This window comes from Pseudomonas sp. R4-84, assembly GCF_054130985.1.
The window spans coordinates 4,559,024-5,481,769 of record NZ_CP096390.1; the positions used below are offsets into that span (position 1 = coordinate 4,559,024).

The 922,746-nt window shown below is 60.7% G+C and carries 756 protein-coding genes, 12 tRNA genes, 7 rRNA genes, 1 other RNA gene, 9 pseudogenes and 1 riboswitch (2 of these 786 only partly in view); of the genes and pseudogenes, 370 read left to right on the top strand and 415 right to left on the bottom strand.

What is annotated here, in order from left to right:
- The 4 genes from doeA to ehuR all read right to left on the bottom strand — a co-directional run.
- A protein-coding gene (doeA, locus tag M1D68_RS20790; protein ID WP_434560543.1) for an ectoine hydrolase DoeA crosses the window boundary here: on the bottom strand, positions 1-1,070 show its 5' portion. It extends 121 nt beyond the left edge of the window; 1,070 of the gene's 1,191 nt are visible here — the first part of the coding sequence; it begins with the start codon at positions 1,068-1,070; the stop codon falls past the left edge of the window.
- Positions 1,071-1,109: 39 nt separating this feature from the next.
- Positions 1,110-2,102 carry an ectoine utilization protein EutC gene (gene eutC, locus M1D68_RS20795; protein ID WP_434675884.1) on the bottom strand — a complete coding sequence of 331 codons (993 nt, stop codon included), beginning with the start codon at positions 2,100-2,102 and terminating at the stop codon, positions 1,110-1,112.
- A gap of 21 nt (positions 2,103-2,123) precedes the next feature.
- Positions 2,124-3,095 carry a hydroxyectoine utilization dehydratase EutB gene (gene eutB, locus M1D68_RS20800; RefSeq protein WP_457968162.1) on the bottom strand — a complete coding sequence of 324 codons (972 nt, stop codon included), beginning with the start codon at positions 3,093-3,095 and terminating at the stop codon, positions 2,124-2,126.
- A 307-nt stretch (positions 3,096-3,402) separates the two neighbouring features.
- Positions 3,403-4,797: a MocR-like ectoine utilization transcription factor EhuR gene (gene ehuR / locus M1D68_RS20805; protein ID WP_420765447.1), complete on the bottom strand. Its 1,395-nt coding sequence runs from the start codon at positions 4,795-4,797 to the stop codon at positions 3,403-3,405.
- Between the two features lie 290 nt (positions 4,798-5,087).
- Between ehuR and ehuB the strand changes: the two genes are divergently transcribed.
- From ehuB to ehuA, 4 genes are all read left to right on the top strand, one after another.
- Entirely contained in the window at positions 5,088-5,945 is an 858-nt protein-coding gene (ehuB, locus tag M1D68_RS20810; protein ID WP_457968163.1) for an ectoine/hydroxyectoine ABC transporter substrate-binding protein EhuB, read from the top strand.
- Between the two features lie 73 nt (positions 5,946-6,018).
- Entirely contained in the window at positions 6,019-6,678 is a 660-nt protein-coding gene (gene ehuC / locus M1D68_RS20815) for an ectoine/hydroxyectoine ABC transporter permease subunit EhuC (RefSeq protein ID WP_045156852.1), read from the top strand.
- Positions 6,675-7,331 carry an ectoine/hydroxyectoine ABC transporter permease subunit EhuD gene (gene ehuD / locus M1D68_RS20820; RefSeq protein ID WP_457968165.1) on the top strand — a complete coding sequence of 219 codons (657 nt, stop codon included), beginning with the start codon at positions 6,675-6,677 and terminating at the stop codon, positions 7,329-7,331. The genes ehuC and ehuD overlap by 4 nt, the downstream gene beginning before the upstream one ends.
- Entirely contained in the window at positions 7,331-8,200 is an 870-nt protein-coding gene (gene ehuA, locus M1D68_RS20825) for an ectoine/hydroxyectoine ABC transporter ATP-binding protein EhuA (protein ID WP_420765450.1), read from the top strand. The genes ehuD and ehuA overlap by 1 nt, the downstream gene beginning before the upstream one ends.
- A gap of 231 nt (positions 8,201-8,431) precedes the next feature.
- On the opposite strand, the gene M1D68_RS20830 is transcribed toward ehuA, so the two are convergent.
- On the bottom strand, positions 8,432-9,166 hold the full coding sequence (locus M1D68_RS20830) for an OmpA family protein (RefSeq protein ID WP_420765451.1): 735 nt from the start codon (positions 9,164-9,166) through the stop codon (positions 8,432-8,434).
- A 152-nt stretch (positions 9,167-9,318) separates the two neighbouring features.
- Complete coding sequence (locus tag M1D68_RS20835) at positions 9,319-10,494, bottom strand: aspartate aminotransferase family protein (RefSeq protein WP_434560551.1); 1,176 nt, start codon at positions 10,492-10,494, stop codon at positions 9,319-9,321.
- 98 nt (positions 10,495-10,592) lie between these two features.
- Between M1D68_RS20835 and M1D68_RS20840 the strand changes: the two genes are divergently transcribed.
- The 6 genes from M1D68_RS20840 (at position 10,593) to M1D68_RS20865 (ending at position 15,747) form a co-directional block, all read left to right on the top strand.
- On the top strand, positions 10,593-11,501 hold the full coding sequence (locus M1D68_RS20840; RefSeq protein WP_420765453.1) for a LysR family transcriptional regulator: 909 nt from the start codon (positions 10,593-10,595) through the stop codon (positions 11,499-11,501).
- 103 nt (positions 11,502-11,604) lie between these two features.
- Positions 11,605-12,204 (top strand): hypothetical protein, encoded by a 600-nt coding sequence (locus M1D68_RS20845; protein ID WP_434560555.1) that lies wholly within the window; start codon positions 11,605-11,607, stop codon positions 12,202-12,204.
- Positions 12,197-12,946, top strand: a complete 750-nt coding sequence (locus tag M1D68_RS20850; RefSeq protein WP_434607682.1) for a hypothetical protein — start codon at positions 12,197-12,199, stop codon at positions 12,944-12,946. The genes M1D68_RS20845 and M1D68_RS20850 overlap by 8 nt, the downstream gene beginning before the upstream one ends.
- Before the next feature lie 141 nt (positions 12,947-13,087).
- On the top strand, positions 13,088-14,101 hold the full coding sequence (locus tag M1D68_RS20855) for a sensor domain-containing diguanylate cyclase (RefSeq protein WP_434564149.1): 1,014 nt from the start codon (positions 13,088-13,090) through the stop codon (positions 14,099-14,101).
- Positions 14,102-14,177: 76 nt separating this feature from the next.
- Positions 14,178-14,921: a DUF72 domain-containing protein gene (locus M1D68_RS20860; RefSeq protein WP_457968169.1), complete on the top strand. Its 744-nt coding sequence runs from the start codon at positions 14,178-14,180 to the stop codon at positions 14,919-14,921.
- A 121-nt stretch (positions 14,922-15,042) separates the two neighbouring features.
- On the top strand, positions 15,043-15,747 hold the full coding sequence (locus tag M1D68_RS20865) for a hypothetical protein (protein ID WP_457968171.1): 705 nt from the start codon (positions 15,043-15,045) through the stop codon (positions 15,745-15,747).
- 191 nt (positions 15,748-15,938) lie between these two features.
- Here M1D68_RS20865 and cyoE read toward each other — a convergent pair whose 3' ends face one another.
- From cyoE to hmpA, 7 genes are all read right to left on the bottom strand, one after another.
- Positions 15,939-16,826, bottom strand: coding sequence for a heme o synthase (cyoE, locus tag M1D68_RS20870; protein ID WP_434607686.1), 888 nt, complete (start codon positions 16,824-16,826; stop codon positions 15,939-15,941).
- 11 nt (positions 16,827-16,837) lie between these two features.
- On the bottom strand, positions 16,838-17,173 hold the full coding sequence (gene cyoD, locus M1D68_RS20875; protein ID WP_039591596.1) for a cytochrome o ubiquinol oxidase subunit IV: 336 nt from the start codon (positions 17,171-17,173) through the stop codon (positions 16,838-16,840).
- Complete coding sequence (locus M1D68_RS20880) at positions 17,174-17,800, bottom strand: cytochrome o ubiquinol oxidase subunit III (RefSeq protein ID WP_039591598.1); 627 nt, start codon at positions 17,798-17,800, stop codon at positions 17,174-17,176. It lies immediately after the preceding gene.
- A gap of 3 nt (positions 17,801-17,803) precedes the next feature.
- Positions 17,804-19,834, bottom strand: a complete 2,031-nt coding sequence (gene cyoB, locus M1D68_RS20885; protein ID WP_420765459.1) for a cytochrome o ubiquinol oxidase subunit I — start codon at positions 19,832-19,834, stop codon at positions 17,804-17,806.
- A 3-nt stretch (positions 19,835-19,837) separates the two neighbouring features.
- Complete coding sequence (gene cyoA / locus M1D68_RS20890) at positions 19,838-20,785, bottom strand: ubiquinol oxidase subunit II (RefSeq protein WP_420765460.1); 948 nt, start codon at positions 20,783-20,785, stop codon at positions 19,838-19,840.
- A 787-nt stretch (positions 20,786-21,572) separates the two neighbouring features.
- Entirely contained in the window at positions 21,573-22,082 is a 510-nt protein-coding gene (locus M1D68_RS20895; RefSeq protein WP_420765461.1) for a disulfide bond formation protein B, read from the bottom strand.
- A gap of 275 nt (positions 22,083-22,357) precedes the next feature.
- Positions 22,358-23,539, bottom strand: a complete 1,182-nt coding sequence (hmpA, locus tag M1D68_RS20900) for an NO-inducible flavohemoprotein (protein WP_434560567.1) — start codon at positions 23,537-23,539, stop codon at positions 22,358-22,360.
- A gap of 151 nt (positions 23,540-23,690) precedes the next feature.
- Here hmpA and norR point away from each other — a divergent pair, with 151 nt between their 5' ends.
- The 5 genes from norR to M1D68_RS20925 all read left to right on the top strand — a co-directional run bounded on the left by norR (position 23,691) and on the right by M1D68_RS20925 (position 28,737).
- A complete protein-coding gene (norR, locus tag M1D68_RS20905) occupies positions 23,691-25,244 on the top strand; it encodes a nitric oxide reductase transcriptional regulator NorR (RefSeq protein ID WP_434560569.1) in 1,554 nt (517 codons plus the stop codon).
- Between the two features lie 134 nt (positions 25,245-25,378).
- The gene (locus M1D68_RS20910; protein WP_420765465.1) at positions 25,379-26,281 is read left to right on the top strand and encodes a chemotaxis protein CheV; all 903 of its coding nucleotides are present in this window, start codon (positions 25,379-25,381) and stop codon (positions 26,279-26,281) included.
- Positions 26,282-26,414: 133 nt separating this feature from the next.
- Complete coding sequence (locus M1D68_RS20915) at positions 26,415-26,741, top strand: hypothetical protein (protein WP_420765466.1); 327 nt, start codon at positions 26,415-26,417, stop codon at positions 26,739-26,741.
- Positions 26,742-26,817: 76 nt separating this feature from the next.
- Positions 26,818-27,564: a YkgJ family cysteine cluster protein gene (locus M1D68_RS20920; protein ID WP_457968175.1), complete on the top strand. Its 747-nt coding sequence runs from the start codon at positions 26,818-26,820 to the stop codon at positions 27,562-27,564.
- 201 nt (positions 27,565-27,765) lie between these two features.
- On the top strand, positions 27,766-28,737 hold the full coding sequence (locus tag M1D68_RS20925) for a 2-hydroxyacid dehydrogenase (protein WP_420765468.1): 972 nt from the start codon (positions 27,766-27,768) through the stop codon (positions 28,735-28,737).
- 44 nt (positions 28,738-28,781) lie between these two features.
- Here M1D68_RS20925 and M1D68_RS20930 read toward each other — a convergent pair whose 3' ends face one another.
- Positions 28,782-29,684, bottom strand: coding sequence for a DMT family transporter (locus tag M1D68_RS20930; protein ID WP_420765469.1), 903 nt, complete (start codon positions 29,682-29,684; stop codon positions 28,782-28,784).
- Between the two features lie 136 nt (positions 29,685-29,820).
- On the opposite strand from M1D68_RS20930, the gene M1D68_RS20935 reads away from it, so the two are divergent.
- Complete coding sequence (locus M1D68_RS20935; protein ID WP_420765470.1) at positions 29,821-30,696, top strand: AraC family transcriptional regulator; 876 nt, start codon at positions 29,821-29,823, stop codon at positions 30,694-30,696.
- 61 nt (positions 30,697-30,757) lie between these two features.
- Here M1D68_RS20935 and M1D68_RS20940 read toward each other — a convergent pair whose 3' ends face one another.
- On the bottom strand, positions 30,758-31,168 hold the full coding sequence (locus M1D68_RS20940) for an HPF/RaiA family ribosome-associated protein (RefSeq protein ID WP_039591615.1): 411 nt from the start codon (positions 31,166-31,168) through the stop codon (positions 30,758-30,760).
- Positions 31,169-31,675: 507 nt separating this feature from the next.
- On the opposite strand from M1D68_RS20940, the gene M1D68_RS20945 reads away from it, so the two are divergent.
- Entirely contained in the window at positions 31,676-31,993 is a 318-nt protein-coding gene (locus M1D68_RS20945) for a DUF3509 domain-containing protein (protein ID WP_420765471.1), read from the top strand.
- Here the strand turns inward: M1D68_RS20945 and M1D68_RS20950 are convergent.
- Complete coding sequence (locus M1D68_RS20950) at positions 31,990-32,490, bottom strand: phosphate-starvation-inducible protein PsiE (protein WP_434560577.1); 501 nt, start codon at positions 32,488-32,490, stop codon at positions 31,990-31,992. The two genes, M1D68_RS20945 and M1D68_RS20950, sit on opposite strands and share 4 nt — an antisense overlap.
- Before the next feature lie 291 nt (positions 32,491-32,781).
- On the opposite strand from M1D68_RS20950, the gene M1D68_RS20955 reads away from it, so the two are divergent.
- Positions 32,782-33,042 carry a YebG family protein gene (locus tag M1D68_RS20955; RefSeq protein WP_003205410.1) on the top strand — a complete coding sequence of 87 codons (261 nt, stop codon included), beginning with the start codon at positions 32,782-32,784 and terminating at the stop codon, positions 33,040-33,042.
- A gap of 76 nt (positions 33,043-33,118) precedes the next feature.
- Here the strand turns inward: M1D68_RS20955 and M1D68_RS20960 are convergent, their stop codons facing one another.
- Complete coding sequence (locus tag M1D68_RS20960) at positions 33,119-34,138, bottom strand: Glu/Leu/Phe/Val dehydrogenase dimerization domain-containing protein (protein ID WP_457968180.1); 1,020 nt, start codon at positions 34,136-34,138, stop codon at positions 33,119-33,121.
- 185 nt (positions 34,139-34,323) lie between these two features.
- On the opposite strand from M1D68_RS20960, the gene M1D68_RS20965 reads away from it, so the two are divergent.
- A complete protein-coding gene (locus M1D68_RS20965) occupies positions 34,324-35,127 on the top strand; it encodes a SirB1 family protein (protein WP_457968181.1) in 804 nt (267 codons plus the stop codon).
- Positions 35,128-35,252: 125 nt separating this feature from the next.
- On the opposite strand, the gene maiA is transcribed toward M1D68_RS20965, so the two are convergent.
- From maiA to hmgA, 3 genes are read right to left on the bottom strand one after another with little or no spacing between them, the layout of a single operon-like run.
- Positions 35,253-35,891 carry a maleylacetoacetate isomerase gene (maiA, locus tag M1D68_RS20970; protein WP_457968183.1) on the bottom strand — a complete coding sequence of 213 codons (639 nt, stop codon included), beginning with the start codon at positions 35,889-35,891 and terminating at the stop codon, positions 35,253-35,255.
- Between the two features lie 9 nt (positions 35,892-35,900).
- Positions 35,901-37,205: a fumarylacetoacetase gene (fahA, locus tag M1D68_RS20975; RefSeq protein WP_457968185.1), complete on the bottom strand. Its 1,305-nt coding sequence runs from the start codon at positions 37,203-37,205 to the stop codon at positions 35,901-35,903.
- 3 nt (positions 37,206-37,208) lie between these two features.
- On the bottom strand, positions 37,209-38,513 hold the full coding sequence (gene hmgA / locus M1D68_RS20980) for a homogentisate 1,2-dioxygenase (protein ID WP_457968187.1): 1,305 nt from the start codon (positions 38,511-38,513) through the stop codon (positions 37,209-37,211).
- Positions 38,514-38,664: 151 nt separating this feature from the next.
- Here hmgA and M1D68_RS20985 point away from each other — a divergent pair, with 151 nt between their 5' ends.
- Complete coding sequence (locus M1D68_RS20985; protein ID WP_434675870.1) at positions 38,665-39,486, top strand: IclR family transcriptional regulator; 822 nt, start codon at positions 38,665-38,667, stop codon at positions 39,484-39,486.
- Here the strand turns inward: M1D68_RS20985 and M1D68_RS20990 are convergent.
- From M1D68_RS20990 to M1D68_RS21005, 4 genes are all read right to left on the bottom strand, one after another.
- On the bottom strand, positions 39,451-40,152 hold the full coding sequence (locus M1D68_RS20990) for a hypothetical protein (protein WP_457968189.1): 702 nt from the start codon (positions 40,150-40,152) through the stop codon (positions 39,451-39,453). The two genes, M1D68_RS20985 and M1D68_RS20990, sit on opposite strands and share 36 nt — an antisense overlap.
- 174 nt (positions 40,153-40,326) lie before the next feature.
- Entirely contained in the window at positions 40,327-42,879 is a 2,553-nt protein-coding gene (locus tag M1D68_RS20995) for a LuxR C-terminal-related transcriptional regulator (RefSeq protein WP_457968191.1), read from the bottom strand.
- A gap of 145 nt (positions 42,880-43,024) precedes the next feature.
- Positions 43,025-44,392, bottom strand: a complete 1,368-nt coding sequence (locus tag M1D68_RS21000) for a DUF1329 domain-containing protein (RefSeq protein WP_420765481.1) — start codon at positions 44,390-44,392, stop codon at positions 43,025-43,027.
- Positions 44,393-44,414: 22 nt separating this feature from the next.
- On the bottom strand, positions 44,415-46,208 hold the full coding sequence (locus tag M1D68_RS21005; protein WP_420765482.1) for a DUF1302 domain-containing protein: 1,794 nt from the start codon (positions 46,206-46,208) through the stop codon (positions 44,415-44,417).
- Positions 46,209-46,950: 742 nt separating this feature from the next.
- On the opposite strand from M1D68_RS21005, the gene M1D68_RS21010 reads away from it, so the two are divergent.
- On the top strand, positions 46,951-47,715 hold the full coding sequence (locus M1D68_RS21010) for an N-acetylmuramoyl-L-alanine amidase (protein WP_434560595.1): 765 nt from the start codon (positions 46,951-46,953) through the stop codon (positions 47,713-47,715).
- Between the two features lie 42 nt (positions 47,716-47,757).
- Here the strand turns inward: M1D68_RS21010 and M1D68_RS21015 are convergent, their stop codons facing one another.
- From M1D68_RS21015 to M1D68_RS21030, 4 genes are all read right to left on the bottom strand, one after another.
- Positions 47,758-48,669: an SDR family oxidoreductase gene (locus M1D68_RS21015; RefSeq protein ID WP_420765484.1), complete on the bottom strand. Its 912-nt coding sequence runs from the start codon at positions 48,667-48,669 to the stop codon at positions 47,758-47,760.
- Positions 48,670-48,817: 148 nt separating this feature from the next.
- Positions 48,818-49,720 (bottom strand): alpha/beta fold hydrolase, encoded by a 903-nt coding sequence (locus M1D68_RS21020; RefSeq protein ID WP_457968194.1) that lies wholly within the window; start codon positions 49,718-49,720, stop codon positions 48,818-48,820.
- Positions 49,720-50,502 carry a class II aldolase/adducin family protein gene (locus tag M1D68_RS21025; RefSeq protein WP_457968196.1) on the bottom strand — a complete coding sequence of 261 codons (783 nt, stop codon included), beginning with the start codon at positions 50,500-50,502 and terminating at the stop codon, positions 49,720-49,722. The genes M1D68_RS21020 and M1D68_RS21025 overlap by 1 nt, the downstream gene beginning before the upstream one ends.
- A 132-nt stretch (positions 50,503-50,634) precedes the next feature.
- Complete coding sequence (locus M1D68_RS21030; protein WP_420765487.1) at positions 50,635-51,093, bottom strand: flavodoxin; 459 nt, start codon at positions 51,091-51,093, stop codon at positions 50,635-50,637.
- Positions 51,094-51,247: 154 nt separating this feature from the next.
- Between M1D68_RS21030 and M1D68_RS21035 the strand changes: the two genes are divergently transcribed.
- Together M1D68_RS21035 and M1D68_RS21040 are read left to right on the top strand one after the other, a co-directional pair.
- A complete protein-coding gene (locus M1D68_RS21035) occupies positions 51,248-51,721 on the top strand; it encodes a PAS domain-containing protein (RefSeq protein WP_434560601.1) in 474 nt (157 codons plus the stop codon).
- Positions 51,722-51,770: 49 nt separating this feature from the next.
- Positions 51,771-52,376, top strand: a complete 606-nt coding sequence (locus M1D68_RS21040) for a hypothetical protein (protein ID WP_420765489.1) — start codon at positions 51,771-51,773, stop codon at positions 52,374-52,376.
- A gap of 7 nt (positions 52,377-52,383) precedes the next feature.
- On the opposite strand, the gene M1D68_RS21045 is transcribed toward M1D68_RS21040, so the two are convergent.
- A complete protein-coding gene (locus M1D68_RS21045; RefSeq protein ID WP_445570878.1) occupies positions 52,384-53,343 on the bottom strand; it encodes a MerR family transcriptional regulator in 960 nt (319 codons plus the stop codon).
- 346 nt (positions 53,344-53,689) lie between these two features.
- Here M1D68_RS21045 and folM point away from each other — a divergent pair, with 346 nt between their 5' ends.
- The 6 genes from folM to M1D68_RS21075 all read left to right on the top strand — a co-directional run bounded on the left by folM (position 53,690) and on the right by M1D68_RS21075 (position 57,510).
- Positions 53,690-54,394, top strand: coding sequence for a dihydromonapterin reductase (folM, locus tag M1D68_RS21050; protein WP_420765491.1), 705 nt, complete (start codon positions 53,690-53,692; stop codon positions 54,392-54,394).
- A 21-nt stretch (positions 54,395-54,415) separates the two neighbouring features.
- Positions 54,416-54,973, top strand: coding sequence for a GTP cyclohydrolase I FolE (gene folE / locus M1D68_RS21055; RefSeq protein WP_434560605.1), 558 nt, complete (start codon positions 54,416-54,418; stop codon positions 54,971-54,973).
- Positions 54,974-55,354: a dihydroneopterin triphosphate 2'-epimerase gene (folX, locus tag M1D68_RS21060; protein WP_420765493.1), complete on the top strand. Its 381-nt coding sequence runs from the start codon at positions 54,974-54,976 to the stop codon at positions 55,352-55,354. It begins immediately after the preceding gene.
- 97 nt (positions 55,355-55,451) lie between these two features.
- Positions 55,452-55,748 (top strand): DUF1244 domain-containing protein, encoded by a 297-nt coding sequence (locus M1D68_RS21065; RefSeq protein WP_420765494.1) that lies wholly within the window; start codon positions 55,452-55,454, stop codon positions 55,746-55,748.
- The gene (locus M1D68_RS21070; protein WP_420765495.1) at positions 55,741-56,079 is read left to right on the top strand and encodes a HopJ type III effector protein; all 339 of its coding nucleotides are present in this window, start codon (positions 55,741-55,743) and stop codon (positions 56,077-56,079) included. Before M1D68_RS21065 ends, M1D68_RS21070 begins: the two co-directional genes overlap by 8 nt.
- A 180-nt stretch (positions 56,080-56,259) precedes the next feature.
- Positions 56,260-57,510: a 2-aminoadipate transaminase gene (locus tag M1D68_RS21075; RefSeq protein ID WP_457968200.1), complete on the top strand. Its 1,251-nt coding sequence runs from the start codon at positions 56,260-56,262 to the stop codon at positions 57,508-57,510.
- 195 nt (positions 57,511-57,705) lie between these two features.
- On the opposite strand, the gene trxB is transcribed toward M1D68_RS21075, so the two are convergent.
- Positions 57,706-58,668, bottom strand: coding sequence for a thioredoxin-disulfide reductase (trxB, locus tag M1D68_RS21080; protein WP_457968202.1), 963 nt, complete (start codon positions 58,666-58,668; stop codon positions 57,706-57,708).
- Positions 58,669-58,980: 312 nt separating this feature from the next.
- Here trxB and cysZ point away from each other — a divergent pair, with 312 nt between their 5' ends.
- The gene (cysZ, locus tag M1D68_RS21085) at positions 58,981-59,736 is read left to right on the top strand and encodes a sulfate transporter CysZ (protein ID WP_457968204.1); all 756 of its coding nucleotides are present in this window, start codon (positions 58,981-58,983) and stop codon (positions 59,734-59,736) included.
- A 64-nt stretch (positions 59,737-59,800) separates the two neighbouring features.
- Positions 59,801-60,976 (top strand): glycosyltransferase family 4 protein, encoded by a 1,176-nt coding sequence (locus M1D68_RS21090; RefSeq protein ID WP_434560613.1) that lies wholly within the window; start codon positions 59,801-59,803, stop codon positions 60,974-60,976.
- Positions 60,977-61,031: 55 nt separating this feature from the next.
- Here M1D68_RS21090 and M1D68_RS21095 read toward each other — a convergent pair whose 3' ends face one another.
- From M1D68_RS21095 to M1D68_RS21105, 3 genes are all read right to left on the bottom strand, one after another.
- A complete protein-coding gene (locus M1D68_RS21095; protein ID WP_457968206.1) occupies positions 61,032-62,135 on the bottom strand; it encodes an NADH:flavin oxidoreductase in 1,104 nt (367 codons plus the stop codon).
- Positions 62,136-62,324: 189 nt separating this feature from the next.
- Positions 62,325-62,807, bottom strand: a complete 483-nt coding sequence (locus tag M1D68_RS21100; protein WP_445570882.1) for a glutathione peroxidase — start codon at positions 62,805-62,807, stop codon at positions 62,325-62,327.
- A gap of 122 nt (positions 62,808-62,929) precedes the next feature.
- Positions 62,930-63,415 carry an FKBP-type peptidyl-prolyl cis-trans isomerase gene (locus M1D68_RS21105; protein WP_265066092.1) on the bottom strand — a complete coding sequence of 162 codons (486 nt, stop codon included), beginning with the start codon at positions 63,413-63,415 and terminating at the stop codon, positions 62,930-62,932.
- On the opposite strand from M1D68_RS21105, the gene M1D68_RS21110 reads away from it, so the two are divergent.
- From M1D68_RS21110 to M1D68_RS21120, 3 genes are all read left to right on the top strand, one after another.
- Positions 63,384-63,722, top strand: a complete 339-nt coding sequence (locus M1D68_RS21110) for a DUF3565 domain-containing protein (RefSeq protein ID WP_420765502.1) — start codon at positions 63,384-63,386, stop codon at positions 63,720-63,722. The two genes, M1D68_RS21105 and M1D68_RS21110, sit on opposite strands and share 32 nt — an antisense overlap.
- Before the next feature lie 89 nt (positions 63,723-63,811).
- Positions 63,812-65,911, top strand: a complete 2,100-nt coding sequence (pta, locus tag M1D68_RS21115; RefSeq protein WP_420765503.1) for a phosphate acetyltransferase — start codon at positions 63,812-63,814, stop codon at positions 65,909-65,911.
- Positions 65,912-66,820 carry an acyltransferase gene (locus M1D68_RS21120; RefSeq protein WP_457968218.1) on the top strand — a complete coding sequence of 303 codons (909 nt, stop codon included), beginning with the start codon at positions 65,912-65,914 and terminating at the stop codon, positions 66,818-66,820. It abuts the gene before it with no gap.
- A gap of 170 nt (positions 66,821-66,990) precedes the next feature.
- On the opposite strand, the gene cysN is transcribed toward M1D68_RS21120, so the two are convergent.
- The 3 genes from cysN to M1D68_RS21135 all read right to left on the bottom strand — a co-directional run bounded on the left by cysN (position 66,991) and on the right by M1D68_RS21135 (position 70,782).
- Positions 66,991-68,889: a sulfate adenylyltransferase subunit CysN gene (cysN, locus tag M1D68_RS21125; protein ID WP_420765505.1), complete on the bottom strand. Its 1,899-nt coding sequence runs from the start codon at positions 68,887-68,889 to the stop codon at positions 66,991-66,993.
- A 9-nt stretch (positions 68,890-68,898) separates the two neighbouring features.
- On the bottom strand, positions 68,899-69,816 hold the full coding sequence (cysD, locus tag M1D68_RS21130) for a sulfate adenylyltransferase subunit CysD (protein WP_030139871.1): 918 nt from the start codon (positions 69,814-69,816) through the stop codon (positions 68,899-68,901).
- Between the two features lie 207 nt (positions 69,817-70,023).
- On the bottom strand, positions 70,024-70,782 hold the full coding sequence (locus tag M1D68_RS21135; RefSeq protein WP_434560621.1) for a Nif3-like dinuclear metal center hexameric protein: 759 nt from the start codon (positions 70,780-70,782) through the stop codon (positions 70,024-70,026).
- A gap of 104 nt (positions 70,783-70,886) precedes the next feature.
- Here M1D68_RS21135 and algW point away from each other — a divergent pair, with 104 nt between their 5' ends.
- From algW to M1D68_RS21150, 3 genes are all read left to right on the top strand, one after another.
- Positions 70,887-72,047: a Do family serine endopeptidase AlgW gene (gene algW, locus M1D68_RS21140; RefSeq protein WP_420765507.1), complete on the top strand. Its 1,161-nt coding sequence runs from the start codon at positions 70,887-70,889 to the stop codon at positions 72,045-72,047.
- A gap of 158 nt (positions 72,048-72,205) precedes the next feature.
- Complete coding sequence (locus M1D68_RS21145; RefSeq protein WP_457970805.1) at positions 72,206-72,484, top strand: hypothetical protein; 279 nt, start codon at positions 72,206-72,208, stop codon at positions 72,482-72,484.
- A 120-nt stretch (positions 72,485-72,604) separates the two neighbouring features.
- On the top strand, positions 72,605-73,324 hold the full coding sequence (locus M1D68_RS21150) for a DUF4198 domain-containing protein (protein WP_420765508.1): 720 nt from the start codon (positions 72,605-72,607) through the stop codon (positions 73,322-73,324).
- Between the two features lie 204 nt (positions 73,325-73,528).
- Here the strand turns inward: M1D68_RS21150 and hisC are convergent, their stop codons facing one another.
- From hisC to M1D68_RS21200, 10 genes are all read right to left on the bottom strand, one after another.
- Entirely contained in the window at positions 73,529-74,581 is a 1,053-nt protein-coding gene (gene hisC, locus M1D68_RS21155; protein ID WP_420765509.1) for a histidinol-phosphate transaminase, read from the bottom strand.
- A gap of 1 nt (position 74,582) precedes the next feature.
- Positions 74,583-75,908: a histidinol dehydrogenase gene (hisD, locus tag M1D68_RS21160; RefSeq protein WP_457968222.1), complete on the bottom strand. Its 1,326-nt coding sequence runs from the start codon at positions 75,906-75,908 to the stop codon at positions 74,583-74,585.
- Positions 75,909-76,031: 123 nt separating this feature from the next.
- Entirely contained in the window at positions 76,032-76,667 is a 636-nt protein-coding gene (hisG, locus tag M1D68_RS21165) for an ATP phosphoribosyltransferase (RefSeq protein ID WP_047699553.1), read from the bottom strand.
- Positions 76,668-76,794: 127 nt separating this feature from the next.
- Positions 76,795-78,060, bottom strand: a complete 1,266-nt coding sequence (gene murA / locus M1D68_RS21170; RefSeq protein WP_144922830.1) for a UDP-N-acetylglucosamine 1-carboxyvinyltransferase — start codon at positions 78,058-78,060, stop codon at positions 76,795-76,797.
- Between the two features lie 22 nt (positions 78,061-78,082).
- Positions 78,083-78,322, bottom strand: a complete 240-nt coding sequence (locus M1D68_RS21175; RefSeq protein ID WP_003221710.1) for a BolA family protein — start codon at positions 78,320-78,322, stop codon at positions 78,083-78,085.
- Positions 78,323-78,436: 114 nt separating this feature from the next.
- Positions 78,437-78,742: an STAS domain-containing protein gene (locus tag M1D68_RS21180; protein ID WP_434560631.1), complete on the bottom strand. Its 306-nt coding sequence runs from the start codon at positions 78,740-78,742 to the stop codon at positions 78,437-78,439.
- A gap of 8 nt (positions 78,743-78,750) precedes the next feature.
- Positions 78,751-79,404, bottom strand: a complete 654-nt coding sequence (locus M1D68_RS21185; protein WP_420765511.1) for an MlaC/ttg2D family ABC transporter substrate-binding protein — start codon at positions 79,402-79,404, stop codon at positions 78,751-78,753.
- Between the two features lie 11 nt (positions 79,405-79,415).
- On the bottom strand, positions 79,416-79,883 hold the full coding sequence (gene mlaD, locus M1D68_RS21190) for an outer membrane lipid asymmetry maintenance protein MlaD (RefSeq protein WP_420765512.1): 468 nt from the start codon (positions 79,881-79,883) through the stop codon (positions 79,416-79,418).
- Positions 79,883-80,680, bottom strand: a complete 798-nt coding sequence (gene mlaE, locus M1D68_RS21195) for a lipid asymmetry maintenance ABC transporter permease subunit MlaE (protein ID WP_420765513.1) — start codon at positions 80,678-80,680, stop codon at positions 79,883-79,885. The genes mlaD and mlaE overlap by 1 nt, the downstream gene beginning before the upstream one ends.
- Positions 80,680-81,489, bottom strand: a complete 810-nt coding sequence (locus M1D68_RS21200; RefSeq protein WP_420765514.1) for an ATP-binding cassette domain-containing protein — start codon at positions 81,487-81,489, stop codon at positions 80,680-80,682. The genes mlaE and M1D68_RS21200 overlap by 1 nt, the downstream gene beginning before the upstream one ends.
- A 272-nt stretch (positions 81,490-81,761) precedes the next feature.
- Between M1D68_RS21200 and M1D68_RS21205 the strand changes: the two genes are divergently transcribed.
- The 10 genes from M1D68_RS21205 (at position 81,762) to M1D68_RS21250 (ending at position 88,804) form a co-directional block, all read left to right on the top strand.
- On the top strand, positions 81,762-82,736 hold the full coding sequence (locus tag M1D68_RS21205) for a KpsF/GutQ family sugar-phosphate isomerase (RefSeq protein WP_420765515.1): 975 nt from the start codon (positions 81,762-81,764) through the stop codon (positions 82,734-82,736).
- Entirely contained in the window at positions 82,736-83,260 is a 525-nt protein-coding gene (locus tag M1D68_RS21210) for a KdsC family phosphatase (protein WP_039592232.1), read from the top strand. The genes M1D68_RS21205 and M1D68_RS21210 overlap by 1 nt, the downstream gene beginning before the upstream one ends.
- Before the next feature lie 7 nt (positions 83,261-83,267).
- On the top strand, positions 83,268-83,840 hold the full coding sequence (gene lptC, locus M1D68_RS21215; protein ID WP_420765516.1) for an LPS export ABC transporter periplasmic protein LptC: 573 nt from the start codon (positions 83,268-83,270) through the stop codon (positions 83,838-83,840).
- Complete coding sequence (gene lptA / locus M1D68_RS21220) at positions 83,827-84,375, top strand: lipopolysaccharide transport periplasmic protein LptA (RefSeq protein WP_420765517.1); 549 nt, start codon at positions 83,827-83,829, stop codon at positions 84,373-84,375. The genes lptC and lptA overlap by 14 nt, the downstream gene beginning before the upstream one ends.
- Positions 84,375-85,100: an LPS export ABC transporter ATP-binding protein gene (gene lptB, locus M1D68_RS21225; protein WP_047228667.1), complete on the top strand. Its 726-nt coding sequence runs from the start codon at positions 84,375-84,377 to the stop codon at positions 85,098-85,100. The genes lptA and lptB overlap by 1 nt, the downstream gene beginning before the upstream one ends.
- A gap of 195 nt (positions 85,101-85,295) precedes the next feature.
- Positions 85,296-86,792 carry an RNA polymerase factor sigma-54 gene (locus M1D68_RS21230; protein ID WP_434560635.1) on the top strand — a complete coding sequence of 499 codons (1,497 nt, stop codon included), beginning with the start codon at positions 85,296-85,298 and terminating at the stop codon, positions 86,790-86,792.
- A gap of 75 nt (positions 86,793-86,867) precedes the next feature.
- Complete coding sequence (gene hpf, locus M1D68_RS21235; RefSeq protein WP_090281780.1) at positions 86,868-87,176, top strand: ribosome hibernation-promoting factor, HPF/YfiA family; 309 nt, start codon at positions 86,868-86,870, stop codon at positions 87,174-87,176.
- Between the two features lie 12 nt (positions 87,177-87,188).
- Complete coding sequence (gene ptsN / locus M1D68_RS21240; protein ID WP_420765519.1) at positions 87,189-87,653, top strand: PTS IIA-like nitrogen regulatory protein PtsN; 465 nt, start codon at positions 87,189-87,191, stop codon at positions 87,651-87,653.
- 2 nt (positions 87,654-87,655) lie between these two features.
- Positions 87,656-88,513 (top strand): RNase adapter RapZ, encoded by an 858-nt coding sequence (rapZ, locus tag M1D68_RS21245; RefSeq protein ID WP_420765520.1) that lies wholly within the window; start codon positions 87,656-87,658, stop codon positions 88,511-88,513.
- Positions 88,514-88,528: 15 nt separating this feature from the next.
- A complete protein-coding gene (locus tag M1D68_RS21250) occupies positions 88,529-88,804 on the top strand; it encodes an HPr family phosphocarrier protein (RefSeq protein ID WP_434560639.1) in 276 nt (91 codons plus the stop codon).
- A gap of 212 nt (positions 88,805-89,016) precedes the next feature.
- Here the strand turns inward: M1D68_RS21250 and pmbA are convergent, their stop codons facing one another.
- On the bottom strand, positions 89,017-90,363 hold the full coding sequence (gene pmbA / locus M1D68_RS21255) for a metalloprotease PmbA (RefSeq protein ID WP_420765522.1): 1,347 nt from the start codon (positions 90,361-90,363) through the stop codon (positions 89,017-89,019).
- A gap of 153 nt (positions 90,364-90,516) precedes the next feature.
- On the opposite strand from pmbA, the gene yjgA reads away from it, so the two are divergent.
- Positions 90,517-91,041: a ribosome biogenesis factor YjgA gene (gene yjgA / locus M1D68_RS21260; protein WP_420765523.1), complete on the top strand. Its 525-nt coding sequence runs from the start codon at positions 90,517-90,519 to the stop codon at positions 91,039-91,041.
- A gap of 171 nt (positions 91,042-91,212) precedes the next feature.
- Here yjgA and tldD read toward each other — a convergent pair whose 3' ends face one another.
- The 8 genes from tldD to mreB all read right to left on the bottom strand — a co-directional run bounded on the left by tldD (position 91,213) and on the right by mreB (position 102,456).
- Positions 91,213-92,655, bottom strand: a complete 1,443-nt coding sequence (tldD, locus tag M1D68_RS21265; RefSeq protein WP_457968229.1) for a metalloprotease TldD — start codon at positions 92,653-92,655, stop codon at positions 91,213-91,215.
- A 5-nt stretch (positions 92,656-92,660) separates the two neighbouring features.
- Complete coding sequence (locus M1D68_RS21270) at positions 92,661-93,524, bottom strand: carbon-nitrogen hydrolase family protein (protein ID WP_457968231.1); 864 nt, start codon at positions 93,522-93,524, stop codon at positions 92,661-92,663.
- A gap of 76 nt (positions 93,525-93,600) precedes the next feature.
- Positions 93,601-97,404, bottom strand: a complete 3,804-nt coding sequence (locus M1D68_RS21275; protein WP_457968233.1) for a YhdP family protein — start codon at positions 97,402-97,404, stop codon at positions 93,601-93,603.
- Between the two features lie 60 nt (positions 97,405-97,464).
- Positions 97,465-98,922: a ribonuclease G gene (gene rng / locus M1D68_RS21280; protein ID WP_420765526.1), complete on the bottom strand. Its 1,458-nt coding sequence runs from the start codon at positions 98,920-98,922 to the stop codon at positions 97,465-97,467.
- A 56-nt stretch (positions 98,923-98,978) separates the two neighbouring features.
- Positions 98,979-99,575, bottom strand: coding sequence for a Maf family protein (locus M1D68_RS21285; RefSeq protein WP_457968235.1), 597 nt, complete (start codon positions 99,573-99,575; stop codon positions 98,979-98,981).
- A 98-nt stretch (positions 99,576-99,673) separates the two neighbouring features.
- Positions 99,674-100,162, bottom strand: coding sequence for a rod shape-determining protein MreD (gene mreD, locus M1D68_RS21290; RefSeq protein ID WP_249876151.1), 489 nt, complete (start codon positions 100,160-100,162; stop codon positions 99,674-99,676).
- Entirely contained in the window at positions 100,159-101,247 is a 1,089-nt protein-coding gene (mreC, locus tag M1D68_RS21295) for a rod shape-determining protein MreC (protein WP_434560647.1), read from the bottom strand. Before mreC ends, mreD begins: the two co-directional genes overlap by 4 nt.
- 171 nt (positions 101,248-101,418) lie before the next feature.
- Positions 101,419-102,456, bottom strand: coding sequence for a rod shape-determining protein MreB (gene mreB / locus M1D68_RS21300; RefSeq protein WP_002555108.1), 1,038 nt, complete (start codon positions 102,454-102,456; stop codon positions 101,419-101,421).
- 214 nt (positions 102,457-102,670) lie between these two features.
- On the opposite strand from mreB, the gene gatC reads away from it, so the two are divergent.
- The 6 genes from gatC (at position 102,671) to M1D68_RS21330 (ending at position 108,036) form a co-directional block, all read left to right on the top strand.
- On the top strand, positions 102,671-102,958 hold the full coding sequence (gene gatC / locus M1D68_RS21305) for an Asp-tRNA(Asn)/Glu-tRNA(Gln) amidotransferase subunit GatC (RefSeq protein WP_039592252.1): 288 nt from the start codon (positions 102,671-102,673) through the stop codon (positions 102,956-102,958).
- 16 nt (positions 102,959-102,974) lie between these two features.
- Positions 102,975-104,426, top strand: coding sequence for an Asp-tRNA(Asn)/Glu-tRNA(Gln) amidotransferase subunit GatA (gene gatA, locus M1D68_RS21310; RefSeq protein WP_420765528.1), 1,452 nt, complete (start codon positions 102,975-102,977; stop codon positions 104,424-104,426).
- 149 nt (positions 104,427-104,575) lie between these two features.
- Positions 104,576-106,021 (top strand): Asp-tRNA(Asn)/Glu-tRNA(Gln) amidotransferase subunit GatB, encoded by a 1,446-nt coding sequence (gene gatB, locus M1D68_RS21315; protein WP_434560651.1) that lies wholly within the window; start codon positions 104,576-104,578, stop codon positions 106,019-106,021.
- Between the two features lie 149 nt (positions 106,022-106,170).
- Entirely contained in the window at positions 106,171-106,548 is a 378-nt protein-coding gene (locus tag M1D68_RS21320) for a septal ring lytic transglycosylase RlpA family protein (protein WP_420765529.1), read from the top strand.
- 49 nt (positions 106,549-106,597) lie between these two features.
- The gene (locus M1D68_RS21325) at positions 106,598-107,659 is read left to right on the top strand and encodes a calcium/sodium antiporter (protein WP_457970780.1); all 1,062 of its coding nucleotides are present in this window, start codon (positions 106,598-106,600) and stop codon (positions 107,657-107,659) included.
- Complete coding sequence (locus tag M1D68_RS21330; RefSeq protein WP_457968245.1) at positions 107,656-108,036, top strand: carboxymuconolactone decarboxylase family protein; 381 nt, start codon at positions 107,656-107,658, stop codon at positions 108,034-108,036. The genes M1D68_RS21325 and M1D68_RS21330 overlap by 4 nt, the downstream gene beginning before the upstream one ends.
- A 117-nt stretch (positions 108,037-108,153) precedes the next feature.
- Here the strand turns inward: M1D68_RS21330 and M1D68_RS21335 are convergent, their stop codons facing one another.
- The 5 genes from M1D68_RS21335 to kdgD form a co-directional block, all read right to left on the bottom strand.
- Entirely contained in the window at positions 108,154-109,095 is a 942-nt protein-coding gene (locus M1D68_RS21335; RefSeq protein ID WP_434607773.1) for an AEC family transporter, read from the bottom strand.
- Between the two features lie 181 nt (positions 109,096-109,276).
- Positions 109,277-110,830 (bottom strand): galactarate dehydratase, encoded by a 1,554-nt coding sequence (gene garD, locus M1D68_RS21340; protein WP_420765532.1) that lies wholly within the window; start codon positions 110,828-110,830, stop codon positions 109,277-109,279.
- 12 nt (positions 110,831-110,842) lie between these two features.
- Complete coding sequence (locus M1D68_RS21345) at positions 110,843-112,207, bottom strand: MFS transporter (protein WP_434560659.1); 1,365 nt, start codon at positions 112,205-112,207, stop codon at positions 110,843-110,845.
- A gap of 85 nt (positions 112,208-112,292) precedes the next feature.
- Positions 112,293-113,738 (bottom strand): aldehyde dehydrogenase family protein, encoded by a 1,446-nt coding sequence (locus M1D68_RS21350; protein WP_434560661.1) that lies wholly within the window; start codon positions 113,736-113,738, stop codon positions 112,293-112,295.
- 128 nt (positions 113,739-113,866) lie between these two features.
- Positions 113,867-114,778, bottom strand: a complete 912-nt coding sequence (kdgD, locus tag M1D68_RS21355; protein ID WP_186613371.1) for a 5-dehydro-4-deoxyglucarate dehydratase — start codon at positions 114,776-114,778, stop codon at positions 113,867-113,869.
- Between the two features lie 365 nt (positions 114,779-115,143).
- On the opposite strand from kdgD, the gene M1D68_RS21360 reads away from it, so the two are divergent.
- Positions 115,144-115,482, top strand: coding sequence for a hypothetical protein (locus tag M1D68_RS21360; RefSeq protein WP_457968248.1), 339 nt, complete (start codon positions 115,144-115,146; stop codon positions 115,480-115,482).
- 213 nt (positions 115,483-115,695) lie between these two features.
- Here the strand turns inward: M1D68_RS21360 and M1D68_RS21365 are convergent, their stop codons facing one another.
- The 4 genes from M1D68_RS21365 to M1D68_RS21380 form a co-directional block, all read right to left on the bottom strand.
- A complete protein-coding gene (locus M1D68_RS21365; RefSeq protein ID WP_420765536.1) occupies positions 115,696-116,442 on the bottom strand; it encodes a FadR/GntR family transcriptional regulator in 747 nt (248 codons plus the stop codon).
- 256 nt (positions 116,443-116,698) lie between these two features.
- On the bottom strand, positions 116,699-118,426 hold the full coding sequence (locus M1D68_RS21370) for an ABC transporter ATP-binding protein/permease (RefSeq protein ID WP_457968251.1): 1,728 nt from the start codon (positions 118,424-118,426) through the stop codon (positions 116,699-116,701).
- Positions 118,427-118,516: 90 nt separating this feature from the next.
- Positions 118,517-119,077 carry a response regulator transcription factor gene (locus M1D68_RS21375; RefSeq protein WP_003177957.1) on the bottom strand — a complete coding sequence of 187 codons (561 nt, stop codon included), beginning with the start codon at positions 119,075-119,077 and terminating at the stop codon, positions 118,517-118,519.
- Positions 119,070-120,332, bottom strand: coding sequence for an ATP-binding protein (locus M1D68_RS21380; RefSeq protein ID WP_420765538.1), 1,263 nt, complete (start codon positions 120,330-120,332; stop codon positions 119,070-119,072). The genes M1D68_RS21375 and M1D68_RS21380 overlap by 8 nt, the downstream gene beginning before the upstream one ends.
- Positions 120,333-120,675: 343 nt before the next feature.
- Here M1D68_RS21380 and M1D68_RS21385 point away from each other — a divergent pair, with 343 nt between their 5' ends.
- The 10 genes from M1D68_RS21385 to M1D68_RS21430 all read left to right on the top strand — a co-directional run bounded on the left by M1D68_RS21385 (position 120,676) and on the right by M1D68_RS21430 (position 134,722).
- Entirely contained in the window at positions 120,676-121,392 is a 717-nt protein-coding gene (locus tag M1D68_RS21385) for an SIMPL domain-containing protein (RefSeq protein ID WP_434607781.1), read from the top strand.
- A 697-nt stretch (positions 121,393-122,089) separates the two neighbouring features.
- A complete protein-coding gene (locus tag M1D68_RS21390; RefSeq protein WP_457968253.1) occupies positions 122,090-123,691 on the top strand; it encodes an ABC transporter substrate-binding protein in 1,602 nt (533 codons plus the stop codon).
- 255 nt (positions 123,692-123,946) lie between these two features.
- Complete coding sequence (locus tag M1D68_RS21395; protein WP_420765543.1) at positions 123,947-125,572, top strand: ABC transporter substrate-binding protein; 1,626 nt, start codon at positions 123,947-123,949, stop codon at positions 125,570-125,572.
- A 300-nt stretch (positions 125,573-125,872) separates the two neighbouring features.
- Complete coding sequence (locus M1D68_RS21400; RefSeq protein ID WP_457968255.1) at positions 125,873-127,474, top strand: ABC transporter substrate-binding protein; 1,602 nt, start codon at positions 125,873-125,875, stop codon at positions 127,472-127,474.
- Positions 127,475-127,646: 172 nt separating this feature from the next.
- Complete coding sequence (locus tag M1D68_RS21405; protein ID WP_434560673.1) at positions 127,647-129,083, top strand: OprD family porin; 1,437 nt, start codon at positions 127,647-127,649, stop codon at positions 129,081-129,083.
- 75 nt (positions 129,084-129,158) lie between these two features.
- Positions 129,159-130,754 (top strand): ABC transporter substrate-binding protein, encoded by a 1,596-nt coding sequence (locus M1D68_RS21410; RefSeq protein WP_420765546.1) that lies wholly within the window; start codon positions 129,159-129,161, stop codon positions 130,752-130,754.
- Between the two features lie 76 nt (positions 130,755-130,830).
- Entirely contained in the window at positions 130,831-131,841 is a 1,011-nt protein-coding gene (locus M1D68_RS21415) for an ABC transporter permease subunit (protein ID WP_063322947.1), read from the top strand.
- A gap of 10 nt (positions 131,842-131,851) precedes the next feature.
- Positions 131,852-132,763 (top strand): ABC transporter permease subunit, encoded by a 912-nt coding sequence (locus M1D68_RS21420; protein WP_186706009.1) that lies wholly within the window; start codon positions 131,852-131,854, stop codon positions 132,761-132,763.
- Positions 132,764-132,773: 10 nt separating this feature from the next.
- The gene (locus tag M1D68_RS21425) at positions 132,774-133,742 is read left to right on the top strand and encodes an ABC transporter ATP-binding protein (RefSeq protein ID WP_420765548.1); all 969 of its coding nucleotides are present in this window, start codon (positions 132,774-132,776) and stop codon (positions 133,740-133,742) included.
- Positions 133,742-134,722 carry a peptide ABC transporter ATP-binding protein gene (locus tag M1D68_RS21430; RefSeq protein WP_030139820.1) on the top strand — a complete coding sequence of 327 codons (981 nt, stop codon included), beginning with the start codon at positions 133,742-133,744 and terminating at the stop codon, positions 134,720-134,722. Before M1D68_RS21425 ends, M1D68_RS21430 begins: the two co-directional genes overlap by 1 nt.
- Positions 134,723-134,914: 192 nt before the next feature.
- Here M1D68_RS21430 and M1D68_RS21435 read toward each other — a convergent pair whose 3' ends face one another.
- On the bottom strand, positions 134,915-135,166 hold the full coding sequence (locus M1D68_RS21435) for a hypothetical protein (RefSeq protein WP_420765549.1): 252 nt from the start codon (positions 135,164-135,166) through the stop codon (positions 134,915-134,917).
- 372 nt (positions 135,167-135,538) lie between these two features.
- A complete protein-coding gene (locus M1D68_RS21440) occupies positions 135,539-137,122 on the bottom strand; it encodes a peptide chain release factor 3 (protein ID WP_457968258.1) in 1,584 nt (527 codons plus the stop codon).
- 333 nt (positions 137,123-137,455) lie between these two features.
- On the opposite strand from M1D68_RS21440, the gene M1D68_RS21445 reads away from it, so the two are divergent.
- From M1D68_RS21445 to M1D68_RS21465, 5 genes are all read left to right on the top strand, one after another.
- A complete protein-coding gene (locus tag M1D68_RS21445) occupies positions 137,456-138,172 on the top strand; it encodes an ABC transporter permease (RefSeq protein WP_420765551.1) in 717 nt (238 codons plus the stop codon).
- 24 nt (positions 138,173-138,196) lie between these two features.
- Positions 138,197-139,099 carry a glycine betaine ABC transporter substrate-binding protein gene (locus tag M1D68_RS21450; RefSeq protein ID WP_457968260.1) on the top strand — a complete coding sequence of 301 codons (903 nt, stop codon included), beginning with the start codon at positions 138,197-138,199 and terminating at the stop codon, positions 139,097-139,099.
- Between the two features lie 15 nt (positions 139,100-139,114).
- Positions 139,115-139,768 (top strand): ABC transporter permease, encoded by a 654-nt coding sequence (locus M1D68_RS21455; RefSeq protein ID WP_420765553.1) that lies wholly within the window; start codon positions 139,115-139,117, stop codon positions 139,766-139,768.
- On the top strand, positions 139,765-140,922 hold the full coding sequence (locus M1D68_RS21460) for an osmoprotectant ABC transporter ATP-binding protein OsmV (RefSeq protein ID WP_434560687.1): 1,158 nt from the start codon (positions 139,765-139,767) through the stop codon (positions 140,920-140,922). Before M1D68_RS21455 ends, M1D68_RS21460 begins: the two co-directional genes overlap by 4 nt.
- A 512-nt stretch (positions 140,923-141,434) precedes the next feature.
- The gene (locus M1D68_RS21465; RefSeq protein ID WP_420765555.1) at positions 141,435-142,598 is read left to right on the top strand and encodes a type III PLP-dependent enzyme; all 1,164 of its coding nucleotides are present in this window, start codon (positions 141,435-141,437) and stop codon (positions 142,596-142,598) included.
- Positions 142,599-142,642: 44 nt separating this feature from the next.
- Here the strand turns inward: M1D68_RS21465 and M1D68_RS21470 are convergent, their stop codons facing one another.
- From M1D68_RS21470 to M1D68_RS21485, 4 genes are all read right to left on the bottom strand, one after another.
- Positions 142,643-143,521: a hypothetical protein gene (locus tag M1D68_RS21470; protein WP_457968262.1), complete on the bottom strand. Its 879-nt coding sequence runs from the start codon at positions 143,519-143,521 to the stop codon at positions 142,643-142,645.
- 78 nt (positions 143,522-143,599) lie between these two features.
- Positions 143,600-145,837 (bottom strand): alpha-xenorhabdolysin family binary toxin subunit A, encoded by a 2,238-nt coding sequence (locus M1D68_RS21475; RefSeq protein ID WP_457968264.1) that lies wholly within the window; start codon positions 145,835-145,837, stop codon positions 143,600-143,602.
- 235 nt (positions 145,838-146,072) lie between these two features.
- Positions 146,073-146,783, bottom strand: coding sequence for a tetratricopeptide repeat protein (locus M1D68_RS21480; RefSeq protein WP_457970782.1), 711 nt, complete (start codon positions 146,781-146,783; stop codon positions 146,073-146,075).
- Positions 146,784-146,840: 57 nt separating this feature from the next.
- Positions 146,841-147,521: a Fe2+-dependent dioxygenase gene (locus tag M1D68_RS21485; protein WP_457968265.1), complete on the bottom strand. Its 681-nt coding sequence runs from the start codon at positions 147,519-147,521 to the stop codon at positions 146,841-146,843.
- Positions 147,522-147,728: 207 nt separating this feature from the next.
- Between M1D68_RS21485 and M1D68_RS21490 the strand changes: the two genes are divergently transcribed.
- Entirely contained in the window at positions 147,729-150,047 is a 2,319-nt protein-coding gene (locus M1D68_RS21490; protein WP_457968266.1) for a TonB-dependent receptor, read from the top strand.
- Between the two features lie 217 nt (positions 150,048-150,264).
- Positions 150,265-152,790 (top strand): PepSY domain-containing protein, encoded by a 2,526-nt coding sequence (locus M1D68_RS21495; protein WP_457968268.1) that lies wholly within the window; start codon positions 150,265-150,267, stop codon positions 152,788-152,790.
- 145 nt (positions 152,791-152,935) lie between these two features.
- Here the strand turns inward: M1D68_RS21495 and M1D68_RS21500 are convergent, their stop codons facing one another.
- The 4 genes from M1D68_RS21500 to ptsP (M1D68_RS21515) all read right to left on the bottom strand — a co-directional run bounded on the left by M1D68_RS21500 (position 152,936) and on the right by ptsP (M1D68_RS21515) (position 160,239).
- Positions 152,936-154,477, bottom strand: coding sequence for an alkaline phosphatase D family protein (locus tag M1D68_RS21500; RefSeq protein WP_457968270.1), 1,542 nt, complete (start codon positions 154,475-154,477; stop codon positions 152,936-152,938).
- A gap of 197 nt (positions 154,478-154,674) precedes the next feature.
- Positions 154,675-156,420 carry a PTS fructose-like transporter subunit IIB gene (locus tag M1D68_RS21505; protein ID WP_434560701.1) on the bottom strand — a complete coding sequence of 582 codons (1,746 nt, stop codon included), beginning with the start codon at positions 156,418-156,420 and terminating at the stop codon, positions 154,675-154,677.
- A 13-nt stretch (positions 156,421-156,433) separates the two neighbouring features.
- Complete coding sequence (gene pfkB / locus M1D68_RS21510) at positions 156,434-157,375, bottom strand: 1-phosphofructokinase (RefSeq protein ID WP_434560703.1); 942 nt, start codon at positions 157,373-157,375, stop codon at positions 156,434-156,436.
- Complete coding sequence (gene ptsP, locus M1D68_RS21515; protein ID WP_420765564.1) at positions 157,375-160,239, bottom strand: phosphoenolpyruvate--protein phosphotransferase; 2,865 nt, start codon at positions 160,237-160,239, stop codon at positions 157,375-157,377. The genes pfkB and ptsP (M1D68_RS21515) overlap by 1 nt, the downstream gene beginning before the upstream one ends.
- A gap of 286 nt (positions 160,240-160,525) precedes the next feature.
- Between ptsP (M1D68_RS21515) and cra the strand changes: the two genes are divergently transcribed.
- Both cra and M1D68_RS21525 read left to right on the top strand, forming a co-directional pair.
- A complete protein-coding gene (cra, locus tag M1D68_RS21520; protein ID WP_434607825.1) occupies positions 160,526-161,521 on the top strand; it encodes a catabolite repressor/activator in 996 nt (331 codons plus the stop codon).
- Positions 161,522-161,537: 16 nt separating this feature from the next.
- Positions 161,538-162,314: a TatD family hydrolase gene (locus M1D68_RS21525; RefSeq protein WP_457968273.1), complete on the top strand. Its 777-nt coding sequence runs from the start codon at positions 161,538-161,540 to the stop codon at positions 162,312-162,314.
- 133 nt (positions 162,315-162,447) lie between these two features.
- Here the strand turns inward: M1D68_RS21525 and M1D68_RS21530 are convergent, their stop codons facing one another.
- The 5 genes and pseudogenes from M1D68_RS21530 to M1D68_RS21550 form a co-directional block, all read right to left on the bottom strand.
- Entirely contained in the window at positions 162,448-163,377 is a 930-nt protein-coding gene (locus M1D68_RS21530; protein ID WP_434628602.1) for a methyl-accepting chemotaxis protein, read from the bottom strand.
- Positions 163,354-164,445: pseudogene (locus M1D68_RS21535) on the bottom strand (methyl-accepting chemotaxis protein); the annotation flags it as partial. The gene M1D68_RS21530 and the pseudogene M1D68_RS21535, both read right to left, overlap by 24 nt.
- A gap of 329 nt (positions 164,446-164,774) precedes the next feature.
- The gene (gene ampE, locus M1D68_RS21540) at positions 164,775-165,611 is read right to left on the bottom strand and encodes a regulatory signaling modulator protein AmpE (protein ID WP_434560711.1); all 837 of its coding nucleotides are present in this window, start codon (positions 165,609-165,611) and stop codon (positions 164,775-164,777) included.
- Positions 165,608-166,168 carry a 1,6-anhydro-N-acetylmuramyl-L-alanine amidase AmpD gene (gene ampD, locus M1D68_RS21545; protein WP_434560713.1) on the bottom strand — a complete coding sequence of 187 codons (561 nt, stop codon included), beginning with the start codon at positions 166,166-166,168 and terminating at the stop codon, positions 165,608-165,610. The genes ampE and ampD overlap by 4 nt, the downstream gene beginning before the upstream one ends.
- Positions 166,169-166,231: 63 nt before the next feature.
- Positions 166,232-168,442 carry a DUF1631 domain-containing protein gene (locus M1D68_RS21550; RefSeq protein WP_420765569.1) on the bottom strand — a complete coding sequence of 737 codons (2,211 nt, stop codon included), beginning with the start codon at positions 168,440-168,442 and terminating at the stop codon, positions 166,232-166,234.
- Between the two features lie 233 nt (positions 168,443-168,675).
- Between M1D68_RS21550 and nadC the strand changes: the two genes are divergently transcribed.
- A complete protein-coding gene (nadC, locus tag M1D68_RS21555; RefSeq protein ID WP_420765570.1) occupies positions 168,676-169,524 on the top strand; it encodes a carboxylating nicotinate-nucleotide diphosphorylase in 849 nt (282 codons plus the stop codon).
- Positions 169,525-169,562: 38 nt separating this feature from the next.
- Here the strand turns inward: nadC and M1D68_RS21560 are convergent, their stop codons facing one another.
- The 17 genes from M1D68_RS21560 to rlmE all read right to left on the bottom strand — a co-directional run bounded on the left by M1D68_RS21560 (position 169,563) and on the right by rlmE (position 185,540).
- The gene (locus M1D68_RS21560; protein ID WP_420765571.1) at positions 169,563-169,868 is read right to left on the bottom strand and encodes a DUF6388 family protein; all 306 of its coding nucleotides are present in this window, start codon (positions 169,866-169,868) and stop codon (positions 169,563-169,565) included.
- Positions 169,869-170,003: 135 nt separating this feature from the next.
- A tRNA-Thr gene (locus tag M1D68_RS21565) sits at positions 170,004-170,076 on the bottom strand.
- A gap of 127 nt (positions 170,077-170,203) precedes the next feature.
- Positions 170,204-172,309 (bottom strand): polyribonucleotide nucleotidyltransferase, encoded by a 2,106-nt coding sequence (pnp, locus tag M1D68_RS21570; protein WP_420765572.1) that lies wholly within the window; start codon positions 172,307-172,309, stop codon positions 170,204-170,206.
- A 194-nt stretch (positions 172,310-172,503) separates the two neighbouring features.
- Positions 172,504-172,773: a 30S ribosomal protein S15 gene (rpsO, locus tag M1D68_RS21575; RefSeq protein ID WP_011332409.1), complete on the bottom strand. Its 270-nt coding sequence runs from the start codon at positions 172,771-172,773 to the stop codon at positions 172,504-172,506.
- A gap of 143 nt (positions 172,774-172,916) precedes the next feature.
- The gene (gene truB / locus M1D68_RS21580; protein WP_420765573.1) at positions 172,917-173,834 is read right to left on the bottom strand and encodes a tRNA pseudouridine(55) synthase TruB; all 918 of its coding nucleotides are present in this window, start codon (positions 173,832-173,834) and stop codon (positions 172,917-172,919) included.
- A gap of 3 nt (positions 173,835-173,837) precedes the next feature.
- Positions 173,838-174,239 carry a 30S ribosome-binding factor RbfA gene (gene rbfA, locus M1D68_RS21585; protein ID WP_181287552.1) on the bottom strand — a complete coding sequence of 134 codons (402 nt, stop codon included), beginning with the start codon at positions 174,237-174,239 and terminating at the stop codon, positions 173,838-173,840.
- A 159-nt stretch (positions 174,240-174,398) separates the two neighbouring features.
- Complete coding sequence (gene infB, locus M1D68_RS21590) at positions 174,399-176,918, bottom strand: translation initiation factor IF-2 (RefSeq protein ID WP_434560715.1); 2,520 nt, start codon at positions 176,916-176,918, stop codon at positions 174,399-174,401.
- Positions 176,919-176,945: 27 nt separating this feature from the next.
- A complete protein-coding gene (nusA, locus tag M1D68_RS21595; protein WP_420765576.1) occupies positions 176,946-178,427 on the bottom strand; it encodes a transcription termination factor NusA in 1,482 nt (493 codons plus the stop codon).
- A 59-nt stretch (positions 178,428-178,486) separates the two neighbouring features.
- On the bottom strand, positions 178,487-178,945 hold the full coding sequence (gene rimP, locus M1D68_RS21600; protein WP_420765577.1) for a ribosome maturation factor RimP: 459 nt from the start codon (positions 178,943-178,945) through the stop codon (positions 178,487-178,489).
- A 136-nt stretch (positions 178,946-179,081) separates the two neighbouring features.
- Positions 179,082-179,158 (bottom strand) — tRNA-Met (locus M1D68_RS21605).
- 97 nt (positions 179,159-179,255) lie between these two features.
- A tRNA-Leu gene (locus tag M1D68_RS21610) sits at positions 179,256-179,341 on the bottom strand.
- Between the two features lie 21 nt (positions 179,342-179,362).
- Positions 179,363-179,746: a preprotein translocase subunit SecG gene (secG, locus tag M1D68_RS21615; protein WP_420765658.1), complete on the bottom strand. Its 384-nt coding sequence runs from the start codon at positions 179,744-179,746 to the stop codon at positions 179,363-179,365.
- 4 nt (positions 179,747-179,750) lie between these two features.
- Positions 179,751-180,506, bottom strand: coding sequence for a triose-phosphate isomerase (gene tpiA / locus M1D68_RS21620; RefSeq protein WP_420765578.1), 756 nt, complete (start codon positions 180,504-180,506; stop codon positions 179,751-179,753).
- Positions 180,507-180,572: 66 nt separating this feature from the next.
- Positions 180,573-181,910 (bottom strand): phosphoglucosamine mutase, encoded by a 1,338-nt coding sequence (gene glmM, locus M1D68_RS21625; RefSeq protein ID WP_457968279.1) that lies wholly within the window; start codon positions 181,908-181,910, stop codon positions 180,573-180,575.
- A 16-nt stretch (positions 181,911-181,926) separates the two neighbouring features.
- Positions 181,927-182,778, bottom strand: coding sequence for a dihydropteroate synthase (gene folP / locus M1D68_RS21630; RefSeq protein WP_434607838.1), 852 nt, complete (start codon positions 182,776-182,778; stop codon positions 181,927-181,929).
- A gap of 8 nt (positions 182,779-182,786) precedes the next feature.
- Positions 182,787-184,697, bottom strand: a complete 1,911-nt coding sequence (gene ftsH, locus M1D68_RS21635; protein ID WP_420765581.1) for an ATP-dependent zinc metalloprotease FtsH — start codon at positions 184,695-184,697, stop codon at positions 182,787-182,789.
- Between the two features lie 192 nt (positions 184,698-184,889).
- Positions 184,890-185,540 carry a 23S rRNA (uridine(2552)-2'-O)-methyltransferase RlmE gene (gene rlmE / locus M1D68_RS21640; RefSeq protein ID WP_039592319.1) on the bottom strand — a complete coding sequence of 217 codons (651 nt, stop codon included), beginning with the start codon at positions 185,538-185,540 and terminating at the stop codon, positions 184,890-184,892.
- Between the two features lie 107 nt (positions 185,541-185,647).
- Between rlmE and M1D68_RS21645 the strand changes: the two genes are divergently transcribed.
- On the top strand, positions 185,648-185,956 hold the full coding sequence (locus tag M1D68_RS21645) for a YhbY family RNA-binding protein (RefSeq protein WP_181287543.1): 309 nt from the start codon (positions 185,648-185,650) through the stop codon (positions 185,954-185,956).
- Positions 185,957-185,966: 10 nt separating this feature from the next.
- On the opposite strand, the gene M1D68_RS21650 is transcribed toward M1D68_RS21645, so the two are convergent.
- From M1D68_RS21650 to grpE, 8 genes are all read right to left on the bottom strand, one after another.
- Entirely contained in the window at positions 185,967-186,371 is a 405-nt protein-coding gene (locus tag M1D68_RS21650; protein WP_420765582.1) for an MFS transporter, read from the bottom strand.
- A 28-nt stretch (positions 186,372-186,399) separates the two neighbouring features.
- Positions 186,400-186,876 carry a transcription elongation factor GreA gene (gene greA / locus M1D68_RS21655; RefSeq protein ID WP_420765659.1) on the bottom strand — a complete coding sequence of 159 codons (477 nt, stop codon included), beginning with the start codon at positions 186,874-186,876 and terminating at the stop codon, positions 186,400-186,402.
- A 2-nt stretch (positions 186,877-186,878) separates the two neighbouring features.
- Complete coding sequence (gene carB / locus M1D68_RS21660; RefSeq protein ID WP_420765583.1) at positions 186,879-190,100, bottom strand: carbamoyl-phosphate synthase large subunit; 3,222 nt, start codon at positions 190,098-190,100, stop codon at positions 186,879-186,881.
- Positions 190,101-190,205: 105 nt separating this feature from the next.
- The gene (carA, locus tag M1D68_RS21665; RefSeq protein ID WP_434648983.1) at positions 190,206-191,342 is read right to left on the bottom strand and encodes a glutamine-hydrolyzing carbamoyl-phosphate synthase small subunit; all 1,137 of its coding nucleotides are present in this window, start codon (positions 191,340-191,342) and stop codon (positions 190,206-190,208) included.
- A 255-nt stretch (positions 191,343-191,597) separates the two neighbouring features.
- Positions 191,598-192,404, bottom strand: coding sequence for a 4-hydroxy-tetrahydrodipicolinate reductase (dapB, locus tag M1D68_RS21670; RefSeq protein WP_457968282.1), 807 nt, complete (start codon positions 192,402-192,404; stop codon positions 191,598-191,600).
- Positions 192,405-192,413: 9 nt separating this feature from the next.
- The gene (dnaJ, locus tag M1D68_RS21675; protein ID WP_420765586.1) at positions 192,414-193,538 is read right to left on the bottom strand and encodes a molecular chaperone DnaJ; all 1,125 of its coding nucleotides are present in this window, start codon (positions 193,536-193,538) and stop codon (positions 192,414-192,416) included.
- Positions 193,539-193,828: 290 nt separating this feature from the next.
- On the bottom strand, positions 193,829-195,745 hold the full coding sequence (gene dnaK / locus M1D68_RS21680; RefSeq protein WP_420765587.1) for a molecular chaperone DnaK: 1,917 nt from the start codon (positions 195,743-195,745) through the stop codon (positions 193,829-193,831).
- A 101-nt stretch (positions 195,746-195,846) separates the two neighbouring features.
- A complete protein-coding gene (gene grpE, locus M1D68_RS21685) occupies positions 195,847-196,413 on the bottom strand; it encodes a nucleotide exchange factor GrpE (RefSeq protein WP_039592327.1) in 567 nt (188 codons plus the stop codon).
- A 241-nt stretch (positions 196,414-196,654) separates the two neighbouring features.
- Between grpE and recN the strand changes: the two genes are divergently transcribed.
- Complete coding sequence (gene recN / locus M1D68_RS21690; protein ID WP_457968285.1) at positions 196,655-198,328, top strand: DNA repair protein RecN; 1,674 nt, start codon at positions 196,655-196,657, stop codon at positions 198,326-198,328.
- A gap of 77 nt (positions 198,329-198,405) precedes the next feature.
- Here the strand turns inward: recN and fur are convergent, their stop codons facing one another.
- The gene (gene fur, locus M1D68_RS21695) at positions 198,406-198,810 is read right to left on the bottom strand and encodes a ferric iron uptake transcriptional regulator (RefSeq protein WP_420765589.1); all 405 of its coding nucleotides are present in this window, start codon (positions 198,808-198,810) and stop codon (positions 198,406-198,408) included.
- 97 nt (positions 198,811-198,907) lie between these two features.
- On the opposite strand from fur, the gene bamE reads away from it, so the two are divergent.
- On the top strand, positions 198,908-199,435 hold the full coding sequence (gene bamE / locus M1D68_RS21700) for an outer membrane protein assembly factor BamE (protein ID WP_039592330.1): 528 nt from the start codon (positions 198,908-198,910) through the stop codon (positions 199,433-199,435).
- A 61-nt stretch (positions 199,436-199,496) separates the two neighbouring features.
- Here the strand turns inward: bamE and M1D68_RS21705 are convergent, their stop codons facing one another.
- The 3 genes from M1D68_RS21705 to M1D68_RS21715 are packed head-to-tail and all read right to left on the bottom strand — an operon-like array spanning position 199,497 to position 201,647.
- Positions 199,497-199,796: an RnfH family protein gene (locus M1D68_RS21705; RefSeq protein ID WP_457968287.1), complete on the bottom strand. Its 300-nt coding sequence runs from the start codon at positions 199,794-199,796 to the stop codon at positions 199,497-199,499.
- Positions 199,793-200,236 carry a type II toxin-antitoxin system RatA family toxin gene (locus tag M1D68_RS21710; protein ID WP_420765592.1) on the bottom strand — a complete coding sequence of 148 codons (444 nt, stop codon included), beginning with the start codon at positions 200,234-200,236 and terminating at the stop codon, positions 199,793-199,795. Before M1D68_RS21710 ends, M1D68_RS21705 begins: the two co-directional genes overlap by 4 nt.
- A gap of 7 nt (positions 200,237-200,243) precedes the next feature.
- Complete coding sequence (locus tag M1D68_RS21715) at positions 200,244-201,647, bottom strand: sodium-dependent transporter (RefSeq protein WP_434627872.1); 1,404 nt, start codon at positions 201,645-201,647, stop codon at positions 200,244-200,246.
- Positions 201,648-201,765: 118 nt separating this feature from the next.
- Between M1D68_RS21715 and smpB the strand changes: the two genes are divergently transcribed.
- Positions 201,766-202,248 carry an SsrA-binding protein SmpB gene (smpB, locus tag M1D68_RS21720; RefSeq protein WP_434560725.1) on the top strand — a complete coding sequence of 161 codons (483 nt, stop codon included), beginning with the start codon at positions 201,766-201,768 and terminating at the stop codon, positions 202,246-202,248.
- Between the two features lie 120 nt (positions 202,249-202,368).
- On the opposite strand, the gene M1D68_RS21725 is transcribed toward smpB, so the two are convergent.
- Positions 202,369-203,136 (bottom strand): FCD domain-containing protein, encoded by a 768-nt coding sequence (locus M1D68_RS21725; protein ID WP_420765594.1) that lies wholly within the window; start codon positions 203,134-203,136, stop codon positions 202,369-202,371.
- A gap of 264 nt (positions 203,137-203,400) precedes the next feature.
- Between M1D68_RS21725 and M1D68_RS21730 the strand changes: the two genes are divergently transcribed.
- From M1D68_RS21730 to M1D68_RS21780, 11 genes are all read left to right on the top strand, one after another.
- Positions 203,401-205,095 carry a lactate permease LctP family transporter gene (locus M1D68_RS21730; RefSeq protein ID WP_457968288.1) on the top strand — a complete coding sequence of 565 codons (1,695 nt, stop codon included), beginning with the start codon at positions 203,401-203,403 and terminating at the stop codon, positions 205,093-205,095.
- A 149-nt stretch (positions 205,096-205,244) separates the two neighbouring features.
- The gene (locus tag M1D68_RS21735; RefSeq protein WP_457968289.1) at positions 205,245-206,069 is read left to right on the top strand and encodes a (Fe-S)-binding protein; all 825 of its coding nucleotides are present in this window, start codon (positions 205,245-205,247) and stop codon (positions 206,067-206,069) included.
- Positions 206,066-207,523, top strand: a complete 1,458-nt coding sequence (locus M1D68_RS21740) for a LutB/LldF family L-lactate oxidation iron-sulfur protein (RefSeq protein WP_457968291.1) — start codon at positions 206,066-206,068, stop codon at positions 207,521-207,523. Before M1D68_RS21735 ends, M1D68_RS21740 begins: the two co-directional genes overlap by 4 nt.
- Complete coding sequence (locus M1D68_RS21745) at positions 207,520-208,191, top strand: LutC/YkgG family protein (protein WP_457968293.1); 672 nt, start codon at positions 207,520-207,522, stop codon at positions 208,189-208,191. The genes M1D68_RS21740 and M1D68_RS21745 overlap by 4 nt, the downstream gene beginning before the upstream one ends.
- A complete protein-coding gene (locus M1D68_RS21750; RefSeq protein WP_457968294.1) occupies positions 208,188-210,998 on the top strand; it encodes an FAD-binding and (Fe-S)-binding domain-containing protein in 2,811 nt (936 codons plus the stop codon). Before M1D68_RS21745 ends, M1D68_RS21750 begins: the two co-directional genes overlap by 4 nt.
- 128 nt (positions 210,999-211,126) lie before the next feature.
- On the top strand, positions 211,127-211,408 hold the full coding sequence (locus M1D68_RS21755) for a hypothetical protein (protein ID WP_420765600.1): 282 nt from the start codon (positions 211,127-211,129) through the stop codon (positions 211,406-211,408).
- 95 nt (positions 211,409-211,503) lie between these two features.
- Positions 211,504-211,897, top strand: a transfer-messenger RNA (tmRNA) gene (ssrA, locus tag M1D68_RS21760).
- A 187-nt stretch (positions 211,898-212,084) separates the two neighbouring features.
- Positions 212,085-213,341: an integrase domain-containing protein gene (locus M1D68_RS21765; RefSeq protein ID WP_457968295.1), complete on the top strand. Its 1,257-nt coding sequence runs from the start codon at positions 212,085-212,087 to the stop codon at positions 213,339-213,341.
- A gap of 949 nt (positions 213,342-214,290) precedes the next feature.
- Complete coding sequence (locus tag M1D68_RS21770) at positions 214,291-215,271, top strand: integrase domain-containing protein (RefSeq protein WP_457968296.1); 981 nt, start codon at positions 214,291-214,293, stop codon at positions 215,269-215,271.
- The gene (locus M1D68_RS21775) at positions 215,268-215,543 is read left to right on the top strand and encodes a hypothetical protein (protein ID WP_457968298.1); all 276 of its coding nucleotides are present in this window, start codon (positions 215,268-215,270) and stop codon (positions 215,541-215,543) included. The genes M1D68_RS21770 and M1D68_RS21775 overlap by 4 nt, the downstream gene beginning before the upstream one ends.
- Positions 215,544-215,808: 265 nt before the next feature.
- Positions 215,809-217,461: a DUF6119 family protein gene (locus tag M1D68_RS21780; RefSeq protein WP_239692738.1), complete on the top strand. Its 1,653-nt coding sequence runs from the start codon at positions 215,809-215,811 to the stop codon at positions 217,459-217,461.
- A gap of 198 nt (positions 217,462-217,659) precedes the next feature.
- On the opposite strand, the gene M1D68_RS21785 is transcribed toward M1D68_RS21780, so the two are convergent.
- The 9 genes and pseudogenes from M1D68_RS21785 to M1D68_RS21825 form a co-directional block, all read right to left on the bottom strand.
- Complete coding sequence (locus M1D68_RS21785; RefSeq protein WP_457968300.1) at positions 217,660-219,054, bottom strand: N-6 DNA methylase; 1,395 nt, start codon at positions 219,052-219,054, stop codon at positions 217,660-217,662.
- A 5-nt stretch (positions 219,055-219,059) separates the two neighbouring features.
- A complete protein-coding gene (locus M1D68_RS21790; protein ID WP_457968302.1) occupies positions 219,060-219,515 on the bottom strand; it encodes a restriction endonuclease subunit S in 456 nt (151 codons plus the stop codon).
- Positions 219,516-219,612: 97 nt separating this feature from the next.
- Complete coding sequence (locus tag M1D68_RS21795) at positions 219,613-219,825, bottom strand: hypothetical protein (protein WP_457968303.1); 213 nt, start codon at positions 219,823-219,825, stop codon at positions 219,613-219,615.
- A 279-nt stretch (positions 219,826-220,104) separates the two neighbouring features.
- Positions 220,105-223,293, bottom strand: coding sequence for a type I restriction endonuclease subunit R (locus M1D68_RS21800; protein WP_457968305.1), 3,189 nt, complete (start codon positions 223,291-223,293; stop codon positions 220,105-220,107).
- A gap of 278 nt (positions 223,294-223,571) precedes the next feature.
- The gene (locus M1D68_RS21805; RefSeq protein ID WP_457968307.1) at positions 223,572-224,522 is read right to left on the bottom strand and encodes a GIY-YIG nuclease family protein; all 951 of its coding nucleotides are present in this window, start codon (positions 224,520-224,522) and stop codon (positions 223,572-223,574) included.
- A complete protein-coding gene (locus tag M1D68_RS21810) occupies positions 224,519-225,856 on the bottom strand; it encodes a restriction endonuclease subunit S (protein WP_457968309.1) in 1,338 nt (445 codons plus the stop codon). The genes M1D68_RS21805 and M1D68_RS21810 overlap by 4 nt, the downstream gene beginning before the upstream one ends.
- Positions 225,853-227,772: a type I restriction-modification system subunit M gene (locus M1D68_RS21815; RefSeq protein ID WP_457968310.1), complete on the bottom strand. Its 1,920-nt coding sequence runs from the start codon at positions 227,770-227,772 to the stop codon at positions 225,853-225,855. The genes M1D68_RS21810 and M1D68_RS21815 overlap by 4 nt, the downstream gene beginning before the upstream one ends.
- Before the next feature lie 82 nt (positions 227,773-227,854).
- A pseudogene (locus M1D68_RS21820) lies at positions 227,855-227,989 on the bottom strand (IS5/IS1182 family transposase); the annotation flags it as partial.
- Between the two features lie 288 nt (positions 227,990-228,277).
- Positions 228,278-229,162 carry a LysR substrate-binding domain-containing protein gene (locus M1D68_RS21825; protein ID WP_457968312.1) on the bottom strand — a complete coding sequence of 295 codons (885 nt, stop codon included), beginning with the start codon at positions 229,160-229,162 and terminating at the stop codon, positions 228,278-228,280.
- Between the two features lie 111 nt (positions 229,163-229,273).
- On the opposite strand from M1D68_RS21825, the gene phnD reads away from it, so the two are divergent.
- From phnD to M1D68_RS21895, 14 genes and pseudogenes are all read left to right on the top strand, one after another.
- A complete protein-coding gene (phnD, locus tag M1D68_RS21830) occupies positions 229,274-230,140 on the top strand; it encodes a phosphonate ABC transporter substrate-binding protein (protein WP_434560773.1) in 867 nt (288 codons plus the stop codon).
- Positions 230,137-230,934 (top strand): phosphonate ABC transporter ATP-binding protein, encoded by a 798-nt coding sequence (phnC, locus tag M1D68_RS21835; RefSeq protein ID WP_434560775.1) that lies wholly within the window; start codon positions 230,137-230,139, stop codon positions 230,932-230,934. Before phnD ends, phnC begins: the two co-directional genes overlap by 4 nt.
- Before the next feature lies 1 nt (position 230,935).
- Entirely contained in the window at positions 230,936-231,754 is an 819-nt protein-coding gene (phnE, locus tag M1D68_RS21840; RefSeq protein ID WP_457968315.1) for a phosphonate ABC transporter, permease protein PhnE, read from the top strand.
- A gap of 205 nt (positions 231,755-231,959) precedes the next feature.
- Complete coding sequence (gene psrA, locus M1D68_RS21845; RefSeq protein ID WP_457968317.1) at positions 231,960-233,051, top strand: iron-containing alcohol dehydrogenase PsrA; 1,092 nt, start codon at positions 231,960-231,962, stop codon at positions 233,049-233,051.
- 114 nt (positions 233,052-233,165) lie between these two features.
- Positions 233,166-234,461, top strand: a complete 1,296-nt coding sequence (locus tag M1D68_RS21850) for an MFS transporter (RefSeq protein ID WP_434560779.1) — start codon at positions 233,166-233,168, stop codon at positions 234,459-234,461.
- Positions 234,462-234,502: 41 nt separating this feature from the next.
- On the top strand, positions 234,503-235,375 hold the full coding sequence (locus M1D68_RS21855) for a LysR substrate-binding domain-containing protein (RefSeq protein WP_420765623.1): 873 nt from the start codon (positions 234,503-234,505) through the stop codon (positions 235,373-235,375).
- Positions 235,376-235,453: 78 nt separating this feature from the next.
- Positions 235,454-236,281, top strand: coding sequence for a phosphonoacetaldehyde hydrolase (gene phnX / locus M1D68_RS21860; RefSeq protein ID WP_434560780.1), 828 nt, complete (start codon positions 235,454-235,456; stop codon positions 236,279-236,281).
- A gap of 185 nt (positions 236,282-236,466) precedes the next feature.
- Positions 236,467-237,069, top strand: a complete 603-nt coding sequence (locus M1D68_RS21865) for a TetR/AcrR family transcriptional regulator (RefSeq protein ID WP_420765625.1) — start codon at positions 236,467-236,469, stop codon at positions 237,067-237,069.
- A 318-nt stretch (positions 237,070-237,387) separates the two neighbouring features.
- The gene (locus M1D68_RS21870) at positions 237,388-238,071 is read left to right on the top strand and encodes a type 1 glutamine amidotransferase domain-containing protein (protein ID WP_457968320.1); all 684 of its coding nucleotides are present in this window, start codon (positions 237,388-237,390) and stop codon (positions 238,069-238,071) included.
- 93 nt (positions 238,072-238,164) lie between these two features.
- A complete protein-coding gene (locus M1D68_RS21875; RefSeq protein WP_434560783.1) occupies positions 238,165-239,634 on the top strand; it encodes an NAD-dependent succinate-semialdehyde dehydrogenase in 1,470 nt (489 codons plus the stop codon).
- A 35-nt stretch (positions 239,635-239,669) separates the two neighbouring features.
- Positions 239,670-240,827: an alkene reductase gene (locus M1D68_RS21880; protein ID WP_457968322.1), complete on the top strand. Its 1,158-nt coding sequence runs from the start codon at positions 239,670-239,672 to the stop codon at positions 240,825-240,827.
- Positions 240,824-241,564 (top strand): SDR family oxidoreductase, encoded by a 741-nt coding sequence (locus tag M1D68_RS21885; RefSeq protein ID WP_434560787.1) that lies wholly within the window; start codon positions 240,824-240,826, stop codon positions 241,562-241,564. The genes M1D68_RS21880 and M1D68_RS21885 overlap by 4 nt, the downstream gene beginning before the upstream one ends.
- A gap of 473 nt (positions 241,565-242,037) precedes the next feature.
- Positions 242,038-242,916: pseudogene (locus M1D68_RS21890) on the top strand (methyl-accepting chemotaxis protein); the annotation flags it as partial.
- Between the two features lie 201 nt (positions 242,917-243,117).
- Complete coding sequence (locus M1D68_RS21895) at positions 243,118-243,822, top strand: methyl-accepting chemotaxis protein (RefSeq protein ID WP_420765661.1); 705 nt, start codon at positions 243,118-243,120, stop codon at positions 243,820-243,822.
- 53 nt (positions 243,823-243,875) lie between these two features.
- On the opposite strand, the gene M1D68_RS21900 is transcribed toward M1D68_RS21895, so the two are convergent.
- The 6 genes from M1D68_RS21900 to M1D68_RS21925 all read right to left on the bottom strand — a co-directional run bounded on the left by M1D68_RS21900 (position 243,876) and on the right by M1D68_RS21925 (position 248,808).
- Entirely contained in the window at positions 243,876-244,295 is a 420-nt protein-coding gene (locus tag M1D68_RS21900; RefSeq protein ID WP_434560789.1) for a type II toxin-antitoxin system VapC family toxin, read from the bottom strand.
- On the bottom strand, positions 244,292-244,537 hold the full coding sequence (locus M1D68_RS21905) for a FitA-like ribbon-helix-helix domain-containing protein (protein WP_039592371.1): 246 nt from the start codon (positions 244,535-244,537) through the stop codon (positions 244,292-244,294). The genes M1D68_RS21900 and M1D68_RS21905 overlap by 4 nt, the downstream gene beginning before the upstream one ends.
- 71 nt (positions 244,538-244,608) lie before the next feature.
- The gene (locus M1D68_RS21910) at positions 244,609-244,977 is read right to left on the bottom strand and encodes a glyoxalase superfamily protein (protein ID WP_434560793.1); all 369 of its coding nucleotides are present in this window, start codon (positions 244,975-244,977) and stop codon (positions 244,609-244,611) included.
- A 131-nt stretch (positions 244,978-245,108) separates the two neighbouring features.
- On the bottom strand, positions 245,109-246,575 hold the full coding sequence (locus tag M1D68_RS21915; protein ID WP_434560795.1) for an N-acyl-D-amino-acid deacylase family protein: 1,467 nt from the start codon (positions 246,573-246,575) through the stop codon (positions 245,109-245,111).
- A gap of 1 nt (position 246,576) precedes the next feature.
- Positions 246,577-247,437 carry a MurR/RpiR family transcriptional regulator gene (locus M1D68_RS21920; RefSeq protein ID WP_434607900.1) on the bottom strand — a complete coding sequence of 287 codons (861 nt, stop codon included), beginning with the start codon at positions 247,435-247,437 and terminating at the stop codon, positions 246,577-246,579.
- A 21-nt stretch (positions 247,438-247,458) separates the two neighbouring features.
- Positions 247,459-248,808: a GntT/GntP/DsdX family permease gene (locus M1D68_RS21925; protein WP_420765634.1), complete on the bottom strand. Its 1,350-nt coding sequence runs from the start codon at positions 248,806-248,808 to the stop codon at positions 247,459-247,461.
- 273 nt (positions 248,809-249,081) lie between these two features.
- On the opposite strand from M1D68_RS21925, the gene M1D68_RS21930 reads away from it, so the two are divergent.
- On the top strand, positions 249,082-250,527 hold the full coding sequence (locus M1D68_RS21930; protein ID WP_457968325.1) for a SulP family inorganic anion transporter: 1,446 nt from the start codon (positions 249,082-249,084) through the stop codon (positions 250,525-250,527).
- A gap of 120 nt (positions 250,528-250,647) precedes the next feature.
- Here M1D68_RS21930 and M1D68_RS21935 read toward each other — a convergent pair whose 3' ends face one another.
- Both M1D68_RS21935 and M1D68_RS21940 read right to left on the bottom strand, forming a co-directional pair.
- Complete coding sequence (locus M1D68_RS21935) at positions 250,648-251,574, bottom strand: LysR substrate-binding domain-containing protein (RefSeq protein ID WP_434560799.1); 927 nt, start codon at positions 251,572-251,574, stop codon at positions 250,648-250,650.
- Positions 251,575-251,616: 42 nt separating this feature from the next.
- A complete protein-coding gene (locus M1D68_RS21940) occupies positions 251,617-252,207 on the bottom strand; it encodes an NAD(P)H-dependent oxidoreductase (RefSeq protein WP_457968327.1) in 591 nt (196 codons plus the stop codon).
- 198 nt (positions 252,208-252,405) lie between these two features.
- On the opposite strand from M1D68_RS21940, the gene M1D68_RS21945 reads away from it, so the two are divergent.
- Positions 252,406-252,720, top strand: a complete 315-nt coding sequence (locus M1D68_RS21945; protein ID WP_457968329.1) for a putative quinol monooxygenase — start codon at positions 252,406-252,408, stop codon at positions 252,718-252,720.
- Here the strand turns inward: M1D68_RS21945 and M1D68_RS21950 are convergent.
- On the bottom strand, positions 252,710-253,474 hold the full coding sequence (locus M1D68_RS21950; RefSeq protein WP_434560801.1) for a sulfite exporter TauE/SafE family protein: 765 nt from the start codon (positions 253,472-253,474) through the stop codon (positions 252,710-252,712). The two genes, M1D68_RS21945 and M1D68_RS21950, sit on opposite strands and share 11 nt — an antisense overlap.
- Before the next feature lie 213 nt (positions 253,475-253,687).
- On the opposite strand from M1D68_RS21950, the gene M1D68_RS21955 reads away from it, so the two are divergent.
- The gene (locus M1D68_RS21955; RefSeq protein WP_457968331.1) at positions 253,688-254,569 is read left to right on the top strand and encodes a LysR family transcriptional regulator; all 882 of its coding nucleotides are present in this window, start codon (positions 253,688-253,690) and stop codon (positions 254,567-254,569) included.
- 98 nt (positions 254,570-254,667) lie between these two features.
- Positions 254,668-255,012 (top strand): cupin domain-containing protein, encoded by a 345-nt coding sequence (locus tag M1D68_RS21960; protein ID WP_003177747.1) that lies wholly within the window; start codon positions 254,668-254,670, stop codon positions 255,010-255,012.
- A gap of 118 nt (positions 255,013-255,130) precedes the next feature.
- On the opposite strand, the gene mmsB is transcribed toward M1D68_RS21960, so the two are convergent.
- Positions 255,131-256,018 carry a 3-hydroxyisobutyrate dehydrogenase gene (mmsB, locus tag M1D68_RS21965; RefSeq protein WP_434560805.1) on the bottom strand — a complete coding sequence of 296 codons (888 nt, stop codon included), beginning with the start codon at positions 256,016-256,018 and terminating at the stop codon, positions 255,131-255,133.
- Between the two features lie 10 nt (positions 256,019-256,028).
- The gene (locus M1D68_RS21970; protein ID WP_434607913.1) at positions 256,029-257,555 is read right to left on the bottom strand and encodes a CoA-acylating methylmalonate-semialdehyde dehydrogenase; all 1,527 of its coding nucleotides are present in this window, start codon (positions 257,553-257,555) and stop codon (positions 256,029-256,031) included.
- 141 nt (positions 257,556-257,696) lie between these two features.
- On the opposite strand from M1D68_RS21970, the gene M1D68_RS21975 reads away from it, so the two are divergent.
- A complete protein-coding gene (locus M1D68_RS21975; RefSeq protein WP_434564152.1) occupies positions 257,697-258,644 on the top strand; it encodes a LysR family transcriptional regulator in 948 nt (315 codons plus the stop codon).
- On the opposite strand, the gene M1D68_RS21980 is transcribed toward M1D68_RS21975, so the two are convergent.
- The 13 genes from M1D68_RS21980 to M1D68_RS22040 all read right to left on the bottom strand — a co-directional run bounded on the left by M1D68_RS21980 (position 258,641) and on the right by M1D68_RS22040 (position 279,251).
- Positions 258,641-259,144, bottom strand: coding sequence for an OmpA family protein (locus M1D68_RS21980; RefSeq protein WP_420765644.1), 504 nt, complete (start codon positions 259,142-259,144; stop codon positions 258,641-258,643). The two genes, M1D68_RS21975 and M1D68_RS21980, sit on opposite strands and share 4 nt — an antisense overlap.
- 4 nt (positions 259,145-259,148) lie before the next feature.
- Positions 259,149-260,417, bottom strand: a complete 1,269-nt coding sequence (locus tag M1D68_RS21985) for a diguanylate cyclase domain-containing protein (protein WP_420765645.1) — start codon at positions 260,415-260,417, stop codon at positions 259,149-259,151.
- The gene (locus M1D68_RS21990) at positions 260,414-260,989 is read right to left on the bottom strand and encodes a YfiR family protein (RefSeq protein ID WP_434560807.1); all 576 of its coding nucleotides are present in this window, start codon (positions 260,987-260,989) and stop codon (positions 260,414-260,416) included. The genes M1D68_RS21985 and M1D68_RS21990 overlap by 4 nt, the downstream gene beginning before the upstream one ends.
- A gap of 146 nt (positions 260,990-261,135) precedes the next feature.
- A complete protein-coding gene (recD, locus tag M1D68_RS21995) occupies positions 261,136-263,223 on the bottom strand; it encodes an exodeoxyribonuclease V subunit alpha (protein WP_457968334.1) in 2,088 nt (695 codons plus the stop codon).
- The gene (recB, locus tag M1D68_RS22000) at positions 263,220-266,909 is read right to left on the bottom strand and encodes an exodeoxyribonuclease V subunit beta (protein ID WP_457968335.1); all 3,690 of its coding nucleotides are present in this window, start codon (positions 266,907-266,909) and stop codon (positions 263,220-263,222) included. The genes recD and recB overlap by 4 nt, the downstream gene beginning before the upstream one ends.
- Positions 266,906-270,358, bottom strand: a complete 3,453-nt coding sequence (gene recC, locus M1D68_RS22005) for an exodeoxyribonuclease V subunit gamma (RefSeq protein WP_457968337.1) — start codon at positions 270,356-270,358, stop codon at positions 266,906-266,908. Before recC ends, recB begins: the two co-directional genes overlap by 4 nt.
- Before the next feature lie 155 nt (positions 270,359-270,513).
- Positions 270,514-270,629, bottom strand: a 5S ribosomal RNA gene (gene rrf / locus M1D68_RS22010).
- A 154-nt stretch (positions 270,630-270,783) separates the two neighbouring features.
- A 23S ribosomal RNA gene (locus M1D68_RS22015) occupies positions 270,784-273,675 on the bottom strand.
- Between the two features lie 250 nt (positions 273,676-273,925).
- A tRNA-Ala gene (locus tag M1D68_RS22020) sits at positions 273,926-274,001 on the bottom strand.
- Positions 274,002-274,028: 27 nt separating this feature from the next.
- Positions 274,029-274,105, bottom strand: a tRNA-Ile gene (locus tag M1D68_RS22025).
- 65 nt (positions 274,106-274,170) lie between these two features.
- Positions 274,171-275,709, bottom strand: a 16S ribosomal RNA gene (locus tag M1D68_RS22030).
- The 16S, 23S and 5S rRNA genes sit together here with 2 tRNA genes alongside, the layout of an rRNA operon.
- A 636-nt stretch (positions 275,710-276,345) precedes the next feature.
- Complete coding sequence (locus tag M1D68_RS22035) at positions 276,346-277,839, bottom strand: CoA-acylating methylmalonate-semialdehyde dehydrogenase (protein ID WP_457968339.1); 1,494 nt, start codon at positions 277,837-277,839, stop codon at positions 276,346-276,348.
- Positions 277,840-277,901: 62 nt separating this feature from the next.
- On the bottom strand, positions 277,902-279,251 hold the full coding sequence (locus tag M1D68_RS22040; protein WP_457968341.1) for an aminotransferase class III-fold pyridoxal phosphate-dependent enzyme: 1,350 nt from the start codon (positions 279,249-279,251) through the stop codon (positions 277,902-277,904).
- A gap of 122 nt (positions 279,252-279,373) precedes the next feature.
- Here M1D68_RS22040 and M1D68_RS22045 point away from each other — a divergent pair, with 122 nt between their 5' ends.
- The 5 genes from M1D68_RS22045 to M1D68_RS22065 all read left to right on the top strand — a co-directional run bounded on the left by M1D68_RS22045 (position 279,374) and on the right by M1D68_RS22065 (position 284,279).
- Positions 279,374-280,294 (top strand): LysR family transcriptional regulator, encoded by a 921-nt coding sequence (locus tag M1D68_RS22045; protein WP_420766310.1) that lies wholly within the window; start codon positions 279,374-279,376, stop codon positions 280,292-280,294.
- A 104-nt stretch (positions 280,295-280,398) separates the two neighbouring features.
- Positions 280,399-281,061 (top strand): TetR/AcrR family transcriptional regulator, encoded by a 663-nt coding sequence (locus tag M1D68_RS22050; protein WP_420766309.1) that lies wholly within the window; start codon positions 280,399-280,401, stop codon positions 281,059-281,061.
- A gap of 6 nt (positions 281,062-281,067) precedes the next feature.
- Positions 281,068-281,661, top strand: a complete 594-nt coding sequence (locus M1D68_RS22055) for an IMPACT family protein (RefSeq protein WP_420766308.1) — start codon at positions 281,068-281,070, stop codon at positions 281,659-281,661.
- A 423-nt stretch (positions 281,662-282,084) separates the two neighbouring features.
- Entirely contained in the window at positions 282,085-282,771 is a 687-nt protein-coding gene (locus M1D68_RS22060; RefSeq protein WP_457968344.1) for an SDR family oxidoreductase, read from the top strand.
- A gap of 149 nt (positions 282,772-282,920) precedes the next feature.
- Positions 282,921-284,279, top strand: a complete 1,359-nt coding sequence (locus M1D68_RS22065; RefSeq protein ID WP_420766306.1) for an 8-oxoguanine deaminase — start codon at positions 282,921-282,923, stop codon at positions 284,277-284,279.
- Positions 284,280-284,339: 60 nt separating this feature from the next.
- On the opposite strand, the gene M1D68_RS22070 is transcribed toward M1D68_RS22065, so the two are convergent.
- Entirely contained in the window at positions 284,340-285,431 is a 1,092-nt protein-coding gene (locus tag M1D68_RS22070; RefSeq protein ID WP_420766305.1) for a calcium:cation antiporter, read from the bottom strand.
- Positions 285,432-285,595: 164 nt separating this feature from the next.
- Between M1D68_RS22070 and M1D68_RS22075 the strand changes: the two genes are divergently transcribed.
- Positions 285,596-286,549 (top strand): adenosine deaminase, encoded by a 954-nt coding sequence (locus M1D68_RS22075; RefSeq protein ID WP_420766304.1) that lies wholly within the window; start codon positions 285,596-285,598, stop codon positions 286,547-286,549.
- A gap of 116 nt (positions 286,550-286,665) precedes the next feature.
- Here M1D68_RS22075 and M1D68_RS22080 read toward each other — a convergent pair whose 3' ends face one another.
- Entirely contained in the window at positions 286,666-288,048 is a 1,383-nt protein-coding gene (locus tag M1D68_RS22080) for an MFS transporter (protein ID WP_420766303.1), read from the bottom strand.
- Positions 288,049-288,133: 85 nt separating this feature from the next.
- Positions 288,134-288,868: an ArsR/SmtB family transcription factor gene (locus tag M1D68_RS22085; protein WP_420766302.1), complete on the bottom strand. Its 735-nt coding sequence runs from the start codon at positions 288,866-288,868 to the stop codon at positions 288,134-288,136.
- Positions 288,869-289,225: 357 nt separating this feature from the next.
- Here M1D68_RS22085 and M1D68_RS22090 point away from each other — a divergent pair, with 357 nt between their 5' ends.
- The gene (locus M1D68_RS22090; protein ID WP_434649045.1) at positions 289,226-290,239 is read left to right on the top strand and encodes a zinc-binding alcohol dehydrogenase family protein; all 1,014 of its coding nucleotides are present in this window, start codon (positions 289,226-289,228) and stop codon (positions 290,237-290,239) included.
- Positions 290,240-290,392: 153 nt separating this feature from the next.
- The gene (locus M1D68_RS22095; protein WP_420766300.1) at positions 290,393-290,563 is read left to right on the top strand and encodes a hypothetical protein; all 171 of its coding nucleotides are present in this window, start codon (positions 290,393-290,395) and stop codon (positions 290,561-290,563) included.
- Between the two features lies 1 nt (position 290,564).
- On the opposite strand, the gene M1D68_RS22100 is transcribed toward M1D68_RS22095, so the two are convergent.
- Both M1D68_RS22100 and M1D68_RS22105 read right to left on the bottom strand, forming a co-directional pair.
- Positions 290,565-291,767 (bottom strand): multidrug effflux MFS transporter, encoded by a 1,203-nt coding sequence (locus M1D68_RS22100; RefSeq protein WP_420766299.1) that lies wholly within the window; start codon positions 291,765-291,767, stop codon positions 290,565-290,567.
- A 93-nt stretch (positions 291,768-291,860) separates the two neighbouring features.
- Positions 291,861-292,058 carry a heavy-metal-associated domain-containing protein gene (locus tag M1D68_RS22105; protein WP_420766298.1) on the bottom strand — a complete coding sequence of 66 codons (198 nt, stop codon included), beginning with the start codon at positions 292,056-292,058 and terminating at the stop codon, positions 291,861-291,863.
- Between the two features lie 147 nt (positions 292,059-292,205).
- Between M1D68_RS22105 and M1D68_RS22110 the strand changes: the two genes are divergently transcribed.
- From M1D68_RS22110 to cueR, 3 genes are all read left to right on the top strand, one after another.
- Positions 292,206-292,589: a hypothetical protein gene (locus M1D68_RS22110; protein ID WP_434560831.1), complete on the top strand. Its 384-nt coding sequence runs from the start codon at positions 292,206-292,208 to the stop codon at positions 292,587-292,589.
- A gap of 127 nt (positions 292,590-292,716) precedes the next feature.
- On the top strand, positions 292,717-295,110 hold the full coding sequence (locus M1D68_RS22115) for a heavy metal translocating P-type ATPase (RefSeq protein ID WP_457968348.1): 2,394 nt from the start codon (positions 292,717-292,719) through the stop codon (positions 295,108-295,110).
- Positions 295,107-295,508 carry a Cu(I)-responsive transcriptional regulator gene (gene cueR, locus M1D68_RS22120; RefSeq protein ID WP_434649053.1) on the top strand — a complete coding sequence of 134 codons (402 nt, stop codon included), beginning with the start codon at positions 295,107-295,109 and terminating at the stop codon, positions 295,506-295,508. The genes M1D68_RS22115 and cueR overlap by 4 nt, the downstream gene beginning before the upstream one ends.
- Positions 295,509-295,567: 59 nt before the next feature.
- On the opposite strand, the gene M1D68_RS22125 is transcribed toward cueR, so the two are convergent.
- Both M1D68_RS22125 and M1D68_RS22130 read right to left on the bottom strand, forming a co-directional pair.
- Positions 295,568-296,461 (bottom strand): PA4780 family RIO1-like protein kinase, encoded by an 894-nt coding sequence (locus tag M1D68_RS22125; RefSeq protein ID WP_039593547.1) that lies wholly within the window; start codon positions 296,459-296,461, stop codon positions 295,568-295,570.
- Positions 296,462-296,670: 209 nt separating this feature from the next.
- Complete coding sequence (locus M1D68_RS22130; RefSeq protein ID WP_457968351.1) at positions 296,671-297,462, bottom strand: AraC family transcriptional regulator; 792 nt, start codon at positions 297,460-297,462, stop codon at positions 296,671-296,673.
- A gap of 79 nt (positions 297,463-297,541) precedes the next feature.
- Here M1D68_RS22130 and M1D68_RS22135 point away from each other — a divergent pair, with 79 nt between their 5' ends.
- A complete protein-coding gene (locus M1D68_RS22135; RefSeq protein ID WP_457968353.1) occupies positions 297,542-298,570 on the top strand; it encodes a bile acid:sodium symporter family protein in 1,029 nt (342 codons plus the stop codon).
- Here the strand turns inward: M1D68_RS22135 and M1D68_RS22140 are convergent.
- On the bottom strand, positions 298,557-299,834 hold the full coding sequence (locus M1D68_RS22140; protein ID WP_457968355.1) for an acetyl-CoA C-acetyltransferase: 1,278 nt from the start codon (positions 299,832-299,834) through the stop codon (positions 298,557-298,559). The two genes, M1D68_RS22135 and M1D68_RS22140, sit on opposite strands and share 14 nt — an antisense overlap.
- A 144-nt stretch (positions 299,835-299,978) precedes the next feature.
- Here M1D68_RS22140 and M1D68_RS22145 point away from each other — a divergent pair, with 144 nt between their 5' ends.
- The gene (locus tag M1D68_RS22145) at positions 299,979-301,331 is read left to right on the top strand and encodes a 3-oxoacyl-ACP reductase (protein WP_434649055.1); all 1,353 of its coding nucleotides are present in this window, start codon (positions 299,979-299,981) and stop codon (positions 301,329-301,331) included.
- 2 nt (positions 301,332-301,333) lie between these two features.
- Positions 301,334-302,188, top strand: coding sequence for a MaoC family dehydratase (locus tag M1D68_RS22150; RefSeq protein ID WP_434560843.1), 855 nt, complete (start codon positions 301,334-301,336; stop codon positions 302,186-302,188).
- Positions 302,189-302,219: 31 nt separating this feature from the next.
- On the opposite strand, the gene M1D68_RS22155 is transcribed toward M1D68_RS22150, so the two are convergent.
- From M1D68_RS22155 to M1D68_RS22170, 4 genes are read right to left on the bottom strand one after another with little or no spacing between them, the layout of a single operon-like run.
- The gene (locus tag M1D68_RS22155) at positions 302,220-302,777 is read right to left on the bottom strand and encodes a DUF4136 domain-containing protein (RefSeq protein ID WP_434649059.1); all 558 of its coding nucleotides are present in this window, start codon (positions 302,775-302,777) and stop codon (positions 302,220-302,222) included.
- A 21-nt stretch (positions 302,778-302,798) separates the two neighbouring features.
- Positions 302,799-303,407 (bottom strand): DUF4136 domain-containing protein, encoded by a 609-nt coding sequence (locus M1D68_RS22160; RefSeq protein ID WP_434701481.1) that lies wholly within the window; start codon positions 303,405-303,407, stop codon positions 302,799-302,801.
- Positions 303,408-303,432: 25 nt separating this feature from the next.
- Positions 303,433-304,182, bottom strand: a complete 750-nt coding sequence (locus M1D68_RS22165; protein ID WP_434607957.1) for a methyltransferase — start codon at positions 304,180-304,182, stop codon at positions 303,433-303,435.
- Positions 304,179-304,484 carry a MazG-like family protein gene (locus M1D68_RS22170; protein ID WP_420766286.1) on the bottom strand — a complete coding sequence of 102 codons (306 nt, stop codon included), beginning with the start codon at positions 304,482-304,484 and terminating at the stop codon, positions 304,179-304,181. Before M1D68_RS22170 ends, M1D68_RS22165 begins: the two co-directional genes overlap by 4 nt.
- 164 nt (positions 304,485-304,648) lie before the next feature.
- Between M1D68_RS22170 and M1D68_RS22175 the strand changes: the two genes are divergently transcribed.
- Positions 304,649-304,942 (top strand): hypothetical protein, encoded by a 294-nt coding sequence (locus M1D68_RS22175; RefSeq protein ID WP_420766285.1) that lies wholly within the window; start codon positions 304,649-304,651, stop codon positions 304,940-304,942.
- Between the two features lie 70 nt (positions 304,943-305,012).
- On the top strand, positions 305,013-306,362 hold the full coding sequence (locus tag M1D68_RS22180) for an MATE family efflux transporter (protein ID WP_420766284.1): 1,350 nt from the start codon (positions 305,013-305,015) through the stop codon (positions 306,360-306,362).
- A gap of 9 nt (positions 306,363-306,371) precedes the next feature.
- Here M1D68_RS22180 and M1D68_RS22185 read toward each other — a convergent pair whose 3' ends face one another.
- The 6 genes from M1D68_RS22185 to M1D68_RS22210 form a co-directional block, all read right to left on the bottom strand.
- A complete protein-coding gene (locus tag M1D68_RS22185) occupies positions 306,372-307,163 on the bottom strand; it encodes a DUF4123 domain-containing protein (protein WP_457968358.1) in 792 nt (263 codons plus the stop codon).
- Entirely contained in the window at positions 307,160-308,470 is a 1,311-nt protein-coding gene (locus M1D68_RS22190) for a type VI secretion system Vgr family protein (protein ID WP_457968359.1), read from the bottom strand. Before M1D68_RS22190 ends, M1D68_RS22185 begins: the two co-directional genes overlap by 4 nt.
- 303 nt (positions 308,471-308,773) lie before the next feature.
- Positions 308,774-310,687, bottom strand: coding sequence for an arginine decarboxylase (speA, locus tag M1D68_RS22195; RefSeq protein WP_039593533.1), 1,914 nt, complete (start codon positions 310,685-310,687; stop codon positions 308,774-308,776).
- Positions 310,688-310,896: 209 nt separating this feature from the next.
- Positions 310,897-311,268, bottom strand: coding sequence for a translation initiation factor Sui1 (locus M1D68_RS22200; RefSeq protein WP_420766281.1), 372 nt, complete (start codon positions 311,266-311,268; stop codon positions 310,897-310,899).
- 169 nt (positions 311,269-311,437) lie between these two features.
- Positions 311,438-311,995, bottom strand: coding sequence for an NUDIX hydrolase (locus M1D68_RS22205; RefSeq protein ID WP_434560855.1), 558 nt, complete (start codon positions 311,993-311,995; stop codon positions 311,438-311,440).
- A gap of 3 nt (positions 311,996-311,998) precedes the next feature.
- The gene (locus M1D68_RS22210; RefSeq protein WP_420766279.1) at positions 311,999-313,066 is read right to left on the bottom strand and encodes a DUF2333 family protein; all 1,068 of its coding nucleotides are present in this window, start codon (positions 313,064-313,066) and stop codon (positions 311,999-312,001) included.
- Positions 313,067-313,484: 418 nt separating this feature from the next.
- Between M1D68_RS22210 and M1D68_RS22215 the strand changes: the two genes are divergently transcribed.
- From M1D68_RS22215 to accC, 5 genes are all read left to right on the top strand, one after another.
- Complete coding sequence (locus tag M1D68_RS22215) at positions 313,485-315,155, top strand: diguanylate cyclase (RefSeq protein WP_420766278.1); 1,671 nt, start codon at positions 313,485-313,487, stop codon at positions 315,153-315,155.
- Between the two features lie 1,104 nt (positions 315,156-316,259).
- The gene (locus M1D68_RS22220) at positions 316,260-317,153 is read left to right on the top strand and encodes a methyl-accepting chemotaxis protein (protein ID WP_434611671.1); all 894 of its coding nucleotides are present in this window, start codon (positions 316,260-316,262) and stop codon (positions 317,151-317,153) included.
- Positions 317,154-317,502: 349 nt separating this feature from the next.
- Positions 317,503-317,955, top strand: coding sequence for a type II 3-dehydroquinate dehydratase (gene aroQ, locus M1D68_RS22225; RefSeq protein WP_457968361.1), 453 nt, complete (start codon positions 317,503-317,505; stop codon positions 317,953-317,955).
- Between the two features lie 48 nt (positions 317,956-318,003).
- Positions 318,004-318,468 carry an acetyl-CoA carboxylase biotin carboxyl carrier protein gene (gene accB / locus M1D68_RS22230; protein WP_434560857.1) on the top strand — a complete coding sequence of 155 codons (465 nt, stop codon included), beginning with the start codon at positions 318,004-318,006 and terminating at the stop codon, positions 318,466-318,468.
- 17 nt (positions 318,469-318,485) lie between these two features.
- Positions 318,486-319,841, top strand: coding sequence for an acetyl-CoA carboxylase biotin carboxylase subunit (accC, locus tag M1D68_RS22235; RefSeq protein ID WP_420766275.1), 1,356 nt, complete (start codon positions 318,486-318,488; stop codon positions 319,839-319,841).
- 79 nt (positions 319,842-319,920) lie between these two features.
- Here accC and M1D68_RS22240 read toward each other — a convergent pair whose 3' ends face one another.
- A complete protein-coding gene (locus tag M1D68_RS22240; protein WP_457968363.1) occupies positions 319,921-323,898 on the bottom strand; it encodes a dermonecrotic toxin domain-containing protein in 3,978 nt (1,325 codons plus the stop codon).
- A gap of 191 nt (positions 323,899-324,089) precedes the next feature.
- On the opposite strand from M1D68_RS22240, the gene prmA reads away from it, so the two are divergent.
- The 8 genes from prmA to M1D68_RS22280 all read left to right on the top strand — a co-directional run bounded on the left by prmA (position 324,090) and on the right by M1D68_RS22280 (position 334,407).
- A complete protein-coding gene (gene prmA, locus M1D68_RS22245) occupies positions 324,090-324,968 on the top strand; it encodes a 50S ribosomal protein L11 methyltransferase (protein WP_420766273.1) in 879 nt (292 codons plus the stop codon).
- Positions 324,969-324,998: 30 nt separating this feature from the next.
- Positions 324,999-326,222 carry a DUF3426 domain-containing protein gene (locus tag M1D68_RS22250; protein WP_434607976.1) on the top strand — a complete coding sequence of 408 codons (1,224 nt, stop codon included), beginning with the start codon at positions 324,999-325,001 and terminating at the stop codon, positions 326,220-326,222.
- 184 nt (positions 326,223-326,406) lie between these two features.
- Positions 326,407-327,414 (top strand): tRNA dihydrouridine synthase DusB, encoded by a 1,008-nt coding sequence (gene dusB / locus M1D68_RS22255; protein WP_434560863.1) that lies wholly within the window; start codon positions 326,407-326,409, stop codon positions 327,412-327,414.
- Positions 327,411-327,731 carry a DNA-binding transcriptional regulator Fis gene (gene fis / locus M1D68_RS22260; RefSeq protein ID WP_007921650.1) on the top strand — a complete coding sequence of 107 codons (321 nt, stop codon included), beginning with the start codon at positions 327,411-327,413 and terminating at the stop codon, positions 327,729-327,731. The genes dusB and fis overlap by 4 nt, the downstream gene beginning before the upstream one ends.
- Before the next feature lie 83 nt (positions 327,732-327,814).
- Positions 327,815-329,422: a bifunctional phosphoribosylaminoimidazolecarboxamide formyltransferase/IMP cyclohydrolase gene (gene purH, locus M1D68_RS22265; RefSeq protein WP_420766270.1), complete on the top strand. Its 1,608-nt coding sequence runs from the start codon at positions 327,815-327,817 to the stop codon at positions 329,420-329,422.
- A 156-nt stretch (positions 329,423-329,578) separates the two neighbouring features.
- Positions 329,579-330,874 (top strand): phosphoribosylamine--glycine ligase, encoded by a 1,296-nt coding sequence (gene purD / locus M1D68_RS22270; RefSeq protein ID WP_434560865.1) that lies wholly within the window; start codon positions 329,579-329,581, stop codon positions 330,872-330,874.
- Positions 330,875-330,973: 99 nt separating this feature from the next.
- Positions 330,974-333,748 carry a response regulator gene (locus M1D68_RS22275; RefSeq protein ID WP_457968367.1) on the top strand — a complete coding sequence of 925 codons (2,775 nt, stop codon included), beginning with the start codon at positions 330,974-330,976 and terminating at the stop codon, positions 333,746-333,748.
- Positions 333,749-333,810: 62 nt separating this feature from the next.
- Positions 333,811-334,407, top strand: coding sequence for a MarC family protein (locus M1D68_RS22280; RefSeq protein WP_230148745.1), 597 nt, complete (start codon positions 333,811-333,813; stop codon positions 334,405-334,407).
- A gap of 18 nt (positions 334,408-334,425) precedes the next feature.
- Here the strand turns inward: M1D68_RS22280 and M1D68_RS22285 are convergent, their stop codons facing one another.
- Positions 334,426-335,250 (bottom strand): hypothetical protein, encoded by an 825-nt coding sequence (locus tag M1D68_RS22285; RefSeq protein WP_457968369.1) that lies wholly within the window; start codon positions 335,248-335,250, stop codon positions 334,426-334,428.
- Positions 335,251-335,472: 222 nt separating this feature from the next.
- On the opposite strand from M1D68_RS22285, the gene M1D68_RS22290 reads away from it, so the two are divergent.
- On the top strand, positions 335,473-336,135 hold the full coding sequence (locus tag M1D68_RS22290; protein ID WP_457968371.1) for a hypothetical protein: 663 nt from the start codon (positions 335,473-335,475) through the stop codon (positions 336,133-336,135).
- Between the two features lie 100 nt (positions 336,136-336,235).
- On the opposite strand, the gene M1D68_RS22295 is transcribed toward M1D68_RS22290, so the two are convergent.
- The 5 genes from M1D68_RS22295 to cobG all read right to left on the bottom strand — a co-directional run bounded on the left by M1D68_RS22295 (position 336,236) and on the right by cobG (position 348,014).
- Entirely contained in the window at positions 336,236-343,309 is a 7,074-nt protein-coding gene (locus M1D68_RS22295) for a TcdA/TcdB pore-forming domain-containing protein (RefSeq protein WP_457968372.1), read from the bottom strand.
- Between the two features lie 338 nt (positions 343,310-343,647).
- Positions 343,648-345,348: a precorrin-3B C(17)-methyltransferase gene (gene cobJ, locus M1D68_RS22300; RefSeq protein ID WP_457968373.1), complete on the bottom strand. Its 1,701-nt coding sequence runs from the start codon at positions 345,346-345,348 to the stop codon at positions 343,648-343,650.
- Complete coding sequence (locus M1D68_RS22305; protein ID WP_457970785.1) at positions 345,345-346,076, bottom strand: precorrin-2 C(20)-methyltransferase; 732 nt, start codon at positions 346,074-346,076, stop codon at positions 345,345-345,347. Before M1D68_RS22305 ends, cobJ begins: the two co-directional genes overlap by 4 nt.
- The gene (locus M1D68_RS22310) at positions 346,076-346,702 is read right to left on the bottom strand and encodes a precorrin-8X methylmutase (protein ID WP_434560877.1); all 627 of its coding nucleotides are present in this window, start codon (positions 346,700-346,702) and stop codon (positions 346,076-346,078) included. The genes M1D68_RS22305 and M1D68_RS22310 overlap by 1 nt, the downstream gene beginning before the upstream one ends.
- Positions 346,695-348,014, bottom strand: a complete 1,320-nt coding sequence (cobG, locus tag M1D68_RS22315; RefSeq protein ID WP_457968375.1) for a precorrin-3B synthase — start codon at positions 348,012-348,014, stop codon at positions 346,695-346,697. Before cobG ends, M1D68_RS22310 begins: the two co-directional genes overlap by 8 nt.
- Positions 348,015-348,374: 360 nt before the next feature.
- Here cobG and cbiE point away from each other — a divergent pair, with 360 nt between their 5' ends.
- From cbiE to M1D68_RS22365, 10 genes are all read left to right on the top strand, one after another.
- Entirely contained in the window at positions 348,375-349,586 is a 1,212-nt protein-coding gene (gene cbiE / locus M1D68_RS22320) for a precorrin-6y C5,15-methyltransferase (decarboxylating) subunit CbiE (RefSeq protein WP_457968377.1), read from the top strand.
- A complete protein-coding gene (locus M1D68_RS22325; RefSeq protein ID WP_420766259.1) occupies positions 349,579-350,676 on the top strand; it encodes a cobalt-precorrin-5B (C(1))-methyltransferase in 1,098 nt (365 codons plus the stop codon). Before cbiE ends, M1D68_RS22325 begins: the two co-directional genes overlap by 8 nt.
- A gap of 11 nt (positions 350,677-350,687) precedes the next feature.
- Positions 350,688-351,410 carry a cobalt-precorrin-6A reductase gene (locus M1D68_RS22330; protein WP_434564155.1) on the top strand — a complete coding sequence of 241 codons (723 nt, stop codon included), beginning with the start codon at positions 350,688-350,690 and terminating at the stop codon, positions 351,408-351,410.
- Between the two features lie 173 nt (positions 351,411-351,583).
- The gene (locus M1D68_RS22335) at positions 351,584-351,982 is read left to right on the top strand and encodes a DUF2946 domain-containing protein (RefSeq protein ID WP_420766258.1); all 399 of its coding nucleotides are present in this window, start codon (positions 351,584-351,586) and stop codon (positions 351,980-351,982) included.
- Positions 351,983-352,027: 45 nt separating this feature from the next.
- Positions 352,028-352,507, top strand: coding sequence for a copper chaperone PCu(A)C (locus tag M1D68_RS22340; protein ID WP_434560885.1), 480 nt, complete (start codon positions 352,028-352,030; stop codon positions 352,505-352,507).
- A gap of 12 nt (positions 352,508-352,519) precedes the next feature.
- Positions 352,520-352,960, top strand: a complete 441-nt coding sequence (locus M1D68_RS22345) for a DUF2946 domain-containing protein (protein WP_434560887.1) — start codon at positions 352,520-352,522, stop codon at positions 352,958-352,960.
- Between the two features lie 242 nt (positions 352,961-353,202).
- Positions 353,203-354,582 carry a PepSY-associated TM helix domain-containing protein gene (locus M1D68_RS22350; protein WP_457968380.1) on the top strand — a complete coding sequence of 460 codons (1,380 nt, stop codon included), beginning with the start codon at positions 353,203-353,205 and terminating at the stop codon, positions 354,580-354,582.
- 202 nt (positions 354,583-354,784) lie between these two features.
- A complete protein-coding gene (locus M1D68_RS22355) occupies positions 354,785-355,573 on the top strand; it encodes an ABC transporter ATP-binding protein (RefSeq protein WP_457968382.1) in 789 nt (262 codons plus the stop codon).
- Entirely contained in the window at positions 355,570-356,517 is a 948-nt protein-coding gene (locus tag M1D68_RS22360; protein WP_457968384.1) for an ABC transporter substrate-binding protein, read from the top strand. Before M1D68_RS22355 ends, M1D68_RS22360 begins: the two co-directional genes overlap by 4 nt.
- Positions 356,514-357,524, top strand: coding sequence for a FecCD family ABC transporter permease (locus M1D68_RS22365; RefSeq protein WP_457968385.1), 1,011 nt, complete (start codon positions 356,514-356,516; stop codon positions 357,522-357,524). Before M1D68_RS22360 ends, M1D68_RS22365 begins: the two co-directional genes overlap by 4 nt.
- On the opposite strand, the gene M1D68_RS22370 is transcribed toward M1D68_RS22365, so the two are convergent.
- A complete protein-coding gene (locus tag M1D68_RS22370; protein WP_457968387.1) occupies positions 357,499-359,034 on the bottom strand; it encodes a class I SAM-dependent methyltransferase in 1,536 nt (511 codons plus the stop codon). The genes M1D68_RS22365 and M1D68_RS22370 overlap by 26 nt on opposite strands.
- A gap of 270 nt (positions 359,035-359,304) precedes the next feature.
- On the opposite strand from M1D68_RS22370, the gene urtA reads away from it, so the two are divergent.
- From urtA to ureC, 11 genes are all read left to right on the top strand, one after another.
- Positions 359,305-360,570, top strand: a complete 1,266-nt coding sequence (gene urtA, locus M1D68_RS22375) for an urea ABC transporter substrate-binding protein (RefSeq protein ID WP_420766250.1) — start codon at positions 359,305-359,307, stop codon at positions 360,568-360,570.
- A 162-nt stretch (positions 360,571-360,732) separates the two neighbouring features.
- On the top strand, positions 360,733-362,235 hold the full coding sequence (gene urtB / locus M1D68_RS22380; protein ID WP_457968389.1) for an urea ABC transporter permease subunit UrtB: 1,503 nt from the start codon (positions 360,733-360,735) through the stop codon (positions 362,233-362,235).
- Positions 362,235-363,314 (top strand): urea ABC transporter permease subunit UrtC, encoded by a 1,080-nt coding sequence (gene urtC, locus M1D68_RS22385; RefSeq protein ID WP_457968390.1) that lies wholly within the window; start codon positions 362,235-362,237, stop codon positions 363,312-363,314. Before urtB ends, urtC begins: the two co-directional genes overlap by 1 nt.
- Positions 363,311-364,183 carry an urea ABC transporter ATP-binding protein UrtD gene (gene urtD, locus M1D68_RS22390; protein WP_420766247.1) on the top strand — a complete coding sequence of 291 codons (873 nt, stop codon included), beginning with the start codon at positions 363,311-363,313 and terminating at the stop codon, positions 364,181-364,183. Before urtC ends, urtD begins: the two co-directional genes overlap by 4 nt.
- A 135-nt stretch (positions 364,184-364,318) precedes the next feature.
- On the top strand, positions 364,319-365,017 hold the full coding sequence (gene urtE / locus M1D68_RS22395; protein WP_457968392.1) for an urea ABC transporter ATP-binding subunit UrtE: 699 nt from the start codon (positions 364,319-364,321) through the stop codon (positions 365,015-365,017).
- Positions 365,018-365,048: 31 nt separating this feature from the next.
- Positions 365,049-365,891 (top strand): urease accessory protein UreD, encoded by an 843-nt coding sequence (locus M1D68_RS22400; RefSeq protein ID WP_457968394.1) that lies wholly within the window; start codon positions 365,049-365,051, stop codon positions 365,889-365,891.
- Positions 365,892-366,045: 154 nt separating this feature from the next.
- Positions 366,046-366,348 carry an urease subunit gamma gene (gene ureA, locus M1D68_RS22405; RefSeq protein WP_420766244.1) on the top strand — a complete coding sequence of 101 codons (303 nt, stop codon included), beginning with the start codon at positions 366,046-366,048 and terminating at the stop codon, positions 366,346-366,348.
- A gap of 9 nt (positions 366,349-366,357) precedes the next feature.
- Positions 366,358-366,891 (top strand): GNAT family N-acetyltransferase, encoded by a 534-nt coding sequence (locus tag M1D68_RS22410; RefSeq protein ID WP_420766243.1) that lies wholly within the window; start codon positions 366,358-366,360, stop codon positions 366,889-366,891.
- 6 nt (positions 366,892-366,897) lie between these two features.
- Positions 366,898-367,431 (top strand): N-acetyltransferase family protein, encoded by a 534-nt coding sequence (locus M1D68_RS22415; RefSeq protein WP_457968396.1) that lies wholly within the window; start codon positions 366,898-366,900, stop codon positions 367,429-367,431.
- Positions 367,428-367,733, top strand: coding sequence for an urease subunit beta (locus tag M1D68_RS22420; RefSeq protein WP_420766241.1), 306 nt, complete (start codon positions 367,428-367,430; stop codon positions 367,731-367,733). The genes M1D68_RS22415 and M1D68_RS22420 overlap by 4 nt, the downstream gene beginning before the upstream one ends.
- Positions 367,734-367,875: 142 nt before the next feature.
- Positions 367,876-369,576, top strand: a complete 1,701-nt coding sequence (gene ureC, locus M1D68_RS22425) for an urease subunit alpha (protein ID WP_457968398.1) — start codon at positions 367,876-367,878, stop codon at positions 369,574-369,576.
- 46 nt (positions 369,577-369,622) lie between these two features.
- Here ureC and M1D68_RS22430 read toward each other — a convergent pair whose 3' ends face one another.
- The 4 genes from M1D68_RS22430 to M1D68_RS22445 form a co-directional block, all read right to left on the bottom strand.
- The gene (locus M1D68_RS22430; protein ID WP_457968400.1) at positions 369,623-374,680 is read right to left on the bottom strand and encodes an NEL-type E3 ubiquitin ligase domain-containing protein; all 5,058 of its coding nucleotides are present in this window, start codon (positions 374,678-374,680) and stop codon (positions 369,623-369,625) included.
- A gap of 143 nt (positions 374,681-374,823) precedes the next feature.
- Complete coding sequence (locus M1D68_RS22435; RefSeq protein WP_457968401.1) at positions 374,824-379,875, bottom strand: NEL-type E3 ubiquitin ligase domain-containing protein; 5,052 nt, start codon at positions 379,873-379,875, stop codon at positions 374,824-374,826.
- 102 nt (positions 379,876-379,977) lie between these two features.
- Complete coding sequence (locus M1D68_RS22440; protein ID WP_420766237.1) at positions 379,978-380,277, bottom strand: chaperone modulator CbpM; 300 nt, start codon at positions 380,275-380,277, stop codon at positions 379,978-379,980.
- Between the two features lie 222 nt (positions 380,278-380,499).
- Positions 380,500-381,438: a DnaJ C-terminal domain-containing protein gene (locus M1D68_RS22445; RefSeq protein ID WP_457968403.1), complete on the bottom strand. Its 939-nt coding sequence runs from the start codon at positions 381,436-381,438 to the stop codon at positions 380,500-380,502.
- A gap of 296 nt (positions 381,439-381,734) precedes the next feature.
- On the opposite strand from M1D68_RS22445, the gene M1D68_RS22450 reads away from it, so the two are divergent.
- Positions 381,735-383,009 (top strand): Hsp70 family protein, encoded by a 1,275-nt coding sequence (locus tag M1D68_RS22450; RefSeq protein ID WP_434608031.1) that lies wholly within the window; start codon positions 381,735-381,737, stop codon positions 383,007-383,009.
- Positions 383,010-383,129: 120 nt separating this feature from the next.
- Here the strand turns inward: M1D68_RS22450 and M1D68_RS22455 are convergent, their stop codons facing one another.
- The 4 genes from M1D68_RS22455 to M1D68_RS22470 all read right to left on the bottom strand — a co-directional run bounded on the left by M1D68_RS22455 (position 383,130) and on the right by M1D68_RS22470 (position 386,309).
- Complete coding sequence (locus M1D68_RS22455) at positions 383,130-384,143, bottom strand: AI-2E family transporter (protein WP_420766234.1); 1,014 nt, start codon at positions 384,141-384,143, stop codon at positions 383,130-383,132.
- A 110-nt stretch (positions 384,144-384,253) separates the two neighbouring features.
- Positions 384,254-384,526: a PsiF family protein gene (locus M1D68_RS22460; protein WP_457968405.1), complete on the bottom strand. Its 273-nt coding sequence runs from the start codon at positions 384,524-384,526 to the stop codon at positions 384,254-384,256.
- Positions 384,527-384,677: 151 nt separating this feature from the next.
- Positions 384,678-385,568, bottom strand: a complete 891-nt coding sequence (locus M1D68_RS22465) for an alpha/beta fold hydrolase (protein WP_457968407.1) — start codon at positions 385,566-385,568, stop codon at positions 384,678-384,680.
- Between the two features lie 102 nt (positions 385,569-385,670).
- Positions 385,671-386,309 (bottom strand): FMN-dependent NADH-azoreductase, encoded by a 639-nt coding sequence (locus M1D68_RS22470; RefSeq protein WP_457968409.1) that lies wholly within the window; start codon positions 386,307-386,309, stop codon positions 385,671-385,673.
- 130 nt (positions 386,310-386,439) lie between these two features.
- Here M1D68_RS22470 and M1D68_RS22475 point away from each other — a divergent pair, with 130 nt between their 5' ends.
- Both M1D68_RS22475 and M1D68_RS22480 read left to right on the top strand, forming a co-directional pair.
- A complete protein-coding gene (locus M1D68_RS22475; RefSeq protein WP_457968410.1) occupies positions 386,440-387,381 on the top strand; it encodes a LysR substrate-binding domain-containing protein in 942 nt (313 codons plus the stop codon).
- Positions 387,382-387,437: 56 nt separating this feature from the next.
- Positions 387,438-387,968, top strand: a complete 531-nt coding sequence (locus tag M1D68_RS22480; RefSeq protein ID WP_420766229.1) for a ferritin-like domain-containing protein — start codon at positions 387,438-387,440, stop codon at positions 387,966-387,968.
- 116 nt (positions 387,969-388,084) lie between these two features.
- Here M1D68_RS22480 and M1D68_RS22485 read toward each other — a convergent pair whose 3' ends face one another.
- The gene (locus tag M1D68_RS22485) at positions 388,085-390,160 is read right to left on the bottom strand and encodes an AsmA family protein (RefSeq protein ID WP_434649092.1); all 2,076 of its coding nucleotides are present in this window, start codon (positions 390,158-390,160) and stop codon (positions 388,085-388,087) included.
- 390 nt (positions 390,161-390,550) lie between these two features.
- On the opposite strand from M1D68_RS22485, the gene M1D68_RS22490 reads away from it, so the two are divergent.
- From M1D68_RS22490 to M1D68_RS22530, 9 genes are all read left to right on the top strand, one after another.
- On the top strand, positions 390,551-391,102 hold the full coding sequence (locus M1D68_RS22490) for a hypothetical protein (protein ID WP_457968413.1): 552 nt from the start codon (positions 390,551-390,553) through the stop codon (positions 391,100-391,102).
- A gap of 152 nt (positions 391,103-391,254) precedes the next feature.
- The gene (locus M1D68_RS22495) at positions 391,255-391,887 is read left to right on the top strand and encodes a TetR family transcriptional regulator (protein WP_039592574.1); all 633 of its coding nucleotides are present in this window, start codon (positions 391,255-391,257) and stop codon (positions 391,885-391,887) included.
- A gap of 357 nt (positions 391,888-392,244) precedes the next feature.
- Positions 392,245-393,657 carry a PAAR domain-containing protein gene (locus tag M1D68_RS22500; RefSeq protein WP_457968415.1) on the top strand — a complete coding sequence of 471 codons (1,413 nt, stop codon included), beginning with the start codon at positions 392,245-392,247 and terminating at the stop codon, positions 393,655-393,657.
- Positions 393,654-394,040 carry a hypothetical protein gene (locus tag M1D68_RS22505; protein ID WP_457968417.1) on the top strand — a complete coding sequence of 129 codons (387 nt, stop codon included), beginning with the start codon at positions 393,654-393,656 and terminating at the stop codon, positions 394,038-394,040. The genes M1D68_RS22500 and M1D68_RS22505 overlap by 4 nt, the downstream gene beginning before the upstream one ends.
- Positions 394,041-394,407: 367 nt before the next feature.
- Positions 394,408-394,908, top strand: coding sequence for an urease accessory protein UreE (gene ureE / locus M1D68_RS22510; protein ID WP_420766224.1), 501 nt, complete (start codon positions 394,408-394,410; stop codon positions 394,906-394,908).
- A complete protein-coding gene (locus tag M1D68_RS22515; protein ID WP_457968419.1) occupies positions 394,905-395,579 on the top strand; it encodes an urease accessory protein UreF in 675 nt (224 codons plus the stop codon). The genes ureE and M1D68_RS22515 overlap by 4 nt, the downstream gene beginning before the upstream one ends.
- A gap of 9 nt (positions 395,580-395,588) precedes the next feature.
- Positions 395,589-396,203 (top strand): urease accessory protein UreG, encoded by a 615-nt coding sequence (gene ureG / locus M1D68_RS22520; protein ID WP_420766222.1) that lies wholly within the window; start codon positions 395,589-395,591, stop codon positions 396,201-396,203.
- A gap of 30 nt (positions 396,204-396,233) precedes the next feature.
- Entirely contained in the window at positions 396,234-396,806 is a 573-nt protein-coding gene (locus tag M1D68_RS22525; RefSeq protein WP_457968420.1) for a HupE/UreJ family protein, read from the top strand.
- A 181-nt stretch (positions 396,807-396,987) separates the two neighbouring features.
- Positions 396,988-398,121: an AGE family epimerase/isomerase gene (locus M1D68_RS22530; protein WP_457968422.1), complete on the top strand. Its 1,134-nt coding sequence runs from the start codon at positions 396,988-396,990 to the stop codon at positions 398,119-398,121.
- A gap of 72 nt (positions 398,122-398,193) precedes the next feature.
- Here the strand turns inward: M1D68_RS22530 and M1D68_RS22535 are convergent, their stop codons facing one another.
- The 8 genes from M1D68_RS22535 to amaB form a co-directional block, all read right to left on the bottom strand.
- A complete protein-coding gene (locus M1D68_RS22535) occupies positions 398,194-398,958 on the bottom strand; it encodes an SDR family oxidoreductase (protein ID WP_434608057.1) in 765 nt (254 codons plus the stop codon).
- Between the two features lie 848 nt (positions 398,959-399,806).
- Positions 399,807-400,523, bottom strand: coding sequence for an ABC transporter ATP-binding protein (locus M1D68_RS22540; RefSeq protein WP_053117959.1), 717 nt, complete (start codon positions 400,521-400,523; stop codon positions 399,807-399,809).
- Positions 400,520-401,392: an ABC transporter ATP-binding protein gene (locus M1D68_RS22545; protein WP_420766217.1), complete on the bottom strand. Its 873-nt coding sequence runs from the start codon at positions 401,390-401,392 to the stop codon at positions 400,520-400,522. The genes M1D68_RS22540 and M1D68_RS22545 overlap by 4 nt, the downstream gene beginning before the upstream one ends.
- Positions 401,389-402,669 carry a high-affinity branched-chain amino acid ABC transporter permease LivM gene (gene livM / locus M1D68_RS22550; protein WP_434560944.1) on the bottom strand — a complete coding sequence of 427 codons (1,281 nt, stop codon included), beginning with the start codon at positions 402,667-402,669 and terminating at the stop codon, positions 401,389-401,391. Before livM ends, M1D68_RS22545 begins: the two co-directional genes overlap by 4 nt.
- Before the next feature lie 2 nt (positions 402,670-402,671).
- Positions 402,672-403,586, bottom strand: coding sequence for an ABC transporter permease subunit (locus M1D68_RS22555; protein WP_420766215.1), 915 nt, complete (start codon positions 403,584-403,586; stop codon positions 402,672-402,674).
- A gap of 191 nt (positions 403,587-403,777) precedes the next feature.
- A complete protein-coding gene (locus M1D68_RS22560) occupies positions 403,778-404,914 on the bottom strand; it encodes an ABC transporter substrate-binding protein (protein ID WP_420766214.1) in 1,137 nt (378 codons plus the stop codon).
- A gap of 370 nt (positions 404,915-405,284) precedes the next feature.
- On the bottom strand, positions 405,285-406,568 hold the full coding sequence (gene amaA / locus M1D68_RS22565) for an L-pipecolate oxidase (protein WP_457968425.1): 1,284 nt from the start codon (positions 406,566-406,568) through the stop codon (positions 405,285-405,287).
- 146 nt (positions 406,569-406,714) lie between these two features.
- Entirely contained in the window at positions 406,715-408,205 is a 1,491-nt protein-coding gene (gene amaB, locus M1D68_RS22570; protein WP_457968426.1) for an L-piperidine-6-carboxylate dehydrogenase, read from the bottom strand.
- A gap of 191 nt (positions 408,206-408,396) precedes the next feature.
- Here amaB and M1D68_RS22575 point away from each other — a divergent pair, with 191 nt between their 5' ends.
- From M1D68_RS22575 to nadE, 3 genes are all read left to right on the top strand, one after another.
- Positions 408,397-409,308 carry a LysR family transcriptional regulator gene (locus tag M1D68_RS22575; protein ID WP_420766211.1) on the top strand — a complete coding sequence of 304 codons (912 nt, stop codon included), beginning with the start codon at positions 408,397-408,399 and terminating at the stop codon, positions 409,306-409,308.
- Positions 409,309-409,444: 136 nt separating this feature from the next.
- Positions 409,445-410,671 (top strand): nicotinate phosphoribosyltransferase, encoded by a 1,227-nt coding sequence (gene pncB, locus M1D68_RS22580; protein ID WP_420766210.1) that lies wholly within the window; start codon positions 409,445-409,447, stop codon positions 410,669-410,671.
- A 4-nt stretch (positions 410,672-410,675) separates the two neighbouring features.
- Positions 410,676-411,503, top strand: coding sequence for an ammonia-dependent NAD(+) synthetase (gene nadE, locus M1D68_RS22585; protein WP_420766209.1), 828 nt, complete (start codon positions 410,676-410,678; stop codon positions 411,501-411,503).
- Between the two features lie 111 nt (positions 411,504-411,614).
- Here nadE and azu read toward each other — a convergent pair whose 3' ends face one another.
- Complete coding sequence (gene azu, locus M1D68_RS22590; protein ID WP_434560950.1) at positions 411,615-412,061, bottom strand: azurin; 447 nt, start codon at positions 412,059-412,061, stop codon at positions 411,615-411,617.
- Positions 412,062-412,400: 339 nt separating this feature from the next.
- Here azu and M1D68_RS22595 point away from each other — a divergent pair, with 339 nt between their 5' ends.
- Together M1D68_RS22595 and M1D68_RS22600 are read left to right on the top strand one after the other, a co-directional pair.
- On the top strand, positions 412,401-412,988 hold the full coding sequence (locus M1D68_RS22595) for an LOG family protein (protein ID WP_434560952.1): 588 nt from the start codon (positions 412,401-412,403) through the stop codon (positions 412,986-412,988).
- 68 nt (positions 412,989-413,056) lie between these two features.
- Entirely contained in the window at positions 413,057-413,242 is a 186-nt protein-coding gene (locus M1D68_RS22600) for a hypothetical protein (protein ID WP_457968428.1), read from the top strand.
- Between the two features lie 121 nt (positions 413,243-413,363).
- Here the strand turns inward: M1D68_RS22600 and M1D68_RS22605 are convergent, their stop codons facing one another.
- From M1D68_RS22605 to rnr, 13 genes are all read right to left on the bottom strand, one after another.
- Positions 413,364-414,257: a transglutaminase family protein gene (locus M1D68_RS22605; protein WP_420766205.1), complete on the bottom strand. Its 894-nt coding sequence runs from the start codon at positions 414,255-414,257 to the stop codon at positions 413,364-413,366.
- Complete coding sequence (locus M1D68_RS22610) at positions 414,257-416,743, bottom strand: circularly permuted type 2 ATP-grasp protein (protein ID WP_457968430.1); 2,487 nt, start codon at positions 416,741-416,743, stop codon at positions 414,257-414,259. Before M1D68_RS22610 ends, M1D68_RS22605 begins: the two co-directional genes overlap by 1 nt.
- A gap of 141 nt (positions 416,744-416,884) precedes the next feature.
- Positions 416,885-420,178 carry a transglutaminase family protein gene (locus M1D68_RS22615; RefSeq protein ID WP_457968432.1) on the bottom strand — a complete coding sequence of 1,098 codons (3,294 nt, stop codon included), beginning with the start codon at positions 420,176-420,178 and terminating at the stop codon, positions 416,885-416,887.
- Positions 420,179-420,353: 175 nt separating this feature from the next.
- Positions 420,354-420,815, bottom strand: coding sequence for a hypothetical protein (locus tag M1D68_RS22620; RefSeq protein WP_420766202.1), 462 nt, complete (start codon positions 420,813-420,815; stop codon positions 420,354-420,356).
- Positions 420,812-421,738 carry an NAD synthetase gene (locus M1D68_RS22625; protein WP_420766201.1) on the bottom strand — a complete coding sequence of 309 codons (927 nt, stop codon included), beginning with the start codon at positions 421,736-421,738 and terminating at the stop codon, positions 420,812-420,814. Before M1D68_RS22625 ends, M1D68_RS22620 begins: the two co-directional genes overlap by 4 nt.
- A 300-nt stretch (positions 421,739-422,038) precedes the next feature.
- Positions 422,039-424,339 carry a YgiQ family radical SAM protein gene (locus tag M1D68_RS22630; protein ID WP_420766200.1) on the bottom strand — a complete coding sequence of 767 codons (2,301 nt, stop codon included), beginning with the start codon at positions 424,337-424,339 and terminating at the stop codon, positions 422,039-422,041.
- A 203-nt stretch (positions 424,340-424,542) separates the two neighbouring features.
- Positions 424,543-425,940: a replicative DNA helicase gene (gene dnaB / locus M1D68_RS22635; RefSeq protein WP_420766199.1), complete on the bottom strand. Its 1,398-nt coding sequence runs from the start codon at positions 425,938-425,940 to the stop codon at positions 424,543-424,545.
- A gap of 118 nt (positions 425,941-426,058) precedes the next feature.
- Positions 426,059-426,505, bottom strand: coding sequence for a 50S ribosomal protein L9 (rplI, locus tag M1D68_RS22640; protein ID WP_003186385.1), 447 nt, complete (start codon positions 426,503-426,505; stop codon positions 426,059-426,061).
- 18 nt (positions 426,506-426,523) lie between these two features.
- Entirely contained in the window at positions 426,524-427,417 is an 894-nt protein-coding gene (locus M1D68_RS22645) for a YybS family protein (protein WP_420766198.1), read from the bottom strand.
- A 36-nt stretch (positions 427,418-427,453) separates the two neighbouring features.
- Positions 427,454-427,684, bottom strand: a complete 231-nt coding sequence (gene rpsR / locus M1D68_RS22650) for a 30S ribosomal protein S18 (protein WP_002551829.1) — start codon at positions 427,682-427,684, stop codon at positions 427,454-427,456.
- Between the two features lie 28 nt (positions 427,685-427,712).
- Positions 427,713-428,141: a 30S ribosomal protein S6 gene (gene rpsF / locus M1D68_RS22655; protein ID WP_420766197.1), complete on the bottom strand. Its 429-nt coding sequence runs from the start codon at positions 428,139-428,141 to the stop codon at positions 427,713-427,715.
- Positions 428,142-428,444: 303 nt separating this feature from the next.
- Positions 428,445-429,206 carry a 23S rRNA (guanosine(2251)-2'-O)-methyltransferase RlmB gene (gene rlmB, locus M1D68_RS22660; protein WP_420766196.1) on the bottom strand — a complete coding sequence of 254 codons (762 nt, stop codon included), beginning with the start codon at positions 429,204-429,206 and terminating at the stop codon, positions 428,445-428,447.
- Positions 429,203-431,821, bottom strand: a complete 2,619-nt coding sequence (rnr, locus tag M1D68_RS22665; RefSeq protein WP_434560964.1) for a ribonuclease R — start codon at positions 431,819-431,821, stop codon at positions 429,203-429,205. Before rnr ends, rlmB begins: the two co-directional genes overlap by 4 nt.
- 226 nt (positions 431,822-432,047) lie before the next feature.
- Between rnr and M1D68_RS22670 the strand changes: the two genes are divergently transcribed.
- From M1D68_RS22670 to M1D68_RS22685, 4 genes are all read left to right on the top strand, one after another.
- Positions 432,048-432,134 (top strand) — tRNA-Leu (locus tag M1D68_RS22670).
- 175 nt (positions 432,135-432,309) lie between these two features.
- A tRNA-Leu gene (locus M1D68_RS22675) sits at positions 432,310-432,396 on the top strand.
- A gap of 164 nt (positions 432,397-432,560) precedes the next feature.
- Positions 432,561-433,571 (top strand): extracellular solute-binding protein, encoded by a 1,011-nt coding sequence (locus M1D68_RS22680; protein WP_420766194.1) that lies wholly within the window; start codon positions 432,561-432,563, stop codon positions 433,569-433,571.
- Positions 433,571-435,136 (top strand): ABC transporter permease, encoded by a 1,566-nt coding sequence (locus tag M1D68_RS22685; RefSeq protein ID WP_434675792.1) that lies wholly within the window; start codon positions 433,571-433,573, stop codon positions 435,134-435,136. The genes M1D68_RS22680 and M1D68_RS22685 overlap by 1 nt, the downstream gene beginning before the upstream one ends.
- A 115-nt stretch (positions 435,137-435,251) precedes the next feature.
- Here M1D68_RS22685 and M1D68_RS22690 read toward each other — a convergent pair whose 3' ends face one another.
- The 13 genes and pseudogenes from M1D68_RS22690 to M1D68_RS22750 all read right to left on the bottom strand — a co-directional run bounded on the left by M1D68_RS22690 (position 435,252) and on the right by M1D68_RS22750 (position 450,262).
- Entirely contained in the window at positions 435,252-436,136 is an 885-nt protein-coding gene (locus M1D68_RS22690; RefSeq protein ID WP_434564156.1) for a methyl-accepting chemotaxis protein, read from the bottom strand.
- 21 nt (positions 436,137-436,157) lie between these two features.
- Positions 436,158-436,850, bottom strand: a pseudogene (locus tag M1D68_RS22695) (methyl-accepting chemotaxis protein); the annotation flags it as partial.
- Positions 436,851-437,336: 486 nt separating this feature from the next.
- Positions 437,337-438,629 carry an adenylosuccinate synthase gene (locus M1D68_RS22700; protein WP_003186407.1) on the bottom strand — a complete coding sequence of 431 codons (1,293 nt, stop codon included), beginning with the start codon at positions 438,627-438,629 and terminating at the stop codon, positions 437,337-437,339.
- 55 nt (positions 438,630-438,684) lie between these two features.
- Positions 438,685-439,872 carry an ATP phosphoribosyltransferase regulatory subunit gene (locus M1D68_RS22705; RefSeq protein WP_457968437.1) on the bottom strand — a complete coding sequence of 396 codons (1,188 nt, stop codon included), beginning with the start codon at positions 439,870-439,872 and terminating at the stop codon, positions 438,685-438,687.
- A 323-nt stretch (positions 439,873-440,195) separates the two neighbouring features.
- On the bottom strand, positions 440,196-441,065 hold the full coding sequence (gene hflC, locus M1D68_RS22710) for a protease modulator HflC (protein WP_420766191.1): 870 nt from the start codon (positions 441,063-441,065) through the stop codon (positions 440,196-440,198).
- Positions 441,065-442,240, bottom strand: coding sequence for an FtsH protease activity modulator HflK (hflK, locus tag M1D68_RS22715; protein ID WP_420766190.1), 1,176 nt, complete (start codon positions 442,238-442,240; stop codon positions 441,065-441,067). The genes hflC and hflK overlap by 1 nt, the downstream gene beginning before the upstream one ends.
- An 85-nt stretch (positions 442,241-442,325) precedes the next feature.
- Positions 442,326-443,627: a ribosome rescue GTPase HflX gene (gene hflX / locus M1D68_RS22720; RefSeq protein WP_420766189.1), complete on the bottom strand. Its 1,302-nt coding sequence runs from the start codon at positions 443,625-443,627 to the stop codon at positions 442,326-442,328.
- Positions 443,628-443,639: 12 nt separating this feature from the next.
- Positions 443,640-443,900 (bottom strand): RNA chaperone Hfq, encoded by a 261-nt coding sequence (hfq, locus tag M1D68_RS22725; RefSeq protein ID WP_003186419.1) that lies wholly within the window; start codon positions 443,898-443,900, stop codon positions 443,640-443,642.
- 92 nt (positions 443,901-443,992) lie between these two features.
- Positions 443,993-444,964, bottom strand: coding sequence for a tRNA (adenosine(37)-N6)-dimethylallyltransferase MiaA (gene miaA / locus M1D68_RS22730; protein WP_420766188.1), 972 nt, complete (start codon positions 444,962-444,964; stop codon positions 443,993-443,995).
- Entirely contained in the window at positions 444,964-446,877 is a 1,914-nt protein-coding gene (gene mutL, locus M1D68_RS22735) for a DNA mismatch repair endonuclease MutL (protein ID WP_457968440.1), read from the bottom strand. The genes miaA and mutL overlap by 1 nt, the downstream gene beginning before the upstream one ends.
- A complete protein-coding gene (locus M1D68_RS22740; RefSeq protein WP_434560970.1) occupies positions 446,874-448,304 on the bottom strand; it encodes an N-acetylmuramoyl-L-alanine amidase in 1,431 nt (476 codons plus the stop codon). Before M1D68_RS22740 ends, mutL begins: the two co-directional genes overlap by 4 nt.
- Positions 448,305-448,775, bottom strand: a complete 471-nt coding sequence (gene tsaE / locus M1D68_RS22745; RefSeq protein ID WP_305482479.1) for a tRNA (adenosine(37)-N6)-threonylcarbamoyltransferase complex ATPase subunit type 1 TsaE — start codon at positions 448,773-448,775, stop codon at positions 448,305-448,307.
- The gene (locus M1D68_RS22750; protein ID WP_457968441.1) at positions 448,763-450,262 is read right to left on the bottom strand and encodes an NAD(P)H-hydrate dehydratase; all 1,500 of its coding nucleotides are present in this window, start codon (positions 450,260-450,262) and stop codon (positions 448,763-448,765) included. Before M1D68_RS22750 ends, tsaE begins: the two co-directional genes overlap by 13 nt.
- Before the next feature lie 63 nt (positions 450,263-450,325).
- Between M1D68_RS22750 and queG the strand changes: the two genes are divergently transcribed.
- Positions 450,326-451,405, top strand: coding sequence for a tRNA epoxyqueuosine(34) reductase QueG (gene queG / locus M1D68_RS22755; protein WP_420766183.1), 1,080 nt, complete (start codon positions 450,326-450,328; stop codon positions 451,403-451,405).
- On the opposite strand, the gene M1D68_RS22760 is transcribed toward queG, so the two are convergent.
- Positions 451,387-451,998 (bottom strand): trimeric intracellular cation channel family protein, encoded by a 612-nt coding sequence (locus M1D68_RS22760; RefSeq protein ID WP_420766182.1) that lies wholly within the window; start codon positions 451,996-451,998, stop codon positions 451,387-451,389. The two genes, queG and M1D68_RS22760, sit on opposite strands and share 19 nt — an antisense overlap.
- 248 nt (positions 451,999-452,246) lie before the next feature.
- On the bottom strand, positions 452,247-452,789 hold the full coding sequence (gene orn / locus M1D68_RS22765; RefSeq protein ID WP_420766315.1) for an oligoribonuclease: 543 nt from the start codon (positions 452,787-452,789) through the stop codon (positions 452,247-452,249).
- Positions 452,790-452,907: 118 nt separating this feature from the next.
- Between orn and rsgA the strand changes: the two genes are divergently transcribed.
- Positions 452,908-453,939: a small ribosomal subunit biogenesis GTPase RsgA gene (gene rsgA, locus M1D68_RS22770; protein WP_053117887.1), complete on the top strand. Its 1,032-nt coding sequence runs from the start codon at positions 452,908-452,910 to the stop codon at positions 453,937-453,939.
- A gap of 80 nt (positions 453,940-454,019) precedes the next feature.
- Here rsgA and motB read toward each other — a convergent pair whose 3' ends face one another.
- Both motB and motA read right to left on the bottom strand, forming a co-directional pair.
- Entirely contained in the window at positions 454,020-455,078 is a 1,059-nt protein-coding gene (gene motB / locus M1D68_RS22775) for a flagellar motor protein MotB (RefSeq protein ID WP_420766181.1), read from the bottom strand.
- 162 nt (positions 455,079-455,240) lie between these two features.
- On the bottom strand, positions 455,241-456,092 hold the full coding sequence (gene motA / locus M1D68_RS22780; protein WP_198797221.1) for a flagellar motor stator protein MotA: 852 nt from the start codon (positions 456,090-456,092) through the stop codon (positions 455,241-455,243).
- Positions 456,093-456,258: 166 nt separating this feature from the next.
- Between motA and M1D68_RS22785 the strand changes: the two genes are divergently transcribed.
- The 4 genes from M1D68_RS22785 to M1D68_RS22800 all read left to right on the top strand — a co-directional run bounded on the left by M1D68_RS22785 (position 456,259) and on the right by M1D68_RS22800 (position 461,424).
- Positions 456,259-457,797: an HDOD domain-containing protein gene (locus M1D68_RS22785; RefSeq protein ID WP_457968444.1), complete on the top strand. Its 1,539-nt coding sequence runs from the start codon at positions 456,259-456,261 to the stop codon at positions 457,795-457,797.
- 42 nt (positions 457,798-457,839) lie between these two features.
- The gene (locus tag M1D68_RS22790) at positions 457,840-458,655 is read left to right on the top strand and encodes a rhodanese-like domain-containing protein (RefSeq protein ID WP_420766179.1); all 816 of its coding nucleotides are present in this window, start codon (positions 457,840-457,842) and stop codon (positions 458,653-458,655) included.
- Between the two features lie 17 nt (positions 458,656-458,672).
- Entirely contained in the window at positions 458,673-459,533 is an 861-nt protein-coding gene (gene asd / locus M1D68_RS22795) for an archaetidylserine decarboxylase (RefSeq protein WP_457968446.1), read from the top strand.
- A gap of 130 nt (positions 459,534-459,663) precedes the next feature.
- Entirely contained in the window at positions 459,664-461,424 is a 1,761-nt protein-coding gene (locus tag M1D68_RS22800) for a molecular chaperone (protein ID WP_434560978.1), read from the top strand.
- A gap of 170 nt (positions 461,425-461,594) precedes the next feature.
- Here M1D68_RS22800 and serB read toward each other — a convergent pair whose 3' ends face one another.
- On the bottom strand, positions 461,595-462,809 hold the full coding sequence (gene serB, locus M1D68_RS22805) for a phosphoserine phosphatase SerB (RefSeq protein ID WP_420766176.1): 1,215 nt from the start codon (positions 462,807-462,809) through the stop codon (positions 461,595-461,597).
- Positions 462,810-462,942: 133 nt separating this feature from the next.
- On the opposite strand from serB, the gene M1D68_RS22810 reads away from it, so the two are divergent.
- Positions 462,943-464,457, top strand: a complete 1,515-nt coding sequence (locus tag M1D68_RS22810; RefSeq protein WP_434560980.1) for an AhpA/YtjB family protein — start codon at positions 462,943-462,945, stop codon at positions 464,455-464,457.
- Between the two features lie 236 nt (positions 464,458-464,693).
- On the opposite strand, the gene M1D68_RS22815 is transcribed toward M1D68_RS22810, so the two are convergent.
- The 8 genes from M1D68_RS22815 to M1D68_RS22850 form a co-directional block, all read right to left on the bottom strand.
- Entirely contained in the window at positions 464,694-465,398 is a 705-nt protein-coding gene (locus M1D68_RS22815; RefSeq protein ID WP_420766174.1) for a PqiC family protein, read from the bottom strand.
- A 179-nt stretch (positions 465,399-465,577) separates the two neighbouring features.
- The gene (gene parC, locus M1D68_RS22820) at positions 465,578-467,842 is read right to left on the bottom strand and encodes a DNA topoisomerase IV subunit A (protein ID WP_420766173.1); all 2,265 of its coding nucleotides are present in this window, start codon (positions 467,840-467,842) and stop codon (positions 465,578-465,580) included.
- A 99-nt stretch (positions 467,843-467,941) separates the two neighbouring features.
- Positions 467,942-468,928, bottom strand: a complete 987-nt coding sequence (locus tag M1D68_RS22825) for an esterase-like activity of phytase family protein (RefSeq protein ID WP_457968450.1) — start codon at positions 468,926-468,928, stop codon at positions 467,942-467,944.
- The gene (parE, locus tag M1D68_RS22830) at positions 468,928-470,832 is read right to left on the bottom strand and encodes a DNA topoisomerase IV subunit B (RefSeq protein ID WP_420766171.1); all 1,905 of its coding nucleotides are present in this window, start codon (positions 470,830-470,832) and stop codon (positions 468,928-468,930) included. The genes M1D68_RS22825 and parE overlap by 1 nt, the downstream gene beginning before the upstream one ends.
- Before the next feature lie 42 nt (positions 470,833-470,874).
- Positions 470,875-471,483, bottom strand: coding sequence for a YqiA/YcfP family alpha/beta fold hydrolase (locus M1D68_RS22835; protein WP_420766170.1), 609 nt, complete (start codon positions 471,481-471,483; stop codon positions 470,875-470,877).
- A 1,338-nt stretch (positions 471,484-472,821) separates the two neighbouring features.
- The gene (gene cpdA, locus M1D68_RS22840) at positions 472,822-473,637 is read right to left on the bottom strand and encodes a 3',5'-cyclic-AMP phosphodiesterase (RefSeq protein WP_420766169.1); all 816 of its coding nucleotides are present in this window, start codon (positions 473,635-473,637) and stop codon (positions 472,822-472,824) included.
- 99 nt (positions 473,638-473,736) lie between these two features.
- The gene (locus M1D68_RS22845) at positions 473,737-474,189 is read right to left on the bottom strand and encodes a DUF1249 domain-containing protein (RefSeq protein WP_003186471.1); all 453 of its coding nucleotides are present in this window, start codon (positions 474,187-474,189) and stop codon (positions 473,737-473,739) included.
- Complete coding sequence (locus M1D68_RS22850; RefSeq protein ID WP_420766168.1) at positions 474,180-474,797, bottom strand: NUDIX domain-containing protein; 618 nt, start codon at positions 474,795-474,797, stop codon at positions 474,180-474,182. Before M1D68_RS22850 ends, M1D68_RS22845 begins: the two co-directional genes overlap by 10 nt.
- A 214-nt stretch (positions 474,798-475,011) precedes the next feature.
- On the opposite strand from M1D68_RS22850, the gene M1D68_RS22855 reads away from it, so the two are divergent.
- Positions 475,012-475,758 carry a DUF3298 domain-containing protein gene (locus tag M1D68_RS22855; protein ID WP_420766167.1) on the top strand — a complete coding sequence of 249 codons (747 nt, stop codon included), beginning with the start codon at positions 475,012-475,014 and terminating at the stop codon, positions 475,756-475,758.
- On the opposite strand, the gene cytX is transcribed toward M1D68_RS22855, so the two are convergent.
- Entirely contained in the window at positions 475,727-477,019 is a 1,293-nt protein-coding gene (cytX, locus tag M1D68_RS22860) for a putative hydroxymethylpyrimidine transporter CytX (protein ID WP_434560986.1), read from the bottom strand. The two genes, M1D68_RS22855 and cytX, sit on opposite strands and share 32 nt — an antisense overlap.
- Before the next feature lie 171 nt (positions 477,020-477,190).
- On the bottom strand, positions 477,191-479,080 hold the full coding sequence (gene thiC / locus M1D68_RS22865; protein WP_420766165.1) for a phosphomethylpyrimidine synthase ThiC: 1,890 nt from the start codon (positions 479,078-479,080) through the stop codon (positions 477,191-477,193).
- Between the two features lie 175 nt (positions 479,081-479,255).
- Positions 479,256-479,361, bottom strand: a riboswitch (TPP riboswitch).
- Between the two features lie 157 nt (positions 479,362-479,518).
- On the opposite strand from thiC, the gene M1D68_RS22870 reads away from it, so the two are divergent.
- Positions 479,519-480,958: a TolC family outer membrane protein gene (locus M1D68_RS22870; protein ID WP_434564157.1), complete on the top strand. Its 1,440-nt coding sequence runs from the start codon at positions 479,519-479,521 to the stop codon at positions 480,956-480,958.
- Between the two features lie 156 nt (positions 480,959-481,114).
- Here the strand turns inward: M1D68_RS22870 and waaA are convergent, their stop codons facing one another.
- Together waaA and M1D68_RS22880 are read right to left on the bottom strand one after the other, a co-directional pair.
- A complete protein-coding gene (gene waaA, locus M1D68_RS22875) occupies positions 481,115-482,389 on the bottom strand; it encodes a lipid IV(A) 3-deoxy-D-manno-octulosonic acid transferase (RefSeq protein ID WP_445570961.1) in 1,275 nt (424 codons plus the stop codon).
- 22 nt (positions 482,390-482,411) lie between these two features.
- Entirely contained in the window at positions 482,412-483,302 is an 891-nt protein-coding gene (locus M1D68_RS22880) for a LysR family transcriptional regulator (RefSeq protein WP_434675783.1), read from the bottom strand.
- 103 nt (positions 483,303-483,405) lie between these two features.
- On the opposite strand from M1D68_RS22880, the gene M1D68_RS22885 reads away from it, so the two are divergent.
- From M1D68_RS22885 to M1D68_RS22900, 4 genes are all read left to right on the top strand, one after another.
- Positions 483,406-483,738, top strand: a complete 333-nt coding sequence (locus M1D68_RS22885; protein ID WP_109752132.1) for a DMT family transporter — start codon at positions 483,406-483,408, stop codon at positions 483,736-483,738.
- A gap of 109 nt (positions 483,739-483,847) precedes the next feature.
- Entirely contained in the window at positions 483,848-485,023 is a 1,176-nt protein-coding gene (locus M1D68_RS22890) for an NAD(P)/FAD-dependent oxidoreductase (protein ID WP_457968455.1), read from the top strand.
- A complete protein-coding gene (locus M1D68_RS22895) occupies positions 485,020-485,832 on the top strand; it encodes an aldo/keto reductase (protein WP_457968457.1) in 813 nt (270 codons plus the stop codon). The genes M1D68_RS22890 and M1D68_RS22895 overlap by 4 nt, the downstream gene beginning before the upstream one ends.
- 34 nt (positions 485,833-485,866) lie before the next feature.
- Positions 485,867-486,832, top strand: coding sequence for a metal ABC transporter ATPase (locus tag M1D68_RS22900; RefSeq protein WP_420766160.1), 966 nt, complete (start codon positions 485,867-485,869; stop codon positions 486,830-486,832).
- 88 nt (positions 486,833-486,920) lie between these two features.
- Here M1D68_RS22900 and hldE read toward each other — a convergent pair whose 3' ends face one another.
- The 4 genes from hldE to M1D68_RS22920 form a co-directional block, all read right to left on the bottom strand.
- Positions 486,921-488,342, bottom strand: coding sequence for a bifunctional D-glycero-beta-D-manno-heptose-7-phosphate kinase/D-glycero-beta-D-manno-heptose 1-phosphate adenylyltransferase HldE (hldE, locus tag M1D68_RS22905; protein ID WP_420766159.1), 1,422 nt, complete (start codon positions 488,340-488,342; stop codon positions 486,921-486,923).
- A gap of 84 nt (positions 488,343-488,426) precedes the next feature.
- Complete coding sequence (cysC, locus tag M1D68_RS22910; protein WP_457968460.1) at positions 488,427-489,053, bottom strand: adenylyl-sulfate kinase; 627 nt, start codon at positions 489,051-489,053, stop codon at positions 488,427-488,429.
- 51 nt (positions 489,054-489,104) lie between these two features.
- Positions 489,105-490,910 (bottom strand): lipid A export permease/ATP-binding protein MsbA, encoded by a 1,806-nt coding sequence (gene msbA / locus M1D68_RS22915; protein ID WP_420766157.1) that lies wholly within the window; start codon positions 490,908-490,910, stop codon positions 489,105-489,107.
- 15 nt (positions 490,911-490,925) lie between these two features.
- Complete coding sequence (locus M1D68_RS22920) at positions 490,926-492,098, bottom strand: O-antigen ligase family protein (RefSeq protein WP_457968462.1); 1,173 nt, start codon at positions 492,096-492,098, stop codon at positions 490,926-490,928.
- 107 nt (positions 492,099-492,205) lie between these two features.
- Between M1D68_RS22920 and M1D68_RS22925 the strand changes: the two genes are divergently transcribed.
- Complete coding sequence (locus M1D68_RS22925) at positions 492,206-492,811, top strand: BUD32 family EKC/KEOPS complex subunit (protein ID WP_420766313.1); 606 nt, start codon at positions 492,206-492,208, stop codon at positions 492,809-492,811.
- Here the strand turns inward: M1D68_RS22925 and M1D68_RS22930 are convergent.
- The 15 genes from M1D68_RS22930 to glnE form a co-directional block, all read right to left on the bottom strand.
- Entirely contained in the window at positions 492,797-493,900 is a 1,104-nt protein-coding gene (locus M1D68_RS22930; RefSeq protein ID WP_457968463.1) for a glycosyltransferase, read from the bottom strand. The genes M1D68_RS22925 and M1D68_RS22930 overlap by 15 nt on opposite strands.
- A gap of 48 nt (positions 493,901-493,948) precedes the next feature.
- On the bottom strand, positions 493,949-494,713 hold the full coding sequence (locus M1D68_RS22935) for a glycosyltransferase family 2 protein (RefSeq protein ID WP_420766154.1): 765 nt from the start codon (positions 494,711-494,713) through the stop codon (positions 493,949-493,951).
- A gap of 56 nt (positions 494,714-494,769) precedes the next feature.
- The gene (locus tag M1D68_RS22940; protein ID WP_434561000.1) at positions 494,770-495,726 is read right to left on the bottom strand and encodes a glycosyltransferase family protein; all 957 of its coding nucleotides are present in this window, start codon (positions 495,724-495,726) and stop codon (positions 494,770-494,772) included.
- A gap of 63 nt (positions 495,727-495,789) precedes the next feature.
- Positions 495,790-497,193 carry a PIG-L family deacetylase gene (locus M1D68_RS22945; RefSeq protein WP_457968465.1) on the bottom strand — a complete coding sequence of 468 codons (1,404 nt, stop codon included), beginning with the start codon at positions 497,191-497,193 and terminating at the stop codon, positions 495,790-495,792.
- A gap of 8 nt (positions 497,194-497,201) precedes the next feature.
- Positions 497,202-498,098 (bottom strand): antimicrobial resistance protein Mig-14, encoded by an 897-nt coding sequence (locus M1D68_RS22950; protein WP_420766151.1) that lies wholly within the window; start codon positions 498,096-498,098, stop codon positions 497,202-497,204.
- Positions 498,098-499,228, bottom strand: a complete 1,131-nt coding sequence (locus M1D68_RS22955) for a glycosyltransferase (RefSeq protein ID WP_457968467.1) — start codon at positions 499,226-499,228, stop codon at positions 498,098-498,100. The genes M1D68_RS22950 and M1D68_RS22955 overlap by 1 nt, the downstream gene beginning before the upstream one ends.
- Positions 499,212-500,969 carry a carbamoyltransferase family protein gene (locus M1D68_RS22960; protein WP_420766149.1) on the bottom strand — a complete coding sequence of 586 codons (1,758 nt, stop codon included), beginning with the start codon at positions 500,967-500,969 and terminating at the stop codon, positions 499,212-499,214. Before M1D68_RS22960 ends, M1D68_RS22955 begins: the two co-directional genes overlap by 17 nt.
- A gap of 291 nt (positions 500,970-501,260) precedes the next feature.
- The gene (locus tag M1D68_RS22965) at positions 501,261-502,721 is read right to left on the bottom strand and encodes a lipopolysaccharide kinase InaA family protein (protein WP_457968470.1); all 1,461 of its coding nucleotides are present in this window, start codon (positions 502,719-502,721) and stop codon (positions 501,261-501,263) included.
- Complete coding sequence (locus M1D68_RS22970) at positions 502,721-503,473, bottom strand: lipopolysaccharide kinase InaA family protein (protein WP_420766147.1); 753 nt, start codon at positions 503,471-503,473, stop codon at positions 502,721-502,723. The genes M1D68_RS22965 and M1D68_RS22970 overlap by 1 nt, the downstream gene beginning before the upstream one ends.
- Complete coding sequence (locus M1D68_RS22975) at positions 503,470-504,204, bottom strand: lipopolysaccharide kinase InaA family protein (RefSeq protein WP_434561006.1); 735 nt, start codon at positions 504,202-504,204, stop codon at positions 503,470-503,472. The genes M1D68_RS22970 and M1D68_RS22975 overlap by 4 nt, the downstream gene beginning before the upstream one ends.
- Positions 504,204-505,010 carry a lipopolysaccharide core heptose(I) kinase RfaP gene (gene rfaP, locus M1D68_RS22980; protein ID WP_420766145.1) on the bottom strand — a complete coding sequence of 269 codons (807 nt, stop codon included), beginning with the start codon at positions 505,008-505,010 and terminating at the stop codon, positions 504,204-504,206. The genes M1D68_RS22975 and rfaP overlap by 1 nt, the downstream gene beginning before the upstream one ends.
- Entirely contained in the window at positions 505,010-506,131 is a 1,122-nt protein-coding gene (locus tag M1D68_RS22985; protein ID WP_457968472.1) for a glycosyltransferase family 4 protein, read from the bottom strand. The genes rfaP and M1D68_RS22985 overlap by 1 nt, the downstream gene beginning before the upstream one ends.
- Positions 506,131-507,189 carry a lipopolysaccharide heptosyltransferase I gene (gene waaC / locus M1D68_RS22990; RefSeq protein WP_420766143.1) on the bottom strand — a complete coding sequence of 353 codons (1,059 nt, stop codon included), beginning with the start codon at positions 507,187-507,189 and terminating at the stop codon, positions 506,131-506,133. Before waaC ends, M1D68_RS22985 begins: the two co-directional genes overlap by 1 nt.
- A gap of 1 nt (position 507,190) precedes the next feature.
- A complete protein-coding gene (waaF, locus tag M1D68_RS22995) occupies positions 507,191-508,225 on the bottom strand; it encodes a lipopolysaccharide heptosyltransferase II (protein ID WP_434561014.1) in 1,035 nt (344 codons plus the stop codon).
- Positions 508,226-509,973: 1,748 nt separating this feature from the next.
- Positions 509,974-512,913 (bottom strand): bifunctional [glutamate--ammonia ligase]-adenylyl-L-tyrosine phosphorylase/[glutamate--ammonia-ligase] adenylyltransferase, encoded by a 2,940-nt coding sequence (gene glnE, locus M1D68_RS23000; protein WP_420766141.1) that lies wholly within the window; start codon positions 512,911-512,913, stop codon positions 509,974-509,976.
- Positions 512,914-513,295: 382 nt separating this feature from the next.
- On the opposite strand from glnE, the gene aceE reads away from it, so the two are divergent.
- From aceE to msrA, 5 genes are all read left to right on the top strand, one after another.
- Positions 513,296-515,941, top strand: a complete 2,646-nt coding sequence (gene aceE / locus M1D68_RS23005; RefSeq protein ID WP_420766140.1) for a pyruvate dehydrogenase (acetyl-transferring), homodimeric type — start codon at positions 513,296-513,298, stop codon at positions 515,939-515,941.
- A gap of 11 nt (positions 515,942-515,952) precedes the next feature.
- Positions 515,953-517,599, top strand: a complete 1,647-nt coding sequence (gene aceF, locus M1D68_RS23010; protein ID WP_457968476.1) for a dihydrolipoyllysine-residue acetyltransferase — start codon at positions 515,953-515,955, stop codon at positions 517,597-517,599.
- A 294-nt stretch (positions 517,600-517,893) separates the two neighbouring features.
- Positions 517,894-519,285 carry an alkaline phosphatase D family protein gene (locus M1D68_RS23015; RefSeq protein WP_434608148.1) on the top strand — a complete coding sequence of 464 codons (1,392 nt, stop codon included), beginning with the start codon at positions 517,894-517,896 and terminating at the stop codon, positions 519,283-519,285.
- Positions 519,286-519,478: 193 nt separating this feature from the next.
- Positions 519,479-522,172 (top strand): EAL domain-containing protein, encoded by a 2,694-nt coding sequence (locus M1D68_RS23020; protein WP_420766137.1) that lies wholly within the window; start codon positions 519,479-519,481, stop codon positions 522,170-522,172.
- Positions 522,173-522,256: 84 nt separating this feature from the next.
- On the top strand, positions 522,257-522,904 hold the full coding sequence (gene msrA, locus M1D68_RS23025) for a peptide-methionine (S)-S-oxide reductase MsrA (RefSeq protein ID WP_420766136.1): 648 nt from the start codon (positions 522,257-522,259) through the stop codon (positions 522,902-522,904).
- A 151-nt stretch (positions 522,905-523,055) separates the two neighbouring features.
- Here the strand turns inward: msrA and M1D68_RS23030 are convergent, their stop codons facing one another.
- On the bottom strand, positions 523,056-523,895 hold the full coding sequence (locus M1D68_RS23030; protein ID WP_420766135.1) for a 23S rRNA (adenine(2030)-N(6))-methyltransferase RlmJ: 840 nt from the start codon (positions 523,893-523,895) through the stop codon (positions 523,056-523,058).
- A gap of 127 nt (positions 523,896-524,022) precedes the next feature.
- Positions 524,023-526,059 carry a type VI secretion system Vgr family protein gene (locus tag M1D68_RS23035; RefSeq protein WP_457968478.1) on the bottom strand — a complete coding sequence of 679 codons (2,037 nt, stop codon included), beginning with the start codon at positions 526,057-526,059 and terminating at the stop codon, positions 524,023-524,025.
- Positions 526,060-526,321: 262 nt separating this feature from the next.
- Between M1D68_RS23035 and M1D68_RS23040 the strand changes: the two genes are divergently transcribed.
- Positions 526,322-526,822, top strand: a complete 501-nt coding sequence (locus tag M1D68_RS23040) for a DUF2165 family protein (RefSeq protein ID WP_434675772.1) — start codon at positions 526,322-526,324, stop codon at positions 526,820-526,822.
- A gap of 72 nt (positions 526,823-526,894) precedes the next feature.
- Here M1D68_RS23040 and putP read toward each other — a convergent pair whose 3' ends face one another.
- On the bottom strand, positions 526,895-528,379 hold the full coding sequence (gene putP / locus M1D68_RS23045) for a sodium/proline symporter PutP (protein ID WP_420766132.1): 1,485 nt from the start codon (positions 528,377-528,379) through the stop codon (positions 526,895-526,897).
- Between the two features lie 475 nt (positions 528,380-528,854).
- Here putP and putA point away from each other — a divergent pair, with 475 nt between their 5' ends.
- Together putA and M1D68_RS23055 are read left to right on the top strand one after the other, a co-directional pair.
- Entirely contained in the window at positions 528,855-532,808 is a 3,954-nt protein-coding gene (gene putA / locus M1D68_RS23050) for a trifunctional transcriptional regulator/proline dehydrogenase/L-glutamate gamma-semialdehyde dehydrogenase (RefSeq protein WP_457968480.1), read from the top strand.
- 246 nt (positions 532,809-533,054) lie between these two features.
- Positions 533,055-534,857: an acyl-CoA dehydrogenase gene (locus M1D68_RS23055; RefSeq protein ID WP_457968482.1), complete on the top strand. Its 1,803-nt coding sequence runs from the start codon at positions 533,055-533,057 to the stop codon at positions 534,855-534,857.
- 217 nt (positions 534,858-535,074) lie between these two features.
- Here M1D68_RS23055 and M1D68_RS23060 read toward each other — a convergent pair whose 3' ends face one another.
- Both M1D68_RS23060 and M1D68_RS23065 read right to left on the bottom strand, forming a co-directional pair.
- Positions 535,075-535,377 (bottom strand): cell division protein ZapA, encoded by a 303-nt coding sequence (locus M1D68_RS23060; RefSeq protein WP_457968484.1) that lies wholly within the window; start codon positions 535,375-535,377, stop codon positions 535,075-535,077.
- Positions 535,374-535,604, bottom strand: coding sequence for a hypothetical protein (locus M1D68_RS23065; protein ID WP_457968486.1), 231 nt, complete (start codon positions 535,602-535,604; stop codon positions 535,374-535,376). The genes M1D68_RS23060 and M1D68_RS23065 overlap by 4 nt, the downstream gene beginning before the upstream one ends.
- 324 nt (positions 535,605-535,928) lie before the next feature.
- Here M1D68_RS23065 and M1D68_RS23070 point away from each other — a divergent pair.
- The 5 genes and pseudogenes from M1D68_RS23070 to selO all read left to right on the top strand — a co-directional run.
- Positions 535,929-536,585: pseudogene (locus M1D68_RS23070) on the top strand (MCP four helix bundle domain-containing protein); the annotation flags it as partial.
- A 303-nt stretch (positions 536,586-536,888) separates the two neighbouring features.
- Positions 536,889-537,488: pseudogene (locus tag M1D68_RS23075) on the top strand (methyl-accepting chemotaxis protein); the annotation flags it as partial.
- A gap of 221 nt (positions 537,489-537,709) precedes the next feature.
- Positions 537,710-539,452 carry a potassium/proton antiporter gene (locus M1D68_RS23080; RefSeq protein WP_420767093.1) on the top strand — a complete coding sequence of 581 codons (1,743 nt, stop codon included), beginning with the start codon at positions 537,710-537,712 and terminating at the stop codon, positions 539,450-539,452.
- 34 nt (positions 539,453-539,486) lie between these two features.
- On the top strand, positions 539,487-542,849 hold the full coding sequence (gene mscK, locus M1D68_RS23085) for a mechanosensitive channel MscK (protein WP_420767092.1): 3,363 nt from the start codon (positions 539,487-539,489) through the stop codon (positions 542,847-542,849).
- 37 nt (positions 542,850-542,886) lie between these two features.
- The gene (selO, locus tag M1D68_RS23090; RefSeq protein ID WP_457968488.1) at positions 542,887-544,350 is read left to right on the top strand and encodes a protein adenylyltransferase SelO; all 1,464 of its coding nucleotides are present in this window, start codon (positions 542,887-542,889) and stop codon (positions 544,348-544,350) included.
- Positions 544,351-544,544: 194 nt separating this feature from the next.
- On the opposite strand, the gene M1D68_RS23095 is transcribed toward selO, so the two are convergent.
- Entirely contained in the window at positions 544,545-544,811 is a 267-nt protein-coding gene (locus tag M1D68_RS23095) for a hypothetical protein (protein WP_420767090.1), read from the bottom strand.
- Between the two features lie 92 nt (positions 544,812-544,903).
- Positions 544,904-545,809, bottom strand: coding sequence for a LysR family transcriptional regulator (locus M1D68_RS23100; protein WP_457970787.1), 906 nt, complete (start codon positions 545,807-545,809; stop codon positions 544,904-544,906).
- A gap of 203 nt (positions 545,810-546,012) precedes the next feature.
- Between M1D68_RS23100 and ycaC the strand changes: the two genes are divergently transcribed.
- Together ycaC and trxC are read left to right on the top strand one after the other, a co-directional pair.
- Positions 546,013-546,639, top strand: coding sequence for an isochorismate family cysteine hydrolase YcaC (ycaC, locus tag M1D68_RS23105; protein WP_457968490.1), 627 nt, complete (start codon positions 546,013-546,015; stop codon positions 546,637-546,639).
- A 168-nt stretch (positions 546,640-546,807) separates the two neighbouring features.
- Positions 546,808-547,230 (top strand): thioredoxin TrxC, encoded by a 423-nt coding sequence (gene trxC, locus M1D68_RS23110; protein WP_420767088.1) that lies wholly within the window; start codon positions 546,808-546,810, stop codon positions 547,228-547,230.
- Between the two features lies 1 nt (position 547,231).
- Here trxC and M1D68_RS23115 read toward each other — a convergent pair whose 3' ends face one another.
- Positions 547,232-548,002, bottom strand: coding sequence for a ParA family protein (locus M1D68_RS23115; RefSeq protein WP_434561032.1), 771 nt, complete (start codon positions 548,000-548,002; stop codon positions 547,232-547,234).
- Positions 548,003-548,357: 355 nt separating this feature from the next.
- Here M1D68_RS23115 and M1D68_RS23120 point away from each other — a divergent pair, with 355 nt between their 5' ends.
- From M1D68_RS23120 to M1D68_RS23230, 23 genes are all read left to right on the top strand, one after another.
- Positions 548,358-549,077, top strand: coding sequence for a beta-ketoacyl synthase chain length factor (locus tag M1D68_RS23120; RefSeq protein WP_420767086.1), 720 nt, complete (start codon positions 548,358-548,360; stop codon positions 549,075-549,077).
- Positions 549,053-549,862, top strand: coding sequence for a lysophospholipid acyltransferase family protein (locus tag M1D68_RS23125; protein ID WP_420767085.1), 810 nt, complete (start codon positions 549,053-549,055; stop codon positions 549,860-549,862). Before M1D68_RS23120 ends, M1D68_RS23125 begins: the two co-directional genes overlap by 25 nt.
- Positions 549,843-550,100: a phosphopantetheine-binding protein gene (locus M1D68_RS23130; RefSeq protein ID WP_420767084.1), complete on the top strand. Its 258-nt coding sequence runs from the start codon at positions 549,843-549,845 to the stop codon at positions 550,098-550,100. The genes M1D68_RS23125 and M1D68_RS23130 overlap by 20 nt, the downstream gene beginning before the upstream one ends.
- Before the next feature lie 8 nt (positions 550,101-550,108).
- Positions 550,109-550,363 (top strand): acyl carrier protein, encoded by a 255-nt coding sequence (locus M1D68_RS23135; protein ID WP_264427453.1) that lies wholly within the window; start codon positions 550,109-550,111, stop codon positions 550,361-550,363.
- The gene (locus tag M1D68_RS23140; RefSeq protein ID WP_457968493.1) at positions 550,360-550,905 is read left to right on the top strand and encodes a hypothetical protein; all 546 of its coding nucleotides are present in this window, start codon (positions 550,360-550,362) and stop codon (positions 550,903-550,905) included. Before M1D68_RS23135 ends, M1D68_RS23140 begins: the two co-directional genes overlap by 4 nt.
- Complete coding sequence (locus M1D68_RS23145) at positions 550,902-552,584, top strand: AMP-binding protein (RefSeq protein ID WP_434675769.1); 1,683 nt, start codon at positions 550,902-550,904, stop codon at positions 552,582-552,584. Before M1D68_RS23140 ends, M1D68_RS23145 begins: the two co-directional genes overlap by 4 nt.
- A 158-nt stretch (positions 552,585-552,742) precedes the next feature.
- Complete coding sequence (locus M1D68_RS23150) at positions 552,743-553,477, top strand: glycosyltransferase family 2 protein (protein ID WP_457968495.1); 735 nt, start codon at positions 552,743-552,745, stop codon at positions 553,475-553,477.
- A complete protein-coding gene (locus M1D68_RS23155) occupies positions 553,474-554,412 on the top strand; it encodes an LpxL/LpxP family acyltransferase (protein ID WP_434649193.1) in 939 nt (312 codons plus the stop codon). Before M1D68_RS23150 ends, M1D68_RS23155 begins: the two co-directional genes overlap by 4 nt.
- Complete coding sequence (locus M1D68_RS23160) at positions 554,393-555,937, top strand: HAL/PAL/TAL family ammonia-lyase (RefSeq protein ID WP_420767079.1); 1,545 nt, start codon at positions 554,393-554,395, stop codon at positions 555,935-555,937. The genes M1D68_RS23155 and M1D68_RS23160 overlap by 20 nt, the downstream gene beginning before the upstream one ends.
- A complete protein-coding gene (locus tag M1D68_RS23165) occupies positions 555,930-556,355 on the top strand; it encodes an acyl-CoA thioesterase (protein ID WP_030140957.1) in 426 nt (141 codons plus the stop codon). Before M1D68_RS23160 ends, M1D68_RS23165 begins: the two co-directional genes overlap by 8 nt.
- Positions 556,352-556,945 carry an outer membrane lipoprotein carrier protein LolA gene (locus M1D68_RS23170; protein ID WP_434649195.1) on the top strand — a complete coding sequence of 198 codons (594 nt, stop codon included), beginning with the start codon at positions 556,352-556,354 and terminating at the stop codon, positions 556,943-556,945. The genes M1D68_RS23165 and M1D68_RS23170 overlap by 4 nt, the downstream gene beginning before the upstream one ends.
- Positions 556,929-559,268, top strand: coding sequence for an MMPL family transporter (locus M1D68_RS23175; protein WP_457968498.1), 2,340 nt, complete (start codon positions 556,929-556,931; stop codon positions 559,266-559,268). Before M1D68_RS23170 ends, M1D68_RS23175 begins: the two co-directional genes overlap by 17 nt.
- Complete coding sequence (locus M1D68_RS23180) at positions 559,265-560,422, top strand: sodium:proton antiporter (RefSeq protein WP_457968500.1); 1,158 nt, start codon at positions 559,265-559,267, stop codon at positions 560,420-560,422. The genes M1D68_RS23175 and M1D68_RS23180 overlap by 4 nt, the downstream gene beginning before the upstream one ends.
- Positions 560,409-561,656 (top strand): NAD(P)/FAD-dependent oxidoreductase, encoded by a 1,248-nt coding sequence (locus M1D68_RS23185; protein WP_434561048.1) that lies wholly within the window; start codon positions 560,409-560,411, stop codon positions 561,654-561,656. The genes M1D68_RS23180 and M1D68_RS23185 overlap by 14 nt, the downstream gene beginning before the upstream one ends.
- 10 nt (positions 561,657-561,666) lie before the next feature.
- The gene (locus tag M1D68_RS23190; protein WP_420767073.1) at positions 561,667-562,395 is read left to right on the top strand and encodes a class I SAM-dependent methyltransferase; all 729 of its coding nucleotides are present in this window, start codon (positions 561,667-561,669) and stop codon (positions 562,393-562,395) included.
- Positions 562,392-562,874, top strand: a complete 483-nt coding sequence (locus tag M1D68_RS23195; RefSeq protein ID WP_457968502.1) for a DUF3261 domain-containing protein — start codon at positions 562,392-562,394, stop codon at positions 562,872-562,874. The genes M1D68_RS23190 and M1D68_RS23195 overlap by 4 nt, the downstream gene beginning before the upstream one ends.
- Entirely contained in the window at positions 562,871-564,067 is a 1,197-nt protein-coding gene (locus tag M1D68_RS23200) for a beta-ketoacyl-[acyl-carrier-protein] synthase family protein (RefSeq protein ID WP_434608185.1), read from the top strand. Before M1D68_RS23195 ends, M1D68_RS23200 begins: the two co-directional genes overlap by 4 nt.
- Positions 564,064-564,531: a hotdog family protein gene (locus tag M1D68_RS23205; RefSeq protein WP_434561052.1), complete on the top strand. Its 468-nt coding sequence runs from the start codon at positions 564,064-564,066 to the stop codon at positions 564,529-564,531. The genes M1D68_RS23200 and M1D68_RS23205 overlap by 4 nt, the downstream gene beginning before the upstream one ends.
- Positions 564,528-565,256 (top strand): 3-oxoacyl-ACP reductase FabG, encoded by a 729-nt coding sequence (gene fabG, locus M1D68_RS23210; RefSeq protein WP_434561054.1) that lies wholly within the window; start codon positions 564,528-564,530, stop codon positions 565,254-565,256. The genes M1D68_RS23205 and fabG overlap by 4 nt, the downstream gene beginning before the upstream one ends.
- Entirely contained in the window at positions 565,256-566,482 is a 1,227-nt protein-coding gene (locus M1D68_RS23215; RefSeq protein ID WP_457968504.1) for a beta-ketoacyl-ACP synthase, read from the top strand. The genes fabG and M1D68_RS23215 overlap by 1 nt, the downstream gene beginning before the upstream one ends.
- Positions 566,483-566,514: 32 nt before the next feature.
- On the top strand, positions 566,515-566,961 hold the full coding sequence (locus tag M1D68_RS23220; RefSeq protein WP_434561056.1) for an excinuclease: 447 nt from the start codon (positions 566,515-566,517) through the stop codon (positions 566,959-566,961).
- Positions 566,962-567,504: 543 nt separating this feature from the next.
- Complete coding sequence (locus tag M1D68_RS23225; protein ID WP_457968506.1) at positions 567,505-568,485, top strand: alpha/beta fold hydrolase; 981 nt, start codon at positions 567,505-567,507, stop codon at positions 568,483-568,485.
- A 114-nt stretch (positions 568,486-568,599) separates the two neighbouring features.
- Positions 568,600-572,670, top strand: a complete 4,071-nt coding sequence (locus M1D68_RS23230) for a dermonecrotic toxin domain-containing protein (RefSeq protein WP_457968508.1) — start codon at positions 568,600-568,602, stop codon at positions 572,668-572,670.
- Positions 572,671-572,720: 50 nt separating this feature from the next.
- Here the strand turns inward: M1D68_RS23230 and M1D68_RS23235 are convergent, their stop codons facing one another.
- Positions 572,721-573,623 (bottom strand): LysR family transcriptional regulator, encoded by a 903-nt coding sequence (locus M1D68_RS23235; RefSeq protein ID WP_420767060.1) that lies wholly within the window; start codon positions 573,621-573,623, stop codon positions 572,721-572,723.
- A 138-nt stretch (positions 573,624-573,761) separates the two neighbouring features.
- Here M1D68_RS23235 and M1D68_RS23240 point away from each other — a divergent pair, with 138 nt between their 5' ends.
- On the top strand, positions 573,762-575,033 hold the full coding sequence (locus M1D68_RS23240; RefSeq protein WP_457970788.1) for an MFS transporter: 1,272 nt from the start codon (positions 573,762-573,764) through the stop codon (positions 575,031-575,033).
- A gap of 49 nt (positions 575,034-575,082) precedes the next feature.
- Here the strand turns inward: M1D68_RS23240 and hemE are convergent, their stop codons facing one another.
- From hemE to M1D68_RS23295, 11 genes are all read right to left on the bottom strand, one after another.
- Complete coding sequence (hemE, locus tag M1D68_RS23245; protein WP_434561064.1) at positions 575,083-576,150, bottom strand: uroporphyrinogen decarboxylase; 1,068 nt, start codon at positions 576,148-576,150, stop codon at positions 575,083-575,085.
- A 267-nt stretch (positions 576,151-576,417) separates the two neighbouring features.
- Positions 576,418-577,836, bottom strand: a complete 1,419-nt coding sequence (locus M1D68_RS23250; RefSeq protein ID WP_003196992.1) for an FAD-dependent oxidoreductase — start codon at positions 577,834-577,836, stop codon at positions 576,418-576,420.
- Between the two features lie 33 nt (positions 577,837-577,869).
- Complete coding sequence (gltB, locus tag M1D68_RS23255) at positions 577,870-582,318, bottom strand: glutamate synthase large subunit (protein ID WP_457968510.1); 4,449 nt, start codon at positions 582,316-582,318, stop codon at positions 577,870-577,872.
- A gap of 350 nt (positions 582,319-582,668) precedes the next feature.
- On the bottom strand, positions 582,669-584,252 hold the full coding sequence (locus M1D68_RS23260) for an AAA family ATPase (RefSeq protein ID WP_434561068.1): 1,584 nt from the start codon (positions 584,250-584,252) through the stop codon (positions 582,669-582,671).
- Between the two features lie 10 nt (positions 584,253-584,262).
- Positions 584,263-585,363: a 3-dehydroquinate synthase gene (gene aroB / locus M1D68_RS23265; protein ID WP_420767044.1), complete on the bottom strand. Its 1,101-nt coding sequence runs from the start codon at positions 585,361-585,363 to the stop codon at positions 584,263-584,265.
- Between the two features lie 147 nt (positions 585,364-585,510).
- Entirely contained in the window at positions 585,511-586,029 is a 519-nt protein-coding gene (gene aroK / locus M1D68_RS23270; protein WP_420767043.1) for a shikimate kinase AroK, read from the bottom strand.
- A gap of 4 nt (positions 586,030-586,033) precedes the next feature.
- Entirely contained in the window at positions 586,034-588,106 is a 2,073-nt protein-coding gene (gene pilQ, locus M1D68_RS23275) for a type IV pilus secretin PilQ (RefSeq protein WP_457968512.1), read from the bottom strand.
- A 13-nt stretch (positions 588,107-588,119) separates the two neighbouring features.
- A complete protein-coding gene (locus M1D68_RS23280; RefSeq protein ID WP_420767099.1) occupies positions 588,120-588,644 on the bottom strand; it encodes a pilus assembly protein PilP in 525 nt (174 codons plus the stop codon).
- Entirely contained in the window at positions 588,644-589,267 is a 624-nt protein-coding gene (gene pilO, locus M1D68_RS23285) for a type 4a pilus biogenesis protein PilO (RefSeq protein ID WP_434608201.1), read from the bottom strand. The genes M1D68_RS23280 and pilO overlap by 1 nt, the downstream gene beginning before the upstream one ends.
- Positions 589,264-589,830, bottom strand: coding sequence for a PilN domain-containing protein (locus M1D68_RS23290; protein WP_434608203.1), 567 nt, complete (start codon positions 589,828-589,830; stop codon positions 589,264-589,266). Before M1D68_RS23290 ends, pilO begins: the two co-directional genes overlap by 4 nt.
- Positions 589,830-590,894 carry a pilus assembly protein PilM gene (locus M1D68_RS23295; protein WP_434608205.1) on the bottom strand — a complete coding sequence of 355 codons (1,065 nt, stop codon included), beginning with the start codon at positions 590,892-590,894 and terminating at the stop codon, positions 589,830-589,832. Before M1D68_RS23295 ends, M1D68_RS23290 begins: the two co-directional genes overlap by 1 nt.
- 207 nt (positions 590,895-591,101) lie before the next feature.
- Between M1D68_RS23295 and M1D68_RS23300 the strand changes: the two genes are divergently transcribed.
- The gene (locus tag M1D68_RS23300) at positions 591,102-593,546 is read left to right on the top strand and encodes a penicillin-binding protein 1A (protein WP_434564161.1); all 2,445 of its coding nucleotides are present in this window, start codon (positions 591,102-591,104) and stop codon (positions 593,544-593,546) included.
- 662 nt (positions 593,547-594,208) lie between these two features.
- Here M1D68_RS23300 and M1D68_RS23305 read toward each other — a convergent pair.
- The 3 genes from M1D68_RS23305 to rpmE all read right to left on the bottom strand — a co-directional run bounded on the left by M1D68_RS23305 (position 594,209) and on the right by rpmE (position 596,711).
- Positions 594,209-595,477 (bottom strand): malic enzyme-like NAD(P)-binding protein, encoded by a 1,269-nt coding sequence (locus M1D68_RS23305; protein WP_420767038.1) that lies wholly within the window; start codon positions 595,475-595,477, stop codon positions 594,209-594,211.
- Between the two features lie 185 nt (positions 595,478-595,662).
- Positions 595,663-596,445 (bottom strand): thermonuclease family protein, encoded by a 783-nt coding sequence (locus M1D68_RS23310; RefSeq protein ID WP_420767037.1) that lies wholly within the window; start codon positions 596,443-596,445, stop codon positions 595,663-595,665.
- Positions 596,446-596,486: 41 nt separating this feature from the next.
- A complete protein-coding gene (rpmE, locus tag M1D68_RS23315) occupies positions 596,487-596,711 on the bottom strand; it encodes a 50S ribosomal protein L31 (protein ID WP_305497356.1) in 225 nt (74 codons plus the stop codon).
- A gap of 272 nt (positions 596,712-596,983) precedes the next feature.
- Between rpmE and M1D68_RS23320 the strand changes: the two genes are divergently transcribed.
- The 10 genes from M1D68_RS23320 (at position 596,984) to M1D68_RS23365 (ending at position 609,958) form a co-directional block, all read left to right on the top strand.
- A complete protein-coding gene (locus M1D68_RS23320; RefSeq protein WP_457968516.1) occupies positions 596,984-599,203 on the top strand; it encodes a primosomal protein N' in 2,220 nt (739 codons plus the stop codon).
- A gap of 209 nt (positions 599,204-599,412) precedes the next feature.
- A complete protein-coding gene (gene argS, locus M1D68_RS23325; RefSeq protein ID WP_420767035.1) occupies positions 599,413-601,149 on the top strand; it encodes an arginine--tRNA ligase in 1,737 nt (578 codons plus the stop codon).
- Position 601,150: 1 nt separating this feature from the next.
- Positions 601,151-601,855, top strand: coding sequence for an SPOR domain-containing protein (locus M1D68_RS23330; protein ID WP_420767034.1), 705 nt, complete (start codon positions 601,151-601,153; stop codon positions 601,853-601,855).
- 258 nt (positions 601,856-602,113) lie between these two features.
- Positions 602,114-602,644 (top strand): ATP-dependent protease subunit HslV, encoded by a 531-nt coding sequence (hslV, locus tag M1D68_RS23335; protein ID WP_007968352.1) that lies wholly within the window; start codon positions 602,114-602,116, stop codon positions 602,642-602,644.
- A gap of 43 nt (positions 602,645-602,687) precedes the next feature.
- Positions 602,688-604,025, top strand: coding sequence for an ATP-dependent protease ATPase subunit HslU (gene hslU, locus M1D68_RS23340; protein WP_039592417.1), 1,338 nt, complete (start codon positions 602,688-602,690; stop codon positions 604,023-604,025).
- 167 nt (positions 604,026-604,192) lie between these two features.
- A complete protein-coding gene (locus M1D68_RS23345) occupies positions 604,193-604,570 on the top strand; it encodes a gamma-butyrobetaine hydroxylase family protein (protein WP_420767033.1) in 378 nt (125 codons plus the stop codon).
- Positions 604,571-604,848: 278 nt separating this feature from the next.
- Entirely contained in the window at positions 604,849-606,528 is a 1,680-nt protein-coding gene (phaC, locus tag M1D68_RS23350) for a class II poly(R)-hydroxyalkanoic acid synthase (RefSeq protein WP_434561082.1), read from the top strand.
- A gap of 100 nt (positions 606,529-606,628) precedes the next feature.
- On the top strand, positions 606,629-607,486 hold the full coding sequence (gene phaZ / locus M1D68_RS23355) for a poly(3-hydroxyalkanoate) depolymerase (protein ID WP_039592414.1): 858 nt from the start codon (positions 606,629-606,631) through the stop codon (positions 607,484-607,486).
- 111 nt (positions 607,487-607,597) lie between these two features.
- A complete protein-coding gene (phaC, locus tag M1D68_RS23360) occupies positions 607,598-609,280 on the top strand; it encodes a class II poly(R)-hydroxyalkanoic acid synthase (RefSeq protein WP_420767031.1) in 1,683 nt (560 codons plus the stop codon).
- A gap of 57 nt (positions 609,281-609,337) precedes the next feature.
- Positions 609,338-609,958 carry a TetR/AcrR family transcriptional regulator gene (locus tag M1D68_RS23365; RefSeq protein WP_457968525.1) on the top strand — a complete coding sequence of 207 codons (621 nt, stop codon included), beginning with the start codon at positions 609,338-609,340 and terminating at the stop codon, positions 609,956-609,958.
- Positions 609,959-610,143: 185 nt separating this feature from the next.
- On the opposite strand, the gene M1D68_RS23370 is transcribed toward M1D68_RS23365, so the two are convergent.
- From M1D68_RS23370 to M1D68_RS23380, 3 genes are all read right to left on the bottom strand, one after another.
- Positions 610,144-611,061 carry a phasin family protein gene (locus M1D68_RS23370; RefSeq protein ID WP_420767097.1) on the bottom strand — a complete coding sequence of 306 codons (918 nt, stop codon included), beginning with the start codon at positions 611,059-611,061 and terminating at the stop codon, positions 610,144-610,146.
- A gap of 10 nt (positions 611,062-611,071) precedes the next feature.
- Entirely contained in the window at positions 611,072-611,494 is a 423-nt protein-coding gene (locus M1D68_RS23375; protein WP_457968527.1) for a phasin family protein, read from the bottom strand.
- Between the two features lie 258 nt (positions 611,495-611,752).
- Positions 611,753-612,028 (bottom strand): polyhydroxyalkanoic acid system family protein, encoded by a 276-nt coding sequence (locus tag M1D68_RS23380; protein WP_420767028.1) that lies wholly within the window; start codon positions 612,026-612,028, stop codon positions 611,753-611,755.
- A 154-nt stretch (positions 612,029-612,182) separates the two neighbouring features.
- Between M1D68_RS23380 and ubiE the strand changes: the two genes are divergently transcribed.
- From ubiE to M1D68_RS23430, 10 genes and pseudogenes are all read left to right on the top strand, one after another.
- Positions 612,183-612,953, top strand: a complete 771-nt coding sequence (ubiE, locus tag M1D68_RS23385) for a bifunctional demethylmenaquinone methyltransferase/2-methoxy-6-polyprenyl-1,4-benzoquinol methylase UbiE (protein WP_420767027.1) — start codon at positions 612,183-612,185, stop codon at positions 612,951-612,953.
- Positions 612,953-613,577 (top strand): annotated as a pseudogene (locus tag M1D68_RS23390) (ubiquinone biosynthesis accessory factor UbiJ). The gene ubiE and the pseudogene M1D68_RS23390 overlap by 1 nt, the downstream one beginning before the upstream one ends.
- Positions 613,574-615,178, top strand: coding sequence for a ubiquinone biosynthesis regulatory protein kinase UbiB (ubiB, locus tag M1D68_RS23395; protein WP_420767026.1), 1,605 nt, complete (start codon positions 613,574-613,576; stop codon positions 615,176-615,178). The pseudogene M1D68_RS23390 and the gene ubiB overlap by 4 nt, the downstream one beginning before the upstream one ends.
- Positions 615,179-615,303: 125 nt before the next feature.
- On the top strand, positions 615,304-615,702 hold the full coding sequence (gene hisI, locus M1D68_RS23400; protein WP_003196931.1) for a phosphoribosyl-AMP cyclohydrolase: 399 nt from the start codon (positions 615,304-615,306) through the stop codon (positions 615,700-615,702).
- On the top strand, positions 615,695-616,027 hold the full coding sequence (locus M1D68_RS23405; protein ID WP_047699744.1) for a phosphoribosyl-ATP diphosphatase: 333 nt from the start codon (positions 615,695-615,697) through the stop codon (positions 616,025-616,027). Before hisI ends, M1D68_RS23405 begins: the two co-directional genes overlap by 8 nt.
- Before the next feature lie 24 nt (positions 616,028-616,051).
- Positions 616,052-616,339, top strand: coding sequence for a twin-arginine translocase TatA/TatE family subunit (locus M1D68_RS23410; protein ID WP_420767024.1), 288 nt, complete (start codon positions 616,052-616,054; stop codon positions 616,337-616,339).
- Between the two features lie 10 nt (positions 616,340-616,349).
- Complete coding sequence (tatB, locus tag M1D68_RS23415; RefSeq protein ID WP_420767023.1) at positions 616,350-616,763, top strand: Sec-independent protein translocase protein TatB; 414 nt, start codon at positions 616,350-616,352, stop codon at positions 616,761-616,763.
- On the top strand, positions 616,760-617,554 hold the full coding sequence (tatC, locus tag M1D68_RS23420) for a twin-arginine translocase subunit TatC (protein ID WP_420767022.1): 795 nt from the start codon (positions 616,760-616,762) through the stop codon (positions 617,552-617,554). The genes tatB and tatC overlap by 4 nt, the downstream gene beginning before the upstream one ends.
- The gene (locus M1D68_RS23425) at positions 617,551-618,258 is read left to right on the top strand and encodes a 16S rRNA (uracil(1498)-N(3))-methyltransferase (protein WP_420767021.1); all 708 of its coding nucleotides are present in this window, start codon (positions 617,551-617,553) and stop codon (positions 618,256-618,258) included. The genes tatC and M1D68_RS23425 overlap by 4 nt, the downstream gene beginning before the upstream one ends.
- A gap of 120 nt (positions 618,259-618,378) precedes the next feature.
- Positions 618,379-620,295 (top strand): methyl-accepting chemotaxis protein, encoded by a 1,917-nt coding sequence (locus M1D68_RS23430; protein ID WP_434561092.1) that lies wholly within the window; start codon positions 618,379-618,381, stop codon positions 620,293-620,295.
- Between the two features lie 871 nt (positions 620,296-621,166).
- Here the strand turns inward: M1D68_RS23430 and mdoH are convergent.
- From mdoH to hutC, 17 genes are all read right to left on the bottom strand, one after another.
- Positions 621,167-623,737 carry a glucans biosynthesis glucosyltransferase MdoH gene (gene mdoH / locus M1D68_RS23435; RefSeq protein WP_457968531.1) on the bottom strand — a complete coding sequence of 857 codons (2,571 nt, stop codon included), beginning with the start codon at positions 623,735-623,737 and terminating at the stop codon, positions 621,167-621,169.
- The gene (locus M1D68_RS23440) at positions 623,730-625,472 is read right to left on the bottom strand and encodes a glucan biosynthesis protein (RefSeq protein ID WP_420767017.1); all 1,743 of its coding nucleotides are present in this window, start codon (positions 625,470-625,472) and stop codon (positions 623,730-623,732) included. Before M1D68_RS23440 ends, mdoH begins: the two co-directional genes overlap by 8 nt.
- A gap of 350 nt (positions 625,473-625,822) precedes the next feature.
- Positions 625,823-626,260 carry a D-aminoacyl-tRNA deacylase gene (dtd, locus tag M1D68_RS23445; RefSeq protein WP_457968533.1) on the bottom strand — a complete coding sequence of 146 codons (438 nt, stop codon included), beginning with the start codon at positions 626,258-626,260 and terminating at the stop codon, positions 625,823-625,825.
- Positions 626,257-627,228 (bottom strand): prolyl aminopeptidase, encoded by a 972-nt coding sequence (gene pip / locus M1D68_RS23450; RefSeq protein WP_003196909.1) that lies wholly within the window; start codon positions 627,226-627,228, stop codon positions 626,257-626,259. Before pip ends, dtd begins: the two co-directional genes overlap by 4 nt.
- 104 nt (positions 627,229-627,332) lie before the next feature.
- Positions 627,333-628,220: an alpha/beta hydrolase gene (locus M1D68_RS23455; RefSeq protein WP_457970791.1), complete on the bottom strand. Its 888-nt coding sequence runs from the start codon at positions 628,218-628,220 to the stop codon at positions 627,333-627,335.
- Positions 628,221-628,271: 51 nt separating this feature from the next.
- Positions 628,272-629,219: a choline ABC transporter substrate-binding protein gene (locus M1D68_RS23460; protein WP_434675759.1), complete on the bottom strand. Its 948-nt coding sequence runs from the start codon at positions 629,217-629,219 to the stop codon at positions 628,272-628,274.
- Between the two features lie 294 nt (positions 629,220-629,513).
- On the bottom strand, positions 629,514-630,317 hold the full coding sequence (hutG, locus tag M1D68_RS23465; RefSeq protein WP_434649236.1) for an N-formylglutamate deformylase: 804 nt from the start codon (positions 630,315-630,317) through the stop codon (positions 629,514-629,516).
- Between the two features lie 11 nt (positions 630,318-630,328).
- Entirely contained in the window at positions 630,329-631,531 is a 1,203-nt protein-coding gene (gene hutI / locus M1D68_RS23470) for an imidazolonepropionase (protein WP_434649238.1), read from the bottom strand.
- 125 nt (positions 631,532-631,656) lie between these two features.
- Positions 631,657-633,189 (bottom strand): histidine ammonia-lyase, encoded by a 1,533-nt coding sequence (gene hutH, locus M1D68_RS23475; RefSeq protein ID WP_420767012.1) that lies wholly within the window; start codon positions 633,187-633,189, stop codon positions 631,657-631,659.
- Between the two features lie 130 nt (positions 633,190-633,319).
- The gene (hutH, locus tag M1D68_RS23480; protein ID WP_457968537.1) at positions 633,320-634,843 is read right to left on the bottom strand and encodes a histidine ammonia-lyase; all 1,524 of its coding nucleotides are present in this window, start codon (positions 634,841-634,843) and stop codon (positions 633,320-633,322) included.
- 210 nt (positions 634,844-635,053) lie between these two features.
- Complete coding sequence (locus tag M1D68_RS23485) at positions 635,054-635,884, bottom strand: quaternary amine ABC transporter ATP-binding protein (RefSeq protein WP_434649244.1); 831 nt, start codon at positions 635,882-635,884, stop codon at positions 635,054-635,056.
- Positions 635,881-636,732: an ABC transporter permease gene (locus M1D68_RS23490; protein WP_420767009.1), complete on the bottom strand. Its 852-nt coding sequence runs from the start codon at positions 636,730-636,732 to the stop codon at positions 635,881-635,883. The genes M1D68_RS23485 and M1D68_RS23490 overlap by 4 nt, the downstream gene beginning before the upstream one ends.
- Before the next feature lie 71 nt (positions 636,733-636,803).
- Complete coding sequence (locus M1D68_RS23495; RefSeq protein WP_434627985.1) at positions 636,804-637,772, bottom strand: ABC transporter substrate-binding protein; 969 nt, start codon at positions 637,770-637,772, stop codon at positions 636,804-636,806.
- Positions 637,773-637,842: 70 nt separating this feature from the next.
- Positions 637,843-639,309, bottom strand: a complete 1,467-nt coding sequence (locus M1D68_RS23500) for a purine-cytosine permease family protein (protein WP_420767007.1) — start codon at positions 639,307-639,309, stop codon at positions 637,843-637,845.
- 83 nt (positions 639,310-639,392) lie between these two features.
- Positions 639,393-641,081, bottom strand: coding sequence for a urocanate hydratase (hutU, locus tag M1D68_RS23505; protein WP_420767006.1), 1,689 nt, complete (start codon positions 641,079-641,081; stop codon positions 639,393-639,395).
- Between the two features lie 345 nt (positions 641,082-641,426).
- Positions 641,427-641,996, bottom strand: a complete 570-nt coding sequence (locus M1D68_RS23510) for a HutD/Ves family protein (protein WP_434608237.1) — start codon at positions 641,994-641,996, stop codon at positions 641,427-641,429.
- Positions 641,993-642,703 carry a histidine utilization repressor gene (gene hutC, locus M1D68_RS23515; protein ID WP_305501386.1) on the bottom strand — a complete coding sequence of 237 codons (711 nt, stop codon included), beginning with the start codon at positions 642,701-642,703 and terminating at the stop codon, positions 641,993-641,995. Before hutC ends, M1D68_RS23510 begins: the two co-directional genes overlap by 4 nt.
- A gap of 145 nt (positions 642,704-642,848) precedes the next feature.
- Between hutC and M1D68_RS23520 the strand changes: the two genes are divergently transcribed.
- A complete protein-coding gene (locus M1D68_RS23520) occupies positions 642,849-644,213 on the top strand; it encodes a formimidoylglutamate deiminase (protein ID WP_434561114.1) in 1,365 nt (454 codons plus the stop codon).
- A gap of 116 nt (positions 644,214-644,329) precedes the next feature.
- Here the strand turns inward: M1D68_RS23520 and M1D68_RS23525 are convergent, their stop codons facing one another.
- Positions 644,330-644,899: a lipocalin family protein gene (locus M1D68_RS23525; RefSeq protein ID WP_420767003.1), complete on the bottom strand. Its 570-nt coding sequence runs from the start codon at positions 644,897-644,899 to the stop codon at positions 644,330-644,332.
- A 43-nt stretch (positions 644,900-644,942) separates the two neighbouring features.
- Entirely contained in the window at positions 644,943-645,197 is a 255-nt protein-coding gene (locus M1D68_RS23530; RefSeq protein WP_003186715.1) for a hypothetical protein, read from the bottom strand.
- A gap of 285 nt (positions 645,198-645,482) precedes the next feature.
- Between M1D68_RS23530 and M1D68_RS23535 the strand changes: the two genes are divergently transcribed.
- Positions 645,483-647,375 carry a methyl-accepting chemotaxis protein gene (locus M1D68_RS23535; protein WP_434561116.1) on the top strand — a complete coding sequence of 631 codons (1,893 nt, stop codon included), beginning with the start codon at positions 645,483-645,485 and terminating at the stop codon, positions 647,373-647,375.
- Between the two features lie 92 nt (positions 647,376-647,467).
- Here M1D68_RS23535 and M1D68_RS23540 read toward each other — a convergent pair whose 3' ends face one another.
- The 5 genes from M1D68_RS23540 to M1D68_RS23560 form a co-directional block, all read right to left on the bottom strand.
- Entirely contained in the window at positions 647,468-648,064 is a 597-nt protein-coding gene (locus M1D68_RS23540) for a DUF924 family protein (RefSeq protein ID WP_434649291.1), read from the bottom strand.
- A gap of 3 nt (positions 648,065-648,067) precedes the next feature.
- Complete coding sequence (locus tag M1D68_RS23545; protein ID WP_420767001.1) at positions 648,068-649,078, bottom strand: class 1 fructose-bisphosphatase; 1,011 nt, start codon at positions 649,076-649,078, stop codon at positions 648,068-648,070.
- A gap of 248 nt (positions 649,079-649,326) precedes the next feature.
- Positions 649,327-650,697: a DUF3999 domain-containing protein gene (locus tag M1D68_RS23550; protein WP_457968546.1), complete on the bottom strand. Its 1,371-nt coding sequence runs from the start codon at positions 650,695-650,697 to the stop codon at positions 649,327-649,329.
- Positions 650,694-654,317: a DUF2339 domain-containing protein gene (locus M1D68_RS23555; RefSeq protein WP_457968548.1), complete on the bottom strand. Its 3,624-nt coding sequence runs from the start codon at positions 654,315-654,317 to the stop codon at positions 650,694-650,696. The genes M1D68_RS23550 and M1D68_RS23555 overlap by 4 nt, the downstream gene beginning before the upstream one ends.
- A 290-nt stretch (positions 654,318-654,607) precedes the next feature.
- Complete coding sequence (locus tag M1D68_RS23560; protein ID WP_420766322.1) at positions 654,608-657,058, bottom strand: glycogen/starch/alpha-glucan phosphorylase; 2,451 nt, start codon at positions 657,056-657,058, stop codon at positions 654,608-654,610.
- 254 nt (positions 657,059-657,312) lie between these two features.
- On the opposite strand from M1D68_RS23560, the gene M1D68_RS23565 reads away from it, so the two are divergent.
- Positions 657,313-657,750, top strand: a complete 438-nt coding sequence (locus tag M1D68_RS23565) for a YkgJ family cysteine cluster protein (RefSeq protein ID WP_024778075.1) — start codon at positions 657,313-657,315, stop codon at positions 657,748-657,750.
- A 219-nt stretch (positions 657,751-657,969) separates the two neighbouring features.
- Here M1D68_RS23565 and typA read toward each other — a convergent pair whose 3' ends face one another.
- Positions 657,970-659,790, bottom strand: a complete 1,821-nt coding sequence (gene typA / locus M1D68_RS23570; RefSeq protein ID WP_420766323.1) for a translational GTPase TypA — start codon at positions 659,788-659,790, stop codon at positions 657,970-657,972.
- Between the two features lie 134 nt (positions 659,791-659,924).
- A complete protein-coding gene (gene thiI / locus M1D68_RS23575) occupies positions 659,925-661,379 on the bottom strand; it encodes a tRNA uracil 4-sulfurtransferase ThiI (RefSeq protein WP_420766324.1) in 1,455 nt (484 codons plus the stop codon).
- A 328-nt stretch (positions 661,380-661,707) separates the two neighbouring features.
- Between thiI and glnA the strand changes: the two genes are divergently transcribed.
- From glnA to ntrC, 6 genes are all read left to right on the top strand, one after another.
- Positions 661,708-663,114: a type I glutamate--ammonia ligase gene (gene glnA / locus M1D68_RS23580; RefSeq protein ID WP_014336114.1), complete on the top strand. Its 1,407-nt coding sequence runs from the start codon at positions 661,708-661,710 to the stop codon at positions 663,112-663,114.
- 121 nt (positions 663,115-663,235) lie between these two features.
- The gene (locus tag M1D68_RS23585) at positions 663,236-663,793 is read left to right on the top strand and encodes a chorismate mutase (protein ID WP_457968551.1); all 558 of its coding nucleotides are present in this window, start codon (positions 663,236-663,238) and stop codon (positions 663,791-663,793) included.
- A gap of 135 nt (positions 663,794-663,928) precedes the next feature.
- On the top strand, positions 663,929-664,447 hold the full coding sequence (locus M1D68_RS23590; RefSeq protein WP_457968553.1) for a DUF4124 domain-containing protein: 519 nt from the start codon (positions 663,929-663,931) through the stop codon (positions 664,445-664,447).
- Positions 664,444-665,070, top strand: coding sequence for a DUF4124 domain-containing protein (locus tag M1D68_RS23595; protein ID WP_457968555.1), 627 nt, complete (start codon positions 664,444-664,446; stop codon positions 665,068-665,070). Before M1D68_RS23590 ends, M1D68_RS23595 begins: the two co-directional genes overlap by 4 nt.
- A 254-nt stretch (positions 665,071-665,324) precedes the next feature.
- Entirely contained in the window at positions 665,325-666,410 is a 1,086-nt protein-coding gene (glnL, locus tag M1D68_RS23600; protein ID WP_420766327.1) for a nitrogen regulation protein NR(II), read from the top strand.
- Entirely contained in the window at positions 666,407-667,843 is a 1,437-nt protein-coding gene (gene ntrC / locus M1D68_RS23605; RefSeq protein ID WP_420766328.1) for a nitrogen regulation protein NR(I), read from the top strand. The genes glnL and ntrC overlap by 4 nt, the downstream gene beginning before the upstream one ends.
- Positions 667,844-668,349: 506 nt before the next feature.
- On the opposite strand, the gene M1D68_RS23610 is transcribed toward ntrC, so the two are convergent.
- Positions 668,350-668,790, bottom strand: a complete 441-nt coding sequence (locus M1D68_RS23610) for a hypothetical protein (protein WP_457968558.1) — start codon at positions 668,788-668,790, stop codon at positions 668,350-668,352.
- Between M1D68_RS23610 and trmL the strand changes: the two genes are divergently transcribed.
- Complete coding sequence (gene trmL / locus M1D68_RS23615; protein WP_457968560.1) at positions 668,789-669,244, top strand: tRNA (uridine(34)/cytosine(34)/5-carboxymethylaminomethyluridine(34)-2'-O)-methyltransferase TrmL; 456 nt, start codon at positions 668,789-668,791, stop codon at positions 669,242-669,244. The two genes, M1D68_RS23610 and trmL, sit on opposite strands and share 2 nt — an antisense overlap.
- A gap of 145 nt (positions 669,245-669,389) precedes the next feature.
- Here the strand turns inward: trmL and secB are convergent, their stop codons facing one another.
- Genes secB through M1D68_RS23630 form a run of 3 tightly spaced genes read right to left on the bottom strand, consistent with a single transcriptional unit; the run spans position 669,390 to position 670,580 of the window.
- Complete coding sequence (gene secB / locus M1D68_RS23620) at positions 669,390-669,872, bottom strand: protein-export chaperone SecB (RefSeq protein WP_420766331.1); 483 nt, start codon at positions 669,870-669,872, stop codon at positions 669,390-669,392.
- Between the two features lie 38 nt (positions 669,873-669,910).
- The gene (gene grxC / locus M1D68_RS23625) at positions 669,911-670,165 is read right to left on the bottom strand and encodes a glutaredoxin 3 (protein ID WP_434608259.1); all 255 of its coding nucleotides are present in this window, start codon (positions 670,163-670,165) and stop codon (positions 669,911-669,913) included.
- Position 670,166: 1 nt separating this feature from the next.
- The gene (locus M1D68_RS23630) at positions 670,167-670,580 is read right to left on the bottom strand and encodes a rhodanese-like domain-containing protein (protein WP_420766332.1); all 414 of its coding nucleotides are present in this window, start codon (positions 670,578-670,580) and stop codon (positions 670,167-670,169) included.
- Between the two features lie 152 nt (positions 670,581-670,732).
- Here M1D68_RS23630 and gpmI point away from each other — a divergent pair, with 152 nt between their 5' ends.
- The 4 genes from gpmI (at position 670,733) to M1D68_RS23650 (ending at position 675,957) form a co-directional block, all read left to right on the top strand.
- Positions 670,733-672,262, top strand: coding sequence for a 2,3-bisphosphoglycerate-independent phosphoglycerate mutase (gene gpmI / locus M1D68_RS23635; RefSeq protein WP_420766333.1), 1,530 nt, complete (start codon positions 670,733-670,735; stop codon positions 672,260-672,262).
- Positions 672,263-672,534: 272 nt separating this feature from the next.
- The gene (locus M1D68_RS23640) at positions 672,535-673,827 is read left to right on the top strand and encodes a murein hydrolase activator EnvC family protein (protein ID WP_457968563.1); all 1,293 of its coding nucleotides are present in this window, start codon (positions 672,535-672,537) and stop codon (positions 673,825-673,827) included.
- A 32-nt stretch (positions 673,828-673,859) separates the two neighbouring features.
- Complete coding sequence (locus tag M1D68_RS23645) at positions 673,860-675,176, top strand: S41 family peptidase (protein ID WP_457968565.1); 1,317 nt, start codon at positions 673,860-673,862, stop codon at positions 675,174-675,176.
- A gap of 1 nt (position 675,177) precedes the next feature.
- Positions 675,178-675,957: a divergent polysaccharide deacetylase family protein gene (locus M1D68_RS23650; RefSeq protein ID WP_434608269.1), complete on the top strand. Its 780-nt coding sequence runs from the start codon at positions 675,178-675,180 to the stop codon at positions 675,955-675,957.
- Between the two features lie 140 nt (positions 675,958-676,097).
- Here M1D68_RS23650 and M1D68_RS23655 read toward each other — a convergent pair whose 3' ends face one another.
- Positions 676,098-676,853, bottom strand: a complete 756-nt coding sequence (locus tag M1D68_RS23655; protein ID WP_457968567.1) for a substrate-binding periplasmic protein — start codon at positions 676,851-676,853, stop codon at positions 676,098-676,100.
- Between the two features lie 212 nt (positions 676,854-677,065).
- Between M1D68_RS23655 and M1D68_RS23660 the strand changes: the two genes are divergently transcribed.
- Positions 677,066-678,565, top strand: a complete 1,500-nt coding sequence (locus M1D68_RS23660) for a trypsin-like serine peptidase (protein ID WP_457968569.1) — start codon at positions 677,066-677,068, stop codon at positions 678,563-678,565.
- A 30-nt stretch (positions 678,566-678,595) separates the two neighbouring features.
- On the opposite strand, the gene hisF is transcribed toward M1D68_RS23660, so the two are convergent.
- The 6 genes from hisF to M1D68_RS23690 form a co-directional block, all read right to left on the bottom strand.
- Positions 678,596-679,366 carry an imidazole glycerol phosphate synthase subunit HisF gene (gene hisF, locus M1D68_RS23665; RefSeq protein ID WP_420766339.1) on the bottom strand — a complete coding sequence of 257 codons (771 nt, stop codon included), beginning with the start codon at positions 679,364-679,366 and terminating at the stop codon, positions 678,596-678,598.
- A 9-nt stretch (positions 679,367-679,375) separates the two neighbouring features.
- Complete coding sequence (gene hisA / locus M1D68_RS23670) at positions 679,376-680,113, bottom strand: 1-(5-phosphoribosyl)-5-[(5-phosphoribosylamino)methylideneamino]imidazole-4-carboxamide isomerase (protein ID WP_434561136.1); 738 nt, start codon at positions 680,111-680,113, stop codon at positions 679,376-679,378.
- 42 nt (positions 680,114-680,155) lie between these two features.
- Positions 680,156-680,410, bottom strand: coding sequence for a DUF2164 domain-containing protein (locus M1D68_RS23675; protein ID WP_030141479.1), 255 nt, complete (start codon positions 680,408-680,410; stop codon positions 680,156-680,158).
- The gene (gene hisH, locus M1D68_RS23680) at positions 680,410-681,048 is read right to left on the bottom strand and encodes an imidazole glycerol phosphate synthase subunit HisH (RefSeq protein ID WP_457968571.1); all 639 of its coding nucleotides are present in this window, start codon (positions 681,046-681,048) and stop codon (positions 680,410-680,412) included. Before hisH ends, M1D68_RS23675 begins: the two co-directional genes overlap by 1 nt.
- Positions 681,048-681,641, bottom strand: a complete 594-nt coding sequence (gene hisB, locus M1D68_RS23685) for an imidazoleglycerol-phosphate dehydratase HisB (protein ID WP_024778052.1) — start codon at positions 681,639-681,641, stop codon at positions 681,048-681,050. The genes hisH and hisB overlap by 1 nt, the downstream gene beginning before the upstream one ends.
- A gap of 279 nt (positions 681,642-681,920) precedes the next feature.
- Positions 681,921-683,582: an OFA family MFS transporter gene (locus M1D68_RS23690; RefSeq protein ID WP_434561140.1), complete on the bottom strand. Its 1,662-nt coding sequence runs from the start codon at positions 683,580-683,582 to the stop codon at positions 681,921-681,923.
- 260 nt (positions 683,583-683,842) lie between these two features.
- On the opposite strand from M1D68_RS23690, the gene panM reads away from it, so the two are divergent.
- From panM to M1D68_RS23740, 10 genes are all read left to right on the top strand, one after another.
- The gene (gene panM, locus M1D68_RS23695; RefSeq protein ID WP_457968573.1) at positions 683,843-684,241 is read left to right on the top strand and encodes an aspartate 1-decarboxylase autocleavage activator PanM; all 399 of its coding nucleotides are present in this window, start codon (positions 683,843-683,845) and stop codon (positions 684,239-684,241) included.
- Positions 684,242-684,491: 250 nt separating this feature from the next.
- Positions 684,492-686,717, top strand: coding sequence for an AsmA family protein (locus M1D68_RS23700; RefSeq protein ID WP_434608282.1), 2,226 nt, complete (start codon positions 684,492-684,494; stop codon positions 686,715-686,717).
- Positions 686,714-687,781 (top strand): A/G-specific adenine glycosylase, encoded by a 1,068-nt coding sequence (mutY, locus tag M1D68_RS23705; protein WP_420766344.1) that lies wholly within the window; start codon positions 686,714-686,716, stop codon positions 687,779-687,781. Before M1D68_RS23700 ends, mutY begins: the two co-directional genes overlap by 4 nt.
- Entirely contained in the window at positions 687,778-688,050 is a 273-nt protein-coding gene (locus M1D68_RS23710; protein WP_039592693.1) for an oxidative damage protection protein, read from the top strand. The genes mutY and M1D68_RS23710 overlap by 4 nt, the downstream gene beginning before the upstream one ends.
- A 102-nt stretch (positions 688,051-688,152) precedes the next feature.
- Positions 688,153-688,228 (top strand) — tRNA-Phe (locus M1D68_RS23715).
- A gap of 116 nt (positions 688,229-688,344) precedes the next feature.
- Positions 688,345-688,674 (top strand): DHCW motif cupin fold protein, encoded by a 330-nt coding sequence (locus tag M1D68_RS23720; RefSeq protein ID WP_420766345.1) that lies wholly within the window; start codon positions 688,345-688,347, stop codon positions 688,672-688,674.
- Between the two features lie 61 nt (positions 688,675-688,735).
- Positions 688,736-689,143 (top strand): hypothetical protein, encoded by a 408-nt coding sequence (locus M1D68_RS23725; protein WP_420766346.1) that lies wholly within the window; start codon positions 688,736-688,738, stop codon positions 689,141-689,143.
- Between the two features lie 213 nt (positions 689,144-689,356).
- Positions 689,357-689,965 carry a biliverdin-producing heme oxygenase gene (locus M1D68_RS23730; RefSeq protein WP_457968575.1) on the top strand — a complete coding sequence of 203 codons (609 nt, stop codon included), beginning with the start codon at positions 689,357-689,359 and terminating at the stop codon, positions 689,963-689,965.
- Complete coding sequence (locus M1D68_RS23735; protein ID WP_457968577.1) at positions 689,962-692,196, top strand: ATP-binding protein; 2,235 nt, start codon at positions 689,962-689,964, stop codon at positions 692,194-692,196. The genes M1D68_RS23730 and M1D68_RS23735 overlap by 4 nt, the downstream gene beginning before the upstream one ends.
- Positions 692,197-692,236: 40 nt before the next feature.
- Entirely contained in the window at positions 692,237-692,683 is a 447-nt protein-coding gene (locus M1D68_RS23740; protein WP_420766349.1) for a hypothetical protein, read from the top strand.
- A gap of 8 nt (positions 692,684-692,691) precedes the next feature.
- Here M1D68_RS23740 and M1D68_RS23745 read toward each other — a convergent pair whose 3' ends face one another.
- Positions 692,692-693,129, bottom strand: coding sequence for a carboxypeptidase regulatory-like domain-containing protein (locus M1D68_RS23745; RefSeq protein ID WP_457968579.1), 438 nt, complete (start codon positions 693,127-693,129; stop codon positions 692,692-692,694).
- Between the two features lie 379 nt (positions 693,130-693,508).
- On the opposite strand from M1D68_RS23745, the gene M1D68_RS23750 reads away from it, so the two are divergent.
- The 12 genes from M1D68_RS23750 (at position 693,509) to M1D68_RS23805 (ending at position 703,507) form a co-directional block, all read left to right on the top strand.
- Positions 693,509-694,282, top strand: coding sequence for an ABC transporter ATP-binding protein (locus tag M1D68_RS23750; RefSeq protein WP_420766351.1), 774 nt, complete (start codon positions 693,509-693,511; stop codon positions 694,280-694,282).
- Positions 694,283-694,295: 13 nt separating this feature from the next.
- Entirely contained in the window at positions 694,296-695,048 is a 753-nt protein-coding gene (locus M1D68_RS23755; RefSeq protein WP_434561154.1) for an ABC transporter substrate-binding protein, read from the top strand.
- A 78-nt stretch (positions 695,049-695,126) separates the two neighbouring features.
- Positions 695,127-695,822: an ABC transporter permease gene (locus tag M1D68_RS23760; protein ID WP_420766353.1), complete on the top strand. Its 696-nt coding sequence runs from the start codon at positions 695,127-695,129 to the stop codon at positions 695,820-695,822.
- Complete coding sequence (locus M1D68_RS23765) at positions 695,819-696,508, top strand: ABC transporter permease (RefSeq protein ID WP_420766354.1); 690 nt, start codon at positions 695,819-695,821, stop codon at positions 696,506-696,508. The genes M1D68_RS23760 and M1D68_RS23765 overlap by 4 nt, the downstream gene beginning before the upstream one ends.
- A complete protein-coding gene (locus M1D68_RS23770) occupies positions 696,489-697,718 on the top strand; it encodes a methyltransferase (RefSeq protein ID WP_457968582.1) in 1,230 nt (409 codons plus the stop codon). The genes M1D68_RS23765 and M1D68_RS23770 overlap by 20 nt, the downstream gene beginning before the upstream one ends.
- A 421-nt stretch (positions 697,719-698,139) precedes the next feature.
- Positions 698,140-698,215: transfer RNA gene (locus tag M1D68_RS23775), tRNA-Thr, on the top strand.
- A 172-nt stretch (positions 698,216-698,387) separates the two neighbouring features.
- Positions 698,388-699,722: a tyrosine-type recombinase/integrase gene (locus M1D68_RS23780; protein ID WP_457968584.1), complete on the top strand. Its 1,335-nt coding sequence runs from the start codon at positions 698,388-698,390 to the stop codon at positions 699,720-699,722.
- A gap of 1 nt (position 699,723) precedes the next feature.
- Complete coding sequence (locus tag M1D68_RS23785; RefSeq protein WP_457968586.1) at positions 699,724-700,053, top strand: hypothetical protein; 330 nt, start codon at positions 699,724-699,726, stop codon at positions 700,051-700,053.
- An 896-nt stretch (positions 700,054-700,949) separates the two neighbouring features.
- Positions 700,950-701,930 carry an integrase domain-containing protein gene (locus M1D68_RS23790; protein ID WP_457968587.1) on the top strand — a complete coding sequence of 327 codons (981 nt, stop codon included), beginning with the start codon at positions 700,950-700,952 and terminating at the stop codon, positions 701,928-701,930.
- Positions 701,927-702,202 (top strand): hypothetical protein, encoded by a 276-nt coding sequence (locus M1D68_RS23795; RefSeq protein WP_457968589.1) that lies wholly within the window; start codon positions 701,927-701,929, stop codon positions 702,200-702,202. The genes M1D68_RS23790 and M1D68_RS23795 overlap by 4 nt, the downstream gene beginning before the upstream one ends.
- Before the next feature lie 127 nt (positions 702,203-702,329).
- Positions 702,330-702,608, top strand: a complete 279-nt coding sequence (locus M1D68_RS23800; protein ID WP_457968591.1) for a hypothetical protein — start codon at positions 702,330-702,332, stop codon at positions 702,606-702,608.
- Positions 702,608-703,507 (top strand): TIR domain-containing protein, encoded by a 900-nt coding sequence (locus M1D68_RS23805; RefSeq protein ID WP_457968593.1) that lies wholly within the window; start codon positions 702,608-702,610, stop codon positions 703,505-703,507. Before M1D68_RS23800 ends, M1D68_RS23805 begins: the two co-directional genes overlap by 1 nt.
- Before the next feature lie 115 nt (positions 703,508-703,622).
- On the opposite strand, the gene M1D68_RS23810 is transcribed toward M1D68_RS23805, so the two are convergent.
- From M1D68_RS23810 to M1D68_RS23830, 5 genes are all read right to left on the bottom strand, one after another.
- Positions 703,623-705,719, bottom strand: coding sequence for a hypothetical protein (locus tag M1D68_RS23810; RefSeq protein WP_457968595.1), 2,097 nt, complete (start codon positions 705,717-705,719; stop codon positions 703,623-703,625).
- Positions 705,716-706,165 (bottom strand): hypothetical protein, encoded by a 450-nt coding sequence (locus M1D68_RS23815; RefSeq protein WP_457968597.1) that lies wholly within the window; start codon positions 706,163-706,165, stop codon positions 705,716-705,718. The genes M1D68_RS23810 and M1D68_RS23815 overlap by 4 nt, the downstream gene beginning before the upstream one ends.
- Before the next feature lie 6 nt (positions 706,166-706,171).
- The gene (locus M1D68_RS23820; protein WP_457968599.1) at positions 706,172-707,095 is read right to left on the bottom strand and encodes a hypothetical protein; all 924 of its coding nucleotides are present in this window, start codon (positions 707,093-707,095) and stop codon (positions 706,172-706,174) included.
- Positions 707,096-707,543: 448 nt separating this feature from the next.
- On the bottom strand, positions 707,544-707,834 hold the full coding sequence (locus tag M1D68_RS23825) for a type II toxin-antitoxin system RelE family toxin (protein ID WP_434561156.1): 291 nt from the start codon (positions 707,832-707,834) through the stop codon (positions 707,544-707,546).
- Positions 707,824-708,063: a type II toxin-antitoxin system RelB/DinJ family antitoxin gene (locus tag M1D68_RS23830; protein ID WP_027911784.1), complete on the bottom strand. Its 240-nt coding sequence runs from the start codon at positions 708,061-708,063 to the stop codon at positions 707,824-707,826. Before M1D68_RS23830 ends, M1D68_RS23825 begins: the two co-directional genes overlap by 11 nt.
- A gap of 329 nt (positions 708,064-708,392) precedes the next feature.
- Between M1D68_RS23830 and M1D68_RS23835 the strand changes: the two are divergent.
- Positions 708,393-708,672: pseudogene (locus M1D68_RS23835) on the top strand (DUF3077 domain-containing protein).
- Between the two features lie 109 nt (positions 708,673-708,781).
- Here M1D68_RS23835 and M1D68_RS23840 read toward each other — a convergent pair.
- Complete coding sequence (locus tag M1D68_RS23840) at positions 708,782-709,528, bottom strand: SDR family oxidoreductase (RefSeq protein WP_457968601.1); 747 nt, start codon at positions 709,526-709,528, stop codon at positions 708,782-708,784.
- 98 nt (positions 709,529-709,626) lie between these two features.
- Here M1D68_RS23840 and M1D68_RS23845 point away from each other — a divergent pair, with 98 nt between their 5' ends.
- Both M1D68_RS23845 and M1D68_RS23850 read left to right on the top strand, forming a co-directional pair.
- Positions 709,627-710,583 carry a LysR family transcriptional regulator gene (locus M1D68_RS23845; protein ID WP_457970793.1) on the top strand — a complete coding sequence of 319 codons (957 nt, stop codon included), beginning with the start codon at positions 709,627-709,629 and terminating at the stop codon, positions 710,581-710,583.
- 184 nt (positions 710,584-710,767) lie between these two features.
- The gene (locus tag M1D68_RS23850) at positions 710,768-712,375 is read left to right on the top strand and encodes a methyl-accepting chemotaxis protein (protein WP_434608319.1); all 1,608 of its coding nucleotides are present in this window, start codon (positions 710,768-710,770) and stop codon (positions 712,373-712,375) included.
- A gap of 4 nt (positions 712,376-712,379) precedes the next feature.
- Here the strand turns inward: M1D68_RS23850 and M1D68_RS23855 are convergent, their stop codons facing one another.
- Both M1D68_RS23855 and M1D68_RS23860 read right to left on the bottom strand, forming a co-directional pair.
- Positions 712,380-713,057 carry an RES family NAD+ phosphorylase gene (locus M1D68_RS23855; protein ID WP_457968603.1) on the bottom strand — a complete coding sequence of 226 codons (678 nt, stop codon included), beginning with the start codon at positions 713,055-713,057 and terminating at the stop codon, positions 712,380-712,382.
- On the bottom strand, positions 713,057-713,467 hold the full coding sequence (locus M1D68_RS23860; protein ID WP_434561166.1) for an MbcA/ParS/Xre antitoxin family protein: 411 nt from the start codon (positions 713,465-713,467) through the stop codon (positions 713,057-713,059). Before M1D68_RS23860 ends, M1D68_RS23855 begins: the two co-directional genes overlap by 1 nt.
- 334 nt (positions 713,468-713,801) lie before the next feature.
- Here M1D68_RS23860 and M1D68_RS23865 point away from each other — a divergent pair, with 334 nt between their 5' ends.
- A complete protein-coding gene (locus M1D68_RS23865) occupies positions 713,802-714,725 on the top strand; it encodes a LysR family transcriptional regulator (RefSeq protein ID WP_434675742.1) in 924 nt (307 codons plus the stop codon).
- On the opposite strand, the gene M1D68_RS23870 is transcribed toward M1D68_RS23865, so the two are convergent.
- The 4 genes from M1D68_RS23870 to M1D68_RS23885 are packed head-to-tail and all read right to left on the bottom strand — an operon-like array spanning position 714,642 to position 716,845.
- Entirely contained in the window at positions 714,642-714,959 is a 318-nt protein-coding gene (locus tag M1D68_RS23870) for an AzlD domain-containing protein (RefSeq protein ID WP_434649266.1), read from the bottom strand. The two genes, M1D68_RS23865 and M1D68_RS23870, sit on opposite strands and share 84 nt — an antisense overlap.
- Positions 714,938-715,651 carry an AzlC family ABC transporter permease gene (locus M1D68_RS23875; RefSeq protein WP_420766403.1) on the bottom strand — a complete coding sequence of 238 codons (714 nt, stop codon included), beginning with the start codon at positions 715,649-715,651 and terminating at the stop codon, positions 714,938-714,940. The genes M1D68_RS23870 and M1D68_RS23875 overlap by 22 nt, the downstream gene beginning before the upstream one ends.
- Positions 715,648-716,085, bottom strand: coding sequence for a GNAT family N-acetyltransferase (locus tag M1D68_RS23880; protein ID WP_420766507.1), 438 nt, complete (start codon positions 716,083-716,085; stop codon positions 715,648-715,650). The genes M1D68_RS23875 and M1D68_RS23880 overlap by 4 nt, the downstream gene beginning before the upstream one ends.
- A 13-nt stretch (positions 716,086-716,098) precedes the next feature.
- Entirely contained in the window at positions 716,099-716,845 is a 747-nt protein-coding gene (locus M1D68_RS23885) for a 2OG-Fe dioxygenase family protein (protein WP_420766404.1), read from the bottom strand.
- A gap of 399 nt (positions 716,846-717,244) precedes the next feature.
- Between M1D68_RS23885 and M1D68_RS23890 the strand changes: the two genes are divergently transcribed.
- The gene (locus M1D68_RS23890; RefSeq protein ID WP_457968607.1) at positions 717,245-718,003 is read left to right on the top strand and encodes a DUF4123 domain-containing protein; all 759 of its coding nucleotides are present in this window, start codon (positions 717,245-717,247) and stop codon (positions 718,001-718,003) included.
- A 70-nt stretch (positions 718,004-718,073) separates the two neighbouring features.
- On the opposite strand, the gene M1D68_RS23895 is transcribed toward M1D68_RS23890, so the two are convergent.
- The 5 genes from M1D68_RS23895 to M1D68_RS23915 all read right to left on the bottom strand — a co-directional run bounded on the left by M1D68_RS23895 (position 718,074) and on the right by M1D68_RS23915 (position 725,352).
- Positions 718,074-719,360 carry an OprD family porin gene (locus M1D68_RS23895; RefSeq protein ID WP_434561172.1) on the bottom strand — a complete coding sequence of 429 codons (1,287 nt, stop codon included), beginning with the start codon at positions 719,358-719,360 and terminating at the stop codon, positions 718,074-718,076.
- A gap of 395 nt (positions 719,361-719,755) precedes the next feature.
- A complete protein-coding gene (locus M1D68_RS23900; protein WP_420766407.1) occupies positions 719,756-719,956 on the bottom strand; it encodes a hypothetical protein in 201 nt (66 codons plus the stop codon).
- Positions 719,957-720,199: 243 nt separating this feature from the next.
- Positions 720,200-721,306 (bottom strand): agmatine deiminase, encoded by a 1,107-nt coding sequence (gene aguA / locus M1D68_RS23905; RefSeq protein WP_457968609.1) that lies wholly within the window; start codon positions 721,304-721,306, stop codon positions 720,200-720,202.
- Between the two features lie 3 nt (positions 721,307-721,309).
- Entirely contained in the window at positions 721,310-722,188 is an 879-nt protein-coding gene (aguB, locus tag M1D68_RS23910) for an N-carbamoylputrescine amidase (protein ID WP_420766409.1), read from the bottom strand.
- 251 nt (positions 722,189-722,439) lie between these two features.
- Positions 722,440-725,352 (bottom strand): aminotransferase, encoded by a 2,913-nt coding sequence (locus M1D68_RS23915; protein WP_457968611.1) that lies wholly within the window; start codon positions 725,350-725,352, stop codon positions 722,440-722,442.
- 198 nt (positions 725,353-725,550) lie between these two features.
- Between M1D68_RS23915 and rfbB the strand changes: the two genes are divergently transcribed.
- From rfbB to M1D68_RS23950, 7 genes are read left to right on the top strand one after another with little or no spacing between them, the layout of a single operon-like run.
- The gene (rfbB, locus tag M1D68_RS23920; protein WP_434561178.1) at positions 725,551-726,633 is read left to right on the top strand and encodes a dTDP-glucose 4,6-dehydratase; all 1,083 of its coding nucleotides are present in this window, start codon (positions 725,551-725,553) and stop codon (positions 726,631-726,633) included.
- Positions 726,630-727,505: a glucose-1-phosphate thymidylyltransferase RfbA gene (rfbA, locus tag M1D68_RS23925; protein ID WP_420766412.1), complete on the top strand. Its 876-nt coding sequence runs from the start codon at positions 726,630-726,632 to the stop codon at positions 727,503-727,505. The genes rfbB and rfbA overlap by 4 nt, the downstream gene beginning before the upstream one ends.
- The gene (gene rfbC, locus M1D68_RS23930; protein ID WP_434649260.1) at positions 727,502-728,047 is read left to right on the top strand and encodes a dTDP-4-dehydrorhamnose 3,5-epimerase; all 546 of its coding nucleotides are present in this window, start codon (positions 727,502-727,504) and stop codon (positions 728,045-728,047) included. The genes rfbA and rfbC overlap by 4 nt, the downstream gene beginning before the upstream one ends.
- Positions 728,044-728,925, top strand: a complete 882-nt coding sequence (rfbD, locus tag M1D68_RS23935; RefSeq protein WP_457968613.1) for a dTDP-4-dehydrorhamnose reductase — start codon at positions 728,044-728,046, stop codon at positions 728,923-728,925. The genes rfbC and rfbD overlap by 4 nt, the downstream gene beginning before the upstream one ends.
- Positions 728,926-728,960: 35 nt before the next feature.
- Complete coding sequence (locus M1D68_RS23940) at positions 728,961-730,769, top strand: sensor histidine kinase (RefSeq protein ID WP_420766415.1); 1,809 nt, start codon at positions 728,961-728,963, stop codon at positions 730,767-730,769.
- Entirely contained in the window at positions 730,766-732,157 is a 1,392-nt protein-coding gene (locus M1D68_RS23945) for a sigma-54-dependent transcriptional regulator (protein ID WP_420766416.1), read from the top strand. Before M1D68_RS23940 ends, M1D68_RS23945 begins: the two co-directional genes overlap by 4 nt.
- Positions 732,158-732,189: 32 nt before the next feature.
- Positions 732,190-732,645 (top strand): thioesterase domain-containing protein, encoded by a 456-nt coding sequence (locus tag M1D68_RS23950; protein WP_434561184.1) that lies wholly within the window; start codon positions 732,190-732,192, stop codon positions 732,643-732,645.
- Positions 732,646-732,713: 68 nt separating this feature from the next.
- Here M1D68_RS23950 and cysQ read toward each other — a convergent pair whose 3' ends face one another.
- On the bottom strand, positions 732,714-733,541 hold the full coding sequence (cysQ, locus tag M1D68_RS23955; RefSeq protein ID WP_457968615.1) for a 3'(2'),5'-bisphosphate nucleotidase CysQ: 828 nt from the start codon (positions 733,539-733,541) through the stop codon (positions 732,714-732,716).
- Complete coding sequence (gene nudE, locus M1D68_RS23960) at positions 733,538-734,104, bottom strand: ADP compounds hydrolase NudE (RefSeq protein WP_434561188.1); 567 nt, start codon at positions 734,102-734,104, stop codon at positions 733,538-733,540. Before nudE ends, cysQ begins: the two co-directional genes overlap by 4 nt.
- A gap of 89 nt (positions 734,105-734,193) precedes the next feature.
- Here nudE and yrfG point away from each other — a divergent pair, with 89 nt between their 5' ends.
- On the top strand, positions 734,194-734,856 hold the full coding sequence (yrfG, locus tag M1D68_RS23965; protein ID WP_457968617.1) for a GMP/IMP nucleotidase: 663 nt from the start codon (positions 734,194-734,196) through the stop codon (positions 734,854-734,856).
- 111 nt (positions 734,857-734,967) lie between these two features.
- On the opposite strand, the gene lysM is transcribed toward yrfG, so the two are convergent.
- Positions 734,968-735,408, bottom strand: a complete 441-nt coding sequence (gene lysM / locus M1D68_RS23970; protein WP_457968619.1) for a peptidoglycan-binding protein LysM — start codon at positions 735,406-735,408, stop codon at positions 734,968-734,970.
- 135 nt (positions 735,409-735,543) lie between these two features.
- Between lysM and M1D68_RS23975 the strand changes: the two genes are divergently transcribed.
- From M1D68_RS23975 to M1D68_RS23990, 4 genes are all read left to right on the top strand, one after another.
- Entirely contained in the window at positions 735,544-736,431 is an 888-nt protein-coding gene (locus M1D68_RS23975) for a LysR family transcriptional regulator (protein WP_457968621.1), read from the top strand.
- A 93-nt stretch (positions 736,432-736,524) separates the two neighbouring features.
- Entirely contained in the window at positions 736,525-737,364 is an 840-nt protein-coding gene (gene fdhD / locus M1D68_RS23980; protein WP_420766423.1) for a formate dehydrogenase accessory sulfurtransferase FdhD, read from the top strand.
- Positions 737,361-739,709, top strand: coding sequence for an FdhF/YdeP family oxidoreductase (locus M1D68_RS23985; RefSeq protein ID WP_434561194.1), 2,349 nt, complete (start codon positions 737,361-737,363; stop codon positions 739,707-739,709). The genes fdhD and M1D68_RS23985 overlap by 4 nt, the downstream gene beginning before the upstream one ends.
- A 237-nt stretch (positions 739,710-739,946) precedes the next feature.
- Positions 739,947-740,429, top strand: a complete 483-nt coding sequence (locus M1D68_RS23990) for a glycine zipper domain-containing protein (protein ID WP_434561196.1) — start codon at positions 739,947-739,949, stop codon at positions 740,427-740,429.
- Positions 740,430-740,501: 72 nt separating this feature from the next.
- Here the strand turns inward: M1D68_RS23990 and M1D68_RS23995 are convergent, their stop codons facing one another.
- From M1D68_RS23995 to M1D68_RS24025, 7 genes are all read right to left on the bottom strand, one after another.
- The gene (locus tag M1D68_RS23995) at positions 740,502-740,921 is read right to left on the bottom strand and encodes an acyl-CoA thioesterase (RefSeq protein ID WP_420766426.1); all 420 of its coding nucleotides are present in this window, start codon (positions 740,919-740,921) and stop codon (positions 740,502-740,504) included.
- A 46-nt stretch (positions 740,922-740,967) separates the two neighbouring features.
- Positions 740,968-742,194, bottom strand: a complete 1,227-nt coding sequence (locus M1D68_RS24000; RefSeq protein WP_434561198.1) for a 3-hydroxyacyl-CoA dehydrogenase — start codon at positions 742,192-742,194, stop codon at positions 740,968-740,970.
- A 481-nt stretch (positions 742,195-742,675) separates the two neighbouring features.
- Positions 742,676-742,930, bottom strand: coding sequence for a colicin E3-like toxin immunity protein (locus M1D68_RS24005; RefSeq protein WP_445571019.1), 255 nt, complete (start codon positions 742,928-742,930; stop codon positions 742,676-742,678).
- 7 nt (positions 742,931-742,937) lie between these two features.
- Complete coding sequence (locus M1D68_RS24010) at positions 742,938-744,173, bottom strand: colicin E3/pyocin S6 family cytotoxin (protein ID WP_457968624.1); 1,236 nt, start codon at positions 744,171-744,173, stop codon at positions 742,938-742,940.
- Positions 744,174-744,403: 230 nt separating this feature from the next.
- Positions 744,404-745,948: a phosphoenolpyruvate carboxykinase gene (locus M1D68_RS24015; protein WP_420766430.1), complete on the bottom strand. Its 1,545-nt coding sequence runs from the start codon at positions 745,946-745,948 to the stop codon at positions 744,404-744,406.
- Between the two features lie 178 nt (positions 745,949-746,126).
- Positions 746,127-747,029, bottom strand: coding sequence for an Hsp33 family molecular chaperone HslO (hslO, locus tag M1D68_RS24020; protein WP_420766431.1), 903 nt, complete (start codon positions 747,027-747,029; stop codon positions 746,127-746,129).
- Between the two features lie 240 nt (positions 747,030-747,269).
- Positions 747,270-747,674 carry an RNA-binding S4 domain-containing protein gene (locus tag M1D68_RS24025; protein WP_420766432.1) on the bottom strand — a complete coding sequence of 135 codons (405 nt, stop codon included), beginning with the start codon at positions 747,672-747,674 and terminating at the stop codon, positions 747,270-747,272.
- 235 nt (positions 747,675-747,909) lie between these two features.
- Between M1D68_RS24025 and rimB the strand changes: the two genes are divergently transcribed.
- Together rimB and rimK are read left to right on the top strand one after the other, a co-directional pair.
- Positions 747,910-748,392, top strand: coding sequence for a retropepsin-like aspartic endopeptidase RimB (rimB, locus tag M1D68_RS24030; RefSeq protein WP_039592641.1), 483 nt, complete (start codon positions 747,910-747,912; stop codon positions 748,390-748,392).
- A complete protein-coding gene (rimK, locus tag M1D68_RS24035) occupies positions 748,389-749,294 on the top strand; it encodes a 30S ribosomal protein S6--L-glutamate ligase (protein WP_215003541.1) in 906 nt (301 codons plus the stop codon). The genes rimB and rimK overlap by 4 nt, the downstream gene beginning before the upstream one ends.
- A gap of 130 nt (positions 749,295-749,424) precedes the next feature.
- Here the strand turns inward: rimK and M1D68_RS24040 are convergent, their stop codons facing one another.
- Together M1D68_RS24040 and ompR are read right to left on the bottom strand one after the other, a co-directional pair.
- Positions 749,425-750,738 (bottom strand): ATP-binding protein, encoded by a 1,314-nt coding sequence (locus tag M1D68_RS24040; RefSeq protein ID WP_039592640.1) that lies wholly within the window; start codon positions 750,736-750,738, stop codon positions 749,425-749,427.
- Between the two features lie 111 nt (positions 750,739-750,849).
- A complete protein-coding gene (gene ompR, locus M1D68_RS24045; RefSeq protein ID WP_003196691.1) occupies positions 750,850-751,590 on the bottom strand; it encodes an osmolarity response regulator transcription factor OmpR in 741 nt (246 codons plus the stop codon).
- 355 nt (positions 751,591-751,945) lie between these two features.
- On the opposite strand from ompR, the gene M1D68_RS24050 reads away from it, so the two are divergent.
- The 7 genes from M1D68_RS24050 to tauD all read left to right on the top strand — a co-directional run bounded on the left by M1D68_RS24050 (position 751,946) and on the right by tauD (position 760,208).
- Entirely contained in the window at positions 751,946-754,270 is a 2,325-nt protein-coding gene (locus tag M1D68_RS24050) for a Tex family protein (protein ID WP_457968628.1), read from the top strand.
- Complete coding sequence (locus M1D68_RS24055) at positions 754,270-754,653, top strand: PaaI family thioesterase (protein WP_420766434.1); 384 nt, start codon at positions 754,270-754,272, stop codon at positions 754,651-754,653. The genes M1D68_RS24050 and M1D68_RS24055 overlap by 1 nt, the downstream gene beginning before the upstream one ends.
- Positions 754,654-754,922: 269 nt before the next feature.
- A complete protein-coding gene (gene gshA, locus M1D68_RS24060; RefSeq protein WP_420766435.1) occupies positions 754,923-756,506 on the top strand; it encodes a glutamate--cysteine ligase in 1,584 nt (527 codons plus the stop codon).
- Positions 756,507-756,689: 183 nt separating this feature from the next.
- Entirely contained in the window at positions 756,690-757,667 is a 978-nt protein-coding gene (tauA, locus tag M1D68_RS24065; protein WP_420766436.1) for a taurine ABC transporter substrate-binding protein, read from the top strand.
- 19 nt (positions 757,668-757,686) lie between these two features.
- Entirely contained in the window at positions 757,687-758,481 is a 795-nt protein-coding gene (tauB, locus tag M1D68_RS24070) for a taurine ABC transporter ATP-binding subunit (RefSeq protein ID WP_434608368.1), read from the top strand.
- Positions 758,478-759,317, top strand: coding sequence for a taurine ABC transporter permease TauC (gene tauC / locus M1D68_RS24075; protein ID WP_457968631.1), 840 nt, complete (start codon positions 758,478-758,480; stop codon positions 759,315-759,317). The genes tauB and tauC overlap by 4 nt, the downstream gene beginning before the upstream one ends.
- Before the next feature lie 48 nt (positions 759,318-759,365).
- A complete protein-coding gene (tauD, locus tag M1D68_RS24080) occupies positions 759,366-760,208 on the top strand; it encodes a taurine dioxygenase (RefSeq protein ID WP_420766439.1) in 843 nt (280 codons plus the stop codon).
- 186 nt (positions 760,209-760,394) lie between these two features.
- Here tauD and mgrA read toward each other — a convergent pair whose 3' ends face one another.
- Both mgrA and M1D68_RS24090 read right to left on the bottom strand, forming a co-directional pair.
- Positions 760,395-761,432 carry an L-glyceraldehyde 3-phosphate reductase gene (mgrA, locus tag M1D68_RS24085; RefSeq protein ID WP_434561220.1) on the bottom strand — a complete coding sequence of 346 codons (1,038 nt, stop codon included), beginning with the start codon at positions 761,430-761,432 and terminating at the stop codon, positions 760,395-760,397.
- A gap of 206 nt (positions 761,433-761,638) precedes the next feature.
- A complete protein-coding gene (locus M1D68_RS24090; RefSeq protein WP_434561222.1) occupies positions 761,639-762,529 on the bottom strand; it encodes a LysR family transcriptional regulator in 891 nt (296 codons plus the stop codon).
- Between the two features lie 125 nt (positions 762,530-762,654).
- On the opposite strand from M1D68_RS24090, the gene M1D68_RS24095 reads away from it, so the two are divergent.
- A complete protein-coding gene (locus M1D68_RS24095) occupies positions 762,655-763,395 on the top strand; it encodes an SDR family oxidoreductase (RefSeq protein ID WP_457968634.1) in 741 nt (246 codons plus the stop codon).
- 160 nt (positions 763,396-763,555) lie between these two features.
- On the opposite strand, the gene betT is transcribed toward M1D68_RS24095, so the two are convergent.
- Positions 763,556-765,517, bottom strand: a complete 1,962-nt coding sequence (gene betT / locus M1D68_RS24100; protein WP_457970795.1) for a choline transporter BetT — start codon at positions 765,515-765,517, stop codon at positions 763,556-763,558.
- Positions 765,518-765,906: 389 nt separating this feature from the next.
- On the opposite strand from betT, the gene M1D68_RS24105 reads away from it, so the two are divergent.
- The 12 genes from M1D68_RS24105 to M1D68_RS24160 all read left to right on the top strand — a co-directional run bounded on the left by M1D68_RS24105 (position 765,907) and on the right by M1D68_RS24160 (position 777,904).
- The gene (locus M1D68_RS24105; RefSeq protein WP_457968635.1) at positions 765,907-766,899 is read left to right on the top strand and encodes a D-cysteine desulfhydrase; all 993 of its coding nucleotides are present in this window, start codon (positions 765,907-765,909) and stop codon (positions 766,897-766,899) included.
- A gap of 203 nt (positions 766,900-767,102) precedes the next feature.
- Positions 767,103-767,903, top strand: a complete 801-nt coding sequence (gene tcyJ, locus M1D68_RS24110; RefSeq protein ID WP_457968637.1) for a cystine ABC transporter substrate-binding protein — start codon at positions 767,103-767,105, stop codon at positions 767,901-767,903.
- The gene (gene tcyL / locus M1D68_RS24115) at positions 767,903-768,568 is read left to right on the top strand and encodes a cystine ABC transporter permease (protein WP_420766445.1); all 666 of its coding nucleotides are present in this window, start codon (positions 767,903-767,905) and stop codon (positions 768,566-768,568) included. Before tcyJ ends, tcyL begins: the two co-directional genes overlap by 1 nt.
- Before the next feature lie 3 nt (positions 768,569-768,571).
- The gene (gene tcyN, locus M1D68_RS24120) at positions 768,572-769,333 is read left to right on the top strand and encodes an L-cystine ABC transporter ATP-binding protein TcyN (protein ID WP_420766446.1); all 762 of its coding nucleotides are present in this window, start codon (positions 768,572-768,574) and stop codon (positions 769,331-769,333) included.
- A 437-nt stretch (positions 769,334-769,770) separates the two neighbouring features.
- Positions 769,771-770,532 carry a hypothetical protein gene (locus M1D68_RS24125; RefSeq protein WP_457968640.1) on the top strand — a complete coding sequence of 254 codons (762 nt, stop codon included), beginning with the start codon at positions 769,771-769,773 and terminating at the stop codon, positions 770,530-770,532.
- Positions 770,533-770,781: 249 nt separating this feature from the next.
- On the top strand, positions 770,782-772,023 hold the full coding sequence (locus M1D68_RS24130; protein ID WP_457968641.1) for an SfnB family sulfur acquisition oxidoreductase: 1,242 nt from the start codon (positions 770,782-770,784) through the stop codon (positions 772,021-772,023).
- A gap of 23 nt (positions 772,024-772,046) precedes the next feature.
- Entirely contained in the window at positions 772,047-773,240 is a 1,194-nt protein-coding gene (locus M1D68_RS24135) for an SfnB family sulfur acquisition oxidoreductase (RefSeq protein WP_457968643.1), read from the top strand.
- Entirely contained in the window at positions 773,240-774,616 is a 1,377-nt protein-coding gene (locus M1D68_RS24140; RefSeq protein WP_457968645.1) for an LLM class flavin-dependent oxidoreductase, read from the top strand. Before M1D68_RS24135 ends, M1D68_RS24140 begins: the two co-directional genes overlap by 1 nt.
- A 21-nt stretch (positions 774,617-774,637) precedes the next feature.
- A complete protein-coding gene (locus tag M1D68_RS24145) occupies positions 774,638-775,447 on the top strand; it encodes a MetQ/NlpA family ABC transporter substrate-binding protein (protein ID WP_420766451.1) in 810 nt (269 codons plus the stop codon).
- A gap of 2 nt (positions 775,448-775,449) precedes the next feature.
- Positions 775,450-776,574: a methionine ABC transporter ATP-binding protein gene (locus tag M1D68_RS24150; RefSeq protein WP_457968647.1), complete on the top strand. Its 1,125-nt coding sequence runs from the start codon at positions 775,450-775,452 to the stop codon at positions 776,572-776,574.
- On the top strand, positions 776,564-777,208 hold the full coding sequence (locus M1D68_RS24155; protein WP_434561238.1) for a methionine ABC transporter permease: 645 nt from the start codon (positions 776,564-776,566) through the stop codon (positions 777,206-777,208). The genes M1D68_RS24150 and M1D68_RS24155 overlap by 11 nt, the downstream gene beginning before the upstream one ends.
- 69 nt (positions 777,209-777,277) lie before the next feature.
- Positions 777,278-777,904, top strand: coding sequence for a class I SAM-dependent methyltransferase (locus M1D68_RS24160; RefSeq protein WP_434561240.1), 627 nt, complete (start codon positions 777,278-777,280; stop codon positions 777,902-777,904).
- Between the two features lie 185 nt (positions 777,905-778,089).
- Here M1D68_RS24160 and M1D68_RS24165 read toward each other — a convergent pair whose 3' ends face one another.
- A complete protein-coding gene (locus tag M1D68_RS24165; protein WP_434561242.1) occupies positions 778,090-778,656 on the bottom strand; it encodes a transporter substrate-binding domain-containing protein in 567 nt (188 codons plus the stop codon).
- Positions 778,657-778,787: 131 nt separating this feature from the next.
- On the opposite strand from M1D68_RS24165, the gene M1D68_RS24170 reads away from it, so the two are divergent.
- Entirely contained in the window at positions 778,788-779,213 is a 426-nt protein-coding gene (locus tag M1D68_RS24170) for a DUF4399 domain-containing protein (RefSeq protein WP_420766456.1), read from the top strand.
- Positions 779,214-779,400: 187 nt separating this feature from the next.
- Here M1D68_RS24170 and serA read toward each other — a convergent pair whose 3' ends face one another.
- Entirely contained in the window at positions 779,401-780,630 is a 1,230-nt protein-coding gene (serA, locus tag M1D68_RS24175; RefSeq protein ID WP_039592617.1) for a phosphoglycerate dehydrogenase, read from the bottom strand.
- Positions 780,631-780,834: 204 nt separating this feature from the next.
- On the opposite strand from serA, the gene M1D68_RS24180 reads away from it, so the two are divergent.
- From M1D68_RS24180 to M1D68_RS24195, 4 genes are all read left to right on the top strand, one after another.
- Positions 780,835-782,229 (top strand): FAD-binding oxidoreductase, encoded by a 1,395-nt coding sequence (locus M1D68_RS24180; RefSeq protein ID WP_457968650.1) that lies wholly within the window; start codon positions 780,835-780,837, stop codon positions 782,227-782,229.
- 42 nt (positions 782,230-782,271) lie between these two features.
- Positions 782,272-782,937, top strand: a complete 666-nt coding sequence (locus M1D68_RS24185; RefSeq protein ID WP_420766458.1) for a fumarylacetoacetate hydrolase family protein — start codon at positions 782,272-782,274, stop codon at positions 782,935-782,937.
- 231 nt (positions 782,938-783,168) lie between these two features.
- Positions 783,169-784,095, top strand: coding sequence for an SdiA-regulated domain-containing protein (locus tag M1D68_RS24190; protein ID WP_457968652.1), 927 nt, complete (start codon positions 783,169-783,171; stop codon positions 784,093-784,095).
- Between the two features lie 120 nt (positions 784,096-784,215).
- Positions 784,216-785,130: an SdiA-regulated domain-containing protein gene (locus M1D68_RS24195; protein WP_434701415.1), complete on the top strand. Its 915-nt coding sequence runs from the start codon at positions 784,216-784,218 to the stop codon at positions 785,128-785,130.
- A 50-nt stretch (positions 785,131-785,180) separates the two neighbouring features.
- On the opposite strand, the gene rpiA is transcribed toward M1D68_RS24195, so the two are convergent.
- A complete protein-coding gene (gene rpiA, locus M1D68_RS24200; protein ID WP_181290264.1) occupies positions 785,181-785,855 on the bottom strand; it encodes a ribose-5-phosphate isomerase RpiA in 675 nt (224 codons plus the stop codon).
- Between the two features lie 252 nt (positions 785,856-786,107).
- Between rpiA and ilvA the strand changes: the two genes are divergently transcribed.
- From ilvA to M1D68_RS24220, 4 genes are read left to right on the top strand one after another with little or no spacing between them, the layout of a single operon-like run.
- A complete protein-coding gene (gene ilvA, locus M1D68_RS24205; RefSeq protein ID WP_420766461.1) occupies positions 786,108-787,622 on the top strand; it encodes a threonine ammonia-lyase, biosynthetic in 1,515 nt (504 codons plus the stop codon).
- 37 nt (positions 787,623-787,659) lie between these two features.
- Entirely contained in the window at positions 787,660-788,073 is a 414-nt protein-coding gene (locus tag M1D68_RS24210; RefSeq protein WP_420766462.1) for a DUF2269 family protein, read from the top strand.
- Between the two features lie 15 nt (positions 788,074-788,088).
- Positions 788,089-789,345 carry an SDR family oxidoreductase gene (locus M1D68_RS24215; protein ID WP_457968655.1) on the top strand — a complete coding sequence of 419 codons (1,257 nt, stop codon included), beginning with the start codon at positions 788,089-788,091 and terminating at the stop codon, positions 789,343-789,345.
- Positions 789,342-789,809, top strand: a complete 468-nt coding sequence (locus M1D68_RS24220; protein ID WP_420766464.1) for a DUF2269 family protein — start codon at positions 789,342-789,344, stop codon at positions 789,807-789,809. Before M1D68_RS24215 ends, M1D68_RS24220 begins: the two co-directional genes overlap by 4 nt.
- 38 nt (positions 789,810-789,847) lie before the next feature.
- On the opposite strand, the gene M1D68_RS24225 is transcribed toward M1D68_RS24220, so the two are convergent.
- The gene (locus M1D68_RS24225) at positions 789,848-790,504 is read right to left on the bottom strand and encodes a histidinol-phosphatase (protein ID WP_420766465.1); all 657 of its coding nucleotides are present in this window, start codon (positions 790,502-790,504) and stop codon (positions 789,848-789,850) included.
- A gap of 143 nt (positions 790,505-790,647) precedes the next feature.
- Between M1D68_RS24225 and M1D68_RS24230 the strand changes: the two genes are divergently transcribed.
- Both M1D68_RS24230 and ptsP (M1D68_RS24235) read left to right on the top strand, forming a co-directional pair.
- Positions 790,648-791,127, top strand: a complete 480-nt coding sequence (locus M1D68_RS24230; RefSeq protein ID WP_003186867.1) for an RNA pyrophosphohydrolase — start codon at positions 790,648-790,650, stop codon at positions 791,125-791,127.
- Between the two features lie 22 nt (positions 791,128-791,149).
- Entirely contained in the window at positions 791,150-793,429 is a 2,280-nt protein-coding gene (gene ptsP, locus M1D68_RS24235; protein ID WP_420766466.1) for a phosphoenolpyruvate--protein phosphotransferase, read from the top strand.
- 122 nt (positions 793,430-793,551) lie between these two features.
- On the opposite strand, the gene M1D68_RS24240 is transcribed toward ptsP (M1D68_RS24235), so the two are convergent.
- Positions 793,552-794,298 (bottom strand): NRDE family protein, encoded by a 747-nt coding sequence (locus tag M1D68_RS24240; protein WP_457968658.1) that lies wholly within the window; start codon positions 794,296-794,298, stop codon positions 793,552-793,554.
- 266 nt (positions 794,299-794,564) lie between these two features.
- Between M1D68_RS24240 and M1D68_RS24245 the strand changes: the two genes are divergently transcribed.
- The 3 genes from M1D68_RS24245 (at position 794,565) to M1D68_RS24255 (ending at position 797,246) form a co-directional block, all read left to right on the top strand.
- A complete protein-coding gene (locus tag M1D68_RS24245; protein ID WP_420766509.1) occupies positions 794,565-795,347 on the top strand; it encodes a sulfite exporter TauE/SafE family protein in 783 nt (260 codons plus the stop codon).
- A gap of 68 nt (positions 795,348-795,415) precedes the next feature.
- Entirely contained in the window at positions 795,416-796,225 is an 810-nt protein-coding gene (gene lgt / locus M1D68_RS24250) for a prolipoprotein diacylglyceryl transferase (RefSeq protein ID WP_434561254.1), read from the top strand.
- Between the two features lie 49 nt (positions 796,226-796,274).
- A complete protein-coding gene (locus tag M1D68_RS24255; RefSeq protein ID WP_420766469.1) occupies positions 796,275-797,246 on the top strand; it encodes a thymidylate synthase in 972 nt (323 codons plus the stop codon).
- Between the two features lie 123 nt (positions 797,247-797,369).
- Here the strand turns inward: M1D68_RS24255 and cadR are convergent, their stop codons facing one another.
- Complete coding sequence (gene cadR, locus M1D68_RS24260) at positions 797,370-797,816, bottom strand: Cd(II)/Pb(II)-responsive transcriptional regulator (protein WP_420766470.1); 447 nt, start codon at positions 797,814-797,816, stop codon at positions 797,370-797,372.
- Positions 797,817-797,901: 85 nt separating this feature from the next.
- On the opposite strand from cadR, the gene M1D68_RS24265 reads away from it, so the two are divergent.
- A complete protein-coding gene (locus M1D68_RS24265; protein WP_457968660.1) occupies positions 797,902-800,121 on the top strand; it encodes a heavy metal translocating P-type ATPase in 2,220 nt (739 codons plus the stop codon).
- A 187-nt stretch (positions 800,122-800,308) separates the two neighbouring features.
- Here the strand turns inward: M1D68_RS24265 and M1D68_RS24270 are convergent, their stop codons facing one another.
- Genes M1D68_RS24270 through M1D68_RS24280 form a run of 3 tightly spaced genes read right to left on the bottom strand, consistent with a single transcriptional unit; the run spans position 800,309 to position 805,517 of the window.
- Positions 800,309-803,356 (bottom strand): efflux RND transporter permease subunit, encoded by a 3,048-nt coding sequence (locus M1D68_RS24270; RefSeq protein ID WP_457968662.1) that lies wholly within the window; start codon positions 803,354-803,356, stop codon positions 800,309-800,311.
- Positions 803,353-804,417 carry an efflux RND transporter periplasmic adaptor subunit gene (locus tag M1D68_RS24275; protein ID WP_434675716.1) on the bottom strand — a complete coding sequence of 355 codons (1,065 nt, stop codon included), beginning with the start codon at positions 804,415-804,417 and terminating at the stop codon, positions 803,353-803,355. The genes M1D68_RS24270 and M1D68_RS24275 overlap by 4 nt, the downstream gene beginning before the upstream one ends.
- The gene (locus M1D68_RS24280) at positions 804,414-805,517 is read right to left on the bottom strand and encodes an efflux RND transporter periplasmic adaptor subunit (protein WP_457968664.1); all 1,104 of its coding nucleotides are present in this window, start codon (positions 805,515-805,517) and stop codon (positions 804,414-804,416) included. Before M1D68_RS24280 ends, M1D68_RS24275 begins: the two co-directional genes overlap by 4 nt.
- A 120-nt stretch (positions 805,518-805,637) precedes the next feature.
- Between M1D68_RS24280 and M1D68_RS24285 the strand changes: the two genes are divergently transcribed.
- Positions 805,638-806,798 (top strand): AAA family ATPase, encoded by a 1,161-nt coding sequence (locus tag M1D68_RS24285; RefSeq protein WP_457968666.1) that lies wholly within the window; start codon positions 805,638-805,640, stop codon positions 806,796-806,798.
- Positions 806,799-806,944: 146 nt separating this feature from the next.
- Here M1D68_RS24285 and M1D68_RS24290 read toward each other — a convergent pair whose 3' ends face one another.
- The 14 genes from M1D68_RS24290 to M1D68_RS24355 all read right to left on the bottom strand — a co-directional run bounded on the left by M1D68_RS24290 (position 806,945) and on the right by M1D68_RS24355 (position 824,114).
- A complete protein-coding gene (locus tag M1D68_RS24290; RefSeq protein ID WP_457968668.1) occupies positions 806,945-807,826 on the bottom strand; it encodes a transporter substrate-binding domain-containing protein in 882 nt (293 codons plus the stop codon).
- Positions 807,823-808,605, bottom strand: a complete 783-nt coding sequence (locus tag M1D68_RS24295) for an amino acid ABC transporter ATP-binding protein (RefSeq protein ID WP_420766477.1) — start codon at positions 808,603-808,605, stop codon at positions 807,823-807,825. The genes M1D68_RS24290 and M1D68_RS24295 overlap by 4 nt, the downstream gene beginning before the upstream one ends.
- Positions 808,602-809,261: an amino acid ABC transporter permease gene (locus M1D68_RS24300; RefSeq protein ID WP_457968670.1), complete on the bottom strand. Its 660-nt coding sequence runs from the start codon at positions 809,259-809,261 to the stop codon at positions 808,602-808,604. The genes M1D68_RS24295 and M1D68_RS24300 overlap by 4 nt, the downstream gene beginning before the upstream one ends.
- Positions 809,242-809,907, bottom strand: coding sequence for an amino acid ABC transporter permease (locus M1D68_RS24305; RefSeq protein WP_420766479.1), 666 nt, complete (start codon positions 809,905-809,907; stop codon positions 809,242-809,244). Before M1D68_RS24305 ends, M1D68_RS24300 begins: the two co-directional genes overlap by 20 nt.
- A gap of 110 nt (positions 809,908-810,017) precedes the next feature.
- Positions 810,018-810,314 carry a hypothetical protein gene (locus M1D68_RS24310; protein WP_457970807.1) on the bottom strand — a complete coding sequence of 99 codons (297 nt, stop codon included), beginning with the start codon at positions 810,312-810,314 and terminating at the stop codon, positions 810,018-810,020.
- Positions 810,315-810,480: 166 nt separating this feature from the next.
- Positions 810,481-811,263: a MetQ/NlpA family ABC transporter substrate-binding protein gene (locus M1D68_RS24315; RefSeq protein ID WP_420766480.1), complete on the bottom strand. Its 783-nt coding sequence runs from the start codon at positions 811,261-811,263 to the stop codon at positions 810,481-810,483.
- Positions 811,264-811,480: 217 nt separating this feature from the next.
- Positions 811,481-812,416, bottom strand: a complete 936-nt coding sequence (locus M1D68_RS24320; RefSeq protein WP_457968672.1) for a sigma 54-interacting transcriptional regulator — start codon at positions 812,414-812,416, stop codon at positions 811,481-811,483.
- A gap of 46 nt (positions 812,417-812,462) precedes the next feature.
- Positions 812,463-813,044: an alpha/beta hydrolase gene (locus tag M1D68_RS24325; protein ID WP_420766482.1), complete on the bottom strand. Its 582-nt coding sequence runs from the start codon at positions 813,042-813,044 to the stop codon at positions 812,463-812,465.
- 213 nt (positions 813,045-813,257) lie between these two features.
- A complete protein-coding gene (locus M1D68_RS24330; protein ID WP_420766483.1) occupies positions 813,258-813,503 on the bottom strand; it encodes a DUF2789 domain-containing protein in 246 nt (81 codons plus the stop codon).
- A gap of 116 nt (positions 813,504-813,619) precedes the next feature.
- A complete protein-coding gene (locus tag M1D68_RS24335; RefSeq protein WP_434649330.1) occupies positions 813,620-814,555 on the bottom strand; it encodes a sulfotransferase family protein in 936 nt (311 codons plus the stop codon).
- Entirely contained in the window at positions 814,543-815,328 is a 786-nt protein-coding gene (locus M1D68_RS24340; protein WP_457968675.1) for an aspartyl/asparaginyl beta-hydroxylase domain-containing protein, read from the bottom strand. Before M1D68_RS24340 ends, M1D68_RS24335 begins: the two co-directional genes overlap by 13 nt.
- 12 nt (positions 815,329-815,340) lie before the next feature.
- Complete coding sequence (locus tag M1D68_RS24345; protein WP_420766486.1) at positions 815,341-816,855, bottom strand: TolC family protein; 1,515 nt, start codon at positions 816,853-816,855, stop codon at positions 815,341-815,343.
- Positions 816,856-816,895: 40 nt separating this feature from the next.
- A complete protein-coding gene (locus tag M1D68_RS24350; protein ID WP_457968677.1) occupies positions 816,896-823,216 on the bottom strand; it encodes an Ig-like domain-containing protein in 6,321 nt (2,106 codons plus the stop codon).
- Positions 823,217-823,268: 52 nt separating this feature from the next.
- Positions 823,269-824,114 carry a sulfotransferase family protein gene (locus M1D68_RS24355; RefSeq protein ID WP_457968679.1) on the bottom strand — a complete coding sequence of 282 codons (846 nt, stop codon included), beginning with the start codon at positions 824,112-824,114 and terminating at the stop codon, positions 823,269-823,271.
- A gap of 301 nt (positions 824,115-824,415) precedes the next feature.
- Here M1D68_RS24355 and M1D68_RS24360 point away from each other — a divergent pair, with 301 nt between their 5' ends.
- Together M1D68_RS24360 and M1D68_RS24365 are read left to right on the top strand one after the other, a co-directional pair.
- Positions 824,416-825,003 carry a phage tail protein gene (locus tag M1D68_RS24360; protein WP_434561280.1) on the top strand — a complete coding sequence of 196 codons (588 nt, stop codon included), beginning with the start codon at positions 824,416-824,418 and terminating at the stop codon, positions 825,001-825,003.
- A 46-nt stretch (positions 825,004-825,049) separates the two neighbouring features.
- A complete protein-coding gene (locus M1D68_RS24365) occupies positions 825,050-825,361 on the top strand; it encodes a DUF6916 family protein (protein WP_434561282.1) in 312 nt (103 codons plus the stop codon).
- 32 nt (positions 825,362-825,393) lie between these two features.
- Here the strand turns inward: M1D68_RS24365 and M1D68_RS24370 are convergent, their stop codons facing one another.
- The 11 genes from M1D68_RS24370 to M1D68_RS24420 all read right to left on the bottom strand — a co-directional run bounded on the left by M1D68_RS24370 (position 825,394) and on the right by M1D68_RS24420 (position 839,630).
- Positions 825,394-825,885 (bottom strand): GNAT family N-acetyltransferase, encoded by a 492-nt coding sequence (locus tag M1D68_RS24370; RefSeq protein ID WP_457968681.1) that lies wholly within the window; start codon positions 825,883-825,885, stop codon positions 825,394-825,396.
- Positions 825,886-825,894: 9 nt separating this feature from the next.
- Positions 825,895-827,991: an efflux RND transporter periplasmic adaptor subunit gene (locus M1D68_RS24375; protein WP_434649338.1), complete on the bottom strand. Its 2,097-nt coding sequence runs from the start codon at positions 827,989-827,991 to the stop codon at positions 825,895-825,897.
- Position 827,992: 1 nt separating this feature from the next.
- Positions 827,993-829,312, bottom strand: coding sequence for an efflux RND transporter periplasmic adaptor subunit (locus M1D68_RS24380; protein WP_434561288.1), 1,320 nt, complete (start codon positions 829,310-829,312; stop codon positions 827,993-827,995).
- A complete protein-coding gene (locus M1D68_RS24385; RefSeq protein WP_420766493.1) occupies positions 829,309-830,085 on the bottom strand; it encodes an efflux RND transporter periplasmic adaptor subunit in 777 nt (258 codons plus the stop codon). The genes M1D68_RS24380 and M1D68_RS24385 overlap by 4 nt, the downstream gene beginning before the upstream one ends.
- Before the next feature lie 611 nt (positions 830,086-830,696).
- Positions 830,697-831,563 (bottom strand): ABC transporter permease, encoded by an 867-nt coding sequence (locus tag M1D68_RS24390; protein WP_457968683.1) that lies wholly within the window; start codon positions 831,561-831,563, stop codon positions 830,697-830,699.
- A gap of 12 nt (positions 831,564-831,575) precedes the next feature.
- Positions 831,576-832,436 (bottom strand): ABC transporter ATP-binding protein, encoded by an 861-nt coding sequence (locus tag M1D68_RS24395; RefSeq protein ID WP_434649344.1) that lies wholly within the window; start codon positions 832,434-832,436, stop codon positions 831,576-831,578.
- Between the two features lie 5 nt (positions 832,437-832,441).
- Positions 832,442-833,467 (bottom strand): ABC transporter substrate-binding protein, encoded by a 1,026-nt coding sequence (locus M1D68_RS24400; RefSeq protein ID WP_457968685.1) that lies wholly within the window; start codon positions 833,465-833,467, stop codon positions 832,442-832,444.
- A gap of 37 nt (positions 833,468-833,504) precedes the next feature.
- A complete protein-coding gene (locus M1D68_RS24405) occupies positions 833,505-834,407 on the bottom strand; it encodes a TauD/TfdA dioxygenase family protein (protein WP_457968687.1) in 903 nt (300 codons plus the stop codon).
- A gap of 322 nt (positions 834,408-834,729) precedes the next feature.
- Complete coding sequence (locus M1D68_RS24410; protein WP_434561294.1) at positions 834,730-836,097, bottom strand: HlyD family type I secretion periplasmic adaptor subunit; 1,368 nt, start codon at positions 836,095-836,097, stop codon at positions 834,730-834,732.
- Positions 836,087-838,243: a type I secretion system permease/ATPase gene (locus M1D68_RS24415; RefSeq protein WP_457968689.1), complete on the bottom strand. Its 2,157-nt coding sequence runs from the start codon at positions 838,241-838,243 to the stop codon at positions 836,087-836,089. Before M1D68_RS24415 ends, M1D68_RS24410 begins: the two co-directional genes overlap by 11 nt.
- Positions 838,244-838,280: 37 nt before the next feature.
- Entirely contained in the window at positions 838,281-839,630 is a 1,350-nt protein-coding gene (locus M1D68_RS24420) for a TolC family outer membrane protein (RefSeq protein ID WP_420766500.1), read from the bottom strand.
- A 362-nt stretch (positions 839,631-839,992) separates the two neighbouring features.
- On the opposite strand from M1D68_RS24420, the gene M1D68_RS24425 reads away from it, so the two are divergent.
- Positions 839,993-852,148, top strand: a complete 12,156-nt coding sequence (locus M1D68_RS24425; RefSeq protein WP_457968691.1) for a retention module-containing protein — start codon at positions 839,993-839,995, stop codon at positions 852,146-852,148.
- Positions 852,149-852,268: 120 nt separating this feature from the next.
- A complete protein-coding gene (locus M1D68_RS24430; RefSeq protein ID WP_014335964.1) occupies positions 852,269-852,607 on the top strand; it encodes a hypothetical protein in 339 nt (112 codons plus the stop codon).
- Between the two features lie 1,345 nt (positions 852,608-853,952).
- Here M1D68_RS24430 and lapD read toward each other — a convergent pair.
- The gene (lapD, locus tag M1D68_RS24435) at positions 853,953-855,899 is read right to left on the bottom strand and encodes a cyclic di-GMP receptor LapD (RefSeq protein ID WP_457968693.1); all 1,947 of its coding nucleotides are present in this window, start codon (positions 855,897-855,899) and stop codon (positions 853,953-853,955) included.
- A gap of 14 nt (positions 855,900-855,913) precedes the next feature.
- Complete coding sequence (gene lapG / locus M1D68_RS24440) at positions 855,914-856,534, bottom strand: cysteine protease LapG (protein ID WP_420767780.1); 621 nt, start codon at positions 856,532-856,534, stop codon at positions 855,914-855,916.
- A gap of 270 nt (positions 856,535-856,804) precedes the next feature.
- Between lapG and M1D68_RS24445 the strand changes: the two genes are divergently transcribed.
- The 5 genes from M1D68_RS24445 to M1D68_RS24465 all read left to right on the top strand — a co-directional run bounded on the left by M1D68_RS24445 (position 856,805) and on the right by M1D68_RS24465 (position 863,820).
- The gene (locus M1D68_RS24445) at positions 856,805-857,485 is read left to right on the top strand and encodes a GntR family transcriptional regulator (RefSeq protein ID WP_434561302.1); all 681 of its coding nucleotides are present in this window, start codon (positions 856,805-856,807) and stop codon (positions 857,483-857,485) included.
- A gap of 697 nt (positions 857,486-858,182) precedes the next feature.
- Complete coding sequence (locus tag M1D68_RS24450) at positions 858,183-858,959, top strand: DUF3050 domain-containing protein (protein ID WP_420767774.1); 777 nt, start codon at positions 858,183-858,185, stop codon at positions 858,957-858,959.
- Positions 858,956-859,888, top strand: a complete 933-nt coding sequence (locus M1D68_RS24455) for a diiron oxygenase (protein WP_434608441.1) — start codon at positions 858,956-858,958, stop codon at positions 859,886-859,888. The genes M1D68_RS24450 and M1D68_RS24455 overlap by 4 nt, the downstream gene beginning before the upstream one ends.
- A gap of 10 nt (positions 859,889-859,898) precedes the next feature.
- Complete coding sequence (locus M1D68_RS24460) at positions 859,899-863,324, top strand: amino acid adenylation domain-containing protein (RefSeq protein ID WP_457968695.1); 3,426 nt, start codon at positions 859,899-859,901, stop codon at positions 863,322-863,324.
- Positions 863,325-863,355: 31 nt separating this feature from the next.
- Positions 863,356-863,820, top strand: a complete 465-nt coding sequence (locus M1D68_RS24465) for an SRPBCC family protein (protein WP_457968697.1) — start codon at positions 863,356-863,358, stop codon at positions 863,818-863,820.
- A gap of 196 nt (positions 863,821-864,016) precedes the next feature.
- Here the strand turns inward: M1D68_RS24465 and M1D68_RS24470 are convergent, their stop codons facing one another.
- Positions 864,017-865,897 (bottom strand): methyl-accepting chemotaxis protein, encoded by a 1,881-nt coding sequence (locus M1D68_RS24470; protein ID WP_457968699.1) that lies wholly within the window; start codon positions 865,895-865,897, stop codon positions 864,017-864,019.
- A 265-nt stretch (positions 865,898-866,162) separates the two neighbouring features.
- On the opposite strand from M1D68_RS24470, the gene M1D68_RS24475 reads away from it, so the two are divergent.
- The 3 genes from M1D68_RS24475 to M1D68_RS24485 all read left to right on the top strand — a co-directional run bounded on the left by M1D68_RS24475 (position 866,163) and on the right by M1D68_RS24485 (position 870,242).
- On the top strand, positions 866,163-866,663 hold the full coding sequence (locus tag M1D68_RS24475; RefSeq protein ID WP_420767769.1) for a sigma-70 family RNA polymerase sigma factor: 501 nt from the start codon (positions 866,163-866,165) through the stop codon (positions 866,661-866,663).
- The gene (locus tag M1D68_RS24480) at positions 866,653-867,651 is read left to right on the top strand and encodes a FecR domain-containing protein (protein WP_434675696.1); all 999 of its coding nucleotides are present in this window, start codon (positions 866,653-866,655) and stop codon (positions 867,649-867,651) included. Before M1D68_RS24475 ends, M1D68_RS24480 begins: the two co-directional genes overlap by 11 nt.
- Before the next feature lie 86 nt (positions 867,652-867,737).
- Positions 867,738-870,242: a TonB-dependent siderophore receptor gene (locus M1D68_RS24485; RefSeq protein ID WP_457968701.1), complete on the top strand. Its 2,505-nt coding sequence runs from the start codon at positions 867,738-867,740 to the stop codon at positions 870,240-870,242.
- 146 nt (positions 870,243-870,388) lie between these two features.
- On the opposite strand, the gene M1D68_RS24490 is transcribed toward M1D68_RS24485, so the two are convergent.
- Complete coding sequence (locus M1D68_RS24490; RefSeq protein ID WP_457968703.1) at positions 870,389-871,462, bottom strand: fatty acid desaturase; 1,074 nt, start codon at positions 871,460-871,462, stop codon at positions 870,389-870,391.
- 100 nt (positions 871,463-871,562) lie between these two features.
- Here M1D68_RS24490 and M1D68_RS24495 point away from each other — a divergent pair, with 100 nt between their 5' ends.
- The gene (locus M1D68_RS24495; RefSeq protein WP_434561316.1) at positions 871,563-872,567 is read left to right on the top strand and encodes an AraC family transcriptional regulator; all 1,005 of its coding nucleotides are present in this window, start codon (positions 871,563-871,565) and stop codon (positions 872,565-872,567) included.
- Positions 872,568-872,766: 199 nt separating this feature from the next.
- Here the strand turns inward: M1D68_RS24495 and M1D68_RS24500 are convergent, their stop codons facing one another.
- On the bottom strand, positions 872,767-873,453 hold the full coding sequence (locus tag M1D68_RS24500) for a Crp/Fnr family transcriptional regulator (protein WP_434561318.1): 687 nt from the start codon (positions 873,451-873,453) through the stop codon (positions 872,767-872,769).
- Positions 873,454-873,540: 87 nt separating this feature from the next.
- Between M1D68_RS24500 and M1D68_RS24505 the strand changes: the two genes are divergently transcribed.
- Complete coding sequence (locus M1D68_RS24505) at positions 873,541-874,065, top strand: Mpo1 family 2-hydroxy fatty acid dioxygenase (protein WP_457968705.1); 525 nt, start codon at positions 873,541-873,543, stop codon at positions 874,063-874,065.
- Positions 874,066-874,124: 59 nt separating this feature from the next.
- Here M1D68_RS24505 and M1D68_RS24510 read toward each other — a convergent pair whose 3' ends face one another.
- The 9 genes from M1D68_RS24510 to dibA all read right to left on the bottom strand — a co-directional run bounded on the left by M1D68_RS24510 (position 874,125) and on the right by dibA (position 884,922).
- The gene (locus M1D68_RS24510) at positions 874,125-876,317 is read right to left on the bottom strand and encodes a GMC oxidoreductase (RefSeq protein WP_434649364.1); all 2,193 of its coding nucleotides are present in this window, start codon (positions 876,315-876,317) and stop codon (positions 874,125-874,127) included.
- Positions 876,314-876,826 (bottom strand): sorbitol dehydrogenase, encoded by a 513-nt coding sequence (locus M1D68_RS24515; protein ID WP_457968707.1) that lies wholly within the window; start codon positions 876,824-876,826, stop codon positions 876,314-876,316. Before M1D68_RS24515 ends, M1D68_RS24510 begins: the two co-directional genes overlap by 4 nt.
- On the bottom strand, positions 876,823-878,184 hold the full coding sequence (locus tag M1D68_RS24520; RefSeq protein WP_457968709.1) for a cytochrome C: 1,362 nt from the start codon (positions 878,182-878,184) through the stop codon (positions 876,823-876,825). The genes M1D68_RS24515 and M1D68_RS24520 overlap by 4 nt, the downstream gene beginning before the upstream one ends.
- Before the next feature lie 270 nt (positions 878,185-878,454).
- Complete coding sequence (locus tag M1D68_RS24525; RefSeq protein WP_181290574.1) at positions 878,455-879,444, bottom strand: sulfate/molybdate ABC transporter ATP-binding protein; 990 nt, start codon at positions 879,442-879,444, stop codon at positions 878,455-878,457.
- 3 nt (positions 879,445-879,447) lie between these two features.
- A complete protein-coding gene (cysW, locus tag M1D68_RS24530; protein ID WP_420767760.1) occupies positions 879,448-880,317 on the bottom strand; it encodes a sulfate ABC transporter permease subunit CysW in 870 nt (289 codons plus the stop codon).
- A 13-nt stretch (positions 880,318-880,330) separates the two neighbouring features.
- On the bottom strand, positions 880,331-881,149 hold the full coding sequence (gene cysT, locus M1D68_RS24535) for a sulfate ABC transporter permease subunit CysT (protein ID WP_434608463.1): 819 nt from the start codon (positions 881,147-881,149) through the stop codon (positions 880,331-880,333).
- A 147-nt stretch (positions 881,150-881,296) separates the two neighbouring features.
- The gene (locus M1D68_RS24540; RefSeq protein ID WP_434561330.1) at positions 881,297-882,310 is read right to left on the bottom strand and encodes a sulfate ABC transporter substrate-binding protein; all 1,014 of its coding nucleotides are present in this window, start codon (positions 882,308-882,310) and stop codon (positions 881,297-881,299) included.
- Positions 882,311-882,437: 127 nt separating this feature from the next.
- Positions 882,438-882,620, bottom strand: coding sequence for a sulfur starvation response protein OscA (gene oscA / locus M1D68_RS24545; RefSeq protein WP_030138496.1), 183 nt, complete (start codon positions 882,618-882,620; stop codon positions 882,438-882,440).
- A gap of 394 nt (positions 882,621-883,014) precedes the next feature.
- Positions 883,015-884,922 carry a phosphodiesterase DibA gene (gene dibA / locus M1D68_RS24550; protein WP_457968712.1) on the bottom strand — a complete coding sequence of 636 codons (1,908 nt, stop codon included), beginning with the start codon at positions 884,920-884,922 and terminating at the stop codon, positions 883,015-883,017.
- A gap of 145 nt (positions 884,923-885,067) precedes the next feature.
- Here dibA and desA point away from each other — a divergent pair, with 145 nt between their 5' ends.
- Together desA and M1D68_RS24560 are read left to right on the top strand one after the other, a co-directional pair.
- Positions 885,068-886,252 carry a delta-9 fatty acid desaturase DesA gene (desA, locus tag M1D68_RS24555; protein WP_420767752.1) on the top strand — a complete coding sequence of 395 codons (1,185 nt, stop codon included), beginning with the start codon at positions 885,068-885,070 and terminating at the stop codon, positions 886,250-886,252.
- Between the two features lie 309 nt (positions 886,253-886,561).
- Positions 886,562-887,551: a GGDEF domain-containing protein gene (locus M1D68_RS24560; RefSeq protein WP_420767751.1), complete on the top strand. Its 990-nt coding sequence runs from the start codon at positions 886,562-886,564 to the stop codon at positions 887,549-887,551.
- Between the two features lie 41 nt (positions 887,552-887,592).
- Here M1D68_RS24560 and M1D68_RS24565 read toward each other — a convergent pair whose 3' ends face one another.
- The 3 genes from M1D68_RS24565 to gabD form a co-directional block, all read right to left on the bottom strand.
- Positions 887,593-888,807, bottom strand: coding sequence for an HDOD domain-containing protein (locus tag M1D68_RS24565; RefSeq protein ID WP_457968714.1), 1,215 nt, complete (start codon positions 888,805-888,807; stop codon positions 887,593-887,595).
- Positions 888,808-888,955: 148 nt separating this feature from the next.
- Positions 888,956-890,233, bottom strand: a complete 1,278-nt coding sequence (gene gabT, locus M1D68_RS24570; protein WP_420767749.1) for a 4-aminobutyrate--2-oxoglutarate transaminase — start codon at positions 890,231-890,233, stop codon at positions 888,956-888,958.
- Between the two features lie 171 nt (positions 890,234-890,404).
- Positions 890,405-891,847 (bottom strand): NADP-dependent succinate-semialdehyde dehydrogenase, encoded by a 1,443-nt coding sequence (gene gabD / locus M1D68_RS24575; protein ID WP_420767748.1) that lies wholly within the window; start codon positions 891,845-891,847, stop codon positions 890,405-890,407.
- A 350-nt stretch (positions 891,848-892,197) separates the two neighbouring features.
- Between gabD and M1D68_RS24580 the strand changes: the two genes are divergently transcribed.
- Positions 892,198-892,274: transfer RNA gene (locus M1D68_RS24580), tRNA-Arg, on the top strand.
- 103 nt (positions 892,275-892,377) lie between these two features.
- Here M1D68_RS24580 and M1D68_RS24585 read toward each other — a convergent pair.
- The 6 genes and pseudogenes from M1D68_RS24585 to M1D68_RS24610 form a co-directional block, all read right to left on the bottom strand.
- Positions 892,378-892,995, bottom strand: coding sequence for a hypothetical protein (locus M1D68_RS24585; RefSeq protein ID WP_457968716.1), 618 nt, complete (start codon positions 892,993-892,995; stop codon positions 892,378-892,380).
- Positions 892,992-893,564, bottom strand: a complete 573-nt coding sequence (locus M1D68_RS24590; RefSeq protein ID WP_434651198.1) for an RNA polymerase sigma factor — start codon at positions 893,562-893,564, stop codon at positions 892,992-892,994. The genes M1D68_RS24585 and M1D68_RS24590 overlap by 4 nt, the downstream gene beginning before the upstream one ends.
- Positions 893,565-893,741: 177 nt before the next feature.
- Positions 893,742-895,419: pseudogene (locus M1D68_RS24595) on the bottom strand (vWA domain-containing protein).
- Positions 895,420-895,670: 251 nt separating this feature from the next.
- Positions 895,671-896,984, bottom strand: coding sequence for an MFS transporter (locus tag M1D68_RS24600; protein ID WP_420767745.1), 1,314 nt, complete (start codon positions 896,982-896,984; stop codon positions 895,671-895,673).
- A 37-nt stretch (positions 896,985-897,021) separates the two neighbouring features.
- On the bottom strand, positions 897,022-897,195 hold the full coding sequence (locus M1D68_RS24605) for a hypothetical protein (RefSeq protein WP_420767744.1): 174 nt from the start codon (positions 897,193-897,195) through the stop codon (positions 897,022-897,024).
- 133 nt (positions 897,196-897,328) lie between these two features.
- Entirely contained in the window at positions 897,329-897,886 is a 558-nt protein-coding gene (locus M1D68_RS24610) for a YbhB/YbcL family Raf kinase inhibitor-like protein (RefSeq protein ID WP_420767743.1), read from the bottom strand.
- A gap of 140 nt (positions 897,887-898,026) precedes the next feature.
- On the opposite strand from M1D68_RS24610, the gene M1D68_RS24615 reads away from it, so the two are divergent.
- Positions 898,027-899,559, top strand: coding sequence for an FAD-dependent oxidoreductase (locus M1D68_RS24615; RefSeq protein WP_457968718.1), 1,533 nt, complete (start codon positions 898,027-898,029; stop codon positions 899,557-899,559).
- Positions 899,560-899,629: 70 nt separating this feature from the next.
- Here M1D68_RS24615 and pgaD read toward each other — a convergent pair whose 3' ends face one another.
- The 14 genes from pgaD to M1D68_RS24685 form a co-directional block, all read right to left on the bottom strand.
- Positions 899,630-900,133 carry a poly-beta-1,6-N-acetyl-D-glucosamine biosynthesis protein PgaD gene (gene pgaD / locus M1D68_RS24620; RefSeq protein WP_420767741.1) on the bottom strand — a complete coding sequence of 168 codons (504 nt, stop codon included), beginning with the start codon at positions 900,131-900,133 and terminating at the stop codon, positions 899,630-899,632.
- Positions 900,130-901,485 (bottom strand): poly-beta-1,6-N-acetyl-D-glucosamine synthase, encoded by a 1,356-nt coding sequence (gene pgaC, locus M1D68_RS24625; protein ID WP_420767740.1) that lies wholly within the window; start codon positions 901,483-901,485, stop codon positions 900,130-900,132. Before pgaC ends, pgaD begins: the two co-directional genes overlap by 4 nt.
- 1 nt (position 901,486) lies before the next feature.
- Complete coding sequence (gene pgaB, locus M1D68_RS24630; RefSeq protein WP_457968720.1) at positions 901,487-903,484, bottom strand: poly-beta-1,6-N-acetyl-D-glucosamine N-deacetylase PgaB; 1,998 nt, start codon at positions 903,482-903,484, stop codon at positions 901,487-901,489.
- A gap of 12 nt (positions 903,485-903,496) precedes the next feature.
- Positions 903,497-905,980, bottom strand: a complete 2,484-nt coding sequence (gene pgaA, locus M1D68_RS24635) for a poly-beta-1,6 N-acetyl-D-glucosamine export porin PgaA (protein WP_457968722.1) — start codon at positions 905,978-905,980, stop codon at positions 903,497-903,499.
- Positions 905,981-906,228: 248 nt separating this feature from the next.
- Positions 906,229-907,734 carry a YdgA family protein gene (locus M1D68_RS24640; protein WP_420767778.1) on the bottom strand — a complete coding sequence of 502 codons (1,506 nt, stop codon included), beginning with the start codon at positions 907,732-907,734 and terminating at the stop codon, positions 906,229-906,231.
- Positions 907,735-907,893: 159 nt separating this feature from the next.
- A complete protein-coding gene (locus M1D68_RS24645; protein WP_420767737.1) occupies positions 907,894-908,529 on the bottom strand; it encodes an NADH:ubiquinone oxidoreductase subunit N in 636 nt (211 codons plus the stop codon).
- A 181-nt stretch (positions 908,530-908,710) separates the two neighbouring features.
- A 5S ribosomal RNA gene (gene rrf / locus M1D68_RS24650) occupies positions 908,711-908,826 on the bottom strand.
- A 107-nt stretch (positions 908,827-908,933) separates the two neighbouring features.
- A 5S ribosomal RNA gene (rrf, locus tag M1D68_RS24655) occupies positions 908,934-909,049 on the bottom strand.
- Between the two features lie 155 nt (positions 909,050-909,204).
- Positions 909,205-912,096 (bottom strand): 23S ribosomal RNA (locus tag M1D68_RS24660).
- A gap of 241 nt (positions 912,097-912,337) precedes the next feature.
- Positions 912,338-912,413 (bottom strand) — tRNA-Ala (locus tag M1D68_RS24665).
- A gap of 10 nt (positions 912,414-912,423) precedes the next feature.
- Positions 912,424-912,500 (bottom strand) — tRNA-Ile (locus tag M1D68_RS24670).
- Between the two features lie 123 nt (positions 912,501-912,623).
- Positions 912,624-914,162: ribosomal RNA gene (locus M1D68_RS24675) — 16S ribosomal RNA — on the bottom strand.
- A 615-nt stretch (positions 914,163-914,777) separates the two neighbouring features.
- Complete coding sequence (locus M1D68_RS24680) at positions 914,778-915,998, bottom strand: CaiB/BaiF CoA transferase family protein (protein WP_457968724.1); 1,221 nt, start codon at positions 915,996-915,998, stop codon at positions 914,778-914,780.
- A gap of 13 nt (positions 915,999-916,011) precedes the next feature.
- A complete protein-coding gene (locus tag M1D68_RS24685) occupies positions 916,012-917,193 on the bottom strand; it encodes an acyl-CoA dehydrogenase (protein ID WP_039593369.1) in 1,182 nt (393 codons plus the stop codon).
- Between the two features lie 155 nt (positions 917,194-917,348).
- Here M1D68_RS24685 and M1D68_RS24690 point away from each other — a divergent pair, with 155 nt between their 5' ends.
- From M1D68_RS24690 to M1D68_RS24710, 5 genes are all read left to right on the top strand, one after another.
- A complete protein-coding gene (locus M1D68_RS24690) occupies positions 917,349-918,245 on the top strand; it encodes a LysR family transcriptional regulator (RefSeq protein WP_457968726.1) in 897 nt (298 codons plus the stop codon).
- Positions 918,246-918,681: 436 nt separating this feature from the next.
- Positions 918,682-919,803, top strand: a complete 1,122-nt coding sequence (locus M1D68_RS24695) for a Re/Si-specific NAD(P)(+) transhydrogenase subunit alpha (RefSeq protein ID WP_457968728.1) — start codon at positions 918,682-918,684, stop codon at positions 919,801-919,803.
- Between the two features lie 15 nt (positions 919,804-919,818).
- Complete coding sequence (locus tag M1D68_RS24700) at positions 919,819-920,142, top strand: NAD(P) transhydrogenase subunit alpha part 2 (protein ID WP_003187010.1); 324 nt, start codon at positions 919,819-919,821, stop codon at positions 920,140-920,142.
- Positions 920,142-921,578 carry an NAD(P)(+) transhydrogenase (Re/Si-specific) subunit beta gene (locus M1D68_RS24705; protein WP_434561362.1) on the top strand — a complete coding sequence of 479 codons (1,437 nt, stop codon included), beginning with the start codon at positions 920,142-920,144 and terminating at the stop codon, positions 921,576-921,578. The genes M1D68_RS24700 and M1D68_RS24705 overlap by 1 nt, the downstream gene beginning before the upstream one ends.
- Before the next feature lie 196 nt (positions 921,579-921,774).
- On the top strand, positions 921,775-922,746 hold the 5' portion of the coding sequence (locus M1D68_RS24710) for an acetyl-CoA hydrolase/transferase family protein (protein ID WP_420765934.1). Its footprint extends 522 nt past the window's final position; only the first 972 of its 1,494 coding nucleotides appear in the window; it begins with the start codon at positions 921,775-921,777; the stop codon falls past the right edge of the window.

The following is a 922,746-nucleotide window of genomic DNA, read 5'->3' on the forward strand; positions in this document are numbered from 1 at the left end:
TGAAACGTCATGCCCGGTTGCAACACGCTGTTGTCGCCGGGACGCAGGCTCATGGTGCGCTCGCCCCAATCCGGCGGATAACTGATGCCGATGGGGTAGCCGCAACGGCTGTCCTTGTGGATGCCAAACTTCTCCAGCACCTTGAAAAACGCCACGGCGATGTCGCCCGTGGTGTTGCCCGGCTTGGCTGCGTCCAGGCCGGCGGCGATGCCCTCGACCACGGCTTTTTCACCGTCGAGGAAATGTTGCGGCGGCTTGCCCAGGTAAATGGTGCGCGACAGCGGGCAGTGGTAACGCTTGTAGCAACCGGCGATTTCAAAGAAGGTGCCGGCGCCCTTTTCGAACGGCGAATCGTCCCAGGTCAGGTGCGGCGCGCTGGCGTCGGCGCCGGTGGGCAGCAGCGGCACGATGGCCGGGTAGTCGCCGCCATGGCCGTCGGCACCGAGGATGCCGCTGCTGTAGATCTCGGCCACCAGTTCGTTCTTGCGCATGCCCGGCTCGATCCGTTCCAGGATCCGCCCATGCATGTTCTCGACGATGCGCGCGGCGATGCGCATGTAGGCGATTTCCTGAGGCGACTTGACGGCGCGCTGCCAGTTCACCAACCCCGCCGCATCCACCAGCGTCGCGTCGGGCAGATGCTTTTGCAGGGACAGGTAGGCGGCGGCGCTGAAGTAGTAGTTGTCCATCTCCACGCCGATGTTCAGGGCGCCCCAGCCACGGGCGATGATCACCTCGCGGGACAGATAGTCCATGGGGTGGCGCTCGCGGGACTGCACGTAGATGTCCGGGTAACCGACGATGTTGTCGGCCTGCATGAACACCGTGCGCCTGGCACCGTTGGCATCCTGGCCGCGACCGAACCACACGGGCTCGCCGTCCAGCGCCAGCAGCACGCACTGATGCACATAGAACGACCAACCGTCATAGCCGGTGAGCCAGGCCATGTTCGACGGATCGGTGACCAGCAACAGCTCCAGACCTTGGGCCTGCATGGCCGCGCGAACCTTTGCCAGGCGCTGGGCGTATTCCTCCCGCTGGAACGGAAGATTGACGACTATCTCTGACATCCACCTGCCCTCTGTTGAATGACTCATGAACAAAATGATCTAGCGACCGAACGCAAAGCCCTTGCCCGCCACCCGCGCCCGCTCGGACGCCAGGTTGGCGATGGCGGTGTCCTGGGCGCCGGTGCCGGTGAGATCGCACAGCGTCACTTGCGCGGCATCGGAGCGCCCCAGCCGTTGCCCCGCCAGCACTTGTCCCAGCTCTGTCAACGCCAGCTCATCGCGAACGGTGCCGGCGGCCAAGGCGTGGTGCAGCTCGCCGAGCACGCGGGTCTGGCTCAGGCGATCGGCGACATAGCAATCGACGGCCGCCAACGCTTGCGGGGAGATTTCGTTTTTGTGTTCGGCGTCCGAGCCCATCGCTGTGATGTGCAGGCCGGGATGCAAATGACGGGCTTCGATCAACGGCTCGCGACTGGGGGTGCAGGTGATGGCGATGTCCACGCCTTCCAGGGCGGCGTCAATGGCGTCGCACGGCGTGACGGCAAGCCCGGTGTCACGCGCCAGCGCAAGGCCGAACGCCTGGGCTTTTTGTGCATCACGCGCCCAGATCCGCACCTCGTCGATGGGCCTCACCAGCCGCAACGCCTGAAGCTGCAACGCCGCCTGTTCACCCGCACCGATCAGCGCCACGCTGCGGCTGTCCTCGCGGGACAGACAACGCGCCGCCACCGCCCCAGCCGCCGCCGTACGGACGGCGGTGAGGTAACCGTTGTCCAACAGCAGCGCTTCCAGCAGGCCGGTGCGCGCCGAAAGCAGCATCATCATGCCGTTCAGGCTGGGCAGGCCGAGCTTGGGGTTGTCGAAAAAGCCCGGGCTGACCTTGATGGCGAAGCGTTCAAGGCCTGGCAGGTAAGCGGTCTTCACATCCACCTCGCCGTTGTGCTCGGGAATGTCCAGCCGCAGGATCGGCGGCATCGCCACGGCGGCGGTGGCCAGCAGCACAAAAGCCTGCTCGACGGCGTCGACGCTGGCCAGGTCGAGGGCCACGCAGCTGCGCAGGTCAGCTTCGCTCAATAGGGTGACTTCACTCATGGCAGGCTCCGTTAAATGGGATCAGGCGTTGGCGCCAGCGATGACGCGGGCATGTTGTTCGGTGTCGACGTTGCGCCCGCTGACCACCAGGACAATGGGTCCACGCGGCTCGACCAGGCCGTCGAGCAGCGCCGCGATGCCCACCACCGCGGCGCCTTCGAGCACCAGGCGTTCATGGTGATAGGCGTGACGGATGGCATGGGCGATGGACGCTTCCGAGAGCAGGTGCAGGTCATCGATCAACTGCCGGGTCATGGCGAAGGTGTAGCGGTTGTCCAGCCCGATACCGCCGCCGAGGGAATCGGCCAGGGTCGACAGTTCTTCGACATCCACGGGCTGCCCAGCGGCAAGGCTGGCGTGCATCGCCGCGCCTCGGGCCATGCTGATGCCGTGGACCTGGGTCGCTGGATTGGCGCTTTTGAGGGCCAGGGCAACGCCGGCGAACAGACCGCCGCCGGACAATGGAACGAGGACCTGGGCCACGTCCGGTTGCTGTTCCAGGATTTCCAGGCCGAGGGTGCCTTGGCCGGCGATGATCGCCGGGTGATCGAAGGGCGGCAGGAAGGTCGCGCCCTGCTCGTTCGCGATGCGCTCGGCTTCGCGCTGGGCATCGTCCTGGGACTGACCGACGATGCAGACCTCGGCGCCGAGGTCACGAATCGCTTGCACCTTGTTGGATGGCACCAGGTGAGACAGGCAAACAATCGCCCGCACGCCTTGTTGCGACGCGGCGTGCGCCAGCGCCCGGCCGTGATTGCCAGTCGACGCCGTGACCACGCCGCGCGCCTTCTGCTCGACGCTGAGCTGCGCCACCGCATTGCTCGCCCCGCGCAACTTGAAGCTGCCGGTGATTTGCAGGGCTTCCAGCTTGAGGAATACGGGCACGCCCATTAGTCGCGACAGGCTAGGGGAATGCTCCATGGGCGTGCGCCTGACCTGCGACTCGATGCGCTGGCGAGCGAGGTAAATGTCCTGAAGCTGCAACCCTGTCATGACCGCGTCCCGAGCAGATGTGTTGGGCGCAGTCTAAGAGGGCAGGATTGTGGTGATGAATGTACTAGGGCAATTTAGTTTGCATTCACTATCGACCAAAAGAGATGACCACAATCCTCAAAGAACACCTCGCTCCCTGTGGCGAGGGAGCTTGCTCCCGCTGGTCTGCGCAGCAGACCCAACTCCTTTCAACCAGACGCACCTGCAGGCGTTTAACTGTTTTTACGACTGCTTCGCAGCCGAGCGGGAGCAAGCTCCCTCGCCACAAAGGCACCTGCAACTTTGGGGTAAGCCCACCGCTTGCCCATCAAAAATCATGAATCTGCGGATACTGGTTGAAGATCTCCCGCATGCCGATCAACGCATGGCGCATTTCTTCATCGCTGCATTCGGCGCCGACGCACACCCGCACCGCGCGCGGCCTGGGGGTGCCGCGTACGGTGAACGGATCGGGGGACGTGACGGCGATGTGCTTGTGGCGCAACGCCCGCACCAGGCTGTCCACTTCCCAGTGCGGCGGGATGCCGATCCAGGCATTCAAGGCATGAGGATGCTGGGCCAATACATGCTCACCCATGTATTCGGTGACCATCGCCTGGCGTCCGGCCAACAGGCGCCGTTGAAGATGCAGCAGCGAATCGGCGCGGCCGTCGCGGATCCAGCGGGCGGCGATTTCCGAGACCATCGGCGTGGCCATCCAACTGTTGACGCGCAGAATGCTTTCGGTGCGCAGCGCCAGGCGCTTGGGCACCACCAGATAACCGATCCGCAACCCCGTGAGCACGGACTTGGTCATGCTCGTGCAATAGAACGACAGCTCCGGCAGGTAGTGGCTGATGGGCGGCGCGCGGCGTTCGTCCAGCAGCGGACCGTACACATCGTCTTCGATGATATGCACGCCAAACCGTCGGGCGATCTCGGCGATTTCCCGGCGGCGGGCGTCGGGCATCAGGCTGGTGGTGGGGTTGTTCAAGTTTGGCGTGCACACCAGGGCGGTGATGCGCTCGTTGCTGCACATGTCCTCGAAGTGTTCGGGATCGATGCCATGGCGGTCAGTGTCCAGACCCTTGAGGGTAAAGCCCAGCACCTGGGAGTTGCCGATCACGCCGTGGTCGGTCAGCCCTTCGCAGAGCACCACATCGTCGGGCCCGGCGAGGGATGCCAGGGCGAGAAAAATGCCATGGGCGGCGCCATTGGTGATCAGCACATCGTTGCGATCGACCTTCAGGCCTTGGCGCCCGATCCATTGCACCGCCGCTTCGCGATGGGATTCAAAACCGGCTATCGGACGAAACGCATGGATCCAGGGCTGGTCTTCTTCGGTGCTCAGCTCGGCGCAGGTGTCGCGCCAGAACTGGTCGTGCTCGCGGGTGTGGAGAATGCGCGTGATGGAAAAATCCACCAGCGCCCGCTCGGGGCTGTCGAGTATGTAAGTGGCGACCCGGTCGCTCATGCGCCGCGAGACGAAACTGCCGCGCCCTACTTCGCAACGTACCAGCCCTTGGCGCTCCAATTCTTTGTAGGCATTGGTGACGGTCTGCACGCTGATGCCCATGGCGTCGGCTACCTGCCGTTGCGGCGGCAGGCGCTGGTCGTTGGCCAAGGCGCCCTGTTCGATGTCATCGGCGATCGCCTGCACCAGGATCTTGTATTTGGATTCACCGCTGCGGGCGAGGTCCAGGGCTGACTTCCATTTATCCATAACGGCTGCGACCGGCGTGAGAACGGGTGCGCACAGCATTGCGCGGCCATCGCGCCAAAGCAATTGTCCTAGTGCAATACAATCCGCGCCGGGGCTTTTGTATGCTCGGTCCAAGGTCATCGTCCAGGCGGGTTCATTACCCCGACAAAAAGCCGGATCGACCTGTACCGGCGCCGCTACCGATTCCAGGCCTCGCCCGGATCCGCCGCCGTACGCTTTGCTCTTGTCACACTGCCTCCTAACACAGAACCGTCCGCTGGCGGATCCACAAGAAACAGGAGATTTTATCGATGAGCAATTTTCTTCCCGGCACCTGCGCACCCTTGCGTCGGATCTTGTTGACCTGTGCCGCGTTGGGCCTGGCCAGCAGCGTCCAGGCGGCCACCCTGGACACCATCAAAAGCGACAGCAGCATCCGCATCGGCTACGCCAACGAAACCCCGTTTGCCTTCACCGAAACCGACGGCACCGTCACGGGTGAGTCGCCGGAGATCGCCAAGATCATTTTCGCCAGGATGGGCATCAAGCAGGTCAATGGCGTGCTCACCGAATGGGGCTCGCTGATCCCTGGGCTGCGCGCGGGTCGCTTCGATGTGATTGCCGCCGGCATGTACATCACCCCGGCACGCTGCAAGCAAGTGTTGTTCACCGATCCGCAATACCAGCTGCCCGATGCCTTGCTGGTGGCCAAGGGCAACCCGAAAAAACTTCACAGTTATGAAGACATCGCCAAGCAACCGGATGTGAAGCTGGCAATCATGGCCGGCACGGTGAACCTGGCGTACGCTCGTGATTCCGGGGTCAAGGATGAACAGATTCTCCAGGTGCCCGACACCACCGCGCAATTGCAAGCCGTACGCGCCGGTCGCGCCGACGCCGCTGTCGGCACCCAACTGACCATGAAAGGCCTGGCCGCCAAGGGCGGTGACAAGGTCGAGGCGATGACTGAATTCAAGGACGACCCGTCCCACATCGGCTATGGCGCCCTGGCCTTCCGTCCCGAAGACAAGGACCTGCGCGACGCGGTCAACGCCGAGCTGAAAAAATGGCTCGGGTCGGAAGAACACCTCAAGGCCGTCGCGCCGTTCGGTTTCGACAAATCCAACGTCACCAGCAAGACCGCGGCCGAGCTCTGCGCTCAGCCCTAATGGCACGCCGAAACGGGCATGACGCGCGGTGCGTGATGCCTGTTCCCTGCTTCATCGGACATCGGGTTGAACCATGGGCGAATTACTTCCGTTATTGATTCAAGGGGCCTGGGTCACACTCCAGGTGACTTTCTTCGGCTCGCTGCTGGCGATTGTCGCGGCGGTACTCGCAGCCCTCGGACGGCTGTCGCCGTGGCGCGCGTTGCGCTGGTTTTCCATCACCTACATCGAAGTGTTCCGAGGCACGTCGCTGCTGGTGCAATTGTTCTGGCTGTTCTTCGTGCTGCCGCTGCCGCCGTTCAACATCGAGCTGAGCCCCTACGCCGTGGCGATTGTCGGCCTGGGCCTGCACATTGGCGCGTACGGGGCCGAGGTGATGCGCGGCGCCATCAGCTCAGTCGCCAAGGGCCAATACGAGGCCTGCACGGCGCTGAACTTCAGCGGTTTCACGCGCTTCAAGCGAATCATCCTGCCCCAGGCGTTGCTGGCGGCCATTCCACCCGGCACCAATTTGTTGATCGAGTTGCTGAAGAACACGTCGCTGGTATCGCTGATCACCTTGTCGGACCTGAGTTTCCGGGCGCGCCAGTTGGATCAGGCAACGTTCCAGACCCTGGAGATCTTCAGCCTGGCGCTGGTGATGTATTTCATCCTCGCCCAGGCCATCAACTTCGGCATGCGCAACATCGAGCGGCGGCTGAGCCGGGGCCGGATGCGTGGAGGTCTGTCATGACACTGTTCGACTGGTCTTACGCCGCGCAAATCCTCCCGGACCTGCTGCGCGCCTCCCTCAACACCGTGGGCATCACCTTGATCGGCTTTGTGATTGCAATCGTGCTGGGGCTGTTCCTTGCGATTGGCCGGCGCAGCCGCCGATTCTGGCTGTCGTGGCCGGCCACGGCGGTGATCGAATTCATCCGCAGCACGCCGTTGCTGATCCAGGTGTACTTCCTCTACTACGTGCTGCCCAACTACGGCCTGAGCCTGACGGCCATGCAGGTTGGCATCGTGGGCATCGGCCTGCACTACGCCTGCTACATTGCCGAGGTCTATCGCAGCGGCCTCGACGCGGTGCCTCGGGCGCAGTGGGAAGCGGTGACAGCATTGAACATCGCGCCATACGACGCGTACCGCAACATCATCCTGCCCCAGGCATTGCGCCCCATCGTGCCGCCGCTGGGCAACTACTTTGTGGCAATGCTCAAGGACACGCCGGTGCTGTCGGCGATCACCGTGGTGGAAATCATGCAGCAGGCCAAGAATATCGGCTCCGAGCACTTCCGCTACCTGGAACCGATCACCCTGGTCGGCCTGTTCTTCCTCGCCCTGAGCCTCGCCTTGGCTTATCTGGTATGGCGCTTTGAAACGCGCATGGAGCTACGCTAATGACTTTACCTCTGTCCACGCCCACCGATCTGTCCCGGCGCAGCACGCTGGCATCGCAGCAGGAGGCCCCGGCCATGAACGTCCCGACACCGTCCCGGCCAATTGTGAGTTTCCAGGACGTGACCAAAAGCTACGGCAGCTTCACAGTGCTCGACCATTTGAACCTGGATGTCGCGCCCGGTGAAAAAGTCGCGATCATCGGCCCCAGTGGTTCCGGCAAATCGACGCTGTTGCGGGTGTTGATGACCCTGGAGGGTATCGACCAGGGCCAGATCCGCATCGAGGATGATTCGCTGACTCACATGCCCAACCGCAACGGCGTGCTGGTGCCCGCGAACGACCGACACATCCGCCGGGTGCGCGGCAAGATCGGCATGGTATTCCAGAGCTTCAACCTGTTTCCCCACATGACCGCGCTGCAGAACGTCATCGAGGCGCCCGTGCAAGTGCTGGGCATGAACCCGAAAGAAGCCCGCGAGCGTGCCGCCGACCTGCTGGAGCTGGTGGGCCTGGGCAACAAGCTAGACCATTACCCGTCGCAGCTGTCTGGCGGCCAGCAACAGCGGGTAGCGATTGCCCGGGCGCTGGCGATGCGGCCCAAGGTGATGCTGTTTGACGAAGTGACCTCTGCGCTGGATCCGGAGCTGTGCGGCGAAGTCTTGAACGTTATCCGCAAACTCGGCGCCGAACACAACCTGACGATGCTGATGGTGACTCACCAGATGGGCTTTGCCCGGGAGTTCGCAGACCGGGTGTGCTTCTTCTACAAGGGCCAGATTCACGAACAGGGCACCCCGGCGCAGATTTTCGAAAACCCGCAGCAGGAGCGTACGTGTGCGTTCTTGAGTGCGGTGAAAGAGGCGAATTGACCCCTAATTACTCAAGTGAACACCTCCGTGGCGAGGGAGCTTGCTCCCGCTGGACTGCGCAGCAGGCCCAAATCAGCGAACACGGTGTGTCAGGAGAATCAAGGCGAATGATCTCAGGACCGCTTCGCAGCCCAGCGGGAGCAAGCTCCCTCGCCACAAAAGCCCAAACGCCAGTCGCAAAAAAGAGGGATCCCATTTTTCGGGGTCCCCCTTTCGTTTACAGCCCAGCGATCAAGGATACTGCTGGTAAGTCTGCCCCTGCTGCTCCGGCGCCTGGTACTGCTGTCCCGGAATAGCCTTGAGGTTGACCTCGACGCGACGGTTCTGCGCACGGCCGTTGACGTCGCTGTTGCTCGCCACCGGGTTGTCCGGGCCGGCGCCACGGGCCGAGAGGTTGGCACCGCTCACGCCCTGGGACGTCAGGTAGGTCGCCACGCTCTGGGCACGGCGCTGGGACAGGTCCATGTTGTGCTGACGGCTGCCAGTACTGTCGGTGTAGCCGACGATTTCGATCTGGTTCTGGTTGAATTCCTTGAGGGAGTTGGCCAGGTTGTTCAGCGGCTGGTAGAAACTGGAGGCGATGTTCGCCGAGTCGGTGGCGAAGGTGATGTTGCCCGGCATGATCAGCTTGATCTGGTCGCCCTGGCGCTGCACCTCAACGCCGGTATTGGCCATGCTCGCACGCAGCTTCTTCTCCTGCTGGTCGGCGTAGTAGCCGTAGCCGGCCGCCGAGGCGCCAACCACCGCAGCGCCGATCAACGCACCCTTGCCCCGGTTATCGTGACCGATGGCCGCACCGGCCAGTGCCCCGGCCAGCGCACCGAGGCCACCGTACTTGGCGGTTTTGCTCATGCCCGACGAGTCGGTAGAGGCCTGGCCCTGATTGTCATAGGGGTTGGGCGACGCACAGCCGGACAACAGGGCCACGGCGGTAGCGACAACGATCAAGCGACGCGAGGTGAACATGAAGATGCTCCTGGGATTTTCAGTCTGGTTGCCAAAGTGTAGGCAATCGACTCTGGCGGGCGTTGGAACGCGGCAATCGTTAAAAATTCCGTCCCGTTGCGCTGCGTTTCGCCCTGACTGAACAACACCCGCCGTCGCCCGACCTTGGGCATTCACTCCTGCGCAAGGCTGCGGCTCACACCCCTGGCGATCATCTCCACCTCCCGCCCGTCAATCGTCAGCGGCGGCAACAGACGGATGGTCTTGCCCCGGGTGACGTTGATCAGCAGGCCATGGTCCCGGGCAGCACGAAGGGTCAGGTCACGGACCGGTTGCTTGAGTTCGATGCCGATCATCAACCCTTGGCCTCGGACCTCCAACACGTTCGGGTTATCCGCCAACTCAGCCCGCAACCGGCTGAGCAACTGTGCGCCCTGACGCCCGGCGTTCACCACCAGGCCTTGCTCCTCAATGATGTCCAGCACCGTGCAACCCACACGGCAGGCCAGGGGATTGCCGCCAAACGTACTCCCATGACTGCCGGGCGTGAACAGCTCGGCGGCTTTGCCCCGGGCCAGGCAGGCACCGATGGGGACGCCATTGCCCAAGCCTTTGGCAAGAGTCATGACGTCCGGCACGATGCCTTCGTGCTGGAACGCAAACCATTGGCCGGTGCGGCCGATGCCGGTCTGGATCTCGTCGAGCATCAGCAACCAGGCGCGCCGGCTGCACAGGTCCCGCAGCGCCCGCAGGTAACCCGGCGGCGCGACTTGCACGCCACTTTCCCCTTGGATCGGCTCCACCAGAATCGCGACGATACGCTCGCCATGGGTCTGCTGGATTTTTTCCAACGCCGCGAGATCGCCAAACGGCACCTTGATGAAATCCCCCGGCAACCGATTGAATCCCAGCCGCACCGATGGGCCGTCGCTGGCGGACATCGTGCCCAGCGTGCGCCCATGGAAGGCGTTGTCCATGACCACCACCAGCGGCTGCTCGACGCCTTTGTGCCAGCCGTGCAGACGCGCCAGTTTCAGTGCGGTTTCGTTGGCCTCGGCTCCGGAGTTGTTGAAAAATGCCCGGTCCATTCCCGACAACTGCGTGAGTTTGCCGGCCAACCGTTGTTGCCAGTCGATGCTGTACAGGTTGGAGGTGTGCAGCAACAGGCCGGCCTGCTCACTGATAGCCGCCACCAGCCGGGGATGGGAGTGCCCGACGTTGGTCACCGCCACACCCGCCACCGCATCGAGGTACTCGCGGCCGTCCTGGTCCCACAGGCGGGTCCCCAGGCCATGGGTGAAACTCAGTGCCAGAGGTTGGTAAGTGCTCATCAGGCAAGCGGCGGTCATGACATCTAGCTCCATCGGGTGGTTTTTTCCAGTATGGTTAGCCACCCTCGATGGATAAACGCTGCTTCACTTCAATCATTTATAAGCCGAGCTTGATAATGGACTTGTTCCAGGCAATGACTGTTTACGTAAAAGTCGTGGAGACGGGCAGCCTGACAGCGGCAGCCCTGGCGTGCGAAATGTCCACCACCATGGTAGGCAATCATCTTCGTGCGCTGGAACAACGCCTCGGCGTGCGCCTGATCAATCGTACGACTCGTCGTCAACGCTTGACGGAATTCGGCTCAGCCTATTACCAACGTTGCCTGGAGGTGCTCGGGCTGGTCGCCGACTCAGAGCGCCTGGCGGAACAGACCCAAGGCGACCCCACCGGCACCTTGCGCATCACCGCGCCGCTGACCTTCGGCACGGAGCGCCTGGCGCCAGCACTGGCCGAGTTCAGCCAGCGCTACCCACAGGTCAAGCTCGATGTGGTACTGACCAACCAGCGCCTCGATCTGCTCGACCATGGCTTCGATGTCGCCATCCGACTGGGGCTCCCCGATCCGAAGCTGATCGCCCGCCCCTTGGTGGACTACACCCTGACCATCTGCGCGTCTCCCGTTTACCTCGCTCGGCGAGGCACACCGCGCAAGCCCGACGATTTGCGACACCATGATTGCCTGTCGTTTGCCTATTCCGCCGGCGATGAATGGCGCTTCGCCCAGGAACACTGGCCAATCAACGGCCCGGAAGGCGAAGTCAAAATCCCGGTGACCGGCCCGATGCTGATCAATAGCTCTTCGGGCCTGCACCGTGCCGCGCTGGCCGGCATGGGCGTGGTAATGCTGCCCGACGCGCTGGTGGCAAAGGATCTGCAGGAAGGGCATCTGGTGGCGCTGCTCCAGGACTATCAACTGCCTCATCGCCCGATGAGCCTGATGTACGCCCAGGATCGCTACCGTTTGCCGAAGCTGCGCAGTTTTGTCGAGTTTGCCCTGGAGTACTGGGCGAGGCCCGTCGGATAGAGAAATTTGCCTTTTAAGGCTACTATTGTAGAAGTAGCTTTTAAAGGCTACTTTTTAGATTCTAACGACTGAGCACATTCAATCAATGAAGCCAGAAGCGGTATTGACCGGTGACCTGATTCACTCGCAGAGCGCAGGGAATACCCTTGCGTACATCGCACGCCTGGAAAAGGTGTTGGGACAGCAGGAAAAACGCTACCAAGCGAAAGCGGACATTTTTAGAGGTGACGGTTTTCAACTTTTGATGAGCCAGCCCGAACAAGCTTTCCACTGTGCCATCGCCTTGCGAGCCGCCTTGATCGAGGCCAGCCCCGAAGGCGAGCGTTGGGATGCGCGCATCGCCGTGGGCATTGGCTCGGCACGCAAATCGCAAACCTATGGTGAAGCTTTCGTCCTTTCCGGCCAAGGGCTCGATAGCATGAAAAAAAATACGCTGGCCGTGTTCTGCAATCACCAGGAATTCCAAGAGCGCGCAGGATTGGTAACAGAGTTCGTTGCAGCCGTACTGGAGGAATGGACAGTGGTCGAAGCCCAGACCTATGCGCTGCACCTGATAGAGGAAACCAACCAACAAACCATCGCCCACAGCCTAGGCAAGTCCCGGGTCACCATCAACAAAGCTCTGCAGCGCGCCCAAGCGCGTTTACTGGACAAATACCTGGCAAGCACCAGCCGGTGGATCAAGGAGCTGGGCAGTGATTGAATCGTCAAGATTGCTCGTAATCCTGTTATTCGCGCATGTGCTTCTGGACTTCTGGATATCCGGTTATTTCACATCAAAAACCTCCGCCAGCCGTACCCGACAAATCGCCTGCAACCTGATCATGCTAGGTATCTATTTCGCAGTTTTTTCCCTGCTGCTGATACTGGCGGGGCAAACCGGTGCTTTAGCCACTAAAGCCGGATTGTTGATGGCAACCGCCAAACTGATTACCCTCATCTTTATTCATGACCCTACCAAATCACCGCTATGGGCTCTGCTTGCCCGACAAACTGTTCTAGTTGCCAGCCTGGCCACGATCTGCCTGCTCTCTGACAGCAGTGCTGCGAGTGTTCAAGGCGCTCTGGCAAAACTAATGACCACGACAAATCTTACGGTTGGCCTCGCCTATCTCGCGATGCTACGACCCGCTTCAGCATTGATTGGCACAGTACTCAGTCCATGGATTAAAGAAATCGACACTGTAGGCTCCTTGACCAACGCAGGGACATTGATCGGCTATCTGGAGCGATTACTCATATTGACATTTGTCTTGCTGGAGCAATGGGAGGCCGTCGGTTTTCTTCTCACCGCAAAAAGCATCCTTCGCTTCAATGAAATCCAGAATGCCAAAGTACGGTCCATCAGCGAATACGTATTATTAGGCACCCTACTCAGCTTTACCTTGAGCATAGGAACAGGGCTGCTCGTCATGAATGCATTAAAGTTGATCGCCGACCAGTAGCCTGAAAAGGCTACTTCTTGATTTGTAGCCTTAAGGCGCTACTTCAGATGCACCATGTCACCCCTAGTGACCCCTAAGCCCATCGGCTACTCTTCACCCTCGGAGAGCATTTTGATATCAGGGCTGATTGAGGGAACAATGATGGACGACGCCTCGAAGATCGATTTGCTGCGGTTCGATTTGTCCGATCTGGACGAAAGCGTGCTGCACACCATCATGGAACTGGTCAGCGATGGCATCTGGGACTGGAACGCCAATACCGGGTTCGTTTATCGCAACCCCGGTTGGTACACCATGCTCGGCTACTCGCCTCATTCGCTGAGCAACACCGTGTTGACTTGGGAGAGCGTGATCCATCCGCAGGATTACCCCCAGGTGATGTCACTGTTCGATGACTACCTTCAACAACGCTCGGCAAAATACCAAGCCGAATACCGCTGTCGCACGCATGACGGCTCGTATATCTGGATCGAAGACCGCGGCTACGTCATCGCTCGCAACCCCGACGGCAGCGTGGCCCGAATGATCGGCGCCCATCGCAGCATCGACGACAAGAAGCGTCTGTTCGAGCAACTTGAACGGCGCAACAAATCCCTGGAAGCGGTCATCGAAGAGCGCACCCGTGAGTTGTCGCGGGTCAACCATCAATTGCAGATCCAACTCGACGAAAACCGCAGGCTCGCCGAAACCGACGCATTGACCCTGGTCGCTAATCGGTATCGCCTGGAGCAGACGCTGCCTCAGGCTTGCGAACGCGCCCAGCGCTTTCGCGAACCGTTGTCGCTGATCGCCATGGACATCGACGATTTCAAGGACATCAACGATCGATACGGCCATGCATTCGGTGATGCGGCGCTGGTGCAAGTGGTGCAGGCGGTCAAGCGTTGTGAGCGCGACAGCGACCTGTTGGTGCGTTGGGGTGGCGATGAATTCATCATGATTTTGCCAAATACATCCTTGGCCGATGCGGTCTTGATGGCCGAAACCATACGCCGCGGCCTGTCCGACCTGCTCCCGGTAGGGGATTTCCAGATCACCATGAGTTTTGGTGTGGTGCAGCGGATCGAAGACGAAACCCAAGAGGTATTGATGGATCGGGCGGACCAGGCGCTGTATCGCTCGAAGATGGCCGGCAAGAACGTGATATGCGACTGACCTCTGCTTGCGAAGAATGAATCCATGAGGCGTTTGTTGCGGTCATAGCTTTGTCCCCGCAATCAGGCCTCCCGCATTGGCAACTCGACTCTCACGCTCTTCAATCCTTTTCCTGGGCTGCGCGGGCTGGTCATTGCCCAGGGCGCAATGGCCGTCCTTTCCCGATGAAGGCACCCATCTGCAGCGCTACAGCGCACGCTTTCCAGCCGTGGAGATCAACAGTTCGTTCTATCGCCCGCACCGCCCCGCCACGTATGCAAAATGGGCGGACAGCGTGGCCGCAGAATTTCGCTTCTCGGTGAAAATGCCAAAGCAGATCACTCACGAACGACGCTTGGTCGATTGCGAGGGGCTTGTGGAAGAATTCCTCGGGCAGTGCTCGCAACTGGGGGAAAAACTCGGCTGCCTGCTGATTCAACTGCCACCTTCGCTGGCCTTTGACGACGCCCAGGCCGAGACCTTCTTCAAGGTTTTGCGTGATCGTTACCAAGGCGATGCGGTGCTTGAACCTCGACACCCGAGCTGGCTCGCACCACCCGCCATGGCGATGTTGCAGACCCAGCGAATCGGTCGCGTGGCCGCCGATCCCTCGCCGCTGCCGGGGGGCGACCAACCGGCGGGGTGGCCCGGCATTCGTTATTACCGTATGCACGGCTCGCCGAAGATTTATTACACCCCTTACGATGATGTCCGGCTCAAGCAAATCGCCCAAGCCTTGAAAGCCGCCCCGGACACACCGACCTGGTGCATATTCGATAACACGGCCAGCGGCGCAGCGACCCCGGACGCGTTGCGGTTGATGGCGCTGTTGCGCGGATGAAATGCGTACCGGCGACCGGTCCGACCGTGACAACACCGCCCGCGTCCAATAGATTAGGCGGCCGGAAAAAAGCTCAACCCCTTTCTCGCCATATCCCGCTAACAGAAGTAGTGAAATTTCAATGTCCGATTCCAATACCGCTGAATCCGTAATCACCCTGTCGTCCAAAGCGGAATACGAAAACTCCATCAATCTTTCACAGCATCTGCCCCAGGCCAAAACCATCAGCGAGATGGTCCTGGATGCGTTCCAATCGAACCGCGAAAGCGACCAGATCCGCGAACTGCGCACCGCCATCCGCCAGGCTCACGACGCGTTCGATGACGACAAGGCCTACGAACTGATGGGCCAGCTCAAGCAACTCAAGGACGCCGAAGCTGCGGATTTTGCTGCTTTGGAAGACCTGAGCAGCCGCTTCCCCATCAGCCGCATTCTCTCCAGCTACAAGGATGATGTGGATTTCCAGGAACTGGTCTACGGCCTGGCCTTGAAAGTGCTGAACCAGACCCACCAGGCGATCAGCAACCCAAGCGGTAGCAAAGGCAAGGCCTCGCGGCCCAAGAAGGAAGCCGAGGTGTTCGTCATCAGCAAGGACGGCATCAGCGTCACCCTGCCCCTGCGCACCCCGCGCTCCAAGCCGAACGTCGACCGCGAGGCCTTCGAGTTCCTGGGTTTCAGCTTTGTTGGTGAAGGCGACGAAGCCGAACTGGAAAGCGAGACCTTCCTGGACAATGACGGCACCGAACAACCGGTCACCCGCAAAAGCATCGTCACCGCCCTGCAACAGCAAAAGGCATTCGACGGCTACAGCATCGCCCAGCAATAAAATAAGCCCGCGTCGAGTCGAGTCCCTTGTGGGAGCGAGCCTGCTCGCGAATGTGGTGGATCATTTGAGGTGATGTTGGCTGAACGGGCGCATTCGCGAGCAGGCTCGCTCCCACAGAAGTCCCAAGTAACACCCAAGAAAAAGCCCCGCACTTCTCTCGAAGGCGGGGCTTTTTTTACTGCCTCTGTCGCTTAAGGCGCGTAAGTCAGCAACAACTCACTCGGCACCTTGAAATCCAGGGACATCATCACGCTCAGGGCAGTGATGGTGAAGATCGAGAACACGAACAGCTTGCGTGCCCAGACCGTGTCATCCACCGCCTTGTAGCCGGTCCAGGCCATGTACAGCCAGTACATGCCCATGGCAGCGGCGACGGCGAGGTAGCTCATGCCGGCGTAGCCGCTGAAGGTCAGCATCAAGGTCGCCACGAGGAAGGCCAGGATGTAGAGCAGGATGTGTTTCTTGGCCACCTGGATACCGCGCTTGACCGGCAATACCGGAATCGAGGCCGCCAGGTAATCATTGAAGCGGAAGATCGCGATGGCATAGGAATGCGGCATCTGCCACAGGCTGAACATCACCAGCAGCGTCACCGCCGCCATGTCGAAGCTGTTGCTGACCGCGACATAACCGATCACCGGCGGCATCGCCCCCGACAGACTGCCCACCAGCGTGCCGTGAACCGACTTGCGCTTGAGGTACAGGCTGTAGAGGCCGACGTAGATGACAAAGCCGATCACCGCGAATAACGCCGCCAGCGGGTTGGCGACCCAGTACAGCAGCGCCACGCCGGCCACACCCAGCACCGTGGCAAACGCCAGGGCCAGTTGCACCGGAATCAGGCCTTGGACCAGCGCCCGGTTCTTGGTGCGTTCCATCTTGATGTCGATGTCACGGTCGATGCAGTTGTTGAACACGCAACCGGACGCCACCACCAGGGAAGTGCCGATCATCGCCGCCAGGAAGATGGCCAGATCGACATGCCCCTTCGAGGCCAGGAAAAACCCGCCCGCCACAGAAAGCACGTTACCGAAAATGATCCCCGGCTTGGTGATTTGGATAAAGTGCTTCAGTGACATCCGGACTTTCCTCAGTGCGCCATCATGTTGGTGTGGATGCTGAACATGATCCACAGCGACAAGCCGACCAGCAGTACGATCACCAGCGCAGCGAAGACAAACGCAATCACGTTGTTACGCTGGGCGGCCGAACGGTCCAGGTGCAGGAAGTACACCAGGTGGACCAATACTTGGACCACGGCGAAGATCAGAATGATCCAAAGCGTCAGGCTCTTGGGCAGCGATGGGTACATCACCAGGCCGAACGGAATGACGGTCAGGATCACCGACAGGATGAAACCGATGGCGTAGGACTTGACGCTGCCGTGGCCGGCGTCGTGGCCATCATGGGAATGAGCGTTAGCCATTTACAGGGTCCCCATCAGATAAACAACGGTGAATACGCAGATCCACACCACGTCCAGGAAGTGCCAGAACAGGCTCAGGCAGCTCAGGCGCGTCTTGTTGGTGGCGGTCAGGCCGTTTTTCTGGACCTGGTACATCATGATCGCCATCCAGATCAGACCGCTGGTCACGTGCAGACCGTGGGTGCCGACCAGGGTGAAGAACCCGGACAGGAAACCGCTGCGGCTCGGGCCGTAGCCTTCGGCGATCAGGATATGGAACTCATTGATCTCCATGGCGATAAAGCCGGCGCCCAGCAGGAAGGTCATCGCCAACCAGCCCAGGACCTGGGTTTTCTTGCCCTTGTACAACGCCAGCATGGCGAAGCCGTAGGTGATCGAACTGAACAGCAGCAGCGCGGTTTCGCCCAGTACATAAGGCAGTTCGAAGATGTCGTGGCCCGACGGGCCACCGGCGACGTTGTTAACCAGCACCGCGTACACCGCGAAGATCGACGCAAACAGAATGCAGTCGGTCATCAGGTAGAGCCAGAAACCGAATACGGTCATCTCGCCCGAGTCGTGGTGATGGTCATCGTGCCCATGGTCATGACCATGGGCGTGTCCAACATTGGTCACTAAGTTCGACATGGTTTAAGCCTGTTCCAACGAGGTTTCAACACGGGTGGCGGTGGCAGGGACTTTCCCGGCCGCGACCAGACGCTTGTGCTGCTCGGCTTCGATGCGTTCGATGACATCCACCGGCACCATGTAGCCCTGATCGTCACGGGCGGCATGGATGGCGAAATACACCACGGTGCCGACCAGGCTGGCGATGGCCAGCCACCAGATGTGCCAGATCATCGCGAAACCGAACACGGTCAACAGCCCGCCCATGACCACACCGGTGGCGGTGTTGTTGGGCATGTGGATCGGCGAGTACTTGGCCGGAGCCTGGTACGCGGTGCCGTTTTCCTTGGCTTCGGTGAACGGGTCGATGACGTCCGCTTTCGGCAGCACGGCAAAGTTGTAGAACGGCGGTGGCGAAGAAGTCGACCATTCCAGGGTATGGGCATTCCACGGGTCACCGTGTTCGCACATGTTTTCCGGCTTCTTGCGGTCACGCACGCTGACGTACAACTGGATCAGTTGGCAGGCGATACCCACGGCAATCATCACCGCGCCGAACATGGCGACGTACAGGTACGGCACCCACTCAGGGTTGGTGGTGGCGTTCAGGCGACGGGTCATGCCCATGAAGCCCAGTGCATAGAGCGGCATGAACGCGACGAAGAAGCCCGAGATCCAGAACCAGAACGCTGCCTTGCCCCAGCCTTCGTGCAGCTTGAAGCCGAACGCTTTCGGGAAATAGAACGCAAAGCCCGCGATGTAGCCGAACACGGCGCCGCCGATGATCACGTTATGGAAGTGCGCGATCACGAACAGGCTGTTGTGCAGCACAAAGTCAGCACCCGGAATGGCCAGCAGTACGCCGGTCATACCGCCGATGGCGAAGGTCACCATGAAGCCCAGAGTCCACAGCACATGGCTGGTGAAACGCAGGCGGCCCTGGTAGATGGTGAACAGCCAGTTGAACAGCTTCACACCCGTCGGGATCGAGATCAGCATAGTCGCCAGGCCGAAGAAGGCGTTGACGCTTGCACCCGAACCCATGGTGAAGAAGTGGTGCAGCCAGACCATGAAGCCCAGTACCGAGATCGCGCCCGAAGCGTAGATCATCGAGTGGTGGCCAAACAGTTTCTTGCCGGAGAAGGTCGAGATAACTTCGGAGAAGATACCGAACGCCGGCAGGATCAGGATGTACACCTCAGGGTGACCCCAAGCCCAGAACAGGTTGACGTACATCATCGGATTTCCACCCAGTTCATTGGTGAAAATGTGGAAATCCATGTAGCGGTCAAGCGTCAGCAGAGCCAGTGTAGCGGTGAGGATCGGGAACGAAGCGACGATCAGCACGTTGGCCCAGGTGCAGGTCCAGGTGAAGATCGGCATGTCCATCAGCTTCATGCCAGGGGTACGCATCTTCAGCACGGTGGCCAGGAAGTTGACCCCTGTCAGCGTTGTCCCCAACCCGGATAGCTGTAGCGCCCAGATGTAGTAGTCCACCCCCACGCCCGGACTGTATTGCAGCCCCGACAACGGCGGATAGGCAACCCAACCGGTCTTGGCGAATTCGCCGACACCCAGGGAAACGTTGATCAGCACGACGCCGGAAACCAGCAGCCAGAAGCTCAAGGAGTTCAGGAACGGATAGGCAACGTCACGGGCGCCGATCTGCAGCGGCACTGCGAGGTTCATCAGGCCGGTGAAGAATGGCATCGCCATGAAAATGATCATGATCACACCGTGGGCGGTGAAGATCTGGTCATAGTGTTCAGGCGGCAGGTAGCCGGGCGAGCCCTCGGTGGCCATGGCCAACTGGGTACGCATCATGATCGCGTCGGCAAAACCGCGCAGCAACATGACCATGGCGACGATGATGTACATCACGCCGATCTTCTTGTGGTCGACCGAGGTCAACCATTCAGTCCACAGGTACGTCCACTTCTTGAAATAAGTGATACCCGCAAACAGCGCCAGGCCACCGAGCCCGATGATGGCGAGGGTCACCATGACAATCGGCTCGTGGAACGGTATCGCTTCCCAACTTAATTTACCAAACATCGTTTACTCCTCTGCCCCGGCAGCTGAATGCGAGCTCATGTCCATCCCTTCCATGTTGTGGGCCACTTCCTTCTCTTTCTTCTCGTGATGCATCGGCTTGCCCGGATTCATCCCTTCATACTTATCGATGATGGTCTGGAACAGGTTCGGCGTGACCGACGAGTAGAGTTCGACTGGGTTGTTCTGGCTCGGCTTGGAAAGGGCTTCGTATTCAGCTTTTTCAAGCTGTTTAGGTGCCTTCTTCACTTCGTTTACCCAGGCGTCGAATTCTTCCTGGGTGGTGGCGGTCGCCTTGAACTTCATGCCGGTGAAACCCGCGCCGCTGTAGTTGGCGGAGATACCTTCAAGTTCGGTGTTCTGGTTGGCGATCAGGTGCAGCTTGGTCTGCATGCCGGCCATCGCGTAGATCTGGCCGCCCAGGCCCGGGATGAAGAACGAGTTCATCACGGTGTCGGAGGTGACCTTGAAGTTGATCGGCGTGTGGGCCGGGAACACGATCTTGTTGACCGTGGCGATACCTTGTTCCGGATAGATGAACAGCCACTTCCAGTCCATCGAGACCACTTCAATGGTGATTGGCTTGACGTCGGAATCCAGCGGACGGTACGGGTCCAGTGCGTGGGTCGACTTGTAGGTGATGTAACCCAGGGCAATGATGATCAATACCGGAATGGTCCACACCGCGACTTCGATCTTGGTCGAGTGGGACCATTTCGGGGTGTAGGTGGCACTGGTGTTGGACGCGCGGTATTTCCAGGCGAACAAGAACGTCATGACGATAACCGGCACAACGACCAGCAACATCAGCAGCGTGGCGGTGATGATCAGGTTTCGTTCATCCAGGCCGACCTGGCCCTTGGGATCGAGCAGGGTCATGTTGCAGCCTCCCAGCAGCAACGTGCCGAGCAGCGGCAACAAGCCTAGTAATCGGGGGTACCTGTTTTTACTCATCTCACGACCTCTAAAGCAGCTTGCGCAATGCAGTTGGGTTTTGATCGCCAACACTTCACCCTGCCAAGGGTTGGCATTTTCTTGGATTGAATAAGGGCTGCCCGTCGAACGTCAGCGGCTGTTCGACACATCCCGGGCCAGCAGTGAGTTCTTATTCGTTGGTCAAAGGCCTAGTTCTCAAGCCCAATTCCATTTGGTGCGGGTAGTTGGAGGCACCGACACCTGGGGTCGCATGGGGCGCTGGCGCCCTTCGACCACTCTCGTGCTCAAGCCTGAGCCGGGTCGGAAAATCGGTGCGGGCGATTGTAGTGAGCTGCGGCGTTGGAGACCATGTCTTAACCCGAAATAATTTTTATCCGATCCGGCAACAATCTATCGCCGATATTGCAACGGGCCAGCATGTTATCGAAATACATTCTCAACAAGAACCCCAAAAAACGTAAGGCTACTACGCCCGATTTAGACAGCTGCGTACGTTTTCGCCGGGCTTGCATGACCCGTCAGCGCCCGTTTTACGGGGCCTAGGCGTCACGGCGCTTCGCTGTTAAAAATGCCTGCTTGGAAGATGACAATATTGCGGTCGGGGAGGATAACAGGCCGTTTTTTGTTACAGGTTGCAGCGTCAATTCACCGCTTTAAAGGAACGCAGAGGCACGATGTGTGACAACGTGTCGCACATCGTCGCAGGGCATTCCTGCTTCGGATCAAGGCGGGTCCCAGACGGCGCCGAAATGAAAAACGCCCCGGGTCTTGGTAAAAAAAACCGGGGCGTCTGTGCAGATCGACTCTAGCGTAGGGCTTTGCGATTACGGGACACCAGCAAGGGCACCAGCACGGCGGTCAACACGAATGCCACCAACGCCCACTGCGCCAGCGACAATCCCAGGACAGGGGGATACGGCGTGGAGCAGAAACCATCAACCTGAAAACCCAGCGGGAAGATCTTCGCCAGTGGCAGGTCATCGACAATCGGCTGCAAGACGTCGACGCCACAACTGACCGCCGGAAAGAACTGCGTGTAGACGTGATGCCCCGCCACGCCCGCGCCGGCCAACGCACACAGCACGACCAACCCTTCGAAAATCGTCAGGCTGCGGCGGGTGCGCATGGCCGCACCGATGAAGGCAAAGAGGGCGATCAGCAACAACGCATAGCGCTGCAGGATGCATAGTGGGCATGGCGCCTCACCCAGCACGACCTGCATATACAGCGCGCCGCCGATCAGTGCGAGGCAGATCACCCCCAGCAACACCAGGTAGCGCCGCTCACGGCCCAGGCGCATCATTTGTTCACTCATTGCGTTTCCCTTCATCTGCATGGATCGACGCGCCGCATGACTGTGCTCGGCGCGTTGTCGGATGGCCGAAGTCTACACGCAGATAGTGAACGAGCGGCAGCCGGCAGCATCGAGGGAATAAACAGGAAGGGGGTTAAGCGCGGATTAATTCCAATGGCGCGTCGGCAGAGCTACCGCTATCGCGAGCAGGCTCGCTCCCACAATGTTCATCGCGGCGACACAATTTTGTGCGCGCCACAAATTCCCTATGGGAGCGAGCTTGCTCGCGATAAAGGCTATTCCAAAGCCGCCGCCGGCCCGAAGAACTCGTAGCGGCTTTGCTCCGCCGGCACGCCCAAGGCCTTGAGATGGCGCTTGATCGCCGCCATGAAACCTTTCGGTCCAAGGAAATAGACGTCCAGGTCACGCTGTTCCGGCAGCCATTGCGCCAGTTGATCCTGGCTCAACAGCCCCACCTTGTCAGCCGCAGGGCTCGTGCCGTCATGCTCGTCGTAGCAATAGAAGCGCTTGAGTTGCGGATGCCGCCCGGCCAGGTCGTCGATCCAGTCGCGGAAGGCATGTACACGGCCGTTGCGCGCGCAATGGATGAAATGCACCGGGCGTTCGGTTTGCAATGCCGCCTGCAACATCGCCAGGGTCGGAGTGATGCCAACGCCCCCGCTGATCAGCACCAAAGGCTTGTCGCTGTCGGTGAGGTAGAAGTCTCCGGACGGCGGAAACAGCTGAATGCCGCTGCCGACCGGGAAATGGTCGTGCAGGTAGTTGGACACCCGGCCACCCGCCTCGCGCTTGACGCTGATGCGGTACCGGCCATTGTCAGCAAGCGCCGACAAGGAATAGTTGCGGCGTACTTCCTCGCCATCCAGGAGCAGCTTCATGCCGATGTACTGGCCTGGCTCCGCTTGCAGGATGGGCCCCTTGTCTGCCGGCTCGAAGTAGAACGAAGTGATTTCCGCGCTCTCCTGTACCTTGTCGACCAGGATAAACGCCCGCTCACCGCGCCAGCCACCCGGTGCCGCGGCCTTCTGGTCATACAGGCCTGCTTCGGCACCGATCAGGATATCGGCCAATTGGTTATAGGCGGCGCCCCATGCCGAAATCACTTCAGGCGTGGCGATTTCTTCGCCCAGCACCTCGGCAATCGCCCGCAGCAGGCAGGCGCCGACAATCGGGTAATGCTCGGGTTGAATCTGCAAGGCGACATGCTTATTGACGATTTTCGCCACCAGGTCGCCCAGTTGGTCGAGCTGATCGATATGCCGGGCGTACATCAGCACGCCATTGGCCAGCGCCCGAGGCTGGTCGCCGCTGGCTTGGTGAGCCTGATTGAACAGTGGGCGCACTTGTGGATATTCGGACAACATCATGCGGTAGAAATGAGTGATGAGCGCTTCCCCGCCGCTCTCGAGCAACGGAACGGTGGAACGAATGATGGCGCGCTGTTCTTGACTCAGCATGGGTAAAACCCCTCACGTGACATAGATAACTGATATCTTGCTTATCACATTCCATGCCAGAAAATTTATTCTTGTTTTTCAGTAAGTTGAAAACAACATAGTCATAAAGACACGGCAGCGTTTATAGTCATTACGACCAGATGGAGTCATTATGACCGCGACCTCCCTGCTAACGTCACTGCTGCCACTGGTGGCAGACCTCTCCCGCGAGCTGCCGGAGGGCGAGCGCTACCGCCGCTTGCTCGGCGCCCTGCGCGCCCTGCTGCCGTGCGATGCCGCCGCGCTGTTGCGCCTGGATGGGGATTGCCTCGTGCCGCTGGCGGTGGATGGCTTGAGTACCGATACGCTGGGGCGCCGGTTCCGCATCAGCGAACACCCCCGCTTCGAGGCATTGCTAGGCAATCCGCTACCCACTCGCTTTGCAACCGACAGCGACCTGCCCGACCCTTACGATGGGCTGGTCGAAGGCTTGGACGAGCATCTGGAAGTGCATGACTGCATGGGTTGCCCGCTGTTCGTCGATGAGCAGCCCTGGGGCTTGCTGACGCTGGACTCGCTGGACCCGGAACGCTTTGAGCCTATCGACCTGAGCGCCTTGCAAGCCTTCGCCAGCCTCGCCGCGGCCACGGTCAGCGCTGCCGAACGTATCGAGCGGCTGGCCTTGAAGGCTGAAGACGAGCATCACCGCGCCGAGGTCTATCGTCAGGCGAGCGGCCAGCAGCATCGCGACATGGTCGGCCAAAGCAAGGCCCACAAACGCCTGGTGGAGGAAATCAAGCTCGTGGGTGGCAGCGACCTGACGGTGCTGATCACCGGCGAAACCGGGGTCGGCAAGGAATTGGTCGCCCAAGCCATTCACGCCGCCTCCAACCGTGCCGACCAGCCGATGATCAGCCTCAATTGCGCCGCCCTTCCGGATACCTTGGTGGAGAGCGAGCTGTTTGGCCATGTACGCGGTGCTTTCACCGGTGCCACCAACGACCGTCGGGGCAAGTTCGAACTGGCCGATGGCGGCACGTTGTTCCTCGATGAGGTGGGCGAGCTGTCCTTGACTGTCCAGGCAAAATTATTGCGCGTCCTGCAAAGTGGGCAGTTGCAGCGCCTGGGCTCGGACAAGGAACACCGCGTCGACGTGCGTCTGATCGCGGCCACCAATCGCGACCTCGCCGAAGAAGTGCGCAACGGCCGTTACCGGGCCGATTTCTATCATCGACTGAGTGTGTACCCGCTACAGGTGCCCGCGCTGCGCGACCGCGGACGCGACGTGCTGCTTCTTGCCGGTTTTTTCCTCGAGCAGAACCGTTCACGCATGGGCCTGGGCAGCCTGCGCTTGACCAGCGACGCCCAAGCCGCACTCCTGGCCTACGATTGGCCTGGCAACGTGCGCGAGCTGGAACACCTGATCGGTCGCAGCGCGTTGAAAGCTTTGGGCAACCATCCGGTACGACCGAAAATCCTCAGCTTGAGCGCCAATGACCTTGACTTGCCCCATGCCGCGCCGGAAGACCTTCCTACCGCCCGCCCGGCATCCACTTGCACGGTGCCGGTGACAGGGGATTTACGCCAGGCTACGGAGAACTACCAGCGGCAGATGATCAACGCCTGCCTGGAACGCCATCAGCATAACTGGGCCAGCGCGGCCCGTGAGCTGGGCCTGGACCGGGCCAATCTGGGACGAATGGCGAAGCGGCTGGGCTTGAAGTAGCGACACGCCCGCCCTGGTAATCGGCCATCTATGGCTTTCGCCCTAAAGCCTGCCCTCAACACGTCGATAACCCGTTATCAAAAGCTGTCTTGGCGATGTTCGCGCTCGCCCCACCTTTTCAACAGAAGGTTTTTATGTCCTCCAACAAAGCCCGCGCAGATTCTCTTTCGCTTCTGCTCTTTACCTTGCGCAGCGGCAAGCTGATGGCGATCAACCTGCTCAAGGTCAGTGAAATCATTCCCTGTCCGCCCCTGACCAAGCTGCCGGAGTCGCATCCGCACGTCAAAGGCATCGCCACGCTGCGCGGGGCATCGTTGTCGGTGATCGACCTGAGCCGTGCCATTGGCGAGCGGCCGCTCGAAGACCCGGACGGCGGCTGTCTGATCGTGACGGACGTCAGCCGCTCCAAACAAGGGCTGCACGTACAGGCGGTGAGCAAGATCGTCCATTGCCTGACGACAGACATCAAGCCACCGCCCTACGGCTCTGGCGGCGTACGGGCGTTCATTACCGGCGTGACCTCGGTGGATGGCACCTTGGTGCAGGTGTTGGATATCGAAAAAGTCATCCACGGCATCGCCCCGGCGCAAATCGAGACAGCGCCGACCGAGCTGAGCATGGAAGACGCCGAAGTGCTCGGCGATGCTCGAATTCTGGTGGTCGACGACAGCCAGGTCGCGCTGCAACAATCGGTGCATACCCTGCGCAACCTGGGCCTGCAATGCCACACCGCACGCAGCGCCAAGGAAGCCATTGACTGCCTGCTGGAACTGCAAGGCACCGCGCAGGAAATCAACCTGATCGTTTCGGATATCGAGATGTCGGAGATGGATGGCTACGCCCTCACCCGGACCCTGCGCGAAACGCCCGATTTCGCGCATATCTACGTGCTGCTGCACACGTCGCTCGACAGCGCGATGAACAGCGAAAAAGCCCGGCTGGCCGGCGCCAACGGCGTACTCACCAAGTTCTCTTCGCCCGAACTGACCAAGTGCCTGATCACGGCGGCCAAGGCCGTTGCCGAACAAGGTCGTTGATTTCACCGGCGCCGATCGCAGGTTTCGTTGTCGCTTTTAGGCACAACGAGACCGCGATCAGCCTCGATAACAGCCCTCTCTTGCAACCTCAGGCATACTCCTGTTTTGGCATCCCAGTACAAGGATTTTCCTGATGAAAGCCCCTACCCTGATTCTTCTCGCCCTGGCCGCGGTGTCTTCGCAGGTTCATGCATCGAGCTCCGATGCCTGGGCCGCCTACGACAAAAAAGTGCTCGCCAGCTGCGTCAAGGCCAGTGGATTGAAGAACGCCGAACCGGTCGGCACCGCCGCTCAATTCGACGACCGGGTCGGCTACACCGCGCTGTTGCTGCAAGGCCAGTACCCTCAGAAACACATGAACGGCGCCACCGGCACCGAGCTGTGCCTTTACCGCAAGAAAACCAAGACCGCGGTCGTGACCGAATGGGACTCGATCCGTCCGGCCGGTCCTGCCCGGTGACTGGCGCATAATTTGCTACGCAGGGCTCAGCCGGCGTTTTTCCGACGCCTTCCAGCCTTCCCCATTCGGTCAGTCAATGAACACAACGTTTTCCTGTGTAGGGTGTGGTAAATGCTGCACCGGTCACCACGTCTCCCTGACGCTCGACGAGGCGCGGATGTGGGCCAATGATGGCGGCCAGGTGATCGTCCTGGCCGAGGCCTTCCTGCCCAATGGCCTCGGCTTGCCGGTGGCTCAACGCGAACATGCCGAACGCCGTTCCACCGTCGTGCGCAGTGGCACGAGCGAAGCCCTGGTGGCGATCACCTTCGCCGCTTATAACGCTGGCCCCTGCCATAACCTGGACGCCGACAATCTTTGCCGTATCTACGAACGCCGCCCCCTGGTGTGTCGTATCTATCCCATGGAAATCAACCCGCATATCTCGCTCAATCCCGCCGCCAAGGATTGCCCGCCGGAGTCGTGGGAAACGGGCCCGAAGTTAATCATCGGTGGGGAGCTGGTTGACCAGGAACTGGCCGGGCTGATCGCTCGTTCACGCCAGGCCGATCGTGACGAAATCGGCACCAAGGCGCGCATATGCGCGTCCCTGGGCATCCACACCACTGCGCTGAAAGGCGACGGGTTTACCGCGTATCTGCCGGACATGGCGGCCTTTGCCGCCGCTATCGACCAGGCCCGTTTGCAGCCACTGGAGCAGCAAGCCGAGTGGCAGTTCCACTTGTCGGGAGATGATATCGCCAGCCAGGTCACGGCCAGTGGCGCAAGCGTGGTCACCGAGGCACCGGTCAATTACGCCTTCATTTCCCTGCGGGCCGCCTGATTTCGTAGAGACTACCAGTGGGAGCGAGCTTGCTTGCGATGGCGATATCTTTGCCAAGCTCTCGGTGCCTGATGCACCGCGTATCGCGAGCAAGCTCGCCCCCATAAAGGACTTGCGCTGCTGCGATTACTCTCCGCCTCTCGCCTAACCCGCGCCAAGAATGTTAGCGTGCTTGGTATCCCATGCAGAGAGCCTTGCACGATGAAAAAAACCGTACTTGCCTTCAGCCGTATCACGCCTCCCATGATCGAGCGCCTGCGACAGGACTTCGACGTGATCGTGCCCAACCCATCGAACGGCGACATCAACGCGCAGTTCAACGAAGCCCTGCCCCACGTCCACGGACTGATCGGTGTCGGTCGCAAGCTTGGCCGCGAGCAACTGCAGAACGCGACGAAACTGGAAGTGGTTTCCAGCGTGTCGGTGGGTTACGACAATTATGACCTGGCGTATTTCAACGAACGCGGGATCATGCTCACCAATACCCCCGACGTGCTCACTGAAAGCACGGCCGACCTGGCCTTCGCCCTGCTGATGAGCAGCGCCCGCCGCGTCGCTGAACTGGACGCCTGGACCAAGGCCGGACAGTGGCAGGCGTCAGTCGGGCCGCAGCTGTTCGGCAGCGACGTGCACGGCAAGACTCTGGGCATCGTCGGCATGGGCAACATTGGCGCGGCCATCGCCCGGCGTGGTCGACTGGGCTTCAACATGCCAATCCTGTACAGCGGGAACAGCCGCAAGGTTGATCTGGAAAATCAGCTGGGCGCACAATTCCGCTCCCTGGACCAGTTGCTGGCCGAAGCGGACTTCGTCTGCCTCGTGGTGCCCTTGAGCGAGAAGACCCGTCACCTGATAGGCCAACGCGAGCTGGCCCTGATGAAACCGAGCGCTATCCTGGTCAACATCTCCCGGGGCCCCGTGGTGGACGAGCCGGCGTTGATCGAAGCCTTGCAGAACAACCGCATTCGCGGCGCCGGGCTGGATGTCTATGAAAAAGAGCCACTGGCCGCTTCGCCGCTGTTCCAGTTGAAGAATGCGGTGACTTTGCCCCATATCGGCTCGGCCACTCACGAAACCCGCGAGGCCATGGCCAATCTCGCTGTGGAAAACTTGCGCAGCGCCTTGATGGGCGATCGACCGGCGAACCTGGTCAACCCGCAAGTCTGGAAATAAACACACTCCCAGGCCCGCCCCAGCGGGCCTGCATCCTTGCCCGCTCAGCGGGCACCCAAGGCAACCTTCATAGCGACCGGGCGCACTTTGCGAAACACCAGCACATTGCCCAGCATCACGAACAGCAGCCCAACCAGCGCTGGCGCCGTCCATTGATAGCCTTCGGCGAATGCCGAGACGTTCAGCGCCACCACCGGGAACAGGACCGTGCAATACGCTGCTCGCTCTGGCCCCATGCGGCCGACCAAGGTCAGGTAGGCGGTAAAACCGATGACCGAGCCCGGGATCACCAGGTACAGCAGCGAGCCGACATATCGCACGTTCCATTCCATGTCGAATGGTATGCCGTTGAACAGGCACCATACCGCCAGCATCGTCGCCCCATACGCCATGCCCCATGCATTGGTGGTCAACGGCTTGAGGCCGGCCTTCTGTTGCAGGCTCGAAAGCATGTTGCCCGCCGAGAAACACAAGGTGCCCAGCAGCGCCAACCCCAACCCTAGCAACGTCTGCGGGCTTGCGCTGTGGCCAGCCAGTTCCGGCCAGAACAGCAGCCCCAACCCCAACAATCCCAAGGCTCCGCCCAGCAAGACATTACGGGCGATCCGCTGGCCGAAGAACACCCGGGCATTCAGAGCGTTCCAGAGGGTTGCGGTGGAGAACACCACGGCGATCAGCCCACTGGGAATCCACTGGCTCGCGGTGAGGAAACACATGAAGTTGACGCAGAACAGGCACAGCCCCTGCGCAACGCAAATCAGGTGGCCGCGCCGGTTCATCACTTGCAGGCGCCGGCTGAGCAACAGCATTACAAACAGGATCAGCGCTGCAAGACCGAAGCGGTAGACAATCGACACAGGGATGGCAACGACGCCTAGCTGCAACTTCAGGGCGATCCAGGTAGTGCCCCATATGAGCACGGTGAGCAGATACAACGAAAGGTTCATGACGGTAACTCCTGGCATTGGCCTCCAGTGTCATGCCGACACCTGCCCCGCGCTTGCGCAAACTTGCGGTTTTTAGCGGTGACGGGCTGGCACTGGGCTTTCGACAGAGTAGGATGCAAGCGTTGGAGAACCGATCATGGCCACGCTGCAAACCCTACAAGTCTTCCAAGCCCTCAACAGCTCGCCCAATGCTCGCCTCGAGCACAGCGCCGAGCTCGGTGACGGCATGGCGGCTGCCTTGTGGAGCAATCATCACGACGCCCGGGATTACGAGGCGCCGACTCACCATACCCTGTCATGCTACATCGCCGGTGGCACCGGTACGTTTCGTCGCGAGCGGCCCGATACCACCGGGGCGCCGGGCAAGCTCTGCGTCTTGCCGGCCGGGCATGAGTCGGCTTGGGTCATCAATGGCGATATCCGTCTTGCCCATCTGTATTTCAGTTCCGAACAATTTGCCGTCGGTTGCGTCACTTTGCTCGACCGCGAACCCCGGCAGGTGCAGTTGCACGAGGCGACCTTCCTTGACGACCCACAGCAAGCGCGGCGCTTTCATCAGTTGATCAGCCTGAACTGGGAAGAGCCCGCCGAACGCCTGCTCTGCACCAGCCTGGCCCACGACCTGCTCGGTCATCTGCTGCTCAGCCAGGTCAGCCCGCGCCAGGGGCTGCGCTTGAAGGGAGGGTTGGCGCCTCATCAACGGCGTCTGCTGGTGGACTACATCGACAGTCATCTGGGCGAGGCCGTCAGCCTTGGGCAACTGGCAGCCCTGTGTGCCTTGTCCGAATACCATTTCGCCAGGATGTTTCGCGAGAGCTTCGGGCTCCCGCCCCATCAGTATCTGCTGGCGCGGCGCCTTTCACGGGCGCGACACCTGCTGCGCACCACCCCACAGCCGTTGGGCGACGTGGCGCTGGCCTGCGGATTCGCCAGCGCGAGTCATTTCGCCAATCGCTTTCGCCAGTCCCTGGGCGCGACGCCCGGAGAATATCGGCAGGCATTTTTGCGCTGAACGTAAACGGGCCTGCGATTGCAGGCCCGTTTTCAGTCAGACGTCTCGATAGACGGAAGGATCAGCCGTTGAGCGCGGCTCGTTCGTTTTCCAGGAATTCTTCCTCCAGCATTGCATCGGCCAGGGCAATCGATTCTGTCTGGCCATTACTGGCGCCACGCTTGCCGCGTAATTTTCCGAACAGATGCTCCAGCTTATGTTCCAGCTTGGTGGCAGCACCTTCGATGGCAAGTTCCAGCGATTCAGCCTTGTGTGTCACCGAAATTGGCTGATGGCCTTTTGGCCGGGCTTCAAGCTGGCATCGCAAATCGTGGGGACCAGGCTTGTCGCCGTTCTCATCCCCCAAATGAACCTCGACCCGTGTCAGGTCTTCTTCGTAACGTTCGAGCGTGCTTTCAATGGTAGTACGTACCCACTCCTCCAGTCGGATGCTGCTTTGAATATGGTTATCGCTGTTGACTTGGATTTGCATAGTTCATCCCTTATTTCGGCTAGCTCGCCAGGGGCCCATCGACGTTAGCGCAACGGCCCCTTGAATACAGAGTCGGGCTGGCAGCGGAACAATTCAAGCCCCAAAAAAAGATAAATATTCATTTGCAAATAAAGCCGGACAATCGCCAGAAGCGCTGTTAATGTCGGGAGTTGCCTCGCCCCGTATCCCTCCCGACAATCCTCTCTTTAGCCTGCACCGCAAGGGAACATCCGCCCCTAGTTGCCCTGAAAAGGGCTACGCCCAGACCTGCATCGCAGAGCATTCGCCCGCCCGCCCCCCGGCTCATTGGTCCGAAGTTATTCCGGCATGCGCCTTGCAAACTTCATGGCGGAGCTGCCGCCGGCGGGGATCTACCGATCCATCGCCCGCCCGGCCCCTCGATTGCTGGATGAACACGAACATGGAATGGCCGACGGTCCGGTGTTGCGAACTAATCCCGATCAAGGCCGGTCAACAACTGCACGTTCAATCAGGCGGTGACGCATCATGGACAATCCTTTTCAGATCATTACGGACGCCTTCGCGCCGCAATACCAAATCAACTTGAGCATCCAGGGCCTGGATGGCAGCATCATGCTGACCCTGTCCAAGGGCGGGCGCATCGTCGCCAAGCGCATGATCAGCGCCCAGCAACGCAACGATCCGGAACGGCTTCGACGCCTGGTGCAAAGCATCCAGTTCGGCATTGCCATCGAACAGGGCCATAGCGCCGTAGCGATTCTCGAGGCCATGACCGGCGGCGACAACATCAAGGTGCCACCACCGCAATCACAAGGCCCGGCACCCTCCGCTGTCGGCGTTTAGATCTCGCCTTTCTCAACCTCCGAATGCTCGCTGGAACCCGCACCGATCTTGCGGTGCGGATGTTCGATCTTTACCGACGGAAACTGCGACGAGGCGTAGCGCACCACCAGAATCGCAAACGCCAGCAACAAAATGCCGCCGCACAGGTAGATGATTCCCAGGTCCGGCGGGCTGTGGTGGGAGACGTTGGAAATCAACAGCCGCGTCAGCGCGGTGATTGCCACGTAGATCAGGAAACGCACCGGCATGTGGTTGGTCTTGAAGTAAATCCCGACCATTGCCCCCAGTTCCAGATAGATGAACAACAGCAAGATATCGTCGATCTTGATGTGCCCCACCTCGATCATCTGCATAAACTCCATCACCGCCGCCCAGGCGGTCACCGCACCGATGGCGAACAACGCCAGGTAATGGAACGTCTCGACGAACAGGTTGCCCAGGGATTCGGCCAGTTGATGCACGTTCTGGCGCAGGTTCTCGGCCCAGTTGATTTTCACGATGTAGTTTCCTTAGGTCGACTCGACCGGATGATGCGGGATGGACGTGACGGTTTTCTGCATGCAGAAAAAAGGCCATTGTCAGAGATGAGATGGCGATGGGCTGGTATTCGACACGTGCCGACCTGAATCGGCCATGCCGAGCACCAACATGGCGTGCGCGACAAGTCTGGAAACCGGTCTACATTAAAAAGCCACTACCCAAAGGGAAAGGATTCGCTTATTCTTTGCCCTGTATATAAATACAGTAGTCACACAGACAAACCAATGTGAAGGCATGTGAGGTGGTGAATGGCCGTCGAAGTGGTATACCGCAGCAGCCGAGATCTGGAGCGCTTGTTCATGGATAAAGCCGAAGCTGACCGTCATGACAAAATGCTGGAGCTCGCTGAATTGCTGGCCGAGGTGTTGCAAAAAGCCGTTCCATCGCTGAGCGAGCAACAGGTGGAGGAAGCAGGAATCTACATGGCGAAGAATCGCGATGTATTCGCCAAGGCATTCAAGAGCCAGCCGGACGCCCTGTCCGAATTGCTCAATCCGTCGGACGAATGAACCAACAGATCGCAGCCTTCGGCAGCGCGTGCATTAGATATTCCATGCACACGCTGTCGAAGGCTGCGATCTTTTTTTATCGGTACAACAAACGCTCCGCCAATTCGTCGGCCACTCGGGCCGGCGAGCGTTTTTCCGCCTGGGCGTGGGCGTAGACTTCCGTGAGCCGCGCACCGATCTTCGACAGGTGCGCGGTGATGGTTGGCAATTCTTCACCGCGGTGCTTCAGGGCGACGTAGATCAGGCCGCCTGAGTTGATGACGTAGTCCGGGGCATAAAGGATCCCGCGCCTTTCCAACTGATCAGCGACTTGCAGATTGCTCAATTGATTATGAGCCGAGCCCGCCACCGCCGAGCAGCGCAGTTGCGCCACGCTGTGGCTGTTCAACACGCCGCCGAGACCGCAGGGCGCCAGGATGTCGCAAGGGGTACTGAGCAAGGCATCGTTGGCAATGGGGTGGGCGCCCAATTGTTCCATTGCCAATTGGACCTTGCCGGGATCGATGTCGCTGACCAGCAATTCCGCGCCCGCTGCGTGCAGTTGTTCGGCCAGGGCATAACCGACATTGCCCAGGCCCTGAATGGCAACCCGCAGGCTCTCCAGGTTATCGCTGCCCAGGCGGGCCATGGCCGTGGCACGGATGCCGGCGAAAACGCCCATCGCCGCGTGGGGCACCGGGTCTCCCGCGGCGGTGGTGCTGGTGACATGACGGGTCTGCTGGGCAATACAATCCATGTCGGCCACGGACGTGCCGCTGTCGATGGCGGTGATGTAGCGTCCGTCCAACTGCTCGATGCAGCGCCCGAAGGCTTCGAACAGTGCGGCCCGGCTGTCGACATGCGCCGGACGCATGATGACCGCCACTCCCCCACCCACCGGCAAACCAGCCAAGGCGGCTTTATAGCTCATGCCTTGGGCCAGGCGCACCGCATCCGCCACGGCACTTTCGTCGTCGGGGTAGGAAAGATAACGACAGCCACCCAGGGCAGGCCCCGGACGGCTGCAATGAATGGCAATCACCGCCTTCAACCCGGTTGCCGGGTCTACGCTCAAGTGCAGCGATTCAAGGCGGGAGCTTTGCATGAGAGCAAACATCGACAGGCTCCCGAATCACTTTTGTCTGTTTCGCCAGTATAGGCGCGCGGTCGAAATTTGCTGGAGCACGCCGGAATAAGCCCAAGTGTCGCGCAGCTTTTTAGGCATAACCTGTTACTGCGTATTTGCGAGACTGGACGAAAAGCCACGGCAGAGCTAAAACGAGGCATAGTCCGGAGACTGTGATGAAGCCGCGCCAAGCCTTTTTTGACTGTCTGCACCGTTCCCCACCGGCGTTATTCGAAGCCGCGCTATGGATTGCCGCCGAACACGATCGAGAAGTGGACGTACCGGCGTTGCTGCAGATGTTTCAGGAGCTGCAACGGCACGTCAGCCATGGCCTGCCCATGCTGCCGGCCAGCGAACTGGGCCAACCGTTGCTTCGACGCCTCAATGACCTGGGTTTCGCACAGGACGACTCCGCCCCGCTACGCCCTCGCGCGGCGTTGCTGGACAAGGTCCTGGCGCGCAAGCACGGCCAGCCGCTAGCCCTGGGCCTGATAGCCTTGGAACTGGCTCGCGGCTTGGAAATCCCGCTGGCGGGCGTCAACTTTCCCGGCCACTTCCTGTTGCGGGTGCCCGGCGCCGATCATCTGCTCGACCCATGCGGTGGACGTCGGTTGTACCCCAACGATTGCCGGGAATTACTGCAACGCCAATATGGCCCGAACCTGCAGCTCAAGGCTGAACATCTGGTCAATGCCCAGCCGATGCAAATGCTGCAACGGTTGTCGCGCAACCTGCGGCAATTGCATCTGGCCAATGATGATTACATTGCGGCACTGATCGACGCCGAACGCGTCTTGGAAATGGGCAACGCCAACGCCGCCGACTACCTGGCGCGCGCCAGCCTCTATCAACGGCTCGACTGCCCCAACGCCGAACGTTTTGACCTTGAGCATGCCTTGATGCTCAGTGAAGATCCAATTCAACGGCTGCGCTTGACCGAGCGACTGGGGCATCTGCCGCCCAATTCGATTGTGCATTGAACGGGTTTTTTGAATCTTGATGATTGTTGTATCGCCATCGCCAGCTCCAACGAAGGGCTTGGGTCTGGCGCGCCCTGTGTGGCAGCGAGCTTGCTCGCGACGGCGATAGGCCGACTTATGCCAAATCAGGCAGGGGTATCGGGCTGGTTCGCCGGATGCGCCCGCTTAAAGGCCTCATGCCCAGCCGCCAACGCCGCGACACGGCGGATTCGCGGGTAGGCTTGCAATGAAACATTGAACCGCTCGGCGGCGTACAGCTGCGGGATCAGGTACACATCCGCCACGCCAGGCAATTCGCCGAAACAGTAGCCGTTGTCACCAATCAATTGCTCCACCGCCGTCAGCCCCTGGCTGATCCAGTCCGCGATCCACTCAGTCACCTGCGTTTCATCGTGTCCCCATTTGCGCAGCTTGTTGAGCACGCTGACGTTGTGCAGGGGATGGATATCGCAACCGATCAGCGCCGCGACGCCACGTTCATGGGCGCGGGTCGCAAGGTCGCCGCTGAACAGCGGCACCTGTGGATAACGTTCCTCCAGGTATTCGATGATGGCCGGCGATTGCACCAGCAGCGCCCCCTCATCGGTGCGCAGCGCCGGTACCCGCCCCTGTGGATTGATTGCCAGGTACGCCGGCTGGCGATGCTCGCCCCCCGGCGCGGCGATCAGGTTGACGGGCAGGGCCTGGTAATCCAGGCCCTTGAGCGCCATGGCAATACGCACCCGGTAGGACGAAGTGGAACGGTAATACGTATAGAGCTCCATTCCCATGCCTCACCGTGCCGACAGGATCTTGCCGCGGCACTCGCCGAAGCCGATGGACGCGACGCCCTCGCGGCTGCAACGGGCGCGCAGGATGATTTCATCGCCATCTTCCAGGAACTTGCGGACTTCGCCAGATGCCAGTTCGATCGGCTTCTTCCCGCCCTCGGTGATTTCCAGCAGGCTGCCAAACTGACCGCTTTGCGGTCCCGACAGCGTACCCGAGCCAAACAGATCGCCCGCTTGCAACTGGCAGCCGTTGACGCTGTGGTGCGCAACCATTTGCGCCACCGTCCAGTACATGTATTGGGTATTGCTCAGGGTCAGTCGATGAGCCGGCAGCTTCTGCTCACGCATGGCTTCGGTCAGCAGCAGCACTTCCAACTCGATGTCGAACGCCCCTTCGGCCTGGTCACGTTTGTCCAGCAAGTACGGCAACGGTTGCGGATCGCCCTCCGGACGCGTTGGCTGCGGACGGCGGAACGGTTCGAGGGCTTCGGCGGTCACGACCCATGGCGAGACACTGGTCAGGAAGCTCTTCGACAGGAACGGCCCCAGCGGTTGGTATTCCCAGGCCTGGATATCCCGGGCCGACCAATCGTTGAGCAGGCAGAAACCGGCAATGTGCTCGGCCGCGTCGCCGATGGCGATCGGCTCGCCAAGGTCGTTGCCTTTGCCGATCCAGATCCCCAGTTCCAGCTCGTAGTCCAACCGCGCGCAGGGGCCGAACGTTGGCTCGGCCTGCCCAGCCGGCAAGGTCTGGCCCTTCGGGCGGCGTACATCGGTGCCCGACGGCCGGACCGTCGAGGCACGTCCGTGGTAACCGATGGGAACGTATTTGTAGTTAGGCAGCAGCGGATTGTCCGGCCGGAATAGCTTGCCGACATTTTGCGCGTGCTCAATGCCGACGTAGAAATCCGTGTAGTCGTTGATTTTCGCCGGCAGGTGCATCTGGCAGTTCGCTGCCAGTGGCAGCAGCTTTTCACCCTGGGCCACGATCTCGTCCCGCCGAGGGCTGCCCTCGCGCAGCAACTCCAGCAACTGTTCACGCAAGGCAACGCGTGCGCCACGGCCGAGGTCGAAGAACGCATTCAACTGGCCGTCTTCCATCGCCAGGATGGCTTCGCCCGCAGCGCCGTCGAACAGGCCTGCTTGCAGCGCCGCCTGCAAGTCGAAAATCCGATCGCCGATGGCAACGCCGCTGCGCGGGGATTCGCCAGCCGGACTGAAAATACCCAGCGGCAAGTTCTGCAAGGGAAAGTCGGCATGGCCGTTGGCGGAGTCGACCCAGCTACGGGTGGATGAAACGTGAGTCATGGATTATCTCCGGGTCGGGTCAAAGGTGACCGGCAACGAGGCCCAGCAGGCATCGTAGTCCGTTTGCAATTGTGGGCAGTCCAAGGCGAAACGGCTCGGGCGCAGCACTTGGCTGGTCTCGAACATGAACGCCATGGTGTTGTCGATTTTTGCCGGTTTGAGTTCGGCATTGATGGCCTTGGTGCAAGTTTCGCCGTCGGGACCATGGGCGCTCATGCAGCTGTGCAGCGACGCGCCTCCCGGCAGGAAACCTTCAGCCTTGGCATCGTAGGCGCCCTGGATCAGCCCCATGAATTCATTCATGAGATTGCGGTGGAACCAAGGTGGACGGAAGGTATTCTCGGCCACCATCCAGCGCGGCGGGAAAATCACGAAATCGAGATTTGCCAAGCCATGGACGCTGGTGGGCGACGTCAGCACGGTAAAAATCGACGGGTCCGGATGGTCGAAGCTGACCGTGCCGATAGTGTTGAAACGGCGCAGGTCATATTTATATGGCACGTTGTTGCCATGCCAGGCCACCACGTCCAACGGGGAATGGTCCAGTTCGCAGGTCCACAGCTCCCCGAGAAATTTCTGGATCAACGTAGTGGGTCGGGCGAGATTTTCGTATTGAGCGACCGGCGACAGGAAATCCCTCGGGTTAGCCAGGCCATTGCTGCCGATGGGCCCCAGGTCCGGCAGGCGCAACGGCGCACCATGGTTTTCGGCGATATAACCGCGAGCCTGGGCGTCGAGCAATTCGATGCGGAATTTCAAGCCACGGGGCAACACGGCGATTTCCAAGGGCGCCAGTTCCAGCACGCCCAACTCGGTGGCAATCCGCAACCGCCCTGATTGCGGCACGACCAGCCATTCGCCGTCGGCATTGAAGAAAACCCGCTCCATGGAACGGTTGGCCCGGTAGTGATAAATACTGATGCCAGCCGGTTTGTCCGCGCCAGCGTTGGCGGCCATGCGCACCAGGCCATCAATGAAATCGGTCGGTTCGCCGGGAATTTCGAGGGGGCTCCAGCGCAGGCGATTCGGCGTGACCTCGCCCAGCGGGCCGCCGGCCAGCTGATGTTCCAACCTGGTAAAGGCCGGATGGTTGGCCGATGGCCGGATGCGGTACATCCAGGTTCGCCGCGCTTCGCTGCGGGCCATGGTGAAGGCGGTACCGGAAAACAATTCGGCATACAGCCCGTACGGCGCTTTTTGCGGCGAGTTCTGGCCAACCGGCAAGGCGCCAGGCAGCGCTTCGCTGGAAAATTCGTTACCGAAGCCAGACTGATAAAGCACGTCCGACGGCGTGGAATCGAGGTTCATGGAGCCTCCTGAGATGCGGCCCGTCACTCAATGAAAAACTTGAGGCGTACCGGGTTGTTTTTATCGTAATCCAATTACGCACAACGTAATTTGCTCGGCGACGACCGTCAAGCTATAAAGACGCCCATTCGCCCTACGGACCCGAACCTCCATGGAAAACCCGCCCGGCAACGGTAAACAGAAAGTCCGCTCCGCTGAGGTCGGCACCGATATCCTCAAGGCCTTGGCCGAGCTGTCGCCGTCCACGTCGCTGTCGCGCCTGGCCGAACACGTGCAAATGCCCGCCAGCAAGGTCCATCGCTATCTTCAGGCGTTGATCGCCAGCGGATTTGCCGAACAGAACACAGCCACCAATCACTACGGCCTGGGTCGCGAGGCCTTGCGCGTGGGCTTGGCGGCGTTGAATGGCATGGATGTATTGCAGGTGGCAGCCCTGCCCTTGGCCGAGTTGCGCGATGACTTGAACGAAACCTGTTTCCTGGCGGTATGGGGTAACCACGGTGCAACGGTGGTGCGGATCGAGCCCGCCGTGCGGGCCGTGACCGTGGTGACGCAACTGGGCTCGGTACTCCCTTTGCTCAGCTCATCCACCGGGCTGGTTTTCAGCGCCTATCTGCCGGAGCGCGAGACCATCGAGTTGCGCGACCAGGAAGTACGCGCCACCCACGGCCATGTCCTGGCCGACGAGCAGGCCTATGCAACGCTGTGCGAACACATCCGCAATCGTGGCCTGCATCATGTGCATGGTTTGCTGATGCCCGGAGTGGATGCGTTGTCCGCACCCGTGTTCAACGCCATGGGCGACGTCGCGGCGGTGATCACGATTGTCGGCCCGACATCGCTGTTCCACGCCGATGAGAACGGCCCGGCGGCGCAGCGCCTGTTGGCGGCGACCCGGGCCGTAAGCTGGCGAATGGGCTACGAGGGCGCCCCGGGATCAGCCCAGCAAGTGCGGCACGATCCGGATCAGTAGGTCGTTGAGGTGGCCAGTGGTCAGCTGCGGATGAGCGTGCCCGGCTTCCCCGCTGAAGGCCACCGTGTACACGGCCTGATGGTCGCCCTTGGCATGAAAGGGAATATTGTCATCATCGAAGTGAGCCAAGAGATAGTCCGCCAACTTCTGCGATGAGGTTATCACCCGGCCGCCAAGACCGTCGGGCGCAAAACCGGTGACATAGGTTTCATTCAGGTCGATGCCTGGCAGGTGGTCCTTCAGGATCGACTCAAGGTCCGCAACGGCGAGTGACTTCAGGCCAGGCCGGGATAGATCCATCGACGGACCGTCAGTCAGGCTGGAGACGATATCGATGACGATCCTCTCAAAGCCGATCACGTCCAATCCCTTGATCCGATCCTCAGCGGCGAAAGAATAACGCTTGCTGAAGACTTCACTAACACCTTGGGTGTAGTGAGGGGCAAGTTGTTTTTCAACGCAAGCCAGCGCTTCATCAAACAAGGTGACGGAAGAAACCACCTCGGCGCCAGAAACATCAGTCAGCGTGTTCAAATAACTGTTGTGGGGATTGACTTCCAGCCCTTCCAGGGCCTCTCCCAATAACACCTGCACAGCGAAGTCCACTCGCGTTTTCTTGAGGGCGACAAGCCTTTGCGAATGTGAAGCAAACAATGGAGCGTACATAAAACTTCCTTGTTCTGTATCGAATCAAACTTCCCGTTCGATTCTTGAATTGACGACACTCGTTACAGTGCCGGGGCAGCTGAACTTCAGTCGAACCAACTTCAGCCCGGAACTTATACACCAACACGCCTCGACCTTTCCCCGATGACATGTAAGCGGGCGTAAGTTGTTTATTTAACTCATCACGCCCAAGACCTTGGCTTTGGCGACAGCTTGTGTACGTCGTTGCACGCCCAACTTGCTGTGGATGCGACGCGAATGGGTTTTTACTGTGTGCAATGAGATGAACAGTTGTTCGGCGATCTGTTGGTTAGAATAACCCTGTGCAATTAACTCGAGCACTTCCAACTCACGGTGGCTGAGCACGGTTTCCTCGGGCACCGTGGGTGGCGGTTCGAGTTGTTCACCGGATTGGGCGGCGCGCACCAGATCCGGTTGACGCAGGCACAGCTCGCGCAAGGCTTGTTGCGCCCGCCAGCAGGCAACCCGCTCAAGCCCTTCTTGCATGAGAGCACGCGCCTGGGAGCGATCGGCCGACAGCCAGACGACTTCCGCCAATACCAGTACCAGTTCGGTCTCCAACCCATGCATTTCGCAACGTTGCGCCTGGGCGATCATTTCCCGGAGCCGGGCCTGTGGTTCCTGCGCCCGGTGCAGATAGACTTCGGTCAGCACCAGCAAGTATTCGAGGCGCGGAATCAACTCCAGGGTCGCTGGCGGCGCGTGCTTGGCCTGCGGTCCGCGAAAATGCCGCAACACTCGGGTCAAGACTTCATGGGCCAGTTCCGGGCGCCCCTGCTGCAGCCAGAATTGACAGCTGACTTGCAGCAGTACACCACGGTATACCGTCTCGGGAATGTGCCGCTGTTGCATGATCCGTTCGGCGTCGCGAAGCTGCATGAAGGCTTCGCCATAGTCGCCCTGGTTAGCGGCCAGGCTTGCCTTGCCGAGAAAGCCATAAAGTACTTGCTTGTCCTGGCTGCGCAAGCCGGCTTCGAGCCCTGCCTGAAAATGCTCGCCAGCCTGCTCCTCAAGCCCCATGCGCAACGCCAGGCGTCCCCGCCGCAAGGCGATACGTCCCAGCAACGCAGAGAAATCCTGCCCTGGTTTATCGAGCAACGCCTGAACAGCGCCCAACAAGTGGTCGGCCCGGTGAGGCGCGCCGCGCTGCTCCAGGATTTGCGCGTGGTCCAACTCCAATAGCCCTTCGAACACCAGCGAGCCCCCGGCGCGCGCGACACATAGCGCCTGGCGATTGATCGCCTGCGCCAGCGCCAATTCACCTTGAAGCAGCGCCTGTTGTGTCTGGCCAATCAGGCACAGCACCTTGAGGGCCCAAGCCTCCGGGTCCAGGCCGGCCTGGGCCTGGAAAAAATGTTCGCGCGCCTGTTCGCCGTCTCCGCGCAAGTGCAACAACCAACCACGCAAGACCTGCCAGCGGGCAATCAGCTCTCGCTGCTGACAAGCCAGGGGTTGGGGCAGGAACCTGGTCAGCTGTTCGATACAGCCTTCAGCCTGGTCGAAGCGTCCGGCGAAGAGCAAGGCGGTCGTGATCACCCCGACCGATTGCGCGGTTCCGAGCGACAGCGCTTCGCCCTGCTGCTCATGCAGGGCTAGCAGCAATTGGGCATTGCTGCCTTGCAGGACATGTTCGAAATGCAAGTGTTGCAGGAGACTGACGGCGGTCTCGAATTCCCCGGCTTGCATGGCCTGTTCGAATGCCATCGGCCAGTCCTGCTCGGCCGCAAACCACTGGCAGGCTCGTCGATGCCAGGAGCGGCCTTGTGGCCAGGGCTCCTCACGCACCAATCGCGCCAGGGGCGGGAAAATCCGCAGCCAGTCCGATGACTGCTCCCAGGGTTCGATAAAGCATCCCAGGTCCAGCAGCAACGGAAGGCATTCGGCGCCCACCGTATCGCCGAAAAGATGGGCGCAAAGCTGCCCGTTGAAGCGCGGCAGGTGCGCCAGCACGCGCCAGGCCTGGGCCAACTCCGGGGTCAACGTACCGAACAGTTCGTATTCAAGGTAATCCAGCAAAGTGCCGGGCCGCCCCGGCGTTGCGTGCCGGCGTGCCCATTCACAGCGTTCGAGCAAAGTGATGCGCACGCCGGCACACCAGCCGCCGCTACGCTGTATCACTTCCCGGGCCGTGCGCGCTGCCAGCGGGCCGGGCAGATGCGCCATCAGTTGCTGGATATCGTCGCAAGAAAACGCGAGGGCCGGGGCGTCGACTTCATACAATTCGTCATCGAGCAACAAGCGTGGCCAGTTGCAATGGGGACGACGGCGTCCATTCAACCACAGGTGCAATGCCGGGCTGCTGGTGCTCAACAAACGGTCAAGCAACAGGTCCAGCTCAGGATTGGGCGTGCGGCAATAATCGTCCAGGAACAGCCACGTCGGGATTTGCAAACGCGCCAGATGAGCCAACAGGCTTGTCTCATCCGTCACCGGCAGCCCGAGGGCTTGCGCCAGGCATTCGCACAGTTGCGCGGCGTCCATCACCGCGCCCGCCAAGGGTAGCCAATGCAAGCGGCACCCCGCGGGCGCTTGCAGGAAACACTCGGCGAACAATGCGCTCTTGCCACTTCCCGCCGGTGCGCAAAGCAGTTTTACCCGCGCCTCGGAAGCCAACAGGGGCTCGCTCAACGACCTGCGCGGCACGTGTGTCGAAGACAGGCGAGGCAGCAGCCCTGGACGGTCCGGACACGGGGTCATGGCGGTCATTGCGAGGTCCCTTTTATTGTTGTTCCTTCACCCTAGACCGGTGTCGACCACCTTAGGAGAAGTATTCAGCGCGCTGATTGGCGGCCATAAAAAAAAGACCGGCAACTCGGTTGCCGGTCTTCCTTTCGCTGTCCCGCCAGTAGGCTTACCGGACCCCACTCGAACGCAACGCCGCCGGGGTATAGTCAGCCGCCCGAGCCTCGAACCCATATACGTAGGCGTGTTTCTCTTCGTTCTTCATGCCCAGCGCGATGTAGCGGCCGGCGATGATGTCGTAGAGCGCCTCAAGGGTGTAGCCCGGGTTCTGATGGTCGTAGTAGAACTGCGCATGCCCCTCTGCCACGCGCCACAACTGGCCGCGACCGTCGTAATGGTCCACCAGCGCCGCTTGCCAGCTGTCCTCGTCGATGTACATGTGACGCTTGGCGTAGATATGCCGCTCGCTGGGCTTGACCGTCCCGACCACTTCCCACACCCGGTGCAATTCGTAGCGGGTCAGGTCCTGGTTGATGTGGCCGGCCTTGATCACGTCATCGTACTTGAGGCTTGGCGAATCGAGCTTGTAGCTGTTGTACGGGATGTACATTTCCTTCTTGCCGATCAGCTTCCAGTCGTAGCGGTCCGGCGCGCCGGAGAACAGGTCGAAGTTGTCGGAGGTGCGCAAGCCGTCGGCGGCCGTCCCCGGGCCGTCATAGGCCACCTGCGGGGCACGTCGCACCCGGCGCTGGCCGGCGTTGTAGATCCACGCCAGGCGCGGTTCCTTCACCTGGTCGAGCGTCTCGTGTACCAGCAGCACGTTACCGGCCAGGCGCGCCGGCGCCGTGACCTCCTGCTTGAAGTAGGTCAACACGTTGCTGGCTTTTTCCGGGTCGGCGTCCTTGATCAGGAACGGCACGGCGATCTCTTCTTCGAAGCGGATCGGCGTGAAGCTGCCGTTGGTCTGGGGCGTGGCCTGGGTGATGACGCGCCGCAGGTTACCGCCGTGGTACCGGGTGATGTGGTTCCACAGCACTTCCACGCCGTTTTTCGGGATCGGAAACGCGTAATACCGGTTGCCGGTGAAATTGGCCAGGCCGTTGCCGTCGTTGATGGCGTTCACATTGAGCGCGCTGCGCTTGGCCGCCTCATAGATCTCCGGCGGCAGGCCGACACTGCGATGTGTCGGGTAGACCGGGATCTTGTAGGTTTCCGGGTAGCGCTTGAACATCGCGACCTGGCCGTCGGACAGCTTGTCTTTGTATTTGTCCACGGTCGCGGCGGTGATGGTGAACAGTGGTTTTTCATTGGCGAACGGATCGGCCAGGAAGCCTTTGCTGTCCACGGCGCCAGCGTTTTTCGGAATGCCGCCGGTCCAGGCCGGGATCGAGCCGTCAGCGTTGCCGGCCTTTTCCGCGCCCAGAGGCGTAAGGCTGGTGCCCAGCTTGTTCGCTTCCTCCGGCGAGACCGCCGCCATCACGTTCACGGCCAGCAGGCTCAGGGCCAGGGCACCGCATTGCAGGATCGTCTTGCGCATTGGGTTTTCCTTGTCAGCCAGATCAGAAGTTCACGCCGAAGCTCAGCGCGAGGAAGTCGCGGTCTTCGAGAACGTTGTAATCGCCGCCGAAGAAGTCGGTGTAACTCAGACTGGCGGTGTAGGTATTGCGGTAATCGGCATCGACGCCGACGCTGACGGCCTTGGCGCCTTCGTTGAACAGGCCGTTGGGCCCATAGCCGGCCACATCGTGGGACCAGGACACGTTGGGCTTGAAGTTGACCCCGCCGATGACGTTGGAGTAGTCGAGAATCGCCCGAGCGCGGTAGCCCCAGGACGTCGACGTGACGAATCCATCGGTGTCACCGTTGAAGCCGTACTGGCCATAGACCGAGTCGCGGCCGTAACGCAGCTCGTCTTTCGACTCGAGACCACCGACATGCACGACCGCCGCCTCGCCTACCACGGTCAGGCGATCGGCGCCCAATACCTGGTCGAAGAAGTGGGTCAGGGTGCTCTGGAGCTGGGTGACTTCCTTGCGGCGGTAGCCGGTGTTGTCGGCGCCCGGCGAGGTGGCGATGGGGGATGCGGCGCCACCGGCGATCGGGTTGACCAAGGCGAGCGTCAGGTCATTGGTGTTGACCTGCACCGGTGCATTGGGGCGATAGCTGATCTCGCCGGTCCACGCAGTGCCTGTCGGCAGCGTGGTGGAGAAGCTCGCCCCGTACAGGCGGATGTCTTCAGGGTATTCAAGATAATACCCACCGCGACCCAGCATTACGCTTTGTGCCAGTCCCGCGCCGCTGCCCGGAGCAATCCCCTCGGCTATCGCAATCATGCCGGGCAGCGCGGACAACGTGGACAGTCCGGCCGTAGTGGTGCCCACGGTAGGCGTACGACTGTGGTAATTCATGAAATACAGGCCGTACTCGGTGTCATCGCCGAGCCAGCGCAACGCCGTCCCCCACTGGCCGGAATCCCGCGCATCGCGGTCACCGCCGCGGGGAATCACAACCCCTTCGCTGGTCACCTGGATGCCCTGGCCAAATGCCTCGGTCAGCGGTACGAACGGCGCAATCGCCGGGCTGCCTACGGTGTAACCAGTGGTGCATCCATCCGCCACCACATCGTTGCCGAAGAACGTACCGCAGTTATCGACGACCGTCTGGTCCCACTCTATCTGGTAGAAACCTTCGACAGTGAGCTTGTCCGTCAACCCCTGGGACGCAAACAGCATGTTCACCGGGATCAAGCCTTCCTTGATCTCCGCGCCCGGACGACGGAACGCAGACACGTCCACCGGGTTGATGCTGTTGATGGAGTTACCGATGAAGGTACTTTCACCCCAGCTGACCACCTGCCTGCCGGCGCGCACGGTGCCGGGCAAATCGGCGATGGAATAGTTGTGATAGACAAAGGCATCGAGAATCTGCGCGCCCGATGACTTGGCGCCTTCTTTGCGATTGCTGTCGCTGATGTCCTTGAACTCCCGGTTTTCGTCCTTGAGTTCGAAGTCGTACCAGTACTTGCCGCGCACGAACACACCGGTGTCGCCGTACTTGAGTTCCAGGTCGTGCAAGCCCTTGAAGATTTTCGAGAAGGTCTCGCCTTTCTTGAAGTTAAGTCGCCCATCGTCACCGGTGGAGGATTGCCCCCTCCCCCCGTTGACCGTACCGACCAGATCCTTGTCGGCATCGCGCATGCCCCAGCTCGCGCCGACGGACAGAGAGGAGTCGAACTGCCCCTCGATCTCGCCAATGTTGAAAGAAACGGCCTGCGCCTGGGCACAGCAACCCAAGGCCACCGCGACGGCCAGCGCCTGCGGCTTGAAGATGGCGCGCATTGTTATTGTTGTCATGCGTCTTCCCCGGTGAGTGACAGAGCCTTCACCCTACTGCCGCCGGCATTGGGCGATAAGCGCACCAAGGGGGTATTCGCGCTGTACCCCAAAAGGATTACTGCCCGTGCGGGAACGGCTTATGCGGCAAGCATGAACGGACTGGATGATGGGTCATCAATGCCGCGCATGACCAACATGGTGCTCGCAACTGTTGCGCGCACTGCAACAGTGCATGTCCGTAACCGGACTGTTTCCTACAGCCTGCGCCTACTATGCTGGCCGGGCTTGCAGGACAACGGGCCCGCAAGCACAAGTCGCCTGGCGTCCCCCGCGCCTGACGCACCGTCATTCGGATGGATTGCGCATCAATCCATCGTCCCCGTGTACAACTGACGTTGATTTGTAGCTCCTTTCCAACGTCATGCTTAGGCCGCTGCTTTTGCAGCGGCCTTTTTTATTTGTAGGTTATTTTTCTCGATAAAAACTTCTCGATTCCTACAACACTTAGGTAATCCCTCAGCTGCCGAGTTTATTTAATTAGCCATTATCAATTTTCGCGACGGGACGCCAGGAATAGCTATTTCGGCCATTCAAACTCTTCCTATCTATCTAACCCTCACTGCCATTAAAAAATCCTCAACCACCTAGCGCCAGTTCCTACAACAAACCGAGAACCCAACTACGCGCACATAAAAATTTCACTGTTACGCTGAAGTCAATCGCGGCACTTCGCTTCGATTTTCATCAGTGGATTATTGATATGCAGATAAACAATACAAGTTATCGCTCAAGAAAAGGTTTTAATAGCCGCATTCGTTTTCTGGTCTTCCATTACACAGCCGGCAACTTCGCCTCTTCCATCACCGCACTGACCGGTCCTTCGGTCAGTGCTCATTACCTTATCCCCGACTTTGCCGACCCCACTTACTTGAAGGCTGGCTTCAAAGAGCCACAGATCTTCAACCTTGTAGACGAAAACCAGCGGGCCTGGCATGCCGGTGTGAGCAGTTGGGGCAACCGCAGCAATTTGAATGACACTTCGATTGGCGTTGAAATTGTCAACCTGGCCACCGACAACCAAGGCCAATTTACCTTTCCGCCCTATAAGGCCCAGCAAATCGAGGCCATCGAGTATTTGGCATCCGACATTCTCAAGCGATATCCGGACATCAGCCCGGTCAACGTGGTGGCGCATTCGGACATCGCTGCGGGGCGAAAAAGCGACCCGGGCCCGATGTTTCCTTGGCGCGCGCTGTATCTCAAGGGAATTGGGGCTTGGTTTGACGATTGCACCCAGAAAACTTACATGCAGGCATACCAAACCCAGGGAATCCCGCTTCGCGAACAATTGCTGGGATTATTCAGGAGGTATGGCTATGACACGTCGGCGGCCACCACAACCGTAGGCTTTCAACGACTCGTACGCGCCTTCCAACTGCACTTCCGCCCGGCCAAGTATGACGGTGTGATGGACATCGAGACCGCCGCGAACCTGGCTGCCCTGGTGAAGAAATACTTCCCCTGAACCGGTCACCGCTGCTGACGGCAACCGGTCCGGGCGATGGGTTTAAACGGCGTAACGCTGCAGGTTAGCCATCATCTCTTTCAAGGCTTCGAGGTTGTCATTCGGGTGAACAGCATCCTGGAAGTCGCAGATCTGCTGCCAGTGGGCGGCGACGTCTTGCGGCGAGAAACCTTCGCGCGGGTCGAACCCCGCGCCGAGGCTGCGCTCCCAGCGCACCTTGCCCATCCAGCCGCCGCCCACTTCGAACAATCCGGAGGTTTCCTGACAGGCTTCACTGGCCAGGTACACCACCAGTGGGCTGACCAGTTCAGGCTTGAGTTGCTCGAACACTTGCGGCGGGATCAGGCCTTCGGTCATGCGGGTGCCGCCGGTGGGAGCGATGGCATTGACCAGGATGTTGTTCTTGCGACCTTCGATGGCCAGGGTGCGAGTCAGGCCATAGAGACCAAGCTTGGCCATGCCGTAATTGGACTGGCCAAAGTTGCCGTAGATGCCAGACGTGGAAGCCGTGAAGATTACCCGGCCATAATTCTGCTCGCGCAAATGCGGCCAGGCCGCACGAGTGACTTTGTAAGCGCCTTCGACATGAACGCGATACACCAGGTCCCAATCGGCATCGTCCATTTTGTGAAAAGTCTTGTCTCGCAGGATACCGGCGTTGTTGACGACAACATCAACCCTGCCGAACACGTCGAGGGCGTTCTGTACTAGCTTGTCGCCATCGGTAACCGAATCGTGATTGGCTTCGGCAACGCCGCCGGCTTCACGAATTTCACTGACCACCCGATCCGCCGCCGAAGCGTTGGCTCCCTCCCCCTGCGCCGAACCGCCAAGATCGTTGACCAGCACTTTTGCGCCATGCCTGGCGAACAACAGCGCATGGGCGCGACCCAGGCCGCCACCGGCTCCGGTGACGATCACGACTTTATCTTCGAAGCGCACAGAATCATTCATGGGCAGAACTCCAACAGGCCGATAGGACATTGCCACGAGTCTCCTGTACAAGCCGACCAGTCACAATCAACAAGGGAGAAAGTGAATAGCAGCCGATAAGGTGCAGGGATGATGCCCCGGTTGCGCTACGTCGCCCTGAAGGCAAGCGTCAGGAACACGCCAGTTGCCGGGAAGGCGCAGCGATGGCTTCACGAAACGCGAGGTAATGCTTGAGCACCTGTACAGGCGCCTCGGTGTGGGGGTAGTGACCAATATCGGGCAACAACACTGTGTCGGGGTTGGGAACCAGGGCTTGGTAGCGCGCCACCATATGCGCGCCGGAAATGGGATCGAACGCCCCATCGATCACCCGCATGGGCACCTCGCCGCGCTGCATCGCCTTGACCCAGCGATCACGCTGCACGCGCCGCTCCGGGATATAGGCAATGAGTTTGTGCATGATCCGTGGCCCGCGATGGGTTTCGACCTGGCTCCAGTAATCATCCAGTTCACTCTCGGTGGGAGCAGTCCAAGGGCCGAAGATCCGTCGGAAACTTTTGACCAGGCCATCCCTGGAAAACGCCCGGCCGATCAGCCAACCCAGAGGGCTGAGCAACAGTTTTTGCATCAGCACCGGACGATGGGTTTCCGGGAATAAACCGCCATTGAGAAAGGTGCAACTGGCGACATTGGCGCGTGCCTCGCCATGCCGGGCGATGAGCTCCTGCGCCACACTGTCGCCGTAGTCATGGGCCAGTATATGGATCGCTTGCGTCACATTCAGGTGGGCCAGCAATGCCTGTTGCAGATCGGCCTGTTCGAGCAGGCTGTAGACATGGTCCACCGGCTTGGCGGAGTCACCAAAACCGAGCATGTCGCAGGCAATCACCCGATAACGTTGTGCCAGCGGCTGCCAAAGGTAGTGCCAATCCCAGCTTGCGGTAGGGAACCCGTGGATTAGCAGCAATGGCTCGCCGTGCCCCGCAGTCCAGTAACGGATAGCGTGGCCACGAAACATGAACGTCTGGCCGCGCTGGCGCCAGATACGCAAGGGGATCTGGACCATGGGCATCAGCTCTTATAACTCGGATCTTGCAGGTCGAGTTTGCGCAGGAGCGCCGGCCAGGCCAACGCGCCTCCCATGCCCTGGCCGCTCTTGGTCACGCCGGCCACCATCGCACGGGCACCGGCCAGCACCTGCGGCTCGATGGCAATCAGCTCGGCGCCGCCGGTCTGGGCAAGGACCTGGATTTCGCAGGCTCGCTGGAAAATGAACATCATCAGGAACGTATCGGCAATCGTCCCGCCGCAGGTCAGCAGGCCATGGTTGTGCAACATCAGGAAGTTGTTCTCACCGAGGTCAGCTTGCAGGCGGACTTTTTCCTCAGGATTCAAAGCCACCCCTTCATAAGGGTGGTACGCCAGGCTCGACAATACGAACAACGACTGCTGGCTGATCGGGAGCACTCCTTGCTTCTGCGCCGACACCGCGACGCCGGCGGCGGTGTGGGTGTGCAGCACACACGCCACGTCGTGCCGCACCTCGTGAATCGCGCTGTGGATGGTATAGCCCGCGGGGTTGATCTCGTAGGGGCTGTCCATCAGCTTGTTGCCAGCCTGATCGATCTTGACCAGGTTCGAGGCGGTGATTTCCTGGAACATCAAGCCGTACGGATTGATCAGAAACTCTTCCGTGCCAGGCACCTTCGCAGAGACATGGGTGAAGATCAGGTCGTCCCAGCCATGCAGCGCGATCAGCCGATAACAGGCCGCCAGATCGACTCGGGTTTGCCATTCGGCTGCACTGACCTGATCCTTGATGCTGGCTGCCGATTGAAGGGACGCTACGCTCACGGCTATGACCTCTCTCTGGCTTCTTGTTATAAGAAAACGTCCACTTCTTCGTGGACAAGAAAACCAGTCTAGTCAGCTCCAGCGAGGGCGGTAGTTGCATTGGCAGCCAGCTTACTGGCCGAGCGGGTCACATCAGGCCGGCTTCAATTTGCCGATCAACTCCTTCAGCCAGGGTTCGGCATCCGACTCAGGCGTAACGCTTTCACTGGCATCCAAGCGCAACATAGGCAGTACTTGCTGCACGCCCAGCTCGGCGAACAATTCACACATCTGCTCGCCGCCGCCGCAGAACGTGTCGCCATAACTGGCATCACCCAGGCCGATGACAGCGCCAGGCAAGCCGCGGAACGATGCGGGCAGCTGGTCGCGAATCATTGAGTACAGCGGCATCAGGTTGTCCGGCAGCTCACCCATGCCCGTTGTCGACGTTACGGCCAGCAACGCTTGTGGTCCGAAGGACAGGATATCCGCCAAGGTTGCCCGCGGATTAAGGAAGGTTTCGAAATCGGCATCACGCAACATTGTTTCGGCGTGGCGGGCAACTTCTTCGGCCGTGCCGTATACGGAGCCGGAAAGAATCGCGACTTTCATCAATCTGATCCTGAAGCTGAATAGAAGACCGGAATAGTAACAGGCTGCGGGTGAAAGCTGCGATTGACTCTCAACACCAGATAATGGCAAATAGACATCGCTGGACGTTCTTTTTTATAAAGCGTTTATTCGGCTGCTCAACAGGGAAGGTTTCATGATCAACGCTCATCTGATGCAATTGGTGATCAACGCTTCGAACGACGGGATCGTCATCGCCGAGAAGGAAGGCGAAGACAACATACTGATCTACGTGAACCCTGCATTCGAGCGGCTGACTGGCTATAGCAGTGACGAAATCCTCTACCAGGACTGCCGTTTTTTGCAGTCGGGTGATCGCGACCAGCCTTCCCTCGAATTCATTCGCACGACGTTGAAGCAAGGCGGCTCCTGCCGGCAGATCCTGCGCAACTACCGTAAGGACGGCACACCGTTCTGGAACGAGTTGTCGCTGTCCACGGTGAAAAACGAGGCTGACGGCCACACCTATTTCGTCGGTGTGCAAAAAGACGTAACGGCCCAAGTGAAGGCTCAACAGCGCATTACCCAACTGGAAGCGGAGTTGGCTGAAGCACGGGAAACCGTCGCGCGCCTCCATGCGACGAATGGCGAAAACAAAACCGCGAATTAGCGGTCAGTCACTACAATCACCGGTGAAAGTAATTTTTTTCGAGCACCTTATGCAGCGCGACGCCCTTCTCACCCAGGATGAGCTGGATTTCATCCGGACCATGCAGCACAACCCGCAGTTGAACGAGCGGGATGTCACGTCGAGCTTGCTGGTAAACGGTGGGTCGCAGATCCGTGATCTGCTGACACGCCTGGCGGCGAACGAACAGGTCACGCTGCAGGCCAATTTCGAAAATCAACAGATGACCTTTCCGTTACAACTGGTCGAAGATGAATTCCACGCGATGCACCTTCGCCTGGGTGTGCCGAGCATCTATGAAGAGGGGCCGAAGGTGCGCCCGTGGCGCTTGACGCTCGATGAGCCGGTCGCCCTGGAGAACGCCAAGGGCCAGCCGGGGCCCTTATGGGTGCACGAGGTCTCTTGCAAAGGCGTATTGCTGGAAATACGCAATCGCACCAAGCCGCCCAAGCAATTCGCCCTGTGGTTCAGCCCGTCTGGCTATGAAAGGATTTCTCTTCGCGGGACTTTCGAACGGGAAACAGAGCAAGGCATGTATGCCTATCACCTGGCCCAGCATGACCAGGACGAAACCGAGCGCCTGCGCCAATACATCCTGCAACAGCACCGCCTGACCCATCCGGCGATGCACTTCTAAACGCGGTTCACGTATCCAGGTTACCCGCCAGGAACTGATGCAAGCGCTGCCCCATCACCGAACCCTCATTTCCCAGACAAGCGATCGGCGATCCCGCCAGGCTTTCCTGTGCCAGGTCGGAGGCTTCGCCGGCCAGCAACAGGGGACAATCCAGGCCCATCGCCAATTTGGTCAGCCGCCTGGGCAATTCGGCGGCCGGTGCATGATTGGAGACCAGCACCAACGCCAACGGCCGGATCTTCTGGCAAACCAGCGTCAGTTCATCAAAGGGCTGCCCGACGGTCATGACCCGCACGCCCACCTCTGCCTTGGAAACGAACAGCGCTGTTACCAGCAACTCCAACTCCCGGCATTGACCAGCAACGGCACTGACCAGCACTCGCCGCGAGGTTGCCTCACGCTTGAGCAAGAGACGGTGCATGACCCGCGAACGCAAGAAACCGTCGAAGAACAGCCATTCGCTGGTATGCCCGAACTCATGCTGGCGATGCAGCAGGTCTCGCCAGAGCGGCATCAGAATGTCCTGGAATACCACGGGCTCGGCGTAACTCGAGAAAATCTTTCCGTAGACACGATCCAGTTCGATGTCGTCAAAATTGCCGACCGCATCCGACACCTGCTGCTGCCAATCGCTGTAATCGGCACGAACCAGATCGGGTGAAATAAACTTGGAGACTGGCCGTACCGATTCGGTTTTCGCAAGGATCTTACCCACCTTGCTCACGGCGACCCCGCGCTCGATCCAGGCGAGAATGCTCCGCACCTTTTCGATATCGATCAAAGAATACAAGCGATGCCCGCTTTCGGTGCGTGTGGGCTGGATCAGGCCGTAGCGACGCTCCCATGCACGCAAGGTCACCGGGTTGACCCCCGTCAACCGGGCGACTTCCCGAATCGGAAGCAAATCCTCGCGGGTCGAAGCGACAGATGCCTGAGAAGGGTGGTTTTCCTCGACTATCGCGCTCATTTGCCTGGATTTCCCAGCTGGAAAATTGGATCCCAGTTTACCCCTTTCCTGCCATAGGCTGACAAGGACAAACACGTCCGCCCTGCGGATTCGTTGTTTATTGCTCGAAAGGAACAATGCTCGCGCACCCTGCTACCAGGCGCAGCCCAACGCCCACGGGGCGTTTTTCCCATAGCCCTCGTTACAAAGCGAAACAAAATGTCTGGGTCCCCGGTCAAGGGAACCGGTCTCGAAATCGTTAACCCCCTGACAGCGCCCCAGCGCTGGATTCGTCTTTACGCATAGGAGGCGCCGGCCGTCGCTGTTATAGTTTTTGCTTGTGCCGCGAACCGAGCCGAACCGTCCCATGTCCACCGCCCCGATCCTGATCACCGGCGCAGCCCAACGCGTCGGCCTGCACTGCGCCCGACGTTTATTGGAGGACGGGCAGCCGGTCATAGCCACTTACCGCACCGAACGCCCGGGCGTGCAGACGCTGCGGGACCTGGGGGCCACGGTGCTGTTTGCCGACCTTGCCAGCGAACCGGGAATCCTGGCGTTCATCGATCTGCTCAAGCAGCACACCGACCAGTTGCGAGCCATCGTGCACAACGCCTCGGCCTGGCTGGCAGAGACGCCGGATAGCGAAGCCACCGCGTTCAACGCCATGTTTGGCGTCCATATGCTCGCGCCTTACTTGATCAACCTGCATTGCGCCGAGCTTCTGCGTCGTTCGGTCCCAGCGGATATCGTGCACATCAGCGATGACGTGACACGCAAAGGCAGCAGCAAGCACATCGCCTATTGCGCCACCAAGGCCGGCCTCGAAAGTCTGACACTGTCATTTGCGGCGAAGTATGCACCGGCCATCAAAGTCAACGGTATCGCCCCGGCCCTGCTACTGTTCAATCCCGGCGACGACCCAACCTATCGTGCCAAGGCCCTGGCCAAGTCCGCGCTGGGTATCGAGCCCGGCAGCGAAGTCATGTACCAGAGTTTGCGTTATCTGCTGGATAACTCATATGTCACCGGCACGACCCTGACGGTAAATGGCGGGAGGCACATCAAATAGTCACGGTTCGAGGAAGTATCCATGGCGCTTTCGCCCCAGCATTACCGTGAGATCCTGATCGGCCTGGGCGAAGACCCGGAGCGCGAAGGCCTGCTGGATACTCCGGTGCGCGCGGCCAAGGCCATGCAGTACCTGTGTCATGGCTACGAGCAAAGCGTCGAGCAGATCGTCAACGGCGCTCTGTTTGCTTCCGACAGCGATGAAATGGTGATCGTCGCCGACATCGAGCTTTATTCACTGTGCGAACATCACCTGCTGCCCTTCATCGGCAAGGCCCATGTGGCTTATATTCCAACGGGCAAGGTCCTGGGGCTGTCGAAGGTCGCCCGGCTGGTGGACATGTTCGCCCGCCGCCTGCAAATCCAGGAGAATCTCACCCGGCAAATTGCCGACGCCGTGCAGGAGGTCACCCAGGCTGCCGGCGTTGCGGTGGTGATCGAAGCCCAACACATGTGCATGATGATGCGCGGTGTGGAAAAACAGAACTCGACCATGAACACCTCGGTGATGCTCGGTGCCTTTCGCGAATCCAGCACCACGCGTCAGGAGTTTCTGCAATTGATTCGACGGAGCCAATAAATGCCTCAACTTCAACCCGCCATGGCGCGTATCAAGGTCAAGGACCTGCGCCTGCGTACGTTCATCGGCATCAATGAGGATGAAATCCTCAACAAGCAGGATGTGCTGATCAACCTGACCATCCTCTACGCGGCTCAAGAGGCCGTGCGCGACAACGACATCGACCACGCCCTGAACTACCGCACCATTACCAAGGCAGTCATTGCCCATGTGGAAGGCAATCGCTTCGCCCTGCTCGAACGCCTCACCCAGGAGTTGCTGGACCTGGTCATGGCGAACGAGTCGGTGCTGTACGCCGAGGTCGAAGTCGACAAGCCACACGCGTTGCGCTTCGCCGAGTCCGTATCGATCACGCTCGCAGCAAGCAGGGCTACTCCGTAGCCGCCAACAGTCTCAAGCTGTAACCTTCAAGCCTGAACGCCGCAAACCAACTAGCAGCTTGAAGCTCGCCGCTTGAAGCTGTCTCGCAGAGACCCTCATGAACGACCAACAACGCCTCGAACTTGAAGCCGCCGCTTTCCGCCGGCTGGTTGCCCACCTCGACAGCCGCAAGGATGTGCAGAACATCGACCTGATGAACCTCGCCGGTTTCTGCCGCAACTGCCTGTCCAAGTGGTACAAGGCCGCCGCCGATGAGCGCCAGGTCGAGGTCAGCCTCGATGATGCGCGCGAAGTTGTCTACGGCATGCCCTATGCCGAATGGAAAGCCCAATACCAGAAAGAAGCCAATGCCGAGCAGCAAGCGGCGTTTGCCAAAGGAAACCCCGATGCTTGACCTGAACACTTTCCGCGCCAGCCTCGAGAGCGGTGAGCATGTCTTTGCCGACACCCTGGCGTTCATTGCCGAAGGCTACGACTACCAGCCCCAGGCCTTCGACAACGGTGGCGTGAAGAACGCGGCCGGGCAGAACGAAGGCTCCTGCAAGACGTTGGGCCTGGCACTGCTTGAAGGCTTGAGCGACAAAGAGGCGCTCCTGGCATTCGGCGAGCACTACCGTTCGGTACTGAACACGCCCGAAGGCAGCGACCACGGCAATATCCGCGCGCTGATAGCCCACGGGTTGGCGGGGGTGAAGTTCGAAGCCCAGCCATTGCAACGCCGCTGATTCACCCGCTGTCGTAGCGAGGGAGCTTGTTCCCTCGCTACGGGGAATACGTCTCAAGTTAAATGGCACCTCACCACATCCCGACTTTTATGATTGACCCGGCGACTTTATTTCGTTTGCCGGGCACTGCTTCTCGCGGCTTAGATAAGGCAAATCCTTTCTTCTTCCGAGCCGTCATCCATGAGCCGCGACAGCATCAGCCAATCGATTTCCTTCGTTCACCCCGTCAGTCTCAGCCACGGGAAAAATGCCGAGGTCTGGGATTGCGACGCCAAGCGCTATATTGATTTCGTGGGTGGCATTGGCGTGTTGAATCTGGGCCATTGTCATCCTCGCATCGTCGAGGCGATCCGCGAGCAAGCCACCCGCCTGACGCACTACGCCTTCAATGCCGCGCCCCACGCGCCTTACGTCCAATTGATGGAGCGCCTGGCCGCATTCATCCCGGTCGGTTATCCGGTGAGCGGCATGCTGACCAACAGCGGCGCCGAAGCGGCTGAAAATGCCTTGAAGATCGTGCGCGGCGCCACGGGACGCACTGCCGTGATTGCTTTCGACGGCGGCTTCCATGGGCGAACCCTCGCCACCCTCAATCTCAACGGCAAGGTCGCGCCGTACAAACAGAAAGTCGGCGTACTGCCCGGACCGGTCTATCACCTGCCCTACCCCAGCCACGACAATGGCGTGACGTGCGCCGAAGCGCTGAAAGCCATGGACAGGCTGTTCAGCGTCGAGATCGATGTAAACGACGTGGCCTGTTTCATCGTCGAGCCGGTGCAGGGCGAAGCCGGTTTCCTGGCGATGGACGTGGCGTTCGCCCAGGCGTTGCGGCAGTTCTGCGACGACAAGGGCATCGTGCTGATCGTCGATGAGATCCAGTCCGGTTTCGGCCGCACCGGCCAGCGCTTCGCGTTCTCGCGACTGGGGATCGACCCGGACCTGATCCTGCTGGGCAAAAGCATCGCTGGCGGTGTCCCTCTGGGGGCGGTGGTAGGGCGCAAGTCGCTGATGGATAACCTGCCAAAGGGTGGGCTCGGTGGGACCTATTCTGGCAACCCCATCGCCTGCGCCGCCGCGCTGGCAACGCTGGATGAAATGACTGACGCCAATCTCCACGCGTGGGGCGCACAACAGGAAGAAGCGATCGTCAGCCGCTACGAGTCGTGGCGCCGCCGTGGGCTGTCGCCGTACCTGGGCCGCCTGACCGGCGTCGGCGCCATGCGCGGGATCGAACTGGCCCACGCCGATGGCACCCCGGCCCCGGCACAACTGACACAACTGCTGGCCCTGGCACGTGAGTCGGGCCTGCTGCTGATGCCCAGTGGTAAATCGCGGCACATCATCCGGCTGCTGGCGCCGTTGACGACCGAAGCGGCGGTGCTGGAAGAGGGCTTGGACATCCTGGAGACGTGCCTGGCGGAACTGGCCTGATCAAGGTTTTCCTGACCACACATAACCTTGTGGGAGCGAGCCTGCTCGCGATCGCGGTATATCAGTCAACATCGACATTGACTGGTCTGACGCCATCGCGAGCAAGCTCGCTCCCACAGAAACCGCCCATGAAGTTGCGTTAAATACCAAGCACAAAAAAACCGGCCGAAGCCGGTTTTTTTAATGCCCGATGAATCAGAACGAAACGTTCTGCAGGCCGTCCAGGTAACGTTCGGTGTCCAGAGCCGCCATGCAACCAGCGCCAGCCGAGGTGATGGCCTGGCGGTAGACGTGGTCGGCCACGTCGCCGGCGGCGAAGATACCTTCGACGCTGGTGGCGGTAGCGTTGCCGTCGCGGCCACCCTTGACGACCAGGTAGCCGTCCTTGAGCTCCAGCTGGCCTTCGAACAACGAAGTATTCGGCGTGTGGCCGATGGCGATGAATACGCCGTCAACCTTGATTTCTTCGAAGCTGCCATTGTTGTTCTTCAAGCGCGCGCCGGTCACGCCCATGTTGTCACCCAACACTTCGTCCAGGGTCGCGTTGAGCTTGAGGATGATCTTGCCTTCGGCGACGCGGGCGTTGAGCTTGTCGATCAAAATCTTCTCGGCGCGGAAGGTTTCGCGACGGTGAACCAGGGTGACCGTGCTGGCGATGTTGGCCAGGTACAGCGCTTCCTCGACCGCGGTGTTGCCGCCGCCGACCACCGCCACGGGTTTGTTGCGGTAGAAGAAACCGTCGCAGGTAGCGCAGGCCGAAACGCCTTTGCCCATGAACGTTTCTTCCGACGGCAGGCCCAGGTAACGAGCGCTGGCGCCGGTGGCGATGATCAGGGCGTCGCAAGTGTAGGTCGCGCTGTCGCCGGTCAAGGTGTATGGCTTGGCGGCGAAATCCACGGCATTGATGTGGTCGAAGACGATCTCGGTCTCGAAGCGCTCGGCGTGTTCTTTCATGCGCTCCATCAAGGCCGGGCCGGTCAGGCCGTGGACGTCGCCTGGCCAGTTGTCGACTTCGGTGGTGGTGGTCAATTGACCGCCGGCTTGCATGCCGGTGATCAACAACGGCTTGAGGTTGGCACGTGCCGCATAAACCGCGGCGCTGTAACCGGCAGGGCCGGAACCGAGAATAATCACACGCGAATGACGGACTTCAGACATGACCTGCTCCTGTTGACCGGACCCTGCGGCCCGGAACGCCGGCTGAGCGGCGGGAATAAAAAAAGACTGTTGATGCACTTGGGGAAGGCTTGGGTTCGACAGTCCTGTAAAAAGAATGGGTGCAGCGTATCGAGGGACCGAAGATTAAGGAAATACGGTTTAACAATCCAGCTCATAGGTGAGCTCTATCCGCCGCGACGTCGCCGATAGCGACAAACCTGCGCTAAACCTTTGTTACACGCCGTGTCGCGACTTTCCCGCACAAGGCAAAGTCGGTAAGGTCGGGCGCGTCCACTACCCTTGGAGCCACCTATGCCCGCCCCCGTCCTGTCCGGCCCGCAATATTTGCGCGAAGGGCTCAAATTGGTCCTGAGCCCCAGCCTGCGCCTTTTTGTTCTGCTGCCGCTGGCTGTCAACCTGCTGCTGTTCGTCGGGCTGATCTACCTCGCCGGCCACCAGTTCAGCTTGTGGGTCGACACGCTGATGCCGTCGCTGCCGGATTGGCTGAGTTTCCTGAGCTATGTCCTGTGGCCTCTGTTCGTCGTCCTTGTGGTGCTGATGGTGTTTTTCACTTTCACCATGCTTGCCAACATCATCGCGGCGCCTTTCAACGGTTTTCTCGCCGAGAAGGTCGAAGTGGTAGTGCGCGGCACGGATGATTTCCCAGCGTTCAGTTGGGGCGAGTTGGTCGCCATGGTCCCGCGCACCCTGGCTCGAGAGGCGCGCAAGCTCGGTTATTTTCTGCCCCGGGCCCTGGGGCTGTTCGTGCTGTCGTTCATCCCGGTGGTCAATCTGGTGGCCGCGCCACTGTGGTTGCTGTTCGGGATCTGGATGATGGCGATCCAGTACATCGACTACCCGGCGGACAACCATAAGCTGGGCTGGAACGAAATGCTCGCCTGGCTGCGGGAAAAGCGCTGGCAGAGCCTGGGTTTTGGCGGCAGCGTGTACCTGGTGCTGCTGATTCCCTTCGTGAACATTCTGATGATGCCGGCGGCGGTGGCCGGGGCGACGTTGTTCTGGGTGCGGGAGCAAGGCGCCGAGACGGCGCTGGCGCGTCAGGGCTGACCCGGTCACGAATCCGTCATCCTGACGTCACACTGGCGAAACGGCCCCGGTCGACACTGGGGCCATGACCACACTCCTGCACGTTACGCTCGTCACCGAAACCTTTGCGCCGGAAATCAATGGCGTAGCCAATACCCTGGGTCGTCTTCATGACGGTTTGCGCGCCCGCGGGCATCGGGTAGAACTGATTCGCCCTCGCCAGGCGGGAGACCTGGGTCTGACCAGTGATGACCAATTGCTGCTGTGCCGGGGCTGGCCATTGCCGGGGTATCCGGGTTTGCAGTGGGGACAGGCTTCGATGCACAAGCTGTTGCGGCGCTGGAAGCGTCATCGCCCGGACGTGTTGTATATCGCCACCGAAGGGCCGCTGGGCTTGTCTGCGTTGCGTGCCGCGCGGCGCCTGGGTATTTCGGTGGTCAGTGGCTTCCATACCAACTTCCAGCAATACACCCAGCAATACGGCCTCGGCCTGCTGAGCCGTGGGCTCACGCATTACTTGCGCTGGTTCCATAACCGCTCAAGCCTGACGCTGGTGCCCAGCGTCAGCCAGCGCCTGGAACTGGAACGCCGGCATTTCGAACGCGTGGCATTGTTGTCCCGTGGCGTGGATAGCCATTTGTTTCATCCGGCCAAACGCTCAGCCGCCTTGCGCAAGAGCTGGGGCCTGGATGATGACGCTATCGCGGTGCTTCATGTGGGACGCCTGGCGCCGGAGAAAAACCTGGCGCTGCTCAAACGCAGTTTCGACACCCTGCGCAGTGCTTTTGCGACACGGCAAATCAAACTGGTGATCGTTGGAGACGGCCCACAGCGGCTCGCTCTCGAGCAACAACTGCCCGAGGCGATATTCTGCGGGGCGCAACGAGGCGAAGCGCTGGCCGCCCATTACGCGTCCGGGGATGTGTTTGTCTTTCCGAGCCTGACCGAAACCTTCGGCAACGTTGTGCTGGAAGCACTGGCATCCGGGCTGGGCGTGGTGGCCTACGACCAGGCCGCGGCGGCGCAGCACATCCGTCATGGCTATAACGGCGTATTGGCGATGCCTGGGGATGAAGAGGCATTTTGCGACGCGGCGCGTTGGCTGCTGGAAGAGCCAGAGGCCTTGCGTTGCGTGAGGCTCAACGCGCGCCAGCATGCCAGCCGCCAGGGCTGGGGGGCGGTGATCGAGCAGTTCGAGGCGTTATTGCGAAGCGCTTGTGTCGGCGAGCAGGTGCTGCCTGCTGCGCCGACTGTGCGTTGATATCCGATGATGCCGAGGCAGCCATCGCGAGCCTGCTCGCGAAGGCAGACGCCGCTTACACCAAGGTCATCAACGCCTCGCGACTGAACGGCAGGATGTCCTGCTCACGCCCGTCACGCACTTTCTGCGCCCAGTCGGGATCCACCAGCAGAGCACGGCCCACCGCCACCAGGTCGAACTCTTCCTTGTTCAGGCGCTCCAGCAGGTTTTCCAGGCTGGCCGGTTGGGCAACCTTGTCGGTATTGACCATGAACTGCAGGAACTCGCCGTCCAGGCCGACACTGCCGACGGTAATCGTTGGCTTGCCGGTGAGCTTGCGGGTCCAGCCGGCCAGGTTCAGGTCCGAACCGTCGAACTCAGGCTCCCAGAACCGACGCGTGGAGCAATGGAAAATATCCACGCCGGCATCGGCCAACGGCTTGAGGAACGCTTCCAGCGCCTCAGGCGTCTGCACCAGGCGCGCGGTGTAGTCCTGCTGCTTCCATTGAGAAAATCGGAAAATGATCGGAAAATCTTCGCCCACCGCAGCGCGAACGGCGCGGATCAGCTCGATGGCGAAGCGCGAACGGTTGGCCAGGTCGCCGCCGTAACCGTCCGTGCGCTGGTTGCTGCCTTCCCAGAAAAACTGATCCACCAGATAGCCGTGGGCGCCGTGGATCTCGACGCCGTCCATGCCGATACCCTTGGCATTTTTTGCCGCTTGGGCGAAGGCGGCGATGACTTCGTCGATGTCTGCCTGGGTCATGCCGTGAACCACGACCTGGCCATCCTTGAGCTTTTCAGTCGGGCCATAGCCTGGTACGGCGCCGTCCGGCTCGGTACCGAGGCGTCGGACATTGCCTACGTGCCACAGTTGCGGAACGATCTTGCCGCCTTCGGCGTGCACGGCATCGACTACTTTCTTCCAACCCGCCAGCGCGGCGTCACCGTAGAAATGCGGTACGTTCGGGTAGCCATTGGACGCCTTGTGACCGACCGTCGTGCCCTCGGTGATGATCAGGCCAACCCCGGCCGCCGCGCGACGACGGTAGTACTCGATCACCTTGCTGTTCGGTACGCCGCCCGGCGAAAAGGAACGGGTCATCGGCGCCATCACGACCCGGGTCGGCAGCTGGAACGTGCCGAGCTGAAAGGGTTTGAACAGGGCTTGTACAGGCATGGGGCACTCCACGGGATCGGTCACGGTTCATATATGACGACGATAATATGAAGCTGAAGCAGAGCTGGGTAGCACTATTGATTGGAGTGATTAAGGATCAGAAGGGAGCCGAGAGAACGCTTTTGTTTTGAGGCCCGCAATACGTGGCGAGGGAATGTATCCTCTCGCCACAAAGGTTCGCCTGACGGTTTAGCTCAGGGCTTTTTCGATCGCCTGGATCACCGCAGGATCATCGGGCGGCGTGCGCGGCGAGAAACGCGCCAGCACCCGGCCGTCCTTGCCGAGCAGGAATTTTTCGAAGTTCCACGTAATGTCTCCAGGGAACTCGGCGCCCTCGCCCGCCAGCAGACGATAGAGCTGATGACGTTCTTGACCGTTCACTTCCAGCTTGCTGGACAGCGGGAACGTCACGCCATAGTTGAGGCTGCAGAATTCCTGGATTTGCTGATCGGTTCCAGGCTCCTGTCCGGCGAACTGGTTGCAGGGCAGGCCCAGCACACTGAAGCCCTTGTCCTTGTACTGCTGGTAGAGATTTTCCAGCGCCGCGTATTGAGGCGTCAGGCCACATTTGGAGGCAACGTTGACCACCAGCACGACTTGCCCTTTGAACGGTGCCAGAGGAAGCTCCTGACCATCCAGGGTTGTCAGTTTAAGGTCGTGGAAAGCACTCATGACGAAACTCCAGGTTTGCAGATCTTTTCGATACAGCCATGGGTGATGCTAACAGCAAGCGACTAAAAAGGCGCCGTATGGCGCCTTTCCAGTTCACTGTTTCCTTGAACGTAGCGCAGGAATCAGTGGTGATGGCCGCCTTCGCCATGGACGTGGCCATGGGCAACTTCTTCTTGGCTGGCGTCACGGATATCGACGATCTTGACTTGGAAGTTCAAGCGCTGGCCGGCCAACGGGTGGTTGCCGTCAACGGTGACGTCATCGCCGTCCAGGTCGCGAATGGTGACGATCTGCATCTGGCCATCCGGCGCCGAAGCGTGGAACTGCATGCCGACTTCCAGCTCATCCACACCTTCGAACATGCTGCGGCTCAGGGTGCTGACCAGTTCGGCGGAGTACTCGCCGTAGGCGTCTTCCGGCTCGACGGTCACGTTCAGCTCGTCGCCGGTGGTTTTGCCTTCGAGGGCTTTTTCCAGGCCCTGGATGATGTTGCCTGCACCATGCAGGTAGACCAGCGGAGCGCCGCCGGCAGAGCTGTCGATGACCTCACCAGCGTCGTTGGTCAGGGTATAGTCGATGGAGACAGCCTTATTGGCGGCGATCAGCATGGGGCGAGACCTTTTGCATAAGAATGAAGAACGGACAAGTCTAAACAAGGATTTGCCCGAAAGCGAACGGAACCCGGACAAACGGGCTAGCTCGAACAGACCAACGGTCACGGGTTTCCGCCAGGATGAGGACGGACACTGGGTCGTCGAGCTGTCTTGCGGCCACACCCAGCACCTGCGCCACCAGCCACCGTGGCAATCCCGGGCCTGGGTACTGGACCCGGCGCAACGTATTGAAAAAATCGGCCAGCCCTTTGCTTGCGGCTGGTGCGCTCAAGGCCCGGTTAGCGATAACCTTGGCGACTGAATTGTGGGTAGATGACCAGTCATAGGTCGCGCCCTGGTGCCCTGTTTCGCAAATACAGGGCACTGGCCATGCACCCTTAGAGAATCCGCATGCAAACTTTTTTTATCGCACCCACCGATTTTGGCGTGGGCCTGACCTCCATCAGCCTCGGGCTGGTGCGTACCCTGGAACGGGCCGGGCTCAAAGTCGGCTTTTTCAAACCCATTGCCCAGCCTCATCCTGGCGATACCGGCCCGGAACGCTCCACCGAACTGGTGGCCCGCACCCACGGCCTCAAACCGCCGCAACCGCTGGGCCTGGCTCATGTGGAGCGCATGCTCGGCGATGGCCAGCTCGATGAGCTGCTGGAAGAAATCATCACCCTCTATCAGCAGGCCGCCGTCGGCAAGGACGTACTGGTCGTCGAGGGCATGGTCCCGACCCGCAGCGCGAGCTACGCCGCCCGGGTCAACCTGCACCTGGCCAAGAGCCTGGACGCCGAAGTGATCCTGGTGTCGGCGCCGGAAAACGAAGTGCTGACGGAGCTTTCCGGTCGCGTCGAGTTGCAGGCACAACTGTTTGGCGGCCCCAAGGACCCGAAAGTCCTCGGCGTGATCTTGAACAAGGTTCGCACCGACGAAAGCATGGAGGCGTTCACCGCGCGCCTGAAGGAACATTCGCCGTTGCTGCGCAGCGGCGACTTCCGCCTGCTCGGCTGCATCCCGTTTCGCCCCGAGCTCAACGCCCCGCGTACCCGCGACGTGGCCGACCTGATGGGCGCGCAGGTGCTCAATGCCGGCGACTACGAAACGCGGCGCATGAGCAACATCATCATTTGCGCCCGCACCATGCGCAACACCGTGGAACTGCTCAAGCCCGGCGTACTGGTGGTGACCCCTGGTGATCGCGACGACATCATCCTCGCCGTGAGCCTGGCGGCGATCAATGGCGTACCGCTGGCCGGCCTGCTGCTGACCAGCGACACCCTGCCCGACCCACGCATCATGGACCTTTGCCGCGGTGCGTTGCAGGCCGGGTTGCCAGTGCTGTCGGTGAGCACCGGCTCGTACGACACCGCCAATCTGCTCAACGGCTTGAACAAGGAAATCCCCATCGATGACCGCGAACGCGCGGAAATAATCACCGATTTTGTCGCCAGCCACCTGGACGCCCGATGGCTGCACCAGCGCTGCGGCACGCCACGGGAGATGCGCCTGTCACCGGCGGTGTTCCGCTATCAACTGATCCAGCGCGCCCAGGCTGCCAACAAACGCATCGTATTGCCGGAAGGCAGCGAACCGCTGACAGTGCAAGCCGCCGCCATTTGCCAGGCGCGGGGCATCGCCCGCTGCGTGTTGCTGGCAAAACCGGCCGACGTCGAGGCCGTGGCCCGCGCCCAGGGTATCGAACTGCCGCCGGGGCTGGAGATTCTCGACCCGGATGTGATTCGCGAGCGTTACGTCGAGCCCATGGTGCGGCTGCGCAAGAGCAAAAGCCTGAACGCTCCCATGGCCGAGCAGCAACTGGAAGACACCGTGGTGATCGGCACCATGATGCTGGCGCTCGATGAAGTGGACGGGCTCGTCTCCGGCGTCATCCACTCCACCGCCAACACCATCCGCCCGGCGTTGCAATTGATCAAGACCGCGCCGGGCTGTTCGCTCGTGTCGTCGGTATTCTTCATGCTGTTTCCCGAGGAAGTGCTGGTGTATGGCGATTGCGTGATGAACCCGCACCCAAGCGCTGCGGAACTGGCCGAGATCGCCTTGCAAAGCGCCGACTCCGCCGCGGCGTTCGGCATCACGCCACGGGTCGCGATGCTCAGCTATTCCAGCGGTGAGTCGGCCAGCGGCGAAGAAGTGGAAAAGGTCCGCGAAGCAACGCTGCTGGCCCATGAGGCGCAACAGGGGCTGTTGATCGACGGCCCGCTGCAATACGATGCCGCCGCCAACGAAGCCGTGGCACGGCAACTGGCGCCCAACAGCCAGGTCGCAGGTCGGGCCACCGTGTTCATTTTCCCGGACCTCAATACCGGCAATACCACCCACAAGGCCGTGCAGCGCAGCGCCGATTGCGTCAGCCTCGGGCCAATGCTGCAAGGTCTGCGCAAGCCCGTGAATGACTTGCCGCGTGGCGCCCAGGTCGATGACATCGTCTACACCATCGCCTTGACCGCGATTCAAGCCGCCAACCGACCTCTGGATATTTAAATGCTGGATTTCCTGCCTCCCCCTGTACGGGGCGTGATCGCCTCGCTGCTGTTGGCGTTGAACACCATCGCCTGCTGCACGCCGCTGTTCATCGTGGCGATCTTCAAACTGTTGCTGCCCTTCCCCGCTGCCCAGCGTTTTACCGACTGGCTGATGAGCCATATCCACGAAGCCTGGATCAGCAACAACAAGGCCTGGATGAACCTGTTGCGCCGTACCCGCTGGCATATCAGCGGGCTGGAAGGCCTGGACTACCAACACTCATATCTGGTCACCAGCAATCATCAAAGCTGGGTCGACATCATGGTGTTGCAGTACGTCCTGAACCGACGCATCCGACCGTTGAAGTTTTTCCTCAAGCAAGAGCTGATCTGGGTGCCGGTGATTGGCCTGGCCTGGTGGGCACTGGGCTTCCCGTTCATGAAGCGTTACTCCAAGGCTTACCTGGAAAAACATCCGGAAAAGAAAGGCAAGGATCTGGAAACCACCCGCAGCACCTGTGCGAAATACCGCAACAACCCGGTGGGTATTTTCAATTTCGTTGAGGGCACGCGCTTCACCGAAAGCAAGCATGCCCAGCAGCAATCACAGTTTCGCTACCTGCTCAAGCCCAAGGCCGGCGGCATCGCGTTTGTGCTCGATGCGATGGGCGAACAATTGGAGTCGATCATCAACGTGACGATTCATTATCCGGGCGGCCGCCCGGGGTATTGGGATTTGCTCTGCGGCAACGTTGGCGAGGTGGTGGTGCACTTCCAGGAGCTGAAGATACCGCCGCAGTTCATTGGCAAAAGCTACGACCAGGACGGGGAATATCGCCTGGAGTTCCAGGGTTGGATCAACCAGCTGTGGCAGGACAAGGATGCGCTGCTTGAGCAGATGCATCGGGAATATCCCAACAAGTCTTGAGCTGGCTGCACCGGCCTCATCGCGAGCAAGCTCGCTCCCACAATGGTCACTGCTGAGGCAAATACCTGTGGGAGCGAGCTTGCTCGCGATGGCGTCCCTCCAGACAACAAAAAAGCCCGCCGATGATCACTCATCGGCGGGCTTTTACTTGCCGCTTGCAGCTGTTTCCCTTAGATCGCGCCACGCTTGCGCAGCAGATCCAGCACTTGCTTGACGCTTTCTTCCAACGTCAACGACTGGGTGTCGATCACCAGGTCGGCATCCAGCGGCACGTCGTATGGGAACGACTCGCCCGGAATGTTATCGCCGGCAGCCGCGTACAGCCCTTGTGGATCACGCTGGGCACATACCGTTGGCGAGGCCTGGACGTAGACGGTCACCAGGCGCTCGCGGCCGATCAAGTCCTTGGCCTGTTCACGGCCTTCGGCACTCGGCGCGACGAACGCAGCCAGGGTCAGCAGGCCGGCTTCGTTGAACTGACGGGCGACGTGAGCCGCACGACGCCAGTTCTCGGTACGTCCGGCACGGTCTTGCGGCAGCCCCTTGTTCAGGTCGTGGCGCAGGTTCTGGCCATCGAGTACAAACACCGCACGGCCCATGTCGAACAGCTTGCGCTCCACCGCATAGGCCAACGTGCTCTTGCCCGCGCCCGACAGGCCGCTGAACAGCACCGTGGCCGGCTGCTGGCCGAAGCGCTGGGTACGTTCTTCCACCGACACATGGGCCAGTTTGCCGTGGTGCGTGCTGCTGCCGTGGGCCAGCGGCTGGGCCACGATCATGCCCGCGCCCACGGTGCCGTTGGTCAAACGGTCGATGACGATGAACGCGCCAGTGGTGCGGTTGCTCTCGTAACCGTCCAAGGCGATCGGCGCATCGAGGGCGATCTTCACCTTGCCGATTTCGTTGAGTTGCAACGCGCTGGCCGGACCTTCCTCGAGGGTGTTCACATCGACTTTGTTGACGATGCTGGCAATCGAACCGGGCACGTAGCTCGTGGCGCGCTTGATGTCGTATTTCTTGCCCGGGAGCATCGGCTCCTCGGCCATCCACACCAGCATCGCTTCGAAGCTGTCGGTGACCGGCGGGACGTTGTCGGCATGCACCAGCAGGTCGCCACGGGAGATATCAATCTCGTCTTCCATGGTCAGCGTGACAGCCTGACCCGGGCCGGCGTGCTCCAGCTCGCCTTCGAAGGTGACGATGGATTTCACGCGGCTGCTCTTGCCGGAAGGCAGCACCACCACTTCGTCGCCCTTGTGCACGATGCCGCTGGCGAGGGTGCCGGCGAAACCGCGGAAGTTCAGGTTCGGACGGTTGACGTACTGCACCGGGAAACGCAGGTCGGTGAAGTTGCGATCGCCCGCCACTTCCACGGTCTCGAGGATTTCCATCAGCGACTGGCCGGTGTACCACGGCGAGCGCTCGGACTTGTTCACCACGTTGTCGCCCTTGAGGGCCGACATCGGCACGAAGTGCATGCTGGTGGGCTTCATCTTCAAGCCTTCGGCGAACTTGAGGTAGTCGGCCTTGATCGACTCGAACACGCCCTGGTCGAAGTCCTTGAGGTCCATCTTGTTGATGGCCACGACGATGTGCTTGATGCCTAGCAACGAGGCGATGAAGCTGTGGCGACGGGTCTGGGTCTGCACGCCGTAGCGGGCATCTACCAGGATGATCGCCAGGTCACAGGTGGAAGCACCGGTGGCCATGTTGCGGGTGTACTGCTCATGGCCGGGGGTGTCGGCGATGATGAATTTGCGCTTGGCGGTGGAGAAATAGCGGTAGGCGACATCAATGGTGATGCCTTGCTCGCGCTCGGCCTGCAGACCATCGACCAGCAACGCCAGGTCGATATCGTCACCGGTGGTGCCGACTTTCTTCGAGTCACGGGTAATGGCTTCCAGGTGATCTTCATAGATCATCTTGGAGTCGTGCAGCAGGCGCCCGATCAGGGTGCTCTTGCCGTCATCGACGTTACCGCAGGTCAAAAAGCGCAGCAGCTCTTTACGCTCGTGCTGGCCCAGGTAGGCGAGGATGTCCTCGCTGATCAAATCAGATGCGTGCGACATGACAACCCCTTAGAAATAACCCTGACGTTTTTTATCTTCCATCGAGCCTGCGCCATCGTGGTCGATGACCCGGCCCTGGCGCTCGGAAGTTCGCGTCAGGAGCATTTCCTGGATGATGTCCGTCAGGCTCTCGGCCTCGGACTCTACCGCGCCCGTCAACGGGTAGCAGCCAAGGGTACGGAAACGTACTTTCTTCTTGACGATTCGGGCTTTGTCTTCGTCGGACAGGTGCTCGAGGATGCGCTCGTCATCGATCATGATCAGCGTGCCGTTCTTCTCGATCACTTCACGCTCGGCGGCGAAGTACAGCGGCACGATCGGGATGCCTTCGAGGTAGATGTACTGCCAGATGTCCAGCTCGGTCCAGTTCGACAATGGGAAGACGCGGATCGACTCGCCTTTGTTGACCTTGCCGTTGTAGACGTTCCACAGCTCCGGGCGCTGGTTCTTCGGGTCCCAGCGGTGCTTGCTGTCGCGGAACGAGTAGACGCGCTCCTTGGCGCGGGACTTCTCTTCATCACGACGGGCGCCACCGAAGGCTGCGTCGAAACCATGCTTGTCGAGCGCCTGTTTCAGGCCCTCGGTCTTCATGATGTCGGTGTGCTTGGCGCTGCCGTGGGTAAACGGGTTGATGTTCTGCGCCACGCCGTCCGGGTTGATATGGGTGATCAGGTCCAAGCCGAGCTCTTCGACCATGCGGTCGCGGAACTTGTACATTTCCTGGAATTTCCACCGGGTGTCGACGTGCATCACCGGAAACGGCAGCTTGCCGGGGAAGAACGCCTTGCGTGCCAGGTGCAGCATCACGGCGGAGTCTTTACCGATGGAGTACAGCATCACCGGGTTATCGAACTCGGCGGCCACCTCGCGGATGATGTGGATGCTTTCCGCCTCCAGCTGTTTCAGATGCGTCAGTTTGTCGACCATGGCTACTCACGAAAGCTTTCTTATGAACGGCCAGCGGGCCGTGTTCGAGCGGGGAATCCTAGCACAGCGACCTCTTCTAATCAGGGCGCCAACTAGATCGAAACAGCATATGGATATGCCCGGTGGTTCGGGCCTCGCATTTGCTTTTCTGTGGGGGCGAGCAAGCTCGCTCCCACAGGGATAAGCGCCCACAGCGTTTATAGGCAGTCAGATCGGATTCGGGCAGTCGATGAAGATGTGTTCCAGCGCAAAACGCCGCGCCAGGTAGTCGCCCAGCGCCTGGACGCCGTAGCGCTCGGTCGCATGATGCCCGGCGGCGATGAAGCTGATGCCGTTTTCTCGCGCGCTGTGGAAGGTCTGCTCGGACGCCTCGCCACTGAGGTACAGATCGACGCCGGCCAGTACCGCCTGGTCGATGTAACCCTGGCCGCCACCGGTACACCAGCCGACTCGGCGGATCATCTGCTCCCCTTCTATCAGCAACGGCTCGCGGCCCATGACTTCCTGGACCTTGCGGGCGAAATCCCGAGGCGTCATCGGTTCGGACAGAGAACCCACGAGGCCGACGATCTTTGGATTATCCGGATCCAGCGGCCCTTCGACGGTGATGTCCAATTGCCGGGCAAGTTGTACGTTGTTGCCGACTTCGGCATGCAAGTCCAGGGGCAAGTGATAGGCCAGCAGGCTGATATCGTGCTTGAGCAAGGTTCTCAGGCGCCGCTGCTTCATCCCGGTGATGCAGGGATTCTCGCCCTTCCAGAAATAGCCGTGATGCACCAGGACCAGGTCGGCCTCGGCCTCCACGGCAGCATCGAGCAACGCCTGGCTGGCCGTCACGCCGCTGACGATACGCATCACCTGCGGGGCGCCTTCGACCTGCAAGCCGTTGGGGCAATAATCGGCGATCCGGCTGCTTGCCAGGTAACGGTCCGCTTCTTCTACCAGGGTGTTCAGGGCGACGGCCATGAAAAGACTCCTAAATATCCCGTCCAGAGGCGCGCGCGGCCTCGTATAATGCGCGACATTATGGGCGGTCCCATCCCGCCTGCAACCTTTGTAGGACGTGCTTAATGTTCAAGGCGCTGCGTTTTTCCGGCTGGCCGCTGTTGGCCGGCGTGCTTGTCGCTTTATTGATTATCCAGCGCTACCCGGAATGGGTCGGGCTGCCAAGCCTCGACGTCAACCTGCAACAAGCGCCCCAAGCCAAGGCGCCGCAGCAGGGGCCGGTGTCCTATGCCGACGCGGTCACCCTGGCGGCGCCGGCGGTGGTGAACCTGTACACCACCAAAGTCATCAACAAGCCCAACCACCCGCTTTTTGAAGACCCGCAATTCCGGCGTTTTTTCGGCGACAACTCGCCCAAGCAGAAGCGCATGGAGTCGAGCCTGGGCTCGGGTGTGATCATGAGCCCGGAAGGTTATATCCTGACCAACAACCACGTCACCAGCGGTGCCGACCAGATCGTGGTAGCACTCAAGGACGGCCGTGAAACCCTGGCCCGGGTGATCGGCAGCGATCCGGAAACCGACCTCGCGGTACTGAAGATCGATCTGAAGAACCTCCCCGCGATCACCATCGGCCGTTCCGACAGCATCCGCATCGGCGACGTGACCCTGGCAATCGGCAACCCGTTCGGCGTTGGCCAGACCGTGACCATGGGCATCATCAGCGCCACCGGCCGAAACCAACTGGGCCTGAACAACTACGAAGACTTCATCCAGACCGACGCTGCCATCAACCCTGGCAACTCCGGTGGCGCCCTGGTGGATGCCAACGGCAATCTCACCGGGATCAACACGGCGATCTTTTCCAAATCCGGTGGCAGCCAGGGCATCGGTTTTGCCATTCCGGTGAAGCTGGCCATGGAGGTAATGAAGTCCATCATCGAACACGGCCAGGTGATTCGTGGCTGGCTGGGCATCGAGGTCCAACCGCTGACCCAGGAACTGGCGGAGTCGTTCGGCTTGTCCGGGCGACCCGGCATCGTGGTGGCGGGCATCTTCCGCGACGGTCCGGCGCAGAAGGCAGGCCTGCAACTGGGTGATGTCATCCTGAGCATCGACGGCGAACCGGCCGGCGATGGCCGGCGCTCGATGAACCAGGTGGCGCGGATCAAACCCACCGACAAGGTCACGATTCAGGTCATGCGCAACGGCAAGGAACTCAAGCTCACGGCTGAGATTGGCCTGCGCCCGCCACCCGCGCCGGTGGTGCTTAAAGAAGAACAGTAAGCACGCCACTTTGGCGAGATTACTTGGCGAGGGGATTTATCCCCTCGCCACATCTTCTCGATATCCAGCGACCACAACCACACCTGAAATTACAGATAGCATAAATTCTCATTAGTAGTGTTATATTGTTTCAATGCTAACAATTGGAACAACATAACATGTCATCTCTGAAACGGATTTCCGTTGCCAGCCTCACCCTGGGGTTGCTCGGCGATCCGGCTTTTGCCGAAGAAATCCAGCCCCTGGAACTGGACGCCATCAATGTGCACCTGGCCAGCCATTACAAGCAGGGGGAACTCTGGGGATTCGCTTCCGAAGCGCGCCCGTTGAATGCCGACGGCCACACGGTGAACCGTCGTTACCGTGAGCGAGACAACAATTGGCACGACAGCATTACTCAACTTGAAGTACGGGGGATGTTCGACCTCGGGGCCTGAACCTGAACAATATTTTCGACGAAAAATACTACGAACGCTCCTACAGCAATTACTGGGTCACGCCCGGTGATCCACGCAACTTCACTGTCAGCCTCACCCTCGATCTATAAGGAAGTCAGCATGAAATACCCCAAGACCTTCACCCTGCTCGGCCTGCTCCTGGCCACCCAGGCTTCGGCCCATGGCCTGTGGACAGAACAGCGACGCGGCAACATCGAAGTGATCTACGGTCACGGCGCCGAGGACAACGCCTTCAAGGCGAAGAAAATCAGTGGCGCCTGGGCCTACGACCTGGGCGGCAACATGATCCCCGTCACCGTGGAGCGCCTGCCGGACCACGCTCGCCTGCAACCCCTCAAGCCGCCGGCCGTGCTGGCCGTCGCCCTGGACAACGGCATGTGGTCACAGACCGCCGACAAGAAGTGGATCAACGAAGGCCGCAGCAAGGTCCCCGGGGCGATCGAATCGACCCAGACCTTCAAGTACAGCCTGGCGATCTATGAGCCGGGAGCGAAGCTGCCGAAACTGGATCAGATCAAGTTCGTCATCGTACCGGAAGTCGACCCACTGACCGTCGGCCCCGGCCAGCCTTTGCCGGTGCGAGTGCTGATCGATGGCAAACCTGCCGCTGGCGTGAAACTGGTAGGCGACTATCGCAGCGCGCCAGGTACTGTCACCACGCAAACCGACGCCGAGGGACGGGCCAAGGTACCGGTACGTAATGAAGGGTTGAATGTCATTGCCGCGCAGATGGAAATCCCGCTCAAGGACAATAAGGATGTCGCGACGCGCGGCGTGTTTACGTCGCTGACGTTCCTTGGTGAGCCGCATCACGAGTAAGCGCTGAAATTGTGGGAGCTGATCTGGCCACTATCGCGAGCAAGCTCGCTCCCACAAAGGATTTCAGTGTCGCTGATCGTTAGGACGCCCTGAAATCAATGTGGGAGCGAGCTTGCTCGCGATGGCGTTGGGTCAGTCATCCAGGCGTTAACTGACACACAGCCTTCGCGAGCAAGCCCGCTCCCACAGGATCCATGCAGGGCTTTAGAGCTCGCCTAGGCCGTCGATCAGCGCCTGGTTCTGCTCCGGCGTACCGATGCTGATCCGCAGGAACTGCGCGATGCGCTCCTGCTTGAAGTGCCGCACGATCACGCCCTGCTCACGCAGTTTCGCCGCCAACCCCGCTGCGTCGTACCGGGGGTGACGAGCGAAAATGAAGTTGGCCGCCGATGGCAGCACTTCAAAGCCCCTGGCCTCCAGTTTGGCCACCACCCACTCGCGGTGCTCGATCACCAACCGGCAGGTTCGGTCGAAATACTCGCGATCGTCGAACGCCGCCGCGCCACCGACATTTGCCAGACGATCCAACGGATAGGAGTTGAAGCTGTTCTTGATCCGCTCCAACGCTTCGATCAGATCCGGATGCCCCACCGCCAGGCCCACTCGCAATCCCGCCAACGAGCGAGACTTGGACAGCGTCTGCGTAACCAGCAGGTTCGGATACCGATCCACCAGGCTGATGGCCGTTTCGCCACCAAAGTCGATGTAAGCCTCGTCGACGACCACCACCGAATCCGGGCTGCCCTTGAGGATCTGCTCGACCGCGTCAAGCGCCAGCAGGCAGCCGGTCGGCGCGTTCGGGTTGGGGAAGATGATCCCGCCGTTCGGCTTGGCGTAATCCGTCGGGTCGATCCGGAACTGTTCATCCAGCGGCACCGCGTCGAACTCGATGCCGTACAGCCCGCAATAGACCGGGTAGAAGCTGTAGCTGATGTCCGGGAACAACACCGGTTGGTTGTGCTGAAGCAGACCGTGGAAGATGTGCGCCAGCACCTCGTCCGAACCGTTACCCAGGAACACTTGGTTGGTTTGCACACCGTAATACCGGGCGACGGCGCTTTTCAGCAAATCGCTATTGGGGTCCGGATACAGGCGCAGGTTGTCATTGAGTTCGGTCTGCATCGCCGCGAGGGCCTTGGGCGATGGGCCATAGGGATTCTCGTTGGTGTTGAGCTTGACCAGGCGGGTCAGCTTCGGCTGTTCGCCTGGCACATACGGCACCAGGTCCTTGACGAACGGGCTCCAGAATCTACTCATTTCAGTTCCCCTTCCGTTCGTCTTTGATGCGGTATTCGGCGCTGCGGGCGTGGGCGCTCAGCGATTCGCCACGGGCCAGCACCGACGCGGTCTTGCCCAGTTCGGACGCGCCCTGCTCCGAGCAGAAAATGATCGAGGAGCGTTTCTGGAAGTCATAAACCCCCAGCGGCGACGAGAAGCGCGCGGTGCCGGAGGTCGGCAGTACATGGTTCGGTCCGGCGCAATAGTCGCCCAGCGCCTCGGAGGTGTGACGGCCCATGAAGATCGCGCCGGCATGGCGGATCTTCGGCAGCCAAGCCTGGGGATCGGCAACCGACAGTTCCAAGTGCTCCGGCGCGATGCGGTTGGCGACTTCGATGGCCTGTTCCATGTCATCGACCTTGATCAGGGCACCTCGGCCATTGATGGAGGTGTTGATGATCTCGGCGCGGTCCATGGTCGGCAGCAACTTGTCGATGCTGGCGGCCACTTTGTCGAGAAATTCGGCGTCCGGGCTGACCAGGATGGCCTGGGCATCTTCGTCATGCTCGGCCTGGGAAAACAGGTCCATGGCGATCCAGTCCGGATCGGTCTGACCGTCGCACACCACGAGGATTTCCGAAGGGCCAGCAATCATGTCGATGCCGACCTGACCAAACACGTGGCGCTTGGCAGTGGCGACATAGATGTTGCCCGGACCGACTACCTTGTCGACCCGCGGCACGCTTTGCGTGCCATAGGCCAACGCGGCCACGGCCTGGGCACCGCCGATGGTGAACACCCGGTCCACGCCGGCAATGCAGGCGGCAGCCAGCACCAGTTCGTTGATTTCGCCGCGCGGGGTCGGGACAACCATGACCACTTCAGTCACGCCGGCGACCTTGGCCGGGATCGCGTTCATCAGCACCGAGGACGGATAGGACGCTTTGCCACCCGGCACGTACAAGCCGGCGCGGTCCAGCGGCGTGACCTTCTGGCCCAGCACCGTGCCGTCGGCCTCGGTGTAGCTCCACGAATCCTGTTTCTGCCGCTCGTGATAACTGCGTACCCGGGACGCGGCTTTTTCCAAGGCTTCGCGCTGGGCCACGGTGATTCGGGTCAAGGCCAGTTCCAGACGCTCGCGCGGCAGGATCAGGTCGGCCATCGACGCCACTTGCAGGCCGTCGAACTTCTGTGTGAATTCCACCAAGGCATCGTCGCCACGCTCGCGCACGGCCTTGATGATGTCCAGCACCCGCTGGTTGACCGAGTCGTCGGACACACTCTCCCAGCTCAGCAGATGATCCAGATGATGTGCGAAATCCGGGTCGGCAGCGTTGAGTCGGCGAATGGAGGTGGGAGCGGTCATAGCGAGGGCCTCATTAATGGCAAATGCTCAGGCGCCCTAAGCTACCAGTCCATTCGCGGGGGCACCTGAGAAAATTGGCTATGACGCGGATAGACGGGCGCGACTCAAGGTCGCGCAGGTGAATCAGCCGCGGTGTCGCGATTCCACTGCCTTGCGCAGGGTATCGATCAAAGCCTGGATACGGGCGTGCTGCATTTTCATCGAAGCCTTGTTGACGATCAGCCGGGAGGTGATGTCGGCGATGAAATCCTGGGGTTCCAGGCCGTTGGCGCGCAGGGTGTTGCCCGTGTCGACCACGTCGATGATCTTGTCCGCCAGGCCGATCAACGGCGCCAGCTCCATCGAGCCGTAGAGTTTGATGATGTCGACCTGGCGGCCTTGTTCGGCGTAGTAGCGCTTGGCAACGTTGACGAACTTGGTCGCGACCCGCAGGCGCCCTTTGGGCTCGGGCGCGCCGACCTTGCCAGCGGTCATCAGCTTGCAGCGAGCGATGCGCAGGTCCAGCGGCTCGTACAAACCCTGGCCGCCGTATTCCATCAGCACGTCCTTGCCGGCAACGCCCAGGTCGGCGGCGCCATGCTCCACGTACGTCGGCACATCGGTGGCGCGCACGATCAACAAGCGCACGTCGGCCTGGGTCGTGGGGATGATCAGCTTGCGGCTCTTGTCCGGATTCTCGGTCGGCACAATGCCCGCTTCAGCCAGAAGCGGCAGGGTGTCGTCAAGGATGCGGCCCTTGGACAGTGCGATGGTCAACATGGGAAACGTCAGTCCTTATCAAGGTACTCATGCCCGGTCGCAAGCGGCGCCGGACATACATCGAGGGCGCAACCACCCTCGATTTTGAAACGAAATCCTGGCACATCCTTGTGCCATGCAGCCGGAACTAGCCCGGCACGCGACGGATCTTGGCGCCGAGCATCTGCAGTTTCTCTTCGATGCACTCGTAGCCACGGTCGATGTGGTAGATGCGGTCGATCAGGGTATCGCCCTCGGCGATCAGGGCCGAGATCACCAGGCTGGCCGAGGCCCGCAGGTCGGTTGCCATGACCGGCGCGCCCTTGAGTTTCTCGGCGCCGGTGACGATGGCGGTGTTGCCTTCGACCTGGATCTTGGCGCCCATGCGGTGCAGCTCATAGACGTGCATGAAGCGGTTTTCGAAGATCGTCTCGATCACCGCGCCCGTGCCTTCGGCAATGGCGTTGAGGGAGATGAACTGCGCCTGCATGTCGGTCGGGAACGCTGGGTATGGAGCGGTCCGCACGTTGACGGCTTTCGGCCGCTTGCCGTGCATGTTCACTTCGATCCAGTCTTCGCCGCAGGTGACTTCGGCGCCAGCTTCCTTGAGTTTTTCCAGCACAGCTTCAAGGATGGTCGGATCGGTGTCCTTGACCTTGACACGGCCACCGGTGACGGCGGCGGCAACCAGGTATGTGCCCGTTTCAATACGGTCCGGCATCACTTTGTAAGTGGCCGAGTGCAGGCGCTCGACGCCATCGATGGTGATGGTGTCGGTGCCAGCGCCGCTGATCTTGGCGCCCATGGCGATCAGGAAGTTCGCCAGGTCCACCACCTCGGGCTCGCGAGCGGCGTTTTGCAGCACGCTGCGGCCCTTGGCCAATGCGGCGGCCATCATGATGTTCTCGGTCCCGGTCACGCTGACGGTATCGAAGAAGAAATGCGCGCCACGCAGGCCCCCTTCAGGGGCCTTGGCCTTGATGTAGCCGCCCTCGACATCGATCACCGCGCCCATGGCCTCCAGGCCACGGATGTGCAGGTCCACCGGACGCGAACCGATGGCGCAACCGCCAGGCAACGCCACTTCGGCCTCACCGAAACGGGCGACCATCGGGCCGAGCACCAGGATCGAGGCACGCATGGTCTTGACCAGCTCGTACGGCGCGACCAGGGTCTTGATGGTACGTGGGTCGATTTCGACGGCGAGTTTCTCGTCGATCACAGGTTCGATGCCCATGCGGCCGAACAGCTCGATCATCGTGGTGATGTCGTGCAGGTGCGGCAGGTTGGCCACGGTCACAGGGCCATCGCACAGCAGCGTCGCGGCCAGGATCGGCAGCGCGGAGTTCTTTGCTCCGGAAATACGGATTTCGCCATCGAGGCGAACGCCGCCGGTAATAATCAATTTATCCATAAGAATCTCGACGCCCTTGGGCTCAGGTGCGCTCGGCCCAGGCCGCGCGGCTGAAAAATTTCATAGTGACCGCGTGGATGCTGCCATCGGCGATCCATGGGTTCAAATGGGCATAGATGCTCTGCTGACGCTTCACCGGGCTCAACGCCGCCAGTTCATCGCTGATCACGTTCAGCTGGAAATTGCAGCCTTCGCCTTCAACTTCCACCTGCGTACCAGGCAGCTTTCCTTCAAGGAAGCTCTTCACTTCTACAGCCTGCATGCTCAACCTCAATCGGCGCCCTGTGCGCACGGGTCGCACATCATACAAAAAAGCCCCGCGCCTGCGAACCCCGCGAAGCAGGACTCTGACGGGGGGCTTTTACGAAGTTGTGAATCAGGGGTGCTCCAACAGCTCGGTCAATTCGCTGACCTGGGCTATTTCGCGCATGTCCTCAGGCATCCCACGGATGCTCCACGTCTTGCCGGCGGCCTTGGCGTCGCGCATGAAGCACAGCAAGAGGGACAGGCCGACGCTGCTGGACTTCTCCACCGCCGAGCAGTCAATGACCAACTCGGCGGCCTTGGCGGATTGGATCAACGCCTGGCCCTGCTTGCGCAAACCCGGGCCGGTGCGGTAATCCAGCACGCCACTGAGCAGCAACTCGCCAGACTCGCCCAGGCGAACGGCCGACTCACTCACCGACGCATTCATTGTTGCTGCTTCTCTTGGGCATCTTCGGCAACTTCCTTCGCCTTGGCGACTTCACCCGCCCAACCGTCGATGGTCTTGTTCAGGTCGTTGCCGTTGCGCTGCATCGCATCGGCGAATTGATCGCGGAACAACTTGCCGATGTTGATGCCGTTGATGATCACGTTGCGTACTTTCCACTCGCCGCTGATTTTCTCGAGCGTGTAGGACACCGGATATACGGCGCCGTTATTGCCCTTGACCGTCATGCCGACGCTGGTGCGATCACCTGACTCATCCTTGGCCGGATCGACCGTGATGCCCTGGTTGTTGTACTCGAGCAAGGCGTTGCCATAGAACTGGAACAGGCTGCGCTTGAAGTTTTCCTGGAAGCGGGTCATCTGCTCGGGCGTAGCCTTGCGCGAGTATTTGACGGTCATGATGCTCTTGGAAATGCCATCGGCATCTACGACCGGCCCGACGATACGGTTCAGGGATTCATAGAACGCACCCGGGTCCTGCTTGTACTTTTCCTTATTGGCAGAGAGATCCGCCAGAAGTTGATCCGTGGTGGTCTTGATGATGTCGTGCGCCGAAGGCGCCGCCACGGCATTGCCCATCAGCGGCAGGGCCGCCAGCAAGACCAGCAGGCTGCGTCGCAGGATAGAGATCATTCAATAGCTCCTCATTTGGCGTCTTTGTTCACGGTATTGAGCAGGAATTTACCGATCAGGTCCTCGAGCACCAGGGACGACTGTGTATCGTGGATGGTCCCACCGTCCTTGAGCAAGGCATCTTCCCCACCCACGCTGATACCGATGTATTTCTCGCCCAACAGCCCAGCCGTGAGAATCGATGCAGTGGAGTCAGTCGGCAGGTTATCCACCCGCTTTTCCAGTTGCAGCGTCACCCGACCGGTGAAACTGTCGCGGTCCAGATCGATTGCCGTGACCTTGCCGATGGTGACACCGGCCATGGTTACCTTGGCTCTGACCGTCAAACCGGCGATATTGTCAAAATAAGCATAAAGTTTATAAGTATCGGTGCTCGCGGTCGGCGCCAGTCCACTGACTCGCAGGGCCAGCAGCAGCAAAGCCAGGATGCCAGCCAGCAAGAAAAGGCCGACACCGATTTCCAGGGTGCGGTTTTGCATCAGAAATCTCCAAACATCAAGGCGGTCAGAATAAAGTCAAGGCCCAGGACGGCCAACGAGGCATAGACCACGGTCTTGGTTGTGGCACGGCTGATCCCCTCTGACGTGGGCTCACAGTCATAACCTTGGAACACGGCGATCCAGGTGACCACGAAAGCGAATACGGCACTCTTGATCACACCGTTGAGCACATCGTCGAGAAAGTCGACGCTGTTCTGCATGTTGGACCAGTAGGAACCTTCATAGACCCCCAGCCAATCGACGGCCACCCAGGAGCCTCCCCAGATTCCCACGACACTGAAGATCATCGCCAGCACCGGCAGCGAGATGAAGCCGGCCCACAGGCGCGGGGCAATGATGTACTTGAGCGGATCGACACCAATCATTTCCAGGCTGGACAACTGCTCGGTGGACTTCATGTTGCCGATTTCAGCGGTCAACGCCGACCCGGCACGCCCAGCGAACAGCAGCGCCGTCACCACGGGCCCGAGCTCGCGCAACAAGGTCAGCGCGACCATTTGCCCGACCGCTTGCTCCGATCCATAACTGGACAGGATGCTGAAGCCCTGGAGCGCCAGTACCATGCCAATGAAGATGCCCGAGACGACGATGATCACCAGGGACATCACCCCCACCGAATGCAATTGCTTGACCAGCAGGCCAAAACCGCCTCCGGTCGAATTGCGTCCGAGCAGTGCGTGCATCAGGAACAGCGTGGAACGCCCCAGCACGGCCAGCACGTCGATGCCGGAACGGCCGAACAGGCGAATTCTTTCTATTAATGATTTCTTGCGCATCAGCGCTTCCCCAGCAGATCGGTACGGTAATCCGTGGCCGGAAAATGAAACGCCACCGGACCGTCCGGGTCACCTTTCATGAATTGGCGAATGCGTGGGTTGTCCGAATCCTTCAATTCCTTGGGAGTACCCTGCCCCAGCACCTGGCCATCGCCAACGACATAGATGTAGTCGGCGATGCTCGCGGTTTCGGCCAGGTCGTGGGACACCACGATGCTGGTGATGCCCAGGGCGTCATTGAGCAGGCGGATCAACCGCACGAGCACGCCCATGGCAATGGGGTCCTGGCCAACAAAGGGCTCGTCGTACATGAGGATTTTTGGATCGAGGGCGATGGCCCGCGCCAACGCCACGCGACGCTTCATGCCACCGGACAGTTCATCCGGCATCAAATCCAGAGCCCCGCGCAGCCCGACGGCCTGCAGCTTGAGCAAAACGATGTCGCGGATCATTTCGTCCGGCAGTTCGGTATGGACCCGCAGGGGAAACGCCACGTTCTCGAACACATCGAGGTCGGTAAACAGCGCGCCGCTCTGGAACAGCACCCCCATATGCTTGCGCGCATCGAACAGATCGCTGCGCGACAACTTTGGAAGGTTCTGGCCATTGACCCAGACTTCGCCGGCGCTAGGGCGCAGTTGTGCCCCCATCAGCCGCAGCAGCGTGGTCTTTCCGCACCCGGAAGGCCCCATGATGCCGGTCACCTTGCCGCGCGGGATGCGAATATCGATGTCATTGAAAATGCTGCGCGTCCCTCGCTTGAAGGACAGTCCCTTCAGCTCGACCGCGTAGGCGTTGTCGGCACTCATCTAAACTCCTTGCGATGCAGCCTCATATCCGAATGCCCAGGCCAGCCGACAAATGCCGGTACCGCCGGGCACACGAACCGGCGGCGAACTATATCACTGCAAGCGTCAGGCGCCCAAGGCCAACCCCCCGCCCGTTAAGCCTGGCTTAAGGTAAAACACCACATTTTATGTCCAGCCTTGCAACCGTTCGAACAAAGCGTGACGAACTAACGTGAGGGAATCGTTCATTACCGCTATAATCGCCGCCTTTTCATCGGGCTATACGATCTGACATGAGCCAATCCAGCGACCTGATTCAATCGGCACAACGTACCATCCGCCTCGAGCTCGAAGCCGTACAAGGCTTACTGGCCCACATCGACGCTGATTTCGTACGTGCCTGCGAGATGATTCTGGCCAGCAAGGGCCGCGTGGTCGTGGTCGGCATGGGTAAGTCCGGCCACATCGGCAACAAGATCGCCGCCACGCTGGCGAGCACGGGCACGACGGCATTTTTTGTCCACCCGGCCGAAGCCAGCCACGGCGACATGGGCATGATTACCCGGGACGACGTCATCCTGGCCCTGTCCAACTCCGGCTCGACCAATGAAATCCTCACGTTGCTGCCGCTGATCAAGCGCCTGGGCATCCAGATGATCAGCATCACCGGCAACCCGGACTCCCCGTTGGCCAAGGCCGCCGAGGTGAACCTCAATGTCCATGTCGAGCACGAAGCCTGCCCGCTGAACCTGGCCCCGACCTCCTCCACCACCGCGGCACTGGTCATGGGCGATGCCCTGGCCGTGGCCCTGCTGGAAGCCCGGGGCTTCACGGCGGAGGATTTCGCCTTTTCCCATCCCGGTGGCGCGCTGGGCCGTCGCCTGCTGCTGAAAGTCGAAAACGTGATGCACGCCGGAGAAGAGCTGCCGCAGGTGCAACGCGGCACGCTGCTCAAAGATGCGCTGATGGAAATGACCCGCAAGGGCCTGGGAATGACCGTGATCCTCGAAGCCGACGGCAAGCTCGCCGGGATTTTCACAGACGGCGACCTGCGCCGCACCCTCGACCGCGCGATCGACATTCGCAACGCAACCATCGACGAAGTCATGACGCTGCACGGCAAGACCGCCCGCGCCGACATGCTGGCTGCCGAAGCCCTTAAAATCATGGAAGACCACAGGATAAACGCACTGGTGGTAGTGGATGACGAAGACCGCCCGATCGGCGCCTTCAACCTGTCCGACCTGCTGCGTGCTGGAGTAATGTAATGACGACCGACCTGCTGCAACGGGGCAAGACCATCAAGCTCGCCGTATTCGACGTCGACGGTGTACTCACCGACGGCCGCCTTTATTTCCTCGAAGACGGCAGCGAATTCAAGACCTTCAACACACTCGACGGCCAAGGCATCAAGATGCTGATGGCCTCGGGCGTGCAAACGGCCATTATCAGCGGCCGCAAGACCCCGGTGGTCGAACGGCGGGCGAAGAACCTGGGCATCCCCCACCTTTACCAGGGCCGCGAAGACAAACTGGTGGTTCTGGACGAGCTCCTTGGCCAACTCAATCTAAGCTATGAACAGGTCGCCTACCTGGGCGACGATCTGCCGGACCTGCCGGTCATCCGTCGGGTCGGCCTGGGCATGGCAGTGGCCAACGCAGCGGCGTTCGTGCGCGAGCACGCCCATGGCGTCACCACGGCAAGGGGCGGCGAAGGTGCAGCCCGTGAATTCTGTGAACTGATCCTGCGTGCCCAGGGCCACCTCGAAGCGGCCAACGCCGCATACTTGTGAGCCATTTATGCTAAGCAAGAAGATTCGCACCATTCTGGTATTCAGCTGCATCGCCGCGATTTTCGCTGCGGTGGGCTATTGGAACATCAGCCCGGAACGCTTCCTTGACCAACCCGCGGCCAAGGTCGAGGAAAATGACATCGACTGGTATGCGACCAATACGCATACCCTGCAATACCTGCCGGACGGAAAGGTGCAGTACGAGATGACGGCCGACAAGGTCGATCATGTAAAGGCCAGCGACGTCACGCTGGTGACCAAACCGGACCTGAACATGTTCCGGGGTACCGAATTTCCATGGCACGTGCAGAGCGAACGGGCCGAGGTCAATCCCGGCGGCACCGAAGTCGAACTGATCGACTCGGTGCGCATCGCCCGGACCGATGAAAAGAACCGTACGACCATCATCACCAGCAGTCGCATGACGGTCTTCCCGCAGCGAGAATATGCGCAGACCGAGCAACCCGTTAGAATCGACGGCGCTGGCGGCGTGTCGACCGGCGTGGGAATGAAGGCGTATTTGAAGGAAAGCAGGATACACCTGCTATCGAAAGTAAGAGGACAGTATGAAGCTCGCTAAAACCCTCCCTATTTTGCTCAGTCTGGGCGCTGCACTGGGAAGCGCGAGCGCCTGGGCCCTTCCCAACGACCGCGACCAGCCTATCCGCATCCAGGCCGACGACGCGCAACTGGACGACAAGAACGGTGTCGCCACCTATAAGGGTGACGTGATCATTACCCAGGGCTCGATGAAGGTGACCGGCAATACCGTCACCATCACCCGGACCCAGTCCGGCGACATCGACGTAGTGACATCCGTGGGCAACCTGGCGTACTTCGAACAGTTGCAGACCGCAGGCGACACCAAGCCTGTGCAGGGTTACGGGGTCACCATCCAGTATCACGCCGCCCAGGACCGCGTTGTATTGATCGACCGCGCCAAGGTCGTCGACAAGGACAACAACGTGACCCAAGGCGAGAAGATCGTCTACGACACGGTCAAGAAGCTGGCCAGCGCCGGCCGTGCCACTGGCAGCAAGGTGACCGAACAGCGTCCGCGGATCGACATGGTGATCCAGCCGAAAAAGAAAACCGACGAGCAGAAGGCGCAGTAATGGCAACTCTGAAAGCCCAGCACCTGGCCAAGAGCTACAAGAGCCGCCAGGTTGTGCGCGATGTCAGCCTGTCCATCGACAGCGGCCAGATCGTTGGCTTGCTCGGCCCCAACGGCGCGGGCAAGACAACCTGTTTCTACATGATCGTCGGGCTGGTTCAGGCCGACCAGGGCCGCGTACTGATCGACGACCTGGATGTCAGCCACCAGCCGATGCACGGCCGGGCGAAAGCCGGTATCGGTTATCTGCCGCAAGAAGCGTCGATCTTCCGCAAACTGTCGGTGGCCGACAACATCATGGCCATCCTCGAGACCCGCAAGGAGCTCGACAAGGCCGGCCGCCGCCAGGAATTGGAGAGCCTGCTGCAGGAATTCCATATCAGCCACATTCGCGACAACCTGGGCATGAGCCTGTCCGGCGGCGAACGTCGTCGCGTGGAAATTGCCCGCGCCCTGGCTACCGCGCCGAAATTCATTCTGCTCGACGAACCCTTCGCCGGCGTAGACCCGATTTCGGTGGGCGACATCAAGCAGATCATCCATCATCTCAAGGCCAAGGGGATCGGCGTGCTGATCACCGACCACAACGTGCGCGAGACACTGGACATCTGCGAGACCGCCTATATCGTCAACGACGGCCAGTTGATCGCCGAGGGCGACTCGGCCACCATCCTGGCCAACGAGCTGGTCAAGGAAGTGTATCTGGGCCACGAGTTCCGCCTTTAAGCCACGAAGCCTCAGGCGAAGGCCTGGGTGGCGCCGAATGTCCGATGACGACCCGTGGGGCACTCTCAATTAATTGAAGACGCCCCCTAGGCAAACACTTCAGTTTCAGGCATATAATTTGCTTAAGTTTGGCGCTCCGGCGCCCTGTAGTGGATGGCGCATGTGCGCCGGCAAATAAGGTGTTAAGCCCCTGCCATGAAACCATCGCTAGTCTTGAGAATGGGCCAGCAGCTGACGATGACACCGCAGCTGCAACAGGCCATCCGCCTGCTTCAATTGTCGACCCTGGACCTGCAACAGGAAATCCAAGAGGCCCTGGAATCCAATCCGATGCTCGAACGCCAGGAAGAGGGCGACGACTTCGACAACACCGATCCACTGGCCGACAATGTCGAGCAGAAAACCACCCCGGAAATCCAGGAACCAACCTACCAACAGGAAGCCGCCCCCACGGTGGACAACCTTGAGGATGGCGAATGGAACGAGCGCATTCCCAACGACCTGCCCGTGGACACGGCTTGGGAAGACGTCTATCAGACCAGCGCCAGCAGCCTGCCGAGCGGCGATGACGACGAATGGGATTTCACTACCCGCACGTCCGCCGGCGAGAGCTTGCAGAGTCATCTGCTCTGGCAATTGAACCTGGCGCCGATGTCCGATACCGATCGCCTGATCGCCGTGACCCTGATCGATTGCATCAACAACCAGGGTTACCTGGACGAGACGCTGGAAGAAATTCTCGAAGCCTTCGACCCCGAGCTCGACATCGAGCTGGACGAGATCGAAGCCGTCTTGCATCGCATCCAGCAGTTCGAACCCGCCGGCATCGGTGCTCGCAACCTGGGCGAATGCCTGTTGCTGCAGCTGCGCCAATTGCCCGCCAAAACCCCGTGGCTGGCCGAAGCCAAGCGCCTGGTGACCGATTACATCGACCTTTTGGGCGGACGCGACTACAGCCAACTGATGCGTCGCATGAAGCTCAAGGAAGATGAACTGCGCCAGGTCATCGAGCTGGTGCAAAGCCTCAACCCGCGTCCTGGCTCACAGATCGAATCCACCGAGCCCGAATACGTCGTCCCCGACGTAATCGTGCGCAAGCACAACGATCGCTGGCTGGTGGAGCTCAACCAGGAGTCGATGCCCAAGCTGCGCGTCAACGCCCAGTACGCAGGTTTCGTCAAACGCGCCGACACCAGCGCCGACAACACCTTCATGCGCAACCAGTTGCAGGAAGCGCGCTGGTTCATCAAGAGCCTGCAGAGCCGCAACGAAACCCTGATGAAAGTCGCCACCCAGATCGTCGAGCATCAGCGCGGCTTCCTGGAATATGGCGACGAAGCGATGAAGCCGTTGGTCCTGCATGACATTGCCGAGGCGGTGGGCATGCACGAATCGACGATTTCACGGGTGACCACCCAGAAATTCATGCATACCCCTCGGGGCATCTATGAATTGAAATACTTTTTCTCCAGCCACGTCAGCACCTCCGAAGGCGGCGAATGCTCGTCCACGGCCATCCGCGCGATCATCAAAAAACTGGTCGCTGCGGAAAATCAGAAAAAGCCGTTGAGTGACAGCAAGATCGCTGGTTTACTGGAGGCACAAGGCATTCAGGTGGCCCGCCGTACCGTCGCCAAATACCGCGAATCCCTGGGGATCGCACCTTCGAGCGAACGCAAGCGGTTGATGTAACAGGCCACGCCACAGCGTTCCAGTGGCAGGCACCCAGCCTGCCGCTTTATGCACTGGCAACGAAGGAGAAGCTGTATGCAAGTCAACATCAGTGGACACCAACTGGAAGTGACCGAACCCCTGCGCACCTACATCGGCGAAAAACTCGACCGATTGGAGAGGCATTTCGACAAAATCACCAACGTGCAAGTCATTCTGAACGTCGAAAAGCTGAAGCAGAAGATCGAAGCCACACTGCATATTCCCGGCGGAGAAGTGGTTGCCAATGCGGAGCATGATGACATGTATGCCGCGATTGACCTGCTGACCGACAAGCTGGATCGCCAACTCAAAAAGCATAAGGAAAAGACCCAGAGCCTCCTCCAGGGCGCAACCGGTCGTTAACCCCCCCAATCCATGATCCGACTAGAAACCATCCTGACCCCCGGCCGTTCCCAGGTGAACGCGCCGGGTGGCAGTAAGAAGAAAGCCCTCGAACAAATTGCCAACCTGATCCACCGCGAAGTGCCGGATCTGGAAATGCAGGACGTCTTCGAGGCCCTTATCGCCCGTGAAAAACTAGGCTCCACCGGTTTTGGCAACGGCATCGCCATTCCACATTGCCGCCTCAAAGGCTGTACGTCGCCCATCAGCGCGCTACTGCACCTTGAAGCGCCCATAGATTTTGACGCCATCGACGGCGCCCCGGTCGACCTGCTGTTCGTATTGCTGGTTCCGGAAGCGGCGACCGATGCGCACCTTGAGCTGCTGCGCCAGATCGCCAGCATGCTGGACCGCAAGGAAGTGCGCGAAAGACTGCGCAGCGCAACGAGTAACGACGCTTTGTATCAGGTTGTCCTGGACGAGCAGAACGGTCATTAAACATGCGCATGATCATCGTCAGTGGCCGCTCCGGCTCCGGTAAAAGTACCGCCCTCAATGTGCTCGAGGACAGCGGCTACTACTGCATCGACAACTTGCCGGCAGGCCTGCTTCCGGAGTTGGCCGAGCGCGCCCTGATCCACACCGAACTGGCGCAACCGCTGGTCGCCGTGTCGGTCGATGCCCGTAACCTGCCCAGCCACTTGTCGCGCTTCCCCGAACTGCTCGAGGAAGTGCGCAGCCGCCATATCCAATGCGATGTGCTCTACCTGGATGCCGACGAAGAAACCTTGCTCAAGCGTTTCTCCGAAACTCGCCGGCGCCATCCACTGAGCAATGCGAGCCGCTCCCTGGCCGAAGCGATCCATGACGAAAGCCAACTGCTCGGGCCCATCGCGGACCTGGCGGACCTCAAGCTCAACACCACGAACCTGAACCTGTATCAACTGCGCGACACCCTCAAGTTGCGCCTGCTGAACCAGCCAGAACCGGGTACGGCCTTTCTCGTCGAATCGTTCGGTTTCAAACGCGGAATGCCGGTAGATGCCGACCTGGTGTTCGATGTCCGCTGTTTGCCCAACCCTTATTGGAAACCGGAACTGCGCGAGCAGTCCGGGCTGGACCAACCGGTAATCGACTACTTGGCTGCCCAGCCGGATGTCGAAGAGATGTACCAGGACATTTCCAGCTACCTGCTTAAATGGCTGCCCCGCTTTGCCGCTAGCAACCGCGCCTACGTCACGATCGCCATTGGCTGTACGGGTGGCCATCACCGCTCCGTCTACCTGACCGAACGCCTGGGTCAGCTCCTGCAACAATCCCTGAAGAACGTCCAGGTTCGCCACCGCGACCTCAGCTAAAGGATTCACACCGCGATGCCTGCTCGTGAAATTGAAATCATCAACAAGCTGGGTTTGCATGCCCGAGCGTCGGCGAAATTCGTAGGTGTGGCGGGTCAGTTTCCTGAGACCACGATCCGGGTCGGGCGCACGCCTGAGAGTACCGTCGATGGTAAAAGCATCATGGCGATGATGATGCTCGCCGCTGGCAAGGGCACCAAGATCCACTTGAGCACCGAGGGCGAACAGGCCCAGGAGGCGATGGATGCCTTGGTGACGCTGATCAACAACTATTTCGACGAGGGGGAATAACTCCTCCGGACCCAAGGCCATTTCGTCGCGAGGGAGCTTGCTCCCGCTCGGCCGGGCTGGCGCTCCAGTGCGCAGCGGCCGCGAGATGTTGGGGCCGCTGCGCGGCGGAACAAGCTCCCTCGCCACAAAAACGGACTTGCCATGAGCTCTAATCGACACAAAAAAGGCGCGTCATCCCCATGATTGACGCGCCTTTTTTGTGGCCTTGAGTATCAGCTACCCGCCACGGTCATCCGCTCGATCAACACCGAGCCCGTGCGGATGTTGCTGCGCAGCTCCAAATCATTCCCCACCGCCACGATCTGCTTGAACATGTCACGCATGTTTCCGGCGATGGTGACTTCCTGAACCGGGAACTGGATCTCGCCATTCTCGACCCAGAAACCCGCCGCGCCACGGGAATAATCACCGGTCACCATGTTCAGCCCATGGCCCATCAACTCCGTTACCAACAGCCCCCGGCCCATGCGCCGAAGCAATGCCGCCTGGTCTTCTTCGCCATGGGTAACGAAAAGGTTATGCACACCGCCAGCGTTGGCGGTGCTCGGCATGCCGAGTTTGCGGCCCGAATAGGTACCAAGGATGTAGGACACCAGCTCGCCGTTTTCCACGAACGGCTTGGCGTAAGTGGCCAGGCCATCGCCGTCGAATGCCGAGCTGCCCATGGCCTGCATCAGGTGCGGACGCTCGTCAATGGTCATCCACTCCGGGAACAGCTTCTGCCCCAGCGCGCCTTCCAGGAACGACGACTTGCGGTACAAGTTGCCGCCAGACACCGCCGACAGGAAGCTGCCAAACAGACCACCGGCCAGCTCGGCAGAAAACAGCACCGGCACCTCACAGGTCGGCACCGGCCGCGCGCCCAAGCGGCTGGCTGCCCGTTGTGCGGCTTTCTGGCCGATGCTCACCGGGTCCGCCAGCAACGTGCCCTGGCGACTGACGTCATACCAGTAGTCGCGCTGCATCTGCCCGTCCGCCTCGGCGATCATCACACAACTGAGGCTGTGACGGGTCGAAGCGTAACCGCCGATAAAGCCATGGCTGTTGCCATAAACCCGGCAACCCTGGTGCGTATTGAGCGTCGTACCGTCGGCATTCTTGATCCTGCGGTCGGCATCGAATGCCGCCGCCTCACAGCGCAGCGCCTGTTCGATGGCTTGCTCGGGCGTTATGTCCCAGGCGTGGAACAGATCGAAATCCTTCAGTTCCTTGCACATAAGGGCGGCATCGGCCAACCCCGAGGCGTCATCCTCGGACGTGTGCTTGGCGATCGCCAGCGCCGCGGCCACCGTTTCGCGAATGGCGTCGGGCCCGCTGGCCGAAGTGCTGGCCGATCCCTTGCGCTGGCCTACGTACAAGGTAATGCCGAAACCCTGGTCCCGATTGAACTCAACGGTTTCCACTTCGCGTTGGCGCACCGAAGTCGACAATCCCTGCTCCAGCGATACCGCCACCTCACAGGCGCTGGCACCTTGTCGCTTGGCTTCGGCGAGAATCTGCTCGACTTGCTCCTGCAGTGCCGGCAATGCCTGCGGACCGACGCTCTGAACTGCACTCATGGTGTTCTCCACTCAAATTCTGCTTTCGGTATCGGGTTTGCACGCAAACTGCCTGCGCTGTTTTTCGTACAAACCCTTGGCCTTCTAGCGACCGGGCCGGACAAGCGGCCCCCGACTGGTTATCATGGCGGCGTTTCTTTGCGGACTGCCACCATGGTTGATTCTTACGACGACTCCCTCTACGAGGGTGAAAAAAGCAAATCCCAGGTCAAACGCGAGCTGCATGCTCTGGTTGACCTCGGCGAGCGCCTGACAACACTCAAGCCTGACTTGCTGGCCAAACTGCCGTTGACCGACGCCTTGCGCCGGGCCCTGGCCGATGCGCCCAAGCACACCGCGAATATCGCGCGTAAACGGCACCTGCAGTTCATCGGCAAACTGATGCGCGACCAGGACACTGACGCGATCCTGGTTTTGCTCGACCAGCTCGATGCCTCCACCCGGCAGTACAACGAGCGCTTCCACAACCTGGAACGCTGGCGTGATCGCTTGATCGCTGGCGATGACGGCACCTTGGAAAAATTCGTCATCGACTACCCGGAGGCCGATCGCCAGCAACTGCGCTCCCTGATCCGTCAGGCCCAGCACGAACTGGCGCACAACAAGCCGCCGGCCTCGAGCCGTAAAATCTTCAAATACATCCGTGAGCTGGACGAGACTCAACGCGGCCTGCGCTGATCGCCACCCGCTTCACTTCCCTCCAAGGGTGATTGTTACAGTGACGAGGGAGCTTGCTCCCGCTCGGCCGGGCTTGCGCTCCAGTGCGTAGCGACCGCATCGGGGCTGCTGTGTAGCCCAGCGGGAGCAAGCTCCCTCGCCACGATGACTCACCCAAGCCCTCGACGACTTTCATGCGCCCGTGCCACCCACGGTGATCGCATCGATCTTCAAGGTCGGCTGGCCGACACCCACCGGCACCGACTGGCCGTCTTTGCCACACGTGCCCACGCCACTGTCCAGCGACAGGTCATTACCGACCATCGACACTTTGCTCATCGCCTCCGGCCCGTTGCCGATCAGGGTCGCGCCCTTGACCGGCGCGGTGATCTTGCCGTCTTCAATGAGGTAGGCCTCGCTGGTGGAAAACACGAACTTGCCGCTGGTGATGTCCACCTGGCCGCCGCCGAGGTTGGCGCAATAGATGCCTTTTTTCACCGAGGCGATGATTTCCGCCGGATCGCTCTGGCCTCCCAGCATGTAGGTATTGGTCATGCGCGGCATCGGAAGGTGCGCGTAGGATTCGCGACGACCATTGCCGGTGCGAGCGACGCCCATCAGGCGAGCATTGAGCTTGTCCTGCATGTAGCCCTTGAGCACGCCGTTTTCGATCAAGGTGGTGCACTCGGTCGGGGTGCCTTCGTCATCGACGCTCAGGGAGCCCCGACGCCCGGCCAATGTACCGTCGTCGACGATCGTGCAGAGTTTCGAGGCGACCATTTCACCCATGCGACCACTGTAGGCAGAGCTGCCCTTGCGGTTGAAATCGCCTTCCAGGCCGTGGCCGACCGCTTCATGCAGCAGCACGCCGGACCAGCCGGAGCCCAGCACCACCGGCAACGTGCCGGCCGGGGCCGGAATCGCTTCCAGATTGACCAGCGCCTGGCGCAGGGCTTCGCGGGCGTAGCCCATGGCGCGGTCTTCGCTGAGGAAATAACGATAGTCGGTGCGCCCGCCGCCGCCATGACCGCCGCGCTCACGCCGGCCGTTCTGCTCGACGATCACGCTGACATTGAACCGCACCAGGGGCCGGACGTCCGCCGCCAGGCCACCATCGGTGGATGCCACCAGGATTCGCTCCCAGACGCCCGCCATGCTCACCGACACCTGCTGGATCCGTGGATCGAGGGCGCGAGTGGCAACGTCGATGCGTTTGAGCAGCTCGACTTTCTCGGCGCGACTCATGACCTCCAACGGATTATCCGGCGCATACAGCTGCGCCACGTCCTGGCTGTTGAACGCCTGGACCGTGCCGTTTTGCCCGGCACGCGAGATCGAACGAGCGGCACGGGCCGCGGCGCCGAGGGCTTCGAGGGTGATGGCGTTGCTGTAGGCAAAACCGGTCTTTTCACCGGACTGGGCCCGTACGCCGACGCCCTGGTCAAGGTTGAAACTGCCTTCCTTGACGATGCCGTCTTCCAACGACCAGGACTCGGAAATCTGCCCCTGGAAATACAGGTCGGCGGCATCGATGCCCGGGCCGGCCAGGTCACCCAGCACGCCTTGCAGGCTTTCGAGGGTCACGCCACCGGGGGCTAAAAGGTGTTCACTGACTGAGGACAACAACCCGCTCATATGTTTTACGCCTTGAATTCGTCGTCTTGGGCAGGTCGCTGTCGGGCGCCCTGCGAGAAAAAGCGCCGATGGCTCGCCACCGGCATGCGCGCCCGGATGGACGCCTGTTCGCTGCTGTCGCGCTCGGCCAGCAGCACCGCCTCGCCTTGATCCTGTTGCGCCAGCACCCGCCCCCATGGGTCGATAATTGCAGCGTGGCCGAAGGTTTCCCTTGGCCCCGGATGCGTCCCGCCTTGGGCTGCCGCCAGCAGGTAGCACTGGGTCTCAATGGCTCGGGCGCGAATCAATACGTCCCAATGGGCGGCGCCGGTTACTGCTGTAAAGGCCGAAGGCGCGGTGATCAACTCAGCCCCGGCCGCTCGCAACTCGCTGTAGAGCTCCGGGAAACGCAAGTCGTAACAGACCGTCAGGCCCACCCGGCCCACGGGAGTATCGGCGACCACCACGTTGCGACCATAAGCATAGTCATCGGATTCGCGGTAGCGCCCACGATTGTCCGCCACGTCCACGTCAAACAGGTGCAGCTTGTCGTAACGCGCCACGATCTGGCCCTGGTCGTCCACCAGCAACGAACAGGCATGAGCCCTGGCTTCGGGCTCGCCCTCCGGCGGTAATGGCAGCGTGCCGGCGACAATCCATAACCTGAGGTCGCGAGCGACCTGTTTCAACCAAGGCAGGATCGGTCCCTGACCAAAGGCTTCGGCGCGACCGATGTCGGCAACGTCCCGCCGCCCCATGGCGGCGAAGTTTTCCGGCAGCACCGCCAGCCTCGCACCGCCAGCCGCTGCCTGTTCCAACAGCACACGGGCGCGGGCCAGGTTGGCGAGGACATCGCTTTGGCTGACCATTTGAATCACGGCGACTGGCATGCTGTCTCCCTCATTTCGTGCATCATCCCCTTGTGGGAGCGAGCTTGCTCGCTCCCACAAGGGCTAGCGTTACTCGTCAGAACGGCTTGTCGAAGCTGATCTTCGGCTCTTTCCACGGCCCCTTGACGTCGTATCTTACGCTGGCGAAACGCGCTACGCGGTCACCGATCAGTTTGTCGATCAAAAACAATGCCCCACCCACCGCCGGGGCGCCGACAATCAGCGCGGCGATGGGCAGGTTGTTGGTCACCGGCAACGTCACCAGCAGCTTGGCGTCGACCCGGTCAGTGACCATGTCCAGCGTTCCGTTCAGTTCCAGGTTGCTCGAAGGTCCCGTCAAGGCGATGGGCTCACGCGTTACATAGACGCCATTGCTCGCCACCAGCAAGCCCTTGACCCGGTCATAGCTCAGCCCCTTGCCAAACAGGTCGGAGAAATCCAGGCGCAGGCGGCGGCCGATGGAGTTGAAGTTCAACAGGCCGAATACCCGCAACGCCTGCGCGCTGCCTTCGACCTCGACGAACTGCCCCTTGGTAAGCGACGCATCGAGACTTCCGGAGAAGCGCTTGGTGGCCACCCAGGCGGGCGAACCAGGCCAACGGCCGTCAACGTCCAGGCGAAACTCCTGGCTGGTCACGCTGGGGGCGAATCCCCAGCCTTTCAGCACATCGGCCAGGTTCTTGCCCTTGATCCGCCCCTTGTACCAACTGCTGGTCGAGCCCGGCGCACCTTCCCAAGCGCCATTGCCATTGAGGACCATGCCCTTGAGGCCCATGTCCAGATCGTTCAACGCAATACCTTTACCGGTTGGACGCACCTTCAACGACCAGGCGCCGATCAGATCAGGCCCTTGGAACAACTGGTCGATGGCGATATCCAGGGCCGGTATCTTGCTCGGATCAACCGAAGCCAGCGGATCCGGGGCGTTTTCGTCGGCCTGCACCGTCGGGTCGGCAGTGGGCAGGCGCACGTAGTCCAGCTTGATACCGATGGGGGCGGCCTTTGCGTCCGGCACGTTGACGCTGCCCTTGGCCTGCTGGCTGTCGAGCCGCATGGCCCAGGCGTCCGGCTTGCGGTCCAGTTGCACCGATGCCTGGTCCAGCGTCGTGCCCATCGCCGTGAGTTTGCCTACTTTCAGGTCGACACCGCTGAGCACTTGCCGGGCGCTGCCGCCCGGGTCCTGGCCGGCGTATTTGCCCAACAAATCCTGCCAGGGACCCACGTCCAGCTCCGATAGCGTGCCTCGCAGGCGCAGCCCCTTGGCTCCCGGCAGCACTGCGTCGCCCCCGCCCAGGAGCAATTCGCCACGGCCATCGGCCGTTTTTCCGCTCGGGGCGGCATAAGTGAAGCTGGCCAGGTCGCCATAATTGGCCCAGTAACGCCGCTCCGGCCCCTGCAATGTCATACGGAACACGGTGTCGCGCCCGGCATCAGCCGCCATGCCGAAGGGCGCCGGCAGATCCACCGCGACGCCCTTGAGATTGGAATTGATCGACAGCTGGCTGTCGGCGCCGTCGAGGATCACTTGCAACTGGTAAGGAATCACGCCGGAGACGGGCAACGGCTGGGTCACGCTCAGCCAGTCGGTGAGTTTCTTCACCTCAACCCGTCCGGACGCCGTGACACGCGTATTGAGCGCGCCGGTGCGGCCCTCGGCGAATATCTGCGCGGTCACGGGTCGGTCGAATGCCTGGGCCGCAATGTTCTTGCCGCTCAGCCCCTTGCTGCTGTCGAAGCGGAAATCCCCTTTGAGCTGAGTCAATTCCAAGGCCGGCTCGCTGAGTTTGAGCCGAGCCTTGTCCGTTGAGAAATCCACGAGGATCTTCGGTTGCTCGCCTTTCACGAGCGGGATATCGAGCTTTACGCTGCCGCGCAGGTCGCCCTCGCCTTCCCAGCCGGCGAATGTTTCGGCCGTGCCGATGGGCGCGGTCTGGAGGATCTTCAACCCGTCGCCGAGCCCTCCGGCAAACCCACCGTCGAGCAGCAAATGAGAGTTTTGCCCGGTCGGCACGTGGGGAATGTTCACCGAAACGTCTTTTACCTGGGTGCCCAGCAGTTGCCCCTGGCTGGCGAAGATGCGTACGCCGCTGTCCTCGACAAACACATCGCCGCTGACCTTACTGACCGAAGGCCAGCCGGGCTGGAACGCCAGCTCAGCGTCATGCACCTTGAAAAACAGGCTGATGCTGCGAGCCGCATCCTCGGCGCCTTTGTTCAGCGAGCCTTGATACTGAAAGAAGCCCTCATCCACCGCGCCTTTGACAATTGCGGTGCGCAGCCACTCGTCCAGCGCCGGACTGAGAACGGCCGGCAGGTACTTGCCGGTGTAGCGCCCATCACCGTCCACCAGGCCGACCCGCAGGTCCATGTAATCTTCCTGGCTGTGATCGAAATGCAGGCGAATCAGGAAATCCCCGGCAATCCGGCCCTCCTCACCCAGCACCTTCAGGTAAGGCGCGATCAAGGTGAACCCTTGCTTGTCCAACTTCCAGGTCAGCCGTGCGTTGGCCTGCAAGTACTGCCAGGGCTTGGTGAAGATCGGGTCCAGGTGCAGGGAGAAATCCTTGCTGTCCATGCGCAGTTCGCCGCCGCCGAGGTCGCCGCTCAGGCTGCCCGAAACATTACGTGCCGCCGGGGCCCCGTGATAGGCGTTGAAACCCACCGTGTCGAGGTTGGTGGCGAAGCTGACTTTTTGATCACCGGTATTGTGTGGCCGGTAGTCGAGCAAGACGTTGCGCAAGCCACCGGTCACCTTGAGTCGGTCGATGGCGGTGGCGACGCCTTCCGGCAATGGCGCCAGGGCATTGAGTAGCGGCGTGAGCGGCGTCAAGTCGAGACGATCGGCCTGCACGTGCCAGCGTTCCTCGGCCTTGTCGGAGGCGTCGGTCTGCTGCAGCTGCAGGCGCGACTCCCAGCGGGTGTCACCCAGGCTCATCGCCAGAGTGTCGAAGGTTGCGATAAATCCTTGGCTGCTGCGCTGGAAATAGCCGTTGAGGGCCAGGTTATGGATCTGCACGGGCTTGCGGTCGGCATAGGCGCCCTGGAGCTGCGGCGCGTTCAAGCGCACGGCCGCGCTTTGCACCGTGCCCGCGCCCCAGCTGAGCCAGAACTCGCCCCCCGCCTTGATTTCGGAAAAATTCCATTGCCGGGTCAGGCGTTTAGGCAGCCATTGGGACCAATCGCTTTGCGGCAGGCTCAGGTAGGCATCGGCCACGCCATTTTTCCAATCGCTGGCGCGGATGCGGGTACGCAGGTTGATCGCCACGGGCTGGCCGTCGGGCAGGGTCAGCCGAGCGTCCAGGCGCTGGCGGGAGACACCGGTGCGCAGGCTCAAGCCAACGTAGGTGAGGCTCAGGGGCGGATGGTCCAGTGGCTGCAACGTGACTTGGCTGTCGAGCACCGACAGCTTCGAGACCATTTGCATGCGGTTCAACAGTTGCTGCGGATCGAGTGGCTGGTCGTCCCGTACCGGCAGGCCTTCCAGGGCCCATTTCCCGTCGGCGCCTTCCTTGAGGCTGATCTTCAGGCCGCTGATTTCCAGATGGGCGATGCGCACCTGGCGGGCCACCAGGCTGTCCCACACCGCGGGCACGGCGCGCACATGATCCAGGTGCAGGGCATTGGGGCCGTCGCCGACCACTACATCGCGCGCGGCGAAGATGGGGGCCAGGGCGTTCCAGCCGCCTTCGAGGCTACCGACGTGCACCGGCATGCCGAGCGCTTCGCCGGCACGGGCCTCGACCTCGCTACGGTATTCAGCCACCAGCGGGACCAACTCCCGGCCGAGGCTCACGTACAAGGCCAGCACGACCAGCAGCAGCGCACACAGGCCAAGCCCCCAGCGTGTCAATGTGCCCAACAGGCGTGTCAGACGCTCCATGTCAGCAGCCCCCCTTGGCAAAGGCATTCTCGCCGCGGCCTCGCCACTGCGCATGCCACGTCAGAGCAACACCACGTCGTATTGTTCCTGCGAATACATGGTCTCCACCTGGAAACGGATCGTGCGGCCGATAAAGGTTTCCAGCTCCGCGACGTTGCCCGACTCTTCATCGAGCAACCGGTCCACCACTTTCTGGTTCGCCAACACTCTATAGCCAGTGGCCTGGTAGGCGCGCGCTTCCCGGAGGATTTCCCGGAAGATTTCGTAACACACGGTTTCCGGGGTCTTGAGCTTGCCCCGGCCCTGGCAACTGCTGCATGGTTCGCACAGCACTTGTTCAAGACTTTCGCGGGTGCGCTTGCGGGTCATCTGCACCAGGCCCAGTTCGGTGATGCCGATGATGTTGGTCTTGGCGTGATCGCGCTCCAGCTGTTTTTCCAGGGTGCGCAGCACCTGGCGCTGGTGCTCTTCGTCTTCCATGTCGATGAAATCGATGATGATGATCCCGCCGAGGTTGCGCAGGCGCAATTGCCGGGCAATGGCCGTGGCCGCTTCAAGATTGGTCTTGAAGATGGTTTCCTCGAGATTACGATGGCCGACAAAGGCACCGGTGTTGACGTCGATGGTGCTCATCGCCTCGGCCGGATCGACCACCAGATAACCGCCGGACTTGAGCGGCACCTTGCGTTCAAGGGCGCGCTGGATCTCATCTTCGACGCCGTACAGGTCGAAAATCGGCCGCTCGCCAGGGTAGTGCTCCAGGCGGTCGGCGATTTCCGGCATCAGCTCGGCGACGAACTGGGTGGTTTTCTGGAAGGTTTCCCGGGAATCGATGCGGATCTTCTCGATCTTCGGGCTGACCAGGTCACGCAGGGTTCGCAACGCCAGGCCCAGATCTTCGTAGATCACGCTGGGAGTGGCGATGGTCTTGATCTGCGCGGCGATCTGGTCCCAGAGCCTGCGCAGGTAGCGGATATCCATGAGGATCTCATCGGCCCCGGCGCCTTCGGCGGCCGTACGCAGGATGAAGCCGCCGGCTTCCTTGATGCCTTCTTTTTCCACGCAGTCACTGACCACTTTTTTGAGGCGCTCACGCTCGGCTTCGTCTTCGATCTTCAGGGATATGCCGACGTGGGCGGTGCGCGGCATATACACCAGGTAGCGCGACGGAATCGACAGCTGGGTGGTCAGGCGCGCTCCCTTGGAGCCGATGGGGTCCTTGGTGACCTGCACCACCAGGCTCTGGCCCTCATGGACCAGCGCACTGATGCTTTCTACCGCCGGCCCTTCGCGCATGGAAATTTCCGAGGCGTGGATGAACGCCGCGCGGTCCAGGCCGATGTCGACGAAGGCTGCCTGCATGCCCGGCAAAACCCGCACCACCTTGCCCTTGTAAATATTGCCGACGATGCCACGCTTTTGCGTGCGCTCGACGTGAACTTCTTGCAGGACACCGTTTTCAACCACCGCCACGCGCGACTCCATCGGCGTGATGTTGATCAGAATCTCTTCACTCATGGCAGGGTCTCGTTCAGGCATATTCACGATTATGGCCGCATCTAGTCAGACGGCGCTCAACGCGCGCTCAAGGTTTGCCAACAGGGTATGCCGAAATGGCCGAGCAATTCTGCGGTTTCGCAGAGCGGCAGGCCGACCACGGCCGAATAACTGCCCTCAAGCCCGGCGACGAACACCGCGCCCAGCCCTTGGATACCATAGCTGCCGGTTTTGTCTCGCGGTTCGCCGCTGGCCCAATAGGCGAGCGCTTCCTGTTCCGTGATCAGGCGAAAGCGCACGCGGCTGCGAACCACCCGGGATTCGCAGCGTTCGGCATCCAGCACGGCAATGGCAGTCAATACCTCATGATCGCGCCCGGACAGGCCCATGAGCATCGACACGGCGTCGGCCTGATCCTGAGGCTTGCCGAGAATTCGTCCATCCAGCACCACGGCGGTGTCCGCGCCGAGCACGCAGCCATCGATGTCATTTGATAGGGCACGTCGTCCAGCATCGGCCTTGCCACGCGCCAAGCGCTCTACATAGGCCGATGGGGTTTCGTGATCGTGGGGAGTTTCGTCGATGACCGCACCGATGGCGGTAAATGGCACCCCGATCTGCGTGAGCAATTCACGCCGGCGCGGCGACCCTGAGGCGAGGTAAAGCGGTTTCATCAAGACATCTCCCTTATAGGCGACCGGCTTTTGTGGCGAGGGAGCTCCCTCGCCACAGGGATGTAAGTCATCAAAAAAGTGTAGATATCCTGACCGAATCAGTTGATTTTGAAACGCAGCCGCAAGCCGCGCAAACCGAAACTTATCCACGGCCAGAGCAATGCGCTGACCAGGGCCGGCAAGACCAGCGCCAGGGTCGGCTGGCGATTACCGGTCAAGGCGCTGAGCCATAATTGCACCAGTTGCGCCAAGCCGAAGATCACCAGGATCACCAAGCACTGTTGCCACATCGGGAACATGCGCAGGCGTTGTTGCAACGACAGCACCAGGAATGTGATCAAGGTCAGGATCAGCGCGTTCTGACCCAGCAACGTGCCATAGAGCACATCTTCGGCCAGCCCCAGGCACCAGGCCGTGACCATGCCGACCTTGTGCGGCAAGGCCAGGGCCCAGAAGGCCAGCAGCAAGGCCAGCCACAGCGGGCGCAGGATCTCCATGAACTGCGGCAGCGGGGAAACGCTGAGCAACAGGCCGATGGCAAAGGTCAGCCAGACCATCCAGCCATTACCGGATCGAGTACTGCTCATTCTTCACGTGCTCCCCTGGTGGCGGGCGTGGCGGCAGGCGCTGGGGCCGGTGGCTTGGTCGCGGGCCGGGCGGGTTGGACCGCCGGCTGCTGGGCTGCGGCCGGTCGGGCGGGAGCCGCGGCGTGTGCGGCCGGAGCTGTTGTTGCCGGGGCCGTCGCAGCCTGGGGCTTGGGCACAGTGGCTGGTACAGGTGCGGGCGCGGGCGCAGGTGTGGCCGGAGCAGGCGATTCGCCGCTCTGCTGGTCCTGGGCCTCCTGGGCCACGGCGGCATCGTTGGCGCGCTCTTCAGGCGTGCGGTTGTCGCTGAATACCAGCAGCAGGTAGCGGCTGCGGTTCAACGCAGCCGTCGGCACCGCACGCACGATCGCGAACGGCTGGCCAGAGTCATGAATGACTTCCTTGACCGTCGCCACGGGATAACCAGCCGGAAACCGCTGGCCGAGGCCGGAACTGACCAGCAGGTCGCCTTCCTTGATGTCGGCGGTATCGGCCACATGGCGAAGTTCGAGGCGCTCGGGGTTGCCGGTGCCGCTTGCGATTGCCCGCAAGCCGTTGCGATTGACCTGCACCGGGATACTGTGGGTGGTATCGGTCAGCAACAGCACACGAGACGTATAAGGCATTAATTCCACCACCTGCCCCATCAGGCCACGGGCATCGAGCACCGGCTGGCCGAGGACCACGCCGTCGCGCTCGCCCTTGTTGATAATGATGCGGTGGGTGAACGGGTTGGGGTCCATGCCGATCAGCTCGGCCACTTCGACTTTCTCATTGACCAGCGCCGAGGAGTTGAGCAACTCGCGCAGCCGCACGTTCTGCTCGGTGAGGGCCGCCAGCTTCTGCATGCGTCCCTGCAGCAGCAGGTTTTCAGTCTTGAGTTTTTCGTTCTCGGCGACCAGTTCGGTCCGGCTGCCAAACTGGCTGGCCACACCCTGCCACAACCGTTGCGGCAGGTCGGTGATCCAGTAGGACTCCATCAACACCAGCGACATCTGGCTGCGCACTGGCTTGAGCAGCGTGAAGCGGGCATCCACCACCATCAGCGCAACCGACAGCACGGTCAACACCAGCAGGCGTACACCCAATGAGGGGCCTTTGGCAAAAAGCGGTTTAATAAGCCGCTCCTCCCAGGCAAACGTTGTCTTTATTCATACGGTATCGAACCGGCCTGGATACGAATGACAGAAGATAAACGCCAACGGGCAGCACTGCAAAGTGCCGCCCGAGCGCAAACAACATAGACCACTGCGCCAGATTTATTCGCTGGAGAGCAGATCCATGGTGTGCTTGTCCATCATTTCCAGCGCACGGCCACCACCGCGGGCAACGCACGTCAGCGGGTCTTCGGCAACGATCACCGGCAGGCCGGTTTCCTGGGCCAGCAGTTTGTCGAGGTCACGCAACAGCGCGCCACCACCGGTCAGCACCAGGCCGCGCTCGGCGATGTCCGAGGCCAGCTCCGGCGGCGATTGCTCCAGGGCGCTCTTGACGGCCTGGACGATGGTTGCCAGCGACTCTTGCAGCGCTTCGAGCACTTCGTTGGAGTTGAGCGTGAACGCGCGTGGAACGCCTTCGGCCAGGTTGCGACCGCGAACATCGACTTCGCGCACTTCACCGCCCGGGTAGGCCGTGCCGATTTCCTGCTTGATGCGCTCGGCGGTGGATTCGCCGATCAGGCTGCCGTAGTTGCGACGTACGTAGGTGATGATCGCTTCGTCGAAACGGTCGCCGCCCACACGCACGGATTCGGCGTAGACCACACCGTTGAGGGAGATCAAGGCGATTTCAGTGGTACCACCACCGATATCGACGACCATCGAACCACGGGCTTCTTCCACGGGCAGGCCGGCACCGATGGCTGCGGCCATTGGCTCTTCAATCAGGAATACTTCGCGAGCACCGGCACCCAGGGCCGATTCACGGATGGCGCGACGCTCCACCTGGGTGGACTTGCAGGGCACGCAGATCAGCACACGAGGGCTGGGCTGCAGAAAACTGTTTTCGTGAACCTTGTTGATGAAGTACTGCAGCATCTTTTCGCAGACGCTGAAGTCGGCGATCACGCCGTCCTTCATGGGGCGAATGGCTGCAATGTTGCCCGGTGTACGGCCCAGCATGCGCTTGGCTTCCGTACCGACAGCCACGACACTTTTCTGGTTACCGTGGGTGCGGATGGCCACGACCGAGGGTTCATTCAGGACGATACCGCGCTCGCGCACGTAAATAAGGGTGTTGGCAGTGCCCAGGTCGATGGAGAGATCGCTGGAAAACATGCCACGCAGTTTCTTGAACATGGGAAAGGGACCCTAGGCAACGCGTGGGTAAAAAAGTGCGGCAAACTCTAACAACGACAGGGATTTTGGGCAAGGCGCCAATATGTTAAATTGGCCGCTTTTCTGTGCACCAAACCCTACAATCGCGGCCGTAGCGCCGTAGAAATGCGGTAGTGTTCCGACAATCTAACACACGGACAGACTGCGTCCGTTTTGTTTTCCACTGGAGAATCCCATGGCGCTTGAACGCTCCGACGTGGAAAAAATCGCTCATCTGGCCTGCCTGGGCCTCAATGAAGCCGATCTTCCACACATCACTTCTGCCCTGAACAGCATCCTCGGGCTGGTCGACGAAATGCAGGCGGTCGATACCGACGGTATCGAGCCGCTGGCCCACCCACTGGAAGCCAGCCAGCGCCTGCGCGCCGACGTCGTCACCGAGTCCAATAACCGCGAGGCCTACCAGTCCATCGCGCCAGCGGTCGAAAACGGCCTGTACCTGGTTCCGAAAGTCATCGACTAAAGGGAAAGAGCCTCTCATGCATCAGATGACCCTGGCCGAGATCGCCCGCGGACTCGCCGACAAAAAGTTTTCCTCCGAAGAGCTGACCAAGGCCCTGCTGGCGCGCATCGCCCAGCTCGATCCGCAGCTCAACAGCTTCATCAGCCTCACCGAAGAACTGGCCCTGAGCCAGGCCAAGGCCGCCGACGCCCGTCGCGCCAAGGGTGAGAACGGCGCCCTGCTTGGCGCGCCGATTGCCCACAAGGACCTGTTTTGCACACAGGGCATCCGCACCAGCTGCGGCTCGAAGATGCTCGACAATTTCAAGGCCCCGTACGATGCCACCGTGGTCGCCAAGCTGGCCGCCGCCGGCACCGTGACCCTGGGCAAGACCAACATGGACGAGTTCGCCATGGGCTCGGCCAACGAGTCGAGCCATTACGGCGCGGTGAAAAACCCGTGGAACCTTGAACACGTACCGGGCGGCTCGTCCGGTGGTTCCGCCGCCGCCGTGGCCGCGCGCCTGTTGCCGGCCGCCACCGCCACCGACACCGGTGGCTCGATTCGCCAGCCAGCTGCGTTCACCAACCTCACCGGCCTGAAACCGACCTACGGCCGCGTCTCGCGCTGGGGCATGATTGCCTACGCCTCCAGCCTCGACCAGGGTGGCCCGCTGGCCCGCACCGCCGAAGACTGCGCGATCCTGCTCCAAGGCATGGCCGGCTTCGACCCGAACGATTCCACCAGCATCGATGAACCGGTGCCGGACTACAGCGCCAGCCTCAACGGTTCGCTGCAAGGCCTGCGCATCGGCGTGCCGAAGGAATATTTCGGCGCCGGCCTCGACCCGCGCATCGCCGATCTGATTCAAAACAGCATCAAGGAGCTGGAAAAGCTCGGCGCGGTCATCAAGCAAATCAGCCTGCCGAACATGCAGCACGCGATCCCTGCGTATTACGTGATCGCCCCGGCGGAAGCGTCCTCGAACCTGTCGCGCTTCGACGGCGTGCGCTTCGGCTATCGCTGCGAGAACCCGCAAAACCTGGTCGACCTGTACAAGCGCTCCCGTGGCGAAGGCTTCGGCGCCGAAGTGCAGCGCCGGATCATGGTTGGCGCCTACGCGCTGTCCGCCGGCTACTACGATGCCTACTACCTAAAGGCGCAGAAAATCCGCCGCCTGGTCAAGAACGACTTCATGGCCGCCTTCAACGAGGTCGATATCATCCTCGGCCCAACCACGCCGAACCCGGCCTGGAAGCTCGGCGCCAAGAACAGCGACCCGGTCGCCGAGTACCTGGAAGACGTCTACACCATCACCGCCAACCTCGCCGGCTTGCCGGGCCTGTCCATGCCGGCCGGCTTCGTCGATGGCCTGCCGGTGGGCGTGCAGTTGCTCGCGCCGTATTTCCAGGAAGGCCGCCTGCTCAACGTGGCGCACCAGTACCAGTTAAACACTGACTGGCACACCCGCACCCCTCAGGGGTTTTGAAACTGCTGCGCTCGGTAATGCTGCGTTGAAAACTGGCTCAAAATGCTCATTGACTAAAGTCAACTCCGCTTTCTCGCCAGTTTTCGCCTTGCCTTACCTTCGCTCGCGACGTTTCAAAATCCCCTGATAAGACTTCTGAGGAGAAACACATGCAATGGGAAGTCGTGATCGGGCTGGAGATTCATACCCAGCTCACCACCCGGTCGAAAATCTTTTCCGGTAGCTCGACCACCTTCGGTTCCGAGCCCAACACCCAGGCCAGCCTGGTTGACCTGGGCATGCCCGGCGTATTGCCGGTGCTCAACGCCGAAGCGGTGCGCATGGCGGTGATGTTCGGCCTGGCGATTGACGCCGAGATCGGCCAGCACAACGTGTTCGCCCGCAAGAACTACTTCTACCCGGACCTGCCCAAGGGCTACCAGATCAGCCAGATGGAGCTGCCGATCGTCGGCAAGGGCCACTTGGACATCGCCCTGGAAGACGGCACGGTCAAGCGCGTCGGCATCACCCGCGCGCACCTGGAAGAAGACGCCGGCAAGAGCCTGCACGAAGAATTCAACGGTGCTACCGGCATCGACCTGAACCGCGCCGGCACGCCGCTGCTGGAAATCGTCTCAGAGCCGGACATGCGCAGCGCCAAGGAAGCCGTGGCCTACGTCAAGGCGATCCACGCACTGGTGCGCTACCTGGGCATCTGCGACGGCAACATGGCCGAAGGCTCGCTGCGCTGCGACTGCAACGTGTCGATCCGTCCGAAAGGCCAGGCCGAGTTCGGCACCCGCTGCGAGATCAAGAACGTCAACTCGTTCCGCTTCATCGAAAAGGCGATCAACAGCGAGATCCAACGCCAGATCGAACTGATCGAGGACGGCGGCAAGGTCATCCAGCAGACCCGCCTGTACGACCCGAACAAGGACGAGACCCGTCCGATGCGCAGCAAGGAAGAAGCCAACGACTACCGTTACTTCCCCGACCCGGACCTGCTGCCGGTGGTCATCGAGCATTCGTTCCTCGATGAAGTACGCGCCACCCTGCCGGAACTGCCGCCACAGAAACGCGAGCGCTTCCAGGCGCAGTTCGGGCTGTCGAGCTATGACGCCAACGTCCTGGCCACCAGCCGCGAACAGGCCGACTACTTCGAGAAAGTCGTGAGCATCGGCGGCGACGCCAAGCTGGCGGCCAACTGGGTGATGGTCGAGTTGGGCAGCCTGTTGAACAAGCAGGGCCTGGAAATCGACGAGTCGCCGGTTTCGGCCGAGCAACTGGGCGGCATGCTGTTGCGGATCAAGGACAACACCATTTCCGGCAAGATTGCCAAAATGGTATTCGAAGCCATGGCCAATGGTGAGGGCAGCGCAGACGAAATCATCGACAAGCGCGGCTTGAAGCAGGTCACCGACACCGGTGCGATCAGCGCCGTGCTCGATGAAGTGCTCGCGGCCAACGCCGAGCAGGTCGAGCAATACCGTGCGGCGGACGAAGCCAAGCGCGGCAAGATGTTCGGCTTCTTCGTCGGCCAGGCCATGAAAGCTTCCAAGGGCAAGGCCAACCCGCAGCAAGTCAACGAACTGCTGAAAAGCAAGCTCGAGGGCTGATTGCCATGGAGCCAGTCTTTGAATCTGGCTCAACCCCCTGTGGGAGCGGGCTTGCTCGCGATAGCGGTATGACAGTCAACCTAGATGTTGAATGTGATGGCCCCATCGCGAGCAAGCTCGCTCCCACATTTGTATTTGGAACCTCTCAGATGAAGCGTCTCCTCGGCGCCTGCGCCCTGCTGTCCCTGCTGGCCGGTTGCGCCAGCCAGAGCGGGACGGTCGATCCACACGGCTACGACCAGACCGGCGTCGCCTCCTATTACGGCTCCAGGCACCATGGCAAGCGTACCGCCAGCGGCGAGCGCTTCGACCAGCACGGCCTGACCGCCGCGCATCGCCAGTTGCCATTCGGCACCCGGGTGAAAGTCACCAACCTGAAAAACAACGACAGCGTTGTGGTCCGTATCAACGATCGTGGCCCGTATACCCGTGGGCGCCTGATCGATGTGTCCCGCGCCGCGGCCGAACAATTGGGCATGCTGCGCAGCGGTACCGCGCGTGTGCGTGTGCAAGCCCTCGACGACTGATAGACGGAGCCCGGCCATTTCCCTGATCAATGCTTTACCGCTGCTCAGCCTGATCGAACTGTGTGGCGCCCTGCTGTTGCTGATCGCCGGCGCCGAGTTGCTGGTGCGTGCCGCCGTGGGGCTGGCGGCACGCTTGCAGGTGCGGCCGCTGATTATCGGCCTGACCGTCGTCGCATTCGGCAGCAGCGCACCGCAAATGGCTGTCAGCCTGCAAGCGACCCTGGCACAGAACGCTGACATCGCCGTGGGGAGTGTGATCGGCAGCAGTACCTTCAACATCCTCGTCACCCTCGGGCTGTCGGCGTTGATCATTCCGCTGCGCGTCTCGCGTCAATTGGTGCGCTTGGACATCCCGCTGATGATCGGCGCCAGCCTGCTGGTGTTCGTGCTGGCCTGGAACGAAGAACTGACCCGACTCGACGGCGTCCTGCTGCTGGTAGCCCTGGCGGTGTACCTGGGCCTGTTGCTGCGCCAGTCCCGGCACTCCGCCCGACCACATCCGCTGGGAGGCGCAATTGCCCATGGTTCGTGGCCCAAGAGCCTGGTGATGATCGTTTCGGGCCTGGCGATGCTGGTCTTCGCCGGGCACCTGTTATTGGGCGCGGCGGTGGAAGTGGCGACCGACCTGGGGTTGTCCGAGCGCATCATCGGCCTGACCATCGTTGCCGTGAGCACCTCGCTGCCGGAGCTCGCCACTTCGTTGATCGCCGCCCTTCGGGGTCAACGGGACATCGCGGTAGGCAACGTAATCGGCAGCAACCTGTTCAACCTTCTGGGTGTATTGGGCGTGACCGCCCTCGCCGCGCCTTCTCCGCTCTCGGTCTCGCCCAATGCCCTGGCCTTCGACCTGCCGGTGATGCTTGGCGTCGCGGTGCTGTGCCTGCCGGTGTTCTATTCCGGCTATCGCGTCACCCGTGCCGAAGGGCTGCTGTTCCTGGGCTTGTACACGGCGTACGGGCTGCATGTGGTGTCGTTCACCACCGGCATGCCATTGGCCGGCCAGCTAGAACGACTGATGTTGTTCTATGTGCTGCCGGCCCTGCTCGCGTTTCTGCTGTTCACTTCCTTGCGCGCCTGGCGCCGCCAACACCACAAGAGGGATTTGCCATGACCGACAATCCAAAGACCGGCCTCGATATGCGTCGCAAAGTGATGGGCGATGCGTTCGTCGACCGCGCCCTGGGCAGCGCCACCGAATTCACCCAGCCGCTGCAGGATTTCGTGAACGAACATGCCTGGGGCAGCGTCTGGAGCCGCGAAGGCCTGCCGCTGAAGACCCGCAGCCTGATCACCCTCGCCGCCCTCACCGCCCTCAAGTGCCCGCAGGAACTCAAGGGCCACGTGCGTGGCGCGCTGAACAATGGCTGCACGGTAGAAGAAATTCGCGAAGCGTTGCTGCATTGCGCGGTGTACGCGGGCGTGCCAGCGGCGATCGATGCGTTTCGGGCGGCGCAGGAAGTGATCGATAGTTATCGCAAGCCTGAGTGACCCTGGGATCGCTATCGCGAGCAAGCTCGCTCCCACAGGGATCGCGGCACAACCACAAGCCAATGTGGGAGCGAGCTTGCTCGCGATTGGCCCTCAAGAACAGCGCAAAATCGAGGGTTAGATCCACCCACCCCACTGCAACACAAAGATCCCCAGGTTGGTGGTAATCGCCGCCATCAAAGTGGTGATGACGATGATCGCCGCCGCCAGCTCGTGGTTGCCATTCGCAGCGCGGGCCATGACGTAGCTGGCGGCGGCGGTGGGGCTGCCGAAGTACAGGAACAGGATCCCCAGTTCCGCCCCGCGAAAACCCCACAACCATGCGCCCAGAGTAGTCACCAACGGCAAGCCGACCATCTTCACCAGGCTCGAACTCAGGGCCATCTTGCCGCTCTTGCGCAAGGCCGCCAGGGACAGCGTGCCGCCGATGCAGATCAGCGCCAGGGGCAAGGTCATTTGGGACAGATACTTGGCCGACGTCTCGAACCAGTTCGGCAGGCCGATCCGCCAATAGGCGAACGGCGCGGCGGCAAGCACGCTGATGATCAGCGGGTTGCTGATCACGCTCTTGCAGATGCTCCAGGGGTCGGACTTGATCACCGGGCTGTAGACCGCCAGGACGATGGTCGACAGGGTGTTGTAGAACAGGATCACCAGCGCCGCCAGAATCGCCCCCAGGGAAATCCCATAGTCGCCATACATGCTCGCGGCCAATGCCAGGCCGATCACGCCGTTGTTGCCACGAAACGCGCCCTGGGTGTAGATCCCGCGATCCTCCCGCGGGCAACGCCAGATCGCCCAGCCCCAGGCCATGGCGAAACTCACCAGGGTGGCAATCGAGAAATAGATCAGCAGGTCTGGCTGCAAAGCCGCGTGCAAATCAGCGTGCAGAATGCCAAGGAACAACAGCGCCGGCATGGTGACGTTAAACACCAGCGACGAGGCGATGTGGATGAAGTTGTCGTTGATCCAGCCGATGCGCTTGAGCAGCGTCCCCAGAAACAGCATGGCGAACACCGGCGCGGTGACGTTCAGGGTTTCGAGGAAAATTGCCAGCATGCCGAGGACCTTGAGAAGGAGGTGTCGTTAGGTGGCTAATGATAAGCCACTCACGACGTTGGCGTCTGGTCGAGCCTCTTCGCGAGCAGGCTCGCTCCCACATTGGATCTCCAGCGATAACAGAATCCACATTCACCCCCACATCCCTGTGGGAGCGAGCCTGCTCGCGATCAGCGCCGGATCAGGTAATCGGCGCCGGGTTGAACAAGGTAATGTCGTTGAACAACTTGTGCCGCTCGGCCCAGGTCTGTTTCTTGCCGCTGGCCACGTCCAGGTAGTAGTGGAACAGCTCCCAGCCCAACTCTTCGATGGTCGCGCGCCCGGTGGCGATGCGGCCGGCGTCGATGTCGATCAGGTCCGGCCAGCGCTGGGCCAGTTCGGTACGGGTCGAGACCTTCACCACCGGCGCCATGGCCAAGCCGTACGGGGTGCCCCGACCGGTAGTGAACACGTGCAGGTTCATCCCCGCCGCCAGTTGCAGCGTGCCGCAGACAAAGTCGCTGGCCGGCGTGGCGCAGAAGATCAGGCCCTTTTGCTTGAAGCGCTCACCCGGGCCAAGCACGCCGCTGATTGCGCTGCTGCCGGATTTGACGATCGAGCCCAAGGACTTCTCGACGATGTTCGACAACCCACCCTTCTTGTTGCCCGGCGTGGTGTTGGCGCTGCGATCGGCCTCGCCCTTGGCCAGGTAACGGTCGTACCAGTCCATTTCGCGCACCAGTTCCTGGGCGACTTCCTGGGTTTGCGCCCGGGAGGTCAGCAGGTAGATCGCATCGCGCACTTCGGTGACTTCAGAGAACATCACCGTCGCACCGGCCCGCAGCAACAGGTCCGAGGCGTAGCCCAGGGCCGGGTTGGCGGTGATGCCGGAGAACGCATCGCTGCCGCCGCACTGCATGCCCAGGATCAGCTCCGAGGCGGGCACGGTTTCGCGGCGACGCTGGTCGAGTTTCTTCAGGCGCGTCTCGGCCAACTCCATGATCTGCTCGATCATCTCGGTAAAGCCGTGGCTGGAATCCTGCAAGCGATACAACCATGGCTCGCTGAGGTCCACCGAGCTATCGCCTTCGTGCATCACCTGCCCGGCCTGCAATTTCTCGCAGCCCAGGCTGATCACCAGCGCCTCGCCACCCAGGTTCGGGTTGCGCGCCAGGTTGCGCACGGTGCGGATCGGGATGTAGGCGTCGGTGGCGGTGATCGCCACACCGCAGCCATAGCTGTGGGTCAGCGCCACCACGTCATCAACGTTCGGGTACTTGGGCAGCAGCTCTTCCTTGATGCGCTTGACCGCATGGTCCAGCACCCCGGTGACGCACTGCACCGTGGTGGTGATGCCCAGGATGTTGCGCGTGCCGACGGTGCCGTCGGCGTTGCGGTAGCCCTCGAAGGTGTAGCCTTCCAGTGGCGCATCCGCCGCCGGCACATCGGTGGACAGCGGCAGGCTGTCCAAGGGTGGCGCGGTGGGCATGCGCAATTGGTCTTCCTTGACCCAGCTGCCACGAGGGATCGGTTGCAGCGCGTAGCCAATGACCTGGCCGTAGCGAATCACCTCGCCACCCTCGGGAATGTCCACCAGGGTGACCTTGTGGCTCTGTGGCACGAAGTCCACGGTGACCAGGCCGTCCGGGAACTCGGTCCCGGCGGGTACGCCCTGGTCGTTGACAACAATCACCACGTTGTCCCGCTCGTGCAGGCGGATGTAACGGGGCGAATCGGCATGTTCAATCAGATTCATGGACGCCATTCCTCAGGATTTGGCTTCAGACAGGCTGGATAGGTCGGCTTCCCTGGCCGTGGGCTCCTTGAGCACCACACGCTTGATCGGGCCCACGATGACCAGATAGCTGAACACCGCCACCAACGCATTGCAACCGACGAACACCAGGGCCCACTTGAACGAACCGGTGGCGCTGATGATGTAGCCGATGACGATTGGCGTGGTAATCGACGCCAGGTTGCCGAAGGTGTTGAACAGGCCACCGCTCAAGCCGGCGATCTGTTTTGGCGACGTGTCGGACACCACGGCCCAACCCAATGCGCCCACGCCCTTGCCGAAGAATGCCAGGGCCATGAAGCCCACCACCATCCATTCGATATCGACGTAGTTGCACGCCACGATGCTGCTGGACACCAGCAGCCCGGCGATGATTGGCGCCTTGCGGGCGAAGGTCAGCGAATGGCCCTTGCGCAGCAGGTAGTCGGAAATCACCCCGCCGAGGACGCCACCAATGAAACCGCAAATGGCCGGCAAGGACGCGATGAAACCGGCCTTGAGGATGGTCATGCCGCGCTCCTGCACCAGGTACACCGGGAACCAGGTCAGGAAGAAATAGGTGATGCCGTTGATGCAGTACTGGCCCAGGTACACGCCGAGCATCATGCGGTTGGTCAGCAGTTGGCGAATGTAATCCCACTTCGGACCGTCGGCTTTCTTTTCCTTGCCCTTGTCCTGGTCCATGTCGACCATCGCGCCATTGGAAGCGATGTGGTTGAACTCGGCCTCGTTGATCATCGGGTGCTGGCGCGGGCTGTAGATGACCTTCAGCCAGACGAGCGAGAACACGATGCCGATCACGCCCATGACGATGAACACGTGCTGCCAGCCGAAGCGGTAGACGATCCAGCCCATCAGCGGCGCGAACAATACGGTGGCGAAATACTGCGCCGAGTTGAAGATCGCCGAGGCGGTGCCACGTTCGGCGGTGGGAAACCAGGCCGCGACGATACGGGCGTTGCCCGGGAAAGAAGGCGCTTCGGCCAGCCCGACCAGAAAGCGCAGCATGAACAGCGCAACCACCGCCGTGGACATGCCGAACTCACCGACGTAGCCCTGGAGCACGGTGAACAGCGACCAGGTGAAAATGCTCAGTGCATAGATTTTCTTCGACCCGAAACGGTCGAGCAGCCAGCCGCCAGGAATCTGCCCGGCCACGTAGGCCCAGCCGAAAGCGGAGAAGATGTAACCGAGGGTGACGGCGTCGATGCCGAGGTCTTTTTGCAGGCTGGAACCAGCGATGGCGATGGTGGCGCGGTCGGCATAGTTGATCGTCGTCACCAAAAACAGCATGAGCAGGATCAAATAGCGGACGTGCGTCGGCTTGGTCTCTTGCATGTAATCTACTTCCACTATTTATTTTTATGCGGGAAATCAAATTGTACGGTCGGCGCCAGAGCCCGGCGCCGGCCGGTCTTGCGTATTACGAGCCGATGTAGGAGGTCTTCACCACGGTGTAGAACTCTTGCGCGTAGCGACCTTGCTCGCGCGAACCGTAGGACGAACCTTTGCGCCCACCGAACGGAACATGGTAATCCACGCCGGCGGTCGGCAGGTTGACCATCACCATGCCTGCTTGGGAGTGGCGCTTGAAGTGGTTGGCATACTTCAACGACGTGGTGGCGATACCGGCCGACAAGCCGAACTCGGTGTCGTTGGCCATCGCCAGCGCCGCCTCGTAGTCAGCCACGCGCACGACGTTGGCCACCGGGCCGAAGATCTCTTCGCGGCTGATGCGCATCGAAGCCTCGCTGTCGGCGAACAGGGTCGGCGCCAGGAAGTAACCTTCGGTGTCGCAAGTCACTACACCACCACCGCTGACCAGCCGCGCACCTTCGCTCTGGCCGATGTCGATGTACTTCAAGTCCTGGTTGAGCTGGGCTTCGGAAACGACCGGGCCGATGTCGGTGCCAGCCTTCAGCGCGTGACCGACCTTGATCGATTGCATGCGCTCGGCCATGGCCGCAACGAACTTGTCGTGGATACCGGCAGTGACGATCAGTCGGCTCGATGCCGTGCAACGCTGGCCGGTGGAGTAGAACGCGCTCTGCACCGCCAATTCGACCGCCTGCTTGAGGTCGGCGTCGTCGAGGATGATCTGCGGGTTCTTACCGCCCATTTCCAGCTGGACCTTGGCTTGGCGCGCCACGCAGTTGACCGCGATCTGCCGGCCGACGCCCACGGAACCGGTGAAGCTGATGCCATCGACTTTCGGGCTGTTGACCAGAATGTCACCGACCACACGGCCGCTGCCCATCACCAGGTTGAACGCACCGGCCGGGAAACCGGCACGGGAAATGATCTCGGCCAGGGCCCAGGCGCAGCCCGGCACCAGCTCGGCGGGCTTGATCACCACGCAGTTGCCGTAGGCCAGGGCCGGGGCAATTTTCCACGCAGGGATGGCGATCGGGAAGTTCCACGGAGTGATCAGACCAACCACGCCGAGGGCTTCGCGGGTCACTTCGACGTTGACGCCCGGGCGCACCGACGGCACGTAGTCGCCCGACAGGCGCAGGCATTCACCGGCGAAGAATTTGAAAATGTTGCCGGCGCGGGTTACTTCGCCGATGGCTTCGGGCAGGGTCTTACCCTCTTCCCGGGCCAGCAGTTGGCCAAGCTCTTCGCGACGGGCGAGAATTTCGCTGCCGACTTTGTCCAGCGCATCGTGACGGGCCTGGATGCCCGAGGTCGACCAGGCCGGGAACGCGGCACGGGCGGCTTCGATGGCGGCGTTGACTTGCGCTGCGTCAGCCTTGGCGTATTCACCGATGACGTCGGACAAGTCAGACGGGTTGATGTTGGTGCAATAGTCAGCACCGGCCACCCACTCACCGTTGATGTAGTTATCGAAACGCTTTGCATCTGCCACGGAGCTTCTCCTCTCACAAAAGCTGTCTAGGAACGCAGGGCGTCCCTGGCTGCGTTTCCACGCGCACGTGGAAACGATCAAGCCTTACGCAAAAAGCCGCTGATTGCTCAGCGGCCTTGTCGGGTCTGTTACTGCTTGCCTTGCTTGTCGATCAGCGCGGCCAGGGCTTCGTACTCTTCTGGCAGCAGGTCGGTCAGCGGCGTGCGCACTGGGCCCGCGTCATAACCAACGATCTTCGCGCCGGCCTTGACGATGCTCACCGCGTAACCCGCCTTGCGGTTGCGGATGTCCAGGTATGGCAGGAAGAAGTCGTCGATGATCTTGCCGACAGTCTCGTGATCTTCGCGGGCAATGGCGTGGTAGAAGTCCATCGCGGTTTTCGGGATGAAGTTGAACACCGCCGAGGAGTAGACCGGCACGCCCAGGGCCTTGTAGGCCGCGGCGTAGACTTCAGCGGTCGGCAGGCCGCCCAGGTAGCTGAAACGGTCGCCGAGGCGACGACGGATCGACACCATCAGTTCGATGTCGCCCAGGCCGTCCTTGTAGCCGATCAGGTTCGGGCAGCGCTCGGCCAGTTGTTCCAGCTGGGTCGCGTTCAGGCGGCAGACGTTGCGGTTGTACACCACCACGCCGATCTTCACCGATTTGCACACGGCTTCAACGTGGGCGGCAACGCCGTCCTGGCTGGCTTCGGTCAGGTAGTGCGGCAGCAGCAACAGACCCTTGGCGCCCAGGCGCTCGGCTTCCTGAGCGTATTCGATAGCCTGGCGGGTGGCACCGCCGACGCCGGCGAGGATTGGCACGCTGGTGGCGCAGGTATCGACGGCAGTCTTGATGACTTGCGAATACTCGCTGGCGGCCAGGGAGAAGAATTCACCGGTGCCGCCCGCCGCGAACAATGCAGAGGCGCCGTACGGGGCCAGCCACTCGAGGCGCTTGATGTAGCTGTCGCGATTGAAATCGCCATTGGCAGTGAAATCGGTAACCGGGAACGACAGCAGGCCCGACGAGAGGATGGACTTCAGTTCTTGTGGATTCATTATTCGAACACCCTGGACGCAAATGTTGTGTTGTGGAAATGGTTCAGCTTCATGTGAAGTTGTAGGTCATCGTACAACTTAAAATGTGGGCGTCAACTGTATTTCGTCTTTTGTCGGGAAGCGGGCAACGGGTGTTTGGCGGAAAGCCTTGTAGAACGGGGCTTTGGGTGATGGGAGACGGATGAAACTTGTGGACTGAGAACCGGAACCGCTTGTCGCCACTGTCAACTCTGCCAGTAGGCGCCGTTGCGGCATGGGGGCATAACCCAGGCATGGCCGTGCAAAGCTCGGCCGTGATCCTTTTCATAAACTGTAAGTGAGTCGCCCGTACGTGACGATCAGGGCCGCCTCACAGGAGTGACATCATGGAGACGTATGCAAAGCCCACGCTCGAGGAATTTCCAGACAAAGACGCAGTGACGATCAACCTGTCAAAGACAGAGACGTTAACCGTGAAAATTCCGGATGCAGATTTCCGCAAGTACTCGAACGCCACGCTGACTCTGACTCTAACGCGTCCTGTAGGAGCGTTTACACCTTTGACTGGCGAGGAAGGTACCCCACGCACGAATGTGAAAGTGGATCTAACTCGCGCCGACTTGGAAGCTTTCGAAGGCGAATCGGTTGAGCTTCGTTACGAAGTGACTTATGAGAGCGGCGGGGATGACAAATCCGACCCGCTAATGTTGCGGATCAAGGCATAGGACTGCGCATCTACTCTTTATCGAACGGTGCACAGACGTAAAGCTGGCCACCACTACCCTGTGGCGAGGGAGCTTTCCCGTTCGACTGCGAAGCAGTCGCCAACCTGTAGAAGGACGGATCGCTCAAAGAGCTGAGGGCGCCGCTTCGCAGCCCAGCGGGAGCAAGCTCCCTCGCCACAACAGCATCCTCGGCGCCCGAGCAATGAGCGACTTTCAGCCCTGCGCCTGCGCCTCTTCATGGGCCTGGCGCAGCCGCTCACGACTGTTGGTCAAATGCAAGCGCATGGCCGCACGGGCCGCATCGGAATCCTGGCGAGCGATGGCCTCGTAGATTTCCTCGTGCTCGCGACTCAGTCGATCCATGTAGTGCTGTTGGTCGTCATGGGCCAGGCGCGCCGAGTTCAGCCGGGTGCGCGGGATGATGCTGGTGCCCAGGTGGGTCATGATGTCCGTGAAGTAGCGGTTGCCGGTAGACAGGGCGATTTCCAGGTGGAAGGCGAAGTCCGAGGCCACCGCGTCGCTGGCGTGGGCCGCGCTTTCGTTCAAGGCATCGAGCGCCGCCCGCATCGCCGACAGTTGCTCATCGCTGCGGCGCTGCGCCGCGAGCCCGGCGGATTCCACTTCCAGGCTGATGCGCAACTCCAGGATCGCCAGCACATCGCGCAGCGTGACCACCGTCGCCGGGTCGATGCGAAAGCCGCTCGGGCTGGGCGTGTCCAGCACGAAGGTGCCGATGCCATGGCGGGTTTCAACCTGGCCGGCCGCCTGCAAACGGGAAATTGCCTCGCGCACCACCGTGCGGCTGACGCCATGGGCCTCCATGATCGCCGACTCGGTGGGCAACTTATCGCCACGCTTGAGCAGGCCGTCGCGAATCTGCTCGGTCAGCACCGTCACCAGCTCCTGCGCCAGGCTGCGGCGCTTGCGGGGAAGGCGTGGGACGTTGATCGGGTTTTCCATGGTGTGTCTCTATCTGACAGGCGGCTAAGTATGCATCATAGCGCAACGTGGTTGTACGATCACCGTGCTCACTGGTGGGCCTTTTCAAAGGTTACTGCCATGCATCGCTGTGGCGAGGGGATTTATCCCCGCTGGGCTGCGTAACAGCCCCCTTGGTCTATTGGCAGACTCAATATCGAGACCGTTGATTTGAAAGGGGCGCTTCGCGCCCAGAGGGGATAAATCCCCTCGCCACAACAGCGTTTGACAATGACAATCAAGCGGTCACAGCCTGCTCCACCAGTTGGCCATTTTCGATACGCACATGTCGCGGATGGAAACGTTTCAAGCTGCTTCGGTGCCCGACACTGACAATGCTCAGGCCTGGCAACTGGTCGATCAGCGCCTGGTACAACGTCGCCTCGTCTTCTTCATCCATCGCCGAAGTCGCTTCGTCCATGTACAACCACAGTGGCGCGTAAAGCAACGCCCGGGCAAAGGCCAGGCGTTGTTGCTCGCCGGGCGAGAGCATGCGCTGCCAGTGGTTGCTTTCATCCAACCGCGCCACCAGGTGCGGCAGGCGACAGGTTTCGAGCACCTGTGCATAACGTTCGTTGGGGTAGACATCGCCCGCCTGTGGGTAACTCAGCACTTCCCGCAGGCTGCCAATCGGCAAGTAGGGCTTTTGCGGCAGGAACAGATAACGCGCCGAGGGCAGGAGAATGCTGCCATGCCCCGCAGGCCACAGATGCCCCATCGCCCGCAGCAACGTTGACTTGCCGCTGCCGGAGCGACCACTGAGCATCACCCGCTCGCCCGGCTCCACGCTCAGCTCGCCATGGGTCAGCAGATGCCGGCCATCGTTCAGGTCCAGCCCGAGATCGCGGACCTTCAGCTCGTTGCCCTGGCTCTGTACATCAATGGCCGGCACGCGCTCTTCGTTGTCGCTCATCGCCTGGCGGAAACTCAGCAGACGGTCACAGGTGGCGCGCCACGCGGCGAGGTTGGCGTAGGCGGTAATGAACCAACTGAAATTCTCCTGCACGTTACCGAACGCCGAGTTGATCTGCATGAGCTCGCCCAGTTGGATCTTGCCCGCGAAATAACGCGGCGCGGCGACGATGAATGGGAAAATGATTGCGATCTGGCCGTAGCCGGACGTAAAGAATGTCAGGCGCTTGGACACCCGCATGATGTCCCAGAAGTTGTGCCAGACCAGGCCGAAACGACCACTCAAGCGACGATTCTCATTAGGCTCGCCGCCATAGAGCGCGATGCTCTCGGCGTTCTCGCGCACCCGCACCATGGAGAAACGCAGGTCGGCTTCGAAGCGCTGCTGGTTGTTGTTCAGACCGATCAGGCGACGGCCGATCAGGTGCGTCAGCCAACTGCCCACCGCCGCATAGACCAACGCGCACCAGAACATATAGCCAGGGATGGTGTAGCCGAACACCTCGATGCTGCCAGACACGCCCCACAGGATAATCGAGAACGACACCAGGCTGACCACCGTGCGAAGCAGCCCCAGGCCCAGCTCCAGCGTGTTGCTGGTAAAACTGTTGAGGTCTTCGGAGATCCGCTGGTCGGGGTTGTCCGTGTAGCCACCCTGCTCCAGCCGGTAGTAGTTCTTGTTGTTGAGCCAGCGGGCGAAATGCTGCTCGGTGAGCCAGGCCCGCCAGCGGATGGTGAGCATTTGCGTGAGGTACAAGCGGTACACCGCGCCCAGGATCGCTACCGCCGCGATGCCGCAGAAGTACAGGATCAACCGCCAGAATGCCACGGTGTCCTTTTCTTGCAGGGCGTTGTAGAAATCCCTGTACCAACTGTTGACCCACACCGAAATCGCCACGCTGAACAACGACAGCGCGATCACGGCGATCAATAGCGTCCAGGCCTTGCCCTTCTCCTCACTGCGCCAGTATGGCGTGGTCATCTGCCAGACACGGCGCAAAAAATGGCCGCGCACCGCGTCATTGACCGCGGAATATTCAGCGTTCTGATTCATGGTTAAGGCTCAATAAAGGAATAACTCGGGCCGATGATAGAGCAACGGCCCGATCTGTCGCGAGAGGGACAGCATTCGTTCAGCGCAGGTTCAGCGACGCACCGGACGCTTCTGCAATTTGCGCTGCAAGGTCCGCCGGTGCATGCCCAAGGCACGAGCCGTGGCGGAAATATTGCCTTCGTGCTCGGTCAGCACCCGCTGGATGTGTTCCCATTGCAGGCGATCCACCGACATGGGGTTTTCCGGCACCAGGGTATCGAGGTCGGCGTGCTCGGACAGCAGCGCCGCCAGCACATCGTCGGCATCCGCCGGTTTGCACAGGTAGTTGCACGCACCGCGCTTGATGGCCTCGACCGCGGTGGCAATGCTCGAATAACCGGTGAGGATCACCACGCGCATCTCCGGGTCCAGCTCCAGCAGCTTGGGCAGCAGCACCAGGCCGGAGTCGCCGTCCATTTTCAGGTCGAGGGCGGCGTAGTCCGGCAGGTCGGCCTGGGCGATGGTCAGGCCCTCTTCGGCGGAACCGGCGGTGCTGACCCGAAAACCGCGACGGGACATGGCCCGGGCCATGACGCGGGTAAAGGTGGCGTCGTCATCCACCAGCAGCAGGTGCGGCAGTTCTTCGCCGTCGACTTGGATCTCGTCACTCATATTCGTCTCCTCGGTCGGCATGGGGCAGGCGCAGCTCGGTGAGCGTACCGCCTTCCTCATGGGGGTAGAGTTTCACCGAGCCGCCGGCGCGTGTCACGCTGGCCTTGCTCAAAAACAGGCCCAGGCCGAAACCCTTGCCCTTGGTGGTGAAAAACGGTTTGCCGATCTGCTCGGCAATCGCCAGCGGCACACCGGCGCCGTGATCGCGAATACAGATCGTCAGTTCATAGGCGTCCCAGTCCAGCACCACTTCCAAGTTTTCCGGGCAGGCGTCGGCGGCATTGTTCAGCAGGTTCAGCAAGGCCTGGGTCAAGTCCGGCGGCGGCGCCATGCGCGGCACCGTGCCCTTGCCCAGGCACTGGAAGCGATAACTGGCTTCGGGGCGCATCAGGTGCCAACGGTTCAGGGCATCGTCGAGCCAGAACGTGACCGCCTGCATGTCGATGTCCAGCCGGCGGTTGGCCTCGGCGGCGCGCACCAGGTATTGCAGGGTTTCCTTGCAGAGCTTGACCTGGTCTTGCAGCACACTGAGGTCTTCTTGCAACGCCGGGTCTTTATGGTCCTGGCGCATTTCCTTGAGCAGCACGCTCATGGTCGCCAGCGGCGTGCCCAGTTCATGGGCAGCGCCGGCGGCCTGGGTCGCCACGGCCAGCAGTTGCTCGTCCCGCAGGCCTTCTTCACGACGGATCGCCCGCAACTCTTCCTGGCGACGCAATTCTTCGGCCATGCGCGCGGCAAAAAAGGTGATGACCGCAGCCGCCAGGGCGAAGCTCAGCCACATGCCATAGATCTGCAGGTTTTCCCGGGCGATGGGGAAGGTTTCCAGCGGATAGAAGCGCGCCAGCAACAAGGTGTACAGCGCCAGGGCGATGCCGGACAGGATCAGCGAAAAACGCCACGGCAGTGTCACGGCGGCGATGGTCAGCGGCACCAGGTAATAAGAGACGAAAGGATTGGTGGACCCGCCGGAGAAATACAGCAGCGCGCTGTGGATAAACAGGTCGCAGGCCAGTTGCACAGCGTATTCAAGTTCGGTCACTGGCCATGAGGTGCGCAGGCGAATCGCAGTCAACGCGCAAAGTACGCTGGAAAAGACCAGCGTGATTGCCAGTTGCAGCCAAGGCAGCGGCAGCAGGTCGAACCAATAGGCAAGCCCCACCGAGCCGGCCTGGGCTGCGAGGACCAGAATGCGGATAAACGTCAGGCGCCATAGGTTCTGGCGCGAAGCGGAAGTCATTTGCAAAGGGGCGAGCATGAGCTCTCCTGATGAGCGCTCCAGGCGGATCGCATGGAGTATAACCAAGGCAGGGCTTGCAGCGGCGGATATGCGGCAAAGCGCCACAGCTTTGGACGCTACATAGCCCCCTGTGGCGAGGGAGCTTGCTCCCGCTGGACCGGTCCGACGCTTCGGGCGCAGCAGGCCCAAAAGATTACGACTGCTGCGCAGCCGAGCGGGAGCAAGCTCCCTCGCCACGAAAAGCCACTGGGCCGCAATCTGTATAGAAGTTGTAACTGTGCGAACCGCACCATAAACGCTAGAGTCTTATCGTTCACGCAGGCCCGGAACCTACCCCTGCGCATCATCCCAAGGAGCTTTCATGCACACGTTCAGTCGCCCCGCCGCCCTCCTCGCCCTCAGCCTCGGCACCGTCGCCAGCCTGCCGGCCGTGGCCGCCGATGAGCTTCATTACAACCAGATTTCCCTGCGCGCCGAAGCCAGCCAGGAAGTGGCCCGCGACCTGATGATCGTCACCCTCTACACCGAGGAACAGAACACCGACCCAGCCAAACTCGCGGCCACCGTCAGCACCACACTGAACAAAGCCATTGGCCAGGCCAAGCAGGTCAAGGACATCAACTTGCGCCAAGGCAGCCGCAACAGCTACCCGGTCTACGATAACAAGGGCCAGAAGATCACCGGCTGGCGCGAACGCGCCGAGCTGCGCCTGGAAAGCGCCGACTTCGCCGCCCTGTCCAAACTCACCGGCGAATTGCTCACCGACATGAAAATGGCCGGCATGGACTTCGCCATCGCCACCGCCACCCGCCAGACCAGCGAAGACGCCCTGCTCAAGGACGCCGTCAACGCCTTCAAGGCCCGCGCCCAACTCGCCACCGAAGCCTTGGGCGGCAAGGGTTACAAGATCGTCAACCTGAACTTCAACACCAACGGTTATCCACAACCGTACATGCGCCCGCAGATGATGATGAAAGCGGCGTCCATGGATGCCGAGTCGGTCACGCCGGAAGTGGAAGCAGGCACCAGCAAAGTGACGATGACGGCGGATGGGGTTGTTGAGGTGTTGATGCAGTGATGATCGGCGGTGGTTCAGTTAATTTTACTGACTGAACCACCGAAGCCGAGCGACAAAAACTCCGTGGCGAGGGAGCTTGCTCCCGCTGGGCTGCGCAGCGGCCCCAAACCAGACACCTAGGTGTATCAGATGGATGCAGTCGCTGCTGTTGGGGCCGCTTCGCGCCCCAGCGGGAGCAAGCTCCCTCGCCACAGGTTTGGTGGTCGGCGGGACATAGGCATATTGCTTCGACCTCTGCTGGAGTCTTCTCGGAACGGAGTCGCACAATAGTTTTGACATTTCCAAAAGCAGCACGAGAGAACTGTCCACGTTTTATGGAACGTGGACAGCGAAAGATTAGGCATCCTTGAAAAGTCAAAATGTTTTTCTCAGGCATGAAATGTACAGCCTTCACACCTGGGCCTTCAGGTGACCTTCGCGAACAAACCCACACACAACTGATCGGGTACATCCGTGAAAAGATAGGCAGGCTACAGGGCCGCCTTCGCGAGCAGGCTCGCTCCCGCAAATGGATTGGGTATGACCGGGAGAGCCAGGTCGACTACCAGTTCAGCTTTGCTCCCACAGACCTGACAGGTGTACGACCCGGGAGAAACGCTATACCCAAACCCTACGGTCCCCCTCACTTTTCGATATTTCCAACACCCCCACCCGCAACGCTACTCTCCTGAAAACCTCACCGCCCCCAAGGGATTTCATGGACAGAACCACCTTCAAGCCCCTCCTGCTCGCGCTGGCCCTGATCAGCAGCGCCCCAATGGCCCAAGCCGCCACCACCCTGGTCTACTGCTCCGAAGCCAGCCCCGCCGGCTTCGACCCAAGCCAATACACCAGCGGCACCGACTTCGATGCCTCGGCCGAAACCGTCTTCAACCGCCTCACCCAGTTCAAGCGCGGCGGCACCGAGGTCGAGCCCGGTTTGGCGACCAGTTGGGACGTGTCCCCCGATGGCCTGGCCTACACCTTCCACCTACGCGAGGGTGTGAAATTTCATACCACCGACTTCTTCACCCCGAGCCGCGACTTCAACGCCGACGACGTGCTGTTCACTTTCCAGCGTCTGCTCGACTCACAACACCCGTTCCGCCAGGCCTACCCCACCGAATCGCCGTACTTCACCGACATGGGCCTGAACACCACGATCAAGAGCGTCGAGAAGGTCGACGAGCACACCGTGCGTTTCAGCCTGAACAACGTCGATGCGGCATTCGTGCAGAACCTGGCGATGAGTTTTGCCTCGGTGCAATCCGCCGAATACGCGACGCAGCTGTTGAAGGAAGGCAAGGCCGGCGACCTGAACCAGAAACCCGTCGGCACCGGGCCGTTCGTGTTCAAGCGCTACCAGAAGGATTCGCAGATCCGCTACGTCGCCAACACCGCGTACTGGAAACCCGAGGACGTGAAGCTCGACAATCTGATTTTTTCCATCACCCCGGACGCCGCCGTGCGCCTGCAAAAGCTCAAGCGCGGCGAATGCCAGGTCAGCGGTTATCCGCGCCCGGCCGATATCGAAGTGATGGAGCAAGACCCGAACCTGCAGGTGCTCAAGCAGCCCGGCTTCAACCTGGGCTTCCTGGCCTACAACGTGACGCACCCGCCGCTGGACCAGCTCAAGGTCCGTCAGGCGCTGGACATGGCCATCGACAAGCCAGCGATCATCAAAGCCGTGTACCAGAGCGCTGGGCAACTGGCGCAAAACGCCTTGCCACCGGCCCAATGGTCGTTCGACCCTGCGATCCAGGACGCGCCCCATGACGTGACCAAGGCCAAGGCGCTCCTCAAGGAAGCCGGGGTTGCGCCCGGTACAACCATTGATTTATGGGCGATGACGGTGCAGCGCGCCTCCAACCCCAACGCGCGGATGTCGGCGCAAATGATCCAGCAGGATTGGGCCAAGATCGGTATCAAGGCGAACATCGTCAGCTACGAATGGGGCGAATACATCAAGCGCGCCAAGAACGGCGAGCATGACGCAATGATCTATGGCTGGACCGGCGACAACGGTGATCCGGACAACTGGCTCGGCGTGCTTTATAGCTGCGCGGCGGTCAAGGGCAGCAACTACGCCAAGTGGTGCGACCCGGCCTATGACCGGTTGATCCAGCAGGCCAAGGTCGCGACCGACCGGCAAAAACGGATCGAGCTGTACCAGCAGGCGCAGAAAATCCTCAAGCAGCAGGTGCCCATCACACCCATTGCCAACTCAACGGTGTTCCAGCCGATACGCAAGGAAGTGGTGGATTTCAAACTCAGCCCGTTTGGCCTGACACCTTTCTACGGCGTGGGTTTGAACAAGTAAAACCCGCCCCATGGCGGTGCGCAGCAGCCCTGCGCCGCACCGCCAGCGGGCGCCTTTTGCCCCAAAAAAACCTGCGCAAACGATCAAATGCGTCAAAAGTTACAAAGATGCGACATTAAGGTACGTTCGTGCCACTGTTTCAGAGTTGAAACCGCTCTAGATCTTGCATTGGGTATGGGGCCTGCATAAGTATCCGCAGGACGACTCACGAGGTCGCCCTCAAATCCAAAAATGACAACAAATCATGAGGCCAACATGCTTAAACACGCGGTCATTCCGTTTTTAGTCGGTGCAGGCTTGTTAGCCAGCGCTCCTTTCGCTTCCGCCGCGACTAACCTGGTGTTCTGCTCCGAAGGCAGCCCGGCCGGTTTCGACCCCGGTCAGTACACCACCGGAACCGACTTCGATGCCTCTGCAGAAACCATGTTCAACCGCCTGACCCAGTTTGAGCGCGGCGGCACCGCCGTGATTCCTGGCCTGGCCACCAAGTGGGACATCTCCGAAGACGGCCTCACCTATACGTTCCACCTGCGTGAAGGCGTCAAGTTCCACACCACCCCGTATTTCAAGCCGACCCGTGAATTCAATGCCGACGACGTGCTGTTCACGTTCAATCGGATGATCAACAAGGACGACCCGTTCCGTAAGGCGTACCCAACCGAATTCCCGTACTTCACCGACATGGGGATGGACACCAACATCACCAAGATCGATAAAGTCGACGACCACACCGTCAAGTTCACCCTCAAAGATGTCGACGCCGCGTTCATCCAGAACATGGCCATGAGCTTCGCCTCGATCCAGTCCGCCGAATATGGCGCCCAACTGCTCAAGGAAGGCAAGGCCCCGGACATCAACCAGAAGCCGGTCGGCACCGGCCCGTTCGTGTTCAAGAGCTACCAGAAAGATTCCAACATCCGCTACACCGGCAACAAGGAATACTGGAAGCCTGAAGACGTGAAGATCGACAACCTGATCTTCGCCATCACCACCGACCCGTCGGTGCGTATCCAGAAGTTGAAGAAGAACGAGTGCCAGATCACTCTCTTCCCACGCCCGGCCGACCTCCAGGCCCTGAAGGACGACAAAGCGCTGAAGATGCCTGACCAGGCGGGTTTCAACCTGGGTTATGTAGCTTACAACGTGATGGACAAGGTCAAAGGCGACGACAAGCCCAACCCACTGGCTGACCTGCGAGTTCGTCAAGCCTTGGACATGGCTGTGAACAAGCAACAGATCATCGACTCTGTGTACCAAGGAGCGGGCCAGCTGGCGGTCAACGCCATGCCACCGACCCAGTGGTCCTACGACACCACCATCAAGGATGCCAAATACGACCCAGAGAAAGCCAAGGCGCTGCTCAAGGAAGCCGGCGTCAAGGAAGGCACGGAGATCGTTCTGTGGGCCATGCCGGTTCAGCGTCCGTACAACCCGAACGCCAAACTGATGGCGGAAATGCTGCAGAATGACTGGTCCAAGATCGGCCTGAAGGTCAAGATCACCAGCTACGAATGGGGCGAGTACATCAAGCGTTCCAAAGGCGGCGAGAACCAGGCCATGATCATTGGCTGGAGCGGTGACAACGGTGACCCGGACAACTGGCTCAACGTGCTGTTCGGCTGCGACTCGCTGCAAGGCAACAACTTTTCCAAATGGTGTGACAAGAAGTTCGACGGCCTCGTGAAAGAAGCCAAGCGCACCACCGACCAGGCCAAGCGCACCGACCTCTACAAACAGGCACAACACGTCCTCAAGGATGCTGTGCCGATGACACCTATCGCTCACTCGACGGTGTATCAACCCATGCGCGCCAACGTGCAGGACTTCAAGATCAGCCCATTTGGCTTGAACTCCTTCTACGGCGTCAGCGTCAGCAAATAACGATAGGCAACGGCGGCGCTTTCAACGTCGCCGTTGTGCTATCCGCCAAGACCCAAGGAAACCGCCTGCCTTTGGAAGCACCGCACACAGCGGTAGCCGAGAGGGCATCGCCTTTTCCCACATGTCTTTCAGGCGTTACGCATTTACCGCCTCGCCCACGACTCATACCGTCGGGCTACCGGTTTGCTAATGCTGTGGCATCGCTGTTTTACGCAATGGAATGAGCCCAGTGCCCCGGACCTGTCCCCGAAGAAGGACGCCGGTTCGCTGACAAACACCCCGAACGAAAGAGGGAGCGTCATGCGCCAAACCTTGGTTTTATCCGCATTGCTGGGCACCGGCCTGCTGGCCGCCACATCCGCAGCCCAGGCCGCCGGCGGCAGCCTGGTGTTCTGTTCCGAAGGCAGCCCCGCCGGTTTCGACACCGCGCAATACACCACCGCCACTGATAACGACGCCGCCGAGCCGCTGTACAACCGCCTGGCCGAGTTTGAAAAAGGCGCGACCAATGTCGTCCCGGGCCTGGCAACAAGCTGGGACATTTCCGAAGACGGCTTGAAGTACACCTTCCACCTGCGCGAAGGGGTGAAGTTTCATACCACCGATTACTTCAAGCCGACCCGGGATTTCAACGCCGACGACGTGCTGTTCACCTTCAACCGCATGCTTGACCCGCAGCATCCGTTCCGCAAGGCCTACCCCACTGAGTTCCCGTACTTCAACGGCATGAGCCTGAACAAGAACATCGCCAAGGTAGAAAAGACCGGGCCGCTGACGGTAGTCATGACGCTGAACAGCGTCGACGCCGCGTTCATCCAGAACATCGCTATGAGCTTCGCCTCGATCCTGTCGGCTGAATATGCCGACCAGTTGCTCAAGGGCGGCAAGCCGAGCGATATCAACCAAAAGCCGATCGGCACCGGGCCGTTCGAGTTCAAGAGCTACCAGAAAGACTCCAACATTCGCTACGTCGCCAACGACAAGTACTGGGCACCGGAGCGGGTGAAGCTGAAAAACCTGATCTTCTCCATCAACACCGATGCGTCGGTGCGGGTGCAGAAACTCAAGGCCAACGAATGCCAGGTCACGCTGCATCCGCGTCCTGCCGACGTGCCCGCCTTGAAGAACGATCCCAAGCTGCAGTTGATCGAGAAGCCCGGCTTCAACCTCGGCTACATCGCTTATAACACTCGCCACAAACCCTTCGACCAGGTCGAAGTGCGCCGTGCGCTGGACATGGCGGTGAACAAGCAAGGGATTCTCAACGCGGTGTACCAGGGCGCGGGGCAACTGGCGCAGAACGCCATGCCACCGACCCAATGGTCCTACGACGAGACCATCAAGGACACGCCTTACAACCCGGAAAAAGCCAAAGAGCTGCTCAAGGCCGCCGGAGTCAAGGAAGGCACCGAAATCACCCTCTGGGCCATGCCCGTGCAACGCCCGTACAACCCCAACGCCAAGCTGATGGCCGAGATGCTCCAGGCCGACTGGGCGAAGATCGGCCTGAAAGTGAAGATCGTCAGCTATGAATGGGGCGAGTACATCAAGCGCACCAAGAACGGCGAGCACGACATCAGCCTGATCGGCTGGACCGGCGACAACGGTGACCCGGACAACTGGCTGGGCACGCTGTACAGCTGTGACGCCATTGGTGGCAACAACTACTCCATGTGGTGTGACCAGGATTACGACAAGCTGATCAAGCAGGCCAAGATCGTCACCGACCGCGAAAAGCGCACCGTGCTCTACAAACAGGCCCAGCAGTTGCTCAAGCAGCAAGTGCCGATCACCCCTGTTGCCCACTCGACGGTCAACCAGCCGCTGAGCGCCAAAGTCGAAGGGTTCAAAGTCAGCCCCTTCGGTCGCAACGTCTTCTCGGGCGTCAGCCTGAACCCATAACCGTATCGCCGCACAGCGAGGGCTTCCCTGGAAGCCCTCACGCAGACGTCTTGCCGTAATTCGCCGATCCGGCGCCAGGCAAACGTTTGCACGCTGCAAATGAGCTGTAAACCAAATAGCCGTATCACCAAAAAAGAACGGCATAAAAAAGAAAGAAAAAGGAGCGTTACCGATGAAACTGAGCAGCACCGCGATACTGGCCTTGGCCATCAGCAGCATCACCGCGACGGCCTATGCAGAGTCCCAGAGCCAGGCTGTTACGCCGGTGACGGTCAAGACCAGCAGCGCTCAATCCGAAGCCAAGGGCTTTATTGAAGGGCAAAAGCTTGAGGGCAGTACCCGTAACTGGTACTCCAACGAACAACTCAAGCGTGGCGCAAAATTCTCGTATCAGAAGAACGGCGCCCTGGCTCCAACTGATCGCCGCATCAACTGGATGCAAGGCACCATCATCAAGTACAACTCGGGCTTCACCGAGGGCACTGTTGGCTTCAGTACCGAAGTGGCTGCCTACAACGCTATCGCGCTGGAGCGCGACCGCAAGAATCTGGCATCGGCCAATGGTGGCGCTCCAGAGCCAGGACGAGGCGGCCGCGGAAACAACCGTACCCTGACTGAGAGTGGCGGCGATGCTGTCGACCAGTGGAGCAAGCTGGGCCTGGCCAACGTCAAGGCCCGTGTCTCGAACACAACCCTGACTGCAGGTCGCCAGAATTTCAGCAGCCCGATGGTCGATGTGATCGGCAACCGTGCCCTGCCTTCGAGCTTCGAAGGTGTGAGCCTGCACAGCGAAGAGCTGGAGAACCTGTCTTTCGATATCGGCACCTTCGATCGCAACTCGCCTCGTACCGAACAGAGCCAGCGCAAGTTCCGCTCCGAATACGGTAACTCCTCGGCTGAAGCCGACCATGTAAATACCGCCGGTATCACTTACCAGCCGCTCGCCAGCCTGACCACCAGCCTGTGGGGCACCCAGGCCGAAGACCTGTGGAACCAGTACTACTTCGGCGCCAGCCACGTGCTTGGCGACAGCTCGGTACTGAGCCTGACCACTGGCCTGAACTACTATAAGACCGTCGATTCGGGTTCTGCCCTGCTGGGCGATATCGACAACGATACTTACTCGCTGTCGTTCGGCCTGACTCACCAGGCTCATACCGTGACCTTCTCGTACCAGGAAATCAATGGCGACGAGTACTTCGACTACCTGCACGAAACCAACGGCATCTACCTGGCCAACTCTCTGCTGTCGGACTTCAACGGCCCGAACGAGAAATCCTTCCAGATCGCCTATGGCTTGAACATGGCCGAGTACGGCGTGCCGGGCCTGAAGTTCAACGTCTACCAAGCCCGCGGCTGGGGTATCGATGGCACTCACTACACCGGTAACAAAGGCGTAGTTGGCAAGGGTTACGACGGCGTCCAGGCCATGGACGGTGAACATCACTACGAGTACGGCATCGGTGCTTCCTACGCCGTGCAGAGCGGTCCGTTGAAGGCCACCGCGATTCGTGCGACCTACACCGCTCACCGCGCCAGCGAGAACCAGGCCGACGGCAGCATCAACGAATTCCGTCTGGTCACCACCATCCCGTTCAACATTCTCTAAACTGCCACCGGGCGGTCGACTCACAAGGTCGCCCGCCCGGTCTTTTGCCAATTACCCGATTGCAGAGGATTGACGATGAACATGAACCCCCTACGCGCCGCCATCGCCGCCGCGCTGCTGAGTGTCGCCGTTGGCGCCACGGCCAAACCCCTTGTGGTTTGCACAGAAGCCAGTCCGGAAGGCTTCGACATGGTCCAGTACACGACTGCAGTCACCGCCGATGCCGTGGCGGAAACCATTTTCAATCGCCTGGCTGATTTCAAGCCCGGCACCACCGAAGTGATTCCGGCCTTGGCCGAGTCCTGGGACATCAGCGACGATGGCCTGACGTACACCTTCCACCTGCGCAAGGGCGTCAAGTTCCACACCACCGATTACTTCAAGCCGACCCGCGACATGAACGCCGACGACGTGGTCTGGAGCTTTCAGCGCCAGCTGGACCCGAATCATCCGTGGCATAAACTGTCGAGCGTGGGCTTCCCGTACTTTGAAAGCATGGGCTTCAAGGAGCTGCTGAAAAACGTCGAGAAAGTCGACGAGCACACGGTCAAGTTCACCTTGACCCGCCGCGAAGCGCCGTTCCTGGCCGACATCGCCATGGCGTTCTCTTCGATCTACCCGGCCGAATACGCCGACCAGTTGCTCAAGGCCAACAAGGCCGGCGACCTCAACAGCAAGCCGATCGGCACCGGCCCATTCGTGTTCCAGCGCTACAGCAAGGATGCCCAGGTTCGCTTCAAGGCCAACCCGGACTACTTCCGTGGCAAGCCACCGGCCGATGCGCTGGTATTGGCCATCGCCACCGACAACAACGTGCGCATGCAGAAACTCAAGACCAACGAATGTCAGATCGCGCTGTACCCAAAACCCGATGACATCCCCAGCATCAAGAAAGACCCGAACCTGAAGGTCACCGAGCTGGACGCGATGACCGTTTCCTACACCGCGCTGAACACCAGCAAGAAGTACATGAGCGACGTGCGTGTACGCAAGGCCATCGACCTGGCCTTCGACAAGGAAGCCTACGTCAACGCCCTGTTCGGCAAGGGCAACGCCACCGTGGCGGTTAACCCGTACCCGCCGACACTGCTGGGCTTCAATCACGAACTGAAGAACCCGACCCGCGACCTCGACAAGGCCCGCCAGTTGCTCAAGGAAGCCGGCGTGCCGGAAGGCACCGTGTTTACCTTGTTCACCCGCAACGGCGGCGGCCCGACCAACCCCAACCCGATGCTCGGCGCGCAAATGATGCAGGCCGACCTGGCGAAAGTCGGGATCAAGGTCGACATCCGCGTGATGGAGTGGGGCGAAATGCTCAAGCGCGCGAAAAACGGCGAGCACGACATGGTGTCCGCCGGATGGGCGGGCGACAACGGCGACCCGGATAACTTCCTGACGCCTATGCTCAGTTGCGAAGCCGCCAAGAACGGCGAAAACTACGCGCGCTGGTGCAACGAGAAATTCCAGGCGCTGCTCGACCAGGCACGCGCCACAGTGAACCCCGAGGAGCGCGCCAGGCTCTATGAACAGGCCCAGGTGATCTTCAACCAGGACCAGCCATGGATCAGCATGGCCCACACCCGCATGTTCACGGCAATGCGCAAGAACGTAGAGGGCTACGTGATTAGCCCGCTCACCACCAACAACTTCGCCACCACCCAGGTGAAGTAGATAAGAAAACGCCCTTCGACGCTTGACCCCAAGCCTCGAAGGGCACGCCTAACCGGCTGATGAGGTACACCTGAAGATGTTTAGTTTTATTGCCCGCCGACTGGGATTATTGATCCCCACGTTCTTCGGCATCACCTTGCTGACCTTCGCGTTGATTCGCATGATCCCCGGCGACCCCGTGGAAGTGATGATGGGCGAACGTCGGGTCGATCCCGAAATGCATGCACAGGCAATGGAACGCCTTGGCCTCAACAAACCGCTGTATGCCCAATACCTGGACTACATCGGCAAACTGGCCCAGGGCGATCTCGGCGAATCGCTGCGTACCCGTGAAAGCGTATGGACCGAGTTCAGCTCCCTGTTCCCCGCGACCCTGGAACTGTCCATGGCCGCCCTGTTGTTCGCCGGTATCCTGGGCCTGCTGGCTGGGGTGATCGCGGCACTCAAGCGAGGATCCCTATTCGACCATGGGGTGATGGGCGTCTCCCTCGCGGGATACTCGATGCCGATCTTCTGGTGGGGCCTGATCCTGATCATGTTCTTCTCGGTGTCCCTTGGCTGGACGCCGGTGTCGGGGCGGATCGACCTGCTCTACGACATCGAGCCGAAAACCGGCTTCATGCTGATCGACACGCTGCTGGCCGACGAGCCGGGCGCGTTCCTCGATGCGCTGCATCACCTGATCCTGCCGGCGATCGTGCTGGGCACCATTCCGCTGGCGGTGATCGCCCGCATGACCCGCTCTTCGATGCTCGAAGTGCTGCGCGAAGACTACATCCGCACCGCCAAGGCCAAGGGCCTGTCGCCGTCGCGCGTGGTGTTCGTGCATGGCCTGCGCAACGCGCTGATCCCGGTGCTGACCGTGGTCGGCCTGCAAGTCGGCACGCTGCTGGCCGGCGCGGTCCTGACCGAAACGATCTTCTCCTGGCCGGGCATCGGCAAGTGGTTGATCGAAGCCATCGGCGCCCGGGACTATCCCGTGGTGCAGAACGGCATCCTGTTAATCGCCTGCCTGGTGATTCTGGTCAACTTCGTCGTGGACATCCTCTACGGCTTTGCCAACCCACGTATCCGTCACCAGCGCTGAGATCAAGACCATGAGTACTCCAACTACCGCGGTAGCAGTCGATCAAAGCCTGCTGTACCCGTCCCCTTACAAAGAATTCTGGCAAGCGTTTTCCCGCAACAAGGGCGCCGTCGCCGGGCTGATGTTCATGATCCTGATCGTGTTCTGCGCGATCTTCGCTCCGTGGGTCGCGCCTCATGACCCGAGCGAGCAATACCGTGACTTCCTGCTGACGCCACCGGCCTGGCTGGAAGGTGGGCAGATGCAGTTCCTGCTGGGCACCGACGAACTGGGCCGCGACCTGCTGTCGCGCCTGATCCAGGGCTCGCGCCTGTCGCTGCTGATCGGCTTGTCGTCGGTGGTGATGTCGTTGATCCCGGGCATCCTGCTGGGGCTGTTCGCCGGGTTCTTCCCGCGCATCCTCGGCCCGACCATCATGCGTCTGATGGACATCATGCTCGCCCTGCCGTCCTTGCTGCTGGCCGTGGCGATCGTCGCCATCCTCGGCCCAGGCCTGATCAACACCGTGATCGCCATCGCCATCGTCTCGCTGCCATCCTACGTGCGCCTGACCCGCGCCGCCGTGATGGGCGAACTGAACCGCGACTACGTGACCGCCGCCCGCCTGGCCGGTGCCGGCCTGCCGCGCCTGATGTTCATCACCGTGCTGCCCAACTGCATGGCACCGCTGATCGTCCAGGCGACGCTGAGCTTTTCCTCGGCGATCCTCGACGCCGCCGCCCTGGGCTTCCTCGGCCTCGGCGTGCAGCCGCCAACCCCTGAATGGGGCACCATGCTGGCCTCGGCCCGCGACTACATCGAACGCGCCTGGTGGGTCGTGAGCCTGCCTGGCTTGACCATTTTGCTCAGCGTGCTGGCAATCAACCTGATGGGCGACGGGCTGCGCGATGCGCTGGACCCGAAACTCAAGAATGCCGCCTGAGGAGATTCCCATGTCACTGCTAGAAATCAAGAATCTCAACGTCCGCTTCGGCGACGCCACCGCCGTGCCGGTGGTCGACGGCCTGGACCTGAGCGTGGACAAAGGCGAAGTCCTGGCGATCGTCGGCGAATCGGGCTCGGGTAAATCCGTGACCATGATGGCGCTGATGGGCCTGATCGAGCACCCCGGCATCGTCACCGCCGACGCGCTGAACTTCGACGGCAAGAACATGCTCAAGCTGAGCAACCGCCAGCGTCGGCAGATCGTCGGCAAGGACCTGGCGATGGTGTTCCAGGACCCGATGACCGCGCTCAATCCCAGCTACACCGTCGGTTTCCAGATCGAAGAAGTGCTGCGCCTGCACCTGAAGATGTCCGGCAAAGCCGCCCGCAAGCGCGCCATCGAACTGCTGGAAAAAGTTGAAATTCCCGGCGCCGCGAGCCGCATGGACGCGTACCCGCACCAACTGTCCGGCGGCATGAGCCAGCGCGTGGCGATTGCCATGGCGATTGCCGGCGAGCCGAAGTTGTTGATTGCCGATGAACCGACCACCGCCCTGGACGTGACCATCCAGGCGCAGATCATGGACCTGCTGCTGGCCCTGCAAAAAGAGCAGAACATGGGCCTGGTGCTGATCACCCACGACCTCGCCGTCGTGGCTGAAACCGCCCAGCGCGTGTGCGTGATGTACGCCGGCCAAGCCGTGGAAGTGGGCAAGGTGCCTCAGTTGTTCGACATTCCCGCCCACCCATACAGCGAAGCGCTGCTGGCGGCGATTCCAGAACACAGCATGGGCGCCGAGCGCCTGGCGACCTTGCCGGGTATCGTTCCCGGTCGCTATGACCGTCCGCAAGGCTGCCTGCTGTCGCCGCGCTGCCCGTATGTGCGCGACAACTGTCGCCAGGAGCGCCCTGCTCTCGATCCGAAAACCAACAGCCTCGCCCGCTGCTTCTACCCGTTGAACCAGGAGGTGGCGTGATGGCCGTCGTACTTACCGCCCGTGACCTGACCCGTCATTACGAAGTGTCCCGTGGCATGTTCAAGGGCCATGCGACTGTGCGCGCCCTCAACGGGGTGTCGTTCGAACTGGAGGCCGGCAAGACCCTGGCCGTGGTGGGCGAATCCGGTTGCGGCAAATCCACCCTCGCCCGGGCTCTGACGCTGATCGAAGAGCCGTCCGCGGGCTCCTTGAAAATCGCCGGTCAGGAAGTGGCCGGCGCCAACAAGGCCGAACGCAAGCAACTGCGTAAAGACGTGCAGATGGTGTTCCAGAGCCCGTATGCGTCCCTCAACCCGCGGCAGAAAATCGGTGATCAACTGGCCGAGCCGTTGCTGATCAACACCAACCTGTCGGCCACCGAGCGGCGTGAGAAAGTCCAGGCGATGATGAAGCAGGTGGGCTTGCGTCCCGAGCATTACCAGCGCTACCCGCACATGTTCTCCGGCGGCCAGCGCCAGCGCATCGCCCTGGCCCGCGCCATGATGCTGCAACCCAAGGTGCTGGTGGCGGACGAACCGACCTCGGCGCTGGACGTATCGATCCAGGCCCAGGTGCTGAACCTGTTCATGGACCTGCAACAGGAATTCAACACCGCCTACGTGTTCATTTCCCACAACCTGGCGGTGGTGCAGCACGTCGCCGATGACGTGATGGTGATGTACCTCGGCCGCCCAGTGGAAATGGGCCCCAACGAGTCCATCTACAGCCGCCCGCTGCACCCGTACACCCAGGCGCTGCTGTCGGCCACCCCGACCATCCACCCGGACCCGAACAAGCCGAAGATCAAGATCGTCGGCGAACTGCCCAACCCGTTGAACCCGCCGTCCGGCTGCGCCTTCCACAAGCGCTGCCCGTACGCGACCGAGCGCTGCAAGACCGAAGAACCGGCGTTGCGGCCGTTGGATAACCGGTTGGTGGCGTGTCACTACGCCGAGCGGTTCCTCGACGGCGCGGCGTGAGACTAAAAGGCTAAAAGGCAGCAAAGCACTTAAGGCAGAAAAGCACTTGTGGCGAGGGAGCTTGCTCCCGCTGGACTGCGCAGCAGTCCCAAAAAGGGCCGCTACGCGCCCCAGCGGGAGCAAGCTCCCTCGCCACGGGCAATAAAAAAACCTCCAGTCCGACCAGGGCTGGAGGTTTTTTATGTCGGATATCTACGTCTGGCTATCGCCCTCTGCATCTTCATCGCTATCCGGTGTATCGATTGGCGAACCATCATCATCCTCGCCATCGTCCGGATCGCCTGCGTCCGCATCGGTCGCGGCCAGCATCATCTCGCCTTGCACCACCGAACCACTCGAGGCGTGTTTCTCATGCTCGTCGCACTCGGCCCACGCAGCCGTTGAGCCGAGGGAAAGCACCACCAAAACTTTCAGCAAAAACATCATGCGCAGCAGCTTATTCATAGCCCAATTCCTTCTTTATCCGGATACAGCAGAGCCCGATGGCGCTTAAGGGAAGCTAATTTTGAACAAAGTAGCTCACAAGATAGGACGCTCCGAAACAGCTAGAAATGCCGCCATCGTAAAGACAAGTTTTGAATAAACCTTATTACAAAAGGTGCTGATCGCCGTTTCCCATTGCCTGGGTTTGGGTGATCAAGAATGGAGAAGTTGCACAAAAACAGTGTGGGTGGCTTGGAGATCAAGGGCGGGCACAAAACCAATGTGGGAGCGAGCCTGCTCGCGATGACGCCGGCACATCCTGAAAAGATGCCGGCTGACCACCGCTATCGCGAGCAAGCTCGCTCCCACAGGTTTCGGTATCTAGCTCAGCGCTTAGTGATGCTCCCGCGTCGCGCGGAATTTCACATCCGGCCAGCGCTCTTCCATCAGCGCCAGGTTGACCCGTGTTGGCGCCAGGTAGGTCAAGTGCCCACCACCATCCAGCGCAAGGTTTTCCACGGCCTTGTTGGAGAACTCCTCGAGCTTTTTCTTATCGCCGCATTCGACCCAACGGGCGGAGTAAACGGTGATCGGCTCGTAGGAGCACTCGACCTTGTATTCCTCTTTCAGGCGGCTGGCGACGACGTCGAACTGCAGCACGCCGACGGCGCCGAGGATGATGTCGTTGCTGCGCTCCGGGAAGAACACCTGGGTGGCGCCTTCTTCGGCCAATTGCTGCAAACCTTGGCGCAACTGCTTGGACTTGAGCGGGTCCTTCAGGCGCACGCGGCGGAACAGTTCCGGGGCGAAGTGCGGGATGCCGGTGAAGCCCAGGACTTCGCCTTCGGTGAAGGTGTCGCCGATCTGGATGGTGCCGTGGTTGTGCAGGCCGATGATGTCACCGGCGAAGGCTTCTTCCAATTGCTCGCGTTCCGAGGAGAAGAAGGTCAAGGCATCGCCGATACGCACGTCCTTGCCGGTGCGCACGTGGCGCATCTTCATGCCTTTTTCGTATTTGCCGGAGCAGATACGCATGAAGGCAATGCGGTCGCGGTGCTTGGGGTCCATGTTCGCCTGGATCTTGAACACGAAGCCTGCGAACTTCTCTTCCACCGGCTCCACGGTGCGCTCATTGGCAACGCGCGGCAGCGGGCGCGGGGCCCAGTCGACCACGGCGTCGAGCACATGGTCGACGCCGAAGTTGCCCAGGGCGGTCCCGAAGAACACCGGGGTCAGTTGCCCATCGATGAATTCCTGCTGGTTGAACTCATGGCAGGCGCCCTGCACCAGCTCCAGTTGCTCGACGAAACGCTCGTACTCATCGCCCAGGTGCGCGCGGGCTTCGTCGGAGTCGAGCTTCTGGATGATCTTGGTTTCGGTGCGTTCATGGCCGTGGCCTGGGGTGTAGACGATGATGTAGTCGTCGGCCAGGTGGTACACGCCCTTGAAGTCGCGATAGCAACCGATCGGCCAGGTGATCGGCGCGGCCTTGATCTTGAGGACGGCTTCGATCTCGTCGAGCAATTCGATCGGGTCGCGGATGTCGCGGTCGAGTTTGTTGATGAAGCTCACGATCGGCGTGTCACGCAGACGGCAAACGTCCATCAGCGCGATGGTCCGTGGCTCGACGCCCTTACCGCCGTCGAGAACCATCAAGGCCGAGTCCACCGCGGTCAGGGTGCGGTAGGTGTCTTCTGAGAAGTCTTCGTGGCCCGGGGTGTCGAGCAGGTTGATCATGTGATCGCGATACGGGAACTGCATGACCGACGTGGTAATGGAGATACCCCGCTGCTTTTCCATCTCCATCCAGTCAGAGGTGGCATGGCGGTCGGACTTGCGGGATTTCACCGTGCCGGCCACCGCAATCGCCTTGCCCATCAGCAAGAGCTTTTCGGTGATGGTGGTCTTACCGGCATCGGGGTGGGAAATAATGGCGAAAGTGCGGCGTTTCGCGACTTCGGCGGCCTGTTTGGTCATGGGAAATCGCCTGGCAGGTGATTCAAAAAAGGGCGGCGATTATAGCTCAACTTGGGCCAGGAACCGAACCGTTGAGCACATCGAGGGTGGCCAAATGCTGCCCAGCATGGGAACCTTTTGCCGCGTGGAGCCGTCCACAACCCTGATATGAGCAACCGTCGGGGCCTGCAAAATCAGCAAGTTAGCCTGACGAGGCTGCGCCCATGGCTCGCTTCGACGGTCCTTTGACCCGCCTCGAAAAGAGCTGCTTCTCGCGAACGTTTTCCCGGCATCCCATGATGGTTTGCCGCCCGAGCAAAGCGTGCGCCGACTAAAAGAAAAAGGAGTCCGCCTGTGGCTATCCGCTATGGCAAAGGGCTGACAGGGGCTGCGTTCGTCGTCGCACTCCTGGCCCTGTTGGTCCACTGGATTGGCATCGATACGATCCAACGCTACCGCGACGATCTGCTGTTTTACCTGCAAGCGCACCTGATGCTTGTATTGGCATCCATGTTGGCGGCCCTGATAGTCGGCATCCCAGCCGGCATACTCCTCAGCCGCCCCGGCATGGTCGGGCGTGCCGAACGCTTCATGCAAGTGTTCAACATCGGCAACACCGTGCCCCCCCTGGCCGTATTGGCCATCGCCCTAGGCGTCCTGGGCATCGGCAACGGGCCCGCCATCTTCGCCCTCTTCCTCGCCTCACTATTGCCCATCGTGCGCAACACCTATGAAGGCCTGAAAAACGTTCAAGGTTCCCTCAAGGAAGCCGCTATCGGCATCGGCATGACTGCGCGCCAGGTGTTGTGGAAAGTCGAATTGCCCAACGCCGTGCCAATCATAGTCGGCGGGGTGCGCGTGGCCCTGGCGATCAACGTCGGCACCGCGCCCCTGGCGTTCCTGATCGGCGCCAACAGCCTTGGCAGCCTGATCTTCCCCGGCATCGCCTTGAACAACCAGCCGCAATTGCTGCTCGGCGCAGCCTGCACCGCCCTGCTCGCTTTGCTGCTCGACGGGCTGGTGACACTGGCCAGCCGCCTCTGGCTGGAACGCGGTCTACGACCGTCCTGAGCCTGGCTGGATAAAGGAAACGTTATGAAGAAGATGAGCTTGATTCTGGGCTGCCTGCTGCTGTTCGCAGGGTTTGCCCAAGCGGCTGAAAAACCGCTGATCCGCCTCGGCGCCCGGGTATTCACCGAGCAGACATTGCTGGCGGAAATCACCGCGCAATACCTGCGTGACAAAGGTTACGACGCGCAAGTCACCGGCGGCCTGGGAAGCAACCTGGCCCGTAGCGCCCAGGAATCCGGGCAATTGGATTTGCTTTGGGAGTACACCGGCGTGTCGTTGGTGGCCTACAACCATGTCACCGAAAAACTCGACAGCGCCCAATCCTACGCTCGAGTGAAAGAACTCGACGCGAAAAAAGGCCTGGTCTGGCTTGCTCCGTCGAAATTCAGCAACACCTACGCCTTGGCCCTTCCTGAAAAAGTCGCGAAGAAGTACCCGCAGATCAATTCCATCAGCCAGTTGAACGCCGTGTTGCAGGCCGAGGCCGACGAGAACCATCTGGTGGCCCTGGACACCGAGTTCGCCAACCGCTCCGACGGTCTGGCCGGCATGGTCGAGCAGTACGGCATGAACCTGACCCGCAGGAACATCCGCCAGATGGACGCGGGCCTGGTCTACACGGCGCTGCGCAACAGCCAGGTTTTCGCCGGTTTGGTGTACACCACCGACGGGCGCCTGAATGCCTTCAAACTGAAGCTGCTGGAAGACGACAAGCATTACTTCCCCGACTACACCGCCGCGCCGGTGGTACGCCAGGCATTCCTTGACGCGCTCCCTCAACTGGCTGCGCAACTCAAGCCCCTGGCCGAACTGTTCGACGACGAAACCATGCGCCAGCTCAATGCCCGCGTGGACGTGGATCATGAAAGCCCTTCCGCCGTTGCCGCCGATTTCCTGCGTCAGCATTCGCTGCTCTCAACCCAATGACCTGGAGGAAAAGCCATGGATTTTCTTGACGCCTTTTCCCATCTGGACTGGCCGCTGGTGCTGCACCTGACCTGGCAGCACATCACCCTGGTGGGCATCGCCGTGACCCTGGCAATCGTGATCGGCGTGCCGCTGGGCATTTTCATGACCCGCTTCCCGGCGCTCGCCGGCCCGTTGCAGGCCAGCGCCACGGTGCTGCTGACGATTCCGTCGATTGCCCTGTTCGGGCTGCTGCTGCCGTTCTATTCCAAGTTCGGCCAAGGCCTGGGGCCGATGCCGGCGATCACCGCGGTGTTTCTTTATTCACTGTTGCCGATCATGCGCAACACCTACCTGGCCCTGACCGGGGTCGAACCCGGTATTCGCGAAGCCGCCCGCGGCATCGGCATGACCTTCGGCCAGCGCCTGCGCATGGTCGAACTGCCCATCGCCGTGCCGGTGATCCTGGCTGGCGTGCGCACCGCCGTGGTCATGAACATCGGCGTCATGACCATCGCCGCCACCATCGGCGCCGGTGGCCTGGGCGTGCTCATCCTCGCCTCCATCAGCCGCAGCGATATGTCGATGCTGATCGTCGGCGCCTTGCTGGTCAGCCTCCTGGCCATCTTCGCCGACCTGCTTTTGCAATGGCTGCAACGCTCGTTGACTCCGAAAGGATTACTGAAATGATCGAATTACAAAACCTCAGCAAAACCTTCAAGAGCAACGGCAAGGATGTGAAAGCCGTGGACTCGGTGAACCTGACCGTCAATGAAGGCGAGATCTGCGTGTTCCTCGGGCCGTCGGGCTGTGGCAAGAGCACCACGCTGAAAATGATCAACCGGCTGATCCCGCCGACCTCGGGCAAGGTCTTGATCAATGGCGAAGACACCACCGGCCTGGACGAGGTGACCCTGCGCCGCAATATTGGCTACGTGATCCAGCAGATCGGTCTGTTCCCGAACATGACCATCGAGGAAAACATCACCGTCGTCCCACGCCTGCTGGGCTGGGACAAGCAGAAATGCCACGACCGCGCCCGCGAATTGATGAGCATGATCAAGCTTGAACCCAAGCAATACCTGCACCGATACCCGCGCGAATTGTCCGGCGGCCAGCAACAACGGATCGGTGTCATCCGCGCCCTGGCGGCCGATGCGCCGCTGTTGCTGATGGACGAGCCCTTCGGCGCGGTCGACCCGATCAACCGCGAGATGATCCAGAACGAGTTCTTCGAGATGCAGCGGGCGCTGAACAAGACCGTGATCATGGTCAGCCACGACATCGACGAGGCCATCAAGCTGGGGGACAAGATCGCGATCTTCCGCGCCGGTAAATTGATCCAGTGCGATCACCCGGACACGCTGCTGGCACATCCCGCCGATGAGTTCGTCAGCAATTTCGTCGGTCAGGACAGCACGCTCAAGCGCCTGCTATTGGTCAAGGCCGAAGACGCTGCGGACAACGCCCCCTCGGTCAGCCCCGAAACCCCGGTGGCCGAGGCGTTGGAACTGATGGACGAACATGACCGGCGCTACGTGGTGGTCACCTGTGCCGAGAATAAGGCCCTGGGGTATGTAAGACGCCGCGACCTGTACCGTCAGACCGGAACCTGCGGCCAATACCTGCGGGAATTCAATGCCACCGCCGCCTACGACGAACATCTGCGGATCCTGTTGTCACGCATGTACGAGTTCAATCGCTCGTGGCTGCCGGTGATGGACGCCGAGCGGGTGTTCCTCGGCGAAGTGACGCAGGAATCGATTGCCGAGTATTTGAGTTCCGGTAAGTCCCGTGGGGGCAAGACCAGTATTGTCTCGCCGGCGGAGGCTGCGTCCTCCTGATCGATCACCGCAGCCTTTAGCTGGCTTTTGTGGCGAGGGAGCTTGCTCCCGCTTGACCGGGCTGGCGCTCCAGTGCGAAGCGCTCATCGCTTCTTTGGTGCCGCTGCGCGCCCCAGCGGGAGCAAGCTCCCTCGCCACAAAGGCAAAAGCCATATTGAGCAAGCTCGAAAACCGATCGAGGGGAACGTCAATCTGTCACGCAGGTCGGTTACATCATGAGCTGTCGACCACCGCACGACGGATGCGTGCAAAAACGCGACATTTTTAGTTGATCTCAGGTCCCTCACGCCCTAAAGTTCGCGCCGAACGTCCATGCTGGAAACGATCCATCCGGCTCAAGTACTGACGACGAGACAGCAAGGCCAAGGGAATCAAGCGTCCCATGGCCTTTTTGCTTTCGGCGACATGCCTTGGGAAGTAGGCGAACCAAAGTGGGGATACGGAGGACGTTCGCGGGGGCAGCTTGCCCTCAAACCCATTGATTCTGATGTTTGCCAGTAGGAGTCCCAAGTATGTCGATCCAGGTCGAAGATTATTTCGCGCGCGAAACCTTTCAGAAAATGAAGGCGTTCGCCGACAAGCAGGAAACCCCGTTCGTGGTGATCGACACCGCGATGATCGCCCAGGCCTATGACGACCTGCGCGCCGGTTTCGAATTCGCCAAGGTCTACTATGCGGTCAAGGCCAACCCGGCGGTGGAAATCATCGACCTGCTCAAGGAAAAAGGCTCGAACTTCGACATCGCCTCGATCTACGAGCTGGACAAGGTCCTGAGCCGTGGCGTCGGCCCGGAGCAGATCAGCTACGGCAACACCATCAAGAAATCCCGAGACATCCGCTACTTCTATGACAAGGGCGTGCGCCTGTACGCCACTGACTCCGAAGCCGACCTGCGCAACATCGCCAAGGCCGCGCCGGGCTCCAAGGTCTATGTGCGGATCCTCACTGAAGGCTCGACCACCGCTGACTGGCCATTGTCGCGCAAGTTCGGCTGCCAGACCGACATGGCCATGGACCTGCTGATCCTCGCCCGCGACCTGGGCCTGGTGCCGTACGGCATCTCGTTCCACGTTGGCTCGCAACAGCGCGACATCAGCGTCTGGGACGCGGCCATCGCCAAGGTCAAGGTGATCTTCGAGCGCCTGAAGGAAGAAGACGGCATCGTCTTGAAGCTGATCAACATGGGCGGCGGCTTCCCGGCCAACTACATCACTCGTACCAACAGCCTGGAAACCTACGCCGAGGAAATCATCCGTTTCCTCAAGGAAGACTTCGGTGACGACCTGCCGGAAATCATCCTGGAGCCGGGCCGTTCGTTGATTGCAAACGCCGGTATCCTGGTCAGCGAAGTGGTGCTGGTGGCGCGCAAGTCCCGTACCGCCGTCGAGCGCTGGGTGTACACGGACGTGGGCAAGTTCTCCGGCCTGATCGAAACCATGGACGAAGCCATCAAGTTCCCGATCTGGACCGAGAAAAAAGGCGAGATGGAAGAAGTAGTGATCGCCGGCCCGACCTGTGACAGCGCCGACATCATGTATGAGAACTACAAGTACGGCTTGCCGTTGAACCTGGCAATCGGTGATCGCCTGTATTGGTTGTCGACCGGCGCCTATACCACCAGCTACAGCGCGGTGGAGTTCAATGGGTTTCCGCCGTTGAAGTCGTTTTACGTGTAACCCCGACGGCTAAAGAGAAGGTCCATGCAATCATGGACCTTTTTTTATTTTCGCAGCCAGGTTTCAAAATCCTTCAACTCAGTCAAGCAATGGTCGAGCGTCGTTATCGCCGTATCCAATTTCAAATTCAGCTCTCCCAAGGTACGCGAGGGAATCGCTCGGTCGAGTTCCTCCACTACGCTGTGCATCCGCTGGAACAGCGCTTGGGCCAGCAAGCTCATGTGTGAATTCAAATTGACGAAAGCACCGGACAAGGATGCGATATCAGCCTTGTACTCCGCAGCCCTGACCGAGGCATCCGGGGAGGAATAAACAATGTCCCAGGGCGGTGTGGTATCGACCTCTTGGAACAACGCCTGCGCTAGCGTCGGTTGAGCATGACAATGGCAGGACCGTTGATCCATGGCGCTGGTAAATACCGCGTTCACACCAAACGACTCATTGTTCAGCTCGGTGAACTTGAACGCCAGCTGTCTGATTGAGCTCCTGACGGTAATGAAGCGAGCGTAAAACTCATGGACCAGGTCCCCGATGTTCTTCGGTGGCCTTATCGTCCAGCGCTCGGAACGGGAAAAACTGAACTGTCGAAAATCCAGATCGGCGAGCAGCTGCCGCCTTGAGGTCTGCGCCGTGATATCCAGCGCCTCCTGGATGAAAGATCTCAGTTCCTCCGTATGGGCGCCGCAGGACACCCTGATTGCATTAACGTCTTGCTCCAATGCCAAAAGATACTTCGCATGGAAGTACGCATTGTTCAAACGTGTATCCACAGCCAATGTAGCAGGCTGATGGCCGGCTATGCGACGTCGCTCCAAGACGACCGGAATCTTGTCAAAGACCGAGCGCAGCGTATCGAGAAAATATATGCGGCGATCTAGAGTCCTGCGCTGAGTCTCGGTAAAACTACTTTGTAATGAGTTCATGATATGCCTTGATGATGGCGGCCTATCGGGCCGCCAACGTTCTATCAATTAACATTCTTGGCTCACGCCGAAACCACCTCAGATCAGCCATTGGCCGGAAAGGGGGTGCAGATATTGAATGACGCCGGGAACAGTGGAGAGAACCTTCTGGATATCTTCTTCAATAGACGGCGATTCTTCACGAGCAAAAACCTTTGCGAACCTCTCATAGGCGCCAGCGATGTTTGCGAACTCCTTGACATAGTCCAAGCGAAAACCATCCAAGCTATCCAGGCTTTTGACCAACTCTATTTTCCCTCGTATGACGGCGATGTCCTTGTCCTGCACGTCGATATCGATACGCAGCTGACGGACTCTTTCCTTGAGCGTGTTGTAACCAGCAACCATACTCAGATAGGAAATCGTTTCGCCAATACCAGTGACCAGTTTTTTCAGTGTGTCCATCGCCAGCAGTGCGACTTGTACCTGAGGTGGCGCCATTCCCATCGCCGCCAAGCTTTCCACTGTCAGCTGCGCCTCCTGGCCAATTTTTTCGACGCCATTTTTCCTGATCGTCTCTATCGCTTCGGAAACTGACTTGGCCTGCTCATCCAGCTCGACACGCTTGGCTTGCGCATTAGCTTTTTGCTCCTCTGCATAGGCTCGATCTTGTTCCAGTACAAGCACCCATTCTTTCGATGCCGACCTGTCATAGTGAGTGCTCAGGCTCAGCTGGATTCCACCCAATTCCTTGGCCTCTAGACTGATCAATTTATTTAACTTATCAACTTCAAATTCAATCTCCGAGCGAAAATCCTCCTTATCTTCCTCATCAAATCGGTCCATTTTAGCTTTATAGGTTTCAAGTTTTTTTGCCGTTTGCTCCAGATTGAAAATTGTCGTCTGCGCGCGTTTGCGAAGTTCTGCCGTCTCGACATTTGCTACGGATGCCAAACCCGTCATTGTTGCTACCACATCGGGCAAATAATTGTGAAACTCTAAAAGTAACTGCGCCTGCGTCCTAGAGCTCTGCATGCCCTCGTTAGAGCCTAACAATGCACTGACATTCAGTTGTGGGTAATACGATTCATTCGACATATAGGACATTCTCGCCATCCTTGGTTTAATTAAGTTACCGGCCTGATATTCCTTCTCGGCCTCATCAAAAATCGCCAGCAGCGCATCGGAACGGTGTTGAATCTCATTCTCCCAAGGCGAAACCACCAGCTCGATCTGGGTAATGAACATTCTCAGCCTGACGGCGTTTTCTATTTTTTCGACATGTTCCGATGACGATTCTATAAAGTTGCTTAGCGAGTTCCACACCAACATGAGGTTGCGCGTCGCCGCCTCCGCCTCAATCGTTACAGCACTTAGGTTTTGAAGATCCCCTCGCACACGATTCAATGAAGCTAGCGTCTGACTTTTACTCGACAGCTTCTGAATATCGCCATCCTGTTCGTTCTTTAACCGATTTCGTTCTTTGCGCAACTCTTCAGCCTTGACGCCCTGATAGATACCCATTATCAATCCGCCGATATTCAAGGTCGCGGCGGCGCGAATCGCCTCTTTAACCATATCGGCATACTGCTGATTAAGCTCGTCAATACTAGCGGCACGCTGATCAATTTCTTTCTGAATGACTTCAATATCCTGCTTATAGGTATTGTCGCTGACAGCTTTCAATCGCAACTTGACCGCCGGCAGCACGGTCTCGCGCATATCGATGCCAAACTTATCAAGCTCGAGCCTCACTCCTTCGGCATTCTTATGATTTTTTTGGACTTCGAACAACATCTCCTTAAGAAAACCTTGTATCTCCTCAATGTCCCCCTTTTCTACCGTCAGGTCCGGGAGATCGGGCAGCGTGCGCATAAGCTCGAAATACTCTTCGACTGTTTTGATTTTATGCTTCTTCAAATAGTCCGAAGCGTCAAGATACTCATACACAGCAATTATTCGCTTGCCGTATTTGGTGAATGTATCCGAGAAGTTTCTCAGTTGATTGCCCGTCTGCATGATACGCTCACGCAAAGGTGACCAACGTTTGGCATGATCATACGTGATGGCGAATGTCCTCTGAAAGTCAACCGCCTTGAGCCCCGGTCCGCCCACGTCACCCGCGCCATAATTCAAATACACTTCCACATCTTGTAAACGAACAGGAAGCGATAAACCCAGCACTTCATATTTTTTCAGGCTAATGATCTGTTCCTTGGTTAGCTGTATTCCCGGTTGCCTGTTATTTCCTCCGCCCTCACCGAAAGACGCTTTCACAAACACCTCAGGCGCCTCCGCGGCCGCCTTGACTATCCTGTCATCCAACTCGATTTCCATCTTTAACTTCCTGTCATTAGACTATCCAGTGTTATTGCGCACACTTATAAAAGCGCGCAAAAAGACTCTAGGATATATCTGCGACACGCCACAACACCTCAAGTATTAACAAACAAGACAGCCGAGCGCGCCGAAGCGCAAAACTGTCGGCCCGACAAATCCTGAAGTTATAAAACTCGAAATATGTTTATGGACAACACTATTTAGAAAGACATAGGGTTAGCGGCAGGCTCAATTACGAATTGTTGGTGTCCGTCACTTGAAAAAGCCGCTGCCGATAAGCACGGGCCATGGCACGAACTTCCGGATGCAGAGCATCTCGCAACGCCTCACTGCTCACGCGAAGGAAACTCACATTTCCACCCGCCAGCGCCTCGCGCAGCCAAGTCAGGGACTCGTCGATGCGACCTTCTTGCGCCAGCACCGCCGCATGGCTGAACTGGCCTCGGAAATCTCCAGCTTCGGCCGAACGCCGATACCACTCGGCCGCCGCAACTGGATCCGCCGGGCAACAGCGCCCGTCCTCCAGATAACGCCCCAGCAGGTTCATTGACTTGGCGTGGCCCAATTCTGCGGCGCGGCGGTACAGGGCCAACGCCTGCGGCTGATCTTCAGTAACCCCACGCCCGGTCGCCAACAGGTTGGCGTAGTTGTACATCGCCCAATCCAGCCCTGCCTCGGCGGCCTGTCGATAATGGGCGGCAGCGACTGCAGGATCGGCAACACAGCCCCAACCATGCTCATGGCAACGGCCCAGCATGTTGCGCGCCATCAAGTGCCCGCGTTGGGCGGCGATGTCGAACCAGCGCAGGGCCAGGGGTTTGTCCTGTTCGATGCCCTGGCCATCCAACAGAATTTGCCCAAGCAACGCCTGGGCCTCCAGCACGCCAGCGCCAGCAGCGATGAGAATCGCCTGGGCCGCGCGCGCCGGGCTGTCCTTGAGCATGGCTTTGAGGCTTTCGCCGTCGAGCACCTCTTCTCGGCGCAGACGAAAATCCGCCACTTACACCTCGACCCAGCGGCGCAACAGGTTGTGATAGGTGCCGGTCAGGCGGATCAACGAAGGGTGGTCGGGTACGTCCCGGGTCAATTGCTGGATCGCGCCGTCCATCTCGAACAGCAGTGCCCGCTGGCTGTCTTCGCGCACCAGGCTTTGTGTCCAGAAAAACGAGGCGTAGCGCGCGCCCCGGGTAACGGCGTTGACCTTGTGCAGGCTGGTCCCCGGATACAACACCATGTCGCCGGCCGGCAGCTTGACCCGCTGGGTGCCGTAGGTGTCCTGGATTTCCAGCTCACCGCCGTCGTAGTCCTGCGGGTCGCTGAAGAACAGCGTCGCCGACAGGTCGGTGCGCACCCGCTCGGCACTGCCCTTGGGCTGGCGCACGGCATTGTCGATGTGGAAATCGAAGCTGCCGCCAGCGCTGTAGCAGTTCACCAATGGCGGGAACACCTTGTGCGGCAGGGCCGCCGACATGAACAACGGGTTTTTCCACAGCCGTTCAAGCATGGCCGCGCCGATTTCCTTGGCCAGGGGATGGCCCTCGGGCAGTTGCAGGTTGTGCTTGGCCTTGGCCGATTGATAACCGGCGGTGACCTTGCCGTCCTCCCATTCGGCCTGCTCCAGCGCTTCACGAATACGCTGCGCTTCTTCGGCGCTAAACACACCGGGGATTTGCAACAACATGGCATTCGGACCTGTGGATAGAGGGGCGCCAATGGTAGTGATTCTTATTGGCTGCGCACAACCCCGCACAACGCACCACTCGACGGAAACCGTAAGGGCAAATTGTAAAGAATGTAAATTCCTCTCAAATAGCAATATTTCGCAATTGATACAAATACCTGTTTCCCCTATATTCCGCGGCCTCAAACCTTGGGGAAGGCACTGTTCATGTCGCGTCAACAACTACAATCACCGGCCCATTCACCTCGTTTACTGGCTTCCGCCATCGGCGTCGCGCTCAGTGCTACCTCCGTGGCGCAGATGGCCCAGGCGGCAGAAAATACCGAAGAAAAAGCCCCGCGCAATGCCATTTCCCTGGATGCCACCAGTATCACCGGCGAAGCCCAGGACACGACGTCCTATCAGGTCGAGAAAGCCTCGTCCTCGAAATACACCGCGCCGCTGGTCGACACGCCACGCTCGGTGACGGTCATCCCCCAGCAAGTACTCAAGGACACCGGCGCTCTCAACATGCAAGACGCGCTGCGCACCGTGCCCGGCATTACTTTCGGCGCGGGTGAAGGCGGCAACCCCCAGGGCGACCGCCCCTTCATCCGTGGCTTCGATGTCCAGGGCGACACTTACCTGGATAACGTGCGTGACACCGGTTCCCAGAGCCGGGAGATCTTCGCGGTCGAGTCCATCGAGGTCAGCAAGGGCCCCAACTCCGCCATCGGTGGCCGTGGCGCCGCCGGCGGCACCATCAACCTGGTGAGCAAGAAAGCGCATCTGGGCGACTCCTTCGACGGCGGTTTCACCTGGGGTTCGGACCAGACCCAGCGCTACACACTGGACGGCAATTACCAGTTCAGCGACAGCGCCGCCGGCCGTCTCAACCTGATGAGCCATGAAAGCAACGTCGCCGGTCGTGACAAGGTCAACTACGACCGCTGGGGCGTCGCGCCATCGCTGGCGTTCGGCCTGGGCACCGATACCCGGGTCAACCTCGATTACTACCACCTGGAAAGCAACGACCTGCCGGATTCGGGCATTCCCTACACCGTGCCCGCCTCGGGTCGTACGGCCGATCGCACCAAGGCCAACCCCGACAAGCCCTACGCCGGCGGCGACAGCAGTAACTTCTACGGCCTCACCGACCGCGACTTCCGCAAGACTCGCGTCGACACGGCGACCATCGCCATCGAGCACGACCTGAGCGATGCACTGACGGTCAAGAACACCCTGCGCCACGGCTCCAGCATGCAGGACTACATCCTGACCCAGCCCGACGACAGCAAGGGCAACGTCAACAATGGTACGGTCTGGCGCCGGGCCAACACTCGCGTCAGCAATGTCGACACCACCACCAACCAGACCGATCTGTTTGGCGATTTTTACGTCGCAGGATTCAAGAACAGCTTCTCCACAGGCATCGAACTGAGCCGCGAAACCGGCGAGAAATCCTCGTACAACGTCAACACCGACACCGTGCCGGGCACCGCCGCCGCGAACACCAACTGCACCCCGGCGACAGTCGGCTCGCCAAGCGGGAACAACTGCACGTCGCTGTCCAATCCAAACCCGAACGATCCCTGGAACGGCGCGATTTCCCGCAACTACGCCGGCACCGACACCACCAGCGTCACCCGTGCGCTTTACGTGTTCGACACTTTGGAGCTGTCACCGCAATGGTTGGTGAACATGGGCTTGCGTTACGACCACTTCGACACGAAATACAAAACCTACAATGCCGTCGGCACCACCACTTCCAAGGGTGATGACACCAGCGAGTTCGTTACCGGCCAGTTCGGCCTGGTCTGGAAACCGGCGGACAACGGCAGCATCTATGCTTCCTACGCCACCTCGGCCACGCCGCCGGGCAACACGGTCGGCGAAGGTCAGGAAGGCAACCCGCTGGGTGGCACGCCGGACCGCAGCGGCAACCTGCTCGCCAGCGACATGGAGCCGGAAACCACCAAGAACTACGAAATCGGCACCAAGTGGGACTTGCTCGACAGTCGCCTGTCACTGACGGCCGCGATCTTCCGCACCGAGAAGGAAAACGCCCGGGTCCAGGTCGACACCACCACCTATGAAAACGCCGGCAAGACCCGCGTCGACGGCCTCGAACTGTCCGCCAGCGGCAAGCTCACGGAAAAGTGGCAAGTGTTCGCCGGCTATAGCTACCTGGACAGCGAACAGGTCGATGGCGGGCCGTTGAGTGTTACCGATGGCAATCAATTGCCCAACACACCGAAGAACAGCGCCAGCGTCTGGACCACCTATGCCCTCACGCCAAAGCTGACCATCGGTGGCGGTGCCTTTTATGTGGACGATGTATTTGGCAGCGTGGCGAATACTACGATGGTCGATTCCTACGTGCGTTACGACGCCATGGCCAGCTACAAGGTCAGCAAAAACCTGGACCTGCAACTCAACGTGCAGAACCTGACGGACGAGACCTACTACGACAAGGCTTTCTCGACCCACTTCGCCAACCAGGCGGCCGGGCGCACCGCGTTGTTGAGTACCAATTTCCACTTCTAAAAGTGAAAAAACCCGATGTCGATGGTCAGGCAATGTACTTGTGGGGCTAGCTCGCTCCCACGGGACTGAGCCCCCGGCCATTACGGACCGGCACCGGGCAAAAAGCCCCGCTCATGCAAATGATCGGGGCTTTCAGGTGTGTTTATGAATGGTTCTCGATAACACACGGCATAATGCACGCCGTGACAAACAGTATTGAACGAACAAGGCGGGCGACGTGTTGAAGAAAACCCTGTTCCAGTTGCACTGGTTCTTTGGCATCAGTGCCGGGCTGGTCCTGGCATTGATGGGCATTACCGGTGCGATGGTGTCGTTCCAGGACGAGATCCTGCGCGCGCTGAACCCACAGGTGCTGACGGTTGAAAAGCAACCGGCCGGCGTATTGCCGCCTGCCGAACTGGTGGAACAGATCGAAGCCGCGTCCGGCAAGACCGTCAGCATGCTCTGGGTAGAGACCGACAGCGGCAACGCCGCACGGGCGGTTTTCACCGCCCCGCCCGGGGAAAAGCGTGGCCCGATGCGCTACTTCAATCCCTACAACGCGCAATTCATGGGGGATGTGGTGGGGCAGGACTTCTTTGGTCTGATGCTCCGTCTGCACCGCGTCCTCACCCTGGACGACGTAGGCCGGCAGATCACCGGCGCGTGCACGCTGATCCTGGTGTTTTTCTGCCTGTCCGGGCTTTACCTGCGCTGGCCGCGCCAATGGAAAAACTGGCGCGCCTGGCTGACCCTCGATTGGGCAAAAAAAGGCCGCAGTTTCAATTGGGACCTGCACTCCGTCGCGGGCACCTGGTGCCTGGTGTTCTACCTGCTGGCCGCCTTGACCGGGCTGACCTGGTCCTACGAGTGGTACAACAAAGGCGTTACCCGCCTGCTTTCCGATTCGCCCAAGGATGAGCGCGTGCGCAAGCGCGGCCCCGCACCCGGTGGCCCGGCGCCGATCGCCGACTACCGCGCCATGTGGAGCAGCATCTACAGCGCCGCCGGCCCCGACCTGTCCGCCTATAACGTGCGCATGCCGCCGGTAGCGGGACAACCGGCGACCGTGTTCTACCTGCTGAAAAACTCCCCCCATGACCGGGCGCTGAACCAGCTTATCCTCGACCCGGCCACCGGCGTCGTCAGCCGTCACAGCCGCTACAGCGACAAAAGCTTCAAGGCGCAATTGCTGACCAGCATCTACGCCCTCCATGTCGGCAGCTACTTCGGCCTGGTCGGCCGGATCCTGGTGACCGTCGCCGCGCTGGCCATGCCGCTGTTTTTCATCACTGGCTGGCTGTTGTATCTCGATCGTCGACGCAAGAAGCGCCAGGTCCAAAAGGCCCGCCAGGCGCTGACCCAAACCCCTGGTGACGCCCCGGCGTGGCTGATCGGTTTCGCCAGCCAGAGCGGTTTCGCCGAGCAACTGGCCTGGCAGACCGCCGGCCAGCTCCAGGCCGCCGGCCTGCCGGTGAAGGTCCGGCCATTGGCCGGCGTCAGCGAGCAGGATTTGAACAGCTCCACTCGCGCCTTGTTCGTGGTCAGTACCTTCGGCGATGGCGAAGGCCCCGACAGTGTCCGGGGTTTCGAGCGCAAGGTGTTGGGCCAGCCGCTGAGCCTGGAACGCTTGCAATATTCGGTGCTGGGCCTGGGCGACCGCCAATATGAAAACTTCTGCGGCTTCGCCCGCCGCCTGCATGCCTGGCTGGCGGAACACGGCGGCAAGACACTGTTCGCGCCGGTGGAAGTGGACAGCGGCGATCCTTACGCCTTGCGCCACTGGCAACAACAGCTGGCGGAACTCACCGGCCAGGCCCCGGCGGACACCTGGCAGGCGCCGAGTTTCGAGCATTGGACGTTGAACCAACGCACCCTGCTCAACCCCGACAGCTGCGGGTCTGGCGTATACCTGCTGGGCCTCACCGCACCGGGGCCGAGCAGTTGGCTGGCCGGTGACCTGGTGGAAATCCTGCCGCGCAATGATCCATGGGCCATTGAACATTTCCTCGATGGGCTGGGCATCGCCGGTATTGCTCGGGTACACGTCGACGGCTTGCAGCAGACACTCGAACAAGCCCTGGCGACACGCCAGTTGCCGGAAAACCGCGCCCATCTGGTCGGCCTGCACGCCCAGGCACTGGTGGAGGCGTTGGCACCGCTGGGAATGCGCGAATACTCCATCGCATCGATCCCCGCCGATGGCGTGCTGGAACTGATCGTGCGCCAGGAGCGCCGCGCCGATGGCAGCCTGGGCGTCGGCTCCGGCTGGCTGACCGAACATGCGCCGCTGGGCAGCCCAATCAGCTTGCGGGTAAGACGCAACAGCAGCTTTCATCTGCCACCCCAAGGCGTACCGATGATCCTGCTGGGCAACGGAACCGGCCTGGCCGGCCTGCGCAGTTTGCTCAAGGCCCGTGTTGCCGAGGGCATGCAACGCAACTGGCTGCTGTTTGGCGAACGCAACCGCGAACACGATTTCCATTGTCGCGATGAGCTTCAGGAATGGGTCACCTCCGGCGATCTGGAGCGACTGGACCTTGCCTTCTCCCGAGACCAGGACAAGAAAATCTACGTCCAGGATCGCCTGCTGGAATCGGCGGCATTGCTCAAGCAATGGCTGGCCGACGGCGCGGTGATCTATGTCTGCGGCAGCCTGCAAGGCATGGCGTCAGGGGTGGATCACGTGCTCAACCTGGTGCTGGGGCGTGAGGAAGTGGAGAAGCTGATCGAGCAAGGGCGGTATCGGCGGGATGTGTACTGACGGAACGCTTATCCAGAATTGAATCGAATCCCCAGTGGGAGCGAGCTTGCTCGCGATAGCGGATGGTCAGTCAACGCTTTCTTGATCGACACACCGCCATCGCGAGCGAGCTCGCTCCCACACTGGATGCAGTGCGCTTCAGAACTCACACCGGCTGCAACTTCTTCTCGAACACCGCCAGCCCTTCCAGGTCCCTTAGCACCACGCTCATCTCCCCGCTCTGCCCGTCGATGTTCACCTCGCCAAAGAACTGATAGCCGGCAAACGGCGAGGTGTTCTGGGCCGGAGGGGCTTTCTGGAACACCACTTCAGGGCCGAAGGTCTTGTCCAGGGCGTTGGGCCCGAAGCTGCCGGCGTTCAATGGGCCGGCGACGAACTCCCAGAAGGGTTCGAAATCCTGGAACGCGGCGTGTTCGGGATGGTAGTGGTGGGCGGCGCAATAGTGGACGTCGGCGGTGAGCCAGACGTAGTTGCGCACCTGATGCTTGCGCAGATAACCGAGCAATTCGGCGATCTCCACTTCGCGCCCCTGGGCCTCGCCCGGGTCACCGTTGGCGACCGCTTCCCAACGCGCAACGCCGGGGCTGACCTCGCCATCCGGCACGCCCAGGCCGATGGGCATGTCAGCAGCGATGACTTTCCACTGGGCACCGGATTGCTTCAATTCGCGCTTGAGCCAGTCCAACTGCTCCCGCCCGAGGAACGGTTTGGCCGCACCGAGGTTCGCGTCATTGGCTTGTCGATAGCTGCGCATGTCCAGCACAAATACATCCAGCATCGGCCCGTAACCGAGCTTGCGGTAGATGCGCCCTCCCCCATCGGCCTTCTGCAGGCGCATCGGCGCGTATTCCAACCAGGCCTGTCGCGCACGACCGACCAGGCTGTGGATATCCTTGGTCTGGTAGCGCTCGTCCAATTGCTTGCCCGGCGACCAGTTGTTGACCACTTCGTGATCATCCCACTGCCAGATCTGCGGCACTTCGGCGTTGAAACGGCGGACGTTTTCATCCATCAGGTTGTAGCGGTAGTTACCGCGATATTCATCCAGGGTCTCGGCGACCTTGCTCTTGGCTTCGGTGGTCAGGTTGCGCCAGATGCGCCCGCCCTCTGTGGTGATCTGCGCCGGCACCGGGCCGTCGGCATAGATGGTGTCGCCGCTGTGGATGAAGAAATCCGGCAGGCGCAGGCGCATGGCCTCATAGATGCGCATGCCGCCGATGTCCGGATTGATACCAAAACCCTGGCCGACGGTGTCGCCGCTCCAGACAAAACGGATGTTGCGCTTGAACTGCGGCGCGCTGCGCAGGTGGCCGAGCCACGGCTCGCTGGCCACACCGCTCTGGGCGTCTTGGAAATGCACGCGGTAGAAAATCGCCTGGTCGGGTGGCAAGCCGGTGAGCTCGACCCGAGCGGTGAAATCGCTGCGGCTATCGGCCAGCGCCGAGACGAAGCGCCGGGGGTTGGGGAACTGACTGCGGGTGTCCCACTCCACCACCATCCTCGCCGGGCGGTCGCTGCGGCTCCAGATCATCGCGCGATCACCTTGCAAGTCGCCCGACTGCACACCTTCGGTCAACACGGGCCGGTCCTTGACCGAAGCGATCACGGCCGGGGCCAGCCCGGGCAGCAACAAGCCCGCGCCAACGACTTGCATCACACGGCGGCGGCCCAGGTCGAATTCGCTCATGGTGTTCTCCCCAAATGGGAAAACTTAAGCATGGCTGTGTGAAGTGGGTGTGACAGGGATTTTCCGGACATCAATGACCTTTGTGGGAGCGAGCCTGCTCGCGAAGCGGTGTGTCAGACAACAAACTCATCGACTGACACACCGCATTCGCGAGCAGGCTCGCTCCCACAAGGGGAAAGTTACTGTCTCAAAAGCGATCAGGCCTTCGCCGGCTCCAACGCCATTTCCACCACTTCCGGTCGCTTGAGCAGCGCATACGCCACTGCCGTCACCAAACTCCCCGCCACGATCGCCAGCAGGTACAAAAGCGCGTGGTTGATGGCGTTGGGGATCAGCATCACGAACAGCCCGCCGTGAGGCGCCATGAGTTTGCAGCCGAAGTACATCGACAGCGCACCGGTCAGCGCGCCGCCGGCAATGCTGGCCGGGATCACCCGCAGTGGATCCTTGGCAGCGAACGGGATCGCGCCTTCGGAGATGAAGCACAGCCCCAGCACCAGCGCTGCCTTACCGGCCTCACGCTCGGTCTTGGCGAACTTGCGGCGGGCTATGAACGTGGCGATGCCCAGCCCAATCGGCGGCACCATGCCGGCGGCCATAGTCGCGGCCATGGGTGCATAACTTTGCGAAGCCAGCAGTCCCACGGAAAACGCGTAGGCGGCTTTGTTGATCGGCCCACCGAGGTCCACGCACATCATCGCCCCCAGCAGCACGCCCAGCAAAAGCGCGTTGGTGGTGCCCATGCTGTCGAGGAAATGGGTCAGACCCTCAAGCATGCCCGCCACCGGTTTGCCGACGATGTAGATCATCACCAGGCCGGTGAACAGGCTCGCCAGCAACGGAATGATCAGGATCGGCTTGAGCGCTTCAAGGCTCTGGGGCAGGCGCGCGTAACGGTTGATCGCCTTGGCCGCATACCCGGCGAGGAAACCGGCGATGATGCCGCCGATGAATCCAGCGCCCAGGGTGCTGGCCAGCATCCCGCCGATCATCCCTGGCGCCAGGCCAGGTCGGTCAGCAATCGAATAGGCGATGTAGCCCGCCAGCAGCGGCACCATCAATTTGAATGCGGTGTCGCCGCCAATCTGCATCAGCGCTGCTGCGAGAGTGCCAGGTTCCTTGAAGGCCTCGATGCCGAATACGAACGACAAAGCGATCATCAAGCCACCCGCTACCACCATCGGCAGCATGAACGAAACACCCGTCAGCAAGTGTTTATAGACACCGCTTTTTTCCGCCTTCGCCGGGCCCGTGGAAGCACCACTCGCTGCGCTTTCCTGGACGCCTTCGGCCAAGGCTTTTTTCAGCGTGGCTTCGGCTTGTTTCAACGCAATGCCGGTGCCGCAGCGATAGATTTTCTTACCGGCGAAACGCTCGGTGGCGACCTCGATATCGGTCGCCAGCAACACCACATCGGCCTCGGCAATCGCCTCGGGGCTGAGCGGGTTGCGGGCACCCACCGAGCCCTGGGTTTCGATCTTCAGGTCATAACCCAAGCGTGCCGCTGCCTGTTGCAAGGCTTCAGCGGCCATGAAGGTATGGGCGACGCCGGTCGGGCACGCGGTGATGGCCACCAGGCGCGGGGCGCGTTCGGTCGATGGCGCAGGTTCTTCGGCGAGCACCTCGGCCTCGCCCAGCACTTGGGCCTCTTCGGCGCCGCGACGTAGCACCGCGTCAACGTCCTGCAGGGCGAGGGCCGGGGTGCTGCGAAACACCCGCTTGCCAACGAATCGCGACAGGTCCACCGGGCCGCTGGCAACCAGCAATACCCATTCGGCCGCTTCGAGGGTCGCCGCCGACAACTGGCGTTCCGGGTGGGCCGCGTCATGGACTTCGACACTGGTGCTCCAACCTTGGCGCTGGGCCGCCGCATCCAGCAGGCGGGCGCACAACACGCTGGTGACCATGCCGTTCGGGCAAGCCGTCACAATGGCTAATTTCATCTTGCGAACCCTCTTATTGTTCTGTCAGGGGGCGCACGCGCACGCCCTGTTCAAGCGACGCCAGCAACGCGGTGTCGTGGATGCCGAACCCGATCTGGGTGACCGCCATGGCGGCGATGGCCGTGGCGGTGCGCAGGGTCTGCTCCGGTGCGTGGGCAGCGAGCAATCCATGCAGCATGCCGGCCAACAGCGAATCGCCGGCGCCCACGGTGCTGGCGACAGTGACCTTGGGCGGCGAGGCATGCAGGGCCGAACCAACGCTGAACCAATTCACACCGTCGGCGCCGTGGGAAATCACCACATGTTCCACGCCTTGGGCATGCAACCGCTGAGCCGCTTGTGCCTGGGCGACCTCGGTCACCACGTCGCAACCCAGCGCATCGGCCAGCTCCTCGGTATTGGGCTTGATCAGCCATGGCCCCGCCGCCAGGGCGACGCGCAACGCTTCGCCGCTGGTGTCGAGGGCGACATTCAGGCCGAGCTGTTTGAGCCGCATGATCAGCGCCTGCAACCATTGCGCACTGACGCCTCGGGGCATGCTGCCGGCAACCACTACGGCATCGTGGCCTGGGGCTATCTGCTCGAGACGTTCCAGCAACGCTTGTTGCGCGGCTTCATCGACCATCGGGCCAGGACCGTTGAGGTCAGTGATGCGTCCGTCCTGTTCGGCCAGCTTGATGTTGCTGCGGGTTTCGCCGGGGACGCGAATAAAAGCGTCGACGAAGCCACGCTGGATAAACAGCGTCTCGAACACTTGGGCGTTGTCTTCACCCAGGAAACCACTGACGGTCAGGGTGTGGCCGAGGTCCGCCAGCACCTGCGCCACGTTCACGCCCTTGCCGGCGGCGTGGGCGTGCATGGCGTCGCTGCGGTTGACCTGGCCCGGTTCCAGGCGCGCCAACTCCACCGTGAGGTCGAGCGCCGGGTTAAGGGTCAGGGTAAGAATCTTCGCCATTACAGCGCCTCCACTAATGCGCGCACGTCATCGGCGCTGCCCACGGCCAATGCCGCTTGGGCCAGGGTTTGTACTTGTGCCAGGCTCAATTCGCGGACTCGTGCCTTGACCTCCGCGATGCTGCGGGCCGAGACACTCAACTCGTCCACGCCCAGGCCCACCAACACCGGCACCGCCAGCGGATCGGCCGCCAGCTCGCCGCACACACCGACCCATTTGCCATGGGCATGGGCGGCGCGCACGGTGATGTCGATCAGTTGCAATACCGCCGGGTGCAAGCCATCGGCCTGGGCCGACAGGGTCGGGTGACCACGGTCGATCGCCAGGGTGTATTGCGTCAGGTCGTTGGTGCCGACGCTGAAGAAATCGACTTCCTTGGCGAGTACCGGCGCCAGCAGCGCGGCGGACGGCACTTCGATCATGATGCCCAATTGCAAATCCGCCACGGGGATCTCGCGACGCAGACGCTCGGTCATGTCCCGTGCCTGGCGCCACTCGTCGATGCTGCCGACCATGGGGAACATGATCCGCAGCGGACGGTTGTCCGCCGAGCGCAACAGAGCGCGCAGTTGCGCTTCCATGACGTGGGGGCGCTGCAAGGTCAGGCGGATGCCGCGCACGCCGAGGAAGGGGTTTTCTTCCTTCGCGATCGGCCAATAAGGCAACGGCTTATCGCCGCCGACGTCGAGGGTGCGCACCACCAGCGGCCGACCGGCCAGGCCATCGAGCACCTTGCGGTATTCGGCTTCCTGGGTCGCTTCGTCCGGGGCCTCGGTGTGGGCCATGAAGATAAGCTCGGTGCGCAACAGGCCGATGCCTTCGGCGCCCTGCTCCACCGCGCTGGTGACGCCGGCGCTTTCGCCGATGTTGGCGAATACTTCAACGGCATGACCGTCGCGGGTCAGCGCCGGTTGGTGGCGCTGTTCGGCGGCGACTTTCAGGCGCTGCTCACGGGTGTCGCGCTCTTCAGCGGCCCGTTGCAGGGTCGCGGCGTCCGGGTCGACATGCAGCCGACCACGCTGCCCGTCCAGCAGCAAGGACGTGCCCGGCGCCAACAGCAACACCGCCGCGCCTGCGCCCACCAAGGCCGGAATGCCCAGGGCGCGGGCGACAATGGCACTGTGGGCGGTGGCGCCGCCGCGTGCGGTGAGGATCCCCGCCACGCGGGCCGGGTCCAGGCGCGCGACGTCGGAGGGGCCGACTTCGTCCATCACCAGGATGTAGGGTTGATCCGGTTCAGCCGGGGTCTCGATGCCGCACAACTGCGCCAGCACCCGACGGCCAACATCCCGCAGATCGGCGGCGCGCTCGGCAAGCAAGGCATCCTGCAGGGCTTCCTGTTCCTTCGCGGCGGCTTCGATCACGCCCATCCACGCTGCTTGCGCGCTCTCGCCCAGCTTCAGGCGGGTGTCGACTTCGTCGGTCAGTTCCGGGTCGTCGAGCATTTCCTGATGGGTGATGAAAATCTCGCGGATGGCCTTGGCCTTGGCGCGCTCGATCAAGCCCTCGATGTCCCGACGTACCTGGCCTAGGGCGTTTTGTAGACGCTCGCGCTCGATCGCCGGGGACTCGCCACGCAGTGGATAATCGATGTCTTGCTGCACTTGGATATGCGCCGGGCCGATGGCAATGCCCGGCGCGGCGGCGACGGCCTGGATCAGGCTGCCGGATTCCGGCGCGAGCAGCACGGTGGCAACTTCGGCAATGGTGGTTTCTCGCGGCGCGCTCGGTGGCGGCAGCGGTTCGACCTCTTCGCCGAGACCTTCTTCGACGGCTGCGAGCAACGCCGGCAACGCGTCGGCGGCAATGCTGGGTTCGGCAATGAACTCCAGGACCTGACCGCGACGGGCGCCCAGACTCAGCAGTTTGCTCAGACTCTTCACCGATACGGCGCTGTCCTGGCCGTCGACGATGCGCACGCGGATCTCGCCTTCGAAACTTTTCGCCAGCTGGGCAAGGATTTTCGCTGGGCGCGCGTGCAGGCCGTGGGCATTCGCCAGTCCGATGCGCGCGCTGGGCCAGTCGGCGGGCAGTTCGCCCCCCAGCACTTCCAGGACCTTGCGGCTGCTGGTAGCGCGGCCCAATTCGTGGCCGCGACCTTCGATCAGCAATGCGCAAAGCCTTTCCAGCAACGCCTGGTGGGCCTCGCCGAGGCTGGCCAGGCAGAACAACCCGCTCAGGGGTTGGCCCAGATAACGAATGGGTTTGTCGGGCGTGACGAAGGCCAGGCCCGGGCGCTTGACGGTCTGTTCGCTGTGCAGCCACCAGAGCCCATCGCCGAGAGGCAACGCTTCGACCTGCTGCAGCACGCCGGCGAAGCCGTTGCTCACGCAATCGGCCTGGCGTAACAAACGGGCGCCGCGCCACACCAGTTCTTCGAAATCATCGGCCGACACGCCTAGGCCGATCATCTGCGCATCCAGCGCCAGCTCCTGCGGCGCGCCTTGCAGCAGTTTCAGCAAGGCTTCGGCGCTGCCGGCGCGACGCAATGCCTGGCCCAGATCGGTCTCGCCGAGGGCGCGGGTCAGCAGTTGCAGCAGGCGCAGGTGCTCGTCGGATTTGGCGGCGATGCCGATCGCCAGGTAAACGATCTGGCCATCGCCCCAGTCCACGCCTTCGGGAAATTGAAGCAAGCGCACGCCGGTGGAATACACCAGGTCGCGGGTCTGCGGTGTACCGTGGGGGATGGCAATACCTTGGCCAAGAAAGGTCGAGCCCTGGGCCTCGCGGGCCTGCAATCCGGCAAGATAACCCTCGGCTACCAGGCCATCGGCCACCAGTTTGTCAGCGAGCAGTTGCAGCGCGGCGTCTTTATCCACAGCCACCTGGGCCATGGATATCTGCTCTAGAGTGAGCTCGAGCATGCTTTCTCCTTTTTGGCGTCCGGTTGGCGCCAGGTATTGTTTTGAATGAATCAGCTTAGCGTTGCAAACGGCTTGCGGCGGTGTCGCGGCAGTGCGACCGAAAACCCTGAAGCCCTGAAAATACGCTTGCTGAAACGTTTAATCTAGAAAGATTGGCACGTTACTCGATAATCTCCCATCCTTGAAGTGCAACTTGTCGAAAGCGTCCGGGGGTGACCATCGATCCGAATCGGGTAGGATGAGCCTTCATTGTCGGGGCAAACTCGAAAAAACAAGGAAAACCGGGTTGAAACTCAGTGATATCGCCCAGCTCGCCGGTGTGTCCGTGACCACCGCCAGCTACGTCATCAACGGCAAGGCCGAACAACAACGCATCAGCAACGCGACCGTCGAACGGGTGCGGGCGGTGGTCCAAGAGCATGGCTTCACGCCCAACCCACAGGCCGCCGGACTGCGCAGCCGGCATACCCGCACGTTGGGGTTCATCCTGCCCGACCTGGAGAACCCCAGTTACGCGCGTATCGCCAAGCTGCTGGAACAAGGTGCCCGCGCCCGAGGTTACCAGTTGCTGATCGCCAGCTCCGATGATGCGCCTGACAGCGAGCGCCAGTTGCTGCAACTGTTCCGCGCCCGACGCTGCGATGCGCTGATCGTTGCCAGTTGCCTGCCCGCCGAAGACGATAGCTACCGCCAATTGCAGGCCAAGGGCATCCCGATCATCGCCATCGACCGGGTGATGGAACCGGCGCAGTTCTGCTCGGTAATCAGCGACGACCGCCAGGCCAGCCTGCAACTGACACGAAGCCTGCTGGAAACGAATCCACGGCAGATCGCGCTGATCAGCGCCCGCCCCGAACTGAGCATCAGCCAGGAGCGGACCGCCGGTTTCCGCGAGGCGCTGGCCGGGTTCGAAGGCCAGGTGCTGATCGAGCACGGCGAGTCGTTCAGCCGTGAATGCGGTCGTCAGTTGATGGACGACATGCTCGCGCGCCTGGGCCATCTCCCCGATGCGCTGATCACCACCTCTTATGTACTGCTGCAAGGGGTGTTCGATGCCCTGCATGATTTTCCGCTCAAGGCGCGTCCCCTGCGCCTGGGCACCTTTGGCGACACGCAACTGTTGGATTTCCTGCCGCTGCCGGTCAACGCCATGTCCCAGCAGCATCAACTGATCGCCGACAAAGCCTTGGAACTGGCGCTGGCGGCCATCGAAAACGATGTCTATCAACCCGGTGTCCAGGCAATTGCGCGCACGTTCAAGCAGCGCATTCACCAGGGCTGAGGTTCAGGGTGCGGATATGCAGTTGATCGACACGCACACTCATCTGGACTTCCCGGATTTCGACGCGGATCGCCCGGCGCTGCTGGCCGAAAGCCGCGCCTTGGGTGTCCGGGAAATAGTGGTGCTGGGCGTATATCGGGACAACTGGCAGCGCGTCTGGGACCTGGTCCAAAGCGACCCGCACCTGCATGCCGCGCTGGGCCTGCACCCGGTGTTTCTCGACGAGCATCGCGGCGAAGACCTGGCGCAGTTGCGCGAATGGCTGGAGCGCCTGGCCGGGCATCGGCAGTTGTGCGCGGTGGGGGAAATCGGCCTGGACTATTACGTCCAGACCCTGGACCGCGATCGCCAGCAAACGCTGTTCGAGGCGCAGCTGGAACTGGCCCGGGATTTCGAACTGCCGGCGCTGATCCATGTACGTCGCAGCCACGCCGCCGTGATCGCGACGCTCAAACGCATCTGCCCGGCCCGTGCGGGCATCATCCATGCCTTTGCCGGCAGCTTCGAAGAGGCTCGCGAATACATCAAGCTCGGTTTCAAGCTCGGCCTCGGCGGCGCGGCCACGTGGCCCCAGGCCCTGCGCATGCACCGGGTGCTGCCGAAACTGCCGCTGGATGCGGTGGTGCTGGAGACCGACTCACCGGACATGGCGCCGTCGATGTTTCCCGGGCAACGCAACAGCCCGGCGCATTTGCCGGCGATTTGCGAGGCGTTGGCGGGCATCATGGCGGTGACGCCTGAACGACTGGCCGAGGCCAGCACGGCAAACGCCCGGCAGCTATTCCAGTGGTGATCCTTGTGGGAGCGAGCTTGCTCGCGATAGCGGTGATCCAGGCAACCTTTCATTGGCTGACACTCCGCCATCGCGAGCAAGCTCGCTCCCACACAGGCTCGCTCCCACATTGGGCCTGTGGTGAGGCAGGAGATCACACCCGAAACGCATTGATCAGTTGCTTGAGCCGCACCACTTGGGAGGACAGTTCGCGGCTGGCGTCTTCGGTCTGGTGAGCCCCTTCGGCGGTGCGTTCGCCGGCGCGGTTGATCTCGACGATGTTCTGGTCGATGTCATGGGCGACGGCGGTCTGCTGCTCCACCGCAGCGGCGATCTGCTGGTTCTGGTCGACGATCATGCCAACGGCGCCAAGAATGTTTTCCAGCGCCTGCTGGACCTTCTCCGACTGGCCAACCGTGCCGCTGGCCATCTCATGGCTGGTGCCCATCGCCTTGACGGCGGCACCGACGCCGCCGTGCAGGCGGCTGATCATCGCTTCGATTTCTTCGGTCGACTGCTGGGTCCGCTTGGCCAGGGTTCGCACCTCGTCGGCCACCACCGCAAATCCGCGCCCTTGCTCGCCGGCACGGGCGGCTTCGATAGCGGCGTTGAGGGCCAGCAGGTTGGTTTGCTCGGCAATGCTCTTGATCACATCGAGGACGCGGCTGATGGCCTGGCTGTCGGTCGCCAGTTGATTGATCACCTGCACCGACTGGTCGATTTCGCTGGCGAGCCGGGCGATGCTGCCCTGCTGGGATTCCACCAAGCCTCGTCCACTGAGGGTTTCATCATTCACGCTATGGGCGCTGCTGACCGCCGCCGCAGCGCTGCGGGCGACTTCCTGGGCAGTGGCGGACATCTGGTTCATCGCCGTGGCGACCAGTTCGATCTGGCTGCGCTGGCCGGCCACGGCCTGGTTGCTCTGGGCCGATACCGTTTCCACCTGCCCGGCCTGGCGCTCGACCTCGGCGACGGTGTGGCCGACCTGTTCGATCAAGTCATGGATCTTCGCCACGGTGCCATTGAACACCTCGCCCAACTCTCCCAGCTCATCCTTGCTGCGGGCGACGAAACTGACTGTCATATCCCCCGCCGCGACTTTGTCCATCATCGCCCCCAGGTGCTTGAGCGTCGTGCGTGTCGAGGCGTAGAAACCGGCGTACAGATAGAAAATCAACAGGAACACCGCTGCGAGCGCCACCGCCTGTAGCACCATGTGGCTGCGGTTCTGCTCCAGGCGGTGCTGCAATTGCACACCGAGAAAGCCCAACGTCGCCTCGTTCAACCGATAGGTCTGCTCCATCAGGCCGCTGACCTGATCGAAGAATGCCGGCCATGGCGCATCGAGGGTGTCCGCCATGACGACCTGGTTTTCAATCAGCTCGGCCGCTTGCTTGAGGGTGCTCTTGCTGCCACCGGCCTGATCGGCGAGTGCTTGTCCGACGGCCTTGCTCGAGCCCAGCGCGTCCTGCAGTTTCAGCTCATATTCGCCCTGGAGCTTCTCGATTTGCACCAGCAACTCATCGAACCGGGTACTCGACGCGGAATTGAGGAAACCCAACCCCAACGAAGAAGCGCCCAAGGCACGGCCCTCGCCCAAAATCTGAGTGACCCTGGGCGTCAGGCCGACGATCAGCTCGCTGAGCTGGCGGATGTCGGCCTGGTTGTCACGGCTCAGGCCGGCCTGACTGGCGATGATCTGGCCGAATATTTGTGCATTGTTGAGCAGATTGCCGATCAACGCGCTTTTGCTCTGCAGCGAGCTTTCGGCTTGTTGGGCCTTGAAAGCGGCGATCATTTCGTCGCGCTTGGTATCGAAGGCACTGACGTGCTCGGGCTCCATCGCCATGGCCGTCATGCCTTGCAACCGGGCGAGCACCTTGTGCTCGAGCGCGGCGATCTTCGCGTCCACGTCGCCAGCCTTGCCCGACTGGCCCAGGCTGGCATTGATCTGCACCAGGTCGTTCAGCGTCTCCAGGTCACGCCGCAGCGCCAGGCTGCTGCCCAGCAAATCCAGGCTTTGCAGCTCCACTTGCGTGCCCTGGAACTCGCGGTAGGAATCACGCACCAGAAAGAAATTGGTCACCAGCATCGGCAGTAGGAACAGGACACTGATCAGGCTGAACTTCATGCCGAAGCTCAGGCGATTCATCAGGGCGACGGCGGGCCAGAGCAAACTCTTCACAAGGGAAGTCTCCCGGTAGTTTTTATTGTTATGAGCTGCGCACGCAGACAGCACAAAGCCACTATTCGGACGCTGTTCCTGTATAGCCTAATTCGGCAGGGAGATTTGTAACTTAAGGTTAACGAGGGCACACGATCCAGTGGCGAGGGAGTTCGCTCCCGCAGGCCTGTGCGGTAGGCCCCGTGGGGTTTGCGCAGAGGGGATCGTTTTTATCCTGGTTTACGACTGCTGCGCAGCCGAGCGGGAGCAAGCTCCCTCGCCACGACAGCTTAGCGTTACGAACTTGCTGGGTTCGATCAGGCCAACACCGTCCATAATGCGAACCCGGCATACCAGAGCAACGCAGCGCGCAGCAGCAATTCCCAAAGTCGATCCAGGCTGTTGATGCCGTCCGGCCCGGCGACCGGCGTGGGAATCTCGCCGGCGACCAAGCCGACTTTGTCGATGAGGTCGGCGGCGCTGATGTTCCAGTTCAACAGTTCATGCAGCATGACCCGACTGACCGCGACGAAGTTGCCCACCAGGGCGAAGCTCGCCGCCAGCAATCGCACCGGTACCCAGTCGAAGGCGTGGCGCAGTTGCGCTGCACGCTCGGCCACACCCGGGTTCTGGCTGTGCTCGGCGGCCAACGCCAACAATCGATAACTCAGGGCGGCCACGGGTCCCAGCAGGAAGTACCAGAAGATCACCGCGAAAAAACTCTGGTAAGCCTGCCATAGCAAATGCCCCTGGACCCGTTCGAGCAACTGCTCACCGTCATCGGCATCGATGTTCAGGTCACGCTTGGCCACATGGGTGGCCGCTTGCAGGTCTTCACGTCGCCAGGCATCGCGAAACGGCCCGAGATCAGCCAACAGATCGCCGCGCCCCAGGCTGTAGATGACCACCAACAGGTGAATCGGCAGCGCCAGCAAACCATAGGCCACCGGCTCCAGCACCCAGAGTAGCAACGCCAGCAGCGAAACCGGCAGCAGAACCATCACCACCAGCACCAGCCAGGGCCGGTTGCCCCAGCGCGGACTCGCTTCAAGCTTGTTCAGCTCGCCCAGCCAGCCGCCGTCACGCTGGACCCGCTGGCGCAAGGCCGAGAACTTCTCGATCCAGACCGCCAGCAGCAACACCAGAAAACTCATTGTCCTTCCCCTTCTGTCAGGGCCGCGCGGTAACGCGCCCAGTCGAATGCCGGCCCCGGATCGGTCTTGCGCCCCGGCGCGATGTCGCTGTGCCCGCAGATGCGCTGCACCGTGATCGCCGAAAACGCTTTTTGCAGCTGCCGGGTCAAGTCCACCAAGGCGACATATTGCCCGTCGGTGAACGGTAGGTCATCGGTGCCTTCAAGCTCGATGCCTATGGAAAAATCGTTACACGTCTCCCGCCCTTCGAAACACGAAACACCAGCGTGCCAGGCACGATCAAGACAAGAGACAAACTGGGTCACGGTGCCGTCACGTTCGATCAGAAAATGCGCGGACACGCGCAGGTCCGCGATACCCGCAAAATAGGGATGTTCCGTGACATCCAGGCGATTCTGGAAAAATTCCTGCACTTTGCCCGTGGCGAACTGTGCCGGTGGCAAGCTGATGTTGTGGATGACCAGCAGGGAGATCTCGCCCTCGGGGCGCGCATTGAAGTTGGGCGAAGGGCAATGACGCACGCCATCGCACCAACCGCTCGCGGAGTCCAGCTGCATACAGGTTCCTTCGATGAGACGGTGAAGGCCGTCAGTATGCCGCGATCGGCCCCGGCTGCGCGATCACTTGCCGCGATTGAGCTGGCGCAGGTTGCCCAGCACGGATTCCAGCGCCCTGTCGAACAACAGGGTATCGTCCAGCAACCGCGCCGCCCCACGGCGGAACTCCAAGGCCAGGCTGGTGCGGCTGTGCTCAAGGACCTTGAGGCCGGTACGGTTGACGAAGACATACTTGCCAGTGGCCTGGATGATCGCTGCGAGTTTGCAACGAAGATTGTTGTCTTCGTCTTCCTGGAATTCGACCCAACTTCCCAGGCGCAGTTGATCGACCTGGAGCAGGCCCACGTCATCGGCAGGCAAGCGTACGGTCGGTTCGTCCGTCGCGGTTACCGGCGCAGCCCGCAGGACGATGGGTTCCACCACCTCGACCAGCACCGGCGAATCCGCCGGCTGTGCCTGCTCCGTTGCCTGGCCCAGCCGTTGGAGAGCCTGGACATGGAGCACTTCCAGTTCGCTGAAGAATTCGCTGGTGGCGAACGGATCGAACGCCGAACGGCTCAAGCCGTCGCGCAGGGCCTTGAGCAGCTCCGGCACCATCGCCAGCAAGCGCAGGCCGGCGTCGGGTTCTTCGTGATGCTGGACGCTCCACACCAACTGCTCGAGGGTCAGCACGTCGGCCTGCCATTCAGCTGATTGCTCGCCATGTTTGAAGCCGGTCAGCAACAACACCTGGCTCCACGCCTGCTGGACGAAATCCACCACAGCCTGGGGCAAGACCTTGCCCAGCATGATGTGGTTCAGCGCCCCTTCGACCCGCTGTCGGGCCAGTTCGGCCTTGGCCCGCCCTTCTTCAGCGTCGCGAATGCGTTGCTCCAGCAGTTCGCTGCGACGACGTTCATCGCTGGTGAACGCCAGGAAGTCCGCCAGCACTTCGGAAAATATCGCCGGGTCGTCAACGAAGTCGTTCAACAAACGCTGCACGACTTGCTCGATGCGCAGGTAAAGACTGTCGCGCTGATGATCGTCGCAATCGCCCCAACCCATCGCAGCGGCAGCAATTTCGTTGAGCAGCCGGCGGGCCGGATGATTGCCTCGGCTGAAGAAACTCTTGTCCTGTACCGCGACCTTGAGCATCGGAATCTGCAGTCGACCGATCAGCGCCTTGAGGGAGTCCGGCAGGTTCTGGTCGTCGAGAATGAACTCGAACATCATCGCGATCAGGTTGATCACGTCTTCGTCGGCGCCGTCGACGACCCGGGACTTGCCACTCTTGACGCTGACACGCGTCAGCAACTGTTCGAGCTGGCTGCGCAGGTCGAACTCGTCCTGCACCGTGGGCGAGGGAACGTACTGCTGCAAATGAGACAACAATCGCAGCAGGTCCCGTTTCGAAATCGGCTGGGCTGGGGCGCTGGCTTCCAAGGTTGGCGCGACGCTGCCCCGTACCTGCACCAGCAATTTCTGCAACGCGGCGAAGACCTCCTGGACGCTGTCGTCGACGTCATCGGCCCTTGGCCTGGCGGCGCCATCGACGTTGGGTTGGGCGACTTCCTCGACACGATCCGATGCCCGTCGCGACGGTGAGATCTTGAGGTCCGGCAAGACGCCCGTCGCGGCGAGCAATTGATTGGCCTGCGCATAGAACTGGTCGCATTCGCTGAGCACATAACGCTCGAACAGCTTGAGCAGGATCAGCTTGACCTTGATCCCCACGCCCAGGTTGCGTCCAGCCTGAAGGAAATGCCCGCACAATAAACCTGGGCTTAACGGGTTCAACTGGTTCGTCAATGGCCGGTCCAGCAACACACTGAGCCGCGCCGTGAGTTGGTCGAGCGACACGCCGTCGCGGCTGATCACTCGGGCGACCATGGTTTCCACCGCCAGGCGGCGCTCCAGCTCGTCATGGTTTGGCTGGGCCGGTATGGCGCCCACCACGGGCGCCAGGGTCGCCTGGGTAAGGTCGTACTGGGCGAGACTGACAAAAGCCTCGAAAAACTGTTCGATGAATTCACGCTCGATGCTTTTGCGTTTCAAACGCAAGTCGCGCATGGCTTCGAAGTAGAGGTTCTGCTCGAGATCATTGCGCGCCCGGTCGGCCATTTCGAACAACGTGTCATCGGCGTTATCGAACAAGCCCTGCAGACCCACGCGCAACTGCTGCGCGGCCTTGTCGCGAACCTGGAGCAGAATGACCGGCAGCCGGGCGAGCGGCGAACGATTCGCCTGGTCGGTAGGCACTTTATGCAAAGGCACTACATTCCCGTCGTTATGCATCCTGGACTCCTGAAACGGCATTCTTCGGCTCGCGACGTCAAACTCATGACGTCAAACGAAAGGCGGATTATCCGGTAAAAAGAGCCCGCCACACCAGAGGACTCTGTGAACAGGCTCAAAGAGATCGCAATAAATGACCGGCATTTCGGGTAAATGTTGCGTGGACGCGACCAAATGCAAGCCAACAGGTGCCAAGCGGATATAATCCGGCCACTTTGTTCGTGGAGCCTGTTATGCCGAATCTACATCTCGCCGACCTGACCGCCGAAATCGAAGCCAATGTGCGCCGCGCGCTGTTGGAAGACATCGGCAGCGGCGACATCACCGCGCAACTGATCCCCGCCGAACGCCTGGCCAAGGCCACCATCATCACCCGTGAAGCAGCGATCATCAGCGGCACGGCCTGGGTGGATGCGGTGTTCCGGCAGTTGGACCCACGTGTCGCGGTGCATTGGCAAGTACATGACGGCGACCGCGTGAGCCCTGACCAAGCCCTGTTCCACCTCGAAGGCCCGGCCCGCTCACTGCTGACGGGCGAACGCAGCGCGCTGAATTTCCTGCAGTTGCTATCGGGCGTTGCCACCCGGGCTCGCTACCTGGCCGACTTCGTCGCCGATACCCAGGTCAAGCTGCTGGACACTCGCAAAACGTTGCCTGGGCTACGTCTGGCCCAGAAGTACGCCGTGACCTGCGGTGGCTGTCACAACCACCGCATCGGCCTGTACGACGCGTTCCTGATCAAGGAAAACCACATTGCCGCTTGCGGCGGGATTGCCCAGGCCATCAGCGCCGCCCAGCAGATCGCACCGGGTAAACCGGTGGAAGTCGAAGTCGAAAGCCTGGCGGAATTGAAAGAAGCGCTGGCGGCAGGTGCCGACATCATCATGCTCGACGAACTGAGCCTGGACGACATGCGCGAAGCGGTGCGTCTGAACGGCGGCAAGGCCAAGCTGGAAGCCAGCGGCGGCATCAACGAGAGCACGTTGCGCCCGATTGCCGAGACCGGAGTGGATTACATCTCTATCGGTGCGATGACCAAGGATGTGAAGGCCGTGGATTTGTCGATGCGCTTGAGCCTCTGACAACGAAAAACGCCAGCCTCAAAAGGCTGGCGTTTTCTTCAGACCACCAGATTGTTCATCTCGCAGTATTCATCCCATTCCACACCCAACACCTCGGCAGCCTCCTTGTGCAAGGCAAGGCGCTGCGCCTCGAACTCTTCAGGCGTGCTGGTGTATTTGAGTGTCAACTCCCAAGGCTGCAGCCCCTGGGCTTCGGCCTCGTCTTCGAACGCCCATTGGATCTGGTCTTTCTGATCATCGGCGGGTAGGTCCTTGATCTCATCCCGCAGCTGCGGCGTTTCGTTCAAGTACTTTTCCAGGGCTTCTTGGTGTCTGGCTTCTTGACTCAATTCTTTAACGGTCATGGCGTTCTCGCTGATCTGGGAATGGAAGATGGATCTGGATCATCAAGGATCTCTCTGACGCAGGAAGCCGTTGGAAGCCCGGTTTACCTGGCCTTCAGAACCATTCGGGGGATCATCTGAAAACAAGTGTGACTTTGCCCGAGACAGGAATCGAACCTGCGACCTTCGCGTTACGAGTGCGCTGCTCTACCGACTGAGCTACACGGGCGTGGGGCTAAACCTAGCATTGAGCCAGAGGGCAGGCAACCCGCGGCAAAAATGATTTTTGCGCGCACAGCAAAACGCCCCGAACCAGTCGGGGCGTTTGCTTGTTCAGCGGCTAAGCGAGGGAGTGATTAGACGCCCGATGCCTTGGCTGCCGCGACGTCCTTGATGGACAGCTTGATACGGCCGCGGTTGTCCACGTCCAGTACCAGCACTTCCACTTCCTGGCCTTCTTTCAGGATGTCGGTCACTTTCTCGACACGAGCATCGCTCAGCATGGAGATGTGAACCAGGCCGTCCTTGCCCGGCAGGATGTTGACGAACGCGCCGAAGTCGACGATGCGCTCAACCTTGCCGACGTAGATCTTGCCGATCTCGGCTTCGGCGGTGATGCCCAGGACGCGCTGGCGTGCTGCTTCCGCCGCTTCCTTGGTTTCGCCGAAGATCTTGATCGAACCGTCGTCTTCGATGTCGATCGAGGCCTTGGTTTCTTCACAGATCGCACGGATGGTCGCGCCGCCTTTACCGATGACATCACGGATTTTGTCGGTGTCGATTTTCATCGCGATCATGGTCGGAGCGTTTTCCGACAGCTCGGTGCGGGACTGACCGATGATCTGGTTCATCTGGCCGAGGATGTTCAGGCGCGCTTCCAGGGCTTGGCCCAGGGCGATTTCCATGATCTCTTCGGTGATGCCTTTGATCTTGATGTCCATCTGCAGTGCGGTGACGCCTTTGGCGGTACCGGCCACTTTGAAGTCCATGTCGCCCAGGTGGTCTTCGTCACCCAGGATGTCGGTCAGGACAGCGAACTTCTCGCCTTCTTTAACCAGACCCATGGCGATGCCGGCAACCGGAGCCTTCATCGGCACACCAGCGTCCATCAGGGCCAGGGAAGCGCCGCAGACCGAAGCCATCGAGCTCGAGCCGTTGGATTCGGTAATTTCCGATACCACGCGGATGGTGTACGGGAACACGTCAGCGGCTGGCAGCATGGCCTGGACCGAACGACGGGCCAGACGGCCGTGGCCGATTTCGCGACGACCGGCGCCACCCATGCGACCACACTCGCCCACCGAGAACGGAGGGAAGTTGTAGTGCAGCATGAACGGGTCTTTCTTTTCGCCTTCCAGGGTGTCCAGCAGTTGTGCGTCACGGGCGGTGCCCAGTGTTGCAACGACCAGTGCCTGGGTCTCGCCACGGGTGAACAGTGCCGAACCGTGGGTCTTCGGCAGAACGCCGACTTCGATGTTCAGCGGACGTACGGTGCGGGTGTCGCGACCATCGATACGCGGCTTGCCGTTGACGATGTTTTCGCGAACGGTGCGGTATTCGATTTCACCGAACGCAGCCTTCACGTCGCTGGCCGATGGCTGGCCTTCTTCGCCGGAGAACTTGGCGACGACCTGGTCACGCAGCTCGCCCAGACGCGCATAACGGTCGGCCTTGATGGTGATGGTGTAGGCCTGGGAAATCGCGTCGCCGAACTCGGCACGGATCGCGCCCAGCAGCTCGGTGGCTTCTGGCTGTGGCGCCCAGGTCCAGGTTGGCTTGGCGGCTTCGGCGGCCAGTTCCTTGACGGCGTTGATCACCACTTGGAACTCGTCGTGGGCGAACAGCACGGCGCCCAGCATCTGGTCTTCGGTCAGTTCTTTGGCTTCGGATTCAACCATCAGCACGGCTTCGGAAGTACCGGCCACGACCATGTCCAGGCTCGATGCCTTCAACTGCTCGTAGGTCGGGTTCAGCAGGTAGCCGGTGCTTTCGTGGAAGGCGACGCGGGCAGCGCCGATCGGGCCATCGAAAGGAATGCCGGAGATGGCCAGGGCAGCCGAGGTACCAATCATCGCAGCGATGTCCGGATCGGTCTTCTTGCTGGTGGACACGACGGTGCAGACGACCTGCACTTCGTTCATGAAGCCTTCTGGGAAAAGCGGACGGATCGGACGGTCGATCAGTCGGGAAGTCAGGGTTTCTTTCTCGGAAGGACGGCCTTCGCGCTTGAAGAAACCGCCAGGGATCTTACCGGCTGCGTAAGTCTTTTCCTGGTAGTGGACAGACAGAGGGAAGAAGCCCTTGCCTGGATCGGCTTGCTTGGCGCCGACAACGGTCACCAATACGCTGACGTCGTCGTCAACGGTGACCAGCACTGCGCCGGAGGCCTGACGGGCGATACGGCCGGTCTCGAGGGTAACGGTCGACTGACCGAACTGGAATTTTTTGATTACCGGGTTCACGGTGTCCTACCTTCTTTGTGGCTCTTGGGGGAACTTGTCTTCTTGCGAAATTCTTGGGCAATGACGGGAATCGGCCCGGCGACTGTCCAGGGTAAAACGTGCATCCAGATAAAACTTGAGGCTGGGAGCCTGCCATGCGCCAAAGGGAAACCCCTGACGTACGACAGACCACCAACCTCTAGCGCAATCGCTGATTAGCGACGCAGACCCAGGCGAGCGATCAGAGCGCTGTAACGGCTCACGTCCTTGCCTTTCAGGTAGTCCAGCAGTTTACGGCGCTGGTTTACCATGCGGATCAGACCACGACGGGAGTGGTGATCTTTACCGTTGGCCTTGAAGTGACCTTGCAGTTTGTTGATGTTGGCGGTCAGCAGTGCAACTTGCACTTCTGGCGAACCAGTGTCACCAACAGCTTGCTGGTAGTCAGCTACGATTTGAGCTTTTTCTTGAACGTCGAGAGCCATGAGGCAATCCTTTTAGTCAGGAAACTGTTTCAATGAAACAGCTTCAACAGGCCAGGGACAAATCCCTGTATCTATAAATGAGTAGTGACCGTGCCTGTTAACAGCCACACTCGCCAGCCTGTTGTTACGCAGGCTGGTTCCGGTCATTCCGACCGAATCAATCGACGTGGCGCAATGCGCCCGTCTTCGCTCACTTCACCGATACCGATGAAGCGACCATTGTGATCCTGTACCCGAACCATGCCGAACTTCGGCGCATCCGGGGCACGTACTGGCTGGCCGTTGAGCCAGTAGAACGCACTGTGTTCAGAGAACTGCAGCAGCGGCCAGTCGAGCAAACCGCTGTCCGACGGCATCAGGAAACGGTCGACCGCTTCATTCCCGCCTTCGGCATGCACGGCTTCGAGCTCTTCCAACGTGACCGTCTGGGCTAACGTGAAAGGCCCGGCCTGGGTCCGTCGCAATTCTGCCACGTACGCGCCACAGCCGAGTTGCTCGCCGATATCCTCCACCAGGGTACGGATATAGGTGCCTTTGCTGCAATCCACGGCTAGCCGTGCAGTATTACCGTCAAAGGCCAGCAATTCCAAGCGCGCAATAGTAACAGAACGCGGTTCACGCTCCACTACTTCACCTGCACGGGCCAGTTTGTACAACGGCTGTCCATCGCGCTTGAGGGCAGAGTACATCGGCGGTATCTGACTGATTTGCCCGCGAAACTTCGGCAAGACCGCCTCGATATCCGTCTGACCAACGGTCACCGGGCGTTCCAGCAAAACCTCACCTTCGGCGTCCGCCGTGGTGGTGGTCTTGCCCAACTGCGCCAGGGTTTCATAACCCTTGTCGGAATCGAGCAGGTACTGGGAGAACTTGGTCGCCTCGCCGAAACACAGGGGCAGCACGCCAGTAGCCAGCGGATCGAGACTACCGGTGTGGCCAGCCTTCTCGGCGTTGAGCAACCAGCGAACCTTCTGCAGGGCTGCGTTGGAGGTGAATCCCAACGGTTTGTCGAGCAGAATGATACCGCTGACATTACGACGGATACGTTTGACCTGAGCCACCGGTTACTCCTTGGTGTCTTCGGGTTCAGCCGCAGCCGGGTGCTGGCTGTCTTCAGCCACGGCGCGCTCGATCAGCGCTGACAGATGCGCGCCTCGCACGACGCTTTCGTCGTAGTGGAAGTGCAACTGCGGAACGCTGCGCAGCTTCATCTCCCGGGCCAACTGCATGCGCAGGAAGCCGGCGGCCGAGTTGAGCACCTTGATGCTCTGGGCGATTTCTTCGGCGCTGTCCTGGCCCATCACGGTGATGAAAATCTTGGCATGACCGACGTCACGGCTGACTTCCACTGCGGTAATGGTGACCAGGCCGACGCGCGGGTCCTTGACTTCGCGACGGATCAGTTGGGCCAGCTCGCGCTGCATCTGATCGCCGATTCGTTGGGTACGGCTGTATTCTTTTGCCATGTCTTGTTACCTGTTACTGCCCCACGGTGAAACCCGCGAGGTCTGAAAGCGGCAAACGCCCGGCCTGGCAAAAGCCAGACCGGGCGTTGCGTTTAGAGTCCGCCTGCACGGCAGCGCATGTTCATGCGGCTGCCCGATGCGGCTCTTGAAGTGCGCGAGTCAGAGGCTGCGAGCAACCTGGACCTTCTCGAAGACTTCGATCTTGTCGCCAACCTTGACGTCGTTGTAGCTCTTGACGCCAATACCGCACTCCATGCCGGCACGCACTTCGGAAGCGTCATCCTTGAAGCGGCGCAGGGATTCCAGCTCGCCTTCGAAGATAACGATGTCTTCACGCAATACACGGATAGGACGGTTACGGTGAACGACACCTTCGATCACCATGCAACCGGCGATCGCACCGAACTTCGGCGAACGGAACACATCGCGAACTTCGGCCACGCCCAGGATGTTCTCCCGCACGTCGCTGCCCAACATACCGGTCAACGCTTTCTTGACGTCTTCGATGATGTCGTAGATCACGTTGTAGTAACGCATATCCAGGCCTTCCTGCTCGACGATCTTGCGAGCACCGGCATCGGCACGCACGTTGAAGCCAAACAGTACAGCGTTGGAGGCGAGTGCCAGGTTGGCGTCGGATTCGGTGATACCACCGACACCGCCACCGACCACGCGCACTTGCACTTCGTCGTTACCCAGGCCGTTCAGAGCGCCCTGCAAAGCTTCCAGCGAGCCACGGACGTCGGATTTGAGGACGATGTTGAGCGTCTTCTTCTCTTCCTGGCCCATGTTCTCGAAGATGTTCTCCAGCTTGCCGGCGTGAGCACGGGCCAGCTTGACTTCGCGGAACTTGCCTTGACGGAACAGCGCGACTTCACGGGCTTTCTTCTCGTCAGCCACAACGCTCATTTCGTCGCCAGCGTCCGGAGTCCCGTCCAGGCCGAGGATCTCGACCGGGATAGCCGGACCGGCTTCCTTGATTGGCTTGCCGTTCTCGTCGAGCATGGCGCGCACGCGGCCATAGTTCGAACCGACCAGCACCATGTCGCCTTGGCGCAGGGTACCGTCCTGGACGAGCACGGTCGCCACCGGGCCGCGGCCCTTGTCGAGGCGCGATTCAACCACCACGCCACGGCCTGGAGCCGAAGGCGTAGCGGTCAATTCCAGAACCTCGGCCTGCAACAGGACAGCTTCGAGCAGTTCGTCGACGCCAGTACCCATCTTCGCGGAAACCGGGACGAATGGAGTGTCGCCACCCCACTCTTCAGAGGTCACGCCGTGAACCGACAGTTCGCTGCGGATGCGATCGAGATCAGCGCCCGGCTTGTCGATCTTGTTCACTGCAACCACCAGCGGCACGCCAGCTGCCTGGGCATGCTGAACAGCTTCGATGGTTTGCGGCATGACGCCGTCGTCCGCCGCGACCACCAGGATCACGATGTCGGTGGCCTTGGCACCACGGGCACGCATCGCGGTAAACGCGGCGTGACCCGGGGTGTCGAGGAACGTCACCATGCCGCGGTCGGTTTCAACGTGGTAGGCGCCGATGTGCTGGGTAATACCGCCAGCCTCGCCCGCCGCAACCTTGGCGCGACGAATGTAGTCGAGCAGCGACGTCTTACCATGGTCAACGTGACCCATGACGGTCACGACCGGCGCGCGGGCGACCGCTTCACCTTCGAACTTCAGCGACTCGGCCAGGGAATCTTCCAGGGCGGTGTCGCTGACCAGGGTCACTTTGTGGCCCAGTTCTTCGGCGACCAGCTGGGCAGTTTCCTGATCCAGTACCTGGTTGATGGTGGCCGGGGTACCCAGCTTGAACATGAACTTGATGATTTCAGCAGCCTTGACCGACATCTGCTGGGCCAGGTCGCCCACAGTGATGGTCTCGCCGATCTTCACTTCGCGCACGACAGGGCCGGTAGGGCTCTGGAAACCGTGGGCGTTGCGTTTCTTCAGCTTGGCCTTGCCGCGACCGCCGCGACGGAAGCCATCGCTTTCTTCGTCGGTAGTACGAGGCGCAACGCGTGGAGCCGGCGCCTTTTCCTTGACCGAAGCACGATGAGGAGCATTCTTGCGCTCGCCATCGTTACCGCCACGACGGTTGTCGTCGGCACGTGGCTTGTCGGGACGACGCTGCTCATCGCGCTTGCGAGTGTCGGCCGGAGCCGGCGCTGGTGCCGCGACCGGTGCGGCTTCACGCACAGGCTCGGCTACCGGGGCCGCAGCCTCGACAGCTTCGACTGGAGCGGGTTGCGCAGCAGCAGGCTGGCGACGCGCTTCTTCTTCAGCGCGACGCTTGGCTTCTTCTTCAGCCTTCTGGCGAGCAGCATTTTCCACTGCACGACGTTCTTCCAGTTCGCGTTTGCGCTCGGCTTCGATTTCTTCCGGGCTGCGCTGTACGAAGACTTTCTTCTTGCGTACTTCAACGCTGATGCTTTTGCTACCGGCAACACGCAGGGTGCTGGTGGTTTTACGCTGCAGTGTGATCTTGCGCGGTTCTTCCACTTTCGCCTTGTGACTGCTCTTCAAGTGAGTCAGCAGGGACTGCTTCTCACTGTCGGTCACATGTTCCTCGGCGGCGGTGTGCGGCAGACCTGCCTCACGCATCTGCTGCAACAGGCGCTCTACCGGTGTTTTGACCTCATCGGCCAGTTGTTTCACCGTGACTTGCGTCATGCACTTCTCTCCTCAGGCCGCGCCTAATTACTCGAACCAGTGGGCTCGGGCGGCCATGATCAACTTGCCGGCACGATCATCGTCAATGCCGTCGATGTCGAGCAGGTCGTCAATAGACTGCTCGGCCAGGTCTTCGCGGGTAATTACGCCGCGCACCGCCAGTTCCATCGCCAAATCCTTGTCCATGCCCTCAAGCGAGAGCAGGTCTTCGGCCGGATGGGCGTCTGCCAGCTTTTCCTCAGTAGCGATGGCTTTGGTCAACAAACGATCCTTGGCCCGAGCGCGAAGCTCGTTGACGATTTCCTCGTCAAAGCCGTCGATGTTGAGCATTTCTTCCACCGGTACGTAGGCAATCTCTTCCAGGCTGGTAAAGCCCTCATCCACCAGCACCTGCGCCAGCTCTTCATCGACTTCAAGCTCTTCGATGAAGTTGCGCAGGATGTCGCCGGTTTCAGCTTGCTGCTTAGCCTGGATGTCCGATTCGGTCATCACGTTCAGGGTCCAGCCAGTCAATTGGCTGGCCAGACGCACGTTCTGACCACCGCGACCGATGGCCTGAGCGAGATTGTCTGCGCCAACGGCGATGTCCATGGCGTGGGCATCTTCGTCGACGATAATTGCCGCCACTTCAGCAGGCGACATGGCATTGATCACGAACTGAGCCGGGTTGTCGTCCCAGAGGACGATGTCCACACGCTCGCCGCCCAACTCGCCGGATACGGCCTGAACACGCGAACCACGCATGCCGATGCAGGCACCTTGCGGGTCGATGCGCTTGTCCTTGGAGCGGACCGCGATCTTGGCGCGCGAACCCGGATCACGGGACGCGGCCATGACTTCGATCAGACCTTCAGCAATTTCCGGCACTTCGATGCGGAACAGCTCGATCAGCATTTCCGGCGCGGTACGCGACAGGATCAGCTGCGGGCCCCGGTTCTCGGTGCGGATTTCCTTGAGCAGCGCGCGCAAACGCACGCCGACCCGGAAGGTTTCGCGAGAAATGATGTCTTCACGGGCCAGCAACGCTTCGGCGTTGTTGCCCAGGTCGACGATCACGTTGTCGCGTGTCACTTTTTTCACGGTGCCGGAGATGATTTCTCCCAGGCGCTCGCGATAAGCGTCAACAACTTGTGCGCGCTCGGCTTCGCGAACTTTCTGCACAATGACCTGCTTGGCAGTCTGTGCAGCGATGCGACCGAACTCGATGGATTCGATTTTTTCTTCGACGACATCGCCGACCTTGGCGCCCGGGTGCGTTTCCGCGACCTTGCTCGGCCAGGTTTCGATAGCCGGATCGTCCAGGTCCTCTTCCTCGACTACCGTCCAGCGACGGAAAGTCTCGTAGGCACCGGTGTGGCGATTGATTTCCACACGCAGATCAACTTCGTCTTCGAACCGCTTCTTGGTAGCAGTGGCCAGGGCCAGCTCCAGCGCTTCAAAAATAACGTTAGCCGGTACGCCCTTTTCATTGGATACCGACTCAACAACCAGCAGTACTTCTTTGCTCATCGTACGCCTCGCCTTTCGCAAGCCATTGGATCCGCGGGATCCGCAGTATCTGGCACGTATCAGTCAAAACTGGGAATAATGTTGGCCTTGTCGATCATATCGATCGGCAACAGGAATTCGTGTTCGTCTACTTGAACCACGACGTCCTGCTCTTCTACACCGCGTAGAAGGCCTTGGAAGTTGCGTCGACCTTCGAAAGGCGAGCGCAGCCTGATTTTCACTTGTTCACCGGCAAACAAAGCGAACTGCTCAAGGGTGAACAGAGGGCGCTCCATGCCAGGCGAGGAAACTTCAAGGGTGTATTCGGATGTGATTGGATCTTCAACATCCAGCACACCGCTGATCTGACGGCTGACAATGGCGCAATCGTCCACCAGCACACCGCCTTCTTTATCAATATAAACGCGCAACATTGAGTGGCGACCTTGAGCCGAAAACTCAATACCCCAGCATTCATAGCCTAGGGCCACGACCACCGGGGCCAACAAGGCCTGCAACTCTTCTAGCTTGCTCGACACCTGAACCCCCTCGTGCATGTAGTGCATGCTGTGCAAAATAAAAAATGGGCGAAACGCCCATCCTTGAAACGCCGTTGAACAGCGGCGTTGTAAAGTGTCCAGCTAACAAAAAGCCCCTTGGAAGGGGCCCTGAAACTGGTTGCGGGAGCCGGATTTGAACCGACGACCTTCGGGTTATGAGCCCGACGAGCTACCAGGCTGCTCCATCCCGCGACAAAGCTGGGGCGGAAGTATACGACCGATCCCTTATAGGGTCAATGTAACCCTTCCACCTACAAGAAAGCCCGCAATAGCGGGCTCTCCTGATAATTGGTACCGAGAAGGGGACTCGAACCCCTACACCCTATGGGCACAACCACCTCAAGGTTGCGTGTCTACCAATTCCACCACCTCGGCAATACAGCGTTTGAAACTTTCTTACTTCTGCTCTTGAGCTGGAGGCACGTCAGTCGCCGAGTTGGCTGACTTTTGCTCTTGAAGCACCGGGACATCATCAGAAACCGGTTGTTGCTTTGGCGCTTCCAACACCGCTGGGTTTGGCAAACCTACCTGAGTCAGCTCATGAGCCTTCTCTTTAGCAAAGTAACCTAACCCTAAGCTGGTTATGAAGAAACCGGCGGCGAGTATAGCAGTAAACTTACTAAGAAAGGTAGAGGAACCTTGGCTTCCGAATACAGTATTTGAAGCACCTGCACCAAAAGACGCACCAGCATCCGCACCTTTACCCTGCTGCAGCAATACGAGAGCGACAACACCCAGCGCGCCCAGCAGATGAAAAACGACTACGACTGTTTCCAGCATTTTTTCAGTTTCCCGCGGCGCGACAGATCGCACCGAACTCATCTGCATTCAGGGACGCTCCACCAATGAGCCCCCCATCGATATCCGGCATGCCGAACAGTTCGACCGCATTGGCCGCCTTCACGCTGCCGCCGTAGAGAAGCCGCACACCTCGTGCCACTTCAGAATTTTCTGCCGCCAGCTGCGCGCGGATGGCGGCGTGCACATCCTGCGCCTGCTGCGGCGAAGCCGTCAGTCCGGTACCAATGGCCCAGACAGGCTCGTAAGCGATGACCGCCTTGGCAAAGGCTCCGACACCCAGGTCCTCGATAATGCTACCCAGTTGGCGCCCTACCACTTCAAGCGTCTGCCCGGATTCACGCTGTTCCAGGGTCTCCCCTACGCACAGCACCGGAACAAGGCCACAGGCCTGGGCCGCAGCAAACTTGCGGATCAGGGCTTTATCCTGCTCGCCCATGATCATGCGGCGCTCGGAGTGCCCTACCAGAACCAGCGAACAACCTGCATCAACGAGCTGGCTCGGTGCAATCTCACCGGTCAACGCGCCTTGCATCGATTCCACCGCAGAGTTCTGCGCACCGATCGAAATCGACTTGCCTTTCAAGCCATCAACCACTTGGTTGATATACAGGCAAGGCGGGAATACCGCGACATCAACACCGCTTGGCAAGGCCAGACTACGAAGGCCTTTGATCAGCTCAGCGACGCTGGCGCGGGTACCGTGCATCTTCCAGTTACCAGCTACCATAGGGCGACGCATGCTGTACCTCGTCGGTCAAAGTGGGCGCAGATGTTACCCAACCGTTTCATGACTGGCAAGCCGAATTCAGGCAGAAACTTCAGTAACGAGTTTTGCCAACTCTTCGGCATAACCACGGACCTGTGCTTCATCCTCGCCTTCGACCATTACACGCACCAAAGGCTCTGTCCCTGACTTGCGCAACAATACCCTTCCGCGCCCAGCCATCGCCTGGGTCACTCGCTCGCTGGCTTGCTTGACCATCGTGTGTTCGAGTGGATTCACACCGCCACCGAAACGTACGTTGATCAATACCTGCGGACACTTGCGCAACGCCTGGCGCGACTGGGCGAGCCCTTCGTTGCGCGCCTTGAGCGCCATCAGCACCTGCAACGCGGCAATGATCGCATCACCGGTGGTGGTATGGTCGAAGCAAACGATGTGTCCCGAGTTCTCGCCACCAATCACCCAACTGCGCTCCAGCAGCTCGGAAATCACGTAGCGGTCGCCCACATTGGCGCGCACGAAGGGAATATCCAGGTCAGCCAGGGCCAGCTCAAGTCCGAGGTTGCTCATCAATGTCCCGACAACACCACCTTGCAGCTTGCCCCGACCGTGCAAATCACGAGCAATAATGAACAGCAGCTCATCACCGTCGACAACCGTACCGGTGTGGTCGACCATCAGCACTCGGTCGCCATCACCGTCAAAGGCGATACCGAGATCCGCATGCTCAGCCAGTACAGCCGCCTGCAATGCCTCGGTGTGGGTCGAACCGCAGTTATGGTTGATGTTCAGCCCGTTAGGCTGGGCAGAAAGCACCACCACCTCGGCGCCCAGCTCTCGAAAAACGCTCGGTGCGACTTTGTAGGTTGCTCCATGGGCACAATCGACAACGATCTTCAGCCCCGAAAAACTGGTACCGGTTGGAACACTGCCTTTGCAGAATTCGATGTAGCGGCCCGATGCGTCGTTGATCCGGGATACCTTGCCGATCTTGCCCGACTCAACCACCGTCATGGGCGCGTCCAGCAACTCTTCAATCATCAGTTCGATTTCGTCCGGCAGCTTGGTGCCCTTGCCGGAGAAGAATTTAATGCCGTTGTCGTCATGAGGGTTATGCGACGCACTGATCACAATGCCAGCCTGCGCCTGGAATGTACGCGTCAGGTAGGCGATGGCAGGTGTAGGCATCGGCCCGAGCAGCATGACATCGGCACCAGCGGAGGTCAGGCCGGCCTCAAGGGCCGATTCGAACATGTAACCGGATATGCGCGTGTCCTTTCCGACCAGGACCTTGCAGGCCCCCATCTTTCGGAACGCCATGCCGGCAGCCCAGCCAAGCTTGAGCATGAAATCGGGGGTAATGGGGTATTCGCCGACCCGACCACGGATACCGTCGGTGCCAAAGTATTTTTTGCTCATAAGTGCTCCATCATTCTTATTCGGCTGAATCCACCGCGGCGATCATCCGCACGACATCCATTGTTTCGATCACATCATGCACCCGTAATATACGCGCGCCTTTCGTAATGGCCAGGGCCGCCAGGGCGAGACCTCCATAGAGGCGCTCTCCTACCGGACGCCCCAGGGCGTTGCCTATCATGCTCTTTCGCGAAACCCCAACCAATAAGGGTCGCCCAAGGGCATGCAAGGCTTCCATATGTTTGAACAGGCTTAGATTGTGGGCCACTGTCTTCGCAAAACCGAATCCAGGGTCAAGGATAATGCGCTCGGCGGGAATGCCCACGGCAGCGCACTGGTTCATGCGCTCCGCCAGGAACTCGCCCACCTCCTTGGTCACGTCGTCATAATGCGGGTCGTCCTGCATGGTTCCAGGCTCGCCCAGCATATGCATCAGGCAAACCGGCAGGCCCGTGGCGGCGGCCGCATCCAGAGCGCCATCTCGACGCAAGGAGCGAACATCATTGATAAGCCCCGCCCCCAAGCGCGCCGCCTCCCGCATGACTGCCGGCGTGGACGTATCGACTGAGATGACGACATCGAGCTCGCGATGGATGCGCTCGACAATCGGCGCCACTCGCTCCAGCTCTTCCGTAGGCGAAACCGCCCGCGCACCGGGACGAGTGGACTCTCCGCCAACATCGATCAACGTCGCGCCAGCGCAGACCATGGCTTGCGCATGTCGCAACGCAGCGTCGAGCTGACTGAAGCGCCCACCATCGGAAAAGGAATCTGGAGTGACATTGAGGATGCCCATGACATGCACACGGGCCAAATCAAGAACCCGGTTGCCGCAAGGCAACCGGGTCGAGGACTGAACAGAAGTCATTTCAAGCCTTAAACGTCGGCAGCCGGGCCGCCGATGGGTGTTTCCGGGCGCTCGCCCTGCACCGCCGGAGGCGTACCTGAGGCACCCGTGCCACCGGACCAATCCCGAGGCTCACGTGGCGTGCGGCCTGCCATGATGTCGTCGATCTGCTCGGCATCGATGGTTTCATATTTCATCAAGGCATCAGCCATCGCATCCAGCTTGTCGCGATTGTCCGTGAGGATCTGCTTCGCCGTGCCGTAGCAGTGGTCGATGATGCTGCGAACTTCAGTGTCAATGAGCTTGGCAGTCTCACCGGAGAAGCTTGCATGTTGACCACCGCCACCGCGGCCAAGGAACACTTCGCCTTCTTCCTCGGCATACATCAGCGGCCCGAGCTTCTCGGACAAGCCCCACTTGGTCACCATGTTTCGCGCAATCTGGCTGGCACGCATGATGTCGTTTGACGCACCAGTCGTCACGCCATCGAAACCCAACGTCATCTCTTCAGCGATACGACCGCCGTACAGCGAACAGATCTGGCTGATCAAGGCACGCTTGGAGAGGCTGTAGCGGTCTTCTTCCGGCAGGAACATCGTCACACCCAGCGCGCGACCGCGCGGGATGATCGAAACCTTGTAAACCGGATCATGCTCAGGCACTACTCGACCGACGATAGCGTGACCCGCCTCGTGGTAAGCCGTGTTCTGTTTTTCCTTTTCCGACATGACCATCGATTTGCGCTCGGCGCCCATCATGATCTTGTCCTTGGCCAATTCGAACTCTTTCATTTCAACGACGCGCTTGCCGGAACGGGCCGCGAACAACGACGCTTCGTTTACCAGGTTCGCCAGATCCGCACCGGAGAAACCCGGCGTACCGCGGGCGATGACCGCTGGAGCGACATCGTCACCCATTGGCACCTTGCGCATGTGGACCTTCAGGATCTGCTCGCGACCGCGGATGTCTGGCAGCCCCACCACGACTTGGCGGTCGAAACGACCTGGACGCAACAGCGCGGGGTCAAGCACGTCAGGACGGTTGGTGGCGGCAATCACGATGATGCCATCGTTCATTTCAAAACCGTCCATCTCCACCAGCAACTGGTTGAGGGTTTGCTCACGTTCGTCGTGACCACCACCCATACCAGCACCACGGTGACGACCGACCGCGTCGATTTCGTCGATGAAGATGATGCACGGGGCGTGTTTCTTGGCTTGTTCGAACATGTCACGAACACGGCTGGCGCCCACGCCGACGAACATTTCGACAAAGTCGGAGCCGGAAATCGTGAAGAACGGCACTTTCGCTTCGCCGGCAATCGCCTTGGCCAACAGCGTTTTACCTGTCCCCGGCGGGCCAACCATCAGCACGCCACGTGGGATGCGGCCACCCAGGCGTTGGAACTTGCCCGGATCGCGCAGAAACTCGACCAGCTCACCCACTTCTTCCTTGGCCTCATCGCAACCCGCGACGTCGGCAAGGGTGGTCTTGACCTGATCTTCGGACAACAGCCGCGCCTTGCTCTTGCCGAAGCTCATCGGCCCGCCCTTGCCTCCGGCTCCACCCTGCATCTGGCGCATGAAGAACATGAACACCGCAATGATCACAAGGATAGGGAAGCTGGCGACCAGAAGCTGGGTCCAGATGCTTTGCTGCTCGGGCTGCTTGCCTTCGATCACGACATGATTGTCCACCAAGTCGCCGATCAGGCCGTTGTCCTGGATAGCCGGACGAATGGTCTTGAAAGTGTCGCCATCGGCGCGCTTGCCGGTAATCACATAGCCATCAACGGCTACGCGCTCGACCTTGCCTTCCTTGACCTGCTGGAGGAAGTCGGAATAGTTGAGGGTCTGCGGCTCGTTAGGGCTGGAGAAGTTGTTCATCACGGTCACAAGGACAGCAGCGATGATCAACCACAGGATCAGATTCTTTGCCATATCGTTCAATTAACTACCCTCTGAAGCAAGCTCCGCTACTGGCGCGCGCTTCGCATGATATTCACCGGCCTAACTTACTACATTACCTGCGACTTGGCAGGCGCCGTCTGTAACCCTTTGTGAAACTTTGACTCGCGTAATTTTCGTTACCTGCCATTTTCAAGGCGAGACAAAAAAAACTATCGCCCCTGATTAAAGACGCTCATCACTGGCAGCGCCTTCAATCCCGCGGAACCCACGCGCCAGCAGGTACTGCTCGCGAGAACGGTCACGGGACGACAACGGCTTGCGCATCTGCACTTTGTCGAACAGCTTGCGGATACCCTTATGGTACTCATCGAAGCCCTCACCCTGGAAAACCTTGATCAGGAAATCACCACCCGGACGCAGAACCCGCCCAGCCAGATCCAGGGCCAGCTCGCTCAGAAACATCGCACGAGGCATGTCGACAGCCGCTAATCCACTCATATTGGGGGCCATATCGGAAATCACAAGGTCGACTTCGGTATTTCCGACGGCCTCCAGGATTTTCGCCAACACCGCGTCTTCCGTGAAGTCGCCCTGGATGAAGGTGACATCGGGGATGCCGTCCATTTCCAGGATATCGGAAGCGATCAGCCGCCCCTGGCCGCCAATCAGACGACTGGTTACTTGCGACCAGCCTCCCGGCGCTGCGCCGAGATCGATCACGGTCATGCCAGGACGAATCAGGCGATCTTTTTCCTGGATCTCCAGCAATTTATAGCTGGCGCGCGAACGATAGCCGTCTTTTTGCGCCATTTTGACGTACGGGTCGTTGAAATGTTCTTTGAGCCAGTTCTGGCTAGTCTTGGAACGGGCCACGGGCCACCTCTAAAAAATAAATCGCGTCGTGATTAACTGGGCGGTCCCGGACTCGCTCGGGTAAACTGGCCGCCGCTTTTTACAAGATCAGACGCAGGGGTCAGATTATGCCGCTCACTCAAGAGCAGAAGAAACAATACAAATCCATTGGCCACCATCTGAAACCGGTTTTGACTGTGGCTGACAACGGTTTGACTGAGGGTGTGCTCGCCGAACTGGAACGCGCCTTGGGCGATCACGAGCTGATCAAGATCAAGCTCAACATCCTCGACCGCGAAGCCCGCCTGGCTGCCGTTGCCGAACTGTGTAAAGTCGGAAAGGCAGACCTCGTGCAGGTCATCGGCAAGATGGCGCTGATTTACCGCAAGAACTTCAGCGTCAACAAGCAATTGTCGAACGTTCACCGCTTCAAGTGATACCAAAGGGTCAAGGGTGTGCTTCGCACACCCTGCCGCTCCAGCCGGGGACCGGTTGCAACACTAGCACCAATCCGGAAAAGCCCAGTATCAGATAACTGAATACCTGCCACTGCGTTGCACTTGGCCAACCGAGACGCACCGCCAGGAACATCCCGCATGCGTACAACGACATGAGCAGCAATTGCCCACGAATGTCGCGCCATAGACTGACAAAACCCTCAGCCTGAACCAACACCAGTGCCTGAAACAGCACGCACGCTGCGGAAAATCCCACCAGCAGCGCCGTCAGCATGCTCGCGATTTCATCGATAAGCAGCGGCGCCAGGCCAATTTTGCCCAGTACCGGCAGCAGACCGATGTGCAGCAACCAGACGCCGCCCACCCACAACATCTGGGCGAGCTGCCAGATCATGGCGCCCGCTCGCAGCGGGCGCCTTCGTTCAGATATGACGGACTTCGACAATCTCATACTCGATGACACCGCCAGGCGTCTTCACGGCAACCACGTCACCCTCTTCCTTGGCAATCAAGGCACGGGCGATAGGGGAACCGACTGAAATCTTGCCGAGCTTGATGTCCGCCTCGTCCTCGCCAACGATCTGGTAAGTGACGCTTTCATCAGTCTCGACGTTGGCGATTTCCACGGTGGTGCCGAAAATCACTTTGCCAGTGTGCGGGATCGTGGTGACATCGATAATCACCGCGTTCTGCATACGGCCTTCGATGTCACGGATACGCGCCTCGACCATGCCCTGCTCTTCACGGGCAGCGTGGTATTCGGCGTTTTCCTTCAGGTCGCCCAGCTCACGGGCCTCACCGATGGCCTGGCTCAAGCGAGGACGCTCGACCTTGGTCAGGTGAGCGTGCTCTTCTTCCAGGGCGCGAGCGCCCTGAACGGTCATGGGGTACTTGGTTATGCTCATGCCTTCAATCCTGCATGTAGATCCTGCAAGCGACGTACGGTCTTCTCAGGGCCGAACTTGAGCGCTTCGCAGATCGCTTCGCCGGCAGCAATGGTCGTGGTGCAGTAGATCTTATGCTGCAGCGCATTGCGACGAATGGAATAGGAATCAGCGATCGACTGGCGACCTTCGGTGGTGTTGATGATCAGCGTGACTTCGTCATTCTTGATCATGTCGACCACGTGCGGACGGCCCTCGGTCACCTTGTTCACGCGGCGCACTTTCAGGCCTGCTGCTTCGATCAGCTTGGCAGTACCGGCAGTGGCGACCACTTCGAAGCCCAAGTTGATCAGATCACGGGCCACGCCTGCAACCAGTGGCTTGTCGTCATCACGCACACTGATGAACGCCGTGCCACCCGTCGGCAACACTTCGCTGGCGCCCATCTGGGCCTTGGCGAAAGCCTCACCGAAAGTATCGCCCACGCCCATGACTTCACCGGTGGATTTCATTTCCGGGCCGAGGATCGGGTCAACACCCGGGAACTTGGCGAACGGGAACACCGCTTCTTTCACGCTGTAGAAGTTCGGGATGATTTCCTTGGTAAAGCCCAGCTCTTGCAGGGTTTTGCCAGCCATGACCCGTGCAGCGATCATTGCCAGGGAAACACCGATGCACTTGGAAACGAACGGCACGGTCCGGGAAGCGCGCGGGTTGACTTCGATGACATAGATGTCTTCGCCCTGCAGGGCCAGTTGCACGTTCATCAGGCCGATGACGCCCAGCTCCAAGGCCATTTTCTTGACCTGTTCGCGCATCTCGTCCTGGATGTGCGCCGGCAGCGAGTAAGGCGGCAACGAGCAAGCGGAGTCACCGGAGTGAACACCGGCCTGTTCGATGTGCTGCATGATCGCGCCGATCACCACATCCTTGCCGTCGCTGACCGCATCCACGTCCATCTCGATGGCGCAGTTGAGGAAGTGGTCAAGCAATACCGGGCTGTCGTTGGACACCTGGACCGCTTCGCGCAGGTAACGCTTGAGTTCGTCTTCCTGGTAGACGATTTCCATCGCGCGACCGCCCAGTACATAGGACGGACGAACAACCAACGGGTAGCCGATCTTCGCGGCGGCGCGAATGGCTTCGTCTTCGCTGCGCACGGTGGCGTTTGGCGGCTGGCGCAGGTTCAGGCGCTCGACCATCTGCTGGAAGCGCTCGCGGTCTTCCGCGCGGTCGATGGCATCCGGGCTGGTACCGATGATCGGCACGCCAGCGGCTTCAAGGGCACGAGCCAGTTTCAGCGGGGTCTGGCCGCCGTACTGGACGATCACGCCCTTTGGCTTCTCGACGCGGACGATTTCCAGCACGTCTTCCAGGGTGACAGGCTCGAAGTACAGACGATCGGACGTGTCGTAATCAGTGGACACGGTTTCCGGGTTGCAGTTGACCATGATGGTCTCGTAACCGTCGTCGCGCAGGGCCAGTGCCGCGTGTACACAGCAGTAGTCGAATTCGATGCCCTGGCCGATCCGGTTGGGGCCGCCACCCAGGATCATGATCTTGTCACGGCTCGACGGCGCGGCTTCGCACTCTTCTTCGTACGTGGAATACAGGTAGGCGGTATCGGTGGCGAACTCAGCGGCGCAGGTGTCGACGCGCTTGTAGACCGGGAAAACCTCCAGCTTGTGACGATGGGCGCGAAGGCTCTTGTCGGTCACGCCCAGCAACTTGGCGAGGCGCTGGTCGGAGAAGCCTTTGCGTTTGAGGCGCAGCATCGTGTCGCGGTCAATGCTGGACATGCCCAGGGTCTTGACCTTCTCTTCTTCCTTGATCAGATCTTCGATCTGCACCAGGAACCAAGGATCGATCATGTTCATGCCGAAAATCTGCTCGACGGTCATGCCGGCGCGGAAGGCATCGGCCACGTACCAGATACGCTCGGCGCCCGGCACGGTCAGCTCGCGCTTGAGCTCGCTCATGCTTTCCGGGTTGCTCAGGTCCAGCTTCGGATCGAGGCCGCAAACACCCACTTCTAGGCCGCGAAGGGCTTTCTGCAGGGATTCCTGGAAGGTCCGGCCGATGGCCATGACTTCACCGACCGACTTCATCTGGGTGGTCAGGCGAGCGTCGGCCTTGGCGAACTTCTCGAAGGCGAAGCGTGGCAGCTTGGTCACGACGTAGTCGATGGACGGCTCGAAGGACGCCGGTGTCTTGCCGCCGGTGATGTCGTTCGAAAGCTCGTCCAGGGTGTAGCCCACGGCTAGCTTGGCGGCGACCTTGGCGATCGGGAAACCGGTGGCCTTGGAGGCCAACGCCGAGGAACGGGACACCCGCGGGTTCATCTCGATGACCACCATGCGACCAGTGTTCGGGCAGATGCCGAACTGGACGTTGGAACCGCCGGTTTCCACGCCGATCTCGCGCAATACCGCCAGGGAGGCGTTACGCAGGATCTGGTATTCCTTGTCTGTCAGGGTCTGGGCCGGCGCAACGGTGATCGAATCACCGGTGTGCACACCCATCGGGTCGAAGTTCTCGATGGAGCAGACGATGATGCAGTTGTCCTTTTTGTCGCGGACAACTTCCATTTCATATTCTTTCCAACCGATCAGGGATTCGTCGATCAGCAATTCCTTGGTCGGCGACAAATCGAGACCACGGGCGCAGATTTCTTCGAATTCTTCACGGTTGTAGGCGATGCCACCACCGGTGCCGCCCATGGTGAAGGACGGACGGATGATGCACGGGAAACCAAGGCGCTCCAGGACCGCGTTGGCTTCTTCCATGCTGTGGGCGATACCCGAGCGCGGACAGTCCAGGCCGATGGATTTCATCGCCTTGTCGAAACGCGAACGGTCCTCGGCCTTGTCGATGGTGTCGGCGTTGGCGCCGATCATTTCCACACCGAATTTCTCCAGGACGCCTTCGCGCTCCAGCTCAAGGGCGCAGTTCAGCGCGGTCTGGCCGCCCATGGTAGGCAGCAGAGCGTCCGGGCGCTCCTTCTCGATGATCTTGGCAACGGTTTGCCACTTGATCGGTTCGATGTAGGTGGCGTCGGCCATGGCCGGGTCGGTCATGATGGTGGCCGGGTTGGAGTTCACCAGGATGACGCGATAGCCCTCTTCGCGCAGGGCTTTGCAGGCCTGGGCGCCGGAGTAGTCGAATTCGCAGGCCTGGCCGATCACGATCGGGCCAGCGCCGAGAATCAGGATGCTTTTTATGTCTGTACGTTTTGGCATGGGTTTGTCACTCAAATCCGCAGGTCAGTCGGCTAGGCCGTCGAACAATCTTTGAAGCGCCCGAGGGGGCCGCCGTTTTCGGGGCCGCCCTTGGGCTTCACGCGGTCAGCGTCGCTTGGCCATCTCGTTGATGAAGCGATCGAACAGCGGCGCCACGTCGTTCGGGCCCGGGCTCGCTTCTGGGTGGCCCTGGAAGCTGAACGCGCTCTTGTCGGTACGCTCGATACCTTGCAGCGTGCCATCGAACAGCGACTTGTGAATCGCGCGCACGTTGGCCGGCAGGGTCGCTTCGTCGACGGCAAAACCGTGGTTCTGGCTGGTGATCATGACGACGCCGGTGTCCAGGTCCTGGACCGGGTGGTTTGCACCATGATGGCCATGACCCATTTTGACGGTCTTGGCACCCGAGGCCAGGGCAAGCAATTGGTGACCGAGGCAGATACCGAATACCGGAATCTCGGTTTCCAGCACATCCTTGATCGCCTGGATGGCGTAGTCGCAAGGCTCCGGGTCACCCGGGCCGTTGGACAGGAACACGCCATCAGGCTTGAGCGCCAGGACGTCAGCCGCCGGGGTTTGTGCTGGCACTACCGTCACGCGGCAGCCACGTGCGACCAGCATGCGCAGGATGTTCAACTTGACGCCGTAGTCGTACGCGACCACGTGGTACGGCAGCTCGGAGGCTTCGATCGTCGCGTGGTTGTCGGTTTTCAGATCCCAGACCGAGGAGCGCCACTCATATTGCTTCTGGGTGCTGACGACCTTCGCCAGGTCCATGCCCTTGAGGCCTGGAAACCCCTGGGCGGCGGCGATGGCCGCCTCTTCGGAAATGTTGTCGCCGGCCATGATGCAGCCGTTCTGCGCGCCTTTTTCCCGAAGGATGCGGGTCAGGCGGCGGGTATCGATACCGGCAATCGCCACGACATTGTTGGCTTTCAGGTAGTCGGAGAGGGACATCGTGTTACGCCAGTTGCTCGCTACCAGCGGCAAGTCGCGGATGACCAGGCCAGCGGACCAGACACGATCGGACTCAGCGTCTTCCGGCGTGGTGCCAGTGTTGCCGATGTGCGGATAGGTCAAGGTAACGATTTGTTGGGCGTAGGAAGGATCGGTAAGAATTTCCTGATAGCCGGTCATTGCGGTGTTGAACACCACCTCACCAACGGTCTGACCGTCGGCTCCAATGGCTTCGCCGCGAAAAATGCTGCCATCAGCAAGGGCGAGTATGGCTGGCTTAGTCAAGAAGACCTCCCGTAAATAAAGCCTGAAAGGGCGATCGCAGGTTGTAAAAAAGCGGAGTGACGTATGGACACGTCACCCCGCTTGTTCACTGAATTATTCTGCGCGCTTTTAGTGGACACACTAAAGCTGTAGCTTACAGAAAAAGGCTTTTTTGGTCCACCGCTAATGAGCCTGAAAGGCAGGGGAATGCGACAGGTCGTCGCGAAGCGGCGTAAAACGGGGCTCAGTATAACCTGAACCCCGTCTTCAGAGACATCAACGCAGGTCGAGAACATCCTGCATGTCGTACAAACCAGGCTCACGACCATCCAACCAAAGCGCGGCACGCACAGCGCCCTTGGCGAAGGTCATCCGGCTCGATGCCTTGTGGGTAATTTCCAGACGCTCGCCCTCAGTCGCGAACAGCACGGTGTGATCACCCACCACATCGCCGCCACGCACGGTCGCGAAACCGATGGTGTCTCTGTCCCGAGCACCGGTATGCCCCTGGCGCCCGTACAGGGCCACTTCCTGCAAATCGCGACCCAGCGCATCGGCAATCACTTCACCCATGCGCAACGCGGTGCCCGAAGGCGCATCGATCTTGTGCCGGTGATGTGCCTCGATGATTTCGATATCCGCATCGTCGCCCAACACTCGAGCAGTCAAGTCCAGCAACTTCAGCGACAGATTCACGCCGACGCTGAAGTTCGCCGCAAATACAATCGGGATGTCCTTGCCTGCGTCGGCCAGCAATTGCTTTTGCGCGGCATCCAGGCCGGTCGTGCCGATCACCATGGCCTTGCCAGCCTTGCGGCAGATGGCAAGGTTCTTGAGCATCACTTCCGGAAGGGTGAAATCGATCAGGACGTCAAACTCGTCGAGCACCTTTTCCAGCCCACCGGACATTGGCACGCCGATACGCCCAAGCGAGGCCAACTCGCCAGCATCGGCGCCTACCAGCGTACTGTCGGGCCTCACGATGGCAGCGGTCAGGCCCGAAAGCGGCGAGCGTTGCTGCACCGCCTCGACCAGCGCCTTGCCCATGCGCCCCGCGGCGCCCATCACAGCAATACGTCGCATGCCCACTCCTTACAGGTCGCCGAAGAAGCGCTTCACGCCTTCGAACCAGCCAGTGGTTTTTGGGGAGTGGCTATTGTCATCCGCCAACGAGCTGCGGAACTCTTCCAACAGTTCCCGCTGACGCCGGCTCAGGTTGACCGGTGTCTCTACCGCAACGCGGCACATCAGGTCACCCGCACCACCGCCACGCACCGGCGCCACGCCCTTGCCGCGAATCCGGAATTGCTTGCCGGTTTGCGTCCCCTCAGGAATCTTCAGCTTGACGCGACCATCGAGGGTCGGGATTTCCAGCTCGCCACCCAGCGCCGCATCGACGAAGCTGATAGGCACTTCGCAGAACAAGTGCTTGCCGTCACGCTGGAAGATCGCGTGTTCGCGCACGTTGATGACCACATACAAATCGCCAGTCGGACCACCCTGGGCACCTGCCTCGCCTTCGCCAGACAGGCGGATACGGTCGCCCGTGTCGACACCGGCCGGCACTTTCACCGACAGCGTCTTGTACTCTTCGACACGCCCTTCGCCATGGCAGGCATCGCACGGATCGGAAATGATCTTGCCTTGGCCATGGCAGCGCGGACAGGTCTGCTGGACCGAGAAGAAGCCTTGCTGCATGCGAACCTGGCCGATACCGCCACAGGTAGGGCACGTGACTGGCGAGGAACCCTTCTTGGCACCCGAGCCGTCGCATGGCTTGCAATTGACCAGCGTCGGAACACGGATATTGACCGTGGTCCCCCGCACCGCCTCCTCGAGGCTCAGCTCCAGCGTGTAGCGCAGGTCACTGCCTCGCTGGGCGCCACCACGGGCACCGCCACGGCCGCCACCGAAGAAATCACTGAACACATCGCCGAAAATATCGGAGAAGTTCTGTCCGCCGAAACCGGCACCGCCGCCACCCATGCTAGGGTCGACGCCGGCATGGCCGTACTGGTCGTAAGCCGCGCGCTTGCTGGAATCGGACAGGACTTCATAGGCCTCGTTGGCCTCCTTGAACATCTCTTCCGAAGCCTTGTCGCCGGGATTACGGTCCGGGTGGTGTTTCATCGCCAGGCGACGATAGGCCTTCTTCAGCTCTGCTTCGCTGGCCCCCCGCTCAACACCCAATACTTCGTAAAAATCACGTTTTGCCATTAGTCTTTGCACTCTTATAGGACGTTCGGCAAACCTCTCCTGAACCTCGCCAAACTCGTTGGGCCTCCATACAGGCCCGAACCCAACTCACGTCGATTCAACGATCCTGGTCTCGGTGCATATCGCTCGGAAAGCAGGAGCATTCCCGAACCCACCGTCAGCACCCGAGCTTTGTCGCATGCTGCAAAAATTCGCTGCCTCCAGACACGCCAACGCGGGAGCAAGCTCCCGCGCGGCGACATCCTACCAGCCACCGCACAAAAGCAGTCAACCGGCCGACCAACAAGCGATTACTTGTTGTCTTTCACTTCTTCGAACTCAGCGTCGACGACATCGTCGGTTTTCTCGGCCGACTCGCCTTGCGGCGCTGCGCCTTCAGCGGGCTGGGCCTGCTCGGCATACATCTTCTGAGCCACTGGCGCGGAGACTTTCGACAACTCTTCGATCTTCGCTTCGATGGCCGCCTTGTCGTCGCCTTTGACGGCAGCTTCAAGAGCAACTACAGCCGCTTCGATCGCCGTTTTTTCTTCGGCGGTCACTTTGTCACCGGCGTCGGCGATCATCTTGCGAGTCGAGTGCACCAAGGCATCGCCCTGGTTACGCGCGCTTGCCAGCTCTTCGAACTTGCGGTCTTCCTCGGCGTTGACTTCAGCATCGCGAACCATCTGCTGAATTTCTTCTTCGGACAGGCCGGAGTTGGCCTTGATCACGATCGACTGGGTCTTGCCGGTGGCCTTGTCTTTCGCGCCGACGTGCAGGATGCCGTTGGCGTCGATGTCGAAGGTCACTTCGATCTGTGGCACGCCACGTGGAGCCGGTGGAATCTCGGCCAGGTCGAACTTGCCCAACGACTTGTTCTGGGCGGCTTGCTTGCGCTCGCCTTGCAGCACGTGGATGGTCACGGCGCTCTGGTTGTCATCGGCAGTCGAGAACACCTGGGATTTCTTGGTAGGAATCGTGGTGTTTTTCTCGATCAGCGCAGTCATCACGCCGCCCATGGTTTCGATACCCAGGGTCAGCGGGCTGACGTCGAGCAGCAGAACGTCCTTCACGTCACCAGCCAGAACGGCGCCCTGGATGGCGGCACCCATGGCAACGGCTTCGTCAGGGTTCACATCCTTACGAGCTTCCTTACCGAAGAAATCGGTTACCAGCTTCTGCACCAGCGGCATACGGGTCTGGCCGCCGACCAGGATCACGTCGTTGATCGAACCCACGTCGATACCGGCGTCTTTCATCGCAATGCGGCAAGGCTCGATGGTGCGCTGAACCAGGTCTTCAACCAGCGCTTCGAGCTTGGCGCGGGAAATCTTCACGTTCAGGTGCTTCGGACCGGTGGCGTCTGCGGTGATGTACGGCAGGTTCACGTCGGTCGACTGGCTCGAGGACAGTTCGATCTTGGCTTTTTCAGCGGCTTCTTTGAGGCGCTGCATGGCCAGCGGGTCACCCTTGAGGTTCATGCCGCTTTCTTTCTTGAACTCATCGACGAGGTAGTCGATCAGGCGGATGTCGAAGTCTTCACCACCGAGGAACGTGTCGCCGTTGGTCGCCAGCACTTCGAACTGGTGCTCGCCGTCGACTTCAGCGATCTCGATCACGGAAACGTCGAAGGTACCGCCACCCAGGTCGTAAACGATCACGGTGTGATCGCCCTTGGCCTTGTCCATGCCGTAGGCCAGAGCGGCCGCGGTGGGTTCGTTGATGATGCGTTTTACGTCCAGGCCCGCGATGCGGCCGGCGTCTTTGGTCGCCTGACGCTGGCTGTCGTTGAAGTAAGCAGGGACAGTGATAACCGCCTCGGTCACTGCTTCGCCGAGGTAATCTTCGGCGGTTTTCTTCATTTTCTTCAGGATTTCAGCCGAGATCTGTGGCGGCGCCATTTTCTGGCCGTTCACTTCAACCCAGGCGTCGCCGTTGTCAGCCTTGGCGATCTTGTAAGGCACCATCTTGATGTCTTTCTGAACGACTTCTTCGTCGAACTTGCGACCGATCAGACGCTTCACCGCGTACAGGGTGTTATGTGGATTGGTCACAGCCTGGCGCTTGGCGGACTGACCCACCAGGATTTCGCCATCGTTGGCGTACGCGATGATCGACGGCGTGGTGCGCGCGCCTTCAGCGTTTTCAATAACCTTGGCCTTGCCGTTTTCCAGCACGGAGACGCACGAGTTGGTGGTCCCCAGGTCGATACCGATAATTTTGCCCATCTTGACTCTCCCGGAACTTGGATTTTGTTGCCGCAGCATTAGTGGTTAACTGCGGTAGCACTTAAACGCTTGACTTCTTAATGGGGCCGTTTCGCCCGATTTCAAGCCTGCTCATCAATAGAAGGCGAAACCGGCGCTGGCGCCTTGCTGACCACAACCATGGCCGGGCGCAGCAGACGACCGTTGAGCAGATAGCCCTTCTGGAACACTTTCAGCACGCTGTTTGGCTCGACGTCTGCACTTTCCTGCATCGCCATGGCCTGATGGTGCTCGGCGTTGAAGGGTTCACCGTGAGGATCGATCGCTTCAAGCTGGTAACGCTTGAGCGTGTCCTGGAACATTTTCAGGGTCAGCTCGATGCCTTCACGCATTGGACGGATGTTCTCGTCGTCCGGGTTGGACAGCTCCAGACCCCGCTCCAGGCTGTCGATGATCGGCAGCAGGTCGCCAGCAAAACGTTCCAGGGCGAATTTATGAGCCTTTTCCACATCCTGCTCGGCACGACGGCGGACGTTCTGCAGATCGGCTGCTACACGCAACGCCTGATCCTGCGCACCGGCCAGTTGCTCTTCGAGCACTTGTACACGTGCCGCCAGGTCTTCACCCGAATCCTGGGGAGCCTGATTGGCGTCTAGATTTTGGGTGTCCTGCGTCTGTTCGTCAGCCATAGATTTCTCCTTTCAATTTCGTCCGCGAGCTCGACTCGCGCTTCTGCCCCGGTATATGGGGCCGGGTTTTCCAGCTTCAAGGGCCATCTGACGAATTAACCCTACAAAAGGCAGCAGCATAATCATTCCTCGCAGCACTAAGGAATCTGTTGGTCCAAGCAAATCGAGCTAAGCGCAGGCATTGTCAGCGCGAAACAAAACACTGTATAAATAACCAGACCTAATGCCTGGGAGCGGCCTTATGCTGGTGCACCTGTCCGTACACAACTACGCCATCGTCGAACATCTCGACCTCGAACTCGATCGAGGCATGAGCGTGATTACCGGTGAAACCGGTGCCGGCAAATCGATCATGCTCGACGCCCTGGGACTGACACTTGGCGACCGCGCTGATAGCGGCGTGGTACGTCCCGGTGCGGAAAAGGCCGACATCCTGGCGACATTCGACCTCGTCGACATCCCCGAAGCCAGCGCCTGGCTGGCCGAGCGCGACCTGGACACCGATGGGCTGTGCATCCTGCGCCGGGTCATCACCGCCGAAGGCCGCTCCCGAGGCTATATCAACGGCACCCCTTGCCCCCTCGGCGACCTCAAGGCACTCGGCGAACTGCTGATCGATATTCACAGCCAGCATGAACACCAATCGCTGCTCAAGACCGACACACATCGTCGCTTGCTCGACGAGTACGCGGGTGCCACCGACCTGGCCCGCCAGGTTCAATTGGCCGCCCAACGCTGGCGACAGACCCGGCAGGAACTGGATCGACTTTCCAACTCAGGCGATGAACAACGGGCCCGCCACCAACTGTTGAGCTACCAGCTTGAAGAGCTGGAAAACCTGGCCCTGGGCGAAAACGAGCTGGAGGAACTTGAGCAGGAGCACAAGAACCTGACCAATGCCGAGGCACTCCTCGGTGTCTGTCGGCAAGTGGTCGAGCAATGCAGCGAAAGTGATTCCGGCAATGTGCTCAGTGCGCTGACCGCAAGCATCAACCGACTTTCCAGCGTCAGCAATGCCGTGGGAGCCCTGGGCGAAGCGAGCAACCTGCTGACCAGCGCCCAGATCCAGGTCGAAGAAGCCGTCGGGGAGTTGAACCGTTTCCTTGATCATTTCGATGCCGACCCGGCACGCCTCCAGTTTCTGGAAGAGCGCCTGGACACTATCTATACGCTGGCGCGCAAGCATCGCGTCCAGCCAACCGATGTCGTCGAACTGCAGCAACGGCTGCTGGAGGAACTGGAAAGCCTGAACGCCAATGATGAATCCATCGAGCGGCTCGGGGATGAACTGGCGTCCTTTGCGCGCCATTACCAGGAAAAGGCCAAGGAGCTCAGCGAATTGCGCCGACAAGCCGCGACGGGCTTGGCGAGCGCGGTAGAACAGGAGATCCAGCGCCTGGGCATGCCAGGGGGCCGATTCACCATCGAACTGCACCCTAACGGCGGTGATGATCTTCAGCCTAACGGGCTGGAGCAAGTGGAACTGCTGGTCAGCGCCAACCCCGGGCAACCCCTTAAGGCATTGGCAAAAGTGGCTTCCGGCGGCGAGCTGTCGCGTATCAGCCTGGCCATCCAGGTGATCACAGCGCAGACATCGCGGGTGCCAACGCTGGTGTTCGACGAGGTGGATGTCGGCATTGGCGGCCCTACGGCGGAAATTGTCGGCCAGTTGCTGCGCAGATTGGGCGAGCGTGGACAGGTCCTAACGGTCACTCACCTGCCCCAGGTTGCCGCCCAGGGACACCAACATCTATTTGTCCACAAGGTGCGCGGCGAAGACGCCACTCGTACCGCAGTGTCCAAACTCAACAAGAATGAACGCGTGGAAGAAGTCGCTCGGATGCTTGGAGGAATAGACCTGACCAAGGAATCCTTGGCCCACGCTAAAAAAATGGTGGTTGCGACAAAAACCTGACAGAGGCCGTTGAAAGAAAGAAGGCGACCCGAGGGTCGCCTTCTTTTGTTCTGAGGGCCTGAGCCCACGTCACAAGCTTATTTGCGCTTGCGCACATGCAGGACGAGATGGTGATCGATCAGCTCGAAGCCATACTCCTCAGCAATAGCCTTTTGCAGTTGCTCGATTTCAGGGCTGATGAATTCGATGACTTCACGGGTCTCAACATCCACCATATGGTCATGGTGCTCCCCGTCAGCCAATTCAAAGACAGCATGACCGCCATCGAAGTTATGACGAGCGACCAGCCCGGCAGCTTCGAATTGAGTCAGGACACGGTAGACCGTGGCCAGACCGACATCCTCGCCAGCTTCCATGAGCGCCTTATAGACGTCTTCGGCACTCATGTGGCGCTGCTCGGCAGAGTCGAGCATTTGCAGAATCTTGACCCTTGGGAGGGTCACTTTGAGGCCGGCTTTGCGTAGTTCGCTATTTTCAACCATGGTCAGCTTTCTCGCGATGCTGCTTCGCAGCTTCTCTTAATGCGGGTATGATCGGTGTTTACGTTGTCCCAGCCAAGATAGTGGAAGTCGCCCACCGATGCAAAACACCAAGCTCTTGCTAACCAGTTTCACCTTCGTGGGACTGCTCGCACTCGCCGGTTGTTCATTCCCCGGGGTTTACAAAATCGACATCCAGCAGGGCAATGTCGTCACGCAGGACATGATAGACCAGTTACGCCCGGGAATGACCCGCCGGCAAGTACGGTTTATCATGGGCAACCCTCTGTTGACCGACACGTTTCATGCCGATCGCTGGGATTACCTGTACAGCTTGCAGCCAGGCGGCGGCGAGCGGCAGCAGGAACGCATCAGCGTTATTTTCAATGCCAATGATCAACTCGTCAGCTTGTCGGGAGATTTCATGCCCGGCGTGAGCCGCGACGAGGCCATCATGGGCAAGGATAGCGGCACCACGGTCACCGACCCGACCCAGAACACCGAACAGCCGAAACCGGAAAAACCGGCCAAGCCAGGTTCGCTGCTGGATCAGATCCAGAAGGACGTGGACAACGTCGAGACCGTACCTGTCCCGACGCCAGAACCTCTGGACACCTCGCCGCAATAAATCGCGACAATAAAAAACCCGGCATGCCGGGTTTTTATTGCCTGCAATACAAGCCAGTTTTTTACTCAGTTCGACGAGCCTGGGCTGCCTTGGCCGCCCGCAGGCGACGAATTTCCTTGGGGTCAGCCAACAATGGTCGGTAAATCTCAAGCCGGTCGGCTGGCTGCACCAGCTGCCGGTCCGGATCAGCAACCACCCGACCAAAAATCCCGATCGGACTCGTCGTAAAATCCAGCTCCGGAAAATCCGCAGCGATACCCGACGCCATCAGGGCAGCACGAACAGACGTCCCTTCCTTGACGGCGAATCGTCGCAATACCTGACGATCGACACCGGCATACACCACTTCTATCTCAATCAACGCTTGAGCTCGGCATTCTGCTTGGCACGCTGGCAAAAAGCGTCGACCAGGGTGTTGGCCGCCTGATTGAACAACGGGCCTAACGTCGCCCGCACCAGCGGCCCGGCGTAATCGAACGACAGGTCCAGGCTGATCTTGCAGGCTTTCTCACCCAGCGCCTTGAACACCCAGACGCCATGGAGCTGATTGAAAGGCCCTTCCTCAAGGTTCATCTCGATGGACTGGCCCGGCACCAAGGTGTTACGAGTGACAAAGTGCTGGCTCAACCCGCCCTTGGCGACATTGAGGCTCGCGCGCATATGGGTTTCGGAGCTTTCGAGCACCTCGGCGGACGAGCACCAGGGCAGGAATTGCGGGTAACTCGCCACGTCGTTGACCAAGTCGTACAGCGCCTGGGCCGGATAGGGCAGGAGGGCCGAGCGTTGAATATGTGTCGTCATGTAAGCGTCACTTCCACAGCTGGGTGGCAAACACTACAAGAATGCCAATGGGCGCCACATAGCGCATCAAGAACAGACTCAAGGCGAACAATACAGGACTGCGTAGCGACAGCTCATCGCGCACGGCTTCACGCCCCATGATCCACCCTGCAAACACCACGAAACACAAACCGCCCAAGGGCAACATGATCCGCGACGTGAAAAAATCAATCACACCGAAGAAATCCAACCCTCCGGTTGCTCCCCACTGATAGAGGTGGAACAGGTCGCCTTCGTTCACGAAAAACTTTGCCTGCTTCCATATATTGAAGGAAAAAACCGTACCCAGCCCCACGAACCAGCAAGTGAAAGCCAGCCAGAAAGTCACCCAGGCACGACTGAGGCGAGTCCGCTCAACCAGATAAGCCACCATCGGCTCTAGCAAGGAAATGGCCGAACTCCAGGCGGCAATCGCCACCAGGACAAAAAACACCACGCCCATCACTTGGCCGAACGCCATGCTGCCGAAGGCAAATGGCAGGCTGACGAACATCAGCCCCGGCCCCTCGCTAGGGTTCAGGCCGGCAGCGAAGACAATCGGAAACAATGCCACCCCAGCCAACAACGACACGAAGGTGTCCAGCAGCGCAACGCCGACGACTGTCTTGGTGAGGGAGGCGCTCTTGGGCATGTAGGCGCCGTAGATCATGATCGAACCGACCCCCACGCTCAGAGAGAAAAAAGCGTGCCCCATGGCCGGCAACAGTCCATCCATGACTTTTTCTGGCTGGAAATCGAACATGAAATGCACGCCCTCCATGAAGTGCCCCGTGGTCATGCTGTAGCCCAGCAGCACCAGGATCATCACGAACAGCAGCGGCATCATGATTCGCAGGCTGCGCTCAAGCCCCGCGACGACACCACGGGCAATCACGACGGCGGAAAGCACCATGAACAGCGTGTGCCAGAGCGTCAGCCTCCAGGGATCGGCGATCACGCTCCCAAAGTAGGCGCCAACCTGATCGGGCGTTGCGTTCTGGAAGTCGCCGCGCCCCATGTCGATGATGTAGTCCAGCGACCAGCCACCGACCACGCTATAGAACGACAGGATCAGCAGCGCCGTGATCATCCCTGCGAATGCGCCCCAGGACCACTTCGACGAATGCCCCGCCTCCACCGCCAGCACTTTCAGGGCATTGGCCGGACTTTGCCGGGCGCGACGACCGATCAGCGTCTCAGCCAACATAACCGGCGCACCGATCAGCGCGATGCACGCCAGGAACATCAGCACGAAGGCGCCGCCGCCATAGACACCGACCATGTACGGAAACTTCCAGATACTACCCAGCCCGACGGCCGAACCGGTCGCGGCGAATATGAAGACCCAGCGGCTAGCCCAACTGCCGTGGACAGAAACCTTGTCTGTCGACATCGTGATCACGCCCAAGCGTTCAAAAAAGAGGCCGCATTGTCCGGGATTCATGCAACCTGCTCAAGCACACAGGTTCACCGTAGCCGACACGCACGCAACTGCCTATAATGCCGCCCCTATGGCTAAACAGAAGAAACACCCCACAGGGACCATCGCGCAAAACAAAAAGGCGCGACACGATTACTTCATCGAACAACGTTTCGAGGCTGGCATGGTCCTGGCCGGTTGGGAAGTAAAGAGCTTGCGTGCCGGCAAGGCGCAACTGGTCGACAGTTATGTCTTGCTCAAGGACGGCGAAGCGTGGCTGCTGGGTAGTCATATCACGCCGCTGACCACCGCCAGCACCCACGTCATCGCCGACCCTGTGCGCTCGCGCAAGCTGCTGCTCAACAAGCGCGAGCTGGAGAAGCTCTTCGCTTCCGTGCAGCAGAAGGGTTATGCCTGCGTCTGTACATCGCTGTACTGGAGCAAGCACCTGATCAAGTGCGAGATCGCGCTGGGCAAGGGCAAGAAGGAATACGACAAGCGTGATACCGAACGCGAGCGCGATGCCGGTCGCGAATTGCAACGTGCGGTGCGCAACAAGGGCAAGGAAGAGTAGCCAGCCCGGAGCGACCGTGGGTGCGTGCTTGATTGCGATAGCGTCGTCACATCGACTGTAGATGTGTCAAATAGACCGCTATCGCGAGCAAGTTCGCTCCCAAAAGGTCCGCTAGCTCGATCAGATGCCCTTGCGCCGCTCCGCTCGCGCCACCCGCTGCACTTCCTGACGCACCTCTTCCAAGACTTCCTGCACGTACAAGATGTGTCGGCTGGACACTTCCCGCGCCAACTCGGCGTGCCCGTCCATGATGGCTTGATAAAGCTCCCGATGCTGGCTGATCAGCATGTCGCGCGTCTCGCTGCGCTGCTTGTACATGCCGCCGATATTGGTCACCACATTGCGCTTGAGCAGGTCGAACAATCCACGGATCGTATGCAGTAAGACAGCGTTATGGCTGGCCTCGGCGATCGCCAGGTGAAAACGCGCATCTGCCGCGCCCTCCTCTGCCCGGCTCACGTCCTCGTGGCGCGAATAACAATCCTGCAACGCTTCAAAGGCTGTCGTCAGCCGCTCCCGATCGACCTCCGTGGCCCGAAGTGCTGCGTAATAAGCGCAGGACGCTTCCAGGGTATGCCGGAACTCAAGGAGGTCGCGCTGCGCTTCGGGGTTGCTTTCCAAGAGGTGCAGCAGCGGATCACTGAACGTCGAGCCCAGCGACTCCACTACATAGTTGCCGCCGCCCTGGCGACTGATCAGCAAGCCTTTGGCCGTCAGTTTCTGGATCGCTTCACGCAACGAAGGACGTGACACGCCGAACTGCTCGGCCAGGGTCCGCTCGGCCGGCAACCGCTCGCCGGATTTCAACGTGCCCTCAAGGATCATGCCTTCAAGCCGCTCGACAATATCGTCAGACAAACGGCGCTGACGAATCTGATCAAACCCCATAACTCGACTCTCCACGGACCCGACAGCTCGCCGGGCTCTCTATTCTGGCCCATCCGAGCCCCTTCCACACCTATCAAAAACCACGGATGCCGACGGGGCGGATGCCATCGACTGCGTGTTATGCGACGAAAGTTTCCGGGCGACAAATTGACACATGACAACCAAGGCTTTTACCCTAGCCGACAGCGCTTGTAAATTGGTATTACCAATTATCCAAAGCCGCTGACCAGTGCCTGACCAAAAACAATTAGGGGCTCACCCAATATGCAAACCTGGCAACAGCTTTACAGTCCGCTCGGCAGCCTAGGCCTGTCCGCACTCGCGGCCGTCATTCCCATCGTATTTTTCTTCCTCGCCCTGGCGGTGTTTCGCCTCAAGGGGCACGTGGCCGGCAGCATCACCCTGGCGCTGGCGATCGCGGTCGCGATTTTTGCATTCCAGATGCCGGCGGACATGGCGTTCGCGGCGGCGGGTTATGGTTTTGCGTATGGGTTGTGGCCTATCGCCTGGATCATCGTTGCCGCGGTATTTCTCTACAAGCTGACCGTCAAGAGCGGCCAGTTCGAAGTGATCCGCAGCTCGGTGCTGTCGATCACCGACGACCAGCGCCTTCAGGTGCTGCTGATCGGCTTCTGCTTTGGCGCCTTTCTGGAAGGTGCCGCCGGCTTCGGCGCGCCCGTCGCGATTACCGCCGCATTGCTGGTGGGCCTGGGCTTCAACCCACTCTATGCCGCGGGCCTGTGCCTGATCGCCAATACCGCCCCGGTGGCATTCGGCGCGCTGGGCATCCCGATAATCGTGGCAGGCCAAGTCACCGGCATCGATGCGTTCAAGATCGGCGCTATGACCGGCCGACAGCTGCCATTGCTGTCGCTGTTCGTGCCGTTCTGGCTGGTATTCATGATGGATGGCCTGCGCGGCGTGCGAGAAACCTGGCCGGCGGCACTGGTGGCGGGCTTGAGTTTCGCCATCACTCAGTACCTCACCTCGAACTTCATCGGGCCGGAACTGCCAGACATCACCTCGGCCCTGGCCAGCCTGGTCTCGCTGACGTTGTTCCTGAAAATCTGGCAGCCCAAGCGCACCGCAGGCGCCCAGATCGCCGGCGCAACGTCCAGCGCAGCCATCACCGCCAGCGCCGGTGGTTTCGGCCAGCCTCGCAGCACCGTGGCGTCGCCCTACAGCCTGAGAGAAATCATCAAGGCGTGGTCGCCTTTTCTGATCCTCACCGTGCTGGTGACGATCTGGACGCTGAAGCCATTCAAAGCAATGTTCGCCCCTGGCGGCTCGATGTACGGTTGGGTGTTCAACTTCGCGATCCCGCACCTGGACCAGTTGGTGATCAAGTCCGCGCCAATCGTGGTCAACCCGACCGCCATTCCGGCGGTGTTCAAGCTCGATCCGATTTCGGCGACCGGCACAGCGATTTTCTTCTCCGCGTTGATCTCGATGCTGGTGTTGAAAATCGATTTCAGAACTGGTCTTACCACTTTTAAAGAGACGCTTTTTGAGTTGCGCTGGCCGATCCTGTCCATCGGCATGGTGCTGGCCTTCGCCTTCGTCACCAATTTCTCGGGGATGTCGTCGACCATGGCCCTGGTATTGGCCGGCACTGGCGCAGCGTTCCCGTTCTTCTCGCCGTTCCTCGGTTGGCTGGGCGTGTTCCTGACCGGCTCCGATACCTCGTCCAACGCGCTGTTCGGTTCGCTGCAAGCGACCACCGCGCACCAGATCGGCGTCAACGACACCTTGCTGGTGGCGGCCAATACCAGCGGCGGCGTGACCGGCAAGATGATTTCGCCACAATCGATTGCCGTGGCGTGCGCAGCGACCGGGCTGGTTGGCAAAGAATCCGATCTGTTCCGTTTCACCCTGAAACACAGCCTATTCTTTGCAACGATCGTTGGCCTGATCACGCTGGCCCAGGCCTACTGGTTCACCGGCATGCTGGTTCACTGAGTACTACACGAAGCACTGAAAAAACCGACGCCGAACCGTAATCGTCGTCCGCTATTCACAACCGGGTCTGCAAGGCTGCTGAAAGATTTCCCCTCTATATTCAGCAGCCTCAGCAGACGGATAACCGGGACCACCCGGAGACACGCCTGATGAGCGAGCTTTTTTATAACGCCGTGCCGAACGCGACCCGTGTCGCCCCGCCATTGCCCGAGCCCCGGCAGTACCCCAGCGAGAAACCTGCTCGGGTCTACCTCTTCGGGACATGCGTGGTCGACCTGTTCTACCCCGAAGCCGGGATGGATGCGATTCATCTCCTTGAGCGCGAAGGAATCCGGGTGGATTACCCACAGGGCCAGACCTGCTGTGGGCAACCGGCCTACACGTCGGGTTACACCGAACAGGCGCGGACAGTGGCGCGGGCGCAATTGGCGTTATTCGCCGAGGATTACCCGGTGGTCGTGCCGTCGGGCTCATGTGCCGGCATGCTGCGCGAGCATTACGCCGACCTGTTCAAGGACGAGCCGCAAATGCTCAAGCAGGTCCAGGAGCTGGCCGCCAGGACCTATGAATTGGCGGAGTTCCTGCTGTTCGTTTGCAAGGTGCAATTGAACGACAGTGGCACGCCAGTGAAGGTGGCGCTGCATACGTCCTGCTCGGCACGACGGGAAATGAACACCCACCTGCATGGCCGTGCGTTGTTGGCGCAGCTGCGCAATGTGGAGCGAGTCGACCACAGCCATGAGAGTGAATGCTGTGGTTTTGGTGGGACGTTCAGCGTTCGCATGCCGGATATTTCCGGCGCGATGGTGGCCGACAAGACCCGAGCGCTGAAGGAATCCGGCGCGCACCAGGTCGTCAGCGCCGACTGCGGGTGCTTGATGAACATCAACGGCGCCTTGGAAAAACAGCAGGAAGCGTTGCGCGGCCAACACTTGGCAAGCTTCCTCTGGCAGCGAACCGGAGGTGCCGCATGAGCACGCCGACGCTGATTCCGACCGTTGAGGTGCAGGAAGATTTTCGCGCCCGCGCCCACAAGGCTCTGGACGACACGCAACTGCGAAACAACTTTCGCAGCGCGATGGATTCACTGATGACAAAACGGGCGACGTCTTTCAGCGATGCCCACGAAAGAGAACATTTGCGAGTGCTCGGCAACGCTGTCCGGGCCCGCGCGTTATCCAAGCTGCCCGACCTGCTCGAGCAACTTGAAAGCAACCTGACCCGCAACGGTGTGAAAGTGCACTGGGCGGAAACGGTGGACGAAGCCAACGGCATCGTTCTTTCGATCATCCGCGCTCACGAGGCGCGGCAAGTGATCAAGGGCAAATCGATGGTCAGCGAAGAGATGGAGATGAACCATTTCCTCGAGGCTCGGGACATTGAGTGTCTCGAATCCGACATGGGGGAATACATCGTCCAGCTCGACCACGAGAAGCCTTCCCACATCATTATGCCGGCGATCCACAAGAATGCCGGTCAGGTCGCGTCCTTGTTCCACGACAAACTTGGCGTGGAATACACCAAGGACGTTGACCAACTCATTCAGATCGGTCGCAAGGTCTTGCGGCAGAAATTTTTCGAAGCCGACATCGGCGTTTCGGGCGTCAACTTTGCCGTCGCCGAAACCGGCACGTTGCTGCTGGTGGAAAACGAAGGCAACGGGCGGATGTCCACTACGGTGCCGCCGGTGCACATTGCCGTGACCGGCATCGAAAAAGTCGTGGAAAACCTGCGGGACGTCGTTCCGCTGCTTTCGCTGCTGACCCGCTCGGCCCTGGGCCAGCCGATCACCACCTACGTCAACATGATCTCCGGGCCACGCAAGGCCGATGAGTTGGACGGGCCTCAGGAAGTCCACCTGGTCCTGCTGGATAACGGTCGCAGCCAGGCATTTGCCGACAGCGAACTGCGCCAGACCCTGAATTGCATCCGCTGCGGCGCCTGTATGAATCATTGCCCGGTCTACACCCGAATTGGCGGGCATGCCTACGGTGAGGTCTACCCGGGGCCTATCGGAAAAATCATCACGCCGCACATGGTCGGATTGGCGAAGGTGCCCGATCACCCGAGCGCCTCCTCGTTGTGCGGCGCCTGTGGCGAAGTGTGTCCGGTGAAGATTCCGATCCCGGCCCTGTTGCGGCGGCTGCGAGAGGAAAACGTCAAGGCACCGGATAGCCCTAACCCGGTGATGCGCGGCCAGGGCAGCAAATACTCGGGCAAGGAACGGTTCATCTGGAATGCCTGGGCCCGGCTCAACAGCTCGCCACGGCTGTACCGGTTGTTCGCGTTCTTCGCCACGCGCCTGCGCGCCCTGACACCGCAGAACGTCGGGCCTTGGACCCAGAACCACAGCGCCCCGAAACCCGCCGCCCGCTCGCTGCATGACCTGGCCCGCGACCACCTGAACCCGCAGGAAGACCGCCGATGAGCGCCAAGGAAAATATCCTCGCCAAACTGCGTAAAAGCCTCATAGGCACAACTCCGGTTGCCGACAACTATGACGTCGAATTGGTGACGCAGACCTACCACTACGCACCCGAAGAACGCATCCCGCAATTGCGCAAGCTGATGGAGGCGGTACACACCGAGATCCACCTGACCTCTGGTGACAACTGGCCGGCGCTGCTGGCGCAACTGCTGCGGGACCGCCAACTGCCGAGCCTGCTGATCGCCCCGACGACGCCTCACGGGCAAAAAATCGCACAGTTCTGGGCGAACAATCCGGACCTGCCTGCTCTTAAGTCCTACGATCGGCCTATGGAAGAATGGAAAGCCGAACTGTTCAACGAAACCCCCGCCAGCCTGACCGGCACCCTGGGCGCCATCGCCGCGACCGGCAGCCTGATTTTGTGGCCGACGCGGGAAGAACCGCGACTGATGAGCCTCGTCCCACCGGTGCATTTCGCCTTGCTCAAGGCCAGCGAGATCCGCGACAACTTCTATGAAGTGCAACAGGAATTCGAGTGGGCCCAGGGCATGCCCACCAACGCCCTGCTGGTATCGGGTCCGTCGAAAACCGCCGACATCGAGCAAGTCCTGGCCTATGGCGCCCATGGCCCGAAGGATCTGGTGGTGCTGATTCTGGAGGACCAATGACACTTCCGGCCCCTTTCCTGCGCGATGTCCTACAGCTGATCCCGCAGCAGCGACGTTTCGACGACCCGCTGTCGACCTTGGCGTTCGGCACCGACGCCAGTTTCTATCGGCTGGTTCCGAAACTGGTGGTACGCGTCGAGTCCGAAGACGAAGTGATTGCTCTGCTGAAACTGGCCCAGCGTGATCGCGTTCCCGTCACCTTCCGCGCGGCCGGCACCAGCCTGTCCGGCCAGGCCATCAGCGACTCGGTGCTGATTGTGTTGGGGGATAACTGGAACGGTCGCGAGATTCGCCAGCAGGGCACGCAGATTCGTTTGCAACCCGGCGTGATCGGCGCCCAGGCCAACGCCTGGCTCGCCCCGTTCGGACGCAAGATCGGCCCGGACCCAGCGTCGATCAACGCCTGCAAGATCGGTGGCATCGTCGCCAACAACGCCAGCGGCATGTGCTGCGGCACCGCACAGAATACCTATCACACCCTGGCCGGCATCCGCCTGGTCCTGGCCGACGGCACGCGCCTGGACACCGAAGACGCCACCAGCGTGGCGGCCTTCCGGACGAGCCACGGTGAACTGTTGGAACGACTGGCGACCCTCGGCCGCGAGACCCGCGCCAACACGGAACTGGCCGCCCGAATTCGCCACAAATACCGTCTGAAAAATACCACCGGCCTGTCGCTCAACGCCTTGGTGGATTTCGACGAGCCTGTGGATATCTTGAGCCACCTTCTGGTGGGCTCCGAAGGCACCCTCGGCTTCATCAGCGCGGTGACCTACAACACCGTCATCGATCACCCGAACAAAGCGTCAGCGCTGATCGTATTCCCGGACGTGGAAACCTGCTGCAACGCCGTCACCGTGTTGAAAAGCCAGCCGGTTTCCGCCGTCGAGCTGCTGGACCGCCGCAGCCTGCGTTCGGTACAGGACAAACCCGGCATGCCGGATTTCGTACAGCATTTGTCGAACAATGCCTGCGCCCTGCTGATCGAATCCCGCGCGGCTTCGTCATCGCTGCTGCAAGAACAGCTGGCACGGATCATGGCCTCATTGGCCGGCTTCCCGGTAGAAAAGCAGGTCGACTTCACCGAAGACCCACGGGAAAACGCTCGCCTCTGGGCGATCCGCAAGGACACCTTCCCCGCCGTGGGCGCGGTTCGCAAGACCGGGACCACTGTGATCATTGAAGACGTGACGTTCCCGGTCGAACAACTGGCTATCGGCGTGAATCGCCTGATCGCGCTGTTCGACAAACATCACTACGACGAAGCGATCCTTTTCGGACACGCGCTGGAGGGCAATCTGCACTTCGTCTTCACCCAGGGCTTCAACAATACCGAAGAAGTCGCACGGTACCAGGCGTTCATGGATGACGTGGCGCACCTGGTGGCGGTGGAGTTTGGCGGCTCACTGAAAGCCGAGCACGGCACCGGCCGCAACATGGCGCCGTTCGTCGAGCTGGAATGGGGCAGCGACGCCTATCAACTGATGTGGCAACTCAAACGCCTGCTCGACCCCAGCGGCATTCTCAACCCGGATGTGGTGCTCAGCGAAGACCCACAGATTCATCTCAAGCACCTCAAACCCTTGCCAGCCGCCGATGAGATTGTGGACAAGTGCATCGAATGCGGCTTCTGCGAGCCGGTGTGTCCGTCCAAGGACCTGACCCTGAGCCCGCGCCAGCGCATCGTGATCTGGCGGGACATCCAGGCGAAAAAACGCGATGGCATGGACACTTCGCAGCTCGAAGCGGCCTATCAATACCAGGGCATCGACACCTGCGCCGCCACCGGGCTGTGCGCCCAACGCTGCCCTGTAGGCATCAATACCGGCGAACTGGTTAAAAAGCTCCGCGGACGCGACGCGACGCGTACGAAAACCGCCGACTGGCTTGCGAGTAATTTCACAACCGCATTGCAAGGGGCGCGCTTTACCCTGCATGTTGCCAATGGTGCGCGGATGCTCTTGGGGGCGCCGAGGCTGGCGCGTTTGTCCGCAGGACTGACACGCTTGTCCAAAGGCCAGGTCCCACAGTGGACCCACGCCATGCCGCAGCCGGAAAGGGCCATTCGATTCAGTCCCGCCGTGTCGGACGAACGACCCAGAGTGGTTTATCTGGCGGCCTGCGTGTCGCGAGTCATGGGACCTGCGGCAGGGGACAAGGAACAAATGTCGCTGCATGACAAGACTCGTGGCCTGTTGGAAAAGGCCGGCTATCAAGTTGTCATCCCGGACAATGTGGACAGCCTTTGCTGCGGCCAGCCCTTTGCGTCCAAAGGTTACGCCGACCAAGCCGAGCAGAAACGCCAGGAACTGATCGGCGCGTTGCTGCAGGCCAGCCGGGGCGGGCTCGACCCGATCTACTGCGACACCAGCCCTTGCACCCTGCGCCTGGTCCAGGACTTGGGCGACGTACGCCTGGATCTCTACGACCCGGTGCGCTTCATTCGCACGCACTTGATGGATCGCCTCGACTTCATGCCACAGGAGGCGCCTATCGCAGTGCATGTCACGTGTAGCACCCAACACCTCGGTGAAAGCCAGGCGTTGATTGACCTGGCGCGCAGGTGCAGCAAAAACGTGGTCATACCTGAAGGCATCCATTGCTGCGGTTTTGCCGGTGACAAAGGTTTCACCACGCCGGAACTGAACGCCCACTCATTACGCACCTTGAAGGACGCGGTACAACATTGCAGCGAGGGAATCTCCACCAGCCGGACCTGTGAGATCGGTCTTACGCAGCATGGCGCAATCGACTACCACGGCCTGGTCTACCTGGTTGATCGAGTGACCCGTGCCAAGGTGACGTGAAGAAAAATAGAACCCTTGAGCGAGACGGTAGTCCACAGAACAAGCCCCGAAGATCGGGGCTTTCCCTCCATTCGGTCATCCGTCCTGACGGCCAGCCAAGTCTGGATCCTCAGTTCAAGGAGATAGCTATGAAGCGTTCTGCACTGTTAGGTCTGTTCGTTACCGCCTCAATGTTGGCAACCGGTTCGTTCGCAGCAAGTAAGCCGGACAGCCAGTGTGACACCAATATCCAAACCATCGAGAACGCCAAGACGCAGTATCAGTCTTCACCCGACTTACAGGGCCGTGTGGAAACCAGCGTGGCGAAGGCAAAGGCGCTCAAGGCTGAAGGGAAAGTTGACGATTGTGTCGCCGAAACCGATCGGACCATCCTGGAAATTAGAAAAACCTCTGACGGCACCAACAAGTGATCGATGAGCAGGCCAACCTTCGGGTTGGCCTGCTCGCTCGATTGGCGTACACTACGCAGGCCTGTCGCTCCAGAGATTCACGGAGTGCCAGGTTCGGGGCCGTTTAGGATTCGACGCCGGTTGCGAAACTTTAGGTGCATGCCGAGTTGGTAACAGAACTCGTAAATCCACTGTTGCAACTTCCTATAGTTGCCAATGACGAAACCTACGGGGAATACGCTCTCGCTGCGTAAGCAGCCTTAGCCCTTCCCTTCTGGTACCTTCGGGTCCAGCAATCACCAGGGGATGTCCGTAAACCCAAAGTGATTGTCATATAGAACGGAATCGCCGTGCAGTACGTTGTGGACGAAGCGGCTAAAACTTACACAACTCGCCCAAAGCACCCTGCCCGTCGGGTCGCTGCGGGTTAACTCAATAGACACGGCTAAGCATGTAGTACCGACAGCGGAGTACTGGCGGACGGGGGTTCAAATCCCCCCGGCTCCACCAAATGATCAAACAAAGACGTCCACGGACGTCTTTTTTTGTGCCTGCGATTCAGTAAATACGCGGCCTCCAGCGCTTTTGCGGTCTTTTGAGAGTTTTTGAGTTCCAACCGTTTGGGTATTCCAGGCGGTATTCCACCTCATCCGGTGCTAATCTTTGGAATACCGAATCAGTGCCTGAGGAGAATCTCATGCCTGCTCAAAACCTCCGTCTCTCCGATCGACAACTCAAGGGAGTCAAACCCGCGTCCAAGGATTATGTCCTCACAGACGGTGACGGTTTGCAGCTCCGAGTACGCAGCAACGGCTCGTTGCTCTGGAATTTCAACTACCGCGAACCGGTGACCAAGAAGCGCATCAACATTGGCTTCGGGACCTATCCCGAACTGTCACTGGCGAATGCGCGAAAGATGGCAGTTGATGCCCGCGAGCTGCTCGCCCAAGGCATCGATCCGAAGGTGCAACGCAATACGTTGAATGAAGCCAAGCGCGCAGAAACGGAACACACCTTTGAGAACGTGGCCACCGCCTGGTTCGAGCTTAAGAAGGACTCGGTCACCCCGGCCTACGCCGAGGACATTTGGCGGTCGCTCACGCTGCACGTGTTCCCCGATTTGAAGACGACACCACTCACGAAAATCACCGCGCCGATGGTAATCGCATTGCTTCGTCCAATCGAAGCGAAAGGCAGCCTGGAGACGGTGAAGCGCCTTAGCCAGCGACTAAACGAGATCATGACCTACGGCGTAAATTCCGGCCTGATCTTCGCCAACCCGCTCAGCGGCATCAGGGCAGTCTTCAAGAAGCCCAAGAAAGAGAATATGGCTGCGCTTCCACCAGAAGAGCTCCCCGAGCTCATGCTGGAGATCGCGAACGCCAGCATCAAACGCACCACCCGCTGCTTGATCGAATGGCAGTTGCATACGATGACTCGCCCCGCCGAGGCGGCGACCACTCGCTGGGCAGACATCGACTTTGAAAGGCGTGTCTGGACGATCCCACCGGAGCGGATGAAGAAGCGCCGCCCACACAGCATCCCGTTGAGTGATCACGCCGTCGCGTTGTTGGAGTCATTGAAGACTCACAGCGGCCATCGCGAATACGTCTTCCCGGCAGACAGAAACCCGCGAACCCACGCCAATAGCCAGACCGCCAACATGGCGTTAAAACGTATGGGCTTCCAAGATCGGTTAGTCAGCCACGGCATGCGCTCGATGGCCAGCACCATCTTGAATGAGCATGGCTGGGACCCGGAGCTTATTGAGGTCGCACTGGCGCACGTCGACAAGGATGAGGTGCGGAGCGCCTACAATCGGGCCGACTACATCGAACGCAGGCGACCGATGATGGCTTGGTGGAGTGAGTACATCCAGAAAGCCGCCACCGGTAGCCTGCTCGCGTCTGCATACGGTCAAGTCAAAGACAAGAACGTGGTACCGATACGCTAGCGCTATGCAGGCGCAATAACGGCAGCAACAACTGAGCGTTCAAGATTCAGGGCAAGCAGCCTCGCTTATCCGCTTCTAAGGGCGGGTCCATCCAAATAGGGCTGCAAAGCCGCCCTGTTTGGATGGACCTTACTTTGAAGAGCTAAAAGCGACCACGTTGTCCAGGATTTACCACGGAATTCCACCGGTGGATAACCATTCTTCAAGTCCAAAGTGACGCTGAATTTCGAACCTTGACCGGGTTTATCCACAGGCGTAGAACTGGCCGTGCAAGCGCTGTCGATGACAGCAACCCAGGTGGCCCGAACCTTGAAGGTCACGCCGCTTTCGCGGTGGTTCAGCCCAAAAGGCGATTCGCGTCCGGCAGCTCGCCCGGTCACCTCCCCGGTGATGGATGCCTACTTCAGATCATGGCCCTCGTGCGCCAGACGACGCTTCCTACTTCGCTGCCCTGCAGCAACCTATCCGCTTGGCCGAATCTTGCGCCAACCTGCGCCCGTCTCTTTCTCCTGGAAAGAGACGGGCGCTCCCACCACTGCTGCAGCCCATATAGAACGGGGCTTTGCCGCAACCCTCCTCGTGACAATCGGCGTGACAAACGCTGATGTCACCAGCAACAGCGATGTAGATGATGGCGCCGCAGACCAGGAAATGGACTGCACCTGACTGACAGTCAGGCATGCCCCGGTCATCGCATTACTGCTTCCACCCGGCTCAGGATCTCGCGGCACCGGTCTCGTCAGCCAGTGCAGCCTCCACCCGCCCACCGGTATCGGTGCTCAGGAGGCCAGATCATGAGATGCCCTTGCTCCCGGTCGTAAGGAGCCGCCAGTCCCGCGTAGTGGACACCCCCCACAGGTCGCAGGGGCCTTGATCCCTGATAACACTCAGCATTCTTGGCGGGAAGACGTGGGGCGAGGACGGGAGAACGAAAAGTGAGGTGACCGACATGGCATTAGTGGGTAGGCGCGATGGTCGTAATTTCGGTTACGGCAGGCAGTTGAGCTATGCAGGACCGCAGGCGCTGAAAGATATGTTCGGCTGTGGCCACTACGGCACGGTTAAAGCGCACTGTGATCGGTGGCTGGCATTCGTGAAGTGGTGCCACTCCGAACAGGGGCCCGGTATCAATGATGCGCGGCAGATTGATCGGAAGGTGTTGGCCGACTATGCGGCGTATCTACGCGACGTGGTTGGGCGCGGTGACCTCGCCGTCAGTACCGCACAAAACCGGCTATCCAGCGTTAACAGGACCATGGCGGCGCTTCGCGGTGATCAGTACGTGAAGTTACCAAGCCCGAGCAAGGCGTTGGGTATGCAGCGCACCAGGGTTCGCCAGTCAGTGCCGCAAGGGCAGGATCGCGCGCAGGTGCAGCAGATTGTCGATGTGCTTTGTAATCGTGAACAGCTACGCGCGGGGGCGATGATTCAGATGGCACGTGCCACTGGGATGCGGTTGCGCGAAACAATATTGGCTGATTTGCCCAGATTGATCCGTGAGGCTGACAGGCTCGGCAAGATCATTATCCAGGAGGGCACGAAAGGCGGCCGAGGTGGTGCATCTGCCCCACGATGGATTGCAGTGGATCAACATATTCGGGATGCACTGAGGTTTGCGGCAAAGGTGTCGCCGAAAGGTAGCCGTAACATGATCGCGCCAAGCGAGAGCTATGCGAACGTGTTGCAACGAGTAGCCGGGGCATCGCGGGACGTCCTGCATAAAAACGCCCTGAAAGGATTTCATGAGTTGCGCGCGGCGTATGCCTGTGAGCGCTACGAGCAGATTACCCAGCATCCTGCACCGATTAATGGTGGTCATTGCTATGCCATCGATCCGCGCCTCGACCGTGAGGCTCGCATACAGATCAGCTATGAGCTAGGGCATGGCCGGATTGAGGTAGTCGCTGCCTACATCGGGGGACGGGTATGACCAAGGCGTTTGATATGGAGGTGTTCTTGGCTGCCGCGCTGACTGGGTCTCACGCGACGCGGCAGCGACACTTGCGCCAAGCGAAGATTATCCAGGCTGCAATCGTACAGCGATGGCAGCGCGAGTCGCCTTGGGAATGGAAACGGAAGCATCTAGCTTGGTTTCTCAAACATAGCCTGAAACATCGCGGTGAGGGCACACGATATTACTATCTGCTCACTGTTCGACTGATCAGTCGACGCCTAGAAACGTCATGGGTTTTCGATCTTTGAAAAGAAATAGGGCCTCCGCTGCGAGCGGCGGCCAGAATCGGCCAGGAGCCGTCACCGAGATGCGTGGATGAAGCGATTTAAGTTCTGCTCCGAAGGTCAAACTAGCTTTAACTTCGCTAGGAAGGCCAAGCCAATACTGACTGAATGGATACTCGACACGGAATTGAACAGTCGCGACGTAGATTGGACAGCTTGATGGCCTATTGCTACGCTAAATTGGTTCTCTGACATTGGCTGACACACAAGGAATAGTGCTTTGCCTAACGTGGAAAAAGTCAGGACGTTATCAATTCGGCTCCTACGCGAGGAGTTTGATATTGCGGAGGCGTTCAAGGACGAGTATTCGCCCGGTACTGGAAGAGTCCAGCTCAGGCGTAGCGACTGGCCGTTAGTGGAAGGTGGCGAGCTGTTTGTGGGCCAACTATTCACGAGCCGTCCAAGCTGGCTCGGGTTCTTGGAAGAGCAAGCTGGGCCTCAGCCTGAGAACCTGATTGCTAGCGGTGCCGGAGGCGTCCTGTTTTTGCCTACAGATGACCGCATTTTCGCCATCTGCTTCGGGCATATTCATTTTGCTCTTAATGACGAAGCATTCGAACGCCAGTTTGGCCTTAAGGTCACGCTTAACTCAGTGCCGCGTGATGGACTGCGGACGCTGGACCTGGCGACACCAGATGCCGTCACATTCCAGAAGCGAGTGCAGGCTAGCAAAGACAGTGATTTGCAGGACTTTGGAGTAGATGTTCTAAGAGACCTCGCGCGTGTAGCGGGTGGTACTCCCAGTGATGTGTCCTTCGCAAGATTTGCAGCCGGCCGTGACACTCTTTCGATTACGTGCAAACTAACGTCAGAGACTCTGGCGGATAAGTGCGAGCAGGTACTGGCTGTCTATCGAAGCGATACGTACAAGCAGCGATTCCCGTGGATCGACAACATGCAGGTTGTGCGGATAAAGGAGACTCTCGCTACCCTCGACGGCCACTTGTTCGAGGCAATTAACTCATTGCGAGCAGGGGATGAGAGTGAGCTCCATATGGCCCCCCCAGAGATTGTTGACTATGAGGAAGGCTGTCTCCTTCATTACAACGGCTTCGGCAGCAGTGGTACAGATTTTCACAGCCTGTCGATCGAAGACTATGTGGCGGAACTAAATCGCTGTGAGTTCGATGGTACGATTGATGACATCCGCGAGCGCCACTACATCAAAGCCAAGGCCCCAGATGCTGAGGTGTTCAAGGAGCAGTGGCGGGTATACCACTGCTTTACCTTCGAAACCAACCTCAGAGCGGATGATGAGGATCGCAGCTATGTGCTTTTCGCTGGGCACTGGTACAGCGTAGACCGCAATTTCAAACGACAGGTCGAAGCTCGTTTCCAGGCTATCCCTCGGGTAGATATCATAGGGCCGACCGAGTGTCGGAATGAGCGAGAGCTCATTGCAAATCTCGTTGAGCATCGTGAAGACCTACTATGCCTGGATCAGGTAAAAATCAATCCGCTGGGGGTACGCTATGCCAACATCGAACCGTGCGATTTTCTGTCCAGCGATAAACAGTTTATCCATCTGAAGGACGGCCACTCTTCGGGGCCAATAAGCCACCTTTGGTCACAAGGTGTGGTGAGCGCGGAGGCGCTTGTGAGCGATGCAGATTTTCGCAAGAAGCTTCGCAGCGTAGTGCGAGAGCTTCGTAACGAGGCTGTACGCCTCTTGCCTGCAATCAATGGTCGGGTCGTCCGAGCCGACTACACCGTCGTCTATGGCGTAATGCGCAAACCCTACAAGAATGGTGAACTCGATCTGCCTTTTTTCAGCAAGGTGAGTCTTCAGGCAGCCGTGGACCGCATTGATCAGCTCGATATTCCCGTCGCGCTGGAGATCATAGCCAAACCTGCCAACGAGCAAGACGAAGGAGAAGAGTAGAGATAGGGTAGAGCAGCAGGTCTGCAGGGCAAGCACACCGCGACAGATCCGCAATTGCTCTCTTCAGATTATTACCTGAAACCAAAGTTTCAAGTTGCTTGCTATAAATTGCCACTTTAAACCCACGGCAAACGTCGGGCCAGTAAAGTTCTCCTCGGCTCAACCACCGCGCTGCAAGCCAGAAACCCACGATTTAAACTAATCAATATTGTCCCGACTCAACAGCAATCTCATCTCTTGCTGCAATAGGCTTAGTTCGAACTGCAATTTCTCTTGTCGCTCCAATAGTGTAGCCATAGACTCTACTTCCTCTACAGCAGGAGGGGCAACATATCTAGAAACCGTCAAATTCCAGTCACTCCCTTCCAAATCCTTAACAGGAACGCAACAAGCAAGACCATTAATATTTTTTCGCTCTGCATACAATCTTGAAACTTTTTCTATCGCATCTTTCCCCAGACGATTCAGGCGTTGACTTCTCGAAAAAAAACTTGATCCATCAATAAATAGTACATCACTGAAGACCGAAGACTTCCTCATTATCAAGATATTCGCCGGTACGGCAGTACCATAAAATGACATTGGAGGAATTGAAATAATGGCATCCAGATTATTCTCTAACAGCATCTTCCTTCTGATCTCCCTCTCTACTCCCCCTCTGAATAAAACCCCCATAGGCACAACCATTGCTGCTCGACCATTCTCATTCAAACTGAAAAGGACATTCTGGATAAATGCAAAATCCGCATTAGCTTGAGGAGGCAACCCATAGCGCAGAAAGTCAACGGATCTTTCGCCATCCCAATGACGAAGCGAAAAAGGCGGATTTGCAAGAGCCAAGTCAAACCTTCCGTAAATTTTCTCTTCATAATCCATACGGGCTAGCGCATCACAAACTTCTATACTATCCACACTAACTCCGTGGACATAAGCATTTGCCATTGCTATAAAAGCTGTCTCAGCAGACCTTTCCTGCCCTAAAACATACAGCCAATTCCTTTCCGATGACTCCTTGACTTTATTGATAGCGCCTATCAAAAACTCTCCGGAGCCACATACCGGGTCATATAGCTTTTCTCCACTTTTAGGATCGAGAAGCTGGACCATCAAACTTACTATTCCGTCAGGAGTAAAGAAATACCCTCCCTTATTAGAATTTCGCTCAGCCAACTCTACCAAAAACCACTCAAAAAATGCGGCCAACCCACCTTCGTGATTACACTCATCAAAAGAAAAACACCTAAACTCATCCCAGAGCCTAACCAACTCACTCCTCTCCGACATATCAGAGCTGAGGACAGGATGTATTTCACCCCAAATATTTAGAATGGAGTCTGAGAAAAACGAACTTGATTTACTCTCAACTATCCGCGCAATAACCGATGCCAACGACTCCACATCGCTCAACTCATCCATATCTGAGTCTTTAACCAAGCCCTCTTTCGCTTGAATACTCCGTTCCTCATCAAGCGCTTTTTTGCAGACCATAAAGAGCAGCAAAACCTTTACTGCATCCAGATCCGTTCCGCTCAAGCGCATACGCTCAATACTTTCCAGCACAAACGCTTTCAAACCAAAAAACGAAATACCCATACCTATCAGTCTCCACCCAATATTTCGTGCGCAGCACTTGCCACCATATTCTCTCCATTAAAAATCAACTTACGCAACGTATCCCTCTGCGCACACCAATTATGATAAATATCAACGATTTGCTTTTGCCTTTTCGGGCTTGGAACTGGCACCGATATTTCAAGTAAATTCTTAACACTTATATTGGGTATGCTTGCGGAGGTTCGTATGGACTCAAGTAAAACACTACCCTTAGCTGAATTAAAAAACCAATGGAGGTAATCCAAACTCACCCCTCCATCCAGCCTCGGGCGAATTATGGCGACTTGGTTTGTTGTGGTGACATTACCGCTCTCCCCTCTAAACACCATGGCTTCAGTTCGCATACCTCTCAGCGGCAATAGCAAATCTCCGACCAGGAGCTTAACCTTCAATTTAGAGGGCTCGATATCAGCATAAGGGAGGGAATTTATATCATTCATTTCCCCCTCCCGGACGTCCTTTATCTGAATCAACCTAACGCCGCTTTCGGGGCTGTCTGTCTCCGCCCGCTCCCGAAAAGTCTGACCTAATGAGACATCAGCGATGTGAGAGAGTATTTTTTTCGCCACCATTGATTAACTTCCCATGTTCAAATTTTTTTATATCTACTTGCAGGTTTCTAATTTCACTGCCATCAGAATGTACCTGCCACGAACGATTGAAGCCGACCTCGATATTGGGGCTGAGAGCAAGGTAGACCACAAGGGAAAGATACGTCGGGGGTGCTAATTTCAATCGTTTTCGTTTCATTCTATCTCCTTGCGTGTCTGCCAATAGTCAATTCGATCCGTTGCAATCGCAGAATGCAATCATACTGCAGTCGACTTGGAGGCCATGCTAAGGGAATGCCAGTGAGCCGTCAATGCAGTATTGATGCATTCTGCATTTTTGTACGCAAAAAGGTCAGCATGAAGAGACAAGCCTTACGAGATGAAATGCACCCTACCTAATCCAGAGGGGCGTCCAGCGATTCGACAGCAAATAGCTTTCAAAGCCGCTTGCCCCTCAAGGTTGAGGACTAGCCGATCTCTACTTACTCGGCCTCGCTAGGTCAAAGAGCTCTGCCCCAGGATCTTTCTTTAACAGCTCGTACACCACCGTCAGGAACACCTCGCGTGTCGATTCATCGCTGAGCAGCTTGGTCGCCATACTAGTGTGGCTGCTCATGGCGGCAGCGATGGCAGAGATGGCTTTTGAAGGCAGGTCCGCCTTCATGGTCTGTTCCATCGTGTTGTTCTGCACTTGGGCCATCACCACGCGGTCAGCGCGCAGCTTCTCGGAAACGTGCACCGCGAAGGCCACCTGGTCAGTGTCGGTAATGTCCTTGCCGAAGGAGTTGTTGAGCTTCTCAATCAGCTCGGCAAGGTATTTTTTCTCGCGGTCGCGGGCGTCGCGCAGGCCGTTATCGGTCATACCATAGAGACCAGGTGTTTCACCCAGCACGGCGACGCCACTGAGGTTGCTGCCCTTCTTGATCTTGTAGTGGCTGAGCTTGAGGTCACCCAGATCCACCTGTTCGGCAGTGATGCCTTTGAGCCGTTTACGCAGCAGACGTGCATAGCTGGCAAAGGCCTCCAGGCTGGGGTCGCCGAAGTCGATCAACTGGGCGATGTACTCATAGCTGCGAACGAATTTGGTCAGGCTCTCGCTGAAGATCATCAGCTCGTCCCGCGCCTTGCAGTACTCCGCACGCTGCACGTCGGCGTACTCCATGTCATTGTCGCAGCCCTCGTCATGGGCCTTCTCCCAGGCTTTTTCCCACTGGTCGATGGCATCGTTGAGCGTCTTCAACTTTCCGTTGAAGCGGTCGGTGGCTGACTGAGTAAGCGAGAACAGCTTCTGGTGCGTCACCTTCGGATCGACGATGGCATCACCGAAAGCCTCCACCTCAGCCTGCTCATAGATGAACATGCCATCCAAGCGCTGCTTGATGTCATAGACGATGTTCGGATCCTGGATGTCCGCCACCTGGGCATCACGATAGAAGGTCTTGAATGACGCTAGTATCTCGTCGGCCTTGTTAGCGAAGTCGATGACGAACGTCTTGTCCTTCCCGGGGAAGGTACGGTTCAGACGCGAGAGGGTCTGCACGGCCTCCACACCGGATATTTTTTTGTCCAGGTACATGGCAACCAGCTTGGGCTGGTCGAAGCCGGTCTGGTACTTGTTGGCGACGATCATCACCCGGTAGTCCAGAGTGTCGAACACCTTGCGCATATCGCGGCCATGCAGGCCGGGGTTCAGGTTGGTTTCACTGAATTGGTGATCCTTGGGCAGGCTGGCCGCTTCCACATCCGTATTAGGCACCTCACCTGAGAAGGCCACCATCGCCAGCACGTTGTCATAGCCCTTGCGCTTGCAGTAGTCCTCCAGCGCCAGGTGGTACTTCACCGCTGCAGCACGCGAGCTGGTCACCACCATGGCCTTGGCCTGGCCACCGAGCAGGTGCGCGACGTTCTTGCGGAAGTGCTCGACGATCAGCTCGACCTTCTGTCCCACATTCACCGGGTTTAGCGACAGCCATTTGGCCAGTTTGCGCCCGGCGCTCTTCTCGTCCACGCGCTTGTCATCGACCATCTCGCTGCCAATTTTGAACGCCACCTCGTAGCTGGTGTAGTTCTTCAGCACATCGAGGATGAAGCCTTCGTCGATCGCCTGCTGCATGGTGTAGAGGTGGAACGGTGCCGGCGGGTTGTCGGTGCTGACGGGCTGCGCCGGATTGCGCGGGCGGCCGAACAGGCTCAGCGTCGAATGCTTGGGCGTGGCGGTGAAGGCGAAGTAGCTGGCATTGCCTGGGCGCGAGCGCGAGCTCTGCCACACGGACAACCGCTCCGCCTTGGAGAGTTTTTCCCACTCCGCCTCGCTCTGCCCGGTCAGTACATAGCGTAGGTCATCCGCCGTGCTGCCCCCGGTGGAGCTGTGCGCCTCGTCGATGATGATAGCGAAACGCCGATCGCGCAGGCTCTGCTCGCCGAGGATGGCCTTCTGCGCATAGGGGAACGTCTGTAGGGTACAGACGATAATCGGCACACCATCGAGCATGGCCTTGGCCAACTGCTGGCTCTTGGGCAGATTCGACTGTTGGCGGTCTATGGCGCATACCACGCCGGCCTGGTGCTCGATCTGCTGGATGGCATCCTGCAACTGCTGGTCCAGCACTTGGCGGTCGGTCACCACTATCACACTGTGGAAATACGGCTCACCATCCGGACGGCGCACACGAATCAGCGAATGCGCGGTCCAGGCGATGGTATTGGTCTTGCCCGAGCCGGCGCTGTGCTGGATCAGGTACGGTTGCCCTGCCCCTTCTACCCGCACCGCGTCGATCATCCTGGTCACGCCTTCCCACTGATGGAAGCGCGGGAAGATCAGGCCCTCCTTGAAGTAGGTTTTGCCGTTGACGTCCTGGGCCTCCTTACGCTCCTGCAGCACGAAGCGGTGGAAGATGTGCAGCCAGTTGTCCTTTTGCAGCACCCGCTCCCAGAAGTAGCTCACCGGGTAGCTACCGTTGTCACCCGGTGGGTTGCCGGCGGCGCCATCGTTGCCCCGGTTGAATGGCAGGAAGAAGGTCGAGTCGCCGGCCAGCTTGGAGGTCATGCGTATGTCGCTATCGCTCATGGCGAAATGCACCACCGCACCACGCTTGAAAGTGAGCAGCGGCTCCAGGCCACCGCTCTTGCGCTCAGGTCGGCGGTCCATGCAGTACTGCTGCATGGCGGCGTCAACTGACTGGGTGAAGTCGGTCTTCAACTCCACCGTGGCAACCGGAATGCCGTTGATGAAGAATGCCAGATCGATCTCGTCGGCTTTGTCCAACGAGTAACGCAGCTGCGGCACTACACGCAGACGGTTCGCCGCATAGCGGACAGTCACCGTGTCGTTGCGCTCATCTTCGGGCAGCGTCTGGCTCATGGCTAAGGTTCCGCCGCCGGCCACGGCAAAGCCGTAACGCAGCACATTCACGGTGCCGCCTTCGACCTTGTTCTCCAGTTGCCTGACCAGTCGGTCCAGCACCAAATCGCGCGCGCCTACACCATTCATTGCTAGGATCTTAGCCATAGCCTGCGGCTGACTGTCCTCCAGCCAACCCAGCACATCGTCAGGGACTAGCGCCCGCCCTTGGTCATAGTCTGCAGACTTACCCACCAGCCAGCCGGCAGTTTCAAGCTGCTCGACGATATGGCGTTCCAATTCACACTCGTGGTGGATATGACTCATCGTTTCGTCCTTCAACGTCGCGGCCTTCCCTGGGAACGGCCCATCAAATAATGCTTATCGAGCGAAGCCTGTGATACAGCTGTGGCACACCCACTCGCCGCCGTCGTAGATGCCGCTAATCATGCCGGCACGCTGATAGCACGCCGTTCTTGCTCCACGTAGAGGAACAGCAGGTCTAAGCATCCTGTCCTTGGGCAAGATGGGAAGTATCGCGCAGCGGAAGGTCAATCGTGCCGATGTTCCCGCAGCTCAGGTTCAACCGCTGCGGCTGCTCGATCTTATTCACTAAGCAACTCATTATCGGGCTTTATTCCAATATCACTCAGTTGGCGGTCCTGCCAGGCGGCATAAGTTTCGCCACTACCCTCGACCAACCAAGAGGTTCGACCACTGGCTGCACGACCATACACAACTGCTGCTGCGGCACTTGGGCTGCTGAAGGCATAGTCGTCCTTGAACATTAGGTACTCACTTCCGTCACTGATCATGACACCGTCACTCACTAACTGCTGGTAAAGGTTACGATAGTTGTGATCCGCCGTTCCTACCCACTGAGCTCGAGCTCGAGACCCTTTCAATACAAAGAAATCACCATCAACCTCTTGCGCTTGCGCGCGCTCCTTGCTCTTTGGGAGTTGTAATGCAAAACGTGGGGACTGACTAATCGGTTGCTCGACTGGTGCCGTAACAAGCTTGGAGGGTTTGATCAGCTCGCGCAGAAATTCGAAGCCCAGCACAGGAAGCACGATGCGGATCTGTTCGAGAAAAAACGCCATGTCAGCACGATCCGACTCAGGCAAGTTGGTGTAGCTATGCGCTGTGCCATTGCCTACTACACAACGACCAGCTTGACTGGCGATCTGGATAAGTTGGCTCTCCAAGTATTTAGCATGAGCCTTGGTCAGGTTCTGGTCCTTGCTGGTAATCAGACACACACGCTCCCAGAAGTCCTTGCCACCCTGCTCTTGCGGACGGTTATGTTGCTTCAGACGCTGGGCCACATCATCAGACTCCCCGATATACACCCGCGTACGCAGGCTGTCGTCCGGGTCGGGGCCGACAAGAAAGTACACGCCGGTGCGTGCGCATTCGGGACGCTGCACCAGCTCGGCCAATTTGGAGCGTGGGCCCGTCAGCACATGGCCGGTCCAGTTCATTATCTCGGCGGTGAGCAGGCCGTTGGGCGTGCCATCCACCAGAAATAGACGCAGGCTGCGGCCCTGGCTCATACGGTCTCCCTCAGGTCGATCTGGCCTGTGACAGCCGCGGTGATTAGGGCTGAGCGGCGCTCTTTCAGCAGTTTGATGCTACGCTCGGTTTTTTCACGCAGATGTTCTATCCGCGTCGTAGCTGCCAAGACCCGGCTGATGATTTCAACCTGTTCATCCGCGTCGGGAACTGCGACAAGCAAGTCCAGAATGACAGACTGGGCAATATTGACCATGGATGAGCTAGCCCCAGTGGCCTCAATCTCCACGGCTCTGCGCCCATACACAGTGACTAACGCGGCAAGAAAGTCCGGCGTTACACGTTCACTGCATCCAACCCGGTAGAGCTTGTCGCACAGCATAAGGTACGGGTAGTCATGAGGAACGACAGCACAACTGCCGACTAGCTCCCGAGTGTTAGCGCGTGAGATCAAAACATCGCCTGCCCTCAGGCTGAGCTCTGGCCGTGGCTCCATTTGGGTAGGTAGCGCTTTGCTTTCTTCGGGGCGGAATACGCCGCCATTCACACAACCTACCTTCACAACGCCCCATTCCCCCTCTTCTGGAATACGAGCTTCGCACTCGGGACTCCACCCTTGGCCAATACTGCTTATCAGCCGTTTGAGGGGGAGCATTTTCCAATGCTCGGGCACCTCTCCCAGCCACTCAACACCTGAGTCTTTCATCCTAACGTTGGGGTCGAGGCCCTTGGTGACGGCATGGGTGATCAGGGCTTGGCGCTTTTCGGACAGCAGTTCGATAAAGCGGGTTTTCTTTTCAATCAGCGCATCGATGCGGACGGTTTCGTGGTCAAGGTGAGTAATTATTGCCGCTTGCTCCGATAGCTCCTGGGGGCACGGAATTAATAGGTTACGGATCTTATCGCCGCTTATGTTTGGCTGACCTGCACCAGTAGCCAGACCTACTAGCTCAGTCCGAAATCCCTCAAACCAATTACGCAGGAAGGAAGTCAGCACACTCTCACTAGGGTGAATGGCGAAGCATGCCTGATTCAAGGTGGCCTCAACCCCTAGTACACCAAGCCGTCCAACTGTCGCGCCATACATAGCGATCACCAGCGAGCCTGCCGGATGGAGCTTCAGCGCCGAGTTGTTTTTGAGCGCATCATGAGTGACGCGTTTCTCGGTAGTAAACACGGCGTTCTCCCTGAGCTCTCCGGTTGTAACCCAAGGGAGTCCCTCAGTAGAGTACTCATTCTCACTAGAAGGCGTAGTGCCACTACCGTAGCCTGAAATCCAATAAAGAAGCTTCTTCGTGACCCAATGATCCGGCACCCGCCCCAACCACTCCACCCCGGAGTCCTTATAAGCCGGATAAGGCTTGTAATGGCTCATGCTGTTACCTCCCCCAACAACGCGGCGATCTCGGCCTCTACGGCCTTGAGGTCAGCATCGATCTCGGCCAACGCACGCGGCGGCTGGTAGACGTAGAAGTAACGGTTGAAGTTGATCTCGTAGCCGACGATGCCGACCTGGCCGTCCTTCGCATCCGTCTTGCCGGTATCGATCCAGGCATCCGGCACATGGGGCAGCACTTCGCGGGCGAAGTAGCCGGCGATGCTCTGGCTGAGCGGTACGTTTTCAAACTCGCGCAGGTCGGAGTCGGCCTGCAGATTGCCCTTGTCGTCCAGCACCGGCTGAGCATTGGCGTCGCGCTCACCGAAGCAGGCCAATGCGGCTTTCAACGCGCCCTTGCCGAGCTTCTTGATACCGGCGGCCTGGAGAAAGGCCGCCAGGCTGTCGAATTCACCCTGCACGCCGGCAAAGGCTTCATTCTTATCAGCGCCCTTGGTGCTCTGATAGGCGGCGAGCTTGTCCGGGGTGGCCGAGAAGCGCAGGCGCAGTGGGCGCTCGACGGTGATGCGGCGGTAGCCAAAGTCCGTGTTGGCGAAGATCTTCGAATTCGGGCCCTCCTCAAACGCGTCGTGAAGCTTGGCGACTTCGGCGATCTGCTTGTCCGACAGGTATTTTCGCTTGCTGCCCAGGCTCTTGCGCATCGGCGCGTGCATGGCAGTGGCGTCAATCAACTGCACTTTGCCCTTGCGGAGGGCGTCCTTGTGGTTGGACAACACCCAGATATATGTGCCAATACCGGTGTTGTAGAACAGATCTGTCGGCAGGGCGATGATTGCCTCCAGCCAGTCGTTCTCCAGAATCCAGCGGCGAATCTCCGACTCGCCCGAACCAGCGCCACCGTTGAACAGCGGCGAGCCGGACAGCACGATGCCGATGCGGCTGCCGCCCAACTCAAGCGGTTTGCGCTTGGACAGCAGGTGCATGAGGAACAGCAGCGAACCATCACCCACGCGCGGCAGGCCGGCGCCGAAGCGGCCGGCGAAACCTTGCTGGCTGTGCTCGGCCTGCACCTGCTTCTGGACGTTCTCCCACTTCACGCCGAACGGCGGGTTGGCCAGGCAGTAGTCGAACTGCTCATGGCGCAGGTGATCGTCGGATAGGGTGTTGCCGAGCTTGATGTTACGGGTGTCGTAGCCCTGGATCAGCTTGTCCGCCACAGAGATGGCGTAGGTTTCCGGGTTTAGCTCCTGGGCGTAGGGCACCAGGCGGGCATTGGGGTTCCACTCGTAGACCTGCTCGATGGCCGAAGACAGAAAGCCGCCCGTGCCGGCGGCGCAGTCGTAAACGGTGCGCACCACACCATCGCCGTTGAGTGCCTGATGATCCGGCGCAAACACCAGGGTGGTGGCCAGGCGCACCACATCGCGCGGGGTAAAGTACTGCCCGGCATCATCGTTGGATGACTCGGCAAACTTGCGGATCAGGTGCTCGAAGACTAGCCCCATTTCGTGATTGCTAATCTTGTCCGGGTGCAAATCGACTGCTGCAAACTTCTGCGTAACCAGGTACAGCAGGTTGGCTTTCTCCAGCTTCTCCAGCCACCGGTCAAAGGCGAAATGCTCGAACACCTGGCGGGCGTTGGCGGAGAACTTGGCGATGTAGTCTTCCAGGTTGGCGCGGGTGCTGGTGGAGCCCACGCTGTCCAGGGAAAACTGCGAGACGTTGTAGAAGGTTGCGCCAGCCGTCGTCGGCAAGATCAGGTCCATGTCCACGCCACTGGCCTTCATCGCCTCATACTGGCTGCGTACCTTGCCGCGGGTGGGTTCCAACACACATTCCAGACGACGCAGCACGGTGAACGGAAGGATGATGCGGCCGTACTCGGAGGGCTTGAAGGCTCCCAGAAGCAGATCTGCGATATTCCAGATGAAGGGGGCCAGGGTCTGCTGGTTCACGCGCACGTTCCTTACACAGAAGCAGGGAGGGCGTGCTCGCCGCATCCCTGTGAGGTATATGTGATCAATGCCACACCTTAACCGGTTGGATAGCTTCGAGCCAGTATCGAAATACGGCTAAGGTGCTGATTTCATTCATCTCGGCCAGGAAACGCTCACGGCACGTTTGCTTACGCTTACAGACGTACTCCAAATCTGAAAAGCTCACCCGACTCACCGGGTGGCTACTATTGAGAGTTAATGGAGGGCAACTCGGCACCTACCGTCCTCTCGCGTCATCAACGCGATCCTTGCGTTATTCCAAACGGTATTCCAAGTACATCTTCAAACAAAAAATACCCTTCTAAATCAGTTTACTGGGTAATCAATTCAGCTCACCCCGGCTCATTAAAGACCTCCACGGACGTCTTTTTTTGTGCTTCAGATCCAGTAAATACGCGGCCTCCAGCGCCATAGCACTTCACGCAGATCGTGCATTCACCAACTATCCGCCTCAGGTGACGAGTCACTGAGCTCCGTCAGGACGTTTGAGCCGGGCCTGGTTTGCACAGGCCAGGAACGTCTCGATGACCTGGCTGCGGCGTTCGGCGAGGCAGTAAAGGTACGTCTCTGTATGCACCGGATCCCCTTCGATACAAATGGCTTTGAGGTTTGCACCTGGGATGTACTCGGCCTCGGACACAACACCCAGGCCGATTCCCCTGGCGACTGCTTCCCGTAGTGCCTCTCGACTACCGATCTCCATGACCATACGCGGCGTCACGTCCCGTTCGGCCAGCGCCCGCTCAAATGCCAGGCGTGTCGTCGAGCCTTGCTCGCGGCGTAACATCGGCTGCCCCTGTAGTTCTTCCAGGCGTACGACATCGCGCTGTGCCAGCGGATGCTGGTGATGAGCAAACACGATTACCCGGTGCCGGGCATAGAGCGTGGAGTGGAACGACGGATCTTCATGCAGGCCTGCGAGGACTCCGATGTCTGTCACGTAGTTTTCCAAGTCCGCCAACACCGAGGCCGAGTTGCCCACCCGGATCGACAGCTCTACCTGGGGGAACTCGCGACGATAAGCATCGACCATTTCGATGACGTGAAACGGGCCAACCGCCCCCAGTCGCAACTGTCCCCTGACCATTGTCCCGGAGTCACGCAATAAGCCATGCGCTTCGGCTTCAAGGGCCATCAACTGCTGGGCGATAGGCAGCAGTTGGCGGCCAACCGTCGACAGCTCGGCGCGGCGCCCACGGCGGTGGAACAACTCCAGGTTATGCAAGCGCTCCAACGCCTGTATCTGCGTGGTGACCGTCGGTTGGCTAAGCCCAAGTGATCGTGCCCCCGCGCTGAAGCTCCCCTGACGGGCCACAGCCAGAAACGCGCGCAGCTTACTGTTCGACATCCATAGACTCCCTCAATACTTTTTCGTGTAAACCAATATTGAATCGATGGCATGACGGTCACATTACAAAAATAAGGTAAGCGGCATACCCAACCACGACTCGGATATGCCATGAAAATTCTTCGTAAGCTGTTTTGCGCTGCCAGTGTGTCCCTACCGCTGCTGATCAGCAGTGAAGTATCTGCCGAGACGGCGCTGAGGATCGGCCTGATTCCATCCGAAGATTCTCAATCGATGATCGAGAGCAGCCAACAGGTGCTCGACCAGTTGCAGGCGAAGTTGGGCATGCCCGTCAAGCCGTTCGTGGCCACCGACTACAACGGTGTGATCGAGGCGTTGCGCTCCAAGAAGCTGGATGTTGCTTACCTTGGGCCATTTTCCTACGTGCTTGCCAGCCAGGTGGCCGACGTGGAAGCGTTCGCCGTGGCAGTCACTAAAAAAACCGGCAAAAGTGCCTATCGCAGCCTGATCGTGGCCCGCTCCGACAGCGGCCTGAAGTCGCTGGCCGACCTGAAGGGGCATACGTTTGCTTTCGTCGATCCAAGTTCGACGTCCGGTCACCTCTTTCCCAAAGCTGGTATCGAGAAGGCTGGTTATCAGCCGGACAAGCTGTTTTCCCGCGTGATTTTTTCTGGCTCGCACGATGCGAGCATCCTGGCCGTGGCCAATGGCAAGGTGGACGCTGCCGCTGTGGCTGACCGCATTCTGGCGACCGCCACGACGCAGGGTGAAGTTAAACCGGACGAGTTGCGCGTCGTCTGGAGCTCGTCGGATATTCCCGAGTCACCGATGGTGTGGCGCAAGGATCTGGACCCGGCGCTGAAGCAGAAGCTGGCGGCTGCACTGGCCGAGGTCAAGGATATCCCCTGGGGCGATCAGGGCATGCTCAACGGTTTTCAACCCACCCGCGACGGCGCGTACGACGTGGTCCGAGAGACCGCCAAGGTACTCGATCTCGACCTGAGCAAAATGAAATGATCAGGGTTCATCAACTCACCAAGCACTACGGGGACAACCCCGTGCTCAGAGGCATCGACCTGCAGATCGGAGCCGGTGAGTTCGTCGTCGTGCTTGGGCAATCAGGTGCTGGAAAATCCACGCTGCTGCGTTGCATGAATCGGCTGGCCCAGGCAGATGGTGGCGAGCTTCACATCGCTGGGGTCGACGCGATGCAGTCACGTGACGAGCGCGCCCTGCGTCGTCAGGTGGCGATGATCTTCCAGCATCACAACGTGGTACCGCGCCTCTCGGTGTTGAAAAACGTACTCACTGGACGCCTGGGATCGCTGTCGACACTGGCCTCGGTACTCCAGCTGTTCAGTCGAGCCGACGTGGAATTAGCGCAACAATGTCTGCGCCGAGTAGAGCTGCTGCACAAAGCTGACGCGCGCACCGACTCGCTGTCGGGTGGGCAAATGCAAAGGGTCGGGATCGCACGCGCACTCGCCCAGCAACCCAAGGTAATTCTCGCTGACGAGCCCGTTGCCAGTCTTGATCCAAAGACGGCGCGGCTGGTCATGCAGTACCTGCGCGATGCCAGTCGCGAACTCGGTATTACCGTGGTGTGCAACCTGCACCAAGTCGATTTCGCAAGAGAGTTTGGCGACCGAATCATCGGCCTTGCCCATGGTCGCCTCGTTTATGACGGTGACGCGAGCGGTCTCGATCAACCCACGCTAAATCGTATCTATCCAGCGACAGGCGCGGATGACAATGCGACGGACATTGAATGCTCCTCGCCGCTGCGTTACAGCAATAGCTTGGGAGGCTGACATGCGCACTGAAAATTACCGCTGGATGGTTAAAACGCCGGACAGCCTTCGCGGCTGGGCTTCAACAGCCTCGCTGGTACTGATATTGATGGTCGTTTTGCACTGGAGTGCCAATGGCGCTCAGCTCAGTTGGGGGGAGTTGGCGGCCGGCCTTCCGCAAATCGGCGATTTCCTGTCTCGGTCAGTGCCACCCAACCTGGATATCTTGCCCAAGTTGATAGCGCCGGCTCTGGAGACCTTGCAGATCGCAATCTGGGGCACGCTCCTGGGTATCCTCTTCGCCGTGCCGCTGGCCTTTCTCGCTGCACGTAATCTGCAAAGCAACCGCTGGCTGTATCAAGGAACCCGACAAGCGCTCAACGTCATTCGCAGTATCAACGAGCTGATCCTCGCGCTGGTCTTTGTCTCCGCTGTGGGCTTGGGACCCTTTCCCGGCGTACTGGCGCTTGCCCTCCATGGCATTGGCATGCTCGGCAAGTTTTTCGCCGAGAGCATCGAAGAGATTGATCAGGGCCCTCTGGAAGCACTTCGAGCCACGGGCGCGCGACCGCTGCAGGTGATTGTGTTCGGGGTCATACCGCAAGTCATCACAGCCTGGATCGCCGTGATCCTCTATCGCTTCGAGGTCAACCTACGCTCGGCGACCGTGCTGGGCATGGTCGGTGCTGGTGGTCTCGGATTCGAGCTGGTGAGCAGCATCAAGCTGTTCAAATACCAGGAGACTGCCACCTGCATCATTGTGATCACGGTCATGGTAATCGCCGCCGACATGGTTTCGAACCGCTTGCGAGCCTCGATTCAGCAGGGCGGCAGACACTAGCCCATCACGCTCGTCGCCGCGTTTCAGCGGGCGATCACGCCCCTTTTACCCGACCTGATCCAGCGGAGTATCCCAGGTGGTCACGCACACCCATTCAACGCCTGTAAGTATCGGCCTGGCCGATGCAGAACTCGTATCAATCGATTTGAGCTCATGTAATGCGCCAGCGAACATGGCCGCACCTTCCAATAACAAGGGGAACGTCATGCCTTCCCACTTCCATAATCCGGTCGCCACTTACTTTGGCGGCGGTAGCTTGAGCCAGATCACTGCACTCACCGAGGGCCAGACGGTCGCCTTGGTGACTTTCCCGGAAGCCCGTGGCCTGGGCGTGATCGACAAGATCCAGGCGCTGCTGGGTGAGCGTCTTATTCATATCGTGGAAGATGTGCAGCCCAACCCGGATGTCTCGCAGTTGAGCGCCACTTACGAGCGTTTCTGGGCGCAGGCCGGAGGTTGTGAAACCGTGTTGGCGGTGGGAGGGGGCAGTGCGATCGATACCGCCAAGGCTCTGATCGTCGGTACGGCATCAGGGCGTTTCGATGAACTGCTGACTTTGCTGGGCAGTGGCAAGCCCTTTACGCCGGCGCGCTGCAAGGCGCTCATTGCAGCACCTACAACAGCCGGTACTGGCAGCGAAGTGACGCCATGGGCAACGATCTGGGATTCAGGCCAGCAAAAGAAGTACTCACTGCATCTGGAGTGCACCTGGCCCAAAGCGGCGATCATTGACCCGGACCTGATGCTCACTGTGCCGGCAGGTGTGACGGTATCCACCGGCCTTGATGCCCTGTCACATGCGCTGGAGTCGATCTGGAACGTCAACGCCAACCCGATCTCCGACACTTTTGCGACCTCTGCCATCGAAGACATCCTGGACTGCCTGCCTCGCTTGCGCCAGGACCTGTCCAGCCGCGAGCTTCGTTCGCGAATGGCGTTGGCAGCCCTGAAAGCGGGCCTGGCATTTTCCAACACCAAGACCGCGCTGGCCCATTCCATTTCCTACGAGATGACGCTGCGTCATGGCTTGCCGCACGGCATCGCCTGCTCCTTTACGCTGCCACACGTACTGGGGCTGGCGTGGGGCCGCGACGCCGCTCGGGACCAGACGCTACAGCGTGTCTTTGGAACTGACCTGGCCGAGGCCCAGGAGCGCTTGCGCAGCTTTCTCCATCACCTGGACGTGAAGACCGAGTTCACCGACTACGGGGTGACGGAGGTCGAGGCGCAGGAGATGATCCTTTCTGCCATGCAGGGCGCCCGCGGCAAGAATTTCATCGGCTCGCGGGCTGCCTGATACGTCGCTTACCCAAACGAGGGCGACTGATTAGGCCGCCTATTTCCTGTTGCACCGAATAAGAGTGCCGTTCTTCGACCACCTGGTTGAAGGCGTAACAAAAAGGAAAACATGATGAATCGTGAGCATGCTCTGTCTGGTCTCGCTGTGTCCGCAGCCCCATCCTTTCGCTTGGCTCAGTGGCGAATGCTGCTGGCGGCGATGTTCTGCTACCTGTTTTTCTACACCGGTCGGCAAACGTTCGGCTTCGCAATTCCCGGCATGCAGGCTGAGTTCGGCCTGAGCAAGGAGACCCTGGGCTGGGTTTCTGCGGCGATGCTGTGGGCTTACGCCATCGGCCAAGCTATCAATGGAAACCTGGCGGACAAGTTCGGCGGGCGCCGCATCATGACGCTGGGGGCTGTCCTCTCCTGCGCCGCCAATTGGGTGACCAGCTTCGCCAGCGGCATCGTCAGCCTCATCCTACCGTGGGGCGTCAATGGCTACTTTCAGGCGCTTGGCTGGGCGCCAGGTAGCCGTCTGCTGTCCAATTGGTGGGGAGTGTCGGAGCGCGGCAAGGTATATGGGTTCTACGTGTTCGCGGCAGGTTGTGCCTCGATTCTGTCCTATGTCACATCGGTGGTCGTGCTGGAAGTGCTAGAGCTCGAATGGCGCTGGATTTTCCGTCTGCCAGTGCTGCTCATGCTGGCCGGCGGTATCCTGTTTTACTTCATCGCCCGGGAGCGCCCGCAAGACATGGGGTTCGAGCCGCTTACCGACACCGGCGTGGCAAACGCCGATGACAAGGGACAAGAAGCCTCGGATGAAGTCGAGACCTCGGCTCAGCGCTACAAAGCAGTCCTGAAGAATACGCGTCTGATCATCGCCGCCGTTTCTCTCGGGTTTCAGAATGCGGCGCGGTATGGCTTGATCGTCTGGGTGCCGGTGCATTTCCTGGGTGCCGACTGGAAAAGCGGCGACAGCTGGATCGATCCGAAATGGATCACCGTCGCGCTGCCGGTTGGGATGGCGGTAGGTGCGCTCAGCAACGGTTGGGTGTCCGACAAGTTATTCGGCTCCAAGCGCTACCTGGCGATCATGTTGTACATGTTCCTCGGCGCAGCCACCAGCCTATGGATGTGGAGCCTGCCGGCACATAGCACCGTCGGCTTGATCGCCCTGTTCCTCTGCGGTTTTTTCGTCTACGGCCCCGCCTCCAGCTTCTGGGCGCTGTGCCCCGATCTGGTTGGCGCCAAGCGCGCAGGCACCGCCACCGGCATCATGAATTTCTCCTCTTACCTGTTCGCCGGCCTGGCTGAGCCATTGATCGGCAGCATGCTGGACAGCACGGGCAACACGTCATTGATATTCGTAGTCGTCGCTTCTGCCTGTATCTGCAGTGCAATGGTCGCATTGTTCGTACGGCGCTGACCTAGGCTTAACCAGCGGAACTCACGAAATCGGTAATCGCCATGTATCAGTACCACAAATGGCTTCGCTCCTTTCACGCAGTCGCTCGCAATGGCAGCTTCACGCTTGCTGCTGAGTATCTGAGCGTGGGACAGCCGACTGTCAGCGAGCAGGTGAGCGCGTTGGAGAACATGTTCTCCGTCGAGCTCTTCCATCGTCGCGGGCGTTCCATCGAGATGACGGCTGCCGGTCGCCAACTCTATGCGATCACCCAGGGCCTGTTCGGTCAGGAGGATGAAGCCGTGCAATTGCTGCAGAGCTTCCGCCAACGAAAGGCAGGTTTGTTGAGGCTCGGCGCAGTTTCGCCGCCCATCGCCATGAGCCTGACGTACGCGTTGATGCAGCAGTACCCGGATGTGGAGTTGGAAACGTCTTTTTCCTCCGAACGGGAAACACTGGATCGGCTTTACAACTTCGACATCGATGTGGCGATCCTGGCGCTCTCGGAGTTCGATCATCGCCTGCACACACAGTTATATCGGCGTTACCCGATTGTCGGCGTGGTCCGCGAGGATCATCCATGGGCAGGACTGGAACAGGTTCGGATCGAACAGATTCGCGGCGAGCGGGTGGTTTTGCGCGAGCAGGCTTCACGTACCCGGCAGTTGGTGGAAGAGGCCTGTCATCGAGCCGGCATCGAGCTCGACTGCGCCATGCAGCTCAACAGCCGCGAAGCGATCGTGCATGCCATCGCTCAGGGCATAGGTATCGGTTTCGTCTCGGCGGTGGAATACGCGGAAACGCCCGGTACCCGGCCGGTCACCTTTGTCGATCATCCGTTTCACATCGAATATCACCTGTGCTGCCTGGGCATTCGTCGTAACCGACCAATGATTGTCGAGCTGTTCGAAAACTGCACACCGCCACCGACCTGAATGCCATCGATTTCATCACTCAGCCTGCCCATTCAATGGGGGGGCAGGACTTTTTCACTCGTCATTTGGAGATGCACCATGAACTACAACCAACCGACACAACTGCAAGCGGCCATTCTCGACTGGGCAGGTACCGTCGTTGACTTTGGCTCCTTCGCGCCGACGCAGATCTTTGTCGAGGCGTTCGGCGAGTTCGGGGTCGAGGTGTCCCTTGAAGAGGCACGCGGTCCGATGGGGATGGGCAAGTGGGATCACATCCGAACCCTGTGCGACATGCCCGCGGTTGCCGAGCGCTACCGCGCAAAATTTGGCCGTACGCCTACGGATGCGGACGTCACGGCGATTTATGAGCGCTTCATGCCGCTGCAGATCGACAAGATCGGCCTTCATTCGGCATTGATTCCGGGCGCGCTGGAGGCCATCACGGTGTTGCGTGATAAGGGTTTGAAGATCGGCACCTGCTCGGGCTACCCGGCGGTGGTGATGGAGAAAGTTGTGGAGCTGGCTCGCCGCAACGGTTATGAACCTGATCACGTCGTGGCCACCGATGAAGTGCCCAATGGCCGCCCTTATCCGGCACAGTCCCTGGCCAACGTCATCGCACTGGGTATCAGTGATGTCGCGGCCTGTGTGAAAGTCGATGACACCTGGCCAGGCATTTTGGAAGGTCGCAGCGCCGGCATGTGGACGGTCGCACTGACCTGCTCGGGCAATGCTCTAGGGATGACCTACGAGCAATACAAGAGCATGCCTGGGGATAAGCTGGATCAGGAGCGCAACCGCATCGGTCGCATGTTCGAGGGTTCGCGCCCGCACTATTTGATCGACACCATCGCCGAGTTGCCGGCAGTGATCGATGACATCAATGCACGCCTGTCGAGAGGCGAAATGCCTCAAAACACCTGAGTTCCCGGGTACCGGGCAGCTGGCATCGTCAATTGCCCTATCAGGCGCGCCTGACCCTGGCGCAGCCCAACAAAAAAGACGCCCAAAAGGCGTCTTTTTTGTGCCTGCCATTTCATAACCCACGAAGCAGCGGCATTCATCTCCTACTAGTAGACCGATCGACTAGAAACGATTAGCATCGCCCCATGAATACTCTAAAAATCCGCGAAACATCCGACGTCCGCCAAGGCATCCTTGATGTGGGCCAAAGAATCATGGCCGCCAAAGGTTATACCGCGGTGGGTCTGAACGAGATCCTGGCGACTGCCGGTGTGCCGAAGGGCTCGTTCTATCACTACTTTGGCTCCAAGGACGCGTTTGGCGAGGCCCTGCTTGAGAACTATTTCGAGACTTATCTCGACGATATCGACCGGACCCTCGCCCAGCCGGGCCTGACGATGGCGCAGCGTCTGCTGGACTATTTCCGCATCTGGCAGGACACCCAGTCCTTTCATGATTGCCAGGGCAAGTGCCTGGCGGTGAAGCTGGGCGTGGAAGTCGCTGACCTTTCCGAGGCCATGCGTGCGGTGCTTAACCGCGGTACGTCAGGAATCATCGATCGCCTGGCGAGTGGGATCGAGTCCGGCTTGGCCGAGGGCTCATTGACCATCAGCGGTACTCCCCACGAGGTTGCGCAGAGCCTCTATCAACTTTGGGTCGGCGCTAGCGTCATGGTGAAGATCACCAAGAGCGTCCAACCCTTCGAGACGGCGATGTCCACGACTCGCCAGCTTCTCAACCTGTCCTGATACACCGGCATGAGCGGTGTAGCGCCCGTCACGGCGTCGCACTGCTCGCGTCATCCCTCGCCGCTTTTTCCCCGACGTTTCTGCGATGCTTCCTACGCTCACTTGCAGCCCCTGAACAGCACCCGTAAAAAATTTCAAAAAGTTACTAGACGACCGGTCTAATTTGAAATACCGTAGCAGCACGTTCACCTCTGGGAACAAAGAACTACAGCCTTAGCCAGTCAACCAATGATCGTTCGCCGCCAACCAACTAGACGACCGGTCTAATTTAACGATTTGTCGTGACCTCACGACCCAACTGAAAAAAGGAAGCACAAAATGAAAATTCTCATGGTTCTGACCTCACACGACACCCTTGGCGATACCGGCCGCAAAACCGGTTTTTGGCTCGAAGAGCTGGCAGCGCCTTATTACACCTTCCTGGGCGCCAACGCCGAGATCGTCCTGGCGTCCCCAGCGGGTGGCCAGCCACCGCTCGATCCGAAGAGCAACGAGCCGTCCTTCCAGACAGACCTGACCCGCCGCTTCGAAACCGATGCCGTAGCCAAAGCGCTGCTCGCCAACACCGTGCGCCTGGACAGCGTATCGCCTGCCGATTTCGATGCGGTTTTCTACCCAGGCGGCCACGGCCCGCTGTGGGATCTGGCAGAAGACCCGGTCTCGATCCAGTTGATCGAGTCCTTCATCGCCGCCGGCAAGCCCGCTGCCTTGGTGTGCCATGCCCCGGGCGTCCTGCGCCATGTAAAGAAGGCTGACGGCACACCCTTGGTCGAAGGCAAGCAAGTTGCCGGTTTCACCAATTCCGAAGAAGAGGCAGTCGGCCTGACCCACGTCGTGCCCTTCCTGGTCGAGGACATGCTCAAGGCCAAGGGTGGCCTGTACTCGAAAGGCCCGGACTGGGCCTCCTACGTGGTTCGCGACGGCCTGCTGATCACCGGCCAGAACCCCGGCTCGTCCAGCGAAGCCGCGAAGGTCCTGACAGAGCTGCTGAACAACGCCTGATCAAGCCTTGGGCGGGAGACGCCGCAGGTCTCCCGCACTCTACGACATCCCCCGACGCCATCGGCAAAAGCCCTCACATTCCTGGAGACACCCATGACTGCGTTCAACTTGCAGCAGATCAAAGACGCTGGCTGGCTGAAAGAAGCCAACTATATCGACGGCCTGTGGGTGGCAGCGGATGACGCCAGCCACTTCGCGGTAAACGACCCAGCCACCGAGAGCCAGATCGGCCAGATCCCTTGGAGCGGCGCTGTTGAAACACGCCGCGCCATCGACGCCGCACAGGCAGCGTTCGCATCCTGGTCACTGACCACCGCGGCAGAGCGCGCCATTCTGCTCAATCGCATGGCGCAGTTGGTACGCGACAACCTCGACATCCTCGCCAGCATGCTGACGCTCGAACAAGGCAAGCCGCTGGCCGAAGCGCGCAACGAAATGAAACTGGGCGCCGACTACATTCAGTGGTTTGCCGAAGAGGCGCGGCGCATCAATGGCGAGATCATTCCCTCGCCTTGGAAAGACCGGCAGATCCTGGTCACCCGCGAGCCCGTCGGCGTGGTGGGAGCGATCTCGCCGTGGAACTTCCCCTTCTCCATGCTCTCGCGCAAAGTCGCTCCGGCGCTGGCGGCCGGCTGCACCATCGTCATCAAACCATCCGAATTCACGCCGTTCTCCGGCCTGCTCTATGGTGTGTTGGCGCAGCAAGCGGGCATCCCCGCCGGTGTGGTCAATGTCGTCACAGGCGACGGTGCCGCGGTGGGCGGCGAACTGTCCGCCAACCCGTTGGTGCGCAAGATCACCTTCACCGGTTCCACCCGCGTCGGCAAGCTGCTGTACAAGCAATCCGCCGACAGCATGAAGAAATTGTCGATGGAGTTGGGCGGCAACGCACCGACGATCATTTTCGACGACGCCGACCTCGACCTGGCCGTCGAAAATGCCATCGCCGGAAAATTTCGCAACAGTGGCCAGACGTGCGTATGCACCAACCGCTTCTATGTCCAGGACGGTATCTATGACGAGTTCGCTAAGCGCCTGACGGCACGGGTCCGGCAGCTGAAAATCGGCAACGGCTTCGATGAGGGCGTCGAGCAAGGCCCGCTGATCAACCAGGCCGCCGTCAGCAAGGTCGATGCGCACGTGCGAGACGCCCAAGCCAAAGGCGGTCGGGTATTGCTGGGTGGCAAACGCCATGCGCTCGGCGCGACGTTTTATGAGCCCACCGTGATCGCTGACGCCACAGCCGACATGCTCATCGCCCAGGAAGAGACCTTCGGCCCCGTGGCAGCGCTGTTCCGCTTCAGCACCGAACAAGAAGGCATCGACGCCGCCAACGCCTCCGAGTTCGGCCTGGCCGCGTACTTCTTTACCCGCGACCTGGCGCGCACCTTCCGCGTCTCCCGCGCCTTGCAGAGCGGCATGATTGGCATCAACGCCGGGGTCATCACCACCGTCGAAGCGCCCTTCGGCGGGGTCAAGGATAGCGGTATCGGCCGCGAGGGCTCGACTCATGGCTTGGATGAATACCTCAACCTCAAATACCTCAGCCTCGGTGGTTTGTAAGCCCACCCGACATTGACGCGACAAGGAATCGAATCATGGAACATCGCTCGTTGTTCGAGCCCACCTCGTTGGGCTCCATCACGCTGAAGAACCGCATCGTCATGCCGCCACTCACCCGCCAACGCAGCGGACAGCCCGGCGACATTCCCACGGCCCTGATGGCTCGCTACTACCAACAACGGGCCAGCGCCGGCCTGATCATCAGCGAAGGCACCCAGATCGAGCCTCGGGGCAAAGGTTATGCCTGGACGCCAGGCATCTACAGCCAGGCGCAGATCGATGGCTGGCGCACCGTGACCGACGCCGTGCATGCCAAGGGCGGGGTGATTTTCGCCCAGCTTTGGCACGTTGGACGGGTGTCCCACAACGCACTGCAGCCCGACAACGCCGCCCCCATCGCGCCGTCGCCGATCCAGGCGCAAAAGGCCAAGGCCTTCATCGAAACCGGCCCTGGCACCGGTACTCTGGTGGAACCGTCCATGCCTCGGGAATTGAGCGTCGCCGAGATCAAGACGCTGGTCGAACTCTATGCCCAGGCCGCGCGCAATGCCCTGAGCGCCGGCTTCGATGGCATTGAAATCCACTCGGCCAATGGCTATCTGGTCAATCAGTTCATCTCGACCCATGCCAACCAGCGCACCGATGAATACGGCGGCTCGCTGCACAACCGCCTGCGCTTCTTGCGCGAAGTGGTGCAAGCCGTCAGCGCCGTGGTCGGGCCCGAACGCGTCGGGGTGCGCTTCACGCCGCTGTTCACCAGCACCGACGAAGACCGGGTGTACATCGGCTTTGTCGAAGAAGATCCGCACCAGACCTACATCGAGGCCATCAAGGTGCTTGAGCAAGCAGGCGTAGGCTACCTCTCGATCGCCGAAGCCGACTGGCCGAATGCGCCGGACCTGCCCGACGCGTTTCGTCGCGAGGTCAGACGCACGTTCAGCGGTCGCATCATCTATGCCGGTTTGTACACCGCGGATCGCGCGGCACGCCTGGTCGAAGCGGGCCTGGCCGACCTGGTTGCGTTCGGTCGTCCCTTCATTGCCAACCCCGACTTGCCTGAGCGCATCGCCAACGGCTGGCCGCTGAACACCTTGAACGCCGCTGGGCTGTATGGCGGCAACGAGCAAGGGTTCACCGACTACCCGCGGTACAGCCCCTCCACATCTGACGTAAAAGAAGAGGTATTGGCATGAACGAAGGAATCGAAGGCAAAGTCGTCCTGATCACCGGCGGCAGCACCGGCATCGGCGCCGAAGTCGCTCGCCTGCTGGCCGCACGCGGCGCCAAGGTGGCAGTGGCCGCACGTCGGACTGACAAACTGGAGGCCGTGGTGGCCGGGATCGCTCGCCAGGGTGGCGCGGCCAAAGCCTACACCCTCGACGTCACCGACAAACGCCAGGTCGAGGCCGTGGTCGCCGCGGTCGTGACCGACTTCGGCAAGCTCGACGTGCTGATCAACAACGCCGGACTGATGCCGATTCGCCCCATGGCAGAGGTCAACACCGATGAATGGGACGCCATGATCGACGTCAATCTCAAGGGCACGCTCTACGGTATCGCAGCGGCGCTGCCACGTTTCCTCGCGCAGGAAAGCGGACACATCATCAACCTGAGCTCCGTGGCTGGAGTAAAAGTCTTTGCACCCGGTGGAACGGTGTACTCGGGAACGAAGTTCGCCGTCAGCGCCATTTCCGAAGGCTTGCGCCAGGAAGTAGGCGACAAGGTTCGCGTGACGTCCATCGCACCCGGCGCGGTGGACAGCGACCTCAAGCACAGCACCTTCGGCACAGCCAAAGACACCGTGCTGGACTTCTATAAGAAAGCAATCCCGGCTGCCTCGGTAGCTCGTGCCATCGCTTTCGCGATCGAGCAGCCGAACGATGTGGACATCAACGAAATCGTGCTCCGTCCGACTCAACAGGAATTTTGACAATAGGGAAAGACAAAAGGGGACTTGACCGTAGAGGACTTCAGGTGCGGATCGTCCACCGATACTCGGGACATACGTAGCCGCATCGAATGAATTTTTCTTCACCCCGGGTCTTCATGTGATCCGTTACAGTCCCCTCGCTCATTCAAGAAACTAAGGTTTTAGCCCGCTCTCCCGCGGGCTTTTTTTTGCCTGTCATTCCTCATCCCGACAAAAAAACTTTCAGATTCAGGACCAGCCGCCGATACAGCTCCGTTAAACGTTTTTGCTGGCTCTTAACAACAACAATCTTCCAGCCAACCGACGATCAAGCAGCGCAACGTTCCTGGAGGAATTTGATGAATAGCTGGTTTGGCAACATTAGCGTCAACATGAAACTGGGCCTGGGCTTCGGCCTGGTGCTGGTACTGACTTGTCTCCTGGCCCTGACCAGTTGGACCAGCCTGGGTGGCTTGATAGACCGCAGCAACTGGATGAGCGACATCACCCAGCTCAACGCTGGCCTGACCAAGCTGCGCGTCACTCGCCTGCAATACATGCTGACCAACGGCGACGAGACCGCCGCGCAAAATGTACAGACCACCCTTGATGGTTTCCTGGCGCAGCAGAACGCGCTGCTCAACAGTTTCAAAAGCCCTGCAAACGTCAAACTGCTCAAAGAGCAGAATGCGACCATCAACGCCTATCAAGTGTCGCTGAACAAAATGCGCAGCGCCTACCGTACCGGCAACACCGCCCGTGAGGTCATGGGCGCAAACGCCGAGACGGCCTACAAGCTGATCGAAGCAATCGATTCGGACGTCAAGCAGATGGCCCTCAGCGATGAACGCTTTGAGCAGTTCCAGGCCATTACCCAGACCAAGCAGGCGTTCATGCTGGCTCGTTATGAAGTGCGCGGCTATACCGCCAACCCCAACGCCGATACCGAACGCAAGGCCTTCGCCCAACTGGATGCCGCCATCGCGTCGCTCAAGCCGCTCGATGAATACTTCGCCAGTACCCGCCAAGGTGAGCTGCGCCAGCTTGAGTCGACCCTGGTCCAATACCGCAGCGCCGTACAGGCTTTCAAATTGGCCACGGCCGATGTTGTACAGGCACGCAAGGAAATGACTGACCAAGGCGCGGCCATCGTCTCCCTGAGCGAGCAGCTGTACCAGATCCAACTCGACCGTCGCGACGCAGAAAGCGCCCAAGCCCGCACGCTGCAACTGGTCAGCACCTTGCTGGCCCTGTTGGTGGGCGTCATTGCCGCCGTGGTCATCACTCGCCAGATCACTCGCCCGCTGCGTGAAACGCTCGCCGTGGTAGAGCGCATCGCCGGCGGCGACCTATCGCAGAACGTTATCGTTACCCGTCGCGATGAACTCGGCGTCTTGCAACAAGGCATCGCCCGCATGGGCGTGACCTTGCGCGACCTCATCAGCGGCATCCGCGATGGCGTGACGCAGATCGCCAGCGCCGCCGAAGAGCTGTCGGCCGTCACCGAGCAGACCAGCGCCGGGGTCAACAGCCAGAAAGTCGAGACCGACCAGGTCGCGACCGCCATGCATGAGATGACCGCCACGGTCCAGGAAGTCGCCCGCAACGCCGAAGAAGCGTCCCAAGCCGCGGCCGCCGCCGACGGTGAAGCCCGTGATGGCGACCAGGTGGTCAACGAAGCCATCGCTCAGATCGAACGCCTGGCCAGTGAAGTGGTGCGCTCTACCGATGCGATGACCGTTCTGCAGCAGGAAAGCGACAAGATCGGCGCGGTGATGGACGTCATCAAGGCCGTCGCCGAGCAGACCAACTTGCTGGCGCTCAACGCCGCCATCGAAGCGGCCCGCGCCGGTGAAGCCGGTCGTGGCTTCGCAGTCGTCGCCGACGAAGTCCGTGGCCTGGCCCAACGCACGCAGAAATCCACCGAAGAAATCGAAGGCCTGGTGGCCGGCCTGCAGAACGGCACCCAGCAAGTGGCCGCCGTGATGAACAACAGCCGCAACCTCACCGACAGCAGCGTGGCACTGACCCGCAAGGCCGGCGTGTCACTGGAGAACATCACCCGCACGGTGTCGAACATCCAGTCGATGAACCAGCAGATCGCGGCCGCCGCCGAGCAACAGAGCGCCGTGGCCGAAGAGATCAGCCGCAGCATCATCAACGTGCGCGATGTCTCCGAACAAACCGCCGCCGCCAGCGAAGAGACCGCAGCGTCCAGTGTTGAACTGGCGCGGTTGGGCGGTCAGTTGCAGCAGATGGTCAGTCATTTCAGGGTTTGATTACGCAAACGCCCGCTTCCAATGGAAACGGGCGTCTTGCCTACCGATGCAGCTCAAGCGTTCCAGGGGTTGATCACCTCAATCCCCGGAAACTCGAAGTCTCTTATGTTGCGTGTGGCAATCGGCGCGCCGTGAGACCGGCAAATAGCCGCAATTTGCGCATCGGCCATACCCGCCGCCTTACCCTTGGCCTCACACGACGCAACAAGCGTTGCGTACTCAACAGCCGCATGGGCATCAAAAGATAAAATCCTGCCTGCAAAATCCTCTTCAAAAATTGCCATCGCATGGGATTCGAGCTTCTGCTTTCGCTTGCCGAAGGGCAGCCTGGCTATACCATGAAGAATTTCCGCTACCGTGATAGCGCAGATGACCAGATCCATCGCTGGCTGTGAATCGACCCAAGTCAGAACTTTTGTATCCGGCTCAACGCGCATGAATTCGGAAATCACATTGGTATCGAGGATTATCATTCGGAGAAATCCACCGCCTTTGCTTTTTCGTCACGGGACGGTAGGTCAAGCTCAACGCCCCCCAGGGCCCGGAACCTGTTTCGAATACGACTTCCCAATCCTCCCGCAGAATTAACCGTGGCCAGTGCGCGCCCCAGGATAAGACGAGCCTCTTCCTCCATTGAATGACCATTGTGAGCCGCAGCGATACGCAGTTGCTCTTTTATTTGATCATCTAGATTTCGAATCGTGATACTAGCCATAACGCCACCGCAATCAATGAAATCATTGACTGCAAGATTAGTCGACGAGTCGTCGAATTGTCCAGCCGCCGTTACACACTGATCGCGTTCGTAAAGACCAACCGATTCCCAAACGGATCCATCACGGTCATGTCCTGGCTACCCCACGGCATGGCCTGGATCTGTGGGTGGGCGTAGCGGTATTGCTTGGCGATCAGTTGCTGCTGGAAGACTTCCAGTTCATCAGTCTCGATTCGCAACGCCGAGCCCGGCGTGCAATCGCCATGGTGCTCGGACAGGTGCAGCACGCAGTCACCACGGGAGACTTGCAGGTACAACGGAAAGTCGTCACCGAAGCGGTGTTGCCAGTCGACGGTAAAGCCCAGGAAGTCGACATAGAACGCCAACGCCTTGGTTTCATCGAAGATCCGCAGGATCGGAGTGGTTTTACCGAAGCTCATGGGTTGCTCCCTGGCTGAAAAGACCCAGTTTAGATGGGTTGACTCCAATGCTTCGGCCTGTGATTGGGCTTCTTTAGTGTCGTAGTGCCATTATTGTGGCGTCAATTAATGCAACTGCTTGCCTTTGAATGCTATCGGGAGCAGTGAAATCCGTGGCGCAGGTCGCCTTCACGCGCCAGGAAACGTCCTTCTCTTTTGCCATTCGCTTGCCCTTTGCAATAACTCAAGACGCCGTTGACCCACACGCCGTCAATGCCTTCCGCCGCCCGTTGCGGTTCGTTGAAGTCCGCGACGTCGCGGATGGTCTGTGGATTGAACAACACCAGGTCCGCCCAATGTCCTTCACGTATTTCGCCCCGCTCCTTCAGGCCGAAGCGCGCGGCTGAAAGCCCTGTCATCTTGTGGACGGCGGTATGCAGCGGAAAAAGCCCGATGTCTCGACTGAAATGTCCCAAGACTCGAGGGAAAGCGCCCCACAGCCGTGGGTGCGGAAAGGGGTCTTCGGGCAGGCCATCAGAGCCGACCATGGACAAAGGGTGCGCGAGGATTCGTCTTACATCGCTTTCATCCATGCCGTAATACACCGCACCTGCCGGTTGTAGGCGACTCGCCGCTTCCAGGAGCGACACGTCCCATTCGGCGGCGATGTCTGCCAGGTCTCGACCGCCCATGGGCGGATGCGGTGTCGACCAGGTGATGGTGATGCGGTGGGCATCGGTCACCTGTTTGAGGTCCAGTGTCGAAGAGCTCGCCGCATAGGGATAGCAGTCACAACCGACTGGGTGGGTTTTCGCCGCGTTTTCCAACGCCGCGAGCACTTGTGGACTACGTCCCCAGTTACCGGCGCCGGCACATTTTAGGTGGGAAATAATGACCGGGCTCTGGGCATGACGACCTATCTGGAACGCCTCGTCCATGGCTTCCAGCACCGGCTCGAATTCGCTGCGCAGATGGGTGGTGTAGACCGCGCCGAACGCCGCCAACTCTTCGGTCAATTGCATGACCTCGTCAGTGGATGCGCAGAACGCGTTGGCATAGGCCAGGCCGGTGGACAGGCCCAGCGCACCGTCCTCCAGGCTTTCACGCAGTTGCTGACGCATGGCGGCGATTTCTCCTGCGCTGGCGGTGCGCAGCAAGTCGTCCAGATGATTGCTGCGCAGCGCCGTGTGCCCGACCAAGGCGGCTACGTTGACCGCTGGTGTCGCCGCCTCCACCGCCGAACGATAATCAGCGAAGCGTGGGTAGGCAAACGCCTGGGCGGTGCCGAGCAGGTTCATCGGGTCCGGCGGATCGCCCTGAAGGCGAACCGGCGACGCGCTGATGCCGCAGTTGCCGACGATCACCGTGGTCACGCCCTGGCTGAGCTTGGGCAGCATTTGCGGTTGGCGGATGACCACCGTGTCGTCGTGGGTGTGCACGTCGATGAATCCTGGCGCCAGCACGCGGCCAGCGGCGTCGATTTCGTCAACCGCCCGGGTGTCGCCCAGATCGCCGATGCGCTCGATGCGACCCGCGCGAATCGCCACGTCGGCGTTATAGCCAGGCTTGTCGTGACCATCGATCACCAAGGCGTTGCGGATGAGTGTGTCGTACAGCATGTCAGTCTCCCAGCGGCAGGCGATCATCGCCGCCACGGTAATCGTCCAGGGCAAGCTTGACCCGCCGCAGGCGCTCTTGATTGTCTTGCGGATGAGCCAGCGCCAGTTCAGTGGCGAGCACATCGATGGCCAGCAGCATGCCGTAGCGCGCCGCCGTGGGTTTGTAGATGAACGAGGTTTCGGCGCCTTGCAGCGGCAGCACCACGTCGGCCAGGCGGGCCAGTGGCGAGTCGGCACGGGTGATGGCCAAGATCGGAGCACCGTAGCTGCGGGCCAGTTCAACCGCGCTCAACAACTCCGGCGTGATACCAGTCAGTGAACAGGCAATGACCAAGTGTTGATCGCTCAGCGAAGTGGCGGTGATGCGCATCATCACCGGGTCGCGGCAGGCGGCGATCGAGTAGCCGAAACGCACCAGGCGCACCTGTAATTCTTCGCCACACAGCGCCGACCAGCCACCGAGGCCGAACGCATGGACCATTCGTGCCTTGCCGATCATCCGTACCGCATCGCCGAACTGCGGCTCTTCGAACGCTGCCAAGTGCTGGCGCAACGTCGATTCGATGTCCCCAACGATCTGTCCATAAAACGCCGATTGCTCGGGCGCGCCGGCGGGGTCGAGGAAGCGACTGCCGACGCCACTGGCCTGGGCCAGCTGCAGGCGCAGGTCTCGCAGATCGCGGCAACCGACGGTACGGGCAAAGCGCGACAACGTGGCGCTGCTGACCTCCGCGCGCTGGGCCAACTCTTCCAGGCTGGCGGAGGCGGCAAATCCTACGTCGTCGAGCATCAGCCGGGCGATTCTTCCTTCGCCGGCGCTGAAAGAATCCTGACGGGAGCGGATCTGGTAGAGGATGTCCATGACGGTTCCTTGCAATGGCGGTCAGAGCACGCGGGCAAGCCCAAGGGTCAAGGCGAACGCGACCAGGGATATCAATGTCTCGAGCACGGTCCAGGTCTTGAACGTTTGCGTGACGGTCATATTGAAGTATTCCTTGATCAGCCAGAAGCCGCCGTCATTGACGTGGGAAAAGATAACCGACCCAGCTCCGGTCGCCAGCACCAGTAACTCGGGATGGGGATAACCCAGGCCAATCGCCACGGGCGCGACAATGCCCGACGCCGTCGTCATCGCCACCGTGGCCGACCCCGTTGCAACACGCATCAATGCGGCGAACAGCCACCCCATCACCAGGGGCGACAATTGAAACTCCTGGGCCAGGCCGACGATTTGCTGAGTGACCCCGGCATCCACCAAAATCCTGTTCAAACCACCGCCCGCCCCCACCAGCAAGGTGATGCTGGCCGTCGGCGCCAGGCATTCGTTGGTGAACCTGAGGATCGATTCGCGGCTGAAGCCTTGGGCGAGGCCGAGGGTCCAGAAGCTGAGGATGGTCGCCAGCAGCAGGGCGATCACCGAGTTGCCGATAAACAACAGAAACTGATTGAAACCGCTCCCCGGCGTGGAGATCAGGTTGGCCCAGCCGCCAATCAGCATCAGGATCACCGGCAACAGAATCGTCCCCAGCGTTATGCCGAAGCCAGGCAGATTGGCCCGTGGCTCCCGATCGAGAAATTGGCGCTCCAGCGGGTTTTCAGCGGGCAGTTGGATGCGCGGTACGATGAACTTGGCGTACAGAGGTCCGGCGATGATCGCAGTGGGAATGCCGACCAGGATCGCGTACAGCAAGGTCTGCCCCACCGACGCCTGGAACGCCTGCACCGCCAGCATCGCCGCCGGGTGCGGCGGCACCAGCGCATGGACCACCGAAAGCCCGGCGACCATGGGCAGCCCCACCATCAGAATCGACACGCCCACGCGTCGGGCGATGGTAAAGGCGATAGGCACCAACAGCACAAAACCGACTTCGAAAAACAGCGGCAAACCGACCAGGAATGCGATGCAGACCATTGCCCAATGGGCATTGCGCTCGCCGAATCGTTCGATCAACGTCTGCGCCATCCGCTCCGCGCCGCCGGACTCGGCCATCATCTTGCCGAGCATCGTGCCAAGGGCCACCACCAGCGCGATGTGCCCCAGCGTCTTGCCGACACCCGCCTCGTACGCCCCCACCACACCCGAGGGCGGCATCCCGGCCAGCAACGCCAGGCCGATGGAAACCAGGGTAATCACGATGAACGGATTGAGCCGGTAGCGCGCAATCAGGACGATCAGTGCAATGATGGCAATGGCCGCGTAGACCAATAGCCAATAACCGAAAGCAGGTGCCATGCGTTACTCCTCGAATGGGGTCACGTCGATGTGTTGTGAAAGTCATAAATCATTTCGACGGGAAATCTTCAAACCCACTGAAAGTAATTTTCGCGCACAGACAAAAAATGTCGCTGATGGACATCGCGACAGGGCGACGATGAAAATTCAGCGCAAGATTTTCATCGCCCACAGACGACTGGCCGCCCTGCACTCAATTCCGTACCATCCGCACCTGTCTTCACACCGCTTCCCCGGCAGCCGACCGTCCACCGGCGCCCAGTCAGGTAAACCATGAAACCAGCACGCCTTCGCGCCGACGCCCTCGCCGGCCTCACGACTTCTTTCGCCTTGCTCCCCGAATGCATCGCCTTCGCCCTGGTGGCCCACCTCAACCCACTGATGGGGCTGTACGGCGCGTTCATCATTTGCACGCTGACCGCGTTGTTCGGTGGTCGGCCCGGGATGGTGTCGGGCGCGGCGGGGTCGATGGCGGTGGTGATCGTCGCGCTGGTGGTACGGCACGGCGTGCAATACCTGTTGGCGACCGTGCTGCTGGGCGGGTTGATCATGATGGCGTTTGGGCTGCTGCGACTGGGCAAGCTGGTGCGCATGGTGCCGCATCCGGTGATGCTGGGGTTCGTCAATGGCCTGGCAATTGTCATCGCTTTGGCGCAACTGGAGCATTTCAAGCGCGACGGCGCCTGGCTCAGTGGCCCCCCGCTCTACCTGATGGTCGGCCTGGTGGCGCTGACGATGGCCATCGTCTACCTGCTGCCGCGCCTGACCCGCAGCGTGCCGCCCGCCCTGGTGGCGATCCTCGGCGTTGGCCTGGCGGTCTATCTGCTTGGCTTGCCTACCCGGACGCTGGGCGACATGGCGCACATTGCAGGCGGCTTGCCGGTTTTCGCCCTGCCGGACATTCCCTGGAATCTCGAAACCCTGCTGATCGTCGCGCCCTACGCCTTCATCATGGCGATGGTAGGCTTGTTGGAAACCTTGCTGACCCTGAACCTGACCGACGAAATCACCGAGAGCCGCGGTTATCCTGACCGTGAATGCGTGGCGCTGGGCGCGGCCAACATGGCCTCCGGGTTATTCGGCGGCATGGGCGGTTGCGCCATGATCGGCCAGACGATGATCAACCTCAGCTCGGGCGGCCGCGGGCGGATATCGGGCGTCGTGGCCGGGGTGATGGTGTTGCTGTTCGTGTTGTTCCTGTCGCCGCTGATCGAGCGCATTCCGCTGGCGGCGCTGGTGGGCGTGATGTTCGTGGTGTCGCAGCAGACATTCGCCTGGGCCTCGTTGCGAGTGGTCAACAAGGTACCGGCGAACGATGTGCTGGTGATCATCGCGGTGACCGTCATCACGGTATTCACCGATCTGGCCGTCGCCGTGCTCTGCGGGATTATCATCGCGGCGCTCAACTTCGCCTGGCAACAAGCCCGGGAGCTGTATGCCGACGCACAACTGGAAGCGGACGGCAGCAAGCTCTATCGCGTGCACGGCACCTTGTTCTTCGCCTCGACGACGCCGTTTCTCAACCAGTTCGACCCGGCCAACGACCCTGATCTCGTTACCCTTGACTGTCGTCACCTGAGTTTCGTCGACTACTCGGCCATCGCCGCGCTGATGACCCTGCGCGAGCGCTACAGCAAGGCCGGCAAGCACCTGCGGGTGTTTCATCTGTCCGAGCGTTGCAAGCAAATGCTCAAGCGCGCGGATGTGCACCACGATTGACAGGACCCCGGCACAAAACTTGTGGGAGCGAGCTTGCTCGCGACAGCGTTGGGCCAGCCATATCAATGCTGACTGACCCGGCGCCATCGCGAGCAAGCTCGCTCCCACAGGTTCCACGCTTTAATTAACGATCTGGTCGGCTCTCTTGGGACTCGAAGCGTACCCGGCGAGCTTGCCTTGGATGAAGTCCAGGAAGCACTGGATGCGCAGGGCCAGTTGGGAGTTGCGGTAGTACACCGCATTGATCGGCTGGCGATAACCGCTGTTGGCATCGGCGAGCAACACCTTGAGCCGACCGGCGCGGATGTCGTCCCGGGTCATGAAGTCCGAGAGGCAGGCAATGCCCTGCCCTTGCAGCGCCAGGTGACGCACCGTTTCGCCGCTGGACGCACTGATGGCCGGCTGGATCGGCCAGCGATCGCCGTGGATGTGACGCAGTGGCCACTGGTTGAGCCCGTCGTTCTGGGCAAACCCCAAAAGCGAATGTTCCGCCAGCTCGGCAACGCTTGAGGGCGTCCCCCGCCGCTTCAAGTAAGCCGGACTGGCAAGAATGTGCAACGGGCTGCAACCCAGTGAGCGGGCATGGAGCGTCGAATCCGTGAGCGTACCGATACGAATGGCGACGTCCGTGCTTTGTTCGAGCAAATCGATGATCAAGTCGTTGCTGTTGAGCTCCAGCTGGATATCCGGATACAGCGTGCGGAACTCTTCGATGTGGGGGACGATGGCGTGGAGCATGAACGGCGATGCCGCGTTGATCCGCAAGCGCCCGGCGGGGGTCTTATGGCGAGACGACAGCCGCTCTTCCAGCTCATCCATCTGGTCGAGAATGCCCTTGGCCTGCTCGAAGAAGTACTTGCCCTCCTCAGTCAGGTCCATGCGCCGCGTGGTGCGGTTGATCAACGTGGTGTCGAGCTTGGCTTCCAGGCGCGACAAGGTGCGACTGACCGCCGAGGGTGTCTGCCCGACTTGCTCGGCGGCGGCGGAGATCGACCCGCATTCGATCACGCAGACGAAGATCTGCAACTCGTCGGATCTGGCTTTCACAGGTGTCCTCTCGCTTTCAGGCAAGTCCCGATAGTAGCCCGATTACCGCGAAAGGCCGAACACCTCGATCAGATGCCGCTCATACCGCGCCACATCTTCTTCGATGTTCGGGCGCTTCATCACGTCCACGCACAGGAAGGTCGGCAGAGCGGTCATGCCCAGGAATTGATTGGCCTTGTGGAACGGGAAATACACCGCGTCCACGCCCTTGGCTTCGAAGAAATCCGTCGGGTCGTCGAAGGCTTGCTGCGGGGCGTTCCAGGTCAGCGACAACATGTATTGCTTGCCCTTTACCAAACCACCGCTGCCGTATTTTTGCGACGCATCGGAACGAGTCCGGCCGTCACTGGCATAGAGGCTACCGTGGCCTTCGGTAAAGACTTCGTCGATGTATTTCTTCACGGTCCACGGAGCGCCCATCCACCAGCCGGGCATCTGATAAATGATTACGTCGGCCCAGAGAAACTTGGCGACTTCTTCCTTGATGTCGTAGCCACCGTCGATGAAGGTGGTTTTCACATCAAGGCCGCCTCGGTCCAGGACGCTGAGCGCGGTGTCGTGAAGGGTGGCGTTGTAGCGACCGTCGGAATGGGCGAATTGCTTACCGCCGTTGAGCAACAGGACTTTTTTCATTGCAAGCCTCATCGATTCCAGGCGTGGCCGCTGGGCCGGCGCTCACTGGAAGATTAAAAAGATGGCGGCAGAGTACCGATGAGACTCGCGTGGAATAAGCACCCGAACGGCAAAACTGTTTTGATCCATATGCACGAATCGCTGCCCGATTGTTGCCTTAAACTCTTACAGTCCTTTAATCCTGGAGCCCGAGCCCTGATGAGTGAATTGCACGGTTTCATCCTGCATGCCAAGACCCGACCGGAAAAAGCCGAAGCCTTCGAAGCCTTGTTCCGCGCTTACGTCGACCCGAGTCGGGCCGAGCCCGGCTGCATCGAGTACCACATGTTGCGGGACCAGCAGGACCCGACGTTGTTCATCTTCTATGAAATCTGGGCATCCCAGGCCGATCTGGATGTGCACTCGAACCTGCCGCATATGAAGCAATTTTTCGAACAACGTATGGATTACCTGGAACGAGACTTCGAGATTCGTCGCGTCGACATGCTCAGCCCCTCTTCGGCTAACCGCTGATCAAAAGATGGCCGCCGAGCACGCCGAGGCCGATGAAAAACACCCGCTTGAACAGCACGGCGCTGAGCCGCTGGCGCAACCATTGCCCCAACCACATCCCCAGCAACGCCGGTATCAGCGCCAGCAGCGACGCGCTCAACTCGCCGCCGCCCAAGGCGCCTCGCCACAACAGCCCGGCCGCCAAGGCCAATGTTGAAACGGTAAATGACAAGCCCAGGGCTTGGACCAGCTCATCTCGGTTCAAGCCCAACGCCTGGAGATAAGGCACCGCTGGAATCACGAACACGCCAGTGGCCGAAGTGATCACACCGGTGAGCAAGCCGCAAAGCGGAGCAAGCCAGCCTTCTTGCCCGACACCGACCCGCAACGTCGGTAGAAACAAGCCGCTCAACGCGTAAACCATCAGCGCGGCGCCCAGTCCCTTTATTGCCCATGCCCCGCCCACCATGCCGATCCACAACGTACCGAATCCGGTGCCGATGAAAATCGCCAGCAGCAGCGGCCACAGCCGCCGTATGAGCGCGCGCAAATGCCCGCCAAACGTCAACTGCCAGACATTGGTCAGTGTCGCCGGAATGATCAACAGCGCTGCAGCCTGCATCGGGGCCATAGCCAGCCCGAGCAAGCCCATGGCGATGGTCGGCAGGCCGAGACCGATCACCCCCTTGACGGTACCGGCCAGCAGGAAGGTGCCAATGACCAGCAGCGAAAGGGCCGGACCGAGGTTCTGGTAGAAAGCGAAGAGTGTGTCCATAGGGCTATCGTGCGCCCCGGGCCTTGGTTTTGAAATGTGCCATATACTGAGGGTGCCTCTCTTCCTGCAAGAGGCTGGTAACTTTGGCGATGCTACTGGCGCCATCGCGAGCAAGCTCGCTCCCCTAAGGGATTGCGTTCGAAACTGTGGGAGCGAGCTTGCTCGCGATGACGATAAACCCGGCACCGCAACACTGAGACAGGATCCCCGGCCATGCACCTCGACTTCACCGACCTGCGCCTCTACCTGAACGTCCTCGACGCTGGCAACATCACCGCCGGCGCGGCCCGCAGCCATTTGTCCCTGGCTGCGGCCAGTGCGCGAATCCGTGCCATGGAGGCGTCCCTGGGCATCGACCTGCTTGAACGCGGGCGACGCGGCGTCACCCCGACGCCGGCCGGCAAGGCACTGGCCGAACATGCGCGGATCCTGCTGCAACATGCCGAACGCCTCCAGCAGGATCTGGCCGAATACGCCCGAGGCGCGAAAGGCCGGGTGCGGCTGCTCTGCAACACCAGCGCCATGACCGAGTACCTGCCCGAATTGCTCGCCGGCTTTCTCAAGGCCCATCCCAATCTCGACATCGACCTGCAGGAGTTGCCCAGCTCCCGGATCACCCATGCGCTGCGCCAGGGCACAGCGGACCTGGGTATCGTTTCCGACGCGGTGAACACCGATGACCTTCAGGCCAGGCCATTTCGCGACGACCCGCTGGTATTGATCCTACCGACCGGACATTCGCTGGCTGACGGCCGAGCCGTGCGTTTCAGCGAGACCCTCAATCACGACTATATCGGCCTGAACGCCTCCAGCGCCTTGGCGATCCACTTGGAAGAACAGGCCCTGCACATCGGCTCACGCATGCAGATCCGCATTCGCGCCGACAGTTTCGATGGGGTGATTCGCATGGTGGCCCACGGCGCTGGCATCGCTATCGTGCCAAAGGCTGCCATCGACCGGCGACCGTCCGAGCCCGCGTATCGGTGCGTCCCGTTGCAAGAGACCTGGACCCGACGAGCGCTGCTGCTCTGCGCCCGTAACTTCGAAGGTTTGCCGCCCTATGCCAAAGCCCTGGCTCAGCATTTGGCCGAATAATGCGCGCTTCTGGACAGCCCGGTGTCGAGCACAGGCATCTGCCCAGTCCTGCTCCGCGCTAGGGTGCAGCTTCTTTTTTGCCCCTTTTCGGAGCTCACATGACCGCCCCCATCACCGTCCTGCGCGACACCCATCCGCTGCCCGTACTCGATGCCTGCAAATGGGAAAAACTCGAAGGCGATCCGCACACCGTCAACCTCAATGCTTACACCAGCGAAGACGGCAGCAAGATCATGGGCACCTGGATTTGCACGCCCGGCAAATGGCGTGTGGACTATGTGAAGTGGGAGTACTGCCATTTCCAGGAAGGCTATTGCGTGATCACCCCGGACGGCATGGCGCCGATCCATCTGCGCGCCGGTGACATTTTTGTCGTCGAGCCGGGCATGAAAGGCACTTGGGAAGTGGTGGAGACCGTGCGTAAGTATTTCGTCTTTGCCTGACGTAAAAAAGCCGAGAGACCACCCGACGCGGTCGCTCGGCAAATAACTTCCAGAATGCATCACCCTGTGGCGAGGTGATTTATCCCCTCGCCACAAAAACTTCAGAGCGCCTCAAGTTTTACTGCGGCTTGCGATAGCTGTTAACAATCGCCGAGAAATCCTGGCCGCCCTCGCCCCGCTGGCTCATCGCCTGATATAGCTGCTGCGCCACCGCGCCCAATATCACCGGCTGACGGGCTTGGCGCGCGGCTTCGGTGGCCAGGCCCAAGTCCTTGAGCATCAAGTCCGCGCCGAAACCGCCGGTATAACCGCGCGCCGCTGGTGCCGTTTCGATCACGCCCGGCCATGGGTTGTAGGTATCCGAACTCCAGCACCGCCCGGTCGAGCTGTTGATGATGCCGGCCAGCACCTGGGTGTCGATCCCCAAGGCATCGCCCAGCGCCATGGCCTCGCTGACACCCACCATGGAAATCCCCAGCAGCAGGTTGTTGCAGATCTTGGCGATCTGCCCGGTGCCGACTTCGCCGCAGTGCACGATGTTGCGGCCCATTTGCGCCAGCACCGGTTGCAGGGTGGCGAACAGCTCGTCCGTAGCCCCAACCATGAAGGTCAACGTGCCCGCCGCCGCGCCGCCAGTACCGCCCGAGACGGGCGCATCGGCCATCGCCACTCCTTGCTTCGCAGCGGCGGCCGCCACGTCACGAGCGGTCTGCGGATCGATGGTGCTGCAATCAACGGCCGGCGTACCAGCGGCGATGCCGGCAAGCACGCCGTCCTCACCCAGCCAGACACTGCGTACATGGGCGGCGGCCGGCAGCATGGTAATCACCAGCGCCGCACCCTGGGCCGCATCGCGGGGCGAGGCGCTGATCGTGCCGCCCAGCGCCGCCAGTTCGGCCAGCACCGTCTGGTTCAGGTCGAACAGGTTCAGCGAATGGCCGGCCTTGAGCAGGTTGCGCGCCATGGGGGCGCCCATGTTACCCAGGCCGATAAATGCGATGTTCATGTCCGGCTCCTTAACGCAGATTGATGGTGGTGTTCACACCGTCATTGACGCTGTCGTCATCGAACCAACGCGCGGTAACGGTCTTGGTCTGAGTGTAGAACTGCACCACCTGTTTGCCGTAAGGGCCAAGGTCGCCAAGCTTCGAACCACGGGAACCGGTGAAGCTGAAGAACGGTACCGGCACCGGGATCGGAATGTTGATGCCCACTTGGCCGACGTCGATTTCGCTCTGGAACTTGCGCGCCGCCGCTCCGCTCTGGGTGAACAGGCCGGTGCCGTTGCCGAATGGGTTGGCGTTGACCAGGGCAATGGCCTGATCCAGGGTGTCGACTTCCAGCACCACCAGCACCGGGCCGAAGATTTCTTCGGTGTAGATGCGCATGTCGGTGGTCACGCCGGAAAACAGGGTCGGGCCGACAAAGTTGCCCTGCTCGAAACCCGGCACGCTGATTTCCCGTCCGTCGAGCTCCAGCTTCGCGCCTTCCTTCACGCCGCTTTCGATCAATTCAAGGATCCGCGCCTTGGCTCGCTTGGAAATCACCGGGCCGACATCAGTGCCCGGCTCGCTGCCTGCGTTGACCTTGAGCTTCTGCGCCAGCGCCTTCAGCTCCGGCAACCATTGCTTGGCCGCGCCCACCATCACCACGACGGAGGTGGCCATGCAACGCTGGCCCGCCGCGCCGAAACCGGCGCCGACCAGAGCGTTGAGGGTTTGCTCGCGATTGGCATCGGGCAACACCACCGCATGGTTCTTCGCGCCCATCATCGATTGCACGCGCTTGCCATGACGGCCCGCCAAGTCATAGACGTGGGTGCCTACCGCTGTGGAGCCGACGAAGGAAACGGCCTTGATGTCCTTGTGGGTACAAAGCGCATCCACCACGTCCTTGCCGCCGTGCACCACATTGAGAACGCCTGCCGGTACGCCGGCCTCGATGGCCAGTTCCACCAGCAGCATGGTCGACAACGGATCCTGTTCGGACGGCTTGAGCACGAATGTATTGCCGCAGGCGATGGCCATCGGAAACATCCACAACGGGATCATCGCCGGAAAGTTGAACGGCGTGATTCCCGCGCATACCCCGATCGGCTGGCGCAGTGTGTAGGTGTCCACCCCCCCGGCGACGTTCTCGGCGAACTCGCCCATCTGCAGGGTGCCGATGGAACAAGCGTGCTCGACCACTTCAAGGCCACGGAAAATATCGCCTTCGGCATCCGCGATGGTCTTGCCTTGTTCGGCGCTCAGCACCGCGGCGATGCGCTTGGAATGCTCGCGAATCAGGGCCTGGAGCTTGAGCATGATGCGCATCCGCGCACCGATGGGCGTCAGTTTCCAGGTCTGGAAGGCACGCTGGGCAGCGGCGATGGCTGCATCGACTTCCGAGGCCGTGGCAAACGGGACCTTCGCCAGCACCTGTTGGGTAGCCGGGTTGACGATGTCGTGCCATTCGTTGGATCGGGATTCAACCCACTCGCCATCGATCAACAATTTGACGGTATGCAGGGCAGTGTCGCTGGGCGTGAGGGAAACGTTCATGCTGGCCTCCGGGATTGTTCTTATATAGAGAGCGCTGGTTCAGCTAAGACCAAGACGCACGAGCACGCTTGGTGATGAGACGGTTTATGGAGTATAGATGTGCAAACTTCTAATAAGAACGCACATAAAAACCGGTCCATCATGCAAAAAAACATCACCTCCCTCGGTTCGCTGAACTGGGACGACCTCAAGTTTTTCCTCGAAGTGGCCCGTACCCGCAAGGCCAGCACTGCCGCCAAGCGCCTGGCGGTCGACTACACCACCGTGTCGCGACGCATCAGCTCGCTGGAAGCTTCATTGGGTACGCTGCTGTTCGAAAAATCCCGGACCAATGGTTTTGTTCTGACGGCCGAAGGCCAGCGGTTGCTGGGCTACGCCGAATCGATCGAAAGCACGCTGCACATGGCTTGCGAACAGGTGTCTGGCTCCGGCGTCGCGCTGTCCGGCCATGTGCGCATGGGTTGCACCGAAGGCTTCGGCAGCTTTTTCATCACGCCGCAATTGAGCCACTTCGTCGATGCGTACCCGGCGATTTCAGTGGACATCCTGCCGCTGCCGCACTTCATCAGCCTCTCCAAGCGCGAAGCCGACATTGTCATCGCCCTCGAGCGCCCTGAACATGGCCCGTATGTCTGCTGCAAGCTGTGTGATTACCGGCTGCAGCTCTACGCAACCCAGCACTACCTGGACAACCATCCGCCCATCCACCATCCGGCGGATCTGGGCAAGCATTCGTTCATCAGTTATGTCGACGACCTGGCATTCAGCTCCGAGCTGCTGTACCTGGCCAATGTCTTGCCCGGCGCGCACGCACATCTGCGCAGCACCAGCGTGATCGCGCAGTTCGTCGCTGCGCAGCAAGGTCGGTCGCTGGCAATCCTGCCGTGCTTCCTCGCGGCCCAGGACTCACGCCTGTTGCCGGTGCTGCCAGACGAAATCACCGTTACGCGGCAGTTCTGGATGTACTGCCGGGAGGACCTGCGCAAGCTCAAGCGGATTACGTTGCTGTGGGATTACATCAGGGATGTGACTGAGCAGAACCGGCCGTTGCTGATGGGCAACAGCCGGGAGATGGTTTTTGCCGACTAATCGGCGATGACCACGATGGCAACGCGGCGGTTTTCGGTGCGGCCGCTGGCGGTGTCATTGGACGCGACGGGCTGGCTGCTGCCGAGGCCGCGCGACTGGACGTTCTCTTCGCGCATGCCCACGCCGATCAATACTTTACCGACGCTGTCGGCCCGACGTATCGACAGTTGTTCGTTATAGGCTTGGGAGCCTGATGCGTCGGTGTGACCATCGATGCGAACTCGCTCGATACCCGCGCCCAGCAGCGCCTTGCCAATGCGCTCGACAATTTCGGTGCTGGCTGGATTGAGGGTTTCCACATCGCTGCCAAACAGCACTTTGCCTGAGAGGCCGAAGGCCCAGCCCTCCTCCGTCAACTTGAAACCCTGCTCCTTGAGGACGGCGATTTGCGCTGGGGTCAGGCCCTTTTGCGGGGCGGTCTGACACCCGGCGAGGGTAAATACGGTGATCAATAAAAATGCTGCGAACCGCAGCAGAGAAAAACGAGCATTCGAAAGCATGCATTCAGCTCCTGGTTTGAAGTTCCGCGACCGGGTGCTCCGCACCCGCCGTGTGTTGACCGCCTCGGGCGAGGCGTTTGGCCTGGTACATCGCCGCATCGGCGGCGCTGAGCAGCGCACCGGGCGTTGCCCCATGCTCGGGGTAAACGGCAATGCCGATACTGAGGGAGGTCAACACCGAGGCATTACCTGGCAACTGGATCGGCATTTCCATGCTGGCGATGATTTTTTCGGCGATTCGCTCGGCATCCTCGATCTTGTGCAACGGCGTCAGCAGCACCGCGAATTCGTCGCCGCCCAGGCGTGCCACAAGGTCATCTTCTCGTAACTGAGCCCGCACCCGGGTCGCGACGGCAGTCAACACCGCGTCGCCGGCGGCGTGGCCGAAGTTGTCATTGATGCCTTTGAAGCGATCGCTGTCCAGATACAGGACGGCCACTTGCTCGTCGAGCTTGCTGGCATTGCGCAAGGCGCGGATCAATCGACCTTCGAAAAATGCCCGGTTCGGCAACCCGGTCAGGCTGTCGTGGCTGGCCTGGTGAGCCAAGGTCTCGTTTTCACTTTGCAGGTGGGTCTGCCAGGACTCGAGTTCAGCGAGCAATCCATTGAAGTCATTTCCCAGGTTATCCAGCTCGGCGATGTCGGCCGGCGGAACCCTTCGGTCCAGGGCTCGCTCGCAGCGCGCGGCGTGGGCGACCTCAGCCAAGCTGCGCAACGGTCCAGTGATCGCCCGCAACTGACGTCGCGCCAGATACAGCGCGACCCAGGCACTGACCGCCGTACACACGATGATTCCCGCCAGGCCGCTGAGCAGAAAACGCAACAGACTGCCGCCATGCCCCGCCAGCAGGATCCTGCCGATATTTTGCCCTTGGTGGACGATGGGAAGGCTGATGGGTTTTTCCAGGAATGCCTTGGCGATGTGCATTTCCAGCTCTGAAAGAAGTCCGGTCTCCGGCCGCTGCCAGCGCGCTAACAAGCGGCCCTGCTCGTTGAATACCTGCGCATCGGCCACCTCTTCGGTGGTGGCGATCAAGGCCAGCGCTTCGGTGGCGGCGGCCTCGTCATCGAACACCACTGCCGCTTCCACGGTGTAGTTGATCGAACGGGCGATGAGGTGCAGGTTGTGATCGGCGTAGACACGCAAGGCAAGCACGCCCAGCAATGTAAGGGAAACACTGGCCATGGCGATCGCCACCAGCGCGACGATCAAATGACCGCGACCGATGACCGACCCCAACGTGGGACGAATTCGTGGTTTTGACGAACTCATGGGGCGGCAGGCCTGCGGCGTGATAGTTGGAGGACACTGGGATGGATGCGCACGCCACTACGGGCGACCGAGTCGAGATTGACCTCGAACGACACTTGCTCATCACCGACCCGCAGGCAAAACAGACTGCCCACGGTGCATTCATCCCCGCCCTCGCTGATGCTCAACACAGGTTGGCCAATCAGCGAAGCAAACAGACGGGAGCGTTCAGCAGTGCTCAGATTGCCGATATAGACGGCGTTGCAGTCAGCGGTGATGCTCGGATAATCAGCCAGCACACGCTGCACGGTCACGGGGCGACCGGTCGCCTGGGTGGTGCCTTTGACGAGGTCATCGGTATATTGGGTGGGGCCGACGATACACAGTTGCAGTTGCGTTGGCTCGACCGGCCACCGCGCATAACTGAGAATGCCTAATACAACCTGGGTGACCGCCTCGGCTCGCTGGTCGGCTCGAGTAACAGCCGGCGGGTCCTGGGCAATGACCGCAGGCGACAGCAGCCACAAAAGAAAGGCAAGCAAATAATGCCTGCAATCCTTGCTGCGCACCGCCTCCCGTCCCACCGCCGTCATGAATGATCTCTCGTTGTAGATAAGAGCCGGAACGATAGCACAGTGTCAAAAAGCCAGCGAGACAGTGTCCTACAAAGAGTTCCGACAAAAAACAGGCATTAGCGCAAGCAACGCACTGGCACACCAAAACCGATCATTGCGTCACCTTACTCCCATTCCAACATCAAGCCGCTCAAGCGCTTGACCTTGCGTTGCACCGCCTCTTCGAAAATTCCCGCGCGTGGCTCTATCAGACTGAACCATTGTTTGGCCCGGGTGATAGCGGTGTACACCAATTCTTTGGTCAGTACAGGATTCAGTGCATCCGGAAGGATCAACGCCGTGTGAGTGAACTCCGAGCCTTGGGATTTATGCACGGTCATGGCGTATACGGTTTCCACATCGTTCAATCGGCTGGGCAGCACAAAACGCACGCCACCTCGGCCGTCGTTACGAGGAAATGCAACCCGCAGCACCTGTTTTCCGGCATCCGGTCCGTCACGCTCAGGCAACCTGAGGGCAATGCCGATATCGCCATTCATCAATCCCAACCCGTAATCATTGCGCGTCATCAATACCGGACGCCCCTCATACCAAAGCTGGTCATTGTCGATCAGCCGCGCCTTGAGCAGCGCGGCAGTGATCCGTTGGTTCAACCCTTCGACACCCCACGGGCCTCTGCGCACCGCGCAAAGCAACTGGAATTCGTCAAACGCCGACAAGACCTCCCGAGCCCAATCATTCCAGCAATCGTCTTCCAGCGGACGGGAGGCCGCCGGACGCCGTTGCCGCAAGACGTTCAGATAATGCCGATATCCCTGCGGCCCGGAGGCTTGGCCATCCAGCAGCAAACGTTCCAGCGCAGTATCGTGTTCGCCTTTCAACGCCAACGTGGACAGATCGGGGTATTGGCCCTTGCGCAATAGGTTCCGCGCCTGCTCCGGCTGTTGTCCATTGACCAGGCGGGCCAACTGGCCAATCCCACTGCCCTCGCCGAAACGCCGGGAATGCCTGAGCATGACCACTTGCTGGGCGAGGGGGTGAGTACCTTCGTGGTCCGGCTTCAGGTCACTTGTCATCAGGTTTTCGCCGCTGACGGATTCGAGCCACGCCAGAGTCTGTGGGCTATACCAACCCTCTTCGGCATCGCGGCACAAATCGCCAAGCACCGCGCCGGCTTCGACCGAAGCCAACTGGTCCTTGTCCCCCAGCAATACCAAACGCGCATGGGACGGCAGCGCATCCAATAGATTGGCCATCATCTCCAGATCAATCATCGAAGCCTCATCGACGACCAGCACGTCCAGTGGCAGGCGATTGCCTGCATGATGACGAAAATGACGGGTACCGGGACGACTGCCCAGCAGGCGATGGACCGTGGTGACTTCGCAGGGAATGCGTTCACGCACGGCATCGGTGACGTCCAGCGTGCGAACCTGTTGGCTGATGGACTCGGTCAGGCGTGCCGCCGCCTTGCCGGTGGGCGCGGCCAGACGAATGCGCAGCGGCTTACCTGCTTCGACAGCGGGTGCCTGCAACAAGGCGAGCAGACGCACGACCGTGGTGGTCTTGCCGGTGCCGGGGCCGCCCGTGACGATACTGAACGCGCTTCGGGTCGCGAGCGCGCAGGCCAGTTTCTGCCAGTCGACCGGCCCCGTCGCGCTGGCCGGACCAAACAGCCCGGCCAGGCGCTCATCCAAGTCATCAGGCACCGCTCCGTGGTCGGCCAGCCGTTGACGCAACGCATCGTCGATTCGTCGCTCGTAGCCCCAGTAGCGACGCAGATAAAGACGTTTTCCGGCGAGTACCAGCGGCCGTTGTCGTGCCTGCTCACGCTCGTCGCCTGCCAGGGCGACCAGCGGGCTGGAAGCCAGTACTTTGCACCAGTCGGCACCATCGAGTGTCTGCAAAACCTGCGACGGCAATAGCATCACGCCGGGCTGCAGGTCTCCCTCCGGTGGCAAGGACAACGCAAAATCCGGCTCCTTGAGTGTTTCGAACAGATCCAGGCAGACATGCCCGTGCCCCAATTGATGGCTGGCAAGGGCCGCGGCAAGCAACACCAGCGGGTCGTCTTCTGGGCACAGTTCATGGAGGAAAGCCACGAATGCCCTGTCCAAGGCTCGCAGCCAACCGCGCTCCACCCAGCGAGTCAGCAACAGCAACAGGTCGTCCACGTCGCTCAAGGGCGCCAAATCCACCAGGCTCTCGTCGTCGGAATGCTTGGGAAGCAGGTCCGCAAAAGAACGACTCATAACAGTTCTCCCTGCACCCAAGCCGGCTCCGCCTTGGGCTCGGGCATTCCTTGGAACAGGCGATCCAGTTGCTCTATCAAGGCGCGCGCAGGCTTGGTGAAGTAGACACCCTGGCTGGCAGCGCGTGTGCCACGAAGGAATATATACAGCGCGCCGCCGACATGCTTGTCGTAGTCATAGTGGGGCAAGCGCGCCTTGAGCTGGCGGTGCAAGGCCAACAAGTACAGCACGTATTGCAAGTCGTAGCGGTTATCCAGGATCGATTGCTCCATGGCTTGCATGGTGTAGGCGGCGTCGTCCAATCCCAGCCAGTTGGACTTGTAATCGGCCACATAATATCGACCGTCGTGCTCGAAGGTCAGGTCTATGAAACCCTTGAACATGCCATTGAGCAATACCGGTTCCGCAGCGACACGAGCCACGCCGTCATGGGTGAATCGGCAAACCAGATCATCGAGCTTGAGCACATCGACCTTGTGGCTGGCGAACCAGAATTCCATTTCCACTTGGAACCGGGTCAAGTCTTCCAGCACCACCGGCGCTTGGCCGCCGCCAATACACAGAGGCGTTTTGATCAGGTGCAACAACCAGTCGCCAAGGGTTTTGATCCAGCCATTCCAACCCCGGCGGTTGCAGCGTCGGGCAATGGCATCCTCAATGATGGCTGGCGCCGTCGGGAATCCTTCGCCGGCAGCCCACTCCAGGAGCCCATGCAGGAAGGTACCGGGGTTGGGGCCACGGGGAAAACGGTGGATGTCACCGCCCGCAGCCGCAACTTCCCGCGGGGCGTCTGGGTCGAGTCGCTCATCATCGAACAGTTTCTGGGCTTGGGGATTTTCCGGTGCGGTGTCACCGCCCACGTTGAGGCTGTCGCCGAAACGCAACGCACTGTAGGAAGCAATCCACCAGTTCTCGCTGGCTTTGCGCAACGGAATCAAGGGTTCAAGCAATACCGCGTCGTTGCGTGCGGGTCGGTAGTGCTCGTCGCTGGGCTGGGGCATATCCAGGCAGCTCACCGCCTGGCTGCCTTGCCGCAGGTCTTCCAACCAACGTCTGAGCTCTACCGACTCGTTCAACGGCGCACCACCACCCAACAGATAGCCCAGGGCAGACAAATGTAGAATCGAGCGGTTATTACTGCCGCGCTTGAGATCGGCGACACCCAGCCAGCAGGCGTGCTGGGCACGGGTAAGTGCCACGTACAAAAGACGCAGATCCTCTGCCAGACGCTCGTCATCGGCCTTGGCGATCAATTGCGGGGTCGGGGCGAGACTGATCTGCGCCTGGCCGCGCTCATCGTGGTAATGCAGCGGAAGTCGACTGCCATCCACCGGCTTCGTCGAGCATATGAACGGGAGGAACACCAGGGGGTATTCGAGTCCCTTGGACTTATGGATCGTCACTACCTTGACCAACTGCTCGTCGCTTTCGAGGCGAAGGATCTGCTCTTCTCCCGCCTGCCCGGTCATGGCCAGATGCTCGGCCAGGTAACGAATCATGGCTTGCTCGCCATCCAGCTCGACGGCGGCCTGCTGCAACAACTCACAAAGGTGCAGCAGGTTGGTCAGCACCCGCTCGCCGTCATCACGTGCCATCAGGGACTGAGGCAATTTGAAGTCGTGCAACAAGCGCCTCAGCATCGGCAGCACACCTTGCGCGCGCCAGACCATCCGATAGCCCCGGAACTGCATCACACGGCTTTCCCACGCCAACTCATCCTGGTTCAGGCGCTCAAGCTCTGTGAGCGGCAGGTTCAACGTAGTGCTGGCCAGGGCTGTGCGCAGCAGTCGCTCCACATCCGGCTCGGCACATGCCTTGAGCCAGGTCAGCAAATCCCTTCCTTCCTGGGAAGCAAATACCGAGTCCTTGTCTGATAGATAGACACTGCGCACGCCTCGTGCGGACAACTCGCCGCGCACGGCCTGCGCTTCCTTGCCATCGCGCACGAGAATGGCGATGTCGGCCGGCAGAAGACCACGAAGCATTTCCCCATCATGGAAAAAGCCATCGCGCCCCGACTGTCCGCCGTTGAGCAGCGCAGTGATTTCGCTGGCGCAGGCTGCAGCCATCTGCTGCCGATACACCGCTCCGGAAACTGGCTGGTCAGAGACCAGGTGCCAAACATTAAGGGCAGCGACAGTCTGCCCCGAAACCCGCAAGCTCTCTTTGCGCCCTTGGGACTCGACGGGCAGGAACGGCACGGGATTGTCACCCGATGGCTCGCGGAACAGGAAAGCCCCTCGCCCCTGCTGACGCGCCTCGGCATGTTGGAAAACCTGATTCACCGCGCCGACCATGGCATGGCTGGAGCGGAAGTTTGTCCCCAGCGTATGCAACCGGCCAGCGGTGGCTTCCCTGGCGCGCAGGTAGGTATAGATATCGGCGCCGCGAAACGCATAAATGGCCTGCTTCGGATCACCGATCAGGAACAGCCCGCTTTGCGGATTGTTGTCTTCAATGCGATAGATGCTTTCGAAGATTCGGTACTGGATCGGATCGGTGTCTTGGAATTCATCGATCAGCGCCACTGGGAACTGCTCGCGAATCAGGCTAGCCAGCCGCTCCCCGCCTACAGCCTGCAACGCCGCGTCCAGGCGCAGCAGCATGTCGTCGAAACCCATTTCAGCCCGGCGCCGTTTCTCCGCTTCGAAGCGTGTCCCGACCCATTGCGCGGCATGCTGCAACACCGCCGCGTCCGGGGTGGGCAGGGCGTCCAGGCTGGCCTTGAGGCCCGACATCGCATCCAGCCCGGGATGACTGGGCACATCGCCTTTCCAGGCCTCGGCCATGCCCTCGGGCGTCAGCCGTGTGAAGCCGGTGCCAATGTCCAGCAGCTCGAGACTTTCGTCCTCGACCCAGGCCGTGATCTTCTGGAACCAGGGTTCGAAATAGCGAGCCTGCATCTTGCGTCCGTCGACGCTTTTATTGGCAACGCCCTGCTGGCAGATTTCCAACAACTCCACGGCCCATTGTCGCCAAGGAGCCTTGAGGTCGAGCAATGCCGCGCTGCGTTCCTGAAGGGATGCGACGATCAGCTCGGCCGGCTCCATCCCCTGCGCCTCACCTCGAGAACTGGAAAACAAACCCCTTACCCGGGGCAGCAGGGCGGCAGGCCCGCCCCAGTGAGCCCGCACCCAGTGCAGCGCTTCACCTTGCATCGAATAGCAGAACAGGCGCCAGTAGTCGCGCAGCACCTCTGCGAGCAACTCGCTGTGATCGGTTTCCAGGGTTTGCGTAAACAGGCTGCCACTGTCGAAGGCATGCTCGCGAAGCATTCGCTGACACCAGCTATGGATAGTCGAAACGGCCGCTTCGTCCATCCATTGCGCGGCTATATCGAGCCGGTTCGCGCAGGCTGCCCATTGCCCTTCCCCGAACTCATCACGCAACGAGGCAATCAACGAGTCCGGGGCGGGAATCTCATCGCGAAAAAAACGCGCCGCTTCCGCCAGGCGCGTACGGATACGCTCCCGCAGTTCCTTGGTCGCGGCATCGGTGAAGGTCACTACCAGAATCTGCGGAGGAAGCAGCTCGCGGTCAAACCGCGTCTGCGGGTCGCCATGCCCTAACACCAGGCGCAAATACAACGCCGAAATGGTAAAGGTTTTCCCGGTACCGGCACTGGCCTCGATCAATTGACTGCCACGTAGCGGGAAGGCCAGGGCCAAGGGAGTTTTCCGGCTCATGGATGTACGTCCTCGCTCACCAGTGAGCGCCAAGGCGCTTCGAGTAGCGGCCGATAAAGCGCATCACACCAGTCGGGAAATGTTTCGTCAGCGACCAGCGCATTGAAGTCGGGGTATTGCCGTGCCAGGGCAGGGCTTTCCCGGCGCTCCCCCTCAAACGTCAGCCCGTCACCTTCGTAGGCTTTGCGAGCCGCCGCCAGGGCTTTCTCCGGGTCGCTTTGGTCGAGCCAGGCGAACGCGGTCTTCACCGCGATTGGCAAGGGTTGGCGCATACCAGCCCGCCAGGCTTGCAGCAGGTCGCCAAGGACCTGGCGCGCTACGGTTTCGTCAAAAGGGGCGAGCAGCAAGCTGTCATCACTGGCGACCAACGCCGTAGTCATCGAAAGCCCACTGGCGCAGGCTACAAGATGGTTGACCCAGACCCGTATCAGTCGATGCCATTTGCGGGTCTTGGTAGATCCGATGCTGTTGGGGATAGCGGTAATGGCGAGGACCGAGCCATCGCCTCGCTGATGCAGGCCGCTAAGCCATCCTTCTACGCTGACATCGTGTATACGAAGGCTGACGGGGACGGCGCTGGTCAGTGGAGTGGGCCATGAAGACAGGAGCTGCTGGTAGCGCTGCAGCAGGTCAGGCAACGGCTCGATCAACTCGCGCTGCAGGCTTTCACCGAAACCCGCCATGGGCAGCAGGCCGCTGTTCTGTAACCGCTTGGCGTGCGCCGCCAACGCCAGGTCCGATTGGTCGAGGCGAACAAGGGCGGCCTCGAGCAGGCTGTCGCTCAAGCTGTAGCGCTGCAGGGCATCGAGAACGAAAGGTTCGTCATCGGCCAGGGGGGCTTCGAAAGTCTCGAAGAACACCTTGAGTCGCTGGCTGAAGAAATGACGAACAGGTTTGCGCAGAAAATCCTGCAACTGAGCGATCCCCAATGGCTCTTCCTGGGCATAGGGCTCCAACATTGCAGGCATCGCGCTGTGTTCATGGGCCTCGTGAAGCGAACGCCATTCACCGGCATAGCTGAACAGCCCGTCACCCTGATAAAAGTACCGGGCGCTGAACGGCTGCAAAGGATGCTCCTGAGTCAACGCCTCGAGTAGACCCTCGTCACCATTTGCCAACCGCCACCCACTGGCAAGATGATCACGCAACTGGCCGATCAAGACCGATGCCGGCCGATCGCTGTTGTCACGAATACTGCGACCGACCCAACTGATGTAGAGCTTTTCCCGGGCAGAAAGCAGCGCTTCCAAAAGTAGGTACCGATCGTCCTCGCGCCGGGAACGATCGCCTGGGCGGTAATCGCTGCCCATGAGATCGAAATCCAGCGGTGGTTGAGCTCGTGGATAGTCGCCGTCATTCATTCCCAGCAAACAAACCAGCTTGAAGGGTATCGCTCGCATCGGCATCAACGTACAAAAATTGACCGCTCCGGCGAGGAAACGTTGGGACAACTTCCCCTGATCCAGTCCGGTCAGCCAGGCTTCCCTGACAACCGTCAAAGGAAGCTCATCCTCCAGCCCGACCGAATCGCAGGTTTCCAGCCAGGTTTCACGCAGGTCCTCGAGTTGGGCCAGCAGATAATCGTCGTGCTCGTTGCTTGCCAGGAAGAACAATTGCATCAAGTCATGCAGACGCGCCCCCCATTCCTTGGGAGAGGTTGGCTGGCTCAGCTCCCGGTGAGCAACTTCCAGCGCATCCAGCAAAGCCACCAGCGGACCGATCAAAGCCGCATCGAGGCCACCGATTTCGTCATAGGGCTCGATGCCCTCGTAAGCCTCTGAATCGCCAACCGCATACCCCAGCAACATGCGACGCAGGCCGAAACGCCAGCTGTTCTGCTCAAGCTCTGCGGGCAAACCTAAACTGGCGCGATGCCGGGCATTCATCCCCCAGCGAATGCCTGCTCCCTCAATCCAGCGGTGCAGTGTCGGCAAGTCGGCCTCATTGATGCCAAACCGCTCGCGCAACGCTGGCACGTCCAGCAGATCGAGAATCTCGCTGACCGGAAACCGACTATCCGGGAGCCTGAGCAAATGCTCGACGGCGATGAGCAAAGGGTCACGGCCACGCTGGCCCTGATCTGTCAGGGTGAAGGGGATGAAACGAGGGTCACTCCGATCAAGCTGGCCAAACACGGCGCGGATATGCGGCGCATAACTGTCGATATCCGGGACCATGACGATGATATCCCGGGGACGCAGGGACGAATCCTTGCTGAAGTGCGCAAGCAATTGATCATGAAGGATCTCAACTTCACGCTGGGCACTGTGGGCCACATGGAAACGGATCGACTCGTCTTGTTGCGTATCGACTGAAGGCCAGTGTTGCCGGGTTTCATCCAAGGGGCGCAATTCCAGGATATCGTCCTGCAACTGACTAAGGAGGGTCGTGGGATTACCGTCGCTGAACAGATCGATACGCCCTTCGCGAAATACCGAGCGATAGGTGTTTGGATCATCGTAGCTGTCGAGAAGGTTGATGTAGTCGCGCCCTTGCTTTCCCCAGGCAGCCAACAGCGGATGTGCATGCTGATGCAAAGTCTGCGAATCCAGGACATTTGGCATGCCGCTTTTTCGTGCCTGCCGTTTGTATTGGTGACGAAGCAGGTCCTTGTCGGCGACGATGTCCGCCCAATGGTAACGACAGGGGTTGTGAACACACAGCAAAACCTGGCTGAACCGTGAAAGACCGGCCAGGGCCTCAAGCGCTTGGGCTGGCAGTGAAGAAATACCGAACACGATTACGCGAGCCGGTAGGCCTTCGGGAGCGGCTTCAAGACGATTGATGCGCTCAAGATAGCGCTGGTGAACGCCGGCACGGCTTTGAGCCATGCCCTCTTCACCCACATCCAACAGCAGCGCTCGCCACAGCTCCGCTTGCCAGCAATTTGCCGGCGCGAGCGGCTTTGTTTCACCACGCACGCTCCTTGTCTGGTGCCGTCCCTGCGCCCAGTCTTCAAGCCAGTCGGCTCGGTACACCTGATACTGGTCGAAAAGATCAGCCAGACGCTCGGACAATTGGTAGCGCTTACGTAAATCAGTGTCGTCAGACAGGAAACGTCGCAACGGTTCGAAATGAGGCTGTTCAATCAGCTGCGGCAGGAGACGCATCAGCCTCCATGTGAGCGGCGCCTTATCCAGTAAGGATTTAGCCGGAATTTCATCACGGCCAAGCACCATTCGATAGAGCTGCCACATGAAACTGCCGGGCAGCTGCACCTCGATGGCAGCCGCAATTCCGCAGCCGCCACTGTCATCGTCTTCAGGATCTTCAGCCAGTGCCAGCTTCAGCCATTGGGCGATGCCGTTGCTTTGAACGAGGGCGATTTCATTTTCAAGAGGGCCTAGCGGATAGCGTCGCATCAGGCTGATAACCAGGCTGCGCAACTCATCAAGGCGATTCCCATGGACCACCATGAAAGCAGGGCTGAGGGACGTCGCGTCCGGCATAAAGGCATCCTTGAAAAGTGCAAAAGCTAGGGCAGAACCTTAGCACTGTCGGTGGGCTGTGGCAGCCGGGAGCTGTCCGCGCTTATCGTAAGAACTTTCCTGCGGGCAAAACAAAACCCCTACCTGCGTCAGCAGATAGGGGTTTCGGAATTTAATCTTGACGATGACCTACTCTCACATGGGGAAACCCCACACTACCATCGGCGATGCATCGTTTCACTTCTGAGTTCGGGATGGGATCAGGTGGTTCCAATGCTCTATGGTCGTCAAGAAATTCGGTAGCCAGCGCGTGCCTTGCGGTCACGTTCCAGCGAATGGGTATGTGATAGCGTGTTGCTTGTGAGTATCTCGAACTTTCGGTTCGTTTCGTCTTCACAACACCGCAATCTGGCCTCTTTCGAGTCTACAAATTGCTTGGGTGTTATATGGTCAAGCCTCACGGGCAATTAGTACAGGTTAGCTCAACGCCTCACAGCGCTTACACACCCTGCCTATCAACGTCGTAGTCTTCGACGGCCCTTCAGGGAGCTCAAGGCTCCAGTGAGATCTCATCTTGAGGCAAGTTTCCCGCTTAGATGCTTTCAGCGGTTATCTTTTCCGAACATAGCTACCCGGCAATGCCACTGGCGTGACAACCGGAACACCAGAGGTTCGTCCACTCCGGTCCTCTCGTACTAGGAGCAGCCCCTCTCAAATCTCAAACGTCCACGGCAGATAGGGACCGAACTGTCTCACGACGTTCTAAACCCAGCTCGCGTACCACTTTAAATGGCGAACAGCCATACCCTTGGGACCGGCTTCAGCCCCAGGATGTGATGAGCCGACATCGAGGTGCCAAACACCGCCGTCGATATGAACTCTTGGGCGGTATCAGCCTGTTATCCCCGGAGTACCTTTTATCCGTTGAGCGATGGCCCTTCCATACAGAACCACCGGATCACTAAGACCTACTTTCGTACCTGCTCGACGTGTCTGTCTCGCAGTCAAGCGCGCTTTTGCCTTTATACTCTACGACCGATTTCCGACCGGTCTGAGCGCACCTTCGTACTCCTCCGTTACTCTTTAGGAGGAGACCGCCCCAGTCAAACTACCCACCATACACTGTCCTCGATCCGGATAACGGACCTGAGTTAGAACCTCAAAGTTGCCAGGGTGGTATTTCAAGGATGGCTCCACGCAGACTGGCGTCCACGCTTCAAAGCCTCCCACCTATCCTACACAAGCAAATTCAAAGTCCAGTGCAAAGCTATAGTAAAGGTTCACGGGGTCTTTCCGTCTAGCCGCGGATACACTGCATCTTCACAGCGATTTCAATTTCACTGAGTCTCGGGTGGAGACAGCGCCGCCATCGTTACGCCATTCGTGCAGGTCGGAACTTACCCGACAAGGAATTTCGCTACCTTAGGACCGTTATAGTTACGGCCGCCGTTTACCGGGGCTTCGATCAAGAGCTTCGCGTTAGCTAACCCCATCAATTAACCTTCCGGCACCGGGCAGGCGTCACACCCTATACGTCCACTTTCGTGTTTGCAGAGTGCTGTGTTTTTAATAAACAGTCGCAGCGGCCTGGTATCTTCGACCGGCGTGGGCTTACGCAGCAAGTGCTTCACCCTCACCGGCGCACCTTCTCCCGAAGTTACGGTGCCATTTTGCCTAGTTCCTTCACCCGAGTTCTCTCAAGCGCCTTGGTATTCTCTACCCAACCACCTGTGTCGGTTTGGGGTACGGTTCCTGGTTACCTGAAGCTTAGAAGCTTTTCTTGGAAGCATGGCATCAACCACTTCGTCACCCAAAGGGTAACTCGTCATCAGCTCTCGGCCTTGAGATCCCGGATTTACCTAAGATCTCAGCCTACCACCTTAAACTTGGACAACCAACGCCAAGCTGGCCTAGCCTTCTCCGTCCCTCCATCGCAATAACCAGAAGTACAGGAATATTAACCTGTTTTCCATCGACTACGCTTTTCAGCCTCGCCTTAGGGACCGACTAACCCTGCGTCGATTAACGTTGCGCAGGAAACCTTGGTCTTTCGGCGTGGGTGTTTTTCACACCCATTGTCGTTACTCATGTCAGCATTCGCACTTCTGATACCTCCAGCAAGCTTCTCAACTCACCTTCACAGGCTTACAGAACGCTCCTCTACCGCATCACTTACGTGATACCCGTAGCTTCGGTGTATGGTTTGAGCCCCGTTACATCTTCCGCGCAGGCCGACTCGACTAGTGAGCTATTACGCTTTCTTTAAAGGGTGGCTGCTTCTAAGCCAACCTCCTAGCTGTCTAAGCCTTCCCACATCGTTTCCCACTTAACCATAACTTTGGGACCTTAGCTGACGGTCTGGGTTGTTTCCCTTTTCACGACGGACGTTAGCACCCGCCGTGTGTCTCCCATGCTCGGCACTTGTAGGTATTCGGAGTTTGCATCGGTTTGGTAAGTCGGGATGACCCCCTAGCCGAAACAGTGCTCTACCCCCTACAGTGATACATGAGGCGCTACCTAAATAGCTTTCGAGGAGAACCAGCTATCTCCGAGCTTGATTAGCCTTTCACTCCGATCCACAGGTCATCCGCTAACTTTTCAACGGTAGTCGGTTCGGTCCTCCAGTCAGTGTTACCTAACCTTCAACCTGCCCATGGATAGATCGCCCGGTTTCGGGTCTATTCCCAGCGACTAGACGCCCTATTAAGACTCGCTTTCGCTACGCCTCCCCTATTCGGTTAAGCTCGCCACTGAAAATAAGTCGCTGACCCATTATACAAAAGGTACGCAGTCACCCAACAAAGTGGGCTCCCACTGCTTGTACGCATACGGTTTCAGGATCTATTTCACTCCCCTCTCCGGGGTTCTTTTCGCCTTTCCCTCACGGTACTAGTTCACTATCGGTCAGTCAGTAGTATTTAGCCTTGGAGGATGGTCCCCCCATATTCAGACAAAGTTTCTCGTGCTCCGTCCTACTCGATTTCACTTCTAAGATCCTTTCGCGTACAGGGCTATCACCCACTATGGCCGCACTTTCCAGAGCGTTCCGCTAAAATCAAAGAAGCTTAAGGGCTAGTCCCCGTTCGCTCGCCACTACTAAGGGAATCTCGGTTGATTTCTTTTCCTCAGGGTACTTAGATGTTTCAGTTCCCCTGGTTCGCTTCTTGCACCTATGTATTCAGTACAAGATAACCATCTTATGATGGCTGGGTTCCCCCATTCAGACATCTCCGGATCACAGTCTGTTTGCCGACTCCCCGAAGCTTTTCGCAGGCTACCACGTCTTTCATCGCCTCTGACTGCCAAGGCATCCACCGTATGCGCTTCTTCACTTGACCATATAACCCCAAGCAATCTGGTTATACTGTGAAGACGACATTCGCCGAAAATTCGATCTGGCTCTAAGAGCCACTCACAAATTTTACCTTAGCCTGATCCGTTACCAGTGAAAGTAACGTTCAGTCTATCTTTCTATCACATACCCAAATTTTTAAAGAACGATCTAATCAAAAGACTAGAAATCAACATTCATCACCCAGCGGGTGGAATGCTCATTTCTAAGCTTTAAACGTTGGAACCAATCTGTAATGGTGGAGCCAAGCGGGATCGAACCGCTGACCTCCTGCGTGCAAGGCAGGCGCTCTCCCAGCTGAGCTATGGCCCCGTATCGCTACAGGGTACACCATGAAATTGGTGGGTCTGGGCAGATTCGAACTGCCGACCTCACCCTTATCAGGGGTGCGCTCTAACCAACTGAGCTACAGACCCAATCGTCTTCTTCAATGAATCAAGCAATTCGTGTGGGAGCTCATGGAGCCGCTGCTGTCGTCGATTAAGGAGGTGATCCAGCCGCAGGTTCCCCTACGGCTACCTTGTTACGACTTCACCCCAGTCATGAATCACACCGTGGTAACCGTCCTCCCGAAGGTTAGACTAGCTACTTCTGGTGCAACCCACTCCCATGGTGTGACGGGCGGTGTGTACAAGGCCCGGGAACGTATTCACCGCGACATTCTGATTCGCGATTACTAGCGATTCCGACTTCACGCAGTCGAGTTGCAGACTGCGATCCGGACTACGATCGGTTTTGTGGGATTAGCTCCACCTCGCGGCTTGGCAACCCTCTGTACCGACCATTGTAGCACGTGTGTAGCCCAGGCCGTAAGGGCCATGATGACTTGACGTCATCCCCACCTTCCTCCGGTTTGTCACCGGCAGTCTCCTTAGAGTGCCCACCATAACGTGCTGGTAACTAAGGACAAGGGTTGCGCTCGTTACGGGACTTAACCCAACATCTCACGACACGAGCTGACGACAGCCATGCAGCACCTGTCTCAATGCTCCCGAAGGCACCAATCCATCTCTGGAAAGTTCATTGGATGTCAAGGCCTGGTAAGGTTCTTCGCGTTGCTTCGAATTAAACCACATGCTCCACCGCTTGTGCGGGCCCCCGTCAATTCATTTGAGTTTTAACCTTGCGGCCGTACTCCCCAGGCGGTCAACTTAATGCGTTAGCTGCGCCACTAAGAGCTCAAGGCCCCCAACGGCTAGTTGACATCGTTTACGGCGTGGACTACCAGGGTATCTAATCCTGTTTGCTCCCCACGCTTTCGCACCTCAGTGTCAGTATCAGTCCAGGTGGTCGCCTTCGCCACTGGTGTTCCTTCCTATATCTACGCATTTCACCGCTACACAGGAAATTCCACCACCCTCTACCATACTCTAGCTCGACAGTTTTGAATGCAGTTCCCAGGTTGAGCCCGGGGATTTCACATCCAACTTAACGAACCACCTACGCGCGCTTTACGCCCAGTAATTCCGATTAACGCTTGCACCCTCTGTATTACCGCGGCTGCTGGCACAGAGTTAGCCGGTGCTTATTCTGTCGGTAACGTCAAAACACTAACGTATTAGGTTAATGCCCTTCCTCCCAACTTAAAGTGCTTTACAATCCGAAGACCTTCTTCACACACGCGGCATGGCTGGATCAGGCTTTCGCCCATTGTCCAATATTCCCCACTGCTGCCTCCCGTAGGAGTCTGGACCGTGTCTCAGTTCCAGTGTGACTGATCATCCTCTCAGACCAGTTACGGATCGTCGCCTTGGTGAGCCATTACCTCACCAACTAGCTAATCCGACCTAGGCTCATCTGATAGCGCAAGGCCCGAAGGTCCCCTGCTTTCTCCCGTAGGACGTATGCGGTATTAGCGTCCGTTTCCGAGCGTTATCCCCCACTACCAGGCAGATTCCTAGGCATTACTCACCCGTCCGCCGCTCGCCACCAGGTACAAGTACCCGTGCTGCCGCTCGACTTGCATGTGTTAGGCCTGCCGCCAGCGTTCAATCTGAGCCATGATCAAACTCTTCAGTTCAAACATCTTTGGGTTTTGAGAAAACCCTAAACTTGGCTCAGCAATCGTTGGTTACATCTTTGATTTCTCGCGGAGTAACTTGTGATGCTGATAATCTGTTGACTAGCAGTCTGACTCCACAAGCACCCACACGAATTGCTTGATTCAGTTGTTAAAGAGCGGTGGGTTGAGCCTTTCGTCTCAACCGAGGCGCGCATTCTACAGCGCCCCGTGTATCTGTCAAGCGGTTATTTTAAGAAGTTTTCAAAGTTTCGCTTGGAAATCCTTAACAACTTCAACCACTTGCGCTTTCGATCTCTCGTTAGCGGGAGGCGAATTCTACAGCGTTACTCGCTGCTGTCAACACCTCTTTTTTACCGCTTTCGACCGAGAAGATCGAACCGTCGATAGCGCCCAACAAACCGGCCTACCCACTCCTTCCGCGCCTCGATGAACTGAAGCGACGCACTTATCGAAACTCGGTTAACTCATTGAAACTCAAGGAGTTTTCCGTTTCGACTGCGCCGGAAGTGGGGCGAATTATAGACATCCAGAATTTGCCGTCAACCCTTTATTTTCATAATTCTGTCATATCAGTCAGAAACCCCGGAAATACAGAGGCCTACGCCCAGGGGCGCCGGCCTCTTTACTTACAGATTACAAACTGGGAAATGCAAACTGCGAAGCCTCATGGCTGGCACGCTGCGGCCAGCGTTGGGTAATGGCCTTGCGACGGGTATAAAAACGCACCCCGTCCGGACCATAGGCATGCAAGTCACCAAAAAGTGAACGCTTCCAACCACCGAAGCTGTGATAGGCGACAGGCACTGGCAATGGAACATTGACGCCGACCATGCCAACTTCAATCTCATCGCAAAACAACCGCGCCGCTTCGCCGTCACGGGTAAAGATGCAGGTGCCGTTGCCATATTCGTGATCGTTGATCAGTTGCATCGCCTCTTCCAAGCTGTTGACCCGGACGATACACAGCACCGGCCCGAAGATTTCTTCCTTGTAGATGCGCATCTCAGGCGTCACGCGGTCAAACAGGCAACCGCCCAGGAAAAAGCCTTCCTCGTGCCCCGCAACGCTCAAGCCACGACCATCGACAATCAATGATGCCCCCGCCGACACGCCCTCCTCTATATACCCACTGACCTTGTCGCGGTGCTGGCCGGTAACAAGCGGCCCCATGTCCAATCCGCAAGAAGTCCCCGCACCGATCTTCAGTGCCTTGACCTGCGGCACCAACTTGGCCACCAGGGCATCCGCTACTTGATCGCCGACACATACCGCCACCGAAATCGCCATGCAGCGCTCACCGCACGAACCGTACGCCGCGCCCATCAAGGCGCTGACTGCGTTGTCCAGATCTGCATCCGGCATCAGCACCGCATGGTTCTTCGCACCACCCAGCGCCTGGACGCGCTTACCTCGACGAGTACCTTCGGCATAGATGTATTCAGCGATCGGTGTCGACCCGACAAAACTCAGCGCTTTTACCTCCGGCGCCTCGATCAAAGCATCCACCGCCGCCTTGTCGCCATGGACTACGCTCAATACACCTTTGGGCAAACCGGCTTCCAGCAAAAGCTGGGCGATCAGCAGTGTCGAACTCGGATCGCGCTCCGACGGCTTGAGAATGAAACAATTCCCACAGACGATAGCCAGCGGGTACATCCACAACGGCACCATTGCCGGGAAATTGAACGGCGTGATACCCGCCACGACACCTAAAGGCTGGAAATCTGACCAAGCATCAATATTCGGCCCTACATTGCGACTGTATTCGCCCTTCAGGATTTCCGGCGCCGCACAGGCAAACTCAACGTTTTCGATACCCCGCTTGAGTTCCCCCGCCGCGTCCTCCAGGGTCTTGCCGTGTTCTTCGCTGATCAACTGGGCGATGCGCGACTCGTTCTGCTCCAGCAGCTGCTTGAAACGGAACATTACTTGGGCGCGCTTCGCCGCCGGCGTGTTGCGCCAGGCCGGGAAAGCGGCCTTGGCGCCATCGATCGCCCGCTGGACAGTTGCGCGATCCGCCAGCGGTACTTGATGGATTGCCTGGCCGGTGGACGGGTTGAACACATCGGCTGTACGGGCGTTATCGCTCAACAGTTCGCCATTGATCAAATGCGGGATGAGGCTCATGGGGACTCCAGGAAATTGATCACCAGACGCCCATTAACGAGCGTCTCTCTATATAGAAGAAATCAGTCGATGTTGTTCAGCACTTCACCAACTGCGTCGAACAGGCGATCCAGGTCCTGCGGCTTGCTGTTGAACGTCGGTCCGAACTGCAAGGTATCGCCGCCAAAGCGCACATAGAACCCAGCCTTCCACAGTGCCATTCCCGCCTCGAAAGGACGCACGATAGCGTCGCCGTCACGGGGGGCGATCTGGATCGCCCCGGCCAAGCCAAAGTTGCGAATATCGATAACGCTTTTCGAGCCTTTCAAGCCATGCAATGCGGTCTCGAAATGCGGCGCCACCTCGGCCACACCCTGCACCAGATTCTCTTTTTGTAGCAGGTCCAACGCCGCCAGTCCCGCCGCGCACGCCACTGGGTGCGCCGAGTACGTATAGCCATGGGGAAATTCCACGGCATATTCAGGTGTCGGCTGGCTCATGAACGTCTGGTAGATTTCGCTACTGGCAATGACCGCCCCCATCGGAATTGCACCGTTGGTGACTTGCTTGGCGATGCACATCACGTCCGGAGTCACGCCAAAGCTGTCGGCACCAAACATCGCGCCGGTACGACCGAACCCGGTGATCACTTCGTCAAACACCAGCAAGATGTTGTGCTGGTCGCAGATTTCCCGCAGACGCTTCAGGTATCCCTCTGGCGGCACCAGCACACCGGCGGACCCAGCCATCGGCTCGACAAACACGGCGGCGATATTGGAAGCGTCGTGCAGCTCGATCAACTTCAACAGCTCATCGGCCAAGGCGATCCCGCCCTCCTTGGGCATGCCGCGGGAATAGGCGTTACTGGCCAGCAAGGTATGGGGCAAATGATCAACATCCATCATGGCTTGGCCGAACAATTTGCGGTTGCCGCTGACCCCGCCCAGGCTGGTGCCGGCAATATTCACACCGTGATAACCGCGGGCACGACCGATCATCTTGGTCTTGGTGGCCTGCCCCTTGAGGCGCCAATAAGCGCGAACCATCTTCACTGCGGTATCGGCGCACTCGGAACCTGAGTCGGTGAAGAACACATGGTTGAGGTTGCCCGGGGTCAGGTTGGTGATCTTTTCCGCCAATTGGAACGACAGCGGATGTCCATACTGGAATCCCGGCGAGTAATCGAGCGTGCCCAGTTGCTTGGCGACCGCTTCCTGGATCTCCTTGCGGGTGTGCCCGGCGCCGCATGTCCACAATCCCGACAGCGAATCGTAGACCTTGCGTCCCTTGTCATCGGTCAGCCAGCTACCTTCGGCGGCGACGATCAGGCGAGGGTCGCGTTGGAAATTGCGATTGGCCGTATAAGGCATCCAATGAGCGTCCAGCTTGAGCTGGCTGGCCAGGGAACCGACAGCGTGTTCGGGCATGTTCATCGACAAAACCTCGCAAGACATAAACGGTATGAAATCAGGAGCGTTCTTGCGACTACGTTGCCACGGCGATAAAGTCGGTGAAACCCAGCTTTTCTAACCTTCAGTCAGCGGATTACTAAACTATGAGCATGCGTCGTTCCGATCCGCTGGCCCAGGTCAGCGACTTCGATATCCGCTTGCTGCGCATTTTCCGCAGCGTGGTGGAATGCGGTGGTTTTTCTGCCGCCGAAACGGTCCTCGGGATCGGCCGCTCGGCTATCAGCCAGCAGATGAATGATCTTGAACAACGCCTAGGGCTGCGCTTGTGCCAGCGTGGCCGCGCGGGCTTTTCCCTGACTGAAGAAGGTCGCGAGGTCTATCAGTCGGCGCTGCAACTATTGAGTGCGCTGGAAAGTTTCCGTACCGAGGTCAACGGCCTCCATCAACATTTACGCGGCGAATTGATCATTGGCCTGACGGACAACCTTGTCACCCTGCCGCATATGCGTATCACCCACGCCTTGGCCCAGTTGAAAGAACGCGGGCCAGACGTGCAAATCCAGATTCGCATGATCGCACCCAACGAAGTCGAGCAAGGCGTACTCGACGGTCGCCTTCACGTCGGCGTGGTCCCCCAGGCCAGCGCCCTTTCGGGTCTTGAATACCAACCGCTCTACAGCGAACGCTCGCTGCTGTATTGCGCGGTCGGTCATCCACTGTTTTACGTGGACGACCAGCAACTCGAAGACGCTCGCCTCAATACCCAGGACGCCATCGCGCCAACCTTTCGCTTGCCGGCCGACATCCAGGCCCATTACCAGGCACTGAACTGCACGGCCAGCGCATCGGACCGCGAAGGCATGGCGTTTCTGATTCTCACGGGTCGTTATATCGGTTATCTACCGGATCACTACGCCAATCTCTGGGTACAACAAGGTCGCCTACGCGCGCTCAAACCCTTCGCGCGTTTCTACGACCTGAGCCTGGCATCAGTCACGCGCAAGGGGCGTCGCCCTCATTTGGTGCTGGAAAACTTCCTCGAAAATCTCGCGGCAACACGCTGAATTTCTTCAACGTGCCGCTTTTATAGCCGCAGCACTTGTCTGATCCGCGCCGGTGCGCTATGAACGCATTTGCCCGCACCCACAGACCCAGCCCGGAAACGTCCATGACTTTTGAAGTTCCCGCCCATGGCGGCAAGCCTACCGGCCGCATTCGTCAACAGAACGAAGAGACCATCCTCAGGGCCGCCGAGGATGAGTTCGCCCGTCACGGTTTCAAGGGCACCAGCATGAATACGATTGCCTTGAAGGCTGGATTGCCCAAGGCCAACCTGCACTACTATTTCACCAATAAGCTCGGGCTCTACGTGGCGGTATTGAGCAACATCATCGAGTTATGGGACAGCACGTTCAATTCCCTGACGGCCGAAGACGATCCGGCGCAGGCATTGACCCGCTACATTCGCGCCAAGATGGAGTTCTCGCGGCGCCAACCTCAGGCATCGCGGATCTTCGCCATGGAAGTGATCAGTGGCGGCGAGTGCCTGAGCGAATATTTCAACCAGGACTATCAGGCCTGGTTCAAGGGCCGAGCGGCTGTTTTCCAGGCTTGGATCGATGCAGGAAAAATGGACCCGGTCGATCCGGTGCATCTCATCTTCCTGCTATGGGGCAGCACCCAGCATTATGCCGACTTTGCTACCCAGATCTGCCGCGTGACCGGTCGCAGCAAGCTGACCAAGCAAGACATGATCGACGCCGGCGACAACTTGATCCGTATCATTCTAAAAGGCTGCGGCCTGACACCTGACCTCTCATACAGATCCTAGGACTACATGCCTTATACCCTCGCCGGCTTTTGTGAGTACCGTGAAGAAATCCGCAAAAGCCGTTTCATTACCCTTGCCGCCGCCATCAACAGCCCTGCCGAGGCCCAGGCCTTTATCGAACAGCACAGCGACCTGGCCGCCACGCACAATTGCTGGGCCTGGAAATTCGGCAACCAGTACCGCAGCAGCGACGATGGCGAACCAGGCGGTACCGCCGGACGTCCGATCCTGGCAGCCATCCAGGCCCAAGCCTGCGATCAGGTGGTGGTGCTGGTGATCCGCTGGTACGGCGGAATCCAGCTGGGGACCGGTGGGTTGGCGCGGGCGTACGGCGGCGGTGCAAACAAATGCCTGCAAAACGCCGAGAAGATTGAATTGATCAGCCGCGTGGGGCTGCGCTGCGTTTGCGGATTCGCGGAACTGGCCCTGGTGAAACTGCGCACAACCGAATGCGGGGGTTTGGTGAACGCCGAGCATTTCACCGCCGATGGTGTAGAGCTTCAATTGGCGGTGGGCGAAGAACACATTGAAACGCTGCAGGCACGGCTGGCCGACCTGAGTCGCGGGCACATACGCCTGGAGCGTGAGACCGCCGTGTGACGGCAAAACGCGGATTTGCCCACACGCGCTGTGCACCCGCTTGTGGATAACCTGGGCGTACCACGCTGTAACCCTTCTGTCATGCGGCTTTCGTGGATTTGTACATTTTTCGTACAGGGGCATCCAGACTTCAGAGATCCGTCAGCAAAACAATCACTTGCGGCGCTTTATCACCTTTAGAAGAAAGCCGCACGGGGCTTATTCCCGACCTTGGAGCTTGCGCACAATTACTGTGGAACAAGCTGTGGATAACCCGTTCATGGGTCCAGCAGCCTCAGTAACGGCATGGACCGCAGCCGCTTGATCAATTTTTAATCAATCGATACGGTGATACAAACCCGACGCGTTGCGTCACGAGTTGAAACAACGGCTCGGGCAACGTTGTCCATTAAATCCATGGCCTTTTCTTTCAAGGATGCCTTCATGAATTCGGCGAAAAATGCATTGATCATCGGTGCTTCCAGGGGCTTGGGCCTGGGTTTGGTAAAGACGTTGCTCAGCGACGGCTGGAACGTCACTGCTACCGTGCGCAACCCGCAGCACGCGGACGCCTTGAAAGCGCTGGGTCCGGTGCGAATCGAAAGGCTCGACATGGACGACCAGCAAGCCGTCATCGCCTTGAGCCAGCAACTCAAGGGCGAAATCTTCGACCTGCTGTTCGTCAACGCCGGCGTAAAGGGCCCGGCCAATCAGAACCCTGGCGGCGCAACGCTGGCGGAGGTGGGCCAATTGTTCTTCACCAACGCAGTGGCACCGATCAATCTGGCCCAGCGCTTCGTCGGGCAGATTCGCGAACGTAGCGGCGTGCTGGCTTTCATGAGCTCCGTACTGGGCAGCGTGACCATGCCCGACGCGCCGGAACTGGCGTTGTACAAGGCAAGCAAAGCCGCCCTCAACTCAATGACCAACAGTTTCGTCAGTCAATTGGGCGAGCAGTCGCTGACCGTACTGTCCCTGCATCCGGGCTGGGTGAAGACCGACATGGGCGGTGAAGGTGCCGAGATAGACGTCCCGACCAGTACCCGTGGGCTGATCGACCAGGTCTATGCCTTCACCGGCAAGGGCGGGCATCACTTCGTCAATTACAGGGGCGAGACGATTCCCTGGTAAACGCCACCCATTACGTCGCCGGGTACTGGATATGTGCCGAACAACCTGAGTAAACTCCGACCCGCGCCCTCCCATGGCGCCCCTGGATCAGCAGACAGGGCATCACTGAGCTGGCTAACCTGAACCCACTTTCAGAGGAGCCGGCCATCATGCCTGCGACCCGTACCTGGTTAAAAAATCCCCTCGCCGTCTTCACGGCCAACGGCCTCGATGCCCGTGGCGGTCTCGTCCTGCAGGACGGTGCGATCGTCGAACTGCTGGGCCTCGGCCAGCAACCTCGCCAGCCCTGCGACCTAGTCTTTGACGCCCGCGATCATGTAATCCTGCCTGGGCTGATCAATACTCATCACCACTTCTATCAGACCCTCACCCGCGCCTGGGCACCGGTAGTCAACCAGCCGCTATTCCCTTGGTTGAAAACCCTCTATCCCGTATGGGCACGACTGACGCCGGAAAAACTCGCCCTGGCAAGCAAGGTGGCGCTGGCTGAACTGCTGCTGTCAGGCTGCACGACGGCGGCCGATCATCATTATCTGTTCCCGCAAGGTCTGGAAAATGCGATCGATGTGCAGGTTCAAAGCGTTCGCGAGCTGGGCATGCGCGCAATGCTGACTCGCGGTTCCATGAGCCTGGGCGAAGCCGACGGTGGCTTGCCGCCGCAACAGACCGTCCAGCAGGGCCAGGTGATTCTCGACGACAGCCAGCGATTGATTGCCCGCTATCACCAACGAGGCGATGGCGCGCAGATCCAGATTGCCTTGGCGCCGTGCTCGCCGTTTTCAGTCACGCCCGAGATCATGAGCGCCAGCGCCGAACTTGCGGAAAAACTCGACGTACGCCTGCACACGCACCTGGCCGAGACCCTCGACGAAGAAGATTTCTGCCTGCAACGCTTCGGCCTGCGCACCGTCGATTACCTGGACAGCGTCGGCTGGCTGGGCCCGCGCACCTGGCTGGCCCATGGCATTCATTTCAATCCGGACGAAATCGTCCGTCTCGGCGCCGCCGGCACCGGTATCTGTCATTGCCCCAGCTCGAACATGCGCCTGGCCTCGGGGATCTGTCCGACGCTTGAACTCACTGCCGCCGGCGCCCCGCTGGGCCTGGGGGTTGACGGCTCAGCCTCCAACGATGCCTCGAACATGATCCTGGAAGCCCGCCAAGCGCTCTACATCCAGCGCCTGCGCTACGGCGCACAAGCGATCACACCGGAACGGGTACTGGGCTGGGCGACCCGGGGTTCGGCGCAATTGCTGGGGCGCAGCGACATCGGTGAATTGGCGGTGGGCAAGCAGGCTGACCTGGCGCTATTCAAACTTGATGAGTTGCGCTTTTCCGGCAGCCACGACCCGATCTCGGCACTGCTGCTGTGCGGTGCCGATCGGGCGGATCGAGTGATGGTTGCAGGCGAGTGGCGTGTGATCGACGGACAGATCGAAGGCCTCGACCTGAAAGGGTTGATTGCCGATCACAGCCAGGCCGCGCGGGAGCTGATTGCTGCATCGTGACCCAATCAAAGGACGAATGTGGGAGCGAGTTTGCTCGCTTCCTACAAGGACTCTGACAAGCTAAAGGCCCAGCAACGACAACATCACAAACGTCGCAAACAACACAAAATGGGTCATCCCCTCGATGGCGTTGGTTTCGCCATCGTTGAGGTTGATGGCGCTGACGATCAGGGTGATGAAAATCATCACCGTCTGCACCGGCGTCATCGCCATCTGGAAAGGTTGCCCGGTGTAGAGCGCCATCGCTTCCATCACCGGCACGGTCAGGATCACGGTGGACAACGACGCCCCCAGCGCGATGTTGACCACCGACTGCATGCGATTGGCCAGGGCTGCGCGCAGGGCCGTGAGGATCTCCGGCGCAGCGGAGATGGCCGCCACCAGGATTGCCGTGACCACTGGCGGCGCGCCGGAGCCCTCCAGCCCCAGGTCGATGGCTTTGGACATGACTTCTGCCAGCGCACCGATTACCACTACGCCGAACACCAATGCGCCGATGGAAAATGCCAGGCTGATGGGTTTCGGCTCGGTTTCCACGGGCTCTTTCCTGCGGCGCTTTTGCGGGTAGCTGTAGCTGAAAAAATAGCTGTGGGGTCCCACCTGCATCCGTAGGAACAAGGTATACAACACGACCATCGCGCCGATGGTGAACGCCGAATAATGTTTCCAGTTTTCCTGTGGAATGAACTCCGGCACCACCATCGACACGCCCATGGCGGTGAGAATCATCACGCTGTAGGTGCGCGCCGAGTCATCGTTATAGACCTGCTCGCCATGCTTGAGCCCCCCCATCAAAGCCGCGAGCCCGAGAATGCCGTTGATGTCGAGCATGACCGCAGAATAAATCGTGTCTCGTACCAGGGTGGGTGATGCCTCGTTACTCATCATGATCGCCAGGATCACGACTTCCACCAGCACCGCCGACAAGGTCAGGATCATGGTGCCGTAGGGATCGCCAACCTTTTCCGCCAACAGTTCCGCGTGATGAGCAACGCGCATGGACGCAGAAACAATAAAACCGATCAGCACCAACCCACTCGCCAGCGCCACGGCCTGCCCGCTGCCCAGAAACCAATGTTCCAGCGGGTAGGCGACGAAGGCGGCGAGCAGGGCCAACAACAGCAGTTTTTCTTGCTTGATCAACGAGAACATCGTGGGCCTGGCAATGGACGGGTCATGAGCTACTAGACTGTGACGGGCCGGGAACGTTTCGTGCGGATGCGGCCTGCGCAGTGGATCACCCGGTCAGGTTTTACCAGACATCGGCGCCTACCCCTGTAGAATGCCCGCCATCGATTCGCTGATGAGAAAAAGACATGTACGACTGGCTGAACGCCTTGCCCAAGGCTGAACTGCACCTGCACCTGGAAGGCTCGCTGGAGCCCGAGTTGCTGTTTGCCCTGGCCGAACGCAACAAGATCGCCCTGCCATGGAACGACGTTGACACCCTGCGCCAGGCCTACGCCTTCAACAACCTGCAGGAATTTCTCGACCTGTACTACCAAGGCGCCGACGTGCTGCGCACCTCCCAGGATTTCTATGACCTGACCTGGGCCTACCTGCTGCGTTGCAAGGCGCAGAACGTGATCCACACCGAACCGTTCTTCGATCCCCAGACCCACACCGATCGCGGCATTCCATTCGAAGTGGTGCTCAACGGCATCGCCGCCGCCCTCAAGGACGGCGAACAGCAACTGGGCATCACCAGCGGCCTGATCCTGAGTTTCCTGCGCCACCTGAGCGAAGAACAGGCCGAGCAGACCCTCGACCAGGCGCTGCCTTTCCGTGACGCGTTCGTGGCCGTCGGCCTCGACAGCTCGGAGATGGGCCATCCACCAAGCAAATTCCAGCGGGTGTTCGACCGCGCGCGAAACGAAGGTTTCCTGACCGTCGCCCACGCTGGCGAGGAAGGTCCGCCCGAGTACATCTGGGAAGCCTTGGACCTGCTGAAGATCCAGCGCATCGACCACGGCGTTCGGGCAATCGAAGATGAACGGCTGATGCAGCGAATCATCGACGAGCAAATCCCGCTGACGGTGTGCCCGTTGTCCAACACCAAGCTCTGCGTGTTCGACGACATGTCGCAGCACAACATCCTCGATATGCTCGAACGCGGCGTGAAGGTAACGGTGAACTCCGATGACCCGGCGTATTTCGGCGGCTACGTCACCGAAAACTTCCATGCGCTGCATACGCATTTGGGCATGACTCAAGACCAGGCCAAGCGCTTGGCGCAAAACAGCCTGGATGCGCGACTTGTAAAACCTTAAGCCCGTCTCAACGCCTGTGGAAGCGAGCTTGCTCGCGATGGCGGTCGATCATTCAACATTGATGTTGGCTGACCCGGCGCTATCGCGAGCAAGCTCGCTCCCACAGGAGACTGTGTTCAGTCAGCGACATTCGCTTCGCTCAACTCCTCCAGCGTTTTGCCCCGCGTCTCCATTCCGTACAACCAGACCACACCCGCCGCCACCGCAAAGCACAGCGCGCCCAGGGCAAACACACCGCCTTGCCCGGTGATCGGAAATACCAACCCTGTTATCAAGGGGCCAAGCAGCGAACCGATGCGTCCGACCGCCGAGGCAAAGCCCGATCCCGTGGCTCTCGCGGAGGTGGGGTAAAGCTCCGGTGTATAGGTGTAAAGCACCGCCCACATGCCGAACAGGAAGAACTGCATCAACAGTCCGGTGCTTATCAGCAGGCCCACGTTGCCGCCGAACACCGCGCTCTGGCCATACAGAAATGCCATGACCCCGCCGCCCAGCAGCGTGATGATGCACACCGGCTTGCGCCCCCAACGTTCCACCAGCCAGGCCGCCATCAGGAAACCGGGGATCCCGCCCAGGGAAATCAGAACCGTGTAGTAGACCGACTGCGTCACCGCAAAACCCGATTGCTGCAACAAGGCGCTGAGCCAGGAGGTCAGCCCGTAGAACCCGAGCAGGGCGAAGAACCAGACGCTCCAGATCATCACCGTGCGTTGGCGGTACAACGGTGACCAAATCTGCGCCAGGGCCGAGAAAAAGTTGCCAGGCACGGTCGCCAGCCTCGGCAGGCGAATGGGCTCGGGCAAATCGTGCGTGCCCAGCGAGGCGCGGACTTTGTCTTCGATCCGCTTGAGCACGGCATCCGCTTCATCGCCCCGGCCAGCCTGCTCCAGCCAACGCGGCGATTCGGGAATGAAAAAACGAATCACCAGGACGAAGACCGCCGGCACCGCCAATACCAGGAAAATGTCACGCCAGCCGATCACCGGCAGGAGGAAATACGACAACACGCCCGCCGCCACAAAGCCCAGCGGCCAGAAGCCGTCCATCAAGGCGATGTAGCGTCCACGGCGCTTCGCTGGAATAAGCTCCGAAAGCATCGACTGGGCGATTGGAAACTCCATGCCCATGCCGACGCCCAACAGGACACGAAACAACGTCAATGTCTCGATGTCCTGGGCGGTGGAACACAGGTAACTGGCCACCCCCCACAGTACGATGCTCCACTGGAACACCGGCTTTCGCCCAAACCGATCGGCCAACATGCCCGACAGCGAGGCGCCCACCACCATGCCAAAAAAGCTCGAGCTGGCCAGCAGCCCTGCCTGGGCCGAACTCAGGCCGAACTCGGTTTTGATCGACCCCAGCAAGAACGTCATCATGGCCAGGTCCATGGAGTCGAAGAAAAACGCCAAGGCGATGATGATGAATATGACCCGGTGATAGCCGCTGATGGGCAATCGCTCCAGTCGTTCCGCGGCACTGTAAACGTGAGTGTCCATTGCATTCCCCAATCCGAAAGAACCCCAGACCGAGTGTGCGCGAACCTCACAGGCGACTATTGCTGATAGCGACCTGCCGACAGCCCTAGAGCGCCATTTCCAAGGTGTCCTGCCTGGCGAACCGATGGATTTCCTGCTGGCCGAGGGTGGTCACCTGCAGGGCCCTCGAGTCATTTGGAAGGCTCAGCCAACCCGATTGCATGAACAACTGCAGCAACGCAGCCCCCAGCGCGCCACCCAAGTGTGGGCGCCGCTCACTCCAATCGGGGCAGGGGCAAGCAATGCGCGCGTTGCGATGAGCCAGTGCCTGGATGAACAGGCCACGCCCGGCCAACTGGTTCGCGCCCTTGTGCGTGACGATTACCCGCTGCTCAACCTGTTCAAGCCATCCGGCATCCAACAATCGCTGATACAGATCCGCCGCCAGGGTACCGCCCAGATGATCATCGCAAAGCCTGGCGCGCATCAGCGAAGCCGGTGCCGTCGGCGCCTTGGTTGGCATGAGGCCGCGTTTGAAAACTTCTGGAACCTGTCGCGGCGTGCTGGCAAGGGTCGCACTCGCCAACGCCTCGACGGCGGCACCGATCTCGGGGGCCGCCAGGCGAAAAAAACGCTTGCGGCCGCGGACTTCGACTTTCAACAGACCGCCCGTGGATAACCGCCCCAGGTGGGCGTTGGCCGAAGAGGGCGAAAGCCCGGCCAGCAAAGCCAATTCATCGGCCTGTCGGGCCGTACCATCCATCAACGCCCACATCATCGCGCTACGCTTTGGGTCGGCCAGCAGCGTGGCAATCTGGCTGATGCAAGGTGCATGTTCCATGTATTCACTCCCTGTTGAATCGTCTGTCTACTGCTTTGGGGCATATTGACCCGTAAGAAGGTGCCGCCCAAAGCGGCTGACCGCCTGGAAGACCGGCATGCCCGTGCGGACTTCGCTTGCCGTCGTGCCCGTTTCAACGCTGACACAGGCGGCCGCTAGTATAAGCGTGCGGATCAAGGTTTCCTGTCCTCCAGAAACCTTTGGAGGCGATTGTGCGTGAGGGAAAAATCTCTATTTGCCCGCGACTAATGGTCATTATCAAAAAAACACTGAAAGAGCCTGTTGGTTTAGCCGCTTTTACCCCGCCCCCAAATCGCCAAACATGGGCGCCATCGTCCCTGCTTACGGAGCCGCTTCATGAAAGCCATCGCCTATTACCAATCACTGCCCATCAGCGATCCTCGCGCGCTGCAAGACGTCGAGCTGCCGGAGCCGGTGGCCGGCCCGAGAGATTTGCTGGTAGAGGTCAAGGCCATCTCGGTCAACCCCGTCGATACCAAGGTTCGCCAGAACGTGCAGCCAGAAGGCGGTGCCGGCAAGGTATTGGGCTGGGACGTGGCTGGAGTCGTCAAGGCCGTGGGCAGCGAAGTCACGCTGTTCAAGGCTGGTGACAAGGTGTTCTACGCCGGATCCATCGCCAGGGCCGGTGGCAACAGCGAAATGCATGTGGTGGATGAGCGTATCGTCGGCCACATGCCCAAGACCCTCGGTTTCGCCGAAGCCGCCGCGCTGCCGCTCACGGCGATCACCGCCTGGGAACTACTGTTCGACCGGCTGCAGATAAAAGAAGGCCAGGATGACCAGGGCCAGACCCTGCTGATTGTCGGCGCCGCCGGGGGCGTGGGTTCGATCCTGACGCAACTGGCCAGCCAGCTCACCGGCCTCAAGGTCATCGGTACCGCGTCCCGACCGCAGACAGTGGATTGGGTGCGTGACCTGGGTGCCGACCTGGTGGTCGATCACAGCCAGCCGCTGAGCGAAGTCCTCAAGCAGGCAGGCCAGGCTCAAGTGACCCACGTGGCCAGCCTGACCCAGACCGACCAGCACCTGGATCAATTGGTCGAAGCCTTGGCGCCCCAAGGCAAGCTGGCCCTCATCGACGACCCGAAATCCTTGGACGTGACCAAGCTCAAGCGCAAGAGCCTGTCGTTGCATTGGGAGTTCATGTACACCCGTTCCCTGTTCGAGACAGCCGACATGCTTGAACAGCACAAGCTGCTCAATCGCGTGGCGGGATTGATCGACGCCGGCACCTTGAAAACAACGGTGGGCGAACATTTCGGCGTGATCAATGCAGAGAACCTGCGCCGAGCCCACGCATTGCTTGAAAGTGGGAAGGCCAAGGGTAAGATCGTGCTTGAAGGATTCTGATGCCGGGCAGTCGCCCGTGGCGAGGGAGCTTGCTCCCTCGCCACAAAAGCCTGCACCGTCAGTCCGACAATTGACCGTTGTCACAACTGCGCTCGCAATCGGGTCTACACTCGAGGCCTTTGCAACGCAATCTTTTACACGAGGAGGTCAGCAATGAAGATCCTGATAAAAGAGGTGGCAAAATCCCAATGGCAAGTGCGCCTTGACCAGCATGTCGTGACCTTTCGCTCCGAAGCCGAAGCCCAGGCTTTCGCGAACACCCTGCAAGCGCGCATTCGAGCGCCCCATCACTTTCCCGAACATCAGCAGCGCGCGGCCGGTTGAATCAGCTTCGCTGACTCGCCTGGGCAAGCGCCAAAGCGTTTTGCAGACGACGGGTCAGCATTGCCGCGCCGACCACCAACAATCCACAAAGGCTGATGACGATCGCCATCGGCACCGCCGTGCCGTCATGTAGCGCTGCCACCAACGCGGCGGCACCCGCAGCGACGGAAAACTGCAGGCATCCCAACATGGCCGAGGCGCTCCCCGCCCGGGCACCCTGCCCGTTCATTGCGCAAGCCGACGCATTGGGGATGATGCAACCCAGACTGGCGATGCAGATAAAGAGCGGGATCAACAACGGCCACAACCGCTCCGGCTGGAAGGCGCTGATGGCCAACAAACTCAGCCCGGCAATCCAATAGACCCAGACCGCGCGGGCCAGCAGGAAGGCCGGACCGCGTTTGGACAACAGCCTGGCATTGACTTGCGCCACCAGGATGAAGCCCGCCGCGTTGGTACCAAACAGCCAGCCGAAGTGCTCAGCGGGCACGCCGTAGAGCTTGATGAAAACGAACGGCGAACCGGCGATGTAGGCAAACATCCCGGCAATCGCGATGCCGCCTGTCAAGGCATGACCAAGGAAAACAGAGTCCTTGAGAAGCCGACCGTATTGGCGCAATGCCCCGGACAACGGTTGCCGTGGCACATGCTCAGGCAGGCTTTCCGGCAACCACAAGGCAACCGCCGTCGCCGCAAGCGCACTGAACAACGTCAACCCAATGAAAATGGATTGCCAACCGTAAACGTTCACCAGCAGGCCGCCGAGCATCGGCGCGAGGATCGGCGCCAGGCCCATTACCAGCATCAACTGCGAAAACACCTTGGCCGAGCCCACTGCGTCGCATTTGTCGCTGACCACCGCCCGGGAAATCACCATTCCCGCGCATCCGCCCAAGGCCTGCACGAAGCGGGCGCCGATCAGCCATTCGAGGCTTGGCGCGTAGGCGCAGGCCAGGGATGCCACGGTGAACAAGCCGACCCCCGCCAGCAGCGGGATACGCCGTCCGAAGCGATCCGCCACCGGCCCGTAGGCCAGTTGGCCGAGGGACAGCCCGAGGAAATAAGCCGCCAGGGTCAGTTGGATGTGTTTTTCATCGGTGCCAAAAGCGATTGCCATCGCCGGGAACGCCGGCAGATAAAAATCGATCGCCAAGGGACCGAAAGCGCTCAAGGCGCCAAGAATCAGAATGGTACGGAGGTTCATCAGGCGTCCAGATCAGCGTCAGTCGGCAGCCCGACAGTTTAGCCGGGCTGAGCGCTCTTGAACATTCCGATAGGTCGCTAACGATTCAGAATCTCAGGCGGGACTGGCTTCGTAGCCCTCCTCCCTTATCGCATCGATCACCGTCTTCTGCGGCAACGTGCTTTGGACCTGGACGGTCCCAGCCCCCAGATCCACTTGCACCTGCGCGGTTGGATCCTGAGCCTGCACAGCCTGGGTAACGGCCTTTACGCAATGACCGCAAGACATTCCTCGAACATTGAAGATTTGCATGAATTGACTCCTTGGGATTGGAATTGCCCACAGTTTCAAGCTTGCCATCATGGCAAGGTCAAGTTTTGGCAAAAACTGCCGGGCTGGCAATCGGCGTCCTGCTCGGCCAAGCTGCACCTATCAGGATTTCATACCGGAGGTTCAGCCATGCGCTGGTCAGCGTTCAGCCTGTTTTGCATGCTCGGTCTTTCAGCAGTGGCCCCCCAGGCATCGGCTGTTGGCGAAGACTATGGTGTGCTGATCATTTCTCGTGAGCGCCTGGAAGTGCCGACCAGTTGCGAAATCGGCATTTACATCGAGGATCAGCTCTCGGCCAGGCTATTCCAAGAGCAAAGCACCTCCTTCAATCTGCCGCCCGGTCGGTTTTCCTTGCGCCTGAAACTGCTGCCTGGCCAGGCCGCGGGTTGCGCCCCGGGCATGCTCGCTCCGGGATCGCAGGACATCACGCTCAAGGCCGGCGACATTCTGAAATACCGAATCGCAGCGAATGGGGAAGGCATGTACCTCAAGCAGGCTGACCTCGGATACTGACGTTGCCCCTAACATGGGGGAGCGAACTTGCTCCCACAGTGCAACGTGCAAGCTTTTGCATTGGCGCTTGACCTTGCCAACATGGCAAGGTTGATCCTGTGGCCGTCCACTACAGGGAGCCTGCCCCATGCCTGAACCCACTATTTTCGATCTGCCGATCTGCGGCATGACCTGCGCCAGCTGCGCCGGGCGAGTCGAGCGAGCGTTGCGCAAGGTGACCGGTGCCAGTGCCGTCAGCGTCAACCTGGCGACGGAACAGGCGCGGGTCCAGGCGCCAGAAGGAAGCCTGCCCGCCTTGATGGAGGCAGTCGAACAAGCAGGTTACGGCGTTCCCGTGCAGACCCTGGAATTGAGCATCGAAGGCATGACCTGCGCCTCTTGCGTTGCACGGGTCGAGCGAGCATTGAGCAAAGTCGCTGGCGTGCATCGCGCCAGCGTGAACTTGGCCAATGAGCGGGCTCACCTCGAATTGCTGGGCCAGATCGACCCGCAAACGCTCCTCGAAGCGGTCAAGCGCGCCGGCTATGACGCCAGTGTCTGGCAGGTGGAACAACCGCGAAAAAACCAGGGCGATCGACTGAACCGCGAGCGGCTGGCACTGATACTGGCAATTCTGCTGTCCCTGCCCTTGGTATTGCCGATGATGTTGCAGCCCTTCGGCGTGAGCTGGATGCTGCCAGCCTGGCTGCAGTTCGCGTTGGCGACACCCGTCCAATTCATCTTCGGTGCACGTTTCTACGTCGCGGCTTTTAAAGCTGTCCGCGCCGGGGCCGGGAATATGGACCTATTGGTCGCCCTGGGCACCAGCGCCGGTTATGGCCTGAGTCTCTACGAATGGGCGATTGCCCAGCCCGGGAGCATGCCGCACTTGTACTTCGAGGCCTCGGCCGTGGTGATTGCCCTGGTATTGCTCGGCAAATATTTGGAAAGCCGTGCCAAACGACAAACCGCCAGCGCCATCCGCGCCCTCGAAGCCCTGCGACCGGAGCGGGCTGTTCAGGTGATCGACGGCGAGGAACGGGATGTTGCCATCAACGCGCTGCGCTTGAATGACTGGGTGTTGGTCAAGCCTGGCGAGCGATTCCCGGTGGACGGCGAAGTGATCGAAGGCCAGAGCCATGCCGACGAGGCACTGATCAGTGGCGAAAGCCTGCCCGTGCCCAAGCAACCCGGTGACAAGGTCACCGGTGGCGCGATCAATGGCGAAGGTCGTTTGCTGGTGCGCACCCAGGCCCTTGGCGCAGAGACGGTCCTGGCGCGCATCATTCGCCTGGTGGAAGACGCCCAGGCGGCCAAGGCCCCCATCCAGAAGCTGGTGGACAGAGTCAGCCAGGTCTTCGTGCCGGTTGTGTTGCTTTTGGCTCTTGCGACATTGGCGGGCTGGTGGCTCTACGGAGCGCCGCTGGAGACAGCACTGATCAACGCCGTCGCCGTGCTGGTGATCGCCTGCCCCTGTGCCCTGGGCCTGGCGACGCCGACAGCGATCATGGCCGGCACCGGCGTCGCCGCGCGCCACGGCATCTTGATCAAGGACGCCGAGGCGCTGGAGCGCGCCCATGACGTGGACACAGTGGTGTTCGACAAAACCGGAACCTTGACGTCCGGCGCGCCGCGCATTGCTCACTTGGCGGCGCTCGAAGGTGAAGAAAATGCGCTGCTGAGAATGGCCGGCGCCCTGCAACGGGGCAGCGAGCATCCGCTGGCCAAAGCAGTGCTGGACGCCTGCGCCGAGCGCGGCTTGAACGTACCGGACATCAGCGATAGCCAGTCGCTTACCGGGCGCGGCATCGCCGGCAGCCTTGACGGGCACCGCCTGGCGCTGGGCAATCGGCGCTTGCTGGAAGAGCTCGGGCCAGACCCCGAGTCGCTGGCCGAGGCGGCGCAGGCCTGGGAAACCGAAGGTCGGACGTTGTCCTGGCTGATCGATCAAGGCTCGACACCCCGCGTCCTCGGCCTGTTTGCCTTCGGCGACACATTCAAGCCGGGGGCCTTGGCGGCGGTGGAGGCCTTGAACCAGCGTCATATCACCATCCATCTGCTCACCGGCGATAACCGAGGCAGCGCTCGGGTTGTGGCCCAGGCGCTGGGAATCAACAACGTCCACGCCGAAGTATTGCCGGCCGACAAATCCGCCATCGTCGAGCGACTGAGGGGCCATTCGGTGGTGGCGATGGTTGGCGACGGCATCAACGACGCCCCGGCCCTGGCCGCAGCCGACATTGGCATCGCCATGGGCGGCGGCACCGACGTGGCGATGCACGCCGCCGGCATCACGCTGATGCGCGGCGACCCTCGCCTGGTGCCGGCGGCGCTGGATATCAGCCGCAAGACCTACGCAAAGATCCGCCAGAACCTGTTCTGGGCCTTCGTCTATAACCTGGTCGGGATTCCCCTGGCCGCGTTCGGCTTGCTCAACCCGGTGCTGGCCGGCGCGGCCATGGCGCTGTCGAGCGTCAGCGTGGTCAGCAATGCATTGCTGTTGAAGTTCTGGACACCCGCAGATCTGGAGGACAAGCGATGAACATCGGCCAAGCGGCCCGCCAGAGTGGGCTTAGCGCGAAGATGATCCGGTATTACGAATCCATTGGCTTGCTCAAGGCGGCCCATCGCACGGACAGCGGCTACCGGATCTACGGCACCGATGATTTGCACACGTTGGCTTTCATCAAGCGCTCTCGGGACCTGGGGTTTTCCCTGGAAGAAGTCGGCAAACTGTTGACGCTGTGGCAGGACCGCCAACGTGCCAGTGCCGACGTGAAGACCCTGGCCAAGCAACACATCGATGAACTGAACCAGAAAATCCGTGAACTCGCGGAGCTGCGCGATACCCTCCAGGACTTGGTGGAACACTGCCAGGGCGATCACCGGCCCGACTGCCCTATCCTCAAGGAGCTGGAATCGGGGTGTTGCAAGAAGTGATGCCCTATACCGAACACAAATAAAAAACCCGGCCTGGGCCGGGTTTCTGGGACAACCGATCACTGCATCCAAGGCGGAGGCGGCTCCTCGGTCTTGCCTGGCGGCGCATCGTCGGCGGCGCGCACAGCTTGGCGTCGTTCTTCGTCCAGGCGCGCGGCCTCGATCTCGCGCATGATCCCGCCAACATCCGCCAGCTCTTCGGGCTCGTCGAACTCACCGGTCAACACACTGCCCGGGTGCAACGTGCCGGCTTCATAAAGCGCCCACATTTCCTTGGCGTACCGGGTGCGTTTCAGCTCCGGAGCGAAACGGCCGAAGTAGGACGCCATGTTGCCGACATCCCGCTCCAACATGCTGAAGGCGTGGTTGTTGCCAGCGGCGTCCACCGCTTGCGGCAGATCGATGATGACCGGGCCTGTCGGCGTGAGCAGCACGTTGAACTCCGACAGGTCGCCGTGCACCAGGCCGGTACACAGCATCAGTACGATCTGAGAAATCAGATAGGCGTGATATTCGCGTGCCTGGTCCGGCTCCAGCACGACATCGTTCAGGCGTGGCGCGGCATCGCCATACTCGTCGGCCACCAGTTCCATCAGCAGCACGCCTTCAAGGAAGTCGTACGGCTTGGGCACTCGCACACCGGCGTTGGCCAACCGGAACAACGCAGCCACTTCGGCGTTCTGCCAAGCGTCTTCAGTTTCCTTGCGCCCGAACTTCGAACCTTTTGCCATGGCACGGGCCTGACGACTGTTACGGACCTTGCGACCTTCCTGGTATTCGGCCGCCTGGCGAAAACTTCGCTTGTTCGCCTCCTTGTAGACCTTGGCGCAACGCAGCTCATTGCCGCAGCGCACCACATAAACAGCTGCTTCTTTGCCACTCATGAGTGGGCGCAGCACCTCGTCGACCAGACCGTCCTCGATCAGGGGTTCAATGCGTTTTGGAGTCTTCATCAGCTTTTATTCTGGGTCCTTTATTACCAAACACGCGAATGACAGGTCGTTATACGGCAATCCTCCCTTCACGGGGAGGGGTTCCGACCTATGAACCCTGAATGCACACACTGTGCCGGATCAGATCAACCGCGCAAGATCATAGCCGAGACCCGGCCCGTCGCAGGTCATTGGATAAGCAAGTATTTGCGACAAGAACTGACAAGGGCTCAATGCGTGAACAGTTCGCCCGGGGTGAAACCGAACAATCCCTTGAATGCCGCGATGAAAGCGGACGTCGACTCATATCCGCAAGACAGCGCCGCGCTGGTCACACTGTCGCCTTTCTCCAGCGACCCCAAGGAGGACAACAGCCGCATGCGTTGGCGCCACGCGCGAAAGTTGAGGCCGGTTTCACGTAGAAACAAACGGGTCAGGGTCTTTTCGGATGTGCCCAGTCGCTCGGCCCAGGCTTGCAGGGTGACGCAGGATTCGGGCTGTTCGATCAACTCGTTGCACAGCTCCAGCAGGCGGGCATGCAGTGGCAGCGGCAGGGAAAAACCCACTTCCGGCAATGCCGCCAACTGGTCCAGCAGCACTTGCACCAGCCGCGACTCCTGAGTATCGCCTTGCGGGTAGGCGGCGGGAAATTGGCAGAAGACCTTGATCAGCTCTCGCGCCAAGGGCGTGACCTCCAGCACCCGGCAACGCCCATCGGCCCACGGGCAAGCCTGGCGATGCACATAAAGGCTGCGCATTTCCGCACGGGTGGATGTCACGACGTGATGTTCGAGGTCGGCCGGGATCCAGATGCCCCGTTGCGGCGGCGCGAAGAAACTGCCCTCGGCGGTATGAACGCCGAGCACACCGCTGATGGCATAGGAAAACTGCACCCAATCGTGTCGATGCACCTGGGTCCATGAACCCGCATCCAGGCTTTCGACCCGAGCATAAAGTGGCCGAGGCAGTTCCGTCAGGTCGGGAATGCGCCGTTCAAGCTGCTGCTGTCCGTTAGTCGGCATTGATTGGCCTTATATCGCAAGACGACTGTTCAGGCCGACGTTAGGCTAAGTCGACTTCTCATACAACTTGCGGTGCCCTATGCACATCCTCAGACACCTCAAACGCCTGGTGACCGACTGGTTCCTGTGCGGCATGTTGCTTGCCACCTTGTTGGCGTATTTCTTTCCCGGATTCGGCGCCACGGGCGGCGCGATGCATGCGGAGTGGGTGGTCAACATCGGCATCTTCGTGGTGTTTTTCCTCCATGGGATCAACTTGTCCGGGGAGCAGGTCCGCCACGGCTTGAAGAACGTCCGGCTGCATTTGATGGTGCAGGGTTTTACCTTCGTCGTGTTTCCCTTGATCTGGCTGATCGGTGATTGGTCATTGGGCAGCCATGTGCCGTCGCTATTGATGCTGGGGTTCTTTTACCTGTGCGCCCTGCCCTCGACCATCTCCTCGTCGGTGGCCCTCACAGGCAGCGCGGGCGGCAACGTGCCGGCGGCGATTCTCAACGCCAGCCTGTCCAGCGTGCTCGGGATTTTCCTGACGCCACTGCTGGTCAGCCTGGTGGTCGGCAGCGGTGCCGGTGGCATCGACCTGGGCTCGACCCTTCTCGATCTGTGTCTGATGTTGCTGCTGCCATTGGTGCTTGGGCAATTCCTGCGGCGCTGGCTGGCCGGTTTCTTCGCCCGATACAAGCGCTATACCAGCATCATCGACAAATTGGTCATCCTGCTGCTGGTGTACGCCGCGTTCTGCAATTCGATGGTTTCCGGGATCTGGCGACAACAAGGCAATGGCGTGCTTGTCAGCGCGGTGCTCGGCAGCGCCGTACTGCTGGCCATCATCCTGTGGATGACCACCCGCACCGCCCGCGCTCTGCGGTTCAGCAACGCCGATGAAATCGCTGCAGTGTTCTGCGCGAGCAAAAAATCCCTGGCCGCCGGGGTGCCGATGGCGGCGTTGATCTTCGGCAACGATCCCGGCCTGGGGCTGATTCTGCTGCCGATCATGATCTATCACCCCATGCAACTGATCGTCTGTTCGATCCTCGCCGAACGCTACGCCAGCCGCCAGCGAGCCCAGGCTGCGCCCACGCGCGAGGCGATGGTCAGCGCTCGATGATCGCCGTCACACCTTGGCCGGCCGCCGCGCAGATGGAAATCAGGCCCCGGCCCTTCCCGGCCGCGTCCAGCAGTTTGGCCAGGTTGGCGACGATACGGCCGCCAGTCGCGGCGAATGGATGCCCGGCGGCCAATGAGCTGCCTTTCACATTCAATCGGCTGCGGTCGAGGGCGCCCAGCGGCGTGTCGAGGCCCAGCCGGGACTTGCAGTAATCCGGGTCCTCCCAGGCCTTCAACGTACACAAGACCTGGGCCGCGAACGCCTCGTGGATTTCGTAGTAGTCGAAATCCTGCAACGTCAGGCCGTTGCGTGCCAACAAGCGCGGCACCGCATAGACCGGCGCCATCAGCAGGCCTTCAGCGCCGTTGACGAAATCCACCGCTGCCGTTTCACCGTCACGCAGGTAGGCCAGGATTGGCAGTCCGCGGGCGTTCGCCCACTCTTCGCTGCCCAACAATACCAGCGAGGCACCATCGGTCAGCGGCGTGGAATTGCCTGCGGTCAGCGTGCCTTTGGAGCTTTTTTCAAAGGCCGGCTTGAGGGACGCGAGCTTGTCCAGGGTCAGGTCCGGGCGCAGGTTGTTGTCGCGGGTCAGGCCCAGGAACGGCGTCATCAAATCGTTATGCCAGCCTTCGGCATAGGAAGCGGCCATTTTCTGATGACTTTCCAGGGCCAGACGGTCCTGCTCGTCTCGTGGAATCTGCCAGGTCTGCGCCATCAACTCGCAATGCTCGCCCATGCTCAGGCCCGTGCGCGGTTCGTTGATGCGCGGCAGGTCGGGAACCAAGTGTTGGGGACGCAGTTGCAGAAAAGCCTTGATCTTATCGGCGGTGGTCTTGGAGCGATTGGCTTGCAGCAGGATCCTGCGCAGCCCCTCATTGACGCCGATGGGCGCGTCGGAGGTAGTGTCCACGCCGCCGGCGATGGCGCTGTCGATCTGGCCCAGGGCGATTTTGTTCGCCACCAGCAGCACGGTCTCAAGCCCCGTGCCGCACGCCTGTTGCACGTCATAGGCCGGGGTGCTGGGTGCCAGCCGTGAGCCGAGCACGCATTCGCGAGTCAGGTTCATGTCCCGGGAAAACTTGAGCACCGCCCCCGCGGCCATTTCCCCGATGTGAGCACCGTGCAGGTTGTAGCGCTCGATCAAACCTTCAAGCGCAGCCGTCAGCATCGCCTGGTTGCTGGCGGTGGCATAGGGCCCGTTGGAGCGGGCGAACGGAATGCGGTTACCACCGATGATCGCGACGCGGCGTAGCTGTGCCATGAAGAACTCCCCTGTATGCGCGAATGTGTGAAATTGGCCTGCGGTAACGTGCCCAGCCACAAGCTTAGGCTTTATCCGGGCGATCGAACGACCAATTGCCAAACATGGTCCACACTTGGAACCTCATCAGCCGGAGTGTGTTCCATGTCAGACCGTTACATAGACTTCGCCAACTCGCCCATTGGCCTGCGTCTGGTTGGCGCTCTGGGCTTGCCCTCCCCGGTGCGCCTGGAACGCTGGCAGGCCGGGCGGCTGCGGCCTATCGAGGGCGCCTTGCTGTTGGGCGGTGGCCCCCTGACCGAACAGGTCGCCACGTTCGCCAAGCGCTTGACCGACGCGATTTTCATCTACGGTGGCGAACCGACGCTGGCGACCGAATGGATCCCCGGCCACGGCCCGAAAATCAAGGCGGTGGTGTACGACGCCAGCCATCTGGTGCAGGTCGAGCAGCTCAAGCAGTTGCGCGAATTCTTCCAGCCCCTCATGAAAAACCTCGACCACAGCGCCCATGTCGTCATCCTCGGTCGCGCCCCGGAAAGCCTCGACGACCCGTTTGCCGCCAGTGCGCAACGGGCGCTGGAAGGCTTCAGCCGCTCCCTGGCCAAGGAATTGCGCCATGGCGGGACGCTGCAGTTGCTTTATGTCGGTGACGGCGCCGAAGCGCAGTTGGAGGGGGCTCTGCGGTTTTTCCTGTCGCCCAAGAGTGCCTACGTTTCCGGGCAGGTTATCCGCCTCAAGGTCTGCCAGACCCAGGTCCAGGATTGGACGCGACCGCTCACCGGGCTCAAGGCGCTGGTAACCGGCGCCGCCCGTGGCATCGGCGCGTCCATCGCCGAAACCCTGGCCCGTGACGGCGCCGATGTGATCCTGCTCGATGTCCCGCAAGCCAAGGCCGACCTGGACGCCCTGGCCGCGCGCCTGAGTGGGCGCAGCGTGACGCTGGACATCTGCGCCGAAGATGCCGCCGCGCAGTTGATCGAACACCTGCCCGACGGCGTCGACATCGTGGTGCACAACGCCGGCATCACCCGGGACAAGACCCTCGCCAACATGACGCCCGAGTTCTGGGACGCGGTGCTGGCGGTCAACCTCAACGCGCCGCAGGTGCTGACCAAGGCCCTGCTCGACAGCGGCACCCTGCGGGACAATGGCCGGATCGTGTTGCTTGCCTCCATCAGCGGCATCGCCGGCAATCGCGGCCAGACCAACTATGCCGCGAGCAAGGCCGGGCTGATCGGCCTCGCCCAAGCCTGGGCGCCTGGCCTGGAGGCGCGGGGAATCAGCATCAACGCGGTGGCACCGGGCTTTATCGAGACACGCATGACCGCCGACATTCCCTTCGCCCTGCGTGAAGCCGGGCGCCGCATGAGTTCGCTGGGCCAGGGCGGCTTGCCCCAGGACGTCGCCGAAGCCGTGGCCTGGCTGGCACAACCAGGCACCGGCGCCGTAACCGGGCAGGCGCTGCGCGTGTGCGGGCAAAGCTTGTTGGGGGCGTGACCATGACGATCCAATGGCAGGAAATAAACACCGCCCCTTCGATGTCAGGGCTCTACGCCAAGGCCGCGACTCGCCGCAAGATCACCGGCACGGTCCTGCCTGACGTCGGGCTGCGCCAAGTGATCCAGGTCGACCAAAAGAACCTGGCGGCCTATCGCAAAGTGTGTGGTTTCAGCGAAAGCGGACTATTGCCGCCGACCTATCCACACGTGCTGGCGTTCGCCTTACAGATGCAATTGCTGACCGCCCGGGATTTCCCGTTCCCATTGCTGGGCTTGATCCACCTGAACAACCGCATCCGCGTGCTGCGGCCCATGGGCGGTGTCAGCCAGGTGCGGGCGAGCGTTAACGTCGAGAACCTGCAGCCTCATGCCAAGGGGGCGGTATTCGATCTGGTGACCCGTATCGAAGATCAGTTGGGCCCCTTGTGGCAGGCCCAAAGCCAGATGCTCTGCAAAGGCGTCCAGCTTGACGGCGCATTGGCCGAGGACTCATCCGAGGACAGCCCCGAGTTGACGCAAGTGACACGCTGGACCGCACCCGTGGATATTGGCCGGCAATACGCCAAGGTGTCAGGCGACTACAACCCGATCCACCTGAGCGGCGCCAGCGCCCGGTTGTTCGGCTTCCCCACTGCCATCGCCCATGGTCTGTGGAACAAGGCAAGGACGTTGGCGGCGCTCGATGATCATTTGCCCGAAGCCAATATTGAAATCGACGTAACGTTCAAGAAGCCAGTGCGCCTGCCCAGCGAGGTGACATTGCTGGCGAGCGCGGCCGGTTCCAGCGGGCAATTGCGATTGGTGGGGGCTGGTGAGCTGGAGCATATGCTGGGAATTTGGCAGCCGGTTGCTTGAAAGTATTCCACCCAACCTATGGGTCAACCAATCAACGCGGTGGGTAGTTGGACAGGATCCGCCCCACCGTCTCGCGCACCTTCGCGCTGCGATCCATCGGGTTGGGTGAATCACTGAGCAATTGCTCGTCGCTGCCACGCCAGACGAGCTTGCCATCCTTGCCGTCGAGCAGGTCGATCTGCACGGTGGCGACCTTGTAGCTGAGGTTACGGGTTTCGTTGTACATCGGTCCGCCCCAATAACCATTCCATGGGCCGCCCCAACCGCCGCCATAGTTGGTCGTCACCTGTTGCTGGCGATCCTCGACGATCAGGTAGGCCTGGACCTGCACATCGCCCCGCGCGCCGCCCGTAGCCGGACGCAGGCCACGCTGGTCGAGTTGATCGGCGACCGCCTGGCGGATGCGCTGTTCGGTCAGGTCGCTCTTGATGCGCGGATCGTCCGGGCGATATTGCAACGCCGGCTCCTTCCAGCTCCAGCTGCGGTAGGCCGCGAAGTCGCGGCTGGTGTCGAAATCATGATTGACCTGGTTGGAAGCGCAGGCGCTGAGCAACAGGGCAAGGGCAAGCGGGACAAGACGGCGAAACATGGTTTTTCTCCGTTGTTTGAATCAACTGGGAGGATAGGCCGACATGGCCTTTTCCACCGCGTCACGAATGGCATCGGTGCGCTCGCTCTGATTGCCGCGCTGGCTGGTCTCGGCGCTGGCGCTCCACACGGGCTGGCCATTGCGGGCGTCGAACAGATCGACCCGAACCACCACGACCTGCTCCTGATAGGTGCGCACCACGGGAATAGTGTTGTACATGCCATAACCCGGCCCGTAGCGGTTGTAGCCGCCGTAATAGCCCGCGTCATAGTCGTCCCGGACCTGCCGCAGCCGGGTTTCCAGGCGCAGGTCGGCACTGACGAAGAGGTCCGCCGGGCGATTGTCATGCAGCGGACGCAGCCCGCGTTGGTCCAACGCTGCGCTTACCGCTTCGGCCACCTGGGCCGAATCCGCCCAGGCAGTACCCGGCGGCAACCGACCGTTGAGCCAGGCCCAACTGCGATAGCGGCCATAGTCACGGGGCGGCGCCGGATAGGCGCTGCGATCGAACACTTTGGCGGCCTCGGGCGGCGCCGGCGGCAACGGATTGGAAGTCGCGACATACGGATTGTCGCTCTGGCAGGCTGCCAGCCCGAGGCATAACACCAATAATCCTGAACGACCTTTCATTTCGCTCTCCGACTGTTCTTTCGGATCAGAGGGGACGACAGACCCAATGCAGGTAGCGTCCCAACCCGGCAAACGCTGGGTGGCGCCGGTGGGCCAGTTCCATTTCCAGCAATTGCGCGAGCTCTACGCGGCCCTGGAATTGCACCGGCATGTAGTCATGAAAAACCCGCACGCCACTTTGAATTTCGACCTGCCACAGGTCTTCAAGTTGCGCCGCCAATTGGCGAGGATCAAGGGGTTGTTGCGGGGTCAGGCTCTGTTTTTCACCGGCCAGGTCGTTTTTGCGCAACTTGCGGAAATGCCCTTTGAGCAAGTTTCGATAAACCAGCGCGTCGCGGTTGTAGAACGCCAACGACAACCAGCCGCCAGACGCCGTCAGTTGATGCAGAACCGGCAGGATCGCGTGGGGCTCGGCCAGCCACTCCAGCACCGCGTGACACAGCACCAGATCGTACGGTTCGGTGAGCTGGCCGAGCAGGTCCTGCCACGGCGCCTGAATGAACGTTGCGTCCTGGCCGGCCTCGGCAAACCGCTGACGGGCACCCTCAAGCATGGGCTCGGCCGGTTCAGCCAAGGTGACCTGGTGACCACGCTCGGCCAGCCACAGTGACATGTGCCCCAGGCCCGCGCCAACATCCAGAATACGCAACGGGCGGTCAGGCAAGGCTTCAAGCAAATCGGCCTGGAGCACCGCCAGGCGGATCGCCCCCTTGGCGCCGCCGTAGATTTTTTCCGCGAAACGCGTGGCGAGCTGGTCGAAATGACGGTCACTCATGGGGCGAACCGCCGCTCGCTGTCGGCCAATTTGCCGCGCACCACGGCGTCCATATCCAAGCCCAACTCGCTGCACAGCAGCAACAGGTACAACACAATGTCACCGACTTCCTGCCCGGCGTGGGCCAGTTTATCCGCGGGCAGCTGGCGCGACTGGTCCTCGGTCAGCCATTGGAAAATCTCGACCAGCTCGGCCATCTCGACGCTGGCGGCCATGGCGAGGTTCTTCGGGCTGTGGAATTGCCGCCAATCGTTACGGTCACGAATGGCATGCAGGCGTTCGGTCAGTTCAACAAGGTTCATCGGGTTCTCCTGAATGCGCATAGCTTCGGGGCGATGACGAGGGAAGGCAAGCGTCTCGGTACGAAGCGGTGAATTGCTCCATAATCGAACGATCGCAGCCGCCACAACTCCTACAGTCAGGAGCCGACGGCTCGATTCCGATTCCTCTCCATCAGGATGCAAACATGCAGGTAGAAAGTTTCTTCGAATGGCTCGGCCAGGCGCTCGGTTCGGTGATCCGTTTCATCGTCGACCTGCTCAGCGGGCTGTTCAACACCTTGGCCAATGCCGGTGGCAATTTTGTCGATGGCCTGTCCCGCACGCTTGGCATGGACACCTCGATCATCAGCATCGTCGCACTGATCCTCGGGCTGATGCTGCTGTATTCGGCGATCCGCGCCTTTATGCGGGCCTCGATTGTCATGGGCATTATCTGGCTGGTATTGGGGTTGTGGTTGCTGAGCTGGATCATTCACTGAAGACAAACAGGGCGACATCAGGAACGAACGCTGCGATAACGCTACAATCGCGCTCCATCAAGGAGCCACCATGTCCAACCTGATCGCCGACTGGCGCGACCGCCTCACCCACCGTCGGGTATGGGCGCTGGCCGCGCCAATGATTCTCTCGAATATATCCGTACCGCTGGTAGCACTGGTGGACAGTACCGTCATCGGCCACTTGCCCCATGCCCATCAGTTGGGCGCGGTGGCGGTCGGGGCGAGTCTGTACACGGTGCTGGCCTGGGCCATGGGGTTCCTGCGCATGGGCTCAACCGGGTTCGCCGCCCAGGCAGCCGGGCGTGGCGATGGCGCTGCGCTGCGGCAGGTCTTGCTGCAAGGACTCTTGCTGGCGTTGGGGCTGTCGGTGGTGCTCGGGGCGGTCGGGGTTCCGTTGAGCGACGTGGCATTGCACTTCATGCAGCCCTCGGCCGAGCTCGACCAATTGACCCGGGATTTCTTCCACACCCGGCTTTTCGGCTTGCCGGCGGCGCTGGCCAGTTACGCGCTGGTGGGCTGGTTCCTTGGCGCCCAGAACGCCCGCGCACCGTTGACGATCCTGTTGGTCACCAACCTGGTGAACATCGCCTTGAACCTGTGGTTCGTGATCGGCCTGGATTGGGGCGTGACGGGTTCGGCACGCGCCTCGGTCATTGCCGAGTGGGCGGGCGCGCTGGTGGGCCTGGCCCTGGCCCGAAGGACGCTGCGCGCCTGGCCAGGGCGGATCGCCTGGGCCGCCCTGAGCCTGTGGCAGAGCTGGCGACCGCTGCTGGCGGTAAACCGGGACATTTTCATCCGCAGCCTGGTGCTGCAATCGGTGTTTTTCCTGATCACCGTGCAAGGCGCGCGGCTGGGGGACGCGACGGTGGCGGCCAATGCGCTGCTGCTCAATGGCCTGCTGCTTACCGCCCATGCCCTGGATGGCCTGGCCCATGCGGTGGAAGCGCTGTGCGGCCACGCCATTGGCGCTCGCGACCGCCTGGCCCTGCGCCGTTCGCTGGTGGTCGCCTGCGGTTGGTCCTTGATCGCGAGCGTCGGGTTCGCACTGCTGTTTCTGCTGGCCGGACATTTGTTCATCGACATGCAGACCGACATTGCCGACGTGCGCGACACCGCTTACCGCTACCTGCCTTACCTGGCAACGCTGCCATTGATTGCCGTGTGGAGCTATCTGCTCGATGGCCTATTCATCGGCGCCACCCGCGCCCGGGAAATGCGCAACGGCATGCTCCTGACCCTGTTGCTGGTGTTGCCGCTGGCCTGGGCGCTGCAAGGACTCGGCAACCACGGACTGTGGATCACCTTCCTGTTGTTCATGACGGTGCGCAGCCTGACGCTCGGGACGGTCGCCTGGCTCTTGCACCGTCGGGGCGGCTGGGTCGATGCCGAAACTCGATGATGTTCAGCCCTATTTGCCTTGCCAGAGGCGTCGCAAATGATCGAGACGTTCTCGCTGGGAACCACCAGGCAGCCCCGGCACGGGCTCGGCATCGGGGTATTGCAAGCGCAGCCATAACCAGCCGTCGAGAACGGCCTGCTCGCTGAACCCCAGCTTGCGCCCCTGTTGCACGTAGTCCCAGAGCACCCAATAGTCATGGCCGGTGGAGCGAGACCATCGCCAGACGTGACGTTCCAGGAAGCACTCCTGCAATTTGACCTGTTGCCTGTCGCTGAGGCCATGCTCGTTTTCCAGCGCAGGCACCGCAAGCCTGGGATTGGAGAGCTGTTGCCACCCCTGGCACCCCATCGTCCGATCGGACCAGGTGCCACCGAACCAGCGCAACAGGCTGATCGGTCCCAGCCAGCAACTGAGCTCCCGGGGATCGCAGGCATCGAAGAAATAGCTGGCGGTGTGCGGGTTGTAATAACTCAGGAAGGCCTTGTAATGCAGGCCCAGCGTCACCGTCAGCATGCGCCGCAAATGTACCAGCAAGGACTCGGCTGGCGTCGAGGTCACCAACAGCAACCCGGGCCAGGATCGAGCGTCCAGATGGCACAGGCTGGCCAGCGCAGGCGATTGCCTAAGATCCACCAACAGCGGGCCGTGTGATCTCGCTCCGTCGAACTCGGTTCCCTCGAACAGGGCAAAACGCGGCACCTCGGCAAACTGCTCCTTCAGGCGCTGTGCGGCCTCGGGCGCGTCCGGAACGTCTAACAGCAGCCATTGGGGAGCGGGACCCGGCAACGTGGCCACATTCATGGCGCCGCGCCCGCGCCCTGTCCCATCACCATGCGACAGGTACATACCGGCTGCGCACAAGGGCTGAAACGCCCCCCGCCTGGCAAAAGGCACAGCAAGACCAGTGGCTCACCATCCTTGATTGCGGACAACAAGGATGAATCGACTCCAGAAGCCCCGGGAATTTCCCCGGCAGGCGCGGTGGGAGAAGGCGCCTGCGTTGACTGCGCGCCGGGGGCGCCACCCAGGAATGCGCTGACCAGGGGACGGTCCGGGTCGCCCTCGATAAAACTCACCAGAACCTCGGTGCCCTCGGCAATCGTCCCCACGCCACGCGCCGCAAGCTCGGGTGCCAAGGGCAGCCAGCAATGACTGGGGATGGCGCCCTCTCCCTGATAGGCCCAGTCGAACTGCACCGCCACTCGCCCGGCCACTCGCGGCTCATCCACTTCCACGACCCAGCCGCGTTGCCTGCTCACCATGACAGGCTTGTCCGGCGCCCTGTCCACCAAGAAGGGCATCCCCCAGGGAATGGCCTGGAAAAGATTGCCATAACCGCCCGCATGACCGTGGTGTTCAACCTGCGTCAATAACCAGCCCTGGTTCCACTTTCCATGAGGATGGCCCTTCAGCGACAGGATCTGGCCGGCGTGCAAGTGCATCAGATCGCTACGGCCCTGGGCAACCAACGCTCCGTGGATATCCGCCTTCACCGTGAACGCACGCACTGCGCGGGCCCGCCCTTCAACACTGTACAAAGCCTTGTCCATCGTCGGAACGTTGCCCGCCGTATCCGCAAAAACCAGGCATTGCCCGTCCCGGGTGTGATCGAAATGAAAGTGGATACCCGCCTGGGCGCACATTCGTTGTAGGAAATGCAGGTCGGATTCGCGGTACTGGGTATACAGATCCAACGAAGGATAAGCGTTGCTCAGATCCAGGCACAGGCTGCGGCCGTTGATACCATGCCCGCCCAGGACCTGGCGGATGATCTGTGGCACCGAGCAGGCATTGAAGACCCGTTGACTGAAACGCTGCGCAAGGCTCGCCAGCTTCGGCCCGATGCGTACCCGGCAGCTCTCGCCATGGCGGTGGACGATTTCGTGAAGTCGCCCGTGGATGCCTTGATCCTTGGTTCCGAAGCTCAGCCAGACGTTGCGGTACAGCAACCCGGCCATGTCCAGGGCCATGTCGCTGACCGACAGCTCCACTTCGAAAACGAAGGGTTCGCTGATGGCTTCATTGCCTGTTAAGGCTACGACGACGAAAGGTTCGGACAGACCGGCTATCTCCAGACGAAAAGGTAGCTCGCAGGCTGGATCGGACATCGGCGTTTTCTCTACAGGAGGGGCGACCGGGCATTCTCGCCGACAGCAGAGGACGAGTAGAGGGCTCAAGGACTATTTAGGAAAGGGACTACATGAAATTAGGACGCCGTCAGCTAAACGGCATCAATAGGCCAATAAACGCTGCGCACGGGTTTGCAATGCAGATACAACGTGGCGAGGGTAGCTTGCTCCCGCTGGACGCATCTGGCCCCATTCGGGACCATTGCGCGCCAGCGGGAGCGAGCTACCCTCGCCACGATGAATCGCTCTAGCCTGCAACAGCGGCCCCGCAAGGGGCCACCGTCAGGAAGAAAGGTAGGACGAACGCGTCAGCCCCAGTCGCAGCGCATCCAGGAACTGAGTGCGCTCGGCCGCCGTGATCCGGGCGCTGGCGCACTTGTCACGGTAGTGAGTCATCAACTCCTCCGGCGACAGGTGCACATAGCGCAACATGTCTTCGATGGTGTCGTGGGTTTCGATACCGGCGTGGTACACGCTGCCATCGGCGTTCTGGTAGATGTTCACCGAGTCGGTGTCACCAAACAGGTTGTGCATGTCACCCAGGATTTCCTGGTAGGCACCCACCAGGAAAATACCCAACAAATAATCCTCGCCTGGATTGAGCGAGTGGACCGGCAGGCTGGTCTCGATGCTCTGCTCGTCGACGTACTGCTTGATCTTGCCATCGGAGTCGCAGGTCAGGTCTTGCAGCACGGCACGGCGCAGTGGCTCTTCGTCGAGGCGATGCAGCGGCAGGATCGGCAATACCTGGCCGATCGCCCAGGTGTCCGGCAGGCTCTGGAAGACAGAGAAGTTGCAGATGTACTTGTCGGCCAGCTTGTCGTTGAGCTCGTCCAACACCTGGCGGTGCGAACGCTGGCGGGCCTTCAGCGAGTTGTGCAGGCGACGGCACACCGCGAAGTAGCACTGCTCGGCCAAAGCTTTTTCCGCCAGGGTCAGCTTGCCATCGGCGTATTGGGCTGCCACGTCACTCATGTAATGGGTGGCTCGCCAGTAAGTCTCGGTGACCATCTCGATATCGGTCGGGCCCAGCAGGTCCACCAGCCACTGCACGGTTTCCGGCAGGCTTTCCTTGTTCTCGATGACCGGGACGTCATCGTGGTGTTTCTCGACATCGGTCACTTGCACCACCAACATGGCGTGGTGCGCGGTCAGCGAACGACCGCTTTCGGAAAAGATGTGCGGATGCGGCAGGCTCTGGGCATCGCAGAACTCCTTGAGCATGCCCACCACGACACCGGCGTAATCGTCCATGTCGTAGTTGATGGAGCTGGCGTTGCGCGAGTGCGTGCCGTCGTAGTCCACGCCCAGGCCGCCGCCGACGTCGATGTGATCCACCGGCAGCCCAAGGTTGCGCAGCTCGCCGTAATAACGGATCGCTTCCTTGAAGCCATGCTGGTAGTCCGCCAGGTTGGCGATCTGCGAACCCATGTGGAAGTGCAGCAGGCGGATGCCCTGGTCCAGGCCCGCGCCACGGAAGCGCTCGACCACCGACAACAGCTGCGCGGCCGACAAGCCGAACTTGGATTTTTCGCCACCGGTGTCGGCCCACTTGCTCGACGCCAGGGACGACAGGCGAACCCGCAGGCCGACCTGTGGCTTGACCTTGAGCGACGCGGCTTCTTCGATCACCAGGCCGACTTCGGATTCTTTCTCGATCACGATGAAAACGTTATGGCCCAGCTTCTGGCCCATCAGCGCCAGGCGGATGAACTCGCGGTCCTTGTAGCCGTTGCAGACGATGGTCCCGCCCTTCGGCGCCAGGGCCAGCACCGCCAGCAGCTCGGGCTTGGAGCCGGCTTCCAGGCCGATCGACACGTTCTGTGTCGCGATAATGTTTTCGATCACCGCTTCCTGCTGGTTCACCTTGATGGGGTAAAGCGCGGTGTACTGGCTCTGGTATTCCAGGCGCGCGATGTTGCTGTCGAACGCGCCGGTGAGCTGACGCACCCGGTCTTGCAGGATGTCGGGGAAGCGCACCAGCAAGGGCAGCGAAAGGCCGCTCTGGCGCAACTGGTCGACTTGCTCGTACAAATCGATGGGCGAACTGTCGGGGCCGTTCGGACGGACTTCGACGCGACCGGCTTCATTGATCGCGAAATACCCGGCCCCCCAATGGCGAATCCCGTAAACACTGCGGCTGTCCGCAACTGTCCATTGGCTGCCATCGTCTTTGCGTGTGCGTCGTACGGACATCGAAGTCCCCTATAAAGAAGTCAAAATGCACCCACCCGGTCGCAGGCTGGCGCAGTGTAGAGAATGGAAATGACGATTTGCCTGTAAGCACGGTAGACCCTGCCCGCAGCGCTGAGTTTAGAACCCGTTCAGAACAGGCTCTGTGAAAACCATGTGGGCGACCCCGAACCGGGGTTCGGATCAAGCCGGGGTGGTCTTCACAGAGGCTGCTAGCCGCCGGATTTCTTTGCCTTGAAACCGTGTTTGGTGAGTTCCGCCAACAGCAGCTCGACGTGATCGCCCTGGATCTCGATGACGCCGTCCTTCAACGCGCCACCCGTGCCACAGCGTTTTTTCAACGTCGTCGCCAGTTCTTTGAGGGCGTCTTCGGCCAGCGGCACACCGGTAATGGTCGTCACCGTCTTGCCGCCGCGACCTTTGCTTTCGCGGCGCACGCGAGCGATACCGTCCCCTTCGGGGATGATTGTCTGTTTGCAGATGCAGGCATCCACCGGTTGGCGGCAATCGGGGCAATGACGACCGGCGTCGGTAGAAAATACCAGGCCACCCAGGGCGGCGAAGGATGCGGCTTTTTTGGCCACCGGCAATCCTCTTCGGAGGACAAAGACTGGTCAAGGGGGGAAAGCCTCGACCGCGAAGCCCCACTCAGGCAGGGGCAGCGCAACTGGGCCGAACGATGTCGGCCAAGCTTGAAAAGTCGCGCAGTGTAACGGCAAAAAGGCGACTTGCTAAGGGCCAATCGGCGCCAATTTAGAGCTTCTTTGCGACACCGGCTTCGCAGGCGCGCAAATAGCGCCCAAGAGCCGCCAGGGAGTCCGGGCAATAAGGCTTGTGGCGGATTTCATCGAGCACCTGCTCGACGGGCAGAAAACGCGCCTCCAGCACTTCTTCGGGCTGCAGCACCAACGGACCATCCCACACGGCCGAGAACGCCGAGCACCACAGGCGGCTGCCGGTGTCTTCGAAATAGAAATGGTCGTGGGCGACCAGCTCCACGCCGCTGACACCGAGCTCTTCGGCAAGCTCGCGGGCCGCCGACTCGGCGTAGCTCTCGTGCGCCTGCACCATGCCGCCGGCCGCGACATCCCAGTAACCGGGATAGATGGCTTTGCTCAGCGTCCGCCGATGGACACACAACTCCCCGGCCGAATTGAACAACATGATATAGGTGCCCCGCCCGATCAGGCCGCGCTCGCGCAGATCCGAGCGCACCAGGCTGCCGAGCAGGTTGTCATGCTCGTCGACCCAAGCGATGAGCTCGGCATCCGAAGCCGCTCGGTGAGCCGCCTCCCGGGTGCTTTCGTCCATCGATCAGCCCTGGTTCAGCAACTGACGCAGGTCGATGACCGCCGCATTGGCGCGGGAAATATAGTTGGCCATGACCAGCGAGTGGTTCGCCAATACACCGAAACCGCTGCCATTGAGGATCATCGGGCTCCAGACCGGCTCTTGCGAGGCTTCCAGCTCACGAATGATCTGCCGCACGCTGACCGTGGCGTTCTTCTTGGCCAACACGTCGGCGAAGTCCACCTCGATGGCGCGCAGCAAATGAGACAGCGCCCAGGCCTGACCACGGGCTTCGTAGAACACGTTATCGATTTGCAGCCATGGGGTTTCAACCACTTCTTCGTCGACCTGCGGCACTTGGCCGGGCGCGGGGATTTCGGTTTTCAGCGACGTGTTGAGCTTGACCCGGCCGACGCTGGCGGACAGCCGCTGGGACAACGACCCCAGGCGAGTGCCGACATCGCCCAGCCAGTTGTTCAGGTTGTCGGCGCGGGCATAGAACAATGCGCTCTTCTGGCCTGGATCGGAGAGGCGCGCCTGGTAACGACTCAAGGAATTGATGCCTTCCTGGTACTCCGACTCACTGGAGGGCAGCACCCAGCTGCGGTTGTCGAAGTTGAAGCGCGGCTCGGCCTTGGCGAGGTCCGCATCTTCGGCGGACTGTGACTGCGAGCGGGCGAAATCCTTGCGCAAGGCGCGGCTCAGGTCGCGAACCTGCACCAGCACGCCGTATTCCCAACTCGGCATGTTGTCCATCCACAGGCCCGGCGGGAAGCGGTCATTGGAAATGTAGCCACCCTGCTTGGTCAGCAAGGTTCCGGCCACGGTCTTGAGGGTTTCGACGGTGGTGTAGCCGACCACCATTTGCCTGCCGTCCTTCTCGGCCGCCGCCTGGGCGTTCTGCTGCACGGGAAACAGCGCCGGCTCCTGGCTCCAATACCAACCCACCGCAATGGTCACCAGCAGATACAAACCAATGAGCGTGGCCAGTGCCCGGCTGAAAAACAGCCCGCCCAGGTAGCTGCGGGTGTCCGATTTCGGCTCGGCGGCGCGTTCAGGCGCGCTGCCCGCGCGGTTTTTCCAGTCCAGCATGGCGATGTTCCTTCAATCACTTGAGTTCACGGTTCGACCACAACCTTACATCAACGTGCCTTGGCCGGCATCCGTCGTTGGGCTTATAGGACAATTACCGCCACCAGACCAGGAGCCACCTAAGGGTTTCCCTTAACCCTGCCAGTCATGATTTGGTAGCGAGCTGACTCGATATCAGCGAATCGAATCGTGCTTGCGCACCCAACGAAGCAACTGGACAAACAGTCCAAAAAAGCCCCGAAAGCCTTTATTCTCGGCCCCCGGTGCATGACAGGCCGCCAATCGAAGACCGTCCGGTCGAAAACTGAATCGCATCTCTTGGCAGTTTATTGACGTACGACACTCATGTAAGGGAAAAGAGGTGCTAGCATAGAGCCACCAGTCGACCTCAGCATGCCCCCTAACTAGTAGTCAGGATATGACCGAGTCAGAAGACCCCAGCCGTGAGCGCCTCAAGCACCACTTTGCCCAGCGGGTAATTCATCAGGCTCGCCAGATCCTTGAGATATGGCAGCGCCTGCAACGCAGCGAGTGGTCGAGTAACGACCTGTCTGAGCTCAGCGAAGCCAATCTGCGCCTGCTGCGCTTTGCCGAGCGTTTCGAACAGCCCGAGCATTGCCAGCTTGCCCACGGCATCAGCCAGTCGCTGCAAGCGGTGGATGCCAATCGCGGCCGCCTGAGCAGCCAGTTGATCAGCGACATCAACCGTTTGATGCAACGCCTGTCCCGCACCGGCCTGCGCCACGGCGATCAACTCGAGCAGACCTTCCTGCCGCCGCTGCGCAAGCCCATCTACGTGATGCTGCAAGACCATGACCGCGCGGAACGGCTGGCCAAGCAGTTGGAATTCTTTGGCCTCAGCGCCCATGCGTTGAACAGTATCGCCGCGTTCCGCTCCGCGATGGTCGAGCGCCTGCCCGCGGCGATCGTCATGGACGTGGATTTCAGCGGCCCTGGCGTGGGCCTGACGTTAGCGGCCCAAGCCCAGGAAGGCCTCGACCAGGCCATCCCGCTGCTCTTTTTCAGCCTGCTTGAAACCGATACGCCCACCCGCCTGGCGGCGGTGCGCGCCGGCGGCCAGGAATTTCTAACCGGCACGCTCGAGGCGTCGAGCCTGCTGGAAAAAATCGAAGTGCTGACCTGCGTCGCCCAGTACGAGCCCTATAAAGTGCTGATCATCGATGACTCCCGCGCCCAGGCCTTGCACACCGAACGGCTGCTGAACAGCGCCGGCATCATCACCCGGACGTTGATCGAGCCGATCCAGGCAATGGCCGAGCTGGCGGACTTCCAGCCCGACCTGATCATTCTCGATATGTACATGCCCGCTTGCACCGGCACGGAACTGGCCAAGGTAATTCGCCACAACGACCGTTATGTCAGCGTGCCGATCATTTACCTGTCCGCCGAAGACGACCTGGATAAGCAGCTCGACGCCATGAGCGAAGGCGGCGACGACTTCCTGACCAAGCCGATCAAACCCCGGCACCTGATCACCACCGTGCGCAACCGCGCGGCCCGGGCGCGCAATCTCAAGGCGCGAATGGTGCGCGACAGCCTCACCGGCCTCTACAACCACACCCATATCCTGCAATTGCTCGAGGATTGCAGTTTTCGCGCCCGCCGCGAAGGCAAGCCCTTGAGTTTCGCCATGCTGGACATCGATCATTTCAAGCGGGTCAATGACAGTCACGGCCACCCCATGGGGGACCGAGTGATCAAGAGCCTGGCGCTGTTTCTCAAGCAGCGCCTGCGCAAGACCGATTTCATCGGGCGCTATGGCGGCGAAGAGTTCGCTATCGTCATGCCCGACACCGATATTGATGCAGCCTGCCAGGTGCTGGACGAAATCCGCCAACGCTTCGCCGAAATCCATTACCCGGCCCAACCCCAGGACCTGTGGTGCACCTTCAGCGCCGGCGTGGTGGAAATGAGCGAAGCGTCCGACAGCCTGATGATGGCCAGCCAGGCGGACGAAGCGCTGTACCGCGCCAAGCATGCCGGACGCAACCGGGTACAGAGCGCCAGACAATCAAAGCAAAGTGCCACCTTTTCATCGGATTCCACTGATTCGGTCATAAACGTGTAACGCAAACGCAATAACTTCAGGCACTTCGATTCTGCCCCCGGTAGACCCTTGATGCGCCTGAAGCTGCTGACCAATCTCAACACCCTTCTCTTAGTTGCCGTATGCCTTGGCCTTGGCGCGACCCTTTGGTGGTCGCAGATTGCCTTGGAGCGACCCTACCTGTTGATGGAACGCTACCTCGGCCTGTCGCGGCAGTTCCAGAGCGAAGTGGCGCGCAACATCGAGGACTACCTGGCCAGCGGCGACGCCCTGCGCCTCAGCGCGGCCACCCAAGCACTGGAAGGCCTGCAAAAGGAGCTGGACCAGTTCCCACCGGACCTGGCCAAGACCCTGCGCCCAAGCCTGTCCAACCTCGACAACTTCAGCAGGACCGACCTGCTGGCCGCCGGCAAGCTGGCCGGCGACCCACAGGCCCTGTTGTTGCAGGCCGAACGGGAACTGAGCGCCAGTCTCGATCGACTCGCCCAGTACGCCAGTGGCGCCCCGGCCTACTCACCTCCATTGTTCGCCGCTTCACAGCACCTGGGTCGGTTGTCCCTTACCCGTGACAAATTGGTCAGCAGCGGTCGCAGCGAACTGGCCGCCGATGTCGAGCGGGAACTGGCAGGCATCCGTGTGCAAGCAGAACGCCTCGAGAGCCTGCCTCTGCTGGGCGTAACCGCCAGCAGCGAATCGGGTAGCGATGACTTTGCCGCGCTGATGGGCCTGCAAACCCAGGAAAAAACTGTCAGCGAGGACGCCGGCATCGGTCTCAAGCGTGAGCTCAACAGCCTGCTCGGCCGCTACCCTGCGGAATTGACCCGCACTCGGGAGCTGATCCAAAAGCGCACCGAACTGAGCCGCGCCACCCACCTGAAAATCGCTGATGCACAGACGGCCATCGACACCCTGGAACCGGCGGTACGTGCCCAGCATGGGCAGATTCAGAGGGAGGTTCGCTTGATCCAGGGCGTGATGATCGGCCTGATCCTGCTGATCGCGCTGCTCATCGACACCTTGCAACGGCGCCTGGCCCGCACCTTGACGCACCTGGCGCCGGCCCTGTCCACCTGGGCCGAAGGCGACTTCAGCCGGGGCATCCACATGGGCGCCAGCAACCGTGAAATGCAAGACATCGAGGCGTCCCTCAATCGCCTGCGCGCTTATCTCGTGGACCTGGTGGGCACCATTCGGGTGAACGCCGAACAGGTCGCTGGCAGTAGCCGTGCCCTGGCCGAGTTGAGCGGCGAACTGCACAGTGGCGCCGAGGACCAGGCCGGCGACACCGCATTGATCCGTGATTCGCTCGGCGAACTGGAGGCGACCATCCAGCAAGTGGCTGGCGATGCCAGCCAGGCCGCGCAGGCCAGTCGCAGCGCCGGTAACGCCGTGGAACATGGCCAGCAAGTCATCGGCTTGAGTCTCGCCGGCCTCCATGCGTTGGTGGGCGAAGTGCAAGGCAATGCGCAAATGATCGAACAACTGGCCGAGGAGTCGGCAACCATTGGTGGCGTATTGACGGTCATTCGCTCGATTGCCGACCAGACCAACCTGCTTGCCCTCAACGCCGCCATCGAAGCCGCCCGCGCCGGGGAAATGGGCCGGGGCTTTGCGGTGGTGGCTGAAGAAGTCCGTTCCCTGGCCCAACGCACCGCTGGCGCCACCTCGGAAATCCAGGCGCTGATCGCCCGCTTGCAACTGGCCGCGCGCCAATCAGTGGACGGCATGCGCGCCCAGGTTGAACACGCCGAGGCCACCGCCAGCCAGGCCCAGGCGGCTGACGGCGCCTTGGATGAAATCGTCGCAGCCATCCAGACCATCGCCGATACCGCCGTGCGAATCGCCGATGTCACGGCTCAGCAAAGCGGCGCTGTCAGCGAAATCCGCGACCACAGCGAGCGCATTCACCAACTGGGCGGGGATAACCTGCTGCGCATCGGCCAGGGTCGCGAGCAAGGCGACAACCTCCTGGTGCTCGGCGGGCGGTTGCACACCGCAGTCCAGGCATTTCGGGTATGACCTCAGCAAACACCACAAACCCATTGTGGGAGCAAGCCTGCTCGCAATAGCGGTGGCTCAGTTTGCATGGGTATTGAATGTGCCGGCGTCATCGCGAGCAGGCTCGCTCCCACATTTATTGGGTATGGCCCAAGGAAGATGCTCACCGCACATCCCCCTGTGGGAGCGAGCCTGCTCGCGATAGCGGTGGGTCAGTTCAACCGAATGACCGGATGATGAAGCTCAGTCAAAAACTTCGCGTAAACATCGGTCAACGTGCTGGCTATTGCCGAGAACTGGACAGTCATAAAGGCTTTGCGGCATAGTCTCCGGGTTCTGACACCTGCTCACAGATAACAAGGAACAGCAGATGGCGACCCTATTGGTCCTGCACGGACCCAACCTGAACCTGCTTGGCACCCGTGAACCGGGCGTTTATGGCGCCTTGACGCTAGCCCAGATCAACCAGGACCTGGAACAGCGGGCCCGGGACGCCGGCCATCATTTGCTTTATCTGCAAAGCAATGCCGAATACGAGTTGATCGACCGCATCCATGCCGCGCGTGGCGAAGGCGTGGACTTCATTTTGATCAATCCAGCAGCTTTTACACATACAAGCGTCGCATTACGTGACGCGCTGCTGGCGGTGAGCATCCCATTCATCGAAGTGCATTTGTCCAACGTGCACAAACGCGAACCTTTCCGCCATCACTCCTACTTCTCCGATGTAGCGGTGGGAGTGATCTGCGGCCTTGGCGCCAGCGGTTACCGACTGGCCCTGGAGGCCGCCCTAGAGCAGCTTGAAAAACAGGCAACAGCTTGAACAACAAGCGTTAAACGCCCCTGACCGACCCTTGGGAGTTGATGATTCATGGATATCCGTAAAGTTAAGAAACTGATCGAGTTGCTGGAAGAGTCCGGCATCGACGAGCTCGAGATCAAGGAAGGCGAAGAGTCCGTACGCATCAGCCGTCACAGCAAGACCCCGGCCCAGCAGTTCTACGCACCTGCACCGATGCAGGCTCCAGCCGCTGCGCCTGCTCCCGCAGCAGCTCCGGCCGCCGCCGCAGCGCCAGCCGCACCTGCCGCGCCAGCGCTGAACGGCACCGTTGCCCGCTCGCCAATGGTGGGCACGTTCTATCGCAAGTCTTCCCCAACCTCGCCTTCCTTCGTTGAAGTTGGCCAGACCGTGAAGAAAGGCGACACCCTGTGCATCGTCGAAGCCATGAAGATGATGAACCACATCGAAGCTGAAACCAGCGGTGTGATCGAAGCCATCCTCGTTGAAGACGGCCAGCCGGTTGAGTACGACCAACCGCTGTTCACCATCGTTTGAACCGCGGAGAGCCTTTGATGACTGCGAAGTTGGAAAAAGTTCTGATCGCTAACCGCGGTGAGATCGCCCTGCGGATTCTGCGTGCCTGCAAAGAGATGGGCATCAAGACCGTCGCCGTTTACTCCAAGGCCGACAAAGAACTGATGCACCTGGGCCTGGCGGACGAATCCGTCTGCATCGGTCCCGCGTCGGCTGCGCACTCTTACCTGCACATCCCGGCGATTATCGCCGCCGCCGAAGTGACCGGCGCCACCGCCATTCACCCTGGCTACGGCTTCCTGGCGGAAAACGCCGACTTCGCCGAACAGGTCGAAAACTCCGGTTTTGCCTTCATCGGCCCGAAAGCCGAGACCATCCGCCTGATGGGCGACAAGGTTTCCGCCAAGCACGCCATGATCGCCGCAGGCGTACCCACCGTTCCGGGTTCCGACGGCCCGCTGCCTGAAGACGAAGAAACCGCTTTGCGCATCGGCCGCGAAGTCGGCTACCCGGTGATCATCAAAGCCGCCGGCGGCGGCGGTGGTCGCGGCATGCGCGTGGTTCACAAGGAAGAAGACCTGATTTCCTCGGCAAAACTGACCCGCTCCGAAGCAGGCGCGGCGTTCGGCAACCCGATGGTCTATCTGGAAAAATTCCTGACCAACCCACGCCACGTCGAAGTGCAAGTTCTGTCCGACGGCCAGGGCCAGGCCATCCATCTGGGCGACCGCGATTGCTCGCTGCAGCGTCGTCACCAGAAGGTCCTCGAAGAGGCACCGGCACCGGGCATCGACGAGCAGGCTCGCCAGGAAGTCCTGGCTCGCTGCGTCAAGGCTTGCATCGACATCGGCTACCGTGGCGCCGGCACCTTCGAGTTCCTGTACGAAAACGGTCGTTTCTACTTCATCGAAATGAACACCCGTGTTCAGGTGGAGCACCCGGTTTCGGAGATGGTCACCGGTATCGACATCGTCAAGGAGATGCTCAGCATCGCCGCCGGCAACAAACTGTCGTTCACTCAAGATGACGTCGTTATTCGCGGCCACTCGCTGGAGTGCCGGATCAACGCTGAAGATCCGAAGACCTTCATGCCGAGCCCAGGCACGGTCAAGCATTTCCACGCACCAGGTGGCAACGGCGTTCGCGTCGATTCGCACCTGTACAGCGGTTATGCGGTTCCGCCGAACTACGACTCGCTGATCGGCAAGCTGATCACCTACGGGGCGACCCGTGAAGAAGCCATGGCGCGCATGCGCAATGCGCTGGATGAAATCGTGGTGGACGGGATCAAGACCAACATCCCGCTGCACCGCGATCTCGTCCGCGACGAGGGTTTCTGTGAGGGTGGCGTCAACATTCATTACCTGGAACACAAGCTGGGCAACCAGCACTGATGCTCCAAGGGATGTGAAAAGACCCCGGTCCGTTTGGCCCGGGGTCTTTTTTTGCCCATCGTCGGGCTAGAAGACCCACTCAGTTCAGGCTCACCATCGAGAACCTGTTCATCGCAAGTTGCGCCGTTGTCGCCGGCCTGCCCTGGCGGGTGCGGACGGCACCGTTGGCGTTTGCCATCAAAGGTTCGCTGCGCGTGCGCGTCATGAATCTACGCGCACGTATCGATACCGGATCGGTACTGTACTTGGCCCGTGACAGCACTGGGACGTAATAACGCTCGACTTGGGTCTGCGACATCTTGAAGACCGTAGTGATGCCGCTCTTGAGGTTCAGCGATACACCATAGGTATTACCGAAGCAGGAAGAATACGACCAGAAGTCCCAGGTTGGCTCAAGACCTTTGCGCCGCATCACGGTCCTGACCGGCTCGCCAATGTCCAGACCCGTCAACCAGTCCCCACCTACAAGCGTGACGCGGATATCCTTTGCGGATCCGCCAAGGCGCCGCAACAGAGCCTCGACACCTTCCTCTATGAGCCTGCCAATATTGTGATCGAAATGAATGACCGCCCCCACTCGGGTAACGGGGTTATATAACGAAGCGATCACGCATGTCTGGGCGTTGAGCGAGAACAGATACCCGTCAGCCGTCGCCTCATTGAAGCGTGCTACTACGGCCTCGCCCTGCAACGCGCCTCTTGTCACGTCAGGATCGACGCGCCCCGGGAACGCCTCCCGTAGATCGTCGACTCGCCCCAGGTTACGCACGCCATCATTACCCCCTCTCAAGCCAACGCTGTTATGCGTCCACTTGCCATTCGTCATCCTGCGTATGGGCATGTTGTATAGCGCGCCGGGACGACTGGCATCCACCAGGCATAGACCGCCAAAGTAAGCGTCCTCCTTTACCTGGAAGTACCGGCCCCGGCTGCGTATGTAATAGGTACTTCGTGGCTGCGATGCGCTGGGCGGACTGCGGTAGGTGCCGTAGAAAATCCCCTCCTCGCTCACCCATTGCAGATTTTCAGGCGTTGCGTCGACCGCCTGCCTTGGCTTCAAACGGATGGGCTGGACCAGCGGCCCGGTATCCTTGTTCACAGCGGATACCGCAGCGCCTTTCAGACGTTGCGCCGACAACGACAACGGCTTGGCCGCACGCTTGAGACTCATCACCGAACGGCGCAGCAATGCAGCCATGCCGGTCACCCCTGGCACCGCCAGCAGCGCGCCCCAGGAAACCTCCAGCCAATGCTCGAGAGCCTCCTGGGTATCGCCCTGCCTATGCGCCTCGATTGCCTGCTTGGAGCTGAGGCCGATAAATACGATATCCAACAGCAGGGCAAACGGCGGGAAGACCATGCACACCGGCGCAGCCGCAAAGAGCAGCCCTTTCTGAATCTGCTGCGTGATGGCCTCTGCACGACGGGTGGTGACATCTTCCACGTCGGCGATAGCCCGCTCGATACAGGCATCGAACTCAGCGTCGATATCGACCACACGGCTGAATTCACGCAGGGTATCGACGCGCGTGGTACCTGCCCCCAATGCCCGCAACGATTGTTCGACGGAACCGCGCGCGATCAATGCCACCCGCTCCACGACATAATCGTGCAGTTGCGCCGCGGTGCGCCCGGTGAAGGCCAGGTAGTTGCGAAAACGGATGCCGTCCGGGGCATCGGGCGTGTACAGCCAGTAGGAGCCCTTCGGTTCGAAGTAGGCGAAAACGTAGACGCCCAACACGACATGACCGTTGACCGTAAACTTGAACACACCTTCACGCGTGACCGCCGTCGCTGGATAGATAGGGCCGCCAGCCGGTCTCCTGTCGCTCAGCAACGTGACTTGCCGCGTGAGCCAGTTGAACGCGTCGGTGCTCAACACTGACCGGCCATACGCGATACGTAGGTCGCGATCCATCTTCGCCAGCAGCATGTAGCGACAGGCATCACGACGCTTCTGGTATTGCGGGTCATTGGCATCGAGAAACCTGGCACGGATTTCCTTGGCGTATTTTTCGCCCAGGTAGGCCCCACGAACATAAAGCGCCAGGTCGGCGCTGCGGACCTGGCCCAAATCCTGTCCAACGGACGAGCGCACACCTTGTTCCGGGTTGTCGATCCCAGCGTTGTCGTCGTACCCATAAATCGCGAGTTCCAGCAGGCTGGCTACCCTCCTGTCACTTCCCAGCCCCGGGAAGTAGTCGATAAGAACCGTCTCCGGATCCACCGGTTCTCGTACGCCCTTGCTGCGCATATACGGAGCAATCGCTTGCGTGACGGTACGCTTGGCAAAGTCGACAAAAAGTTCATAACCCGCCAACTGCTCATCGAAGACCTGCTGATGGACCAGGGACTCTTGCTTCAAGCCACTGATGCTTCGCCGCGATTCAAGTGGCAAGGCCGAGTACCAGCGAGGCGAGTCGTGCCATTCCACCTGCTGCAGATTGTGGTTCAGCCCTGTCAGGACAGCCTGCTCAAGACAATGCCTGAGGCCTTTTTGCGTCCCTCTGGGGTCCCTGCTCAAATCCCATGTGGTCGGCTTTTGCCTCACGCCGACAAAATATTCCCGAGCGCTGTCACGTTCAACCGGGGAGATCTGCTGCAACAGGTATTCACGACCCGTTTCGCTCGCAATCCAGCTACCGATCTCGGCGCTCACGGCCCGAAGCGAAGGCAGGGCGATCCACTCCTGCCCATCGGGCTTACCAGGGGCATACAGCAGGGGGGCGCTGACTTGTCCCTGTGCATCGTCGTGGTAGAACAGCAGCAGATCGGCGCATCGGAACGAATTGGGCAGTTCGACATTGGTAACCTGCAATCCACCCACGCCTTGTCCAGCAAATGAGCTGTTCAGCAAGGTGTAGAGCTCGTCGTGGCTGGACACCGTGACTAGGCCCGCGCACCGCGCGACAAATGCGCTGTGTCGCAATCGCGCCATGAACCAATCGAGCAGGGCGTCCTTGAGGTCCGCGCGGTTGTACCGACTCGACAATGCAGAAAAGTAACCGGCAGGTGCGTCCAGGCTCGACAACATCTGCCCCACGAATGCCGAGGCAAGGGGCTCGTTGCGCAGCATGCCGCCATTCTCCACCAGGCGCACCGTCACCGCATCGGGCCTGACCGGCCCCGCCGCCACCAGTTCACTCAGGTTATAGGTTCGCACAGGCTGGCCAATGACCGCTCGCCACTGCAGCTGCACGCGAACCCTGTCAGGTTCGACTTCCATGTCCAGCTCGCGCCTGATGTAGCCTTGGGCCTGGCGCCGAGCGAACGCTTCCAGGGAGCCCAAGCCGTCGAGCAATTCATCGACCATTGCCTGGGTTTGCCCAGCATGTTCGCTCAACGCCTCCAACCGTTTACGGTCGGCTGCACCCAACCCCCGTAGCCAATCAGGCAATTGCGCACGCATTATCGCTTCCAATGCCCGTCGCTCCCGAGGGGTCGCCAGCGCATTCGCTTTCCCCATGTGGCGCCAGGATTGTTGCAGCTCCTCTATCCTTGCGCGCAGTTGCTCGACATCCAACCCAACCAACCTTTGCGGTTGAAGGATGGCGTCGATTGCCGCCACATGCTCGTTGAGTTTTTCCTGGACGATGCTTTCGAGCGCAGCATCGTGTCCGGCCATTTTCCAATGGCGCCGAAGATAGTCCTCGTAATGGTTGAGGATGGTCGAAGCGGTCCCTTCGAGGACCTGCTCGAGGATATCCCGACGTTCAGCCGAGAACCCCAGGTCAGCCCCCCCTTCCCAGCGATAAGGCGCATCCTGATGCTCGTCATAAACCGCGGGCGACGGGTCGATCTTGCGTTGCAACACCGCGTCGAGCAGCGTGCCAATGAAGTCTGAATCGATGTTGCCATGACGATAATGGGTACGCAGCCCGACCAGCAGATAAACTTCCAGCTCCTCCAGAAAAGTATTCTGGGCCTGCATCTTTGCCTCGATAACAGTCTGCCAGCCCGTCAGCTTTTCCAGAATCGCCTGGGCAGATGCCTCTTTCCGGTCAGATAACGACGTCGCGCCATCCCTGTCTTGTTGCCACTCGGCCATGTCGTCCATGCACATCCTTCCCTGTTGTGTGGATGCGCACCTTATCCGCCCTGCGGCAGGCCGATGTCATACATATATATATCGAAACACCAACCGGGCCCGTCCAGGCCTCGCTTATCCACTTTGGGAGCGACCTGGCGTACACTGCGCGCCTTTGCAGCCTCCTGCTGCCCCCTATCGATTTTTCAAAGGTACCCGCCATGCCTTGGCTGCAAGTACGCCTGGCCATCAGCCCGGAACAAGCCGAAACCTACGAAGACGCCTTTCTTGAAGTAGGTGCCGTATCGGTGACTTTCATGGACGCCGAAGACCAGCCGATCTTCGAGCCTGAGCTCAACACCACCCCGCTGTGGTCCCACACCCACCTGCTGGCGCTGTTCGAAGGCGGCACCGAGGCGGCCAGCGTGCTCGCCCATTTGGAGCTGCTCACCGGCGGCCCGTTGCCCGAACATCACAGCGAAGTGATTGAAGACCAGGATTGGGAACGCAGTTGGATGGACAACTTCCAACCCATGCGTTTCGGCCAGCGCCTGTGGATCGTGCCGAGCTGGCATGCAGCGCCGGAACCGGACGCGGTGAACCTGCTGCTGGACCCGGGCCTGGCCTTCGGTACTGGCACTCATCCCACCACCGCGCTGTGCCTGGAATGGCTCGACGGCCAGGACCTGGACGGCTGCAATGTGCTCGACTTCGGCTGCGGCTCGGGGATCCTGGCCATCGCCGCCCTGCTGCTGGGTGCCAAGGAAGCGGTCGGCACCGACATCGATGTCCAGGCCCTGGAAGCCTCCCGCGACAACGCCGGGCGCAACAACATCGACGAAGCGCTGTTCCCGCTGTACTTGCCCGAGGATCTGCCGAAAGTACAGGCCGACGTGCTGGTGGCGAACATTCTTGCCGGCCCGCTGGTGTCCCTGGCGCCGCAATTGTCGAGTCTGGTCAAACCGGGCGGACGCCTGGCATTGTCGGGCATCCTCGCCGAACAGGGTGAAGAAGTCGCTGCCGCTTATGCCGCGGATTTCAACCTGGACCCGATCGCCAATCGCGATGGCTGGGTGCGCATCACTGGACGTCGGCGCTAGAATGACCGCCTGTATCGACCGGATTGCCGCATGACCGACAGCTTCGTCACTCAGTGCCCGCATTGCCACACCAGTTTTCGCGTCAGCCATGCTCAATTGAGCGTGGCACGCGGGGTGGTTCGTTGCGGCTCGTGCCTGCAAGTGTTCAATGCCGCGAAGCAATTGCTGGAGCAACGCGCCACCAAGGACGTCGCTACTGCTCCAGCTTCCCCGGCAAAACCCGTGGTCGAAGCGCCACGGGCGATCAGCCAGAAACAATGGACTGCCGCCGAACTGGATCTCGATGACCTGGACAAGGAACTGGCTCGTCTGGAACGGCGCGACAAACGCGCACCCGACACCTTCGGACGGCGCCGCGAAGACAACCTGAGCGCACTGCGCGAGCATCCTTCGAGCGACCAGGAGCCCTGGGCTGACAGCCTGTACAGCGAATCTACCGCCGAGCGCGCCGAGACCGCCATCCAGCCCCCTCTCGAACCGTTCGAACCCCATGAACCGGCCCGCCCGCCGCGAACCGAGCCATCCTTGTCCCTGGCCCTCGAGCCGCTGGAACCGGACGATGAGCCCGTCGCCCCGCTGAGCCTGGCGCCGGACGAGGAGACCGACGAGCACCTGGAGCGACTGTCCGCCACGGACGACCTGGACGACGAGCCGGAGCCGCTGGCGACACCGCGCAAGAAACGTGATCGCCAGGAGCCCGGCATACGCGCCGAAGCCCTCCAGGACCTGGACGACGACCCGCTGCAACTTGATTGGCGCAAACGCCGCTCGCCCTGGGGCCGGCGCTTGCTTTGGGGTTTGCTGGTGCTGCTCGCCGCCGCAGCCCTGGGCGGTCAGTACATCGCCTATCACTTCGAGGAATTGGCTCGCCAGGACCAGTACCGCCCGTGGTTCCTGCAAATCTGCCCGGCCATCGGCTGCGACGTCCCCTCCAAGGTCGACATCGCCAAGATCAAGAGCAGCAACCTGGTGGTGCGCAGCCATCCAGAGTTCAGCGCAGCCCTGGTGGTGGATGCGATCATCTACAACCGCGCGCCCTTCTCCCAGCCCTTCCCACTGCTGGAGCTGCGCTTTGCCGACCTCAACGGCCACCTGATCGCCAGTCGCCGTTTCAAGCCAGGTGAGTATTTGGGCGGAGATCTCGAAGGCCGGGGGGAAATGCCGCCGCAGACGCCGATCCATATCGCCCTGGACATCCTCGATCCGGGACCGAAGGCGGTGAACTACAGCCTGAGCTTCCATTCGCCCGAATGAAGGCTGCAGGGTCGATCGATTGACGACGGCATTCTGACTCGCCCGACCCGGACCAAACCGCTGGCGATAACGGAATAGCTGTTCAGATTTTATCCAATTCGACCTTTATCCAGTCATCGAGAGCGGGTATCATGCCAACCCTTTTTCGAAGTCTCATGATCCGGCCCCACTTCAGGGAACTCCTATGTCGGCGGTACGCATCGGCCCATATACATTGCAGAACGGTCTGGTCCTGGCCCCTATGGCGGGCGTCACCGACCAGCCCTTCCGTCAGTTGTGCAAACGATTGGGCGCAGGACTCGTGGTTTCGGAAATGGTCACCAGCGACATGAGTTTGTGGAACACCCGCAAATCGCGCCTGCGCATGATCCACGAAGGTGATCCCGAGCCGCGCTCGGTACAGATCGCCGGTGGTGATGCACAGATGTTGGCGGAAGCGGCCCGAGCCAACGTAGAGCTGGGGGCGCAGATTATCGACATCAACATGGGCTGCCCGGCGAAGAAGGTCTGCAACAAGGCCGCAGGCTCGGCACTGTTGAAAGACGAAGCGCTGGTCACCGAGATCCTGCAGGCGGTTGTCGCCGCGGTCGATGTGCCGGTGACCCTGAAGATCCGCACCGGATGGGACCGGGAGAACAAGAACGGCCTGACGGTGGCGAAGATCGCCGAACAGGCAGGTATCACGGCGCTTGCGGTCCATGGCCGCACCCGTGCCGACCTGTACACCGGCGAAGCCGAGTACGACACCATAGCCGCGATCAAGCAGGCGGTGTCCATTCCGGTCTTCGCCAATGGCGATGTCGACTCGCCCGAGAAGGCCCGGTACGTGCTGGACGCGACCGGTGCCGACGGCCTGTTGATCGGCCGGGCCGCCCAGGGGCGGCCATGGATTTTTCGTGAAATCGAACATTACCTGCGCACGGGAGAAAAGCTCGCTGCGCCGCAGTTGTCCGAGGTGGAACGTATTCTGCTAGAGCATCTGGCCGCGCTGCATGCCTTCTACGGAGAAGTCATGGGCGTACGCATCGCTCGCAAGCATGTGGGCTGGTATCTCGCAACCCTGCCGGGCGCCAGGGAGTTTCGCGCCCGTTTCAATCGTTTGGATGGTACGCAAGCACAATGCGCCGACGTTCAGGCGTTTTTCGCCGAACGTTACAAGAGCCTGACAGGGGACGAAGGGGTGGCCGCATGACGATGATGACCGAGACTTTAGTGAGTGGAACAGCACCCGTGAGCGACAACGTGAATTTGAAACAGCACCTCAATACGCCCAGCGAAGAAGGCCAGACCCTTCGCGGGAGCGTCGAGAAGGCGCTGCACAATTATTTCGCCCACCTTGAGGGCGCTGCCGTCACGGATGTGTACAACCTGGTGCTCTCCGAAGTCGAGGCGCCTCTGCTCGAAAGCGTGATGAACTACGTCAAGGGCAACCAGACCAAGGCCAGCGAGCTGCTGGGCTTGAATCGCGGAACCCTGCGCAAGAAACTCAAGCAGTACGATCTACTTTAAGCATTCAATCAAACCAGAAAGGCGCCCGCGTAAAAAACGGTCGCCTTTTTTGCTGACTTCCCTTGCTTTTGATGGAACCTGAAATGACCGACCAGACCACCCGCCTGCCGATCCGCCGCGCCTTGATCAGCGTCTCCGACAAGACCGGGATCCTTGAATTCGCCCGCGAGCTGCAACAGTTGGGCGTCGAGATCCTCTCCACCGGCGGGACCTTCAAGTTGCTGCAGGACAACGGCGTCGCCGCGGTGGAAGTCGCTGACTACACCGGTTTCGCGGAAATGATGGACGGTCGCGTCAAGACCCTGCACCCGAAAATCCACGGCGGGATCCTGGGCCGTCGCGGCATCGACGACGCCATCATGAACGAACACGGCATCAAGCCGATCGACCTGGTAGCGGTCAACCTCTACCCGTTCGAAGCCACCATCAACAAGCCCGGCTGCGACCTGCCGACCGCCATCGAGAACATCGACATCGGCGGCCCGACCATGGTCCGCTCGGCGGCCAAGAACCATAAAGACGTGGCGATCGTGGTCAACGCCAGCGACTACGCCAGCGTGCTGGAAAATCTCAAGGCCGGTGGCCTGACCTACGCCCAGCGTTTCGACCTGATGCTCAAGGCCTTCGAACACACCGCGGCCTACGACGGCATGATCGCCAACTACATGGGCACCGTGAACCAGGCGGCCGAAACCCTGGGCACCGAAGGCCGCAGCGAATTCCCGCGCACCTTCAACACCCAATTCGTCAAGGCCCAGGAAATGCGCTACGGCGAGAACCCGCACCAGAGCGCGGCGTTCTACGTGGAAGCCAAGCCTGCCGAAGTCGGCATCGCCACCGCCACCCAGTTGCAAGGCAAGGAACTTTCCTTCAACAACGTAGCCGATACCGACGCCGCGCTGGAATGCGTGAAGAGCTTCGTCAAGCCAGCCTGCGTAATCGTCAAGCACGCCAACCCGTGCGGCGTGGCGGTGAGCCCGGACGCCGAGGGCGGCATCCGCCAGGCCTACGAGCTGGCCTACGCCACCGACACCGAGTCGGCCTTCGGCGGCATCATCGCCTTCAACCGTGAACTGGACGCCGAGACCGCCAAGGCCATCGTCGAGCGCCAGTTCGTCGAGGTGATCATTGCCCCCTCCGTCAGCGAAGAAGCCCGCGCTATCGTTGCCGCCAAGGCCAACGTGCGCCTGCTGGCCTGCGGCCAATGGTCGGCCGACCGGGCGCCGGCCTGGGACTACAAGCGCGTCAACGGCGGCCTGCTGGTCCAGAGCCGCGATATCGGCATGATCGGCAGTGAAGACCTGAAGGTCGTGACCCAGCGCGCCCCGAGCGAGCAGGAAATCAACGACCTGATCTTCGCCTGGAAAGTCGCCAAGTACGTCAAATCCAACGCCATCGTCTACGCCAAGAACCGCCAGACTATCGGCGTCGGCGCCGGTCAGATGAGCCGCGTGAACTCGGCTCGCATCGCCGCCATCAAGGCTGAACACGCTGGTTTGCAGGTCCAGGGCGCGGTCATGGCCTCCGATGCGTTCTTCCCGTTCCGTGATGGCATCGACAATGCGGCCAAGGTCGGCATCACCGCGGTGATCCAGCCGGGTGGTTCGATGCGTGATGCAGAAGTGATTGCTGCCGCCGACGAGGCAGGGATTGCAATGGTGTTCACCGGCATGCGCCACTTCCGTCACTGATACACCGACCCACTGTGGGAGCGAGCTTGCTCGCGATAGCGCCGGTTCAGTCAGCATTGACGTCCGCTGACGCACCGCCATCGCGAGCAAGCTCGCTCCCACAGAAAGGCAGCTTTAACGCTGCATCCAGAATCAGCGTCATCGAGGTTTTTTGAAATGAATGTTTTGATCATTGGCAGCGGTGGCCGTGAACACGCCCTGGCCTGGAAAGTGGCTCAGGATCCGCGCGTGCAGAAGGTCTTTGTCGCTCCGGGCAATGCCGGCACCGCCATCGAAGCCAAGTGCGAGAACGTCGCCATCGACGTGCTGGCCCTGGAGCAACTGGCCGATTTCGCCGAGAAAAATGTCTCGCTGACCATCGTCGGTCCGGAAGTACCACTGGTTGCCGGTGTAGTCGATCTGTTCCGCTCCCGTGGCCTGGACTGCTTCGGCCCGACTGCCGGCGCCGCGCAGCTGGAAGGTTCGAAAGCGTTCACCAAGGATTTCCTGGCGCGCCACAAGATCCCAACTGCCGACTACCAGAACTTCACCGAAATCGAACCGGCATTGGCTTACCTGCGCGAAAAAGGCGCACCGATCGTGATCAAGGCCGATGGCCTGGCCGCTGGTAAAGGCGTGATCGTGGCCATGACCCTGAGCGAGGCCGAAGAAGCCGTACGCGACATGCTCGCTGGCAACGCCTTCGGTGACGCCGGTTCCCGTGTGGTAATCGAAGAATTCCTCGACGGCGAGGAAGCCAGCTTCATCGTCATGGTCGATGGCAAGAACGTCCTGCCCATGGCCACCAGCCAGGACCACAAGCGCGTCGGCGATGGCGACAGCGGCCCGAACACCGGCGGCATGGGTGCCTACTCCCCCGCGCCAGTGGTCACCGCCGACGTTCACCAGCGCGTGATGGACCAGGTCATCTGGCCAACCGTGCGTGGCATGGCCGAGGAAGGCAACGTCTACACCGGTTTCCTCTATGCTGGCCTGATGATCGACAAGGCTGGTAACCCAAAAGTCATCGAATTCAACTGCCGTTTCGGCGATCCTGAGACCCAGCCGGTCATGCTGCGCCTGCAATCGAGCCTGGTGCTGCTGGTCGAGGCCGCTCTGGCCCAAGCGCTGGACAAGGTTGAAGCCCAATGGGATCCACGTCCGAGCGTTGGCATCGTGCTGGCGGCCGGTGGTTACCCGGGCGACTACGCCAAGGGCAGCGCCATCAAGGGCCTGGAAGCCGCCGCCCAGTTGGAAGGTAAGGTTTTCCACGCAGGTACGGCATTGAAGGACGGCCAGGTCGTGACGGCTGGTGGTCGAGTGTTGTGCGCCACTGCCATGGGTGCCAGCGTCGACGCCGCTCAGCAGCAAGCCTACAAGCTTGCCGCGCAGATTGATTGGGAAGGCTGTTTCTACCGCAAGGACATTGGCTACCGTGCCATTGCACGCGAGCGTGGCGAAAACCTGGAATAATCCGGTCATTCAGACAGGCAAGGGTCCAGAGCTCTTGCCTGTCTGCTCGGGCGCCGCGCATAGTTATCATCTGGCATCAACCTACGAAGGGATTTCGCCGTGCGCTGGCTCAGGATTGCCATAAGCTTGACCGTTACCCTGCTGACGCTGCTCTGCGTGTTCCCGGCACAGGCTGCGCCCGGCAGCGGCTGGGCGGTATTGCTCGACGAACAGGGCGACCTGAAGCTGAGCGACATCCGCTCTGCCCGCTATACCAACCAGTTCAGCCCCATTGACCTGGATCACCTCAAGGCAGCCGAGCCGGGGGGAGCCCTGTGGCTGCGCTTCCGGCTTTCCCCCGACAGGCATGAACAGATCCTGCGGGTCTTCGCGCCCGATCTGTCGCGCCTGAATCTTTATGTGCTGGATGGCGACACTCTGGTCAGCCAACAAGTCACCGGCAACGCCATGCCGCATACCGAACCTACGGTGCCCAGCAGCGATTTCATGCTGCCCTTGCCGCGCAGCGATAAATCGCTGGACGTCTACCTGAGACTGGCATCGCGCTACGAACTGCGCCCCTATGTCACGTTGCAGCCGGCGGTCCTGGCGGCGGCCAACCAGAACCAGACGCTGGTCTATGGGCTGTTGTTCGGCTGTATCGCCATGCTGATCCTGCACAACCTCACCCGCTACGCTTATACCCGATCGCGCAGTTGCCTGTGGCTGGCCGCCTGCGAAGGGCTGCTGATGCTCAGCCTGGTACTGCTGCTGAACCTCGCTGGGGCCTGGCTGCCTGACTGGCCGGCGATCCAGACGCCGGGTGCCTATCTGGCCTTGTTGCTGACCGCGCCCTGCGGCTTGATGTTCGCCTATCGTTATTTCGCCCCAATGGGACCGCATCCATTGGACCGGCTGCTGCTGGGCGAAATTGTCTTCATCATGCTCTGCAGCCTGTTGCTGTTATTCGTCAACACGCTGCCCCTCAATATCATGACTTATGCGCTGGTGGCCCTGGCCGGCCTGAGCATGCTGTTCGTCAGCGCCTGGCACTGGCAGAAGGGCTACCGCCCGGCGCGGCTTTTCGTCGCCGCCATGGTGGTGTTCAACCTGGGTACGCTGATCATTCTTCCAGCCCTGCAAGGGCTGACCGAAGTCGCGCCCCAAGGGCTGATCGTCACCTTGCTGGTCATTATCTGCGTCAGCGGCCTGCTGATGAGCGTCGCGTTGGGCGAACGCCAGCGATCGATCAATGAAAACCGTTTCAGCCTGAGCCGCGACCTGGCGGCGAGCAATGCCGAGATCAACGCCAAGGCCGAGTTCCTGGCCAAGATCAGCCACGAGATCCGCACACCGATGAATGGCGTGCTGGGCATGACCGAGCTATTGCTGGGCACGCCGCTCTCCGTCAAACAGCGCGACTACGTGCAGACGATCCACAGCGCCGGCAATGAACTGCTTACCCTGATCAACGAGATTCTCGACATTTCCCGTCTCGAATCCGGGCAAATCGAGCTGGATGACGTGCAGTTCGATCTCAATGCACTGATCGAGGACTGCCTGAGCATCTTCCGCGCCAAGGCCGAACAGCAGAATGTCGAGCTGATCAGCTTCATCCAGCCCCAAGTGCCTCGGGTCATCAGCGGCGATCCTACACGGCTGCGTCAGGCGCTGTTGAGCCTGCTGGAAAATGCCTTGAAGAAAACCGATGAAGGCGAGGTCCTGATCGTTGTCGCCCTCGACGAGCGCAGCAGTCAACCGCGCCTGCGAATCGCGGTACAGGACAGCGGCTCGCCCATGGATGCCGAAGAACGCGAAACGCTGATGCATGCCGAGCTGCACAGCAAGAACGTCCTATCGGCCACGCGCCTGGGCGGCAACCTGGGGCTGGTCATCGCTCGCCAGTTGATCATGCTGATGAATGGCGAATTCGGCATCAAGAGTGGCAGCAGCCAAGGCAGCACCTTGTGGCTGACCTTGCCGCTGGACCCAGACCGCCTGGAACATCCGACCGCCGACCTCGATGGCCCGCTACAGGGCGCGCGGGTCTTGGTGGTCGATGACAACGACACCTGCCGCAAGGTGCTCGTGCAGCAATGCAGCGCTTGGGGCCTGAACGTCAGCGCCGTACCGTCGGGCAAGGAAGCCCTCGCGCTGCTGCGCACCAAGGCGCACCTGCGCGACTACTTCGACGTGGTGCTGCTGGACCAGAACATGCCTGGCATGACCGGCATGCAACTGGCCGCCAAGATCAAGGAAGACCCAAGCCTCAACCACGATATCCTGCTGATCATGCTGACCGGCATCAGCAACGCGCCCAGCAAGATCGTGGCGCGCAACAGCGGTGTCAAGCGCATCCTCGCCAAACCCGTGGCAGGTTACACGCTCAAGACCACCCTGGCGGACGAACTGAACCAGCGTAATAAAGGCCAGGCGCCGAATGTCCCGGTCAACGCCGGTCTGCCACTCCCAGTGAAAGTCCCCAGCGATTTCCGCATCCTGGTGGCAGAAGACAACACCATCTCCACCAAGGTCATTCGCGGCATGCTCGGCAAGCTCAATCTGCAACCCGACACCGCCAGCAACGGCGAAGAAGCGCTCAAGGCGATGAAAGAGCAACGCTACGACCTGGTGCTGATGGACTGTGAGATGCCCATTCTCGATGGGTTCTCCGCCACCCAACAGCTACGCGCCTGGGAAGTCGGAAACCAGCGCACCCGCACGCCAGTGGTGGCGCTCACCGCGCATATCCTCGCCGAACACAAGGAGCGCGCTCGCCAGGCGGGCATGGACGGGCACATGGCCAAGCCGGTGGAACTGTCGCAGTTGCGTGAGCTGATCGAACACTGGGTGGCCCAGCGCGATCAGCAAAACAATACAGCGCATACGTCCTGAGCCGACAGGCGTCAAATCGCCTGATAGACTCCCGTCGTCTTCCTCTGTCACGAGCCTTGACCATGCTCCATGTGCTGTTCAGCGTTTACCTGAAAATGTTGGTGCTCTACAGCCCCTTTTTCGTGCTGTCGTGTTTTATCAGCCTGACACGCGGCTATTCCCGCAAGGAACAGCGTCGCCTGGCCTGGAAAGTCGCGACCGCAACGCTGGTTTCCAGCGTGTTGCTGTATTTGTTTGGCAGGGTGATCTTCAGCGTGTTCGGCATCACGGTGGATGCGTTCCGTATCGGCGCTGGCAGCGTCTTGTTCATTTCGGCCTTGGGCATGGCCCAGGGCAAGTCGGCGGTACAAACCGATAATGTTCAGCAGGACGTGACCATCGTCCCGCTGACCATTCCGTTGACCGTCGGCCCCGGCACCATCGGCGCCCTGCTGGTGATGGGCGTAAGCCAGCCGCACTGGGACGACAAGCTCATGGCGATCATCAGCATCGCCCTGGCCAGCTTCACCGTCGGCGTGGTGCTCTACCTGTCCAGCCGCATCGAGCGGATCCTCGGCGACCAGGGCTTGCAGATTGTCAGCCGGCTGATGGGGTTGTTTGTCTGTGCGCTGGCGGCCCAGATCATTTTCACCGGGGTGAGAGGCTATCTGGTGCCGTGACCTTGGCCGAGAGAGGAATTAGCTGCTCTTGCGGCGGCTGAAGCGTTTACTCAGAACTTCCCTGCGATGCTTGCCCAAATACCCTTCAATATCGTTCCTGAGTGCCTCGTAACGTTCCGGATTGAAGGTCACGAACGATTTGCCCCGGAAGATATCCCGTGCCGACGCACGCCAGTTCACGAAAAGAACGCCACCGTTACTTGAGGAGCCGGTCTGTTTTATCGAACTGGAGGATGCGATGAGAATACCGTTGGGTAACTGCTCACAAGGAAGGACAGACAGGCGCGCACCATCGGCGGATTTGACTTGGGTGTTGAATAGGTCAATGGTCTCCTTGTCCTGCTTCAAACCATCAATTGTCGTACTGACCACCGCACCAAGTACCGTTGCCGCCGGTAGGCTGGCTTTCACGCCATCGATAACTCCTTTGACGATGTCGCTGATGACATTGTCCATATCCACCTGTAGCGAATTTTCGGAATAGCGCGAGTAGCCGTCATCGGCCACAAAGCAGCCAAGATCCTGCAAGCATCGAATGAAAGCCTCATACCAGCCATGAGTATTCTTGCCGCCAGGCACTTCATAGTTGGCCTCCATGATTGAAATGGTGATCAAGTTCTCCATGATCGCCATGTTATTGAGCGACATATTATTGCCATAACCCAAAAGTGCATCCCCGAGCATCAAGGCATCCATTTCCTTGTTGGGATTATCCTGCACTGTCTGCATAACGGACCTGCGCGTACGCCGCCCGGTATCAACCAACGCCTTCCGCCTATTGATGCGAGCACTCACCAATTCCAAACTTTGCGCAACGCTAACGACACTATCAAACTTTTCCATACTACTTTCCTTATTTAATGACTGACCGCTCCTGCGGACAAAAAACAATCTAAACCACGCACAACCAAACTCACAACCCAAAAGCAGATACGATATATGTCGCACCACCCCACCACCGCCAAAAACATATTTAGACGACAACTATCATTCCTACCTTTATAAACACTCTGCGATAGTAGCCCTTCAACTAATCCACCCTCTCTAATGAAGGAAATTTTTGTCATGGCCGACAAATCATTAACCGGACTCGTAACGGGCCCGAATCTGTTCTCCTATATCGGGGCACTTTCCCTACAAGACCACGACGACATTGCAGACTGCACCAATATAGCCACCCTATCGGCCGACCTCGGCTATCTCCGTCACGCCAACCCCCGCGATTGGTTTGGCGAATATGTCAACACACTGAATTTTCTCGGCTGGGGGCTTTATGACGGGTCTATCTTCGAAAGCACACAACACTCTTTATCCGGTTCCGTGGCAGAGTTCCTGGTACGAAGCGCCGACGCCATGCGTGATTCACGGCAAGCGAATGCGATGATCGATACATTGGACACCTTCAAAGCCAACGATCCGGCCCTGTTATCGTTCGATACGGAAACGCTCCAGGGCGAGTCATTTCAAATCGCCCCGGCTCGATACGACTCACAAGGCAACCTGCATATCGCTCTGTTTAAGCTCGAACTGAGCGTAAATGTAAAAAGAAGCAGTTTTTTGTTCTGGAACTGGGAAAACCGCACTGCCCGAGTGATCCAACGCAAAGCGTACTTGAGACTTGACAGAAGCAGGCTGGACACACGAAGGGAATCAATCCGGAAGAAACTTGACGAGCAACTCATGAGACGATTTGCCCTACGAAGCAATAGCCGCATAAGCGGCCAGTAACGGAACTCAAGGGGGCGCTATCCGTTGAGCGTCCATTAAAAAGGGCTGCTAATGGATCACATCCGCAGCCCTTCTTCTTACCGCTCGATTTAGCCAGGGATCAACCCGCCAAATCGGCTTCCCTCGCCGCCGATGTTTCCAGTAACTCCTTTAGCGTGATGCTCTGGCTACCCGACAAAGCGCCCACCTGCGTCACCCATGTCGAAACGGCATAGTAACGAGCCCCGTCGAAACTGAACCGCACATTGCCACGCAAGCTGACATCGGTGGCAAACACCTCACGACAAATCACACTGCGTCCGCTGTTCGGATCAAAAATCACCAGGTGTTCATCGACAATGCTCAACTGTAGTTGCTCAGGCTCCTTGAGGTCCCAGACCAACGTGCCGGGAACGGTAGCCTTGTCGGACAATGAAGGCCGGCAGTCAAGGATGATCGACTGGACTTGCCACCAGATGGACGGTGGAAGTCGGTAAGTCACCGCACCTTCGCCCATGCGCAGGACCAAGGTTGTGACATCGTCTGGAAGCAGCGCGGGCAGATCATCAATCTTCGTTTCGGCGCTCTGGACAACCAGCACCTCGCCCTCACGCTGAACATAGCTGAGCGGTCCCGCATCCCCTTCGCGGGGGTATGTCAGCAGTTTCCCATCCTTGTTTTCGCGAAGTAATACGTTGGTCTGGTGCTGGGTTCCAAGCACCTCGAACCCCTGCGCGAAGGCAACCCTGGGCACGCGGATCATGCGCCCGGTATCGGCGACGAACCACGCCAGGCCATCAGGCACTTCCACCGTCAACAGGGCGCTATGGGAGACGGACCTCGCCAATCGCTCAAGCGCTTCTTGCTCTTGCCCGCCCTGGGTGACCACCCACTCACGGGTGACTCCGGTGAGCAAAGCGTGTCCAGGATCTCGCAGCATGATCACCAGGCCCTCCTCGGTGACACCACGCAATCCCGGTCCGTCGACCGTCAGGTTGACGAACCTCCAGGGCGCCCACTCACGTTTCGCAGGAGCCAACACGTCAGCCTGGAGCAACTGCGAACCTTGACCGAACGCGCGCTCCACCTGTTCATGATCGATCAGGGCCTGGCGAAGGACCTCGCCATTGGACATATCGAACAACCAGGCCGCCTCGCCATCCGGGGTGACGTTCAAAAGACGAAGGACGGTCGCGTGCTCCGGTTTAGCCAGCAGCAGCCTGTTGTCGATATACCAGGCGTACAACCTCGTCTTGCCGTCGGGAGCCACCAGCCCCAGAAGGTCGAAACGATCTTTGTTTTGCTTGCGGGCGAGTGACTCCAGGGCAGGCCACCAATGCTGTTGTTTCTGCGGCGGCGCCTTGAACCAATGTTCGTTTATGCCCCCAAACCCAAAGTCTCCCTGGCGGGTCAGGTTGAAGAACAAGCCGTCGGTCCTCATGGCCGCGTATCCGTTGTCCATGGCAACAAAATCCTCGACGAACCCTCTCTGCCGCCATTTATCGGACCAAACTGCCTTGCCATCGACAAGGGTGCGCTGCCGACGACATACCGTCCGGTATTTGCGGTCGAAAATCATGAATGCATCGATTTCGTCTGCCAGGCTCAACAGGGTCAGCTCGGTCCCGTCCTTGATCGTGTCACGCCAGCCGCGGTAATGCTTGGGTGGCGGCACGGGACGAATGATCAGGTTATCGCCCCAGCGCACCCACGCCATATCCCTGTCTGCATCGTTCAGCTTCCAGCAGATCGATACAAAGGGCGCCGGTTGCCAGGTGACAGTTTCGAAAGTGTGCATCCCTCCAAACGTTGACGAGTATTCAAAACCATCCGCAAGCACTAGCGACCAGTCGCGAAGGGTTTCGCTGCTCCCTAGAAGTGCTTCCAGATGGGGGTCCAAACCTCGTGTGATCGAAGTCAGCAGCAGTCTCTCATCCTGGATGACGTAAGCCAGAACATCGATGCTGCGATCCTTGCGGGTAATCTGCTGCACGATATGGATGATCCCCTGTGCGTCTGCCTCGACACTCTTGATCACCGCCTTTACGCTTATTGAACCCCACAACCAATAGTGTCGGCTCAACAGCCCTGTCTTAGCGTCGACTTGCCAGATCCTCACATCCTTCGTGTCATAGAACCAGGCATAACCATTTACCACCGCCCCAAGCGATGTCGGTTCGTCACCTATGATTTCATCGCGGATGTAGAGGAAACGGTCCTCTTTCGAGTCGTACCAAGCCGTAACGTGTCGCGGGGGTTTCGGGTCTTCGAACGGAATCAGGTATTGACGAACCGGCGTGTACGGTGCCGTCAGCCGGTGCTGTTGGTTCAAGGCCTTGAAATGTTCCTGCAGTGCCTGCTGGCCCTGGCACTCCGGCACCACCTCCAGGACAACATTGAGTTGGCGAGAGCCTCGGTCTACCTGGAACACTTTTCCTTGGGCGGTCCGCAACAAAACCTCATGGCGTCCAGTTGCAGTGAATGTCACCTCAACGTCACCAATGGACAGACGTTCCGTGGATGGAAACTTGATATCGCTTTCCTCGGCCCAGGGAGCGTCCAGTATCCAGGTCGAATGACCTGATTGCGTTGTACCGAGAGCCAGCTTCACACCGGGGTTGATCAGCACCGCACACCGCTTGCCGGCGCCCTGGATGCGATAAGTGATCAATTTGTGCCAGATCGGCGGAAGCTCGGGGATCACCAGCGAACGATCGGTATCATCCAGCACTACATCGATCGTGGTTGAACTATAGTCCGGCTCGAAAAGACGATGGAGGATGTAGTCACTGGGGAACGAATAGAAGGAAAAAAGGAACAGCCATTCGCCGTTCGCCTTTCTTTTCTCCAGGCGTCGCGCCGTGTCGAAACCGGTGTCATGGCGCCAGTTCGCAAAGGGCAGAGCCTTGTATTCGTAGCGGTAACAGGTCTGCGGAATGCACGGCAAGACGATGGCTTGGCCGGCGGGCGGCGTGAAGCTGACTCGAGACGGCAAGTCCAGTTCCCCGCGGATATCGATTGGCTGGCCGCGGTCGGTCGAAAACGATGGCACGCCAAAATGATCGTACAAGGGATACAGCTTGGGACTGCCAAGGTTCAGGGTTCCATCGGCCAGATTCACGGCGTCGATGATCAGCGACGGGCGTGGCTTCCAGGCGCCATGAGCCGCATCGAGCCGATAGGCGTTCAAATGGGCTTTTGCCACCTCATCGAAAAACAACCCGACCTGCTTGGCTTCCTCGGCAATAATGGCAAACCCTTGGGCCAGTGCGGCGACTCCGACGCCCAGCCCCGCCAGCAACACGGAAGCGCTGCCGAGGAACGCCCCGGTCGTGGCGCCAGCCATCAGCGCTCCCGCCGACAATGCAAGGCCGCCCGAATCGAAAGCCAGTTGGGTGCCAAACTGCGCGCGTTCAACATCGTTATGCGCAGTCGCTAATTGGTAGATGTCGAACCCGACATTCGCCAGTTGCAGCAACCCCCCCGTCGCTTCGCTCACAGTGGCGCCCACGGAGGCCTTGACCACCGGCGCGACGGTGCTAGCGATCAGTTTCTCCTCATCCAACGCGTTACGAACCAGGCCGACCAGCCCGGCGACGTCGGCCACAGTGCCATGGGCCATTTGCGCGTAATTGACATAGGCATGCAATCGCACCGCCAGGGTGAGGGGACGGTCGGCCCCTTCCCGTCCCCTCAGCGCGTTCATCAACGCCTGTATGGCGAAACCGGCGTTCAACGTATGAACGCCGCCCACCGCATGGGCATCGTCCGTGGCGGTGGGCTGGTTGGCCAACGTCGAGAAACGTTCCGAAAGGTGGTTTTTTATTCGCAGGAGACGATGGTCATCGGTCTTGACCTGTACCGGATGCCCTGGATCGGCCGGATCGACCATGGTTATCCGGTACGTCCCGTCCGGATCACCCTCCAGAGTGTCGAACAGCGGTACGAGGCTTGAGGCAGACTCACTCGTCTGTTGCAAACGCGTTGTCGCTTCAGCGATCTGTTGCGCCCACCAATGGCCATCCAAGGCCAGCAAGCAACTGCCAAGTCGCGGATTGTCCTGGAGCGATTGTCCCCGGGCGCTGGCGATCCGCGTCCTGACAGAGCGTTGCGACTGGCCTCGTAAGGCGTCGGGTAGCAACAACTGCGAAACCCGTACCGTATTGGGTAATACCTCCTTTGCCACCCGGCTACCATCCAGCTCGATCAAGTCAAACGAAGGATGAGTCTCTTCGCCATATGCGCCGTACTGGGCGGCCATCCCCTGGGTGATAAAAAACTCTTCCAGCGCCTTCGTAAAACCCGTGGCGTCCTGATAATCGAACACGCCAAAATTCGGATCGTAGAAGTGGTAGGTTTCGTGTCCGCCTTCGATAGTCTTTGCGGCAAGCATGACGTGATTATCTGAATTGAGCATCAATGTACTGGCCGTCTTGCTCTGCAGAATATGCACGACCTCACCCAGATCAGCGCGTTCGAGGGCATTACCCACGTTGTCCACTTTCATCTCACGCAACGATTCCAGGCTGCTCATGAAATCAGGCGAGTCCCCCTCGTCAGATGCCGCGATCGCCAGCTCGAATCGATTACACAGGGTCCGAATGGCATCCGCCCCCTGAGAAAAAGCAGCCGCCATGGCCAGGGACAATGGGTAGCAACGCCCAGCTACGCGATCACCCGGGCCCTGGAACAGTAGGTCCTGTGGTACGGACCTGAAAGCGTTCGGGTCAACGGCAAACAGAACAGTGTTCAACCGCCTGACTATCTGGCTCCGGTATTCATGCATCGCCGCCTGCTGGACGCGCTCTACGTATTGACCCCACTGACGTAACGTCAACGGCTTTTCGAGCAGGGACCTCCTCAGCCCCAACGCGGTTTCGTCATGCCGGGGAGCACCGTTCACCGCACTTTCAATCCCTGCCAGGAACGCCGGGGCCTGATGCGCATATAACGCGCGCTCGATTGCTGTGTAACGGTTCAGGGTTCCGGGTTTCTTGAAATCATTGAGCAGGTTTTCCAACTGCGGGCGAGCCGCGTCGAAACTGGCATTGTCCAGCCTCTTCAAACCGATCAATGCCCCAATCTGAAGGCGTTGCAGCGGTCCCAACTGGAGAACGTCAAGATGCCCGCCAGCCATCTCGTTCAAGAGTTGCCCAATGGATAACGGTTGCACCCGCTGTTCGCGCGGTGGCGCTGGCATGAGTTTTCCGTTGCTTTGGGCACGAATGGATTGGCGGTCATCGAACCCCAGGGGAATGACCTCATCGAATACCACCTCACCGGTGTGGCCCTGACTCATCGCGGTGATGAAGGGCTCACCCAACTCATCGGCGAGTGGCTGTAGCACGTCGGTGGAGAGCACATGGCGCCCCTCGATCAACGGCCAGCCTTCCTCGAACTCGATACTGTACGGCTTGAGCAGTTCCGCCAGGTTCGCGGCGTAGCGGGCTTGCATCCGGCCTTCGGTCCAGCGAGCTTTTTCGGCTGCGAACCAGGCGTCCATGTCTTCGGTGTTTTCCTTCCATGAATGGTCCTGCTCTTCCTCCGTATTGTTGTTGAAGCCCGTCTTCAACCGAATGGATTTGCGTAGCGCTTGAGCCCCATGTGGCGTGAGAAACCTGCTCCCATACTCCATCAGCCCCGCCCGCACAGCGCCCGGCCCCGTCAGGAATATCGAACCCTGGGCATGGGGACGTAAACCGTCACTGAAATAGTCCATTATTGCCACGCGAAGCCTCAAGGCATGGCTATCTTCAATGCTGACCTTTTCCTCGACGATATCGAATTCAACCTTGAGGACTCGCTCCGCAAGATTCAAGATGCGGTTGGCCTCATGGAAATCGATATTATTTTTGCGGGCTTCGCGCTCAACAGCGAGCAGTGCCTGATGATGAATCTCGAAGCGCTCGATAATGGCATTGACCGCAGCCGACCCCGGATGGCTGATAATCAAGGCATTGGATTCCCCCCCTTCGATTTGGGCCAGGCGCAAACTGTCGGCACGCGCGCTGCCATCCGTGAACGGAGCAAACACTTGCTTCAACGACGGGGTAGTTTTTGCAAATTGTTCCAACGCCCCGCGATACTCTTCAGGGATGGCGGCGGTGTAGTCCTTGTATCGATCGGCCAGCGCCTGGCGACCCGGCATCCAATCGGGATTATTGTTGAGCAACAACTGCAACGCACCCAGCCGTGGTTGCTTCTCCAGACGGTTGATATCAACGCCCGCCACGCCTTGGACAAAGGGCGGCAAGAAGTCCACATCGCTGTAGATACCACCTTCGTCATGCACCACCAGCATCCGCACAATGTCCGAGGCTGCCGCGAGGTTACCGCGCAAGGACATTTCACGATGATAAAATTCCCCCAGACGAGGGAAAGCCTGAAGCTCACGGACGTCGCGCAGTTGCATGCCTTCGTCGCTCAAACCGTGCATGACTTGAGCGTTCTTATTCTTCAGTGCGCGCAGAACACTTTCATCGCGGTCATATCCGCGAACCAACAAGTCTATGCGTGCTTCGTCCGCACGCTTACCCCGTTTGATAGCTCGGTCAATGTGCATTGACATCTGGCGCTTCAACGCCGTCACTCTCATCTCGTAGCGAGTGGCCAGATCATCGCCAGACGCCGCCGACTGCTCTTCGCCACCCCATGTATCAGCCTTCGCCGCCTCAACGATAATTCGCGTAGTTTCGTGTACCAATAGCCCATCCGGGTCATGCCAGACATTCACGGTGAAATCTTTGGGCATTACCTGTTTCCACAGGCGAAGGTAATCCAGCTGAATATCGCCCAAGCCTCCGCCAAGCCAAACAAAATGCAGTTTTCGTGGCACTTCGCTGACGGGTTGTTTCATTAACTCAATACGGTTGGACAGGCGCGTTTCGTAACTTTCTACCCTGCGGTGACTACGCCTCAGGCCCATATCCTCGCTGGCCGGGTCCGAAGACGATTCTGACGCACGCCTACGCCTGCTTTGCCCCTGAAGCGACTCCAAGGTTCTTTTCAGCAACGCCAAAGGCGTCAGCATTTCAGGCGTATCTCGCGTTTTGACACAGCTGTCATAGTATCTAAGCGCTGCGTCGTATCCTTCGGTACCTGTATAAGGCGTCAATATTCGCTCTAGCGCATCGCGCGCCACCAACTTGTCGAAAGTGGCGTAATCCCTCACGGGTGAATCCTTGAATCGTTTCATAAAACGGCAATTCCATTTGATATAACAGCCCGACGGGGCGGGCATTGTTTTAATCGAGCACTTCCCTGCACTCGCGCATACTTTTAAAAAACAACAGAACAGTTCACATTTGACGACACAAACATAACCGTCACCCGGGCGAACCTCAACCAGTCGCTCCGTCAATCATCATTCAAGATAAAACCATTAAAAAGTTACATTTCACCGCGAGGCAGCCGAATACCGTCAAACAAGACCTGACAACTAACCTGAACTAACTCGCCTCAACGAATCGGTCGAGACTCAAAAAAAAGGAGGGTAACTTAAAGACAGCGACCCGAACGGGCCGCCAGATTACTTCAGAGCGGTTTATCGCCGTACCACCGTGGGGTGTAGACCCAGTTCCCACCCTCGGCACGAGGGAAGACACAGGTCGTGGAAGAACCCACAAGCACCATCGTGCGCATGTCGACCTGCTCCGGGGTCAACTGCCCCAGTGTCGTAACACGCAATGTCTGGCCGGGACGGCCTATGTCGCGCCCCAAGACCACCGGAGTATCCGGTGCGCGGTGTTCTGCCACGATCTCAAGCGCACGGCCCAGTTGCCATGGGCGAGAACGGGAAATCGGATTGTAGAACGCCAGGGCCAGGTCGGCTTCCGCCGCCAGGGCCAGGCGCTTCTCGATAATCGACCAGGGCTTGAGATTGTCCGACAGCGACATCACGCAGAAATCGTGCCCCAGCGGCGCGCCGGCCTGGGCGGCGGTGGCCAGGGAGGCCGACACGCCCGGCAGGATTTGCAAGTCGACGTTATGCCAGCCCGGGTCACTGGATTCATGCAACGCTTCGAGCACCGCCGCCGCCATGGCGAATACGCCAGGGTCGCCCGAAGACACCACCACCACCGATCGCCCCTGGGCAGCCAGTTCAAAGGCGTGCCGGGCGCGCTGCATCTCTTCACGATTGTCGGTGCAATGCTGCACCTGGTCGGCACGGAAAGGGCCGGCCATGCGCACATAGGTTTCATACCCCAGCACGTCGGTGGCGCGGTCAAGTTCGGCGCGCACGGCCGGCACCATCAGCTCGGCCGCGCCAGGGCCAAGACCGATCACCGCCAGACGTCCGCGCGCGCGGCCGATCCGTTGCGGATCGACGGGTTGTGCGGCCACGGCAATGGCGACATTACCCGTGGTCTGAATCGATACCGGCTGCCCCAAGGCACCGGCCAGCCACTGCGCGACGCTGCCGTCGGGCGCGGTGAATCGCAGCGGTACGCCCAAGGCCGAGGCGGCTTGCTGCAATTGCGGGCGCGCCATGTCGCTGTCCGCCGCCAACAGGCAGGCCAGTGACTGCACTGCAAGCCCCGCCTGGGCCAGCGCTTGGACAATGGCGGTGGAATCGTCTGGCGCGCCGGCGCTCACCGCGATCACGACGTTGCGCGGATAGATGCGCAACTCGTCCGCCGCCGGCACGCCCGCGGCACTGTCGACACGAATCGCCAGCCGCGCCTGTGCATCCTGTGGCAACTGCGCCTGGTCCAGCCACGGCGCCGAGCCCTCGATCCGCACCGGCTCACCGGCCAACAGGTCGGACACGAAGCGCTTGCCTTGCTCCAGGTCGCCAAGGCTGTAGCCGCCTGGCGGATTAAGCAGGCATGTGCCGAAACGCAATTCGCCGCTGGTGGTGATGGCCGGCGCGACTTGGAGCGCCCCGGCAATCTCGCGGGCCATGACGTTCACGCCCCCCAGGCCGCCCAGTAACGGCACCACGGCGCTGCCATCCTCGGCCACCGCGAGCACCGGCGGCTCGACGCCCTTCTCCAGCAACAGCGGCGCCAGCGTGCGGATGACAATGCCAGCCGCGCATAGCGCGATGATCGGCGAATCCTCTTGATAGAGCTGGCGCAACGTCGCGCCAAACTCGGCGTATGGCCGATCGCTGCCCTCGACCCGGCCCGCCAGCCCATGGATCAAAGCCTCGGGATAACGTTGCTGGATTCGCCGGGCCGTTGCCAGGCTGCCGGTGCCGAGAATGACAATGGCAGGAGCTTTTGCCGTCATCCCTGCCACCGTTCGCCAGGGACGATGATCAGCGAGAAATACGGCGAGGACATCGGCTCGACTTCATCCAGCGGGACGATTTTCTGGTTGGCCATGGTAGCTCGCTCCACATACAACGCCCGCCCATCCAGACCCAGCTCCTGCAACACCTGTCGAACCTTGGGGAAGTTGCGTCCCAGCTTCATGATGACCGCCGCGTCGGCGTCGGCCAGCCGGCGCTTGAGTTCCCCGTGGGGCAATACCCCCGAAAGCACCGACAAGCTCTGGTTGCGATAGACCAGCGGCGCACCGAGCACCGAGGCACCACCGAGCATCGAGCACACACCGGGGATGACTTCGGCGACATAACGCTCGGCCAGCCGATCGTGCAGGTACATGTAGGAGCCGTAGAAGAACGGGTCGCCCTCGCAGATGACCGCCACGTCGCGACCGGCATCCAGGTGTACGGCCAACTGTTCGGCGGCGGTGTCGTAGAAGTCGGCGATCACCTCTTCATAGGACAGCGGCGCTGGCAGCACCTCGGTGGTGATTGGATAGACCAGCGGCAGCAACGTTTGCGCGTCCTGCAAATGCGCCTCGATGATGCCGAAAGCGTTGCCCTTCTTGCCCTTGGCGACGAAGTACGCCACCACGGGCGATTCGCGCAGCAGGCGCAAGGCTTTGACTGTGATCAGTTCGGGGTCACCGGGCCCTACGCCGAGGCCGATCAGGCGTCCTGGCTGCTGCATCATTCCACCTCCGTGGCGAGGGCGTTGACGGCGGCGGCGGCCATGGCGCTGCCGCCGAGCCGCCCTTGCATGATCACGAACGGCACGCCCCGGCTGTTGGCCGCCAGCGCCGCCTTGGATTCGGCGGCGCCGACAAACCCCACCGGAAAGCCGAGGATCAGGGCCGGTTTTGGCGCCCCGGCGTCGAGCATTTCCAGCAGGTAGAAGAGTGCCGTTGGAGCATTGCCGATGACCACGACGCTGCCTTCCAGGTGTGGGCGCCACAGCTCAAGGGCCGCCGCCGAGCGGGTGTTGCCCAGGTCCAGGGCCAACGCCGGCACGCGCTCGTCGCGCAAGGTGCAGATCACCGGATTGTTGGCCGGCAGGCGAGCCCGCGTCACGCCCTCGGAAACCATCCGCGCGTCGCACAGGATCGGCGCGCCGGCCGCCAGCGCCTGGCGACCGGCCGTGCCCGCGCCCTCGGAAAACTGCAGGCCATCGACCGCCTCGACCATGCCGCAAGCGTGGATCACCCGCACCGCGAGTTTTTCCAGATCGGCCGGTATGCGCGCCAGGTTGGCCTCGGCGCGGATGATCGCGAAGGAGTTGCGATAGATCTCCTGACCGTCGCGGATGTAATCAAGCATCAAGGGGGCTCCGGGGATGAGCGTCGAGCCAGTGGTCGAGCGCTTCGATAGTCAGATTGTGCGCCTGCAACGCGCCGAAACCCGGCAGCGTCGCATCGCGAAAATACAGGTCATAACGACCGGGGGCGACCGCTAGCAAGGTGACGGGCGCGATATGGGCCGCCGCGCAGGAACGCGGGCAACCGGATAAATGAATGTTCAGCGCCTGGCCACGGCGGTGCAGCCGCTCCGCCAATTGGTGAGCGTCGGCCTTGGTGTCGGCCATGGCCTTGGCGCAGCCACTGGACCCGGTGCACGCGATGAGCTGCGCCAGGGGCTGATCGCCCGAAACCAACAGGCCCAGCGCCTGAAGCCGCGCCAGTACACCGGCGGCGTTATCGGCGCGAACGTTAGGCAGCAACAGGCTTTGCCAAGGGGTGAAACGAAGGCTGCCGTCGCCCTTCTCCCGCGCCAGCCGCGCCGCGCCGCGCAGCATGGCGGCATCGAGCCGGCCCAGGGGAGCCGCGGCGCCAACGAAAACGCCCTCGTCATGCTGGGGATGAATACCGATGTGCAGGCCATCGGTCGAAGCAACCCGCCGCCAATCCGGGCAGGGTTGCAGCGGTACCCGGCGGGCCAAAAGCGTGACGAATTCATCCGCGGAGAATTCAGCCAGCAACTCACGCATGCGGTTCTGGTCGGGGCGGGCCAGGTCGAGGAACAGCTCAAGTACCGCCACCACCAAGGCGTGCCCTTGGGCCAGGGGTACCCGTCCCGCCGGCTCGTCCAGCGGGACGCCAGCGAAGCCGAAGGCCAGCCAGGGCTCACCATCGCGTACCAGCGCCGACAACCACAGGTCGTGGTGATGTTCCAACATCGCCAGTGCTTCTGCACCGTCCAGTTGCACGGCGAACTTGGCCGACAGTTCATGGAAACGTTCGTGGGTTTGCAACGTAGTGAGGATCTGTTCGGCCAAGGGGCGAGTGTCGATGAGCATCCGCCGATCGATGCCGGCCGAGGGGCTGAGCATGAGATTGCGCACGTCATCGCCGGCCGGATTGCGAGGGCCAAGCCCAGCAGCCAGCAAAGACTCGATCAGCGCGTCGCGCTCGGGGCCGATCCCACGAACTTGCAGGTTGGCTCGGTTGGTCGCCTCGATCACACCGCCGGCGAACCGCTCGGCCACCAATGCCACGGCCTCGGCCTGGTCCGCCTGGATCGAACCGCCATCGAGCTTGATCCGACAGATCCCACCGTCCAGCGCCTGGACGACACGCAGCAACCCGGGGCAACCCGAGGGGCGTATGACGTGGCGGGACGGACGTTCGTTCAAGTTATAACCGGCAAGTAGGAGCGCCGCATCGGCGAAAGGCCGCCATTATGCCTGCTTTGCCTGGGGTCATGAAAAGCTTGCTGGTCGGATTGCCGATCGTGCATACACAAATCCTGTATCCATCACAAATCCCACTGTGGGAGCAATGCTGTTCAGTAAAGGCGAACACTGTGGGAGCGAGCTTGCTCGCGATAGCGGTGTGCCTGAAAGAATGAGTGTTGAATGTGACGCCGGCATCGCGAGCAGGCTCGCTCCCACAAGGGATGGTCCACGCCTGATCCGCCAGGCGCGGTATGATGGCGGCCCGGTTCGCGGACGCAACCAGTGCGCCGAACAACCCCATTTATTCGAGGAACAGAGATGACCCCCTGGCTGACCGTAGTGGGCATCGGTGAAGATGGCTTCAAGGGCCTGGGCCGAACGGCTCGCCATGCATTGCTGCGGGCGCCGCGGATTCTGGGCAGCGCTCGTCAGTTGGAACTGTTGCCACTGTGTATTCGCGGCGAAAGGGAGCTATGGCCCAGCCCGTTCTCCCTGGAGCCGCTGCTGGCTCGAAAGGGCGAAGCAGTGTGCGTGCTGGCCAGCGGCGATCCGATGTTCTATGGCGTGGGCGCCAGCCTGGCGAAACAAGTGCCGGGTGATCAGATGCTGGTCATCCCCGCGCCGTCCTCTTGTTCGCTGGCGGCGGCGCGCATGGGCTGGCCGCTGCAGGACGTGGTCACGCTGTCGCTGGTGGCGCGCCCCCTGGCGGTGCTCAATGGGTATTTATCCACAGGCGTCAGGCTGTTGCTGCTGAGCAATGATCGCCACAGCCCCGGCGCCGTGGCGACGTTGCTGCGCGAGCGCGGCTTCGGCCCGAGCGCCATGACTGTGCTGGAGCATCTCGGCGGTGCGGCAGAACGCCGGATCGACGGTTGCGCCGCGCAATGGTCCGATGAAACCGTCGGCGACCTGAACCTGATCGCCATCGAATGCCGGGCCGAACCATCGACACAGCGCCTGTCACGCCTGGCCGGTTTGCCGGACACCGCGTTCGAACATGACGGCCAATTGACCAAGCGCGACGTGCGCGCCATCACCCTCGCCCGCCTCGCCCCCACGCCCGGTGAATTGCTGTGGGACGTCGGTGCCGGGAGCGGCTCCATCGGCATCGAATGGATGCGCACCCACCCCAGTTGCCGGGCCCTGGCCATCGAAGCCGACGAGGGCCGCCAAGGCTTGATCGAACGCAACCGCGACACTCTCGGCGTGCCGGGCCTGCAATTGATTCGCGGCAGCGCCCCGCAAGCGTTGGAAAACCTGGAGCGGCCGGACGCGGTGTTCATCGGCGGCGGCGTCACCCGCGAAGGCGTACTTGACACCTGCTGGGCCCACCTCAAGCCCGGCGGGCGGCTCGTCGCCAACGCCGTGACCCTGCAGAGCGAAATGACCCTCATGTGCTGGCGCGAACGCCATGGCGGTGAGCTGACTCGCATCCACATTGCCCAGGCGCAGCCGTTGGGTGAGTTCGACACCTGGCGCCAGGCGCTGCCGATTACCTTGCTGGACCTGACGAAGCCCCTCGATGCGTGACGAAACCGCCGAACAACCCGCCCCCCTGCGTAGCGGCCTGACCACCGGCAGCTGCGCCACCGCCACCAGCCTGGCGGCGGCCCGTTTGTTGTTGCGCGGCACCGAGGCCGACGCCGTGGAAATCGTCTTGCCCAAGGGCAAGCAGGTGCAGATGCGCCTGGAGTTCTGCCGATTGACCGAGCAAGGCGCCGAGGCCGGGACGATCAAGGACGCTGGCGATGACCCGGACGTGACCCATGGCGCCCTGCTGTTTTCCCAAGTGCGCTTGGTAGCCGAACCCGGCGTGCGCTTCGTCGCCGGTCGCGGCGTGGGCACGGTGACGCGACCGGGGCTGGTGCTGGGCGTCGGTGAGCCGGCAATCAACCCGGTGCCACGCCAGATGATCAACGATCACCTGGGCCGGCTGGCCGAGGAAAGCGGCTACGCCGGTGGCTTCGAAGTCACGGTCAATGTCGAGGGTGGCGAAGCCTTGGCGCTGAAAACCATGAACCCGCGACTGGGCATTCTCGGCGGCCTGTCGATCCTTGGCACCAGCGGCATCGTCCGGCCCTTTTCCTGCGCGGCCTACATCGCCTCGATCCACCAGGGCATCGATGTGGCGAAAACCAACGGCTACCTGCACATCGCCGCCTGCACCGGCAACGCCAGCGAAGACACCATGCGCCGGGTCTATAACCTGCCGGAAATCGCCCTGATCGAAATGGGCGATTTCGTCGGCGCCGTGCTCAAGCATGTGCGCAAGGTACCGGTGGAAAAACTCAGCCTCTGCGGCGGCTTTGGCAAGATCAGCAAACTTGCCGCCGGCCACATGGACCTGCACAGCCGCCATTCGAGCATCGACCTGCCACAACTGGCCGAATGGGCCGCCGCCATCGGCGCCGATGAGGTTTTGCAACAGGGCATCCGGCAAGCCAATACCAGCCAGCAAGCCCTGGCAATGGCCAGCGCCGCCGGCATCGCCCTCGGCGATGCAGTGTGCGAGCACGCGCTGGCGTTCGCCCGCAGCGTGGTGCCGGCCCAGGTCCAGGTCGAAGTCTTCGCCATCGACCGTCAGGGTGGGATCGTCGGTCACGCGGGAGCCTTGTCATGAAGAGCCTTGAAATGAAACGCATCCTGCTCCTCGGTGGCGTCACCGAAGCCCTGGCCATCGCCCGCACGCTTGGCCCCCAGCACATCTACAGCTTGGCCGGCATCGGCCGCATCCCCACCGACCTGACCTGCCAGGTGCGCGTCGGCGGCTATGGCGGCGCCGCAGGATTGGCGCAATTCATCCGCGCCGAGGGCATCGACGTGCTGTTGGATGCAACTCACCCCTACGCCGCCCAAATCAGCCACAACGCCGCCCATGCGGCCCACGCCTGTGCCATCCCCTGCTGGGCCCTGCGCCGTCCGGCCTGGCTGCCCCGGGCCGGCGATGACTGGCGCGAAGTCGCCGACTGGGCCGAACTGATCCAGGCCCTGCGCCCCTTCCACCGGCCTCTGTTCACCCTTGGCCGAGAGCCGCTGCAACACATGCATGAAATCCCGCCAGAGCAATTCTGGACCTTGAGGGCGTTGGACGTTTACCCCGGCAATGAGCGCTGCGAAGTGATTGGAGCCCGGGGGCCGTTTCATATCGAGGGCGAGCGTGAGCTGTTCGAACGGCGGCGGATCGATGTGCTGGTGAGCAAGAACAGCGGCAGCACCGCGACTGAACCGAAGCTGGACGTGGCGCGGGAGCGAGGAGTGCCGGTATTGGTACTGAAGCGGCCAATGTTGCCGGAGGTGGATCGGGAGTTTGGGACGGCGGATGAGGTGTTGCAGGGGCTGCGGCAGTTGGCCTGACAGAAACCTGCACAGTCCTACAAGCCTGTCCTGTCAGTACCACTCATCTGAAAATATTTTGCTACTGTTACTCACAAGCCCTGCGACCCTACACCGCACGTGGCTTTTTTACTTCTGCCTCCCGATCAGGCTAAATACCGGCCACCTGATCGCCCAACCGAGCGGATTGCCCCATGTCCCGACAACGGCTTGCATTTGCCTGGATCGCCTGCTTCGCAGTGCTGTTCAACATGCTCGCCATGCCGCTTTCCAATGGCAGCGGTACGACCGCCGACACGCCAACCGAACAATTGCTCTGGGGCAGTTTCTGCTCTTCCGGCGGAACAAAAATGGTGGCGATTTCCCTGGGTAAGTTCGAACAGGGAACGCCGCGACAGGATCCTCACTCGACCATGCAGCATTGCTGGTGCTGCTCAGGCCCGGCGCCGTTGGTGGCGATTGCCGGGCACGCCCCGCAGTTGTATCTGGATGCGCAACTGGCCCATCGCAATGTCGTCCATTCGAAGCTCGACAGCCCCACGCCACGCCAACAATGGCCCAGTCTAAATCCCCGCGCCTCGCCTCTGGCCTGATTCTTCCGCACCCACCTGCGCCCTGAATCGTTCCGGAGAATTGCCATGTTGAACAGACTCATCCTGCTGGTCGCCCTGCTGCTTCCCGTTGGCTTCGCCCAAGCTCACCAGTACAAGGCCGGGGAGCTTGAGATCGCCCACCCGTGGTCCCAGGAATTGCCGCCCAATGCGCCGACCGTCGCCGGCTACTTCATTATCCACAACAGCGGCAGGTCCGAGGATAAACTGCTCAGTGTCGACTCACCCATCGCCGGCAAGGCCGAGCTCCATGAACATGTGATGCAAAACGACTTGATGAAAATGCAACCGGTGGACGGCATAGTTATCGCTCCAGGCGCAACGGTGACCTTCGCACCGATGGCGTACCACGTGATGCTGCTGGACCTGAAGGACCGTAGCCTGCTCAGCGACGGCAAACGTTTCCCCATGACCTTGCATTTCGAAAAGGCCGGGGATGTCACGGTGAACGTCACGGTGCAGAAAAAAGCCCCCGACGGCACCCAAACGCACATGCACGCCCAATAGACATAGCCGCCCATGCAACTTCGTCGCGCCAGCCTTTCCATGCACCGCCGTCAGCCATTGAGCCTGACCCGCGGTAGCTGGATCAGCCTGTTCGCCATGCTGATGATATTTATCGGCCCGCTGGTTTCCCAGTCGATGCCGATGGATCAGCGCATGTCCATGTCCACGCCTGTATCCATAGGCATGGACATGGAGATGGGCATGGACATGTCGGCGCACGAAGCGCCAGCAGATGACGATTGCCCGCCCCAGAGCGACCATCATGCGCTGTGGGAGAAATGCGGTTATTGCAGCCTGCTGTTCAACTGCCCCGCGTTGCCTGGCGGCCACACGTTCACCGTCTTCGCCACACCGTTTACCCGCACCTACACGAGCCCTTTCCCGCGCCTGGGCCATGCCCGACCGGCGCTCTTCCCTGGCGCCCGCACCCGCGCACCGCCCCTCGACGCGTAAGCCTGACGCTTGCTCACCCGCATGCGGGACAGCCCAAGGCTGTCCTGCATGCGGGTATGAGCGCCTGACAGCTTGGCCGAAGCAAACATAAAAAACTGTGGGAGCGAGCCTGCTCGCGAAAGTGATGTGTCATTCACATCATTGTTGGCTGGTCCGCTTTCGCGAGCAGGCTCGCTCCCACATGGATTGCATCGTTCAGCCCCCATTTGAAGAACCGAATTTGCCCTGCGGAGCGCTTTGCAATGAGCCTACCGAAACCGAACTTCTACAACCTGGCCTGGCGCTGGCATTTTTATGCCGGGCTGTTCGTGGCGCCGTTCATGGTCATGCTGGCCCTGACCGGCATCATTTACCTGTTCAAGCCGCAACTCGACCCATTGATGTACGGCAACCTGTTGAACGTACCGGCCGGGCATCACACCCTGGCAGCCGACGATCTGCTCAAGCAGGTCCGCCAGGCCTACCCCGAAGGCCAGGTCACGCAGTACCTGCCACCGGTCAGCGCCGAACGCAGCGCGCAATTCGTGGTGATCGACAAGGGCCACGAGCTGAACGTCTTCATCGACCCCTTCCGTGGCAACGTACTCGGCGAGCAGGATGCAAAAAACAATTTGCAAGCCATGGCCCGGGCGATCCATGGCGAGTTGCTGATCGGCACGGTGGGTGACCGCTTGGTGGAAATGGCCGCCGGCTGGGGCGTGGTGCTGGTGGTTTCCGGCCTGTACCTGTGGTGGCCGCGCGGGCAGTCGTCGGCCGGCGTCCTCTGGCCGCGCTGGAGCGCGCGCGGGCGGGTGTTCTGGCGTGACCTGCACGTCGTCGTCGGCTTCTGGGGCGCCGCGTTCCTGCTGGTGATGTTGCTCAGCGGCATGACCTGGACCGGCTTCTGGGGCAAGCAATACGCGGACCTCTGGAACCGCTTCCCGGCGGCGATGTGGAATGACGTGCCCAAGTCCGACGTCGAAGCCGGCAGCCTCAACAACGCTCACCGCCAGACCGTGCCATGGGCCATGGAGAACACGCCGATGCCGATGTCCGGCGACCATGCCGAACACATGGCCCACGGCGGCATGCACGAAGGCCCCGCCGCGCCAACCGTCAGCCTGCAGGCGGTGCAGGACATCGCCGCCGAACGCCAGGTCGAGCCCGGCTACAGCATCACTTTCCCAACGACCGCCTCGGGCGTGTTCACCATCGCCGTGTTCGCCGATGACCCGCGCAACGACGCGACTCTGCACGTGGACCAATACACCGGCAAGGTCCTGGCCGATGTGCGCTGGGAACATTACAGCGTCGTGGCCCGCGCCACCGAAACCGGCGTGATGCTGCACGAAGGCAAGATGTTCGGCCCGCTGAACCAGATCCTTGTGCTGCTGGTTTGCCTGATGATCCTGCTCAGCGCCGTGAGCGGCGTGGTGATCTGGTGGAAGCGCCGGCCCCTGGGCAAGTTCGGCGTCCCGCCGCTGCGCCACGACCTGCCGACGTGGAAGACCGGGGTGTTCATCATGCTGGCCCTGGCGGTGGTGTTCCCGCTGGTGGGGGTTTCGCTGGTGGTGGTGTGGTTGCTGGACCGGCTCCTCACACGCTTGAATCGTCAACCTGAGATCGTCTCATCTTCAAGCTGAAGACCGCGCGTTAACGAAAAGCGGCGCGAAACCTCTACAATCGCGCCCGCTTCCCAAAGGATGAATACCTTCCCCTGTAGGAGCGAGCCTGCTCGCGATCGCAATCGGTCAGTCGCATCTTAATCGGCTGACCCACCGCGATCGCGAGCAGGCTCGCTCCCACAATGGACTGGGGTTGCGAGCCAATAACTTGAGTGAACGCATGACCTCCCTGACCCTTTCCAATCTCGCCTGGACGCCCCTGGGCCATGGCCATTGCCATCACCAGTTCCAGCTGCGTGACGCCACGTTGCAGGTGGCGGCCGGGGAGTTTGTCGGATTGATCGGCCCCAATGGCAGCGGCAAGACCAGCCTGTTGCGCTGCGCCTATCGCTTCAGCCGGCCGGAACAGGGGGAGGTCAGACTCGAGCATCACAACCTCTGGCAACAATCCTCGCGCTGGTGCGCACAGCGCATCGCCGTGGTGCTGCAAGAGTTTCCCGACGCCTTTGGCCTGACCGTGGAAGAAGTGGTCGCCATGGGCCGCACGCCCCACAAGGGCCTGTTCGACGGCGACAACGAAGAAGACCGCAGATGGGTGCTCCAGGCGTTGCAATCGGCGGGGCTCGAAGGCTTTGGCGATCATGCCTTCGCCACGTTGTCGGGCGGGGAAAAACAGCGGGTGATCCTTGCTCGCGCCCTGGCCCAACAACCGCAGTTGTTGATCCTCGACGAACCGACCAATCACCTCGACCCCCACTATCAGTTGCAATTGCTCCAACTGATCAAGGGCCTGGGCATCGGCACCCTCGCCAGCCTCCACGACCTCAACCTGGCGGCCGCCTTCTGCGATCGCCTGTACGTGATCGAACATGGGCGCATCGTCGCCAGCGGCACGCCCAGGGATGTCCTCACCGCCGAGCTGTTGCGCGAGGTGTTCGGCGTCGAAGCCCTGGTGGACGAACATCCCCTGTCCGGCTACCCACGAATCACTTGGATAACCCAACCATGACCTTGCGCTTGCTGCTGTTGCTACCCCTGCTGCTGGGCAGTGCCCATGCCCTGGCCGAAGCCACCCGCTACCCCTTGACGATCCAGAGCTGCAATCGCCAGGTGGTGTTCAACGAGGCCCCTCGCCACGCCGTCAGCCATGACATCAACATGACGCAGATGATGCTCGCTTTGGGCCTCAAGCCGCGCATGGTCGGCTACAGCGGCATCAGCGGTTGGAAATCGGTGACACCCGAGATGGCGAAGATCCTCGAGGGCCTGCCGGAACTGGCCGCCAAATACCCCTCGGTGGAAACCCTGCTCGATGCCAACGTCGATTTCTTCTTCGCCGGCTGGGACTACGGCATGCGCGTGGGCGGCGACCTGACCCCGCAAACCCTGCAACCACTGGGCATCAACGTGTACGAGTTGACCGAATCCTGCGCCTTCGTGATGAAACGTCCGCCGGCTTCCCTGGAAGACACCTACAACGACCTGCGCAACCTGGGGAAAATTTTCGACGTGCAGGACCGCGCCGATGCGCTGATCGCCACGATGCAGGCCCAGGTGGCCGAGGTGCGCAAGCATCTTCCAACCCAAAGACCGCGCGTGTTCCTGTATGACAGCGGCGAAGATCGCGCCATGACGTCTGGGCGCCTGGGCATGCCCCAGGCCCTGATCGACGCTGCCGGCGGACGCAACATCCTCGATGACGTGGAAACCAGTTGGACCCGGGTGAACTGGGAGAACGTGGTGGAGCGCAACCCCCAGGTCATCGTGATCGTCGACTATGGCGAAGTCAGTGCCGAGCAGAAGCAGCAGTTCTTGCTGGCGAACCCGGCCCTGCAATCGGTGGATGCGATCAAGCACCGGCGCTTCATCGTGATCCCCTACGTGCAGGCCACCCCGGGCATCGATAACGTGCTGGCGGTGCAAACCCTGGCGCGGGGTTTCCACGGCCAATGAACGATCGTCGCTACGCCGCCCTGCTGATGATTCTCGGCGCGCTGTTGCTGGTGTCGTGCGTGGTGTCCCTGGGCTTCGGGCCGGCGCGCGTGCCGGTGGCCGTGGTCTGGGACCTGTTGCTGCACAAGGCCTTCGGTGTCGGCGAGGTGTATTGGACGCCCGGCCAGGAACATATCGTCTGGCTGATACGCGTCCCGCGCCTGCTGCTCGGAGCCCTGGTGGGCGCGGGGCTGGCGTTGATCGGCGCGGTGCTGCAAGCGGTCACGCGCAACCCACTGGCCGATCCGCATCTGCTGGGCGTCACCTCCGGCGCGACCCTGGGTGCGGTGATCGTGGTGTTGCATGTCGGTGAAATCATCGGCCTGCTGACCCTGCCCCTCGCCGCGTTCATCGGTGCATTGCTGAGCATGTTGCTGGTGCTGGCCATCGCTGCCCGCCAGGGTCGCCTGGAGAGCGATCGGCTATTGCTGTGTGGCGTGGCGGTGTCCTTCGTGATGATGGCGGCGGCCAACCTGCTGTTATTCCTCGGTGATCATCGCGCCAGTTCGGCGGTGATGTTCTGGATGCTCGGTGGCCTGGGCCTGGCGCGCTGGGAACTGCTGGCCATGCCAGCCGCCAGCGTGCTGTTGGGGCTGGTGTTGCTGCTGGGCATGGCCCGGCCCTTGAACGCGCTGATGGCCGGCGAGCAGACCGCCGTGACCCTGGGCCTGAACGCGGCGAAGGTGCGGCTGTGGATTTTCCTGATCGCGTCCTTGATGACCGGCGTGCTGGTGTCCATCAGCGGCTCGATCGGCTTTGTCGGGTTGATGGTGCCGCACATCGCCAGGCGCCTGGTGGGCGCCGAGCACCGTCGGTTGTTGCCTGCCTGCGTGCTGCTCGGCAGCCTGTTCCTGGTGTGGGTGGACGTGGCGGCCCGCACGCTGATCGCGCCGGAGGATTTGCCGATTGGGGTCGCTACCGCGGCCATCGGCGGGCTTTTCTTCATTGGCTTGATGCGCCGTCGTTGAAAAGATGCTTCTTTTTGTACACGCCGAACAGCTCGGTCCCCAGCCCTCCATGACGAAAATGCTCAAGCTCCGCTCGGACCATATCAATGACCAGCGCCCGATCTTGCGCTTGTTCAAGATTGAAATTTCCACTGTAGGCCAGATTGACCATTCGCCAGAGGAAGCAGTTGGTACGGTAAACATCCACAGGCTTGAGCCAGCGTTCAAGCAGCGCGGTAATGTCCTCGCTTCGAATCCCCTCGAAACACCCAATCGAGTGGTCCTTGTCTGGAATGACTGCATCGACGACCTGGGTATCGGCATTTAACCGATAACGCGCCGGCAACGCTGAGAACGCCGCATCAGCAGCGACTATCGCGTCGGGCCACAAGCGATTGCCATTACGTCCCACCGCCTCCCCGACACTCCAGAACTCGCCGTCATTTTTCAAACTGCGGGAGATAAAGAACATGACCTTTTCCAGCTCTACCAAATGATGCAATGCCGAAACACAAATAATGACATCCCACTGCTCACCGGTAGGCACCAGGTTGTTCGCATCCGCCACGATCAAGTCGAGGCTGATGCCTGGCGGAAACTGCTTTGCAGCGATCTGCAGCAGGTCCTCATTGATATCCAACAGCGACCACTGCACCCCTTCGGGAATAGCCGCCGACAGGCCCGCCTCTATCCGCGCGGCGCCACTGCAGATCGACAAGACTTTTATTTCCCCACGATCCCTGACTTTCTGGCGCAGCCTCGCTTGGAAATCAGGCGGAGTTTGCGGGACATTCGCCCTCAGGAGACGAGTCGCATAGGAGTAGGCTGCCTCACCTTCGAACGGTTCGAGGATCACAACATCAGCCTGCGCACCACGCTCTGGCGCAGGGGCCATTCCATCCAATCGGCGCACGTTGCGAGCAACGCCCATTGCATTAGCACGCTGTTGTTCCTGCACTTTGGAGTAGAACTCGTTCCGGTAGACGCTACTGAAATGCGCTATCTCGTTTTTCATGCGCATTGAATGATGTGTCTTCGCCAGAAGGGCCTTCATCTCCTCCTCCCTGGCGATGCACAAGTCAGATATCGCTAGCCAGTCGGCGGTAGGATCGTTCTGCGCACCTGGCCCGCACTCTATCAAGAGACGGCCACGTTTGCCGGCCAACCAAGCCAGATCCAGCGTTACCGTCCTGCATTCCGACGGTGTAGGCCCTCCTTCAAAATGAAACATGCCAAGTGGACATTCGGCTTGGGCCCCATCATCCAAAAAAACAAAGGCACAGGTGAGCCCATCCAAACTGATGCTGGGCAGGGCAGCCGAAAAGCGAACGTATAACCTTGAATCAGAAGACACCCTCAGCGTGCTACTTCGAAGGCGTTCACCAGCGGTGAGAATCAGCGAATACCTTCCTTCCCTCAAATGCGTCACATGCATCCATCGGGGATGCTCAGCCCGTCTGACTTCAGGCAGCACGTCAAAAACAGCCGTCTCGTCCAAAAGAAAATGGTTCGCAACGCCAGCGTCATTCAAACGGATTCCCCTACTTCAGAATGGCAGAAGCGTCAGCATAGTCGGGCAGTTGAAAATTTCACCTTGAGTCAACTCCGATCCACGCCCCAATGCGGAGCGGCACATTGCACCAACACCCGCGATACGGTCACTGATGGTGCATTGTCATTTTCCTGCCTCGCCGCCATCCCCGCGTTTCAACGCCTTTCTCCAACTGGGCACACCCCTTGCAAAAGCGCTTCCAGCGTTTGCATCTGCCCTTAAAAATCATAAGTCCACGGAGATCGCACAATGAAGCGTCGTAGCTTGATCAAGGCTTTTACACTCTCGGCAAGCATTGCCGCGATGGGCATGACCTGGACCGTCCAGGCCGCCGAGACCATCAAGGTTGGCATCCTGCATTCGCTGTCCGGGACCATGGCGATCTCCGAGACGTCCCTCAAGGACATGGCGTTGATGACCATCGACGAGATCAACGCCAAGGGTGGGGTCAACGGCAAGAAGCTCGAAGCGGTGGTCGTGGACCCGGCGTCGAACTGGCCGCTGTTCGCCGAAAAGGGCCGGCAATTGCTGACCCAGGACAAGGTCGCCGTGGTGTTCGGCTGCTGGACCTCGGTGTCGCGTAAATCCGTGTTGCCGGTGTTCGAAGAGCTCAATGGCCTGCTGTTCTACCCTGTGCAATACGAAGGCGAAGAAATGTCGCCGAACGTCTTCTACACCGGCGCGGCGCCGAACCAGCAGGCGATTCCGGCGGTGGAATACCTGATGAGCGAAGAAGGCGGCAGCGCCAAGCGCTACTTCCTGCTGGGCACCGACTACGTCTACCCGCGCACCACCAACAAGATCCTGCGCTCGTTCCTGCACTCCAAAGGCGTGGCGGACAAGGACATCGAAGAGGTCTACACCCCATTCGGCCACAGCGATTACCAGACCATCGTGGCCAACATCAAAAAATTCTCGGCCGGCGGCAAGACTGCCGTTATTTCCACCGTCAACGGCGACTCCAACGTGCCGTTCTACAAGGAGCTGGCGAACCAGGGCCTGAAGGCCACCGACGTACCGGTCGTGGCGTTCTCGGTGGGCGAGGAAGAACTGCGCGGCATCGACACCAAACCCTTGATCGGCAACCTGGCGGCGTGGAACTACTTCGAGTCCGTGGATAACCCGGCGAACAAGAAGTTCGTCGACTCCTGGAAAGCCTACGCCAAGGCCAAGAACTTGCCGGGTGCCGACAAAGCCGTGACCAACGACCCGATGGAAGCCACCTACGTCGGCATCCACATGTGGGCCCAAGCGGTGGAAAAAGCCAAGTCCACCGACGTCGACAAAGTCCGCGAAGCCCTGGCCGGCCAGACCTTTGCCGCACCGTCGGGCTACACCCTGACCATGGACAAGACCAACCATCACCTGCACAAGCCCGTGATGATCGGCGAGATCCAGGCCGACGGTCAGTTCAACGTGGTCTGGCAGACCGAAGGGCCGATCCGCGCGCAACCGTGGAGCCCGTTCATCGCCGGCAACGACAAGAAGCCTGACTACGCGGTGAAGAGCAACTGAGCCCATGGGAGTCGGCCCTGATCCCCGGGCCGACACACACCCCTTGTGGGAGCGAGCCTGCTCGCGATAGCGGCGGATCAGCCAGAAGACATGTGACTGACACACCGCTATCGCGAGCAAGCTCGCTCCCACAAAGAAAGAAGTTTGCGCAAGGCCTAGCATATGCCCACCGCCCTTTACCGCCTCATCCTCGCCCTGGCCCTGCTGTTGCCACTGGGCGCCCATGCCGGCGACGCCGAAGACTTCGTCGCCGCCAACCCGACCCAGCAGGCCAAGCTCCTGGAAACCTGGGCCGCGCAGCCGGAGCCTGAGCGTGTCGAACTGATCAACGCCTTGCAGCAAGGCCAGTTGACCGTCGATGGCCAACCCAGGACCCTGCGCCTGAACAACCGCTTGCGAGGGCTGATCGAAACCGCCCTGGCCAGCCATCAACTGCTCGCCGTCGATGCCGGCGTGCGCCTGGCTGCCGCGCAACAGCTGCAAAAAAGCGCCCGCCCGGCGCAACTGGCGTTCCTTGATCGGCAACTGGCCGGCGAGCAGGACGAAGATGTCCACGCCGCCCTGAGCCTGGCCCTGGCGAATTTGCAACTGGTGGACACCAACCCCGCCGTGCGCCTGGCGGCCGTGCGACTGCTGGGGGAAACCGGCGATCCGCTGGCCCGCACTCGCCTCGAAAACCTGCTCGAACCCGGTGTCGAAACCGATGCCGCCGTGCGCACCGCCGCCGAAACCAGCCTCGGCCAGGTCAAGCGCAAACTCCTGATCGGCGAGCTGCTGGGCCAGGCGTTCAGCGGCATGTCCCTGGGCTCGATCCTGCTGCTGGCCGCCCTTGGCCTGGCGATCACCTTTGGCTTGCTGGGGGTGATCAACATGGCCCACGGCGAGATGCTCATGCTCGGCGCCTATTCCACTTATGTGGTGCAGATGCTGTTCCAGCGCTTCGCCCCGAACGCCATCGAGTTCTATCCGCTGATCGCCTTGCCGGTGGCGTTTTTCATCACCGCCGCCATCGGCATGGCCCTGGAACGCACGGTGATCCGCCACCTCTACGGACGGCCCCTGGAAACCCTGCTCGCCACCTGGGGCATCAGCCTGATGCTGATCCAGCTGGTGCGCCTGGTGTTCGGCGCGCAGAACGTGGAAGTCGCCAACCCGGCCTGGCTGTCGGGCGGGATCCAGGTGCTGCCGAACCTGGTGCTGCCGTACAACCGCATCGTGATTATTGCTTTCGCGCTGTTCGTGGTGGTGCTGACCTGGTTGCTGCTGAACAAGACGCGCCTGGGCCTGAACGTGCGCGCCGTGACCCAGAACCGCAACATGGCCGCGTGCTGCGGCGTGCCCACCGGGCGGGTGGACATGCTCGCCTTCGGTCTCGGCTCGGGCATCGCCGGGCTCGGTGGCGTTGCCCTGAGCCAGATCGGCAACGTCGGCCCGGACCTGGGCCAGAGCTACATCATCGACTCGTTCCTGGTGGTAGTGCTCGGCGGCGTCGGCCAGTTGGCCGGCAGTGTGTTCGCCGCGTTCGGCCTGGGCATCGCCAACAAGATCCTCGAACCGCAGATCGGCGCCGTGCTCGGCAAGATCCTGATCCTCGCGCTGATCATTTTGTTCATTCAGAAGCGTCCGCAAGGCCTCTTCGCGCTTAAAGGACGGGTAATCGACTGATGAACCAGCCCCTGATGCTTACGGCCACGCAGAAGGCCGGACCCAAAGTCACCCTCGCCGTCGGCGCGGTGATCCTCGCCGTGCTGCTGAGCCTGCCAGTGTTGTCGCTGTTGGCGGTGGATAACCCGCTGCATGTCTCGGCATACACCCTGACCCTGGTGGGCAAGATCCTCTGCTACGCCATTGTCGCCCTGGCGCTGGACCTGGTCTGGGGCTACGCCGGCTTGCTCTCCCTGGGCCACGGCCTGTTCTTCGCGCTGGGCGGCTACGCCATGGGCATGTACCTGATGCGCCAGGCCGCCGGCGATGGCGTGCCGGCGTTCATGACGTTCCTGTCGTGGACCGAGCTGCCCTGGTACTGGGCCGGCACCGACAGCTTCCTCTGGGCGATGTGCCTGGTGGTGCTGGCGCCGGGCTTGCTGGCGCTGGTGTTCGGTTTCTTCGCCTTCCGCTCGCGGATCAAGGGCGTGTATTTCTCGATCATGACCCAGGCCCTGACCTTCGCCGGGATGTTGCTGTTTTTCCGCAACGAGACCGGGTTTGGCGGCAACAACGGCTTCACCAATTTCCGTTCGATCCTGGGCTTTGGCATCACCGAGCCGGGCACCCGCGCGGTGCTGTTTTTTGCCACAGTGCTGCTGTTGGTGACGAGCCTGTTCATCGGCTGGCGCCTGGCTCGCAGCAAGTTCGGCCGGGTGCTGACCGCCCTGCGCGACGCGGAAAACCGCCTGATGTTCTGCGGCTACGATCCCCGTGGCTTTAAGCTGTTCGTCTGGGTGCTGAGCGCGGTGTTGTGTGGCCTGGCCGGGGCGCTGTACGTGCCGCAGGTGGGGATCATCAACCCCAGCGAAATGTCGCCGACCAACTCCATCGAGGCCGCCGTGTGGGTGGCCCTCGGCGGGCGCGGCACGCTGATCGGGCCGTTGCTGGGCGCCGGCGTGGTCAACGGCATGAAGAGCTGGTTCACCGTGGCGTTTCCGGAATATTGGCTGTTCTTCCTCGGTGCCCTGTTCATCGTCGTGACCTTGTATCTACCCAAAGGCGTTATCGGGCTGTTGAAGAAAAGGGGCGAACAATGAAAATCACACCGACAGCGGATTTCATGCTCGAACCGATTATTGAACCCCCTCTCGATGCCAATCGGGACCAAGGCAGCAGCCGCGACGCCATCGGCCTCGGCCGGGCCGCCGGCGTAGGCCTGAACACCCGCCACGGCACCATCCTGACCCTGGAAGACATCAGCGTCAGCTTCGACGGTTTCAAGGCGCTGAACGACCTGAACCTGTACATCGGCGTCGGCGAACTGCGCTGCATCATCGGCCCCAACGGCGCCGGCAAGACCACGTTGATGGATGTCATCACCGGCAAGACCCGTCCCAGCCACGGCAAGGCCTGGTTCGGCGAAACCCTTGACCTGACGACCATGAGCGAAGTCGAGATTGCCCAGGCCGGCATCGGGCGCAAGTTCCAGAAGCCGACGGTGTTCGAAGCCCTGAGCGTGTTCGAGAACCTGGAACTGGCGCTCAAGACCGACAAATCGGTGTGGGCCAGCCTGCGGGCGAAGCTGACCGGCGAGCAACGCGACCGCATCAGCGAAGTGCTCGAGACGATCCGCCTCGCCCCTTCGGTCAACCGCGCCGCCGGCCTGCTGTCCCACGGCCAGAAGCAGTTCCTGGAGATCGGCATGCTGCTGGTGCAGGACCCGCAACTGCTGCTGCTTGACGAGCCGGTGGCGGGCATGACCGACGCCGAAACCGACTTCACCGCCGAGCTGTTCAAATCCCTGGCGGGCAAGCATTCACTGATGGTGGTGGAGCACGACATGGGCTTCGTCGGCGCGATTGCCGACCACGTCACCGTGCTGCACCAGGGCAGCGTGCTGGCCGAAGGGTCGCTGGAACAGGTGCAGGCCGATGAGCGGGTGATCGAGGTGTATCTCGGTCGCTGAGGCGAAAGCAATTGGCTTTTATGTGGGAGCGAGCTTGCTCGCGATAGCGGTGGATCAGCTGGAATGCAATGTAACTGACCCACCGCTATCGCGAGCAAGCTCGCTCCCACAAGGGACCTGAGGAGAATCTGGAAAATGCTGCAAGTCGACAAGCTGCACCAATACTACGGCGGTAGCCACATCCTGCGCGGCCTGTCGTTCGACGTGAAGGTCGGCGAGGTGACGTGCCTTCTCGGTCGCAACGGCGTGGGCAAGACCACCCTGCTCAAATGCTTGATGGGCCTGCTGCCGGCCAAGGAAGGCGTGGTGAATTGGGAAGGCAAGGCCATCACCGCGTTCAAGCCGCACCAGCGGGTGCACGCCGGCATCGCCTACGTGCCCCAGGGCCGGGAGATTTTCGGGCGCCTGACGGTAGAAGAAAACCTGCTGATGGGCCTGTCGCGCTTTCCCGGTTCGGAGGCCAAGGAAGTGCCGGCCTTCATCTACGAATTGTTCCCGGTGCTGCTGCAGATGAAACAACGCCGTGGCGGTGATCTGTCCGGCGGCCAGCAACAGCAGCTCGCCATTGGCCGGGCCCTGGCCAGCCGGCCGCGACTGCTGATTCTCGACGAGCCCACCGAAGGCATCCAGCCGTCGGTGATCAAGGAAATCGGCGCGGTGATCAAGAAACTCGCGGCCCGGGGCGACATGGCGATTTTGCTGGTGGAGCAGTTCTACGACTTCGCCGCCGAGCTGGCTGATCAGTACCTGGTGATGTCCCGGGGCGAGATCGTGCAGCAGGGCCGTGGAGAAAATATGGAAGCCGAGGGTGTGCGCGGATTGGTTACGATCTAGTCTGTAGCGTCCCGACGACAATCAGAAAATCATGAATCTACCTGTATCGCCATCCGCCCTGTTCACCCCCAGCTGGCACGCCGAGCTGGACTTGGGCTATGCCCGATTCGGTGATTGCACGCGCCCGGTCCAGCGCCGGCACAAAGGCCCGTTGCGGGTGCAGAAGCACTTGTACGCCGAAGGTCCCGAGGTGTGCCAGCACATCATCGTCCACCCGCCCGGCGGCATTGCCGGTGGGGATCGGTTGGACATTTCGGCCCAGGTCGGCCAGGGCGCCTGGGCGCAATTGACCAGCCCCGGCGCGGCCAAGTGGTACCGCGCCGCCGGCCCGGCGTACCAGCAACTGAGCCTGAGCGTGGCCCCTGGCGCGACCCTGGAATGGCTCCCTCAGGAAACCATCGTCTTCAGCGCGGCCCAGGCCGAACTCAGCACGAACATCGATCTGCAAGGCGACGCCCGCTTGTTCTACTGGGACATCGTTGCCCTCGGTCGGCCGGCCAGCGGCGAGCGGTTCGACGTGGGACACTTTCAGTCGTGGCTGGACATCCGCCGCGACGGCCAGTTGCTCTGGCACGAGCGTCAGCGCATCGCCGGTGGCGATGGGTTGCTCGACTCCCCCATCGGCCTGGGCGGCGACCCGGTGTTTGCCACCTTGCTGGTGACCGGCGAGGTCGACAGCGAGCTGCTGGAGCGCTGCCGCTCCCTGGACCATGCCGTGCGTGGCGACCTGACCCAACTGCCCGGCCTGGTCGTGGCACGCTGCCTGGCGAGCGAGGCATTGTTGGCGCGGGGGTGGTTGATTGAGTTGTGGCGGCTCCTGCGCCCGGCGTTGCTTGGTCGAGAGGCTGTGCCACCTAGAATTTGGAGCACCTGAAATTGCTTTTACCTGTGGGAGCGAGCTTGCTCGCGATAGCGGTGTATCAGCCAACCATTATGTTGAATGTTCGATTGCCATCGCGAGCAAGCTCGCTCCCACAAGGGATCGGTGTTTACTGCGAAAAAAATTGTCTGCCCCTTATGGATTGCACATGGACCTGACCCCACGCGAAAAAGACAAGCTGCTGATCTTCACCGCCGGCCTCGTCGCCGAGCGGCGACTGGCCCGGGGCTTGAAGCTCAATTACCCAGAGGCCATGGCCTACATTTCCGCCGCGTTGCTCGAAGGCGCCCGCGACGGCCAGACCGTGGCCGAGCTCATGCACTACGGCACCACCTTGCTGAGCCGCGAGCAGGTGATGGAAGGCATCCCGCAAATGATCCCGGAAATCCAGGTAGAGGCGACGTTTCCCGACGGCACCAAACTGGTCACCGTCCACCAACCCATCGTCTGAGGCAACGGCATGACTTATCAGATCCGAGACGCCCAGCACCGCGACCTGCCGGCGATCCGCGACATCTACAACGATGCCGTGCTCAACACCACGGCGATCTGGAACGAGCAACCCGTGGACCTGGGCAATCGCCAGGCCTGGTTCAGTGCCCGGCGCTCCCAGGGCTACCCGGTACGGGTGGTCATCGATGCCGAGGACAACGTGCTTGGGTATGCCTCGTTCGGCGACTGGCGGCCGTTCGACGGCTTCCGCCACACCGTCGAGCATTCGGTGTACGTCTGCCGGGACCAGCGCGGCAAGGGTCTTGGCCCTGTGCTGATGAGCGACCTGATCGAGCGCGCCCGGGCCTGCGGCAAGCACGTCATGGTCGCCGCTATCGAGAGCGGCAACGCGGCGTCGATTCGCCTCCATGAGCGGGCGGGTTTCGTCACCACCGGGCAGATGCCCCAGGTGGGCACCAAGTTCGGCCGTTGGCTGGACCTGACCTTCATGCAGTTGGTCCTCGACCCCGGGGCGCCACCGCCCGCCATGGACAAGGAGTAATACCGAATGAACGCCGCCCAGTTGCGTCGAATCCACGCTGAAAGCTTTGCGCATTATCGCCAGGGCCTGGTCGACCTGTTGCTCGACGCCGTGGGTCATGGCGCCAGCGTGGGGTTCATGGCCGACCTGGATGCCGCCCAGGCCAGGGCTTATTTCGATGAAGTCCAGGCCAGCCTCAATCAGGGTCACCTGCTGTTGTGGGTGGTGGTCAAGGATGAACAGGTACAGGCCAGCGTCCAGCTCGCCCTGTGCCAGAAGCCCAACGGCCTCAACCGCGCCGAAGTACAAAAACTGCTGGTGCGCGGCGACGCTCGTCGCAGGGGCCTGGGCCAGCAATTGATGAGCGCCCTGGAGCTCGGCGCCCGTCAGCACAAGCGTGGGCTGCTGTACCTCGACACCGAGGCCGGTTCCGAAGCCGAGGCGTTCTACCGCGCCATGGGCTACACCCGCGTCGGAGAACTGCCCGACTACTGCCAGAGCCCGGACGGGACCTACACCCCGACCGCCATCTACTACAAGACTTTGGGACAACCGCAATGATTCCAGGCCAATACCAGGTTCAGCCCGGCGATATCGAGCTCAACGCCGGCCGCCGCACCGTGACGCTGAAGGTCGCCAACAGCGGCGACCGGCCGATCCAGGTCGGGTCGCATTTTCATTTTTTCGAGACCAACGACGCCCTGGCCTTCGACCGCGCCGCCAGCCGTGGCATGCGCCTGAACATACCGGCCGGCACCGCCGTGCGCTTCGAGCCGGGTCAGAGCCGAGAGGTGGAACTGGTGGACCTGGCCGGGCATCGCCGGGTGTTCGGGTTTGCCGGGCGGATCATGGGCGACCTTTAGGTCATGCGGTGTCTGCTCTGGCCCCATCGCGAGCAAGCTCGCTCCCACAGGGGACCGCGATCAAACTGTGGGAGCGAGCTTGCTCGCGATGAGTGAGCGCAGCGAACGGCTTCAACATTCAATTGAATCTCAAGGCAAGCACATGAAAATCTCCCGCCAAGCCTACGCCGACATGTTCGGCCCCACCGTCGGCGACAAGGTCCGCCTGGCCGACACCGAGCTGTGGATCGAGGTGGAAAAGGATTTCACCACCTACGGCGAAGAGGTGAAATTCGGCGGCGGCAAGGTGATTCGCGATGGCATGGGCCAGAGCCAGCTGTTGGCTGCCGAGGTCGTCGACACGCTGATCACCAACGCGCTGATCATCGACCACTGGGGCATCGTCAAGGCTGATGTCGGCCTCAAGGAGGGACGCATCGCGGCCATCGGCAAGGCCGGCAACCCGGACATCCAGCCCGACGTCACCATCGCCATCGGCGCCAGCACCGAAGTGATTGCCGGCGAAGGCATGATCCTCACCGCTGGTGGCATCGACACCCACATCCACTTCATCTGCCCGCAGCAGATCGAAGAAGCCTTGATGAGCGGCGTCACCACCATGATCGGCGGCGGCACGGGCCCGGCCACCGGAACCAACGCCACCACCTGCACCTCCGGGCCGTGGCACCTGGCGCGCATGCTTCAGGCCGCCGACGCCTTCCCAATGAACATGGGTTTCACCGGCAAGGGCAACGCCAGCCTGCCGGAGCCGCTGGTCGAACAGGTCAAGGCCGGCGCCATCGGCCTGAAGCTGCACGAAGACTGGGGCACCACCCCGGCGGCCATCGACAACTGCCTCAGCGTGGCCGACCAGTACGACGTGCAGGTCGCGATCCACACCGACACCCTCAACGAGTCCGGTTTCGTCGAGACCACCCTGGCCGCGTTCAAGGGCCGCACCATCCACACCTACCACACCGAAGGCGCCGGTGGCGGTCACGCGCCGGACATCATCAAGGCCTGCGGTTTCCCCAACGTGCTGCCCAGCTCCACCAACCCGACCCGGCCGTTCACCCGCAACACCATCGACGAACACTTGGACATGCTGATGGTCTGCCACCACCTGGACCCGAGCATTGCCGAGGACGTGGCGTTCGCCGAAAGCCGTATCCGACGCGAGACCATCGCCGCCGAAGACATCCTCCACGACCTCGGCGCTTTCTCCATGATCAGCTCCGACAGCCAGGCCATGGGCCGCGTTGGCGAAGTGATCACGCGCACCTGGCAGACCGCGGACAAGATGAAAAAGCAACGCGGCGCCCTGTCCGGCGACGGCGAAGGCAACGACAACTTCCGCATCAAGCGCTACATCGCCAAGTACACCATCAACCCGGCGATTATTCACGGCATCAGCCATGAAGTGGGCTCCATCGAAGTGGGCAAGTGGGCCGACCTGGTGCTGTGGCGCCCGGCATTCTTCGGCGTCAAGCCGACGCTCATTCTCAAGGGCGGAGCGATTGCCGCCAGCCTGATGGGGGACGCCAACGCCTCGATCCCGACGCCGCAGCCGGTGCATTACCGGCCGATGTTCGCCAGCTACGGCGGCTCGCGACACGCCACCAGCCTGACGTTCATCAGCCAGGCCGCCGCCGAGGCCGGGCTGCCGGAACAGCTTGGGCTCAAGAAAAAAATCGCCGTGGTCAAAGGCTGCCGCGACGTGCAGAAGACAGACCTGATCCACAACGACTACCTGCCTAGTATCAACGTCGACCCGCAGACCTATCAGGTCAAGGCCGACGGCGTGCTGCTGTGGTGTGAACCGGCCGACGTGTTGCCGATGGCGCAGCGCTATTTCCTGTTCTGAACAGAGCCGGCGGCGAGAAGGCAAGTGCCCTCGCCGCCGGTTCGCCTTACAGGTCTGTACTCTCCTGGGGCGAATCCAGTTCATCCTGGGTCAACGACTGGATCAGCTCCGCTTCCTTGAACCTTTGCTGCAAGTCCAGCGCCTCGGTTCGACTGTTGTAGTCCGCTTCCTCCAGGGTTCCGTCCGCTTTCTGCTCATCCAGCGCCAGCAGATCCTCAGTGAGGGCGTCGGTCAATGCCTGGAAGTCTGCCGCGTGTTGCTGCTTCAAATAGTCGATCCAGAAATCACGGCCCACCAGTGACTGCATTTGTTCGGGCGAGTCGTCCAGGGACAACACCTCGGCGGCCGCGGCATCAAGCATGGCGCTGGAGACGTTGCCCAGGCTGGTGAAGCGTCCACCTTTCGGTTGCCCCGGCAATTCCAGCCGGTCCCGGAGCCCCGCACGATAGGCCAACCGGACCTCGACTTCCTCGATCTGCCTGATCAACTCGGTCTTTTGCGCGGCGGTGAGTTCTTCACGAGCATTGATGGCAGCACGACGCCCCTGGATGTCCCGCAGCGCTATACGCTCCACTTCATCCAGCCGGAACAATCCCTTGGCCAGGCGAATCAGCGTGGCAGCCTCATCCCCTTCCACCGGCAACGCCTTGGCGTTGTGGATCATCAATTTGATTTCCAGATTGCTGAACGACAACGAAGCACGATCTTCACAGGCCGGCTCTCCAGCCAATTCAAAAAGCTCACGACGCAAGTCAGTGGAATCCCGGGCAGCCTCCAGCATTTGCCAGACGCGGGCCTGCAGGTCCGAATAGTTCTCGGTGTCCTGGTAGGACCCGATCAATCGACTCAATAGCTGAAAGAACTCCCCGGATTGCGGCTCCGCCTGGAGGCTTCGCCACAGGTCTTTTCTATCCTGCTGTTGTTCAGGCGGCAGATCACGCAACCATGGCCGCACACCTGTGCGCCCACCCACCGGAGCGTTGGCCGCCAGCTGGAGTGTTCCTTGCATTCGCGGGGCGGTCCATTCGGGATGGGCCTGATGAAGATTCGCCCAATACTCACGCAGGCGCTGCCTGGTCGCCTCGCCCATCGGATTGCCCTGGATAAAGGTCACGCCATTGAGCCGGGCCATGGCGTGGGCCTGGTCGGCGGGCGGATCGATCACGTGTGCCGGCACTTCGGTCAGTTGGTTGGCGCGCAAGTCCAGTTCCTCCAGCGGCTGTTCCAGCAGGCCCGTGGGCCAAGTGTCGATCCTGGTGTTTCGAAGCGACAGCTCCGTCAGGGCCGGCATGGTGCTGAAGTCCGGCAAACGACCCAGTGGATTGTCGTTGAGGGTAAGGAATTCCATGGCGGGCAGGCCGGCCAGGATCTCAACGCCACGCGGCGTCAGGCCGATCTGGTTCGATGCCAGCGTGAGGTTGCTCAGACGGGGCATTGCCGCCAACGCCTCCGGCACTTCGGTCAGGTTGTTATAGCTCATGTCCAGCCAACGAACGGCAGGAAAACGCGTGAGGAAACCGTTGCAGGCTTGTTGCGACAAACCCATGTTATTAAGTTTCAGGAAGGTCACGTGGCTGAAATCAGCCGACAGTTGCGGCAACGACCTCATATGCATCCAGCTCAAATCAAGCTCATACCCGACACGCCGGCCGTCGACCACGATGATGGCCCGGGACTGGCGCCTCCAACATTTACGGATACGATCGGCGGTGTTTTGCTTGACTCGTCGCCATGACGCCGCTAAGTCGTCGTTCCCTTCATCCGTCTCGGTGGAAGCGACCCAACGGTCCAGCTCGTCGCGCAACGTACGGTACTCGGTTTCAAGGCGACCGATCTCCACGGTCGCTCTGTCGCCCAGTTCCCGCACGAAGGCCCGGGCTTCCTGGGACGAATAATCGGGAAACAACTCTCGCACCCGTCTTTCAGGCGACCGGCCCAGGCGCAGCCATTCCAGCGGCCCGCCCAATGGATAGCCGTATCTGCCCGAGGCCAGGCGCATTGGCGACACGAGCAACGGTTTGACTGCCGGCATCTTCAAGACCTTTGCCAATGAACCCCGGCTCACCGGCGCCGCGCCGATAGCCGTCTTCAGCAACGCGCCATGATGAATCGAGGGGCGGCCCATGGCCTGGCGTTCGGCATCCGGCAGCGCATGCTGCAAGGCCGCATAGAGGCTGCCCTCGCTGCTCAGGTCGTTGCCGCTGTCGTCATGGGCTTGATAGAGATCGTCACGCTTGACCACGATCTTGACCTGCGTCGAGTCCGACGGCCCGACACTGTCGATCAATCTGCCCGAGGTGAAATCCTCCCTCAGTTCGATGCGTACCGTATCGCTCCAACCCGCCAGGGTCTTGAGGGTCGCCAGCGCCAGGCGGGGTGTATCCGCCGTGGCCAGGCTCTCTTGGTATAACCCTTCGTAGGCCCGGTTCAAGCGGATCGCCCGCTGGAAGTGACGCAGCTCTTCGGCGATGCGCAGCGGGATGGGTTTGGTCTGGGTCGCATCGGTGTAATCCCATCCGGCCATTTGCCGCGTTTCGCCGGGACTGGCGTGGGCCATTATCTGCTCGATGGCGGCCGCCGGAACCGAAGGAAAACGGGATTGGATCAGCTTGACCCGCGGGTCTTTCGACACATCGCCCTTGGCGTAGTGATCATGGATCAGTTGGTTTTTCTCGCGCACCGCCACTTCAAGGAGATTCTTGCGAAACTGTTGGATCCGGGCGTTCATCTCGGTTTTCGCGATGGCCGGGCGCGTGCCGGCCAACAGATCATTGCCCGTCGCATCCACGGCCTCGATCAGGTTCCTGGGGAATGAAGATGAATCCACTTCCGTATCGCTGACGATGACTTCACGGACCATGGACGTTCCATCCGTTGGGTGAGCGTATTCCCACAGGGACTTGCCCGCGCTGTCGATCACCTTCAGCTTCAAGTTTTCTGGCCATGGGCCGTAACCCGTGAGCAAGTGCAGCTGCGTCATCGAATCGGCTTTCTCATAGATCAGCGGATCTTCGCTTTGCATGTGCAGCAGGAAAGCATCGACCTTGCGAGCGATGTCGAAGCGCTTGATCGTGTCGTCGAGCAACACCGGCACCGGCTCGCCCTCGGCGTGCATGCGCCGCAGCGCGTCCTCGCTGGTGCCACTGGCGGTACGAATGTGCTCGAGCTCGGCATCGCTGAAATCCTTGACGCGGTGGCCGAGCCGGCGCATCAGGGTCGCACCGTCCCAGCTTCGCGGCTGTTCCAACTCATGGTTCCAGGCACCGCTGCCGTTGTTTGTCAGCTCAGGCTGATAGGCATCCGGTCGGGAAGGATGGCGAATGCGATAACGTTGGGTGGCCGGGTCTTGCTGGACTTCGTAGTGACTGTCGTCCAATGGCAAGACGTCGCGACCGTTGACGCGGTGCAAGCCCAAGGCATCGGGTTGCGAATTCGCGGGCGGCTCCAGATCGCTCTGGTAAGGCGCCAGGTCGGGTCGCCAGAGCCGTCTTTCGCCAGTCGGCGAAGTGACGGGCGCCAGTTGATCCACCGTAGCCGATGGCATGATGCGCGGGAGCACTTTGGCGCCTGCCACCATGAACGCGGCGTTGAGCGCCAGGCTGGAAACGTGCGCCCATATTTCCTTGGTTTCCCCCTGCTCGAACGCCTCGATGCCTTCGAACGCCTCGTACAGCATCTGCAACGCCCACACCGCCATCATCACCTGGCCGAGCCCGGGAACAACGAACGCCGCCATGTTGAGCACATCGATGACCGTGCTTTCCCAACTTTCCAGGCGCGCCTGACGCGCCTTCTTGTCTTCATCCCCTGTAGGAACTGCCGCGACCCGTGCGTCTTGGTAAATCTTGCGGACCTGATTCACCCGTAGCGTCTCCCACAAGAAACCCTTGAGGTCGGACGCGCTCATCGGCAGCCTGGGCAGGTTCGACTTGAGGGGGAAGTCGCCTTTGGCATCGGTTTGCGAAGAGGGTTTGAAGAGACGGTTGAAACGCTCGAAGAAATGCCCTTGCTCATGCAACGGCACGAAGCGGCTGAAGAAGCGCCGGTAGTCGAGGTTGTGGAGGCGGCGACGCAGTTCGACCATGAATTCGTAGCTGGAGGCGTATTCCTTCACCGGGTGCTCGGGGTCGTCCGGGATATACGCCACGACCCGCTCCAACCGGGTACTGCGGTCGCGCTCTGGCCCGATCAGCAAAGGCCCGACAAGCTCGACGTCAAGGACCGTCAACGTCGCGAAGGTCACCGCGCGGCCGTCCAGCTCGGCCGAGGGCTGCCCACCCACTACCCGCTGCAACATTCGGTAGGTGTCCTGCCGGATGTCCGCCTTGGCGTGGGCGATCTCGGTACTGATCGTGAGGAGTTGCTTGTGATGCTCGCGCAACTGTTCATCCAACCGTTCGCGGGCCTGGCGGTCGTTCGGTTCCAGGATCGTCGTGAGGTGTTCCCGATACTTGCGTCCCAGGTCGAGCTTGCGGCATAGCTTGATGAACGCCTCGGGGGCAATGGGCAATGCTCCCGCGCGCACGGATTCCAGGGTATGACTCAAGGTGCCATCGGCGGACACCGGCGTGGTGGTGATGAGATGGCAGTCATCGCAATCGAGTTTGTGTTCTTCTTCGGGTTCAAAATTCGCCAGCGCGACGTCCAATAACGAACCGCCCCGGTATTGGTAAGTGTCGTAGCCCTCGCCCGTCAGTCGATGGAGCAAGTTGATGCCCAAGTCGGTACGCGTCTTGACCGCGAACTTGCGGGCAAAATAAACCTCCCGGACATTGAGCGTACGCCTGAAGGTTGTCTGGATGGCCTGGCTGAGCAAGGGTTCGGCGAAGGTGCGTATGTCCTGGACCTTGCCCAGCGCGAAGTCGACCTGGTTGAAAATTGCGCAGTATCGCTCGTGAATGCTTTTTAGGTTGGCCCTGGTCTGGTGGGTCGTCTTCACGTACCAGTCTGGAAGCTCCAGGTCATGATCGCTCAGCGCCTTCTGGCGCTGCGCGGTGGCTTTCATGTAGCAGGAGGAAATGCGACTTCTGAGCAGATCGTCGTGCTCGCCGTGTTTCGAAGCGGGTGAAGTCGTGGCGCTTTTTGCAACGGTAGGCTCTGGCATATCGGGTCATCCTTGAGGTTGGAAAACCCGAGCCTAACCATTGCTCGCTCCGTGAATGCGGTAACTATTTATCGCTTTCATCACAGGACATGACAAACAAACCCACCGCGGCCTCACCCCCGCTCCGGACCCAAGAATCCGCGTTACAGATCAGTACTTTGCACCTGCGCGTCCAGCTCTTCCTCGGTCAATGACTGGATCAGCTCCGCTTCCTTGACGCTGTGCTGCAGGCCCAGTGCCTCGGACTTGGTCCCATAGTCAGCCTCCTCCAGGGTTCCGGCCGCCTTGGCCTCATCCAATGCAAGCTGGTCGGTGATAAGGGTGTCGGTCAGCGCCTGGAACGCGGCTTCATGCTGCTGTTTCAAAAAGTCGATCCAGAATTCACGCTCCAGCAGCGATTGCACCTGCCGAGGTGAATCGTCCAGGGCCAGGACCTGGGTAGCGGCTGCATCCAGCATGTCCTGGGTGACGTTGCCCAGGTGGACAAAACGCCCGCCTTTCGGCTGCCCCGGTAACGCCAGCCGATCCCTCAGCCCCACCCGGTAGGCGAGGCGCACTTCGACTTCCTCTATCTCTGCCAGGTGCCGGGCCTTCTGCTCGGCCGACAGGTCCCGGCGGGCCGTGATGGCGTCACGCCGTCGCTGAATGTCCTCCAGAGCGATGCGCTCCACTTCATCGATGCGAAACAATCCCTTGGCCAATTTGATCAACGTCCCGGCCTCAGCCTCGCCATTGGCCGTGGCCTTGGCGTCGTGAATCATCAATCTGATTTCCAGGTAGCTGAACGATAACGCTGCGCGGTCCTCACACGCCGGAGCCCCCGCCAGTTCGAACAACTCACGACGCAGGTCGGTGGAAGCCTCGGCGGCTTCCAGCATTTGCCAGACACGCGACTGCAGGTCCGAGTAGCTTTCTTCGCCTTGATAGGAGGTGGCCAGGCGATTCAACAGCTCGAAGAACTCACCCGATTGCGGTTCACTCGCCAGGCTTTGCCACAACGCGCGTTTGTTGGGTAATTGGCTGTCGGGCAAATTCTGCACCCACTGCTGCACATTGGCCGCCGTTCCCACCGCGACATGACCAAACGCCCCGTGTTGACGCAACGTTATCCACTCGGGATGCTCACGCCACAGGTCCGCCCAGTAATCATGCAGGCGCTGCTGGGTCGCTGCGTTCAATGGATTGCCTTGGAGGAAAGTCACGCCGTTGACGCGGGCCGTGGCAAGGACGTCAGCCGCCGCCGGGTTGAGCAGCGCCTCCGGAACGTCGGTCAACTGGTTGTCGCGTAAATCGACGAACTCCAGCGGCAAGCCGTGCAGGCCGGCGGGCCAGGTGTCGATTCCGGTGCCCTTGAGGCCCAGGCCGCGCAAATCGGACATTCGACTGAAATCCGGCAGCTGCCCCACGGGGTTGTTTTCCAGATTGAGGACCTTCAGTCGGGTAAGACCCTGCAGGACTTCAACACAACGAGGGGTCAGGGTAATGGTGTTGTCTTTGAGCAGCAGCTTGGTCAGGCCATCCATTGCCCCCAAGGCCGCGGGAATTTGGGCCAGGCGGTTGTCAGTCATGTCCAGCCAGCGAAGAGAGGAAAAACCGGAAAGAAAACCTTCGCAGGCCTGTTGTGACAGGTCCATGCCTGCCATTTTCAGCGAGGCCACGTGGCTGAAATCCGCCGACAGCTCCGGCAGGTAACCGACTGTCAGCCGGCCCAGATCGAGCTGATAGCCCGCCGCGCGGCCATCCGCGGCTGTCACCACGGCGGTCTGGCGCCTCCAGCAACGCTTGATCTGATCGGCCACCCCGCGCTTGCGCACGGGTGGCACCTGCTCCATGCGGTCGCCCGAATAAATCCAACTGGTCGTATTGGCCCAACGGTCGAGGTCCCGATCCAGCATCTCCAGCTCGATCTTGCGTCGCTTGAGCTCCGCCACGGCGCCGTCGCCCAATGAAGCCAGCAACGCCCGGACCTGTTCGTTCGTATGGTTGGGGTACAACTCCAGGACGCGACTTTCCACCGAACGCCCCAGCCCCAACAAGGCTCGCAGCCCGCTCAGCGGGTATCCCACCGCGCCCGACGCCAGGCGCATCGGTGAGCGGAACGATGGCTTGATGGCGGGCAAGTTCAAGGTTCGCGCCAACGAATTGCGCGGCAATGGCGCTTTCCCGAGGGCCTTTTCCAGCAGGCCGCCCTGGTGGATCGAAGGGCGCCCCATGGCCTGGCGCTCGGCGTCCGGCAGGGCGTGTTGCAACGCGTCGAAGACGCTGCCCCAATGGCTCAATTCATTGCCCCGGTCATCAAGGGCCTGGTAGCGAGCACCGTCCCTGACCACGATCTTGGTCTGCGCCGCCTCCAGCGGCCCGATGCTGTCGACCAAGGCGCCGCCCGCATGATCGTCTCGCAGTTCGATACGCACCGTGTCGCTCCAGCCGGGCAGGGTCTTGAGCGTTGCCAGCGCCAATCGGGGCGTGTCCGCGGTCGCCAACGCAGGCTGGTACAGGCCTTCATAGGCCCGGTTCAAACGCACCGTTCGCTGACAATGACGCAGTTCCTCGGCGATGCGCAGCGGAATCGGCTTGGTCTGGGTGGGATCGGCGTCATTCCACGCGGCCATCTGCTGAAGCTCCGCACGGTTGGCATCGGTGATCATCTGCTCGATGGCCGCGGCCGGCACCGATGGGAAGCGGGATTTGATCAACGCCACCCGAGGGTCGACTGGCTCTTGGCTCCTGGCGTAGTAATCATTGAGCAGCTGGACTTTTTCACGCCGCGCCACTTCCGCGAGGTTGTTCCTGAGCTGGCGAATCCGAGCATCCATGTTCGTTTTCGCTATCGCCGGACGGGTGTCGGCCAGCAGATCCTTCCCGGTCGCGTCCACCGCCTCGATCAGATTCTTCAGCACCGAAGAGGTACGCACCTTTGCCTCGGGAATGATCACATCACTCACCGGAGCCGAGCCCTGGGATGGACGAACATACCGCCAGAGCGTCTTGCCCGCCCCGTCCACCACCTTCAATCTCAGCCCGCTTGGCCAGGGGCCATAACCGGCAAGCAAGTGCAACTGCGTCACTGGATCGGCTTCGTCCTGTCGCAGCGAATCCTCGCTTTGCAGCTGCCCGATAAAATTGTCGACTTGTCGCGCCAAGTCAAAGCGCTTGACCGTATCGGCCAGCAATGCGGGCATCGGCTCGCCTTCCACATGCATGCGTCGCAACACGTCCTCGCTGGTGCCACTGGCGATGCGGATCTGCTCCAGTTCGCTGTCGCTGAAATCCTCGACCCGATGGCCCAGCCTGCGCATCAGGGTTGTGCCTTTCCAACCCTGTGGTCTTTCGAGTTCATGGTTCCAGGCGCCGCTGCCGTTGTGCGTCAGCTTGGGCTGGTAGGCATCCGGCCGGGAAGGATGACGGATGCGATAGCGGTGGGTAATCGGGTCCTGTTGTACTTCGTAGTGGTGCCCGTCCAATGGCAGGACCTTGCGGCCACTGACCTCGTACAGCCCTAGACTGTCCGGGACGGCGCCGACGAGTGGGCGCAAAGGACTGCGGTACGGCGTGAGATCAGGGTTCCAGAGTCGCGACTCCCCGCTGGCCCGTTCAACCGCTTCCAACCGATCCACCCTGGCCGATGCCTGGATCTTCGGCAACACTTTGGCGCCTGCGACGATAAACGCGATATTGAGCGCCACGCTGGAAAAGTGCGCCCACATCTCCTGGGTTTCCCCTTGCTCGAACGCCTCGATACCTTCGAACGCTTCTTCGAACATCTGCACGGCCGCCACGGTCAGCATCAGTGGCCCTAACGCAGGCACCACGAATGCCAATTGGTTAAGCACGTCGATCACCGTGTTCGTCCAACTCTCCAGGCGCGCCAGGCGGGCGGCTTTGTCTTCATCGGCGGTGGGCACCGCCACCGTTCGCGCGTCCATCTCGATTTTCTGCAATTGCTCGCGGCGCAAGGCTTCCCACAGCGAGCCGGTGATGGGCGATGCGGCCATGCGCAAATTCTTCAACGAGGGCTTGAGCGGATAGTCCGATTGGGTATCGGCCTCGGGAGAGGGTTGGTACAACTGGTCGAACTGCTTGAAAAAATGCCCTTGCTGGCTCAGCGGTACGAAACGGCTGAAAAACTGTCGGTAGGCGATGCCATGGAGGCGCCGACGCAGTTCCACCATGAACTCGGTGCTGGACGGATACTCCTTGAGAGGATGCTCGGGATCGCCCGGTAGATACGCCACCACACGCTCCAGGCGCCGGGTATTTTCCCGGTCGGGCCCCATCAGTACCGGGCCGACCAGTTCGGTGTCGAAGATTTTCAGCGAAGTGAACGTCACCGGTCGCCCGTCGAGCATGGCGCCGTCCTGATCGCCGACCACTTGCCGCAGCATCAGGTACGTGTCACGGCTGATGTCGGCCTTGGCCCAGGCGACTTCGACACTCAGCGCCAACGACTGACGGTGGTGGTCGCGCATTTGCTGGTCCAGACGGCGGCGGGCGTCTTCGTCAGCGGGTCGAGCGATGGCACGAATGTGCTGCTGGTAGCGGCGCCCCAGGTCCAGCTTGCGGCATAGTCTGGCAAAGGCGTGCGGAGCGATTAACGCCCCCGCCCGAACGGCCTCCAGCGTAGGCGCAGGCGTACCGCTGGCGGTCAGCGCCGTGGTGGTGATGACATGGCAGCCATCGCAATCGAGCTTTTGCTCTTCGTCGGGTTCGAAGTTCGCCAGTGCCGTTTCCAGCAGCGAAGCACCTCGGTACTCGTAGGTATCCCAGGCCTCGCCCGTCAGGCGGTGAAGCAGCGTGCTGCCCAGGTCCTTGCGTGTCTTGCTGGCGTACTGGCGGGCGTAATAAACCTTCTCCACATCCAGGGTTCGCTTGAATTCCTGCTGGATGGCCTGGGTCAGCAACGGCTTGGCAAAGGCGCGGATATCCTCGATGCGGCCCAAGCTGTTGTCGATCAGGTTCAGGCTGGCGCGGTAGCGCGCATGCTGGTCCTTGAGGCGGGTCCGGGTTTCGTGGGAGGTCTTGGGGTACCAGGCCGGGAGTTTCAGGTCGTGGTCGCTCAACGCCTGCTGGCGCCGCATGACGGCCCCGATGTACCAATCGGGAACGCGCTGCCTGAGCAGGTCGACATGGACGCCGCGATTTTCAGGCAGCGGCGTCATGCCGGGGTCGCTAACGGCAGAAATAGGTAATGGCATTCGGATCATCCTTGATGGTGGAAAACCCGAGCCTACCCAGCGCGTCACTGACGAGTGCGGTAACTATTTATCGTTTTTTTCCGCCAGGGACCCCGCGCGTGCCTACTCCACCCAACGGCCCAGTTGCTGGCGCAGCCGACGGTTCTCGGATCGCAACTGCTGGACCTCCTCCAACAGATCCAGCGCCAGCGCGACACCTTCCCATTCCAGTTCCAACTCACGGCGCAGCTTGGCGGCCCGGCGGGCCAGGACCAGTTCGTAATCGGTGAAACGCCAATCGGTCGGGGCCGCGCCGTGGGGCTCGAGGATGCCGTGCTCGACGATTTCAATCACGTGGACATCCGCCAACGCAGCGGCTTCACAGAATTCCATCAGGTTCAGTTCGATGATCGGGTCGTTCATGGTCTGCTTCTCCCAATGCTTCAACTGTCGAGTCTAGCCAGGATTGTGAAAACCCGGTTTTGTGGCGAGGGAGCTTGCTCCCGCTCGGCTGCGCAGCAGTCGTAAAACCTGCCTACCGGTTTTTCCTGGCGCACCGTGTCGAATGGTTTTGGGGCTGCTTCGCAGCCCAGCGGGAGCAAGCTCCCTCGCCACGGAGTGCGTTGCCAGGCCTGTGGTTACCGGTCAGAAGTGCTCCCGAGGATCGAACGCAGCTTTCTTCGCCAACTCGGCCCACAACGCCTTGACCGATTCATCGCTGGCCTTGGGCATCACGGCCTTGAGCTGCACGAACAGGTAGCCGCGCTCGCCGGCCTTGTTGCGCAGGCCATGGCCCTTGGCGCGCATGCGCTGGCCGTTCTGGCTGCCGGCCGGGACCTTGAGGTTGATCTTGCCGGTGAGGGTCGGCACCGCGACCTCGGTCCCCAGCGCCAATTCCCATGGCGCCAGGGGCAAGGTGATGATCAGGTCTTGGCCTTCGACGTCGAACTTGGGGTGCGGCGCGAAACGAATGGTCAGGTACAAGTCCCCATTGGCGCCACCACCGATTCCCGGCGCGCCCTGGCCCTTGAGGCGGATACGCTCGCCATCGGTCACCCCCAGCGGGATCTTCACGTTCAGGCTCTTGCTGGTATTGCTCACGTGCTGGCCCGCCGCGTTGTATTGCTGCACCTGGAAACTGACCTTCTTCGACTCGTTCGACAGGGTTTCTTCCAGGAAGATCGGTAATTCCATTTCCACGTCTTGCCCCCGACGGCCGGCGCTGCGACCCGATTGACGGCCACCGAAACCCGGCCCGCGATTGCCAAAGATCGAACTGAAGAAGTCCGAGAAGTCACCCGTATCCTGGCCACCAAAACCGCCACGGCTCTGCCAACCCGGCGGTCCCTGGAATGGCTGTCCGTGCTGACCATAACGGCGCAGGTCGTCGTACTCGGCACGCTTGTCGGCGCTTTTCAACGCCTCATAGGCTTCGGAGACGTCCTTGAACTTGGTTTCGGCGTCCTTCTCTTTGCTCACGTCCGGGTGGTACTTGCGCGCCAACTTTCGATAGGCAGCCTTGATCGTGGCATCGTCGGCCGTCGGCTCGACACCCAGGATCTTGTAATAGTCTTTGAAGTCCATCTTAAGCATCACCATCCGTTATCGATGTCGCACCGCCACGCACGGCATGCCCGGATGACCGGACAGCGGGTTGACCAGCCTCAAGATTGGGACCGGGCGGCGCATCAGAAGTTTATCGGCAGCGGGTGGCGGTTCTTGTGTCCGCCCGATGGCTGCCAGGCTCATGCCAGCAAGTTTGGGGGTGTGACGTCGTCTTTCAAGGCCCGTGTTTGCGAATTAGCGGATAACCGGCCTTCGAATCCGCGCCGCACTGGCATACACTGCGCGGCCGTTTTTTCGACCGGAATCTGAAAGACATGAAAAACGCATCCCCGGCCCGTGCCTGCGGCATCGACTTCGGCACGTCCAACTCCACTGTCGGCTGGCTGCGCCCCGGCATGGAAACGTTGATCGCGCTGGAGGACGACAAGATCACCTTGCCCTCGGTGGTCTTTTTCAATCAGGAAGAGCGCCGTCCGGTGTACGGTCGCCTGGCGCTGCACGAATACCTGGAAGGCTACGAAGGCCGTCTGATGCGTTCGCTCAAGAGCCTGCTGGGTTCCAAGCTGATCAAGCACGACACCAGCGTGCTGGGCACGGCGATGCCGTTCAAGGACCTGCTGGGGCTGTTCATCGGCCAGTTGAAGAAACGCGCCGAAGCCACTGCCGGTCGAGAATTCGAAGAAGTGGTGCTGGGCCGCCCGGTGTTTTTTGTCGATGACGACGAAATGGCCGACCAGGAAGCCGAGAACACCTTGGTCGATGTGGCACGGGCCATCGGTTTCAAGGAAGTGTCGTTCCAGTACGAGCCCATCGCGGCGGCTTTCGACTATGAATCGACCATCGAGAAAGAAGAGCTGGTGCTGATCGTCGACATCGGCGGTGGTACGTCGGACTTCTCCCTGGTGCGCCTGTCGCCCGAGCGTCGTACCCACGATAACCGTCACGCCGACATCCTCGCGACCGGTGGCGTGCACATCGGCGGCACCGACTTCGACAAGCAACTCAGCCTGCAAGGCCTGATGCCGCTTTTCGGCTACGGCAGCCGCATGAAAAGCGGCGCCTACATGCCCACCAGCCACCACATGAACCTGGCGACCTGGCACACGATCAACGCGGTGTATTCGCAGAAATCCACCCTGGCCCTGGGCAGCATGCGCTACGACATCGAAGACACCGCGGGCATCGACCGGCTGTTCAAACTGATCGAACAGCGCGCCGGGCACTGGCTGGCGATGGAAGTGGAAGAGACCAAGATTCACCTGACCCACGCCGACCAGCGCCATGTGGCCCTGGACCGGATCGAACCGGGCCTGAGCGTCGATCTGAGCCGGGCCTTGTTCGAGTCGGCCATCGACGGCTTGCTTGAGCGGGTACGCGGCAGCGTCACGCAGTTGCTCAACGATGCCAACGTGCGGGTTGATCAGGTCGATACGGTGTTCTTCACCGGCGGCTCCAGCGGCATCCCGGCGCTGCGCAACAGCGTCTCGGCGATGCTTCCCCAGGCGCGGCATGTGGAAGGCAATATCTTTGGCAGTATCGGCAGTGGATTGGCGATCGAGGCGATGAAGCGGTATGGGAGTCAGGCCTGATTCAGGACCGAGGCGCCCCCTTCGCGAGCAGGCTCGCTCCCACAGTTTGACCGAATGCGATCGAACTGTGGGAGCGAGCCTGCTCGCGAAAGCGGTAGATCAATCGATACAACGGTCGGATCAAACCATCCCCACCTGCTTCAACTCGCTCTTGAGATACGCATAGTAGATAGGCCCCGCCACCACCCCCGGCAGGCCGAATGCCGCTTCGAACACCAGCATCGCCATGAGCAATTCCCACGACTTGGCGCTGATCTGTCCGCCGACGATACGGGCGTTGAGGAAGTATTCGAGCTTGTGGATCACGATCAGGTAACCCAGCGCGGCCACCGCCACCCAGATCGACAATGACAGGGCGACCACAGTGATCAGGGTGTTGGACATCAGGTTGCCGATCACCGGCAACAGCCCCAGCAGGAACGTCATCACGATCAGGGTCTTGGTCAGGGGTAGCTGGATGCCGAACAGCGGCAGCACCACCGCCAGGAAAATCCCGGTGAAGAACGTATTGAGCAGGGAAATCTTGATCTGGGCGAAGACGATGTTGCGAAAGGCCTTGACCAGCAGGTTCAGGCGATCGAACAGCGCAGCGGCCAGGGGCTTGCGCTTGGTCAGGTCGGGGATGCGCTGCAGGGCGACGATGGCGCCGAGCACCATGCCGATCAACAGCGTCACGAACATGTGGGCCGCGTCCTTGCCCACCAGCTGCAGGTCGCTCAAGTGCTTGCTCACCCAATCACCGATCGCCACCCGGAACTCGGCGGCGCTGGCCGGCAGGTAGGCATCGATGAACGGCGGCAGTTGCCCACGGGCGCGATCGACCACGGTCATGAACTTGTCCAGGGAGGCCCCGGGATTTTCCGCTTCGTGCAGCAGGAAACTGAAGGCGCCGGCAAAGATCAGGGTCAGCACACTGACCACCAACGTGCCGAGCAATGCCACCGCCAACCAGCGGGCACGCCGGCCTTCGATCAATCGTTGCAACTGCGGAGTGAGCATGTTGACCAGCTCGAACACCAGCAACCCGGCCAACAGGCTCGGCAACAGGCGCAGCGGCAACACCAGCAACAGCCCACCAAAAATGATCACCCAACTGATCACCAACAACACATGACGCTGAGAAAACGTTGGCATACAGCCCCAGGACAAAACGGCATGAAAGGATCGGCAGTCTGCCAGCGATCCGCTGGCAGCACTAGGGATTGTATCGGCCGATTTGGCCCAGGGCTCAGAAGATCCGGCGCTTATTTTTTCTTCAGGCACTCACTCATGAACGCCTTGCGAGCGTCACCCTTCAACGCCTGCTCGGTGGCAGTGGCATTGCAGCTTTTCATGCGGTCCTGTGGGGTCGCCTTGAGGCAGTTGCTCATGAAGGTCTTGCGTTCGTCACCCTTGAGGGCCTTGGCGGTGGCGTCGGCGTTGCAGGTGGTCATCTTGGTTTGTTGGGCCGTGGCGGCGAACCCCTGGGAACACAGCAGCAAACCCATCATCAACAAAGGGACACGGAGCATCTTCATGGTGTTTCTCCTGGTTGCCGCACGAGGGTGTGGCGATGGGGTGCAGTGTAGACAAAGCCTGTTACACCTTCATCTGTTCGATTTCCCGAGCATGAACTACCAGTGTCTGGAGCATGTCGGCAACGAACGATAACGCGCGACGCCCTGCGTCCTACAAGCCTGCCGCCTTCAACCGCTCGGCATGCTCGACAAACAACCGGATCGGCTCCGCCCCCCTGCCCACCAGCCCCAGCGACTGATTGACGATGTCGAAATGGTCCAGCGGGTAGTCATCCCGGATCACCGTGCCCAGGTGCGAACTGCAGCGCCCGACCATACCATCGCACTGCCCGGCTTCGCGCACGAAGGTGCGGGCGAACAACCGGCAGCTTCGATTGGTGCCATCGAAGAGGTTGCGACCCTTGTCGGTCTTGCCCGGCTGCAACGTCCCCGACCAGGAGTAGTAACGCACGCCATTGACCTCTTCCGGCCCGTGCCCGCCCCAGGTTTGGGGCAGCCCCTGTGGATAACGTTCGTTGAACAGCGCCACCCCGGCAGTGGTGAGCGAAGCATGGGATGCCTTGAGGTCGGCTGGCAGCCGTGGCCCGTGATAACCGGTGTCCAGCAGGCTCATGATCGCGTTGATCAGCCGCAGCAAGGCACTGAGCACCCGGCCCTTGGCGCTGTCGGCCGGGTAATGGGTTTGCAGGTAATCGGCTAGCTCGGAACCGTGGTTGGTACCGGCCACCGAAGAGACCGACGCCACCAGGTCCGGGCGTTTGGCCGCGGCGTAGCGGGCAGTGAGGGCGCCCTGGCTGTGGCCGATCAGGTTGACCTTTTGCGCGCCGGTTTGCCGCAGCACTTCCTCAATCCGGGCCAACAGCTGCTCGCCGCGAACCTCGGATGAATGCAAGGGCGAGACCTTCACAGGAATCACCACGGCCCCGCCCCGGCGCAATGCCTCTGCGATGCCATACCAGTACGGATACAACACCAGGCGAATGAAACCGAGCATGCCCGGGACCAGCACCAAGGGGTAGCGAGTGGCACAGCGTTGCGACATGGCGACATCCTTGCGATCAAGAGGTGGTCAGCATCAGTACCGATGATGACCAGTCTATGACACCCGAGGCACTTCAGCCCGATCGCGGCAAGACCCAGGTCCTCAAAAGGTTCGGGCGAGCGCCAGCAAGCGCTGCTCGGCCTCGGCATAGGAACGCGCGAAGCTGTGCTCGGCGGACTCTTCGCCTTCGGCCGCCACCACCGTCACGTCGTTGATACCGATGAAGCCCAGCACCGCCCGCAGCCAGGTGTCGGCGTGGTTCATGGCCTCCAATTGGCCACCAGGGCCGAAGCCGAAATCACCTCGGCTGGTCACGATCAGCGCCTTTTTGCCCGACACCAGCGGCTCGTACTGGGAAACACCGTTGTCGAGGCTGTGGTTGAACGTCACGCCGATGCGTACGATCTGGTCGACCCAGGCTTTCACGCCGCTGGGCACGCCAAAATTGTGCATGGGTGCCGAGATTACCAAGCGATCGTGGGCTTGCAATTCGGCAACCAGCGCATCGCTCAGCGCCAGGTCGGCCTGCATGGTCAATGGCCGCGCCTGGGGCTCGGAGTAAAACGCCGCCGCAATAAAGGCTTCGTTGACCGCAGGGATGGCGGCGCGGCCCACCTCGCGGCGAGTCGGTTGGCAAAGTGGATTGGCGGCCTGCCACGCCACTATGAATGCCTCCGTCAGACGTCGGGAATGGGAACGCTCACCGCGTGGGCTACCCTGTACGACAAGAATGCTGCTCATCTGTAACTCCTTCTAATTCGACTACAATCGGAACGGCCTGTGGCTTTAAGATTGGAGCCCGGTCGCCCTTGATCGCAAATGAGCGTTAGTTCATCCGGATGAGTTGTTTTCATCCATACGGAGATTTCCAATGTTTGCCACCCTGCCCCTCAATGCCTTGCGAGCCTTCGAGGCGGCTGCACGCCTGCTCAGTTTCAAGGCGGCGGCCGAAGAGCTGGCGGTCACCCCGACAGCGATTTCCCACCAGATCCGCTCCCTGGAAACCTGGCTGGGGGCGCAGTTGTTCGAACGCTTGCCGCGCCGGGTACGCCTCACCGACGCGGGACAGCGGCTGTTCCACAGCTTGCACGGGGCATTGCTGGAAGTTGCACAAAGCGTCGACAGCCTGCGCCCGCAACGCAGCACCACGCACCTGACGATATCCACCACGGCGGCGTTTGCCGCCCTGTGGCTGGTGCCGCGCCTGGGGCGGTTTTACGCGCGCCATCCGAACATCAACGTACGCCTGGACACCCATTGCGAAGTCATCGACTTGCTTCAGGACGCCAGCGTCGATCTGGTGGTGCGCTACAGCCTGGACGGCTACTCGAACCTCTATGGCATGTGCCTGTTCGAAGAGAGCTTCGGCGTGTATGGCTCGCCGGAACAAGTCGCGCTGGCCACCCGGCAGCCGCCGACACTGATCAGCGTGCGCTGGCATAACGCCAAGCTGTACGCCCACGGTTGGGACGCCTGGTGCGCCCAGGCGGGGGAAAGCTGGATGACCCGGCAACCTTGCATACGTGAATACGATGAAGAGCACTACGCCCTGCAAGCGGCCATCGCCGGCCAGGGCCTGGTATTGGCGAGCAATATCCTGGCTTCGCAAAGCGTCGCCAGCGGGTTGCTGGTGGGTTATCGCCCCAAGGTCCAAGTCAGCGGTGCCGGCTACAGCGCGCTTTGCGTGCCGGGACGAGAGCGGCACCCGCCCGTGCGGGATTTTTTCCAATGGGTGGAGGAGGAAGCACGCTTGTCCGGGCACGCCTTGAAAAATCCGGTAAAACTTTTCCAGGATCGCATCACTCAGAACTAGAGCGATCGCGCCAGCAGAGCGTGACGCCTAACCGGATCAGCCTCCAGGAGAACGAGATGAGCGACATGCACTTATCCGACGTCACGACCCTGCGCGAACGTGCGCGCCAGAACGTCCAGAACGGCGCGGTCACCGAAGGCTACAACGCCGATCGACAGGAAATCATCCGCCTGCTCAACGAAGCATTGGCCACCGAACTGGTCTGCACACTGCGCTACAAGCGTCACTATTTCATGGCCACCGGCCTGAAGGCCGGTGTCGCGGCGAGTGAGTTTCTCGAACACGCCAACCAGGAATCCGAGCACGCCGACAGGCTCGCCGAACGCATCGTGCAACTGGGTGGCGAACCGGAATTCAACCCCGACCTGTTGACCCGGCATTCCCACGCCCAGTACGTGGCAGGCAATACGCTCAAGGAAATGGTGTTCGAAGACTTGGTCGCCGAACGTATCGCCATCGACAGCTATCGGGAAATCGTCCAATACATCGGCGAAAAAGACCCAACCACTCGGCGCATCTTCGAAGACATCCTGGCCCAGGAAGAAGAGCACGCTGATGACATGGCCGATATCCTGGCCGATCTCTGATACGCCTTTCGCGAGCAGGCTCGCACCCACAGGGGATCGCGTTTTTCTTTTGAAGAAACTCGATCGAAGGCGGGAGCGAGCCTGATCGCGGTGAGGCCGATAGCATCACTACTCGGCTACCGGGTAGGCTTGACCGTGACCGGCGCCTTGCCCGCCTTCATCTGTTCAAGCAACGGCGCGCACTGGTTCGGCTCGCCACCGCTGGGCGCGACCAGGGCCAACAGCCCCGCCGCCGGTGCGGCGATGACACCCAGGGCAACCATCCCGGCACCGCGCAACATCAGTGGCACGGCCTTGACGCCGGCGGCAGGGTTGGCAAACGTGCCCCGCACGTACAGCGGCGAGCGTAGAGAAATCAACCGCCAGCCCTTGGACTCGGGCGTGACGGTCAGGTCCAGTTGTTCGGTGGCCATGTTCGCCGTACCGTCGATATAGATAATCGCGTTCTCGGTGTCGAACACGAACAGGCGCGTGGTCGCCAGGCCGGTCTTGATATCGAAGTCAGCCGCTGCGCAATTGATCTTCACTTCCTTGTCGCCAAAGATTTTTCCCACCACGTAATTGCCGACGTTGAGCCCCGCCAGTTCCATCAGCTCGCGGCTGATGGCGCCGTCGTTGATGAGCATCTTCAGGGTGCCATTGGAGGTGCCCAGCAACGCCGCCACCGAATTGCCGCGCCCGGAAATATCCGCGTCGCCATTGAGTTCACCAAAACTGGTCTTCATTGGCTCGAATCCCGGGAACAACTGCTTGAGCTTGAAGCCCCGCGCAGTCAATTTCGCCTGGCCTTCGAGGGGCTGGGTGTGGCCGTTGAGGCGGATCTGCGCATCGAGCCGGCCACCGGCGACGCCAAAGCGCAGGGGCTCCAGGCTCAGTTGGCCGTCGTTGAGCACCAGGTGCGTGTAGAGATCGGTGAACGGCAACTGCTCGCTGTGAACGATACGCTTGCCGGTGAACTCCACGTCGGCGTCCATCGCACTCCAGCGTTCGGTGCGGAACTCCTCCACCGGCAACACCTTGTCGGACGGTTGTTTGCTGGCGCCGCCACGGGCTTTTTGTTCGGCATTGGAGTCCGCGCCGATCAACGGCGCCAAATCACTGAACAACAACTGGTCGGACACCAGCGCACCGCTGAGTTTCGGCCGGGGCTGGCTGGCGACATAGGCCAGGTTACCGTGGATGTCACTGTCGCCAATCTTGCCGTTGAACGCCTCGTAGCGAAACTGTGCGCCGTCCGGCTCGTGGAGCTTGGCGATCAATCGGCCGTCCGTGGAATACGGTGGCGAATCCGGCAGGGTCACGCCCGTCAGCGGATAAAGATTGGCCAGGCTGTTGCCGGACAGTTTCAAACGCAGGTCAAGGGCGCCGAGGTTCTTTGGGTCGGTCAGGGTGCCGGCCAGTTCGACGCGGGTGTCGGCGATCTTCGCCTGGGCCTGCAATGGAAAAGGTTGTGCCGCATCCTGCAACGCCAGCAGGCCGCCGACCTTGCCGGATCCGCTGAGACCCTGCCCGTGATATTGCCCGTCGACCTTGAAGGCAAAGGCATAGTCTTGTGGTGACGAGCCCTGTTCCCGGGTTCTTTTCGCGGTTTTTTCCCCGACGATATCACTGAAGGGAATGGGCTTGCCCAACGGGTCGACCAGCACGTCGAGCCGGGTCTTGAGCGTCTGGTCGTCGAGCGTGACATGCCCCTTGTCAAAACCGATGGCGCCGATGTCCACCACCCAACTGGACGGCTCGGCGTCCGGGTCCTTTGGATCGAACTGGAAAGTCCAATTGGCCCGTCCATCGGCCAGGCGCTGCAGGCTGGCGTCGGGGCCGGTCAGGTCGATACGCGGGATGGCCACCCGCCGCGCCAGCAACGCCAGGGGCGAGATACGCAACTCGACGCGCTTGAGCGTGACCATCTGCGGGAGCTTCGACCAATCCGGGTTGCCCAGGGTCAGGTCTTCGGCGACCACATGCGGCCATGGCAGCCATGCCCGCCAGCCGCCCTCGCCGGGTTCGCGCCGCCAGATCACCGCCAGGTTGCCATTGATTGCGAATGGGCGATGCAGCTCTTCGGAAACCTTGGCATTGAGCGCAGGCTTGATGCGGTTCCAATCGAAGAACGCGATGAACAGCACCAGCACGGTCAGCAGGACAACGAGGCAGGCAAAGCCCCAGGCGAAGATTTTTGAGGTGCGCGTCATGCACAAGGCTCCTGAGGCAGATGGACGTCCGGACCGCGACGTCTGGGGCAGCACGAACCTGTAGCCGGCTCGTTGCGATGATCGTTGGACAGGCAAAACGGCCAACAGGTTTACCACCAAGGGTGACGAACGGCACTAAAAAAACACGCACGAACCTGACCGACTCGTCAGCTACCTGTTACCGCCCCCGCACATCTGCGGGGCGCGAGTGAGTACAAACTACCCACTTCAGGGCAAAACTGCTGCCCTGAAACCCCCGTTCTAGAGCCTTTGCACGGAACAATCAATTCTGTTGATTATTACCATTGTCTTTATGAACTTTTATATCGACTTATCGAGAGTAGCATTGCCCTCGTACCCACTTTTCAGCCCTCCCGAGGAGCAACGATCATGAAACGCCAAATACTGATGAGCCTTTCCCTTTCACTGCTGGCCTCTACCGCTTTCGCCCTGCCAGCTTCCGAACAAGCCACTCCACAGGTCAAGGACAGCCACTCTGTCTACAGCCAAACCGTCGCCGAAGGTGGCCGTGACCGCCTGGAAGAAAAAGGCCTGGTTGAAGGTGGCTCGGACCGTACACCACAAGGCCAGACCTTGGCTGCCGATGGCTCCGACCGTACTCCACAAGGCCAGACCTTGGCTGCCGATGGCTCCGACCGTACTCCACAAGGCCAGACCTTGGCTGCCGATGGTTCCGACCGTACTCCACTGGGCGAATTCCTGGCCGCTGACGGTTCCGACCGCACCCCACTGGGCGAATCCCTGGCCGCTGACGGTTCCGACCGCACCCCACAAGGCCAGACCCTGGCTGCCGATGGTTCCGACCGCACTCCACAAGGCCAGACCTTGGCTGCCGATGGTTCCGGTCGCACTCCACAAGGCCAACTCCTTGCTGCGGACGGCGGCGATCGCGTCATCAAACGCCGCGGCGAAGTGAGCTGAGCCCATGGTGGTTATGAAAAAAGCCCGATTCCTTGAATCGGGCTTTTGATTTTCCAGCACCTCGTTTTCCCCGATTACCTCCTACCGTTCGACGACGGCAAAGCCGATTTGCTAGAGTGCGTCGCTCCCATGACTCGGAAGTCAGTCCTGCGATGCTGCCCCGCGCCGAACAGAAACAACAGACCCGAAACGCCCTGATGGACGCAGCCCGCCACTTGATGGAATGTGGCAGGGGGTTCGGCAGCCTGAGCCTGCGTGAAGTGGCCAAGACGGCAGGCATCGTACCGACCGGGTTCTACCGACACTTCCAGGACATGGACCAATTGGGCCTGGCGCTCGTCAGCGAAGTCGGCCAGACCTTTCGCGAAACCATACGACTGGTACGTCACAACGAGTTCGTCATGGGCGGCATCATCGACGCGTCAGTGCGGATTTTTCTCGACGTGGTTCATGCCAACCGATCCCAGTTCCTGTTCCTGGCTCGCGAGCAATACGGTGGATCGCAGCCGGTCCGACAAGCCATCGCGAGGCTGCGTGAAGACATCAGCTCGGACCTGGCCGCCGACCTGGCGCTAATGCCGAAACTCCAGCACCTGGACCTCGCCGGGCTCAACGTAATGGCCGATCTCATCGTCAAGAGTGTCTTCGCCACCTTGCCGGACATCATCGACCCGCCCGCCGAAGCCCTGCCCGAGCACCTCACGCCCCAGGCGAAGATTACCCAGCAACTGCGGTTCATCTTCATTGGCCTCAAGCATTGGCGTGGATTGGGCAGTACCGAATAGCGCCTGATGTTTCCTTAGTGGGAAGGCGCTTGCTCGCGATGGCGGAGTCTCAGTCCCCTGATTGCTTACCTGACACACCGCCTCCCGAAAAACCACGGGACAGATGTTCCGTGATGTAGGAAAAGGCGCATCCGAGCCTGCGAACTTTCCTATTCGCTGCAAATGCCACCCGCGCCGGAATTGCGCTCAATCAGCGGCTCATCGTCTTATTCATCGCTTCCGAGAACTGTCAACGCGCCCTTGCGTAAGACGGACTGGTATAGGAGCCATGAAAATGAACGCAGAAGATTTTTTGCCCACGGTAGAGCCAGCCGTGGGCCGCCGTGCGCGCCGGAATGAAATGAAGGAGAACAGCCAATGAACAGGGGTTATTTCATTGGCCGGGGCGACAAGACCACGTGTGGTGGTGAAGTGCTGGATGGCGATGGTAGGGTCAATATGTTCGGCCTGCTGCACGCCCGCGAAGGGGACCGGGTTTCGTGTGGAAAGGACGGAAAAATCTATCAGATCAGGGGCGGCATAGCGCACATGGTCAGCCATGGCAAGCGAATGGCCGGCACGTTGGATAGTCACAGTACCTGCCCCTGCAAAGCGCAACTGATCCCCTCGGTATCCTGGGCCACTTATGAAGGTGCGAATTCTGCACCGCAAGCCAACCGAGCCGCTCAGCCGGCTCCACAGTCCGCGACCGCGACCCACGCACCAAGTGCTTCACGCCAATCGTTTCTCGCCCCGTCAATCAGCCCGCCGCCCCGCGCATCCACCCGCGTAGAACCCCTGGAGCCGGGCTTCTACGTTGTGCCCAGAAGCGTGACCCGCGAAGCGCTGGAGGCGATGCTGTTCCAATCACCCGACCCGGCGGTGATGCGCAAATTCCGCGCGCTCAATCCTTATCGCGATGTGGTCAAGGCCGGTTCGATGATCGTGCTGAGCGATCCGAACAATCATCAATGCACCCGCGAAGAGGCGCTGTTGATGGAAACAGCAATATGGATCAACGATGCCCTTGAGCCGCTAAGCGCGGACGAGGCCGACTTCATGGCCCGGCATCGAGATGAAATCGAGACCTTCTTCGCCCAAGGCTCGACTGCCATCGGTGTTGGTGAGGCCATCTTCGCCAAAAATCTGGAGGACGTTAAAACCGTTCTGCGGGATATCGAGGCGTTGCATCAACGTACTTTCCGGCGCGATGGGCACTTACGGTCGTCGGTTTTTTTTGCAGAGCGCAAACAACTGCTCTCTAGGCTCGACACTCATCTGACCACCCTGACGCGAAAGGGCACCGGGCTTCCAGATCATCCAAACTTGAAAAGCGCCTTGGGCATCTCCAGTCGCAGTTTGGTCCACCGTTGGACCAAGGCTGGTGGCGCAGGTCAGATTCCAGGTTATGCGACACATATTGAGGGTGTCTCCAAAGCGGCCAAAATCATCAAGTACGGGGGGTGGATTGGCCCGATTATTGGAGGTGGAGCTTCGTATATGAAGGTCCAGGATGTTTGCACGGCAGACAGTGCGCAGGCTTGTAAGAAAGTTAAGTTCGCTGAGACTGGCAGCTTCGCTGGTGGCGTGGCAGGTGGTGTAGCAGCAGGCGCCGCCCTGACTGGGCCTGTGGTTGGAGCGATCTGTATCGGGTTAAGTGTGCCGACAGGAGGGTTGGCAATGGTGGGGTGCGGTCTTCTGGTGGTCGGAACGGGGTCGCTTGCGGGGGGTGTCCTTGGAGGAATACTGGGTGAAAAAACAGGCGAACTTATCTATGAGGCTGCCCAATGACTGTGAGCGTCTCTGAAAAATTATTTATGGTCGTCGGGATAATTGATTTGGGAGGAATTTTCATTTGGATTGGAATGTGTCTGTACTTGGCTTACAAAAAAATAGACCTAATATTGGATCACTTGAAAAATTGTTCAGCCGTCATGACGATCGCATCACTGCGCCATGGTGGTCCTTGGGGAAAATTGATGCTGGTAGGCGGTATTTCCGGACTCATCACCTTTCCCAATTTCTACCTCAAAAGAGGCGGACTTAATGTCGAAGACATAAATAGTTTTCCCGCGAGCCTTAAGCGCAAGCTAGTAGCACTGCAGTGGTGTGTTATCGCACTTCTATCGGTAATGATTGCTCTTGCCATGCTCGTTAAGTTTGGTCTCGCTTAGTCTTCCTGTCCCATAGCTCGACCTGTGTCTTGTGATTCAACTCTGATCGCGATGGTCAGCAAATCATATGGCAGAAAGGCACTGTCAGGCTTGAACTAGGCAGCGCTTTCGTGTGGGAGCGAGCTTGCTCGCGATGGGGGCAGGTCAGGCAACACTGATGTCGGCTGGTCTACCGCTATCGCGAGCAAGCTCGCTTCCACAGTGCGCCGTGCAAGCTACAAAATGGTGCGCAACACCACCAAGCGCACCATAACGACACGCAATCCGCCCCATCCTGAAACGCCATCCCCAGGTATTTCCTACACCATCTTCGATTGGCAAGCCCCTTGCTCTAAACACAGCAATGTTCATTGCTGGAAGCACTCCGATGCTGGTGATTCACCGCAGAATCGACACACAACCAGGCTGGGACGCCGAGTTGCACCTGACCTTCGACGCACGCAGCAAAAGCCGCCTGCGCTGTTTCAGTGCCGAAGGCGAGGACGTGGGGCTGTTCCTCGAACGAGGCCAGCCACCGCTGTACGATGGCGAATGCCTGCAGGCCGAGGACGGGCGCATCGTGCGTGTCTGCGCGCGTCCCGAGCAGTTGCTGCATGTCACCTGCGCCAATGCGTTCGAGCTGACCCGCGCGGCCTACCACTTGGGTAATCGCCACGTGGCCCTGCAAGTAGGCGATGGCTGGCTGCGCTTGCTGGATGACTACGTGCTCAAGGCGATGCTCGAACAGTTGGGCGCCAGCGCCGAATCCATCGAAGCCCCATTCCAGCCAGAACACGGCGCCTACGGCGGCGGCCACCATCATTCCCGGCACGGCGATGAAGATTTCAACTACGCGCCGCGCCTGCACCAGTTTGGTGTGCGCACATGAACCCGGCCTGGGCGCTGCTGCGCCTGGCCAGTCCGCAACTGCCGATTGGCGGCTACAGCTATTCCCAGGGATTGGAAATGGCGGTGGATAACGGCCAGGTTCGGACGCCCGACGACGCACGCCAATGGCTCAGCGACCAGATGCTGCTGAACCTGGCGCGCTTCGAAGCGCCTCTGCTGCGGGCCCATTGCACAGCCGCCGCGGCTGACGATTGGGACGGGCTGCGGCAACTTTGCGAGCAACACCGCGCCAGCCGGGAAACCCGCGAGCTGTTTCAGGAAAGCCGGCAGATGGGTTACTCGTTGCAGCAGCTGCTCGCCGGCCTGCCGGAACTCGACAGTGCGGCCCGCGACTTTCTGCAGCAGCGCGACGAACCCCACCTGGCGCTGGGCTGGGCCTTGGCGGCGCGCGCCTGGAACATCAGCCCGCAGGACGCCCTCGCCGCCTGGTTGTGGAGCTGGCTGGAAAACCAATTGGCGGTGCTGATGAAAACCCTGCCCCTGGGTCAACAAGCCGCCCAGCGCCTGACGAGCGAGTTGCTGCCGGTGCTGCAACAAGCCCAGCACATCGCCTCGAACATCGATCCCGATCATTACGGCAGCGCCGCGTTTGGCCTGTCCCTGGCGTGCATGGCTCATGAGCGCCAGTACAGCCGCCTGTTTCGTTCCTAGGAGACACACATGAACACACAACCTCTGCGCGTGGGTATCGGCGGCCCGGTGGGCTCCGGCAAGACCGCGCTCACGCTTGCCCTGTGCCTGGCCCTGCGCGAGCGCTACAACCTCGCGGTGGTCACCAACGACATCTATACCCGCGAGGACGCCGACTTCCTGGTGCGCAACGAAGCCCTGGCGCCGGAACGGATCATTGGCGTCGAAACCGGCGGCTGCCCACACACGGCGATCCGTGAAGACGCGTCGATCAACCTGGAAGCAGTGGACCAGTTGAACCGGCGTTTCCCAGGCCTGGACCTGATCCTGGTGGAGTCCGGCGGTGACAACCTGTCGGCTACCTTCAGCCCCGAACTGTCAGACCTGACCATCTACGTCATCGACGTTTCGGCGGGCGACAAGCTGCCGCGCAAAGGCGGGCCGGGTATCTGCAAGTCCGATTTGCTGGTGATCAACAAAATCGACCTGGCGCCACTGGTCGGCGCATCCCTGGAAATGATGAACAGCGATACCCAGCGGATGCGCAACGGCAAGCCGTTCGTCTTCAGCAACCAGAAGACCGGCCAGGGCCTGGACGACATCATTGCCTTCATCGAGCGCCAAGGCCTGTTGACGGCCGCGTGATCTTTCCCATTCCAACAAGGAAGCTTCTCCATGACATGCAAACGTATCTGCGGCGCCCTCGCCCTGCTATTGACCCCGGCGCTGGCCTTCGCCCACCCCGGCCACGGCAATAATGGCCTGATCGCCGGGCTGGGCCACCCGATCGGCGGGCTCGATCATTTGCTGGCGATGCTCGCGGTCGGTTTGTGGGCCGCACAACAACAAGGCGCTGCGCGTTGGGCACTGCCGTGTACCTTCGTCGGCGCAATGCTGCTTGGCGGCGTGCTGGGTTTTGAAGGCCTGCACCTTCCGGCGCTGGAAAGCGGGATCGCCGCCTCGGTACTCGCCCTGGGCCTGGCGGTGGCACTGGCCGTGCGTCCACCGCTGGGCCTGGCTGTCGCTGCGACTGCGGTGTTTGCGCTGTTCCATGGCGTGGCCCATGGCTTGGAGCTGCCGGACATGTCCAGCCCCTGGGCTTACGCCGTAGGCTTTGTCGCAGCGACAGCGGCGTTGCACGGCGCAGGTTTTGCGCTGGTGCGGGTGTTGCCGCGAGCGGCGGCGCCATTGGTGCGGTTGGCCGGGGCGGCTTCGGCGGCGGCCGGGGTTTGGCTGTTGGCGGGTTGATTCTCTAGCGCCCAGCCGGCCCTCATCGCGAGCAAGCTCGCTCCCCCACTTTGATCGGTGTACGCCCCGCCCTGTGGGAGCGAGCTTGCTCGCGATGACGGACTTACAGGCGTCATCTCTCTGGAGTCGGTCACTCTGCTACCATGTCGCGCATTCGCCCCCGCCGTGACGACGTCCGCCAATGCCTGATGCTTCCCGCCCCGCTCCCCAGCCTGAATTGACCGCCCTGTTCGCCACGGTGCGCCAGCATTTTCACGACGTGATCGTGACGATGTGGCAGGGCCCGGGCTGGAATGCCGAACTGGCGTTGCCCTATGAATCCCTCGACAGCCAGCACCAGCCGCTGCCGCCCCAGCGTTACCGGGCCATGGCCTGTGCGCGGCAGCTGTATGTGTTCGCCAGCCTGATCGGTGAGGTGCCGCAGGCCGAGGAGCGCGCCGCCGCGTTGTTCCGCTCATTGCAGCGGCATTTCCACGACGCCGAACATGGCGGCTGGTTCTACAGCATCGACCCGCAGGGCGCGCCGCTGGACATGGGCAAAGACCTTTATACCCACGCGTTTATCCTGTTCGCCTGCGCCCATTACTGGGGCAAGGTTCGCGAGCCGTTGGTGGAATCGACGTTGAACGCCGCGCTGGAAGTGATCAGCCGGCGCTTCGCCACCGGGGACGGTCTCTACGAAGCCAGCCTGGGGCGTGACTGGTCGACCTGCCAATCCGGCCCGTTGCAGAATCCGCTGATGCACCTGGCCGAAGCGTTCCTGGCAACCCTCTCGGTTCGCGACGATGCCACCGTGCGCCAGGCGTTGCTGAGCCTTTGCGATGGGATGTACCGGCACTTCGTGGACCCGGAACAGAAGGCCATGATGGAGAAACCACTCAAGGCTGTGGATAACTGGTTCGAGCCAGGCCATCAATTCGAATGGTATTTCCTGCTGGCCTCATCGCCCTTGTTGCGTGGTGGCAAGCTGCACACGGCGCTAGAGCACAGCTTTGGTTTTACCGAGCGACAAGGTGTCGATCCGGACTCCAGCGCGGTACGCGCGATGCTGAGCCTGGCGCCGCAATCGACCCCACGCGACGCCACTCAACGCATCTGGGCCCAAGCGGAATACCTGCGGGCATTGACGTTGCGCCCGGGAAGCGACAATGCCTTGCTGCGTCAACTGCAAGCGCTGCAGCAGCATTTCCTGCATCCCCGGGGCTGGAATGAATGTCTTGACGCCGACGGCATCGTCAGCCGCCGGGACATGCCTTCGACCACCCCTTATCATCTTCTGACCTGCTACCGCGGTCTGGCCGACTACCTGGCGTAACACTTTTCGTGGCGAGGGAGCTTGCACCCTCGCCACAACAGCTCATCGATTCCAGCTCAATAAGGCCAGCGGTCAGGCCTTGTTGCGTTCGATGGCGAACCCGGCCCAGGTCTGGCTCACCGGCATCAGTTCGAGGCTGTTGATGTTGATGTGCGCCGGGGTGTTGAGCACCCAGAAAATGGTGTCAGCGATGTCCTGCGGTTGGATCGGCTCGGCGCCGGCGTAGGTCGCGTCGTAGCGCGCCTGGTCGCCACCAAAACGCACCAGCGAGAACTCGCTCTCGCACAGCCCCGGCTCGATGTTGCTCACCCGCACACCCGTGCCTTGCAAGTCGCAACGCAGGTTCAGGGAGAACTGTTTGACGAACGCCTTGCTCGCGCCATAAACATGGCTGCCTGGATACGGGTAATTACCGGCAATGGAACCCAGGTTGATGATGCCAGCGCCACGACCATGGGCGATCAGGCGCGGCAGCAGCAGGCGCGTGCTGTAGATCAGACCTTTCACATTGGTGTCGACCATGGTGTCCCAATCATCAAGGTCGCACTTGGGCGCCGGATCGACGCCCAAGGCCAGGCCGGCATTGTTGATCAGCCCGCGCAGCGTGGCAAAGGATGGCGGAAGGTTGCCGATGGCCTCTTCCATGGCCTTGCGATCACGCACATCCAGCACCAGGCCATGGACCTCGGTCTGCTTCGACAGCTCGGCACAAAGGGCATCGAGGCGTTCTTCACGACGGCCGGTCAGCACCAGCTTCCAACCGGCCTCGGCGAAACGACGGGCACAGGCTTCACCAAAACCGGACGTCGCGCCAGTGATAAACAGGGTGTCAGACATCGTGTTCTCCTTGCTTGGGCTTCAAACAGCCATTGAATGGAAATCGGCCCACAGCATGCCCGGGCTGGCCCGCCAGGGGCAAGGCTTGATCAACGCTTTAATCCTGCGATTGCTCAAAAAACAAACAATGAGCGTCAGGCCTTGTCCAGCAAGGGCCGCAGCGGGTTGCCCGCACCTTATCCACAGGTAGGTCCACAATAAACGGGGGCAAGTGAAAAACCGGTAACCCTTTGTGCACAAGGCTTTGCACGGGTTTTGGAATATTTTTTCGCTTGACCTGGCAAGTCAGGTTGTGCAGATCAGGTTATCTGCTATAAGGCGGCGCTTGATGTCGCGATGGCTCCAAGCCATCAATCACGCCGCTGAGCGCCGTCTTTCCAGAGTTTAGTCACAGACTTATCCACAGGCTTGCCCCCAGACTTTCGAGCCCATTTCCACCCACATAAAACTGTTGACAACAGCCGCTCCCCTTTTACCAAAAATGCCTGATCAAAAAACGATCACAGGCCTGAAAGGCACGTATTCAAAGGCTTACAGCCAGCTACTCCCACGTTACCCACAGCCAGTTCCACAGCAAACGGGGACAAGTCAAAACCGTGACAAAACAACTGTTTGCGGCGACTTTATGTCGCGGTTTCACAGAGGGTCAGGATTGTTGTCCACAATTCTGAAAAACATACAAAGCCCCTGTGGGAGCGAGCCTGCTCGCGAAGGCGAAGTGTCAGATACATGGATGTCGACTGATCCACCGCTTTCGCGAGCAGGCTCGCTCCCACAGAGGCCGAAGGTGAATTGGGGAAATAAAAAAACCGGCGATCCCTCGCCGGTTCCTCATTGCAGCAACCGCCTCAATGGCCGCCAAGATACGCGTTACGCACCTCTTCGTTGGCGAGCAGTTCCTTGCCGGTACCGGTCAGGCGGATTTCGCCGTTGACCATGACATAGGCCCGGTCCGACAACTTGAGCGCGTGGTTGGCGTTCTGTTCCACCAGGAAAATAGTCATCCCGGTGGAAGCCAATTCACGCAGGGTGGCGAAGATCTGTTTCACCACGATCGGCGCCAGCCCCAGGCTCGGCTCATCGAGCAGCAACAACTTCGGCCGGCTCATCAGTGCCCGGGCAATGGCGAGCATTTGTTGCTCGCCGCCGGACATGGTCATGGCGCGCTGGTTGCGCCGCTCCTTGAGCCGGGGAAACAGCTCGAACATGCGCTGCATGTCTTCGCTGGCATATTTGTCGCCAATGGGGATGGTGCCCATCAGCAGGTTTTCCTCGACGGTCATGTCCGGGAATACCCGCCGTCCTTCCGGCGATTGGGCGATACCGTTGGAGGCGATGTAGTGCGACGACTTGTGGGTGATGTCCACGCCTTGGTAGATGATCTGCCCGCCCGCAGCGCGGGGCTGGCCGAAGATCGACATCAGCAGCGTGGATTTTCCGGCGCCGTTGGAGCCGATCAAGCTCACGGTTTCGCCTTCACCAATGTGCATCGAGACTTTCTTCAGGGCCTGGATCGGCCCGTAAAATACGTCCAGTTCCTTGAGTTCGAGGATAGGTCCACTCATACCAGCTCCTCTTCGTCGGCGCCCAGGTAGGCCGCGATCACCTTCGGATCGTTGCGAATCGCCTCGGGACCACCCTCGGCGATCACGTTGCCGTGGTCCAGCACCACGATGTGGTCGGAAATACTCATCACCATGCCCATGTCGTGTTCGATCAGCACCACGGTCAAATCATGCTCGTCGCGCAGCAGCCGAATCATTGCGCTCAGCGCTTCGGTTTCCTGGGGGTTGAGGCCGGCGGCCGGTTCGTCGAGGCAGATGATCTGCGGACGCGTGCACATGGCCCGGGCGATTTCCAGGCGGCGCTGCTGGCCGTAGGAAAGCTCGCCGGCCAGGCGGTTGGCGCAATCCACCAAGTCCACGACTTCCAGCCAATAGAAGGCATGGTCCAGGGCGTCGCTTTCAGCTTTGCGATAGCCCTTGGTGTTGAGGATGCCTGCGATCAGGCTGCGGTTGACCCACATGTGCTGGGCCACCAGCAGGTTTTCCAGTACCGACATTTCCTTGAACAGGCGAATGTTCTGGAAGGTGCGCGCCAGGCCGGCGCGGTTCACCAGGTGGGTGCCGCCGAACATCTTGTAGTACAGCCGGCTGGCGAAGGATTTCGGCGAGACAAAATCAGTAGGACGAAACGCCTCGCCCAACAGCTTGATCACGTTGGTCTGTTCGCCGCGTACGTTGAGTTCGATCTTGCCGCCCGAGGCCTTGTAGAAGCCGGTCAGGCAGTTGAACACGGTGGTCTTGCCCGCGCCGTTGGGGCCGATCAGGGCGAAGATCGAATTGCGCTCGACCTGCAGGCTCACGTCGCTGAGGGCTTTGATGCCACCAAACTGCATCATCAGGTTTTCGACTTTGAGTACGACTTCGCTCATGGCGCTACCCCCTTGCGCGGCGTCACGCCGGTACGGCTGATACGAATCAGGCCGCGCGGGCGCCAGATCATCATCAGCACCATCAACACGCCGAACAGCAGCACCCGGTATTCAGAGAAACTGCGCAGAAGCTCCGGTGCCACGGTGAGCACGAATGCCGCGATCACTACACCCACCGTCGATCCCATGCCACCCAGCACGACGATGGCCAGAATCAGCGCCGACTCGAAGAAGGTGAACGAGGATGGGTTGACGAAGCCCTGATAGCTGGCGAAAAACACACCCGCCAGGCCCGCGGTGGAGGCACCGATGGTGAAGGCCGAGAGCTTGACCAGCACATGGTTCAGGCCCATGGAGCGGCAGGCAATTTCATCTTCGCGCAAGGCTTCCCAGGCGCGACCGACCGGCATGCGGGTCAGGCGATGCTTGATATACAGCACCAACAGGACGGTGATGAACAGCACGATGTAAATGAACAGGAATTTGACGTTGGGGTTGTAGTCGATGCCGAAGAACTCATGGAACGGCACCCCACCGTCCTTCGCTCGCCTGCCAAATTCCAGGCCCATGAAGGTCGGGGAAGGCACCGGCATGCCATTCGGTCCGCCAGTGAACGACAGCCAGTTATTGAGCACCAACCGGATGATTTCGCCAAACCCCAGGGTCACGATGGCCAGGTAGTCACCGTGCATTCGCAACACCGGGAAGCCCAATATGCACCCGGCCATCGCCGCTGCGATGGCGGCCAGCGGCAACACGGTCCAGAAACCCAGCCCCAGGTATTGGTAGCCCAGCGCCAGCCCATAGGCACCGATGGCGTAGAACGCCACATAACCCAGGTCGAGCAGCCCGGCCAGGCCGACCACGATGTTCAGGCCCAGGCCCAGCAGCACGTAGATCAGCCCGAGGATGACCACCGTCAGCACGTACTTGTTGGCGAAGAATGGAAACACGATGGCGATCACGATCAGCGCCGGGATGATCCAGCGCAGGCGCGACTTGTAGTCCGGAGGCAGCACATGCACGCCGGAGCCGGTGCTCTCGAAACCCTGGAGAATCTTGAGCCCCTTGGGGGTTTGCAGGAACAGGCTCAGGGCAAAGCGCCCGACCATCACGATCGCCACCAGCCAGCCGACGCGGGCCGGCTGCAGGTTGAAACTGTAGCCATCGAGCACCACGCCGACGATCGGCCCGAACACAATCAGCGAGATCAGGCCGGCCAGGATCGCGTCGATGACGCTCTGTTTGATATCAAGCGGTTTATTGGCAGCAGACATACTTACACCTTCGCCACGAGTGGGCGACCCAACAGGCCTTGGGGACGGAAGATCAGAATCAGCACCAGCAGCGAGAAACTGAACACGTCTTTGTAGTCGGAGTTGATCAGACCGGAGAACAGCGACTCGGAAATCCCGAGGATGATCCCGCCGAGCATCGCCCCAGGCAGGGAGCCGATGCCGCCGAGTACCGCCGCGGTGAACGCCTTGATGCCGATGATGAAGCCGGCATAGAAGTCGAAGGTGCCGTAGTTCATGGTGATCAGCACACCGGCCAGGGCCGCCATGGCTGCACCGATGATGAACACGTAGGAAATCACCCGGTCGGTGTTGATCCCCAGGATCGAGGCCATCTTGCGGTCTTGCTGGGTGGCGCGGCACATGCGTCCGAGCTTGGTGTACTTGATGATGTAGGTCAGCAGCGCCATGCCGGCGAACGCGGCGATCAGAATGAAGATCTTGGTGTAGGTGAGCTGCACGAAACCGGTACCGATGTCGACGCGCATGGCGCCTTCAAGCAGTGTCGGAACACCCTGTTGGCGGGCGCCCTGGCTGATCTGTGCGTAGTTTTGCAGGATCAGCGAAATGCCGATGGCACTGATCAGCGGTGCCAGCCGGGTTGAGTTGCGCAGGGGTTTGTAGGCGACGCGTTCGATGACCCAGCCGTAGACCCCGGTGACCACGACCGTGAACACAAGGGTGCCAAGGATCATCAGCGGAAAGGATTCGATACCGAAGTAAGCCAGCAGAGCCAGACTGATTGCCGCGAGGTAAGCGGAAATCATGTAAACCTCGCCGTGGGCGAAGTTGATCATGCCGATGATGCCGTAGACCATTGTGTAGCCGATGGCGATCAGACCATAGACCGACCCGAGGGTCAGGCCATTGATCAGTTGCTGCAGGAAAATACCATCCATAACGCAATCTCACGCAGTGAGACAGCACATCCCGGGGACGCGACGACGGGTTCGAAGCCCAGCGCCCAAAAATGTGCGGCTCGTAGAAAAAAACAGACGGGCCGTTGGCTATTGCCAATCAGGACAGGGTGAGCACAGTCTCCGTGGCGAGGGAGCTTGCTCCCTCGCCACAGGCTAGTCATCCCTTCAAATTACTTCTGTTTTTCCAACTGGTGGTATTTGCCATCCTTGTCCCACTGGTAGACCACGTAGTCGGAGACTTTCAGGTCACCCTTGGAATCCCAGGTTTTTTCGCCCATGACGGTTTTCACCGGGTTGGCTTTCAGCCACTTGGCAGCGTCTTCGCCCTTGTTGGACTTGGCGCCGTTGAAGCCGGCGGCCAAGGCCTGGACCGACGCATAGGCGTACAACGTGTAGCCTTCAGGCTCGACGCCCTGGGCACGGAAAGCGTCCACTACGGCCTTGCTGTCGGGCAGCAGGCGTGGGTCGGCGCCAAAGGTCATGTACACGCCATCGACGTATTGCGCGCCGCCAGCGGTGGTGACCAGTTCGTCGGTGACGATGCCGTCATCGGACATGAATTTCACGTCCTTGAGGCCTTGTTCGCGCAGCTGGCGAACCAACGGGCCGGCTTCCGGATGCAGGCCGCCGAAGTAGACCACGTCGGCACCGGCCGAACGGATCTTGGTGACCACGGCGCTGAAGTCTTTTTCACCACGGGTCAGGCCTTCGTACAACACCGGGGTCACACCACGCTTGGCCAGTTGTGCCTTGGTGGCATCCGCCAGGCCTTGGCCGTAGGTGTCCTTGTCGTGCAGCACGACGACTTTCTTGCCCTTGAGGACATCGACGATGTAGTCGCCGGCCACGATGCCTTGCTGGTCGTCACGACCGCACATGCGGAACATCGCGCTCAGGCCACGCTCGGTCACGGCCGGGTTGGTGGAGCCAGGGGTCATGGCGATGACGCCGGCTTCGTCATAGACCTCGGAAGCCGGGATGGTGTTGGACGAGCAGAAGTGCCCGACCACACCGATGACCTTGTCCTGGTCAACCAGACGGTTGGCCACGGCCACGGCTTGCTTGGGTTCGCAGGCGTCGTCGCCGGCTACCAGTACGATTTTCTCGCCGTTGACGCCACCCGCTTTGTTGATGACATCGGCCGCTGCCTGCGCACCTTTCATGTATTGCTCGCCAAACGCAGCGTTGGCACCGGTCATCGGCCCCGCCACACCGAATTTCACATCAGCTTGAGCAAACGCAGAAACACCCAGCGCAGTTGCCACTGCGAGGGCCAGAAAGCCTTTCTTGTAAAACGTCTGGGACATGAGGTGGTGCTCCAAGGTTTTTTTTAGTTGGCACTGCGACTTCACTTCACTGAAAAGCTCAGAGCAAGGGCCGTGCCATCGGTTTTTTATTCTTAAAAAAGTCGCTGCTTTATTGTTATTTCGACTGTTTCGGGCCCTTTTTCACAGGGCGTGCAACCGTCTAAACCGCACGAGGTGCAACCTGATTTAAAAGTAGGTAAAACCCTCCATGAGCCATCATTGCAACCGCCGCATGAAACGGCGTGCAACCACTGTGTAACAACCTACGTCACCGAACTGCACACTGTCGGTGCGCGGCTGCTACAACCCGCACCATAACAGGCTAGACGTTGAACTAAAAAACGCCGCCATCCGAAACACTTTTCAACAATCAGATGACGATGCGCAAGCACTGGCCCGCGTGGTACAGCGAAAAGCCCGCTTCATACAGGCAGCTGCGCAGGCCGACACCCGCCAAAGGCTGCATCGGCGCGAAGGGGATCGGCAGCGCCTTGGCATCGCCGTGGCACAGGTAATCGGCAAATGCCTTGCCCACCACAGTGCCGGTGGTCACGCCCCGCCCGTTGTAACCGGTCACTGCCACCAGGCCGGGGGCCGGTTCGAACAGACGCATCAAATGATCAGGCGTGAAAGCGATGCAACCGGTCCAGGTGCATTCCCATTCCACCGGCTTCAGGTAAGGGAAATAGTGCTGCTGCACCCGGTCAGCCCAGGCCTTGAGGAACCAGGCTGGCTTGCGGTTACCATTGCCCAGGCTGCCCAGCAGCAGGCGACCGTCCTTGTCCCGGCGAATGCTGCTCAACACCTGGCGGGTATCCCAAGAGCCCTGCCCGCCCGGCAGGATGCGTCGGGCCGCCTCGTCGTCCAGCGGGACCGAGGCCACCTGGTAGTAATAACCGGGGAAAAAATTGCGCCGCAATTCGGTCCAGTCGCCCTCGGTATAGGCGTTGGAGGCGATCACGACTTGCTCGGCCAGCACCGAGCCCTGGGCGGTCTGAACCGACCAACGCTGGCCTTGGCGCTCCAACCGCGTCACCGGCGAATGGTCGAACATCTGGGCGCCAAGATCCTTGGCGGCTTTGGCCAATCCACTGGCATAGGCCATCGGATTGAGCGTGCCGGCCCGGCGATCGAGCAACGCCGCGGCGATCTTGTCGGTGCCGGTGGCATCGACACAGGCTTGGCCGGTGAGCAGCTCAACCGGCGCGCCACGGCGCTTCCATTGTTCTTCGCGGCTGCGCAGGTCCGCCTCGCCCCGGGCGTTATGGGCCATGTGCAAGGTACCTTCGCGGCGCAGCTGGCAATCGATGGCGTACTTGTCGACAAGGCTGAACACCAACGCCGGCGCAGCGCCCAGCATACGGTTGAGCTGGCTGCCCACTGCCGCGCCAAACCCAGCCTCGATCTCGTCCGGCGGGATCCACAGACCGGCATTCACCAGCCCAACGTTACGCCCCGATCCGCCATGCCCGGCCCGATGAGCTTCAAGCACCGCGACACGCTTGCCTTGCTCCAGCAAATGCACCGCCGCCGACAGGCCGGTAAAACCTGCGCCGATGACGCAGACGTCCACCTTGATCTCGCCAGTGAGCGTAGTGTTTTCAGGCCTTTGCGGCGTCAGTTTTTCCCACAGACATTCTTCGCGTAACGGCATTGCCAGACTCCAACAGAAACCCAACAAACACACAATTCAATGTAGGAGCGAGCCTGCTCGCGATGGCGGCGAATCAGTCACATCAGAAGTGATTGGCACACCGCTATCGCGAGCAGACTCGCTCCCACAGGGACACTTGACCGGTCTCAGTCGAACGTAATCCCCTGCGCCAACGGCAACTCCAGCGAGTAATTCACGGTGTTTGTCTGACGGCGCATGTAGGCGCGCCATGCATCGGAGCCGGATTCGCGACCGCCGCCGGTTTCCTTTTCGCCACCGAAGGCGCCGCCGATTTCCGCGCCGCTCGGGCCGATGTTGACGTTGGCGATGCCGCAGTCGCTGCCCACCGCCGACATGAATTGCTCGGCTTCACGCACGTCGGTGGTGAAAATGCAGGAGGACAGGCCCTGGGGCACGGAGTTGTTCAAGTCCAGCGCTTCAGCGAAATCCTTGTAGCCGACCACATAAAGAATCGGTGCGAACGTTTCATGGCGCACCACGTCGCTTTGCTCCGGCATCTCGACGATGGCGGGCGAAACGTAATAGGCATTCGGGAACTGGTCTTCGAGCTGGCGCTTGCCGCCAAACACCCGCCCGCCTTCGCTCAGGGCCTGCTCCAGTGCGTCCTGCATGTTCTCGAAGCTTTGCTTGTCGATCAGCGGGCCCACCAGATTGCCTTCCAACGGATGACCGATGCGCACTTTCGAGTAAGCAGCCTTGAGCCGGGTGACGATTTCTTCCTTCACCGACTCATGGGCGATCAGCCGGCGCAAGGTAGTGCAGCGCTGGCCGGCGGTGCCGACGGCGCTGAACAGGATCGCGCGCACCGCCATGTCCAGGTCGGCGCTCGGGGCCAGAATCATGGCGTTGTTACCGCCCAATTCGAGAATGCTGCGGGCGAAGCGCGCCGCGACTTTCGGCGCCACTTCACGCCCCATGCGGGTGCTGCCTGTGGCGCTGATCAACGCCACGCGCGGGTCGTCCACCAAGGCTTCGCCGGCATCGCGACCGCCGATGATCACCTGGCTCAGGTACGGTGGCGCGTCGCTGAAGTTCTTCAGTACGCGCTCGAACAAGGCCTGGCACGCCAGGGCGGTCAGCGGAGTCTTTTCCGAAGGCTTCCAGATCACCGGGTTGCCGCAGACCAGGGCCAACGTGGTGTTCCAGGCCCAGACTGCAACAGGGAAGTTGAAGGCGCTGATTACGCCGACCACGCCCAGCGGGTGCCAGGTCTCGCGCATGTGATGGCCGGGGCGCTCCGACGCGATGGTCAGGCCGTAAAGCTGGCGGGACAGGCCGACGGCGAAATCGCAGATGTCGATCATCTCTTGCACTTCGCCCAGGCCTTCCTGGGTGATTTTGCCGGCTTCCCAGGACACCAGTTCACCGAGGTCGGCCTTGTATTCACGCAACAGATCGCCGAACTGGCGCACCAGCTCGCCACGACGGGGGGCCGGCACCTTGCGCCACAGGTCAAAGGCATGCTCGGCCCGGCTGACCTGCTGCTCGACCTCGGCGGCGCCTCCCCAGTTCACCGCGCCGATGCGACTGCCATCGATGGGCGAATGCACTGGCTGTGTGCCGTTCTGGTACAAGGCCGGGTCGACACCCAGACGATCAAGCAATGCAGCAACCATGGGTAAATTCCTCAAGCGAAAGACAATGGGTTGGCAGCCGGACGAACACGGCTGATCAGACCTGTAGTTGTAGCTGGCCCGAGACTTGCCAACAAACGACCTTTAAGCGAGATATCATTCCGTTTATTCATGCTGCCACTTAAGCAGACTCTTCAGCACAAAAGCAGAGCGAAAAAAAATAAGGCTCCATCATGCTCAATAAACGCTATTTGCCGTCGATCACCGCGCTGCAGTGCTTCGAAGCGGTGACCCGTCACCTGAGCTTCACCCGCGCCGCCGAAGAATTGAACCTGACCCAGAGCGCCGTCAGCAAACAGGTCGCGCAGTTGGAAGAGTTGCTCCAGCACTTGCTGTTCCGTCGCGTGCGTCGACGCCTGCAATTGACTCCCGCAGGGGATTTGTACCTGGGGGAAGTACGAAAAATCCTCACCCAAGTTGAGATGTCCACTCATTACCTGCGTTCCTACGGTGGTGACACCGAAGTCCTGCGCGTGTCTACGCCACCAACGTTCGGTGCGCGCTGGCTGGTCCCACGGCTCAAGGGCTGGCGCCTGCGCCATCCCAGCATTCATCTGGACCTGTGCAGCGAGCAAGAGGCCGATGACTTACAGCAAGGTCGCAGTGACCTGGCGTTCTATTTTGGCCAAGCCTCACGACCCGGAACTGAATCCTTGAAACTGTTCGGCGAAGAACTGGTGCCAGTCTGCGCTCCGGGCAGCCTGCCGGACCAGCCTTTCACCGACCCGACGCAACTGACCGATCTGGTCCTGCTGCAAAACGCCTCGCGCCCACAGGCTTGGCACGACTGGTTCGAAGACCTGGGTTATCACACCGAACACAGCTACCACGGGCCGCGCTTCGAAACCTTCTATATGTGCATCCGCGCAGCCCAGGTCGGCTGCGGCGTGGCCCTGCTGCCCAGGTTCCTGGTGGAAGAAGAGCTGGCCGACGGCAAGCTGGTCATTCCCTGGCAGCATGCGATGCCCAGCACCAATGCCTATTATCTGGCTTATCCGGAACATTCGGCGGAAGTGCCCAAGGTGCGGATGTTCGTGGAGTGGATGTTGGAGCAGATCGACGGTGCTGATATTGCGCAACAATAAGAGGGCTCCTCGCCACAAAGGCGTGTGAGGCAAAAAACACTGGCAAAACCCACCACGGTTATGCGCCACTAGCCCTTTCACTACGAACTGCCGTACGCCGCTGCCCGCCGCAGCCACCTGTCTGGAGATTCACGTTATGAGCGAGAGTGTATTTGCCGATCGCATCGTGCAGAACCTGCTCGACACCGACTTCTACAAGCTGACGATGATGCAGGCGGTGCTGCATAACTACCCCAACGTCGAAGTGGAGTGGGAGTTCCGTTGCCGCAACAGCGAAGACCTGCGGCCCTACCTGGCGGAGATCCGCTTCCAGATCGAACGCTTGGCCGAGCTGAGCCTGAGCGCCGACCAGTTGGGTTTTCTCGAACGCATCTGCTTCTTGAAACCGGATTTCCTGCGCTTTCTGGGCCTGTTCCGTTTCAACCTGCGCTATGTGCACACGGGCATCGAAAACGGCGAGCTGTTTATCCGCCTGCGCGGGCCATGGCTGCACGTCATCCTGTTCGAAGTGCCTTTGCTGGCCATTGTCAGCGAAGTGCGCAACCGCTATCGTTACCGTGAAATCGTTCTGGAACAGGCGCGGGAACAGCTTTATCGCAAGTTCGACTGGCTGAACGCCAATGCCAGTGCCGAGGAATTGTCCGAACTGCAAGTGGCCGATTTCGGCACCCGCCGTCGGTTCTCCTACCGAACCCAGGAAGAAGTGGTCAACGTGCTCAAGCACGACTTCCCGGGACGCTTCGTCGGCACCAGCAACGTGCATCTGTCCCGTGAACTGGACATGAAACCCTTGGGCACCATGGCCCATGAGTGGATCATGGCTCACCAGCAACTGGGCCCAAGGCTGATCGACAGTCAGATCGCCGCGCTCGACTGCTGGGTGCGCGAATACCGAGGGCTGCTGGGCATCGCGCTGACCGATTGCATCACCATGGACGCCTTCCTCAAGGATTTCGATCTGTTCTTCGCCAAGCTGTTTGACGGCTTGCGCCATGATTCGGGTGACCCGGTCATCTGGGCCGAGAAAGCCATTGCCCACTATCACAAGCTGGGTATCGACCCGATGAGCAAGACCCTGGTGTTCTCCGACAGCCTGACATTGCCAAAATGCCTGGAGATTTTCCGCGCCTTGCGTGGTCGCATTAATGTGAGCTTTGGTATCGGGACCAACCTGACCTGTGACATTCCAGGCGTGGAGCCCATGAGCATCGTGCTTAAAATGATCAGTTGTGACGGGCAACCCGTGGCCAAGATTTCAGACGAGCCCGGTAAGACCCACTGCAAGGACCCGAATTTCGTCGCCTATATGCGACATGTTTTCCAAGTACCTGCCGCCCTTTCTGGCACATCAAGCAAGGAGTGAATTCATGCAAGCCGTACAGCGTGAGATTGCTGAACAGCTCAAGGTCCAACCGCCATTTGCCGATGACGCCGCCCTCAAGGCCGAAATCGCTCGTCGGGTGAGCTTCATCCAGGACTGCCTCGTCAACTCCGGGCTCAAGAGCCTGGTACTGGGCATCAGCGGCGGGGTCGACTCGTTGACCGCCGGCCTGTTGGCCCAGCGTGCCGTGCGCGAGTTGCGGGAAAAAACCGGCAATGCGGCGTACAAGTTCGTTGCCGTGCGCTTACCGTACGAGACCCAGTTCGACGAACACGAAGCCCAGGCCTGTGTCGATTTCATCGAGCCTGACGAGCGCCATACCGTCAATATCGGCCCGGCGGTCAAGGCATTGGCCAAGGAAGTCCTCGCGTTCGAGGGCAAGGCGCCGGGCTCGCGGGATTTCGTGTTGGGCAATACCAAGGCGCGGATGCGCATGGTGGCGCAATACACCATCGCCGGCGCAGAACAGGGCATGGTGATCGGCACCGATCATGCGGCCGAAGCGGTGATGGGGTTCTTCACCAAGTTCGGTGACGGCGCCTGCGACCTGGCGCCGCTGAGCGGGCTGGTGAAAAACCAGGTCCGGGCCATCGCCCGCGACTTTGGCGCGCCGGAATCGCTGGTGGAAAAAGTCCCCACCGCCGACCTGGAAGACCTGTCGCCTGGCAAGCCGGACGAAGCGGCCCACGGCGTGACCTACGCCGAGATCGACGCGTTCCTGCATGGCCAACCGATTCGCGAAGAAGCGGCGAAGATTATTTGCGACACCTACCGCAAGACCGAGCACAAGCGAGTGATGCCGTACGCTCCTTGACCACCATTTGGTGGACAGCCCCATGTAGGAGCAAGCTTGCTCCCACAAAGGTTTTTGCCTGGTATAAAAAAAGCGCCCTGCACGGGGGCGCTTTTTTCTGCCTGAAATTTGTTACTTCAGGGTAACCGTGCCTTTCATCATCGAGATGTGGCCCGGGAACGAGCAGAAGAAACCGTACTTCTCGGCAGCGTCCAGCTTAGAGACATCGAAAGTCACCGAGTCGGTTTCCTTGGCGCCGATAACCTTGGTGTGCGCGATAACGCGGGCGTCACCCTCCTTGAGATAGTTCTTGTCGATACCGGCGCCCAGGCCATCGGTGGCGATCGGCTGCATGTCGGCCTCTTTGCTCAGCACCCAGTTATGACCCATCACGTTTTTCGGCAGGTTACCCGAGTGAGTCAGCTCAACGGTGAACGTCTTGCAGCTCTTATCGATTTCGATGGCCTTGGTGCTGAAGGTCATCTGGTCGGTGGAATCGATGGTGGTCTTGCACTCCGCTGCCATCAGTTGGCTGCTGGCCAGCGTCAACAGGGATACTGCTACAAGTTTGGCGAACATCATGAATCTCCAAAGCATGGTTAACGAAATCCGTCAGAGGGGAAGATTGCCTGATTTTCTGGCAAGTTCCTATGACCTGAGTCAAAGATTGTATACAACTTAAGACTATCAGCCTGATGGACAGAATCAACCGGCCAGAAGTATGACGCACCTCTAAGATCTGTCCCATCAACCCTGGAGTGCTGGTCATGAACCTCAACAGCCTGTTATGCAGCTTGCTCGCCGCCTACGCCTGCGGTGCCAGTGGCACCTATGAAAAACCTCGCCGCGAGGTTTAATTCTTTGCGCAACAAAGGGCAGGCTTTACTCTGGTCCGGTCATCGAATCGCGGAGTGAAGCATGTCCATAGCGTCTGTTTGTGTATTTTGCGGCGCCAGCACCGGCAGCCACCCGGCCTATCTGGAAGCGGCCCGGGCCCTGGGCCGTGCTTTGGCCGAACGAAAACTCACCTTGGTCTACGGCGGCGGCGCGGTCGGTCTTATGGGTGTCGTTGCCGATGCAGCCCTCGCCGCTGGCGGCGAAGTGATTGGCATCATCCCGCAAAGTTTGAAAGACAAGGAAATCGGTCACAGCGGCCTGACGCGCCTTGAAGTGGTAGACGGCATGCACGCGCGCAAGGCCCGCATGGCTGAGCTCAGCGACGCCTTCATCGCCTTGCCCGGCGGGCTCGGCACCCTGGAGGAACTGTTCGAAGTCTGGACCTGGGGTCAGCTCGGTTATCACGGCAAGCCGCTGGGGCTGCTGGAAGTGAACGGTTTCTACAGCAAGCTCACCGGCTTCCTCGATCATATCGTCGGCGAAGGCTTCGTCCGCGCGCCGCATCGTGACATGCTGCAGGTAAGCGAATCTGCGCACACACTGCTCGATGCGCTGGACGAATGGCAACCGTCCGTGCAGCCAAAGTGGGCCGAACAAAAACCAAGCTAACGGCTCGGTCCCGATACAGGGCAGAATACGCGCCGCTCAACCTCACCTTCGACCCCAGAGGATCGCCCATGGCTAAACCCAATTATTCCTTCGCCAAACGTCAAAGAGACCTGGCCAAGGAGCAGAAGAAAGAGGAAAAGCTCCAGCGCAAGAAGGCTTCGGCTGAAGAAGCGGCCCTGAACCCGGACAGCGACGGCGACGTGGCGGCAGAACACGATGTGGACGTGCCGAAAGACCAGGCACCCGACGCCTGAATTCAGCGTTCCGCCGATGCCCTGTGGAAGCGAGCTTGCTCGCGATGACGGTTTGCCTGGCCCTTCCATGCTGGCTGAACCGCCGCTTTGGCGAGAAGGCTCGCTCCCACGATGGATCTTCTTATGACTCCAGCGGCATCACCGTCACCCGAACATCCGGATCATGGGTACCGCCCCCCAGGATCACCCCGCGCAGCGGCGACACATCGGAAAAATCCCGCCCCCAGGCCAAGGTGATGTGTTCCAGCGCCGGCTGCACGTTGTTGGTCGGGTCGAAGTCCACCCAGCCCAGCACCGGGCAGAACACCGAGACCCAGGCGTGTGACGCATCGGCCCCGATCAGCCGGGCCTGGCCGGGCGGTGGCTGGGTCAGCAGGTAGCCACTGACATACCGCGCCGCCAACCCGCGGGAACGCACGCAGGCCAACATCAGATGGGCGAAATCCTGACAGACACCCCGGCGTCGCTCCAGCACTTCTACCAGCGGTGTCGCGACCTGGGTGGCCTCGGCATCGAAGGTGAACTCCTCGAAGATTTTTTCCATCAGCGCCCGCACACCGACCATCAACGGTCGGCCGGCCGGGAAACAGCTCTCGGAAAACTCGACGAAGCTGCGCTTGAGATGCACGTAGGGTGATTCGAAACGGTAGCGGCACGCGTCCATCCATTGTGCCGTCAGGGGCCGGCCGCTGTAGGTCAAGGCGTTACCGGTCGACTCCCAGGCCGGCGACAGGTTGAAATCCAGCGCGGGCCGCGCGAGCACCTCGACGCTCAGCCGGGCGTTGACCAGCAGCTCATCGTGAGGCCGCTCGAAAGCCAGGCGGGTCAGCGGGTTGCCGAATACATCGTGTTCGTCACGGCGGGTCGTCGGCTCCGGGCTGATGGACAGCTGTTGCTCGGTACAGCGCTGCCATTCGCAGTGTCTCGGCCATAGATGAGCCAGTTGCTGCGCGAGGGACACCGGGCTGTCGTAGTGATAATGGGTGTCGTGGAGGATCTGGTAACGGGCACTCATCAGACGGATACCGTGCGTTGGCTGACATCGTCAACGTGGGCGAAGTGTCGCAAGGCCAGGCGATCGGAGACCTGGGCGCTGACGTCGGCGACTTCCTGTAACAGATCGGCCAGGCCATCGACCGCCGCGCGCAAGCTGGACTCACCGAACAGCGGATTCTCCAGGCACCGCAAGTCGAACCGCGAAAGGCGCGCCACCAACTCCGGCAGGGCGGTTTCTCTCGGCGCGGCAAAATCATCGTTCAAGCGCTTGAGGGTGCGCGCCACCAGTTTCAATTGGAAAAGCACCGCATGGGGGTTCTGTTCGTCCAGCAACAACAGGTCGAGCACCGGAATCAACTGCGCCACCGCCAGGTAGCGTGAGCGGTACGTGATACTGCTGTTGCCCAATTCCAACAACCATTCCAGCCCGGCCTGATCGAATACCGCCTCGCCCCGCAGGAACGCCGCCAGGCTGCTGCTGAGAAATTGCAAGCGCTCCAGGCGTCGGCCGATCATGAGAAAACGCCAACCCTCGTCGCGCGTCATGTCGTCCAGGGCGAACCCCGACAATGCGGCCAGGGACATCACCAGGCGGTTGAGGAAATCCAACAGCTCGCCGAAATCCGGCTCGCTGGTTTCCAGCTCCATGGCTTCACGCTGCAACTCCACCAGTGCCTGCCAGTTCTCCCGCGACAGCTTGCCGCGCACCTGCGAGGCCGCCCACTGCAAGCGCTGCAGGTTGGAGCGCAGGCTGAACGACCAGCCATCCCCCAGGACCGCAGCCAGCAAGCGCTCGGGCAATGCCCCCTCCTCAGGCAACAACATCAGGCTTTCGCCCAGAGACACCGCCGATTGCAAGGCCTGGGGGTCATCGCCATCGACGTACCGCGCCAACATGATCCGCAAAAGACGCGCACTGTCATCGCAACGCTCGCAGTAGCGACCGAACCAGAACAGGTTTTCCACCACCCGGGAGGGCAGGTACGGATCACGCCGCACCAGGTCGTGAACACCCACGGTACGCTGGGCCTTCCATTGCTCGCCGCCGGGTGCCTGCTCTCCAAGCACCCAGGTGTCCTTGCTGGCACCGCCGCGCTGCATCGATACCACTTCGGCATCGGCCTCGGCGGCCACTCGGGCCAGGCCGCCGGACAAGACCCGATAATCGTCTTTTCCCGCTACGGCATACACGCGCATGCCGATCGCCCGGGGCTGGAGCTGACCGTGTTCGGCCTGCCACACCGGAGCCTGGGACAGTTGCGCCAACTCTTGCGCGACATACGCATAGGGCCGCGCCTGCATGCGCGCCGCCAGCTGGCCGCGCTGCTCCTCGTTCAGATCGCGGCCGAACACCGGTGCGAAACTCTGGGAAGGAAACGCCGGCTTGATCAACAACTGGGGCAATTTCTCCAGCGCCTGGGCCAGCACCGGCGGCTCGCCGCACCACCACGTAGCGATGGAGGGCAGCAGCAGTTCTTCGCCGAACAGATACTGGTTGATCCGCGGCAGGAAGCCCAGCAGACCTGGCGACTCCAGCACGCCACTGCCCAGGGCATTGGCCACCAGTACCCGGCCCTGGCGCACCGCGTCCAGCAATCCGGGTACGCCAAGGGCCGAATCGGTGCGTAACTCCAGGGGGTCGCAGAAATCGTCGTCGAGCCGACGCATGATCGCGTGAACCCGGCGCAGGCCGCTGAGGGTCTTGAGGTACACCGTGGCGTCCCGAACGGTCAGGTCACCGCCCTCCACAAGGGGATAGCCGAGTTGGCGCGCCAGGTAGAGATGTTCGAAATAGCTTTCGTTGAATCGTCCCGGCGTGAGCAATACCACCAGCGGCGGCTCGCCATCGCTGGGGGCCTGTCGCGCCAGGGTTTCCTGCAAGGTGCGGAAGAAACCGGACAGATGCCGCACCTTCAGGTCGCGATAGAGATCGGGAAAGGCACGAGAGACGATCATGCGGTTTTCCAGCGCATAACCCGCCCCTGAGGGCGCCTGGGTCCGATCGGCGGTGACCCACCAGCGGCCGTCGGGCGCACGCGCCAGATCCACGGCATACAAGTGCAGGAAATCACCGTCCGGCGGAGCGATGCCCTGGCAAGGCCAGAGGAAATTGTTGTGTCCGAAGACCAGCTCCGCTGGCAGCAGCCCTTCACTGATCAGCCGCTGCGGTCCGTACAGGTCGGCCAGTACCGCATTGAGCAAACGCGCGCGCTGGGCAATGCCGGCCGACAACTGCTTCCATTCCTGGGCGTCGATGACGTGGGGCAGAAGGTCCAGCTCCCACGGCCGGTCGGCGCCCTTAGGGTCGGCATAGACGTTATAGGTGACACCGTTTTCCTGGATCTGCCTTGCCAGCAGTGCCTGGCGCTGGACCAATTGGCCCGGCGTGCTGCGCTGCAACTGGTCGAACAGCCGTTGCCAGTGCGCACGCACCGCGCCGCTGCCGTCCAGCAGTTCGTGATAGGTGCCCGTCGTCAGCGGGTAACGGTCAAGCAGGTCAGGCATGGAAAGCTCGGCAGGACAGCGATGATAGGTGAGACTAGCGCAAGCGCATGACGCCCGGATAGGTGTGTTTGTGTTGGATCCGACCTGGGTTTTCAGAGTGAAATCGTGGCGAGGGGATTTATCCCCCGCCACAAGGTCCAGCTAGCTTTTTGAGGTCCGGTGAAAGCGTCGCAGATCGAGCGTGAAGGGAAACTCGTCATCCACCGCCAGGCTGGGTATCGGCAATTTTCCGGGCGTATGTCCGATACGGAAGAATCGCGCCATCCGCCGGCTCTCCGCTTCGTTGGCGTTGACAGGCAGGCTGTCATAGTTGCGCCCGCCCGGATGCGCCACGTGGTATTGGCAGCCGCCCAGGGAGCGCTGCATCCAGGTGTCGAGCACATCGAAGACCAACGGCGCATGGACCGGGATGGTCGGCTGCAAGCAGTTGAACGGTTGCCACGCACGGAAACGTACCCCGGCGACAAACTCCCCCACCCGGCCGGTGGGCTGCAACGGCACCGGCACGCCATTGCAGGTCAGCAGGTAACGTTGTGGCGCCAGCCCCGTAAGCTTGATCTGCAACCGCTCCAGGGACGAGTCCACATAACGCACCGTGCCGCCCGCCGAGCCCTCTTCCCCCAGCACATGCCAAGGCTCCAGCGCCTGGCGCAACTGCAGCTCGACACCGTTGACTGCGTAGTCGCCCACTTTGGGAAAGCGAAACTCCAGGTGCGCGGCGAACCACTCGGCACGCAGCGGGTAGCCGGCGCCATTCAACTCTTCGATGACCTCGGCAAAATCCTGCTCGATGAAGTGCGGCAGCAGGAAACGATCATGCAGCTCGGTGCCCCAGCGCGCCAGTTTGGCCGGTGCATAGGGCTCGCGCCAGAACCGCGCCACCAACGCCCGCAACAGCAATTGCTGGGTCAGGCTCATGCGCGCGTGGGGCGGCATTTCGAAAGCGCGCAGCTCCAGCAAGCCGAGCCGTCCGGTGGCGCCGTCCGGCGAATAGAGCTTGTCGATGCAAAACTCGGCGCGATGGGTGTTGCCGGTGACGTCGATCAGCAGGTTGCGCAGCAGCCGATCCACCAACCACGGCGGGCATTCGTCGCCGGGCTGTGGCATTTGCGCGAAGGCTATTTCCAGCTCATACAACGCATCGTTGCGCGCCTCGTCCACGCGCGGTGCCTGGGATGTCGGGCCGATGAACAATCCGGAAAACAGGTAGGACAATGACGGGTGGTTGTGCCAGTAGCTGATCAGGCTGCGCAGCAAGTCCGGGCGCCGCAGGAACGGTGAATCTGCCGGTGTCGCGCCGCCCAGTACGAAATGGTTACCGCCACCGGTACCGGTGTGCCGGCCATCGATCAGGAATTTCTCGGTGGTCAGCCGGTTCAGTCGCGCTTGCTCGTAAAGAAACTCGGTGCGCTCGACCAATTCTTCCCAAGTTGCCGAAGGCTGCACGTTGACCTCGATGACACCTGGGTCTGGCGTGATACGAAAATTGCTCAGGCGCGGATCGCTCGGTGGCTCGTAGCCCTCCAACAAAACAGGGCAACCCAGTTCCTGCGCCGTCGCTTCGATGGCGCTGACCAACTCCAGGTAATCCTCGACCCGCTCCAGCGGTGGCATGAACAGGTACAGCCGCCCTTCCCTGGCCTCTGCGCAGAAGGCGGTGCGGGTCAGCCAATCGGCCGATTCGTCGACCTTTGGCACGCGCTCCTGTTCCAGCGCCGGCTCGCCGTGATGCTTCAACTGCTCGGTGTCGGGTAGCTCGGGCAAATCCTGGTTCGGGTCGGTGGGGTGGATGAACGGATATTCGGCCGCCGTCACCCACGGCTGAGACATCAGCGGCAGGCGGTAGCCCAGTGGCGAATCCCCCGGCACCAGCCGGCAATGATCGTCGCGCAGGTACCAGCGCCCGCTTTGCCATTGGTCGCCCTTGGCGGTGCGTGCCAGCGGCAGGACCTGACCGATCACCTTGCCCAGCCCCTGGCTGAAGACCTTGCGCAATCGCGCCCGCTCCAACGGGTCTTCCAGACGGGAATCCTCAGCCGTCACGTTCGAAGGCAACGAGCCTTCGCGCCAGAGATAATGGAAATTATCCTCGTAGGCGGGAAACACGAATTGCGTGGGAATTTTCAAGCGTTCAGCGACACTCGCCAGAAAACGCCCAGCCAATTCGCCATCGGCGCCGTAGTCTTTTTTCTCGTCGGCAATCAACGCGCTGTCGTGCCAGATCGGCACCCCGTCACGCCGCCAATAGCAGTTGAGCGACCAACGCGGCAATTGCTCGCCGGGGTACCACTTGCCCTGGCCGAAATGCACCAGCCCCTGCGGCGCGTAATGTTCGCGCATGCGCTGGAACAATTCGGCGCTGAGGCGGCGCTTGTCCGGTCCAAGCGCCGCGGTGTTCCACTCGGCGCCGTCCGGGTCATCGATGGAAACGAAGGTCGGCTCACCGCCCATGGTCAGGCGCACGTCACCTTCCTGCAGGTCCGCATCGATCTGCCGACCCAACGCCTGGATCGCCAGCCATTGTTCTTCGGTGTAGGGTTTGGTGACCCGTGGCGCTTCCCAGATTCGCTCGACGGACATCTCGTGGCTGAACTCACACTCGCACGGTTCCACCAGGCCACTGATGGGCGCCGCCGAGGACGGATCAGGACTACACGCCAACGGGATATGCCCTTCGCCGGCGAACAACCCGGACGTGGCATCGAGGCCGATCCATCCGGCGCCGGGCAGGTACACTTCGCACCAGGCATGCAGGTCGGTGAAATCCACTTCCGTACCGGACGGGCCGTCGAGGCTTTTCACATCGGCGGTCAGCTGGATCAAGTAACCGGAGACAAAACGCGCCGCCAGGCCCAAGTGACGCAACAGCTGCACCAGCAGCCAGGCCGAGTCGCGACAGGAGCCGGACGCGTGCTCCAACGTATGCTCCGGCGTCTGCACGCCCGGCTCCATGCGGATCAGGTAGTTGATGTCTTCGCTCAGGCGCTGGTTGAGCGCCACCAGAAAGTCCACCGCTGGCAATGGCGTGCGGTCGACGCTGTCCAGATACGCCTTGAATTTAGGCGTCAGCGGAAGCTTTTCCAGGTAGGGCATCAGCTCGTGTTTTTCGTCAGCCGCATAGGTGAACGGGATTTTCTCGGCGTAAGGCTCGAGGAAAAAATCGAACGGATTGAACACCGCCATCTCGGCGACCAGATCGACCTCCACCCGCAGCTCATCTGTCTTTTCCGGGAACACCAGCCGCGCGAGGTAATTGCCCTGGGGATCCTGCTGCCAATTGATGAAATGCTGATCGGGGGAAACCTTCAGCGCGTACGAAAGAATGCGCGTGCGGCTATGGGCCGCCGGACGCAGGCGAACGATCTGTGGACCGAGTTCGACAGCGCGCTCGTAGCGATAGTGTGTGACATGGTGCAAAGCGACATGGATCGACACGGCGTGCCTCCTGCGGAGCCTGGGCGTTATCGAAAGCGGCGCAAGACTTATGCCATGCAGGCAGGCCGGACACTTTCAACCTCTACTCAGGGCAGTAGAGCACTAAAACCGCGCGATGCCTGTATTGATCTGCGAAGGCCGCACATAAATGCGGCGCAGAGGGTAGCGAATCGACTCAGCGGCGCGGGCGCGAGGCCTTGGCGGACTGGATGATGCGTTCGCGTTGGTGACGGATTTCGATGAGTTCGCTGCGCATTTCCCGGTGGCGTTTGCTATTGAGCAGCAATAGCCCCAGTAGCGGCAACAGCACTGCAAACACGTAAACACCTTGGTGCGGTCCATAAGCGAACGTCGGCAGCACCGCCGCCAGGCAAGCGAGGAAATAACCCGCCACGCACCAGATCGCCCAGGCGCGCCCGCGTGCGATCATGAGATTGCCCAAGACCAGGACACTCACTAGAGCCAAAGTGCCGAGACCAACGTAGTTGCTCCTGACGGAAGGCTCCAAGGCACGCCAATAAGTACCTGCGCACAAAACGAGCAGCGTAGACCCGGAAAAGCAGCCCAGAAAGATCGCCCCCATGAACACCGGAAAATAACGGGCGAGGAACTGCCTCAGTGATCCGCCGCCGATCATTCCGTGAACTCCTCATACAGCCCGACGGCAACAGTCTTCACGGCGCCATCACCGGTATAACTGCCGATGATCCCCAAAGCGCCGCCGAGAGAATCCTTTATCTGAGTCAGCGTGGCATGCCTGATTTCAGCGGAGGAATAACGCTTGGGCAAGGCGCCCGCTCGTTGCTGCAGTTTAAGCAGCTTGGCGGTAAGACTCGGATCTTTCAGGGTCAACAATTCCTTTGTCAGTTTGCTGCGCTCCTGACGACTCAGGCCTTTGAGCAACTGATACCAGCTCTTCCCGGTGCCCGCTGCTTTGCTGGCCTTTAGCAGCCGAACAGTCGTGAGAGCCGAGCCACCGACGCCGACAAGGGAAACACCGTCAAGAATGGGGCTTACGATGTTGTACCAATCGGCGTCGTTCATCTCATCGTTGCCAGTAGGATTGGTCAACTCATTCGCCACCCGCATCCCGCCTATGACGCATTGCGCGGTACTGGCCGTCGCGGCAGCGGCGCCCAGCGCAACGACAAAGGCACTGGCCCCCGCCGTAAACGGCACAGCGACGCTCCCACTGAACACCACCACCCAACCGATGACAGCGGCGACACAGGAAAAACCGGCATTCATCGACTCAGTTCCGAGCTTTGACTCACGCGGGCTGCTTTTTACCTGATCGATGAATTGCTGCGGGGCGATGTACTTCTTGGCCTCGCGCAAGATGATTCGCTTGGGCGCGATGCTGCAAATCGGCTTGAATTCGCGCAGCGTCACTACGTTGTACTCGGAATCGATGTACACCACGCCCGCCCCGGCAATGTTGGGGTCGGCATCGATGGCGGCGAACAGACGTGGCAGGTTGACCTGGCTTTCAATGCGTTTGCGGGCCATGAACTGGGAGAAGTTCAGGTCCATGCCGATGCCCGTTGTAGCGCTGCTCATATGAATCGTCCTTGAAAATCGATGGATTTAATTCTTTCCACGCTGAACCCCTGTGGCGAGGGAGCTTGCTCCCGCTCGGCGGCGAAGCCGTCGTAAACCGGAGGCCACGGTCTGCCTGGGAACACTGCATGGGATTGTTGGGGCCGCTTCGCAGCCCAGCGGGAGCAAGCTCCTTCGCCACAAAAAGCTATGCATCCGCCGTCACGCCGTTGGCGGTCGCCACGATAACAAACAGCCAGCACGCCCGCTAGAAAGCAAAACGCCAGCATTTAAGCTGGCGTTTTACGAGGTGGCGGATGATCAGCGCGGCACGACAGGCTTGCGCGCCGGCTTGGGCCCCTTGCCCTTGGCCGCGTCCTTGCGCTCCTTGGCGGCCTTCTGGTTGCGGGCGAACGCGGCGGCCTTGGCCTGCTCGCGCTTGTCCCAGGCATTGCCGCCATCACTGGCGCGCGGAGGCAGGCCGGTGTGCTGGGTCAGGATCTTCGTGGTTTCCTTGCCCACTTTGTGGCTGCCAGCCGGCGTCGAGTTCTTGCGACGAGCGCTCTGGTAGCTGTCGGTCGAAGGCTGATGCAGCGGGATCAACTGATGCTTGCCCGGCCCGATCAGGTCGGCGCGGCCCATGCGGGTCAGCGCCTCGCGCAGCATCGGCCAGCCTTTCGGGTCGTGATAGCGCAGGAAGGCCTTGTGCAGACGGCGCTGGTCCTCGCTCTTGACGATGGTCACCGCGTCGCTCTTGTAGGTCACCTTGCGCAACGGGTTCTTGCCCGAGTGATACATGGCGGTGGCCGTGGCCATCGGCGACGGATAGAACGCCTGCACCTGGTCGGCGCGGAAGCCGTTGCCCTTGAGCCAAAGCGCCAGGTTCATCATGTCTTCGTCGGTGGTGCCTGGGTGGGCGGCAATGAAGTATGGAATCAGGTACTGCTCTTTCCCCGCTTCCTTGGTGTACTTCTCGAACATCCGCTTGAACTTGTCATAGCTGCCGATGCCCGGCTTCATCATCTGGTTGAGCGGGCCTTCCTCGGTATGCTCCGGGGCGATCTTCAGGTAACCGCCGACGTGGTGCGTCACCAGCTCCTTGACGTATTCCGGCGACTCGACCGCCAGGTCGTAACGCAGGCCGGAGGCAATCAGGATCTTCTTCACCCCAGGCAAGGCCCGGGCGCTGCGGTACAGCTGGATCAGCGAAGAATGGTCGGTGTTCAGGTTCGGGCAGATGCCGGGGAACACGCAGGACGGCTTGCGGCACGCGGATTCGATTTCCGGGCTCTTGCAGGCGATGCGGTACATGTTCGCGGTCGGGCCGCCGAGGTCGGAGATGACACCGGTGAAGCCTGGAACCTTGTCGCGGATCTCTTCGATCTCGCGAATGATCGACTCTTCGGAACGGTTCTGGATAATCCGCCCTTCGTGCTCGGTGATCGAGCAGAAGGTGCAGCCACCAAAGCAGCCGCGCATGATGTTCACCGAGAAACGGATCATCTCGTAGGCCGGGATTTTCTCCTTGCCGTACGCTGGATGAGGAACACGTGCGTAAGGCATGCCAAACACGTAATCCATTTCTTCGGTGGTCATCGGAATGGGCGGCGGATTGAACCAGACGTCGACTTCGCCGTGCTTCTGCACCAGCGCACGGGCGTTCCCCGGGTTGGTTTCCAGGTGCAACACACGGTTGGCGTGGGCGTAGAGCACCGCGTCGCCACGGACCTTTTCCACCGACGGCAGGCGGATCACGGTCTTGTCGCGGGTCATCTTCGGGCTCGCCAGGATCTGCACAACCTTGGCTTCGCTCGGGTCCTCAACCGGCCCCTTCTCTTGCTCGATGGCGCAAGCAGCGGTGTCCTGGGTATTCACGTACGGGTTGATGATCTTGTCGATCTTGCCCGGACGGTCGATGCGCGTGGAATCGACTTCATACCAGCCTTGCGGCGTGTCACGGCGGATGAAGGCGGTGCCGCGCACATCGGTGATGTCTTCGATCTTGTGGCCGTAGGACAGGCGCTGGGCGACTTCGACGATCGCTCGCTCGGCGTTGCCGTAGAGCAGGATGTCGGCGCAGGCGTCGATCAGGATCGAGTTGCGCACCCGGTCCTGCCAATAATCGTAGTGAGCAATGCGGCGCAGGGACGCTTCGATACCGCCCAGCACAATGGGTACGTGCTTATAGGCTTCCTTGCAGCGCTGGCTATAGACCAGACTCGCACGGTCCGGCCGCTTGCCCGCCAGGCCACCTGGGGTGTAGGCGTCATCGGAACGGATTTTCTTGTCGGCGGTGTAGCGGTTGATCATCGAGTCCATGTTGCCGGCCGCGACACCGAAAAACAGATTAGGCTCGCCGAGCTTCATGAAATCGTCTTTGGACTGCCAGTTCGGCTGCGCAATGATACCGACACGAAAGCCCTGGGCTTCCAGCAAACGACCAATGATCGCCATGCCGAACGACGGGTGATCGACGTAGGCATCACCGGTCACGATGATGATGTCGCACGAATCCCAGCCGAGCTGATCCATCTCCTCCCTGCTCATGGGCAGGAACGGCGCCGGGCCGAAACATTCGGCCCAGTACTTGGGATAGTCAAATAACGGCTTGGCTGCTTGCATGTCGATGACCGGTATAAAGGATGAAAAATCGCGGGCGCGGAATATAGCACAAAAAATAACCAATTGTGGCGAGGGAGCTTGCTCCCGTCCGGCTGCGCAGCAGCCGGATATCCCACACAGCTCGATTACAAGTACAACTGGGTCTGCTTCGCGGCCCAGCGGGAGCAAGCTCCCTCGCCACAAAGGCTGATCAAGAGAACAGGTTATTCGTCATCATCAAAATTGTAGCTACCCGGCGCCAGGTTTTCGAAGCGTGTGTATTTGCCGATGAAGGCCAGGCGAACAAAGCCGATCGGGCCGTTCCGCTGCTTGCCGATGATGATTTCGGCGATACCCTTGTGCTCGGTCTCCGGGTGATACACCTCGTCACGGTAGACGAACATGATCACGTCGGCGTCCTGCTCGATCGCTCCGGATTCCCGCAAGTCGGAGTTCACCGGGCGTTTGTTCGGACGCTGTTCCAGCGAGCGGTTCAACTGGGACAGGGCCACCACCGGGCAGTTGAATTCCTTGGCCAGGGCCTTGAGGGAACGGGAGATCTCGGAAATCTCGTTGGTCCGGTTGTCACCGCTGGACCCGGGGATCTGCATCAATTGCAGGTAGTCGATCATGATCAGCGCGATGTCGCCGTGCTCACGCACCAGGCGGCGGGTCCGGGCGCGCATTTCCGATGGGCTGATCCCCGCCGTGTCGTCGATGAACAGCTTGCGATCGTTGAGCAGGTTGACCGCCGAGGTCAGGCGCGGCCAATCGTCGTCTTCCAGCTGGCCGGAACGGACCTTGGTCTGGTCGATACGCCCCAGGGACGAGAGCATACGCATGATCAGCGATTCGCCTGGCATCTCGAGGGAATACACCAGCACCGCTTTGTCGCTGCGCAGCACGGCGTTTTCCACCAGGTTCATCGCAAAGGTCGTCTTACCCATGGACGGACGGCCGGCGACGATGATCAGGTCGGACGGCTGCAGGCCGCTGGTCTTCTCGTCGAGGTCGGTGTAGCCAGTGGACAAACCGGTAATGGCGTTGTCGGTGTTGAACAAGGTGTCGATGCGGTCGATGGCCTTGGTCAACAGGTCGTTGACGCTCACCGGGCCGCCGGTTTTCGGTCGTGCCTCGGCGATCTGGAAGATCTGCCGCTCGGCTTCGTCGAGGATCTCGGCGGCGGTGCGTCCTTCCGGGTTGAACGCGCTGTCGGCGATCTCGGTGCTGATGCCGATCAGCTGACGCAAGGTTGCCCGCTCGCGCACGATCTGTGCGTACGCCTTGATGTTGGCGACCGACGGTGTGTTTTTCGCCAGTTCGCCCAGGTAACCGAGGCCGCCGACTTGGGACGTCTGCCCTTCCTTGTCCAATTGCTCGGCCAGGGTCACGACGTCGATCGGCATGTTCTGGTCGGCCAGCCTGGCGATCGCGCGGAAAATCAGGCGGTGGTCATGCCGGTAGAAATCGCCGTCGGAAACTTGATCGAGCACACGCTCCCAGGCGTTGTTGTCCAGCATCAGGCCACCGAGCACGGCCTGTTCGGCCTCGATGGAATGCGGAGGCACCTTCAGGGCAGCGGTTTGCAGATCATATTGCTCGGGGGCGGTGATTTCGTTCATGGCCACGTCTGGTTATGAAATTCAGCAATTGCAGAAAGACAAAGGGCACGACCCTGTAGACAGGATCGTGCCCGATGTTACCGGCAAGCACCCGAGGGTGCCAGCCGACAGGTGTTGCTTAGGCTGCTACCACGACAACGCGTACGGTGGCTTCAACTTCGGCGTGCAGGTGCACGGCTACGTCGAATTCGCCTACGTTGCGGATGGTGCCGTTCGGCAGACGAACTTCGCTTTTCGCAACTTCAACGCCGGAGGCGGTCAGTGCGTCAGCGATGTCGTGAGTACCGATCGAACCGAACAGCTTGCCTTCGTCGCCAGCGGTGGCAGTGATGGTCACTTCCAGCTCGGCCAGTTGGGCAGCACGGCTTTCAGCCGATGCCTTACGGTCTGCGGCGGCTTTTTCCAGCTCGGCGCGACGCTCTTCGAACGCAGCCAGGTTGGCAGCGGTCGCAGCGGTGGCCTTGCCGAAAGGCAGCAGGTAGTTACGACCGTAGCCGGCCTTAACGTTTACTTTGTCGCCCAGGTTGCCCAGGTTGGCGATTTTTTCCAGAAGGATCAGTTGCATGTGAAAATCCTCTAACTTTTAACCTTCACCGTTCGCGTTGTCGGCGTCTTTCGGCGCCATACGACCGCGAAAATCAATCAGGCTGTCGACGATGGCCAGGACCACCAGCAACGGATAGATCAGCTGCATGAACAGCAGCAACGTGACGTACAACCCCACCAGCCAGAATCTGGCCAGTCGCTTTTGCGCCACCAGCCCGTGAATCAGGGACAGGGCGGCAAAGACCAGCGGTACACTGCACAACGGCGTGAGCATTGCCATCTGCGGACCGAAGTTCGGCCCCAGAAGCATGCCCGCCAACAGCAACATCGCCAGCCCAAGCGGGAAACGGATGGCGCGAAACTCGCGACCAAAACCACCCGGGTTGTACAACAACGCCTGCCAGTAGCGCCCGATAACCAGGCTCAGCACACTGACGATCTGCAACAATGCCGCAATCAGTCCGGTCAGGACGGGGGCGATCAGGGACGCGAAACGCGCCTGCTCTTCTACCGACATCCGTTGGTAGAGATCACCGAGTGCCTCGGGCAGGATTTTTATCAAAGCCTGCGACAGCATCTCGATCTGGGGCGCAAAAGCCACCCCGAGCACCACTGAAAACACCACACCTATCGCTATGCTGACCAGCAGCACGCGGTTCCAGGATTCGCTGGCGCGCAACACCAACGCCAGCGCCGAAGACCCCAGCAGCACCATGACTGCACGCGGGTCCGCGGAATACATCCACCAGAGCAAGGCTGGCAGAAGTCCCAGAGCAAGAACGCCCAAGGCGTCCCTCAATCCGCGCCGCAGGAGTACAAGACTCCCGGCGGCAGCACCCAACCAGTACAACAACGGCAATGCCGCACATCCAGCCACTACCAGAGTGGCCTGCATACGTCCCCGCATGATGAAGTCAGCTAAGGCGCGCATGCATTCAATCCCTTACTACTTGTCGACTGCCCGGTCTCAGCGGCCGTGGCTGTCGGTGTAGGCCAGCAGGGCCAGGAAGCGGGCGCGCTTGATAGCGGTGGCCAGCTGACGCTGATAACGAGCTTTGGTACCGGTGATACGGCTTGGAACGATTTTGCCGGTCTCGGATACGTAGGCTTTCAGAGTGTTGAGATCTTTGTAATCGATCTCTTTCACGTCTTCAGCGGTGAAGCGGCAGAATTTACGACGACGGAAGAAACGTGCCATGTGATTGGCTCCTTAAAAGGTCCGTGGATTACTCGTCAGCGTTATCGCTGTTGTCGCTGTCGCTATCGCTGTCATCGCCTTCGGCGCTGTCAGAATGCTCAGGACGGTCGCGACGCTCACGGCGCTCACTGCGGTTTTCTTCAGCCTTGAGCATCTCGGATTGGCCAGTGATGGCTTCTTCGCGACGGATGACCAGGTTACGGATCACTGCATCGTTGTAGCGGAAGTTGTCTTCCAGCTCGGCCAGGGCCTTGCCGGTGCACTCAACGTTCAGCATCACGTAGTGAGCCTTGTGAACATTGTTGATTGCGTAGGCCAGTTGACGACGGCCCCAATCTTCCAGACGGTGGATTTTGCCGCCGTCTTCTTCGATCAGCTTGGTGTAACGCTCAACCATGCCGCCGACTTGCTCGCTTTGATCCGGGTGGACCAAAAAGATGATTTCGTAATGACGCATGAATGCTCCTTACGGGTTGTAGCCTGCCGCTCAAAAACGGTCAGACAAGGAGTGAATGACACTTATGGACTTGAGGACGCTAGACACATAAGTGCCTGCCATCACAGCAAGGGGCGCAATTGTAGAGAAGGGTCGAGGGCGGCGCAAGGCAATTGGTGATTATTTGAACAACCGCATTTGCCCCTTACACAAAACCAATGTGGGAGCGAGCTTGCTCGCGATAGCGGTATCTCATTCAACATAGATGCCGAATGTCAGACCGCTTTCGCGAGCAGGCTCGCTCCCACAGAGGTTACTGCAAGATCAGTTTTTTTTGGCGGCCGACTTGGCTCCACGCTGGCGCTGGGCCTCGAACAGGCACACACCGGTGGCGACCGAGACATTGAGGCTGCTGACGCTGCCGGCCATCGGCAGCTTGACCAGGTAATCGCAATGCTCGCGGGTCAGACGGCGCATGCCCTTTCCTTCGGCGCCCATGATCAGGATGGTAGGGCCGGTCAAGTCCTGGTCATAAATACTGACCTCGGCCTCGCCCGCAGTGCCGACAACCCACAAGCCGCGCTGCTGGAGCTTTTCCAGGGTGCGCGCCAGGTTGGTCACTGCCACCAACGGGATAACTTCCGCAGCGCCACAAGCGACCTTGCGCACGACCGGCGTCAATGTCGCGGACTTGTCCTTGGGCACGATCACCGCCAACGCACCGGCGGCGTCCGCCGAACGCAGGCAGGCGCCGAGGTTGTGCGGGTCGGTCACGCCATCCAGTACCAGCAACAACGGCGCGCCTTCGGTGCGATCGAGCAGCTCGTCGAGCATCGCCTCGCCCCATACCTGACTCGGGCTGACCTCGGCCACGACGCCTTGATGCACCCCTTCGACCCAGGCGTCCATCTCGCGCCGCTCGGCCTGACCGACCGCAACGCGGTTTTCGCCGGCCAGCTCGACCAAGGTCTGGACCCGCGGGTCGCTACGACCTTCCGCCAACCAGATCTGCTTGACCCGCTTGGGGTGGTGACGCAACAACGCCTCCACGGCATGCACGCCGTAGATTTTTTCCAACTGACTCATGATTTGGCCTTGGGTTTACGCGCCCCGCCACTCTTGGCAGGGGCCGAGCCTGCTTTCGGCGGGCCTTTACGGTGTTTGCTCGGCTTGCTGCTCGCCTTCTCCGGAGCCGACCGGCCGGCCTTGCCCCCGGACGCCGCTTTACCGCCGCTCTTGGCTTCGGCCAGCAAGGCCTGTTTCATTTCGCGACTCTTACGCAATTCGGCGTTTTTCGCCGCCGCATCGCTCGGACGATAGGCTTCGCCGGCCTTTTCCTTGGCCGGACCGCGACGTCCGGATTTGGACGGTGCGGGCTCGGCGGCGGTCTTGGCGGCAGGCGCTGTGGTTTCGGCGCCACGCTTCTTGCGGCCGATCGGTGCACTGATGGTTTTTTCCGCCATCTCGAAGTCGATCTTGCGTTCATCCAGGTCGACGCGCATCACCCGTACTTCGACGGTATCGCCAAGACGGAAGCTGCGGCCGGTGCGTTCGCCGGCCAGGCGGTGATGCACAGGGTCGAAGTGGTAGTAGTCACCCGGCAGCGCGGTGACATGCACCAGGCCTTCGACGTAGATATCGGTCAACTCGACGAACAGGCCAAACCCGGTCACGGCGGTGATCACGCCCGGGAACGACTCGCCAACGCGATCCTTCATGTACTCGCACTTGAGCCAGTTCACCACGTCGCGAGTCGCTTCGTCGGCGCGCCGCTCACTCATCGAGCACTGCTCGCCGAGTTGCTCCAGAGCCGCTTCGTCGTACGGGTAGATACGCGCCTTCGGAATGGTCATCGCACCGGCACGCTTGACGTGCGGGGTGTTCATCTTCGAATGGATCACGCTGCGGATGGCCCGGTGCGTGAGCAGATCGGGATAGCGACGGATCGGCGACGTGAAGTGGGTGTACGCCTCGTAGTTGAGGCCGAAGTGGCCCTGGTTATCGGCGCTGTACACCGCTTGGCTCAAAGAACGCAGCATCACAGTCTGGATCAGGTGGAAGTCCGGACGATCCTTGATACTCGCCAGCAGGGCTTGGTAATCCTTCGGCGTCGGACCTTCCTTGCCTTTGTGTAGGGACAAGCCAAGCTCACCGAGGAAGGCCCGCAATTTTTCCAGGCGCTCCGGCGGCGGGCCGTCGTGGACCCGGTACAAGGCAGGGATTTCATGCTTCTTCAGGAACTCGGCGGTAGCGACGTTGGCCGCCAGCATGCATTCCTCGATCAGCTTGTGGGCATCGTTGCGCACGGTCGGCCGGATTTCGGCGATCTTGCGCTCGGTACCGAAGATAATCCGGGTTTCCTGGGTTTCGAAATCGATCGCGCCCCGTACGTGACGCGCCGCCAGCAATACCTTGTACAGCGAATAGAGCTGCTTGAGGTGCGGCAGCACATCCGTGTATTCACCACGAAGCTTGCGCGACTCGGCCAGCTTCGGCGTTTCCAGCATCGCGCTGACCTTGTTGTAGGTCAGGCGCGCGTGGGAATGGATCACGGCTTCATAAAAGCAGTAGTCAGTCATCTCGCCGGCTTTGGAGATGGTCATCTCGCAAACCATGGCCAGGCGATCGACATGGGGGTTGAGCGAGCACAAGCCGTTGGACAGTTGCTCTGGCAACATCGGCACGACGCGCTCGGGGAAATACACCGAGTTGCCGCGCACCTGGGCTTCAGCGTCCAGCGCCGAGCCGAGCTTCACGTAGCTGGAAACGTCGGCAATGGCCACATACAACTTCCAGCCGCCGGAGAACAGGCGCAACTTGCCGGGCCGGGCTTCGCAGTAGACCGCATCGTCGAAGTCCCGGGCGTCTTCACCGTCGATGGTGACGAACGGCAGGTGACGCAGGTCGATGCGCTTTTCCTTGTCCTTCTCTTCGACCTCCGGCTTGAGCTTGGCGGCCTCTTTCAGAACCGCTTCAGGCCAGACGTGAGGAATGTCGTAGGTGCGCAGGGCAACGTCGATTTCCATGCCCGGCGCCATGTAGTTGCCGACCACTTCCACCACATCGCCCTGAGGCTGAAAGCGCGGGGTTGGCCAGTGAGTGATCTTCACCTCGACGAACTGCCCGATCTGCGCGTTGGCGTTGCGACCTGGGGTGACCAGCACTTCCTGCTGGATCTTCGGGTTGTCGGCGACGACGAAGCCGATGCCACCTTCCTCGAAATAACGCCCCACGATGGTTTCGTGCGCACGGGACACCACTTCGACGATCACGCCTTCACGGCGCCCGCGCCGGTCCAGGCCGGACACCCGGGCCAGCGCACGGTCGCCATCGAACACCAGGCGCATCTGCGCCGGGCTCATGAACAGATCGTCGCTGCCATCGTCGGGGATCAGGAAACCGAAACCGTCGCGGTGACCGGCGATACGGCCCAGGATCAGGTCGAGCTTGTCGACCGGAGCATAGGTGCCACGCCGGGTGTATATCAGTTGAGCATCGCGCTCCATGGCACGCAGACGGCGGCGCAGGGCTTCGAGCTGGTCCTCGGTGGTCAGGCCGAACTCTTCGACCAGCTGCTCACGGCTAGCAGGCGAACCCCGATCGGCGAGATGCGCCAGGATCAGTTCGCGGCTAGGAATAGGGTTTTCATATTTTTCCGCTTCACGAGCGGCCTCGGGATCGAGGGACTGCCAATCGGCCATTAGAGAGTTTTCACCTTGTCTATATGCGGGTTAGTTTGGCATAGGCGTAATGAAACGGGAAATTTCAAGCAGCAGATGCCTTTTCTAAAGTCTTTCGACAGGCCTTTGAAGCCCCTGATTGCACCGCTCGTGAAATTTAGCGTTTTTTTTGTTCCTGGGGGTTTACAGTTAAAAACACGCTCCGTATAGTGCGCGCCATCGACGACGCACTCACGTTGCCGATATTGCCCAGATGGTGAAATTGGTAGACACGCCAGCTTCAGGTGCTGGTGACCGCAAGGTCGTGGAAGTTCGAGTCTTCTTCTGGGCACCAATTTCGAGCAGCAGGTCAACGGCCTGCCAGCCTCACAAAAACCCGCGAAAGCGGGTTTTTGCGTTTCAGGCCCCTGGAATGTGTTTGGCAATTATCAAAATAAAAACAGGGGTTTACAGATCAAAACGCGCTCCGTATAGTGCGCCACATCAACAGCGGCAACGCTGCAGATGCTGCCCAGATGGTGAAATTGGTAGACACGCCAGCTTCAGGTGCTGGTGACCGCAAGGTCGTGGAAGTTCGAGTCTTCTTCTGGGCACCAAATTCAAGCTTCAAGGTTATACGCCTTGAACCTCACAGAAACCCGCGAAAGCGGGTTTTTGCGTTTCCGGCACCCGAAAACTCCCTCGCCACAACGCACATGAGAAACAATATCGTTTATCATTGTTACAAGTTTTTGCTACACGACAGTGAGGAACCCCGCGAATGATGTTTCGAACCACCCTGCGCCGCGCCCTGACCTGCACCCTGCTCGGCCTGACCCTCGCAACACCCCTCACCCAAGCCGCCGACAAAATTGAACTGACACTCTATAACGGCCAACACAAAGAAGTCGGCGATGAACTGGCCAAGGCCTTCGAAGCCAAGACTGGTATCCACGTCAACGTTCGCAAGGGCAGCAGCAACCAGCTCGCCAGCCAAGTCGTCGAGGAAGGCGACCGCTCCCCGGCCGATGTGATCTATACCGAAGAATCGCCGCCGCTGAACAAACTTGGTGAACAAGGTCTGCTGGCGAAGATCGACGATGCGACCCTCAACGTGCTTCCCAAGGATTATGTCGCCAGCAACGGCTCCTGGATGGGCGTGACCGCTCGCGTTCGCGTGGTTGCCTATAACCCCAAACTGATCGATGAAAAGGACCTCCCGAAAACCGTCCTCGATTTCGCCCAGCCACAATGGCAAGGCAAGGTCGGCTTCGTACCGACCAGCGGCGCATTCCAGGAACAAGCCGTTGCGATCATCAAATTGCACGGCAAGGAAGCCGCCGAAGAATGGCTCACCGGGCTACGTGCGTTCGGCAAGGTCTACAGCAACAACATGGTCGCCCTCAAAGCCGTGGAGAACGGTGAAGTGGCGACGGTCCTGGTGAACAATTACTACTGGTTCGCCCTGCAGCGGGAGAAGGGACAGCTGGATTCCAAGCTGCATTACTTCACTGGCGGCGATGCCGGTGGCCTGGTCACCGTCTCCAGCGCCGCGGCACTGAAATCCAGCAAACACCCCAAGGAGGCCCAACAGTTGCTTGCCTATATGGCCAGCGAGGAGGGGCAGCGGGTGATTACCCAGACGTCCGCCGAATATCCTCTGCACAAGGGCATGACGTCGGATCGCGGCCTCAAGCCGTTCAATGAACTGGAGCCGCCAAAAGTGACGCCCGCCGACCTGGGTAACGCCGAAGAAGCATTGGAGCTGGAACGTGAAGTCGGCTTGAACTGATGACGTCGTCGCTGAGCGCCTCTCCTCCAGCCGGGGTCTACGTGCCCCGGCGCAAGCGCCCCTCGATCGGGTTGCTGCTGCCCGTGCTGCTGCTCGTTTTGCTGAGCCTGCTGCCACTGCTCTACGTCGTCACCAAGACCTGGCAGGCCGGCTGGACCGAGGCACTGCATCTGTTGTGGCGGCCCTATGTATTCGGCTTGCTGCGCAACACCTTGGCGTTGATGGCCGGCGTCACGCTGGCCTGCGGCATCGTCGGCCTGTCCCTGGCCTGGCTGCTGGAACGCAGCAACCTGCCGGGGCGTCGTATCTGGGGCGTTGTCTTGTGCCTGCCGTTCGCCGTGCCGGCGTTTGTCAGCAGCTTCACCTGGGTATCCCTCAGTGCGCAATTCGAGGGATTGGGCGGGGCAATCCTGGTGATGACCCTGTCCAAATACCCACTGATTTTCCTCCCCGTGGCCGCAACGCTGCGCAACCTCGACCCGTCCCTCGAAGAGTCTGCCCGCACCCTGGGGCAAAATCGCTGGGGCGTGTTCTTTCGCGTCACGCTCCCGCTGCTCTGGCCTTCGCTGCTGGCCGGTTCGTTGCTGATTGCCCTGCACATGCTGGTGGAGTTCGGCGCACTGTCAATCATCGGGCTGCAGACCTTCACCACAGCCATCTATCAACAATTCGAGCTGGAATTCAGCAACGCCAATGCCGCCATGTTGTCGGCGGTATTGCTGACGCTGTGCCTGGTCCTGTTGTGGCTGGAACTGCGGGTGCGCGGCAAGGGGCGCCATGTGCGCACCGGGCAAGGCGCGGCACGCCAGGCCGAACAAGTACGCCTGGGCCGGTGGATGCTTTGCGGTCAACTGTATTGCCTGGCGTTGGCGATCATCGGCAGCGGTATCCCGCTGGGAATGCTGGCGTATTGGCTGGCCGTGGGCACTTCCGCGGCATTCCCGGCGGGCGAGATCGGCGAAGCGCTGCTGTCGTCCCTGGCGCTTTCGCTGGGCGGCGCCGCCCTCTGCCTCGTATTGGCGGTACCGGTGGGCCTGCTGGTGGTGCGCCACAAGGGGCGGCTGGCGATTTGGGCCGAGCGCCTGCCCTACTTGCTGCACGCGCTGCCGGGCCTGGTCATCGCCCTGAGCCTGGTGTATTTCGCCCTGCACTACGTGCCCGCGCTGTACCAGACTTCCGGCCTGCTGCTGATTGCCTATGCGCTGCTGTTCCTGCCGCTGGCCCAAGCACCGGTGCGTACGGCGCTGAACAAGGCCGCCCCACAACTGGAAGAAGCGGCGCGGACGTTGGGGGCTTCGTCGCTCGGTGCGTTTTGTCGGGTGACCCTGCCGATCATCTTCCCGGCCCTGGGCGCGGCGTTCGCCCTGGTGTTCCTGGATGCGATGAAGGAATTGACCGCGACGCTGTTGCTGAGCCCGACCGGACTCAATACGTTGGCGACGGCGGTCTGGGCACATACGTCGAATGTGGAATTCGCAGCGGCGGCGCCCTATGCGGCGCTGTTGATTCTGGTGTCGGGGTTGCCAGTCTATTTGCTGACGACGCGGATGTATCTGAGTCGCTGAGTCCACTTTCGCAAGCAGGCTCGCCCCCACAAAGTTGGTGTGGACACCCGTTTTGTAAACGGCAATAAACCTGTGGGAGCGAGCCCGCTCGCGAAGGGCCCGCCACAACCTCGAATCAAGCCCTGAACTGACCCAGGCTGGCCTTCAACTGCGCCGCCAGTTTATCCAGCACCTTGCCGCTGGCCGTGGTCTCGACCACCGCCTGGGCAGCCTTCTCGGCCTGGGCGTGGATGGTCTCAACCCGGCCGCGTACCGCTTGCGCGCCCTGGGCTTGATGCGCGGCTGCTTGAGTCGCCAGGCCGATGGCCGCGTGAACCTGCTCGACCGACGCCTGCACCGACTGCTGCAGCCGCGCGCTGTCACGCAACACTGACAGACCTTCATTGGCCTGCCGTCCCGCTTGGCCGATGGCCGCCACGGCTTCGCGCGCGCCTTGTTGCAAGGCCACGATGTGCGCCTGGATATCGCCCGTCGAGCTCTGGGTCTTGCTTGCCAGCGCCCGCACTTCATCCGCCACCACCGCGAAGCCGCGTCCGGTCTCCCCGGCGCGCGCCGCCTCGATGGCCGCGTTCAGGGCCAACAGGTTGGTTTGCTCGGCAATACCATGGATCACCGTCAACACGACTTCGATCTGCTCGCTCTGCTGGGCCAGCCGTTCGATGACTTTCGCCCCCGTGTCGACCTGCCCGGCCAACGCTTCGATCAAGCCGCCGACCTTGGCTGACGTGCGGGTGGTTTCATCGGTGGCCTGACGGATCTCAGCTACCTGTTGCAAGGCCGCCTGCATCGCCTGGCTTTCCGATTGAGCCTCATCGGCCATCTGCGACAGCGCACGCAGGCTCTCGGCCACTTCATCGCGCTGCATGCCGGCCGCCGCGTCGGCGCCCGAGTTGCGCAGCGTCATCGCGCCGATCTCCTGACCGGTACGCTGGGCCACATCGCCCGCCTCGCGCACGATGGGTTGCAATTTATCCACAAAGCGGTTGACCGCCGAAGCCATGTCGCCGATTTCGTCTTTGCTGTTGATTTGCACGCGCTTGGTCAGGTCACCCTCGCCCGCCGCCAGATCGTTCATCGCGGCGATCAACAACTTCAAGCGATTGACCACCCGACGCCCCAGCACCACGGCCAACAACACCAACACGCCCAACCCTACCAACGCCAGGCCCAGGCCGATGCGCCAACGCAAGGTCCCGGCGGCTTCTTGAACCGTGACGGCGGTATTGGTCTGCATATCGGTGGCGGTGGCCTGCGCCGAGCCCAGGCGGCCACGCATGGCTGCGGCACTGTCGGCAGCCGCGCCCTTGAGGCTGTCGCCCACCAATTGATCGCTGCTGGCAATCAGCGCGGAGAAGCGCTGGTCGAGCGCCTTGAGGTCGGTTTCCACCGAGGCGGTGGAAACGCCCATCAGCACCTTGCCGATCTCGACGCCATTGGGGTTGATCGACGCTTCGAGGTAATAAACCGATGGATCGTTCTTCGCCGCATCCAATACTTTATCCAGCGCCCGATCGCCCTTGCCCTTTTCCAGCAGGGCCTTATTGATCGGATTTTCCCGGTTCAGGTAGCGAGTCAGGTGTTCCCCTGCGGCGTCGTCATAGATGACGAACAGTACATTGGGATTGCGCTGGGCCCGACGGGCGAATTCGGACAGGGTGGGCACGTCGCTGTCCCACATTGCCCGGGGCGCGACCGAGGCCAGAAGCTGCGCCATATCATTGGCGGAATCCCTCAGGTCTTTTTCCAGGGTCGCACGCAGTTGAGCCTGCTCTTCCTTCAGACGGGAAGACAACCCCGCGGTCAATCGCTGGCGGGTACTGGTGGATAAGCTGTCCAGGCTGGAGGTGACTTCTCGCCCAGCCTGCTCCAACTCACCCGCCAGTTTCTGGCTGTCAACGCCCAGGCGCGCGCCCAGGTCGGACTCAAGCGCGGTGACCGTGCTTCGGGTCAGCGCAACGGCCACCAGCACCTGCACCAAAAGGGCGATACCGAGGGTAACGAAAACAGGCCGCAGCAAACGGCTTTGTAACAGTGAGAGAACGGCCGACACGTGAAATCCCTCTACCAAACGCCATTAATTTGATGGCACGCCTGGAAGCGGTGCCTTAATTAAGATGCTTAGCAAGTGTCATGCCGCCCGACAGGCAGAAACGACAAAGGGCTCCATAAGGAGCCCTTTGCTTGTTACATCAACGACTTATCAGGCAAATGGATGACGCAGAACGATGGTTTCGTTGCGGTCCGGCCCCGTCGAAATAATGTCGATCGGCGCGCCGACCAACTCTTCGACGCGCTTGATGTAGTTGCGCGCGGCCACTGGCAGCTCTTCCAGGGTCTTGGCACCCACGGTGGACTCGGTCCAGCCTGGCATCTGCTCGTAAACCGGCTCCAGGCCGATGTAGCTGTCGGCGTCGGTCGGTGCGTCGATGACAGCGCCGTCCTGGTTCTTGTAACCCACGCAGATGTTGATGGTTTCCAGGCCGTCCAACACGTCCAGCTTGGTCAGGCAAAGGCCCGAGATGCTGTTGACGTCGATGGCGCGACGCAGGATGACGGCGTCGAACCAGCCGCAACGACGGGCACGACCGGTGGTTGCACCGAACTCGTGGCCACGCTTGGCCAGGAACGCACCGACGTCGTCGAACAGCTCAGTCGGGAACGGCCCCGAACCGACGCGGGTGGTGTAGGCCTTGGTGATGCCCAGGATGTAGTCCAGGTACATCGGGCCAAAACCCGAACCGGTGGCGATGCCGCCAGCGGTGGTGTTGGAGCTGGTGACGTACGGATAGGTGCCGTGGTCGATGTCCAGCAGCGAGCCCTGGGCACCTTCGAACATGATGTCCTTGCCGGCGCGGCGCAGCTCGTGCAGCTCGGCGGTGACGTCGAGCATCATCGGCTTGAGCAACTCGGCGTATTCCATGCACTCGTCCAGGGTCTTCTGGAAGTCGATGGCCGGCTCTTTGTAGTAATTGACCAGCACGAAGTTGTGGTAATCCAGCAACTCGCCCAGCTTGGCGGCGAAACGCTCACGGTGGAAGAGGTCACCGATCCGCAGGCCACGACGGGCCACCTTGTCTTCATAGGCCGGGCCGATGCCGCGGCCGGTGGTGCCGATTTTCAGCTCGCCACGGGCCTTTTCACGGGCCTGGTCCAGCGCAACGTGATAGGACAGGATCAGCGGGCAGGACGGGCTGATGCGCAGGCGCTCGCGCACCGGTACGCCTTTCTCTTCCAGCTTGATGATTTCCCGCAGCAGGGCGTCGGGCGCCACCACCACACCGTTGCCGATCAAGCACTGCACGCCTTCGCGCAGCACGCCCGATGGAATCAGGTGCAGAACGGTTTTTTCACCGTCGATCACCAGGGTGTGACCGGCGTTGTGGCCACCTTGGTAGCGCACTACGGCGGCAGCATGTTCGGTCAGCAGATCAACGATCTTGCCTTTGCCCTCATCACCCCACTGGGTGCCCAGGACTACGACATTCTTACCCATAACACTTGTCCTCATTCGCGCAAACTTGGTGCCGGCTCCAGGCCGGCAGGAAAACTCAAGAAGCCAGCGGCAATACTTGCCAAAGCCCGTTCTGCTGAATCAATTGCCGGTCGCAGTCCGCTTCACGGGCGGCGGCCAAAGGTTGCCCAGGCAAGGCCTGGACGACACGCTGACCCTCACTGCGCAACTGGCAGACCACCTGCCAGAGTGCCGCATCCGTACTGTCAGGCATCCAGATACCGCCGGACGGTAACTCGATTTCAGCACGCCCCAGGGTCACCAGGGTTTTCAAATCGGTAGAGAAGCCGGTCGCCGGACGGGCGCGACCGAAGTCGGCGCCGATGTCGTCGTAGCGACCGCCCTGGGCGATGGACTGACCAACGCCCGGTACAAACACTGCGAACACCACGCCAGTGTGATAGTGATAGCCGCGCAGCTCACCCAGGTCGAAATACAGCGGCAACTCAGGGAAACGCACCGACAGACGCTCGGCAATCGCCAACAGGTCGTCCAGCGCCGCCAACACCGGTGCCGGCGCGCCGGCCAAGCGTTCGCGGGCCGCGCCCAGCACTTCACGGCCGCCGCAAAGATCCACCAATGCCCGCAACATGCCGGACAGGTCGCTCGGCAGCCCTTCGGTCAGGCTGATGACTTCATCGATGGCCTTGCGCTGCAAGGCGTCGAACAACCGCTGCTCCACTTCACCGGACAAACCGGCCGCACGGGCCAGGCCACGGTAGATGCCGACATGGCCCAAGTCCATGTGGACATCCGGCACGTCGGCCAGTTGCAGCATGGCCAACATCAGGCTGATGACTTCCACGTCACTGACCGGGCTGGCGTCGCCATAGAGTTCGGCGCCCAACTGGATCGGGCTGCGCGAAGACGACAAGGCACGCGGCTGGGCATGCAGGACACTGCCGGCGTAGCACAGACGGCTCGGGCCTTCGCGGCGCAAGGTGTGGGCATCGATGCGTGCCACTTGTGGCGTGATGTCGGCCCGAAAGCCCATCTGCCGGCCCGATTGCGGGTCGATAACCTTGAAGGTGCGCAAATCCAGGTCCTGGCCCGCACCGGTCAGCAGGGATTCCAGGTACTCGATATGCGGGGTAACGACGAACTCGTAACCCCAACTCTGGAACAGATCCAACACCTGCCGACGCGCTACTTCGATACGCGCGGCTTCCGGTGGCAGTACTTCTTCGATGCCATCTGGCAGCAGCCAGCGGTCTACCGTTGCCATTACGCCATTCCCCTATGGTCCGGGCGGCCAGCTTTCGGGCTGGCCTTGAGTGAAGCAGAAAATGCCCGCGTCATGCGAAAAACCGCAAACAACGCGCAAGGGCGACGTGACGAATGGCCCTGGATCGGCCTCGCCAAGCACTTTCCTCGAAAAACCTGTCGGGTCATTCAACCCGACGCCTGCACCGTATAAACCACAATCGAACGCGCAGACGCAAAAAAGCCGGGAATTTCCCGGCTGCCGCATCATACACACGTTTTCCCAAAGGATCACCCCGCCCGACGTTTTAGCCGCCGGGCGGAGTGCTTCAGGTCAACGTCGCATCAAGGCTTGGCCTTTTCCAGGTAATGGAAAAAGTCACTGCTTGGGTCCAGGACCATGACGTCGGATTTGTTCGCGAAGCTTTCACGGTAGGCACGCAGGCTACGGTAGAACGCGTAGAACTCCTGGTCCTGGCCATAGGCCTTGGCGTAGATCGCAGCGGCCTGGGCATCACCATCACCACGGACCTCTTCCGATTCACGATAGGCTTCGGCCAGCAGCACGCGGCGTTGACGATCGGCGTCGGCACGGATGCCTTCGGCCAGCTCGTTACCCTTTGCACGGTGCTCGCGGGCTTCACGCTCACGCTCGGTACTCATGCGCTCGAACACGCTGCGGTTCACTTCCTTCGGCAGGTCGATGGCCTTGACACGCACGTCGACCACTTCGATACCCAGCTCTTTTTCCGCCATCGCGTTCAGCGAGCGGGTAATGTCTGCCATGAGCGCGTCGCGCTCACCGGACACCACTTCGTGCAGGGTACGTTTACCGAACTGGTCACGCAGGCCCGACTCCAGGCGACGGGACAAACGTTCGTCGGCGATCTGCTTGAGACCAGAGGTCGCGGTGTAGAAGCGCTCGGCATCCTTCACGCGCCACTTGGCGTAGGCATCGACCATCACGGCTTTCTTTTCCAGCGTCAGGAAGCGCTGCGTCGGTGCGTCCAACGTCATCAGGCGCGCATCGAACTTGCGCACCTTGTTAACGTACGGCACCTTCACATGCAGCCCTGGCTGGACATCAGCCTGGACCACGCGACCGAATTGCAGCAACACCGCGCGCTCGGTCTGAGCCACGATATAGAAGCAGTTCCAGGCAGCGATCGCCACGACGACGCCGACAATAAGGGCGATCAGCGATTTATTGCTCATCAGCGACTCTCCCTGGTACGTGCTTGCTGTTGCTGCAGGTCCGCCGCCGCGCGGGCATTGGCTTCATTGCTGGCGGCTGCCGCCGCGCCGGTTGGCGGTGTGCCGGTGTTGCGACCACTCTCGACCATCTTGTCCAGCGGCAGGTACAGCAGATTGCTCTGGCCGTCCTTGTTGCCGGTAACGAGGACCTTGCTGGTGTTGCTGAAGACTTCCTGCATGGTGTCCAGGTACAGGCGCTGGCGCGTGACTTCAGGCGCCTTGCGATACTCGGCTACCAGTTTGGTGAAGCGATCAGCCTCACCCTTGGCGCGGGAAACCACTTCGTCGCGATAACCGTTGGCATCTTCGATGATGCGCTGGGCCTGACCACGGGCTTCCGGCACAACGCCGTTGGCATAGGTTTCGGCCTGGTTGCGCGAGCGTTGCTCGTCCTCACGGGCGCGGATCACGTCGTCAAAGGCTTCCTGCACTTCGCGCGGTGCCGCTGCGCTCTGGACGTTGACCTGGGTGACCGTGATACCGGTGCGATAGGTATCGAGGAACCGTTGCAGGCGCTCCTTGATTTCGCTGGCCATCAGCTCACGACCTTCGGTCAGCACCTGGTCCATGGCGGTGGAACCCACCACGTGGCGCAGGGCGCTTTCAGTCGCGTGTTGCAGGCTGATCTCCGGCTGGTCGACGTTGAGCACGAAGTCCTGCAGGTTGGTGATCTTGTACTGCACGGTCAGCGGCACTTCGACGATGTTCTCGTCTTCGGTCAGCATCTGGCCCTGCTTGGAGTAGGCACGCTCGCGCGTGACGTTTTCCATGTACTTCTGGTCGATCGGCGGGAAATAGATGTTCAGGCCCGGGCCGACGGTTTCGTAGTATTTGCCGAAGCGCAGCACCACGGCCTGCTCCTGCTCGTCCACGACATACACCGCGCTGTACAGCCAGACAGCCGCGAGCACGACAAGGCCGATGCCGAGCAGGCCGAAACCGCCGCCCTTGCCCGGACGGCTGCCGCCATCGTCACCGCGTTTCCTACCACCACCGAACAAACCGTTCAGGCTGTCCTGCAGCTTGCGGAAGGCCTCGTCGAGATCCGGTGGTCCCTTGCGGTCGCCGTTGTTACGACGCTTGCCGCCCCAGGGATCCTGGTTATTCGAGTTGCCACCCGGCTCATTCCAAGCCATAGCGCTCTCCATCTGATAAAGCAAAGACGCACCCACGGCGCGCCGGCCAATGCTACAGAATGCCTGACACAGCTTTCTCAGGCTTTTATTGCAAAGTGTGTTGCTCGATGAATTCCATCGGCTGGAGCCCTTCTCGACTGACCAGCCGGTTCAGTTCCGACCGAGGCAGGCGAACGGCCAGCAGGCAGATGCCTTCTTCGTCGTGTTCTTCTTTCTGCACCGCCCCTAACTCGAAAAACTGCGCACGCAGCCGGGCAAAACGCTGCGGCAGCTTCAAGGTGCCCACAAACAGGTCATCGCCCAGCAGTTCCGCCACGGCCTGCTTGAGCAGGTCCAGGCCACTGCCATCACGGGCCGAAAGCCAGACCCGCTGCGGCTTTCCGTCAGCATCGCGCTGGATCTGCGGCTCCACGCCTTCGAGCAAATCGAGTTTGTTGTATACCTCGAGGATCGGCAAGTCCTGGGCCCCGATCTCTCCCAGCACCACCATGACCTGTTCGATCTGCAGCATCCGGTCCGGTTCGGCGGCATCGATCACGTGCAGCAGCAGGTCGGAGTTGCTCGACTCTTCGAGCGTAGCCCGGAAAGCCTCGACCAGCTTATGCGGCAAATGCCGGATGAAACCCACGGTATCGGCCAGCACGATGGGCCCGAGGTCGCTCAGGTCGAGCCGACGCAAGGTCGGGTCGAGCGTGGCGAACAACTGGTCGGCGGCATAGACATCGGATTGGGTGACGTTGTTGAACAGGGTTGATTTGCCGGCGTTGGTATAACCCACCAGTGAAACCGTCGGGATGTCGGCCCGCTTGCGGCCGCGCCGCGATTGCTCGCGCTGGCTGCGGACTTTCTCCAGCCGCCCTTTGATCTGGCGCAGGCGAACCCGCAGCAGGCGCCGGTCGGTTTCCAGCTGGGTTTCACCCGGGCCCCGCAGGCCGATACCGCCTTTCTGGCGCTCAAGGTGAGTCCAGCCGCGGACCAGCCGCGTGCTCATGTGCTCAAGCTGGGCCAGTTCGACCTGGAGCTTGCCTTCATGGGTACGCGCGCGTTGGGCGAAGATATCGAGAATCAGCCCGGTGCGGTCGATCACGCGGCACTCGAAGACACGTTCGAGGTTGCGTTCCTGACTGGGCGTGAGGATGTGATTGAAAATCACCAGATCGATGTGCTCGGCTTTGACCAGGTCGCGCAACTCCTCGACCTTGCCACTGCCGATCAGGAATTTGGCGGTTGGCCGATGACGCGGCACGTTGAAAAACGCGACGGTCTCGGCGCCGGCCGAAATTGCCAATTCCTGAAACTCCTGCGGATCTTCGCGCGCCTCAGGGTCCTGTCCTTCCAAGTGAACGAGAATGGTCCGCTCACCACCACCGTGGCGCTCAAAGAACAAAGGAGGCTCCTATCAAGCGTTACCCGGCTCAGCGTCACCGCCTTCGGATTCGGTTGCGCTAGGCAGACGAATCGGACGAACCGGCACCACTGTCGAGATAGCGTGTTTGTAGACCATCTGGCTGACGGTGTTCTTCAGCAGGATGACGAACTGGTCGAACGACTCGATCGTGCCTTGCAGTTTGATCCCGTTGACCAGATAGATGGACACCCCAACTTTCTCTTTACGTAAAGTGTTCAAGTAAGGGTCTTGTAGCGAATGCCCTTTTGACATGTGCCGCACTCCTTTAAGGATCAATTATAAAAATCGGAATTCAGATGGCTTGGGCCGTCACACCCCCAAGGATAGACGGCAATTGCAAGGACTCAGCTCAATATGGAGATGGTCCCGAGGTATTTCAAGGCGCGTGGCAGATTGTCGCAATCGAGGCTGTCAAGCCAATGCAAGTCAGTCCAGCTGCGCAGCCAGGTGAACTGGCGTTTCGCCAATTGGCGCGTGGCAATGATTCCACGCTCGCGCATCTCGGCTGACGTCAGCTTGCCGTCCAGGTAGTCCCAGACTTGTCGATAACCCACCGCACGTATAGACGGCAACCCGGCATGCAGGTCACTTCGCTCACGCAGGGCTACGACCTCGTCTATGAATCCCTGTTCCAACATTAATGTGAATCTTTGTTCAATTCGCCGATGCAGCACTTGCCGGTTCGCCGGAGCGATGGCCAGATTCGCGACAGTATAGGGCAATTGTTGCAGTCCCGAAGCGGCTGCTTCAGTACTTTGCGCAGATTGTCGCTGCCGCAGGGCCGTCATGCTCTGGCCGCTCACCCGATAAACCTCCAGGGCCCGGCTGAGCCGCTGCGGGTCGTTGGGGTGAATGCGCGCCGCCGATTCAGGATCGATCACCGCCAATTGTTCGTGAAGCGCTTGCCAGCCAAGGCGCGCAGCCTCTTCTTCGATCTGCGCGCGCACCTCGGGATCGGCCGCCGGCATGTCCGCCAGGCCATCGACCAGGGCTTTGTAGTACAGCATCGTACCGCCCACCAGCAGCGGAATCTTGCCTCGCGCAGTGATCTCGGCCATGGCCTGGAGCGCATCACGCCGAAAATCAGCCGCCGAATAGGCTTCGGCCGGGTCGAGGATGTCGATCAGCCGATGGGGATATTCAGCCAGCAACGCTTTCGACGGTTTGGCGGTGCCGATGTCCATGCCCCGGTAGACCAGCGCCGAATCGACGCTGATCAACTCGCAGGGCAAGACCTTGGTCAGTTCGATGGCCAGGTCGGTCTTGCCGGCGGCCGTCGGCCCCATCAGGAAAATCGCGGGTGGCAACTGGCTCATCAACGACCGCGCAGGAACAGTTTGTCCAGGTCGTCCAGGCCCAGTTGGGTCCAGGTCGGCCGGCCATGGTTGCATTGACCGCTGCGTTCGGTGTTTTCCATGTCCCGCAACAGGCCGTTCATTTCCGGCAAGGCCAGGCGCCGGTTGGCGCGGATCGCGCCGTGGCAGGCCATGGTGCCGAGCAATTCGTTCAAGTGCGCCTGGATCCGGTCGCTGGTGCCATATTCCATCAGGTCCGCCAGCACGTCGCTGACCAGGCGATTGGCCTCGGCCTGTTTCAACAAGGCCGGGATCTGCCGGATCGCCAGGGTTTCCGGGCCCAGGCGCTGTAGCTCGAAGCCCAGGCGCTGGAACCAGCTCATGTGCTCTTCAGCGCAATCGGCTTCGCGCTGGCTGACGGCCAGGGATTCGGGAACCAACAACGGTTGGCCGCTCAAGCCTTCGCTGGCCATGGCGATCTTCAATCGCTCGTACATGATCCGCTCGTGAGCGGCGTGCATATCCACCAGGACCAGGCCCTGGGCGTTTTCGGAAAGGATGTAGATGCCTTTTAGCTGGGCCAGGGCATAACCCAACGGCGGTATATCTCCCTGACCGTCGGGCAATGTCGCCGCAGCGGTTTCAGGCAGAGGCTTGAAGAACTCGCGATACGCGGCCTGGGCCTCGGCTGCCGGCACATTGGATTGTGGGCGCGGCGTGTATTGATACTGATAACCGCTGCCAGCGCCGCTTCCGCCTGTGGCGTAGGCTGGTTGGGGCTGGGGTTGCTCCAGCAGGGCATGGGCCGCCAGGCGCATTTCCCCCTGGGGGCCAAACTCGCCTGCCTCCAGCCCGGTCGGCCGGACCATGCCGGCCACGGCCGCCGGGGCCGCCAACTGATCTTCCGGCCGAACATCGCCCAGGGCTCGATGCAACGTGCCATAGAGGAAATCGTGGACCATGCGTCCATCACGGAAACGCACTTCGTGCTTGGTCGGGTGGACGTTGACGTCCACCACCGATGGGTCGACTTCGAAGAACAGCACGAAGGTGGGATGCCGACCATTGAACAGCACATCGCGGTAGGCCTGGCGCACCGCATGGGCCACCAATTTGTCGCGCACCGCACGGCCGTTCACGTAGAAATATTGCAGGTCCGCCTGGCTGCGGGAAAACGTTGGCAAGCCGACCCAACCCCACAGGTGCAAGCCATTGCGCTCCACCTCGATGGGCAAGGCCTGCTCCAGAAAACCCGCGCCACACACCGCGCCCACACGCCGGGCGCGAGCCGCATCATCGTTGGCCTCGTGCAGGCTGAGGATGGTCTTGCCGTTGTGGCGCAGGTGAAACGCCACGTCAAAACGTGCCAGGGCCAGGCGCTTGATGACTTCCTGCAAATGATCGAATTCGGTTTTCTCGGCCTTGAGGAACTTGCGCCGGGCCGGAGTATTGAAGAACAAGTCCCGTACTTCAACCGACGTGCCCACCGGATGAGCGGCGGGTTGCACATGGGAAGCCATGTCGCGGCCTTCGGTCTCGACCTGCCAGGCCTGATCGGCGTTTCGGGTGCGGGACGTGAGCGTCAGGCGCGACACCGAACTGATGGACGCCAGCGCCTCTCCACGAAACCCCAGGCTCATGACCCGTTCGAGGTCTTCCAGGTCACGAATCTTGCTGGTCGCGTGACGCGCCAGGGCCAGCGGCAGGTCATCGGCGGGAATGCCGCGACCGTCGTCGCGCACCCGCAACAGCTTGACCCCGCCCTGCTCGACATCGACGTCAATGCGCTTGGCCCCGGAGTCGAGACTGTTTTCCAGCAGCTCCTTGATGACCGACGCGGGGCGCTCGACCACTTCGCCGGCGGCGATCTGGTTCGCCAGCCGAGGGCTGAGCAGTTCGATGCGGGCGGTGCTGTCGATCACGTCATCGCTCATTGCTTGGCCGCCACTTCGTTGCCAGGAATGGTCAGGGTCTGCCCGATCTTCAGCTCGTCACTTTGCAGATTGTTGGCGCTGCGCAAGGTCGCGGGCGACACCTGGTAGCGCACGGCGATCATCGCTAGGGTTTCGCCCGGGTTGACTCGATGGTCGCGCGGGCCCTGGGCGATCTTGCCCGAATCGCGCAGCCAGGCGATGTAGGTGCCGGGCGGTGGATTCTGCTGGAAGAACTGCCGCACGCCACTGCTGATGGATCGGGCCAAGGCCTGCTGGTGGCTTGACGACGACAGCTTAGAGGCTTCGTTGGCGTTGGAAATGAACCCGGTTTCCACCAGGATCGACGGGATGTCCGGCGACTTGAGCACCATGAACCCGGCCTGCTCGACCCGCTGCTTGTGCAATGGCGTGACGCGGCCGATGTTGCTCAGCACTTTTTGGCCGACGTTCAGGCTGGAGGTCAACGAGGCGGTCATCGACAAGTCCAGCAACACACCGGCGAGCATCCGGTCCTTGTCGTCGAGGCTGACGTTGCCAGCACCGCCGATCAGGTCGGAACGGTTTTCACTGTCGGCCAGCCAGCGGGCGGTCTCGGAAGTGGCACCACGGTCGGACAAGGCAAATACCGAGGCGCCAAATGCAGCCTTGGAGGGTGCGGCGTCGGCATGGATCGAGACGAACAGGTCCGCGCCCTTCTTGCGGGCGATTTCCGTGCGTCCGCGCAGGGGAATGAAATAGTCGCCCGTGCGGGTCAGTTCGGCGCGGAAGCCTTTCATGCCGTTGACCTGGCGTTGCAGTTCGCGGGCGATGGACAGCACCACGTCCTTCTCACGCTGCCCGCGCGAACCCGAGGCGCCAGGGTCTTCGCCACCGTGGCCGGCGTCGATGACCACAATGATGTCGCGTTTGCCGGCCGGGGCCGGTGGCAGCTTGATCGCGGGTTCAGTGGGCGTGACCGGCACGGCGGGCACCGTGGCGACTTTGGTCGGCGGCGGCGGTGTCGGCGCGGCATCGGCCGGGTTATCGAACAGGTCCACCACCAGCCGGTTGCCGTACTGGGCGTTGGGCGCCAGGGTGAAGCTCTTCGGGGTCACCGCTTGTTTCAGGTCGACGACCACCCGCAGGTCGGTCGGCGTACGCTGGGCCGAGCGCATGGCGGTAATCGGAGTGTTGGCGGTGGGCACGTTCAGCGGCGCGCCCAAGGACGCGCCATTGATGTCGATCACCAGGCGATCCGGGGCGGTCAGGGTGAATACGCTGTGCTGCACCGGGCCTGTCAGGTCGAACACCAGCCGGGTATTGTCCGGCGCCCGCCAGAGGCGAACGCTGTTGACCTTTGTCTCAGCCACAGCATCGACGGCCAGTGCCGTAAGCAACAGTCCTACGACAGCAACCACCGCGCGAAAGCGCATACCAAACCCCATCATTTAATTAGTTTCCAAAGCCAAGGCGGCACACCACGACTCGCCACGCGAGCCTTGCGGTGTCAGTTTCAGCGAACGCCCGCCATTCTGCGCGCCAATGGTAATGGTCAGGTCCGGCTTTGGCAAAAAGCCTGCACCTTTCTGGGGCCATTCGATCAGGCACAAGGCGTCATCTTCGAAGTAATCACGGATGCCGAGGAACTCCAGCTCTTCGGGATCGACCAGCCGATACAGATCGAAATGAAACGCTCGGATGTCGCCGATCTCGTAGGGCTCGACCAGGGTGAAAGTAGGGCTCTTGACTGAGCCGACGTGCCCGAGACCACGGATGATGCCACGGGACAAGGTGGTTTTTCCCGCGCCGAGGTCGCCCTCGAGAAAGATCAAGCCATGCCCTGCGGTGATTTGCGCGATACGCGCGCCAAATTGTGTCATGGCTTGTTCGTCCGCCACGTACAGGGTTACTTCAGACACGGTGAATGCTCCTCCAACAACTGACGAATGGCCGGGATCAGATCGGTCGCCGCCAATCCCCGGCCCGAGCGACCGCACTGGACGCCCGCGCTGGCATGCAGCCAGACCGCCAGGCATGCGGCCTCGAACGCTTCCAGCCCCTGGGCCAGCAACGCGCCGACGACCCCGGCGAGCACATCCCCCAGGCCGGCGGTGCCCATGGCCGGGTGGCCTTGGGTACAAACCGCCAGGCGGCCGTCCGGGCTGGCGATCAAGCTGCCGGCCCCCTTGAGGATCACGGTAGCTGTGTATTTCTGGCTCAACGCGTGGGCCGCCGCCGAGCGGTCGGCCTGCACCTGAGCCGTGGATATCCCCAGCAATCGCGCCGCCTCGCCCGGATGCGGGGTAATGACGCAATGTTCGGGCAGGCTGACCGCGCCAAGGCTCAACAGATTCAGGGCATCGGCGTCCCACACCTGGGGCAGCGCAGCATTGGCCGCCGCCGACAGCAGGCTGCGTCCCCAGGCAGCCTGGCCCAAGCCCGGGCCGACCACCAGGACGTTGGCCTGCTTGAGCAAGCCCATCAATTGATTGGCCGAATGAGTGCCCTGCACCATCACCTCAGGCAAACGGACCAGCGCCGAGGCGACGTGCTCGCTGCGGGTGGCCATCGAAACCATGCCCGCGCCGCAGCGCAGCGCACTTTCGGCGCTCATCTGGATCGCGCCGCCGAAACCCCGGTCGCCGCCGATCAACAGCACGTGACCGAACTTGCCTTTGTGGGACGTGGGCGGGCGAGGCGTCAGGCGCGGCAGATTAACAGGCAGGAGCAGGCGGGCACTGGAAGGCGCCGACTCAACAATGTCAGGGTCGGCGTGCAGGTCGTTGAACACCAACTCACCGACTCGATCCGCCGCATCTCCGGTGAACAAGCCAAGCTTCAAGCCGATGAACGTCACGGTCAGGTCAGCCGCCACGGCGGTCCCGAGCACTCGGCCGGTGTCCGCACACAGCCCCGACGGTATATCCACCGCCGCGACCGGCAAACCGCTGACATTGATCGTATCGATCGCCCGGATATAAGGCTCGCGCACTTCGCCGGTGGTCCCGGTGCCGAGCAGCGCGTCGAGCAGCACTCCCCGCAGCTCGCTATCGTCCGACCAAGGCTCCACCGGCACACCCACGGCCACGGCCTCTGCATGGGCATTGGCGGCATCACCCAACAGGCGCCGGGGCTCGCCCACGGCCAGGACCCGTACCGACCAACCGGCTCGGCGAGCCAGGGCAGCGACCAGGTAGCCATCGCCGGCGTTGTTGCCATGCCCGGCCAGCACGGTCAATTCAGTGCTTTGCGGCCAACGTCGCACGATTGCTCGCCACGTGGCGCGGGCGGCACGCTGCATCAGTTCGAAGCCGCTGGTGCCTGCCGCGATCAGCTGTGCATCCAAGGCCCGGACCTGCGCGGCGCTGTACAGCGCGTCGGGAAAATCATCTTTAGTCTGCGGCATGCGTCTTCGGGCTCCGATGTCTGGCAGAATTATACGCATCTCAGCTCCGGTTTCTCTCGCCTCATGCCTGCCATTCCCACAGACCTTGCCACCCTCGCCCAATCCATCAAGGAATGGGGTCGCGAGCTGGGCTTCCAGCAGGTCGGCATCAGCGGCCTGGATCTGGCCGAGCATGAACAACATCTGCAACGCTGGCTCGAGGCCGGCTACCACGGCGAAATGGACTACATGGGCGCCCATGGCAGCAAACGCTCGCACCCAGAAGAACTGGTGCCCGGCACGCTGCGGGTGGTGTCGCTACGCATGGATTACCTGGCGGGCGACACCCAAATGGCCCAATTACTTGGCGAACCGGAAAAAGCCTACGTTTCGCGTTATGCGTTGGGCCGCGATTACCACAAATTGATCCGTAAGCGCGTGCAGCAACTGGCGGAAAAAATCCAAGAGGCCATCGGCCCCTTCGGCTATCGCGCCTTCGTCGACAGCGCGCCGGTGCTGGAAAAAGCCATTGCCGAACAGGCCGGCCTGGGTTGGATCGGCAAGAACACCCTGGTCCTGAACCGCAAGGCCGGCAGTTATTTTTTCCTGAGCGAGCTTTTTGTCGACCTGCCTTTACCGGTGGACCCGCCCCACGGCACCGAGCATTGTGGGAAATGCACCGCTTGCCTGGACATCTGTCCGACCAATGCCTTCGTCGGCCCTTATGTACTGGATGCCCGACGGTGCATTTCATACCTCACTATCGAGTTGAAGAACGCCATTCCGGAGGATCTGCGGCCCTTGATCGGCAACCGGGTGTTCGGTTGCGATGACTGCCAGATCGTTTGTCCATGGAACCGCTTCGCCCGGCCATCCGGCGAAAGCGACTTCAAGCCACGGCACAACCTGGACAACGCCGGGCTGGCGGAGCTGTTCATGTGGGACGAGGAAAAATTCCTCAGCAGTACCGAAGGTTCACCGTTGCGCCGTGCTGGGTACGAACGTTGGCTGCGCAATCTGGCGGTGGGCCTGGGCAACGCGCCGTCAACGATTCCCGTGCTGCAAGCGCTGGAGGCGCGGCGCGATTATCCGTCGGAACTGGTGCGCGAACACGTGGAATGGGCGCTGCGCCAGCACGCCACGCGTCAGACTTCGTCGTTGTAGACGAATTTAGGCATTTCCCAGTGAAAACGAATCGCCAGGAGCCGCAGCAGAAAACCGCCAAACAATGTGATGAGGATCGACTGCTCGCTGGGCAATTGCAGGTAGACGCATAACAAATAGCACCATGCGGCGGCAAACGAGACGCTGGCGTAGAGCTCGCGACGGAAGATCAGCGGAATATCGTTACAGAAGATATCCCGCAGGATGCCGCCAAATACCCCCGTGATCACGCCGCTCACCGAGGCGACCAACATGCCATGGCCCATTTCCAGCGCAGTCATGCAGCCAATCAGCGTAAATGCCACCAACCCCACGGCATCGAGCACCAAAAATAGCGAGCGCAGGTGACGCATCCAGCGCGCCAGGAACACCGTGAGCATCGCAGCCGCGGTGGTGAGCACCAGGTATTCCGGATGCTTGACCCATGTGAGCGGGTAGTGACCGAGCAACACGTCGCGCACCGAGCCACCACCCAGCGCCGTGATGCAGGCGATCAGCACCACACCAAACCAGTCCATGCCACGCCGCCCGGCGGATAGCGCGCCGGTCATGGCTTCGGCGGTAATGGCGATCAGATACAGCATCAGCAACATGGTGGCGGTCCTTGCGGGAAGGCGCGCAGTCTAGCCAGTTTGGGCGGGCACCAAAAGAGGGCAAGATCCTCCGGCTGCCGGAGCGTGGCGAGGGGATTTATCCCCGCTGGGCTGCAAAGCAGCCCCAAATACAACCAACACCGACCGGCCTGACACAACCATACATCAGGTCAAGGGGCTGCTCCGCAGCCCAACGGGGATAAATCCCCTCGCCACAAAAGCTTGCCCGCCAATCGCTTGGGGTTGGCTCAGAACTTTATGAAGTGCTTGCGGTAATGCTTCAGCTCGGCGATGGATTCGCGGATGTCGTCCAGGGCCAGGTGCGTACTGCCTTTCTGGAAACTGTCGCGCACTTCGGGAGCCCAGCGAGCGGCTAGTTCCTTGAGCGTGGAGACGTCAAGGTTGCGGTAATGGAAATAGCTTTCCAGGGATTTCATGTGGGTGTACAGGAAGCGACGGTCCTGGCAGATGCTGTTGCCGCAGATCGGCGACTTGCCCCTCGGCACCCATTGCTCGAGGAAAGCGATGGTCTGGGCTTCAGCCTCGGCCATGCTGATCTTGCTCTCGCGCACCCGTTGGGTCAGGCCCGAGCCGCCGTGTTGGCGGGTGTTCCACTCGTCCATGCCGGCCAGGATCTCGTCACTGTGATGGATCGCGATCACCGGCCCTTCGGCCAAGGTATTGAGATCGCTGTCGGTGACGATGGTGGCCATTTCGATGATGACGTCGGTGTCAGGGTTCAGACCGGTCATTTCCAGGTCGATCCAGATCAGGTTCTGCGGGTTTTGCAGGTTTTGCATGGGGGAGCTCCTCGGCTTAGCTGCGCAGTTTAGCTTAGGCAGCCCCTTGGGCGTGCTAAACTCGCCGCCGTTTTAAACCAATCGATGTATTTCTTCATACGGAACACCCATGGCCAAACGCCAACTCAATCGTCGTCAGAACTGGCGCATCGAAAAGATCCAGGGCGAGCGTGCCGCCCGTGCCGCCAAGCGCGAATCCAGCGCTGTCGAAGCCTTGGAAGGCGGCGACCTGGGCCCCGAGCAGACCGGCCTGGTGATCGCTCACTTCGGTGTGCAGGTCGAGGTCGAGGCCCAGGAAGGCGAACTGGCCGGCCAGGTGTTCCGCTGCCACCTGCGCGCCAACCTGCCAGCGCTGGTGACCGGCGACCAAGTGGTCTGGCGTGCCGGCAACCAGGGCATCGGCGTGATCGTCGCGCAACTGCCCCGGCACACCGAGCTGTGCCGTCCCGACAGCCGGGGCCAACTCAAGCCAGTGGCCGCCAACGTCGACATGATCGTCATCGTGTTCGCTCCGTTGCCCGAGCCCCACGCCAACCTGATCGACCGTTACCTGGTAGCGGCCGAACACGCCGGCATCCGTCCGCTGCTGCTGCTCAACAAGTTCGACCTGATCGATGAGCACAACGCCCCGGCGCTGAACGCACTGCTGTCGGTCTATCGGGACCTGGGTTACCCAGTGTTGGAGGTCTCGGCCCATCACGGCAACGGCATGGAACAATTGCAGCGGCAACTGGACGGACGCATCAGCGTGTTCGTCGGCCAGTCCGGCGTCGGCAAGTCTTCGTTGGTCAACAGCCTGCTGCCGGAGGTCGAGACCCGCGTCGGGCCGTTGTCCGAGCTGTCCGGCCAGGGCACGCACACCACAACCACCGCGCGGCTGTTCCACTTTCCCGGCGGCGGCGAACTGATCGACTCGCCGGGCATCCGCGAATTCGGCCTGGGCCACGTCAGCCGGGCGGATGTCGAAGCCGGCTTCATCGAATTCAACGAGCTGATCGGCACCTGCCGCTTCCGCGACTGCAAGCATGATCGCGAACCCGGGTGCGCCTTGCTCAAGGCACTGGAAGAAGGCCGCGTGCACCAGCAACGAATGAACAGTTACCGCTCGATCATTGCCAGCCTGCCGGAGAGCAGTTACTGACAGCTGATCACTATGGTGACGAGTCTCAAGTAAACCGATACCCACAAAAAAGCCGACAATGATGTCGGCTTTTTTGTGGATCACTGCGCCGGCGGCTCGGCCGGTTTCGGTGCGGCGTCGTCGAACAGGTTCAGGCGTTCGCGCAACTCGTGGGCCGGCACCGGCTGCTGGTCCGCCGGCAAGGCGTTCGGATCGACCGCTGCACCTGGCGCGGCCGGTGGCACCGACACTTCACCTGGCGCGCCCTCGCCTTGGGCCGAACCGGGCACCGAATCGGGCACCGAATCGTCTGCTTGTGAACCCTCGATGGCTTTTTGGGCCTTCTTGGTCAACACCACGATATCGATACGCCGGTTGACCGGATTGAAAGGGTCTTGGCGATCGAACAGTGCCGAAGACGCATAACCGACCACCCGCGCCACTTGCTCATCCGGATAGCTGCCCGCCACCAGGGCGCGACGTGCCGCGTTGGCGCGGTTGGCCGAGAGTTCCCAGTTACCGAAATCGCCTTTGCCCACGTACGGCTTGGCATCGGTATGGCCGCTGATACTGATCTTGTTCGGCACCGCCTTGATGGTGTCGGCCATGGCCAGCAGGATGTCTTCGAAATACGGCTTGAGCCGCGCGCTGCCAGAGTCGAACATCGGCCGGTTATCGGCGTCCATGATCTGGATGCGCAGGCCGTTCGGCGTGATCTCGAACAGGATCTGGTCCTTGAACTTCTGCAATTCGGGATTTTCTTCGACCTTGTTCTGCAACTCTTGCAGGAGCAATTCCAGGCGCTCGCGCTCGACCTGCTCGGCCATGCCCTCGGCCTCATTGGCGTCGACGGTCGCCTTGTCGGGCTGGGGCTGGGATTTGACCTCGGGGTTGAGGGTATTTTCCGGTGCCAGGACAGGCGAGCCGCCCAGATCGATGATGTACGGCGTGCCGCTCTCGGAAAAACCCACCGGGTCCTTGAAGTAACCGGCGATCGCGATCTTCTGTTCCGGCGTCGCCGTGGACAGCAGCCACAGCACCAGGAAGAACGCCATCATCGCCGTGGCAAAGTCAGCGAAAGCGATTTTCCAGGCGCCGCCGTGATGCCCGCCAGCTATGCGCTTGACGCGCTTGACGATGATCGGTTGGTTATTCTCCATAACGAGTGCTCTGCTTCACAAATACTGTTCCATTTTGACGGTGCCTGTTGCTGCCATACTGTGTTGCCGCTCCTCGCCATAGCGGGCTATGACTCGTCGCGGCGCCTTGTCTGGCAGCAACAGTCACTCGCCAAAAAAGGAACGTATCTGCAAAGCAGAGCACTATCGACCGCGAACCGCTTGTTCCAGCTCGGCAAAGCTTGGACGGTGCGCCGGATACAGGACCTTGCGGCCGAACTCCACCGCCAGGGACGGTGGCATGCCCGAGGCCGAGGCCACCAGGGAAGCCTTGATGGCTTCATAGACATTGAGTTCTTCCTTGGCGTCATGGGCCAGGGAGTGGGCCAGCGGGCCGAAGAAACCGTACGCGGCCAAAATACCGAAGAAGGTACCCACCAGTGCCGCACCCACGTGCAGGCCGATGGAAGCCTGGTCGCCTTCACCCAGGGACGCCATGGTCACCACGATACCCAATACCGCCGCAACGATACCGAAGCCGGGCATGCCGTCGGCGATGCCGTTGACTGCGTGGGATGGGTGCTCCAGGTCTTCCTTGAGGCTGTACAGCTCCATGTCGAACAAGCCTTCCAGCTCATGGGGCGCCATGTTGCCGGACGACATGATGCGCAGGTAATCGCAGATGAACGCGGTCATGCGCTCGTCTTTCAGCACCGAAGGGTACTTGGCGAAGATCGGGCTGGCGGCGGCGTCTTCGATGTCGCCCTCGATCGCCATCATGCCTTCGCGGCGACTCTTGTTGAGGATCTCGTAGACCAGCCCCAGCACCTCAAGATAGAAGGTATGGCTGAAGCGCGAGCCGAACATGCTCAAGGATTTCTTGAGCACATGCATGGTCATATAGCCAGGGTTCGCCTGGAGGAATGCGCCAAGAGCCGCACCGCCGATGATCATCACCTCGAACGGTTGGATCAGCGCAGCGATCTTGCCATGGGAAAGCACGTATCCGCCGAGCACGCTCGCGAACACGACAATGATGCCGATAATTTTAGCCATAGGTAGAAAGTACTTATTTAAGTCGGGTTCAAGGTCATATTCGGAAGCTGAAAAATCTCTTCTTCTACTTATCGGCAAAACTGCGCCAGACTATAGCCAGTTCCGGCGAAAAGCCAATTTGCCCCGTTCCGGGCGTAGATACCTCATGCGAAGATCACGTCCAACCATGGCTAACGAAACGAACGTTCCAACTCCAAGACCGACCACGATCGAAGGCTGGGTAAAGCTGCTCGAAGGCGTCCATTTGCCGGTGCCCCAGGCCAGTCATGACCTGGTCTGCAAGGCCATTTCCGACAGCCGCCGCTCGTTGCGCGACATCGCCGAATTGATGCAGGACAGCCCCGCGCTGGCCCTGAGCGTCATCCGCGAAGCCAACCATCACACCCACGGCAGCCTGGCGGAGCCGGCTGAAAACCTCGAAGTGGCGATCAACCGCCTCGGCCTCAAGCGCACCGAGGAATTGCTCGCGCGCCTGCCTTCGCTACCGGCGCACCAGATACCGGTCGCCCTGCGCCAGTTGCAATTGATCAGCCAGCACGCCACACAACAGGCCAATGGTTTTTTCGCCAGCCGCCTGGCGCGGCTGTGGCAGGACATCCACTGGGGCAGCCTGTTGTTCCTGTCGCCGCTCTGGCCCTTGGCCCTGACCCATCCACGCCTGCTGGCGGAATGGGAGCTGCGGGTCGTCCATAAACGCCAGCCGGCCAGACAGGTCGAGCGCGAACTGTTCGGCGTCAGCCTGCTGAACATCTGCCTCGCGCTGGTGGAGGCGTGGCGCCTGCCCATCTGGGTGGCGCAAGGCTATCGCCTGCTGCTGAATGAACGCCGCGAACTGATGAAAGTGCTGCGCATCGCCCGCGACAGCGAACATCCGCTACGCCAGCAGAATCGCCTGGACGACGACCCGACGCTGCGGCGCTGGCTCAATCAACCCGCCAATACAGTGCTGCTGGCCAATGGTCTGGCACTGTCGGCGCAAGAGGCCTGGGAAAGCCCGCACAGCGCTCGCTGGCAATACCTCACCAGCCTGTATCTGCAGATGCAGATGGACGAACTTCAGCAGCAACTGCACCAACAAGCCGCCAACAGTGCTCGCCAGCACACCATGCCGGACCTCTGGCACCCCGCCGTGGCACTGGTCTGGCCCCCGGGCAGCCGCCGCGTGCATCCCGGCTTGTTGCCCGCCGCCCCGCCCAGCGCCCAGGACCTGTCCCAATGGCGCAAGCAATGCGCCGCGCTGCTGGTGGAACCGAGCCCTTTCAGCAACGCCATGCACCTGACCACTTCGGCGCGAGATACCCTGGTGGCGTGCGGCATGCGCCGGGTGATGATTTTAATGCCCGATCGCAGCCAGACCAGCGTTCGTGTGCATCAGACCGCCGGCCTGCCCAAGGAAGCGGCGGCGATGAGCTTCTCCATCAGCCAAAGCAAGGTCTTGCAGCGACTACTGGCTCAACAGGCCCAGGTTCGCCTGACTCCAGAGAACAACGCCCAGTTCTCCGCCTTGCTGCCTCCGGGCCTTCGCGCCCTGTTCCGAGGCGAGCACCTGCTGTTGCGCTCACTGACGTGTAATGGACGGGTGATCATGCTAGTGGTCGCGGACCAGGGTGGCGGTCCGTTCTCGGACGTGACCGTTCAGGCTTTCGGCAAAACCGTGCAATGCATCGAAAGGGCCCTGCACAGCTTTACCAACCGTGGCCGCTGAACTTGCTACAATCCTTTCCCTTTGCGCCCCAGGAGACCTCACATGCCTGACTTCTCTGGCTTGCCGCTGGTAATCGAGCCCAACGAGCTCTTGCCGCGCCTCGATGCTCCCAATCTGATTCTGGTGGACCTGACCAGCGCGGCGCGCTACAGCACCGGCCATATTCCTGGCGCGCGCTTCGTCGATCCCAAACGCACGCAACTGGGCCAGCCCCCGGCGCCGGGACTGTTGCCGGCGAAGGCCGACCTGGAAACGCTGTTCGGCGAACTCGGGCATAACCCTGGCGCGGTCTATGTGGTGTATGACGACGAAGGCGGCGGCTGGGCCGGGCGTTTTATCTGGCTGCTCGACGTGATCGGGCACTCCAACTACCACTATCTCGACGGCGGGCTGTTGTCCTGGCTGGACCAGGGCCTGCCGGTGTCGATCGACACCCCGGCGCCGGCCGCCGGCGATGTCAGCCTGGTGCTGCACGACGAACCCACCGCCACTCGCGAGTACCTGCAAAGCCGTCTTGGCTCGAAAGACCTGGCGATCTGGGATGCGCGCGGCCCGCTGGAATATTCCGGTGAAAAAGTCGTGGCGGCCCGGGGCGGACACATCCCCGGCGCGGTCAATTTCGAATGGACGGCCGGCATGGATCCTGCGCGCAGCCTGCGCATCCGCAAGGACATGCCGCAGATTCTCGAACAGCTGGGCATCACGCCCGATAAAGAAGTCATCACCCACTGCCAGACCCACCACCGCTCTGGCTTCACCTATCTGGTGGCTAAGGCGCTCGGTTATCCGCGGGTCAAGGGCTATGCCGGTTCATGGGGCGAATGGGGCAATCATCCCGACACGCCCATCGAGCTTTGAAGATTTAAGGACAGTTAATGAAAAACCGCTTGTTCATCCTCTCCCAATACCTGCTGCCGCACCACCTGCTGTCGCGGCTGGCCGGCTGCATCGCCGAGTGTCGCGTTCGCTGGTTCAAGAACGCCTTCACGGCCTGGTTCGCCAAGCGTTACCAGGTGGACATGTCCCAGGCGCTGGTGGAAGACCTCACCGCCTATGAACACTTCAACGCGTTTTTCACCCGCGCATTGAAAGACGGTGCTCGTCCCCTGGACGAAACGCCCGGCGCGATCCTCAGCCCCGCCGACGGCGCCGTCAGCCAACTCGGCCCGATCGAGCATGGCCGGGTGTTCCAGGCCAAGGGCCATAGTTTCAGCGTGCTGGAACTGCTGGGCGGGGATGAGGCCAACGCGGCGCCATTCATGGGCGGCGACTTCGCCACCATCTACCTGTCGCCCAAGGACTACCACCGCGTACACATGCCGCTGGCCGGCACCCTGCGGGAAATGGTCTACATCCCAGGACGGATTTTCTCGGTCAACCAGACCACCGCCGAAAACGTCCCGGAGCTGTTCGCCCGCAACGAACGCGTCGCGTGCATTTTCGACACCGAGCGCGGGCCGATGGCCGTGGTGCTGGTGGGCGCGATGATCGTCGCCTCCATCGAAACCGTCTGGGCCGGCCTGGTGACACCGCCCAAGCGCGAATTGAAGACTTTCCGCTACGATGAGGCCGCTCGCGCGCCGATCCACCTGGAAAAAGGCGCCGAACTGGGCCGGTTCAAGTTGGGTTCAACCGCTATCGTGCTGTTTGGACCAGACCAGGTGAAATGGGCCGAAGACCTCGTGGCGGGCTCGCCGGTGCAGATGGGCCAGGCCCTGGCACTGCCGAACGCCTGATCCAAAAGCTCACCCAGTGGGAGCAAACTCGCTCCCACTGGGTATCCGACAATCACAGAGCACCTCTTTCGCCTACAGCTGCTAGAGTTGGAAACATCCTTTTCATTTCCCGCCGGAGCCCGTCCACGGCATGAATGAGACCAGCCCTCTCCAGCTACTGCGCGTCCTGACACCGACCCAGTCGCGCCTGTCTTTCTGCGATGCCGCGCCACGCGACCTCAAGCGTTGGATCGCCAATCTGCCCAAGGCCAACATCGGCGAAACCGCTCGCCTGCTGTACCAGGCACTCGGCGAGCTGAACCAACTGCTGACCCCCAGCGATAATCGCCTGCAACTGCTGGAGCTGCTGCGACCAGAGGTTTATTACGTCTGCAAGCACCTTGAGCGGCACTTCCTGCAGCAGGCCATCGTGCTGGATGAGCGATCGCGCAAAATCGTCAACCTGTGCCAGGCCCTGCAAGCCCACCTGGCGATGGGCTACAAACAGATCGTCGGGCGTATCTCGTCGAAATTTTCCAAGGACCGGGCGCGCCTGCTGGCTACCGCAGCGCAACGGGCAGTCCACGCGCTCAATAGCACGTTGCTACGCTCCAGCCAGTTGTACAGCCCTGTGCCCGAGGGGCTCTGGCTCGATCTGCATCAGCTGTACCGGATCGCTTGCCAGCATAAACTGCAGCACCTGGCCGTCAGCGATGAACTGGCCAGCCAGGTTCACCAACTGAACGTCGAGCAAACCTACGTCGTCGCGCTATTGCTGGGCGCCTCGCGCAGCAACCAATTGCGCCAGAGCCAGATTGCCCGATTGGCCGAAGTGCTCGAACCCTGGAGCCAAGGGGTCAAGCTGGACCCGGCCGTGACCGCCTCCAGCCTGTTCGCGGTCGCGCCGCAGCTGGATGTCGGTCCGCGCTACCGCTCGAAATTCCGGGCGGAACAGCAACCCACGCTGCTGGGTTTCGACCCACAGCCGCTGGTGCGTGCCATTACCACCCACTTGGCGCAACCGGTCGAGTCGACATTGACGGTACCGGCCGGCATGAGCGCCGACACCTTGCATCATCTGCAAGCCGCCTGGGGCGAAGCTGCCGAGCGCAGTTTCCAGCGCACCGAGGGCAACGGCACACTGACCCTGTGCGTGGGCATGAGCGCCTTGCATTATTACCTTGGCGGCGAACGCTCATTCAGTGAAATCCTGAAGAACCCGGCCACCCGCAAGGCCCGCTTCGAGGCGTCGCCCACCCGGAAAAACGATACCTGGGACCAAGCCTTCGACGCAGCGCCCAGCGGTGACAGTGAGCTTTTGCCCTACGAAGAAATCGAATACCCGGTCAATCCGGCCGATGATGACGCCGCAAGCTCCGACAACCAGCACCATTTCCCCACCTACGACTTGCCGATCATCAACCACAGCCCGGGAGGTTACTGCCTTGGCTGGCCGAAGGAGGTGCCGGAACAACTACAGGCTGGGGAAATGGTGGGTATCCGGGACGCCAACGACCAGAGCTGGAGCATCGCCGTGGTGCGCTGGATTCGCCAGGTGCGCAATGGCGCCATGCAGATGGGGATCGAACTGGTCGCGCCCCATGCCCAGCCGTGCGGCCTGCAATTGCTTCGAGAGCAAAACGAGCAAGGGCACTATCTGCGCGGGCTGCTGCTTCCGGAGATCAGCGCCATCGACTTGCCCCCCACCGTAATCGCCCCGCGCCTGCCTTTCCAGGAAGGCCAGCAGGTGTTGATCAACACCAATGGCGAGGAACGGCGCGCTGGGCTCGATCGACGAGTGACCAGCACCCACAGTTTCAACCAGTTCGCTTATCGCCAGGACGAATCAGCGGCGAACGGGGGTGACGGCACGCAAGAGGGGGATTTCGATTCGTTGTGGAAGTCGCTCTAAGGAACAACAACTATTCCGTGGCGAGGGAGCTTGCTCCCGCTGGGCCGCGAAGCGGCCCCGAAACCTGACACCCAGGCGTTTCAGGTGGGCCGTATTGGGCCTGCTGCGCAGGCCAGCGGGAGCAAGCTCCCTCGCCACGGGTATGCGAAATCCAACGATCGGCGAATTGCTCAAACCTGCCCGTCGCGATCCCGGAAGCCCAACAGGTACAACACCCCATCCAACCCCAAGGTCGAAATCGCCTGCCGGGCCGATTGCTTGACCAGCGGCTTGGCCCGGAACGCCACGCCCAGGCCGGCGATGGCCAGCATCGGCAGGTCGTTGGCTCCGTCGCCCACGGCAATGGTCTGCTCCAGGCGAAGGCCTTCTTTTTCGGCCAATTCGCGCAGCAGGTCCGCCTTGCGCTGGGCATCGACGATCGGCTCGACGGCCACGCCGGTGACCTTGCCGTCCACCACTTCCAGTTCATTGGCGAACACGTAGTCGATGCCGAGCTTGGCCTGCAACTGCTTGGCGAAATAGGTGAAGCCGCCGGACAGGATGGCGGTTTTGTAGCCCAGGCGCTTGAGTTCGGCGAACAGGGTTTCGGCGCCCTCCGTCAGCCGCAGTGAGGCGCCGATGGAATCGAGCACGCTGACGTCCAGGCCCTTGAGCAGCGCCAGGCGTTCTTTGAAACTGGCACGAAAATCCAGCTCGCCGGCCATGGCCCGCTCGGTGATCGCCGAGACCTTATCGCCCACGCCAGCCGCCTTGGCCAATTCGTCGATGACTTCGGCTTCGATCAACGTCGAATCCATGTCGAACACCGCCAGGCGACGGTTGCGGCGGAACAGCGAATCTTCCTGGAACGCGATGTCGACGTTCAGCTCCTGGGCCACGCTGAGGAATTCGGCCCGCAGCGCCTGGGGATCGGCCGGTTCGCCGCGCACGGAAAACTCGATGCAGCCCTTGCCCTGGTCAGCCGGAGTATCGAGCGGCATACGCCCGGAGAGTCGGTCGATATGGTCGATGTTCAGCCCGTATTGGGCGGTGATCGAACTGACCCGTTGCAACTGCTCGGCGGTCACCTTGCGGGTCAACAGCGTCACGATGTGGCGCTTCTTGCCCTGGCCGGCTACCCAATGCTGGTAATCAGCTTCGGATACCGGGGTGAAACGCACCTGCTGGTCAAGCTTGTAGGCCGTGAACAGGATGTCCTTGAGCACCGACTTGCTTTGTTCGGCGTCCGGAATTTCAACCAGGATGCCGAACGACAGCGTGTCATGGATCACCGCCTGACCGATGTCGAGAATGGTCACACCACCCTGGGCCAGAACGCCGGTAATGGCCGCAGTCAGACCCGGACGGTCGCTGCCAGTGATGTTTATCAGGACAATTTCGCGCAAGGCGCACCCCCGCAGGTGGAAAAAAACCGCATTCTACCCACATTCAGTGACCATCGGGCACCGCCAGTGCTTTGCCGGCCATGGGCCTGTCGCTATACTGCGCGTCAATTTCACGGACAAAGAGCCGAGCTCAGTGAACCGGCCCACGCCAGTCAAAACCGACAACTTCTTCCTGCTGATCTTCCGTGCATTGCGCCATCGCCGCGTGCCGATTGCATTGCGCATCGCCAGCCATAACGTGATCCTGGTCGCCCTGGCCCTGGTCATCTATGCCTGCGTGATGGGCCTGCAATTCAAGCAGGCCATGCATGAGCAGGCGGACGCCCTGGGTGAAAGCCTGACCACCCAGACCGCCACCTCCGCCACCGAGTTGCTGGTGTCCAACGACATCCTCAGCCTCAACGTGCTGCTCAACAACCTGACCAAGAACAAACTGGTCGCCCACGCCGCCATCTACAGCGTGGACAACCGCATCCTCGCGGAGGCCGGCCAGCGCCCTAAACCTGGCCTGCTGGGCGAGACCGGCGGCATGTACCAGAGCAAGATCACTTTCCAGGATGTGACGGCCGGGCAACTGCGCATCAGCCTGGACATGGACCAGTTCCAGCAACCGATGACCATCAGCCTGCAAAGCATGGGCATTCTCAGCGCGATCCTGCTGGCGCTTGCCCTGGCCTTGAGCCTGCGCCTGGGACGGCACATCTCCACGCCGTTGTTGCAATTGCGCGTCTGGCTGCGGGACATCGATGAACACACGCCGGCGACCCAGCGCCAGGATGAGATCGGCGACCTGGCTCGGCAACTACACGCCAGCTTCGCGCCGGAACCTGAGCCGGTGCCGGAGCCTGAAGACATCGACTACGTCGACGAGGACGATGCCGAGCCGGGCTTCGAGGTGCGCAACCTGCGTGACCCGGGCTTTGACGAAAGCGCACCGATGCCCGCCTCCCGCCCTGCGCCGCGCCATGTGGTGCGCACGGTCGAAGACGAGGAAGACGACGACGCCTTTGCCGATTTGCGCGACGACGCGGTGACCGGCGCTCCTCAACCGGCTGCCCGCCCCGCCTCGAACGTGCCCCAGCACAGCGCCGTGCTGGCCGTTCAACTGGGTGCCCAGGATCAGCTGCGCCGCCTGCCCCAGGCGCGCCTGAAGGAGCTGCTCGAACGCTATCGCGACTGCCTTGACCAAGCCGCATCGCTTTATCAAGGCGAACTGCATACCCTCAATGACGGCAGTACGCTGATGCTCTTCCATGCCGAAGACAGCGGCGACGACTACCTGACCAACGCCATTTGCTGCGGTGAACTGCTGCGCGCGCTGGGTCATCAATTGCAAATCGAAGTCGCCGACAGCGGCATCACCCTGCAATTGCAGTTGGGCTTGACCTTGGGCGACGGCCTGTTCGGCCTGAGCCAGATCGACCTGCTGCTCACCGAAACCGCCCAGGACGCATTGGCCCTCTCCCAGCACAGCCGCAACTTGTTGCTGGTGGAGCGCAAGATCAACGATGACGCCCTGATCCGCCAACGCACCCGCATCCGCCCCATCGCCAGCCCGGAAGGCGCTTGCTGTGTGGAACGATTGATGGAGCCATATCCATCGATGCTGGAGCGGCAACTGGCGCGCATGCATGAGCGTCAGGCCTGAGGTCTCGGCCCTGAAATAATAAAACCCGCAGATGAGTAATCGTCTGCGGGTTTTTTGTTGCCTTCGCTGGCCCTATCGCGAGCAAGCTCGCTCCCACAGGGATCTTCATACGACCGTAGGTCCCCTGTGGGAGCGAGCTTGCTCGCGATGAGGCCAGCACAGACACCAGATATTCCAACCGGCAGAAACAACAAAGCCCGCATCAACGCGGGCTTTGTCTGGCAGTCATCAAATCGTCAGAACCGGAACACTTCCATGTCCGTACGAATCGGCAGAGCCATGGGAATCTTGTCCTTTTCCTTTTCCACCGGCTTGGCCGGAGCGGGCGCCGCCTTGCGCGGGACTTCCGCGATAGGGGGTTGGTTGGCCAGGGGCTTGAGCGACACGGACAGTTGCTCGGCCAGGCGCTGCAAAAGCACGCCTTGAGCCTGGACCTGCGCCGCGGTGGTACCTGCATGCTGCTCCTGCAGGTGCACGATACGGTTTTCGCGAACCGTGCCGCGACGATCGATCAGCCGCCACTGGGCATCCAGTACCGCAGGTTGGGATTTGCCTGAGTCCAGACGGGTAATCGACAACAAGACCTGTACGTCCGGAGTGAACCCCTGGGTAGCGGGGGCCAGTACCACGCGCTGGCTGTCCAGGTGTCCGGCCACCTGACGCAGCAATAATTGATCGATGTCCGAAGACAGGCTGCCGGCCCAACGACCATCGGTGGCGGCTTGCAGGCTGCCGTCCGGTTGACGTTGCAACAAGGTTTCACGCTGCAGGTAGTCAGCGATCAGAACCGGGCCAAGCAGTACGGCCATGCCCGTGCTTTGTGCAGGTTGGGCCGGGGTACCGCTGTCCAGTTGGTACAGCGACACCGGCTGGTTCATGCTGCAGCCCGCCAGGCCAAGCAGGCCGGCGAGCCACAAAATAGGAAGGCGCAGAGCAGTCATCGTCTCGTCCAGGTGGCGGCCACAAGGCTTACCACAGTGAAAAATACTCGGTCATTATTGAAGAACGCTCGGCCACGCCGGCGCTTGAAAGGGCCTATCATCCGTGAATATGCGTCCCGACTCCAGCGCCAAAGCACCGATCCGCGGCTTTTAATCGCGGACCGAGCCCTCTAGCACGCTCAATTGAGGTTTTCGACGAGCAGTGCATCCACCCGCTGAAAACCTCTCGGAAGCTTGTTGCCCCGCCGACCACGTTCACCTTTGTAATGCTCAAGATCGTCCGCTTTCAATGAAAGCGTACGCTTTCCAGCCTGCAGCACAAGCGTGGCACCCTCCGGTATCACTGCAATATCCGTGACATATTCCTCGCGACTCGCCACCCGTTCGCCGGAAATACCGATAATCTTGTTGCCCTTGCCTTTACCGAGCTGTGGCAGATCGCTGATCTTGAACACCAGCAACCGGCCCTCTGTCGTCACCGACGCCAGCCAATTGCTCTCGCGGTCGATGACTGGGCGAGGCGCGATGACTTTGGCGTTGTTCGGCAGGCTCAACAGCGCCTTGCCCGCCTTGTTCTTGGCTTGCAGATCCTCACCCTTGACGACGAACCCGTACCCGGCGTCCGACGCGATAACGTACAGCCCGTCATCATCAGGCATCAGCACACATTCAAAAGTTGCACCCGGTGGTGGCGTCAGACGACCGGTCAGCGGTTCGCCCTGTCCACGGGCCGATGGCAAGGTGTGGGCCGGGACCGAATAACTACGCCCGGTGGAGTCGATGAACACCGCAAACTGGTTCGAACGCCCCGGCGCCAAGGCCTTGAAGCCATCCCCGGCCTTGTAGGAAAGCCCGGCGGCGTCAATATCATGCCCCTTGGCCGAGCGCACCCAGCCTTTTTCAGAGAGCACGACGGTAACCTTCTCGTTCGGCAGCAGGTCGTGCTCGCTCAACGCCTTGGCTTCGGCGCGCTCGACGATCGGCGAGCGACGGTCGTCGCCGTAGGTTTCGGCGTCCTTCAGCAGCTCGGTGCGCACCAGCTTCTTGAGCTTGGCTTCGCTGCCCAGCAAGGCTTGCAGCTTGGCTTGTTCCTTGAGCAGTTCGTCCTGCTCGGCACGCAGCTTCATCTCTTCCAGGCGCGCCAACTGGCGCAGGCGAGTGTCGAGGATGTAGTCGGCCTGGATTTCGCTCAGCGCAAAACGCTCGATCAGCTTGGCCTTGGGGTGCTCCTCGGTCCGGATGATGTGGATCACTTCGTCCAGGTTGAGGTAGGCAATCAGCAAACCGTCCAACAGGTGGAGGCGGCGCTCGACCTTGTCCAGGCGGAATTGCAGGCGCCGGCGCACGGTCTTGACCCGGAATTCGAGCCACTCCACCAGCAACGCCCGCAGGTTCTTGAGCTGCGGCTTGCCGTCCAGGCCGATGATGTTGATGTTGACCCGGTAGCTAGACTCCAGGTCGGTGCTGGCGAACAGGTGCTGCATCAGCGCTTCGTGGTCGACCCGGCTGTTGACCGGGATGATCACGATGCGGCATGGGTTCTCGTGGTCGGATTCGTCACGCAGGTCGGCCACCTGGGGCGCTTTCGACGGTTTTGCCTGCATCATCGCGGCAATCTGCTCCAACACCTTGGCCCCGGAGACCTGATGGGGCAGCGCCGTGACGATGATGTCGCCGTCTTCGATGTGATAAACGGCCCGCATGCGCACCGAACCACGACCGGTTTCATAGATTTTCAGCAGATCGGCGCGGGGCGTGATGATTTCCGCTTCGGTCGGATAATCCGGCCCCTGGATATGCTCGCAGAGCTGCTCCACCGTGGCCTTCGGCTCGTCCAGCAAACGCACGCACGCAGTGGCCACTTCCCGCAGGTTATGCGGGGGCACGTCGGTGGCCATGCCGACGGCGATGCCGGTGGTGCCGTTGAGGAGGATATTCGGTAAACGCGCCGGTAACACCAGGGGTTCGTCGAGGGTGCCGTCGAAGTTAGGGCCCCAGTCCGCGGTGCCCTGGCCCAGTTCGCTGAGCAGCACCTCGGAATAGCGCGACAACCGCGCCTCGGTGTAGCGCATGGCCGCGAAGGACTTGGGATCATCCGGCGCACCCCAGTTGCCCTGCCCGTCCACCAGCGTGTAGCGATAGCTGAACGGCTGGGCCATCAGCACCATCGCTTCGTAGCAGGCCGAGTCGCCGTGGGGGTGGAACTTACCGAGCACGTCACCGACGGTACGGGCCGATTTCTTGTGCTTGGAGTCAGCATCCAGCCCCAATTCGCTCATGGCGTAGACGATCCGCCGTTGAACCGGTTTCAGGCCATCGCCGATGTGCGGCAAGGCGCGGTCCATGATCACGTACATGGAGTAATTGAGGTAGGCGTTTTCGGTGAAGTCAGCCAGCGACCGGCGTTCTACGCCGTCCAAGCTGTCTGCAAGAATATCGCTCATGCGGGCCTCATCAGTTCGTTGTCTGGCGCAACGGCGCATTGCCGTCGCGCAGGATAAATTCAAATGCTTGGAGGGCGCTGGTGCCCGGCGATTGCCGGGTCATGGCGAGGCGCCCCAGCCGCTGTCCGGCGCGGCGAAGCGCCAGATCACCGGCCGCCGCTCGCCATCGGCACGGGCTCCATCGTTGTTGTCCAGGCCAATCCACGCGCCGGTGGCGTCCACCACCAGCGCTTCGGCCAGTCCGTAGGGCTGGGAAAAACGACGAGCGTCCTGCAAGGCCTCGGCTGCGAACGACCAGCAGCGCTCGACCTCGGCCGTCCGCGCATCCCGCCGGCATATCTGGAAGGCGTTGCGCTCCAGGGTAAACAGCTTGCCGTTGAACAATGACAGATCGGCAAAATCCCGTGAAACCGCCTTGGCCTTGGGGAATTGAGGCGGCTGCATCTGCTGCCCCGCTTCGCTAAGCAACACACAATTGCCGTCGCAGTCCCAGACAGTTTGCTGGCGCTTGATCAACAGCAGGCCGCGCCGTTCACGCTCGGCCGCCAGCCAGATGTGATCCCCGGCCGGGTTGACCGCAAGGCCTTCGAACAGCGAATTGAAATGCAACAACATGCCACTGCCCCGGGCTTGACGAATCATCGTCGGGGCGACTTTCAACCACGATGCAGCGCCTGTCGGCGGGATTTGCAGGACGGCGGCATGGGACTCGCTGACCACATAGCGATTGCCTGCGCTGTCGCAACTGATGCCTTCAAAATCCAATTCGCCACCGCGCAGGAACGACGCCGCCCATGTGCGGGACCTCAAGCCCCACGGCAAACCGCTGTCCGGCACCATCGGCACCTCGATCTCGACCACTTCGGCCGCCCAGACTGGCGCATCGACCGGCTGGAGGCGATAGATCCGGTCATCGTCGCGATCGGACACAGTCCACATTTCGTTGCCACACAGGGCCAGCCCAGACAAATTGCCGCCGCGCATGCCTTCGACGACATGCTCGGACAACAACGTGAGCTCCGGCGCCGGCTCGGCCACTACCCCCCCCGCCCACAGCAACAGCGCCAGGGCGAAACCCTTGCGCATCAGGCCAGGACCTCAGCCAGGTCACCCTTGGATTCGAGCCAGGTCTTGCGGTCGCCTGCACGTTTTTTCGCCAGCAGCATGTCCATGATTTCCGACGTTGCCGCGAAGTCGTCCAGGGTCAACTGCACCAGGCGACGGGTGTTCGGGTCCATGGTGGTTTCACGCAGCTGCGGCGGGTTCATCTCGCCCAGGCCTTTGAATCGGGTGACCTGCGGCTTGCCGCGTTTCTTCTCGGCGACCAGGCGGTCGAGAATGCCGTCGCGCTCCGCTTCGTCCAGGGCGTAGTAGATTTCCTTGCCCAAGTCGATGCGGTACAGCGGCGGCATCGCCACATAGACGTGGCCGGCATCCACCAGCGGGCGGAAATGCTGGACGAACAAGGCGCAGAGCAACGTGGCGATGTGCAGGCCGTCAGAGTCGGCGTCGGCAAGGATGCAGATCTTGCCGTAGCGCAGCTGGCTCATGTCCTCGGCGCCGGGGTCGACGCCAATGGCCACCGCGATGTTATGCACTTCCTGGCTGGCCAGCACTTCGCTGCCGTCCACTTCCCAGGTGTTGAGGATCTTGCCCCGCAGCGGCAGGATCGCCTGGAACTCCTTGTCCCGCGCCTGCTTGGCCGAACCACCGGCGGAGTCACCTTCCACCAGGAACAACTCGGAGCGCATCGGATCCTGCCCGGCGCAATCGGCGAGCTTGCCCGGCAACGCCGGTCCTTGGGTGATGCGCTTGCGCTCGACTTTCTTGCTGGCCTTGAGACGACGGCCGGCGTTGTTGATCGCCAGCTCCGCCAGGGCCAGGCCGGTTTCCGGGTTGGCGTTGAGCCAGAGGCTGAACGCGTCCTTGACCACGCCGGAAACGAAGGCGGCCGCCTCACGGGACGACAGGCGTTCCTTGGTCTGGCCGGAGAATTGCGGCTCCTGCATCTTCATCGACAGGACGAAGGCGATGCGCTCCCAGACGTCTTCCGGCGCCAGCTTCACGCCACGGGGCAGCAAGTTGCGGAACTCGCAGAACTCGCGCATCGCGTCGAGCAAGCCTTGGCGCAAGCCGTTGACGTGCGTGCCGCCCTGGGCCGTCGGAATCAGGTTGACGTAACTTTCCTGAACGCTTTCGCCACCTTCGGGCAGCCACAACAACGCCCAATCCACGGCTTCCTTGTTACCGGCCAGGCTGCCGCAGAACGGCTCGGTGGGCAGGCATTCGAAACCGTTGACCGCGTCCACCAGGTAGGAACGCAGGCCGTCTTCGTAATGCCATTCGACCTTCTCGCCGGTGGCCTTGTCTTCGAAACTGACCAACAGCCCCGGGCACAAGACAGCCTTGGCCTTGAGCACGTGCTTGAGGCGGGTGACGGAGAACTTCGGCGAATCGAAATACTTCGGGTCCGGGGCGAAATACACGCTGGTCCCGGTGTTGCGCTTACCGACAGTGCCGACCACTTCCAGCTCGGTGGCCTTGTAGCCGTCGGCGAAGGTCATCTGGTATTCATTGCCGTCACGCTTGACCCGCACCCGCACCTGGGTCGACAAGGCGTTGACCACGGAAATACCCACCCCGTGCAGACCGCCGGAGAACTGGTAGTTCTTGTTGGAAAACTTGCCGCCGGCGTGGAGCTTGGTGAGGATCAGCTCGACGCCCGACACGCCCTCTTCAGGGTGAATGTCCACAGGCATGCCGCGACCGTCATCGCTGACTTCCAGCGAGTGATCGGCGTGCAGGATGACCTGCACCGACTTCGCATGCCCAGCCAAGGCTTCGTCGACGCTGTTGTCGATGACTTCCTGGGCGAGGTGGTTCGGCCGACTGGTGTCGGTGTACATGCCGGGGCGCTTGCGCACCGGGTCGAGGCCCGAGAGGACTTCGATGGCGTCTGCGTTATAAGAGCTAGCGCTGGGAGTGGCCATGGGGTCTCGTCGTCAGTGTTCAATGAAAAAGGGGGCGATGGCTCACAGCGACGTGAAGTCGATCGCCTGATACAAATCGGCGCCAATGCCGGCAAAACTCAACAACGCCGGCAACTGTCGGGCAAACCCCTGAAAACTGTGGTCACCGCCGGCCTGGATGCGCAAGGCACAGGCCCGGTAATATTGCTGGGCGTGGCGATAATCCAGCGTTTCGTCACCGGTTTGCAACCATACCTGAAAGCGCTGCGGATCCCGGGGCGCCGGCACTTCCAGCTCGGCCAGGGCCGTGACGTGGTCGTGGGTCAACTCCCAGGTTTCGTCGGTGTACAAATTCTTCTGCGTTCCCAGGTACCCGTCGAACATCCGATGCGGGCTCACGGCAGGATTGACCAACAGGGCCTTGAGCCCGTGGCGCTCGGCCAAGTGAGTCGCATAGTAGCCGCCGAGCGAGCTGCCGACCAGCAGCGGCCGGCCCAGTTCTGCAATCGCCTGCTCCATCTGCTCCATCGCTTGGCGAGGGTGGTGATGCAAGGCAGGCACCCGCAATTGGTCGCTGAGGCCAAGGCGAGCCATCACGTCGACCAATTGACAGGCTTTGGTCGACGCCGGGGCGCTGTTGAAGCCATGGATATAAAGGATCGAACCCGACATTGCCGACTCCCTGGGTGCTGGGCAAAGGCCGGAGTTTACAGGGAGTTTGTGGGGGTTTGGGGTGATTTCGATAACACTTCGCCTTAGTGGCGAGGGAGCTTGCTCCCGCTGGGCTACGCAGTAGCCCCAAACCGGTAATGCCCCATCTGACTGACAGAACGCTGTGCCTGGTCTGGGGCCTGCTCCGCAGGCCAGCGGGAGCAAGCTCCCTCGCCACGGGGGCTTTGTCAGCCTTGAATCCTCATAGCCTCGGCTCGACGAAGGTTTTTGGTCGTTTATAAGATCAGCGTCCACCGCCGATTGCTGTGGGAGCCGAGCTTGCTCGCGATGGCGGTGGGTCAGCTTGCATCCATGTTGTATGTGCCGCCGTCTTCGCGAGCAGGCTCGCTCCCACAGGGGAAACGCGGTCCCACCGAGAGCCAGGCCGGCCCTAAGGCCGCCTCGGCTTGGCTTTTGATCTAGGGGCCCCGTTAACCACGATGGCCGAACGCAGGCATTGTGGAGTGGGCATCCCGGCATGGATGCCGGGATAGCCGCGCTGGACCATGGATGGTCCTTCGCGGCGGGCCCACGGAGCAATGCCGGAGTGAGGGCATGCCGAGCCTTGGCGAGGCACCGAGTGGTGGGGCCAAGCCTTTTTTGCTTACTTTTTTTGGTGTTTGAAAAAAGTGAGCCGCCGTAAGGGCGGAACCATAAGCCGCTATTACCGCAGAAATGGATATGTACCCGGTCAACAAGGCCGACTGTCAGGCCGCCATCGCGAGCAAGCTCGCTCCCACACAGGTTTTTGGTCGTTTATAAGATCAGTGTCCACCGCCGATTGCTGTGGGAGCCGAGCTTGCTCGCGATGGCGGTGGGTCAGCTTGCATCCATATTGTATGTGCCGCCGTCTTCGCGAGCAGGCTCGCTCCCACAGGGGAAACGCGGTCCCACCGAGAGCCAGGCCGGCCCTAAGGCCGCCTCGGCTTGGCTTTTGATCTAGGGGCCCCGCTAACCATGATGGCCGAACGCAGGCATTGTGGAGTGGGCATCCCGGCATGGATGCCGGGATAGCCGCGCTGGACCATGGATGGTCCTTCGCGGCGGGCCCACGGAGCAATGCCGGAGTGAGGGCATGCCGAGCCTTGGCGAGGCACCGAGTGGTGGGGCCAAGCCTTTTTTGCTTACTTTTTTTGGCGTTTGAAAAAAAGTGAGCCGCCGTAAGGGCGGAACCCAAGTCGCCGTTACCGCAGAAATGGATATGTACTCCGTCAAGCCGCCAACGCGAGCAGGCTCGCTCCCACAATTGGATCGGAGTACAGCAGTGAGAAATGGGCAGGCTGTCAGGCCGCCTCGTCCTCAATATCCGTTGGAGCCATAGTCCGGAGTGAAAGCAAACCCAACCACCCGCTCTACCCCCGTCTCCAACCGCCCATCCGGCAATAGCCGCAACCACCGATACCCCGGCGCCTGCGAGCCCACCGCAAAATCCTCGCTGCCCGGTTCGAATTGAATACAGGTCGAAGGAGAAGCCAACAAACGAACCCCCTCGCGCACCTCGTCAATCTCCTGATGCACATGCCCCCACAACACCGCTCGCACCTGGGGAAAGCGATCCAGTACCGCAAACAAAGCCTCGGGATTACGCAACCCGATCGGTTCCATCCACGCGCACCCAATCGACACCGGATGGTGGTGCAGACACACCAGATGATGCCGCTCCGGCGCTTCGCTCAAGGCATTGGCCAACAGAATCAATTGCTCCTCGGCCAAGAAACCCGGCACCGAACCTGGCACGGCGGAATCGAGCATCGTTACCCGCCAGTTTCCGATGTCCACCACCGGATCGAGCAACGTACTCTTGACCGCCGCCTCAAGCATCACCTGCGGCTCATCATGGTTGCCGGGAATCCACCGCGTCGGCGCATCGATACGCGCTGTCAGTTGTCGAAACGACTCGTAGGATTGCAACGTGCCGTCCTGGGACAGGTCGCCGGTGGCGAGCATCAGGTCGATGGCCGGCTGTTGCTTGAGCACCAAATCGATGACCGACCGCAAGCTGTCACGGGTGTTCATGCCCAGCAACGATGCATCGGCATCGGCGAACAAATGGCTGTCAGACAGTTGGACCAACAGCACCGCATCGGCCGTGGTCAAGCTGGATACGCTCGGCAAATCGCTCTCTCCCAGGCGCAATCACGCCGTTGCATGAAGCGGCAATTATGCTGGGGGATGATCGAAAGGGGAAACCCGCGAACCGGAACCGGTTCACAACTACCGTACGACTTCGAACTCGTGGCCCAGCGCCAGGCAATGACTCAGCCATTCCCCCAGGAACAGGTTCAACTGGGCTTTTTCATCTGGCTGGTGCATCGACGCATTGGGATAAGGATAGATCCCGCGAAAGCGTCGTGCATGTTCGGCGCTGACGACTTCGGCCATGCGCGCATCGTGATAGACCTGCACTTCCAACTGCGGCACCGGCAGCCAGGGCAAGCTGTGTTCCTGGCGCACCTGCAAAGTAGTGGTGTAAGGACAGGTTTGCAGCACTTCCAGGGCCAATACACCCAGCATCTGGTCGCCGTGGGTTACGGCGATGCGGCGCGGTGCCGGATCGTTGCGCATGTCCGGCAACAAGCGCATCAGGCGGGCGTAGTTGGCCTCGCAGGCGGCCTGCAACCCCACCAGATCGACGCGATAACGATCGCGCAACTTGTTCAGGACCATAGCCCCCTCACTTCATCACGGTTCAAGGCCAGCCATTGCAAGGCAATGATGCTGGCCGCGTTGCAAATTCGCCCGTCGCGCACCGCTTGAAGGGCATCTTCAAAAGCCCAGGCCTTCACGCGGATATCTTCAGCCTCTTCCAGCAGGCCATGCAGGCCGCCCGCCCCCGAGCTGTCGCAACGCCCCAAAAAAAGATGCACGTACTCGTCACTGCCGCCCGGCGATGGGAAATATTGAGTCATCGGCCAGAGCGCGGCGAAGACAAGCCCAGCTTCCTCCTGCGCCTCACGATGAGCAACTTCTTCCGGCTGCTCGTCCTTGTCGATCAGGCCGGCCACCAGTTCCACCAGCCAGGGATTGGCAGTCTTGCCCATGGCACCGACGCGGAACTGTTCGATAAGCACCACCTCATCGCGCTGTGGGTCGTAGGGCAGCACGCACACCGCGTCATGGCGAACGAACAGCTCGCGGCTGATTTCGCGGCTCATGCCACCGGCGAACAATTCGTGGCGCAGGTGCACGCGATCAAGTTTGTAGAAACCCTTGAAGCAATTTTCACGCTTGACGATCTCCACGGCGCTCGGTGTGGCGTTGGCGAAATCAGTCATGACAATCCTCGTGTGCGGTGATCCAGTACGAGGTTCCAACCTCGGCTTCGCGCCATCCTAACGCGCCCGTACCGTTTGATGCAGCCCCTTTCCGGTCATCGGGATAGACGGCTGCCTTTAAAATTACTCTAATGAGCTTAGTGGCGAACTGATTGCCCTGCCGACAGTCGAAGCGGGTAACTTTTTGCCTTTCCCTGTTCCACGAAGGACGCCCATGTCGCTTTTTAGAATCGCTTCCCTGGCCGCCATCGCCCTGACCCTGGGTGCTTGCCAAAGCCTCTTCCAACCCAATTACCGAGCGCCCCTGGAGACGACTCGCGATGCGTCGGAGCAATTGCAGCCCGGTTGCGCCAGTGCCGACTGCCCGCTGGTGAACATCGACACCCTGCGCTTTCCCGCCGAGCCGGCCCTGGACGGCATCATCGAAAAACGCCTGTTGCAAATGACCCGCACCAGCCCGGACGCCCCTGCGGCTCCGACGCTGGCCGCCTATCGCGAGCAGTTCCTGCGCAGCGCCGCACCTCGCAACAGCAGCTATTTGCAGGCCAAGGTACGCGAGCAGCATGACGGCTTGGTGATTATCGAATTGTCCAGCTATCTGGACACTGGCGGCGCCCATGGCACGCCGGGTCGCGGTTTCATCAACTATTCGCGCCAGCAGCACAAAGTGCTGACGCTGTCGGACATGCTGCTGCCGGGCCAGGAGGAAGCCTTTTGGAAAGCCGCGCAAGTGGCTCACAACAGCTGGCTGATCAGTACCAAGCTGGATCAGGAACCCGAGTTCCTGAAACAGTGGTCCTTCCAGAAAACCCCACACATTGCGCTGACCTACGGCGGGGTGATCCTCAAGTACGAAGTGAGCACCATCGCGCCGTACGCCCTGGGCCACATCGAATTGAAGATCGCCTACCCACGCCTCAACGGCATCCTCAAGCCCGAGCTGTTTCCCGGCCGTAGCTGAAGGCCCGGCCCAGCAACAGTTGCAGCAACCCTGCCAGGATCAACGATGGCAGGGTTGCACCGATGTCCGGGTAGAAGTTGGCCAGCAGGTGATAAGTGCTCACCCCACCCAACCAGGCCAACAGGGCCGGCCAGCGCAACGCGGCTGACACCACTTGGCTGCTGCGCTTGCGCAGGATGAAGTGGTCCACCAGCACCACGCCGAACAGCGGCGCGAACACCGAGCCGATCAGCAACAGGAAGTTCTGATACTGCGCCAACGGCGCGAAGCAGGCGATCAAGGTGCAGATGACGCCAATCGCCAAGGCCAGGTGCTCGACTTTCAACCCTGACAGCATGCCGCTGGACACCGCCGCCGAGTGGATGTCGGCGAAGGCGTTTTCCGACTCGTCCAACAGAATCAGCAGCAGTGGGATGCCCAGTCCGGCGCCGGCCAGGGCCAGCAGCAATGCGTTGACTTCGCCGCTCGGCGCGAATGCCAGAGTGTAGGCGACGCCCAGGCTCATCAGCCAGAAGTTACCGATGAAGAAGCCCACGGCCGTACCGCCGAAGACATTCTTGGCGCGCTTGCCGAAACGCGAGTAATCGGCGATCAGCGGCAACCACGACAACGGCATCGCAATGGCGATGTCGAACCCCACCGCCAGCGGCATCGAGCCGTCGCCCGCCTGGGCCCAGAGTGCCGCCAGGTCAGCCTTGGCGAACAGGTTCCAAGTCAGCCAGATGCACGCGGCCAACAACAGCCAGATGCCCCATTTACGCAGGACCTTACGCACAAAGGTCAGCGGCCCGCTGACGGCAAGCAGGGTCGCCAGGGCGCCGAAGAACAGCGTCCACAGCAGTGGGTTGGAGCCCAGGCTGCCTTCGCTGAAGGCCCGGGCACCGAGCAGGCTGGCGGCGTCGCGCATGACGATGATTTCGAACGACCCCCAACCGATCAGCTGCAGCAGGTTCAATACCGCCGGCACGCTCGCGCCCTTGCCGCCAAGGCTGAGCTTGAGCGCGGCCATGGCCGACAGGCCAGTGTCGCTGCCGATCACCCCGACCGCCGCCAGCAGCAGGACGCCCACCAGCGTGCCGAGGAAAATCGCCAGCAACGAACCGCTCAGGCCCAGGCCCGGCGCGAGCAGGGCGCCGACCTGCAAGACCATCAGGCCGATGCCGAGAGAGAACCACAAAGAAAACAGATCGCGAGCGCCGAAGACGCGTTTGTCCAGAGGCACGGCGGCGTCTGGGGAGTAGGTGCTGGGTTGGATGTTCAAGGGTTGTTATCTCAGAGGGATATTTTGTTGTTCTGTGATGGCTTTCGCGAGCAGGCTCGCTCCCACAATGGACCTGCGGTGAACACAAGTTTTGTGAACGACCGAGTTCCACTGTGGGAGCGAGCCTGCTCGCGAAGGCGGCAGTAAAGTCACCACCGCCCCCAGCTCAAATCACACTTTCTTGTAAAGCTGACTACCTTCCTGCTTGAACCGCTCCGCCTGCTCGGCCATCCCCTGGGCGACTTCGACGTCCACCGCTTCAATGCGCTGGTTCGCCGCGTACTCACGCACTTCCTGGGTGATTTTCATCGAGCAGAATTTCGGCCCGCACATCGAGCAGAAATGCGCCACCTTGGCCGAGTCCTTCGGCAGGGTTTCATCGTGGTACGAACGGGCGGTGTCCGGGTCCAGGCCGAGGTTGAACTGGTCTTCCCAGCGGAACTCGAAACGCGCCTTGCTCAAGGCGTTGTCGCGGATCTGCGCGCCCGGGTGGCCCTTGGCAAGGTCGGCGGCGTGGGCGGCGATCTTGTACGTGATGATCCCGGTCTTCACGTCATCCTTGTTCGGCAAGCCGAGGTGCTCCTTCGGCGTGACGTAGCAAAGCATGGCGCAACCGAACCAGCCGATCATCGCCGCACCGATACCGGACGTGATGTGGTCGTAGCCCGGCGCGATGTCGGTGGTCAGCGGGCCGAGGGTGTAGAACGGCGCCTCGTCGCAGCACTCGAGCTGCTTGTCCATGTTCTCTTTGATCAACTGCATCGGCACATGGCCGGGGCCTTCGATCATGCACTGGACGTCGTGCTTCCAGGCGATCTTGGTCAGCTCGCCAAGGGTTTCCAGCTCGCCGAACTGCGCTTCATCGTTGGCGTCGGCAATCGAGCCCGGACGCAGGCCATCGCCCAGCGAGAAGCTGACGTCGTAGGCCTTCATGATTTCGCAGATGTCTTCGAAGTGGGTGTAGAGGAAGTTTTCCTTGTGATGCGCCAGGCACCACTTGGCCATGATCGAACCGCCACGGCTGACGATACCGGTGACGCGCTTGGCGGTCATCGGCACATAGCGCAGCAACACGCCCGCGTGGATGGTGAAGTAGTCGACGCCCTGCTCGGCCTGCTCGATCAGCGTGTCGCGGAACAGTTCCCAGGTCAGGTCTTCGGCCACGCCGCCGACCTTTTCCAGGGCCTGGTAGATTGGCACGGTGCCGATGGGCACGGGCGAATTGCGGATGATCCATTCGCGGGTTTCATGGATGTGCTTGCCGGTGGACAGGTCCATGACCGTGTCCGATCCCCAGCGGATGCCCCAGGTCAGCTTCGCCACTTCTTCTTCGATGGACGAACCCAGGGCACTGTTGCCGATGTTGCCGTTGATCTTCACCAGGAAGTTACGGCCGATGATCATCGGTTCCAGTTCAGTGTGGTTGATGTTGGCTGGGATGATCGCGCGACCACGGGCGATTTCGTCCCGCACGAACTCCGGGGTAATGACTTTCGGCACGCTGGCGCCGAAGCTGTGGCCGGCGTGTTGCTGGTCAAGCAGGCCGGCGGCGCGGGCCACTTCCAGCTTCATGTTCTCGCGGATGGCGACGTATTCCATCTCGGCGGTGATGATGCCTTTGCGCGCATAGTGCATCTGGCTGACGTTGGCGCCCGGCTTGGCGCGACGCGGGTTGTTCACGTGGGCGAAGCGCAGTTGGGTCAGCTCGGGGTCGGCCAGGCGCTCCTGGCCGAAGTTGGAACTCAGGCCCGCCAGGCGCTCGGTGTCGCCACGGGCTTCGATCCAAGGCGAACGCACGTCGGCCAGGCCTTTGCGCACGTCGATAACCACATTCGGGTCGGTGTAGGGGCCCGAGGTGTCGTAGACCACTACCGGCGCGTTGATTTCGCCGCCGAAGTCGGTGGGGGTCACGTCGAGGCTGATTTCGCGCATGGGCACGCGGATATCCGGGCGGCTGCCCTGGACGTAGATTTTTTGCGAGCGGGTAAAGGGCTGAACCGATTGCTGATCGACCTGGGCCGATTCACTGAGGTTGGTCGCGTTTTTTGATTTTGTCGTCATCACGGGCTCTCCAGACACACATCCAGGCAGTGGATTTTTGTCGGAGCGAACCTGTAACGAATGGACGCGCCCCTGCACGACAGTGCGGACGCTGTGCTTGCTGCTCGAGCCTGTTCGAAAATCGGAAATCGATTGTCGAACAACATCCCGGACGAAGCACAAGAGGACTCGCCGGGTGACGAGAAATCTTGTTCCCTACGCAGGCGCTAACCTGATCAGGTTCAACGGGATCCGAAATTATTCGATCTCAGCCTCATAGCAAGGCACCCCGACAAGAACCCGGCCAGTCTAGACACAACCGGCGCAGAACGCCATCGCCTGGGCAAAAGCCGTGATGAATGGCGCAAATACAGGATTGTTGCCGTGCGTACGCACAACTACACTCGCTACGCCGCGCGCCTGTTATGCGCATTCAATTTGAACGTAAGGGATCGCCTCATGCTGCGCAAACTCTCACTGGCCCTGGCCGTGTCTTGTGCGTCCAATGGAATGGCCTGGGCCGCCGAAGCGCCTTTATCCACCAAGACCGATCTGGTCAGCGTGTACCAGGAAGCGGTGGACAACAACGCCGACCTGGCCGCCGCTCGTGCCCAGTATGGTGCTCAGAAAGAAGTGGTGCCCCAGGCCCGCGCCGGGCTGCTGCCCAACCTCTCGGCCGGCGCCGACCTGAACAACACCCGTACCGAGCTCGACCAACCGGCGATGACCGCCAACCGCAGCTCAACGGTTTACCAGGCCACCTTGTCGCAGCCGATCTTCCGCGCCGACCGCTGGTTCCAGCTGCAAGCGGCCAAATCGGTCAATGAGCAAGCATCGCTGCAGCTGTCCGCTACCGAGCAGAACCTGATCCTGCAAAGCGCTGAAGCCTATTTCAACGTGCTGCGCAGCCAGGACAACCTGGCCTCGACCAAGGCCGAGGAAGCCGCGTTCAAGCGTCAGCTCGACCAGTCCAACGAACGTTTCGACGTCGGCCTGTCGGACAAGACCGACGTGCTGCAATCCCAGGCCAGCTACGACACCGCCCGGGCCAATCGGATCATCGCCCAGCGTCAGGTCGAAGATGCCTTCGAGGCGCTGATCACCCTGACCAACCGCCAGTACAATTCGATCCAGGGCGTCGTTCATACCCTGCCGATCCTGCCGCCGGCGCCCAACGACGCCAAGGCCTGGGTCGACACCGCCGCCAGGCAGAACCTCAACCTGCTGGCCAGCAATTATGCCGTTGATGCCGCCGAAGACACCGTGCGCCAGCGCAAGGCCGGACACGCGCCGACCCTCGATGCAATCGCCCAGTACCGCAAAGGTGACAACGACGGCCTCGGCTTCACCAACCCAAGCCCCACCGGCCAGCGCTACGGTGGCGACGCCGAGCAACGCACCATTGGCCTGCAATTGAGCATTCCGATCTACAGCGGCGGGCTGACCAGCTCCCAGGTTCGCGAGTCCTACTCGCAACTCACCCAGACCGAGCAGCAGCGCGAAGGCCTGCGCCGGCAGGTGGTGGAAAACACCCGCAACCTGCATCGCGCGGTGAACACCGATGTGGAGCAGGTCCAGGCCCGGCGCCAGTCGATCATCTCGAACCAGAGCGCGGTGGACGCCACGGAGATCGGCTACCAGGTGGGCACTCGCAACATCGTCGATGTACTCGACGCCCAGCGCCAGCTGTATACCTCGGTGCGCGACTACAACAACGCCCGCTATGACTACATCCTGGACAACCTGCGCCTCAAGCAAGCCGCCGGGACCTTGAGCCCGGAAGACCTGCAAGCCCTGTCCCGCTACCTCAAGCCCGACTACAACCCGGACAAGGACTTCCTGCCGCCAGACCTGGCACAAGCGGCGGCACAACAGTTGCGCTCGCGGCCGGCGCAGTAGTACACCTGCGACAAATCCCCTGTGGCGAGGGAGCTTGCTCCCGCTGGCCTGCGAAGCAGGCCCAAACCAGTCGCCGCGCTCTGCCGGCCAGAACCGCAGCGCTGATCCTACGACTGCTTCGCAGCCGAGCGGGAGCAAGCTCCCTCGCCACAGAGCTCAGTCGAGCAAGCGCCCCAACCCATCCAACAACCGCTGCAACGCGCCCTGGTTGCGACGCATCACCGCCAACCCCGACTCGGCCATGCGCTGGGCATCCCGGGGCAGTTCGAACAGACGCTGCACGGCCAGGGCCAGGCCGTGGGCATCTTCCACTTCCGCCAAGGCTCCGGCCGCGCGCAGTTGGGCGGCAATTTCAAGGAAGTTGAACAGGTGCGGCCCGCTGAGCACCGGTTTTGCCAGCGCCGCCGGCTCCAGCAGGTTGTGCCCGCCGTTGGGTACCAGACTGCCGCCGACAAACGCACTGTCGGCTAGCGCATAGAGAAACAGCAGTTCACCCATCGTGTCGCCCAGCAGCACCGAAGTTTGTGCGTCGACCGGTCGGGCACTGGAGCGCCGGACCGTGGCGAAGCCCTCACGCTCGCACAGTTGCGCCACCGCATCGAACCGTTCCGGATGACGCGGCACCAAAATCAGCAACGCATCCGGGTAGCTGTCGAGCAACCGACGATGGGCGGCCAGCACCACTTCGTCCTCACCCTCATGGGTACTGGCGGCGATCCACACCGGGCGCTCCACCGCTTGCCATTGACGGCGCAAGGCACTGGCGCTTTCCAGCAGTTGCGGGTCGATGGTCAGGTCGAACTTGATGGAGCCGGTCACTTCAACGGTTTCCGCCCTGGCACCGAGTTGACGAAAGCGCTCTGCCTCGGCTTCGGTCTGCACGGCAAACAGGCCCATCTCAGCAAGCATCGGCCGGGTCAGCTTGGGAAAACGGGCATAACCGCGCGCCGAACGCTCCGACAGCCGCGCGTTGGCCAACGCCACGGGGATACCGCGCAGGGCGCATTGATGGATGTGGTTGGGCCACAGTTCGGTTTCCATGATCACCGCCAGTTTCGGCCGGACCTGGTCGAGAAAACGCTTGGCCGCGCACGGCAGGTCATAAGGCAGGTAGCAATGCTGGATGCGCGGCTCATCGGCGAACAACGCCTTGATCCGCTCCGAACCGGTGGGCGTCATGCACGTCACCGTGATCGGCAGTTGTGGGTAGCGTTGCAACAACGCGCGAATCATCGGCGCAGCGGCAATGCTCTCGCCCACTGACACCGCGTGAACCCAGATGCCGCCCGGCGCCATCGTCGGCAAGCCCCACGAGAAACGCTCGCCGATACGCCGCGCATACGCCGGTGCCTTACGAGCCCGCAGCCACAGCCGAATCGCCACCAGTGGCAGCCCCAGATAAAACAATGCGCTATAGAGAGTTCTGTTCATGGCGGCGGAGTTTATCGGTTTTTCAGCCGAGCGCCTGCAACTGCACGGCAAAACGTTCCGCCAGCCAACGGGCCGCCGGGCCCAGGGGTTCGTCGCGGCGCCAGACCAGCTCCACCACCAGGGCCGGCGGGGTCCATTCACTGTTGAGCTCGACCATGTCCCCCAGGTACGCCGGGTACTGCACGACGTGCCGCGGCAGCCAGGCCCAGCCCAGCCCACTTCTCAACCACTCGGCCAGCACGTAGAAGCTGTCGGCCCGCCAGACTTGCGGGCTGGCCTGCTCGCTGCCGGGATAGACGCTGGATTGGGTCGCCATCAGCAATTGCCGGTGCCGGGCCATCTCCAGGCAGGTCACGTAATCATGGCTCGCCAAGGGATGCCCCCGGCCGCACACCGTGACCATCTCGACGCTACCCAATACCCGGCGCTCCAGCGCCTCGGGAATCTGATCGTGATAAAACAACAACCCGAGATCGGCGCGACGCTCCACCAGCTTGCGCGCCACATCGCCCTGGGCGGCGCTGGCCAGTTGCACTTCTAGGGTGGGAAACCGTTCGGCCAGCGCCGCCAGGCTGTCGATAACGGGCTGATAGGGCATGGCCTCGTCCTGGGCCAGGCGTAGCGATGCCTCCTGCCCGCGCATCAAGGCCAAGGCCCGACCGTTGAGGCGCTCGCATTGGCGTAACACTTCCCGGGCCTCCTCAAGCAGCGCCACGCCCGCATCGGTGAGTTTGGGCTGGCGACCACTGCTGCGCTCGAACAGGCTCACACCCAGGTCCTCTTCCAGCATGGCAATCGCACTGCTGACAGCCGACTGTGCCTTGCGCTGATCCCGGGCCACCGCGGAAAACGACCGCTTCTCGGCGACACCGACGAACAGTCGCAATTGCTCCAGATTCCATTGAACATTCATCGCTCATCCTATCTCTATCGCAGATAGGTAATGACTTTACCCCATTTGGCCATTCCCTAGAATGGGCCCATCGAACGACGCAACGACTCGAGAGGAATCGCTCATGAACGCCTATTACTACCTCGCCATCGCCATCTGCGCCGAAGTGATCGCCACCGTATCGATGAAAGCGATCAAGGGCTTGAGCACGCCCCTGCCCTTGTTGTTGGTCATCGCCGGCTATGGCACTGCGTTCTGGATGCTGACGCTGGTGGTGCGCACCGTTCCAGTGGGGGTGGCCTATGCGGTCTGGGCCGGCTTGGGGATCGTGATGGTCAGCGTCGCGGCGCTGTTTATCTATGGGCAGAAACTGGACGTGCCGGCGATGCTGGGGATGGCGTTGATTGTGTTGGGGGTGGTGGTGATCCAGTTGTTTTCCAAGACTGCAGGACATTGAAGCAGCGCAGCTCCAAGCCTCAAGCTGCAAGCACAAGCGATACCCTCTCGCTTGTAACTTGCAGCTCGAAGCTTGAAACTTGCCGCTTAATTTCCTCCGAGGTCGCTGCATGCCATCCGTTATTTCCACCGACATCCTCATTGTCGGCGCCGGAGTCGCCGGCCTCTGGCTGAATGCGCGCTTGCGCCGCCAGGGGTTTTCAACCGTGCTGGTGGAAAGCGCCAGCCTTGGCGGCGGGCAGAGCGTCAAATCCCAGGGCATCATCCATGGCGGCGCCAAGTATGCGTTGCACGGAGCCCTGACTGGCGCCTCGGAAGCCATTGCCGACATGCCGCGCCGTTGGCGCGAGGCCCTCAAGGGCGACGGTGAGCTGGACCTGTCGGGGGTACGCATGTTGTCCGACGCCCATTACCTCTGGTCCCCAGGCACCCTGGCCGGCAACCTTACGAGCTTTTTCGCCAGCAAGGCCGTGCGCGGGCGCGTCGACCAGGTCAAGGGCGAGCAACTGCCGCCAGCCCTGCAAGACAAGCGTTTCAAAGGCAAGGTCTACCGCCTGGCCGAGTTGGTGGTGGATGTTCCCAGCCTGATCGCGCGCCTGGCAGACCTGGCCGGCGACAGCCTGCTGGCCGGGCAGCAGGTCGAACCGCTGCACGAGGAAGGCCAACTTGTCGGGCTGAAGGTCGACGGTCGCGAAATCCGCGCTCAGCGCATCGTCCTCAGTGCCGGCGGCGGCACCGCCGACCTGCTCCGCGCCCTGGGCCTCGACCAGCCGGCCATGCAGACCCGGCCGTTGCACATGGTCCTGGCGAAGGGCCCCAGCCTCAAGCCGCTTTACGCCCATTGCCTGGGTGGCGGGCCGAAGCCCCGGGTGACTGTGACCACCCATCCGGCCGCCGATGGCCAATGGGTCTGGTACCTGGGAGGCGATCTTGCCGAGGGGGATGCCGTCGCCCGCGAGCCCGCTGCGCAGATCGCCGTGGCCCAGAAAGAGCTCGGCCAGTTGCTGCCGTGGATCGACCTGAGCACCGCACAATGGGCCACGTTGCGGGTCGCCCGCGCCGAGCCGCTGCAATCGGGCCTGACCCGCCCGGATAACGCCTTTGTCGCCGAACAGGGTTGCCTGCTGGTGGGCTGGCCGACCAAGCTCGCCTTGGCCCCGGACTTCTCCGACCGGGTGATCGCCGCGCTGCAACGCGATGGTATCCAGCCCAGCCATACCGCCCCGCTGCCGGACCTGCCCAAGCCGCCCATGGGCGTTCCCGCCTGGGAGCAACTGCTGCCATGAGCCAGCCGACACTCCACGATCTGCGTCGCCCGCTGGGCAAAAACGGCCCGTTGGTTTCGCCCCTGGGCCTGGGCACGGTCAAGCTGGGCCGCGACCAGGGCGTCAAGTACCCCAGCGGTTTCCAGATTCCGGATGACACCGAAGCGCGCATGCTGCTCAAGCTGGCGCGCGACCTGGGCATCAACCTGATCGACACCGCGCCTGCCTATGGCCGCAGCGAGGAACGCCTCGGGCCGCTGTTGCGCGGCCAGCGTCACGACTGGGTGATCGTCAGCAAAGTCGGCGAGGAATTCAGCAATGGCGAGTCCCGTCATGACTTCAGCGCTGCTCATACGCGGCTCTCGGTTGAGCGCAGCCTCCAGCGCCTGGAAACGGACTACATCGACCTGGTACTGGTGCATTCGGACGGCAATGACCTGGCGATCCTCGACGACAGCGAGGTCTACCCGACCCTGGCGGCGCTCAAGCGCGAGGGCAAGATCGGCGGCTTCGGATTCTCTGGCAAGACCGTCGACGGTGGCTTGAAAGCTCTGGAGCAAGGTGATTGCGCGATGGTCACCTACAATCTGAACGAACGAAGCGAAAAGGCGGTCATTGAGTACGCGGCCGAGCACGGCAAGGCGATCCTGGTGAAAAAAGCCCTGGCCAGCGGTCATGCCTGCCTGAGCCCCGGTGAGGACCCGGTTCGCGCCAGCTTTGAACTGTTGTTTGGGCATCCCGGGGTTGCCAGTGCTATTGTCGGCACCATCAATCCGCTGCACCTCGCCCACAACGTTGCGACCGTAGCCAAGGTCCTACGCAGAAACTGACGCCGCCCTACGCGGCCTTAAGGAAGGAGCCGACATGCCGCGTACGCTCATCAGAAAAAATCCAAGTAACTTCAAGACTCTGCCCCTTTCCGTCGAAGCGACTCCCGAAGGCCTGACTTACCAGAGCGTGGGAATGCCGCTCAATTTTGCCCAGACCTTGCAGCGGCGGCGTCCCGTGGCTGTGGACGATGCCGAGCGTTTCTCCGTGGAGCTTGCGAACCTGGGCGTCTCGGTGCGCCTGACCCTGCACTGGCAGAACCGCGAGTATTGGGTATTGGTGCGTCAGCGTCGCCAGGATCGCGGCGACGTGGTGCTCAAGCTGATCTCCGGCTATGTACCGGCCCATGAGCTGAACCTGCCGCTGCTTACCGCCATCAACGAAATAGCCGAAGAATGCCTTTTGGAAACACCTGAAGGTTGGCTCGGCGGGCGCTTCAACGACACCTGGCTCCCGGCGCCTTATTCGAGCGCACTGCATTATCGCGAAGCCTTGCCGTTTCGCCTGGCTCCGCTGTCCGGCTCGGCCCGGCCGGTGCGCTGCGCCAATCTGCAACTGATCGAACGACCACGGGCCTACGTGCATCTGCCGACGGCCTCCCTGCAATTGATTTATGACTTGCGCCTGGACGTGCCCAAGGAAGCCAAGTCACTGAGCCTGTTTCATGTCGATGAGCGTCTGGAGGGCGACCAATTGGTGGCGCGCCTGGACCGCAAGCGACCCGATCTTTACCTGATGCCGCTGCAGGACGGACAACCGCTGCCCGAACTGTATACGTTGAAGAAAGATCAGCTGCTTGCGGCCAGCACCCGTGGCTTATACCTGGCGGAGAGCTTCGCCCGGCAGGACGGTTGGCTGGTGCGTGACGAGCGGATTCGCTGGAAGGACTGGCTACGCCAGCAAGGGCTGACGCCACCGGGCAAGGAGTCCGGGCTGACCCGGCTCAAGGGCAAGGCGCGGCAGCTGCTCAAGAAAATCGTCCCGAGCAAGGTGGCTCGTTAGGCCTGACGCCGATTTTTCTGACCGGACAACGAACCCTTGTGGGAGCGAGCGTGCTCGCACCCACAAGTGCTGCGCTTTGTCAGATAAATCAGTTATTGCGGATCTTTTCCACAATCGCCGTCGTCGAGCTGTTTTCCACCAGCCCCAGCACCTTCACCGTGCCCCCATAGGCGGAAACGATGTCGGCACCCACGACCTGGTCGATACCGTAGTCGCCGCCCTTGACCAGCACATCCGGCTTGACCTGGCGCAACAGGTTTTCCGGCGTGCCTTCGCTGAAGCTGATCACCCAATCCACCGCGCCAAGGCCGGCCAGGACCGCCATGCGGCGGTCGACGCTGTTGATCGGCCGGCCCGGCCCTTTCAAGCGGCTCACGGAAGCATCGTCATTGACCGCGACGATCAAGCGATCACCCTGGGCCCGGGCCTGCTCGAGGTAGGTCACATGGCCAGCATGGAGAATGTCGAAACAACCGTTGGTGAAAACGATTTTCTCTTTATGGGCGCGCGCGTCATCGACAGCCAGCAATAGTTGCTCCAGCCCCAGCACACCGCGCTCCGATCCCTCTTCGCGCTGGATCGCGCGCCGCAGTTCCGGGGCGCTGATCGCCGCCGTACCCAGCTTGCCGACGACAATGCCCGCCGCCAGGTTCGCCAGGGCAACCGCGTGGGGCAGTTCCTCGCCGGCGGCAATCGCCGCGGCCAGGGTGGAGATCACCGTGTCACCGGCGCCCGTCACGTCAAATACTTCGCGGGCACGGGCCGGAAGGTGCAGGGCCGGATGATCGGGACGCAGCAGGGTCATGCCGTGCTCGCCGCGGGTAACCAGCAACGCCCCCAGATCCAGGTCGTGCATCAGCTGTGCGCCCTTGCTCACCAGTTCGTGCTCATCGGCGCAACCACCGACGATGGCTTCGAACTCGCTGAGGTTAGGGGTAATCAGGCTCGCGCCACGGTAGATGGAAAAATCCTTGCCCTTGGGGTCGGCCAGCACGGGAATACCGCGGGCACGGGCAGCCTGGATCAGCACTTGATGGTTCTTCAACGCGCCCTTGCCGTAGTCCGACAACACCAGGACCTTGATACCGTCGAGCAGGTTGTCGACCTCGGCGCCCAGGGACAGCGGGTCGGTGGCGAACGGTTCTTCGAAGTCGATGCGCAGCAGTTGCTGGTGACGACTGATGACCCGCAGCTTGACGATGGTCGGCTGGTGCGCGATGCGCTGGAAGATCGCCCGCACGCCAGCGCCTTCCAGGCTGTTGGCCAGGCTCTCTGCCGCTTCATCGTCACCGGTCACGCCGACCAGGGAAGCCGGGGCGCCGAGGGCGGCGATGTTCAGGGCAACGTTGGCGGCACCGCCGGGACGGTCCTCGATGTGCTCGACCCTGACCACCGGTACCGGCGCCTCGGGGGAAATCCGTGATGTACCGCCATGCCAATAGCGGTCGAGCATGACATCGCCGACCACCAATACAGGGGCTTGATCGAATCGCGGCATGGACAACTTCATGGAACATCCCACATACAAAATGAACAGGGGCGCGATATTAGCACAGGGTTGGGGGAGGCTCGTCCATGGCGGTGACCGGAAGTATCAAGCCGCGCTTTCATTGTTTTCACACAGCAATGCCATCATCTGCGCGCAGGCCTGGGCCAGCTCCATCTCGCTCGTATCGATTTCGCATTCGGCCGCCAGCGGCGCCTCGTAAGGACTATCGAGACCGGTGAAATGCTTGATCCGCCCGGCGAGGGCTTCGCGGTACAGCCCCTTGGGGTCGCGCTCGGCACACACGTCGAACGGCGTACTGACGTAGACTTCGATGAAGTCATTTTGGGAAAAGAGCCGTCGTGCCGCGTCTCGATCGGCCCGAAACGGCGAAATCGCCGCGACGATGACAATCAGCCCTGCTTCGACCATCAAGCGCGCCACTTCGGCTATTCGCCGCACGTTTTCCTTTCGGGAGCCGGCATCCATCCCAAGGTCACTGCAAAGCCCCCTGCGCAGGTTGTCGCCGTCCAGCAAAGCGGTATGCAGGCCTTGCTGGTGAAGGCGAACTTCCAGAGCATTGGCCAAGGTCGACTTTCCAGCCCCCGACAGCCCGGTCAACCAGAAACAGCGAGGCCGCTGGATCTTGATGGCCGCCCGGTCCGAGGGCGAAAGTGTCAGCGGGCCCGGCTGAGCCTGCGATTGTTGCTTTGATGCCCTTGTTGTCTCATCCATGTCGAGCATTCCATCGTCGTCATGCACCAGAGCATAGCCTTGGCCTCGTATTCAGGCGATGTCCTGGGTGGGAACATCCAAGCCCATGGCATGAAGACGCGCGTAATAGCCATTTTGCGCGAGCAGTTCGCCATGGGTGCCGCGTTCGACGATGCGCCCCTGGTCCATGACCAGGATCATGTCGGCCTTTTCGATGGTCGACAGCCGATGCGCGATGACCAACGTCGTACGGCCTTTCATGACCTGGTCCAGCGCGGCTTGGATATGCCGCTCGGACTCGGTGTCCAGTGCCGAGGTGGCCTCATCGAGGATCAACAGCGGCGCGTTTTTCAACAATGCCCGGGCAATCGCCAGCCGTTGGCGCTGGCCACCGGACAACAGCACGCCGTTTTCGCCGACCTCGGTGTCCAGGCCGTGGGGAAGCTGCGCGATGAAGTCCATCGCGTAGGCGTCCTGGGCGGCTTTTTCGATGTCGGCCCGCGGCGCGCCGGCCAGGTCGCCGTAGGCGATATTGTTGGCCACCGTATCGTTGAACAACGTGACGTGCTGGGTCACCTGGGCCACATGCCGGCGCAGGTTGCGCAGTCGATAATCTTCGATTTCCACGTCATCGAGCAGGATCTGACCGACTTCGTGGTGATAGAAACGCGGGATCAGGCTGGCCAGGGTCGACTTGCCGCTGCCCGACCGCCCTACCAGGGCGATCATCTGCCCAGGGTCAGCGGTGAAGCTGATGTCCTTGAGCACTTCCCGATCGGCGCCAGGGTAGGTAAAGCTCAGGTTGCGCACATCGAGACGGCCGCTCACGCGCTCCTGCTCGACCGTGCCTTTATCCACTTCGGGCTCGACGTCCAGTTGCTCGAAGATGCTTTCGGCGCCCGCCACGCCCTTCTGGATCGTGGAGCTGACTTCCGAGAGTTGGCGAATCGGCTTGGGCAGCAGGCCCGCCGCGGTGATGTAGGCCACCAGATCGCCCGCTGTCGCGTCACCGCGCAGGAACAGTACCAGGAACATCAGCGCGGCCATGGCGGTGTAAATCACCAATTGCAGCATCGGCGTGTAGACCGCGCCGGTGCGGGTCATGCGCAGTTGTTTGTCGGTATTGCCTTGGCTGGCGCTGGCAAAACGCTGTTCTTCATAGGCCTCGCCACCGAAGCTGCGCACCACCCGATAACCCTGGATGGTCTCGGAGGCGACGTGGGTCACGTCGCCCATGGCCACCTGGATCTTCTTGCTTTGCTTGCGGAATTTCTTGCTGGTGCTGCTGACCATCACTGCAATCAATGGCAGGATCGCCAGCATCACCAAGGTCAGTTTCCAGTTCATCCACACAAGGTACGCGAAGAGGAACACCACGGTGAGGCCTTCGCGAATCACCACCTTGATGGCGTCCGTGGCAGCACCGGTGACCATGGTCACGTTGAAGGTGATCCGGGAAATCAGATGACCGGAATTGTGGGTGTCGAAATAGCGGTTGGGCAGGACCAGCAGCTTGTTGAACAACTCGACCCGCAGATCATGCACCAGCCCCAGCGAGACCTTGGCCAGGTAATAGTTGCCCAGGAACGACCCCAGGCCCTGCCAGGCAGCGATCAGGATGATCAGCAGCGGCACGGCCATCAGCAGCTTCAAATCCTTGAGATACGGCACGCTGGGAAACAGTACCGCATCGGGATTGCTCAACCCGTCGACAAAATATTTGAGTATCCCGGCCAGCATGGGCTGGGTGGACGCAAATATCACGAAGCCCACGATACTCAGCAGGAAAATGCCCAAGTAGGGTTTGACGTATCCCAGCAGCCGGAAATAGATTTTCAGGCTGGAATCCTGTTCCGCTTTAGGCGGTGCGTCACTCATCGTCGAGCTCACTGGTTAGGAAGAGCGCGGGATTTTATCACAGCCATCGGGATTGGCCCGCGCCCAGGTCAAAAGGCTGGCCATGCCGACCGGCAGCCAAGTGATGAACCACTCGGCGCGCGGGGTGCCCGTCAGGCTCGCCGCGTCGAACTGCATCGCCAGGAACGAAAACACCCACATGCCCAGCACGCCTCGGCCCAGCAGGGTGTCACGGGCACGCCAGGCCTCGCGCAGCACCGCGAACCAGACCACACACCATATCAACATTCCGGGCAGGCCCAACTGAATGGCAACGTGGGTGAACAGGTTATGCGAGTGGTCGAACAAACGGCCACCGACAGGAACCCGGTAGTCGCCTGCCAATCCCAGACCACCCCAGGGATGCTCGGAAATAATCTGCAGGCTGGACGCAAAAATTTCCGGACGATAGGAAGCTCCGCGGGCCATCACCAAGGGTTCCAGCAACCAGAAAGTCACCATCGCCAGCACCAGCGCCGCGGCGGCAATCAAACGAGTACGCGAGTCCCGGCAGTAAAGCGGCATGGCCAGTACGCTGAGCAACAAGGCCACGGCCGCGCCGCGACTCTGGCTCATGACCACGAACAAGCCCAGCAGAGCCAAGGCCACGGCACACACAGCTTGCAGCCCGATACGACGCGGCACCCAATGCAGCATCCAGATCGCCGCGAGGCCAATCACGTAGCCACCCAGGATCGGATGGGACAACTCGCCCAGCCCCTCGAGACGCGCCACCCAGCGCTGGTTCTCGATGCCATAGAAATGAATCATTGCCATCAAGGCCGTCAGGGCTAGCCCAACACCGCCCCACTGCATGATACGGATCACCCGCTCAGGTCGACCGTCAGCGAAAATCGGGAAGAACATCAGGAATATCAGGATGTATAACAACCGCTTGGCTTCGCGCACGGGCTCCGGCGACTCGGCCCAGAACAGGGTGATCAATGCCCACGCCATCAATGCCAGCAACGCCGTGTAGATCAAGCGCTGGGCGCGCCATAACTCCACCAGCCTGTGCCGCGCGGGCCAGGCGAACAGGATCGCGGGCAACCAGACGAATGCGATCATTCCTTGTTGATAAACCTTGTTGGCGGGTGCCAGTGCGATCGCCAGCAAAAACCATGACAAGCCAAAGGCCATCCATACCTGCGCCCAACGTGTTGCTTGCATCCAAAGCTCCTAATCGATGTACCAGCCAAACCGGCATGGTTAAAACAAAAACTTTTGGGCATCATGGCCCGCCACGGCACCGGTTCTTTCAACAAGGTTTCCCTACGATGCAATCCTCACGGCTTCCCCAAGCCGCTTTGAATCAATTGATTGAAGGCGCCAGCATTCTGGAGGCCGACAGCTACGGCCCAAAAGTCTATCTGTTGCAGGATGGAAACATCCTCAAACTGTTTCGCCGCAAGCGGCTATTTTCGTCGGCCCTGTTGAGGCCCTATTCGACGCGATTCATCAAAAACGCGGCCCGCTTGCAAGAACTCGGCGTACCGACTCTCGAAGTGCTTGCCTACTACAAACTGCAAAAGCCCGGCATGACCGCCGTACTGTATCGGCCGCTTCCGGGAAAAACCCTGCGCCAATTGTCGAATCAGGAGAGCTTCAGCTGGCAACAACGCCTCCCGGACCTGATCGAACTGATCCGCAGCCTCCACGCCCGTGGTGTCTATTTTCGTTCGTTGCACTTGGGCAATATCGTCGTCACTCCGGAAAACACCCTGGGGCTGATCGATGTCGCCGACATGCGCTTCCTGCGCTCTCCATTGCCGCGCTATCTGGCGCGCCGCAACTTGCAGCATTTCGCTCGTTATATTGCGCGGGAAAACCTGAACGGGAGCTTTCCGATGCAAGCGCTGGAAAACGCCCTACTGCCTGCCTGAGATCAATTCCCGGGCGGTCCGGCAGAAACTCGCCCATGCCTCGTCAGGCGCCAATGCCTGGTATTGCGCCGCCGCGACGGCTTCGGCCGAAGCCTCTGAAGCCCGCGTGATCGCCTCGCCCCAGGCACTCTCATCGCCGGCAGGCGCATACCAACCGGCATCGGCCAGCTGTTCGCGGAACACCGCCAGGTCACTGGCCAGCACCGGAACGCCGGCCAGGATCGCCTCCTGGAGAATCAGGCCAAGGCCCTCTTCAAAGGAGGGGACCAGCACCCAGTCGAACGCTCTATAGAGCTTCGCCACGTCTCCCAGATGCCCCGCAAGCAATACCTTGTCGACCAGGTCCGGCTGGTCGATACGCGCCTGCAGTGCTTCCCGTGCAGGCCCTTCGCCGACGATCACCAAGCGCCAGTCAGGCTGCGCGACGGCCGCCAGGGCAAAGGCATCGAGCAAACTGGCGAAGCCCTTCTTGTCCACCAGCCGCCCCACGGCGCCGAATATGCGGGGGCCCGCCAAAGGCAAGTGCATCCGGGCACGAGCCTCTTCACGTGGCAGGAGGCAGGCCTGGAATCCAGCCGGATCGAATGCACTGCGCAACGCAGTGACCGGCAACCCCAGCGCTTCCTGCAGCGATGCCGCCAATGTCTGCGACACCGCAGCCAGGGCCAGGCGCGAGGGCGCAAAGCCGCGCAGCAGATCCCGGCCCACGGCATTGAGCCGTGTCGCCCCGTGGAATATCACCACCACATGGATGTGCGGCATGTCCTTCAATACTGGCAACAGGGTACGAGCCACACCGAGGCCGTCGAGCAGGACCACTTGGGCAGCGCTGTCGAGCAGCGCCTGGCGAAAACGGCTGTGCATCCAGGGCCTGAACAGGCGCCAGAAGTGCCGCCCCTTGAGTTTCGCCGAGGTCAGGTTCCATTCACGCGCCGGACCCACGCCCTCCAGGCACGCAGATTCCGAGCCCTGCAAGAGCCATGTCCTGACAGGCATCGCCGGGTCGATTTGTGAAAGTATCTGGCGATGGACCTTATGCACCGAAGCGAATGGCGAACCGCCTGCCCACATAACATTAATAATGCTCATCGAGCAGCAAACCTTTGATCGCGGACCCGAACTCGTGCTTCGAGAAACTCAATAATTGATAAGCCAGCCAACACAGACTCCGAGCAAAAGGATCAGAAAGAGCTTGATTTGCTCACGGCGCCTGCGACGCGCCTTGCGCTGGCGTTCGACAGGTACTTCGACATGGACACCGAATCCAGTGTGTAAAACAGCATCCCCTTCGAGGGTGACCGCGGTCAAGTTCAGTTGAGCGTAACGAAGCGACAGGGCCTTTTCGCCACCAAAACCGGCAAACGGGGCGCACAACTGGTATTCCTTCAAACGGCGCAGGCCAGGATTGAGGGAAAAACTCTGCCATTCAGGCTTGTCGGATATCAGTGGATAGCACGGCACGCCGCCGATCAGCTGACGCTCGCCCAAGCGAATGTAGGGACTGTGGACACACAGGTCGTAGACATAATTGCGCAGCCATACCTGGAGAATCTCGGGCCGCAGTTGCAGGACCGTCAGAGAGTCCTCCACGAACCCCGGGCGGTAGAACTCCCAGTCATCCTCGCAGTGGAAGATATACGCTGTCTTGACGTGTCCGTAGGCCAGATCGATCGACGCCAGCTGCCCCAGCTTCGGCCGATTGATGAAAACCGTGCAGTGCGCCTTCCAATGGGCAGGAAGGACCTCATGCACCCCATCGTCGCCCGCATCTTCGGTAATGAACACTTCGCGGATAGGCGCAGTATTGAAACGGTCGAAACTCTCGAGCGTCCGCTTGAGCAGGTCGAGCCGGCCGCAACTGGTGACCACCAGGGTGATGTCACTATCGTCGGAAAACTGCACTGAAATACCATTTAGTCAAATGCCACCCAGGTCGTTGGATGGCATCGCGGTTTTTGTTAAATACCCAGTTTCTGGCGCAAGGACTCTAGCAGACTCAACGGTTCGCGCGGTCGCAGCGGAGGTTCCAGCGCTTCCACGATTTTTTGTCCGATACGCGCGAAGCTGAACTGCTCCAATGCCAGCCTGTGGCCGTTGCGGGCGATACTTTGCGCCAGTTCGGGCTCCGCGCGCAGCCGGGAAAGTTTTTCCTGAAGTTGCGGGATGTCCCGATACAACACCACGTTATGCATGTCCTGCAACCCCAGCGCCCGCGCTTCCTCGGCGCCTTGATCATAGGCCAGCAGCACACAACCGCAGGCCATCGCCTCGAAATTCTTGATCATGTACTCGCCCATGCCCACATCGGCACTGACGAAGAAGCGGATCCGATTGAGAGTTTCGCAATACTCTTCGCCGGACTTGGTACGGGTGACGACCAGCGGCTCGACGCGCGCCAGCTCGTCCAGCAATGCCTTGCGCCCGCTATAGGCGACGCTGTTGGTACTGCCGACAAACGCCAGCTCGATGTCCCGCTCGCGCTGCTGGTCTTGCAACAGCGATTGATCATAGCCCTTGGGTACGAAAACCGCATCGAACCCTTCGGCACGCAAGCGTTCGGTCACCATGAACCCGGAGCTGATGACCCGCACCCACGGCAGGCGTCGGTAATGAGCGCTGAACTTGCCGGTGTATTTGCACGGGATGTAGTTCTGGTAGGCATCATGCTCCAGGATCACCAGGTTGGGGATCGTGCGGATGAACCCCGCCTGGCGGATTTCCTGCTTGAAGCGCAGGAAAAATACAATCCGGTCGTAGCGGGAGACGTCCACGTGTCTCCGGAAGTAGCCTCGCAGGTTGCGTTGCTCCTGGCTGTCGAGCCAGCGCAGGTCGCACTCGCAATGGGCGGCGACACCTTCATAGAGCCGATCCAGGATGGCCCGTTGTTCTTTCTGCACCAGAAACAGAACTTTCATCGTCTTCCTTGCGGCACCGAACGACTTGATAGATAACCGGAGGCCTTGTAGCCCCCTGGGCCCTTAAAGCCGCCAGAACAGTTCATGACGGCGTACAGCCTTGCGAAAGAATTCATTCTCGCCATAGGGCGACTCCCGGCGCCCGGCCAACAGACGCTGGATACCACGACGCAATCGACGCTTGAACGGAGCAGGCGGCTGCAGGTCATGCATCATGCCCAGCGCCATGGCCTTGTCACGTTGCCCGGCCAGGGTCAGGCCCAGGCTGAACGGATGCATCGGCCGGGCCGGGTCGAAATGGGGCGGCAACGCGACGCCCATGCCGGTATCACCCATGGGCCAACGATCGTTGTCGTGCAGGTGGTTGGCGTATCCCAGCAGCACGGAGGGCTGCCACTCCAGTCCTTCCAGCGCCTGCAAGACAGCCTGGTGGGCACAAAGATGATCGGGATGCGGATCGAGCGTCGGGTGAGGCAGCACAATCACTTCGGGACGCGCCTTGAGCAGCACTTCGCGCAAGTCCGCCAGCAGGTTGTTCCAGGTCGGCGCGCCATCTGCATCGCCGGGCAAGGCAAACGGGTTCAGTTGGCGAAACAGCCGGGTATCGCTCAGTTCCGCCTCGCGGGAGCCCTGGGGTTGGCCGGGCGCGGCTTGCATCGCCGCCAGTTGCAGGCAGAAATACCCCAGTTGCACGCAGTGTTCCTGCGGCACACCGGCCCAACGCGGCACGGCGAGGCTGTCCCAGGCGCGCAATCGGCCCTTGAGCCGGGCAGCTTCGGCACGTCCCAGGCCCATGCGCTGGTAATGTTGTGCTTCGATTTCCCCGGCCGTCAGGGTGACGATCCAGGCCTCTTCGGCCTGGCTGTAGAGTCCGTAAGCGGCCAGTTCCGCATCGTCGGCGTGGGGCGCGATAACCATCAGCCGCGGACGCTGTAGCTCCATCGGCGCAAACGACCACAGCATCGGCTCGCCCGACAAGCGACAAAAGCGTCCGCGCAAGCGCAATTCACCCCGGGACAGCACCGCGCCCTGCTCACTGAGGTTGAGGTAGCGCAGGCCGTTGACTCCACGCTCGAATGTTTGTCGGTCCGCCGCTTCACCGCCCGACAACTCGACGCTCGGATCGAAGAAACGCCCCAGCCAGGTGCTCTTGATCCGCAAGGCCAGGACCAGAGTCGCGCCGTCATCGAGAATCACACCTTCATCCAGGCGCAGTCGCCCGGCATTGAGGTGAACCTTCGGTTGCTGCGTGAAGGGGGGGAAATCGTACTGGTAGTCATCCTTGGGCGAATAGAACAGATGATCGGCGAACCACGCCTCGTGGGCTACCCAGCCCAACAGCGCCAGCACCAGCGGCAGCCACCAGGCCACCCAAACGCCTATCAGCCCCAATACGACAAGGGCGCACAACAGCCCCACGCGCTTGTTGCGACGATGGCGCTTGAGCAGTTGTTGTTTTCGATTCATCGGCGGGTTCATACGCTGAATACCGGCACGGGGTTGCACCAGCGATCCTTGTATTCGCGATCCGCCCGGCCAAAGGAAAACCGCAACGGCTTGCCAGCGGCCCGGGCGTGCTCCCAGGCGCCTTGCGTATTGAGGAAGCTCAAGACGCTGCCCGGGCTGAATTCGCGAGTCTGCGGGTCGACGCCGCCATTGATGTATTCGACGCTGATCCATTCAGGCGCTTCGACGCGATAGACCAGTTGGATGGCGATGGGCGCATCGTTGAGAAAAATCACCGAGCCGATCAGCAGCTCGCGCAGCAGCTCGACCACCTCGCCCATGCGCTCGGCACCGGTGGCGGGAAAACCCCAGCGACGCTGGAACAGATCACAGTAGATCGACGCCAACTCGGTACTGGAAAACTCGCCGACCGGCCGCACCTGCCCGCCGGCTTCCTCCAGAAGACGCAATTCACGGCGCTGGTTGTAGCGGAACTTCTTGGACAGTTCTTCCGGCAGGCGAGCCATGGCCAGCTGCTCTTTCTGCAGTTTCAAACCGCTGAAGCGACCTTCATTGAGCGCCGACAGATACCGTCCTCGATGACGCAACGGTGCCTGGGTGTCGGGCGCGGCCGGCAGGATCAACTCGGCATTGCCCAGGTCGAACAGGCCTTTTTTTCCGCTGCGCTTGAGCACGTCCTTCGACAGCGCCAGATCGCGGCCCCAGGTCGGAATTGCCGCCTTCAGCTCGCCGCCCTGCTCGAATGCCAGGTAACGCACGGGAATCCCAGCCAGGGCGGCCAGGCGCTCCACGACCAGGGGGTGTGTCGCCACACTGCCGCCAAAACGTTGCCACGCCTGGGCGTAGCTCGAGGCATCCGTGGTGGTCCAGCCGCGCTCTCGCCAGCCTTGGAATCGGTTGAGCATCAGTTCCTCGGCGCCAGTTCAGTCACTTGGGGCAAGCGCCAGAATGCCTCGCGTACGGCGCGATCGGAGAAACATTCGCGCAAGCGCTCCAGCATCAACTCGGCGCATTGGCGCCGCTGCAATTCGTCCATCGCAGCCAGGTGTTGCAGACCTTGGGCCATGTGCTCGGCGTCACCGAGCGGGAACAGGATACCGACGCCCTCGACGACCTCCTTTGCGCCACCGCAGGCCGTGGCCAGCAACGGCACGCCGGCAGCCATGGCTTCGAGCAGCACCATGCCGAACGGCTCGTGATCGGAGCTCAGCGCAAACGCGTCGAAGGCACGGAAATAACGACGGGCCTCTGGCACCTGGCCGAGAAACAGCACGCGGTCGGCAATGCCCAACTCTCGCGCCAGAGCCTTGAGGTCCTGTTCCAGGCGCCCCTTGCCCAGAATCGCCAGTTGGCTGTGGCTTGGCAGGTACGCCAGCGCAGCGCCAAAACCGCGAAGCAGGGTGGCCTGGTCCTTGTCCGGATGCAGGCGTCCGACGTTGCCGACAATCCAGGCGTTCGCTTCCAGCCCAAGGGTTTGTCGCGCCTGCTCCCGGGAAACCTGGCTGGCCTGCAAGGCCTCCAGATCGATACGGTTGTAGAGGGTCTGGATCCTGCCGACCGGCCATTTCGGCAGGCAGCGACGCATGTCGTCGCGCACGGCGTCGGACACCCCGAGCAAGCTCAGGCGCTTGCGAAAAACCTGGGCGAACAACCGGCGGGTACGCCGTTGATAATCGCCAAAGGCATGGTGCACGCCGATCACCGGCAACCCAGTGCCGAGCAGGGCGATGTAGATCGGCTTGAACCGGTGCGCGATGCAGAAACTGAAATTGCGCGAGGCGGCGATCTTGCGCAGATCGCCGATGGCACCCAGCTTCAGGCCGCGAATGGCACTGGAGCTGTACTCCATGAACAACACCTCGTCCGAGGCACAGGCAGCGGCAACCTCGGCGTCCGCCGAGCCGGTGAGAAACACCGTGGTCACACGATAACCGGTTCCGGCGAACAGACTGGCGTACTGACGGGCGCAGTCCAGGAACGGCCCGTCATAACCGTGGCAGAACTGCAGCACATGTCGCTCAGCCGAGCGTGTCATAAGCGTCCACGCCGTCCTTGACCACCAGGATGTCCTCCATGATCAGGTATTGCAGGTCGGAACCATAGAACATGTTCAGCGCGTCGGTGGGCGAGCAGATCATGGGTTCGCCGCGACGGTTGAGTGAGGTATTCAGCGACACGCCATTGCCGGTCAGGACTTCCAGGGCTTTCATCATGTCGTAGTAACGCGGGTTGTATTCACGCTTGAGCACTTGGGCCCGGGAGGTGCCGTCTTCATGGACCACTTCCGGCACGCGGGTTTTCCATTCCTCAGCCACTTCGAACGTGAAGGTCATGAACGGTGCCGGGTGGTCGACCTTGATCATCTGCGGCGCAACGGTGTCGAGCATCGACGGGCAGAAAGGCCTCCAGCGTTCGCGGAACTTGATCTGTTCGTTGATGCGGTCGGCCACGCCGCTGGCGCTTGGGCAACCGATGATCGAACGACCGCCCAAGGCCCGCGGGCCAAACTCCATGCGGCCCTGGAACCAGGCCACCGGGTTGCCGTCGACCATGATCTTGGCGATGCGCTCAGGGGTGTTGTCGATCTTGCGCCACGCCGGCTTGCTCGGGTGACGGGCGCAGGCGGCGATCACATCTTCGTTGCTATAGGCTGGGCCGAGGTAGACGTGTTCCATCTTCTCCACCGGCACGCCACGGGCGTGGGACACATAAGCCGCCGCGCCCACCGCCGTACCGGCGTCGCCGGAAGCCGGTTGCACGAACAGCTCCTTGACGTCATCGCGGGCGATGATTTTCTGGTTCAGTTTGACGTTCAATGCGCAGCCGCCGGCGAACGCCAGCTTGCCGGTTTCCTTGAGCACGTCGCCCAGGTAGTGATCGATCATTTGCAGCGCAAGCTTCTCGAACAGCGCTTGCATGCTGGCCGCGTAGTGAATGTACGGCTCGTCGGCGATGTCGCCTTCGCGTTTCGGACCGAGCCACTCGATCAGCTTTGGCGAGAAGTAGAAACCCTTGCCTTTCTCTTTATAGCGGCGCAGGCCGATCACGTTGGCGTAATCGGTATTGATCACCAATTGGCCGTTTTCGAACGAGGCCAGGCGCGAGAAATCATATTTGCTGGCGTCGCCGTAGGGCGCCATGCCCATGACCTTGAATTCGCCATCAAGCATCTCGAAGCCGAGGAACTCGGTGATCGCGCCGTACAGGCCACCCAGGGAGTCCGGGTCGTAGAATTCCTTGATCTTGTGGATCTTGCCGTTTTCGCCATAGCCGAAGAAGGTCGTGGCGTATTCGCCCTTGCCGTCGATGCCGAGGATGGCGGTTTTTTCCTGGAAGCCCGAGCAGTGATAGGCACTGGAGGCATGGGCCAGGTGGTGCTCGACCGGCTCGATCTTGATTTTTTTCGGGTCGAAACCCAGTTGTTCCAGGCACCAGACGATCTTGCGGCGATAACGTTTGTAGCGACGATTGCCCATCAGAATCGCATCGAGGGCACGGTCCGGGGCGTACCAGTAGCGCTTGGCGTAGTGCCAGCGCGCCTCGCCGAACAGGCTGATCGGGGCAAAGGGTATCGCCACCACGTCAACGTCGGACGGCTTGATGCCGGCTTGCTCCAGGCAGAACTTCGCCGACTCGTAGGGCATGCGGTTCTTTGCATGTTTATCGCGTACGAAGCGCTCTTCCTCGGCCGCCGCGATCAGCTTGCCGTCGATGTACAGCGCTGCGGAAGGATCATGGCTAAGGGCGCCGGACAGGCCAAGAATCGTCAATGCCACAGGGGTCTAGCCTCTTATGTCTGCATACGGGCGACAAGCGCCGCGAAAAAATGATGTGCCACGCATCAAGGGTACGGGGCAGCTAAAGGGCGGGATTATAGCTTAAAAGCGATCTTAAGCCTCTAGCGGAGTCGTAGGGTTTACACGGTCCGTGGCGAGGGAGCTTGCTCCCGCTCGGCGGCGCAGCCGTCACAGGAACTGCGAATCGTTTTTTCCTGGTACTGCGCGTTGAATGGCGTCGGGGCTGCTGCGCAGCCCAGCGGGAGCAAGCTCCCTCGCCATGGTGAGCGGTTAGACGATAGCCGACGTGTTATCGACTGCCTTCGGCAACCGCTGATCGATCACCCGATACAGCGCACTTCCCTCAGGCCAATTACGCATGAACCGTGCGCGATCCCGGGCGTAGGCTTGGGCGAAGCTGGCCTGGGTCCGGTGTTGGCACATGGAATCAAGGTCGATCAATGCCCAGCGGTCGTCTTGCCAGAACAGGTTGTGTCCTTTGAAGTCACCGTGGCTGATACGCTCGCGGATCAGGTCGGCGAACAAGTGATCCAGCGCCAACAGCTCGGACTCAGGGGCTTCGCCGCTTTCCACATGCGGGGCGAAGCGTTCGATGATGTCCGGGCCAGACAGGTGTTCAGTGACCAGATAGGCGCCACGACGCAACCACAGGAAACGCTTTTCCAGCAACGCCAGTGGCTTGGGCGTGGCGATGCCGAGGAAGGCCAGCCGATGGCCTTCGCGCCAGGAATGCCAGGCTCGGCTCGGGCGCCAGAAGCGCTTGAGCCAGTGGGCGAAGCCCTTGATGTTGTAGCGTTTGATTACCAGGGTGCGACCGTTCGATTCGACCTTACCGACACTGGCGGCACCACCGGTCTTGTACAAGTGACCCTGGTCAAGCAACGCATCGGCATGCTCCAGCACCGGGACCATGGCCGTTTCTTCATCGCGACGAATAGCCCGCAGGCCGAACGGCCCGCGCTGCACGCTGAACAAGCTGCATTCGCGCCCGACCTTTTCAAGGAAATCTTTCAGCCGCCAGGCCTGGACCTTGTCGATCTGTTTTTGCAGCGCTTCCATCGGCAGGGCGTGTTCGGCGTTACTCAACAGGTAATGCACCAGCAACTCTTCATTGAACGGCTCGATGGATTTTGGAAGCTGGGCGAAAAACACCCCCAGGTTTTCCAAGACCTTTTGCCGCGACAATGGCTGGCCGGGGGTTTCGGCGCGAATGCCGGCCCCGTCGATGAGATAGAGCTTGTCGCCATGGCGCAGCAGATTGTCCAGGTGCAGATCTTCTTGCCACAGGCCCTTGCCGTGCAGCTGCGCAATAGCGCCCAGCGCCTCGGCCAGCACCGCCGTTTGTTCGTCCGCCAGCATGGGGAGATGTTCGACCTGCTTCCAGGCATCGCCAAGACTCTCGGCGCCTTCCAGCAGCTCGAACAGCAGCCAGCCACCCTCGCCTTCTTTTAAGCCATCGGCCAGCAGCAATGGGGTCGTCAGCCCCTGTTCCGCGAGGAGGCGAACACCTTGCAGCTCTCGTTGGAAATGCCGCGGCGCCTTGCTGCCCACCAGTAACTTGGCCAGCACCGGCCGGCCGCGCCAGATACCGGCGCCGACGTAACGCTGCCCAGGCAGCACCCGCAACAGTGACAACAGTTGCAATTGCGCCGGGCCAGCGGCATCCGCCAGCTCCAGGCTCAGGGGCAGGCTTGGGCTGCGGCCAGCGCCTTTCAATTCCGACAAATGCATCAGCGGGTCTCCTTATGAGTGCGTCGAGCGCTCAGGCGGGCCAACCATCGATCGACCAGCGCACCGTCAAGCGGTTGGTCCAGATAGGTAGACAGCAGCTGACGCACATCCTCTTCACTCCAGGCCCGGGCCCGGCGCAGCAACGGCTCCAGGTCCTTGACCCGGTCACGCTGCCCGAACAGCAGCGGACGGGTCTTTTCCAGGTCGATCAACTGTGCCTGGTGACCGCCGGCAGTGGCCTGCAGAAAAATATGCTTGGGATAGAAACAGCCATGCACCTGATGCATGTCGTGCAGTCGCCGCGCCAGGTGACCACAGGCCTGAACGATGGTGGTGCGTTGCACGGTCGTCAGGGACGGCCAGCGCTCCAGGAGCGAATCCAGGTCATCCCAGCCGTCCAAGGCGCGGGTCAACAGAATCGCCCGAACCTCGCCGTCCACTTTCCGCCGCCCGTAGAAGACCGCTTGCAACGCTGGGATACCCAACTGGCGATACCGGCTGATGTTGCGAAACTCCCGGGAAAAACTGGGTTCGCCAAAAGGGTGCGATAGCGTCCGGGTCAGGTAATTGCTCTGGCGCTTGAGGTAATAACCCTGCCCCTCGAGCTCCAGCCGGAACACACTGCTCCAGCCATCGCCCGCCGTATTGGGCTCGTCCACTGCGTCCAGCTTGCGCAACCAGAGGGCTTCGAAGCTGTCCAGGCCATGGCGCTCCAGCAAGGCCCGGTCTTCGGCGGCCAGGAAATCGGTCATTCACGCCCCTCGAAAAATCTCACCACGTGGCGAATACGTTTCTTGTCGCACGCATCGAGCCGGTCGCGCTGGCGATATTGCAGGTAAAAACGCAGGCGCTGGGTGGCCGACAAATGATATTTGGCGACTTTGTCCAGGCATGCCAGGTCTTTGGTGATCCGGTACTTGAGCCAGAAGCCGCGCCAGAAGTCACCGTTCGGGCAGTCGATCAGGAACAGACGCGCCCGGTCGTCGATCAGCAGGTTGCGCCATTTCAAGTCGTTATGGGTGAAACGGTGATCGTGCATGGTCCGGGTATAACCGGCGAGCTGCCGGCTCACGCCATCGACCCAGGCGCGATCGTCGAGCCGCGAATCGTGCCGCTCGGCCAGGGCTGAAAGGTCTTCGGTGCGCGGCAATTCGCGGGTGATCATCGCGCCGCGATCATAGGCCGCACCCCGTCGTTCCAGCCCCCAGGCGACAATTTCCGCTGTGGGAATTCCCCACTTGGCGAAACGCTTGAGGTTCTGCCATTCCGACTTGACCCGTGGCTTGCCCAGATAACGACGCAAGCCCTTGCCGGCGCCGGTATAGCGCTTGACGTAATAATTCACGCCGTTGCGCTGTACGCGGATCACCTCTGACAGTGGATCGCGGGTCAGGCGCTCGCCCTGGAGGGCGAACACCGCGTCGAGGCTGCCGAAATCCTGTGCCAGCTCAGCGTAGGCGGGTTCCAAATTCCAACCCGACATCAGAGCGCATCCCCGTACCGCTGTTTGCGCTCATACAGTTTCTTGGCCTTGCCTTCGAGCCAGGCCAGCAACGCAGCCTCTTGCGCCAGGATCTGGCGCAGCGGCTGCTGGAAATAGCCCTTGAGAAAACGCAGCTTGTCGCGCCGGGTCAAGCCAATGTCCAGCGCGGAGAAATACAGCGCCGCCAAGTCTTTGTTACGCCAGCGCGTGGTGATAGCCGGACGGGTCTGGGCGCGGTGCAGGTCGATCACCGAGAGTTTGAAATCCTCGGGCGTCACCGGTTTGTCGGTGTGCAGCAGGAAGTGGCAGATGTAGCAGTCGCGATGGTTGACCCCAGCGCGGTGCATCATGCCGGTCATGCGCGCCACTTCGGCGATCAGTGCTCGCTTTAGCCGGGGCTGCGGAGGCTGCTTGACCCAGTCGAGGCTGAAGTCTTCAAGGCTTATGGTAGGCGCCAGCTCCTCGGTAACAATAAAGGAATGCTGGTCCGCCGGATTGTTGCCCTTCTCTCCATAGGCAACGGCGGTCATGGTTGGCACGCCGACTTCCTGCAGCCGTTGGATGGCCTTCCATTCCTGGCCCGCGCCCAGCACCGGCAGCTTGGCGGTGAGCAGGTTCTTGAAAATCTCGCCCCAGCCGATGCCACGATGGATCTTCACGAAAAAACCACGACCCTCTACCTCCGTGCGCAGGGTGCGCCGGGCTTCGAGCTCACGGTAGACCTCGCCCTGGAGCGCTTCGACTTCGACGAACGCATCGCGCCCGGCCCAAAGGCTCTTGAACGGTTCGGCCAGCATCAATTTCATTAAGCGTGCTCCGCCAATATCACATCGGCCGCGTGCTGCGGCATGCTGTAGAGGTCGGCCGTCTCGGCGAAGGCCAGACCATTGCGGCTCCAGGCCGCCCTCGCTTGCGGATCACTAAGCATCCGGCCCAGATATTCGGTCAACTGCGCCTGTTCGAACGGCTCATCCAGCACCAGGCCGCTGTCGGCCTCGGCGATGTAGTGAGCGTACCCGCACACCGCGCTGACCAGCACCGGCAACCCGGCCACCAGCGCTTCGAGCAGTACCGTGCCGGTGTTTTCGTTGTAAGCCGGGTGAATTAACAGGTCGGCACCGAGCAGGAAACGCGGGATATCGCTGCGACCCTTGAGGAACCGCACATTATCGCCCAGACCCAGCGCAGCGCTCTGCATCTGGAATACCTTGGGGTCGTCCTGGCCGATTACAAACAGCCGAGTGCGTTTTTTCAATTGCGTGGGCAGCGCGGCCAGGGCCTTGAGGCTGCGGTCGACGCCCTTGGTCTTGAACCCGGAGCCGATCTGCACCAACAACAAATCGTCGTCGGCCAGCTCGAATTCGGCTCGGAACGCCGCCCGGATCCCATCGGCATCGGCGGGCCGACGACGGTCGTGGGCAATGCCCGGCGGCAGCAGGTGAAAGCGCTCCAGCGGCGTGTCGTAGTGCTTGATGAACAGCGGCTGCTGGACTTCGGAAATCATCAGGACTTCGGTCTTGGCGTCCTTGGCGAACACGGCCCGCTCGTACTCGGCAAAATGCCGGTAGCGCCCCCAGCGTCGGTACAGCGAATTGCGCAGGTTCTGCGCCTTGTCTTCGAAGCAGCCGTCGGCGGCGTAGTACACGTCCAGGCCGGGCATTTTGTTGAAGCCGATCAACCGGTCCACCGGGCGCTTGGCCAGGTCGGCCTCCATCCACGCGCTGAGTTTCTCGTTGCGGCGGTGATTGAACAGCGCCTTGACCGGCGCCACCAGCACTTCGAAGCCGGGCGGGACGTCACCTTCCCAAATCAGCGTGTAGACGCGGATCTGGTGACCGCGTCGCTGACACTCCAAGGCGATGCGCATGAAGTCACGCTGCAGGCCGCCGAAGGGGAAATATTTGTAAAGGACAAAAGCCAATTGCATCAGCGCGGCTCCTCAGCCAATAACGTGCTCAGGTGGCTGGCAACACGCTCGGGATTCAGACGCGTGAAGCACAGGGGCTGCTCGCGTTTCAGGTCGAACCGCCGGGCATCTTCGGCGGTCGGTGGGTAAGTGCATTGTTTCTGCATGCACGGCGCGCAAGGAAAATCACTGGCGAGATGAATCTGGCCCTTGCCATAGGCGCCGGTCAGCACGGGATTGGTCGGACCGAGCAGCGAGATGGTCGGCACATCCAGAGCGGCGGCCAGATGCCCGAGGCCCGTATCCACGGCCACGCAGGCCTGTGCACCGGCGAGCACCTTGCCCATGCCGCCCAGGTTCAATTTCGGCAGCACCAAGGCATTGCGCAGCCCGTTGGCGATGCGCTCGGCCCGAGCCTTCTCGGCCGGGTTGCCCCACGGCAGTTTCACCACCACGCCGAATTGCCCCATGCGCTCGGTGAGCTGACGCCAGTAGAGCTCAGGCCAATGTTTGGATTCCCACGTCGTGCCATGCAGGAACACCACGTAGGGGTATGGGCGCGGCAATTCAACCAGTCGGTCGATGTCCAGGCCATAGCTGCCCTGGGTTTGCGGCAAGTCATAGCCCAGCGCCAAGGCGAACAGTTGACGTACACGCTCCACCGCATGCTGACCACGAGCGACCGCCAGGCGACGCGAATAGAAGCGCGCCGCGAGCGGTTCACGCGCCGAATCCTTATCCAGCCCAGCCACCGGTGCCTTGACGTAGCGGGTCAGCCAGGCACTTTTCAGCAGGCCTTGGGCATCGATCACCAAATCATATTTTTCGGCGCGAATGCTCTGCTTGAAGCGTCGCCATTCACCGCTTTTGAGGGTTTGCCAGAGGTTCTTGCGCCAGCGCCGGATCGCCACCGGGATGACCTTGCCCACGGCCGGATGCCAGGTAGGGATTTCGGCGAAACCCTCTTCCACCACCCAGTCGAATGTGATGCCAGGAATTGCCCGCGTCGCATCGGTCAGCGCTGGCAACGTGTGGACCACATCCCCCAGCGAAGAGGTCTTGATCAACAATACCCGCAAGTTACCGGACCTCCACGGGAGTGCCCTGCAAACGCTCCAGGGCCTCGTTCACCGCCGGCGGCATGAGCTGGCGCAGGCAGTTGTAATGGCCGAAGCGGCAGGTACGGTCGAAGCATGGACTGCACTCGATGCCCAGGCGCACGACTTCGACCTGATCGGCCAACGGCGGAGTAAAACCCGGCGAAGTCGAGCCGTAGACCGCCACCAACGGACGGTTCAGCGCGGCCGCGACGTGCATCAAGCCGGAGTCATTGGACACCACCGAATCGGCGCAGGATAACAGGTCAATCGCCTCGGCCAGGGACGTGTCGCCGCTGAGGTTGACCGACTCTTCCCGCAGGCCCGGAATCAGCCGTGAACGGATGTCTTCGCCCACCGAGTGATCGTTTTTCGAACCGAACAGCCAGACTTGCCAGCCTTCACGGATCTTCGCCTCGGCAACCTGGGCGTAATGCTCCGCCGGCCAGCGCTTGGACTCACCGAACTCGGCGCCCGGGCACAGGGCCAATACCGGGCGATCCAGGGTCAGACCGAACTTGGCCAGGGCCGTTTCGCGCGTTACCGGATCGATTTGCAGGCTCGGCCGCGGATACGGCTTGGGCAATTCGGCCCCCGGCTCGTAGGCCAGGGCCATGAAGCGCTCGATCATCAATGGATAACGATCTTTGTCCAGCGTGCGCACGTCATTGAGCAAGCCATAGCGAAACTCGCCGCGCCAGCCTGTGCGCTTGGGAATGCCGGCAAAGAACGGCACCAGCGCCGATTTCAGCGAATTGGGCAACAGGATCGCCTGGTCGTAGTGGCCGACCAGGGATTTGCCGATGCGCCGGCGAGTCGCCAGCTCCAGCACGCCATGGCCGAGCGGAAAGCTCAAGGCCTTGCGCACCTCGGGCATGCGCTCAAGGATCGGACGACTCCATTCAGGGGCCAGAACGTCGATTTCGCACTGCGGGTGACGCAGCTTCAGACACTGGAACAGTGTCTGGGCCATCACCATGTCACCGACCCAACTGGGCCCAACGATCAGAATATTCATGTGCTTTCCAAAAACGATACGGGGAGGCCTACGCCTCCCCGCCTCGAGAATCACTGTGGCTTAGGTCGTTGCCTGTGGCCTTAATCTACAACACACCGCCAATCAACTGTGGGAGCGAGCCCGCTCGCGATGGGGCCAGCACATCCAACATCGATGTCGCCTGACCTACCGCTATCGCGAGCAGGCTCGCTCCCACAAGGGTTGCGCACAAGTATCCAATACCGTGCGGCACCGCCAATCAACTGTGGGAGCGAGCCTGCTCGCGATGGGGCCAGCACATCCAACATCGATGTCGCCTGACCCACCGCTATCGCGAGCAAGCTCGCTCCCACAGGGGTTGCGCATAAGTATCCAATACCGTGCAGCACCGCCAATCAACTGTGGGAGCGAGCTTGCTCGCGATGGGGCCAGCACATCCAACGTCGATGTTGTCTGACCTACCGCTATCGCGAGCAAGCTCGCTCCCACAAGGGCTCCGCATAAATATCCAACACCGTGCGGCACCGCCAATCAACTGTGGGAGCGCACAAGTATCCAATACCGTGCAGCACCGCCAATCAACTGTGGGTGCAAGCTTGCTCGCGATGGGGTCAGCACATCCAACGTCGATGTCGCCTGACCTACCGCTATCGCGAGCAAGCTCGCTCCCACAGGGGTTGTGCACAAGTATCCAATACCGTGCAGCACCGCCAATCAACTGTGGGAGCGAGCCCGCTCGCGATGGGGCCAGCACATCCAACATCAATGTCGCCTGACCCACCGCTATCGCGAGCAAGCTCGCTCCCACAGGGGTTGTGCACAAGTATCCAATACCGTGCGGCACCGCCAATCAACTGTGGGAGCGAGCCCGCTCGCGATGGGGCCAGCACATCCAACGTCGATGTTGTCTGACCTACCGCTATCGCGAGCAGGCTCGCTCCCACAGGGGTTGCGCACAAGTATCCAATACCGTGCAGCACCGCCAATCAACTGTGGGAGCGAGCCCGCTCGCGATGGGGCCAGCACATCCAACATCGATGTCGCCTGACCTACCGCTATCGCGAGCAGGCTCGCTCCCACAGGGGTTGCGCACAAGTATCCAATACCGTGCGGCACCGCCAATCAACTGTGGGAGCAAGCTTGCTCGCGATGGGGCCAGCACATCCAACGTCGATGTTGTCTGACCTACCGCTATCGCGAGCAAGCTCGCTCCCACAGGGGTTGTGCACAAGTATCCAATACCGTGCGGCACCGCCAATCAACTGTGGGTGCAAGCTTGCTCGCGATGGGGCCAGCACATCCAACATCGATGTCGCCTGACCTACCGCTATCGCGAGCAGGCTCGCTCCCACGGGGTTCCGCGTAAGTATCCAATACCGTGCAGCACCGCCAATCAACTGTGGGTGCAAGCTTGCTCGCGATGGGGTCAGCACATCCAACATCGATGTCGCCTGACCTACCGCTATCGCGAGCAGGCTCGCTCCCACAAGGGTTGCGCATAAGTATCCAATACCGTGCGGCACCGCCAATCAACTGTGGGAGCGAGCCCGCTCGCGATGGGGCCAGCACATCCAACGTCGATGTCGCCTGACCTACCGCTATCGCGAGCAAGCTCGCTCCCACAGGGGTTCCGCATAAGTATCCAATACCGTGCGGCACCGCCAATCAACTGTGGGAGCGAGCTTGCTCGCGATGGGGCCAGCACATCCAACGTCGATGTCGCCTGACACACCGCTATCGCGAGCAGGCTCGCTCCTACATTCAATCCTTCAACTCAGCCCCAGCTCTCGCCAGATCCGCATCACCTGTCGACGCTCATCCACGAACTGGTCGCCTGCAATCACCCCAGTGTCTTTCTGCAAGGCCTGGCGGTGGGCGGCGGAGCGGTAGGCCTTGTAGGCTTCGCGCAACAGCGTGGCATCCTCGGCAGGCATCAATCCGACCTCCTGCAATCCGTCCAGGATGCGGATGTTATCGGTGTAGCGCACCAGTGAAGGGTACGCCTCGGACCAGGCCAGGGCCGCGTATTGCACCATAAATTCAATATCGACGATACCTCCGGCGTCCTGCTTGAGGTCAAAGGGCGCCGTGGCTTCGAAGGCATTCGGCGCGGTCCCGGCGGCGGTGGCCTTGCTGCCAAGGTTGTCGCGCATCTTGGCGCGCATCTCGCTGACTTCCTGGCGCAGCGTCGGCAAATCACGGGTGCGTCCCAACACCTGGGCGCGGACTTTTTCGAACGCCTGGCCGACGTCCTGGCTGCCCACCAGCACTCGCGCACGCACCAACGCCTGATGCTCCCAGGTCCAGGCTTCGTTTTCCTGATAGCGGGCAAACGCCCCCAGGGAACTGACCAGCAAGCCCGACGCCCCGGACGGCCGCAGACGCATGTCCACTTCATACAACTGCCCGGAGTTCGTCTGGGCCGTCAACAAGTGAATGATCCGCTGGCCAAGCCGGGTGAAGAATTGAGCACCGTCGATGGGTTTCGGGCCGTCGGTTTCAGCCTGCGGGTCGCCATCGTGGATGAACACCAGGTCCAGGTCGGAACCATGCCCCAATTCCAGGCCACCGACTTTCCCATAACCGACAATGATGAACCCCGGATCGCACGGGCTCCCATCGGTGCGCAACGGTACGCCATGCTTGGCGACTGTCTGGCGCCAGGCCAGGGCCAGCACCTGCTCGAGGATCGCTTCGGCCAGCCACGTCAGGTAGTCGCTGACTTTCATCAACGGCAGGCTGCCGGCGATTTCCGAGGCAGCGACGCGCAGGCGGTGGGCCAGTTTGAAATGCCGCAAGGCTTCCATCTGTTGTTCGAGATCGTCCTCGGGGATGCGCGTCAGCCGCTCGCGCAATTCCGCCGCCAGCTCAGGCGCCAACGGCGGCTTGAACAAACGGCCTTCGTTGAGCAATTCATCGAGCAACAGCGGAAAACGGGTGATCTGCTCGGCAATCCATGGGCTCGCCGCACACAACGTCAGCAAACGCCGCAACGCGCCAGGGTTCTCGGTCAGCAGCACCAGATAAGCCGAACGGCGGGCCACGGCTTCAACCAATGGCAATACCCGTTCCAGCACCAGGTCCGGATTGGCGTGCTCCACCGCCTGAGCCAACAGGCGCGGTATGAACGCATCCAGGCGCTCGCGCCCCAAACGTTGCATCGCGCGCAATTGCGGGCTGGCGCGCAAGGCAGCCAAGGCCCTCAGCGCCTTGGACGCATCGGTGAAACCGCCCGCCTCCAACTGGCGACACGCCGCTTCCTCATCCTGGCTGTCTTCCCACAGCGGCAGCCATTCTCCACCCACCGCGACTTCGCCTTCGCTGCCCTCTTCTTCGTCCGGATCGGCGATGACCTGGCCGAAATGCCATGCCACGCGCCCACGCCAATGCATCAGCTGTTCGTGGAACGCCGACCAGTCGGCGAAGCCCAGCATGAACGCAATGCGCGCCTGATCCTGCGCAGTGTCCGGCAGCATCTGCGTCTGGCGGTCGGCAATGGCCTGGATCGCATGTTCGGTGTAACGCAGGAACTCATAACCCTGGCGCAACTCGTCGATCACCTTGGACGGCAGGTAGCCCTGGCCCTCCAATGTGCCAAGCACCTTCAACAACGGTCGTTGCTGCAAGCTCAGGTCGCGACCGCCATGGATCAACTGGAACGCCTGGGCGATGAATTCCACCTCGCGGATGCCGCCCGAACCCAGCTTGATGTTGTCGGCCATGCCCTTGCGCCGCACCTCCTGCTGGATCAACTGCTTCATGGTGCGCAACGCTTCGATGGCGGAAAAATCCAGGTAACGGCGATAGACGAACGGGCGCAGCATGTCGAGCAGTTGCGCGCCGGCCACCTGGTCGCCCGCCACCACCCGCGCCTTGATCATCGCGTAGCGTTCCCAGTCGCGCCCCTGATCCTGGTAATACTGCTCCAGGGCATTGAAGCTCAGCACCAGCGCGCCGGCCGAGCCATAGGGACGCAGACGCATGTCGACACGAAACACAAAGCCATCGACGGTCATCGGATCGAGGGCCTTGATCAGGCGCTGGCCAAGGCGGATGAAAAATTCCTGGTTATCCAGCGGCCGCTTCGCGCCGACGGTTTCGCCGCCTTCGGGATAGGCGAAGATAAGGTCGATGTCCGACGACAGGTTCAGCTCGACGGCGCCTAGCTTGCCCATGCCCAGGATGACCATCTGCTGCGGCTCGCCACTGCGCCGGCCGGTGGGTATGCCCAATTGCTGGCTCAGGCGTTGGTACAACCATCGATAGGCCTGGTCGATGCAGGTGTCGGCCATGTCCGAGAGATCGCGACAGGTCTGGACCAGGTCCGCCTGGCGGGTCAGGTCACGCCAAATGATGCGCACCTGCTGGCGGGTGCGCTGGCGACGCAGCACGCGACCCAACTCATCTTCGGTTTCGGCGGCCTGGACGGCGGCGCCGATCTGCGCGCACATTTCACCGGGGGCCAGGCTGCGGTCCAGCTCGCCGCTGTGCACCAGCTCCAAGAGCATCGACGGGTCTCGTACACTTTGCTCGATGACAAAGTCGCTGGCCGCGACGACGCGATTGAACTCGGCCCAGCGCTGCGGCGTCCAGGCAGAGAGCCCATGGTCGTCGTCCAGAGTGGCAACCGCCGCGCGGAACGACTGCTCGGCCCGACTGACCAATGACTGGAGAATCGCCGGTATTTCGGCAAGCGAGGGCAGGCTCATGGTCTATCCTTGATCGGCGCGGGAAAGGCTGGATGTAGTGTTTTTTCGAATGCCACTACCTGATCGACTGTCGAACAAAGATGATAAATAGCTGATTTTCTGGTTTTATTGGCAGCCGGCATCAAGTTTTTACCTGTTCGAGTTGGCTAATGACCAACAGTAACGATTATTCTCACAACGAAACGAGGGGCCATAAGCCGCTCATGTGTAGTTTTACTACTCGTCTATACATTCGAAAGGCTGAAACGGCCAACGATTTGTAGTAAAACTACACGCCGCCGAGACAACCTTCGGCAATCCAAGAATTTATATCGTCTGCCCACAAGGCCAGTCGCAAACTCAGGCAACCGATTCTGGTAGCCTTTCCGCCCTGGAGCAAGCCATGCAAGACCTCGATCCCGTCGAAACCCAGGAATGGCTGGACGCCCTGGAATCGGTTCTCGACAAAGAAGGCGAAGACCGTGCTCATTATCTGATGACCCGTATGGGTGAACTCGCAACCCGCAGCGGTTCGCAACTGCCCTACGCCATCACCACGCCATACCGCAACACGATCCCTGTCACCCACGAAGCACGCATGCCTGGCGACCTGTTCATGGAACGCCGCATTCGCTCGCTGGTGCGCTGGAACGCGTTGGCCATGGTCATGCGTACCAACCTGAAAGATTCTGACCTGGGCGGTCACATCTCCAGCTTCGCCTCCAGTGCGACGCTGTATGACATCGGCTTCAACTACTTCTTCCAGGCCCCGACCGACGAACATGGCGGCGACCTGATCTACTTCCAGGGTCACGCATCGCCAGGCGTCTACGCCCGTGCGTTCATGGAAGGCCGCATCACCGAAGACCAGATGAACAACTTCCGCCAGGAAGTGGACGGCAACGGCCTGTCCTCGTACCCGCACCCTTGGCTGATGCCTGATTTCTGGCAGTTCCCGACCGTTTCCATGGGCCTGGGCCCGATCCAGGCGATCTACCAGGCGCGCTTCATGAAGTATCTCGAAGCCCGTGGCTTCATCCAGCCAGGCAAGCAGAAAGTCTGGTGCTTCATGGGTGACGGTGAGTGCGACGAGCCGGAATCCCTGGGTGCGATCTCCCTGGCCGGCCGCGAGAAGCTGGACAACCTGATCTTCGTCATCAACTGCAACCTGCAGCGCCTCGACGGCCCGGTTCGCGGCAACGCCAAGATCATCCAGGAACTCGAAGGCGTGTTCCGTGGTGCCCAGTGGAATGTCAACAAAGTCATCTGGGGCCGTTTCTGGGACCCACTGCTGGCCAAGGACGTCGACGGCATCCTGCAACGCCGCATGGACGAAGTCATCGACGGCGAGTACCAGAACTACAAGGCCAAGGACGGCGCGTTCGTCCGTGAGCACTTCTTCAACTCGCCTGAACTCAAGGCGATGGTTGCCGACCTGTCCGACGACGAGATCTGGAAGCTCAACCGTGGCGGCCACGACCCGTACAAGGTCTACGCGGCGTACCATCAGGCGGTCAATCACAAAGAGCAGCCGACCGTCATCCTGGCCAAGACCATCAAGGGTTATGGCACCGGTGCCGGCGAAGCGAAGAACACCGCGCACAACACCAAGAAGGTCGACGTCGAGAGCCTGAAGCTGTTCCGTGACCGCTTCGACATCCCGGTCAAGGACAGCGAACTGGAAAACCTGCCGTTCTTCAAGCCGGAAGAAGGCAGCGCCGAAGCCCGTTACCTGGCCGAGCGCCGCGCCGCCCTGGGTGGTTTCGTGCCGCAGCGTCGCGCCAAGAGCTTCAGCATCCCGACGCCGCCACTCGATACCCTCAAGGCCATCCTGGACGGCTCGGGCGACCGCGAAATCTCCACCACCATGGCTTTCGTGCGGATCCTCGCGCAACTGGTCAAGGACAAGGAAATCGGCTCGCGCATCGTCCCGATCATCCCGGACGAGGCCCGTACTTTCGGTATGGAAGGCATGTTCCGCCAGTTGGGCATCTACTCGTCCGTCGGCCAGCTCTACGAGCCAGTCGATAAAGACCAGGTGATGTTCTACAAGGAAGACAAGAAGGGCCAGATCCTCGAGGAAGGCATCAACGAAGCGGGCGCCATGAGCTCCTTCATTGCCGCCGGTACTTCGTACTCCAGCCACAACCAGCCGATGCTGCCGTTCTACATCTTCTACTCGATGTTCGGCTTCCAGCGTATCGGCGACCTGGCCTGGGCCGCTGGCGACAGCCGTACCCGTGGCTTCCTGATCGGCGGCACCGCCGGCCGGACCACCCTCAACGGTGAAGGCCTGCAGCACGAAGACGGCCACAGCCACATGCTGGCCGGGACCATCCCGAACTGCCGCACCTATGATCCGACCTACGGCTACGAGCTGGCGGTGATCATCCAGGACGGCATGAAGAAGATGACCGAAGAGCAACAGGACGTCTTCTACTACATCACCGTGATGAACGAGTCCTACCAGCAGCCAGCCATGCCGGCCGGCGTAGAGGCAGGCATCGTCAAGGGCATGTACCTGCTCGAAGAAGACACCCGCGAAGCGGCGCACCACGTCCAGCTGATGGGCTCCGGCACCATCCTGCGCGAAGTGCGTGAAGCGGCGAAGATCCTGCGTGAAGAGTTCAACGTCGGCGCCGACGTCTGGAGCGTCACCAGCTTCAACGAACTGCGTCGCGACGGCCTGGCCGTGGAGCGCAGCAACCGCCTGCACCCTGGCCAGAAGCCAAAGCTGAGCTACGTCGAAGAGTGCCTGAACGGCCGCAAAGGTCCGGTCATCGCCTCTACCGACTACATGAAGCTGTTCGCCGAACAGATCCGCCAGTGGGTTCCTTCCAAGGAATTCAAAGTGCTGGGCACCGATGGTTTCGGCCGTAGCGACAGCCGCAAGAAGCTGCGTCACTTCTTCGAAGTCGACCGTAAGTTCGTTGTGTTGGCAGCCTTGGAAGCCCTGGCTGACCGCGGCGATATCGAACCTAAAGTGGTGGCCGAAGCCATCGCCAAGTTCGGCATCGATCCGGAAAAACGCAACCCACTGGACTGCTGAGGAGAATTTTCGTGAGCGAACTCATTCGCGTACCTGACATCGGCAGCGGTGAAGGTGAAGTAATTGAACTGTTTGTGAAGGTCGGCGACCGCATCGAAGCCGACCAGAGCATCCTGACGCTTGAATCGGACAAGGCCAGCATGGAAGTGCCTGCGCCGAAGGCCGGTGTCATCAAGAGCCTGAAAGTGAAGCTGGGCGATCGCCTGAAGGAAGGCGACGAGTTGCTGGAGCTGGAAGTCGAGGGCGCCGCCGCGGCGCCTGAAGCGGCCGCCCCTGCTGCTGCCCCGGCGGCGGCTGAAAAGCCTGCCGCTGCGCCCGCTCCCGAAGCGGCTCCAGCTCCGGCCGCCGCGCCTGCCGCCGCCACTGTTCAGGACATCCATGTCCCGGACATCGGTTCGTCGGGCAAGGCCAAGATCATCGAAGTACTGGTCAAGGCCGGCGACACCGTCGAAGCCGACCAGTCGCTGATCACCCTGGAATCCGACAAGGCCAGCATGGAAATCCCATCGCCGGCCGCCGGTGTGGTGGAAAGCGTCGAGATCAAGCTGGAAGACGAAGTCGGCACCGGTGACCTGATCCTGAAGCTGAAAGTGGCCGGTGCCTCGGCGCCTGCCGCGCCAGCCCCGGCTGCTGCGCCTGCCGCCAAGGCCGAAGCCGCCCCAGCGCCAGCGCCAGCCGCCGCCCCCGCCGCCAAGGCCGAAGCGGCTCCTGCCCCTGTCGCCGCGGCGCCTGCGCCTAGCGGTGCCAAGGTGCACGCTGGCCCTGCGGTGCGTCAGCTGGCCCGTGAATTCGGCGTCGAGCTGTCCGCCGTAGGCCCGAGCGGCCCTCACGGTCGTGTGCTCAAGGAAGACGTGCAAGCCTACGTCAAGGCCATGATGCAGAAGGCCAAGAACGCACCGGCCGAAGGCGCCACCGGCGGCGCGGGCATCCCGCCGATCCCGGCGGTGGACTTCAGCCGCTTCGGCGAAACCGAAGAAGTGGCCATGACTCGCCTGATGCAGATCGGCGCGTCGAGCCTGCACCGCAGCTGGCTGAACATCCCGCACGTGACTCAGTTCGACCAGGCTGACATCACCGAGCTGGAAGCTTTCCGCGTTGCGCAGAAAGCCGTGGCGGAAAAGGCCGGCGTGAAACTGACGGTCTTGCCGCTGCTGCTCAAGGCCTGCGCGCACCTGCTCAAGGAACTGCCGGACTTCAACAGCTCCCTGGCCCCAAGCGGCAAGGCTGTGATCCGCAAGAAATACGTGCACATCGGCTTTGCCGTCGACACCCCGGAAGGCCTGCTGGTACCGGTCATCCGCAACGTCGACCAGAAGAGCCTGCTGCAACTGGCTGGCGAAGCCGCTGCCCTGGCCGAAAAAGCCCGGAACAAGAAGCTCACCGCCGACGACATGCAGGGCGCCTGCTTCACCATCTCCAGCCTCGGCCACATTGGCGGCACCGGCTTCACGCCGATCGTCAACGCGCCGGAAGTGGCGATCCTGGGTGTTTCCAAGGCCACCATCCAGCCAGTCTGGGACGGTAAAGCCTTCCAGCCGAAGCTGATGCTGCCACTGTCGCTGTCCTACGATCACCGCGTGATCAACGGCGCCGCCGCAGCGCGCTTCACCAAGCGCTTGAGTGACCTGCTAGGCGACATCCGCACCATCCTGCTGTAATACCGAGCGGCCCTCCCTTGCGGAGGGCCGTTTGACTGCTGTTTTCCGAGCGCCACGCTCGTACCTCAACCCCGCCCGTTTGGCGGGGCTTTTTTTGCTCGGGCTAAAACCGTATTTCACTAACGGTTTTTCCTACCCACTTGCGCATAAAAGACTACCTGCTCTGGTAGTCGTTGCCCACAACTACCGCCCCCTGCCCTACCGATATTTAACCCGCTTGCGGCTTTAGCATGAATCCAGCGCGCCCAACAACTTTGGCGCTGACGAAAATATAAACTTCGAATGGATTCGAACATGTTAAAGCCAACGGTTGGCCCTATTATTGGCCACACGACAACCCACCACGCTCGTATCTTTCTACGAGGCGATGGGAACACCGACAATCCTTTATTCGCCGGTATCCGCTACCGCCGAAAAGGCGATACGGCCTGGTCCAGGGGACAGTTCATCCGACTGGTTTCTTATCGCGACTTAGCCGGTGTCATCGTATTGAAGGGCCTTGAGCCCGACACCTTCTATGAATACCAGGCCGGCTGGAAAAGCACATTGAGCCCGGCGCACACTCCAGAGACCATACTGGAGCTGCCGCTGCAGTGGCCCAAGGAGATTTACCAGTTGCGCACGCCCTCCAGCGAGACCGACGCCCCGCGCAGCTATATCGTCGGCTCGTGTCGATACCTGCGCATTACCGCGGGTGTCCCGGCGACACCGGAACGGGGGGATCGCACATTCGCGGGTATCAACCGAATCGTGGAGCGAGCCAACCCACCCATCAGCGCAGTAGTGATGACCGGCGACCAAGTCTATCTCGACGACCTGAATTTCATTGCGCCGGACCGCAACCTCAAGGACATGTTATTCAAGTACCGAACTGCCTTTTCCCAACCCCATATTAAAAAACTGATGTCCAGCGTGCCGACTTACATGATGCTCGACGATCATGAAATAAAGGACAACTGGCCCGCCAAGAAGAATCACCAAGACGAAACTCTCTATACAAACGCTCTTGATACTTACGAGCTTTATCAAGCCAGTCACAGCCCGGCCCATGAACTTCTGGATGACGGCACGTTAAGGCCACTCACTCGCTACTGGTATACATTTGCCCATGGCAATACAGGATGGTTCGTTACCGACAGCCGGACTCGACGCAACCTGTCGGCAAACAACCGGCGCATCCTGGATGAAGAACAGGAACATTCGCTGCTGACATGGCTGATCGACAGCCCCTACCGGGTCAAATTCGTCGTCACCGGTGTCATGTTCTACCCCGACCGCAAATTCAACGCAGGGGATGCCTGGCAAGCGTTTCCAGAGCAACGGCTACGCTTGCTTGAAACCATCCGCAGCCATCGGATCAAGAATGTGATCTTCGTCTCTGGTGACGTGCACGGTTCCCTGACGAGCATGCTGACCCACAGCCAGGATCCTGACTTCCAAATCCACACAGTCGTCTCGTCGCCATTTTGCAACAGCAGGCTGTTGCCTTACGCCAATGCCTCGACTTTTATTCCCGGCAAACCCATGGCTCGGGCTCCAAGCGGTGAGTATCAATACGAGCTGACCGGCAAGGTGATCAGCCAGGACAACTTTGCCCAGCTGAAAGTCACGGCCCAGAGCGTTCAAGTGACGTTTCATGACCGTGACGGAGATCCATTGGAGGTCGTCGACATACCGTTGCGCTGAGCTTGCGTAGCCCAGGGAACACCTCTGATCGGCCGACAACTGGAGAAATCCCCTCGTCGGCCGATAAAAGGTTTATAGCACTTGGCCTTCATGTCTCTTGTCAGCCAGTGCCGCAATGATGCAACCTTGCGGCAATCCGTAATAACGAGGGCGTCAGCCCGGCGCGATCAGCATTTTCGAAGCGAGTCTCCCCATGAAAAGCCAACCCGATGCCGCCAGTCGTATGGCGGCCGAGGTAGTGACGCAGTTACCGGTGCCCTCGCGGCTCGGTATGCTGCGTTTCGAACGGCTGAATGAAGCAAGCTGGGCGTTGCTGTTCCTCGATCCAAACTGCGAACGCTACTTCGGCCTGCCGGCCGTTGAGCTTTGCTCGCTGGTCAGCTCTCCCTTCGCCAGCCTGATGGAGCCTGAAGCGCGCTATCAGTTGCATGACGCGATCCAACAGCAGTTGGCCCAGGCGTCCCACTATCTGATCCGCTACACACTGCACACCGCCAAAGGGCCGATGAACCTGCTGGAGACCGGTGAAGCCTACAGGCAGCACAATCGCCATCTGCTGCGCGGCTATCTGATGGTGGTGGACGACCTGCTGCAGGACGGGCCATCCATGCCGGCCGTGGACCTGGAAACCCAGAACTCCAGGCTCCAGATCGCCCTGGAATTGAATCAACGCGCGCAGCAGGAGCAACTCCAGCACCTGGACCGGGTCCGCGCCCAGCAAGACCTGATCCTGTTGTTGACTCGCCAGCGCTACAGCGCCAACAAATCCCTGCAAGAAGCCGCCGAGCTGATTACGCGCAGCGCGTGTGACATCTACCAGATCGATTGCGCGAGCATCTGGAATCTGGAGGACGGCAAGCTGGTGCCGATCTCCGCCTATAATCGCGCCTCCCAGGAACATTTCCTGCCAAAGGTGATCAACGCCAGCGAATTTCCAGACTACATGGAAGCGTTGCAGACCTGCCGCGCCATCGATGCCCATAACGCGATGCGCGACCCTCGCACGCGGGAATTGGCCGAGAACCTCCGGGCCCGGGACGTCAATGCCATCCTCGACGCCAGCATCCGTATCGACGGGCAAGTCGTCGGGGTGCTCTGCCTGGAGCAAGTAGGCGCGACCCGCGCCTGGCAGTCGGACGAAATCGCCTTCGCCGGCGAACTGGCTGACCAATTCGCCCAGGTCATCAACAACCACAACCGCCGCACCGCCACCAGCGCCCTGCACCTGTTCCAGCGCGCCGTGGAACAGAGCGCCAACGCGTTCCTGCTGGTCAATTGCGACGGTGTGGTGGAGTACGTCAACCCAAGCTTCACCGCCATCACCCAGTACACCACCGAAGAAGTTCACGGCCAGCGCCTCTCGGAACTGCCGGCCCTGGAGAACCTCAGCGAACTGCTGTTCGATGCGCCATCGGCCCTGGCCCAGAGCAACAGCTGGCAGGGCGAATTCAAGAGCCGACGCAAGAACCTCGAACCCTACTGGGGCCAGTTGTCGATCTCCAAGGTCTATGGCGACAACCGCGAGCTGACCCACTACATCGGCATCTACGAAGACATCACCCAGACCAAACTGGCCCAGCAGCGCATCGAACGCCTGGCGTACACCGACAACCTGACCAACCTGGGCAACCGTCCGGCTTTTATCCGCAACCTGGATGAACGCTTCGCCCGCGACAGCAATTCGCCCATCAGCCTGCTGCTGGTGGACATCGACAACTTCAAGCGCATCAACGACAGCCTCGGCCATCAGACCGGCGACAAACTGCTGATCAGCCTGGCCCGGCGCCTGCGCAATAGCCTGAGCTCCAGCGGCAGCCTGGCGCGCTTCGCCAGTAACGAATTTGCGGTGCTGCTGGACGACACCGACCTTGAGGCCGGCCAACAGATCGCCAGCCAGCTGCTGATGACGCTCGACAAGCCGATGTTCGTCGATAACCAGTTGATCAGCGTGACCGGCTCCGTGGGCCTGGCCTGCGCGCCTTTGCATGGCCGCGACCCACAGACCCTCATGCGCAACGCCGGCCTCGCTCTGCACAAGGCCAAGGCCAACGGCAAGCACCAGGTCCAGGTGTTCACCGAGGCGCTGAACGCCGAGGCAAGCTACAAGCTGTTCGTGGAAAACAACCTTCGACGCGCCTTGACCCAGAACGAACTGGACGTGTTCTATCAGCCCAAGCTGTGTCTGCGCAGCGGTCGCTTGCTGGGCATGGAAGCGCTGCTGCGCTGGAATCATCCGGAAAAAGGCATGATCCGTCCTGACCAGTTCATCAGCGTGGCCGAGGAAACCGGCCTGATCATCCCCATCGGCAAATGGATCGCCCGCCAGGCCTGCCGCATGAGCAAACAGCTGACCGCGGCTGGCCTGGGCAATCTGCAAGTGGCGATCAACCTGTCGCCCAAGCAGTTTTCCGACCCGGACCTGGTGGCCTCGATCGCCAGCATCCTCAAGGAAGAACAATTGCCCGCGCGGCTGCTGGAACTTGAACTGACCGAAGGCCTGCTGCTCGAAGCCACCGAAGACACCCACCTGCAACTCGACCAGCTCAAGCGCCTGGGCCTGACCCTGGCGATGGATGACTTCGGCACCGGTTATTCGTCCCTGAGCTACCTGAAGAAATTCCCGATCGACATCATTAAGATCGATCGCAGCTTTATCCATGAAATCCCGGACAACCAGGACGACATGGAGATCACCTCCGCGGTGATTGCCATGGCCCACAATCTGAAGCTCAAGGTCGTGGCCGAAGGCATCGAGACCGCCCAGCAGCTCGCCTTCCTGCGGCGCCACCGCTGTGACGTCGGCCAAGGTTACCTCTTCGACCGGCCGATCCCCGGCGCAGAGCTCGTCGAGAAGCTCAAGCGCTACCCGCGCGGTCCGCTGGTCTGACAGCCGCTTATAGCTTGCAGCGGCTTTTGTGAGGCACACTGACGGTCTATTTCGCTCAACTCAATCTGACTGAGAGGACTGATGATGGTCTTGCGCTCGGAAATCCTGGTGAACAAAAACGTGCTTCCTACTCCCGATCAAGCTCTCCCTGGCCGTGAAACCCCAATGGCCGTGCCGGAAAAACACTTTGTCCTCGACGCGCCGCTGTTGGGCCCATTCGTCACCAATGTGGACTTCGCCATCTTCGGCCTCGGCTGCTTCTGGGGCGCGGAGCGCAGGTTCTGGCAACGTGAAGGCGTCGTCAGCACGGCGGTGGGTTATGCGGGCGGCTTTACGCCAAACCCGACGTATGAAGAAGTCTGCTCGGGCCTGACCGGCCACAGCGAAGTCGTGCTGGTGGTCTACGAGCCGGAGAAAGTCAGCTATGACGACTTGCTGAAGATGTTCTGGGAATTGCACAACCCGACCCAGGGCATGCGCCAGGGCAACGACATCGGCACCCAGTACCGCTCAGTGATCTACTGCACCACGCCCGAGCAACTGGAAGCGGCGAAGAAGAGCAAGGAAGTGTTCCAGGCTGAGCTGGGCAAGGCCGGGCTGGGGGAAATCACCACCGAAATCGACGAAGCGCCGACGTTTTACTTTGCCGAGGCGTATCACCAGCAATACCTGGCGAAGAACCCTGAAGGCTATTGCGGGATTGGCGGCACGGGCGTGACCTGCCCGATCTGACGGTCGGGCCCTGAAAAGCTTCGCGAGCAAGCTCGCTCCCACAGGGGCCCGGGGCGGACACAGATGTCGCGTACACCTCGACACCCCATGTGGGAGCGGGCTTGCTCGCGAAGGCGTCCTGCCTGACGACCTGAATGCATCGGCTCAGCGATCAGCTTTCAGCAATCAACCAATCCATCTGCCACCCACCCTGGGTCTGCCCAAGTTTCCTGGACAACCACGGCAGCAGCTCGCGCAGTTCCTCCTCAAGCCCCCACGGCGGGTTGGCAATGGCCAGGCCCGAGCCGTTCAGGCTGTTGGGCGTGGCCAGCGGGTGCACCAGCAATTCCACCCGCAACAATTTAGGCGCGCCCGTGCCGGCCAAGTCCTGGTAGAAACGACGCAACATGCGCTGGTCCTTTACCGGGTACCAGATCGCCGCCACAGTCTGGCGCATCCGACTGACGGCTTCCTTGAGCGACGCGGCGCAACGCTGCATCTCATCCAGCTGTTCGAACGGCGGATCGATCAACATCAGAGCGCGCTTCTCTGCCACCGGCAACAACGCACGAGGAACATGCCAGCCTTCGCCCAAGTGGACCGCCACGCGACGGTCGCCCTTCATGTTGTCCTTGAGCAGCACGCCGTCCTCCGGATGCTTCTCGTTGAGCAATACTCGGTCCTGCGGTCGGGTCAGGCGCCGTGCCAACTCCGGCGAGCCCGGGTAATAGCGCAACTGGCCGTCCGGGTTCATCTCGCGCAGCACCTTCATGTAATCGGCGGTCAGGGGCGGCAGGTCGTCCTGGTCCCACAACCGTGCGATGCCTTCCAGGTATTCACCGGTACGGCTGGCCTGGTCGCCCTGCAAGTCGTAAAGCCCGATGCCTGCGTGGGTATCGAGGTAGGCGAAGGGCTGCTCCTTGCGCGACATCAAGGCGATGAGGCGGGTCAAGGTCAGGTGTTTGAACACATCGGCGTGATTGCCGGCGTGGAAGGCGTGGCGATAATTCATGGCGGCTCCTGCGAAGGGCGACGAGTTTACCTCGAAGCGCGCCCAACGTCAGGGGTTGGCGGCCGAGTGGACGAACAGCGCCCCGTAGCGAGGGAGCTTGCTCACGCTGCACTGCGCATCTCTGAACTTATCTCCCAAGCGCAGCCAACGGCACGGCACAGGAACCCTCCTTGCAGCGTACGCACTCCTCACAGAACGGCGCAGGACTTTTCAAACTGAGTATTTGCGCCAATGACAGCGGTGGCGCCAGCGCGGCGGCAAGTTTATCCGGAGCGCCCGCTGCAACGGGTTCGGCGCCCATCGCCACCATCGGCGCGCCGCCGACCTGGATGGGTACGCTGCTGAAGATTCCGCCCGGTCCGATGTTGATCCAGTGCCCGCCGGCCTGGATGGTCGCAGTGGCGCCGCCCTCCAGCACGATCTGTTGGCCGGCGCTGACATGAAACCGCCCAGCAGCGCTCAGGGCCTGGTTGGCGACGCGGATATGCCGGTCGCCCGTCACCATCAGGTGATCGTCCTGGCGAACTTCAACCTGCCGTCGCCCCCGGGTGATGCGCTGCTCGCCGTCCTTGAGTTCGTGCCGGGACAAGCCGGCAACGAAGATGCTGCGCTCATGATCGACCTGCACGCGCTGGTCATGCAGCACATGCTGGGTCCAGTTGCGCTGGGCTCGAAGGTAGATCTCCTCGGCGCCCTTGCGGTCTTCGATGCGCAATTCGTTGTAGCCGCCACCACCGGGGCTGCTCTGGCTGCGCAGGATACTGCGGGTCTTGTCGGCCGGCAGGTCGAGCGGCAGCGGGTTGGCGCCGTTCGGCAGGCAACCGACCACCAGCGGTTTATCGACGTCGCCGTCCATGAACCCGACCAGCACTTCCATGCCGACCCGAGGAACCATCACACTGCCGTAACGATCGTGCGCCCAGCCGGTGGCCACGCGCAGCCAGCAGCTGGAATGCTCGTCACCTGCACCGTCGCGATCCCAGACCAGTTGCACCTTGACCCGCCCGAACTCATCGCAATGGATCTCGCTGCCCACCGGTCCGGTCACTACCGCTGACTGGTAGCCACTGATCGACGGCTTCTTGTGCTGCAAAGGCGGACGGAAAAAAACGTCCCAGGGCGTCGCCAGGAAGGTATTGTCGTAGCCCTGGAATTCACCCGGGCCGACCGAAGCGTTCTCTTCCAGCACTTGCGGCTGCCGGCCACGGTGATCGACCTGCGTCAACAGCCAGAGATCATTCCATCGCGGGCGGGGATGCTCCTCGATGCGCATGAAATGTCCGCTGGCGAAAGCGCTGTCGTCACTGCTGCCCTCCGCCAAAAGGTGCTCCGCGCCGTGTCGCTCGAGGGAACGTCGGGCCAGGTGGCTACCATCGGCACGGTCGATGAATTGGCCGGGATATTGATAATCCTCAAGCGAAGCTGGCGCTTGCCCACCGAGACCGGCTTGCAGCAGCAGGCCAGGCTTGCGGAAGTCATAGTCGCGTAGCGTCACCGCAGTGGTTCGCGCCTGGTGCCGTACCGCCAAGCGCTTGATGGCCGGCGCAGCGCCAGCCATCCCGCTGCCCGGCAGGTATAGTGTCGACTCGGGTAAACGCTTGAACATCGTCTGGTCGTCGCCAAACACCAGCAGATGCCCGTCAGGGCTGTGCTGGAAGTGGTAATGGATGCCGACCTCGGCACATAGCCGCTCGATGAAGTCCAGATCGCTTTCACCGTACTGCACGCAATATTCACGCTCGGGGTATTGCCCACCCAGACTGAACTGGAATGCATCGGCCAGGATGCCGTGATCCTTCAGGACGAGGCCAACGATGGCGGGCACACTCAGATGCTGGAAAATTCGCCGGTTGATGCGGTGGCGCAAGTACGCCAGGCGTGGCACGAGGGTGATCTGGTAACGGGTCAGGCGCTTGCCCGAGTCGCCTTGGGCCACGCTGTAGACCTGGCCATGTATCCCACCGCCGCAGCGATCGAAACCCAGGTAAGCCTGGCGATGCAGAAGGTCCTCCAGCACCAGGTCGGGCCGATCGCTGACCAGCTCCAGATCAAAGCAATAGGGTTGGCTGATGGCTTCCTTGCCCTTGAACTCAAGCACCTTGAGGTCATTTGGCCCGCTGTCGAACGCCAGCGTGAAACGTGGTGAATTGGCAGGCGCGAACATCCGATGTGCCTCTGCTGAATGAGACGGGCGATTCTGCACGAGCCACTGGCAGTGTTGATCCATTGTCAGGAAAAACAGATTTCCCCTACACCCAAGAGTCAAAAAGCTGCAAGGCACGCTGCATTTTCCGATGGACAATCCCTACACCGCGATCCTGAAAGCCTTCGTACGAAGTAATCAGCTGCTTCTTACACAGCGACCGGCCTTCTATCGCGCAAAGGCGTGATAACGTCGTTTGGTCGTAAAAGCCAAGGACGCAACCATGACCCTCCGCTATACAAAAATCGCCATGATCCTGGCGCTTGCCGCCTTCGCCTTCCTGACCGTGTTCAACAACGTCACGGACTACAGCTCCAACTTCAATTTCGTCCAGCATGTGCTGAGCATGGACACCACCTTTCCCAACAACGCCGCCCGATATCGGGCCATTGACAAGCCCTGGATGTGGCACGGGGCTTATGGGCTGATCATCCTCGGCGAAGCAATCACCACCGTGCTGCTGGCCTATGGCGGGCTGACACTCTGGCGGGCACGCAGGGCGGATGGCCTGGCTTTTAATCGGGCAAAAAAATGGGCCATCGCTGGGCTGACGGTCGGATTCTTCGTCTGGTTTTTCGGCTTCATGGTTGTTGGCGGCGAGTGGTTCCTGATGTGGCAATCCGAGATCTGGAATGGCCAGGATGCCGCGTTCAGGTTCTACATGGCGCTGCTGGGCGTACTGATTTTTCTCAACCAGCCCGACACCTTGGACCCTCAGCCATAAAAAACGGCCCGCTCCAATGGAGGCGGGCCGTTTTTACTGTTTTGAGCGAGCCATTGCAGGCTCGCCAAAGCCTTACTGGTTCAAGCGGAAATCTTTCTCAGCCGCTTCGAAGCGCTGCAGCATGCCGGTGGTAGGCGTGCCCATCTTGCTGACGAAGTAGATGGCCAGGCTGGCGAAAATGAAGCCCGGAATGATTTCGTACAGACCCAGCAGCTCGAAATGCTTCCAGACCACCACGGTGATCGCACCGACCAGGATACCGGCCAAGGCGCCGTTGCGAGTCATGTTCTTCCAGACCACGGAGATCAGGACCACCGGACCGAAGGCGGCACCGAAACCGGCCCAGGCGTAGCTCACCAGGCCCAGAACGCGGTTTTCCGGATTCGCGGCCAGGGCGATGGCGATCAGGGCCACCAGCAGCACCATGGCACGGCCGACCCAGACCAGCTCTACCTGGGAAGCGCTCTTGCGCAGGAAAGTCTTGTAGAAGTCTTCGGTCAGGGCGCTGGAGCACACCAGCAACTGGCAGCTCAGAGTGCTCATGACTGCCGCGAGAATGGCCGACAGCAGTACACCGGCAACCCATGGGTTGAACAGGATTTTCGCCAGCTCGATGAATACACGCTCAGGGTTTTCGGTCACTGGACCGGCCACCTCTGGGTTAGCCGAGAAGTACGCGATACCGAAGAAGCCAACGGCAACGGTGCCACCCAGGCACAGGATCATCCAGGCCATGGAGATGCGACGCGCCTTGGCGATCGACTTGACCGAATCCGCCGCCATGAAGCGCGCCAGGATGTGCGGCTGGCCGAAGTAGCCCAGGCCCCAGCCCATCAGCGAGATGATCCCGATGAAGGTGGTGTTTTTCAGCATGTCGAACGAAGTCGCGTCTTTCGCTTCGATCGCCAGGAACGTGGTATCCACGCCGCCCGTGGCCAGCAGCACGATGATCGGCGTCAGGATCAGCGCGAAGATCATCAGCGTGGCTTGTACGGTATCGGTCCAGCTGACCGCCAGGAAACCACCGATGAAGGTGTAGGCGATGGTCGCGGCAGCACCGGCCCACAGCGCCGTCTCGTAGGACATGCCAAAGGTGCTTTCGAACAAGCGTGCACCGGCCACGATGCCGGAAGCGCAATAGATGGTGAAGAACACGAGGATCACCACCGCAGAGATGATCCGCAGCAAGCCACTGGTGTCTTCAAAACGGCTGGAGAAATAATCCGGCAGCGTCAACGCATCGCCATTGTGCTCGGTCTGGACCCGCAGGCGACCGGCCACGAACAGCCAGTTCAGGTAGGCACCGATGATCAGGCCGATGGCGATCCAGCTCTCCGACAGGCCGGACATGTAGATTGCACCGGGCAAACCCATCAACAACCAGCCGCTCATGTCGGAAGCGCCGGCAGAAAGCGCCGTCACGACACTGCCCAGGCTGCGACCGCCCAGGATGTAGTCGGAAAGGTTGTTGGTGGAGCGATAAGCCATCAGGCCGATCAGGACCATGGCTGCGATATAGATCACGAAGGTGATCAGGGTGGGATTGCTAACACTCATGAGTTACGCCCTGGCTTTGTTTTTATGGTGCGGTGGCAGTTGAAAGCGTCGACAACGCGAACGTTGTGCGGACGTTTTGTGGACCCGCGAATTTATGACTGATGTTTCCCCAGGAAAGCCATCAGCCGATGCAGCTCGACCCGGTTTTTGTACCCAGAACCGGTTGCACCTTGGCCGCGAATGCTATTCAACAATCCAAATAAGGTGCAACCAGTTTCGTTCAAATAAGTTGCACCCAGTCGGAATAATCGTACGGATGGCAATTATTGCCCGTTATTGGTGCACCGAAGGAAGCTTTTGCAAGATTTTTCGCACCAAACAGGTGCCCTCATGAAAGGGACTACAGACCATCCGGATGAACTGCTCATAATTTCGACAAAAAACAGGTTGCACCCGGTTGCACCTCCCCCGGCTCGCAGCTAATCTTGCCGCCAGCTGATGCCACGCGGTACGTGGCAAACATGAGGATAAAAATATGGCTACCACCACCCTTGGGGTCAAACTCGACGACCCGACCCGCGAACGTCTCAAGGCGGCCGCGACTTCGATTGATCGCACGCCGCACTGGCTGATCAAGCAGGCAATTTTCAATTACCTGGAGAAACTCGAGGGTGGTGCAACCCTGACCGAGCTGAACGGTTCAAGCCGCGCCGACAATGACGATGCCGGCGAAGTCCAAGCGGACCACGCTCATCAATGCTTCCTGGAATTCGCCGAGAGCATCCTGCCGCAATCGGTCCTGCGCGCCTCCATCACCGCCGCTTACCGTCGCCCAGAGCCGGAAGTGGTGCCGATGCTGATCGAGCAAGCGCGCCTGCCGGCCGAAATGGCCGAAGCCACCAACAAGCTGGCGGCTTCCATTGCTGAGAAGCTGCGTAACCAGAAGAGTGCCGGCGGTCGTGCCGGTATTGTTCAGGGCTTGCTGCAGGAATTTTCCCTGTCGTCCCAGGAAGGCGTGGCACTGATGTGCCTCGCCGAAGCGCTGCTGCGTATCCCGGACAAGGGCACTCGCGACGCGCTGATCCGCGACAAGATCAGCACCGGCAACTGGCAGCCGCACCTGGGCAACAGCCCGTCGCTGTTCGTCAACGCCGCTACCTGGGGCCTGCTGCTGACCGGCAAACTGGTCGCCACCCATAACGAAGCGGGCCTGACCTCGTCCCTGAGCCGCATCATCGGCAAGAGCGGCGAGCCGATGATCCGCAAGGGCGTCGACATGGCCATGCGCCTGATGGGCGAGCAGTTCGTCACCGGCGAAACCATTGCCGAAGCCCTGGCCAACGCCAGCAAGTTCGAATCCAAGGGTTTCCGCTATTCCTACGACATGCTGGGTGAAGCCGCACTCACCGAGCATGACGCCCAGAAGTACCTGGCCTCGTACGAACAGGCTATCCATTCCATCGGCAAAGCGTCTCATGGCCGTGGGATTTATGAAGGCCCGGGCATCTCCATCAAGCTCTCGGCCCTGCACCCGCGCTACAGCCGCGCCCAGTACGAGCGGGTGATGGACGAGCTGTACCCGCGCCTGCTGTCGCTGACTCTGCTGGCCAAGCAATACGACATCGGCCTCAACATCGACGCCGAAGAGGCCGACCGCCTCGAACTGTCCCTGGACCTGCTCGAGCGCCTGTGCTTCGAGCCGCAATTGACCGGCTGGAACGGCATCGGCTTTGTGATCCAGGCGTACCAGAAGCGTTGCCCATACGTAATCGACTACGTCATCGATCTGGCCCGCCGCAGCCGCCACCGCCTGATGATCCGCCTGGTAAAAGGCGCGTACTGGGACAGCGAGATCAAGCGCGCCCAGGTCGAAGGCCTGGAGGGCTATCCGGTGTACACCCGCAAGGTTTACACCGACGTTTCCTACATTGCTTGCGCACGCAAATTGCTGTCGGTGCCAGAAGTCATCTACCCGCAATTTGCCACGCACAACGCCCACACCCTGTCGGCCATCTACCACATCGCCGGTCAGAACTATTACCCGGGCCAGTACGAGTTCCAGTGTCTGCACGGCATGGGTGAACCGTTGTACGAGCAAGTTGTAGGTAAAGTCTCCGAAGGCAAGCTGAACCGTCCGTGCCGTGTGTACGCTCCGGTCGGCACCCACGAAACGCTGTTGGCCTACCTGGTGCGTCGTTTGCTGGAAAACGGCGCCAACACCTCGTTCGTCAACCGCATCGCCGACCAGTCCATTTCCATTCAGGAATTGGTGGCCGATCCGGTGGCAAGCATTGAGCAGATGGCTACCCTGGAAGGCGGTTTTGGCCTGCCGCATCCGCGCATCCCGCTGCCACGCGACCTGTACGGCAGCGAACGCGCCAACTCCAGCGGCATCGACCTGGCCAACGAACATCGCCTGGCCTCGTTGTCCTGCGCCCTGCTGGCTACTGCTCACAACAACTGGAAAGCCGCGCCGATGCTCGGTTGCGCCGCCAGCGAAGAAGCGCCGGCGCCGGTGCTGAACCCGGCCGATCATCGCGATGTGGTCGGTCACGTCCAGGAAGCCACGGTCGAAGACGTCGACAACGCCATCCAATGCGCCCTCAACGCCGCGCCAATCTGGCAGGCGACGCCACCGGCCGAACGCGCCGCCATCCTCGAGCGCGCCGCCGACCTGATGGAAGCCGAGATCCAGCCGCTGATGGGCCTGCTGGCCCGTGAAGCCGGCAAGACCTTCGCCAACGCCATCGCCGAAGTACGCGAAGCCGTGGACTTCCTGCGTTACTACGCGGTGCAGGCCCGCAACGATTTCACCAACGATGCCCACCGCCCACTGGGTCCAGTGGTCTGCATCAGCCCGTGGAACTTCCCGCTGGCAATCTTCAGCGGCCAGGTCGCCGCCGCATTGGCCGCCGGCAACCCGGTACTGGCCAAGCCCGCCGAGCAGACTCCGCTGGTAGCGGCCCAGGCTGTACGCCTGTTGCTCGAAGCCGGTACTCCGGAAGGCGTCTTGCAATTGCTGCCGGGCCGCGGTGAAACCGTTGGTGCCCGCCTGGTGGGTGACGATCGCGTCAAAGGCGTGATGTTCACCGGCTCTACTGAAGTCGCCCGCCTGTTGCAGCGCAACATCGCCGGGCGCCTGGACAACCAGGGCCGTCCGATCCCGCTGATCGCCGAGACCGGCGGCCAGAACGCTATGATCGTCGACTCCTCGGCGCTGACCGAACAAGTGGTCATCGATGTGGTGTCTTCGGCCTTCGACAGCGCCGGCCAGCGTTGCTCGGCCCTGCGCGTGCTGTGCCTGCAGGAAGATTCCGCCGACCGCGTCATCGAAATGCTCAAGGGCGCCATGGCCGAATCGCGCCTCGGCAACCCGGAGCGTCTGTCGGTGGATATCGGCCCGGTGATCGACGCCGAAGCCAAGGCTGGTATCGAGAAGCACATCCAGGCCATGCGCGATAAAGGTCGCACTGTGTACCAGATGGCGATTGCCGACAGCGACGAATGCAAGCGCGGCACCTTCGTGATGCCGACGCTGATCGAGCTGGAAAGCTTCGATGAGCTACAACGGGAGATCTTCGGCCCCGTGCTGCACGTGGTTCGCTACAAGCGCAAGGAGCTGGACCAGTTGATCAACCAGATCAACGCCTCCGGCTACGGCCTGACGCTGGGCGTGCACACCCGAATCGACGAGACCATCGCCAAGGTGATCGACAACGTTCATGCCGGCAACGTCTACGTGAACCGCAACATCGTCGGTGCGGTGGTCGGTGTGCAGCCGTTCGGCGGCGAAGGCTTGTCGGGCACCGGTCCGAAGGCCGGCGGCCCGCTGTACTTGTACCGCCTGCTGTCGACCCGTCCTACCGATGCGATCCAGCAATCCTTCGTACGTGGCGACGCCCTGGCCGCGCCAGACCTGCGCCTGCGCGACGCCATGAGCAAGCCGCTGACCGCTCTGCAAACCTGGGCCGACAGCCAGAAGCTTGCCGAACTGAGCGCCCTGTGCGTGCAGTTCGCCGCCCAGTCGCAAAGCGGCATCACCCGCCAGCTCACCGGCCCGACAGGCGAACGTAACAGCTACGCCATCCTGCCCCGCGAGCACGTGCTGTGCCTGGCGGATGTGGAAGGCGACTTGCTTACACAACTGGCAGCCGTACTGGCCGTCGGCGGCTCGGCCGTGTGGCCGGAGTCCGACACCAGCAAGGCCGTGTTCGCACGCTTGCCGAAGGAAATCCAGGCGCGCATCCAGCGCGTTGCCGACTGGACCAAGGACGACGTGCTGTTCGACGCCGTCCTGCATCACGGCGATTCGGATCAACTGCGCGGTGTCTGCCAGCAAGTGGCCAAGCGAGCCGGTGCCATCGTCGGCGTGCATGGCTTGTCCCAAGGCGAAACCAACATCGCGCTGGAGCGTCTGGTCATCGAACGGGCACTGAGCGTCAACACCGCCGCGGCCGGTGGTAACGCCAGCCTGATGACCATCGGCTAAACGCTGCAAACCAGGCATCTGCGATAGGTGCCTGGTCGTCGAAATCCCTGTGGGAGCGAGCTTGCTCGCGATAGCGGTGTGCCAGTTGAAATCATTTCTGACTGACCCACCGCTATCGCGAGCAGGCTCGCTCCCACATTTTTTGATTAGCGTCGCCCCTTCTGCTCCATCACCCAAATCAATCATCCTGTTCAGCCTCCATTCCCAGACCTAGACTCGGCCCATCCCAAGAAAAGGTAGGCCGCCATGTCCGAGACGCTGCTCAGTTCCCGCAATCTGGCTTTCGAGCTGTATGAAGTCCTTGATGCCGAAGGCCTGACCCAGCGCGAACGGTTTGCCGAGCACAATCGCGAAACCTTCGAGGCGGCCATCGGCACGGCACGCAACATTGCCGAAAAGCATTTCGCGCCGCACAACCGCAAGAACGACGAAAACGAACCACGCTATGAAAACGGCGAGGCGATCCTGATCCCGGAAGTGAAGCCGGCGGTGGATGCGTTCCTGGAGGCTGGTTTTCTCAACGCCGCCCGCAGCTTCGAGGCCGGCGGCATGCAACTGCCAACGTTGCTGTCCCAGGCTTGCTTTGCGCACTTTCAGTCGGCCAACGCCGCTTCGACGTCCTACCCCTTCCTGACCATGGGCGCGACGAACCTGATCGAAAGCTTCGGCAGCGATGATCAGAAACAGCGCTTTCTGCAACCGATGATCGATGGTCGCTTCTTCGGCACCATGGCCCTGACCGAGCCCCATGCGGGTTCATCGTTGTCGGATATCCGTACACGCGCGGAGCCGGCGTCCGACGGTACCTATCGGCTCAAGGGCAACAAGATTTTCATTTCCGGCGGCGACCATCCGTTGTCGGAAAACATCGTGCACATGGTCTTGGCGAAACTGCCGGATGCGCCGCCGGGCGTGAAGGGTATTTCGCTGTTTATCGTGCCGAAGTTCCTGGTCAACGATGATGGCAGCCTCGGCCAGCGTAACGACGTGCTGCTGGCCGGTCTGTTTCACAAGATGGGCTGGCGCGGCACCACGTCCACGGCGCTGAACTTCGGCGACAACGGCGAATGCGTGGGTTATCTCGTAGGAAAACCGCACCACGGCCTGAGTTATATGTTCCAGATGATGAACGAGGCTCGCATCGGCGTCGGCATGGGGGCGGTGATGCTGGGTTACGCCGGCTACCTGTATTCCCTTGAATATGCCCGCCAGCGCCCGCAGGGCCGCGTGCCTGACAGCAAGGACCCGACCACCGCCCCCGTGGCGATCATCCAGCACGCCGACGTGCGCCGCATGCTGCTGACCCAAAAGGCCTACGTGGAAGGTTCGTTCGACCTGGGCCTGTACGCGGCGCGCCTGTTCGACGACACCACCACGCTAGAAAGCGAAGCCGAGCGTCGGCGCGCCCATGAGTTGCTGGACTTGCTCACGCCCATCGTCAAGTCGTGGCCCTCGGAGTTCTGCCTGAAGGCCAACGAGCTGGCCATCCAGATTCTCGGCGGCCATGGTTACACCCGCGAATACCCAGTTGAGCAGTATTACCGCGACAACCGCCTGAATCCCATCCATGAGGGCACCCACGGTATCCAGTCCCTGGACTTGCTGGGACGCAAACTGGCGCAGAACGGCGGTGCCGGGCTCAAGCAATTGATCCGCCTGGTGGCCGATACCACTGAGCGCGCCCAAGCGTACGAATCGCTGACACCCTTGCGTCAGCCGTTGGAAGCCTTGGTGGCACGCCTGCAAACAGTCACCCTCGGCCTGCTGACCGACCTGGCCCAAGGCAAGGTCAACGATAGCCTGGCCAATTCGGCGCTGTACCTAAAAGTGTTTGGGCACATGGTGATCGGCTGGCGCTGGCTGGAACAGGCGATTCGTGCCGAGGAGGGCTTGGCCAAGGGGAACGCGGCGGATGTCGATTTCTATCAAGGCAAGCTGCAAGCGGCGCGCTACTTCCTGACCTGGGAAGTGCCGGGTTGCCAGCATGAGCTGACGCTGCTCGAAGCGCGGGATGACACCTGCCTGGGAATGCGGGATGAATGGTTCTGAGCCAGCGCCTGTAGCGCGGCTGACATCCAATCGCGAGCAGGCTCGCTCCCACATGGATCGGTGGTGAACTCTGATTTTGTAACCACCAAAAATCTACTGTGGGAGCGAGCTTGCTCGCGATAGCGGTATTTCAGTCAATACACAGGGCAACTGTGCTGGCGCCATCGCGAGCAAGCTCGCTCCCACAAAAGCCACACAGTCAACATTCGCTAACGCCTCAGGCCTGCTGAATCGTCTTGGAGATCACTTCGACCGTGGCGCTGACCTGCTCCTGGTAACGGTCGAGTTCCGCCCGATGCTGCTTCTGCATTTCGATCTGTTGAGAACACAAATTCATGGCCGCCAATACCAGCAGGCGATCACCGATCAAGGTCGGGTATTTACGCTTGGTATCGGCCAGGGCCGCCTTGAGCATCGAAGCAGCGTCCAGCAACGCTTGCTCCTGCCCGGCCGGCGCCTTGATCGAATAGTCCTCCCCGAAAATCGAGACGACTGTCACCCCATCGACACGTTGACTCATGCGCTGGCCGTTGCGGTGCTGGCGCGCTCGATCAGCGCCTGGATCCGGGCGGTGATGGTGCCGTGGAGTTCTTCCTGCTCCATCAGGCTCAGTTGCAGGCTTTCGTTTTCATCCTTGGCCTTCGCCAGTTCGGCGCCCAGGGTTTCATTCAGGCCGGCGAGGTGACGGTTCTGTTGCACCAGGTCGTTGACCAATTGCTCCAGCTGGCTGAGGGATGTTTCCAACATATTGATTTCCAGGGTTTTTCAAGGGGCGCGTACGATAAAGAAAAGTCATCGTCAACGCCACGACTCAGAGAACAGCGGCGCACCACTGGCGAGCTGTAGAGACTGCGAACAAGGAATCTGGTTCCGACCCTTCGTCGCGCCGTTGCCGGTGGAGTGCGACAAAAGCACGCAGCGCCCTCAAGACTTCAGTCGCAAGACCGATAAGTCATTGAAACCAGTCACAGCCCCGCACGGACGCGCTTCTTCACGGTAACTTCCATGTCCCTACGTAATATGAACATCGCGCCGCGGGCGTTCCTGGGGTTTGCCCTGATCGGCGCCCTGATGCTGGCCCTCGGCGTGTTTGCCTTGAGCCAGATGAGCAAGATTCGCGTGTCCGGCGAAAACATCGCTCAGAACAGCGTGCCCAGTATCAAAGCACTGAATGACGTCACCCAGCTCACCCTGCGCCTGCGCGTGTTGTCCTATCGCCTGCTGATCAACCGCGAAGCGGATACCCAGCAAAAAACGCTGGACCTGTTCGAGCAACGCAACCAGCAGGTCCGCGCCGCCCAGATGTCTTATGAGAAACTCATCAGTGCGCCTGAAGAACGGGCCGCGTATGAGCAACTCACGCAGCTGCTCAATCAGTACCGTCAGCTCGAAGAGCGGATGAAAACCCTGTCGCGCAACAATCAGCTCAACGAACTGCAAGCGCTGCTCAACGCTGAGTTGACGAGCAACTCCGACGCTATCAACGCAGCGCTCGCTCGCCTGTCGGACATCAACAACCAGCAAGCGGAAGCATTCAACAAAAACGCGGCACAGCAATATTCCACAGCCTTCATCTGGGTCGTCACCCTTCTGGCCATCGCCACCGGCCTGACCCTGCTGTTCGCCTGGCTGCTGACCAACAGCATCACCAAGCCGATCGCCAACGCGTTGGATGCCGCCGAAGAAATCGCCAAGGGCAACCTGACCCGGCCGATCACCGTTGACGGCAGCGACGAGGCTGGCCGACTGCTGCGGGCGATGTCGACCATGCAGGAAAAACTGCGCGACACCCTGCAACGGATCTCCGGCTCGGCCACGCAATTGGCCTCCGCCGCCGAAGAGCTCAACAGCGTCACCGACGAAAGCGCCCGTGGCCTGACCCAGCAGAACAACGAAATCGAACAAGCCGCCACCGCGGTCAACGAGATGACCAGCGCCGTGGAAGAAGTTGCCCGCAACGCGGTCAGCACGTCGGAAGCGTCGAAACACGCCACCACGTCCGCTGGCGACGGTCGCGACCTGGTGCAGGAAACCGTCGGTGCCATCGAGCGCATGAGCGCCGACGTCCAGAGCACCGCCACGCTGATCGGCAACCTGGCCGATGAGTCGCGAGACATCGGCAAGGTGCTCGACGTGATCCGCGGTCTGGCCGACCAGACCAACCTGCTGGCCCTGAACGCCGCTATCGAAGCTGCCCGTGCCGGTGAAGCCGGTCGTGGTTTCGCCGTGGTCGCCGACGAAGTCCGCGCCTTGGCCCACCGCACCCAGCAGTCGACCAGCGAGATCGAACGCATGATCGGCAGCATCCAGAGCGGCACCGAACAGGCCGTGGACTCGATGCGCAACAGCACCGAACGCGCCGAATCGACGCTGAACATCGCCCGCGGCGCCGGCATGTCCCTCGACACCATCAACACCGCCATCGTCGAGATCAACGAACGCAACCTGGTCATCGCCAGCGCCGCCGAAGAACAGGCCCAGGTGGCCCGCGAAGTGGACCGCAACCTGGTGAACATCCGCGACCTGTCGGTGCAGACGGCCACCGGTGCGAATCAGACCAGCGCTGCAAGCGCCGAGCTATCGCGCCTGGCGGTGGATTTGAACAGCATGGTTGGGCGGTTCAGCCTTTAACCCACGTAACGATGACTGCTCACAGACCGTGAGCAATCCTCCGCCTGGCTTTTGTGGCGAGGGAGCTTGCTCCCTCGCCACAATGTTTCCGCTCCAGGGAGCCGATGCCTATCGGTCCCCCAACCTTTTTTGACAGCATCACATTTCAACAGGTTAGAATCGCTGGCACGCAGACTGCATGGTCAGTTTGTGCCCGCCCTCAGTTTTTCGGAGTACTGCCTTTGACCGCGACGACCATCAACAGCCTGTTCTTGATCGGCGCGTTGCTGGTGGGTGCGAGCATTCTGGTGAGTTCTCTTTCGTCGCGCCTGGGCATCCCGATCCTGGTGATCATCCTCGCCGTGGGCATGCTTGCCGGCGTCGACGGCGCCGGTATTCTTTTCGATAACTACGCCACGGCGTATCTGGTGGGCAACCTCGCGTTGGCGGTGATCCTGCTGGACGGTGGGTTGCGCACGCGGGTCTCGAGCTTTCGCGTGGCACTGTGGCCGGCGTTGTCGCTGGCCACTGTGGGCGTGTTGATCACCACCGGGCTGACCGGCATGGCCGCCGCGTGGTTGTTCAACCTGAACCTGATCCAAGGCTTGCTGATCGGCGCGATTGTTGGCTCTACCGACGCCGCTGCGGTGTTCTCGTTGCTCGGTGGCAAAGGCCTGAACGAGCGGGTCAGCGCCACCCTGGAAATCGAGTCCGGCAGCAACGACCCCATGGCGGTGTTCCTCACCGTGACCCTGATCGGCATGCTTGCCAGCGGTGAGACCGGGCTGCATTGGAGCCTGCTCGGGCATCTGGTGCGCGAGTTCGGCATCGGCGCGGTGATCGGCCTGGGCGGCGGATGGTTGATGCTGCAGCTGGTCAACCGCATCAACCTGGCCAACGGCCTCTACCCGATCCTGGTCATCAGCGGCGGCCTCGCGGTGTTCGCCCTGACCAACGCCCTGCACGGCAGCGGCTTCCTGGCGGTGTACTTGTGCGGCCTGGTCCTGGGTAATCGCCCGGTGCGCAGCCGCCACGGCATCCTGCACATGCTCGACGGCATGGCCTGGCTCGCCCAGATCGGCATGTTCCTCGTGCTGGGGCTATTGGTCACGCCCCATGACCTGCTGCCCATCGCCTTGCCCGCCATGGGCCTGGCGTTGTGGATGATCCTGATCGCGCGCCCGCTGTCGGTCATGGTCGGGCTGTTACCGTTCAAGGCGTTTCATGGTCGCGAAAAGGCTTTCATTTCCTGGGTCGGCCTGCGGGGCGCCGTACCGATCATTCTCGCGGTGTTCCCGCTGATGGCCGGCCTGCCTCACGCGCAGCTCTATTTCAACCTCGCGTTCTTTATCGTGCTGGTGTCACTGCTGGTACAAGGCACCAGCCTGCCCTGGGTCGCCAAGCTGCTGCACGTGACCGTCCCGCCAGAACCGCTGCCCATTTCCCGGGCGGCGCTGGAAGTACATGTGACGAGCGAGTGGGAACTGTTTATCTACCGCCTCGGTGCGGAAAAGTGGTGCATCGGTTCGCCTCTACGGGACTTGAAAATGCCCGACGGAACGCGCATCGCGGCCCTGTTTCGGGGGCAGCAATTGCTCCATCCGTCGGGTAGTACAGTGCTGGAAGTGGACGATTTGCTCTGCGTGATCGGCCATGAACATGATTTGCCAGCCCTTGGAAAACTGTTCAGCCAGGCACCGCAACGGGGCCTGGATTTGCGCTTCTTCGGCGACTTCGTACTCGAAGGAGACGCCCAGCTGGCCGCGGTTGCTACGCTGTATGGGTTGAAGCTGGACGGCATCGATCCGGACATGACCCTGGGCCGTTTCATTGCCCAGAAAGTCGGCGGTGCACCCGTGGTTGGCGACCAGGTGGATTGGAACAACACCCTGTGGACCGTCGCGGCCATGGACGGGAACAAGATTGGCAAAGTGGGCGTCAGATTCCCCGAAGGAAGTCGCCCGGGTCCCGGCTTGTTCCTCTAAACTGCTCCCACTCTCATTTGCTTGACCGGTCTCTATGCCTACCCTGCGCTCCTTATTCGCCATCGCCCTGCTCGGCCTGGGTCTTTCCATCTGCACGGTCCAGGCCGCTGAGCCGCCGACCAGCACCTCGGTCCAGGCCAGCCTGGACAAGATCGCCGACCGCAAGCTCCCGGAAGCCGACCAGAAAGCCTTGCAGGCCGTGTTGCAAAACACCCTGACCCAGTTGACCAACAAGGCCGACTACGAACAGAAACTGCTCGCCCTCAAGCAGCAACTGGCCAACGCGCCCAAACAGAACATCGAGAACCAGCGCGAACTGGCGCGGCTCAAGGGCACCAATGTGGTGCCGGTGGCGCAACGCTACGCCAACCTGCCGATTCCCCAGCTAGAGCAAATGCTGACGGAACGCTCTACCCAGCAGAGCGATCTGCAAAAGGCCCTGGCCGACGCCAATAGCCTGGTCATCACCGCCCAGACCCGCCCCGAGCGCGCCCAGGCGGAAATCTCCGCCAGCCAGACCCGAATTCAGCAGATCAACGCCATCCTCAAGGCCGGACGGGATGCGGGCAAGGCGCTGAGCGCCGAGCAGCGCGACCAGCTCAATGCGGAACTGGCGGCCCTCAACGCGCTGATTCCACTGCGCCGCCAGGAGCTGGCCGGCAACAGCCAACTGCAAGACCTGGGCAATAGCCAGCACGATCTGCTTTCGGAAAAGATCGACCGCATGGAGCGGGAAATCCAGGACCTGCAGAACCTGATCAACCAGAAACGCCTGGCCCAGTCCCAGGAAACGGTGACGCAGCAATCCATCGAAGCGCAGAAAGCCGGCGGCAGCAGCCTGCTGGCGACCGAAAGCACGGCCAACCTCAAGCTTTCCGATTATCTGCTCAAGAGCACCGACCGCCTCAACGAGGTCACCCAGCAGAACCTGCAGACCAAGCAACTGCTGGACAGCGTCACCCAGACCGATGCCGCCCTGGACGAGCAGATCAGCGTGCTCAAGGGCAGCCTGCTGCTCTCCAAGATTCTTTACAAGCAGCGCCAGACCTTGCCGCGCCTGAAGCTGGACCAGAACCTGGCCGACCAGATCGCCGACATCCGCCTGTATCAGTTCGAAGTCAGCCAGCAACGTGAATTGCTGAACAATCCCGCAGCCTACGTCGACAACCTGCTGGCGTCCCAGCCCTCCGAGCAGGTCACCCCACAGCTGCGCAAGACCCTGCTTGAACTGGCCCTGACCCGGGTCGACCTGCTGGACCGCCTGAACCGTGAATTGAGCGCGGTGCTCAACGAGTCCATCACGCTGCAGCTCAACCAGAAACAACTGCTCAGCACCGCACAGAATCTGCGGGCCACCCTTGAAGAACAGATGTTCTGGATTCCCAGCAACAAACCGCTGGATTTCGAGTGGATGCGTGGCGTGCCGGCCCGCCTGGAAAAACAAGTCGATTCGCTGCCCTGGGCCTCGAGCCTCAGCGAACTGGCTGACGGCCTGACCCAGCGGCCGCTGCTGTTCCTGCCCCTGGCGCTGTTGATCGGCGCGCTGCTGTGGCGCCGCAAGAATCTCTATGCGCGCCTTAACAAGGTTCACCAGGATGTCGGCCACTTCAAGCGCGACAGCCAGTGGCACACACCCCAGGCGATCCTGATCAACATCCTTTTGGCCATGCCGGTGGCGCTGGCGCTTGCCTTGTGCGGCTACGCCTTGCAGATCGACGCCCGCGGCCAGAACACCAACCTCGGCGCGGCCTTGCTACAGATCGGGCAGGCCTGGCTGGTGTTTTACACCGCCTATCGAATCCTCTCGCCAGGCGGCGTTGCCGAGCTGCATTTCCGCTGGGAAAAACCCCAGGTCGAATTTCTCCAGGGCTGGATCCGTCGGCTCGGGCTGGTGGTATTGGCCTTGGTGGCCGTGGTGGCCGTGGCGGAGTTGCAGCCTTCAGCCCTGGCCGATGACGTGCTCGGCATGCCGGTGGTGCTGACCTGCTACGCCTCGATGGCCTGGCTGCTCAGCCGGCTGTTGCTCAGCAGTCCGACGCACAAGAACACATCGCTGTTCCGCAAGGCCGTCGGCGTGCTGTTCACCGCATTGCCGATCGCGCTGTTCGTCGCCGTCTGCTTCGGCTACTACTACACCGCGCTGAAACTCAGCGACCGCTTGATCAACACGCTGTACCTACTGATGTTCTGGCTGGTGATCGAGGCCACCTTCGTGCGTGGCCTCTCGGTCGCGGCGCGGCGCCTTGCCTACCAGCGTGCCCTGGCCAAGCGCCAGGCGGCCAAGGAGGTCGGCGACGGCGAAGCGGTGGTCGAGGAACCGACCCTGGACATCGAAAAGGTCAACGAACAGTCCCTGCGCCTGATCCGCCTGGCCCTGCTGGGCGGTTTCATGGCCGCGCTGTACTGGGTCTGGTCGGACCTGATCAGTGTGTTCTCCTACCTGGACAACATCACCCTCTACGAATACACCAGCGGCACCGGCGCCAACATGAGCATGGTGCCCATCAGCATCGGCGACATGCTCGGGGCACTGATCATCATCGGTATCACCTTCGCGTTGGCCCGCAACCTGCCGGGCCTGTTGGAAGTGTTCGTGCTGTCGAAGCTGAACCTGGCCCAGGGCAGCGCGTATGCCACCACGACCTTGCTGTCCTACGTGATCGCCGGTGTCGGCTTCGTCACGACGCTGTCCACCCTGGGTGTGAGCTGGGACAAGCTGCAATGGCTGGTGGCGGCGCTGTCGGTAGGTTTGGGCTTCGGCATGCAAGAGATCTTCGCCAACTTCATCTCCGGCATCATGATCCTGTTCGAGCGCCCGGTGCGCATCGGCGACACCATCACCATCGGTAACCTGTCGGGCACCGTGAGCAAGATCCGCATTCGCGCGACCACCATCACCGATTTCGACCGCAAGGACATCATCGTCCCGAACAAGACGTTCATCACCGGGCAGTTGATCAACTGGTCGTTGACCGACACCGTCACCCGGGTGACCCTGAAATTAGGCGTGGACTATGGCTCGGACCTGGACAGGGTGCGCGAGTTGCTGCTCAAGGCCGCTCGCGATAACCCCCGCGTGCTGAAGGAACCGGAGCCGATCGTGTACTTCCTGAACTTCGGTGAAAGCACCCTGGACCATGAGCTGCGCATGCACGTGCGCGACCTCGGTGATCGAAACCCGGTGCTGGACGAGATCAACCGATTCATCAACCGGGAATTCAAGAAGGAGCACATCAACATCTCCTTCCGGCAGATGGAAATCTACTTGAAGAACCTGCAAGGCCAGGAATACAAGCTGGTGCCTGCCGAGCCTGACAAAAAGACCATCACGCCCGTGCCTTCAACGGTCGCCAGCATCAAGCCGATGCCCGAGCCTCCGCAAGGCACCCTCGACTGACAGCGGGTTGCCTGCGGGCGGCCCGTCGGAGACGGCCATGAAAACGCTGGAAACGCTGACCTTCGATAACCGCTTCGCCCGCCTGGGCGACGGTTTCTCGGCCCATGTGCTGCCCGAGCCCATCGACAACCCGCGGCTGGTGGTTGCCAGCCCGGCGGCCATGGCGCTGCTGGACCTGGAGCCGGCAGAAGCCGAGACACCGCTGTTCGCCGAGATCTTTGGCGGCCACAAGCTGTGGGCCGAAACCGAGCCCCGGGCGATGGTGTACTCAGGGCATCAATTCGGTCACTACAACCCGCAACTGGGCGACGGCCGCGGGTTGCTGCTGGGCGAGGTGTACAACGAGGCCGGCGAGCACTGGGACCTGCACCTCAAGGGCGCCGGCCAGACGCCGTTCTCCCGGATGGGCGATGGGCGCGCGGTGCTGCGCTCTTCGATTCGCGAATTCCTTGCCTCCGAGGCCCTGCACGCCTTGGGCATCCCCACCACCCGCGCGTTGTGCGTGATCGGCTCCGACACCCCGGTGTGGCGCGAAAAGCAGGAGCGCGCCGCCATGGTGCTGCGCCTGGCCCCCAGCCATGTGCGCTTCGGACACTTCGAATATTTCTACTACACCAAGAAGCCGGAGCTGCATGCCGCCTTGGCCGAGCACGTGCTGAACCTGCATTTTCCGCAATGCCGGGAGCAGCCCGAGCCCTACCTGGCGATGTACCGCGAGATCGTCGAGCGCAACGCCGAACTGATTGCGAAATGGCAGGCCTATGGTTTCTGCCATGGCGTGATGAACACCGACAACATGTCGATCCTGGGCATCACCTTCGATTTCGGGCCGTTCGCCTTCCTCGATGACTTCGACGCCAACTTCATCTGCAACCATTCCGATGACCAGGGCCGTTACTCGTTCAGCAACCAGGTGCCCATCGGCCAGTGGAACCTCAGCGCCCTCGCCCAAGCCCTGACGCCTTTTATCAGCGTCGATGCCCTGCGCGAGACCCTTGGCTTGTACCTTCCCCTTTACCAGGCCCACTACCTGGACCTGATGCGCCGCCGCCTCGGCCTGACCGTCGCCGAAGAAGAGGACCAGAAACTGGTGGAGCGCCTGCTGCAACTGATGCAGAACAGCGGCGTCGACTACAGCCTGTTCTTCCGCCGGCTGGGCGACCAGGCGCCGGAACAAGCCGTCGCCACCTTGCGCGACGACTTCGTCGATCTCAAGGGTTTCGACGCCTGGGCCGAGCTGTACGTCGCCCGCGTCAACCGCGAGGGCCCGGTCGACCAGGACCAGCGCCGCGTTCGCATGCACGCCGTCAATCCGCTCTACGTGCTGCGCAACTACCTGGCCCAGAAAGCCATCGACGCCGCCGAGTCAGGCGATTACGAAGAAGTCCGCCGCCTGCACAGCGTGCTGAGCAATCCTTTTGAAGAACAATCGGGGATGGGCAGCTACGCCGAGCGGCCGCCGGAATGGGGCAAGCATCTGGAGATCAGTTGCTCATCGTAACCCTCCCGCCAAACACATAACCCTGTGGCGAGGGAGCTTGCTCCCGCTGGGCTGCGAAGCGGCCCCAGAATGGACTGACGCGCTTTTTCAGACTGACCGCGTCAACCGGTTTTACGACGGCTGCGCCGCCGAGCGGGAGCAAGCTCCCTCGCCACGGGTGAAAGATTGGCTGGGCGAAGGTCAACGCAGCCTGCTCATCCCGCCTTATCGTTCCCCTGTTCGGGCGTCTCGATGCCTGATTCTGGCTCTTCCCCAGCCGGCGCTGCCGGTTTTTCCTCCGGATAGCCGGGCATTCCATGCGCGTCTTCCGGGGTCAATTCGTCCCGATCGTGACGACTGTCAACGGCATAGGCCGGGGCCGCGTTGGGGTCTTCGTCGCGGCCAGCGGTGCCCAGGACGAAGCCATCATCGTTGGGGTTGTCCAGTGTCTTGGGAGTGGTTGGGTCTTGAGGGGTGCTCATGGGACCTCCTGGTTGTGAACAGGTATGGTTTTGAGGGCACGGCGCGCCGCCAGTGCGGCGCACCTGATGAATGGCAACCCGAGGCCAATGCATTAAGCCATATCACTGTGGCTGAATTCCTCGGCCAGGAAATCGATCAACGTGCGCACCGACGGTAGCAACCCACGCCGCGACGCAAAGATTGCATGAACGATCCCGCATTTCGGCGTCCAGCCGGGGACCAACTCCACCAGACGCCCGGCGGCGATGTCTTCGCGCACCACCACGGTCGGCAGGTGGGCGACACCAATGCCCGCCAGCACCGCGTGCCGCAGGGCCAGCAGGTCATCGGTGACCATGCGCGGCTCATGTCGGATCAACGCTCGGGTGCCGTCCGGCCCGAACAACTCCCACTGATACTCCCGTTGCGCACCGCCCCAATGCACGCTGGGCAGGCCGTTAAGGTCCGCCGGTGAAGCCGGCGAAGACAATCGCTCTACAAATGCAGGGCTGCCCACCAGGCATTGAGTGCTGTTGCTCAGTACCTTCATGACCATGTCGGTGTTTTCCAGCGGCGGAAAGCGCACCCGCAGCGCTATATCGAACCCCTCGTGGATCAGGTCGACTCGGCGGTTGGTGCTCTCGATGAACAACTCCACCCGCGGATATTTGAGCATGTAGCGGGTCAGCATCGGCCCGACCCAGCTGTTGAGCAGCGCCGTCGGGCAACTGATGCGCACCAGGCCCTGGGGCTCGGAGCGGTTGCGCTCGATCACCTCGGCGGCGCTCTCGGCCTCGACACGCATCGCCAGGCAGCGCTGGTAATAGGCCTGGCCGATCTCCGTCAACGTGCAATGCCGGCTGGTGCGATGGAGCAAGCGCACCCCTAGCCGCTCTTCCAACTGGGCGATACGCCGGCTGAGCTTTGACTTGGGCATGTCCAGCGCCCGGCCCGCTGCGGCGAATCCACGGTGCTCAACCACCTGGGTGAAGTAGTACAGCGTGTTGAGGTCTTCGATGATCGTTCTCCAAATAGAACGCTAAGGATGATTTTTGCAGTCTAGCGCGTCAAAGGTGCCAGTTTTAATCTGCACACATCGAAACGCAACACGGATTGAAGCCGGCGCTTCGGCCAGATGAATCCCGAATAAACGCTGTACCGACATTAAAAACCTTAACCACGCCGAACCTTCGGCAACCAAAACTTAATGAGGGCTACGCCATGACCACTTCCTACAACCGTCTCGACAAAGATAATGCCGCCGTTCTGCTGGTGGACCATCAGGCTGGCCTGCTGTCGCTGGTACGCGACATCGACCCGGACCGTTTCAAGAACAACGTGCTGGCCCTGGCGGACCTGGCCAAGTACTTCGAGCTGCCTACCATCCTCACCACCAGCTTCGAAACCGGCCCCAACGGCCCGCTGGTACCCGAGCTCAAGGCACTGTTCCCGGACGCGCCGTACATTGCCCGCCCTGGCCAGATCAACGCCTGGGACAACGAAGACTTCGTCAAGGCAATCAAGGCCACCGGCAAGAAGCAACTGATCATCGCCGGCGTAGTGACTGAAGTTTGCGTAGCTTTCCCAGCACTGTCCGCGCTGGCCGAAGGTTTCGATGTGTTCGTGGTCACCGATGCCTCCGGCACGTTCAACGAACTGACCCGCCAATCGGCCTGGGACCGCATGTCCTCCTCGGGTGCGCAATTGATGACCTGGTTCGGCCTGGCCTGTGAACTGCACCGCGACTGGCGCAACGACGTGGAAGGCCTGGCAACCTTGTTCACCAACCACATCCCGGATTACCGCAACCTGATGACCAGCTACAACACGCTGACCCAGGCCAAATAATCAGCAACACCGATACCCTGCGGGAGCGAGCCTGCTCGCGATAGCGGTCTGCCAGTCCAGGATTCCTGACTGCACACCGTCATCGCGAGCAGGCTCACTCCCACAGGTTTTTGTGTTGGTTTCTATATAGTGTCCAACCTGAGTAACCAAATTCCAGGAGACGACCCGATGCTCATCCCGTGCCCCCATTGCAACGGGCTCAACCGGATACCCGCCGAACGCCTGGGCGACCAGCCCAAGTGCGGGCGCTGCAAGGCCCAGGTGTTATCGAGCAAACCCTTCGAACTCAAGCAAGGCGACTACGCCAGCCAGATCAAGGGCGACCTGCCGTTATTGATAGATGTCTGGGCGGATTGGTGCGGCCCGTGCAAATCCTTCGCGCCAGTGTTCGAACAGGCCGCCGCGCAGCTGGCCGGCAAGTGCCGGTTGGCCAAGCTCGATAGCGAAGCCAATCAACAATTGTCGGCGCAGTTGGGGATTCGCTCGATACCCAGTCTGATCCTGTTCAAGGACGGCCGAGAAGTAGCACGCCAAAGCGGCGCGTTCCCCTTGCCGCAGTTGATGAGCTGGCTGCGCGGCCAGGGGATTTGAATCAGGCGTTTTCCAGCAACCCATGCAACTCCACGAACTGCTGGGTCAGTTTATGCCGTGGGTCCAGGTGGATCAGTGGCAGGCTCGCCTGGTGAGACTCACGCATGCGCACGGAGCTGCTCAGGTAAACGGGCAGCACCGGCAAGCCTTCGGCGATCAATTCGTCGAGTATCTGCTGGGGCAGGCTGGCGCGGGCCTGGAACTGGTTGACGACAATGCCTTCGATTTCCAGTTCTTCATTGTGATCGTCCTTGAGCTCGGCGATTTCCGACAGCAGGCCATACAGTGCCTGGCGGGAGAAACTGTCACAGTCGAAAGGAATCAATACCCGATCTGCCGCGATCAACGCTGAAACCGCGTAGAAGTTGAGGGCCGGCGGAGTATCCAGATAGATCCGGTCGTAATCCTCGTCCAGCTCTTCGAGCAGCTTGCGTAGCTTGTTGATCTTGTGTTTTGCCTCGAGCTTGGGCTGCAGATCGGTCAGTTCTGCGGTGGCCGTGATGACGTGCAGGTTGTCGAAGGGCGTTTCGTAGATATCGACCCTGTTCTTTTTCGAGAAAGGCCCCGACGACAGGGTCTGCTTGAAGAAATCCGCGATGCCCACGGGAATGTCATCGCCGGTCAAGCCGGTCAGGTATTGAGTGGAGTTGGCCTGCGCATCCAGGTCGACCAATAGCGTGCGATACCCCTCGCTGGCGCTGACCGCCGCCAGATTACAGGCGATGCTGGACTTGCCTACGCCACCTTTCTGATTGAACACCACACGCCGCATGACAAAACCTCCGTGTATCAAAGATTCCCGAGTGTAGTAGCGCAACACACCGCTTCGCTACCTTCCCCATGATCGGATTACGGCGTCGGTGGCTTTTTCAGACAACCGAGCGTCAATTCGCCTGTATATGAAGGAAGCGCCTGACAGACAATCACTTTTTAACCGTCACAATGGCGGTCCCGTGTTGGGTCTGGTTCCTTGATGATTTTGCCTGGACGAAATGTAACCAGTATTTGCTACAAGCCAACCGCACCGGGATAATGCGCGCCACTTGGGTCGCAAGGCCATGCAGGGTTGGACGCGGGTCAAACCACTGAACCGTGACAATAAAAGCCCGCAGGGGTGGGATGAGTCTGTGATCAATTTCAATATCGCCCAATGGCGCGCGTGGGCCCCTGGGCTCGAAAGCGTGGACGATTGGCAGGCATGGAGCCGACAACCGGTCGTGCCGCCCGTCAGCGATGCGGCCCCTGACGTGTCGTTCCTGCCCGCCATGCAACGCCGACGCCTCAGCCGCCTGGCCCGCATGGCCTTCAGTGTCGCCTGGCCGCTGGCCGAGGGGCGACCGGACCTACCGTTGGTCTTTATTTCCCGCCATGGCGAAACCCCGCGCACTTTTGAGATTCTCAAGGACCTGGCCGGGGATCAACCGCTGTCTCCTACCCAGTTCAGCCTGTCGGTGCACAACGCGGTGATTGGCTTGTGGTCGATCATGCGCGGCGAAACCAGCGAGATGACGGCCCTGGCCGCGACGGGCGATGGCCTTGAACACGGCATGCTGGAGGCCGCCGCCTTGCTCGACGAGGGCACGCCAGCGGTGTTGCTGGTCATCACCGAAGAGCAACCGCCCAGCGTCTACGCGCCTTGGGTCGACGACGTACCGTTTCCCTACGCAGTGGGGCTGCTACTGACCCGTGGCGATGACTGGCAACTGCAATTAGCCAATCCGCCGGCCCCGCTGCCGGTCAGCGACTGGCCCCATGCCCTGGATCTGTTGCGTACGCTGCTGGGCAACCAACTCACCTGCCAACATGCCTGGAAGAATCGTCTATGGACCTGGCAACGCAACCGGTGACCGGTAAACATCGCGACGCCTACTACTGGCGCTTGTTCGCGACCGCCGCAAGCTTCGCTCTCTTCGGGCTGGGTGGGCTGTGCCTGCGGTTGCTGGTGTTTCCGTTGCTCAACGCGCTGCCCGGCGACTCGCAGACCCATCGGCAGCGAGCCCGTAGAACAGTCGGGCGCCTGTTCTGGTTCTTCATTCGATTCATGGCCCGCACCGGTGTGCTCACCTATCAGATCGATGGCGCGGAGAAACTCGGCCGCCCGGGGCAGATGATCATCGCCAACCACCCGTCGCTGATCGACGTGGTGTTCCTGATCGGGCTGGTGCGCGACGCCAACTGCGTGGTCAAGCAAAGCCTGTGGGACAACCCTTTCACCCGTGGCCCACTGCGTTCGACCCAATACATCAGCAACGACGGCAGCATGGACATGCTCGATGCCGCCAGCAACGCCCTGCAGGATGGCCAATGCCTGATTGTCTTTCCCGAAGGCACGCGCACCCAGCCGGGCCAAGCGCCGGCCTTTCATCGAGGCGCCGCCGCCATTGCCCTGCGGGGTGCGAAAATCCTCACACCGGTGACGATCAAGGTCAGCCCCACGACCTTGACCAAGGCCGAGCCCTGGTACCGCATCCCCCTGCGCCGCGTGCACTTCAGTTTTCGCGTCGGTGCCGATATAGACCCACAGGCTTTCGCCGCGCTGGGCCCCGCGCCACAGGCTTCACGCCGGCTCAACGATTATTTGCATCACTATTTCATCAAGGAGCTCGCCGAAGATGAGCGATCTGCACCGTGACATCAAACAACTGATCATCGAGGCCCTCGGCCTGGAGGACATCGGTATCGACGACATCGGCGACGATCAGATCCTGTTCGGCGACGGCCTGGGCCTGGACTCGGTGGATGCCTTGGAGCTTGGCCTGGCGATCCAAAAAAAATATGGCATCAAGATCGACGCCGATGCCAAGGACACCCGTAACCATTTCAGCAACGTGGCAAGCCTTGCGGCCTTCGTTACTGCAAAAAGCGCCTGAGACCGACCATGCAAACTCGTGACGATATTTTCAACACCCTGCGCAATGCCCTGGTCGAGCTCTTCGAGCTGGATCCTGAGCGTGTAACGCTGGAGTCGAACCTGTATCAGGATCTGGAAATCGACAGCATCGATGCAGTCGACCTGATCGACCACATCAAGCGCCAGACCGGCAAGAAAATCGCCGCTGAAGAATTCAAATCGGTGCGCACCGTCAACGATGTAGTCGAGGCGGTCTATCGACTGGTCCAGCCGGCCGCATGAGCCGGCTGATTGGCCTCGGCCTGCTGCTGGCGGGCCTGCTATACCCTTTTGCGGTGTATTTCGGCATGGAGCACTTCGCCCCCTGGCAGTTCGGGCTTCTATTGGGCTGCCTGTGGCTGGCCCGGGCGTTCCTCGGCAAGGCCGGGCCCGGCACACGCTGGATGGCGGTCACGGCGATCTTTTTTTGCGTGTTGCTCGCGGTATTCGACAGCCCGCTCTTGCTGCGCTGGTATCCGGTGTTGATCAGCGCGTTCATGCTCGCGCTGTTCACGCTGAGCCTGAAGTACGGCCCGCCGATCATCGAGCGTCTGGCCCGCCTGCGCGAACCACGGTTGCCGGCCAAGGCGGTGGTTTATACCCGCCAGGTCACGGTGGCCTGGAGTGTGTTTTTCCTGTGTAACGGTTTGCTCGCCGCCGCCCTGACCCTTTGGGCGCCGCTGAGCTGGTGGATGTTGTACACCGGCCTGATTTCCTACGGATTGATGGGGCTGCTGTTTGCCATTGAATGGCTCATACGACAACGGGTAAGAGGCCGCCCATGAATTGGATAACACTTGAGCAGATACTGCTCGAGGCCCAGCCAGGCCGCGCGGTAGCGGTCGGGCCGGGACTGGACCACGCGCAACTGCGCACAGACGCGCTCAGCCTGGCCGCCGGATTGCAAGCCCGGGGCATCCGGCGCCTGGCCGTGCATCTGGATGATGCAGCGGACCTGGCGGTTGCCCTGCTCGGCGCCTGGCGCGCCGGCGCGCGCGTGCTGCTGCCCGCTGACCTGCAACCGCAGACCCGCCAGCGCTGGTCGGCCGATGTCGACTTGTGGCTGACCGACCTGCCCGGCGACACCCAACCCAATGACCTGCGACAGGCTCCGCTGGAAGCCGCTGAGCTGGATCTCGATCAATGCTGGCTGGCCCTGTGCACCTCCGGTTCCAGTGGCGAGCCCAAACGCATCGAAAAAACCCTGCGCCAGCTGAGCAATGAAGTCCAGGCGCTGGAGCAGTTGTGGGGCGCAGACCTTGGCCCGGACGCCTGCATGATCGGCAGCGTCGCCGCCCAGCATATCTACGGCTTGCTGTTCCGGGTGCTGTGGCCGCTGTGCGCCGGGCGCACCTTCGTTCGTCGGCAACTGGCCTTCCCGGAGGATATGCAGCGCGCCAGTCGCGAGCATCCGGCGTTTGCCTGGGTCGCGAGCCCGGCGCTGCTCAAGCGCATGGGCGATAACCTCGACTGGCCAGCCTTGGGCAGCGTGCGCCGGGTGTTTTCCTCTGGGGGCGCCTTGCCTGCCGACGCGGCCCAGAGTCTCGAACAACGCCTGGGACAATGGCCGACGGAAGTTTTCGGCAGCTCGGAAACCGGCGGCATTGCCTGGCGCCAGGGCGGCGACTTGTGGCAACCGTTCGCCGGTGTCGAGCTGAGCCAGGACAGTGACGGCGCCTTGCTGATTGCCTCGCCTTATTTGCCGGCCGGTCATGTGGAACACACCGCTGACGCGGCACGGATCGCGGCGGATGGGCGCTTCCAATTGCTCGGCCGCTTGGACCGCATCGTCAAGCTCGAAGAAAAGCGCATCTCGCTGCCCATGCTGGAACAGGCGTTGACGGCCCACGAATGGGTCAGCGATGCACGGCTGGGCGTCGTGCAGGAGAACCGAGCCTCCCTCGGTGCCCTGCTGGCACTCAGCGAAACCGGCTTGCTGGCCCTGCGCAATCTAGGCCGGCGGGCCGTGACCCAAGCCCTGCGCCAGCACTTGAGCGGGCACTGTGAAACCTTGGCGCTGCCCCGGCGCTGGCGCTGGCTGCGGCAACTGCCGTTAAACGCACAGGGCAAGCTGCCCCAGGCCGAAGTCGAAGCCGTGTTGATGGCGCCGCGTCCAAAAGCCCCTGAGGTGCTTGAGCAAATTGAAACCGACGGCGAATGGAGCCTGCGCCTGGCGGTGCCCCCCGACCTTGCATACTTCAGCGGCCATTTTCCCACCGCGCCGGTCCTTCCGGGGGTGGTGCAAGTCGATTGGGCCTTGAACCTGGGCCGTCGATTGCTGGACTTGCCGCCCCGGTTCGTCGGCATGGAGGTGCTCAAATTCCAGCAACTGGTGCGACCCGGTGATGAAATCCAGCTGCACCTGCGCTTCGATCGTGAGCGCGGCAAGTTGTACTTCGCTTACCGCAATGACACGGCGGCCTGTTCGAGTGGGCGGATTGTGTTGGGGGAAAACAATGCCTAGGCATCTGCATAGAACACTGTGGCGAGGGAGCTTGCTCCCGCGGGGTCGGTGCGACGCTTGCGGCGCAGCCGCCCTCGCTTTTTTTGCGGTTGCTACGCAACCGAGCGGGAGCAAGCTCCCTCGCCACAAAGAATTCCTTTGGCACAGGTGCAGAGCCCATGCATAACCCCTGCGCCGTCATCCCGGTCTACAACCACGAAACCGCCATCGCAACGGTGGTCCAGGCATTGCTCGGCAGCGGCTTGCCCTGCGTGCTGGTGGACGATGCCAGTAGCGCGGCTTGCGCGGCGGTGCTCGAACAATTGGCTGAAAACGAACGGGTTCACCTGGTGCGGCTGGCCGTCAATCAGGGCAAGGGCGGCGCGGTGATGACCGGGCTGCGGGAGGCCGCGCGCCTGGGTTTCAGTCACGCCTTGCAGGTCGACGCCGACGGGCAGCACGACCTGGGCGACGTAGGCACCTTCATCGAACAATCCAGCGCTCATCCCGACGCGCTGATCTGCGGTTACCCCCTGTACGACGCCAGCGTGCCGAAAGGCCGCCTTTACGCACGCTACCTGACCCACGTGATGGTCTGGATCAACAGCCTGTCCCTGCAGATCCGCGATTCGATGTGCGGTTTCCGGGTCTATCCCCTGGCACCGACCCTGGCACTGATCGACTCGGCAAACATCGGCAAGCGCATGGATTTCGACTCGGACATCCTCGTGCGCCTGTCCTGGCGCAACCAGCCGATGCGCTGGCTGCGCACGCGGGTCCATTACCCTCTGGACGGGGTCTCGCACTTTCGCCTGTTCCACGACAATGTGCTGATTTCTCGCATGCACACCCGGCTGTTCTTGGGCATGCTGGTGCGCTTGCCGGTGATTCTCTGGCAACGGTGGCGCCCATGAGCACAAACCAGCAGCACTGGGCGGATCGCCAGGAGCGCGGTAGTTTCTGGCTGATGAAACTCACCGCGTTTGCCGCCAAGGTGTTGGGCCGTCGGCTGCTGACACCGGTGCTGTACGGCATCGTCCTGTACTTCTTCGTTTTTGGTCGCAGCGCCCGGCAGGCGGCCTGGCAGTATCAGCAGCGCCTCGCCGACTGGAGCGGCCGCCCCGAGTTGCGCCCGACCCACCGTCGAGTCTTTGGGCAATTCATGGCCTTCGCCGACTCCCTGCTGGACAAGCTCGACGTCTGGAACGGCAAGCTAAGCATCGAGCAGATCGAAATCGTCGACCCGGCGCTGCTGCGCAACCATTTGCGCGACACGCGAGGGCAGATGTTGGTCGGCGCACACCTGGGCAACCTGGAAATGTGCCGAGCCCTGGCCGAACTGGGTGAAAAGGTCACCATGAACGTGCTGGTGCATACCAAGCACGCCGAGCAATTCAATCGCTTGCTGGGCGAAGCCGGCGCCACGCACTTGCGGCTGATCCAGGTCAGCGAGCTAAACCCGGTGATCATGCTGCAACTGAGCGAACGCCTGGAGCGCGGTGAGTGGCTGGCGATCGCTGGCGATCGCGTACCGCTGCATGGCGGGCGCAGCGTGACGGTGGACTTCATGGGGTATCCGGCGGCATTCCCGCAAGGCCCCTGGCTGTTGGCCGGCCTGCTGAAATGCCCGGTCAACCTGCTGATGTGTCTCAAGCACGAAGGACACTATCGCGTCACCCTCGAACCGTTCGCCGATGCCGTGGTGTGGAAGCGCAACGAACGCGACCACGTGATTGCCCATTGGGCCGGCTTGTACGCCGAACGCCTGGCGCAATATTGCCTCCAGGGGCCACAACAGTGGTTCAACTTTTACCCTTTCTGGAAGACCGATGACGATGCCCACTCTTGAGCCGGTAACCTTCGGCGAACGCCCCCTGCGCATTGAAGATGTGCTGGCCCTGGCCAACCGTCAGGCGCCGACGCAATTGCAGGATGATCCGACGTTCCGCCAGCGCATTGCCAAGGGTGCGCAGTTCCTCGATTCACTGCTGGACAAGGAAGGCGTCATCTATGGCGTGACCACCGGCTACGGCGACTCTTGCGTGGTGGCCGTGCCGTTGCACCACGTCGAGGCCCTGCCCCGTCACCTCTACACCTTCCACGGCTGCGGCCTGGGCAAACTGCTCGATGCCCAAGCCACTCGTGCCGTGCTGGCGGCCCGTTTGCAGTCGCTGTGCCACGGTGTGTCGGGGGTGCGCGTGGAACTGCTGGAACGGCTCCAGGCCTTCCTCAAGCACGACATCCTGCCGCTGATTCCGGAAGAAGGTTCGGTGGGCGCCAGCGGCGACTTGACGCCGCTGTCCTACGTCGCCGCTACGTTATCCGGTGAACGGGAAGTCATGTTCCGTGGCGAACGCCGCCTGGCCGCCGACGTGCACCGCGAATTGGGCTGGACGCCGCTGGTGCTGCGGCCCAAGGAAGCCTTGGCGCTGATGAACGGCACCGCCGTGATGACCGGCCTGGCCTGCCTGGCCTTTGCCCGCGCCGACTACCTGCTGCAACTGGCGACCCGCATCACCGCGCTGAACGTGGTCGCCCTGCAAGGCAATCCGGAACACTTCGACGAACGCCTGTTCGCCGCCAAGCCGCACCCGGGGCAGATGCAGGTCGCCGCGTGGCTGCGCAAGGACCTGGCCATCGACGCCCCGACCGCGCCGTTGCATCGTCTGCAAGATCGCTACTCCCTGCGCTGCGCCCCGCATGTGCTCGGGGTATTGGCCGACAGCCTGGGCTGGCTGCGCGGGTTCATCGAAACCGAACTCAACAGCGCCAACGACAACCCGATCATCGACGCCGAAGCCGAGCGCGTGCTCCATGGCGGGCACTTCTACGGTGGGCACATCGCCTTCGCCATGGACAGCCTGAAGAATCTGGTGGCCAACGTCGCCGATCTGCTGGACCGTCAGCTCGCCCTGCTGGTGGACGAGCGATACAACCATGGCCTGCCTAGCAACCTGTCCGGCGCCAGCGCCGAGCGGGCGATGCTCAACCACGGCTTCAAGGCCGTGCAGATCGGCACCAGCGCCTGGACCGCCGAAGCCCTGAAAAACACGATGCCGGCCAGCGTGTTCTCGCGCTCTACCGAGTGCCACAACCAAGACAAGGTGAGCATGGGCACCATCGCTGCCCGAGACGCGATCCGCGTGCTGGAGCTGACCGAACAGGTCGCCGCCGCCACCTTGTTGGCCGCCAACCAGGGCGTCTGGCTGCGCAGCCGCGCCGAAGACGCACGACCGCTGCCACCGGCCCTGGCCACGATGCACGAGCAACTGACCGAGGATTTCCCGCCGGTCATTGAAGACCGCGCCCTGGAAGGCGAACTGCGCCTGTGCCTGCAACGCATTGCCGAACAACACTGGAGGCTGCATGCGTAGCCAAGGCGTTCTGCACGTCGACACCCAGATCGTGGTGCCGTTTTTTGACGTCGACTCGATGAACGTGGTCTGGCATGGCCACTACGTCAAATACCTGGAAGTGGCCCGCTGTGCCCTGCTCGACCTGATCGGCCACAACTACAACGACATGCTCGAATCGGGGCATGCGTGGCCGGTGATCGACCTGCAGTTGCGCTACGTACGCGGTGCCGTGTTCGGCCAGACCCTGACCGTGCGCGCCAGTCTGGTGGAGTGGGAAAACCGGCTGAAGATCAACTACCTGATCAGTGACGCCGCAACCGGCGAACGCTTCACCCGCGCCAGTTCCGTGCAAGTGGCCGTGGACATGGCCACTCGCGAGATGCTGCTGGCCTCGCCTCGGGTGTTTGTCGAAGCGGTCGAGAGGAAACTGTCATGAAGCGCCTGCTCACCTGGCTGCTGCTGTGCAGCCTGTCGCCGCTGGCCCAGGCGTTCGACCTGCAGCAATTGAGCGATCAACTGGCGCGCCCGGACGTGATCCACGGCCAGTTCATCCAGGAAAAACACCTGCGCGCCCTGCCCCAGCCCCTCGTCAGCAAGGGCCGCTTCGTGCTGGCGAAAAACCAGGGCCTGCTGTGGCTGCTGCAAACGCCGCTGCAACAGGACTATCGCATCACCGCCAAAGGCATAGCCCGGCGGGACGGCAGCACCTGGCAGATACTGCCGAACAAAAGCGCCGGCGCCCAGCAGAACCGGTTGTTCCTGGCGGTGTTGCAGGGCGACAGCAGTGGCTTGCAGCGTGACTTTGAACTGAACCTGTCGGGGGAGCCGCAACAATGGAGACTCACCCTGACCCCACGCTCGGCGCTGCTTAAGCAGGTCTTCCACCAGATCAACATTGACGGCGGCCAATTGGTCCAGCGCATTGAACTGCTGGAAGCCCAAGGCGACAGTACCGTCCTGCTTATGCGCGAGAGCACCAGCACGCAACCCTTGAGCGAAGCGGAGCAACATGACTTTGCCGAGTGAACGGAGGCTGCCGTGGCTGTTCTTGATCCTGCTGCTGGCAGTGCTGGCGCTCGCCGGTTGGCAATGGCGCAACGGTGCGCCGTTGTCGGCGAACCTGATGGAACTGGTGCCGGGCACATCGCCAGATGCGCTGGAGCTGATCGCTGAACAACGCATGCAGGAACCACTGAACCGCGAAGTGTTGGTGCTCGTCGGCCACGCCGACCGCCAGCAAGCCATCGCCCTGGCCCGCAGCCTGGGCGAGCAATGGCAGGCCAGCGGCCTGTTCGATAAGGTCCAGTGGACGCTTGAAGCCGACCTGCCTGCGCTGCGCAGGCAATTGCTCGACGGCCGGCTGGCCATGCTGTCGGCAACTGATCGGCAACAGTTGATCGACCAGCCCGAGGCCTTTATCCAGCAACGGGTGCAAGCGCTGTTCGACCCGTTCAGTGGCTTCAGCCTGGTGCCGAGCCAGGACGACTGGCTAGGCCTGACCGGGCGCATCCAGAACAGCCAACCCCAGCGCGGCGCCATCGAGCTGGACGTCGGCAGCGGTGCGCTGGTTGCCGAAGCCGACGGCAAGCATTGGGTCATGTTGCGGGCGCGCACCCAGGGCAATGCCTTCGACATGAACCTGCCCCTGCAGGTGGCCGATCTGCTGCAACGCAGCCGCGAGCACGCGAGCCAGGCCCAGGGCAATCTCTTGGCGGCCAGCGGCCTGCTTTACGCCGCCAGCGGACAGCAACAGGCCTCGCGGGAAATCACTTGGGTCGGCGGCGGCGCAACGGTGGGCATCCTGTTGCTGCTGTTGCTGGCCTTCCGCCGCTTTGCCGTGTGGCTGGCGTTCGTGCCGGTGCTGGTGGGCATGTTGTTCGGCGCGGTGGCCTGCGTGGCGGTGTTCGGTCGCATGCACGTCATGACCCTGGTCTTGGGTTCGAGCTTGATCGGCGTCGCCGTGGATTACCCACTGCATTATTTGTCCAAGAGCTGGAGCCTCAAGCCGTGGCGCAGCTGGCCGGCGCTGCGCTTGACCCTGCCGGGCCTGAGCCTGAGCCTGGCGACTACCTGCATCGGCTACCTCGCACTGGCCTGGACACCTTTCCCGGCCCTGACCCAGATCGCCATCTTCTCCGCCGCAGGCCTGGTCGGCGCCTACCTGACGGCGGTCTGCCTGTTGCCGGCGTTGCTCAAGCGGGCGGACTTGCGCCCCGCACAGTGGCCGCTGCGGGTGTGCGAAGCCATGCTCCAGTGCCGAGAAGCGCTGCTGGCCCGGGTGCGCACGCCCGTCCTGTTGGCGTTGCTGTTGGCCTTCTGTGGCGGTGGCCTATGGCAACTGAGCAGCAAGAACGACATCCGCCAGTGGATCGGCACGCCCCAGCACCTGACCGACGAAGCCCGCGATGTGGCTCGCATCACCGGTTTCCAGCCCACCAGCCAGTTTTTCCTGATCCGTGCCGACGACCAAGCGCAACTGCTGGAGCGCCAGACCGCCCTCAACGAGCGGCTGGACCAGTTGATCGGCCTGGAAAAACTCCAGGGCTACCTGTCCCTCAATCAACTGGTCAGCCCGCCCGCCGAGCAACAAAAAATCCGTGAGGCCCTGGCCCGGTTGCCGGCGTTCTGGCAGCCATTGCTGGACGTCGGCGTGCCGGTTGCCGCGTTGCAAGCGCAGTTGCAGCAATTGCAGGCTCTGCCAGTGACCGACATCGACGCCGCGCTGACCGGCCCGCTCGCAGAACCCTATCGCACCCTCTGGCTCGGCCCGACAGCGCAGGGCGTGGCGGCGGTGGTCAGCCTGCAAGGCTTGAACGATGCCGCGTTGCTGCGGGTGCAGGCTGTTGACTTGCCCGGCGTGCAATTGGTCGATCGCCTGGGTGACCTCAATCGCGTCTTTGCCGCCACGCAGGTCAGCGCCGCCGAATTGAAACTGGCCTCCTGCGTGCTGATCGTCCTGGTGCTGATCTGGCCGTTCGGGGCTGGCGGCGCGTTGCGCGTTGTCGCCCTGCCGCTCCTGGCAGCGCTGTGCAGCCTGGCGAGCCTCGGCTGGCTGGGACAGCCGCTGACGCTGTTCAGCCTGTTCGGCCTGTTGCTGGTGACCGCCATCGGCGTCGACTACGCGATCCTGATGCGTGAGCAGATTGGCGGAGCCGCCGTGAGCCTGCTGGGTACGCTGCTCGCGGCGATCACCACCTGGCTGTCGTTCGGCCTGCTGGCGCTTTCCAGCACACCGGCGGTGAGTAATTTCGGCCTGGCGGTAAGCCTCGGATTGGCGTTCAGCTTCCTGCTTGCACCGTGGGCCGGGCGTCAACCCCATGGGTCCAGCGCTGCGGAGCCGGTCCAATGATGACGGCGCTGTTCTGGCTCATGGCCCTGGCGCTGTTCGCCGTGGCGACGCTGGCCGGGCGACGCTTCGGGCTGATCCCCATCGTCAGCCAATTGCTGCTGGCGACGTTCGGCCTGCCCTTATTGATGTATGGCTGGATCGAGCCGGGATGGCACCTCAGCGGTGCGCAACTGGTTTCGCCCGTGTGGTTGAAGAATCTCTACAGCCTCGCCTTCGCCCTGTTGCTGGGGCATATCCTCAGCGATGTGATCGACCTGCGCCTGGACCGCCAGAGCGTGAAGATTGCCCTGCCAAGCTTTGGCGTACCGTTTGCCTGTGGCTTGGCGACCGCGTTCTGGCTGCTGCCACCCCAGCCCTGGATCAGCTCGCTGGCGGTGGGGCTGCTGTTCGCGATCACGGCGATACCGGTGCTGTACCTGTACCTGCGCCATATCGCCTACCCGCCCGCCGCCACTCGCCGATTGGTACAGACGGCCATCCTGATCGACCTTATCTGCTGGAGCCTGTTCGCCCTGGCCCAGGGCAGCCTGCACCTGGGCAACCTGTTGCTGCCGCTGGCCGGTGCCTGCCTGCCGATGCTGCTGCGATTGGCGGGCCTGCGCCAACCGTTGCTGCACAGCGGCCTGTTCTTCGCCCTGCTGGTGGTGGCCGAACATTACCGACTCAATGCGCTCATCGTCGGCATCGGCTACCTGCTGTGCATGGCCGCGCTCAAGGTGCCGCTGGTATTGCCCCTCGGCGCCGAGTGGATGAACAGGTTGCAGACCTACCTGGCCATCCCGTTGATCCTGACGTTCGGTATCGTGCAGATCAACGTGCACAGCGCGATGGACAGCCTCGGCTGGGCCCAGCTGGGGGCGTTGCTGCTGTTGCCCATTGCCAGCAAACTGCTGGGCAACTGGCTTGGGCTCGGCTGGGCCGGGGCGTCCTTCGCCGGCGCCAGCCGCGTGCGGGAAAGTATCTTGCTGAATATTCGCGGCTTGAGTGAAATCGTCTTCCTCAATCTGCTGCTGCAACAACAACTCATCAGCCACGCGCTGTACTTCGCGCTGATGCTGATGGGTTTGATCGCGACTTTGCTGCCGGCCCTGGCCGGTTTTCACCGTATTCCTTCGCACGCCGTCCCGGCCAGGAGCCCCAGTGTCAACAGTTGAAATGGAACGTCGACAGGTCGTCATCATTGGCGCAGGCCCTTCCGGCGCCATCGCCGCCGCGCTGCTCAAGCGCAAGGGGCATGACGTGCTGGTCATCGAGCGCCAGCATTTCCCGCGGTTCTCCATCGGCGAGAGCCTGTTGTCCCACTGTCTGGATTTTGTCGAAGAAGCCGGCATGCTCGACGCGGTCAATGCCGCTGGGTTCCAGCGCAAGAACGGCGCTGCATTCGCCTGGGGCGAGCGCTACAGCGCCTTCGATTTCGGCGACACTTTCAGCGAGGGCAAGCCCACTACGTTCCAGGTCCAGCGCGCCGACTTCGACAAGTTGCTGGCCGACCAGGCGGCCCTGCAAGGGGTGGAAATTCGCTACGGCCAGGCCATTGCCAACGTTGATTTCAGCCTCGCCAGGCCGCAACTGGGCGTGCAGCGCGAGGATGGCAGCGAGTACCGGGTCGAGGCGGATTTCGTCCTTGACGCCAGCGGCTATGGCCGGGTCCTGCCGCGCCTGCTGGACCTTGAGGCGCCGTCCAATTTCCCGGTGCGCCAGGCCGTGTTCACTCACATCGAGGACCGCATCGACAGCCCGGTATTCGACCGCGAGAAGATCCTCATCACCACCCACCCGACGAAACGCGACGTGTGGTTCTGGACCATCCCCTTCAGCGATGGGCGTTGCTCGGTGGGCGTGGTCGCGGCAGCGGAACATTTCGCGGGCCGCACCAATGACCTCGATGCCTGCCTGCGCGGCTTTATCGACGAGACCCCAAGCCTGTCCGGCGTGCTGGCCAATGCTGCGTGGGACACTCCGGCGCGGACCATCGGTGGCTACTCGGCCAACGTGAAGACCCTGCACGGCCCTGGCTTTGCCCTGCTGGGCAACGCCGCGGAATTCCTCGATCCGGTGTTTTCTTCCGGCGTGACCATCGCCATGCGCTCGGCGAGCATGGCCGCCGGCGTGCTGCATCGTCAGTTGCAAGGCGAGCAGGTGGATTGGCAGGGCGAATTCGCCGAGCCACTGAAACGCGGCGTCGACACGTTCCGCTGCTACGTCGAAGGCTGGTATGCCGGCACGTTCCAGGACGTGATCTACTACACCGAAGGCTCCGCCGACATCCGCCGGATGATCAGTTCGATCCTCGCCGGCTATGCCTGGGATCAACGCAACCCGTTCGTCAGCGAACCCAAGCGGCGCCTGCGCGTGCTCTCGGAAATCTGCGCGAGCCCAGCGCCATGAGCAAACAACCATGAGCTACCTGAGCGATAACTACGTCCAAGAAACCCGCTTCGGCTTCTGGTTCCTGCGCAGCCACACCTGGCAGCATCATGTGCTGCGCGTGGCGGTCGAGGATCTGCGCGGTCTGTTCAATACCGCGCCGCCTTCCAATCCGGTGCTGCTGGATGCCGGTTGCGGCCAGGGCAAGTCGTTCCAGTACCTGCGCCAGGCATTCGCGCCGCAACGCCTGATTGGCGTGGACGCCGACCCCCACAGCCTGGACCTGAGCGCCCAAGAAGCCGCTCGCCAGGGCATGGCCGTGGAACTGATCGGCAGCGATTGCGCGACCTTGGCCGTGCCCGATGCCAGCGTCGACCTGCTGTTCTGCCACCAGACCTTTCACCACCTGGTGGAACAGGAAAAAGCCCTCGCCGAGTTCTATCGGGTGCTCAAGCCCGGCGGCTACCTGCTGTTTGCCGAATCCACCGAAGCCTACATCGATACCTGGGTGATCCGCTGGCTGTTCCGCCATCCCATGCACGTGCAGAAAAGCGCCGCGCAATACTTGGCGATGATCCGCAACCAAGGCTTCCAGTTCGAGGACCGCAACGTGTCCTATCCGTACCTGTGGTGGAGCCGCGCCAAAGACTTCGGCCTCCTGGAGCGTTGGGGCCTGCGCCGGCCCAAGCCGTTCGGCGAGCGCGAAGAAACCTTGGTCAACGTGGTGGCACGCAAGCCGCTCGAAGGGACCGCCACATGATCCGCTGCCTGTTGATCGGTTGCCTGCTGCTGCTCAGTGCCTGCGCCAGCCACGCGCCGCTCCCCGAGCGCATGCCAACCCTGGCGCTGCCACTGCAATTGCACATCGAGCGGCAACTGGACGGCCAGCGCCAGGATTGGCTGTTGGTGATCCAGCGTGAAAACAGCGGCTTACGCTGGTCGATGATGGACCCGCTGGGCATCCCCCTGGCGCGCCAGCGCCTGGTGGACAACCAATGGCAAGCCGACGGTCTGCTGCCGCCCAATGCCGAGGCGCGGGAATTGTTCGCTGCGCTATTGTTCGCCTTGACCCCGGAAACCGAGCTTGCCGATCGCTACCCCGTCGCCCGGCAACACGGTGTCGAACGAGCCCTCGATGCGCGTTGGCAGGTGCGCTACAAACGGCCCCTGGATTTTGAGCTGCGCCTGCTCCAAGGCCCCCACTACCGCATCACACCGCTGACCGAGAGCGCACCATGACCGCTTATCTGAACGCCCTCGGGGTCATCTGCTCCTTGGGCCGGGACAAACAAAACGTCGCGCGCAACCTGTTTGCCGGCGATTGCTCGGGCGTGCGCGTCGAAGCCGGCTGGGTGGCCGAGCGGGCATTGCCGGTGGCTGCGGTAAGGGGAGAACTGGCCCCCATCCCCGAGGCACTGGCGGCGCAACGCAGCCGCAACAATCAACTGCTGCTCGAAGCGGGGTTGCAGATTCGTGCTGACATCGATCAGGCCATCGAGGCGTACGGCCCCGCGCGCATCGGTATCGTTCTGGGCACCAGCACCTCGGGCATCGACGAGGCCAGCCAGGGCATTGCCCATTACCTGCGCGAGCAGCGGTTCCCCGAAGGCTACGATTACCAGCAACAGGAACTCAGCGCGCCGGCCAATTTCCTTTCCGACTGGCTTGGCTTGAGCGGGCCCTCCTATGTGATCTCCACCGCCTGCACCTCCAGCGCGCGGGCCTTGATGAGCGCCCGTCGCCTCCTGGATCTGGGCTTGTGCGATGCGGTGCTGTGCGGTGGCGTGGACAGTTTGTGCAAACTGACCTTGAACGGTTTCTCTGCGCTGGAAGCGGTGTCGAACGAGCGCTGCAACCCGTTTTCGGTGAACCGCAGCGGTATCAACATTGGCGAGGCGGCTGTGCTGTTTCTCATGAGCAAGACGCCAGGCGACGGCCATTCGATCGCCCTGCTCGGGGATGGCGCCAGTTCTGACGCGCACCACATTTCCGCGCCGGAACCCAGCGGTCGCGGCGCCCGCCAGGCGATGGAAAAAGCCCTGCGCTGTGCCGGCCTGGACGCCAGCCAGATTGACTACCTGAACCTGCACGGCACCGCCACGCAACATAACGACGCCATGGAAAGCCATGCGGTGGCTGGATTGTTTCCGGCGGGCGTGCCCTGCTCGTCCACCAAGCCCATGACTGGCCACACGCTTGGGGCGGCGGGCGCGTTGGAAGCGGCTTTCTGCTGGCTGACCCTTAGCCCTGACAACGTCGCCCAGGCCTTGCCACCCCACCTTTGGGACGGCCAGGCGGACCCCGAGCTGCCGGCGCTGGACTGGATAGATAGCCGTGCCCGCCTGAACCCGACCTTCCCCCGACGCCTGATGAGCAACTCGTTTGCCTTCGGCGGCAACAACGTCAGCCTCATTATCGGAGACGCCCAATGATCGACTGGCCGCTCGCCGAATTGATGCCCCATGCGGGCGACATGATTCTCATCGACCGGGTCGTGTCTTTCGATGACGAACAGATCCATGCACTCGCCACGGTCAAGCCCGGCGGCTTGTTCAACCGTGAAGACGGCGCGCTGCCGGCCTGGGTCGGCATCGAATTGATGGCCCAGAGCGTCGCGGCGTTCGCCGGTTGCCACGCTCGCCAGCGCGGCGATGCAGTGGAGCTGGGCTTTTTGCTCGGGACCCGCAAGTTCGAATGCAACGTCGAGCATTTCCCTCTCGACACTGAACTGGCCATCCATGGCGTGCGCTCCCTGGAAGACGACAACGGCATGGGTGTGTTCGAATGCCACATCCACGCGCCGGGCATCCATGCCACGGCGCGACTGAACGTATTTCGTCCGCCCCATGCTGCCCAGTACCTCAATGAAACTTCCGCAACAGGAACCCAGCCATGACTGAATCCGTACTGGTCACCGGCTCCAGCCGTGGCATCGGCCGCGCCATCGCCTTGCGCCTGGCCCAGGCCGGGCACGATATCGTCTTGCATTGCCGCAGTGGCCGCGCCGAAGCCGAAGCGGTCCTGGCAGACATCCAAGCCCTGGGCCGCAACGCCCGCGTCTTGCAATTCGACGTGTCCGACCGCGCCGCCTGCAAGGCGGCCCTCGAAGCCGACGTCGAAACCCACGGCGCCTATTACGGCGTAGTGCTCAACGCCGGCCTGACCCGCGACGGCGCCTTTGTGGCCCTCAGCGAAGACGACTGGGACAGCGTGCTGCGCACCAACCTCGACGGTTTCTATAACGTGCTGCACCCGGTGATGATGCCGATGATCCGGCGTCGCGCCGCGGGACGAATCGTCTGTATCACGTCAGTGTCCGGCCTGATCGGCAACCGTGGCCAGGTCAACTACAGCGCCTCGAAAGCCGGCTTGATCGGCGCGGCCAAGGCGTTGGCCATCGAACTGGGCAAGCGCAAGATCACGGTCAATTGCGTCGCGCCGGGGTTGATCGACACCGCCATGCTCGATGAAAACGTACCCGTGGAAGAATTGATGAAGATGATCCCCGCCCAGCGCATGGGCACCCCGGAAGAAGTCGCCGGCGCGGTGAACTTCCTGATGTCCGCCGAAGCTGGATACATCACTCGGCAAGTCCTGGCCGTCAACGGAGGCTTGTGCTGATGAAGCGCGTCGTCGTCACCGGCATGGCCGGCATCACCTCCATCGGCAGCGACTGGGAGACCATCGCCGCCAACTTCGCCGCCAACCGCAGCGGCATCCGGCGCATGGATGAGTGGGACCGTTTCACCGAACTGAACACTCGCCTGGCCGGGCCCATCGACGATTTCCAGGTCCCGGCCCATTGGACGCGCAAGCAGTTGCGCAGCATGGGCCGGGTCTCACGCCTGGCGGTGGCCTCGGCTGAGCAGGCCCTGGCCGACGCTGGCCTGCTGGGCGACCCGTCGATCAAGGACGGGCGCATGGGCGTGTCCTGCGGCTCGTCCACCGGCAGCACCGATGAGATCAAGGCCTTCGGCAACATGCTGCTCAACAGCATGGCCGAAGGGCTGAACGCCAACTCCTATGTGCGGATGATGCCCCACACCACGGCGGCCAACATCAGCATCTTCTTCGGCCTGACCGGACGGTTGATCCCAACGTCCAGTGCCTGCACCAGCGGCAGCCACGGCATCGGCTATGCCTACGAGGCAATCAAGTTCGGCCGCTTGCCGCTGATGCTCGCCGGCGGCGCGGAAGAACTGTGCCCGACCGAAGCGATGGTCTTCGATGCGCTCTACGCCACCAGCCTGAAAAACGATGCCCCGCAGACCAGCCCGCGTCCCTACGACAAGGGCCGCGATGGCCTGGTGATCGGCGAAGGCGCCGGCATGCTGGTGCTCGAAGAACTGGAACATGCCTTGGCCCGTGGCGCACGGATCCATGCCGAAATCGTCGGCTTTGGCAGCAACGCCGACGGCCAGCACGCCACCCGTCCCGAGTTGAGCACCATGCGCCGGGCCATGGAACTGGCCCTGGAGGATGCCGGCCTCGAACCGTCCGCCATTGGTTACGTCAACGGGCACGGCACGGCCACCGAGCAGGGCGACGTCGCCGAGACCCTGGCCACCAGCAGCCTGTTCGGCGAACACATGCCCATCAGCTCGCAAAAAAGCTTTTTGGGCCACACCCTGGGCGCCTGCGGTGCGCTGGAGTCCTGGTTCAGCATTGAAATGCTCAACCGCGACCTGTATGTACACACGCTCAACCTCGATGAAGTCGACCCCGAATGCGGCACACTCGACTACTTGCGCAGTGAGTTTCGCGCGATGAGCAACGAATACGTGATGAATAACAATTTTGCCTTCGGCGGGGTCAATACCTCGCTGATTTTCCGTCGCTGGCATTGATTCCCATCAATCCTCTGGTCAAGGAGACCATGATGCCGTTGAAGAAAATCGCTGTAACCGCCGCCCTGTTGCTCGGCGCCTTGCCAAGCCTCAGCCAGGCCCGTGATACCGCGTTGTACCTGCCATTCGACAAAGTGGTCGCCGAAGCCATCCGCACCGGCAAAATCGACGGCAGCGTGAAGTTCTACCTGGCCGGCCACAAACCGGCCGGCAACGTCTCCGTGGTCAGCCCGGGAGCGGTCACCAACAAGAAAACCAACGCGTTCAACAAGTCCGACGAAGCGGCCTGCGAATGGGTACTGCAATCAGCCCTGATCAGCCTGCACGAGGCCGCGAAAAACGCCGGCGCCAACGCCGTCACCAACATCGTCAGCTTCTACAAGCGCAACGAGCGCAAGGACCCCACGACCTATGAATGCCACGCTGGGGCAATCATGGCCGGGGTAGCGTTGAAAGGGGATCTGGCGAAGGTGCAGTAGTCAGGATTTGGGGCTTACATAGCTAAATCCACTGTGGCAGCGAGCTAGCGGTGAATCAGTACCGGTGATGCCGGATCTACTGACGTCATCGCGAGCAAGCTCGCTCCCACAGGCCTCTACCCAGACGCGCCCTTGTGGCGAGGGAGCTTGCTCCCGCTGGGCTGCGCAGCGGCCCCCAGCAGACTAACTGGCCCCCCTTTCAAACTCCTTCTCCGACACATTCGCACCGGGCCTGCCGAAGTTCAGAAACCGGAGTACATAATTTCCGAAACTTCCCACAACAAAACCCTTGAACCTCGCGCTAGGGTCACGTTCCCGACCACCAGCCAAAAATCCAAATCTCGCCATGAATTCACCGCCCGTCGGACCTGTCAACTCTGACAGTATCCAAAAGCTTCAAAGCGGTTCCAGATTCTAAACACGAAAAACATTCCTCAACCCCAAGGATGTTTTAGGTCAACGTTCGGCCGGCTGTTCGCCCTCCGAGCCACCACTCGTATGTTGATCTCTAACAACTACGGCCCGCCGATGGATAAGAAATTGATGGACACGATAACCTGGTCAGGCGTCGTCTCCACGTCTTCCTCACCCCACAGCGCAACCACGGCCGGGGAACAGAACGTGGTGGTTGACGATGTGAAGCTGACGCACGCTTACGCACATGTGAATGGAATATGCCTGCACTATGTGATCTGCGGCGATGGTGAGCAGCCGGTCCTGCTGGTGCATGGGTTTCCGGGCAGTTGGCGCAACTGGGAGCCGTTGATCGGGCCGTTGGTGCGGGCGGGTTTTACCCCCATCGTTCCTGACTATCGCGGCGCGGGTGAAACGGATATTTCCAGCGCTGGGTATGACAAGAAAAACCTGGCCCATGACCTGCACGAATTGGTGATGCATCTGAAGCTCAAGCAAGTCGATATCATTGGCCACGATATGGGGTTGATCATTGCCTACGCCTACGCCGCGCTTTATCCAGATGACACCAAGCACCTGATATTGATGGACGGATTCCTTCCCGGTATTCCCGGCTGGGAAAGTGCCTACAACGGCGACCCGTCAACCGGCATCGCGAGCAAATGGCATTTCCGGTTTTTTGGCAAAACAGCTATCACCTTGATCAAGGGGCAGGAAAGAACCTACCTGGACACGTTCTTCGATGACTTTGTCTTCGAAGGCAACGACAAAGTGCCGGATGAAGTGCGCCAGGCCCTGGTAACGGACTACGCCCGGCCTGGCCGAATGGAGGCCGCATTCAAACTTTACTCAGCCTGGGTGGAACACGACGCCAAGGACAACCTGGAGTTTTCCAGGAACAAGCTGACGGGTCCGGTACTCACCATCGGCGGCGATCATTCCCGGGGGCGGACGCTGACCGAGCAGGCCGCTTGCATTGCCGCGCAACCACACTCGCTGATATTGAAAAATACCGGGCACTGGCTCCTTGAAGAGCAACCGCAAGCTACTCGCGACGCAATTCTGGCATTCCTGCATTACAAGGAATATCCACATCCCCGAAATTCGTAACCCGAAGCTGACGACTGCACCGTCGCCCCTCCCATCGTGCGGTATTTATTTACCGCTCCTGCGTCGGCGTTCTCCAATAGCTTGCCTCTTCCGAAACTTTCCCAGGAAGAGCCCATGTTGGATAACGACTCACCGCCCCAGCCCAACATCCCACAGGGCAATGGCGCCAGCGATCCCAGTGCCGAATCGACACGCCAGGTCAGCGCCTCGCAGCGGCAAATGATAAACCTGAGCAAGGCCGCGCCACGTCCTTGCCGGGTCACCAGGCAACACTTGGAATATTGGTTCAAGCGAACCATCCCCACCGTCGCGGGCGATGTGACGGTCGATCAGCTTTTCGTGCGCACATCGCAGAAGGCCCGGCTCTCTCAATCGGAGCGTGAACCCAACGGGCAGAGCTCCAGACAAAAAAAAGAAGATGTTGCCGGCCTTGAACATTTTTTCTGGCGCGCCATTGCCGGCCAGGTAGATATCAGAGATAGCTTTGCTGATCTGGACAGCCTTGAAATAGTCGTGGAAATGGACGGCTCCAAGCGAGTGCCCACCGCCCTGAACAGTCCCGCGGCGAAAAAACAATTCCAGCGACTGCTCGGTACCACGCCAGTCGCTTATGAACAGCTGCTCATGACAGCGCTGGATGACTTCTGGGATACGCCGGCCGCGTTCAGCCAGGGACGAAACGTCAGTGACTGGTTGGCGAACGAACTCGCTGCGCAACTCACGGCACTGGCGAACCTTCATCTGCATGACAAAACGCTGAGCCCGCCGATGCATAAGGCGATAATGGATTCGCTGTCGGCGCCGGACGCGGCGTCTCGTAACCAGCTGGCGGAGGGTACCAGGCCCGGGGTGTACAGCCTGATCGCCGCTTTCAATGATTGGGGATTGTCCGTTCCGGTAACCAGCGCCGCTGTCCTGTCGCGACATGACGCGGACGTGGATTGGGGCGGTGCCGTGCTGTACCGTCCCGGTAGGCCGTTGGAGGTCTACGAAGATTCAAAGCAACTGAAGATCTCCTTCATAGGCGACAGCACCGCAGATGAGGTGGAACTCGTGCCGTTGGAGCACAACTTCCTGACGCGTCTGGTCACGGACGTGCGGACAACGCAAAAAGCCGCCATCCGCGATGCCTTGTCGAGCGATGTTGTCGACGGGGAAAACATCTCCGGTTGGATGCATCGGCTGGACGCCGCAGCGGACCTTGGAATGCGATTGGATCTGGCAAGCGCCCTGGACGAACGTGAGTTTCGGCTGAAGCTCAAGAGCCTGCATCATTGGCTGCACGCCAGCCCCCATACCATCGGCAGCGACCGTCTGGCGTGGTGGCAGGCGACGCAGGCCTTACAAGAAACCCTCACCGATATGGCGGCGCCGCCGGACCCGGTTTCAATGGGCACTGCGCAGGCCATTCGGGACCAGGCTCGCACGCTGCTGGCCGGCTTCATCAAAGCGAAGTACCCAGCGGCTGATCCTGACGACATAACCTTGAGTATCCGAAAAGAGACAGTCGATCCGCACGCGCCGACGGGCCATTCACCGTTCGGGTCTGGGGTCTCAATGGGCAGTGCCAAAGCGTTCCAGGACGACACGCGCTTGCTGACGGACTGGGCGATGTCCAACCTGACGGATGATGAGCGCCAGGCAGCCCACCACACCGTCGTTGGCCCGTTGAGCTTTGCACAGATTGTCGATGTCATCGAGCGGGCCGACGTGGGTGCGCGCCTTCCGGCTGTGCTGCAACGCAAGGCACGGGAGCGACAGACTCAATGGATGGGTGTGAAAGCAAAGCACATGCGGGCCCAGGTGTGGGCGGCCCATATCTCTGGAGACCTGCGACACGACAAGGACAACACCGGCTTGAAGCTGGTCCTGGCGGCACTGGACCGCCCTGGATCGGCGGAACGTGGCAAGGTCAACGGGCATGAAGTGGTCGTCCGGCAATTGCATTGGGGCGACAGCGTGTTGAAGGACCTGCTTGCGTTCGGAGTGAAGTCATTCGCCAGCCGTCCTTCGTTGACCTTGTATACGCCGGGTGCGCCGGACGGAAAAACCTTCAGGGACGTGGATGCATCAGGCAGCGGACGGGCGTTGCAAACAGCGTTGGCGCAGACCCTCACGGCCACCCCGGAGATGACCCGCTGGCTGATCTCCCATCTTCCGTTGCCGGAGCAAGCCGCTCAGGTCGCAGGCATGTTGCCGGCAGAAGATGACCTGACCGTCCAAGCGAAAATAAAAAAGGTCAAGCAATCGGTTTTCAAATGGACAAGGGACAGGACTCGAAACGATTTCGCCTTCAAAGTCACTTCGCCCGTGGTCGAGGGAGACCTGTTGAAGGCGTTGCATGAAACGCAGATAACCCATGTCCTCAAAACGGTACGGACCCTGACAGTGAGCAACGCCGAACGCGACAGCGCAGCGGCTCGGGAAGGGCGTCGCAACGGTGTAGCCCTGTTGACCGGGGCTATGTCCATGGTTCCGGTGGGCCGCTTGGGTGGGATATTGGGACGAGCGATCTTGCCGACCCTGGCAGGCGGTGCCGCCGTCTCGGCGATACAGGATGAAGACGGCAGCGTCGGCCAGTGGACGAGCGATTTCATCCGCGGGCTGGGTGAGGTGCTGGCCGAGGGCGGGCAAGACTTGATCATGGCCCGCGCGACACGGCGTCGGGGCAAGGCCCATCCGGCCTTGGCATCGCTGCCTCGCATGCCGGACCCGCAGCTAAAGCCGTTCCAGCTCAAAGGCTTCGATGGCAAGGGGCTGCTGCCCGAGGGGCGCAGCCTCTATAGGGATGTGCAGGGACAGGGTTATCTGAAGCTCGGGAAGGATTACTTCAAAACGGCTTTCCAGAACGGCGAACAAGTCATCTACACACCGAGCAACCGCACGGACCAGCGCGCAGTGACGTGGGAAAACGGCCAATGGACCGTGCAGGAGCGGCAGCGTCTGCTCGGCGGAGGCGGGTATTTCAGCCGGGATCCGGAGCGAGCCGAAGATCGAACCTTCAACGCACTGGTGGAGGGCGTGCTGCCCAACGGGCATGACCTGCCTCGCGAAGTCGTCGACATGACGAAGCGTGTCGTCCGCACGATGCCTGAGACCTTGGCCGAACGCATACTCAAGGAAAGTATCGATGACGTTGGCGCGACCGACGTCGAGACTTACCGCTCATTGATGAGAACCGTAAATCGACAGAATTTTGCCAGGCATAAAGCTCACCGTAAGAACCTGGCCAATAAAATCTGTATTTGGGAACTGGTTGAGCGAACGAATGACAATCTTCAAAAAGGAAAACACTTTTCCCTCACCCCGCCGCAAAAAATGCGGCTGTATGAGACGCTGGTCAAGCACAAGGATGAGTTCACGCTCGACCATCAACTCAAAGTAAGCACAACGATATTGCCCGACAACGTCACGGGTGCGAAATACATTGTGATCGTCCCGAAAACGGGAAAGAAAAAAGAGGCTGCCGACAGGATAGCCAAGGATATTACCGACACGGTGAAGTACGTGGAAAACTCCATGGACGCCAAGTTGGACACGATGTTTACCGGGGACGGGCCAGCTGTGGCGGCCGCAAGGCAAGCGTACCTGGATTCGCCGGAGTATCAGGCCAAGATCATCGACGAATTCAGGAAAGAAAGGGCCCGTCGACACAGACCCGGGTTACTCACCGAGATCAGGAATTTCAAGATCCCCTACATTATCGTCAACCGAGGCAAGACCCAGCGAAGCGCATTTTTCACCACTGAAGAAGACATCAACAATTTCACCAGAACCCTTGAAAACTACAGCCCTTTCGATATCGAGCTGGTCACCCAAGCCGCCTCCAACAAGGTCACCGGACAGTCCTCCGCTTCTGCTCCAGCCGCTATCACGCCGCAGGCTCCCACCGTTATTCCCAGGTACACGGTGACGATCAGCCCATTGGCTGAGGCGCAGATGTCATATGACAATTTCCCGGGAACCGCCAGGGTGAAAGTCATGGAGATCATGGATGACCTCCGTGCCGGCAGGATCACCACAAAAAAAATCAACCGATATTACTGGTACGACATGGCCCAGTTGGGTTTTGGCGGAGGAAGAGGCGCATGGCGCGCCGCGTTCGAACGTCACGGCGATACCTGGACTCTCCAAGGTTTTTACGACTATCACGCGACCCGAAACGCTACGGTCTGGGGGGATTGAGCAAGAGCGCCAGGTCAGCCCGTGGACGGCGGATACATTGCGTACAGAGCCTAGGATCCGGGTGAATCCGCTCCGTCGGTCAACAACGCCACAAACGCCGCGGCCATCGGCGAACGCTGGTCCTTGCGCTGAACCAGCCACACCGCCGAAACCGCCGCCGGGTCTAGCAGCGGCCGATAGACCACGCCGTCGATACGCATGCGTTGGTAAGACGCCGGCAAAACCGAGACCCCGAGGCCAGCCGCCACCAGGCCGATGATGGTCATGGCCTCCCCTGCTTCCTGGGCGAAGTGCGGACTGAAACCGGCGTCGCGGGCCAGATTCAATAGCTGGGCGTAAAGACCGCTGCCGTAGCTTCGTGGGAAAAATACGAAAGGCTCGTGGGCCAGCGCCGACAGGTACAAGCCTTCGTCGCTGCCCTGGGCAAGTGGGTGCTTGGCGCCAAGCACGGCCACCAAGGGCTCGCGGCTGAGCTCGATTTCCACCAGTGAATCGGGCAACGGCAACGGCCGCATGATGCCCACCTCGATGGTTTCATCCACCAACGCATCGGAAACTTGGGTGCTACTCATCTCTCGCAGGTTGAGGTGGACGGCCGGGAAGCGTTGGCGAAAGTTGAAGATCGCTTGGGGAATGGTCGAATTGAACGGTGCCGAGGACGTGAAACCGATTTTCAGCTCGCCCAATTCTCCCAATTGGGCACGGCGCGCTACGTCGGCGGCCTTATCGACCTGCGCCAGCACGCGTCTGGCTTCTTCCAGGAACAGCCGCCCGGCCTCGCTCAGTTCGACCCGACGATTGGTGCGCTCGAACAACCGCGCGCCGATTTCTTCTTCCAGCGCCTGGATCTGCTGGCTCAAGGGCGGTTGAGAGATGCCCAGGGCCAGCGCGGCGCGGCCGAAATGCAATTCTTCGGCAACGGCGATGAAGTAACGCAGGTGGCGCAATTCCATGGGCAATCCAATAGGTCGCAAAACGTCTTAAACAGGTCGAATAATATATTGGATAGAAACATTAGCCGGCTATATGCTTTTTTCAACGCCTGCCTGGTCGTGCTCCCGAGGTCCACCGTGAAAACTGCTACCGCTCCACTGGCCCATGAAGTCCCGTCTCGCACAGAGGAGAACGTCGGCGCCGAACTCAAAGACATCTTCATTGAAAAAGGCACGCCGATGTTCATGCGTACGGTGCTCGCCTTGTTCTGTGGCGGCTTCGCGACGTTCGCCCTGCTGTATTGCGTGCAGCCGATGATGCCGCTGCTGTCCCTGGAGTTTTCAATCAACGCCGCCCAGAGCAGCTTGATCCTGTCGGTGGCGACCGGCCTGCTTGCCATCGGCCTGTTGATCACCGGCCCGATTTCCGACCGTATCGGTCGTAAATCGGTCATGGTGGCGGCGCTGTTTGCCGCGGCGCTCTGCACAATCGCCAGTGCCATGATGCCCACTTGGCAAGGCGTCCTTGTCCTGCGCGCCTTGGTGGGGTTGTCGCTCAGTGGCTTGGCCGCGGTGGCGATGACGTACCTGAGCGAAGAAATTCATCCCAAGCACATCGGCCTGGCAATGGGGCTGTATATCGCCGGCAACGCGATTGGCGGCATGAGCGGGCGCCTGATCGCCGGCGTGTTGATCGACTTCGTCAGCTGGCACACCGCAATGCTGGTAATCGGCGGCCTGGCCCTGATCGCGGCGGCGGTGTTTTGGCGGATTCTTCCTGAATCGCGCAATTTCCGCCCCCGGTCGCTGCATCCACGCAGTCTGCTGGACGGTTTCATCATGCACTTTCGCGACGCCGGCCTGCCGCTGCTGTTTCTTGAAGCCTTCGTGTTGATGGGCGCGTTCGTGACGCTGTTCAACTACATTGGCTACCGCCTGCTGGCCGCGCCTTATCACCTGGACCAGGCATTCGTCGGGCTGCTTTCAGTGGTGTACCTTTCCGGCATCTACAGCTCGGCGAAGGTGGGCGCCATGGCCGACAAGCTCGGGCGTCGCAAGATGCTCTGGGCGACCATCGCCCTGATGTTGGCGGGCCTCGTCCTGACCTTGTTCACACCGCTATGGCTGGTGATCATCGGCATGCTGGTGTTCACCTTCGGTTTCTTCGGGGCGCACTCGGTCGCCAGCAGCTGGATTGGCCGTCGCGCCCTCAAGGCGAAGGGGCAGGCGTCGTCGCTTTATCTGTTCAGCTACTACGCCGGCTCCAGCGTCGCGGGCACCGCGGGCGGCGTGGCGTGGCACCTGGGAGGCTGGAACGGTGTCGGCGTGTTCATCGGGACGTTGCTGGTGATTGCATTGTTAGTGGCGGTGAAACTGGCGAAACTGCCGCTGCTGCCGGGAAATGAGCAACACATAAACAGCCAGACATAAAAAAGCCCGTCCGGTAGGGGCCGGACAGGCGGGTAGGACAGGGCTGAAATCAGTCGTGATATTGGCCCGACAACTCATGCACCGCGCGCAGGAAAGCGCCGGCGTGTTCCGGGTCGACTTCCGGCGTGATGCCGTGGCCGAGATTGAACACATGGCCACTGCCCTTGCCATAGCTGGCGAGGATGCGTCCGACTTCGGCACGGATGGCTTCAGGCTTGGCATACAGCACGGTCGGGTCCATGTTGCCTTGCAGCGCGACCTTGTGACCGACACGCTGGCGGGCGTTGCCGATGTCGCAGGTCCAGTCCAGGCCCAAGGCATCGGCGCCGGCATCGGCGATACTCTCCAACCACAGCCCACCATTTTTGGTGAACAGGATCACCGGGACCTTGCGACCTTCGTGCTCGCGGATCAGGCCGCTGACGATCTTGCGCATGTAGGCCAGGGAGAACTCCTGGTACGCCGCCGCCGACAGGTTGCCGCCCCACGTATCGAAGATCTGCACCGCCTGGGCACCGGCCATGATCTGGCCGTTGAGGTACGACGTGACCGACTGCGCCAGCTTGTCCAACAGCAGATGCATGGCTTGCGGATTGTCGTAGAGCATCGCCTTGGTCTTGCGGAAATCCTTCGACGAGCCGCCTTCGACCATGTACGTCGCCAGCGTCCAAGGGCTGCCCGAAAAGCCGATCAACGGGACGCGACCGTTGAGTTCACGGCGGATGGTGCTGACCGCGTCCATGACGTAGCCCAGGTCCTTCTGCGGATCGGGGATCGGCAGGGCCTCGATGTCGGCCAGGGTGCTGACGACTTTCTTGAAGCGCGGGCCTTCGCCGGTTTCAAAGTACAGGCCTTGGCCCATGGCGTCGGGGATGGTGAGGATGTCGGAAAACAGGATCGCCGCGTCCAGTTGCGGGTAGCGGTCCAGCGGCTGCATCGTGACTTCGCAGGCGAACTGCGGATTCATGCACAGGCTCATGAAGTCACCGGCCTTGGCGCGGCTGGCGCGGTACTCCGGCAAATAGCGACCGGCCTGACGCATCATCCACACAGGGGTGACGTCTACGGGTTGCTTGAGCAGGGCGCGAAGGAAGCGGTCGTTCTTCAGGGCAGTCATGTCGGCATCCGGAAAAAAAGTGCGGGCATTTTCTCAGAGCGCGACGTAAAAGGCACGGCAAGAGCCGTGCCTTTTATCTATCGGGGCAATTTGTCGCGGTGCAACGCAGTCTTTCAAAACACCACAAACAACTGTGGGAGCGACGATTCGGCGCCCCGACTTGCTCGCGATGGCGGCATGTCAGCCAACGCATCTGGCGACTGATCTACCGCTATCGCGAGCAAGCTCGCTCCCACAGGGTTACCCCATTTCAGGTCTGGGCCCGGCTCAGACTTGCAGGTAATCCAGGATCCCTTCCGCCGCATTGCGGCCTTCGAAGATCGCCGTCACCACCAGGTCGGAACCCCGGACCATGTCGCCGCCGGCGAAGATCTTCGGGTTGCTGGTCTGGTGCTTGTACTGACCCTGCTCCGGGGCAACGACGCGGCCCTGGCTGTCGGTCTGGATGCTGAACTGCTCGAACCATGGCGCCGGGCTCGGGCGGAAGCCGAAGGCGATGACCACGGCGTCCGCCGGGATGATCTCTTCGGAACCGGGGATCGGCTCGGGGCTGCGGCGACCGCGGGCGTCCGGCTCGCCGAGACGGGTCTCGACCACCTTCACGCCTTCGACCTTGTCCTCACCGACAATGGCGATCGGCTGGCGGTTGTAGAGGAACTTCACGCCTTCTTCCTTGGCGTTCTTCACCTCTTTGCGCGAGCCTGGCATGTTCGCTTCGTCACGACGATAGGCGCAGGTCACCGACTTGGCGCCCTGGCGAATCGACGTGCGGTTGCAGTCCATCGCCGTGTCGCCACCGCCGAGCACCACGACCTTCTTGCCCTTCATGTCGACGAAATCTTCCGGCGACTTTTCAAAGCCCAGGTTGCGGTTGACGTTGGCGATCAGGAAGTCCAGCGCGTCGTAGACGCCCGGCAGGTCCTCACCGGCAAAACCGCCCTTCATGTAGGTGTAGGTGCCCATGCCCATGAAGACCGCATCGTACTCTTCGAGCAGTTGCTCCATGGTCACGTCCTTGCCCACCTCGGTGTTCAGGCGGAATTCGATGCCCATGCCGGTGAAGACTTCGCGACGATTGCTCAGCACGGTCTTTTCCAGCTTGAACTCGGGGATGCCGAAGGTCAGCAGGCCACCAATTTCTGGGTTTTTGTCGAACACCACCGGGGTCACGCCGCCACGTACCAACACGTCGGCACAGCCAAGGCCCGCCGGGCCCGCGCCGATGATCGCCACGCGCTTGCCGGTCGGCTTGACCTTGGACATGTCCGGGCGCCAGCCCATGGCAAACGCGGTATCGGTGATGTACTTCTCCACCGAACCGATGGTCACCGCGCCGAAACCGTCGTTGAGGGTGCAGGCACCTTCGCACAGACGATCCTGCGGGCACACCCGGCCGCAGACTTCCGGCAGGGTGTTGGTCTGGTGGGACAGCTCGGCGGCCTGGAGGATGTTGCCCTCAGCCACCAACTTCAGCCAGTTGGGAATGAAGTTGTGCACCGGGCACTTCCATTCGCAGTACGGGTTACCACAACCCAGGCAACGGTGGGCCTGGTCGGCCGACTGCTGGGGTTTGAAAGGCTCGTAGATTTCCACGAACTCTTTCTTGCGTTGACGCAACAGTTTCTTCTTCGGATCCTTGCGCCCGACATCGATGAACTGGAAGTCGTTATTCAGACGTTCAGCCATTGTTAAAACCTCATCAAACTCTTCAGGCGCATATCACTGCGGGTTGGCACGGGTGCTGGAAAGCAACGATTTCAGGTTGGCCGCCTTCGGCTTGACCAGCCAGAAACGACGCACGTAGTCATCGAGATTCTCGGCGAGTTCACGACCCCACTCGCTGTTGGTTTCCTCGACGTACTCGTTCAGCACGCGTTGCAGGTGGCTACGGTAGGCTTCCATCGCCTCGCCGCTGATGCGCTGGATTTCCACCAGTTCGTGGTTGACCCGGTCAACGAACGTGTTGTCCTGGTCAAGCACGTAGGCGAAACCGCCGGTCATGCCAGAACCGAAGTTGTAACCGGTCTTGCCCAATACGCAGACGAAACCACCGGTCATGTACTCGCAGCAGTGATCCCCGGTGCCTTCCACCACGGTGTGGGCGCCGGAGTTACGCACGGCGAAACGCTCGCCTGCGGTGCCGGCGGCAAACAACTTGCCGCCCGTGGCGCCGTACAGGCAGGTGTTGCCGATGATCGCACTGTCCTGGGTCTTGTAGACGCTGCCCTTGGGCGGAACGATGACCAGCTTGCCACCGGTCATGCCCTTGCCCACGTAGTCGTTTGCATCACCTTCCAGGTACATGTTCAGGCCGCCAGCGTTCCAGACGCCGAAGCTTTGCCCGGCCGTGCCCGTGAAGCGGAAGGTGATCGGCGCATGGGCCATGCCCTGGTTGCCGTGTTTGCGGGCGATTTCCCCGGAGATCCGCGCGCCGATGGAACGGTCGCAGTTGCAGATGTCCAGTTCGAATTCGGCACCGCTCAGGTCGTTGATCGCCGCAGCGGCCATGTCGACCATCTTCTCGGCCAGCTCACCCTTGTCGAACGGCGGGTTGCGATCGACATGGCAGAACTGTGGCTTGTCCGCTGGAATCAGATCACTGCCCAGCAACGGGGTCAGGTCCAAGTGATGCTGCTTGGCGGTCTGGCCCTCGATCACTTCCAGCAGATCGGTACGGCCGATCAGCTCTTCCAGCGAGCGTACGCCCAGCTTTGCCAGCCACTCGCGGGTCTCTTCGGCCACGTAGGTGAAGAAATTCACCACCATGTCGACGGTACCGATGTAGTGGTCCTTGCGCAGCTTGTCGTTCTGGGTCGCCACGCCGGTGGCGCAGTTGTTCAGGTGGCAGATGCGCAGGTATTTGCAGCCCAGGGCGATCATCGGCGCGGTGCCGAAACCGAAGCTCTCGGCGCCGAGGATGGCGGCCTTGATCACGTCCAGGCCGGTCTTCAGGCCACCGTCGGTCTGCACCCGGACCTTGCCGCGCAAATCGTTGCCGCGCAGGGTCTGGTGGGTTTCGGCCAGGCCCAGTTCCCACGGCGCGCCAGCGTATTTGATGGAAGTCAGCGGCGATGCGCCGGTGCCGCCGTCATAGCCGGAGATGGTGATCAGGTCGGCATAGGCTTTCGCCACGCCGGCGGCAATGGTGCCAACGCCCGCTTCCGCCACCAGTTTCACCGAGACCAGGGCCTTCGGGTTCACCTGCTTGAGGTCGAAGATCAGTTGCGACAAGTCTTCGATCGAGTAGATGTCGTGGTGCGGTGGTGGCGAGATCAGGGTCACGCCGGGAACCGCATAGCGCAGCTTGGCAATCAGGCCGTTGACCTTGCCACCGGGCAATTGGCCGCCTTCGCCGGGCTTGGCACCTTGGGCAACCTTGATCTGCAGCACTTCGGCGTTGACCAGGTATTCCGGCGTAACGCCGAAGCGGCCGGTCGCCACTTGCTTGATTTTCGAACTCTTGATGGTGCCGTAGCGCGCCGGGTCTTCACCACCTTCACCGGAGTTGGAACGCGCACCGAGGCGGTTCATGGCTTCGGCCAGGGCTTCGTGGGCTTCCGGGGACAACGCGCCCAGGGAGATACCTGCCGAATCGAAGCGCTTGAGCACCGATTCCAGCGGTTCCACTTCACTGATGTCCAGCGGCGTGTCGAGGGTCTTGACCTTGAGCAGGTCGCGGATCATCGACACCGGACGGTTGTCCACCAGCGCGGTGTATTCCTTGAACTTGCTGTAGTCGCCTTGTTGCACGGCCGCTTGCAGGGTGTTGACCACGTCCGGGTTGTAGGCGTGGTATTCGCCACCGTGGACGAACTTCAACAGGCCGCCTTGCTGGATCGGCTTGCGCGGGCTCCAGGCTTCGGCCGCCAGGGCTTTCTGCTCGGCTTCGATATCGACGAAACGCGCACCCTTGATGCGGCTCGGTACGCCACGGAAGCTCAGCTCGCAAACTTCTTCCGAGAGACCGATGGCCTCGAACAACTGCGCGCCACGGTACGAAGCGATGGTCGAGATGCCCATCTTCGACAGGATCTTGAGCAGGCCCTTGGTGATGCCTTTGCGGTAGTTCTTGAACACCTCGTAGAGGTCGCCCAGCACTTCACCGGTACGGATCAGGTCGCCCAGCACTTCGTAGGCCAGGAACGGATAGACCGCCGAAGCGCCGAAGCCGATCAGCACCGCAAAGTGATGCGGGTCACGTGCGGTAGCGGTTTCCACCAGAATGTTGGAATCGCAGCGCAGGCCTTTCTCGGTCAGGCGATGGTGCACCGCGCCAGTGGCCAGGGAGGCGTGGATCGGCAGCTTGCCCGGGGCGATGTGACGGTCGGTCAGCACGATCTGGGTAAGGCCGGCGCGCGCGGCTTCTTCAGCCTGGTCCGCGATGTTGCGGATCGCTGCTTCCAGGCCGACGCTTTCGTCATAGTTCAGGTCGATGACCTGACGCTCGAAGCCAGGGCGTTCGAGGTTGGTCAACGAGCGCCACTTGGCCGGCGAAATGACCGGCGAGCTGAGGATCACCCGCGAGGCATGCTCTGGCGATTCCTGGAAAATGTTGCGCTCGGCGCCCAGGCAGATTTCCAGGGACATCACGATCGCTTCGCGCAGCGGGTCGATCGGCGGGTTGGTCACCTGGGCGAATTGCTGGCGGAAGTAGTCGTACGGCGTGCGCACGCGCTGGGACAGTACGGCCATCGGCGTGTCGTCGCCCATGGAGCCGACCGCTTCGTAGCCCTGCTCGCCCAGCGGACGCAGCACCTGGTCACGTTCTTCGAACGTCACCTGGTACATCTTCATGTACTGCTTGAGCTGGTCGACGTCATAAAAGGCCGAACCGTGGTCGTTGTCTTCCATGGTCGCCTGAATGCGCAGGGCATTCTTGCGCAGCCATTGCTTGTATGGATGACGGGACTTGAGGCGGTTGTCGATGGCGTCGGTGTCGAGGATCTGGCCGGTCTCGGTGTCCACGGCAAAGATCTGCCCAGGGCCTACGCGGCCTTTGGCGATGACGTCTTCGGGCTGGTAGTTCCAGACACCGATTTCCGAGGCCAGGGTGATGAAACCATTGGTCGTGGTGACCCAGCGCGCCGGGCGCAGGCCGTTACGGTCCAGCAGGCACACCGCATAGCGACCGTCGGTCATGACGATACCGGCCGGGCCGTCCCACGGCTCCATGTGCATGGAGTTGTATTCGTAGAAGGCCCGCAAGTCCGGGTCCATGGTCTCGACGTTCTGCCAGGCAGGCGGCACGAGCATGCGCACGCCACGGAACAGGTCGATGCCGCCGGTGACCATCAGCTCCAGCATGTTGTCCATGCTCGAGGAGTCCGAACCGACGCGGTTGACCAGCGGGCCAAGCTCTTCGAGGTCCGGCATCAAATCGTTGGCGAACTTGGTGCGACGGGCCAGGGCCCAGTTGCGGTTGCCGGTGATGGTGTTGATCTCGCCGTTATGGGCAAGGAAGCGGAATGGCTGGGCCAGTGGCCATTTCGGCAGAGTGTTGGTGGAGAAGCGCTGGTGAAACACGCAGATCGCGGTTTTCAGGCGCTCGTCGCTCAGGTCCGGATAGAAGGCGGTGAGGTCCGCCGGCATCATCAGGCCTTTATAGATAATGGTCTTGTGGGAAAAGCTGCAGATGTAGTGATCGGTGTCGGCGGCGTTGGCCACGGACGAACGACGACGGGAGCTGAACAGCTTGATCGCCATTTCCTGGTCGCTCAGGCCTTCACCGGCAATGAACACCTGTTCGATCAGCGGCAGGCGCTCGAGGGCCAGGCGGCCGAGGACGCTGGTGTCGATCGGCACTTTGCGCCAGCCGACGAGTTGCAGGCCGGCGGCCAGGATCTCGCGGTTCATGTTCTCGCGAGCGGCCTGGGCCTTGACCGGGTCCTGATTGAAAAACACCATGCCCACGGCGTACTGCTTGGGCAGGGTCACGCCAAACGTTTCCTGGGCAATGGCACGCAGGAACTCGTCTGGCTTTTGAATCAGCAAGCCACAACCGTCACCGGTCTTGCCGTCGGCGTTGATCCCACCACGGTGGGTCATGCAGGTCAGGGCCTCAATGGCCGTTTGCAAAAGGGTATGACTGGGCTCGCCCTGCATGTGGGCTATCAGGCCGAAACCGCAGTTATCCTTGAATTCATCTGGTTGGTACAGACCTGCTTTCATAGACACTTTCTCACCAGGCTGCCTCTTAGCGAGGCAAATTTCTTTTCAATTCAACCAGTTGCATGCCGCGCCGAACGTACGCCAGCTTTGCGGGGGCAAAAGGGAGGTCATTGTACACACCGACACAGAGGCCCACAAATTTGACGACGAACTGTCGCAAATCCATGTCGCATTTGTGAAAGGTTTAAAGCTATATGCTGTGCTAGTCAAAACTTTTTTGGGTTCGACCGCTACGACTCAAACACTACTGTGACGCAGACACCACAAGGCGCGCGGCCTGAAAGGCCGCCCGCCCTTGCGGAAATTTTGAGGTTGCCGGGAGAGGCGGCCTGGGTAAGGCCGCCGAATCATCAGCGAGTTGCTGCCAGTTCCTGTTGGACGCTGGCGACAGTGCGAGGCCAAGGTTTACCAGCCTGAACCTTCGCTGGCAAGGCCTTGATGGCGGAAACGGCTGCGTCACGGTTGGCAAAGCTGCCGTAAGTGATGACATACAGCGGCTTGCCGTTGAGTACTTTCTTGAAATAACGGTACTCGCCGCCTTGCTCCTTGACGAAGTTCTGCGCGGCGGTTTCAGAGCTGGTGCCAAGGATCTGCACCACATAGTTGCCCGGAGCCTGACCGGCGTACCAGCTACCGCCCGCGGCCTTGGCCGGGGCAGCAGGCTTGGCCGCGGGTGCTGGCGCCGCCGGTTTGGCCGCTGGCGCAGGTGCAGGAGCGGGCTTGGCGGTGGCGACCTGAGTAGGCGCAGGGGTCGGCTTGGCGGCCGGAGCCGGCGATGGCGTCGGCGCAGGGCCGGCCGGTACGCCCGCAGGCGGCGCGGTGGTGGTCACAGTAGGTGGCACGTCGCTGGTGTCTTCGATCGGAGGCGGCGCTCCGTCGTCACCCTCGGTGATTCCACCGGCGGCTTCAGCCAACGGACCGCGCATGACCGGCTGCGACTGGCCGACCAGCGGCAGTGGCATTGGCTGGGTATTGCCGGCGAATTCCACCGCCGGGGCACCGCCGTTGGGTTGTGGCGTGCCCTGACCGAGAGGCAGCTGTGCCTGTTCGTTGGCAGGTGCGCCGGTGGTCGGTGCTTTGCTGCGACCCGGCATCAGCCAGGCGGCAGCCACCGCGACCACGACCACGGCGGAAATCGCCAATACGTGTTTCTTCGGCATGTTGAACCCCATACTTGGACGCTTCACCGCTGAGCGGCTGGCGATCATGATTTCGATCAGAGCATCTCGGGCTACCTGGTTGATATTCCCTGGCCAGCCGTCGGAGCTTTCGTGAATCTCAGAGATCTGATCCGCGGTGAAAAGTTCGATACCCCGGCCGGCGCCTTCGAGACGCTGGGCCAGATATTCACGGGTTTCTTCCTCGGTGTAGGGCGCCAGTTCGATAACGTGGAAACGCTCTTCCTCAAGGTCCAGTTGCTCGAGTTCAGCGATCAACGACGACTCGCCAAACAGGAACACATGAGGACGACCCTCCGGCGCGCCGGCAGCCAGGGCCAACAGGGCTTCCAGGGCGGATTCGTCGAGTTGCTCGGCATCGTCCACCAGCAGATAGACTTCCTGCCCCGTCAACGCCAGTTGCACGATCTGGCCGAGAATCGCGCCGATTTCCGCCTGCTCGACATTCAGTGCCTGGGCGACCTGACGCAGCACGCCAGCTGCGTCGCCGGCGCCACGGGCCGATATCACGACGCTTTGCACCGACTGTTTGTTGGTGCTGGCCACCAGGGCCTGGCGCAGCAAGGTCTTGCCGCTGCCCTGGGGGCCGGTGACGACCAACAGCAACTGGCTGTAGCGCGCCAGATGATGCAACTGGCCCAGCACCGGCTTGCGCTGGGCGGGAAAGAATTTGAAACCCGGGACCCGTGGGGCGAAAGGGTCGTGACTCAACTGGAAATGGCCGAGGAAAGCCTCGTCGGCATGCAAACTAGTCATCGGAATCTTTTTAACCTTTAAGCTGAGCCAGGGCGCGGTAGTCCGCTCCCAGCGTGGCCTGTAGAACCTCTTTCGGATAATCGTCGGTCACCACCGCTTCGCCCATGCGGCGCAGCAGCACCAGACGCAGACGACCGTCGATCACTTTCTTGTCGATTGCCATGTGTTCAAGGAAATCCGCCTCGCTCATTTCCTCGGGCGGCACCACCGGCAGCCCGGCACGCTGGAACAGACGGATCCCACGATCACGCTCCTGCTCGCTGATCCAGCCCAGGCGCATGGACATTTCCAGGGCCATGACCGTACCCGCGGCAACCGCCTCGCCATGCAGCCAGACGCCATAGCCCATGTGGGTTTCAATGGCATGGCCGAAGGTATGGCCCAGGTTCAGCGTGGCGCGCACGCCCGATTCACGTTCATCGGCGCCGACCACCGCGGCCTTGGCGGCACAGGAGCGCTCGATGGCGTAAGTCAGCGCCGCCTGGTCCAGCGCGCGCAGGCGGTCGACATTGTCTTCGAGCCAGCCGAGGAAAGGCTCGTCGCAGATCAATCCGTACTTGATGACCTCGGCCAAGCCCGCGGACAACTCACGGGGCGGCAGGGTCTTGAGCGTTGCCGTGTCGATCAGCACCACGTTGGGCTGGTAGAACGCGCCCACCATGTTCTTGCCCAGCGGATGATTGATGCCGGTTTTGCCACCTACCGACGAGTCGACCTGGGAAAGCAGCGTAGTGGGGATCTGGATGAAATCGACACCGCGCTGATAGCAAGCCGCCGCAAAACCGGCCATGTCGCCGATCACACCGCCACCCAAGGCAACCACGGTGGTGCGGCGGTCATGCCGGGCAGTCAGCAGGCCGTCGAAAATCAGTTGCAGGGTTTCCCAGTTCTTGAAGGCCTCGCCGTCGGGCAACACGACGGAAATGACCGAATAGGCAGACAGGCTGCGTGCCAGGCGTTCCAGATACAAAGGGCCGACGGTTTCGTTGGAGATGATCGCGACTTGCCGCCCGGCGATGTGCGGCGCCAGCAATTCGGGCTGGTCCAGCAAGCCTTCGCCAATATGAATCGGGTAGCTGCGCTCGCCCAGGTCGACCTTAAGTGTCTGCATGTGTCCCCACAGTGAAGATGAAATCAGGCGTCCTGCCTGCATTGACGAAATTACACGGTGCCCGCTGTGGCGCCAGTTAATGGCCATCCGCCACGCCCCAGACGGGCCAAGGCGGGACGCCGAGGATAGCGCATTTCGCGCCGCGCATTAACGGGGGGGCAATTGTTGCAGGCGATCGAGGATTTCCAGTACCACCATCCGTGGCGGCCGCTCGTCGGTTTCGATGACCAGGTCGGCGATTTCCCGATACAGAGGGTCTCGCACTTCCAGCAGGTCCCGTAAGGTCTTGGCCGGGTCGGCCGTACGCAGCAGCGGCCGGTTGCGATCGCGGGCGGTACGGCCAACCTGCTGTTCGACGGAAGCATGCAGATAGACCACTCGCCCTCCGGCATGCAGCGCCCGACGATTGGCTTCGCGCATGACCGCGCCGCCGCCGGTGGCCAGCACCACGCCTTCAAAATCGCACAGCTCGGCAATCATCGCCTGCTCGCGGTCCCGAAAGCCCGGCTCGCCTTCCTTATCGAAGATCCATGGGATATTGGCACCCGTGCGCAATTCAATTTCCTTGTCGGAATCTTTGAATGGCAGGCGCAGCTCTTTGGCCAGCAAACGACCGATGGTGCTTTTTCCAGCCCCCATCGGCCCAACAAGAATCAAATTTCGCACAGAATCAACGACTCACAGCAATCGCCTGGTTGTTCATGATACGCGGAGTGAGAAACACCAGCAGCTCGGATTTTTTCTCCGAGACCACATCACGCCGGAAAAGGCGGCCAAGATACGGCACATCGCCAAGAAATGGCACCTTATCTACAACCTTGCTCTGAGTATTTGAGAAAACGCCACCAATAACAATGGTCTCGCCGTCATTGACCAGCACCTTGGCGTTGACCTCATTCTTCTTGATCGGCGGGACATCCTGCACTTTGTTCAGATAATCCGGCTCATCCTTGGTGACCTTGACCTCCATGATGATGCGGTTGTCCGGGGTGATCTGCGGCGTGACCTCCAGCGACAACGATGCTTCCTTGAACGACACCGAGGTGGCGCCGCTGGAGCTGGCTTCCTGGTAGGGAATTTCCGTGCCCTTGAGGATTTTCGCGGTCTCCTTGTCGGAGGTCACCACCTTGGGCTGGGAAACGATTTCGCCGTTGCCGGTTTTTTCCATGGCGGTCAGTTCCAGGTCCAGCAGCACGTTGTCCGTGATGAACGCGATACCAATCCCTGAGGTGTTGCCTGAAGCCCCGAGGTCGACGAACGGTTGGTTGGTGCCGGTACTGCCCGGCGTGCCGATGGTCGTGGAGTCTCCCGTGGTGACGCCGGAAGAATTCCAGTTGCCCTTGTTCTGTATCGAGCCCCCCCAGCGCACGCCCAGGCTCTTGTCGTAATCGACGTTGGCCTCGACGATTCGCGCCTCGATCATCACTTGACGCACGGGTATGTCCAGTTGCGCGACGATCCGGCGCAGCTCGTCGAGCCGGTCCTGGGTCTGGTAGGCGATGATGTTGTTGGTGCGTTCATCGACCGTGATCGTGCCCCGCTCGTCGGCCTTCGCCTCGGCACTGGTGACCGACTGGAACAGTTTGGCGATGTCGGCCGCCTTGGCATAGTTGACCTGCAGCAGCTCGCGCCGCAGCGGTGCCAGGTCGGCAATCTGCTTCTGGGACTCAAGCTCCTGGCGCTCGCGTGCCGCAATCTCGTCGGCGGGCGCCACCAACAGGACATTACCGACCTTGCGCTTGTCGAGCCCCTTGGTCTTGAGCACGAGATCCAGCGCCTGGTCCCACGGCACGTTCTGCAACCGCAGGGTGATACCGCCTTGCACGGTGTCGCTGGCCACCAGGTTAAGGTTGGTGAAGTCGGCGATCAACTGCAGCACCGAGCGCACTTCAATGTCCTGGAAGTTGAGTGACAGCTTTTCCCCGTTGTAGGCGGCGCGATCGCTGTTGCGTTTCTGCAAGTCTTCGACCGTCATTGGCCGGACGCTCACGGTCAGCTTGTTGTCGGTCTGGTAGGTCGAATAGTCGAAGGTGCCGCTGGGTTCGATGCTGATGGTGGCGCGGTCGGAACCCACGCTGGCATTGACGAACTGCACCGGGGTGGCGAAATCCTTGACGTCCAGGCGCACCCGCAGGGGTTCGGGCAACTGGGTCCTGGGGAAGTCGAGGATGATCCTGCCTTCGCGCTCCTGGATATCGGGCGCAATGGAAGGGTCGGACAAGTCAATGACCACATTGCCTTCCCCTTGGGTCCCACGCTGGAAGTCCACGCCCCGGATGGCCTTGCCTGCCGGAGCGCTGGCCCTGGTGAGGGACGGTACGGCTCCTGCAGGGCGCGGTGCCTGCGCCGCGGCCCTGGCGGTCGCGCCCTTGCCAACCACTACGAAGAGGTTGTTGCCCTCGATCCGCGTGTCATAGGGCGCCAGCTGGGTAAGGCCGATGATCAGCCGCGTGCGGTCCCCCGCCTCGACCACGGTGGCGCTGCGTGCGTTGCCGCCGCCCAGGTCATGGCTTTTGCTGGCCAATCGATTGGTCACGCCGGGCAGGTCCAGCGCGATTCGCGCCGGTTGTTCGGTGGTATAGCCCCGGGGTGGGGGCGGCGGACCATCGAAGCTGAGCTTCAGTTCGACACGGTCCCCCGGCAACGCCGCGACATCGAGCGTCTTCAGGCTGGCCCCCTGTACCATCGGTGACAACAGCGCTATCCATAGCGAAATACCGAGGGCTGGAAAAATCCTGTTCATTGTTCGAATTCCACTATGAGTGCTCTTTCAAAGGAATGGTCCGCGGCCGCTCCAGCCAGGCGCCCTCGCCATCGGGAACGATTTCGACCACATCGACCTGCGTGGCGCTGATCGCGACGACCCGCCCATCATTGCGTCCCAGGTAGTCCCCCACCTTCAGCCGATGTACGCCGCCCGCGCCTCGTACCAGTGCAAAGGAACCGCTGGCATTGGAGATCGTCCCGACCATCTCGAACTGCTCGATATTAAAGCCTTCCAGGTACTGCTTGACCCGGTTGGGATCGGGCCGCACGTTGCGCGAGCCCTGCGGCCGACCCGCCTGGTCCATGCGCACTTGCCTGGAGAAAGGGCTGCGCAGGTTCGCGGCGCTGTAGGTGAAGGTTTCGTTGGGCTTGAAGGTCGGCGTTGGCTCGATCTTGCCAGGTGGGCGCAGGCGCACCTCGTTCATGTAGGCATCCAGGTCACTGAAGCCGTCGTCGCTGTTACAGCCGGCCAACGCGACCAACCCGGCCAGCAGGCTCACACGCCAGGCCGACATCATGGCTGCGCCTCCTGCTCGTTGTACCGGTAGGTCTTGGCCTGGATGCTCATGCGCAGCTTCGTCCCCTCCTCGGGCTCCATCGGGGCGATCTCGAAGTCGTGCAGAGTCACGATTCGCGGCAACCCGGCCACGCCGCTGACGAATGTCGCCAGGTCATGGTAGCCGCCCGTCACGGTGATCTGGATCGGCAGCTCGATGTAGAACGGCTGGGTGACTTCCGGCAGCAGTTTGATTTCCTCGAACTCCAGGCCACTGCCCAGGCCGGTGCGGGTGATGTCTTCCAACAGGCCTGGCACTTCGGTGTCGCTGGGCAACTGCCGCAGCAACACGCCGAACGAGGTCTCCATTTGCTTCATCTGCTCGGTGTAGCGCTCCAGGTTCGCCGCCATGTGAGCCTTGCCCGCAAATTGCGCCTTGAGGGTGTTCTCCTCTTCCTGCACTTGCTGCAACTGAGTCTGCAGGTCACTCAAGGCGAAGTTATAGCCCAGCCCCAGAACCAGTATCACCAGCACAATGCCAGCCAGCCATTTGATCGGTGCCGGCCACGAACCAATATTGTTGGTGTCCAAGTCGCTGAGGTCGATCTTGCGCAGTGCGTCCAGCCATTCTCCGGGCTTCATTGGGCGTCCTCCGCATCGGCCGGGCGGGTCTGGCGAACCGTCAGCTGAAAGATGTTCGCCTGGTCGAGCTGGCCCGCCGTGGTGGCCTTCACTTCCGTCAGGCTCGGAGCGTCGAACAAGTCCGATGAGTCCAGGTTGCGCATCAGGTCAGAGACGCGGTTGTTCGACTCCGCCGCCCCTGTTATGGACAAGGTGCCCTCTTCCATCTTGACGTCAGTGAAATACACACCGTCGGGCAGGGTCCGCGCCAACTGATCGAAAATCCGCGCGCTGACCGGCCGATTGCCCTGCAGGTCCTGGATGATGCGCATGCGCTCCAGCAATTGTTGCCGCCGTGCCTTTAATTCGCTGATCTGCTCGATGCGCTCGTCCAGGACGGCAATCTGCTCGCGCAGGTGGCTGTTGCGCGCTGTTTGATAGTCGATGGCACTGTTCAGATATTGCACCGCGATCAAGGTCAGGCCCACCGCACCGACCAGCGCGCCGACCAATGCCAGCAGAAAGCGCTTGCGGCGCTCTTCGCGCAGCTCTTCGCGCCAGGGTAGAAGGTTGATCCGCGCCATCAGTCGAAACTCCTGAGGGCCAACCCGCAGGCGATCATCAGCGCGGGCGCGTCACTGGCCAGGGCGCCCGCGTTGACCTTGCTGCTCAGGGCCATGTTGGCGAACGGATTGGCCACCTGGGTGGGTGTGCCCAGGCGCTGCTCGATGAGCCGATCCAGCCCCGCCACCGAAGCCGTGCCGCCGGCCAACAGGATGTGATCGACCGCGCTGTACTGGCCGGAGGCAAAGAAAAATTGCAGCGAGCGCGATACCTGCTGGACCAATGCTTCGCGAAACGGCTGCAGCACCTCGCCGAGATAGTCGTCTGGCAACCCTCCCTGCTTTTTTGCCAGGCCGGCCTGCTCCGGCGTCAGGCCGTAGCGGCGCTGGATTTCCTCGGTCAGTTGGCGGCCACCGAACAACTGCTCGCGGGTATAGATGATGCGCCCGTTGTGCAACACGCTGAGGGTGGTCATCGTGGCACCGATGTCGACGACCGCCACCGTCAATCGTTCCTGAGTCGCCGCCAACTGGGTCGCGAGCAGGCCAAAGGCACGCTCCAGCGCATAGGCCTCCACGTCGACCACGCGGGCCGTCAACCCAGCGAGCGCCAGCGCGGCCTCGCGGACCTCGACATTTTCCTTGCGACACGCGGCCAGCAGCACCTCGACCCGCTCGGTGCTGCGGGGCGAAACGCCAATAACCTCGAAATCGATCGCTACCTCATCCAGGGGGTAAGGAATGTACTGGTCGGCTTCGATCTTGAGCTGGTTTTCCATTTCGTCATCGGACAGCCCGGCATCCATCTCGATGGTCTTGGTGATGACCGCCGAACCCGCGACGGCCACCGCCACGTTGCGCAAGGGCGTCCTGGCCTTGGCGAGCACCCGCGACAGCGCCTGCCCCACGCCTTCGAGCTCGGCAATGTTCTTTTCGATCACGGCATTGGCCGGCAGAGGCTCGACCGCATACGACTCGACGCGATAACGATCACCCTGGCGACTCAATTCGAGCAGCTTCACCGACGTCGAGCTGATGTCGATTCCCAGAAGCGCATGGGCTTTTTTATTGAAGAGTCGTAGCACTACCAATTCCCTATGACTATCCGTGAGTTACGGACTCTCTAATAAGCGTTGCGTTCAATCCCCCCGGACCGACGAACGTCCGGATGGCGTTCCCGACGAAAAAAAATGCTTATAATGCCCAGCGTTTTTTTTCGCTTTGTTGCAAGCACGGGTTCTTCCCTGCACCTGGCGCCTTTTCATTCTTTGCCTGGATATCCAAAAGCCTTGATTCGTCTGCTGAAATTTTTCGGATGGTCCATCGTCGCCGTTTTCTGCGGACTGCTCTTGGGCCTGAGCGGTGCGTTTCTTTACCTTAGTCCGGGATTGCCGTCCGTGGAGGCGCTGAGAAGTATTCAGTTGCAGATTCCCCTGCGGGTGTACAGCAGCGACAACAAGTTGATCGCCGAATTTGGCGAAATGCGCCGCACGCCGATCCGTTTCGCCGACATTCCGCCCAATTTCATCAATGCGTTACTAAGTGCTGAAGACGACAATTTCGCCAACCACTACGGCGTCGATCCCGGCAGCCTGATGCGCGCCGCCAGCCAGCTGATCAAGAGCGGCCACATCCAGTCCGGTGGCAGCACCATCACCATGCAGGTGGCGAAGAACTTCTTCCTGACCAGCGAGCGCAGCTTCTCGCGCAAGACCACCGAGATCCTCCTCGCCCTGCAAATCGAGCGGCAGCTGACCAAGGACGAGATCCTCGAGCTGTACGTGAACAAGATTTACCTGGGCAACCGCGCCTACGGCATCGAGGCGGCAGCCCAGGTGTATTACGGCAAGTCGATCCGCGATGTGAGCCTGGCGCAGATGGCGATGATCGCCGGCCTGCCCAAGGCGCCGTCGCGCTTCAATCCGCTGGCCAATCCGGCGCGCAGCAAGGAACGTCGCGACTGGATCCTGGGGCGCATGTACAAGCTCGGCAAGATCAGCGAAGCGGACTACACCGCCGCGGTCAATGAGCCGCTGAACGCCAGCTACCACGTCCCGACTCCAGAAGTGAACGCCCCGTACATCGCCGAGATGGCCCGTGCCGAGATGGTCGGTCGCTATGGCAGCGACGCCTACACCGAAGGTTTCCGCGTCACCACCACGGTGCCGAGCGATCTGCAGGAAATGGCCAATACCGCGCTGCACGAAGGCTTGATGACCTATGACCAGCGCCATGGCTACCGGGGCCCTGAATCGCGCCTGCCAGGCAAGACCAAGGAAGCCTGGGCCCAGGAATTGACCAAGCAACGCACCATCAGCAGCCTGGAACCGGCGATCGTCACCCAGGTGGACAAGGACGGCATCAAGGTCCTGACACGCAATGGCGATTCGGAAGAGCACGTGGCATGGGACACCATGAAATGGGCCCGTCCGTTCCTCAATACCAACAGCATGGGGGCCAATCCTCGCCAGCCATCGGACGTGGCGCAGGTCGGCGACCTCGTCCGGGTGCAGCGCCAGCCGGACAATTCCCTCAAGTTCAGCCAGATCCCGGCCGCCCAGGGCGCGCTGGTTTCCCTGGACCCGCAAAACGGCGCGATCCGTTCGCTGGTGGGTGGCTTCGCATTCGAGCAGAGCAACTACAACCGTGCCTTGCAGGCCAAGCGCCAGCCGGGTTCGAGCTTCAAGCCATTCGTCTATAGCGCCGCGCTGGATAACGGCTACACCGCCGCCAGCCTGGTGAACGATGCGCCGATCGTCTTTGTCGACGAATACCTGGACAAGGTCTGGCGCCCCAAGAACGACACCAATACCTTCCTTGGCCCGATTCGCCTGCGCGAAGCCTTGTACAAGTCCCGCAACCTTGTATCGATTCGCCTGCTGCAGGCCCTGGGCGTAGACCGCACCATCGACTACATCAGCAAGTTCGGCTTCAACAAGCAGGACTTGCCGCGCAACCTGTCCCTGGCCCTGGGCACCGCGACGCTGACGCCGATGGAGATCGCCACGGGCTGGAGCACATTTGCCAACGGCGGGTACAAGATCACCCCGTATATCATCGATAAGATAGAAAGCCGTAACGGCGAAACGCTGTTCCTTGCCAACCCGCCACGGGTCCCCACGGGCGAAGAGGCCAGCAACGGCGTCGCCGCGCCTGCCACTGAGACCTTCACGGTGAACGCAACAGGCGGCGAAGCCACCACCGCCCCTGCCGTACCACAAGCGCCGGCAATCGCCGAACGCATCGTTGACGGACGCACCACCTACATTCTCAACAGCATGCTGCAGGACGTGATCAAGCTCGGCACCGGCCGTCGAGCCCTCGCCTTGGGCCGCACCGACCTGGCGGGCAAGACCGGTACCACCAACGAATCCAAGGACGCCTGGTTCTCCGGCTATAACGCCGATTACGTGACCACCGTCTGGACCGGTTTCGACCAGCCCGAAAGCCTGGGTCGGCGAGAGTTCGGTGGCACCGTGGCGCTGCCGATCTGGATGAGCTACATGGGCGCCGCCCTCAAGGACAAGCCGCCCCACACCCAGCCTGAACCGGAAGGCATCCTCAGCCTGCGAGTCGACCCGGTCAGCGGCCGCGCGGCCACGCCAGGTACGCCGGGTGCGTACTTCGAACTGTTCAAGAGCGAAGACACCCCGCCGTCGGTCAACGAGCTGGGCAACGGCGTAGCGCCGGGCAGCCCGTTGCCGGCAGACGAGGCGGCGCCGATCGATCTGTTCTGACCGACCCCACCTCCCTGTGGGAGCCGAGCTTGCTCGCGATGGCGGCGGCCCAGGCAACCCAAAACCCGTGGCGAGGGAGCTTGCTCCCGCTGGCCTGCGCAGCAGGCCCCTGCATGCCTATAGACCGACCGCATTGCCCGGTTTGCGACGGCTGCGCAGCCGAGCGGGAGCAAGCTCCCTCGCCACAGGGTTGGATTGAGACTTGAGCGTTGGGCTGAGAGGCCTGGGGTGAATTGAAGATCGTCATCGCGAGCAAGCTCGCTCCCACAGGGGGATTTGTAGCGGTCGCACAATCAATGTCCAACACCGAACCAATGTGGGAGCGAGCTTGCTCGCGATGGCGGCAGCCCAGGCCACCCAAAACCCGTGGTGAGGGAGCTTGCTCCCGCTGGCCTGCGCAGCAGGCCCTGCATGTTTATAGACCGACCGCATTGCCCGGCTTGCGACTGCTGCGCAGCCGAGCGGGAGCAAGCTCCCTCGCCACAGGGGTTGGATTGGGGTTCAAGCGCTGGGCTTGGGAGACCTCGGTTTAATTGAAAATCGTCATCGCGAGCAAGCTCGCTCCCACAGAGGGATTTTTGGTGGCCATACAAAACCGGCACGCACAAAAAAGCCCCGACTCATCATAGAGCCTGGGCTTTTTGTTGAAGCGCTACAACGACTTAGCCGTTGAACACGTCATCCACGCTTTTGAGCGGGTAGTTCTTCGGGTACGGCAGGGTGGCCACGCCCGTCTCGATGGCGGCCTTGGCCACGGCGTCGGAGATCAGGGTGATCAGGCGGGCGTCCATGGGTTTCGGGATGATGTACTCACGACCGAATTCCAGCTTGATGCCGCCGTAGGCGTCGCACACTTCCTGAGGCACCGGCAGCTTGGCCAGTTCGCGCAGGGCGTTGGCGGCCGCGACTTTCATTTCTTCGTTGATGCGCTTGGCGCGAACGTCCAGGGCACCACGGAAGATGAACGGGAAGCCCAGCACGTTGTTGACCTGGTTCGGGTAGTCCGAACGGCCGGTGGCCATGATCACGTCGCTGCGAGTCGCGTGAGCCAGCTCTGGGGAGATCTCCGGATCCGGGTTCGAGCAGGCAAACACGATTGGGTTCGGCGCCATGCGCAGCAGGTTTTCCGGGGTCAGCAGGTTCGGGCCCGACAGGCCGACGAACACGTCCGCACCGTCCAGCGCGTCCGCCAGGGAGCGCTTGTCGGTCGCGTGGGCGAACACGGCCTTGTATTGGTTCAGGTCGTCACGGCCGGAGTGGATCACGCCGGTACGGTCGATCATGAAGATGTTTTCGATCTTGGCGCCCATGCTCACCAGCAATTTCATGCAGGAGATGGCCGCAGCGCCCGCGCCCAGGCAGACAATCTTGGCTTCCGGCAGGGTTTTGCCAGCGATTTCCAGGGCGTTGATCATGCCGGCTGCGGTCACGATCGCAGTACCGTGCTGGTCATCGTGGAAAACCGGGATGTCGCACTGTTCGATCAGGGCGCGCTCGATCTCGAAGCACTCAGGTGCCTTGATGTCTTCCAGGTTGATGCCGCCGAAGGTGATGGAGATGCGCTTGACGGTGTCGATGAAGGCTTGCGGGCTTTCGGAATCGACTTCGATGTCGAACACATCGATGCCGGCGAAGCGCTTGAACAGGACTCCCTTGCCTTCCATGACTGGCTTGGAAGCCAGCGGGCCGAGGTCACCCAGGCCGAGAATCGCGGTGCCATCGGAAATGACTGCAACCAGGTTGCCCTTGCCGGTGTATTTGTAGGCCAGCTCAGGGTCGCGAGCGATTTCACGCACTGGTTCGGCTACGCCGGGGCTGTAGGCCAGCGACAAGTCGCGGGCAGTAGCGGTGGCCTTGGTGAGCTCGACACTCAGCTTTCCTGGACGAGGATTAGCGTGATATTCGAGAGCGGCAGTTTTCAGATCAGACATGTGGGCATTCCGCTTTTTACTGTGTTGGACAGACGGACCGCCGAGGATACGCGCCTCGCAAAGTCCCTACAAGACTGACCAGTCACTCCTGTCAAGCGCCCTGCCCTACGACTTTGGGCCAAGAGCAGCGAAACACAAGGGCTTGATGCATACAATCGAGCAAAGAAATGTCTACAATTATTTTCTCAGAGCACCGGCTGCAACATTGCCGGATCGGTCAGCGGCAACATCCATCGCGCCTGCCCCTGCTTGGTAGCTCCACGTCGAGAGCGATCGATGACCCAACCGCGCGCCTCGACTGTCCGGCCTTGCAGGCGTTTCAACATCGACGCATCGAAATTGCGCTGCAGGTTGGGAGCGATGTGCAGGACAACCGCGCCTTGCAGTTCGATCCAGATACCGCCGCGATTGCGTTGCACGCTGTCTACACGGCCGCTGACCAACGCAAAGCCGGGCGCCTTGATTTGCTCGGCTCGCGTGACCGGGGATTTCTTCCAGATCCCGAGCCTTGCTTGCCGCGCCTGGCGTTCCGCCGCCTGCTGACACTCCACCAACTCAACGTTCGGCGCGACCGCCACCAGGAAACCCAGCCCCTCGGCAATCAACTGTTCTTCCAGGTTTCGGCCCTGGCGGTCGTAGACATGAGCAAGCGTGCGCCCGTAATCATCGCGGTCGTCCCGACCCGGCAATACCTTGACCCGGCCGGCGCTGGCGGCCACCAAGGCCTCGAGTCGCTGGTGCGCCGCCACGGCGAACGGTTCATCAGCACGCCCGCGCTTGCCCAGCTCCGGGCTGTTGAGGCCGATCATGCGGATGCGACGACCGTCCTCGAGGTACACGGTGTCGCCGTCCACGACCCGCTGAACGGCCACTTCGGGCAGCTCACCCGGCGAAGGGCAGGACGCCTGAGCACCACAAAGCCAAATCGCGGACACAAAAAAGGCGCCCGCAAGGGACGCCTTTTTCATCAGTCTGGAATAGCCCGAAAGACTTTCCAAAATGATTAGCCTCAGGCTTTCGGAGTAACTTTGCCGAAAGCACCGAAACGATCGGCGAACTTCTGAACGCGACCGCCGGTATCCAGAGTCTTTTGCTTACCGGTGTAGAACGGGTGGCATTCGTTGCAAACGTCGATCGCCAGGGCTTTGCCGTAGGTCGAACGGGTTTCGAACTTGTTGCCGCAGCTGCAGGTGACTGCAACAACTGGGTAGTCTGGATGGATATCGGTTTTCATGGTGTTTTCCTCAGGCTAGCGTGCCGCCACCCAACACTATTGTTGAATACCGCACGTAATTAGGCCGCGGATTCTACCAGACATCGTCATTCACGCAAGCTATGCCTTGTACCAACCGTCTGCTAGGCTCGCCCCCACCACACCCCTGTGGGAGCAAGCTTGCTCGCGATAGCGGTGGATCTGCCACATGCATGTTGACTGACAGGCCGCCATCGCGAGCAAGCTCGCTCTTACATTGACTTGCGAATTTGTCCGTTTACCGAGATCCCCGCGTGCCCGACGCCATCCTGCGCCTCGCCTTGCCATCGCCCCTGCGCCGCCTGTTCGATTACCGCGCCCCGGCTGGAGTGCCGCGTGCCCAGTTGCAACCGGGCATGCGTCTGCGCGTGCCGTTCGGCCGGCGGGAAATGATCGGCATCCTGGTGGAAGTCAGCGATCAAAGCGAAGTGCCGGTCGATAAGCTCAAGCCAGCCCTGGCCCTACTCGATGCGACGCCACCGCTGCCGGCGCCGCTGCTCAAATTATGCCTGTGGACCGCCCAGTATTATCAGCACAGCCTGGGTGACACCCTGAGTTGGGCCCTGCCGGCGCTGTTGCGCCAGGGCGAACCGGCCGAGGCGCGCCAGGAGCGGTTCTGGTCGGCGGCACCGGGCGCCTCGCTGGACGATCCGCGTATTGCCCGCGCACCGCGCCAGCGCGAAGCCCTGGCGACCCTGGCCCAGCATCCCCATGGCGTGGCGCACCCGTTATTGAGCAAGTTGATGCTCAGTAAGGACAGCCTCGACCTGTTGTTGGCCAAGGACCTGGTCCAGGTGGAAGTCCGCCGGCATGCTCCGAGCGCACGCCATGAACACTGGCTGGCCCAGCCGGAACTGCCACTCAACGCTGAGCAACGGGCCGCTTGCGAGGCTATTCGCGCGGGCTTCGACAGCTACCACGCCTTCCTGTTGGCGGGCGTCACCGGCAGCGGCAAGACCGAGGTCTACCTGCAACTGATCCGCCAGACCCTCGAAGCCGGCAAACAAGCCCTGGTGCTGATCCCGGAGATCAACCTCGGCCCACAAACCCTGGCGCGCTTCGAACAACGCTTCAATGCGCGAATCGCCCTGGTGCACTCGGCGGTCAACGATCGCGAGCGACTGGAAGCCTGGCTCGCCGCCCGGGACGGCGAGGCAGATATCATCATCGGCACCCGCTCGGCGCTGTTCACACCGATGAAAAATCCCGGCCTGATCATCATCGACGAAGAGCACGACGGTTCTTATAAACAGCAGGAAGGCCTGCGCTATCACGCGCGGGATCTGGCGCTGGTGCGCGCCCGTCAGGAAAACATTCCCATCGTCCTTGGCTCGGCCACGCCCTCGCTGGAAAGCCTGCACAACGCCTACACCGGTCGCTACGGCCTGCTGCGCCTCAACGAACGAGCCGGCGGCGCCAAGCAACCGCGCTTCCTGCGCCTGGATGTGAAAAGTCGTCCACTGGATAGCGGTATTTCCGGACCGATGCAGCAAGCCATCGGCCAGACCCTGGCAGCCGGGCAACAGGTCCTGGTCTTCCTCAACCGCAGGGGGTTCGCCCCGACCCTGCTGTGCCATGATTGCGGCTGGATGTCCGGTTGCGAGCGCTGTGATGCACGAATGACCGTCCATCAACGCTACGGCGAACTGCGCTGCCACCACTGCGGGCACTCCGAGCGTATGCCGAGGAACTGCCCGCAATGCGGGAAAGTCGACTTGCGTCCCGTGGGCGCCGGCACCGAGCGCGCCGAAGAGCGGCTGGGCATTTTGTTTCCCGACTATCCGGTGCTACGCGTGGATCGCGACAGCACTTCCCGAAAGGATGCGATGAACAATCTGTTCGCCACCATCCAAAAAGGCCAGCCCTGCATCCTGGTGGGCACGCAGATGCTCGCCAAGGGGCATCATTTCCCCCGTGTCACGCTGGTGTCGATCCTGGATGCCGATGGCGGGCTGTTTTCCGGCGATTTCCGCGCCAGCGAGCGCATGGCGCAGCTGATCGTCCAGGTCGCAGGCCGCGCCGGGCGCGCCGAAGAGCCAGGCAAAGTGATCATCCAGACCCACCTGGCGGATCATCCGCTGCTGATACAACTGACCGAGCAAGGCTATTTTGCCTTCGCCGAGCAGGCGTTGAGCGAACGCCGAGGCGCCGGGCTGCCACCGTTCGCCCATCTGGCGCTGTTGCGGGCCGAGGCTCACAAACCGGGGCAGGCTGAAGGTTTTCTGGATGAAGCGTGCAGCGAGGCGGAGCGTCTGTTGGCGGAACAGAACCTCACCGGCATCGAACTCTTGGGCCCGGTGCCAGCGCCGATGGAACGACGCGCCGGGCGCTATCGTGCCCAGCTCTTATTGCAGGCCAATGCCCGGGCGCCGCTGCATCGGCTGTTGAATGCCTGGTTGCTGGTGCTCGAACAGATGCCCAGCGGGCGGGCGGTGCGCTGGTCGCTGGATGTGGATCCGGTGGATTTGTACTGACCCAGACGCCGCCTTCGCGAGCAGGCTCGCTCCCACGGAAACCTCATTTCAATGTGGGAGCGAGCCGGCTCGCGAAGGCGTCCGAACAACCACCACACATCCCCAACCAACCCGCTACAGTTGGCAAGCTCGCCCGCGCCACGGATAATGCCCAGTTTTTCCACCAGCGCATCGAAGCGCCGCCGCGCCTGCGGTTGAAAGAGAAGACCATGAAAGACACCATTCGCCAGCTCATCCAGCAAGCCATCACCCAACTCGTCACTGAAGGTGTGCTGCCAGAAGGCCTGTCGCCGGCGATTCAGGTCGAGAACACCCGCGACAAGACCCACGGCGACTTCGCCAGCAACATCGCGATGATGCTCGCCAAGCCGGCCGGCATGAAGCCTCGCGACCTGGCGGAAAAGATCATCGCAGCGCTGCCGGCCGACGAGAACGTCAGCAAGGCCGATATCGCCGGCCCAGGCTTTATCAATTTCTTCCAGAACACCCAGGCCCTGGCCTCGCGTCTCGACGCGGCCCTGGCCGACGCGCGCCTTGGCGTACGCAAGGCCGGGCCATTGCAGCGCACCGTAGTCGACCTCTCGGCCCCTAACCTCGCCAAGGAAATGCACGTCGGCCACCTGCGCTCGACCATCATTGGCGACGGCGTGGCGCGCGTGCTGGAGTTTCTCGGCGACACCGTGATCCGCCAGAACCACGTCGGCGACTGGGGCACGCAGTTCGGCATGCTGATGGCCTATCTGCAGGAAAACCCCATCACCAGCGACGAGCTGTCGGACCTGGAAAACTTCTACCGCGCCGCCAAGCAACGCTTCGACGAATCGCCCGAGTTCGCCGACCGCGCCCGTGGCCTGGTGGTCAAGCTGCAGGCCGGCGATGCCGAGTGCCTGGCGCTGTGGACCAAGTTCAAGGACATCTCCCTGTCCCACTGCCAGAAAATCTACGAGCTGCTGAACGTCAAGCTGACCATGGCCGACGTGATGGGCGAGAGCGCCTACAACGATGACTTGGTCAACGTGGTCAACGACCTTCGCGCCAAGGGCATGCTGGTAGAAAGCAACGGCGCCCAGTGCGTGTTCCTGGAGCAGTTCAAGACCGCCGATGGCGAGCCCCTGCCGGTGATCATCGTCAAAGCCGACGGCGGCTACCTCTATGCCACCACCGACCTGGCGGCCGTACGCTACCGCAACGGCGTGCTCAAGGCCGATCGGGTGTTGTATTTCGTCGACCAGCGCCAAGCCCTGCACTTCCAGCAAGTGTTCGAAGTGGCGCGCCTGGCTGGCTTCGTGACCCACCCGATGGAAATGGAGCACATGGGCTTCGGCACCATGAACGGCGCCGACGGCCGCCCATTCAAGACCCGCGACGGCGGCACCGTAAAATTGATCGACCTGCTGACCGAAGCCCAGGACCGCGCTTACACCTTGGTCAAGGGCAAGAACCCGGACCTGGCCGAAGACGAACTGCGCAACATTGCCAAGGTCGTCGGCATCGACGCGGTGAAGTACGCCGACCTGTCGAAACACCGCACCAGCGACTACAGCTTCAACTTCGACCTGATGCTCAACTTCGAAGGCAACACCGCGCCGTACCTGTTGTACGCCTACACTCGCGTGGCGGGGGTGTTCCGCAAGCTCGGCAAACGCTTCGACGAAGTGGAGGGTCAGATTGTCCTCGAGGCCGCCCACGAGCAGGAACTCGCGGCCAGGCTGGCCCAGTTCGGCGAGGTGCTGAACAACGTCGCCGACAAAGGTACACCGCATACTTTGTGTGCCTACCTGTACGACGTCGCTGGCCTGTTCTCCAGCTTCTATGAGAACTGCCCGATCCTCAGCGCCGACACCCCGGCACAAATGCAGAGCCGCTTGCGCCTCGCCGCGCTGACCGGACGTACGCTCAAGCAAGGCCTGGAACTGCTGGGCCTGGAAACCCTGGAGCGCATGTAAGTTGGCCGCCAAGAAAAAACCTGCACCCAAACGCGGCGCCAGTCGTTACCAGCCCCCGGCCAAAAAGCCGATTCCGGGCTGGTTGTGGATGGCCATCGGCTTGACCGTCGGCGCTTTCATTGTCTTTCTGATGAAGCTGGAGCCGGGCCAGGGCGATGACGTCAAGCGCGTGCGGCAAGAGCAGCAGAAAGCCACGCGGATCGCCGAGGCCAACAAGACCCCGCCGAGCCCGACGCAACCGGTGAAGCCGAAGTACGACTTCTATACCCTGCTGCCGGAATCGGAAGTCATCGTGCCGCCCGATGCCGTGCCGGAGAAAACCCTGCCGACACCACAAGTGCCTCAGGTGCCGGCCACACCGGTGACCCCGGCCGAAGCCGCCAAGATCGACACCGCCCGCGCCCAGGCGGCCCTGGCCGGCATCACGCCGCCACCCGCGCCGCCCGTACAAAAGGCTGCGCCAGTGACGAAGTTCTTCTTGCAAGCCGGCTCGTTCCGCAAGGAAGCCGATGCCGACAAGGTCCGGGCGCAGATCATTTTGCTGGGCCAGTCGGTTTCGGTGGAATCCGGCACGGTGAAGGACGAAACCTGGTACCGGGTATTGGTTGGCCCGTTCAGCAATCGGGAAGAGCTGACCAAGGCCCAGAAACAACTGGCCGGCAGCGGTTTCAGCAACCTGTTGTTACAACAACGCCAGAGCCGCTGATTCCAACGAAGGCATTTATGGCTGCGAGGCTTTTCGTGGCGAGGGAGCTTGCTCCCGCTGGGCTGCGTAGCAGCCCTAAAAGCTTGGGACCACTGCGCGGTCCAGCGGGAGCAAGCTCCCTCGCCACAAAGAAGTCCTCTGCCAAAAACAGCGAGGGACCACTCATCCCCTCCGCACCCTTGCAGTTGAAAAACCCCACGCCACCCCCATATGAGTTCCATCCGGGCATTTTCGCCCCGCTGCGTGGAGACTCTTCCCTTGACCACCATCGTTTCAGTCCGCCGTCACGGCAAAGTCGTCATGGGCGGCGACGGCCAGGTTTCACTGGGCAACACCGTGATGAAAGGCAACGCGAAGAAAGTCCGCCGCCTGTACCACGGCCAGGTCATCGCCGGTTTCGCCGGGGCCACCGCCGATGCCTTCACCCTGTTCGAACGTTTTGAAGGCCAGCTTGAAAAACACCAGGGCCACCTGATCCGCGCCGCCGTCGAGCTGGCGAAGGAATGGCGTACCGACCGCTCCCTGAGCCGCCTCGAAGCGATGCTCGCGGTCGCAAACAAGGATGCCTCGCTGATCATCACCGGCAACGGTGACGTCGTTGAGCCTGAAGACGGCTTGATCGCCATGGGTTCCGGTGGGGCCTACGCCCAGGCCGCCGCCAGCGCCCTGTTGAAAAAAACCGACCTGTCGGCCCGGGAAATCGTTGAGACAGCCCTTGGCATTGCCGGCGACATCTGTGTCTTCACCAACCACACCCAGACCATTGAGGAGCAGGACCTCGCGGAGTGAGCCCATCCAGGCCCAGACTTCCGCTTGAGGACCGCCAATTATTATGTCCATGACTCCCCGCGAAATCGTCCACGAACTCAATCGCCATATCATCGGCCAGGACGATGCCAAGCGCGCCGTCGCCATTGCCCTGCGCAACCGCTGGCGCCGGATGCAGTTGCCTGAAGAACTGCGCGTCGAAGTAACACCCAAGAACATCCTGATGATCGGCCCGACCGGTGTCGGCAAGACCGAGATCGCCCGTCGCCTGGCCAAGCTCGCCAATGCGCCATTCATCAAGGTCGAGGCCACCAAGTTCACCGAGGTGGGCTACGTGGGCCGCGACGTCGAGTCGATCATTCGCGACCTGGCCGATGCCGCTATCAAGCTGCTGCGCGAGCAGGAAATCACCAAGGTTCGCCATCGCGCCGAAGACGCCGCCGAAGAACGCATCCTCGATGCGCTTCTGCCGCCTGCGCGCATGGGCTTCAACGCCGACTCCGCCGCGACCCAGGATTCCAACACCCGCCAACTGTTCCGCAAGCGCCTGCGCGAAGGCCAGCTGGACGACAAGGAGATCGAGATCGAAGTGGCCGAGATGGCCGGTGTCGACATCTCCGCGCCGCCGGGCATGGAAGAGATGACCAACCAGCTGCAGAGCCTGTTCGCCAACATGGGCAAGGGCAAGAAGAAAAGCCGCAAGCTCAAGGTCAAGGAAGCGCTGAAGCTGGTGCGCGATGAAGAGGCCAGCCGCCTGGTCAACGAAGAAGAATTGAAGGCCAAGGCCCTGGAAGCGGTCGAGCAGCATGGCATCGTGTTCATCGACGAGATCGACAAGGTCGCCAAGCGCGGCAACGTCGGCGGCGCCGATGTGTCCCGCGAAGGCGTGCAACGCGACCTGCTGCCGCTGATCGAAGGCTGCACGGTCAATACCAAGCTGGGCATGGTCAAGACCGACCACATCCTGTTCATCGCTTCCGGCGCGTTCCACCTGAGCAAGCCGAGCGACCTGGTTCCTGAGTTGCAGGGCCGCTTGCCGATTCGTGTTGAACTCAAGGCGCTGTCGCCGGAAGATTTCGAACGCATCCTGAGCGAGCCCCATGCGTCGCTGACCGAGCAATACTGCGCGCTGCTCAAGACCGAAGGCCTGAACATCGAGTTCGCGCCCGAAGGCATCAAGCGCCTGGCGCAGATCGCCTGGCAGGTCAACGAAAAGACCGAGAACATCGGTGCCCGCCGCCTGCACACGCTGCTTGAGCGTCTGCTCGAGGAAGTCTCGTTCAGCGCCGGCGACCTGGCCAGCGCCCACAACGAAGCGCCGATCCGCATCGACGCCGAGTACGTCAACAGCCACCTGGGTGAGTTGGCGCAGAACGAAGACCTGTCGCGCTATATCCTGTAAGCCACCGACAGGTTTCCCCGGACCTGTGGGAGCGAGCTTGCTCGCGATGGCGGCACAACATTCAATCCATGTATTGACTGTCAAACCGCTATCGCGAGCAAGCTCGCTCCCACATGAACCCCGTCGTTTTGCAGATCAACGCGTCCTTCAGAGACGGATCATAGGCCATGACCAAACTCCCCACCGCCATCAACCTGCACAAAGCCTCCAAGACCCTGACGCTCAAGTACGCGCCAGACGAGGAATACCACCTGCCAGCGGAATTCCTGCGGGTGCACTCGCCCTCCGCCGAGGTCCAGGGCCACGGCAAGCCCATCCTGCAATACGGCAAGCTCGGCGTCGGCCTGACCAAGGTTGAACCGGCCGGCCAGTACGCACTGAAATTGACCTTCGACGACGGCCATGACAGCGGATTGTTCACCTGGGACTACCTGTATCAGTTGGCAGTGCGCCAGGAAGTCCTGTGGAACGATTATCTCGCCGAGCTCAAGGCCGCCGGAAAAACCCGCGATCCGAACGAGTCCGTCGTCAAGCTGATGCTCTAGCTCAAGGGCTGGCGCTTTAGGGCGAATTTTCTAGACTCATCTGCTTGAATGCCCGCGCAGCATCGTCAATGACTGGCCTGCTTGCGAAAAAAATTAAACTCGGGTAACCAATGGAGCTGGCAAGTTCCCTGCAAAGGAACCGGCGAGTTCCTGGCACACGTTTCCTCATTGCCCTCGATGCGGAATTAATGGTCACCCCGAGCAGCGTACCTGGTATTGGCCTTGCGGCTTCACGGCACGGCCCCGGTACTCGTCTGAAGGACAATGGAGCGTCGTAGATGAGCAACAAGAACAACGATGAGTTGAAATACCAAGCCTCGGAAAACACCCTGGGCTTGAATCCCGTCGTCGGCTTGCGCAGGAAGGACCTGCTGGCCTCTGCCCGGATGGTGCTGACCCAGACCATCAGACAACCCCTTCACAGCGTCAAGCATGTGGCCCATTTCGGCGCTGAGCTGAGGAAGGTCCTGTTCGGCAAGTCCGAGTTGCAGCCCACCAGCGACGACCGTCGTTTCGCCGATCCGGCCTGGAGCCAGAACCCGCTCTACAAACGCTACCTGCAAACCTACCTGGCGTGGCGCAAGGAGCTGCACGCCTGGATCGACGACAGCAGCCTCTCGCCCCAGGACATCAGCCGCGGGCATTTCGTGATCAACCTGATGACCGAGGCGATGGCCCCGACCAACTCGGCGGCCAACCCGGCGGCGGTCAAGCGCTTCTTCGAAACCGGCGGCAAGAGCCTGCTCGACGGTTTGTCCCACCTGGCAAAAGACTTGGTACACAACGGCGGTATGCCGAGCCAGGTCGACATGGGCGCCTTCGAAGTCGGCAAGAGCCTGGGCGTGACGGAAGGCGCCGTGGTGTTTCGCAACGATGTGCTGGAGCTGATCCAGTACCGCCCCATCACCGAGCAGGTGCATGAGCGGCCGCTGCTGGTGGTCCCGCCGCAAATCAACAAGTTCTATGTATTCGACCTGAGCCCGGATAAGAGCCTGGCGCGCTTCTGCCTGCGCAGCAACGTGCAGACATTCATCATCAGTTGGCGCAACCCCACCAAGGCGCAGCGCGAGTGGGGCCTGTCGACTTATATCGAAGCGCTCAAGGAAGCGGTGGACGTTGTCACGGCCATCACCGGCAGCAAGGACGTCAACATGCTGGGCGCCTGCTCGGGCGGCATCACCTGCACCGCGCTGCTGGGCCATTACGCCGCGCTCGGCGAGAAGAAGGTCAATGCCCTGACGCTGCTGGTGAGTGTGCTGGACACGACCCTGGACACCGACGTGGCCCTGTTCGTCGACGAGCAGACCCTGGAAGCGGCCAAGCGCCATTCCTACCAGGCCGGCGTACTGGAAGGCCGCGACATGGCCAAGGTCTTCGCCTGGATGCGTCCCAACGACCTGATCTGGAATTACTGGGTCAACAACTACCTGCTGGGCAACGAACCACCGGTGTTCGACATTCTCTTCTGGAACAACGACACCACGCGACTGCCGGCGGCGTTCCATGGCGACCTCATCGAGATGTTCAAGAACAACCCGCTGACCCGCCCCAATGCACTGGAAGTATGCGGTACGCCGATCGACCTCAAGCAGGTCACTGCCGACATCTTTTCCCTGGCCGGCACCAACGACCACATCACGCCTTGGAAGTCCTGCTACAAGTCGGCGCAGCTGTTTGGCGGCAAGGTTGATTTCGTGTTGTCGAGCAGCGGCCACATCCAGAGCATCCTCAACCCGCCGGGCAACCCCAAGTCGCGCTACATGACCAGCGAGGACATGCCGGCCAAGGCCGAGGACTGGATGGAAAACTCCACCAAGCACACCGACTCCTGGTGGCTGCACTGGCAAGCCTGGCAGGCCGAGCGCTCGGGCAAGCTGAAGAAAGCGCCCTCGGTGCTGGGTAACAAGACCTACGTGGCCGGTGAGGCGGCGCCGGGCACTTACGTGCATGAAAGATAGCTGTGAACTTCAAGCTACAAGCGCCTTAACTTGAAGCTTGAAGCTTGAAGCTTGAAGCTTGAAGCTGCCATTCTGCTTTTTTAACCCCAGGGCTTGAAGCATGCCGCAACCGTACATCTTCCGTACCGTCGACCTGGATGGCCAGACCTTGCGCACCGCGGTACGTCCCGGCAAGCCCCATTTGACCCCGCTGCTGATTTTCAACGGCATCGGCGCCAACCTGGAGCTGGTCTTCCCATTCATCGAGGCGCTGGACCCGGACCTGGAAGTGATCGCCTTCGATGTGCCCGGGGTCGGCGGTTCGTCTACACCGAGCCGGCCGTATCGCTTTCCCGGCCTGGCCAAGCTCACCGCGCGGATGCTCGATTACCTGGACTACGGGCAGGTGAACGTGATCGGCGTGTCCTGGGGCGGCGCCCTGGCGCAGCAGTTCGCCCACGACTATCCGGAGCGCTGCAAGAAGCTGGTGCTCGCCGCCACGGCCGCCGGCGCGGTCATGGTGCCCGGCAAGCCGAAGGTGCTGTGGATGATGGCCAGCCCCCGGCGCTACGTGCAGCCGTCACATGTCATGCGCATCGCTCCACTGATCTACGGCGGCTCGTTCCGCCGCGACCCAAGCCTGGCGGCCCGTCACGCGGCCAAGGTGCGTTCGGCCGGCAAGCTCGGTTATTACTGGCAGCTTTTCGCGGGCCTTGGCTGGACCAGCATCCACTGGCTGCACAAGATCCACCAGCCAACGCTGATCCTGGCCGGAGACGACGACCCGCTGATTCCCCTGATCAACATGCGCATGCTGGCCTGGCGCATTCCCAATTCTCAGTTGCACATCATCGATGACGGCCATCTGTTCTTGATCACCCGGGCCGAGGCCGTGGCACCGATCATCATGAAATTCCTGGAGGAAGAACGTCAGCGCGCGGTCATGCACCCACATCCCGCACCGCTGGGTGGCGGCTGACACCGCCCATTGCGCCTGGCAGGACGCCGGATCACGCAACTACCCGAAACAGCGTCTATGTTGTCTGGTTCGGTGTGTTTGTTTTTAGCCTGATGACGAAGGAGTTGACTCATGCGCGACAAACCGGCGAAGGGTTCCATGCCCGCCCCTGCCAGTTTCATCAATGCACAAAGCGCGGTCACCGGCCTGCGCGGCAGGGACCTGCTTTCTACCTTGCGCAACGTCGCCGCTCATGGCTTGCGCAATCCGGTGCACAGCGCCCGGCATGCGTTGCGGCTGGGCAGTCAACTGGGGCGCGTGCTGCTGGGCGAAACGCTGCACCCCACCAACCCCAACGACAAGCGCTTCGCCGACCCCACCTGGCAGCTCAATCCATTCTATCGTCGTAGCCTGCAAGCCTATCTGAGCTGGCAAAAGCAGGTCAGGAGCTGGATCGACGAAAGCGACATGAGCGAGGACGATCGCGCCCGTGCCCATTTCACTTTCTCCCTGCTCAACGACGCGGTGTCGCCCTCCAATACGTTGCTCAATCCGCTGGCGATCAAGGAACTGTTCAACTCCGGCGGCACCAGCCTGATTCGTGGCATCAGCCACCTGGTGGACGACCTGCTGCACAACGATGGGCTGCCCCGGCAGGTCACGCCCCAGGCTTTCGAAGTCGGCAAGACCCTGGCAACCACACCCGGTGCGGTGGTGTTTCGCAACGAGCTGCTGGAACTGATCCAGTACAAACCGATGAGCGAAAAGCAATTCGCCACGCCAGTGCTGATCGTGCCGCCGCAGATCAACAAGTTCTACATCTTCGACCTCAGCCCCTCAAATAGCCTCGTCCAATACGCCCTGAAAAACGGCTTGCAGGTCTTCATCATCAGTTGGCGCAACCCCGACGTTCGCCATCGTGAATGGGGCCTGTCCAGCTATGTCGAGGCGACGCAAGAAGCCATGAACGTCTGCCGGGCGATCACCGGCGCACGGGAAGTCAACCTGTTGGGCGCCTGCGCCGGCGGCATGACCATCGCCGCCCTGCAAGGCCATTTGCAGGCCAAGCGCCAGCTGCGCCGGGTCGCCAGTGCGACGTACCTGGTCAGCCTGCTGGACAGCGAGATGGAAAGCCCGGCAACGTTGTTCATCGACGAACAGACTCTCGAAGCCGCCAAGCGTCGCTCCTACCAGCGAGGCATTCTCGACGGGCGCGACATGGCCCGCGTATTCGCCTGGATGCGCCCCAACGACCTGATATGGAGTTATTTCGTCAATAACTACTTGCTGGGCAAGGAGCCGCCGGCGTTCGACATCCTGTACTGGAACAACGACTGCACTCGGCTTCCGGCGGCGTACCACGGCGATCTGCTGGACTTTTTCAAGCACAACCCGCTGACCCGCCCGGGCGCGCTGGAAGTGTGCGGCACGCCGATTGATTTGCAAAAAGTCACGGTGGACAGCTTCAGCGTGGCGGGCATCAACGACCACATCACCCCATGGGACGCGGTGTACCGCTCGACGCTGCTGCTGGGGGGCGACCGCCGTTTCGTGCTGTCCAACAGCGGTCACGTGCAGAGCATTCTCAACCCGCCGGGCAACCCCAAGGCCAACTACATCGAGAACCCGAAGCTGAGCAGCGACCCCAGGGCTTGGTACTACGACGCCAAGCACGTCGAGGGGAGTTGGTGGCCCCAGTGGCTGGGCTGGATCCAGGAACGCTCCGGCGAACAGCGCGAAACGGTCATGGCGCTGGGCAACAGCAAATATCCGCCTCTGGAAGCCGCGCCCGGAAACTATGTACGGGTGCGCTGAAGGCCTCAGCACGGCCGCATCGCGGACCGTGGCACGACTCACCATTAAGAAGACCGGATGAAGACCCGCGACCGTATCCTTGATTGTGCCCTGCAGTTATTCAACGAAAAGGGCGAGCCGAACGTTTCCACCATGGAAGTCGCCAACGAAATGGGCATCAGCCCCGGCAACCTCTATTACCACTTCCACGGCAAGGAACCGCTGATACTCGGATTGTTCGAGCGATTCCGGGCCGAGCTGGCGCCACTGTTGGACCCACCTGCCGATGCACAGCTGGCGCCGGAGGACTATTGGCTGTTCCTGCACCTGATCGTTGAACGCCTCGCTCAGTACCGATTTTTGTTCCAGGACCTGTCGAACCTGGCCGGGCGCCTGCCGAAGCTGGCCAAGGGTATTCGCCAGTTGCTCAACGCGCTGAAGCGAACCCTGGCCTCATTGCTGGCGCAACTCAAGGCCCAGGGGTTGTTGGTCAGCGACACCCAGGCGTTGGGGCAACTGGTGGAACAGGTCACCATGACCCTGCTGTTTTCCCTGGACTACCAGCGGATCCTGGATCGCGAAGGCGACGTTCGCCTGGTGGTCTATCAAGTCATGATGCTGGTGGCGCCACACCTGCCGCCGGCGATCAAGGTCGCCACCGAGCAAATGGCGTTGCGGTATCTGGAAGAGCACGAATAACGAACGGCAGTGGCAGTGGCATACCCATTGTGGGAGCGAGCCTGCTCGCGATGGCTGCGGCACATTCAACGACAATGTGTACCGGCACACCGCCATCGCGAGCAAGCTCGTTCCCACAGTAGGGTTCTATGGCGCAAAAAAAAACCCGGCCATTACAGGCCGGGCGTTTTTTTCAGCTCTGTAGATCAGGACTGGGTGGGAGGCGTCGATGGAGTCGGCGTAGATGTTGGCGTGGCCACCGGGGTTGGAGCCGAGGCGGAGTTCGCCGTGCTCACCGGAGCTGTTGCCGGTTTGGCGGCGGCGGTTGGCGCCTTCGGTGCAGCCGCTTTTGGTGCAGCCGGTTTCTTCACGGCCGGCTTCTTGGCCGCTGCGGGTTTCGCTGCTGCCTTGGCCGCAGGTTTGGCCGCCGCTTTTGCCGCTGGCTTGGCTGCCGGTTTGGCGGTAGCCGGTTTGGCTGCGGCGGTTTTGGCCGCCGGTTTAGCTGCGGGTTTAGCCGCAGCCTTGGTTGCTACCGGCTTGGCCGCTGCCTTCGCAGCTGGTTTGGCCGCTGCGGTTTTGGCCGCAGGCTTGGCCGCCACTTTTGCCACAGGCTTGGCCGCCGCCTTGACCAGTGGCTTGGCCGCCGCCTTCGCCGCAGGCTTGGCCGCCGCCGTCTTGGTTGCCGTAGCCTTGGTCGCAACCGGTGTGACCTTGGCCCCGGTGAGTTTTTCGATCTGCCTGGTCAGGGTGTCGACCTTGTTGTGCAGTTCCTTGACTTCATTGCGGCTGGGCACGCCCAGACGGGAGATCGCGCTGTTCAGGCGCTTGTCAAAAGCCCCTTCCAGCTCACCCCATGTGCCCAACGCACGGTCCTTCGCGCCGCTGATGCGCGACTTGGCGGACTCGGCAGAGTCCTTGGCTGCGTCGACTTGCTTGCCGACTGCCGTCTTGGTGAGTTTTTCGGCTTTCTCGCCGTCCTTTACCAGGGACTCGAAGAGTTTGCTGCCGTCAGTGTCGATCTTCGAGTACACGCCTAAACCAGCAAGCCAGATTTTGCGGGAGTACTTTTCAATCTTCCCGGCCCACGAGCTGCCTTCTTTTTCGGTGATTTTTTTGCCAGCCATCCCGTTCTCCTTAATGTTTACGCGCGACACGTTCGAGCAATGCCGTCAGCTCATCGAGCTTAGCAGAGAGTGCCTCAACGTCATGTTTAGACGGAATGCCGATACGATTCAAGGCACTTGCAACACGCGCGTCGAATACTTTCTCGACTTTGTCGAGTTGAACTTCGACCCTGGCCTTGAACGTATTGACCTCGGACTTGGCTTCGATCAGTTCGCTATTGGCCGCTTCAAGTTTCCCGGCAATCTTCTTTTTGCCTTTGGTTTCAACTACTTCGCCAGCCTTTACCAACTCCTGGAAGTACTCGCTGCCTTCCTGGCCGACCTTTGTATAGGCGCCCAGGCCCGCTAGCCAGATCTTGCGCGCATACGTTTTCACGTCGCTCAGCGTGGAAGATTCAACGTTCGTTTTTTTCTTCAGGATAACTTTGGCCATGGTGCACCTCACTCGAAAAAGGTTTGAGGAACTGCCCGCACACGGACGGGCTCAGGCACAAAGTAGTGGCAATAATTAGAAACGGCACCCTAACAACCGACACAAATCCCGAGACATCTGATTTCCAATGTGGGAGCGAGCCTGCTCGCGAATGCAGGGTATCAGCGACATCAGTATTGAATGGCACACCGCTTTCGCGAGCAGGCTCGCTCCCACAGGAGATTTTGCTCAACTTAAGTTTTGCGCGTTTCCAATCAATCAAGCCAACGCCTTATCCAGCGCCTTTTCGATTTCCCCCTTGATCGTGCCGCTCATGGCCGACATCAACATGCCCAACTCCACATCGACGCGAATCGAATCCTCGCCTACATGCACTTCGCCCTTGACCCCGGAGCGCTTGAGCTTCAGCGTGTCGCCTTCCCACGTGGGCTCCAGGCCATAGCTGTCGGACAGTTTCTGCGCCAACTTCTCAGCCTTTTCACGGGCCGCTTCCTTGCCCAAGCCATGTTCACGTTCAACCGTTATACGGGCCATCTGATAACTCCTGCTTGATCGAGACTTGCCTGAACGTTCAGACCCTGCCTGCGTCAAAACGTCCGGGCGATGGTTCATCTTACCTGCAGCCTTGCCAAGACAAAGCCCTCCACCGGGATTAGAATGTCCCGCATTCTTTTTTGGTGACAGCGATATGACTGATCAGCGCAAAGGCAGCGATGCCGAACCCACCACTCACTTCGGCTTCAAGAACGTGCCGGAAAGCCAGAAGGCGGAAAAAGTCGCTGAGGTTTTCCACTCGGTGGCGGCCAAGTATGACTTGATGAACGACTTGCTTTCGGGCGGCATGCATCGTCTCTGGAAGCGTTTCGCGATCGAGCTGTCGGGCGTGCGCAGCGGCAACCGCGTGCTGGATATCGCCGGTGGCACGGGCGACCTGACCAGGAAGTTCTCCCACATCGTCGGCCCGACCGGCCACGTGGTGCTCGCCGACATCAACGAGTCCATGCTCAAGGTCGGCCGCGACCGCCTGCTGGACCTGGGTGTGGCCGGCAACGTCGAGTTCGTCCAGGCCGATGCCGAAAAGCTGCCTTTCCCGGATAACCACTTCGACTGCGTGACGATCGCCTTCGGCCTGCGCAACGTGACCCACAAGGAAGACGCCCTGCGCTCGATGTTGCGCGTGCTCAAGCCTGGTGGCCGGTTGCTGGTGCTGGAATTCTCCAAGCCGACCAATGCGCTGATGTCCAAGGCCTATGACGCCTATTCGTTCGCCTTCATGCCGCTGATGGGCAAGCTGATCACCAACGATGCGGAAAGCTATCGCTACCTGGCCGAATCGATCCGCATGCATCCGGACCAGGAAACACTGAAGTCGATGATGGTCGAGGCCGGTTTCGACCGGGTGACCTATCACAACATGACTTCAGGCATCGTCGCCCTGCACCGCGGTATCAAGCCCTGATGTTGCTCACCGGCCTGCTCGCCAGCGTGGAACTCGGGCTCAACCGAGTCCTGCGCCTGGACAGTACGGCGCCGGTGCGCCTGGCGCGCTTGAGTGGCAAGGTGATCGCTGTCGACTGCCGCAACCCGGCATTGCAACTGTTTATCCTGCCCAGCGATGAAGGCCTGATGCTCGCCGCCCATTGGGAAGCCGAAGCCGATTGCACGCTGCGAGCCCCGGCATCGAGTCTGCTGGAGCTAGCGCTGAGCAAGAACAAGACCGCCGTGCTGCACGGCCCGGACGTCGAGCTCGACGGCGACAGCGGTGTGCTGCTGGAGCTGGCGGCGATCCTTCAGGACCTGGAGCTGGACTGGGAATACGAAATGTCCCGCTGGATCGGTCCGGTGGCGACCCAATTGCTCAGCGGTCACCTGCGCAGCCGCAGCCGCTGGTACCGCCAGGGCTTTGCCAGCCTGGGACAGAATCTGAGTGAATACCTGGCCGAAGAATCGCGTACCCTCGTGGGCCAACGCGAGGCCCAGGCCCGTTTTGATGAACTGGACCAGGTCAAGCTTGACCTGGAACGTCTCGAGGCGCGTTTCGAGCGCCTTTCCCGATCCCTTGAATCCAAGCGATAACGCATGAAGCTGCTTGCCGTCCGCCGTCTGTTGCGCATCCAGCGCGTCGTGATCCGCTACCGCCTCGATGACCTGCTGTTCGCCTTGCCGCTGCCCTGGTTCCTCCTGGCGCTGCGCTTTGTGTTGCCATGGCGCTGGTTCCCCCGGCGTACCCTGGACCTGACTCGCGGCGCACGCTTGCGCCTGGCCTTGCAGGACCTGGGGCCAATCTTCATCAAGTTCGGGCAGATCCTCTCGACCCGTCGCGACCTGTTGCCCGAAGACATCGCCGATGAGCTGATGCTCCTGCAAGACCGCGTGCCGCCGTTCGACTCGAAGTTATCGGTGGCGCTGATCGAAGGGCAATTGGGCAAGAAGATTAGCGAGGTCTTCAGTCGCTTCGATGTCGAGCCCCTGGCCTCGGCGTCGGTCGCCCAAGTCCACGCCGCCCAGCTCAAGACGGGTGAAGAAGTGGTGGTCAAGGTGATTCGTCCCGGCCTGAAGCCGATCATCGCCCAGGACCTGGCGTGGCTGTTCATTCTTGCCCGCGCCGCCGAGCGGTTGTCTGCCGACGCGCGCCTGCTGCACCCGGTGGACGTCGTCCAGGATTACGAAAAGACCATCTACGACGAACTCGACCTGCTGCGCGAGGCCGCCAACGCAAGCCAACTGCGTCGCAACTTCGAAGGCTCGCCGCTGCTCTATGTGCCGCAAGTCTATTGGGACTGGTGCCGGCCGAAAGTCTTGGTGATGGAGCGCATCTACGGCATCCAGGTCACCGACCTGGCGACCCTGGCCGACCAGCGCACCGACATGAAACTGCTTGCCGAGCGCGGTGTGGAAATTTTCTTCACCCAGGTGTTTCGCGACAGTTTCTTCCACGCCGACATGCACCCAGGCAACATTTTCGTCAGTACGGTGCAGCCGTGGAGCCCGCAGTACATTGCGATCGACTGCGGCATCGTCGGCAGCCTCACCCCCGAGGACCAGGACTACCTGGCCCGCAACCTGTTCGCCTTCTTCAAGCGCGATTATCGCCGCGTCGCGCAGTTGCACATCGACTCGGGCTGGGTGCCCGCCGAAACCAAGCTCAACGAATTCGAAGCGGCGATACGCACTGTGTGCGAGCCGATCTTTGAAAAACCATTAAAGGATATTTCCTTCGGCCAGGTCCTGATGCGCCTGTTCCAGACCGCGCGACGCTTCAACATGGAAGTTCAGCCGCAGCTGGTACTGCTGCAAAAAACGCTGTTGAACATCGAAGGCCTCGGTCGCCAGCTGTACCCGGACCTGGACCTTTGGAACACCGCCCAGCCCTTCCTCGAGCGCTGGATGCGCGAGCGAATGAGCCCGAAAGCCTTGCTGGGCAACGTCCAGAGCCAATTCGAACAGCTCCCGCATCTGGCCAACATGACCCGCGACCTGCTCGAACGCATGTCCCAACCCCACGCCAACGACCCCGCTCCACCATGGAAACGCCGTCGGGACGACTGGTTCCTGCGTTTGCTCGGCGCGGCCCACCTGGGTGGCGGCGCGGTGCTGGCGGCCGGTGGGCCGTTGAGCCAACTGGGCCATTGGCCCGCCGGCGTCATGGTGGCCGTTGGTTTGTATCTGGTCGTTCGCCGATAGCACGAAACAGCTGCAAGCGATAAGCTGCAAGCCGCGAGCTCAAACGGTTGGACCTATCACTCAACCCCTACACAGAATCGCTTTTACTTGCAGCTGGAAGCTTGAAGCTGCCGTCAGGACCGAAGATGAAAAACTGGCAGGACGAGATCAAATGGGACGCCGACGGCCTGGTGCCGGCCATCGCCCAGGATCACAAGACCGGGCGCGTGTTGATGATGGCCTGGATGAACCGCGAGGCACTGGCGCTGACCGCTGCCGAGAATCGCGCCATCTATTGGTCACGTTCCCGTGGCAAGCTGTGGCGCAAGGGCGAAGAGTCCGGGCATGTGCAGCACCTGCATGAGATGCGCCTGGATTGCGACGGTGACGTCATCATCCTGATGGTCGAGCAGGTCGGAGAAATTGCCTGCCATACCGGCCGTCAAAGCTGCTTCTATCGAGTCTTCGAGAACGGCGACTGGAAAACCGTCGACCCGGTGCTCAAGGACCCGCATGCCATCTATTCAGGACATACCCATGAGTGACACCCTGACCCGCCTGGCCCAGGTGCTGGAAGAGCGCAAGGGCGCAGCGGCCGACAGCTCCTATGTCGCCAGCCTGTACCACAAGGGCTTGAACAAGATTCTGGAAAAGGTCGGCGAAGAATCGGTCGAGACCATCATCGCCGCCAAGGACGCCGCCGTCAGCGGAGACTGCAGCGACGTGATCTACGAGACCGCCGACCTTTGGTTTCACAGCCTGGTGATGCTGGCCCAGCTGGGGCAGCATCCCCAGGCCGTACTGGATGAACTGGACCGTCGCTTCGGTCTGTCCGGGCACGTCGAGAAAGCCTCGCGCCCATCCGCCTGATCAATTCTTGAGAGGAATAACCACATGGGTATTTTTGATTGGAAACACTGGGTCGTCATTCTGGTGGTCGTGGTGCTGGTGTTCGGCACCAAGAAATTGAAGAACCTCGGCACCGATGTCGGTGAGTCGATCAAGGGTTTTCGCAAGGCCATGAACGATGACGAGAAACCGGCCGACACCACGACCAACCAGGCTCAACCCGTGCCACCGGCCCAACCGGTCCACCCGCAGGCCACACAGCCTGTGAATGCACCGAACACCATCGACGTGCAGGCCCAGAAAGTCGAAGAGCCAACCCGCAAAGACTCGTGAGCACTGACTAATGTTTGGGATCAGCTTCACTGAACTGCTGCTCGTCGGCCTCGTTGCCCTGCTGGTGCTGGGTCCCGAGCGCCTGCCGGGCGCTGCGCGTACCGCCGGCCTGTGGATCGGCCGCCTGAAGCGCAGCTTCAATGCGATCAAACAGGAAGTTGAACGTGAAATCGGTGCCGACGACATCCGTCGGCAACTGCACAACGAACACATCCTGTCGCTGGAACAGGAAGCGCGAAAAATCTTCACGCCGACTCAGCAGGAGCCGACGCCGGTCCAGCCTGTGGCCGAGCCGACGACCGCACCCCAGGCACCGGCTGTCGAAGCCTCGCCAGCGGTGGCTGAACCGGTTAAACCGGTCGATCCGGCGCCTGCGACGACACCGACTCCCAACGATCCCACTTTGCCGCCGCGAGCCCCATGAGCGATATCCCTGAAAACGACCAGCCAATGCCGCTGGTATCGCACCTCACCGAGTTGCGCACCCGCCTGCTGCGTTGCGTCGCGGCGGTTTTCGTTATCTTCGCCGGGCTGTTTGCCTTCACCCAGCAGATCTACACCTTCGTCTCCACGCCGCTGCGCGAGTACCTGCCGGTGGGTGCGACGATGATCGCCACCGACGTGTCGTCGCCGTTCCTGACGCCGCTGAAGTTGACGATGATGGTCTCGCTGTTCCTGGCGATCCCGGTGATCCTGCATCAGATCTGGGGCTTCATCGCACCGGGCCTGTACAAGCACGAAAAACGCATCGCCGTGCCGCTGCTGGTGTCGAGCATCCTGCTGTTCTACACGGGCATGGCCTTCGCCTACTTCTTCGTGTTCCCGCTGATCTTCAAATTCTTCGCCGCCGCCACCCCGGCGGGCGTGGAAATGATGACCGACATCACCAGCTACCTGGATTTCGTCATGACGCTGTTCTTCGCCTTCGGCGTGGCGTTCGAGATCCCCGTGGCGGTGGTGCTGCTGGTGTGGATCGGCGTGGTCGATGTCGCCTACCTGAAGAAGATCCGCCCGTACGTGATCATCGGCTGCTTTGTGGTCGGCATGATCCTCACACCACCGGACATCTTCTCCCAGACCTTGCTGGCGGTACCGATGTGGCTGCTGTTTGAAATCGGCATCCTGTTCGGCGGCCTGGTGCGCAAGCGCCGGGAAGAGCCTGAGGACCAGCCCGTCGATGATCACAACGACCAGCCGCCAGCGACCCAAGCGTGAACCTGCTGCTGCTCGAAGAGGCCGATTTCATCGGGCCTGACCGCGTCGTCCTGAGCGACCGTCGGTTGACCCATATGCAGGAAGTCCATCGCTGTATTGTCGGCGACAGCCTGCGGGTCGGCCGCATCGACGGCTTGATGGGCTCCGCCCAGGTGCTGCGCCTGGACCCTCGCGAGGCCGAACTGCAAGTGACCCTCGACCAGCCACCGCCTGCCAAATTGCCGCTGACGCTGGTACTGGCATTGCCGCGGCCGAAGATGCTCAGGCGAGTGTTCCAGACCGTGGCGACCATGGGCGTGCCGCGTGTGGTACTGGTCAATAGTTACCGCGTGGAGAAAAGCTTCTGGCAGACGCCATTCCTGGAGCCCGAAGCCATTCGCGAGCAATTGATCCTGGGCCTCGAGCAGGCCCGGGACAGCGTGCTGCCTGAGATCGTCATCGAAAAGCGCTTCAAGCCCTTCGTCGAGGATCGCCTGCCGGCCATCGTCGATGGCACCCTCGGGTTGGTCGGCCACCCCGGCAATCATCCGCCTTGCCCCCGGGCACTGACGGAACCGGTGACCCTGGCAATCGGCCCGGAAGGTGGCTGGATTCCTTACGAGATCGACCTGCTGGGCAAGGCCGGCCTGCAGCCGGTGCAGCTGGGCGACCGGATCCTGCGGGTCGAGACCGCCGTCACTGCCCTGCTGGCGCGGTTGTTCTGACCCCTGCAACACGCTGACAGACACCTCGCCACGAAATCTCGGCAAACGCCTACAGAACCCACCAAAGCCGCCGATACAGTCCCCATAAAACCAATATAAACGCTCCAAGGGAGTATCAGCATGTTCCGGTGGCTTGCCCAGGGTCTGGGAAATGTAAGCGTCAATCGCAAACTCGGCGCGGGCTTCGGCCTCGTGCTGTTCCTCACCTTGATGATTGCATTCACCGGTTGGTCCGGCCTGGGCAATGTCATCAGCCGGGGCGACAAGCTGGGGTTCATTGCCAGTCTCAATGACTTGAGCAAGGACCTGAACCTGGCCAGCACCGACTACAACAACACCCGAGGCGAGAAAGGGCCGCAACAGGTCAACGACCTGCTCGGCAAACTCGAAGCCGGGCTGAAGACTGCTCGCGAGTTGATTGAACGGCCGGCGGACGTTGCGCTGGTCGACCAGCAATTGGCCGCCGTCGCCGAATACAGAAGTGCATTCGAGCTGATGACCAGCGCCACCGTCAGCCGCGAAGATGCCCGCAGCAAACTGGGCGCCAGCGCCGACAACACCGTGGCCCGCGTCGCCGAGGTAGAAAAATCGCTGCTGCAAGGCGGCGATATTGCCCAGTTCAACAACATAGTGACCCTGAGCAAGGCGATCCAACAGGCGCGCTATCAGGTTCGCGGCTACACCTACAGCGGCAAAAGCGAGGCCCAGCAACCGGCCATCGACGCAATCACCGATGTCCTGAAACTGCTGGCACGCTTGCCAGCCCAGTTGCCCGAGGAGCACGCCGACAAACTTCAGCAGGCCAGCGACTCGATGAATGTCTATCGAGCGGCGGTCAGCCAGTTTCGTGATTCCCAGCTCGACAACGGCGCTGCGCTGCAGCGCATGATCGAGCAAGGCCAGGTATTGATCGATTCCAGCCAGAAACTCACCGTGTCCCAGACCGCCGTGCGCGACCACGATACCGCTCAAGCCAAGACCGTCCTGATCGCAGCCGCCGCCCTGGCCCTGTTGTTTGGCGTGGTCGCTGCCCTGGTCATTACCCGCCAGATTGTCGGCCCGCTGGATGAGACGCTGAAGGTGGCGGAACGCGTCGCGGCAGGCGACCTCACCCACAACCTCACGTCTGACCGCCGCGACGAACTCGGCCAACTGCAACGGGCCATGCAACGCATGACCGTGGGCTTGCGGCAGCTGATCGGTGGCATCGGTGAAGGCGTCACCCAGATTGCCAGCGCTGCTGACCAACTCTCCGCCGTGACCGAGCAGACAAGCGCCGGGGTCAACAGTCAAAAAGTGGAAACCGATCAGGTTGCCACGGCCATGCATGAGATGACCGCCACGGTGCAGGAAGTGGCCCGCAACGCCGAGGAAGCTTCCGAAGCCGCCGTCGCAGCCGACCAACAGGCCCGTGAAGGCGACAAGGTGGTTGGCGAAGCCATCGCTCAGATCGAGCGCCTGGCTAAAGAGGTGGGCAACTCCACCGCTGCCATGGGCGATCTGAAGCGTGAAAGCGACAAGATCGGCAGCGTCCTGGACGTGATCAAGTCCGTGGCCCAGCAAACCAACCTGCTGGCCCTCAACGCAGCCATCGAGGCAGCCCGTGCTGGTGAAGCCGGGCGAGGCTTCGCCGTGGTGGCTGACGAGGTTCGCAGCCTGGCCCAACGCACCCAGAAATCCACCGAAGAAATCGAAGAGCTGATCGTCGGTTTGCAAAACGGTACCGAACAGGTCGCGACCATCATGGACAACAGCCGCAGCCTGACCGACAGCAGCGTCGAACTGACCCGCCGCGCCGGGGGCTCACTGGAGAACATCACGCGCACGGTGTCGGCGATCCAGTCGATGAACCAACAGATCGCCGCGGCTGCCGAACAGCAAAGCGCCGTCGCTGAGGAGATCAACCGCAGCGTGCTGAATGTGCGTGATGTGTCGGAGCAGACAGCGTCGTCCAGCGAGGAAACCGCAGCTTCGAGCGCTGAACTGGCGCGGCTGGGGGTTCACTTGCAAACGTTGGTGGGGCGGTTCAGGGTTTAACTTGGACTAGAGGGCTTGCTCGCGAAAGAAGATGTCGAACGTGCCGGCCTTATCGCGAGCAAGCTCGCTCCCACATTTGATCTTCAGCGCCGCAGCAGCCGTGTACACCACAAACCCATTGTGGGAGCGAGCCTGCTCGCGATAGCGGTGTCACGGCCAGTGGAGATGTTGAATATGCCGGCCTCATCGCGAGCAGGCTCGCTCCCACATTTGATCTTCAGCGCCGCAGCTCTCACGTACACCGCAAACCCATTGTGGGAGCGAGACTGCTCGCGATGGCGGTGTCACGGCTAGTAGAGATGTTGAATGTGCCGGCCTCATCGCGAGCAGGCTCGCTCCCACATTTGATCTTCAGCGCCGCAGCTCTCACCTACACCGCAAACCCATTGTGGGAGCGAGCCTGCTCGCGATGGCGGTGTCACGGCTAGTAGAGATGTCGAACGTGCCGGCCTCATCGCGAGCAGGCTCGCTCCCACATTTGATCTTCAGCGCCGAAGCTCTCACGTACACCGCAAATCCATTGTGGGAGCGAGCCTGCTCGCGATAGCGGTGTCACGGCCAGTGGAGATGTTGAATATGCCGGCCTCATCGCGAGCAGGCTCGCTCCCACATTTGATCTTCAACGCCGCAGCTCTCACGTACACCGCAAACCCACTGTGGGAGCGAGCCTGCTCGCGATAGCGGTGTCACGGCCAGTGAAGATGTTGAATATACCGGCCTCATCGCGAGCAGGCTCGCTCCCACATTTGATCTTCAATGCCGCAGCAGTCATGTACACAGCAAGGCAATTGTGGGGGCGGGCTGCTGGAAAAACTGAGTTTGCGCCCAACAAAAAGCCCCGCTTCCTTTCAGAAGCGGGGCTTTTTGTTTATCAGGCCAACTGAGGCTGTACGCTAACCGGCTGAAGCGGCAGCAACGGTGCATGTGGATCGGCCTTGACCGACTCACGCCATGCCGCCAGCCACTCGGGATGCGCCTCGTTCCAGACCTGCTCATGCAGGCGGGACAAGGCCACCGGGTCGCTCAGCAGCGCCAGTCGCTCGGCATTGCTGAGACCGGCCGGGCCAGCCTTCAGTGCGTGACGGACGCGTTCGACCCGTAGCCATTCAATCGGTTCGGCCTGGCCGTGACGGGAAGTCGCCAATGCACACGCCAAGGCATTCTGTTGCGGATCGACCACCGCCCGGATGAAGCCGTCGTTCAGCGCGTGCCAACGGTTTTCGTGGGTGTACTGGTCAGTCGACAGCAGCTCCTGAGGCGGTGCGTATTCCTCGGGGATCAGGAACAGTCTTTCATCACGGGACTTCAAGCCCAGGCCCACGCGACTGGAAATCACCGAGACCGGGATCGACAGCATCAGCGAGCCGACGATCGGCACGAGCCACCACAGGAAGCTTGGGTTCAGCCAGATCACCAGCAGTGCCCAGAAGAAGCCCAGCAAGGTCTGCGGGCCGTGGCGCTTGATGGCTTCGCTCCATGGCGTGGAGTCGTCGTCGCGCTTGGGCGAGTTCCAGGTCGCGGCCCAGCCCAGGAAAGCGGCAAGGACGAAGCGGGTATGGAAGATCATGCGCACCGGCGCCAGCAACATGGAGAACAGCATCTCCAGCAGCATCGACATCGTGACCTTGAACTTGCCACCGAACTCTTTCGCGCCTTTTGCCCAGATCAGCACGATACTCAAGAGCTTGGGCAGGAATAGCAGCACGATGGTGGTCGAGAACAGGGCGATGGCCTTCTCCGGGTGCCATTGCGGCCAGAGCGGATACAGCTGGCGCGGCTCCAGGAAGTATTGCGGCTCCATCAGCGTGTTCACGGCCAATAGCGCGGTGGACAGCACCAGGAAGAAGAACCACAGCGGCGCCGACAGGTAGGACATCACGCCCGTCAGGAATACCGCGCGGTGCACCGGGTGCATGCCCTTGACCAGGAACAGCCGGAAGTTCATCAGGTTGCCGTGGCACCAGCGACGGTCACGCTTGAGTTCGTCCAGCAGGTTCGGCGGCAACTCCTCGTAGCTGCCTGGCAGGTCATAGGCAATCCACACGCCCCAACCGGCGCGGCGCATCAGCGCCGCTTCAACGAAGTCGTGGGAAAGGATCGCACCCGAGAACGCCCCTTTACCCGGCAACGGCGCCAGGGCGCAGTGGTCGATGAACGGTTTCATGCGGATGATCGCGTTGTGGCCCCAATAGTGCGACTCACCCAACTGCCAGAAGTGCAGGCCGGCGGTGAACAGTGGACCATAGACGCGGGTGGCGAACTGCTGCATGCGTGCATACAGCGTGTCCATGCCCGAGGCTTTTGGCGCGGTCTGGATGATGCCGGCGTCCGGCGTGGCTTCCATCAGACGCACCAGGCTGGTCAGGCATTCGCCGCTCATCACGGAGTCCGCATCGAGCACGACCATGTACTTGTAGTCACTGCCCCAACGACGGCAGAAGTCGTCGAGGTTGCCGCTCTTGCGCTTCACGCGGCGACGGCGACGGCGATAGAAGATCTTGCCGAAGCCGCCGGCTTCCCGGCAGACATCCAGCCAGGCTTGCTGTTCGGCGATGCAGATATCGGTCTCGTTGCTGTCGCTGAGCACGAAGAAGTCGAAGCGATCCAGGTCACCGGTGGCCGCGACGGATTCGAAGGTGGCGCGCAGCCCGGCGAATACCCTTGGCACGTCCTCGTTGCAGATCGGCATCACCAGCGCGGTGCGAGCGTCTTTCGGAATCGGCTCGTTGCCGGCGCTGGCACCGGAGATACGGTACTTGTCATGACCGGTGAGCAGTTCGAGAAAGCCCATCAGCGCGGTCCAGAAACCGGCCGACACCCAGCAGAACAAGATCCCGAACATGATCAGGATGCTGGTTTGCAGCGCATACGGCAGCACTTGCGTGGCCGTTTGCAACAACGGCTGGTGCAGCACTTCGTCCAGGTCCACTAGCGACCAGCCCTGGTACGGCATGATGCCTTTCATGTACCAGCCGGCGACGATGGTCTGGCCGAGCATCAGTATCAGCAGGATATAACGACGGATCGACCCCACGGTGCGCCAGCGAGCGTGCGGCAAAACGCGCTCGTCCTTGGGCGGCTTCGGCGGGTTGGTGCGACCGGTCAGGCGGCGCCATGCACGCACCAGGATATTGGTACGCCATGGCTCCGGCACGACCTTGGTCCGGCGAATCGGCGGCGTTGCTTTCAAGCACACCCGACCACTGGAATCGAGCGCCAGCATTTCGGCGTCCTCGAGTTCCTCGGCGGTGCTCAGCGTCAGGCGACGGCCTACCGAGGCTTGGGCCGCCTCGGTGGGTGCATCGAATGTCGGCGAAGCCAGGCGTTCATGCAATTCGCTGAAGGACTTGCAGCCCGCCAGCTCGGCGCGCTGCTCGTCGGTCATCGGCAAATGGGCCAGATACTCGCGAAGAGATTCTGGTTGTACGGGAGTATTACTCATCGGCAGGCAACTGATAGCTCCAGGTCTCGGTCAGGACTTGCTCAGTCTGTTCCGGTTCCTGCGGGGTTGGGGTCGGCTCGGCGGCGGCGGTGGACGCCTTGACGGCCTTGGCTTCTTTTTGCTCGTTGGCTTGCTCGTTGGTTTTTTCTTTCTCGCTCTGCTGCTTGGCAACCTTGTCGGCCTTGGCCAAGGTGGTCACGGAATGCGAGGCGGCCGGCAGTTCGACCGGCACAAGCGGCCGGACCAGGGCGGCACGCATTTCGGTGGCCTTGCTCGGGTCCTTGATCTTCAGGCGCAGCGTCAAGCGCCAGCCCTTGGTTTCCGGGTTGTAGCGCACGCTGTTTTCAACGATCTCGGCGTTGTCGCCGACGCTCACCTGGCTACGCACTTCTGCGTTTTCCGGCAGCGCTTGCAGGGACGGGCCTTCAAAATCAACCAGGTAGGCCACGCTGCCATCCGGCTGGCGGATCAGGTTGGACTGTTTGACGTCGCCGGTGGAACGCAGGGTCTGCTTGACCCAGGCGCTGTCTGGCGAGTGCAGGCTGGCTTCATCGAGGGTCCAGTGCAGGCGATAGGCGAAGTCCAGAGGCTGGCCTGGCTCAGGCAGCTTTTCCGGGCTCCAGAACGCAACGATGTTGTCGTTGGTTTCATCGGCAGTCGGGATCTCGACCAGGTTCACGGTGCCCTTGCCCCAATCGCCTTTCGGCTCGATCCAGGCGCTTGGACGCTTGTCGTAACGGTCGTCCAGGTCCTCGTAGTGGCTGAAGTCACGGCCACGTTGCAGCAAGCCGAAACCACGCGGGTTTTCCACCGAGAAGCTGCTCACGGCCAGGTGTTTCGGGTTGTTCAAGGCACGCCAGATCCACTCGCCGTTGCCGGCATGAATGGACAGGCCGCTCGAGTCGTGGAGCTCGCGACGGTAGTTCAGCACTTTGGACGGCTGGTTGGCGCCGAACAGGAACATGCTGGTCAACGGGGCGATGCCCAGCTTGTTGACGCGATCACGCAGGAATACGCGCGATTTCACGTCGACCACGGTGTCGGTGCCTGGACGCAGCGTCAGGCGATAGGCGCCGGTAGCCCGTGGCGAATCCAGCAAGGCGAAGATCACCAGATGCTTGTCGGTCGGTTTCGGGCGCTGGATCCAGAATTCGCGAAAGCGTGGGAACTCTTCACCCGACGGCAGTGCGGTGTCGATGGCCATGCCACGCGCGGACAAGCCGTAAACCTGGCCTTTGCCGATGACGCGGAAGTAGCTCGCGCCCAGCATGGTCATGATCTCGTCTTGCTTGTCGGCCTTGTTGATCGGGTACAGCACACGGAATCCCGCGTAGCCCAGCTGTTCGGTCGCCTTGGGATCGAACTTGACGTCACCGAAATCGAAGCGCGCCGGGTCATATTTGATCTCATCGACGGTGGTCGCGGTGATCTCATTGATTTTCACCGGCGTGTCGAAGTGCATGCCCTGGTGATAGAACGACAGCCGGAACGGCGTCTTCTGGTCGGCCCATTCAGCTTTTTCAGTGCGGAAACGAATTTTCTGATAATCGGCGAACTTCATTTCGCGGAATTCATTCGGCAAATTGCTGCGCGGGGCTTCGAACTTCTGCCCGGCCAGTTCTTGTGCCTTCGCCGATACATCATCCAGGCTGAATGCCCACAGTTGGCCGGCGCCAAACAGGCACAACAGGGCCGAGCCCGCTACCAGAGCGTTTCTAAACCGTTTGGCAGTCATTTTTGGTGCATTACAGGGACTAACAATCACGAGCAACCCTCGCCGAAAACTGATCAAAAAACCAACGGCCAGATAAAGTATCTACACGGTAACGGCGCTGAAAAACCGTTCCTGCGGACCACTCTTGCCAAGTTGGCGAGCATTGTTCCGACTCCGACGGGGCAAAATGATTCCCCAAACGGTTCAGGACAAGTCTCTACCTAAGTCAAATGGACCAGCGAACGCTGGTCCCCCGTAGCGCGCGATTATCTAGTAGGCCGCGTGACAACGCATCAGGGCTAGCAAAGTATTTATCGAGAAAACATCCTGTTTTGCCTCGAAACCGGACCGAAAAGATGTTTCAAACGCTTTCAGGCCTGTAACAGAAAGGTTACCGGGCCATCATTGACCAGATGCACTTGCATGTCGGCGCCGAATCTACCTGATGCCACGGTGCCATGCACCTGTTTCGCCTGGCTGAGCAAATAGTCGAACAACTCTTCACCGAGAGCGGGAGGCGCGGCGGTCGAAAAACTCGGGCGCAAGCCGCTCCTGGTGTCCGCCGCCAGGGTGAATTGCGACACCAACAGCAAACCGCCCTGCACATCCACCAGGGACAGGTTCATCTTCCCGTCGGCGTCGCTGAACACCCGGTAGTTAAGCAGCTTATGCAGGAGTTTGTCGGCGTGGGCAGGGGTATCCTCGGGCTCGACAGCCACCAGCACCAGCAAACCATGGTCCACCGCACCGACAATTTCCCCCGCGACTTCTACCCGGGCGCCGCGAACCCGTTGCAGCAACCCTTTCATGCTTCTTCGGGCGGCAGATCAAGCAGGCGTCGGGCCATTTGCGCGGCCGCGCGCACCAGCGCATCGGTGATCCCTGGCTCCGAGGCTGCATGGCCGGCGTCGCGAATCACCTGCAACTCGCTGTTGGGCCAGTTCTGGTGCAGCTCCCAGGCGTTGTCCAGTGGGCAGATCACATCGTAGCGGCCATGCACGATGACGCCGGGCAAATGGGCGATCTTGCCCATGTCGCGAATCAACTGGTTGGGTTCAAGAAATGCATTGTTGGTGAAGTAGTGGCATTCGATCCGGGCAATCGACAGCGCGCGCTGTGGCTCGGAGAAGCGGTCGACCACCAGCGGGTTCGGGCGCAGGGTCGCGGTACGGCCCTCCCACGTCGACCAGGCCTTGGCCGCGTGCATCTGGGCGATCTGGTCGTTACCGGTCAGGCGCTTGTGAAAGGCGCTGAGCAGGTCGTCGCGCTCATCCAGTGGGATCGGCGCGATGTAGTCCTGCCAGTAATCCGGAAACAGGCGGCTGGCGCCGGCCTGGTAGAACCACTCGATTTCCTGGGGACGGCAGAGAAAGATCCCACGCAAGATCAAGCCATGCACCCGCTCCGGATGGGTCTGGGCGTAGGCCAGGGCCAACGTTGACCCCCAGGAGCCGCCGAACAGCACCCACTTCTCGATGCCCAGGTGTTTGCGGATGCGCTCCAGGTCCTCGACCAGATCCCAGGTGGTGTTGTTTTCCAGGCTGGCGTGAGGCGTGGAACGACCACAACCGCGCTGGTCGAACGTGACGATGCGATACAGGTTCGGATCGAAGTAGCGGCGGCTTTGCGCATCGCAACCGGCCCCCGGGCCACCATGGATGAACACCACCGGCAGGCCTTCTGGCGAGCCGCTTTCATCGACGTAGAGCGTGTGGGTGTCATCGACAGCCAGATCGTGCCGGGCATGGGGTTTGATCTGCGGGTACAAAGTCTGCATTGCGCGCTCCGTAAGGGGTCGAGTCATCCCTGTGGGGACTTCTATTTAGTCTGCCGTCCGGCATCATAAACCCGAATCACCTCAATGAGCATGCCCCCGCACAGTCAAAGCGTGTCAGCCAGGTATGCCAGCAGTGTGCGATACATCTGATCGACCTCTGGCACCAGGCCACGTGCGCGCAGGCAACCGTGGACCAGCCCTTCCCCCCGATACAAGACCGACACGCCCCCTGCGACATTCAATCGCTCGTGATAAAGAACGCCGTCATCATGCAGGGGGTCCCATTGCGCGACGGCGACAAAGGCAGGCGCCAAACCGCTCAGATCGTCGGCAAGCAACGGGGCGGCGTAGGGCGTGGGGGCGGCACCGTGCAGGTACATGGCGTCGTAGCGTTGCAGGTCGCTGCTGCTCAAGAGAGGTGCGTCGAAACACTCCTGGCGCGACGGCAAATGCGCGGGGCCGCCTAGCGCCGGGTAAATCAGCACTTGGGTTCGCGGCTGAGGCTGGCCTGCATCACGCAGGGCCAGGCACAACGCGGCGGCGAGATTGCCTCCAGCGCTGTCGCCAGCCAGCGCTTTGCGTCGTGGATCAATGGCGAATGGGACGTCTGCCAAGTGATGCCACACCGCGAGGCAGTCTTCGAAACCGGCCGGATAGGGATGCTCCGGGGCGAGCCGGTAGTCCACCGCCACGACCAGCACACCAAGGCTTTCAGCCAGCTCCATGCAAATGAAGTCATGGGAATCCAGGTCCCCTACCACCCAACCACCACCGTGCAGGTAAAGGATGCACGGCCAGCCGGCCAATGGTGGCGCGACGCGCGCGTGATAGGCGCGGATGGCCACGCCAGCTAATTGCAGGTCCTCGACCGCAAGCGTTGACGGGCGCGACGGGGTGAACGCCCGACACATCTGGCTGTAGGCCTCGCGCGAGCCGGCGAGGCTGTCGTCCGGGCTCGTGAAGCTCAGGGTCTTGTCGATGAAGGCAGTCATTGCCTGGGAAAGTGGGTAGGCCACGGGGTTCTCAATGTCCAGGAGCTTGCATCAGTTCTTGAGACTCGCCTGCACCGCTGCAATTCCATCCTTGCCGTCGAAGCTGGTCACGCCGGCCAGCCAACGCTGCAGATCCTCGGGGTGCTCGCGCAGCCATTGCCTTGCGACGTCCTGGGGAGTCTTGCGCTCCATGATCGGCACCATCAGCTGACTTTCCTGGGCAGCGGTAAACGTCAGGTTTTCCAGCAGCCGCTGGACGTTGGGGCAACGCTGGGCGTAGTCCGGCGCGGTCACGGTGGAGACAGTCGCGGCACCTTCGTTCGGGCCATACACGTCTTCGCTGCCCGTCAGGTAGGCGATGTTCATGTTGATGTTCATCGGGTGCGGGGTCCAGCCAACGAAGACCACGAACTCCTTGCGATTCACCGCCCGTTGCACCGCCGCCAACATCCCCGCCTCGCCGGATTCGATCAGTTTGAAATCCTTGAGGCCAAAGTGATTGGTCTCGATCATGGTCTTGATGGTGGTGTTGGCGCCACTGCCCGGCTCGATGCCGTAGATCTTGCCGCCGAGCTCATCCTTGAACCGGGCGATATCGGCAAAGCTCTTGAGCCCTGCCGCCGCCACGTAATCGGGCACGGCGAGCGTGGCCTGGGCGTCGGCCAGGCTAGGTTTGTCCAGGACCTTCACTTGGTTGGCCGCCAGGAACGGGGCGATGTTCTTGTCCATCGCCGGTTTCCAATAGCCCAGGAAGATATCGAGTCGCTTGTCGCGGATGCCGGCGAAGATGATCTGTTGCACGGCGCTGGTCTGCTTGCTTTCGTAGCCAAGGCCGGTGAGCAGTACGTCCGCCATGCCACTGGTGGCAATGACGTCGGTCCAGTTGACCACGCCCATGCGTACGGCCTGGCAAGACGCAGGCTCGGCGGCCATCGCGCCGGAGCTTAGTAGAACGGTACCGCAGAGGAACGATAGACAGCGTTTGGACAGTCTTTTCATTGCGTGGGTCTCGTGCGGCAGTGGATTGTTGTAGGTCGGCGTCTAGATGCACCGTGCCTGGAACATTACGCAGCGTCGAGGGGGCGAAGGTGAACTGTGGCGACTTGGTTTTGCACGGTGGCGACAGTCCCCATTCCAGGGAGTCAGCGCCCATAAACCTGTGGCGAGGGGATTTATCCCCGCTGGACTGCGTAGCAGTCCCAAAATTCTGAATCCGTGTGGATCATCTATCTTTGGGGCCGCTTCGCGACCCAGCGGGGATAAATCCCCTCGCCACAGGTATTGGGTAGGTCTTTATTTCTTGTAGGCCTGCCGCCCCCACGCCAGGAAGCCTTCCAACAATTCCCTGAGCACCACCTGGGTCGGCGCCGCCAGGTCGGGCCGATAGTTGAACGGTTCGAACTCTTCCATGTAGGTGCTCTGGCATAGCTCCAGTTGCACCGCATGGATGTCCTGGGCGGGGTTGCCGTAGTGACGGGTGATGTGCCCGCCCTTGAAACGCCCGTTCAACACGTGAGTGAACTGATCATGGCGGGCGCAGATGCCTTCGAGCTCGCTCGCCAGCGTCGGATTGCAACTGGCGCCGTTGAAGGTGCCCAGGTTGAAATCCGGCAGCTTGCCGTCGAACAGGTGCGGGATCACCGAGCGGATCGAGTGGGCATCGAACAGCAAGGCATAGCCGAACTCGGCCTTGAGCCGCGCCAGTTCTTGCTGCAGCGCTTGGTGATAGGGCATCCAGACCTGTTGCAGGTACGTCGCCCGCTCTTCGGCGGATGGCTCCAGACCTTCACGAAACAACGGCACGCCATCGAACAGCGTCGCCGGGTACAAGCCGGTGGTGGCACCGACGTACATCGGTTTGTCATCGGAGGGCCGGTTCAGGTCAACGACGAACCGTGAGTATTCGGCGGCCAGGGTGCTGGCGCCAAGCTCATCGGCAAACTCATAGAGCCGCGGAATGTGCCAATCGGTGTCCGGCAGGCTTTGGGCTTGCGGGATCAATCCGGCCTGTACCGCCGGGGTCAGGCGCAGGCCGGCATGAGGCATGCTGATCAACAGCGGCACGCGCCCTTGCTTGAAATTCAGGACCTTCTCCACAACCGTTCTCCTCAATCGATTTCCACGCCGTGACGCACGACGCGTTTTTCCAGCTCGCCACCGAGCCAATAGGACAGGTCAGCGGGGCGATCGATGTCCCAGGCGACAAAGTCCGCTACCTTGCCCGCTTCCAGCGAACCATGGGTCCCGGCCATGCCCAAGGCTTGAGCCGCGTGGATCGTCGCCCCAGCCAGGGCTTCTTCCGGGGTCATACGCAAACAGGTGCACGCCATGTTCAACATCAAGCGCAACGACAATGCCGGCGAGGTGCCGGGGTTGAGGTCGCTGGCCACGGCGATTTTCACGCCGTGCTTGCGCAGGGCATCCATGGGCGGCAGCTGGGTTTCACGCAGGAAATAAAACGCCCCTGGCAACAACACCGCCACGGTGCCGGACGCGGCCATGGCCTTGGCGTCGTCCTCGGTCATGAACTCCAGGTGATCGGCCGACAGCGCCTGGTAGCGCGCCGCCAGGCTGGAGCCATTGAGCGACGACAATTGTTCAGCGTGCAGCTTCACCGGCAGGCCCAATTGCTGCGCGGTGATAAACACCCGCTCGACCTGCGCCGGGGAAAAGGCCAGGTACTCGCAAAAAGCGTCAACGGCGTCCACCAGCCCTTCAGCCGCCAACGCGGGCAGCATTTCAGCGCAGATGTGCTCGATGTAGTCATCGGCGCGATCCTGGTATTCCGGCGGCAAGGCGTGGGCCGCCAGGCACGTGCTGCGCACACTGACCGGAAGCTCGGCACCGAGGCGGCGGATGACGCGCAGGATCTTGCGCTCGCTGGCCAGGTCCAGGCCGTAGCCGGACTTGATTTCCACCGTGGTCACGCCATCGCGCATCAGGCTCTTCAGGCGCCTGGCGGCGCTGGCGAACAGCTCGTCCTCACTGGCGGCGCGGGTGGCGCGCACGGTGCTGGCGATGCCACCGCCGGCCGCCGCTATTTCGGCGTAGCTGACGCCTTGCAGGCGCTGTTCGAATTCACCGCTGCGGTTGCCGCCAAACACCGTGTGGGTGTGGCAGTCGATCAGCCCCGGCGTGACCCAGGCGCCCTTGAGGTCGTTGACCGCCGGATAGTCGCCCATCGGCAGTTCGGCACGGGGGCCGATCCATTGAATGTGCTCGCCCTGGGTGACGATGGCGGCGTCTTCTATGATCGAGTAGACGCCCTGGGCCATGGTGGCGGCGTGGCAGTTTTGCCAGAGGGTTTTCATCCCGGTTTCCTCGTCGCGTTCAAAATCGAATCGCGAGCAGGCTCGCTCCCACAAGGGTCAGGGTGTACCCAAATGAATGTTCAACCCCTACCCCTGTGGGAGCGAGCTTGCTCGCGATGAGGCCCTTACAGACTCGGCAACAACTGCGCCGTGACCAGCTCGTTCAGGCAGCGACTCGCCAACAATTCACTCGCTGCATTGATATCCGGGGCAAAGAATCGGTCCTTCTCATAGAACGGCACTTCTGCACGCAACAGACCCCGGGCCTGTTCCAGCTTGGCGGAGGTCTTCAAACCGCCGCGCAGGTCCAGCCCTTGGCACGCCGCCAGCCATTCCACCGCCAGGATCCCGCGGGTGTTCTCGGCCATTTCCCACAGGCGCTTGCCAGCGGCCGGGGCCATGGAGACGTGGTCTTCCTGGTTGGCCGAGGTCGGCAGGCTATCCACCGAATGAGGATGGGACAGCGCTTTGTTTTCACTCGCCAGCGCCGCCGCTGTCACCTGGGCAATCATGAACCCGGAGTTCACACCGCCATTGGCCACCAAAAACGGCGGCAGCTGCGACATGTGCTTGTCCATCATCAGCGAAATGCGTCGCTCGCTCAGGGAGCCAATTTCGGCAATCGCCAGGGCCATGTTGTCCGCCGCCATCGCCACCGGTTCGGCGTGGAAGTTGCCGCCGGAAATCACATCGCCCTCGGCGGCGAACACCAGCGGGTTATCCGACACGGCGTTGGCCTCGATCACCAGCACCTCGGCAGCCTGGCGGAACTGGGTCAGGCAGGCGCCCATCACTTGCGGTTGGCAACGCAGGGAGTACGGGTCCTGGACCTTGTCACAGTTCTGGTGCGAATCGGAAACTTCGCTGCGCTCGCCCAGCAGGTCTCGATAGGCCGCGGCGGCATCGATCTGGCCTTTCTGGCCGCGAGCCGCATGGATGCGCGCATCGAATGGCGAACGCGAACCGAGCACCGCTTCGACGGTGAGGCTACCCAAGGCCAGGGCCCCGGCGAACAGGTCTTCGCCTTCGAAAAGGCCGCGCAAGGCAAACGCGGTGGAGACCTGGGTGCCGTTGAGCAGCGCCAAGCCTTCCTTCGCGGCCAGGGTCAGCGGCGCGAGGCCAGCAACTTTCAAGGCGTCGACGGCCGGCAGCCATTCGCCCTTGTAGCGGGCCTTGCCTTCGCCAAGCAGCACCAGGGACATGTGGGCCAGCGGTGCCAGGTCACCGGATGCGCCCACCGAACCTTTCAACGGAATGTGTGGATAAACCTCAGCGTTGATCAGCGCGATCAGCGCATCGATCACCTGCCGACGAATGCCCGAGAAACCTCGGCTCAGGCTGTTGACCTTGAGCACCATGACCAACCGCACCAGCGCATCGCTGATCGGCTCGCCCACACCGGCGGCATGGGACAGCACCAGGGAACGCTGCAGGTTTTCCAGGTCCTCGCTTGCGATGCGAGTCGAGGCCAGCAGGCCGAAACCGGTGTTGATGCCATAGGCGGTGCGGTTCTCGGCAAGAATCTGTTCCACGCACGCAACGCTGGCTTCGATCTGCGCCGACGCACTGGCATCAAGGCTCAGGGTGACCGGTTGCTGGTAGATGTCGCGCAATTGAGCCAGGCTCAATTGGCCGGGAATCAGGTTTAAGGCAGTCATTTATTGCTCCTTTTGAGAGTTTTGTTTTTTCATTCGCCAGTCGCTCCGGAATGCTCCGTTATCCGTCACCTTCGCTTTTTGGGCGATGCCTAGGGGCTATAGGTGCCTTGGCACGCTGGCGCTTTTTTGATCAATTCAAATTCGGTAATACGTTTTTCAGGAGGTGCGGGTCGCTGAGCAGCCCGGCGGCACTGGCGATGTCCGGCGCCAGCCAGCGGTCCTGGTCGTAGGCCGGAACGCGCTCGCGCAGCAGTTTCCAGGCGATGTCGGTGCCGGCGCCGAAGCGCTGCGCCTTGAGAAACTCGAAGGCCTGGGCCGCCAGCAGGTACTCGATGGCGAGGATCTGCGTGCAGTTTTCCAGCGCCCGGTGCAGCTTCAAGGCCGCGTTGGTGCCCATGCTCAAATGGTCTTCCTGCAACCCGGAGGTGACGAAATTGTCCAGCACCGCCGGTTGCGCCAGTTGCTTGTTCTCCGCGCACAGCGACGCGGCAACGTATTGCACGATCATCATTCCCGAGTTCACGCCCGGGTTGGCGACCAAAAATGCCGGCAACCCGCTGACGTGAGGATTGATCAGGCGGTCGAGGCGACGCTCGGCGATCGAACCGATCTCGGCCATGGCAATCGCCAGCAGGTCCGCCGCCAACGCCACCGACTGGCCGTGGGGATTGGCCTGGGACATGACCCGGAAACTCTCCGGCGTACCCAGCAGCATTGGGTTATCGGTGACGGCGTTGAGCTCGGTTTCGATCTGTTGCCGTGCATGCTCCAACTGATCGCGAGCGGCGCCGTGAACCTGGGGAATCGAGCGGATGCTCAAGGCGTCCTGGGTGCGGATACCCAGGCTCGAAGCAATGACTTCGCTGCCATCGAGCAACGCGCGCAAATTCGCACCAACCTGTTGCATGCCCGGGTGTGGCTTGAGGGCGATGATCTCGGCATCGAACGCGGCAATCTGCCCGCGCTGGGCCTCGAAGCTCATGGCACCGATCACGTCGGCCCATTTCACCAGCCGCGTGGCATCGGCCAGGGCCAGGCAACTGAGCCCGGTCATGCACGGCGTGCCGTTGACCAGGCACAAACCGTCCTTCGCTCCCAACTGCACCGGTTGCAGGCCTTCTGCGGCCAAGGCCTGTTGCGCCGGGACGATCTGCCCGCGATAGCTGACTTGCCCAACGCCCAACAGCGCGATACCGATGTGGGCCATGTGGGTCAAGTAACCCACTGAGCCCTGGGACGGCACTTGTGGCGTAATGCCGCGATTGAGCAACGCCAGTAATGCCTCGACCGCCCGGCGATGGATACCGGACTTGCCTTGGCTGTAGTTGTGGATAGCGGCGCAGAGAATCGCCCGGGTCTGCTCGTCGGCGAGTGCCGGGCCGACGCCACAGGCGTGGCTGAGCAGGGTGTTGCGCGACAATTGGCTGAGCTGTTCGTCCTGGAGCGAGACATTGCACAAGGCGCCCAGGCCGGTGTTGACGCCATAGGCACGCTCGCCGCTTTCGATGATGCGCTGGACGATGGCCTGGGCATTGTCGATCCGCGCCCAGACCTGAGCCGACAGCTCGAGCGTAGCGCCGAAGCGGGCGACGGCGACCACGTCCTGCCAGCGCAGGGGGGCGCCGGTGATGATGATTTTTTCAGCCTGGGACATCTCAAACCTCATTCCAAATTCTCAGTGCGCTGTCTCTTGGGCTGAAGGCATCACTCCCGTGGCGAGGGAGCTTGCTCCTGCCCGGCCGGGCTGGCGCTCCAGCGCGTAGGGGCCGCCTCTTTTGGGTCTGCTACGCAGCCCAGCGGGAGCAAGCTCCCTCGCCACAACAGCTTGTCAGCCCAAAATAGCTGTTCGCCGGCCACATCAGCCTTACACCACCGCAGCCCGGCGCTGCACGAACCGATCGACATACTCATCCGCCGGCGAGTGCAGGATCTCTCTCGGCGTGCCGACCTGAATCAGCTTGCCGTCCTTGAGGATCGCAATGCGGTTGCCGATGCGCACGGCCTCGTCGAGGTCGTGGGTGATGAAAACGATGGTCTTGTGCAGGGTCTTTTGCAGCTCCAGCAACTGGTCCTGCATTTCCGCGCGGATCAGCGGGTCGAGGGCGCTGAAGGCTTCGTCCATGAGGATGATGTCGGTATCGGCCGCCAAGGCTCGGGCCAGGCCGACGCGCTGGCGCATGCCGCCGGAGAGCTGGTGCGGGTATTTGTTCTCGTAGCCTTTCAGGCCGACGGTGTTGATCCAGTGCAGCGCGCGCTCGGCGCACACCTGCTTGCTTTCGCCGCGCACTTTCAAGCCATAGGCGACGTTGTCCAACACGCTCTTGTGGGGAAGCAGGCCGAAGCTCTGGAAGACCATGCTGATCTTGTGCCGACGAAATTCGCGCAGGGCGTCCATGTCCAGCTGCAGGATGTCCTCGCCGTCCACCAGGATGGCGCCGCTGGTTGGGTCGATCAGCCGGTTGAAATGGCGCACCAGGGTGGATTTTCCGGAGCCCGACAGGCCCATGATCACGAAGATCTCGCCGGTGCCGATGCTCAGCGACAGGTCGTTCACGCCGACCACGCAGCCAGTCTCGGCCAGCACCTGGTCCTTGGTCTTGTTCTGGCGGATCAGCGCCAGGGCTTCCTTGGAGCGGTTGCCGAAAATCTTGAAGACATTTTTGACTTCGATCTTGCTGATGACTTCGTTGCTCATTTGCTCACCTCGTGCCGCGGACGACCATAGGCCTGGGTAATGCGGTCGATGACCACGGCGAGAATCACGATGGCCAGCCCCGCTTCCAGGCCGCGCCCGACGTTGAGGGTCTGGATGCCCACCAGCACGTCTTCACCCAGGCCACGGGCGCCGATCATCGAGGCGATGACCACCATCGACAGGGCCATCATGGTGGTCTGGTTGATCCCGGCCATGATGCTCGGCAGGGCCAGGGGCAGCTGCACGCCGAACAGCTGTTGCCAGCGATTGGCGCCAAAGGCGTTGATGGCCTCCATGACTTCGCCGTCCACCTGGCGGATGCCCAGGTCGGTGAGGCGAATCAACGGTGGCGCGGCATAGATCACCGTGGCGAAAATCGCCGGGACCTTGCCCAGGCCAAACAGCATCAACACCGGAATGAGGTACACGAAGCTGGGCATCGTCTGCATGATGTCCAGCAACGGCATCAGCACCGAACGCAGGCGGTTGCTGCGCGCCGAGAGAATGCCCAGCGGGATGCCGATCATCACCGAGATCAGCGTCGCCACCAGCATCAGCGCGAGGGTCTGCATCAGTTTGTCCCACAGGCCCACCGCACCCACCAGGAACAGCAGGCCGACGATCACCGCCGTGGCGACGACCTTGCGGGTGGCGTGCCAGGCAACACCGCCGACGATGGCCAGCATCAGCCACCAGGGTGCCATGCGCAGCAGGCCTTCAAGGCTGACGATGGCCCACAGCAACGTGTCGGAGATCTGCCGGAACACATCGCCATAGTTGGTCACCAGGGCGTCGACCCAACCGTTGACCCAGTCGGCGATGGAGAAGGTAAAGCTTTCGGGAAACATAAGAGACTCTCGATCAGGTGGATGCGGTGAACGTCCCGGCCCGCCCTCTGGCTGGCCGGGAAATATTCGACCTACAGAGCCGCGTCGATTTTCTTGGCTGCGTCTTCGCTGACCCAGGCATGCCAGACTTCAGGATGTTCCTTCAGGAAGATCTTCGCCAGCTTCGGCGACTCGATCCGCTCTTTGGCCATGCGCCCGAGGTTCTGGTTCAGGATATCGATCGGCAGGTTGACCTTTTCCAGCACAGCCACCAGCTCCGGGGCTTCGTCGTGGAAGGTCTTGGACAGGCCGACCTTGATGCTCACGCTTTTATCCACGCCCGGTTTTTCTTCCAGTTTCACCAGGTCCACCTGGCCCATCAGCGGCGTCGGCGACCAGTAGTAGAACAGGATCGGCTCGCCACGCTTGTAGCTCGACAGCACCGCTGCATCCAGCGCAGGGCCGGTGCCCGGACGGAAGTTGGTATAAGTCTTTTCCAGGCCGTAGCTCTTCAGCATTTCGCTGTTGTCCAGCTCGCAGGTCCAGCCGGCCGGGCAGTTGTAGAAGCGACCCTTGGACGGTTCCTCAGGATCCTTGAACACGGCGGCGTACTGGCCCAGGTCGGCGATGTTCTTCAGGCCTGGCGCCTTGGCTTCCAGCTTGCGCTTGGCATCGCCTTCGATCACGTAGCGTGGCACGTACCAGCCTTCGATGGCCCCCACCACCGGCGCACCGACGCCCACCACCTTGCCGGCCTTCTCGGCCTTGTTCCACACTTCGCTGCGGCCGACCCACTCTTCGGCGAACACCTGGATGTCGTTGCTGCTCAGGGCGTTTTCCATGGTGATGGAGTTACCAGGCAGGCTATCGGTCTTGCAGCCGTAACCCTTGTCCAGCACCACTTGCATCACGTCGGTCAGCAGCATGCCGCTTTCCCAGTTCAGGCCGGCGAACTTCACCGGTTTGCCCGACTCGCACCAGCCTGCCGCTTGCGTGGCGCCGGCACTGGCCAGCAGGCCCATGGACAGCAATGTGGTCAGCAGGGTCTTGTTCGATTTCATTATGTGACGCTCCTAATCAGTTGGATTGGCTTACGGCAGTCAAGAGGCATCCAGCCCTGTCAACGTCCCATCAGACCGCTTGGATGCGGCCCGCCCTGCTCGGTTGTGCGTCAACCGCGTCCTGCTCGACCGGCAGGATCAATTGATCGGGTACGGCGCTGTGCCATTTTCTAGCGATGACGTAGTACAGCACCGCCGGAACCACCAAGCCGATGATCCACGAGATATCCACACCGCCCATGGCCTCCACCAGCGGACCGGTATAGAACTTGGTGGCGATGAACGGCAACTGGACCAGTACGCCGAAGACGTAGACGCTGATACCCAGTGCGTTCCAACGACCGTAGCGACCGTTCGGATCGGCGAGTGCCGGCACGTCATAGCGCTCACGGGTTATGCAGTAGTAGTCCACCAGGTTGATCGCGCTCCAAGGCGTAAAGAACGCCAGCAGGAACAGGATGAAGGACTTGAACGCACCGAGGAACGAGTGCTGGCCGAGCAGCGCGATCAGGGTCGCGGCGCCGACAATGAACAGCACGAACACCAGGCGTTGCACCCGCGTTACGTTCAGGTGACCACGGAAACCGCTGATGATGGTCGCAATGCACATGAAGCTGCCGTAGGAGTTCAGCGTGGAAATGGTGACCTTGCCGAACGCGATGCTGAAATACAGCAGCGCGGCGGTAGCGCCGGTGCCACCCAGGCCAACGATGTAGGCCACTTCGTGGCCGGCGAACTGCCCGTTGGCCGAGGCGGCGGCAAACACACCGAGGATCATCGCCACCTGCGCGCCGATGACTGAACCTGCGCCTGCGGCAAAGAAGGTTTTCACCGAGGACGTCTTGCTCGGCAGGTAACGCGAGTAGTCCGCGACGTAGGGGCCGAAGGCGATCTGCCAGGAGGCCGCGAGCGACACCGCAAGCAGGAAACTGCTCCAACTGAAGTGGCGGATCTGCAGGAGTGCGCCCACATCCGTATGGCTGATCAGGCGAGCGAACAGGTAAACGAAGGCGATCACACCGATGATGCTGGCGACACGGCCGATCCAGTGAATCACCCGATAACCAAGCACCGTGACCAACACGATGACACTGGCGAAAATGAGGATGCCGACACTGTCGCTGACGCCAAACAACTGGCCCAGCGCCTGGCCGGATAGCACGGTGCCCGTTGCGGTGAAACCCAGGTACATCAGGCACACCAGCACGATCGGGATGGCCGCGCCATATACACCAAACTGCACCCGGCTGGAGATCATCTGCGGCAGCCCGAGCTTTGGCCCTTGGGCGGCGTGCAACGCCATGACACCACCGCCGAGCAACTGGCCGATCAGCAAACCGATCAACGACCAGAACACATCACCCCCCAACACCACCGCCAACGCACCGGTGACAATGGCGGTGATCTGCAGATTGGCCCCCATCCAGAGGGTGAACTGGCTAAACAGATGACCGTGTCTTTCCCCTTCCGGGATGTAGTCGATCGAGCGCTTCTCGATCAACGGCTTGCTGCTATCGCGTGTGCTGGTGACAGCCATGGTTCAACCTCTGTGGATTGTTCTGGTTCGAACGATGCTCTTATTTGTGGGAGCGAGCAGGCTCGCTCCCACAGTTTTTGCACTTACTTGCCAGTGATCATCGGCAGGTTGAGCCCCTGCTCCTTCGCGCAATCGATCGCGATCTGGTAACCGGCGTCGGCGTGGCGCATCACGCCAGTGCCCGGGTCGTTGTGCAGTACGCGAGCAATCCGTTCGGCCGCTTCGTCGGTGCCATCGCAGACAATCACCATGCCCGAGTGCTGGGAGAAGCCCATGCCGACGCCGCCGCCGTGGTGCAGCGAAACCCAGGTCGCGCCGCTGGCGGTGTTGAGCAATGCGTTGAGCAGTGGCCAGTCGGAAACGGCGTCGGAACCGTCCTGCATGGATTCGGTTTCGCGGTTCGGGCTGGCCACGGAACCGGAGTCCAGGTGGTCGCGGCCGATGACGATCGGCGCCGACAACTCGCCGCTGCGGACCATCTCGTTGAACGCCAGGCCCAACTTGGCGCGTTGGCCCAGGCCAACCCAGCAGATCCGCGCCGGCAAGCCTTGGAAGCTGATGCGCTCGCGGGCCATGTCCAACCAGTTGTGCAGGTGGGCGTCGTCGGGGATCAGTTCCTTGACCTTGGCGTCGGTCTTGTAGATGTCCTGCGGGTCACCGGACAACGCCGCCCAACGGAACGGGCCAATGCCGCGGCAGAACAGAGGACGGATGTAGGCCGGGACGAAACCCGGGAAGTCGAATGCGTTTTCCACGCCTTCTTCCTGGGCCATCTGACGGATGTTGTTGCCGTAGTCGAAGGTCGGCACGCCCATTTTCTGGAATTCGAGCATCGCTTTGACGTGGACGGCCATCGATTGCTTGGCGGCCTTCACCACGGCGGCGGGTTCAGTCTTGGCGCGGGCACGGTATTCGTCCCAGGTCCAGCCGGCAGGCAAGTAACCATTGAGTGGGTCGTGGGCGCTGGTCTGGTCTGTGACCATGTCCGGGCGCACACCACGACGGACCATTTCTGGCAGGATTTCAGCCGCGTTCCCACACAGTGCGATGGAAATCGCCTTGCCTTCGGCGGTGTATTTCTCGATGCGCGCCAGGGCGTCGTCCAGATCCTTGGCTTGTTCGTCGACGTAACGGGTTTTCAGGCGGAAATCGATACTCACCTGCTGGCACTCGATGTTCAGCGAGCACGCACCGGCCAAAGTCGCGGCCAACGGTTGCGCGCCGCCCATGCCGCCGAGGCCGGCGGTCAGGACCCAGCGGCCCTTGAGGTTGGAGTCGTAATGCTGGCGGCCGGCCTCGACGAAGGTTTCATACGTGCCTTGCACGATGCCCTGGCTGCCGATGTAGATCCAGCTGCCGGCGGTCATCTGGCCGTACATGGCCAGGCCCTTGGCGTCGAGCTCGTTGAAGTGTTCCCAACTGGCCCAGTGCGGCACCAGGTTGGAATTGGCGATCAGTACGCGCGGGGCGTTGCTGTGGGTCTTGAACACGCCCACCGGCTTGCCGGACTGCACCAGCAGGGTTTCATCGTCATTCAGATGGGTGAGGCTTTCGACGATCTTGTCGTAGCACTCCCAGTTGCGCGCCGCGCGCCCGATGCCACCGTAGACCACCAGCTCCTTGGGGTTCTCGGCCACTTCCGGGTCGAGGTTGTTCATCAGCATGCGCAGCGGCGCTTCGGTCAGCCAGCTCTTGGCGGTCAGCGTGTTACCGCGAGGGGCACGGATTTCAACGTCACGGTATTTTTCAGGTTTGCGGGTAGCGTCGGTCACAGCAAAAACTCCTCAGCGATCAATCCAGACCAGCCCGGGCAGTGGGCAGCAATTAAGCGAACGTAGCGTTGAATGCAGAGGTCTCATACGCATACGTCTTTACTTGTATGTACAAGCATATGCAATCAAGCGGCCAACTTGTTGAAGGGCTAATCAAGAAAAATTGAAGAATCGGCGAGAAGCCTCGTAATAGAAGGGCCGCCAAGCTGAATGAAATTTTTGGAGGAGGTTTTTGGGAAGCAATCAGAAGGGCATAAAAGCGTGGTATTGCGCCACGCTGGGGCGTTCGGTAACAAGTTGGTGCGCCAGAAGGAACAACGAACACACCTTTTGTGGCGCGGCACCTTAGTGGGCCGTCAACTCGATCACGCAACATTGGCCGTGGGTAGTAATGTCCAGCAGCCCAGCGTTACCGCTCAGTTGCAGGCAGTCATAAAGCCCCAGTGCCTCGACAGTTTCATCCATCTTGACCCTCAGCGTCGGAGCGGCACTGAACACCAATACCGTTCCCGCCTCGCTGAAAAAACGCTGCTGGCCGCCCAGCCATTGCAGCCGCGCGCGGTAACGCTGCGGCGCGTAGATCAGGTTGAAGTCGCGAATCGGCCCCTCCAGCAGCGTGCACTGCACTTGGCTCTCGCCGCTGAAGGCAAAGGGATCTAGCGAATGCAGCGGCCGCGTGGCGTGGCCATCGACAGTCAGCGTCATGCCGCCACCTTGCAAGACCGTGATGATCCGTTCGTAGCCAGCGAAGGTGGAAAAACCACCCGATTCACCGATATCGGCAATGGACAGGCGCCAGCCGAAACCTTCCAGGCCGGTGCCGGCATCGCGGGTGATTTCCTCGGTGCTGCCACCGCCGTTTTTCCACGGCATGCGCGGGTAATCCGCTGCGCGTAAAACCTTCAATTGGCTCATTTGTGGAAACGCCCTTCCAGACTGTGACGCGAGCCCGGATGGATCAGGCGTGCGGCGGTCACCGGCTGGCGCCCTGACCAGGTACGGCGACGGATCAACAGGCACGGCTCGCCCCGCTCGATCTGCAACAGCTTGCATTCACTCGGCTCCGCCAGGATCGCCTCGACCACATGCTCACCTTCGGTCAGCGGCGCAACCTGGTTCAGGTAGGCATAGGGCGTTTGTTGAGTGAAGTCCTGCTTGAGGTAATCAGGCGCCACCAGCGCGTTGACGAAACGGTCCTCGATTTGCACAGGAATGTCGTTTTCGAAATGCACGATCAACGAATGGAATACCTTCTGGCCTTCGCGCATGTCCAGGGCCAGCGCCCGCTCGGAACCGGCGGCCTCTTCTTCCAGGGTGATGACCTTGCACGTATGGCGATGACCACGGGAGGCGATTTCATCCGCAATGTTATGCACTTCGAACAGTGCGGACTGGCTCTTGGGCTCGGCGACGAACGTGCCGACGCCTTGCATGCGCACCAGCAGGCCATCAGCGGTCATTTCCCGCAGGGCCCGGTTGATGGTCATGCGGCTGAAGCCCAACTGGCTGACCAGTTCGCTTTCCGATGGCACACGGTAATGTGGCGGCCAGTTTCCACTGTCGATCTGCTGGGTGATCATTTGTTTGACGCGGGCGTACAAGGGCGCCGGACTGTCACCCATGGTTGCGGCCAGCGGCGGTTTGGCAGGCGGAGTCGGCACGGCGTATTCCTGTTCTGCGAATGTTGATGACTAGCTTGCCGGAGTTTACCGGGCAGGCAAACGTCTGTATATGTATATACAAATTACACGCAACGAGGTTCAACCGATGTCCGCCTTCTTTGCCGAGCGTGCGCTGCTGCCTGATGGATGGGCCAATGATGTACGCCTCGAGGTCAACGCCGAGGGCGTCTTGACCCATGTCCAGGCCGATTCCCACGCAAACGGCGCCGAACGGCTCGGCGGTCCCCTGCTCCCGGGCATGCCGAACCTGCATTCCCATGCGTTCCAGCGGGCCATGGCCGGGCTGGCGGAAGTGGCGGGCAATCCCAATGACAGTTTCTGGACATGGCGCGACTTAATGTACCGCCTCGTCGGAAAAATCAGCCCCGACCAGCTCGGCGTCATCGCACGGCAGCTTTACATCGAAATGCTCAAGGCCGGCTACACCTCGGTTGCCGAATTCCATTACGTACACCATGACACCGACGGCAGACATTACGCCGATCCGGCCGAACTGGCCTTGCGTATCAGCCAGGCCGCCGGTGACGTGGGCATTGGCTTGACGCTGCTGCCGGTGCTTTACAGCCATTCCGGTTTTGGCGGCCAAGAGCCCAACGACGGGCAGCGCCGGTTCATCAACAGCACCGAAAACTACCTGAAGCTTCAGTCACGCTTGCAGCCGATCCTGGCCGGGCAACCGTCCCAGGCGTTGGGCCTGTGCTTCCACTCGCTGCGCGCCGTGACACCCGGGCAGATCCACGATGTGCTGGCCGCCAGCGACCGCGATTGCCCCGTGCATATCCACATCGCCGAACAGCAAAAGGAGGTTGACGACTGCTTGAGCTGGAGCGGCGTGCGTCCGCTGCAATGGCTGTATGAAAATGCCGAGGTGGATCAACGCTGGTGCCTGGTTCATGCCACCCACGCCAATCCACAGGAAGTCAGCCTGATGGCCAAGAGCCGGGCAATTGCCGGTCTGTGCCTGACCACGGAAGCCAACCTGGGTGACGGAATTTTTCCGGCCGTGGATTTCCTAGCCCAAGGCGGGCGGATGGGCATCGGCTCTGACAGCCACGTGTCGTTGAGCGTCGTGGAGGAATTACGCTGGCTGGAATACGGCCAGCGGCTGCGGGACCAGCGCCGCAACCGGTTGTACCGAACGGATCAGCCGATGGTCGGGCGTACCCTGTATGACGCCGCACTGGACGGTGGCGCCCAGGCGTTGGGCCAACCGATCGGCGCATTGGAAGTCGGCAAGCGCGCCGACTGGCTGGTGCTCGATGGCAATGATCCTTACCTGGCCACGGCGACCGGTGACGGCATTCTCAATCGTTGGCTGTTTGCGGGCGGCGATCGCCAGGTGCGCGATGTGATGGTCGGCGGAAAATGGCAGGTTCGCGACGGCCGTCACGCCGGCGAAGAAGAAAGCGCCCGAGCGTTTACCCGGGTGCTGCGCGAACTGCTGGGCTGACGACAATTCAATGTGGGAGCGAGCTTGCTCGCGATAGCGGATTTTCCATCAACATCTATGTTGACGGTAAAGGCCTCATCGCGAGCAAGCTAAGCTCCCACAGGTGTTCTACTACATCAGTCCGAAGTCTTGGCCATCTGCCGGTCCGACGCACGCCAGACCAACCGCGTCGTGTCGTAGCCCTGCTGGCGCGCCTTGCTCAGCAGTTCTTCGCGCACATCGACATTGACCGTTGGCGTGCGCGACAGCAACCACATGTAACGCCGGCTCGGATCGCCAACGATGGCGGTCTTGTAGTCATCGCTGACATACAAGACCCAATATTCTCCCTTCGCCACACCCGGCAGGATCCGCGAGAACCAGGTGTCGAATTCGACCCAGAGCTTGTCGGTCTTGCCTGGCACCTGCGGGTAAGCGGTGCCCCGGGCTTCTTCCCACTTCCAATCGGAAGTCAGGCAGCGGTTGAACACATCCACGTTGCCGTCGGGCTTGAGGGTGTAATGGGCTTCGGATTGCGCGCAGTTGCGCTGGAAATACATCGGTAGGCGGGCCAGCTCGTACCAGGTCCCTTGGTAACGCTTGAGATTGACACTGTTGACGGTCTTGGGCGCCAACGGGTCTACGCCAGAAGTGGCACAGCCGGCCAATACCAGGCCAGCCAAAAGCACAAAAACTAACCGCATCATTATTTTTTTCTCCCGTGGGCGCTTGGCCCCGGTTTACTTCAGGTTACTTCAGGCCTTGGCCGGAAAACATCAACACTTTGTCACCGGCGTACTGCACGCTGATAAAGCTTTTCTGGTCGCCCCAGGTGCAGCTGGACATGCCGAGCGCGCCCGAACAGTCAGTCGGCTTCCCCAGCAACGTCTCGACTTCGGCCTTGGGCATGCCCGCCGACAGCTTCGAGTAGTTTTCCTGGTTGACCTTGCTGCATGCGGTCAATACGACGCACATGAACAGCAGGGCGATAGATCGCAGCGACATGGTGTAACTCCTGGAGCGGAAGGGAGGTGGCAGGGTGCCAACCTGAACCTTAGAAGAGAAAACCCCTATCTGGTTCCCCGACGCCCCCAGTATTTATTGGTTGTCCCGAGGGTAATCGACGGGTGAAACAATCGAACTGTGACGCCGTCGTGCCTTTCGTCGGGATGAGTCCATCGACGCCTGATGCGCCGGGCTTGCGGGCCGATAAAAAGTAACAGCGTAAAATCCTGTGTTATGGCAAATTGACACCCCTTTTTGACCCGTCCCTCCGCGGTAGCGTTCTTAATGACCAGAAACATGAAATTCAGCCACAAAATCCTGTTGGCTGCCGCCCTTGTGGTGGCCGTCGCATTCGCCTGTTTCATCCTGTTCAACGATTACCGCCAACGACAAAGTCTGTATTCCAGCACCGAGACCTCCATGCAGGAACTCGGCAGCCTGACCAGCCGCAATATCCAGACGTGGGTAGAAGGCCGGATCCAACTGCTGCAATCGCTGGCCCAGCAAATCGCCATCGATGGCAGCAGTGCCGACAGCCTGAAACGCGCGGTGGGCCTGCCTGCCTACACCGGCAATTTTCAGCTCAGCTATTTTGGCGGCACCGACGGCGTAATGTTTTCGGTGCCGGCCGGCAATCGCGCCGCCGACTACGACCCGCGCGCCCGTGGCTGGTACAAGGCCGCCAACAGCGCCCAACAGACCGTCGTCACCGAACCCTACATCGCCGCGTCTTCGGGCAAGCTTGTGATCACCGTTGCCACGCCGGTACAGCGCCAGAACCAGATGATCGGCGTGGCGGGGGCGGACATCGACCTGACCAGCGTCAGCGCCATCATCAACTCGCTGAACTTCGGCGGACATGGCCATGCGTTCATCGTCAGCGCCGATGGCAAGATCCTCGTCCACCCTGACAGCAAGCGCGTGCTCAAGACCCTCGCCGAGGCCTATCCCAACGGTGCGCCGCAAGTCAGCCCGGGCATGAAGGAAGTCGAGCTCGACGGCAAGACCCAGTTCATTTCCTTTACCCGAGTCGCCGGCGTACCCGGCGCCGACTGGTACGTGGCGCTGGTACTCGACAAGAGCGCGGCGCTGGCGATGCTCAGCGAGTTCCGCACCTCGGCCCTGATTGCCATGGTCATTGCCGTGGTGTTCATCATCGCCCTGCTGAGCATGCTCATCCGTGTATTGATGCAACCGCTGCTGATCATGGGCCGCGCCATGCATGACATCGCCGAAGGCGAAGGCGACCTGACCCGCCGCCTGACCATCCACGGCCATGATGAATTCGGCGCGCTGGGCACTTCGTTCAACCGTTTCGTCGAGCGTATCCACGCTTCGATTCGCGAAGTGGCTTCCGCCACGGGCCAGGTCAATGAAGTCGCCCTGCGTGTCGTCAGCGCCTCCAATTCGTCGATGTACAACTCCGACCAGCAAGCCTCGCGCACCAGCAGCGTGGCCGCGGCCATCAACCAGCTTGGCGCCGCAGCCCAGGAAATTGCCCAGAATGCCGCCCTCGCCTCGCAGCACTCCAGCGAGGCCCGCAACCTGGCCGAAGATGGCCAGCAAGTGGTGGATAAAACCATCACGGCGATGCAACAGCTGTCAGCCAAGATCAGCGATTCTTGCGGCAACATCGAAACCCTGAACAGCAACACGGTGAACATCGGCCAGATTCTCGAAGTGATCACCAGCATTTCCCAGCAGACCAACCTGCTTGCCCTGAACGCCGCCATCGAAGCGGCCCGGGCCGGTGAAGCCGGTCGCGGCTTCGCGGTCGTCGCCGACGAGGTGCGCAACCTGGCCCACCGCACCCAGGACTCTGCGCAGCAAGTGCAGAAGATGATCGAAGAGTTGCAAGTCGGCGCGCGGGAAGCGGTGCTGACCATGACCGATAGCCAGCGCCAGAGCGAAAGCAGCGTCGGCATCGCCAACCAGGCCGGCGAACGACTGGGCAGCGTGACCCAGCGCATCGGCGAGATCGACGGCATGAACCAGTCCGTGGCCACCGCCACCGAAGAACAGACCGCCGTGGTGGAATCGATCAACGTCGACATCAATGAAATCAACACGCTGAACCAGGAAGGCGTGGAAAACCTGCAAGCCACCTTGCGAGCCTGTTCCGACCTGGAACAGCAGGCGGCGCGGTTGAAGCAGTTGGTGGGCAGTTTCCGGATCTAACGCCTGGAAGGGCCCCATCGTCGGATCGCCGCCCGGAGCGAGCTTGCTCCGGGCGGCGATCCGACAATAGCGGCATCAGCCTCGCAAAAAATTCAGAATCTGGACCCAGGCCTGCTCAAGAATTCCACTTCCTCAGCCGTGGACTCACGCCCCAACACCGCATTGCGATGGGGAAAACGTCCGAACCGGGCAATGATCTTCTGATGCCGTTCGGCATAATCCAGGTTGTCTTCGAACACCGCGCGCTGCGCCTCGGGTTGCTCCCGGACCAGCTCGATGAACCGAGACACGGCTTCGTTCTGCACCGCGAGGTTTTCGCAATGTTCGAGGACGAGGTAGATGAAGACACGCTGGATTGGCCGCAGTTGCTGGTCGAAACCTGCCGCCAGGCCTTGGGCCACCAACGCTTGGGCACGCAAGTCGCCGGAAAAGCTTTTGGGCGTGTTGCGAAAGATCATACGCGGGAGTTGATCCAGTAGCAGCACCAGGGCCAGCCAACCTTCCGGGCGTTGCGCCCAATCGGTCAATCCGCCGGCCAGTGCTTGCTCCACCTGTTCGCCGAAGCGCTCTTGCGCCTGGCGATCATGGCCTTTGCCAAACCACAGCTTGCCCTTGTCAGCCGCTATTTCGTCCGGCGTTTGGGCTGTGCCAAACCACCAATCGAGCAACGGCTGCCAAGGCCCGGTCATGGTTTACTCCTTGTGGTAAGCCGTGGCGCGTGCCACTTCTTCCTTCGAGCCGAGGAATACCGCAACTCTCTGGTGCAGGCCCTCAGGCTTGATGTCGAGGATGCGCTGGCGACCGTCGGTGGAAGCGCCACCCGCCTGCTCCACCAGGAACGACATCGGGTTGGCTTCGTACATCAGGCGCAGCTTGCCCGGCTTGGACGGCTCGCGGCTGTCGCGCGGGTACATGAACAGACCGCCTCGGGTCAGGATGCGGTGTACATCGGCAACCATCGCGGCCACCCAGCGCATGTTGTAGTTCTTTTTCAGCGGGCCTTCTTCACCGGCCAGCAACTCGCTGACGTAGCGTTGTACCGGAGCTTCCCAGTGACGCTGGTTGGACATGTTGATGGCGAATTCCTGGGTGGTTTCAGGAATGGTGATGTCTTCGTGGGTCAGGACGAAACTGCCCATCTCGCGGTCCAGGGTGAAGCCTTTCACGCCGTCGCCCAGGGTCAGCACCAGCATGGTCTGAGGACCGTAGATGGCGTAACCGGCGGCGACTTGCTCGGTGCCGGGCTGCAGGAAGGCCTTTTCATTCAAGGCTTCGTTCTGGCTCAGGTATTCGTTCGGGCAACGCAGTACCGAGAAGATTGTGCCGACCGGCGCATTGATGTCGATGTTTGACGAGCCGTCCAACGGGTCGAATACCAGCAGGTAGGCGCCTTTCGGGTATTTGCCCGGGATCTGGTAGGCATTGTCCATTTCCTCGGACGCCATGCCGGCCAGGTGACCGCCCCACTCGTTGGCTTCCAGCAGGATTTCGTTGGAGAGCACGTCGAGCTTCTTCTGCACTTCGCCCTGCACGTTTTCGGTGCCCATGCTGCCCAGGACACCGCCCAGCGCGCCCTTGGACACGGCGTGGCTGATCTCCTTGCATGCACGCGCCACCACTTCGATCAAAAAGCGCAGATCGGCAGGGGTATTGTTGCTGCGGGTCTGCTCAATCAAATAGCGACTCAAGGTAACGCGGGACATGGACGGCTCCGAAGAATAGGGGGCGGAAAACCCGCGCAGTTTAGCGCGAGTCGGGACTTAATTCCTCCTATGAGACGGGATATGGAGGATTGAGTTCACGGGGTGGGGCCCGCTTGGGTATTTATGTTGATTGACAAGGCGCCATCGCGACCAAGCTCGCTTCCACAAGTTGACCGAGTTGCTCTAACGAATGCGGTCTATTGTGGGAGCGAGCTTGCTCCGGGCGGCGATCCGACGATGAACACACCTCAGTTCTTGACCGGCGGCTTGCGCAACAGGCTGAACGCCATCGCCGCGAGGAACAGCACGCTCAGTAGCAACACCGCCCACAAGCCCATTTTCTTCCAGTTGGTGTCAACGACCGCAGGCACCGCTTCAACCGTTGGCGTCGACGTAGTGGTTCCGTTCACCTTCGCCGCACCCAGCGCCGCCAGGCGTGACGGTTTGTAATCCGGAATCAGCGTGGTCAACGGCAAGTTGGCCGCCTTTACCGTCGCGCTGCCCAGTGCCAGTTGGTATGGCCCTTCGCCCCGTGCCAGGAACACCACCTGGGTCGCCCGCACGGCAAAACGCAGCGCAGGCGCTTCGGTGCCCAGACCGCCGCCGCGCTCGTCCACCGTCAGCTTCAATTGTTGAACGGTCTGGCCTGACAACTGCAGCTGGTTTTGCTGCACGTCCTGACCGTTCTGGGTCAGGCGAAAGAGCAAGCCACCGCCCATCGGCTGCCACGGATGGCTGCTTTCACGGCGACCGGCCAGGGTCACCGGCGCCAGGCTGTTGGCCTGGCTGAGCTCCACCTGCACCTGCTCGATGTCCAGCCCCATCGGCAACTGCCATGTGTACTCACCGGCCTTCGTCGTGTTGCCGGCAAGCGGTTGCGACCAGACCAACGGCAGCGGCAGGCTTTCGCGGCTGGCGCTTTGCAGTTGGGCTGAGGTCAGCACCGGCGCCGAAGACGGCGAATCCCACAGCAACCGCAAGTACCGCGCCGATTGCCCGGGCAGGTTCACTTCGTGCTGCTCGACCCGCTCATCGGCAAATGTCAGCCGGGCGACCTGCCCTTCCCCCCAGGCCTGCCAATGCTGCAAGTCATCGCTGGCTTCGATGGTGAAGCGCTGGAAGCCGTCGCGCTCGCTGGTCCAGTCGAGAATCAACTGCTGCAACGGTGCCTTGATTGCGCTGGCATCGAGCAGCCAGCCGCGCAATTCTTCTTCCCCCGCTTCGAGTCGGCTGGACGGCTGCACTTGCACCAACGTGCCGTTGGCGTTCGATTGCACCCGCACGCTGGGCGCGCGCTCGCTGTCGTCCGCGGCGTTGTACAACGGGAACCACTTCACATCGGTGAGGGTGCGATTCTCCCGGCTCTGAGCCGACTCGCGCACCAACGCATAGGCCTGAGCCTGCCCGGCGGCGTTGAAGACCCGCAGGTCACTGAGGTCGGTTTGCCGCGCCTGCAACTGGACGTCCAACGGTAACGGCAAGCGATACCACGGCCCCTCGCCGCTCAAGGCCAACGGCACCTGATGGGCAAAATCCTGCGGTTGCTCCTGCGCCGTCGCCGACAAGGCTGCCCACAGCCCGACCACGCCCAACCCGATTCGACTCAACTTGCGACTCAAGACGACACTCCCTCACTGACAGGCATCGGCGGCTCGGCATCGGCGGCCGGCTCCGGACGTTTCGGTGGCAGCGGCGCAAAATAGCCGACCACCAGCAACAACACGCCCACGCCGATAAACGACACGATCCGCGCCAGACCGCCACGGTTACTCAATTCGACGAAGAACAGCTTGGCCACGACGACAGCAATCAACGCGGCGCCGATCAGCCACACCTCACGGCGATGGCGCAGGTGACCGCCGATCATCAGGCCCAAGGCAATCAAGGTCCAGACGATGGACAGACCGGCCTGCACGAACATGGATTCAAGCAACGCATCCAGTTCGTACGCAACCCCCATCCACTGGTGCGCACAGCGCATCACCACGGCAGTGAAGAACGCGAACAGCGACACACCGGCGGTCAACTGAGCGATATGCCCGACGCGACTCCAACGGTTTGTCGACTGCTCCACGGCGTTGCGGGCCCACACGTAAATACCGAACAAGGCGAACAGCAGGCCCAGCTCCAAGGGATTGAGCAACGGCACATAGGGCAGTGGCTCAGAGTTGCCGTCACTGAAGGTGTTGGTCAGCCAGAACCAACCGAGCATCAACAGCGCCATCGGTGTCGCCGCGTAGACGCGGTATTCGCGCGGTTGAGCCGATACCGGCCAGGGCAAGGTGCGCGGCGTTGACACCAGCACCAGGTAAAGGCTCGGCAGGATCGCCCAGGCCAACCAGCGCCAGGCGTTGTATTGCTCAGACAGCAACAGCAGGCCGTAACGCAGCTCCAGCGTCAACACCGACATCAGCAGCCAGCAGCCGAGCACATGAGCCGTACTGCGCGCCTGGGCCGGCAGTATCGGCGCGAGCCGTTTCAAGGACATGAAATGCACGGCGAACACCGCAAGCCAGGCCAGCCAACCGAAATCCGCCGCCGGGTGGTAACGGCTGTGCCCGGTCGCCACCAGCACACAGCCCGCCGCCGGGATCAGCAAGGTGCCCAACAGCCCCAGCGCCGGCCATTTCAAACGCAGCGACAAGACGCTCCACACCGCCACGCTGGCCGCCGCCACCATCAGCAACAAGCTGCCTTGCAGGTTGGCCGGGGCAAAGCGCAGCACTTCGCTGACCCATGCCAGCGCCCACCAACCGGCACCCCAAATCAGCAACAGCTCGGACAGGCGCCGCAAACTCAAGGCGTCGAGCTCCTTCGCCGAATGCGCCCGTTGCAGCCGCCATGCACCCACCAGCGCCGCCAGTCCCAGAACCAATGGTGTCCAGAAACCGCTGTGGGCCAGCGGACGAAGATCCTCGGCATCGAGCGCCCCCAACAGCGCCGGCCCCGCAGTGAGGAACGCCGCACCGCCCAGCAATTGCAGCAGCAAGCCAAAGACAAAACTCACCCGCTGCTTCAGGTACAGGCTCAACCAGATGATCAACAGGCCGCTGGCCGCCCACACGCCGCTCGCCGTTTGCCAAGGCAGGACGAAGAGCACCGCGAGATTGATCAGCACCAGTCCCGCCAGCAACACCACCGACAAGCCACGCAGCAACCGCACATCGTTGCGCACCATGTCGTCGCGCGCCGCCAGCAGCATGCCGCCGATCAATGCCAGGCCAATCAGCGAAGCACTGAGCAAACCGCTCCAGCCAGCGCTGAACACGGCTGTCGAATCCCCGTCCGCACCTTGCAGGCGCACCAGGAACAACGCACCGCCCAGCAGTTGCACGGCGAACGCCGTAAACAAGAAGCTACGTGATTGCAGGCGCAGGCCAACGAACAGCGTCGCCAGGCCGGCCAATGCCCAGGCGATGGCGGTGCCGTGGGTGGAGAAGAACAGCGGAGCCAGCAAATAAATGAAGCCCAGGCCCAGCACCGCCAGCACGGGTTGGCCCTGGCGCTCCCAGCTCGCGATATGGTCAGGCTCTGCCTTGCGCAACTGATAGAAGCTGAACAGCAAGGCACCACCGAGCATCAACGCACCCAGCCACGAACCTTCCAGCAGGCTGCCTTCACCTGAATGCAATTCGCTGACGAAGGCCAGCGCCGAACCCAATTGCAGCAACAGGGCAAAGACTCGCGCGAAGGGCCGTTGTTGGCGCAGGCCCAGCCAGAAGATGCCGGCGCCCTCCACCGCCCATGCCGCGGCAGTCCAACGGGCATCGAGGCCGAGCGGAATCGCCAGACTGCTGAAAATCACGCCCAAGGCGAGGCAGGTTTCAGCCAGCAAAACGGCGCGACCGCCCATCAATACGCGGGCCAGACCCATGTAGATCATGCCCAGGGCCAAAGCACTGAACGCTGCGGCGAATTCCAGGTGCTGGACCAACGCGAACTGCAAACCGAAGCCTACCAACGGAGGGCCGAACAGCATGCTGCCATCGACGTAATCACCCTTGCGGGCCGACCAGCGCAACATCGCATCGCGGCTTTCATCGTCGGGTCCATCGCTCATTTCCATCAGCTTGCGCCGGGTGAACAGCAAGCCGATCACCAAATACATCAGGAAAAACACAATGAGGAACGGTTCGGTGCTCCACAACAATTCCGGCGTATAGGACCGCAAACCCCAGGCGAAACCAATGCCGAAAGTACCAACAAAGCCAATCAGGTTGAGCAGGCGCCAGGCCTTGAACCAGGCAATCGCGAGGATGCCGGCATTGAGCAGGATGAAATAGCTGAACAGCCCGACGTGGTTGCCACTACCGGTGGAGGTGAGGATCGGCGCGGCAAACCCGCCCAGCGCCGCGGCCGCCGCCAGGCCCATGGCATTCTGGGTGACCGCCAGGATCGCGGAGAACACCGTGACCGCCACCAGCAAGGCCAGCGCGGCCTTGGAATCGAGCAATGGATGCAGGCGCATGGCGGCAAACACGGTCAGGTACAGCACCGCAATGCCCGTGCCTTGGAGCATCAATGCATAACTGTTGTTACGTTGGCGCAACCACCAGCCCAGGCCCAACAGGCCCAGCGCGCTGGCCGCGACGCCGGCATAGCGCAATTCGATCGGCACCACCATGCCTTCGGTGGCGTAGCGCAGCAGGAATGCCAGGCCGAGGAATAACAACACCACCCCGACCCGCAACACCGTATTACCGCCGAACAGCCAGTTGCGCGCTGCGGTGATGGCGCGATCGAACAGATTCGGGCCACGGGGAACCGCAGGCGCAGGCGACGTCGATTCAAGGGGCAACGGCGCAAAGTCACGATTGGAGGGACGGCTGGAAGCGGCCGGCGCAGGACTCCAGATTTCATCAGGCAACGGCTGGCTGGCCTGGGTGCTCATGACGGAGATGGGTTCGAGGTCTGGCGGCAGTTCCCAGACCAGCTCCGGCTCGGTGCGGGTCTCGGGTTTTGTAGCCTGGGGCGCGACGGCCTCGGCCGCCGGCGCCGGGTCACTCGGCTGGGCGGCCTTGCCGCGTTCGAGCATCGCCAGCCGCGCTTCCAAGGTGAGCAGACTCTGCTGGGCCTCTTGCAACAGGATCTGCTGCTTGGCCGCCTGGATACCCAAGCGCCCCAGTCGAAACGACTGGGCGATGCCGAGCCCGACCAACGCGCCTATCAGCGCATCGGCGAACGACTCGTCCACCACCCAGCCGAGTGCCAGGCCCAACAGTGTCAAAATCCATTGCATATGGTCGATATCCCTAAGCGGCCCCTAGCGGGCATGACCGGGAGGATGCGGTGCCTGGATCAGTCTAGTGGAAACCCCAAAACCCTGCGGGAGCGAGCTTGCTCGCGATGGCGTCGTTTCAGGCGACAGTGATCGTGCCTGACATGCCGCTATCGCGAGCAAGCTCGCTCCCACAGTGGATCGTTGGCGCTTCCAGTACTGAATCCGGCTTCACAACCCGGCGAATCAGGCGCTTAGTATATCGACGAAGCCCAACCGTCGTTGGGCTTCGCTCACATTTCTCGCATGCGTTATTCCAGCGCTTTCCAGATATCGGTGGCGTATTCGCGAATGGTCCGGTCCGAGGAGAACCAGCCCATGCGCGCGGTGTTGAGCACCGCCGAGCGCCACCATTGCTTGGAGTCGTGCCACTTCTCTTCGACCTTCGCCTGGGCGTTCCAGTAGGCATCGAAATCGGCGCAAACCAGGAAGCGGTCGTAGTCCACCAGCGAATCCACCAATCCGGTGTAGCGCATCGGATCGTCCGGGGAAAACACCCCGCCCCGAATCGCCTGCAACACATCGTTGAGGCGATGGGAGGCGGCGATGTCCGGCGCGGCGCTGAACTCACCGTTGCGCTTGCGCGCTTCCACCTGCTCGGCGGTCAGGCCGAAGATGAACATGTGCTCATCGCCGACGCGCTCGTGCATCTCCACGTTAGCGCCATCCATGGTGCCGATGGTCAGCGCGCCGTTGAGGCCGAACTTCATATTACTGGTGCCCGACGCCTCGAAACCGGCGGTGGAAATCTGCTCCGACAAGTCCGCCGCCGGAATGATGCTTTCGGCCAGGCTGACGTTGTAGTTGGGCAGGAAAACCACTTTGAGCAGACCGCGCACGGTCGGGTCGTTGTTCACCACCCGGGCGATGTCGTTGGTCAGCTTGATGATCAGCTTGGCCTGGTGGTAACTGGCGGCGGCCTTGCCGGCGAAGATCTTCACCCGCGGTACCCAGTCCACTTCCGGCTCGGCACGAATCGCCTGGTACAGCGCCACGGTATGCAGCAGGTTGAGCAACTGGCGTTTGTATTCGTGGATGCGCTTGACCTGCACGTCGAACATAGCCGCCGGGTTGACGGCGATGCCCAGGCGCTCGTGAATCAAGTAAGCCAAGGCTTTCTTGCTGTGCAGCCGCTGCTCGGCGAACTGCTTGCGGAACGCCGGCTTGTCGGCGAACGGCTCCAGCTCGATCAGCCGTTCCTCGGGGTTGTCGAGCACGCCAGGCCCCAGCGCGTCGACCATCATCGAGGTCAATTCGGCGTTGGCCTGGAACAGCCAGCGGCGGAAGGTGATGCCGTTCGTCTTGTTGTTGATTCGCTCTGGATAGAGCTTGTGCAGCTCGGAGAACACCGTGCTGCGCATCAACTGGGTGTGCAACCCGGACACGCCGTTGACGCTGTGGGAGCCGAGGAACGCCAGGTTGCCCATGCGCACCCGGCGACCGTTGTCTTCCTCGATCAGCGACACCGAGCGCAGCACGTCGAAATCATGCACGCCCTTGGCCCGCAGCGAATCGATGTGCTGGGCGTTGATCAGGTAGATGATCTGCATGTGCCGAGGCAGCATGCGCTCCATCAACCCTACCGGCCAGGTTTCCAGGGCCTCAGGCAGCAACGTGTGGTTGGTGTAGGACAGTGTGTCCTGGGTGATCTGCCAGGCCGCGTCCCACGCCACATCGTAGACGTCCACCAATTGGCGCATCAGCTCGGCCACTGCAATGGACGGGTGCGTGTCGTTGAGCTGGATCGCCGCGTGATCGCCCAGGGTCAGCACCGAGGTGTGCATGTTGCGATGACGACGCAGCAAGTCCTGCAGCGAAGCGGCGACAAAGAAGTACTCCTGGCGCAGGCGCAACTCCTGGCCGGCCTCGGTGCTGTCGGCCGGATACAGCACGCGGGAAATACTTTCGGCCCGGGCCACTTCGGCTACGGCGCCGAGGTGGTCGCCGGCATTGAAGCGCTCCAGGTGCAGCTCTTCCATGGCCCGGGCGCGCCACAAGCGCAAGGTGTTGACGCTGGCGCCACGCCAGCCGACCACCGGCGTGTCATAGGCGATGGCCCGCACGGTTTCGGCCGGGGACCACACCTGGCGAGTCTTGCCGGTTTCGTCGGTGACGGTTTCGACGCTGCCGCCGAAGCCGATTGGGTAGACGACTTCAGGCCGCTCGAACTCCCAGGGGTTGCCGAAATCCAGCCAGTGCTCGGTCTGCTCCTGTTGCCAGCCATCGACAATCGCCTGGCGGAACAAGCCGTGTTCGTAACGAATACCGTAGCCATGACCGGCGATACCCAGTGTCGACATGCTTTCCATGAAGCACGCCGCCAGACGGCCAAGGCCGCCGTTGCCCAGGGCCGCGTCGGGCTCCAGCAGGCGAATGCGTTCCAGGTCGACACCCAGCTCGGTCAGCGCTTCGCGGGCGGTGTCCAGCAGGCCGAGGTTGCTCAGGCTGTCGTAGAGCAGGCGGCCGATGAGGAATTCCAGGGAGAGGTAATAGACACGCTTCTGGCCCTTGCGGTAGATCTGCCGCGTGTGGTCCATCCAGTGTTCGACCATGTGGTCGCGGGCGGCAAGGGCGATGGCTTCGAACCAATCGTGATCAAACGCATGATCGGGATCCTTGCCGACGGCATAAGTGAGTTTGGTCAACACAGCGTCGCGAAATGCCGCAACCTCAGCTTCGCGAACAAGTGGTTCTTGAGTCATTGATGAGACCTCGAACGAGCATGGAATTGTCTGAGCCTAGTCGGTCTGACAGACGGTAAAGGCTCTTGGTTCGGTGGTTTTTCCGTCGGCGCCGGAGAATCGTCGCCAAGGAATTGCCGATGGACGAATGAATGCAGGGGCCGTGCCGGTAAGGGCGGGTTTTGTCGGGACGCAAAAAAAACCGGCAGATGGTCGTTCAAAATTTCACCAGTCCCGGTATGATCGCGCGCCCTGATGCATGCTGGTACACACCGATGATGAAGCCCAACCTGATCGCCGCCGCGGAGATCGACCGACTCGATACCTGGGCCAAGTACTCCGCCCCGATGTGCGGTTCCTGCGTGTCGAGCTGCTGCACGCTGCCGGTGGAGGTGAAGATCAAGGATCTGATCCGGATTGGCATCGTCGATGAGTTCGAACTGGGCGACCCGCCGAAGAACATCGCCAAGCGCCTGCAAAAGGAAGGGATCGTCGAGCGCTACAACCAGAAATCGGAAATCTTCACGTTGCAACGCATGAGCAACAACGATTGCCTGTACCTGGACCGAAAGAGCCGGCTGTGCACCATCTACGAGAAGCGCCCGGACACCTGCCGCAACCATCCACGGGTCGGGCCACGGCCGGGTTATTGCGCGTACAAGCCCAAGGAAGTGGAGCGCGAGCGCAATCCTCGGACGTTGGATCGGTTTTGATCGACTAATGGTTTAGCGGTGACTGGCCTACCGCTATCGCGAGCAAGCTCGCTCCCACAAGGAATCTGTGCCTGACGCAAAATTTGCGCCGAATAGAGCTCCCCTGTGGGAGCGAGCTTGCTCGCGAAGGGGCCCTGGAAGGCGCCACATAAATCCCAGGCACAAAAAAACGCCCCCGGTCTCACAACCGGGGGCGTTTTTCATTCAGCCTGGGCTAAATCAGGCCTTGGCTTTCTTGGCGGCGCGGGTACGCTCGCTTTCGTCCAGGATCTTCTTGCGCAGGCGGATCGACTTCGGCGTCACTTCGCACAGCTCGTCATCCTGGATGAATTCCAGGGCCTGTTCCAGAGTGAAGCGAACAGGTGGAACCAGGGCGATGGTTTCGTCTTTACCCGAAGCACGCATGTTGTCGAGCTTCTTGCCCTTGGTAGGGTTCACGCCCAGGTCGTTGTCACGGCTGTTCAGACCAACGATCTGGCCGCCGTAGATTTCCTGGCCGTGCTCGACGAACAGCTTGCCACGCGCCTGGAGGGTTTCCAGGGAGTAGGTCAGTGCCTTACCGGTTTCAACCGAAACCAGAACGCCATTCTGACGGCCGGACATGTCGCCCGACTTCATCACGTCGTAACGGTCGAAGATCGAGGTCAGGATGCCAGCACCGTTGGTCAGGGTCAGGAACTGGTTACGGAAACCGATCAGACCGCGAGCAGGGATGTTGTATTCCAGACGTACACGGCCTTTGCCATCCGGCACCATGTTGGTCAGGTCGCCCTTACGCAGGCCCATCTCTTCCATCACCTTGCCCTGGGATTCTTCCGGCAGGTCGATGGTGACGTTTTCGAACGGTTCGTGCTTCACACCGTCAACCAGACGGATGATCACTTCCGGACGGCCTACAGCCATTTCGAAGCCTTCGCGACGCATGGTTTCGATCAGTACCGAAAGGTGCAGTTCGCCACGGCCGGAAACCTTGAACTTATCAGCCGAGTCGCCTTCTTCAACGCGCAGTGCAACGTTGTACAGCAGCTCTTTGTCCAGACGTTCCTTGATGTTACGGGACGTCACGAACTTGCCTTCTTTACCGCAGAATGGCGAGTCGTTGACCTGGAAGGTCATGGAAACGGTCGGCTCGTCGACGGTCAACGGCTTCATCGCTTCAACGGTGTCCGGGTGGCACAGGGTGTCGGAGATGAACAGCGAGTCCATACCGCTGATGCAGACGATGTCGCCGGCGGCAGCTTCTTCGACGTCAACGCGATGCAGGCCATGGTGACCCATCAGCTTCAGGATACGACCGTTGCGGCGCTTGCCGTCTGCGCCGATAGCCACGACCGGGGTGTTCGGCTTGACGCGACCACGGGCGATACGGCCAACACCGATCACACCCAGGAAGCTGTTGTAGTCCAGTGCCGAGATCTGCATTTGGAACGGACCGTCACGGTCAACGGCCGGTGCAGGTACGTTGTCGACGATCGACTGGTACAGCGGGGTCATGTCTTCAGCCATGTCGGTGTGGTCCAGACCGGCAATGCCGTTCAGGGCCGAGGCGTAGACGACTTTGAAGTCCAGCTGTTCTTCGGTGGCGCCCAGGTTGTCGAACAGGTCGAAGATCTGATCCAGAACCCAGTCCGGACGCGCGCCTGGACGGTCAACCTTGTTGATGCACACGATCGGACGCAGGCCGGCTTCGAAGGCCTTCTTGGTCACGAAACGGGTTTGCGGCATAGGGCCGTCCTGGGCGTCAACCAGCAGCAGCACGGAGTCGACCATCGACATCACGCGCTCTACTTCGCCACCGAAGTCGGCGTGGCCCGGGGTGTCCACGATGTTGATGTGGTAGCCGTTCCAGTTGATGGCGGTGTTTTTCGCCAGGATGGTAATACCGCGCTCTTTTTCCTGGTCGTTGGAGTCCATCACGCGCTCGTCGTTGAGCTCGTTGCGCTCCAGGGTGCCGGATTGACGCAAGAGTTTGTCTACCAGGGTGGTCTTACCATGGTCAACGTGAGCAATGATGGCGATGTTGCGTAGATTTTCGATCACTTGTGTATCTCGATCAGAGGATTCGGTGTGCTGACAGGTCGTGGCAGCGATTTACAGTAGAGTCCGACAGTTACAGCGTGTCGGCGGCGTCGGGGGGCCGGTGACGCAGGCCACAGGCAAACAGCCCCGGGCACTTAGCTCGGTCGATAAACGCGCACATTGGCATGCCCCTCACTGAGCAAATGGTGAGCATGCAGGCGACTCATCACGCCTTTGTCGCAATACAGCAGGTACTGGCGAGTAGGGTCCAGTTCCTTGAAACGCGCGTTCACTGCATAGAACGGCATCGTTTGTACCTCGACGCCGGCGATACTCAGCGGGTCGTCCTCAGCATCGTCCGGGTGACGGATGTCGATGATGATCTGACCGGCCAGCGCTTCGCCGACTTCTTCAATCTGGATGTCCTGGCCCAATTCGTCGATGACCCGATCGATCGGTACCAGCCTGGCGTTCTCGATCGCGCGCTCGAGTACCGCCATGTCGAATTCTTTCTCTTCATGCTCCACGCGCCCGCGCTTGGCCGCCGTCTTCGGATTGACCGAGATGACCCCGCAGTACTCGGGCATGTGCCGGGCGAAATCGGCGGTGCCGATCTCGTTCGCCGTGTCGATGATGTCCTGCTTGTGGCTGGCGATCAGCGGGCGCAGCACGAGTTTCTCGGTCACGCAGTCGATCACCGACAGGTTCGGCAGCGTCTGGCTCGATACCTGGGAAATCGCCTCGCCGGTCACCAGCGCGTCGATGTGCAGGCGGTCGGCGATGCTCGTCGCGGCACGCAACATCATACGCTTCAAAATGACGCCCATATGACTGTTATCGACTTTGCCGAGAATCTCGCCCAGGACTTCTTCGAACGGCACGCTCACAAATAACACGCGCTGGGAGCTGCCGTACTTCTTCCAGATGAAGTGCGCCACTTCCATCACGCCCAGCTCATGGGCGCGCCCGCCGAGGTTGAAGAAGCAGAAATGGCTCATCAGGCCGCGACGCATGATCTGGTAAGCGGCGACGGTGGAATCGAAGCCACCGGACATCAGCACCAGCGTTTGCTCCAGTGACCCTAACGGGTAACCGCCGATGCTGTCGTGCTGGCTGTGGATCACGAACAACCGCTGGTCGCGAATTTCGATGCGCACTTCAACCTGCGGATCTTTCAGCGAGATCCCGGCGGCGCCGCACTGCCGGCGCAATTGGCTGCCGACATAACGTTCCACATCCATGGAACTGAACGGGTGCTTGCCGGCGCGCTTGCAGCGGACCGAAAAGATCTTGCCGGCCAGTGCATCACCATAATGGAGCATGCACTTGGCGAGGATATCGTCGAAGTCCCCCAGCGGGTACTCGTCAACTTGCAGGAAATGCGCGATGCCCGGCATGCAGCTCAGGCGCTCGGTCATTTCCTTCAGCAGCTTGGGTTCGCTGACGCGGGTTTCCAGTTCGAGGTTGTCCCACACACCGTTCACCACCACGGCCGGGTCCAGGTCACGGAGCACGGCACGGATGTTCTTGGCCAACTGGCGGATGAAACGCATCCGTACCGGGCGGCTCTTGATGGTGATCTCGGGGAAGACTTTTACGATTAGTTTCATGAAAACAGCGCGCGAACGGCCAGCCGAAAAAGGGGGGCGCGGATTATAGCGGAAATTGCTCAAGGTTTAACCAGTTTATGTGCAGATGGTTTTGCATGCACCAAAACGGGTCATTATCGAATGACGGCGCCACATTGCAGTGCGTTATTGTCTGACAATCTTTGATTTGCGCCTGTAAAAGCGTGGATTTGGTGCAAAAAACCCATGGTGGGGCACTGGCATGCAATTTGCTCCCTTGTGAGGCAGGTTGCCTTGGCAGAGTATTCGCGCCGGCATCACCCATATCTAAGGGCACTCCACTACCCGCCCGAAGCCACCCGGAGGACATATGTCGAAGTCGGTTCAACTCATCAAAGATCATGACGTCAAGTGGATTGATCTGCGCTTCACTGACACCAAAGGCACTCAACATCACGTGACCATGCCGGCCCGTGATGCGCTGGACGACGAATTCTTCGAAATCGGCAAGATGTTCGACGGTTCTTCCATCTCCGGCTGGAAAGGCATCGAAGCCTCCGACATGATTCTGATGCCGGACGACGAAACCGCCGTCCTGGACCCGTTCACCGAAGAGCCGACCCTGATCCTGGTCTGCGACATCATCGAACCTTCGACCATGCAAGGCTATGACCGCGACCCACGCGCCATTGCCCACCGCGCCGAGGAATACCTGAAGTCCACCGGTATCGGCGACACCGCTTTCTTCGGTCCAGAGCCTGAGTTCTTCATCTTTGACTCGGTCAAGTTCAAGTCCGATATCTCCGGCTCCATGTTCAAGATCTTCTCCGAACAAGGTTCGTGGATGTCCGACCAGGACGTGGAAGGCGGCAACAAAGGCCACCGTCCAGGTATCAAAGGCGGCTACTTCCCGGTTCCACCGTTCGACTTCGACCACGAAATCCGTACCTCCATGTGCAACGCACTGGAAGAAATGGGCCAGACCGTCGAAGTTCACCACCACGAAGTGGCAACTGCCGGCCAGAACGAAATCGGTGTGAAATTCAACACACTGGTGAAGAAGGCTGACGAAGTCCAGACCTTGAAGTACTGCGTACACAACGTTGCCGACGCCTACGGCCGCACCGCGACCTTCATGCCGAAGCCTCTGTACGGCGACAACGGTTCGGGCATGCACGTGCACATGTCGATCTCCAAGGACGGCAAGAACACCTTCGCTGGCGAAGGTTATGCCGGTCTGTCGGACACTGCCCTGTACTTCATCGGTGGCATCATCAAGCACGGTAAGGCCCTGAACGGCTTCACCAACCCGTCGACCAACTCCTACAAGCGTCTGGTACCAGGCTTCGAAGCCCCGGTCATGCTGGCCTACTCGGCTCGCAACCGTTCCGCCTCGATCCGTATCCCTTACGTTAACAGCCCGAAAGCCCGCCGTATCGAAGCGCGCTTCCCGGATCCGGCTGCCAACCCATACCTGGCCTTCGCTGCACTGATGATGGCCGGCCTGGACGGTATCCAGAACAAGATCCACCCTGGCGATGCCGCTGACAAAAACCTGTATGACCTGCCGCCTGAAGAGGCCAAGGAAATCCCACAGGTTTGTGGCAGCCTGAAAGAAGCCCTGGAAGAGCTGGACAAGGGCCGTGCGTTCCTGACCAAGGGCGGCGTATTCAGCGATGACTTCATCGACGCTTACATCGCACTGAAAAGCGAAGAAGAAATCAAGGTTCGCACCTTCGTACACCCACTGGAATACGAGCTGTACTACAGCTGCTGATCCAGTAAGCGCCGCCACGCACGGCGTGAACTAAAGAGAGGCCTCCTTCGGGAGGCCTTTTTTATGGGCGCAGGATGCGTGCATGATGGTGCGCCGCTTCCCTTACAAGACGAGATCGCCAATGACTTCCCGCTTGAAGATTTGCCTCGCCCTGTCTGCCGCACTGCTGTGTTCCACAGCCGAGGCCAGCAACGCCCCCGACGCCCTGACGCCGTTGCTCAATGCCATCGGCGAACGCCTGCTGATCGCAGATCAAGTGGCATTGAGCAAATGGGACAGTGGCAAACCCGTAGAGGACCGTCCGCGCGAGCGCGAAGTCATTGCCGCCGCCGTGGCCCAGGCGCCCACCTACAAGCTGAACGGCGAGACGGTGGAGGCGTTTTTCGCCGCCCAGATAGAAGCCAACAAACTGGTCCAATACATCAACTTGTCCGACTGGGCCCTGGACGGCAAGGCGCCAGACCTGCCGCGCCCGGACCTGGTAGGCGAGATCCGCCCTAAACTCGACCGCCTGCAAAAACGCCTGCTGCAACAACTGGCCGACTTCGCGCCCTACCGCACCGATCCACAGTGCCCGCAATGGCTGGCCCAGGCCACCCACCACAACAAACAGCACCCGGTGCACCGGCTGGCCCAGATCCGGGCAACCGGCGGACTGTGTATATCCACAAAACCCTGAGGCCACACCCCCTTTCCCTGTGGGAGCGAGCTTGCTCGCGATGAGGCGGGCTCTGGGCTGGGCGCAACACTTTGGCCAACCGCCCACCGTGACCTATGCTGCAACTATCACCTCTTGTTTTCGGTCAATTTTTCCATGGGTCGTGGTTTCTCAATCTTCTTTTTGTTGCTGCTGACGCTGCCCGCCGCCGCGCAGATCTACAAATACACCGACGCCAACGGCAACACCGCCTACAGCAACCAGCCGCCCGACGGCGTGCCGGCCCAGGCGGTGGAGTTGCCGCCGCTCAACAGCGTTGAAACCCAGGCTCCGACCACCCCGGAAACGCCCGCACCTGCGCAAAACAACGACGCGCCGCGCAACGCCTACGACCTGCTGGAACTGACCGACATTCCCACCGATGAGGCCCTGCGCGCCAACAATGGCACTTTCACCGTCGGCGTTCGGACACAACCGCGCCTGCATAGCCCCCACCTGTTCAGGTTGCTGCTGGACGGCCAGCCCTATGGCCAGCCTAGCAATGTGCCACGGCTGCAATTGATGAACATCGATCGCGGCGAGCACAGCCTCGCAGTCCAGGTCATCGACGGCGAGCGCCTGGTGCAGCAGAGCGAAACCGTCACCTTCACCGTGCAGCGGGTACACGTTCCTTGAGCCGCTGGTTACTCGCCGCAGCCCTGCTGTTGAGCGCATCGCCGGGCCTGGCGCAGGTCTATACCTACATCGACGCCCAGGGCAATCGTGTCTTCACCGACCAGCCCCGCCCCGGCAGTGCCAAGAAACTGCAGCTATCACCGGGCAACCGGATGCAGGCGCCGCCCCCGGGTACAACCTCAACGGCGCCACCGGAGGAACCGCGACCCGAACCATTGTTTCGTTACGAGATGCTCCGGCTGCTGATTCCCGAACCGGACGCCACGATACGCAGCACCGCCGGGGAGCTGATCGTCACCGCCACCAGCGAACCCGGCCTGCAGAAAGGCCATCGCTACCGCCTGCTGCTGGATGGCAAACCCACCGGCGCCGCAGGGCCCAGCCCGGTATTCGCGTTGAAGAATATCGACCGTGGCAGCCATCAACTGGCGGTTGAAATCCTCGATGAGCAAGACCGTATCGTCGAACGCACCGCCAACCAACCCTTCCACATGCAGCGCATGTCCCTGGCACAGAAGCGCCGCGTCAAACCTTGCACAAAGGCCGATTACGGCCAACGTCCCGAATGCCCGCTCGCCGACAAGCCCAAGGAGGAAGAAAGCAGCATCCTGCCGTTCTTCTAATACCTCAAGAGATGGAGCACCATATTGGTGCAGGCTCCGCACGCCCTACCCAGATACCAACCCATTTTGGTTCGAAACTACCCGAAAGCGCTGGCAGAACGCCGCGTAAACGAGCGCACAAAGGCTGATTGAGGCTTTAAACGCTTCTTTTCGGAGCCTTGGTTTGGTTTTTGCATTTTCCTGGTATCAGCGCATTAATCGCACGCGCAATTAGAGGGCTTGCCTCCAATTGCTACGCTTTAAAAGAGGTCCTGATGACCATTAGCGACGCACTACACCGCTTGCTGCTCGACAATCTCACCACCGCGACCATCCTGCTCGACGCCGAACTGCGCCTTGAGTACATGAACCCGGCGGCGGAGATGCTCTTGGCTGTCAGTGGCCAGCGCAGCCATGGGCAGTTCATCAGCGAACTGTTTACCGAATCCGCCGAAGCGCTCAACTCCCTGCGCCAGGCCGTCGAGCAGGCCCACCCATTCACCAAGCGCGAAGCCATGCTCACCGCCCTGACCGGCCAGACCCTGACCGTCGACTACGCGGTAACGCCTATCCTGAACAACCACGCCACCCTCCTGTTGCTGGAAGTCCATCCCCGTGATCGCCTGCTGCGCATCACCAAGGAAGAGGCGCAATTGTCCAAGCAGGAAACCAGCAAGATGCTGGTGCGCGGCCTCGCCCACGAGATCAAGAATCCGCTTGGCGGCATACGTGGCGCGGCGCAGTTGCTCGCCCGTGAGCTGCCGGAAGAAAGCCTCAAGGACTACACCAACGTCATCATCGAAGAAGCCGACCGCCTGCGGAACCTGGTGGACCGCATGCTCGGCTCGAACAAGCTTCCGTCCCTGGCGATGTGCAACGTCCACGAAGTGCTGGAGCGCGTCAGCAGCCTGGTCGAAGCGGAAAGCCAGGGCTGCATCACGTTGGTGCGCGACTACGACCCGAGCATCCCCGACGTCCTGATCGACCGCGAGCAGATGATCCAGGCCGTGCTGAACATCGTGCGCAACGCCATGCAGGCCATCAGCAGCCAGAACGAGCTGCGCCTGGGCCGCATCAGCCTTCGCACCCGCGCCATGCGCCAGTTCACCATCGGCCATGTGCGTCATCGCCTGGTGACCAAGATCGAAATCATCGACAACGGCCCGGGGATCCCTGCCGAGCTGCAGGAAACCATCTTCTTTCCCATGGTCAGCGGCCGCCCGGACGGTACCGGGCTGGGGCTGTCCATCACCCAGAACATCATCAGTCAGCATCAGGGCTTGATCGAATGTGAAAGCCACCCTGGCCACACCACTTTCTCGATCTTCCTGCCACTGGAACAAGGAGCCACATCGACATGAGCCGTAGTGAAACCGTGTGGATCGTCGATGACGACCGTTCTATCCGCTGGGTCCTGGAAAAAGCCTTGCAACAGGAAGGCATGACCACCCAGAGCTTCGACAGCGCCGATGGGGTGATGAGCCGCCTGGCCCGTCAGCAGCCGGACGTCATCATCTCCGACATCCGCATGCCCGGCGCCAGTGGCCTGGACCTGCTGGCGAGGATTCGCGAGCAGCATCCGCGGCTGCCGGTGATCATCATGACCGCTCATTCCGACCTGGACAGCGCCGTCGCGTCCTACCAGGGCGGTGCGTTCGAATACCTGCCCAAGCCGTTCGACGTCGACGAAGCCGTGTCCCTGGTCAAGCGCGCCAACCAGCATGCCCAGGAACAACAAGGCCTGGAAGAAGTGCCAGCCCTGGCCCGCACCCCGGAAATCATCGGCGAAGCGCCGGCGATGCAGGAAGTGTTTCGCGCCATCGGCCGCCTGAGCCATTCCAACATCACCGTGCTGATCAACGGCGAGTCGGGCACTGGCAAGGAATTGGTTGCCCATGCCCTCCACCGTCACAGTCCCCGGGCGGCGTCGCCATTCATTGCTTTGAACATGGCGGCGATTCCCAAGGATCTGATGGAATCCGAGCTGTTCGGCCATGAAAAAGGTGCGTTTACCGGCGCGGCCAACCTTCGACGCGGACGCTTCGAACAGGCCGATGGCGGCACCTTGTTCCTTGACGAAATCGGCGACATGCCGGCCGACACCCAGACCCGCCTGCTTCGGGTATTGGCGGACGGTGAGTTCTATCGCGTAGGCGGCCATACGCCGGTCAAAGTGGATGTGCGGATCATCGCCGCGACCCACCAGAACCTGGAAACCCTGGTCCACGCCGGTAAATTCCGGGAAGACTTGTTCCATCGCCTGAACGTGATCCGCATCCACATACCGCGCCTGGCCGACCGCCGCGAAGACATCCCGACCCTGGCCCGGCATTTCCTGGGCCGTGCCGCTCAGGAACTGGCCGTGGAGCCCAAGCTGCTCAAGAGCGAAACCGAGGAATACCTCAAGAACCTGCCATGGCCCGGCAACGTGCGCCAATTGGAGAACACTTGCCGCTGGATCACGGTAATGGCTTCGGGGCGCGAAGTGCATATCAGCGACCTGCCACCCGAGCTGTTGAGCCTGCCACAAGATTCGGCGCCGGTGACCAATTGGGAACAGGCCCTGCGCCAGTGGGCCGACCAGGCGTTGGCCCGCGGCCAATCGAGCCTGCTGGACAGCGCCGTGCCGAGCTTCGAACGCATCATGATCGAGACCGCCCTCAAGCACACCGCCGGCCGCCGCCGCGACGCCGCCGTGCTGCTGGGCTGGGGCCGCAATACCTTGACCCGCAAGATCAAGGAATTGGGGATGAAGGTCGATGGTGGGGATGACGATGAGGGAGATGAGGGTTGATCAGCCTTTGATCCTTCACTGAATTTGAAGGCCCAATCGCGAGCAGGCTCGCTCCCACAGGTTTTGGGAACGACACAGAGCTACTGTGAGAGCAGCCTGCTCGCGATGCTTTTAAAGGTTTTGTGCACCGCTTCAATGCACTGCGGGCTGCAATTGCCCCACTGTAACAAGCCAAAAGCCGGTGGACCATGCTAGGAAAACCAGCCCACACAAAAGCCAAAGCCCCGGAATACGGGGCTTTGCTCATTCACAGCAGTGTTTTTGTGACAAGCCGTTTAAAACTGGCACGCCCCCTGCAATAGCTAGGTCACTACCCAGTTTTGGGGACCTTGGTACAGGCAGGCCGGGGATTCCCCTCTTTTATACCGGGCTCTCGAGCCCCGCTGTTTTGGGGGCCTTGATACAGGCAGGTCAAGGTTTCCCTTCTTTACACCCAGGGCTCTGCGCCAAGCGCGAGCCCTCCCGTTTTGGGAACCTTGGTACAGGCAGGCCGGGGATTCCCTCTTTTATTGCTCTTGGAGACGGATCTCCAGCCGCCAGCGGTCATCGACTTCGCTGCCGGCCCATTCCCCTCGCAACGGACGCGCCGCCACCAGCATCAGCAACAACCCCTTGTCACTCAACCGCACCCGCCAATTCACGTCCTTGCCGTTGAGCTTGAGCTGGCCCTTCTGCGGTCGACCTTCGGCCTGGAACAACAGCGCCACGGAGCCGTCGACGATTTCCCCGTGGAGCTTGGGTTCATTGTTGAACCAGGCTACCAACACCCCATCGCCCGCCTCGATCTGTTGCAGCGCACTGTGGTCAGGCGTGGTCAGACGGCCGATCATCAGCCCGACCATCATGCCGAAGATCGCCAGCGAGCCCAGCACCCGAGGCAATAGCTTCGAACGTCGGTCGGTTTGCGGCGTAGAATGCCGCTCATCTTTATCTGCGGAGCCGTGCATGTTTCACGTCATCCTTTTTCAACCGGAAATACCGCCCAATACCGGCAACGTCATCAGGCTGTGCGCCAACAGCGGCTGCCACTTGCATTTGATCGAACCGCTGGGCTTCGAGATGGACGACAAGCGTCTGCGCCGCGCGGGCCTCGATTATCACGAGTATGCCACTTTGCAGCGGCACGCCGACCTCGCCAGTTGTCTGGAAAGCCTGGGACACCCACGTCTGTTCGCGTTCACCACCAAGGGTTCACGGCCGTTTCATGACGCCAGTTTCGTTGCCGGTGATGCGTTTCTGTTCGGCCCCGAAAGTCGCGGCCTGCCGGCCGATGTGCTCGACGCCCTGCCGGCGGAACAGCGCCTGCGCCTGCCGATGCGCGAAGGCAGCCGCAGCCTGAACCTGTCCAACACCGTGGCAGTGGCGGTTTACGAGGCGTGGCGGCAGAACGGCTTCCGGTAACAAGATTGACAATCCCGGGCCAGAAACCCCTGTGGGAGCGAGCCTGCTCGCGATAGCGGTGTATCTGTCAACTCACTGCTGACTGACATACCGCTTTCGCGAGCAGGCTCGCTCCCACAGGTTTTGTGCCTGGCTATGGAACGGATTACTGAACGGTCGCGCCGCCTTCCTCTTGCATGCGCTGCAGCTCTTGTGCGTACAGAGCATCGAAGTTCACCGGAGCCAGCATCAGGGCCGGGAACGAACCGCGGGTCACCAGGCTGTCCAGGGTTTCGCGAGCGTAAGGGAACAGGATGTTCGGGCAGAAGGCGCCCAGGGTGTGGCTCATCGAAGCGGCGTCGAGGTTCTTGATCAGGAAGATACCGGCTTGCTGGACTTCGGCAATGAACGCCACTTCGTCACCGTTTTTCACGGTCACGGACAGGGTCAGCACCACTTCGTGGAAATCTTCTTCCAGGGCTTTCTGACGGGTGTTCAGGTCCAGGGCCACGCTCGGCTCCCACTGCTGACGAAAGATCGCCGGGCTTTTCGGGGCCTCGAAGGACAGGTCACGGACATAGATGCGCTGCAAGGAGAATTGCGGTGCGGCTTCTTCTTCAGTGGCAGCAGTGTTCTGTTGGTCAGTCATCGCAGATCCTTCTTACTTCAGTTCTATTGATAAGGAATTCAAGCCTTGAGCAGCGCGTCAAGCTTGCCGGCGCGCTCCAAGGCATACAGGTCATCGCAACCGCCCACGTGAGTGCCGCCGATCCAGATCTGCGGCACGGAAGTACGCCGGGCCTTCTGGGTCATTTCGGCGCGCAGTTGCGGCTTGCCGTCGACCTTGATCTCTTCGAAAGCCACGCCTTTGCTTTGGAGCAAGTGCTTGGCTCGGGAGCAGTAGGGGCAGTAATCGCTGGAATAGACAACAACGTGGGGCATGTCACTTCACCAGGGGCAGATTGTCGGCTTTCCAGCTTGCAACGCCACCGGACAGTTTGGCGGCGGTGAAGCCGGACTTCATCAGTTCGCGGGCGAGGGTCCCGGCCTGCTGGCCTTGGGCGTCGACCAGGATTACCGTCTTGGCCTTGTGTTTTTCCAGTTCGCCTACGCGTGCGACCAGTTTGTCCTGAGGGATGTTCAGCGCGCCGACAATGTGACCGGCGGCGTAGTCCTTGCTCGGACGAATATCGACCACGACGCCGGCGTCCTTGTTGACCAGCGCGGTCAGCTCGCCAGTGCTCAGGCTGCGACCGCCGCCCTGCATCGTGTGGGCAACCAGCAAAGCCAGCAGTACGACGAAGATACCGACGAGAATGTAGTGGTTAGTGGCAAATTCAATCAGGTGAGCAACCATCGAAGGAGGTTCCAGGGCGTTAAAATGTCGGCCAGTATACACAGCACGCAAGGCCGGCCAAACCCCGCCCGGCGGTGACGGCACCGGAACTTACCTTTAAACTGCCCGTCCCTTTTCCATCGTCTTCTTTTAACCAGCCACGAGTGGATTCCATGACTACCACGCCTAAACCTTTGGTCCTGATGATTCTGGACGGCTTCGGTCACAGTGACAGCCACGAATCCAACGCCGTATACGCGGCCAGGAAGCCTGTGCTCGATCGCCTGTGGGCCACCGTGCCGAACGGCTTGATCTCCGGCAGCGGCATGGACGTCGGCCTGCCGGACGGGCAGATGGGCAACTCCGAGGTCGGCCACATGAACCTCGGCGCGGGCCGCGTGGTTTACCAGGACTTCACCCGCGTGACCAAGTCGATCCGCGACGGCGACTTCTTCGAAAACCCCACCATCTGCGCCGCCGTGGACAAAGCAGTGGCCGCTGGCAAGGCCGTGCACTTCATGGGTCTGCTGTCGGACGGCGGCGTGCACAGCCACCAGGACCACCTGGTCGCCATGGCCGAACTCGCTGCCAAGCGCGGCGCCCAGAACATCTACCTGCACGCCTTCCTCGATGGTCGCGACACGCCGCCCAAGAGCGCCGAGTCGTCGATCAAAGTACTGGACGACACCTTCAAGGCGTTGGGCAAGGGCCGGATCGCCAGCCTGATCGGCCGTTATTTCGCCATGGACCGTGACAATCGCTGGGACCGCGTCGCCCAGGCCTACAACCTGATCGTCGACGGCAATGCCGAATTCCATGCCGCCACCGCGCAAGAGGGTCTGCAAGCGGCTTATGAACGCGGCGAAAGCGACGAATTCGTCAAGGCCACCACCCTCGGCGAGCCGGTAAAAGTCGAAGACGGCGACGCCGTGGTGTTCATGAACTTCCGTGCCGACCGTGCCCGCGAACTGACCCGCGTATTTGTCGAAGATGATTTCAAGGAATTCGAGCGCGCCCGCCAGCCGAAACTGGCCGGCTTCGTGATGCTGACTCAATACGCCGCCAGCATTCCCGCGCCATCCGCCTTTGCCGCCGGCAGCCTGGACAACGTGCTGGGCGACTACTTGGCGAAAAACGGCAAGACCCAGCTGCGCATCGCCGAAACCGAAAAATACGCCCACGTGACGTTCTTCTTCTCCGGTGGCCGTGAAGAACCCTTCCCGGGCGAAGAACGCATCCTGATCCCCTCGCCGAAAGTCGCCACCTATGACCTGCAGCCGGAAATGAGCGCGCCGGAAGTGACCGACCGCATCGTCGATGCCATCGAGAACCAGCGCTACGACGTAATCGTGGTCAACTACGCCAACGGCGACATGGTGGGCCATAGCGGCGTGTTCGAGGCGGCGGTCAAGGCCGTTGAATGCTTGGACACCTGCGTGGGTCGCATCGTCGACGCCTTGGAAAAAGTCGGCGGCGAAGCCCTGATCACGGCGGACCATGGCAATGTCGAGCAAATGTCCGATGAGTCCACCGGCCAGGCCCACACCGCCCACACCACCGAGCCGGTGCCGTTCATTTATGTCGGCAAGCGCGACTTCAAGGTCCGCGACGGCGGCGTGCTGGCTGACGTGGCACCGACCATGCTGATGTTGCTGGGCATGGAGAAACCGGCGGAGATGACCGGGACTTCGATCCTGGTCTGACGAAGCGTCGCAGGTTTGAGCACAGCTTGTGTGGCGAGGGAGCTTGCTCCCGCTCGATGGCGCAGCCATCGCAAAGGCTTCTGGCCTGATCTACTGTCGAGGGGCTGCTTCGCAGCCCAGCGGGAGCAAGCTCCCTCGCCACAGCAAGCTCGCTCCCACATTGGGGTTTGGTGTTTTTTCGGCCAGTTATCACACAGCCCTAAATGGGCGTTTTTTTTGCAGCGTGGGGCGGGCATACTAGGCCGTCCCTTTCCCTGGTGCCACCCGCCTCTATGCTCCGCGTCCTGATAGCCCTTGCCCTGACCTGCCTGCTCCAACCGGCCTTCGCCGACGAGCGCGCGCAAACCCAACAGCAGTTGGAAGCCACGCGCCAGGACATCGCCGAGCTGAAGAAACTGCTTGGCAAGCTGCAGGAAGAAAAATCCAGTGTGCAGAAAGACTTGCGCGGCACCGAGACCGAGATGGGCAAGCTGGAGAAGCAGGTCGAGGCCCTGCAGAAAGAGCTGAAGAAAAGCGAATCCGAGCTGCAACGGCTCGATGGAGAGAAAAAAAAACTCCAGAGCGCGCGCACTGAACAGCAAAAGCTGATCGCGATCCAGGCCCGAGCGGCCTACCAGAACGGTCGCCAGGAATACCTCAAGCTGCTCCTCAACCAGCAGAACCCCGAGAAATTCGCCCGCACCCTCACTTATTACGACTACCTGAGCCAGGCACGCCTGGACCAGCTCAAGAATTTCAACGAAACCCTGCGCCAACTGGCCAATGTCGAAAAAGACATCGAGTTGCAGCAAGCCCAGTTGCTGGTCCAGAAAAGCAGTCTCGACACCCAGCGCGAAGAACTCGAGAAAGTCCGAAAGGAGCGCCAGGTGGCCCTGGCCAAACTCAATGACGATGTGAAAGCCCGCGACAGCAAGCTCAAGGCCCGCGAGCAAGACCAAGCCGAACTGGCCAACGTCTTGAAGACGATCGAGGAAACACTGGCCCGCCAGGCCCGAGAGGCTGAAGAAGCGCGCCAGAAAGCGCTGATCGCCCAGCAGGAAGCCGAAAAAAAGCGTTTACGTGAAGCCCAGGCCGACGCGGACGCCGGCGACGCGCCGCGCAAACCTGCAAAATCGAGCCCCGGCACGCTGGTTTCCAGCGGCGGAGAAACCTTCGGCGGTGCTTTTGGTTCGGCCCGGGGAAAACTTCCATGGCCGGTCAATGGTCGATTGCTTGCGCGCTTCGGTGAAACCCGCGGCGACGATACCCGCACCAAGTGGGACGGCGTGATGATCAGCGCCTCCGCCGGCAGCCAGGTGCACGCCGTGCATGGCGGGCGCGTGGTGTTTGCCGATTGGCTGCGCGGCGCCGGCCTGTTGGTGATTCTCGACCACGGCAACGGTTACTTGAGCCTGTACGGCCACAACCAGACGCTGCTCAAGGCGGCGGGCGATGTGGTCAAGGCCGGCGAGTCCATCTCCACGGTCGGCAACAGTGGCGGGCAGGATACGCCAGCACTGTATTTCGCTATTCGTCAGCAGGGTCGCCCCAGCGACCCGGCCCAATGGTGTCGTGCGCAAGGATAAGCGCGCCCATCCTATTAAGGAGTTCGTTCGACATGCTGCATTTGTCCCGCCTCACCTCGCTGACCCTGACGATCGCCCTCGTGATCGGCGCGCCCCTGGCCTTCGCCGCCGAACCGGCCCCGTCGGCACCCGCCGCCACCGCCGCGACCACCAAGGCTCCGCTGCCGCTGGACGAACTGCGCACCTTCGCCGAGGTCATGGACCGGATCAAGGCTGCCTACGTCGAGCCCGTGGATGACAAACAGCTGCTGGAAAACGCCATCAAAGGCATGCTCAGCAACCTTGACCCGCACTCGGCCTACCTGGGGCCGGAGGATTTTGCCGAGTTGCAGGAAAGCACCAGTGGCGAGTTCGGCGGCCTGGGTATCGAAGTCGGCAGCGAAGACGGCTTCGTCAAAGTCGTCTCGCCAATCGACGATACGCCCGCTTCCAAGGCAGGCATCCAGGCCGGTGACTTCATCGTCAAGATCAACGGCCAGCCGACACGCGGCCAGAGCATGACCGAAGCCGTAGACAAGATGCGCGGCAAGATCGGCCAGAAAATCACCCTGACGCTGGTGCGCGACGGCGGCACGCCATTCGACGTGACCCTCACGCGAGCGGTCATTCAGGTCAGGAGCGTGAAGAGCCAGTTGTTGGAGTCGGGCTACGGCTACATCCGCATCACGCAGTTCCAAGTCAAGACCGGCGAAGAAGTCGCCAAGGCCCTGGCCAAGTTGCGCAAGGACAACGGCAAGAAGCTCAACGGGCTGGTTCTGGATCTGCGCAACAACCCCGGCGGCGTCCTGCAATCGGCCGTCGAGGTGGTGGATCACTTCATCACCAAGGGCCTGATCGTCTACACCAAGGGGCGCATTGCCAATTCCGAGCTGCGCTTCTCAGCCACTGGCAACGACCTGAGCGAAGCCGTGCCATTGGTGGTGCTGATCAACGGCGGCAGTGCCTCGGCCTCGGAAATCGTCGCCGGCGCCCTGCAGGACCAGAAACGCGGCGTGGTCATGGGCACCACCAGTTTTGGCAAGGGCTCGGTGCAGACCGTGTTGCCGCTGAACAACGATCGAGCGTTGAAGATCACCACCGCGCTGTACTTCACCCCTAACGGCCGCTCCATCCAGGCCCAGGGCATCGTCCCGGATATCGAAGTGCGCAAGGCCAAGATCACCAGCGAGGCGGACAGCGAGTACTTCAAGGAAGCCGACCTGCAAGGTCACTTGGGCAATGGCAACGGCGGCGCCGACAAGCCGACCGGTTCCGGTGCCAAGGCCAAGCCAATGCCGCAGGACGACGACTATCAGTTGGCTCAGGCCTTGAGCTTGCTCAAGGGGTTGAACATCACTTCCGGCCGCTGAGATGTTCCGGCGGTTTACCTTCGTCCTGCTGTGCCTGCTGGCGGGAGCCGTTAACGCGGCGCCCGCTACACCTTCTTCGCCGCATAAGGCGTACCTGAGCCTGATCATCGACGACCTGGGGCAAAACCTGCCTCGGGATCTCCGGGTACTGGCCCTCCCTGGGCCCGTCACCGCTGCGATCATGCCCGACACACCCCATGCCGCCGAACTTGCCCGCGAAGCCCATCGCGCCGGCAAACTGGTCATGCTCCACATGCCCATGGACCCGGCCAACGGGCCGTTCGCCTGGCATCCGGAACTGCCTGTCGAAGAACTGGGCAAGCGCCTGGACGCAGCGTTTGCCGCCGTGCCCTATACCAGCGGCGTCAACAACCACATGGGTAGCCGCATGACCGCCCAACCCAGGGCCATGGCGTGGTTGATGGCGAACCTGCAACAGCGGCACAAGTTTTTCGTCGACAGCCGCACCAGCGCCCAGACGGTCGCCGGCGCCGAGGCCCAGAAAATCGGCCTCGCCAGCGTGTCGCGGGATGTGTTCCTGGATGACGAGCGCACCGAAGCAGCCATCGCCCATCAGCTCCAGACCGCCATCGACCTGGCCCGCCGGCAGGGCTCGGCCGTGATGATCGGCCACCCCTACCCACAGACCCTGGCGGTACTCGAACGCGAACTACCCAAGCTCAAGGCTCAGGGCATCGAATGGATCGACATCAAATCGATGATCAGCCTGCGCAGCAACCGAGCAATGGCCGGGCATGGGAAAGATGGGGTTTATCGGTAGCGACGGTAACCGCGTCGCCGCCATCGCGAGCAAGTTCGCTCCCACAGGGGATCTGCGGTGAACACAACTCTTGTGCCCGATGCAGAACCATTGTGGGAGCGAGCCTGCTCGCGATGGCGGCCGCGCGGCGGGTGAAGTGCTTAGAGATACCGCGCCATGATCGCGTCCACCGTACCGTCCTTGCGCAGTTCGTCCAGGGCCGCTTGGAGTCGGGCAACCACATCGTCCGGCACGTCCTTGTTCAACGCCAGGTACAGCTCGGCACTGTTGAATCGCAGCACGGTCTTGAGATCGCTCACTCCGTCCTGCCGCGCCAGGTAACGCCCGGCCGGGTCTCCGGTGGCCCACAGATCGATCTGGCCGCTGATCAGCTTCCTGGCGTTGTCCTGATCGCGCAACACGACGACAGGCTTGAGTCCTTGCTTGGCCAATGTCTCGGCAATAGCGTCGCCCTTGTAGGCGCCAATCTTGTATTCACGCGCCTGCTCAAGCGAGTCTAGGGCAATTTTGCTGTCTGCCTTGGCTAGCATGACCCAGTCGTCCGGGCCGATAGGGCCGACCCATTTGAAGAGTTTCTCGCGCTCCGGCAACCGCGCCGTGACGAACACCCCGTAGCCGGGTTTCTCCAGGGCGAGCTTGTAGATTCGTTCCCAAGGAAAGCGCAATGTCAGGCTGTAAGTAATGTCGGCGCGCTTGAAGATCTCGCGCACGATGTCCACGGCGATGCCATGGATGTTTTCGTCCTGGGCGAAGTTCTTGCCGTTCTTGGCCATGTTGTATGGCGGGAAATTTTCCGTCAGCAATACCACGCCGACATCGCGATGTTCTTGAGCCTGCGCCCCATTGATGAACAACAGCACGGTGCCGGCAAGAAAGAAAACCAAACGTCTGAACATGTCTGACTACCGAAGATCCATGGCGAGCCAAGAGTGCCTCAGGGCCGCAATCATGTCTACGGTCGTTACTTGCCGCCGGCTCAACCTTTCAGGCTAGAGGTTCCAGCCTTCAAGGGTGAGGTAATTAGTTACCGCCAGCCAACAGGCGCGCTCTGGTTAATTGAAACACCGGCCTGACCGGTTTCTATTCATTTAATCAGAGGCAGCGTTTTATGAGATCGATCTTATTTCCGTTAATGGCCGTGCTGTGCGTGTCGGCTTTGCAAGGTATTGCTCACAGCAAGGACTATGGCGATGGCCTGCAAAACTTCGCAGCGTCCAGGGTCTTGGAAAATGCGGATGGCAAATATCACCATTGGCGAGGCATCGGTCGGCTGTATACCGACAGTTATTGCACCGCCACACTGCTCGATACTCAGGATTCCACTGTGGCCGGACCAACGCCCGCCTATGTGGTCACCACGGGTTTCTGTACGAGGCAAATCGACGAAAGCAACATGACGGACACCCCCATAAGCGGCCACATCTATTTCAGTTACTTCGCTGACACCCTGTTATTCCAGATCTACCCGGTAAAAAAAGTGGCATGGCGGAGTATGCATGGCACCAATCTTTCTATCATCGAGCTGAACGTCAGCCTTCAGGAACTCATCAGGGCCGGTATAAAACCATTGAAATTGGCCCAGGGACAGCCGACTGATGGAACCGATGTGTTGACGGTAGGAGCCTCGTTGGGTTTTCCAAAGAACACACTGCGCATGGCCGCGTGCACATTGCAATCTGCCGACGAGGTCATCAAAGGTCAGTTTGTCTGGCGAAACAACATAATGAATCAATGCTCGGATCTGGCGGGAGGCAGTGAAGGAAGCCCCATCCTTGATCGTTACACCAACGAGATTGTCGGTGTGCTGAACACCAGTGCCACACCCGAGGGCTTCACCCCATGCGAATGGTATGTGCCTTGTATGCGCACCAACAGTGGCTATAAACCAATCCCCGACAACCACTATGGAACTTCAACGGCTTTTCTCAACGGGTGCTTCGTGCAAGGCCATCTGGTAAAGGACGTGACGGCATCTTGCGCGCTTTACCCGTCATTTTCCGTTGACCTGGAAAAAAACAGCCCGGCGCGGTATCAGCGTCTTGTAAAACAGCCTGACGGGACCATAGCAATCCCGACTTGGAACTACCGCTTCAAGATCAGCACTGCCTTTTATCGCCACAAGACGGTTCGTACCGCAAAGCACTGCGAAACCGGCCAAAACTATAGCGATCCAATCAGCTCGGTCGACGCGTTTATAGACACTGATATCGGCACTCAGCCAGGCGTCTATTTCCTATGCATTATTGGTGTTGACTCCTCGGGACCGGCAGAGCCACTCACTACCCTTTCGCTGCCGGTAGAAATCCTGGACGGCGCTCCGACAGCCCAGCCAAATCTGTCGATCTACGCGGGCATCGGAGTCGCACTGGAACAATCCGAGGATCAATACCATACCTACGCCATCAAGTTCGGCCCGCCGGAAACGACAGACTGCACTGAAGCGCAAGAGTACGAACCCTATGACCAGAGAGGTTATTTGTTCGAAAACGAAGAACTGCCGCAGAAATTCTGCAGCATCGCTTACGACAAAATGAATCAGGAATCCAAGCCCAGGGAAGACTTGCTAAGTCCTGCCACAAGCCGGCAGGAGACCAGCCCGACACTCTGACAGGCACCGGGCTGTTTTCGATGAAGAAACCTATCGAATGCAGATACCGCGCTGCGCCATATAAGCTTTGGCCTCCGGCACGGTGTACTCGCCGAAGTGGAAGATACTAGCCGCCAATACCGCGCTGGCGTGACCTTCGAGGATGCCGTCAGCCAAGTGCTGCAGGTTGCCGACACCGCCGGAAGCGATGACTGGAATGCCCAGCGCATCGCTGATGGCGCGGGTGACGCCCAGGTCGAAGCCGTTTTTCATGCCGTCCTGGTCCATGCTGGTCAGCAGGATCTCACCGGCGCCCAGGGCTTCCATTTTCTTTGCCCATTCAACAGCGTCCAGACCCGTGGGTTTGCGCCCACCATGGGTGAAGATTTCCCAGCGCGGGGTTTCGCCGGGGGCGGAAACCTTCTTCGCATCGATGGCCACGACAATGCACTGCGAGCCGAAGTGCTGCGCTGCTTCACCGACAAATTCGGGGTTGAACACCGCCGCGGTGTTGATCGACACCTTGTCCGCCCCGGCATTGAGCAGGTTGCGGATGTCCTGAACGGAGCGCACGCCGCCGCCCACGGTCAGCGGGATGAACACCTGGCTGGCCATGCGCTCGACGGTATGCAGTGTAGTATCGCGGCCATCGACACTGGCCGTGATGTCGAGGAAGGTAATCTCATCGGCACCCTGCTCGTCGTAGCGGCGAGCAATTTCTACCGGGTCGCCGGCGTCACGGATGTTCTCGAATTTGACGCCCTTGACCACCCGGCCGTTGTCCACGTCCAGGCAAGGGATGATGCGTTTGGCCAGCGCCATGGTCAGTCCTCAGCCTTTGTAGGAATCGCAGAAAGCTTGCGCTTCAGCGACGTCGAGGGTGCCCTCATAGATCGCACGCCCGGTGATTGCGCCGATAATGCCCGGCGCCTTGGCGTCGAGCAGCGACTTGATGTCACCCAGATTATGGATGCCACCGGAAGCGATCACCGGGATCTTGGTGGCAGCGGCCAGCGCAGCGGTGAACGGTACGTTGCAGCCCTGCATCATGCCGTCTTTGGCGATGTCGGTATAAACGATCGAGGACACGCCGTCGGCTTCAAACTGCTTGGCCAGATCGATGACCTGCACGGAGCTGATTTCAGCCCAGCCATCGGTGGCGACGAAACCGTCTTTGGCATCCAGGCCAACGATGATTTTGCCAGGGAACGCGCGACAGGCTTCAGCTACGAAAGCCGGGTCTTTCACGGCCTTGGTGCCGATGATCACGTAGCTCACGCCAGCCTTGACGTAGTGCTCGATAGTTTCCAGCGAGCGGATGCCGCCACCGATCTGGATCGGCAGGTTCGGATAGCGCTTGGCGATGGCCGTGACCACTTCGCCATTGACCGGCTGGCCTTCGAAAGCACCGTTCAGGTCAACCAGATGCAGGCGACGGCAGCCGCCCTCCACCCACTTGGCGGCCATGCTCACCGGGTCATCGGAAAACACCGTGGAGTCTTCCATGCGGCCCTGGCGCAGACGTACGCAAGCGCCGTCCTTGAGATCGATAGCGGGGATAATCAGCATCTGGCAAACCCTTAAATACGAGTATTCAGCTTGGCTCGGGAATCAGTTTTTCTCGAGCGCCCACAAGTCGCTTTCAATGCTTTCGAACCTTTCTTTAAGGTGCGCCTGCACATCGAAAATCGCCCTGTTGTAATAGTGCGGAGCAATTTCGCGGGTAAACAGGTCAAGAATTTCCGCCGCTTCGAACGAGCCCAGGTCCAGCTCGAAACGTTCCTCCATGAACCGCTGGATCTTGCGGTTCGCTTCACTTTCCTGCTCAGGCGTGAGGGTGAGGATCGGCGGTTTCTTGCGTGCCATTACCAGCGTCCGTCCCATGCGGCGAAGTTCTGCAACAGTTGCAGGCCATGGGTATGGCTCTTCTCCGGATGGAACTGCACGGCGAAGCGCGAACCATCGGCCAGGGCCGCGGCGAAATCGACGCCATAGTGACCGCTGCCCACCACCTGCCGCGCGTTGCCGGCGGCGATGTAGTAGCTGTGCACGAAGTAGAAGCGCGCCAGGTCAGGGATGTTGTGCCACAGGGGATGATCGACCGCCTGCTTCACTTCGTTCCAGCCCATGTGCGGGACTTTCAGATGTTCGCCATCCTCATGCAGGCCCTTGCCGAAAAACTTTACCTGGCCGGGGAACAGCGAAATGCAATCGACGCCATTGTTCTCTTCGCTGCGATCGAGCAAAGCCTGCATGCCCACGCAGATGCCGAGGAACGGCCGGTCCTGGCTGACTTCGTGCACCAGCTTGTCGAAGCCCAGGCGACGAATCTCGGCCATGCAATCACGAATCGCGCCGACACCGGGGAACACCACCCGGTCGGCTTCGCGAATCACATCGGCATCGCTGGTGATCAGCACCTTGCCGGCGCCCACGTGCTCGAGGGCCTTGGCCACCGAGTGCAGGTTGCCCATGCCGTAATCGATAACCGCGACCGTCTGCATTACAGCACGCCCTTGGTGGAAGGCATCTGGCCGGCCATGCGGTCATCGAGCTCCACCGCCATGCGCAGCGCGCGGCCAAAGGCCTTGAACACGGTTTCGATCTGGTGATGGGTGTTGTGCCCGCGCAGGTTGTCGATGTGCAGGGTCACGTTGGCGTGGTTGACGAAGCCCTGGAAGAATTCCTGGAACAGGTCAACGTCGAAGCCGCCGACGGTGGCACGGGTGTACGGCACATGCATTTGCAGGCCAGGGCGGCCGGAGAAGTCGATGACCACGCGCGACAGCGCTTCATCGAGCGGCACGTAGGCATGGCCGTAGCGACGGATGCCTTTTTTGTCGCCGATGGCCTGGGTGAAGGCCTGGCCCAAGGTGATACCGACGTCTTCCACCGTGTGGTGGTCGTCGATATGCAGGTCGCCCTTGCTGACGATGTCCAGGTCGATCAGCCCGTGACGGGCGATCTGGTCCAGCATGTGCTCAAGAAAAGGCACGCCGATATCAAACCGGGCCTTTCCGGTGCCATCCAGGTTGATCGAGGCTTTGATCTGGGTTTCCAGAGTGTCGCGCTCGACAGACGCCTTACGTTCGGCCATCACCAGCTCCGCAAAATCATTGGGCGAAAAAGGCAGCCATTATAGGGGCGCGAGCGGCAAACAGAAACAAAAGAGGTGACATCACTGACGGGTTGAAACCCGGGCCGTCGGCGATAGACATGTGCATACAAGTCTTATCCACCAGCCAAAACGACTGTGGGAGCGAGCTTGCTCGCGATGAGGCGTGTCAGCCGACATTACTGTCCGCTGACCCACCGCTATCGCGAGCAAGCTCGCTCCCACAAGGGCTGCCCTGACCTGATGATTAGGGCAACGGTCTTAACGGAACAACACCGCCGTCTTCTGCAGGGTCACCCACACACCCCACGCCAACGGAATGCCCACCACCAGCCAGGCGGCGATTGCCAAAGGCTTGGTGCCCGGCGCGGCTTTCCATTCCAGCGAAGTGGTGCTGTCGGCGCCCTTGTCATGGCCCAGCGCCTGTTCAGCGGCCAGTTCGGCGTCGGTCATGAAGTACTTGTCGGCGACCGGACGGACCATCAGGTTACACAGGAAACCCAGCACCAGCAGGCCGGCCAGGATGTACAAGGTGATGTCATAGGCCGCGGCACGCTCGACGCCGATGCTCAGCTGATATTCACGCAAGTAGTTCACCAGAACCGGGCCCAGCACGCCTGCCGCCGCCCACGCCGTCAGCAGACGACCGTGGATCGCGCCAACCATTTGCGTACCGAACAGGTCCGCCAGGTAGGCCGGCACGGTTGCGAAACCGCCGCCGTACATCGACAGGATGATGCAGAACGCCGCCACGAACAGCGCGATACTGCCCAAGTGACCCAGGTTCGGGATCAACGCGTACAGGGCAACACCCAATGCGAAGAACACGAAGTAGGTGTTTTTACGGCCCAGGTAGTCCGAGAAGGACGCCCAGAAGAACCGGCCACCGATGTTGAACAGGCTCAACAGACCGGTGAAACCGGCCGCAATGGCAGCGATCTGGCCCAGTTGCACGGCGTCCAGCTGACCGAAAGGCAGGTCGTTGCCCAGCAGTTTGCCGCCAAACACTTCCTGCAGCAGTGGCGAAGCCATGCCCAGGATGCCGATACCGGCGGATACGTTCAGGCACAGCACCAGCCATACCAGGCGGAACTGCGGGGTTTTCCAGGCAACGTTCACGTGAACGTGACGATGAGTGATCATCGCGTTCGCGGCTTTCTTCGGTGCCGGGGTCCAGCCTTCAGGCTTCCAACCGGTTGGCGGAACGCGGTACGACAAGGCGCCACCGATCATGAACACGAAGTAGATCGCGGCCATCACCAGGAAGCTCTGCCAGACACCCACCTCGGTCGGCGTAGCGAAATGGCTCATCAGCGCCGCAGCCAGTGGAGCACCGACCATCGCACCGCCACCAAAGCCCATGATCGCCATGCCGGTCGCCATGCCGCGCTTGTCCGGGAACCATTTGATCAGCGTCGAGACTGGCGAGATATAGCCCAGGCCCAGGCCAATGCCGCCGATCACACCGGAACCGACCCACATCAGCCAGATCTGGTGGGTATAGATACCCAGCGCGGAAATCAGCAGGCCACCGCACCAGCACAATGCCGAAACAACGCCGGCCTTGCGTGGCCCGGCGTGTTCCAGCCAGCCGCCCCAGATGGCTGCCGAGCAGCCCAGGAAGATGAAGAACAGGGTGTAGATCCAGCCGAGCATGGAGATCGGCCAGTCACATTGGGACGAAAAGACTTGCGAGATAAAGCTCATATCCGGTGCACAGGCGACAGGCTTGGTGATACCCAAGGCCTTGGACAGTGGCAACCAGAACACCGAGAAGCCATAGGCCATGCCGATGCAGAGGTGGATGGCCAGCGCGGCCGGTGGAACCAGCCACCGGTTGAATCCGGGCTTGGCGATGATACGTTCCTTGGAGAGGAACGCAGGCTGGTCGGCGATGCCGTCCGCCGTGATGCTCGTGCTCATTGTGTATCCCCCAGTTATTGGAATGGTTCGCCAGCCACACCTCACCCTCAGCCTTCTTGCACGCAGGCATGACTGTATTCTGTGGTGAAGCTCCATTTTAGTGCGACATCACGTCGCAGAAGGACGGACGAACCGACAAAGGTTAACATTTGCTCGTGACAGAAAAACCAAAGTGCTATCACCTTTTTTCTCTCACTCGTCTTATCGCGCCTCTGCTGACTTTCTGTAGGGGGCAATTCGTTTATTTTTCAGGAATTTCCATGCCCATCGTTGTCGAGCACCTGAATGAAGCCACTCGTCAGGACGAGCAGGATCTGCAGAAAATCTATCGGGACGCGCCGGTCTGGCTGTTCGAGCCGTTCAGCGACGCCGCGCGACTCATAGAGAAAAGTCTCGAGGAAGGCTCGTTGATCGCGGCACGCTTCAACGATCGCCTGCTCGGTGCAGCACGACTGCAACGGCACCAGAACGTCTGGCGCTTGTCCCACCTATGCGTGCGAAACGTCACTCGCCGCCGGGGCGTGGCGGAACGGCTGGTGAGCGAAGCCCGGAGGATGGCTGAGCAAGGCAACGCCGAGCTGCGACTTCAGGCGCCTGCCGGGCATCTGGAAGCCCAGGCCTTGGCAGCGAAATTGAAATTACCTCTGGATGTCGACTAGCGCCCCTGTGGCGAGGGAGCTTGCTCCCGCTGGGAGCGTAGCTCCCCAAAAACTGAATCCACGGCGCGCCTGGCATACCGATTCGCCTGGTTTTGGGCCGCTTCGCAGCCCAGCGGGAGCAAGCTCCCTCGCCACGGGGCCGTGTCTGGCCGGGTAACGGCAGCTCGAAAAATCGATCCCTCAACGCTCCACCGACCCGGGACGTTATACTCCCTGGCAAAATTTGAACTCAACCTATAAGGATTCGCCCATGAAAGCGTTCGGCAAAATCCTGGGTCTGGTACTTCTCGGGCTGTTGCTGATCATTGTGGCCCTGGGCTTTGCCCTGACCCACCTCTTCGATCCCAACGACTATAAAGAAGAGATCCGCCAGATAGCCCGCGATAAAGCCCACATCGAGCTGACACTCAATGGGGACATCGGTTGGAGCCTGTTCCCATGGCTGGGTCTGGAACTGCACGAAGCCAGTGTCGCCACCCTGGCCAACCCAACCCAACCTTTCGCCGACCTTCAGATGCTCGGGCTGTCTGTCCGGGTGATGCCGCTGCTGCGCCGCGAAGTGCAGATGAGCGATGTCCGGGTCGAAGGCCTGAACCTGCGCCTGAACCGTGACAAGAGCGGCCACGGCAACTGGGAAGATATCGGCAAGGCGCCCACCTCCGCATCCACCCAGGAAGCACCAACGCCCGTCGAACAATCCACCCCGCCGGCCAGCGCACCGGCAGAAAAGCCGGCCCAGCCAACACGGTTGGACATCGACAGCCTGACCGTGAACAACGCCCGAGTGGAATACACCGACGAGCAGACCGGCAAGCAGTTCAGTGCCGAAAGCATCCAGTTGAGCACCGGCCCGATCCATGACGCTACCAACATCCCGGTTACCCTCACGGCGTTCCTGTCCAGCAACCAGCCGGCCGTCCGCGTGCGCACCGAGGTCACTGGCGAACTGCGCTTCGAGCGCGCTTTGCAGCGCTATCGGTTCGAAGACCTGAAGCTGTCCGGCGAAGCCACCGGCGATCCCTTGCAGGGCAAGACCGTGAGTTTCGCGGCCCAAGGGCAACTTTCCCTGGATAAAGCGGCAAACGTCGCCGAGTGGACCGGGATCAAGCTTTCCCTCAACCAACTGCGTGCACTGGGCGAGTTGAAGGTCAACGACCTCGACAAGACGCCACAACTGAATGGCGGCATTTCGATTGCCCAATTCGACTTGGCAAAGTTTGTCGACAGCGTTGGCCAAAAACTGCCAGCCATGGCTGAGGGCAGCCTGAGCAAGGTCGAACTGGCGAGCCGCATTGCCGGCACGCCTAACAGTGTCGAGCTTAACGACATCAACTTGAAGGTCGACGACAGCAGTTTCAGCGGCCGTATCGCTGTGGAAGACTTTGCCAAACAGGCCCTGCGCGTGCAGCTCAAGGCCGATACGTTCAACGTCGACCGCTACCTGCCGCCAAAGTCCGCCGAAGCCGATAGCTCCAAGGCAGCCCGCGAGGCCGAAGTCAGCAACACCGAGGCCAGTGCCATGGCCGGCGCCGGCAGCACACCCCTGCCAAGCGCTCCAACCCAAGGCGCCTGGAGCAATGATCGGCTGTTTCCGGTGGAGCGTCTGAGCAAGCTGGACATCGATGCCGACCTGACCTTCGGCCAACTGACCCTCGACAAACTGCCGATCCAGAACGCCGCGCTCAAGGCGACCGGCCTGGGTGGCCTGTTGACTCTGGAGAACCTGCGCGGCGACCTGTACAGCGGCAACTTTGAAACCAAGGGCACCCTGGACGTACGGCAGCCTACGCCACAGTTAAGCCTGCAAACCCGCATCAACCGGGTGCCGGCCGAGAAAATCATCGAAAGCCAAGGCAAGAATCCGCCGGTCAAGGGTCTGGTCACGCTCAACAGCGCGATCACCGCCAACGGCAACAGCCAAAAAGCCCTGATCGATAGCCTTAATGGCACGGCCGGTTTCGTCATCAACGATGGCGTATTGCTCAATGCCAATCTTGAACAGCAACTGTGCAAAGGCATCGCCACGCTGAACCGCAAGTCACTCACTGGCGAACCTCGCGGCAAGGACACGCCGTTCCAGCAGCTCAACGGCAACCTCACTTTCACCAACGGCGTTGCCCACAACCCAGACCTGAAAGTCCGCATTCCCGGCATGACCGTCAACGGCAACGGCGACATCGACCTGCGCGTGCTGGGCATGGACTACCGCGTCGGCGTGATCGTCGAAGGCGACAAGAGCGACATGCCCGACCCTGCCTGCCAGGTCAACGAACGCTACGTCGACGTCGAGTGGCCGCTGCGCTGCCGCGGCCCGCTGGAGTTGGGTGCCAAAGCCTGCCGCCTGGACAACGATGGGCTGGGCAAGGTCGCGGCGAAACTGGCCGGAGACCGCCTCGGCGACAAGATTGACGAGAAGCTGGGCGACAAAGTCAGCCCTGAGCTCAAAGACGCGCTCAAGGGGCTGTTCAAGCGATGACATCCGAGCAGTTTTCCGCCGCGGTACTGGATTGGTTCGACCGCCATGGACGCCACGACCTGCCCTGGCAACAGGGCATCACGCCTTATCGAGTGTGGGTCTCGGAAATCATGCTGCAGCAGACCCAGGTCAGCACCGTGCTCAATTACTTCGACCGGTTCATGGCCGCCCTGCCAACGGTCCAGGCCCTCGCCGACGCGCCGGAGGATGAAGTGCTGCATCTGTGGACCGGATTGGGCTACTACACCCGTGCACGCAATCTGCAGAAAACAGCGAAAATCGTCGTGGAGCAATACGCCGGGGAATTCCCCCGGGATGTGGAAAAGCTCACCGAACTGCCGGGGATCGGCCTGTCCACCGCTGGCGCCATCGCCAGCATCAGCATGGACCTGCGGGCGCCGATCCTCGATGGCAACGTCAAGCGGGTGCTGGCGCGTTTCACCGCCCAGGAAGGCTACCCGGGCGAACCCAAGGTTGCGAAACAGCTATGGGCCACCGCCGAGCGCTTCACGCCGCAAGACCGCGTCAACGCTTACACCCAGGCGATGATGGACCTGGGGGCCACGCTGTGTACCCGCAGCAAGCCCAGTTGCCTGTTGTGTCCGCTCAAAAAAGGTTGCGAGGCGCACATGCTGGGCCTGGAAACCCGCTACCCGATTCCCAAGCCACGCAAGGAAGTGCCCAAGAAGCGCACCTTGATGCCCATGCTGGCCAATCGCGAGGGCGCCATCTTGCTTTACCGTCGCCCATCCACCGGCTTATGGGGCGGCTTGTGGAGTCTGCCGGAACTCGATGGCCTGGATGATCTGCAGCACCTGGCCTTGCAACATTCCCTGGAGCTGGGCCCGCAACAGGCAATGCCAGACCTGATACACACCTTCAGCCACTTCCAGTTGGCAATCGAACCCTGGCTGGTCCGGGTCCGGGAAACCGGCCACCACGTGGCCGAGGCCGACTGGCTCTGGTATAACCTCGCCACCCCGCCGCGCCTGGGCCTTGCCGCCCCGGTCAAAACCTTGCTCGAACGCGCGGCCGCCGTATTGAATGCAGGAGAGTTGCAATGACCCGCACCATCATGTGCCGCAAGTACAAAGAAGAACTGGAAGGCCTGGAACGCGCGCCGTTCCCGGGCGCCAAAGGCCAGGACATCTACGACAACGTCTCGGCCAAGGCCTGGGGCGATTGGCAGAAACACCAGACCCTGCTGATCAACGAAAAACGCCTGAACATGATGAACGCCGAAGATCGCAAATACCTTCAAGGCGAGATGGAGAAGTTCTTTTCCGGCGAAGAATACGCCAAGGCCGAAGGCTACGTGCCGCCGTCCGAATAAGCCTTCCAGAGCGGGGGCGAATCGTAAGCGACGGTAATAATTAAATATTTTTTGATAACTCGCTTGACGCCCCCCTGAAAAACCCGTTTAATGCGCCCCGTTGCCCAGATAGCTCAGTCGGTAGAGCAGGGGATTGAAAATCCCCGTGTCGGCGGTTCGATTCCGTCTCTGGGCACCAAATACCGAAAACCCCGATCAAGAAATTGATCGGGGTTTTTTATTGCCTGGATTTTTCTTCCGCCGCCCTATCGACTCAGCTACATTCGTCCGCTCCCCTCCAGCAAGCGAGTCGAAATGGACATCACTGGCATCCCCTTCGGCACCACCGATTGGTCCACCATCGAGCCCACCGAGCATAAGGGCATTACCGGAACCGCTTATTGGCGAACGCGGCAGTTCGGGAGCATTCGGGTACGGATGGTGGAATACACCGCCGGCTACCTGGCCGACCACTGGTGCACCAAGGGCCATATCCTGTTTTGCCTAAAGGGCGAGCTCGATACCGAACTCGAAGACGGCCGGCAATTTTTGCTCAAGCCAGGCATGAGCTACCAGGTGGCGGACCAGGCCGAGCCCCATCGGTCTTCGACTTCATCAGGGGCCACGCTCTTCATAGTCGATTGAGATTCGAAGCGTCCGCGTCGAAGCTGTAGGATAGATCGTCTTATCCATCAGGAATCCGACCATGTCATCGGCGAACAAACAGCACAAACGCAGCCAGCGCGCGAAGGCGAAAGCCAAGAACAACCGCATTCAGCGTGCTGCTGCGCCAAACGATTTCCTTGACCCGAACGATGAGCGCATCGACTTGGAAACCGTGGACTTGTCGGATCTGTTCCGACTCATGAGCGCCGCCGAAAAGGTCAGCCAGAAAGCCATGTGCGAAGCATTCCTGGCACATCCGCTGCTGGCGCTCGTGCTGGAACAGGAAGGCGAAGAAGAGGCCACCGACTTCATCATCACTGCATTGATCGAGTACCGTCGCCTGACCACGGGTGTCGATGAGCAGACCGCGCTGGATTGGGTGGAAAGCAAGCAATTCCAAGCCGACTATGTGGCCGCATCCCAAGCACTGAGCCAAGGCCAAGCCTGATTTTACGGCGTAGCCTATCGTGGATTACGCCCAACGGCTGGACACCCGCCGTGGAGGTAATGAACACCTCTTCGCCGGCCAATACCAGGAGCGACAGACCGGCCATGCCGCCCGAACAATAAAGCGGGCTATTGACGATCGCCCACCCAATAAACCTGTGTAAGATTGATGCGTTTTTTTCTGCAACGCTCCACTCAAAGAGCTTCATTCTGCATGCCTGCACCGTCCGCCCCTCCGCCCTCCCTGATCCAGGCATTGCGGACTGAAACCGCTGAACTGCACATTGCCCTGGAGAAACGCTTGCCGTTTTTCTCGGAGCAACTGGATCTAGGCCTGTACCGGCGCTTGATAGCGGCATACCACGGTTTTTATGAGCCACTGGAACGTCGCCTCCATATTCTCGCGCTGACGCCGACGGGGATGGACCAATCCCTACGCATCAAGCTGCCGGTGCTACGAGCGGATCTCATGGCGCTGGGTCTGGACGAAATGGCGATTGACTCGCTGCCCGTCTGCCAACTTCTGCCGCAGATTGATTCTCCGGCCGCTGCCCTCGGCGTTTCCTATGTGCTGGAAGGCGCAACATTGGGCGGACAGATCCTGCGACGCAGGGTGGCCGAACAGTTAGGTCTTGATTCATCCAGCGGTGCCGCTTTCCTCGACGTTTATGGAGAACTTACCGGCCGGCGCTGGAAGGATTTTCTTCAGTATCTAGGTGACCGGAACCTTGGCGACGACCAGACGCTCGAAGCCACACGCGCTGCCAAGGCGACATTCATCTGTTTTGAACGCTGGCTGGCCAGTCAGGAGGTTCTGTTATGAAACCGGAAAACCAAGAAGCCTTCGAAGAATTGCTGGCCAATTGCGCAGACGAACCGATCCGCTTCCCCGGGGCCATCCAGCCTCACGGCGTATTGCTGATGCTGTCCGAGCCTGATTTCGTGATCCGCCAGGTCAGCGCAAACGCGCAACAACTGACAGGGTATGATCCTCAAGAGCTTCTCGGTCTGCCCCTGGATGCACTGTTTGGGCAGGAACAGGCCGCAACCCTTCTGGAAGCTTTCCGCACCGAAACTGAAAGAGACAACGTTCCGCTCGACATCGTAGTGAACCAGCAGCGCTTCGACGCCCTGATCCACCGCCATCAGGGCGCCTTGATTGTCGAACTGGAACAGCACCTGACCGACTACCGCCCCGAGGGCGTCAATGGCGAGGCCAACCTGGGCCGCATGCTGCAGCGTCTGCAAAGCGCGAAAACGCTCCAGGCCCTGTACGAAATCAGCGTGCGGGAGATCCAGGCCATGACCGGATACGACCGCGTCCTGATTTATCGTTTCGAGGAAGGAGGCCACGGGCAAGTCATTGCCGAGGCCAGCGCGCCTTCGATGGAGCTCTACAAGGGCCTGTTTTTCCCAGCATCGGACATTCCGGAACAGGCTCGCGAGCTGTATCGCACCAACTGGTTGCGCATCATCCCCAACGCCGACTACACGCCGGTACCGCTGATACCCGAGCTGCGCCCCGATACGCAGGCGCCACTGGACTTGAGCTTTTCCACGCTGCGCAGCGTCTCGCCGATTCACCGTCAATACATGAAGAACATGGGCGTGTTGTCATCCATGAGCATCTCGCTGATGAAAGGCGAGCAATTATGGGGATTGATCAGCTGCGGCAACCGCCAGCCGCTGCATGTTCCCCACCAAATGCGCATGGCCTGCCAGACGATCGGCCAGATCCTCTCACTGCAGATCAGTGCGATGGAGGCTCTTGAACTGGCAGGGCAACGGGACGCCAAGCTCGAAGACCTCGGGGCGCTTGCCACTCTCATGGCCGAATCCAGCGAAAACGTCTTTGACAGTCTGTCCCACGACCCACAGCGTCTGATGGAACTCACCGGGGCCAATGGCGTTGCGATCATCGAGGACAACAAGCTGCATCGCCACGGACAGTGCCCGGAACCGGAGCAGATTCGTGAATTGCACAAATGGATAATGGAAACCGACCAACCGGTTTTTGCTCACCATAACCTGGGCGAAATTTTCGCGCCGGCCAAGGCTTATCCGGAGGTTGCGAGCGGTGTGCTGGCGATTCACCTGCCCAAGCCAGTGGAAAACGGCGTGCTGTGGTTCCGCCCCGAGGTCAAGCAAACCATCAATTGGAGCGGTGACCCTCAAAAACCCCTCGACCTGGAGCAAAGCGCGACCGGACTACGCTTACGCCCGAGGACGTCGTTCGAAATCTGGAAAGTCGAAATGGGGGGCATCAGTACCAAATGGAGCCATGGCGATGTATTCGCCGCCAACGACCTGCGGCGCTCGGCCCTGGAAAACGACTTGGCACGGCAAGTTCGCAAGGAGCGCCAGGCGGTGCAGGCCCGGGATGAGTTGGTTGCAGTCGTGTCCCATGATTTGCGCAACCCGATGACGGTCATTTCCATGCTGTGCGGCATGATGCAAAAGGCTTTCAGCTCCGATGGCTCCCACAGCTCGAAGCGAATTTCCTCGGCCATCGATACCATGCAGCAGGCCGCCAGCCGTATGAATTCGCTCCTGGAGGACCTTCTCGACACCTCGCGCATCGACGCCGGCCGCTACACCATCCACCCCAAGCCGATGGATGTGAGCCAGATATTCGAAGACGCGTGTTCATTACTGACGCCGCTGGCCTCTGCCAAGGCCATCGATATCTCTTTCCACGCCGAACCCAACCTCAGGATCAACGCGGACCCGGAGCGATTGTTCCAGGTGCTGTCCAATCTGATTGGCAATGCCATCAAGTTCACGCCGCAGAAAGGTAGCGTAGGTATCAGCGCAATGTCGGTGGGCGATGAGATCGTATTCAGTGTCCGCGACACTGGTGAGGGCATCGCGCCAGAACAACTGCCTCATGTTTTCGACCGTTACTGGACCACCAAGGACGGCAACCCGAACGGCACCGGCCTCGGCCTTTATATTTCCAAGGGGATTGTCCAGGCTCATGGCGGTAAACTGCAGGCCGAAAGCCAGCCAGGCAAAGGCAGCGAATTCCGCTTCACCGTGCCGAAAATCGATTGAGCCGGCCACCGCCCCCTAACGAATTGGAAACCGAAGCCCAATGGCCTCACTGAACAAACAGCAGAAACGCGCCAAGCGCGCCAAAGACAAAGCCAAGCAAATCCGTATGACCGGGCGCAAATCCATCCCGATGTACGGCGATCCGGCTCACGCCACTGCCCAGCCGCCGGTCTATGTGCTGGAGCTATTCGCCAAGTTGCGTGAAGCCGAGGCCGTCAGCCGCAGCCAGATGCTCGACACGCTGCTTGCCGACGTCAGCGAAATGATCATCGAGCGTCCGGGCCTGTTGGACCTCAAGAACGCGGAAAACGAGGGCATGGCCGCCACCAACCTGGCCGCCGATATGCTGGTGGACTACCGCATGTGGGCCGACGACATGGACCGCGAGGCCGCCCAGCGCTGGCTCAGCACGCCGGAATTCATCAAGGATTTCAGCGAGGCGCTGGACCGTTATCGCCAATCCATGGAAGAGCCCGCCAGCGAGTAAGCTCTCGGCTACTCGCTGCTGTTCCAATGGAACACTAGCTTGCGCGCGGCTCCGCTGCCCACTTTGGCGGTGTCGCGACGCTCCTCGCCGTTACGCGTCGCTATCACGCTGTAACTGCCCGGCGGCAGTTGTACATACACCAACGGGCCTGCGTCGCTGAGCGTCAGCAATGTCTGTCCCGATGAACTCTGCACGGTCACCTTCACATCCGGGACGTATTTGCCCTCCGGGCCGATCGCAAAAGTCATGTGCAGGTTGTAGCCCTGGGCCTGTTCGATGGCCCGGGCTTCGTCCTCGCCGATACCGCCGGACAGGTAGCTGATACCGTTCTGTTGCATGGGCTGGACCTGGACGCCTGCGTTGTCGATGGGCGCGAGGTTGGTGGCGTTGAGCATGATGGAAAAAAGCAGCGCACCCAGAACGATGGGGCTATATAGCAACTTCATGACCACAACTCCTGATAGGGAACACCACCTCGTTTGATCGTTTTATGAACACCCATGTTCAGATCGATTGGAAGTTGAGCCGAATACCAAACGGAATAGACAACGCTCATCCGGTTAACCCTTCCCACCCCCGCCCAAAGCTGGCACCATCGCGCCTTTTTTTACGCGACTCCCCCGGGCAATTCGCCGATGGACAGGGTTCAAACAGCCGTTCGGTTGTTGATGGCGCGACAGTCTGCTGCGCCGATGCGACAACCTGTCACTCATCATCGGTCTACCGTCCGAAGCGCAGTTGGCTGTCATTCGGACGCATGCTAGCTTGGCCGCCTCGCCAGGAAGGCTGCCAATAGCAAGGGAGCACAAATCATGAGGATCGCACATGGCCCAGGCCACGCCCGCGCTTGAAATCCGCAACTTGCACAAACGCTACGCAAAGCTGGAGGTGCTCAAAGGCGTCTCGCTGACCGCTCGCGACGGTGACGTGATCTCGATCCTGGGTTCCTCCGGCTCCGGCAAGTCCACGTTTTTGCGTTGCATCAATCTGCTGGAAAATCCCAACCAGGGTCAGATTCTGGTCGCAGGCGAGGAGCTCAAGCTCAAGGCTGCCAAAAACGGTGAGCTGATTGCCGCCGATGGCAAACAGATCAATCGCATGCGCAGCGAGATTGGTTTTGTATTTCAAAACTTTAATCTCTGGCCGCACATGAGCGTGCTCGACAACATCATCGAAGCCCCGCGCCGCGTGCTGGGCCAGAGCAAGGCCGAAGCCGTGGAAGTGGCCGAAGCCTTGCTGGCCAAGGTCGGCATTGCTGACAAGCGCCACGCCTACCCTGCCGAACTGTCCGGCGGCCAGCAACAACGTGCCGCCATCGCCCGCACATTGGCGATGCAACCTAAAGTCATTCTGTTCGACGAGCCGACTTCTGCCCTTGACCCGGAAATGGTCCAGGAAGTACTAAGCGTGATCCGCGCCCTCGCCGAAGAAGGTCGGACCATGCTGCTCGTAACCCACGAGATGGGCTTCGCCCGCCAGGTATCGAGCGAAGTCGTGTTCCTTCACCAAGGGCTGGTCGAGGAGCAAGGGTCGCCACAGCAGGTCTTCGAGAACCCGCTTTCGGCGCGCTGCAAACAATTCATGTCCAGCAACCGCTAACGGAGCAGTACCTATGCAGACCTACAGGAAATTCTTTTTGGCTGCTGCCGCCAGCCTGGTCTTCTCGGCCAACGTCATGGCGGCCGACAAACTGAAAATGGGCATCGAGGCGGCCTATCCGCCGTTCAATAACAAGGATGCCAGCGGCCAGGTCGTAGGCTTCGATAAAGACATCGGCGACGCGCTGTGCGCCAAGATGAAAGTTGAATGTGAAGTGGTCACTTCCGACTGGGACGGCATCATTCCGGCCTTGATGGCCCAAAAGTTCGATTTCCTGATTTCTTCGTTGTCGATCAACGAAGAGCGCAAGCAGGCCGTTGATTTCACCGACCCGTACTACTCCAACAAGCTGCAGTTCATTGCGCCGAAAAACGTCGAGTTCAAAGTCGATAAAGATTCCCTCAAGGGCAAGGTCATCGGAGCCCAGCGTTCCACCCTGGCTGGTACCTGGATGGAAGACAACATGGAAGGCGTCGAACTGAAACTCTACGATACCCAGGAAAACGCCTATCTGGACCTGACCTCCGGCCGCGTTGACGGGATCCTGGCGGACAAATACGTGAACTACGACTGGCTGAAAACCGACGCCGGCCGTGCCTATGAGTTCAAGGGCGACCCAGTGGTGGAAGGCGACAAGATCGCCATTGCAGTGCGCAAGGGTAATGACGAACTGCGCAACAAACTGAATGCCGCGCTTAAGGAAATCGTTGCCGACGGCACCTATAAAAAGATCAACGACAAGTACTTCCCGTTCAGCATCTATTGATACTGACGTGCCTGGCCGGCGTTGCTACCCAGTAGCGCCGGCCCTTAGCAAAGCCTGCCGCGATATGAACACACGCCCATGATGATCGACCTCTACGGATTCGGCCCGGCGCTTGCCGCCGGCGCGCTGATGACCGTCAAGCTGGCCCTTTCGGCTCTCTGCCTGGGGCTGGTGCTCGGCCTGCTCGGCGCCTTGGCCAAGACCTCCCCGTACAAGCCGTTGCAATGGCTTGGCGGCACCTATTCGACACTGGTCCGCGGCATTCCGGAATTGCTCTGGGTGCTGTTGATCTACTTCGGTACCGTCAACCTGATGCGTGCCTTGGGTGAATATTTCGGCAATCCCGACCTAGCCCTCAATGCCTTCGCCGCCGGCGTCATCGCCCTCGGCCTATGCTTTGGCGCCTACGCCACCGAAGTATTTCGCGGTGCGATCCTGGCGATACCCAAGGGGCACCGTGAAGCCGGCGTGGCGCTTGGCCTGTCGAAATGGCGGATCTTCACCCGATTGATCCTGCCGCAGATGTGGCGCATCGCCCTGCCCGGCCTGGGCAATCTGTTCATGATCCTCATGAAGGATACCGCACTGGTTTCGGTGATCGGCCTGGAAGAAATCATGCGCCACGCGCAAATCGGCGTGACCATTTCCAAGCAACCGTTCACTTTTTATATGGTCGCAGCGCTTATGTATCTGGGCCTGACGGTGCTCGCCATGATCGGCATGCACCTGCTGGAAAAACGCGCCGCCCGCGGCTTTGCCAGGAGCACCCAATGAACTGGGAAGTCATCATCAAATGGCTGCCGAAACTGGCCCAGGGCGCCACGCTTACACTGGAGCTGGTGGCCATCGCGGTGATCGCCGGCTTGCTGCTGGCGATCCCATTGGGTATCGCCCGTTCATCGCGGCTGTGGTACGTGCGGGCGTTTCCCTACGCCTACATCTTCTTTTTCCGTGGTACGCCACTGTTGGTCCAGTTGTTCCTGGTCTATTACGGCCTGGCACAGTTCGATGCCGTGCGCAGCAGCGCGCTGTGGCCGTATCTGCGGGACCCGTTCTGGTGCGCCACGGCCACCATGACCCTGCACACCGCCGCCTACATCGCCGAGATCCTGCGCGGCGCCATCCAGGCCATTCCCCGCGGCGAAATCGAAGCCGCACGAGCCTTGGGCATGTCGCGGCCCAAGGCGCTGTTCTACATCATGCTGCCCCGGGCCGCGCGCATCGGCTTGCCCGCCTACAGCAACGAAGTGATCCTGATGCTCAAGGCCAGCGCCCTGGCAAGCACGGTGACCCTGCTGGAACTCACCGGCATGGCGCGCACCATCATTGCCAGGACCTACATGCCAGTGGAGATTTTCTTCGCGGCCGGCATGTTCTACCTGCTGATGTCCTTCGTACTGGTGCAAGGCTTCAAGCAGCTTGAACGCTGGCTGCGCGTCGATGCCTGCCAAGGGCGCTGACAGCCAAGTGCTGACGGGTGAAGCATTGCTCACCCGTTTTACCGCGCTGGATGCGTTTCTTACAACGCACCAGTCACTATGGAAGCCTCGGCCCTTCACGCATCTGCAATTGCCTTGGGAAACTTCCCACCCGGAATTGGCCCGATGGCTACGCGAGCGTTCGCTGGACGCAGCGGAAAACGACCATCATCAACCATGGTTGATTGAGAGCGCGCCAGCGCCATTCCCGGAACTGGCTGCTCTCTCCCGGGCATTGAGCGCCGTGGCTGAATTGCCGGCCAACTCGCTCGAAGCTCCCAGCCATCGCCTCAACGTCGACGTACCCGGGCGCAAATGGCAGCAGATAGAAGCCTTTGCCAGCCGCCTGCGCTTCACCACCCCACCGATCCATTGGCTCGATTGGTGCGCCGGTAAAGGCCACCTTGGCCGGCGCCTGTTGCAGGATGGACAACAACTGACCTGCCTGGAATACGACCCCGCCTTGGTCGCCAGCGGCCAGTTGCTGAGCCAACGCCATCACCTGCCCGCCACGCACTCGCAACAAGACGTATTGGCGGCAGACGCAAATCAGGCGCTGCGCCCCGGACACACCCCGGTGGCTCTGCACGCTTGCGGCGACTTGCATGTGCGGCTGATGCGTCTGGCCAGCGCCGCTGGCTGCGCACAATTGGCTATCGCGCCGTGCTGCTACAACCGCATCAGCACCTCGGAATATCAGCCGCTGTCCGACGCCGCAAAAGGCTCTGCCCTACAGCTGTCGCTCGACGATCTCAGCTTGCCGCAGACCGAGACCGTCACCGCAGGCGCCCGCGTAAGAAGACAAAGGGACCAATCCATGGCCTGGCGCCTGGGCTTCGACCTGCTGCAACGGCAAATCAGAGGGGGCGACGACTACCTGCCTACTCCCTCGTTGCCCAGCGTCTGGCTGGAAAAATCCTTCGCCCAGTACTGCACCGACCTGGCTGCTCTGAAAGACTTATCCACAATCGGCACGCCTGATTGGGTCGCCCTGGAAGCAGCCGGCCGCCAACGTTTGGCCGAGGTGCGTAACCTGGAATTGGTGCGAGGCCTTTTCCGCCGGCCGCTGGAGCTTTGGCTGGTTTTGGACCGGGCGCTTTTCCTTACTCAAAAAGGCTACAACGTCCGCCTTGGAACCTTCTGCGAGACACCTCTGACACCGCGCAACCTGCTGTTGCTGGCAGAACGTTAATGAGGCGAAACAGCCTGTGGATAACTCTGTTGATGAATTAAACCAGGATCCAAGAAAACCGCGATTTCCGGGCTGAATCTCAGCTGGTCATTTTTTGTTCACATGGATAAAAAACCATGAAAACAGCAGCTTGCGAGCAAACGGGAAAGCGGTCACAAAACAGAAAGATATCCCTCGCAGCGTCCTTTCGATTGTGCATAAGCGTTTGAGCAAACCAGCATAAAGGTTGGGTCTGGCGTCTTTTGCGCTCAGGCATCAAGTGCTTTGGCTTGCCTCGATTCGAGTCAGGCAACCGCACGCTACCAGGCCCCTCGCGCCCCGCCCAGCGGCGCCACATCCACCAGAACTGCAGCTCGTCTAAAAATAGTCAGAATTCAGGGGTTTACAGAACCTTCCCAATCGCTATAATCGTCGCCCACACGCCGGTATAGCTCAGTTGGTAGAGCAACTGACTTGTAATCAGTAGGTCCCGGGTTCGACTCCTGGTGCCGGCACCATCCAAGGTTCCAGAGAAGGCTTTCAAAATCTCTGGAACCCCCGGAAAACCCGCCTTCTGGCGGGTTTTTTCGTTTTGGCGTTCCATCGGTTTCCGTCAGAAACTGGTGGATTCCAACCGTTTTAAGGGTAGAGTTTGGGATACAGGTCACTTCGATAAAAGGGAGTACCCTTATGTCGCGCACCACAGCTCCGCTCTCCGACGCAGCTTGCCGCTTGGCAAAACCTGCAGACCGCGCCTACAAGCTTTTCGACGGCGATGGCCTCTACCTCCTAGTCCAACCCAATGGCCGCAAAGGCTGGCGGCTCCGTTACGTCAAACCTGACGGACGGGAAGGACTGACCTCGTTCGGCAGCTACCCAGTCATCGGCCTCGCCGATGCGCGCCGCAAGCGCTTGGAGGTCAAGCGAATGCTGGCGGATGGCATTGATCCCATAGAGACCAAGCACCAAGCGAAGGCGGAAGCTGTAATCAAAGGCAGAACCTTTGAAAGCGTTGCGCTCGACTGGCATACGGAAATGTCGGCAAAGTGGGCACCAGGCCACTCCAAGACTGTGATGAGCCGCCTCAAAACCCACGTGTTCCCGCTGATCGGCGCCCGCGCCATTGTCGACCTCGACACCCATGACCTCATGCAGCCCTTGGAAGCGATCAAGAAGCGCGGAACTATCGACGTTGCTTTAAGGGTACAAAACTATCTGCAGAGCATCATGCGCGAGGCAAAGCGCCTCCGGCTTATCACCGTAAACCCTGCTTACGACCTCGAAGGCTCGATCAAGGCCCCGCGTGTGGTCCATCGCCCGGCTCTACCCTTATCGCGACTGCCGGAACTGCAGGAGCGGATCGACACCTATAAAGGCCGGGCACTTACCCGTCTGACGGTGATGCTATCGCTGCATGTGTTTGTACGATCCAGCGAGCTGCGTTTCGCACGCTGGAGCGAGTTCGACCTCAAGCGCGGTACCTGGGAGATACCGGACACTCGACCCGCGTTGGAGGGAGTACCCTTTTCCACAAGGGGTACGAAGATGGCAGGGGATATCCATTTAGTACCCTTATCGCCGCAAGCAGTGGCGCTACTCGAAAAAATCCATGCACTCACAGGCAAATTCGCATTGGTCTTCGCAGGGGATGCCAAACCCTGGAAGCCCATGTCCGAAAATACCGTGAACAACGCGCTTCGGACGATGGGATACGACACCAAAACCGATATATGCGGGCATGGATTTCGTTCGATGGCCTGCAGCGCACTGATTGAGTCAGGGCTGTGGTCCGAGACAGCCATTGAAAGGCAGATGAGCCACAAGGAGCGCAATAACGTCCGTGCCGCTTACATCCACAAGGCCGAGTTCATCGAGGAGCGCAGGCTGATCATGAACTGGTGGAGCCGGTACTTGGAGGCCAACCGGCAGGAGCATGTCACTCCACACGAATTCGCCAACCAGATTGGAGATAACATTACTCGGATAAAGGCGAAGCCTGGCATTGGCGCAGAGAGGAGGAATTGATATGGATATCTCAACCGCACAAAGCATCAAGCTCGCCATTGTGTCGGCAACCGGACTGTCAAAAGACGCGTTGCATATCTATTTGGGCATGGCGGTCTATTTAACGCTGACCGTTGGCACCCGACGATTCAGGCCATACCTTGGGTGGCTGGTTGTTTTCATCATTGCGTGCGCTGGTGAGTGGTTAGATCAGCGAGACGATATTGGAAGCTTCGGATACTGGCGCTGGCAGGCAAGCGCTCACGACGTTCTCAACACGTTGTTCTGGCCGACGGTGCTAACACTGCTTTGGCTTTTAAAGTGCCGCAGTAAAGCAAGCGTACATCCGTAAGACTCTCGCAATCCGCTCTGCCACACGGGTCGATCCAAGCAGGGCTGCAAAGCCGCCCTGCTTGGATCGACCTCACTTAAAAAATCTAGAGCCCACGCAACTGTCTGTGGAAAACCACTGATTTCCACCGGTGGATAATTTCATCCACAGCCGCAGAACTCCCGAAAATTCGAACCTTGACCCAAATTATCCACAGGCGTAGAAAAGATCGGGCAAAGCGCTGTCGTTGACAGCAACCCAGGTAGCCGGAACCTTTAAGGCTACGCCACACCGTGGTGGTTCCCCCAAAGTGCGATTAGCGTCCGACGGCTCGCACGGTCACAGCGATGTGATGGATGCCTACTTTTATCAGTGTGCCCACTGCGGCAACTCATCCCCTTTCATAGCTGCTCTGCAGCAACCTATCCGCTTGGCCATTACCGTGTGCCAACCTGCGCCCGTCTCTTTCTCCCGGAAAGAGACGGGCGCTCCTACTACTGCTGCAGCCCTCATCGTACAAGGCGTTGCGGCATTTCCCCTCGTGACAATCGGCGTGACAAACACCGAAGTCACCAGCAACAGCGATGCAGATGATGGTGCCGCAGCCCAAGGAATGGACTGCACCTGACTGACAGTCAGGAATGCCCCGATCATCGCCTCACTGCCTTCACCCGACTCAGGATCTCGCGGCACCGGTCTCGTCAGCCGGTGCAGCCTCCACCCGCCCACTTCTTCGGGAGTGCTCAGGAGGCCAGATCATGAGATGCCCAAGCTCCCGGTCGTAAGGAGCCGCCAGTCCCGCGTTAGTGGACAACCCTCACAGGTCGCAGGGGCCTTGATCCCTGATAACACTCAACATTCGTGGCGGGATGACGTGGGGATGGTTTTAAAAGTTTGGCTTCGAGAGGAGTTCGATCATGGCATTGGTCGGTAGACGGGATGGGCGCAATTTTGGCTATGGCCGGCAATTGAGCTATGCCGGGCCACAAGCGCTAAAAGATCTGTTTGGCGGCGGGCACTACGGGACGGTCAAAGCGCACAGTGATCGCTGGCAGGCGTTTGTGCGGTGGTGCCGGTCGGAGGATGGACCAGGACTTAACGATGCGCGACAAATTGATCGGCAGACCCTGCTAGATTACGCCGGGCATCTGCGTCAGCAAGTGGAACAAGGCGCTATCGGCATCGCCACCGCGCAAAACCGATTGTCCAGCGTGAACCGAACCATGGCCGCGCTTCGCGGTGATCCGTATGTGAGAGTGCCAAGTCCGAGCGGGGCGTTGGGAATGCAGCGCACCAGTGTTCGTCGCTCGGTGCCGCAAGGCCAAGACCGCGAACACGTGAAGCGGATCGTCGACGAGCTTTGCGAACATCAGCAACCGCGTGCTGCGGCCATAGCTCAGTTAGCGCGAACCACCGGCATGCGTTTACGTGAGGCGATTTTAGCCGACCTTCCTCGACTGCAACGGGAAGCCGAGCAACTCGGGAGGATCAACATCCAGGACGGCACCAAAGGTGGCCGCGGCGGAGCAACAGCACCTCGCTGGATCATGGTGGATGACCATGTTCGCGAAGCGCTCAGATATGCCGAGCAGGTCTTACCGCATGGCAGCCGCAACCTACTGGCACCGAACGAAAGCTACCTTGATTTCCAACGGGGAATCGTCCGCCCCGCACGGGAGCTCCTCCATATACACAACCTCAAAGGCTTCCACGAATTGCGGGCAGCCTATGCGTGCGAACGCTACGAGCAAATCACCCAGCATCTTGCACCCATCAACGGTGGCAGGTGCTGCCAGCTAGACCGACGCCTCAATCAGGAGGCACGCGCACAAATCAGCTATGAGCTGGGGCACGGTCGTATCGACGTGGTTTCGGCGTACATCGGCGGCCGACCATGAGCAAACCATTCGATATGGAGCTGTTTCTAACGGGGGCGCTGGCGGGATCACCTGTAACACGACAACGCCACCTTCGTCAGGCAAAGGCCATCCAGACAGCAATCAGTGAGCGATGGCACTGCGACAACCCATGGGGCTGGCAACGGAAGCATCTCGCATGGTTTCTGGATTACCGTATAAAAAAACACGCAAAACCTACCCGCTATTATTACCTGCTGACCATTCATTTGCTCACTCTTCGCTTAGGGAAAACATGGAAATTCAAATGCTAGGCGGAGGTGCTAAACGGGACAAGAACCCTTGACGACAGAACATGGCTAGCGCTGGGATTGAAAATGACTTGCGTCAATATGAAATTCGCGCAACATTTAGGTAAAAAGCAAGCTAGAGGGACAAACCATGCTAAAAGGAATCGACAAGCTCCAGCGTCAACTTGCAGATGCACAAAAGGTACTTCAATCACTCGAAGGCGATCTTTGTACAGTGAATTTTAATCCGCACGATCCCGTGAGTATTGAAGGTGCGATTCAGCAGATATCAAATCTCATAGATGAGCGTGTGGGAACCTATACGTCAAATCCAATCATCAGTTCCCTGGCAGAGCAGATGAAAGAGCGATATAGGGAACAGATCATAGAACGAGCTGCCGCAGCGCGACTGTTAGAGGAAGAAAAGTAGTGGCCATCGACCTCTTTGCTCAGATCAACAATGCGGTTATAGATCTACAGAGCTCACAACATCAGACCTTTGAACAACCGCTGAAAAAATTGGCTCGTCTACTTCGCGATCCGGCGCTTGACGCTAGTAACAGTGCATTGACATCTGGGCTAGATCTCGACGCATTCTTGGACGCGAGCGAACGGTCTGGCGGCGGCATGGGGAATCATAAACTTGCTTGGCCAGAATCAGATGACGACAAGCAACGGCTAGGTCTCACCCTACTGCTAATCGAAAAACTCGCTGACGATCCAGGATACGCCATTAATTTCGGTCACCACTACTTTAGCTCAGGCAGTAGAAAGCTTATTTCAGGCATCCATGGGTTTACTGGACAGATAATCGCCCCATTCGTGCGGGATTATAAAGTCTATGTCGAATCTCAGGGCGAGGTTAAACCGCAGTTGAAAATATCAAAATCCAATAAAGTATTTATTGTTCACGGCCATGACGAGGCTGCATTACAAGGTCTCGCACGCTTCCTAGAAAAGCTCGGCTTAGAAGCGATTATCCTTAGGGAACAACCCGATCGAGGCCAGACGATTATTGAAAAATTTGAGCATTCAGCTGATGTAGGTTTCGCGGTGATATTGTTAACGCCCGATGATGTTGGTGGTTCAATAAAAGCTGATGTGAGCGATGCTCGCGCACGTCAAAATGTCATTTTTGAACTTGGATTCTTTGCCGGAAAACTTGGGCGCGGCCGTGTTTGTTTACTTCGCAAGGGGCAGGTTGAAATACCATCTGATTTGTTTGGTGTAATTTATACCGACATGGACTCGGCTGAAGCCTGGAAGATGAAACTAGTACGAGAGCTGAAAGCGGCTCAGTTGGATTTTGACGCCACCAAGTTCTGGTAGCCAAATACCCCTTACCGACTCCTAAGTTATAAGCAGGGAGCGCTACCGGCCACCTAGACCGATAGCTCTCCAGACTATTTTAATCAGAGGCTATCAAAGTCGATATTTCCACTGTTTATAATGGACCGATAGACTTTTCACCTAGCTGAATCAACTTGAATTTAACGCCCTCGGTAGACTCTTTAAAGACTGGCTCGGAATCATCAAATGATGCTGCAACAATACTTTGCAAACCTGTTGAGGAAGAAAGCATTTGCAGAAGAGCATGCTGGCTCTTAGTGGCCATCGAGTGCTGTCCAGGTTCATCAAATAAAATGAAACCGGGGTGATTGGCTATGATCGTTGGATGTGCCGAGGTTTGATGGATAGCTATCAGGTACGCCCAAATCAATCGTACAAAATCACTTGCACTGGAGTCTGCCGCCATGCTGCTCTGATTTTTATTACTTCTATACTGATGGACAGCCTTGTCGGACTCCGAGTTTTTTTCTCTAATAACCCGCAACTCTATACGTGACAAGAATGGTAGCAGGCTATCAAAATCCAGCTCAATATCTCCTACAGGAGCACTGTGATAGTCAAAGGTTCCAACATTTGCTCTGAACATTTTCCCAAACAAGTTTAGAGTCGCAGTATCCTGCTCCGAGTAATGTTCTTTAGGTAAAAACAAACGCTGGTCTTGGTTATTCTTTAGCCGAAGAGATAAAGAACCAAAACGTTTTTTTAACTCATCAAACTTCCTATCGAAGTCATTAATTTTTTCGATTTCAGACTCAAGATGCATCTGTTTTCTCAACAGAGTTCGAGTGCCGGCGGTTCCACTCGTCACATCAGAGCGCAATGCTGCCAATATTGATCTAGATTTCGCAATCCGTTGACGTATACCTTCCCCTTCTTCTTCGAGATTTTTAATAGTCAACCTTATCCCTTGCTGTTGACGCTCTAACATTTTCAATTGGCTATCAAGATAGTCGATATTTGTTTCAATACTCATTTTAGAGGTGAGTACGCCACCGCCGGTCAGAGAGTCGTCTACATACTGAAAACAAGTGGGGCACTGTTCTTTGGCTATATAGAGCCCCTGCTCCGCCCCAAACTTTTGCAATTTCAAAGTGGACTTATTTCTAAGCAACTCCTCACTCGCCTGTTCAGCTAACTGTTTATTGGTAGCTAAGGATGAGCGATGGATAGCTAAGGTGCTCACGCTAATTTCATAAAGTCCTACTAGCCTATTGAGCTCTGCGCTATTTACATCTATTGCCGATACAACCTCTGGACTTACACCATCTTTAAGCTTATTCATTTCGAGCTCTTGCCTTTCATAATCAGCACGGAGCTGGCTTATGTAGTCGGAAAGAGAGAACTTAGTTTGTCCCAATCGTTTATAAACAGCTATATTATCCGAATCAAGTGCCGAAGTTACTCGTAACGGCACCCCTTGAATGTCTATCCCCTCACCAGCTGCTCTTGATTCGCGAAGCAGCTCTTTATATGAGTCATTCCAAGCATTATCTATCTCAACTGACTCATAATTAAGCTCACTTCGTTTCGCATCAGCCTCAAATACATTCAGACCTAACAAGAACTCGACTACCTTCACCCTCACATCGCGAATTCCATAGTGCGGTATGTTTGCAATATAGTCAGTCCAGCCCCTTTTTTGTTCAACCGCGAGAGCGGCAAAAATCGCTTGGAGATATAACTTAACCTGTTTACCCGAAGAATTTTGAACTTGCGGCAGATTAAAACCTAAAAACTTCTCCAGAAAACTATGAAAGCCCTCTTCATAAACTGCACTTCCACCATCGTGAAGATATTTAAAAGATGATTGCAACGGCAACTCTCCAGTGAGAAAAGCCCCTTCCAACACCTCCACTAACTTAGCATTTCGTGCCTGATCCGTAATAGCACGACGAAACGTTCGAACATCCCCTAGCTTATTTTCAACCTCTAAATAAACCTCTGACTGTGTTATTGGTATTTTCTTGTCGTCATATTCAAAGTAGTCTTTAACTGCATAAGGCAGTGATGACTGATTTCTACCACCAATCAGTTCCTCCATGCCAAGTGAATACAGGATACTGTTAAATACGGTACTCTTCCCAGATGAATTTGATCCTTTTATAATTGTCAGCGCGCGATCAAACTCAAGAAAAAAACCAAAATCACCTTCTTGAGTAGCAATCTTAAGCTTTAATGCCCTAATAATCATAAGGCATCCCATCCCTTCGCCACTGAATCAACCATTTTTTCTGAAATCCCTTTTCCAATTATTCTTAAGGACGTTTTTTCTGGAGATAAAAGATCTTTATCTTTGAGCAAAAAACTCAAAAAATCTTGTCCCTTAGCAGATATTTCCACCCCGGTCGACAAAGCAGTAACTAGTTGATCCTCTACAGCAAATTTCAAAGCTATTGCCAAAGCAGGATCGAATCCCCAAACAGGTAAAGTTAACACTCCTCTACGAGAAGCTTCTTTTAGACTAGCCAACCTTCTTTCTGACTTCAATGCCCAGTTAAACAAATGTAGTTTAAGCAGACTACATTTTTCCGCGCGACCGCAGAGATGTAACACAAGGAGTATCTGCGAAATTTTATATAACGTCCTATGCTCAGCAAGTACAGGCATTGGGCGCTGCGTGAACTTTAATTTCATCATGATCATTTACTCAAAATCTAATTCACAAGCGGCGAGCCAACGTGCAACTGTGTGCCTAGTTATTTCGCTCGCGAGAGTATGATCTACACCAGGCCGCAACTCAGAGACGATCCTTTCTGCCAACTTGTCGGTAACTTTTTCGATAAGTGACTCAGCGGTACCCGACCAAGTAAATGCCCACTCCTTTACATCCTGTTCAAAAACAGACAACAACCTTACAAGTCTAAAATAAATTGTGGGAGAAGCGGCATTTAAAGCGTTAAAATAATTATCATGTTCGAGAAACGTTTGCAGCGTAAAATTATATAATCGACCAATTAGCTTTTCTGATGGAGGATCCATTTTCTCAACTAGTCGAAGTGCAGACTTCCTTAAGAGGTGTTGCTCATACAGTTCAGGGGCAGAATCGAGTAGCGGTAGAGAAGTCACCTGATTTCCAAAGCTGATTGCTACTCCATTCAAACTGCGCTGCTCATTTATTTCACGAAGATAAAAATCCGCATCATGCAAATGTATTGTGAAATTAGGGTGCAATATATCGAGACCCCAGTCCCGCGCCTCGATCTCTTTAATTTTAGCGTGAGAAAGCAGGTTATGATGATTGATTTCAGGAGATACAAAGCACCACTCTTTTATCTGCGCTCCTCCTAGACGACCTTTGAGCTCAAGCTGAAACTTCTTCAGCTTGTTCACATCATCAGTGATTTTTCTTTTTTGCTTATCTAGCAATACCTGTTGAGTATAAATCCTATCAGGACAGTAGCACTGGAATGCACGTCCGGTATTTATTGTATAGCCTTCTATACCGAAGTCTCCTGGCGAAGCTGGCATCTCCTGATAGCCATCAATGCCATGCTTACTCTTGAAAACTAACTGACATAAGTTCTCCCATGTATCACCATTGAATGGGCCCAATTTTGTAATGAACATCAGATGGCTATCCCTTCCGCTTTAGATATATACCATTACGATCACAAGTCCATAAAATGGCTAATGGCCATATCAATTCTAGTGCAATTTACATTTTTTTGCTATTTTTTTCTATATGCTAAAAAACCTGCGTTTATAAAATGCTGATCGATACACCCCCTAAATAACTAAGGTTTCATTCACTAACCACTATTCCCTAAACAAAAACTTTTCCACTCACTAAAATAGCCATCATTACAGAAGGGTATTTTTAGAGGTAGTGACTATAAGCTTTTGAAAAAAACCTCGTATTTTCATACCATTAAGATGGTATTCGACTCCTGGTGCCGCACCATACAAAACAAAGCCCCCGCAGAAATGCGGGGGCTTTGTTGTTTCTGGGTGTCCATTCCTGAAAAATCTGTGGGAGCAAGCTTGCTCGCGATGAGGCCAACAACTCACCGACAACTCAACCACCTAATCGCTCAGCCGCTTTCCGATAAACCTGATCTCGTTCACGTTTCTCGACGGCCACGACAAACACCACGACCTCATGATCAATCACCTGATAAACCAGCCGATAACCGCTGCTCCGCAGCTTAATCTTGTAGCAATCAGGAAAGGCATGCAGTCGGTTTGCTTCGATGCGCGGATTGGCCAGGATCGTCGTGAGCTTCTTTTTGAGCTGCTCACGGACGGTATTCCCTAGCTTTTGCCATTCCTTTAGCGCCCGTGCATCGAATTCGAGGTTATAGGTCATCTAGCGAAACCTTAACCCGCTGCGGGGCTGCGAGTCGCTCGCGCACCGTTGCGATCAGGGCTTCATCGTCCTCGGTCATCAGGACGGGCTTGAACGGCAACTGGCCGCGCTCCGCTACGTATTGCAGAGCTTGGCGCATCAGCTCAGAAGGGGTGACGCCGAGCTTTTCCAGCTCGCGGTATGCACGCGCCTTGAGGTCGTCGTCGATACGAACGTTGATGGAAGCCATGAGATAGCCCTCGCTGTAATGACGTTAGTCTTTACAGTGAAGGAAAAGCTTGAGGCCGGCAAGCCCCAGAACTCATTCATCTCCAATCCAGGGTTACAAATACTTTTATCGGGACGTTGGCGACCTTTTCCAGCAACCTAAAATGGCTGCCAAATACCCGCCAAGCCTAAGTTGACCTGGTCAGCATGCTCAAATCGTGCGGGTTTTTCTATGCGCTAAAACTATGGGATGTTTTCGGCAGATCCGCACATACAAAACGAGGATCTGCTGCAGTCTCGCTTTATCACGTTGCCAGCCACCCGCCGCCAGTTGGCGCTTGGAGGTGCGCAATGACCCATCCCAAAGACCTCAAAACCCCCAGGCCTAACCCCTTTCTCCTACCACTCCGACCGCCCGCTATTCCGCGTCAACAGCGGCATCCCCATTGACGAAGCCCTATCCCACGCTTCCGACCTGCTCCACGTCGCCAGAGTCCTCGCCGAGGAAGCGGCGATGATTCGCTGCACGGATCGGTATGCCTGGGCTTCGTATTATTTGCAGGATATGAGCAAGGCCGTCATTGATTACGTGGTGAAGGTGCTGGAGGCGCCGGGGAGTCATCCGGCTTAAGGGTAGCGGGCCAATGCTGCTCGCTGGATGGGGCAGCATTGGCTTGAGCGGATAAAGAGGGGCTGCTTTGCAGCCCAGCGGGAGCAAGCTCCCTCGCCACGGGTTTGAGTCAAACCAACCGAGCGCCGCCATCGATGTTCAGCGTGGCACCGTTCATGAACGTGTTAGTCATCAAGAAAAGCGTAGCCGCGCCTGCTTCAGCGGCAGTGCCCACGCGATGCAGCGGCAGCACCTGCTCCCATGCGCGAACGTACGCATCGCGCCCCTCACCCAAGGCTTTGCTGAAGATAGGCGTATCGATCGGGCCTGGAGACAGCGTGTTGACGCGGACGGGCGCCAGTTCCAGGGCCAGGCCGCGGGCCAGTGCTTCCATTGCGGCCGAAGCGGCAGCGATCACCGCGGTGCCATGGGCATTGGGCCGGTCGGCCAGGCAGCCGGAAATAAAGGTGATGGAGCCATCCTTGGACAAGCGATCCCCGAGCGCGCGGATCGCATGGATAGAGGCCCACATGCGCTCTTCGAACGCCTGGCGCAGGTAGTCGATTTCTGCGTCCAGCACTTTGCCCGCCACGAAGGTGCCGGCGAACAGAACCAGATGATCCACCTGCGGGATATCGGCCAAGGCGGCCTGGATGGCTTCGCTTTGGGTGACATCGGCGGCGCGCCAGCCGGCGAGGCCGTGTTCCAGGGCGGCTTGCTCGGCGCGCTTGGCGTTGGAGGCAATCACGATGACGGATGCGCCGGCGGCCTTGGCTTGAATCGCGGCGGCGAGACCGATGCCGGAGGTGCCGCCGAATATCACTACGGTGCGATCCTGCAGTTGGGCGGGCAATGGTTGGGTAAATGAATGGCTCATGGTCTATCCCCTTGAACACCTGGATGGCGTCGGTGGGGCAAAGACTAGAGATTCCCGCCAACGTTGATAATTAGGGCGTGAGTCGCTTTACTAATGCCATGAAGGAACAAATAGGGTTGGACCGCCTGACCGGTCTCATTGCCTTTGCCCGCGCCGCCTCTTTGGGCAGCTATACCGCTGCGGCGCGCGATTTGTCGGTGTCGCCGTCGGCCATCAGCAAAAGCGTGCAACGGCTCGAGCAGCATTTCGGGTTGAGTCTGTTCAGCCGCACCACCCGCTCGCTGACCCTGACTGTCGAAGGCCGGGACCTGTACGAACGGGCGCTGCGGATCCTGCGTGAAGTGGAAGAAATCGAACAGGCCGCCGTGGCCTCGCGAGCAGAGCCTTCCGGCACGTTGAAAGTGACTGCGCCACCGCCTATTGGATTGAACATCTTGGCACCGGCGATCCCCAGGTTTCGCGAACGCTACCCCAAGCTCGCCATTGACCTGCGCCTGGGGGATCAGTTTGCCGATATCGTCGAGCAAGGCATCGATGTGGCCGTGCGCGTCGGCAACCTCGCCGACTCACGGCTTATCTCCCGCACGCTGGGCCCACATCGAATTTGTGCCTTTGCCTCACCCGCCTACCTGGCCAAACGCGGCACGCCGTTGGAGCTGAGCGACCTGGCCGACCACGACTGCGTGAATTTTCGTTACCAAAGTTCGGGCCAAGCGTTGCGCTGGCCGTTCAGCGTGGGAGATCGATTGGTGGAGATCGCACCCGACACATCTATCGTCATCGACGCCAGCGATGCGGTGGCTGCGGTGCTCGCCGCTGGCGGTGGCATCGGCATCTCACCCACTTATGTTGCCGCACCCTATGTCGCCCGGGGAGAACTGACGCCATTGTTTCCACAATTTGCGGTCGACCGTTCCTCCATTACCGCTTTGTGGCCGGAGAGCCGTCGGGGAAGCCCGAACGTCAAGGCGTTCGTGGGTTTTCTGAACGAACTGTTTCCTACCCCTACGCCATGGGACGAGATCGTCGCGAAGGGCTCCCTGACCTTTTCCTGAAATGTCTGCTTCCGGCTCACTGCGGGAAAGAAGGACGGCTTCGCAGCCCAATGGGAGCAAGCTCTTTCACCACCGGCTCATCCAATCATTTCTCCCGCCGATAGCTTCAGGTATGAGCCGTCCCAAGACTCTGCTGGCGCTTGACTACACTTGCCCAGACATCTCGCTCCAGGAGCAGTTAGCGATGAAGATCCGCACCAAAGTCATAGGCTCGGGGTTGGTCAGTCTTTCCTTTGCGTTGCTGCTCGGCGGGATCGGATTGTGGGGCTATCACTCCATGACCGAGGCCCTGGTGCAGAACGAGACCAGTATTTCGGCCATGCGCAAGCACATGGAGGCGGACATGATGCACGACGCCATTCGTGCCGATGTGTTGGCCGCTCTGTTGGTGACGCCAGGGGATGCAAAGGGCGCGAAGGAGGTGCTGGAGGGGTTCGATGAGCATACGCAGCGGATGCGCAAGGTTATCGCCGAGAATGCCGAGGCGAAGTTGCCAGGGGATGTCTCCAGGGCAATTGGCGAACTCAAACCGCAAGTCGAAACATACATCGATAAAGCCAAGCAGATCATCGGCAAGGCGCTGGGCGGCGCCCTGGATGCCCACGCGCTGCGGGCAGAATTCGACGGCGCATTCTCAGCATTGGAAGAACGCAACGAGGCGGTCAGCGAACTGATCGAAAACCAGGCGCAATCATCCCGCGAACATCAGGATAAGAGTATCCAAACCTCGGAGCGCTGGCTGTTCGTGACTTTGCTGGCGACCTGTGTCGCCCTGGCGCTGTTGTCCTGGAGCCTGCTCCGGGCCGTGCTCACCCCACTGAACAAGATCATCCTCAATACCCAGGCGATATCCCAAGGCGATCTGCAGCGTTCGATGGGAACACAAAGCCAGGATGAGCTCGGTCAGCTGCAGGGTGTGATCGAACAGATGCAGATCAACCTGCGGCAGATGATCGCCACCATTCGCGGTCAGAGCGATGAGTTGCACGGCACATCACGGAATCTGGGCGATACGGCTCGGCAGATTGTCTCCAGTGCCGACCAGCAGGCCCAGAGCGCCACCAGCATGGCGGCGAGCATGGAGCAAATGATGGCGAACATAAGCCAGATCCATCAGCACGCCGACAGTGCGCGGACCATTTCGGCGCAGTCAGAACAACTGGCGAGCAGCGGTGGGCAGGTGATCCTTGGCGTGGTGGAAGGGATGAATCGGATCGCCGAAGTGGTCGCCCAGTCGTCCAGCAAAATCACCGCGCTGGATGCATCGTCCGAGGACATCCATTCCATTATCCAGGTGATCAAGAGCATCGCCGAACAGACCAATCTGCTGGCCCTCAACGCAGCCATCGAGGCCGCTCGCGCCGGCGAGGCGGGCCGCGGCTTTGCGGTGGTGGCCGACGAGGTACGCAACCTGGCGGCGCGCACGACGCAATCCACCCAGGAAATCACCGCGATGATCGAGCGCATCCAATCAAGCGCACGAGATGCGGTGGCGAACATGCAGGCCTGTGTCAGTCGAGTGGACGAAGGCGTGAACCTGGCGCAGCAGGCCGGGGTTTCCATCAGTGAAATCCGCACAGGCGCCCGGCATGCCGCCGAAGTGGTGGAGGAAATTTCCCAGACCATCGCCGAGCAATCAAAAGCCAGCGATGAGATGGCCCAACGGGTGGAGTCGATCGCCGAGCAGTCTAGGGAAAACACCCGATCGATCCACGATTTGACGAAAACGGCAGATCATTTGAACGATGCCGCAGGCTCGATGCAGGCTTCGGTGCAGCAGTTCAAGATATGATCTATCACACCTGATTTACCTCAAACACAAACGATATTTCCCGTTTCTGGGCGCTCCAGACATAACGAATATGCTTGCCCTGCACCGGAATCGACACCGCCGGCGGCCGGAACGCGGCGACGCATTCGTGACCAGGCAGGCGGACGCTGTTATACAAAAGCCCCCAGGACAAAGTTGCGCGCAACTCCCGGGCAAATACCTGGGACGGTCCATAGGCCGTGGGGTCTGGATTGTGCAGATGCGGATAATCGTGGCGAATGTCGTGCAGGGGTCTGACGACTTGGTTGACATAGGTACGCATGGTCAATTCCAGGTCCGGCTCGTTGGTCGCCCCCAAGAACCGAGCCTGGTGGTAACACGTCTCGGCAATGGCCGCTTCCTGGCTGCTGGCAGCGTAATAGACGCCAAACGTGCCATCGCTGAAACGGCTGCTTTTGCCGATATGGGTAAATGCCGCCATCACGGGTGACGAACCAGGACCCGAAACGCGGTCCTCAGGACGAACCCTGGAGAGCACGCCGGCTTCTTCCATGAGCCGATCATTGGTCAAAGCTTCTAACGCATAGGCGGTGGCGAGGTCTTGCGGATCGAGCACATCTTCAAACAGGGTGATCGGCGGGAAACTGCTATTGACGATCCGATAGGCCCGTTTCCATTGCGGTTCCGCCAGAGGCGGCGCCATCAACCGCGTACTCCGTCGAGGTACCGCCGCACATCGGCAATATCCACCACCCGCCCGGCCAACATGTACGACAGCGCTGACTGACCGTTGAACGGCGCGGCAGCATTGGGGCTGCTGACCCATTGATACACACGGTCGCGGCTGTTGCTGAAAATGATGCTCAGGGCTTTATGGATACCCATCAGGTATGAAATGCGCTCAAGGGTGTCTCGCGGCAGCCTGACGTTTTCGGGTAACTGCTTGTACTTGTAAAAGGTCGTGTTTCCTACTTTTCCCAACAAGGTGCGCTGCTGCTCGACGCTGCAGCCCCACAACTCCATCAGATTGAAGAAAAACTTCAAAGCGACTCGACCCGCATCCGGGGAGTCCAATTGTTGCTGGGTACTCAAGGTAATCGAAGAGGTCGCCATGAGGTCTGGCTCCTTTGCTACAGGTTGATCTCTGAAGATTAGTACATATGCGTACAAAAATTAAATTTTAATTCAAAAACGTACAACAGCGACTGTAATAAAGTCAGCTTCTCTACATGATGCGTCCCGTATTCCGGGTTAATTGAATTGGCCTACACGCCGCCCCAGCAAAAATCCAGAATCGCGCATAAGCTCCAATCATCGCCTGCCAGCGCTTTTCGCCACAAAACCGCGACAAGCGTGACAAGGTGCTTGATGATAGCCAGCATCGCACCGCCAGACCCGGCCAGGTGCCCAACAATAGCGAGCCCACTTAAGCAGAGGGCATTACCTCATGGATAGCAGAACCTTACGCAATCTCATGCGCATCATGCAGACCGGCTCGTTGTCGGCCGCCGCGGAACAGTCGTGCCTTACGGTGCAGGCATTGGCAGCGCAATTGAACAAGGTTGAGGAACAGTTCGGGTTCCGGTTGTTTCGTCGCTCGAACAAAGGCCTGACATTGACGACCCAAGGCTCTGAGTTGACGCCTTTCATGGATCAGGTTTTGGCGGCCACTCGGCAACTCGAAGAAAAGGTCGCGGCGCTCAAGGCCCCCAGGCAACGGAGCCTTAAAGTGGCGCTCAACACGACGCTTACGCCCGATTTCAATCGACGCATGATCGATCGCCTGATCGCGGTTTTTCCTGAATACCAGCTGGAGTTCAGTTATGCCGAGTCGATGGAGAACCTGAGCAAGCTGAAGAACGAGCATTTCGACCTGGCGATCCTGATCGGCCAACAAAGCGGTTTCACCAGTATCCCGATGCCGGATGTGCAAGTGCAGGTGGTCGGGGCCCATTGCGGTAACCATGATGACTCCCTTGGCTTGCTCGTCGACAAATTCCAGGTGCGCCCTGCGCAGGAATGCCCGTATTCCCACAGCTTCTTGCGTTTTCTCGACGCGGGTCTCGGCGAATACGGACCCAGCCAGAGGATGGTGTATTCCTGCAGCGAAACGCTGACCTTGTCGCTGATCACCCAGCTCGACGGCCTGGGGCTTGTCTCCAGGGACGCGGCGATGCGCAATGGCTTGGCCATCTTCCCGGATTTCGAAGACTTCCTGGAAGTGCGCCTGGCGGTTAACAATCCCGAGCTTTGCGACCAGGCGCTGCACGATGTGGTAGACCTGACGCTACAGGAACGAACCGAGCGCGATATACGACGCCGTGCCCACCGCCACACTGAGAAACAGGTTGCGGCTGAAATACGCACATAGCAGTGTCGGAATCGCAGCATAGAACTCAGGGCGGTCGATCTGTATCTGTTGATCCTTGATCAACAACGGAGTCAGGCTGATGGCGGCGACAATCGCTACCGGCAAGTATTCCAGCGCGCGGGCGACGAAGGGTGGCCAGTTATCCGTATTGACCTGCAATGGCAAGGCCCGCGGCAGGAAGGTCACGGCCATCATCAACACAACGACAAGGATCAGGAACGTTTGGTCAGGCATACGCCCACCCCGCAGCCAACAAACGTGGCGATGAATACGTTGAACGGTGAATTGCCCACCAGGCTGAGCACGCCCATGCAGACGACCGCCGCCAGAGCCGCAATCAGTTTGTTGCGCGTATTGCACAGCGAAACCAGGACGTAGAGCATCATGGCTGTCAGGGCGTAATCGAGCTGATATTTGATCAGGTGCGCTGCATATTGCGCGCAGATGGCCCCCAACAAGCCGCCCAATACCCAGGACGCATGGCAAAAAAGGTTGAAGCCAATCAGGTAGCGCAAGCTGACCGGGGCCCCGCTACCCAGCTTGACGCTGTGGAAGGCGAACGACTCGTCCGTAAGCCCCGCCGCGTAGCACCAGCGCTCGAACCGACTGAGCCCCAACGCCCGTAATGCCTTGGCCATATAGACGGACATGAGCATGTGGCGCGCATTGATCAGGAACGTGGTGAGCACGATCGTGGTCAACGACGCACCGCTGGAAATCAGCGCCAGCGCAGCGAACTGCGACGCGCCTGCGTAGACGAACAGGCACATCGCAACTGGCAGCCACAATGGCAGCCCAGCATTCACCGCCATCAGGCCGAACACAAACGAAACCGTGAAATAACCCGCAACTACCGGACTGGCTTCAGCGAAGGTTCGCGAGGCTTGTGGTTCGACCACCAGCGGCTGGCTGGAAGTCTTGTTCATAAATCCCTCTCGAAAGTGATTTCACCCTGGGGCTCGCAGAACCCCTGGGCGGCCCAGAAGCGCTTGCCAGCCAGGTTGGCATCGTCGACGAACAGAAACATGCGCAGTACACCCACGCGTTTCATATCCGCCGATGCCGCTTCCACCAGACGCTGGCCCAGGCCTTGGGTACGATGCCTCGGGCTGACCGCCAGGTGATTGATAGTGCCTCGAGTGCCCAGCATGCCGCCAATGACCGCGCCGACGACTTCACCCATCGCATCGAACGCCATGTAGGCGGTGGTGGTTTCCTGCAACAACACACCGCGCAGGAACCGCGCATCCTGCCACTCGCAGAATGACACCTCGGCAAAACCCCGGAAAAACTGCTCTAGTCGCTCCGCGTCCCTGACCATGGCTCGGCGCAACAGGACTTGCTGCACCGAATCGTCCATCGGTTCGAGCTGCTCAGCGAACAATGTCAAAAGCGGTCCCGGGCCGCGAGAAGGAGATCGCCAGAATCTGCCTGAACGCCATTTCATGGCTGTGGATATTGCGCGCCGGGGTCACATAATGGCGCATGTCCCGATCGAGGAAGAATGTCGTATCGAGGATATCCTCGTAAGTGGTTGCCGCCAGTTGTTCTTCCTGAGGGCTGTAGAGACGGCTTTCTGCACCGGACACGTTATTTCGGCCCCAGAAATGGACGCCGCTGAACGGATAGCCGTCGCAATGGATGCCTTCCGGGGTGATTTCCAATTGCTTGCCCGGCTTGATCTCGATGCGGATCTGATGGATCTGGCATTGCCAGATTTCGTCATGCAATTCCTGGGGCAATACGTTTTTGTACACGTCGAAGTCTGTGTCGATCAGGCTGCGCATCACCGGAGAATTGATCACTTCGTTGGAGAAATCCTGGAAGTGCCGCTCCAATCCGCCCACGTAGCTGTTGTTGGCCTTGGACTGGACATAGGCTCGGTGTTCGAGCTGCTTGAGTTCACGAGTCGTGGGGTTGTATTCGAAATCGCTGTAGCGGCGAAAACGCATGCCTGACTCGGCCTGGCCGTAATAGCTGTCGGGCTCCATATTTTCCCAGCTTTTGGTCAGCCGGACAAAATCGCCGAAATGACCGTAGAGATTGAAGTCTCCACCGCGGACGTTGACGTATTTGTCACGTCTTAGCGCTTCGCCCACTTCCCTGTTCAAAACGATCATTTTTCATAGGTCTCCACTACATTGAGCGGACTAATCTATTAGGTGCAGGATTTGCGTCCATGAAAAAGTATTTGAAGCATTTCAAGCGATGTTTGAAACGGTGCAAAAAGTTTCATTAGTACGACTTTACGTTGGGAAAATTGCATCGCAGAACCCTCATTCCGGGGAAAGACCGCCCACAGCTTTCGACGCCACGAGGGTGCGCAAGTCATGGCACAACAGTGCGCAATCAATTAGGCATCTTTTGCTCGTCATTCTCGACTTCCGCTCCTCCAAGCCATTGAAAATCCGTCGTAAACACCGAACCACGCGGCACTCGCCGAACCTGGCTTGATCCTTGATTGCTGCGCCTCATCCCCGGGTGAAGCCCGGCCCCATACCCTTGGCAAGGAGAGCCGGATGACGACCCTGGCGTTCAAGACCCTCGACCCCATCGCCTGGCTGGCCCAACAGCCCCTGCGGGAAAACGAACACCTTTACCTGATCATTAGCGCGGCGAGCGATACGGACGCCCTGGGGACCTATCGCCTGAGCGGCCCTAGCCATCCGCTCCTGCCTATCTGGAGCGAAACGCCCTATTGCACCTGGCATGCGGTGATGCCCTACGTCACGAAACTCGCCCCCGAGTCAACGTTCCTGCCATGGATTACCGAAACCGACGCCCTCGATTGGGGCTGGCTTGCTGTCTCCCGTTGTGAACCGGAGGAGGTGCTGGCGCATCTGCGCAGCCTGACGCAAGTGAAAATGCCGAAAGGTCGCGAGGTGTTTTTCCGGTTTTGGGATGGACGTTTCATCTATCCGATCCTTGAAGGCCTGGGAGACGACGCCCAAGCCTTGCTACCGGTGTTCGAACGATATTTGATCAATGGCAAACCGCTGGAAGCAAGCCCGAGGAAGGTGCCGATGGTCCAGGATTGGCCATGGTGGGAAGTACCGCAAGGGTTACTCGATGCTTTAGCCGAGCAGGACCAGTCTGCGCCGATTGACAATCTGATGCAGTGGCTCGAAGAAGAACATCCTGATATCCATTGCGCATGGCCCAGGAGTGTTCTCAAGCGCAAGGTGGGGTATTTTTCAAAGCTCATGGGCGCTGAAGCCAATCCACAGCAAACCCTGCTTGATGTCCTGCGCCTTGAACAGAAAACGGTCTTGGAATAAAGGTAGGCACTTAGAAAAACCCGATCCAAAGATCGGGTTTTTCATCAAACGCGGGCGATGCAGTCAACGATCAAAAGACATTGATCGGATAATCCACGAACACCCGCAGTTCATTACCGCTGACGTTGTACTCACTGGACTTCTGCGACACGCGCAGGAACGAGCTGCGCAACCGCACGCTCAAGTCTTTGGCCGGTCCGCCCTGAACCACGTACTTGAACTGGTTGAAGATCTCGCGCTCGGTACCGCCTTCGCTGGTGGAGGTGGTGATGTTATCGCCACGCACATAGGCCACGTTATAAGTCAGGCCCGGTACACCGAAGGTGGTGAAATCCAGGCCATAGCCCAATTGCCAGCTGCGCTCGTCTTCGGCGTTGAAGTCCGACCAGTACGAGTTGGCCAGGTAGATGGTATTGCCGCCATCACCGACACGGTTCTGGTCACGCTGGTAGCCACCGTAGGCGTAGCCGAGGTTGCTGTCGCCGGTGCTGCGCTGATGGGCGAGCGTGAAGCTGTGCGGGCCGGTGGCGAAGGTCGCCGCCAGGCTCCAGATCTTATTGTCGTCCCCGGTGACGTTGTTTTCGCGAACGTAGCTGTTGTCCAGCTTGGTGCGATAACCGTTGAAGTCCAGCGTCAAGGACTGATCCTTGGCCAATGGGAACACGTAGTTGGCATTCACGTATTGCTTCTTCAAGACGTCTTCGACATCCGAGGCGTAGAGCGAAGCCTTGAACTGCTCGGTGAACTGATAGCTGCCGCCCAACACGTTGATCGACTTCAGACCACCACTGTCACGACCTTCGGCGCTCTTGCGCGACTCGGCAGTGAAGCGGCCTGCGTTCAGTTCAAGGCCTTTGATTTCCTTGGAGGTGATCAGCGTGCCGGTGTAGCTTTCCGGCAGCAGGCGCGAGTTGTCATAGTTCAACACCGGCAGGGCCGGCATCTGGTCACCGTAGGCCAGCACCGTGTTGGAAACCCGGAACTTCACCGCGGCACCGAACTTGGACAGGTCGTCGGCGGCGTTGCCACTGTCACCCTTCTTAAAGAAGTCGATGCCTTGCGCACCGGTGCGCCCCTTGCCGCCGTCCAGGCGCAGTGCGTACAGGCCGAAGGCGTCCACGCCTACGCCCACGGTGCCTTGGGTGAAGCCGGACGAGAACGTACCGATGGCCGCTTGGCCCCATTCGGCCTTGTCTCGGTTGCCGTCCTTGTAGTCGCGACTGATGTAGGCGTTGCGCAACAGCACTTTCAGGCTGCTGTCTTCAACGAACCCCTTGGATTCAGCCTGGTCGTTGGCCATGGCTTGTGTGCTGCTCAATATCCCCAGTGCTATCAAAGTAAAGCGCTTGTTCAACATGATTATTTTCCTTGTACGGGTTGATTCGCACTGCAACCGGCAACCGGAATGGCGCTTTAGCGCTCTTTATTCGGACTCTTGCTCCTGGAAATAATAAAAAGGCCCGCCCACGAATCATCGTGTCGGGCCTTTTTATTATTTAAGAGTCATGGCTGTTAGCCACAGGCGTGGGCGAATCCTAGTCGCGCCCGGAAGCCTGTGTCAATTTCGTGAATCTTCTGAAATCAGGCAAAAAATTTCCGGAAACGGATTCAAGTAAGCATGCAGTCCAAGGGAATGTCGGGTTGGTTGAGACGCCACCATGGTGAGCAAGCCGTTTACATGAGCGGGTAAACAGTCGCTCATAAAAAAAGCGCTGCCCTCGCGGTCAGCGCTTTTTATCAATCCGTTGAATTCTATCCTTGCATCACATCCCACAACGCTTCCAGCTCCGCCTCGCTGAACAGGCCAGCGGGATAGCGTTCCATGATCATCCGGCGCGGATCAGGTTCCCTGATCTGACGCGTTCCGTTGGATTTCAACCACTGCGCCACGGCTTGAAGCGACTCACCATTTACAGCCAAAGGATGGCATGTGCGCTCGCTAATCATGTTCATTCCAGCGCCCTCCTGGTTGATGAGCGGCCAATCTATCCGAGGTTTATGACAAAACAACGCAGCTCCACTGCCCCAGAACTGCCGAAATAACGATACAAGAGCTATGCCAATGTCATCGCGCTGGTAGCCCGCCAGACACAAAAAAGCCCGCGCCCCAATCAGGACGCGGGCTTGCCGGGATGGATCCAAAAACACCGGCATAGAGCCGCTGCGATGAGTGTCACCCGGCTGTTACATCGCCACTCATTTTATGCGCGGCGCTGGCTGCTGTTGGGTAAGGCAATGGATGTTTCCGCCTCCCAGTAACAGTTCCCGACCCGGCACCATGACCACTTCATGCTCCGGAAACAGGCTTTGCAGCAGGTCCTTGGCCGGACCGTCCAGCGGGTCATCGAAACTCGGGGCAATGATGCCGCCGTTGACGATCAGGAAGTTCACGTAGGAACCGGCCAGGCGCACAGTCGGATTGCGCTCCTGGGATCCTTCCACCGCATCAACGCCCGAGCATTCTTCGTCGGTGGCGTACAACGGCCCGGGGATCGGCATTTTATGCACTGTGAACGGGCGCCCCTTGGCGTCGGTGCTGTTTCGCAGCACCTCCATCGCCCCATGGCAGCGGGCATGATTGGGGTCCTGCGGATCGTCGGTCCAGGCGAGCAGCACTTCACCAGGGCGCACATAGCAGCAAAAGTTATCCACGTGGCCATCGGTTTCATCATTGAAAAGGCCGTCCGGCAGCCAGATGATCTTGTCTACCGCCAACTGGGCGCTGAGCACCGCCTCGATGTCCTCGCGGCTCATGTGCGGGTTGCGATTGCGGTTGAGCAGGCATTCTTCGGTGGTGATCAACGTGCCTTCGCCATCGACGTGGATCGAACCGCCTTCGAGTACAAAACCTTCGGTGCGATAGCGCGGGCTGCGCTCGATTTCGAGAATCTTGCCGGCCACTTGTGAATCGCGATTCCACGGCGAGTACAGCCCACCGTCGAACCCGCCCCAGGCGTTGAAATCCCAATCGACGCCGCGAACTTCGCCGTTGTCATTGACGACGAATGTCGGGCCGGTATCCCGGACCCAGGCGTCATCGCTGGACATTTCCACCAAACGAATATTCGGCACATCGAGGCGCGCCCGGGCGTTTTCATACTGGGCAGCGGACACCGCAACGGTCACCGGCTCGAAACGGGCGATGGCCTTGGCGACCGCGACATGGGCAGCCTGCGCCGGCTTGCCGCCCAGGCGCCAGTTGTCCGGGCGCTCGGGCCAGATCATCCAGACCTGAGTCTGGGTTGCCCATTCAGCGGGCATGTGGAAACCGTCCGCGCGCGGAGTGCTGTGCAAAGTTGTCATCAATCAGGACTCCAGTGAGCCGTCGAGGGTTTTGATCGCGCCGTACAGGTTCGGCCGTCGATCACGGAAAGTGCCCCAGGCACTGCGAATGTGTTCCAGCTCGTCAAGGTCGAAGCTATGCACCAGCACGCCTTCTTCGGTTTCGTCCAATTCCTGGACCTTCTCGCCAAACTGATCGGCAATGAACGACGAGCCGTAGAACGTGATGTCGTAGCCATCCTGCTCTTCGTTGCCGATGCGATTGCTGGCCACCAGCGGCATCAGGTTGGCGCCAGCATGACCCTGTTGCACGCGTTGCCAGTGATCGCGCGACGAGATGGTCTTGTCGTGCGGCTCGCTGCCGATAGCGGTCGGATACAGCAGGATCTCCGCGCCTTGCAGCGCCATGCTGCGGGCGCATTCCGGGAACCACTGATCCCAGCAAATGCCTACGCCAATCTTTGCGTAGCGGGTATTCCATACTTTGAAACCGGTGTCGCCAGGATTGAAATAATACTTTTCATGATAGCCAGGACCGTCCGGGATATGGCTCTTGCGGTAGACGCCCAGGTTCCGTCCATCGGCATCAATGATGGCAATACTGTTGAAGCGCGCCCGGCCGGCCAGTTCAAAAAAACTGATAGGCAACACGACCTGCAGCTCCTCGGCAAGTTTCTGGAAGTGCTTGATGGCGATGTTCTCATCGACCGGCGTTGCCAACTGCAGGTAATCCGGGTTCGGCTTCTGGCAGAAGTAGGGCGTCTCGAACAGTTCCTGGAGGAGGATAACCTGCGCGCCTTGGGCAGCGGCCTGGCGAACGAGCTTTTCGGCGGTCTCGATATTGGCTTCAAGATCCCAGGAACAGGCCATTTGAGTAGCGGCTACGGTAACGATACGGCTCATGAATCATCTCCTGGGCGATGGACAGAGCCGCCTTTATAGCCGATAAAAATCGACTTTAAAATAGAATCAGGCCATTTTTCCTTGAAGCTATGCTTCTAGAGCCGACAAAAATCGATAAATAACCGTCGGAAAAACTTGTGGGAGCGAGCTTGCTCGCGATAGCGGTAGACCAGTCAAACAATTATCGGCCTGGAACCGTCATCGCGAGCAAGCTCGCTCCCACAGGGGAACAGCGTGGCGTTTCAGATTGGCTACAACCCCTCCTCCAACACCTTCGCCAGCATATCGACGAAGAAATCCACGCTTTGACGCGTGGTGACCATCGGCGGCTTGATCTTGAGAATGTTGAGGTAATCACCGGTCGGCTGCATGAAGATACCCAGCTCGCGCAAACGATCGCACAGCGCCGTGGTTTCTTCAGTGGCCGGTTCGAGGGTGTCGCGGTTGCGGATCAATTCCACCCCCAGGTAAAACCCCGAACCATGCACCGCTCCGACCAGCGGATACCGGTCGATCAACGCCTCCAGGCGGGCCTTGAAATGTCCTCCGACCACCCTGGCGTTTTCCCATAGCTTTTCTTCTTCCATGACATCCAGCACGGCCATGCCGATCTGGCAACTGACCGGACTGCCGCCTGCGGAAGAGAAGAAATACCCCTCGGCTTCCAGCGCCTCAGCGATCTCCCGGCGGGTGATCACTGCCCCCAGTGGCTGTCCGTTGCCCATGCCCTTGGCCATGGTGATGATATCCGGCACCACACCTTGCTCTTCGAAGCCCCAGAAAAACTCGCCCATGCGCCCGTAGCCAACCTGCACCTCGTCGGCGATGCAGACACCGCCACGCTCGCGCACCATGGCATACACCTGCTTCAGGTAGCCTGGCGGCAATGCGATGCCGCCGGCGTTTCCATACACAGGCTCGCAAATGAAGCCGGCGAGCTGGCGTTTCTGCTCGGCGATTTTCGCCAGGTTGTGCTCGACGCTGCGCACGTAGTCTGGCGCACTGTCGACCCCGCCGAATTCACCGCGATAAGTGTTCGGCGCTGTCACCGGGTGCACCCAGTCTGGACGGCTGCTGAGGGCCTGGGGATTGTCGGCGATGGAGGTCGAGACCGCGTCCGCCGCCACCGACCATCCGTGATAGGCCTCCAGCACGCTGAGCATGTCGCGCCCGCCGCTGTAGGCCCAGGCCAGGCGGATCGCCAGGTCATTGGCCTCGGTGCCGCTGTTGACCAGAAACACCCGGTCCATGTTCGACGGTGCCAGCGCCAGCAGGCGCTCGGAAAACTCGGCGATCGCCGCATAGTGAAAGCGCGAGTTGGTATTGAGCAGCGACCACTGCCGGGCCGCAACCGCCGCCATGCGCGGATGGCCGTGCCCCAACACCGCGACGTTGTTGAGCATGTCCAGATAGGAGCGGCCCTGCATGTCGATCAGGTGATTGCGCCAGCCGCGCTCGATGCGTGGCGGGTCGACGTAGTAGTGTTTTTGCGACCGGGCGAAACTCGCATCGCGACGGGCCAGGAGCGCCTCGGGGTCGATTTCCGGCTCAGCATCGCAAGCCAGCCCCAGCAACGCCGCGGGCGAGGGGCAAAGCGCCTGCCAAGCCGGCGCCCTCGACGGCGCACAGAACAGCGGCGGCGCCAGATGTTCACCTCGGCACAGTTGGACCCGCAAAGGGCCAGCCACTTCGCCAAGTGCCTGGCCTTTGGTCAACGAGGCCCCGGAACGCAGCGACGAAGACACGCCCCACACATGCAAGCTCAGTTGCGGGCCGTCGAGCCGCAGCAAGCCATTGGCATCCTTGTGCACAACCCCGGCGAAGGGCGACGCCAACGGCGTACCGTGGGGCACATGCAATTCCACGTGCAATGGAAAGGTATCGGGCTCGACGGCGCTGTCCGGACGGGTGCGTGAAAGCCGATATTGCCCGTAGCGGCTGGCCGCCAATCCATGCACCGCAGCCGCTTCGCTCAGCAGGCGCTGGTCGATTCCCGCCTGCTCCCAATTGCCGGCCTCGAAATGCGGGCTCAGGACGCCAAGGTCGATCAGGGCGAAATCTCGCCCGACCAACGTCGGCAACAACGGCGCCAAACCCTCATTGGCGAAAGGCGGCAGGCTGTGGCCGGCGGCGGTGAGAATCGCAGCCTCCATCAACTCGAGCGGCACTGAATGGGCAACATCGAAGATCTCCCATTCATGTTGAAGATTGTCACGGGAGTATTCATTGCCCGGATCGATAGCCACTTGTTGCTCGCCGCTGAGCACCAGCACCGCGGCGCGGGCGACAATCAACGGCCAAAGCGCCATGAGTTCTTCGCGTTGCAACGGATTGACGCGGTGGTAGGCGCGGATCGCCGGCAGGATGAAAAACGGGTCCCCATCGGCGTGATGCAGCAGGGCCGCGCAGGTTACCGACAGATCGGTGATACGCCAGGTGCGGATCAGGTCACCGAAATCGATGACGCCTTGCAGTTGCCATTGGCGCTGGGCGTCCCGCTGCCAGACCACGTTGTCATCGGTGATGTCCATGTGGATCGCTTGCACCGGCAGGCTTTCCTTGAGTGGTTGCAAGCGCCGTTCGGCCTGTTGCGCCGCCTCGGCGATCAATCGGCGTCGTTGTTCATCCTTGATGACGGGCAGCAAATGATCGATCAAGGCCGGCGCATGACGCGCGTCCCACTGCAATGTGCGATCCAGGCCGGGATGATCGAACGCAGCGAGGGCCACGTCCATCTCGGCACACACGCGCCCCAGCCCCGTCACCAGGTCGCGGGAAAGATGCTTGAGCTGGGTCAGGGACTGGCCCTCGATGTACTCCAGCAACCGCACGTGAACGGTTTGCCCGTCGACCTCAAGCGTCAACAGGTCCTCGCCATTGCTGGCCGCCATGACCGCAGGCACCTTTACCGCGCCATGCCCGGCCAGCGCCTTGAGCGCGGCATGCTGGGCCTGGAGCTCCTGGACCGCATAGTTGCCGTGGCAAATCTTCAATACGAACCGCCCGCGGTCGCTGTCGACGCGGTAATTGAGATCCTGATGGCTGCCGAGGGGTCGCAGGTCACCGCTGAGTCCGTAATTCGAGCGCAGCAGCACCAACGCCTGTTCGGCGCTGATCTGTGGGCTTGGCAAACTGGCACGGTGAACCAACGTAGCGAGCGGCATACAACGACCCCTGAGTGGTTTTGTTTTGGATGCTTATCTCGCCATTGAGTCGGAGGATTAGCAACCCCCACTTCTTATTAAGTAGTGAGCCTGCTTCCCTTGGCCCGTTCCCAAGGGAGATTCGCTTGCACGCTCCTCGTCATGCCGACAAGCTATGCTCCATCGCTGTATCGTCTTATCGAAAAAAGGCTTAACCGGATGCGCATTCTCATCACCGGCGGTGCCGGCTTCATCGGCTCGGCTCTCATACGGCATTTGATTCTTGATACCGAGCACCAGGTCCTGAACCTCGACAAGCTGACCTACGCTGGCAACCTGGAGTCGCTGAGCAGCATTGATCACGACAGCCGCTACGAATTCGTGCAGGCGGACATCGTCGATCAAGCAACGATCAGCGCGGTGCTGGCGCGGTTCAAACCTGACGCAATCATGCACCTGGCCGCCGAATCCCATGTGGACCGCTCCATCGACGGTCCGGCGGACTTCATCCAGACCAACATCGTCGGCACCTATAGCTTGCTCGAAGCAACCCGTGCCTATTGGCAGGCCCTGGCCGAACCGCAGAAACGGGCGTTTCGTTTCCACCATATTTCCACCGACGAAGTGTATGGCGACCTGCACGGCGTCGATGACCTGTTCACCGAAACCACCGCCTACGCCCCCAGCTCGCCTTACTCAGCCAGCAAGGCAGCGTCCGATCACCTGGTCCGGGCCTGGCAGCGCACCTACGGCTTGCCCGTGCTGCTGACCAACTGCTCGAACAACTACGGGCCGTTCCACTTCCCCGAGAAGCTGATCCCGCTGGTCATCCTCAATGCGCTGGCGGGCAAGCCGTTGCCTGTCTATGGCGACGGCCAGCAAGTGCGCGACTGGCTCTACGTCGAAGACCACGCCCGGGCGCTGCTCAAAGTCGTGACGGAAGGTGTAGTCGGCGAGACTTACAACATTGGTGGCCATAATGAGCAGAAGAACATCGATGTCGTGCGCAACATCTGTGCGCTGCTCGAAGAACTCGCGCCCCACAAACCCGAGGGCGTCGAGCGCTATGCGGACCTGATTACCTTCGTCAAGGATCGTCCCGGGCATGACCTGCGCTACGCTATCGACGCCGGCAAGATCGAACGGGAGCTGGGCTGGACCCCTCGGGAAACCTTCGAGACCGGGCTGCGCAAGACCGTGCAGTGGTATCTGGAGAACCTGCTGTGGTGCCGGCGCGTGCAGGATGGCAGCTATCAAGGCGAGCGCCTCGGCTCGCTCGAAAACAAGGATACGATTGCATGATGAAAGGCATTGTTCTGGCCGGCGGTTCCGGCACGCGGCTGCATCCGATCACCCTCGGGGTTTCCAAGCAGTTGTTGCCGGTTTACGACAAGCCGATGATCTATTACCCGATCTCGGTACTGATGCTCGCCGGCATCAAGGAAATCCTGATCATCTCCACACCGCAGGACCTGCCCCAATATCGAAATCTGCTGGGCGATGGCGCCCAGTTCGGCGTCCATTTCAGCTACGCCGAGCAGCCGACCCCCGACGGTCTGGCCCAGGCTTTCCTGATTGGCGAGCAGTTCATTGGCAATGATCCGGTCTGCCTGATCCTGGGTGACAACATTTTTCATGGCCAACATTTCGGCGAGCAATTGCAGACCGCCGTCAACCGCCCACGCGGTGCGACGGTGTTCGGTTATTGGGTCAAGGATCCCGAGCGTTTCGGCGTGATCGACTTCGATCCCGAAGGACGCGCCGTCTCCATCGAAGAAAAACCCGCCGCCCCCAAGTCCAGCTATGCGGTGACCGGCCTGTATTTCTACGACAACGACGTCATACAGATCGCCAAAGCCATCAAGCCGTCCAAACGAGGCGAACTGGAGATTACCGACGTCAACAATGCCTATCTGCAACGAGGGGACTTGCATGTCGAGCGCTTTGGCCGCGGCTTTGCCTGGCTGGACACCGGCACCCATGACAGCCTGCTGGAAGCCTCGCAATACGTTCAGACCATTGAGCATCGCCAAGGCCTGAAGGTCGCATGCCTGGAAGAAATCGCCTATCAACAGGGCTGGGTCAGCCGCGAGCACGTATTGGAGCGTGCCAGTTACTTCGGCAAGACCGGCTACGGCCAATACCTGTTCAAGATTGCCGGAGAAACACGTTGAATGTCATCGCCTCGCGACTGCCGGAAGTCTTGATCCTCGAGCCGAAGGTCTTCGGCGATGATCGCGGCTTCTTCTATGAAAGTTTCAATGCCCAGGCATTCACCGAAGCCACGGGGCGCACGGTGCAGTTCGTCCAGGACAACCATTCGCGCTCGGCCAAGGGCGTGCTGCGCGGCCTGCATTATCAGATCGAACAAACCCAGGGAAAACTCGTGCGCGTCACCGCCGGCGAGGTACTCGACGTTGCGGTGGACATTCGCCGCAGCTCGCCGACATTCGGCCAGTGGGCCAGCGTACGCCTGTCGGGACAGAACCATCGGCAGCTGTGGATTCCCCCTGGATTTGCCCACGGTTTTGTCGTACTGAGCGACTCGGCGGACTTTCTCTACAAGACCACCGATTACTATGCCCCGTCAGCCGAGCGCTGCATTCGCTGGGACGACCCCGATCTGGCGATTGACTGGGAGTTGCCAGGCGCACCGATCCTGTCGCCCAAGGACCAGGCCGGCAAGGCCCTGCATGAGGCCGATCTGTTCCCATGAGTACTTCCTCGCGCATCTTGATCATCGGCCGGAACGGCCAGGTCTCCCAAGCCCTTCAAAAGCGCCTGGCCGGCATCGGCGAACTGACGGTGCTGGGCAGCAGCCAGCTCGACATGGCCCGACCCGATCACCTGCGCGCGCCTATCGAGGCGGCGCGGCCCGACCTGATCATCAACGCCGCCGCCCATACGGCGGTCGACCAGGCCGAGAGCGAGGCGCAGCGGGCCTTCGCCATCAATGCCATCGCACCGGGCGTGCTCGCCCAGGCGGCGCTCGAACTGGGCGTGCCGCTGATTCACTACTCCACCGATTATGTCTTCGACGGTCGCAAGCACACCCCCTACACCGAGGACGACGCGCCCAACCCGCTGAGTGTCTACGGTCGCAGCAAGCTGGCGGGCGAAGAGGCCATCCGCCAGGCGGGCGGAGAGCATCTGATCCTGCGCACCAGTTGGGTGTATTCCAACGCGGGACGCAATTTCCTGTTGACCATGCAGCGCCTGCTGCAGGAAAAGCCCCATCTGCGCGTCGTCTCGGACCAGATCGGCGCACCGACCTGGGCGGGGACGATCGCCGAGAGCACCGCGAAGCTGATCGAGCGCTGGCAAGCTGGGCAACGCGGCGCCTGGGGCACCTATCACTTGACAGCCCAGGGCCAGACATCCTGGTTCGGATTCGCCCAAGCCATCGGTGAACATCTGGTCAAGCAGCACAAATCCTGCGCCGTGCTTGAAGCCATCGCATCGAGCGAATACCCGACCCCGGCGCCGCGTCCGTTGAACTCGCGCCTGGACTGCACCCGGCTGGCCAGAGAGTGGGGCGTGAGCCAACCAGACTGGCGAAGCGCGTTGCAGCAGTGCCTTGCCGGGCAAGCCTAGGCATAATGCGCCTGTAACCCCAGGCGCAGACTCCCATGACCTCCACCCTCCCCCGCAGACCTCGTTGGCGCAGCCTGGCGTTGCTCGCGCTGTGCCTGGCACCGTTGCTGTGGCCGCTTGAGCATCTGGCCGAGCGTTACTACCGTAGCGAACTGGCCGGGCAGAACAGACAGACACTCGACCTCTACGTCGCCAACCTGCTGGGGACGTTGCACCGCTACGAAGTACTGCCCCAGATACTCGGCGAGCTGCCGGCCCTGCGCGCGGCCTTGTCGACGCCGGACGATGGCGTCACCCAGGGCAATGCCAACCGGTTATTGAAAAACATCAGCGCCCAGACCGGCGCCGAGGTCATGTACCTGATGGACGCCACGGGCAAGACCCTGGCGGCGTCTAATTGGGATAAGCACGACAGCTTCGTCGGTCGCAATTTCGCCTTTCGCCCTTATTACATCGAGGCCATGGCCGGGCGCCTGGGACGTTTCTTCGGCCTGGGCACCACATCGGGCAAACGCGGTTATTTCTTCGCTGCCGCCGTGCATGATCGCGAAAAAGTCATCGGCGTATTGGTGGTCAAGGTGGACCTGGACCACACCGAAAGCCTATGGGGCAAAACGCCCGAACAGCTCTTGGTGACCGACCACAACGGCGTGGTCATTCTCACCTCGCGCCAGGAATGGCGTTTCCGCTCGACGCGGCCCCTGAGCGATCCGGAAAGCAAGGCGATCAGCGCGATACAACCCTACCCTACTCGTGACCCCAAGCCGCTCAACCTGGACCCCAATGCCTGGCTGACCCAGACCCAGGCCATCGAAGAAACCGGCTGGAATGTGAGCATCCTGGCCCCGCGCACCCTGATTGACCGCCCGGTGCGCACGGTGGTCGTCATCGGCGGCGCGGCATTGCTGGTCTTGATGCTGTTGCTCGGGTTGATGATGCAGCGCAGGCGCCACTACCTGGAAAGAATCGCCTTCGAGGCCAAGGCCCGTCATGAATTGGAGGGCCGCGTCGCGGAACGCACCAGCGACCTGGAGGGCCTCAACCGTCGTCTCAAGCAAGAGGTGCTGGAACGCGAGCACGCCCAGCAGGAATTGGTCCGTGCCCAGGATGATTTGGTGCAGGCCGGCAAGTTGTCGGCGCTCGGCACCATGTCGGCCAGCATCAGCCATGAACTCAACCAACCGTTGGCGGCGATCAGAAGTTATGCCGAAAACGCCGAAATACTGCTCGATCACCAACGCACCGACGACGCCCGTGGCAACCTCAAGCTGATCAACGAACTGACCGGGCGCATGGCGTCGATCATCGCTCACCTGCGCGCCTTCGCGCGCCGCGACCGCCACGCCCCGGAAAGCGTCGCGCTGCAACCGGCGCTGGACGATGCCCTTGCCTTGCTCGCCAAACGTCGGCGCAGCATGGAAGTGGAGTTGATCCGTGACCTGCCCGCCGCCACCTTGTGGGTCGAGGCCGGTGAAACACGCCTGCGCCAGGTGCTGGGCAACCTGCTGGCCAACGCCCTGGATGCCCTGACTGAAAAAGGTCCGCCGCGTAGACTCTGGCTCAGTGCCCAGGCGACCGAAACCGGCGTCAACCTGTACATCCGCGATAACGGCCCGGGTTTCTGCATGGAAGCCCTCGGCCGCGCCGGCGAGCCGTTCTATACCACCAAGACTCGCACCCAGGGCCTTGGCCTGGGGCTGGCAATCTGCGACACCCTGATGCGCGCCTTCGGCGGCGAATTGTTGTTCGCCAACCACAAGGAAGGCGGCGCCCTCATTACCCTGAAGCTGCGGGCGGGTGCGCCCGGGGTGAGCCTGCAACCGTCCGAGGACCGTAGTGTATGACCATCGAAAACCAGATTGAGGTGGTGCTGATCGACGACGATCCCCACCTGCGTCAGGCCCTGAGCCAGACCCTCGACCTGGCTGGGCTGAAAATCCTGCCACTGGGCGAGGCCAACGGCCTGGCCGGGCAACTGCCGAGGGATTGGCCAGGCGTGGTGGTCAGCGATATCCGCATGCCCGGCATGGACGGCCTGGAACTGCTGGGCCAACTGCACGCCCAGGACCCGGACCTGCCAGTGCTGCTGATTACCGGCCATGGCGATGTACCGCTGGCCGTGCAGGCAATGCGCGCCGGGGCCTACGACTTTCTCGAAAAACCCTTTGCCAGCGATCATCTGCTCGATAGTGTGCGTCGGGCCCTGGCTTTGCGGCGCCTGGTCCTGGATAACCGCAGCCTGCGCCTGGCCCTCAGCGATCGCCATGAACTCAGCGCCCGGCTGGTAGGACAATCGTCGCCCATGTTGCGCCTGCGCGAGCAGATCGGTGCCTTGGCAGCGACGCGCGCCGACGTGTTGATCCTGGGTGAAACCGGCGCCGGCAAGGAAGTGGTCGCCCGCGCGCTGCACGATCTCTCGAGTCGACGCAACGGGCCGTTCGTGGCGATCAACGCCGGCGCTTTGGCCGAGTCGGTGGTTGAAAGCGAACTGTTCGGCCACGAACCCGGCGCCTTCACCGGCGCGCAGAAGCGCCGTATCGGCAAATTCGAATTCGCCAATGGCGGCACGTTGTTTCTCGATGAAATCGAAAGCATGAGCCTGGACGTGCAGGTCAAATTGCTTCGCCTGCTGCAAGAGCGGGTGGTGGAACGACTGGGTGGCAATCAGCAGATTCCCCTGGACATCCGTATCGTCGCCGCCACCAAGGAAGACCTGCGCCAGGCCGCCGATCAAGGCCGCTTTCGCGCCGACTTGTATTACCGGCTGAATGTCGCGCCGCTGCGCATACCGCCGTTGCGCGAGCGCGGTGAGGACGTGCTGATGCTGTTCCAGCATTTTGCCGATGAGGCCAGCGCCCGTCATGGCCTGCCGCCCCACGAACTGCTACCGGCCCACCGGGCGCTGTTGTTGCGCCATGACTGGCCGGGCAACGTACGCGAATTGCAGAACGCCGCCGAGCGTTTCGCCCTGGGCCTGGAGCTGGCCCTGGATAACAGCGCGCCGGAAGGCCAGCCAGGCGCCCCGGTGCAAACCGTCAGCGGCGGTTTGAGCGAGCAGGTTGAGAACTTCGAAAAAACCCTCATAGCCGCCGAGCTGGCACGGCCTCACAGTTCAGTGCGCAGCCTTGCCGAAGCGTTGGGCATTCCACGCAAAACCCTGCACGACAAGCTGCGCAAGCATGGACTGGCCTTCGGCGACAATAGCCCAGGCCAGGCCGACGATTCCGATTGAGTCCTGCCACCCACCGTTAGAAGAGGGCCCGCATGAACCGCGACAGCCATTATCTGGAAACGATCCTGCACCGGGACATCCCATTGACCCGGGACATGGGCCTGAAGGTGCTCCAATGGCAGGCCCGCCAGCTGCGTCTGTTCCTGCCGCTCGAGGCCAACGTCAACCACAAGAGCACCATGTTCGGGGGGAGCCTGTATTGCGGCGCGGTGCTGGGTGGCTGGGGCTGGTTGCACCTGGCCTTGCGCGAGGAGGGAGTCGAAGACGGACACATCGTGATCCAGGAAGGGCAGATCAGCTATCCGCTGCCCGTGACCCGAGACGCAACCGTCATTTGCGACGCGCCCGATGAAAAGACCTGGAAACGTTTCGTGGCGACTTACAAGCGGTACGGGCGGGCACGGCTGGCATTACAAACGCGGGTGTTGAACGTCGACAGCGAGAATGTGGCGGTGCAATTCGAAGGGCAATACGTTTTGCACCGCTGATCGTCGTTGATTCACGTGGCGAGGGAGCTTGCTCTCACAAAAGCATCCGGCCAGAAATCAGCCTTGGTTCAAGAGCGGGCAAGCTCCAACAGCTTCCCACGCCACGCCGCTTTCGCCGGCAGCGCCAGGAACGAAGCATTCAACAGCGACTCGCGCGGTGGATAGCGGAACGGTTCGCCGCTCAGGTCCAGCACCTCGCCGCCCGCTCCTTCGAGTACGCCCTGGGCGGCGGCGGTGTCCCACTGAGACGTTGGCGCCAAACGGGGGTAACAATCGGCGGCGCCTTCAGCCAACAGGCAGAATTTCAGCGAACTGCCGATGTTGGTCAGTTGCAAGGCGCCGAGGCTCTCACTCAAGCCGGCCAACAGGCGCTCCTGCTCCGCACTGGTGTGGCGCCGGCTGGCGACCACGGTAAAAGCGTCTCCAGGCGCCAGCGCGTTACGCACCGTGATCGGCGAAGGCTCGACGCCTTTCTCGCCACGCCAGGCCCCCAGCCCCACGCCACCGACGTAGAAACGGCCATTGGTGGGCATCGAGACCACGCCGAACACCACCCGACCGTCTTCGATCAAGGCGATATTGACAGTGAACTCCTCACTCCCCGAAATGAATTCCTTAGTTCCATCCAGCGGGTCCACCAGCCACCAGCGTTTCCAGGTAGCGCGGACGCTTTGCGCGATATCGGCGTCCTCCTCGGAGAGGATCGGAATATCCGGCGCCAGCGCGGTCAATCCAGCGACGATGACATCGTGGGCGGCCATGTCCGCGGCGGTCACCGGCGATTCATCCGCCTTGTGCTCAACTTCCACATCGGCGCGCCAGAACGGCAGGATTGCCGCGCCGGCCCGAAGCGCCAGTTCGATCACCGGGACCATCAGCGGGTGAGGAAAATTCATGGCAGGTAGGCTCCACGCTGGGTCAGCAGGTCGCGGGCCAGATACAACGCCGCCAGCGCCCGTCCCTCGGTGAATTGGGGATTCTGTGCAAGGGCCGAGAGCTCGCCCAGGTTGATCTTGTCCACTCGCATCGGCTCGGGTTCGTCGCCCTCCAGCCGCTCTTCATACAGGTCGGTCGCCAGCACCACTTGGATCTTCTGGCTCATGTAGCCAGGCGACAACGACAGCTCCGTCAGGTGTTCCAGCTGACGCGCGCCAAAACCGGCCTCTTCCTTGAGCTCGCGCTCGGCCGCCGCCAGCACGTCTTCGCCCGGCTCGACCAAACCCTTGGGCAATGACCACTCATAAGCGTCGGTACCGCCACAATACTCTTCCACCAGCACGGCATGGTCGGCGTCGAGCATCGCAACAATCATCACCGCGCCGTAGCCAGGGCTCTTGGCCGCCAAACGCTCGTAAGTGCGCTCCACACCATTGGAAAAACGCAGCTTCATTTCTTCCACGCAAAACAGGCGGCTGGTGGCGACGATCCGTCGGTCGAGTATGGTGGGTTTCTGGCGCATAAACGGCTCCCTGGGCGATAGCGGGCTACTATACCCGGCCTATTCTGATTGTTTGTGTCGGATATCCGATTACCGCTGGAGAAGTTTTTATGGCCTCGTTGCCTTGGCACGCGATCGACACGGTCCTGCTGGACATGGACGGCACCCTGCTGGACCTGCATTACGACAACCATTTCTGGCTGGAACACCTGCCTCAGCGCTACGCCGAACTGCATGGCGTCAGCCGCGCGATGGCCGAGATGGAGCTGCAACCGCTGTTCGAGCGCAACGCCGGCCAGTTGCAGTGGTACTGCCTGGACTTCTGGAGCGCGGAGCTGAGGCTGCCGGTGCGCGAATTGAAACTGGAAACCGCCCACCTGATCGCCCTGCGCCCCGATGCCGATACGTTCCTGGCAGCGATCCAAAGGGCCGGCAAACGCGTCGTGATGATCACTAACGCCCATCGAGACTCGCTGTCGCTGAAGCTGGAGCGTATCGAGCTCGCCCCGTATTTCGAGCGTTTGATCAGCTCTCACGATTACGGTTTCCCGAAGGAGAACCCGCAGTTCTGGGATGCCTTGCAAGCCGACCTGGACTTCGACCCCGCTCGCAGCCTGTTCATTGACGATACCTTGCCAGTCTTGCGCAGCGCCCGTGATTTTGGCATCGCGCATCTGCTGGCGGTCAGCGAACCGGACAGCCGCAAGGGGCCGAAGGATACCGGGGAATTCGAAGCGGTCGGGGATTATCGGGATTTGATTGCCGGGCTTTGAACTGCGCTGCCTTCATCGCGAGCAAGCTCGCTCCCACAATGGTTTCGCCGCGAACCAAAGCCTCTGTGGGAGCGAGCTTGCTCGCGATGAAGGCGCCGCAAATGCGGCAGTCTATTCCGGAATACGCAGCACCTGCCCCGGATAGATTTTGTCTGGGTGCGAAAGCATCGGCTTGTTGGCTTCAAAGATCTTGTTGTACTTGTTGGCGTCACCGTACTCGGCCTTGGATATGGCGCTGAGCGTGTCACCCTTCTTCACGGTTACGAAACGTGCGGCCTGCGCTACCGGCCCAGTCACGGTGATCTGATCGTCGACACTGCCGACACCTTGGATATTGCCCACAGCCAGCAGGACCTTTTCTTTTTCCTCCTGGCTCGAGACTTCACCGGTCACGATGACTTTGTCACCTTCAACGGTCGCTTGGATATTGGGGTTGCCCAGCCCGACGTTTCTGATGTGCTCCTTCAATTGCTCACCGGCATTGGCATTACCGGGGGTCAGGAGATCGATAAGTTTCTCACCCGCCTCCTTCACAAAACTAAAAAGACTCATGGCGCTTGCTCCTTGGAATTGAATGTCCAGACGCAAAGCCTAGACCAAGCCCACCGAGCCCGCCTTCCAACCGACCAATGACCCCAACACGCCCAAAGCGCTAGAATCCCAATCTTCCCGCGCCAAGGAGTGAAGATGGACATCAAGCAGCTGAAATTTCTCATCGCGCTCGACGAAACCCGCCACTTCGGCCAGGCTGCCGCCCGTTGTCACATCACCCAACCCACCCTGTCGATGCGTTTGCGCAGCCTGGAAGAAGAGCTGGGCCTTCCGTTGGTCAACCGCGGCCAGCGTTTCGAGGGTTTTACCGCGCCAGGCGAACGGGTGCTGGCTTGGGCACGCACAGTGCTGGCGGCCTATGACGGGCTTCAGGCCGAAGCGGCGGCCTGCCGTGGCAACCTGGTGGGTACGCTGCGCCTGGGCGTGGTGCCGCTGTCGGATTTCGACCCGCTGTCGATGATGCAACGCCTGCACACCGAGCACCCGAGCCTGCGCTTCGAATTATCGTCCTTGAGTTCGGAGCGCATCCTCGAACAATTGGCGAACAACCGCATCGACCTGGGCATTTCCTACATGGAACGCCTGGATAACGAGCGCTTCGAATCCTTGCCCTTCAGCCACACCCGCATGGGCCTGATGTACGACCAGCGGTTTTTCTTTTTTGGCGAAGAACCGCTGAGATGGGAATCACTGGTTGAACTGCCCCTGGGCATGCTCACCAGCGGCATGCATTTTCGCCAATCCATCGATCACGCGTTCCATAGCCGAGGCCTTGCACCTCAACCGTTGCTGCAAACCGACGCCGTGCATCAATTGCTGCAAGCGGTGCATGGCGGATTGTGCTGCGCGGTGGTCCCATTGGACAGCGGACTGAACGTCATGACCGAGGACTTGCGCATCCAGCCCATCGAAAACGCCCAAACCCTTGTTCCGCTTGGGCTGATCATGCGTCGCGGGGCTCCGCGCTCGGCGTTGGCGGAGGCTTGTTTCGCCCTTTACCAGAAATCAATAACCTTTCCTTGATCGACGTCATCTATTGAAAGATCAGTAATAGCGATTAGACGTGGCAGATTGCCGCATTTAGTCTTAGCACTATTCCTACTTTCAGTGATGCCCATGAACGACAAGCCTCAGGCCTGTCCAGTGCCTGACGTGGAACCTTCCACGCCAGCCGCCAGCCAGAGCTATCGCTACTGCAACCTGGAGCACTTCGAATCGGCCAGCGCCGCGCTGGCCGAGGAAGTGGCGTTGGCCATTGCCTATAACGGCATCAGCCAAGCGGTGATGCTGGTCACGCCAACCGATCTCGAGGATTTTATCGTCGGGTTCAGCCTGGGCAGCGGCATCATCGAGGATCCAGCGGACATTTACGACTTGCAACTGAGCGGCGCCGGTTCGGCCCAATATGCCCAGGTCACCATCGCCAATCGCGCCTTCTGGAATCTCAAGGAGCAACGTCGCCAAATGGCCGGCACCAGTGGCTGCGGGCTCTGTGGCGTGGAAGCCGTGGAACAGGCGCTGCCCGACCTCAAGTCGCTGCCCGGGGCACCCTTGCCACCAGCGCAATGGCTCGATGGCCTGCGTCAACGCATCAGCCAGTTCCAGCCCCTGGGCCAGCACTGTGGCGCCGTCCATGCGGCATTGTTCATGAACGCCAACGGCGAGTTGCTGATGGGCCGCGAAGACATTGGCCGGCACAACGCTCTCGATAAATTGATCGGCGCGTTGATCCGTCAGCAAATTCCGGTGGCTGGTGGCGTGGCAATCGTCACCAGCCGTTGCAGCCTCGAATTGATCCAGAAAGTACTGCGCGCCGGCATCCAGACGTTGGTCAGCCTGTCGTCGCCCACGGGCCTTGCCGTGCAATGGGCCCGCCAACACAACCTCAACCTCATCCACCTGCCGCAAAAAAGTGCGCCGCGGGTCTACAGCCCTGCGATGGAGAAACAAGCGTGAGCAATTATCAACAAGCCAACCAGAAACCCGCACCGCGCTACAAACCCTACAAGGGCCCAGCCGGTGGTTGGGGCGCGCTGATCAGCGTTGCCCAGGCCTGGCTGACCAGCGATAACGCGCTGAAAAACATCCGCATGATGCTCAAGACCAACCAGAACGGCGGCTTCGATTGCCCTGGCTGCGCCTGGGGTGATTCGCCGGAAAGCGGCATGGTGAAGTTCTGTGAGAACGGCGCCAAGGCGGTGAACTGGGAAGCGACCAAACGTCGCGTCGACGCCGCTTTTTTTGCCAAGCACAGCGTCACGTCATTGCTCGAGCAGAGTGACTACTGGCTTGAATACCAGGGGCGCCTGACGGAGCCGATGCAATACGACGCGCAAACCGACCGCTACAAGCCCATCAGCTGGGATGCGGCATTTGCGTTGATCGGCAAGCATCTGCAGGGACTGTCCAACCCGAACGAGGCCGAGTTCTACACCTCGGGCCGGGCCAGCAACGAGGCAGCCTATCTGTATCAATTGTTCGTGCGCGCGTACGGCACCAACAATTTCCCCGATTGTTCGAACATGTGCCATGAGGCCAGCGGTGTAGCCCTGTCCCAGAGTGTGGGTGTCGGCAAAGGCACGGTGACATTTGACGACTTCGAGCATGCCGACGCGATCTTCGTCTGGGGCCAGAACCCCGGCACCAACCACCCACGGATGCTCGAACCGCTGCGCGAAGCCGTGAAGCGCGGCGCCCAGGTCGTATGCATCAACCCGCTGAAAGAGCGTGGCCTGGAGCGCTTCCAGCATCCGCAACACCCGCTGGAAATGCTTACCAACGGTGATAAACCCACCAATACCGCGTATTTCCGTCCAGCCCTGGGCGGAGACATGGCCGTGCTGCGCGGCATGGCGAAGTTCCTGCTGCAATGGGAGCGTGAAGCACAGAACAGCGGCGGCCCCGCAGTATTCGACCATGGGTTCCTCAACGAACACAGCGTCGATGTCCTGGAATACCTGGCGGTCGTCGACGACACCCCATGGGAACAAATCGCCGAACAATCAGGCCTGACCCTGGCCGAGATCGAGCAGGCCGCGCGCATGTACGCCAAAGCCAGCAACGTGATCATGTGCTGGGCGATGGGCATTACCCAGCACCGCCATTCCGTCGCGACCATCCAGGAAATCGCCAACCTGATGATGCTGCGTGGCAACATCGGCAAGCCAGGCGCGGGGCTTTGCCCGGTGCGAGGGCACAGTAATGTGCAGGGCGACCGGACCATGGGCATCAACGAGCGTCCGCCCGTTGCGTTCCTCGACGCGCTGGAGCGGCGTTTCCAGTTCAAGGTGCCGCGTGAAAACGGCCATAACGTAGTCGAGGCGATCCACGCCATGGCCGAGGGCCGGGCCAAGGTATTCATCGCCCTGGGCGGCAACTTCGCCCAGGCTACTCCCGATAGCCACCGCACCTTCCAGGCCCTGCGCAATTGTGACCTGACCGTACAGATCAGCACCAAGCTCAACCGCAGTCATCTGGCCCACGGGAAAGATGCGTTGATCCTGCCGTGCCTCGGTCGCACCGACATCGACCTGCAAGCCGAAGGCTCCCAGGCCGTGACCGTGGAAGACTCGTTCAGCATGGTCCACGCCTCCAATGGCCAATTGCAGCCGTTGTCGAACCAGATGCGTTCGGAGCCGTGGATCATCGCCGGCATCGCTGCCGCCACGCTGGGCAGCCGTCCGGTGGATTGGAACTGGCTCGTGGCCGATTACAGCCGCATCCGCGACCTGATCGCCGAGACCATCCCCGGCTTCAAGGACTTCAACCAGAAACTCAAGAATCCCGGTGGTTTCTATCTGGGCAACAGTGCCGGTGCCCGTCGCTGGAACACACCGTCGGGCCGCGCCAACTTCAAGCCCAACCGATTGCCGACCGACCTGCTCCACGAGCGGACCCGAGCCACAGGGCAATTGCCGGACCTGATCCTGCAGTCCATGCGCTCCCACGACCAGTACAACACCACCATCTACGGCCTCGATGACCGCTATCGCGGTGTGAAAGGCCAGCGTGACGTATTGTTCGTCAACGAAGCGGACATCATCCGACTGGGCTTCAAACCCGGGCAAAAGGCCGACATCGTCTCGCTGTGGGACGACGGACGCGAGCGGCGGGTCAAAGGGTTTACCTTGCTGGCCTTCGACATCCCGGCCGGACAGGCCGCCGCCTACTACCCGGAAGTGAACCCGCTGGTGCCCTTGGAAAGTACCGGTGACGGCAGCCACACCCCGACCTCGAAGTTCGTGGCGATCCGTCTGGAAGCGGCGAGCGAGAACGGGCTGATCATGGCCAAGTCGGCTTGAGTCAATCCTGGCGTTGAATTGGCCTTGCCGGGCACTTTCAGACGCCCATGAAAAAGGCCGTTTTCCAATGAAAACGGCCTGTCTGAAGTAGCTAAAGACCGGCAAAATCTACTTAAGTTCCGCTATGAAAACAGTAACTTAGCGAATTGTGCACAAGTCGTGTTACTCGTCGGATTTCGATTGTAACCAAGCGAAGCCAGCCTCAGGATCGCGCCGTCATCCCTTTGAGGCTCCTCTATGAAGTTCTCCTCCATTCTCTTGTTGTCCCTTAGCCTGGTCAGTGGCGTCGCGTCTGCCGGCGGTACCGCCGAAGCAGGTGTAGGCGGCGCATTGGGCGGGGTTTTGGGTTCGGTCGTCGGCCAGTCCCTGGGCGGCAACACCGGCTCCACTATCGGCGCGGCCCTGGGCGGCGCGGGCGGTAGCGCAGTCGGCGCAGACAAACATAGCCGCGGCGAAGCGGCAATCGGCGGCGCACTGGGTGCAGCCGGCGGTAACGTGGTCGGCCGCAGCGTGGGCGGCTCCACGGGCAGCCTGATCGGTGCCGCAGCGGGCGGTGGCGCCGGTGGCGCACTGGGTAACTACATGGGCAAGGACGACGATGACGACCGTTACGAAGGTCGCCGTAGCGATCGCCGCTACTACCGCGATGGCCACCGGGGCCGCGGTCATGCCTACGGGCATCGCAAGCACAAGCACAAACATCGCTATCACGACGATTGACGGCCGGCTTGACCCGTACCGTTAGATGATCGCAGCCTTCGGGAGACTGACCGGAGGCTGCGATTTTTCGTTTCAGGGTACCAACCGTTCCAATGCCTCGCGTAGCCGACCCGGGATCGGCACTGGCTGATTCGACATCCGGTCCACGAACACATGCACGAAGCGCCCCGCCGCGCAGGCCTCCTGCTCGTTCTCCTTGAACACCGCCAGCTCGTATTGCACCGAACTGTTGCCCAGCTTGGCGACCCGCAGGCCGATCTCGATCCGGTCCGGAAATGCGACCGATGCAAAATAGTCGCAGGCTGAACTCACCACGAAACCCACTACTTCGCCGTCATGGATATCCAGTCCACCGGCCTCGATCAGGTAGGTATTCACCGCCGTATCGAAAAAGCTGTAGTAGGTGACGTTATTGACGTGACCGTACACATCGTTGTCGTGCCAGCGCGTAGTCACCGGCTGGAAATGAAAGTACTCGGTGCGCTGGGGCATCTCTTGTCCTTGGTTGTGCACTGTTGTGGGGAAGACAGGCTGTCGGTTATCGCTGCGAGAAACCCTTGCCTTGCGCGGCCAACTCTCCGATCAGGCGAGCAGGCTTCCATTGATCCCCCTGCTTCGTCTCAAGGTCCACCAAGCGTGCATGGATGTCCGCAAGGCCTTGCTGATCAGCCCAGGCCATCGGGCCGCCCTTATCAGCCGGGAAGCCATAGCCGTTGAGATACACCAGGTCGATATCATGGGACGACTCGGCAATGCCTTCCTGGAGAATCTTCGCACCTTCGTTGACCAGCGCCAGCAAGCAGCGTTCGAGGATCTCATCGGCGTCGATGTCACGCCGCTGGAAACCCAGGTCCTCGCTGACTCGCTGCACCAGCGCATCGACTTCTACATCGTGTTCAGCCTGCCGGCTGCCCGGCTCATAGTGGTAATAACCGTTGCCACTTTTCTGGCCGAACCGACCCAACTCGCACAGGCGGTTGTCCACCTGCACCTCGGGGGCATCCTGCCCTTGGCCCGCCAGCTCCCGCGCGCGCCACTCCAGATCGATACCGACCACGTCGTACATGCGAAACGGCCCCATGGCGAAACCAAAGCCCTGCAGCGCCGCATCCACCTGATGGGGGAACGCACCCTCCAACAACATCTTGCGCGCCTCCAGCACATAGGGATGAAGCATTCGGTTGCCGATGAAGCCGTGACAATTGCCCGACACCACGCTCACCTTGCCCATGCGCTTGCCCAGCGCCAGGGCAGCGTCCAGCACAGCCTTGGACGTTTGTGCGCCGCGCACGATCTCCAACAACTTCATGATGTGCGCCGGGCTGAAGAAGTGCAGGCCCAGCACTTGCGTTGGCCGACGCGTGGCGGCGGCAATGGCATCGATATCCAGCGCCGAGGTGTTACTTGCCAGGATTGCCTCGGGCTTGAGCATGCCGTCCAGCTCGCGAAATATTTTCTGCTTGAGTTCGAGGTTCTCGTAGACCGCTTCAATGACCAGGTCCACGTTGCGGATCGCCGCGTAGTCCTGCGCCCGCGCAATACGGGCGATCCTGGCGTCGGCTTCGCTTTGTTCGAGTCGGCCCTGGCGTACGTTATGGGCGTAGGTATCGGCCACCGTGGCCAGCGCCTGCTCCAGCATTTGTGGATTGTTATCGACCCACTGCACCGTAACGCCAGCGTTGGCCAGGCACATCACGATGCCCCGCCCCATGGTGCCTGCGCCGACCACGGCGGCGCGCTGGATATCGAAGGATGTCTGGCTCATGTTTGCTCTCTTGTTGGCGATCCAAAGACTGCTTCACCTTAGTCAGCCATCGACATTTTTTGAAATTTATTCGTGTGATGGAGGGCATTCAGCGGATGGATGGAGCTCACAGTTGTTGGTCTGCTCGCCTGTGATGTGATTGAACTCGCCCGTGTTCTCCACGCACCGGATGATACCGCTCGGGAGTGTTACCGCTTTGCCACGACGCGATACAAATCCAGGCGTTTTGATGTCTCGTCTCCAGTCATTTGACGCGTTAAGGTGCGCCGTCGATCCATGAATCAGCAGATCAGACCAGCAAAAGGCAGGATGCCCTTTGCACATTAACCAAGGAGAAAATCATGTTGAAGAAACTGACGTTACCTACCGTCCTGATCACAAGCCTCTTGCTAGGCGCGTGCATGAGGCTGCCCGAAGTGCCACCAATGCTTGCTGGAGTGGAGATGCCAATTGTAGTTCCCGCGGCCTCGTTACCTTACGCTCACCACTCATCTCGATAATCAAAAGAGACTTGATAGTCATACAGCGTCAGATTTAGAACATGTTCAAAATGGGGCTGTAATATCTCAGCCCATTTGTCATCTACATTAAATCCACCCACGTTAATGTTGTTTTCTACAGGCACCCCCAGCTCAACAAGCACCCACGAATCGTCGCCAAAATCCTGTGAATATTCGCGCCCTTCGCCTAGCTCGGTTTCTTTGTCATACCAACTAAGTTTTAGCTTTAGACCCATTTTTTCCTCACAAATATTTTTTAATATTACGATTCGGTTTCGGACGATCTAGTTGCTCGCCCGTTAAATAGTCAAACGAACCTAGATGGCTTCCATCACTAGCACGGTATGCCTCCAACTCACCGTGCATGAAATCCCACTCATAAATAGTTCTTTTTTTGGAATCGGTCCACCGTTCGCGAAAACCGCCCCCACCTTGACGAGGGGTCTTTTGTTTGGCGATCTTCAAGTCAGCAAATCCAGTAATCTCCTCTGTCTTTGGTGCCCGATGGTAATCATGCCCTGCCTCCGGCAACCCTTTGCGCCGAACACTCAAAACTATATATAACGGCGAAACCCCAGACCCCACCGGAAACACAAGAATGAAATCCTTGTATTCCGGGGGATAAATCGGATTGACGATAATGCTGTCCGCCATCGGTGTCGGCGGGAAGATCCAGATACGCGGCGCCTGTGGCGCAGCCTCCAAAGCTGGGATGCCCAACGTCGCGCAAGGGTCCACTGCCGGCGTCCAGATCAACTCGACCCCATCGCCAAAATCTGCCACTTGCTGCTCGCCACGCGCCTGGAATGTCACCACCGGGATCATCTCCCAGTCGCGTCTTGACTGGGTGTTGTAGCCATACCCTTTAAGCGTCCCGTCGGCCTGGGTTTCGACATGTAGGCGAACCCGGCTGCGCGCTTTTTCAAGGGACCTTAGTTGCTCTTCGGTGTACAGCGAACCATCGCCCAGGTTCGAGGGCATCAGCAGCCCCACCAACCCCACCAGCGCGCCGGCCGCCACGGGTGCCGTGACCGTCGCGCCAGCGCCAAGGGAGGCCAAAGCGGTCCCACCCAGTGCGAGCGTGCCAAAACTCGCCGGTAACGCTCCGCTGATGGTCTTCAGCGGTACGCAGCCTGACGCGTCAACCTCCCGACCGCCCAACAATTTGAACGCACCATAGGCGCTCAGCAGTTCCGTCGGGATGTAACCGGTTGGATTGTGATAGTCGATGATTGCATCGGGCAGTTCGCAGGATTTGGCGAACACACAGCCCTTGATGCTCGGTGCATCCCTCTGGCTTGTCTGGCCCAGCCGCTGGCTCATGTATTCCTCTTGCCGAGCGAGCATGTCCTCGTGGGCTTTAAAATCGGCGTCTCTTTTTGCCAGCTCGCCCGGGGTCATGTCCCGCAGGACTCTGTAGCGCCTTTCGCCACCGCGGTACTCCCAGACCTGAGGGATATCGCTTTTACCTTTCGCCATGCTTCGTCCTTGCTCGGTCAGCGCCCGTTCAATACAAGCGGCGCGGCGAACCTTACCGAGTAAGCAAGGAAGTGATCACCAGACGGTTCCGAGACTGACGTGAGACTTTTCTTTTTGTTGGGATACGATTTCGCCCTCTACTTTCCAGGGATAAACAGGCGCGGGAAGAAAAATAGTCACCCACAAAAAAGCCGCCCTTAAAGGGCGGCTTTCTCATGTATCGGCAAGCCTTACAGCTGTGGACCTGCCGCCTTGATCGCATCGCTCACTTCGAACTTCTTGAAGTTTTCGATGAACAGACCGGCCAATGCCTTGGCCGCTTCGTCGTAGGCAGCCTTGTCGGCCCAGGTGTTGCGTGGGTTCAACAGGCCAGTCTCGACGCCTGGGACGGCCAGCGGCACGTCCAGGTTGATGATGTCCAGGTGTTCGGTTTCAGCACCGATCAGCGCGCCGCTCTGGATCGCTGCGATCACCGCACGGGTGGTCGGGATGTTGAAGCGCTTGCCGACGCCGTAGCCGCCGCCGGTCCAGCCGGTGTTGACCAGGTAGACCTTGGAGCCGAAACCACGGATGCGCTTGATCAGCAGCTCAGCGTATTCACCGGCTGGACGCGGGAAGAACGGCGCGCCGAAGCAGGTGGAGAAAGTCGACTTGATGCCGCTGCCCGAACCCATTTCGGTCGAGCCCACCAGTGCGGTGTAGCCGGACAGGAAGTGGTAGGCGGCTTGTTCTTCGCTGAGGATCGACACAGGTGGCAGTACGCCGGTCAGGTCGCAGGTCAGGAAGATCACGGCGTTTGGCTCGCCACCGAGGTTTTTCGGTGCGCGTTTTTCGATCAGCTCACGCGGGTAGGCGGCGCGGCTGTTCTGGGTCAGGCTGTCGTCGGCATAGTCGGCTTTCTTGGTGACCGGGTCCAGGACCACGTTTTCCAGTACGGCGCCGTGCTGGATGGCTTTCCAGATGACCGGCTCGTTCTTCTCGGACAGGTCGATGCACTTGGCATAGCAACCGCCTTCGATGTTGAAGACCACGCCCACGCCCCAACCGTGCTCGTCGTCACCGATCAGGTAGCGGCTTTCATCGGCGGACAGGGTGGTCTTGCCAGTGCCCGACAGGCCGAAGAACAGGGTCACGTCGCCCTCTTCGCCCATGTTCGCGGCGCAGTGCATCGGCAGCACGTCGGCGGCCGGCAGCAGGAAGTTCTGTACGGAGAACAGGGCTTTCTTCATCTCGCCGGCGTAGCGCATGCCAGCAATCAGCACTTTCTTGGCCGCGAAGTTGATGATCACGGTACCGTCGGAGTTGGTGCCGTCGCGCTCAGGCTCGCAGACGAAGTTCGGCGCGTTGAGGATCTGCCATTCGTCCTTGCCGCCGGCGTTGTATTGCTCGGGGTTGATGAACAGGCAGCGGCCGAACAGGTTGTGCCAGGCAGTCTCGGTGGTCATCTTGACCGGCAGGTAGTGCGCAGGATCGGAACCTACATGCACGTGGGAGACAAAACGCTCGCGCTCGCCCAGGTAGGCTGCGACGCGGTTCCACAAGGCATCGAACTTGTCAGCCGGGAACTTGCGGTTGATCGGGCCCCAGGCAATGGCGTGCTGGGTGGTTGGCTCTTCCACAATGAAACGGTCCACTGGCGAACGACCGGTACGATGACCGGTACGTACAACCAGCGCGCCAGTATCGGCAAGCTCGCCTTCACCGCGATTCAGGGCTTCTTTAACCAGATCATCGACACTCAGATCGGTGTACACGGCGTTATTGGCTTGCGTCATGAGATTCCCCGTCGGCCCGTGGCCGAGTGCTCCAAACGTTTTGTAGTAGGAAGTCGCGCACTACTACCCGAAAAAAGTGGGCCGGATTATGCCAGAAAAGCCCAAAAAGAGTAGGGCCCTCCCGTCAGTACGGCGTAAATCCGGCGTTTGCCAGGAGATTTACCTGCGCTGAACCGATTTAGTGACGAGTATCTGACGGTGTGTCGACACCCGCACCGGCGAACAATTGGGCGATGTCCGCGGCATCGAACAGGTAGCGCTCATTGCAAAACTGGCAATCGATTTCGATGGCGCCGCCATGCTCGATCACCAATTGCTGCGCATCTTCCAGACCCAGACTGACCAACGCATTGCCGGAACGTTCACGGGAGCAACTGCATTTGAAGCGTAACGGCTGGCCTTCGAACAGGCGAACCTGTTCTTCGTGATAGAGGCGATGCAGGATGGTTTCGTTGTCCAGGCCCAGCAGCTCATCGGCGCTCAAGGTGCTGGCGAGAGCGGTGACGTGTTGCCAGCTGGCATCACGTTCTTCCGAATCACGAATGCGGTCGGCCGGCAATTGCTGCAACAGCAGGCCGCGGGCACGCCGCCCGTCGGCGTACAGCCAGAAGCGTGTGTTGGTCTGCTGGGACATGACGAAGTAGTTGGTGAAGCACTCGGCCAGCGTTGCGCCGTCGAGATCGACAATGCCTTGGTAGCGCTTGCCATGGCTCGGGTCGACCGTCAGGGCCAAAACGCCATTGGGCATCAGGTCGGAGAGTGTCGCGTCGGGGGCGATCTGCTCGGCGTGATAACGGGCCAGGCCTCGGATCTCACGCTCGCTCGAACACTCGATCATCAACAATGGCACCGGGCCTTCGGAGCGGGCCTGGAGAATCAACAAGCCATCGAATTTCAAGGTACCCACCAGCAGCGCCGCGGCGGCCATCAACTCGCCGAGCAACTGCGCGACCGGCTCCGGATAGGGGTGCTTGGCGAGGACTTCGGCGTAGCTACGCTCCAACGCTACCAGCTCGCCACGGGCGTCGCTGTCATCGAAGATGAAACGTTGGGTGTAGTCGGTATCCGGTAAATCAGTCATAGGAGTCTGGTTCTGAGGTGATGGCAATGGATGGCTGGCATTTTATGGGCATTCAGGATGGGTTCCAAGCAAGCCATGATTTTGCTTTGTGGGAAGACTGAGCATCTATCTGCATGTGCAGCGCTGTTGTGGCGAGGGAGCTTGCTCCCGCTCGGTTGCGTAGCGACCGCAAGATTCTGGGGCCGCTACGCAGCCCAGCGGGAGCAAGCTCCCTCGCCAGGTTACCGGTGTGCCGATGCTTTACTCGCTGTTGCTGCCATGGAACTTGAACAGGTCTCGCCGTTGTTTCTTGCTGGGCTTGCCATCGGTGCTCACACCCAGGGCACCGGCCTTGCGTTGGGCGGCTGCCGCTTCGCGCTTGGCGACGCTGGCTTCGGTCTCGCGGTATAGCGTTTGAGCCTGCGGCGCGCCGCGACGCACGATGGACAAAGCTTCGACGACCACCGTTTTTTCGTCGAAGCCTGTTCGAATGACGTATTCATCACCGATACGTGGCTCTTTGCCAGGCTTGCATCGTTCGCCCCGGTGATGGACCTTGCCGCTTTCAATGGCAGCCTTGGCCAAGGCACGGGTTTTATAGAATCGTGCCGCCCACAACCATTTATCGAGACGGACCTTGTCATCCTCTTCGCTTTTTTGTGCCACTTGGATTCCTCTTTCTAACCTATGGCTGGAACTGTACTACCGTTTTTGTCGGGCGCACGAATCCGTCCCGACGGATAGAATGCCCGCCGAACCGCCTGTCCGCATGGCATGCGTCGGCATCGGTTACACATGCAAACAAGTACGTAGATAACTGTCGTCATTTTGTGATTATTCTGCGTGAATACCGCGATTCGCGGGGCCCGCAATCCGATGCGCCAATTTCAGGTTGTTTTTATTGAAGACTTTCGACCATCTGACCGTTGTCGGTCTGCGCGAGTGGGTGGCGCTCCCTGATCTGGGAGTCGCCGGGCTACGGGCAAAAATCGACACCGGCGCCAGCACCTCGAGCCTGCACGCCACCGACATCGAGCCATTCGAGCGTGACGGCGAAAAATGGGTGCGCTTCACCGCGCACCTCGGCACCGTCGTGCAACTGCGCCATCGCCGCTGCGAAGCACCCTTGGTGGCGCGCAAGACCATCAAGAGCTCCAACGGCCACGCCCAGGTCCGCTATGTGATCAGCACCACGCTGGCGTTGGGCGATCGGTTCTGGCGGGTCGAATTCACCCTCGCCTGCCGCAAATCCATGCGTTATCGCCTGTTGCTGGGTTCCAAGGCCTTGATCGACGGCCAGTTGGTGGTCAATCCAGGCATCAAATACGTTCAAGACAAGCCGGCATTCCCGGTATCCACTACCTCTGCCACAGGTGTTGCATGAAGATCGCTGTGCTGTCGCGAAACCCGCGTCTGTATTCCACCCGCCGCCTGGTCGAGGCCGGGACCGAGCGTGGCCATGAAATGGTGGTGATCGATACCCTGCGCGCCTACATGAACATTGCCAGCCACAAACCGCAAATCCATTACCGCGGCAAGCCGCTGGAAGGCTTCGATGCGGTGATCCCGCGTATCGGCGCGTCGGTGACCTTCTACGGTTGCGCGGTATTGCGCCAGTTCGAAATGATGGGGGTGTATCCCCTCAATGAGTCCGTTGCGATTGCCCGCTCGCGAGACAAGCTGCGCTCGCTCCAACTGCTGTCTCGGCGTGGCATCGGCTTGCCCGTGACCGGCTTCGCCCACTCTCCAGATGACATTCCCGACCTGATCGCCATGGTCAATGGCGCGCCTCTGGTTATCAAGGTATTGGAGGGCACCCAGGGCATTGGCGTGGTGCTGTGCGAAACCGCAACGGCGGCGGAGTCGGTGATCGAAGCATTCATGGGCCTGAAGCAGAACATCATGGTCCAGGAATACATCAAGGAAGCCGGGGGCGCGGACATTCGTTGCTTCGTGGTCGGCGACAAAGTAATCGCGTCGATGAAGCGCCAGGCCAAGCCAGGGGAGTTTCGCTCCAACCTGCATCGCGGCGGCAGCGCAAGCCTGATCAAGATCACGCCGGAAGAGCGCATGACCGCCCTGCGGGCAGCCAAGGTCATGGGGCTGGCGGTGGCTGGCGTGGACATCCTGCGCTCCAATCACGGACCGCTGGTGATGGAAGTCAACTCCTCGCCAGGCCTGGAAGGCATCGAGACCACCACCAGCAAGAACGTGGCAGGGATCATCATCGAGCACTTGGAAAAGAATGGCGGGCCGAACATGACCCGGACCAAGGGCAAGGGGTAATCCATTTATAAATTACTGTGGGAGCGAGCTTGCTCGCGATGACGGTGTGTCAGCCAACATAAATTTGGCTGAGCCACCGCATCGCGAGCAAGCTCGCTCCCACAGGTTTTGCGCCTTCCGAGCGATTCCGCTACACCGCATCCCGAGGCAACATCAAGCCCAACGGCAGCCGCACCCGCGCTTCCAGTCCGCCGCCCACGCGATTGCGCAGCTCGACGTTGCCGCCGTGCATCGAGGCGATGCGCTTGACGATCGCCAGGCCCAGTCCCGTGCCCTTTCCCCCCCGGGCGCGATCGCCTCGGGTGAACGGATTGAAAATGGCCTCCAATTCCGACGGATCGATGCCGGCGCCTCGGTCCATGACGCTCAGCACGACGTAGGGCGCGCTGGTATCGCCCGAAACGTAGGCGGCCACTTCCACACCGGTGCCTGCATGGTTCAGGGCGTTGCCGATCAGGTTGTTCAGCAGGCGCTTCATCGATACGCGACGTAGCGGGAACGGCTGGATCGGCTCCAGGCGCAGGTGGACCTTCTCTTCGTTCTGGTTATAGGGTGCAGCCACCTCCCGAACCAGGTCGCTGAGATCGACTTCTTCCACCGACTCATCACGACCGTCGCGAATGAATGCCAGGAACTGGTCAAGAATCGCGTCCATGTCTTCGATATCACGGACCATTTCATCCGTCAGGTCGGTGTGCTCGCCCATCAGTTCCAGGGAAAGACGCAACCGGGTCAGGGGTGTGCGCAAGTCATGGGAGACCCCTGCAAGCATCAGCTCACGCTCGCGTCCGGCCTGCTCGACATCCTCGGCCATCTGGTTGAAGGCGCGGTACACCTCGGTCATCTCGCTGGGCGTATCGCTGATCGGCAACCGTACACTACGCCCCTGGCCCAATTGCCGGGCGGCGTACACGAGGCGTTTGAGCGGTTGGTTGAGCTGGCTGACGAAGATCCACGCCGAAGCCGTCGAAAGCAGGCCGATCGCCAGGAACCAGCCCAGCACGTTCCAGATCTTCTGGCCCCGCAATGGATGGGGGTACAGCGGAACCTTCAGCCAACCATCCCCAAGGCTTGGAGCGCGCACCCACAATGCCGGCGGCGAGTGCATGCGCAATCGCACCTCGGTGTCGGCGCCCAACTCGGCCTGCATCTGCCGCTGATAGATCTCGCTGTATGGCCAGTGCTGCTCGCCTTCCGGCACGCCGGCTCCGACCACCCGGATCAATGTTGCCGCCTCGGCAATCTTTGCTCGATTGGTTTCGTCGGCCGCCCAGTAGGCCCGCAATGTCAAGGCAACGCCGTGACTGTATTGGCGGTCCACCAGCACGTCTTCGTTCATCAGCAGGTAGACCAACGTCAGCGCCTTGGAAAAAAGCACGACGATGAGCACCAGCCAGAGGGTGCGGGAAAAAAAACTCTGGGGGAACCAAACGGGGGTTTTCATGAATAGCCGCTACACACTTGCAGGAGCGAGCGATGCTCGCACAATGACGGACCGCGAGTCGCCTGGAAAAGACTTCAATCAACCAGGCTTCCCGCTCCTACAAATCGCCGATCACTTGCTGGCGGCGCCATCCGGCACGAATACGTAGCCTACGCCCCAGACGGTCTGGATATAACGCGGCTTGGATGGATCCGGCTCGATCATCCGGCGCAAGCGGGAAATCTGCACGTCGATGGAACGCTCCAGCGCATCCCATTCCCGGCCACGGGCCAGGTTCATCAGCTTGTCTCGGGTCAGCGGCTGGCGAGCGTTCATCACCAGAGCCTTGAGGACCGCGAACTCACCGGTGGTGAGCATGTGTACCTCGTCGCCGCGCTTGAGCTCGCGGGTGGCCAGCGACAGTTCATAGTCGCCGAAGGTGACGCTTTCGTCTTCGCTGCCCGGCGCGCCCGGCACCGGCGCCGACTGGCGACGCAAGACCGCCTTGACCCGCGCCATCAGCTCGTCCGGATTGAACGGCTTGGCCAGGTAATCGTCGGCGCCCAGTTCAAGGCCCTTGATACGGCTCAGCTCGTCGCCCTTGGCGGTCAGCATGATGATCGGGATCTGGTTGTTCGCGCCGCGCAGGCGACGACAGGCGGTCAAGCCGTCTTCACCGGGCAGCATCAGGTCGAGGACGACGAGGTTGAAAACCTCACGGGCCAACAGACGGTCCATTTGCTCCGTGTTCGGTACAGTGCGGGCTCGGTAACCCTTGCTGACGAAAAAGCGCTCCAGCAGGCTGCTCAGCCCTGGATCGTCGTCAACAATCAGAATTTTTTCGCCTTCAGCAGTTTGTGCGGTGCTGCTCATAGGAAGCTCCTTTGATCTCGGCGCGCATTATGGCCTAGCTGCCGTTGTGCGTACCGTGTGCATTGTTAGCAGATTTTTCGCCTATCTCCAGCAATCCGCTGATCAAGCCCACGGGCGCGACGCACCCTAACGGTGGAACGCTGGTTATAATGCGCGGCCTTTGTGCCAGGACAGGGCCGGATCGTTACACCGGCGAAACACTTTTTCCCCTGGCCAGGCAGCATTTTTTTGATTTCACGGGTCAACAGGCAGCCTTTTGACCCAGGCAGCGGCGCACGCCAGGCCGCTCAACCAGTCTCGCCGAGCCCGGCTTCTGCGGTGGCGAGCCTGATTTCACAATTTGTCAGGTGGTTTTATGGACAGCATCAACAGCCGCATCGCCGAGGAACTCGGCGTCCGCCCACAACAGGTCGAAGCGGCCGTCGCGCTACTCGATGAAGGCTCCACGGTCCCTTTCATCGCCCGTTACCGGAAAGAAGTGACAGGCAGCCTCGATGACACTCAATTGCGTCATCTGGAAGAGCGCCTGCGCTACCTGCGTGAACTCGACGAACGGCGCATCAGCATCCTGGCGAGCATCCAGGAGCAGGGCAAGCTGACCCCGCAACTCGAACGCGACATCAAGCTGGCCGACACCAAGACCCGCCTCGAAGACTTGTACCTGCCCTACAAGCAAAAGCGCCGCACCAAGGGCCAGATCGCCCTGGAAGCCGGCCTCGGCGAGCTGGCCGACGGCCTGTTCAACAACCCGACCCTCGCCCCGGAAACCGAAGCCGCGTGTTTTATCGATGCGGAAAAAGGCGTGGCGGACGTAAAGGCCGCGCTGGAAGGCGCCAAGTACATCCTCATGGAGCGTTTCGCTGAAGACGCCAACCTGCTGGAAAAGCTGCGTAACTTCCTCAAGCAGGAGGCGACCCTCAGCGCCCGCGTCATCGCCGGCAAAGAGGAGGAAGGCGCCAAGTTCCGCGACTACTTCGAGCACGACGAACCGCTCAAGAGCATGCCGTCCCACCGTGCCCTGGCGATTTTCCGTGGCCGCAACGAAGGCATTCTCAGCTCCGCGCTGAAGGTCGGCGAAGAACTGCCCGGCACCATGCACCCGTGCGAAGGCATGATCGCCCAGCAATTCGGCATCCAGAACCAGAACCGCGCCGCCGACAAATGGCTGGCCGAGGTGGTGCGCTGGACCTGGAAGGTCAAGCTCTATACCCACCTGGAAACCGACTTGCTCGGTGAGTTGCGCGATAACGCCGAGACCGAGGCGATCAACGTATTCGCCCACAACCTGCACGACCTGCTGTTGGCCGCGCCGGCCGGCCCCCGCGCCACCCTGGGCCTGGACCCGGGCCTGCGCACCGGTTGCAAGGTAGCGGTCGTCGATTCAACCGGTAAGTTGCTGGACCACGCCACGGTCTACCCGCACGTGCCGCACAACAAATGGGACCAGACCCTCGCGGTGCTCGCCGCCCTGTGCGCCAAGCATTCGGTGGACCTGATCGCTATCGGCAACGGCACCGCCAGCCGCGAGACCGACAAGCTGGCAGCGGAACTGATCAAGAAATACCCGGCCATGAAAATGACCAAGGTCATGGTCTCCGAAGCCGGTGCTTCTGTTTATTCGGCGTCGGAACTGGCTTCGAAGGAATTCCCGGACCTGGACGTGTCGATCCGTGGCGCGGTGTCGATCGCCCGTCGCCTGCAGGATCCACTGGCGGAACTGGTGAAGATCGATCCGAAATCCATCGGTGTCGGTCAATACCAGCACGACGTGTCCCAACTGAAACTGGCCCGTGGCCTGGATGCCGTGGTGGAGGATTGCGTGAACGCCGTGGGTGTGGACGTGAACACCGCTTCGGTGGCACTGCTGGCGCGGATTTCCGGCCTGAACGCGACACTCGCGCAGAACATTGTCACCCACCGTGATGAACATGGCGCGTTCAAGACCCGCGCCGCGTTGAAGAAAGTCCCGCGCCTGGGTGAAAAAACCTTCGAACAAGCCGCCGGCTTCCTGCGCGTCATGAACGGCGACAACCCGCTCGACTCCTCGGCGGTCCACCCGGAAGCCTATCCGCTGGTGCAACGCATCGCCGCCCAGACCGACCGCGACATCCGCTCGCTGATCGGCGACGCCGCGTTCCTCAAGCGCCTGGACCCGAAGAAATTCACCGACGAAACCTTCGGCCTGCCCACCGTGACCGACATTCTGCAAGAGCTGGAGAAGCCGGGCCGCGACCCGCGTCCGGAATTCAAGACCGCCGAATTCCAGGAAGGCGTCGAAGACCTCAAGGACTTGCAACCGGGCATGATCCTCGAAGGCGTGGTCACCAACGTGACCAACTTCGGCGCGTTCGTTGATATCGGCGTGCACCAGGACGGCCTGGTACACATCTCGGCACTGTCGGAAAAATTCATCAAGGACCCGCGCGAAGCCGTGAAGGCCGGCGACGTGGTGAAAGTGAAGGTCATGGAAGTCGATATCCCGCGCAAACGCGTTGGCCTGTCGATGCGCATGAGTGACACGCCGGGTGAGAAGGTCGACGGTGCCCGCGGTGCTCGCCCAGGCGCCGCCCCACGCCAGTCGCAGAACACCGCGCCCCGCAAGGAAACCGCCACGGCGGCCCCGGCGAACAACGCCATGGCCTCGCTGTTCGCCAACGCCAAGCAATTGAAGAAACGCTGATGGACGCGCCAGCCGGGTTGGTGGAGAGCGCGTTTTTCAAGCTGCTCGGCTGCCGTTTGCACAGCCTTGGGGACGGGGTGGCGCAAGTCACCCTGGATCTGGCCCCCGAGTTGCGGAATCGCGGCGGCAAGCTGCACGGTGGCGCGCTGTTCAGCCTGGTGGACATCGCCATGGGCCTGGCCTGCTCCAGTGTCCATGGCTTCGACCAGCAGTCTGCGACCATCGAATGCAAGATCAACTACATCCGCGCCGTGTCCGACGGCGAGGTGTTGTGCACCGCCCGGGTCATCCACCCGGGCCGGCGCACATTGGTGGTCGAGGCCGATGTGATGCAAGGCGACAAGCTGGTCGCAAAAGCGCAAGGCACGTTCGCTGTCCTATAGCTCCTGGTCATCGATTTGAGTTAATTTCGACGCCACGAATGCGGTGTCGGGCTTTCCTGTGGGAGCGAGCTTGCTCGCGATGGCGATGGACCTGTCACATTTAGTTGACTGATATACCGCTATCGCGAGCAAGCTCGCTCCCACGAGGGACGGCGGCGATCTTCTTTGACCGTATGTAAACCAGGCGAAAACGCCAGTTTTAACTTCACCCTTGTAGACCGTCTTGCCCACCCCCATATTGGGGCGACTGACGCGTGAAGGAATTCAACTTGAGCGACCTTTTAAACCGCCGCCTGGCCCTGCTCGGCGAGCGCGCCAACCTCTCCCTGCTCGAGCAGTGCCTGCACGGTATCGAACGTGAATGCCTGCGTGTCACCGACAACGGGCGCCTGGCGCAGACGCCGCACCCGCAAGCCCTGGGCTCGGCGCTGACCAACGAACAGATCACCACCGACTATTCCGAGTCGCTGCTGGAATTCATCACGCCGGCCCTGGCCAACCCGGCTGATACCCTGCGCAGCCTCGACAGGATCCACCGGTTTGTCTACAGCAAGCTCGGCGACGAATACCTGTGGAGCCCTTCGATGCCGTGTCCGCTGCCGGCTGAGGAGGAGATTCCGATCGCCTATTACGGCACCTCGAACATCGGTCGGCTCAAGTATGTCTATCGCAAGGGTCTGGCCCTGCGTTACGGCAAGACCATGCAATGCATCGCCGGGATCCACTACAACTTTTCCCTGCCGGAAAAGCTCTGGCCCCTGCTGCGCCAGGACGAAGCCAGCGATCTGAGCGACCGGGATTTCCAGTCGTCGGCCTATATCGCCCTGATCCGCAATTTCCGGCGCTACAGCTGGCTATTGATGTACCTGTTCGGCGCCTCGCCGGCCCTCGACGCCGGTTTCCTGCGTGGCCGACCGCATCAGCTGGAACAATTGGACCCGGACACCTTGTACCTGCCCTATGCCACCAGCCTGCGCATGAGCGACCTGGGTTACCAGAGCAACGCCCAGGCCGGCCTGACGCCTTGCTACAACGACCTGGCAAGCTACACCGATAGCCTGCGCAAGGCTGTGGCAACGCCGTATGCGCCGTATGTCGAGATTGGCACTCACCAGAACGGCGAATGGGTGCAGCTCAACACCAACATCCTGCAGATCGAAAACGAGTACTACTCCAACATCCGCCCCAAGCGCGTGACCTACACCGGGGAGCGACCGATCCAGGCGCTGATGGCCCGTGGCATCCAGTACGTCGAAGTACGTTGCCTGGACATCAACCCGTTCTTGCCGATGGGCATCGACCTGACCGAATCGCGGTTCCTCGATGCGTTCCTCTTGTATTGCGGCCTCGACGACAGCCCGCAATTGGAAAACAACGAGTGCAGCAACGCCACCAGCAACTTCCTGACGGTGGTCAAGGAAGGCCGCAAGCCAGGCCTGCAATTGCAGCGCCAGGGTGAATCGGTGGACATGCAAGCCTGGGCCCTGGAATTGCTGGACAAGATCGCCCCGCTGGCGGCACTGCTCGACCAAAGCCAAGGTGGTGATGACCACCGCCAGGCGCTGGACGCCCAACTGGCAAAAGTCCGCGACCCATCCCTCACGCCATCCGCCCGGGTACTGGCGGCCATGGCCGAACACAAGGAAAGCTTCGCCCAGTTCTCCCTGCGCCAGAGCAAGGCCCACGCCGAGTTTTTCCGCGCAGAGCCACTGTCGGCCGATGAAATAATTGCCTTCGAGGAAAATGCTCGGCGATCCCTGGTCCAGCAAACCGAGTTGGAGCAGAACGAAGTGGGTGATTTCGACGTGTTCGTGGGGTCGTACCAGGCGAGCATTCTAGCGATCAGTAACTGATTCGCCGCTGGCAAGAACACTCTGTGGCGAGGGAGCTTGCTTCCTTGCCACAGGGGTTTCGTGGCTTCTCGATAGACTTTTTCGCAGATAAGCTAATGCGAAAAAGTTATTTATTTTAGAGTTATTAGATCATTTAGTCTCCTCCAACGCCGACTCTCCGGCGGCTTGTTGAGGAGCTTTACCATGTCTTTGAGTTTCCCCCTTCGCCTTCTCGCAGCCGCCTCCCTGGCCGCGGCGAGTTTTTTCGCACAGGCAACCGACCTGACCGTCGCCTACCAGACCACCGTGGACCCGGCGAAAGTGGCCCAAGCCGATGGAGCGTATGAAAAAGCCACCCAGGCCAAGATCGCCTGGCGCAAGTTCGACAACGGCGCCGATATCATCGCCGCCATCGCCTCGGGCGATGTGCAGATAGGCTACCTCGGCTCCAGCCCGCTGACCGCCGCGATCACTCGTAAGGTGCCAGTAGAAACATTCCTCATCGCGACGCAGATCGGCGCCGCCGAAGCCTTGGTGGCCCGTGACGGCTCCGGCATCAAGACCCCGCAAGACCTGATCGGCAAGAAGATCGCCGTGCCGTTTGTTTCCACCGGCCATTACAGCCTGCTCGCCGCGCTGAAACACTGGAATATCGACCCATCGAAAGTCACCGTGCTCAACCTCGCCCCACCGGCCATCATCGCGGCGTGGAAACGCGGCGACATCGACGCCACCTACGTCTGGGACCCAGCCCTGGGCGTGGCCAAGGAAAACGGCAAGGTGCTGATTACCTCTGCGGAACTGGCGCAATTTGGCGCACCGACCTTCGACGCATGGATCGTGCGCAAGGACTTCGCCCAGCAGCACCCTGAAATCGTCACGGCTTTCGCAAAAGTCACCCTGGATGCCTACGCCCAATACCGCAAGGACCCACAAGCCTGGCTGGCCGATGCGTCCAACATCGACAAGCTGGTGAAGCTATCCGGGGCCAAGGCCAGCGATATCCCGCTGTTGTTGCAAGGCAACGTATTCCCCCTGGCCGCAGACCAGGTGCTGAGCCTCGGCGCCCCAACCACCCAGGCGATAACCAACACCGCCGCGTTCCTCAAGGAGCAAGGCAAGGTCGAAGCCGTACTGCCGGATTACGCACCGTACGTCAGCGCCAAATACATCACTCGCTGATCAAAAAGGAGACACCGAGATGGCCTTGCTACAGCTGGAGCGCATCAGCGCACAGTACCCCGGCGCCACGAAACCGGTACTGGCGGATATTTCGTTGACCCTGGGTCCACAGCAGTTGCTGGTCGCCCTCGGGCCATCCGGCAGTGGCAAGACGTCGTTGCTGAACCTGATTGCCGGGTTCGTCGAGCCCAGCGCCGGGCAAATCACCTTGGACGGCGTGCCAGTGTCAGGCCCGGGCGCCGAACGTGGCGTGGTGTTCCAGGACGATGCGTTGCTGCCTTGGCAGGACGTGCTGGCAAACGTCGGGTTTGGCCTGGAACTGGCCGGGGTCGCGAGAGAAAAACGCGAGGCTCGCGCCCGGGAAATGCTTGCCTTGGTGGACCTGGCCGGGTTCGAAAAGCGTCGCGTCTGGCAGCTGTCTGGCGGTCAGAAGCAACGCGTCGGCCTGGCCCGCGCGCTGGCGGCCGATCCACGGGTACTGTTGATGGACGAACCGTTCGGAGCCCTGGACGCCTTCACCCGCGAGCAGATGCAGGAACTGCTGCTGCAGGTCTGGCAGCGCACCGCCAAACCGGTGTTCCTGATTACCCACGACATCGAAGAAGCCGTGTTCCTGGCGACCGATCTGATTTTGCTGGCGCCCGATCCCGGGCGGATCGTCGAGCGGCTGAGCCTGGATTTCGGCCACCGCTACGGCGCTGGCGAATCGGCCCGGTCGATCAAGTCCGATCCACGCTTCATCGAGACCCGCGAGCACGTGCTCGCCAGAGTGTTTTCCCAACGCAGCGCCACTCGACAACAGGAGCGCGCATGAGCAGCTATGAAATTCCAGCCGTGTCCGGCGATGCCGTGAATTCGCACGCGGCCGCACCCGCTCGACGCAGGCTGAGCACACGCTGGATCAGCGGCCTGACATTGGTGGTGTTGCTGTTTCTCTGGTGGGCGATCACCGCCACCGGGCTGATCGAACCGCTGTTCCTGCCGCCGCCCTCCGCCGTGCTGCAGAAGTGTTGGCTGCTGGCAACCAGCGGCTACATGGACTCGACACTCTGGCAACACCTGGGCGCAAGCCTCGGCCGGATTGGCCTGGGCCTGTTGTTCGCGGTGCTGACAGCGGTGCCGGTGGGCATCGCCATCGGCGCCAATCGTATTGCCCGTGGCGTGCTCGATCCGCTGATCGAGTTCTATCGGCCGATCCCTCCCCTGGCTTACTTGCCGCTGATCGTGATCTGGTGCGGCATCGGCGAGCTGTCGAAAGTCCTGCTGATCTACCTGGCGATCTTCGCCCCGATCGCCATCGCTACGGCCACCGGCGTGCGCACCGTCGACCCGGCCAGATTGCGCGCCGCGCAGTCCCTGGGCGCCTCGCGGACGCAATTGATTCGTCATGTGATCGTACCCAGCGCCTTGCCCGACATTCTTACCGGCATTCGCATCGGCCTGGGCGTGGGGTGGTCGACGCTGGTCGCCGCTGAACTGATCGCAGCCACAAGCGGCCTGGGATTCATGGTGCAGTCGGCGGCGCAATTCCTGGTCACCGATGTCGTGGTTCTGGGAATCCTGGTGATCGCAGTGATCGCCTTCGCCATGGAGATGGGCCTGCGCGCCCTGCAACGCAAACTGGTGCCATGGCACGGCCAGGCTCACTGATACGCAATGACCACGCCGACCATTCGGCGCCCATCCGAGAGAATCAAAATGAGCCGCCCGACCATTACCCCTTTAAGCATTGCCCTCGGCGCGCAGATCAACGGGATCGATATCAGCCAACCGCTGAGTCCGCAAGACCGGGATTTCGTCGAGCAGGCATTGCTGGAACATCAGGTACTGTTTTTCCGCGACCAGCCGATCGAACCACCGCAACAGGCACGTTTCGCGGCGTATTTCGGTGACCTGCACATCCATCCGATCTACCCCAACATACCGGAGCAGCCTGAAGTGCTGGTGCTCGACACCGCCGTCACCGACGTTCGCGATAACGCGGTGTGGCACACCGACGTGACCTTCTTGCCGACACCCGCCCTGGGCGCGGTGCTCAGCGCCAAGCTGCTGCCGGCGTTTGGCGGCGACACGTTGTGGGCCAGCGGCATTGCAGCCTACGAAGCGTTGTCGGCGCCGTTGAAAAGTTTGCTGGAAGGTCTGACAGCGACCCACGATTTCACCCGTTCATTTCCGCTGGAGCGCTTCGGCAACTCGCCTGAAGACCTGGTGCGTTGGGAGGAAGCTCGGCGCAAGAACCCGCCGTTGTCCCATCCAGTAATACGTACTCATCCAGTGAGTGGCCGCCGCTCGCTGTTCGTCAACGAAGGCTTTACCACCCGAATCAACGAGCTATCGGAAACCGAAAGCGAGGCGATCCTGAAACTGCTGTTCGCCCACGCCACCCGACCGGAGTTCACCGTTCGTTGGCGCTGGCAGGCCAACGACGTGGCGTTCTGGGATAACCGCGTGACCCAGCATTTCGCCGTGGACGACTACCGTCCCGCCCGGCGCGTGATGCACCGGGCGACGGTGTTGGGGGATGTGCCGTTTTTCAGGTGAGTGCCTTGCCCGAATGGTTTTCCGGGGTAACGCATATCCCCGTGGCGAGGGAGCTTGCTCCCGCTCGACTGCGCAGCAGTCGCAAAACCTGTCCCACTGCTTTTCCTGACACGCAGCGTTGAATGGGTTTGGGGCCGCTTCGCGGCCCAGCGGGAGCAAGCTCCCTCGCCACAGGGGTGTTCGGTGTTACTCCGCCGTCGAAGGCTTCTCCCACAGGTTAATCCCACCCTCCTGGGCAAACCGGTCGATCTCGGCCAGTTCTTCGGCGCTGAAGTTGAGGTTCTGCAACGCCCCGACGTTCTCGACGATCTGCTCCGGCCGGCTCGCGCCGATCAGGGCCGAGGTGACACGTGGGTCGCGCAGCGTCCAGGCCAGGGCCATTTGAGCCAGGCTTTGGCCGCGACGCTGGGCGATTTCGTTGAGGGCGCGGACGTGGGCGATATTTTCATCCGACAGATGCGACGCTTGCAACGAGCCACCGCCCGGACGATTCACCCGCGCATCGGCCGGAATGCCCTTGAGATACTTGTCGGTCAGCAGTCCCTGGGCCAGCGGCGTGAAAGCGATGACGCCCGTGCCGAGTTCCTCGGTAGCGTCCAGCAGGTCTTTTTCCACCCAGCGATTGAGCAGGTTGTAGGCCGGCTGGTGGATCAGCAGCGGGACTTTCCATTCCTTGAGCAGCGCGGCCATTTCCCGGGTCTTCACGCCCGAATACGAAGAGATGCCTATGTACAAAGCCTTGCCCTGTTGAACGGCTGTGGCGAGGGCGCTGGCTGTTTCCTCCAGTGGCGTGTCGGGATCGAAACGGTGGGAGTAGAAAATGTCCACGTAATCCACGCCCAAGCGTTGCAGGCTCTGGTCGAGGCTGGCGAGCACGTATTTGCGCGAACCGCCGCCCTGTCCATAAGGGCCGGGCCACATGTCCCAGCCGGCCTTGCTGGAGATGATCAGTTCATCGCGGTACTGCTTGAAATCTTCACGCAACAGCCGACCGAAATTGATTTCGGCGCTGCCGTAGGGCGGGCCGTAGTTGTTGGCGAGGTCGAAATGGTTGATGCCCAGGTCGAATGCCGTGCGCAGCAAGGCTCGCTGAGTATCGATCGGCGTACTGTCGCCGAAGTTGTGCCACAAGCCGAGTGACAGGGCCGGAAGCACCAGCCCGCTGCGCCCGACGCGGCGATAGGGAATGGACTCGTAGCGGTTTTGCGCAGCGGTGTAGGTCATCGAAAAGGCTCTCTGTGCGAACGGCGAGTGGCAGAAGCTAACATTTCACAGACGCATCGGTCAGGCCGAAAGTTCGCATGGCAGGTGTGGAGCGAGCTTGCTCCGGGCGGCGATCCGACGATAGCGGTGGATCTGCCAACAAATCATCGACAGGTATGGCCTCATCGCGAGCAAGCTCGCTCCCACAGAGACCCGATAGCCTAGCCTTAACGCGCCTGCGCAAACACCTGGGCCACCCAATCCACGAACACTCGCACCCGTGGCGACATGTGTCGGTTGTGCGGATAGAGCACCGACACTGGCATGGAAGGTGGTGGAGTCGCGGCGAGGACTTCCTGGATCAGACCCTGCCGGATCGGCTCCTCCATCCGGTAATGCGGGCATTGGATCAGGCCCATCCCGGCGATGGCCGACGCGGCGTAGATTTCCGCGCCGGACACTGACAACGTGCCCCCGATCGGCACTTCCTTGAGTTCGCCCTCGACCATGAACTCGAACGGATACAGCTTGCCGGTACTGCGCGAGACGTAATTCACCGCTTTGTGATGTTTCAGATCCGCGAGGCTTTTCGGCTCACCGTGCCGGCGAAGGTAAGCAGGACTGGCGCAAGTGATCTGCCGAAGATTGGCGACGCGCCGGCCAATCAATGACGAATCCGCCAACGTGCCGGAACGCACGACGCAATCAACGCCTTCGGCAATCAGGTCGACGAAACGATCCGCCTCGCTGATGAACAATTCTATTTCGGGGTAGCGAGCCATGAATTGCGGCAGCGCCGGGATCACGAAATATCGCGCCTGGGTTCCGTGTAGGTCCACCCTCAGCTTGCCTTTGGGCGCCACGCCGCGAAACGCCAGTTCGGCTTCCTCCAGCTCGGCCAGCAACTGCACGCATCGCGGGTAATAGGCTTCGCCATCAAGGGTCGGGCGTACCTTGCGGGTGCTGCGCTCCAGCAAACGCACCCCCAACCAGGCCTCGAACTGATTGAGCGTGTGGGTCAGCGTCGCCCGGGGCATGCTCAAATCTTCAGCGGCCAGGGTGAAACTGCTGCGCTCGTATATGCGGACAAATACCCGCATGGCCTTGACCTGATCCATCGGAATCCTGCGCCCTGATTGTTGAGAGATATTGAACAGTCAAGGCAACTTTCTTGCATTTATCGCCAAGAGTAAACATGTGAATCTGGCTTCAACCTACCACGACATCTCAGGGGATTCTTGCCATGACTGTTCCAAACTCCAAAGTTGCCATTGTCACCGGCGCCTCGCGCGGCATCGGTGCTGAGATTGCCAAGCAACTGGCCACTGACGGTTTCGCCGTCGCCGTCAACTTCGCCAGCAGTGCCACCGAAGCCTCCAGGCTGGTCGTGCAGTTGCGCCAGGCCGGTCACCAGGCCATAGCGGTGAAGGCCGACGTGTCGGTTGCCGCCGATGTCAGCCGGATGTTCGATGAAGTCGAAGCACAGCTGGGCAAGGTCGATGTGTTGATCAACAACGCAGGCATCCTCCAGGTCATGCCCTTGGCACAGCACAGCGATGAGCTGTTCGACCGCACGTTTGCAATCAATACCCGGGGCACGTTCAACACCTTGCGCGAAGCCGCGACCCGGCTGAACGACGGCGGCCGAATCGTGAATTTTTCCAGCAGCACCGTGGGCCTGAACCTGCCTGGCTATTCGGTGTACATCGCCAGCAAGGCCGCGGTGGAGTCGCTGACCCAGGTGTTTGCCAAGGAACTGCGCGGCCGCCAGATCACGGTCAATGCCGTGGCCCCGGGGCCGGTCGCCACCGAGCTGTTCATGCACGGCAAAAGCGAAGAGCAGGTGCAGCACTACGCGAAGATGCCGCCCTTGGAGCGCCTCGGCCAGCCGGAAGACATTGCCAGCATCGTGTCTTTCCTGGTCAGCCCGGCTGCCGGCTGGGTGAACGGGCAGATCCTGCGGGCCAATGGTGGGCTGGTCTGAGGCTGCGATCTGAACCCCAAGTCAAACCACTTTCGTCGGATCGCCGCCCGGAGCAAGCTCGCTCCCACAAGGGAATCCTTGACCTGTGGGAGCGAGCCTGCTCGCGATGGGGCCGGTGGTGCCAGACCCTAAGCTCGTTGACGCCGTCCTTGGGCTTAGCTCAGCGCACCAGATGCAAGAACTGCATGTGCCGCTCGTACTGATCGAGGATGTCGTTGATGACCTGCTCCTTGGAGTAGCCCACCAGGTCGTAATCCTGGCTGCCTTCGCTCAGGTGTACCTCGGCACGGTAGTAACGCCGGTTGTTGATTTGCTTGGAGCCCATGCCGCCCCGGGCGAAGGACGGCGTGAAGTAGCCGCGCATCTGCACCTGGTAGATGAACGGATGCTGCTCGCCGTGGCCGATCTCCAGGCTGACGCTGTCGTTGGCCGGGTCTGGCTGGGTCATCACCGCCAGGCCTTTTTCAGCGAACACCGCTTTCACTTCTTCAATGGCAGGGCGCACCGTGGTGTCCAGGAAACGGTACACCTCGTCCCGGGAAGGGAAATGCACCGCCTGGCTCAGACGCTGGCGCCAGCCGCCCGTGCCCCGGCGAGATCCCGCCACCGGCGCGAGGGAATGCAATTGCGCAATCTGCTTCTGGGATTCGAGATAGAACGCTTTGTGCAGCCCCCACATCATCAGCAAAAGAATCATGGAGAACGGCAACGACGTCAGCACCACCGCTGACTTGAGCGCATCGATACTGCCGGAGAACAGCAAGGCACTGGTCACCAGGGCGGTCATCGCTCCCCAGAACACACGCAGCCATTTCGGCCCGTCTTCATCGGGGCTGCCACCCTTGGCAGACAACGTCGAAAGCACCACGGTGCCTGAATCGGCGGACGTGACAAAAAACACGAAGCTGATAAACACCGTGACCGCGATCACCGTCTTGCTCCACGGATAGGTTTCCAGCAGCAGATAAAGGCTCATCGACGGGTTTTCCAGGGCGGACATGCCCAAGGCACTCATGCCATGGTTCAGTACCTGGTCGAGGGCACTGTTGCCGAAGATCGACATCCACGCCAGGGTGAAACCCAGTGGAATCAAAAGCACGCCAAACACGAATTCGCGGATCGTACGGCCACGGGAAATCCGTGCGATAAACAGCCCCACGAACGGCGACCAGGCGATCCACCACGCCCAGTAGAAAACGGTCCAGCCGCCCAGCCAGTCACTGGGCTCGTTGTAGGCGTACAGGTCGAAACTTTTCATCGGCAGCGCGCCGAGGTAGTCCCCCAAATTCTGAATCAGCGTGTTGAGCAGGTGCTGCGTCGGCCCGGCAAACAGCACGAACAGCAACAGCGCGCAGGCCAGCAGCATGTTGATGTCGGACATGACCCGCACACCTTTATCGACACCCGCCACGGCGACGATGATTGCCGCCCCCATCATCAGTACGATCAGGCCAACCTGGATCCACTGCGTGTGGGCGATGCCGAACAGGTAATCCAGCCCGGAATTGAGGTGCAGCACTCCAAACCCCATGTCCGCGCCCAGGCCGAACACGGTCGCGATGATGCCGAAGCCGTCCACTGCATAACCGATCGGGCCATTGATGCGCTTGCCGATCAGCGGGTACAACGCCGACCGCAAGGCCAACGGCAAATTGTGCCGGTAGGCGAAGTACGCCAGGGCCATGCCGACGAATGCAAAGACGCCCCAGCCGTGCAAGCCCCAGTGCAGGAAAAGGATCTGCATGGCCTGGCGCGCCGCATCGGCGGTGCCGGCCTCCCCTTGGGGGGGCTGGACCAGATGGGTCAGCGGCTCCGAAACGCAAAAGAAGAACAACGTGATGCTGATCCCGGCGGCGAACAGCATGCCGGCCCAGGACAGGTAACTGAACTCGGGTTCGTCGTGGTCGGCTCCGAGCTTGATCTTGCCGTAGCCGGACAATGCAGTGACTACCACGAAAATCAGATACAGGGTCATCGCCAGCAAGTAATACCAACCGACCGTGTTGGCCGCCCAGTTCTGGGCCGCCAGAAGCCACGCGCCGGCCTGCTTGGGCAGCGTGATGACAACCAGGCCGAACAGCAGGATGAAGGTCGCCGAGAAATAAAACACTGGCGGATTCATGCGGACCAGGCCGCTGGGTGGGAGGGACGAAGTGCTCATCGACAGAGCACCTCGCGAAGCGAAGCAGCGATGTGTACAAACGGACTCGGCAAAGGCAAGCCTCCTGTTGTGAGCGGGCAGCAAACCAATGGTTTAACTTGAATGAACGTTCAAGTTAAACATGAATAGGGAACTAGAGACTAATCGCCGGGCTAAATGGCACGTTTCATACACTAGCCTATGGCTGGGTATGACGTTGCCTGGCGCGCATTCGTTCAGTGTTGCCTCGAACCCTGTGGAAGCTTACAAACCCTTCTTCATCTCCATTCACGCCGGGTCGAAGATTGCTGGTTGCCGCCCGAATATCCACATGCCTATAGTCCGACATCGCCTACAACCAGTACGGACTCATGATCAAAGAACAGCTGTCCCGCTTTCATCGTCTCGACCTGCTCGGTCATCCGACACCGCTGGAAAAACTTGAACGCCTCTCCCAATGGCTCGGCCGCGAGGTCTACATCAAGCGCGACGACCTGACGCCCTTGGCACTGGGCGGCAACAAGCTGCGCAAGCTTGAATACCTGGGCGCCGACGCGTTGGCCCAAGGTGCCGACACCCTCATCACCGCGGGCGCGATCCAGTCCAACCATGTCCGCCAGACGGCTGCCTTGGCCGCCAGGCTGGGCCTGGGTTGCGTGGCGCTGCTGGAAAACCCCATCGGCACCGACGACAGCAATTACCTGGGTAACGGCAATCGACTGCTGCTTGACCTGTTCGACGCGAAAGTCGAATTGGTGGATAACCTGGATAACGCCGACGAACAATTGCAGGCCCTCGCTGGCCGCCTGCGCAGCAACGGGAGAAAACCCTACCTGGTGCCGATTGGCGGTTCGAACGCCCTCGGCGCACTGGGATATGTCCGTGCTGGGCTGGAGCTGGCCGAACAGATCAAGGACACCGGTATCGATTTCGCCGCCGTCGTGCTGGCCTCGGGCAGTGCCGGAACCCACAGCGGCCTGGCGCTGGCCTTGAGCGAAAGCCTGCCCGCGCTTCCGGTCATTGGCGTGACGGTTTCCCGTAGCGAAGAAGATCAATTCCCCAAGGTCCAGGGCCTGGCCGAACGCACGGCGCAGCTGTTGGATGTCGCCGTCCCGCAAGCCTTCAAAGTGAACCTGTGGGATGAATACTTTGCTCCCCGCTACGGCGAACCCAGCGCCGGCACGCTGGCGGCGGTCAAGCTACTGGCGAGCCAGGAAGGGCTTTTGCTCGACCCGGTCTACACCGGCAAGGCCATGGCGGGCCTGCTCGACGGCATTGGTCGCGACCGCTTCGACGAGGGCCCGATCATCTTCCTTCACACCGGTGGTGCGCCGGCATTGTTTGCCTACAACGCGAGGTATTGAGGTCCAGAGAACAATCCATGTGGTTATATAGGGAGGATTTAATATTATTTTCCAACCTATAAAAGCCACCCTATAGTCTCGCCGCAGGCGCATTTGCCGCGAGACGTCTTGGCTGCTTTAAGGCAGGATGTGGCAATCTTTTCGGAGCGCGGCGACGCCTTTCCATCCAAACGATGTCTTCTAAGAAAACACAGGGGCTTGTCATGAATCTTTCCGCATTACGTCGCAACCTGCTGGTGGGTTCGCTGGGCCTGGTACTGGGCGCCGGCCTGCTGGGGCAAGCGGTTGCCGGTGAGCAACTGCAAAACATCAAGGACGCTGGTGAAATCAAGATCGGCCTGGAAGGCACGTACCCACCGTTCAGCTTCGTTGACGCCGACGGCAAGCTGACCGGTTTCGAAGTGGAATTTTCCGAAGCCCTGGCCAAGGAGCTGGGTGTGAAGGTCAAGCTGCAGACCACCCCATGGGCAGGCATCCTCGCGGCACTGGAATCCAAGCGCCTGGACGCTGTGGTCAATCAGGTGACCATTTCTGAAGAACGCAAGAAGAAATACGACTTCTCGGAGCCGTACACTGTTTCCGGCATTCAAGCGCTGGTCCTGAAGAAGAAAGCCGACGAGCTGAACATCAAGAAAGCCGCTGACCTGGGCGGTAAAAAAGTCGGCGTTGGCTTGGGCACCAACTACGAACAGTGGGTCAAGGCCAACGTGCCTACCGCCGATGTACGCACTTACGAAGATGACCCGAGCAAGTTCCAGGACCTGCGCGTTGGCCGCATCGACGCCATCCTGATCGACCGCCTCGCCGCGCTGGAATACGCCAAGAAAGCCGAGGACACGACCGCCGCCGGCGAAGCCTTCTCTCGCCAGGAGGCCGGTATCGCCCTGCGCAAAGGCGAGCCTGAGTTGTTGGCCGCCGTGAACAAAGCCATAGAAAAACTGCGCGCCGACGGCACGCTGAAAAAACTGTCGGAAAAATATTTCAACGCTGACGTTACCCAATAATGGAAGCAGCTCTTCAACTCGCGTTGGACTCCGCGCCCTTCCTGCTCAAGGGCGCGTATTACACCGTCATCCTCAGCCTGGGCGGGATGTTCTTCGGCTTGTTGCTGGGGTTCGGCCTGGCGCTGATGCGCCTGTCTCGTCTCAAGGTGGTCAACTGGATAGCCCGCGCCTACGTGTCGTTCTTTCGCGGCACGCCGTTGCTCGTGCAGTTATTCCTGATCTATTACGGGTTGCCGCAGCTGGGGGTCGAGCTGGACCCGCTTCCAGCGGCGCTGATCGGTTTCTCGCTGAACATGGCGGCCTATGCCTGTGAGATCCTGCGGGCCGCCATCAGCTCCATCGAGCGCGGCCAGTGGGAAGCGGCGGCGAGCATCGGGATGACCCGTGCCCAGACTCTGCGTCGGGCCATTTTGCCGCAAGCCGCGCGTACGGCCCTGCCGCCGCTGGGCAACAGCTTCATCTCCCTGGTCAAGGACACCGCGCTGGCGGCGACTATCCAGGTGCCGGAGCTGTTCCGTCAGGCGCAATTGATCACCGCCCGTACCTTCGAAATCTTCACCATGTATCTTGCCGCCGCGCTGATCTACTGGGTTCTCGCCACCGTGCTTTCGCATTTGCAGAACGTATTGGAAGCTCGGGTCAATCGGCACGACCAGGAGTCCTGACCCATGATTGTCGTGGAAAAACTGACAAAGCAGTTCAAGGGCCAGGTGGTGCTCAACGGCATCGACTTGAAGATCGAAGAAGGCGAAGTGGTTGCGATCATCGGCCCCAGCGGTTCGGGCAAGACGACCTTCCTGCGCTGCCTGAATTTCCTCGAAGAGCCCAGCAGCGGTCGGATCAAGGTCGGCGACATCGAGATCGATGGCAGTCGCCCTTTGAACCAGCAGCAGGGCCTGGTGCGTCGTTTGCGCCAGCAGGTCGGTTTCGTGTTCCAGAACTTCAATCTGTTCCCCCACCGCACCGCGCTGGAGAACGTCACCGAAGGCCCGATCGTGGTGAAAAAGACGCCCCGTGCCGACGCCGAAGCGCTGGGTCGCAAACTGTTGGCGAAAGTCGGCTTGGCCGGCAAGGAAAACGCCTATCCAAGGCGCCTGTCCGGTGGCCAGCAACAGCGCGTGGCAATCGCCCGGGCGCTGGCGATGGAACCGGCGGTGATCCTCTTCGACGAGCCCACCTCGGCCCTCGACCCGGAACTGGTGGGTGAAGTATTGGCAACCATTCGTGGCTTGGCCGAAGAAAAACGCACCATGGTCATCGTGACCCACGAGATGGGCTTCGCCCGGGATGTGGCAAACCGCGTGGTGTTCTTCGACAAAGGCGTGATCGTTGAACAAGGCGAAGCCAAGGCATTGTTTGAAGCACCGAAAGAAGAGCGTACCCGACAGTTCCTCAGCAAGTTCCTCTCAGCCGGACACGGCACGCACTAAAGCAGCACAATGTCGTTACTTCCAAGGATGGAAGTAAGACAACTTGCAACATCCCTCATTCAAAGCCAAACGTGAACTTCCCGCCTTTACTTATCCAGCCAAGTTAGAAAGTTATCCAGTCGCGCCTCGACTGAGATCAGCCTATCCGCACTCTGCAAAGCCTCGAACCCCAACGCCCGAGGAAAAGTACGACCAGAACAACGTATTCTTAACAGCAATGCGTAGGACATTTCTGAAGCCTGACATTATCAACTTTTGCGCAAGCGCTTCTATTGACACTGAAACTCTCCAACCTTTATCTAGACGCAAACAGGCGAAGCGCTTTACTTATCTTCAACAAAAAATCAACGAGCATCCTAAAACCAAGTAACGCGGCAATTATTCACGTCTTCGATATTTCCGGAACGTAGTGCGTTTAGACATCAAGGAGAACACCCATGACATGTACGTCGCATACCCCTGAGTTGCCCGCGCCCACCTTGGCCAGCAGCGGCATCAATATCACCAGCGCCGCGCACCTGGAGGTCGTTGTAGCGCCCTACCCCGGCATGGATCCGGGGGATCTGGTCGAATTATTCTGGGACAACTGCTACGTCGGCTCCCGCCTGCTTACAGAATCGGACCTGCGCGCAAGCATTTGCCTGCGGGTACCGGAGAGTTTCATCGTCAACGGGACCTCCCGCGTCCACTACCGCGTCATGCAAATCGGACGCGGACCGGCGCTGTCCGCGGCGCGACAGGTTCAGGTCAAGCTGGACTGCCCCGGTGGCCAACCGTCGGCCTTGACCGGTGATGAAAACCAGAGCCTGGCGCCGGTGCGGATCCCGGAAACCATCCGCCGCCAAGGCGTGAACCCGAACCAGATCAGACGTGGCGTGCCGGTGACGATCGAGCCCTACCTGAACATGGCCGCCGACGATGCGATTACCGTGCGTTGGGGCGACGTGCGCATGGACCTGCCAAGGATCAAGCCTTGTGAAGTAGGCCAACCGGTCCACGTCTGGGTTCCGCCGGAAGTCATCATGGAAGCGGGCGAGGACCTGCGTCTGGAAGTGACCTATTGCATCATCGACCGCGTGGGCAACAATTCCCGCTGGGCTCCGCCGCGTACGTTGAAGATCGGTTGCGCCAACCCGTATCTGAAGAATCCGCCGACAGACCTGCTCGTGGCCGCTGAACCGCGACGCCGGACGCCGTGACGTTTCTCTTCCGTGGTCGTATCTGGGCAGGCCACGCCGGTATCACATCCAGCCTATGGTTATTCCTAAAAGTTAGTTCAAAAATAATATCTACGCGTTTAGGGTATATAAACCGGACCACCGGACATTCTTGATTTTGGTCGCCGCTTCATCGCGGCGTTTCTTGAGATGTGAGGTGGGTATGGTACGGAACACAATCACCCCAATGCAGGGCGCCAAGGCACTGCGTGCAGCCACGGAGTGGCTGTGATGTCCGATCTGGCACAGGCAAAGGTCCAGAGCGACCTGGACATCGCCCCACCATTGCTGCCGGCGCAGGTGCTGCGCACCGATGCCGAAGCAATCAAAGCTGCCCATGAACTGGCGCAATTGGCGCGCCAGCAAGCTGCGCGTCGCGACCAGCAACGCAAGCTGCCCTGGTCGGAAATCGAGCAATTCACCCGCAGCGGGCTCGGCAGCATTGCCGTGCCCCGCGATTACGGTGGCCCGCAAGTCTCCTGCGTCACGATCGCCGACGTGTTTGCAATCATTTGCGCAGCCGATCCGGCCCTTGGTCAGATTCCCCAGAACCAGTTCGGCGTGCTCCAGCTGATTCTTGCCACGGGCACCGAGCGGCAGAAGAGATTGCTTCTCCAAAGCGTGCTGGAAGGCTGGCGCATCGGCAACGCCGGACCGGAGCGCGGCACCCGCAACACCTTGGAACTCAAGGCACGGATCACGGCCGACGGTGACGGCTATGTCATCAACGGGCAGAAGTTCTATTCCACCGGTGCGCTGTTCGCCCATTGGGTCGCCGTCAAGGCCTTGAATGAGGAGGGTCGCCAGGTATTGGCGTTCGTGCGGCGCGGCACACCGGGCCTGCGGATCGTTGATGACTGGTCGGGCTTCGGCCAGCGCACCACGGCCAGTGGCACGGTGCTGCTGAACGATGTGCGGGTCGACGCCGAGCTGGTACTGGACAACTGGCGCATCAACGACACGCCCAACGTGCAAGGAGCATTTTCGCAACTGATCCAGGCCGCTATTGACCTGGGCATCGCCCGCGGCGCCATCGACGATGCCATCGACTTCGTGCGCAAACGCTCGCGCCCCTGGATCGACGCCAACGTCGAGCGGGCCAGTGACGATCTGTATGTCATCGCCGATGTCGGCAAGCTGAAGATCGAACTGCACGCCGCCGAGGCTTTGCTGCGCAAGGCCGGGCAGGTGCTTGACCAGGTCAACGCCGCGCCGATCACCGAACAGTCCGCCGCCCGCGCCTCGATAGCCGTCGCCGAAGCCAAGGTCCTGACCACCGAAATCGCCCTGCACGCCAGCGAGAAACTGTTCGAGCTGGCCGGCAGCCGCGCCACCCTCGCTGAATTCAACCTTGATCGCCACTGGCGCAACGCACGGGTCCACACCCTGCACGACCCCGTGCGCTGGAAATACCACGCGGTCGGCGATTACCGCCTGAACGGCACCTTGCCGGCCCGGCACTCCTGGATTTGACGACCCCGACTCTGGAGCAGCACATGACGTTTTCCCAACACGTCGCGGTGATCACCAGCGATGAACAAGCCTTGATTGTCGCCAGCGACCTGGCTGATGACTTCAAACGCGACAGTGCCCTGCGCGACCGCGAACGGCGTCTGCCTCTTGCGGAGCTGGAAGCGTTCACTCGCGCGGGCCTTTGGGGCATCAGCGTGCCCAAGGCCTACGGCGGTGCGGGCGTATCCAACGTCACGCTGGCCAAGGTCATCGCGCTGATCTCACAGGCCGATGGTTCGCTCGGCCAGATTCCGCAAAATCATTTCTATGCATTGGAAGTGCTGCGGGTTAACGGCAGCGAGGCCCAGAAGCAACGGCTGTACGCCGAGGTGCTGGCCGGCCAGCGGTTCGGCAATGCCCTGGCGGAACTCGGGACGAGGACGGCCCATGACCGCATCACCCAACTGCGTCGCGACGGCGAGGCCTATCGCATCAATGGCCGCAAGTTCTACGCCACCGGGGCGATCTATGCCCAGCGCATCCCCACCTCGGTGGTGGATGAAAACGGCGTGCAACAGTTGGCGTTCGTCCCGCGCAGCAGCAAGGGCCTGACGGTGATCGACGACTGGAGCGGTTTCGGCCAGCGCACCACCGGCAGCGGCTCGGTGGTGTTCGAGGATGTCCTTGTCGATGCCGAAGACATCGTGCCCTTCCAGAGCGCCTTCGAACGCCCAACGCCGGTAGGCCCGTTGGCGCAGATCCTCCACGCCGCCATCGACGCCGGCATCGCCCGCGCCGCCTATGAAGACGCCCTGCATTTTGTCCGCAGCAAAACCCGTCCGTGGATCGACGCCACCAGCGACGTCGCCACCCAGGACCCGCACACTCTTAAAAGCTTTGGCCACCTGAGCATTCGCCTGCATGCCGCCGAAGCCTTGCTGGAACGCGCCGGTGAAGTCCTTGACCGCGCCCAGGCCGACACGAACGCAGAAACGGTGGCGGCGGCCTCGATCGCCGTGGCCGAAGCCCGGGCCCTCAGCACTGAAATTTCCCTCGCCGCCGGCAGCACGCTGTTCGAACTGGCCGGCAGCCAGGCGACCCTGGCCGAACATGGCCTCGACCGCCACTGGCGCAACGCCCGAGTGCACACCCTGCACGACCCGGTGCGCTGGAAATATCACGCGGTCGGCAACTTCTACCTCAACGATGAAAAACCGCCGCTGCGGGGGACGATCTGATGGCGGCCGGCAAGAAAAAAATCCTCCTCAACGCGTTCAACATGAACTGCATCGGGCACATCAACCACGGTCTGTGGACCCATCCAGAGGACACTTCGACCCAGTTCAACACCATTGAATACTGGACCGGGCTGGCCCAGTTGCTGGAGCGAGGTTTGTTCGACGGGTTGTTCATCGCCGATATCGTCGGGGTCTATGACGTTTACCAGCAGTCCGTGGACGTCACGCTGAAAGAATCGATTCAACTGCCGGTCAACGACCCGTTGCTGCTGGTATCGGCAATGGCCGCAGTGACGAAGAACCTCGGCTTTGGCCTCACCGCCAACTTGACCTACGAACCGCCGTACCTGTTCGCCCGGCGCATGAGCACGCTGGACCACCTGAGCCGCGGACGGGTTGGCTGGAACATCGTCACCGGCTACCTGGACAGCGCCGCCAAGGCCATGGGCCTTACCGCGCAGGTCGAGCACGACCGGCGCTACGACCAGGCCGACGAGTACCTGCAAGTGCTCTACAAGCTATGGGAAGGCAGTTGGGAAGACGACGCGGTCATCAACGATCGCGAGCAGCGGATTTATGCCCGGCCAGAGAAAGTGCACAAGGTCCAGCATCAAGGGGAGTTCTATCAGATCGAGGGTTATCACCTCTGCGAGCCCTCGCCACAGCGCACGCCGGTACTGTTCCAGGCGGGCAGCTCCGAGCGGGGCCTGCTGTTCGCTGGGCGCCATGCGGAGTGCGTGTTCATCAGTGGCCAGAACAAACCGGCGACCAAGGTCCAGGTGGACAAGGTCCGCGCCAGCGCCCTCGCGGCTGGGCGCCATGCCGAAGACATCAAAGTGTTCATGGGCCTGAACGTGATCGTCGGCGAAACCGAAGCGGCGGCCTGGACCAAGCATGCCGAGTACCTGGGCTACGCCAGCGCCGAGGCCGGAGTGGCGCATTTCTCCGCCTCGACGGGCATTGATTTTGCCGAGTACGAACTGGACGAACCGATCCAGTACGTGAAGAGCAACGCCATCCAGTCCGCCACCAAGACCCTGCAAAACAACGACTGGACCCGACGCAGATTGCTGGAGCAACACGCCTTGGGCGGTCGCTACATCACGGTGGTCGGCTCGCCCGAACAGGTCGCCGATGAGCTGGAATCCTGGATCGCCGAAACCGGCCTCGACGGCTTCAACCTGACCCGCATCGTCACGCCGCAAAGTTACCTGGACTTCATCGACCTGGTGATTCCCGAGCTGCAGCGACGCGGGTCGTACAAGACCGAATACGACGATGGCACGTTGCGGGAAAAGCTGTTTCACGGGGGGGCTCATTTGCCCGAACAACATACCGGCTCAACCTACCGCCACAAAGGCGCATCACTCAATTAATCGATGACTGGAATATCCGACATGACCAAGCACTTCCTCACTCTGCCAGTCAGAACCCTGGCCCTGGCTTTCGGCCTGTTCAGCTCGGCATTGTTCGCCGCCGACGCCCCGTTGAAAATCGGCACCACCGCTGCGTTCGCCATTCCCTTGGAGGCCGCCGTCGAAGAGGCCGGCAAACAAGGCCTGAAAGTCGAACTGGTGGAATTCAGCGACTGGATTGCGCCTAACGTCAGCCTCGCTTCGGGCGACATCGACGTGAATTATTTCCAGCACATACCGTTCCTGGAGAACGCCAAGGCCGCCGCCGGTTTCGACCTGGTGCCGTTCGCACCGGGAATCATCAACAACGTCGGCCTCTATTCGAAGAAGTACAAAAGCTTCGACGAGTTGCCCGAAGGCGCCAGCGTCGCCATTGCCAACGATCCGATCAACAGCGGACGCGGTTTGCAATTGCTGGCCAAGGCCGGGCTGATCCAGCTCAAGCCGGGCGTCGGCTACAAGGCCACCGAAGACGACATCATCGCCAACCCAAAGAAGCTCAAGATCCTGCAAGTCGAAGCCGTGCAGTTGGTGCGTGCCTATGAAGACGCCGATCTGGTACAAGGTTATCCAGCCTACATTCGCCTGGCGAACACCTTCGACGCGACGTCTGCCTTGCTCTTCGACGGCCTCGACCACAAGGAATATGTCATCCAGTTCGTGATCCAGCCCAAGAGCGAGAACGATCCAAGGCTGATCAAGTTCGTCGACATTTACCAACACTCACCTGCCGTGCGCGCCGCCCTGGACAAGGCCCATGGCAAGCTCTACCAAGCCGGCTGGGAAGGCTGATCATGAGTGCCGTCAACGCTCGACTCCGTCATGAAGCCCCAGCGCCCCACGTCGCCGACCAGACCGAGCTGCATCCAGAACTGAACCGTGCCCATGTGCGCTTCATCGGCCTCGGCAAAACCTACCCTGGCACCCAGGGCCCGGTGGCCGCGCTGCAAGGCATCGACCTGGCGATCCAGCGCGGCGAGGTCTTTGGCATCATCGGCCGCAGTGGCGCGGGCAAGTCCTCGCTGATCCGCACCATCAACCGCCTCGAACAACCCACCAGCGGACGGGTGCTGATCGATCAGGTGGACATCGGCGAGTTCGATGAAGATCGTCTCGTGGAGCTGCGCCGGCGCATCGGCATGATCTTCCAGCACTTCAACCTGATGTCGGCCAAGACGGTGTGGCAGAACGTCGAGCTGCCGCTCAAGGTTGCCGGCGTGCCCAAGGAACAACGTCTGCACAAGGTTCGCGAATTGTTGGAACTGGTCGGCCTGCAAGGTAAGCACGGCGCCTATCCGGCGCAGCTCTCGGGCGGTCAGAAGCAGCGTGTCGGGATTGCCCGGGCGCTGGTCCATGACCCGCAGATCCTGTTGTGCGACGAGGCCACCTCGGCGCTCGATCCGGAAACGACTCAATCGATCCTCGGTTTGCTGCGTGAGATCAACCAGCGGCTGGGCCTGACCATCGTGCTGATCACCCATGAAATGGCGGTCATCCGCGAAGTCTGCGACCGGGTGGTGGTGCTCGAACAAGGACGGATCGTCGAACAAGGGCCGGTCTGGGAAGTCTTCGGCGACCCGCAGCATGACGTCAGCCGCACGCTCCTGGCGCCGTTGCAGCACGCACTGCCCGAGGAACTGCAAAGCCGCTTGCAACCCCACCCGACCTCCGCGGACGCAGCCACTGTACTGCGCCTGCAATTCACGGGGCACAGCGACGACGAACCAGACCTCGCGGCCCTGTTCAGTGCCCTGGGCGGACGGGTGCGGCTGCTGCACGGCGGCCTGGAAAGAATTCAAGGCCACGGGCTGGGGCAGTTGCTGCTGGCGGTGAGCGGGTCGTCATGGGGCGCTGATGAACTGCGTCAACGTGCGGGCAACTGGGCACAACGGGTGGAGGTGTTGGGTTATGTGGTTTGACCGATTGCTGCAGGGCTTCATCGACACGTTCCTCATGGTTGGCGTGTCGTCGCTGATCGCGTTGCTGGCGGGCATTCCGCTGGCGGTGATACTGGTCACAAGCGGCAAGGGCGGCATCTATGAGGCGCCCGCCTTGAACAAGGCCCTGGGCGGGTTTGTGAATTTGTTCCGCTCGATCCCCTTCCTGATCCTCATGGTGGCGCTGATTCCGTTCACCCGATTGATTGTCGGCACCACCTATGGCGTATGGGCCGCGGTGGTGCCGCTGACGATTGCCGCCACGCCGTTTTTTGCGCGTATCGCTGAAGTCAGCTTGCGGGAAGTTGACCATGGCCTGATCGAAGCGGCCCAGGCCATGGGTTGCCGGCGCTGGCACATCGTCTGGCATGTGCTGCTACCCGAAGCGCTGCCCGGCATCGTCGGCGGCTTTACCATCACCCTGGTGACCATGATCAATTCATCGGCCATGGCCGGGGCGATCGGCGCCGGAGGCCTGGGTGACATTGCCTACCGCTACGGTTACCAGCGTTTCGACAGCCAGATCATGCTCACGGTGATCGTGTTGCTGGTGGCATTGGTGGCGATGATTCAACTGGGCGGGGATCGGTTGGCGCGGGGGCTGAACAAGCGCTGAGAAGCGAAACATTGTGGGAGCGAGCTTGGGGTATAGTCGTCAAACACTCCCCATCCAAAGCCAGCGACCATGAAACACACCGCCGACGATCTGCAGTCCATCACCGCCACGACCCTTGGCCATTACAACGCCGTGGCGGAGAGTTTTCGCGAAGGCACCCGCGATCATGACGTCAGCCAGAACATCGACGCCCTGCTGCGACACATCCAAGGCCAGGCGCCGTTCCATATCCTCGATTTCGGCTGCGGCCCTGGGCGTGATCTTCGCACCTTCACGGCCATGGGCCATGTCGCGGTGGGCCTCGACGGTTCGAGCGAATTCGCGCGCATGGCCCGCCAGGACAGCGGATGCGAGGTGTGGCAACAGGATTTCCTGCAACTCGATCTGCCGGCGGAGCGTTTCGACGGGATCTTCGCCAACGCCGTCCTGTTCCACATCCCGGTGCAGGAGCTGCCGCGCGTGCTCAAGCAATTGCACGCCACGCTCAAGCCCGGCGGCGTGCTTTTCAGCTCAAACCCCCGGGGCGAAAACCAGGAAGGCTGGAACGGCCAACGCTTCGGCGCGTATCACGACCTCGCGGCTTGGCGCGTGTCGCTCACGCAGGCGGGTTTTGTGGAGCTGGAGCATTACTACCGGCCGGCGGGACTGCCGCGAGAACAGCAGCCTTGGTTGGCGAGCGTATGGCGCAAGATTTGAAAGCGGCTCTGTGACGAGGTTGTGCCTAGCTCTTGTGGCGAGGGAGCTTGCTCCCGCTGGGCCGCGAAGCGGCCCCAACCCGGTCAATCTGGTTTCCCGACAGACCGCGTCAACCGCGCTACGACGGCTGCGCCGCCGAGCGGGAGCAAGCTCCCTCGCCACAACGATTGCGTTTGACCACAAATTCACTCTTGCTTGAGCAACCACTTCTGCGACAACCGCTCCAGCCGTCCATCGTCCTTGATCCGCCCCAAGGCGTTGTCCAGGCTCGCCTTGAACGCAGGATTGCCCTTCTGGAACGGAATCACCAGGCTCGGCGCCGGGCTTTTTTTCTCTTCCGGCTGGAAAGACTGCGCCAGGACCAGCGGGCGTTGCGCCTCATCCTTGCTTGCCAGCAATTGCGCATCCGGTTGGCTATAAGTAGCGCTGGTATCGAAACGTTCCGCCAACTCCGGGGTCATTGCTATGTGGTTGATGGCGACGTCGTACTTGCCGCTTTCCACGCCGGACAACAGATCCGCCGCATCGGTGACGACAAAATCAGGGCGTACATCGAGCTCGCCCGCGAGCATTTCGCCCAGCTCCACTTCGAAACCGGTGAGCTTGCCGTCCTCCTTGAAATTGAACGGCGCGGTGTTGGCCTCGAGGGCGATTCGCAACTCGCCACGGTCGTTGACGTCGTCGATCAGTTCCGCATGGGCCAGAGGGCTCAACAGAGGTAGCAGGCAGATCAGGCCAGGCAGGAAACGCATGGTCACTCCTAGTATTTATACAAGCGACGCTCGTTTCAGGCTCGCTTTGCTATGGTTGTTGCAGGCTTCGACAACGATTAGTCATGAAGTTGTCATGACCCGACGGATTTATGGGAAAACTGGAGTAAAAAATGAAAAGTTTTATGTCACGTGCGGCGTTGGCCGGCTTGTTGCTCGGAACTTCGATGCTGGCGACAGCGGCAACCCCGGCGCCCAAAGGTGCAGAAGTATTCATCGTTTCTCCTGAAGACGGTGCCACCGTCAGCCAAGAGTTCAAGGTCAAGTTCGGCGTCAAGAACATCGCACTTGCCCCGGCGGGCGACGTGACCAAGAACACCGGCCATCACCACCTGCTGATCGATGTCGATGATCTGCCTGCCGAGGGCACGCCGATTCCGACCGACCCCCACCACATGCATTTTGGCAAGGCGCAAACCGAAGCCACGATCAAACTGGCGCCGGGCAAACACACCTTGCAATTGATCCTGGGCGACAGCGGCCATATGCCGTTCGACCCGTCGATCGTGTCCGAAAAGATCACGGTGAACGTCGAGTAACACAGCACTTAGAAGATAAATGCAGTATCCACTGTGGGAGCGAGCCTGCTCGCGAAAGCGGCATATCAGTAAATGCGCCTGACAGACCGCTTTCGCGAGCAGGCTCGCTCCCACAGGGTTCCATTGTGTCGGACAGAAAAACGGGAGCCCCTTCGGAGCTCCCGTTTTCATTGCAAGCCAGGCCCGCTTAGAACAGCACGCGGCAACGAATGGTGCCGTTGATGTGCTGCAACTTCTCTTGGGCCAGGTCCGAGTATTCGGCATCGACGTCGATCACGACGTAGCCGACTTTCTCGTTGGTCTGCAGGAACTGACCGGAAATGTTGATGCCGTTTTCCGCGAAGACTTTGTTGATCTCGCTCATCACACCCGGAATGTTTTCGTGGATGTGCAGCAGGCGGTGCTTGCCAGGGTGGGCCGGCAAAGCCACTTCCGGGAAGTTCACCGACGATACCGAGGTACCGTTGTCGCTGTACTTGACCAGTTTTTCAGCCACTTCCAGACCGATGTTGGCCTGGGCTTCAGCGGTGGAACCGCCGATGTGCGGGGTCAGGATCACGTTGTCCAGGCCACGCAGCGGGCTTTCGAAGATGTCGTCGTTGGAGCGAGGCTCCACCGGGAACACATCGATCGCCGCGCCGATCAGGTGCTTGTCCTTGATCGCTTCTGCCAGTGCGTCGAGCTTGACCACGGTGCCGCGAGCGGCGTTGATCAGGATCCCGCCTTTCTTGATGGCGCGGATTTCCTTTTCACCGATCATCCACTGGGTGGCCGGGGTTTCCGGCACGTGCAAGGTGACGATGTCGGACATGCCCAGCAATTCGTGCAAGTCGTTGACCTGGGTCGCGTTGCCCAACGGCAGCTTGGTCACGGTGTCGTAGAAAAACACCTGCATGCCAAGGCCTTCAGCCAGTACCGACAATTGAGTACCGATCGAGCCGTAGCCGACGATACCCAGCTTCTTGCCGCGGATCTCGAAGGAATTGGCCGCGCTCTTGATCCAGCCGCCACGGTGGCAGGAAGCGTTCTTCTCGGGGATGCCGCGCAACAGCAGGATCGCCTCGGCCAGCACCAGTTCGGCAACGGAACGGGTGTTGGAATACGGCGCATTGAACACCGCGATACCGCGTTCGCGAGCCGCGTTGAGGTCCACCTGGTTGGTGCCGATGCAGAAGCAGCCGACCGCCACCAGTTTCTTGGCGTGGTCGAAGATCTCTTCAGTCAGTTGCGTACGGGAGCGAATACCGATGAAGTGAGCATCGGCGATCTTTTCCTTGAGCTGGGCTTCCGGCAGAGAACTGGTGATGTACTCGATGCTGGTGTAGCCCGCCGACTTGAGGACGTCGACAGCCGATTGGTGGACGCCTTCGAGAAGAAGGAACTTGATCTTGCTCTTATCGAGAGAAGTCTTGCTCATCTGCGTAAACCTGTGTCCCGGAGAAAAATGGCAGGGAATCGGACAGCGCATGCTGGCCCGACCGGCATGACAGCCGTCGCCGCAGAACAGCCGTTGGGCACTACGCTGCGGGGTCGGTATGCTAGCATATGCCCCCCGCAAACACCCATTCCTGCGACGTGAAGCGTTCTCAGGATGACCATGAATTGTTCGAGAGTTCTGTCGATGACCAATCCTGCCGTGATAGATGAGCTGAAGACCCTGGTTGAGCCTGGCAAAGTTTTGACCGATGCCGACTCCCTGAATGCTTACGGCAAGGATTGGACCAAGCATTACGCGCCCGCACCGACCGCCATTGTGTTTCCAAAGACCACCGAACAAGTCCAGGCCATTGTGCGCTGGGCCAACGCGCACAAAGTCGCGTTGGTGCCATCGGGCGGGCGTACCGGCCTCTCCGCCGCCGCCGTCGCGGCGAATGGCGAGGTGGTCGTGTCATTCGACTACATGAACCAGATCCTCGATGTGAACCTGACCGACCGCACCGCCGTATGCCAGCCGGGCGTGGTCACCGAACAGTTGCAGAACAAGGCTGAAGAACATGGGCTCTACTATCCGGTGGACTTCGCTTCGGCAGGTTCGAGCCAGATTGGCGGCAATATCGGCACCAATGCTGGCGGGATCAAGGTCATTCGCTACGGCATGACCCGCAACTGGGTGGCGGGCATGAAGGTCGTGACTGGCAAGGGCGACGTGCTGGAACTGAACAAGGACCTGATCAAGAACGCCACCGGCTATGACTTGCGGCAGCTGTTCATCGGCGCCGAGGGCACCCTTGGTTTCGTGGTCGAAGCCACCATGCGCCTGGACCGCGCGCCGAAAAACCTCACCGCCATGGTGCTCGGCACGCCGGACTTCGACTCGATCATGCCGGTACTGCACGCATTCCAAGGCAAGCTGGACCTGACCGCCTTTGAATTTTTCTCCGACAAGGCCCTGGCCAAGGTCCTCGACCGTGGCGACGTCCCGGCCCCGTTCGAAACCGACTGCCCTTTCTACGCCCTGTTGGAATTCGAAGCCACCACCGAAGAAGTCGCCAACCACGCCCTGGAGACTTTCGAGCACTGCGTCGAACAAGGCTGGGTACTGGACGGCGTAATGAGCCAGAGCGAAACCCAACTGCAAAACCTGTGGAAGCTGCGCGAGTACATCTCCGAGACCATTTCCCACTGGACGCCGTACAAAAACGATATTTCGGTAACCGTCTCCAAAGTCCCGGGCTTCTTGCGCGAAATCGACGCGATTGTCGGCGAACACTACCCAGACTTTGAAATAGTCTGGTTCGGCCACATCGGCGACGGCAACCTGCACCTGAACATCCTCAAGCCGGAAAACCTGAGCAAGGATGAGTTCTTCGCTAAATGCGCGACGGTGAACAAATGGGTCTTTGAAACCGTCGAGAAGTACAACGGTTCAATCTCTGCCGAACACGGCGTGGGCATGACCAAGCGCGACTACCTCACGTACAGTCGCTCTGCGGTTGAAATCGAATACATGAAAGCCGTGAAGTCGGTGTTCGACCCGAACGGCATCATGAACCCGGGCAAGATTTTCGCGGTTTGATCTATAACAACACCTGATGAAATCTCAAGGCAGGAGTCGGTAATGAGCTATCAGCACCAGTATGTCGACGGTACGCGTATTCATTTCCCGGTGGGCAAAGTAGTGTGCATCGGCCGCAACTATGCCGAACACGCCAAGGAACTGGATAACCCGGTGCCCACCGAACCGCTGCTGTTCATCAAGCCAGGCAGCTGCGTGGTGCCGTTGGAAGGCGGCTTCAGCATTCCCGCCGACCGCGGCTCGGTGCACTACGAAGCGGAAATCGCCGTGCTGATCGGCAAGCCACTGTCCACCAAGCCCAGCGTTGAAGAAGTACTGGACGCCATTTCCGGCTTCGCCCCGGCCCTGGACCTGACCCTGCGGGACAAGCAGGCCGAACTCAAGGCCAAGGGGTTGCCATGGGAAGTCGCCAAGTCCTTCGACGGCGCGGCAGTGATCGCTCCCTTTGTCTCGAACGCCACGTTTGCCGACCTGACCGATATTCCCGTTCGCCTGACCATCAACGGCGAAGTCCGCCAGGATGGCAACAGCAGCCTGATGCTCAACCCCATCGTGCCGATGATCCAGTACATGGCCGGCTGCTTCTCGCTTCAGGCCGGAGACGTCATTCTCACGGGCACCCCGGCGGGCGTCGGGCCGCTGAACATTGGCGATGAACTGGTGCTGGAACTGCCTGGGGCGAGCCGCTTCGAAAGCAGCGTTCGCTAACGGCCACGCCTCCAATTTCCTGTGGGAGCATGCTTGCTCGCGATGAGGTCATCACATCCAACAGTTAGGTTGGCTGACCGTCCGCTATCGCGAGCAAGCTCGCTCCCACAGGGTTCTTGAGCAGCCTTGTCCAGCATTTACCGTTTTTTTCACATGCCATCCGGATAATTCCGGGGATTGCGGCATCTGAGCCTGCCGATCCCTCGCGCGAATTCCTGGAACGCATCCCCGATGGCCAAGACCCAAACCCTGCCCACCTCCGTCCGCCGTGCTCGCTTCGGCTTGCCCTGGTATGCCTGGCTGCTGCTGGCCGCAATCGCTGCCTATGGCCTGGCGTTCGCGATGCATTGGGATGACCGGGGCCGGCTCTGGGTGGCGGAACGCTTCGAAAGCCCGGCCCAACGCCAGGAAAGCATCTGGTTGCCCGACTATCGCGCCGTGATCGACGCCAAGCCCCTGCCTGGCATGGAAAAGGACGAGGCTTCCGACGTCACCTACAACCCGCAGACCAAGACGCTGTTCGCGGTCATGGGCAAGAATCCGTTCCTGGCGGAGCTGACCCTGCAAGGCGACGTGCTGCGCAAGATGCCATTGGTGGGCTGGAACAATCCCGAAGGCGTGACCTATATGGAAAATGGCCTGCTGGCCATTACCGATGAGCGAAACCACACCCTGTCGATCGTCCAGGTCGATGCCGATACCCAAACGCTGAACAGCAAGGACTTTCCCCAATACGACCTTGGCGCGTCACAGAACCAGAACAAAGGATTCGAGGCGATCGTCTGGGATCCGCGCAATCAACAACTGGTGCTGGGCGAAGAGCGCCCGCCAGCCCTGTTCACCTGGAAAAGTGACGGCAGCCAATTGCTCAAGGGCGACAAGCAGATCCATGTCAGCGATGAACTGGACCTGCGCAACCTGTCCGCCCTGGCGATCGATCCTCGTACGGGACATATGCTGTTGCTGTCAGCCGACTCCCATCTATTGCTGGAACTGGATGCAGAAGGCGAACAGGTCAGCTTCATGACGCTGTTGGGAGGCTTCAACGGACTGAAAGATACGGTTCCCCGCGCCGAAGGCGTCACCGTCGATGAAGCGGGCAACCTTTATATGGTCAGCGAGCCGAACCTGTTCTATCGTTTCGAAAAACAACGCTGATTGCGAAAACTCTGTAGGGAAATTCTTCCTTCGTTGTAGGGCGTGGCAGACGGCCATTAAGCTTCAGTTCAGGCAGTCGTGGTATTTCCAACCACCTGTTCTTATCCGAGCCCACTCCCGATGCGCCGACTTGCCCGTCCAAGACCCCTGATCCTGCTGTTGCTGTCGATTACCCTGATTGGATTAATCGCAGCCGGGCAATACCTGCGTCTGTTCGAGCGCGCCTGGTTCAATTTCAATACGCTCTGGCACACCCTTGGCGAGCAGGCCATTGCCCTGGACCAATACCAGGTCACGGTACAAGCCCAAGTCATCGAAGGCCTGGACGACGACGTTTCCGCGCTGACGTTCGATCCGATCCGCAAAAGCCTTTTCACCGTCACCAACAAGAATGCCGAGCTGATCGAGCTGTCACTGGAAGGCAAGATTCTGCGACGCATCGCCCTGGTCGGCTTTGGCGACCCGGAAGCGGTGGAATTCATCAGCGAGAACATCTACGTCATTACCGACGAACGTCAGCAGCGCCTGATCAAGATCCACCTGGAAGAAGACACCCGCTTCCTGGACGCGGCCGATGCCGAGCAAATGACACTCGGCGTGCACATGAGCGGCAACAAGGGTTTCGAAGGGCTGGCCTATGACTCCATCGGCAAGCGGCTGTTCGTCGCCAAGGAACGCGACCCGATGCTGATTTATGAAGTACACGGATTTCCCCACCACAATCCGGAAAAATCCTACGCTGTCCACGTAATCAACAACCCCAAGCGCGATGCAGGACTGTTCGTGCGCGATCTCTCCAGCCTGCAATACGACGAACGCAGCGGCCATCTGCTGGCGCTGTCCGATGAGTCGCGGTTGATTATCGAGTTGGATATCGATGGTCGGCCGTTAAGCACGCTGTCGTTGAGCAAGGGCCGCCACGGACTGGAGAAAACCATTCCCCAACCGGAAGGCTTGGCCATGGATGACGATGGCAATCTGTATGTGGTGAGCGAGCCGAATCTGTTCTATGTGTTCAAGAAGCCGCAGCCTTGAACCACTCCTGACCCAGCTCGCTCCCATAGGGTTTGTTGAATCAGCCCGGATTATTCCGCCCGCAGGGTCTTCACGCCATCAGCAGTCCCCAACAACAGCACATCCGCCGGGCGAGCGGCGAACAAGCCGTTGGTGACTACGCCGACGATGGCGTTGATCTGGCTTTCCAGTTCAACCGGATTGGTGATCTGCAGGTTATGCACGTCAAGGATGATGTTGCCGTTATCGGTCAGCACGCCTTCGCGATACACCGGATCGCCGCCCAGCTTCACCAATTGCCGGGCAACGTGGCTGCGGGCCATCGGGATGACTTCCACCGGCAGCGGGAACGCGCCGAGCACCGGGACCAGTTTGCTGGCATCGGCGATGCAGATGAACGTCTTGGCGACGGCCGCAACGATCTTCTCGCGAGTCAGGGCCGCACCGCCGCCCTTGATCAGGTTCAAGTGCGCGTCGCTTTCGTCGGCGCCGTCGATGTAGAACTCCAGGTCGCTCACGGTGTTGAGCTCGTACACGGGGATCCCGTGGCCCTTGAGGCGCGCCGCGGTGGCTTCGGAGCTGGCGACCGCGCCGTCGAACGCGCCTTTGTGCTGCGCCAAGGCGTCGATGAAGCAATTGGCGGTAGAGCCGGTGCCGACCCCGACGATGCTCTTGTCATCCAGTTTCGGGAGGATGAGGTCGACAGCGGCCTGGGCCACGGCCTGTTTGAGTTGATCCTGGGTCATGCGGGCTCCGAAGGTGCCGAGAGAGAACGAAAGGCCGGCATTATAGGCGTAGAAACCGTGGCGAGGGAGCAAGCTCGCGCTTGAGTGCGAAGCGCTCATCGCTTTTTCTGGGGCCGCTGCGCGACCCAACGGGAGCAAGCTCCCTCGCCACGGGGGTTCCTGCGCTCAAAGTGCCTTAATTCGTGTGGTCGCCCGGCCAAAAGCCGGGTTAGACTCCTTGGCCCTGCCCAACCCGCTCAGTGATGCTTTCCGATGCTTGAACAGTACGTCAAAAAGATCCTCACCTCGCGCGTTTACGACGTTGCCGTAGAAACCCCGCTGCAGACCGCCCGCCAGCTCTCCGAACGGCTGGGCAACGAGGTCTGGCTCAAGCGTGAAGACTTGCAGCCGGTGTTCTCGTTCAAGATTCGCGGGGCCTACAACAAGCTGACCCAGCTCACCGACGAAGAGCGCGCCCGTGGCGTGGTCACGGCCTCGGCGGGCAACCATGCCCAGGGCCTGGCGCTGGCCGCCAAGGTGTTGGGGGTCAAGGCCACCATCGTCATGCCCAAGACCACGCCGGAAATCAAAGTCGAGGGCGTGCGCTCCCGGGGCGGCAAAGTGGTGTTGCATGGCGATTCGTTCCCCGAGGCCCTGGCCTATTCGTTGAAACTGGTCGACGAAAAAGGCTACGTCTACATTCATCCCTATGACGATCCTCACACCATTGCCGGGCAGGGCACCGTGGCGATGGAAATCCTGCGCCAGCACCCGGGGCGCCTGGACGCGATATTCGTCCCGGTGGGCGGTGGCGGGCTGATCGCAGGCATCGCGGCCTACGTGAAATACCTGCGCCCCGAGATCAAGATCATCGGCGTCGAACCGGACGATTCGAACTGCCTGCAAGCGGCCATGGCTGCTGGCGAACGCGTGGTCCTGCCAACCGTGGGCCTGTTCGCCGATGGCGTGGCGGTGGCACAGATCGGCCAGCACACCTTCGATATCTGCAAGCACTACGTGGATGAAGTCATCACCGTCAGTACCGACGAGATCTGCGCAGCGATCAAGGATATCTACGACGATACCCGCTCGATCACCGAACCTGCCGGCGCCTTGGGCGTTGCCGGCATCAAGAAGTATGTCGAGACACGCAGCATCAGCGGCCAGACGCTGGTGGCCATCGATTCCGGCGCCAACGTCAACTTCGACCGCCTGCGCCACGTGGCCGAGCGCGCCGAACTGGGCGAGGGCCGCGAGGCGATCATCGCCGTGACCATCCCCGAGAAGCCGGGCAGCTTCAAGGCGTTCTGCGAGGCCATCGGCAAACGCCAGATCACCGAATTCAACTACCGCTACAACACCGGCAGCGAAGCGCACATCTTCGTAGGCGTGCAGACGCATCCGGAAAACGACCCGCGCAGCAAGCTGATTGCCAGCCTGACCGAGCAAGGCTTCCCGGTGCTGGACCTGACCGACAATGAACTGGCCAAGTTGCACATTCGCCACATGGTCGGCGGCCATGCCGCTCACGTCATCGACGAGGTGGTCCTGCGTTTCGAATTCCCGGAACGCCCGGGGGCGCTGTTCAACTTCCTCAATAAACTGGGCGGGCGCTGGAACATCTCGATGTTCCACTACCGAAACCATGGTGCGGCGGATGGCCGCGTGGTCGCCGGGCTGCAAGTGCCTCACGATGAGCGCCACCTGGTGCCGGCCGCCCTGGAGGAAATCGGCTATCCGTACTGGGATGAAAGCGATAACCCGGCCTATCAGCTGTTTCTCGGCTGAAGGGCTACGCTGAAGGACACCAGCCTAAGGAAACCCCATGGAAACTCTGCTGACCTTGAAAATCCTGCACGTCGCGGCCACGGTCTTGCTTCTGGCTTGCGCTGCAAGCCTAGCCGTTGTGGCCTGGCGCAAACGCAGCGAGGCACCAAGCTGCACGCTGCGGCGCCCTTGGCTGCTGGCGTGGGGCACGATGCTGGTGTGCATGCTGAGCATGCCGTTTACCGGCTGGTGGCTGGTTCATCTGGTGGGCTGGCCGCTGGGGCAAACCTGGCTGCTGGGTTCCAGCGTGATCTACACCGTGGCGGCGCTTTGCGTTTTCTGGCTGCTGGCACGGCTCAACCGCCTGCGCATGGGCAACGGTGGCGGCGGCAGGTTTACCCTGGCATTGGCGATCATCGGTGGCGTCGGCTTCCTGTCCATCGCCGCATTGATGGGTGCCAAACCGATCTAACCGACAAGGAACGTCATGAAAATCCTACTGGTGGGAGGCAGCGGCTTTATCGGACGCCACCTGCTGAGGGCGCTGCACGGCGCCGGCCACTCGATCATCGCGACCCGTCGTGAACCCGGGCCGCCGAGTTCGCCTGGGGTTGAATGGCGGCAGCTGGATCTCGGCGTATTGTCGGCCGACCCGGCACATTTCGCCCTCCCTACGGACGTTGATTTGCTGATCAACGCGGCCGGCTTGCTCAGCGTGGATGCCCAGGCGCTGAGTCTGGTCCAGGATCGTGGCGCGTGCGCGTTGTTCGAGCACGCCGCACGCCGTGGCGTTCGCATCCTGCAGATTTCCGCACTGGGCGCGAGCGCTCAATCCGACGTGCCGTTCCTGGCAAGCAAGGGACGGGCTGACGAATATCTGTCCAGCCTCCACATCCCATCGGTTGTGCTGCGGCCTTCGTTGGTGGTGGGGCCAGGCGGCGCGAGCAGTGGCTGGATGGAGGGCCTTTCACCGTGGCCACTGATTCCCTTGCTGGATCTGACGGCGCGCATCCAACCCGTGCACATCGATGACCTGACGGGCGCGGTGCTCGCCCTGCTGCGGCAATGGCCAACCGAGTCGGTGGTGGTGCCGCTGGTGGGACCCGAGCCGATGACGCTGGCCCGGCTCATCGATCATTTGCGAGCCGCGCAGGGCTGGGCGCCGGCACGCTACATCAAGGCGCCTGCGCTGTTGACCGAAGTGGGCAGCCGGATGGGGGACCGGTTCGGCTGGCGAGCGTTGAACCGGCAAAGCGTGGCCCTGGCACAACGGGACAACCTGGCCGACCCCGAGGTGCTCGCATCAATCTGCGGATATCACGCCGCCCCCGTACAGACCCGCTTGCAGGGATGGCCCGCCGTCGCCCAGAGCAGCCTTCGGGCGATCCGCCCGTTGATGCTGGCGGTGCTCGCACTCATCTGGTTGGGAACCGCCGTGGTATGCCTCGGCCCAGGCTTCGACTGGGGCCTGCGCATCATGGCCGAAGCCGGCGTGTATGGCGCCTGGGCCAAGCTTGCGGTCGTCAGCGGCGCGCTGCTTGATGGCGCGCTGGGCGTGGGCATGCTGTTCAAACGCTGGCGCCAACAGGCATTGCGGCTGCAGTTGGGTCTGATGCTCGGCTATACGCTGTGCATCAGCTTTATCCTGCCGCACTATTGGTTCGACCCTTTTGCGGCTGTCGCCAAGAATCTGGTATTGGTAGTCGCGACGTTATGGTTGCTTTGGACTGAGCCCCGCCGATGAGCATCTACTTGCTGTTGAAAACCCTGCACATCCTGTCTTCCACCATCCTGTTCGGCCTGGGCGCCGGGTCTGCCTACTACGCGCTCCGGGCCTGGCGCAGCGGCAAGGTTGAAGTCATCGCCGTCACCTTCAAGCATCTGGTTTTCGCCGATTGGGCATTCACCGCCACCACCGCCGTATTTCAGCCACTGAGCGGACTGGCCCTGATGCACATCGCCGGCTGGCAATTGCAACAGAGCTGGTTGGTGTGGAGCATCGGCCTTTATTGCCTGGCGGGCGCCTGCTGGCTGCCAGTGGTCTGGTTGCAGATCCGCGTACACAAGATGGCCGAGCAAGCCTTGCGGGACGGCACACCCATGCCAATCAAGGCCGCCACCTACATGCGCTGGTGGTTTGCGCTGGGCTGGCCGGCGTTCCTGGCATTCATGGCGATTTTCTACCTGATGGTAGCCAAGCCCGCGTAAGCGGCCCGCCGGTGTTTGCCCGGCGGGCGGCAGTGAGATCAGTCGCGCAGACTGATGACCGGCCAACCACGCTTCTGGGCCTCGGCCCGAAGGTTCGGGTCCGGGTCGACCGCCACCGGATGCGTCACCGCTTCCAGCAGCGGCAGGTCGTTCATCGAATCGCTATAAAAGTAGCTATCGTCGAGGCAATACCCAGTCTCTTCCAGCCAACGGTTCAACCGGGTCACCTTGCCCTCGCGAAAGCAGGGAATGTCGGTGCTGCGGCCACTGTAACGGCCATCGATCATCTCGCATTCGGTGGCGATCAGGGTTTCTACCCCGAGTCGCTCGGCGATCGGCGCGGTGACGAAGCGATTGGTGGCGGTGATGATCACCAGTTTGTCGCCGGCGTCACGGTGTTTCTTCAACAGCGCGATCGCTTGGGGCAATACGATAGGTTCGATGCAGTCGCGCATGTAATCGAGGTGCCACTGTGCCAGCACTTCCATCTCGGTACGACCCAGGATTTCCAGGCAAAAATTCAGGTACGCGGCGTTGTCGAGCTTACCCGCCAGGTAGTCCTGGTAGAACTCATCGTTGCGTGCCTTGTAGCTCACGGCATCGAGGAAGCCGCGTTCGCACAGGTAATCGCCCCAGGCGTGATCGCTGTCACCGCCCAGCAGCGTGTTGTCCAAGTCGAATAAAGCCAGCCGCATTGCAGTTACTCGCTGAAATATCTGAAGAAAGGCGCCCAGAATACGTACTTTTCACAAGAGTGCACATAAGCTCGGCAGTCTCGTTGCTGCTTTCACAACCTTTGTGGAACAATGCGGCGACATGCGTTTGCGAGGTTGTTGCCGTGATCGATCCCGATGGTTTCCGTCCCAATGTGGGGATCATTCTTACGAATGATGCTGGGCAGGTGCTATGGGCACGCCGTATCAATCAAGACGCCTGGCAGTTTCCCCAGGGTGGGATCAACCCCCAGGAGACGCCGGAAGAAGCTTTGTACCGTGAGTTGAATGAAGAAGTCGGGCTGGAGCGCGAAGATGTCGAAATACTCGCCTGCACCCGAGGCTGGTTGCGCTATCGTTTGCCGCAACGCCTGGTCAGGACGCACAGCCAACCACTGTGCATCGGCCAGAAGCAGAAATGGTTTCTCCTGCGCCTGATCTCCAATGAGCAGCGGGTGCGGATGGATTTGACCGGTAAACCGGAGTTCGATGGCTGGCGCTGGGTCAGTTATTGGTATCCGTTGGGCCAGGTGGTGACATTCAAGCGCGAGGTGTATCGACGCGCTCTCAAAGAGCTTGCCCCGCGCCTGCTGACGCGCGACTGACGACGGAGTTCGACCCCGAGCCATGCTCAATACGCTGCGCAAGATCGTCCAGGAAGTTAACGCCGCCAAGGATCTCAAGGCGGCGTTGGGCATTATTGTATTGCGCGTCAAAGAGGCCATGGGCAGCCAAGTCTGCTCGGTCTACCTGCTTGACCCCGAGACCAACCGTTTTGTGCTCATGGCCACCGAGGGCTTGAACAAGCGCTCCATCGGCAAGGTCAGCATGGCGCCCAATGAAGGCCTGGTCGGCCTGGTCGGCACGCGGGAAGAACCCCTGAACCTTGAAAACGCCGCGGACCACCCGCGCTACCGCTACTTCGCGGAAACGGGTGAAGAACGCTATGCGTCTTTCCTCGGCGCGCCGATCATTCACCACCGCCGCGTCGTCGGCGTGTTGGTCATCCAGCAGAAAGAGCGCCGCCAGTTCGATGAGGGTGAAGAAGCCTTCCTCGTCACCATGAGCGCGCAACTGGCCGGGGTTATCGCCCATGCCGAGGCCACCGGTTCGATCAGCGGCCTTGGCCGCCAGGGCAAGGGCATCCAGGAAGCCAAGTTCGTCGGCGTGCCAGGTTCCCCGGGCGCGGCGGTGGGCACCGCAGTGGTCATGTTGCCGCCCGCCGACCTCGATGTGGTGCCTGACAAGGCCATCGCCGACATCGACGCCGAGCTCGGGTTGTTCAAGACCGCCATCGAAGGCGTGCGGGCCGACATGCGTGCCCTTTCGGCCAAGCTGGCGACGCAGTTGCGCCCCGAAGAGCGCGCGCTGTTCGACGTTTACCTGATGATGCTTGACGATGCGTCCCTGGGCAGCGAAGTCACCACGGTCATCAAGACCGGCCAATGGGCCCAGGGCGCGTTGCGCCAGGTGGTGACCGACCACGTCAACCGTTTCGAGTTGATGGACGACGCCTACCTGCGCGAGCGCGCCTCCGACGTCAAGGACCTGGGTCGCCGGCTGCTGGCTTATTTGCAGCAAGAACGTCAGCAGACCCTGGTCTATCCCGACAACACCATCCTGGTGAGCGAGGAGTTGACCCCGGCGATGCTCGGCGAAGTGCCGGAGGGCAAGCTGGCGGGCCTGGTCTCGGTGCTCGGTTCGGGCAACTCCCACGTGGCGATCCTGGCCCGGGCGATGGGCATCCCGACGGTCATGGGCGTGGTGGACCTGCCGTACTCCAAAGTCGACGGCATCCAGATGATCGTCGACGGCTACCACGGCGAGGTCTACACCAACCCCAGCGACGTGCTGCGCAAGCAGTTCGCCGACGTGGTGGAAGAAGAAAAGCAACTGTCCCTGGGACTCGATGCGCTGAAGGACCTGCCGTGCGTGACGCTCGACGGCCACCGCATGCCGCTGTGGGTCAATACCGGCCTGCTGGCCGATGTCGCCCGGGCGCAGAAACGTGGCGCCGAGGGCGTGGGCCTGTATCGCACCGAAGTGCCGTTCATGATCAACCAGCGCTTCCCCAGCGAAAAGGAACAGCTGGCGATCTACCGCGAGCAACTGTCGGCGTTCCATCCGCAGCCGGTGACCATGCGCAGCCTGGACATTGGCGGCGACAAATCCCTGTCCTATTTCCCGATCAAGGAAGACAACCCCTTCCTCGGCTGGCGCGGCATTCGCGTGACGCTCGACCACCCGGAAATCTTCCTGGTCCAGGCGCGCGCGATGCTCAAGGCCAGCGAAGGCCTGAACAACCTGCGCATCCTGTTGCCGATGATTTCCGGCACCCATGAGCTGGAAGAAGCGCTGCACCTGATTCACCGGGCCTGGGGCGAAGTGCGCGATGAAGGCACCGACGTGCCGATGCCACCCGTCGGGGTAATGATCGAAATTCCGGCGGCGGTGTACCAGACCAAGGAACTGGCGCGGCAGGTGGACTTCCTGTCGGTAGGCTCCAACGACCTGACCCAGTATTTGCTGGCCGTGGACCGCAATAACCCTCGGGTGGCCGACCTGTACGACTACCTGCACCCGGCGGTGCTGCAGGCCCTGCAGACAGTGGTCCGTGATGCCCATGCAGAAGGCAAGCCGGTGAGCATCTGCGGCGAAATGGCCGGCGACCCGGCGGCGGCGGTGCTGCTGATGGCGATGGGCTTCGACAGCCTGTCGATGAACGCCACCAACCTGCCGAAAGTGAAGTGGATGCTGCGCCAGATCAACCTCAGCAAGGCCCAGGAACTGCTGGCGGAGCTGATGACCATCGACAATCCGCAGGTGATCCACAGCTCCTTGCAGTTGGCGCTGAAGAACCTTGGGTTGGCGCGGATGATCAATCCGGCTTCGAGCAAGACCCTCTAGGCACGAGCACCTGTGGCGAGGGAGCTTGCTCCCGCTGGGCTACGAAGTAGCCCCCGCTTTTATTGGGCGGGCTTCGCCCACCAGCGGGAGCAAGCTCCCTCGCCACGGGTTCCTTGCTGCATTCAAACGATTAGCTCCACCTCCCCCAAATGCCCCCCATGGGGCCCGAAACTGCGCTCGACCATCTGCCGCGTTCCATCGGCATGGACGATCAGCGCCGTGCTCGCCCGCGTCCCGTAGGCCGGGCTGGCGATGAAGACACTCGACAGCAGCAGTTCCGTCGCCAGCCCCACACCAGTGTCCGGCAACTCGGCCACTGGGGCCGGTTGCGGATCGCTCAACAGCGCCAGCAAGGCCTGGGGGTGCGGGTCATGCAATACCTCACTCAACGCAGCCCGGGCCTTGAGCAACTTGGGCCAAGGCGTGTTCAGCCCAGCGTTCGACAAGCCATAGACCCCTTCAGCCAACTGCTGAGGTCGGGCATCGCGTGCGTTGTAGTGCCACAGCTGCGTGCCGTCGCCAAGCAGCAGGTTGAAGCCGCCGTACTCGCCGGCACGCGGCACCACGTCGCTTAGATAATCAGCGATCGACAGATCCCCGATCAGGAACCGCGCCACCAGCTCGCCGCGAGACTTGAATGCTGGTAGCTGACCGGGGTCGCGGATGTTGGTCAGGGCCGCGAAGCGAGCACCGGCACCTACGCCAAGCCAGGTGCCGCCAGCCTCCAGGTCACGACCGGCATGGACATGGGGCGCGTCGGGCCACTGGGCCAGGGGCAAGGTCGGTCGCGCGTAGAACTCGTCGCGGTTGGCCGCGACGATCAGCGGCTGGGCGTGGCCAGGGCGCCAGGCAAATACGATCAGGCACATCAGGTTGTCCTGTTAAGAATGAAGCTGAACAACACCGCTTTTGTGGCGAGGGAGCTTGCTCCCGCTGGGCTACGAAGTAGCCCTAAAAACCTCGTTGGGTGGGCGTCGCCCACCAGCGGGAGCAAGCTCCCTCGCCACAAAGGCTATTCGTCGCATCCCCACCACTCTACCCATACATCACTGACGCATCCATCGCCTTCAGTGGAGCCGGATGCCCTCGATCCGTTACCATGCCGCTCTTATTTGCGACGGTCGAGGCAACGCTGGTGGAATTTGTGCTCTATCTGCTGCTCGGCGCCTGTGCCGGAGTGCTGGCCGGGCTGTTCGGCGTGGGGGGCGGCATGATCATCGTCCCGGTGTTGGTGTTCAGTTTTACCCTGCAGGGGTTCGATCCGCAGGTGTTGACGCACCTGGCCGTGGGCACTTCCCTGGCGTCGATCATCTTCACTTCGGTGAATGCCGTGCGCGAGCATCATCGAAAAGGGGCCGTACGCTGGCAGATCTTTACCTGGATGACCGTCGGGATCCTGATCGGTGCCGGTTTCGGCGCGATCACCGCCGAAGCGATTTCCGGTCCGCACCTGCAAAAAATCATTGGTGTGTTCGCCATGCTCGTCGCCGCGCAACTGGCCTTGGATTTCAAGCCAAAGGCCAGCCGCACGGTACCGGGCAAGGTTGGCTTGTCCCTGGCCGGCACGGTGGTCGGCTGGGCCTCGGCGATTTTTGGCATCGGTGGCGGTTCGCTGACCGTACCGTTCCTGACCTGGCGCAGCGTACCGATGCAACAAGCGGTGGCGACTTCTTCGGCCTGTGGATTGCCCATCGCCCTGGTCAGTGCGTTAAGTTTCATGATTCTGGGGTGGCAGGATCCACTGTTGCCACCCCATAGTCTCGGTTTTGTGTATTTGCCGGCGCTGCTGGGCATCGCCCTGACGAGCATGGTCTTCGCTCGCGTCGGCGCGAGGTTGGCCCACCGTTTGTCGCCGCGCTTGCTCAAGCGGCTGTTCGCCGCCTTGCTGTTCAGCGTGGGCTTGAGTTTCCTGCTCTGACACAATCCTGGCTTAATCCCGAGGTGGCAGCGTCGCCCGGGAATTTTTGACGTTCATGAGGAATGCCCATGCTGCCTTACCCGCAGATCGATCCGGTGGCCCTGGCCATCGGTCCGCTGAAAATCCACTGGTACGGCCTGATGTACCTGATCGGTATCGGTGGCGCCTGGCTGCTGGCGTCGCGGCGGCTCAACCGCTTCGACCCGACCTGGAACAAGGAAAAGCTCTCCGACCTGGTGTTCTGGTTGTCCATGGGGGTGATCGTCGGCGGACGCCTGGGCTACGTCCTGTTCTACGACCTGAGCGCCTATCTGGCCAACCCGACGTTGATATTCGAAGTCTGGAAGGGCGGCATGTCATTCCACGGTGGGTTCATCGGCGTGATGCTGGCGGCGCTGTGGTTTGGCAAGCGCAACAACAAATCGTTTTTCGAGCTGATGGACTTCGTCGCGCCGATGGTGCCGATCGGTCTGGGGGCCGGGCGCATCGGCAACTTCATCAATGCCGAGCTGTGGGGCAAGCCGACCGACGTACCGTGGGCGATGGTCTTCCCACCGTTCAGTGACCCGTCGCAGTTGCCGCGCCACCCGTCGCAGCTCTATCAATTCGCCCTCGAAGGCGTGGCACTCTTCCTGATTCTCTGGCTGTTTTCGCGCAAGCCGCGACCGACCATGGCGGTGTCGGGCATGTTCGCGCTGTTCTATGGCATCTTTCGCTTCATCGTCGAGTTCGTCCGCGTCCCGGACGCCCAGCTCGGCTATCTGGCGTGGAACTGGCTGACCATGGGCCAGGTGCTGTGCCTGCCGATGATCATTGGCGGTCTGGCGCTGATCTGGCTGGCCTATCGTCGCGCGCCGGCTGCAGTGGCCAAGGTTTAAAAATTCGAACCCCGGGGCACGGCCTCGGGTTCAAGGACACAGGTAATCCATGAAGCAATATCTCGATCTGGTGGCCCACGTCATCAAGAACGGCACCAAGCAAGCCAACCGCACCGGCGTGAACACCATCAGCTTCCCTGGCGCCATGCTGCGCTATGACCTGAAGGAAGGCTTTCCCGCCATCACCACCCGCAAGATGGCCTTCAAGTCGGCCATCGGCGAGATGTGCGGTTTCCTCCGTGGCGTGAATAACGCCGCCGAGTTCCGCGCCCTGGGCTGCAAGGTCTGGGACCAGAACGCCAACGAAAATGCCCAATGGCTGGCCAACCCATTCCGCCAGGGCGAAGACGACCTGGGCGAGATCTACGGCGTGCAATGGCGCAAATGGCCGGCGTACAAACAGATCCCCCTGAGCAACCCGGCGGCCATCGAGCAGACGCTCGTCCAGGGTTATCGCCAGATCGCCGAGGGCGAAGAAAACGGCCAGGCCTACGTGGTGCTGTACAAAGCCATCGACCAGGTTCGCCAGTGCGTCGACACCATCATCAAGGACCCGGGCAGCCGGCGCATCCTGTTCCACGGCTGGAACTGCGCCCAGCTCGATGAAATGGCATTGCCGCCGTGCCATCTGCTCTACCAGTTCCACCCGAATGTCGAGACGAAGGAAATCTCCCTGACCCTCTACATCCGCTCCAACGACCTGGGCCTGGGCACGCCATTCAACCTCACCGAGGGCGCCGCGCTGCTGAGCCTGATCGGTCGCCTGACTGGCTACACGCCGCGCTGGTTCACCTATTTCATCGGCGATGCCCACGTCTACGAAAACCACTTGGACATGCTCAACGAACAGCTCACCCGGGAGCCGTTCCCGATGCCCAAGCTGGTGATTTCCGAGCGCGTGCCGGAGTTTGCCAAGACCGGCGTGTACCAGCCGGAGTGGCTGGAACAGGTGGAGCCGAGCGATTTTTCCCTGGAAGGCTACCAGCACCATGCGCCGATGACCGCGCCGATGGCGGTCTAAAAAACAGCACCCTTCCCTGTGGGAGCGAGCCTGCTCGCGATAGCGTCCTCACATTCAATACTTATGTGACTGATCCACCGCTATCGCCAGCAGGCTCGCTCCCACATTGGTTTTCCTTGCCGCTCAATGCCCATGGCTCCTGCCTACATGGGAATGCTCCACATCCGGCGCTACCGCCCCACTGACTTCCAGCCGCTGCAAAATCCCACATTGGTCCAGATCCGGCCCTTCGCCACAGCGATGGCGCAGGTCGATCAGTTGTGCCTGCAACGCCATCAGGCCATCGATGCGGGCCTTGACGTGATGGATGTGCTCGTCGATCAGTGCATTGACGCTTTCGCACTGGTCCTGGGGGCTGTCGCGCAGGGCCAGGAGGCTGCGGATTTCTTCCAGGGTCATGTCCAAGGTGCGGCAGTTGCGGATGAACGTCAGCCGCTCGGCATGGGCCTGGGTGTAGACGCGGTAATTGCCGTCGCTGCGGGCCGGCTCCGGCAACAGGCCCTCACGTTCGTAGTAGCGGATGGTTTCCACCTGGCAATCAGTGATTTTCGCCAGTTCTCCGATTTTCATGATGCAGCCTCCGAAATAGGTGCTTGACCCTATAGTGGCTACAGGGTCTTTACTGCGCAACAGGTACTTTTCATGGACGTCCCCGATGAGCGATTCCCTTCACCTCCATAACCCCGACCACGGCCACGGCCACGGGCATTCCTGCTGTGCTGCTAAAGCAGCACCGTCGGTGGTCAACCTCGGCAAAACACCGACGGACGGTGCGCGGCTGAGCAGCTTTCGCATCCAGGCCATGGATTGCCCCACCGAGCAAACGCTGATCCAGAACAAACTCGGCAAGCTCGAAGGCGTGCAACAGCTGGAATTCAACCTGATCAACCGGGTATTGGGCGTGACCCACGACTTGCCCAGCGACACCCCGATCATCAAAGCGATCGAGTCCCTCGGAATGCAAGCCGAGGCGTTGGCCGACGGCCAGGAGGACCCCACCCACACCCCACCCGCCCCAGCCAAGCCTTGGTGGCCGTTGGCACTGTCCGGCGTGACGGCATTGGCTGCCGAGGTGATTCATTTCACCAATGCCGCGCCGAACTGGGTGGTGGCGCTGGTTGCATTGGTCTCGATTCTCAGCGGCGGCCTCGGCACCTACAAGAAGGGCTGGATTGCCCTGAAAAACCTCAACTTGAACATCAACGCCTTGATGAGCATTGCCGTGACCGGCGCCGTGCTCATCGGCCAATGGCCGGAAGCGGCGATGGTGATGTTCCTGTTTACCGTGGCCGAGCTGATCGAGGCGAAATCCCTCGACCGGGCGCGCAACGCCATCAGCGGCCTGATGCAAATGGCGCCGGAGCAAGCCACGGTGCAACAGGCCGACGGCACGTGGCAGGTAGCGGACGTAAAAACCATCGCCCTCGGCGCAAGGGTGCGGGTTCGTCCTGGCGAGCGGGTTGGGCTGGACGGTGACGTGGTCGCTGGACGCTCGACCATCGATCAGGCACCCATTACCGGTGAAAGCCTGCCGGTGGAAAAAACCGTGGGCGACAAAGTGTTCGCCGGCACGATCAACCAGGCCGGCGAGCTGGAATACACCGTGTCCGCCACTGCCAACCAATCCACCCTGGCGCGGATCATCCACGCCGTGGAGCAAGCCCAGGGTTCCCGGGCGCCGACCCAGCGTTTCGTTGATCAATTCTCGAAAATCTACACCCCGGCGGTGTTTGCCCTGGCCCTGGCCATGGCAGTCATCCCACCGCTGTTCATGGACGCGAGCTGGTTCGACTGGATCTACCGCGCACTGGTCCTGTTGGTGGTGGCCTGTCCTTGTGCGCTGGTGATTTCCACCCCGGTGACCATCGTCAGCGGCCTGGCGGCTGCGGCGCGCAAAGGCATATTGGTCAAGGGCGGCGTTTACCTTGAGGGTGGCCACAAACTCGATTATCTGGCTTTGGACAAGACCGGCACGATTACCCATGGCAAACCGGTACAGACCGATTACGTACTGCTGAACCCGACTCTGGAGACGGCGGTCCCGGCCCTGGCCGCCAGCCTCGCGGCGCGCTCAGACCATCCGGTATCCCAGGCGATTGCCGAGGCGGCTGTGGATAAAAAACAGCCGCAGCAGACTGTGGATAACTTTGCGGCGCTCCCTGGGCGCGGCGTCCGTGGCGACATCGGTGGCCAGACCTATCACCTGGGCAATCATCGCCTGGTGGAAGACCTTGGCCTCTGCTCCCCTGAGCTTGAAGAGAAGCTCTTCGCCCTAGAAAAACAAGGCAAGTCCGTGGTGCTGCTGCTCGACAGCACAAAACCCTTGGCACTGTTTGCCGTCGCCGACACCGTCAAGGATTCCAGCCGCGAAGCCATCCGGCAACTGCATGACCTGGGTATCAAGACGGTGATGCTGACCGGCGACAATGCCCACACCGCCGAAGCGATCGCCAGGCAGGTGGGCATGGATCAGGCCCGTGGCGACCTGCTGCCAGAGGACAAGCTACACGCCATCGAAGGTCTTTACGCCCAAGGCCACCGCGTCGGCATGGTCGGCGACGGCATCAACGACGCCCCGGCGCTTGCCCGCTCGGAAATCGGTTTCGCCATGGCGGCGGCCGGCACCGACACGGCCATCGAGACCGCCGACGTGGCCTTGATGGACGATGACCTGCGCAAGATTCCGGCATTCATCCGGCTGTCGCGGCAGACCTCGAGCATCCTCAAGCAGAACATCGCCCTGGCGCTGGTCATCAAGGCGATTTTCCTTGGGGTGACCTTTGCAGGGCTTGCGACCATGTGGATGGCGGTGTTTGCCGACATGGGGGTGAGTCTGCTGGTGGTGTTCAATGGGTTGCGGTTGTTGCGCAAGTAAAAATTGCGCGCTGCCGAGACCAGACACCTAACCTGTGGCGAGGGGATTTATCCCCGCTGGGCTGCGAAGCAGCCCCAAAAGGCTGCAAACCCGGTGTATCAGGTTGAATGAGGTTGTTTTCTTTGGGGCTGCGGTGCAGCCCAGCGGGGATAAATCCCCTCGCCACATCTGACAGTACTCGGCCGGCTCAATCACGCTTCGGCTCGCGGATCTTGTACCAGGCCACGTACAGCGCCGGCAGGAACAGCAGCGTCAGCAGCGTGGCGACGATGATGCCGCCGATCATCGCGTAGGCCATCGGCCCCCAGAACACTTCCCGGGCAATCGGGATCATCCCCAGGCTCGCCGCGGCAGCTGTCAGCAGGATCGGCCGGCGCCGATGCTCGGTGGCTTCCACCACGGCGTCCCACGGCTCGTAGCCGTCACGCTCATACTCATCGATCTGGGTCACCAGGATCACCGAGTTACGGATGATGATGCCGATCAGCGCGAGGATGCCCAGGATCGCCACGAAGCCCATGGGCGTGCCCGTCGGCACCAGCGCCAGCACCACGCCAATCAGGCCCAACGGCGCGACGCTCGCCACCAGAAACAGCTTCTGCACGCTGTGCAGCTGGATCATGAGGAACGTCGCCATCAAGAACAGCATCAGCGGCACAACGCTGGCGATTGGCCCTTGGGCCTTGCTGCTTTCTTCCACCGTACCGCCGGTGGCGATCTTGTAGCCCACTGGCAATTTGGCGGCGAATTTGTCGATGTCCGGTTGCAGTTGCCGCACCAGGTCCGTGGGCTGGATTTCATCGCGCACGGCGGCCTTGATGGTGATGGTGGGCTTGCGGTCGCGACGCCACACCAGCGGCTGCTCCAGCTCGTAACGCACCGTAGCGAAGGCCAGCAACGGAATCGACGTGCCGCTCGGGGTAACGATCTGCAGGTTCTGCAGGGTTTCCGGCGAGCCGCGCTCGGCGTCTTCGGCGCGCCCTACCACGTCGATCAGGTAGATATCGTCGTTGACCTGGGTCACCGGCGAGCCGCTGACGATGCTGTTCATCAGCCGGGCGACATCGTCCGAAGACAAGCCCAGTTGCCGCGCCTTGTCTTGGGCGATGTCGATGCGCAGCACTTTGCCTGGCTCGTTCCAGTCGTAGATGATTTCGCCGATGTGGGAGTTCTTGTCCAGCTCGGTGGCCAGCTCGATGGCGTGCTTGCGCACCTGGTCGATGTCCTTGCCGCTGACGCGATACTGGATCGGACGGCCCACCGGCGGGCCCATTTCCAGGGCCTGCACATAGCTGCCAATGCCGACGAAATCCTCCCGCAAGCGCTTTTGCAGACGTTCGGTCAGGGCCGCGCGCGACTCCAGGCCCTTGCTGACGATCACCAGTTGCGCGTAGTACGGATTTTGAAGCTGTTGGTCCAGCGGCAGATAGAAACGAATCGCGCCTTCGCCGATGTAAGTACTCCAGCGCGCGATATCCGGGTCATCCTTGAGGGTCGCTTCCAGGCGATCGACCGCCCTGCGCGTCTCGTCCATCGAGGCGTTCTGCGGCAGGTTGAGGTCCACCAGGATCTCTGGGCGGTCCGAGGACGGGAAGAACTGGTTCTGCACGAAGCGCATGCAGAACACCGCCAACGCAAACAGCAACACCGTGATGCCAATGGCCCACCAGCGATTGCGCATCGCCCACAACAGGCCACCGTTGAAGGCCCGACCAATGCGCCCCGGCTCGGCGCTGTGGGGTTTGATGTTGGTGCTGAGGATGTGCACGCCGATCACCGGCGCAAACAGCACCGCGACGATCCATGACACCAGCATCGCCACGGCAATCACGGCGAACAGGGTGAAGGTGTATTCGCCCGCCGAACTGGCGTTCAGGCCGATGGGCACGAAACCGGCCACGGTGACCAGGGTCCCGGTGAGCATGGGGAAGGCGGTCGAGGTATAGGCAAAGGTGGCGGCCTGGTCCTTGGTGTCGCCTTTCTCCAAGCGGGTGACCATCATCTCCACGGTGATCATTGCATCGTCCACCAGCAGGCCCAGGGCGATGATCAGCGCGCCGAGGGAGATCCGCTGCATGGTGATGCCGCTGTATTCCATGAAGACAAAAACCATCGCCAACACCAGCGGGATCGAGCAGGCCACCACCAGCCCCGCCCGGATGCCGAGGCTGATGAAACTGACGACGAGCACGATGATCACCGCCTCGAACAACGCGCTGGTGAAGCCGCCGACGGCCTCCTCCACCACTTCGGCCTGGTCCGACACCGTGTGCACGCCGACGCCCACCGGAAGGTCGGCGGTCAGTTCGTTCATGCGTGCATGCAGGGCCTTGCCGAATTCCTGGATGTTGCCGCCCTTCTTCATGGCGATGGCCAAGCCAATGGCCGGCGTGCCGTTGAAGCGGAACATCGGTGTGGCGGGGTCGACGTAGCCACGGCGGATATCGGCGATGTCGGCCAGTCGATAAAAGCGATCGTTGAGTCGCAGGTTGACGTTGGCCAGGTCCTTTTCCGATTGGAACTGGCCCGAGGTGCGCACGGAAATCCGCTCTGGCCCGGCGTCGATCACACCGGCCGGGGTCACCGCGTTCTGCGATTGCAGGCTCTGCACCACTTGGCGCTGGTCGATTCCCAGCGCCGCGAGTTTGCGGGTGGAGAAATTCAGGTACAGCACTTCGTCCTGCTCGCCGACCATTTCCACCTTGCCCAGGCCAGGCACCTCGCGGATCTCGGCACGTACTTGCTTCACGTAGTCACGCAACTGACGCATCGACAAGCCGTCGCCGGTGAAGGCGTACACCGAGCCATAGACGTCACCGAACTCGTCATTGAATCCCGGCCCTTGGAGGCCTTCCGGGAAATCGCCGCGAATGTCGTTGATCTTCTTGCGGACCTGGTACCAGATCTCGGGAATCTCTTCGGCGCCAGTGGTATCGCGCAGATAGACGAATACCGTCGATTCCCCGGGTCGGGTGTAGCTCTTCACATAATCGAGGGAGTCGAGCTCTTCGAGTTTTTTCTCGATGCGGTCCGTGACCTGCTTGAGGGTTTCTTCCTGGGTCGCGCCAGGCCAGCGCGTCTGGATGACCATGGTCTTGATGGTGAACGAGGGGTCCTCTTCGCGGCCTAGGTTCAGGTACGAAAACACGCCCATCAACAACGCGACGAACATCAGGTACCACACGAACGACTGATGCCGCAGGGCCCATTCCGATAAGTTGAAAGGCCCTTTCATCGTGCGTCCTCGTCGAGTTTCACTTTTTGCCCCGGCTGGAGACTGTTCACGCCAGCGCTGACCACGCGGTCGCCGGGCTTGATGCCGTTGGCCACCAACACCGAGCCGTCCGACCGTTCCAGCACCTGCACGTCCCGTGGCGAAACCGTCTGGTCCTGCGGGTTGATCAGCCAGATTCGCGTCTTGCCATCAACCTCTTGCAAGGCGCTGAGAGGCAGTTCGATGCGTGGCTCGATGGCCGAGCTCAGGGTCACGCTGATCGCTGTGCCCAGGCGAAATCCCGGTGGAGTATCGGTCAGCGTCAGGCGCGCGCGACGGGTGCGGGTGGCGCTCTGGGCCTGGGGCTCGATCTCGCGCACGATGGCCGTGGTGCGGGTCGCCGGGTCCAGTTGCGCGGCGACTTCGAACACCACGTCCTCGGGCAGGCGCTCGGCCAGCCCGGCGGGCAGGTCGATCACCGCTTCCTTCACGTCGGGTCGGGCCAGGGTCACTACTTGCTGGCCGGCGGTCACCACTTGCCCCGCCTCGGCATTCCAGGCCGTGACAACAGCGTCATGGTCGGTATGCAGCTCGCTGTAGTTGAGCTGATCGCGGGCTTGCTCCACCGAGGCCCGGGCCTGCTCCAGGGACGCCGCGGTGGTTTTCAGGTCCGTCTGGGCGATGTCCAGTTGCGCCTGGGCACCGACCCCTCGGTCGAATAATTGTTGCTGCCGGCGAGCGTTGGCCTGGGCATTGATGTACTGCGCCTGGATCCGCGCGAGATCGCCTTGGGCAGCGCGCAATTGGTTCTGCTGATCAGTGGGATCGAGTGTCGCGAGCAGGTCGCCCTTCTTCACCTCGGCGCCGACATCGACGTTGCGGCTGGCAATGCGGCCCGGCACCCGGAACCCCACGTTGGTCTCGTAACGCGCCTGGATATTCCCCGCGAAACGTCCCAGCGCCTGTTGGTCCAAAGCCCGGACTTCGATTGACAACACCGGTCGCACCGGCTCCGGCGGCGCCTCTTCCTTCGAACAGGCGGCCAGCAGCAGGCCGGCCAAGACCATCCATAAGCGCTTCATGGCTGGGCTCCTGTCGGGGCTTTGGCGTAATTGTTTTCGGCGACCTCAACGCGCACGCCAGGATGGAGCAGCTGCCCGCCGGCAATGATGACCTTCTCGCCGCCCTTGAGCCCGTCGCTGATGATGACCTTGCCGGTCAAGTAACGACCGACCGTGACCGTATGCAATTGCGCCTTGCCTTCGTCGTCCACCAGCCACACGGCGGGCTCGCTGAGGTTCTTGGTCAGTGCCGACCAGGGCAGTTCCACGGCCGTCTTTCCGGCGGACTTGGCCGTGGCGCTGACCACGGATCCCAGGCGCATGCCTTCAGGCAAGTCATGAAGCGTGACCTTGACCTGCACGGTGCCGGTCTCGGCGGACACCGCCGGGGTGATCTCACGCACCGTACCGGTGGTCTTGATAGCAGGGTTGTCCAGCAGACTGATGGTGATAGCCGGGTCCGACGGCGGTTCGCGCAGCAGAGATTCATAGATGTTGAACACTGCGTCACGTTCACCGTCCCTGGCCAGGCTGAAGATCGGCTCGGTGGCCTGGACCACCTGGCCGACTTCCGCCTGGCGTGCCGTGATGATGCCAGGCGCCTCGGCGATCAGCGCGGTGTAGCTCAGCTGTTCGCGAGCATTGGCCAGTTGTGCCTGGGCCGCCGTCAGCGCGCTCTGGCTACTGCGCAGTTGAGCCTGGGCCGCGTCGTATTCACTCTGGCTGGTATAGCCTTTGGGCAAGAGCTTTTGCTGGCGCACGAAGGCGGCGGCGCTCTGCTTGACCCGCGCCTGTTCGGCGGCCACCTGGGCTTCGGCGGAGTCGACGTTGGTCTGCAAGTCGCGAGGATCGAGCCGGGCCAACACTTGCCGGGCCGAGACCCGGTCACCGACGTCAACCTTGCGCTCGATGATCTTGCCGCTCACGCGAAACGAGAGGTCGGCCTGAACGCGGGCCTGGACATCGCCGGTCAGCGTCACGGAGGCCGCGTATTCGCTGGGCGTGGCTTGCTGTATGAACACCCGTGGCAAGGCTTTTTCCTCGGGTTTCTTATCACCGCACCCCGTCAACAACGCACACACGCCCAAGCCAACAATCAATTTGATTCCGGGACCAGTCATGCAGACTCCTTTGCGTTGTACCGACGTACCAGTGACGATACGACTCTGAGCTTAGAACAGGGTTCACCGAATGCACGGCAATCGGGCAGACTTGATTGCGACCACGCAAAGGAAATATGCATGCTCAAGACATTGGCGGTGGCCAACTACCGATCCATCAATAAATTGGTCATCCCGTTGGGTCGGTTGAACTTGATCACCGGCCCTAACGGCAGCGGCAAATCCAATCTGTACAGGGCCTTGCGACTGTTGGCGGAGACGGCACAGGGCGGAGTGGTAAATGCCTTGGCCCGTGAAGGCGGGCTGGATTCGACCTTCTGGGCCGGCCCCGAAGAAATCAGCCGGCGCATGCGCAACCGCGAAGTGCCAGTGCAGGCGGTCGTGCGTCAGGGCACCAAGCGCCTGCGCCTGGGATTCGCCGGTGAAGACTTCAGCTATTCGATCGCGCTCGGCCTGCCAGCGCCCAGTCAATCGGCGTTTTCACTGGACCCGGAAATCAAGCGCGAGTGCATCTGGGCCGGCCCCGTGTTCCGACCGGCCAGCCTGCTGGTGGACCGCAACGGGCCGATGGTCCGTGCCCGCGAAGGCCGTTCGTGGGATGTCCTGTCCCAGCACACCCCGACCTTCGATAGCCTGTTCGACCAGGTCGGCAGCCTGCGTGCTTCGCCGGAGGTGCTGAAAATGCGTGAATTCATCCGCCGCTGGCGCTTCTATGATCACTTTCGCAGCGACGCCGACGCCCCGGTGCGCCAACCGCAACTGGGCACACGCACACCGGTGTTGCATCACGATGGGCGCGATTTGGCCGCAGCCCTCCAGACCATTCTTGAAATCGGTGACGTCGACGCGTTGCATGGGGCCATCGGCGATGCGTTCCCCGGTGCCCATCTGCACATCGACAAGTTGCAAGGCGGACGTTTCGCCATCGCGTTCCAGCAACACGGCCTGCTACGGCCGCTGACCGCCGCCGAACTGTCGGACGGGACCCTTCGCTACCTGCTGCTAGTGGCCGCGCTGCTCACACCGCGACCGCCGTCGCTGATGGTGCTCAACGAACCGGAAACCAGCCTGCACCCCGACCTGTTGCCGGCCCTGGCGCGCTTGATCATCCGCGCTTCGGCCAGTTGCCAGGTCTGGGTCGTATCCCACGCCTCGCGCCTGATTGCCGCGCTGGAGCAGGACGAGCACTGCAATTGCATCGTGCTGGAAAAAGATTTTGGGCAGACCGGGATTGCCGGGCAGCGCGCGCTGGATGAGCCGGCGTGGCATTGGCCGGACTAGTCGGCGCCAGATAGACCGCCTTCGCGAGCAGGCTCGCTCCCACAGTAAACCTTCAGTGAACACAGAACTGTGAGCATATGAAAATCCATTGTGGAAGCGAGCTTGCTCGCGATGGCTATCGGAAGGTCATCTCAACAATCAGAGAATCACCCCTGCCACTTGCCCCCCTCGACAATCACGCTTTCCGGCCTGGTGTCATCGCTCAGTTCCTTGCGCACATATTGGTCGTACAGCTTGAGCAGGTATTTCTCTTCCCCCAGCTTCGCCAACTCGGCATTGACCCAATCACGCAGCTCGACATTGCCCTTCTTCACCGCCGGTGCGATCGGTGCTTCGGCGCCCAGTGTCTGCTCGAGCACCCGATAGCCGGGGTTCTGCTTGGCCCAACTGAACAGCACCAGATTGTCCTGGGCATAGGCATCGCCACGGCCGTTGGCCAATGCTTGCAAGGACTCGGAATTTTTCTCGAACTTGAGCAGTTTCCAATCCGGGTGATTCTTGGTCAGCCAGATATCCGCCGTCGTACCGGTCGTGACAATGGTGGTGCGGGTCGCCAGGTCACCAAGGCTTTTCACCGTGCTGGCCTGCGGCACCAGCGCCTGTACCGCGACCTTCAGATTCGGGTTGGTGAACTCCACCGCTTCCTTGCGCTCCGGGGTCACGGTCATGTTCGCCAGGATCAGGTCGACCTTGTCACTTTGCAGGAACGGAATCCGGCTCGCCGGCTCGACCGCCACAAACTCGACCTTGTTTTCATCGCCAAGCAGGTCCTTGGCAAATCGACGACCGATGTCGGTATCGAAGCCGACATACCGCCCCGCCTCGTCGACAAAACCAAACGGCGGCTTGTCCGTAAAGACGCCGACGATCAGCTTGTCCCGCGCCTTGATTTTTTCCAGGTAGCCGGCTGGCGCGCTGCTCTGGCTGGCGGTGTTCGGCTTCGGCGGTTCTTCGGTTTTATTGCAGCCGGCCAGCAGCGCAACAGCGAGCAATGGCAATAGCAGCAGAGAAGACTTGGCAGTTTTCATGACAGTTCCAGTTCCTTTGTTTGAGTCGTGTTGGGTAGTGCGGCGACGTAGGAGAACTTCTCCAGGAACTGCTGCGCTCGTGCGGTTTGCGGGTTCGTAAAGAAAATCTCGGGAGGGTTTTGTTCAAGGATGCGCCCGGCATCCATGAACACAATGCGGTCAGCCACGGCACGGGCGAACGCCATTTCGTGGGTGACGATCAGTAGGGTCATGCCTTCGCGAGCCAGGCCCTGGATGACGTCCAGCACCTCCTTGACCATTTCCGGATCGAGGGCGGCGGTGACTTCATCGAACAACATGACCTTGGGGTTCATGCACAGCGAACGCACGATGGCGATGCGTTGCTGCTGGCCGCCAGAGAGCTGGCGCGGGAAGGCATCGCGCTTGTCCAGCAGGCCCACCCGCGCCAGCAGGGCTTCGGCCTGGGCGCGCGCTTCGCGGCGGTCGCGTTTTTGCACCTTGACCGGGCCGAGCAGCACGTTGTCGAGCACGCTCATGTGCGGGAACAAGTGGTAGCTCTGGAACACCATGCCGATCTGTTGCCGCACTTCGCGCCAATCGGTGCCTTTGTCCAGCAGCTCGCGTCCGGCAAATGCCAGGCTGCCACCGTGGGCCACTTCCAGGCCGTTAAGGCAACGCAGCAAGGTACTTTTGCCGCAACCGCTGGGGCCGAGGATGACGATCACTTCGCCAGTCTTCACGTGCAGGTCGATGCCGTCGAGCACCTGCTGTTCGCCGAAAAACTTGTTGAAACCCTTGAACTCGATCAATGCGCTCATGCTTGCGTCCAGCGCCGCTCCAACACGCGCGAGGCGGCCGAGAGCGGGTAGCAGATGAAAAAGAAAAACAGGAACAGCGCGCCGTAAATCAGCACGGATTCGTAGGTACGCTCGATGATCTGCTGGCCGACCTTGATCACGTCCACCACGCCGATCAGCACGGCCAGGGAGCTGGTCTTGATGATGCGGGTGTAGACGTTGATGGTCGGCGGCGTCATGCGCCTGAGCGCTTGTGGCAGCAGCACATGGCCGTAGAGTTGCGGCCCGTTCAGCCCAATCGACAAGCCCGCCTCCCGTTGGCCCCGCGGCAGCGAATGCAAGGCGCCGCGCACCACTTCGCCGACCTCACTGGCGCCCCACAACGACAACACCAGGACGGCACACCAGAAGCTTGGAATGCTCAGGCCGAAAAAAATCGGCAGACCGAAAAACAGCAGGTACAACCAGACCAGCACCGGAATCGCCCGAAACAGCTCCAGATAGACCCGCAGGACGGCGTCCAGCCACTTCACGCCCAATGTCCGCAACACGCCATAAAGCACGCCGCCAACAGTGCTGAAGGCGATTCCCAGAAAGGAAATCGACAAGGTTCGGACGGCGCCCTCGCCCAGTTGCGGCAACGACACCCACAGCAACTCAAGACCCGAACTGGCCATGCTGGAGCCTCCTTTCCAGACGGCTGAGCAACAGCGACAGCGGCAAAAACAGCAGCACGCAGATCAGCGTCAGCACGGCGAGCATTTCGTAGGTCTTGTAGTAGAGCGCGATGTAGCTTTTGGTGGTGTAGAGAATCTCCGGCACCGCCACGGCCGAGACCACGGTGGTCTCCTTCAGCAGGAAAATGAAATTGGCGAACAGTGACGGCAGGCTGAGGATTCCGGCCTGCGGCAGGATCACGTAGCGCAGCAATTGCCCGTGGGACAGCCCGATGGAGCGACCGGACTCCAGTTGCGCCTGGGGCACAGCATCCACGCCGGCCCGCAGCACTTCCGTGAGGTAGGCGCCGCCCAGGAAGGTCATGGTGATGATCGCCGCCGCAAACCCCGAGATCTTGATGCCCAGCACCGGCAAGGCGAAATAGACGAAGAACAGCTGGATAAGCAGCGGTGTGTTGCGGGCCAGTTCCACATACAACCCCACCAGGCGTTGCAGATAAGGCGTGCGCAGCACCAGGATCGTCGCGTTGACCAGCGCCACCAGCAGCGACGTTACGATGGCGATAAGACCGACCTGCAGCGTCACGCCCACAGCCTTGAGAAACGCCGGGAGGGTGCTGAGGATAAAAGCGTAATCGAAGTTCATTGAAGATCCTGGACGCCACTGGGTAAGCGGCGGTGATGCGGTCCATGGGCAGCGGATGACTGCTCGCAGGCACTGACTTTATAGGTATAAGAAGTAGAATTTAAATACCGTTAAGGCATATTAATATCACACAAAAAACTATCTTCGGATTTGCCGGAAAGGACAAAGACGACTATTTTCCTTGCGCCGCAGGGAGGATCCTTTCGACATCCCCTCACCATTACAAGGAAGAAAAAAATGGCTGACGTGAAAGTGCCGCAGCGACTGGAACCGCAGGAAATAGTCAAATTATTGGTGGCGTTGCGCCGGGCGTTGAAGACCAGAATGGCCTGATTTTCGCCTTTGATCTTGTGGCGAGGGAGCTTGCTCCCGCTGGCCTGCGTAGCAGGCCCCCAGCCGTCCTTCATGCAGATCGCATTAGCGGGTTTTGCGACTGCTGCGCAGCCGAGCGGGAGCAAGCTCCCTCGCCACAGGTAATCCTGTCCCTGACCCAAGCAATCTTTCGAGCATAAAAAACGCCGACGCTGTATCAGCCGTCGACGTCTGAAACCGTAACAGGGTTTACCGCGCGAATCAGAACGCCGGCAGTACCGCGCCGCTGTACTTCTTCTCGATGAACGCCTTCACTTCCGGGCTAGTCAGGGCCTTGGCCAGTTTCTGGATGGCGTCGCTGTCCTTGTTGTCCGGACGGGCGACCAGGAAGTTAACGTAAGGCGAATCCGAACCTTCGATCACCAAGGCGTCCTTGGCCGGGTTCAGGCCTGCCTCCAAGGCGTAGTTGGTGTTGATCATGTCCAGGTCGACCTGATCCAGCACCCGCGGCAACATGGCCGATTCCAACTCCTTGAACTTGAAGTTCTTCGGGTTCTCGGCGATGTCTTTCGGCGTCGCCAAGGCGTTTTTCGGGTCCTTGAGTTTGATCAGGCCAGCCTTCTGCAGCAGGATCAGGGCCCGGCCGCTGTTGCTGCCTTCGTTAGGGATGGCGATGGTGGCGCCGTCCTTCAGCTCAGCCAGGCTCTTGACCTTTTTCGAGTAGCCGCCAAACGGTTCGACGTGCACGCCGATTACGGTTACCAGATCAGTGCCTTTGCCTTCGTTGAAGCTCTTGAGGTACGGCAGGGTCTGGAAGTAGTTGGCGTCCAGGCGCTTTTGGTCAACCTGTACGTTGGGTTGAACGTAGTCGGTAAAAACCTTGATCTCCAGGTCCACGCCTTCTTTGGCGAGGGCTGGCTTGATCAGCTCAAGGATTTCGGCGTGGGGTACCGGGGTGGCTGCGACGACCAGCTTCTCTGCGGCCTGGACCAGGCCCGAGGTGAGGGCTGCCGCCAATGCGGTGAACAACAGAACCTTTTTCATGCGGTGTCCTTATCGAAAATCACAGGCGTCATGGGCGACGGCCAGAAGTAAAGTGCCAGCGAAGTGCTATCGCTGGCGTGATGCGCAAGATACCGATAATTTTTATGCCTTAACAATATCTTTTATTCAAGTTCATATTCATTTTACTCATATAGGAAAACCGCAGATTTTTGTGACGAGGGAGCGAGCACCTTCGCCGCAGTTGAACGAGTCCGGTCTAGAGCGTGTGGCTCAATTGAACGAGCCACGCTTTGAGGGCCAAGCGTTCGGTTTCCGAGCCCTGGGCGATAACCTGCGCCACCTGGCCGTCGATCAGTCCCAGGGCCGATGGCCGGGAGGGCAGATTCAAATGCTCCGGCAAAATCTCGTTTCCCGTGCTCACCAGCAATGCGAAGTGAATGACGTTTTCCAACTCGCGTGTATTGCCCGGCCAGCTGTGCCGTTCGAGGGCATGCTGCGCCGCTTCGCTGATCAGCGGCACCGTCAAACCAAGCCGCTGGCTGTAGATGCCCAAGAAGTATTCGGACAGGGACAGGATGTCGCCCACTCTTTCGCGCAAGGCCGGCAGCTCAAGCTGACCCTCGCAAAGGTAGTGGTAGAGCCGATCATGGAATTTTCCAGCCGACACCGCTTGCGCCAGATCGATACTGGTGGCCGCGACCAGGCGTACGTCCACCGGACTGGGCTGGTGCGCACCAACGCGAGTGACTTCATGGTTCTCCAGGGCCGCCAGCAATTTGATCTGGATCGGCAACGGCAAGTCGCCAATCTCGTCCAGGTAAAGCGTGCCGCCATTGGCCGAGCCGAACCACCCCGCCCGGCTGCTGGCCGAACCGCTATGGCTGCCAGCGGCGTAGCCAAACAACTCGGCATCGGCGTAAGTAGGGCTGATGGCGCCGCAATTGACTGAGACAAACAACCCGCCCCGATTGCTTTCGCGGTGGATGTGCCTGGCCAACAGCTCCTTGCCGGTGCCGGTTTCGCCGCGGATCAACACCGAGACCGAGCGCGGTGCCAATCGCTCCAGCTCCTGGCGTAACTGCCGCGAACGTGGGTCGACGAAAACCAGCGCCTTGGCGCGGATGCTCAGAGGGCTTTTTTCCGAGTCGGGAAAGGTCAGCAATGGCTGGCCAAAGGTTTCGTGCAGGGTCATGGCAGGCTCCCGCCCAAACCGCCGGGAGACGGAGGGCACTAAAAATTCAGGCACGACGCAGGGCGTGATGCTCCATGCGCGTTTGCAGGCGGTAGAGATAAGCGAAACCCTGCTCCCAACGCTGATGTCCGGATTTCACATTGATATGCCCGGCCCCCGCCAGAATCCCGGCCTCGGCTCCCCAGTTGCGTGCAAGCTCCAGCGCGCGCGGGGCACTGACTGCCGCGTCGTTGTCGGAACTGACCACTTGGCTGGGGAATGGCAGCAGGTTCGTCGGGATCGGCGCGAAATTGCGCAACGCCGGGGCGCAGGCCGGCCGCTCCACATCCGCCGGTGCCACGAGCAACGCGGCGCGCACCTGTCGTAACAGCTGCACCGGAGCTGTAGCAGCCCAATGGGCAACCGTGATGCAACCCAGGCTGTGCGCGATGAGAATCACCGGCGTGCTGTCAGCGGCGATGGCTTCTGCCAGCGCGGCGACCCAATCTTCTCGGCGTGGCGTCAACCAGTCAGCCTGTTCGACCCGGGTGCTATTGGGCAGGCTGGCCTGCCAGTGGGTTTGCCAATGATTGTCTGGCGATCCTTGCCAGCCCGGCACAATCAGGTAGCGAATCGATTCGTTGCGCATGGGGCTCTCCTGCGTATCTGTTTGCGGACGAGTATAAGGAGGAGAGCTGCATTGCTTAAGGAATAAGAAGCTATTTATTAAGGCTTAAATAGCATAACTGATCAGCCCATGGGGAAGCGCGCTTGCTCGCGATCTGTTGTGTCTCGCATCGGCACTGATTGATAGGCCGCTATCGCGAGCAAGCTCGCTAGCACAAGTATTGCAGCATAAGCCTCAACCACTTCGGCCCTTGCGCAGCAGCACGTCGAGCTGATCCACCACCACCGCCCAATCGGCATCTTCGAGAATTTCATCACGCAGCAATTGCCGCTGGCTCTCGTTCCAGAAGAATGCGTCGGCCAGATGCAATTCGGGCTTGAGCGGCGAGTGGCTGGCGATGAATTGATCAATGCTGACGGCGTCGTCGGGCAGGCCGAGTTGTTTGAACAGCGCGGGAAGGTTATGGATCGGCGTTTCCATGCGAAACTCCTGAGCATGAAAGGATCGGCTGGGGGACTCTCGCAGTCTAGTCCTTTGAAGCGAACGCTGAACCCTTTGTGGCAAGCACCTTCACCGCAGAAGCGGGATCGCCTGGACTACAACGATCTCAACGCTTCATAGGGTGCCTGCGCGTAACACCTGACCCGCTCATGCAACAGCGCCGAAGCCTCCCGGCGCTTGTCCTCGCTGTCGCCAGTGAATGCCTGCGCCGGCTGCTTGGCATGCTGCCCCACTTTTGCGAACACTCGCCTGCGTTGCTCATCATCAAGCCCGAAAAACGCCGCCAGCCTTCCCGTCATCGCCTCGGGCAGTTCGGTGTAGTCCACCGCCATTGCGGCAAACGCCTGGCAGTGCTCCAGACCTGTCGCCAACAAACGGCCCACCCGACGCGAGATGAAATCTTCCTGGCTGACGAAGGGTAATTCATCGTCGAGCACGCTCGCCCCGATCAACCCCGGCACCATGTGCATGCCAGGGCGGCGCAGATGGGAGACGGCAATTTCCAGCGGATCGCGGTACAGGAACAGCCGAGGCGTATCGGGAAAACATTCGCGCAACAGCGCCAATTCGCCGATGTTCCAGGCGTCGAGCTTGATCACCAGCCGTTGCTCCCCACCTCGACGGCGCTGCCCATAGGCCGACACCAAGCCCTTGAGCGCCACGCGCCGTCCGGCAGGCGGCAAATCACTGCGCAGCAGCGCATCCAGGGGCGGCGGCTCCGAGATGACGATGTGGTCATCCAGTTGGGCGAGCATCTGACTGATCAGTGTCGAGCCGCATCGGGAGGCATGGAAGATGAATGCGCTGGGCGCCAGGCCGGGGCTCTGTCGCTGCCATTGGCCCAGGACGTCCAAGGGTGTCTGGCGGCGGAACACCAGGTTGAAGGGCAAGCGCAGGGCTTCTTCCACGGCATCGCCGAAGAACGGCTGCGACAGTCGTCGGTCACCGAACCAGCACCAATCGACTCGCCACTCACCGGCCTCCTGCCACACGCGGATCGGCAACCAGCCATCCAGCCTCAGGGCTTGCACTGGTCACTCCATTGTCGGCGACCGTGGCGCATGGCAGCCCGCAATTGCTCCCGGGTGAAATGCAGCCCTTGTTCCGCCCCAAGCGTCAGCGCGGTTTCAACGAAAGTGTCCAGGTCATGGAGGCCTTGCAACGCGCTGGCAAGCTGAGGATCGACCTCCACGCAATGCTGGAAACGGGCCAGGTCGCTTTGCCCAAAGACGGCTTCGGGTGTACTACGCAGCCCCTCGGCTATCTGCCGGTCCAACCATGGCCCGGGGCGACAATCGAGCACCAGATGGATTCGCGCCTGGTCGCCTTGATTGGCAACGCGATGAGGACGCGCCAGATCGAGAAACCAACATTCGCCCGCCTGCATCGCAATGATCTGCCCGTCCAGCCAGAACGTAACCCCTGGCGAGCTCAGCAGCGGAACGTGCAGGCGCAGGTCGGCGTCCGGACCGCCCAGGTCATAGTCGCGATGCTCATGGATGAGACCACCCGGGCCCAACCGCAGCAGGCGGGCCGAGACGATATCCAGAGGCCAATCGGCCAATGCTTCTTGCCAGCGACCATCCTCTGACCAGGGCACGCGGTACACGGGCTTACCGTGTCCGGGCGACAGCTCGGTCAAGGCATCGGCAGCCGAGATCAACGCCACGCCGCTCCAATCACCGCTGTGATAGGCAGTGTTGAAATGCCCTCGCCAACGCTCGTCCTTGATGGCTGCCAGCGCTTGCAACAGCAACGGCAGGTTCACCGTGACGGGCAGGCGGGAAAACGCCGGGCGCGTCATGGCTGTGCCCGGTTATTGAGTCATCGTGGCTGTTTTCGGCAGCGTGATATCGCCCTGCGCCCAGGCCGCTTCGCGATTAGCTAACGCAGTGGCAATCGACTGCACTTCGGTGGACTGCACCTCGTTCGGCAATGGGTCGAGGCCGGCACTGGCGAAGATTTGTCCGTAGGCGTTGCGCAGGTCGGCATAGGCCAGGTCCCGCCGCAGGTCCGCCTGCAAGGTATTCAGCTCGCCTTGGATCAGGTCCAGTTCGCCAATACCCGCAGCCTGGTGACGGCTACGCAGTTGACCAACGATTTGCCCATCGATGTCCGACAGCTCCTGGCTGGTCTTGAACTGGCGCAGCGCTTCGCGGTAGTTGGCGTTGGCAACGTACAGCTGCGCCAGCACGGCGATCGACATCGCCTGGCGCCGTGCCGCCGCGACTTCTTCACCGGCCTTGGCCACGTCGATAGCCGCTGGAGCGGAGATGACATTGAACAGGTTCCAGGTGACTTTGACGCCGTAGTCGGCCCAGCCCTGCTCCACCAGGAACGAGTTGCTGTCGTAATGCCCGCCGGCGGAAAATTCCAGCCCCGGCAGCAAGCGCAACATGGCCTTGCGAGTTTCCGCCGCAGTGATGCGGGTCTGGTAGTCCTGCTCGCGCAGTTCCGGCCGGCTGGCCAGCGCTTCCTGTTCGAGGCGAGCCAAATCGACCTTGAGTTCCGGGATGGCGTACTCATCCTGGGTCGCCAGGGTCAGCTCGGTGCCCAACGGCAGATTGATCAGGGTCGCCAGTTCGGTCTTGGCCAGGGACAAGGCCCGGCGCTGTTCTTCCAACTGACGGGTCGCCTGTATCAGCGAGCGCTGGTAACCCAAGGCCTGCACCGGGTCGCCGATGCGCTGCTCGCTCATGCTCTGGCTGTTGCCTCGCGCCGCCTCGACCCGGGCCATCAGGCTGTCGATCTGCTTGAGCAAACGTTCGGCGGCCATGGCTCGCCAGTAGGCCGAGCGCACATCCTGGACGATGGTATTGATCACCTTGCGCCGGCGTTCCTGCACGATCAATCTTTGGTCACCGGCCTGCTTGGCGCTGATGTAGCTGACGCCAAAATCGAGCACGTTCCAGACCATGGTCAGGTCCGCCACTTCGCGGTCGCGGTCTTGGGAGGTCGACGGTTCCAGGGACTGGGTGCCGGTCTCCACGCTCTGGCTGCTGGAGGCGCTGACGTTGTTACGCCCCACATAACCGGCATCGAGGGCCATGCGCGGCAGCATGTCGAAGCTGGCGAGGTCCAGCTGACGCTTGGCCAAGGCCTCTTCCATGATTTTCAGGCGGCCTTCGAGGTTGTACTTCACCGCGCGGGCCATGGCCTGGTGCAGCGTCAACGGACCACTGAGGGGCTCCTGGTCCTTGTACATATTCTGCAGGTCGTTCCGGGCGCGCTGTTCGCTGGTGCTTCGATCGATCGGCTCGCTGGTGACCGCACAACCGCTGATCACCAACGCCAGCAAACTCACACCGAATAACTTCTGACTTCTATTCATCCCTGGATTGCCCCTGGCTACCGTATTTTTTATGGAATTCTCAGGCCAGCGCTTGGCTGGTGCCGGCCTGTTTCAAAGCCGTCGCGAGGCTGTCCACCTGGCGTTGTTCTGTGTCTTTGAGCTGCTGCAACTGCTGGCCCAAGGTCGGAGCGCCAAACACGCCGCGCAGGCCTTGGGAGGCATCGCCCCCCGTTATCGACCGGTTCTCGAAGGCATCCAGCGACTCGCCATCGGAACCCGTGTCCTGGTTGAACAAACTAGAAATCGTGCTGCTGCCAAACACGCCGCCGTCGCCGCCGCCAAAACCCAGGAACCCTTGGCCCGAGCCGTCCCCGCCGGCGTCACTGCTGAAAACCTGGGCGATATAGCTGGGCGCCAACTCGCCACGGTTGATGAAGATATCCCCGATGGGCCGAAGACCACCGCCCACGTCCCGTTGCTCGAACAGCGGCGGGAAGCCCAGCGGCGAGCCCAAGTCGCCGGTTGGCGGGTTGAAAATGATTGGTTGCAAGGGCACCTCGGACGACGGGATGACGGTGACCGGATCCGAGATCAGGAACTCTGGCGGTGGCTTCACATCGTTGGCCACCACGGTGTCGATCGCATAGTTGTTGGACACCGACACGCTTGACCCGGCGTTGCCCGACAGGTCGCTGACGTTGCTGGTATCCAGGGCGATGAAGTTGCTCGGGTCGGTGAGGTTCACCGACGGAGTGAAGGTCGCTGTCCAGGTCTTGCCGCCGTCGCTGCTGCTCAGGTTGCTCAGTTCGCCGTTGGTGACGCTCAGGTCCGACAGGTCGAAATCCGTCACCGCCTCGCTGAAAGTGAACGTGACCTGGGTCGTCTGGCCCACGCCCAGGCTCGGATTGGCCACCACGATGGTCGCGGTCGGCCGGGTGGCGTCGAGGGCGTAGTTGGCGGAGATGGCAATGCCGACACCGGCATTGCCGGCGCTGTCCTGCACGTTACTGGCATCCAGCAAGATCAAATTGGTGGCGTCGTTGATACCCGCCGTCGGCGTCAGGGTCGCCGTCCAGGTCAGGCCGCCGTCAACGCTGGCGAGGTTGGACAGCACGCCATTGGCGACGCTGAGGTCCGACAAGTCGAAGCCGGACACCGCCTCGGTGAAGCTGATGGTCACTGTCGTGGTCTGGCCAATGCCCAGGGACGTATCGCCCACCACGATGGTGGCGCCCGGACGCACGGTGTCGACCGCGTAGTTGTTGGAATTGACTATGCCGACGCCGTCATTGCCCGACACGTTTGACACGCCGCTGGTGTCCAGGCTGATCAGGTTGCTGGTGTCAGTGACGTTGCTTGCCGGGGTAAACGTTGCCGTCCAGGTGACGCCGCCGTCGGTCGAGGACACATTGCTCAGCGTCCCGTTGCTGACGGTCAGGTCGCTGTTGTCGAAACCGCTCACCGCTTCAGAGAACGTGATCGTCACCAGTGACGTTTCGCCCACGCTCAGCGCTGGATCGGCCACCACGACGGTGGCGGTCGGCACGCGGGTCTCGACGGCGTAGTTGGCCGAATTGGTGGTACCGGTACCGGTGTTGCCGGCCCCATCGCTCACACCGGTGTTGTCGAGGACGATCAGGTTGGTGGTGTCGCTCACGCCCAGGGTCGGGGTAAACGTGGCAGTCCAGGTCAGGCCGCCGTCGCTGCTGCTCACGGCGCTCAAGGTGCCGTTGGCAACGCTCAGGCCATCATTGCTGAAGCCGCTCACCGCCTCGCTGAACGTTATGGTCACCTGGGCGGTTTCGCCCGGCCTCAATGATGAATCACTCAACACGACAGTGGCGGTAGGGCGCTGGGTATCGAGCGCGTAGTTGTTGGAGACGGTCGCGCCGACGTTGCCATTGCCCGCCAGATCGATGATGCCGCCGTTATTGAGGGAGATCACGTTGCTGCTGTCGTTGATCCCGTTGGTGGGCGTAAGGGTCGCGGTCCAGGTGATACCGCCGTCGCTGCTGCTCAGCCCGGAAATCGTACCGTTGGCGACCGTCAGATCCGCGGCGGTGAATGCGGTCACCGCCTCGCTAAAGGTGATGGTGACCAGCGACGTCTCGCCGGCACCGATTGCCGTGTCGGCCACGACAATGGTCGCGGTGGGTCGCACCGTATCCACCGCATAATTGTTTGAGTCGGTGGTGCCGACACCCGCGTTGCCCGCCACGTTGATCACGCCGGTGTTGTCCAGGGTGATTACGTTGGTGGTATCGGAAATGCTGACGCTCGGCGTGAACGTGGCTGTCCAGGTAACACCGCCGTCGACACTGCCGACATTGCTCAGGGTGCCGTTGCTGACGGTCAGGTCACTGTTGTCGAAACCGCTCACCGCCGAGTTGAAGGTGATGGTCACGGTCGTGGTTTCGCCGATGCCGAGGGTGCTATCGGCAATCACGACGGTCGCTGTCGGCACGTTGGTATCGACTTGGTAATTGTTGGAACTGGTGGTGCCAGTGCCGCTGTTACCGGCCCCGTCCGCCACGCCGGTGTTGTTCAGGACGATTATGTTGGAGGTGTCGCTCACCCCAAGGGCCGGCGTGAAAGTAGCGGTCCAGGTGATGCCGCCATCGCTGCTGCTCACTGCGCTCAAGGTGCCGTTGGCCACGCTCAGGTCCGAATTGTCGAACCCGCTGACCGCTTCTGAGAAGGTGATCGTCACCAAGGAGGTTTCGCCGACGCTCAGCGCCGTATCGGCGATCACGATGGTGGCGGTCGGGCGCTGGGTGTCCACGGCGTAGTTGTTGGAATCGGTGGTGCCACTGCCAGTATTGCCTGCGCCATCCACCACGCCGGTATTGTTGAGGGTGATCAGGTTGGTGGTGTCGGTGACGCCCGCCGATGGCGTGAACGTCGCCGTGTAGGTGATGTTGTCGCTGGTGCTCAGGCCACTCAGGCTGCCGTTGGTGACGCTCAGGTCGGCCAGGGTGAAACCGGTCACCGCTTCGCTGAAGGTAATCGTCACCACCGATGTTTCGCCAGCGCCAACGGCCGAGTCGGCGACCACGATGGTGGCGGTCGGACGCGCGGTGTCGATGGCGTAGTTGTTGGAATCGGTGGTGCCGCTGCCAGCGTTGCCCGCCGCGTCGGCGACGCCGGAGTTAGCCAGGGTGATGAGGTTGCTGGTGTCGCTGATGCTGGCGGTTGGCGTCAGCGTCCCGGTCCAGGTGATGCCGCCGTCGCCGCTGCTCAGGCCGATAACCGTGCCGTTGGCGACCGTCAGGTCAGCGGCGGTAAAGCCTGTCACTGCTTCGTTGAAGGTGATGGTCACCAGAGACGTTTCGCCGACGCTCAGCGAGGTATCGCTGACAACGATGCTGGCGGTGGGACGCTGGGTATCAACGGCGTAGTTGTTGGAGCTGGTGGTGCCGCTACCGGCATTGCCCGCCGCGTCCGACACACCGGTATTGGCCAGGACTATCAGGTTGGTCGCGTCGCTGATACTGGCGCTCGGTGTGAGCGTCGCGGTCCAGGTGATGCCGCCATCGCTGCTGCTCAGTCCACTCAACGAGCCGTTGGCAACCGTCAGGTCCGCCAAGGTGAAGCCGGTAACGGGCTCGCTGAAGGTAATCGTCACCTGGGACGTTTCACCGATGTTCAGTGCGGTATCGGCCACCACGATGGAGGCGGTCGGGCGCTGTGTGTCGATGGCGTAGTTGTTCGAGTCGGTGGTGCCGCTGCCGATGTTGCCGGCCAGGTCGGAAATGCCACTGTTGGTCAGCGTGATCAGGTTGCTGGTGTCAGTGACACTGGCGCTCGGCGTCAGCGTTGCGGTCCAGGTAATGCCGCCGTCGCTGCTGCTCAACCCGGTGACCGCACCGTTGGCGACCGTCAGGTCGGCGCTGGTGAAACCGCTCACCGCCTCGCTGAAGGTGATGGTCACCAACGAGGTTTCGCCCGCGCTCAACGCGGTGTCGGCGACCACGATGGTGGCGGTCGGGCGTTGCGTGTCGATGGCGTAATTGTTGGAGTTGGTCGTCCCCACGCCGGCGTTGCCATTGAGGTCCGCCACGCCGGTGTTATTCAACACAACGAGATTGGAGGTATCGGTGACCGCCGCGTCCGGCGTCAACGTGGCCGTCCAGGTGATACCGCCGTCGCTGGTGCTCAGGCCGCTGAGCGAGCCATTGGCCACAGTCATGTCGGCCGTGGTAAAGCCGGAGACCGCCTCGGAGAAGGTGATGGTGACCGTCGACGTCTCGCCAATCCTGAGGGCCGTGTCGCTCACCACGATGGACGCCGTGGGCGCCACGGTGTCGTTGACGACGTAATTGTTCGAGTCGGTGGTGCCCACGCCGGTATTGCCCGCCAGGTCGGCCACACCGGTATTGTTCAGGGTGATGATGTTGGTGGTGTCGGCGATGTTGCTGGCCGCCGTCAGGGTGCCGGTCCAGGTGATGCCGCCGTCGCCGCTGCTCAAGAGGCCAACGGTGCCGTTCTGCACCGTCAGGTCCGCCGCGGTGAGGCCCGTTACGGCCTCGGAGAAGGTGATGGTCACCGTCGTCGTGCCACCGGAGTTCAGGTTGGTATTGGCCACCACGACGGTCGCGGTAGGCGGTGTCTCATCCGGTACATAGTTGGTATTGATGGTGCCGCCGTCACCGTAGACGTTGGCCACCGATGCCGGTGAAACGCCGGCGCTGCCGGCACTCGTCCCACCCACACCACTGCCGCCGACGTTGCCGGCCAGGGCCGCGAAGTTGGCGGCGGTGATCAGGATCGTGCCTTTGTTCCAGATGGCGCCAACACCAACGCCACCCGCACCGCCCGCCTGCGTGTAACCCCCACCGGCGCCACCACCGCCACCGCCACCGCCGGCACCGACGTTGTTGGAGATAACCGAGTTGCCAATGACGCGCAGGGTCGCGCCGGTATCGTTATAGATACCCCCGACCGCGCCGCCACCTGCCCCACCGATGTCGTCATAACCGTCGCCACCGCCACCGCCACCGATGGACAAGCCACCGCTGCTGGCCGTGCCTCCGGCCGAACCGGTGCTGTAACCCGGATAGGCCGCACCGCCCGCACCACCCGTGGTGGAACCGCCACGCCCGCCAATGTTGAAGAAGCCGCCGCCCGCGCCACCCTGCCCGGCCGAGCCATTGGAACCCGTGGCGTTGAGCGTATCGCCGCCCTTGCCACCGATACCGCTACCGACCGCACCACCGCCACCACCGCCACCACCGGCGTATTGCGGCGTCACGCCACCGCCACCACCACCGCCAGACGCGGCGTTCGCGGTGACCGTGACGTTGCGCAGGGTCAGGGTGCCGGCGTTGTAGATACCACCGCCCTTGGACACCAGCGCATCGTCGCCGCCATTGCCGCCGTTACCCGCCGCCATGCCCCGAGTGATCACCAGCCCATCGAGGGTTGCCGTCGTGCCGGCCGTCACGTTGATAATCTGGGTCCGGTATTGGCCATCCAGGGTCACGTCGGCAACGTTGTCGTTGTTGAGATCGCCATCGATGGTGACGTTCTTGTTGACCACCAGCACCGACGTCAGCCCGACGGTCATGGTGTTATTGAACGTGACGATGTCGCCGTTCTGTGCGGAGGCCAGGGCCGCACGCAGGGAACCGACGCCGGTGTTGAGGTTGTTGGTGGCGGTCCAGGTGGCCAGGCCCCATTGGTACTCGCTCATGGCCTTGCTCGACAGCACGTTGGCGCTTTCGATGGTGCCGGTGGCGATTTCCAGGTTCCAGTCGCCGCCCAGGCCGGTGCGGTCGTCGGAAGCGGCCACGTCTCGGCCGGTGAGCTGCGCCAGCGAATTGACCAGGCTCATGCCGCGGTCGCCTTCGGCGGTGTAGCAGCCGTAGATCAGGATATCGCCGCCGGCGTTCATGTCCTGGCCGATCTGCGCCAGCACCTCGGCGCGGGCCTGGACGTTGTCCGCCGACAGGTAGCTGTTGCCCAGCCACAAATCACCGGCGTTGCCGTGGGCAATGATCTGCACCGAGCTGACGCCCTGGTGCGTGTCCAGGTAATCGGCGATCTGTTGCAGGCCGTCCTTGGTGGCATCCAGTTGCACCACCTCGGTCCCGGGGGCCACGCCTTGCAGCAGGCTGCCAGCGTCCTTGACCCGTGAATCGACGAACACCACGGACTTGCCCGGGACGGCGGCCTCGGTGGCATCGGCCTGGCCTTGGGGAACATGGGTGTCGGAAGGCTGGTCCGCTGTGGGCGTCTTGGCCGCCTCGGCAGTCGGTTGCGCGTCCGATTGCGCCGCATCGGCCACGGTGGCCGCCACCGCGCCGTCGAACAGCATTCGCGGTTCCAGAGACATGATCATTGGCGATACCAGGGGTTGCGTGCTCTCGGTTACCCGCGATTTGCCTTTGCTCCACCACATGACGATCACCTGGACTCGAACTTATTCAACACGCCAATGAAAAAAACCGCGATCAGCTGACCGCGGCGTCGGTTTTCATACGAATGACATTCGCCGCGCTGGCTGCGCCATCGCGCCAGAACGACAACTCGGCATACTTCTCGAACAGATCCGGCGGCAGCAAGGTCCGCCGGGCTTGCGGCGCAACCTTGGGCTTGACCTTGTGCAGGCCGGCGACGCCCAAGGCCTGGTCGAAGGCCGGCGCGTCGTAGGTCAAGTGATTGAAATCGTGCTCGAACCAAGGCTCGCCGATGAACTCATAGACCAGCCGCATGACCCGCTCGGGCGCCTGGCTCAACAGGTCGTAGTCAACGATCAGCAACGACTCGGCGTTCTCGCCGTAATAGGCTTCCTTGAGCGCTGTCCAGGCGAACCCCACCAGGCGATTGCGCTGGGCCAGGGTTTCGCAACGGCTGTAGACGGTGTTGCGCTCGTCATCGTCGTTGAACAGCTTGGTGTTCTCGAAGGGATTGGCGCGGTAGAGCCGCTCCAGGCTATCGAGGATCCAGGCGACGTTGCGCACGCAAGCGATGGTCTTGGCCTGGGGAAACAGGTCCTGCAAGGCCGGCAAGCGGGCGCACCATTGACGGTTGGTGTCGAAGATGACCGGTTTGTCGGCCTTGTCGGCGTAGTAGGAATCGAAGAGGCCACGCAACAGGCGACGGCGCAGATCAGCGTCGATCACCGAGCCGAATTCGCTGCCGGCGCTGCATTGCTGCAGGACGCTGCTGAACAGCGTACCGACGGGGCTGGTCATGCCGGCATGGAAGCGCGGATTCTGCAACAGGATGGCAGAAAGCAGGGTCGAGCCAGAGCGCGGTAAACCGGAAATAAAGTGAAACTGCGGCAATCCCTTCACCTTGTATTTAGTCCCTTCGTAGCCGAAGCGTAGCCGACAACAAAAATTTCGCCTAGTAGTGTTTTGCCATCAGGCGCGCCGAAAACTGTAAAGAAGATGGACGGTATCGAGGCGTCGAAAGGGTGAATCGGTTAAGCGGAACGAAGATTTTTTCACCCCCTCCGCCCGGCGAAATCAGACATCCCCGTCTACGCTCAGCCGTGCGTGACCAGGCCAGGGAACGAAGGAGTCGGGCTGATCGCACTCTTGTCCTTTTTGTGCCGGGCACCCGCAGACCAATAACCTGAGGGATGAGGAATCTATGGAAGTATTCATCGGCACGATCCAGCCATTCGCCTTCAACTTCGCACCCAGGGACTGGGCGCTGTGCAATGGGCAGACGCTGTCCCTTGCCCAATACCAGACCTTGTTCGCCTTGATCGGCGTGACGTACGGCGGCAACGGACAAACCACCTTCATGCTGCCCAACCTGCAGGGCCGCATGCCCGTCGGCCAAGGCGACGGATTGGGCCTGACTCCCCGGGTGATCGGCGAAGTCGCCGGCACGGAAAACGTCACCGCAACGCTGAACAACCTGCCCAACCACACCCATGCATTGACCGGCATTACCGCCGCCACCACCTTGCAACTGGCGAACCCGGCCAGCAATCCGGTGAACACGCCGACGCCCACAAATTCATTCATCGGCACCTCGGGAACCGGGCCCGGTTCAGCGGCAATCTACTCCGATCAACAGGGCGCTTCGCCAGTGCCGTTGCAAGGCGTCAGCACCACCGTGAGCGGCACGGTATCCCCCACCGGCGGCAACATGCCCATGGCAATCATGAACCCGTTCCTGGCCATTAACTTCAGCATCGCGCTGCAAGGTTATTTTCCATCCCGCAACTGACAATCCGCCGGAAGGCCTTGGCCTTCCGGCCTTTGGGAGCATCGACATGCTGCAACAGGTTCATAGCCGCCATTTCCAACCGCTGCTGGGCCAGACCGGCAGCCTGACCCTGCCTGACGGCAGATGCCTGCCGGTGCGTTTCGACACCCTGGACGAAGCACCCAGGGCGAAAATGCCCAGCAGCGAACGCATGCCGTTCAGCGTTGAGTTCAACAGCCTGCAAAGCACAGACTTCGTCGATGGACTCTGCGCACTGGAGGTGCCAGAACTGGGAAGGCTCGAAGGGGTTTTCGTATCGCGAATACCACCGATGGGGCGGGATCCGTCGGTGGGTTACTTCTACATTGCGTTCAACTGATGGGACACGCTCCCACACGGAAATGGCGCCGCTCAGTTTCCTTTCGGATACCACACCAACCGCTCTGCCGCCGGGTTGCGCTCTTGTACCTCAAAACCCAGCGCCAGGTAATGTTGGCGAGCATGCGGGTTGCTGGCCCAGACCACGGTCGCCACCGGGCAACGGATCTGTTGCGCCGCCTTCTGCACCCCTTGCAATACCGCTCGGCCATAACCTTGACCACGGGCCTGTGGAATGAAGGCCAGGTAGAGCACGCGAATTTCATTGGGGCCGAAATCCGTACTCAAGGCCCCGATGGCGCTGCCGAGTTTTTCCACGACGTAATGCATGGCGTTGGGGAAGTTCTCGCCCAGCCCTTGCTCCTGCACCTGGAACTGTTGCGCGATGATTTGCTGCACCTGCTCATGCTCGCCGTCGATCCATTGCAGATCCGGTCGCGCCGCCTGATACAGGCCCTGCAAGAACGGACCATCGCTGACCCGTGATGGACGCACCACCAACCCCTCTGCCGCCACTGAATCCATGCTCGCTCCCTAGAACCCGCTTTCCCTGACACCCAACGCCGCCACCCGACGCCAGGCCGCTCCCAATACCGATTCACCCTGCCCCTGCAACACCACCACGCCACGCAACGGCTGGGCCGGGGCGGGCGTCCCGTCGAGGGCGCTCAAGCGAACCCCATACTGCGCCTGCACCGGCTCGGCTCGCTGTTGCGAATCACGGCGCACAGCGATGGGGCCGTGGTGGTCGGACGTCAACGCCTGTTGCTCGACCCAGGCTACGCCGTTGGCGTCGATTTCGTTGAGCTGCACCGCAATCGAGGCGTGCATCGGATCGTCAGCGATAAACCGTCCCGTGGCACCCGGCGCGACCCTCCAGAGCTCGGCTTCGGTGAGGTAGCCGCGCAAGCGTGAGTCATCCTGCACCATTCGAGCCAGGGGTTGGGTGGGCGACAGCCAGCGCCCGGCTTGCAGATCCGTCAGCAGGTCGCGTACTTGTCCGGCGTGGGGCGCGCGCAACAACAGGCGCTCACGCTGAGCGACCAGGCCCCGGTATTCGGCCACTGCTTCGGCCAGTTGCTGTTCGACGATACCGGCATCGGCGGCGGTTTCGCTGCGGCCGGCCTGGCGGCGCATCTGCAACTGTTGGATCTGGATTTCCCGGCGCACGATGGCCAGGCGCGACGCCATGTCCGGCGACTCCAGCTCGATCAACACATCGCCCTGGGCCACAACCTGGCCGTCATGGACATTGACCTGCTTGACCCGCGCCGCCACCGGCGCATGCAAGGCGCTGGCACGGCCGGCTTCCAGCATGGTCGGGACCTCCACCGCGCTGCGCCAAGGCAACAGCAGGACCAGCAGCAACACCAGCAGCACCAAGCCAGTCAGCAACACACGAGGGCGATGAGCCTGCTCGCGGCGGTTCCACCATTGCCGTCCTTCACTCACGATAGGCATGAAAATGAACCAGACCAATTCCACCATCATCAGGAAAATGCCCAGCACCTTGAAGAACAGGTGATAGACCGCCAGGGCGATACCGAGGAACAACGCCGCGCGCCACAGCCAGGCGCCATAGCCCCACACCAACAAGCGCCGGCGCATCTTCGGCGACCAAGGCTCCGGCGCCGCCGCGCCATAACCGAACAAGGCTTCGCGCAGACGCCAGCGACACAAGGCGAATGCGCGGCCCTGGAGGTTATCCACCGCCCAAAAATCGCTGAGCAGGAAATACCCGTCGAAGCGCATGAAGGGATTGAGGTTGATGATCAGTGTGGTGATCCAGGTGGCGCTGGCAAGCATGAACGCCGCGGTGCGCGCCGGGCCATCGGGCAGCAGCGACCAGGCCAGCAAAGCGATGCAGGCCAGCAGCAATTCGGCGAGCACGCCGCCCGCGCCGATCAACAGCCGGGCCCGTCGATCCCTGATCCGCCAGGCGTCGCTGACGTCGGTATAAAACATCGGCAACAGCACCATGAATGCCACACCCATGCTCTGCACCCGGCAACCGGCGCGCTTGGCCATGAAGGCGTGACCGAATTCGTGGCACAACTTGGCAAAGAACAACGCCACGCCGAATGCCAGCGCGCCCCCCAGGCTGAACAGGTGTGGAAAGGTCGCCAGAAACCGCTGCCAGTCCCTGGACACCAGGAAAATGCCCAGGCCCAGGGTCAGCGGTATTCCATAACGCAGCACGCCAGGGCCAAACCGCGCGAGCCAAGGCCAGGCGCGATTGAGAAACGCATCCGGACGCCACAGCGGTATGCGGAAAAACAGGTATTGATGCAGCAGGATCTGCCACACGCTCTGGCGCTGGGAAGCCGTCTTGTACTGATAGCTGTCACGTTGTTGCGGGTCCATGGCGCTGATCAGGTCATGTCCGCGCAAGAAGCCCAGCAACTGCTCCAGCGATTCGTCATTGAGCGGCAGGCCCGGCTCGCGGTTGGCCGCCTGCAGCACTTGTTCCGGATCGCCCAGGGACCAGTGTCGCAGCATGCGCATGGCCGCCGCGCCCAACTTGAAATAGCGGCCGCGTACCGGATCGGCCAGCGTCCATTGGGGTGAGCCGTCCGGGTCGGGGGCGGCCGCGGACAGTTGCAGATCGGCCCGCAAGCTCGGCAGGACCACGCTACAAGCCCACGCTCTGGCGCAGACCTGCCAGTGGCCGACGCAACAGGTACAACGCCAGCGGCGCGCGATCGCCGAAAATCTTCGCCGTTCCCCGCAGGCCGATGCGCGGCGCCGTGGCATCGAATCGCGCATCCAACCGATAGGCCAACTGTCCGGCGGCGGTAGGTTGCGCTTCGTAGGCCGAACGCTCAAGCCGGGCCAGGTGCCGTTGCAACGGATCGCTGTCGAGAAACAACGCCACCTGCGCGCCCGGCTCCAGAGCAATCGCATCGCCCACCGCCAACTCGATACGCAACTCGGCCTGGTTCGGATCGGCAATTTCCATCAGCCGCTCGCCGGTCTGCACGGGCTTGCCGAGCCAGCGCTCGGCGTCGGCGAATACCGCGATGCCGTCACGCTCGGCGCGGACTTCGCTGCGCTTGAGCAACTCCATCGCGTAGTCGCGCTCGGCGCGTTTCTGCTCGACGCGAGCCGCCAGCAAGTCGATCTTCGAACTGGACTCGGCGTCGGCAAACGAGCGCTGGGAATTGGCCTTGAGCTCCGCCTCGGCCACGCCCAACGCGCGCTCGGCCACATCGGCCTGGGCCTTGAGGGTGGTGCTTTCGAAGCGCAGCAACAGGTCCCCGCTTTTGACGGTCTGGTTGGGCTTGACCCGGAATTCGGCGATTACGCCATCCAACGGCGCCGCCACCACCTGCCCGCCCAACGGCACCACTTCAGCGGGGGCCAATACGGACTGGCGCACCGGAATCAGCAAGCCCAGCAGCAATACCGCCACCAATGCGACCTGGCGTTTGCGCGTCCAGCGCAGGCGCCACGGCTTGCGAGGTTGCAGCGCCAGCCACGCATGGCTGTAGGTGTCGCCCAGCTGCGACAGCAGCACTTGTTCCGGCGCCGTCCAGCGAAGGTCGCGGGCCAGCCACAAGCCACCGAAAACCTGGCCTTGATGATCGATCAATGGCAGCCAGAACACGTGCCCGGCCGACAGGCTTCGCCAATCCGCCTGGACCGATTCGCTCACCTCGTCAGGGGCAATGACCCGCGCCTTGTCCAGCGTCCCCTTTTTGAACAATTGCGCGACTGCTTGCTCGACGAACGCCACGAATGGCGCGTTCGGCTCGACGGCGCTGACGCCGGTCACGGCTTGCACTTTACCGGCGATCAATAGCGCGGCATGACGAAAGCCGAACAGGGCCTGGCCATCGTTGACCAAGCTGTAGCTCAGCTGCTCCGGCGTACGCGCGGCCCTCGTCTGGCGCTCCAGGTCGAGGAAGCGGGCAAACACTTGCTCGGCGCTGCCCGAAACCGGCGCGTTCACTTCGACTCCGAGAAGCGCGCCGTGCCGCTCATACCGGACAGCAGGCCGCTGGCATCCGGAACACTCGCCACCAGCAACAGCGTCTGGCTGCCCTCGTCGATGCGCGCGCCCAGGCGCTTGACCGTCGCTTGCAGCGGCTGGCCAGTTTCATCGGGAACAAAGGTAAAGGGCTGGCCGGGCTTGAGCTTGCCCATCCAACGCGAGGGAATCAGCAGGTGAATTTCCAGCGTGCGGTTGTCCACGACGTCCAGCAACGGCGCTCCGGCCGCGACGCTTTCATAACGCTGGACCTTGCGCGCCACCACCCGCCCGTCGAACGGCGCGATAACGCTGCAGCGCTTGACCTGCACTTGATAAACCTGGGACTGCGCCTGGGCCTCGCTGAGCCGGGCCTCGGCCCGCGACACCTCGAAACGCCCGACGGATTTCAACGCGGCGAGCTGCCGATTGTGGGCCAGCTCTTCACTGGCGCCCCGGCTCGCCGCCTGGGCCGCGTTGAGCTGGGCCTGATAGGCCGAGCAATCGAAACGCGCCAAGGTGTCGCCCTTCTTGAACGACTCACCCTCACTGAACGGCAACTCGACAATCCGCCCGGCCAACTCGCTGGCGAGCACGGCTTGATCCCGCGCCCGAAGCACTCCTCGCGCCTCGCTGCTCGACGCACTGGCGGAGATGTTGCCCTCCAGCAACGGATCGTCGGAAGCCGGCGTCTGCGCCTGAACCCCGCACGTTATGAAGGCCAATCCCACAACCCAACTGCACAAACGTCGCATGACCGTTACTCCCTGACGGATGGGCGGAGTCTACGACAGCGGTGGAGAGCGTCAAGGAGGAACCGTGAGAGGTATGAAATCTGCTGGTCATGCGCGCACTGTGGCGAGGGGATTTATCCCCGTTGGGCTGCGCAGCAGACCTAAATGGTTGAAGACCAACAGCCTGACACACCGAGATGACTGTTTTCAAGGCCGCTTCGCGCCCCAACGGGGATAAATCCCCTCGCCACGGGTTGAGTAATATCGGCACTGATAGCGTTGGCCTTACACTTTCTTCTACTTAGGATGCCTCCACTCAACCCCGTACGCAGAGATTAAATTCGCTGGCCGTTGGGGTGAAAACACCGGCTTCGGCCGGTTTTTTCGTTTCTGGGGATTGAGAACAACCCTGAACTGAACGCACTTTCTGTGGCGAGAGAGCAAGCCTGCCCGCGATGACGTCAGCCCAGAGAACCCCAAACCCGTGGCGAGGGAGCTTGCTCCCGCTGGCCTGCGCAGCAGGCCCCCAACATTCCTTCAGGCAAACCGCATGGCCCGGTTTTACGACTGCTGCGCAGCCGAGCGGGAGCGAGCTCCGTCGCCACGGGTTCGGAGTATGACTTCAGAACGGTTCAACGCTGCATCCCCCAACGCTTCACCGTCACCCGCTCCAGGCTATCGAACACCAGGTTCTCGACGAGCAGCCCGATCAGGATCACCACGGCCAAACCGGCAAACACCTTGTCGGTGTACAGCTCGTTGCGGTTCTGGAAGATGTACCAGCCCAAACCGCCCTTGCCGCTCGTGGCGCCGAACACCAGTTCGGCAGCGATAAGGGTGCGCCAGGCGAAGGCCCAGCCGATCTTCAGCCCGGCGAGGATCGACGGCAACGCGGCCGGGATGAGGATGAACAGCACAAAGCGCAGGCCCTTGAGCCCGTAGTTGCGCCCGGCCATGCGCAGCGTTTCGGACACGCCCAGAAACCCCGCATACATATTCAACGCCAGCGCCCACAGCACTGAATGCACCAGCACGAAAATCAGGCTGTTCTGTCCCAGGCCGAACCACAACAGCGCCAGCGGCAACAGGGCGATGGCTGGCAGTGGATTGAACATCGACGTCAACGTGCTGAGCAGGTCGCGGCCCAACTGCGTCGACACCGCCAGGGTGGTCAGGCCAAACGCCAGGATGATGCCCAGCAGATAACCCTTGAGCAGCACCACCAGGGAAATCCAGACCTTGTCCAGCAGCTCGCCGCTGAGCAAACCACCATACAACGCGCTGGCGGTCTGCTGGAAACTCGGCAGCAGCAAATCGTTGTTCTGATAACGCGCCATGCCCTCCCACAGCACCGCCAGCACTATCAGAATCACACTTTTACGCAGCCAACCCTGTTGCCACAGGCGCTGGCCCAAGGGCAACTCCCGCTCCAGCGGCACGTGGGTCAGCGGTTGCAGATCGACTTCGTATTCTTCGCGCACTGGCAATAACTGGCTCATCAAACGCTTTCCTCAATACGCGATACGGATATCGGCAAACCCCAGCTCACGCTCGGCGTCCGGCGACTGGCCTTGCTCGAACAGCAACGAATGAATCCGCCGTGCCGTGTGCTGGAAACCCACGCCGCCAAGGCTGTGCAGATCGTATTGATGGCTGTGGATTTCCGCCCGGACCCGTCCCGGGTGCGGCGACAACAGCAGAATACGATTGCCCACCACCAGCGCCTCCTCGATGGAGTGAGTGACGAACAGCAGGGTGAAACGCACCTCCTCCCAGAGCAGCAACAATTCTTCCTGCATTTTGCGCCGGGTCAGGGCATCGAGTGCGGCGAAGGGCTCGTCCATCAACAGGATTTTCGGCTGCATCGCCAGCGCCCGGGCAATCGCGACACGGGCCTTCATGCCCCCCGACAAGGTGTGGGGGTAGGCATCGGCAAACGCCGCCAGCCCCACTTTGTCGAGGTAGTGCAGCGCCCGCTCTTCGGCTTCGCGACGCTTGAGCGTGCCCGACGCCAGCAGCGCGAACATCACGTTCTGCTTGACGGTTTTCCAGGGCGGTAGTTGGTCGAACTCCTGGAACACGACGATCCGGTCCGGACCCGGCGCGTTGACGGTTTGGCCTTGCAATCGGATCTCGCCTTCACTCGGCGCGATGAAACCGCCGATGGCCTTGAGCAGCGTGGACTTGCCGCACCCGGACGGGCCGAGCAGTACAAACCGGTCCGCCGGATCGACTTCGAAACTGACTTGATGGGTAGCCCGCACCACACGCTGCGGGGTGCGGTATTCCAGGCTAACGTTGTCCACCGCCAGCAACGCGGTGTCGGTGCGGGTGGCGTTGCTGGCCGCGTGGCCTTGCAATGGCGCGTTCATGACGATCAGCTCCCCTGCAACGGTTTTGCGTCCTGGAAGAAATAATCTTCCCAGGAGGCCGGTTTGTTCTTGATCGCACCGACGCGGTAGAGGAACTCAGCCAATGGGTAAGTGTTCTTCGGCGTGACGGTGAATTCGATCTGGGGGTTTTCGATGATCTTGAGCAAGGTCGCGCGGTCAATCTTGGCCTTTGTCACCCGCAGGTAAGTGTCCGCCGCCGCGCCTTTGTCATTCTGGGCAAACTCGGCGGCCTCGGTCAGGGCCTCGATGAACGCCTTGTACGTCTTCGGGTTTTCATCACGGAATTTTTCGGTGGCGAACAGTACGGTGGGCGAGTTCGGCCCGAGCACGTCATAGGAATTGAGTACGACGTGGACGTTGGGGTTTTGCAGGGCCTGATCCTGGAACGGCGGGTTGGAAAAGTGCCCGGTCAACTCGGTGCCGCCGGCAATCAGCGCGGCCGTGGCGTCCGGGTGCGGGACGGCCAGGGTGTACTTGTCGAGACGATTGAAATCCTTGTCGCCCCACTGCTTGGCGGCGGCCAGTTGCAAGAACCGCGATTGCACCGACACGCCCACCGCCGGCACCGCGATGCGGTCCTTCTCGGTGAAGTCAGCGATGGTCTTGACGGTCGGGTTGTTGGTCAGCAGGTAATAAGGGAAATTGCCCAAGGATGCCACGGCCTTGACGTTCTGCTTGCCACGGGTGCGGTCCCAGACCGTCAACAACGGCCCGACACCGGCCCCGGCAATGTCGATGGAGCCCGACAGCAACGCATCGTTGACCGCCGCACCGCCCGACAGTTGGGTCCAGTCGACCTTGATATCGATGCCCTCCTCCTTACCGTGTTTCTCGATCAGTTGCTGGTCGCGAACCACGTTCAACAACAAGTAAACGATGCCGAACTGCTCGGCGATGCGAATCTCGCCTTCGGCGTGGGCGCTGGCCGGCGCGATCAGGCTGCCGGCGAGCAGGCTGAACCCCAGGCCGATAGCTGCGGCCAACGGTGCAAAAACAAGGCGTTTGGACATGGTGATTCTCCGGGCAATTTGCGCGCTGCGCAGCCGATCAGAAAGGGGCGTCGCCCTGGATGGTGGTGCGGTACAGCTTGCGACGCAGATGGCTCGGGCAACCGGCTGCCAAGTGGATCAGCGAGCGGTTGTCCCAGAACACCAGGTCGTGGGGCTGCCATTGATGGCGATAGATGTTCTGGGGCAGCACGCTGTGGGCATACAGCTGCGTCAGGATTGCGGTGCTTTCATCCTCTGGCAAACCAACGATGCGGGTGGTGAAGCCCTCGCTGACGAACAACGCTTTGCGCCCGGTTTCCGGGTGGGTGCGGACGATTGGATGCACCACTTCGGCCACCTGGGCCAGTTGCTCTGGCGTCAACGTCGGGCGCCAGTTGCCTTCGAATTTGGTCTCGCTGTAGCGCGCCGTGTAGGAATGCGCCGCCGAACGGCCCTCGACCGCCTTCCGCAGCGTTTCGGGCAAACCGTCCCAGGCCTTGTGCATGTCAGCGAATAGCGTATCGCCGCCTTCGCTCGGCAGCTCCTGGGCATGGAGCATCGAGCCGAGGCTGGGCAATTGCTTATAGGAAAGGTCCGAATGCCAGAACTTGCCGGCGTCCCCAAGGCCGACGGATTGGCCGTTTTCGATGATGTTGGAAACGATGAGGATTTCCGGATGCCCGGCCAGCAGGAACTGCTTGAGCACATGGATCTGCAGCACGCCAAAACGACGGCTGAAGGCGATGTGCTGTTCGGGGGTGATGCGCTGGTCGCGGAACACCACCACGTGATAGTCGAGATGGGCGCGGTGGATGCGAGCGAAATCCTGGTCGTCGATCGGCCGGGACAGGTCCAGGCCGATAATCTCGGCGCCTACGGCATCGGGGAATGGGCGGATCTCGAACGACTGCGGCGCGATGTTCGCGGCATTTGAATCTGGAGAAAAAGAGACGGCTGACATACATCACTCCCACGCACGGCGCGCTTCAATGGCGCGCAATCGATCAAAACTCACGGCGTTACCGTGTTGGTTTGTGTCGTGCGGCGCGCCGATTGGTCGGCAGGTACGCAGGGGGATGACTTTAAAGATATAAGAGCGTTAGTTTAAATATTAAAAACGCATAATCATATGGCCGAACCGACGGTCTGGAAACGACGCGCGTGGCGTGGGAGCTTGCTCCCGCTTGAGTGCGCGGCGCTCGTCGCTTTTCATGGGGCCGCTGCGCGACCCAGCGGGAGCAAGCTCCCTCGCCACAAAAGCACCGAGTCACAGCTCGATTAATTTACCGCTCGTGCAAAGCCTCGGCCCGGGCTTTGACGATCGGCTTGAGCAGGTAGCTCAGCACGGTCTTCTTGCCGGTGATGATGTCCACTGACGCCACCATCCCCGGGATGATCAGCAACGGCTTTTCAGGCGTGCCAAGGTGGCTACGCTCGGTGCGCAGCTTGATGATGTAGTAAGTGCTTTTCTTGTCTTCATCGGTGATGGTGTCGGCGCCGATCTGTTCCAGCTTGGCTTTCAGCCCGCCATAGATGGTGTAGTCGTAAGCCGTGAATTTCACCGTGGCGTCCTGGCCGGGGTGCAGGAAGGCGATGTCCTGGGGACGGATTTTCGCCTCCACCAGGATGGTGTCGTCCAGCGGCACGATCTCCACCAGGTCGCTACCCGGCTGGATCACGCCCCCGATGGTGTTCACCAGCATCTTGTTGACGATGCCGCGCACCGGCGACGTCACCAGAGTCCGGCTCACGCGGTCTTCCAGGGCCTTGCCGGTGGCCTGGGCCTTGTTCAGGTCGGTGCGCGCTTCGTTGAGTTGGGTCAAGGCTTCGCTGCGGAATTTACCGCGGGTCTCGTCGATCTTGCGCTGCACTTCCTTGATGGCCGACTCGGCGCGAGGAATCGCCAGCGTCGTGGCGTCCAGTTGCCCGCGGGTCTCGACTTCGGCGCGCTTGAGCCGCAGCACCTCCACCGGCGACACCGCGCCTTGGGCCACCAGCGGCTCGGACATGTTGATTTCCTGGCGTTGCAGCGCCAGGCCGGAGCGGTACTGCGCCTGCTTGGACACGAACTCGCGCAGCTCCTGCTGGCGCTGGATCAACTGCTCCTGCAAGCCACCGATCTCATCGTGCAGTTGCTGGCGACGGCTGATGTACAACGACTCTTCGCTGGCGGCCTGGCCCGGTACGGCCTCGAGCACATCGGCCGGAAAATTCAGCGGTCTATCTTCAACCTCGGCGCTCAGGCGCTCGACCCGCAGCAGCATCGACAGGCGATCGGCCTCGGTTTCCCCGACATTGGAGACAAACCGCGTGTCGTCCAGGCGAATCAATGGCGCGCCAGCCTCGACGATCTGCCCTTCCTTGATGAACAGCTCAGCGACGATGCCACCTTCCAGGTTCTGGATCTTCTGGATCTTGGACGATGGGATTGCCTTGCCGTCGCCCTTGGTCACTTCGTCGATCTCAGCGAAGTTGGCCCACAGCACCAAGAACACAAAGAAGCCGATGATGCCCCAGATCGTCAGGCGCACCACTCGCGGGGCGTCCTCGATCAGTGCCTTGTTGACCTCGGGCAGCGGTTGGCCATGCAGCGAGTCGGAACCCTTGAAATAGCGGCCCACAGCGCCCTTCAAACCTGATTTAAGCAACACTGATCTGCCCCTTTTTCAACGCTTCCATCACGGCGGCCTTGGGACCGTCGGCGAGGATCTGCCCTCGGTCGACCACCAACAGGCGATCCACCAGCGACAGCAGCGATGCCCGGTGCGTCACCAACAGCACCGTCTTGTTTTCCACCACGGCGGCCAAGCGCTGTTTCAAGCGTTCTTCGCCGGTGTTGTCCATGGCGCTGGTAGGTTCGTCCAGCAACAGGATGGGCGGATTGAGTAGCAACGCGCGAGCCAGGGCGACGTTCTGGCGCTGGCCGCCGGACAGGTTCTGTCCCCGCTCGCCCACTTGCAGCTCGTAGCCTTGCGGATGCAGGCGTGCGAACTCGTGTACGCCTGCCAGTTCCGCAGCCTGGAGCACCAATTCGTCTTCGACGTAACGGGCGCCGGAGGTCAGGTTGTCGCGCAGGGTGCCGGCCAACAACTGGATGTCCTGGGGCACATAGCCAATGTTGTAACGCAGCTCGCTGACGTCGATCTGGCGAATGTCCACGCCGTCCACCAGCAACGCGCCGTCGTCAGGCTGGTACAGACCCACCAGCAATTTGGCGAGCGAGCTTTTGCCCGAGCCACTGCGGCCGATGATGCCGATCTTTTCGCCCGGTTTGATCACCAGGTTGATGTTCTTCAACGCGGGGTTCTGCTGGTTCGGGTAGGTGAAACTCAACTGCCGGCATTCAACTGCACCCTGCAAGACCTTGCGGCTAAGCGGACGCTCTTCGAAATTGCGTTCCTGGGGCAGCTCCATCATTTGATCGACAGACGTCATGGTCACCCGCGCCTGCTGGGAACGGGTCAACAAGCCCGACAGCGACGCCAAGGGGCTCAGGGCACGACCGCTGAGCATGTAGCAAGCGATCAACCCGCCCATGCTCAGGTTGCCGGCGATGATCTGGTAGACACCGAAGACGATCATGATCACCCCGGCCAGTTGCTGGATCAGCAAGGTGATGTTCATCGCCAGGCCGGACAGCATTTTCACCCGCAGTTCGAGACGGCCCAGAGTGCCGATGGTTTGTTCCCACTGATATTGCCGCTCACTCTCGGCGTTGTTGACCTTCACCGCATCCAGGCCGGCGAGGGTTTCGATCAGGCTGGATTGACGCTCGGCGCCCAAGGCCATGGTGCGCTCCATGGTCGCGACCAGAGGCTTTTGCAACGCATAACCGATCAGCAAGGCAATCGGGAACGCTAGCACCGGAATCCACACCAGATGCCCACCGAGGATCGCGATGACCGTGAAGATCAGCAGGGTGAACGGCAGGTCGATCAGGCTGGTGAGGGTCAGCGAGGCAAGGAAATCCCGCAGGCTCTGAAACTCATGAATATTCTGGGCAAAGCTGCCCACCCGCGCAGGGCGGTATTTCATGGCCATGCCGACGATTCGCTCGAACAGCGTCGCCGAAATGATCAAGTCGGTTTTCTTGCCCGCCAAATCCAGGCACAAGCTGCGCAGCATTTTCAGGATGAGGTCGAACACATAGGCGCCGGTGATCCCGACGGCGAGTACCCACAGCGTCGACTCGGCCTGGTTCGGCACCACGCGATCGTAGACGTTCATCACGAACAGCGGAGCGGCCATGGCGATGATATTGATCAACAGGCTGGCGGCGATGGCGTCGGCGTACAGCCAGCGGGAACGCTTGAGCGTGTCGCGAAACCAGGAACGCGCGCGGGGAATGAGCGTGCCGTGGTTGACGTCAAATTTATGCTGCGGTTGGGCGAAAAAGACTTTTCCGCTGTAGTCGTCGGCAAGCAGCTCATGGCTCACCGTGACTTCGCCGCCTTCGCTTTCGCTGAGCAGCAAGCGCGCCTGGCCGTCCCCGGCCCAGCCCAGCAGCACGGCGCTGCGGCCTTCCTTAAGCAGCAACAGGGCCGGCATTGCAATGGCGGGGATTTGTTCAAGCTTGCGCTGCAGCACCCGGCCTTGCAGACCGGCACGGGCCGCCGCACGCGACAATAATTCGACGCTCAGCCGTTGCTTGGGCAACGGCAGGCCGGTGGTGAGCATCGCCGCGCTGGCAGGCTTCTGATGCAGCATGCAAAGCGCCAGCAAACCATCCAACAACGGGTCGTCGTGCAGCGTGCGCGGGTCATGAACTAGTTCGACTGGACTGACTTCTGATTCCACGCTCGGCACTCTGACTGATAAAAACGGGTGGGAGGACTCAATTCATCCCAGGTAACTGGACCTTGGGTTTCACGTCGTTCTGCACAACCGATGCCAACGGCGCGACCACACCCTGGCTTTTCAGCAACTGGCCCATGGTTGCCTTGATCCGGTACTGGGTGAACAGCTGCACGTTCTTGATTTCCGCCAGGCGACGGGAAGCGCTGAACAACTCGTTTTCGCTGTCGAGCAAGTCGAGCAGGGTACGCTCGCCGAGGCTGAACTGCTTCTGATAGGCCGTGCGCACGTTGGCGCTGCGGTCGACGTATTGCTGGGCGATCGGCACTTGGGCGTTGGCGTTGTTCAACGCGTTCCAGGCCAGGCCCAATTCTTCGTTCAACTGGCGCAGCGCGTTGTTGCGGATATCCAGCGCCTGGTTGGACAGGTAGGACTTGGATTCCAGGTCGGCCTTGTTACTGCCACCGGCGTACAGGTTGAAGCGCATGCGCAGCATGGCTTGCCATTCATTGTTGTGGCCGTTCTGGCCGTCCAGGTCATTGTCGGCGGTGCGACCCAACTCTGCGTCGAAGCGCGGATAGAAGCTCGACTTGGCGGCCGCGTACTGCTGCTCGGCAGCGGCGATATCCGCTTCGGCCGAACGCAGCACCGGGCTGTTGTCTAGCATCTGGGCGCGGGCTTCGGTGAGGTTGGCCGGCAGCAGCGCCATAAAGTCGGCGGGACGCTCCAATTGATCCGGCAGTTGGCCGACGGCGCTGAGGTAATTGGTCTCGGCGTCGGCCAGATTGGTCTGTTCGGTGATGAGGTTATTGCGGGCCTGGGCCATGCGCGCTTCGGCCTGGTCCAGGTCGGCGCCGCTGCCTACGCCACGGGAGGTGCGCAGCTTGATCTGATCGAAGATGCGTTCGTGGCTTTTGAGGTTTTCCTCGGCCAGGCGCACGAATTCGCGACGGGTCAGCACGTCCAGGTACACCTGGGCCACCGTCAAGCCAGTGCGCTCAGAGGCGTCGAGCAAGGAATAGGCACGGGCATTGACGTTGGCTTGTTGACGCCCCACTTCGCTGGACGTCGCAAAACCGTCAAAAACCATTTGCGACAGGCGCAGGCTCGACTCGCTGCGGTTCAAGGTTTCCCAATGATTATTGGTGCCCGAACGGGTGGTCACGCTGTCGGTGCCTTCACGGCCGTACCCGGCTGCGAGGTCCACTCTAGGCAGGTAGCCGCCCTTGGCAGCCTTGAGCTGATAGTCCGCCGCCAGGCGACTGTTCACGCCCGCCTGGATTTCCGGGTGAACATCCAATGCTTGTTGCATGGCCTGCGGCAAGGTTTGTGCTTGTACGAAACTGGCGGCGAGGGCGAAAGGTAAAGCCTTGAGCAGATGCGAACGCATGGTTGGTTAAATCCCGAAAACGCTTGTCTTGAATCACAGCGAAACGTGGCGCTGCATCGGATGATGGCAACCGGAATGACCGTATGTCGGAAAGTTCAAAACAGGGGTTGGAACACGCACTGAAAGAACAGGTCGCCGCTTAAATATCAATGTGACATTACAGAAGCGATTGTTTAGGATGGCCGGCAGAAGGTCAATAGTTTGGCAGCAACAAAAACCTTCCGCAGTTGCCGCCAATAAACCGTCAAATTTAAAGCGTCAAAACATTTTTCCTTAGTGAGCATGTACGTCCAGACCGCTACGGCCAACGAGGCTGTCGGGTCCATGGAAGTCTACTGAACGTGGTACCCGGAGAGTCTTCAATGAGCAGTGTTATTGCCGTCGTCAAAAGCATTGTTGGTCAGGTTTTCGCCGTATCCCCCGAGGGTATTCGGCGCGTACTCATTGAAGGCGACCGCCTTAACGTGGGCGACCAGTTGGACACCGGCCCTGCCGGTGCCGTCACATTGGAGCTGGCCGATGGCCGCTCGCTGGACCTGGGCCGGGACACCCAATGGAGCGCCAATGCTGCGGACTCCTCCACTGATCTGGAACAGGCCGCCGCCCAAGCCGCGCCCTCGGTAGACGAACTGCAACAAGCCATCGCCGCGGGCGTCGACCCGACGACCGCCCTGGAAGCCACCGCTGCCGGCCCAACCGCTGCTGGCACGGGCGGTGCGGCCGGTGGTGGCCACAGCTTCGTCGTACTGGATGCCACGGCTGGCAGCGTCGATCCGACAATCGGTTTTCCTACGGAAGGACTCGCCGCGGCTGCCGCCACCGATGACAACATCCTGGGTGGTGACACCACTGCCGATACGACCGCCAACGCCGTGCTCAATGCGACCATGACGCTGAGCGCCACGCCGACCCTGACCGAGGCCGGCGGCGTGCTGGTCTACACCGCGACCGTCACCCAGGCGCCGCTGACCAACCTGACCGTGACCTTGTCCAACGGTGCAGTCATCGTCATTCCAGCCGGACAACTGACCGGCAGCGTCAATGTGCCGCTCGCGCCGAACGACACGGTCTATAACGACCCAAGCCAGATCAGCGTGACTGTCACCGGCACCACCGGCGGCAGCGGCATCGCCGTGACCGTACCCACCACGCCCGCCGTTACCCAGATCACCGACACCGTCGACACCACCACCGTCACCCTGAGCGCAGGCGACACCGTTACCGAAGGCGGTCAGATCACTTACACCGCCACGCTGACCAATCCGGCCCAGACGCCAGTGACCGTGACCTTGAGCAACGGCTCGGTCATTACCATTGCCGCCGGCCAGACCACCGGCACCGTCGCTGTCGATACCCCGCCGAACGATGTCTACAACAATGGCAGTACTGTCAGCGCCACCATTACTGGCGCAACTGGGGGTAACTTCGAGAACCTGGTTCCGAATACGGCGCCTGCGGTCACGACGATCACTGATTCGCTTGACACCACCACCGTGACGTTGACCGCTAACCCGACGGTGAATGAAAACGGCACGATCACTTACACCGCCACCCTGACCGGTGCCGATGGCAAGCCGGTCACTGCCCAGAATGGTCCGGTTACCGTGACCTTGGACAGTGGTAAAACCATCACCATCGCAGCGGGCGCAAGCTCGGGTGTGTTGGATGTAGCGGTTGGCAACGACGTCTACCAAGGTCCAACGACGGTTACTGAATCGATTGCCTCGGCAACCGGCGGCAACCTCGAAGCCATCGCACCGAACACCGCTCCGGTCAGCACTATCGTCAGCGATGTCAACGACACCACTACCGTGACGCTGACCGCCAACCCAACCGTGAATGAAAACGGCACGATCACTTATACCGCCACGCTGACGGGTGCCGATGGCAAGCCGGTCACTGCGCAAAATGGTCCGGTTACCGTGACCTTGGACAGCGGCAAGACGATCACCATCGCAGCCGGTGCAAGCTCGGGTGTATTGGATGTAGCGGTTGGCAACGACGTGTACCAAGGCCCTACCACTGTCACCGAGTCGATCAAAGATGCAACCGGTGGCAACCTCGAAGCCATCGCACCAAACACGACGCCAGTGAGCACTGTGGTCAGCGATGTCAACGACACCACTACCGTGACCTTGACCGCCAACCCAACCGTGAACGAAAACGGCACGATCACTTACACCGCCACCCTGACCGGTGCCGATGGCAAGCCGGTCACTGCGCAAAATGGTCCGGTTACCGTGACCTTGGACAGTGGTAAAACCATCACCATCGCAGCCGGCGCAAGCTCGGGTGTGTTGGATGTGGCAGTGGGCAACGACGTCTACCAAGGTCCAACCACCGTCACCGAGTCGATCAAAGACGCATCCGGCGGCAACCTGGAAGCCATCGCACCTAACACTACGCCAGTCAGCACTGTGGTCAGCGACGTTAACGACACGACCACTGTGACGCTGACCGCAAATCCGACCGTGAACGAAAACGGCACGATCACTTATACCGCCACCCTGACGGGTGCCGATGGAAAGCCGGTCACTGCCCAGAATGGTCCGGTTACCGTGACCTTGGACAGTGGTAAAACCATCACTATCGCAGCCGGAGCGAGCTCTGGTGTGTTGGATGTAGCGGTAGGCAACGACGTCTACCAAGGCCCTACGACGGTTACTGAATCGATTGCCTCGGCATCCGGCGGCAACCTCGAAGCCATTGCGCCGAACACGACGCCAGTCAGCACTGTGATCAGCGATGTCAACGACACCACTACCGTGACCTTGACTGCTAACCCAACCGTGAACGAAAACGGCACGATCACTTACACCGCCACCCTGACCGGTGCCGATGGCAAACCGGTCACTGCCCAGAATGGTCCAGTTACCGTGACCTTGGACAGTGGTAAAACCATCACCATCGCAGCCGGTGCAAGCTCGGGTGTGTTGGATGTGGCGGTAGGCAACGACGTCTACCAAGGCCCTACGACGGTTACTGAATCGATTGCCTCGGCATCCGGCGGCAACCTCGAAGCCATCGCACCGAACACCACGCCAGTCAGCACTGTGGTCAGCGACGTCAACGACACGACCACCGTGACGCTGACCGCGAATCCGACCGTGAACGAAAACGGCACGATCACTTACACCGCCACGCTGACGGGTGCCGATGGCAAACCCGTCACTGCTCAGAACGGTCCGGTTACCGTGACGCTGGAAAGCGGTAAAACCATCACCATCGCAGCCGGTGCAAGCTCGGGTGTGTTGGATGTAGCGGTCGGCAACGACGTGTACCAAGGCCCTACGACGGTTACTGAATCGATTGCCTCGGCATCCGGTGGCAACCTCGAAGCCATCGCGCCGAACACCGCTCCGGTCAGCACTATCGTCAGCGACGTCAACGACACCACCACCGTGACGCTGACCGCGAATCCGACCGTGAATGAAAACGGCACGATCACTTACACCGCGACCCTGACCGGTGCCGATGGCAAGCCAGTCACCGCGCAAAATGGTCCCGTAACGGTCACGCTCGAAAGCGGCAAGACGATTACCATCGCAGCCGGCGCAAGCTCGGGTGTGTTGGATGTAGCGGTCGGCAACGACGTGTACCAGGGCCCTACCACTGTCACCGAGTCGATCAAAGATGCAACAGGTGGCAACCTCGAAGCCATCGCGCCGAACACGACGCCAGTCAGCACCGTGGTCAGCGACGTTAACGACACGACCTCCGTGACGCTGACCGCTAACCCAACCGTGAACGAAAACGGCACGATCACTTACACCGCCACCCTGACCGGTGCCGATGGCAAGCCGGTCACTGCGCAAAATGGTCCGGTTACCGTGACCTTGGACAGTGGTAAGACAATCACCATCGCAGCCGGCGCAAGCTCGGGCGTGTTGGATGTGGCAGTGGGCAACGACGTCTACCAAGGCCCAACCACCGTCACCGAGTCGATCAAAGATGCAACCGGTGGCAACCTCGAAGCCATCGCGCCAAACACGACTCCAGTGAGCACTGTGGTCAGCGATGTCAACGACACCACTACCGTGACACTGACCGCTAACCCAACCGTGAACGAAAACGGCACGATCACTTATACCGCGACCCTGACCGGCGCCGATGGCAAGCCCGTTACCGCGCAAAATGGTCCGGTTACCGTGACCTTGGACAGTGGTAAAACCATCACCATCGCAGCCGGTGCAAGCTCGGGTGTGTTGGATGTGGCGGTCGGCAACGACGTTTATCAAGGCCCTACGACGGTTACTGAATCGATTGCCTCGGCATCCGGCGGCAACCTCGAATCCATCGCACCGAACACCACGCCCGTCAGCACTGTGGTCAGCGACGTCAACGACACGACCACCGTGACGGTGACGGCTAACCCGACCGTGAACGAAAACGGCACGATCACTTACACCGCCACGCTGACGGGTGCCGATGGCAAACCCGTCACTGCTCAGAACGGTCCGGTTACCGTGACGCTGGAAAGCGGTAAAACCATCACCATCGCAGCCGGTGCAAGCTCGGGTGTGTTGGATGTAGCGGTCGGCAACGACGTGTACCAAGGCCCTACCACTGTCACCGAGTCGATCAAAGATGCAACCGGTGGCAACCTCGAAGCCATCGCGCCGAACACCGCTCCGGTCAGCACTATCATCAGCGACGTTAACGACACGACCACCGTGACGCTGACCGCTAACCCGACGGTGAATGAAAACGGCACGATCACTTACACCGCTACCTTGACGGGTGCCGATGGAAAGCCGGTCACTGCCCAGAATGGTCCGGTTACCGTGACCTTGGACAGTGGTAAAACCATCACCATCGCAGCCGGCGCAAGCTCGGGTGTGTTGGATGTGGCAGTGGGCAACGACGTCTACCAAGGCCCAACTACCGTCACCGAGTCGATCAAAGACGCATCCGGCGGCAACCTCGAAGCCATCGCGCCTAACACGACTCCAGTGAGCACCGTGGTCAGCGACGTTAACGACACGACCACCGTGACGCTGACCGCTAACCCGACCGTGAACGAAAACGGCACGATCACTTATACCGCCACGCTGACGGGTGCCGATGGCAAGCCCGTTACCGCGCAAAATGGTCCTGTAACGGTCACGCTCGAAAGCGGTAAGACGATCACCATCGCAGCGGGCGCAAGCTCGGGCGTATTGGATGTAGCGGTCGGCAACGACGTGTACCAGGGCCCTACCACTGTCACCGAGTCGATCAAAGATGCAACAGGTGGCAACCTCGAAGCCATCGCGCCGAACACGACGCCAGTCAGCACCGTGGTCAGCGACGTTAACGACACGACCACCGTGACGCTGACCGCTAACCCAACCGTGAACGAAAACGGCACGATCACTTACACCGCCACCCTGACCGGTGCCAATGGCAAGCCGGTCACTGCGCAAAATGGTCCGGTTACCGTGACCTTGGACAGTGGTAAGACAATCACCATCGCAGCCGGCGCAAGCTCGGGCGTGTTGGATGTGGCGGTCGGCAACGACGTCTACCAAGGTCCAACGACGGTCACTGAATCGATTGCCTCGGCATCCGGCGGCAACCTCGAAGCTATCGCACCTAACACCACGCCAGTCAGTACTGTGGTCAGCGACGTCAATGACACCACCACTGTGACGCTGACCGCCAACCCAACCGTGAACGAAAACGGCACGATCACTTATACCGCCACGCTGACGGGTGCCGATGGCAAACCCGTCACTGCCCAGAACGGTCCGGTTACCGTGACCTTGGACAGTGGTAAAACCATCACCATCGCAGCCGGTGCAAGCTCGGGTGTGTTGGATGTAGCGGTTGGCAACGACGTCTACCAAGGTCCAACGACGGTTACCGAATCGATTGCCTCGGCATCCGGTGGCAACCTCGAAGCCATCGCACCGAACACGACGCCAGTCAGCACCGTGGTCAGCGACGTTAACGACACGACCACCGTGACGCTGACCGCTAACCCGACGGTGAATGAAAACGGCACGATCACCTACACCGCCACCCTGACCGGTGCCGATGGCAAGCCAGTCACTGCGCAGAACGGTCCTGTAACGGTCACGCTCGAAAGCGGTAAGACGATCACCATCGCAGCGGGCGCAAGCTCGGGTGTGTTGGATGTAGCGGTCGGCAACGACGTCTACCAAGGTCCAACCACCGTCACCGAGTCGATCAAAGACGCATCCGGCGGCAACCTCGAAGCCATCGCGCCGAACACGACGCCAGTCAGCACCGTGGTCAGCGACGTTAACGACACGACCACCGTGACGCTGACCGCTAACCCGACGGTGAATGAAAACGGCACGATCACTTACACCGCCACCCTGACCGGTGCCGATGGCAAGCCGGTCACTGCCCAGAATGGTCCGGTTACCGTGACCTTGGACAGTGGTAAAACCATCACCATCGCAGCGGGCGCAAGCTCGGGTGTGTTGGATGTAGCGGTTGGCAACGACGTCTACCAAGGTCCAACGACGGTTACTGAATCGATTGCCTCGGCAACCGGCGGCAACCTCGAAGCCATCGCACCGAACACCGCTCCGGTCAGCACTATCGTCAGCGATGTCAACGACACCACTACCGTGACGCTGACCGCCAACCCAACCGTGAATGAAAACGGCACGATCACTTATACCGCCACGCTGACGGGTGCCGATGGCAAGCCGGTCACTGCGCAAAATGGTCCGGTTACCGTGACCTTGGACAGCGGCAAGACGATCACCATCGCAGCCGGTGCAAGCTCGGGTGTATTGGATGTAGCGGTTGGCAACGACGTGTACCAAGGCCCTACCACTGTCACCGAGTCGATCAAAGATGCAACCGGTGGCAACCTCGAAGCCATCGCACCAAACACGACGCCAGTGAGCACTGTGGTCAGCGATGTCAACGACACCACTACCGTGACCTTGACCGCCAACCCAACCGTGAACGAAAACGGCACGATCACTTACACCGCCACCCTGACCGGTGCCGATGGCAAACCGGTCACCGCGCAAAATGGTCCTGTAACGGTCACGCTCGAAAGCGGCAAGACGATTACCATCGCAGCGGGCGCAAGCTCGGGCGTATTGGATGTAGCGGTCGGCAACGACGTGTATCAAGGCCCTACCACTGTCACCAAGTCGATCAAAGATGCAACCGGTGGCAACCTGGAAGCCATCGCGCCGAACACCACGCCAGTCAGCACTGTGGTCAGCGATGTTAACGACACGACCACCGTGACCTTGACCGCCAACCCGACCGTGAATGAAAACGGCACGATCACTTATACCGCCACGCTGACGGGTGCCGATGGCAAGCCCGTCACTGCCCAGAATGGTCCTGTAACGGTCACGCTCGAAAGCGGTAAGACGATCACCATCGCAGCGGGCGCAAGCTCTGGTGTGTTGGATGTAGCGGTAGGCAACGACGTCTACCAAGGCCCTACGACGGTTACTGAATCGATTGCCTCGGCATCCGGCGGCAACCTCGAAGCCATTGCGCCGAACACGACGCCAGTCAGCACTGTGATCAGCGATGTCAACGACACCACTACCGTGACCTTGACTGCTAACCCAACCGTGAACGAAAACGGCACGATCACTTACACCGCCACCCTGACCGGTGCCGATGGCAAACCGGTCACCGCGCAAAATGGTCCTGTAACGGTCACGCTCGAAAGCGGCAAGACGATTACCATCGCAGCGGGCGCAAGCTCGGGCGTATTGGATGTAGCGGTCGGCAACGACGTGTATCAAGGCCCTACCACTGTCACCGAGTCGATCAAAGATGCAACCGGTGGCAACCTGGAAGCCATCGCGCCGAACACCACGCCAGTCAGCACTGTGGTCAGCGATGTTAACGACACGACCACCGTGACCTTGACCGCCAACCCGACCGTGAATGAAAACGGCACGATCACTTATACCGCCACGCTGACGGGTGCCGATGGCAAGCCCGTCACTGCCCAGAATGGTCCTGTAACGGTCACGCTCGAAAGCGGTAAGACGATCACCATCGCAGCGGGCGCAAGCTCGGGTGTGTTGGATGTAGCGGTCGGCAACGACGTCTACCAAGGCCCAACTACCGTCACCGAGTCGATCAAAGATGCAACAGGTGGCAACCTCGAAGCCATCGCGGCTAACACGACGCCAGTCAGCACCGTGGTCAGCGATGTCAACGACACCACTACCGTGACCTTGACCGCCAACCCGACCGTGAACGAAAACGGCACGATCACTTATACCGCCACCCTGACGGGTGCCGATGGCAAGCCGGTCACTGCGCAAAATGGTCCTGTAACGGTCACGCTCGAAAGCGGCAAGACGATTACCATCGCAGCGGGCGCAAGCTCGGGCGTGTTGGATGTAGCGGTCGGCAACGACGTCTACCAAGGCCCAACCACCGTCACCGAGTCGATCAAAGACGCATCCGGCGGCAACCTCGAAGCCATCGCGCCAAACACGACTCCAGTGAGCACCGTGGTCAGCGACATCAACGACACGACCACCGTGACGCTGACGGCTAACCCAACCGTGAATGAAAACGGCACCATCACCTACACCGCCACCCTGACCGGCGCCGATGGCAAACCCGTTACCGCGCAAAATGGTCCTGTAACGGTCACGCTCGAAAGCGGTAAGACAATCACCATCGCAGCCGGCGCAAGCTCTGGCGTGCTCAATGTCGCGGTCGGTAACGATGTCTATACCGGTGCGCCGTCCATTACCGAGTCGATCAAATCGGCATCCGGCGGCAATCTGGAAGCCATCGTCGTTGATAAGACTGGCGCATCGAGTGCTGTAGGCGACACCGTCGACAACACCACTGTCAGCATCACCGGCAGCTCATCGGTCACCGAAGGCCAGGCGGCTACCTATACCGTCAGCCTGACGAACCCGGCGCAAACCGAGGTGACGGTGAAGATCGTCTACAGCGGCACTGCCGCCGACGGCTCGGACTTCACGGGCGTTTACACCGTGAAGATCCCGGCCAATGCCACCAGCGCCAACTTCAACGTGGCAACCCTGGACGACAAGATCACCGAAGGCACGGAAAACTTCGTGGTCAAGATCGACTCCGCCACCGGTGGTAACTTCGAGCATCTGGCGGTCAGCGGGACCAACGGCAGTGTCAGCACCTCGATCATCGACAACGATGCGGCGCCGGTGCTCGACCTGGATGCCAACAACTCCAGTGGCAAGACCGGTGCCGATTACCAGGTGACCTTCACCGAAGGCACCACCGGCCCAGGCGTGTCGATTGGCGATACCGACCTGAAGATCACCGACCCGGACAGCACCATGCTGACCGGCGCCACCATTGTGCTGACCAACCGTCAGCCTGGCGATCATCTGAACCTGGGCAATAGCGTCAACGGCATCAGCATCAACGCCAACAGCACCGACGGCAAGGTCGTCCTGACGCTGACGGGCAATGCGACGCTGGCCGATTATATGCAGCAGATCAAGAACATCAGCTTCATCAACAACAGCGAAGACCCGAGCAGCGTACCGCGCGTCATCACCGTGACGGTGACCGACGGCGCCAGCTATTCCAACACCGCCACTACCACGGTGAACGTGGTCGGCGTCAACGATGCACCGGTGGCCGCCGGTGGCTCCGTGACCGGTACCGAGGACACTTCGCTGGTCCTCGGCTGGTCGACCTTCGGCGTCAGCGACGTGGACAGCTCCGCCGCCAGCCAGGGGGTGAAAATCACCGGGTTGCCAGGCGATGGCAAGTTGCAGTACCTGGATGGCGCGACCTGGAAGAACGTTGCCAACAACCAGACCTTCACCAAGGCCGACATCGACGCCGGCAAGTTGCGCTTCACCCCGGATGCCAACGAATCTGGTGCCAATGGTTATGGCGGCAGCGGCGTGGGCAACAAGCAGGCTGACTACGCGCAGATCAAATTCCAGCCAACCGACGGCCAGGCCCTGGGCAACACCGGCACCGTGAAGATCGACATCACGCCAACCGCCGACGCGCCGACCCTCAACGTAGCCGGCAACAACGTGACCTCCACCGGCCTGATCAAGGAAGTCTGGACCGGGCTGTCGGGCCTGGGCACCGATGGCAACGGCGCGCCGTCGGGCACGCTCAAGTCAGTGATCGATGCCGCCGGCACGCCGAACAGCAGCACCAACGTGAGCAACGTGCAGAACGACGGCAACGTCAATCCGGGCACCGCGTCGAAGACCTCGGGGCTGATTTTCCTGGAAGCCGGTAAGATTTATACCTTCAGCGGCACCGGCGATGACAGCCTGCTGGTGACCATTGGTGGCAAGGACGTGGCGGGCATTACCTGGGGCGCCGGTGGCAAGCTCAATGGTTCGTTCACCCCGACCACCAGCGGCTACTACACCCTGGACATCTACCACCACAACCAGACCGGCCCGGGCAGCTATGACGTGAACCTGTCGGTCAACGGCAGCACGCCCGTGGACCTGAGCAGCGCCGGCATACCGCTCTATACCGGCGTCGCCGACCTGACGAACGCTGGCGTGTCCGTTTCCGACCTGCACGGCACCAATGGCGAAGGCTACTACGACGGCTTCAAGCTCAACGAAGGCGCCGAAGGCGGCAGCGTGAACCTGTCGAAGATCACCACCGCCCTGACCGACACCGACGGTTCCGAAAGCTTGAGCGTGAAGATCGGCGGCATGCCTGAAGGCAGCGTCCTGAGTGACGGCGCGGGTCACACCGCAACCGTGGGAGCCAACGGCGAAGCCTCGGTTACCGGCTGGAACCTTGGCAGCCTCAACCTGACGCCGCCGACCTATTTCAACGGCCAGATCAACCTGACAGTGACGTCGACCTCCACCGAAACCCTCGGCGGGTCGGCGACGACCACGGCACAGATCCCGGTAACGGTGCATCCGGCGGTCTACAACGCTGCGACAGCCACTTCCGGCAGTGACAACGTCACCGGCACCGACGGCAACGACATCGTGGTCGCCGACATCGGCGGCCTGACCGTGGTGCCGGGCGTCAACTACAACATCGCGTTCATGGTCGACAGCTCCGGCAGCATGAGCTCGTCCTCCGTTACCGCCGCGAAGAACTCGCTGACCCAGGTGTTCAACACGCTCAAGCAGAGCATGGGCAGCAACTCCGGGACGGTGAATATTTTCCTGGCGGACTTCGATAATCAGGTGAACCAAACCGTTTCGGTCAACCTCAAGGACCCGAACGCGTTGGCGTTGCTCAAGAGCGTCCTGGACTCGATGGATTCCGGTGGTGGTACCAACTACGAAGACGTATTCAAGACCACCGCCAACTGGTTCAAGAGCAGCGAGGCCATGAGCAACTCCGGTGCGAAGAACCTGACGTACTTCATCACCGACGGCCAGCCGACTTACTACCAGAGCGACGAAGACACAAACCCGGATATCTACAACGGCGTGAAGCTCGACAGCTTGATCACCACCAGCAATTACAAGCTGGGGCAGACGTTCAGCGCCGCACTGGACAGCACCCACCGTGTTCAGGTCGACAAGTCCGGCAACGTCACGCTGCAAACTTGGAAAAAGTCCTGGGGCGGCTACTGGAGCGAAGAGAACCTGGGCACGCTGCACGCCCAAGGCGACGGCACCTATGAGCTGTCGTACCGCGACGGGACCGGCAGCAGTACCGACTCGGCCGCCACCAGCAACTCCGCGAGCGCCTTCGCGCTATTGAGTTCGGTGTCGGGCGTAGAGGCTATCGGCCTGAACAAGGGCGTCACTCTGTCCGACCTCGCACCCTACGACTCGGACGGCAAGCCGCAAACCAACATCGACCCCAAGGACCTGGCCAACTCGATCATCGGCCACACCGAAGCGACGATGCCGGGAGCCGATACGGTCAACGGCGCGGACGGCAACGACATCCTGTTCGGCGATTTGGTGAGTTTCAACGGCATCGCCGGCGAGGGTTACCAGGCCATCCAGTCGTTTGTCGCCCAACAAAGCGGCGCGGACGTCAGCAAGGTCACCACCAGCAACGTGCACCAGTACATCACCGAACACTACACCGCGTTCGATGTGTCCGGCGCACATGACGGCAACGACACCCTGCTGGGCGGTGCCGGCAACGACATCATCTTCGGTCAGGGCGGCAAGGACTTGCTGGACGGTGGTAAGGGCAATGACATCCTGCTCGGCGGCAGCGGTGCCGATACCCTGATTGGCGGCACGGGTAACGACACCCTGATCGGTGGCCTGGGCGGCGACACGTTTGTCTGGAAAGCCGGCGACACCGGCAATGACGTGATCAAGGACTTCAAGGCCGGCGACGGTGACCGGATCGACCTGCGGGACCTGTTGCAGGGCGAAACCGGCAGCACCATCGACCACTTCCTGAAAATCAGCACGGTCGATGGCGTGTCCTCCTTGCAAGTCAGCACCACCGGCCAGTTCAACGCGGCCAACGGTGCGGCGGCGACGCCAGACGTGACGATCAAGCTGGAAGGCAACAACTGGTCGAACATCAACCTGAACTCGCTGATCGCCGGCAGTGATCCGACCATCAAGATCGATCACAACAACAGCTGAGGCTGACACACATCCTGTGGAGAGGGAGCTGGCTCCCTCGCCATGGGATAAGTGTTCATACTCCCCCCAGTTGGCCTATGCTGCCCAGCATGACGCCGCTTCATACATGAGGGATGCCCGATGTTTTATGTGCAACGCGATGCACAAGGCCTGCTGGTGCGCGTGGAAGCCACCGCTTACGCCGAGGCCACCGAGACCTTGCCGGCCGACAACCATGAGATCCAGGACTGGTTCGCCAACCAGGCGGTAGAAAACAGCCTCAAGCAACTCAAGCAAAGCGACCTGGAGATGATCCGGGTACTCGATGACTTGATCCAGGTGCTGACCAGCAAAGGCGTCATCCGCGTCACCGACCTGCCACCAGCGGCCCAGGCCAAGCTGATGGACCGCAACCAGGCCCGTGAAGCGCTGGGTGGGTTGAGTCGGTTGATCGATGACGATGAGAAGGGGTTGATCTAGCCTGGCGCCATTGCCTGCAGCACACCGAACCTGTGGCGAGGGCGCTTGCTCCCGTTGGCCTGCGAAGCATGCCCCAGCCCGTCTATATGCGAAACCGTGTTGGCAGGTTTTACGACTGCTGCGCAGCCGAGCGGGAGCAAGCTCCCTCGCCACGAATTTTTTGGTGTCTGGGCTGACGCTATCGCGAGCAGGCTCGCTCCCACGGTAGATCAGTGGCGACCCTTTATAGTCCGGCTCGACACAGATCCAGTGTGGGAACGAGCCTGCTCGCGATAGCGGTCTTCGGTTTATTACGGGGCTGTCAGGCTGGCGCTTGCACTTCAAGCCGATCCATCGCCCGCTCCTCCGGCGCGACCCACAACCGCCATAAAGCGCTTGCGCGTCGTCTTTTAACCGGCTTGCCGCCAGTGTCACCGTTTTTTCGATGACAAACTCAGACTAGCCGCTATCGGGGCATATCCGTTGCTGCGGTAAAGGCTGCTGGCGGTTCCGCTTTTACAGCGGGTTACTTTTTTCAGACGCCAAAAAAGTAACCAAAAACGCTCCGCCCCACCACTCGGCACCTCGCCTAGGCTCGGTGTGCCCTCACTCCGGCATTGCTCCGTGGGCCGCCGCGAAGGGCCATCCATGGCCCAGCGCGGCTACCTCGGCATCCATGCCGAGGTACCCACTGCGCAATGCCTGCGTTCGGCCATCGTGGTTAACGGGCCCTTCCAGATCAAGATCAAGATCAAGATCCAAAGCAAGAGCAGGAGCATCTCGGCACTTATTTAGATGAACCTCCGCTATCGCGATCAGGCTCGTTCCCACATGGGTTTGCAGGTGTTCACAACCTTACACACAACCCAAAAACCTGTGGGAGCGAGCTTGCTCGCGATGAGGCCAGCACATTCAACATCAGCGGAAACTGACCCTCCGCCTTCGCGAGCAGGCTCGCTCCCACAATTGGAGTACGACCAGGAGAACCAGGTCGGCCATACCGCCGCCTCGCTTTCGCTTTCGCTTTGCTTTGCTTTTGCTTTGCTTTTGCTTTTGATCTGCCAGGCCCCGTTAACCACGATGGCCGAACGCAGGCATTGCGTAGAGGGTATCCCGGCATGGATGCCGGGATAGCCGCGTTGGGCCATGGATGGCCCTTCGCGGCGGGCCCACGGAGCAATGCCGGAGTGAGGGCATGCCGAGCCTAGGCGAGGCACCGAGTGGTGGGGCCAAGCCTTTTTTGCTTACTTTTTTTGGCGTCTGAAAAAAAGTAAGCCGCCGTAAGGGCGGAACCCTAAGTAGCCGTTACCGAAGAAATGGATATGTACGCATTCACAAGGGCATATCCCGCCTCACCAAGCAATCCTCACCCCCAACGCTTAGGCTCACCCACCAACTGCCCCTGCACCCCAAACAACCCCATCTCACGAATCACCGCCAACTCCCCTTCCGTCTCCACCCGTTCAGCAATCAACGGCAGGTCGATACTGTGAGCAGCACGCTGGATGGCCTCGATGAACAAACGCTTGTCACTTTCCTGGTCGATCGCACGAATGTAGCTACCGTCAATCTTCAGATAGGCCAACCCCAGCCGCGACAGGTTGCCAATCATGCTGAACCGCCCACCAAAGCGCTGCAGGCTCAAGGAAAAGCCAAGCTCGCGCAACTGCCGGGTCAACTGCTCCAACACCGCTTGCTCGGGCAGTTGCTCTTCACCAATCTCCAAGGTCAGGCGCGGCCCAAGGTTGGAGTGAGCCCGCAGGATTTCAAAGACCTTGTTCAACGCCTGAGGATCGGCCAGGGTCGCGGAGGACAGGTTGAGCGCCAGGGATTGTTCGTGCCCGGCCATCTGCTTGAGCACCTGTTCGAGCATCAAGCGGTCCAGGCGCGCGGTCCAGCCGAAGCGCTCCAGCCAAGGCAGGAAGCGTCCGGCGGGGATGGTCTGGCCTTGGTCGTCAAGCAGCCGCGACAGCACTTTGTAGTGCAGCACGACCTGGGTGTCCTGAGCCGCCACCACCGGCTGGAAGTACAGTTCGAAGCGTTGATTGCCCAGGGCCTGATCGAGCAGTTGGTGCCAGGCGTGGTGATCATCGCCCACGCTGGCGGACGCGCTATGCTCCAGGCAGGCCCAGCCCGGTTCGCCCTGGCTTTCGGCCTGGGCCAGTGCCTGGTCGCCAAGCTGGAGCACTGCCTGCGGCGAGTCGCCATGAACGAACGGAGCGAGCCCGATGGACGCCACCGATGCCACGTCGGTCGCGCCGGTGGCGTGCAAACTCGCCAACGCGCCTTCCAGATTCTGCGCCAGCTGCAGCGCCTCCTCGCGCACCAGCCCGGGTGCCAGCACCGCGAACTCCCCACCGCGAATCCGCGTCACCAGGTTATGGGTTTCCGGGTAGCGAACGCACTCACGCGACAACTGCTCGCCCACGGCTTTGAGCAATTGATCGGTGCGCTGCCCGCCCAGCCGCTGGTTCAGACCGGCGAGGTCCTTGACCCGCAACAACAGCAGATAACCGGAACTGGCCTGTTCCGGGTTGCTCACCCGCGCATGCAACTGCATCTCGAAATACCGTCGATTGGCCAGCCCCGTGAGGTTGTCCTGATAGGACTCCACCCGCAGTTTTTCACTGCGCTCGGCCTGTTCCTGGAACAGCGCCTTGAGCTTCTCGACCATCTGGTTCATCGCCTGGACCACACGCCGCAATTCAGGTGTGCGCGGCAGCTCCGGCAGGCTCAAAAACTCACGTCGGGCGATGGCGTGGGACTGGTGAACCATGTAGTCCAGCGGCTTGAGCTGGCGACGCAGCAGCAAGGCTCCCAGCACCGCGCTCACGGCGCCGCACAGCAACAACCAGCCCAGACTGCCCAGCGCGCTCTGCCACAGCTTGGCGAGGGCGAACATCGGGTGGCTGACCACTTCGACCCGCGCCGCCTGTTCCCAACCGCGGCTGACAATCGCATCGCCGCCGGCCGGCTCAAGGCCGATGAGCTTGATAAACCACTGCGGCACATTGCCGGCATCCGGGGTGCCGGTGCGCTCGGCCAGGGTCTTGTCGTTTGTCACGTCGAACACGCGGATGCTGGCGTAGTAGCCGCTGTCGAAGATCGAACTGACCATCAGCTCGACCATCGCCGGGTCGTCGATGTTCGGCGTCAACGACAGCGCCAGCGCCGTGGCCGCGTCCTGGGCATGGGAACGCAGCTGATTGACGTACTGGGTCCGCGAACTCTCCAGGCTGACCATGAAGCTGCCGCTGAAGGCAACCACCAGGAACAGACAGATAGCGATCAACAGCTGTTTGAACAAAGACATCTGAGCGCGTGCTCCTAGTTAGTCGTCTCGACCGGGAAACCTTCGGCCTGCATTTTCTTCAACACATCCTGCCACCGGGACAGGCGCTTGGTGTCGCCCACTTTCTTGTTGCCCTTGCCTGACAGCCACAGCCCTTCGGCATTGAAAGAGTAGACCGGCAGCAAGTCGGTTCGCTGGCTGGCCGGCTGGATGCCGTCGATCAGGCTATCGAGTACCAGTGGCATGGCATCGGGGGTGGCGTAATACGTCAGCACCATGTGCGCGCGGTTCTGCCGCAACGCCTTGACGTAGGTGATGCGCAGCTTGTCACTGGAAACCCCTAGATGGCGCAGGCTGAAATACTTGGCGATGGCGTAGTCCTCGCAATCGCCCGCGCCCTTCCACAGGGCCTGGATCGGGGTTTCCCAATAATCGGTCTCACGCCACAAATCGAGGTCTTCCACGTAGCGCACCTGTTTGTTGAAGAACAGGTTCACCACCTTGAGCTGTGCAAGCTCAGGAATCTGCTTCTGGGTTGCCAGCAACTGCTGCCACGCGTCGATCCGCTGCTGCCCGTCGCCCAGCGGTCCATATAACGCTTGCGCCCGCCGGCTTATCTGCGCAAAGTCCCAGTCGGCTCGCAGGCCGCCCAGCATCAGGCCTGCCAGCAAAAATGCCGAACACAGCCAGCGCAAGGACCTGAGGACCGGGGAAGGTGCAGCCAAGGGAATACGTCCGAAAAGGGCCGTTGGAAAAATTCGTTGGATGGTGCAGCCTGGACCGGCAAAAAACAATGGCAGGTTGCAATCACCGCAAGCAGTCTAAACTTTAGTTCAGGAACCGAGGCCGCGAGATTTTGACGGCTGGGCATTCTGTAACTAATGTTGCCTTGGATCCAATCATTGTGACTACAGTCAGGTGTTGTCGTGACACAGAAGCCCAAACCACTCAGCACTATTCAGGTCAACGGGCCCATCCCCGCTGCCCAGGCCCGCGCAATCATTGAAAGCGCTTTGCGCGAAGCCATTCTCGACGGGCGACTGCCAAGCGGCACAGCGTTGCGCCAGCAGGAATTGGCAGACCTGTTCGGTGTCAGCCGCATGCCGGTACGCGAAGCGTTGCGCCAGCTCGAAGCGCAGTCATTGCTCAACGTGGTCCAGCACAAGGGCGCGGTGGTAGCCCCGCTGATTACCAGCAATGCAGTCGAAACCTACGCCTTGCGGTCGGTCCTCGAAGCCTTCGCCCTGCGCTTGTCCATTCCCCTGCTAGACGACAATGACCTGGCCATGGCCGCCGAATACATCGAGCAATTGGAAGGCCAAGTTGATTATGCGCAGATCGCCAAGCTCAACCGTCTATTCCACATGTCGCTTTACCATAAGGCGCCCAACGCCAAGCTGTTGGACCTGATTGAACATGAGCTCAATGAAGAAGAACGTTTCCTGCGCTTTCACCTTTCGACCATGGGTTTGGGTGAGCTCACCCAGTGTGACCATCGCGCGATACTCGCCGCGGCGGTAGCCAAAGACATCGACCAAGCGGTTCATCTGCTTGAAGAGCACCTCGAGAAAGCCTCGGCCACCATGCGCCTGTACCTGAAGCAATAGCCGGACCGCAGCCCCATCCCCAGCGCCGGCCACCTGGCCGGCGTAGCACTTTCTTACACATCCTTCCTATACCCGAGATTGCCAGCAGGGCGCGGCTTGACCGTGGCCGCGATGCGTCGCTGCATCAGTTCAATGGAACTGCCGTCGATTTGGGCTCACTCTTGCGTTTATCGGTTCGAAAACAGACCTGAAGAAGTCAGCGTCCGGCAATAGCCAGGCGAATCGAAGCCATCACGCAAGGAGCGCCGCCCAACTGGCGGGGATGACCTGGAGGTCCGACCGGGTTCCCGCCCATAAAACATCAACTTCTTACTTTCCTTTGTCCCTGAAGTGCTCCGAGTGAGGCATTCACTCGAACCATTCGATTCTGATCGCTATAAATCGGAAGGAGCAACTTCGCGCCAATAAAACTTATAAACAAAGTTTTAACCACCCTCTTCGCGCCCAATAAAAACGCCACTTTAAATATTAAAAAAATAACTTGCGAAGCGTTTGAAACTTGTACTAATTTTTTACTCGTCGAGTTGCTTTCGACGCCCACAGGCACCATGGGATGCGCCTGTAGCAAGCCACACAGCCACAAGCAGGTATCAGTTAAAAGTTCCAAGTGAACATGGATTCCGGTTCGCGCACTCGCTCGCCCCGACAAAACAGGCGAGCAACTTTCCGGACAAACAATATTGATGAGGACGTTCCAATGCAGCCAACCAAAGAACAACTATCTCTGAAAAAACACGAACTTGGTGAACACCCGGTTTTTTCCGAAATAACATCAATCGATCTGTTGCGCCGTTTTATGGAAAGCCACGTTTTCGCCGTGTGGGACTTCATGTCCCTGACCAAGCGGCTGCAAAGGGAACTGACCTGCATCCAACTGCCGTGGCTGCCACCCGCCGACCCCCATGCCGCGCGTCTGATCAACGAAATCGTCCTGGGAGAAGAATCCGACGACCGTCCCGGTGCCGGTTATTGCAGCCATTTCGAACTGTATCTGGACGCCATGCGCGAGGTAGGCGCGGACACCCAGGCGATTGAACAATTCATCGCCCTGCAGCAAGAAGGCGTCAGCCCCGAAACCGCGCTGGACAGCGTCGAGGTAGAACCGGCCGCCGCGCGCTTCGTGCGCCAGACCCTGCACACCGCCCTGCACGCCCCGGCCCACAGCGTGGCCGCCGCGTTCGTGCATGGTCGCGAAAGCGTCATTCCGCAGATGTTCCAGCGGATGCTGGACGCCTGGGGTATTGGCCTGGATCAGGCACCGACGTTTCGTTATTACCTGCAACGCCATATCGAGGTGGATTCCGAAGACCACGGCCCGGCGGCGGAAAAATTGCTGGCGCGGCTGATCGATGGCGACCCGCAGCGCGAGCGCGAGGTCCTCGCCGCTGCCCTCGCTGCCGTCCACAGCCGCGCAGCCTTGTGGGATGGCCTGCGCCTGAGCATGACCCAGCCGGTTGCGCAGGTGACGCCATGAACGCCATCCAATACCAATCATTCGCCGACGCCTGGGAAAGCCGCGCGACGATCCGTACCCGGCCACGGCGCCGGGTCGAGGATGACGACAAGCTGATCTTTCCCATGAGCCGCCAACCCATGGTGCACAGCCAGACCTTCCTGACCCATTGCCCGCAATTGCGTGATTTTGTCCTGGTGCAGAGTCTCTACAAGTTCATCAACGACGTGGTGATTTTCGAGACCGAGCTGGTGGATCACACCGCCCGGCGCATCGCCAAGAACCGCTTTGGCATCGAGTTTCCGTTCGCCTGTCGCTATGACGCGATGACCGTGGTGGTGGACGAGGATTACCACGCGCTGGTGGCGATGGACTTCATGCAGCAAACCATCGACATGACCGGCATCGCACCGATCCCGTTGCCCCAGCAGATCGAGCTCAGCCGTGCCATTCCGGCCACGCTGGCGCGAACACCGGAGCATCTGCTCAGCGCCGTGGAGTTGGTCTGCATCGCCATCGCCGAAAACACCGTGACCAACGAAGTGGCAGCCTTTGCGCGGGACGACTCGGTCAAGGCCTCGATCAAGGGGCTCATGGCCGATCACCTACAGGATGAGGGACGCCACTCCGGTTTCTGGACGCGGCTGGTACAGATTTACTGGCGCGCCGCGCCCGAAGAGGACCGCGAGATGATTGCGCGGCTGATGCCCGGTTTCATCGCCGATTACCTGGCGAGCGACCTGCAGCAGGCGTTCGATTTCGAGCTGATCAACCATTTGCCGATCGACGAATCGGCACGCCAGTCGCTGCGCGAAGACGCCCGGGCGCTGGCTTATCCCATCAACCGTTTTCACCCGTTGGTGGGCAACATCACGCGGTTCTTCCGCGGCAGCTCGATGCTGGCGTCAGCCTGCGTGCGCGATGCCCTGGCCGACTACCTGACCCCATGAGGACCTTCCGATGAGACGCCTCGAAATCGCAATGTCTGGCCACAGCCAGGCCCTGGCCGAACTGGCCCGGGAACTTGAACGACACGGCCACGCCGTCGTGGGTCCACAATCACCGGACGGCGACGGCGCGATCGACCTGTTGATCGACGATGGTACGGCGCCAGGGGCCATCGAGGCTGGTGTTCAGCTCCGGCTGCGCGTGGCATTCCAGGAAGCGCCCGGCCAGGCATTGCCGCGGCCGGTGGTGTTTTTCCGTGACGCAGCGCAGCGACTGCTGGTCCACGAAGTGATCACCACGCCGAGCGACGGCAACGGCCAGTCGCTGCGCCAGCAGGCAATAACCGCAATCGTCGAGCACGGCGCACGGCTGGTCAGTCATCTGTCACGCGATGAGCACGGTTTCGATCAATGGCCGACGGCCCCGCACGAGCCCATCGACCAACCCGAGCATGGGCTCGATGCGTTGGAGCCGCTGGCCTTCAAACACTGCCTTAACCGGCCCGCCGTACCTTGGCTGCTGGCGGCTGCAAAAATGCCTGTCATGCACAGCATCGAGCAGCGCATGCTCGACGACGCATCGCAGCCTGCCCTGTGGGTCGAGGGTCAGCTCATCGACTACAGGACCTTGCGCAATTGGGTGTTGCGGTTGCAGGAGGCCATAACGGCAAGCCTGGGAAGAGCAACCGATCATCCACGGGTGATTGCCGTGTGCCTGCCCAAATCCGCGCAGCTGTACGCGGCAATCCTTGCGGTGCTGGGGTGCGGGGCGGTGTACCTGCCGCTGGACCCGCAACACCCGGCGCAACGCCGGCGATTCATCCTCGACAACGCCAAGGCCGATCTCTTATTGCACGATGGCGACAGCGACCTGGGCGATAGCCCGACGCCGATGCTGAATGTCCATCGGCTGTCTTCGTCCAAGCCTGGCTTCCCGGCCTCGACGATTCGCCGCGTGGTGGATGCCGACGAACCAGCCGTGGCGATCTACACCTCCGGCACCACCGGCCAGCCCAAGGGGGTCCTGCTCAGCCACCGCAACCTCAGCCATTTCTGCGCCTGGTACGCAGATCATGTCGAGCTGCGGCGCGACAGCCGAGCGTTGCAGTTTTCCACCATCAACTTCGACGCATCGTTGCTGGACATCTTGCCGACCTTCATCCAAGGCGGACTGCTGGTGGTGCCCAGCGAGGATCAGCGCCGCGACCCGCAGCGACTGGAGTCGTTGATGCGTGAACAGCGCGTCAGCCATGCCTTCCTGCCGCCCGCGCTGTTGAGCGTCATGCCGCTGGAGGCGTCATTGGGGCTGGCGCACCTGATCACTGGCGGGGACGTCTGCGAGCCGTACGTGATCGAGCGACTGGCGCCGCAGTGCCGGTTCCACAATATCTACGGCCCGACGGAAACCACGGTATTGGCCACCACGCGGCAATTCGCCGTGGGCGATAACAACCGCAACCTCGGTATACCCATCGGCAATGCCCGCGTGCTCATCCTCGACGAACACCTGCAACCGGTGCCCCAGGGCACACCCGGCGAGCTGTACATCGCAGGGCCTGGAGTCGGCCTGGGGTACCTGAACGATCCAGTGCTGACCAGCAGCCGTTATCTCGACCTGACGCTGCCCAACGAGCAAGCGCTGCGGGTCTATCGCACGGGGGATATCGGCCAGTGGACCGACGACGGGATCGAGCTGTGCGGCCGCCGCGACAACCAGGTCAAGATCCGCGGCTTTCGGGTCGAGCCCGAGGAGATCGAGCATTGCCTGCGCGACAGCCAAGTGTTTCGCCAGGTGGCGGTGGGGGTCGACGAGCGCCGGCGGATCCTGGCGTTCCTGGCGAACCCCGTGGACGATCGACCCGGCGCGGCCCTCAACGCCTTGCGCCAGCATGTGCAGGATTCGCTGCCGAGCTACATGCACCCGGCGGCCTATGTAGAGCTGCCCAGCCTGCCTTACACCAGCAACGGCAAGGTCGATCGCCGGGCATTGCTGGCGTCGGCGGGATCGGTCCAGGCAGGAGCTCAAGGGCGTCAGCCACAAAATGCATTGCAAACCCAGCTCCGACAGCTATGGGCCGAGCTGCTGCAGTTGCCAGCCGAGGACATCGCCATCGACGAGAGTTTTTTCAACCTTGGCGGGCATTCGATCCTGCTTTCGCAGCTGCTGTTGAGTCTCAGGCAGACGTTCGGTCGCAGCCTGTCGATCAACCGCTTCATCGAAGCACCGACGCTGATCACCTTGGCGAAGTTGCTCGATGCCCCCGACCAGAGCGATGCATCCTCGCTGAGCCCCCAGGCTTTCATCGACGCCGAAGCCGAACTCAACCTCGCTCCACTGCCCATCAGCCAGAGCGGTGATGTGCATAAAGTGGTCGTGACCGGCGCCAACAGTTTTCTCGGCGTGCATATCGTCGAAGCGTTGCTGGCGTGGGGGGCCACGGAAGTGGCGTGCCTGGTGCGTGAATCCGGCGGGCAAAGCGCGGCCCAGCGGTTCGCCCAGGCCCTGCGGGAAAATCGCCTGGAGCATCTGGACCTGAGCCGTGTCAGCGTCTACGCCGCCGACATCACCCAGCCACAACTGGGCTTGCCGGACGACACCTACCAGCGGATCGACAGCACGTTCGGCGCGTTGGTGCACAACGCCGCCCATGTCAATCATGTGCTCGACTACGAGTCCCTGGCGCGGGACAACGTCGAGCCCATCTTCGAATGCCTGCGGCTGTGCGAAGGGCGCAGCAAGAAAATCTTCAACTTCGTCTCGACGCTGTCGGCCTCCAGCACCCTGGACGCTAATGGGCAGGTGCTGGAGCAGCCAGCAGCAAGGACACCGCCGATCTACATCAAGAATGGCTACAACCTGTCCAAATGGGTCGGCGAGCGGATTCTGCAACGGGCCCGGGACCTTGGCGTCCGGGTCAATCTGTTCCGTCCCGGCAACATCAGCTTCAACAGCCAGACCGGGGTCTGCCAGCCCCACAAGAACCGCTTGATGCTGATGCTCAAGGGATCGATCCAGCTCGGCCAGGTGCCGGATCTGTCGCTCAATTTCGACCTGATGCCGGTGGACTTCCTGGCACGTTTCATCGCCTTCCACGCCAGCCGTTACCAACCCAACCAGGCCGTGTTCAACCTGCACAACCCCGAACCCTTGAGCTGGGACGCCTATGTGGCGTCGTTCCGCGACAGTGGCCGGGAATTCGCGCTGGTCAGTGTCGCGGACTGGCAACAGCAGCTGGCGCGGGTCGATACCGACAACGCGCTGTTCGGCGTGCTGGGTTTCTACCTCAACGGCTTCGAAGAAGACATCGGCGACATCTCTCTGATCCGCCATGACAACGCCCGGTCCGGCGTGAGGCAGATGGGCACCCGTTACCCGGAAAAGTCCCCGGCCCTGCTGCGCCGCGGTGCTGATTACCTCAAGGCCATCGATTTCATCTGAAGCAACCCAACCCCACGCAAGGAGCAAGACCATGAGTGCTTTTCAACCCGACACCCTGATCAAGAACCCTCAAGCCTGCCATGTCGAAACCTCGGTGCAAGTGCCCGCCGACGCCGCGCGCGTCTGGGAAGTGGTGGGCGACTTCGGCGGGTTCAACCGCTTTATTCCAGCCCTTGAATACATCGAAATGACTGGCGACGGCGTGCGTTCGCTGCGCAAGAAATTCTTCCGCGACGGACAAAACCTAGTGGTGGAGCAACTCAACAGCCGCGATGACCAGGGCATGCACATGACCTGGACGCTGATCTACAACACCCTCGGCATCGACAACCTCTGGGCGGCGATGCGCGTCGAGCCCCTGGGAGACAGCCGCTGCCGCGCCACCTGGACCATCATCGCCGACCACACCGAGGCGCACACACGGGAAGGGTTCAGGGATTTCCTGCAAGGGTTCGCCGATGAGGCGATGGGAAATGTGGTGAAGATGTTCGCCTGACCAAAAAACCCTGTGGGAGCGAGCCTGCTCGCGATGGCATCAGCCCAGACAACCCACACCCGTGGCGAGGGAGCTTGCTCCCGCTCGGCTGCGCAGCAGGCGTAAAGCCAGCCAACGCGGTCCGCCTGCAGGCTTGCAGGGGCCTGCTGCGCAGGCCAGCGGGAGCAAGCTCCCTCGCCACGGGGGATCGGGTCCGTCAGATCTTGAAGCTGTCCACCAGTTGCTTCAATCGATTGGCCTGCTGCGACAAGGCATCGCAATCCTTCAGGGTTTCGTTGAGGTTGGCGACGCTTTGCTGGTTCAACGTATTGATGTGCGTGACGTCCATGTTGAGGGTCTCCACCACGGCTGTCTGTTGCTCGGTCGCGGCGGCCACGGATTGGTTCATGCCGTCGATCTCGCCGATGCGCTGGGTCACGCTGACCAAGCGCAAGCCGGCCTGGTTCGCCACTTCCACGCTCTCCTCGCTGGAAGCCTGGCTCGCGTTCATCGTGGTCACCGCTTCACGGGAGCCGACTTGCAGCGAGGTGATCATCTTGTGAATCTCTTCAGCCGACTCCTGGGTGCGATGCGCCAGGTTGCGCACTTCATCGGCCACCACCGCAAAACCACGTCCGGCTTCACCGGCACGGGCCGCTTCGATGGCGGCGTTCAAGGCTAGCAAGTTGGTTTGCTGGGAGATGCCCTTGATCACATCCAGGATGTGCCCGATGTTGTCGGTGCTGGCGTTCAGGGTTTCGATCTGGGTGCACGACAGGCTGATTTTCTGTGACAGCTCGGTCATCGCCTGGATGGTTTTTTCCACCACCTGACGACCATCGTCCGCTTGCTCGCTGGCGCCACTGGCGTGTTGCGAGGCATCGGCGGCGTTACGGGCGATTTCCTGGGTCGCGGCGCCCAACTGATTGATCGCGGCGGCCACGCTATTGGTGCGCGCGCTCTGCTCATCCGATCCAACCAGGGAGGCGTTGGAAGACGTCATCACCCGTTGCGACAGGTCATGCACCTGACGCGTGGCGGAAGACACTTCGGCGATCGACGCGTGGATACGTTCCACGAACTGGTTGAACGACCCTCCCAATACCGCGAATTCGTCCTTGCCCTGCACCACGAGGCGCCGGGTCAGGTCGCCTTCACCCTGGGCGATGTCCTGCATGGCGCGGCCCATGGTGGTGAGCGGGCGCATCAACACCTGGATGAGCAGACTCAGCAGCAACGCAATCGCAGCCACTGCAATGAACATCGCAATCAACGCAGACGTACGGAAATGGCTCAGCGGTGCGTAGGCCTTGGCCTTGTCGATCGACAGGCCGATATACCACTCGGCGCCCGGCAAACCTGCCACCGGGGTGAACGAAAGGATGCGGTCCTCCCCGTTCAGCTCGACTTCCTGGATGCCCTTGCCGATGCGCACAGAGGTGCCGGGGTAGATGTCCTTGAGGTTTTTCATTACCTGGTCTTTGTCTGGGCTGACGATGACCTGGCCGTCGCCGCTGACCAAAAACGCATGACCGATCCCGCCAAAGTCCACGGAGTTGATGATTTTCACGAGGGTTTCCAGGCTCAGGTCACCGCCCACCACGCCCAACAATTCACCGTTGTGCTTGACCGGCAGGGCAATGGTCACCACCAGGCCGCCCACTGCCGCCGCGTAGGGTGGGGTCAGCATGGTTTTATCGGCGGCCACGGCCTGTTTGTACCAAGGGCGCTGACGCGGGTCGTAACCGTCGGGCATCTTCGCGTCAGGTCGCTGAGTGAACACGCCGGTGTTCTGGCCCACGTAGGTGAACTGGAAGTTCGAGGTCAACGCCGGCTGGTCCACGAGCCCTGGCAAATCGGCGCCCGCCCCTTGGTGCGCAATGTTCTGAGCCAGGTTTTCCAACACCAGCACCCGCCCGCTCATCCAGTTCTGGATGCTGCTGGCCGTCAGGTCACCGGATTGCTCGATGGAGGATTCCAGGCTGCGACCGATGGTATTGCGTTGCAGGTAATCGTTGTAGAGCGTGAACAGGGCAAAAGCCAACACCACCACACCTGAGGCGGCCAAGAGGATTTTGTGGCTGAACTTAAGATTCATGGAGGGACTTCTTATGCAGGGGATGGGGGTGCATTCCGGTTGGCAGTTCCATGTAGCCGCAAGAGCTGGAGATTGGATCCGCTCCATTTTGGTGCACGCATACCCTTCTGTCGGCCAACCCGTGGAAAAGATTAGGCCCTTGTTCAATTGTCCGACGAGATGATTGCCAACATCACACAGCCTGCGTCGAACGGTGGTTGCAAATTTGATGAACGCTTATGACAATGCGACCTATTATCATTTGTGATATCAGGCTATTGCGCTCATGTCCTCCCCCCAGTTAGCAGTACAGGCGCTTTATTGCAGCCATCACGGCTGGCTCCACACATGGCTGCGCCACCGACTGGGCAACGCCGCCGATGCGGCTGACCTGGCCCAGGACACCTTCGTGCGCCTGCTGCAACGCACCGAACGCCTGGAACTCACGGCACCGCGCGCCTTCCTGCGCACCATCGCGCAGGGCTTGGTGATCGATCACTGGCGCCGGGAAGAAATCGAACGCGCCTACCTCGAAACCATCGCGCATCTGCCGCAGGCCCAGATCCCAAGTGCCGAAGCCCAAGCCCTGATCCTCGAACTGCTGGAGGGCATTTCCCGCATGCTCGACGGCCTCAAGCCGAAAGTACGCAGGGCGTTCCTGCTTGCACAGTGTGACGGCATGACCCACAAGCAGATCGCCGAGCAAATGGGCATCTCGCTTCGGTCGGTGGAGCGGTACGTCGCCGATGCGCTGTATCACTGCTACGTGCTGCGCTATGAAGATTGAGCCGATCGACCCGCCATCGCGCGGTCGAGGTCCTTCGCAACTGGTGGTCAAGCAAGCGATCCATTGGCTGCTGCGCCTGCGCAACCATGCCGCCAATCCGATCCTTCGCCAACAGTGCGACGCCTGGCGCATCGCCCATCACGATCACGAATTGGCTTGGCAACGGGTGCAATCGCTGCACAGCGAACTCACCTCCAACCTGCGCGCCGTGCCCAGTGCTCATATTGCCCTCGACACCCTGGAGGCCAGCGCCCAGCGCCTCGGTCGACGCCAGGCCCTGAAATTGTTGTCCGGCGTCGCCGTGGTGGGCGCCGCCGCATGGCTGGGCAAGGACCTAGGCTGGCAGCCGTGGCGTGCCGACTTCGCCACTGCCACGGGCGAACGACGCGGTTTCCAATTGCCGGACGGTACACGACTTGAACTCAACACCCGCAGCGCCGCCGACCTCGACTATACCGCCAGCCAGCGTCTGATCACGTTGACCCGCGGCGAAATCATGGTCACCTGTGGCCGAGACCCAGGACGCCCGCTGCTGGTGAAAAGCCGCGAGGGTCTGTTCGAAGGACTGGAAGGGCGCTTCGTCGTGCGCCAGGACAGCGGCTGCACGCGCCTGAGCGTCACCAGCGGCCGGGTCGCCATTCGCTCACATCGCAACAGCGAGGGCGCGCCGATCCACGTGGAGGCAGGGCAAAGCTACCTCGTCAGTTCATCGACAGCGACCCTGGCGCCGCCCCTGGACATGGACGCCGGCGCCTGGGCGGACGGCTTGATCGTGACGCGCAACATGCGCCTGGAAGACTTCCTCAACGAGGTCGGCCGCTACCGCCGGGGCTGTCTGAGATGCGCCGCCTCGGCCGCGGACCTGCGCTTGTCCGGAGTCTTCCGCCTGGATGACATCGACAAAATGCTCGCCGTGCTCCCCCGCACGCTGCCCGTGCAGCTGCATTATCGAACCCGCTGGTGGGTCACGGTGGAACGTGCGGCCTGATTTTTTTTGGCGGGTTTTGCGAGGGCGTCCGGCTAGGACAGTAAGCAACGCTTATCTGCCTTCAGCGACTCCAACGGAAACCCAAAATGACTGAGCGCGTAACCCTCAAGACCTCCTTCGGCTGTTCCTCGCAAACCAGCCCTTTGCGCCAAGCCGTCCACGCCGCACTGCTGAGCACCGCGCTGGGCGTCAGCGCCGTGCCGATGCTCGCTGTCGCCGCGCAGGACGGCGTCACGGCCAGCCGTCAGAGCTACAACATCGCGGCAGGCCCGTTGAACGAGGTGCTGAATCAGTTCGCGCGCCAGGCCGGGATTACCCTGGCGAGCACCCCCGAGCAAACCGCTGGCCGCCAGTCGCCAGGGCTCAAAGGTGACTACTCGGCGGACCAGGCCTTGGACCAGTTGCTCAGCGGTTCGGGGCTGATTGCGGTCGGCCAGGAAGGCAGCGGCTACGTATTGCAGGCCCAGGCCGGGGACAGTGCACTGGCGCTGCCGACCACTGACGTCAAGGGCTTCGCCCTGGGTAACGCCTTGGGCAGCATGGCGGGCTACAACGCCACCCACAGCCAAGTCGCGACCAAGACCAGTACCGCCCTGCGAGAGACTTCACAAAGCGTATCGGTGGTGACGCGCGAGCAAATGGACGACCAGGGCGCGCAGACCGTATCCCAGGCGATGCGCTACACCCCCGGCGTGCTGACCAACCCCTACGGTGCGACCCATCGCTACGATTACGTGGCCATGCGCGGCTTCAACGACGGCTCGGTGGATAACATCTACCTCGACGGCCTCAAGTCCATGGGCGACAGCGGCACCTACAGTTCCATGCAGGTCGACCCGTACTTTCTCGAGCGCGTCGACATCCTCAAGGGCCCGTCGTCGGTGCTGTATGGCCGCAGTTCTCCGGGCGGCCTGGTGGCGCTCACCAGCAAAAAACCGCTTTATGAGGCCTACCACCAGGTCCAGGCCACCGTCGGCACCCAGGGCCAGCGCGGCGTGGGCTTCGACTTCAGCGGGCCGGTGGACGATGAAAAACGCATCGCCTATCGCCTGATCGGCCTGGCGGACACCTCCGATACCCAGTTCGATCACAACAAAGAAAAGCGCTTCACCCTGGCGCCCACCCTCAGCATCGACTTCACCGAGGACACCTCGCTGACCCTGCAAGCCTACCTGCAGCACGAACCCGACGGCGGCTACCATGGCGGCGTACCGGCCGACGGCGCACTGCACCCGCGCAACGGTCGGCGGATCTCGGAAAATTTCTTCGAAGGCGAGCCCGGCGTCGACGTTTACGAACGTGATCAGCAGTCGTTCGGTTATCAATTCGAACACCGTTTCAACGATGTCTTCACCGCCCGGCAAAACTTCCGGTACCTGGACTCCGACGTCACCAACAATCAGGTCTATGCCTTCGGCTGGACCAGCCCCACCAGCAACGAGTTGAACCGTTACTACACCGGCGCCGATGAAAAGCTGCATTCGTTCATCGTCGACAACATGCTGCAGGCCGAATTTTTCACCGGCGCGACCAAGCACACCGTGCTGATGGGCGCGGACTACCAGCGGCGCAAGACCGTGGTCGACTGGACCAGCGGCAGCCTCGCCCCGATCAACGCCTTCGACCCGGTCTACGGAAACTCGGCGATCACCAACGTCAGCGCGACCAGCTACGTGCGACGCCTGGAGCAAACCGGTGTCTATCTGCAAGACCTGATCGAAATGGACAAGTGGCGCTTCTCCCTGGGCCTGCGCCAGGACTGGGTCGAAACTTCGGATGAAAACCGCATCGCCGAAGCTGGTCGCCCTGAAGGCACCGAGATCAATGACAAGCGCACCAAGCTCACCGGCCGCGTCGGAGCGCTGTACCTGTTCGACAACGGCCTGGCCCCGTACATCAGCTACTCGGAGTCGTTCAACCCCAACTCCTACGCCGACAGCGCTGGCAATCCACTGGCGCCCACCGACGGCAAGCAGTGGGAATTGGGCTTGAAGTACCAACCGCCAGGCACCGATGATCTGTACACCGCCTCGCTGTTCCGCATCGATCAAGAAAACCTCGCGACCAAGCTGCCCCAGGAAAATTTCTATCGCGCCGTCGGCGCCGTTCGTTCCCAAGGGCTGGAACTGGAAGCGCACGTACAGTTGACCGAGCAGTTCAAAGTGCTGGGCAGCTACACCTTCACCGACATCGAATATTCGAAGTCGATGGTCAGCACTCTGAGCACCCCGACCAACATCATCGAAAACAAAGGCAACTCACCGACCCAGGCCCCGCGCCACATGGCCTCGGTGTGGGCGGACTACAAGTTCGACAGCGGCACGCTCGATGGCTTGCGACTGGGCGGCGGCGTGCGTTATGTCGGCTACAGTTGGGTCGATGCGGAGAACACCATGAAGGTGCCGTCCTACACGTTGTTCGATGCGTCGGTGGGGTACGACCTGGGCAAGGTCGGCTTGAAGGGCGTGGACGTGCGCCTGAACGCGAACAACCTGACCAACGAAACCTACGTCGCCTCGTGCGCCAGCCTGAACTTCTGCTACATGGGCGAAGAGCGCAATGTGGCGGCTACTGTGAGTTATCAGTTCTGACTTGCTTTCAGACTTGATTCATTCCCCGTGGCGAGGGAGCTTGCTCCCGCTGGGTCGCATAGCGGCCCTGATTTTGGGGCTGCTACGCAGCCCAGCGGGAGCAAGCTCCCTCGCCACGGGTTTACCTTCGCTCATGAAAGGAGCGATCAGGCCTGAACCGCCTTCGCCTCTTCCCTCACAACGCCTTCCTCACCCGCAAACCGATTCGCCCGTCCGAACGTGCCGAAATCGTTGAACCGCACGCCCATCTCCCGCATCACCTCATGAGCCACCGGCGCCGTCATCTGCCGGATGTAGAACGGCTCCTTCACCACGAAATGATGAATGCCATGGCTGCTGCCGAAGTTGAAGCAGAACGCCTGCAACGGCCACAGCCACCAGGGGTTCAACACTTGGGTCTGCTGGATGACATTGCCCGGCTCGATGTCGCCGTAGTAATGCATGTTCGAACTGATGAAATGCAGGCAAAAGGTGCGCAGCACATTCGGGCCGATGATCACCACGGCGGCGATGTCGATGATGTGCATCGTCGCCAGGGTATTGGCCGACCAGTCGATGGAAGCGCCCAGTAGCCCGGCCACAGCGTTGGCCCCATGAAAACCAAGGAACACGTACCAGGCGCCCCAATGCAGCAGTGCCAGTGGGAAGTACACCTTCAGCGTACGCTTGAGGATGCTGCGCTTGTGCGCCCAGGTCTTGGCTCGCAGGAGGCGGATGAACGCCGACATCACGTTGTCACCCACCATCAGCAAACGCGCCAATCCCCACGGCTCACCGTTGGTAATCGCCCGCTCTTCCAGGTCCGCTTCGCTGCCGGATACTTTGTGGTGGTTGAGGTGCAGATGACGGCGGATCCATGGGTTGATGGTGCTGGGCCGCGCCAGCCACACCAGACCCATCATCACGTTATGGGGCATGCGTTGCTTGCGGAAGTACATGCTGTGGATCAGGTCATGTTCCAACTCGTGGGTCAGCGAGGCGAAAAACGCGTTGAGCAGCAGGCAAGCCCAACCGGCCAGGTGACCGTTGATGTAGAGCAGCGCCGAGCCGATCATCCCGGCCAGGGCGAACGCCAGGATGCCTGCGCCCAGCGCGTCCTGGTGCTGCAGGATCGGGTAGCGCCGACGCAATTCCTCACCTCGGCCCAGGACAACCTGGCGAATGTGGGCGGCTCGCTGTTGTGCATTCAATCGCTCGGGGCTTGCGCAAGTGCCGTGCATGGCTTACATCCTCTGTTAACGATGTGCTCATCCTGCCGGGCGTTGTCCCATCGGGTGGTAGCCGTAAACGCCAACCTGTTGACCGCAAGCGCCAATTGTCATGACCGAACCCACTTCCCTCGCCAGCTGGACCCGCGCCCTGCGCAAACAGCTCGATGCACTGGGCCTGGACAGCCAAGCCCTGTGCGTGAAGGCGGGCCTGGACCCCGTGTTGATGGACGACCCGAACGCCCGCTACCCGCTCTCGGCCACCACGCGCCTGTGGACGCTGGCGGTGCAGGCCAGCGGCGATCCGGCGATCGGCTTGCGGGTGTCGCGCTTCGTCAGCCCCACCACGTTCCATGCACTGGGCTACGCCCTGGTGGCCAGCGGCAGCTTGCGTGAAGTGTTCGAGCGGATCGTGCGGTATCACCCGGTGGTCAGCGATGCGCTGACCTTGCAGCTGAGCCGCGGCGAAGACCGTTATCGCTTCAGCCTCGATGTACCGGCGGGACGCCCCGCTCCCGCCTTCGAGGCCATCGACGCGTTTGCCGCGATCTACGTGCGCACCTGCCGCAACCGGCTGGGTCGCGACTACGCACCGCTGGCAGTCTATCTGCGCCGCCCGGAACCGCTGGACCCGAGCCCATGGCACAAGGTTTTTCGCGCACCGGTGCATTTCGACGCCGGCCAGGATTGCCTGGAATTCAACCTCCTGGATTTCGACAGCCACCTGGACGACGCGAACCCGGAGCTGGCCGAACACAACGAAACCGTGCTCAAGCGCACCCTCGCCCAGCTTCAGCCGCTGACCTGGGAACGCAAGGTCCGCGCCGCCATCGAAGCCCAGCTGCCCGAAGGCGAACCCAGCGCCGAACGCATCGCCCAAACCATGCATCTGAGCCTGCGCAGCCTGCAGCGACACCTGGCCGACGAAGGCTGCCGCTTCGATGCGCTGCTCAACGAATGCCGGGAGAATCTGGCGCTGCTGCATCTGCGCGATCCGCAGTGCTCGCTGAGTGAGGTCAGTTACCTGCTCGGCTTTGCCGACACCAGCAGCTTCAGCCGCGCGTTCAAGCGTTGGACAGGCATGACGCCGGGACAGTTTCGGGATGGGTTGCGCTGAATGTTTTCAGCGCCGGGACGGGGCCTATCGCGAGCAAGCTCGCTCCCACATGGGAAGCGGTGTGACCGCAATAGCTGCGACAACACCAAGCCCCTGTGGGAGCGAGCTTGCTCGCGATGGCGGTGTATCAGTCACTATCGATGTCGACTGACCTGACGTCTTCGCGAGCAAGCTCGCTCCCACAGGGTCCAGGTCGGTTTCAGATTGTGGTCAGGGCTCGCAACCGTTCGATGTCGAGGATTTCGATCTCACCATAACTGAGGTGAACAATGCCCTGCCCCTGCAAATCCTTGAGGATCTGGTTGGTGGTCTGGCGCGACAGGGAAAGCATCATCGCCAGTTGCTCCTGGGGCAGTGGCAAGACCCGGCGCGCCGGTTCGATTTCGCCGTAGCCTTCGGCGATCATCAGCAAGCGGTGGGCCACGCGGGCCGGGGCGGGCATCAGGCTCAGGTGCTCGAGGTTGATGAAGGTCAGGCGCAGTTTGTGGCTCATCAACAAGGCAAGATGACGCCAATAAACGGGTTGTGCTTCAAGAAAAGCCAACAGCGCAGCCTGTGGCAAATGCAGCAATGTGCATTGGCCGACGCCCACCGCATCATGGGTCCGGGGTTGTCCATCGAACAGGCAGATTTCACCGAACCAATGCGGCGCCTCCACCACGCTCAGCAGCGCTTCCTTGCCCTGCTCGCTGACCGCGCCGATACGCACCGCGCCTTCGAGCACCGCGTACAGGCCGCACGGTGCATCGCCGCGCTGGAACAGCCGCTGGCCGGGCGGCAGGCGACGCACTCGCGACATGTCCAGCAGGCTATGCTGTAACTCAGCAGGCAGATGGCTGTACCAGTGACCGACCATCAAATGCGAGTGCCAGGGATGGGTATTCATGCAAACTCCGGGACAAGTGTCGGCTAGCTGACAGAGCGCCTGGTGAAACCTGTTCATCATGCAGGCATCACCTCAGGAGGAACAACAATGAAAAGCCTCGTCGATCACCTCAGTCAATACGCGGCCTACCACCGCGACCCGCGTAACATCGTCAGTCATTTCATCGGGATTCCGCTGATCTTCATCGCCGTCGCGGTGCTGTTGTCCCGGCCCGGATGGCCGGTTGGCGCGGTCCTGGTTTCCCCGGCGCTGCTGGTGGCGATGGCGAGTGCCTGGTTCTATCTGCGCCTGGAGTTGCGCCTGGGTGTGTTGATGACGGTGCTGCTGGGCCTAGCCATCTGGCTGGGCCAGGTACTCGCCGCGCAAAGCACAACGGTGTGGCTAGGCAGCGGCCTGGGCATGTTCGTGGTGGGCTGGGTGATTCAGTTCGTCGGTCATTACTACGAAGGGCGCAAACCGGCGTTCGTCGATGACCTGACCGGGTTGATCGTCGGGCCGTTGTTTGTGGTGGTCGAGGCGGGTTTTTTGCTGGGACTCAGAAACGATCTGAAGCAGGCCATTGAGGAGCACGCAGGTCCGGTGGCCCTGCGCAACCAACGTTCGACGGTGTGAAATACCCGTCACTGTGGGAGCGAGCTCGCTCCCACAGGAGCTAGGTTTCACCGCTCAAGTTACAGCGAACCGAACTCGACCCGAATCGTCAGCGCGCCAACATTGTCGGTCAGGCCGGCGCCATGCTGTCTCGTCAAGTCATCGTTGATGCACAGTTGCAGCTCCCCCTGTTGATTCACGGGTAGCTGCGCCAGATCACCAATCAGAAACGGCGTCCCGCCGTCGCCCACCCGGCCGATCAACGCACCTTCAGCCGCGCCGGGCAACGTATAGCTGGAATAGGTGATGTGCCGCGAGCCACCGTTTCCATCCACCATCCCACCCTCTTTGCTGGCGCACCACTGGCCGCTGACATAGCGAACCACACGCGGAACCTGGGCGTTGAGCTGCACACCGGTGCCCTGCCAGGCCTTGTTGGATTGAACCTGCATCGTCACCGCCCGCAGGTCATTGGCCAACGTATCCCCGGCCTGGAACGACAGCGCGGCGATTGTCAGACTCGGGTTCGAGGTACCGGTACTTGGGAAGACGCCATCGCCCACCAGGAACAGGTTCTTGTGGTCCCAACTGCGCTGGTGTTTATCCACTACCGATTTGGTCTTGTCGTCGCCCATGCGGTAGGTCCCCATCAGGTGACCGGCACCCTGGAAACTGTAGCGCACCCCCTCATAATCGAAGAGTCCAGGTCCAATGGGTTGCGTCAATTCCTGCGCCCCAAGCAAGTCCTTGATGATATGGCTGGCGAGCACCTTCGCCTGTTGGAAACCTTTCTTGGTGTATTCCGACAGGTCGTAATGGATTTCCGGCCGTGGAATGCCGAGCCGATCCTTGTATTCGGCCGAAGGCACGATGTAGCTGTCAGCCTGATCGGGATGATCCTCAACCTGTTCAACCAGGAAACCGATCCGGAACTGGCGGGTAAAAACGTCGTTGAGCTTCTTCACCAGCGCCGTTCCGGACACCAACGTATTACCCGGGTTGGCGCCGCCATTGTTCACCCCATCGATAAAGTCGGCCACGGTGGTGTAGGGATCACCGGCCGGCCAGTTCCAGCCCTCATTGCCGATCTCGATACGCCAGGCCGCGCGGTCGCTGCGAAAGGCTCCGTCGCGCAGGCTTTCGATGCCCGCCGTCGATAGCGGTCCCCGATAAGGAAAGATCGCCTTGCCCTCGGGCATCAGCCCCCAAGCCAGATAAATGGGATGGTCAGCCAGGCTGCGGCCCACCTGACCGCTGCTGTTGGCCACGCCGGCGGGCCAAGCAGTCGATGCGGAGTTGAGTAGCAGTTTCGGTGTTTCGATTGCATGGGCGGCAATCACATAGCGCTGTCCGAGCGCCACGCCGGTTCCTACGACGGGGCCGTCGCCCAGTTGATATTGCTTGAACTCGATACCGTTGATGTTGCTGTCGGGGCCAACGGTTACTTTGCTGGCCACGGTTCGATAAAGCACGCGAACCTTGCCGGTGGCCAGGGCCTTGTTCATGGTCACAGTGGCGTCGTACTTGGCCTGGATCGGGCAGATCGGCGTGCAGTTGGTATTGCCGGCGCAAACCCGGCGACCGGCATAAGGTTGGGAGTTGCGCCCGGCCGGCGTCGGGCTGACCACCAGCGGCAAATTATCGAACGTCTGCCCCGTGACGGCGGTGACAAAGCTGCCATCGACGAGTGACAACGGAATACTGTGCATCGGGAACGCATAGCCTTCGGGAAAGGTCATGCCCAGGTAGGCTTGGTCGGCAACGTCGGCCGACACGCCAATCTCAGCCTCCGCGCGACAGTAGGCGCTTTGCAGATCGTTATAGCCAATAGGCCAGTCCACACCAACGCGATACAGGGATTTCAAGCGAAAATCGTTCGGCACCATACGCAGGCAAGTGCCGACCCAATGCCAGGTCGTGCCGCCGCCTACTCGTTCATAGGTGCTGGTAAATGGCAGTGGCCCCTTTTGCACCAGATAGCTGACCTTCGGCTGGTTCCAGCCCAGGATCAGGTCGGCGATAGTGGCCCGCGGCGCATTCTGGGTGGCAGGATCACGTGCAGGGTCCAGGCTGGTCACCGGCGGATAGGGCGACTCGGGGGTTTTCAACGTCGAGGTGTAGAAGCGCTCCAGATACTGCGAACGGTTGGCCGGAATTTCCGGCCCCGACTCCAGCACCAGCACCTCCACCCCCGCCATACCCAATTGATAGGCAATGATGCTACCGGCCAATCCGGCGCCAACGATCACCACTTCTGCTTGTTCGGTACTCATGACGACGCTCCTTGCTGTCCGTTGGCGGATACTCCCGTCAAATCCTTGAGACTGGGCGGCGTGCCGTTCCAATAACCGAAGAACGATTCGCTGTAGCCCATCGGATGAGCCTGGGCGATTTTCCAGGCCCAGCTGTAGATGTAGGCTTGGTCGGACACCACCTCCGAGCTGCCTTTCTTGAAATCCGAGGTATCGAAAGGCTGGTACCAGACGCCTAGCAACCAGAGTTTCATGATCGAACGCGCGGCCAGCACGGTGTCAGGTATCGTCGGCTGCATATTGAATTTCAGTATTTGCTCGGCAATCTGGTCGGGCGGTACATGGTCGGCCGCCAGGGTGGCGTACTGAGTCAGCAACGCGTTGAGCACGTCAGAAGAAATGCGCGCAGTCACGTAATCGAGAAAGATCGGCGGCAGACCGACCGGGTCGATCTGCGGCGCCAGACGATCCGTCGAAATGCCGATCAGGGCCGACGACAGGCCTACGAAATTGTCCAGATCGGTACTCATTGCTTGGCTCCTTGCCCACTGGTGGACTGCGCGCGTTCGAGCAAATAGGTGAAGTCCGCAAAACTGGTGCGCGGCGATTCGGTGACATGGGTCGCCGCATTGCCGTGACACGCCATGCAGCTGGAGGACGCCTGGGGAACGGTGCCCTGGATATAGGTTTCCAGCGTGGCGTTGGCCAGGAACGACGGCGCTGGGCTACCCAGCGGGTTGGCGGCCGATACCTGGCAATCCTTCGGCGGGTCTGAAGGCCACTGGGTGCTGATCAGCTGATAGTTCGCCCAGACACTTTGTGGATTGGCCGTACGCAACAGCGCTTGATAGGAGGCGTTGAGCGTCTTGGTCGCCTCGGTCAGTGGCACTTCCCGCACGATTTGCGAAGGCGTCGCCTTGACCGCCGGGTTCCACGGCCGTGGCGGAGGCTGATTGATGGCGCTCTGGCTATCGGCGTTGTAGAACAGATAAGGGCCCGTGCGCTGTCCGACGGGCGTGGTTTTTTCAGGGACGTTTTTTACGTGCTCGAAAGTCGACCAGACCCATTGGGCCGCATTGGCGGTTTTGTGGACCATGTGCAACCCCACCAACCCGACCGGCTCGGACACGCACGATTCCTCCACGATCGGCCCTTTACCCGGGTCGCTATTGCCCGGCGTGTAGACCAGGGCATCGACCGTATGGAAATCCTGTCGTTTGTCGCTGGGACCGAGCACTTTCCACGACGCCTTCACCATCACCGCGCCGACCTCCTGGCTCTTGGTAGAACCACAGCTGAATGCAACGGTGTTGTTCGGGTTCGCGGCGAAGAACTGCTGCTGGCCTTCGATGCTGTACAGGCCGTTGTTTACGATCCCGTCGAACATCGATTGGTTGACCACGATTTCATTGCGCGTATACACGCCGTTCTGATCCACCAGCGGACCGCTCTCGAAGGGCTGGATAAATTCATCCAGCACGTCGGGCACCTTGCCCATTTGTTGTAACAGGCGGCCGGGCTTGAGTGACTTACACGCTTCAGGCAGGGTCGCCGGCGCATTCCAAGGCAGTGGTGCCTGCCCTTTCGCACGAAAAATCTGGTAGCTCTCTTTCCAACTTTCCCAAACCGTTGCCCCGTCTTGTTTTCCGATGGTGACGCCGGTATTGGGGTTGCCATTGTCCAGGGCCGGCCAATTCAGAGCGATGAAGGTCTGCCATGACAAATCATCGAAATTGGCTTGCAGGCTGGAGAGTGAAACCGGTTCGGTCACCGTGACATCGAAAGGTATCTGGGGAGACAACGTGGGGGCGGCGCTGGCAGAAGGACTCAACAGAACGCTTAACAAGGCACAACCGAAAGGGCCGTGCCGACTGACTTCCATTCTCATGCTTTTTCTCCTTGGCATCAGGGCGCCAGGAGACAACAACACCGGTCCGTCATGGACTCTCACTTGCCTCCTGGCATGTCAGAGTCTAGGTAGGGTTTGGGTCAGGGGAAGGTTAAAAGTAGAACCAATCGAAGCAAGGCCTAGCGGGGTTATTCAGATTCGGATCGGGGCGTAGGCGGGTACGCCATCGCGAGCAGGCTCGCTCCCACACTGGATCTGCGCCATACACAAATCCCTGTGGGAGCGAGCTTGCTCGCGATGTTTTTGATCTTAAAGGTTGGAGACTTTCTGCCAGACCTTCGGCTTGAAGAACAACGTTTCGCCCTTCGCCAACCCCACCAGGCTGTCGTGGTCCTTCACCACTTCGGCCTCGATCAGCTCGCTCTGGCCTTCCACTTTCAGGGTCACCCGCGTGGTGGCGCCCAGTGGACGAATGTCGCGCACCTCGGCGGCGTGGTGGTCTTCCAGTTCCGAGCGCGACAGCGAGACTTCGTGAGGACGGAACAGCACATGCCGGTCCTCACCCAAGTGCAGGCGGTTCGAATCCCCGAGGAAGTGATACACGAAGTCGCTGGCCGGGTTTTCGTAAACGTCGCCCGGCGAGCCGATCTGCTCGATCACGCCCTTGTTCATCACCACGATCCGATCGGCGACCTCCATGGCTTCTTCCTGGTCGTGGGTGACGAACACCGACGTCAGGTTGATGTCCTCGTGCAGCCGCGCCAGCCAGCGGCGCAGTTCCTTGCGGACCTTGGCGTCGAGGGCGCCAAATGGTTCGTCCAGCAGTAATACCTTGGGCTCCACCGCCAGGGCGCGGGCCAACGCGATACGCTGGCGCTGGCCGCCGGACAGCTGCTCGGGGTAGCGGTCGGCGAGCCAGTCCAGTTGCACCATGTTCAGCAATTCGTGGACCTTGGTCGCGATCTGGCTTTCGCTCGGGCGCTGGCCCTTGGGCTTCATGCGCAGGCCGAACGCGACGTTGTCGAACACGGTCATGTGGCGGAACAAGGCGTAGTGCTGGAACACGAACCCGACGTTACGATCGCGCACATCGTGGCCGGACACGTCCTCGCCATGGAAGACGATGTTGCCCTGGTCCGGCGTCTCGAGGCCGGCAATGATCCGCAGCAAGGTGGTCTTGCCGCAACCCGATGGCCCGAGCAGCGCCACCAGCTCACCGCTCTGGATGTCCAGGCTGATGTCGTCCAGGGCCCGGAAGGCGTTGAAATTCTTGCTGACGTTACGGACTTCGATCGACATGACTTATTCCTCCGCGGCGCTGGCGCGCAGGCGGTTGATTCGGTTTTCGCTCCACTGCTTGAGCAGCAGGATGAAGAGCGCCAGGATCAGCAACAGGCTCGCCACGGCGAACGCGGCCACGTGGTTGTATTCGTTGTAGAGGATCTCGACATGCAGCGGCAGGGTGTTGGTCACCCCCCGAATGTGCCCGGACACCACCGACACCGCGCCGAACTCGCCCATGGCCCGGGCGGTACACAGCACCACGCCATAGATCAGGCCCCACTTGATGTTCGGCACGGTGACATGCCAGAACATCTGCCAGCCATTGGCGCCGAGCAGGCGCGCGGCCTCTTCTTCCTGGGTGCCTTGTTCCTGCATCAGCGGGATCAGCTCACGGGCCACGAACGGCACCGTGACGAAAATCGTCGCCAGGACGATGCCCGGCAGCGCAAACACGATCTGGATGTCGTGATCCGACAGCCACGGCCCGAAAAGCCCCTGGGCGCCGAACATGAGCACGTAGACCAGGCCCGCGATCACTGGCGACACCGAGAACGGCAGGTCGATCAGCGTCACCAGCATGCTCTTGCCACGGAATGAATATTTACTCACGCACCACGCGGCGCTCACGCCGAACACCAGGTTCAGCGGCACCGAAATCAACACCGCGAACACCGTAAGTTTGAGCGCCGATAAGGCGTCAGGCTCAAAGATTGCCGCGAAGAACGTCCCAAGGCCGGACTTCAAGCCCTGGGACACGACGATGAACAACGGCAGCAGCAGAAACAGCGCAAAGATCAGCCAGCCGAGGCCAATCAGCACGCGCCGCGACGTCGCGCTGCCGCGACGGGCGGCGTTGGTGGAAGCGGCGGAAATAGACGATTGGGACATGGTTCGCGCCTCCTTATGGGGTTTCGATGCGCCGCTGCAGCAGGTTGATCAGCAGCAACAGGACGAAGGAAACCACCAGCATCAGTACGCCGATGGAAGTGGCGCCGGTGTAGTCGTATTGGTCGAGCTTGACCATGATCAGCAGCGGCAGGATCTCGGTTTTCATTGGCATGTTGCCGGCGATGAAAATCACCGAGCCGTACTCGCCCACGCCACGGGCGAAAGCCAGGGCGAACCCGGTCAACCAGGCCGGCAACAGCGCCGGCATCAGGATGTGTCGGAACACCTGCCAGGGTTTCGCCCCTAGGCAAGCAGCGGCCTCTTCGACCTCACGAGGAATGTCGGCCAGCACCGGTTGCACCGTGCGCACTACGAACGGCAGCGTCACGAAGGTCAGCGCCAGGGTAATGCCCAGCGGGGTGTAGGCGATCTTGAAACCCAGGTCGGTGGCGAACTGGCCAACCAGGCCGGTCGGCGCATACAACGCCGTCAGCGCGATACCGGCCACGGCGGTGGGCAGGGCGAAGGGCAGGTCGATCATCGCATCGATGACCTTGCGGCCGGGGAAGGTGTAGCGCACCAGCACCCAAGCCAGCAGCGTGCCGATGACGCCGTTGATGATCGCGGCACACAGCGCGGTGCCGAAGCTGAGCTTCAAGGCAGCCAGCACCCGCGGCGCCGAGATAATCGCCCAGAACTGATCCCAGGTGAGTTGGGCGGCATGCACGAACATCGCCGCCAGGGGTATGAGCACAATCAGACTGAGGTACACCAGGGTGTAGCCCAGCGTCAGCCCGAAGCCGGGTATGACGGGGGATATGCGACGCGACATAAAGGTCCTTGGTTGAGACTCACAGGGTGCGGAGCCTGTGGGAGCGAGCTTGCTCGCGAAAGCGGTGTATCAGGCAACATTGATATTGACTGTACTACCGCCTTCGCGAGCAAGCTCGCTCCCACATGAAATGCGCTCTATTGCAGCTTACTGCGCCTGATAGATCTGGTCGAACACACCGCCATCGTTGAAGAATTTCGGCTGGGCAGTTTTCCAGCCGCCGAAGTCCTTGTCGATGGTCACCAGCTCCACCTTCGGGAACTGGCGGGAATACTTGGCGGCCACGTCCTTGTCACGCGGGCGATAGTAGTTCTTCGCGGCAATTTCCTGGCCGGCCGGGCTGTACAGGTGCTTGAGGTACGCCTGGGCGATCTCGGCATTACCTTTTTTCTCGGCATTCTTGTCCACAACCGCCACCGGCGGTTCGGCGAGGATCGACAGCGACGGCACGACGATATCGAACTTGTCGGCGCCACCGTCTTCTTTCAGCGCCAGGAAGGCTTCGTTTTCCCAAGCCAGCAACACATCGCCCTGGCCGTTGTTGACGAACGTGATAGTCGAACCGCGGGCGCCGGTGTCCAGGATCGGCACGTGCTTGAACAGCGCTTGCACATATTCCTTGGCCTTGGCCTCGTCGCCACCGTTGGCTTTCAAGCCATAGGCCCAAGCGGCGAGGAAGTTCCAGCGAGCGCCGCCGGAGGTTTTCGGGTTCGGCGTGATGACCGACACGTCATCCTTGATCAGGTCGCCCCAATCCTTGATGCCCTTGGGGTTGCCCTTGCGCACCAGGAACACGATGGTCGAGGTGTAAGGCGTGCTGGCATCTGGCAGGCGTGTTTGCCAGTCCGCTGGCAGGGATTTGCCCAGCTTGGCGATTTCGTCGATGTCGCCGGCCAAGGCCAGGGTCACCACGTCGGCGCGCAGACCATCGATCACCGCCCGGCCTTGCTTGCCCGAGCCGCCGTGGGACTGTTGGATCTTCACCGTGTCATCCGGATGCGCTTTCTTCCAGAAACTGGCGAATTCGGCGTTGTACTCTTGATACAACTCGCGGGTCGGGTCGTAGGACACGTTGAGCAGCTCGTAATCCTTGGCAACCGCGGAACCTGCAAAAACAGCGCTGGCCAGGGCGGCCAAGGCATAACGGCGAATCGACGACATGGTGAAAGCTCCTGGAATTCTGGTTTTTATGGCTTCTGGAATCGGATGGCTTGCAGCAAGGATCAGCCGCCTGCGACAGCGCCCACGCCACAGCCCCCCGGTCGGAGCTGCCGTAGGCGGCGATCCTTTAACTCGGTTTCTGACTCGGTTGCTGCAGGCGGAATTTTTCCTTGCGCTCGATCTGGACCACCTGCGCGTTGTGCACCGTGATTTCCACCGCGCCAAAGCGCAGGTCACGCAATGCGCTCTGGATCTCGCGCAAGATGGTTGCTTCGTCCTGGCCGTCAACGCTACGTAGGGATGCGCTCATGCTGCTGCTCCTTGTATGAATGCCTGGCAGTGGGCGGCACTGCTTGCGGCGTGGGAGCAATACTAGATAAAGCGGGATATTCTTAAAAAGACTATTTAAGAATTTTTATATAACCAAAATACCAACTCTAATTTGGCGTCCCTACGATGGATCTGATCGTGGGTCCTTTTCCCTGCCAAAGCCTCGGAGATTTATCATTTGGAGACGAAGGGGGTGGCGGCGCCCGCTGAGGGATAGACCGACATCGAGGCAAGCTGAGCCGACGCCATCGCGAGCAGGCTCGCTCCCACTGGAGTGCTGTGTCGAAACGAATCTCAAGGTCAAAGCCAATCCAATGTGGGAGCGAGCCTGCTCGCGATGGCGGCGTATCAGTCAACATCAATGCCACTGGTGATCAGGCAATCACCGGCGCCCGATCCCAATCCAACTGCGACGCAGCCACCGGCCGGCCAAACCAATATCCCTGCCCCAGCTCACACGCCTGGCCCAGCAGAAACGCCGCTTGCTCCTGTTGTTCAATGCCCTCGGCATGCACCTGCATGCCCATGCTGTGAGCCAGGGCGATGATCACGCGAACGATCGCCGCGTCATCTTCATCCCAGGGCAACCCGGCGACAAACCCCTGGTCGATCTTCAGTTTCTGCACCGGCAAACGCTTGAGCCGCAGCAGCGATGAATAACCCGTGCCGAAGTCATCGATGGCCAGGCGCACGCCCAATTCGCGCAAACGGTGCATTTGTTCCAGCGCGACTTCCGGGTCTTCCATGACTGCGCTTTCGGTGACTTCCAATTCGAGCAGGGCCGGGTCAAGGCCGGTCTCGTGCAGCACGCGGGCGACTTGCTCATACAATTCGCGACGTGCGAACAGGCGGCTGGAGACATTGACCGCCACGAACGACAGCACCACCCCGGCCTGCTGCCATTCCCCCATCTGGCGACAGGCCTGCTTCATGACCCAGGCATCGATCTGGGCGATCAGCCCCGTACGCTCGGCGATGGGAATGAACTCGGCCGGCGACACCAGCCCACGCGTGGGATGCTCCCAGCGTACCAGGGCCTCGACCCCGACCAGACGGCTGGTCGCCAGGTCGTGTACCGGTTGGTAATGCACGCGCAGTTCGTCTTGCTGCAGCGCGCGTCGCAGCTCGAACCCGATCTCCACCCGCTGTTGGGCATGGGTGGTGAGTTCTTCGGTATACAAGGCATACCCATCGCGCCCACTGCTCTTGGCCTTGAACAGTGCCGAATCGGCGTTGCGCAGCAATTGCTCGGCGCTGAGAGCGTCGCCGGGAAACAGGCTGATACCGATGCTGGCGTTGATAAACAGCGACTGTCCGCCGAGCTGCAAAGGCTCTTTCAATACATCAAGGATGCGCCTGGCCAAGGCCGCCGCCTGCCCTGGCTGAGAACAGTTTTCCACCACCACCGCGAACTCATCGCCGCCTAGCCGGGCCAGGGTGATGCCCGGCGCGAACAACCCGAGAAAGCGCTGGGCCACGCCTTTGAGCAATTCATCTCCCACGGCGTGGCCGAGGCTATCGTTGATGTTCTTGAAGTGGTCGAGATCCAACAGCAGCAGCGCGCACCCACGCTTGTGAAGCTGCGCCGATGCCACGGTTTGCTCGGTGCGGTCGCAAAAAAGCAGGCGATTGGGCAGGCCGGTCAGCGGGTCGTGACGGGCCAGGTGCGCCAGCTCATGCTCCGAATCCTTGATTGCACTGATGTCGGAAAACACCGCCACGTATTGACTGACTTCGCCCTCGTCATCGACAACGGCACGGATGGTCTGCCATTGCGGATAGATCTCTCCGCTTTTGCGGCGGTTCCAGATTTCGCCGCTCCATTCGCCACGGCTGGACAGCGAAGCGAACATTTCCCGGTAGAACGCCGGGCCATGCCGGCCGGACTTGAACAGGTTGGGTTGACGGCCCAGCACCTCGTCGCGGGCGTAACCGGTGATCGCCATGAACGCTGGGTTGACATGCACGATCAGGCCTTGACGGTCCGTGACCAGGACCCCTTCGCGGGTGCAATCGAAGACGGCGGCGGCCTGGCGCAATCGCTCACGATCGACAGTGCCCTCGCCCCTGCGCAAACCACGCGCGATGCGCACCCGAGCCATGAAAATCAGCACGGCGCTGACCAGCGCCCAGGCATAACCGTTGATCAGTTGCCAGCGAAGCCGGTCGGCGGAATCATCGAAGAAACTGCTCAGTAAATAACCAACCAGCTGCAGCCAGGCAACGGATAGCAGAAGGTAAATCAATGCCCCGCGCATGGCGGTGCGTTGAGAGTTGGTCATGCGGCCGTCCATGTCCCTGTAATTTGCGGGGATTATAAAGTAAGAAACATCCTGCCACTCTTATCTGAAAGGCCGACTGGTTTTCTCCCTCGGGCTGGTGATAATGCAACGGCAGTTTCTATTTTTATCGAGGGCCCTACAGCCTATGTGGTACGAAGGTTTTCTTGGCTTGTCGCCCTGGTCGCTGGTGGCAGTCACCCTGCTGATGACCCACGTGACGATCATCAGCGTCACGGTCTACCTGCACCGTTATTCGGCTCACCGTTCCCTGGAACTGAACGCCGGTCTCAAACATTTCTTCCGCTTCTGGCTGTGGCTGACCACGGCGCAGAACACCCGCGAGTGGACGGCCATCCACCGCAAGCACCACGCCAAATGCGAAACCGAGGATGACCCTCACAGCCCGGTCGTCAAAGGCTTGTCCACGGTGCTGCGCAAAGGCGCCGAGCTGTACCGCGCCGAGGCGCAAAACCCGGAAACCCTGCGCATCTACGGCAAGAATTGCCCCGACGACTGGATCGAACGCAACCTCTATAGCCGTTTCCCGTTGTTGGGCGTAGCGATCATGGGCGTCATCGACCTGCTGCTTTTCGGCACCATCGGCATCACCATCTGGGCCATCCAGATGATGTGGATTCCTGTCTGGGCCGCTGGCGTGGTCAACGGCCTGGGCCATGCCGTGGGCTATCGCAACTTCGAGTGCCGCGACGCGGCGACCAACCTGGTGCCATGGGGCATCCTCATCGGCGGCGAAGAACTGCACAACAACCACCACACCTACCCCAACTCGGCCAAGCTGTCGGTGCGCAAATGGGAATTCGACCTGGGCTGGGCCTGGATCAAGGTCTTCAGCTTCCTGCGCCTGGCGAAGGTTCAGCGGGTCGCGCCGATTGCCCACCGGGTCGAAGGCAAGGGCCATCTGGACATGGACACCGCCATGGCGATCCTCAACAACCGTTTCCAGATCATGGCCCAGTATCGCCGGCTGGTCATCGCGCCGCTGGTCAAGCAGGAACTGGAAAAGGTCGATCACTCGGTCCGCCATCAGTTTCATCGGGCCAAACGCCTGCTGTCCCGGGAAACCAGCCTGTTGGACGACCGCCACCATGTGCGTATCCAGAACATGCTGGAGCATAGCCAGGCGTTGAAAGTGATCTACGAAAAACGCCTGGCCTTGCAGCAGATCTGGGTCAAGACCAGCAGCAACGGCCACGACATGCTCGCCGCCATCAAGGAATGGGTCCACGAAGCGGAAGCCAGTGGCATCCAGTCCCTGCGCGACTTCGCCGACCAGCTCAAAACCTATTCGCTGCGCCCCGCCACGGCCTGACACCGATGTGCGCGGCGGGGAGGTTGTTGTGGCGAGGGGATTGATCCCCGCTGGGTTGCGCAGCAGCCCCAAGACAGCGATGTAGTTATTTCTGACACACCGAGGCAACAGGTTTCAGGGCTGCTGCGCAGCCCAACGGGGATAAATCCCCTCGCCACAGGTTGGGAGCCGTCATCCCCCCGCCCTTCGTCGCCTGAAAAGGAACTTCGCCAGCAATCCCATATCTCAAGAGCACTTCGCCATCCTGGCGGGCTTTGGAGTGAGCGCGTGCAAATCCATAGCAATGCACGTTCCTTGAGATTTGTGCCGATGGTCGATAAGAACCTACAGGATTCATCCCAGCCGCATTGGCCCGAAGCGGCCCAGACACTTATGGCGCTGATGCACGCCCAGGGCGAAGTTGCGCGCCTGAGCGAGCGGGAGCAGCTGTTCAGTTCGCTGTTGGTCAGCGTCAACGCGGTGCTGTGGGCATTCAATTGGGAAACCCGGCAAGTACTGTACGTCAGCCCGGCTTACGAGCGGATTTTCGGCCGGCCTGCGGGCCTGGTGCTGGCCGACTACAACGAATGGCGCGACGCCATCTACCCGGACGACCTGGACTACGCCGAGCGCAGCCTGGCGGAAGTGCTGGTCAAAGGCGCCGTCGAAGATCGCGAGTACCGGATCATCGCCGCCGATGGCCAGATTCGTTGGCTCAGCGACAAATGCTTCATCAACCGTCAGGCTGATCCGGGCCAACCGGTGATCGTCGTCGGCATTGCCGAAGACATCACCGAGAAAAAGCTGCTCGAAAGCGAACTTCAGCGCCTGGCGACCACCGACGTACTGACCCAGAGCAGCAACCGCCGCCACTTCTTCGAATGCGCCCATCGTGAATTTGAGCAGGCACGGTTGCAAGGCACCCCCATGGCGTTCCTGCTGCTCGACATCGATGACTTCAAGTTGATCAACGATACCTACGGCCATCAAGAAGGCGATACGGTATTGCAGAAGATCGCCGAGAGCGGACGCAGCGTGCTCAGGCGCGGTGACTTGTTCGGGCGGATCGGCGGTGAAGAGTTCGCCGCTGTGTTTCCAGGCTGCCCACCGGACATGGCGCTGCAGGTCGCTGAACGTCTGCAACGGGAAATTCAACGCCTGGCGTTCCGCTGTGGCGAGCAAAATTTCGGCATCACCGTCAGCCAGGGCCTGACCGGTATCACCGCCGAAGACCAGACCCTCGACAGCCTGTTCTCCCGCGCCGACGCGGCCATGTACGAGGCCAAGCGTCAGGGGAAGAACCGCATCATCGCAGTTTGATCAGACTTCACCCCTCGCTCCCACAGGGTTAAGCACTGGTTTTACTGACGGCGCAGCCGCATCAATTCCGGCAGCCCGATCTTCAACAATCGCGCCGTGCGGCCCCGAGCCAGTTCTTCCAGGCCTTGCTGGGATGGCAGATGGGCCAGCTGCGCGGCCATGTTCATCACCAGCGCCTCGCGGGAATAGACCCCGCCACCCAAGCCATAGACCGCTGCGATCAATTCCCGCAGCTCCAGCGGCAGCCGCCAGCGGGCGCGCAGTGCCGAGCCGAAGCCAGCGCCGAACGCTTCGAGCGAATCCCCGACCTCCTCGGGCTCATCCAGCTCACCACCGGCTTGCTTCCACTCTTCCAGACAGCGCAACAGCGCCAAGTCGCCCAAGCGATGCAACAGGCCGGCGCAATAGCAGCGCTCCTGATCCAAGTCGAGCAGGCGGGCCATTGTCCGGGCGTACTCGGCGGTGTGCAGCGACAATTCCCAATACCGTTCGGCATAGTCCGCCAGGCAAGGGACACTCAGCCGGGCACAGCGCTTGAGCGTCAGGCCGAGAATCAGATTCATGCTTTGCCCGGTACCGAGCTGGTGCAACGCCTGGGCTACGGTCTGTACGGGGCCGCCGCCCTGGTGCTGGGCAGCACTGTTGGCCGCGGCGATCAGCACTGCGGTGATCTGCGGGTCGGTGCGGATCTCAACTTCCAGCAGTTTCAGATCCAGCCCACCGGGATTGAGGCTACGCTTGATCGCCACTTGCACATCGGTCATCAACGGCGCGCCTTCGGCCAGATCCCGTCGACGCTCCAGGAAAGTCGCCAATGTCAGCGCTGGTCCTGGGATGGGCGCGGCATTGGAGGTGTCTTCACCACTCAAGAGCAGCCCTTGCAGGCGCTGGGTCAGGTTTTCCCGATTCAAGGGTTTGGTCAGGTACGCCGCCGGCGCCAGCGGCAATACCTCCCGCACGCTGGCGCTGTCGTTGCGCTGGCTCACCAGGATGAATGGCAACACGGGGGAGCGGCGCTGCTGACGCAAACCGCGCAAGATGCTCAAGCCATCGACGCCCGGCAGTTCCCAGTCGGCGATGACCAAGTCGTATGGGTGATGGGCCAGCAGCTCCAGCGCCTGCTTTCCTTCGCCACAGGTCTGCACCCGGGCGTCGCAACGCACCTCTGACACCGCTTGCTCCAGCAATTCTCTAGACGCTGGATCGGCCTCGGCAATCAATACGCGCGGTCCAGCGGGTAAATCCACAGCCGTCATGCCGTATCGCTCCCTTGCAATACATGCACCTTAGACAATTGCGCCCGTTCCAGACAGCTCAACAACATCAGCCCCCTTCCTCGGGCATGAAAAAACCCGCCGAAGCGGGTTTTTTGTGGAACAGCGCACAGCTCAGCGCTCGTGAAAATCAGAGCTCGGAGAAGCACTCTTCGATGATCGCCAGGCCTTTGTCCAACTGCTCGTCCGGCGAGGTCAGCGGCACCAGCACCCGCAGGACGTTGCCGTAGGTGCCGCAGGACAGCAGAATCAGGCCCTTGTCCCGGGCCTTGGCCACAACCTGGGCCACTGCCGCGGCGTTCGGCTTGTGGGTGTCGCCATTTTCGAACAGCTCCACGGCAATCATCGCGCCCAGGGCACGCACTTCGCCAATGACCGGGTATTTCTTCTGGATGGCCTTGAGGCCGGTCACCAAGCGCTCGCCAACGGCCTTGCAGCGATCCAGCAGATGTTCTTCTTCGAACACCTCCATCACCGCCAGCGCGGCGGCACAGGCAATCGGGCTACCCGCGTAGGTGCCGCCCAGGCCGCCCGGTGCAATGGCATCCATGTATTCGGCCTTGCCACAGACACCGGCCAACGGGAAGCCGCCGGCGATGGACTTGGCGAAGGTAGTCAGGTCGGCGGCAACGCCCATCTGCTCCATGGCGAAGAAAGTCCCGGTACGGCCGGCACCGGTCTGCACTTCGTCAGCGATCAGCAGGATGCCGTGTTGGTCGCACAAGGCGCGCAGGCGCTTCATGAACTCTTTCGGCGCCACATAGAAACCACCCTCGCCCTGAACCGGCTCGATGATGATGGCGGCAATGTCGCGTGGCTCGGCATCGTTCTTGAAGATGCGCTCGATGCTGGCGATGGAGTCGTCGATGCTCACACCATGCAATTCGTTCGGGTAAAGCGCGCGGAAGATACCGCCGGGCATCAGGCCCATGCCGGCCGAGTACGGTACGACTTTACCGGTCAGGCCCAGGGTCATCATGGTACGACCGTGGTAAGCGCCGGTGAACGCGATCACACCGGCACGGCCAGTGGCGGCGCGGGCGATTTTCACGGCATTTTCCACCGCTTCGGAACCAGTGGTGACCAGCAAGGTTTTCTTTGCGAAGTCACCAGGAACCTTGGCGTTGATTTTTTCGCACAGTTCCACGTACGGCTCGTAGGCCAGGACCTGGAAACAGGTGTGGGTCAGCTTGTTCAGCTGCTCGGTCACGGCGGCGATGATTTTCGGATGCACGTGGCCGGTGTTCAGCACGGCGATGCCGCCTGCGAAGTCGATGAATTCGCGACCTTCAACGTCCGTTACGGTAGCGTTCTTTGCCGATTCGGCGAAGATCGGGTGGATCTGGCCGACGCCACGGGGAACAGCGGCGGTACGGCGGGCCATCAAGTCAGCGTTAGTCTTGCTCATTTACAGTCCTCATTCGCAGCTCAGGGCGGCGTGTCTCAAGGAATACATGGCGGGGAGACAACTGCGGCAGCATGCGATGATCGACTGCCGCAGCGTTCCGGCCACAAGAAACAGAACGGGTGAAACGCGCAAAGGGGCAGCGCTCTCGTGCCCTTCGCGCTTGAAGCGGGATCAGATACCCAGGCAGAGGTATTTGATTTCCAGGTAGTCCTCGATGCCGTACTTGGAGCCTTCACGGCCCAGGCCCGAAGCTTTGATGCCGCCGAACGGCGCGACTTCATTGGAGATCAACCCGGTGTTGACGCCGACCATTCCGTATTCCAGGGCTTCGGCCACACGGAACACACGGCCCAGATCGCGGGCATAGAAGTACGAGGCCAGGCCGAACTCGGTGTCGTTGGACATCGCGATCACTTCGGCTTCGTCTTTGAAGCGGAACAGCGGCGCCAGCGGGCCGAAGGTTTCTTCCTTCGCCACGGCGGCGGTTTTCGGCACGTTGGTCAGGATGGTCGGCTCGAAGAAGTTGCCTTCCATCTGCTTGCCGCCCGCCAGCACGGTCGCGCCTTTGCCAACGGCATCGGCGATGTGCTCCTGAACCTTGGCGACCGCTTTCTCGTCGATCAACGGGCCGGTGGTGGTGCCGTCTTCCAGGCCATTGCCGATCTTGAGCTTGGCAACCGCTGCCTTGAGTTTCTCGGCAAACGCGTCGTACACCGAATCCTGGATGTACAGGCGGTTGGCGCAGACGCAGGTCTGGCCGTTGTTACGGTATTTGGAAATGATCGCGCCCTCGACAGCCTTATCCAGGTCCGCGTCGTCAAACACGATGAATGGCGCGTTGCCGCCCAGTTCCAGGGAAACCTTCTTGATGTCCTTGGCACATTCGGCCATCAACTGGCGGCCGATCTCGGTCGAGCCAGTGAAAGACAGCTTGCGCACGATTGGGTTGCTGGTCAGCTCGCCGCCGATATCGCCTGCGCTGCCGGTAACCACGCTCAGCACGCCTTGCGGAATGCCGGCACGGTGCGCCAGTTCAACCAGGGCCAGGGCCGAGAAAGGGGTTTGCGAAGCGGGCTTGATGACCATGGTGCAACCGGCGGCCAGGGCCGGGCCGGCCTTGCGGGTGATCATCGCAGCCGGGAAGTTCCATGGAGTAATGGCAGCGGTCACGCCGATCGGCTGCTTGATCACGATCAGGCGTTTGTCGGGCTGGTGGCCGGGAATCACGTCACCGTAGATGCGCTTGGCTTCTTCGGCGAACCATTCGATAAAGGAGGCGGCGTAAGCGATTTCGCCCTTGGCTTCGGCCAGCGGCTTACCCTGTTCAAGGGTCATCAGGCGACCGAGATCGTCCTGGTTTTCAATCAGCAATTCGTACCAGCGACGCAGCTTGTTGGCGCGCTCCTTGGCGGTCAACGCACGCCAGGCCGGCAGCGCCTTGTCGGCGGCTTCGATCGCACGACGGGTTTCGGCAGCGCCCATCTTTGGCACAGTGCCCAGCACTTCGCCCGTAGCCGGGTTGGTGACCTTGATCGTCTGACCATTGTCCGCATCGACCCAAGCGCCATCGATAAAGGCTTGCTGGCGGAACAACTGGGTGTCTTTAAGCTGCATGTCGGCTTTCCTTAACAGCACCGCGCGCGCGCGGAGCGAATTAGAGTTGTAGAAAGGCGCCTTAGGGGCTGCCGTCAGGGAAATCATCCACCGGGCTGAAGCACAGAAATAACGCACATAAGCATAGACGTGCGGTTCAGCACCCAGACAAGAGCGTTTGAAATCTCAAACGAATCCTAGGGCCGATGGGGTTGCAGGACAATAGGCTGTTCGAAAAAAAGAACGAAAAAGCCGCATTTGCCTGTTTTTTCTGATCAGCGTAGCCAACAGCCGCCGAGCGAGGCAGAAACAAACGGCAAATCAGCAGCATGGACGCCCGCCATGCTTATGAGTATCATGGCGCCCGCGTTGCACCAGTAGCTCAGCTGGATAGAGTACTGCCCTCCGAAGGCAGGGGTCGTGGGTTCGAATCCCGCCTGGTGCGCCATACCAAAAGCTAGACCTGTCCCGGACAGTCTACGAGCTTCAAAAAACCCGCCCCGTGCGGGTTTTTTGTTTTTGCTGCCTGTGGCGAGGGAGCTGGCATCTTCTCAACGCTTGCGCAAAGCCTCCAACCGCGCCGGCAAGTCCTCCTTGGGAAAACGTTTGTGCAGCGCCAGCAGTTTTTCATCAGCGGCCTTGCTATCTCCTGCCTGCCGCAATTGCAGGATTTCCATCAAGCCCTGCTCCAGCGATGGCAGTGCCGCGGGTGCGGATTTGCTCATTTTCGTCGCTGGCTTTTCCGCCAACAATTGCACAGGGCTGGCCGGGGCTCGGGCCAGCTCGCCCTGGGGCGCCATGCGGGCGATCGGGGCCGGGGCGGGCATGGCCGGCGGTGCTGCGGCGGCGACGGCTGACTTTTGCTGGTCGGCAGAAAACTCGATCGACGCGGGTGCGGCCAACTCATCGTGAGGCAGGGGTGAGCGCAGCACCAGGCCGATCATCAGCGCCACACCGGCGACCGTGGCGAATGCCATCTGCCAACGTGGCCGCTGACAAGCTTGCAACCAGCGCTGCCACAGGCTTGGCACGGGCGCCGGAGCTTCGCGTCGGGCGGTGGCCAGGATAAAGGCGTCTAGCGAGGCCGGCGGTTCGCCGCTGGCGTGCTGACGCAAATGCTCGATCAATATTTTGTCGTCTGCATCCGGAGCGTGTTTGGGGTCGATCATGCGGGTACCTCCTCGGCCAACAGCCGGTGCAATTTCTGTTGGGCGTAACGCAAGCGGCTTTTCACCGTTTCCAGTGGGGCGCCGGTCAGTGCGGCGATCTGCGGCAGTTCCAGGTCGCCATGCAGGCGCAGGAGGAAGACTTCCCGCTGATCCTCGGGCAAGGCCTGCAACGCGGCGTCGAGACGCGCCTGGTCGCGACTCAGGCTCAGTTGTTGCTCGGGGCCGCCGGTGTCGTCGGGCTGGACATGCAGTTGCTCGTCATAACTGTCGTGCAACGGGTTGTGGACGCCATGCTTGCGCCAGTGGTCAATCAAGCGGTTGCGGGCAATCTGGAACAGCCATGTACGAAAACTCGCCCGTCCTTGTGGCTGGGTCGTGCTGCGAATCAGGCTGAGCCAGGTGTCCTGGAAGATTTCCTCGGCCAGTTCGGCCTTGTTGCTCAAGGACACGAGGAACCGATAAAGCCCTTGGCGATGGCGGGCATACAGGGCTTCGAAACAAGCCCCGTCGCCATCTCGGTAGCGGGCCAGCAGCGATTCGTCGCTGGGTGAATCAAGCGCAGCGGGCATGTCGGTGACGAACTCCTTTCTGGTCATTGCAACACAGTCCTGGCAGACAACAAGGGAACCCTGTGGGAGCGAGCTTGCTCGCGATGGCGGTATGTCAGGCAATACACATGCAACTGATCCGACGCCATCGCGAGCAAGCTCGCTCCCACACATTTTTGATCCCCGTTGCGCTCGGGATCAGCGCCTGGCCGCAGGTTCAAGGCTCTGCGCAAGCTCCACCAACTGCACAAACTCGGCGCGCAACCCGAACGGGTCATCGCCACGGGCCGACCGCGCCAGTTGTGCGGTGTCCTTCAGGCTCATCGCGCCTGTGTAGCGTCCATCGCCCTTGAGTTGCTGGGCGAAGGCCGCCACGGACGCCGCGAAGCGCAGGTCATCGCTGGGTTGTTTTTCGCTTTGCGCGCTGGCGATTGGATGCTCGATCAAGCGACTGTTGCCGCCCTCGGCCGGTTTGTAGCGTACACGTAACATGGCCAGTTCGCCGGCCTTGCCATCCGACTTCGATGCGTTGCCATAACGCAGCGGCTCCAGCCAGCCCTTCTCCCCCTTCGGAACAACTTCGTACAACGCCGTCACCGTGTGCCCTGCGCCAATCTCGCCCGCGTCGACTTTGTCATTGTTGAAATCCTCACGTTTCAATGCGCGGTTTTCATAACCCAGCAAGCGATATTCGCTGACCTGGGCCGGGTTGAACTCCACCTGCAACTTCACGTCCCCGCGCCACTACCGCAAGCGTCGAACTGAGCTGATCCACCAGGACCTTGCGGGCTTCGAGCAAGTTATCGATGTAGGCGTAGTTACCATCGCCGGCGTCAGCCAATTGCTCCATCAGGTGTTCGTTGTAGTTATCCACACCAAAGCCCAGCGTTGTCAGGGATACGCCACTTTTACGCTGATCCACCGCCATCTGCTTGAGGCTGTCGAAATCACTGATGCCGACGTTGAAGTCACCGTCGGTGGCCAGCAGGATGCGGTTGATGCCCTTGTCGATGAAGCTTTCCCGGGCCATTTGATAGGCCAGTTCGATGCCCGAGGCCCCCGCGGTTGAACCGCCAGCGTTCAGCTGATCGATGGCGTTGCGGATCTTCACTTTGTCGCTGCCCGGAGTGGGCTTGAGCACCACGCGGGATTCGCCGGCATAAACCACCAGCGATACGCGGTCCTGATCGCGCAATTGATCCACCAGCAGTTTCAACGTGCTTTTGACCAGCGGCAGCCCTTCACGACGGTCCATGGAACCGGACACGTCCACCAGGAACACCAGATTGGCCGGGGCCAGCTCCGCCACGGCGCGGTCGGATGCCTTGATGCCGATGCGCAACAGACGGGTATGAGGAGTCCATGGCGACGGCGCGACTTCGGTAGTCACGCCAAACGGCGAACCATCGGTGGGCAAGGCGTAATGGTAAGAGAAGTAGTTGACCATCTCCTCCAAGCGCACGGCGCCCTCGGGCGGCAGGCTGCCTTGGTTGAGCAGACGTCGCACATTGGCATAGCTGCCGGTATCGACATCCACGCTGAAGGTCGAGACCGGCGTTTCGGCAACGCTATGGATGGGATTGTCCGGCAGCTTTTCGTACTGCTCGCGCGACTCGGCGCGGTAACCCGCGGCGACGGCATCGTTCGCCACGCTTGGGGCAGGCATTGGTGCCGGTTTCATGAGCATGCGCTTGGCCGTCGACTGGCGCGCTTCGGCGATCTCGCCTTGCGGTACAACACTGGGCGCCACGGCCACCGGCTCGGCTGACTTGGCCGCTTCGTGAGACGAAGACAACCCACAACCGGCCAACGTCACCAGCATGGTGACAGCAAAACCCTGGGCGGCAGGACGCATAAAAGACAGTGGGCGGGACATGGGCTGAACCTCGTGGATGGATGATTCGTTCACAAGGTCAGACGTAAGGCCTGCGTGGTTCGGGTTAATCGCTTGGAAATAATTTCCTGACTGCTCGCAGCCCCTCCTTAGCCCCTGATGCCTTTGCGATTTTCCTTCAGGTTACCGCCACGACGGTTTCCTTCAGTCCACCACCGACGTTACTCGGCGCGGATCCGTGCCATCGCAATGGTTTAAGCGAGCACCATTGAGTCGGCACACCGTGCGCTAACTCACGATTCGCACACCAGCGAGGGCTGGACAGACTTCGTGTGCCGTTTCGGAAAATAAGCCGCCGCGCCGACGCCCAGCGCGCCCATCACTACGCAGTACCCCACGCACACCCAAGGACTCCACGGCACCAAAGCAATCAGCACCAACGGCGTGATGCTCGCCCACAGCGCGTAGGCGATGTTGTAGGTAAACGAGATGCCAGATACGCGGATTTTTGCCGGAAACAGGCTCACCATCACCGAAGGCACCGCGCCGACTACGCCGCAACCCAAGCCGGCGATAGCGTAGGCCAGGCCCAGCCACGCGCTGCCGCTGATCAGGCTGGCGAAGAGCACGGCGATGCCCACGGGCAGCAGCAGGCTATACAGCATCACCGTGCGCCAGGCGCCGATGCGGTCGACGATGAGGCCGGCCAGGACGCAGCCGATGTTCAGGAAAACGATGCCGAGGCTGCTCAGGGCGAAAGTGTGGCCAGGGGTCAGGCCGAAGCTCTTCTGCATCACGGTCGGGGTGATGACCACAAATACCACCACAGCAGAGGTCAGCACGCAGGTGAGAATCGCGGCGGGCAGCAAGGCGTGGCGATGGTCGCGCAGGACCGTGCGCAGCGGCAATTCCGCCGCGCCTTCGCGATTGGCTTGCAGCGCCATGAAGATCGGCGTTTCGCTCAGCCAGCGGCGCAGCCAGACGCCAATCACACCGAATACCCCGCCCAGCAGGAATGGCAGGCGCCACGCGTAGTCAAGGATTTCCGCCGGGGTATAAATCCGCGCCAGCGCCGTGGCGGTCAGGGCGCCAAGCAGATAGCCGAAGGTCAGGCCCGCCTGGAGAAAGCCCAAGGCATAACCTCGATGTTTCAGTGGCGCATGTTCAGCGACGAAGACCCAGGCGCTGGGCACTTCCCCGCCGACCGCCGCGCCTTGCAGGATACGCAACGCCAGCAACAGCAACGGGGCGAAATAACCGATTTGCGCGTACGTCGGCATCACGCCGATGAGCAGGCAGGGCAACGCCATCATGAGAATGCTCAGGCTGAACACCCGCTTGCGCCCCAGGCGATCGGCAAAGTGCGCCATGAGAATCCCGCCCAACGGCCGTGCCAGGTAGCCGGTGGCGAAGATTCCGAAGCTTTGCAGCAAGCGCAGCCACTCGGGCATTTCCGGTGGGAAAAACAGCTGGCTGAGGGTCAGGGCGAAGAAGACAAAAATGATGAAATCGTAGATTTCCAGCGCACCGCCAAGGGCGGCGAGGCCCAGGGTCCTGTAGTCGGATCGGTTGAACCGGGCGTCTGGCAAATGAGTGGTGGCAGTCATAGGCAAGTTTGAAAAAGAATTGGAAGAAGGCGACGGTTCAGGCAGCGGGCCCCTTGTCCGCGGGCTGCACCGACGATTGGCCTGGCTCGGCGTCCGCGGCCTCGTCAGCTGGCAAGAAATCCTTGCGGCTCTGGGCGATGGCCCGGCGTATTTCGTCGCCCTTGGTGGGGCAATTCTTGAGGCGGGCGATGCCGTCGGTTTTCTGCGTCATCGCCATCCTCCGGCATGAATGAACAGGGGCTCGATAGTGCTCGTTTTTAGCGCGCGATGCCAACTTACGTGACGATTGGGGCTGCCGGGCAACCCCGCGGGTGCATGGTTGCTCGCCCGGAGCCGAGGCCCGGTCAACGGTGATAGCGGCGCACCACGCTGCTGTTGCGCAGGACGTGGCCCTTGAGTTTTTCCATCAATTGGGCCCGTGTGAGGCCGGCAGGCAGGGCGTCGGGCGGCAGGTCCAGGGCGAAAATCTGGATCAGGTAATGGTGGGCGCTGTCACCCACGGGCGGGCACGGTCCGATGTAGCCGTGGGTGTTTTTGCTGTTGATGCCGCTCATGCCCTCAAGCGTGGATTTGGTGCCCGCGCCTGTCGGAATCTGTCGGGTGCTGGCCTTGATTCCATAATGGACCCAATGATCTACGCCTTGTCCACGCTGGCCGTCGGGGTCGAGCATGACGATGGCGTAGCTGAGGGTGCCAGGCGGGCCGGCATTCCAGCTCAGGGCCGGGGAGATATTCTTGCCGCCACATTGGTTGGCGTCGCTGGCGGCCGCTGCGGTGAAGAGGCGGTCGTCCGACACGCCGGGAATGCTCAGGGTAAAACGCTCTTCTGCCTGGACTCCCTGTGCGCACAGCACGAGGGTGACGGCCGCGAGCCAGGAGGAAAAGGAAGTCAATCGGGTCATACCGGGCACCTTGAATGCGGTTCAGGCCAACGACGGCCTGCGAACTATAGCCGCAGCGCCGCCCCGGTTGCAGTGACAATTACGCTGAACCTCGTTCCAATCCCTCGACTCCAACGGGAAACGCCTGCCGGAGAACGACCATGCCCATGCATCAAGTCGCCCGCCTCGCTGATGTGCGAGAAGATCGCGGCCTCGAAGTCACCCTCAACGACGCGCCCATCCTGCTGTTACGGGCTGGAGGGCAAGTGCGGGCGTTCCAAGGCAAGTGCCCGCACGCCGGGGCGCCTTTGGCCAAGGGCGCCGTATGCCACGGAAGGCTGATCTGCCCCTGGCACAAAGCCGCGTTTCGCGCTGAAGACGGCGCCCTGTGCGAGCCGCCGGCCCTCGACAGCCTGGAGCGTTACCACGTCGAGGTGCGAGGCGAAGAAGTCTGGGTCGATGACCAACCACTGCCGGCCGAAAAAGTCCCCCCCGCCGATGACCCGCGCACGTTTGTCATCGTCGGCGCCGGCGCGGCGGGCACGGCATGCGCGGCGGCGTTGCGCGAGAAGGGTTTCGGCGGCCAGATCCAGCTGATCGACCGCGAGGCCGAGGCCGGCTACGACCGGACGGTGTTGAGCAAATATGTACTGGCTGGCGACATGGCTGCGGACGAAACTCCGCCTCTGCGCGATGAAACTTATTTCAGCCAACAACGCATCGAACGGCGCCATGGCCAAGTGACCGGCCTTGATGTCAATGCGCGTCGGATCCGCCTCGCCGACGGTCAATCACTGGCTTACGACGCCCTGTTGATTGCCACTGGCGGCGAACCCAAGACGCTGAATCTGCCCGGTATCGACTTGCCGCAAGTCCTGATGCTGCGCTCCTTGGCCGATACACGGCGGATTCTCGAACATGCGCAGCCGGGGCAACGAGCCGTGATCATCGGCGACAGTTTCATTGCCATGGAGGTCGCCTCCTCCCTGCGCAAACGCGAACTCAGCGTCACCGTCCTGGCTCGTCACCCAGTGCCGTTCGCGGCGCAGTTCGGCGACAGTATCGGCAAGGCGATCCTGGCTCGGCACCGGGCCAATGGCGTGGTGTATCACACCGACGGCGAAGCAGCGCGGATCGAGGGTACGGGCAAAGTACACGCCGTGGTGCTGGATAACGGCCAACGCTTTGAGGCGGACCTGGTCATCGTCGGCGTCGGCGTGCGCCCGGCCACGGAGCCGTTCGCCAACCTGCCACGGGAGAAAGACCAATCGTTGATTGTCGACGACGGCATGCGCGTGGCCGACGGCGTCTGGGCCGTGGGTGATATTGCGACCTTCCCCCTCAACGGCCAGCCCCAGCGCATCGAACATTGGCGGCTGGCCCAGCAACAGGCCCGCATCGCCGCGACGAACATGCTCGGTGGTGAAGAACATTACCTGGACGTGCCGTTCTTCTGGACCTATCACTTCGGCAAGCGCTACGACTATCTGGGCCATGCCGAGGAATGGGACGAAGTGCAATTCAAGGGCACGCCCGAGCATCCGCCCTTTATCGCGCTGCTCGGCAAGGACGGCCTGGTCGTGGCGGTCGTCGCCTGCGATGAAGGCCGGGCGATGGCGGCACTGGCCCAGCGCATGAAACAACCGCTGCCTGTGGATGAAGCTTGGCGGCTGGTCCGGGATTTTTCGATGTAGCTTGTCTTTGCAGACGCCACAAAGCCTGTGGGAGCGAGCTTGCTCCCACAATGAAGCAGCACCGCTGCGCTTACGCCGAATGATCCGCCGGCAGATGAATGATCTGCGGTCGCTCCAGCGGCGCCAGGGGCGGCGGTTGCAAGTCCGGGCCCAACAAGTGGAAATGCGGCACGACGTGGCTGATATCGCCGTCCTGATTGTTATGGATGATCTTCGAACCTGGCTGGCGCAGCGTTTCCAGACGTTCGCCAGTCAATTTGAAACTGGCACTCAGCCCCTGGTCGTCCACTGCGGGCCTTGGCAGCCTACGCTGGGCGAAGCTACGGCTCTTGCGCTGTTGATAGCGCGCCCAGCTGATCAGGATGATTGCGTTGACCAACGCGATCCAGCCGTAGATCTGCAACGTCCCCAGGGTGTCGAACAATGAACCGCCCAGACGCGGGCCCGCGTGGCTGTCAAACAGCGGCCACAGACCGTTCACCAGCAGGTACAACAGTCCAACCCACGCCAGTACCGTAAAGAGCACGTCGATGATCACCAGAAAAGGCCGCTGGCGGGTCCTGATAATTTTCATCGGATCACTTCCTCTTCTTCGTCATCGAACGGTTTGATCCCGCGATCCGGGCTGATCCATCGCGCGCGTTTCTGATGCTGTCCGAACAGCACCTTGGGGAAACTCACCAGCGTGGTGAACAAACTGATCAGCCAGAACACCAGGGGGTACCAGACTACCCAGAACATGATGTGCCACAGGCCCTTTTCGTAGCGACGGTCGATCAGAATGCTCACCGCGAATTGCATCAGGCACACCACCGCCAGCAACAGGCCGGTGAAAGCCGGCGGCATCAAGTGGTCCACGGCGATGGCGGCTGGCATCTCGACGAATTTACCGGCTCCCCAGAAGATTACTGACAGCAGGAAGGTGAACGCCCAACCGGTGGACAGGCAGTATTCGAACAGCAGCGGCCACAGGTAGCGGTGACGGTATTGCCAGATGCCGCGGATGTTCTTGAACAGCACCTCGGCGCCACCCTGGGCCCAACGCAGCCGCTGCCGCCACAGGCCCCGCAAGGTTTCGGGCATGAGGATCCAGCACAGGGCGCGTGGCTCGTAGAAAATGCTCCAGTGGTCCAGTTGCAGCTTCCAGCTGATGTCGATGTCCTCGGTGATCATGTCCGGGCTCCAGTAGCCGACCCGGTGCAGGGCGGTACGACGGAACGCGACGATTACGCCGGACACGGTAAAGATCCGCCCGAAAACCCGCTGGGTGCGCTTGATCAAACCGATGATCGAGGAAAACTCGCCGACCTGGACCCGGCCCACCAACGTCGAACGGGTGCGGATGCGCGGGTTGCCGGTCACCGCGCCAAGGCGGGCGTTGTCCAGCATCGGCGCTACCAGGTAGGCGCAGGTGTTGGGCGCCAACAGCGCGTCGCCGTCGATACACACCAGGTATTCACTGCGTGCGGCGATGGCGCCCATACGCAGGGCCACGGCCTTGCCCTGGTTTTCCGCCAGGTGCAGCACGCGCAAGCGCGGGTCTTCGACGGCCAGTCGATCGAGCACCTCGGCGGTGTTGTCCTTGGAGCCGTCGTTGATGGCGATGACTTCAATGTTCGGATAATGCTGGCCCAGCGCTGCGTGAATCGTGTCGGCAACGTTGTCGCCTTCGTTGAAGCACGGGACCAGGATGCTGATCAGCGGCTCGCCGGCCAGGGGCGGCGGCAACGTGTCGTCCTTCCACGGCCAGTGACGCTCCCAGTGCAGCCAGAAATACAGGCCGCCAGCGATCCACAGGCCGGACATGAACAGCGGGTAGAAGAACACGAAGTCCATCAGGAATTGCCCGGTAACCAGGAAGATCAGGCCCAGGGGCACCCCAAGGACGATCGCCAGCACCAGGACGGCGAGCAGTCTGTCAAGCATGTCAAGGATTCCACTTGTTGGAGAGCGCCGGCCGCACGGCTTTCACGGCGGGCTGGTCTTCGATGAAATTGTCCGGGTAGTAGCCGAAACTGGTCACGCCCTGGCGCTTGAGGCGCCCCATCCAGTCGGCCAGTTGTTCGCCCTCGATGTCTGCCACTGGCTTGCTGTGCCAATCACGGGCTTGCAGTTCGAACACCGTGCGCTTGAGTGCACCGGGGCGAGCCTTGATGGTTTCCACCAATCGCTCCAGCCAGGGCCCCGACTGTTCGCGGGTCTGTTTTTCCATCAGGGGCATGGCCATCGGCGCCGTCCAGTCGTAGGCGGCGAGGAAATCGTCAAGGTTCTGGGCGAACCAGGCTTCGCTTTCCGGGTTGAGCATCGGTTCGGCAAAGATGTTGCGCGCCGTGCGCACCTGCGGCCCACGTATCGCCCGGACCTTGGCGGTGAGCTCGGCGGTGAAGTCGATCAGGTAGCGGCTCTTGAAGCGAGTCCAACGCTGCATGGCGGCAGGGTCATCGCGCAGGGCAGCAATCGATTGCGGCAAGCCATGGGCGGCGTACACTTTCATCGCGGCGGGACCGGCGTCCTCGAAGTCGGAGAATACGGCATCGTCATGATAAAGAACGCCGTCCACCGAGCTCATCCGCGCCATGTCCTCGTAGATCTCGCCGATGATCTTCCGCACGTTCGGGTCGAACGGCGACAGGCGTACATATTGGTCTGGGGCGACGCCCGTCTTGCTGGTCTCCGGATCCCAGCGCTGCACGCGCGGCAACTTCGAATCTAGGGCAAAACTGAGTACCGGCATCCAGGCATAGACCTTGACGTTGGCCCGGGTGCGCAATTGCCATGCAACGCGGTCGAACAGATCGGCGCGCACCGGCAGGTGGCGGTTAGGAAAGTACAGCGAGTGGACCAGGCCATCGCCTTTTGGATCGGCGAAGGCTTGCAAGAACACCGTGTTGGCGCCCAGGTCATAGATGCGCTGGACCAGTTTGCCGACGTTGGCCTCCTGCTGCACGGGGTCAGAATCGTAGACGTAATCCAGGTCGACGTGGACCACCCGCATCGGGTCGATCGTCTGCACTGAAGCGATACTTTCGGCGAAGTGAGCACCATCCGGATCGGATGCGACCAGGAAGCGCGGTCCGCTCATCAGGTTATCGAGGCTGTCGAGGCCATCTTCCAGGGTCAGGGCCATCTGGTAACCCTGGCTGCCGATCACTTGCAATGCGGTGCCGTCGGCCTCGCCGTAAGGCCACACCCAGACACGCGGGCTGTAGCCGACCACCTTGCGGATCTTGTCTGAAATAGCCGCCACGTCTTTGCGCATACGCGCCTGGAAATCGGCCTCGCTCTCATAGCGACCGGTCACGGCATCATAGAGCCGGGTAGTTGCCGCCGGCTGTTGGTTTCCTTGGGGATTGGCGAGCACGCCTTTGTGGTTGGCGTCGGTGTGGGCCGCGATTTCCACCAGGCCCGATTTCGAAATCTCGCGAATCTGCTCCCACGTGAGGAACTCGGAGCGCTTGCGCGGCACACCGGCGAAATCCACATTCTGGTTCATCGGCGTGTCGACCCAACTGCCGACCGGGGCCAGGATTGCCGGCCAGTTGTAGGCTCGCAAGATCGGCATGACGCGCGTATAGAAGCTTGAGTAGCCATCGTCGAAACTCAGCAACACCGCACGCGGCGGCAGTTGCGGTCCGCCGTTGCGGGCAGCGATGATCTGGTCGACCGTGACCGCCTGGTAATTGTTTTCACGCAGCCAGGCCAGCTGTTCAATCAGGCGCTCAGTGCGCACGGCTACCAGGCCCTGGTCGGGGTCGCGGTCTTCGACATCATGGTAGGCAATACCCAGCACATGGTTTTTCGGCCACGGGGCATCGTTCGCCGCGACCGGCCGTTGCGAAGGTGGCGCGAACGCCGGGGCTTGCTGGGCACAAGCGCTGATCAGCAAGACTCCCAGCAGAAGGATGAATCGCGAAATGACGGGCATTTTCAAACTCTTCTAGAAGCGGTAGGTGAGGTCGACAAGCAGGCGCAGATCGCTTTCACGATCGCCGTCGTAAGGGCGGTTGAGCCAGCTCAGCGCGGCCCCGGCTTCGAGCACATCGTTCCAGAGCAAGCGTTGGCCGTAGCCGAGCAACCCCATGGCACCGGTGTTGTAGTCGCGCTGGCTGTAGGTGCCGGCGCCGACTTGGAATTGCTGGCTCCAAGTGGTTTCGTAACGGCGGTACAGCACGTGATTGGCGCTCACGGTCGGCATGACGCTGAAGTCCGACTTCGGATTGAAGTACGGCACTTCTTCGGAACCGCTGTTGCGGCTGGCGCCCACTTCCAGTCCCAGCTCCACCTGCAGGCGTGGGGCGCTGTAGATGCCCTCGCGGCCGGTCAGCAGGGTCTCCAGGCGATTGTTGCCGTCGCTGAAATGGGACGGGCTCACAGCCAGCCGCCATTCGCGGCTTTCATTGGCGCGCCAGCGGACGAAACCGCTCCCGCCATTGGCGCGAATACCGCTGTTGAGAGCTCGCAATGGTGTCTCGGCCGAGAGGTAATCCAGGCTGCCGCCGTACTGCCAGTGATCGTTGATGTCCCGGGCCACGGCCACGCGCGCGCCTTGTTTGTCACCGGAGCCGTACGAGTGGTTGGAGACTTCCGCTTCCAGAGTCATGTCGCGGGTACGCCGCTCCACGCCCAAGCGCTGCCAACGATGATGGCCGGTGCCTTCCTCAAAGTCGCCAGTGGCGTAGCCGGCACCGCCGAATAGCCGCCAGTCTTCGTCAATGGGCGGGCTGTAGAGCAACGTTTCGATACCAAAGTCCCGGCTACCCGTCACCGCGCCGGCATCGCCGTTGCCACCGCCGTAGCTTTTGCCGGTGTAGGCTTCGATGCGCAATTCAGCCATGTCATGAACGTCACGCTGACGTTGCAGGCGTTTGACGTGGGCATTCTCCGGATAACGGGCGACCACGTCGTCGGTAAGCGCGTCCATCTGCCGCCATTCCTGCAGGTCCATCGCCGCGCGAGCCTGGGCGACTTCCAGGTCGCGATTGCGCGGTGTCGTGGTCTCGATTTCCTTGAGCAGGCTTTCTGAACGCCGCGGCCAGTCACGGGCTTGATACAGGTCGGCCTGGGCCAGGCGCAGGCCGATGTGGCCAGGGGCTTGGTAGATGAGACTTTCCAGACGCGTTTCGGCGGAGGGCAGGTCAGCGCCATAAGTGCCTGCTTGAGCGGCAAGCATCTGCGCATCCATCCACTCGTCGTTGGGGTTACCGATTGGCAATCCCTTGAGCTCCACCCGAGACGGCTGTGATTTAGCCAGATCTTCGGCCAGCGCGCGGGCCTCTTCGGACTTTTCGCTTTCCAGCAAGGCGTAGTAGAGCGCGGTGCTGTCTTCGAAACGGTCCGCAGGGTCGGCATCCGGCGCGGTCAGTACACGGCGGTACAGCTCGACGGCTATTTCCGGCTCACGTTGCTCAAGATAAGAAGAGGCCACCCAGCGCAAGGCATAAGTCGGAATGCTGATACCTTCAGCGACCAGCTTCTGGTATTCGGCGATCACCTCTGCCCGGCGAGCGCGGGCGTTGAGGGCTCCCATGCGGTCGATTCGCCACCGCAGCACGTCCTCATGGGCCTCGGCCACTGGCGTCCAGGTGGCGAGCAGTTTGTCGTAATCGGCCAACGCGCGGTCAGCGATGACAAAGCGCTCCTTTTCGCTGCGGCTGGCCATATCCGCCAGACGCACCCGTTCAGCCGCCACATCGCCTTCAAGCCGGCGCTGCACGCCGCGGTCGATCAGCCCAGGCTGAAGACGGGCCAGGCGCAACGCCGGTTCAGGCAACCTGGCACGCTGCAGCGCATGAATGTATTCGCGCGCGACTTCAGCCTTGTTGCTACCGGCACGGATGAAGGCTTGATCGTATTGGAACAGGGCTTCGTGGGGATTGTCAGCGCGCGTCAGTGCATAGCCCAACGCCAACCGGCGCATCGGATCTTCGGGCTTGGCGGCAACCAAAACCTTGGCACGGCTGACGGCTTCGTCGGGTTTGCCGGCGTCGGCCTGGGTCAGGGCCAGGCCCAGTTGCAGGTCCGCATTTCGTGGTTCGATGGCCAGGGCTCGACGATACAGCTCAATCGCCGGATCCCAACGCTGGAGGTTGCGATAGGAGCGGGCCGCTGCGGTCAGCGCCTGGACCGGTAAGTCGCGGTAACGGCCTTGGGTTTCGTAGACCTTCACCACCTCGGCATCGAGACCAGCCCAGCTGGCGATCTGCAAGTGATCGCTGATTTGCGCGGTACTGGCCTGCCCCGCCGGAACTTGGCGCAACACGGCCAGTGCGGGCGTGTAATCGCCCGAACGGGCATCAAGCACCATTTGGTCATAGGCGGCATCGGCAAACGCCGCCAGCGGCAAGCACAACTGGCTGCACAGCGCGACGCGAAACAACGGGCGCAAACCGAATCGAATAAAGGGACCCACAGTACGCGGCATTCGTCAGCATCCTTACATGGCCAGCCGGGTCGCAGTGCCCCCTTGCCCATCAAACAGGAGGCCGGGTCAAAGGAACCCAGCCAAGCTCTAACGGGCTAAGTCTGGCATCGCGCGAAGGGTGATTTTTCGGAACGCCATAATTCTTCAGAATCCATGCAGATTTCAGCGCCGAAGTTTTCAAAGAGAAAAAAAAACCGGCTCGTGCGCAGGGCACGGGCCGGTTTTTTGGGGGGGAGCTTTTAGAGGTATTACTGAACGGCGACGCCGCCGCCCAACTTACTCATCACAAATGCCGAGAATTGTTCAACGGTCATTTTCTGTCCGTTGAAATCCACTTGATTGTTGGCGTAGTGCAAGTTGGTGACCACGTCGTTGCCTTCCAGCTTCGCCAGCTCCGTACCCACAGCCATGGCGCTGAACATATCGCTGGTGGCAGTGGCCTGGTCGGCGATCAGTTTGGCGTCTGTCTGGCCTTCCATCTGCGCCTGCACGGTCAGCAGGTCCACAAGCATCGGCTTGGACACCTTCACTTTGAAATCCAGCAGGGCGAGCAATTGACGGCCTAGTTCATCCGGCGGCAGATCCATCGATTGTGGCTTGGCCAGGTCTACGACCAGGCTCGCGCGGCTTTCACCGTTAGCCGTATTAAACGAGAGGTTCTCCAGGGCCACTTGTGGGGCGCCCGCCAGGAGTTTCTCCAGATCGGCCTTGACCTGCGCCTCTTCGGCCTCGGTCAAGTTCAGCTCTGGCGCTGGCTCGCCCGCTTCAGCGGCCTCGGCAGCGGCTTTTTCGTATGGCTGCAGTTTGGCCTGGTAGACCTGCATCAGCGACATGGTTGCGGGAATATCCAGGTTCTTCAGGCTTACCGCCATCTGCGCCGAACCAATGACCTTATCGTTGAAAGACAACTCACCGATCTTGTAGTCGGCACGCCCCGAAGCGCTGGTACCCTTTTCGGAGCTGTTGTTCTTCATTTCGAAATTCTTCAGGCCCAGCACTGATTTCTGTTCGCCGAAACTGGTCTTGCTGTTACTCAGCAGCAGGGTGTTATCACCCATGTAGTAGCCGTAGGTGCTCTTGGTCAGGTTGCTGGCCAATGTCAGACCGCTGAGCTCGATTTGCACAGGTGTTTGATCTTCGGCGACGGTGGTCAGTTTGAAACTGTCCATATAACCGTCGGCCTTGATCTTCTCTGCTTGGGCGCTGGCTGCCACGTCGATTTTCAGGCCGGAAAAGATGAGCTGGGATTGTTCGTCCAGCTTGGTATCCAGTGGGAGCAGTTCGAATGTACCGTTTGTGGACTGATCGTAGCCGAGGTTGAAAACGCCTTTGAGCGGCGATTTATCCTTGGCGGCAACAAACCATTTTTCAGTCAGCGGAGTCCGCTCAAGTTCGGTGTGGCTGGTAGCCATGACCGGCAACCATTTGAGCGTCATCAGCCGGGAAACCGGTAGCGGGCCGTGTTCGATGTTATCAACGAACAGCAATTCAACGGATTCGCCACCAAACATTTCGCCTTCACCTTTGAGGCGGTAATGCGCAGTGCTGCTGAATGTTCCACGATCCAAGGAAACCAGCTCGATCGAAGCGGTACCGTTGGACCCGGCCAAAGCCGTTTGCAATTGCTTGTTGCTGTCGGCAATGGCTGTATTCAAGACTCCTTCAAGCTTCGTCCCGGTATACCAGGCGCCGCCCGCACTGATAGCGCCGATAACCACAACGATTCCGAGAAGTACGCTTGCTGATTTATTCATGAGAGACCCGATCGTATTCCATGGTTGAAAAAGTCGCCGTCTTCCTTGACCCGCAAAGGGCTGTGGCTCGACGCGGCAAAAGTGGTGGAGGAGATTAGCACCAGGCACGCCAGCAAGCCCAATGTTTAAAGGGGAAAAAGCGTGTTCTTGAGAAATGGTCTACGAATATTGGACTTCGATCTCGTCCAGTTGGTGATCAAATGTCTTGAGCCGTGCCGTCCAGGTGTATACCAGTACTTCGAAATCACGATTGATCACCGCCGTACTCGACGAGTCGGCACGCCCATCACAGAAATCCAACTGGTAACGTTCCCTAGCCATGGCATTGGCGACATCGCACAGTTCACGAGCGTTGTTGAGCCAGTGCCAATCATCTTGCGCGACCTGCTCGTCCAAGGCCGCGCATTGGATTTTCAAGGCTTCGAGACTTTTTTCCAATGGTGTACCCGTGAGCTCTCCCATGACCTCTTGGAACGTGCGACCTGGTTGCCAATAGCTGCCCCAGAAATAGCGATCAAACACCGTCTCGACCCGACGCAGCGCGACCTTGGTGTCCCATATCAACACCAGGGTCTTGCCTTGCTCGAGCTGTTTTTTCTTGATGCGCTGGCCTTGCATCGAGGCCCAGGCGACAACTGCGATGGATATGACACCGATCAGTGCGGACGCGCTATCAAGGAAAATCAGCGCTTTATCGAGCTGATGAGTCAGCATGACGCCATAGAAATAGGTGGCCGAAAGCAGTACCAACGCCGCAATAGCGCACCAGAAGCCGGGAGCATAAGGGTTTTTCATTATTCGAATCCCCATGACCAGTCACATCGCGGGCTCTCGTTGCAAACGCCCAACAACCCAAGCATAGCAATGGACTGGGGGTTTGCCGGGGCGCGACAGCAATTAGGGAGATGATCCGATTACCGGCTCTGAAACGACAAAACCCCCGTCTGCGGTGCAGACAGGGGTTTTGGGAATTCAATCTTGACGATGACCTACTCTCACATGGGGAAACCCCACACTACCATCGGCGATGCATCGTTTCACTGCTGAGTTCGGGATGGGATCAGGTGGTTCCAATGCTCTATGGTCGTCAAGAAATTCTGTGACCAACCCGTTCAGGAACAACGTGTCGGTTAAAATCGAAGACTTCTACTAAAACAAAACCCCTACCTGCATCAGCAGATAGGGGTTTCGGAATTTAATCTTGACGATGACCTACTCTCACATGGGGAAACCCCACACTACCATCGGCGATGCATCGTTTCACTTCTGAGTTCGGGATGGGATCAGGTGGTTCCAATGCTCTATGGTCGTCAAGAAATTCGGTAGCCAGCGCGTGCCTTGCGGTCACGTTCCAGCGAATGGGTATGTGATAGCGTGTTGCTTTGTGAGTATCTCGAACTTTCGGTTCGTTTCGTCTTCACAACACCGCAATCTGGCCTCTTTCGAGTCTACAAATTGCTTGGGTGTTATATGGTCAAGCCTCACGGGCAATTAGTACAGGTTAGCTCAACGCCTCACAGCGCTTACACACCCTGCCTATCAACGTCGTAGTCTTCGACGGCCCTTCAGGGAGCTCAAGGCTCCAGTGAGATCTCATCTTGAGGCAAGTTTCCCGCTTAGATGCTTTCAGCGGTTATCTTTTCCGAACATAGCTACCCGGCAATGCCACTGGCGTGACAACCGGAACACCAGAGGTTCGTCCACTCCGGTCCTCTCGTACTAGGAGCAGCCCCTCTCAAATCTCAAACGTCCACGGCAGATAGGGACCGAACTGTCTCACGACGTTCTAAACCCAGCTCGCGTACCACTTTAAATGGCGAACAGCCATACCCTTGGGACCGGCTTCAGCCCCAGGATGTGATGAGCCGACATCGAGGTGCCAAACACCGCCGTCGATATGAACTCTTGGGCGGTATCAGCCTGTTATCCCCGGAGTACCTTTTATCCGTTGAGCGATGGCCCTTCCATACAGAACCACCGGATCACTAAGACCTACTTTCGTACCTGCTCGACGTGTCTGTCTCGCAGTCAAGCGCGCTTTTGCCTTTATACTCTACGACCGATTTCCGACCGGTCTGAGCGCACCTTCGTACTCCTCCGTTACTCTTTAGGAGGAGACCGCCCCAGTCAAACTACCCACCATACACTGTCCTCGATCCGGATAACGGACCTGAGTTAGAACCTCAAAGTTGCCAGGGTGGTATTTCAAGGATGGCTCCACGCAGACTGGCGTCCACGCTTCAAAGCCTCCCACCTATCCTACACAAGCAAATTCAAAGTCCAGTGCAAAGCTATAGTAAAGGTTCACGGGGTCTTTCCGTCTAGCCGCGGATACACTGCATCTTCACAGCGATTTCAATTTCACTGAGTCTCGGGTGGAGACAGCGCCGCCATCGTTACGCCATTCGTGCAGGTCGGAACTTACCCGACAAGGAATTTCGCTACCTTAGGACCGTTATAGTTACGGCCGCCGTTTACCGGGGCTTCGATCAAGAGCTTCGCGTTAGCTAACCCCATCAATTAACCTTCCGGCACCGGGCAGGCGTCACACCCTATACGTCCACTTTCGTGTTTGCAGAGTGCTGTGTTTTTAATAAACAGTCGCAGCGGCCTGGTATCTTCGACCGGCGTGGGCTTACGCAGCAAGTGCTTCACCCTCACCGGCGCACCTTCTCCCGAAGTTACGGTGCCATTTTGCCTAGTTCCTTCACCCGAGTTCTCTCAAGCGCCTTGGTATTCTCTACCCAACCACCTGTGTCGGTTTGGGGTACGGTTCCTGGTTACCTGAAGCTTAGAAGCTTTTCTTGGAAGCATGGCATCAACCACTTCGTCACCCAAAGGGTAACTCGTCATCAGCTCTCGGCCTTGAGATCCCGGATTTACCTAAGATCTCAGCCTACCACCTTAAACTTGGACAACCAACGCCAAGCTGGCCTAGCCTTCTCCGTCCCTCCATCGCAATAACCAGAAGTACAGGAATATTAACCTGTTTTCCATCGACTACGCTTTTCAGCCTCGCCTTAGGGACCGACTAACCCTGCGTCGATTAACGTTGCGCAGGAAACCTTGGTCTTTCGGCGTGGGTGTTTTTCACACCCATTGTCGTTACTCATGTCAGCATTCGCACTTCTGATACCTCCAGCAAGCTTCTCAACTCACCTTCACAGGCTTACAGAACGCTCCTCTACCGCATCACTTACGTGATACCCGTAGCTTCGGTGTATGGTTTGAGCCCCGTTACATCTTCCGCGCAGGCCGACTCGACTAGTGAGCTATTACGCTTTCTTTAAAGGGTGGCTGCTTCTAAGCCAACCTCCTAGCTGTCTAAGCCTTCCCACATCGTTTCCCACTTAACCATAACTTTGGGACCTTAGCTGACGGTCTGGGTTGTTTCCCTTTTCACGACGGACGTTAGCACCCGCCGTGTGTCTCCCATGCTCGGCACTTGTAGGTATTCGGAGTTTGCATCGGTTTGGTAAGTCGGGATGACCCCCTAGCCGAAACAGTGCTCTACCCCCTACAGTGATACATGAGGCGCTACCTAAATAGCTTTCGAGGAGAACCAGCTATCTCCGAGCTTGATTAGCCTTTCACTCCGATCCACAGGTCATCCGCTAACTTTTCAACGGTAGTCGGTTCGGTCCTCCAGTCAGTGTTACCTAACCTTCAACCTGCCCATGGATAGATCGCCCGGTTTCGGGTCTATTCCCAGCGACTAGACGCCCTATTAAGACTCGCTTTCGCTACGCCTCCCCTATTCGGTTAAGCTCGCCACTGAAAATAAGTCGCTGACCCATTATACAAAAGGTACGCAGTCACCCAACAAAGTGGGCTCCCACTGCTTGTACGCATACGGTTTCAGGATCTATTTCACTCCCCTCTCCGGGGTTCTTTTCGCCTTTCCCTCACGGTACTAGTTCACTATCGGTCAGTCAGTAGTATTTAGCCTTGGAGGATGGTCCCCCCATATTCAGACAAAGTTTCTCGTGCTCCGTCCTACTCGATTTTACTTCTAAGATCCTTTCGCGTACAGGGCTATCACCCACTATGGCCGCACTTTCCAGAGCGTTCCGCTAAAATCAAAGAAGCTTAAGGGCTAGTCCCCGTTCGCTCGCCACTACTAAGGGAATCTCGGTTGATTTCTTTTCCTCAGGGTACTTAGATGTTTCAGTTCCCCTGGTTCGCTTCTTGCACCTATGTATTCAGTACAAGATAACCATCTTATGATGGCTGGGTTCCCCCATTCAGACATCTCCGGATCACAGTCTGTTTGCCGACTCCCCGAAGCTTTTCGCAGGCTACCACGTCTTTCATCGCCTCTGACTGCCAAGGCATCCACCGTATGCGCTTCTTCACTTGACCATATAACCCCAAGCAATCTGGTTATACTGTGAAGACGACATTCGCCGAAAATTCGATCTGGCTCTAAGAGCCACTCACAAATTTTACCTTAGCCTGATCCGTTACCAGTGAAAGTAACGTTCAGTCTATCTTTCTATCACATACCCAAATTTTTAAAGAACGATCTAATCAAAAGACTAGAAATCAACATTCATCATCCAGCGGATGGAACGCTCATTTCTAAGCTTTCAGAAGCAGTTTATGGTGGAGCCAAGCGGGATCGAACCGCTGACCTCCTGCGTGCAAGGCAGGCGCTCTCCCAGCTGAGCTATGGCCCCATAACAAAATTGGTGGGTCTGGGCAGATTCGAACTGCCGACCTCACCCTTATCAGGGGTGCGCTCTAACCAACTGAGCTACAGACCCAATTTCGAGCTTGTAACTGTTAGCTGTGAGCTATCAGCTTGGAGCTTAAAGCTGCTTCTATCGTCTTCTTCAATGAATCAAGCAATTCGTGTGGGAGCTCATGAAGCCGCTGCTGTCGTCGATTAAGGAGGTGATCCAGCCGCAGGTTCCCCTACGGCTACCTTGTTACGACTTCACCCCAGTCATGAATCACACCGTGGTAACCGTCCCCCCGAAGGTTAGACTAGCTACTTCTGGTGCAACCCACTCCCATGGTGTGACGGGCGGTGTGTACAAGGCCCGGGAACGTATTCACCGCGACATTCTGATTCGCGATTACTAGCGATTCCGACTTCACGCAGTCGAGTTGCAGACTGCGATCCGGACTACGATCGGTTTTGTGGGATTAGCTCCACCTCGCGGCTTGGCAACCCTCTGTACCGACCATTGTAGCACGTGTGTAGCCCAGGCCGTAAGGGCCATGATGACTTGACGTCATCCCCACCTTCCTCCGGTTTGTCACCGGCAGTCTCCTTAGAGTGCCCACCATAACGTGCTGGTAACTAAGGACAAGGGTTGCGCTCGTTACGGGACTTAACCCAACATCTCACGACACGAGCTGACGACAGCCATGCAGCACCTGTCTCAATGCTCCCGAAGGCACCAATCCATCTCTGGAAAGTTCATTGGATGTCAAGGCCTGGTAAGGTTCTTCGCGTTGCTTCGAATTAAACCACATGCTCCACCGCTTGTGCGGGCCCCCGTCAATTCATTTGAGTTTTAACCTTGCGGCCGTACTCCCCAGGCGGTCAACTTAATGCGTTAGCTGCGCCACTAAGAGCTCAAGGCTCCCAACGGCTAGTTGACATCGTTTACGGCGTGGACTACCAGGGTATCTAATCCTGTTTGCTCCCCACGCTTTCGCACCTCAGTGTCAGTATCAGTCCAGGTGGTCGCCTTCGCCACTGGTGTTCCTTCCTATATCTACGCATTTCACCGCTACACAGGAAATTCCACCACCCTCTACCATACTCTAGCTCGACAGTTTTGAATGCAGTTCCCAGGTTGAGCCCGGGGATTTCACATCCAACTTAACGAACCACCTACGCGCGCTTTACGCCCAGTAATTCCGATTAACGCTTGCACCCTCTGTATTACCGCGGCTGCTGGCACAGAGTTAGCCGGTGCTTATTCTGTCGGTAACGTCAAAACACTAACGTATTAGGTTAATGCCCTTCCTCCCAACTTAAAGTGCTTTACAATCCGAAGACCTTCTTCACACACGCGGCATGGCTGGATCAGGCTTTCGCCCATTGTCCAATATTCCCCACTGCTGCCTCCCGTAGGAGTCTGGACCGTGTCTCAGTTCCAGTGTGACTGATCATCCTCTCAGACCAGTTACGGATCGTCGCCTTGGTGAGCCATTACCTCACCAACTAGCTAATCCGACCTAGGCTCATCTGATAGCGCAAGGCCCGAAGGTCCCCTGCTTTCTCCCGTAGGACGTATGCGGTATTAGCGTCCGTTTCCGAGCGTTATCCCCCACTACCAGGCAGATTCCTAGGCATTACTCACCCGTCCGCCGCTCGCCACCAGGTACAAGTACCCGTGCTGCCGCTCGACTTGCATGTGTTAGGCCTGCCGCCAGCGTTCAATCTGAGCCATGATCAAACTCTTCAGTTCAAACATCTTTGGGTTTTGAGAAAACCCTAAACTTGGCTCAGCAATCGTTGGTTACATCTTTGATTTCTCGCGGAGTAACTTGTGATGCTGATAATCTGTTGACTAGCAGTCTGACTCCACAAGCACCCACACGAATTGCTTGATTCAGTTGTTAAAGAGCGGTGGGTTGAGCCTTTCGTCTCAACCGAGGCGCGCATTCTACAGCGCCCCGTGTATCTGTCAAGCGGTTATTTTAAGAAGTTTTCAAAGTTTCGCTTGGAAATCCTTAACAACTTCAACCACTTGCGCTTTCGATCTCTCGTTAGCGGGAGGCGAATTCTACAGCGTTACTCGCTGCTGTCAACACCTCTTTTTTACCGCTTTCGACCGAGAGGATCGAACCGTCGATAGCGCCCAACAAACCGGCCTACCCACTCCTTCTGCGCTTCGATGAACTGAAGCGAAGCACTTACCGAAACTTAGTTAACTCATTGAAACTCAAGGAGTTTTCCGTTTCGACTGCGCCGGAAGTGGGGCGAATTATAGACATCCAGAATTTGCCGTCAACCCTTTATTTTGTTTTCTATCAATCAGATACCCAAATGACCGCAAGCGCCCTTCTATATAGAAGGGAGGCTACAGGACGCCGGAGTCCCGCAAGGTCGCTATCGCTGCAGTATCCAGCCCCAGTACCCGCTGCAACACCTCCACCGTATGTTCGCCTAATAAGGGAGGCGCGTTTCTATATTCAATCGGCGTATCGGACAAGCGAATAGGACTGGCTACTTGCGGCACCGTACCGGCCAACAGGTGGGGCAACTCGATCGCCAACCCGCGAGCCTGCACCTGAGGATCGGCAAACACCTGGGCCAAATCGTTGATAGGGCCACACGGCACTCCGGCTTGCTCCAACTGAACCACCCACTCGGAAGTCGTCTTGAATACCGTCGCCTGGCGAATCAACGGGATCAGTGCCGCCCGGTTCGCCACTCGCATCTTGTTCGTCGCGAACCGGGGATCATCGGCCCACTGCGGTTGGCCGGCGACCTCGGCGAATTTTCGAAATTGACCGTCGTTACCCACCGTAAGGATGAAGTCACCATCAGCTGTGGGAAAATCCTGGTAAGGCACGATATTGGGATGCGCATTTCCCAACCGCTTCGGCGCACTGCCTGTGGTCAGGTAATTCATTGCCTGGTTGGCCAGGCATGCCACCTGAACATCCAGCAAAGCCATATCGATATGCTGCCCACCTCCGGCATGGTCGCGATGAGCCAACGCCGCCAGGATGGCAGCGGTCGAATACAAGCCGGTCAGAATATCCGTCAATGCAACACCGACTTTCACCGGCCCAGCTCCCTCTTCCCCTTCCGGTCGACCGGTAAGGCTCATCAAGCCTCCCAGCCCTTGGATCATGAAGTCATACCCGGCGCGCTTGGCATATGGCCCCGTCTGGCCAAAACCGGTGATCGAACAATAGATCAACTGCGGATTGATAGCCTTTATGGAGTCGTAATCCAGGCCATAGGCAGCGAGTCCACCCACCTTGAAGTTTTCGATCAGAATGTCGGACTTCGCCGCTAGCTCCCGGATCAGCTTCTGGCCCTCGGGGCGAGTAAAATCGATCGTGACCGATTGCTTGTTGCGATTGGCCGCTAGGTAATAAGCCGCCTCGGTCGTGTTCTCGCCGTAAGCGTCCTTAAGGAAGGGCGGGCCCCACGCACGCGTATCATCACCATTGCCAGGGCGCTCGACCTTGATGACATCCGCGCCCAGGTCCGCCAGGATCTGCCCAGCCCAAGGCCCGGCCAGGACCCTTGATAAATCCAATACCCTCAGATGCGAAAGCGCGCCCATCGCCGGTCTCCTATTAATAGAACGCCTGAATACCGGTTTGCGCGCGCCCCAGGATCAGCGCATGGACATCATGGGTGCCTTCGTAGGTATTCACCACTTCCAGGTTCACTAGGTGACGAGCAATGCCGAATTCGTCGGATATACCGTTGCCGCCCAACATGTCACGGGCCATGCGCGCGATATCCAGAGATTTACCGCAAGAATTACGCTTCATGATCGAGGTAATCTCCACCGCAGCCGAGCCCTCGTCTTTCATGCGCCCCAGACGCAAGCAGCCTTGCAGCGCGAGGGTGATTTCCGTCTGCATGTCGGCCAGCTTCTTCTGGATCAACTGATTTGCCGCCAACGGGCGTCCGAACTGTTGCCGATCAAGTGTGTACTGGCGGGCGGTGTGCCAGCAAAACTCAGCGGCCCCCAACGCCCCCCAGGAGATGCCATAGCGTGCCGAGTTCAGGCAAGTAAACGGCCCCTTCAGGCCTCGGACGTCTGGAAAGATGTTCTCCTCCGGAACGAATACATTGTCCATGACGATTTCGCCAGTAATCGACGCGCGCAGCCCGACCTTGCCGTGAATAGCCGGCGCACTCAGGCCTTTCCAGCCTTTTTCCAGGACGAAGCCGCGGATATCGCCAGCGTCGTCTTTGCCCCAGACGACAAACACGTCAGCGATCGGGCTGTTGGTGATCCACATCTTGCTACCCGTCAAGCTGTAGCCGCCCTCCACTTTCCGCGCGCGAGTAATCATCGCGCCCGGGTCGGAACCGTGGTTTGGCTCAGTCAGGCCGAAACAGCCGATCCATTCCCCCGAAGCCAGCTTCGGTAAATATTTCTGTTTTTGCGCCTCGGTCCCGAATTCATTGATGGGCACCATGACCAGCGAGGATTGCACGCTCATCATCGAGCGATAGCCGGAATCGACGCGCTCCACTTCCCTGGCAATAAGGCCATAGCTGACATAGTTCAATCCGCTGCCACCGTATTGCTCGGGAATGGTCGCCCCCAGCAGGCCCACTTCGCCCATTTCACGAAAAATCGCCGGGTCGGTCTTTTCATGACGGAACGCTTCCAGCACTCGAGGCGCGAGCTTCTGCTGGGCAAATTGTTCGGCGGTGTCACGAATCATTCGCTCTTCTTCTGTGAGCTGCTGATCCAACAACAGTGGGTCGATCCAGTTGAAGCTCGCTTTACCGGCCATGAGAAACCTCGCCAATGAGATGAAAATTTGTGGATTGATCCTAGGCGCGGTTTCCTACTAGAGCAAACGAGGATTCCGCATGCCGTTGTGCTAATTTCTCACTCCGTAAAAGGCGAAAAGGCCGTTTACGCCCTTCACGAGTGAGGTCTCCGTACATGCGCCGCAAGATTCCCAGCACCGCCGCCCTGGTCAGCTTCGAGGCCGCGGCCCGCCATGAAAGCTTTACCAAGGCCGCGCAAGAGCTTTCGCTCACACAGGGCGCGATATGCCGACAGGTTGCCAGCCTGGAAGAGTTTCTGAGCGTGGAACTCTTTCGACGTTCAAGGCGCGGCGTAAAGCTGACCGAAGCAGGGCTTTCCTACAGTCGTCGAATTGCCATGCAGCTGGACGCGGTCGAGCGTGACACTCTGTCAGTCATGGGCCATACCGGCGCGAACGTCATCGAGCTGGCGGTAGTGCCAACATTCGGTACGCAATGGTTGTTGCCACGGCTGAAGGATTTTCAAAAGCAGCACCCCGAAGTTACGGTCAACCTGACCAACCGAACACGCCCTTTCCTCTTTGCCGACACCGATTTTGATGCCGCCATCTATTTCGGCGATGCCGATTGGTCCGGTACCGAATCCCACAAGTTGATGGGCGAAAACCCGATGCCGGTATGCAGCCCGGCATTACTGGGAAACCGAAAGGCGCTGACACCGGAGGCTATTGCTGAATTGCCACTGCTTCAGCAGACCACCCGCCCCTATGCATGGCGCCAATGGTTCAGCTCGCAGGAGCTGAACATTGCACGGGACCTGACAGGCCCGCGTTATGAACTATTCTCGATGTTGGCCCAAGCAGCCATGCATGACATGGGAATCGCGTTGATCCCGCCTTTTCTGATCCAGCGCGAACTGGCGGAGGGTCGTTTGGTAATCGCCAATCGCAATGCATTGTCGAGCATCAAGGCGTATTACCTGATGATTCCCGAGCGAAAGGTGAAATCTGCTTCGCTTCAGGCGTTTCGCGATTGGCTGGTAAACCAAGCCAAGGACTATCTCCTTGAATAGCCAGGTAAAATTTTGATCCTGACTACGTAGTCAGTTAATTTTGATCGCTACAGATATAAGTTTATGTCGCATAAAACCAAACTGTTATGGACGAAGTACAATCGTTCCACAACCGGCTAAATACGTGGCTTTGAGCCACATTTTCCAACGCATGCCTACGTATTCACCTTGGCAATGTAAAAAGTAAGACGATTCCCCGCCTATCCCTTTAAGAACAAGGCTTAACGGGCAATTGAACCTGATGGTTGCGACACTTGGTCACAGGGTGACTTGTAGTTAATTTTTCGTCACACGTCATAATCCCTTGAAGGGCAGAATTTTCGCCTGCAAAATGCCGCGCCCCGCCTGAAGAGGCGAGGTCGTGCTGATCGGCCGCCCCAGCCGCACCATCCGAAGTGCCTGGGTTTACTCAATAAGATCACGCAGGAGATTTGACGTGCACATTGGTGTTCCCCTCGAAACCCAAACGGGTGAAACACGGGTTGCTGCTACCCCGGAAACCATCAAGAAGCTCATCGGCCAAGGCCATAAGGTTACTGTTCAAAGCGGCGCCGGTATCAAGGCCAGCGTGGTCGACAGTGCTTACGAAGCGGCGGGCGCAACTATTGGCAGCGCCAGCGATGCGTTCGGGGCCGAACTGATCCTCAAGGTGGTCGCCCCCAGCGATAGCGAACTGGTGCTGATCAAGAGCGGCAGCGTTCTGGTGGGCATGCTCAATCCGTTCAATAACGAGACCATTGCCAAGCTGGCCGAGCGCGGCATTACCGCATTCGCCCTTGAGGCCGCCCCACGCACGTCCCGGGCCCAAAGCCTGGATGTGTTGTCGTCTCAAGCGAACATTGCCGGGTATAAGGCCGTGCTGCTGGCCGCCCATCACTATCCACGCTTCATGCCGATGCTGATGACAGCGGCGGGCACCGTGAAAGCGGCGCGAGTATTGATCCTTGGCGCCGGTGTGGCGGGGCTGCAGGCAATTGCCACGGCCAAGCGCCTGGGTGCTGTGATCGAGGCTTCGGATGTGCGGCCCGCGGTAAAGGAACAAATCGAATCCCTCGGCGCCAAGTTCGTCGACGTGCCTTACGAAACCGACGAAGAGCGTGAATGCGCCGTCGGCGTTGGAGGTTACGCCCGGCCCATGCCTGCCAGCTGGATGCAGCGTCAGGCCCAGGCTGTGCACGAGCGCGCCAAACAAGCTGACATTGTCATTACCACAGCACTGATTCCGGGCCGCAAGGCACCGACGCTGCTAAGCGCCGAAACCGTCGCGCAAATGAAACCCGGCTCGGTGGTCATCGACCTCGCGGCAGCCCAGGGCGGCAATTGCCCGCTGACCGTGGCCGACCAGGTGGTTGTCGAGAACGGCGTCACCATCGTCGGCCCGACCAACCTGGCTGGCGAAGTCGCGGCCGATGCCTCGGCGCTGTACGCCCGTAACCTGCTGGACTTCCTGAAGCTGGTCTTCACCAAGGAAGGCCAGTTCGACGTGAACCTGGAGGACGACATCGTCGCAGCGTGCCTGATGTGCCGCGACGGCCAAGTCATCCGCAAAAACGCCTAAGCAGGGATTCAGACAATGGAAGAGCTTATCTCCCCCGGTATCTACAACCTGATCATCTTTGTGCTGGCCATTTATGTCGGTTACCACGTGGTCTGGAACGTAACGCCTGCGCTGCATACGCCGCTGATGGCGGTGACCAACGCCATTTCGGCCATCGTGATCGTCGGCGCGATGCTCGCCGCCGCCCTGACCGTAACGCCTCTGGGCAAGACCATGGGTACTCTCGCCGTGGCCCTGGCTGCGGTGAACGTGTTCGGTGGCTTCCTGGTGACGCGCCGCATGCTCGAGATGTTCAAGAAAAAAGCCCCGAAAGCCGTAAAAGAAGAGGCGCCCAAGTAATGAGCATGAACCTGGTAACGACGCTCTACCTGATCGCGTCCATCTGCTTCATCCAAGCCCTCAAAGGCCTGTCGCACCCTACCACCTCCCGTCGCGGCAACCTGTTCGGCATGCTCGGCATGGCATTGGCGGTGCTTACTACCGTCGGACTTATCTACAAACTGGGAGCCGAGCTGGCGACCGCCGGCATTGGTTATGTCATCGTTGGCTTGTTGATCGGCGGCACCGCCGGTTCGATCATGGCCAAGCGTGTCGAGATGACCAAGATGCCGGAGCTGGTGGCGTTCATGCACAGCATGATCGGCCTGGCGGCGGTGTTCATTGCCATCGCCGCTGTCGTCGAGCCGCAATCGCTGGGCATCGTCAAGCAATTGGGGGATTCGATTCCGGCGGGTAACCGTCTGGAGCTGTTCCTTGGCGCGGCAATCGGCGCAATCACGTTCTCCGGTTCGGTGATCGCCTTCGGTAAGCTGTCGGGCAAGTACAAGTTCCGCCTGTTCCAAGGCGCTCCGGTGCAGTTTGGCGGTCAGCACAAGCTCAACCTGATCCTGGGCCTCGCCACACTGGGCTTGGGCCTGGCTTTCATGTTCACCGGCAACCTCGGCGCATTCGCCTTGATGCTGGCCCTGGCGTTTGTCCTGGGCGTGCTGATCATCATCCCGATCGGCGGTGCGGACATGCCGGTGGTGGTCTCGATGCTCAACAGCTATTCCGGTTGGGCCGCAGCAGGCATCGGCTTCTCGCTGAACAACTCGATGCTGATTATTGCAGGCTCGTTGGTGGGTTCGAGCGGCGCGATTCTCTCGTACATCATGTGCAAGGCGATGAACCGCTCGTTCTTCAACGTACTGCTCGGCGGTTTCGGCAACGCCGCAGATGCTGCTGGCCCGGCAGGCTCCAAAGAAGCCCGCCCAGTGAAATCCGGCTCGGCTGACGACGCGACCTTCCTGCTGACCAACGCCGATACGGTGATCATCGTTCCAGGCTACGGCTTGGCGGTCGCCCGGGCGCAGCACGCGTTGAAAGAACTGACCGAGAAGCTGACCCACCACGGCGTGACGGTGAAATACGCAATCCACCCGGTTGCCGGTCGTATGCCCGGCCACATGAACGTCCTGCTGGCCGAGGCCGAAGTGCCTTACGACCAGGTATTCGAGATGGAAGACATCAACTCCGAGTTCGGCCAGGCCGACGTGGTGTTGGTGCTGGGCGCCAACGACGTGGTCAACCCGGCGGCGAAGAACGATCCGAAGTCGCCGATTGCCGGCATGCCGATTCTCGAGGCGTTCAAGGCCAAGACCATCATCGTCAACAAGCGCTCGATGGCCAGCGGTTATGCCGGCCTGGACAACGAGCTGTTCTATCTCGACAAGACCATGATGGTGTTCGGCGACGCCAAGAAGGTCATCGAAGACATGGTCAAAGCAGTGGAATAAGCGTCAGTTGTTTATCAAAACGCCCCGACTTGTCGGGGCGTTTTGATTTGTATCAGGGCAAAGCGTTACCGATCCGGTAATGATGTTTTGCCTGAAACGCCCGTAATAGAGGCCTCAAATTCGACTTTTGTAGCGGGTCGGGCTCGGCGCGAATTCTCTAGACTGCGCATCCAGCTTCCAGCCCGAGAAACCATTCATGTACCGTGATCGCATCCGCCTGCCTTCGTTATTGAATAAAGTGATGAGCGCTGCCGAGGCAGCCTTGCTCATTGAAGACGGAATGACCGTCGGCATGAGCGGCTTTACCCGCGCCGGAGAAGCGAAGGCCGTGCCGCACGCACTGGCCGAACGCGCCAAGGTCACGCCGCTGAAAATCAGCCTGATGACCGGAGCAAGCCTGGGCAACGATCTGGATAAGCAGCTCACCGAAGCTGGCGTACTGGCACGACGCATGCCCTTCCAGGTGGACAGCACCCTACGCAAGGCCATCAACGCAGGCGAGGTGATGTTCATCGACCAGCATCTTTCGGAAACCGTCGAACAGATGCGTAACGCCCAGCTCACGTTGCCAGATATTGCAGTGATCGAAGCGGTGGCGATCACCGAGCAAGGTCATATCGTGCCGACCACGTCGGTAGGTAACTCCGCCAGCTTTGCAATCTTCGCCAAGCAAGTGATCGTGGAGATCAACCTGGCCCATAATCCAGATCTGGAAGGCCTGCACGACATCTACATCCCCAGCTATCGTCCAACTCGCCTGCCGATCCCCCTGGTGAAGGTTGACGACCGTATCGGCAGCACCGCCATCCCGATCCCACCGGACAAAATCGCCGCCATTGTCATCTCCCAACAATCAGATTCCCCTTCGACGGTCTTGCCGCCGGACGACGACACCCAGGCCATCGCCGACCATCTGATCAGCTTTTTCAAGCAAGAAGTCGCGGCCGGGCGCATGACCAACAAGCTTGGCCCTCTGCAGGCCGGCATCGGCAGCATTGCCAACGCAGTGATGTGCGGATTGATCGACTCTCCGTTTGAAGAACTGACCATGTATTCCGAGGTATTGCAGGACTCCACATTCGACCTCATCGACGCCGGCAAGCTGAGTTTCGCCTCTGGCAGCTCCATTACGTTGTCCGCTCGGCGCAACACGGATGTCTTTGGGAAT

What these genes read in the sequence shown, in the direction of transcription:
- eutC (WP_434675884.1), bottom strand. Translation starts at nt 2,102, where the DNA reads ATGAGTGAAGTCACCCTATTGAGCGAAGCTGACCTGCGCAGCTGCGTG.
- eutB (WP_457968162.1), bottom strand. Translation starts at nt 3,095, where the DNA reads ATGACAGGGTTGCAGCTTCAGGACATTTACCTCGCTCGCCAGCGCATC.
- ehuR (WP_420765447.1), bottom strand. Translation starts at nt 4,797, where the DNA reads ATGGATAAATGGAAGTCAGCCCTGGACCTCGCCCGCAGCGGTGAATCC.
- ehuB (WP_457968163.1), top strand. Translation starts at nt 5,088, where the DNA reads ATGAGCAATTTTCTTCCCGGCACCTGCGCACCCTTGCGTCGGATCTTG.
- ehuC (WP_045156852.1), top strand. Translation starts at nt 6,019, where the DNA reads ATGGGCGAATTACTTCCGTTATTGATTCAAGGGGCCTGGGTCACACTC.
- ehuD (WP_457968165.1), top strand. Translation starts at nt 6,675, where the DNA reads ATGACACTGTTCGACTGGTCTTACGCCGCGCAAATCCTCCCGGACCTG.
- ehuA (WP_420765450.1), top strand. Translation starts at nt 7,331, where the DNA reads ATGACTTTACCTCTGTCCACGCCCACCGATCTGTCCCGGCGCAGCACG.
- M1D68_RS20830 (WP_420765451.1), bottom strand. Translation starts at nt 9,166, where the DNA reads ATGTTCACCTCGCGTCGCTTGATCGTTGTCGCTACCGCCGTGGCCCTG.
- M1D68_RS20835 (WP_434560551.1), bottom strand. Translation starts at nt 10,494, where the DNA reads ATGACCGCCGCTTGCCTGATGAGCACTTACCAACCTCTGGCACTGAGT.
- M1D68_RS20840 (WP_420765453.1), top strand. Translation starts at nt 10,593, where the DNA reads ATGGACTTGTTCCAGGCAATGACTGTTTACGTAAAAGTCGTGGAGACG.
- M1D68_RS20855 (WP_434564149.1), top strand. Translation starts at nt 13,088, where the DNA reads ATGGACGACGCCTCGAAGATCGATTTGCTGCGGTTCGATTTGTCCGAT.
- M1D68_RS20865 (WP_457968171.1), top strand. Translation starts at nt 15,043, where the DNA reads ATGTCCGATTCCAATACCGCTGAATCCGTAATCACCCTGTCGTCCAAA.
- cyoE (WP_434607686.1), bottom strand. Translation starts at nt 16,826, where the DNA reads ATGTCACTGAAGCACTTTATCCAAATCACCAAGCCGGGGATCATTTTC.
- cyoD (WP_039591596.1), bottom strand. Translation starts at nt 17,173, where the DNA reads ATGGCTAACGCTCATTCCCATGATGGCCACGACGCCGGCCACGGCAGC.
- M1D68_RS20880 (WP_039591598.1), bottom strand. Translation starts at nt 17,800, where the DNA reads ATGTCGAACTTAGTGACCAATGTTGGACACGCCCATGGTCATGACCAT.
- cyoB (WP_420765459.1), bottom strand. Translation starts at nt 19,834, where the DNA reads ATGTTTGGTAAATTAAGTTGGGAAGCGATACCGTTCCACGAGCCGATT.
- cyoA (WP_420765460.1), bottom strand. Translation starts at nt 20,785, where the DNA reads ATGAGTAAAAACAGGTACCCCCGATTACTAGGCTTGTTGCCGCTGCTC.
- M1D68_RS20895 (WP_420765461.1), bottom strand. Translation starts at nt 22,082, where the DNA reads ATGAGTGAACAAATGATGCGCCTGGGCCGTGAGCGGCGCTACCTGGTG.
- hmpA (WP_434560567.1), bottom strand. Translation starts at nt 23,539, where the DNA reads ATGCTGAGTCAAGAACAGCGCGCCATCATTCGTTCCACCGTTCCGTTG.
- norR (WP_434560569.1), top strand. Translation starts at nt 23,691, where the DNA reads ATGACCGCGACCTCCCTGCTAACGTCACTGCTGCCACTGGTGGCAGAC.
- M1D68_RS20910 (WP_420765465.1), top strand. Translation starts at nt 25,379, where the DNA reads ATGTCCTCCAACAAAGCCCGCGCAGATTCTCTTTCGCTTCTGCTCTTT.
- M1D68_RS20915 (WP_420765466.1), top strand. Translation starts at nt 26,415, where the DNA reads ATGAAAGCCCCTACCCTGATTCTTCTCGCCCTGGCCGCGGTGTCTTCG.
- M1D68_RS20920 (WP_457968175.1), top strand. Translation starts at nt 26,818, where the DNA reads ATGAACACAACGTTTTCCTGTGTAGGGTGTGGTAAATGCTGCACCGGT.
- M1D68_RS20925 (WP_420765468.1), top strand. Translation starts at nt 27,766, where the DNA reads ATGAAAAAAACCGTACTTGCCTTCAGCCGTATCACGCCTCCCATGATC.
- M1D68_RS20930 (WP_420765469.1), bottom strand. Translation starts at nt 29,684, where the DNA reads ATGAACCTTTCGTTGTATCTGCTCACCGTGCTCATATGGGGCACTACC.
- M1D68_RS20935 (WP_420765470.1), top strand. Translation starts at nt 29,821, where the DNA reads ATGGCCACGCTGCAAACCCTACAAGTCTTCCAAGCCCTCAACAGCTCG.
- M1D68_RS20940 (WP_039591615.1), bottom strand. Translation starts at nt 31,168, where the DNA reads ATGCAAATCCAAGTCAACAGCGATAACCATATTCAAAGCAGCATCCGA.
- M1D68_RS20945 (WP_420765471.1), top strand. Translation starts at nt 31,676, where the DNA reads ATGGACAATCCTTTTCAGATCATTACGGACGCCTTCGCGCCGCAATAC.
- M1D68_RS20955 (WP_003205410.1), top strand. Translation starts at nt 32,782, where the DNA reads ATGGCCGTCGAAGTGGTATACCGCAGCAGCCGAGATCTGGAGCGCTTG.
- M1D68_RS20960 (WP_457968180.1), bottom strand. Translation starts at nt 34,138, where the DNA reads ATGTTTGCTCTCATGCAAAGCTCCCGCCTTGAATCGCTGCACTTGAGC.
- M1D68_RS20965 (WP_457968181.1), top strand. Translation starts at nt 34,324, where the DNA reads ATGAAGCCGCGCCAAGCCTTTTTTGACTGTCTGCACCGTTCCCCACCG.
- maiA (WP_457968183.1), bottom strand. Translation starts at nt 35,891, where the DNA reads ATGGAGCTCTATACGTATTACCGTTCCACTTCGTCCTACCGGGTGCGT.
- fahA (WP_457968185.1), bottom strand. Translation starts at nt 37,205, where the DNA reads ATGACTCACGTTTCATCCACCCGTAGCTGGGTCGACTCCGCCAACGGC.
- hmgA (WP_457968187.1), bottom strand. Translation starts at nt 38,513, where the DNA reads ATGAACCTCGATTCCACGCCGTCGGACGTGCTTTATCAGTCTGGCTTC.
- M1D68_RS20985 (WP_434675870.1), top strand. Translation starts at nt 38,665, where the DNA reads ATGGAAAACCCGCCCGGCAACGGTAAACAGAAAGTCCGCTCCGCTGAG.
- M1D68_RS20990 (WP_457968189.1), bottom strand. Translation starts at nt 40,152, where the DNA reads ATGTACGCTCCATTGTTTGCTTCACATTCGCAAAGGCTTGTCGCCCTC.
- M1D68_RS20995 (WP_457968191.1), bottom strand. Translation starts at nt 42,879, where the DNA reads ATGACCGCCATGACCCCGTGTCCGGACCGTCCAGGGCTGCTGCCTCGC.
- M1D68_RS21000 (WP_420765481.1), bottom strand. Translation starts at nt 44,392, where the DNA reads ATGCGCAAGACGATCCTGCAATGCGGTGCCCTGGCCCTGAGCCTGCTG.
- M1D68_RS21005 (WP_420765482.1), bottom strand. Translation starts at nt 46,208, where the DNA reads ATGACAACAATAACAATGCGCGCCATCTTCAAGCCGCAGGCGCTGGCC.
- M1D68_RS21010 (WP_434560595.1), top strand. Translation starts at nt 46,951, where the DNA reads ATGCAGATAAACAATACAAGTTATCGCTCAAGAAAAGGTTTTAATAGC.
- M1D68_RS21015 (WP_420765484.1), bottom strand. Translation starts at nt 48,669, where the DNA reads ATGAATGATTCTGTGCGCTTCGAAGATAAAGTCGTGATCGTCACCGGA.
- M1D68_RS21020 (WP_457968194.1), bottom strand. Translation starts at nt 49,720, where the DNA reads ATGCCCATGGTCCAGATCCCCTTGCGTATCTGGCGCCAGCGCGGCCAG.
- M1D68_RS21030 (WP_420765487.1), bottom strand. Translation starts at nt 51,093, where the DNA reads ATGAAAGTCGCGATTCTTTCCGGCTCCGTATACGGCACGGCCGAAGAA.
- M1D68_RS21035 (WP_434560601.1), top strand. Translation starts at nt 51,248, where the DNA reads ATGATCAACGCTCATCTGATGCAATTGGTGATCAACGCTTCGAACGAC.
- M1D68_RS21040 (WP_420765489.1), top strand. Translation starts at nt 51,771, where the DNA reads ATGCAGCGCGACGCCCTTCTCACCCAGGATGAGCTGGATTTCATCCGG.
- M1D68_RS21045 (WP_445570878.1), bottom strand. Translation starts at nt 53,343, where the DNA reads ATGAGCGCGATAGTCGAGGAAAACCACCCTTCTCAGGCATCTGTCGCT.
- folM (WP_420765491.1), top strand. Translation starts at nt 53,690, where the DNA reads ATGTCCACCGCCCCGATCCTGATCACCGGCGCAGCCCAACGCGTCGGC.
- folE (WP_434560605.1), top strand. Translation starts at nt 54,416, where the DNA reads ATGGCGCTTTCGCCCCAGCATTACCGTGAGATCCTGATCGGCCTGGGC.
- folX (WP_420765493.1), top strand. Translation starts at nt 54,974, where the DNA reads ATGCCTCAACTTCAACCCGCCATGGCGCGTATCAAGGTCAAGGACCTG.
- M1D68_RS21065 (WP_420765494.1), top strand. Translation starts at nt 55,452, where the DNA reads ATGAACGACCAACAACGCCTCGAACTTGAAGCCGCCGCTTTCCGCCGG.
- M1D68_RS21070 (WP_420765495.1), top strand. Translation starts at nt 55,741, where the DNA reads ATGCTTGACCTGAACACTTTCCGCGCCAGCCTCGAGAGCGGTGAGCAT.
- M1D68_RS21075 (WP_457968200.1), top strand. Translation starts at nt 56,260, where the DNA reads ATGAGCCGCGACAGCATCAGCCAATCGATTTCCTTCGTTCACCCCGTC.
- trxB (WP_457968202.1), bottom strand. Translation starts at nt 58,668, where the DNA reads ATGTCTGAAGTCCGTCATTCGCGTGTGATTATTCTCGGTTCCGGCCCT.
- cysZ (WP_457968204.1), top strand. Translation starts at nt 58,981, where the DNA reads ATGCCCGCCCCCGTCCTGTCCGGCCCGCAATATTTGCGCGAAGGGCTC.
- M1D68_RS21090 (WP_434560613.1), top strand. Translation starts at nt 59,801, where the DNA reads ATGACCACACTCCTGCACGTTACGCTCGTCACCGAAACCTTTGCGCCG.
- M1D68_RS21095 (WP_457968206.1), bottom strand. Translation starts at nt 62,135, where the DNA reads ATGCCTGTACAAGCCCTGTTCAAACCCTTTCAGCTCGGCACGTTCCAG.
- M1D68_RS21100 (WP_445570882.1), bottom strand. Translation starts at nt 62,807, where the DNA reads ATGAGTGCTTTCCACGACCTTAAACTGACAACCCTGGATGGTCAGGAG.
- M1D68_RS21110 (WP_420765502.1), top strand. Translation starts at nt 63,384, where the DNA reads ATGGAGACAGCCTTATTGGCGGCGATCAGCATGGGGCGAGACCTTTTG.
- M1D68_RS21105 (WP_265066092.1), bottom strand. Translation starts at nt 63,415, where the DNA reads ATGCTGATCGCCGCCAATAAGGCTGTCTCCATCGACTATACCCTGACC.
- pta (WP_420765503.1), top strand. Translation starts at nt 63,812, where the DNA reads ATGCAAACTTTTTTTATCGCACCCACCGATTTTGGCGTGGGCCTGACC.
- M1D68_RS21120 (WP_457968218.1), top strand. Translation starts at nt 65,912, where the DNA reads ATGCTGGATTTCCTGCCTCCCCCTGTACGGGGCGTGATCGCCTCGCTG.
- cysN (WP_420765505.1), bottom strand. Translation starts at nt 68,889, where the DNA reads ATGTCGCACGCATCTGATTTGATCAGCGAGGACATCCTCGCCTACCTG.
- cysD (WP_030139871.1), bottom strand. Translation starts at nt 69,816, where the DNA reads ATGGTCGACAAACTGACGCATCTGAAACAGCTGGAGGCGGAAAGCATC.
- M1D68_RS21135 (WP_434560621.1), bottom strand. Translation starts at nt 70,782, where the DNA reads ATGGCCGTCGCCCTGAACACCCTGGTAGAAGAAGCGGACCGTTACCTG.
- algW (WP_420765507.1), top strand. Translation starts at nt 70,887, where the DNA reads ATGTTCAAGGCGCTGCGTTTTTCCGGCTGGCCGCTGTTGGCCGGCGTG.
- M1D68_RS21145 (WP_457970805.1), top strand. Translation starts at nt 72,206, where the DNA reads ATGTCATCTCTGAAACGGATTTCCGTTGCCAGCCTCACCCTGGGGTTG.
- M1D68_RS21150 (WP_420765508.1), top strand. Translation starts at nt 72,605, where the DNA reads ATGAAATACCCCAAGACCTTCACCCTGCTCGGCCTGCTCCTGGCCACC.
- hisC (WP_420765509.1), bottom strand. Translation starts at nt 74,581, where the DNA reads ATGAGTAGATTCTGGAGCCCGTTCGTCAAGGACCTGGTGCCGTATGTG.
- hisD (WP_457968222.1), bottom strand. Translation starts at nt 75,908, where the DNA reads ATGACCGCTCCCACCTCCATTCGCCGACTCAACGCTGCCGACCCGGAT.
- hisG (WP_047699553.1), bottom strand. Translation starts at nt 76,667, where the DNA reads ATGTTGACCATCGCACTGTCCAAGGGCCGCATCCTTGACGACACCCTG.
- murA (WP_144922830.1), bottom strand. Translation starts at nt 78,060, where the DNA reads ATGGATAAATTGATTATTACCGGCGGCGTTCGCCTCGATGGCGAAATC.
- M1D68_RS21175 (WP_003221710.1), bottom strand. Translation starts at nt 78,322, where the DNA reads ATGCAGGCTGTAGAAGTGAAGAGCTTCCTTGAAGGAAAGCTGCCTGGT.
- M1D68_RS21185 (WP_420765511.1), bottom strand. Translation starts at nt 79,404, where the DNA reads ATGATCTCTATCCTGCGACGCAGCCTGCTGGTCTTGCTGGCGGCCCTG.
- mlaD (WP_420765512.1), bottom strand. Translation starts at nt 79,883, where the DNA reads ATGCAAAACCGCACCCTGGAAATCGGTGTCGGCCTTTTCTTGCTGGCT.
- mlaE (WP_420765513.1), bottom strand. Translation starts at nt 80,680, where the DNA reads ATGCGCAAGAAATCATTAATAGAAAGAATTCGCCTGTTCGGCCGTTCC.
- M1D68_RS21200 (WP_420765514.1), bottom strand. Translation starts at nt 81,489, where the DNA reads ATGAGTGCCGACAACGCCTACGCGGTCGAGCTGAAGGGACTGTCCTTC.
- M1D68_RS21205 (WP_420765515.1), top strand. Translation starts at nt 81,762, where the DNA reads ATGAGCCAATCCAGCGACCTGATTCAATCGGCACAACGTACCATCCGC.
- M1D68_RS21210 (WP_039592232.1), top strand. Translation starts at nt 82,736, where the DNA reads ATGACGACCGACCTGCTGCAACGGGGCAAGACCATCAAGCTCGCCGTA.
- lptC (WP_420765516.1), top strand. Translation starts at nt 83,268, where the DNA reads ATGCTAAGCAAGAAGATTCGCACCATTCTGGTATTCAGCTGCATCGCC.
- lptA (WP_420765517.1), top strand. Translation starts at nt 83,827, where the DNA reads ATGAAGCTCGCTAAAACCCTCCCTATTTTGCTCAGTCTGGGCGCTGCA.
- lptB (WP_047228667.1), top strand. Translation starts at nt 84,375, where the DNA reads ATGGCAACTCTGAAAGCCCAGCACCTGGCCAAGAGCTACAAGAGCCGC.
- M1D68_RS21230 (WP_434560635.1), top strand. Translation starts at nt 85,296, where the DNA reads ATGAAACCATCGCTAGTCTTGAGAATGGGCCAGCAGCTGACGATGACA.
- hpf (WP_090281780.1), top strand. Translation starts at nt 86,868, where the DNA reads ATGCAAGTCAACATCAGTGGACACCAACTGGAAGTGACCGAACCCCTG.
- ptsN (WP_420765519.1), top strand. Translation starts at nt 87,189, where the DNA reads ATGATCCGACTAGAAACCATCCTGACCCCCGGCCGTTCCCAGGTGAAC.
- rapZ (WP_420765520.1), top strand. Translation starts at nt 87,656, where the DNA reads ATGCGCATGATCATCGTCAGTGGCCGCTCCGGCTCCGGTAAAAGTACC.
- M1D68_RS21250 (WP_434560639.1), top strand. Translation starts at nt 88,529, where the DNA reads ATGCCTGCTCGTGAAATTGAAATCATCAACAAGCTGGGTTTGCATGCC.
- pmbA (WP_420765522.1), bottom strand. Translation starts at nt 90,363, where the DNA reads ATGAGTGCAGTTCAGAGCGTCGGTCCGCAGGCATTGCCGGCACTGCAG.
- yjgA (WP_420765523.1), top strand. Translation starts at nt 90,517, where the DNA reads ATGGTTGATTCTTACGACGACTCCCTCTACGAGGGTGAAAAAAGCAAA.
- tldD (WP_457968229.1), bottom strand. Translation starts at nt 92,655, where the DNA reads ATGAGCGGGTTGTTGTCCTCAGTCAGTGAACACCTTTTAGCCCCCGGT.
- M1D68_RS21270 (WP_457968231.1), bottom strand. Translation starts at nt 93,524, where the DNA reads ATGCCAGTCGCCGTGATTCAAATGGTCAGCCAAAGCGATGTCCTCGCC.
- M1D68_RS21275 (WP_457968233.1), bottom strand. Translation starts at nt 97,404, where the DNA reads ATGGAGCGTCTGACACGCCTGTTGGGCACATTGACACGCTGGGGGCTT.
- rng (WP_420765526.1), bottom strand. Translation starts at nt 98,922, where the DNA reads ATGAGTGAAGAGATTCTGATCAACATCACGCCGATGGAGTCGCGCGTG.
- M1D68_RS21285 (WP_457968235.1), bottom strand. Translation starts at nt 99,575, where the DNA reads ATGAAACCGCTTTACCTCGCCTCAGGGTCGCCGCGCCGGCGTGAATTG.
- mreD (WP_249876151.1), bottom strand. Translation starts at nt 100,162, where the DNA reads ATGAGCAGTACTCGATCCGGTAATGGCTGGATGGTCTGGCTGACCTTT.
- mreB (WP_002555108.1), bottom strand. Translation starts at nt 102,456, where the DNA reads ATGTTCAAGAAACTGCGTGGCATGTTTTCCAGCGATCTCTCCATCGAC.
- gatC (WP_039592252.1), top strand. Translation starts at nt 102,671, where the DNA reads ATGGCGCTTGAACGCTCCGACGTGGAAAAAATCGCTCATCTGGCCTGC.
- gatA (WP_420765528.1), top strand. Translation starts at nt 102,975, where the DNA reads ATGCATCAGATGACCCTGGCCGAGATCGCCCGCGGACTCGCCGACAAA.
- gatB (WP_434560651.1), top strand. Translation starts at nt 104,576, where the DNA reads ATGCAATGGGAAGTCGTGATCGGGCTGGAGATTCATACCCAGCTCACC.
- M1D68_RS21320 (WP_420765529.1), top strand. Translation starts at nt 106,171, where the DNA reads ATGAAGCGTCTCCTCGGCGCCTGCGCCCTGCTGTCCCTGCTGGCCGGT.
- M1D68_RS21330 (WP_457968245.1), top strand. Translation starts at nt 107,656, where the DNA reads ATGACCGACAATCCAAAGACCGGCCTCGATATGCGTCGCAAAGTGATG.
- M1D68_RS21335 (WP_434607773.1), bottom strand. Translation starts at nt 109,095, where the DNA reads ATGCTGGCAATTTTCCTCGAAACCCTGAACGTCACCGCGCCGGTGTTC.
- garD (WP_420765532.1), bottom strand. Translation starts at nt 110,830, where the DNA reads ATGAATCTGATTGAACATGCCGATTCGCCCCGTTACATCCGCCTGCAC.
- M1D68_RS21345 (WP_434560659.1), bottom strand. Translation starts at nt 112,207, where the DNA reads ATGCAAGAGACCAAGCCGACGCACGTCCGCTATTTGATCCTGCTCATG.
- kdgD (WP_186613371.1), bottom strand. Translation starts at nt 114,778, where the DNA reads ATGAATCCACAAGAACTGAAGTCCATCCTCTCGTCGGGCCTGCTGTCG.
- M1D68_RS21360 (WP_457968248.1), top strand. Translation starts at nt 115,144, where the DNA reads ATGGAGACGTATGCAAAGCCCACGCTCGAGGAATTTCCAGACAAAGAC.
- M1D68_RS21365 (WP_420765536.1), bottom strand. Translation starts at nt 116,442, where the DNA reads ATGGAAAACCCGATCAACGTCCCACGCCTTCCCCGCAAGCGCCGCAGC.
- M1D68_RS21370 (WP_457968251.1), bottom strand. Translation starts at nt 118,426, where the DNA reads ATGAATCAGAACGCTGAATATTCCGCGGTCAATGACGCGGTGCGCGGC.
- M1D68_RS21375 (WP_003177957.1), bottom strand. Translation starts at nt 119,077, where the DNA reads ATGAGTGACGAGATCCAAGTCGACGGCGAAGAACTGCCGCACCTGCTG.
- M1D68_RS21380 (WP_420765538.1), bottom strand. Translation starts at nt 120,332, where the DNA reads ATGCTCGCCCCTTTGCAAATGACTTCCGCTTCGCGCCAGAACCTATGG.
- M1D68_RS21385 (WP_434607781.1), top strand. Translation starts at nt 120,676, where the DNA reads ATGCACACGTTCAGTCGCCCCGCCGCCCTCCTCGCCCTCAGCCTCGGC.
- M1D68_RS21390 (WP_457968253.1), top strand. Translation starts at nt 122,090, where the DNA reads ATGGACAGAACCACCTTCAAGCCCCTCCTGCTCGCGCTGGCCCTGATC.
- M1D68_RS21395 (WP_420765543.1), top strand. Translation starts at nt 123,947, where the DNA reads ATGCTTAAACACGCGGTCATTCCGTTTTTAGTCGGTGCAGGCTTGTTA.
- M1D68_RS21400 (WP_457968255.1), top strand. Translation starts at nt 125,873, where the DNA reads ATGCGCCAAACCTTGGTTTTATCCGCATTGCTGGGCACCGGCCTGCTG.
- M1D68_RS21405 (WP_434560673.1), top strand. Translation starts at nt 127,647, where the DNA reads ATGAAACTGAGCAGCACCGCGATACTGGCCTTGGCCATCAGCAGCATC.
- M1D68_RS21410 (WP_420765546.1), top strand. Translation starts at nt 129,159, where the DNA reads ATGAACATGAACCCCCTACGCGCCGCCATCGCCGCCGCGCTGCTGAGT.
- M1D68_RS21415 (WP_063322947.1), top strand. Translation starts at nt 130,831, where the DNA reads ATGTTTAGTTTTATTGCCCGCCGACTGGGATTATTGATCCCCACGTTC.
- M1D68_RS21420 (WP_186706009.1), top strand. Translation starts at nt 131,852, where the DNA reads ATGAGTACTCCAACTACCGCGGTAGCAGTCGATCAAAGCCTGCTGTAC.
- M1D68_RS21425 (WP_420765548.1), top strand. Translation starts at nt 132,774, where the DNA reads ATGTCACTGCTAGAAATCAAGAATCTCAACGTCCGCTTCGGCGACGCC.
- M1D68_RS21430 (WP_030139820.1), top strand. Translation starts at nt 133,742, where the DNA reads ATGGCCGTCGTACTTACCGCCCGTGACCTGACCCGTCATTACGAAGTG.
- M1D68_RS21435 (WP_420765549.1), bottom strand. Translation starts at nt 135,166, where the DNA reads ATGAATAAGCTGCTGCGCATGATGTTTTTGCTGAAAGTTTTGGTGGTG.
- M1D68_RS21440 (WP_457968258.1), bottom strand. Translation starts at nt 137,122, where the DNA reads ATGACCAAACAGGCCGCCGAAGTCGCGAAACGCCGCACTTTCGCCATT.
- M1D68_RS21450 (WP_457968260.1), top strand. Translation starts at nt 138,197, where the DNA reads ATGAAGAAGATGAGCTTGATTCTGGGCTGCCTGCTGCTGTTCGCAGGG.
- M1D68_RS21455 (WP_420765553.1), top strand. Translation starts at nt 139,115, where the DNA reads ATGGATTTTCTTGACGCCTTTTCCCATCTGGACTGGCCGCTGGTGCTG.
- M1D68_RS21460 (WP_434560687.1), top strand. Translation starts at nt 139,765, where the DNA reads ATGATCGAATTACAAAACCTCAGCAAAACCTTCAAGAGCAACGGCAAG.
- M1D68_RS21465 (WP_420765555.1), top strand. Translation starts at nt 141,435, where the DNA reads ATGTCGATCCAGGTCGAAGATTATTTCGCGCGCGAAACCTTTCAGAAA.
- M1D68_RS21470 (WP_457968262.1), bottom strand. Translation starts at nt 143,521, where the DNA reads ATGAACTCATTACAAAGTAGTTTTACCGAGACTCAGCGCAGGACTCTA.
- M1D68_RS21475 (WP_457968264.1), bottom strand. Translation starts at nt 145,837, where the DNA reads ATGGAAATCGAGTTGGATGACAGGATAGTCAAGGCGGCCGCGGAGGCG.
- M1D68_RS21480 (WP_457970782.1), bottom strand. Translation starts at nt 146,783, where the DNA reads ATGCTCAAGGACAGCCCGGCGCGCGCGGCCCAGGCGATTCTCATCGCT.
- M1D68_RS21485 (WP_457968265.1), bottom strand. Translation starts at nt 147,521, where the DNA reads ATGTTGTTGCAAATCCCCGGTGTGTTTAGCGCCGAAGAAGCGCAGCGT.
- M1D68_RS21490 (WP_457968266.1), top strand. Translation starts at nt 147,729, where the DNA reads ATGTCGCGTCAACAACTACAATCACCGGCCCATTCACCTCGTTTACTG.
- M1D68_RS21500 (WP_457968270.1), bottom strand. Translation starts at nt 154,477, where the DNA reads ATGAGCGAATTCGACCTGGGCCGCCGCCGTGTGATGCAAGTCGTTGGC.
- M1D68_RS21505 (WP_434560701.1), bottom strand. Translation starts at nt 156,420, where the DNA reads ATGAAATTAGCCATTGTGACGGCTTGCCCGAACGGCATGGTCACCAGC.
- pfkB (WP_434560703.1), bottom strand. Translation starts at nt 157,375, where the DNA reads ATGGCGAAGATTCTTACCCTGACCCTTAACCCGGCGCTCGACCTCACG.
- ptsP (WP_420765564.1), bottom strand. Translation starts at nt 160,239, where the DNA reads ATGCTCGAGCTCACTCTAGAGCAGATATCCATGGCCCAGGTGGCTGTG.
- M1D68_RS21525 (WP_457968273.1), top strand. Translation starts at nt 161,538, where the DNA reads ATGCAGTTGATCGACACGCACACTCATCTGGACTTCCCGGATTTCGAC.
- M1D68_RS21530 (WP_434628602.1), bottom strand. Translation starts at nt 163,377, where the DNA reads ATGACAGTCAGTTTCGTCGCCCGCAGCAAGGATGAGCTGGGAGAGTTG.
- ampE (WP_434560711.1), bottom strand. Translation starts at nt 165,611, where the DNA reads ATGAGTTTTCTGGTGTTGCTGCTGGCGGTCTGGATCGAGAAGTTCTCG.
- ampD (WP_434560713.1), bottom strand. Translation starts at nt 166,168, where the DNA reads ATGCAGCTGGACTCCGCGAGCGGTTGGTGCGATGGCGTGCGTCATTGC.
- M1D68_RS21550 (WP_420765569.1), bottom strand. Translation starts at nt 168,442, where the DNA reads ATGCATAACGACGGGAATGTAGTGCCTTTGCATAAAGTGCCTACCGAC.
- nadC (WP_420765570.1), top strand. Translation starts at nt 168,676, where the DNA reads ATGCCGAATCTACATCTCGCCGACCTGACCGCCGAAATCGAAGCCAAT.
- M1D68_RS21560 (WP_420765571.1), bottom strand. Translation starts at nt 169,868, where the DNA reads ATGACCGTTAAAGAATTGAGTCAAGAAGCCAGACACCAAGAAGCCCTG.
- rpsO (WP_011332409.1), bottom strand. Translation starts at nt 172,773, where the DNA reads ATGGCTCTCGACGTTCAAGAAAAAGCTCAAATCGTAGCTGACTACCAG.
- rbfA (WP_181287552.1), bottom strand. Translation starts at nt 174,239, where the DNA reads ATGGCAAAAGAATACAGCCGTACCCAACGAATCGGCGATCAGATGCAG.
- infB (WP_434560715.1), bottom strand. Translation starts at nt 176,918, where the DNA reads ATGACGCAAGTCACGGTGAAACAACTGGCCGATGAGGTCAAAACACCG.
- nusA (WP_420765576.1), bottom strand. Translation starts at nt 178,427, where the DNA reads ATGAGCAAAGAAGTACTGCTGGTTGTTGAGTCGGTATCCAATGAAAAG.
- secG (WP_420765658.1), bottom strand. Translation starts at nt 179,746, where the DNA reads ATGCTGGAAACAGTCGTAGTCGTTTTTCATCTGCTGGGCGCGCTGGGT.
- tpiA (WP_420765578.1), bottom strand. Translation starts at nt 180,506, where the DNA reads ATGCGTCGCCCTATGGTAGCTGGTAACTGGAAGATGCACGGTACCCGC.
- glmM (WP_457968279.1), bottom strand. Translation starts at nt 181,910, where the DNA reads ATGAGCAAAAAATACTTTGGCACCGACGGTATCCGTGGTCGGGTCGGC.
- folP (WP_434607838.1), bottom strand. Translation starts at nt 182,778, where the DNA reads ATGACTTCTGTTCAGTCCTCGACCCGGTTGCCTTGCGGCAACCGGGTT.
- ftsH (WP_420765581.1), bottom strand. Translation starts at nt 184,697, where the DNA reads ATGGCAAAGAATCTGATCCTGTGGTTGATCATCGCTGCTGTCCTTGTG.
- M1D68_RS21645 (WP_181287543.1), top strand. Translation starts at nt 185,648, where the DNA reads ATGCCGCTCACTCAAGAGCAGAAGAAACAATACAAATCCATTGGCCAC.
- M1D68_RS21650 (WP_420765582.1), bottom strand. Translation starts at nt 186,371, where the DNA reads ATGATCTGGCAGCTCGCCCAGATGTTGTGGGTGGGCGGCGTCTGGTTG.
- carB (WP_420765583.1), bottom strand. Translation starts at nt 190,100, where the DNA reads ATGCCAAAACGTACAGACATAAAAAGCATCCTGATTCTCGGCGCTGGC.
- dapB (WP_457968282.1), bottom strand. Translation starts at nt 192,404, where the DNA reads ATGCGACGTATTGCTGTGATGGGCGCCGCGGGGCGCATGGGCAAGGCG.
- dnaJ (WP_420765586.1), bottom strand. Translation starts at nt 193,538, where the DNA reads ATGGCAAAACGTGATTTTTACGAAGTATTGGGTGTTGAGCGGGGGGCC.
- dnaK (WP_420765587.1), bottom strand. Translation starts at nt 195,745, where the DNA reads ATGGGCAAAATTATCGGTATCGACCTGGGGACCACCAACTCGTGCGTC.
- grpE (WP_039592327.1), bottom strand. Translation starts at nt 196,413, where the DNA reads ATGGCTGACGAACAGACGCAGGACACCCAAAATCTAGACGCCAATCAG.
- recN (WP_457968285.1), top strand. Translation starts at nt 196,655, where the DNA reads ATGCTGGTGCACCTGTCCGTACACAACTACGCCATCGTCGAACATCTC.
- fur (WP_420765589.1), bottom strand. Translation starts at nt 198,810, where the DNA reads ATGGTTGAAAATAGCGAACTACGCAAAGCCGGCCTCAAAGTGACCCTC.
- bamE (WP_039592330.1), top strand. Translation starts at nt 198,908, where the DNA reads ATGCAAAACACCAAGCTCTTGCTAACCAGTTTCACCTTCGTGGGACTG.
- M1D68_RS21710 (WP_420765592.1), bottom strand. Translation starts at nt 200,236, where the DNA reads ATGACGACACATATTCAACGCTCGGCCCTCCTGCCCTATCCGGCCCAG.
- M1D68_RS21715 (WP_434627872.1), bottom strand. Translation starts at nt 201,647, where the DNA reads ATGTCGACAGACAAGGTTTCTGTCCACGGCAGTTGGGCTAGCCGCTGG.
- smpB (WP_434560725.1), top strand. Translation starts at nt 201,766, where the DNA reads ATGGCTAAACAGAAGAAACACCCCACAGGGACCATCGCGCAAAACAAA.
- M1D68_RS21725 (WP_420765594.1), bottom strand. Translation starts at nt 203,136, where the DNA reads ATGGGGTTTGATCAGATTCGTCAGCGCCGTTTGTCTGACGATATTGTC.
- M1D68_RS21730 (WP_457968288.1), top strand. Translation starts at nt 203,401, where the DNA reads ATGCAAACCTGGCAACAGCTTTACAGTCCGCTCGGCAGCCTAGGCCTG.
- M1D68_RS21735 (WP_457968289.1), top strand. Translation starts at nt 205,245, where the DNA reads ATGAGCGAGCTTTTTTATAACGCCGTGCCGAACGCGACCCGTGTCGCC.
- M1D68_RS21740 (WP_457968291.1), top strand. Translation starts at nt 206,066, where the DNA reads ATGAGCACGCCGACGCTGATTCCGACCGTTGAGGTGCAGGAAGATTTT.
- M1D68_RS21745 (WP_457968293.1), top strand. Translation starts at nt 207,520, where the DNA reads ATGAGCGCCAAGGAAAATATCCTCGCCAAACTGCGTAAAAGCCTCATA.
- M1D68_RS21750 (WP_457968294.1), top strand. Translation starts at nt 208,188, where the DNA reads ATGACACTTCCGGCCCCTTTCCTGCGCGATGTCCTACAGCTGATCCCG.
- M1D68_RS21755 (WP_420765600.1), top strand. Translation starts at nt 211,127, where the DNA reads ATGAAGCGTTCTGCACTGTTAGGTCTGTTCGTTACCGCCTCAATGTTG.
- M1D68_RS21765 (WP_457968295.1), top strand. Translation starts at nt 212,085, where the DNA reads ATGCCTGCTCAAAACCTCCGTCTCTCCGATCGACAACTCAAGGGAGTC.
- M1D68_RS21770 (WP_457968296.1), top strand. Translation starts at nt 214,291, where the DNA reads ATGGCATTAGTGGGTAGGCGCGATGGTCGTAATTTCGGTTACGGCAGG.
- M1D68_RS21775 (WP_457968298.1), top strand. Translation starts at nt 215,268, where the DNA reads ATGACCAAGGCGTTTGATATGGAGGTGTTCTTGGCTGCCGCGCTGACT.
- M1D68_RS21785 (WP_457968300.1), bottom strand. Translation starts at nt 219,054, where the DNA reads ATGGGTATTTCGTTTTTTGGTTTGAAAGCGTTTGTGCTGGAAAGTATT.
- M1D68_RS21790 (WP_457968302.1), bottom strand. Translation starts at nt 219,515, where the DNA reads ATGAATGATATAAATTCCCTCCCTTATGCTGATATCGAGCCCTCTAAA.
- M1D68_RS21795 (WP_457968303.1), bottom strand. Translation starts at nt 219,825, where the DNA reads ATGAAACGAAAACGATTGAAATTAGCACCCCCGACGTATCTTTCCCTT.
- M1D68_RS21800 (WP_457968305.1), bottom strand. Translation starts at nt 223,293, where the DNA reads ATGAGTCATATCCACCACGAGTGTGAATTGGAACGCCATATCGTCGAG.
- M1D68_RS21805 (WP_457968307.1), bottom strand. Translation starts at nt 224,522, where the DNA reads ATGAGCCAGGGCCGCAGCCTGCGTCTATTTCTGGTGGATGGCACGCCC.
- M1D68_RS21810 (WP_457968309.1), bottom strand. Translation starts at nt 225,856, where the DNA reads ATGAGCCATTACAAGCCTTATCCGGCTTATAAGGACTCCGGGGTGGAG.
- M1D68_RS21825 (WP_457968312.1), bottom strand. Translation starts at nt 229,162, where the DNA reads ATGTCGAACAGTAAGCTGCGCGCGTTTCTGGCTGTGGCCCGTCAGGGG.
- phnD (WP_434560773.1), top strand. Translation starts at nt 229,274, where the DNA reads ATGAAAATTCTTCGTAAGCTGTTTTGCGCTGCCAGTGTGTCCCTACCG.
- phnC (WP_434560775.1), top strand. Translation starts at nt 230,137, where the DNA reads ATGATCAGGGTTCATCAACTCACCAAGCACTACGGGGACAACCCCGTG.
- phnE (WP_457968315.1), top strand. Translation starts at nt 230,936, where the DNA reads ATGCGCACTGAAAATTACCGCTGGATGGTTAAAACGCCGGACAGCCTT.
- psrA (WP_457968317.1), top strand. Translation starts at nt 231,960, where the DNA reads ATGCCTTCCCACTTCCATAATCCGGTCGCCACTTACTTTGGCGGCGGT.
- M1D68_RS21850 (WP_434560779.1), top strand. Translation starts at nt 233,166, where the DNA reads ATGAATCGTGAGCATGCTCTGTCTGGTCTCGCTGTGTCCGCAGCCCCA.
- M1D68_RS21855 (WP_420765623.1), top strand. Translation starts at nt 234,503, where the DNA reads ATGTATCAGTACCACAAATGGCTTCGCTCCTTTCACGCAGTCGCTCGC.
- phnX (WP_434560780.1), top strand. Translation starts at nt 235,454, where the DNA reads ATGAACTACAACCAACCGACACAACTGCAAGCGGCCATTCTCGACTGG.
- M1D68_RS21865 (WP_420765625.1), top strand. Translation starts at nt 236,467, where the DNA reads ATGAATACTCTAAAAATCCGCGAAACATCCGACGTCCGCCAAGGCATC.
- M1D68_RS21870 (WP_457968320.1), top strand. Translation starts at nt 237,388, where the DNA reads ATGAAAATTCTCATGGTTCTGACCTCACACGACACCCTTGGCGATACC.
- M1D68_RS21875 (WP_434560783.1), top strand. Translation starts at nt 238,165, where the DNA reads ATGACTGCGTTCAACTTGCAGCAGATCAAAGACGCTGGCTGGCTGAAA.
- M1D68_RS21880 (WP_457968322.1), top strand. Translation starts at nt 239,670, where the DNA reads ATGGAACATCGCTCGTTGTTCGAGCCCACCTCGTTGGGCTCCATCACG.
- M1D68_RS21885 (WP_434560787.1), top strand. Translation starts at nt 240,824, where the DNA reads ATGAACGAAGGAATCGAAGGCAAAGTCGTCCTGATCACCGGCGGCAGC.
- M1D68_RS21895 (WP_420765661.1), top strand. Translation starts at nt 243,118, where the DNA reads ATGACCGCCACGGTCCAGGAAGTCGCCCGCAACGCCGAAGAAGCGTCC.
- M1D68_RS21900 (WP_434560789.1), bottom strand. Translation starts at nt 244,295, where the DNA reads ATGATAATCCTCGATACCAATGTGATTTCCGAATTCATGCGCGTTGAG.
- M1D68_RS21905 (WP_039592371.1), bottom strand. Translation starts at nt 244,537, where the DNA reads ATGGCTAGTATCACGATTCGAAATCTAGATGATCAAATAAAAGAGCAA.
- M1D68_RS21910 (WP_434560793.1), bottom strand. Translation starts at nt 244,977, where the DNA reads ATGAGCTTCGGTAAAACCACTCCGATCCTGCGGATCTTCGATGAAACC.
- M1D68_RS21915 (WP_434560795.1), bottom strand. Translation starts at nt 246,575, where the DNA reads ATGCTGTACGACACACTCATCCGCAACGCCTTGGTGATCGATGGTCAC.
- M1D68_RS21920 (WP_434607900.1), bottom strand. Translation starts at nt 247,437, where the DNA reads ATGGACATCCTCTACCAGATCCGCTCCCGTCAGGATTCTTTCAGCGCC.
- M1D68_RS21925 (WP_420765634.1), bottom strand. Translation starts at nt 248,808, where the DNA reads ATGGCACCTGCTTTCGGTTATTGGCTATTGGTCTACGCGGCCATTGCC.
- M1D68_RS21930 (WP_457968325.1), top strand. Translation starts at nt 249,082, where the DNA reads ATGAAACCAGCACGCCTTCGCGCCGACGCCCTCGCCGGCCTCACGACT.
- M1D68_RS21940 (WP_457968327.1), bottom strand. Translation starts at nt 252,207, where the DNA reads ATGAAAAAAGTCCTGTTGCTCAACGGCGGTAAGCAATTCGCCCATTCC.
- M1D68_RS21945 (WP_457968329.1), top strand. Translation starts at nt 252,406, where the DNA reads ATGAGTGAATTGCACGGTTTCATCCTGCATGCCAAGACCCGACCGGAA.
- M1D68_RS21950 (WP_434560801.1), bottom strand. Translation starts at nt 253,474, where the DNA reads ATGGACACACTCTTCGCTTTCTACCAGAACCTCGGTCCGGCCCTTTCG.
- M1D68_RS21955 (WP_457968331.1), top strand. Translation starts at nt 253,688, where the DNA reads ATGCACCTCGACTTCACCGACCTGCGCCTCTACCTGAACGTCCTCGAC.
- M1D68_RS21960 (WP_003177747.1), top strand. Translation starts at nt 254,668, where the DNA reads ATGACCGCCCCCATCACCGTCCTGCGCGACACCCATCCGCTGCCCGTA.
- mmsB (WP_434560805.1), bottom strand. Translation starts at nt 256,018, where the DNA reads ATGAACATCGCATTTATCGGCCTGGGTAACATGGGCGCCCCCATGGCG.
- M1D68_RS21970 (WP_434607913.1), bottom strand. Translation starts at nt 257,555, where the DNA reads ATGAACGTTTCCCTCACGCCCAGCGACACTGCCCTGCATACCGTCAAA.
- M1D68_RS21975 (WP_434564152.1), top strand. Translation starts at nt 257,697, where the DNA reads ATGCAAAAAAACATCACCTCCCTCGGTTCGCTGAACTGGGACGACCTC.
- M1D68_RS21980 (WP_420765644.1), bottom strand. Translation starts at nt 259,144, where the DNA reads ATGCTTTCGAATGCTCGTTTTTCTCTGCTGCGGTTCGCAGCATTTTTA.
- M1D68_RS21985 (WP_420765645.1), bottom strand. Translation starts at nt 260,417, where the DNA reads ATGAGTTCGTCAAAACCACGAATTCGTCCCACGTTGGGGTCGGTCATC.
- M1D68_RS21990 (WP_434560807.1), bottom strand. Translation starts at nt 260,989, where the DNA reads ATGACGGCGGTGGGACGGGAGGCGGTGCGCAGCAAGGATTGCAGGCAT.
- recD (WP_457968334.1), bottom strand. Translation starts at nt 263,223, where the DNA reads ATGAGTCGTTCTTTTGCGGACCTGCTTCCCAAGCATTCCGACGACGAG.
- recB (WP_457968335.1), bottom strand. Translation starts at nt 266,909, where the DNA reads ATGAGCCGGAAAACTCCCTTGGCCCTGGCCTTCCCGCTACGTGGCAGT.
- recC (WP_457968337.1), bottom strand. Translation starts at nt 270,358, where the DNA reads ATGCCGGACGCGACGTCCCTCAGCCCTGCTTTCATGGTGGTCCATGGG.
- M1D68_RS22035 (WP_457968339.1), bottom strand. Translation starts at nt 277,839, where the DNA reads ATGAGCCTCATCCCGCATTTGATCAATGGCGAACTGTTGAGCGATAAC.
- M1D68_RS22040 (WP_457968341.1), bottom strand. Translation starts at nt 279,251, where the DNA reads ATGAACATGCCCGAACACGCTGTCGGTTCCCTGGCCAGCCAGCTCAAG.
- M1D68_RS22045 (WP_420766310.1), top strand. Translation starts at nt 279,374, where the DNA reads ATGAGCATGCGTCGTTCCGATCCGCTGGCCCAGGTCAGCGACTTCGAT.
- M1D68_RS22050 (WP_420766309.1), top strand. Translation starts at nt 280,399, where the DNA reads ATGACTTTTGAAGTTCCCGCCCATGGCGGCAAGCCTACCGGCCGCATT.
- M1D68_RS22055 (WP_420766308.1), top strand. Translation starts at nt 281,068, where the DNA reads ATGCCTTATACCCTCGCCGGCTTTTGTGAGTACCGTGAAGAAATCCGC.
- M1D68_RS22060 (WP_457968344.1), top strand. Translation starts at nt 282,085, where the DNA reads ATGAATTCGGCGAAAAATGCATTGATCATCGGTGCTTCCAGGGGCTTG.
- M1D68_RS22065 (WP_420766306.1), top strand. Translation starts at nt 282,921, where the DNA reads ATGCCTGCGACCCGTACCTGGTTAAAAAATCCCCTCGCCGTCTTCACG.
- M1D68_RS22070 (WP_420766305.1), bottom strand. Translation starts at nt 285,431, where the DNA reads ATGTTCTCGTTGATCAAGCAAGAAAAACTGCTGTTGTTGGCCCTGCTC.
- M1D68_RS22075 (WP_420766304.1), top strand. Translation starts at nt 285,596, where the DNA reads ATGTACGACTGGCTGAACGCCTTGCCCAAGGCTGAACTGCACCTGCAC.
- M1D68_RS22080 (WP_420766303.1), bottom strand. Translation starts at nt 288,048, where the DNA reads ATGGACACTCACGTTTACAGTGCCGCGGAACGACTGGAGCGATTGCCC.
- M1D68_RS22085 (WP_420766302.1), bottom strand. Translation starts at nt 288,868, where the DNA reads ATGGAACATGCACCTTGCATCAGCCAGATTGCCACGCTGCTGGCCGAC.
- M1D68_RS22090 (WP_434649045.1), top strand. Translation starts at nt 289,226, where the DNA reads ATGAAAGCCATCGCCTATTACCAATCACTGCCCATCAGCGATCCTCGC.
- M1D68_RS22095 (WP_420766300.1), top strand. Translation starts at nt 290,393, where the DNA reads ATGAAGATCCTGATAAAAGAGGTGGCAAAATCCCAATGGCAAGTGCGC.
- M1D68_RS22100 (WP_420766299.1), bottom strand. Translation starts at nt 291,767, where the DNA reads ATGAACCTCCGTACCATTCTGATTCTTGGCGCCTTGAGCGCTTTCGGT.
- M1D68_RS22105 (WP_420766298.1), bottom strand. Translation starts at nt 292,058, where the DNA reads ATGCAAATCTTCAATGTTCGAGGAATGTCTTGCGGTCATTGCGTAAAG.
- M1D68_RS22110 (WP_434560831.1), top strand. Translation starts at nt 292,206, where the DNA reads ATGCGCTGGTCAGCGTTCAGCCTGTTTTGCATGCTCGGTCTTTCAGCA.
- M1D68_RS22115 (WP_457968348.1), top strand. Translation starts at nt 292,717, where the DNA reads ATGCCTGAACCCACTATTTTCGATCTGCCGATCTGCGGCATGACCTGC.
- cueR (WP_434649053.1), top strand. Translation starts at nt 295,107, where the DNA reads ATGAACATCGGCCAAGCGGCCCGCCAGAGTGGGCTTAGCGCGAAGATG.
- M1D68_RS22125 (WP_039593547.1), bottom strand. Translation starts at nt 296,461, where the DNA reads ATGAAGACTCCAAAACGCATTGAACCCCTGATCGAGGACGGTCTGGTC.
- M1D68_RS22130 (WP_457968351.1), bottom strand. Translation starts at nt 297,462, where the DNA reads ATGCCGACTAACGGACAGCAGCAGCTTGAACGGCGCATTCCCGACCTG.
- M1D68_RS22135 (WP_457968353.1), top strand. Translation starts at nt 297,542, where the DNA reads ATGCACATCCTCAGACACCTCAAACGCCTGGTGACCGACTGGTTCCTG.
- M1D68_RS22140 (WP_457968355.1), bottom strand. Translation starts at nt 299,834, where the DNA reads ATGGCACAGCTACGCCGCGTCGCGATCATCGGTGGTAACCGCATTCCG.
- M1D68_RS22145 (WP_434649055.1), top strand. Translation starts at nt 299,979, where the DNA reads ATGTCAGACCGTTACATAGACTTCGCCAACTCGCCCATTGGCCTGCGT.
- M1D68_RS22150 (WP_434560843.1), top strand. Translation starts at nt 301,334, where the DNA reads ATGACGATCCAATGGCAGGAAATAAACACCGCCCCTTCGATGTCAGGG.
- M1D68_RS22155 (WP_434649059.1), bottom strand. Translation starts at nt 302,777, where the DNA reads ATGTTTCGCCGTCTTGTCCCGCTTGCCCTTGCCCTGTTGCTCAGCGCC.
- M1D68_RS22160 (WP_434701481.1), bottom strand. Translation starts at nt 303,407, where the DNA reads ATGAAAGGTCGTTCAGGATTATTGGTGTTATGCCTCGGGCTGGCAGCC.
- M1D68_RS22165 (WP_434607957.1), bottom strand. Translation starts at nt 304,182, where the DNA reads ATGAGTGACCGTCATTTCGACCAGCTCGCCACGCGTTTCGCGGAAAAA.
- M1D68_RS22170 (WP_420766286.1), bottom strand. Translation starts at nt 304,484, where the DNA reads ATGAACCTTGTTGAACTGACCGAACGCCTGCATGCCATTCGTGACCGT.
- M1D68_RS22175 (WP_420766285.1), top strand. Translation starts at nt 304,649, where the DNA reads ATGCAGGTAGAAAGTTTCTTCGAATGGCTCGGCCAGGCGCTCGGTTCG.
- M1D68_RS22180 (WP_420766284.1), top strand. Translation starts at nt 305,013, where the DNA reads ATGTCCAACCTGATCGCCGACTGGCGCGACCGCCTCACCCACCGTCGG.
- M1D68_RS22185 (WP_457968358.1), bottom strand. Translation starts at nt 307,163, where the DNA reads ATGAATGTGGCCACGTTGCCGGGTCCCGCTCCCCAATGGCTGCTGTTA.
- M1D68_RS22190 (WP_457968359.1), bottom strand. Translation starts at nt 308,470, where the DNA reads ATGTCCGATCCAGCCTGCGAGCTACCTTTTCGTCTGGAGATAGCCGGT.
- speA (WP_039593533.1), bottom strand. Translation starts at nt 310,687, where the DNA reads ATGTCCGTACGACGCACACGCAAAGACGATGGCAGCCAATGGACAGTT.
- M1D68_RS22205 (WP_434560855.1), bottom strand. Translation starts at nt 311,995, where the DNA reads ATGGACGAAAGCACCCGGGAGGCGGCTCACCGAGCGGCTTCGGATGCC.
- M1D68_RS22210 (WP_420766279.1), bottom strand. Translation starts at nt 313,066, where the DNA reads ATGCTGGACTGGAAAAACCGCGCGGGCAGCGCGCCTGAACGCGCCGCC.
- M1D68_RS22215 (WP_420766278.1), top strand. Translation starts at nt 313,485, where the DNA reads ATGACCGAGTCAGAAGACCCCAGCCGTGAGCGCCTCAAGCACCACTTT.
- M1D68_RS22220 (WP_434611671.1), top strand. Translation starts at nt 316,260, where the DNA reads ATGCAAGACATCGAGGCGTCCCTCAATCGCCTGCGCGCTTATCTCGTG.
- aroQ (WP_457968361.1), top strand. Translation starts at nt 317,503, where the DNA reads ATGGCGACCCTATTGGTCCTGCACGGACCCAACCTGAACCTGCTTGGC.
- accB (WP_434560857.1), top strand. Translation starts at nt 318,004, where the DNA reads ATGGATATCCGTAAAGTTAAGAAACTGATCGAGTTGCTGGAAGAGTCC.
- accC (WP_420766275.1), top strand. Translation starts at nt 318,486, where the DNA reads ATGACTGCGAAGTTGGAAAAAGTTCTGATCGCTAACCGCGGTGAGATC.
- M1D68_RS22240 (WP_457968363.1), bottom strand. Translation starts at nt 323,898, where the DNA reads ATGGACGACATGGCCGAGTGGCAACAAGACAGGGATGGCGCGACGTCG.
- prmA (WP_420766273.1), top strand. Translation starts at nt 324,090, where the DNA reads ATGCCTTGGCTGCAAGTACGCCTGGCCATCAGCCCGGAACAAGCCGAA.
- M1D68_RS22250 (WP_434607976.1), top strand. Translation starts at nt 324,999, where the DNA reads ATGACCGACAGCTTCGTCACTCAGTGCCCGCATTGCCACACCAGTTTT.
- dusB (WP_434560863.1), top strand. Translation starts at nt 326,407, where the DNA reads ATGTCGGCGGTACGCATCGGCCCATATACATTGCAGAACGGTCTGGTC.
- fis (WP_007921650.1), top strand. Translation starts at nt 327,411, where the DNA reads ATGACGATGATGACCGAGACTTTAGTGAGTGGAACAGCACCCGTGAGC.
- purH (WP_420766270.1), top strand. Translation starts at nt 327,815, where the DNA reads ATGACCGACCAGACCACCCGCCTGCCGATCCGCCGCGCCTTGATCAGC.
- purD (WP_434560865.1), top strand. Translation starts at nt 329,579, where the DNA reads ATGAATGTTTTGATCATTGGCAGCGGTGGCCGTGAACACGCCCTGGCC.
- M1D68_RS22280 (WP_230148745.1), top strand. Translation starts at nt 333,811, where the DNA reads ATGCTCCATGTGCTGTTCAGCGTTTACCTGAAAATGTTGGTGCTCTAC.
- M1D68_RS22285 (WP_457968369.1), bottom strand. Translation starts at nt 335,250, where the DNA reads ATGGAAAAGTTTGATAGTGTCGTTAGCGTTGCGCAAAGTTTGGAATTG.
- M1D68_RS22290 (WP_457968371.1), top strand. Translation starts at nt 335,473, where the DNA reads ATGGCCGACAAATCATTAACCGGACTCGTAACGGGCCCGAATCTGTTC.
- M1D68_RS22295 (WP_457968372.1), bottom strand. Translation starts at nt 343,309, where the DNA reads ATGAAACGATTCAAGGATTCACCCGTGAGGGATTACGCCACTTTCGAC.
- cobJ (WP_457968373.1), bottom strand. Translation starts at nt 345,348, where the DNA reads ATGACGGCAAAAGCTCCTGCCATTGTCATTCTCGGCACCGGCAGCCTG.
- M1D68_RS22305 (WP_457970785.1), bottom strand. Translation starts at nt 346,076, where the DNA reads ATGCAGCAGCCAGGACGCCTGATCGGCCTCGGCGTAGGGCCCGGTGAC.
- M1D68_RS22310 (WP_434560877.1), bottom strand. Translation starts at nt 346,702, where the DNA reads ATGCTTGATTACATCCGCGACGGTCAGGAGATCTATCGCAACTCCTTC.
- cbiE (WP_457968377.1), top strand. Translation starts at nt 348,375, where the DNA reads ATGACCCCCTGGCTGACCGTAGTGGGCATCGGTGAAGATGGCTTCAAG.
- M1D68_RS22325 (WP_420766259.1), top strand. Translation starts at nt 349,579, where the DNA reads ATGCGTGACGAAACCGCCGAACAACCCGCCCCCCTGCGTAGCGGCCTG.
- M1D68_RS22330 (WP_434564155.1), top strand. Translation starts at nt 350,688, where the DNA reads ATGAAACGCATCCTGCTCCTCGGTGGCGTCACCGAAGCCCTGGCCATC.
- M1D68_RS22335 (WP_420766258.1), top strand. Translation starts at nt 351,584, where the DNA reads ATGTCCCGACAACGGCTTGCATTTGCCTGGATCGCCTGCTTCGCAGTG.
- M1D68_RS22340 (WP_434560885.1), top strand. Translation starts at nt 352,028, where the DNA reads ATGTTGAACAGACTCATCCTGCTGGTCGCCCTGCTGCTTCCCGTTGGC.
- M1D68_RS22345 (WP_434560887.1), top strand. Translation starts at nt 352,520, where the DNA reads ATGCAACTTCGTCGCGCCAGCCTTTCCATGCACCGCCGTCAGCCATTG.
- M1D68_RS22350 (WP_457968380.1), top strand. Translation starts at nt 353,203, where the DNA reads ATGAGCCTACCGAAACCGAACTTCTACAACCTGGCCTGGCGCTGGCAT.
- M1D68_RS22355 (WP_457968382.1), top strand. Translation starts at nt 354,785, where the DNA reads ATGACCTCCCTGACCCTTTCCAATCTCGCCTGGACGCCCCTGGGCCAT.
- M1D68_RS22360 (WP_457968384.1), top strand. Translation starts at nt 355,570, where the DNA reads ATGACCTTGCGCTTGCTGCTGTTGCTACCCCTGCTGCTGGGCAGTGCC.
- M1D68_RS22365 (WP_457968385.1), top strand. Translation starts at nt 356,514, where the DNA reads ATGAACGATCGTCGCTACGCCGCCCTGCTGATGATTCTCGGCGCGCTG.
- urtA (WP_420766250.1), top strand. Translation starts at nt 359,305, where the DNA reads ATGAAGCGTCGTAGCTTGATCAAGGCTTTTACACTCTCGGCAAGCATT.
- urtB (WP_457968389.1), top strand. Translation starts at nt 360,733, where the DNA reads ATGCCCACCGCCCTTTACCGCCTCATCCTCGCCCTGGCCCTGCTGTTG.
- urtC (WP_457968390.1), top strand. Translation starts at nt 362,235, where the DNA reads ATGAACCAGCCCCTGATGCTTACGGCCACGCAGAAGGCCGGACCCAAA.
- urtD (WP_420766247.1), top strand. Translation starts at nt 363,311, where the DNA reads ATGAAAATCACACCGACAGCGGATTTCATGCTCGAACCGATTATTGAA.
- urtE (WP_457968392.1), top strand. Translation starts at nt 364,319, where the DNA reads ATGCTGCAAGTCGACAAGCTGCACCAATACTACGGCGGTAGCCACATC.
- M1D68_RS22400 (WP_457968394.1), top strand. Translation starts at nt 365,049, where the DNA reads ATGAATCTACCTGTATCGCCATCCGCCCTGTTCACCCCCAGCTGGCAC.
- ureA (WP_420766244.1), top strand. Translation starts at nt 366,046, where the DNA reads ATGGACCTGACCCCACGCGAAAAAGACAAGCTGCTGATCTTCACCGCC.
- M1D68_RS22410 (WP_420766243.1), top strand. Translation starts at nt 366,358, where the DNA reads ATGACTTATCAGATCCGAGACGCCCAGCACCGCGACCTGCCGGCGATC.
- M1D68_RS22415 (WP_457968396.1), top strand. Translation starts at nt 366,898, where the DNA reads ATGAACGCCGCCCAGTTGCGTCGAATCCACGCTGAAAGCTTTGCGCAT.
- M1D68_RS22420 (WP_420766241.1), top strand. Translation starts at nt 367,428, where the DNA reads ATGATTCCAGGCCAATACCAGGTTCAGCCCGGCGATATCGAGCTCAAC.
- ureC (WP_457968398.1), top strand. Translation starts at nt 367,876, where the DNA reads ATGAAAATCTCCCGCCAAGCCTACGCCGACATGTTCGGCCCCACCGTC.
- M1D68_RS22430 (WP_457968400.1), bottom strand. Translation starts at nt 374,680, where the DNA reads ATGCCAGAGCCTACCGTTGCAAAAAGCGCCACGACTTCACCCGCTTCG.
- M1D68_RS22435 (WP_457968401.1), bottom strand. Translation starts at nt 379,875, where the DNA reads ATGCCATTACCTATTTCTGCCGTTAGCGACCCCGGCATGACGCCGCTG.
- M1D68_RS22440 (WP_420766237.1), bottom strand. Translation starts at nt 380,277, where the DNA reads ATGAACGACCCGATCATCGAACTGAACCTGATGGAATTCTGTGAAGCC.
- M1D68_RS22445 (WP_457968403.1), bottom strand. Translation starts at nt 381,438, where the DNA reads ATGGACTTCAAAGACTATTACAAGATCCTGGGTGTCGAGCCGACGGCC.
- M1D68_RS22450 (WP_434608031.1), top strand. Translation starts at nt 381,735, where the DNA reads ATGAAAAACGCATCCCCGGCCCGTGCCTGCGGCATCGACTTCGGCACG.
- M1D68_RS22455 (WP_420766234.1), bottom strand. Translation starts at nt 384,143, where the DNA reads ATGCCAACGTTTTCTCAGCGTCATGTGTTGTTGGTGATCAGTTGGGTG.
- M1D68_RS22460 (WP_457968405.1), bottom strand. Translation starts at nt 384,526, where the DNA reads ATGAAGATGCTCCGTGTCCCTTTGTTGATGATGGGTTTGCTGCTGTGT.
- M1D68_RS22465 (WP_457968407.1), bottom strand. Translation starts at nt 385,568, where the DNA reads ATGTCGCAACGCTGTGCCACTCGCTACCCCTTGGTGCTGGTCCCGGGC.
- M1D68_RS22470 (WP_457968409.1), bottom strand. Translation starts at nt 386,309, where the DNA reads ATGAGCAGCATTCTTGTCGTACAGGGTAGCCCACGCGGTGAGCGTTCC.
- M1D68_RS22475 (WP_457968410.1), top strand. Translation starts at nt 386,440, where the DNA reads ATGTTTGCCACCCTGCCCCTCAATGCCTTGCGAGCCTTCGAGGCGGCT.
- M1D68_RS22480 (WP_420766229.1), top strand. Translation starts at nt 387,438, where the DNA reads ATGAGCGACATGCACTTATCCGACGTCACGACCCTGCGCGAACGTGCG.
- M1D68_RS22485 (WP_434649092.1), bottom strand. Translation starts at nt 390,160, where the DNA reads ATGACGCGCACCTCAAAAATCTTCGCCTGGGGCTTTGCCTGCCTCGTT.
- M1D68_RS22490 (WP_457968413.1), top strand. Translation starts at nt 390,551, where the DNA reads ATGAAACGCCAAATACTGATGAGCCTTTCCCTTTCACTGCTGGCCTCT.
- M1D68_RS22495 (WP_039592574.1), top strand. Translation starts at nt 391,255, where the DNA reads ATGCTGCCCCGCGCCGAACAGAAACAACAGACCCGAAACGCCCTGATG.
- M1D68_RS22500 (WP_457968415.1), top strand. Translation starts at nt 392,245, where the DNA reads ATGAACAGGGGTTATTTCATTGGCCGGGGCGACAAGACCACGTGTGGT.
- M1D68_RS22505 (WP_457968417.1), top strand. Translation starts at nt 393,654, where the DNA reads ATGACTGTGAGCGTCTCTGAAAAATTATTTATGGTCGTCGGGATAATT.
- ureE (WP_420766224.1), top strand. Translation starts at nt 394,408, where the DNA reads ATGCTGGTGATTCACCGCAGAATCGACACACAACCAGGCTGGGACGCC.
- M1D68_RS22515 (WP_457968419.1), top strand. Translation starts at nt 394,905, where the DNA reads ATGAACCCGGCCTGGGCGCTGCTGCGCCTGGCCAGTCCGCAACTGCCG.
- ureG (WP_420766222.1), top strand. Translation starts at nt 395,589, where the DNA reads ATGAACACACAACCTCTGCGCGTGGGTATCGGCGGCCCGGTGGGCTCC.
- M1D68_RS22525 (WP_457968420.1), top strand. Translation starts at nt 396,234, where the DNA reads ATGACATGCAAACGTATCTGCGGCGCCCTCGCCCTGCTATTGACCCCG.
- M1D68_RS22530 (WP_457968422.1), top strand. Translation starts at nt 396,988, where the DNA reads ATGCCTGATGCTTCCCGCCCCGCTCCCCAGCCTGAATTGACCGCCCTG.
- M1D68_RS22535 (WP_434608057.1), bottom strand. Translation starts at nt 398,958, where the DNA reads ATGTCTGACACCCTGTTTATCACTGGCGCGACGTCCGGTTTTGGTGAA.
- M1D68_RS22540 (WP_053117959.1), bottom strand. Translation starts at nt 400,523, where the DNA reads ATGAGTGGACCTATCCTCGAACTCAAGGAACTGGACGTATTTTACGGG.
- M1D68_RS22545 (WP_420766217.1), bottom strand. Translation starts at nt 401,392, where the DNA reads ATGAGCGAAGTCGTACTCAAAGTCGAAAACCTGATGATGCAGTTTGGT.
- livM (WP_434560944.1), bottom strand. Translation starts at nt 402,669, where the DNA reads ATGTCTGCTGCCAATAAACCGCTTGATATCAAACAGAGCGTCATCGAC.
- M1D68_RS22555 (WP_420766215.1), bottom strand. Translation starts at nt 403,586, where the DNA reads ATGGATGGTATTTTCCTGCAGCAACTGATCAATGGCCTGACCCTCGGG.
- M1D68_RS22560 (WP_420766214.1), bottom strand. Translation starts at nt 404,914, where the DNA reads ATGTCCCAGACGTTTTACAAGAAAGGCTTTCTGGCCCTCGCAGTGGCA.
- amaA (WP_457968425.1), bottom strand. Translation starts at nt 406,568, where the DNA reads ATGCCGTTACGCGAAGAATGTCTGTGGGAAAAACTGACGCCGCAAAGG.
- amaB (WP_457968426.1), bottom strand. Translation starts at nt 408,205, where the DNA reads ATGGTTGCTGCATTGCTTGATCGTCTGGGTGTCGACCCGGCCTTGTAC.
- M1D68_RS22575 (WP_420766211.1), top strand. Translation starts at nt 408,397, where the DNA reads ATGCTCAATAAACGCTATTTGCCGTCGATCACCGCGCTGCAGTGCTTC.
- pncB (WP_420766210.1), top strand. Translation starts at nt 409,445, where the DNA reads ATGAGCGAGAGTGTATTTGCCGATCGCATCGTGCAGAACCTGCTCGAC.
- nadE (WP_420766209.1), top strand. Translation starts at nt 410,676, where the DNA reads ATGCAAGCCGTACAGCGTGAGATTGCTGAACAGCTCAAGGTCCAACCG.
- azu (WP_434560950.1), bottom strand. Translation starts at nt 412,061, where the DNA reads ATGTTCGCCAAACTTGTAGCAGTATCCCTGTTGACGCTGGCCAGCAGC.
- M1D68_RS22595 (WP_434560952.1), top strand. Translation starts at nt 412,401, where the DNA reads ATGTCCATAGCGTCTGTTTGTGTATTTTGCGGCGCCAGCACCGGCAGC.
- M1D68_RS22600 (WP_457968428.1), top strand. Translation starts at nt 413,057, where the DNA reads ATGGCTAAACCCAATTATTCCTTCGCCAAACGTCAAAGAGACCTGGCC.
- M1D68_RS22605 (WP_420766205.1), bottom strand. Translation starts at nt 414,257, where the DNA reads ATGAGTGCCCGTTACCAGATCCTCCACGACACCCATTATCACTACGAC.
- M1D68_RS22610 (WP_457968430.1), bottom strand. Translation starts at nt 416,743, where the DNA reads ATGCCTGACCTGCTTGACCGTTACCCGCTGACGACGGGCACCTATCAC.
- M1D68_RS22620 (WP_420766202.1), bottom strand. Translation starts at nt 420,815, where the DNA reads ATGATCGGCGGCGGATCACTGAGGCAGTTCCTCGCCCGTTATTTTCCG.
- M1D68_RS22625 (WP_420766201.1), bottom strand. Translation starts at nt 421,738, where the DNA reads ATGAGCAGCGCTACAACGGGCATCGGCATGGACCTGAACTTCTCCCAG.
- M1D68_RS22630 (WP_420766200.1), bottom strand. Translation starts at nt 424,339, where the DNA reads ATGCAAGCAGCCAAGCCGTTATTTGACTATCCCAAGTACTGGGCCGAA.
- dnaB (WP_420766199.1), bottom strand. Translation starts at nt 425,940, where the DNA reads ATGAACGAAATCACCGCCCCCGAGCAATATGATCTGCAAACCGCTGCC.
- rplI (WP_003186385.1), bottom strand. Translation starts at nt 426,505, where the DNA reads ATGCAACTGATCCTTCTGGAAAAAATCGCCAACCTGGGCAACCTGGGC.
- M1D68_RS22645 (WP_420766198.1), bottom strand. Translation starts at nt 427,417, where the DNA reads ATGCGCGCCTTAGCTGACTTCATCATGCGGGGACGTATGCAGGCCACT.
- rpsR (WP_002551829.1), bottom strand. Translation starts at nt 427,684, where the DNA reads ATGGCACGTTTCTTCCGTCGTCGTAAATTCTGCCGCTTCACCGCTGAA.
- rpsF (WP_420766197.1), bottom strand. Translation starts at nt 428,141, where the DNA reads ATGCGTCATTACGAAATCATCTTTTTGGTCCACCCGGATCAAAGCGAG.
- rlmB (WP_420766196.1), bottom strand. Translation starts at nt 429,206, where the DNA reads ATGAGTCAGTTGGAAAAAATCTACGGCGTGCATGCCGTGGAGGCGTTG.
- rnr (WP_434560964.1), bottom strand. Translation starts at nt 431,821, where the DNA reads ATGGCCGATTGGCAGTCCCTCGATCCCGAGGCCGCTCGTGAAGCGGAA.
- M1D68_RS22680 (WP_420766194.1), top strand. Translation starts at nt 432,561, where the DNA reads ATGATGTTTCGAACCACCCTGCGCCGCGCCCTGACCTGCACCCTGCTC.
- M1D68_RS22685 (WP_434675792.1), top strand. Translation starts at nt 433,571, where the DNA reads ATGACGTCGTCGCTGAGCGCCTCTCCTCCAGCCGGGGTCTACGTGCCC.
- M1D68_RS22690 (WP_434564156.1), bottom strand. Translation starts at nt 436,136, where the DNA reads ATGGCTTCGGCGGTCAACCGCTTTGTGGATAAATTGCAACCCATCGTG.
- M1D68_RS22700 (WP_003186407.1), bottom strand. Translation starts at nt 438,629, where the DNA reads ATGGGTAAGAATGTCGTAGTCCTGGGCACCCAGTGGGGTGATGAGGGC.
- M1D68_RS22705 (WP_457968437.1), bottom strand. Translation starts at nt 439,872, where the DNA reads ATGGCAACGGTAGACCGCTGGCTGCTGCCAGATGGCATCGAAGAAGTA.
- hflC (WP_420766191.1), bottom strand. Translation starts at nt 441,065, where the DNA reads ATGAGCAATAAATCGCTGATCGCCCTTATTGTCGGCGTCGTCGTGGCG.
- hflK (WP_420766190.1), bottom strand. Translation starts at nt 442,240, where the DNA reads ATGGCTTGGAATGAGCCGGGTGGCAACTCGAATAACCAGGATCCCTGG.
- hfq (WP_003186419.1), bottom strand. Translation starts at nt 443,900, where the DNA reads ATGTCAAAAGGGCATTCGCTACAAGACCCTTACTTGAACACTTTACGT.
- miaA (WP_420766188.1), bottom strand. Translation starts at nt 444,964, where the DNA reads ATGAGCCAGTTGCCACCCGCGATTTTCCTGATGGGGCCGACGGCCGCC.
- mutL (WP_457968440.1), bottom strand. Translation starts at nt 446,877, where the DNA reads ATGAGCGATGACGTGATCGACAGCACCGCCCGCATCGAACTGCTCAGC.
- M1D68_RS22740 (WP_434560970.1), bottom strand. Translation starts at nt 448,304, where the DNA reads ATGATGGGGTTTGGTATGCGCTTTCGCGCGGTGGTTGCTGTCGTAGGA.
- M1D68_RS22750 (WP_457968441.1), bottom strand. Translation starts at nt 450,262, where the DNA reads ATGCCGCAGACTAAAGATGATTTTCCCGACGCGCTGTACAGCGCCGCG.
- queG (WP_420766183.1), top strand. Translation starts at nt 450,326, where the DNA reads ATGCCTGCCATTCCCACAGACCTTGCCACCCTCGCCCAATCCATCAAG.
- M1D68_RS22760 (WP_420766182.1), bottom strand. Translation starts at nt 451,998, where the DNA reads ATGTTGCTGATGCTGTATCTGATCGCCATTACCGCCGAAGCCATGACC.
- rsgA (WP_053117887.1), top strand. Translation starts at nt 452,908, where the DNA reads ATGGCCAAACGCCAACTCAATCGTCGTCAGAACTGGCGCATCGAAAAG.
- motB (WP_420766181.1), bottom strand. Translation starts at nt 455,078, where the DNA reads ATGGAGAATAACCAACCGATCATCGTCAAGCGCGTCAAGCGCATAGCT.
- motA (WP_198797221.1), bottom strand. Translation starts at nt 456,092, where the DNA reads ATGGCTAAAATTATCGGCATCATTGTCGTGTTCGCGAGCGTGCTCGGC.
- M1D68_RS22785 (WP_457968444.1), top strand. Translation starts at nt 456,259, where the DNA reads ATGGCTAACGAAACGAACGTTCCAACTCCAAGACCGACCACGATCGAA.
- M1D68_RS22790 (WP_420766179.1), top strand. Translation starts at nt 457,840, where the DNA reads ATGCCTGACTTCTCTGGCTTGCCGCTGGTAATCGAGCCCAACGAGCTC.
- asd (WP_457968446.1), top strand. Translation starts at nt 458,673, where the DNA reads ATGAAAAACCGCTTGTTCATCCTCTCCCAATACCTGCTGCCGCACCAC.
- M1D68_RS22800 (WP_434560978.1), top strand. Translation starts at nt 459,664, where the DNA reads ATGAATGAGACCAGCCCTCTCCAGCTACTGCGCGTCCTGACACCGACC.
- M1D68_RS22815 (WP_420766174.1), bottom strand. Translation starts at nt 465,398, where the DNA reads ATGACTGCTCTGCGCCTTCCTATTTTGTGGCTCGCCGGCCTGCTTGGC.
- parC (WP_420766173.1), bottom strand. Translation starts at nt 467,842, where the DNA reads ATGAGCGATATTCTTGCAGACAGCTTGGACGGCGTAGAACGCCGGTCG.
- M1D68_RS22825 (WP_457968450.1), bottom strand. Translation starts at nt 468,928, where the DNA reads ATGCGCAAGGGTTTCGCCCTGGCGCTGTTGCTGTGGGCGGGGGGGGTA.
- parE (WP_420766171.1), bottom strand. Translation starts at nt 470,832, where the DNA reads ATGGCCACTCCCAGCGCTAGCTCTTATAACGCAGACGCCATCGAAGTC.
- M1D68_RS22835 (WP_420766170.1), bottom strand. Translation starts at nt 471,483, where the DNA reads ATGTCGGGTTCGATCCTTTATATCCATGGCTTCAACAGCGCCCCGGCG.
- M1D68_RS22845 (WP_003186471.1), bottom strand. Translation starts at nt 474,189, where the DNA reads ATGGTCCTGAACAAGTTGCGCGATCGTTATCGCGTCGATCTGGTGGGG.
- M1D68_RS22850 (WP_420766168.1), bottom strand. Translation starts at nt 474,797, where the DNA reads ATGACTGATTTCGCCAACGCCACACCGAGCGCCGTGGAGATCGTCAAG.
- M1D68_RS22855 (WP_420766167.1), top strand. Translation starts at nt 475,012, where the DNA reads ATGTCGCTTTTTAGAATCGCTTCCCTGGCCGCCATCGCCCTGACCCTG.
- thiC (WP_420766165.1), bottom strand. Translation starts at nt 479,080, where the DNA reads ATGACGACAAAATCAAAAAACGCGACCAACCTCAGTGAATCGGCCCAG.
- M1D68_RS22870 (WP_434564157.1), top strand. Translation starts at nt 479,519, where the DNA reads ATGCTGCGCAAACTCTCACTGGCCCTGGCCGTGTCTTGTGCGTCCAAT.
- waaA (WP_445570961.1), bottom strand. Translation starts at nt 482,389, where the DNA reads ATGAACAGAACTCTCTATAGCGCATTGTTTTATCTGGGGCTGCCACTG.
- M1D68_RS22880 (WP_434675783.1), bottom strand. Translation starts at nt 483,302, where the DNA reads ATGAATGTTCAATGGAATCTGGAGCAATTGCGACTGTTCGTCGGTGTC.
- M1D68_RS22885 (WP_109752132.1), top strand. Translation starts at nt 483,406, where the DNA reads ATGAACGCCTATTACTACCTCGCCATCGCCATCTGCGCCGAAGTGATC.
- M1D68_RS22890 (WP_457968455.1), top strand. Translation starts at nt 483,848, where the DNA reads ATGCCATCCGTTATTTCCACCGACATCCTCATTGTCGGCGCCGGAGTC.
- M1D68_RS22895 (WP_457968457.1), top strand. Translation starts at nt 485,020, where the DNA reads ATGAGCCAGCCGACACTCCACGATCTGCGTCGCCCGCTGGGCAAAAAC.
- M1D68_RS22900 (WP_420766160.1), top strand. Translation starts at nt 485,867, where the DNA reads ATGCCGCGTACGCTCATCAGAAAAAATCCAAGTAACTTCAAGACTCTG.
- hldE (WP_420766159.1), bottom strand. Translation starts at nt 488,342, where the DNA reads ATGAAGTTGTCCATGCCGCGATTCGATCAAGCCCCTGTATTGGTGGTC.
- cysC (WP_457968460.1), bottom strand. Translation starts at nt 489,053, where the DNA reads ATGGATGAGACAACAAGGGCATCAAAGCAACAATCGCAGGCTCAGCCG.
- msbA (WP_420766157.1), bottom strand. Translation starts at nt 490,910, where the DNA reads ATGAGTGACGCACCGCCTAAAGCGGAACAGGATTCCAGCCTGAAAATC.
- M1D68_RS22920 (WP_457968462.1), bottom strand. Translation starts at nt 492,098, where the DNA reads ATGCAAGCAACACGTTGGGCGCAGGTATGGATGGCCTTTGGCTTGTCA.
- M1D68_RS22925 (WP_420766313.1), top strand. Translation starts at nt 492,206, where the DNA reads ATGCAATCCTCACGGCTTCCCCAAGCCGCTTTGAATCAATTGATTGAA.
- M1D68_RS22930 (WP_457968463.1), bottom strand. Translation starts at nt 493,900, where the DNA reads ATGAGCATTATTAATGTTATGTGGGCAGGCGGTTCGCCATTCGCTTCG.
- M1D68_RS22940 (WP_434561000.1), bottom strand. Translation starts at nt 495,726, where the DNA reads ATGAAAGTTCTGTTTCTGGTGCAGAAAGAACAACGGGCCATCCTGGAT.
- M1D68_RS22945 (WP_457968465.1), bottom strand. Translation starts at nt 497,193, where the DNA reads ATGAATCGAAAACAACAACTGCTCAAGCGCCATCGTCGCAACAAGCGC.
- M1D68_RS22950 (WP_420766151.1), bottom strand. Translation starts at nt 498,098, where the DNA reads ATGCTCAACCGATTCCAAGGCTGGCGAGAGCGCGGCTGGACCACCACG.
- M1D68_RS22955 (WP_457968467.1), bottom strand. Translation starts at nt 499,228, where the DNA reads ATGACACGCTCGGCTGAGCGACATGTGCTGCAGTTCTGCCACGGTTAT.
- M1D68_RS22965 (WP_457968470.1), bottom strand. Translation starts at nt 502,721, where the DNA reads ATGCATTTGTCGGAATTGAAAGGCGCTGGCCGCAGCCCAAGCCTGCCC.
- M1D68_RS22970 (WP_420766147.1), bottom strand. Translation starts at nt 503,473, where the DNA reads ATGACCGATTTCCTGGCCGCCGAAGACCGGGCCTTGCTGGAGCGCCAT.
- M1D68_RS22975 (WP_434561006.1), bottom strand. Translation starts at nt 504,204, where the DNA reads ATGTCGGGTTGGAATTTGGAACCCGCCTACGCTGAGCTGGCACAGGAT.
- rfaP (WP_420766145.1), bottom strand. Translation starts at nt 505,010, where the DNA reads ATGAAATTGATGCTGGCCGAACCGTTCAAGAGCCTTTGGGCCGGGCGC.
- M1D68_RS22985 (WP_457968472.1), bottom strand. Translation starts at nt 506,131, where the DNA reads ATGCAATTGGCTTTTGTCCTTTACAAATATTTCCCCTTCGGCGGCCTG.
- waaF (WP_434561014.1), bottom strand. Translation starts at nt 508,225, where the DNA reads ATGAATATTCTGATCGTTGGGCCCAGTTGGGTCGGTGACATGGTGATG.
- glnE (WP_420766141.1), bottom strand. Translation starts at nt 512,913, where the DNA reads ATGAGCCTGCCCTCGCTTGCCGAAATACCGGCGATTCTCCAGTCATTG.
- aceE (WP_420766140.1), top strand. Translation starts at nt 513,296, where the DNA reads ATGCAAGACCTCGATCCCGTCGAAACCCAGGAATGGCTGGACGCCCTG.
- M1D68_RS23015 (WP_434608148.1), top strand. Translation starts at nt 517,894, where the DNA reads ATGTTAAAGCCAACGGTTGGCCCTATTATTGGCCACACGACAACCCAC.
- M1D68_RS23020 (WP_420766137.1), top strand. Translation starts at nt 519,479, where the DNA reads ATGAAAAGCCAACCCGATGCCGCCAGTCGTATGGCGGCCGAGGTAGTG.
- msrA (WP_420766136.1), top strand. Translation starts at nt 522,257, where the DNA reads ATGGTCTTGCGCTCGGAAATCCTGGTGAACAAAAACGTGCTTCCTACT.
- M1D68_RS23030 (WP_420766135.1), bottom strand. Translation starts at nt 523,895, where the DNA reads ATGAATTATCGCCACGCCTTCCACGCCGGCAATCACGCCGATGTGTTC.
- M1D68_RS23035 (WP_457968478.1), bottom strand. Translation starts at nt 526,059, where the DNA reads ATGTTCGCGCCTGCCAATTCACCACGTTTCACGCTGGCGTTCGACAGC.
- M1D68_RS23040 (WP_434675772.1), top strand. Translation starts at nt 526,322, where the DNA reads ATGACCCTCCGCTATACAAAAATCGCCATGATCCTGGCGCTTGCCGCC.
- putP (WP_420766132.1), bottom strand. Translation starts at nt 528,379, where the DNA reads ATGAGTGTTAGCAATCCCACCCTGATCACCTTCGTGATCTATATCGCA.
- putA (WP_457968480.1), top strand. Translation starts at nt 528,855, where the DNA reads ATGGCTACCACCACCCTTGGGGTCAAACTCGACGACCCGACCCGCGAA.
- M1D68_RS23055 (WP_457968482.1), top strand. Translation starts at nt 533,055, where the DNA reads ATGTCCGAGACGCTGCTCAGTTCCCGCAATCTGGCTTTCGAGCTGTAT.
- M1D68_RS23060 (WP_457968484.1), bottom strand. Translation starts at nt 535,377, where the DNA reads ATGAGTCAACGTGTCGATGGGGTGACAGTCGTCTCGATTTTCGGGGAG.
- M1D68_RS23065 (WP_457968486.1), bottom strand. Translation starts at nt 535,604, where the DNA reads ATGTTGGAAACATCCCTCAGCCAGCTGGAGCAATTGGTCAACGACCTG.
- mscK (WP_420767092.1), top strand. Translation starts at nt 539,487, where the DNA reads ATGCCTACCCTGCGCTCCTTATTCGCCATCGCCCTGCTCGGCCTGGGT.
- selO (WP_457968488.1), top strand. Translation starts at nt 542,887, where the DNA reads ATGAAAACGCTGGAAACGCTGACCTTCGATAACCGCTTCGCCCGCCTG.
- M1D68_RS23095 (WP_420767090.1), bottom strand. Translation starts at nt 544,811, where the DNA reads ATGAGCACCCCTCAAGACCCAACCACTCCCAAGACACTGGACAACCCC.
- ycaC (WP_457968490.1), top strand. Translation starts at nt 546,013, where the DNA reads ATGACCACTTCCTACAACCGTCTCGACAAAGATAATGCCGCCGTTCTG.
- trxC (WP_420767088.1), top strand. Translation starts at nt 546,808, where the DNA reads ATGCTCATCCCGTGCCCCCATTGCAACGGGCTCAACCGGATACCCGCC.
- M1D68_RS23115 (WP_434561032.1), bottom strand. Translation starts at nt 548,002, where the DNA reads ATGCGGCGTGTGGTGTTCAATCAGAAAGGTGGCGTAGGCAAGTCCAGC.
- M1D68_RS23125 (WP_420767085.1), top strand. Translation starts at nt 549,053, where the DNA reads ATGGACCTGGCAACGCAACCGGTGACCGGTAAACATCGCGACGCCTAC.
- M1D68_RS23130 (WP_420767084.1), top strand. Translation starts at nt 549,843, where the DNA reads ATGAGCGATCTGCACCGTGACATCAAACAACTGATCATCGAGGCCCTC.
- M1D68_RS23135 (WP_264427453.1), top strand. Translation starts at nt 550,109, where the DNA reads ATGCAAACTCGTGACGATATTTTCAACACCCTGCGCAATGCCCTGGTC.
- M1D68_RS23140 (WP_457968493.1), top strand. Translation starts at nt 550,360, where the DNA reads ATGAGCCGGCTGATTGGCCTCGGCCTGCTGCTGGCGGGCCTGCTATAC.
- M1D68_RS23145 (WP_434675769.1), top strand. Translation starts at nt 550,902, where the DNA reads ATGAATTGGATAACACTTGAGCAGATACTGCTCGAGGCCCAGCCAGGC.
- M1D68_RS23150 (WP_457968495.1), top strand. Translation starts at nt 552,743, where the DNA reads ATGCATAACCCCTGCGCCGTCATCCCGGTCTACAACCACGAAACCGCC.
- M1D68_RS23155 (WP_434649193.1), top strand. Translation starts at nt 553,474, where the DNA reads ATGAGCACAAACCAGCAGCACTGGGCGGATCGCCAGGAGCGCGGTAGT.
- M1D68_RS23160 (WP_420767079.1), top strand. Translation starts at nt 554,393, where the DNA reads ATGACGATGCCCACTCTTGAGCCGGTAACCTTCGGCGAACGCCCCCTG.
- M1D68_RS23165 (WP_030140957.1), top strand. Translation starts at nt 555,930, where the DNA reads ATGCGTAGCCAAGGCGTTCTGCACGTCGACACCCAGATCGTGGTGCCG.
- M1D68_RS23170 (WP_434649195.1), top strand. Translation starts at nt 556,352, where the DNA reads ATGAAGCGCCTGCTCACCTGGCTGCTGCTGTGCAGCCTGTCGCCGCTG.
- M1D68_RS23175 (WP_457968498.1), top strand. Translation starts at nt 556,929, where the DNA reads ATGACTTTGCCGAGTGAACGGAGGCTGCCGTGGCTGTTCTTGATCCTG.
- M1D68_RS23180 (WP_457968500.1), top strand. Translation starts at nt 559,265, where the DNA reads ATGATGACGGCGCTGTTCTGGCTCATGGCCCTGGCGCTGTTCGCCGTG.
- M1D68_RS23190 (WP_420767073.1), top strand. Translation starts at nt 561,667, where the DNA reads ATGAGCTACCTGAGCGATAACTACGTCCAAGAAACCCGCTTCGGCTTC.
- M1D68_RS23195 (WP_457968502.1), top strand. Translation starts at nt 562,392, where the DNA reads ATGATCCGCTGCCTGTTGATCGGTTGCCTGCTGCTGCTCAGTGCCTGC.
- M1D68_RS23200 (WP_434608185.1), top strand. Translation starts at nt 562,871, where the DNA reads ATGACCGCTTATCTGAACGCCCTCGGGGTCATCTGCTCCTTGGGCCGG.
- M1D68_RS23205 (WP_434561052.1), top strand. Translation starts at nt 564,064, where the DNA reads ATGATCGACTGGCCGCTCGCCGAATTGATGCCCCATGCGGGCGACATG.
- fabG (WP_434561054.1), top strand. Translation starts at nt 564,528, where the DNA reads ATGACTGAATCCGTACTGGTCACCGGCTCCAGCCGTGGCATCGGCCGC.
- M1D68_RS23215 (WP_457968504.1), top strand. Translation starts at nt 565,256, where the DNA reads ATGAAGCGCGTCGTCGTCACCGGCATGGCCGGCATCACCTCCATCGGC.
- M1D68_RS23220 (WP_434561056.1), top strand. Translation starts at nt 566,515, where the DNA reads ATGCCGTTGAAGAAAATCGCTGTAACCGCCGCCCTGTTGCTCGGCGCC.
- M1D68_RS23225 (WP_457968506.1), top strand. Translation starts at nt 567,505, where the DNA reads ATGGACACGATAACCTGGTCAGGCGTCGTCTCCACGTCTTCCTCACCC.
- M1D68_RS23230 (WP_457968508.1), top strand. Translation starts at nt 568,600, where the DNA reads ATGTTGGATAACGACTCACCGCCCCAGCCCAACATCCCACAGGGCAAT.
- M1D68_RS23235 (WP_420767060.1), bottom strand. Translation starts at nt 573,623, where the DNA reads ATGGAATTGCGCCACCTGCGTTACTTCATCGCCGTTGCCGAAGAATTG.
- hemE (WP_434561064.1), bottom strand. Translation starts at nt 576,150, where the DNA reads ATGACTGCCCTGAAGAACGACCGCTTCCTTCGCGCCCTGCTCAAGCAA.
- M1D68_RS23250 (WP_003196992.1), bottom strand. Translation starts at nt 577,836, where the DNA reads ATGGCTGAACGTCTGAATAACGACTTCCAGTTCATCGATGTCGGGCGC.
- gltB (WP_457968510.1), bottom strand. Translation starts at nt 582,318, where the DNA reads ATGAAAGCAGGTCTGTACCAACCAGATGAATTCAAGGATAACTGCGGT.
- M1D68_RS23260 (WP_434561068.1), bottom strand. Translation starts at nt 584,252, where the DNA reads ATGACTAGTTTGCATGCCGACGAGGCTTTCCTCGGCCATTTCCAGTTG.
- aroB (WP_420767044.1), bottom strand. Translation starts at nt 585,363, where the DNA reads ATGCAGACACTTAAGGTCGACCTGGGCGAGCGCAGCTACCCGATTCAT.
- pilQ (WP_457968512.1), bottom strand. Translation starts at nt 588,106, where the DNA reads ATGAACAGGATTTTTCCAGCCCTCGGTATTTCGCTATGGATAGCGCTG.
- M1D68_RS23280 (WP_420767099.1), bottom strand. Translation starts at nt 588,644, where the DNA reads ATGTCGGCCTGGCGTGTGAGCCTGCTGGCCGGGTTGGTCGCGTTGGCC.
- pilO (WP_434608201.1), bottom strand. Translation starts at nt 589,267, where the DNA reads ATGAAGCCCGGAGAATGGCTGGACGCACTGCGCAAGATCGACCTCAGC.
- M1D68_RS23290 (WP_434608203.1), bottom strand. Translation starts at nt 589,830, where the DNA reads ATGGCGCGGATCAACCTTCTACCCTGGCGCGAAGAGCTGCGCGAAGAG.
- M1D68_RS23305 (WP_420767038.1), bottom strand. Translation starts at nt 595,477, where the DNA reads ATGTCTGATCTGAAAACTGCCGCTCTCGAATATCACGCTAATCCTCGT.
- M1D68_RS23310 (WP_420767037.1), bottom strand. Translation starts at nt 596,445, where the DNA reads ATGAAAAAGGCGTCCCTTGCGGGCGCCTTTTTTGTGTCCGCGATTTGG.
- rpmE (WP_305497356.1), bottom strand. Translation starts at nt 596,711, where the DNA reads ATGAAAACCGATATCCATCCAGACTACCCAGTTGTTGCAGTCACCTGC.
- argS (WP_420767035.1), top strand. Translation starts at nt 599,413, where the DNA reads ATGAAAGACACCATTCGCCAGCTCATCCAGCAAGCCATCACCCAACTC.
- hslU (WP_039592417.1), top strand. Translation starts at nt 602,688, where the DNA reads ATGTCCATGACTCCCCGCGAAATCGTCCACGAACTCAATCGCCATATC.
- M1D68_RS23345 (WP_420767033.1), top strand. Translation starts at nt 604,193, where the DNA reads ATGACCAAACTCCCCACCGCCATCAACCTGCACAAAGCCTCCAAGACC.
- phaC (WP_434561082.1), top strand. Translation starts at nt 604,849, where the DNA reads ATGAGCAACAAGAACAACGATGAGTTGAAATACCAAGCCTCGGAAAAC.
- phaZ (WP_039592414.1), top strand. Translation starts at nt 606,629, where the DNA reads ATGCCGCAACCGTACATCTTCCGTACCGTCGACCTGGATGGCCAGACC.
- phaC (WP_420767031.1), top strand. Translation starts at nt 607,598, where the DNA reads ATGCGCGACAAACCGGCGAAGGGTTCCATGCCCGCCCCTGCCAGTTTC.
- M1D68_RS23365 (WP_457968525.1), top strand. Translation starts at nt 609,338, where the DNA reads ATGAAGACCCGCGACCGTATCCTTGATTGTGCCCTGCAGTTATTCAAC.
- M1D68_RS23370 (WP_420767097.1), bottom strand. Translation starts at nt 611,061, where the DNA reads ATGGCTGGCAAAAAAATCACCGAAAAAGAAGGCAGCTCGTGGGCCGGG.
- M1D68_RS23375 (WP_457968527.1), bottom strand. Translation starts at nt 611,494, where the DNA reads ATGGCCAAAGTTATCCTGAAGAAAAAAACGAACGTTGAATCTTCCACG.
- M1D68_RS23380 (WP_420767028.1), bottom strand. Translation starts at nt 612,028, where the DNA reads ATGGCCCGTATAACGGTTGAACGTGAACATGGCTTGGGCAAGGAAGCG.
- ubiE (WP_420767027.1), top strand. Translation starts at nt 612,183, where the DNA reads ATGACTGATCAGCGCAAAGGCAGCGATGCCGAACCCACCACTCACTTC.
- ubiB (WP_420767026.1), top strand. Translation starts at nt 613,574, where the DNA reads ATGAAGCTGCTTGCCGTCCGCCGTCTGTTGCGCATCCAGCGCGTCGTG.
- hisI (WP_003196931.1), top strand. Translation starts at nt 615,304, where the DNA reads ATGAAAAACTGGCAGGACGAGATCAAATGGGACGCCGACGGCCTGGTG.
- M1D68_RS23405 (WP_047699744.1), top strand. Translation starts at nt 615,695, where the DNA reads ATGAGTGACACCCTGACCCGCCTGGCCCAGGTGCTGGAAGAGCGCAAG.
- M1D68_RS23410 (WP_420767024.1), top strand. Translation starts at nt 616,052, where the DNA reads ATGGGTATTTTTGATTGGAAACACTGGGTCGTCATTCTGGTGGTCGTG.
- tatB (WP_420767023.1), top strand. Translation starts at nt 616,350, where the DNA reads ATGTTTGGGATCAGCTTCACTGAACTGCTGCTCGTCGGCCTCGTTGCC.
- tatC (WP_420767022.1), top strand. Translation starts at nt 616,760, where the DNA reads ATGAGCGATATCCCTGAAAACGACCAGCCAATGCCGCTGGTATCGCAC.
- M1D68_RS23430 (WP_434561092.1), top strand. Translation starts at nt 618,379, where the DNA reads ATGTTCCGGTGGCTTGCCCAGGGTCTGGGAAATGTAAGCGTCAATCGC.
- mdoH (WP_457968531.1), bottom strand. Translation starts at nt 623,737, where the DNA reads ATGAGTAATACTCCCGTACAACCAGAATCTCTTCGCGAGTATCTGGCC.
- M1D68_RS23440 (WP_420767017.1), bottom strand. Translation starts at nt 625,472, where the DNA reads ATGACTGCCAAACGGTTTAGAAACGCTCTGGTAGCGGGCTCGGCCCTG.
- dtd (WP_457968533.1), bottom strand. Translation starts at nt 626,260, where the DNA reads ATGAAAGGGTTGCTGCAACGGGTTCGCGGCGCCCGGGTAGAAGTCGCG.
- pip (WP_003196909.1), bottom strand. Translation starts at nt 627,228, where the DNA reads ATGCAGACTTTGTACCCGCAGATCAAACCCCATGCCCGGCACGATCTG.
- M1D68_RS23455 (WP_457970791.1), bottom strand. Translation starts at nt 628,220, where the DNA reads ATGACTGCCTTCATCGACAAGACCCTGAGCTTCACGAGCCCGGACGAC.
- M1D68_RS23460 (WP_434675759.1), bottom strand. Translation starts at nt 629,219, where the DNA reads ATGAAAAGACTGTCCAAACGCTGTCTATCGTTCCTCTGCGGTACCGTT.
- hutI (WP_434649238.1), bottom strand. Translation starts at nt 631,531, where the DNA reads ATGAAAACCCTCTGGCAAAACTGCCACGCCGCCACCATGGCCCAGGGC.
- hutH (WP_420767012.1), bottom strand. Translation starts at nt 633,189, where the DNA reads ATGACTGCCTTAAACCTGATTCCCGGCCAATTGAGCCTGGCTCAATTG.
- hutH (WP_457968537.1), bottom strand. Translation starts at nt 634,843, where the DNA reads ATGTCCCAGGCTGAAAAAATCATCATCACCGGCGCCCCCCTGCGCTGG.
- M1D68_RS23485 (WP_434649244.1), bottom strand. Translation starts at nt 635,884, where the DNA reads ATGAGCAACGAAGTCATCAGCAAGATCGAAGTCAAAAATGTCTTCAAG.
- M1D68_RS23490 (WP_420767009.1), bottom strand. Translation starts at nt 636,732, where the DNA reads ATGTTTCCCGAAAGCTTTACCTTCTCCATCGCCGACTGGGTCAACGGT.
- M1D68_RS23495 (WP_434627985.1), bottom strand. Translation starts at nt 637,772, where the DNA reads ATGAAATCGAACAAGACCCTGCTGACCACATTGCTGTCCATGGGCCTG.
- M1D68_RS23500 (WP_420767007.1), bottom strand. Translation starts at nt 639,309, where the DNA reads ATGGCTGTCACCAGCACACGCGATAGCAGCAAGCCGTTGATCGAGAAG.
- M1D68_RS23510 (WP_434608237.1), bottom strand. Translation starts at nt 641,996, where the DNA reads ATGAGCCAATTGAAGGTTTTACGCGCAGCGGATTACCCGCGCATGCCG.
- hutC (WP_305501386.1), bottom strand. Translation starts at nt 642,703, where the DNA reads ATGGGTGACAGTCCGGCGCCCTTGTACGCCCGCGTCAAACAAATGATC.
- M1D68_RS23520 (WP_434561114.1), top strand. Translation starts at nt 642,849, where the DNA reads ATGTCCGCCTTCTTTGCCGAGCGTGCGCTGCTGCCTGATGGATGGGCC.
- M1D68_RS23525 (WP_420767003.1), bottom strand. Translation starts at nt 644,899, where the DNA reads ATGATGCGGTTAGTTTTTGTGCTTTTGGCTGGCCTGGTATTGGCCGGC.
- M1D68_RS23530 (WP_003186715.1), bottom strand. Translation starts at nt 645,197, where the DNA reads ATGTCGCTGCGATCTATCGCCCTGCTGTTCATGTGCGTCGTATTGACC.
- M1D68_RS23535 (WP_434561116.1), top strand. Translation starts at nt 645,483, where the DNA reads ATGACCAGAAACATGAAATTCAGCCACAAAATCCTGTTGGCTGCCGCC.
- M1D68_RS23540 (WP_434649291.1), bottom strand. Translation starts at nt 648,064, where the DNA reads ATGACCGGGCCTTGGCAGCCGTTGCTCGATTGGTGGTTTGGCACAGCC.
- M1D68_RS23545 (WP_420767001.1), bottom strand. Translation starts at nt 649,078, where the DNA reads ATGTCCCGCGTTACCTTGAGTCGCTATTTGATTGAGCAGACCCGCAGC.
- M1D68_RS23555 (WP_457968548.1), bottom strand. Translation starts at nt 654,317, where the DNA reads ATGCAATGGATTTTGACACTGTTGGGCCTGGCACTCGGCTGGGTGGTG.
- M1D68_RS23560 (WP_420766322.1), bottom strand. Translation starts at nt 657,058, where the DNA reads ATGACTCAAGAACCACTTGTTCGCGAAGCTGAGGTTGCGGCATTTCGC.
- M1D68_RS23565 (WP_024778075.1), top strand. Translation starts at nt 657,313, where the DNA reads ATGATGAAGCCCAACCTGATCGCCGCCGCGGAGATCGACCGACTCGAT.
- thiI (WP_420766324.1), bottom strand. Translation starts at nt 661,379, where the DNA reads ATGAAACTAATCGTAAAAGTCTTCCCCGAGATCACCATCAAGAGCCGC.
- glnA (WP_014336114.1), top strand. Translation starts at nt 661,708, where the DNA reads ATGTCGAAGTCGGTTCAACTCATCAAAGATCATGACGTCAAGTGGATT.
- M1D68_RS23585 (WP_457968551.1), top strand. Translation starts at nt 663,236, where the DNA reads ATGACTTCCCGCTTGAAGATTTGCCTCGCCCTGTCTGCCGCACTGCTG.
- M1D68_RS23590 (WP_457968553.1), top strand. Translation starts at nt 663,929, where the DNA reads ATGGGTCGTGGTTTCTCAATCTTCTTTTTGTTGCTGCTGACGCTGCCC.
- glnL (WP_420766327.1), top strand. Translation starts at nt 665,325, where the DNA reads ATGACCATTAGCGACGCACTACACCGCTTGCTGCTCGACAATCTCACC.
- ntrC (WP_420766328.1), top strand. Translation starts at nt 666,407, where the DNA reads ATGAGCCGTAGTGAAACCGTGTGGATCGTCGATGACGACCGTTCTATC.
- trmL (WP_457968560.1), top strand. Translation starts at nt 668,789, where the DNA reads ATGTTTCACGTCATCCTTTTTCAACCGGAAATACCGCCCAATACCGGC.
- M1D68_RS23610 (WP_457968558.1), bottom strand. Translation starts at nt 668,790, where the DNA reads ATGCACGGCTCCGCAGATAAAGATGAGCGGCATTCTACGCCGCAAACC.
- secB (WP_420766331.1), bottom strand. Translation starts at nt 669,872, where the DNA reads ATGACTGACCAACAGAACACTGCTGCCACTGAAGAAGAAGCCGCACCG.
- grxC (WP_434608259.1), bottom strand. Translation starts at nt 670,165, where the DNA reads ATGCCCCACGTTGTTGTCTATTCCAGCGATTACTGCCCCTACTGCTCC.
- M1D68_RS23630 (WP_420766332.1), bottom strand. Translation starts at nt 670,580, where the DNA reads ATGGTTGCTCACCTGATTGAATTTGCCACTAACCACTACATTCTCGTC.
- gpmI (WP_420766333.1), top strand. Translation starts at nt 670,733, where the DNA reads ATGACTACCACGCCTAAACCTTTGGTCCTGATGATTCTGGACGGCTTC.
- M1D68_RS23640 (WP_457968563.1), top strand. Translation starts at nt 672,535, where the DNA reads ATGCTCCGCGTCCTGATAGCCCTTGCCCTGACCTGCCTGCTCCAACCG.
- M1D68_RS23645 (WP_457968565.1), top strand. Translation starts at nt 673,860, where the DNA reads ATGCTGCATTTGTCCCGCCTCACCTCGCTGACCCTGACGATCGCCCTC.
- M1D68_RS23650 (WP_434608269.1), top strand. Translation starts at nt 675,178, where the DNA reads ATGTTCCGGCGGTTTACCTTCGTCCTGCTGTGCCTGCTGGCGGGAGCC.
- M1D68_RS23655 (WP_457968567.1), bottom strand. Translation starts at nt 676,853, where the DNA reads ATGTTCAGACGTTTGGTTTTCTTTCTTGCCGGCACCGTGCTGTTGTTC.
- M1D68_RS23660 (WP_457968569.1), top strand. Translation starts at nt 677,066, where the DNA reads ATGAGATCGATCTTATTTCCGTTAATGGCCGTGCTGTGCGTGTCGGCT.
- hisF (WP_420766339.1), bottom strand. Translation starts at nt 679,366, where the DNA reads ATGGCGCTGGCCAAACGCATCATCCCTTGCCTGGACGTGGACAACGGC.
- hisA (WP_434561136.1), bottom strand. Translation starts at nt 680,113, where the DNA reads ATGCTGATTATCCCCGCTATCGATCTCAAGGACGGCGCTTGCGTACGT.
- M1D68_RS23675 (WP_030141479.1), bottom strand. Translation starts at nt 680,410, where the DNA reads ATGGCACGCAAGAAACCGCCGATCCTCACCCTCACGCCTGAGCAGGAA.
- hisH (WP_457968571.1), bottom strand. Translation starts at nt 681,048, where the DNA reads ATGCAGACGGTCGCGGTTATCGATTACGGCATGGGCAACCTGCACTCG.
- hisB (WP_024778052.1), bottom strand. Translation starts at nt 681,641, where the DNA reads ATGGCCGAACGTAAGGCGTCTGTCGAGCGCGACACTCTGGAAACCCAG.
- M1D68_RS23690 (WP_434561140.1), bottom strand. Translation starts at nt 683,582, where the DNA reads ATGAGCACGAGCATCACGGCGGACGGCATCGCCGACCAGCCTGCGTTC.
- panM (WP_457968573.1), top strand. Translation starts at nt 683,843, where the DNA reads ATGCCCATCGTTGTCGAGCACCTGAATGAAGCCACTCGTCAGGACGAG.
- M1D68_RS23700 (WP_434608282.1), top strand. Translation starts at nt 684,492, where the DNA reads ATGAAAGCGTTCGGCAAAATCCTGGGTCTGGTACTTCTCGGGCTGTTG.
- mutY (WP_420766344.1), top strand. Translation starts at nt 686,714, where the DNA reads ATGACATCCGAGCAGTTTTCCGCCGCGGTACTGGATTGGTTCGACCGC.
- M1D68_RS23710 (WP_039592693.1), top strand. Translation starts at nt 687,778, where the DNA reads ATGACCCGCACCATCATGTGCCGCAAGTACAAAGAAGAACTGGAAGGC.
- M1D68_RS23720 (WP_420766345.1), top strand. Translation starts at nt 688,345, where the DNA reads ATGGACATCACTGGCATCCCCTTCGGCACCACCGATTGGTCCACCATC.
- M1D68_RS23725 (WP_420766346.1), top strand. Translation starts at nt 688,736, where the DNA reads ATGTCATCGGCGAACAAACAGCACAAACGCAGCCAGCGCGCGAAGGCG.
- M1D68_RS23730 (WP_457968575.1), top strand. Translation starts at nt 689,357, where the DNA reads ATGCCTGCACCGTCCGCCCCTCCGCCCTCCCTGATCCAGGCATTGCGG.
- M1D68_RS23735 (WP_457968577.1), top strand. Translation starts at nt 689,962, where the DNA reads ATGAAACCGGAAAACCAAGAAGCCTTCGAAGAATTGCTGGCCAATTGC.
- M1D68_RS23740 (WP_420766349.1), top strand. Translation starts at nt 692,237, where the DNA reads ATGGCCTCACTGAACAAACAGCAGAAACGCGCCAAGCGCGCCAAAGAC.
- M1D68_RS23745 (WP_457968579.1), bottom strand. Translation starts at nt 693,129, where the DNA reads ATGAAGTTGCTATATAGCCCCATCGTTCTGGGTGCGCTGCTTTTTTCC.
- M1D68_RS23750 (WP_420766351.1), top strand. Translation starts at nt 693,509, where the DNA reads ATGGCCCAGGCCACGCCCGCGCTTGAAATCCGCAACTTGCACAAACGC.
- M1D68_RS23755 (WP_434561154.1), top strand. Translation starts at nt 694,296, where the DNA reads ATGCAGACCTACAGGAAATTCTTTTTGGCTGCTGCCGCCAGCCTGGTC.
- M1D68_RS23760 (WP_420766353.1), top strand. Translation starts at nt 695,127, where the DNA reads ATGATGATCGACCTCTACGGATTCGGCCCGGCGCTTGCCGCCGGCGCG.
- M1D68_RS23765 (WP_420766354.1), top strand. Translation starts at nt 695,819, where the DNA reads ATGAACTGGGAAGTCATCATCAAATGGCTGCCGAAACTGGCCCAGGGC.
- M1D68_RS23770 (WP_457968582.1), top strand. Translation starts at nt 696,489, where the DNA reads ATGCCTGCCAAGGGCGCTGACAGCCAAGTGCTGACGGGTGAAGCATTG.
- M1D68_RS23780 (WP_457968584.1), top strand. Translation starts at nt 698,388, where the DNA reads ATGTCGCGCACCACAGCTCCGCTCTCCGACGCAGCTTGCCGCTTGGCA.
- M1D68_RS23785 (WP_457968586.1), top strand. Translation starts at nt 699,724, where the DNA reads ATGGATATCTCAACCGCACAAAGCATCAAGCTCGCCATTGTGTCGGCA.
- M1D68_RS23790 (WP_457968587.1), top strand. Translation starts at nt 700,950, where the DNA reads ATGGCATTGGTCGGTAGACGGGATGGGCGCAATTTTGGCTATGGCCGG.
- M1D68_RS23795 (WP_457968589.1), top strand. Translation starts at nt 701,927, where the DNA reads ATGAGCAAACCATTCGATATGGAGCTGTTTCTAACGGGGGCGCTGGCG.
- M1D68_RS23800 (WP_457968591.1), top strand. Translation starts at nt 702,330, where the DNA reads ATGCTAAAAGGAATCGACAAGCTCCAGCGTCAACTTGCAGATGCACAA.
- M1D68_RS23810 (WP_457968595.1), bottom strand. Translation starts at nt 705,719, where the DNA reads ATGATTATTAGGGCATTAAAGCTTAAGATTGCTACTCAAGAAGGTGAT.
- M1D68_RS23815 (WP_457968597.1), bottom strand. Translation starts at nt 706,165, where the DNA reads ATGATGAAATTAAAGTTCACGCAGCGCCCAATGCCTGTACTTGCTGAG.
- M1D68_RS23820 (WP_457968599.1), bottom strand. Translation starts at nt 707,095, where the DNA reads ATGTTCATTACAAAATTGGGCCCATTCAATGGTGATACATGGGAGAAC.
- M1D68_RS23825 (WP_434561156.1), bottom strand. Translation starts at nt 707,834, where the DNA reads ATGACCTATAACCTCGAATTCGATGCACGGGCGCTAAAGGAATGGCAA.
- M1D68_RS23830 (WP_027911784.1), bottom strand. Translation starts at nt 708,063, where the DNA reads ATGGCTTCCATCAACGTTCGTATCGACGACGACCTCAAGGCGCGTGCA.
- M1D68_RS23840 (WP_457968601.1), bottom strand. Translation starts at nt 709,528, where the DNA reads ATGAGCCATTCATTTACCCAACCATTGCCCGCCCAACTGCAGGATCGC.
- M1D68_RS23845 (WP_457970793.1), top strand. Translation starts at nt 709,627, where the DNA reads ATGAAGGAACAAATAGGGTTGGACCGCCTGACCGGTCTCATTGCCTTT.
- M1D68_RS23850 (WP_434608319.1), top strand. Translation starts at nt 710,768, where the DNA reads ATGAAGATCCGCACCAAAGTCATAGGCTCGGGGTTGGTCAGTCTTTCC.
- M1D68_RS23855 (WP_457968603.1), bottom strand. Translation starts at nt 713,057, where the DNA reads ATGGCGCCGCCTCTGGCGGAACCGCAATGGAAACGGGCCTATCGGATC.
- M1D68_RS23860 (WP_434561166.1), bottom strand. Translation starts at nt 713,467, where the DNA reads ATGGCGACCTCTTCGATTACCTTGAGTACCCAGCAACAATTGGACTCC.
- M1D68_RS23865 (WP_434675742.1), top strand. Translation starts at nt 713,802, where the DNA reads ATGGATAGCAGAACCTTACGCAATCTCATGCGCATCATGCAGACCGGC.
- M1D68_RS23870 (WP_434649266.1), bottom strand. Translation starts at nt 714,959, where the DNA reads ATGCCTGACCAAACGTTCCTGATCCTTGTCGTTGTGTTGATGATGGCC.
- M1D68_RS23875 (WP_420766403.1), bottom strand. Translation starts at nt 715,651, where the DNA reads ATGAACAAGACTTCCAGCCAGCCGCTGGTGGTCGAACCACAAGCCTCG.
- M1D68_RS23880 (WP_420766507.1), bottom strand. Translation starts at nt 716,085, where the DNA reads ATGGACGATTCGGTGCAGCAAGTCCTGTTGCGCCGAGCCATGGTCAGG.
- M1D68_RS23885 (WP_420766404.1), bottom strand. Translation starts at nt 716,845, where the DNA reads ATGATCGTTTTGAACAGGGAAGTGGGCGAAGCGCTAAGACGTGACAAA.
- M1D68_RS23890 (WP_457968607.1), top strand. Translation starts at nt 717,245, where the DNA reads ATGACGACCCTGGCGTTCAAGACCCTCGACCCCATCGCCTGGCTGGCC.
- M1D68_RS23895 (WP_434561172.1), bottom strand. Translation starts at nt 719,360, where the DNA reads ATGTTGAACAAGCGCTTTACTTTGATAGCACTGGGGATATTGAGCAGC.
- M1D68_RS23900 (WP_420766407.1), bottom strand. Translation starts at nt 719,956, where the DNA reads ATGAACATGATTAGCGAGCGCACATGCCATCCTTTGGCTGTAAATGGT.
- aguA (WP_457968609.1), bottom strand. Translation starts at nt 721,306, where the DNA reads ATGACAACTTTGCACAGCACTCCGCGCGCGGACGGTTTCCACATGCCC.
- aguB (WP_420766409.1), bottom strand. Translation starts at nt 722,188, where the DNA reads ATGAGCCGTATCGTTACCGTAGCCGCTACTCAAATGGCCTGTTCCTGG.
- M1D68_RS23915 (WP_457968611.1), bottom strand. Translation starts at nt 725,352, where the DNA reads ATGCCGCTCGCTACGTTGGTTCACCGTGCCAGTTTGCCAAGCCCACAG.
- rfbB (WP_434561178.1), top strand. Translation starts at nt 725,551, where the DNA reads ATGCGCATTCTCATCACCGGCGGTGCCGGCTTCATCGGCTCGGCTCTC.
- rfbA (WP_420766412.1), top strand. Translation starts at nt 726,630, where the DNA reads ATGATGAAAGGCATTGTTCTGGCCGGCGGTTCCGGCACGCGGCTGCAT.
- rfbD (WP_457968613.1), top strand. Translation starts at nt 728,044, where the DNA reads ATGAGTACTTCCTCGCGCATCTTGATCATCGGCCGGAACGGCCAGGTC.
- M1D68_RS23940 (WP_420766415.1), top strand. Translation starts at nt 728,961, where the DNA reads ATGACCTCCACCCTCCCCCGCAGACCTCGTTGGCGCAGCCTGGCGTTG.
- M1D68_RS23945 (WP_420766416.1), top strand. Translation starts at nt 730,766, where the DNA reads ATGACCATCGAAAACCAGATTGAGGTGGTGCTGATCGACGACGATCCC.
- M1D68_RS23950 (WP_434561184.1), top strand. Translation starts at nt 732,190, where the DNA reads ATGAACCGCGACAGCCATTATCTGGAAACGATCCTGCACCGGGACATC.
- cysQ (WP_457968615.1), bottom strand. Translation starts at nt 733,541, where the DNA reads ATGAATTTTCCTCACCCGCTGATGGTCCCGGTGATCGAACTGGCGCTT.
- nudE (WP_434561188.1), bottom strand. Translation starts at nt 734,104, where the DNA reads ATGCGCCAGAAACCCACCATACTCGACCGACGGATCGTCGCCACCAGC.
- yrfG (WP_457968617.1), top strand. Translation starts at nt 734,194, where the DNA reads ATGGCCTCGTTGCCTTGGCACGCGATCGACACGGTCCTGCTGGACATG.
- lysM (WP_457968619.1), bottom strand. Translation starts at nt 735,408, where the DNA reads ATGAGTCTTTTTAGTTTTGTGAAGGAGGCGGGTGAGAAACTTATCGAT.
- M1D68_RS23975 (WP_457968621.1), top strand. Translation starts at nt 735,544, where the DNA reads ATGGACATCAAGCAGCTGAAATTTCTCATCGCGCTCGACGAAACCCGC.
- fdhD (WP_420766423.1), top strand. Translation starts at nt 736,525, where the DNA reads ATGAACGACAAGCCTCAGGCCTGTCCAGTGCCTGACGTGGAACCTTCC.
- M1D68_RS23990 (WP_434561196.1), top strand. Translation starts at nt 739,947, where the DNA reads ATGAAGTTCTCCTCCATTCTCTTGTTGTCCCTTAGCCTGGTCAGTGGC.
- M1D68_RS23995 (WP_420766426.1), bottom strand. Translation starts at nt 740,921, where the DNA reads ATGCCCCAGCGCACCGAGTACTTTCATTTCCAGCCGGTGACTACGCGC.
- M1D68_RS24000 (WP_434561198.1), bottom strand. Translation starts at nt 742,194, where the DNA reads ATGAGCCAGACATCCTTCGATATCCAGCGCGCCGCCGTGGTCGGCGCA.
- M1D68_RS24005 (WP_445571019.1), bottom strand. Translation starts at nt 742,930, where the DNA reads ATGGGTCTAAAGCTAAAACTTAGTTGGTATGACAAAGAAACCGAGCTA.
- M1D68_RS24010 (WP_457968624.1), bottom strand. Translation starts at nt 744,173, where the DNA reads ATGGCGAAAGGTAAAAGCGATATCCCTCAGGTCTGGGAGTACCGCGGT.
- M1D68_RS24015 (WP_420766430.1), bottom strand. Translation starts at nt 745,948, where the DNA reads ATGACGCAAGCCAATAACGCCGTGTACACCGATCTGAGTGTCGATGAT.
- hslO (WP_420766431.1), bottom strand. Translation starts at nt 747,029, where the DNA reads ATGACTGATTTACCGGATACCGACTACACCCAACGTTTCATCTTCGAT.
- rimK (WP_215003541.1), top strand. Translation starts at nt 748,389, where the DNA reads ATGAAGATCGCTGTGCTGTCGCGAAACCCGCGTCTGTATTCCACCCGC.
- M1D68_RS24040 (WP_039592640.1), bottom strand. Translation starts at nt 750,738, where the DNA reads ATGAAAACCCCCGTTTGGTTCCCCCAGAGTTTTTTTTCCCGCACCCTC.
- ompR (WP_003196691.1), bottom strand. Translation starts at nt 751,590, where the DNA reads ATGAGCAGCACCGCACAAACTGCTGAAGGCGAAAAAATTCTGATTGTT.
- M1D68_RS24050 (WP_457968628.1), top strand. Translation starts at nt 751,946, where the DNA reads ATGGACAGCATCAACAGCCGCATCGCCGAGGAACTCGGCGTCCGCCCA.
- M1D68_RS24055 (WP_420766434.1), top strand. Translation starts at nt 754,270, where the DNA reads ATGGACGCGCCAGCCGGGTTGGTGGAGAGCGCGTTTTTCAAGCTGCTC.
- tauA (WP_420766436.1), top strand. Translation starts at nt 756,690, where the DNA reads ATGTCTTTGAGTTTCCCCCTTCGCCTTCTCGCAGCCGCCTCCCTGGCC.
- tauB (WP_434608368.1), top strand. Translation starts at nt 757,687, where the DNA reads ATGGCCTTGCTACAGCTGGAGCGCATCAGCGCACAGTACCCCGGCGCC.
- tauC (WP_457968631.1), top strand. Translation starts at nt 758,478, where the DNA reads ATGAGCAGCTATGAAATTCCAGCCGTGTCCGGCGATGCCGTGAATTCG.
- tauD (WP_420766439.1), top strand. Translation starts at nt 759,366, where the DNA reads ATGAGCCGCCCGACCATTACCCCTTTAAGCATTGCCCTCGGCGCGCAG.
- mgrA (WP_434561220.1), bottom strand. Translation starts at nt 761,432, where the DNA reads ATGACCTACACCGCTGCGCAAAACCGCTACGAGTCCATTCCCTATCGC.
- M1D68_RS24090 (WP_434561222.1), bottom strand. Translation starts at nt 762,529, where the DNA reads ATGGATCAGGTCAAGGCCATGCGGGTATTTGTCCGCATATACGAGCGC.
- M1D68_RS24095 (WP_457968634.1), top strand. Translation starts at nt 762,655, where the DNA reads ATGACTGTTCCAAACTCCAAAGTTGCCATTGTCACCGGCGCCTCGCGC.
- betT (WP_457970795.1), bottom strand. Translation starts at nt 765,517, where the DNA reads ATGAATCCGCCAGTGTTTTATTTCTCGGCGACCTTCATCCTGCTGTTC.
- M1D68_RS24105 (WP_457968635.1), top strand. Translation starts at nt 765,907, where the DNA reads ATGATCAAAGAACAGCTGTCCCGCTTTCATCGTCTCGACCTGCTCGGT.
- tcyJ (WP_457968637.1), top strand. Translation starts at nt 767,103, where the DNA reads ATGAATCTTTCCGCATTACGTCGCAACCTGCTGGTGGGTTCGCTGGGC.
- tcyL (WP_420766445.1), top strand. Translation starts at nt 767,903, where the DNA reads ATGGAAGCAGCTCTTCAACTCGCGTTGGACTCCGCGCCCTTCCTGCTC.
- tcyN (WP_420766446.1), top strand. Translation starts at nt 768,572, where the DNA reads ATGATTGTCGTGGAAAAACTGACAAAGCAGTTCAAGGGCCAGGTGGTG.
- M1D68_RS24125 (WP_457968640.1), top strand. Translation starts at nt 769,771, where the DNA reads ATGACATGTACGTCGCATACCCCTGAGTTGCCCGCGCCCACCTTGGCC.
- M1D68_RS24130 (WP_457968641.1), top strand. Translation starts at nt 770,782, where the DNA reads ATGTCCGATCTGGCACAGGCAAAGGTCCAGAGCGACCTGGACATCGCC.
- M1D68_RS24135 (WP_457968643.1), top strand. Translation starts at nt 772,047, where the DNA reads ATGACGTTTTCCCAACACGTCGCGGTGATCACCAGCGATGAACAAGCC.
- M1D68_RS24140 (WP_457968645.1), top strand. Translation starts at nt 773,240, where the DNA reads ATGGCGGCCGGCAAGAAAAAAATCCTCCTCAACGCGTTCAACATGAAC.
- M1D68_RS24145 (WP_420766451.1), top strand. Translation starts at nt 774,638, where the DNA reads ATGACCAAGCACTTCCTCACTCTGCCAGTCAGAACCCTGGCCCTGGCT.
- M1D68_RS24150 (WP_457968647.1), top strand. Translation starts at nt 775,450, where the DNA reads ATGAGTGCCGTCAACGCTCGACTCCGTCATGAAGCCCCAGCGCCCCAC.
- M1D68_RS24155 (WP_434561238.1), top strand. Translation starts at nt 776,564, where the DNA reads ATGTGGTTTGACCGATTGCTGCAGGGCTTCATCGACACGTTCCTCATG.
- M1D68_RS24160 (WP_434561240.1), top strand. Translation starts at nt 777,278, where the DNA reads ATGAAACACACCGCCGACGATCTGCAGTCCATCACCGCCACGACCCTT.
- M1D68_RS24165 (WP_434561242.1), bottom strand. Translation starts at nt 778,656, where the DNA reads ATGCGTTTCCTGCCTGGCCTGATCTGCCTGCTACCTCTGTTGAGCCCT.
- M1D68_RS24170 (WP_420766456.1), top strand. Translation starts at nt 778,788, where the DNA reads ATGAAAAGTTTTATGTCACGTGCGGCGTTGGCCGGCTTGTTGCTCGGA.
- serA (WP_039592617.1), bottom strand. Translation starts at nt 780,630, where the DNA reads ATGAGCAAGACTTCTCTCGATAAGAGCAAGATCAAGTTCCTTCTTCTC.
- M1D68_RS24180 (WP_457968650.1), top strand. Translation starts at nt 780,835, where the DNA reads ATGACCAATCCTGCCGTGATAGATGAGCTGAAGACCCTGGTTGAGCCT.
- M1D68_RS24185 (WP_420766458.1), top strand. Translation starts at nt 782,272, where the DNA reads ATGAGCTATCAGCACCAGTATGTCGACGGTACGCGTATTCATTTCCCG.
- M1D68_RS24190 (WP_457968652.1), top strand. Translation starts at nt 783,169, where the DNA reads ATGGCCAAGACCCAAACCCTGCCCACCTCCGTCCGCCGTGCTCGCTTC.
- M1D68_RS24195 (WP_434701415.1), top strand. Translation starts at nt 784,216, where the DNA reads ATGCGCCGACTTGCCCGTCCAAGACCCCTGATCCTGCTGTTGCTGTCG.
- rpiA (WP_181290264.1), bottom strand. Translation starts at nt 785,855, where the DNA reads ATGACCCAGGATCAACTCAAACAGGCCGTGGCCCAGGCCGCTGTCGAC.
- ilvA (WP_420766461.1), top strand. Translation starts at nt 786,108, where the DNA reads ATGCTTGAACAGTACGTCAAAAAGATCCTCACCTCGCGCGTTTACGAC.
- M1D68_RS24210 (WP_420766462.1), top strand. Translation starts at nt 787,660, where the DNA reads ATGGAAACTCTGCTGACCTTGAAAATCCTGCACGTCGCGGCCACGGTC.
- M1D68_RS24215 (WP_457968655.1), top strand. Translation starts at nt 788,089, where the DNA reads ATGAAAATCCTACTGGTGGGAGGCAGCGGCTTTATCGGACGCCACCTG.
- M1D68_RS24220 (WP_420766464.1), top strand. Translation starts at nt 789,342, where the DNA reads ATGAGCATCTACTTGCTGTTGAAAACCCTGCACATCCTGTCTTCCACC.
- M1D68_RS24225 (WP_420766465.1), bottom strand. Translation starts at nt 790,504, where the DNA reads ATGCGGCTGGCTTTATTCGACTTGGACAACACGCTGCTGGGCGGTGAC.
- ptsP (WP_420766466.1), top strand. Translation starts at nt 791,150, where the DNA reads ATGCTCAATACGCTGCGCAAGATCGTCCAGGAAGTTAACGCCGCCAAG.
- M1D68_RS24240 (WP_457968658.1), bottom strand. Translation starts at nt 794,298, where the DNA reads ATGTGCCTGATCGTATTTGCCTGGCGCCCTGGCCACGCCCAGCCGCTG.
- lgt (WP_434561254.1), top strand. Translation starts at nt 795,416, where the DNA reads ATGCTGCCTTACCCGCAGATCGATCCGGTGGCCCTGGCCATCGGTCCG.
- M1D68_RS24255 (WP_420766469.1), top strand. Translation starts at nt 796,275, where the DNA reads ATGAAGCAATATCTCGATCTGGTGGCCCACGTCATCAAGAACGGCACC.
- cadR (WP_420766470.1), bottom strand. Translation starts at nt 797,816, where the DNA reads ATGAAAATCGGAGAACTGGCGAAAATCACTGATTGCCAGGTGGAAACC.
- M1D68_RS24265 (WP_457968660.1), top strand. Translation starts at nt 797,902, where the DNA reads ATGAGCGATTCCCTTCACCTCCATAACCCCGACCACGGCCACGGCCAC.
- M1D68_RS24270 (WP_457968662.1), bottom strand. Translation starts at nt 803,356, where the DNA reads ATGAAAGGGCCTTTCAACTTATCGGAATGGGCCCTGCGGCATCAGTCG.
- M1D68_RS24275 (WP_434675716.1), bottom strand. Translation starts at nt 804,417, where the DNA reads ATGAAGCGCTTATGGATGGTCTTGGCCGGCCTGCTGCTGGCCGCCTGT.
- M1D68_RS24280 (WP_457968664.1), bottom strand. Translation starts at nt 805,517, where the DNA reads ATGACTGGTCCCGGAATCAAATTGATTGTTGGCTTGGGCGTGTGTGCG.
- M1D68_RS24285 (WP_457968666.1), top strand. Translation starts at nt 805,638, where the DNA reads ATGCTCAAGACATTGGCGGTGGCCAACTACCGATCCATCAATAAATTG.
- M1D68_RS24290 (WP_457968668.1), bottom strand. Translation starts at nt 807,826, where the DNA reads ATGAAAACTGCCAAGTCTTCTCTGCTGCTATTGCCATTGCTCGCTGTT.
- M1D68_RS24295 (WP_420766477.1), bottom strand. Translation starts at nt 808,605, where the DNA reads ATGAGCGCATTGATCGAGTTCAAGGGTTTCAACAAGTTTTTCGGCGAA.
- M1D68_RS24300 (WP_457968670.1), bottom strand. Translation starts at nt 809,261, where the DNA reads ATGGCCAGTTCGGGTCTTGAGTTGCTGTGGGTGTCGTTGCCGCAACTG.
- M1D68_RS24305 (WP_420766479.1), bottom strand. Translation starts at nt 809,907, where the DNA reads ATGAACTTCGATTACGCTTTTATCCTCAGCACCCTCCCGGCGTTTCTC.
- M1D68_RS24310 (WP_457970807.1), bottom strand. Translation starts at nt 810,314, where the DNA reads ATGAAGGACGGCTGGGGGCCTGCTACGCAGGCCAGCGGGAGCAAGCTC.
- M1D68_RS24315 (WP_420766480.1), bottom strand. Translation starts at nt 811,263, where the DNA reads ATGAAAAAGGTTCTGTTGTTCACCGCATTGGCGGCAGCCCTCACCTCG.
- M1D68_RS24320 (WP_457968672.1), bottom strand. Translation starts at nt 812,416, where the DNA reads ATGACCCTGCACGAAACCTTTGGCCAGCCATTGCTGACCTTTCCCGAC.
- M1D68_RS24325 (WP_420766482.1), bottom strand. Translation starts at nt 813,044, where the DNA reads ATGCGCAACGAATCGATTCGCTACCTGATTGTGCCGGGCTGGCAAGGA.
- M1D68_RS24330 (WP_420766483.1), bottom strand. Translation starts at nt 813,503, where the DNA reads ATGGAAACGCCGATCCATAACCTTCCCGCGCTGTTCAAACAACTCGGC.
- M1D68_RS24340 (WP_457968675.1), bottom strand. Translation starts at nt 815,328, where the DNA reads ATGACGCGCCCGGCGTTTTCCCGCCTGCCCGTCACGGTGAACCTGCCG.
- M1D68_RS24345 (WP_420766486.1), bottom strand. Translation starts at nt 816,855, where the DNA reads ATGAATAGAAGTCAGAAGTTATTCGGTGTGAGTTTGCTGGCGTTGGTG.
- M1D68_RS24350 (WP_457968677.1), bottom strand. Translation starts at nt 823,216, where the DNA reads ATGTGGTGGAGCAAAGGCAAATCGCGGGTAACCGAGAGCACGCAACCC.
- M1D68_RS24360 (WP_434561280.1), top strand. Translation starts at nt 824,416, where the DNA reads ATGGAAGTATTCATCGGCACGATCCAGCCATTCGCCTTCAACTTCGCA.
- M1D68_RS24365 (WP_434561282.1), top strand. Translation starts at nt 825,050, where the DNA reads ATGCTGCAACAGGTTCATAGCCGCCATTTCCAACCGCTGCTGGGCCAG.
- M1D68_RS24370 (WP_457968681.1), bottom strand. Translation starts at nt 825,885, where the DNA reads ATGGATTCAGTGGCGGCAGAGGGGTTGGTGGTGCGTCCATCACGGGTC.
- M1D68_RS24385 (WP_420766493.1), bottom strand. Translation starts at nt 830,085, where the DNA reads ATGCGACGTTTGTGCAGTTGGGTTGTGGGATTGGCCTTCATAACGTGC.
- M1D68_RS24390 (WP_457968683.1), bottom strand. Translation starts at nt 831,563, where the DNA reads ATGAGCCAGTTATTGCCAGTGCGCGAAGAATACGAAGTCGATCTGCAA.
- M1D68_RS24395 (WP_434649344.1), bottom strand. Translation starts at nt 832,436, where the DNA reads ATGAACGCGCCATTGCAAGGCCACGCGGCCAGCAACGCCACCCGCACC.
- M1D68_RS24400 (WP_457968685.1), bottom strand. Translation starts at nt 833,467, where the DNA reads ATGTCCAAACGCCTTGTTTTTGCACCGTTGGCCGCAGCTATCGGCCTG.
- M1D68_RS24405 (WP_457968687.1), bottom strand. Translation starts at nt 834,407, where the DNA reads ATGTCAGCCGTCTCTTTTTCTCCAGATTCAAATGCCGCGAACATCGCG.
- M1D68_RS24420 (WP_420766500.1), bottom strand. Translation starts at nt 839,630, where the DNA reads ATGCGTTCGCATCTGCTCAAGGCTTTACCTTTCGCCCTCGCCGCCAGT.
- M1D68_RS24425 (WP_457968691.1), top strand. Translation starts at nt 839,993, where the DNA reads ATGAGCAGTGTTATTGCCGTCGTCAAAAGCATTGTTGGTCAGGTTTTC.
- M1D68_RS24430 (WP_014335964.1), top strand. Translation starts at nt 852,269, where the DNA reads ATGTTTTATGTGCAACGCGATGCACAAGGCCTGCTGGTGCGCGTGGAA.
- lapD (WP_457968693.1), bottom strand. Translation starts at nt 855,899, where the DNA reads ATGTCTTTGTTCAAACAGCTGTTGATCGCTATCTGTCTGTTCCTGGTG.
- lapG (WP_420767780.1), bottom strand. Translation starts at nt 856,534, where the DNA reads ATGCTGGGCGGCCTGCGAGCCGACTGGGACTTTGCGCAGATAAGCCGG.
- M1D68_RS24450 (WP_420767774.1), top strand. Translation starts at nt 858,183, where the DNA reads ATGCAGCCAACCAAAGAACAACTATCTCTGAAAAAACACGAACTTGGT.
- M1D68_RS24455 (WP_434608441.1), top strand. Translation starts at nt 858,956, where the DNA reads ATGAACGCCATCCAATACCAATCATTCGCCGACGCCTGGGAAAGCCGC.
- M1D68_RS24460 (WP_457968695.1), top strand. Translation starts at nt 859,899, where the DNA reads ATGAGACGCCTCGAAATCGCAATGTCTGGCCACAGCCAGGCCCTGGCC.
- M1D68_RS24465 (WP_457968697.1), top strand. Translation starts at nt 863,356, where the DNA reads ATGAGTGCTTTTCAACCCGACACCCTGATCAAGAACCCTCAAGCCTGC.
- M1D68_RS24470 (WP_457968699.1), bottom strand. Translation starts at nt 865,897, where the DNA reads ATGAATCTTAAGTTCAGCCACAAAATCCTCTTGGCCGCCTCAGGTGTG.
- M1D68_RS24475 (WP_420767769.1), top strand. Translation starts at nt 866,163, where the DNA reads ATGTCCTCCCCCCAGTTAGCAGTACAGGCGCTTTATTGCAGCCATCAC.
- M1D68_RS24480 (WP_434675696.1), top strand. Translation starts at nt 866,653, where the DNA reads ATGAAGATTGAGCCGATCGACCCGCCATCGCGCGGTCGAGGTCCTTCG.
- M1D68_RS24485 (WP_457968701.1), top strand. Translation starts at nt 867,738, where the DNA reads ATGACTGAGCGCGTAACCCTCAAGACCTCCTTCGGCTGTTCCTCGCAA.
- M1D68_RS24490 (WP_457968703.1), bottom strand. Translation starts at nt 871,462, where the DNA reads ATGCACGGCACTTGCGCAAGCCCCGAGCGATTGAATGCACAACAGCGA.
- M1D68_RS24495 (WP_434561316.1), top strand. Translation starts at nt 871,563, where the DNA reads ATGACCGAACCCACTTCCCTCGCCAGCTGGACCCGCGCCCTGCGCAAA.
- M1D68_RS24500 (WP_434561318.1), bottom strand. Translation starts at nt 873,453, where the DNA reads ATGAATACCCATCCCTGGCACTCGCATTTGATGGTCGGTCACTGGTAC.
- M1D68_RS24505 (WP_457968705.1), top strand. Translation starts at nt 873,541, where the DNA reads ATGAAAAGCCTCGTCGATCACCTCAGTCAATACGCGGCCTACCACCGC.
- M1D68_RS24510 (WP_434649364.1), bottom strand. Translation starts at nt 876,317, where the DNA reads ATGAGTACCGAACAAGCAGAAGTGGTGATCGTTGGCGCCGGATTGGCC.
- M1D68_RS24515 (WP_457968707.1), bottom strand. Translation starts at nt 876,826, where the DNA reads ATGAGTACCGATCTGGACAATTTCGTAGGCCTGTCGTCGGCCCTGATC.
- M1D68_RS24520 (WP_457968709.1), bottom strand. Translation starts at nt 878,184, where the DNA reads ATGAGAATGGAAGTCAGTCGGCACGGCCCTTTCGGTTGTGCCTTGTTA.
- M1D68_RS24525 (WP_181290574.1), bottom strand. Translation starts at nt 879,444, where the DNA reads ATGTCGATCGAAGTCCGTAACGTCAGCAAGAATTTCAACGCCTTCCGG.
- cysW (WP_420767760.1), bottom strand. Translation starts at nt 880,317, where the DNA reads ATGTCCCAATCGTCTATTTCCGCCGCTTCCACCAACGCCGCCCGTCGC.
- cysT (WP_434608463.1), bottom strand. Translation starts at nt 881,149, where the DNA reads ATGTCGCGTCGCATATCCCCCGTCATACCCGGCTTCGGGCTGACGCTG.
- M1D68_RS24540 (WP_434561330.1), bottom strand. Translation starts at nt 882,310, where the DNA reads ATGTCGTCGATTCGCCGTTATGCCTTGGCCGCCCTGGCCAGCGCTGTT.
- oscA (WP_030138496.1), bottom strand. Translation starts at nt 882,620, where the DNA reads ATGAGCGCATCCCTACGTAGCGTTGACGGCCAGGACGAAGCAACCATC.
- dibA (WP_457968712.1), bottom strand. Translation starts at nt 884,922, where the DNA reads ATGACCAACTCTCAACGCACCGCCATGCGCGGGGCATTGATTTACCTT.
- desA (WP_420767752.1), top strand. Translation starts at nt 885,068, where the DNA reads ATGTGGTACGAAGGTTTTCTTGGCTTGTCGCCCTGGTCGCTGGTGGCA.
- M1D68_RS24560 (WP_420767751.1), top strand. Translation starts at nt 886,562, where the DNA reads ATGGTCGATAAGAACCTACAGGATTCATCCCAGCCGCATTGGCCCGAA.
- M1D68_RS24565 (WP_457968714.1), bottom strand. Translation starts at nt 888,807, where the DNA reads ATGACGGCTGTGGATTTACCCGCTGGACCGCGCGTATTGATTGCCGAG.
- gabT (WP_420767749.1), bottom strand. Translation starts at nt 890,233, where the DNA reads ATGAGCAAGACTAACGCTGACTTGATGGCCCGCCGTACCGCCGCTGTT.
- gabD (WP_420767748.1), bottom strand. Translation starts at nt 891,847, where the DNA reads ATGCAGCTTAAAGACACCCAGTTGTTCCGCCAGCAAGCCTTTATCGAT.
- M1D68_RS24585 (WP_457968716.1), bottom strand. Translation starts at nt 892,995, where the DNA reads ATGATCGACCCCAAACACGCTCCGGATGCAGACGACAAAATATTGATC.
- M1D68_RS24590 (WP_434651198.1), bottom strand. Translation starts at nt 893,564, where the DNA reads ATGCCCGCTGCGCTTGATTCACCCAGCGACGAATCGCTGCTGGCCCGC.
- M1D68_RS24600 (WP_420767745.1), bottom strand. Translation starts at nt 896,984, where the DNA reads ATGACTGCCACCACTCATTTGCCAGACGCCCGGTTCAACCGATCCGAC.
- M1D68_RS24605 (WP_420767744.1), bottom strand. Translation starts at nt 897,195, where the DNA reads ATGACGCAGAAAACCGACGGCATCGCCCGCCTCAAGAATTGCCCCACC.
- M1D68_RS24610 (WP_420767743.1), bottom strand. Translation starts at nt 897,886, where the DNA reads ATGACCCGATTGACTTCCTTTTCCTCCTGGCTCGCGGCCGTCACCCTC.
- M1D68_RS24615 (WP_457968718.1), top strand. Translation starts at nt 898,027, where the DNA reads ATGCCCATGCATCAAGTCGCCCGCCTCGCTGATGTGCGAGAAGATCGC.
- pgaD (WP_420767741.1), bottom strand. Translation starts at nt 900,133, where the DNA reads ATGAAAATTATCAGGACCCGCCAGCGGCCTTTTCTGGTGATCATCGAC.
- pgaC (WP_420767740.1), bottom strand. Translation starts at nt 901,485, where the DNA reads ATGCTTGACAGACTGCTCGCCGTCCTGGTGCTGGCGATCGTCCTTGGG.
- pgaB (WP_457968720.1), bottom strand. Translation starts at nt 903,484, where the DNA reads ATGCCCGTCATTTCGCGATTCATCCTTCTGCTGGGAGTCTTGCTGATC.
- pgaA (WP_457968722.1), bottom strand. Translation starts at nt 905,980, where the DNA reads ATGCCGCGTACTGTGGGTCCCTTTATTCGATTCGGTTTGCGCCCGTTG.
- M1D68_RS24640 (WP_420767778.1), bottom strand. Translation starts at nt 907,734, where the DNA reads ATGAATAAATCAGCAAGCGTACTTCTCGGAATCGTTGTGGTTATCGGC.
- M1D68_RS24645 (WP_420767737.1), bottom strand. Translation starts at nt 908,529, where the DNA reads ATGAAAAACCCTTATGCTCCCGGCTTCTGGTGCGCTATTGCGGCGTTG.
- M1D68_RS24680 (WP_457968724.1), bottom strand. Translation starts at nt 915,998, where the DNA reads ATGGGCGCGCTTTCGCATCTGAGGGTATTGGATTTATCAAGGGTCCTG.
- M1D68_RS24685 (WP_039593369.1), bottom strand. Translation starts at nt 917,193, where the DNA reads ATGGCCGGTAAAGCGAGCTTCAACTGGATCGACCCACTGTTGTTGGAT.
- M1D68_RS24690 (WP_457968726.1), top strand. Translation starts at nt 917,349, where the DNA reads ATGCGCCGCAAGATTCCCAGCACCGCCGCCCTGGTCAGCTTCGAGGCC.
- M1D68_RS24700 (WP_003187010.1), top strand. Translation starts at nt 919,819, where the DNA reads ATGGAAGAGCTTATCTCCCCCGGTATCTACAACCTGATCATCTTTGTG.
- M1D68_RS24705 (WP_434561362.1), top strand. Translation starts at nt 920,142, where the DNA reads ATGAGCATGAACCTGGTAACGACGCTCTACCTGATCGCGTCCATCTGC.